The organism is Acinetobacter sp. 802_lipA (assembly GCF_058242885.1).
The window spans coordinates 807402-1730147 of the sequence record NZ_JBZAYP010000001.1; the positions used below are offsets into that span (position 1 = coordinate 807402).

At 41.8% G+C, this 922746-nt stretch carries 820 protein-coding genes, 21 tRNA genes, 6 rRNA genes, 1 other RNA gene, 61 pseudogenes and 1 riboswitch (2 of these 910 running past the window's edge); of the genes and pseudogenes, 370 read left to right on the forward strand and 539 right to left on the reverse strand.

Annotation, left to right across the window (positions count from 1 at the left end):
- Positions 1–827: the 3' portion of a WS/DGAT/MGAT family O-acyltransferase gene (locus AC4CU3_RS04020; protein WP_279044123.1), read on the forward strand. It extends 553 nt beyond the left edge of the window; 827 of the gene's 1380 nt are visible here — the last part of the coding sequence; its start codon lies off the left edge, out of view; its stop codon occupies positions 825–827.
- Positions 828–890: 63 nt separating this feature from the next.
- Here AC4CU3_RS04020 and AC4CU3_RS04025 read toward each other — a convergent pair whose 3' ends face one another.
- The 6 genes from AC4CU3_RS04025 to AC4CU3_RS04050 form a co-directional block, all read right to left on the reverse strand.
- Complete coding sequence (locus AC4CU3_RS04025) at positions 891–1064, reverse strand: PA1571 family protein (protein WP_171503345.1); 174 nt, start codon at positions 1062–1064, stop codon at positions 891–893.
- A 131-nt stretch (positions 1065–1195) separates the two neighbouring features.
- A complete protein-coding gene (gene rng, locus AC4CU3_RS04030; protein ID WP_004981336.1) occupies positions 1196–2650 on the reverse strand; it encodes a ribonuclease G in 1455 nt (484 codons plus the stop codon).
- 38 nt (positions 2651–2688) lie between these two features.
- Positions 2689–3255, reverse strand: coding sequence for a Maf family nucleotide pyrophosphatase (locus tag AC4CU3_RS04035; protein WP_279044120.1), 567 nt, complete (start codon positions 3253–3255; stop codon positions 2689–2691).
- Positions 3243–3734 carry a rod shape-determining protein MreD gene (gene mreD, locus AC4CU3_RS04040; RefSeq protein ID WP_058869091.1) on the reverse strand — a complete coding sequence of 164 codons (492 nt, stop codon included), beginning with the start codon at positions 3732–3734 and terminating at the stop codon, positions 3243–3245. Before mreD ends, AC4CU3_RS04035 begins: the two co-directional genes overlap by 13 nt.
- Complete coding sequence (mreC, locus tag AC4CU3_RS04045) at positions 3721–4578, reverse strand: rod shape-determining protein MreC (RefSeq protein WP_004694667.1); 858 nt, start codon at positions 4576–4578, stop codon at positions 3721–3723. Before mreC ends, mreD begins: the two co-directional genes overlap by 14 nt.
- A 15-nt stretch (positions 4579–4593) precedes the next feature.
- Positions 4594–5640, reverse strand: coding sequence for a rod shape-determining protein (locus AC4CU3_RS04050; protein ID WP_004694670.1), 1047 nt, complete (start codon positions 5638–5640; stop codon positions 4594–4596).
- Between the two features lie 133 nt (positions 5641–5773).
- On the opposite strand from AC4CU3_RS04050, the gene gatC reads away from it, so the two are divergent.
- The 3 genes from gatC to gatB are packed head-to-tail and all read left to right on the forward strand — an operon-like array spanning position 5774 to position 9173.
- A complete protein-coding gene (gatC, locus tag AC4CU3_RS04055) occupies positions 5774–6088 on the forward strand; it encodes an Asp-tRNA(Asn)/Glu-tRNA(Gln) amidotransferase subunit GatC (protein WP_004694671.1) in 315 nt (104 codons plus the stop codon).
- A gap of 53 nt (positions 6089–6141) precedes the next feature.
- Positions 6142–7698, forward strand: a complete 1557-nt coding sequence (gatA, locus tag AC4CU3_RS04060; RefSeq protein WP_279044119.1) for an Asp-tRNA(Asn)/Glu-tRNA(Gln) amidotransferase subunit GatA — start codon at positions 6142–6144, stop codon at positions 7696–7698.
- Complete coding sequence (gene gatB / locus AC4CU3_RS04065) at positions 7698–9173, forward strand: Asp-tRNA(Asn)/Glu-tRNA(Gln) amidotransferase subunit GatB (protein ID WP_279044118.1); 1476 nt, start codon at positions 7698–7700, stop codon at positions 9171–9173. The genes gatA and gatB overlap by 1 nt, the downstream gene beginning before the upstream one ends.
- 46 nt (positions 9174–9219) lie before the next feature.
- Here the strand turns inward: gatB and AC4CU3_RS04070 are convergent, their stop codons facing one another.
- A complete protein-coding gene (locus tag AC4CU3_RS04070; protein WP_159153172.1) occupies positions 9220–10191 on the reverse strand; it encodes a hypothetical protein in 972 nt (323 codons plus the stop codon).
- A 307-nt stretch (positions 10192–10498) separates the two neighbouring features.
- Between AC4CU3_RS04070 and AC4CU3_RS04075 the strand changes: the two are divergent.
- Both AC4CU3_RS04075 and AC4CU3_RS04080 read left to right on the forward strand, forming a co-directional pair.
- Positions 10499–10971: pseudogene (locus AC4CU3_RS04075) on the forward strand (hypothetical protein).
- A gap of 224 nt (positions 10972–11195) precedes the next feature.
- Positions 11196–11774: a DJ-1/PfpI family protein gene (locus AC4CU3_RS04080; RefSeq protein ID WP_279044117.1), complete on the forward strand. Its 579-nt coding sequence runs from the start codon at positions 11196–11198 to the stop codon at positions 11772–11774.
- A 160-nt stretch (positions 11775–11934) separates the two neighbouring features.
- Here AC4CU3_RS04080 and AC4CU3_RS04085 read toward each other — a convergent pair whose 3' ends face one another.
- The 5 genes from AC4CU3_RS04085 to sbmA form a co-directional block, all read right to left on the reverse strand.
- The gene (locus AC4CU3_RS04085; protein WP_005399999.1) at positions 11935–12453 is read right to left on the reverse strand and encodes a hypothetical protein; all 519 of its coding nucleotides are present in this window, start codon (positions 12451–12453) and stop codon (positions 11935–11937) included.
- 110 nt (positions 12454–12563) lie between these two features.
- Positions 12564–13244, reverse strand: coding sequence for a hypothetical protein (locus AC4CU3_RS04090; protein ID WP_227556989.1), 681 nt, complete (start codon positions 13242–13244; stop codon positions 12564–12566).
- Between the two features lie 42 nt (positions 13245–13286).
- A complete protein-coding gene (locus AC4CU3_RS04095; RefSeq protein WP_227556988.1) occupies positions 13287–13427 on the reverse strand; it encodes a hypothetical protein in 141 nt (46 codons plus the stop codon).
- Between the two features lie 59 nt (positions 13428–13486).
- Positions 13487–14539 (reverse strand): hypothetical protein, encoded by a 1053-nt coding sequence (locus AC4CU3_RS04100; RefSeq protein WP_279044115.1) that lies wholly within the window; start codon positions 14537–14539, stop codon positions 13487–13489.
- Positions 14540–14682: 143 nt separating this feature from the next.
- The gene (gene sbmA / locus AC4CU3_RS04105; protein ID WP_279044113.1) at positions 14683–15876 is read right to left on the reverse strand and encodes a peptide antibiotic transporter SbmA; all 1194 of its coding nucleotides are present in this window, start codon (positions 15874–15876) and stop codon (positions 14683–14685) included.
- Between the two features lie 449 nt (positions 15877–16325).
- Here sbmA and AC4CU3_RS04110 point away from each other — a divergent pair, with 449 nt between their 5' ends.
- Entirely contained in the window at positions 16326–16520 is a 195-nt protein-coding gene (locus AC4CU3_RS04110; RefSeq protein ID WP_004694700.1) for a hypothetical protein, read from the forward strand.
- 456 nt (positions 16521–16976) lie between these two features.
- Here the strand turns inward: AC4CU3_RS04110 and AC4CU3_RS04115 are convergent, their stop codons facing one another.
- Entirely contained in the window at positions 16977–17762 is a 786-nt protein-coding gene (locus AC4CU3_RS04115; protein WP_279044111.1) for a 3-hydroxybutyrate dehydrogenase, read from the reverse strand.
- A 37-nt stretch (positions 17763–17799) separates the two neighbouring features.
- Positions 17800–19224, reverse strand: a pseudogene (locus tag AC4CU3_RS04120) (GntP family permease).
- 575 nt (positions 19225–19799) lie between these two features.
- On the opposite strand from AC4CU3_RS04120, the gene AC4CU3_RS04125 reads away from it, so the two are divergent.
- The 4 genes from AC4CU3_RS04125 (at position 19800) to AC4CU3_RS04140 (ending at position 22914) form a co-directional block, all read left to right on the forward strand.
- The gene (locus tag AC4CU3_RS04125; protein ID WP_279044110.1) at positions 19800–20681 is read left to right on the forward strand and encodes a LysR family transcriptional regulator; all 882 of its coding nucleotides are present in this window, start codon (positions 19800–19802) and stop codon (positions 20679–20681) included.
- Positions 20682–20918: 237 nt separating this feature from the next.
- Positions 20919–21623, forward strand: coding sequence for a CoA transferase subunit A (locus AC4CU3_RS04130; RefSeq protein ID WP_279044109.1), 705 nt, complete (start codon positions 20919–20921; stop codon positions 21621–21623).
- A gap of 2 nt (positions 21624–21625) precedes the next feature.
- Positions 21626–22273, forward strand: a complete 648-nt coding sequence (locus AC4CU3_RS04135; protein ID WP_279044107.1) for a CoA transferase subunit B — start codon at positions 21626–21628, stop codon at positions 22271–22273.
- Between the two features lie 254 nt (positions 22274–22527).
- Positions 22528–22914 (forward strand): carboxymuconolactone decarboxylase family protein, encoded by a 387-nt coding sequence (locus AC4CU3_RS04140; protein ID WP_058869076.1) that lies wholly within the window; start codon positions 22528–22530, stop codon positions 22912–22914.
- 97 nt (positions 22915–23011) lie between these two features.
- Here AC4CU3_RS04140 and AC4CU3_RS04145 read toward each other — a convergent pair whose 3' ends face one another.
- Both AC4CU3_RS04145 and AC4CU3_RS04150 read right to left on the reverse strand, forming a co-directional pair.
- Positions 23012–25177, reverse strand: coding sequence for a TonB-dependent receptor (locus tag AC4CU3_RS04145; RefSeq protein WP_279044128.1), 2166 nt, complete (start codon positions 25175–25177; stop codon positions 23012–23014).
- Between the two features lie 94 nt (positions 25178–25271).
- Positions 25272–26492: pseudogene (locus AC4CU3_RS04150) on the reverse strand (outer membrane protein assembly factor BamB family protein); the annotation flags it as partial.
- 48 nt (positions 26493–26540) lie between these two features.
- Here AC4CU3_RS04150 and AC4CU3_RS04155 point away from each other — a divergent pair.
- The 5 genes and pseudogenes from AC4CU3_RS04155 to AC4CU3_RS04175 all read left to right on the forward strand — a co-directional run bounded on the left by AC4CU3_RS04155 (position 26541) and on the right by AC4CU3_RS04175 (position 31123).
- Positions 26541–27472: pseudogene (locus AC4CU3_RS04155) on the forward strand (IS5 family transposase).
- Positions 27473–27525: 53 nt separating this feature from the next.
- A pseudogene (locus AC4CU3_RS04160) lies at positions 27526–28503 on the forward strand (cytochrome ubiquinol oxidase subunit I); the annotation flags it as partial.
- Positions 28496–29500 (forward strand): cytochrome d ubiquinol oxidase subunit II, encoded by a 1005-nt coding sequence (gene cydB, locus AC4CU3_RS04165; RefSeq protein ID WP_279045301.1) that lies wholly within the window; start codon positions 28496–28498, stop codon positions 29498–29500. The pseudogene AC4CU3_RS04160 and the gene cydB, both read left to right, overlap by 8 nt.
- Positions 29501–29514: 14 nt before the next feature.
- Positions 29515–29637: a hypothetical protein gene (locus tag AC4CU3_RS04170; protein WP_004694789.1), complete on the forward strand. Its 123-nt coding sequence runs from the start codon at positions 29515–29517 to the stop codon at positions 29635–29637.
- 79 nt (positions 29638–29716) lie between these two features.
- Positions 29717–31123 carry an aminotransferase-like domain-containing protein gene (locus AC4CU3_RS04175; RefSeq protein ID WP_279045300.1) on the forward strand — a complete coding sequence of 469 codons (1407 nt, stop codon included), beginning with the start codon at positions 29717–29719 and terminating at the stop codon, positions 31121–31123.
- A 128-nt stretch (positions 31124–31251) separates the two neighbouring features.
- On the opposite strand, the gene AC4CU3_RS04180 is transcribed toward AC4CU3_RS04175, so the two are convergent.
- From AC4CU3_RS04180 to AC4CU3_RS04220, 9 genes and pseudogenes are all read right to left on the reverse strand, one after another.
- Entirely contained in the window at positions 31252–32178 is a 927-nt protein-coding gene (locus tag AC4CU3_RS04180; RefSeq protein ID WP_490737987.1) for an HPP family protein, read from the reverse strand.
- A gap of 18 nt (positions 32179–32196) precedes the next feature.
- Positions 32197–32906, reverse strand: a pseudogene (locus tag AC4CU3_RS04185) (LrgB family protein).
- 1 nt (position 32907) lies between these two features.
- On the reverse strand, positions 32908–33315 hold the full coding sequence (locus tag AC4CU3_RS04190; protein WP_005400044.1) for a CidA/LrgA family protein: 408 nt from the start codon (positions 33313–33315) through the stop codon (positions 32908–32910).
- Position 33316: 1 nt separating this feature from the next.
- Positions 33317–34969 (reverse strand): nitrite/sulfite reductase, encoded by a 1653-nt coding sequence (locus AC4CU3_RS04195; RefSeq protein WP_279045297.1) that lies wholly within the window; start codon positions 34967–34969, stop codon positions 33317–33319.
- A 69-nt stretch (positions 34970–35038) separates the two neighbouring features.
- Positions 35039–35860, reverse strand: a complete 822-nt coding sequence (locus tag AC4CU3_RS04200; protein WP_010326135.1) for a hypothetical protein — start codon at positions 35858–35860, stop codon at positions 35039–35041.
- 296 nt (positions 35861–36156) lie between these two features.
- Positions 36157–36618 carry an Lrp/AsnC family transcriptional regulator gene (locus AC4CU3_RS04205; protein ID WP_029574962.1) on the reverse strand — a complete coding sequence of 154 codons (462 nt, stop codon included), beginning with the start codon at positions 36616–36618 and terminating at the stop codon, positions 36157–36159.
- A gap of 87 nt (positions 36619–36705) precedes the next feature.
- A pseudogene (locus tag AC4CU3_RS04210) lies at positions 36706–37652 on the reverse strand (IS5 family transposase).
- 207 nt (positions 37653–37859) lie between these two features.
- On the reverse strand, positions 37860–38498 hold the full coding sequence (locus tag AC4CU3_RS04215; protein ID WP_279045386.1) for a glutathione S-transferase: 639 nt from the start codon (positions 38496–38498) through the stop codon (positions 37860–37862).
- A 16-nt stretch (positions 38499–38514) separates the two neighbouring features.
- Positions 38515–39534 (reverse strand): NADPH-dependent curcumin/dihydrocurcumin reductase, encoded by a 1020-nt coding sequence (locus AC4CU3_RS04220; RefSeq protein ID WP_279045384.1) that lies wholly within the window; start codon positions 39532–39534, stop codon positions 38515–38517.
- A gap of 144 nt (positions 39535–39678) precedes the next feature.
- On the opposite strand from AC4CU3_RS04220, the gene AC4CU3_RS04225 reads away from it, so the two are divergent.
- Entirely contained in the window at positions 39679–40287 is a 609-nt protein-coding gene (locus AC4CU3_RS04225) for a TetR/AcrR family transcriptional regulator (RefSeq protein ID WP_114837648.1), read from the forward strand.
- Positions 40288–40391: 104 nt separating this feature from the next.
- Positions 40392–40622, forward strand: coding sequence for a hypothetical protein (locus AC4CU3_RS04230; RefSeq protein WP_001087973.1), 231 nt, complete (start codon positions 40392–40394; stop codon positions 40620–40622).
- Between the two features lie 83 nt (positions 40623–40705).
- Here the strand turns inward: AC4CU3_RS04230 and AC4CU3_RS04235 are convergent, their stop codons facing one another.
- From AC4CU3_RS04235 to AC4CU3_RS04245, 3 genes are all read right to left on the reverse strand, one after another.
- Positions 40706–41833 carry an alkene reductase gene (locus AC4CU3_RS04235; protein ID WP_279045381.1) on the reverse strand — a complete coding sequence of 376 codons (1128 nt, stop codon included), beginning with the start codon at positions 41831–41833 and terminating at the stop codon, positions 40706–40708.
- Between the two features lie 203 nt (positions 41834–42036).
- Positions 42037–42714 (reverse strand): type 1 glutamine amidotransferase domain-containing protein, encoded by a 678-nt coding sequence (locus tag AC4CU3_RS04240; RefSeq protein ID WP_279045379.1) that lies wholly within the window; start codon positions 42712–42714, stop codon positions 42037–42039.
- Between the two features lie 75 nt (positions 42715–42789).
- Positions 42790–43947: an iron-containing alcohol dehydrogenase gene (locus AC4CU3_RS04245; RefSeq protein ID WP_279045378.1), complete on the reverse strand. Its 1158-nt coding sequence runs from the start codon at positions 43945–43947 to the stop codon at positions 42790–42792.
- 184 nt (positions 43948–44131) lie between these two features.
- On the opposite strand from AC4CU3_RS04245, the pseudogene AC4CU3_RS04250 reads away from it, so the two are divergent.
- Positions 44132–44460 (forward strand): annotated as a pseudogene (locus AC4CU3_RS04250) (IS3 family transposase); the annotation flags it as partial.
- 73 nt (positions 44461–44533) lie between these two features.
- Here the strand turns inward: AC4CU3_RS04250 and AC4CU3_RS04255 are convergent.
- Positions 44534–44848, reverse strand: coding sequence for a putative quinol monooxygenase (locus AC4CU3_RS04255; protein ID WP_201607873.1), 315 nt, complete (start codon positions 44846–44848; stop codon positions 44534–44536).
- A gap of 111 nt (positions 44849–44959) precedes the next feature.
- Here AC4CU3_RS04255 and AC4CU3_RS04260 point away from each other — a divergent pair, with 111 nt between their 5' ends.
- Entirely contained in the window at positions 44960–45661 is a 702-nt protein-coding gene (locus AC4CU3_RS04260) for an IS1 family transposase (protein ID WP_017725332.1), read from the forward strand.
- Positions 45662–45978: 317 nt separating this feature from the next.
- Here the strand turns inward: AC4CU3_RS04260 and fghA (AC4CU3_RS04265) are convergent, their stop codons facing one another.
- From fghA (AC4CU3_RS04265) to AC4CU3_RS04280, 4 genes and pseudogenes are all read right to left on the reverse strand, one after another.
- Positions 45979–46809, reverse strand: coding sequence for an S-formylglutathione hydrolase (gene fghA, locus AC4CU3_RS04265; protein WP_490737988.1), 831 nt, complete (start codon positions 46807–46809; stop codon positions 45979–45981).
- Between the two features lie 228 nt (positions 46810–47037).
- A complete protein-coding gene (locus AC4CU3_RS04270; protein ID WP_004897268.1) occupies positions 47038–48150 on the reverse strand; it encodes an S-(hydroxymethyl)glutathione dehydrogenase/class III alcohol dehydrogenase in 1113 nt (370 codons plus the stop codon).
- 21 nt (positions 48151–48171) lie between these two features.
- Complete coding sequence (locus AC4CU3_RS04275) at positions 48172–48447, reverse strand: metal/formaldehyde-sensitive transcriptional repressor (protein ID WP_001133625.1); 276 nt, start codon at positions 48445–48447, stop codon at positions 48172–48174.
- Positions 48448–48865: 418 nt separating this feature from the next.
- Positions 48866–49006, reverse strand: a pseudogene (locus AC4CU3_RS04280) (IS1 family transposase); the annotation flags it as partial.
- An 81-nt stretch (positions 49007–49087) separates the two neighbouring features.
- On the opposite strand from AC4CU3_RS04280, the gene AC4CU3_RS04285 reads away from it, so the two are divergent.
- The 3 genes from AC4CU3_RS04285 to AC4CU3_RS04295 all read left to right on the forward strand — a co-directional run bounded on the left by AC4CU3_RS04285 (position 49088) and on the right by AC4CU3_RS04295 (position 53156).
- Positions 49088–50899 (forward strand): monovalent cation:proton antiporter-2 (CPA2) family protein, encoded by a 1812-nt coding sequence (locus AC4CU3_RS04285; protein ID WP_234303966.1) that lies wholly within the window; start codon positions 49088–49090, stop codon positions 50897–50899.
- 255 nt (positions 50900–51154) lie between these two features.
- Positions 51155–52150 carry a zinc-dependent alcohol dehydrogenase family protein gene (locus AC4CU3_RS04290; RefSeq protein ID WP_279045389.1) on the forward strand — a complete coding sequence of 332 codons (996 nt, stop codon included), beginning with the start codon at positions 51155–51157 and terminating at the stop codon, positions 52148–52150.
- On the forward strand, positions 52140–53156 hold the full coding sequence (locus AC4CU3_RS04295; protein WP_151837056.1) for a zinc-dependent alcohol dehydrogenase family protein: 1017 nt from the start codon (positions 52140–52142) through the stop codon (positions 53154–53156). The genes AC4CU3_RS04290 and AC4CU3_RS04295 overlap by 11 nt, the downstream gene beginning before the upstream one ends.
- A 14-nt stretch (positions 53157–53170) precedes the next feature.
- Here AC4CU3_RS04295 and AC4CU3_RS04300 read toward each other — a convergent pair whose 3' ends face one another.
- Positions 53171–54070 carry a LysR family transcriptional regulator gene (locus tag AC4CU3_RS04300; protein WP_279045392.1) on the reverse strand — a complete coding sequence of 300 codons (900 nt, stop codon included), beginning with the start codon at positions 54068–54070 and terminating at the stop codon, positions 53171–53173.
- A gap of 135 nt (positions 54071–54205) precedes the next feature.
- On the opposite strand from AC4CU3_RS04300, the gene AC4CU3_RS04305 reads away from it, so the two are divergent.
- The 3 genes and pseudogenes from AC4CU3_RS04305 to AC4CU3_RS04315 all read left to right on the forward strand — a co-directional run bounded on the left by AC4CU3_RS04305 (position 54206) and on the right by AC4CU3_RS04315 (position 56323).
- Positions 54206–54946, forward strand: coding sequence for an SDR family oxidoreductase (locus AC4CU3_RS04305; RefSeq protein ID WP_004647740.1), 741 nt, complete (start codon positions 54206–54208; stop codon positions 54944–54946).
- Positions 54947–55018: 72 nt separating this feature from the next.
- A pseudogene (locus tag AC4CU3_RS04310) lies at positions 55019–56018 on the forward strand (zinc-binding alcohol dehydrogenase family protein).
- A 20-nt stretch (positions 56019–56038) separates the two neighbouring features.
- Positions 56039–56323 carry a putative quinol monooxygenase gene (locus AC4CU3_RS04315; protein ID WP_004647742.1) on the forward strand — a complete coding sequence of 95 codons (285 nt, stop codon included), beginning with the start codon at positions 56039–56041 and terminating at the stop codon, positions 56321–56323.
- 165 nt (positions 56324–56488) lie between these two features.
- Here the strand turns inward: AC4CU3_RS04315 and AC4CU3_RS04320 are convergent.
- The 8 genes and pseudogenes from AC4CU3_RS04320 to AC4CU3_RS04355 form a co-directional block, all read right to left on the reverse strand.
- A pseudogene (locus tag AC4CU3_RS04320) lies at positions 56489–57420 on the reverse strand (IS5 family transposase).
- A 175-nt stretch (positions 57421–57595) separates the two neighbouring features.
- Positions 57596–58030: a hypothetical protein gene (locus AC4CU3_RS04325; protein ID WP_279044652.1), complete on the reverse strand. Its 435-nt coding sequence runs from the start codon at positions 58028–58030 to the stop codon at positions 57596–57598.
- Between the two features lie 918 nt (positions 58031–58948).
- Positions 58949–60163, reverse strand: a complete 1215-nt coding sequence (locus AC4CU3_RS04330; protein ID WP_279044654.1) for a hypothetical protein — start codon at positions 60161–60163, stop codon at positions 58949–58951.
- A gap of 84 nt (positions 60164–60247) precedes the next feature.
- Positions 60248–60484 carry a hypothetical protein gene (locus AC4CU3_RS04335; RefSeq protein WP_279044657.1) on the reverse strand — a complete coding sequence of 79 codons (237 nt, stop codon included), beginning with the start codon at positions 60482–60484 and terminating at the stop codon, positions 60248–60250.
- An 11-nt stretch (positions 60485–60495) separates the two neighbouring features.
- A complete protein-coding gene (locus tag AC4CU3_RS04340) occupies positions 60496–60732 on the reverse strand; it encodes a transcriptional regulator (protein ID WP_279044660.1) in 237 nt (78 codons plus the stop codon).
- 72 nt (positions 60733–60804) lie between these two features.
- On the reverse strand, positions 60805–61545 hold the full coding sequence (locus AC4CU3_RS04345) for a hypothetical protein (RefSeq protein WP_279044663.1): 741 nt from the start codon (positions 61543–61545) through the stop codon (positions 60805–60807).
- The gene (locus tag AC4CU3_RS04350; protein WP_279044665.1) at positions 61538–62782 is read right to left on the reverse strand and encodes a tyrosine-type recombinase/integrase; all 1245 of its coding nucleotides are present in this window, start codon (positions 62780–62782) and stop codon (positions 61538–61540) included. The genes AC4CU3_RS04345 and AC4CU3_RS04350 overlap by 8 nt, the downstream gene beginning before the upstream one ends.
- A gap of 442 nt (positions 62783–63224) precedes the next feature.
- Positions 63225–64217: a Fic family protein gene (locus tag AC4CU3_RS04355; protein ID WP_129716578.1), complete on the reverse strand. Its 993-nt coding sequence runs from the start codon at positions 64215–64217 to the stop codon at positions 63225–63227.
- A 199-nt stretch (positions 64218–64416) separates the two neighbouring features.
- Between AC4CU3_RS04355 and AC4CU3_RS04360 the strand changes: the two genes are divergently transcribed.
- Both AC4CU3_RS04360 and AC4CU3_RS04365 read left to right on the forward strand, forming a co-directional pair.
- Positions 64417–65094, forward strand: a complete 678-nt coding sequence (locus tag AC4CU3_RS04360) for a cupin domain-containing protein (protein WP_279044669.1) — start codon at positions 64417–64419, stop codon at positions 65092–65094.
- 162 nt (positions 65095–65256) lie between these two features.
- Positions 65257–65991, forward strand: a complete 735-nt coding sequence (locus tag AC4CU3_RS04365; protein WP_279044671.1) for a Fic family protein — start codon at positions 65257–65259, stop codon at positions 65989–65991.
- Between the two features lie 77 nt (positions 65992–66068).
- On the opposite strand, the gene AC4CU3_RS04370 is transcribed toward AC4CU3_RS04365, so the two are convergent.
- The 9 genes from AC4CU3_RS04370 to madL form a co-directional block, all read right to left on the reverse strand.
- A complete protein-coding gene (locus tag AC4CU3_RS04370) occupies positions 66069–66986 on the reverse strand; it encodes an acyltransferase domain-containing protein (RefSeq protein WP_279044672.1) in 918 nt (305 codons plus the stop codon).
- On the reverse strand, positions 66964–67842 hold the full coding sequence (gene mdcB, locus AC4CU3_RS04375; protein WP_279044675.1) for a triphosphoribosyl-dephospho-CoA synthase MdcB: 879 nt from the start codon (positions 67840–67842) through the stop codon (positions 66964–66966). The genes AC4CU3_RS04370 and mdcB overlap by 23 nt, the downstream gene beginning before the upstream one ends.
- Positions 67820–68500, reverse strand: a complete 681-nt coding sequence (gene mdcG / locus AC4CU3_RS04380) for a malonate decarboxylase holo-[acyl-carrier-protein] synthase (RefSeq protein WP_279044678.1) — start codon at positions 68498–68500, stop codon at positions 67820–67822. The genes mdcB and mdcG overlap by 23 nt, the downstream gene beginning before the upstream one ends.
- Before the next feature lie 10 nt (positions 68501–68510).
- The gene (gene mdcE / locus AC4CU3_RS04385) at positions 68511–69227 is read right to left on the reverse strand and encodes a biotin-independent malonate decarboxylase subunit gamma (protein ID WP_234951290.1); all 717 of its coding nucleotides are present in this window, start codon (positions 69225–69227) and stop codon (positions 68511–68513) included.
- Positions 69228–69231: 4 nt separating this feature from the next.
- A complete protein-coding gene (locus AC4CU3_RS04390) occupies positions 69232–70119 on the reverse strand; it encodes a biotin-independent malonate decarboxylase subunit beta (protein ID WP_348924626.1) in 888 nt (295 codons plus the stop codon).
- Positions 70120–70122: 3 nt separating this feature from the next.
- Positions 70123–70431, reverse strand: coding sequence for a malonate decarboxylase acyl carrier protein (mdcC, locus tag AC4CU3_RS04395; protein ID WP_016166424.1), 309 nt, complete (start codon positions 70429–70431; stop codon positions 70123–70125).
- Between the two features lie 5 nt (positions 70432–70436).
- Complete coding sequence (gene mdcA / locus AC4CU3_RS04400) at positions 70437–72092, reverse strand: malonate decarboxylase subunit alpha (RefSeq protein ID WP_259234311.1); 1656 nt, start codon at positions 72090–72092, stop codon at positions 70437–70439.
- 21 nt (positions 72093–72113) lie between these two features.
- Complete coding sequence (gene madM, locus AC4CU3_RS04405) at positions 72114–72875, reverse strand: malonate transporter subunit MadM (protein WP_004981504.1); 762 nt, start codon at positions 72873–72875, stop codon at positions 72114–72116.
- Between the two features lie 63 nt (positions 72876–72938).
- Positions 72939–73340, reverse strand: coding sequence for a malonate transporter subunit MadL (gene madL, locus AC4CU3_RS04410; protein ID WP_104500039.1), 402 nt, complete (start codon positions 73338–73340; stop codon positions 72939–72941).
- 136 nt (positions 73341–73476) lie between these two features.
- Here madL and AC4CU3_RS04415 point away from each other — a divergent pair, with 136 nt between their 5' ends.
- The 4 genes from AC4CU3_RS04415 (at position 73477) to AC4CU3_RS04430 (ending at position 77638) form a co-directional block, all read left to right on the forward strand.
- The gene (locus AC4CU3_RS04415; RefSeq protein ID WP_279044693.1) at positions 73477–74145 is read left to right on the forward strand and encodes a GntR family transcriptional regulator; all 669 of its coding nucleotides are present in this window, start codon (positions 73477–73479) and stop codon (positions 74143–74145) included.
- Between the two features lie 197 nt (positions 74146–74342).
- Positions 74343–74513 carry a hypothetical protein gene (locus AC4CU3_RS04420; protein ID WP_279044696.1) on the forward strand — a complete coding sequence of 57 codons (171 nt, stop codon included), beginning with the start codon at positions 74343–74345 and terminating at the stop codon, positions 74511–74513.
- 191 nt (positions 74514–74704) lie between these two features.
- Positions 74705–74884 carry a hypothetical protein gene (locus AC4CU3_RS04425; protein WP_279044698.1) on the forward strand — a complete coding sequence of 60 codons (180 nt, stop codon included), beginning with the start codon at positions 74705–74707 and terminating at the stop codon, positions 74882–74884.
- A 201-nt stretch (positions 74885–75085) separates the two neighbouring features.
- Entirely contained in the window at positions 75086–77638 is a 2553-nt protein-coding gene (locus AC4CU3_RS04430; RefSeq protein ID WP_490737990.1) for an AAA family ATPase, read from the forward strand.
- 268 nt (positions 77639–77906) lie between these two features.
- Here the strand turns inward: AC4CU3_RS04430 and AC4CU3_RS04435 are convergent, their stop codons facing one another.
- Together AC4CU3_RS04435 and AC4CU3_RS04440 are read right to left on the reverse strand one after the other, a co-directional pair.
- The gene (locus tag AC4CU3_RS04435; protein WP_279044705.1) at positions 77907–78608 is read right to left on the reverse strand and encodes a hypothetical protein; all 702 of its coding nucleotides are present in this window, start codon (positions 78606–78608) and stop codon (positions 77907–77909) included.
- Positions 78609–78616: 8 nt separating this feature from the next.
- A complete protein-coding gene (locus tag AC4CU3_RS04440; RefSeq protein WP_279044707.1) occupies positions 78617–79984 on the reverse strand; it encodes a DUF4062 domain-containing protein in 1368 nt (455 codons plus the stop codon).
- Positions 79985–80115: 131 nt separating this feature from the next.
- Between AC4CU3_RS04440 and AC4CU3_RS04445 the strand changes: the two genes are divergently transcribed.
- Complete coding sequence (locus tag AC4CU3_RS04445; protein ID WP_007116247.1) at positions 80116–81144, forward strand: IS701 family transposase; 1029 nt, start codon at positions 80116–80118, stop codon at positions 81142–81144.
- Positions 81145–81229: 85 nt separating this feature from the next.
- On the opposite strand, the pseudogene AC4CU3_RS04450 reads toward AC4CU3_RS04445, so the two are convergent.
- The 6 genes and pseudogenes from AC4CU3_RS04450 to AC4CU3_RS04475 all read right to left on the reverse strand — a co-directional run.
- Positions 81230–81696: pseudogene (locus tag AC4CU3_RS04450) on the reverse strand (class I SAM-dependent methyltransferase); the annotation flags it as partial.
- A gap of 72 nt (positions 81697–81768) precedes the next feature.
- Positions 81769–81999: a helix-turn-helix transcriptional regulator gene (locus AC4CU3_RS04455; protein WP_005015568.1), complete on the reverse strand. Its 231-nt coding sequence runs from the start codon at positions 81997–81999 to the stop codon at positions 81769–81771.
- Positions 82000–82066: 67 nt separating this feature from the next.
- The gene (locus AC4CU3_RS04460; RefSeq protein WP_279044986.1) at positions 82067–82996 is read right to left on the reverse strand and encodes a recombination directionality factor; all 930 of its coding nucleotides are present in this window, start codon (positions 82994–82996) and stop codon (positions 82067–82069) included.
- Positions 82997–83115: 119 nt separating this feature from the next.
- Positions 83116–84159 carry a lambda-exonuclease family protein gene (locus tag AC4CU3_RS04465; protein WP_279044968.1) on the reverse strand — a complete coding sequence of 348 codons (1044 nt, stop codon included), beginning with the start codon at positions 84157–84159 and terminating at the stop codon, positions 83116–83118.
- Between the two features lie 149 nt (positions 84160–84308).
- The gene (locus AC4CU3_RS04470) at positions 84309–85355 is read right to left on the reverse strand and encodes a DUF932 domain-containing protein (protein WP_279044970.1); all 1047 of its coding nucleotides are present in this window, start codon (positions 85353–85355) and stop codon (positions 84309–84311) included.
- 63 nt (positions 85356–85418) lie between these two features.
- Positions 85419–85736, reverse strand: a complete 318-nt coding sequence (locus AC4CU3_RS04475; RefSeq protein ID WP_279044972.1) for a hypothetical protein — start codon at positions 85734–85736, stop codon at positions 85419–85421.
- A gap of 826 nt (positions 85737–86562) precedes the next feature.
- On the opposite strand from AC4CU3_RS04475, the gene AC4CU3_RS04480 reads away from it, so the two are divergent.
- From AC4CU3_RS04480 to AC4CU3_RS04495, 4 genes are all read left to right on the forward strand, one after another.
- Positions 86563–86838 (forward strand): hypothetical protein, encoded by a 276-nt coding sequence (locus tag AC4CU3_RS04480; RefSeq protein ID WP_279044974.1) that lies wholly within the window; start codon positions 86563–86565, stop codon positions 86836–86838.
- Between the two features lie 22 nt (positions 86839–86860).
- Complete coding sequence (locus tag AC4CU3_RS04485; protein WP_178905194.1) at positions 86861–87007, forward strand: hypothetical protein; 147 nt, start codon at positions 86861–86863, stop codon at positions 87005–87007.
- Positions 87008–87024: 17 nt separating this feature from the next.
- Positions 87025–87330 (forward strand): hypothetical protein, encoded by a 306-nt coding sequence (locus AC4CU3_RS04490; protein ID WP_279044975.1) that lies wholly within the window; start codon positions 87025–87027, stop codon positions 87328–87330.
- A 63-nt stretch (positions 87331–87393) separates the two neighbouring features.
- Positions 87394–87927, forward strand: coding sequence for a hypothetical protein (locus AC4CU3_RS04495; protein WP_279044976.1), 534 nt, complete (start codon positions 87394–87396; stop codon positions 87925–87927).
- 126 nt (positions 87928–88053) lie between these two features.
- Here AC4CU3_RS04495 and AC4CU3_RS04500 read toward each other — a convergent pair whose 3' ends face one another.
- The 5 genes from AC4CU3_RS04500 to AC4CU3_RS04520 form a co-directional block, all read right to left on the reverse strand.
- On the reverse strand, positions 88054–89316 hold the full coding sequence (locus AC4CU3_RS04500; protein ID WP_279044977.1) for a carbohydrate porin: 1263 nt from the start codon (positions 89314–89316) through the stop codon (positions 88054–88056).
- Between the two features lie 160 nt (positions 89317–89476).
- A complete protein-coding gene (locus tag AC4CU3_RS04505) occupies positions 89477–90481 on the reverse strand; it encodes a transketolase family protein (RefSeq protein WP_279044978.1) in 1005 nt (334 codons plus the stop codon).
- A gap of 13 nt (positions 90482–90494) precedes the next feature.
- The gene (locus AC4CU3_RS04510; protein WP_279044979.1) at positions 90495–91340 is read right to left on the reverse strand and encodes a transketolase; all 846 of its coding nucleotides are present in this window, start codon (positions 91338–91340) and stop codon (positions 90495–90497) included.
- Positions 91341–91355: 15 nt separating this feature from the next.
- On the reverse strand, positions 91356–92654 hold the full coding sequence (locus AC4CU3_RS04515; protein WP_215904343.1) for an MFS transporter: 1299 nt from the start codon (positions 92652–92654) through the stop codon (positions 91356–91358).
- Between the two features lie 83 nt (positions 92655–92737).
- On the reverse strand, positions 92738–93487 hold the full coding sequence (locus AC4CU3_RS04520; RefSeq protein WP_279044980.1) for an SDR family NAD(P)-dependent oxidoreductase: 750 nt from the start codon (positions 93485–93487) through the stop codon (positions 92738–92740).
- A 180-nt stretch (positions 93488–93667) separates the two neighbouring features.
- On the opposite strand from AC4CU3_RS04520, the gene AC4CU3_RS04525 reads away from it, so the two are divergent.
- Complete coding sequence (locus AC4CU3_RS04525; protein WP_279044990.1) at positions 93668–94549, forward strand: LysR substrate-binding domain-containing protein; 882 nt, start codon at positions 93668–93670, stop codon at positions 94547–94549.
- A gap of 35 nt (positions 94550–94584) precedes the next feature.
- Here AC4CU3_RS04525 and AC4CU3_RS04530 read toward each other — a convergent pair whose 3' ends face one another.
- From AC4CU3_RS04530 to eat, 10 genes and pseudogenes are all read right to left on the reverse strand, one after another.
- Positions 94585–95112, reverse strand: coding sequence for a hypothetical protein (locus AC4CU3_RS04530; RefSeq protein WP_490737994.1), 528 nt, complete (start codon positions 95110–95112; stop codon positions 94585–94587).
- Between the two features lie 91 nt (positions 95113–95203).
- Positions 95204–96294 (reverse strand): IS4-like element ISAba33 family transposase gene (locus AC4CU3_RS04535; RefSeq protein ID WP_155115347.1). Its coding sequence is split into 2 segments (ribosomal slippage): positions 95204–95754 and positions 95754–96294, totalling 1092 coding nucleotides; the frame shifts between segments, so codons are not numbered across the junction.
- A gap of 46 nt (positions 96295–96340) precedes the next feature.
- Entirely contained in the window at positions 96341–96640 is a 300-nt protein-coding gene (locus AC4CU3_RS04540; RefSeq protein WP_490737995.1) for a hypothetical protein, read from the reverse strand.
- A 70-nt stretch (positions 96641–96710) separates the two neighbouring features.
- On the reverse strand, positions 96711–97652 hold the full coding sequence (locus tag AC4CU3_RS04545; RefSeq protein ID WP_279044983.1) for a YagK/YfjJ domain-containing protein: 942 nt from the start codon (positions 97650–97652) through the stop codon (positions 96711–96713).
- Positions 97653–97901: 249 nt separating this feature from the next.
- Positions 97902–98312 carry a hypothetical protein gene (locus tag AC4CU3_RS04550; RefSeq protein WP_490737996.1) on the reverse strand — a complete coding sequence of 137 codons (411 nt, stop codon included), beginning with the start codon at positions 98310–98312 and terminating at the stop codon, positions 97902–97904.
- A 125-nt stretch (positions 98313–98437) separates the two neighbouring features.
- Positions 98438–99466, reverse strand: coding sequence for an IS701 family transposase (locus AC4CU3_RS04555; protein WP_007116247.1), 1029 nt, complete (start codon positions 99464–99466; stop codon positions 98438–98440).
- 39 nt (positions 99467–99505) lie between these two features.
- Positions 99506–101248, reverse strand: a complete 1743-nt coding sequence (locus tag AC4CU3_RS04560) for a hypothetical protein (protein WP_490737997.1) — start codon at positions 101246–101248, stop codon at positions 99506–99508.
- On the reverse strand, positions 101241–102266 hold the full coding sequence (locus tag AC4CU3_RS04565) for an IS30-like element ISAba125 family transposase (protein ID WP_490737998.1): 1026 nt from the start codon (positions 102264–102266) through the stop codon (positions 101241–101243). Before AC4CU3_RS04565 ends, AC4CU3_RS04560 begins: the two co-directional genes overlap by 8 nt.
- Positions 102267–103029: 763 nt before the next feature.
- Positions 103030–103878 (reverse strand): annotated as a pseudogene (locus tag AC4CU3_RS04570) (IS982 family transposase).
- 402 nt (positions 103879–104280) lie between these two features.
- On the reverse strand, positions 104281–105702 hold the full coding sequence (gene eat / locus AC4CU3_RS04575) for an ethanolamine permease (RefSeq protein WP_178927753.1): 1422 nt from the start codon (positions 105700–105702) through the stop codon (positions 104281–104283).
- 181 nt (positions 105703–105883) lie between these two features.
- Between eat and AC4CU3_RS04580 the strand changes: the two genes are divergently transcribed.
- A complete protein-coding gene (locus tag AC4CU3_RS04580; RefSeq protein ID WP_279042705.1) occupies positions 105884–106888 on the forward strand; it encodes a phosphotransferase in 1005 nt (334 codons plus the stop codon).
- Positions 106889–106985: 97 nt separating this feature from the next.
- Complete coding sequence (qhpR, locus tag AC4CU3_RS04585) at positions 106986–108020, forward strand: AraC-like transcriptional regulator QhpR (RefSeq protein WP_178927755.1); 1035 nt, start codon at positions 106986–106988, stop codon at positions 108018–108020.
- Positions 108021–108088: 68 nt separating this feature from the next.
- On the opposite strand, the gene AC4CU3_RS04590 is transcribed toward qhpR, so the two are convergent.
- The 14 genes from AC4CU3_RS04590 to AC4CU3_RS04655 all read right to left on the reverse strand — a co-directional run bounded on the left by AC4CU3_RS04590 (position 108089) and on the right by AC4CU3_RS04655 (position 119137).
- On the reverse strand, positions 108089–109432 hold the full coding sequence (locus AC4CU3_RS04590) for an aspartate aminotransferase family protein (RefSeq protein WP_279042708.1): 1344 nt from the start codon (positions 109430–109432) through the stop codon (positions 108089–108091).
- Between the two features lie 337 nt (positions 109433–109769).
- Positions 109770–110915, reverse strand: a complete 1146-nt coding sequence (locus AC4CU3_RS04595) for a phage integrase central domain-containing protein (protein ID WP_279042710.1) — start codon at positions 110913–110915, stop codon at positions 109770–109772.
- A 520-nt stretch (positions 110916–111435) separates the two neighbouring features.
- Positions 111436–112014, reverse strand: a complete 579-nt coding sequence (locus AC4CU3_RS04600) for a lysozyme (protein ID WP_490737999.1) — start codon at positions 112012–112014, stop codon at positions 111436–111438.
- 56 nt (positions 112015–112070) lie between these two features.
- Positions 112071–112457, reverse strand: coding sequence for a hypothetical protein (locus tag AC4CU3_RS04605; RefSeq protein ID WP_004980415.1), 387 nt, complete (start codon positions 112455–112457; stop codon positions 112071–112073).
- 177 nt (positions 112458–112634) lie between these two features.
- The gene (locus AC4CU3_RS04610) at positions 112635–113603 is read right to left on the reverse strand and encodes a hypothetical protein (RefSeq protein WP_490738000.1); all 969 of its coding nucleotides are present in this window, start codon (positions 113601–113603) and stop codon (positions 112635–112637) included.
- Between the two features lie 2 nt (positions 113604–113605).
- Positions 113606–114199, reverse strand: a complete 594-nt coding sequence (locus AC4CU3_RS04615) for a baseplate wedge 1 family protein (protein ID WP_490738001.1) — start codon at positions 114197–114199, stop codon at positions 113606–113608.
- On the reverse strand, positions 114192–115373 hold the full coding sequence (locus AC4CU3_RS04620) for a baseplate J/gp47 family protein (RefSeq protein WP_490738002.1): 1182 nt from the start codon (positions 115371–115373) through the stop codon (positions 114192–114194). Before AC4CU3_RS04620 ends, AC4CU3_RS04615 begins: the two co-directional genes overlap by 8 nt.
- A complete protein-coding gene (locus AC4CU3_RS04625) occupies positions 115370–115732 on the reverse strand; it encodes a contractile injection system sheath initiator (protein WP_279664603.1) in 363 nt (120 codons plus the stop codon). The genes AC4CU3_RS04620 and AC4CU3_RS04625 overlap by 4 nt, the downstream gene beginning before the upstream one ends.
- A gap of 41 nt (positions 115733–115773) precedes the next feature.
- Positions 115774–116484, reverse strand: coding sequence for a Gp138 family membrane-puncturing spike protein (locus AC4CU3_RS04630; protein WP_348958704.1), 711 nt, complete (start codon positions 116482–116484; stop codon positions 115774–115776).
- On the reverse strand, positions 116484–117449 hold the full coding sequence (locus AC4CU3_RS04635; RefSeq protein ID WP_490738003.1) for a baseplate hub protein: 966 nt from the start codon (positions 117447–117449) through the stop codon (positions 116484–116486). Before AC4CU3_RS04635 ends, AC4CU3_RS04630 begins: the two co-directional genes overlap by 1 nt.
- 1 nt (position 117450) lies before the next feature.
- Positions 117451–117744 carry a phage baseplate plug family protein gene (locus tag AC4CU3_RS04640; protein ID WP_348958701.1) on the reverse strand — a complete coding sequence of 98 codons (294 nt, stop codon included), beginning with the start codon at positions 117742–117744 and terminating at the stop codon, positions 117451–117453.
- A 1-nt stretch (position 117745) separates the two neighbouring features.
- Entirely contained in the window at positions 117746–118351 is a 606-nt protein-coding gene (locus AC4CU3_RS04645) for a phage baseplate protein (RefSeq protein ID WP_490738004.1), read from the reverse strand.
- Between the two features lie 62 nt (positions 118352–118413).
- Positions 118414–118692, reverse strand: a complete 279-nt coding sequence (locus tag AC4CU3_RS04650; protein ID WP_490738005.1) for a hypothetical protein — start codon at positions 118690–118692, stop codon at positions 118414–118416.
- 13 nt (positions 118693–118705) lie between these two features.
- Complete coding sequence (locus tag AC4CU3_RS04655; protein WP_317455358.1) at positions 118706–119137, reverse strand: hypothetical protein; 432 nt, start codon at positions 119135–119137, stop codon at positions 118706–118708.
- Between the two features lie 64 nt (positions 119138–119201).
- On the opposite strand from AC4CU3_RS04655, the gene AC4CU3_RS04660 reads away from it, so the two are divergent.
- On the forward strand, positions 119202–119549 hold the full coding sequence (locus AC4CU3_RS04660; protein WP_490738006.1) for a lysozyme inhibitor LprI family protein: 348 nt from the start codon (positions 119202–119204) through the stop codon (positions 119547–119549).
- Here AC4CU3_RS04660 and AC4CU3_RS04665 read toward each other — a convergent pair.
- The 31 genes from AC4CU3_RS04665 to AC4CU3_RS04815 all read right to left on the reverse strand — a co-directional run bounded on the left by AC4CU3_RS04665 (position 119546) and on the right by AC4CU3_RS04815 (position 141049).
- The gene (locus tag AC4CU3_RS04665) at positions 119546–121771 is read right to left on the reverse strand and encodes a phage tail tape measure protein (protein WP_490738008.1); all 2226 of its coding nucleotides are present in this window, start codon (positions 121769–121771) and stop codon (positions 119546–119548) included. The genes AC4CU3_RS04660 and AC4CU3_RS04665 overlap by 4 nt on opposite strands.
- 432 nt (positions 121772–122203) lie before the next feature.
- Positions 122204–122341 carry a DUF6889 family protein gene (locus tag AC4CU3_RS04670; RefSeq protein ID WP_410169562.1) on the reverse strand — a complete coding sequence of 46 codons (138 nt, stop codon included), beginning with the start codon at positions 122339–122341 and terminating at the stop codon, positions 122204–122206.
- Positions 122342–122397: 56 nt separating this feature from the next.
- Positions 122398–122859, reverse strand: a complete 462-nt coding sequence (locus AC4CU3_RS04675; RefSeq protein WP_490738458.1) for a phage tail assembly chaperone — start codon at positions 122857–122859, stop codon at positions 122398–122400.
- An 11-nt stretch (positions 122860–122870) separates the two neighbouring features.
- Entirely contained in the window at positions 122871–123314 is a 444-nt protein-coding gene (locus AC4CU3_RS04680; protein WP_131230253.1) for a phage structural protein, read from the reverse strand.
- Between the two features lie 9 nt (positions 123315–123323).
- On the reverse strand, positions 123324–124439 hold the full coding sequence (locus AC4CU3_RS04685) for a DUF3383 family protein (protein ID WP_490738010.1): 1116 nt from the start codon (positions 124437–124439) through the stop codon (positions 123324–123326).
- 8 nt (positions 124440–124447) lie between these two features.
- A complete protein-coding gene (locus AC4CU3_RS04690; RefSeq protein ID WP_178905267.1) occupies positions 124448–124987 on the reverse strand; it encodes a phage neck terminator protein in 540 nt (179 codons plus the stop codon).
- A 2-nt stretch (positions 124988–124989) separates the two neighbouring features.
- Entirely contained in the window at positions 124990–125358 is a 369-nt protein-coding gene (locus AC4CU3_RS04695) for a hypothetical protein (protein ID WP_178905265.1), read from the reverse strand.
- Positions 125345–125821 (reverse strand): hypothetical protein, encoded by a 477-nt coding sequence (locus AC4CU3_RS04700; protein ID WP_348958724.1) that lies wholly within the window; start codon positions 125819–125821, stop codon positions 125345–125347. The genes AC4CU3_RS04695 and AC4CU3_RS04700 overlap by 14 nt, the downstream gene beginning before the upstream one ends.
- A 23-nt stretch (positions 125822–125844) precedes the next feature.
- The gene (locus AC4CU3_RS04705) at positions 125845–126231 is read right to left on the reverse strand and encodes a DUF4054 domain-containing protein (RefSeq protein ID WP_178905263.1); all 387 of its coding nucleotides are present in this window, start codon (positions 126229–126231) and stop codon (positions 125845–125847) included.
- 2 nt (positions 126232–126233) lie between these two features.
- The gene (locus tag AC4CU3_RS04710) at positions 126234–126668 is read right to left on the reverse strand and encodes an STY1053 family phage-associated protein (protein ID WP_490738011.1); all 435 of its coding nucleotides are present in this window, start codon (positions 126666–126668) and stop codon (positions 126234–126236) included.
- 11 nt (positions 126669–126679) lie between these two features.
- Entirely contained in the window at positions 126680–127690 is a 1011-nt protein-coding gene (locus tag AC4CU3_RS04715; RefSeq protein ID WP_490738012.1) for a DUF2184 domain-containing protein, read from the reverse strand.
- Between the two features lie 63 nt (positions 127691–127753).
- Positions 127754–128230: a structural cement protein Gp24 gene (locus AC4CU3_RS04720; RefSeq protein WP_490738013.1), complete on the reverse strand. Its 477-nt coding sequence runs from the start codon at positions 128228–128230 to the stop codon at positions 127754–127756.
- A gap of 3 nt (positions 128231–128233) precedes the next feature.
- Positions 128234–129568: a DUF2213 domain-containing protein gene (locus tag AC4CU3_RS04725; RefSeq protein WP_490738014.1), complete on the reverse strand. Its 1335-nt coding sequence runs from the start codon at positions 129566–129568 to the stop codon at positions 128234–128236.
- Positions 129569–129612: 44 nt separating this feature from the next.
- Complete coding sequence (locus tag AC4CU3_RS04730) at positions 129613–130053, reverse strand: hypothetical protein (protein WP_490738015.1); 441 nt, start codon at positions 130051–130053, stop codon at positions 129613–129615.
- A 17-nt stretch (positions 130054–130070) separates the two neighbouring features.
- Positions 130071–131264 carry a formylglycine-generating enzyme family protein gene (locus AC4CU3_RS04735; protein WP_490738016.1) on the reverse strand — a complete coding sequence of 398 codons (1194 nt, stop codon included), beginning with the start codon at positions 131262–131264 and terminating at the stop codon, positions 130071–130073.
- A 10-nt stretch (positions 131265–131274) separates the two neighbouring features.
- The gene (locus AC4CU3_RS04740; protein ID WP_490738017.1) at positions 131275–131466 is read right to left on the reverse strand and encodes a hypothetical protein; all 192 of its coding nucleotides are present in this window, start codon (positions 131464–131466) and stop codon (positions 131275–131277) included.
- Between the two features lie 14 nt (positions 131467–131480).
- Positions 131481–131717 carry a hypothetical protein gene (locus AC4CU3_RS04745; RefSeq protein ID WP_178905251.1) on the reverse strand — a complete coding sequence of 79 codons (237 nt, stop codon included), beginning with the start codon at positions 131715–131717 and terminating at the stop codon, positions 131481–131483.
- Between the two features lie 35 nt (positions 131718–131752).
- Positions 131753–132439, reverse strand: coding sequence for a phage head morphogenesis protein (locus AC4CU3_RS04750; RefSeq protein WP_490738018.1), 687 nt, complete (start codon positions 132437–132439; stop codon positions 131753–131755).
- On the reverse strand, positions 132408–133811 hold the full coding sequence (locus tag AC4CU3_RS04755; protein ID WP_490738019.1) for a DUF1073 domain-containing protein: 1404 nt from the start codon (positions 133809–133811) through the stop codon (positions 132408–132410). The genes AC4CU3_RS04750 and AC4CU3_RS04755 overlap by 32 nt, the downstream gene beginning before the upstream one ends.
- Positions 133812–133820: 9 nt before the next feature.
- A complete protein-coding gene (locus AC4CU3_RS04760; protein ID WP_490738020.1) occupies positions 133821–135074 on the reverse strand; it encodes a PBSX family phage terminase large subunit in 1254 nt (417 codons plus the stop codon).
- Positions 135055–135504, reverse strand: coding sequence for a DUF2280 domain-containing protein (locus AC4CU3_RS04765; RefSeq protein ID WP_490738021.1), 450 nt, complete (start codon positions 135502–135504; stop codon positions 135055–135057). The genes AC4CU3_RS04760 and AC4CU3_RS04765 overlap by 20 nt, the downstream gene beginning before the upstream one ends.
- Before the next feature lie 59 nt (positions 135505–135563).
- Positions 135564–136205, reverse strand: coding sequence for a putative metallopeptidase (locus tag AC4CU3_RS04770; protein ID WP_490738022.1), 642 nt, complete (start codon positions 136203–136205; stop codon positions 135564–135566).
- Positions 136165–136641, reverse strand: a complete 477-nt coding sequence (locus AC4CU3_RS04775) for a hypothetical protein (RefSeq protein WP_490738023.1) — start codon at positions 136639–136641, stop codon at positions 136165–136167. The genes AC4CU3_RS04770 and AC4CU3_RS04775 overlap by 41 nt, the downstream gene beginning before the upstream one ends.
- A 265-nt stretch (positions 136642–136906) precedes the next feature.
- Positions 136907–137080, reverse strand: a complete 174-nt coding sequence (locus AC4CU3_RS04780; RefSeq protein ID WP_165382154.1) for a hypothetical protein — start codon at positions 137078–137080, stop codon at positions 136907–136909.
- Positions 137081–137218: 138 nt separating this feature from the next.
- Complete coding sequence (locus tag AC4CU3_RS04785; protein ID WP_195728816.1) at positions 137219–137668, reverse strand: hypothetical protein; 450 nt, start codon at positions 137666–137668, stop codon at positions 137219–137221.
- 322 nt (positions 137669–137990) lie between these two features.
- Positions 137991–138067 (reverse strand) — tRNA-Arg (locus tag AC4CU3_RS04790).
- 113 nt (positions 138068–138180) lie between these two features.
- Positions 138181–138669: a hypothetical protein gene (locus AC4CU3_RS04795; protein WP_004693748.1), complete on the reverse strand. Its 489-nt coding sequence runs from the start codon at positions 138667–138669 to the stop codon at positions 138181–138183.
- Positions 138666–139043, reverse strand: a complete 378-nt coding sequence (locus AC4CU3_RS04800) for a DUF559 domain-containing protein (RefSeq protein WP_490738459.1) — start codon at positions 139041–139043, stop codon at positions 138666–138668. Before AC4CU3_RS04800 ends, AC4CU3_RS04795 begins: the two co-directional genes overlap by 4 nt.
- Before the next feature lie 32 nt (positions 139044–139075).
- Positions 139076–139333, reverse strand: a complete 258-nt coding sequence (locus AC4CU3_RS04805; RefSeq protein ID WP_490738024.1) for a hypothetical protein — start codon at positions 139331–139333, stop codon at positions 139076–139078.
- The gene (locus tag AC4CU3_RS04810; RefSeq protein ID WP_490738025.1) at positions 139330–140079 is read right to left on the reverse strand and encodes a hypothetical protein; all 750 of its coding nucleotides are present in this window, start codon (positions 140077–140079) and stop codon (positions 139330–139332) included. The genes AC4CU3_RS04805 and AC4CU3_RS04810 overlap by 4 nt, the downstream gene beginning before the upstream one ends.
- Complete coding sequence (locus AC4CU3_RS04815) at positions 140072–141049, reverse strand: hypothetical protein (protein ID WP_490738026.1); 978 nt, start codon at positions 141047–141049, stop codon at positions 140072–140074. The genes AC4CU3_RS04810 and AC4CU3_RS04815 overlap by 8 nt, the downstream gene beginning before the upstream one ends.
- Before the next feature lie 82 nt (positions 141050–141131).
- Between AC4CU3_RS04815 and AC4CU3_RS04820 the strand changes: the two genes are divergently transcribed.
- Positions 141132–141350: a hypothetical protein gene (locus AC4CU3_RS04820; RefSeq protein ID WP_490738027.1), complete on the forward strand. Its 219-nt coding sequence runs from the start codon at positions 141132–141134 to the stop codon at positions 141348–141350.
- A gap of 5 nt (positions 141351–141355) precedes the next feature.
- Here the strand turns inward: AC4CU3_RS04820 and AC4CU3_RS04825 are convergent, their stop codons facing one another.
- The 5 genes from AC4CU3_RS04825 to AC4CU3_RS04845 are packed head-to-tail and all read right to left on the reverse strand — an operon-like array spanning position 141356 to position 143047.
- The gene (locus AC4CU3_RS04825; protein WP_490738028.1) at positions 141356–141715 is read right to left on the reverse strand and encodes a hypothetical protein; all 360 of its coding nucleotides are present in this window, start codon (positions 141713–141715) and stop codon (positions 141356–141358) included.
- Complete coding sequence (locus AC4CU3_RS04830; RefSeq protein WP_490738029.1) at positions 141712–142020, reverse strand: hypothetical protein; 309 nt, start codon at positions 142018–142020, stop codon at positions 141712–141714. The genes AC4CU3_RS04825 and AC4CU3_RS04830 overlap by 4 nt, the downstream gene beginning before the upstream one ends.
- Positions 142017–142466: a hypothetical protein gene (locus AC4CU3_RS04835; RefSeq protein WP_490738030.1), complete on the reverse strand. Its 450-nt coding sequence runs from the start codon at positions 142464–142466 to the stop codon at positions 142017–142019. The genes AC4CU3_RS04830 and AC4CU3_RS04835 overlap by 4 nt, the downstream gene beginning before the upstream one ends.
- 46 nt (positions 142467–142512) lie before the next feature.
- Entirely contained in the window at positions 142513–142788 is a 276-nt protein-coding gene (locus AC4CU3_RS04840) for a hypothetical protein (RefSeq protein WP_130234757.1), read from the reverse strand.
- Between the two features lie 10 nt (positions 142789–142798).
- Positions 142799–143047 carry a hypothetical protein gene (locus AC4CU3_RS04845; protein WP_131230210.1) on the reverse strand — a complete coding sequence of 83 codons (249 nt, stop codon included), beginning with the start codon at positions 143045–143047 and terminating at the stop codon, positions 142799–142801.
- Positions 143048–143163: 116 nt separating this feature from the next.
- Between AC4CU3_RS04845 and AC4CU3_RS04850 the strand changes: the two genes are divergently transcribed.
- From AC4CU3_RS04850 to AC4CU3_RS04865, 4 genes are all read left to right on the forward strand, one after another.
- The gene (locus tag AC4CU3_RS04850) at positions 143164–143874 is read left to right on the forward strand and encodes a LexA family protein (protein WP_131230208.1); all 711 of its coding nucleotides are present in this window, start codon (positions 143164–143166) and stop codon (positions 143872–143874) included.
- Positions 143875–143952: 78 nt separating this feature from the next.
- The gene (locus tag AC4CU3_RS04855; RefSeq protein WP_131230206.1) at positions 143953–144168 is read left to right on the forward strand and encodes a hypothetical protein; all 216 of its coding nucleotides are present in this window, start codon (positions 143953–143955) and stop codon (positions 144166–144168) included.
- A gap of 27 nt (positions 144169–144195) precedes the next feature.
- On the forward strand, positions 144196–144498 hold the full coding sequence (locus tag AC4CU3_RS04860; protein ID WP_131230204.1) for a hypothetical protein: 303 nt from the start codon (positions 144196–144198) through the stop codon (positions 144496–144498).
- A gap of 165 nt (positions 144499–144663) precedes the next feature.
- Positions 144664–144864: a hypothetical protein gene (locus AC4CU3_RS04865; protein ID WP_131230202.1), complete on the forward strand. Its 201-nt coding sequence runs from the start codon at positions 144664–144666 to the stop codon at positions 144862–144864.
- Here the strand turns inward: AC4CU3_RS04865 and AC4CU3_RS04870 are convergent.
- Entirely contained in the window at positions 144861–145100 is a 240-nt protein-coding gene (locus tag AC4CU3_RS04870; protein ID WP_131230200.1) for a hypothetical protein, read from the reverse strand. The two genes, AC4CU3_RS04865 and AC4CU3_RS04870, sit on opposite strands and share 4 nt — an antisense overlap.
- 166 nt (positions 145101–145266) lie before the next feature.
- Between AC4CU3_RS04870 and AC4CU3_RS04875 the strand changes: the two genes are divergently transcribed.
- The 12 genes from AC4CU3_RS04875 (at position 145267) to AC4CU3_RS04930 (ending at position 151171) form a co-directional block, all read left to right on the forward strand.
- Positions 145267–145725 (forward strand): hypothetical protein, encoded by a 459-nt coding sequence (locus tag AC4CU3_RS04875; protein WP_490738031.1) that lies wholly within the window; start codon positions 145267–145269, stop codon positions 145723–145725.
- Positions 145725–146144: a hypothetical protein gene (locus AC4CU3_RS04880; RefSeq protein ID WP_336149990.1), complete on the forward strand. Its 420-nt coding sequence runs from the start codon at positions 145725–145727 to the stop codon at positions 146142–146144. Before AC4CU3_RS04875 ends, AC4CU3_RS04880 begins: the two co-directional genes overlap by 1 nt.
- Positions 146135–146401: a putative quorum-sensing-regulated virulence factor gene (locus AC4CU3_RS04885; protein WP_336149989.1), complete on the forward strand. Its 267-nt coding sequence runs from the start codon at positions 146135–146137 to the stop codon at positions 146399–146401. The genes AC4CU3_RS04880 and AC4CU3_RS04885 overlap by 10 nt, the downstream gene beginning before the upstream one ends.
- Positions 146402–146413: 12 nt before the next feature.
- Positions 146414–147547, forward strand: a complete 1134-nt coding sequence (locus AC4CU3_RS04890) for an ATP-binding protein (protein ID WP_279661755.1) — start codon at positions 146414–146416, stop codon at positions 147545–147547.
- Positions 147548–147677: 130 nt separating this feature from the next.
- Complete coding sequence (locus tag AC4CU3_RS04895) at positions 147678–147917, forward strand: hypothetical protein (RefSeq protein WP_490738032.1); 240 nt, start codon at positions 147678–147680, stop codon at positions 147915–147917.
- A complete protein-coding gene (locus tag AC4CU3_RS04900; protein ID WP_490738033.1) occupies positions 147917–148339 on the forward strand; it encodes a hypothetical protein in 423 nt (140 codons plus the stop codon). The genes AC4CU3_RS04895 and AC4CU3_RS04900 overlap by 1 nt, the downstream gene beginning before the upstream one ends.
- A complete protein-coding gene (locus AC4CU3_RS04905; protein ID WP_125280168.1) occupies positions 148339–148683 on the forward strand; it encodes a hypothetical protein in 345 nt (114 codons plus the stop codon). The genes AC4CU3_RS04900 and AC4CU3_RS04905 overlap by 1 nt, the downstream gene beginning before the upstream one ends.
- Positions 148683–149123, forward strand: a complete 441-nt coding sequence (locus AC4CU3_RS04910; protein ID WP_490738034.1) for a DUF551 domain-containing protein — start codon at positions 148683–148685, stop codon at positions 149121–149123. Before AC4CU3_RS04905 ends, AC4CU3_RS04910 begins: the two co-directional genes overlap by 1 nt.
- A gap of 4 nt (positions 149124–149127) precedes the next feature.
- Positions 149128–149361 carry a hypothetical protein gene (locus AC4CU3_RS04915; protein ID WP_490738035.1) on the forward strand — a complete coding sequence of 78 codons (234 nt, stop codon included), beginning with the start codon at positions 149128–149130 and terminating at the stop codon, positions 149359–149361.
- Entirely contained in the window at positions 149342–149824 is a 483-nt protein-coding gene (locus tag AC4CU3_RS04920) for a class I SAM-dependent methyltransferase (RefSeq protein WP_490738036.1), read from the forward strand. The genes AC4CU3_RS04915 and AC4CU3_RS04920 overlap by 20 nt, the downstream gene beginning before the upstream one ends.
- Positions 149817–150176: an excisionase family protein gene (gene xisR / locus AC4CU3_RS04925; protein ID WP_490738037.1), complete on the forward strand. Its 360-nt coding sequence runs from the start codon at positions 149817–149819 to the stop codon at positions 150174–150176. Before AC4CU3_RS04920 ends, xisR begins: the two co-directional genes overlap by 8 nt.
- A gap of 80 nt (positions 150177–150256) precedes the next feature.
- Positions 150257–151171, forward strand: coding sequence for a tyrosine-type recombinase/integrase (locus AC4CU3_RS04930; protein ID WP_490738460.1), 915 nt, complete (start codon positions 150257–150259; stop codon positions 151169–151171).
- Between the two features lie 65 nt (positions 151172–151236).
- On the opposite strand, the gene ssrA is transcribed toward AC4CU3_RS04930, so the two are convergent.
- Positions 151237–151595, reverse strand: a transfer-messenger RNA (tmRNA) gene (gene ssrA, locus AC4CU3_RS04935).
- A gap of 130 nt (positions 151596–151725) precedes the next feature.
- Here ssrA and glpK point away from each other — a divergent pair.
- Positions 151726–153210, forward strand: a complete 1485-nt coding sequence (gene glpK, locus AC4CU3_RS04940) for a glycerol kinase GlpK (protein WP_078426398.1) — start codon at positions 151726–151728, stop codon at positions 153208–153210.
- A 95-nt stretch (positions 153211–153305) separates the two neighbouring features.
- On the opposite strand, the gene AC4CU3_RS04945 is transcribed toward glpK, so the two are convergent.
- The 3 genes from AC4CU3_RS04945 to AC4CU3_RS04955 all read right to left on the reverse strand — a co-directional run bounded on the left by AC4CU3_RS04945 (position 153306) and on the right by AC4CU3_RS04955 (position 156738).
- Positions 153306–154835, reverse strand: coding sequence for a DHA2 family efflux MFS transporter permease subunit (locus AC4CU3_RS04945; RefSeq protein WP_114837482.1), 1530 nt, complete (start codon positions 154833–154835; stop codon positions 153306–153308).
- A gap of 6 nt (positions 154836–154841) precedes the next feature.
- On the reverse strand, positions 154842–155993 hold the full coding sequence (locus AC4CU3_RS04950) for an HlyD family secretion protein (RefSeq protein WP_114837481.1): 1152 nt from the start codon (positions 155991–155993) through the stop codon (positions 154842–154844).
- Positions 155994–156240: 247 nt separating this feature from the next.
- Positions 156241–156738 carry a thioesterase family protein gene (locus AC4CU3_RS04955; protein ID WP_078426396.1) on the reverse strand — a complete coding sequence of 166 codons (498 nt, stop codon included), beginning with the start codon at positions 156736–156738 and terminating at the stop codon, positions 156241–156243.
- Positions 156739–156846: 108 nt separating this feature from the next.
- On the opposite strand from AC4CU3_RS04955, the gene hemB reads away from it, so the two are divergent.
- Complete coding sequence (gene hemB, locus AC4CU3_RS04960) at positions 156847–157860, forward strand: porphobilinogen synthase (RefSeq protein ID WP_279042801.1); 1014 nt, start codon at positions 156847–156849, stop codon at positions 157858–157860.
- A gap of 27 nt (positions 157861–157887) precedes the next feature.
- A complete protein-coding gene (gene thiO, locus AC4CU3_RS04965) occupies positions 157888–158997 on the forward strand; it encodes a glycine oxidase ThiO (protein ID WP_279042803.1) in 1110 nt (369 codons plus the stop codon).
- Between the two features lie 16 nt (positions 158998–159013).
- On the opposite strand, the gene AC4CU3_RS04970 is transcribed toward thiO, so the two are convergent.
- The 3 genes from AC4CU3_RS04970 to AC4CU3_RS04980 form a co-directional block, all read right to left on the reverse strand.
- Positions 159014–159925 carry a TIGR01777 family oxidoreductase gene (locus tag AC4CU3_RS04970; protein ID WP_279042804.1) on the reverse strand — a complete coding sequence of 304 codons (912 nt, stop codon included), beginning with the start codon at positions 159923–159925 and terminating at the stop codon, positions 159014–159016.
- 53 nt (positions 159926–159978) lie between these two features.
- Positions 159979–160431, reverse strand: coding sequence for an ABZJ_00895 family protein (locus tag AC4CU3_RS04975; RefSeq protein ID WP_125281229.1), 453 nt, complete (start codon positions 160429–160431; stop codon positions 159979–159981).
- 334 nt (positions 160432–160765) lie between these two features.
- Positions 160766–161743 carry a GGDEF domain-containing protein gene (locus tag AC4CU3_RS04980; protein WP_279042807.1) on the reverse strand — a complete coding sequence of 326 codons (978 nt, stop codon included), beginning with the start codon at positions 161741–161743 and terminating at the stop codon, positions 160766–160768.
- Between the two features lie 397 nt (positions 161744–162140).
- Here AC4CU3_RS04980 and AC4CU3_RS04985 point away from each other — a divergent pair, with 397 nt between their 5' ends.
- Together AC4CU3_RS04985 and AC4CU3_RS04990 are read left to right on the forward strand one after the other, a co-directional pair.
- Positions 162141–163394, forward strand: coding sequence for an exonuclease SbcCD subunit D (locus AC4CU3_RS04985; RefSeq protein ID WP_279042810.1), 1254 nt, complete (start codon positions 162141–162143; stop codon positions 163392–163394).
- Positions 163395–163403: 9 nt separating this feature from the next.
- On the forward strand, positions 163404–167000 hold the full coding sequence (locus AC4CU3_RS04990) for an AAA family ATPase (protein ID WP_279042812.1): 3597 nt from the start codon (positions 163404–163406) through the stop codon (positions 166998–167000).
- A gap of 115 nt (positions 167001–167115) precedes the next feature.
- Here AC4CU3_RS04990 and AC4CU3_RS04995 read toward each other — a convergent pair whose 3' ends face one another.
- Together AC4CU3_RS04995 and AC4CU3_RS05000 are read right to left on the reverse strand one after the other, a co-directional pair.
- A complete protein-coding gene (locus tag AC4CU3_RS04995) occupies positions 167116–167850 on the reverse strand; it encodes a hypothetical protein (RefSeq protein WP_279042814.1) in 735 nt (244 codons plus the stop codon).
- 190 nt (positions 167851–168040) lie between these two features.
- Complete coding sequence (locus AC4CU3_RS05000) at positions 168041–168730, reverse strand: YggS family pyridoxal phosphate-dependent enzyme (RefSeq protein WP_279042815.1); 690 nt, start codon at positions 168728–168730, stop codon at positions 168041–168043.
- A 122-nt stretch (positions 168731–168852) separates the two neighbouring features.
- Here AC4CU3_RS05000 and AC4CU3_RS05005 point away from each other — a divergent pair, with 122 nt between their 5' ends.
- Positions 168853–169890, forward strand: a complete 1038-nt coding sequence (locus AC4CU3_RS05005; protein WP_004694862.1) for a type IV pilus twitching motility protein PilT — start codon at positions 168853–168855, stop codon at positions 169888–169890.
- A 26-nt stretch (positions 169891–169916) separates the two neighbouring features.
- On the forward strand, positions 169917–171038 hold the full coding sequence (locus tag AC4CU3_RS05010; protein WP_279042817.1) for a PilT/PilU family type 4a pilus ATPase: 1122 nt from the start codon (positions 169917–169919) through the stop codon (positions 171036–171038).
- Between the two features lie 60 nt (positions 171039–171098).
- Here the strand turns inward: AC4CU3_RS05010 and fur are convergent, their stop codons facing one another.
- On the reverse strand, positions 171099–171536 hold the full coding sequence (gene fur / locus AC4CU3_RS05015) for a ferric iron uptake transcriptional regulator (protein ID WP_004694866.1): 438 nt from the start codon (positions 171534–171536) through the stop codon (positions 171099–171101).
- A 112-nt stretch (positions 171537–171648) separates the two neighbouring features.
- On the opposite strand from fur, the gene AC4CU3_RS05020 reads away from it, so the two are divergent.
- Entirely contained in the window at positions 171649–172047 is a 399-nt protein-coding gene (locus AC4CU3_RS05020; RefSeq protein ID WP_004694868.1) for an outer membrane protein assembly factor BamE, read from the forward strand.
- 46 nt (positions 172048–172093) lie between these two features.
- Here the strand turns inward: AC4CU3_RS05020 and AC4CU3_RS05025 are convergent, their stop codons facing one another.
- The 9 genes from AC4CU3_RS05025 to AC4CU3_RS05065 form a co-directional block, all read right to left on the reverse strand.
- A complete protein-coding gene (locus AC4CU3_RS05025) occupies positions 172094–172417 on the reverse strand; it encodes an RnfH family protein (protein ID WP_279042821.1) in 324 nt (107 codons plus the stop codon).
- Positions 172417–173499, reverse strand: a complete 1083-nt coding sequence (locus tag AC4CU3_RS05030; RefSeq protein WP_279042823.1) for a hypothetical protein — start codon at positions 173497–173499, stop codon at positions 172417–172419. Before AC4CU3_RS05030 ends, AC4CU3_RS05025 begins: the two co-directional genes overlap by 1 nt.
- Before the next feature lie 142 nt (positions 173500–173641).
- Complete coding sequence (locus tag AC4CU3_RS05035) at positions 173642–174097, reverse strand: bacteriohemerythrin (protein ID WP_005400160.1); 456 nt, start codon at positions 174095–174097, stop codon at positions 173642–173644.
- Positions 174098–174371: 274 nt separating this feature from the next.
- The gene (locus AC4CU3_RS05040; protein WP_005400161.1) at positions 174372–175220 is read right to left on the reverse strand and encodes a class II glutamine amidotransferase; all 849 of its coding nucleotides are present in this window, start codon (positions 175218–175220) and stop codon (positions 174372–174374) included.
- A gap of 168 nt (positions 175221–175388) precedes the next feature.
- Positions 175389–176291: an acetylglutamate kinase gene (argB, locus tag AC4CU3_RS05045; RefSeq protein ID WP_004984290.1), complete on the reverse strand. Its 903-nt coding sequence runs from the start codon at positions 176289–176291 to the stop codon at positions 175389–175391.
- A gap of 10 nt (positions 176292–176301) precedes the next feature.
- On the reverse strand, positions 176302–177729 hold the full coding sequence (locus tag AC4CU3_RS05050; protein WP_279042824.1) for a phosphomannomutase/phosphoglucomutase: 1428 nt from the start codon (positions 177727–177729) through the stop codon (positions 176302–176304).
- Positions 177730–177925: 196 nt separating this feature from the next.
- Positions 177926–178378, reverse strand: coding sequence for a dUTP diphosphatase (gene dut, locus AC4CU3_RS05055; protein ID WP_004694889.1), 453 nt, complete (start codon positions 178376–178378; stop codon positions 177926–177928).
- A 43-nt stretch (positions 178379–178421) separates the two neighbouring features.
- The gene (locus AC4CU3_RS05060; RefSeq protein ID WP_004694892.1) at positions 178422–180461 is read right to left on the reverse strand and encodes a UvrD-helicase domain-containing protein; all 2040 of its coding nucleotides are present in this window, start codon (positions 180459–180461) and stop codon (positions 178422–178424) included.
- A gap of 126 nt (positions 180462–180587) precedes the next feature.
- Positions 180588–181238, reverse strand: a complete 651-nt coding sequence (locus AC4CU3_RS05065) for a YiaD family glycine zipper/OmpA-like lipoprotein (protein WP_005400164.1) — start codon at positions 181236–181238, stop codon at positions 180588–180590.
- A gap of 257 nt (positions 181239–181495) precedes the next feature.
- Between AC4CU3_RS05065 and yihG the strand changes: the two genes are divergently transcribed.
- Positions 181496–182428: a 1-acylglycerol-3-phosphate O-acyltransferase, YihG family gene (gene yihG, locus AC4CU3_RS05070; protein WP_005400165.1), complete on the forward strand. Its 933-nt coding sequence runs from the start codon at positions 181496–181498 to the stop codon at positions 182426–182428.
- A 100-nt stretch (positions 182429–182528) separates the two neighbouring features.
- Here yihG and AC4CU3_RS05075 read toward each other — a convergent pair whose 3' ends face one another.
- Entirely contained in the window at positions 182529–183557 is a 1029-nt protein-coding gene (locus AC4CU3_RS05075) for an IS701-like element ISAba11 family transposase (RefSeq protein WP_081316813.1), read from the reverse strand.
- Positions 183558–183613: 56 nt separating this feature from the next.
- Here AC4CU3_RS05075 and AC4CU3_RS05080 point away from each other — a divergent pair.
- The 5 genes and pseudogenes from AC4CU3_RS05080 to AC4CU3_RS05100 form a co-directional block, all read left to right on the forward strand.
- Positions 183614–184594, forward strand: a pseudogene (locus AC4CU3_RS05080) (preprotein translocase subunit SecA); the annotation flags it as partial.
- Between the two features lie 123 nt (positions 184595–184717).
- Entirely contained in the window at positions 184718–185449 is a 732-nt protein-coding gene (gene minC, locus AC4CU3_RS05085) for a septum site-determining protein MinC (RefSeq protein ID WP_005400167.1), read from the forward strand.
- A gap of 69 nt (positions 185450–185518) precedes the next feature.
- Positions 185519–186331, forward strand: a complete 813-nt coding sequence (gene minD / locus AC4CU3_RS05090) for a septum site-determining protein MinD (protein WP_010326008.1) — start codon at positions 185519–185521, stop codon at positions 186329–186331.
- Positions 186332–186333: 2 nt separating this feature from the next.
- On the forward strand, positions 186334–186606 hold the full coding sequence (minE, locus tag AC4CU3_RS05095) for a cell division topological specificity factor MinE (protein WP_004694905.1): 273 nt from the start codon (positions 186334–186336) through the stop codon (positions 186604–186606).
- Between the two features lie 121 nt (positions 186607–186727).
- Positions 186728–187015: a PA4642 family protein gene (locus AC4CU3_RS05100; RefSeq protein WP_004694907.1), complete on the forward strand. Its 288-nt coding sequence runs from the start codon at positions 186728–186730 to the stop codon at positions 187013–187015.
- Positions 187016–187071: 56 nt separating this feature from the next.
- Here AC4CU3_RS05100 and AC4CU3_RS05105 read toward each other — a convergent pair whose 3' ends face one another.
- Positions 187072–187977, reverse strand: coding sequence for an AEC family transporter (locus tag AC4CU3_RS05105; protein WP_279042833.1), 906 nt, complete (start codon positions 187975–187977; stop codon positions 187072–187074).
- Between the two features lie 57 nt (positions 187978–188034).
- Positions 188035–191130 (reverse strand): DNA translocase FtsK, encoded by a 3096-nt coding sequence (locus tag AC4CU3_RS05110; RefSeq protein ID WP_279042835.1) that lies wholly within the window; start codon positions 191128–191130, stop codon positions 188035–188037.
- Between the two features lie 295 nt (positions 191131–191425).
- Here AC4CU3_RS05110 and trxB point away from each other — a divergent pair, with 295 nt between their 5' ends.
- The 3 genes from trxB (at position 191426) to AC4CU3_RS05125 (ending at position 194034) form a co-directional block, all read left to right on the forward strand.
- Entirely contained in the window at positions 191426–192379 is a 954-nt protein-coding gene (trxB, locus tag AC4CU3_RS05115; RefSeq protein WP_279042837.1) for a thioredoxin-disulfide reductase, read from the forward strand.
- A gap of 86 nt (positions 192380–192465) precedes the next feature.
- Entirely contained in the window at positions 192466–193197 is a 732-nt protein-coding gene (gene aat / locus AC4CU3_RS05120; protein ID WP_062034249.1) for a leucyl/phenylalanyl-tRNA--protein transferase, read from the forward strand.
- A gap of 21 nt (positions 193198–193218) precedes the next feature.
- On the forward strand, positions 193219–194034 hold the full coding sequence (locus AC4CU3_RS05125) for an arginyltransferase (RefSeq protein WP_004694916.1): 816 nt from the start codon (positions 193219–193221) through the stop codon (positions 194032–194034).
- Positions 194035–194063: 29 nt separating this feature from the next.
- Here the strand turns inward: AC4CU3_RS05125 and rimI are convergent, their stop codons facing one another.
- From rimI to AC4CU3_RS05160, 7 genes are all read right to left on the reverse strand, one after another.
- Positions 194064–194522: a ribosomal protein S18-alanine N-acetyltransferase gene (gene rimI / locus AC4CU3_RS05130; protein ID WP_279042840.1), complete on the reverse strand. Its 459-nt coding sequence runs from the start codon at positions 194520–194522 to the stop codon at positions 194064–194066.
- Positions 194523–194626: 104 nt separating this feature from the next.
- Positions 194627–195508, reverse strand: coding sequence for a metal-dependent hydrolase (locus AC4CU3_RS05135; protein ID WP_087014336.1), 882 nt, complete (start codon positions 195506–195508; stop codon positions 194627–194629).
- A 292-nt stretch (positions 195509–195800) separates the two neighbouring features.
- Entirely contained in the window at positions 195801–196991 is a 1191-nt protein-coding gene (gene tuf, locus AC4CU3_RS05140; RefSeq protein ID WP_004692776.1) for an elongation factor Tu, read from the reverse strand.
- 93 nt (positions 196992–197084) lie between these two features.
- Positions 197085–199220: an elongation factor G gene (gene fusA / locus AC4CU3_RS05145; protein ID WP_004694927.1), complete on the reverse strand. Its 2136-nt coding sequence runs from the start codon at positions 199218–199220 to the stop codon at positions 197085–197087.
- Positions 199221–199350: 130 nt separating this feature from the next.
- On the reverse strand, positions 199351–199821 hold the full coding sequence (gene rpsG, locus AC4CU3_RS05150) for a 30S ribosomal protein S7 (protein WP_004694929.1): 471 nt from the start codon (positions 199819–199821) through the stop codon (positions 199351–199353).
- Positions 199822–199998: 177 nt separating this feature from the next.
- Positions 199999–200373, reverse strand: a complete 375-nt coding sequence (rpsL, locus tag AC4CU3_RS05155) for a 30S ribosomal protein S12 (RefSeq protein ID WP_002050319.1) — start codon at positions 200371–200373, stop codon at positions 199999–200001.
- Positions 200374–200527: 154 nt separating this feature from the next.
- Positions 200528–201985 carry an EcsC family protein gene (locus AC4CU3_RS05160; RefSeq protein ID WP_279042845.1) on the reverse strand — a complete coding sequence of 486 codons (1458 nt, stop codon included), beginning with the start codon at positions 201983–201985 and terminating at the stop codon, positions 200528–200530.
- 278 nt (positions 201986–202263) lie between these two features.
- On the opposite strand from AC4CU3_RS05160, the gene AC4CU3_RS05165 reads away from it, so the two are divergent.
- On the forward strand, positions 202264–203493 hold the full coding sequence (locus AC4CU3_RS05165) for a beta-ketoacyl synthase N-terminal-like domain-containing protein (protein WP_004694933.1): 1230 nt from the start codon (positions 202264–202266) through the stop codon (positions 203491–203493).
- Positions 203494–203516: 23 nt separating this feature from the next.
- Positions 203517–203969 (forward strand): CopD family protein, encoded by a 453-nt coding sequence (locus AC4CU3_RS05170; RefSeq protein WP_005011820.1) that lies wholly within the window; start codon positions 203517–203519, stop codon positions 203967–203969.
- A gap of 81 nt (positions 203970–204050) precedes the next feature.
- Here the strand turns inward: AC4CU3_RS05170 and AC4CU3_RS05175 are convergent, their stop codons facing one another.
- From AC4CU3_RS05175 to AC4CU3_RS05195, 5 genes are all read right to left on the reverse strand, one after another.
- Entirely contained in the window at positions 204051–205157 is a 1107-nt protein-coding gene (locus tag AC4CU3_RS05175; RefSeq protein ID WP_279042848.1) for an acyltransferase family protein, read from the reverse strand.
- A gap of 183 nt (positions 205158–205340) precedes the next feature.
- A complete protein-coding gene (locus tag AC4CU3_RS05180) occupies positions 205341–206783 on the reverse strand; it encodes an amino acid permease (protein WP_176537218.1) in 1443 nt (480 codons plus the stop codon).
- 141 nt (positions 206784–206924) lie between these two features.
- Positions 206925–207284, reverse strand: a complete 360-nt coding sequence (locus AC4CU3_RS05185) for a RidA family protein (RefSeq protein ID WP_004694941.1) — start codon at positions 207282–207284, stop codon at positions 206925–206927.
- Positions 207285–207321: 37 nt separating this feature from the next.
- Entirely contained in the window at positions 207322–208419 is a 1098-nt protein-coding gene (alr, locus tag AC4CU3_RS05190; protein WP_201950171.1) for an alanine racemase, read from the reverse strand.
- A gap of 36 nt (positions 208420–208455) precedes the next feature.
- Positions 208456–209715, reverse strand: a complete 1260-nt coding sequence (locus AC4CU3_RS05195; RefSeq protein WP_218645688.1) for a D-amino acid dehydrogenase — start codon at positions 209713–209715, stop codon at positions 208456–208458.
- 137 nt (positions 209716–209852) lie between these two features.
- On the opposite strand from AC4CU3_RS05195, the gene AC4CU3_RS05200 reads away from it, so the two are divergent.
- Positions 209853–210317, forward strand: a complete 465-nt coding sequence (locus AC4CU3_RS05200; protein WP_004694947.1) for an Lrp/AsnC ligand binding domain-containing protein — start codon at positions 209853–209855, stop codon at positions 210315–210317.
- Between the two features lie 84 nt (positions 210318–210401).
- Positions 210402–211145 (forward strand): sporulation protein, encoded by a 744-nt coding sequence (locus AC4CU3_RS05205; protein WP_201950164.1) that lies wholly within the window; start codon positions 210402–210404, stop codon positions 211143–211145.
- Between the two features lie 97 nt (positions 211146–211242).
- Here the strand turns inward: AC4CU3_RS05205 and AC4CU3_RS05210 are convergent, their stop codons facing one another.
- Positions 211243–211887: an HAD-IA family hydrolase gene (locus tag AC4CU3_RS05210; protein ID WP_201950162.1), complete on the reverse strand. Its 645-nt coding sequence runs from the start codon at positions 211885–211887 to the stop codon at positions 211243–211245.
- A gap of 93 nt (positions 211888–211980) precedes the next feature.
- Here AC4CU3_RS05210 and AC4CU3_RS05215 point away from each other — a divergent pair, with 93 nt between their 5' ends.
- Positions 211981–212748, forward strand: a complete 768-nt coding sequence (locus AC4CU3_RS05215) for a hydroxymethylpyrimidine/phosphomethylpyrimidine kinase (protein WP_183174418.1) — start codon at positions 211981–211983, stop codon at positions 212746–212748.
- 30 nt (positions 212749–212778) lie between these two features.
- Here AC4CU3_RS05215 and AC4CU3_RS05220 read toward each other — a convergent pair whose 3' ends face one another.
- The 10 genes from AC4CU3_RS05220 to rpe form a co-directional block, all read right to left on the reverse strand.
- Positions 212779–213432, reverse strand: coding sequence for a nuclease-related domain-containing protein (locus tag AC4CU3_RS05220; protein ID WP_419381116.1), 654 nt, complete (start codon positions 213430–213432; stop codon positions 212779–212781).
- Between the two features lie 121 nt (positions 213433–213553).
- Entirely contained in the window at positions 213554–214039 is a 486-nt protein-coding gene (locus AC4CU3_RS05225; protein WP_279042859.1) for a methylated-DNA--[protein]-cysteine S-methyltransferase, read from the reverse strand.
- Positions 214040–214072: 33 nt separating this feature from the next.
- Complete coding sequence (sugE, locus tag AC4CU3_RS05230; protein ID WP_010325989.1) at positions 214073–214390, reverse strand: quaternary ammonium compound efflux SMR transporter SugE; 318 nt, start codon at positions 214388–214390, stop codon at positions 214073–214075.
- Between the two features lie 82 nt (positions 214391–214472).
- Positions 214473–214790: a quaternary ammonium compound efflux SMR transporter SugE gene (gene sugE, locus AC4CU3_RS05235; RefSeq protein ID WP_005400191.1), complete on the reverse strand. Its 318-nt coding sequence runs from the start codon at positions 214788–214790 to the stop codon at positions 214473–214475.
- A 233-nt stretch (positions 214791–215023) separates the two neighbouring features.
- Positions 215024–215950, reverse strand: a complete 927-nt coding sequence (locus tag AC4CU3_RS05240; RefSeq protein ID WP_201950151.1) for a copper resistance protein B — start codon at positions 215948–215950, stop codon at positions 215024–215026.
- Complete coding sequence (locus tag AC4CU3_RS05245) at positions 215937–216230, reverse strand: hypothetical protein (RefSeq protein ID WP_201950148.1); 294 nt, start codon at positions 216228–216230, stop codon at positions 215937–215939. Before AC4CU3_RS05245 ends, AC4CU3_RS05240 begins: the two co-directional genes overlap by 14 nt.
- Complete coding sequence (locus AC4CU3_RS05250; protein WP_279042864.1) at positions 216217–218001, reverse strand: copper resistance system multicopper oxidase; 1785 nt, start codon at positions 217999–218001, stop codon at positions 216217–216219. Before AC4CU3_RS05250 ends, AC4CU3_RS05245 begins: the two co-directional genes overlap by 14 nt.
- A 90-nt stretch (positions 218002–218091) precedes the next feature.
- Positions 218092–218343, reverse strand: coding sequence for a hypothetical protein (locus AC4CU3_RS05255; protein WP_279042866.1), 252 nt, complete (start codon positions 218341–218343; stop codon positions 218092–218094).
- Positions 218344–218565 (reverse strand): hypothetical protein, encoded by a 222-nt coding sequence (locus tag AC4CU3_RS05260; protein ID WP_279042868.1) that lies wholly within the window; start codon positions 218563–218565, stop codon positions 218344–218346.
- 431 nt (positions 218566–218996) lie between these two features.
- Positions 218997–219683: a ribulose-phosphate 3-epimerase gene (gene rpe, locus AC4CU3_RS05265; protein WP_201950130.1), complete on the reverse strand. Its 687-nt coding sequence runs from the start codon at positions 219681–219683 to the stop codon at positions 218997–218999.
- Positions 219684–219861: 178 nt separating this feature from the next.
- On the opposite strand from rpe, the gene AC4CU3_RS05270 reads away from it, so the two are divergent.
- A complete protein-coding gene (locus AC4CU3_RS05270) occupies positions 219862–220137 on the forward strand; it encodes a DUF2218 domain-containing protein (protein WP_004984216.1) in 276 nt (91 codons plus the stop codon).
- A 17-nt stretch (positions 220138–220154) separates the two neighbouring features.
- Here the strand turns inward: AC4CU3_RS05270 and AC4CU3_RS05275 are convergent, their stop codons facing one another.
- The 9 genes from AC4CU3_RS05275 to AC4CU3_RS05315 form a co-directional block, all read right to left on the reverse strand.
- A complete protein-coding gene (locus AC4CU3_RS05275; protein ID WP_201950127.1) occupies positions 220155–221210 on the reverse strand; it encodes a M48 family metallopeptidase in 1056 nt (351 codons plus the stop codon).
- Positions 221211–221220: 10 nt separating this feature from the next.
- Entirely contained in the window at positions 221221–222330 is a 1110-nt protein-coding gene (locus AC4CU3_RS05280; RefSeq protein ID WP_004694984.1) for a YjgN family protein, read from the reverse strand.
- Positions 222331–222456: 126 nt separating this feature from the next.
- Positions 222457–223293, reverse strand: coding sequence for an S-formylglutathione hydrolase (fghA, locus tag AC4CU3_RS05285; RefSeq protein WP_279042872.1), 837 nt, complete (start codon positions 223291–223293; stop codon positions 222457–222459).
- Positions 223294–223316: 23 nt separating this feature from the next.
- On the reverse strand, positions 223317–224693 hold the full coding sequence (locus tag AC4CU3_RS05290; RefSeq protein ID WP_201950125.1) for a C13 family peptidase: 1377 nt from the start codon (positions 224691–224693) through the stop codon (positions 223317–223319).
- A 123-nt stretch (positions 224694–224816) separates the two neighbouring features.
- On the reverse strand, positions 224817–225635 hold the full coding sequence (locus tag AC4CU3_RS05295) for a class I SAM-dependent methyltransferase (RefSeq protein WP_419381117.1): 819 nt from the start codon (positions 225633–225635) through the stop codon (positions 224817–224819).
- Positions 225629–226453: an undecaprenyl-diphosphate phosphatase gene (locus AC4CU3_RS05300; RefSeq protein WP_005400203.1), complete on the reverse strand. Its 825-nt coding sequence runs from the start codon at positions 226451–226453 to the stop codon at positions 225629–225631. Before AC4CU3_RS05300 ends, AC4CU3_RS05295 begins: the two co-directional genes overlap by 7 nt.
- 12 nt (positions 226454–226465) lie before the next feature.
- Positions 226466–227131: a tRNA (adenosine(37)-N6)-threonylcarbamoyltransferase complex dimerization subunit type 1 TsaB gene (gene tsaB / locus AC4CU3_RS05305; RefSeq protein ID WP_005400204.1), complete on the reverse strand. Its 666-nt coding sequence runs from the start codon at positions 227129–227131 to the stop codon at positions 226466–226468.
- 128 nt (positions 227132–227259) lie between these two features.
- Positions 227260–227790, reverse strand: coding sequence for a gamma carbonic anhydrase family protein (locus AC4CU3_RS05310; RefSeq protein ID WP_005400205.1), 531 nt, complete (start codon positions 227788–227790; stop codon positions 227260–227262).
- 23 nt (positions 227791–227813) lie between these two features.
- Positions 227814–228416, reverse strand: a complete 603-nt coding sequence (locus AC4CU3_RS05315) for an NUDIX hydrolase (RefSeq protein WP_005400206.1) — start codon at positions 228414–228416, stop codon at positions 227814–227816.
- Positions 228417–228539: 123 nt separating this feature from the next.
- On the opposite strand from AC4CU3_RS05315, the gene AC4CU3_RS05320 reads away from it, so the two are divergent.
- Positions 228540–229088 (forward strand): NUDIX hydrolase, encoded by a 549-nt coding sequence (locus tag AC4CU3_RS05320; protein WP_010325974.1) that lies wholly within the window; start codon positions 228540–228542, stop codon positions 229086–229088.
- A 60-nt stretch (positions 229089–229148) separates the two neighbouring features.
- Here the strand turns inward: AC4CU3_RS05320 and AC4CU3_RS05325 are convergent, their stop codons facing one another.
- The gene (locus AC4CU3_RS05325) at positions 229149–229532 is read right to left on the reverse strand and encodes a hypothetical protein (protein WP_279042882.1); all 384 of its coding nucleotides are present in this window, start codon (positions 229530–229532) and stop codon (positions 229149–229151) included.
- A gap of 297 nt (positions 229533–229829) precedes the next feature.
- Positions 229830–230531, reverse strand: a complete 702-nt coding sequence (locus AC4CU3_RS05330; RefSeq protein ID WP_004282344.1) for an IS1 family transposase — start codon at positions 230529–230531, stop codon at positions 229830–229832.
- 24 nt (positions 230532–230555) lie between these two features.
- Here AC4CU3_RS05330 and AC4CU3_RS05335 point away from each other — a divergent pair.
- Positions 230556–231682 (forward strand): IS3-like element ISAcsp5 family transposase gene (locus AC4CU3_RS05335; protein WP_490738461.1). Its coding sequence is split into 2 segments (ribosomal slippage): positions 230556–230814 and positions 230814–231682, totalling 1128 coding nucleotides; the frame shifts between segments, so codons are not numbered across the junction.
- Between the two features lie 246 nt (positions 231683–231928).
- Positions 231929–233278 carry an anthranilate synthase component I family protein gene (locus tag AC4CU3_RS05340; protein ID WP_005400209.1) on the forward strand — a complete coding sequence of 450 codons (1350 nt, stop codon included), beginning with the start codon at positions 231929–231931 and terminating at the stop codon, positions 233276–233278.
- A gap of 71 nt (positions 233279–233349) precedes the next feature.
- Here the strand turns inward: AC4CU3_RS05340 and hisC are convergent, their stop codons facing one another.
- Positions 233350–234441, reverse strand: coding sequence for a histidinol-phosphate transaminase (gene hisC / locus AC4CU3_RS05345; protein ID WP_005400210.1), 1092 nt, complete (start codon positions 234439–234441; stop codon positions 233350–233352).
- Positions 234442–234615: 174 nt separating this feature from the next.
- Positions 234616–235917, reverse strand: a complete 1302-nt coding sequence (gene hisD / locus AC4CU3_RS05350) for a histidinol dehydrogenase (RefSeq protein ID WP_171054223.1) — start codon at positions 235915–235917, stop codon at positions 234616–234618.
- Between the two features lie 175 nt (positions 235918–236092).
- Here hisD and AC4CU3_RS05355 point away from each other — a divergent pair, with 175 nt between their 5' ends.
- Positions 236093–236437 (forward strand): nuclear transport factor 2 family protein, encoded by a 345-nt coding sequence (locus AC4CU3_RS05355; protein WP_005400212.1) that lies wholly within the window; start codon positions 236093–236095, stop codon positions 236435–236437.
- Between the two features lie 74 nt (positions 236438–236511).
- Here AC4CU3_RS05355 and hisG read toward each other — a convergent pair whose 3' ends face one another.
- The 5 genes from hisG to AC4CU3_RS05380 form a co-directional block, all read right to left on the reverse strand.
- Complete coding sequence (hisG, locus tag AC4CU3_RS05360; protein WP_004984172.1) at positions 236512–237213, reverse strand: ATP phosphoribosyltransferase; 702 nt, start codon at positions 237211–237213, stop codon at positions 236512–236514.
- The gene (murA, locus tag AC4CU3_RS05365; protein ID WP_005400214.1) at positions 237210–238469 is read right to left on the reverse strand and encodes a UDP-N-acetylglucosamine 1-carboxyvinyltransferase; all 1260 of its coding nucleotides are present in this window, start codon (positions 238467–238469) and stop codon (positions 237210–237212) included. The genes hisG and murA overlap by 4 nt, the downstream gene beginning before the upstream one ends.
- 6 nt (positions 238470–238475) lie before the next feature.
- Entirely contained in the window at positions 238476–238727 is a 252-nt protein-coding gene (gene ibaG, locus AC4CU3_RS05370; RefSeq protein ID WP_004695019.1) for a BolA family iron metabolism protein IbaG, read from the reverse strand.
- Between the two features lie 136 nt (positions 238728–238863).
- Positions 238864–239196, reverse strand: a complete 333-nt coding sequence (hpf, locus tag AC4CU3_RS05375) for a ribosome hibernation-promoting factor, HPF/YfiA family (RefSeq protein ID WP_004695021.1) — start codon at positions 239194–239196, stop codon at positions 238864–238866.
- Between the two features lie 171 nt (positions 239197–239367).
- A complete protein-coding gene (locus AC4CU3_RS05380; protein WP_005400217.1) occupies positions 239368–240822 on the reverse strand; it encodes an RNA polymerase factor sigma-54 in 1455 nt (484 codons plus the stop codon).
- 326 nt (positions 240823–241148) lie between these two features.
- Between AC4CU3_RS05380 and AC4CU3_RS05385 the strand changes: the two genes are divergently transcribed.
- Positions 241149–241703: a protease gene (locus AC4CU3_RS05385; RefSeq protein WP_005400218.1), complete on the forward strand. Its 555-nt coding sequence runs from the start codon at positions 241149–241151 to the stop codon at positions 241701–241703.
- 59 nt (positions 241704–241762) lie between these two features.
- On the opposite strand, the gene AC4CU3_RS05390 is transcribed toward AC4CU3_RS05385, so the two are convergent.
- From AC4CU3_RS05390 to AC4CU3_RS05400, 3 genes and pseudogenes are all read right to left on the reverse strand, one after another.
- A complete protein-coding gene (locus AC4CU3_RS05390; RefSeq protein ID WP_005400219.1) occupies positions 241763–242074 on the reverse strand; it encodes an ankyrin repeat domain-containing protein in 312 nt (103 codons plus the stop codon).
- A gap of 6 nt (positions 242075–242080) precedes the next feature.
- Positions 242081–242401 carry a hypothetical protein gene (locus AC4CU3_RS05395; RefSeq protein WP_279045224.1) on the reverse strand — a complete coding sequence of 107 codons (321 nt, stop codon included), beginning with the start codon at positions 242399–242401 and terminating at the stop codon, positions 242081–242083.
- Positions 242402–243167: pseudogene (locus AC4CU3_RS05400) on the reverse strand (IS5-like element ISAba31 family transposase).
- 174 nt (positions 243168–243341) lie between these two features.
- Here AC4CU3_RS05400 and AC4CU3_RS05405 point away from each other — a divergent pair.
- From AC4CU3_RS05405 to AC4CU3_RS05415, 3 genes and pseudogenes are all read left to right on the forward strand, one after another.
- Positions 243342–243563 (forward strand): annotated as a pseudogene (locus AC4CU3_RS05405) (IS982 family transposase); the annotation flags it as partial.
- 56 nt (positions 243564–243619) lie between these two features.
- Positions 243620–244648, forward strand: a complete 1029-nt coding sequence (locus tag AC4CU3_RS05410) for an IS701-like element ISAba11 family transposase (RefSeq protein WP_490738041.1) — start codon at positions 243620–243622, stop codon at positions 244646–244648.
- A gap of 15 nt (positions 244649–244663) precedes the next feature.
- Positions 244664–245323 (forward strand): annotated as a pseudogene (locus AC4CU3_RS05415) (IS982 family transposase); the annotation flags it as partial.
- 240 nt (positions 245324–245563) lie between these two features.
- Here AC4CU3_RS05415 and AC4CU3_RS05420 read toward each other — a convergent pair.
- Positions 245564–246589 carry an IS30-like element ISAba125 family transposase gene (locus AC4CU3_RS05420; RefSeq protein ID WP_490737998.1) on the reverse strand — a complete coding sequence of 342 codons (1026 nt, stop codon included), beginning with the start codon at positions 246587–246589 and terminating at the stop codon, positions 245564–245566.
- Positions 246590–246698: 109 nt separating this feature from the next.
- Between AC4CU3_RS05420 and AC4CU3_RS05425 the strand changes: the two genes are divergently transcribed.
- Entirely contained in the window at positions 246699–247631 is a 933-nt protein-coding gene (locus tag AC4CU3_RS05425; protein ID WP_081405714.1) for an IS5 family transposase, read from the forward strand.
- 526 nt (positions 247632–248157) lie between these two features.
- Here AC4CU3_RS05425 and rrf (AC4CU3_RS05430) read toward each other — a convergent pair.
- The 5 genes from rrf (AC4CU3_RS05430) to AC4CU3_RS05450 all read right to left on the reverse strand — a co-directional run bounded on the left by rrf (AC4CU3_RS05430) (position 248158) and on the right by AC4CU3_RS05450 (position 253574).
- Positions 248158–248272 (reverse strand): 5S ribosomal RNA (gene rrf, locus AC4CU3_RS05430).
- Between the two features lie 170 nt (positions 248273–248442).
- Positions 248443–251336: ribosomal RNA gene (locus AC4CU3_RS05435) — 23S ribosomal RNA — on the reverse strand.
- 419 nt (positions 251337–251755) lie between these two features.
- Positions 251756–251831, reverse strand: a tRNA-Ala gene (locus AC4CU3_RS05440).
- A gap of 67 nt (positions 251832–251898) precedes the next feature.
- Positions 251899–251975, reverse strand: a tRNA-Ile gene (locus AC4CU3_RS05445).
- A gap of 61 nt (positions 251976–252036) precedes the next feature.
- A 16S ribosomal RNA gene (locus AC4CU3_RS05450) occupies positions 252037–253574 on the reverse strand.
- Together the 16S, 23S and 5S rRNA genes with 2 tRNA genes alongside form the textbook arrangement of a ribosomal RNA operon.
- A 549-nt stretch (positions 253575–254123) precedes the next feature.
- On the opposite strand from AC4CU3_RS05450, the gene AC4CU3_RS05455 reads away from it, so the two are divergent.
- From AC4CU3_RS05455 to AC4CU3_RS05485, 7 genes and pseudogenes are all read left to right on the forward strand, one after another.
- On the forward strand, positions 254124–255026 hold the full coding sequence (locus tag AC4CU3_RS05455; protein ID WP_005400727.1) for an MlaA family lipoprotein: 903 nt from the start codon (positions 254124–254126) through the stop codon (positions 255024–255026).
- Between the two features lie 98 nt (positions 255027–255124).
- A complete protein-coding gene (gene gigA / locus AC4CU3_RS05460) occupies positions 255125–256093 on the forward strand; it encodes an RsbU family protein phosphatase GigA (protein WP_005400728.1) in 969 nt (322 codons plus the stop codon).
- A gap of 112 nt (positions 256094–256205) precedes the next feature.
- The gene (gene gigB, locus AC4CU3_RS05465; RefSeq protein ID WP_005400729.1) at positions 256206–256727 is read left to right on the forward strand and encodes an anti-anti-sigma factor GigB; all 522 of its coding nucleotides are present in this window, start codon (positions 256206–256208) and stop codon (positions 256725–256727) included.
- 23 nt (positions 256728–256750) lie between these two features.
- Positions 256751–257575 carry a carbon-nitrogen hydrolase family protein gene (locus tag AC4CU3_RS05470; RefSeq protein WP_005400730.1) on the forward strand — a complete coding sequence of 275 codons (825 nt, stop codon included), beginning with the start codon at positions 256751–256753 and terminating at the stop codon, positions 257573–257575.
- Between the two features lie 343 nt (positions 257576–257918).
- Positions 257919–258152, forward strand: a pseudogene (locus AC4CU3_RS05475) (Ohr family peroxiredoxin); the annotation flags it as partial.
- Between the two features lie 84 nt (positions 258153–258236).
- On the forward strand, positions 258237–259112 hold the full coding sequence (locus AC4CU3_RS05480) for an IS982-like element ISAba825 family transposase (protein ID WP_000102417.1): 876 nt from the start codon (positions 258237–258239) through the stop codon (positions 259110–259112).
- 19 nt (positions 259113–259131) lie between these two features.
- Positions 259132–259326, forward strand: a pseudogene (locus tag AC4CU3_RS05485) (OsmC family protein); the annotation flags it as partial.
- Positions 259327–259369: 43 nt separating this feature from the next.
- On the opposite strand, the gene AC4CU3_RS05490 reads toward AC4CU3_RS05485, so the two are convergent.
- Entirely contained in the window at positions 259370–259948 is a 579-nt protein-coding gene (locus tag AC4CU3_RS05490; protein WP_005400732.1) for a hypothetical protein, read from the reverse strand.
- Positions 259949–260064: 116 nt separating this feature from the next.
- Positions 260065–261552 (reverse strand): type II secretion system ATPase GspE, encoded by a 1488-nt coding sequence (gene gspE / locus AC4CU3_RS05495; RefSeq protein ID WP_005400733.1) that lies wholly within the window; start codon positions 261550–261552, stop codon positions 260065–260067.
- Positions 261553–261666: 114 nt separating this feature from the next.
- Between gspE and AC4CU3_RS05500 the strand changes: the two genes are divergently transcribed.
- Both AC4CU3_RS05500 and AC4CU3_RS05505 read left to right on the forward strand, forming a co-directional pair.
- A complete protein-coding gene (locus AC4CU3_RS05500; RefSeq protein ID WP_078388703.1) occupies positions 261667–262479 on the forward strand; it encodes a DUF432 domain-containing protein in 813 nt (270 codons plus the stop codon).
- A 9-nt stretch (positions 262480–262488) separates the two neighbouring features.
- Positions 262489–263412, forward strand: coding sequence for a mechanosensitive ion channel family protein (locus tag AC4CU3_RS05505; protein ID WP_004692251.1), 924 nt, complete (start codon positions 262489–262491; stop codon positions 263410–263412).
- Positions 263413–263461: 49 nt separating this feature from the next.
- On the opposite strand, the gene AC4CU3_RS05510 is transcribed toward AC4CU3_RS05505, so the two are convergent.
- The gene (locus tag AC4CU3_RS05510; protein WP_279044209.1) at positions 263462–266158 is read right to left on the reverse strand and encodes a DUF2339 domain-containing protein; all 2697 of its coding nucleotides are present in this window, start codon (positions 266156–266158) and stop codon (positions 263462–263464) included.
- A gap of 162 nt (positions 266159–266320) precedes the next feature.
- Between AC4CU3_RS05510 and polA the strand changes: the two genes are divergently transcribed.
- Complete coding sequence (gene polA / locus AC4CU3_RS05515; RefSeq protein ID WP_279044207.1) at positions 266321–269086, forward strand: DNA polymerase I; 2766 nt, start codon at positions 266321–266323, stop codon at positions 269084–269086.
- 143 nt (positions 269087–269229) lie between these two features.
- On the opposite strand, the gene AC4CU3_RS05520 is transcribed toward polA, so the two are convergent.
- The 5 genes from AC4CU3_RS05520 to ppx are packed head-to-tail and all read right to left on the reverse strand — an operon-like array spanning position 269230 to position 274345.
- Positions 269230–269799, reverse strand: a complete 570-nt coding sequence (locus AC4CU3_RS05520; RefSeq protein WP_004979206.1) for a YggT family protein — start codon at positions 269797–269799, stop codon at positions 269230–269232.
- 25 nt (positions 269800–269824) lie between these two features.
- Complete coding sequence (proC, locus tag AC4CU3_RS05525) at positions 269825–270655, reverse strand: pyrroline-5-carboxylate reductase (RefSeq protein WP_078426677.1); 831 nt, start codon at positions 270653–270655, stop codon at positions 269825–269827.
- Between the two features lie 28 nt (positions 270656–270683).
- Positions 270684–272030, reverse strand: a complete 1347-nt coding sequence (gene tilS / locus AC4CU3_RS05530; protein WP_279044205.1) for a tRNA lysidine(34) synthetase TilS — start codon at positions 272028–272030, stop codon at positions 270684–270686.
- The gene (locus AC4CU3_RS05535; protein ID WP_078388708.1) at positions 271967–272791 is read right to left on the reverse strand and encodes an acetyl-CoA carboxylase carboxyltransferase subunit alpha; all 825 of its coding nucleotides are present in this window, start codon (positions 272789–272791) and stop codon (positions 271967–271969) included. The genes tilS and AC4CU3_RS05535 overlap by 64 nt, the downstream gene beginning before the upstream one ends.
- A gap of 30 nt (positions 272792–272821) precedes the next feature.
- Positions 272822–274345 carry an exopolyphosphatase gene (gene ppx, locus AC4CU3_RS05540; protein WP_201706083.1) on the reverse strand — a complete coding sequence of 508 codons (1524 nt, stop codon included), beginning with the start codon at positions 274343–274345 and terminating at the stop codon, positions 272822–272824.
- A gap of 263 nt (positions 274346–274608) precedes the next feature.
- Here ppx and trxA point away from each other — a divergent pair, with 263 nt between their 5' ends.
- The 3 genes from trxA (at position 274609) to AC4CU3_RS05555 (ending at position 277189) form a co-directional block, all read left to right on the forward strand.
- The gene (trxA, locus tag AC4CU3_RS05545; RefSeq protein ID WP_078388709.1) at positions 274609–274935 is read left to right on the forward strand and encodes a thioredoxin; all 327 of its coding nucleotides are present in this window, start codon (positions 274609–274611) and stop codon (positions 274933–274935) included.
- 331 nt (positions 274936–275266) lie between these two features.
- Entirely contained in the window at positions 275267–276535 is a 1269-nt protein-coding gene (gene rho, locus AC4CU3_RS05550) for a transcription termination factor Rho (protein WP_078388710.1), read from the forward strand.
- A 411-nt stretch (positions 276536–276946) separates the two neighbouring features.
- Positions 276947–277189 (forward strand): hypothetical protein, encoded by a 243-nt coding sequence (locus tag AC4CU3_RS05555; protein WP_004692268.1) that lies wholly within the window; start codon positions 276947–276949, stop codon positions 277187–277189.
- Between the two features lie 142 nt (positions 277190–277331).
- Here AC4CU3_RS05555 and AC4CU3_RS05560 read toward each other — a convergent pair whose 3' ends face one another.
- From AC4CU3_RS05560 to pheS, 3 genes are all read right to left on the reverse strand, one after another.
- On the reverse strand, positions 277332–277628 hold the full coding sequence (locus AC4CU3_RS05560; RefSeq protein ID WP_004649746.1) for an integration host factor subunit alpha: 297 nt from the start codon (positions 277626–277628) through the stop codon (positions 277332–277334).
- Positions 277625–280006 carry a phenylalanine--tRNA ligase subunit beta gene (gene pheT / locus AC4CU3_RS05565; protein ID WP_279044202.1) on the reverse strand — a complete coding sequence of 794 codons (2382 nt, stop codon included), beginning with the start codon at positions 280004–280006 and terminating at the stop codon, positions 277625–277627. Before pheT ends, AC4CU3_RS05560 begins: the two co-directional genes overlap by 4 nt.
- Before the next feature lie 132 nt (positions 280007–280138).
- A complete protein-coding gene (pheS, locus tag AC4CU3_RS05570) occupies positions 280139–281119 on the reverse strand; it encodes a phenylalanine--tRNA ligase subunit alpha (protein ID WP_004979194.1) in 981 nt (326 codons plus the stop codon).
- Between the two features lie 157 nt (positions 281120–281276).
- Between pheS and AC4CU3_RS05575 the strand changes: the two genes are divergently transcribed.
- Positions 281277–282293, forward strand: a complete 1017-nt coding sequence (locus tag AC4CU3_RS05575; protein ID WP_279044201.1) for a hypothetical protein — start codon at positions 281277–281279, stop codon at positions 282291–282293.
- Positions 282294–282354: 61 nt separating this feature from the next.
- Here AC4CU3_RS05575 and AC4CU3_RS05580 read toward each other — a convergent pair whose 3' ends face one another.
- Both AC4CU3_RS05580 and AC4CU3_RS05585 read right to left on the reverse strand, forming a co-directional pair.
- On the reverse strand, positions 282355–282567 hold the full coding sequence (locus AC4CU3_RS05580) for a KOW domain-containing RNA-binding protein (protein WP_004692273.1): 213 nt from the start codon (positions 282565–282567) through the stop codon (positions 282355–282357).
- A 129-nt stretch (positions 282568–282696) separates the two neighbouring features.
- Complete coding sequence (locus AC4CU3_RS05585) at positions 282697–283248, reverse strand: P-loop NTPase family protein (protein ID WP_035326386.1); 552 nt, start codon at positions 283246–283248, stop codon at positions 282697–282699.
- A gap of 192 nt (positions 283249–283440) precedes the next feature.
- On the opposite strand from AC4CU3_RS05585, the gene AC4CU3_RS05590 reads away from it, so the two are divergent.
- Positions 283441–284649 (forward strand): hypothetical protein, encoded by a 1209-nt coding sequence (locus AC4CU3_RS05590; RefSeq protein WP_279044200.1) that lies wholly within the window; start codon positions 283441–283443, stop codon positions 284647–284649.
- A gap of 29 nt (positions 284650–284678) precedes the next feature.
- Here the strand turns inward: AC4CU3_RS05590 and rplT are convergent, their stop codons facing one another.
- A complete protein-coding gene (gene rplT / locus AC4CU3_RS05595) occupies positions 284679–285038 on the reverse strand; it encodes a 50S ribosomal protein L20 (RefSeq protein WP_004692276.1) in 360 nt (119 codons plus the stop codon).
- 11 nt (positions 285039–285049) lie between these two features.
- Positions 285050–285244: a 50S ribosomal protein L35 gene (gene rpmI / locus AC4CU3_RS05600; protein ID WP_004278281.1), complete on the reverse strand. Its 195-nt coding sequence runs from the start codon at positions 285242–285244 to the stop codon at positions 285050–285052.
- A 221-nt stretch (positions 285245–285465) separates the two neighbouring features.
- On the opposite strand from rpmI, the gene AC4CU3_RS05605 reads away from it, so the two are divergent.
- Complete coding sequence (locus AC4CU3_RS05605; RefSeq protein ID WP_004979186.1) at positions 285466–286719, forward strand: MFS transporter; 1254 nt, start codon at positions 285466–285468, stop codon at positions 286717–286719.
- A 104-nt stretch (positions 286720–286823) separates the two neighbouring features.
- Positions 286824–287555, forward strand: coding sequence for an energy transducer TonB (locus AC4CU3_RS05610; RefSeq protein WP_004979184.1), 732 nt, complete (start codon positions 286824–286826; stop codon positions 287553–287555).
- Between the two features lie 112 nt (positions 287556–287667).
- Here AC4CU3_RS05610 and AC4CU3_RS05615 read toward each other — a convergent pair whose 3' ends face one another.
- From AC4CU3_RS05615 to AC4CU3_RS05625, 3 genes are all read right to left on the reverse strand, one after another.
- Positions 287668–288096, reverse strand: coding sequence for a YqaA family protein (locus AC4CU3_RS05615; RefSeq protein WP_004979182.1), 429 nt, complete (start codon positions 288094–288096; stop codon positions 287668–287670).
- A 1-nt stretch (position 288097) separates the two neighbouring features.
- Positions 288098–288391, reverse strand: coding sequence for a hypothetical protein (locus tag AC4CU3_RS05620; RefSeq protein WP_004979180.1), 294 nt, complete (start codon positions 288389–288391; stop codon positions 288098–288100).
- A 115-nt stretch (positions 288392–288506) separates the two neighbouring features.
- Positions 288507–289127, reverse strand: a complete 621-nt coding sequence (locus AC4CU3_RS05625; protein WP_004692287.1) for a glutathione S-transferase family protein — start codon at positions 289125–289127, stop codon at positions 288507–288509.
- 324 nt (positions 289128–289451) lie between these two features.
- Here AC4CU3_RS05625 and AC4CU3_RS05630 point away from each other — a divergent pair, with 324 nt between their 5' ends.
- Positions 289452–289904, forward strand: coding sequence for an Hsp20 family protein (locus AC4CU3_RS05630; RefSeq protein ID WP_004692288.1), 453 nt, complete (start codon positions 289452–289454; stop codon positions 289902–289904).
- 51 nt (positions 289905–289955) lie between these two features.
- On the opposite strand, the gene AC4CU3_RS05635 is transcribed toward AC4CU3_RS05630, so the two are convergent.
- The 3 genes from AC4CU3_RS05635 to thrS all read right to left on the reverse strand — a co-directional run bounded on the left by AC4CU3_RS05635 (position 289956) and on the right by thrS (position 293775).
- Positions 289956–291193, reverse strand: a protein-coding gene (locus AC4CU3_RS05635; RefSeq protein ID WP_490738044.1) for an IS3 family transposase whose coding sequence is annotated in 2 segments (ribosomal slippage) — positions 289956–290857 and positions 290857–291193 — 1239 coding nt in all. Because the reading frame shifts where the segments join, the coding sequence is not laid out codon by codon here.
- A 102-nt stretch (positions 291194–291295) separates the two neighbouring features.
- Complete coding sequence (infC, locus tag AC4CU3_RS05640; protein ID WP_078425166.1) at positions 291296–291847, reverse strand: translation initiation factor IF-3; 552 nt, start codon at positions 291845–291847, stop codon at positions 291296–291298.
- A gap of 5 nt (positions 291848–291852) precedes the next feature.
- A complete protein-coding gene (gene thrS, locus AC4CU3_RS05645) occupies positions 291853–293775 on the reverse strand; it encodes a threonine--tRNA ligase (RefSeq protein WP_279044038.1) in 1923 nt (640 codons plus the stop codon).
- 510 nt (positions 293776–294285) lie between these two features.
- Here thrS and AC4CU3_RS05650 point away from each other — a divergent pair.
- On the forward strand, positions 294286–295929 hold the full coding sequence (locus tag AC4CU3_RS05650) for an acyl-CoA synthetase (RefSeq protein WP_279044037.1): 1644 nt from the start codon (positions 294286–294288) through the stop codon (positions 295927–295929).
- 78 nt (positions 295930–296007) lie between these two features.
- On the opposite strand, the gene yjgA is transcribed toward AC4CU3_RS05650, so the two are convergent.
- The 9 genes from yjgA to mazG all read right to left on the reverse strand — a co-directional run bounded on the left by yjgA (position 296008) and on the right by mazG (position 302650).
- The gene (gene yjgA / locus AC4CU3_RS05655) at positions 296008–296541 is read right to left on the reverse strand and encodes a ribosome biogenesis factor YjgA (RefSeq protein ID WP_005400753.1); all 534 of its coding nucleotides are present in this window, start codon (positions 296539–296541) and stop codon (positions 296008–296010) included.
- Positions 296542–296543: 2 nt separating this feature from the next.
- Positions 296544–296813 carry an HPr family phosphocarrier protein gene (locus AC4CU3_RS05660; RefSeq protein ID WP_010325935.1) on the reverse strand — a complete coding sequence of 90 codons (270 nt, stop codon included), beginning with the start codon at positions 296811–296813 and terminating at the stop codon, positions 296544–296546.
- Positions 296810–297661: an RNase adapter RapZ gene (rapZ, locus tag AC4CU3_RS05665; protein WP_004692298.1), complete on the reverse strand. Its 852-nt coding sequence runs from the start codon at positions 297659–297661 to the stop codon at positions 296810–296812. The genes AC4CU3_RS05660 and rapZ overlap by 4 nt, the downstream gene beginning before the upstream one ends.
- 26 nt (positions 297662–297687) lie before the next feature.
- Positions 297688–298530, reverse strand: coding sequence for a pantoate--beta-alanine ligase (gene panC, locus AC4CU3_RS05670; protein WP_279044034.1), 843 nt, complete (start codon positions 298528–298530; stop codon positions 297688–297690).
- Positions 298531–298533: 3 nt separating this feature from the next.
- Complete coding sequence (panB, locus tag AC4CU3_RS05675) at positions 298534–299343, reverse strand: 3-methyl-2-oxobutanoate hydroxymethyltransferase (protein WP_004692301.1); 810 nt, start codon at positions 299341–299343, stop codon at positions 298534–298536.
- Between the two features lie 36 nt (positions 299344–299379).
- Positions 299380–299868, reverse strand: a complete 489-nt coding sequence (gene folK / locus AC4CU3_RS05680; protein ID WP_004692303.1) for a 2-amino-4-hydroxy-6-hydroxymethyldihydropteridine diphosphokinase — start codon at positions 299866–299868, stop codon at positions 299380–299382.
- Positions 299865–301334 carry a polynucleotide adenylyltransferase PcnB gene (gene pcnB, locus AC4CU3_RS05685; protein ID WP_279044033.1) on the reverse strand — a complete coding sequence of 490 codons (1470 nt, stop codon included), beginning with the start codon at positions 301332–301334 and terminating at the stop codon, positions 299865–299867. Before pcnB ends, folK begins: the two co-directional genes overlap by 4 nt.
- 137 nt (positions 301335–301471) lie before the next feature.
- Complete coding sequence (locus tag AC4CU3_RS05690; protein ID WP_078388726.1) at positions 301472–301870, reverse strand: ComEA family DNA-binding protein; 399 nt, start codon at positions 301868–301870, stop codon at positions 301472–301474.
- A gap of 18 nt (positions 301871–301888) precedes the next feature.
- Entirely contained in the window at positions 301889–302650 is a 762-nt protein-coding gene (gene mazG, locus AC4CU3_RS05695) for a nucleoside triphosphate pyrophosphohydrolase (protein WP_279044031.1), read from the reverse strand.
- Positions 302651–302768: 118 nt separating this feature from the next.
- Here mazG and AC4CU3_RS05700 point away from each other — a divergent pair, with 118 nt between their 5' ends.
- Positions 302769–303536, forward strand: coding sequence for an SDR family oxidoreductase (locus AC4CU3_RS05700; RefSeq protein ID WP_279044029.1), 768 nt, complete (start codon positions 302769–302771; stop codon positions 303534–303536).
- Between the two features lie 39 nt (positions 303537–303575).
- On the opposite strand, the gene AC4CU3_RS05705 is transcribed toward AC4CU3_RS05700, so the two are convergent.
- The 4 genes from AC4CU3_RS05705 to cysM are packed head-to-tail and all read right to left on the reverse strand — an operon-like array spanning position 303576 to position 309084.
- Positions 303576–305882 (reverse strand): RelA/SpoT family protein, encoded by a 2307-nt coding sequence (locus AC4CU3_RS05705; RefSeq protein WP_279044028.1) that lies wholly within the window; start codon positions 305880–305882, stop codon positions 303576–303578.
- Positions 305883–305915: 33 nt separating this feature from the next.
- The gene (rlmD, locus tag AC4CU3_RS05710) at positions 305916–307304 is read right to left on the reverse strand and encodes a 23S rRNA (uracil(1939)-C(5))-methyltransferase RlmD (RefSeq protein WP_279044027.1); all 1389 of its coding nucleotides are present in this window, start codon (positions 307302–307304) and stop codon (positions 305916–305918) included.
- Between the two features lie 6 nt (positions 307305–307310).
- Positions 307311–308132 carry a 3'-5' exonuclease gene (locus tag AC4CU3_RS05715; RefSeq protein ID WP_004692313.1) on the reverse strand — a complete coding sequence of 274 codons (822 nt, stop codon included), beginning with the start codon at positions 308130–308132 and terminating at the stop codon, positions 307311–307313.
- A gap of 22 nt (positions 308133–308154) precedes the next feature.
- Complete coding sequence (gene cysM / locus AC4CU3_RS05720) at positions 308155–309084, reverse strand: cysteine synthase CysM (protein WP_004692314.1); 930 nt, start codon at positions 309082–309084, stop codon at positions 308155–308157.
- Between the two features lie 153 nt (positions 309085–309237).
- On the opposite strand from cysM, the gene AC4CU3_RS05725 reads away from it, so the two are divergent.
- The 5 genes from AC4CU3_RS05725 to rsfS all read left to right on the forward strand — a co-directional run bounded on the left by AC4CU3_RS05725 (position 309238) and on the right by rsfS (position 315153).
- Positions 309238–312051: a GacS-like sensor histidine kinase gene (locus AC4CU3_RS05725; protein WP_490738045.1), complete on the forward strand. Its 2814-nt coding sequence runs from the start codon at positions 309238–309240 to the stop codon at positions 312049–312051.
- A 113-nt stretch (positions 312052–312164) separates the two neighbouring features.
- Positions 312165–312953, forward strand: a complete 789-nt coding sequence (locus AC4CU3_RS05730) for a crotonase/enoyl-CoA hydratase family protein (RefSeq protein ID WP_004692317.1) — start codon at positions 312165–312167, stop codon at positions 312951–312953.
- A 34-nt stretch (positions 312954–312987) separates the two neighbouring features.
- Complete coding sequence (locus AC4CU3_RS05735) at positions 312988–313863, forward strand: NAD(P)-dependent oxidoreductase (protein WP_278345127.1); 876 nt, start codon at positions 312988–312990, stop codon at positions 313861–313863.
- A gap of 15 nt (positions 313864–313878) precedes the next feature.
- Complete coding sequence (locus AC4CU3_RS05740; protein WP_279044024.1) at positions 313879–314673, forward strand: TIM barrel protein; 795 nt, start codon at positions 313879–313881, stop codon at positions 314671–314673.
- Positions 314674–314748: 75 nt separating this feature from the next.
- Positions 314749–315153, forward strand: a complete 405-nt coding sequence (gene rsfS / locus AC4CU3_RS05745) for a ribosome silencing factor (protein WP_004692321.1) — start codon at positions 314749–314751, stop codon at positions 315151–315153.
- 47 nt (positions 315154–315200) lie between these two features.
- Here the strand turns inward: rsfS and AC4CU3_RS05750 are convergent, their stop codons facing one another.
- From AC4CU3_RS05750 to AC4CU3_RS05775, 6 genes are all read right to left on the reverse strand, one after another.
- Positions 315201–315809: a hypothetical protein gene (locus AC4CU3_RS05750; RefSeq protein WP_279044023.1), complete on the reverse strand. Its 609-nt coding sequence runs from the start codon at positions 315807–315809 to the stop codon at positions 315201–315203.
- Positions 315810–315825: 16 nt separating this feature from the next.
- Complete coding sequence (locus tag AC4CU3_RS05755; RefSeq protein ID WP_228128225.1) at positions 315826–317124, reverse strand: ammonium transporter; 1299 nt, start codon at positions 317122–317124, stop codon at positions 315826–315828.
- A 224-nt stretch (positions 317125–317348) separates the two neighbouring features.
- Complete coding sequence (locus tag AC4CU3_RS05760) at positions 317349–318050, reverse strand: FG-GAP repeat protein (protein WP_005400770.1); 702 nt, start codon at positions 318048–318050, stop codon at positions 317349–317351.
- A gap of 97 nt (positions 318051–318147) precedes the next feature.
- Entirely contained in the window at positions 318148–319602 is a 1455-nt protein-coding gene (locus AC4CU3_RS05765; RefSeq protein WP_005400771.1) for an NAD(P)(+) transhydrogenase (Re/Si-specific) subunit beta, read from the reverse strand.
- 3 nt (positions 319603–319605) lie between these two features.
- A complete protein-coding gene (locus tag AC4CU3_RS05770; protein ID WP_004692331.1) occupies positions 319606–319929 on the reverse strand; it encodes a proton-translocating transhydrogenase family protein in 324 nt (107 codons plus the stop codon).
- 11 nt (positions 319930–319940) lie between these two features.
- Positions 319941–321068 (reverse strand): NAD(P) transhydrogenase subunit alpha, encoded by a 1128-nt coding sequence (locus tag AC4CU3_RS05775; protein WP_279044021.1) that lies wholly within the window; start codon positions 321066–321068, stop codon positions 319941–319943.
- Between the two features lie 1064 nt (positions 321069–322132).
- Here AC4CU3_RS05775 and AC4CU3_RS05780 point away from each other — a divergent pair.
- Positions 322133–323323: an MFS transporter gene (locus AC4CU3_RS05780; RefSeq protein WP_005400773.1), complete on the forward strand. Its 1191-nt coding sequence runs from the start codon at positions 322133–322135 to the stop codon at positions 323321–323323.
- Positions 323324–323384: 61 nt separating this feature from the next.
- Here AC4CU3_RS05780 and AC4CU3_RS05785 read toward each other — a convergent pair whose 3' ends face one another.
- The 10 genes and pseudogenes from AC4CU3_RS05785 to AC4CU3_RS05830 all read right to left on the reverse strand — a co-directional run.
- Positions 323385–324029 carry a HEPN domain-containing protein gene (locus AC4CU3_RS05785; protein WP_005400774.1) on the reverse strand — a complete coding sequence of 215 codons (645 nt, stop codon included), beginning with the start codon at positions 324027–324029 and terminating at the stop codon, positions 323385–323387.
- A gap of 693 nt (positions 324030–324722) precedes the next feature.
- Complete coding sequence (locus tag AC4CU3_RS05790) at positions 324723–326456, reverse strand: UvrD-helicase domain-containing protein (RefSeq protein WP_279044019.1); 1734 nt, start codon at positions 326454–326456, stop codon at positions 324723–324725.
- Positions 326453–328534, reverse strand: a complete 2082-nt coding sequence (locus tag AC4CU3_RS05795) for an ATP-dependent nuclease (protein WP_005400776.1) — start codon at positions 328532–328534, stop codon at positions 326453–326455. The genes AC4CU3_RS05790 and AC4CU3_RS05795 overlap by 4 nt, the downstream gene beginning before the upstream one ends.
- A 113-nt stretch (positions 328535–328647) precedes the next feature.
- Positions 328648–331752: a type I restriction endonuclease subunit R gene (locus AC4CU3_RS05800; protein WP_005400777.1), complete on the reverse strand. Its 3105-nt coding sequence runs from the start codon at positions 331750–331752 to the stop codon at positions 328648–328650.
- A 58-nt stretch (positions 331753–331810) separates the two neighbouring features.
- The gene (locus AC4CU3_RS05805) at positions 331811–332314 is read right to left on the reverse strand and encodes a hypothetical protein (RefSeq protein WP_005400778.1); all 504 of its coding nucleotides are present in this window, start codon (positions 332312–332314) and stop codon (positions 331811–331813) included.
- 6 nt (positions 332315–332320) lie between these two features.
- Complete coding sequence (locus AC4CU3_RS05810) at positions 332321–333337, reverse strand: AAA family ATPase (RefSeq protein ID WP_005400779.1); 1017 nt, start codon at positions 333335–333337, stop codon at positions 332321–332323.
- 17 nt (positions 333338–333354) lie between these two features.
- Complete coding sequence (locus tag AC4CU3_RS05815; protein WP_005400780.1) at positions 333355–334659, reverse strand: restriction endonuclease subunit S; 1305 nt, start codon at positions 334657–334659, stop codon at positions 333355–333357.
- Positions 334652–336058 carry an AlbA family DNA-binding domain-containing protein gene (locus tag AC4CU3_RS05820; RefSeq protein WP_005400781.1) on the reverse strand — a complete coding sequence of 469 codons (1407 nt, stop codon included), beginning with the start codon at positions 336056–336058 and terminating at the stop codon, positions 334652–334654. The genes AC4CU3_RS05815 and AC4CU3_RS05820 overlap by 8 nt, the downstream gene beginning before the upstream one ends.
- Positions 336048–337778, reverse strand: coding sequence for a class I SAM-dependent DNA methyltransferase (locus tag AC4CU3_RS05825; RefSeq protein WP_005400782.1), 1731 nt, complete (start codon positions 337776–337778; stop codon positions 336048–336050). Before AC4CU3_RS05825 ends, AC4CU3_RS05820 begins: the two co-directional genes overlap by 11 nt.
- 243 nt (positions 337779–338021) lie before the next feature.
- Positions 338022–338210, reverse strand: a pseudogene (locus AC4CU3_RS05830) (hypothetical protein); the annotation flags it as partial.
- 196 nt (positions 338211–338406) lie between these two features.
- On the opposite strand from AC4CU3_RS05830, the gene AC4CU3_RS05835 reads away from it, so the two are divergent.
- A complete protein-coding gene (locus tag AC4CU3_RS05835) occupies positions 338407–339186 on the forward strand; it encodes a TorF family putative porin (protein WP_005400784.1) in 780 nt (259 codons plus the stop codon).
- 45 nt (positions 339187–339231) lie between these two features.
- Here the strand turns inward: AC4CU3_RS05835 and AC4CU3_RS05840 are convergent, their stop codons facing one another.
- The 3 genes from AC4CU3_RS05840 to AC4CU3_RS05850 form a co-directional block, all read right to left on the reverse strand.
- Positions 339232–339447, reverse strand: coding sequence for a hypothetical protein (locus tag AC4CU3_RS05840; protein WP_004692350.1), 216 nt, complete (start codon positions 339445–339447; stop codon positions 339232–339234).
- 10 nt (positions 339448–339457) lie between these two features.
- Positions 339458–340873: a glutamine synthetase family protein gene (locus AC4CU3_RS05845; protein WP_279045430.1), complete on the reverse strand. Its 1416-nt coding sequence runs from the start codon at positions 340871–340873 to the stop codon at positions 339458–339460.
- Between the two features lie 269 nt (positions 340874–341142).
- Positions 341143–341844: an IS1 family transposase gene (locus AC4CU3_RS05850; protein ID WP_004693132.1), complete on the reverse strand. Its 702-nt coding sequence runs from the start codon at positions 341842–341844 to the stop codon at positions 341143–341145.
- Between the two features lie 156 nt (positions 341845–342000).
- On the opposite strand from AC4CU3_RS05850, the gene AC4CU3_RS05855 reads away from it, so the two are divergent.
- Positions 342001–342315, forward strand: a complete 315-nt coding sequence (locus AC4CU3_RS05855; RefSeq protein ID WP_026057330.1) for a transposase family protein — start codon at positions 342001–342003, stop codon at positions 342313–342315.
- Complete coding sequence (locus tag AC4CU3_RS05860) at positions 342263–342595, forward strand: transposase (RefSeq protein WP_004692353.1); 333 nt, start codon at positions 342263–342265, stop codon at positions 342593–342595. The genes AC4CU3_RS05855 and AC4CU3_RS05860 overlap by 53 nt, the downstream gene beginning before the upstream one ends.
- Positions 342596–342783: 188 nt before the next feature.
- Here AC4CU3_RS05860 and AC4CU3_RS05865 read toward each other — a convergent pair whose 3' ends face one another.
- From AC4CU3_RS05865 to kdpA, 5 genes are all read right to left on the reverse strand, one after another.
- On the reverse strand, positions 342784–343497 hold the full coding sequence (locus AC4CU3_RS05865) for a response regulator (RefSeq protein ID WP_004692355.1): 714 nt from the start codon (positions 343495–343497) through the stop codon (positions 342784–342786).
- A gap of 27 nt (positions 343498–343524) precedes the next feature.
- Positions 343525–346173, reverse strand: coding sequence for a sensor histidine kinase (locus AC4CU3_RS05870; RefSeq protein WP_005400786.1), 2649 nt, complete (start codon positions 346171–346173; stop codon positions 343525–343527).
- Between the two features lie 206 nt (positions 346174–346379).
- Complete coding sequence (gene kdpC / locus AC4CU3_RS05875; protein ID WP_004679624.1) at positions 346380–346982, reverse strand: potassium-transporting ATPase subunit KdpC; 603 nt, start codon at positions 346980–346982, stop codon at positions 346380–346382.
- 19 nt (positions 346983–347001) lie between these two features.
- Entirely contained in the window at positions 347002–349044 is a 2043-nt protein-coding gene (gene kdpB / locus AC4CU3_RS05880) for a potassium-transporting ATPase subunit KdpB (protein WP_004281624.1), read from the reverse strand.
- A gap of 11 nt (positions 349045–349055) precedes the next feature.
- A complete protein-coding gene (gene kdpA, locus AC4CU3_RS05885) occupies positions 349056–350780 on the reverse strand; it encodes a potassium-transporting ATPase subunit KdpA (protein ID WP_039890241.1) in 1725 nt (574 codons plus the stop codon).
- Positions 350781–351093: 313 nt separating this feature from the next.
- Here kdpA and AC4CU3_RS05890 point away from each other — a divergent pair.
- A pseudogene (locus tag AC4CU3_RS05890) lies at positions 351094–351489 on the forward strand (undecaprenyl-diphosphate phosphatase); the annotation flags it as partial.
- A gap of 153 nt (positions 351490–351642) precedes the next feature.
- Positions 351643–351915 (forward strand): pyocin activator PrtN family protein, encoded by a 273-nt coding sequence (locus AC4CU3_RS05895; RefSeq protein WP_004644614.1) that lies wholly within the window; start codon positions 351643–351645, stop codon positions 351913–351915.
- Here AC4CU3_RS05895 and AC4CU3_RS05900 read toward each other — a convergent pair.
- Positions 351899–353047: a site-specific integrase gene (locus AC4CU3_RS05900; protein WP_005400789.1), complete on the reverse strand. Its 1149-nt coding sequence runs from the start codon at positions 353045–353047 to the stop codon at positions 351899–351901. The two genes, AC4CU3_RS05895 and AC4CU3_RS05900, sit on opposite strands and share 17 nt — an antisense overlap.
- 133 nt (positions 353048–353180) lie before the next feature.
- On the opposite strand from AC4CU3_RS05900, the gene dusA reads away from it, so the two are divergent.
- The gene (dusA, locus tag AC4CU3_RS05905) at positions 353181–354203 is read left to right on the forward strand and encodes a tRNA dihydrouridine(20/20a) synthase DusA (RefSeq protein ID WP_490738047.1); all 1023 of its coding nucleotides are present in this window, start codon (positions 353181–353183) and stop codon (positions 354201–354203) included.
- A 118-nt stretch (positions 354204–354321) separates the two neighbouring features.
- On the opposite strand, the gene AC4CU3_RS05910 is transcribed toward dusA, so the two are convergent.
- The 10 genes and pseudogenes from AC4CU3_RS05910 to AC4CU3_RS05955 all read right to left on the reverse strand — a co-directional run bounded on the left by AC4CU3_RS05910 (position 354322) and on the right by AC4CU3_RS05955 (position 367314).
- A complete protein-coding gene (locus AC4CU3_RS05910; protein WP_279045000.1) occupies positions 354322–354771 on the reverse strand; it encodes a hypothetical protein in 450 nt (149 codons plus the stop codon).
- Between the two features lie 64 nt (positions 354772–354835).
- Positions 354836–355945 (reverse strand): DUF695 domain-containing protein, encoded by a 1110-nt coding sequence (locus tag AC4CU3_RS05915; protein ID WP_490738049.1) that lies wholly within the window; start codon positions 355943–355945, stop codon positions 354836–354838.
- Between the two features lie 99 nt (positions 355946–356044).
- Positions 356045–356812 carry a tRNA threonylcarbamoyladenosine dehydratase gene (locus AC4CU3_RS05920; protein WP_126038159.1) on the reverse strand — a complete coding sequence of 256 codons (768 nt, stop codon included), beginning with the start codon at positions 356810–356812 and terminating at the stop codon, positions 356045–356047.
- Positions 356813–356926: 114 nt separating this feature from the next.
- Positions 356927–359680, reverse strand: coding sequence for an aconitate hydratase AcnA (gene acnA / locus AC4CU3_RS05925; protein ID WP_005400794.1), 2754 nt, complete (start codon positions 359678–359680; stop codon positions 356927–356929).
- A gap of 127 nt (positions 359681–359807) precedes the next feature.
- Positions 359808–360623 carry a TatD family hydrolase gene (locus AC4CU3_RS05930; RefSeq protein ID WP_171054248.1) on the reverse strand — a complete coding sequence of 272 codons (816 nt, stop codon included), beginning with the start codon at positions 360621–360623 and terminating at the stop codon, positions 359808–359810.
- A 12-nt stretch (positions 360624–360635) separates the two neighbouring features.
- Positions 360636–361586, reverse strand: a complete 951-nt coding sequence (locus AC4CU3_RS05935; protein WP_005400796.1) for an RsiV family protein — start codon at positions 361584–361586, stop codon at positions 360636–360638.
- A 47-nt stretch (positions 361587–361633) separates the two neighbouring features.
- On the reverse strand, positions 361634–362452 hold the full coding sequence (locus AC4CU3_RS05940; RefSeq protein WP_005400797.1) for a hypothetical protein: 819 nt from the start codon (positions 362450–362452) through the stop codon (positions 361634–361636).
- 90 nt (positions 362453–362542) lie between these two features.
- Positions 362543–364132, reverse strand: coding sequence for a peptide chain release factor 3 (locus tag AC4CU3_RS05945; RefSeq protein WP_005400798.1), 1590 nt, complete (start codon positions 364130–364132; stop codon positions 362543–362545).
- Between the two features lie 382 nt (positions 364133–364514).
- Positions 364515–365020 (reverse strand): annotated as a pseudogene (locus AC4CU3_RS05950) (hypothetical protein).
- Positions 365021–365235: 215 nt separating this feature from the next.
- On the reverse strand, positions 365236–367314 hold the full coding sequence (locus AC4CU3_RS05955; RefSeq protein ID WP_005400800.1) for a bifunctional diguanylate cyclase/phosphodiesterase: 2079 nt from the start codon (positions 367312–367314) through the stop codon (positions 365236–365238).
- Positions 367315–367394: 80 nt separating this feature from the next.
- On the opposite strand from AC4CU3_RS05955, the gene AC4CU3_RS05960 reads away from it, so the two are divergent.
- Complete coding sequence (locus tag AC4CU3_RS05960) at positions 367395–368423, forward strand: IS701 family transposase (RefSeq protein ID WP_007116247.1); 1029 nt, start codon at positions 367395–367397, stop codon at positions 368421–368423.
- A gap of 260 nt (positions 368424–368683) precedes the next feature.
- On the opposite strand, the gene AC4CU3_RS05965 is transcribed toward AC4CU3_RS05960, so the two are convergent.
- The gene (locus AC4CU3_RS05965; protein WP_005400801.1) at positions 368684–370879 is read right to left on the reverse strand and encodes a carboxy terminal-processing peptidase; all 2196 of its coding nucleotides are present in this window, start codon (positions 370877–370879) and stop codon (positions 368684–368686) included.
- 241 nt (positions 370880–371120) lie between these two features.
- Between AC4CU3_RS05965 and nagZ the strand changes: the two genes are divergently transcribed.
- Both nagZ and AC4CU3_RS05975 read left to right on the forward strand, forming a co-directional pair.
- Positions 371121–372137, forward strand: a complete 1017-nt coding sequence (nagZ, locus tag AC4CU3_RS05970) for a beta-N-acetylhexosaminidase (protein ID WP_005400802.1) — start codon at positions 371121–371123, stop codon at positions 372135–372137.
- Between the two features lie 158 nt (positions 372138–372295).
- On the forward strand, positions 372296–373171 hold the full coding sequence (locus AC4CU3_RS05975; RefSeq protein WP_183173540.1) for a class I SAM-dependent methyltransferase: 876 nt from the start codon (positions 372296–372298) through the stop codon (positions 373169–373171).
- Between the two features lie 57 nt (positions 373172–373228).
- On the opposite strand, the gene AC4CU3_RS05980 is transcribed toward AC4CU3_RS05975, so the two are convergent.
- Positions 373229–374560 (reverse strand): alpha/beta fold hydrolase, encoded by a 1332-nt coding sequence (locus AC4CU3_RS05980; protein WP_176537142.1) that lies wholly within the window; start codon positions 374558–374560, stop codon positions 373229–373231.
- A gap of 306 nt (positions 374561–374866) precedes the next feature.
- Here AC4CU3_RS05980 and AC4CU3_RS05985 point away from each other — a divergent pair, with 306 nt between their 5' ends.
- The 11 genes and pseudogenes from AC4CU3_RS05985 to AC4CU3_RS06035 all read left to right on the forward strand — a co-directional run bounded on the left by AC4CU3_RS05985 (position 374867) and on the right by AC4CU3_RS06035 (position 386704).
- A complete protein-coding gene (locus tag AC4CU3_RS05985; protein ID WP_005400805.1) occupies positions 374867–376132 on the forward strand; it encodes a glutamate-5-semialdehyde dehydrogenase in 1266 nt (421 codons plus the stop codon).
- Positions 376133–376610: 478 nt separating this feature from the next.
- Positions 376611–377828 (forward strand): acetate/propionate family kinase, encoded by a 1218-nt coding sequence (locus AC4CU3_RS05990; RefSeq protein ID WP_005400806.1) that lies wholly within the window; start codon positions 376611–376613, stop codon positions 377826–377828.
- Between the two features lie 55 nt (positions 377829–377883).
- Complete coding sequence (gene pta, locus AC4CU3_RS05995; RefSeq protein WP_039890250.1) at positions 377884–380025, forward strand: phosphate acetyltransferase; 2142 nt, start codon at positions 377884–377886, stop codon at positions 380023–380025.
- Positions 380026–380228: 203 nt separating this feature from the next.
- A complete protein-coding gene (locus tag AC4CU3_RS06000; protein ID WP_005400808.1) occupies positions 380229–381239 on the forward strand; it encodes a PM1805 family lipoprotein in 1011 nt (336 codons plus the stop codon).
- A 175-nt stretch (positions 381240–381414) separates the two neighbouring features.
- A pseudogene (locus AC4CU3_RS06005) lies at positions 381415–381513 on the forward strand (NUDIX hydrolase); the annotation flags it as partial.
- Positions 381514–381598: 85 nt separating this feature from the next.
- Entirely contained in the window at positions 381599–381982 is a 384-nt protein-coding gene (gene tnpA, locus AC4CU3_RS06010) for an IS66-like element accessory protein TnpA (protein WP_004684363.1), read from the forward strand.
- Entirely contained in the window at positions 381979–382314 is a 336-nt protein-coding gene (tnpB, locus tag AC4CU3_RS06015) for an IS66 family insertion sequence element accessory protein TnpB (protein WP_058951667.1), read from the forward strand. Before tnpA (AC4CU3_RS06010) ends, tnpB (AC4CU3_RS06015) begins: the two co-directional genes overlap by 4 nt.
- A 74-nt stretch (positions 382315–382388) precedes the next feature.
- A pseudogene (gene tnpC / locus AC4CU3_RS06020) lies at positions 382389–383768 on the forward strand (IS66 family transposase); the annotation flags it as partial.
- 576 nt (positions 383769–384344) lie between these two features.
- The gene (ltrA, locus tag AC4CU3_RS06025; protein ID WP_005167203.1) at positions 384345–386006 is read left to right on the forward strand and encodes a group II intron reverse transcriptase/maturase; all 1662 of its coding nucleotides are present in this window, start codon (positions 384345–384347) and stop codon (positions 386004–386006) included.
- 104 nt (positions 386007–386110) lie between these two features.
- A pseudogene (locus AC4CU3_RS06030) lies at positions 386111–386338 on the forward strand (transposase domain-containing protein); the annotation flags it as partial.
- 31 nt (positions 386339–386369) lie between these two features.
- Positions 386370–386704 (forward strand): annotated as a pseudogene (locus AC4CU3_RS06035) (NUDIX domain-containing protein).
- 111 nt (positions 386705–386815) lie between these two features.
- On the opposite strand, the gene AC4CU3_RS06040 reads toward AC4CU3_RS06035, so the two are convergent.
- Positions 386816–387721, reverse strand: a complete 906-nt coding sequence (locus tag AC4CU3_RS06040) for a DMT family transporter (protein WP_279045575.1) — start codon at positions 387719–387721, stop codon at positions 386816–386818.
- Between the two features lie 179 nt (positions 387722–387900).
- Here AC4CU3_RS06040 and AC4CU3_RS06045 point away from each other — a divergent pair, with 179 nt between their 5' ends.
- The 3 genes from AC4CU3_RS06045 (at position 387901) to AC4CU3_RS06055 (ending at position 391594) form a co-directional block, all read left to right on the forward strand.
- The gene (locus AC4CU3_RS06045) at positions 387901–388761 is read left to right on the forward strand and encodes a helix-turn-helix transcriptional regulator (protein ID WP_279045576.1); all 861 of its coding nucleotides are present in this window, start codon (positions 387901–387903) and stop codon (positions 388759–388761) included.
- Between the two features lie 654 nt (positions 388762–389415).
- Positions 389416–390942 (forward strand): fumarate hydratase, encoded by a 1527-nt coding sequence (locus tag AC4CU3_RS06050; RefSeq protein ID WP_005400812.1) that lies wholly within the window; start codon positions 389416–389418, stop codon positions 390940–390942.
- Positions 390943–391045: 103 nt separating this feature from the next.
- Positions 391046–391594, forward strand: a complete 549-nt coding sequence (locus tag AC4CU3_RS06055) for a DUF2059 domain-containing protein (RefSeq protein ID WP_005400813.1) — start codon at positions 391046–391048, stop codon at positions 391592–391594.
- 5 nt (positions 391595–391599) lie between these two features.
- Here the strand turns inward: AC4CU3_RS06055 and AC4CU3_RS06060 are convergent.
- The 7 genes and pseudogenes from AC4CU3_RS06060 to tig all read right to left on the reverse strand — a co-directional run.
- A pseudogene (locus AC4CU3_RS06060) lies at positions 391600–391866 on the reverse strand (DUF2846 domain-containing protein); the annotation flags it as partial.
- 142 nt (positions 391867–392008) lie between these two features.
- Positions 392009–393163, reverse strand: a complete 1155-nt coding sequence (locus AC4CU3_RS06065; RefSeq protein ID WP_005402020.1) for an RNA-guided endonuclease InsQ/TnpB family protein — start codon at positions 393161–393163, stop codon at positions 392009–392011.
- The gene (locus AC4CU3_RS06070; protein ID WP_005402019.1) at positions 393160–393774 is read right to left on the reverse strand and encodes an IS607 family transposase; all 615 of its coding nucleotides are present in this window, start codon (positions 393772–393774) and stop codon (positions 393160–393162) included. Before AC4CU3_RS06070 ends, AC4CU3_RS06065 begins: the two co-directional genes overlap by 4 nt.
- A gap of 50 nt (positions 393775–393824) precedes the next feature.
- A pseudogene (locus AC4CU3_RS06075) lies at positions 393825–394274 on the reverse strand (DUF2846 domain-containing protein); the annotation flags it as partial.
- 158 nt (positions 394275–394432) lie between these two features.
- Positions 394433–395743, reverse strand: coding sequence for an ATP-dependent protease ATP-binding subunit ClpX (clpX, locus tag AC4CU3_RS06080; protein ID WP_010325894.1), 1311 nt, complete (start codon positions 395741–395743; stop codon positions 394433–394435).
- A gap of 28 nt (positions 395744–395771) precedes the next feature.
- Positions 395772–396377 carry an ATP-dependent Clp endopeptidase proteolytic subunit ClpP gene (gene clpP / locus AC4CU3_RS06085; RefSeq protein ID WP_005400817.1) on the reverse strand — a complete coding sequence of 202 codons (606 nt, stop codon included), beginning with the start codon at positions 396375–396377 and terminating at the stop codon, positions 395772–395774.
- Positions 396378–396570: 193 nt separating this feature from the next.
- Positions 396571–397902 carry a trigger factor gene (gene tig, locus AC4CU3_RS06090; RefSeq protein ID WP_005400818.1) on the reverse strand — a complete coding sequence of 444 codons (1332 nt, stop codon included), beginning with the start codon at positions 397900–397902 and terminating at the stop codon, positions 396571–396573.
- Between the two features lie 273 nt (positions 397903–398175).
- On the opposite strand from tig, the gene AC4CU3_RS06095 reads away from it, so the two are divergent.
- The 9 genes from AC4CU3_RS06095 to rdgB all read left to right on the forward strand — a co-directional run bounded on the left by AC4CU3_RS06095 (position 398176) and on the right by rdgB (position 410100).
- Positions 398176–400359 (forward strand): TonB-dependent receptor domain-containing protein, encoded by a 2184-nt coding sequence (locus tag AC4CU3_RS06095; RefSeq protein ID WP_279044499.1) that lies wholly within the window; start codon positions 398176–398178, stop codon positions 400357–400359.
- Positions 400360–400689: 330 nt separating this feature from the next.
- On the forward strand, positions 400690–402915 hold the full coding sequence (locus tag AC4CU3_RS06100; RefSeq protein ID WP_005400820.1) for a TonB-dependent receptor: 2226 nt from the start codon (positions 400690–400692) through the stop codon (positions 402913–402915).
- 118 nt (positions 402916–403033) lie between these two features.
- Positions 403034–403717: a Fe2+-dependent dioxygenase gene (locus AC4CU3_RS06105; protein WP_005400821.1), complete on the forward strand. Its 684-nt coding sequence runs from the start codon at positions 403034–403036 to the stop codon at positions 403715–403717.
- Between the two features lie 49 nt (positions 403718–403766).
- Positions 403767–404873: an alpha-hydroxy acid oxidase gene (locus tag AC4CU3_RS06110; RefSeq protein WP_039890252.1), complete on the forward strand. Its 1107-nt coding sequence runs from the start codon at positions 403767–403769 to the stop codon at positions 404871–404873.
- A 359-nt stretch (positions 404874–405232) separates the two neighbouring features.
- Positions 405233–406930, forward strand: coding sequence for a 2-isopropylmalate synthase (gene leuA / locus AC4CU3_RS06115; protein ID WP_005400823.1), 1698 nt, complete (start codon positions 405233–405235; stop codon positions 406928–406930).
- A 101-nt stretch (positions 406931–407031) separates the two neighbouring features.
- Positions 407032–408189 (forward strand): homoserine O-succinyltransferase MetX, encoded by a 1158-nt coding sequence (metX, locus tag AC4CU3_RS06120; protein ID WP_279044518.1) that lies wholly within the window; start codon positions 407032–407034, stop codon positions 408187–408189.
- On the forward strand, positions 408189–408782 hold the full coding sequence (metW, locus tag AC4CU3_RS06125) for a methionine biosynthesis protein MetW (protein WP_004692438.1): 594 nt from the start codon (positions 408189–408191) through the stop codon (positions 408780–408782). Before metX ends, metW begins: the two co-directional genes overlap by 1 nt.
- On the forward strand, positions 408779–409369 hold the full coding sequence (locus tag AC4CU3_RS06130) for a tetratricopeptide repeat protein (RefSeq protein ID WP_004692440.1): 591 nt from the start codon (positions 408779–408781) through the stop codon (positions 409367–409369). The genes metW and AC4CU3_RS06130 overlap by 4 nt, the downstream gene beginning before the upstream one ends.
- 104 nt (positions 409370–409473) lie before the next feature.
- On the forward strand, positions 409474–410100 hold the full coding sequence (gene rdgB, locus AC4CU3_RS06135; protein ID WP_004692441.1) for an RdgB/HAM1 family non-canonical purine NTP pyrophosphatase: 627 nt from the start codon (positions 409474–409476) through the stop codon (positions 410098–410100).
- A 121-nt stretch (positions 410101–410221) separates the two neighbouring features.
- Here rdgB and AC4CU3_RS06140 read toward each other — a convergent pair whose 3' ends face one another.
- Positions 410222–411106 (reverse strand): AEC family transporter, encoded by an 885-nt coding sequence (locus tag AC4CU3_RS06140; protein WP_004692443.1) that lies wholly within the window; start codon positions 411104–411106, stop codon positions 410222–410224.
- Positions 411107–411265: 159 nt separating this feature from the next.
- On the opposite strand from AC4CU3_RS06140, the gene tatA reads away from it, so the two are divergent.
- The 4 genes from tatA to AC4CU3_RS06160 all read left to right on the forward strand — a co-directional run bounded on the left by tatA (position 411266) and on the right by AC4CU3_RS06160 (position 414854).
- Positions 411266–411484: a Sec-independent protein translocase subunit TatA gene (gene tatA, locus AC4CU3_RS06145; RefSeq protein ID WP_004692445.1), complete on the forward strand. Its 219-nt coding sequence runs from the start codon at positions 411266–411268 to the stop codon at positions 411482–411484.
- 12 nt (positions 411485–411496) lie between these two features.
- On the forward strand, positions 411497–411919 hold the full coding sequence (gene tatB / locus AC4CU3_RS06150) for a Sec-independent protein translocase protein TatB (protein ID WP_004692447.1): 423 nt from the start codon (positions 411497–411499) through the stop codon (positions 411917–411919).
- Positions 411916–412692 carry a twin-arginine translocase subunit TatC gene (gene tatC / locus AC4CU3_RS06155; protein WP_004692449.1) on the forward strand — a complete coding sequence of 259 codons (777 nt, stop codon included), beginning with the start codon at positions 411916–411918 and terminating at the stop codon, positions 412690–412692. Before tatB ends, tatC begins: the two co-directional genes overlap by 4 nt.
- A gap of 185 nt (positions 412693–412877) precedes the next feature.
- Positions 412878–414854, forward strand: a complete 1977-nt coding sequence (locus AC4CU3_RS06160) for a PhoX family protein (protein ID WP_004692450.1) — start codon at positions 412878–412880, stop codon at positions 414852–414854.
- A 38-nt stretch (positions 414855–414892) separates the two neighbouring features.
- Here AC4CU3_RS06160 and AC4CU3_RS06165 read toward each other — a convergent pair whose 3' ends face one another.
- Entirely contained in the window at positions 414893–415675 is a 783-nt protein-coding gene (locus AC4CU3_RS06165) for an NRDE family protein (RefSeq protein WP_201953573.1), read from the reverse strand.
- 93 nt (positions 415676–415768) lie between these two features.
- On the opposite strand from AC4CU3_RS06165, the gene lgt reads away from it, so the two are divergent.
- The 3 genes from lgt to AC4CU3_RS06180 all read left to right on the forward strand — a co-directional run bounded on the left by lgt (position 415769) and on the right by AC4CU3_RS06180 (position 417437).
- Positions 415769–416581, forward strand: a complete 813-nt coding sequence (lgt, locus tag AC4CU3_RS06170) for a prolipoprotein diacylglyceryl transferase (protein ID WP_201953570.1) — start codon at positions 415769–415771, stop codon at positions 416579–416581.
- A 100-nt stretch (positions 416582–416681) separates the two neighbouring features.
- Positions 416682–417065: an AzlD domain-containing protein gene (locus tag AC4CU3_RS06175; RefSeq protein WP_125280825.1), complete on the forward strand. Its 384-nt coding sequence runs from the start codon at positions 416682–416684 to the stop codon at positions 417063–417065.
- 3 nt (positions 417066–417068) lie between these two features.
- On the forward strand, positions 417069–417437 hold the full coding sequence (locus AC4CU3_RS06180) for a hypothetical protein (RefSeq protein WP_201953567.1): 369 nt from the start codon (positions 417069–417071) through the stop codon (positions 417435–417437).
- Positions 417438–417476: 39 nt separating this feature from the next.
- Here the strand turns inward: AC4CU3_RS06180 and AC4CU3_RS06185 are convergent, their stop codons facing one another.
- On the reverse strand, positions 417477–417986 hold the full coding sequence (locus AC4CU3_RS06185) for a CHAP domain-containing protein (protein WP_087011366.1): 510 nt from the start codon (positions 417984–417986) through the stop codon (positions 417477–417479).
- Positions 417987–418513: 527 nt separating this feature from the next.
- Here AC4CU3_RS06185 and thyA point away from each other — a divergent pair.
- From thyA to msrA, 5 genes are all read left to right on the forward strand, one after another.
- Entirely contained in the window at positions 418514–419356 is an 843-nt protein-coding gene (thyA, locus tag AC4CU3_RS06190) for a thymidylate synthase (RefSeq protein ID WP_201953565.1), read from the forward strand.
- Positions 419357–419472: 116 nt separating this feature from the next.
- Positions 419473–419985, forward strand: a complete 513-nt coding sequence (locus tag AC4CU3_RS06195; protein WP_151835536.1) for a dihydrofolate reductase — start codon at positions 419473–419475, stop codon at positions 419983–419985.
- Between the two features lie 26 nt (positions 419986–420011).
- Positions 420012–421064 (forward strand): Lnb N-terminal periplasmic domain-containing protein, encoded by a 1053-nt coding sequence (locus tag AC4CU3_RS06200; RefSeq protein ID WP_201953561.1) that lies wholly within the window; start codon positions 420012–420014, stop codon positions 421062–421064.
- A 95-nt stretch (positions 421065–421159) separates the two neighbouring features.
- Positions 421160–421618, forward strand: a complete 459-nt coding sequence (locus AC4CU3_RS06205; RefSeq protein WP_201953557.1) for an META domain-containing protein — start codon at positions 421160–421162, stop codon at positions 421616–421618.
- Between the two features lie 114 nt (positions 421619–421732).
- A complete protein-coding gene (msrA, locus tag AC4CU3_RS06210) occupies positions 421733–422260 on the forward strand; it encodes a peptide-methionine (S)-S-oxide reductase MsrA (RefSeq protein WP_176537118.1) in 528 nt (175 codons plus the stop codon).
- A 56-nt stretch (positions 422261–422316) separates the two neighbouring features.
- Here the strand turns inward: msrA and AC4CU3_RS06215 are convergent, their stop codons facing one another.
- From AC4CU3_RS06215 to AC4CU3_RS06235, 5 genes are all read right to left on the reverse strand, one after another.
- Complete coding sequence (locus tag AC4CU3_RS06215; RefSeq protein WP_058868889.1) at positions 422317–422721, reverse strand: ExbD/TolR family protein; 405 nt, start codon at positions 422719–422721, stop codon at positions 422317–422319.
- Complete coding sequence (locus AC4CU3_RS06220) at positions 422721–423344, reverse strand: MotA/TolQ/ExbB proton channel family protein (protein ID WP_201953554.1); 624 nt, start codon at positions 423342–423344, stop codon at positions 422721–422723. Before AC4CU3_RS06220 ends, AC4CU3_RS06215 begins: the two co-directional genes overlap by 1 nt.
- A gap of 19 nt (positions 423345–423363) precedes the next feature.
- Positions 423364–424131, reverse strand: a complete 768-nt coding sequence (locus tag AC4CU3_RS06225; protein ID WP_004692476.1) for an energy transducer TonB — start codon at positions 424129–424131, stop codon at positions 423364–423366.
- Positions 424132–424347: 216 nt separating this feature from the next.
- Entirely contained in the window at positions 424348–425214 is an 867-nt protein-coding gene (purU, locus tag AC4CU3_RS06230; RefSeq protein ID WP_004692478.1) for a formyltetrahydrofolate deformylase, read from the reverse strand.
- A gap of 71 nt (positions 425215–425285) precedes the next feature.
- A complete protein-coding gene (locus AC4CU3_RS06235; protein ID WP_201953551.1) occupies positions 425286–425987 on the reverse strand; it encodes a TetR/AcrR family transcriptional regulator in 702 nt (233 codons plus the stop codon).
- Between the two features lie 116 nt (positions 425988–426103).
- Between AC4CU3_RS06235 and AC4CU3_RS06240 the strand changes: the two genes are divergently transcribed.
- From AC4CU3_RS06240 to AC4CU3_RS06255, 4 genes are all read left to right on the forward strand, one after another.
- Positions 426104–427552, forward strand: a complete 1449-nt coding sequence (locus AC4CU3_RS06240; protein ID WP_201953549.1) for a coniferyl aldehyde dehydrogenase — start codon at positions 426104–426106, stop codon at positions 427550–427552.
- 159 nt (positions 427553–427711) lie between these two features.
- Entirely contained in the window at positions 427712–427948 is a 237-nt protein-coding gene (rpmB, locus tag AC4CU3_RS06245; RefSeq protein WP_010325866.1) for a 50S ribosomal protein L28, read from the forward strand.
- Between the two features lie 12 nt (positions 427949–427960).
- Positions 427961–428116, forward strand: a complete 156-nt coding sequence (gene rpmG, locus AC4CU3_RS06250; protein WP_003654787.1) for a 50S ribosomal protein L33 — start codon at positions 427961–427963, stop codon at positions 428114–428116.
- A 144-nt stretch (positions 428117–428260) separates the two neighbouring features.
- Positions 428261–429976 carry a cation:proton antiporter gene (locus tag AC4CU3_RS06255; protein WP_201953546.1) on the forward strand — a complete coding sequence of 572 codons (1716 nt, stop codon included), beginning with the start codon at positions 428261–428263 and terminating at the stop codon, positions 429974–429976.
- Between the two features lie 60 nt (positions 429977–430036).
- On the opposite strand, the gene AC4CU3_RS06260 is transcribed toward AC4CU3_RS06255, so the two are convergent.
- The 6 genes and pseudogenes from AC4CU3_RS06260 to AC4CU3_RS06285 form a co-directional block, all read right to left on the reverse strand.
- Positions 430037–430315 (reverse strand): hypothetical protein, encoded by a 279-nt coding sequence (locus AC4CU3_RS06260; RefSeq protein WP_004692486.1) that lies wholly within the window; start codon positions 430313–430315, stop codon positions 430037–430039.
- 105 nt (positions 430316–430420) lie between these two features.
- Positions 430421–430924, reverse strand: coding sequence for a DUF6586 family protein (locus AC4CU3_RS06265; RefSeq protein WP_004978994.1), 504 nt, complete (start codon positions 430922–430924; stop codon positions 430421–430423).
- A 75-nt stretch (positions 430925–430999) separates the two neighbouring features.
- A pseudogene (locus AC4CU3_RS06270) lies at positions 431000–431363 on the reverse strand (ASCH domain-containing protein).
- A gap of 40 nt (positions 431364–431403) precedes the next feature.
- Positions 431404–431664: an RNA recognition motif domain-containing protein gene (locus tag AC4CU3_RS06275; protein WP_004692489.1), complete on the reverse strand. Its 261-nt coding sequence runs from the start codon at positions 431662–431664 to the stop codon at positions 431404–431406.
- Between the two features lie 98 nt (positions 431665–431762).
- A complete protein-coding gene (locus AC4CU3_RS06280) occupies positions 431763–433751 on the reverse strand; it encodes an ATP-dependent helicase (RefSeq protein ID WP_201953543.1) in 1989 nt (662 codons plus the stop codon).
- Positions 433752–433916: 165 nt separating this feature from the next.
- A complete protein-coding gene (locus AC4CU3_RS06285) occupies positions 433917–435062 on the reverse strand; it encodes a glycerate kinase (RefSeq protein WP_407079382.1) in 1146 nt (381 codons plus the stop codon).
- Positions 435063–435364: 302 nt separating this feature from the next.
- On the opposite strand from AC4CU3_RS06285, the gene AC4CU3_RS06290 reads away from it, so the two are divergent.
- Positions 435365–435814 carry a carboxymuconolactone decarboxylase family protein gene (locus AC4CU3_RS06290; RefSeq protein WP_201953540.1) on the forward strand — a complete coding sequence of 150 codons (450 nt, stop codon included), beginning with the start codon at positions 435365–435367 and terminating at the stop codon, positions 435812–435814.
- An 84-nt stretch (positions 435815–435898) separates the two neighbouring features.
- On the opposite strand, the gene AC4CU3_RS06295 is transcribed toward AC4CU3_RS06290, so the two are convergent.
- The 7 genes from AC4CU3_RS06295 to AC4CU3_RS06325 all read right to left on the reverse strand — a co-directional run bounded on the left by AC4CU3_RS06295 (position 435899) and on the right by AC4CU3_RS06325 (position 442550).
- Entirely contained in the window at positions 435899–436468 is a 570-nt protein-coding gene (locus tag AC4CU3_RS06295; RefSeq protein ID WP_004978978.1) for an HdeD family acid-resistance protein, read from the reverse strand.
- Positions 436469–436587: 119 nt separating this feature from the next.
- Positions 436588–437346, reverse strand: coding sequence for a hypothetical protein (locus AC4CU3_RS06300; RefSeq protein ID WP_279044529.1), 759 nt, complete (start codon positions 437344–437346; stop codon positions 436588–436590).
- Positions 437347–437393: 47 nt separating this feature from the next.
- Positions 437394–437840, reverse strand: coding sequence for an NUDIX hydrolase (locus tag AC4CU3_RS06305; protein ID WP_201953534.1), 447 nt, complete (start codon positions 437838–437840; stop codon positions 437394–437396).
- A gap of 96 nt (positions 437841–437936) precedes the next feature.
- On the reverse strand, positions 437937–440579 hold the full coding sequence (gene topA, locus AC4CU3_RS06310; RefSeq protein WP_184117767.1) for a type I DNA topoisomerase: 2643 nt from the start codon (positions 440577–440579) through the stop codon (positions 437937–437939).
- 36 nt (positions 440580–440615) lie between these two features.
- Positions 440616–441065, reverse strand: coding sequence for an ammonium transporter (locus AC4CU3_RS06315; protein WP_004692510.1), 450 nt, complete (start codon positions 441063–441065; stop codon positions 440616–440618).
- Between the two features lie 70 nt (positions 441066–441135).
- On the reverse strand, positions 441136–442125 hold the full coding sequence (locus tag AC4CU3_RS06320) for a hypothetical protein (protein ID WP_201953531.1): 990 nt from the start codon (positions 442123–442125) through the stop codon (positions 441136–441138).
- Between the two features lie 179 nt (positions 442126–442304).
- Positions 442305–442550, reverse strand: coding sequence for a SlyX family protein (locus AC4CU3_RS06325; protein ID WP_126038307.1), 246 nt, complete (start codon positions 442548–442550; stop codon positions 442305–442307).
- Between the two features lie 35 nt (positions 442551–442585).
- Here AC4CU3_RS06325 and AC4CU3_RS06330 point away from each other — a divergent pair, with 35 nt between their 5' ends.
- Positions 442586–444481, forward strand: a complete 1896-nt coding sequence (locus tag AC4CU3_RS06330; RefSeq protein WP_201953528.1) for an ATP-binding cassette domain-containing protein — start codon at positions 442586–442588, stop codon at positions 444479–444481.
- A 51-nt stretch (positions 444482–444532) separates the two neighbouring features.
- On the opposite strand, the gene AC4CU3_RS06335 is transcribed toward AC4CU3_RS06330, so the two are convergent.
- The gene (locus AC4CU3_RS06335; RefSeq protein ID WP_201953524.1) at positions 444533–444847 is read right to left on the reverse strand and encodes a hypothetical protein; all 315 of its coding nucleotides are present in this window, start codon (positions 444845–444847) and stop codon (positions 444533–444535) included.
- A gap of 252 nt (positions 444848–445099) precedes the next feature.
- On the opposite strand from AC4CU3_RS06335, the gene AC4CU3_RS06340 reads away from it, so the two are divergent.
- Entirely contained in the window at positions 445100–446038 is a 939-nt protein-coding gene (locus tag AC4CU3_RS06340; protein ID WP_201953521.1) for an LpxL/LpxP family acyltransferase, read from the forward strand.
- 290 nt (positions 446039–446328) lie between these two features.
- Here AC4CU3_RS06340 and AC4CU3_RS06345 read toward each other — a convergent pair whose 3' ends face one another.
- The gene (locus AC4CU3_RS06345; RefSeq protein ID WP_201953519.1) at positions 446329–447438 is read right to left on the reverse strand and encodes an endonuclease/exonuclease/phosphatase family protein; all 1110 of its coding nucleotides are present in this window, start codon (positions 447436–447438) and stop codon (positions 446329–446331) included.
- Between the two features lie 185 nt (positions 447439–447623).
- On the opposite strand from AC4CU3_RS06345, the gene asd reads away from it, so the two are divergent.
- The gene (gene asd / locus AC4CU3_RS06350; RefSeq protein ID WP_125274777.1) at positions 447624–448742 is read left to right on the forward strand and encodes an aspartate-semialdehyde dehydrogenase; all 1119 of its coding nucleotides are present in this window, start codon (positions 447624–447626) and stop codon (positions 448740–448742) included.
- Positions 448743–449002: 260 nt separating this feature from the next.
- Here the strand turns inward: asd and AC4CU3_RS06355 are convergent.
- The 7 genes and pseudogenes from AC4CU3_RS06355 to AC4CU3_RS06385 all read right to left on the reverse strand — a co-directional run.
- Positions 449003–449443, reverse strand: a pseudogene (locus AC4CU3_RS06355) (IS1 family transposase); the annotation flags it as partial.
- A gap of 22 nt (positions 449444–449465) precedes the next feature.
- Complete coding sequence (gene tnpC, locus AC4CU3_RS06360) at positions 449466–451070, reverse strand: IS66 family transposase (protein ID WP_201952670.1); 1605 nt, start codon at positions 451068–451070, stop codon at positions 449466–449468.
- Between the two features lie 74 nt (positions 451071–451144).
- Positions 451145–451480 (reverse strand): IS66 family insertion sequence element accessory protein TnpB, encoded by a 336-nt coding sequence (gene tnpB, locus AC4CU3_RS06365; RefSeq protein ID WP_043974827.1) that lies wholly within the window; start codon positions 451478–451480, stop codon positions 451145–451147.
- Positions 451477–451860: an IS66-like element accessory protein TnpA gene (tnpA, locus tag AC4CU3_RS06370; protein WP_004684363.1), complete on the reverse strand. Its 384-nt coding sequence runs from the start codon at positions 451858–451860 to the stop codon at positions 451477–451479. The genes tnpB (AC4CU3_RS06365) and tnpA (AC4CU3_RS06370) overlap by 4 nt, the downstream gene beginning before the upstream one ends.
- A gap of 82 nt (positions 451861–451942) precedes the next feature.
- Positions 451943–452098, reverse strand: coding sequence for a hypothetical protein (locus tag AC4CU3_RS06375; RefSeq protein ID WP_490738053.1), 156 nt, complete (start codon positions 452096–452098; stop codon positions 451943–451945).
- Positions 452085–452786, reverse strand: coding sequence for an IS1 family transposase (locus AC4CU3_RS06380; RefSeq protein ID WP_004693132.1), 702 nt, complete (start codon positions 452784–452786; stop codon positions 452085–452087). Before AC4CU3_RS06380 ends, AC4CU3_RS06375 begins: the two co-directional genes overlap by 14 nt.
- Before the next feature lie 60 nt (positions 452787–452846).
- Positions 452847–453020 (reverse strand): annotated as a pseudogene (locus AC4CU3_RS06385) (transposase-like zinc-binding domain-containing protein); the annotation flags it as partial.
- 59 nt (positions 453021–453079) lie between these two features.
- On the opposite strand from AC4CU3_RS06385, the pseudogene AC4CU3_RS06390 reads away from it, so the two are divergent.
- From AC4CU3_RS06390 to truA, 4 genes and pseudogenes are all read left to right on the forward strand, one after another.
- Positions 453080–454363 (forward strand): annotated as a pseudogene (locus tag AC4CU3_RS06390) (FimV/HubP-related protein); the annotation flags it as partial.
- A 65-nt stretch (positions 454364–454428) separates the two neighbouring features.
- The gene (locus AC4CU3_RS06395; protein WP_201953517.1) at positions 454429–455724 is read left to right on the forward strand and encodes a T4P machinery localization factor FimV; all 1296 of its coding nucleotides are present in this window, start codon (positions 454429–454431) and stop codon (positions 455722–455724) included.
- Positions 455725–455773: 49 nt separating this feature from the next.
- Complete coding sequence (locus AC4CU3_RS06400) at positions 455774–456742, forward strand: asparaginase (protein ID WP_279045464.1); 969 nt, start codon at positions 455774–455776, stop codon at positions 456740–456742.
- A 12-nt stretch (positions 456743–456754) separates the two neighbouring features.
- Complete coding sequence (gene truA, locus AC4CU3_RS06405; RefSeq protein WP_201953514.1) at positions 456755–457552, forward strand: tRNA pseudouridine(38-40) synthase TruA; 798 nt, start codon at positions 456755–456757, stop codon at positions 457550–457552.
- 55 nt (positions 457553–457607) lie between these two features.
- Here truA and AC4CU3_RS06410 read toward each other — a convergent pair whose 3' ends face one another.
- Complete coding sequence (locus AC4CU3_RS06410; RefSeq protein WP_005400861.1) at positions 457608–458615, reverse strand: AraC family transcriptional regulator; 1008 nt, start codon at positions 458613–458615, stop codon at positions 457608–457610.
- A 230-nt stretch (positions 458616–458845) separates the two neighbouring features.
- Between AC4CU3_RS06410 and infA the strand changes: the two genes are divergently transcribed.
- From infA to AC4CU3_RS06425, 3 genes and pseudogenes are all read left to right on the forward strand, one after another.
- Entirely contained in the window at positions 458846–459067 is a 222-nt protein-coding gene (gene infA, locus AC4CU3_RS06415) for a translation initiation factor IF-1 (RefSeq protein ID WP_004692529.1), read from the forward strand.
- Between the two features lie 185 nt (positions 459068–459252).
- Positions 459253–460211: pseudogene (locus AC4CU3_RS06420) on the forward strand (IS4-like element ISAba33 family transposase); the annotation flags it as partial.
- A gap of 60 nt (positions 460212–460271) precedes the next feature.
- Positions 460272–460973, forward strand: coding sequence for an IS1 family transposase (locus AC4CU3_RS06425; RefSeq protein ID WP_004693132.1), 702 nt, complete (start codon positions 460272–460274; stop codon positions 460971–460973).
- Here the strand turns inward: AC4CU3_RS06425 and AC4CU3_RS06430 are convergent.
- The 6 genes from AC4CU3_RS06430 to leuC all read right to left on the reverse strand — a co-directional run bounded on the left by AC4CU3_RS06430 (position 460938) and on the right by leuC (position 466962).
- Positions 460938–461942, reverse strand: coding sequence for an RNA-guided endonuclease InsQ/TnpB family protein (locus AC4CU3_RS06430; RefSeq protein ID WP_490738054.1), 1005 nt, complete (start codon positions 461940–461942; stop codon positions 460938–460940). The two genes, AC4CU3_RS06425 and AC4CU3_RS06430, sit on opposite strands and share 36 nt — an antisense overlap.
- Entirely contained in the window at positions 461939–462553 is a 615-nt protein-coding gene (locus tag AC4CU3_RS06435; protein WP_005402019.1) for an IS607 family transposase, read from the reverse strand. Before AC4CU3_RS06435 ends, AC4CU3_RS06430 begins: the two co-directional genes overlap by 4 nt.
- A 526-nt stretch (positions 462554–463079) precedes the next feature.
- Positions 463080–464159 (reverse strand): 3-isopropylmalate dehydrogenase, encoded by a 1080-nt coding sequence (gene leuB, locus AC4CU3_RS06440; RefSeq protein ID WP_201953510.1) that lies wholly within the window; start codon positions 464157–464159, stop codon positions 463080–463082.
- Positions 464160–464196: 37 nt separating this feature from the next.
- Positions 464197–464757, reverse strand: coding sequence for a hypothetical protein (locus AC4CU3_RS06445; protein ID WP_279045157.1), 561 nt, complete (start codon positions 464755–464757; stop codon positions 464197–464199).
- 99 nt (positions 464758–464856) lie between these two features.
- Entirely contained in the window at positions 464857–465507 is a 651-nt protein-coding gene (gene leuD / locus AC4CU3_RS06450) for a 3-isopropylmalate dehydratase small subunit (RefSeq protein ID WP_004692538.1), read from the reverse strand.
- 21 nt (positions 465508–465528) lie between these two features.
- Entirely contained in the window at positions 465529–466962 is a 1434-nt protein-coding gene (gene leuC, locus AC4CU3_RS06455; RefSeq protein WP_087011311.1) for a 3-isopropylmalate dehydratase large subunit, read from the reverse strand.
- 499 nt (positions 466963–467461) lie between these two features.
- Here leuC and AC4CU3_RS06460 point away from each other — a divergent pair, with 499 nt between their 5' ends.
- Positions 467462–467698: a DUF2061 domain-containing protein gene (locus tag AC4CU3_RS06460; RefSeq protein ID WP_004692541.1), complete on the forward strand. Its 237-nt coding sequence runs from the start codon at positions 467462–467464 to the stop codon at positions 467696–467698.
- Positions 467699–467858: 160 nt separating this feature from the next.
- A complete protein-coding gene (locus AC4CU3_RS06465) occupies positions 467859–468716 on the forward strand; it encodes a LysR family transcriptional regulator (protein WP_279045159.1) in 858 nt (285 codons plus the stop codon).
- 58 nt (positions 468717–468774) lie between these two features.
- Here AC4CU3_RS06465 and AC4CU3_RS06470 read toward each other — a convergent pair whose 3' ends face one another.
- From AC4CU3_RS06470 to AC4CU3_RS06480, 3 genes are all read right to left on the reverse strand, one after another.
- Positions 468775–469281, reverse strand: coding sequence for a DUF2628 domain-containing protein (locus AC4CU3_RS06470; protein ID WP_058868870.1), 507 nt, complete (start codon positions 469279–469281; stop codon positions 468775–468777).
- 70 nt (positions 469282–469351) lie between these two features.
- Positions 469352–469597: a DUF2789 family protein gene (locus AC4CU3_RS06475; protein ID WP_058868869.1), complete on the reverse strand. Its 246-nt coding sequence runs from the start codon at positions 469595–469597 to the stop codon at positions 469352–469354.
- Between the two features lie 179 nt (positions 469598–469776).
- Positions 469777–470427 (reverse strand): HAD family hydrolase, encoded by a 651-nt coding sequence (locus tag AC4CU3_RS06480; RefSeq protein ID WP_279045163.1) that lies wholly within the window; start codon positions 470425–470427, stop codon positions 469777–469779.
- A gap of 182 nt (positions 470428–470609) precedes the next feature.
- Between AC4CU3_RS06480 and AC4CU3_RS06485 the strand changes: the two genes are divergently transcribed.
- Together AC4CU3_RS06485 and ptsP (AC4CU3_RS06490) are read left to right on the forward strand one after the other, a co-directional pair.
- Entirely contained in the window at positions 470610–471092 is a 483-nt protein-coding gene (locus AC4CU3_RS06485; protein ID WP_004692547.1) for an RNA pyrophosphohydrolase, read from the forward strand.
- 81 nt (positions 471093–471173) lie between these two features.
- On the forward strand, positions 471174–473471 hold the full coding sequence (ptsP, locus tag AC4CU3_RS06490) for a phosphoenolpyruvate--protein phosphotransferase (protein ID WP_004978924.1): 2298 nt from the start codon (positions 471174–471176) through the stop codon (positions 473469–473471).
- Between the two features lie 6 nt (positions 473472–473477).
- Here ptsP (AC4CU3_RS06490) and AC4CU3_RS06495 read toward each other — a convergent pair whose 3' ends face one another.
- The 5 genes and pseudogenes from AC4CU3_RS06495 to AC4CU3_RS06515 form a co-directional block, all read right to left on the reverse strand.
- Positions 473478–473666, reverse strand: a complete 189-nt coding sequence (locus AC4CU3_RS06495) for a DUF7230 family protein (RefSeq protein WP_004649914.1) — start codon at positions 473664–473666, stop codon at positions 473478–473480.
- 188 nt (positions 473667–473854) lie between these two features.
- A pseudogene (locus tag AC4CU3_RS06500) lies at positions 473855–474376 on the reverse strand (LysE family translocator); the annotation flags it as partial.
- Positions 474377–474518: 142 nt separating this feature from the next.
- Positions 474519–475673, reverse strand: coding sequence for an RNA-guided endonuclease InsQ/TnpB family protein (locus AC4CU3_RS06505; RefSeq protein ID WP_005402020.1), 1155 nt, complete (start codon positions 475671–475673; stop codon positions 474519–474521).
- Entirely contained in the window at positions 475670–476284 is a 615-nt protein-coding gene (locus AC4CU3_RS06510; protein WP_005402019.1) for an IS607 family transposase, read from the reverse strand. The genes AC4CU3_RS06505 and AC4CU3_RS06510 overlap by 4 nt, the downstream gene beginning before the upstream one ends.
- A gap of 50 nt (positions 476285–476334) precedes the next feature.
- Positions 476335–476427 (reverse strand): annotated as a pseudogene (locus AC4CU3_RS06515) (LysE family translocator); the annotation flags it as partial.
- A gap of 150 nt (positions 476428–476577) precedes the next feature.
- Here AC4CU3_RS06515 and AC4CU3_RS06520 point away from each other — a divergent pair.
- Both AC4CU3_RS06520 and AC4CU3_RS06525 read left to right on the forward strand, forming a co-directional pair.
- Positions 476578–477030 (forward strand): Lrp/AsnC family transcriptional regulator, encoded by a 453-nt coding sequence (locus AC4CU3_RS06520; protein ID WP_004692552.1) that lies wholly within the window; start codon positions 476578–476580, stop codon positions 477028–477030.
- Positions 477031–477312: 282 nt separating this feature from the next.
- Positions 477313–478449: a DUF389 domain-containing protein gene (locus AC4CU3_RS06525; RefSeq protein WP_279045047.1), complete on the forward strand. Its 1137-nt coding sequence runs from the start codon at positions 477313–477315 to the stop codon at positions 478447–478449.
- A 6-nt stretch (positions 478450–478455) separates the two neighbouring features.
- Here the strand turns inward: AC4CU3_RS06525 and AC4CU3_RS06530 are convergent, their stop codons facing one another.
- On the reverse strand, positions 478456–480108 hold the full coding sequence (locus tag AC4CU3_RS06530; protein ID WP_279045046.1) for an acyl-CoA dehydrogenase family protein: 1653 nt from the start codon (positions 480106–480108) through the stop codon (positions 478456–478458).
- 78 nt (positions 480109–480186) lie between these two features.
- Between AC4CU3_RS06530 and AC4CU3_RS06535 the strand changes: the two genes are divergently transcribed.
- The 4 genes from AC4CU3_RS06535 (at position 480187) to AC4CU3_RS06550 (ending at position 482612) form a co-directional block, all read left to right on the forward strand.
- On the forward strand, positions 480187–480807 hold the full coding sequence (locus AC4CU3_RS06535) for a TetR/AcrR family transcriptional regulator (RefSeq protein WP_279045044.1): 621 nt from the start codon (positions 480187–480189) through the stop codon (positions 480805–480807).
- A gap of 194 nt (positions 480808–481001) precedes the next feature.
- Complete coding sequence (locus AC4CU3_RS06540; protein ID WP_279045043.1) at positions 481002–481526, forward strand: PAAR domain-containing protein; 525 nt, start codon at positions 481002–481004, stop codon at positions 481524–481526.
- A complete protein-coding gene (locus AC4CU3_RS06545; RefSeq protein ID WP_279045041.1) occupies positions 481516–482214 on the forward strand; it encodes a zinc protease in 699 nt (232 codons plus the stop codon). Before AC4CU3_RS06540 ends, AC4CU3_RS06545 begins: the two co-directional genes overlap by 11 nt.
- Positions 482211–482612 (forward strand): NF045616 family extracytoplasmic (lipo)protein, encoded by a 402-nt coding sequence (locus AC4CU3_RS06550; protein ID WP_326942888.1) that lies wholly within the window; start codon positions 482211–482213, stop codon positions 482610–482612. Before AC4CU3_RS06545 ends, AC4CU3_RS06550 begins: the two co-directional genes overlap by 4 nt.
- A gap of 128 nt (positions 482613–482740) precedes the next feature.
- Here the strand turns inward: AC4CU3_RS06550 and katG are convergent, their stop codons facing one another.
- The 3 genes from katG to AC4CU3_RS06565 form a co-directional block, all read right to left on the reverse strand.
- Positions 482741–484933 carry a catalase/peroxidase HPI gene (gene katG, locus AC4CU3_RS06555; RefSeq protein WP_490738055.1) on the reverse strand — a complete coding sequence of 731 codons (2193 nt, stop codon included), beginning with the start codon at positions 484931–484933 and terminating at the stop codon, positions 482741–482743.
- A gap of 433 nt (positions 484934–485366) precedes the next feature.
- On the reverse strand, positions 485367–486422 hold the full coding sequence (locus AC4CU3_RS06560) for an MBL fold metallo-hydrolase (protein ID WP_114837881.1): 1056 nt from the start codon (positions 486420–486422) through the stop codon (positions 485367–485369).
- Positions 486423–486492: 70 nt separating this feature from the next.
- On the reverse strand, positions 486493–487431 hold the full coding sequence (locus AC4CU3_RS06565; protein ID WP_126038371.1) for a cation diffusion facilitator family transporter: 939 nt from the start codon (positions 487429–487431) through the stop codon (positions 486493–486495).
- 318 nt (positions 487432–487749) lie between these two features.
- Between AC4CU3_RS06565 and hcaR the strand changes: the two genes are divergently transcribed.
- Both hcaR and AC4CU3_RS06575 read left to right on the forward strand, forming a co-directional pair.
- Complete coding sequence (hcaR, locus tag AC4CU3_RS06570) at positions 487750–488649, forward strand: DNA-binding transcriptional regulator HcaR (protein WP_490738057.1); 900 nt, start codon at positions 487750–487752, stop codon at positions 488647–488649.
- Between the two features lie 327 nt (positions 488650–488976).
- The gene (locus tag AC4CU3_RS06575; RefSeq protein WP_279045037.1) at positions 488977–489654 is read left to right on the forward strand and encodes a DUF1345 domain-containing protein; all 678 of its coding nucleotides are present in this window, start codon (positions 488977–488979) and stop codon (positions 489652–489654) included.
- A 9-nt stretch (positions 489655–489663) separates the two neighbouring features.
- Here AC4CU3_RS06575 and AC4CU3_RS06580 read toward each other — a convergent pair.
- From AC4CU3_RS06580 to AC4CU3_RS06595, 4 genes and pseudogenes are all read right to left on the reverse strand, one after another.
- Positions 489664–490137: pseudogene (locus AC4CU3_RS06580) on the reverse strand (IS630 family transposase); the annotation flags it as partial.
- Between the two features lie 17 nt (positions 490138–490154).
- Entirely contained in the window at positions 490155–490502 is a 348-nt protein-coding gene (locus AC4CU3_RS06585; RefSeq protein ID WP_490738058.1) for an IS630 transposase-related protein, read from the reverse strand.
- 299 nt (positions 490503–490801) lie between these two features.
- Entirely contained in the window at positions 490802–491470 is a 669-nt protein-coding gene (locus AC4CU3_RS06590; protein WP_148826811.1) for an HAD-IA family hydrolase, read from the reverse strand.
- A 195-nt stretch (positions 491471–491665) separates the two neighbouring features.
- The gene (locus AC4CU3_RS06595) at positions 491666–492604 is read right to left on the reverse strand and encodes an RluA family pseudouridine synthase (protein WP_126038381.1); all 939 of its coding nucleotides are present in this window, start codon (positions 492602–492604) and stop codon (positions 491666–491668) included.
- Positions 492605–493360: 756 nt separating this feature from the next.
- On the opposite strand from AC4CU3_RS06595, the gene AC4CU3_RS06600 reads away from it, so the two are divergent.
- The 5 genes from AC4CU3_RS06600 to AC4CU3_RS06620 all read left to right on the forward strand — a co-directional run bounded on the left by AC4CU3_RS06600 (position 493361) and on the right by AC4CU3_RS06620 (position 499335).
- A complete protein-coding gene (locus tag AC4CU3_RS06600) occupies positions 493361–496843 on the forward strand; it encodes an Rne/Rng family ribonuclease (RefSeq protein WP_279045333.1) in 3483 nt (1160 codons plus the stop codon).
- 170 nt (positions 496844–497013) lie between these two features.
- Positions 497014–498855 (forward strand): long-chain-acyl-CoA synthetase, encoded by a 1842-nt coding sequence (locus AC4CU3_RS06605; protein WP_279045331.1) that lies wholly within the window; start codon positions 497014–497016, stop codon positions 498853–498855.
- Positions 498856–498985: 130 nt separating this feature from the next.
- Positions 498986–499061, forward strand: a tRNA-Lys gene (locus AC4CU3_RS06610).
- A gap of 19 nt (positions 499062–499080) precedes the next feature.
- Positions 499081–499156 (forward strand) — tRNA-Lys (locus AC4CU3_RS06615).
- Positions 499157–499259: 103 nt separating this feature from the next.
- Positions 499260–499335: transfer RNA gene (locus tag AC4CU3_RS06620), tRNA-Lys, on the forward strand.
- Between the two features lie 143 nt (positions 499336–499478).
- On the opposite strand, the gene AC4CU3_RS06625 is transcribed toward AC4CU3_RS06620, so the two are convergent.
- Positions 499479–500123 carry a hypothetical protein gene (locus AC4CU3_RS06625; protein WP_279044910.1) on the reverse strand — a complete coding sequence of 215 codons (645 nt, stop codon included), beginning with the start codon at positions 500121–500123 and terminating at the stop codon, positions 499479–499481.
- A gap of 281 nt (positions 500124–500404) precedes the next feature.
- On the opposite strand from AC4CU3_RS06625, the gene AC4CU3_RS06630 reads away from it, so the two are divergent.
- Positions 500405–500680 carry a PspC domain-containing protein gene (locus AC4CU3_RS06630; RefSeq protein WP_004692583.1) on the forward strand — a complete coding sequence of 92 codons (276 nt, stop codon included), beginning with the start codon at positions 500405–500407 and terminating at the stop codon, positions 500678–500680.
- A gap of 96 nt (positions 500681–500776) precedes the next feature.
- Here the strand turns inward: AC4CU3_RS06630 and AC4CU3_RS06635 are convergent, their stop codons facing one another.
- Positions 500777–501874 (reverse strand): HPP family protein, encoded by a 1098-nt coding sequence (locus tag AC4CU3_RS06635; protein ID WP_279044908.1) that lies wholly within the window; start codon positions 501872–501874, stop codon positions 500777–500779.
- A 110-nt stretch (positions 501875–501984) separates the two neighbouring features.
- Entirely contained in the window at positions 501985–502398 is a 414-nt protein-coding gene (locus tag AC4CU3_RS06640) for a lysozyme inhibitor LprI family protein (protein WP_010325818.1), read from the reverse strand.
- Positions 502399–502658: 260 nt separating this feature from the next.
- Between AC4CU3_RS06640 and glyQ the strand changes: the two genes are divergently transcribed.
- The 7 genes from glyQ to AC4CU3_RS06675 all read left to right on the forward strand — a co-directional run bounded on the left by glyQ (position 502659) and on the right by AC4CU3_RS06675 (position 509256).
- Positions 502659–503648 (forward strand): glycine--tRNA ligase subunit alpha, encoded by a 990-nt coding sequence (gene glyQ, locus AC4CU3_RS06645; protein ID WP_279044906.1) that lies wholly within the window; start codon positions 502659–502661, stop codon positions 503646–503648.
- Positions 503648–505717 (forward strand): glycine--tRNA ligase subunit beta, encoded by a 2070-nt coding sequence (gene glyS / locus AC4CU3_RS06650; RefSeq protein WP_279044905.1) that lies wholly within the window; start codon positions 503648–503650, stop codon positions 505715–505717. The genes glyQ and glyS overlap by 1 nt, the downstream gene beginning before the upstream one ends.
- A gap of 67 nt (positions 505718–505784) precedes the next feature.
- Positions 505785–506786, forward strand: a complete 1002-nt coding sequence (locus tag AC4CU3_RS06655; RefSeq protein WP_279044903.1) for a DUF4062 domain-containing protein — start codon at positions 505785–505787, stop codon at positions 506784–506786.
- A 104-nt stretch (positions 506787–506890) separates the two neighbouring features.
- Positions 506891–507022 (forward strand): hypothetical protein, encoded by a 132-nt coding sequence (locus AC4CU3_RS06660; protein ID WP_279044902.1) that lies wholly within the window; start codon positions 506891–506893, stop codon positions 507020–507022.
- A 292-nt stretch (positions 507023–507314) separates the two neighbouring features.
- Positions 507315–507704 carry a hypothetical protein gene (locus AC4CU3_RS06665; protein WP_004978867.1) on the forward strand — a complete coding sequence of 130 codons (390 nt, stop codon included), beginning with the start codon at positions 507315–507317 and terminating at the stop codon, positions 507702–507704.
- Between the two features lie 300 nt (positions 507705–508004).
- A complete protein-coding gene (locus tag AC4CU3_RS06670; RefSeq protein ID WP_279044900.1) occupies positions 508005–508526 on the forward strand; it encodes a hypothetical protein in 522 nt (173 codons plus the stop codon).
- Positions 508527–508692: 166 nt separating this feature from the next.
- A complete protein-coding gene (locus AC4CU3_RS06675) occupies positions 508693–509256 on the forward strand; it encodes a hypothetical protein (RefSeq protein WP_236769180.1) in 564 nt (187 codons plus the stop codon).
- Positions 509257–509306: 50 nt separating this feature from the next.
- Here the strand turns inward: AC4CU3_RS06675 and AC4CU3_RS06680 are convergent, their stop codons facing one another.
- The 3 genes from AC4CU3_RS06680 to AC4CU3_RS06690 form a co-directional block, all read right to left on the reverse strand.
- Positions 509307–510263: a 2-hydroxyacid dehydrogenase gene (locus tag AC4CU3_RS06680; protein WP_279044898.1), complete on the reverse strand. Its 957-nt coding sequence runs from the start codon at positions 510261–510263 to the stop codon at positions 509307–509309.
- A 123-nt stretch (positions 510264–510386) separates the two neighbouring features.
- Positions 510387–510581 carry a hypothetical protein gene (locus AC4CU3_RS06685; protein ID WP_004692607.1) on the reverse strand — a complete coding sequence of 65 codons (195 nt, stop codon included), beginning with the start codon at positions 510579–510581 and terminating at the stop codon, positions 510387–510389.
- A 120-nt stretch (positions 510582–510701) separates the two neighbouring features.
- The gene (locus AC4CU3_RS06690) at positions 510702–511988 is read right to left on the reverse strand and encodes a hypothetical protein (protein ID WP_279044896.1); all 1287 of its coding nucleotides are present in this window, start codon (positions 511986–511988) and stop codon (positions 510702–510704) included.
- Between the two features lie 122 nt (positions 511989–512110).
- Here AC4CU3_RS06690 and AC4CU3_RS06695 point away from each other — a divergent pair, with 122 nt between their 5' ends.
- Both AC4CU3_RS06695 and AC4CU3_RS06700 read left to right on the forward strand, forming a co-directional pair.
- Complete coding sequence (locus AC4CU3_RS06695) at positions 512111–512890, forward strand: class I SAM-dependent methyltransferase (protein ID WP_114837452.1); 780 nt, start codon at positions 512111–512113, stop codon at positions 512888–512890.
- A 12-nt stretch (positions 512891–512902) separates the two neighbouring features.
- Entirely contained in the window at positions 512903–513463 is a 561-nt protein-coding gene (locus AC4CU3_RS06700; protein ID WP_114837451.1) for a hypothetical protein, read from the forward strand.
- Between the two features lie 58 nt (positions 513464–513521).
- Here the strand turns inward: AC4CU3_RS06700 and AC4CU3_RS06705 are convergent, their stop codons facing one another.
- From AC4CU3_RS06705 to AC4CU3_RS06715, 3 genes are read right to left on the reverse strand one after another with little or no spacing between them, the layout of a single operon-like run.
- Positions 513522–513932, reverse strand: a complete 411-nt coding sequence (locus tag AC4CU3_RS06705; RefSeq protein WP_078425270.1) for a GFA family protein — start codon at positions 513930–513932, stop codon at positions 513522–513524.
- A 58-nt stretch (positions 513933–513990) separates the two neighbouring features.
- On the reverse strand, positions 513991–515202 hold the full coding sequence (locus AC4CU3_RS06710) for a TIGR03862 family flavoprotein (RefSeq protein ID WP_114837450.1): 1212 nt from the start codon (positions 515200–515202) through the stop codon (positions 513991–513993).
- A gap of 3 nt (positions 515203–515205) precedes the next feature.
- Entirely contained in the window at positions 515206–515865 is a 660-nt protein-coding gene (locus tag AC4CU3_RS06715; RefSeq protein ID WP_171355083.1) for a class I SAM-dependent methyltransferase, read from the reverse strand.
- Between the two features lie 85 nt (positions 515866–515950).
- Between AC4CU3_RS06715 and AC4CU3_RS06720 the strand changes: the two genes are divergently transcribed.
- On the forward strand, positions 515951–516124 hold the full coding sequence (locus tag AC4CU3_RS06720; protein WP_004692619.1) for a DNA gyrase inhibitor YacG: 174 nt from the start codon (positions 515951–515953) through the stop codon (positions 516122–516124).
- Positions 516125–516522: 398 nt separating this feature from the next.
- Here the strand turns inward: AC4CU3_RS06720 and AC4CU3_RS06725 are convergent, their stop codons facing one another.
- The 6 genes from AC4CU3_RS06725 to AC4CU3_RS06750 form a co-directional block, all read right to left on the reverse strand.
- Entirely contained in the window at positions 516523–517167 is a 645-nt protein-coding gene (locus AC4CU3_RS06725; protein ID WP_114837447.1) for an MBL fold metallo-hydrolase, read from the reverse strand.
- Between the two features lie 12 nt (positions 517168–517179).
- Positions 517180–518202 carry a ferrochelatase gene (gene hemH / locus AC4CU3_RS06730; RefSeq protein ID WP_114837446.1) on the reverse strand — a complete coding sequence of 341 codons (1023 nt, stop codon included), beginning with the start codon at positions 518200–518202 and terminating at the stop codon, positions 517180–517182.
- A 69-nt stretch (positions 518203–518271) separates the two neighbouring features.
- Complete coding sequence (locus AC4CU3_RS06735) at positions 518272–519297, reverse strand: DUF4062 domain-containing protein (protein ID WP_490738059.1); 1026 nt, start codon at positions 519295–519297, stop codon at positions 518272–518274.
- A 117-nt stretch (positions 519298–519414) separates the two neighbouring features.
- On the reverse strand, positions 519415–520443 hold the full coding sequence (locus AC4CU3_RS06740) for an IS701 family transposase (protein ID WP_007116247.1): 1029 nt from the start codon (positions 520441–520443) through the stop codon (positions 519415–519417).
- 91 nt (positions 520444–520534) lie between these two features.
- Positions 520535–521404, reverse strand: coding sequence for a glutamate racemase (gene murI / locus AC4CU3_RS06745; protein ID WP_114837445.1), 870 nt, complete (start codon positions 521402–521404; stop codon positions 520535–520537).
- Between the two features lie 47 nt (positions 521405–521451).
- Complete coding sequence (locus AC4CU3_RS06750) at positions 521452–522063, reverse strand: DUF1285 domain-containing protein (RefSeq protein WP_114837444.1); 612 nt, start codon at positions 522061–522063, stop codon at positions 521452–521454.
- A gap of 191 nt (positions 522064–522254) precedes the next feature.
- Between AC4CU3_RS06750 and AC4CU3_RS06755 the strand changes: the two genes are divergently transcribed.
- Complete coding sequence (locus AC4CU3_RS06755) at positions 522255–523967, forward strand: electron transfer flavoprotein-ubiquinone oxidoreductase (RefSeq protein ID WP_004692627.1); 1713 nt, start codon at positions 522255–522257, stop codon at positions 523965–523967.
- Between the two features lie 152 nt (positions 523968–524119).
- Here AC4CU3_RS06755 and AC4CU3_RS06760 read toward each other — a convergent pair whose 3' ends face one another.
- On the reverse strand, positions 524120–524647 hold the full coding sequence (locus AC4CU3_RS06760) for a hypothetical protein (protein ID WP_005400910.1): 528 nt from the start codon (positions 524645–524647) through the stop codon (positions 524120–524122).
- A gap of 72 nt (positions 524648–524719) precedes the next feature.
- Positions 524720–524977, reverse strand: a complete 258-nt coding sequence (tusA, locus tag AC4CU3_RS06765) for a sulfurtransferase TusA (protein ID WP_004692640.1) — start codon at positions 524975–524977, stop codon at positions 524720–524722.
- A 213-nt stretch (positions 524978–525190) separates the two neighbouring features.
- On the opposite strand from tusA, the gene AC4CU3_RS06770 reads away from it, so the two are divergent.
- Both AC4CU3_RS06770 and lnt read left to right on the forward strand, forming a co-directional pair.
- Positions 525191–526030: a CorC family transporter gene (locus AC4CU3_RS06770; RefSeq protein ID WP_004978829.1), complete on the forward strand. Its 840-nt coding sequence runs from the start codon at positions 525191–525193 to the stop codon at positions 526028–526030.
- Positions 526027–527586 carry an apolipoprotein N-acyltransferase gene (lnt, locus tag AC4CU3_RS06775; RefSeq protein ID WP_114837443.1) on the forward strand — a complete coding sequence of 520 codons (1560 nt, stop codon included), beginning with the start codon at positions 526027–526029 and terminating at the stop codon, positions 527584–527586. Before AC4CU3_RS06770 ends, lnt begins: the two co-directional genes overlap by 4 nt.
- A 66-nt stretch (positions 527587–527652) precedes the next feature.
- On the opposite strand, the gene AC4CU3_RS06780 is transcribed toward lnt, so the two are convergent.
- The 4 genes from AC4CU3_RS06780 to gspF form a co-directional block, all read right to left on the reverse strand.
- Positions 527653–527991 carry a tRNA-binding protein gene (locus tag AC4CU3_RS06780; RefSeq protein ID WP_004978826.1) on the reverse strand — a complete coding sequence of 113 codons (339 nt, stop codon included), beginning with the start codon at positions 527989–527991 and terminating at the stop codon, positions 527653–527655.
- A 159-nt stretch (positions 527992–528150) separates the two neighbouring features.
- Positions 528151–528486 carry a hypothetical protein gene (locus AC4CU3_RS06785; protein ID WP_004978824.1) on the reverse strand — a complete coding sequence of 112 codons (336 nt, stop codon included), beginning with the start codon at positions 528484–528486 and terminating at the stop codon, positions 528151–528153.
- A 283-nt stretch (positions 528487–528769) separates the two neighbouring features.
- Complete coding sequence (gene gspG / locus AC4CU3_RS06790) at positions 528770–529207, reverse strand: type II secretion system major pseudopilin GspG (protein WP_010325797.1); 438 nt, start codon at positions 529205–529207, stop codon at positions 528770–528772.
- A 33-nt stretch (positions 529208–529240) separates the two neighbouring features.
- Positions 529241–530446, reverse strand: a complete 1206-nt coding sequence (gspF, locus tag AC4CU3_RS06795) for a type II secretion system inner membrane protein GspF (protein WP_058868820.1) — start codon at positions 530444–530446, stop codon at positions 529241–529243.
- A 152-nt stretch (positions 530447–530598) separates the two neighbouring features.
- Between gspF and AC4CU3_RS06800 the strand changes: the two genes are divergently transcribed.
- The 7 genes from AC4CU3_RS06800 to AC4CU3_RS06830 all read left to right on the forward strand — a co-directional run bounded on the left by AC4CU3_RS06800 (position 530599) and on the right by AC4CU3_RS06830 (position 538120).
- Positions 530599–532821, forward strand: coding sequence for a primosomal protein N' (locus tag AC4CU3_RS06800; RefSeq protein ID WP_114836931.1), 2223 nt, complete (start codon positions 530599–530601; stop codon positions 532819–532821).
- Between the two features lie 82 nt (positions 532822–532903).
- Entirely contained in the window at positions 532904–534745 is a 1842-nt protein-coding gene (locus AC4CU3_RS06805) for a monovalent cation:proton antiporter-2 (CPA2) family protein (RefSeq protein ID WP_078388552.1), read from the forward strand.
- A 50-nt stretch (positions 534746–534795) separates the two neighbouring features.
- The gene (gene hslO, locus AC4CU3_RS06810) at positions 534796–535671 is read left to right on the forward strand and encodes an Hsp33 family molecular chaperone HslO (protein ID WP_004978815.1); all 876 of its coding nucleotides are present in this window, start codon (positions 534796–534798) and stop codon (positions 535669–535671) included.
- Positions 535672–535870: 199 nt separating this feature from the next.
- Positions 535871–536323, forward strand: a complete 453-nt coding sequence (locus AC4CU3_RS06815) for a DUF2147 domain-containing protein (protein WP_419380880.1) — start codon at positions 535871–535873, stop codon at positions 536321–536323.
- A 143-nt stretch (positions 536324–536466) separates the two neighbouring features.
- A complete protein-coding gene (locus tag AC4CU3_RS06820) occupies positions 536467–537420 on the forward strand; it encodes a DnaJ C-terminal domain-containing protein (RefSeq protein WP_078388551.1) in 954 nt (317 codons plus the stop codon).
- A gap of 10 nt (positions 537421–537430) precedes the next feature.
- Positions 537431–537787, forward strand: a complete 357-nt coding sequence (locus AC4CU3_RS06825; RefSeq protein WP_279043864.1) for a chaperone modulator CbpM — start codon at positions 537431–537433, stop codon at positions 537785–537787.
- A gap of 72 nt (positions 537788–537859) precedes the next feature.
- Positions 537860–538120, forward strand: coding sequence for an HP1242/YdcH family protein (locus tag AC4CU3_RS06830; RefSeq protein ID WP_004692664.1), 261 nt, complete (start codon positions 537860–537862; stop codon positions 538118–538120).
- A 120-nt stretch (positions 538121–538240) separates the two neighbouring features.
- On the opposite strand, the gene AC4CU3_RS06835 is transcribed toward AC4CU3_RS06830, so the two are convergent.
- The 3 genes from AC4CU3_RS06835 to rpsO form a co-directional block, all read right to left on the reverse strand.
- Positions 538241–539476, reverse strand: a complete 1236-nt coding sequence (locus tag AC4CU3_RS06835) for a magnesium transporter CorA family protein (RefSeq protein WP_279043865.1) — start codon at positions 539474–539476, stop codon at positions 538241–538243.
- 142 nt (positions 539477–539618) lie between these two features.
- Positions 539619–541706, reverse strand: coding sequence for a polyribonucleotide nucleotidyltransferase (gene pnp, locus AC4CU3_RS06840; protein ID WP_171355061.1), 2088 nt, complete (start codon positions 541704–541706; stop codon positions 539619–539621).
- Between the two features lie 260 nt (positions 541707–541966).
- A complete protein-coding gene (rpsO, locus tag AC4CU3_RS06845) occupies positions 541967–542236 on the reverse strand; it encodes a 30S ribosomal protein S15 (RefSeq protein ID WP_004692669.1) in 270 nt (89 codons plus the stop codon).
- A 251-nt stretch (positions 542237–542487) separates the two neighbouring features.
- Between rpsO and AC4CU3_RS06850 the strand changes: the two genes are divergently transcribed.
- Positions 542488–543786 (forward strand): serine hydrolase domain-containing protein, encoded by a 1299-nt coding sequence (locus AC4CU3_RS06850; RefSeq protein WP_058868812.1) that lies wholly within the window; start codon positions 542488–542490, stop codon positions 543784–543786.
- Between the two features lie 674 nt (positions 543787–544460).
- Here AC4CU3_RS06850 and recD read toward each other — a convergent pair.
- From recD to AC4CU3_RS06865, 3 genes are all read right to left on the reverse strand, one after another.
- Complete coding sequence (gene recD, locus AC4CU3_RS06855) at positions 544461–546206, reverse strand: exodeoxyribonuclease V subunit alpha (protein ID WP_373863455.1); 1746 nt, start codon at positions 546204–546206, stop codon at positions 544461–544463.
- Positions 546207–546284: 78 nt separating this feature from the next.
- Positions 546285–550037: a UvrD-helicase domain-containing protein gene (locus tag AC4CU3_RS06860; RefSeq protein ID WP_201953387.1), complete on the reverse strand. Its 3753-nt coding sequence runs from the start codon at positions 550035–550037 to the stop codon at positions 546285–546287.
- Between the two features lie 3 nt (positions 550038–550040).
- Positions 550041–553721, reverse strand: coding sequence for an exodeoxyribonuclease V subunit gamma (locus AC4CU3_RS06865; protein WP_114836926.1), 3681 nt, complete (start codon positions 553719–553721; stop codon positions 550041–550043).
- A gap of 178 nt (positions 553722–553899) precedes the next feature.
- Between AC4CU3_RS06865 and AC4CU3_RS06870 the strand changes: the two genes are divergently transcribed.
- The gene (locus AC4CU3_RS06870; RefSeq protein WP_114836925.1) at positions 553900–554442 is read left to right on the forward strand and encodes a hypothetical protein; all 543 of its coding nucleotides are present in this window, start codon (positions 553900–553902) and stop codon (positions 554440–554442) included.
- Positions 554443–554497: 55 nt separating this feature from the next.
- Here AC4CU3_RS06870 and pap read toward each other — a convergent pair whose 3' ends face one another.
- On the reverse strand, positions 554498–555925 hold the full coding sequence (gene pap / locus AC4CU3_RS06875) for a polyphosphate:AMP phosphotransferase (RefSeq protein ID WP_114836924.1): 1428 nt from the start codon (positions 555923–555925) through the stop codon (positions 554498–554500).
- 195 nt (positions 555926–556120) lie between these two features.
- Here pap and AC4CU3_RS06880 point away from each other — a divergent pair, with 195 nt between their 5' ends.
- From AC4CU3_RS06880 to AC4CU3_RS06965, 18 genes are all read left to right on the forward strand, one after another.
- Positions 556121–556825: a DUF8198 family protein gene (locus tag AC4CU3_RS06880; protein ID WP_114836923.1), complete on the forward strand. Its 705-nt coding sequence runs from the start codon at positions 556121–556123 to the stop codon at positions 556823–556825.
- Positions 556826–556992: 167 nt separating this feature from the next.
- Positions 556993–557937 (forward strand): bifunctional demethylmenaquinone methyltransferase/2-methoxy-6-polyprenyl-1,4-benzoquinol methylase UbiE, encoded by a 945-nt coding sequence (gene ubiE, locus AC4CU3_RS06885; RefSeq protein WP_058868807.1) that lies wholly within the window; start codon positions 556993–556995, stop codon positions 557935–557937.
- Positions 557938–557960: 23 nt separating this feature from the next.
- Positions 557961–558632 (forward strand): ubiquinone biosynthesis accessory factor UbiJ, encoded by a 672-nt coding sequence (locus tag AC4CU3_RS06890; protein ID WP_005400926.1) that lies wholly within the window; start codon positions 557961–557963, stop codon positions 558630–558632.
- 12 nt (positions 558633–558644) lie between these two features.
- Positions 558645–560264, forward strand: coding sequence for an ABC1 kinase family protein (locus AC4CU3_RS06895; RefSeq protein ID WP_004692684.1), 1620 nt, complete (start codon positions 558645–558647; stop codon positions 560262–560264).
- 162 nt (positions 560265–560426) lie between these two features.
- A complete protein-coding gene (locus AC4CU3_RS06900) occupies positions 560427–561503 on the forward strand; it encodes a patatin-like phospholipase family protein (RefSeq protein ID WP_279043866.1) in 1077 nt (358 codons plus the stop codon).
- A gap of 71 nt (positions 561504–561574) precedes the next feature.
- On the forward strand, positions 561575–561751 hold the full coding sequence (locus AC4CU3_RS06905) for a hypothetical protein (RefSeq protein WP_171355060.1): 177 nt from the start codon (positions 561575–561577) through the stop codon (positions 561749–561751).
- Positions 561752–561763: 12 nt separating this feature from the next.
- Positions 561764–563050, forward strand: a complete 1287-nt coding sequence (locus AC4CU3_RS06910; protein WP_114836921.1) for an FAD-dependent oxidoreductase — start codon at positions 561764–561766, stop codon at positions 563048–563050.
- 189 nt (positions 563051–563239) lie between these two features.
- Positions 563240–564022, forward strand: a complete 783-nt coding sequence (hisIE, locus tag AC4CU3_RS06915; RefSeq protein WP_004978775.1) for a bifunctional phosphoribosyl-AMP cyclohydrolase/phosphoribosyl-ATP diphosphatase HisIE — start codon at positions 563240–563242, stop codon at positions 564020–564022.
- Positions 564023–564033: 11 nt separating this feature from the next.
- The gene (locus AC4CU3_RS06920; protein WP_078388536.1) at positions 564034–565536 is read left to right on the forward strand and encodes an AAA family ATPase; all 1503 of its coding nucleotides are present in this window, start codon (positions 564034–564036) and stop codon (positions 565534–565536) included.
- A gap of 38 nt (positions 565537–565574) precedes the next feature.
- Positions 565575–566939, forward strand: coding sequence for an ATP-binding protein (locus AC4CU3_RS06925; RefSeq protein ID WP_114836920.1), 1365 nt, complete (start codon positions 565575–565577; stop codon positions 566937–566939).
- A 361-nt stretch (positions 566940–567300) separates the two neighbouring features.
- Positions 567301–570141, forward strand: coding sequence for a monovalent cation/H+ antiporter subunit A (locus AC4CU3_RS06930; RefSeq protein WP_005400933.1), 2841 nt, complete (start codon positions 567301–567303; stop codon positions 570139–570141).
- 1 nt (position 570142) lies between these two features.
- Positions 570143–570508 carry a Na+/H+ antiporter subunit C gene (locus tag AC4CU3_RS06935; protein WP_004692695.1) on the forward strand — a complete coding sequence of 122 codons (366 nt, stop codon included), beginning with the start codon at positions 570143–570145 and terminating at the stop codon, positions 570506–570508.
- Positions 570508–572316: a monovalent cation/H+ antiporter subunit D gene (locus AC4CU3_RS06940; protein ID WP_114836918.1), complete on the forward strand. Its 1809-nt coding sequence runs from the start codon at positions 570508–570510 to the stop codon at positions 572314–572316. Before AC4CU3_RS06935 ends, AC4CU3_RS06940 begins: the two co-directional genes overlap by 1 nt.
- Before the next feature lie 2 nt (positions 572317–572318).
- The gene (locus AC4CU3_RS06945; RefSeq protein WP_004978767.1) at positions 572319–572840 is read left to right on the forward strand and encodes a Na+/H+ antiporter subunit E; all 522 of its coding nucleotides are present in this window, start codon (positions 572319–572321) and stop codon (positions 572838–572840) included.
- The gene (locus tag AC4CU3_RS06950) at positions 572837–573112 is read left to right on the forward strand and encodes a monovalent cation/H+ antiporter subunit F (RefSeq protein ID WP_004692700.1); all 276 of its coding nucleotides are present in this window, start codon (positions 572837–572839) and stop codon (positions 573110–573112) included. Before AC4CU3_RS06945 ends, AC4CU3_RS06950 begins: the two co-directional genes overlap by 4 nt.
- Before the next feature lie 11 nt (positions 573113–573123).
- Complete coding sequence (locus AC4CU3_RS06955; RefSeq protein WP_004692702.1) at positions 573124–573522, forward strand: Na+/H+ antiporter subunit G; 399 nt, start codon at positions 573124–573126, stop codon at positions 573520–573522.
- A 152-nt stretch (positions 573523–573674) separates the two neighbouring features.
- Positions 573675–573980, forward strand: coding sequence for an IS630 transposase-related protein (locus AC4CU3_RS06960; protein WP_000122230.1), 306 nt, complete (start codon positions 573675–573677; stop codon positions 573978–573980).
- Positions 573981–574027: 47 nt separating this feature from the next.
- Entirely contained in the window at positions 574028–574522 is a 495-nt protein-coding gene (locus tag AC4CU3_RS06965; protein ID WP_004781677.1) for an IS630 family transposase, read from the forward strand.
- A gap of 287 nt (positions 574523–574809) precedes the next feature.
- Here the strand turns inward: AC4CU3_RS06965 and AC4CU3_RS06970 are convergent, their stop codons facing one another.
- The 11 genes from AC4CU3_RS06970 to tpiA form a co-directional block, all read right to left on the reverse strand.
- Complete coding sequence (locus tag AC4CU3_RS06970; RefSeq protein ID WP_490738061.1) at positions 574810–575214, reverse strand: ribosome-binding factor A; 405 nt, start codon at positions 575212–575214, stop codon at positions 574810–574812.
- Positions 575214–577913, reverse strand: coding sequence for a translation initiation factor IF-2 (infB, locus tag AC4CU3_RS06975; RefSeq protein WP_114837884.1), 2700 nt, complete (start codon positions 577911–577913; stop codon positions 575214–575216). Before infB ends, AC4CU3_RS06970 begins: the two co-directional genes overlap by 1 nt.
- Before the next feature lie 9 nt (positions 577914–577922).
- Positions 577923–579407, reverse strand: coding sequence for a transcription termination factor NusA (gene nusA, locus AC4CU3_RS06980; protein WP_004692706.1), 1485 nt, complete (start codon positions 579405–579407; stop codon positions 577923–577925).
- 39 nt (positions 579408–579446) lie between these two features.
- Entirely contained in the window at positions 579447–579971 is a 525-nt protein-coding gene (rimP, locus tag AC4CU3_RS06985; protein WP_004692708.1) for a ribosome maturation factor RimP, read from the reverse strand.
- A gap of 228 nt (positions 579972–580199) precedes the next feature.
- Positions 580200–580276 (reverse strand) — tRNA-Met (locus AC4CU3_RS06990).
- An 89-nt stretch (positions 580277–580365) separates the two neighbouring features.
- Positions 580366–580442, reverse strand: a tRNA-Met gene (locus AC4CU3_RS06995).
- Between the two features lie 68 nt (positions 580443–580510).
- Positions 580511–580587: transfer RNA gene (locus tag AC4CU3_RS07000), tRNA-Met, on the reverse strand.
- A gap of 72 nt (positions 580588–580659) precedes the next feature.
- Positions 580660–580736, reverse strand: a tRNA-Met gene (locus tag AC4CU3_RS07005).
- 49 nt (positions 580737–580785) lie between these two features.
- A tRNA-Leu gene (locus AC4CU3_RS07010) sits at positions 580786–580870 on the reverse strand.
- A 53-nt stretch (positions 580871–580923) separates the two neighbouring features.
- Complete coding sequence (secG, locus tag AC4CU3_RS07015) at positions 580924–581253, reverse strand: preprotein translocase subunit SecG (protein WP_058868796.1); 330 nt, start codon at positions 581251–581253, stop codon at positions 580924–580926.
- Between the two features lie 13 nt (positions 581254–581266).
- Positions 581267–582058, reverse strand: a complete 792-nt coding sequence (tpiA, locus tag AC4CU3_RS07020; RefSeq protein ID WP_114837770.1) for a triose-phosphate isomerase — start codon at positions 582056–582058, stop codon at positions 581267–581269.
- A 279-nt stretch (positions 582059–582337) separates the two neighbouring features.
- On the opposite strand from tpiA, the gene pilB reads away from it, so the two are divergent.
- The 4 genes and pseudogenes from pilB to coaE all read left to right on the forward strand — a co-directional run bounded on the left by pilB (position 582338) and on the right by coaE (position 586794).
- The gene (gene pilB / locus AC4CU3_RS07025; protein ID WP_114837769.1) at positions 582338–584050 is read left to right on the forward strand and encodes a type IV-A pilus assembly ATPase PilB; all 1713 of its coding nucleotides are present in this window, start codon (positions 582338–582340) and stop codon (positions 584048–584050) included.
- A 30-nt stretch (positions 584051–584080) separates the two neighbouring features.
- Positions 584081–585326: pseudogene (locus AC4CU3_RS07030) on the forward strand (type II secretion system F family protein).
- Entirely contained in the window at positions 585326–586186 is an 861-nt protein-coding gene (locus AC4CU3_RS07035; RefSeq protein ID WP_201953379.1) for a prepilin peptidase, read from the forward strand. The pseudogene AC4CU3_RS07030 and the gene AC4CU3_RS07035 overlap by 1 nt, the downstream one beginning before the upstream one ends.
- An 8-nt stretch (positions 586187–586194) precedes the next feature.
- Entirely contained in the window at positions 586195–586794 is a 600-nt protein-coding gene (coaE, locus tag AC4CU3_RS07040; RefSeq protein WP_279045152.1) for a dephospho-CoA kinase, read from the forward strand.
- A gap of 13 nt (positions 586795–586807) precedes the next feature.
- On the opposite strand, the gene AC4CU3_RS07045 is transcribed toward coaE, so the two are convergent.
- The 3 genes from AC4CU3_RS07045 to ppnP all read right to left on the reverse strand — a co-directional run bounded on the left by AC4CU3_RS07045 (position 586808) and on the right by ppnP (position 588973).
- A complete protein-coding gene (locus AC4CU3_RS07045; RefSeq protein WP_171355094.1) occupies positions 586808–587725 on the reverse strand; it encodes a DMT family transporter in 918 nt (305 codons plus the stop codon).
- A gap of 32 nt (positions 587726–587757) precedes the next feature.
- Positions 587758–588507: a 23S rRNA (guanosine(2251)-2'-O)-methyltransferase RlmB gene (gene rlmB, locus AC4CU3_RS07050; protein WP_114837765.1), complete on the reverse strand. Its 750-nt coding sequence runs from the start codon at positions 588505–588507 to the stop codon at positions 587758–587760.
- A gap of 142 nt (positions 588508–588649) precedes the next feature.
- On the reverse strand, positions 588650–588973 hold the full coding sequence (ppnP, locus tag AC4CU3_RS07055; RefSeq protein WP_004692718.1) for a pyrimidine/purine nucleoside phosphorylase: 324 nt from the start codon (positions 588971–588973) through the stop codon (positions 588650–588652).
- 390 nt (positions 588974–589363) lie between these two features.
- On the opposite strand from ppnP, the gene recN reads away from it, so the two are divergent.
- The 3 genes from recN (at position 589364) to ruvX (ending at position 592128) form a co-directional block, all read left to right on the forward strand.
- A complete protein-coding gene (recN, locus tag AC4CU3_RS07060) occupies positions 589364–591025 on the forward strand; it encodes a DNA repair protein RecN (protein WP_005400944.1) in 1662 nt (553 codons plus the stop codon).
- A 112-nt stretch (positions 591026–591137) separates the two neighbouring features.
- Positions 591138–591692 carry a YqgE/AlgH family protein gene (locus AC4CU3_RS07065; protein WP_004692720.1) on the forward strand — a complete coding sequence of 185 codons (555 nt, stop codon included), beginning with the start codon at positions 591138–591140 and terminating at the stop codon, positions 591690–591692.
- Entirely contained in the window at positions 591685–592128 is a 444-nt protein-coding gene (gene ruvX, locus AC4CU3_RS07070; RefSeq protein WP_004978741.1) for a Holliday junction resolvase RuvX, read from the forward strand. Before AC4CU3_RS07065 ends, ruvX begins: the two co-directional genes overlap by 8 nt.
- Positions 592129–592238: 110 nt before the next feature.
- Here ruvX and AC4CU3_RS07075 read toward each other — a convergent pair.
- The 4 genes and pseudogenes from AC4CU3_RS07075 to AC4CU3_RS07090 all read right to left on the reverse strand — a co-directional run bounded on the left by AC4CU3_RS07075 (position 592239) and on the right by AC4CU3_RS07090 (position 596917).
- Positions 592239–593477, reverse strand: a pseudogene (locus AC4CU3_RS07075) (IS3 family transposase).
- A gap of 106 nt (positions 593478–593583) precedes the next feature.
- Complete coding sequence (locus tag AC4CU3_RS07080) at positions 593584–594591, reverse strand: HlyD family secretion protein (RefSeq protein ID WP_114837145.1); 1008 nt, start codon at positions 594589–594591, stop codon at positions 593584–593586.
- Positions 594592–594626: 35 nt separating this feature from the next.
- Positions 594627–594833 carry a DUF1656 domain-containing protein gene (locus AC4CU3_RS07085; protein ID WP_004692723.1) on the reverse strand — a complete coding sequence of 69 codons (207 nt, stop codon included), beginning with the start codon at positions 594831–594833 and terminating at the stop codon, positions 594627–594629.
- A 2-nt stretch (positions 594834–594835) separates the two neighbouring features.
- A complete protein-coding gene (locus tag AC4CU3_RS07090) occupies positions 594836–596917 on the reverse strand; it encodes an FUSC family protein (RefSeq protein WP_490738462.1) in 2082 nt (693 codons plus the stop codon).
- 448 nt (positions 596918–597365) lie between these two features.
- Here AC4CU3_RS07090 and AC4CU3_RS07095 point away from each other — a divergent pair, with 448 nt between their 5' ends.
- Positions 597366–598136, forward strand: a complete 771-nt coding sequence (locus AC4CU3_RS07095) for an IclR family transcriptional regulator (RefSeq protein ID WP_004692725.1) — start codon at positions 597366–597368, stop codon at positions 598134–598136.
- Positions 598137–598142: 6 nt separating this feature from the next.
- On the opposite strand, the gene AC4CU3_RS07100 is transcribed toward AC4CU3_RS07095, so the two are convergent.
- The gene (locus AC4CU3_RS07100) at positions 598143–598775 is read right to left on the reverse strand and encodes an alpha-ketoglutarate-dependent dioxygenase AlkB (protein WP_279044876.1); all 633 of its coding nucleotides are present in this window, start codon (positions 598773–598775) and stop codon (positions 598143–598145) included.
- A gap of 128 nt (positions 598776–598903) precedes the next feature.
- On the opposite strand from AC4CU3_RS07100, the gene AC4CU3_RS07105 reads away from it, so the two are divergent.
- Positions 598904–600706, forward strand: a complete 1803-nt coding sequence (locus AC4CU3_RS07105) for an ABC transporter ATP-binding protein (protein WP_279044877.1) — start codon at positions 598904–598906, stop codon at positions 600704–600706.
- Between the two features lie 53 nt (positions 600707–600759).
- Here AC4CU3_RS07105 and pgsA read toward each other — a convergent pair whose 3' ends face one another.
- The 6 genes from pgsA to lpxO all read right to left on the reverse strand — a co-directional run bounded on the left by pgsA (position 600760) and on the right by lpxO (position 606361).
- Positions 600760–601347, reverse strand: a complete 588-nt coding sequence (pgsA, locus tag AC4CU3_RS07110) for a CDP-diacylglycerol--glycerol-3-phosphate 3-phosphatidyltransferase (RefSeq protein ID WP_062035191.1) — start codon at positions 601345–601347, stop codon at positions 600760–600762.
- A 106-nt stretch (positions 601348–601453) separates the two neighbouring features.
- Positions 601454–602248 (reverse strand): thioesterase family protein, encoded by a 795-nt coding sequence (locus tag AC4CU3_RS07115; protein ID WP_279044878.1) that lies wholly within the window; start codon positions 602246–602248, stop codon positions 601454–601456.
- Between the two features lie 113 nt (positions 602249–602361).
- Entirely contained in the window at positions 602362–604161 is a 1800-nt protein-coding gene (uvrC, locus tag AC4CU3_RS07120) for an excinuclease ABC subunit UvrC (RefSeq protein WP_279044880.1), read from the reverse strand.
- Between the two features lie 160 nt (positions 604162–604321).
- A complete protein-coding gene (locus AC4CU3_RS07125) occupies positions 604322–604666 on the reverse strand; it encodes a DUF2185 domain-containing protein (protein WP_078390040.1) in 345 nt (114 codons plus the stop codon).
- A 155-nt stretch (positions 604667–604821) separates the two neighbouring features.
- Positions 604822–605229: a PH domain-containing protein gene (locus tag AC4CU3_RS07130; RefSeq protein WP_087011168.1), complete on the reverse strand. Its 408-nt coding sequence runs from the start codon at positions 605227–605229 to the stop codon at positions 604822–604824.
- A gap of 217 nt (positions 605230–605446) precedes the next feature.
- Complete coding sequence (gene lpxO / locus AC4CU3_RS07135) at positions 605447–606361, reverse strand: lipid A hydroxylase LpxO (protein WP_279044882.1); 915 nt, start codon at positions 606359–606361, stop codon at positions 605447–605449.
- Between the two features lie 479 nt (positions 606362–606840).
- Here lpxO and fadB point away from each other — a divergent pair, with 479 nt between their 5' ends.
- Entirely contained in the window at positions 606841–608994 is a 2154-nt protein-coding gene (fadB, locus tag AC4CU3_RS07140; RefSeq protein ID WP_004978714.1) for a fatty acid oxidation complex subunit alpha FadB, read from the forward strand.
- A gap of 12 nt (positions 608995–609006) precedes the next feature.
- A complete protein-coding gene (fadA, locus tag AC4CU3_RS07145; protein ID WP_005006929.1) occupies positions 609007–610179 on the forward strand; it encodes an acetyl-CoA C-acyltransferase FadA in 1173 nt (390 codons plus the stop codon).
- Positions 610180–610231: 52 nt separating this feature from the next.
- Here fadA and AC4CU3_RS07150 read toward each other — a convergent pair whose 3' ends face one another.
- The 3 genes from AC4CU3_RS07150 to tehB form a co-directional block, all read right to left on the reverse strand.
- On the reverse strand, positions 610232–612028 hold the full coding sequence (locus AC4CU3_RS07150) for an ATP-binding protein (RefSeq protein WP_287166782.1): 1797 nt from the start codon (positions 612026–612028) through the stop codon (positions 610232–610234).
- Positions 612025–613206, reverse strand: a complete 1182-nt coding sequence (locus AC4CU3_RS07155; protein ID WP_279044886.1) for a hypothetical protein — start codon at positions 613204–613206, stop codon at positions 612025–612027. Before AC4CU3_RS07155 ends, AC4CU3_RS07150 begins: the two co-directional genes overlap by 4 nt.
- Before the next feature lie 84 nt (positions 613207–613290).
- The gene (tehB, locus tag AC4CU3_RS07160; RefSeq protein ID WP_279044887.1) at positions 613291–614157 is read right to left on the reverse strand and encodes an SAM-dependent methyltransferase TehB; all 867 of its coding nucleotides are present in this window, start codon (positions 614155–614157) and stop codon (positions 613291–613293) included.
- Positions 614158–614450: 293 nt separating this feature from the next.
- On the opposite strand from tehB, the gene AC4CU3_RS07165 reads away from it, so the two are divergent.
- Both AC4CU3_RS07165 and AC4CU3_RS07170 read left to right on the forward strand, forming a co-directional pair.
- On the forward strand, positions 614451–615479 hold the full coding sequence (locus AC4CU3_RS07165) for an IS701-like element ISAba11 family transposase (protein ID WP_081316813.1): 1029 nt from the start codon (positions 614451–614453) through the stop codon (positions 615477–615479).
- A gap of 66 nt (positions 615480–615545) precedes the next feature.
- Positions 615546–616244 carry a YidX family protein gene (locus AC4CU3_RS07170; RefSeq protein WP_219190263.1) on the forward strand — a complete coding sequence of 233 codons (699 nt, stop codon included), beginning with the start codon at positions 615546–615548 and terminating at the stop codon, positions 616242–616244.
- Positions 616245–616301: 57 nt separating this feature from the next.
- On the opposite strand, the gene AC4CU3_RS07175 is transcribed toward AC4CU3_RS07170, so the two are convergent.
- From AC4CU3_RS07175 to AC4CU3_RS07185, 3 genes are all read right to left on the reverse strand, one after another.
- A complete protein-coding gene (locus AC4CU3_RS07175; protein ID WP_005400961.1) occupies positions 616302–616574 on the reverse strand; it encodes a hypothetical protein in 273 nt (90 codons plus the stop codon).
- A gap of 112 nt (positions 616575–616686) precedes the next feature.
- Complete coding sequence (locus AC4CU3_RS07180) at positions 616687–617436, reverse strand: hypothetical protein (protein WP_279045506.1); 750 nt, start codon at positions 617434–617436, stop codon at positions 616687–616689.
- Positions 617437–617583: 147 nt separating this feature from the next.
- Positions 617584–618099, reverse strand: a complete 516-nt coding sequence (locus AC4CU3_RS07185) for a hypothetical protein (RefSeq protein ID WP_279045508.1) — start codon at positions 618097–618099, stop codon at positions 617584–617586.
- 236 nt (positions 618100–618335) lie between these two features.
- Here AC4CU3_RS07185 and AC4CU3_RS07190 point away from each other — a divergent pair, with 236 nt between their 5' ends.
- A complete protein-coding gene (locus tag AC4CU3_RS07190; RefSeq protein WP_279045510.1) occupies positions 618336–619019 on the forward strand; it encodes a DsbA family oxidoreductase in 684 nt (227 codons plus the stop codon).
- Positions 619020–619123: 104 nt separating this feature from the next.
- Here the strand turns inward: AC4CU3_RS07190 and AC4CU3_RS07195 are convergent, their stop codons facing one another.
- Positions 619124–619324: a dodecin family protein gene (locus AC4CU3_RS07195; RefSeq protein WP_004978694.1), complete on the reverse strand. Its 201-nt coding sequence runs from the start codon at positions 619322–619324 to the stop codon at positions 619124–619126.
- Between the two features lie 459 nt (positions 619325–619783).
- Between AC4CU3_RS07195 and AC4CU3_RS07200 the strand changes: the two genes are divergently transcribed.
- The 4 genes from AC4CU3_RS07200 (at position 619784) to AC4CU3_RS07215 (ending at position 623922) form a co-directional block, all read left to right on the forward strand.
- The gene (locus tag AC4CU3_RS07200) at positions 619784–619945 is read left to right on the forward strand and encodes a hypothetical protein (RefSeq protein ID WP_004692748.1); all 162 of its coding nucleotides are present in this window, start codon (positions 619784–619786) and stop codon (positions 619943–619945) included.
- Between the two features lie 275 nt (positions 619946–620220).
- Entirely contained in the window at positions 620221–620400 is a 180-nt protein-coding gene (locus AC4CU3_RS07205) for a hypothetical protein (protein WP_017397192.1), read from the forward strand.
- Positions 620401–620410: 10 nt separating this feature from the next.
- On the forward strand, positions 620411–622693 hold the full coding sequence (locus AC4CU3_RS07210) for a hypothetical protein (protein WP_490738065.1): 2283 nt from the start codon (positions 620411–620413) through the stop codon (positions 622691–622693).
- A 77-nt stretch (positions 622694–622770) separates the two neighbouring features.
- Positions 622771–623922 carry a hypothetical protein gene (locus tag AC4CU3_RS07215; RefSeq protein WP_279045292.1) on the forward strand — a complete coding sequence of 384 codons (1152 nt, stop codon included), beginning with the start codon at positions 622771–622773 and terminating at the stop codon, positions 623920–623922.
- A gap of 180 nt (positions 623923–624102) precedes the next feature.
- Here AC4CU3_RS07215 and htpG read toward each other — a convergent pair whose 3' ends face one another.
- From htpG to AC4CU3_RS07240, 5 genes are all read right to left on the reverse strand, one after another.
- Positions 624103–626022: a molecular chaperone HtpG gene (gene htpG / locus AC4CU3_RS07220; protein WP_279045294.1), complete on the reverse strand. Its 1920-nt coding sequence runs from the start codon at positions 626020–626022 to the stop codon at positions 624103–624105.
- 99 nt (positions 626023–626121) lie between these two features.
- On the reverse strand, positions 626122–626466 hold the full coding sequence (locus AC4CU3_RS07225; RefSeq protein ID WP_279045295.1) for a lysozyme inhibitor LprI family protein: 345 nt from the start codon (positions 626464–626466) through the stop codon (positions 626122–626124).
- 160 nt (positions 626467–626626) lie between these two features.
- A complete protein-coding gene (locus AC4CU3_RS07230) occupies positions 626627–627229 on the reverse strand; it encodes an OmpW/AlkL family protein (RefSeq protein WP_201953338.1) in 603 nt (200 codons plus the stop codon).
- 315 nt (positions 627230–627544) lie between these two features.
- Positions 627545–628915, reverse strand: coding sequence for a Na+/H+ antiporter family protein (locus AC4CU3_RS07235; protein WP_004978663.1), 1371 nt, complete (start codon positions 628913–628915; stop codon positions 627545–627547).
- Positions 628916–629016: 101 nt separating this feature from the next.
- The gene (locus tag AC4CU3_RS07240) at positions 629017–629901 is read right to left on the reverse strand and encodes an alpha/beta fold hydrolase (protein ID WP_201953335.1); all 885 of its coding nucleotides are present in this window, start codon (positions 629899–629901) and stop codon (positions 629017–629019) included.
- 116 nt (positions 629902–630017) lie between these two features.
- Here AC4CU3_RS07240 and AC4CU3_RS07245 point away from each other — a divergent pair, with 116 nt between their 5' ends.
- Positions 630018–630503, forward strand: coding sequence for a DUF4442 domain-containing protein (locus AC4CU3_RS07245; protein ID WP_490738066.1), 486 nt, complete (start codon positions 630018–630020; stop codon positions 630501–630503).
- 32 nt (positions 630504–630535) lie between these two features.
- Here the strand turns inward: AC4CU3_RS07245 and AC4CU3_RS07250 are convergent, their stop codons facing one another.
- From AC4CU3_RS07250 to AC4CU3_RS07400, 31 genes are all read right to left on the reverse strand, one after another.
- Positions 630536–631840 carry an IS4 family transposase gene (locus AC4CU3_RS07250; protein WP_201952043.1) on the reverse strand — a complete coding sequence of 435 codons (1305 nt, stop codon included), beginning with the start codon at positions 631838–631840 and terminating at the stop codon, positions 630536–630538.
- 111 nt (positions 631841–631951) lie between these two features.
- On the reverse strand, positions 631952–632308 hold the full coding sequence (locus AC4CU3_RS07255; RefSeq protein ID WP_201953333.1) for a YMGG-like glycine zipper-containing protein: 357 nt from the start codon (positions 632306–632308) through the stop codon (positions 631952–631954).
- Between the two features lie 149 nt (positions 632309–632457).
- On the reverse strand, positions 632458–632997 hold the full coding sequence (locus AC4CU3_RS07260; RefSeq protein WP_279043139.1) for a hypothetical protein: 540 nt from the start codon (positions 632995–632997) through the stop codon (positions 632458–632460).
- Between the two features lie 168 nt (positions 632998–633165).
- Positions 633166–637365 (reverse strand): DNA-directed RNA polymerase subunit beta', encoded by a 4200-nt coding sequence (gene rpoC / locus AC4CU3_RS07265; protein WP_201702254.1) that lies wholly within the window; start codon positions 637363–637365, stop codon positions 633166–633168.
- Between the two features lie 158 nt (positions 637366–637523).
- Positions 637524–641612 (reverse strand): DNA-directed RNA polymerase subunit beta, encoded by a 4089-nt coding sequence (gene rpoB / locus AC4CU3_RS07270; RefSeq protein WP_010325733.1) that lies wholly within the window; start codon positions 641610–641612, stop codon positions 637524–637526.
- A 301-nt stretch (positions 641613–641913) separates the two neighbouring features.
- Positions 641914–642279 (reverse strand): 50S ribosomal protein L7/L12, encoded by a 366-nt coding sequence (gene rplL, locus AC4CU3_RS07275; RefSeq protein ID WP_004692767.1) that lies wholly within the window; start codon positions 642277–642279, stop codon positions 641914–641916.
- 48 nt (positions 642280–642327) lie between these two features.
- On the reverse strand, positions 642328–642834 hold the full coding sequence (gene rplJ, locus AC4CU3_RS07280; RefSeq protein ID WP_004692769.1) for a 50S ribosomal protein L10: 507 nt from the start codon (positions 642832–642834) through the stop codon (positions 642328–642330).
- 298 nt (positions 642835–643132) lie between these two features.
- Entirely contained in the window at positions 643133–643828 is a 696-nt protein-coding gene (gene rplA, locus AC4CU3_RS07285) for a 50S ribosomal protein L1 (protein ID WP_004692770.1), read from the reverse strand.
- Between the two features lie 3 nt (positions 643829–643831).
- Positions 643832–644260, reverse strand: coding sequence for a 50S ribosomal protein L11 (gene rplK / locus AC4CU3_RS07290; protein WP_004668262.1), 429 nt, complete (start codon positions 644258–644260; stop codon positions 643832–643834).
- A 118-nt stretch (positions 644261–644378) separates the two neighbouring features.
- Positions 644379–644912, reverse strand: a complete 534-nt coding sequence (gene nusG / locus AC4CU3_RS07295) for a transcription termination/antitermination protein NusG (protein ID WP_004692772.1) — start codon at positions 644910–644912, stop codon at positions 644379–644381.
- Positions 644913–644919: 7 nt separating this feature from the next.
- Entirely contained in the window at positions 644920–645360 is a 441-nt protein-coding gene (gene secE / locus AC4CU3_RS07300; RefSeq protein WP_201702251.1) for a preprotein translocase subunit SecE, read from the reverse strand.
- Between the two features lie 76 nt (positions 645361–645436).
- A tRNA-Trp gene (locus tag AC4CU3_RS07305) sits at positions 645437–645512 on the reverse strand.
- A gap of 48 nt (positions 645513–645560) precedes the next feature.
- Complete coding sequence (gene tuf, locus AC4CU3_RS07310) at positions 645561–646751, reverse strand: elongation factor Tu (protein WP_004692776.1); 1191 nt, start codon at positions 646749–646751, stop codon at positions 645561–645563.
- Positions 646752–646897: 146 nt separating this feature from the next.
- Positions 646898–646972, reverse strand: a tRNA-Thr gene (locus tag AC4CU3_RS07315).
- Between the two features lie 17 nt (positions 646973–646989).
- Positions 646990–647065, reverse strand: a tRNA-Gly gene (locus AC4CU3_RS07320).
- Positions 647066–647106: 41 nt separating this feature from the next.
- Positions 647107–647190 (reverse strand) — tRNA-Tyr (locus AC4CU3_RS07325).
- Between the two features lie 54 nt (positions 647191–647244).
- Positions 647245–647320: transfer RNA gene (locus AC4CU3_RS07330), tRNA-Thr, on the reverse strand.
- 98 nt (positions 647321–647418) lie between these two features.
- Complete coding sequence (gene trpE / locus AC4CU3_RS07335) at positions 647419–648912, reverse strand: anthranilate synthase component I (protein ID WP_201953330.1); 1494 nt, start codon at positions 648910–648912, stop codon at positions 647419–647421.
- A 112-nt stretch (positions 648913–649024) separates the two neighbouring features.
- Positions 649025–649693, reverse strand: a complete 669-nt coding sequence (locus AC4CU3_RS07340; RefSeq protein WP_201953327.1) for an HAD-IA family hydrolase — start codon at positions 649691–649693, stop codon at positions 649025–649027.
- 84 nt (positions 649694–649777) lie between these two features.
- Positions 649778–650521: an FHA domain-containing protein gene (locus AC4CU3_RS07345; RefSeq protein WP_201953324.1), complete on the reverse strand. Its 744-nt coding sequence runs from the start codon at positions 650519–650521 to the stop codon at positions 649778–649780.
- 87 nt (positions 650522–650608) lie between these two features.
- On the reverse strand, positions 650609–652969 hold the full coding sequence (gspD, locus tag AC4CU3_RS07350; protein ID WP_201953321.1) for a type II secretion system secretin GspD: 2361 nt from the start codon (positions 652967–652969) through the stop codon (positions 650609–650611).
- A 39-nt stretch (positions 652970–653008) separates the two neighbouring features.
- Positions 653009–653833, reverse strand: a complete 825-nt coding sequence (locus AC4CU3_RS07355) for a type II secretion system protein N (protein ID WP_201953318.1) — start codon at positions 653831–653833, stop codon at positions 653009–653011.
- Positions 653833–654543, reverse strand: coding sequence for a type II secretion system protein N (gene gspN, locus AC4CU3_RS07360; protein ID WP_125273450.1), 711 nt, complete (start codon positions 654541–654543; stop codon positions 653833–653835). The genes AC4CU3_RS07355 and gspN overlap by 1 nt, the downstream gene beginning before the upstream one ends.
- Before the next feature lie 196 nt (positions 654544–654739).
- Positions 654740–655063 (reverse strand): H-NS histone family protein, encoded by a 324-nt coding sequence (locus AC4CU3_RS07365; protein ID WP_004692786.1) that lies wholly within the window; start codon positions 655061–655063, stop codon positions 654740–654742.
- 151 nt (positions 655064–655214) lie between these two features.
- A complete protein-coding gene (locus AC4CU3_RS07370; protein ID WP_125273404.1) occupies positions 655215–655643 on the reverse strand; it encodes an acyl-CoA thioesterase in 429 nt (142 codons plus the stop codon).
- A 7-nt stretch (positions 655644–655650) separates the two neighbouring features.
- Complete coding sequence (locus AC4CU3_RS07375; protein WP_004978625.1) at positions 655651–656844, reverse strand: hypothetical protein; 1194 nt, start codon at positions 656842–656844, stop codon at positions 655651–655653.
- A 4-nt stretch (positions 656845–656848) separates the two neighbouring features.
- A complete protein-coding gene (locus AC4CU3_RS07380) occupies positions 656849–657691 on the reverse strand; it encodes a hypothetical protein (RefSeq protein ID WP_201953311.1) in 843 nt (280 codons plus the stop codon).
- The gene (locus tag AC4CU3_RS07385; RefSeq protein WP_201953308.1) at positions 657688–658467 is read right to left on the reverse strand and encodes a uroporphyrinogen-III synthase; all 780 of its coding nucleotides are present in this window, start codon (positions 658465–658467) and stop codon (positions 657688–657690) included. The genes AC4CU3_RS07380 and AC4CU3_RS07385 overlap by 4 nt, the downstream gene beginning before the upstream one ends.
- Before the next feature lie 12 nt (positions 658468–658479).
- Positions 658480–659400 (reverse strand): hydroxymethylbilane synthase, encoded by a 921-nt coding sequence (hemC, locus tag AC4CU3_RS07390; protein ID WP_201953304.1) that lies wholly within the window; start codon positions 659398–659400, stop codon positions 658480–658482.
- Positions 659401–659517: 117 nt separating this feature from the next.
- Positions 659518–660258, reverse strand: a complete 741-nt coding sequence (locus tag AC4CU3_RS07395; protein ID WP_004978616.1) for a LytR/AlgR family response regulator transcription factor — start codon at positions 660256–660258, stop codon at positions 659518–659520.
- Positions 660259–660309: 51 nt separating this feature from the next.
- Complete coding sequence (locus tag AC4CU3_RS07400) at positions 660310–661464, reverse strand: sensor histidine kinase (protein WP_279043153.1); 1155 nt, start codon at positions 661462–661464, stop codon at positions 660310–660312.
- Between AC4CU3_RS07400 and argH the strand changes: the two genes are divergently transcribed.
- Positions 661455–662888, forward strand: coding sequence for an argininosuccinate lyase (gene argH, locus AC4CU3_RS07405; protein WP_279043155.1), 1434 nt, complete (start codon positions 661455–661457; stop codon positions 662886–662888). The two genes, AC4CU3_RS07400 and argH, sit on opposite strands and share 10 nt — an antisense overlap.
- Before the next feature lie 12 nt (positions 662889–662900).
- Positions 662901–663173, forward strand: coding sequence for an oxidative damage protection protein (locus tag AC4CU3_RS07410; protein ID WP_004978611.1), 273 nt, complete (start codon positions 662901–662903; stop codon positions 663171–663173).
- A 402-nt stretch (positions 663174–663575) separates the two neighbouring features.
- Here the strand turns inward: AC4CU3_RS07410 and phoU are convergent, their stop codons facing one another.
- Complete coding sequence (phoU, locus tag AC4CU3_RS07415; protein ID WP_004692799.1) at positions 663576–664292, reverse strand: phosphate signaling complex protein PhoU; 717 nt, start codon at positions 664290–664292, stop codon at positions 663576–663578.
- 89 nt (positions 664293–664381) lie between these two features.
- The gene (abuO, locus tag AC4CU3_RS07420) at positions 664382–665710 is read right to left on the reverse strand and encodes a multidrug efflux outer membrane protein AbuO (protein WP_039890330.1); all 1329 of its coding nucleotides are present in this window, start codon (positions 665708–665710) and stop codon (positions 664382–664384) included.
- A 280-nt stretch (positions 665711–665990) separates the two neighbouring features.
- On the opposite strand from abuO, the gene AC4CU3_RS07425 reads away from it, so the two are divergent.
- The 6 genes from AC4CU3_RS07425 (at position 665991) to gluQRS (ending at position 672452) form a co-directional block, all read left to right on the forward strand.
- Entirely contained in the window at positions 665991–667043 is a 1053-nt protein-coding gene (locus AC4CU3_RS07425; RefSeq protein WP_005400992.1) for a hypothetical protein, read from the forward strand.
- Between the two features lie 68 nt (positions 667044–667111).
- Positions 667112–667239: riboswitch (TPP riboswitch) on the forward strand.
- Positions 667240–667383: 144 nt separating this feature from the next.
- A complete protein-coding gene (gene thiC, locus AC4CU3_RS07430) occupies positions 667384–669276 on the forward strand; it encodes a phosphomethylpyrimidine synthase ThiC (RefSeq protein ID WP_279043160.1) in 1893 nt (630 codons plus the stop codon).
- Positions 669277–669351: 75 nt separating this feature from the next.
- Positions 669352–669972, forward strand: a complete 621-nt coding sequence (locus AC4CU3_RS07435; RefSeq protein ID WP_279043162.1) for an NUDIX domain-containing protein — start codon at positions 669352–669354, stop codon at positions 669970–669972.
- 10 nt (positions 669973–669982) lie between these two features.
- Positions 669983–670780: a 3',5'-cyclic-AMP phosphodiesterase gene (gene cpdA / locus AC4CU3_RS07440; protein ID WP_279043164.1), complete on the forward strand. Its 798-nt coding sequence runs from the start codon at positions 669983–669985 to the stop codon at positions 670778–670780.
- A gap of 209 nt (positions 670781–670989) precedes the next feature.
- Complete coding sequence (dksA, locus tag AC4CU3_RS07445; RefSeq protein ID WP_004692816.1) at positions 670990–671517, forward strand: RNA polymerase-binding protein DksA; 528 nt, start codon at positions 670990–670992, stop codon at positions 671515–671517.
- A 2-nt stretch (positions 671518–671519) separates the two neighbouring features.
- Entirely contained in the window at positions 671520–672452 is a 933-nt protein-coding gene (gluQRS, locus tag AC4CU3_RS07450) for a tRNA glutamyl-Q(34) synthetase GluQRS (protein ID WP_279043167.1), read from the forward strand.
- Between the two features lie 218 nt (positions 672453–672670).
- Here gluQRS and ftsW read toward each other — a convergent pair whose 3' ends face one another.
- The 5 genes from ftsW to AC4CU3_RS07475 all read right to left on the reverse strand — a co-directional run bounded on the left by ftsW (position 672671) and on the right by AC4CU3_RS07475 (position 677788).
- Complete coding sequence (gene ftsW, locus AC4CU3_RS07455) at positions 672671–673867, reverse strand: putative lipid II flippase FtsW (protein WP_010325707.1); 1197 nt, start codon at positions 673865–673867, stop codon at positions 672671–672673.
- 19 nt (positions 673868–673886) lie between these two features.
- Entirely contained in the window at positions 673887–675233 is a 1347-nt protein-coding gene (murD, locus tag AC4CU3_RS07460) for a UDP-N-acetylmuramoyl-L-alanine--D-glutamate ligase (RefSeq protein ID WP_078390099.1), read from the reverse strand.
- Positions 675234–675392: 159 nt separating this feature from the next.
- A complete protein-coding gene (locus AC4CU3_RS07465; protein ID WP_078425933.1) occupies positions 675393–675644 on the reverse strand; it encodes a DUF6587 family protein in 252 nt (83 codons plus the stop codon).
- Positions 675645–675671: 27 nt separating this feature from the next.
- On the reverse strand, positions 675672–677531 hold the full coding sequence (feoB, locus tag AC4CU3_RS07470) for a ferrous iron transporter B (RefSeq protein ID WP_279043172.1): 1860 nt from the start codon (positions 677529–677531) through the stop codon (positions 675672–675674).
- Positions 677528–677788 carry a FeoA family protein gene (locus AC4CU3_RS07475; protein ID WP_010325703.1) on the reverse strand — a complete coding sequence of 87 codons (261 nt, stop codon included), beginning with the start codon at positions 677786–677788 and terminating at the stop codon, positions 677528–677530. Before AC4CU3_RS07475 ends, feoB begins: the two co-directional genes overlap by 4 nt.
- Positions 677789–677968: 180 nt before the next feature.
- Between AC4CU3_RS07475 and xerD the strand changes: the two genes are divergently transcribed.
- The 4 genes from xerD (at position 677969) to thrC (ending at position 682461) form a co-directional block, all read left to right on the forward strand.
- Positions 677969–678886: a site-specific tyrosine recombinase XerD gene (xerD, locus tag AC4CU3_RS07480; protein WP_279043174.1), complete on the forward strand. Its 918-nt coding sequence runs from the start codon at positions 677969–677971 to the stop codon at positions 678884–678886.
- A 126-nt stretch (positions 678887–679012) separates the two neighbouring features.
- Positions 679013–679822: a DsbC family protein gene (locus AC4CU3_RS07485; protein ID WP_004692830.1), complete on the forward strand. Its 810-nt coding sequence runs from the start codon at positions 679013–679015 to the stop codon at positions 679820–679822.
- 129 nt (positions 679823–679951) lie between these two features.
- Positions 679952–681256 carry a homoserine dehydrogenase gene (locus tag AC4CU3_RS07490; RefSeq protein ID WP_279043175.1) on the forward strand — a complete coding sequence of 435 codons (1305 nt, stop codon included), beginning with the start codon at positions 679952–679954 and terminating at the stop codon, positions 681254–681256.
- 65 nt (positions 681257–681321) lie between these two features.
- Positions 681322–682461, forward strand: a complete 1140-nt coding sequence (gene thrC / locus AC4CU3_RS07495; protein WP_004692833.1) for a threonine synthase — start codon at positions 681322–681324, stop codon at positions 682459–682461.
- Between the two features lie 87 nt (positions 682462–682548).
- On the opposite strand, the gene AC4CU3_RS07500 is transcribed toward thrC, so the two are convergent.
- Positions 682549–683604: a serine hydrolase family protein gene (locus AC4CU3_RS07500; protein ID WP_153041792.1), complete on the reverse strand. Its 1056-nt coding sequence runs from the start codon at positions 683602–683604 to the stop codon at positions 682549–682551.
- A gap of 215 nt (positions 683605–683819) precedes the next feature.
- On the opposite strand from AC4CU3_RS07500, the gene gacA reads away from it, so the two are divergent.
- From gacA to AC4CU3_RS07515, 3 genes and pseudogenes are all read left to right on the forward strand, one after another.
- Complete coding sequence (gacA, locus tag AC4CU3_RS07505; RefSeq protein ID WP_004692836.1) at positions 683820–684455, forward strand: response regulator transcription factor GacA; 636 nt, start codon at positions 683820–683822, stop codon at positions 684453–684455.
- A 21-nt stretch (positions 684456–684476) separates the two neighbouring features.
- Positions 684477–686045 (forward strand): ATP-binding protein, encoded by a 1569-nt coding sequence (locus AC4CU3_RS07510; protein ID WP_279043179.1) that lies wholly within the window; start codon positions 684477–684479, stop codon positions 686043–686045.
- 72 nt (positions 686046–686117) lie between these two features.
- Positions 686118–687472 (forward strand): annotated as a pseudogene (locus AC4CU3_RS07515) (sigma-54-dependent transcriptional regulator).
- Positions 687473–687476: 4 nt separating this feature from the next.
- Here AC4CU3_RS07515 and AC4CU3_RS07520 read toward each other — a convergent pair.
- The 4 genes from AC4CU3_RS07520 to lptF form a co-directional block, all read right to left on the reverse strand.
- A complete protein-coding gene (locus AC4CU3_RS07520) occupies positions 687477–688652 on the reverse strand; it encodes a S41 family peptidase (RefSeq protein WP_078389588.1) in 1176 nt (391 codons plus the stop codon).
- A gap of 18 nt (positions 688653–688670) precedes the next feature.
- Positions 688671–690218 carry a 2,3-bisphosphoglycerate-independent phosphoglycerate mutase gene (gpmI, locus tag AC4CU3_RS07525; RefSeq protein ID WP_279043183.1) on the reverse strand — a complete coding sequence of 516 codons (1548 nt, stop codon included), beginning with the start codon at positions 690216–690218 and terminating at the stop codon, positions 688671–688673.
- 123 nt (positions 690219–690341) lie between these two features.
- Positions 690342–691412 carry an LPS export ABC transporter permease LptG gene (gene lptG, locus AC4CU3_RS07530; RefSeq protein WP_279043185.1) on the reverse strand — a complete coding sequence of 357 codons (1071 nt, stop codon included), beginning with the start codon at positions 691410–691412 and terminating at the stop codon, positions 690342–690344.
- 2 nt (positions 691413–691414) lie between these two features.
- Positions 691415–692515 (reverse strand): LPS export ABC transporter permease LptF, encoded by a 1101-nt coding sequence (lptF, locus tag AC4CU3_RS07535; protein WP_004978580.1) that lies wholly within the window; start codon positions 692513–692515, stop codon positions 691415–691417.
- Between the two features lie 158 nt (positions 692516–692673).
- Between lptF and AC4CU3_RS07540 the strand changes: the two genes are divergently transcribed.
- The 3 genes from AC4CU3_RS07540 to blhA are packed head-to-tail and all read left to right on the forward strand — an operon-like array spanning position 692674 to position 695189.
- Positions 692674–694122, forward strand: coding sequence for a leucyl aminopeptidase (locus tag AC4CU3_RS07540; RefSeq protein ID WP_279043186.1), 1449 nt, complete (start codon positions 692674–692676; stop codon positions 694120–694122).
- Positions 694115–694522: a DNA polymerase III subunit chi gene (locus AC4CU3_RS07545; protein ID WP_078425943.1), complete on the forward strand. Its 408-nt coding sequence runs from the start codon at positions 694115–694117 to the stop codon at positions 694520–694522. Before AC4CU3_RS07540 ends, AC4CU3_RS07545 begins: the two co-directional genes overlap by 8 nt.
- Before the next feature lie 31 nt (positions 694523–694553).
- Positions 694554–695189, forward strand: coding sequence for a cell division protein BlhA (gene blhA, locus AC4CU3_RS07550; protein ID WP_004978568.1), 636 nt, complete (start codon positions 694554–694556; stop codon positions 695187–695189).
- 85 nt (positions 695190–695274) lie between these two features.
- On the opposite strand, the gene AC4CU3_RS07555 is transcribed toward blhA, so the two are convergent.
- The 7 genes from AC4CU3_RS07555 to glnK all read right to left on the reverse strand — a co-directional run bounded on the left by AC4CU3_RS07555 (position 695275) and on the right by glnK (position 701476).
- Positions 695275–695823 (reverse strand): VTT domain-containing protein, encoded by a 549-nt coding sequence (locus AC4CU3_RS07555; RefSeq protein ID WP_004692848.1) that lies wholly within the window; start codon positions 695821–695823, stop codon positions 695275–695277.
- Positions 695824–695968: 145 nt separating this feature from the next.
- Positions 695969–696628 (reverse strand): riboflavin synthase, encoded by a 660-nt coding sequence (locus tag AC4CU3_RS07560; protein ID WP_279043190.1) that lies wholly within the window; start codon positions 696626–696628, stop codon positions 695969–695971.
- Positions 696629–696651: 23 nt separating this feature from the next.
- Positions 696652–697950 (reverse strand): DNA adenine methylase, encoded by a 1299-nt coding sequence (locus tag AC4CU3_RS07565; protein ID WP_279043193.1) that lies wholly within the window; start codon positions 697948–697950, stop codon positions 696652–696654.
- The gene (gene ribD, locus AC4CU3_RS07570) at positions 697947–699050 is read right to left on the reverse strand and encodes a bifunctional diaminohydroxyphosphoribosylaminopyrimidine deaminase/5-amino-6-(5-phosphoribosylamino)uracil reductase RibD (RefSeq protein ID WP_279043195.1); all 1104 of its coding nucleotides are present in this window, start codon (positions 699048–699050) and stop codon (positions 697947–697949) included. The genes AC4CU3_RS07565 and ribD overlap by 4 nt, the downstream gene beginning before the upstream one ends.
- 14 nt (positions 699051–699064) lie before the next feature.
- Positions 699065–699523 (reverse strand): transcriptional regulator NrdR, encoded by a 459-nt coding sequence (nrdR, locus tag AC4CU3_RS07575; protein ID WP_004692852.1) that lies wholly within the window; start codon positions 699521–699523, stop codon positions 699065–699067.
- 151 nt (positions 699524–699674) lie between these two features.
- Complete coding sequence (locus tag AC4CU3_RS07580; RefSeq protein ID WP_010325684.1) at positions 699675–701078, reverse strand: ammonium transporter; 1404 nt, start codon at positions 701076–701078, stop codon at positions 699675–699677.
- Positions 701079–701137: 59 nt separating this feature from the next.
- The gene (glnK, locus tag AC4CU3_RS07585) at positions 701138–701476 is read right to left on the reverse strand and encodes a P-II family nitrogen regulator (RefSeq protein WP_004281042.1); all 339 of its coding nucleotides are present in this window, start codon (positions 701474–701476) and stop codon (positions 701138–701140) included.
- Between the two features lie 275 nt (positions 701477–701751).
- Between glnK and AC4CU3_RS07590 the strand changes: the two genes are divergently transcribed.
- Complete coding sequence (locus tag AC4CU3_RS07590; protein ID WP_004692854.1) at positions 701752–701979, forward strand: accessory factor UbiK family protein; 228 nt, start codon at positions 701752–701754, stop codon at positions 701977–701979.
- Positions 701980–702044: 65 nt separating this feature from the next.
- Positions 702045–702890: pseudogene (locus AC4CU3_RS07595) on the forward strand (YifB family Mg chelatase-like AAA ATPase); the annotation flags it as partial.
- A 100-nt stretch (positions 702891–702990) separates the two neighbouring features.
- Here AC4CU3_RS07595 and AC4CU3_RS07600 read toward each other — a convergent pair.
- On the reverse strand, positions 702991–703269 hold the full coding sequence (locus AC4CU3_RS07600; protein WP_000993734.1) for a hypothetical protein: 279 nt from the start codon (positions 703267–703269) through the stop codon (positions 702991–702993).
- Positions 703270–703410: 141 nt separating this feature from the next.
- On the opposite strand from AC4CU3_RS07600, the gene AC4CU3_RS07605 reads away from it, so the two are divergent.
- The 7 genes and pseudogenes from AC4CU3_RS07605 to cap4 (AC4CU3_RS07635) all read left to right on the forward strand — a co-directional run.
- Positions 703411–704115 carry a metallophosphoesterase gene (locus AC4CU3_RS07605; protein WP_001209420.1) on the forward strand — a complete coding sequence of 235 codons (705 nt, stop codon included), beginning with the start codon at positions 703411–703413 and terminating at the stop codon, positions 704113–704115.
- Positions 704116–704376: 261 nt separating this feature from the next.
- On the forward strand, positions 704377–705459 hold the full coding sequence (locus tag AC4CU3_RS07610; RefSeq protein WP_000148670.1) for a helix-turn-helix domain-containing protein: 1083 nt from the start codon (positions 704377–704379) through the stop codon (positions 705457–705459).
- A gap of 205 nt (positions 705460–705664) precedes the next feature.
- Entirely contained in the window at positions 705665–705844 is a 180-nt protein-coding gene (locus AC4CU3_RS07615; protein ID WP_001141890.1) for a hypothetical protein, read from the forward strand.
- Between the two features lie 114 nt (positions 705845–705958).
- Positions 705959–706972: an SMODS domain-containing nucleotidyltransferase gene (locus AC4CU3_RS07620; RefSeq protein WP_000211631.1), complete on the forward strand. Its 1014-nt coding sequence runs from the start codon at positions 705959–705961 to the stop codon at positions 706970–706972.
- Positions 706972–708684, forward strand: a complete 1713-nt coding sequence (locus AC4CU3_RS07625) for a ThiF family adenylyltransferase (protein ID WP_004756392.1) — start codon at positions 706972–706974, stop codon at positions 708682–708684. Before AC4CU3_RS07620 ends, AC4CU3_RS07625 begins: the two co-directional genes overlap by 1 nt.
- Before the next feature lie 5 nt (positions 708685–708689).
- The gene (locus tag AC4CU3_RS07630) at positions 708690–709151 is read left to right on the forward strand and encodes a Mov34/MPN/PAD-1 family protein (protein WP_004756394.1); all 462 of its coding nucleotides are present in this window, start codon (positions 708690–708692) and stop codon (positions 709149–709151) included.
- A gap of 2 nt (positions 709152–709153) precedes the next feature.
- Positions 709154–710302 (forward strand): annotated as a pseudogene (cap4, locus tag AC4CU3_RS07635) (CD-NTase-associated endodeoxyribonuclease Cap4); the annotation flags it as partial.
- A 72-nt stretch (positions 710303–710374) separates the two neighbouring features.
- On the opposite strand, the gene AC4CU3_RS07640 reads toward cap4 (AC4CU3_RS07635), so the two are convergent.
- A protein-coding gene (locus AC4CU3_RS07640) for an IS3-like element ISAcsp5 family transposase (RefSeq protein WP_100228722.1) occupies positions 710375–711504 on the reverse strand; the annotation gives its coding sequence in 2 pieces (ribosomal slippage) (positions 710375–711252 and positions 711252–711504; 1131 coding nt in all).
- A gap of 84 nt (positions 711505–711588) precedes the next feature.
- Here AC4CU3_RS07640 and cap4 (AC4CU3_RS07645) point away from each other — a divergent pair.
- The 5 genes and pseudogenes from cap4 (AC4CU3_RS07645) to AC4CU3_RS07665 form a co-directional block, all read left to right on the forward strand.
- Positions 711589–711840, forward strand: a pseudogene (gene cap4 / locus AC4CU3_RS07645) (CD-NTase-associated endodeoxyribonuclease Cap4); the annotation flags it as partial.
- Between the two features lie 44 nt (positions 711841–711884).
- Positions 711885–713780 carry a hypothetical protein gene (locus AC4CU3_RS07650; RefSeq protein ID WP_005249671.1) on the forward strand — a complete coding sequence of 632 codons (1896 nt, stop codon included), beginning with the start codon at positions 711885–711887 and terminating at the stop codon, positions 713778–713780.
- Positions 713781–713820: 40 nt separating this feature from the next.
- A protein-coding gene (locus tag AC4CU3_RS07655; RefSeq protein ID WP_111804964.1) for an IS3 family transposase occupies positions 713821–714896 on the forward strand; the annotation gives its coding sequence in 2 pieces (ribosomal slippage) (positions 713821–714073 and positions 714073–714896; 1077 coding nt in all).
- A 167-nt stretch (positions 714897–715063) separates the two neighbouring features.
- Positions 715064–715268 (forward strand): annotated as a pseudogene (locus AC4CU3_RS07660) (transposase domain-containing protein); the annotation flags it as partial.
- A 129-nt stretch (positions 715269–715397) separates the two neighbouring features.
- On the forward strand, positions 715398–716273 hold the full coding sequence (locus AC4CU3_RS07665; RefSeq protein WP_004756399.1) for a LysR family transcriptional regulator: 876 nt from the start codon (positions 715398–715400) through the stop codon (positions 716271–716273).
- Positions 716274–716321: 48 nt separating this feature from the next.
- Here the strand turns inward: AC4CU3_RS07665 and AC4CU3_RS07670 are convergent, their stop codons facing one another.
- Genes AC4CU3_RS07670 through AC4CU3_RS07710 form a run of 9 tightly spaced genes read right to left on the reverse strand, consistent with a single transcriptional unit; the run spans position 716322 to position 723047 of the window.
- Positions 716322–717383, reverse strand: a complete 1062-nt coding sequence (locus AC4CU3_RS07670) for an NAD(P)H-dependent flavin oxidoreductase (RefSeq protein ID WP_004756400.1) — start codon at positions 717381–717383, stop codon at positions 716322–716324.
- Positions 717384–717416: 33 nt separating this feature from the next.
- Positions 717417–718652, reverse strand: a complete 1236-nt coding sequence (locus AC4CU3_RS07675; protein WP_004756402.1) for an amino acid--tRNA ligase-related protein — start codon at positions 718650–718652, stop codon at positions 717417–717419.
- A gap of 18 nt (positions 718653–718670) precedes the next feature.
- Positions 718671–718910 carry a hypothetical protein gene (locus AC4CU3_RS07680; RefSeq protein ID WP_004756404.1) on the reverse strand — a complete coding sequence of 80 codons (240 nt, stop codon included), beginning with the start codon at positions 718908–718910 and terminating at the stop codon, positions 718671–718673.
- The gene (locus AC4CU3_RS07685) at positions 718907–719251 is read right to left on the reverse strand and encodes a DsrE family protein (RefSeq protein WP_004756406.1); all 345 of its coding nucleotides are present in this window, start codon (positions 719249–719251) and stop codon (positions 718907–718909) included. Before AC4CU3_RS07685 ends, AC4CU3_RS07680 begins: the two co-directional genes overlap by 4 nt.
- Positions 719248–719598 carry a DsrE family protein gene (locus tag AC4CU3_RS07690; protein ID WP_004756408.1) on the reverse strand — a complete coding sequence of 117 codons (351 nt, stop codon included), beginning with the start codon at positions 719596–719598 and terminating at the stop codon, positions 719248–719250. Before AC4CU3_RS07690 ends, AC4CU3_RS07685 begins: the two co-directional genes overlap by 4 nt.
- Positions 719595–720905, reverse strand: a complete 1311-nt coding sequence (locus tag AC4CU3_RS07695) for a hypothetical protein (protein ID WP_004756409.1) — start codon at positions 720903–720905, stop codon at positions 719595–719597. Before AC4CU3_RS07695 ends, AC4CU3_RS07690 begins: the two co-directional genes overlap by 4 nt.
- A complete protein-coding gene (locus AC4CU3_RS07700) occupies positions 720895–722421 on the reverse strand; it encodes an NAD(P)-binding domain-containing protein (protein ID WP_004756411.1) in 1527 nt (508 codons plus the stop codon). Before AC4CU3_RS07700 ends, AC4CU3_RS07695 begins: the two co-directional genes overlap by 11 nt.
- Positions 722422–722452: 31 nt before the next feature.
- Positions 722453–722683 carry a sulfurtransferase TusA family protein gene (locus tag AC4CU3_RS07705; RefSeq protein WP_004756412.1) on the reverse strand — a complete coding sequence of 77 codons (231 nt, stop codon included), beginning with the start codon at positions 722681–722683 and terminating at the stop codon, positions 722453–722455.
- Positions 722684–722723: 40 nt separating this feature from the next.
- Positions 722724–723047 (reverse strand): hypothetical protein, encoded by a 324-nt coding sequence (locus AC4CU3_RS07710; RefSeq protein ID WP_490738073.1) that lies wholly within the window; start codon positions 723045–723047, stop codon positions 722724–722726.
- A gap of 5 nt (positions 723048–723052) precedes the next feature.
- On the opposite strand from AC4CU3_RS07710, the gene AC4CU3_RS07715 reads away from it, so the two are divergent.
- Positions 723053–723982 (forward strand): IS5-like element ISAba10 family transposase, encoded by a 930-nt coding sequence (locus tag AC4CU3_RS07715; protein WP_005313773.1) that lies wholly within the window; start codon positions 723053–723055, stop codon positions 723980–723982.
- A 21-nt stretch (positions 723983–724003) separates the two neighbouring features.
- On the opposite strand, the gene AC4CU3_RS07720 is transcribed toward AC4CU3_RS07715, so the two are convergent.
- Entirely contained in the window at positions 724004–725245 is a 1242-nt protein-coding gene (locus AC4CU3_RS07720; RefSeq protein ID WP_490738074.1) for an aminotransferase class V-fold PLP-dependent enzyme, read from the reverse strand.
- 319 nt (positions 725246–725564) lie between these two features.
- On the opposite strand from AC4CU3_RS07720, the gene AC4CU3_RS07725 reads away from it, so the two are divergent.
- The 3 genes from AC4CU3_RS07725 (at position 725565) to AC4CU3_RS07735 (ending at position 728947) form a co-directional block, all read left to right on the forward strand.
- On the forward strand, positions 725565–726167 hold the full coding sequence (locus tag AC4CU3_RS07725; protein WP_004756424.1) for a glutathione S-transferase N-terminal domain-containing protein: 603 nt from the start codon (positions 725565–725567) through the stop codon (positions 726165–726167).
- Positions 726168–726298: 131 nt separating this feature from the next.
- Positions 726299–728188, forward strand: a complete 1890-nt coding sequence (locus AC4CU3_RS07730) for an FAD/NAD(P)-binding protein (RefSeq protein ID WP_490738075.1) — start codon at positions 726299–726301, stop codon at positions 728186–728188.
- A gap of 66 nt (positions 728189–728254) precedes the next feature.
- Positions 728255–728947, forward strand: a complete 693-nt coding sequence (locus AC4CU3_RS07735; RefSeq protein WP_004756429.1) for an SDR family oxidoreductase — start codon at positions 728255–728257, stop codon at positions 728945–728947.
- A 203-nt stretch (positions 728948–729150) separates the two neighbouring features.
- Here AC4CU3_RS07735 and AC4CU3_RS07740 read toward each other — a convergent pair whose 3' ends face one another.
- From AC4CU3_RS07740 to AC4CU3_RS07760, 5 genes are read right to left on the reverse strand one after another with little or no spacing between them, the layout of a single operon-like run.
- Entirely contained in the window at positions 729151–730581 is a 1431-nt protein-coding gene (locus AC4CU3_RS07740; protein WP_004756430.1) for a hypothetical protein, read from the reverse strand.
- A gap of 18 nt (positions 730582–730599) precedes the next feature.
- Positions 730600–731691 carry a TniQ family protein gene (locus tag AC4CU3_RS07745; protein WP_004756433.1) on the reverse strand — a complete coding sequence of 364 codons (1092 nt, stop codon included), beginning with the start codon at positions 731689–731691 and terminating at the stop codon, positions 730600–730602.
- A 19-nt stretch (positions 731692–731710) separates the two neighbouring features.
- The gene (locus AC4CU3_RS07750; protein ID WP_004756436.1) at positions 731711–732562 is read right to left on the reverse strand and encodes a TniB family NTP-binding protein; all 852 of its coding nucleotides are present in this window, start codon (positions 732560–732562) and stop codon (positions 731711–731713) included.
- A complete protein-coding gene (locus AC4CU3_RS07755) occupies positions 732559–734448 on the reverse strand; it encodes a TnsB C-terminal domain-containing protein (RefSeq protein WP_004756438.1) in 1890 nt (629 codons plus the stop codon). The genes AC4CU3_RS07750 and AC4CU3_RS07755 overlap by 4 nt, the downstream gene beginning before the upstream one ends.
- Complete coding sequence (locus AC4CU3_RS07760) at positions 734445–735140, reverse strand: heteromeric transposase endonuclease subunit TnsA (protein ID WP_004756440.1); 696 nt, start codon at positions 735138–735140, stop codon at positions 734445–734447. The genes AC4CU3_RS07755 and AC4CU3_RS07760 overlap by 4 nt, the downstream gene beginning before the upstream one ends.
- A 114-nt stretch (positions 735141–735254) precedes the next feature.
- Here AC4CU3_RS07760 and AC4CU3_RS07765 point away from each other — a divergent pair.
- Positions 735255–735905, forward strand: a pseudogene (locus AC4CU3_RS07765) (ATP-binding protein); the annotation flags it as partial.
- Between the two features lie 70 nt (positions 735906–735975).
- On the opposite strand, the gene AC4CU3_RS07770 reads toward AC4CU3_RS07765, so the two are convergent.
- The 4 genes from AC4CU3_RS07770 to AC4CU3_RS07785 form a co-directional block, all read right to left on the reverse strand.
- Entirely contained in the window at positions 735976–736746 is a 771-nt protein-coding gene (locus tag AC4CU3_RS07770) for a TorF family putative porin (protein WP_279045401.1), read from the reverse strand.
- A gap of 346 nt (positions 736747–737092) precedes the next feature.
- On the reverse strand, positions 737093–737431 hold the full coding sequence (locus tag AC4CU3_RS07775; RefSeq protein ID WP_490738077.1) for a hypothetical protein: 339 nt from the start codon (positions 737429–737431) through the stop codon (positions 737093–737095).
- A gap of 106 nt (positions 737432–737537) precedes the next feature.
- Positions 737538–738628, reverse strand: a protein-coding gene (locus tag AC4CU3_RS07780; protein WP_155115347.1) for an IS4-like element ISAba33 family transposase whose coding sequence is annotated in 2 segments (ribosomal slippage) — positions 737538–738088 and positions 738088–738628 — 1092 coding nt in all. Because the reading frame shifts where the segments join, the coding sequence is not laid out codon by codon here.
- 46 nt (positions 738629–738674) lie between these two features.
- Positions 738675–739052 carry a TorF family putative porin gene (locus AC4CU3_RS07785; protein WP_490738078.1) on the reverse strand — a complete coding sequence of 126 codons (378 nt, stop codon included), beginning with the start codon at positions 739050–739052 and terminating at the stop codon, positions 738675–738677.
- Between the two features lie 459 nt (positions 739053–739511).
- Here AC4CU3_RS07785 and AC4CU3_RS07790 point away from each other — a divergent pair, with 459 nt between their 5' ends.
- The gene (locus AC4CU3_RS07790) at positions 739512–740837 is read left to right on the forward strand and encodes an OprD family outer membrane porin (protein ID WP_279044827.1); all 1326 of its coding nucleotides are present in this window, start codon (positions 739512–739514) and stop codon (positions 740835–740837) included.
- Between the two features lie 104 nt (positions 740838–740941).
- Here AC4CU3_RS07790 and ppa read toward each other — a convergent pair whose 3' ends face one another.
- Positions 740942–741469 (reverse strand): inorganic diphosphatase, encoded by a 528-nt coding sequence (gene ppa / locus AC4CU3_RS07795; protein ID WP_279044824.1) that lies wholly within the window; start codon positions 741467–741469, stop codon positions 740942–740944.
- A gap of 117 nt (positions 741470–741586) precedes the next feature.
- Positions 741587–741991 (reverse strand): MAPEG family protein, encoded by a 405-nt coding sequence (locus AC4CU3_RS07800; RefSeq protein ID WP_279044821.1) that lies wholly within the window; start codon positions 741989–741991, stop codon positions 741587–741589.
- A 107-nt stretch (positions 741992–742098) separates the two neighbouring features.
- Here AC4CU3_RS07800 and AC4CU3_RS07805 point away from each other — a divergent pair, with 107 nt between their 5' ends.
- Positions 742099–742479 (forward strand): hypothetical protein, encoded by a 381-nt coding sequence (locus AC4CU3_RS07805; protein ID WP_279044819.1) that lies wholly within the window; start codon positions 742099–742101, stop codon positions 742477–742479.
- A 47-nt stretch (positions 742480–742526) separates the two neighbouring features.
- Here the strand turns inward: AC4CU3_RS07805 and AC4CU3_RS07810 are convergent, their stop codons facing one another.
- The 6 genes from AC4CU3_RS07810 to AC4CU3_RS07835 all read right to left on the reverse strand — a co-directional run bounded on the left by AC4CU3_RS07810 (position 742527) and on the right by AC4CU3_RS07835 (position 751354).
- Positions 742527–744206 (reverse strand): AMP-binding protein, encoded by a 1680-nt coding sequence (locus tag AC4CU3_RS07810; protein ID WP_004692881.1) that lies wholly within the window; start codon positions 744204–744206, stop codon positions 742527–742529.
- Between the two features lie 148 nt (positions 744207–744354).
- Positions 744355–746574 (reverse strand): DNA topoisomerase IV subunit A, encoded by a 2220-nt coding sequence (gene parC / locus AC4CU3_RS07815; RefSeq protein ID WP_279044816.1) that lies wholly within the window; start codon positions 746572–746574, stop codon positions 744355–744357.
- Positions 746575–747109: 535 nt separating this feature from the next.
- Positions 747110–748429, reverse strand: coding sequence for a niacin transporter NiaP (gene niaP / locus AC4CU3_RS07820; protein WP_078389578.1), 1320 nt, complete (start codon positions 748427–748429; stop codon positions 747110–747112).
- Between the two features lie 103 nt (positions 748430–748532).
- The gene (locus AC4CU3_RS07825) at positions 748533–749177 is read right to left on the reverse strand and encodes a trimeric intracellular cation channel family protein (protein ID WP_004692884.1); all 645 of its coding nucleotides are present in this window, start codon (positions 749175–749177) and stop codon (positions 748533–748535) included.
- Between the two features lie 59 nt (positions 749178–749236).
- A complete protein-coding gene (locus AC4CU3_RS07830; RefSeq protein WP_279044811.1) occupies positions 749237–749704 on the reverse strand; it encodes a YchJ family protein in 468 nt (155 codons plus the stop codon).
- Between the two features lie 69 nt (positions 749705–749773).
- Positions 749774–751354: a TerC family protein gene (locus AC4CU3_RS07835; RefSeq protein ID WP_004692886.1), complete on the reverse strand. Its 1581-nt coding sequence runs from the start codon at positions 751352–751354 to the stop codon at positions 749774–749776.
- Positions 751355–751688: 334 nt separating this feature from the next.
- On the opposite strand from AC4CU3_RS07835, the gene AC4CU3_RS07840 reads away from it, so the two are divergent.
- Positions 751689–752309: an LOG family protein gene (locus tag AC4CU3_RS07840; RefSeq protein WP_279044809.1), complete on the forward strand. Its 621-nt coding sequence runs from the start codon at positions 751689–751691 to the stop codon at positions 752307–752309.
- Between the two features lie 59 nt (positions 752310–752368).
- Here AC4CU3_RS07840 and AC4CU3_RS07845 read toward each other — a convergent pair whose 3' ends face one another.
- Together AC4CU3_RS07845 and AC4CU3_RS07850 are read right to left on the reverse strand one after the other, a co-directional pair.
- Positions 752369–753343, reverse strand: a complete 975-nt coding sequence (locus tag AC4CU3_RS07845) for a hypothetical protein (RefSeq protein ID WP_004978518.1) — start codon at positions 753341–753343, stop codon at positions 752369–752371.
- A 165-nt stretch (positions 753344–753508) separates the two neighbouring features.
- On the reverse strand, positions 753509–755416 hold the full coding sequence (locus AC4CU3_RS07850; RefSeq protein ID WP_279044806.1) for a choice-of-anchor I family protein: 1908 nt from the start codon (positions 755414–755416) through the stop codon (positions 753509–753511).
- Between the two features lie 160 nt (positions 755417–755576).
- Between AC4CU3_RS07850 and mdtD the strand changes: the two genes are divergently transcribed.
- The 4 genes from mdtD to AC4CU3_RS07870 all read left to right on the forward strand — a co-directional run bounded on the left by mdtD (position 755577) and on the right by AC4CU3_RS07870 (position 759935).
- Positions 755577–756971, forward strand: coding sequence for a multidrug transporter subunit MdtD (mdtD, locus tag AC4CU3_RS07855; protein ID WP_005401015.1), 1395 nt, complete (start codon positions 755577–755579; stop codon positions 756969–756971).
- Between the two features lie 98 nt (positions 756972–757069).
- Positions 757070–757855 carry a glycoside hydrolase family 25 protein gene (locus AC4CU3_RS07860; RefSeq protein WP_411692111.1) on the forward strand — a complete coding sequence of 262 codons (786 nt, stop codon included), beginning with the start codon at positions 757070–757072 and terminating at the stop codon, positions 757853–757855.
- Between the two features lie 135 nt (positions 757856–757990).
- Positions 757991–759052: a DNA polymerase IV gene (dinB, locus tag AC4CU3_RS07865; protein WP_005401017.1), complete on the forward strand. Its 1062-nt coding sequence runs from the start codon at positions 757991–757993 to the stop codon at positions 759050–759052.
- 526 nt (positions 759053–759578) lie between these two features.
- A complete protein-coding gene (locus AC4CU3_RS07870) occupies positions 759579–759935 on the forward strand; it encodes a RidA family protein (protein WP_005401018.1) in 357 nt (118 codons plus the stop codon).
- A gap of 63 nt (positions 759936–759998) precedes the next feature.
- Here the strand turns inward: AC4CU3_RS07870 and AC4CU3_RS07875 are convergent, their stop codons facing one another.
- Both AC4CU3_RS07875 and AC4CU3_RS07880 read right to left on the reverse strand, forming a co-directional pair.
- On the reverse strand, positions 759999–760541 hold the full coding sequence (locus tag AC4CU3_RS07875; protein WP_005401019.1) for a DUF2726 domain-containing protein: 543 nt from the start codon (positions 760539–760541) through the stop codon (positions 759999–760001).
- Between the two features lie 405 nt (positions 760542–760946).
- Positions 760947–763352 (reverse strand): YgiQ family radical SAM protein, encoded by a 2406-nt coding sequence (locus AC4CU3_RS07880; RefSeq protein ID WP_039890347.1) that lies wholly within the window; start codon positions 763350–763352, stop codon positions 760947–760949.
- Here AC4CU3_RS07880 and AC4CU3_RS07885 point away from each other — a divergent pair.
- Complete coding sequence (locus AC4CU3_RS07885) at positions 763351–763578, forward strand: hypothetical protein (protein ID WP_228128224.1); 228 nt, start codon at positions 763351–763353, stop codon at positions 763576–763578. The two genes, AC4CU3_RS07880 and AC4CU3_RS07885, sit on opposite strands and share 2 nt — an antisense overlap.
- Before the next feature lie 274 nt (positions 763579–763852).
- Here the strand turns inward: AC4CU3_RS07885 and AC4CU3_RS07890 are convergent, their stop codons facing one another.
- The 9 genes from AC4CU3_RS07890 to def all read right to left on the reverse strand — a co-directional run bounded on the left by AC4CU3_RS07890 (position 763853) and on the right by def (position 774719).
- A complete protein-coding gene (locus AC4CU3_RS07890) occupies positions 763853–765145 on the reverse strand; it encodes a M20/M25/M40 family metallo-hydrolase (protein ID WP_080543918.1) in 1293 nt (430 codons plus the stop codon).
- A 244-nt stretch (positions 765146–765389) separates the two neighbouring features.
- A 5S ribosomal RNA gene (gene rrf, locus AC4CU3_RS07895) occupies positions 765390–765504 on the reverse strand.
- A gap of 170 nt (positions 765505–765674) precedes the next feature.
- Positions 765675–768568, reverse strand: a 23S ribosomal RNA gene (locus AC4CU3_RS07900).
- A 420-nt stretch (positions 768569–768988) separates the two neighbouring features.
- Positions 768989–769064 (reverse strand) — tRNA-Ala (locus AC4CU3_RS07905).
- Positions 769065–769131: 67 nt separating this feature from the next.
- Positions 769132–769208, reverse strand: a tRNA-Ile gene (locus AC4CU3_RS07910).
- 61 nt (positions 769209–769269) lie between these two features.
- Positions 769270–770807: ribosomal RNA gene (locus AC4CU3_RS07915) — 16S ribosomal RNA — on the reverse strand.
- A 713-nt stretch (positions 770808–771520) separates the two neighbouring features.
- Complete coding sequence (locus AC4CU3_RS07920) at positions 771521–773587, reverse strand: TonB-dependent copper receptor (protein WP_148826924.1); 2067 nt, start codon at positions 773585–773587, stop codon at positions 771521–771523.
- A 70-nt stretch (positions 773588–773657) separates the two neighbouring features.
- Complete coding sequence (locus AC4CU3_RS07925) at positions 773658–774095, reverse strand: DUF2946 family protein (protein WP_078389804.1); 438 nt, start codon at positions 774093–774095, stop codon at positions 773658–773660.
- 90 nt (positions 774096–774185) lie between these two features.
- Complete coding sequence (def, locus tag AC4CU3_RS07930; RefSeq protein WP_004684452.1) at positions 774186–774719, reverse strand: peptide deformylase; 534 nt, start codon at positions 774717–774719, stop codon at positions 774186–774188.
- A 120-nt stretch (positions 774720–774839) separates the two neighbouring features.
- Here def and AC4CU3_RS07935 point away from each other — a divergent pair, with 120 nt between their 5' ends.
- The 3 genes from AC4CU3_RS07935 to tsaC are packed head-to-tail and all read left to right on the forward strand — an operon-like array spanning position 774840 to position 777765.
- Positions 774840–775994, forward strand: a complete 1155-nt coding sequence (locus AC4CU3_RS07935) for a LysM peptidoglycan-binding domain-containing protein (RefSeq protein WP_183175630.1) — start codon at positions 774840–774842, stop codon at positions 775992–775994.
- Positions 775995–776016: 22 nt separating this feature from the next.
- Positions 776017–777150, forward strand: a complete 1134-nt coding sequence (gene dprA, locus AC4CU3_RS07940; RefSeq protein ID WP_148826927.1) for a DNA-processing protein DprA — start codon at positions 776017–776019, stop codon at positions 777148–777150.
- 45 nt (positions 777151–777195) lie between these two features.
- On the forward strand, positions 777196–777765 hold the full coding sequence (gene tsaC / locus AC4CU3_RS07945) for an L-threonylcarbamoyladenylate synthase type 1 TsaC (protein WP_148826928.1): 570 nt from the start codon (positions 777196–777198) through the stop codon (positions 777763–777765).
- A 399-nt stretch (positions 777766–778164) separates the two neighbouring features.
- Here the strand turns inward: tsaC and AC4CU3_RS07950 are convergent, their stop codons facing one another.
- Positions 778165–779085, reverse strand: a complete 921-nt coding sequence (locus AC4CU3_RS07950) for a DMT family transporter (protein ID WP_087013942.1) — start codon at positions 779083–779085, stop codon at positions 778165–778167.
- 335 nt (positions 779086–779420) lie between these two features.
- Between AC4CU3_RS07950 and AC4CU3_RS07955 the strand changes: the two genes are divergently transcribed.
- The 6 genes from AC4CU3_RS07955 (at position 779421) to AC4CU3_RS07980 (ending at position 783493) form a co-directional block, all read left to right on the forward strand.
- The gene (locus AC4CU3_RS07955; protein ID WP_148826929.1) at positions 779421–779975 is read left to right on the forward strand and encodes a PM1805 family lipoprotein; all 555 of its coding nucleotides are present in this window, start codon (positions 779421–779423) and stop codon (positions 779973–779975) included.
- Between the two features lie 124 nt (positions 779976–780099).
- Positions 780100–780645: a glutathione peroxidase gene (locus AC4CU3_RS07960; protein WP_004984048.1), complete on the forward strand. Its 546-nt coding sequence runs from the start codon at positions 780100–780102 to the stop codon at positions 780643–780645.
- A gap of 199 nt (positions 780646–780844) precedes the next feature.
- Positions 780845–781219 (forward strand): RcnB family protein, encoded by a 375-nt coding sequence (locus AC4CU3_RS07965; RefSeq protein ID WP_058868684.1) that lies wholly within the window; start codon positions 780845–780847, stop codon positions 781217–781219.
- Positions 781220–781351: 132 nt separating this feature from the next.
- Entirely contained in the window at positions 781352–781942 is a 591-nt protein-coding gene (locus tag AC4CU3_RS07970) for a PM1805 family lipoprotein (RefSeq protein ID WP_148826930.1), read from the forward strand.
- 90 nt (positions 781943–782032) lie between these two features.
- Entirely contained in the window at positions 782033–782476 is a 444-nt protein-coding gene (locus AC4CU3_RS07975) for an AAA family ATPase (protein WP_148826931.1), read from the forward strand.
- 81 nt (positions 782477–782557) lie between these two features.
- Positions 782558–783493, forward strand: a complete 936-nt coding sequence (locus AC4CU3_RS07980) for a hypothetical protein (RefSeq protein ID WP_148826932.1) — start codon at positions 782558–782560, stop codon at positions 783491–783493.
- 31 nt (positions 783494–783524) lie between these two features.
- On the opposite strand, the gene AC4CU3_RS07985 is transcribed toward AC4CU3_RS07980, so the two are convergent.
- Complete coding sequence (locus AC4CU3_RS07985) at positions 783525–783845, reverse strand: hypothetical protein (RefSeq protein WP_148826933.1); 321 nt, start codon at positions 783843–783845, stop codon at positions 783525–783527.
- Between the two features lie 336 nt (positions 783846–784181).
- Between AC4CU3_RS07985 and tnpA (AC4CU3_RS07990) the strand changes: the two genes are divergently transcribed.
- The 8 genes and pseudogenes from tnpA (AC4CU3_RS07990) to AC4CU3_RS08025 all read left to right on the forward strand — a co-directional run.
- Complete coding sequence (gene tnpA, locus AC4CU3_RS07990; RefSeq protein WP_004684363.1) at positions 784182–784565, forward strand: IS66-like element accessory protein TnpA; 384 nt, start codon at positions 784182–784184, stop codon at positions 784563–784565.
- Entirely contained in the window at positions 784562–784897 is a 336-nt protein-coding gene (gene tnpB, locus AC4CU3_RS07995; protein WP_043974827.1) for an IS66 family insertion sequence element accessory protein TnpB, read from the forward strand. The genes tnpA (AC4CU3_RS07990) and tnpB (AC4CU3_RS07995) overlap by 4 nt, the downstream gene beginning before the upstream one ends.
- A 74-nt stretch (positions 784898–784971) precedes the next feature.
- Complete coding sequence (gene tnpC / locus AC4CU3_RS08000; protein WP_201952670.1) at positions 784972–786576, forward strand: IS66 family transposase; 1605 nt, start codon at positions 784972–784974, stop codon at positions 786574–786576.
- A gap of 128 nt (positions 786577–786704) precedes the next feature.
- Complete coding sequence (tnpA, locus tag AC4CU3_RS08005; protein WP_043974824.1) at positions 786705–787088, forward strand: IS66-like element accessory protein TnpA; 384 nt, start codon at positions 786705–786707, stop codon at positions 787086–787088.
- Complete coding sequence (tnpB, locus tag AC4CU3_RS08010) at positions 787085–787420, forward strand: IS66 family insertion sequence element accessory protein TnpB (RefSeq protein WP_004642106.1); 336 nt, start codon at positions 787085–787087, stop codon at positions 787418–787420. Before tnpA (AC4CU3_RS08005) ends, tnpB (AC4CU3_RS08010) begins: the two co-directional genes overlap by 4 nt.
- 74 nt (positions 787421–787494) lie before the next feature.
- A pseudogene (gene tnpC, locus AC4CU3_RS08015) lies at positions 787495–788853 on the forward strand (IS66 family transposase); the annotation flags it as partial.
- A gap of 576 nt (positions 788854–789429) precedes the next feature.
- Positions 789430–791091 carry a group II intron reverse transcriptase/maturase gene (gene ltrA / locus AC4CU3_RS08020; protein ID WP_005167203.1) on the forward strand — a complete coding sequence of 554 codons (1662 nt, stop codon included), beginning with the start codon at positions 789430–789432 and terminating at the stop codon, positions 791089–791091.
- A 104-nt stretch (positions 791092–791195) separates the two neighbouring features.
- Positions 791196–791423: pseudogene (locus AC4CU3_RS08025) on the forward strand (transposase domain-containing protein); the annotation flags it as partial.
- A gap of 142 nt (positions 791424–791565) precedes the next feature.
- Here the strand turns inward: AC4CU3_RS08025 and AC4CU3_RS08030 are convergent.
- From AC4CU3_RS08030 to AC4CU3_RS08075, 10 genes are all read right to left on the reverse strand, one after another.
- Positions 791566–791985 (reverse strand): F0F1 ATP synthase subunit epsilon, encoded by a 420-nt coding sequence (locus AC4CU3_RS08030; RefSeq protein ID WP_010325652.1) that lies wholly within the window; start codon positions 791983–791985, stop codon positions 791566–791568.
- Positions 791986–792011: 26 nt separating this feature from the next.
- Positions 792012–793406, reverse strand: a complete 1395-nt coding sequence (gene atpD, locus AC4CU3_RS08035) for a F0F1 ATP synthase subunit beta (protein ID WP_104221778.1) — start codon at positions 793404–793406, stop codon at positions 792012–792014.
- Positions 793407–793432: 26 nt separating this feature from the next.
- On the reverse strand, positions 793433–794302 hold the full coding sequence (gene atpG, locus AC4CU3_RS08040; RefSeq protein WP_004984038.1) for a F0F1 ATP synthase subunit gamma: 870 nt from the start codon (positions 794300–794302) through the stop codon (positions 793433–793435).
- Positions 794303–794390: 88 nt separating this feature from the next.
- Positions 794391–795935, reverse strand: a complete 1545-nt coding sequence (gene atpA, locus AC4CU3_RS08045; protein WP_004684423.1) for a F0F1 ATP synthase subunit alpha — start codon at positions 795933–795935, stop codon at positions 794391–794393.
- Positions 795936–795979: 44 nt separating this feature from the next.
- On the reverse strand, positions 795980–796516 hold the full coding sequence (locus tag AC4CU3_RS08050; RefSeq protein WP_004984037.1) for a F0F1 ATP synthase subunit delta: 537 nt from the start codon (positions 796514–796516) through the stop codon (positions 795980–795982).
- 12 nt (positions 796517–796528) lie between these two features.
- On the reverse strand, positions 796529–796999 hold the full coding sequence (locus AC4CU3_RS08055; protein ID WP_004684420.1) for a F0F1 ATP synthase subunit B: 471 nt from the start codon (positions 796997–796999) through the stop codon (positions 796529–796531).
- Positions 797000–797037: 38 nt separating this feature from the next.
- Positions 797038–797283, reverse strand: coding sequence for a F0F1 ATP synthase subunit C (gene atpE / locus AC4CU3_RS08060; RefSeq protein ID WP_000424060.1), 246 nt, complete (start codon positions 797281–797283; stop codon positions 797038–797040).
- A gap of 84 nt (positions 797284–797367) precedes the next feature.
- Complete coding sequence (gene atpB / locus AC4CU3_RS08065; RefSeq protein ID WP_004684418.1) at positions 797368–798243, reverse strand: F0F1 ATP synthase subunit A; 876 nt, start codon at positions 798241–798243, stop codon at positions 797368–797370.
- A 107-nt stretch (positions 798244–798350) separates the two neighbouring features.
- Complete coding sequence (locus tag AC4CU3_RS08070) at positions 798351–798749, reverse strand: ATP synthase subunit I (RefSeq protein WP_004684416.1); 399 nt, start codon at positions 798747–798749, stop codon at positions 798351–798353.
- Positions 798750–798920: 171 nt separating this feature from the next.
- A complete protein-coding gene (locus tag AC4CU3_RS08075; RefSeq protein WP_490738081.1) occupies positions 798921–799760 on the reverse strand; it encodes a metal ABC transporter solute-binding protein, Zn/Mn family in 840 nt (279 codons plus the stop codon).
- 141 nt (positions 799761–799901) lie between these two features.
- Here AC4CU3_RS08075 and AC4CU3_RS08080 point away from each other — a divergent pair, with 141 nt between their 5' ends.
- The 4 genes from AC4CU3_RS08080 to AC4CU3_RS08095 are packed head-to-tail and all read left to right on the forward strand — an operon-like array spanning position 799902 to position 802469.
- On the forward strand, positions 799902–800396 hold the full coding sequence (locus AC4CU3_RS08080) for a transcriptional repressor (RefSeq protein WP_058868677.1): 495 nt from the start codon (positions 799902–799904) through the stop codon (positions 800394–800396).
- Positions 800381–801163 (forward strand): zinc ABC transporter ATP-binding protein ZnuC, encoded by a 783-nt coding sequence (znuC, locus tag AC4CU3_RS08085; RefSeq protein ID WP_183175633.1) that lies wholly within the window; start codon positions 800381–800383, stop codon positions 801161–801163. Before AC4CU3_RS08080 ends, znuC begins: the two co-directional genes overlap by 16 nt.
- Before the next feature lie 3 nt (positions 801164–801166).
- Positions 801167–801967, forward strand: a complete 801-nt coding sequence (znuB, locus tag AC4CU3_RS08090; RefSeq protein WP_004984031.1) for a zinc ABC transporter permease subunit ZnuB — start codon at positions 801167–801169, stop codon at positions 801965–801967.
- Between the two features lie 4 nt (positions 801968–801971).
- Entirely contained in the window at positions 801972–802469 is a 498-nt protein-coding gene (locus AC4CU3_RS08095) for a 2-thiouracil desulfurase family protein (protein ID WP_058868675.1), read from the forward strand.
- Here the strand turns inward: AC4CU3_RS08095 and AC4CU3_RS08100 are convergent.
- Positions 802450–803070: a LysE family transporter gene (locus AC4CU3_RS08100; RefSeq protein WP_183175634.1), complete on the reverse strand. Its 621-nt coding sequence runs from the start codon at positions 803068–803070 to the stop codon at positions 802450–802452. The two genes, AC4CU3_RS08095 and AC4CU3_RS08100, sit on opposite strands and share 20 nt — an antisense overlap.
- Positions 803071–803231: 161 nt before the next feature.
- Between AC4CU3_RS08100 and AC4CU3_RS08105 the strand changes: the two genes are divergently transcribed.
- Positions 803232–804152: a Dyp-type peroxidase gene (locus tag AC4CU3_RS08105; RefSeq protein WP_058868673.1), complete on the forward strand. Its 921-nt coding sequence runs from the start codon at positions 803232–803234 to the stop codon at positions 804150–804152.
- Positions 804153–804197: 45 nt separating this feature from the next.
- On the opposite strand, the gene AC4CU3_RS08110 is transcribed toward AC4CU3_RS08105, so the two are convergent.
- Together AC4CU3_RS08110 and AC4CU3_RS08115 are read right to left on the reverse strand one after the other, a co-directional pair.
- On the reverse strand, positions 804198–804956 hold the full coding sequence (locus tag AC4CU3_RS08110) for a hypothetical protein (protein ID WP_062031737.1): 759 nt from the start codon (positions 804954–804956) through the stop codon (positions 804198–804200).
- A 4-nt stretch (positions 804957–804960) separates the two neighbouring features.
- Positions 804961–806448: pseudogene (locus AC4CU3_RS08115) on the reverse strand (peptidoglycan-binding protein); the annotation flags it as partial.
- A gap of 61 nt (positions 806449–806509) precedes the next feature.
- Between AC4CU3_RS08115 and AC4CU3_RS08120 the strand changes: the two are divergent.
- Entirely contained in the window at positions 806510–807535 is a 1026-nt protein-coding gene (locus AC4CU3_RS08120) for an IS30-like element ISAba125 family transposase (RefSeq protein ID WP_004994718.1), read from the forward strand.
- Here AC4CU3_RS08120 and AC4CU3_RS08125 read toward each other — a convergent pair.
- From AC4CU3_RS08125 to AC4CU3_RS08135, 3 genes are all read right to left on the reverse strand, one after another.
- Positions 807470–808237, reverse strand: coding sequence for a LysM peptidoglycan-binding domain-containing protein (locus AC4CU3_RS08125; protein WP_490738083.1), 768 nt, complete (start codon positions 808235–808237; stop codon positions 807470–807472). The genes AC4CU3_RS08120 and AC4CU3_RS08125 overlap by 66 nt on opposite strands.
- A 2-nt stretch (positions 808238–808239) precedes the next feature.
- Complete coding sequence (locus AC4CU3_RS08130) at positions 808240–811554, reverse strand: type VI secretion system Vgr family protein (RefSeq protein ID WP_234954977.1); 3315 nt, start codon at positions 811552–811554, stop codon at positions 808240–808242.
- 151 nt (positions 811555–811705) lie between these two features.
- A complete protein-coding gene (locus AC4CU3_RS08135; protein WP_087013913.1) occupies positions 811706–813406 on the reverse strand; it encodes an NAD-dependent malic enzyme in 1701 nt (566 codons plus the stop codon).
- A 250-nt stretch (positions 813407–813656) separates the two neighbouring features.
- Here AC4CU3_RS08135 and AC4CU3_RS08140 point away from each other — a divergent pair, with 250 nt between their 5' ends.
- Positions 813657–814256 (forward strand): YfjT/YkfB family phage-associated protein, encoded by a 600-nt coding sequence (locus AC4CU3_RS08140; protein WP_183175637.1) that lies wholly within the window; start codon positions 813657–813659, stop codon positions 814254–814256.
- 8 nt (positions 814257–814264) lie between these two features.
- On the opposite strand, the gene AC4CU3_RS08145 is transcribed toward AC4CU3_RS08140, so the two are convergent.
- Positions 814265–814549 (reverse strand): DUF2798 domain-containing protein, encoded by a 285-nt coding sequence (locus tag AC4CU3_RS08145; RefSeq protein WP_004684392.1) that lies wholly within the window; start codon positions 814547–814549, stop codon positions 814265–814267.
- Positions 814550–814726: 177 nt separating this feature from the next.
- On the opposite strand from AC4CU3_RS08145, the gene argS reads away from it, so the two are divergent.
- A complete protein-coding gene (gene argS, locus AC4CU3_RS08150; protein WP_183175638.1) occupies positions 814727–816532 on the forward strand; it encodes an arginine--tRNA ligase in 1806 nt (601 codons plus the stop codon).
- Between the two features lie 278 nt (positions 816533–816810).
- Entirely contained in the window at positions 816811–817413 is a 603-nt protein-coding gene (locus AC4CU3_RS08155; protein ID WP_004684390.1) for an SPOR domain-containing protein, read from the forward strand.
- 29 nt (positions 817414–817442) lie between these two features.
- On the opposite strand, the pseudogene AC4CU3_RS08160 reads toward AC4CU3_RS08155, so the two are convergent.
- The 8 genes and pseudogenes from AC4CU3_RS08160 to AC4CU3_RS08195 all read right to left on the reverse strand — a co-directional run bounded on the left by AC4CU3_RS08160 (position 817443) and on the right by AC4CU3_RS08195 (position 824335).
- A pseudogene (locus AC4CU3_RS08160) lies at positions 817443–818045 on the reverse strand (alpha/beta fold hydrolase).
- 14 nt (positions 818046–818059) lie between these two features.
- Positions 818060–818701 (reverse strand): glutathione S-transferase family protein, encoded by a 642-nt coding sequence (locus AC4CU3_RS08165; protein ID WP_490738084.1) that lies wholly within the window; start codon positions 818699–818701, stop codon positions 818060–818062.
- Positions 818702–818828: 127 nt separating this feature from the next.
- Positions 818829–819229, reverse strand: a pseudogene (locus AC4CU3_RS08170) (OsmC family protein).
- Positions 819230–819331: 102 nt separating this feature from the next.
- On the reverse strand, positions 819332–820279 hold the full coding sequence (locus AC4CU3_RS08175) for a pirin family protein (RefSeq protein ID WP_490738085.1): 948 nt from the start codon (positions 820277–820279) through the stop codon (positions 819332–819334).
- A 211-nt stretch (positions 820280–820490) separates the two neighbouring features.
- Positions 820491–821423: a restriction endonuclease gene (locus tag AC4CU3_RS08180; RefSeq protein ID WP_234954970.1), complete on the reverse strand. Its 933-nt coding sequence runs from the start codon at positions 821421–821423 to the stop codon at positions 820491–820493.
- 303 nt (positions 821424–821726) lie between these two features.
- Entirely contained in the window at positions 821727–823295 is a 1569-nt protein-coding gene (gene guaA, locus AC4CU3_RS08185) for a glutamine-hydrolyzing GMP synthase (RefSeq protein WP_062031711.1), read from the reverse strand.
- Positions 823296–823442: 147 nt separating this feature from the next.
- Positions 823443–823808: a NirD/YgiW/YdeI family stress tolerance protein gene (locus tag AC4CU3_RS08190; protein WP_490738087.1), complete on the reverse strand. Its 366-nt coding sequence runs from the start codon at positions 823806–823808 to the stop codon at positions 823443–823445.
- Between the two features lie 113 nt (positions 823809–823921).
- Positions 823922–824335: pseudogene (locus tag AC4CU3_RS08195) on the reverse strand (DoxX family protein).
- 194 nt (positions 824336–824529) lie between these two features.
- On the opposite strand from AC4CU3_RS08195, the gene AC4CU3_RS08200 reads away from it, so the two are divergent.
- Positions 824530–825174, forward strand: coding sequence for a DedA family protein (locus AC4CU3_RS08200; protein ID WP_004684377.1), 645 nt, complete (start codon positions 824530–824532; stop codon positions 825172–825174).
- Here the strand turns inward: AC4CU3_RS08200 and AC4CU3_RS08205 are convergent.
- The 5 genes from AC4CU3_RS08205 to AC4CU3_RS08225 all read right to left on the reverse strand — a co-directional run bounded on the left by AC4CU3_RS08205 (position 825171) and on the right by AC4CU3_RS08225 (position 828021).
- Positions 825171–825764: a LysE family translocator gene (locus AC4CU3_RS08205; RefSeq protein WP_490738089.1), complete on the reverse strand. Its 594-nt coding sequence runs from the start codon at positions 825762–825764 to the stop codon at positions 825171–825173. The two genes, AC4CU3_RS08200 and AC4CU3_RS08205, sit on opposite strands and share 4 nt — an antisense overlap.
- A 215-nt stretch (positions 825765–825979) precedes the next feature.
- Positions 825980–826369, reverse strand: coding sequence for a hypothetical protein (locus tag AC4CU3_RS08210; RefSeq protein WP_490738090.1), 390 nt, complete (start codon positions 826367–826369; stop codon positions 825980–825982).
- Positions 826366–827220 carry a ParA family protein gene (locus tag AC4CU3_RS08215; RefSeq protein WP_125280590.1) on the reverse strand — a complete coding sequence of 285 codons (855 nt, stop codon included), beginning with the start codon at positions 827218–827220 and terminating at the stop codon, positions 826366–826368. Before AC4CU3_RS08215 ends, AC4CU3_RS08210 begins: the two co-directional genes overlap by 4 nt.
- 85 nt (positions 827221–827305) lie before the next feature.
- Positions 827306–827698, reverse strand: coding sequence for a SirB2 family protein (locus AC4CU3_RS08220; RefSeq protein WP_183175643.1), 393 nt, complete (start codon positions 827696–827698; stop codon positions 827306–827308).
- Positions 827699–827712: 14 nt separating this feature from the next.
- Positions 827713–828021 carry a BolA family protein gene (locus AC4CU3_RS08225; protein ID WP_183175644.1) on the reverse strand — a complete coding sequence of 103 codons (309 nt, stop codon included), beginning with the start codon at positions 828019–828021 and terminating at the stop codon, positions 827713–827715.
- Between the two features lie 220 nt (positions 828022–828241).
- Here AC4CU3_RS08225 and AC4CU3_RS08230 point away from each other — a divergent pair.
- The 3 genes from AC4CU3_RS08230 to AC4CU3_RS08240 all read left to right on the forward strand — a co-directional run bounded on the left by AC4CU3_RS08230 (position 828242) and on the right by AC4CU3_RS08240 (position 828547).
- Positions 828242–828317: transfer RNA gene (locus AC4CU3_RS08230), tRNA-Gly, on the forward strand.
- A 41-nt stretch (positions 828318–828358) separates the two neighbouring features.
- Positions 828359–828434, forward strand: a tRNA-Gly gene (locus AC4CU3_RS08235).
- Between the two features lie 37 nt (positions 828435–828471).
- Positions 828472–828547: transfer RNA gene (locus tag AC4CU3_RS08240), tRNA-Gly, on the forward strand.
- Between the two features lie 391 nt (positions 828548–828938).
- Here the strand turns inward: AC4CU3_RS08240 and AC4CU3_RS08245 are convergent.
- Positions 828939–829145: a helix-turn-helix domain-containing protein gene (locus AC4CU3_RS08245; RefSeq protein ID WP_004280956.1), complete on the reverse strand. Its 207-nt coding sequence runs from the start codon at positions 829143–829145 to the stop codon at positions 828939–828941.
- Between the two features lie 110 nt (positions 829146–829255).
- Here AC4CU3_RS08245 and AC4CU3_RS08250 point away from each other — a divergent pair, with 110 nt between their 5' ends.
- From AC4CU3_RS08250 to AC4CU3_RS08290, 9 genes and pseudogenes are all read left to right on the forward strand, one after another.
- Complete coding sequence (locus AC4CU3_RS08250) at positions 829256–829471, forward strand: hypothetical protein (RefSeq protein ID WP_001054887.1); 216 nt, start codon at positions 829256–829258, stop codon at positions 829469–829471.
- Between the two features lie 13 nt (positions 829472–829484).
- Positions 829485–830669: a site-specific integrase gene (locus tag AC4CU3_RS08255; RefSeq protein WP_004883936.1), complete on the forward strand. Its 1185-nt coding sequence runs from the start codon at positions 829485–829487 to the stop codon at positions 830667–830669.
- Positions 830659–830907 carry a hypothetical protein gene (locus AC4CU3_RS08260; protein WP_001084944.1) on the forward strand — a complete coding sequence of 83 codons (249 nt, stop codon included), beginning with the start codon at positions 830659–830661 and terminating at the stop codon, positions 830905–830907. The genes AC4CU3_RS08255 and AC4CU3_RS08260 overlap by 11 nt, the downstream gene beginning before the upstream one ends.
- 68 nt (positions 830908–830975) lie before the next feature.
- Entirely contained in the window at positions 830976–831542 is a 567-nt protein-coding gene (locus tag AC4CU3_RS08265) for a DUF1376 domain-containing protein (protein ID WP_151763260.1), read from the forward strand.
- 10 nt (positions 831543–831552) lie between these two features.
- Positions 831553–832299 carry an ATP-binding protein gene (locus AC4CU3_RS08270; protein ID WP_002058176.1) on the forward strand — a complete coding sequence of 249 codons (747 nt, stop codon included), beginning with the start codon at positions 831553–831555 and terminating at the stop codon, positions 832297–832299.
- A 281-nt stretch (positions 832300–832580) separates the two neighbouring features.
- The gene (ssuD, locus tag AC4CU3_RS08275; protein WP_004883940.1) at positions 832581–833789 is read left to right on the forward strand and encodes an FMNH2-dependent alkanesulfonate monooxygenase; all 1209 of its coding nucleotides are present in this window, start codon (positions 832581–832583) and stop codon (positions 833787–833789) included.
- A 582-nt stretch (positions 833790–834371) separates the two neighbouring features.
- Positions 834372–834941, forward strand: a complete 570-nt coding sequence (locus tag AC4CU3_RS08280) for a hypothetical protein (RefSeq protein ID WP_004280952.1) — start codon at positions 834372–834374, stop codon at positions 834939–834941.
- Positions 834942–835155: 214 nt separating this feature from the next.
- Positions 835156–836745 (forward strand): Dyp-type peroxidase, encoded by a 1590-nt coding sequence (locus AC4CU3_RS08285; protein ID WP_044112365.1) that lies wholly within the window; start codon positions 835156–835158, stop codon positions 836743–836745.
- Between the two features lie 80 nt (positions 836746–836825).
- Positions 836826–837968 (forward strand): annotated as a pseudogene (locus AC4CU3_RS08290) (catalase family protein); the annotation flags it as partial.
- Between the two features lie 19 nt (positions 837969–837987).
- Here AC4CU3_RS08290 and AC4CU3_RS08295 read toward each other — a convergent pair.
- A protein-coding gene (locus AC4CU3_RS08295) for an IS4 family transposase (protein ID WP_490738091.1) occupies positions 837988–839078 on the reverse strand; the annotation gives its coding sequence in 2 pieces (ribosomal slippage) (positions 837988–838538 and positions 838538–839078; 1092 coding nt in all).
- 359 nt (positions 839079–839437) lie between these two features.
- Here AC4CU3_RS08295 and AC4CU3_RS08300 point away from each other — a divergent pair.
- The 6 genes and pseudogenes from AC4CU3_RS08300 to tnpC (AC4CU3_RS08325) all read left to right on the forward strand — a co-directional run.
- A pseudogene (locus AC4CU3_RS08300) lies at positions 839438–839668 on the forward strand (transposase domain-containing protein); the annotation flags it as partial.
- A gap of 58 nt (positions 839669–839726) precedes the next feature.
- Positions 839727–839813 (forward strand): annotated as a pseudogene (locus AC4CU3_RS08305) (hypothetical protein); the annotation flags it as partial.
- 31 nt (positions 839814–839844) lie between these two features.
- Positions 839845–839994, forward strand: a pseudogene (locus tag AC4CU3_RS08310) (transposase domain-containing protein); the annotation flags it as partial.
- Positions 839995–840039: 45 nt separating this feature from the next.
- A complete protein-coding gene (tnpA, locus tag AC4CU3_RS08315; RefSeq protein ID WP_004684363.1) occupies positions 840040–840423 on the forward strand; it encodes an IS66-like element accessory protein TnpA in 384 nt (127 codons plus the stop codon).
- The gene (tnpB, locus tag AC4CU3_RS08320; protein WP_043974827.1) at positions 840420–840755 is read left to right on the forward strand and encodes an IS66 family insertion sequence element accessory protein TnpB; all 336 of its coding nucleotides are present in this window, start codon (positions 840420–840422) and stop codon (positions 840753–840755) included. Before tnpA (AC4CU3_RS08315) ends, tnpB (AC4CU3_RS08320) begins: the two co-directional genes overlap by 4 nt.
- A gap of 74 nt (positions 840756–840829) precedes the next feature.
- Positions 840830–842434, forward strand: coding sequence for an IS66 family transposase (tnpC, locus tag AC4CU3_RS08325; protein ID WP_201952670.1), 1605 nt, complete (start codon positions 840830–840832; stop codon positions 842432–842434).
- A 287-nt stretch (positions 842435–842721) separates the two neighbouring features.
- On the opposite strand, the gene AC4CU3_RS08330 is transcribed toward tnpC (AC4CU3_RS08325), so the two are convergent.
- The 4 genes and pseudogenes from AC4CU3_RS08330 to AC4CU3_RS08345 all read right to left on the reverse strand — a co-directional run.
- Positions 842722–843912 (reverse strand): beta-barrel domain-containing protein, encoded by a 1191-nt coding sequence (locus AC4CU3_RS08330; protein ID WP_044112084.1) that lies wholly within the window; start codon positions 843910–843912, stop codon positions 842722–842724.
- Entirely contained in the window at positions 843912–846044 is a 2133-nt protein-coding gene (locus tag AC4CU3_RS08335) for a type I secretion system permease/ATPase (RefSeq protein ID WP_000106054.1), read from the reverse strand. The genes AC4CU3_RS08330 and AC4CU3_RS08335 overlap by 1 nt, the downstream gene beginning before the upstream one ends.
- On the reverse strand, positions 846041–847498 hold the full coding sequence (locus AC4CU3_RS08340) for a TolC family protein (protein WP_025469530.1): 1458 nt from the start codon (positions 847496–847498) through the stop codon (positions 846041–846043). Before AC4CU3_RS08340 ends, AC4CU3_RS08335 begins: the two co-directional genes overlap by 4 nt.
- 214 nt (positions 847499–847712) lie before the next feature.
- Positions 847713–865250, reverse strand: a pseudogene (locus AC4CU3_RS08345) (cadherin-like domain-containing protein); the annotation flags it as partial.
- Positions 865251–865329: 79 nt separating this feature from the next.
- On the opposite strand from AC4CU3_RS08345, the gene AC4CU3_RS08350 reads away from it, so the two are divergent.
- The 12 genes and pseudogenes from AC4CU3_RS08350 (at position 865330) to AC4CU3_RS08405 (ending at position 883217) form a co-directional block, all read left to right on the forward strand.
- A protein-coding gene (locus AC4CU3_RS08350) for an IS4 family transposase (protein ID WP_490738091.1) occupies positions 865330–866420 on the forward strand; the annotation gives its coding sequence in 2 pieces (ribosomal slippage) (positions 865330–865870 and positions 865870–866420; 1092 coding nt in all).
- An 18-nt stretch (positions 866421–866438) separates the two neighbouring features.
- A pseudogene (locus AC4CU3_RS08355) lies at positions 866439–866711 on the forward strand (transposase family protein); the annotation flags it as partial.
- Between the two features lie 121 nt (positions 866712–866832).
- A pseudogene (locus tag AC4CU3_RS08360) lies at positions 866833–867261 on the forward strand (P-loop NTPase fold protein); the annotation flags it as partial.
- A gap of 15 nt (positions 867262–867276) precedes the next feature.
- Positions 867277–867424, forward strand: a pseudogene (locus tag AC4CU3_RS08365) (IS3 family transposase); the annotation flags it as partial.
- An 83-nt stretch (positions 867425–867507) separates the two neighbouring features.
- Positions 867508–868371 carry an OmpA family protein gene (locus tag AC4CU3_RS08370; RefSeq protein ID WP_032041808.1) on the forward strand — a complete coding sequence of 288 codons (864 nt, stop codon included), beginning with the start codon at positions 867508–867510 and terminating at the stop codon, positions 868369–868371.
- Positions 868372–868413: 42 nt separating this feature from the next.
- Positions 868414–874797 (forward strand): cadherin-like domain-containing protein, encoded by a 6384-nt coding sequence (locus AC4CU3_RS08375; protein WP_490738092.1) that lies wholly within the window; start codon positions 868414–868416, stop codon positions 874795–874797.
- Between the two features lie 33 nt (positions 874798–874830).
- A protein-coding gene (locus AC4CU3_RS08380) for an IS4 family transposase (RefSeq protein ID WP_490738091.1) occupies positions 874831–875921 on the forward strand; the annotation gives its coding sequence in 2 pieces (ribosomal slippage) (positions 874831–875371 and positions 875371–875921; 1092 coding nt in all).
- A 19-nt stretch (positions 875922–875940) separates the two neighbouring features.
- Positions 875941–877821, forward strand: a pseudogene (locus AC4CU3_RS08385) (hypothetical protein); the annotation flags it as partial.
- A complete protein-coding gene (locus AC4CU3_RS08390) occupies positions 877805–881020 on the forward strand; it encodes a tyrosine-type recombinase/integrase (protein ID WP_044108666.1) in 3216 nt (1071 codons plus the stop codon). The pseudogene AC4CU3_RS08385 and the gene AC4CU3_RS08390, both read left to right, overlap by 17 nt.
- Positions 881021–881211: 191 nt before the next feature.
- A pseudogene (locus tag AC4CU3_RS08395) lies at positions 881212–881360 on the forward strand (IS3 family transposase); the annotation flags it as partial.
- A 253-nt stretch (positions 881361–881613) separates the two neighbouring features.
- On the forward strand, positions 881614–881931 hold the full coding sequence (locus tag AC4CU3_RS08400) for a helix-turn-helix domain-containing protein (RefSeq protein ID WP_004883943.1): 318 nt from the start codon (positions 881614–881616) through the stop codon (positions 881929–881931).
- A complete protein-coding gene (locus tag AC4CU3_RS08405; protein ID WP_004883944.1) occupies positions 881928–883217 on the forward strand; it encodes a type II toxin-antitoxin system HipA family toxin in 1290 nt (429 codons plus the stop codon). Before AC4CU3_RS08400 ends, AC4CU3_RS08405 begins: the two co-directional genes overlap by 4 nt.
- A gap of 18 nt (positions 883218–883235) precedes the next feature.
- Here AC4CU3_RS08405 and AC4CU3_RS08410 read toward each other — a convergent pair whose 3' ends face one another.
- Positions 883236–886583 carry a DEAD/DEAH box helicase gene (locus AC4CU3_RS08410; RefSeq protein ID WP_490738093.1) on the reverse strand — a complete coding sequence of 1116 codons (3348 nt, stop codon included), beginning with the start codon at positions 886581–886583 and terminating at the stop codon, positions 883236–883238.
- Positions 886584–886702: 119 nt separating this feature from the next.
- Positions 886703–886831, reverse strand: a complete 129-nt coding sequence (locus AC4CU3_RS08415; protein ID WP_264756144.1) for a hypothetical protein — start codon at positions 886829–886831, stop codon at positions 886703–886705.
- Between AC4CU3_RS08415 and AC4CU3_RS08420 the strand changes: the two are divergent.
- Positions 886831–887067, forward strand: a pseudogene (locus AC4CU3_RS08420) (hypothetical protein); the annotation flags it as partial. The gene AC4CU3_RS08415 and the pseudogene AC4CU3_RS08420 sit on opposite strands and share 1 nt — an antisense overlap.
- A 25-nt stretch (positions 887068–887092) precedes the next feature.
- On the opposite strand, the gene AC4CU3_RS08425 reads toward AC4CU3_RS08420, so the two are convergent.
- The 4 genes from AC4CU3_RS08425 to AC4CU3_RS08440 all read right to left on the reverse strand — a co-directional run bounded on the left by AC4CU3_RS08425 (position 887093) and on the right by AC4CU3_RS08440 (position 893741).
- Complete coding sequence (locus AC4CU3_RS08425) at positions 887093–888775, reverse strand: fructose-specific PTS transporter subunit EIIC (RefSeq protein WP_234954958.1); 1683 nt, start codon at positions 888773–888775, stop codon at positions 887093–887095.
- Positions 888776–888779: 4 nt separating this feature from the next.
- A complete protein-coding gene (pfkB, locus tag AC4CU3_RS08430) occupies positions 888780–889712 on the reverse strand; it encodes a 1-phosphofructokinase (RefSeq protein ID WP_148826985.1) in 933 nt (310 codons plus the stop codon).
- Between the two features lie 6 nt (positions 889713–889718).
- Positions 889719–892583, reverse strand: a complete 2865-nt coding sequence (gene ptsP / locus AC4CU3_RS08435) for a phosphoenolpyruvate--protein phosphotransferase (RefSeq protein WP_178895914.1) — start codon at positions 892581–892583, stop codon at positions 889719–889721.
- Positions 892584–892823: 240 nt separating this feature from the next.
- Positions 892824–893741 carry a LysR family transcriptional regulator gene (locus AC4CU3_RS08440; protein WP_058952405.1) on the reverse strand — a complete coding sequence of 306 codons (918 nt, stop codon included), beginning with the start codon at positions 893739–893741 and terminating at the stop codon, positions 892824–892826.
- 320 nt (positions 893742–894061) lie between these two features.
- Here AC4CU3_RS08440 and AC4CU3_RS08445 point away from each other — a divergent pair.
- Positions 894062–895152, forward strand: a protein-coding gene (locus AC4CU3_RS08445) for an IS4-like element ISAba33 family transposase (RefSeq protein WP_125625403.1) whose coding sequence is annotated in 2 segments (ribosomal slippage) — positions 894062–894602 and positions 894602–895152 — 1092 coding nt in all. Because the reading frame shifts where the segments join, the coding sequence is not laid out codon by codon here.
- Between the two features lie 478 nt (positions 895153–895630).
- Here AC4CU3_RS08445 and AC4CU3_RS08450 read toward each other — a convergent pair.
- Positions 895631–895753, reverse strand: coding sequence for a hypothetical protein (locus tag AC4CU3_RS08450; RefSeq protein ID WP_004684300.1), 123 nt, complete (start codon positions 895751–895753; stop codon positions 895631–895633).
- 376 nt (positions 895754–896129) lie between these two features.
- Between AC4CU3_RS08450 and AC4CU3_RS08455 the strand changes: the two genes are divergently transcribed.
- Entirely contained in the window at positions 896130–896795 is a 666-nt protein-coding gene (locus AC4CU3_RS08455) for an epoxyqueuosine reductase QueH (RefSeq protein WP_178895907.1), read from the forward strand.
- A 2-nt stretch (positions 896796–896797) separates the two neighbouring features.
- Here AC4CU3_RS08455 and AC4CU3_RS08460 read toward each other — a convergent pair whose 3' ends face one another.
- Positions 896798–898192 carry a methylenetetrahydrofolate reductase C-terminal domain-containing protein gene (locus tag AC4CU3_RS08460; RefSeq protein ID WP_178895913.1) on the reverse strand — a complete coding sequence of 465 codons (1395 nt, stop codon included), beginning with the start codon at positions 898190–898192 and terminating at the stop codon, positions 896798–896800.
- A 520-nt stretch (positions 898193–898712) separates the two neighbouring features.
- Between AC4CU3_RS08460 and ribBA the strand changes: the two genes are divergently transcribed.
- From ribBA to glmS, 7 genes are read left to right on the forward strand one after another with little or no spacing between them, the layout of a single operon-like run.
- Entirely contained in the window at positions 898713–899828 is a 1116-nt protein-coding gene (gene ribBA / locus AC4CU3_RS08465) for a bifunctional 3,4-dihydroxy-2-butanone-4-phosphate synthase/GTP cyclohydrolase II (protein ID WP_125274154.1), read from the forward strand.
- Positions 899829–899846: 18 nt separating this feature from the next.
- Positions 899847–900317, forward strand: coding sequence for a 6,7-dimethyl-8-ribityllumazine synthase (gene ribH / locus AC4CU3_RS08470; RefSeq protein WP_004684294.1), 471 nt, complete (start codon positions 899847–899849; stop codon positions 900315–900317).
- Between the two features lie 4 nt (positions 900318–900321).
- Positions 900322–900777 carry a transcription antitermination factor NusB gene (gene nusB, locus AC4CU3_RS08475; RefSeq protein WP_279693409.1) on the forward strand — a complete coding sequence of 152 codons (456 nt, stop codon included), beginning with the start codon at positions 900322–900324 and terminating at the stop codon, positions 900775–900777.
- A 12-nt stretch (positions 900778–900789) separates the two neighbouring features.
- Positions 900790–901707, forward strand: coding sequence for a thiamine-phosphate kinase (gene thiL, locus AC4CU3_RS08480; RefSeq protein WP_005401641.1), 918 nt, complete (start codon positions 900790–900792; stop codon positions 901705–901707).
- Positions 901685–902206, forward strand: coding sequence for a phosphatidylglycerophosphatase A family protein (locus tag AC4CU3_RS08485; RefSeq protein WP_224467812.1), 522 nt, complete (start codon positions 901685–901687; stop codon positions 902204–902206). The genes thiL and AC4CU3_RS08485 overlap by 23 nt, the downstream gene beginning before the upstream one ends.
- A 20-nt stretch (positions 902207–902226) precedes the next feature.
- Entirely contained in the window at positions 902227–903591 is a 1365-nt protein-coding gene (gene glmU, locus AC4CU3_RS08490) for a bifunctional UDP-N-acetylglucosamine diphosphorylase/glucosamine-1-phosphate N-acetyltransferase GlmU (protein ID WP_490738096.1), read from the forward strand.
- 12 nt (positions 903592–903603) lie between these two features.
- On the forward strand, positions 903604–905442 hold the full coding sequence (glmS, locus tag AC4CU3_RS08495) for a glutamine--fructose-6-phosphate transaminase (isomerizing) (protein ID WP_490738097.1): 1839 nt from the start codon (positions 903604–903606) through the stop codon (positions 905440–905442).
- Positions 905443–905667: 225 nt separating this feature from the next.
- On the opposite strand, the gene AC4CU3_RS08500 is transcribed toward glmS, so the two are convergent.
- From AC4CU3_RS08500 to AC4CU3_RS08510, 3 genes are all read right to left on the reverse strand, one after another.
- Positions 905668–906758 (reverse strand): IS4 family transposase gene (locus tag AC4CU3_RS08500; protein ID WP_490738091.1). Its coding sequence is split into 2 segments (ribosomal slippage): positions 905668–906218 and positions 906218–906758, totalling 1092 coding nucleotides; the frame shifts between segments, so codons are not numbered across the junction.
- Between the two features lie 478 nt (positions 906759–907236).
- Positions 907237–907725, reverse strand: coding sequence for a GNAT family N-acetyltransferase (locus AC4CU3_RS08505; protein ID WP_004684281.1), 489 nt, complete (start codon positions 907723–907725; stop codon positions 907237–907239).
- On the reverse strand, positions 907715–907981 hold the full coding sequence (locus AC4CU3_RS08510; RefSeq protein ID WP_017396924.1) for a type II toxin-antitoxin system TacA family antitoxin: 267 nt from the start codon (positions 907979–907981) through the stop codon (positions 907715–907717). The genes AC4CU3_RS08505 and AC4CU3_RS08510 overlap by 11 nt, the downstream gene beginning before the upstream one ends.
- Before the next feature lie 428 nt (positions 907982–908409).
- Here AC4CU3_RS08510 and AC4CU3_RS08515 point away from each other — a divergent pair, with 428 nt between their 5' ends.
- The 6 genes from AC4CU3_RS08515 (at position 908410) to AC4CU3_RS08540 (ending at position 917631) form a co-directional block, all read left to right on the forward strand.
- Positions 908410–909213, forward strand: coding sequence for a TnsA endonuclease C-terminal domain-containing protein (locus AC4CU3_RS08515; RefSeq protein ID WP_125274159.1), 804 nt, complete (start codon positions 908410–908412; stop codon positions 909211–909213).
- Positions 909200–911320, forward strand: a complete 2121-nt coding sequence (locus AC4CU3_RS08520; protein WP_490738098.1) for a TnsB C-terminal domain-containing protein — start codon at positions 909200–909202, stop codon at positions 911318–911320. Before AC4CU3_RS08515 ends, AC4CU3_RS08520 begins: the two co-directional genes overlap by 14 nt.
- Positions 911317–912999, forward strand: coding sequence for an AAA family ATPase (locus AC4CU3_RS08525; RefSeq protein ID WP_125274161.1), 1683 nt, complete (start codon positions 911317–911319; stop codon positions 912997–912999). The genes AC4CU3_RS08520 and AC4CU3_RS08525 overlap by 4 nt, the downstream gene beginning before the upstream one ends.
- 24 nt (positions 913000–913023) lie before the next feature.
- Entirely contained in the window at positions 913024–914574 is a 1551-nt protein-coding gene (locus AC4CU3_RS08530; protein ID WP_278344880.1) for a TnsD family Tn7-like transposition protein, read from the forward strand.
- On the forward strand, positions 914574–916172 hold the full coding sequence (locus tag AC4CU3_RS08535) for a Tn7-like element transposition protein TnsE (RefSeq protein WP_278344879.1): 1599 nt from the start codon (positions 914574–914576) through the stop codon (positions 916170–916172). The genes AC4CU3_RS08530 and AC4CU3_RS08535 overlap by 1 nt, the downstream gene beginning before the upstream one ends.
- 88 nt (positions 916173–916260) lie before the next feature.
- Positions 916261–917631, forward strand: a complete 1371-nt coding sequence (locus AC4CU3_RS08540) for a phosphohexomutase domain-containing protein (RefSeq protein WP_278344878.1) — start codon at positions 916261–916263, stop codon at positions 917629–917631.
- Between the two features lie 103 nt (positions 917632–917734).
- On the opposite strand, the gene AC4CU3_RS08545 is transcribed toward AC4CU3_RS08540, so the two are convergent.
- The 4 genes from AC4CU3_RS08545 to AC4CU3_RS08560 form a co-directional block, all read right to left on the reverse strand.
- Positions 917735–919198: a capsule assembly Wzi family protein gene (locus AC4CU3_RS08545; protein ID WP_279744336.1), complete on the reverse strand. Its 1464-nt coding sequence runs from the start codon at positions 919196–919198 to the stop codon at positions 917735–917737.
- 112 nt (positions 919199–919310) lie between these two features.
- Positions 919311–920333 carry a UDP-glucose 4-epimerase GalE gene (galE, locus tag AC4CU3_RS08550; RefSeq protein WP_174893575.1) on the reverse strand — a complete coding sequence of 341 codons (1023 nt, stop codon included), beginning with the start codon at positions 920331–920333 and terminating at the stop codon, positions 919311–919313.
- A 1-nt stretch (position 920334) separates the two neighbouring features.
- Positions 920335–921996 (reverse strand): glucose-6-phosphate isomerase, encoded by a 1662-nt coding sequence (pgi, locus tag AC4CU3_RS08555; RefSeq protein ID WP_168387052.1) that lies wholly within the window; start codon positions 921994–921996, stop codon positions 920335–920337.
- Positions 921996–922746, reverse strand: the 3' portion of a protein-coding gene (locus AC4CU3_RS08560) for a UDP binding domain-containing protein (protein ID WP_490738100.1). Its footprint extends 503 nt past the window's final position; 751 of the gene's 1254 nt are visible here — the last part of the coding sequence; its start codon lies off the right edge, out of view; the stop codon is at positions 921996–921998. Before AC4CU3_RS08560 ends, pgi begins: the two co-directional genes overlap by 1 nt.

Here is a 922746-nt window from a genome sequence, read left to right on the forward strand (position 1 = left end):
ATGGCGTAATGGGCCAGCTTGAGTCAACACCACGTGTCATGTATGAGTTGTCACAAACCGTCATGAAAGATATGGGACGTAATCCAGATTATGTTTCAAGCTTCCAAGCACCCAGCTCTATTCTTAACCAGCGGGTTAGCTCCTCCCGCCGTTTTGCAGCACAGTCTTTTGAGTTTGACCGTTTACGTCATATTTCTAAAAGTTTGGATGTCACGATTAATGACATCGTACTGGCGATTTGTTCAGGTGCCTTGCGTGAATATTTATTGTCCCAAGATGCACTTCCTAAAAAGCCTTTAATTGCCATGGTACCTGCCTCTGTTCGCGATGATGATTCGTCTATGTCGAATCGTATCACCATGATTTTGGCAAATTTAGGCACGCATAAAGAAGATCCACTAGAGCGCCTCGCAATTGTTCGTCGCAGTGTGCAAAATGCCAAAGAAAAGTTCAAACGCATGAACTCAAACCAAATTCTAAACTATAGTGCGTTTGTTTATAGTGCGGCAGGACTCAACATTGCCTCAGGCTTAATGCCTAAGCGCCAAGCGTTTAATCTGGTGATTTCAAATGTCCCTGGCCCACGTGAACCGTTGTATTGGAATGGGGCACGACTCGATGCACTATACCCTGCCTCCATCATTTTGGATGGTCAGGCACTCAACATCACCATGACCAGTTATTTAGATAAACTTGAAGTTGGTTTGACAGCTTGTCGAAATGCACTGCCGAAGATGCAGAATCTACTCACACACTTAGAGGAAGAGATTCAACGCTTTGAAGCGATTGTGGGGGTCGAAGGCCCAAAGTTGCAAGCGGTCAGTTGATGCCGCAAAACGAATCAGAAATACAAGAATAATTAATAAAACTAAGGGGCTTCGATAAGCCCCTTAGTTTTTAATGCTACGACATTGTTTTAATAATTGATGACACGCACTACGAATCATGGCAGTTGTAATTTGTACTTCTTTACCCTGATCATCCACAATATACGCATTATGCGTTACTTTCGTATCTAATAAATGTTTCAAACCAGGTTGAATAATTGCTTCTCTAACACCCATATCACACCTCATTTGCTAAACCTATTTGGGAGAATAAGCTTTGGCTATTTCCGTGTTTCTAGTATTAAAAATCTAAGATCGAAAGTAAAATTTCAGTTGTAACAACTATTTAACCATATATTGTTACAATTTCAGCTCAGAATGATATCGTATTGCTCTTGCGTATATAAATTTTCCACCTGAAATTTAATCACCCGACCAATGAAATGCTCTAAATCCGCGACTGCTGGCGCTTCTGCGGTTAACAAGCGGTCAATCACTGATGGATGCGCAACGACAGTAAAGCCAGTCTGAGATTGATACGCACGTGTATATCTCATGATTTCTCGAAAGATTTCGTAACATACAGACTCAGCTGTTTTCACATAACCCCGTCCCTGACAGGTCGGGCAAGATTCACATAATAAGTGCTCTAATGATTCACGCGTACGTTTACGTGTCATTTCGACTAAACCTAACTCAGAAACCTGTGTAATTTTGGTTTTTGCATGGTCTTGCTCAAGCATCCGTTCAAACTGAGTCATGACCTCAGTTCGATGCTCCTGCTCTTGCATGTCAATAAAGTCGATAATAATAATACCGCCTAAATTGCGTAGTCTCAGCTGACGTGCAATGACCTGTGTCGCTTCCATATTGGTTTTAAACACAGTGTCTTCTAAAGAGCGGCCACCCACATATGATCCTGTATTGACATCAATGGTGGTCATAGCTTCAGTCTGGTCAATCATCAAATAACCACCAGACTTCAACGCAACACGCGTCTGCAGTGCTCTTTGAATGTCTTCTTCGACATTATACAAGTCAAAAATTGGGCGCTCACCCGGATAGTGAATGAGACGTTCTTTGATATTCGGGACAAATTCTTCTACAAACTCTTGGAGCTTGCCATGTATTTCACGCGAGTCGACTGAAATTTTAGCGGTCTTTTCACTCGCAAGATCGCGAATAATGCGTTGGGGTAACGGCAGTTCTTCAAAAATTAACGATGGCACCGCAATACTGATTTGCTTGCGCTGAATAAATTCCCAAAGTTTTGCCAAATAAGCCATATCTTGTGCAATAGCAGCTTCCGCAATCCCATCAGCAGCTGTACGAACAATCACTGAACCCGGAAGTTTATGTTCCGCTTGAATACGCTCAATCATCGAACGTAAACGATCACGCTCAGCTTCAGACTCAATACGTTGAGACACACCCGTATGATTGCCATAAGGCATCATCACTAAATAGCGCGAAGGAATGGAAAGGTCGGTTGAAAGCCGAGCCCCTTTGGTTCCCAGCATATCTTTCATGACTTGAACGGTAAGAATTTGTCCCGGCTGTAAGAGCTCAAAAACATTGGGTGTGGGTTGATTACGTGACCAAACCATATCATTAATATGTAAAAAAGCAGTTCGTGACAGTCCAATATCGACAAAAGCAGCCTGCATTCCCGGAAGAACACGCACCACTTTACCTTTATAAATATTGCCCACTAAACCACGTTTCACCGTACGCTCAATAAATAATTCATTGACCGTGCCGTTTTCAATTAACGCGACGCGACATTCCATAGGCGTGACGTTAATTAATAACTCGTCAGACATAACAAACTCAAAACATTATAAAAAATCTTTTGAGACAGTTAATTTAGTGCCTTAACTGCCTGTAATAACTGTACCGTTTCATGCAACGGTAGCCCCACGACATTGCTATAGCTTCCCTCTATACGTGGAATATAACGTGCTGCAATGCCTTGTATGGCATAGGCTCCCGCCTTGCCAAGAGGTTCAGATGTAGCCCAATATGCTTCCATATCATTCAGGCTTAAATGCTGAAATTCGACTTCAGTACGAACTACTATACTTGAAATTTGCGTATTTGTACGGACACAAACTGCAGTATATACATCATGCTTACGCCCAGAAATTTTTTCCCACATTTCAAATGCATGCTGCTTAGATTCTGGTTTGCCTAATATCTCTTGATCGACCCCTAAACTAGTATCGGCAGCAATCACAATTGCATCAGGATATTGAAGCTGTACTGCCTCAGCTTTGGCACATGCCAGTCGCTCTACATAATCGGCTACCGACTCGCCTGCTTGTACAGATTCATCAATATCTGGACTATAGATATCAAAGACTAGACCGAGCTGTTCAAGCAGCTCGCGGCGACGGGGCGAACTGGACGCTAAAATTAAACGCGCCATTTCTTCAAGATGAAGTAGACAATGGGGAAAGTAAGCACACTACTCAACAGCGGTTGCCAATGACGTGCAAGGGAAAACTGTGCCCCAATCATAATTTGTGCGATCCAGGTAATAAACAAATGCGCGACCACAGCCAAGGTGGTGATGACCCAAATATTGGCAAAGGTCATAATCCGACGTTCACGCGTTAAAAAACGGGACACAAAAGTAATCAGAACAAAACTAAGCGCATTTAAACCCAAAGGTGCATCAAGTAGTAAATCGGTGAAAATCCCAACTGCAAAGGCAAACCAAATCCCGCTCCATGTCGGCTGGCACAGCACCCAAAACAGCATCACCATCATCATAAACAATGGACGCCAGCCAGAGAGCGCATAAGACAAAGGATAAACCATTAACACTGAAGCAATGATCACCGAAAAAATGATCGGAAATAACGGGTCACGCTGTTTGGCAGCACGAAGTTTAGCGATCGGCATGCGGTTGCTCCATCGCTAAAGAATCGGAAAATAACACAACGACATGATGCCCACCCGCTAACTGTGCAGCAGGAACAACATCAATTTGAGCAAACTCACCTGAATTATGACGACTGATTTTTGAAATGGTGCCCACCAGATAACCTGCTGGAAAATGCTCACCTAAACCAGAGCTATACACTTTTTCACCCACTTTGATTTCGGCACTGGTCGGCACGTATTCCATTTTCAAATGCCCCAAATCTCCAGTCCCTGAAACAATGGCACGCATTCCAGATCGCTCTAAGCGAACCGAAAGAGAATGTTCTTTATCTGAAAGCAACATGACGCGACTACTATGCGGATAGACATTAATAATCTGTCCCATAATACCTTTGTCATCGAGCACGGTTTGCCCGACTTTTAACTGACTGTTGGCACCACGGTTTACCACAATAATATGGCGCAATGGATCGGCATCTGTCCCAATGACTTCTGCAATTTCCATACGACCATCAATGATCAACGGGGTATCTAACAGACCGCGTAAACGCGTATTTTCCGCAGATAATTCAGATAATTTTTGTAAACGCACCTGCGCCTGCAATAACTCGGCTTGCATCGCGGTATTTTCACGGCGCAATTGAGCTTCAGACTTGGTTTGTTGATTCAGCCACTCTCGCGATAACACGGGATAACTTGCTACGGCATAAATTGGATTATAAGCGGCGTACAAGACATCTCTTGCAGGTTGAATCACATGTGGCATGCGCCAGTTAAAAAACAGCACGACCAAACATGTGATCACTGCAATGATAAATGAGCGAAAAGATGGCGGTTGTCTGGAAAACAGATTTGTTTGCACCCGCCGATTCCTTTATTAGCCTACAAATAACATGTCGTGATTTGGATTATCGAAGAATTCTAAAACTTTACCACCACCACGAGTGACGCACGTTAGAGGATCTTCTGCAACCACCACAGGTAAGCCTGTTTCTTGTGCAAGAAGTTTATCGAGGTTACGCAGTAATGCACCACCACCTGTCAACACTATACCGCGCTCAGCGATGTCTGAAGACAGCTCAGGAGGCGTTTGCTCAAGTGCAGATTTCACAGCTGAAACAATACTTTGTAATGGATCAGAAATCGCTTGCGTAATTTCGTCCGAAGTCACAGTGATCGCACGTGGCACACCTTCAGCAAGGTTACGGCCGCGAACTTCAATTTCAAGTGCTTTGGCATCGGCTTCTGGTAAAGCCATACCCACTTCTTTCTTGATAATTTCAGCGGTGGTTTCACCAATCACGCAACCATGTGCTTTACGTACGTAGTTAATAATTTGTTCATCAAATACATCACCACCAATACGTAGTGAGTCAGCATAGACACAACCTTGCAGTGAAATAATCGCAATTTCAGTTGTACCACCACCAACATCGACCACCATTGAACCGCATGCTTGTTCAACTGGCATACCCGCACCAATTGCAGCAGCCATTGGTTCTTCAATCAAACGAACATCACGCGCGCCTGCATTAAATACAGCTTCACGAATAGCACGACGTTCAACCAAAGTTGATTTGCAAGGCACACACACCACAACACGAGGTGCTGGTGGGAACAGACGTTTTTCATGTACTTTACCAATAAATTGGTTCAGCATGGTTTCGGTCACTTCAAAATCGGCAATCACACCATCCTTCATTGGACGAATGGCAGAGATATTTGCAGGTGTACGGCCCAGCATTTGCTTTGCATCAAGACCTACCGCGGCAACGATTTTTTGTGAACCACTGTGACGAATTGCCACAACTGTCGGTTCATTTAATATAATGCCTCGTCCTGGTGCATAAATAAGTGTATTTGCTGTACCTAAATCAATGGCTAGATCGGGCGAAAACAAGCCAATTAGTCTTTTTAGAATCACGGAGACGTTCTCGATTAAACTTTATGTGGACGCAAGGTGGCAACTTTAACTAAATGTGATGATTTGAACAAGTCAATCGCTTATTATAACGCACGATATTTTGAAATTTTTTAATACTGACTCAGGTGATGTTATGTCTACATCGGATGCACAGCATTCTGCAGATTTAAATGCACAAACAGTTTCAGCAATCGCCAATCTTGCTCGATTGTCGCTAGATGATACGCAATCTGCTGAATATGCTCAAAGTCTAAATAAAATTTTAGGCATGATGGAAACCTTAAAAGGCATCGACACCGATGGTGTTGAGCCGCTTAAAAGCCCATTTGATCACCCACAACCCTTACGTGAAGATGTGGTTTCAGAAACCAATCATCGTGATGAATATCAAGCCATTGCACCGCAAGTGCAAGACGGTTTGTACCTAGTTCCTCGCGTGATTGAATAATTTCTATTCAGTTAAACCATTATTTTGTAAAAATTAACGTAAAGACATTTCTCATGACAGATTTACATCGCTTATCGATTCGTGAACTCTCTGAGGGTTTAGCTGGGGCTAAATTTTCATCTCGCGAACTGACTGAACATTATTTAAAGCGCATTGCAAAACTGGATACACAAGTTAAATCTTATGTAACCGTGACTGCAGAACAAGCGCTTGCACAAGCCGATGCTGCCGATGCTGCAATTAAAGCAGGAACAGCAACCGCATTGACAGGTGTGCCGATTGCACACAAAGACATTTTCTGTACCCAAGGCATTAAAACCACTGCGGGCTCTAAAATGCTGGACAATTTTATCTCTCCTTACGACGCCACCGTTGTAGCGAAAGGTAAAGCTGCGGGCCTTGTCACTTTAGGTAAAGTGAACATGGATGAATTCGCAATGGGTTCGACCTCTGAAAACTCTTATGCCAAAATAACAGCAAACCCTTGGGCACTTGACCGTATTCCAGGTGGTTCTTCAGGTGGCTCTGCTGCTGCTGTGGCTGCCGACCTAGCTCCATTTGCAACAGGCACAGATACAGGCGGTTCAATCCGCCAACCTGCTGCACTCTGCGGTTTAACAGGGCTTAAACCAACTTACGGTCGTGTTTCTCGCTTTGGTATGATCGCTTATGCATCGTCTTTAGACCAAGGCGGTCCAATGGCTCGCTCGGCTGAAGACTGTGCGTACCTGATGAACGTGATGGCAGGTCATGATGCGAAAGACTCAACATCTGTCAACAAAGAAGTTGATGACTACGTAACGAACTTGAATGGCATGCCTGTAAAAGGTTTACGTATTGGTGTTCCAAAACAATACTTCTACGATCGTCCACTAGATGTTGATGTTCGTGATCGTATTTTCAGCGCATTAAGACAACTTGAGAGTATGGGAGCAGAATTAGTTGAGATCGACCTCAACATGACTGAAAGCTACGTGCCGACCTATTACTTGATTGCGCCTGCTGAAGCGTCATCAAACTTGTCTCGTTACGATGGCGTACGTTATGGCTACCGTGCTGAGAACCCAGTTGACCTGATGGACTTATACAAACGTTCACGTTCTGAAGGTTTTGGTGCAGAAGTGCAACGTCGTATCTTGATTGGTACATATGCGTTGTCTGCGGGTTACTACGATGCGTACTATGTGAAAGCACAAAAAGTACGTCGTTTAATCCAACAAGATTTCTTAAAAGCATTTGAAAATATTGATGTAATCGCGGCTCCAGTTACAACTTCAACAGCATATCGCTTAGGTGCAAAATTAGCACCTGAAATCACCTATGCTGAAGATATTTATACTATTGCAGTCAATTTAGCCGGATTACCTGCTATTGCCTTCCCATGTGGTTTTGCAACGCGTCAATCAGATTATTATCCTGACGAACCTCGTGATCCAAATGATTTAGGTCATGGAACATCTGGTTCTTGTGATCCTATCGACTTACCTGTGGGCTTACAGCTGATTGGTAACTATTGGTCAGAATCGCAACTGTTGTCTGTGGTACATCAGTACCAACAAGCGACGGATTGGCATACGAAACGTGCGGCAATTGCTGAGGAGAATGCATAATGGCTCAAGCTCAAAAGAAACCCAAGTCGTTATTAATTGATGGCTGGGAAGTCGTTATTGGGATTGAAATTCACACTCAGTTGGCGACCCAATCTAAAATCTTCTCAGGTTCTTCGACTGAATTTGGTCAAGACCCAAACACCCAAGCTAGCCTAGTTGACTTGGCAATGCCAGGTGTACTACCTGTATTGAACAAAGAAGTGGTCGATTTAGCCATTCGCTTTGGTTTGGGTATTGATGCTTACATCGACCAAGCGTCTGTGTTTGCACGTAAAAATTACTTCTACCCTGACTCTCCGAAAGGCTACCAAATTAGCCAGATGGATAACCCGATTGTGGGCTTGGGTCATATCGATATTCAACTTGAAGATGGTACGGTAAAGCGCATTGGCGTAACGCGTGCTCACCTTGAAGAAGATGCAGGTAAATCGATCCATGACCAGTTTGAAGGCATGTCAGGCATCGACTTAAACCGTGCAGGTACACCTTTACTTGAAATCGTGTCTGAACCCGATATGCGTTCGGTTGAAGAAGCGGTGGCTTATATCAAGTCGATTCACACTTTAGTGCGTTGGTTGGGTATTTCTGACGGTAACATGGCGGAAGGTTCATTCCGTGCCGACTGTAACGTGTCGTTGCGCCGTCCGGGTCAACCGTTCGGTACACGTTGCGAGTTGAAAAACCTCAACTCATTCCGTTTCATTGAACAAGCGATCAATGTTGAAATTGAACGCCAAATGGAAATTTTGGAATGGGATGGCACGATTGACCAAGAAACGCGTCTATTCGACCCTGTGAAGATGGAAACACGTTCGATGCGCTCGAAAGAAGAAGCGAACGACTATCGCTACTTCCCAGATCCTGACTTGTTGCCTGTGATTATTTCAGATGCGCAAATTGAAACTGCTCGTGCTGCATTACCTGAACTTCCTGCGGCGCGTCGTGAGCGTTTCGTAGCGGACTTTGGTGTCACTGAGTACGATGCGCATGTGTTGACGCTGACCCGCGAAATGTCAGACTTTTATGAAGTGGTTGTGGCTGCTGCTGGCGGCACTGCACAAGGTAAAGTGTCTGCAAACTGGGTGATGGGCGAATTCTCTGGTGCTTTAAACAAAGCAGGATTAGAGCTCGCAGACTCTCCTGTTTCGGCTGAAAAACTGGGCGGCATGGTTGCACGTATCGTGGATAACACCATTAGCGGCAAGATTGCGAAGCAAGTATTCGGCTTTATGTGGGATGAAGGCAAAACTGCGGACGAAATTATTGCGGAAAAAGGCTTGAAGCAGGAAACTGATACAGGTGCGATTGAAGCGATTATTAAAGACGTTCTTGCTGCCAATGAGAAGATGGTTGAAGAGTTTAAATCTGGTAAAGAGAAAGCTTTCAATGGTCTTGTTGGTCAAGTAATGAAAGCATCTAAGGGTAAAGCTAACCCTGCACAAGTAAATGAATTGATGAAGAAATTGATTGGTTAATACAATCTAATTTTAAAAGAAAACCCGCTCTAAAGCGGGTTTTCTTTTACCATGATGTAAATTGGGTAATATCGGCCATTCTTTGCAAGCTTACATTAGCCCCTAACTCGCCATCCCAAAACTGTTGACGTTGCGGATTTGTTTGACCATCACCATCCCACTCAACAATTTTTTTGGATTTACTATTTGCATGTACTTTTAAAAGTTGATTTAAATGCGTATCACACCCTGAATACCCAAATAAAATTATTTCATTTACTTCGCTTAAAGATAAAATTAAATAGTTCCAATAGGTTGATAGTACTTCTGAGGCTGTGATTACACTTGGCTTATGTGGAATATGTGTTAAAACAATATGCTTACTACCGAAAATATTCCCAACTGAAACTTGAGATGTCGATAATTTGTAAGTTAGTCCACCTATATCTTTAAATAATGGTGATCCATGTAAATGCATGTAATATCCAAAATTTCGACCATAAAGTCGAACTAGATTAGAGCTATCAAATCCACTACTTGTAAATCCATCAACTAATTGTCCTGAAAATCCACTACAGATACCTGCATTAATAAACTCTTCATAAAGTAGCTTGTCATAATTGAGTGTTGCAACATGTGACTTAGTACTACTAACAAAATTAATCAAAGCGGCTTTAAATACAGTAGGTAAAACATTAGTTGAATTAAATAAATGTGATGCAACGGTATGGATATATTCTTGTGTTGCATCCGTGAACTCTTGACCATAATCAGATAACCAATGTTCTCCATTAGCTGTATTAGGAAAATCATTAAGATAATCACAAGAAGTCGAAACCAAATACAACTTGTCTAATTCTTCTTCTGAGACTGGACACTGTCCTGAAGGAATACAATTTTGGATGAGATCACGATGTACTGTGTCATTCCATAATGCATCATTACTCCAAACGGTATTTAATGCATTTGTTAAAGAGTAATGATTTGCATCGACTGCCATCCCTAAGCCATTACCAAAAATTAAAAGTTTCCGCGCCATCACTTTTCCTATTAAAATTATTAATAAAACTTATCTTAAAAATAATTATTACAAATCAATAAATAATATTTAATTAAATATTTTATATACATCCACATATCTATTTTTCATATATATGGTTTCTAAACCATCTCTTTGTGAACGTTCGTTTTCCACCTTTAAAAATTAAACCTTTTATTTAATTAATAAGTACAGTCTCCTCTTTTTCAGGTGAACTCAAACCACCTATATAATTATCCAAAATCCACTACACTAAACACATTCTATTTTTAAAAATTAACCACTTTCAAAAAATCAAAGGACAAAAATGAAAACTGCCATCCTCACACTTTCTACCCTTGCTTTCCTTAACACCACCGCCTTTGCAGAAAGTAAACTCAATGTTCCACCCAAAGAAGCCAGCCAAATTTTTAAAGCAGCTGGCTTTTCAAAAACAAAACATGGCTGGGAAGGTAGCTGCGACACAGGTGAAATCACCACATACAAAGACCTCAATGGTGACGGCCTAAAAGACGCAGTCATTTCAGACTACGGCACCATGTGCTATGGCAACACAGGTGTCGGCTACCATATCGTTGCTCAGCAAAAAATGGAACATGGAAACTCATTTTTGAAAACATGGGCATCCCTACTTTTCTAAAAACCAAAGGAAAAGACGGCTGGCCAGATATTGAAAATGGCGGCCCTGGATTTTGTTTTGCTGTCTACCGCTGGAATGGTCAAAAATATGATGTCAACCGTTATGAATATAACGGCAAAGCCTGCACATTAGACTATTAACATGTCAGCGTAGTTAATTTCATATCAATGAATCTATAAACTGATTGATTTAACATACTTTTCTATACAGTTAAAACGCCTCAATTGATTGGGGCTTTTTTATAAAAAATAACGTCAGCTATACGACTAAAGAGCACTGAATGACTTAAAAATGACATCTGAACTGTGCTAATTTAGATCAAAATTAAACATAAATATGCACAAACAATAAAGAGGGTTTAAAAATGTCAAAACAAATTTTAATGCTCGTCGGTGACTATGCCGAGGACTATGAAACTATGGTGCCTTTTCAGTTCTTAACGGGTCTCGGTTATACCGTTCACGCAGTCTGTCCCGATAAAAATGAAGGTGAAAGCATCGCCACAGCCATTCATGACTTTGAAGGTGAGCAGACCTATAGTGAAAAACGCGGTCATAACTTTGCTATCAACTACAACTTTGAAGCGGTATACACTGCGGACTATGCCGGTTTAGTCATTCCCGGTGGACGTGCGCCCGAATATTTACGCATGAATGAACGTATTCTTGAGATTGTGCGTGAGTTTGATGCTGCGAAAAAGCCAATTGCAGCAGTTTGTCATGGTGCTCAAATTCTTGCAGCAGCCGATGTACTCAAAGGCCGTACTTGTTCCGCTTACCCTGCGTGCGCAGCCGAGGTGAAACTAGCAGGTGGGACTTATGCGGACATTGAAGTGACAGAAGCTGTAACCGATGGACACTTGATCACAGCGCCGGCTTGGCCTGCACACCCTGCTTGGATGGCACAGTTTATTCAAGCTTTAGGAGCGACTGTGACGATTTAATTGTGTTGTTCCTCAACTGAATTTTTTATGGCATGGTTTATCATCTTTTTAGATTCAAAAATAAAAAAGCTCCTGCGACTCAAGGAGCTTTTTTATAACATTAATGCTTTCGATTCAGTTTATAAATCGCTCTCACTATTCATAATTTTCAAAGACCGAACTATCTCGTCACACCCAACTTATTCCAAATTTCTGGGGTTAAAAAAGTCGTGACCAATTTATTTAAATCCACATAGCGCAAGACACCTTGCAACTGCCCTTTCACTTCAGGGTTCTTTAAAATTTCCTCACCCGTAATCTGTCCAAGTTCCTGAAAACTGTCTCCAACCGCTTGTAAGCCTTCAGCTTGAATCACTGCTTTGGTCTGTGCTGAACATTGCTCCACCAAAATGCGTTGTAAAACCTGTGCGAGGTTTTTATCTAGCTGTGTACGCTGTGCATCGGTGACATTGCTATACACTTTCAGATCTGGATGTGCAGCCAGTGCCGCAAACGTCCACTGCAACACAGTGGTTTTATCTGTTGCTGTCGTTGACTTCACCAAACAATTACTCAGTTGGTCGACTGTAGTACTGGCCGTTGCAACTTGGACTGAACCACACAATGCTGCGGCCAAAAAAGCATGACGAAAAAGAACAGAAGACCGACCTCGTAAAACGCTTAAAACAGGCTGTGACATAAACTCAACTCCAATCAACAATTGCATTCTTTGTATCACAAAGCCCGTCGATCAGCCTGTTATGGAACTGTAAAATTACCGTGTAGTTGGAGAAAATTAAATCGCTCAATTCAAGCGATTTCCCTATCCAACTCAGCAGTTTCAAATGCAGTGAGCTGTGGGTGTATAGTCGGGCATGCATTCCAAAACCAATAAAAATAACCTTTGGGATCAAGCAAAGTATGCATATGAATCGTAGATTGATCACTTTCGCCCTTCCAACACGCTAAAGCAGCATTACGGTTATTGTGTAAATCGATAAATTCAGGAGCAACTTGCTTCGGCATTTCAGGAATATAAAGTGCGTCACCATGTTCTACCCACAAGTCAGCCAAATAAATTTTTCGGTCTTTTGGAAAATATCGTCCTGCTGAGATCACCAACGGCAATTGATTTGGATCGGTCGAAGCAAAAACATGCGGAAAGTCGTGATGCTCTAAGTCTGTGACGACAAAAGGATATAATGTTTTCGCGGCTAGATTGATTTGAGTTGGGTCATAAGGGAAAAAATGACCCGCCAACATGCCATATTGATATTTAATTTGAGACAACTTTTTCTGCGTAGCCTGTACCTCTATCGCCTGTCTAGCTTTCAGCAAAGTCATACCAAATGCGGCAGCAGTTTCTGGCGTGGCTTTGAGTGGCATAAACTCAAAAGAGTTTCCCCCGAATGCTAACTGAGTCTGCTCTCCCCAATGGGCTTGGATCGTTGCTATTTCTTTGGGTACATCATAAACATGTCCCATACTCATACGGGCATTGGTCGATGATGCAGAAATAAGTTCAATAGCATCTTATAGATCAGCTAAATACTCAGGCGTTCCGTCATTTTTGTAAAAATAAGGCTGAGCTGAAATATCAACGTCTATTTCTTGCACGGTCTGATCCAGCAAAGGCGCAGTAAAATAGGTGGCTGGTGTTTGGACATTACTCATGATGTTCTTCCTTTGGTTGAGGTGCTCACATGAAGTTCGGTCGCAAACAGCCGAAAATCTTACTTCATTTGCTTGAGCATATTTTTAGCACCTGTGTGGTTATGGTTTTTGGCTAAGTTCTGCAAAACATATTTTGCTTGCCCTTTAGGGTTGGAAAAACGACTGCTATAACTTGGAATACCCGTTAAACAGCGTGCAACTAATATGCCCGATTCGGTATAGACATTTGAGGCATCCGACCCTGGCAAACGACCATAGTTATATGCGCGTTGTGCACTGTTACAAGCAGCGACTTGGTTGCGTCCACTGTTAATATCACGGCGTGCAGCCACATACAGTTTGGCCTGTTGCTGCTGTGGTGTTTCTACAGCTTTGACGACTTTAGGTGGTACTTCAACTTTGCTTTCTTTTTTAGGCTCAACTTCTTTTTTGCTTTCTTCCTCTTTCTTCACTTCTGCCTTGGTGGCAGGTGCCTTCGTCACCGTTTTTTTGCTTGGCGTAATAGGGGTCATACTTCGTGGTGCTGACTCAGTCAGTACTTTGCTTTGTAGATTCACCACACGAGTATCATTTGAGTTAGGCAGTTTGCGTTCAGACAATGCCTCAATACTCACCAGCCACTGTTCGCCATTATTGAGCTGGCAACGAAAAGTACCCGTGCCCTGTTTTAAACTGTTATAGGTACGAAGTAATTTTTTCGCCCACGGATCTTTCACTAAGCTGAAACTACTTTTTTGTGTCTGATTAAAGCGCCCACCATGTGCTTGGCAATACTGACTAAACATGCTGCGCGGATATAGCGCCTCGATATCTTTTTCATTTTTTACGCCTACCGTGTGATAGACGTATTCTTTGCTGTTTTTATCGGTATCATTAATTTTTCGTTCTACGATTAGTTCTTGTGGTGATGCAATATTTGTAAAAGGTGCTTGTGCTATATTTCCCAGACTGGTACAGCCCTGCAACACACTCCCCAAAACCCCAAATACACATAAAATTTTATAATTCACTACGACTTTACTCTTAAACACCCGCATAAAAACATTAGCGGAAAGCACATAAAATAACAAACTTAAACAACTGTTTTTATTATTTATTTTAGCTTGACGCACACATCATTCTGCTTTGTTTTATGATAACCTCAACAACATTTCATAAATTTAGTTTGAACCATACAACAAAAGTTACAGACAAAATGATGCTTGAGCACATAAAAAACCTGCCGTGAAAGGCAGGTGAGATACATCAAAAATATTTAGTCATCCAAAGTCGATTCAAAAGCTTTTAGACGCTTATAAATCGAGAGCAGTTCAATAATGGTTTTCCATGACAAAATTAGATATTGAAATGACTCTCGTACTTTATCAAACACATTACCAATTTGGTTGATTAAACCTAGAGTCATTTTCCCTGCTGCAATTGCGGGAAATAACACCACCAAACTGTATAAAATATCCAGTTGTCGATACCATGTCGCGACTAAGTTAAAATAAGCATAGTGAAAATAAAGTCTAAAATAATTCTTTCTTACTCTGCTAAACAGTTCGACCAATGTTGCAGGTTGGGCACGGTCTGCATGGTCTTCCCCATACACCAACTCTTTACGGTAAGCCGCTTCAACCTTCTGATTATTAAACTCTAAACCTGGTAGTTTACTTCCTACTACCATTAACAAGACCGTACCAAAAATAGCCCAAATAATAGAAGCCCAAACTAGGGAATGCTTTACTTCACCCACAATAGGCAATTCAGGAACATGCTTTGAAAGCTCAAATAGAATTGGTAAGAAAGCCACCAACACCATCACAGCCTTGATCAACTCAACGCCCAAATCTTCTAAAATAGTAGCAAAGCGCATAGTGTCTTCTTGCACACGTTGTGATGCCCCTTCTATATGACGTAATTTTTCCCAGTGTTGGGTGTAGTATTCATTCATCGCTGTACGCCACCGAAATACATAGTGGCTGGTGAAAAAGGCATTGATCACTGCAAAAGTGACCGCAACCATCGCAATATACAAGAAGGTTAAAGTACCCATATATAGGTCTTTAATGTTACCACCTTTACCAAGCATGCTTTGAATGAGATCCCAAAATGGTCCATACCATGCGTTGATGGCAACACTGACCTGTACACCAAACCAGATGTTAAACAGAATAAATGCGGAGCCCCAAATCGACCATCTTTGCCATTTATTGTCTGAAACAAAACGCCAAAATAAGGCAAAGAGTGTTGTCGCTATAAAAAACCAGAGATAGAACCACAAAAAAGCTGGAGACCAAAAACGGCTCACTCCTATAGGCAGTTCAGCCGTTGCATATCCTTGCGGCCAACCTATGGCGCTTCCCCATGTATTTCCCCCTGTGTACCACAGTACGACATTGATCACCGACCAAAGTAATACTGAAATGAAGAACCATCTAGGGTTTGGGAAAAATGACTTAAACATGAACGATATATATCCCTTTTATGTTTCAGGTATGCAATCCGTGCATACTAATCCTTATTTCTTAATTTAGTACAATCGCATTACAGCAAGTTTGTACACTTTACTTATCCTTATTGGGTTATACGTTATTTGATTTGTATGCCCCTTCACAAGAGCTCAGGACATTATTTTCCGACTTGATCAGTCACATCACAATCAAAATAAATTATTTCAATAACTTATGAAAATACGAACGGGCTTTACCCCAGATTTAAAATAATATTTTATTGCTTATAACTTTTGGGTTTCAAACTGAAAAATTGCTTAGGATTTAAAGCGAGTGCAATGATGGTATTTCTCTGACAACCATACGATTACTTGTTGATTTTATGTATAAAAGAATGAAGTTTGCACATTTTAAAATGACTTCATGCTACTATCTTTTCATTAAAAACTATTGGATCTATGACATGGAAACCCTAGTACTTGAACTGATCAAACCACTCACACTGACAAAAGAAGACTTTCCACCCATTAACTTTGAAGAAGGCACTGTGCTCAAAGTTCTCATGAAAACACCTACTGGTTACTTGGTAACGGCAGATTCTCGTTTTAATTTTACGGTGTCTTTTGATGATGAAAATCAAGTGTGGCAGAAGCTGTAATTTGCAATGCTCTTTAATAAAAGAATAATCCATTCAATAAGATAAAAATAAAAATCCATCTTTTTTTATTAATTTAAAACTGGTTATTTTTATTAAAATTTAGTTTTTTATACCCAATCAGCAAATGAATACCGTGCTGAGAGTTCTCTGTACCTATTGATTTTGTGATTTCTGGGGCTCATTTGTATCGTCGTTATGCATCCATTTTATCCTTAATCTCTTGATTTAATTGATCTACATTAAATCCTTCATCCTTGTTAAGTAAAACTTTGAACTATAAATCAGAAAAAGAGAAAGGATTTGAAAATCTTCAGTCTATAACTCTATATTTACCGAGTCATTCACCAAGCTCACCACTTATTTAAACCTAGGTCTTTCTGCAAAACTTCTCGCTATAAAAAAGCCTCAGATGCGAACATCCGAGGCTTTCAATTTTTAAACGGGTGCTGAGCTAAGTTATTGCGCGGTATAACCACCATCCATCACCACGGCTTGACCCGTTACACCACCCGCCTTATCACTGGCAAGAAAGATCGCATAATCCGCAATTTCTTCTACACTCAATAAGCGTTTTTGCGGCACCATCGCCAAAATCACATCTTCTAATGCACTTTGTTCACTGACATTTCGGGTTTTAGCCAAATCATGAATTTGACCACGTACCAACGGCGTGTCGACATAGCCCGGACACAGAGCATTCACCGTAATACCATCACGCGCGCACTCTAAAGCCGCCACTTTGGTCAAACCAATCACACCATGCTTAGCACTGTTGTAGCCGGCCTTGCCAGCAAATCCAATTAATCCGTTAATCGAAGCCATATTAATCACGCGACCAAACTGCTGCGCTTTCATGATTGGAAATGCGTACTTAATGCCAATGAACGACCCCACCAACATGACATTAATCAACTTTTGATAGACTGCTGTTGGGAAGTCTTCAATCACTGCAACATGCTGAAAACCCGCATTATTGATGAGGATGTCCAACCGACCATAGGTTTTTTGAGTCAGTTCAATCGCTGTTTTATATGCTTCTTCATCGGTCACATCACAAGGCGCAGACAATGCATCAAAGCCTTGCTTTTGAAGTGCCGCCACCGTTTCAGCACACTTCTGGACATTCATATCAGAAATGACAACTTTTGCACCTTCACTAGCAAATTTCTTTGCAATTTCGTGTCCAATACCACTCGCTGAACCGGTAATAAATGCAACTTTATCTTTTAACAGTTGACTCATGATGTACTCCGTTGTCTTCTTTTTTCATTCCAAAGTCTTAAACAATACCAAACCAAGTAAAGGCAGCAATAGCAACAAATACCGCGATGGTTTTAATAATCGTGATGGCAAAAATGTCTTTATACGATTGTTTATGGGTTAAACCTGTCACAGCAAGCAAGGTAATCACGGCACCATTATGCGGTAAGGTATCCATACCGCCAGATGCCATCGCAACAATACGGTGCATGACTTCAGGTGGAATTCCCATGGCTAGAATCGCAGCATTGTACTGATCCGCCATCGCACTTAAAGCGATACTCATCCCGCCAGAGGCTGAACCTGTCACACCCGCTAAAACTGTCGTAGTGACTGCACCATTGACCAACGGATTGGTAAAAGTATTACCCAATGCATGACTAATGATTGCAAAGCCCGGTAAGGCCGCAATGATCGCACCAAAACCATATTCAGATGCGGTATTCATCACGGCAAGTAAAGACCCGCCAATACTGGCATTGACGCCATCTTTGGAGCCCGTATAGACACGACGGAAGTCAAATGAAATTGCCGCGATAATGCCCACAATTAAGGCTAAACCCACGGCCCAAATGGCAGAGGTTTTGGCAACATCGACGGTGTAAGCTGCAAGTCCAATGGCATTAAAGTCGAAACCGTTTGGATACCATTCTTTAATCGCAGTGGATAAATACTTATTGGTCATAGCAACTAAAATAAGAGGTACAAAAGCCAACCATTGACGCGCGGTAGAACCATTTGATGTTATATCTAAGTTTTGTTTCAGTTGTTGTTGCTCGGCTTCTGTCAGCTCAATACCTGTGGCATAACCATCGCCATTTCGAGCGGCTACACGGCGACGCCATTCCAAATAGCTCAGACCCGTTGCTAGAACAAATACCGCACCAATCAAACCAAGAAAAGGCGCTGCATAAATGTCTGTACCAAAAAAGGTCGTCGGAATAACGTTTTGAATTTGCGGGGTTCCCGGCAATGCATCCATGGTAAACGTAAATGCACCAAGGGCAATGGTTCCCGGAATCAAACGCTTTGGAATGTTGGCTTGTCTAAAGAGTTGATTCGCAAATGGATAAACAGCAAAGACCACCACAAAGAGACTGACGCCGCTATAGGTTAAAATCGCCCCTAAAAGTACAACAGTTAGCATCGCATTTTTAGAGCCAATCAGGTTCACAATAGTTTTGGCAATAGATTCGGCAATCCCTGACATTTCAACCACTTTACCGAAGATGGCACCGAGTAAAAACACCAAGAAATAATCTTTAATAAACCCAACCATTTTGGACATAAATACGCCTGATTAAAAAGGCAAAACGTTAGCAGGGTTAATCAGTAAAACCGCCAACAGGGCACAAATCGGTGCCATAAGAATGACAGAAAAACCTCTGTAGGCTGTATACATCAGTAGCCCAAGAGACAATAAAATTACACCCAAATCCCACATATTTTTTACTCCATCCTTAAAGAAAATATGTCTTGATGTGCTGTGATATTAATGGCGAATGATGTCAAATCTAGTTGAATCACAGTGCAATCAGCCTGTGCGGAAAAACCAAATACGCATTCATAGACCGTCTATTTCCCTCATGACGAGATGTCTATTTGCACTCTGATCTATGTACTATATTTATCCATCAGAGCATTAATATTTCAGCTTATTGGGTCAGACTATAATGCATATAAACCCACACATTGTTTGAAAATAATCATTGAGTAAGAAGAAAAATTGATTAATATCCAAGCCCTAGCAAGACTGATAAAACTAATTGCATCAAGTTAAAGGTAAAATTTCACAATCGCACGAAATGACTATTTTTTATATTTTTCATTCAGTTAAAACATATTTTTACAGACTATCACGTTGTTCGATTTATACTGCTTTGACGACTTGATAAAAATGCACCCACTTCCATCACTTGATCTGTTTTGACCGTCTGTTGTATTTTTCATGTAAACCATTTGAGAACAACACGTTCATTTTCATTCAACATCGTGTTGCATCATTGCTCAGGGAAGCTCATGACACTCAAACAATTAAAAGCCTTTTTGGTCCTTGCACGTACGCTTAATTATGCCAATGCAGCCAATGAACTGTGTCTGAGCCAATCCGCTCTCAGCTTAAGCATTAAAACATTAGAAGAAGAACTCGGTGGAAAACTGTTTAAACGCAACACACGTCGGGTAGAAATCACCCTTGAAGGTCAGTCCCTCATTCCCTATGCCAAAAAGCTCTTGGCCAACTGGGAGGATATGGAAAAAGATGTAAAACAGCGCTTTAAACTCAACCGTGGTACTTTAAATATTGCCTCAATGCCCTTTGCCACTCATGCGGTACTCCCCGAAGTGATGCATGATTTTGCACAGCAGCACCCCAACATCAGTTTTTCAATCCATGACATCACCAATGAAAAAATCATTGAAAAAGTTCAAGAAGGCATCTTTGAGATTGGCATTTGTTTTGAACCTAAACCGAATGATCAACTGATTTTTCAGCCCTTATTCAATGAAGACTTTTTGGCTCTGCTGCCCAAACACCACGTCTTAGCCAAACAAAAAAGCGTGACATGGCTTGAACTCTGCTCTTATCCTTTTGTGACCTTACAAAACCCCTCGATTATTCGGCATGTGATTGAGGAACATTGTGCTGCGCTTCAAGTAGTTTTGGATCTAAAAGTCGAATGCCACCAGATCAGTTCGCTTTCACACTTTGTCGCCTACGGCATGGGCGTCAGTGCTATTCCACGACACTTCCAAAAATTCATCGACCTTGAAAAAAATGTGTTGGTTGAAATTGAGGACAATCAAGCGCAGCTCGCGGTGGGCATTATTTATAAAAAAGATTATGAACTGTCTAACATGTCGTCCCAATTTATTGAAACCACACTTTGGCATCATTTCTAAGCTAAGTTCTCCCTCCTTGACTAAGCGAAACTGAGGCTAAACCTTTATAGTTCAGAATAAGCCGTATGATTATTTGCATAGCTTTCGTACATGCTTTGACTCTTCTTTTATCTATTTTTCTTTGTAAATATTCTGCATTAATGAGTTTTTCTTATTATACGTTAGAAAGATTCAATTTCTAAAAAGTGCAGCGCAATGCTAAAAAAATAACAAGCAAGGAAGATCAGGAAATAAAAGATGAATAAAGTCTTCGCAAATGCAGCCGAAGCATTGGCTGATGTGGTTGCCAATAATCAAACGGTTGCCGTGGGTGGTTTTGGCCTCTGTGGTATTCCAGAAGCATTAATTGATGCCTTAAAAGATACAGGTGTCACAGGTTTAACCTGTATTTCGAATAATGCGGGTGTGGATGGCTTTGGTTTGGGTAAATTATTAGAAACCAAACAAATTAAAAAAATGATTGCCTCTTATGTCGGTGAAAATAAAGAGTTTGAGCGTCAGTATCTCAATGGTGAACTTGAAGTTGAGCTCACTCCACAAGGTACACTCGCGGAGAAACTACGTTCAGGAGGCGCAGGTATTCCTGCATTTTTCACCCAAACAGGTGTAGGCACCCTCATTGCCGAAGGTAAAGAAGTCCGCGACTTTGATGGTCGTCCGCATATTTTAGAAATGTCTCTCACTGCGGACGTTGCTTTAGTGAAAGCCTACAAAGCCGATAAAGCCGGTAACTTGGTATTCCGTAAAACAGCCCGTAACTTTAACCCTGACTGTGCCATGGCAGGCAAATTCACGATTGCCGAAGTTGAACAGGTGGTTGAAATTGGTGAAATCGATCCAGATGACATCCATTTACCAGGTATCTACATCAACCGTGTGGTACTGAACGCCACTCCCAAAAAGCAGATCGAACAACTGACCATTAAAGCAGAGGAAGCTTAATCATGGCTTGGACACGTAATGAAATGGCGCAGCGTGCTGCCCTTGAACTCGAAGATGGTTTTTATGTCAACTTAGGTATTGGCTTGCCGACTTTAGTGGCCAATTATCTGCCAGAAGGGATCAATGTTTGGTTACAGTCAGAAAATGGCTTGCTCGGTATTGATGAGTTTCCAACCCATGATGCAGTCGATGCAGACTTGATTAATGCAGGAAAACAAACCGTCACCGCACGTAAAGGTGCTGCATTTTTCTCAAGCTCAGAATCTTTTGCCATGATTCGGGGTGGTCATGTCAATATTGCTATTTTAGGCGCAATGGAAGTCTCTGAAACAGGCGACTTGGCAAACTGGATGATTCCGGGTAAAAAAGTCAAAGGCATGGGCGGTGCAATGGACTTGGTCTCTGGTGTACAAAAAGTTGTGGTTCTGATGGAACACTGCGCCAAAGATGGCACGCCAAAAATCGTGCCCCAATGTACCCTACCACTCACGGGTAAAGCTGTTGTCAGCCGTATCATTACTGACTTAGGCGTGATGGATATCACTGCTGAAGGTATAAAACTGGTTGAACTGGCACGCGATGTGAACCTAGAACAAATCCAAAAAATGACTGGATTAGAACTCATCATCAATGACTTTAAAGCCGCTTAGTACAAAACGACATCATTCAAAGCAGCTTCGGCTGCTTTCTTATTGGGCTCAATCAAAAAGATTTTCAGTTAGAAAGAGACTTCTTTATAGCCTTTGAATCAAGCATAAAAACCATCATCAGCTTGATTAAGAGTATCTTTATACTCCCGAATTTAGCGAATGATGACTCCCGCGCACATCTTTTCAACCCAAATACCTGATGAAAAACCAAACCGCTCGGCTACTATATTTGCACTCCACATTCAGAGGTTTCCATGTCACAACAAGATTATGAAAATGGTTTAAAAGTTCGCACAGAAGTCATGGGCGAATCTTTTGTTAAACGTGCTCAGGACAATACTGTACCTTTCACCCAACCTTTGCAGGACTGGATTAATGAACATGCTTGGGGCTCAACATGGCAACGTGAAGGTGTCTTACCACGTAAATATCGCTCGTTAATTACCATTGCATTTTTGACGGCACAAAAAAGTCCAACTGAGCTGAAAGGTCACGTTCGTGGTGCGTTGAATAACGGTGCAACGGTTGAAGAAATTCAAGAAGTCCTTTTACACAGTTTGCCTTATTGCGGCGCACCTGCGACTCAAGAGGCGTTCCGCGCTGCGCTGGAAGTGATTCAGGAATATCAAAGCCATTCATAAATAGATTATGCGCCATACAAAAGCGTTTTTTGCAGTCGCATGGCGCGATTCATCTGGTTTGGCTATGCAGCATTTTTCCCTAGCCAAACCATTTCCATTAAAAGGCTTTGGTTACACTCATGCCAACGCTAAAGTTTCGACCATCGGCAGGTTCAAAGAAGCGACTATTGCTGTCATTCACAATCACTGAGCCAACATAGTTACGGTCAAACAAGTTATCGACTCGGGCATAGCTGTTTACTTTCCAGTCACGGTTTACCCATAAGTAGCCGACATTTGCAGCTACAACGGTATAACTTGGCGCAGTATCCGAATTGATATCATCGACATAAATTTTATCCATATAGCGTGCTTCTAAGCCAGCTTGAAAGCCCTGTTCAGGTTGCCATGCAATACGGGTAAACACTTGGTTTTTGGCAATTCCGGGAATCTTATTTCCTTTATTAATGGCTTTCGCATAAGGTTTCGTTGAATCCTTTGGATTCGCTATTTCTGCTGTATAACTATCAAATTCAGCATCAATATAACTAAAGCTCGATTGTATGTTGAGTTCTTTCCAAATCGTTTGTTGCCATGAAAGCTCTAAACCTTGTCGTGTGGTTTGATCTGCATTACGAAAAGTCGCACGACCATCACGTGTTCCCGCTGTCACTATATCGTTTTCTGTATCTGTCTGGAAAACAGCTAAAGTGAAGAGCCCGAATGGATTCTGCGACTTTAGACCCAGCTCATAGTTATCACTACTTGCTGCTTTTAACGCAAAATTCATACCCGATTTCGAAGGATCAGTGTTATAAGCCATTTCGGTAAAGGTTGGCGTTTCAAAGCCTTTGCCATAACTGGCATAGGCATAAATTTCAGGTAAAATTTCCCAGCCTAAAGCTACAGAAGGCAATAATTTTTGATAATCCGTTGAACCACTGTCATCACCATTTTTATCAAGGATGTAATGATCATCTGACTCATAATGTACATTGCTATAGCGTAAGCCTGTATCAAGATGCCATGTGGGTAAGAATTGCCATGAGGCTTGTACATACGGATCTAAATTCCACAGGGTATTATTTTCATTTCGGCGTAAATCACCTTTCACGCCAAATGTACCCGCATGATTATAATTGTTATAACCTTTACGGTCCTCGACCATCCGGTCTAAAGCCAGTCCTGCAACCAAAGTTGTATTCGGCAAAAGTGCTTTTCCTGTCCAGCGAAAATCTGCGCCATAGTAATCTCGGTCAAAATCAATTACTCCACCTGCATGGCGAGGATTGAGTTGTGAAGAATTCGGTATACATTTGCCTGTATTTTCATTTATTGCACACTCAGGAATCGACTGATATTGTACGACTTGTCGGTTTCCCAAATAGAACATGCTATACAACTCTTGCTGGTCATTCAGCGGTTTAGTCCACGTCAGTCCTGTTTGGGTTTGTTCAATTTCTTTACGCACATTATAAGTATTGGTACGGTCATTCACTTGTTTCGGATTAGCTTTCCACTGCTCACGACTGAGACCTTGCGGGTCGTCAGCATCAATATCGACACGGTTCATCACCCAGTTGATTTTACTGCCATCGTCTAAGTTCCATGTTAGTTTGGCATTATTTAATACTTTTTGTGCAACACTATGGTCTCGAAAACCTTCGGTATCAAAATAAGAAGAACTAATCACATAAGCAGGTTGATTGGCCTGTTCGGAACCCCCTTGTAATTGGATATTGGCTTGTTGCTTATGATGGCTGCCTGCATTGAGTCCCACTTGAATTGAGTCTTTCCCTTGTCCTTCTTTGCTCTCAGCTAAAATGGTTCCACCTGATGAGTTACCATATAAAGATGAAAATGGCCCTGTCAGTACTTCGATGTGATCTAAACTATTGAGGTCAATATTGGAACTTTGCCCTTGACCATCAGGCATGGTCGCAGGAATACCATCGACATACATCCGAATGCCACGTACGCCGAAAGTTGAACGAGCGCCAAAGCCACGCATCGAAATCTGTAAGTCTTGCGCATAGTTTTCGCGGTTATTAATTTGTAAGCCTGCAACCCCTTGTAATACTTCGGATAGGTTCACATTGGCATTGTTTTGTACTGTAGCCGCTTGGACTTTTTGAATGGATGCAGAAGTCGATAACAACTCGCTATCGGTATGTACCGCTTGGACGGTGATGACAGGAAGTTGATATTCTGTCGCTTCTGCATAAGCATGCATAGATTGTAAAATAACCGCTGTCAATAAGGCTTGTTTAAAAGGCGCAGGCATCAAATAAGTTAATCGCACAATATTTCCTTGCTTGTTATTACCATAAAAATGGGAAGCCTATCATCTCGGCAGGCTTCCCATACAATAAAACGTTTTAATCGGCTAAGCTATACGCAACCACATAATCACCATGATCAGGCGACTGACGTGCCCCACCTGCGGAAATGACCACATATTGCTTGCCTGTTTTTGGAGAAATATAGCTCATTGGTGTACCTTGGCTACCTACGGGTAAACGCGCTTTCCATAACTCTTCACCATTAGATGAATTGAAGGCGCGCAAGTAGAAGTCTTGTGTTGCAGCAAAGAACACTAAACCACCTTGCGTCGCCATTGGACCACCAATAGTTGGCATACCAATCGGCGCTTTTAAGCCCATTTTGATGCCCATTGGACCAGTATCTTCAACCGTACCTAAAGGCACCTGCCAGGCCACTTGACGGGTTTTCATATCAATCGCCGTCATGGTTCCGAAAGGTGGTTTTTGGCATGGAATGCCCAATACCGACATAAAGCGGTTTTTATTCACTTTATACGGTGTACCTTTCATTGGCACTGCGCCCATACCAGTGTTGACCTTCTCTCCGCCACTGGCTTCAAGTTTTAAGTCTTCAGGCGTTTGTTTAATCAGCTGAATCCACAGACCTAGGCGCATGTCGTTGACAAACATATAACGATGCGTTGGGTCAAATGCAATACTGCCCCAGTTCATCCCACCCAGTGATCCCGGAAAAATTAAAAATATATCAGAACCCGGTGCTGTAAAGAGACCGTCATAACGCATAGACTTAAAGTTAATGCGACACATCAACTGGTCAAATGGCGTTGCGCCCCACATGTCCGATTCAGTCAAAGTTTGATTGCCAATCTGTGGCATTTCAACTGAACGTGGCTGAGTTGCACTGTATTGCTCATCAGGGATATCTGCAGCTTTTACAGGTTGCTCAACCACTTTGGTTAAAGGCTTGCCTGTCACACGGTCAAGTACAAAGAACTGACCAGACTTGGTGCCAATGACAACAGCAGCTTTGGTTTGCCCATTTTGCATTGGAAAGTCGACCAAGCTTGGCTGCATGGGTAAATCAAAGTCCCAAAGGTCATTGTGAACAGTTTGATAAACCCACTTTTCTTTACCTGTGGTTGCATCCAAAGCCAAAACAGAAGAATTGTACTTATGATCTACAGGTTGACGGTTTCCGCCCCAAACATCGACTGACGAACTTCCCATCGGTAAAAACACCGTGTTCATTTGCAGGTCGTAGGACATTGCAGCCCAAGAGTTTGCCGAGCTACGTTTATAGATTTCACCGGCTTTGTTGCACAAACCTATCTGTAAAGGGTTTTTCAGCGATATAATTTTCAAATGAAGAAGCCTACACACAAAATCTACCGCACAACCAATTGGCCCGCATATAACCGAGCACTCATGAGTCGCGGAAATATTGCCATTTGGTTTGATCCTGCTACGCAATGGTATGCGCCATCAAAAGGCAAACAAGGGCGAAATCAAACCTACTCCGACGCAGCCATCCAATGCTGCTTAATGATTAAATCCTTATTCCGTCTGTCTTTACGTATGGTCACTGGCTTTGTGCAAAGTCTGATTAAACTTTGCGGATTAAATTGGATAGCTCCAGATTACACCACGCTTTGTAGAAGACAAAAGCATATTGATATTGTAATCAGCTACCAAAAAGTAGCGATGGACTGCATCTACTCATGGACTCTACAGGCATGAAGTTTCTAGGTGAGGGCGAATGGAAACGCAAGAAACATGGACTTGAATATCGTCGCCAATAGCGTAAATTACATATTGGTATAGATGATAAAACCCTACAAATACGAGCAGTTTAGCTTACAACCAATAATGTCAGTGATTCACAGGTGCTTGGTGATTTACTTAATCAGATTCCACAAGATGAGCGGATTGACTCTGTTTATACCGATGGAGCTTATGACACCAAGCAATGCCGTCAGGTCATTGCAGATCGGCAAGGGCATGCGGTGATTCCACCTAGAAAAAATGCGAAACCATGGAAAGATACAAAGAGTAGCTCGCTAGAGCGAAATGAATTACTTCGAACAATTAAACGTTTAGGCAGGACACTATGGAAAAAATGGTCAGGCTATCATCGGCGAAGTTTGGTTGAAACTAAGATGCATTGCATCAAATTATTAGGAGATAAACTCAGTGCAAGGAGTTTTGATAGCCAAGTGAATGAGATCCATGCACGTGTAGCAGTCCTTAACAGATTTACGGAATTAGGTCGACCACTTACCCAAGTTACGCCTTAAATTTGGCTCAATTAGGGGCGCTTTGCATTTCAAATCTTTGTGCAACAAAGCCCATCGAAAATGGCATTATTGTCCCCACAGATTGGTGGGCAATTGTGTTTAACCCATCCTTCCCCTACCGATTTGCCCATATGGCAGCAGCGGCCTTCCTCGTCTCATCACTTTTGGTGGTTGGCACCGCCGCATGGCATTTACTGAAAGGTCGTCGTGATGAGTTGGTGAAAAAGTCTTTTTCTATGGGTTTATGGATGGTACTGGTCACGTCTTGCCTACAAGTTGTGATTGGGGACAACCACGGTTTAAATACCTTAAAACATCAACCTGCAAAATTGGCAGCCATTGAGGGTCATTGGGAAACCAATCGTGATCATGGCATGCCTTTATTACTGTTCGCTTTACCGAATATGGAAACAGAGTCGAATGATTTTGAGATTGGTATTCCCAATCTGGGCAGTTTGATTCTGACGCATTCCCTAGAGGGTCAGGTCACTGGTTTAAAAGACTTCGCAGCTGAAGACCGTCCGAATGCACTGATTGTGTTTTGGAGTTTCCGAGTCATGGTCGGCTTGGGCATGTTAATGGTTTTACTCTCATTAACAGCACTGTGGCTACGTAAAAAAGGCTCTCTATACGAAAGCAGTTGGTTTCATAAATTTGCCATCATTATGGGACCTACAGGTTATATCGCGCTCCTAGCAGGTTGGGTCACTACAGAAGTTGGCCGTCAGCCTTGGGTCGTGTATGGCGTCATTCGGACTAAAGACGGTTTATCGCATACAGTCACCGCAGATCAAGTCGGCTTGAGCCTGATTATTTTTGTTCTGGTCTATACCGTCGTCTTTGGCGCGGGAATTTACTACATGCTGCGCTTGATCAAATTAGGCCCTGCTTTTTCTACGCCTTTAGATGCCGTGCAAGATACTGGTCCGGGGCATTTTAAAACCCCTTTACGTCCACTCAGTGCTGTTGAAGAATCTATCGATACCACTGATCCTTCTGCTCAAAATAGTAAGGAGAAACCACATGATTGATCTCGCTTTGGTTTGGGTCGGTATCATCGGGCTCGGGGTACTCATCTATGTGGTTATGGATGGTTTCGACTTAGGCATTGGCATTCTGTTTCCCTTTATGAACGGAACGCAAGAACGTGATGTGATGATGAATACCGTCGCGCCCGTTTGGGACGGTAATGAAACATGGATGGTCCTGGGTGGTGCTGGCTTATTCGCTGCATTTCCTTTGGTCTATTCAACCGTTTTATCGGCACTGTATTTACCCATTATCTTTATGGTGGTTGCCTTGATTTTCCGCGGCGTAGCGTTCGAGTTTCGCTTCAAAGCCACGCGCACCAAATACCTCTGGGATCTCGCGTTTATCTGGGGCTCTATCTTATCGAGCTTTTTCCAAGGCGTGATTTTAGGGGCTTATATCCAAGGTATTCAGACCACCAATGGTATTTACAGCGGTGGTGGATGGGACTGGTTCACGCCATTTACATGTTTTACCGGTCTAGGTGTCGTGGTGATGTATGCCACTTTAGGCTGTGGCTGGCTCATTTGGAAAACCGAAAAAGAGATACAGCAACGGATGTTTCATCTCATGCCTCGGCTGATTATTGCTTTACTCATTATCTTCGGTGCCGTGAGTTTATATACGCCGCTGACCCATCCTGAAATTGCACAGCGTTGGTTCTCTCTACCGAATCTATACTATTTTAGCCCAGTGCCAATTTTAGTCTTACTGTTTGTTGGCTTGATTCTATCGGCGTGCAAAAAGCAGCATGAACTAAAACCGTTTATCTATACTTTGGCTTTAGTCTTTTTGGCTTTTACTGGCTTCGTCATCAGCTTATGGCCCAATATTATTCCGCCATCGGTCACTATTTGGCAGGCCGCTGCACCTGAGTCAAGTTTAAAGTTCACCTTGGTGGGGGCTTCAATTCTCATTCCGATCATCATTGCCTATACCTTCTTGTCCTATTGGGTGTTCCGTGACAAAGTACGTATAGGGGATCAGGGTTATCATTAATTGAGGAGATAGACATGAAAAAATTTGTTGATCGACTCAGCCCACGATTATGGTTTATTTTATTGTGGTGCTTTGGCTTTATTTCTCTCGCACTGATTGCGGGTTTCTTTAAGCTGTTGCTGAGTTTTGCTTACTAAAGCCAGCCAAGCATTTTTTATGAATTAGGCACGGGACTTTCAATACATGTCCTGTGCCTTTTAATTGCAGCGAACCCATATGTATAAATCAGAAAAACTTGCGCTCAGCCTGAAACATTTGATTGAAAGTGGTTTTTGGAAAGCCAACGATAAACTGCCTTCACTACGTCAACAAGCTGAAACATCGGGTTTTAGCCTGATGACGGTGATGAATGCCTATCAAGAACTCGAAGCGCAAGGGCTGATTTATTCACAAGAAAAACTCGGTTACTTTGTGACAGGCGATGGACGCTCAGACAGCAACTCCAATAGTGTCATCCTCAACGAAAAAATTGAAATCAACTCTAAAATTTTCAGATACTTAAAATCGATCCAATCTGAACAAATGGTTCCCTTTGGCATTGCCTTTCCCAACAGCCAACTGCTCTACTCTGCCAAGCTGATGCAAACGTTGGGACAACGTGCCAAACACCGTCTTAGTTATGAACAGATGCCAAGTTTACCTCCCGGAAACTTTGAGCTACGAAAACTGATTGCGCAGCGCTACTGTATGCAAGGGATTCCAACAGACCCGTCCGATATCGTAATTACCTCGGGCGGATTAGATGCTTTAAACCTCTCCTTACAAGCTATGACCCAACCGGGTGACTACATTTTACTTCAAAAAACAATATTTTATGGCGCATGGCAAGCGGCTGAACATTTGGGCCTGAAAGTCATTAGTATTCCTGAACATGAAGAACACGGTATTGACCTTGAAGCTTTTAAAGATGCAATTGAACGTTATCCAATTAAAGTCTGTCTGCTGATGCTCAACAGTCACAACCCAATTGGTTTTACGGTCAGTGACGACATCAAATACCAACTGGCAAAGCTACTGCACGAGCGCGATATTTATTTAATTGAAGACGATGTTTATGAAGAACTTTATTTTGATCATAAAAAACCGCTGTCGATGAAATACTTTGATCAGAAAAATTTGGTTTTACACTGCTCTTCTTTTTCAAAAACTTTAGGTGCGGGTTTTCGGATTGGTTGGGTCTATGCGGGTAAATTTTCGGAGCATATTCAGCATCTACAGCTGATGAGCACGCTTTCCGTCAACTCATTTATTCAAAATGCCTTGGTCGATTATTTATCGCATCGACACTATGAAAAGCACTTAAAAACTTTGCGTAACACCTTAAAACGTCTCAAAAATCAGTATTACACTTATTTATCTGAACATTTGTCTGAAGATTATCAAATTCATTATTATCCATCGGGCTATTTTTTATGGATTACCTTGCCTGAGCAGATCAATGGCAATTTAATTTATGAGCAGCTCTTAGAGAAAAATATCAGCATTGCGCCCGGCTCATTATTTTATCAAACGGATAATATTCCACATCATATTCGGATCAATTGTTCATTTGAAATCAATGAACGTATTCAAAATGCCTTAGATGCCTTGATCCAATGTATTTATCCAGAAGCATTTGAATAAAAGTTGAATGGTTTAAATCCAGACTGATTTAAACCATCTTTTTATTTGAAGAGACTCACTGCCCATACTGCAAATATCACCATCCCAGAGATAAAATGACATGATCAGATCATGTCATTTCTCTCAAGCTAGGTATAGGATTTCTCAGCACTCATATTCTGAAAATAGGTGCGATAGATATAGACACAGCCAAGTGAAAAGCCAGCCATCAGGCCGGATGCAACAGGTAAATGCATCACACTGTCTTGTGGAAAGACAAAAACCAAAAATGGAAAGGCATATACCGCAGGAATGCGCATATCAAAGAGCTTGAGCAAAAGAAACATCAAGGGCATATATATGAGGGTGAGCAAGATCCAATCTTGAATCCACAACTGCATAAGCACGGCCATTGAAATCGACAGTGTCAACGCAGCAATCTGCTTAAGGCACATTTTCAACGAATACATCATCATATTTAATGATTCGTACACCACCACTGTAATCGGTGGAATCAGCGCCATCGCTTCAACCTTGAAAATAGCGGCGAGTGCAAAACCGATTAAGGTAATACTGGCATATACACCTATTTTTCGTCGATCAAAATTGCCTTTCTTCTCCACGCCTTGGTTCAGTTTAAAGAGCACAACACTCAACATCAGGATAAAACTGGTGGTAAAAATCGAAATCAAAAACGATATTTCATAGGCTTGGGTCACAATCGGCAAGAAACCTGTGGCCAGTGCGGGCGGTAATATATAGTTAAACATCCGCATCACGAGCAACATAGCACAGAGAACCAAAACCAGTTTGAACAAATATGAAATCGGCATCAAATTAATACAGAACCCGATTACAGCGGTCAAACTGGGTAAAATAAAAATTTTATCTGGCTGATTCAGCCACTGTTTATCTCGATAGACCCATAGCCCAACGGCCATCGCCGCCATTTCAGGCAGAATAATTTCACGATCATTCAGTCCATAGGCAGCCGCCACCATGAGTACTATAAAGACAAAGGCCGCGAGATAGCTTTTGGGGCTTAAGATTGTCTTTGCATGTGACATAGGATTCATATTCGATTCCTTATTGATTTAAAACGATATAAAGCCAAGTAAATACTTCGTCACTGCAATCAGCGATGGCGCAAATAGCACCATAATGATTCCTGAAATAATCATCGAGAGACTGGCAATGACGCCTTCCAATTCATGCCGCTGTCTTGCCCGAGCTATGCCCATAGCATGTGCGGCATTACCTAGTGCTGCGCCCGAAGCAAGATGATTTTTATATTTCATCCAAAGCAAAAGGAGATCTCCCAACAACATACCGACCAAACCTGTAATCACAGTAAATAGCGGAATCAGGCTGATAGAGCCCCCACTTTTTCGGTAAGCACCAAAGCGAAAGGAATCGAAATGGAACGCGCCAACAGGCTATTTTTAACGATGTCATCAAAATCCAATAGGCTCGCCAAAAACCAACTGCTGAAAATACCCACCAACATGGCGAGGCTAGAACTGAAGAGCAACACTTTAAAATGTTGCTGAATCATGCGGCGATAACGAAAAACAGGAATAGCAAAAGCCACCGTGATTGGGCCGAGCATGGCCACCAAATATTGGGTATAAAAGTAATAGTCTTGGAACTGATGCTGTAAAAGAAAGATCAGTACGATGCTCACGCTAGGAACAACAATAATGGGGGATAAATAGATTTTTTGTGTTCGAACAAAAAGCTGCTTTGCCATGAAATAGCACAGCACGGTCCAAACCAAGTAAAAAATTCCCCAGAATTCAGTCATACTAATCTTCCAGTTTTGATTCTTGATTTAGCACTGGCTGCTTTAACAACAACCGCACGCTATATACAGAAACCATCATCACCAAAGCGGTGCTGATTAAAATCACCAGCAAAATTTTCCAACCACTGGCAATCAATAAATCCTGATATTGAATCACGCCAACCACTGGCGGAATGAAAAACAGCAGCAGTTCAGCCAGTAACAGATCGGCACCGCGTTCAACGTGGGCTAATTTCAACCATTTCATTTCAAGTAAAAACAACAGCAGAAAAAACCCAAGTACCCCTGATGCCACAGGCAAATTCAGCAACTTTTGTAAGACATCAGCACAGCTCCAAACGGCCAAAATAATGATGATTTGGTAGCTCGCAGTGTTTAACTTCTTCAGCCGAGTTCGGTCATGCAACATCTCAATTTATGTCCGCATAAGCCCGCTCTTTAAACGGCTGGATCGAGACACGTTTGTAGGTTTCTAAAAAAGATTCATGTGCTAAACGTAGATCCAGATAAGTATTTAAAATTTCTTCGAGCACATCGGGAATATCTTCTGCAGGAAATGATGGTCCTAAAATATCACCGATGGATGCATCATGATCTGAGTTACCGCCTAAACTAATTTGGTAATATTCAGCGCCTTTTTTATCGACACCTAGAATGCCAATATTGCCGACATGGTGGTGTCCACACGCATTCATACAGCCTGAAATGTTCAGATCGACCTTGCCTAAATGATATAAAGCATCCAAATCATCAAAACGGCGAGCAATCGCCTCATACACCGGAATAGATTTGGCATTTGCCAATGAACAAAAGTCACCTCCCGGACAGCAAATCATATCGGTCAGAAAGCCAATATGCGCACGGGCCAAATTGCCACGATCCAAGACTTGCCACAGTTCAAACAGATCCTTTTGGCGTACATCGGTTAAGGCAATATTTTGCTCATGCGTGGTTCGCAGCTCACCAAAGGTATATTGGTCAGCCAAATCTGCAATTAAACGCATTTCATCGGAAGTCATATCCCCCGGAGCCACACCCGCCCGTTTTAAGCTGATTGTGACTATGCGGTAGCCCGCGACTTTATGTGCATGGGTATTGATATTGAACCAGTGTTTAAACTTCGGATACTGTTGGAACAACGCCTCAAAATTTTCTGCATCTAAAGGTTCATAGGCAAACGGTCGAAATACTGCATCCATTTGCGCTAAAACACTAGGCTGAACTTTGAGCAGTGTTTGAGTATGTGCAAACTCAGCTTCAACTTTTTCCGCAAAGCCCGCTGGAGTGAGGGCTTTCACTAAAATTTTAATACGCGCTTTGTATTTATTATCACGGCGACCATGCAAGTTATATACGCGCATGATGGCATCTAAATAGGCAATTAAATCTTCACGGGCTAAAAATGGCTTAATGACATGTCCCGCTAAAGGGGTGCGTCCAAGACCGCCGCCGACTTTAATTTGATAGCCCAATTCTCCTGCTTCATTTTCTACCAAATAGACCCCAACATCATGAAAAGTCTTGGCAGCACGATCTTGTTCTGGGTGTGCACAAACCGCAATTTTAAATTTACGTGGAAGGAATGAAAACTCAGGATGGAAGGTACTCCACTGGCGAATCAGTTCACAGGTGGGACGCGGGTCTGTGAGCTCCTCTTCAACGACACCTGCATACTGGTCTGTCGTGGTGTTTCGAATACAGTTGCCACTGGTCTGAATAGAATGCATGTGTACCGTAGCGAGTTCCTGCAAAATATCAGGGACATCTTCTAGCTGCGGCCAATTCAATTGAATATTTTGACGTGTTGAAATATGCGCATAACCACGGTCATACTTCTGCGCAACCTCAGCCACCTTGCGCAATTGCTCAGAGTTCATTAAGCCATAAGGCACTGCCAAACGTAGCATGGGAGCATAGCGTTGAACATATAAACCATTTTGTAAGCGTAAGGGACGATATTCTTCTTCAGTCAGTTTTCCCTCTAAATAACGCTGGGTTTGGTCGCGAAACTGTGCGACACGTTCATTTAATAAATTTTGATCAAAGTCTGTATATAAAAACATGGGGATGACCTAGGTATATGCATCAATATGAAAGAAAAGCTGTTTTGAATAGCGCATCAAAAATGCAAATTAGGCGAAAAAAGTCGCCTGCTTTCGGGACACACCATGTTGTAAACAGGTCTGCATATACTCGGCATAGACCGATAACTTTTCATAAATATGCTCCGCATAGAACATATCTTCAACCAGCTGGATCGCTTGCTGCTGGTTATAACTGCCATAACTCAACAATAACTGCGCATTCAATGTGGCGAATTTTTCACATAAATCGATATATTGCTGATCTTTGTTTTTAAAGAACAATTTCCGCATATTCCATTCACTACTGTCGATGATGGCATCATGCGCATGGGTAGAAATATAGTTAATTTTGACTTTAAAAAACTGTTCCAGCTCTGCAAGTTTTTGTGTATTGAGCACTAATGATGTCACCAAAAAAATCTGAGAGACATCGGTTCGACATAGTGCTTTGATCAATGAAAAATAGAAAAAATCGACATCATTCAATACGCTATCACTCAAATCTAAATAAACATTGAGAGCCTCAAGCACATCATCTATTTTTAGGTTTTGTTTTTGCTCTGCTTGATAGTAACGATTGAGGATATTGAGTACGGTCGGCGTTGCGGGACTGCTATAAATCACAGGATGGTTTAAATTTGCCAAGATAAAAGGCGCAAATAAAAATGCGACCTCGGCATGTTCTGCTTGAATGGCAGATTGCACAATATACTGAACTTTAGCGCTTGAAAAATCACGTAAGACTTTAGCACGCAGCAAAGTTGCTTCTAAGTTTAAATACTGCTGCGCAAGTAGATGTTGCAGTTGATCTGAAAGACCCTGCCCCTCAACCAATTCAGAAATTGTATTCAGTTGCTGTGTTATAAACATTACGCCACCATCAAGATTGTGATCCCTTCTTGAGTCAAATTTTCAGCTATTTTGGTGTGAATGAGTAGCTACAGTAAGGCTTGAAAAAACTATAACAGCGTGCCTCCTTCTCAAGTTTTATAGGTGCAAAACCATCAAAATTAGAAAAATAAATTCGTTATATAAATAGGAGCCCAATTCCATCATGGCGTTATTTTGAGTGCCTAAAAATTCAGAAACGACTTTTCTCTTTTCCTATTTCAAGCAGCCCCTTTAGCCATTGAATATAAGGTGGAATATAGAAAAGAGAATAAAAGTTATGGCTGACAAGACACCTCTAAAGTTGTTTTGATACGCTCTAATACAACGGTAGTTTTAAACCATTGCACATTCACATTATGATGAAAAAGCTGATCACATAAGGCTTGAAATCGACTCATACTTGGCACCAAGAGTACCAACATAAAATCCGCCTCGCCTGTTACGTAATAGCACTGCTGTACTTCTGGAATTGAAAAACTTGCTTTCAACTCGTCAAGGTCAGTCACGTGGGTTTGATTGACGCGAACCTCGACAAAAATTGTAATCACTTGTCCCAATTTGTCGGGATCAAGCACCGCGGTATTGCCAATAATATAGCCACTGTCTCTTAATTTTTGGATGCGACGTTGTACCGAGGCAGTTGATAAATGCACTAAATCGGCCAACTCTCGGAGTGGCGTTAAGCAATCTTTTTGCAGATGCTCCAATAAAGCGAAATCAAATTTATCCAATTGCATGAGCAGCTTCCTGCGAGAAATTTTCTCATTCAAACGGCTTTGTTGCACAAACATTCAAAAGCTAAACTTCTTCCAAGTTATCTAAATTTAAGTGGCAACTTGGGTGTGAGGTCGACCTAAATCTGTAAATTTATTTAATACGGCCACACGTGCATGAATCTCATTGACTTGGCTTTGAAAGTTTCTCGCACGGAGTTTATCGCCTAATAATTTGATGCAATGCATCTTGGTTTCTATCAGACTTCTGCGATGATAGCCTGACCAATTTTTCCATATTGTTCTTCCTAAACGTTTAACTGTTCGAAGTAATTCATTTCGCTCTAGCGAGCTGGTCTTTGTATCTTTCCAAGGTTTCGCATTTTTTCTTGGCGGAATCACCGCATGTGCTTGTCGGTCTGCAATTACTTGACGGCATTGCTTGGTGTCATAAGCCCCATCAGTATAGACAGAGTCAATCTGCTCATCTTGTGGAATCTGATCGAGTAAATCACCAAGCACTTGTGAATCACTCACATTATTTGTAGTGAGTTGAATAGTGCGTATTTGAAGGGTTTCAGCATCTATACCAATATGAAGTTTACGCCATTGGCGACGATATTCAGGTTGGTGTTTCTTACGCTTCCATTCACCTTCGCCTAGAAACTTTAAGCCAGTAGAATCGACGATGAGCAATATATTGCGCAAGGCAGTCCATTGCAACTCTTCTCATAGTTAATTGCAATATCAATATGCTTTTGTCTTCTGCAGATGGTGGAATAGTCTGGTGCTGTCCAATCTAATCTACAAAGATGAATGAGACTTTGCACAAAGCCAGTGACCATGCGTAAAGAAAGACGAAATAAGGATTTGATCATTAAACAGCATTGGATGGCTGTATCTGAATAAGTTTGATTTCGACCATGTTTACCTTTGGGTTGAGCGTACCATTGCGTCTTGGGATCAAGCCAAATTGAGAGATTTCCTCGATTTATTAATGCACTGTTATAAGAAGACCAATTGGTTGTACGATAGATTTTAGGTGTGGGCTTATTCATTTGAGAATTATATTGTGGAATAAGCCTTTAGAGATAGGTTTGTGCAACAGAGCCCTTAAATAATGGTAATTCCTTATCTTTAAAATAGAGAACGCCCGATGAAATTCATTAGGCGTTTAATTTAAATAAGTGTCAGCTTATTTTATAACTAGATGTACTTGACAATCACGATTCTTTTTCTAAATTGCCTTTAAAAAATCAATCTTGCTATTTTTGTCCTTTCACACCATTTTGTTCAATTTGTACTGCGGCTTGCCAGCTAGGTAGTTGGCTTAAACCTGCTACATAACGTTGGATATGCGGATAATTTTCACCTTGTCCCATATGATAAACTAAAGCATGTAGTCCAAAGCCCATCATAAAGTCAGCACCGGTTAAACGGTCTGCCACTAGAAATTCTTTATCTTTTAAATATTCATTTAAATGGCCAAATACTTTATCGAACTCAACTTGAGTATAATTTTCTAGAAATACCAACTTCGTGCCCTGCTTGGTTTCTATCGTATTAAACGTTTTTAACAAAAATGGCAGCATGGCAGAGCTTTCTGAGAAATGAATCCACTGTAGATAATCGACATAAGTAGATTCATCCATATCTGGTGCTAAATGCGGCGCAAGTTTCTGAATTAATAACTCAACGATTGCGCCTGACTCTGCAATAACTTTGCCATCCCATTCCAATACTGGAGATTTCCCTAAAGGATGGATGGTTTTTAAAGATTCAGGGGCCAAATGCGTGCTTGAGTCACGATAATAGCGTTTCAGCTCATAGGGCTGCTTGATTTCTTCAAGTAACCACAAAATGCGAAAAGAACGTGATTGATCTAAATGATGTAGTTTAATCATGATAATTCCTATTTTTTTAAATTTTTACAACCACTTTGCCAAAGTTTTCGCCTTTCAACATACCATTGAAAGCATTGATCGTGTTATCTAAACCTTGCACCATATGCTCTTTATATTTGATTTTTCCGTCTTTCAACCATTCAGACATTTGCTGATAGAATTCCGGATACTGACTGCCATAATCATCAAAAATAATAAAGCCTTGCATGCGAATACGCTTTTTTAAAAGGGTGGAAATAAAGCCTGGTAAACGGTCTAGCCCTTGTGCTTGCTCGGTAGCGTTATACTGGGAAACCACACCACACACCGGTACACGTGCCGCAGAGTTAAGCAATGGCCATACCGCATCAAACACTTTACCCCCTACATTCTCATAATAAATATCAATACCGTTCGGAACTGCTTGTTGTAATTGTTCTGCAAAATTTTTATCATGATGATTGATACAAGCGTCGAAGCCGAGTTCTTCTACTGCATAACGACATTTTTCAGGCCCACCTGCGACGCCAACCACGCGACAACCTTTAAGTTTGCCAATCTGTCCAACCGTAGCACCAACAGGTCCCGTTGCAGCTGCAACGACTAAAGTTTCACCGGCTTTAGGCTGACCAATGTCCAACAACCCCATATAAGCAGTAAATCCTGGCATTCCCAAAATACCCAATGCCCAAGATGGATGTTCAGGTTGCATACCTAAGCTTTGACATGCAGTCCCATTAGAAATTGCGTAGCCCTGCCAGCCATTTCCTGAAAGAACCCACTCGCCTTCTTTGAATTTTGGGTTTTTAGAGGCCACTACTTGACTGACTGTTCCACCGACCATCACTTCGCCAATTTCAACCGGTGCTGCATATGAAGGAGCATCGCTCATGCGACCACGCATATAAGGATCGAGTGACAAGTAAATGGTTTTTAACAATATCTCGCCTTGTTTAAGTTCATTGAGCTCAACTTGCTCAATACGAAAATCGCTGTGTTTTGGCTCACCCACTGGCCGTTTAGCTAAAACGATGCGTTGATTAATAACTGTTCTCACACATATAACTCCATGTTTTATTTAAAAGTATTTCTCTTCACAATCAAAAATTATGATTAAAATTTCTTTACATCCATTGTAGATGAGTTATAATAAAAAACAATACGACTGGTCTATTTTTTTACAATAGAGTAAATAATTAATATGAAGCCTACTCCTATTAAAAAGTCTGAAGCGAAGCGCTTACACATTCTTAACACCAGTTCAGACCTGATTTTGCATAAAGGTTTTACCGGTGTAGGATTACAGGAAATTTTACAGAGCTGTGAGATCCCCAAAGGCTCGTTTTATCATTATTTCCAATCCAAGGAAGCTTTCGGATGTGAATTGGTACAGCATTATGTAGATAATTATCAAGTCCGTTTAAATGATGTATGGCGTAGCGATAAATCCCCTTATCAAAAGCTGATTGAGTATTTTAATTTATGGATAGAAGATCCTGAAACACAGTGTGGTTGGGCGGATAGCTGTTTAATTGTGAAACTTGCCGCAGAAGTTGCCGATCTATCTGAAGATATGCGCTCCATTATGTCCGCTGGCGTCGATGATGTAATCGAACGTATTGCTGGTTTAATTGATTTGGGTAAACAGGATCAGTCTATCCAAGCAGATACTGAGGCCTCGACGTTGGCACAAGTACTTTACCAAATGTGGTTAGGTGCAGCATTACTGAGTAAGTTGCAAAAAGATAAAACACCATTACATCAAGCTCTGAGAGCAACTAAATTTCTATTAAAAAGTGAAGATTCATAAAAATTAAATTAAATATCAATTACATAATTAATGATAGCAGCCCAATGATTACTTATTAATGTGTTGCTATTAGATCAATTTACAATCCATGAGTATAGCGCACAATGAATTCTCCTTCTAAAGCCCTCATGACTCGTATTTTAGTTGGTTATTTAGGCTTATATCCCACACTATTACTGGTTCTCACTTTATTAAAGCCAATTACACAGCATCAAAGTTTCCCGATGATGGTGTTGATTGAAGTCATAGTATTAGTGCCAGTAACGCAACTGATTTCTTTCCCACTGGCAGGTTGGCTCATTACACAGCTAAAAAATTTTAAGAATTTGTTTTAAGAAGAAATTGTGCTGGCAACAGCAATCCTAAGTCCTTATTTTGCCAACCACAAAGGTTGGCAAAATAACTCACTTAGTCGAGATTAATCTGCGTAAGCTGGATAATCAATATAGCCTTTTTCCGTCCCACCATACATAGTACTTGCATCTACTGCATTCAATGGCCAACCATTGGCGATGCGATCGGGTAAATCTGGATTCGCAATAAATGGGCGTCCAAATGCAATTAAATCGGCCAGCCCTGCCTCTAAAATTCGAGTCCCTCTTTCTGCCGTATATCGACCTGCATAAATAATCCGACCACTGAAAGTGTCTCTGACATCTTTACGAAAATCATGAGGAAGTTCTGGTGCATTATCCCAATCAGCTTCTGCAATCGATAAATAGGCAATCCCCACTTCTTCAAGTATCTTTATAGCCTCAATATAAGTCACATGTGGATCATCTTCAACTAACCCCATGTAAACACGATCTTCCTCTGTACTTTCAAATAGCGGGGCAAAACGCACTCCTAAACGATCTGCACCAACCACCTCAGCAACTGCCTCTACTACTTCACGTAAAAAACGCAAACGATTGTTTAGTGATCCACCATATTCATCTTCACGGTGGTTACTATGTGCAGAGATAAATTGATTTACCAAATAACCATTTGCACAATGAATTTCAACCCCATCAAAACCAGCAGCCAATGCATTACGCGCTGCTTGAGCATAGAGTTGCACTAATTCTTTAACTTCTGCATTGCTTAAAGCACGTGGCATTGAAGGATCAGCCAAGGCCCCTGCATTGGGCCCGGTTTCAATAAAGACTTTAACATTACTATCAGCCCTAATAGCCGAGGGCGCGACCGGTGATGCATGATCGGGTTGCAAAGATGTATGTGAAACACGCCCAACATGCCAAAGTTGTGCAAAAATAATGCCTTCTTTAGCATGCACTGCTTCCGTCACTTTACGCCATCCAGTAATCTGTTCAGGGCTGTAAATACCGGGAGTCCAAGCATAGCCTTGACCACGTGGCTCGATTTGCGTACCTTCGGTGACCATAAATCCTGCCCCGGTACGCTGTTGATAATAGGTTGCCATCAGTTCATTTGGAATATTCCCTGGCTGAGTACTGCGCGACCGCGTTAATGGTGGCAATACAATACGGTTTTGCAAAACATACGGGCCTAAGCTCAGGTTTTGAAAAAATTTGCTGGCTTTCATTTCATTGTATCCAAGTCATCATGACTAAATTGATCTAAATTAAAAAAATACCCTTCCTTCCTGTATATAGAAAAATAAAGGAAGTAAAGCTATTCACTCAGGCCCTTCACCATTAAATGAGGGTTATTTTGCTTATTGCGCCAGTTGCTCAGAGTCAGAAGTTTTATTCACTGCTAAGCACCACAACAGGCACTCGCTACTCTTTATTTCAACAATTGAAGTAATGCTGTAGCGGTTGCAGCAGAAGAGGCTGGATTTTGTCCAGTAACCAGCAAGCCATCTACTTGAACATATACTTGCCAATCATCCACTTTAGAATAATGACCACCGTTTTGTTTAAGCATGTCTTCGACTAAAAATGGTACAATTTCAGTCAAACCTACAGCGGCCTCCTCAGTATTGGTGAAACCAGTCACTAATTTACCGCTAACTAAAGGCGCTCCATTACTCGTTTTCACATGACGAAGAACACCCGGGGCATGACACACTGCTGCAACAGGTTTGCCAGACTGAATCGCCTGTTCAATCAGAGAAATTGAAATCGGATCTTCTGCTAAATCCCACAATGGGCCATGCCCGCCTGGATAAAACACTGCATCATAATCAGCTACAGAAATTTCGCTAAGTTTATGCGTCTGTGTTAATGCTTGCATTGCAGTTGGATCTGCTTCAAAACGATGAGTGGTTTCAGTTTGAGCATCGGCTAAATTACTTTTCGGATCTAGTGGTGGCTGCCCACCTTGAGGCGACGCCAGCGTAACTTCAGCACCAGAGTCAATAAAGGTGTAATAGGGTGCAGCAAGTTCTTCTAGCCAGAAACCTGTTTTCTTACCAGTATTGCCAAGTTGATTATGTGAGGTTAAAACGATTAAAATTTTCATGTTATTTCTCCGATAATTTTCATGATTGAGGAGCATTGTTACAGGGTCAGAGCATGCCAGATACGCGCATTTAGCTTAGATGCTCATCTCGAGAATTTGGCGACTGATCTCTAATGAAACAGTTTTATGTTCGCCTAGCTGTGTAAGATTGTGTGATTTAAGTTGCGTAATGATGATCTCAATATCTGTCTCCCCCAGTCCATAATCACTAAGACGAGTCGGCAATCCAAGTTGCTCAAAGAAGGCTCGAGTACGAGCAATAGCAGTATCAATACGTTGTTCTTCATCACCTTCGACAATCTGCCAGACTTGAGCTGCATACTGTAGTAATTTTTCTCGCTTCTCTTGACGACGCACTTGTAGATTGGCCGGCAACACAATGGCCAAGGTACGAGCATGATCAATACCATGTAAAGCCGTGAGCTCATGCCCAATTAAATGGGTTGACCAATCTTGTGGTACACCAGCTCCAATTAGCCCATTCAGTGCCATGCTAGCAGCCCACATCAAATTCGCACGCGTGTCATAATCTGCTGAATCGTCCAAGATTTTCGGTCCAATCTCAATCAGAGTTTGCAATAGACCTTCGGCAAAACGATCTTGTACTTGTGCATTGACAGGGTAAGTTAAGTACTGTTCCATGACATGAACAAATGCATCGACTACGCCATTTGCTAATTGGCGCGTCGGCAAGCTAAAAGTTTTATTCGGATCGAGTACGGAAAATTGCGGAAAAACATAGGGACTGCTAAATGACAATTTGGCTTGGGTCGATTTTCTGGTGACTACCCCACCGCTATTCATTTCTGAACCAGTTGCCGGAAGGGTGAGTACACTCGCAAAAGGCAAAGCTTGAGTAATTTTAGTACCATGGGTTTCTAAAATCTCCCATGTATCCCCTGTATAATTGACTGCTGCTGCAATAAATTTAGTACCGTCAATTACCGATCCACCACCGACAGCCATCAAGAAATCTATCTTTTGTTCTCGAATCAGCTCTACAGCTTTCATGAGGGTTTCATAACTCGGATTCGGCTCAATTCCGCCAAATTCATGAATTTCTCTTGCACCTAATGCTTCACGCACTTCAGCTAAAGTACCATTCTTACGTGCACTTTCACCACCAAACAACATTAATACTTTTGCTTCTGTAGGCACATAGTCATTGATTTTAACTATTGTATCGCCACCAAAAATAATGCGGGTCGGATTATAAAAGTTAAAATTCAGCATATTTTTATCCTAGGATGATCAGCTAATTGATTTGAAAAGCCACCGTTATTCATCAAATAAACTTAAAAAAAATTGGACAACACTGCGGCTTTTGACTACACCATGTGGTGACTATACATAAAAATAGACCAGTCGTCTATTTTTATAAAAATTATTTCAGCTTGGAGACTTGAGTGATGGTTAAACACATTCAGGCTTGTTCTATACCGCTTTTATTATTGATGTATTTTCACGAGCGATAGTTGGATGGAAGGTATCATCACGTATGACTACTGACATGGTCGTGAACGCATTGGCTAAAACAGTGAATGGCTCATACAAAATAGCAATGATTAAATATTTTAAAAGCAGATTGGCACGGTTTAGCAGATGTACAAATGCGACACTAAATTAGATAGATTGGTTCAACATAAAGCATGTACATAGGTGCATTCGTTTATTTACCCTGTTTTGATATTGACCCATGTAAATGATGAGATTAAGCCATTAAATAAAGTAGCCCAACTTGAATAAAAAGCCTCTGACAAACCTCACAGGGTTAAAGTGCTGCCTTTCATTCAAAATTTCAGGCAGCACCCTCATACATTTAAGCGTCAGTATGAGCTGGTAGTTTACTCGCCAAAACATCTACTTTTTCAATAGACGGTGGCTCTGAAAATAGCTCATCGGCCTGAGCCATCAAAGCAGCTGCAACCTTGCCAGATAAATGTGCTTGGCGACCCGCCTCATCAGGAAATGCATCGAAAATACCAAATGTTGTAGGTCCAAGACGTAGGCCAAACCACGCAACTGTCGCAGGTTCTTCCATTACAATTGGTAAACCGCCTTTAAGGAAAGCTTCCACTTCGTCTTCTTTACCCGGTTTAGCTTCAAGACGGACATATAAAGCTGTTTTAAGCATGACTAAAACTCCACAATTGATTAAAATTAAAACTCATACTGACATTGATAATTGGTGGTGTTTCAAAAAGTATGCTGAAAAAAACAATATGGCTTTTGATAAAATAGAGGTATGAAAATAACGCTACAAATCAAATGTCCTACCTGTCTAAGTAACAATATAAAGAGAAATGGCATCAAAGTAGATGGGAAACAAAACCATCAATGCAAAGATTGCAAACGTCAGTTTATTGGTGCTCATGCATTAAGCTATCAAGGGTGTAACTCAGGTATTACCGGCAAGATATTACATTTAATGATCAGAGGAAGCGGTGTAAGAGATATTGCTGAAGTCGAGCGTATCAGCATTGGCAAGGTATTACGAACCTTAAGTGAATCGATCTATCAGATTCAGCCTAAACAAAGCCACTACGAATGTCTTGAAGTCGATGAACTTTGGACTTTTGTAGGGAATAAGAAAAATAAACAATGGCTTATTTATGCCTACCATCGAGAATCTGGAGAAATTGTTGCTTATGTTTGGGGTAAGCGGGATTTAGCAACGGTTCAACGTCTTAAAGCTAGACTTAAAAAGCTTGGGGTTCAATATGCTCGAATTGCGAGTGATCATTGGGATAGTTTTATTGCAGCATTTCAATGTTGCAAGCAAGTGATCGGTAAGTTTTTTACCGTCGGTATTGAAGGTAACAATTGTAGAATTCGTCATCGAATCAGGCGTGGATTTAGGAGAAGTTGCAACTTTTCTAAAAAGCTCGAAAATCATTTTAAAGCCTTTGATTTGACTTTCTTTTACCTTAATAACGGATTTGTTTAACGCCAGCATACTTTTTGAAACACCACCTGATAATTTATGTATGTCAGAAAGTTTTGTTGTACAAAGGTTAAAAACAATTTTCCATAGCAGAGCCAAAATTTGGATGTTTATTTCGGCATAATGCTATGAATTTATTCAAGTTAAGATCATTAACATTTGAATCAAAAAATCAAGATATGAGATGATTAAATTCAATCTTAGTTATATAAGGATCAATTGATTCGTCCTTAGATTTATAAGCTGACCTCTTCATCTGGAAATTATATTGCTCAAGAAGCATTCAAGAACAATATTGTACATCCTCATATCTATGAAAGTTATTTAGCTAGGAATTTGCTGTGAAACTCTATATGTTTCTCTATAAAGCTCGCAATGAAGTAATAGCTATGGTCATACCCTTCTCTTAGGTTAAGTGTAAGAGGATATTCATGTTCCAAACAAATATTACTAAGAAGCTTAGGCCTTAACTGATCTTCAAGAAAATCATCAGCTGTTCCCTGATCGACTAAAATAGGTAAATGAACTTCAGCGTTTTTGATTAATTCAATCGCATCATAGCTTTTCCATAAAGTTTCGGTTTCACCTAAGTAGTGTGTAAAAGCCTTTTTCCCCCAAGGTACTTGGCTAGGTGCAACAATTGGTGCAAAAGCAGAAATACTTTTATACAGCTCAGGATTTTTTAACCCAATTACTAATGCACCATGACCACCCATGCTATGACCCATAATGCTTTGGACTTGATTGGTCGGAAAATTCAGGTCAATCAGATTTCTAAGCTCTTCCACAATATAATCATACATTTTGAAATGCTGTGACCAGGGTGCCTGTGTTGCATTCACATAGAATCCTGCGCCTTGGCCTAAATCATAATCTGCATGATCTGGTACATCCTCTCCACGTGGGCTGGTATCTGGTGCAACAATAATGACTTTATGTTCAGCCGCATACTTTTGTGCTCCGGCTTTAGTAATAAAGTTCTGTTCGTTGCAAGTCAGTCCTGATAACCAATATAAAACTGGCAACCGCTCATCTTTATCATGAGGTGGCAGATATATTGAGAATTTCATTGAACAGTTTAATGCTATTGACTGATGGCGATACACTTCTTGCGATCCACCAAAAGAAGCATGTTTCTCAATTATTTCCATAATCAATTACCTATGCTGAGCAAGACTTCATGAGAAATCGAGTAAACAAAGAGTCCGACATTCTCCACAGAGAATAGTGATAAAGATTTAAAATGTAGGCAGGTATGTTGAACCTATACACGATGCCTACACAGATAGATCAGTTTTACAGATAATGTGCCGTTTTAGAGGATTCCATGCATGTCATTCATGATGCACATGCATGGAAAACTATAAGGTCTGACAGAATTATTCGTAATGAATTACAGTACGAATTGACTTACCTTCATGCATTAGATCAAAGGCTTCATTGATCTGATCCAAGCCCATCGTATGTGTCACAAATGGTTCTAATTGAATTTTACCGTTCATGGCATCTTCAACCATTCCTGGAAGTTGCGTACGACCTTTTACGCCACCAAAGGCAGAACCTAGCCATTTACGACCAGTAACAAGCTGGAATGGACGGGTAGAGATTTCCTGACCTGCGCCAGCTACACCAATAATTACGGATTGTCCCCAGCCACGGTGTGCACTTTCAAGGGCTGCACGCATTACATTCACGTTACCAATACATTCAAATGAATGATCTACACCCCAGCCAGTCATTTCGACAATGACTTGCTGGATTGGTTTGTCGTAGTCTTTAGGGTTCAAGAAGTCCGTTGCACCAAACTCTTTTGCCAGCGCAAATTTATCTGGATTCATGTCAACTACAATAATACGCCCTGCTTTAGCTTGACGTGCGGCTTGTACGACTGCCAGACCAATACCACCTAAACCAAAGACCGCAACACTATCACCTTCTTGTACTTTAGCCGTGTTGTGTACTGCACCGATACCCGTTGTGACACCACAACCCAGTAAGCAGACATGTTCGTGATTGGCTTCAGGATTGATTTTAGCCAATGATACTTCTGCCACTACCGTATATTCACTGAACGTTGAGCAGCCCATATAGTGGTAAATCGGTTGACCATTGTAGGAAAAACGAGTTGTGCCATCTGGCATTACACCTCTACCTTGAGTTTCGCGAACGGAAATACACAAGTTCGATTTTCCAGATTTACAGAATACGCACTCGCCACATTCAGCAGTGTAAAGTGGAATAACATGATCACCTGGTTTGACGCTAGTCACGCCTTCACCAACCTCAACTACAACGCCAGCACCTTCATGCCCGAGAATAGCAGGAAAAACACCTTCAGGATCATCGCCAGATAAAGTAAATGCGTCTGTATGACACACACCAGTATGGGAGATCTTGATTAATACTTCACCTTTCTTCGGTGGCGCAACATCAACTTCAACAATTTGAAGAGGTTGACCAGGACCAAACGCAACAGCAGCACGTGACTTCATGGAATAATTCCTTATACAGATCTATTTTAAATATGATTTTAGAATCTTGGCGATTTCAGCCAATTCTTCTTTTCGTTGTTGTTCTGTGGTTTCACCTGATACTAAAGTGTCCTTTAAATGAACCTCCAGCATTTCATTCATTAAACCATTAATAGCACCACGCACAGAGCATATTTGTTGCAGAATTGCACCACATTCCACATTGTCTTCTAACGCTTTTTCAATCGCTTGCGTCTGACCTTTGATCCTTCTGACGCGTAGAAGAATCTTTTTTTTGTCTTCAACCTGATTAGGCATCAGACCTCCTTATTTGCTAGCTTTTATACTATAGTACCCCATAGTATAAAAAAAGCAATATTTTTTATAAACCTTAAAAATTTAGGTAGTGTTTCAAAAAGTATGCTGAGATTAAATGAAGTCACTATTGGCTCTGCAACTGGATGCCATAATTAACTTTCCGAATCTTTACAATAACTTATAAAATTAAACTTCTGACATACTCCCCCCCACTTTCGACTAACTCTTTACGAAACATGTTTCTCAGGGATTTTAAAAGCAAAACCTCACGGATTTAGGCATGCTTTCTGCTTCACAGAGCGACCTTTACTGCATCTTTCCTCCACAGACAAAGTGGTATGTCCTACCGCTAGAATATTGCGAGAAGCATTAATATCCGTATTCTTGCTAAAGCCACACTCAATACTGAACTAACACATCTAATCCGATGCCTTATTTTACAATTATTTCCCTCAATACCTATAGTGAAAAGCTTACCAATACTTTGCTGCCAGTCTTTAAATGCAGTGATAAAACTATCCCATTGATTACTTGAAATTCGGGTATAGTGAATACTTAAACAAAGGTGTTGCACTTGTGTTTTGAATCTACTTTTTATACTTGAAGTGTCAACAGACTCTATACAAAATCTGAGAAATATATGAGTGCAGAAGCCACATCTATCAGCCTTCTATCCCCTGTCATACTGCTCACAGCGGCAGTGATTTCAGTCCCCTTAATCAAGCGCCTAGGATTAAGCTCGGTATTGGGATATTTAATTGCAGGATTAATTATTGGTCCATTTGGACTAGCGTTTTTCTACGATTCTGCGTCTATTCTGCATATTGCTGAGCTTGGTATTGTGATGTATCTGTTTGTGATTGGACTAGAAATGCGTCCATCGTATTTATGGAGTTTAAGAAAAGAAATTTTTGGATTAGGCGCATTACAGATTAGTGCCGGTTCATTGGGGCTAACGGCTGTAGGCTTGGTCTATGGCTATTCTTGGCAAGTGAGTTTTGTGTGTGCTGCGGGCTTTGTACTCACCTCGACTGCAATTGTGATGCAACTTTTGGGAGATCGTGGAGACATTGCTCAACCACGAGGACAAAAAATTGTCTCGATCCTGCTTTTTGAAGACTTATTGATTGTACCTTTATTGGCAATTGTCGCTTTTATCGCACCGAATCATGTTGTTGAAAGTACTTCTACGCGTTTGCAGAGCATTGGGGTTGGTTTAATCTCAATTGCAGGTTTAATCGCTGCTGGCTATTGGTTGCTTAACCCTTTATTTCGCTTATTAGCCGCAGCCAAAGCCCGTGAAGTCATGACTGCAGCAGCACTCTTGGTGGTGCTCGGCGCAGCATTACTGATGCAAGTCAGTGGCTTATCAATGGCAATGGGGGCATTCCTTGCAGGGGTATTACTCTCCGAATCCACTTTTCGCCATCAGATTGAAGCGGATATTGAACCGTTTCGTGGCATATTGCTCGGGTTGTTTTTTCTGGGCGTAGGCATGTCATTAGACCTTAATGTCGTGAAAAATAACTGGGCGTTAATCTTAAGTGCTGTACTTCTGCTGATGTTTGTCAAAGCATCCATGATTTATCTGATTGCACGCCTGACCAAAAGTCCACACTCCGAAGCACTGGATCGTGCATTACTAATGGCTCAAGGGGGTGAGTTTGCTTTTGTACTCTTTACTGCCGCCATGAGTGCTCAAGTTATTAGTGCAGTTGAACGCTCAAACCTGACTGCGATTGTGGTCTTGTCGATGATTTTGACCCCCATCATAGGCATTCTGTTTAAACGTTTTACCCAAACTACAGAACAAACTTCTTTGGAAAATATCCGTATTGCCGAAGGACTTTCTGGAAAAGTCCTGATGATTGGTTTCGGTCGTTTTGGACAAGTCTCAAGTCAATTATTGCTTGCTCGAGGTATTGACGTGACTATCATTGATAATGATATCGACATGATTCAAAACGCTGAAAGATTTGGATTTAAAATTTATTATGGCGATGGTTCCCGTTTAGATATTTTACATGCCTCAGGAGCAGATACGGCTGAAGCAATTGTTGTTTGCGTAGACCACAAAGAAACGACGAATAAGATTGTAGAGTTGGTGCAACATGAATTTCCTATGGCCAAGTTACTGGTTCGCTCTTATGACCGTGAACATGCGCTGCATTTAGCAAAACAAAATGTGGATTACATGATACGCGAAACCTTCGAGTCGGCAATGCTATTTGGCGGTGCAATTTTAGAAGAACTGGGTGTTGACCAGGGTGATGTTGAAGAAATTAGCCAAGAAATCCGAGAACGAGACAAAGAACGTTTTGAAACTGAAATTGCAGCAGATGATGTCTATGCTGGTATCGGCTTGCAATATACAGGACCGCGTCCGACTGCACCTTTAATTACACCAAAGCACACAGGGCAAATTCTGAATGAAGATGGCACTCAACATTGACTACTCCACCGGCAATATTCTCCCCGATTAATGAAAGCTCGGTTAATAAATTTTAGGTGCAGGATTATTCATTTGAAAATTATATTGCGGAATAAGCCTTAGAAATAGTTTTGTGCAACAAAGCATATCTTTAGTGAGCGGATGATATCTATTATTCATTATTTAGGAATTATTAAATCCTATAAATATCATTTATTGGATTAATTTACTTTGGTACTGTGCATATCATCCCCCAGTTAAGAATAAGGAACAACTATGAATAAGATGATGAATGCTCTTATCCTAGAAAATTTTGGTGATCATGAATTTACACGTGTAGAACTCCCTATACCTCAACCAGAGGCTGGGCAAGTTCTAGTACGTATTCATGCTAGTGGTGTGAACCCTATTGATTATAAAATTCGTATTGGTGAAGCACCATATGCTATGCCAGAGCTTCCTGCCGTGTTGGGAACAGATATGGCTGGGGTTGTAACTGCTGTTGGTGAAGGTGTCACCGACTTCAACGTCGGGGATGAAGTTTACGGTCTGATTGGTGGCGTTCGTGGTCTTCAAGGATCTTTAGCAGAATATGTTGTCGTAGATGCTGATCTGATCGCATTAAAGCCACGGAATATCTCTATGCGCGAGGCAGCAGTACTACCATTGACGTTCCTCACCGCTTGGGAAGGTTTAGTGGATCATGCGAAGGTCCAACCAGGTCAAACTGTACTGGTTCAGGGTGGTGCTGGTGGCGTTGGTTATATGGTGGTTCAGCTTGCAAAAGCACTTGATGCAAATGTTTGGGCGACTGGTCGTACAGCTGATCAATCACTGATTTCAGAACTCGGTGCAACACCTCTCGATTACACAACAGCATCTTCCGATGACATTATTGCTGCAAGCCCTGAGGGTCAAGGTTTTAACATTGTTTACGACACTGTGGGTGGTCCAGTACTCGAAGCTTCACTTTCCATGACAACTCACTATGGCCACATTACCAGCTGTGCTGCATTTGGTAATCATAATTTAGCGAGTTCATCTCTACGGTGTGCCACAGTGTCTGGCGTATTCGTCCTAATGCCGATGTTAACAGGCAATCGCCGTGCTCATCATGGTGATATCCTTAAGATCGCTACTCGTCTCGTTGAGGAAGGTAAACTGCGTCCTATTGTTGATCCTCGTCATTTTACTCTAGACCAAGCGATTGAGGCTCATGATGCTGTTCAAGATCGCTCTGCCAATATTAAGGTCGTGATTGATGTCATTTAACGCACTTCAGGCCAAGACTTGGCGCTTCAATAGTATTGGAGATACAGATGTTCTGACATTAGAAACACTTCCTGTTGCTTTACCAGCAGCAGGAGAAGTTCTAATCCAGATGAAAACGATCGGACTCAACCGGGCTGATGTAATGTTTCGGCGTGGTACTTATATTCAAAAGGCAGTATTCCCTTCTCGTCTGGGATATGAGGGAGCAGGCATAGTTCTGGCAATAGGTGAAGGTGTAAGCCAATTTTCTCCAGGAGATGCAGTATCGATTCTTCCGACTGACAATCTAGCCAAATATGGGGCATATGCGGACAAACTTCTGATTCCAGAAACTTTTTTAGTTCACAAACCTGATAGTTTAAGCTGGGAAGAAGCTTCTTCAATCTGGATGCAGTATTTGACGGCTTGGGGTGGTGTAATCCATGCTGGTGGAGTTTCGAAAGGAAAAACGATCTTGATTACAGCAGCTTCAAGTAGTGTAGGACTAGCTGCGATACAGATAGCTGAAGCAGCGGGTGCTAAGGTCATTGCAAGTACACAGACGATAGAGAAAAAGCAACGTTTACTGGATCTCGGTGTTAAAAATGTTATAGCCAGTGAAGATGAACCAGATTTGTATGAGGCGCTTGTTTTACGTTTAGGTGGAGAACATCTTGATGTCGCCTTCGATGCTGTAGGAGGGCCACATATTGAACAGATTGCAAAAGCGATGTCTGTGGCAGGAACTATGGTTATGCATGGTGCACTTAGCCCTGAGATCACACCATTTCCCCTTAAAGTTGCATTACGCAAGAGCTTAACCATGCGAGGTTTTTTGTTCCTTGAGGTTCTGCATGACCCTGTTCTAAGGGAGCAAGCCAGACGATTTATTCTTAGCAGTATAGGTGCAGGATATCTTCGTCCAGTGATCGACCGTTGCTTTAACTTTGAGGACATGCATGACGCTCAGCGCTATCTTGAATCAAATCAGCAAATAGGAAAAATTGTAGTTACTCTAGATACATGATGGTCTTATCTGATTCAGGTTTCTATATAGCCCAGCACTTCCACTAAGTAATCAAACAATGCTCGGATTCGCAAAGGTGTCGGGCCCCGCTGTGGACGATATAAATACAGGCGCCAAACAGGAGAGGTTTCCTCATGAAGTATCTGAATGAGCTTACCACTCCTAAGCCACGGCAAAACTAGAAATCCAGGCATGTGTCCGAATCCAACTCCAGCGAGAATAGCTTGAAATTCAGCTTCTAGATCATCTGTAATAAAACGGGGCTTTGATGGCGTAAAGCTTCGACTTTCAGTGAATGTCCATGGCCAGTAACGCCCTGTTTTATGATCGACTAGTGCTGTTAGAGGGTATTTATCTAGGTCAATAATTTTTTTGGGCATTCCAACCTTATCAATTAACTCTGGCGTACCCACAGAATAAAAGTTCACTTTAGCCAATTCCCTTGCCACATATCGATTGTCCGGCAAAAATCCAAATCTGATCCCGATATCTATCCGCTCATCGATCACATCCGAGTGTGAATCTGTTAGCACACAATCCACGACAATATCTGGATAACGTGTTGCAAATTCTGCTAGTGCAGGTACTACCAATTTACGCCCTAACACAGACGACACAGTAAGACGGACAGTCCCACGCATTTCATCTCGTTTTTCCTTGGTGTCTTTTACAAGCAAAGCATCGATCGATCCCACCGCAAAACGTGCTTGCTTTGCCAAACGCTCACCATCAGCAGTAATTTTAATTTGTCGAGTACTCCTGTAGAACAGAATTTCTCCGCGCTGCTCTTCTAGCTCCTTTATTGCCCGTGTCACTACCTGCGGGGAAATACCGAGCTGAGTTGCTGCCTCTTTAAAATTTCGACACTCTGCTGCGACACAAAAGATACGTATCATTTCCAATTTGTTCTGCATGTCCAATCCTGTGTTATGGTAATTATTCCGTAAATAGGAATTCTGAAAGATAATATTATTCATTTATTATACCTAACAAGGCTGTAATACTTAATCCATCAAATATGATTGACAGATAGGTTGAAGGTTACTTGTATGAATAATATAGAAAATAAAGTTATTGTTATCACAGGTGCAAGTAGTGGTTTAGGTGAAGCTACTGCTCGCTTACTTGCTAAAAAAGGTGCAAAGGTTGTACTTGGTGCTAGACGTACTGAAAAATTAGAGGCTATTGTTCACGACATTCGTGCTGAAGGTGGTCAAGCTGAATTTATTGGTATGGATATAACCAAACCACATGAAGTACAAGCACTTATTGAAAAGGCATTAAGCGCATTTGGTCAAATCGATGTATTGGTAAACAATGCTGGATTAATGTCTATTGCACCATTAAGTGAGCTAAAAGTTGATGAATGGGATCGTATGATCGACATTAATATTAAAGGTGTTCTTTATGGTATAGCAGCTACCCTACCTGTTTTCCAAAAACAAAACTTTGGACACTTTATTAATCTCGCATCTGTTGCAGGGATAAAAGTATTTAGTCCAGGAGGTACTGTTTATAGCGGTACTAAGTTTGCTGTAAGAGCCATCTCTGAAGGACTTCGTCATGAAGTTGGGGGAACAATTAGAACGACTACTATTGAGCCTGGTGCAATTGAGTCAGAACTAAAATTTGGTTCTTCTCATAAAGAAAGTTCAGAGTTTGTTACTGATTTCTACAAACAAGCCATACCAGCTGACTCAGTCGCTCGAGCAATTGCTTATGCAATTGAACAGCCTGCGGATGTAGATATTAATGAAATTGTTTTGCGCCCAACGAGCCAAGAGTTTTAATTATTAAATAACATAAAATGGGAGCACTTCGCTCCCATTTTTACTATATTTTTTAAAGTTGAGGACAAATCTATGAAAGCCGTATCGTATGTTATAAATAACCATGATGATTTTAAAAATTCATTGGTAGATATTGAAAAAGCGAAGCCTACGCTTAAGGAGCGTGATGTACTGGTAAAAGTTCAGGCAATCTCTGTGAATCCAGTTGATACCAAAGTGAGAAAAAATTCGTCTGAAGCAAATAATCGTATTTTAGGTTGGGATGCCGTTGGGGAAATTATTGAAGTTGGCTCAAAAGTTACCTCGTTTAAAGTAGGAGATTCTGTTTGGTATGCTGGCGATTTAACCCGAGATGGTAGTAATGCTGAGTTTCAAGCAGTCGATGAACGAATTATCAGTCTTAAACCCATTACAGTATCTAATGCAGAAGCAGCAGCATTGCCATTAACTGCAATAACGGCATGGGAAATGCTGTTTGATCGGTTTCAAATTTCAGAAACAGAAGTTGGCAGTATTTTAATTATTGGTGGTGCAGGCGGTGTAGGATCAATTGCTATCCAACTCCTAAAAGCAAAAACAAATCTGACCGTTATAGCAACAGCTTCACGTGAAGAAACCAAATCTTGGGTGAAATCATTGGGTGCCGACCATGTCATTGATCATAGCAAAGATTTAAATGCACAAATCGAGACACTAGGTATTGAAAATACCAAAATACGTATTCTCTACCAATCATACAGAAACCTATATCAAGCAAATAGTTTCTCTGATTGCTCCACAAGGCAAGCTTGGATTGATCGATGATCCACAAACCTTTGATATTATGCCGTTTAAGACTAAATCTATTTCTATCCATTGGGAGTTGATGTTCACCCGTTCAATGTATGAAACCGATGATATTGAAAAGCAAGGTAATCTATTGCAACAGGTTGCCCAATTAGTTGACCAGCAAAAAATTAGAAGTACCCTCAACCAAAATCTAGGAAAAATTAACGCTGCAAACTTGGAGAAGGCGCATAAGTTGCTTGAATCAGGCAAATCAAAAGGCAAAATTGTACTAGAAAACTTCTAAAACAAATTAAAGGTGAAATAATGACTATTTCAGTAATTGCAAACTTTAAGGCAAAGTCAGATCAAAAAGAGACGTTAGAAGCGCTTTTAAAAAGTGTAATAGAGCCTACGCTTCAAGAAGAAGGATGCTTGAAATATGAGCTTTATATTAGTGAAAATGACTCGAGTAGATATTTCTTCTTAGAAGAATGGCGTAGCAGGGAGGATTTAGATATCCATATAGCCTCTGATTATATTCAAAGTTTATTTGGTAATATCCAATCGCTAATTGAATCAAGTGATATTGTAGAAATCAAAAAAATATAGCTGTATTCGGACATTATGATGAAGCATTCTTCAAATTAACATAGAGACTTAGAAAGCCAACATAAAAATAGGAGCTCTAAGCTCCTATTTTTTCTGGTTTTTTTCATTTTCAGGGCTTTGTTGCACAAAGATTTGAAATGCAAAGCACCCCTAATTGAGCCAAATTTAAGGCGTAACTTGGGTAAGTGGTCGACCTAATTCCGTAAATCTGTTAAGGACTGCTACACGTGCATGGATCTCATTCACTTGGCTATCAAAACTCCTTGCACTGAGTTTATCTCCTAATAATTTGATGCAATGCATCTTAGTTTCAACCAAACTTCGCCGATGATAGCCTGACCATTTTTTCCATAGTGTCCTGCCTAAACGTTTAATTGTTCGAAGTAATTCATTTCGCTCTAGCGAGCTACTCTTTGTATCTTTCCATGGTTTCGCATTTTTTCTAGGTGGAATCACCGCATGCCCTTGCCGATCTGCAATGACCTGACGGCATTGCTTGGTGTCATAAGCTCCATCGGTATAAACAGAGTCAATCCGCTCATCTTGTGGAATCTGATTAAGTAAATCACCAAGCACCTGTGAATCACTGACATTATTGGTTGTAAGCTAAACTGCTCGTATTTGTAGGGTTTTAGCATCTATACCAATATGTAGTTTACGCCATTGGCGACGATATTCAGGTCCATGTTTCTTTCGTTTCCATTCGCCCTCACCTAGAAACTTCATGCCTGTAGAGTCCATGAGTAGATGCAGTCCATCGCTACTTTTTGGTAGCTGATTACAATATCAATATGCTTTTGTCTTCTACAAAGCGTGGTGTAATCTGGAGCTATCCAATTTAATCCGCAAAGTTTAATCAGACTTTGCACAAAGCCAGTGACCATACGTAAAGACAGACGGAATAAGGATTTAATCATTAAGCAGCATTGGATGGCTGCGTCGGAGTAGGTTTGATTTCGCCCTTGTTTGCCTTTTGATGGCGCATACCATTGCGTAGCAGGATCAAACCAAATGGCAATATTTCCGCGACTCATGAGTGCTCGGTTATATGCGGGCCAATTGGTTGTGCGGTAGATTTTGTGTGTAGGCTTCTTCATTTGAAAATTATATCGCTGAAAAACCCTTTACAGATAGGTTTGTGCAACAAAGCCTTAGGGGTGGCGACAATTGAACTCAATAAATAAGGCATTGTTATTTACAAGTTTTGAAAAATTAAATTACTCAGTGATACACATAGTGATACAAGATACCCTTTATTGAGTTGCAAATGGGTCATTTTACCTCAGTCAGTTTTAGCGCCGAATTCAGCGACATTACAGACGAAATTCGAAATGTCCGCTGTTGGTTTGGTTCTAAATTGATTACTTCATCAACTTGAGCGTATGGGCAAAGTGATGATGCGGCTAAATCAACTTTCACATCGTACTCTTGAGGCTTTAAATAAACCGTTGCATGTTCACTGGGCTTCAAGGTAAATGCTTTTTTGCCATCCACATATACCCGATGATTACACGCTGCACCCCAAGCCCCGCCATCTCTAATGATTGTTAGGCTTGCGTTGCGTTCACTTGTCTTCACGCGGTTTTCTTCTTTTATATACATTCTATCGGGGCTTACTTCTTTAGCGTTACTTGAAGCCGTTGGGGTTGTTGCGCACCCGCTAAGCATTGCAATTGTAACGAAGCTGATAAGGGATAGTTTTTTCATGTTTTTAGTGCCTTTGTTTGTTGTTTTAAAAATAATGCCTTAAATATGACCGCATATATGCTCTATTTGATCATGGTTTGCTCTATATTGAGTTTAAATTTAAAAGAACAATAAACCCTACAGCTAACCACTAAAAAATCAAATACAGGGAAAATAGGGGCATAAAGGCTTGAGACAAGGATTGGCGAAAAATACTCCGCGCACGACACACGCTATACACAGCACAATGAGCTAATTCTCTAAGACTTCGCTCATTGTACTTTTTTATGATTGCGCCTTACTCACTGATGAGCAAATACTCACCGCTTACATTTTGTATGATCATTCCGTTTTCTATTTTTTAGAACGGCCATCGATGTTAAGTTTGTGAAAGTTTCTTGTGTTGCTGAGTCAGCAAGGTTTAGAAATTGTTCTTCCGTTAGGGTTTCTACTTTCATGATTTTTTCCTCGGTTTATTATGGGTGGTTATAAATTGTTCTAAACCGATGTTATTGGAAAAACCGAGATAAGCGGTAACTTAACATGATGATTTTTTAACCAATTTATTTATAATTTTGATTGTTTTTCTCGATAAAAATAAGGATAGATTTGAGTTAAATAAATTTCGCTATTTTTTTAATACTCCATTCCTTTTTATTGGTTCGTCAGTTCGCTTCGCGAACTTCCTCTCACTGTTAAATATTATTCCCGCTTGTTGGGTAAATTCTTGTTTAAATATTAAGTGGTGTATATGCCCTATAAGTTAATAGGCAGACAAACACCGCAAAATCACCTTGTAGACTTACTGCGGTGTGGGATTCAGACGTTCGAGCTTTAAAAAAAAGTGAGTAATTATTGCGAAAAATGCTCAATCTAAAAAGTGAGTAATTATTGCGAAGTCTGTCTACCATAAAATTGAGTTATTATGGCGAAGTTACTCTACTTGAAGTTGCGCTTTAAGTTACTCACACACTTACTCAGCAAGCTGTTTAACTCAGCATGTTTGATCAGTAATTCATCAAGGGTGCGTTTATGGCGGCTGTTACTGTAGTGTGCATCATTCCGCTTTCCAAACGTGCCCACGGACTCCATATAGAGCTTCTTGTCTTGCTCGGTTGCTTTGTTACTTTGCTTAGTGAACTTCAAATGATTAAAGGCACATTGAATTATCTCAGGCAAGTTGCCTAGGCCATTATCAACTCCAAGCTCCGACACAGCGCAATTGACCTCTGTTCTTACCCTATACTCACTCTTATTGAGGTTTAGACGGCGGTCTGTCGTCTTGTAATATGATCGATAATAGACGGGTGAGTCTTTAGGATTTACGCCGATACAATAACCATCTTCTAGTTTTTCTAAAAGGTGAATAGGGGATGTTGGGATCGTTTGGAATTCGCCTTGTTTTTTATATACGCACTGATTGGTCGAGTCTTTAACGTATGCCAATGATTTGTAGAGCGCCGTAAGCAAGCCTTTGCTTTTAGCGTTATAGAAGTCGAGTGAGGCTTCTATGCGGGCTACTTTAATGTCCGTTTGCTTTACGCCGTAATGCTCCAAGGGCTTGATAACTGCATTTAATCCTTTCTTGGACTTCACGTTATGCACTCGAATAGTAAATGTGTTTGACTGCTGCTCTAATCCATTGTGATCGGGTTCAACGTAGTAGCCGACGCCTGTCTTTTCGGTTAAGTGCTTTTTAATCTGTTGGTATGTGGTGGGTTTATTCGCCTCAAACTGCAAAACAATAAAATCGATTACAGGTTTAATTTCGATGCCCATTGCCTCAAAATCATAGCTGTGTATGTTGCTGTAAATTTCCGCTTCCCAGGCCTGGGCTAACTTTGCATTATCAGCATAACGCTGATGCATAACTTGTAATATTTGTTCTAGGTCTTCATTCGATACTGTGGGCGGTACGGTGATTACTTTGCTTTCATCTGCTGAAGATTCTAATAGTAATTGGTCAAGCTCGGCGTCTAGTCTTGCCGTTAACAACTCAGCGGCATTGCCACCAAGTGATAACACTTTGCTCGCCAATTCATCTCGACCACAATATAAGCTGTTTAGTTTGTTGAGGGTTTCAGCGTCGCTTTCATAATTAGAATTGACGTAAGTGAGTGAAGCCATATAATCAGCGGTGTAAATTGCGTTCATGTTAAGCTCGTCATAACGTAATGATTAACGCCGCTGTGATTCGTACCCGCAGCGGCGTTTGTTTTTAACTCGTGATTACGCCAATTATTTTGACGTATTCATCTGTTTAACCAACTCGATTTTAATTTCATCGTGTTTGAGTTCGTGTCCTGCTGCTGCATAAAAGTCAACCGCGTACTGACATGCTTTATTGATCCCCGCCTCTGTGTTAAGGGCAAAAACTCCGTCATTTTCCTCAATGATGTTTAGCACAATTTCGCTAATGTCTTCTTGGCTTAAAAGTTTAAGTGACTCAGCCGCTTGCTGTGTTAGATGTTCCATTTTTCTTCTCCCTATACAGCCAGACACATGGTTTGCTTATGCCACTGAACAAGCTCTGCATAATCAAAATATACATGCGCCTGTTTTGATGTGCCCATCTTGCAAAACTTCGGAAAGGAAGGGTCTTTTTGCATTAATTTATTTAAGCCGTCAACGCTCAAGCCAAGAGCCTTCGCAGCCTCTTTTTTGGGGATTCTGATCGGGGTAATATGGTGCATTTTGAAATATCCATGTTTATCTGTTTTCATGAATATTTATACAGGAGAATACTTACTGCCATAAAAGTGGCAGTAAGTACCAAATGTTGTTTTTTTAATCAATCATGATGTTTTTATTTTTGCTTTTGGGTTCGGATTCAAAATTGCTCTCATTCGCTCTTTTAACCTCTTTAAGCCGCTAGCTTCGATTTCCTGTTTATCTAATTGCCAATCTATGTAAGTTGACCTAGTTTTTCCACTTGGTAGTTCGCCTTTTTCAATAAGATACATTTTTTCCCACAACTCTATAGCAAGCCCTAATTCGGGTGCATAGAATTTATTTTCCTTATTTTGCGCCTGATGGAATGATGGAATTGACTTAATTTGATCTTCGTCAAAGAGAAAATCTCCCCTTGTAAATTTTTTACCTACTCCAAGTTCAGCAACTACCAAAGCTAACTCAATTGATTCGTGATCCTTTATTTCATGGAACTTTTTAACGACTGTGTGCGTATTTTCGTTAATTTTACTTTTAAGTAGCACATACTCGCCGACCTTACCGCACTTCATAACTAAAACAATCTCTATTGGTATGCTCTCGTCCACCAATGCGTTGCATAATTCACGAGTGTTAGTTGGCTCAATACCTACCTTGAGATAGCCCTTGTACTCAGTTTCTATCTTTCTGGCAAGATAATCGCCATCTACTTTGAACCCCTGTGCAAACACTTCGCAAATGTCATATTTTCCCCTAATATAAATGTCTAAATAACCATTAGAGACATAGTGCATTAAAGTGAACTCATTACACTTTTGCTTTGTTAGCTTTTGAAGTTCGGCAATTGCCTCTGCATAATTAATCATGAAAATTAGTCCCTGTCTTCTTGAATTGAATCACGCTGTCATCTGCTAGTTGCTCTAAATGATCTGCATACCACTGCATAATATTTTTACGGTCTGGCAAGTAATGAGCCTTGTTATACACCCCTGCTACACCGTCTTTAACATGGGCTAAAGCCGCCTCAATATGACGTTCATCAAAACCACGATTATTTAGCAATGTACTCGCAATATGTCTAAAGCCATGTGGTGTCTGCCTGCCTTGATAGCCCATGCGGCGCAAAGCCATAATGAATACCGTGTCTGATTTGGGCGCATGATTATTTGTTCTACTTGGAAATAAGTAATCAGACTGACCATTTAATAACTTTAAGCTACGAAGTAATTGCACCGCTTGAGTCGGTAATGGGACAATATGCTCGCGGCGTTTTTTCATACGGTCCGCGGGGATATTCCAAAGGCCCTGCTCTAAATCAAATTCATACCACTTCGCTTCTCTTAACTCACTAGGACGACAAAACAACATAGCTAAAAGCTGTAACCCTATTCGACTGTCTAAGGTCGGGTAGCCATTAATAGCCCGCAGTAAGGCAGGCAACTCCCTCTCACTTACATGAGCCATATTTTCTTTTTTGCCTTTCTCTAAAAACTTACCTATACCTTCAAGGGGGTTATAGTCTATCCGCCCAGTAACTTTTGCATAGTCGTAAATATCTCTACACATCGCGGCAATGCGGTTCACTTGCTCGTAAATTTTGAACTTTTGCTGTATTCCCTGTAAGTGATTCATCCATTCGATCGGTCTAATGGAGGCAAATAACTTCTTCCCGAATGTGGGAAAAATATGCTTCTCTAATGCCCCTTTGTTTCGAGTCATCGTATCCGCGACCCACTTATTGAGCTTAGTGTCTAACCACTCACGGGCCAAAGCTTCAAATGTCGCCGTGTTATCTTCAAGTTCTTTCGCTTTACGGTCTTGTTTTGTGATAATTGGATTTAAACCGTTGCCGATGTCATTTAGCAATTCCTGTGCTTTCTTACGTGCTAGCTTTCCCTTGATTGAGGGATATCCGCCAATACCTAACCATGACCATTTCCCATCTAGCTTTTTAAATCTCAATTGCCATGATTTAGTACCATTCGCTTTGACAAAGAAATAAAGCCCATTGCCATCAAGCTCGCGATAATCTTTATCTTCTGATTCTAGGTTTTCCAGAACGGTATCTGAAAGTGGTCTTTTTTTTATATCTGACCTTTTCATTCTTGTATCACTGTGGTTTCAATAATTATCGAATGATACAAGGTGTGATACACAGCAAGCAATACTATAGTTATTGATGATTCTTTATAAATACACATAAAAAAGCCCTGAATCCGTTAAGATTCAGGGCTTTCCAATTCATAAGTCGTTATTTAACGTCATGTGAATTTATAAAATTGGTGGAGGTGGCGTCAATCGAGCTCAAATCCTAACCCATTCATTCTAAATATATTTTATTGAATAAAAAAATTCATTGACCCAATTTTGACCCAGATTAGATTTAGTGCATTGAATCACTTTAAAATCTTGTTCAAATCCGAATTCAGGATTTGAAGTGACGTACGGCATTATAGCAGAAAATTACACCTAAAAATAAATGCAATGTTATAACATTACAATTAACTCATTATGATATTAATAATCACATCAAACTCAGTATAGTTCAATTTTTTAATTTGTACTTTTGCTTAGGACTCTTAGGCTTATCAGGAAGGGTACGTTCAATCACACCTGCTTCTAATGCTGGAGTTAAATAATTTTTTTGGAATGTGGCTCGATGGGACAAGTCCAATAGAGCCATAAGCTCAGTTAAGCTATATTCTTTCTGCTCCATATTCTGGATGAGACGTTTAACTTGATCGCTAACTTGTACGCTAGCTTGAGCGGTATCTTGATCGCTGGCATCAGAACTAAGTATTGCATCTAGAATCATCTGCAAAATAAACTCAATAAAAGGTGCAGAATCTGAACGATCTGTGCTCGCTTGCAATGCATCGTAATAAGCTTTTTGGTTTTGATAAATCAAGCTTTCTACAGGGATGTTGAGAAAAATAGGATTCCACTGGCTTAAGATTAAAGTTTGCCATAAACGCCCCATCCGCCCATTGCCATCAGCAAATGGATGTATAAACTCAAATTCATAATGAAATACTGAACTCTGAATTAATGGATGCTCATTACCTTCAGCCAACCACTGTAATAACTCTCTCATTAAACGCTGGACTTGATTTGCAGGCGGAGCCATATGCACGACTCGATCCCCTGACATCACACCAACACCGCCATGACGATACTGTCCAATTTCATCAATCAGTCCTGTCATCAATATTTGATGTGCTTTCAGCAAATGCGATTCTTGATCAGGATTCCAATCTTGAATTTCTTCATATGCCTTTAGGGCATTACGTACCTCTTGAACTTCTTTAGGTGGAGCGATAATGGTCTTGCCATTCAGAATCGCTGTGATTTGCTCTGTACTCAAGGTATTTCCTTCTATCGCTAAAGACCCTTGAATCGTTCGAATACGATTGGCTTTTCGCAATTTAAGGCTATCTTGGATTTGAGTTAATGCAGTCAAACGCCCTATTGATTCACTAATTTGTGCAATCAAGTGAATAATTTTAGAGGTGATCGTATAAGGCGGTTGATATTTCATGCCATTCCTCATTGATGTAAAAACAAAGCACAGTTGATTAAACTCTAAAATATTAATATTTCATAGCTTAGTGAGTAATATCTGCTATTAACATGCTTATCTTTTCTGAAACAGTGAGCTCACTAATCGCTATTTCTTTTAAAATAAACCTGTGCATTCTCGTTAAAATACGTAGGTTTCTTCATTACAGGACAACATTATGTTTATTTATGCCGACTTCTCACAACTCGTCATCATCAAGCCAGAGGATTACCATTGGGTAAAATCTCCAGGAGGTGAAGTCGATAGAATGATGCTTGATCGTATTGGCGATGAGAAAGCACGTGCAACTAGTCTTGTGAAATACGCACCAGAATCTGCCTTTCCTGAACATCAACATCCTTTGGGTGAAGAAGTCCTCATATTGTCAGGCATTTTTACCGAGAATGCTGAAGATGATTATCCGGCAGGCTGGTATTTACGTAACCCCCATCATTCAACTCATCGGGTTTCCAGTAAAGCAGGTTGTTTAATCTTTGTGAAACTGATGCAAATGACTGAACATGAGAGAGAACCCACCCGGATTAATACCAATGATCCAGCGAATTGGAAGCTTACCGAACATCGGATAATATGCCCATTATTTCAATCGAAACATGAGCAGACCTATTTAGAAAAGCTAAAACCTGATCAAATTTTCGTAGAGAAATCAGAACAAGGGATTGAATTGTTCATTATTAAAGGTCAATTATTTTGCGGCACTGAAATATATCCAGCAGGTTCGTGGGTCCGTCTTCCCCTCAATAGTGCTGCTAAATTTCAGGCAGGTCCATCAGGCGCAACGCTTTATGTCAAAACTGGTCATCTACAACATGCCATAGATGTGTGGGTGAAATGAACAATAATGTGTTTCCAAAATGAAGCTGTCTCGTGTCTAGAATACTTGGAGCAGTTCACTTACCACTTTTAAAACCCATACAAAATGTAATGATATATCACTACATTTCTGATCTTTCTTTTTTCATGTATGATCGACTAAGACAAATTCAGGGATAAGGTTATGTTTGAAACTATTGATGATTTAAAGAAAAAATTAGATCAACATCGCCCTCTCTCTCCGTCAATTGTCAAAAATTTACAAGAAGATCTTATTGTCCGCTGGACCTATCATTCCAATGCAATTGAAGGTAATACACTCACCCTGCTAGAAACAAAAGTAGTACTCGAAGGTATTACTGTTGGTGGAAAGGCATTAAGAGAACACTTCGAAGCGATCAATCATAGAAATGCGATTTACTATGTTGAAGATATTATTCGGAAAGAGGAGTCTTTTTCTGAATGGCAAATTCGTAATATCCATCAGCTTATCTTAAAGAATATTGATGATGATAATGCTGGACGTTATCGTCAGCAAAATGTCCTGATATCAGGTGCTACGTCTACCCCGCCTGATTACACGTTATTAAATGACAAGATGGCTCAATTCGTAGACTGGTATAATAGTGAAGCACATAAACTACATCCAATTGAACGTGCAGCCAAAGTACATGCTGATTTTGTTGGCATTCATCCATTCATTGATGGCAATGGGCGTACATCACGTCTATTGATGAATCTTGAATTATTAAAAGCTGGCTATCCGCCTTGTGTTATCACTGTTGAAAATCGCTTGGCTTACTATGAGGCTTTGGATCAGTGGATGGCATATGGGAAGACCGAAGCTTTTATTCAATTGGTTTCGGATGCAGTAATCGAAGGATTTAAACCCTATCAAGTAATTTTGAATTTAAATTAAGGATTTGGCCAAATAAATATTTCAAATATATTTGCAAGACAAAGACCTATCCATAATTAATCTTCACATTTTCTAAATTACATCCTAGACTGTTTGTCTAACCATGCCTGGAACCCAGACCAACTTTTAAAATCATCCACCGCACGTACAATACAATTTGGACTACGTTCCAAGAGCATTTTACTTAAGGCGCTGCCCGGCCCAATTTCTAAGACAACATCAGGCTGATTTTCTTGTATTGCACTTAAACAAGCATCCCAATCAATCGCATGATTCATTTGGTGAATCAATGCATTCACTGCATCTGTAGTCTTAAAAAACTTATGCCCACCTGAACCACTAATCATGGCCGTGCATAAACCAACAAAGTCTTGCTGCTGTAAAACCTGCTGATAGGGCTGAACCGCTGCATTCATACATACGGTATGCGATGCAATGGTGACATTCAAGCGTTTAACAAAACGTGTTCCTCGCAATTCAAGTTGCTGAGCCAGCTGCTGTAAATTTGCATTAGCCCCACCCACAACAAAACTACTATCACTCAGTTTGATGGAAAGTGCGGTTGCCGTTTCCGTCAACAACGGTTCAAGCGTATTGAGATTGATACCCTGAATAGCCATTAAGCCACTTGCGTGCTGAGTGGCTGAAGACATCAACGAGGCACGCTGCTGGGCTAAATGCAGGCCTTGCTCCAAACCAGTTTGTGTTGCACAAATGAGTGCACTTAACTCTCCGAGTGAATAACCTGAGAAGCTCATAAGGTCTTCAATCTCAGGTTTTAACTTTTGCCAACGACACCATTGCAAAGCAAAAATAAAAGGCTGCGCGAACTCATTCTGATACAGATCCGCTTCGGTTAAATCGGAACAAAATAGCTTCGGCAAATGCTGCTTTAAAATATCTGATACATGAAGCTCACCAGCCAGAGTCAGCAGCTCTTGCACATGCGCTAAGCTTTGGAGTCCTTGCCCACTAAATATGATTGCAAAATTCATGTTCCACCTTCAGCATGAATAAAGTCACCCCCAATAAATCGGCACTGCCTCCCGGACTTAAGCGATGCTGAACGAAATAATCTTCCACTTTAGCCACATCTTGCATCCAATTGTGTTGTAACACACCGCCACGAGCCAAAAACTGCTTGGCTAGATCCTGCACAATATATAAGGCAGATAAACCACCGCGCCAAACAATATTGGTATCTTGTACATAGGCCATCAAACTAAATAAAGTCTGAATTGCAGCCTGCTGTGCATTGGCCGTTTTGGTGTAAATGTCGATATACGTTGGCAAGGCAACATCCATCACCGTTTTAAAACCTGAAGCCACTTCTTCAATCGCCCCAGTGATGCCATATTGACTCCGCATACGTTGCCCATGACTGTTGGGATTTCGCTCTAAATGATGTAACAGCTCATCCTGCCAAGTGCTTTGAATTTTTTGACTGATTGAGCCTGCATTCAACGAACTATCAGTTGCTAGACATTGCCCGACTGCTGCACTGGCAAAACCCAAATTAAAAACTGCCCCTTTATGGGTATTAATCTGCTGAGTTGCAGCCATCATTTTTTGTTCAGCTAAAATGCCACATTGTCGAATCTCTTCAAAATCGGCATCGCGATACCCATTTAAACATTGCGCCTGAAAATAGCCCTGTAAAGCATCCACACTACATTTGAACAAGCTAAAGTCCATGTCACGATGACTGCCCTGCGAACTTGGACAAACCAAACCAGGCTTATGCTCTAAACTGGCTTCATCTAATAACGCCATACATGCCAAACGGTCTAATGTTTCAGCAGTAGCGATAATGCTTGGACATAAAACTTCATGTGGTTGTAGCATTTGCATATTCAAGCTTCCCTTCGAATAATTGTTCTAATCTCAGCATCTCGACACGCTGAATTCCTTTGACGATCACTTGCTGGTTCATTTCAGGAAAAACAGCAATTAATTCATTAAATGACACATGCCAGTCTGGATGTATTTGAATCTCGCCATCCAAGCGCATAGAACTCTGGGTTTGGACTTGTTGAATGAACTGTAAAATTTCTGGTACATCATGTTGATGCTGTGGATACAACAACAGATCTAAGTCTGAAGTCGGCCTGACATAAGCCTCCTGCGTAAGAGACTGATAGGCATAGGAACCATAAACATATACTTTGCAGCCCAATTGTTCTAAGTTATCTGCAAAATCACTCAGCACTTTAGCTTGTAAGATCTGCGAGTCAGTTTCTAACAAAGCCTGTAGAGAAAGCGGTCGAGTAATCTGCTTGATCTCGTGTTTCTCTACTAAGCACGCCACACGATATTTATAGCCCTCAACCAAGCAGTTGATCGCCAGCTTCACTTGTCCCACATCCATATCGTCCTGCCGACAAACGGTCATTGGAATATATTGGCTCAGCAGCTGATACACCTTGTGTTTCACTGTTTCTGGTAAAGAAACATCTAAAAAATGTAAGGTTGCTGAATCACGAAGATAAGCTAAGTCATGACGATCCATATCTGCTTCCTTAACTGTGGACAACTTTCTCAATAATAGTATTACACAGCACACGCCCTTGACGTTGCTGCCCCACCACACGGCGTTGATCTGTCCGATAAGCTTCAAGATGTTGTTGTTGATTTAACAGTGCTTGGCTGACCCAGTCTGTCTCCAAATCTGGCCAAATGGCATTGATTGCGCCCATTTTGTAAAAGTTTTCTGCCCCTGGGGCAAAGATGGCTGAGCTTTGCGACAACTCTTTTAACTTTTCGACTGGAATTTTAGTGACCCGTGCCATCGCGTTTAAGTCCATGACTTTCACTTGCGAATCACTGAGTGCATAAACTTCGTTTGCCATGAGTCCATAAGAGAGAAAGCCGCCACTAACCGCTTGACCGAAAATAATCGCAAGGTTGGCATGTCCACTACGGCGTAATAGATCTACACAAGACGCCAAATGCGCGAAGGTACGGTTTAAGCACAGTAACTCATCGGCACGGGAAAGATCTTGGCCTTGCGTATCCACAATAAAGACCACGGGAGTTTTATTGCCTTGTTGTACCAATTTCAAAATTTCTGAGGATAATTGAATGGCAATGTCTTGATTGATGGGTGCTGCATTAACTGTACCCAAAATCCGTACTGGACCTGCGTCTGTCTGCGCATTGCCCTTAATCACATAACCTTCGATCTGATAATCCAGTTGACGCGGAAACAACTGTTGTAAAAGTAATTCTGTATTCATGAGCTCATCCTTGCTTTAACAACACAACTTCATGGGCAGACAGCATCGGAATTTTTTCTGGCTGTAAAATTCCCATGTCATGCCAAATCTGTAAACCATCATTTTTACCAAACCAGCGTTGGTACTGCTGCTCAAGCTGTTGCTGCTGTTGCAATAATTGTTCTAAGTCTAAAGGAGCTGCCTTAGCATCTAGCTGCGTTAAAATCGCATCACGAATATCGGCAATATCATCCTCAACCAAAGCCTGTACATGATTGAGTAAATAACGATGTTTCCCGCCTGTGACACGCCAAACCAAAGCACGATCTTTCGAGTCAAACTCTTCGACGCCTTTCACTGTTTCAATCACTTCTGGCCCAGACAGTGCCAAACGCCCTTCTTCCGTCATGATGATGGCACTACTCAAACATGCGCTGATACCCATACCACCAAAGGCGCCACAGGTGCCGCCAATCACCGTAATAATCGGAATCCCCGCATTTCTTACCTGCAACATGGCGCGCATAATTTCGGAAATGGCGATGAGACCGGCATTGGCTTCATGCAGACGCACGCCGCCTGAGTCGACAAAAAACAGTACTGCTTGCGCTTGATCTTGAATGGCTTTATGTAAGAGACCGACAATTTTCGCCCCGTGGATTTCACCCACAGACCCGCCCATAAACTGACCTTCTTGCGCCATAATATGTACTGGTGTTCCGTTTACACGCGCTGTACCAATAATCACGCCATCATCAAAACTACCTGGAATATCCAAAGCAGACAGGTGCGGGCTAACCTCCACCTCCGTTGGCTTTAAGATTTCTTTAAAACTCTGAGCATCCACAACTGCTTGAATACGCGCACGTGCGGTTTTTTCATAAAAACTGTTTTTGAGCATCACTTGATCCATGTTCTATACTCCCTTAAACATAGATATTGCTTGGCTTAAGCGTAGATTCACCACCGCTGGGGTCGCGCCCATATCATTTAACTGAAATTTAAGCCCTGCTACTGCATGACGTTGTGCAAACTCATTCAGCACAGACTGCCAAACATGTTGAAAACCGACGGCTGATGTCGTGACTTCAATCTGACAAATATCCGCTTGATCATGCTGTGAAACCAGAACTTCTAAATTTCCAGAACCAACGACACCACAAATAACAGCCGCTTGTTCAGCGCTCAGCGGTGCTGATTGTAATTCAAATTTTAACTTTTCCATGTCGATCACCAATTTCTAAAGCGACTTGGGGGACTATATAAACCACCCGACCATTTAACTAAATCTTTCACCGATTTTGCCGCCAACAAATCACGACTGACCTGTGTTGGATCGATACCCAAATCTTCTGGACGTTGAATAATGCCTCGCTGGCGTAACTCTTCCACTTTGGCCTCATCACGCTGCATCCCCACTGGGGTATAACCAGCCACACCACGGATGGCTTGTTCTCGTTCTTCTGGAGTACGACATAACAGCAAGTTAGCAATACCTTCTTCCGTCACAATGTGTGTGACGTCTTCGCCATAAATCATGATGGGCGGGAGTTCACTCTCCATTTTGTCCTGCAACTGCCACGCATCTAACTCTTCAACAAAAACAGGATGCATATGTTCACGGTACGTTTCGACCAGTTGCACTACCAGTTTGCGACCTTTAATCAGTTTGCCATCGACTGCTTCACGACCTGCTTTGGTATAGGCATAACTGGCATGACGGCGTCCATGCGGATCAGAACCCATATTTGGTGCACCACCAAAACCAGAAATACGGTCTACAGTTGCCGTAGAACTGTTGCCTTGTAAATCAATCTGTAAAGTCGAACCAATGAACAGATCACAAGCGTATAAACCCGCAGTTTGACTAAAAGCACGATTGGAACGCATGCTACCGTCACTACCCGTAAAGAACACATCTGGACGTTCTTTAATATAATCTTCCATCCCCACTTCAGAACCAAAGCTATGGATCGATTCGACAAATCCACTTTCAATCGCTGGAATTAAAGTTGGGTGCGGATTCAAAGCCCAATTGGTACAAATCTGTCCCTTTAGTCCTAAGGATGCCCCATACGTAGGCAGTAACAATTCAATCGCCGCAGTATCAAAACCAATACCATGATTTAAACGTTGAATTTGGTAAGGCGCATAGATGCCTTTAATGACCATCATCGCCATTAAAATTTGCACTTCGGTAATTTGTGCAGGATCACGGGTAAACAACGGTTCTATATAGTTGTGCTTGGGACTTTCGATATAAAAATCGACCCAATCCGCGGGTACATCGACACGCGGTAACTTATCGACAATTTCATTGACCTGCACAATCACAATGCCGCTTTTAAATGCAGTGGCTTCAATAATCGCGGGCGTATCTTCGGTATTCGCACCTGTATAAAGGTTGCCCTCACGGTCAGCCGCATGTGCCGTAATCAGGCAGACATTTGGCGTCAAATCGATAAAGTAACGCCCATACAGCTCGAGGTAAGTATGGATCGAACCAATACTAATTTTTTGCTGCTGAACCAATTGTGCTAGACGTAAACTTTGTGGGCCTGCAAAGGAAAAATCGACCTTAGAAGCAATGCCTTTTTCAAAGACATCAATATGACTGGGTAAAGCCAATACCGACTGCACGATATGTAAGTCATGAACCACCTCTGGATTACACTGACTTAAACTCTTTGACAAAAAGTCGGCCTGCTTTTGGTTATTACCTTCTAAACAAACGCGATCACCACTGGAAATTACCGTTTCCAAAAGTTCAATCACCCGAGCATGCTCAACTTGTTTTGCAAAGCCTTTTTCTTTGGCTAGATTCAACTTTTCTTGTCTACGGGTGCGCTGCTTATCCCATAAGCGCGTCTTAACCATTTGGTTCATGGGGTCACCTTTATGCTGTGCTTAGCCGAAGATGGCATTAATTGTGAGAAAAAATACAGAGGGTCCAAGTAAGCAACCAAGACCTGTATAAAAGGTTGCGACCAATGCGCCATAGGGTACTAAACGCACATCAGTTCCTGCCAAACCTGCTGCTGTACCACTGGTCGTTCCCGCCATTCCACCAAAAACCATGGCAGAACGTGGACTTTTGAGATACATAAATTTTGCAAAGATTGGTGTACCCACCATAAAGAACACTGACTTAATTAAGCCAATTGCAATCGATAATGCAATCACTTCTGAGCTTGCACCAATGGCAGAACCCGTTACTGGTCCAACGATATAAGTCATCGCACCTGCGCCAATCGTGGTCATCGAAACGGGGTCTTTATAGCCCATCAACCACGCCACCATTGCACCAATCACAAACGGAATCACGCAGCCAAGTGCAAGTGCGATCAAACCCACCTTTCCTGCTTTTTTCACTTCTTTGACGTCAACTTCAAACGCTGTTGATGCAATGGCCAAGTCACGAATCATGGCGCCACCGAGTAAAGCAAAACCTGAAAAAATGGCGATATCTGAAATGCCCTTTTCACCTTGAGTATAAATCCCTGCAAAATATGCCAAGACTAGCCCCATAGTGATGGCGATGGCTGAGCTTTGTAACTTCCCTTTGGTGAGGTATTTCGACAAAAGATGCGACACATACATCATCAAACCAGTCACTGCGAGCGCCGCGACGAGGGCATTTTTGGTAAAAACCGTAATTATTTCTTCCATTGCGTTTCTTCCTTGTAACCGTATAACTGATTGTTATTTCGTGTTAAGACAACACCCTTGTCCTTAAGCGGTTTTTTCAGTCGGCTCTACAGCCCATTCGTAGCTTTCGTAGTCACCACTGGATTTATTCAACCAACGAATCACCAATACCGTACCGATAAGCGAGGCAACCGAAACAACAAGCCCCAACATCCCGCCCGACATAGCAGCAACTACGTTTTGGCCTGCCGACATGGCAACCACAATCGGGATATACATACCTGACCAGTACAACACACCAAATTGAGTCACTTGCGGTAAGTGCCCACGTTTCGCTAACAGTTCCTTCGATAGAATTAATAAAATCATGGCGATGGCCACACCACCTACATTGGCTTGCACACCAAGAGCAATCCCGAGGGCATTGCCTAGATAAACACCAAGTAAATGGCAGACTGCCAATATGGCTGTTCCGTAAATAATCATTGCTGAATCCTCCCTGGATCATGCAGCGCTTCTAATAATCTGACTTATAATTTGCTATAGTTATAGCTTATCTGTATCCAGCGTACAATGCTTTGTACTCAAATAAACATAAATTGTATACAATTTTTGGTGATGTATGACTTCAATTGCGGAACTTCCTCTTTCTATTCAAATTAGTAAAAAGTTAGAGGATGATATTATTTATGGCTTTTTTCTACCTGGGACTAAGCTAGATGAACAAGAGCTTTGCGAACGCTATGGTGCTTCACGCACCCCGATTCGTGAGGCATTAAAGCTATTGGCCGCTGAAGGTTTGGTTGAAATTCGCCCACGTCGTGGTGCAATTATTCCAGCCATTAATTCACTTACCCTTTGTGAAATGTTCGAGGTGATGGCTGAATTAGAAGCCATGTGTGGACGTTTAGCAGCACGGCGCATTCAACCTGAAGAAAAGCAAGAATTACAGCGCTTACATCAGTTATGTCAGGACTATTTAAATCAGAACGATTCAGAAAATTATTATGAGGCCAACCGTTTATTTCACTTTGCCATTTATCAAGCCAGTCATAATGCCTTTTTAATTGAACAAGCCTGTACTTTACACAAACGTTTGCACCCGTACCGTCGCCTACAACTCCGCGTTAACCATCGAATGAATCATTCATTTTCAGAACATAGCGCAATTTTAGAGGCCATTTTTGCAGGGGATGAACAAGAAGCTGAGGCTTTGCTGAAAGCGCATGTGGTGATTCAAGGTGAGAAATTTACGGACTTTATTTCAACCTTAGAACATTTAAAATTATAAATATCTATGGCGGCATCAGATTTGGATTTTCTAGTAATAATATTTATGCCGCCTCTCTTCTGAGATGGTGTCAGTTTAACTCGGAATAAATATCCATTAAAAACTTAGCATTAGCTTAAAATTCAATCTGGATTTATACCCAATTTTACCCTTCCTTTATAAACTTTTAATAACCAAGGCAATTCGCAAACAATACTATGGCCACAGGACGCAAGAAACGTCAATACTTAACTTTAGTCATGGCCGATGATCTAAAGAAGATCGACCTTCAGCATATCGACCAGACTAATGAATCAGATCTCAATCTACTTGTTCGGATCTCAAAGCAAAATGACGCTGAAATGGTGATTAAAAAGATCGTTTACTAATTTTTAAAGCTGGTACCGCAAAAACTGCTTCTGGTAAAGATTTACCATTAATCACCATTACCCGTAAAAATGGCGACCAATTCCGTTATTCAAAGCAAGACCGTGACTCAGACTATACGGGTGTATCTACAAGCTACCATGTCACTGGTAAAGCCAAACGTGAAAAGGTTATCACTGGTGAGAAAGGCAAGGTGAAACACTTAAAAGGGACATTTACCAACAAAGCCGAAGCTGAACGTGTGAGTGCTGCGAAGATGGCTGAGATTAAGCGCCAAATGGCGAAATTCAGCATCAATTTAGCGTATGGTGTACCACAAATCAGTACAGGGTCCCCCATTAAGCTTCAGGGCTTTAAAGCTGAGGTAGACTAGCTGAAGTGGATCGTTGAAAAAGCTACGCATAATTACTCTATAAGTGGTTTAGCTACACAGCTCGAATTTGGGACATCTTTAAAATAAGGTCTTTACTATATACACTTAACCTAGACTAAAGTTATGATGACATAAATTATTCATTGTTACTGATATATTATAAAAATCACTAATTCCGTATAATAAATTCAGGGGAAAATAATGCCTGTAGCATCTAAAATATGTGAGCTTGTAAATAATAAAAGTAAACCAAACTGGTGGCGATTCACCATAAATCGAGCCATTGAATGTGGTGAGTTATCATCTGTAGAACTTGAGGAAGCATATTTAATTGCTAAAATGGAATTTGGACTAGAAGAAAAGTGTGCAGACTACACTTCATTAATTAAGCCAGTAGAACTTACGGGTTATCATGAAGAAGTAGAAGAGACAAGATTAGTTTCTATTGGAAATACAACTAATATCTCAAATCTTGTATCACAAAAAAAAATTGAATTTTCAACTACTGGATTAACAGTTATTTATGGGCATAATGGGGCTGGAAAATCAAGTTATGCAAAAATACTTAAGAATGCATGTCTAACCAGAGGTGAGCCACCAGAACTAAGAAGTAATATCTTTCAAGAAAATGCTGGGATACCAACTGCTGAGTTTCATATAGAATCAAATGGTATTTCTGAAATAATAGAATGGAACAATAAGCTAGAACCACATCCTCGCCTAAAATCAATTAGAGTCTTTGATACAAGCTCATCAATTCACTATTTATCTAAGACTGGTCCCTTAGATTTCAAACCTACTGCTTTAAAATTATTGGATGAATTACTAAAAACAAGTGAATTCATAATGAATAAAGCAAAAACAGAAGAAACTTTTTATGCTGCGGCCACTGTTCTGCCAAAGATGAATTCAAATACAACACCTAGCAAATTAGTTATAAGCGCATCTTTAGATCCAAATCAAGTAGATCTGCTGTGTGCAACGCAGGAAGAGTTAAAAGAACTATCTGACCTACGGGTTGAAGTATTGGAATTAGAAAACAATACACCTGAAAAACTTCGAGAAAAATATAAAAATAGAAGATTAAGACTTGTCCCACTTCAAGTATTCCTGACATCACTTATAAATGAATTAGGATCTGAAAAATTTCAACAAATTAAAGAATTACATGAAAAAAAAGTTCAGACAAAAAATGCAGCAGACTTGTTAAGTAAATCAACTTTTTCTGAATTACCCATATCTGAAATCGGATCTGAAGAATGGATGACAATGTGGAAATCCGTTAAAAATTTTATAGAATGTTTAAATAACAATTTTCCACTTTTAGAAGGGGATCATTGTCCGACTTGCTTACAAGTAGTGGATCATGCAACAGCTGCAAGACTTTTAACATTTGATGAATATCTGCAGAATGAATTACAAAAAGAAGCTGCAATTGCATTAGATAATTGGAATGCTGTACTAAAAAAAATTAAGAAATTAAATTTCTCTAAAACTCCCTACGAGGCCATACTCAATGATATTAAAAGCAAAGATGAAGCGTTTAGTCTCCTTTTATATAATTTAATTGACCAATTAAATGAACGGGCAAAAAGTATATTAAAAGATATACCCTCCTTTGATTTTGATGATATAAATTTAGAATCATTAACAAGGCTTAATACTCACATTTTAAAATTAGAAGAGCTTGAAAAAACAGTATTAAATGATGATATTAAAATAAAATCCATTTTATTAAAAAAACAAAGAATCTTGGAAATTGAAGATAGAGAAAAAATAATATCGGTGAAGGATCAAATAAAAGAAGAGATAAAAAAAGCGATAAAAAATGAATTATTTAGTAAAATTAAACGATCAACTTCTACTACCCCTATTACTTTATTGAATAATGAAATAACTAGTTCTGGCTCTATTGGTAAATTACAAGAATTCTTTAACATTGAATTAAAAAAACTAGGTTTTAATCATTTCAACGTTAATACACTTACAAAAGGGACAAAAGGTAATCAAAAATTTAGTCTTGAAATCTCAGGAAAAAATGTGAATATTCTTGATATTGCCAGCGAGGGTGAACAGAAATGCATTTCTTTAGCAGGATTTTTTGCTGAATTAACTGCTGATAATCGAAATTCTGCGATTATTTTTGATGATCCAGTAAACTCTCTCGATCATATATGGAGGCTAAAATTCTCTAAAAGAATTGCAGAGGAGGCAAACAAGCGCCAGGTTATTGTTTTAACACATGATTTACCTTTTCTGAAAATGCTTCAAGAAGAGGCAACAAATATAAAAATCAAAGCTATTACTCGACATAATAAAATAACAGGAATACCACTTGATAGTCCGCCATGGGATGCTTTAAAAACTGTCGATAGAATTGGGCAACTTAAAGTAAAAGTAGTAGAGGCCAGAAAAGCAGCAAAAAACTCAATAGAAGAATATCAACATCATGCATGTATAATTTATGGAAAAAAGAGAGAAACATGGGAAAGACTTGTTGAAGAATGGTTAATTAAAAGTGTTGTTGAACGTTTTAGCCGTGAGATTAAAACTCAAAATACAAGATATCTAACAGATATCACGGAACAAGATGTCCAAAAAATTTATGCCGCTATGAGTAAGTGTAGTACCTATATGAATGGACATGATATGGCTGAAGCGATGTCTGGTGTTTTTCCAGATATTGATGAGTTAGAAAGTGATTTAATAGAACTGGAAGATTACTTCAAAGAGTTAAAGAAAAGAAGGAATTAAGCTCTTTTTTTATTATATTTATAAAATTAAAAAAGTCCTCTGATGTAAATTGAGGACTTTTCTTTTTTTATATCTAAAATAAAATGAAATATTATCTCAAATCATCTAAATTCCCACTAAAATTTAAAAAATCTTGATATAAAGCAACTACCCAGTCTAGGATCACTGCGACTTTATTTTTTATTTAGGAACAGGTCAGGCAGATTCAAAAAGCTATAAATAAGGAATAATAAAAAAGCCCTCTTAGGAGGGCTGACTTTAGTTCATTTTACTCATTAATTAATGTAATTATTCTCTTATTTTTAGACTCTTCCATCATTTTCTGCTTAGTAATTTCGAGATAAGGTGCATCGTCTTCATTTATTTTATTTAGAAAATTTTCTGCATCCTTAATATTTTCTGAATCTAACAACCCCATCAATGCTAATAAGAAACATCCAAAAAGATATGCACCACCAAAAAAATAAACAAACAAGGATACCTGCGTAGGTAACCAATTACTTAGAATACTTGCCAATAGAAAAGGCAATACTAACAGTAGTGCAAAAAAGAAATATTGAGCTCCAAAAATAATAACTTGTTTTTTGACAGAACGACCATCTTTTATTTTTAATGTAAAATTACTAGCACTTACATTTTGCTGGGGAGTATATTCTATAAATTTACGTCCAGATTTATATAGTCTAATAATTTGATCTAAATTAATTAACCGAGCCTCATGTAACTTTACTAGATAACAAATAAAATCATAGTCAACATAATCCAACCTAGCTAGTTCTTGTGCTGCCCTATCAAGAACTAATCTCCTAACTCCATCTTTCTCAAAAAAGTTTTCGAAAAATCTATTTGTCGAATCAAGTTTAGCCGTATAGTCTTTATGCGCCAAAGCTGTGATTTCTTGTCGTTTAAAAAATATACCAATAATTCCAACTAAGGCACCAAGCAGTCCAACGATATGAGTAATTTCCATTAGCCCCTCTAAGCAGTAACAACTACTGGTATTTCAAAAGAAATATGATCTGTATATTCCGCACACATAATATTTATTTTTATTACACCTTCATCAATAGCGTTAGGAACTAGATAATAATTATCAAATTTTATTTTTCTTGTATGTAAAAGTGAATTAGTTATAATGTAAATAGTATTTTTATCGGAGTAGCTATCACTTAAGCCCATATTTACTTTTGGCATTAAACTTCCGTAATCTATAGTCGCTAAGTTTTTTAACACTCCTGACATATATTCCTGCTGTCTTGCCTCGGGTGACTTAATATTTGGAATCAAACTTTTCTGTATGTTCTTTTGATACCATTTAATATCTTCATCAGATTTATCATCAATAATTGTAATAAAATTTGGAAATTCGATTTCTACACTAATCATGTTAGCCAAATTACTACCAATATTTTCAACAGCAATATTTAACTGACTTGATCTTACTTCTAACTGATGAAGTGCTCTTAAAGCGTGATTATGATTATTTATATCTACTTCTGAAATAGCATCAACTTCATCATTATATTCTTGAATATATTTTTTTATATCATGCATTCCCAAAATTGAATGAGTTGTCAATAAATCTCCTGCACGTCGCATTTCCATGCGAGTGGAAATTCTTTCAGGTTTTTCATAGTAGTCATCCTCCCTTAATTTGAACCAAAATAGCTCTATTTGATCAAACTCTTCTATTGAGGTATTCGCTATGTCATTAATGCTTACTTTAAGTAAAGGTTGTTTTACTTTAATCGACTCTTTAATACGTTCATTTTCTTCGCGGAGTTTTCTATTTTCCTCACTGAGCTTAGCTAGTTCTTCAGCAAGTTGACCTGAAATTTGGTTTCCTCTGATCCAACCGCCCCCCCTATGCTTTCTCATGTTTTTATAAAGTGAATTTGAAATCTTATGTTTTAAATCATCTACCGTATCCCAAAATTCGCACAAACGATCAGTCAGAACCTTTTCTCGAAAACGCTGTAGTTTATCAATATTTTCATTGTTAGCATCTCGTTCATGCGGGCGTGTAGGAACATTATCATTACGAACAAAACAAAGTATCTTTAACCCTTTACTGATAGCGTAATCGAACTCTTTTTCTGTAAAGCTAATCCCATCTTGTTTCGAGATCGAACCGTATCGATGACCCAATATTAAAATATAAAAATCACTTGAATCAATTAAATCTTTAATAATTGTCCATTGCTCATCATTATCAGCACCAAATAATTCCATACCTACTGGAAAGTTATAAGATTCTAAAACAGTATTGATTGCGGCACTTCGCGCTTCTATTAAATCTGTATATGTTGAACTAATAAATACTTGGTACTTCGTATCTTGACTCATTTTTTCTTTATAAAATAAACATTGAATTAATTAACATTTATAGCATCTCAACAAAGTTAGATAAATACATATGTATAGGACTTACGCATTGACGGATTCAAAAAAGTATTAAAATACTTTATAAAGTATCTGTGATCAGACGAATTAAACATGCTTCTACAGCAACTTGTACATTACCCATTTATATGGGCTTTCTCATGACAGAACCGAACTCTATTAGCTGCACACAACTTGCCGAGACTTATAACATCTCGCATGATAGTGTAAATCGCTTTCTAGAACGTGAAGACTACACACCTCACGACCTATATCAAGAAGCAATTCAACATATTGATAATAATAAACTTATAGTCAGTATTGATGATACTGTTTTAGATAAACCCTATAGTCAACATATGGACTTGGTTAGCTATTTTTGGTCAGGCAAACACCACCGATCCGTCAAGGGTATTAATCTCATTACCTTGTATGCGACAGATCAGAATGGTCAAAATATTCCAATTAATTTCCGAATTTATGACAAATCTGAAAGTAAAACCAAGAATGATTACTTTATGGATATGTTAAGTGAAGTACTCAGTTGGGGTGCAAAGATTCAATTTATTACAGGTGATAGTTGGTATTCATCGACTGGAAATCTAAAAACCATAAGAAAATATGGTATTCGATTTATGTTTGGTATCGACTGTAACCGTAAGGTTTCCCCAGAAAAAGGACAATGGTTTCAACTGCGTTTATTGCCAAATTTCCATCAGGGTCAAGTGGTCTGGCTCAAAGATTTTGGCTTTGTACAATTATTTAAGACTCAGTTAAAAGAACAGCAGAGGTTTTATATTGTGCATCAAGATGAAGATGATTTATTGTCCTTTGAGGGTTTTCATGAATTACATTCAAGTCATTGGAAAATAGAGCAATATCACCGGGTGATTAAACAGGTTTGTCATATTGAAAAGTTTCAAGTAAGACGATCTAAACTGATTTTGAATCATATTTTTTCAGCCTTGATGGCCTACGTCGAGATACAAAAGAACCAGTTTGAGCGGATCTTTGAAAATGTATATCGTTGGCAGAAGAAATTATTTAGACCAGTTATCAAAAACTTCATTGATGACTTTATTCTCGATAAAAATCATCTGCTACCACAGAGAATCTATAAATAATAGTGCGTAAGTCCTAATGTATTAGATAATTTCTTGCTTTTAAACTAAAACAGCACAGCATGGTTTTATGTTATGAATACAATTCCTGCCTAAATAGAACCTCCGCTTGAGCATCATTTAAATCAGTAAATTGACGACCGTTCTTTTCTCGATCACTGTCGCCATAGTTAAATGACATATAAAGCACACCATTTGGTTTCAAGGCAATTATCAACTTTCCTATGACTTCAGCTAAGCATTCACGCTCACAATGCAATAAAGAGGCACATGCCCAGACCCCATTATAAGCCTCATGCTCATCAGCTTTACTTGACCGTCTGTAAGCTGGATTGCTCTTTTTACAAGCTCTTCTGAGTAATCCATTGCATCAACTTCATAGCCTTTATTTTTAAAAGCCTGCGTATCTCGTCCCGAGCCACAACCAACGTCAAGAATCCGAGTACCTTCAGACAACTCAGCTAAGAAAGGCTGATATAAACTTTCCATATCAACTTCAAACGTTGAAGCTGTAAATTCTTCTGCATGCTTATTGTAGTAGTCTATTGTTTTAATTACGAATACTTAGGCTAAAAATCACAATTAGTCTACTAAAAAACAAAAAATAAGGGAGCAAAAACTCCCTTTCTATTCACGGCTCGCCAACTTATTTTCAATCCACTGATGAATTTCATAAGCAGACCAACCAATACGATTCTGTGTAATTTTTACTTTTTTGGGAAAAGTCGGATCATAGTAAGGTGAGTATTCATCCATCATTTCATAGATTGTTGATCTACCTACACCAACAAATTTAATAACTTCTTTAATACTAATCAGTTGATTCATTTGAAAAGTTTGTCCAACAAACGCATTCATGAAATTTACTCCAAATCAATAATGCGAGCGTTACTGCTCAAATAATCAGGAGGTCTGTAAAAATTAACTAATTCACCGCCCTCACACTCCCGTGCAACCCTTTCTGCATATCCTGTACAAATCCATCATCTTGATTGAGCTTAGATTTAGTCTTGGCTTTCGAATCAACAGGCTGTTGTTCTGCTTGAGAAGATTCTTCCGCGTAAAACTCCCCAACAATTTCCTCATCCTCCTCTGCATTCACCTCAAACTGTGCATTGCTAAAACCATAGCGAGCCATCTGATCTAAAGCCACTTGATTAAAACCACACAATTTACTTTTCTGGTCAATCTCCTTAGCGGTTTGAATCGCTTCTTGTAAATGAACACCCTCCCGTAAAGTTAAATCCACGTAATACACAGGCGTTCGATAGCTTTGCGTAGTGCTCTTGCCTCTTAGAGTGAGTTGTAAAGGTAAACATGACAGTAAGCCATTGGATGCTGCATGGTAATAACTCAGTCTTGCTGCCAAAGTCCGGATACTATTAAAGCCTGTGGTTCTAAAGATGAAAGTACCGAGTTCATCTGACTCATCCAAATTCACATACAAACGCCCATAAGGTTTACAGAGTCCACCTTGTGCTAATGGGCATAAATCTGGAGATGGGCAAGGATGATGTTCTACCCCTTGATTGGTCAGTCGCCGACAAGTTTCACCATTGCCTACACAAACAGGACGGCCTGTTTGACGGTCAAATAAGCTGTACTCTGCTCGAAGATTCAGTTCAGGATCATTGAAGATCATACGGACTGGGATACTTCGCAGTTTTTGATTGGGTGCTTTGGCTCGGAGTTGTTCATCTAAGGGATGTTTCACCCAGCCCTCTTTATTTTGGATTTGAGAGGTAATGGTAAATTGGTCATCCTTTTCAGGGATGCGTTTACCATTCTTTTCCACCATCTTGCCGATACTAATTCGCCCGAGTATTGGCGGTGTAATGGCTAAACCTTTGATCATGTTGATTTCCTCTTTTGAGTAAAATAAATTAGACATAAAAAAGCCCATGCTGTGGGCATGGGCTGATATGAGCTTGCTTGTTGGTATTTCACTTGATGCTTTTATGGATAAAAATGGACTTATGCACCATTGGCATAAATCTGAAAACGCCGTGTCCCTTGCTTGGCTTGTGGAAACTGATCGAGATACTCAGGGTGTGATTTAAGTAAAGCCTTGGTATCCAAAGTAATCGAGTCTTTAGATTTCTTCCACGTCACTGAACCTGTTTTAAAGGTGGCGCGTTCAGCCTCTTGCATCTTGGCCTGAAGCTGATGTTTAAGTAAGTCAAATTGCTCTTGGTGCTTTTCAACTTGGTTGCGTACTCGGATTAGTTGTTCAAACTGTTGATTGGCTTGCTCATCCTCAGATAAGTCTGTCGTTGAAAGCGGTACATGTTCTGGATAAAGCAGTTGTAAAGCTTTGGCTGCCGATTCGCTGGCATCGGCTTCAGGTGGGGTATCCTTTTCCACACATTCCCAGAAGTAACGCTCCGCATTGATGATGTGCTGAATCACGGATTCTGAACGTGTCACTTTAAAGATTCGGGTTTCATGTCCGCAGAGTAAGACACAAATATGCGCTGCTTGCTTGCCTGTCACCGCCAATTGATGTTGCACTTGGCAGAGCACGTATAAAGGCACACCGTCTCGCCATAGCTTGGCACCATACTCCCCTGCGGTTTTACACTCCAGTATTTGTACATCGGAATCTCCAACAACTGAGTAATCCAGATTAGCTAACATAAAATGTTTGTCTGGATCAGGGTGTTGTAATACGGCATTGACTCTACGCACTTTGTAGTTGGTATGCATGCTGTAGTATTCAGCAACTAAGGGTTCAAGTCGTTTGCCCCAGTACAAGGGTGCATGGCCTTCGCTTTGATCTTCGATGTTTTGTTGAATGCGTCCTGTTTTGATCATCCATAGTTCTAGCATCGACATATACGGATTGAGACCACAGGCTGCCGCACAGTCACTGCTGCCAATGCCCTTGCGTCTGACTTCCAGCCATTCGGCTTGCGTCATATTTTTAGTCTCTACGAAACGTTTTGCTGTAAACAGTTTTGGGCGATTGGAGTAGATACTCAGTGTTGCGTTGTTTGGTTGAATTACGGCTGAGTTCATAGTAATTTCCTGTCATTGTTGAATTTTGGGCATAAAAAAAGCCGTGTCCGAAGACACAGCTTTTGAATGAATGAGTTAAGTTATTTGTAAGGTTGAGCTTTTCAGTTAGGCGATGAGTCAGCTTAGGCTAATCAATAGATGCTTTGGAATTAAGCCAACATGCGTAAAGCTTGTTCCAGTCCACGTTGCTTGAGACCCGCTCCAGCACCAAACCATGCAGAATCCAGACGATGATCTTGACTCATAGCACGACGTTCGTGATCGGCAAATTCAGTAATTGAGCATAACAAGCCATAAGCGCTGTCTTTGGCTGAGCTGAGTTCTGCCCCACGACCCTGCCCGTTAAACATAGTCATGACTTTCGACATGGCACGGCCATTCGGTTCCATCTTGTTTTCAGCTTTGGTAGCTGAATTGGCTTGTGTGGCAACATTACGGTAGAACTGAATAATGCCTTCATCCTGTTCCATTGGGCTGAGACTGGTATTGTTAAACACGGCATCAAAATAAGCCGCTGCCTCAAACTGCGTCACTTTACGCTGACTGAGTTGTTTCATTTCATATATGTGCTCATCCCATGCACGGACTGAAATCCCCAATTGCTGTTTAATCTTCTCTGCATCGAACTTAGTGCTGTGCGGTACTTTGACTACACCTGCACTTGAGTTTTGTCCCTTTAAGGCAATGGCTAAGGTGTTATTACACACGACACGAATACTGGTGAATTGTGCTGTAGTGGCGAGTGTCCCGTCACAAGCTGTAGCCAAAAGAATGTAGCCATTACTGACATCCTTACCTTTTAAAGCTGAGCTTTGTCCTGTACGTGCCAATGCCCAGAACTTCTTACCACCTTTGAGTACACCCGCAGTTTCCAGTTCAAAGCCCGATTGCTCAGTGAGATCACGATAAAACTCTAAAATTTGTTTGGGTTGCACTTCCTGATAACGCTGACTGACCACAGACAGCGGTGCATGGGTATCAGAACGGTATAAAACGCGTTGTTCTTCATAAGGCATAATGATGCTTTGTCCTCGATCATTTTTAGCCATATAGCTGACATCTGAAGATTCAATGCGCCAGTCCATACCTGCTTGTTGTGCCCAGACTTCAATCGGTTGATTGTGAGTCAGTTGGTTGCCTAAGCCATGCCAAGGGGTTTCACCGACATAGGCCATTTGTTCAAGTTGATGTGCCATGATTTTAATTCCTATAAAAATTTGAATTGCTGTAAAAGGTCATTGGATAAATTCATTTAAAAATTAGTTACGGATGCTTGGACTAAAATCGCGGTCACAGTCATTGCAGTAATAATGTCGGCTATAAACAGGATGTGAGCTACTTTGGACTTCATCCTCGGTCATCAGCATCCAAATGCCACCGATCAGCACCCCGACTAGGGCGCCTGCAATCGGGGGAATGTTCAAGCTCTTAGAAACACTGATACCCAAGGTCGCTAATGCTATAGGTGACATCACATTGTTTTGCGCTGAAGGTGAATTGCTGTTGATGACGAAATGTTGTGGGGATTCCAACAGTACTGTGTCTCGGGACTGACAATAAGGACATGGCAAACTCATCTGAATAATTCCTGTAATAAAAATGAGTGAAATAAAAAAAGCCTGCTTTGGGGGAAAGCAGGCAAAACGTGAATCGGGTTATTGCATAGGGCTGTTTTGAAGGAGCCACATGCTTCTCATTTAGATGATATGTATCTGTATTTTTTTAGAATGTGATTTTAATCGACGCTTTTTAAATCAATTTTAATGACTTGATACAGGGATCAATTGACCTGATTTTTATCAGCGATTATGATGCAAGAGCTGGCCTACATTGCCAGTCGGTTTTGACAGACCGCAGATCCAGCACGGTATATGAAAGTAATTTTGTATGTCGTGGAACCCTCGTGTCCCCCTGTTGTTGCGGTAGGACGGGAGGGGGACGCCTTGTGCGTGCTGGTTCCTTGGATCCCAGTCTGTCAACCCCTTCTCGTTCTGCCACCATAATCAATTGACAGTGATTCGGTAGAACTTCTTATAATTCCAAGGAGTCATCAATCATGATTCAATTTACTGTGCTTTCTTCCCCTGCACTCGCTCCATTTATACCTATTTGCCGACTTCGGTATTGCATTCCGATTCCAACTTTATTGTCTTGCCCTGTGCACTGATTCATTTCACCGCACTGATCAACCACTGAGTTTTTTAATTCAGGGGCTGCTTTGTGCTGGAACAACATTATGAAATTGATCGTACAGCTCATTTTAATTGTCGTCGTGGTGGCGATGCTAGGCCCCTTTGTTTTTGTGCTTGGCGGACTATGGCTGCTGATTTATCTGGCAGGCTGGCATAAATAAACCCATTCGTATGACTTAAGAACAATAGATAACAATGACTTGGAACAGAAATGAAATATCAAACTTGGTTTGGGGTAATCACCATTGCCTTCAGTAGCACCCTGCTCACTGCCTGTGACAGCAAAGTCAAACGTGACTTTAAAGCAGGTTATCAGGCGGGTGGTTTAGACCGCTCTACCTGTGGCTGTATTTACGACAAAGTCGAAGCACATTACTCGCCTGAATTTATGGAAAAAATGGCGGATGTCACGGTTCGAGAAACAATGCACCCACCTGAAGATTTTAACGTGGTGATGGCAAATGCTGTTCAGCAATGTCAGTCATAAATTCAAGCATCTGGGGAACCACATGAAAAACTATTTAATTATCGGCTACGTGCTGATCGCACTGATTTGCTCAGTGTATTTCAAGAATTTCAGCAGTACCGCACATTACAGCTATGCCTACAATCTCGGTAAAGCCGTGGTTTGGCCTGTGACCATTTTTAAGAACTAAGCCAGAGGAATAACAAAATGAAAAAACTCATCTTGGCCTGTGGCCTTAGTCTGATCTGCACCTCGCTGTTTGCACAATCTAATTCAGCAACTGTGATTGTTAAAAATATCGAAGGCTTTAGTGAATCAGGCGACGCCTTTAGTTTTAAAACCACCACAGGCAAACGCTATCAAGTTTATAACGCAGGTGGTAGCAATCCGATTCAGGGTGAAGAGCTGGTTTCTAATTCCATCAAAACTAAGAAAGCCATTTGCCTACGTTTAGATGCAGATAAAACAGAACCGCGTTTGGTGCAATCAGTTCATAAAGGCAAATGCAAATAACCACACAGAACAAACAACGACTTTATTCATAGATGAAATAAGCAATTTTTTAGGAAGTCAGCCATGAAACTGATCCACCCGATTCTTTTATCCAGTGTATTAATACTGGGCTTAACCGCATGTAGCCCATCCAAAGAATCTCAAGCCGTAGTAGAACCCAAAGCAACAGCAGATCAAAATACGGTCTCTACCGCGAATAGCACTTCTGATCAGTCTGAGACGAGCAATCAATCCGAGGATGATTTTGTCGTTGATAAATCATTTTTAGAAAATGGCGCTGATGCTGAGCAAATGACAGAATTATCACAGGAACCGCCCTTACAGGAAGAGTTCGAAGTCCGTGTTCGCCGTGATGAATCACAATACTCCATGACAGGCTATGTGGATAAGCTCAATATCATGTCACTGAATAATGATCCCACCTCTCTGACCAACGTATCAATCAATCGTGGCAATTGTAGAACCAAAGGTTTTTATGATTATCAGAATATGCGCTATGGCTCAGTGGCCCAAGTCTATCTCGGTTGCGCTGCTGAAAATGTGCGTGAGGTGACCATCACCACCAACAGCGGATTGACCTATACCTATAATTTTTAGCTATTGATAACGAAGATTTTCCATTAATTAAGGGAATAAAAATATTCCCTTCTTTTAACCACAACAATATTATTTATTTTAATATCAATAATTTAAAACACAACCCAAATTTCAGTAGACATATTTTTAAAAAATAATTTTCGAGCTTAAGCCCAGCACTAAAGCATTATCAACATTATTCGTTGCTCCAGGATTGATTACATATTGAATATTAGGTCTAAGCATCAACCATTTCATTGGGAAATATGAATAGTTCAACTCAATGTTATATTCAGCCTCCTCGTTAATGACTTGGTGTATTTGACTGTAACGATCACTAACATCAACTCTATTCATAGCAAAACCAACAATATCATTAGGATGATGATTTAAAAGTCCAACATATTTCAAACCCATTTGTTGCATATTTTCAACTTTGTTAGTGGTTTGATCATGAAAGCTGAAGTTCATAAAGGCATACAATCCCTGATGAGTTGAGTCTTTTTGGGTTAATTGTTGTTCCGCAACTCCCCACATACCATATGTATGATCTTGCGGCTCTCCAGTAACAATATCCTTCTGATTTTTAACATCATGAGCTGTATTGTAAAATCCACCAAGACGATATATCCCTGGTAATTCATTTATTCCTTTTTTAGGCTGCCATACAAATTCAACCGGAATATTCACGCCATCTGCATCATTCGTACTAAAATTCCAACCTTCACTTTCTTCCAAGTTTTTTGGGTTATATTCGAATACACCAAATTGTATAAAGGCCTCAGGGTTAAAACTATATTTAGACATTAGAGCCCATTGGCTTACAGGTGCATTAATCCATTTACTGCCTTGCCATTTCCCCATTTGTGCACCGCAAAATGAATTATTTTGAAAGTCACAAGACATCACATTGAAATAGGTTCCCATGGCAAAACGCCCAACTCGAATTCTGGTAGCTGCGTTCCTAAAATTCTTCTCGATCGACAATTCTGCAAGCCTTGTACCCGAATTACCTCGACCATAGTTTGCCTGTACATTGGCCAATTGTGGTGCTTGCGGATCGGAAATCTGTTCTACTGATACACTCTGTCCTTGTCTTGCCATAATTAATGCTCGAACACTCACCCCGTCTACATTTAACAACTTTTCTAAATCTAAGATTGTACCCAGTGAAAACTGGCTAACATATGTTGGGTCTTGTCGTGGGGCATATCCACCATCTGCTAAATAAGCAATATCGAGATTGGAACTACCATCAAATTTGATTCCTTTATCTGCTAGAGCTGTTCGTTCACCACCCCAGTCCCCTGTTAAATTTGTCCGATTCACATCAAATAAGCTCTCAGCAAAACAAACTGTATTTGTTCCAATAAGTACACCAATAAGACATAAAAAATTACTTTTTTTCATTGCACAATCCCTGCAAATTTTGAATATAAGTTTCCCTAAACAGCTAATTGAATGAGCTATTTTGAATGATTAAATGGAGTAAAAGTGGTGTGATAAAATTGCAGCATGGCGGGACTCCTGTCACATACCATGCTCAATTCACTAACAGAATTGGATTCTCTTAGGTTAAATGATTTTTAATTTTCTCTTTAACGGCTTCTGTAGAAATACCATAACGATCATGTAGTGTTGGCAGTGCACCTGCATCTAAAAATGCATCGGGTAACCCAATCATGTCAAAACGTGGATGTTGCCCATTTCTTAATAACAAGGTTCCAACTGCTTCACCTAAGCCCCCAACCACAGAATGATTTTCAGCAGTAAGTACAGGTCGACCTCCTTTTGCAACTTCAGCTAAAATCGTTTCTTCATCAAGAGGCTTAATGGTTGGGACATGTAAAACTGAAACCTCAATTCCCTCTTTTTCAAGTTCTTCAGCGGCCTCAAGCGCACGCATGGTCAGTAATCCAGTAGAGATAATCAAGAGATCTTTACCTGGCTTAATGACTTGGGCCTTACCTAATTTAAATTGGTAGTTATATTTATCCAGTACCAATGGAACTTGACCACGCAACAAGCGCATATAAACAGGACCTTGATGAGCAGCAACCTGTGGAATAGCCTGTTCAATTTCCAATGCATCACATGGATCAATGATCATTAGGTTTGGCATTCCACGGAAAATGGCAATATCTTCTGTTGCTTGGTGACTTGGTCCATATCCTGTAGTTAAACCAGGAAGGGCTGCTACAATTTTCACATTTAGATTATCTTCGGCAATCGCCATACAGATAAAATCGTAAGCTCGGCGTGAAGCAAAGACAGCATAAGTCGTGGCAAAAGGAACGAAGCCTTCTCGAGCTAATCCAGCAGCAGCACTCATTAGGAGTTGTTCTGCCATTCCCATTTGAAAGAACTTATCTGGATTTTGATTCGCGAAAATATGTAGATCTGTATATTTGGATAGATCTGCTGATAATCCAACAATATCATCACGCTCTTTCGCTAGCGCATTTAAAGCATGCCCAAATGGTGCAGACTTGGTTGGTTGCCCTTCTGCAGCAATCGAAGCAATCATGGCAGACGTTTTTAATTTTTTCTTAGGAGAGTTCGCTAATTGGCTCATGGATCTAGACTCCTTATTTGCCGTAATGGGTTAATATGTTTAAAGCTTCATCCCATTCGCGTTCATCCACGCGAATAAAATGTGTTTTTTCACGGCTTTCTAAAAATGAAACACCTTTACCCATTTTGGTATCGCAAATAATGACTCTTGGGCATGTTCCTTCGTGGCATTTCGCTTGATCGAAAGCGTCAAGTAAAGCTTCCATATTGTTGCCATCTACGCGTTGGGTGTACCAACCAAAAGACTGCCAACGATCTACAATTGGTTCAAAAGCTAGAATTTCACTTGAATGCCCATCGGCTTGCTGATTATTCACATCAATAATTGCAATGAGATTATCTAACTTCCAATGTGAAGCCGACATGACTGCTTCCCATGTCGAGCCCTCATTGAGCTCACCATCTGATAGGAAGTTATAAACAAAAGACTCTGATTTCTTTTGCTTTAATCCGAGGCAAGCACCTACCGCAATGCCTAAACCGTGACCCAATGAACCACCAGTGATTTCCATACCAGGGGTATAAGTTGCCATGCCTGACATAGGTAAACGACTGTCATCAGAACCATACGTTTCTAGTTCTTCAATTGGAATAACTTTTGCTTCGATCAAAGCAGCATATAAAGCAATTGCATAATGACCTATTGAAAGATAAAAGCGATCTCTTCCTTCCCACTCAGGATTGTCAGGCTGATATTTCATTGCATGAAAATAAGAAACTGCAAGTAGATCAGCTGCACCTAAGGCCTGTCCAACATAACCTTGGCCCTGTACTTGTCCCATACGTAACGCATGTTGACGAATGTTATATGCACGTTGCTGGAGTTCAGCAATACGAGCTTCTTTATTAATATTTGACATGATTAGCTTCTCTTATTAACGATTAACCAGTTTTGCTGGAACGCGTAGTACTAGGCTTGCGCCAACAACTAAGACTGCTGTGATTAAGAACATACCTATGGCATTCGAACCTGTATTAGTGGTAATCCAGCCGATGAGAAACGGAGAACAAAATCCAGCGAGATTGGCAAAACTATTGATTCCAGCAATACCTGCGGCAGCTGAAACACCACCTAAAAAGTTGGTTGGCAACATCCAAAACAAAGAAGATGCGGTGAGTACACCTGATGCCGCAATACATAAACAAATCAGCGATAGGGTTAGATTCGAGGCAAACAATGTTGCGAAGGTCAGTGCAATTGCACCAGCACACATAGGAATAATTAAATGCCAGCGACGCTCTCTAAAGTGATCTCCGCTACGGCCTGCTAATAGCATTACAACTATGGCACACATATAAGGTAGGCTGGTCAACAAGCCAATATGCCAGTTGTCGCTAATGCCCGAGTTACGAATTAATGTCGGCAACCAGAAAGTAATTGCATATTGTCCCATTACGACACAAAAGTAGATTCCAGCAAGTAACCACAAGCGTTTATCACTAATGAAGTCTTTAATACTGCTATGCCCTTCTTTCTGCTGATTATCTTGTGCGATTTCTTGCTGAACTAAATTCTTTTCAGCACTTGTTAACCAATGTGCATCTTGAACAGAATCTTTTAGAACTGCGAGGACTAATAAACCAACAACCACAGTAGGTATAGCTTCAAGCACAAACATCCATTGCCAACCATGCCATCCTTGCACATTGTTCATTTGATCCATGATTAAGCCAGACAGAGGTCCACCAATCATTCCTGAAATTGGGATCGCAATAAACCACAGCACAGTCATACGGGCCCGACGATAAGATGGGAACCAATATGTAAGATAAAGTAATAAACCTGGCGCTAATCCAGCTTCAGCAACACCGAGTAAGAAGCGTAAGGTATAGAATTGCCACTCTGTTTCAACAAATGCAAAACAGCCTGACAAAATACCCCATGTAATCATGATTCGAGCAATCCAACGTCGAGCACCAACTTTGTGAAGCACAATATTGCTAGGTACTTCACATAAGAAATATCCTATAAAGAAAATACCTGCGCCGAGTCCATAAACAGCTTCACTGAACTGTAAATCACTCATCATTTGAAGTTTGGCAAAACCAACATTTACACGGTCTAGGTAAGCACAAAAATAACAAAGCATTAAAAATGGCATCAGCCGAAATGCAATTTTTCGATATGCAGATTTACGAATAGCATCTGTATCAGATGAAAATACGGTATCCATCATGCGAGTCCCTTTACATTTGGCCACAATATCCTCTCATGGCCATGTCTCTATTTTAAATTTTCTAATACTAATACTGAGTTTTAGTGAATCAGCATTCCGCCATTTACATCTAAAGTTACACCTGTTAAATAGTCTGATAGATCACTGGCTAAGAATAATGCTGCATTTGCAACATCTTGAGCTTTACCTAAGCGACCAAGTGGAATACCTGCAAGAATGTCATGACGACGATCATCCTGCATTAGACCACCAGTAATATCTGTTTGAATCAGACCTGGTGTAAGTGAATTCACACGAATATTATCTGCACCAAATTCACGTGCCATCGCTTTACCTAATCCTAAAACCCCAGCTTTGGCAGCGCTGTAGTGTGGACCACCAAAAATACCACCACCTCGTTGTGCCGAAACGGATGATAAGCACACAATACTTCCTCCACCATTTTCTTTCATTGAGGGAATTACAGCCTGAGACATAATGAGTGTTCCACGCAGACTGACATCCAAAATACGGTCATAATCATTACGCTTGATATCTAATGTTTTTACAGGTTGGGTAATTCCTGCGTTATTGACCAAAATATCAATTTTACCGTAGTGTTGAAGGGCTTGTTCCACAGCAGCGTGTGCTTGTTCTTCATTAGCAACATTTGCTGCTAGACCTAAATGACCTTCGCCCAATGCTTTAGCCGCATGCTGGCTTTGCGCAAGATCTAGATCAACAATAATGACTTTGGCGCCTTGCTGTGCAAAGATTTCTGCTGTTGCACGACCAATACCACGTTCAGATGCTGCACCTGTGATTAACGCTACTTTTCCTTGTAGTAACATGTCTATTCCTCTTTTCTTCAACATATTTATTCATCGTTAGATTCTCTTTTTTCACAGTGAGCAGCAATAAGGTTAAACTCAACTAGGCATGAATAATATTCATGCCTATGATATTTTTAGTTGATATTCGAAAGAAAAATGGAATTTTAAATGAACAATAGTGAAAAAAATTACAATCAAGTGCCTGCAATAAAAACCTTACAAGCGTTTGAACAAACTGCTCGGTTAGGAAATGTGGCAAAAGCGGCAGAGGTTTTGAGCCTCACACCATCTGCTGTCAGTCATCAAATAGCAAAACTAGAAGAAATGATTGGTCAAAGCTTATTTATAAGGGGCGCACGCGGAGTGACCTTAACACCTTCTGGTGAACGTTATTATCAAGATGTAACGACTATCTTGCATAATTTGATGTTAGCGACTGAACAAGCATCAGATAAAAGCCCAAAAGATAGTTTATATATCCATTCTTCACCTAGCTTTGGACTTCTGTGGTTATTGCCAAGATTGGAATCATTTAAAGAACAATATCCTCTCATTCAGGTGAATTTATCTTGCTCTTATGAAAACCTTCATTTCACACGAGATAAAATTGATATTGATATTCGTCATGGTATTCCGAATTGGACAGGCGTCGAAATTAGAACGGTTCGAAGTGAAAAATTAGAAGTTCTTGCCTCCCCCAAATTACTTGAGCGCAGTCCTGTTTCTAAGCCTAAAGATTTACTAAAAAAAGAATTAATTTTATCAAAGTCCACACTCGTGACATGGCCCCAATGGTTTGCACATCAAGGGTTAAGCATTCCTGAATTTCCTTATACTTTTAGTTTTGATCGCTCATATATGTCACTTGAAGCTGCAACTCATGGGCTTGGATTTGTCCTAGAAAGCAATTTACTTACCCAAAATTATCTAGATTCAGGAAAACTTGTGAAAGTCTTTGCTGATGACTTATCCGTACCCATCTCTGCACACCACTTAGTTTATCCACGTACCCATGAGAACATTCTCAAAGTGAACCACTTTTTAAACTGGATTGGTGACGAAATCATAAAAGATAAATAATGATCAAACAGTCGCTCAAAACAGAAAGCAACCATTTAAACCAGACTTAGAACTATCCGCTGACAATCAAAGGTTTTTCTACGATGCCTTGTCACTCTTAAGTAATGATTATTGGCATGGCTGTTTAAACGGTTTTTTACCGCTTGCAAAGCGCGTTGAATCTGCTTGTCATCCAAACAATTCACTGAGATACCTTTTAAATCATGCTCTTCGAATGAAACGGCACCATAACCATTGGTGACCTCCAACCATTGCTCACCGATTCTACGTGCATGATCCGTTAGAGTGACAGCTTGTGCTTGTCCAGCATAGATACAGAATAACTGAACATAGTAGCCCTGCTCTGGATCATGTTTAATCTGCCACAGCACCGAATGAATTGAACGAAACAGCTCAGTATCTCTGGATCGAATTAACTTTAGAAAAGCACTGAGGTAAAGATCAAGATCATATAAGCGAATCACTGATAGCGCTTCAGGTTGAACCCCTAAACAAATTGGAAAGATGGTTAATTGATCTTGTTGCTGTATACATTCTGATAAGAAGCGTTCAGCCTTTTTCACCTGTTTCTTATACTCGTTCTGATCGGATTGATAATCCGCTTCAATCAACCCAGCTTGATCTTGTACATATTTTCTCTGTACACGACAAATTTCATAGGACCCTTGTCCTATCAGGCTTTTTCTTTCTTAAAATTGCTAGCACTTTCTTAAATTCTTCTTTTTTTCCAAAACCAATCAAACGTAGAATAGCCATTTGAACATAGTCCAAACCGTAGCGAAATAAACTTACTGAAAGTCGTCCATGCTTCTTTATTTTTATCGCTTTTTTCCGATCATGTTGCCATTCACCTGTTAAATAGCACCAACAGAAACCCATAGCTAGCACTGCTATCAATTTCTTGACTCGTCTAGGGTCTGTTAAACGAGTATTTTCAAGATTGAATCCACGTCCTTTGAGACAACTAAATAACGTTTCGATTTCCCAGCGTAATGCATAATCACGAATAGCAGAAGCATTAAACATAGGAGAAACAACAAGTAAAAGTTCTCCATCTTCTAATCGTAGCGCACTAATATACAGTTTCACTCGACCAACCCAAATACGTCGTTTACGACATTCAGTTTGACCAACTTGAAGATGACGAAATAAATCACTAATTTTATGATTCTTGGCTAAGTGATTGGTCACAATAAAGTTTTTTTAACACGTATACAGAAGTTAATGTCATTTTCAATTAACCATGTAAACCATTTCTCACCGATAAATTCTCTGTCTGCAAACACATTCACAATACGATCTTTACCAAAAATGGAGATAAAGCGTTGAATCAAAGCAATACGCTCTTTTGTATCTGAATTTCCACGTTTATTGAGCAATGTCCAAACAATAGGTATCGCTATTCCACGATAGACGATGGCTAACATCAAGATATTGATATCTCGTTTTCCCCATTTCCAATTAGTTCTATCCAAAGTTAATTGGACTTTATCAAATGAAAATATATTGAAAATTAACTGAGAAATTTGACGATAATCGAAATACTGACCTGCAAAGAAGCGTTGTATACGTCGATAAAATGATTGTGGTAAGCACTTGATGGGTAAGGCTTTAGATGCAGAAGAAAGATTACATGTCTGTTTTACAATTAATGCAAGCATAATCAGTGTAAAACATTTTGCATGTGACTTGTTCCACTTTAGATATTTGTTTAAGATGAGATATAACTCATTGAAATGTGTCATCATATTCGTCTTCAGAAAACAAGTATTATGCCATTATTTCAATGAGTTATCTTTTTTTGTCGTGTACAAAGACATATTTTATAAAACCTTCCACCACATGATCAGGCAAGTCTTGAATAGAATCGTAGAACTTAAACGCATTGGCTTTAAAGATGATCTGCTCAAGATGCTTAAACACAATAATGGCAGCAATATAATTATTCCCATCTACAAAGAATCGTCTGGATTTCTTAATCAATGGAATGATCTGCTGTTTGAATTGCTCAACACTGATTTGATTGGTTAAGATTGCTTGAATAAAGATTTCAATTTCACAAAATGTTTGAGATTCATTGTAAGTCGTCATGATAAAACACATCCTAAGTTATTTATTTCATAGACTTAGGAGTGCCGTAACTTTTTAATGGTGATCTAATCTAGAATCCACATTGCTGCAAGGTTTGGGCTACACCTCTACGCCAATGCACTTCAAACTGGCCCGTACCAAAGCTGCGCATATACGGTATCTTTGCGCGTAAATGCTGTGCATACTTTTCAGGATTGACCAGATACATTCCTGTATTAAAAGCATTGCTTACTTCCAATTGAACATTACACTGGATATTTCCTACCCCTAATCGATTATTCCGCATAAACTTCTGCTTATGTTCAGTCGTATTACAATTAAAGTACCATCCCAGATTACCTGTAATACTTTGCCATAATTTCCCAACCTGATCAGCGAGATACCAGTCACTCAGACGTTTAGATGGATCATAAATTAGCAATAAATGGCAATGATAGCCTTTTTTTGCACCCTGCTCTAATGCCCATGCATAGCCCTGTAACCCCATGAAACATCCATCTTGATTAGCTATGCGATTTCTTAAAATATTCATATGCTGTTGAACATCTTGAATACCTATATAGACCTGTTGTTCTTCGAGATAACCCAAATCGACACGCACAAATAACAGCTCAGAATAGTGGGTAATGAGTTTAGTCAGATACTGATACAGTGAATTTCGATTCTGCTGTTCTTGCTGAATGAAACAATTCAACTCATTCCAATAATCATTTCGATATTGATAGAGTACACAGCATAGGGTTTGAACTTGCTGAGTATTAAAATTTAAGATGTATGATGCTGATTGACCATTTAGAAAATGATCAATCCAATACTTACACTGAATAAAATATTGAATGGATTCAGCGTAGTGAAGCTGTGCTGAATAGAAGTGTTGAAAGGCTTCATATAATGTACTGAGTGACTGTTTGAATTGTTGTTCACCCACCTGTTCGAAACAGACATCATAAACAAAATCTTCAATTGCAGTGCAAAGATTAGATTCATTCCAGATCACTGTAGTCAAATTCATGTCGTGATACTCATCATGTTAGGATTCATATCACAGCCATGTCTGTAATCTTTTAATTGTTTAACCATATATATGAGTAAAGAATCATTCAACAATTAAGCAAGATATTGATAAATATATAATTAATAATATATTTAATAACTTTAATAACCTACTAAGGCCAATCTACGGCTTAACAACAAATTGGTTAGACCGACTGAGCATAGAACACATGAATTAACCGAGCAAAGAGAAGCTAAAGTTAATTTTTTAATTATTCACTTTTATCATTTTAGCAGTTGAACCCTTTATTAATACCTTTCTGATCGGAGCTGCTGGTTTTGGTTGGAAAATCTCTTTATAACACAGGTATTTGACGATTGTATTTTTGAACAATCTCTGTTTCTTTTTATCATTAGCAGCAAACACAACGTATTTTGAACTAAATTCTGGTTGGGACAAAAATATTTCAATACATTCAGTTGGATTGATAATATCTAGCGGTTCTCGATTAATTTTAGCTTGTATATGATTGTTAAGAAATCTATCCCAATATTTTATTATGGATACTCCTACTTCATCGAGTTGCTCAAGCTTCGTTCGTGGAAAGAAAAATAAAACATCCGCTGATGTTTTACTTTCATAACCAACATTCCAACTTCCTAAATATCCTGTACTCATCGAAAGTGGTTTAGATCTTTTCGAAAACCGTATAAAGCTGGTAAAAAGCGTGGAAAACTCTTCCTGAGACAAGGCCCCCCAATTTCTTTCTACTCTAAATTGAATTCTATAGGACTTACGCACTATTATTTATAGATTCTCTGTGGTAGCAGATGATTTTTATCGAGAATAAAGTCATCAATGAAGTTTTTGATAACTGGTCTAAATAATTTCTTCTGCCAACGATATACATTTTCAAAGATCCGCTCAAACTGGTTCTTTTGTATCTCGACGTAGGCCATCAAGGCTGAAAAAATATGATTCAAAATCAGTTTAGATCGTCTTACTTGAAACTTTTCAATATGACAAACCTGTTTAATCACCCGGTGATATTGCTCTATTTTCCAATGACTTGAATGTAATTCATGAAAACCCTCAAAGGACAATAAATCATCTTCATCTTGATGCACAATATAAAACCTCTGCTGTTCTTTTAACTGAGTCTTAAATAATTGTACAAAGCCAAAATCTTTGAGCCAGACCACTTGACCCTGATGGAAATTTGGCAATAAACGCAGTTGAAACCATTGTCCTTTTTCTGGGGAAACCTTACGGTTACAGTCGATACCAAACATAAATCGAATACCATATTTTCTTATGGTTTTTAGATTTCCAGTCGATGAATACCAACTATCACCTGTAATAAATTGAATCTTTGCACCCCAACTGAGTACTTCACTTAACATATCCATAAAGTAATCATTCTTGGTTTTACTTTCAGATTTGTCATAAATTCGGAAATTAATTGGAATATTTTGACCATTCTGATCTGTCGCATACAAGGTAATGAGATTAATACCCTTGACGGATCGGTGGTGTTTGCCTGACCAAAAATAGCTAACCAAGTCCATATGTTGACTATAGGGTTTATCTAAAACAGTATCATCAATACTGACTATAAGTTTATTATTATCAATATGTTGAATTGCTTCTTGATATAGGTCGTGAGGTGTGTAGTCTTCACGTTCTAGAAAGCGATTTACACTATCATGCGAGATGTTATAAGTCTCGGCAAGTTGTGTGCAGCTAATAGAGTTCGGTTCTGTCATGAGAAAGCCCATATAAATGGGTAATGTACAAGTTGCTGTAGAAGCATGTTTAATTCGTCTGATCACAGATACTTTATAAAGTATTTTAATACTTTTTTGAATCCGTCAATGCGTAAGTCCTATTCTATATACTACTAAATCTTGGGTAAACATCTGATCTAGATAATCAATTGCTGTTGCATATCGTCTCGCACAAATTTTGTGTTGGATTATATTTGCCTCAGATTTATTGAAATTTTGAGAAACTTGATTGGTTCTGATCTTAAGACTTCCATACTGATAAGTCTGAAGTTGATACCTTTTTTTCAACCTTAAACTATTCACATTTAACTCATTGATTTTTTGAAAACCTAAATTAAATTTATCATCAACCACACACCTAGAAAAAAATACACTGAGCTGTACCGTAATACTTTTAAGAAGGAAGCTCGTCATTTCGTCAGATGAGTATTTTAATAATCTCTGAATTTTATCTTGCTCATCAAGTAGACTAAAATATTGTTGGCAAGCTCTAGTGATTGAATACGTTAGTTCATCGGTGGTTAGTGAGTTAAAATCAGTATAATGACGTGGAAAATCAAAAAGACCTCCGTTAGAAGCTAATAAGTTTTCAATAAAAATCTCTAGACGTACTCCAACGTCAGCTAAATCTGCAAATCTTGTATCTGACTTTGCGTATTCTTTATAAACAAGTTCGGTGACTGCTATTCGCTCAATTGCATTCCTATTGAGATTTTGGCACTGCCAGATTTTTTGAGGATTCTTACCTTCGATTAGATTTTGCCAAAATTTAATATGCTTACGATAAGCTTCCTGAGAATCAATAGACACAGACCGATCTTGCTTCAAAAAAACATTATTAATTGGCAAAAAATCATTCTGGCTATCTTTACACTCTAATTTTATAATTCTATCTATATAAGTGTAATAGCCCAAAACCCAATACTTAAAATTTTGAATACGTTCTTGCTGAAAGTATGAAATCTTTGAAAAATCTTGCTGAGTGACTTTCTTCAATTGCACTAACCAATCACTGATTTGTATACCTGATTCAAACTTATCTCGTATGATTTTTTCTTTCAACTTCTCTATTTTAGCTTTTGTATTGAGCTTTCCTTTCCCCTCAAAAAATAAGATACACTGCAAATTCAAACCAAACTGATGGTCGTTTTCATACTTAAAAAAGCCATGAATAAAGTCAGGAAAATCATTTAAATAATTGTGAATCTTACTAACATAACCCCAATTAATACGTCTAAAATTTTCGCAATTATCCTTATAATTATTCTTTAGATTAATATCTAGACATAAGATTTTTATGTCTAGATGATTTGTTATGATTGCATCAAACTCTGTACATAAATTACAGAACTCACTCCAGAATAACTTATCATCACTACTCCTATTCCAATCGATACTTCCTTTATTTCCCCTAATCCAATTAATTAACTCCACCATGTATCTAGCTGAAAAATTTTGACTAGGTGTCTTATCACAAAAATATGGTATTTCATTACTTTTTATTTGAGATAAAAATTCAAATAATCCGTAAGGAATAACATCCTGTCCAAATTTACAATCTATGTTTGGAATAAAATTAGATAACTTATTGAGCTTATTAAAATAATAACGAACATCTTCCCCAAAATCATCAATCCCATTTTTATAATTTATTTCGAATGCTTTCAATATTGAATTTTTATCACCTATTACATCATCAACAAATTTAGAGTAATACTCCAAGGCATCAACTGACTCTTTAAAAAAGGTCATTCTATCTCGTTCTTCTTGTGATAATTCTGCATATGAATGATAAGTTCTCAATCTAAGCAGGGCGAATTCAAACATGAGGTGCGACAGTTTCAAAAGCCTTATGATAATCAACAAGCTGAGCAAATTTCTCTAATGGTGTAAGCCAATCTAACGCTTTTCTAGGGCGAGTATTCAGTGACATGGCAACTTGATTTAAATAATGCTGATCTGCCTGGTTTAAATCAATCCCTTTAGGTAAATATTGCCTAATTAAACCATTCATATTTTCGCATGTGCCTTTCTGCCATGGCGAATGTGGGTCACAGAAATATACATCTATGCCTAAATCTTCTTCGAGGATTTTATGTTCTGACATCTCACGTCCACGGTCATAGGTCAATGTTTTACGCAGTTCTGCGGGTAAATATTTCAGAGCTTCAGTTAAAGCCTTGCGCACTGATTCTGCCTTTGCATCAGGTAATGTTGCCAAGATACAGAGCCGTGTATTTCGTTCAATAAGTGTTGCTATCGAACTTTTATTGTCTTTACCTTTAATTAAATCGGCTTCCCAATGACCCGGTATTTTTCTTTCTTGAACTTCGGTTGGGCGCTCATGAATAGTTTTAATATCCTGTAATATAGAATCTTTTTTAGGTTCACCGTTAGCTTTTCGCTTTTTATTTTCATGTCGCAGACAGGATAGTAAGTCTTTTTTCAGCTCACCCTTTGGTAATGCTCGTATCGTTGAATAAATCGTTGTATGGCTTACATTCATTGTTTGATCCAAATCAGGAAATGTCTTTAAACGCTTTGCTATTTGCTGAGGAGACCATAAACAACGGATCGCTTCAACAATAAATTTCCAGAGGATTGAATCGATTTTGAGTTTTATGTGACCACGTCTACGTCTAGCGAAGGTGTTATCAGAAGCATATTGAGCTTGATAAACGTCATTGATGCTATTTCTTTTAAGCTCACGATAGATCGTACTAGGATGTCTTTTAATGAGTTCAGCAAATTTTCTGGCTGAAAAGCCTTCTTTTCTTGACTCAAGCATTAATGCAGTACGATCTTCAAAGTTAAGATGATGGTATGACAATTTTATATACTCCATAAACTCTTTAAATTAATTAGGTGGTTTATGTCGCACTTCAAGTTTTACTCTGCCCAGCTTAAACAGATCTATTTTATTCATACACAGTACAAATCACACTAAAACCAACTTAAATAATTGAATATAACTAATTAAAAGTCAACAACAATAAGAAAAAAAACCTATTAATCACAACTTACAGTCCCAAAAAATACATTTTTAAATAATATTAATCACAATTGTGCAAGCTAATTTGATCTTATACATTCATGTTAAATGTACCAACACCTATACAAGTCAAACTGATGCAAAGATTTATTACCCCTCAATTAATCATAAGAATTTAATTCAAATTTCATGTATTAAATTGATTTTAAAAACTCCTAGGACTTTATTAACAGAAAATCTTGTTTACTATAAAATCCAATAATTACGCCCCATAGTATTGAACCCTAATCCCAATACTATGCATAAATATAAAAAGGACACATAAGTTTTTAACAAACAATTAGTTTAATATTTAACTGGATCAGAATTTAATATTATTCACCCCTTACCTCTTACACTACCACAGTGACAATTTAATTATATTTATATCTCAACAAGGTAACTATCATATATACAAAACATCTAGCTCTCTCATAAAAACTCCACACTAAATAAGAAAAACCAGGTATTTGAGCAATAATTAAAAAATTCTATTAAAACTTGAGGGTGAATATCTAAATCCCATACTTATTAAATTAATATTAAAGTCTATTTTTATAGATGACCTAAATCTTGTTTAAGCCAAGGGTTCCATAATCTGAATTTTTGGCTTATTTCGTTGGGTTAATTGATATGCACATAATGATGCGTAAATCCCACTTAGAAATCCATGAATACTACGTGCTTTACTCGTCACTAAATTGTATTGACCTTTCAATAAGCTGAATAACGTTTCTATTTTATTACGCTGTTTTAAGTGATATTCATCTGATGCACAGAGTTGAAAAAACTGCATAGTCTTTTGATGATAGGTAATCAAATCAATACCTTGAATTTTTAATCTGCTTTTTAATTCTTGGCTGATATAGCCACGATCCACATAAAGCCTTGCTTCTAAGCCTTCAACTAAATGCTCAACCATTTTTATGTCCGCCACATGTCCATTAGATAAAGCAGAACATACTATTTCCCCTAATTGATTCATCACGATATGTAATTTGCAGCAATAAAACCAGCCCATCGAACTTTTACCACGTGATGCAATTTTGGCTAATGATTTATGGCGTTGAATCCTTTGTTTTTTACAGACAGGTAAAGTGGTTGTATCAATCCATAAATATTTGCTGCGTTGGCCTTTCATTAAGGCGACATATAAAGCATGTAGTGCCAATTGATGCATATTGATGCATATTGATGAGGTGAATCATCCATTGGTAGCAGGGTAAATTTTTAAAAAGAATGCTTTGAAATTGTTGATATGAGAACACTTATACCAAATGGCACTAAAATTGATTTCTGAGAGACTTAATTTGGCTGGTCGAATTCTTATAGATTGACGACTTTGTTTGAGAAATTTCCAATAAGTTGCTTCAAATTTAAGAAAGAAATCATCGATTACACAGAATAATTCGGTACTATTGAACATCAGGACTAGAGCTTTAAGTTCGGTGTGGTAACTCAACTAATGGCTCTAGTTCCTTTATTTTTCAAGTCAATTTCTTATCCATGATTCGGGTTATAGATAACATGTCATAGTTTCAGCCTCTTAAGCAGAATTCCACTTGCTCACCATACTACTCCATGGTTTTTACACGCTCATCCCTGTACTGTGCACGGTTTAGGCTGAGCGAGTACATTAGTAAGCCTTAAAGGCTACAGTTCTTCAATCATCATGCTCGTCAACGATATACAATGCCGAAGATGATTATTTATACCTGACAGCTAATGTCGTTGAATCAATCCATAAATAATTTAATGAGCATTTAAGAATATCAAGCCCATTAAAAATGGGATTGATATTCTTAAAAATTAGGTAAATTTCACTCAACTATTCATCTCTGATTTCAATAGATGCAAACTCTTGTTCAGGCGTGCCTTCCACCAGATGATGTCTGCTATACAGCAGATAATACAGAATGAATAAACCATAAATTAGCGCTGCCAAACACCATACTTTTGGATTAACCATTAAACCAGCCACCACTGCAGCACAGGCCAAAACCAATGCAATACTTGAAGTGACGATGCCGCCGGGTGTTTTATATGGTCGTGCTAAATCTGGACGGGAAAAACGTAATTTAATATGCGACATCATCATCAACACATAAGAAATGGTGGCACCAAACACCGCAATCAAAATCAGCAAATCTCCTTCACCCGTTAATGACAATACAAAGCCAATTACCCCAGGAATCACAATCGCCCATTTCGGCGCATGTTTATTATTGGTGAGCGATAATATTTTCGGTAAATAACCCGCACGCGATAGGGCAAACACTTGACGCGAATAAGCATAAATAATCGAGAAGAAGCTTGCTACTAAACCTGCTAATCCCACAAAATTCACAAAACTGGCAATCCATGAATGCTGTCCATAGACTGCAATTAATGCATCAACCAATGGTGCTCCTGAGTTTTTCACTTGCTCTGCACCCATCGCACCAGCACTTAAAAACAAAATCAGCAGGGCAAATGCAGCCAGAATCAACATTGAACCAATTAAACCACGTGGTAAAGATTTGACTGGATCTTTGGCTTCTTCAGCAGCCAAAGGCACGCCCTCAACTGCAAGGAAAAACCAGATTGCAAACGGGACAGCAGCCCAAATGCCCATGTAACCGAGAGGCAAAAATGAACTCGCCCCCGCAGTATTTGGCATTACTGCAATATTAAATAAATTGGCAGCATTAAAGTGTGGAACCATTGCCACTATAAACACCAACAGCGCCACACAAGCAATTGCGGTAATGCCAAACATTATTTTCAGAGCCTCACCTGCACCTTTTAAATGAATTGCCATGAAAAACACATAGCAAAACAGATAAATCGGCCAGCCACCTATGCCAAATAAAGCTTCACAATAATTGCCAATAAAAACAGCAATTGCGGCAGGTGCGACTGCATATTCAATCAGAATTGCAGTCCCTGTAAGATAACCACCAAATTGCCCAAACGCCACTCTCGCAAAACTATAGCCCCCGCCTGCTGTTGGCAGCATGGTCGACATTTCTGACATCGACAAGCTCATGCATAGATACATAAATGCCACTACAATCGTAGCAACAAATAATCCGCCCCAACCACCTTGCGCAATACCAAAATTCCAACCTGCGAAGTCACCCGAAATCACATAAGACACCCCTAACCCCACCAACAGTAACCAACCGACGGCACCCTTTTTCAGTTGGCGTTGGGCAAAATATTCGGTGTTATCTGCGACACTCTCCGTCATTATCATTTCATTTTTCATGATGCTCGATCACCTTTTCACCAAATTCGACCACTTTAATATCGGTGAAATATCGGCTTTAAACTTGACAATAAATCATGAGCATAGTCGCTTGAAGTCAAGTTGCTCTTTTTTTTCTTTTATAAGATCAGCTCAAAGTCTGGGACTCCGCACCCAAGATCAGCATGAAAAGGAGTACAACATGAGCGTCCAACAAAATGAATATTTAAGCATTCAACAACTCTACGAATTGGCAAAAAAAGCCATGCAAACCTATCCAGCATGCTATCAAGGCGAGATCAAATTACTCTGCCAATCTGAAAATGCCACCTTTGTTGTGAAAACCGCTCAACAACAATATGCACTACGCATTCATCGTCCCAATTATCATTCCAAACAACAAATCGAAAGTGAACTAGCATGGTTAGATGCGTTAAATGCGCATGGCATCGCGGTGCCGATTGCCATTGCCGACTGTCATGGAGATAAAGTCCAAACTTTGGCACTCAGTCCAGATATTTCAAGGCATGCAGTGCTCTTTCATTGGGTGAAAGGTGTAATGCCTACAGCAGATAATGTCGATCCATGTGATTTTAAGCAGTTGGGTGAAATCACAGCACAACTGCACCTGCACAGTAAAACATGGGAGATGCCAGCCGACTTCCAACGTATTGTTTGGGATCATGAAAGTATGGTTTTTGCCGATGGACATTGGGGTGACTGGCGTCATGCCCCACAGTTAAAATCGGTAGATCATACCGTGATTGATGAGGCAATTTGCCGTGTTGCCACCGAGCTAAATCAATTTGGGAAGTCCAAAGATCACTATGGGCTGATCCATGCTGACCTCAGACTTACCAATCTGTTGTTGAATGAAAAAAAGGTGGGTGTGATTGATTTTGACGACTGCGGCATGGGCTGGTTTATGCATGACTTAGCTGCAGCAATTAGTTTTAATGAACACTATACTGCTGCACCCAAGTGGGTCGAACAATGGTTGAATGGTTATGAAAAAATTGGGCATGTGAGTGCAGAAGAGTATGCGTTGGTTCCCACCTTTATTATGCAACGTAGAATCCAATTGATGGCTTGGTTCGGTTCACATGCCTATACCGACATGGCCAAAAGTTTGGGAGCGCAATGGTCGGATGAAACTGTGCGACTTTGCAAAAAATATCTTAACAACCAAATTCCAGCAGGTATATAAAAAATACCTGTAGGCAGAACCAAACCGTAAAGCATTGAATGGCATAGCTCTTGCTTAATTTAGAACAATATCGGTTCTGTATTAAAAGAGGCTATGCATGATTCAATTTAATCCTCTCTCCATCAACGCTCAAGACATCAGCAACCAAGGCATTTTATCAGCTGCCGCGACAGGCCTAAGTGACTTTATTCTGCAGAAAGGTGCCGATGTCGATCGCATTTTTGGGATCAGTGGTATTAATCCTGAATTATTGCTCAGCCCCACCCTCAGTTTGCAACTCACCAATTATTGCGAAGTCTTGGAACAATCCGCAAAACTATCACATTGCGATAATTTCGGACTGCATTATGGACAGCAATTTCATCCCAAAGCTTTAGGACTGATTGGCTATATTGGTTTATGTTCAGCATCGCTGGAAGATGCATTAAAGAACATGACCTCACATTTTAATCTGCATCAAAAAGATACTTTATGCCGTATGGTTGAAGTCAATGATGCCTATCGTTTCGACTACCAAGTCCAGCATGGTGCAATTTTATCGCGACGACAAGATGCCGAACTCACAGTGGGCATGTTTATGAATGTAATTCGTGAAGTCTTGGGCACACACTATTCACCACGCGAAATTCATTTTGAACACCCACGTCCCGAGTTTTGGCAAGAACACAGTAAACTGTTTAATGCATCAGTGTTTTTTGATCAGCCATTCAATTCAATTTTGATTGCCAAATCAGACCTTAAAACCGCAATGCCACAGTCAGACCCGTTGCTGCTCACCATGATGCTCGACACTTTAAAAATTCTGAATACGCAATCGCAGTCACAAAGTTTAACCAATCAAGTCCGTGCACACATTCAGCAAGATTTGATTCATGGTGAACCCAACTTGGAAAAAGTTGCACTAGATTTACATATGAGTCCATGTACCTTATCACGGCGCTTAAAATCACACGACATCACCTTTACTCAACTAATTGATCAAGTTCGTTATGAACTGGCCAAACACTATATTCAACAGAAGAATTTACCGATTTCTGAAGTAGCATTTTTATTAGGCTATTCCGAAGTCAGTGCCTTTTCCCGTGCATTCAAGCGTTGGTTTGGCTGTACACCACGCCAATTACGACATTAAGTGGTAAGACATCAATAAAAAAGAAACCCCGCTCATTGAGCGGGGTTAAATATGTATGACATTTAAGTTTATTTTTGCAGTTTACTTAAGGCTTGATCCAACGCTCCAACCAACCAATCAATATCCTTTTCTTGGAACACCAATGGTGGACGTAACTTCAAGACATTGCCATATGGTCCCGCAACAGAGGTCAGCACACGATGCGTATTACGCAATTCTTCAATCAAATCCAGTGCCAGAGCTTTATCAGGCATTTTGGTGAAACGATCTTGTACCAATTCGAAACCAATAAATAAACCAGCACCACGCACATCACCAACACAGTCATACTTTTCCATCAGCTTACGCAATTCTGTCAAAAGTAGACCACCAAGGCGCTGACTATGGGCTTGTAACTCTTCTTCTTGAATAGTTTTCAGCACGGCCTGCGCCGCTGCCATTGCCACAGGATTCCCCCCAAAGGTATTGAAATAAGGGATTTTTTGACTAAAGGCAGACAACACATGATCTTTCGCGAGTAAACCTGATACTGGAATACCATTGCCCATAGGCTTGCCTGTGGTAATGATGTCGGGCACCACACCATGACGCCCAAAACCCCAAAAAGAATCGCCTGTACGAGCAAAACCAGGCTGTACTTCATCAGCAATGAAAATACCACCATTGGCATGCACTACATCCACTGCTTTTTTCAGAAAACCAATAGGATTTGGCATTACCCCATCTGATGAAAAAATGGAATCGGCTAAGAAGCCCGCAAACTTAATGCCATTGGCATTCATATCATCAATTTGTGCTTGAATTTGCGCGGCGAACCAGTCACCTAAATCTTCGCCCTCAAAACGATATTGATCAGGTGCTGACACCAAACGAGTTGTAGCAGCTAAGGTCTGTCCTTTACCAAGCGCAGGCGAACAGCCCGAAGTAAGATCACTAGTACCATGATAGGCTTCTTGAGACACAATAATGCCCGTACCACCACTGTATTCACGGGCAATACGAATAGCCAAATCATTCGCCTCAGAACCCGTACACATATACATGGCTTTGTTAATTTCAGTCGGTGTGGTCGCTAAAAGCTCGTCGGTATAATCTAAAATGCGCTCATGTAAATAACGAGTATGTGTATTTAACATCTGCATTTGTTCATTGACAGCATTGATGACCGCAGGATGACAATGCCCAATACTGGCAACATTGTTATAAGCATCCAAATATTGATTGCCTGCGGCATCCCAAAGATACTGCCCTTGACCTTTTACGAGATGCACAGGGTTTCGATAAAACAGGCGGTAAGATTCGCCTAAATTTTGACTACGTCGATCGGTCAGTTTTCGGGTTTCAGAATCTAGTGCACTCGCATGCTCGGCACGGAAGCTATTGGTATCCATAATGGTAGATCGTGTATTCATCTACTATTCCTCTCTCACAAACTGTTTTTTAGTGCATTTGAATGATTTTTATATTGCACAGTGCTCATTTTAAAGACTTGACTTTAGAGCGCGATATGTAATTTTTGAAGTCAAATCTTATAAGATAATTTCTTCACAATACGAACGATAGGATATCTATCTGAGCACTTTTACTATAAAAAGTGAATAAATAGCCTTTAAATGAATTCGCTAAAGAAGCCTGACAAAAAATAAAATTGAATTCCATCATCCCTAATAAATGATAAAACTACTGAAATTTATTTACAGGCTCTATATTAGTAATGTTCATTTATCAACATACAAACTGAACTTTGAGCTATTTAGCAATACTCATCCAATTTTTTACTTGCTCCCCGTACCATTCCATCAACCTTACCCGCTCATCCCAATATTGCGCACGGTTATAGGCTGAGCGGATTCTGTTCTGTGGCACGTGGGCAAGCTGGCGTTCAATGGCATCTGGGTTAAATAAATTGGACTCATTCACGACAGTACTAAATAATGATCTGAACCCATGTGTAGTCATTCGTCCTACATAACCTGAACGCTTAATCACAGCTAAGATCGATTCACTACGCATAGGCTCTTTATTATTTAAACGATGTGGAAATAGCAGTTCCTGATTATGAGAAAGTCTTAAAGCTTTCAGTTCCTCAATCATCATGTCCGTCAATGGCACACGATGTGGCAATCGGTTCTTCATGCGGTCTTCAGGAATATCCCACTTACGCCCTTCCAAATCAAATTCATCCCAATGTGCTTGTAGTAACTCACTGACTCGAACACCAGTCAGCATAATTAAAATGATGGCATGATGTGTCTGAGCATCACTTGGATAAGCTCTAACTTTTCTTAGAAATTCAGGCATATCTGAAGCAGGTAATGATGCTAAATTTTTCACACGCTTATTTTTTAGTGCATAGACCAAATCACCTGCAGGATTATCGTAGCGATAGCCGTGTGCAATAGCGTACTTCATGACCATGCCACAGCGAGATAAGGTACGTTTGGCTACTTCAAGTGAGCCTCTTGCCTCAATCTTTTTTATGATCTGTAAAATTTCAGGAGCTTGAATCTGATTAATACGCTTATTTTCTAATGAAAGATACAATTCATCTAGAGATGCTCTGACATTGCTAATGTGCTTCGGGGACCACGTTTCTTTCTGATTCTCAAACCAATCTTCAGCTACTTCTTTAAAGAAAGGCTTTATGTCCTCATGAAGTACTGATTTTGAATGTTTATACTTAAGTTCATAAGCCATTTCTCTAGCTTTTTTCAAACTAAGTTCTGGGTATGGTCCTAGTGACTCAGATTGACGCTGCCCATGAACAGTATAGCGGACATTCCAATACTTCTGACCTTTAGTCGTAATAATCAGCGATAAACCATGTGAATCTGATAGACGATATTGCTTGTCTTTCGGTTGAGCTTTTCTACATTCTGCATCTGTGAGTGACATATCTTTAACCAGAATTTGTTGTGTTAATTTCTGGGTAAATTTTGCCAATTTTTACCCACACAAAGCAAAAATAGGGTCAAATCGCTTAGGACAGTATCGGACAATACAGCCAATAAAAAAGCCCTTAAACATTGAGTTTAAAGGCTTTTTTATATTCCGATGGACTACTTCGGAAAGAATTTTGGTGGAGGTGGCGGGAGTTGAACCCGCAAACATCAAACACAATAAAACTCAATCAAACTCAGACCTTTTGAATACAAGGGTTTGCACTTTTAATTTCTAATAGAATATGACTGTTTTACACGTCAGTCTGTCAAAAAACCTGTCAAGACCTTATTCATTTCAACTAGGCATTCTGTAAATGGTTCAGATGTCTTTGTAAAAAAGTAGTCATTCAATAAATCAGTCTTACCTCATTTTCATTAATTCACACACTGCACACATACAGTGACATGCACCTTTGTCGAAATCGAATGTGCTGTGCAACCTGATAAAAGGATGCACAGCAATAATGCTTTGATCATGATAGAAACAAAGCCTTTTCTTTAGCACGTCGATTCACAAGCCCTTGCATACGTTTACCGCCCGCATTCACCCATACATCAAACTGATCTGCAGCACCACGAATATCATTGGCATTCAACTTTTTAACCAACGTCGATTTGCTAAATGCATTAGTCCCAATGTTGTAGGCAAGTGATACCAGTGCATCAAACTGATTTTGATTAAGTTGCACTGTGACTGCCTTATTTACAGTAGCTTCAAACTTCTTTAAATCATGTGCCATGTATGTCTTAGCTTGTGCTTCCGTGCAGGTATCACCTTTCATAACTTTAATGCCGTTCGGATAAACTGTGGTACCGAAACCAATCGTCCACACTCCCACTCCATCGTCATAGGCAGCAAGCCGCTTACCCTCAAAACCGCAGATGATATCCACACCAAAAAGACTGACCACCATCTGGTCGATTGCTAGGCCCAACATATCGGCCACTGTTGCAGCTGAGGCTTTTAGAATCACTTGATTAGCAGCATCAACTTGTTTTTGAGTAAGTGTCCCACCGCTGATCTTTCTCAAATAATCAAATATCTGTTTCATTTTACTTTCCTTCGAATATTAAAAAACCGCCCTAAGGCGGCATATCATTTGTTACGTTATTTCTTCAAATCTTCTCTGGCTTCTTTAAGCTCTTTAACCACTTCAATAATAGTTTTACCCTCCTGTTTATTGATGAAGTTAAAGGTCCATCGAACAACAGCCCAACCCGGTAAACCGCATACAAAGAAAAACCCACCTAAAGCAATCATTCCCCAAATGTCCGTTACCCACTCATGTAGCCCCCATTTCACGATAATGAATGCTCCACCAGTTAGACTTGATACAACTGTACAAATCAAACCCACTGCCCACTCTTGTGGCGAGCGTGGCAAACGCATCATGATGACAACCGTTGCAACAAGTGCTATCGCTAAAGTGACCATAATCGCTGCACCGTAGAACTTTAAAAATGCAGCAAAACCACTTGTGGACACTGGTTCCATTTATTTCCCCTAATTTTTGGCAATAAAAAACCCTGATCTAATTAAAGATCGGGGTTGTGTATGGTTATTAAGTTAATTCGCTAAATATTTACCCATAGCTTGCAAGGTATCTGGCTTATCTTGATCAGGCGCTTGCGATGCGAAAATAATATTCGGGTCAATGTAAGGTGTTGTCATTTATCTAAGCTCCTTCCAATTACTCAGTATAGCACCATGCATGGTATAGCTTGAACCACTGGGAATTACGGCAGTTGTTTGGACTGTTGCAGATTGGTTGGTTCTCAGGAGTTCAAGATCATCAATAATCAAAGCTAGGGCTGATCCAGAACTTCCAGATGCAAAGATTGAAATTTGAATTGGTCGACCAGTATTATTTGTGTATGTTGATCCTAATGATCTTGATACATTCTGCCATGTCTGACCAACTCCAAGCAGCGGCAATGAATTTATATCTAAATTATGCGTATGACTTGAAGCGCTAACAGTATTCCCTGTTGATGCTGTTATTGTGCTGGGCGTTCCAAGCGTCACTGTGCGGTTAGCATTTAACTCCCCCCCCCCAGACAAGCCGTTGCCTGCGACTACTGAACGACCGCAATTGGTTGCTGACGCAGCATTTTCATTCTTACCCAGTTTGTCATCCTGTAGTGCCTTGCCCTGTGCAGCAGTTAATGCTTGAGTTGTGCTTGTACTGGTTAGTGTGTCATTTAGTTGAACCAACCCCTTTGCACTGGTGGACGCGGACGGAATATCCTGTGTTGTGGCTGTCGTAATTAAGCCTTTCGCATTTACCGTAATCACAGGAATTTTTAAAGTTGTCCCGTAGGTTCCTGCTTCAGCTCCAGAATTCGCCAGCGTTAAAACGCACGATTCTCCTTTACTCCCATCAAAATTAAATGATCCGGTTGCAGCACCAGAAAAAGAAATCTGTCGTGATGTTTGTAACTTCTGAGCGGCAACTGCTGTTGCATCAGAGTCTAACTTTCCATCAATAATTTCATTAATCTTGGTAGTCAATGTGTTGAATAACCAGTTAAACCACTGACGTGCAGGCTTTTTGCTAACAGAAAATCCATCAGTTAAATTTAAATCATCGGTATTCTTTTGCCCATCTTTAGCAAATTCGGATAGCTTTTCAATAGCCATTTTTAATCCTCAATAATAAGTTCAACACCTGCAGGCAATGGGAAAAACATTTGCACCAATATTCTCTGCATCGTTGTAAATTGCGTAGCGAGGTTTTTAAAAGTCACCGTCATATCTTTGTTATCAAACACTTTGAAATGACTGTGGTTGAGCGCAAGTTCAAGAATTGCTTTGGTTTCATTGATATTTCCTGTGCTCTTATTTTTAAGAATCTTTGCTTTGATCAGTCTTCTTAAAAAATCACCTGTAGGGGTTAGACCTCCAGTCCCCGACTGTCCCGATTCTCGAAAATATCCACCGATACTCGGATCATCTGTTTCCCCAAATGTCATAGCGTTTTCTTGATCAATAAAGCCGAAATACTCAAGCTGAGCTGCACCAGGAATAATTAACGGAGTACCCGTCCAATGCGCTAATTGCTCCAAACAATTACCTGTTGCGGTTTCTAAATCATGGAGCTCGCTCATTTTAGAAAGCAAGTTTTGGCAACCGACAATAGGATCAACTGAAACCCTTATTGATTCTATGAACTTGCTTTTTTGTCGATGCTGACTGGTGACGAGGCCTAAATATTCACTGGTATTTTTACTATCCACTTGTCACCTCAATAGTAATTGTGGTCGCATCACAAAAGGCGACATTACCAAAAGGCAAAGTGTAATCACCCGCATGCTCAATTCCATTTGCAATGGTTTTGATACTTACAACCTCATAGGTTTGTGACTGCTCCGCGCCATATAAATTAGTCACTCCAGTAATTTTGTTCTGCGTGATTTTGTCGCCGATATTCAAGGCATTGGTGTACTCAGCGAGAAGATTCTTAATAATATCTCCTGTATCAGCACTATAATATTCCTTGGTTGTAATGGAAATTTTGAAGCTGATATTTGTCACATCTGCACGATAGATTGAAACGACATCAGGCTCGTTATAAACATTCAATACAGTCACATCGGTATTGCCATACCAATCACATCCCATGGATTTCTTAATATGCATCAGCTTAGCAATTTGGTGGGAATCACCTCCATGAACAACGACACACGCAGACTTTGCAGGAAGGTTATTTTCATCAGTGAGACTTGATTTGTTTTCAAAGGTCACACATCGAGTCACACCATTTAACGCAAGGATCGCCCCACGCAATCCCTCAAGCTGCGACATTGATGCATTAGCGGTTGATAATGACTGACGTTGTCTCAGCTTGGTATCAGACTCAGCATCCTGCCCGACACTCGATGAATTTGGATTGCTGACACCATGCCAACCGCGAGTTGGTTTACCAATCACTGAAACGGTGTTTGGCATAGCGATAACAGCACCCGCCTTTTCTGCGGTAGCCGTAACAACGATCGTACCTTCTGGTGGAATGGTAATAGATACAGGCAGAACCCAAATGTTGTTGCTGGTATCTGAAACATTGGCATTGGTAATACTTGTGCCAGCTACTCCAGTGATCACAACATCGACGGTTGAATACGTCGCAGGTGAAGGTTTAATGCCGTTTAAAGCGACATTACGCGATAATGCTTCCTTGGTTGCAGTCTTTGGCGACATGGTTGAATAAGCTTTAATGGCAGAAGAATTACAGTCAGCAATCGCCTTAGCAATAACACCAATCCACTGCCCATCCTGCGAATCATTTTCGAGGTAAATATCTTCACCGTAGATTTTTCGATTTTCAGATTTTAAATATTCAACAATTTCAAAATAGGTTGGAGCTACTGGTCCTGCATCAGTCATAACAACTGCAACCGACGAAATAGTCATGCTCTAAGCTCCTCTTCTAATAATTCTATGTTTCCATAAATAGTGTTCAGCACAATTGAAACGGTGAGCTTTCGTGTCTCTGGATCTAAGTCTCCTTCGAACTCTTCTATGCTCTGTACACCGGGCGTTTCTAGGACTCGTTGTCGCAATGTAAGCTCATATAAATTGCCTGACCGCTTCCCCAGAATTGACTGATTCCATCCCGTACCGTCTGACGTATCTGCAAACCATTCACCGACCCAAAGCTTCAGGCGAGTTAAAACAGCTTGTGCTACTGCCTCAGGCGAATTAATTAGAAAACTATTCACCCCGACCCCAAAGACGTAGTCGCCATTTTCATCAAGTTTTCTATAGCGCATAAAAAAAGCCGCCTCTCAGCGACCCCTCATTTAACGTTAATTTACTTTGGTCCATCAGAATCACCCCCTCCACGTTGAATCCCACCATGTTTATGAGTCTTAAATTCAATGCCCTCGACAGAAGCCCCACCTGTAAGTGTGGACTTGCCAGTTACATCTAAGGTGGTTTGCATACTGGCCGCGCCTGATACATCTAATGTTTTTTGCATTTCAACAGGATGATGAAAAACTGATTTAGTGCCAATAAAGTGAATTTCACCTGCAGGTGTAATCTGAATTTTGCAGGTGTTGGCATCGTTCCGAATTTCTAAATCTGTTGTAGAAATATCACTAATTTTTGTCGCCTGCGATTGCGGACGAAAAAATGCAAACCCATCTGACAGATCATGCTTTCGAGTATCAAAAGGGTTTTGAATACCACCTGATTGCCACCAAATATCGATATTTCGAGCTGCCAGTGAGACATAACACTCATCACCCTCCTTAATAGGGTGGGTAATGGTAAATCCTCCAGCACAAGGAAACATGACTGGTACATCCATAAGTAAAGGCATCAGCACCAATTCAATTGATCCATCTATTTTTTTTACTGGGATTTTAATTGCGGGTTGTACAACAACAGTCACGGCGTCAGGATTATAGCTATCAACAATGCATGGAAGTGACGTCCATAGATTGGCGAGCTCTCCCTGAATCGCATCTTTGATGATTTGAAGCATATCGGGTGAACGTTCACTTAATGAAATTGCCATTACCCTGCCACCCCCGTGATAGAAACACCAGACTTCGGAACTGTGCCCCCTACAGCGATACAAACTAAACTGTCATGCCAATCATTACCGCGATTATCGCCCGTTCTCTCAATTGAACAGATAATAAACACCCCGTCCGCTCCAGTTGCTAAGTTCGGGTTCTTGTAAGGTTGGTCGACCATTTGGCCACCGTAGTTAATATCATATGACTCAGTTTGCATATTGGTCATATCTACCTGAACTCGTCCGCCCCATTTAAGCTTGGGGTTGAGTAGACAAGTAATATTTAATCCCTCACTTGTTAATTGAGGCATTCCAATCACACCAGTTTGCGGGTTTAAAATCTGCACAGGTTCAATCGTATGTTTATCTATAATGCGCATGTGAATTTCATCGTCTGACAATGTATATGCCAGATCATTGTCCTTGCTAAATTGCTTCATGGTTGTGTCTAGAGAGCCAAATAGTACGCGTCCCCGAATCAGCTTTTGGTCAGACAATTGCGGCGACTCACCAAGCTGTAAACCTGCATCTTCATAACCTTTCAATAGGATGTTTTTAGTTTCTTCAACACTGGTACCTGCTGGCACACACTGATTAATAATGGCGTTATTCTTTGCAGCATCACCTGACTGAGCAAGGATGCAAAGCCATGTATCTGTTTGATTATCACGACCACGTCGATACTGAAAGACTTTACCTTTAAATATGATTTCTAAACCTGAATCTTCATAACCAGCCTCAAGAATAACCTGGCCTTCTATCTTCTGATCATCAATACCACACAGTAAATCCATCGTTTCCTTAGACATATTGTAGATATAAAGTTCAGCCGCCTTAGGTGCTTCAGTCGCGGGCTGGGAGATATGAAAATATATATGGAAGTCTGATAGATCTAATGCCTCAGGAGCATCTTTATTAATTTGGATTGTAAGCCGGCATAATCTTCCCCACTGTAGCGACATATCAATCTCTCCAAAATAATTGAATTTTCACACCTAGATCATTAAAGGATTGGCTTTCGTCAGCATTGCTATTCAGTACAAATAGGCCACCTTTGATTAAGTGCTGATGTTGGTCTAAAAGATTTACACCCTGAATCAATGGTATTGCTGCAAGTATCAATTGCCCCGAACTGTCTAAAATATCGAGGTACCATGCATCTAAACGATAAATAAGACGTAACTTATAAATGATCGAACCAAGGCGAACATTGAATTGCTGATTGGTATTGGTTAGTGGTATCTCATGTAAGGCCATATCAACCCCCAGATACTTTGCTTAAGATTGACTCATTCACTTCTTTTGTTTGAACTGTTCCACCATTTTGAACAGAGGCTGTCCCTGCAGGTGAAGCCTGATTCTCTACAAGTACCGTGGTCTCAGAAGTCATCACCCGGATTACTTTCTTAAAAGTAATATCAATCATGAGGACATGCTCCGTCGTCTTATCGGTGGTGCACGAGAGAGACTTAATAAGCATGTTTGTATAGAGGCGCTTGCCTGTTGAAACAATTAAGGGGAGTTTAGTTTTTTGAAGCAATTGTAATGACTCGTACACGGCGACAAGACTTGTTGCACCGCCAAGTGAGGTACTACCCACATATCCATTAAGTTTGCCAGCACTCTCAGACCAACCCACCTTCATCGTGAGCTCCGGTGTCTCCATGTAGGCATGATCAGAAATAGCTGCACCTGTTTCAGTTGGGTGTTCAGTAATTTTTAATTCATCTTTATGTTTTTCTTCAATCGTCACATCCGCAAAAAGCCCCATGATTGTTCGCCCCTTTCCTGCAAGCAGTAAGGACCCAACCGACTCAGTTAGCAATGAGGATGTGACGGTATTAATTAATGAGCCAATTGCCATGTTTACTTTTCCTTAGGTGTAAAAAAACCACCCGAAGGTGGCACTGAAAAATGATTTCTAACTTACTTTTTCCAAACCTTTCGAAACCATGAAAACATTTTTTTATCTGGGTCGTTTACAGTTACTCCTGACCATGTATCACCATTTTCATTAATTTCAACTACAACAAATCTTTCGTTAGGAACTATTTTCTTTACTTTATCTCTTATTAGCTGAGCAGTGAACTTTCCAGATGGATCTGTTAAAAACCAAGTATCTCCAACCCAATGCCACCAACCAAGGCCATTACTTTTGAAAAACTCCTTTAAAGCGTCATTATGTTTCTGAGTTAAATTCTGCAAACAAACTATATACCTACGCTTCATCATTAACATCCTCACTCGTATCTACTCTGGCTGTGAGTGCTTTAGTGTTTTGAGTGTTGATTGTTTTAAATTCACCATTTAGGCTATCTTCTGGCACATGTTTTTCGAGAGCAAGTTTTTCAATATTGAATTTCTCACTTCTAAGAATGTCAGTTTTATTTGTAAATAAACAAAAGAAAAAAGCAACCAAAATTGCGATAATCATTATAACGACTAAAATAAACAAGCCAATTAATATCAATTTATCAGCATTAAAAATACTAGCTAAAGTAGTTGCACACAGTAATGATCCTAATATCCAAGCTAAGATACTCAGAATAGATGACCTTGAACCAAAGGAATTGGCTTGTTGCAATATATGCTTGACGTAATCCATAAAGCTTTCATAAGCCTCATTATTTAATTTTAAATAAGTTTGCATATTACTAACCTCTTCTTTATAAATCTATAAATTATTGCTTTTTAAAAAATTCCAAGGTGTTGAGATGAGAAAACTATTACTTTTAGCAGTGGCTTCAACTTTCAGTGTTGGAGTTTGGGCTGATTGCTCAACCGCAAAGACCTCTCTCGAGAGTCAAAAATGTCTTAACAATGAGGTAAGATCACTGCGACTACAACTAGAAAAAGTGTATCAAAATGCACAAGAACAAACTCAAGCAAAATCTGAGCTAAAACAATCACAAGATCTTTGGGTAAGATATAAAGAAATGCAGTGCGGTGATTTTATTGTCGCTGACACTCAAGGGAGTCCCGCAACAGTTGAGTACGACTTAACTTGCCAATCGACTCTCTATAAACAACGAATTGCATTCCTTAAGAGTATATTTAACTAACCTGCCAGTGGGCTCATTGCATTCCTCGCCATAAACGCCAGCTGATTTTCTTGCTGGCGTTTTACTGCATTGGCCGATTCAATTGGCTCTCGCGCACCATTAATTGTCATATCAGTGGTAAAGCTTTGATGGATAGTTACATTTGAGGCTGTCATATTGGAGGAGTTACTCACTTGAGATTTATGCGGATTACTTTTGGGAATATCCGCATTTTGTGCAAATTTCGCCAAGTCATTAGGATTCTTGGCAGGTGATGGTGTCACTTGTTGATTTGCCTTACTGCTTGGTGTGGTGATGTAAAAAGCACCCGGCTTTTTCCAAGTGTCAGCTGATGGCGTCGCATGCACATGAATTGCATTTCCAGATCCATAGATTTGACCAGATGCCTTCGCTTGCTTTTCTACCTCTCGCACCCATTTTTTAGTCGCTGTGCTCGCTTCTCCTAAAAAATTTGGATTAGCGTAAGAAATGTTGCTACCAACACTTGAAGATTTACCATTTGCTCTTTCTTCAAGATATTTGCGAACAAACTGCTCCATCTTCTTAGATACACGTTTCATAGGAACTTTATCAACACTTCCGTATGCACCCTTTCGTGGGGCATTAATATCAGAAAATGCCCACCGCTGATTCACAACCTCCTTAATTGACCCACCAAATTTTCCAGAAGCTGTGCGGTTCAGAATTGTATCAATTACACCTGCTGCTTGATTTTCAAAGTTCTTACCTTTAAGAGAAGGAACTACTTCTGTTGAGGCTACTTTCATGATTCGCACAATATCAGCTTCCGAAAGTTCAAGTTTCTTCCCAGTTTTAGTTACCGTTCCCTTAACTGCATTTTGTACCGCTTTAGCTGTTCCAAGAGCAATATCTTTAGCAGTCACGGCGGATTTACCCTCATTAATCTCAACAGCTTTTTGAGCTTCCTTATTGCCTAAAAATGCAAGGGTTTTGGCTACACCTGATCCAACTGCATCTAGAGCCTTTCTTCCAGTTTCAGTCTTTGCAATTTTATCATTGAGAGCATCTGCACCTTTTTGGGCAATATTTTTTGCTTCATCTTTGGCGATATCGACAACTTCTTTAATGGCTTCCACTGGATCGGAAATAATCTTTTGAACAAAATTAACGACCTTATCCTTAACTTTTTCCAACATGGCTAAAAAATCTTTGATCTTCGCGATGATCTTATCAATACCGTTCGTCCACTTGGACCAGTCAATTAAAGACTTTCCACCTTCCTTCCATGTCTTGTAGTCGTCATATAGCAAATACAGAGCAGATGCTAAGGCAAGGATGATACCGATCGGCGATGCAAGGAAAGCAAGTCTGAACAACTTAAGCAGACCAATAAAGCCTTTCAACATTGGGATAAACTTAAAAATCATTCCAAATGTTTTAATAAAAGCACCAAGTACAAGGGCTGCCATACCAAAACGAAGAGCGATTCCTAAACCCTCTTTAATCTGCGGATTCAACTGACTGAATGCAGATACACCCGCCATAATTAAAGTGTTTAGTAACTTTAAAATGGGAATTAAAGCTTTACCCGCCTGCATCACAATGACCTGAAAACCTGTCTTAGTCATCATGGTTAGATCACGATACTCCGACATGAATTCGTTGCCTGATTTGGCAAGATCATCATTCATTCCGAGTTCTTTTTGTATCTTCTGGTATTTATCCATGTTAGATACAAACTTACCATCGCGCATGGCCAGTAAAGTATTTTGATCAATACCTAAAGAACTTGCATAGGCATTCGCTTGGTGAGCGGGCATTTTAGATAAAACACCACTTAGATCTTTCATCACCTCAACACGGTCGCGCATTGCGCCATTGGCATCTTTGGTTTGAACGCCAAGACTATTAATCTGACTTTCATAGCCTGGTGAATTACGCATTTTCTCAGCAAGCGACTCCAGAGAGCCGACAGCACCCTCAGCACTACCGCCAAGCTGAGCAATCGCATTGCCATATGCATTGATGTTGGTGACACTGGCACCAATACGCTGTGATGAGAAGTAAAGCTTATCTAGTTCACTTGCCGTCTGACGCACTGCTACGACGGCGCCAGTTGCTAAGGCTAGTAAAGCACCTTTTAATGCTGCTGCTTTAAGCTCCACACCGCCCATGGCATCTTGCATTTGCTTTAAGCCTGAATTGTCAGTCTTAAAACCTAATGCGACCATGAAGTCACGAATTACACCTGCTTGTGCCATGGGAATACCTTTATTTTATAACTTCAATTAGTTTTGCTACGGCAGTAATAATAGGAGCCGCCTGCCAGATTAATATGCCGAAGATAAAAACTAGACCGATCACATACGTCCAAGTTCTTAGAGTTTTACTTTCAGACAATTTATTCATCACTTTATCAACCTGTATATTTAGGTTAAAATTCATTTACGGTTTGCTTCCTTCTGGTCAAGGTTGTGAACACAAAAGACCTCGATGCTCGAACATCGGGGTTTTTGCTTTTCTGGGCTTATTGAAACGCATCCAATCCATTAAAATTATTGGAAATGTTTCCTAAAACTCCAGACATAAAAAAGCCGAGATTAATTCTCGGCTATTCGGTTCATTGATTTCATTATTCACTATTGCAGTAGTCTTTAATTCATTTGAAATTGTAAAAAGCACTTAATACAAGATCACACCCCTTTGCTTTCTCGCTCCCGCGCTTCTTCGATTAAGAACTCATTGTCTGCAACTACATCAAGAGCATCATTCATCAAAGCAATATCAGCTAGATCGAGAGTTCCATCGATTAGGGACTCGTATTTGCACATACCCTTAATGACTGGCCGTAAAAGCCAGTCTTCATGATTTGGCAAACACTTAAAATTTATTCGACCTTCTTCATGCTCGATGCCTTCATAAGAAGATCTTGAATAAAATTTCCCAAGTTCTTACGAATGACGGCAACAACCAATGGAAGAATCTGCATTATGTCTAAATCATCAAACATGATTGATTCACCACGGCACAGTACAGCACCATCACGAATAACCACAGATAAGCACTTATGGATCACAAGATTGGTATCGCCTTCAGACATCCCAGCAATGACATCCATAAGCGGTGACAATGCACTGGAAAGACCATCAAGCTCTTTTAGATCGATATTCTCCAACTCGACATCATCACCTGACTCCATAGACTCAATCACTTTGGAGAGTCCACCCTTTGCAACTTCGCTAATGATTGGAATTAGGCTTGGGATGATTGGAGCAATCTTTCGGGATACGTGAAGTTGATCGAGCGCATTTAAGCGCCCGATCGTGTAGTTTTTACCGCTAATTGTTATCTGCATTTCAATTACTCATATTTGCCAAGTTTCATATCAACTTTTATTGAGTCGAATACCCATTCCACGGTTGAGCCAACTTTTGCATTTGTATAATCAGGAACTTTTTTAAATGCACATTTAGACGCGGTGTGGTTATCACCAGAACCTGTATGGTTGAGTGTGATAGTGTTTTTGCCCCACTTCCGTGTTGATGATTTTTGAGCATTGTAGATATTCATCAACTTGGCATTGGTTGGTGAAGTCTTTAAAAAACGGATAGTGATGGTGCCAGAGTTATCCGCATGAAGGGAATGCATACCCTCACCATCTGCACCAATGGTCATGGTATTTTTATCACCAGCCATGGCAAAGGTAATGCCTTCCTCAGCAATTGCTGCGCCATAACCCAAATCAATTACCCCATCATCGCTTGTTAAAGAGCACTGGGTATCCATAAAAGAATAAGCTGTCATAAAAACTCCTTAGCGATTAACTGAAACGATCACATCTGCAAAGTGAGTGGCACCTGCAAGCTTTGTGGCGATCTGAAATACGGGCGCTTTACGTGCTTCCCGCTCTGATTGAGCTTGATCATCAAGACTATTGGCATAAACGTAGAATGCTTTTGGCAGATAATCACCCGTTTCTAGTGCGCCAAAGCTATCACCGTTCCATTGCCCTTCACCCAATAGCCCATTTGTCACGGCCTGTTCATATGCACGCTCGAGTACACCACATTGGCGATTTACACCTGCAGGTGTTTGGGGAATTTTAGTGTTTGATGTGTAGTACAAATTCCATAACGCTGTTTCCAGATGATTCTGAAGCCAGTCAAGGCCATGGACTTCATCAAAGAATGAGCCATCACACATCACCCCTTCCTGCAGAATGGATGTGCCATTGTTGTAGCTTGCAAAAACATTACAGTTCTTCGCCTTTAATGCATTGGCTTCACTGATTTTCAGGTCTTCAGCTGCAATGCCTGGCAGCTGCTTAAACTTCAGCGTGATTGTGGTATTGGTGCCCATAAAGTTGACACTAAATGCACGACCAAACACAGAAGCTGCTGCATAAGGATTATCAGAAGAGAAAATCGCAAAGGTGCGACGGTAGTTTTTATTCTTAAGCAAATATGCCGTATCTGTTGTGCTAACAGGGCTAAGGCTTTCTTCTTCCTGAGTCGTATAACCAAACATACGCACCGGGTCTGATGCTTCAATTAGGGCTGCTACAGCATCAACTTCTATATCAGTCAGGTCGGCTGCAATGGTTAGGCCGTACCACTTGAGAGATTGGAGGCATTCAGCAACCGCAGCCTGCACTGATTCCGACCCTGTCTTATCCCAATAACCGATATACAGTGTACGAGGCTTAGGTGACTGACCAAAGTATGCAAGCGCTGCTTTGTATTCTGGATCATCAACGCCGTAGTCTTCAGCTACTCCATCAATACCAGAGTATTCGCGCATGCGCTCGATCTTATCAATGACACCACTTGTAGTGCCAAGAATAAGTAATGAACCAAATGAACGTGGTCCCGCAGCCAATGCAGCAAGACTAATGCTGACATTGACGACACTAGAAACAGGTAATGTCATGATGACTCCTAGTTGCGTTTAAAATTAATTTTTTGAAAACTTTCAAAAGGTTTTGAGGCAAAGCTACGCTTGACCTGTCGATTGAATGTCGCGGTCATGTCATAGCGGTGCACGTATTGATTATTGAGAAAGTCAGGTGCCGTAAGAATTTCACCGCATCCTGTAAATTTGATTTTGTATGCCCGGATCTGGGCAATATTTTGTGGAATCCCTAAGCCATCTTTAAATAAATTGGCAAAGTGCTGCCCTTGTGGACCATAAAATGAGAGAAAAACTTCAATGCTTTCATGCCGGATACTGTCCATGTCATCTTCGTTTTGCTGGAAGTACGGACCATCATCACTACGGGTATGTTTCACCCCGAATGCACACCAGTTTTTATCAATGCCTGGTAATGGTGGTGGGTCATTCTGCCAACGCGGTCTAACCATGGCACCCGGTAATGATGTGACTCCAACAATCAAGCCTTGGAAAATATCCTCAAGTTCCTGGTCATTCTGGACAGCTCCACTCGACGGTATATAACCGTCTACTGTAGAGTCCGCCATATTTATCCTGATAGTTTCAATTCACAAATTGCCTTCACAAAGCCACGGCCATAATGTGTATTGTCTAAAACCTGAGACACAATATAACGACGACCTTTCCATGTAATTTCATCGGCTTGATGGTCTGCATCACCAGAAGACAATGCAAACCGGGTATGAATATTAATAGCACCCTTAATCAAGGTGCCATCAGTACGGCGATCCATCTTGTTGCCATCATTAGTCGTCACTACACCACTGAATGTATGAGTGGTTTCAGTCTTCTGACCTCGACCATTGTCTCCCATCACCACTTCAGTCCGGTGGCAAATAATCCCACGTGATGCCAGCTTCGGATCAAGGAGCACACGACTTACATCAAGAGTTGCCACTGTTGACCTCCTTGCCCTTATTCATAATCACGTAGGTGTGTGAATTACGGTATTGGCCTGTATCCACCAATGGCTTTTCAGACTTCCTGCCTCTGGCTTTTCTTGCCTTAAGCGTGGCTGGTTTCAGCGGCGCAAAGTCACCTGCATTAATCAGGTTCTTCACACTCATTGTTGCTTTCATGCCAGCCGTGTTTAAGAAGAAATACATGCGCTGTTTGTTACCATCCAACGCACTATTCACAGCCTTGGTAAGTTGCTGCCCGATAACATCTTGTACAGCTTCAATACCTGGCATCAAATGCGGACGCGGTTCAAGGTTCATTGCAGGTGAACCAGTTTCCAATAGATAACCAATTTGAGCATTGGTCATACCATCTTCATCAGTTCGGGCTTCCCCGTGTGGCACTCCCACAAGCACCTCAACCCTAGACAGTTCCGCAACGGCCTCAAGTATGCTCAGCATGCCTTCACCAGTTACTTTTACTGTCAAAGTTGAATCCCTCCTGCACCGACCATCCGGGCCATCTGCAAAAACTGAATGCCAAATGTGGTTTGATTCCAATGTCCAGCATCAGTCAATGAAACACTGGAAACATCGACCGAATAGGAAACGCCGTCGACTGACTTAGAGGTTTCATTACCAGTCACTTGACCAGCATCTCCACCAATCGCTACGGCGTCCATACTGCGCAAATACAACGTCAGGTAATGCGCTACGAAGAAAGCTAAGCCTTCATCCAGCAGATCATCCCAGCGTGATTCAGGCAGTAACTTTTTTCCCATATTTAAATAGAAGTTGAATTGCGCCGTCGGGTACAGATCAGTATCTGCAAACATTGGCATTGATTCACGAAAGGATGATTCATCTAGCATGATTACTTAGCCTTTTTGTCTTCAGCTTTTGGATCTGCATCTTTGCTGTTGTCAGCAGAGGAGGCATCAGCAATTTTCTGCTTTAGCTCAGCGATTTCTTTTGCATCAGCAATTTTCTGCTTTAGCTCAGCGATTTCTTTTGCATCAGCCTTAGCCTGCTTTTCCAGATCCGCGATTTTCTTGGTCGCTGCATCAGATTGCGTTTGAAGAGCATCAAATTCTTCTTTTAGCTTGTCATAAGCTTCCTGAAGCTCGTGATTTACCACTACGTCCTGGGTGATCTCTTGCGAGTGATGCTTCACAAACCAGTGCTCTGCCACCTCCTGATCTACTTCTTGTAGACCTTGAGGCAGGTTCAAATTGATTTGCTGGCCATCTTGGTCTTTACCCATATTCACTACCAATGGCTTCGATAGGAAAATTTTAACTTTACTCATTAAGCTTCTCCTTATAGGCCATCTGCATAGTAAGCAGTTTCTGGATATACCCATTCCACCGCACCGATACGACCGAAATAAGTCGTCAATTGACGCAAGTCACGATATTCCAACGGCGTACGTTGTAGCGGTACAAGAGGCATACGAACACGTGATTCAGCTTGTGTATAAGTCATCATGCGGTCTTTACCTGCAGCACCACGGCCAACACACCATTTAGAAGGCTGGATGTCTAGTGGCTTACCATTTACTGACATTGCCAGACAGTTGATCTTCAGGAATTCAAGGATCGAGATATTGCCTGCTTCTGACACAATGCGAGTGGTTAATAAACCAAACTGCTGAGGCGGCAATAACAACTTGTCAGGACATACAGCAAAGCCTGAAGCTACCCATGCATTATTAAGAATCAGGTTTACATCGCTCAGAATTTCCTGCGGTGTGGATGTTGCCCAAGTTTTGATCACGTTGGTTGCACCCACCTTGCTTGAGTTCAACAGGCCTTCTACACCGATCATGCCGTCACCGATATAGACTTGTTCATCTACATCCATCTGGTATTTCATTTGCAGACCTGCGAACTTCTGAGCATCGATCGGACGCCCTACCTGTTTCGCAGATTCCAGTTCAGGAATTGTGAACCCGACCTGCATTGCCCATAGAGTCAATGGCAATGCCGTCTTACCGATATCTAGAGCGATACCTTGGATAGCATCAGCATTCTTGCCTACCCACGATTTTCCATTTGGTGAAGCACCACCTGCAGCAGCAAAAGTAGAGTTGGTGAAAGATGATGTTTCATCAGCGATTGAAACGTCAGAGCGCAGGTCAATATCACGTGACCAGGTATAACTTGCTAATGGCTCGTTCAGTCGTGGATCTAAGCGTTCAAGCTCACCAACCAGGAAAGCACCCGTGCTATCAATTGTGCGCGCATCAAAGGTTTGGAAGTTGTCGCGAGTTTGGGCGCGAATCGCCGCCATGCCTGCTGTAACTGCACTACCGAGAAGTAATTTCTTCATGTTTATTTTCCCCAGGCATAAAAAAAGACGCCTATAGCGCCGTCCTTCATGCCTTTTAAATTTTTAGATGTTGTATGCGATTTCTACGTTGCCAGATGCATCGGCGTCATGCATGAAGCGTGCTTTCACAGCAATGGTATTTGCACCATCTGCTGCTGCTTCAATGCCGCCAATTGGCTTGCCAGTTGCAGTAGCACCAATGCGCACATAAACAGCACCACCTTTCTTCGCTGTACCAGCATTACATTTCACCGTCATGTAACCGCGCACCAGAACATCTGTAATACCTTTAGACGGTACTGCTTGCCCTAGATTATTCGTGGTGGAAGTTGTTGGATATGAGCGCACAATCAGACCATAAACCGTGTCAGCTGTGTCAGAAGAGCCTAGTGCAGCCAAGTTGCCTGTGGCATCCATTTTGGCAAATACACCAAAGGCAGCCACTGGCGTCGGCATATTGTGTGATTCGATAGTTGAGTGTGATTTACGAGACACATCACCCGGAATGCCAGAAGGCATACGATATGTATAAGCAGCCATGTTTTATTTTCCTTTGTTCCAAAAATCGCGGTTACGCTGATTGATCTGATCAATTGTTGGAGCTGCACAGCCAAAGTCACGTGTAGTGATACCTGAGCGTACGCCTTTCAAATTATTTTGCTGTTTAATTAACTCTGATGCCCCAATGAATGCTGCATCCAGTGTTTGAATTGGTAGAGTATCAATATTGGCATTTGCACCAATAAACGGCGCTACGGCTTTCTGGCCATCAGTGGTTTGCATTGCAGCTTTTAATGCCTGAAGTTTAGCAAGTACAACCGCTTTACCATTGTTCGCACTATCAATTGTCGGCGGCAGCTTGATTCCTGGTGACAGGATCTCAGCACGCACCATCACTTCTTTAAGTGAATCACCGGTATGGGTTACGCCTTCATTAGCTTTACCTGCAGGTTCTGCCTTTAAGATGTCATCCTTGGTTTTTTCAGGATCATCATCGGGATTGTCATTATCTTCAGTTGGTTTTTCAGGATCATCTGAATCTTTGGTTTTTTTCTTTTCCAAAGCACCAAGACGAGAGTCCATAGTTTTGAGCATTTTAAGGATCTGACGATTCACAGCAGCATCGGACGTTTTGCCATCCAGATCTTCATCATCATCTGAATCCTTGGTTTCAATTTCCAATTCTTCATCTTCAACTGCTTTAGCCAGTTTTTCGGCTTCTTCAGCATCCTTGGTTTTCACCAGGTTACGAATGCGATCAGCAAAACTAATCTTTTTCTTTTTTGTCTTATCAGACATAAAACTATCTCCTATCGAGCAGCGGGAACCGCAACGCCCTTTATCGACTAATGCAACGTGATTTCCAAAAATGTTGCGCTGTACCCCTTTGCCCGGGCTGATCTCAACATAATCAGCATCGTAGCCAAGAGAAATTTCTACTTTCTCACCCATCACCGCATCAATCGCATCTTGATCAGTGATTAATAAGTCAGCTATCAGAAAATCTGCTTCAGCACCTTCTCCACGTCGGACGCTGTGTGCAGTACCTACCGCCAATTCCTTCCAGTTGCTCGGGTTGACCCATTCTTCTGGATGGTCATTGGTGACTGCTTTACCTTCAAAGCTAGCCATGGTCTTTGGATCAAATAGGTCTTCTTCACCGCGCTGAATCAAAATTAGCCCAGTATTATCCGCTGTTACGGGCACTTCGCCGTCGCCATACATCAATGTGCCGATACGCGCCACAGGCACATCACGACATAGCAGGTAGCCTTCTGGTGTGGTTTCCCGTGTCCGTCCGATCTGACCCGTTGTGTAGATATTGGAGCGGTCTTTCGTAGCAGACGGCGCTGGCTTTTTCGGTTTCTTCTTAAACATAGTTCACCTAAATTCAGGCAATAAAAAACCACCTAAATGGTGGTTTATAATTTCGACGCCTGCTCCCAGAGCGTATCAATTTGAGCTTCAGACAACCCCATCATCGCTGACATTACGAAAAGACTGCTATTATTTCGCTCAAACACCGTAGCATCCTGCCATTCGATTTGAATAATTTGACGCTGCATATCATCTTCGATTTGATTAATAAGCGCTTCAATATCAGCAAGAGCAAAGCCATTCATGACAAGTGCTAATCGGAATTGACGGCGTGTTAGTGGTTTTAATGGCGGTTTTTCGTAGGTGACTGCCCACACGTAATCAGGGTTGAATTGTGATAGTGCATTAAGAATCTGCTGCTTATCAGTTAAGCTTTGCATCAACTCTTGAATACCCTCAAATTCAGGATCAATCGCAGCAACACCGTTTTCAATCTGTAGTGCATGAATCTCGACACCGTCTTTATTTGATACAAGTTTTAGCATTTTATTTTCCTTACAGATTACAGATTTACGAAAGCTGGACGCGCCCCGACAGTCGTACCCGTGCTCGAACGAGCGTTATTCAAGTACAAGGCGAACACGCCAGCACTGGCTGCGTAGAACCAACTGCCGCCACGGATGGGAAGGCGCTCATCAGTCATTGTTTTGGCGAAGTAATCACCGTTATATGAAGCGGTATTTTCAATGTGAGGATATAAGCACAATGCTTTCAGTCGAGCTAAAGCTGCCGCAGTCACAGGCTTGGTTGTTGATAAGTTGCGGATACCACCAAAATTAGACCCATTAATTGTGTAGTCTGCTGTGCCGCCATCAGCATACTTGATTGTGCCTGCCGTGGTTCCGCTGCCGTCCGGTGTGACCAGGTTGCCAGTTTCACCATTAATCGCTTTCCATTCAGCAGAAGTTGCACCAAGATCAATCGCTAGTTTTGACGCATTATTGTCTGCAATAACCTGGATTTCACCGTTAAAAATACGCATTCCAGAATTCCATTCCCATACATTACCGGATAAATCAGCAATGCCGTTTTCTTTACCGTTGTGTCGCCACTCAACTGGGCCAGACCCAGTTAATGTGCGTGCTGACCCAGATGTATCACCCGGATTTAAGCCGTCCGCCCTGCGACCGATCAGCAATGGATTTTCTGAGCTTCGGCCATAGTATGTATTACCCATTGGCTGTTTATTATCTTTGTAGCATTGCAAGACCACGGCGCTCCATTCAGCATTTGTGATCAAGTGATGACCATTGCCACACGCTCGTGCTGCTGTAAGAAAGTTTGTGTAGTTAGTGCTATGGCTTGGCTCTACATTCGGCAGACTGAGCAACTCACCATTAACAATTCTTCCCTGATACGTGCCGATAAAGATTTCAGGCTTTTCCACACCGTCTACAATAAATGCTGGGTGTGTACCACTTAATGAAGCATCAATCGTACTCATATTGTACTTTTGAATGATGTTCATGTAAGTGGGCTGGCCTTTAGCCGTGTATAAAACCGTCTGCAATCCACCGCTTGCTACCTCTACAGACTGACGCAATGAGTCTTTGATCAGGATTGTAAGATTGCCGCCTTCGATATTGTTGCCATTTGGGCCGCCGACGTAGTCGATAACCTTCGTTAGATTTTCTTTGAAGCCTGCTTCTGTAACATTACTGCCTACAAGCGCTCCAACCTCTGGTAGATTCGCCACAGCTTACTCCTTAAATTAATTGTTGCCACATTGGGGTGCTGCCTGCAGCGCTCCACATTGGGCTTGTGTCATCTTTATTCCACATCAACGGGGTTTTGTCTGGTCGACTGCTACCACCAATGACGGTTGCTTTGCGTGCTTCGAACACGTTCATCACAATTCCAACTTTTACACCAACCACTCTAGATATAGGGAGCGTCATTTCACCACCTTTCGTTAGTCAGAAGTTAAAACCACAACGGTCACAGGACTTAAATCACTAGCCCATGCCCACAGGGTTACCCCTTCAGGAAAGCTAACTTTATTATCAAGCAAATGAACATCCTTTGAAGGCATGCTGGTACCTTGGGCAAAGTAAAAGTCACGATTACCCATCCCTTGAGCCGCTCCACCTTTCGAGCCATCTGTAATTTTTTGTGGCGTGCCATTCAGCACAAATTTATTCATCGCCATGTTTATCTCACTAATTTCAGGTATTAAAAAACCACTCAATCGAGTGGTATTACAGGGTCTGGGTAGCAACGACAATTAGGCAAACATCCAGCATGTCCAGTCATCCTGTCTAATGTCGGCGGCTTATTCCAATACACAAACTTGCCATTCATTTCTTTATGACTTGGTCTGACATCAATATCACCAGATGTTCGCCAGGTATAACCTTCAGATCCAAGATTCTCAGCACGTGATTGAACAAATACCGATGCAGCCCGACTAATCTCTGTTCTTGCGATAGTATTGGCACGACTCATGGAAACTTGACCGCCTGCCATAATCAATCCTGCAAGCTCTTTCGACCGCCCACCTTCAATCAGCATTCTGGTCGATAGGTCATGCACACGTTGAGCTGCATCTAATGGCAGAGACTTAATCAATCTCACCTGGTCAGATAACAATTGCTGGTAAACGGCGCCAACATCACTATTCCTGATCTGCTCACGTACGCCGTAGGACAGGTCTTTAGCGTAGATCAGCCATGTCTTTTCATCACGCAAGGCGATGTCAGTTATGATCCGTCCAGCCGTGTTATTGGCCCAATGATGCAAAGTATCCGCGTACTGATTCAATGACGCTTGGATCAAAGGCCATGATCGAGGGTCATGAACATCAAACCCTTTCACGATCGTATCGATATAGCCTGAAATCTTACGCAGCTGACGGCTGTACTCGATCTCCATTCGCCGCATCCGTTTCGGATCGAAGTGATTCATCATCATTCTCACTGTCTGGTGGAGGTGGGTCATTATCAGCGTCTTCGATATCGTCATCCGTAATCGTTGAGAAGATACCAGTAGAGCTACTGGCCTGACGTAATTCCTTAAGTGCCGTATGACGACTAATCACACCTTGTTCTTCAGCCTTCAAAATGGCATTGGTTGTCTTCTCTGCCACATTTGATTTCTGCTCTTCACTCATCTGCCACAGGCTGGTGAAATCAAACTTAAATGAATCAGGTAAAGGTTTACCAAGTACCGACAGTGACATTATCTCCAAGAGCCTATGCAACGGCGTACGCAGACGGCGTTCTTGCTGCTGATTGATGTTGTCGTAGTAATTGGATAAGTCAGACTCACCAGTTGAATTTAAACCTGCCGGCGACTGTCCAAATAAACGCACCAATGGAATCTGAGTGGCACCAGAGATCTGCTGACCAAACTGAAGCAAAAGTGTATCAAGGCCAGAGAAGGTGTAAGAGTGTGTTGCAAAGTCATCTTCTGCATCCATCAAGGTCAAACCTTCATTGGACTGCCATTCCCGAATATGATTGATCTGTTTAACCAAGCCCTCAAAAGCACGCCCACCAGTGGCGATAATGTCGCGCAGGCCTTTCACTTTATATGTCCGCAAATGTGCTTTATAGACCAGCTGGCCCGCACCCATGGTGGCACTATCAAAAACAGTTAAACGATCCTCTAGACGCTCAATCACTGACTGCCCCCAAAGGTTTTCAGTCATCGCCTGCCAGTAAGGAAGGTTTACGCCATCGATACGGATGACGCGCGAGTAATGGATGCGCTGACCACACAGGCCGGCTGCATCCTGGAATACGTCATAGTATTTAGGCTTGCCATAGTCTGGGCCATATTCAGTGACTAGATCTTCAAGTGTAGGCTGAACCATCCAGCGGTCTAAAACCATCAAGCCTTTAAACTGGTCCTTACCAATAGTTTTAACATTCAACGGCGTTGAAACGTTTTGGCCATCAATCAGCATGACAGCGAGCGCACCACCGTAGAGACGCCCCCACTTAATGGTATCGCTGAGCTTGTCCCAGATCTGCAACGCATCTAAAGCATCATTAATTACTTCACCATGCTGCGGATCATCGAAGCCTTGTAAGGTTACTCCCTCTCGGGTCATATCCTCGGCGACTACATCAACCACTTGGCCAACAACCCAACTTGAACGGTACATTGCTTCAAGCTTTAGACGGTTACGACTAGTGAGGTTAAAGCCATAACTGGACTGATCGTTTTGGCTGCCAGCACCTAAGCCAACACGAGCCGCAAAGTTCTGAAAACTATCGGCTGTAAATTTAAATAATCCCATAATTTTCTCTTAAAGGCGCGACCAAACTCCAGTTCCACCGCGAGCCATAATGTAGCCATCTAATGAATATCTCAGTGCATCTATGCCGTGGTTCCACTTATCAACAATGATTGGTAGAACTTCATCAGTAAGCCTGTCTTTTTTGTAGGAGTAGCTTCTAAACTCTTCCAGGGTTTTCTTACACCGCGTATGAATCACAACAGTCTCAAAACCTTTAATATGTGCAATGCCATCTTCAACAGATCCAGGCCACTTTTCGGCAGCTTCAATATTGAAACCCTGACGCCGTAGATAGCTAATTGTTTCCGGTCGAGAGCAGTCACCTTTGATTGGCCAGTCCCTTGCACCTGGCACTGAATCATAGAACTGAGCCATTTCATCTAGATCAACACCGACACCAAATGCCTCATACTCAATGTAGAGTGTGTTCTCAAGAATGAATGATCTTATTAATGTGTTCGGATCGTTAGCAAAACCAAAGTCAGCACCAAAGAATAAGCGGTCTGCTGTTTTCCATAACTCATCATCAAAGGCTTCAACCTTGTATTTATTTCTAAAGATTTGTGCCTCTGAAAGCTCAAGATAATCACCTTCCCAGATCCAGCGATAAGTCGCATCATCCAGATTCTTTTGATCCTGACGGCGTTCAATCTCCAAGACTTCAGGGAACCATGGATTATCGCTGTAGTTCATCTCTACACCAACACCAATCAATTCACCTGTAAGATCATCAAAGATTTCTTCATGTCTAAAACGCTGACTGGTAGCGCTATCTCTACGCTCAGGGTTCCAAGTAATCCAAACTTCTGAACCATCCTCACGGACTGTAGGAAGCAATTTTCGCCATGCCATCTCACTGACTGTTTCAGCCTCATCCACCCAGCACAGCAAAATACGTGCTTTGGATTTGATACTGTCCAGATTATGTCTAAGACCAGCAAAACCATAACTCACACGGAGGTTCTTGGTGCGGATGAAATTTTCACCCATCTCATAATATTGATTTAAAAAAGGCACAGAGCGAATCGCCTGCTTGATTTCCTCCATTGAGGAATCTGAAAGTGAGTTCATGTACTCACGTGCACCAAGAATCAATCCACTGATCTTCGCTTCAGCATACATATAACCCTTGATCGCCGTCATTAACGCGAACGATCTCGTTTTAGCTGAACCACGACCACCCCATGATGATCTGTAACGAATATTAGGCGTACTGAATAATGGTATTAATTTTGGCGGTAATTCAATCTGTACCTTTGACATCAGGAGCCACCAATTCAATTGTTGTTGGCATATTTATCGACTTGCCATTCGTAGTGTGATCAACCTCTTGCTTATTGGTGTACTTGCCACCCATTTCTTCTGCAGCCTGCTTGAGAATTTTTAAAGCCATCACAGGGCTCTTGGCTTTATTGATTAGTCGCTGGTATGCCTCTAAGCGAACGGTTTGGTTAGCAATAGGAATGTTTTTAGGTTTGTCCAAGTACTCTTCTCGAGTTTCCTCAAATTCTTTTTTCAAGCTGGCACTTAGATCTTTTCCAGTCCGCTTAGTTGGGTCATATGCTTCACACTGCTGTCGAGTAACATCAATTCCAAATTCTTCTTTGACAAGAACTACTGTTTCTTGGGGGGTATTAAACTGCGCAAGTGAACGCACTATATACGTTTGCACCTCTTTTCTAAGTCTGGCCATAAATCTCAATCCGTCCAAGTACGTCCAAGAAGACGGTCAAAAAAATGAGCCTTTCAGCTCTAACCAATCACACAATTCCCACAACACGCAGATACATTAAAATCAGATACAAATGGCGCATTCTTTGTGATTTCGACTAATCGCTTAACACTATCGCTTGCACCCCAACGTTTGACCACGCCATAGAACTCTTCAACGTCATGGCCTGCCAAGTAATGCTTTGGTAAGCCAGTATTGTCGCTGTACATGATTTCATCATCTTGATCACGTTCTACGCCAATATGATAAAGCTCATGCTCGATCAAGGCACAGAAGTCATGATCTGAAGCTTGTTCACAGAATGATGCGTCTATAGTGATGAGATAAACAGGTACACAACCAAACCAGTCACGCATCTGCTGTTCTTGCCGGGCTTTCTTCCATCCACCTTGGTTGAACATCACTTTTTCACATTGCCCTAGTACCATGCGCTTTTTTGACTGGCATGCAGATGATGCCCAAGCAAAGGCTAAAAAGGTTTCATCATCGTGCAGTAGCTCTGAGATATGGTCATGATCTGGATTGTGGAGCTGACCACCAATGGTTAGATAGTTTTTAATCACCCATTCTTTTAATTCCACGGCGGGCGCAAGCAGAATGGCTTCCTGCTCTTCTGCTCGGTCAATGAGATCCGTCGGTGGGAATGGTCTGATCTGTTCCATTGAATATCTGTCTCTTTAAGTTTTTCAGCCATTGTGATGAGAAGTTAGATTCAATCTGAAGCGGCCCAAATTCATTAATCTTGTATCGATTAGCTGACTCAATGCGTACTACGGTATAACCCATCTCAGCAGCGTCATCGTATCGGTCTAGACTCCAAGCCTTATTCGCCAATTTCCCACCACGACCACCAGACCAAGGACCACCTGAAATCTCAACTAAGATTCGATGTTCAATTAAATGGAAATCAAAACGCCAATGCTTGGTTGATTTAAATTGGAACGTCTTCTCGTATTTGATGCCGAGCACACCTAAAGCATGTTCAAATTTTTCTTCTGCTTCTAAGTATTTTTCTTTTGCCTTTGGTAAAGGTTTAGAGCGTGGTTTGGTTTTAGGTGGGCGCTTTTTGGTTTTCCAGAAGTAGTCGTCTGCATTCATATATTGCGCCCATTAAAAAACCACCCGAAGGTGGTTTAGTTTAAAACAACATCGACATTTGCCCAAACTCATAAATAATTAATGTAAGGACTAAAGCCGAAACCGAGATTATAAGCACATCTTGTGAAGCCATACTTTTCTCCCTTTATTGTTCTTTTTTTATACTCTCACAATTAAAAAAATTATCAACACTAAAAGAATACATTTCTCACAATTTACAGTGATAGATATGTAAGAAATTATACAAGAGCCGTTTATTTGTTAATTATTCGTACAGGCTTGTTCTTAAATTCTTAACCCGCTGTTTCAACTTAATCATGATGCCATCTATCGCCAGCATCTCATCCCGAGTCAAACCCGAACGGCTTAGGTTTTGGTACTTAGACAGTTCAGCACTACAAAATTCTAAGTCTTTTTTCGCTTGTACTTTATCTGTCATAAGAACCCCAAATAAGAAAAGAAAAACCCCGCCAAGTTTGTTATCTCAGCGGGGTTTTATGTGCCGTAATACGTTCGGCTATTAAGTGACTTAAATCTATTAGCACAGGACCAAATTGTATATAAGCTGATACTGTTTTTAATATTGCTTGATGCCAAATAATTTTCGTTGTCTTTCTAAACTAACTATATTTACGTTAATACTGCCAAATACCTTATTAATTGCTTCGATTTGTGAGTTTAATTCCGATCCTGGTCCTGTCCATACTGCATTAGTTGAAGACGTTGAATATAAAAACTTTCCTGTCTCTTGAGCTAATTTAAGATCAAAGAGTCTAATATTTAGTGCTGTAGTTGCAATCCTACCATCATCATGAGTAAAAGTTGCACTAGCCACCTCAATACCAGCATTGAAGGTTTTTAAATAATTGCAGGTAAGTGCATACCCCCTAAAATCATACTTATTCTTATGAATCATATCATTTAGATCACCAGGCACATCATTTCTTGTTGCGATAAAGCATTCCGTTGCGTATGCAGATCCTAATGGATATAAACACAAGAGCGCTGCAATAAGTTGTGATTTCATAAATAAGACTCTTTGGCTTTTCATTCATTTAAGACACTTTAACAAATTATCGTATTTATCACGTGACATTAAATTACAAACCACCAAACCTGAATAGGAATGGTTATAGATGGACTATTTCAATTCTTTCATACAATCACGACACACTTTGATTTCTTCATCATCAATCGTGTAGTCGATCTCAGTCGCACCATGTAGGCCGAATAAACATAATAAGAATTGGAGCATTTGGATCTTCTTATGTGTGGAGTTCTATATGTGGAGCTAAATCCATTCCGATATTTGTAGTTTTAAAGGTATCGAATTCGAAAGGTTTAGAATCTGGCACGCCATGTAGGATTCGAACCCACAACCATTGGTATAGAAAACCCATGCTCTGTCCAGTTGAGCTAATGGCGCTTTATTTCAGACAATAAAAAAGCCCACCATTCGATGAGCTTTTTACGGTAATTAAGTGAATTTCCATATGTACGTCCACTATACCTGAAATATGCCATACCCCGTGCGCACACTCAAGCGGTTTTTTCAAAAGTTTCAAATACAAAATGCGGGTGTCTGCTTTTGATATAAGCAAGGCCGCATTTTAGATCTTGGCGAATTTGGTTCACAGATGTGTCATTACTCCCAGCAATATCGCGTAATGAATTACCTATCACGTAGTGAGACCAAATTGATGAGATCCACTCCTGAAGGATTACATCTTCTACAAGTTGAATATCAAGAAATAGTCTTTGAATTGCACGTGCTTCGTTGCAGTCTAATTGGCAGCATGTTCCTTTTCGGCGTACGCATAGACGATCTCTAAGAGTCTCGTCTGACATGTACATTGCAAGCAGCCGCTCACGTTGCTGCTGCGTTATTCTTTTTGTTGGCATGGTTTTAACAACCATTACCATTGTTTCATTGTCGCCATTTATCCAAGCTCCAAGCTGACGACACCATTCTTCAAAACTGTATTTCGACCAATCTGTCGCTTGCATAATCGTTACTGCTGCCGTCATCCCAAATCCCCTACCATCTTCTCTATTTGCTCAATCGCTTTGCCGCTTTTCACTTGCTCGGTGCTAAACCGTATTACCTGATAACCCATCATTGTTGCTTCGTTGTATTTCTCTAAGTCTCCTAAATACCCTTTACCCCTTGTATGCCTGCCATTACTCCAGATCCCACCTTCCACTTCGACCAATATCTTTTTGCCCTTCAAATGAAAATCAGCTCTCCATTTACGTGAGGGGTGAAACTTAAACTCCTGCTCAAACTCAATTCTTAGCACCTTGAGTTGTAGGCTTAGAGTTTGCTCACCCTCACTCTCTACCTTTTCACCTTTGGCCTTTGGGCGCTTAGATCCTCTTTTGGGTTTACTTGCACCGATCATTTTTTTGTATTCAGCAATGGAATAGCTGCTTGTCACCCCTCTACCTCAAATAACTGTTTAGCCTTTTCTGTAGCCTTAAGGCTCATAGGGCTCTTGCTGTTTGTTTCCAAATACCCTTCTGCTAAAAGCTGATTTACAAAAACATTGGCATTACGTGGTGATATTTCCATCCATTCGGTAACTTCTTTCAAACTGGTTCGTCCAGACTTCTGAATGATTTTCTTTAAAACCAGCACCATGCGTTCGCCTTGTTTCACGGCTTGTTTTGTACTGAATTTCTGCTGCTTCACACTTCACCCCCAACACGATTGAATCCATTGGCTTTCATTGCCTGATACTCATTTGGATTATCAAAAGGATCTGGCCACTCGTTTTGAACCCGCTTCGCAGCTTCACTCACCTCAAGCTTTTGAGGTTTCGGAATTTCACGATTACGGACATTCAGTTTTCGCTTTAGGTTCTCCAGCTGCTGGCATGCAATATCGTTGGTCACGGGTTTGTGGCTTGGATCATCACCAGTAAATCCACATTGAGCAATTGCTTCTAGTAATTCATCCGCCTCATTGCGCTCCTTAGCCTCACTTATGATTCGCTTGTAAACACTGCTATAAACTTTATAAAACGTATCTGTTGAACCTAAATATCCATAAGGCTTTACAACTTCATCAAATGCTTGTTTTGCAAATTTATTGATTTCATGAGATCGATTCTGTTTTTCGTAAGTCAAAGCCTGCAACCAAGCCTCATCATGGCTTTGGTATTCATACTTACCTAAACACCAATCTTTAAATTCGTTTACAGAAGGTGGCCAACCTGAGGTCTCAAGACGAATCAAACCCCGATTAAATTGTTCAAAAGTGATTCCTGAAAGCTTTTGGACAAACTTATCAATCACCTGACCCTTTTTTAAGCCTGACCATTGATCTGTAAAGCGTTTACCGTATGACAAAAGCATGTCTTCAACCAACTTACGCGCATCTTGCTCACTAAACTGTTGAACAGAATGATCTTGATTTTGTGTTAATTCATTACGCATATTTCACACCCTCAACTTCATGAACATCTCGAATTGATGGAGTGTCTTCACCACCAATTTCAGATAGCCACTCATTGACCTCACCCTGAGTTCTATTTCCTGCGCTTGATTGAGATTTTGGTTTTTGAGATGTTGATTGTGTTTCACGCTGACGTTTCGTAGCATCCTTGTTGTTTTGAATCCATGTGTACCACTTAACCAACCATAGACTTGGCGTGTTCTTGGATTCTTCACCCTTAGCTGAGAAGAAATCACCAAAGTTGGTAAACATGGAAATCAAATCTTGGATTTCTGCTTCACTGAATCTTTGTTTTCCAAGTTCAATAAAATCGTTTTGGAGTGGGTATTGATTTACGCATTCGAGAATTGAATATCGCTTATGGTCTTCAGATTTGTATTGTGAGAACTGAATTGCTGGTAATGGAAAATTTTCCTCACACGCGTTACTACTACAATTCTGTTCTTGTTCTTGTTCTTGTTCTTGTTCTTGTTCTTGGCTTCGGAGGGGGTCACAAGGGGCTTCGGAGGGGCTTGTATTACTCGTATTTACACCACGCTTGTTTGACATACAAAATGCATGAGAATATTTATCGTAAAATGCTGATAAAAAAGGATTATCAGGTAGTGAATCATAGTCCTTTTGAACACCCTTGCAGCGGTTATCTGCTGGCTTTAACTCTTCAGCCACTTGAAAGCGTGCCATTTCATACACCCAAACAACCTCTGAGTCTTGATCGTAAGCACAAAACCCTGCTTCACAGGCACTTTGTAGCCCCTTCAAAGCCCCTTCTAAGGTAAGTCCAGTTTCATGGGCAATGTACATAGTTGGCATGTAGTACAGACCCAACATATTGGCATGAGGGTTCGTAATTAAGTAAAGAGAAACCATTAATGCTTCAGGATTCTTTTTTAGCTGCTTTCCTGTTTTACCTACCCAAAAATGAGGTGAAACTTTTGCATAATCACGCATGAGAAATTACCTCCTTTAAAGGGGCTTGCAAGGGGCTACCAAGGTCTGTAAATTGATCAAAATCAACTAGGAAACCAATAAAATGACACTTCTTAAAAAACGTGAAGCATTGGATATTTTTATAAATGAAAACAACACCATTTCGATAATGCACCCAGATGTAGAAGATTTTGAGTCGGGCAAGAACAAGGACGTTATAATTACAATACTTCCAGAAGATATTGATCTTGTTGTATCTGAGCTTCTTAGAATCCAAAAGGAATACTATGAACAGGTTCAAGAAGAGCTTGAAAATGAATAATTGATTCATATTGATTCCCCACCCAATTTGACTAGGCCGCGCTTTTCCAACTGACGAATAATTCGAGGTTCGACAAATTGATTGTTGATCTTGTACCTGGTGCGTGACTTTTCTTTCACCTGGATAAGTTGGGTACCTTCTTGCATTTGGCGACGTATCGCTATGGCTTGCCCCCCCATTTGGGTTGTATGCTCAAGAATGAAATAAGCTTCCTGAGCCTCAATAGCTTGGTTCATGACTGATAAAGGCATTGCGGCAAGTTCTTTAGGTGTGTATATCTTTACTGGATCAAGCAAAGGGATCATCACCTCGATAGGTGCTGGAGCTTGAACATCTTTCTGCCCACGTTTAGCTGAATATCTCACTGAGCACCCCCTTTTTCGATATTTTTAATAAATCGCCCAAACATAAAAATCTGTCCTGCTCGATGCAGGCTTGAAATGATTTCACCTGCATACCAAGCTGAAACACGATGTTCATTCATCAGCATTTCCATAAACTCGTCACGGGTGACGGCAGCATTCTTTTCATCGCCTTTGACCTTGCGAAGATTTGCCCTACGGATCTCCAGCAATCCATCTAATGTGCGGAGTGCTGGCTCGTACCATGATTGAAGCTGCATCATCTGCTTATGCTCAGGCTTTTTTTGAATAACCTTGTTGGTAATCATGGAACCTCCGCTAAGGCTTGCTCAGCCTCTGTTAAACGGCGTTTAGCATTGAGCTCAGTGGTTGAGGCACTACGAACAAACCTTTTGTTTAGGGTTAAGATGCCGATACCGATATACACATCGACGTTGTTCTCATAAACCTCTGTGATTTCATAAATTCCATCAAAGTTGCCTAAAGCTTTATCAAGCACAACAGCATCCCCGATTAAAAAATCTATATTGTCTTCAATAACTTGTTGTGGTAAATTTGCGTCGTTCATGAAAGTGTACCCTCTGAATTGAATACTAAAGCCCGATCTCAACTCTCGGGCTTTTTTTTGCCTGTTTGCTGTGCTAGATTCAGATACATGTTCAATTCCACTAGAATGTTTTTGAACTAGAAAGTCTGAGAGTCGAGCCTCAGGCTTTTTTTTGATTAATACTTGTGTTAAATTTGAATTGTTCATTATTTCCACCTCTAGGGTAATGAATCGAAAAGCCTGATCCCCAAGATCAGGCTTTTTCTTTGTGTGAATTCCCGTGAATCCCTTCCGATCCCTCAAGAAAGCTGACTTCGGTTGACAAGTCCCTTACTAAGGCTGCTAATCCCAAGCGCTCAAAAGATTTTGCTTGTAAATTAAGAACATGCCACTCACCCACGATTTCTTTTTCAAGTAAGAAAGCGAGGTACTGAGCAAGGTCTTTACCCTTAATTTCAGCGAGAGTTTTAGCTCGCTCATGTATTTCAGGAGACAAACGGACATGCGTAGATTTCTTTTCAAGGCTCATAAATCCCCCTTTAGGCTGTTAATGCTTGGTTTCGCAAATAATCGAAGTCCGCTTCTGGGCATAGAGAGTCACATGGAACTTCGCCCTTGCTGGCCTTATCAATGCGGATAGCTAATGGCGCTCCGCACTTCTTATTTACGTAAATGATTTGCTGAAGGTTTCCGACAGTTGTCAGACACTCCTTTGCAAAATCCTTTCGCCCATCTACAGATAGACCAGATAGGTAGGTTTTGAGTTTTTCAACACTGGAGGAAGACATATAGGTCTCCTTAATAAATATATTTAGTAAATACTAATTTTTATTAACATGCATGTCAACAAATCTTTAGTGTTTACGAATTTACTTTTTACTAAAAACTATATGAAATATTAAACATGGATAAAATTGAACAAAGACGCAAAAACCTGCGCGCAGCTATTGATGCTGCTAATAAAGAGTTAGGCTTTAAATCAGACACATCTTTCTGTGAGCACTTTGATTTAAATGCCAGTCATATCTCTCAGCTTGTTAATGGTCATGGGAGCTTTGGTGAGCGCGCGGCCAGAAATCTTGAAAAGAAAGTAGGCTGGGTTGAGGGTTTGCTAGATGTGGCTTCTGATGATTTAAATGTGAATGCTGCTAAAAATAGTCAGTTTGAAAGCAATGTCTCCCCCGTTGATACTCCTTTACAGGCAATTCCTTTGCTTGATTACGTTCAAGCTGGACTCTTCCATGATGTTGGTTACGACGGTTTAAACCCATTGGGGACTAGCTGGACTACCTATAAGAGTCAGCGCCCTGAGTGTGTATTTTCTCTAAAGGTTGAAGGTACAAGCATGTCTCCTGAATTCCAACCAGGTGACGAGATTGTGGTAGATGGTTCACTTGAAGCGAAACCAGGCGCTCTTGTTATTGCTCAAGAGATAAAACACGGCGAAGCAAGAACAACGTTTAAGAAATATCGTGTTATTGGTATCAATGAGTTTGGTGTTGATGTTATTGAGCTTGTTCCATTAAATCCTGACTTTCCAACGCTTAACTCAAATCAGATAGATATCTCAATTATTGGTGTTGTTGTTGCTCACAATCGAAAATTTAAGTACTAGAGAATAAACCTAAGCACATCAAAGCTTGGGTTTTAAGCTATTTAAAGCACACAAATATAAGGAAACAAAATACCAAACATGCAAAGAATTGAAGTAAATTCGCGCAATATCAGCTACGTGCTTTATCAGCACTTTTTATTAACGGTAGTGCTTAGGACTGGTGAGAGATTTATTTATAGACTTCTTGAAGCTAGTACCTTTAACGATTTTATTGAAGCAATTGATAAAGATAAATTCTATAAAAGCCAAATTGATATGAATAAAAGATTTAAACGAATTCAACTTTTTGTGTAATAAAAGTCCTTAAAGAAGGAAAACAAAATGATCGCTACACTTAATAAATCTAAAACTGCGCTAACAATTAATCGTCAAGAATTCAAATTGGCATTAGAAAAAATTGGCGCAGGAATTGATAAACAAATAGCCTCGCTTAAAAAAGCTAAACAAAGCTATGACCCTGCGGAAATTGCACACGAGGTCATTGGTGAAGTGAATATCTTTGAAGCGATTATTGAAGGTTTTAACGAAGCTGAAGGCACTAATCTAAAACTAGCCGATATAACCAATCTTGATACAGCACAAGGTTGGATAGATGACTTCTTAGGAAAATATTCTGATAAATAAACCCTAAGCATGGCTTGAGGTTGATAAGGCGAATTTAAGATGAATAAATTTGACTATATAAAACTAGGGCTACTCTGTGCAGTCGTAACCCTTTGCTGGGTTTCAATGATTTTTTAAACTGCGAACCCGACGCAGCCCTTTAGAACAGATCGGGTGGAGATGTGAATGAGACAAGAAACAAAAGAGGCTTTGGCTATTGAGTTAACCAAAGCTGTGATTAATGAACGATCTAAGAATGAAAGTGCTTTTGATATCACTGATGCAGAATTATGGGTCCATGTATACTTGGAATCCTTGAAGCAAATCGAAAGGGGTTATGATGAGCAAACAAGTGATCCAGGTATATGGCAAAAATTAGTAGACTAGTCACTAATATTAGCTTTATATCCATGCTTTTTAAAAAACTTAGCCATGTGCTTCTCAAATTGAGGCACCTTGCTTTCACAAACATGTACTGTGATTTTTTTAACTTTTTTAATATTAATAAATTCATCTACAGCATTAATGTCAGCAATCCGCTGATTTATATCTTTGTTGCTAAAGTCACGATCATTTGGACTTAAAAGCTTCAATCTAGCTTCTTTTTTTGATTTATTACTCATAACAAACTCCAAACAACCCATCCCTGTGATGGGTTTTCTTTTGTCTATCTTACCATTCACTAAATATTTTACTAATTTTATTTAGCAAATCTATTGACTAATTATTTAGTAAATACTAAATTATCTCTCACAGACATTAAAAAAGCGCACCGACCTGAGAAATCTAATGCGCTTTTGCAAACTTGCGAGATCAATTATGAACAAAACCTTATCCCCTTTCAATACCATCAAGATATCTCTTGGTGTAGCTGCTGTAACAATAGGCATACTTAGCTGTGGGTTTAAGACCTCACCGCAGGCTGCTCAACCTGTAGTTGCCAACGTAGCCGCTTCTGAATATCAACTCCTTGCATTACGCATGACTGGTGATAACCACGGCGAAGCGATTATTCGTTTAGATGGTTTCCGCGTTACTGCACGTTTTGAAGTTGAGGCATTTGAAGACAGCTACGGCGTACCAGGTAGTGAATTCACCGCTGTAGACATAACCAGCCTTGATGAAGTGACCGTTTCAGATGCCTTAGGCAATCCATACAACGACTTCACAAACCACATCGATCATCAGAACTTCAATGCTCTTATTAAGGGTTATATCGAAAAACATCGTTTAGTGGAGGCAGGCTGATGACTAATTTTGACAAATTAATTTTCGCACCTCATTGGGTGAAAATCTGTAAAGAAACGATGGTCGACTTAACTGCTGAAAATGTTGTGGTAGTTGGTTTTGGGGAGAATTGCTTCTCCATCCTTGGCTTCCCTGAGTATGTTTTTGACGCAGCAGACCTTACCGCTTTAAAACATCGCCGCATCGCTAGCTACTACATGCCCTTGCATCAATTTGATGAATTGTATGAAGAGGTATTTGGGACAAGTTTTGTTGACGAGTGTGATGAGCTTGATCTGGGTAGCAGCCATGGATTCATTCGCAACGGAATAGGCTTAAGAAAAGAGTATTTCTTTGGAGGGAAGGTTAAAACATTTTTAATTCAAGATGAATTAGACCTAGTGGCCCTAAGTAAGCTGGAGAGTATCTTATGGCGCTAAATAATCAAACTCCCGAAGTAATTAACTTCGGTAAGCATAAAGGTACCGCTCTTATTGATTTAGACCAACCATACGTACGCTGGTTGCTTAAACAGGAAAGCCTTAATGGTGATTTACGCAAAAGCTTAGAGAGCCTGCCTTGGGTTAAAGATGCTCAGCGACGTAAAGAGTTAGCGATAGCACTGCAACGTACACACATTCCTCTCAGCGAACGCAGGGCTTTTAAGCGTCGTATGGGTTGGGTTGGTTCGAGATAAGGGGAAATACTCATGGCTATACCTATTATTCCAGCAGACCAAGCATTAAACGTTAGCGCGATTATTACTTACATCTATGCAGATCCGGGGCTTGGCAAAACGTCTCTAGGTTTTACCGCAGATAAAGCAATTTCGTTTGACTTTGACCGCGGTGCACACCGTACTGGTGAACTTCGTCGCGGAGCTGTTGTTCCAGTTCAGCAGTGGTCAGATATTGAAAACATTACTGAACAAGACTTAGCACCTTTCAATACGGTTGTTATTGATACCGTGGGTGCAATGCTTGAATCCATCAAGACACATTTGCTCAAAACAGCGAATAACCGTCAGCAAGATGGTGCACTCAAATTAAAAGCCCAAGGCTTAGCAAACATGAAGTTTAAGCAGTACATCAATACGCTTTTAAGCTTTGGTAAGGATGTCGTCTTTATTGCCCATGCCTCAGAAGACCAAAGCGGTGATCAGATCATCTACCGTCCTGAGCTTGGTGGTAAGAACCGAAATGAACTTTACCGTATTGCAGACATCATGGGTTATTTGACCACTGTTACTACTGGTGAAGGTAAAAATGCGAGAGTCATTAACTTCAAGCCATCCCCAACACACCATGCGAAAAATTCAGGTGCTTTAGGTGGTGAGACTGGTGAGGTTTGGGTACCTGATCTTAAGTTACACCCTACTTTTCTTGCAGACTTAATTGCAGATGCGAAGGCTCATATCAACACGCTTACCCCTGCTCAAATTGCATTAAATAAAGCACTTGAGGATTTGGATAACTGGAAACAAAGCTGCGAAGAAGCAGTTTATGCAAGCGACTTAAATCACCTGACCGAGACCCTAAAGCTAGACAAAGAACACACTTATTATCAAAACATGCGTCAAGCAATGCTTGCTCGAGCGAAAGTACTCGGCTGCACATTTGATATACCCCGCGATACATGGATAGAACCTCCTGAATTTAATGGGATATCAGAAGCTCAACGTGATGAGTTGCAAGACCTCCTTGCGCAAGCCGGCATTGATGTTATGACTTATTGTGAAGATCAAGGAATTGATAGCCTATTAGGCATTGAAGCCCAACATTTTGAGAATGTAAAAGCTCACATCATCAACACCACCCAAGGACAAGGGAGAGCCATTGCATGATCTACACCTATTCCTCTATCACCCGTGTGCTGTTAATTCAGCACAACGGGCGGATAAAAACTTACAGCGACATTAACCTATTTGGGATTGAGGACTGTATTCAAAACTTTGTTAATACGTGGGGGTATCGATGATTTTCAGAATTAAAAACAAGCACGCCCTTGCCTTCATGATTTGGCTTGAATTGCTGGGCTATGTAAAGAAGGTCCTAGCTGATGGTAGCTGCACGTTCTCAGGCAAAGGCACAAAGAAGTCGCTGAGCTATGTGTTTGTAAAGAATGACTTAACGGGTAATGCAGCGTGTCAGTCATTGTATGAAGAATTCGTAAATTACCAAGGTTCTAATTATGTCGAAATGAAGGTGTCGTGATGTTTGAAACAAAAATTAAGCCCGATTATTCGGAAGCGGTTGCTAAATTTGTTAAAAGCGGCGGCCAAATTAAACAAGCTGTCAATACAAACAAAGCTGAGTTTAATTACTGCAATGTAGACACAGCGGTTAAAAGTGCTGAGCGCCCGAACAGTCATCAAAATCATATCTTGCGTACGCGTGCTGAAAAGAGTGGCTTAAAAAGTTATAAGCCTGTTGCCCCATGTAAGTCGTGCGGCACCTCCGAACGATCTGTGAAATCAAATGCTTGTCTTGAGTGTGATAGACGTAGAGTTAGAGCCAAAAACGGCATTAGTACTAAAAATATTGAAGCTGTCGGACACTACTTGCTTGAAAAGGGTGAATCGGTGGAGTTCACCAGTAATGGTCAAAAATACGTTTTAAAAATTGAGGTGGCGTGATGGAAGATAACAAACTAGAGCCAGCTGAAATTGTGCGCAGTGAAATGGGAACTTGGACACATCCAGTTTATTCAAAATACATGAATGAGCATCTGGAAAACGAAGAATACGTAAGTCGTGAAGAGTGGGAAAAATTTAAAAGCCACTTTGGTGTAGACACTGTGATGTTCTGGATGGAGAGCCTTGTTAATTCTGATGATTGGGAAATCATGATGGATGATTGTGATATCACCAAGTGGGACCCGATTGCACCAAACGGCTTTTTCTTAATTGATATCAATTTTAGTGAAGATGATGCCTATGCCATTTTCGCTCGAAATAAACGTGAATGCGAGGTGGCGTGATGGAAATTCAAAAAGAAAATCATTTGCTTGAGCAATTTGAAAAGACAAAAACTTTTAAACGTTTTTTCTCAACCTTGTTGCGTTTCGATGAAGAACTAGATTGTTTTATTTCTACAGAAAAATGGCGCGATAAAGAGGCTGAACTACTAACTGCTGCGTGGTGGATGTTTGCTGAAGTAGCAAACCCTCAAGCAGCGCCTGAATGGATTTCAGTTAACGATAAAATGCCCGATGAAGGAGACGAAGTTTTCGTGCATCACTATGGGCACATTGTTCAAGCAACTAAAGATCAAAAGTATTCTGGCGGATTTAAGCAAAGAAATTGCTATGGCTGGGAGGCTGTTAGTTCTTATATATCTCATTGGATGCCGATGAGTGTAGTTCTACCTGAAAGCTACCACTTTTATTATGGAAAACCTGCAAAGCAAGCACAGGAGTAAAGTCATGAGTAAGTTAATTAAAAAAACCTCAGAAGTGGCTCTACATGAAATTCAAAACGCTGTTGCTGAATTAAGAAATTGCCATGAAGAAATCCGAAAAGGTCTTACAGCCCAAACCTATGTAGATATTGCCAATAAGAAGCTTTCAAATGCAATTAAGCACATGCTTGAAGCTGAAAGTTGGGTTGATGCAATTAAGGATTCTCAGGAGCAAAGTCATGAATATCCCAATCCTTGACCCCTGCTTCGGCTCTCGCATGATGCATTTTGATCGTACAAATCCAAATGTCGTATTCGGAGATATTCGTACTGAAAAGCACATTTTATGTGATGGTCGCTCTCTTGAGGTAACACCTGATATTGAAATGGACTTTCGAGCAATGCCATTCAAAGATGGTCAATTCAGTTTAGTTGTATTTGATCCACCGCATTTGATCAAAGCAGGAAATGAAAGCTGGCTAGCTTTGAAGTATGGAAAGCTGAAAGAAAACTGGCGGGAAGATATTCAAAAAGGATTTGAGGAATGTTTTCGCGTGTTGGCCGACGGCGGTGTGCTTATTTTCAAGTGGAATGAAACACAAATTAAAGTCAGTGAAATTTTAGCTTTGACTGATCAAAAGCCTGTGTTCGGACACATCAGTGGAAAGCGTGCAAATACTCACTGGATCACTTTCATGAAAATGGAGATGAGATATGAATGAGGAACTCTTAGAACTACTTTCGCGCTTCGGTCTAATCCCATTAGATTGGGTTAGTGCCAGCCAGTTTTCAGCACTTACAGGCATTAATGAAGAGAAACTGACCCACCGCCGTAAAAATTGGCAAGAAGATCTTGTTTGGACTAAACAAGATGGAAATATTTACTACTCAATTAAAGGTTTCAATGAATGGCTGACTCAAAAAGCACAAAGTCGATGCCAACAGGCGTGCGGATCAGAAACGGGGCGATCCAAATCTACTTCGAGAGAAGAAAGAAAGAGTACAACATCACGCTACCTCACCCCCCAAGTGCAGAAGGTATCTCGGCGGCCGCTAAAATTAGAGCTCAGTTAGTAACAAAGGCTGAATGGGGTATTTTAACTGACAGTGATATTGCCGAAGCAAGAGGCCAGCTCGTTGATGATGATGCAGTCATTGTCAACGGCGGTATTCTATTTCAAGAGGTCGCTCAGAAATATCTTAAATTCTGTGAAAGTAATACCGATACCAAAAAAGGTTATTTAAATATTTTGGAATTTCATTGGATGGGTTATTTCGCACTTATGCCAATCAACTCAATATCAATTGAGAACATTAAAGAGGCTATTATTGATCGTGATTTTAAAACAGCCAAAACTCTAAATAATTGCCTTATTCCTTTACGTGGGGTTTTCGATTGTGCAATAGAAAATAAATTTATTACAGAAAACCCGTTAGACAGCATAAGGAATAAAAAAGTACAAGTTGATATTCCAGATCCTTTTAGTAGACCAGAAATGGACGCAATACTTGAAAATCTTAAAACGACTTTAAAGGGAGATGAAATTTTATATTATTGGTACTACGAACTAGCTTTTTGGACTGGATGCCGCCCCTCTGAACTAATTGCATTAAAAGAGTCAGATTTTGATTTTTTTAGTGGAATGTTCAAAGTTAATAAAAGTCGGGTTCGCGGTGTTGAAAAAAACGTGACGAAAACTCACACGGCGCGTGAAGTTTGTTTGAATGCACGCTCTAAGAAAGCGGCACAAGAGTTAATCAAATATAAAAAGGATAGAAATATTCAGAGTAAATATTTGATGCTCTGCCCTGAAACTGGTGAACCTTTTTTTAATGAGAAACCACCACGCAATAGGTTGGTAGCGGCACTAAAATCATGCGGTATTCGTCACCGCCCTGCTTACAACGCTCGGCACACCTATGCAACAATGATGCTAATGGATGGATTAAACCCCGTTTTTGTATCCAACCAAATGGGCCATAGCTTACAGATGATGATGAAGCGCTATGCGAAGTGGATGCATGGGGATAAGAACAAAATAGAGATGGGAAAGCTCAAGACAGACTAAACCTGTCAAAAACCTGTCAAAAAAAACAAGCGCCTATTAAGGCGCTTGTTTTATTTGGGGAATTTTGGTGGAGGTGGCGGGAGTTGAACCCGCGTCCGCCAGCACTACGCTCGAGAATACTACATGCTTAGATATCGTCTATTGTTTTAACTCTTTGTGACCCGACGAACAGGGTACAAATCGCGATCCTCTTAATTTAGTACAAAACCCCGAGGCTTGGTTTTATACGGACTTGTGTGCGTGCGCTTCAGTCGGACTCTCTAACCACAAGTATTCGGAGAGGCGGACAAGCTGCCCTTAGGCAGCTAGAGCGTATGATTCGTCGTTTGCGACTAAAAAATGCAAATTTGATTTACGAGAGAAAATGCGCTCTCGACATGCATCTATGAGTTTCATCACCAGCGTCGAAGCCAGAAACACCCCCAAAGTAGCGGCAATCATAGCATAGTTGCTAGAAAATACGATCTATTTTCTAAACAAACACACATATTGATGCGCTTAATTACATAATTGCGCTAATATTTTGCTTTTCAAGTCCAACAATAAAATAATTTATGAGCTACTTACTTGCACTCGACCAAGGAACCACTTCGAGTCGTGCCATTATTTTCAATGAACAAGGTCAAGTTCAGGCAACGGCGCAACGCGAAACACGTATACATACCCCCCAATCAGGCTGGGTAGAACAAGATGCCCAAGAGATTTGGAGCTCACAAATTGCTGTTGTACAGCAGGCTCTGGCTTCTGCTCGTATTTTAGCCAAAGACATCAAAGCAATTGGTCTTACTAACCAAAGAGAAACGACTGTCGTATGGGATAAACGTACAGGACAGCCGCTTGCACCAGCCATTATCTGGCAAGACCGTCGCGCATTTGAATGGTGTAATCAGCTCCTACAGCAAAACTTAAAAGATAAGATTCAATCCAAAACTGGACTCCGAATTGACCCTTACTTTAGTGCAGGAAAACTGGTCTGGTTACTTGAGCATGTCAATGGTCTACGCAGATTGGCTGAACAGGGGCATGTGGCCTTTGGCACGATTGATAGTTGGCTGATTTGGAATCTTACCCAAGGTGCTCAACATGTCATCGAAGTCAGCAATGCTTCTCGCACCATGCTCATGAACTTAAGTACCCAGCAGTGGGATGAAGAGCTATTAGATTTATTTAATATTCCGTCTGCATTACTGCCGAAAATCATCAACTCAGATACCTACGTCGCAGATACCGCGGCAGGCTTGCTCGGTGCCAATATTCCGATCACAGGCATATTAGGCGACCAGCAGTCTGCACTATTTGGACAGTCCTGTTTTGACATTGGGACTGCAAAAAACACCTATGGCACAGGTTGTTTTATGCTGTTCAATACAGGCGAGACCGTTCAATACAGTAAAAACAAACTGCTTTCGACACTGGGTTGGAAAACGCAACATCAAACCACTTATGCCCTAGAAGGCAGTGTATTTATGGCAGGTGCGATTGTTCAGTGGTTACGGGATAATTTAGGCATTATTCAAAAAAGTAGCGATGTTGAAAAATTAGCTTGTACAGTTCAAGATACCGATGGCGTCATGCTGGTTCCGGCATTTACTGGACTCGGTGCACCACATTGGGACAGTGAAGCGCGTGCCCTCTTATGTGGAATGTCACGTGGAACCAACAAAGCCCATATTGCTCGTGCAGCCTTAGAATCCATTGCCTTTCAAGTCTCTGATGTACTGACCGCCATGCAAGCCGATATTCAGCAGCCGCTGAAAGAGCTCCGCGTCGATGGTGGCGCCAGTCAAAATGATATGCTGATGCAGTTTCAAGCCGATATTTTGAATGTGCCTGTACTACGCCCTAAGATGCAGGAGTCGACTGCATGGGGTGCGGCGGCCATGGCAGGCTTAAGGTGTGGCGTATTTTCAAGTTTGGATGAAATTGCACAGTCTTGGCAGCTTGAACGTGCTTTTGAACCCAAAATGAACACAGATCAACGTGAATTTCACTTACAACAATGGCAATCCGCTTTAAGACGCGCAAAGTCAGAACTTTGATTATTTAATTCTATTGTTTTGAAATATTCAAAACATCATAAAACTGCATAACATGCAGAATAAAAAACCGCTTCTAAAAGCGGTTTTTTATTACCCTAATGCGCATGTCCGCCACCGCCTGCCCCTATTTTAGGTTTAGGACAGAGCCAAATAATGGATGCTGCAAATAGAAACACCAAGGCCAAGATCAGGAAAATATAGTTTGCCGACAAGGTCAATGCTTCTTTATCCACTAAACTAGAAATATAGCCTAATGCACCTTCCGCGCTCATTCCCTGCTGCATCAACACCGACTGGGTTTGATCTGTATGCAAACTGCCGACCATTTCGCTACGTGCAACTTTGGTATGGTCGTCCCAAATAGTGACAGCAATAGAGGCGCCTATCGCCCCTGCCATAGTTCTTAAGAAGTTCATTAAACCTGCGGCAGATGCCATTTCATGCGGCAATACCGATGACAGCGCCATGTTTGATAATGGGATAAAGAAAAATGGCACAGCAAAGCCCTGCAAGATTTGCGGTAATGCCAATGCAAAAAAGTCTGCATCGGTAGTCCAGAACGAGCGCATCAAGGTTACCCCGCCCAAGATACTCAAGCCAAAACTGGCCAGGGCACGTTGGTCATATTTGGTTGCTAATTTCGCCACAATAGGTGACATAGCTAAACTACCAAAACCCATGGTTGCGGTTAAATAACCGGCCCAAGTTGCGGTATAGCCCAAATTGATCTGTAACCACTGCGGAATCAGTACAATACTGCCAAAAAATGCGCCAAAGCCAAAGGCCAGTGCCAAGACAGAAATCGTGAAGCTACGGTATCTAAAGATTTGAATATTCACCACTGGATGCCGTTCGGTCAGCTCCCAAATGGTAAAAATCACCAAGCCAATCACAGCCGTTAAAGCCAGTATCACGATCGCAGGGCTATTAAACCAGTCGCGTTCATGCCCCAGATCGAGCATGAGCTGTAATGCCCCAATCCATAAAATCAGGAGGATCAATCCACCGCGATCAATTTTGAGTTTGGCCGTTGCGGTTTCCGCAGGTTTAAGCAGACGCATCGCTGCAAAAGCACATGCGATCCCAACAGGAATATTAATAAAGAAAATCCAATGCCAAGACATGTTGTCACTGATGGTTCCGCCTAAAATTGGACCAAGAATCGGGCCAACCACTGTCGTCATTGCCCACATGCCCATCGCTTGGGATTGCTTTTCTGGAGGGAAAATCCGCATCAGTAACATCTGACTGAGCGGCATGATCGGGCCACCAAATAAACCTTGACCAATTCGGCAGAAAACCAACATTTCTAAACTTGTCGATAAACCACACAGTACCGAAAATATGGTGAAGCCAATCAGACTTAAGGTAAAAACCCTCACGCCACCAAAACGACCTGCGAGCCAGCCTGTTAAAGGGACACAAATCGCTTCAGCCACAGCATAAGAGGTAATCACCCATGTCCCTTGCGAACTCGATACTGCAAGGCTTCCCGTAATATGAGGCACAGAAACATTGGCAATGGTCATGTCCAGCACGACCATAAAGTTGGCCAAAGCAAGGACGAAAGCCGCCAGCATCAGGCGACCACCCTTTAAGTCACCATAGGGAACGTAGCTATTCATGCGCAACTACTTCGATTTCAAATCGATTTGAGCTTCCATCGACAAGCCAACACGTAAAGGATGTTCAGCCAACTCTTTCGGGTCAAGTTGAATACGTACAGGCAAACGCTGTACCACTTTAATCCAGTTACCGGTGGCATTTTGTGCAGGAATCAGCGCGAAGGCAGAACCTGTTCCACCGGAAAAGCCCAAGACCATGCCATGGAACTCAACTGAGTCGCCATAGAGGTCTGAGGTTAAAACGGCCTTTTGACCGGGGCGTACATTTTCAAGCTGGCTTTCTTTAAAGTTCGCGTCGACATATAACTGTGAAATTGGCACCACCACCATGAGCACCGAACCCGGTGCGACACGCTGTCCAACTTGAATTTTTCGGCTCGTCACCACCCCATCAAATGGTGCTTTAATTTCAGTACGCTCTAAATCAAGTAAAGCTTGTTTTAGTTTTGCTTGAGCAACCAAAACATCGGGGGTCGAATTTTCATTGCTGCCTTTAATTAAGGCTTCATTTGCAGCCAAATTGCTTTGTGCAGCTTTCTGACTGGATTTAGCCTGCGCCAAACCCGCTTGCGCCAAGTTATAGCCTGCTTGCGCATTATTTAAAGCAGCTTGTGCCGTGCTTAATTCTTCTTTAGAAATCGCGCCTGTCGCACTCAACTGCTGACGACGGTTCAAATCATCTTGCGCTTTATCCAACTCCGCTTTGGCTTTAGCCACTTGTGCTTCAGCACTATGAATGGCGTCATCACTTACAAAGACTTGCGAGTTTAGAGAGCTACTGTTGGCCGCACTTTGTTTATACTGGCGCTGCGCTTTAAGTAATTCGGCCTGAGCTTGGGCTACAGCAATTTCAGCATCACGATGATCGACCAAAACCAACACATCGCCTTGCTTTACAGTTTGCGTGTCACTGACCAACACTTTTTCAACTTGGCCTGTCACCATAGAGGTAATCGAGGCCGTTTCTGCGCCCACATAAGCATTATCAGTTGAAACCGAATGGTTAAAGAACAGTTTCCAAATCAAGAATAAAATGGCAGCAATGATCAGGATCATAGCCACGAAACCTAAGCTTTTCTTACGTTTGGCTTTCAGTGCTTGATCATTGATTTGATCGGCTGGATCAGTATCTGGCAGTGTATTTGAGGCATCTGTCATTGATTTTTCCTAAATCTAACAGACTTGGTCAGCCGGCATCATCCCTGCGAAAGGGACATCAGACAAGTATTGTCTGCATTGGTGTCGATGAGAAAGTCACAATAAAATTTGATGCATTCTAAGAGCAAATAATCACATTTTGAGAAAATAAATTGTAACTGCTCAGTCTATTTTAGTTTTTAGCATCCAACTTCCTATTAGATGCTATAAATTTCACTTGAATATTAAATACTTAATTAATTTAAAACTAATAAGCATAAGAAGCAATAGCTGTGGCAATCGATTTGCCTTCATCATTGACCATGGTCATGCGCATGGTACAGCCTTTACGCCCTAATCTTAGGGTTTCAGCACGGGCAATAAAGTACTTTCCCCGTCCCGGCGCGAGATAATCGACCCGCATATCCACTGTAGCTAAACGGGATACTTTTTTAATGGTGTCCGCAATCGTGTCAGGTTCCGCTTTTTTATACAGTTCCCCCATCGCTACAATGCCACCAATACTGTCCAAAACCGTTGCAGCCACGCCACCATGTAAAATTTGGAACGCAACATTGCCAATTAAGTAATCTTGCATATCGATATAGGCTTCAATTTGCCCGTCAACGACTCGCATAGTCATGGTGTTGTGCTTAAAAAATGGCGACGCATTAAAAGCCTTAACCAACTGCTCAAAAACCACATCAATATCCACTTTTGCTCCTAAGTGTATGCTGCCCGTCCAGCTTCTTTCACCACTACTCATAACACTCTGCTTCACTCTCAAAACAATAAAAACCCGTCAATATGTGCCCAAAGCCATAAGATAGGTCTACAATACTGACCTAGTTTAATACCGATTATCGAGATTTGTATGACCTATACGTTCAATCGTCCCGCCTTCCCCGCTACTCGCATGCGCCGTATTCGTAAAAATGAACATCTGCGCTCTATGGTTCGCGAGACCCATTTAACGACAGATCATCTTATCTATCCAGTATTTGTCCTACCGGGACAAAACCAAACGCAAGACATTCCCAGTATGCCGAAGGTACAGCGTCTATCTGCGGACTTACTCTTAAAAAAAGCAGAACGTTTACTTGAACTTGGCGTATCGAAACTGGCGCTATTTCCAGTTACTCCCCAAGAAGATAAAAGCTTAAGTGCCGAAGCAGCATGGCGTGAAGATGGTGTGGTTCAAAACACGCTACGTCTGCTGAAAAAAGAATTACCTGAAATGGTGCTGATTACCGATGGCGCACTTGACCCGTATACCACGCACGGTCAAGACGGCATCATTGATGACACGGGTTATGTACTCAATGACGAAACCGTTGAAGCACTGATCAAACAAGGGTTAAGCCACGCTGAAGCTGGAGCAGATGTCTTTGCACCAAGTGACATGATGGATGGTCGTATCGGGGCGATTCGTCAAGCCTTTGAAGCCAATGGTCATATCTACACCTCAATCATGGCCTATTCAGCAAAATACGCGTCGAGCTTCTATGGCCCTTTCCGTGATGCGGTCGGTTCATCCAGCAACCTTAAAGGTGGCAACAAATACAACTATCAAATGGATGTCGGCAACCGCGCAGAAGCATTACATGAAATTGCCCTTGATATTCAAGAAGGGGCTGACATGGTGATTGTGAAACCGGGTATGCCGTATTTGGACATTGTCCGTGAAGTCAAAGACAACTTCGGTGTGCCGACTTTCGTTTACCAAGTCAGTGGCGAATATGCCATGCTCGCAGCGGCCATCCAAAACGGCTGGTTATCGGACAACGTGATTATTGAATCACTGATGAGCTGCCGCCGCGCGGGTGCAGATGGTATCTGGACCTATTTTGCAGAAGAAGCTGCACTGAAACTAAAAGACATGAAATAACAGCACGTTTAAAAGGATTGAATTTCAATGCATATTGCCATCATTGGCGCAGGAATCAGTGGTTTACTGACAGCGCTTGAGCTGATTGAACACGGTTGTTCGGTTGATATTTTTGACCAACAGCAAGCGGGACAAGCGGCTTCATGGGCAGGTGGAGGGATTCTCTCCCCGATGTACCCATGGCGCTATCCACAAAGTGTCAATGACCTCGCCAAATATGGCAAAAGCATATATCAAGCATGGAATGAAAAAATTAGTCCGGTTTCGGGGATAGATTTTGAAATCCATGAAACAGGCATGCTGATTTTTGATGAAACTGATTTTGACATTGGCCTAAATTATAAAGACCAACATCAAGAACCGATGCAGCATTGTGAACTTTTGCAACGCGAACAACTGGAACAGGTCAATCCGCGCATTTCTTCACGCTTTCAACAAGCTATCCATTTTCCACAGTTAGCCAATGTCCGTAATCCTCGACTGCTCAAGTCGATTGTGGAATACCTCAAACGGCAGCCACAAGTCACCTTTCATGAGCAAGCGTGGGTACATACCTTTGACATGTTCAATCAGAAAGTTCAAGGGATAAAAACTGCCGATGGACAAAGCTACCATGCAGATCATGTAGTGATTGCAACAGGCGCATGGTCACAGCATTGGTCCGAACAACTCCAGTGCAGCATTCCAGTGAACCCCGTACAAGGGCAAATGTTACTGTTTAAAACCCCGGAAAACTGGCTACCAACCATGTGTATGAATCAAGTCATGTATCTGATTCCACGTTTAGACGGTCATATCGTTTGTGGTTCAAGCATGGCGGATGTCGGTTTTGACCAACGTCCTTCTCTACAGACCCAGCAAAATATTTATAAAGCCTGTTTGGACATGGTGCCTGAGCTGGCCGATTTTCCCATTGTGAAGCATTGGGCGGGTCTACGCCCAAGTTCGCCAACGGGCGTCCCTTATATCGGAGCATTTCCTGAAATAGCCAATCTCTGGGCAAACTTCGGTCACTATAGAAATGGTCTATGTATGGGGCCTGCATCTGCACGACTGCTACGAGAATTGATGTTAGACCAAAACTTAACGGTTGATGCGACTGCCTATACTCCAGAACGTTTAGCACATTTTGCGTGATGATGCTTCGCCACAATCAGGCTTTGGGCTGAATGAGATGAAGCAATGCTTCTTTTAAAGTGGGATATTTAAACTCAAACCCCTGCGCTTTCAATGCTTCGGGGCGAACAAATTGACCATTCAGCACCAGTTGAGACTGCTCGCCTAAAAGTAACTTCAGCACAAAAGCAGGTAAAGAAAGTACAGGTCTACGTTTCAGAATTTTCGCTGCGGTTTGTGCAAATGCTGACTGGATGACTTTTTCTGGACTGACGACATTAAAAACTTGCTCAGTCGTTTCATGCAACATTAAAAACTCAATCGCTCGCAGCACATCTTGAATATGCACCCAGACCACAGGTTGCCGCCCCGAACCAATACGTCCACATAAGTTCATTTTGATCGGAAACAACATTTGCGGCAAAATGCCAGCCCCACGTCCAAAGACCACACCTAAACGAATAATTTTGGTATTTTGCGATGTGTCTTGCCGTGCAGATTGTTCCCATTTTTGACACAACTCTGACATAAAAATAGACTGCGGCGCTGACTGCTCATTACAACACTCTGTCCATTGTTCAGTCGGATCGATACCATAATAGCCCACCGCTGAACCTGAAATAATACATTTCGGTTTAATCTTTCTTTTAGCGAGATATTGATAGAGCATCGTCGTCTTTTCAACGCGACTGGCGATCAGCTTTTGTTTGCGGGCATCTGTCCAACGCCCCTGAGCAATACTTTCCCCAGCCAAATTCACCACATAATCAATGCGATCATGCTTGAGTTCTTCTAAAGCTCGAATCCAAGTCAAATGTGGGTGAATTTTAGGCAAATTTTTCTGTCGACTTAAGCCGATCACTTCATAATCTTTTTCTAATAAATAATCGAGCAAGTTTGAACCAATAAAACCACTTGCTCCTGTAACCAATACACGTTCTTTTTGCATAGCGTGATCTCAAATGATGCTTTTGCTCAAACTATAGCATTTAGAGGAAAGCTTTACGATTGATCGATCATTTTTGCCGCCATACGCTCCGCTTGTTTACCATAGAACCAATAGGTCAGCACATACAGCGGAATCGCGATCAATAAAATCAGAATCACCACCATACTGATAAATTGCGGTTGTTGGACGTAGAGCATAAAGTTTTGCCAAACTTCAGCATCTCCCTGCGCAAAGATAAATAAACCTAACATGAGAAAGGCAAAGTTATAGCTCCAAAAAATCAGACTAAAACCTAAAGTGAATTTCTTCCGCTCTGCTTGGGTTGGCGCACGGCGCTGCTGCTTAATAAATTTAAGTAAAACCCAAATCATGGCCACCAAATAAGGTACAGCCGTTAATACTGCTCCCATCCCTGTCGGAAGTAGAGCAGCGAGTACACCACAGACACAACTAAAGACAAAACATATGAAAAAAAACCAGAGAAAATATCGTGTTAGCGAAATCATAGCGCTACTTTAAACCCAACCAAAAAATCATTATAAAAAAAATTCAGTTTTTTTTCATTTTCATGTCAACCAATCGAAGTTGATGTGCGTTAAATAGGATACAAGGTCGCAGCAACCGTCAACATTGTACCGGCATCCACAATACGTACGGTGACCTTTCCTAGAGCAATAAGATTGGCTCCAAATTTAAATGTTGTCAGCAGCCGACATTTAAGCGTGAAGCAGTTTTCTTTGACCGACGATTTCATCATCACTCGAATCGTCGGTCTTTATTTTTTTGAGGACTGATTTTTCAGTGCTCCCCCACCTCAATAGATGAAGAAGCCCTTAAAAGTTAATATGAGTTTAAGTGCTGGACGTCTTCTGCATCCTGAATGACATAACCATTACGTCCCCGCTCTTTGGCCAAATACAGATTCTGATCGACCTCTTTTAAAAAGGCCATTTTGTCATTTTTTTGCGTTGGGATAATGGTCTTCGCCCCTAAACTGACCGATAAACGCTGATCCAATGGTGATGTACTATGGCAAATATCAGCGGTACGGATACTCTGTAAAATACGCTCCACCACTTCAATTGCAGACGCTTGTGTTGTATCAGGCAATATCAAAATAAACTCTTCCCCGCCAAAACGTGCGACCAAATCACGTGGTCGTGAGACACTTTTTTTCAGTATTTGTGCAATTTGTTTCAGACAAGCATCACCGAGAAGATGACCATTATGATCATTGTATTGTTTAAAATAATCGATATCCAATAAGATGAGGGTCAAAGGTTGCTGTTCACGCTGGGCATTGAGCCACTCACGTTGGTAGCTATCTTCAAAGAAGCGACGGTTGGCAATCTCCGTCAGACCGTCTTGATACGAATATTCTTCCAGTTGTTTTTTCAGTATTTCTAACTCTTGTTCCTGTTTTTTACGCTCCGAAATATCGAACATAAATCCAACCAAACTATCGACTTCCCCATTGGGTTTGCGCACTACATGCACCACATCGCGAATCCAAATATATTCTCCATTTATGGTCAGTGCGCGATAATCCGCCTCATGATCAACCCCAGAAATCGACTGCGCCACACAAAAATCAACCACCCATGCACGATCTTTTTCATGCATTCGCATCGCCCAATCTTCGACTGTTCTCCACGAGTCTTGCTTCCAACCCAGCACTTTTTCAATTTGTGGGCCAATATAACTAAACTTTTTGGTACCCCAATCAATACTCCAAGGAATAGCAAGTGTTGATTCAATCAGCGTCTTATATACCAGATCATTGACAATACGGGGCGAACTGAAAATAGAATCAGACATAGTTATGTTCTCCTTATACCTTGTCCTATTCAAGGCATGACTTATTTTTTAGACATTCTGCATAAATCATTCTTATAAAGTCTCAAAATTGAATCCGTGATCGATGTTCACATTTCATTTATGACTTCGACACGATATACAATTTCACAGAATTACATAATACCCCATTAAAAGAACATTTTTTAATCATAATTTATCTATTTACTATAGTGTTAATCATATAAACCCATCACATTCTTTTTCACCTAATCGCTCAATAGTTTTTCTGTGCAATTCAACTTAAAAATAGGCACTCAACTATCAGGTCAAAGATTGTCGTCGTAGCGACAATTATCCATCGAATAATTTTGATTTATGTTAGCTTATAGCTCTATTGCGCTTTGAGCTTGGGGTATCTATGGCTGTTCGTTTTTTTCATACATCTGATTGGCATTTGGGACAGTTTTTTTATAACCATTCCCGTCAGTATGAACATGAACAGTTTTTAGCATGGTTACTGGAACAAATCAGTGCAAGACAGCCAAATGCGCTTTTGATTGCAGGAGACATTTTCGATGTCATCAACCCTGCATCGTCCGCACAAAAGCAACTCTATCAGTTCTTAGCAGATGCGCATGCACGTGCACCGCATATGCAAACCCTGATGATTGCAGGCAACCATGACTCAGGCTACCGCATTGAACAAGTTGAACCATTATTGGCCAAATACAATGCCAAAGCGGTGGGAGTGATTCATAAAAATAGTCAACAGCAGATCGATCTTGAGCACTTATTGGTGCCAATTTTAGATGAGCAACAAAATACTGTGGCATGGTGTCTGAGCCTGCCCTTTTTACGTCCTGCTGAAATTACAGGCTTTAATGAACACACCACCAATAGCCAAAACGCGATTGCCTATTTGCATCAACAATTGATCGCCGAGGCTAAAGCTCGAAAAACAACGGATCAAGCCCTGATTTTAATGTCTCATGCACATATGCAAGGCGGCGAAACCTCTGACTCTGAGCGTCCTATTGTGATTGGGAATGAAGAAGCACTCTCCACGACATTATTTGATGAAATCATTGACTATGTGGCACTCGGGCATTTGCATAAACCTCAAAAAGTCGGTGAAGAGCATATCCGCTATAGTGGCTCCCCGATTCCACTATCTTTTAGTGAAATTAACTATAAACATCAAATTGTTGAAGTGACACTTGATCCCACACAAAACGATTCATCCCGTTTTCAATTGAATGTTTTAGCAATACCACGAAGTATTCAACTGCATAAAATACGCGGTGAACTCAATGAAGTACTGGAAAAGCTGCAAGCACTGCCTCAAGGTGCCATCCCAGAGATTGATCAACGTGAATATGTCGATATTGAATACCATACTGCTGTTCCACCGCAGCCCAATTTAAGACAACAATTCGAAGAGGCATTACCCAAAGACCGTTATCGTTTAGTCCGTATTTCACGTCAATATTTAGCGACCGAGCAAGACCCCAATGCACCCGCTAAAGTAAGTTTAGAACCACCAACACCAGAAAAACTGTTTCAGCAAATTTGGGAAAAACAGGGTTATCACAATGATGCAGAAGTGTTGAACGACTTTATGAGCTTAATGCGTGAAGCAGAACAATTCCTTGCAGATGAACACGAGGCTTAAAGGTTTAGTATGAATATTTTATCGATTCGAATTAAGAACCTTGCTTCACTTTCTGGCGAACATTTGATTGATTTTGAAAGTGATCCCTTAGCCAGTGCAGGTCTGATTGCCATTGTAGGGAAAACAGGTGCAGGTAAATCCACCATTTTAGATGCCATGTGCTTGGCATTGTTTAACCGTATTCCACGGCTAAAAGACAGTGATGGCAAACTTCAAGATGTCGATGGCTCAGAGCTACTTACCAACTCCCCCTTGACCGTACTGCGTCGTGGCACTGCACATGGCTATGCCGAGCTATGCTTTATTGCACAAGACCAAAAGCGCTATATCGCGCGTTGGGAATTAAAACGTTCACGGGAAAAAGCAGACGGAAAACTGCAAAGTGTGCAGCGCTCTTTAAAATGTGTCACCGATGGTGTTGTGGTTGCGGATAAAGCCAAAGCCGTCGATGAAAATATTAAACGCATCACTCAACTCAGTTTTGAACAATTTACTCGTGCCGTTTTATTGGCTCAATCTGAGGTCACCGTTTTTTTAAAAGCACGGGACAATGAACGCGGCGAATTGTTGGAATATCTAACCAATTCCGCTATTTTTGGGAAAATTGGTCAACTGGCTTATGAAAAAACCAAATCCGTCGCCACGCAGCGCAAAGAACTGGAAAATGTACTGGGTCATATTGAACTGTTAACCGATGAACAAGTCACAGCGTTATCGACACAATTTCAGCAGTGCGATAGGGATTATAAACAGCTTGAAGCTCAAAAGTCGCAACTGGAAAAACAACAACAATGGTTTGAACGCAAATCCAAACTCGACAGTGAAATCATCAATAAACAACAACTATTCAATACGCAATGCAAGTTACAACAAGATTTAGCTCCTGAGCGCGAACACTTGGCTCGTTTGGAAATCTTTTCAGAAATTCGTGCTGTGGTCTTCCAGCAACAACAGTTACAGCAAACGGTGCAGCAACTGACGCCCCGTATTCAACAACAGCAACAACTGTTCAATCATTTACAGCTTAAATTTGAAAGTGAAAAAACCCAATTTACGCAAGCTGAAACGACAGTGAATGAACTACAACAGTTTGAAAGTACCCATCATGCTGCATTGAATGAGGTGCGTAAATGTATTCAAGAACGTGATTTTATTGGGGCTGAGTTTAAGAAAGTTCAGGAAAAATTGCAGGCTTTAGAGCAGTCTAAGCTCCCCCTAACCCTGCAACAACAAAAGCTTGAACAGCAGATTCAACATATTGATCGACAACAAACTGAGTGTAAGCAGCAACTGGAAAGCTCACAACAGTTTGTAAACTTAGACAAAGGTCTCAGCGCCCATACTCAACAGCTAGAACAGTTCATTCATCAATATCAAAAAATTGAACATCAACTCGGGCCTCGTGCTCAGGCAGAACATCGGCTAGCATCAGAAAAAGAACAATTGCAGCAGTCGATTCAACAGTTCGGGACGATCGAACAACTTGAAATCAAAGTTGTGCAAACACAGCAGCAACGTGAGTTGAAAATTAATAAGCTCAGTCAATTCGAGCTGATTCAGCAAAAAATTCAGCAGTTTTTTGACTTACAGGCTGAGTCTACAGAACAGCAAGTACAACTCGACAATGCCAAAACACAGCTTCAAGCCGTGCAACACAATAGCCAACAAGCAGAACATGCCTTTCAATCTGCCAAAAGTGAACGCATCCAACTGCAACAGGTTTTGCAACAACAACGACTTTTGCATGCTGAAAATATCGAAGATTTACGCTCGGCACTCCAAGACGGCGAACCCTGTTTAGTCTGTGGCAGTACCTCACATCCTTATAAAGGGGAAGATACTGCGCTCTCCAAGGCCCTCTTTGAGCTTCAACAACAGCAGGAACAACAGGCAACACTGAAAGAACAAAATTGCTTTGATGGCTGGCAACAAGCGCAGCAGCAGCTGACTAAACTGAATACTGAAATAGAACAACGCCAAACTTTAATTCAGCAACTTTCTGAAAAAATTAGTACTTTGCAACACGTGTTAATCGAGCACAGTCAAACGACAAATATGACGCTCGACTTCACCCTAACAGCATCAGAATTGAAGACTCAGTTCATGCAAATGGCTCAGCAATATCAGTTGGATTTGCAACAACTCAAACAACAGTCTGAGTTGTTGCAACACAATATTAAAATCCAGCAACAATGCATCCAAAACATTCAACAGATTGAATATTTATTACAAACAGCGAACGGTTTGCACAACCATGTTCAGCATATCGTGCAGTGCTTATCTGAGGCTGAGAAAACGACTTGGCAACAGCAGACCACCCAAACCGCTCAGCAAATCTTGATACGTCTAAATACCCGTTCACAACAACTGGAACAGTTGGAACAATGGCGTCAGCAATGCGAACAAACCACGCAACAGTTCAAGACCAATCAACTGAATATCGAAAATACCAGTAGACACATCACTGAAACCAACAAGCAGCTCAGTGAGATCAAACAAAGAGGACAGCAAAATACAGAAATAGCCAATCAATTAATCCAACAAATGACAGGCTTAACGGACATTAAAGCCAATGAGTGGCTCATCCAGCACGATCAATATCGTCAGCAGACGCAAAGCCATTATCAACAGCTGAAACAGCATTTTGATCAATTGCGCCATCAATTCGAACAAGAAAAAAATCAGCTAGAACAGCTCAAAGCCCAGTTACAGCAGAATCAGACCAGTGCCAGCCAAGTAGAAAATACCCTTCAACACTGGCTCAATGCGCATCCTGATTTCCATAAGCCTGATTTAGATGCGCTGGCTCAAATTAACTTGGCTCAGGAACAACACATCCGTCAGAAATTACAGCATGCAGAACGCCTAGTAAATGAAGCACATGCTGCATTGAAAACTATGCAAGAGCAGTTGAGTGAACATCTGGGCCATCAACCTGAGATTGACCCAGCACAGTTACAACAGCAAATGCAGGAGCATCAAGCGGCAATGCAAACACAACTTGAAATACGCGATCAGCTCAAACTCAAACTTGAGTTGCATCAGCAAAATATCGCGAAACAAAAGCAATTTTCAGATCAGATTCAAGCCATACAACAGGAAGAACACCGTTGGGGGAAAATTTCAGGTCTGATGGGAGATGCCACTGGCAAAAAATTCCGTGATTATGCGCAGCAATATAATCTCGATATTTTACTGGAGCATGCCAACCAACAGCTCAACCAACTCTCACAGCGTTATACCTTAAAGCGTTTAGAGCATTCGCTGAGTCTGGCTATTATTGATCATGATATGGATGGAGAGATCCGCTCCGTTGCATCACTTTCTGGGGGCGAGTCTTTCCTGACTGCCCTTGCCCTATCTCTTGCCATTGCCAATATGGCCTCAGGCTCAATGAAAATCGAATCTCTATTTATTGATGAAGGCTTTGGGACTTTGGATGCATCGTCCCTGCACATGGTCATGAATGCTCTCGATCAACTGCAAAATCAAGGACGTAAGGTGGTGCTGATTTCACACATCCAAGAAATGCATGAGCGTATTCCTGTGCAAATCCAAGTCAAAGCTTTGGGCGCAGGTGCCAGTACCATTGAGGTGGTGGGATAATTTCAGATTTTTGAAAGTCAAAGTTTGATTTGTTTTAAGACACCACCTCTCGGTTAGAAATAAAGGGAGCATCCTACTTGATGTAAATGCTCCCTGTGAGATCCAAACGAATGCTTTAATCCGCTGGGAATGCTTTTGGTGGAGGTGCATATTTAGATGCATCTGCGGCTTTGTCTGTAGTCGCCACAGACTGTAGCGGGTAGATCACGGTACCTATCACACCTGTATTTTGGATGGAACCATGATCTGAGTTTGCAGCATAGGCATCTTCAGGTCGACTAAAGGTAAAAGATGCCACCGCAGAGTCACTCTTACGGAAGCCTTCAATAATCAACTCCCCCTGTGGACGAAGCACATAACCTGAATTAGTACGTGATGCTGCACGTCCATCAATAACATCTAAACCATCCACACTGGCAACCACTTCAAACGTGCTATTGCTATGGTTCTGGTATTTGAGTTGATAACTTTGTCCATCTTTGCCAGATAAATAATACTGCTGACCATCTCGAAATAAAGGCAGTGGACGCTGAGCATCATCTACAATCGAAAAACTGATTTTTCCAGCGGCCAATGACAGACTGTTCACGGCTTTCCCCACGTATTTTTTGCTGGCATAGCGAACTTGTGATTCAGCAATTGGACTACTGGATAAACGTTTTAAATTGACTTCCATGACGTTTGAACTAATCTCATCGCCCCAATTGGTGCCTAATTTTTCACTTTTAGCGACCTGAGCATTCTGAACCGTAGATTCCGCACTCATCTCACTCATTTTAGTATTTGTACTGCTACAAGCTGCTACAAATAAGCTCAGAAGCAGGGAGATAAATAAATAGAGTTTTTTCATTTTGGCTTCATCCTAAATGCAATTTTTATCGTTGTCAGGCAATCATTTTTCATGGTCAATCAGTCCAATTTGTAGACGATTCAATCCATGAGTTTAAATTAAGCCTATTTTTTCAGCAGCCCATTAGTTTTATATAATTGTAAGTTAAGCGCTTCTCACAGCCTTTAAGCTCAAGAAGCCCTATTTAGACTTAATGCTGCGAATAATCTCTCGCTCCGAACAAGGCGGTTCCAACACGAACCATAGTCGACCCAGCTGCAATCGCATCGACCATATCGCCTGACATGCCCATGCTTAAGGTATCCCAGTCTTCAGGATGTACATGCAGCTCTTTCACTTGGTCAAATAACACTTTCGCGGCCTTAAAGGCTTGAGTATTGTTCGGTGCAGGAATCACCATCAAACCACGCAGCTTGATGTGAGGCAACTGACTGATACTTTTTACCAACTCAGCAACCTCATCAGGTTGGCAGCCATCTTTGCTGTCTTGAGCATCGATATTGACCTGTAGACAAAGATTTAATGGTGGTTGTGTTATCAGACGCTGCGCCGATAAACGCTCTGCAATAATTAAACGATCAACCCCATGCACCCATGCAAACTTTTCAGCCAAATGTTTGGTTTTATTGCGTTGTACATGCCCAATAAAATGCCATTCAATCTCTAAATCCTGTAGCGCCTCTATCTTCTGCAAAGCCTCTTGTAAGTAGTTCTCACCAAAGGCGCGTTGACCACAAGCATACATGTCTCGTAACACTTCACTCGGATGTGTTTTAGAAACCGCCAAAAGTTCTACAGACTCCACGTCACGCCCTGAAATTTCGCAGGCCTGTTGAATTTGGGATAACACGTGTTGACGTGAATTTTGCAAGATATTCATTGACAAGGGTCTCATTTCGGTCATCTTTTTTGCTTTGCCTTTCAACAAACTGTTGGTTAAGTTGATTGAAAGCCTTATTATTCTATCAAAATAATTAGCATTTAAATGAACTCGGGGAAATAATGGATATCACAGAATTACTAGCCTTTTCGGCTAAGAACGGGGCATCAGATTTACACTTATCTGCAGGTATGCCACCGATGATTCGTGTCGATGGTGAAGTTCGTCGTATCAATTTACCAGCTTTAGAACACAAAGAAGTGCATAAACTGGTCTATGACATCATGAATGACAAACAACGTCGTGATTTCGAAGAAAAATTAGAAACGGACTTTTCCTTTGAAGTGCCAAGCATTGCTCGCTTTCGTGTGAACGCATTCAACCAAAACCGTGGTGCAGGTGCAGTATTCCGTACCATTCCATCCAAAGTCCTGACCATGGAAGACTTAGGTTTAGGACAAACCTTTAAAGAGTTATGTGAATTGCCACGTGGTTTAGTTTTAGTGACGGGGCCTACTGGTTCTGGTAAATCTACCACCTTGGCGGCAATGATCGATTATATTAACGATAACCGCTATGACCATATCTTAACGGTTGAAGACCCAATCGAATTTGTACACCAGTCAAAAAAATGCTTGATCAACCAACGTGAAGTGCACCGTGATACACATGGTTTTAACGAAGCGCTGCGTTCTGCACTACGTGAAGACCCCGATATTATCCTCGTGGGTGAGATGCGTGACCTTGAAACCATTCGTTTGGCGCTCACTGCCGCTGAAACGGGTCACTTGGTCTTCGGTACACTACATACCACCTCTGCGGCAAAAACCATTGACCGTGTGATTGACGTATTCCCTGCTGAAGAAAAAGACATGGTTCGTGCCATGTTATCTGAATCGCTACAAGCCGTGATTTCTCAAACCTTACTCAAGAAAAATGGCGGTGGCCGTGTTGCCGCGCATGAAATCATGATTGGTATTCCTGCCATTCGTAACTTAATTCGTGAAAACAAAGTGGCACAGATGTATTCTGCTATTCAGACTGGTGCAAACTACGGTATGACCACACTGGATCAAAGTCTGAAAAACTTGGTCACCAAAGGGGTGATCAGTCCACAGACTGCGCGTACAGCTGCCAAGCAACCTGAAACCTTCTTATAAGAAAACAATGGATTTGGGGTATAGATATGGATTTTAACGACTTACTCAATTATATGATTCAACAAAAAGCGTCGGATTTATTTATCACCGCTGATGTTGAGCCCTCCATGAAAATTAATGGTCAAATTGTGCCTGTGGCTAAGGGTAAGCTGACGGGTGATGTCGCGGGGCAACTGCTCAACTCGATTATGAGTGACAAGCAGCGTAAAGAATTTGCAGACACACGTGAGTGCAACTTCGCGATTATGAATCGGGATAAAACTGCACGTTTTCGTGTCAGTGCCTTTCAACAGCGTGATATGCCAGGTATGGTTTTGCGTCGAATTGAGACGCAAATTCCAACCATGGATGAGTTAAAACTCCCGCCTGTACTCAAAGAGTTGGCCATGACCAAACGTGGCATCATCATCTTTGTGGGTGCAACAGGTACGGGTAAATCGACCTCTTTAGCTTCGATCATTGGTTACCGTAACCAAAACTCAAAAGGTCATATCATTATCATTGAAGACCCAATTGAATTTATTCATGAGCATGCAGGCTGTATCATTACCCAGCGTGAAGTGGGCATTGATACGGACTCTTTTGAAATCGCACTGAAAAACACCTTACGTCAGGCACCCGATGTAATTCTGATTGGTGAGATTCGTTCCCGTGAAACCATGGATTATGCGATTGCCTTTGCTGAAACAGGTCACTTGGTATTTGCAACGCTGCATGCCAACAATGCCAACCAAGCCATCGACCGTATTATTCACTTCTTTGAAGCAGACCGTCATAGCCAATTGTTTATGGACTTGTCTTTAAACCTTAAAGCGATGGTTGCACAGCAGTTGATTCCAACACCTGACGGTAATTCACGTCGCGCTGCGATTGAGATTTTGATTAACTCACCGTTAATTTCCGATTTGATCCGTAAAGGTGAAATCCACGAAATTAAAGACCTGATGAAACGTTCTCGTGAACTCGGTATGCAAACCTTTGACCAAGCCTTATTCGATTTGTACAAAGCCAAGCAGATTACCTATAAAGATGCGCTGAAACACGCCGACTCTCCAAACGACTTACGTTTACAAATCAAGTTGTCCGAAGAAGGCGGTGATCGTCTATTGCATGCCAGTGCAAACATCACGTTTGATGGACAAGCTTAAGTATTCCTTTAAACAATAAAAAAGGGCTTCTCATGAAGCCCTTTTTTTAGATCTAAGTGATTACTTTTTACGAAGTGCTTCTTGGCACTCTGCAGCATCACAGTAACCGTATAGGTTTAGGGAGTGACCTGTTAAAGTAAAGCCATGCTTTTCAGCAACTTCGTGCTGCTCATGCTCAATCACTTCGTTGCTAAACTCAACCACTTTGTTGCAGTTTTGACAAACGATATGATCATGATGATCGTCTTGCATGATTTCGAAAACAGAATGGTTATTTTCAAAGTGATGGCGCTGAATAATGCCCGCTGCTTCAAACTGCGTTAACACGCGGTAAACAGTTGCTAAACCGACATCTTCACCTTGTTCAAGTAAAGTCTTATAAATATCTTCCGCACTTAAATGGTGTTGCTTTGAATTTTCTAGTAGTTCTAATATTTTAATTCGTGGAAGTGTAACTTTAAGTCCAGCTTTGCGTAGATCTTGATTTGAAATTGGCATGTAAAAAGGTCTCTCAACAAATTTAAAGTTAGAATATGCAACAAAGTGTAGATGCAGTATGATCTATCCGTGGCTCAATTGCATCATAATTAATTTGGGATAGTGTAGCAAAATGCAAAAAATCATGTTGGCGTTATTCGTCACTTCACTGCTCGCAGGCTGTTCGACCTTGGGCGTTTATAAAGTTGATATTCCTCAAGGTACGCCATTAACTCAAGCACAAGCGTCAAAAATACAAGTTGGCATGAGCCATCAACAAGTTCGCTTTTTGCTTGGCAGCCCGACAGTTTCAGATCCAATGAATCCGCTACGTTGGGACTATATCTACAATTATACCCCAGGAACGTATGCTAAAAAAGCCAAGATTCCTGCTGCACAAGGTCAACATCTGAAAGTCTATTTCGACCCAAACGGTATTGTGCAAAAAATTGAAGGCTTAGAAACCATTCCTGCATCTCAGCCGGGCTTACCAGCATCGAAAGAAGCGATTCTAAACGCGCCCCCACTATAAAGCCTTATTCTAAAAAAGAAACCCCTCAACTGAGGGGTTTTTCATATCATTTCGATTGTTTTAAGCGATTGCCTTTTGCAAAGCGACCCACAGGATTATTTTGTGCACGTATCCTTCTAATATCTTTAGGATTAATGCTCAAAGGTCGGTAAATTTCAACACGATCCCCTGCCTGCAAAACCTGTTGAAGGTCTTTCAAGCGGACACCAAAGATGCCCAATTGCAAAGGTTCAGACAATTCAACCTGCGAGCCTATACCACTCAGTTGAATTGCATCCTGTGCCGTCATTCCCTCAGAAAACGGCACACTGATATGGAACTGCTGGTCTGCTGTTGCATAGGCAACCCAGACTTGTTGAAGCATGCGCATTAAATCAGTTTTCCAAGCACGGCTACAATTGCCAATACGATAGAAACAGGTAATACTACACGCACGGCGATGCGCCAAATATTATAAAAAGCTTCATTACTAAAGTTCATCGACTTACGTAAATGGCTAATTTTCATAATCCAACCAGCAAAAATGGCATAAATCAAACAAATTACTAAGCCCCACAGCATCAGTAAGATGTTAAAAATCGGGCCAGTGGCTGGAATCAACCACACCAACGTTGCAGCTAGCAATACGAGCCACTGAATCACAATATTTAACTGGCGCTGTGCCAACTGCTCACGTGCCATCTGTAACAATACGGCCGCTGCAGCAACCGCAGTCAAGGCAATTGCATATGCAGGCAATGCCGCTTGGACTGCAAAAAATGCAAAAGCAACCACCGCCAAAATTTGTGCAATCCAAATCGGTAAAACAGTCTTGCTTGCAGCATCTTGCTGCTGAACTTGTGCCAAACTGTTCTGCCAGTACAGGCCGAGTCCTAAACCACTTGCCACCAGAGCCAATACTGTTGCACTGCCCCATTCTGAAAATTCAACAGGCGTTACTTGCCACTCAGCGGTTCCTGTACCAGAGATGTTTGCAAGCACTAAGGAAATCAGCACACCGATCGCCGTTAACGCTAAGGTCAATAGACGTGGTGCAAAAGACAACGCAATGGCAACCACAGCCAAAGCAATAAAGATCACAGACGATGTCATATCGGCCAGTGCATATTGATTTAATAGTTGCGCAGCATTAGACAACATGCCACCCGCTAAAAAAGGAATAAAGACGACAGCAAGCCATCCCACAAGACGCCACGTCTGTGAAGCATCGGCATCACGCGTCAAACTCGACAAAGCATTCAATGCCGTGGTTTTTGAACGCTTGGCTAAGGCAATTTCTAAGTAACACACAGGTAAAGCCAAGATCACCATGGTCACTAACCAAAGTAACCAAAAGTCGAGCTGACGTTCAACCTGAATTCCCACCAAGGGTGCAAGTGTGGCAATGATAATAAATGATAAACAAAATGCCATCAGCGGCGATAACCATCGTGACAGAGCATTGTCTTGCATGATGCGTTCCTTCAATAAGTCTTGCGCTATTTTGCCTTGCTCTCTTATGAAAATCAAAAACAAAAAGCAAACCATCAAAACTGATGATTTGCTGCGCTAAATATAATTAAAATTTATTGTTTTTATCCCTCGTTTAGCTCACTTATGAAAAGAACCGAGCAAACCAGTTTTTCCCTTTTTTCTTTTCTTTTTCTTTGATAATGCCCATCATATTTTCTTTTACGGCACCAACATAATCTGCATCATCATGCTGGATATGGTTAATCAGCCATTTCGACAATACTTCATGCAGCTCAGCTTCGATTGAATGACCCAGCTCAAAACGGTCCCGATAAGATTCAATTTTTTTAATAAATAAATCATGTACACGTTTGTGGGGTACACGATATTTATAACCCGCCTCTTCTTGGAGAGACTCTTCAAAAGTGAAGTGAGACTGTGTGTAATCAATAATATTTTCTAAAATCTGTTTCACGCGTTCACGGTCAGTATTGACATCAATCGCATCAATTTCATTGATATAATCGAGAATACGACGGTGTTGATCGTCAATCACATCGATACCAGTATTATATTCTGGAACCCACTTCATTATCACTCCGACCACCCAATAAAAATTAATAGATTAATTACATGAATTAATCATATCGACTATAATTAAAAATAAAAGTGAATCAAATTGGTTGGTTTTATACTATTTTCACAAAATTAAACTTAAGTATTTATTTTAAATAGGTAAATAAATTTAAAACCGACCAAAAGAATCAGTTATTATTTAATCGATTTTATTATTTTATAAGTATGCATCAAAATAAAAGCATGTTTTATTTTATTATCAACATGCTTTTATATTCTAATCATTTTAAAATAAATTAATATTGATCTGCTTTAGTAACGCGTTTTAAAGACGGATCTTTGGCTTCTCGGACTAAACGTTCCACATGGGTCATTTGGTGACGGATCGCTTTGCCATATTGAAATAAAATCATTTCCCCTGGTGCAAAGGCTGTCCACGCTTCATTTTGAGTCAACGGTTCGGTAGTAATCACGGCCACGCGATCGTCTACAGTAGTGACTTGGCTAAAATCGACTTCAACATCAATATCGATCAGCTGCGCAGGTTTAAATGGGTACTCACGCACCAACCAATGCAGTTTGGTAATGGCATAACTAAACAGGGCCTGCCCATTTGATAAACAGAAATTGAACGTGCCATGCTCCGCAATCCGTGGAGAAATATCCGTTAATAAATCAAAAACTTGATCTAGACTTGGCTCGGTATAGCCAAATTTATTCACCAGTTGGTCCAGTAAATAGCAAAATGCACGTTCGCTGTCGGTATTACCCACTGGGGTAAAGCGTCCTGAAAGTACAGGATCAAAGTCATGCAAATCGCCATTATGGGCAAAAATCCACTGTCGTCCCCATAACTCACGGCTAAATGGGTGTGAGTTTTCTAAGTTAATTTTTCCCTGCGTCGCTTTGCGGATATGTGCAATCACATTGCGTGATTTGATTGGATAATTACGAATTAATTCAGCAATCGGCGATTCAACTGCAGATTGATTGTCAACGAATAAACGGCAGGCTTTATCCTCAAAAAAAGCAATCCCGAAACCGTCACAATGGTCTGAAGTAATCCCCGCGCGCTGTGAAAAGCCTCGAAATGAAAAGGTAATATCAGTCGGTGTTGCACAGTTCATTCCGAGCAGTTGGCACATAATCTTGATCTTATTTAAACATATTTATTTATGATGGTTTTATTGTGCATGAGTCCTGACTGGCTTGCAATTCACAATGCTTGATAACCCGACCACATTCACGCATAAAACCATTTTTATAAAACGTATAGGCCTAAAAAAAGCCTCCGAGGAGGCTTTTCAAAATATTTAGTGTTTATTACTGCGATTGGTAATTAGTGTACCGACACCATGATCGGTGAAAATCTCCAACAGCGTTGCATGTGGCACACGGCCATCCACAATATGTGCACTCACCACACCACCTTTCACCGCATCTAGAGCACAACCCACTTTCGGAATCATACCGCCGTAAATCACACCCGTTTCAATGAGACGGTCAACTTCTTGAGTGGTTAGACCAGTGAGCAGGTTTTTATTTTCATCTAAAACACCTGAAATATTGGTCAACAAAATCAGCTTTTCAGCACCTAAGGCTTCAGCCACTTTTCCAGCCACCAAATCCGCGTTGATGTTGTAGGTATTGCCCTCTTCATCCACACCTAAAGGTGCAATCACAGGAATAAAATCACCACTGGTAAACATTTCCAATACATCAGTTTTAACACTGGTCACTTCGCCCACTAGGCCTAGATCAATTTTTTGTACCGTGCCATCTTCCGCAGTTTTTTCCATCAGTAACTTTTGTGCACGCAGTAAATTACCATCTTTACCCGTTAAACCAATGGCACGACCACCATGTTGATTAATCAAGTTCACGATAGATTTATTCACACTACCGCCCAACACCATTTCAACCACTTCCATGGTCGCTGGATCGGTCACTCGCATGCCATCAATACGGTCAGACTCACGCCCCAACTGCTTTAAAAACGAGTCCACTTGTGGACCGCCACCATGCACCACGATTGGGTTTAAACCGACGGTTTTTAACAAAACGATGTCACGTGCAAACGAGCTCTCAAGCTCAGGATCGGTCATTGCATTGCCACCATATTTCACTACTAGCGTTTTTCCAGCAAAACGTTGAATGTACGGCAAAGCTTCAGTCAGGACTTGTGCTTTGTCGAGGCCAGTATGTTGATGTGGCATGTGCCTCTCCTTAATGGGCGTCTAATAGGTCTTGTGCAATCTGCGGATAATCTGCCGTCAGCATGTGCACAAAGTTATGGCGAATTTGATGGAGCCGCTGATCACTGTCCGCGTCGAAACGCACAGTAAAATACTCGCCCGTATTCGATGCTCGAATAATGCCAAATCCATCCTCAAAATCAAGTCTTACGCCATCAATTTTACTCATTTCCGCTTGAAAGTGCTGACTTTGTTTTTCCACATTCGCTAAAACCAGCGCGGGTGAAATCTGATGGGTGCTGATATAAATATCTTCTGTACTGGCACGCTCTGGGTAGTCTGCCAGTGCTTCCGACAAAGTGCATTGCTTCAAGCTTAAGTATTCCAACACACGTAGTGCGGCATATAAACCATCGTCATAACCAAAACCACGACCATCATTAAACACATAATGCCCTGCATATTCACCGCCAAAAACCGCATGTCCTTTAGATTGCGCCAAATATTTCCGCAAAAAAGAACTGCCTGTACGAATCATTTTTGGAATACCCTGATGGGCCAGTACTGTATTTCGAACCATGGTGGAACATTTCACATCAAAAACCACTTCATGTTCTGGATGATCGGCCAAACACATGTGCGCAAACAAGGACAATAAACGGTCTGCTGAAATGATTACGCCCATTTCATCAATCAATACAACACGATCACCATCACCATCAAAGGCAATACCGATATCAGCATGCTGCTGTTGCACGGCGTTTCGTAGCAGATATAGATGTTTGGCTTGAGAGGGATCGGGGGCATGTTCAGGAAATTCACCATTGGCCTCACAGCGTAAAGCATGTACCTCACAGCCGAGTTCCTTTAAGACCAAGACGGCGCAGCGTCCCGCCGAACCGTATAAACCATCCACCACAACTTTATAGGGTCGCGGTTGAGGCATGAGCTGTATATCATTGAGCAATGCCGCCTGATAAGCCAGACAATATTCAGGCACGATCTGATGTGGCAACGTTTGCCAGTTCATCTCTGCATGGCTGTCAAAATATTCATTTGCATCGCGTGCCACCTGCTGGATTGCCTCAGGTAAAGGAGGCTCACCCTGCATAATCCATTTGATCCCATTATCCGACTTCGGATTGTGGCTGGCTGTCACCATAATGCCGTTGCCATCAAACTGACGTGCCGTGTAATACAACACAGGACTAGCACAACATCCGATGATTTGCGCATCTAAGCCCTGTTTAAGACATTCTTTGTAAATAATTTCTGCAAAAGCAGGACTGCTTTGTCTAGCATCATAACCAATGGCTAAACGTGTCTGCCCAGTCTTTAAATATTGAGTTGCGAGCGCTTGTGCAATGGCACGAATCAGCTCAGCACTCATAACATCCAATTTGCCACGGATGTCATAGGCACGAAATATATGTGCAGGAAATTTTGGCTGAAAATCCATAGGTCTAACTTCTAATTTATTCAGATCAACAGCTCTTTCAGCTGTCCTTGTTGTTATGCTTAACGCTGGGTTTAATTTTACTAAGGATTCAAAAAAGAGTTGTAACTTTTTATGAACTAAAAATGATCATTCAGCATTAAAACAACAAAGCCTCTTTTATGGAGAGGCTTTGTTGTTTTACTTTATCACTGAGAGATTAGTTTTGACCAGTATGTCCGAAACCACCTGCACCACGTTCTGTTGCTTCAAATTCATTCACAATATCGAACTGGGCTTGAATCACAGGTACAAGTACATACTGTGCAAGACGTTCACCCGGTTCTAAACTGAAAGCTGTTTGGCTACGGTTCCAAACTGACACCATCAATTCACCTTGATAGTCCGAATCAATTAATCCCACCAAGTTACCTAAAACAATGCCGTGCTTATGACCTAGGCCTGAACGCGGTAAAATTAAACCTGCAAAGTGTGGATCTTCAATATAAATAGATAAACCCGTTTTGACCAAAACAGTTTGTCCCGGTTCAATGACGGTCGCAGCATCAACACATGCACGAAGGTCTAAGCCTGCTGAACCCGTTGTCGCATAGGTTGGCATTGGCCATTCATTGCCTAAACGTGAATCCAACACTTTAACCTGAACTTTCATTCTCTTTTTCCTAGTACAATAAATTTCTAAAACAAAAAAATATTTAGCGCTTAATCAACGCACGTAAATTGTCCAAATAGTGTTGCGCTTGTAATTTCGGATCGACATTGCCCGCCAGTTTCTTTTTACGCCCCAACCATTCCAACTCATCTTGCGGCAACTCATCCAAGAAGCGACTTGGTGTCATTTGCTTCATTTGACCGCCCGCCTTACGTTGTTCTGCAAGCGTGATGGTTAAACCCTGACGCGCACGGGTGATGCCCACGTACATCAGGCGACGCTCTTCCTCAACCGTATCTGCAGCAATCGAGTTTTTGTGCGGCAGTAACTCTTCCTCAAGACCAATCAGATAGACATATGGAAACTCTAGACCTTTAGATGCATGCAGCGTCAACAAGTTTACTTTGTCAGTGTCTTCTTCTTCTTGCTGCTGCTCTAACATATCTAGCAACACCATTTTACGAATTACACTTTCAATGTTTTTCTCATCAACATCTTCAGCACGGTTAATCAAACTTTGAATACTGCTATACAGCACTTCAATATTATCTAGCTTGGTTTTTTCTTGCGCAGGCGTCGCCGCAGACTCTTTGACATAGTCGATATAACCCGCTTCAACCATCATCTTGCGAATAATCGGTACAGGTTCATCATCCTCAAGCAACTCACGGGTAAAGGTGGTAATGAAGTCTGCAAACTCCGCCAACTGCGTGGTGGCTTTTTTAGGAATTACCATAGTGAGACGCTGATCACCCGCTGCTGAAAGCAAAGACAAATGATTTTCTTGTGCAAACAGCCCCAGCTTTTCTAAAGTCACAGGCCCAATAGCACGTTTAGGTGTATTGATGATCCGTAAAAATGCACTGTCATCTTCAGGGTTAATAATGACGCGCAAATAGCTCATCACATCTTTGATTTCAGCCCGTCCGAAGAACGACTGACCACCCGATAATTTATACGGAATCTGCATTTGACGCAGTTGTGTTTCCAGTGCACGTGCTTGGAAATTACCTCGATACAAAATGGCGTAATCTTTCCAATTTTTACCATTCATCAGTTTATGCGTAATTAAATCTTTCACTACGCGCTCTGACTCATCGTCATCATTGCGACACGTAATCACTCGAATTACTTCACCATGACCTTTATCTGACCACAGTTTTTTATCAAAAATATGCGGGTTGTTACCAATCACAGTATTGGCCGCTTTTAAAATACGACTGGTCGAACGATAGTTCTGTTCGAGCTTAATTACTTTTAAATTGTGAAAATCTTCATTGAGCAAAGCCATGTTTTCAGGCTTGGCACCACGCCATGCGTAGATCGATTGGTCATCATCCCCCACCGCAGTGAACTGTCCCATCACCCCAACCAGCAATTTCACTAAAATATACTGTGCGGTGTTGGTGTCTTGATACTCATCGACCAATAAATAGCGAATACGGTTTTGCCAGCGCTCACGTACTTCAGCATTTTCTTGTAAAAGACGCGTCGGCATCACAATCAGATCATCAAAATCGACCGCATTATAGGCACGTAAATTACGCTCATACAGTTGATACAAGTGCGCAAACTGAACATCTTCTGCGGTTTCACAGGTGGTGTGTGCTTGCTCAGGTGGAATCAGATCGTTTTTCCAATCTGAAATCATCTTCATGGCTTTGGCAATCAGTTCTTTACTTTCCGCACCCGATAAATTGTCACGGTGCATCAAGTCCATCAAAATACGCTTACAGTCGTCTGCATCTAAAATAGAAAAATTATTTTTTAATGGCGTGTGTTTCAGCTCTAAACGCAACATGTTTAGGCCAAAGGTGTGGAAGGTCGAGACTGAAAGCCCTTTTGCCTCTTCACGTGACAGCAGCTTGGTGACACGTTCTTTCATTTCACGTGCTGCTTTGTTGGTAAACGTCATCGCGGTAATACGATAAGCAGGAATGCCGCAGTGTTTCACCAAGTAGGCAATCTTACGGGTAATCACCGAAGTTTTACCTGAACCAGCCCCTGCAAGTACTAACAAGGGTCCTTGAGTGTATTTCATGGCTTCAAGTTGCTTGTCGTTTAATTGACTTGCCAGTGACATAGTCTTTCCTCTATTTCATTCCGAGCTCGATTATAGTCATCTCCGCTACAGATGCATAATGCAAATTCATATTTTAACAGTCATAAAAAAACCACCCGAAGGTGGTTTTTCAGTCTTCAATAAAAATTATTGAATTGCGTAGATGCTGATTTCTACACGACGGTTTTGCTCACGGCCTTCAGCAGTCGCGTTAGACGCGATTGGGTTTGCTGAACCTTGACCTTGTGCATTAATACGTGTTGTAGAAACACCTTGAGATGCCAAGTAGCTTGCTACAGATTGCGCACGCGCTTGAGACAGAGGAATGTTGATTGAATCATTACCTGTACTGTCTGTATAACCTGTTACAAGAATACCGCTCTTGTTATCTTCAGTTAAGGTTTGCGCAACTTTGTTTAAAGTTGAATAGAAGTTCGGCTTGATGTTTGATTTGTTGGTATCAAAAGTAATGTTGCCCGGCATGATTAAGCCTACAGAACCATCTGGATTACGGTTAACTTCTACACCAGTACCCGCCATTTGTTGACGAAGTTTCTTCTCTTTGTTGTCAAGGTAAACACCAGTTGCACCACCGACAACTGCGCCAATCGCTGCAGCACGGTTGTTTTGACGGCTAGTATTTGCGTTCCCTTTAGAAATACCATAACCCGCAGCAGCACCAATTAAGGTTCCTAAAGCAGCTTTATCGTATTCTACACCACCAATGTTATTACCAGTGCTTTGACAACCTGTAAGAACCATTGCCCCAACGACTGCGGAAATTGCTAGTGCACGCATCGCATGCCTCCTTCTTTGTGTGTTTTGTTTATAGAACGAATATTGTCGTAAAACGATGATCTAGACCATTGATTTTTTGTTAATAATAAAGCTTTTATTTACAATATGTAATAAAAAATTTCCTTTTCAAGGCTTTCTTCGTCACAATTTCTACACAGTTAATGTTTGGTGCTTTTCTATTTGATCATCCCGTACTATATTGACCTTTAGAAAATAGAACGAGTTGCGAAACGCATTATATTTTAGGGTTTATTTTTATGTCATCACCAAACCAAAAACAACCTTTATTAAAAAAAATCACACGTGGTTTAACTGTTGGTTCAGTCATTACAGGCAGTACTTTTTTTCATGGTCCGCCAGTGCTGGCACTCGGCCTGACCAAACTGTTTAAAAAATCAAAAAAAGTGGATGAGACCAATATTCAAATCACCAACAGCTGGTTGGCTGTGAACAATTATTTAATCGATCATGTCCTACCCAACACGAAATGGGACATTTCTGTCGATGATGATCTTGAGCTAAGTATGCAGGGTCGTTACCTGATGACTTGCAACCATCAAAGTTGGGTCGACACCACGGTTAACCAATATTTTGGTTTAACCCGTATGCCCCTCACCCGCTTTTTTACCAAGTGGGAACTTATTTTTATTCCATTTGTCGGCCAAGCTTTTAAAATTCTAGGCTTCCCGATGATGAAGAGGCATAGTAAAGAACAAATTGCAAAAAATCCTGCGTTGAAAACACGCGATATGGAAGAGGCACGCAAGTCTTGTGAACAACTGCTTAGCCAACCATTCACCCTGTTAAACTATTTGGAAGGCACGCGTTTTACTCCAGAAAAACATGCACAGCAGCAATCGCCTTATCAAAATTTACTTAAACCGAAAGCGGGTGGCTTAGCCTTGGCCTTAAGTATTTTAGGTAATAACATTGATGCCTTGGTAGATATGACCATTGTCTATCCCGACGGCGCACCTGGCTATAGCGAATTTTGGCTCGGAGAAGTCCCACGGATTGCGGTTAATTTGCGTAAGCTTGATATTCCTGCATGGGTACTCGCTGGAAACTATGAAGACGATGCAGACTTTCGTGAACAATTCCAACAGTGGGTCGATCAACTTTGGACTGAAAAAGACCAATTGATTGAAAAAATGAAAGCCAAATACTCAACGTCCAATTTAACCCAGTAAGGGTCTATGCATGATGCAGAATAACCAAGTCAAAAAGTCTAAATATCATCAGGTTGATCCACAAAGTTTGTATTTCAAACTGTTTAGGACTTACGCAGTATTATTTATAGATTCTCTGTGGTAGCAGATGATTTTTATCGAGAATAAAGTCATCAATGAAGTCTTTGATGATTGGTCTAAATAATTTCTTCTGCCAACGATATACATTTTCAAAGATCCGCTCAAACTGGTTCTTTTGTATCTCGACGTAGGCCATCAAGGCTGAAAAAATATGATTCAAAATCAGTTTAGATCGTCTTACTTGAAACTTTTCAATATGACAAACCTGTTTAATCACTCGGTGATATTGTTCTATTTTCCAATGACTTGAATGTAATTCATGAAAACCCTCAAAGGACAATAAATCATCTTCATCTTGATGCACAATATAAAACCTCTGCTGTTCTTTTAACTGAGTCTTAAATAATTGTACAAAGCCAAAATCTTTGAGCCAGACCACTTGACCCTGATGGAAATTCGGCAATAAACGCAGTTGAAACCATTGTCCTTTTTCTGGGGAAACCTTACGGTTACAGTCGATACCAAACATAAATCGAATACCATATTTTCTTATGGTTTTTAGATTTCCAGTCGATGAATACCAACTATCACCTGTAATAAATTGAATCTTTGCACCCCAACTGAGTACTTCACTTAACATATCCATAAAGTAATCATTCTTGGTTTTACTTTCAGATTTGTCATAAATTCGGAAATTAATTGGAATATTTTGACCATTTTGATCTGTCGCATACAAGGTAATGAGATTAATACCCTTGACGGATCGGTGGTGTTTGCCTGACCAAAAATAGCTAACTAAGTCCATATGCTGACTATACGGTTTATCTAAAACAGTATCATCAATACTGACTATAAGTTTATTATTATCAATATGTTGAATTGCTTCTTGATATAGGTCGTGAGGTGTGTAGTCTTCACGCTCTAGAAAGCGATTTACACTATCATGCGAGATATTATAAGTCTCGGCAAGTTGTGTGCAGCTAATAGAGTTCGGTTCTGTCATGAGAAAGCCCATATAAATGGGTAGAGTACAAGTTGCTGTAGAAGCATGTTTAATTCGTCTGATCACAGATACTTTATAAAGTATTTTAATACTTTTTTGAATCCGTCAATGCGTAAGTCCTACTGTTTTTGATCTATGACATTTTTATGGTGTTTCTCATCATTTTTAACTTGTTTTGTTTGTGTGCTAATTTTTTTATCATGAGCAATATCGGTGGATGGTTTTTCCATGCCATTCACCTAGAAAGTGTCTTAAGCTTCTATCGTGAGCATTTGCATCCGTGGGTCATCACCACAGAAGCTTGGTTTATTCTGTTCTTGATTACTGAATTATTGGTGCGTTGGGGCATTGCCATCGTGTATCGACACCATCGTCGCTGGTTTTTCTTTCCCTTCATTCATTGGTACGAAATTTTAGCCATTATTCCTCATTTACGTTTTTTAAGATTATTTCGTGCGGGGGTGATTGCTTTTCGCCTGCATGAGTTGGGCTATAACGTGATTCCTGAGTCGGTACAAGCCAAGGCCAAATTTTACTACCGCGTGGTGATGGAAGAGCTCTCTGACCGCGTCGTGATTACTGTATTGGATGGGGTGAAGCACGAATTAAATACCAGTTCGACCCATAAAAAAATTATCCATGACCTGGTCGATCATCATCGGACTTTATTTGCACAAGCATTGGCTGAAATTTTACAAGAATCTCTCGCCACTGAACTGAAACAACGTCAATATTTTATTGCTCAAAATGTCGGCCTGATTGTGAATCGTGCGATTGAAGATACCCCTGAACTCACCCAATTACTGCGTTTAATCCCAATTGTGGGTGGAAGAATTGAGCAACAAATTCAAAGTATCGGACAACGACTCGGTGAAAACATCACACAAGGTTTACTGGAACCAATGGTGGTGGGAAATCCTGCACAGCCCAATGCCACCTATCGCTTGATAGCTGAAAAAGTCAGTGATTTAAAAATCGATAATCAGTCTTTGGAACAGTTGGTTGAGTCTGTGGTCTATGAAAGTTTGGATGCCATTCGCAAGCAAGTTAAGGTGAAACAGTGGTTAGAAGAGCTTGAAAAAGATGATCAAGCCAAAGAATAAGCATTAAGGTAAAAATATTACAAACGCAGCTAGTGCAATCCTTCATTTTGTTCTAGGATTTGCTCTATTTACAACATCACTTCTTTAGTAAAAAATAAATCTGAGAAGTCTTAAGGAAAAATTATGGCTGATATCCGGATAACTGGCAGAATGGTCAATGCGATTCGCATTACCCTTGACACCAATGATCATGATGCAATCCGACAGCAATTAAGTAAAACATTACAAAATGCATCGACTGCTGGAGCATTAGTTGTTCTGGAAAGTAGCGTTGAGCAAGAGTTAATTTCCTTGATTCAATTATTACTGGATCTGGATGTACAGCCAATGGCAGTACAAGAAGGAATTTTGGCTGAACAAGCCCGTGCCATTCAGTTCCCTGTGATTCCCGCGCAAGGTCATGGTATTAGCTCGCAACTTCAAGAAGTCAAAGCAACCAAAGAGCAAGTGGTTGAAGCCCCTGCTCCTGCTGCGACAGCTTCTACCAATACGCCAGTTGCGGTAGCACCTGTTATTCGCCATGCGACTTCATACCATGACGAAATTTTACGTACGGGTCAGTGCTTGGTGCAAAATCAAGGCGATATCATTATTACCGCAGGGATTAACAGTGGCTCGGAAGTGATTGCTTCAGGAAATATACATATTTATGGTAGTGCTCGTGGTAGAGTCATTGCCGGCGCGGGCGGAAACAGCGCTGCACGCATCTTCTGTCATGCTTTAGAAGCCGAATTGGTTTCAATTGCAGGGACCTATTGTGTTGCAGATGATATTCCAGCGCAGCATTTAAAACGCCCAACACATATTTACTTAAATGATCAACAAGAGCTTGTATTTGAAGCGCTTGAATTTTAATGTATAAATAAACACCAAAAGCCCCAAATGATAAATAAGGGGATTTAAACCATAACAGGAGTGGATTCGGTGGCGAAAATTGTTGTCGTAACATCAGGCAAAGGTGGCGTAGGCAAAACTACGACAAGCGCATCTTTTGCAACAGGTTTAGCCCTACGTGGTCACAAAACTGTTGTGATCGATTTTGACGTAGGTTTACGTAACCTTGATTTGATCATGGGTTGTGAACGCCGCGTTGTGTATGATTTTGTCAATGTATTAAATAACGAAGCTCGATTACAACAAGCGCTTATCCGCGATAAAGATATCGAGAATTTATATATTTTACCTGCGTCGCAAACCCGTGATAAAGATGCCTTAACTGATGAAGGCGTAGCACGTGTCATGGATGAGTTGTCACAAGAGTTTGACTACATTATTTGTGACTCACCTGCAGGTATCGAACGCGGTGCAATTTTAGCAATGTACCATGCCGATGAAGCGATTATTGTGACCAACCCTGAAATTTCATCTGTACGTGACTCTGACCGTATTATTGGTATGCTCGACAGCAAAACCAAAAAAGTTGAAATGAATGAAGGTCGTATTCGTAAACACTTGTGTATCACACGCTTCAACCCTGAACGTGCGGATAAACAAGAAATGTTAACCATTGACGACATTTCTAAAGATATTTTACGTGTGCCAACTTTGGGAGTGATTCCTGAGTGTAAGAGTGTTTTACAAGCATCTAACGAAGGTAAACCAGTGATTCTCTTTACTGAAGAAGCAGCAGGCCAAGCCTATGATGACCTTGTGGCACGTTTCTTAGGTGAAGAACGTCCTTACCGTCATATTACGGTGAAGCCTAAAGGCTGGTTAGCACGACTATTTGGAGCGTAGACATGGCAGGATTTTGGAGTAAGCTTTTTAGTAATGATGAAAAACCGTCTAGTGCTCAAACCGCAAAAGATCGTTTGAAAGTCATCGTAGCGTCTGAAAGCGGTTTAGGTAAACGTCTTAGCCAAGACAAAATCGACCAAATGAAGAAAGAAATCATGCAAGTGGTGAATCGCTATGTTCGCGGTGTAGATGAACAGCACATTCAAATGGCTGTCCGTTCTGAAGCGAATATTGAAATGCTTGAAATGAATATCAATTTGCCTGAAGAACGTTAATCTGATTTTTGATTAGTCAAGTAAATTGAATCAAGGCAGAATATGCGCAGACACAAGAAAGTATTTTCTTTGTCTCCCATATTTTGCCTTTTTTAATGATTAAACCAGCAAGGAGATTGCTATGGCATTATCTCAGCCAGCAACGTTCAATGAAGAATGGTCAGATGAGCGTGTATTTGCCTACTTAACTCAGCTTCCTCCTGAAGGTGTGAATGGCGACTTTCATGTGTTGTACCATGCCTTTAAACACATGCGCCCAAGTGATTATGAGCGTCTGCTCACCCAATTTAAAACGGATGGTCGCGACATTAATGCCACCAATCCAGAAGGTCAACGTATCCATGACGTAATTGCCGCTTATCCACGTCAAGCAGCACCGTTTTTAGAAGTCTTGGCTAAATTTGCCTAACTCTTCAAAAACAGCAATTTTAAAATGCCAGCTCAGTACGGTAGAACTGGCATTTTTTATGTCTGTAAAAACCACATCCAAAGTGGAAAAGTCAAACCGAAACACAAAGTTTGCAAACTAATGATTGCCGCCATGAGTTGACTATCCCCTTGAAAATATTTGGTTAGGACATAGGCTGCTGAGGCTGTTGGGAGCGAGAAGAATACCACCACAATCATGGTTTCAAATGTTGCTAAACCAAATAAAAGACAGCCTACATAGGCTAAAATAGGCACGAAGATTAAACGCCCAAAGGTATTTAGAATTAGCGCTCGGCCAGCATATTTTAACGCATTAAACTGGAGTGCTGCGCCCACACACAAGAGCCCAAGCGGAAGGCTCATCCCTGCTACTAGCTTTAAAGATTGGCTCATGCTCTCGAGCAAATGCATACCTGAAAAATTAAAAATAATCCCGACCAGACAAGCCAGAATCAGCGGATTTTTCGCAACCGACCACGCAATATTTTTATAAGACAGTCCCTGCCCTTGAGAAAAACCAAGTACGGAAAGTACATTCACCAATGGAATAACAAAGGCAATAATCATGGCAAAGACTTGCATCCCTGCAGCGCCAAAAATCAAAGCCATACTGGTCAAACCAATATAAGTATTAAAGCGAATATGACTCTGTAAATAAACGCCAAATTGCGACACAGGCGTACCATACACCGCTTTTAATACCCATAGCACCACACTCATCAGCAAGGTCACAGTAAAGACCACAGCAAGGGCTGGCAGGACTTGCCCGACATTAAAATGAACGGTGGCTAGACTACTGAACAGCAAAACAGGAAACAAAATCCAATAATTCAGTCTTTCAGCACCATGCCAAAATTCTACCGTTAAAAAGCGATACCGCTTTAATACATACCCCATGGCAATGAGTACCACCAATGGAATTAATGCATCAATAATTTGCATGACTGGATGCCTAAACTGAATGATTAAGAAAAAGCCTGCAATCCGCAGGCTTTCTTTTTAAACTAAAATTTCTCGCTTACCGTTCGCACCTTGCGCACTCACGATCCCGTTTTCTTCCATTTGGTCGACAATCCGCGCGGCACGGTTATAGCCTAAACTAAACTTACGTTGTAGCGAGGACACCGAAACCTTGCGTGTTTCCAATACAAAGGATACGCACTGGTCATAAAGTGCATCACGGTTTGGATCGCCATCGCCATCTTCAAAGCCACGAGAGCTTGGCTCTTCATCAAATGGCGTTAAGATTTCATCGACATAATTTGGTGAGCCTCGTTCACGCCACGCATCGCAGATACGGTTCACTTCATCATCGGCAATAAAGGCACCATGTACACGTTCAGGTTCAATTTTACCCGGCCCTAAGAACAACATATCACCATGACCCAGTAAGTCTTCCGCCCCACCAGCATCCAAAATCGTGCGTGAGTCAATTTTTGAGTTCACGCGTAAAGCCACACGTGTTGGAATATTGGCTTTAATCAGACCAGTAATTACATCGACCGAAGGACGCTGCGTTGCAAGTAGCAAGTGAATGCCTGCGGCACGTGACTTTTGTGCCAAACGCGTAATCATTTCTTCAGCTTTCTTACCGACCTGCATAATCATATCGGCAAACTCATCCGCCACAATCACAATCGATGGTAATGGGGTCAAACGTGGTGCGCGCTCACCAGCAACCGAATCACTGGCTTTCCAAGTCGGATCAATCAGCTCTTCGCCATTGGCAATCGCTTCTTCCACTTTACGGTTATAGTCCGCAAGCTTACGAATTTTTAGGAAAGACATCAGCTTATAGCGACGTTCCATTTCATTCACACACCAGTTCAAAGCACTGACTGCATCTTTCATGTCCGTGACCACTGGGGTAAGCAAATGTGGAATATCGTTATAGTTAGCAAGTTCTAACTGTTTCGGGTCAATCAAAATTAAACGCAACTCATTCGGCGTATATTTCAACAACATCGACAAAATCATCGAGTTCACTGCCACCGATTTACCTGAACCTGTGGTGCCTGCAACCAGCATATGCGGCGCTTTACCTAAGTCAGCAATGACAGGATTACCTGAAATATCTTTGCCCATTGCCATCGAAAGAATGCTATTCGGATCAGTAAAAGCAGGAATGGTCAACAACTCGATTAAACGTACCATTTCACGTGTGCTATTCGGCACTTCAATCCCGATATACGGTTTACCCGGAATAACTTCAACCACACGTACAGATGCCATGGACATTGAACGTGCCAGATCTCGTGAGATATTGGTCACTTTAGAGGCTTTAACGCCTGGTGCTAAATCCAACTCAAAACGAGTCACTACAGGCCCTGGCTGCGCTTCGACCACTTTGGCTTTGACATTGAACTCTTGTAGTTTAATTTCAAGCAATTCAGATAAACGCGCCAACTGTTCAGCAGTGAAATTGACTTTTTTATTGAGGTCAACTTCATCCAGTAAATCCAGTCCTGGCAGCGGTGATAAATCACGACGATGCTCTGCTACTTGCATGGACAAAGACATTGGACGGCCTGATGCATCCGTCAATGGCGCATCAAAATCGAAGTCGTCTTCTTCTTGCGGTTTTCCAGCAGTGTCCTGCCATGCTTCAATAAACGCTTCTTTGGACAAAACTTCTTTGGCTACAGCCGCTGTAGTACTTGTGCTTACGGTATTATGATGCTGAATAGGTGCTTGTACAAAAGCAGATGACTGCGCATAACTACTGCTGGTGCGTACATCTGAAGCAGCAACTTTCTGCTCCGACCAATCCTCAGCAAGGAATTCGTCTAAATCATCCAACTCATCAAGCTGTGCTTTTGCAATTCCACTCGGCGCTGCTTGTAACGCAACGGGACTTGCCGCAGCACTTAAGGTTGCAACCTCAGCCACCGCAATTGGATCTTCAACCACATGTAAATGAGATACCAGTTCAGGCGTATTGAAGGGGCTGTGAACATCCGTTGCTGTTTTGCCATTGGGTACGGCAGCAAGCAGCTCGTCAAAGATTTCATCATCATCCCAATCGACATTTTTCTTCTGTGCAGGGGCATCGTCTTGGAAATAATGAGGATCAGCAATTGGGGTTGTATGATCTTGAACCCCTGCTTGAAAATGTTGTTCTGGGCTAAATGGGCGATCTTCTTCGGCAGCACGAAGTAAAGCATCAATATCATTTTTATGACGTTGATCTTCACCTGAGTTTAATGCACGCCACACTTCCCCTGTCGCTACCACGCGCTGACTGTCTTGTTCTAATTGGTGCGCTTTTTCTATAGTCCGCTCAAGCTCTACCTCATCATCCACATCCACCTGTTGTTCTTGAACACGTTGCTCTTTGGCCACCATGTCATTAAACAAATGCTCTGCTGAATAGTCGCGCTGAGGTGCTTTAACTGATGCCTCTTGCACGGCTACTGGCGCCTCGACCAATTCCGTTGCTTCAATACCCTTTTTCGGTGCCGTTGCAATCACTTCTTTTTTGACGCTTGGCGTCGTACGATCAAAGGCAGACTCGCTTTCAGGTACGTTGCGGTAAAATAAATCTTGTAAATATGCAGGAGTTGCTTTGAGGGTCGCGAAAGTACGGTTCCATTTGATACCGAAAGCCAAGGTCAATAAGACCACGGTAAACACGACCAAAAATAAGGTTGCACCGTAAATGGTTAAAATCTGCGACAAACTTTGTCCCAGTTCATAACCAATAATGCCGCCAGAGGCATTGTCTAAAGTGTCCGCTGGAACTTTCCAAAACAAGAACAGTAAGCTGGCGGTTGCAAGCAAAATAAAGAATTGTGCAGCATAACGAAATGGGCGGTTTAAAAAACTATGCGGCCACCAGACTTGAATGGCTTCAATGAACAAAAACACAGGAATAAGTAGACTTGCCCAGCCTAAAAAACCGAACAGTAAGTCAGCAATCCACGCCCCAGCAACGCCACTGGCATTCGAGACTTGCAAGGTATCACTTGATATATGCATCCAGCCCGGATCAAATGGGGTATAGGTCACGGTAGCAAGGAACAAATAAATGCCAAACGAGACTAAAAATAATGTCATTAATAAGCGCTGTGCATAAGCACCCGACACCTCAGTCATATACTGTCCTGTAACAAATTCTTCATTAATGTTTTTGTTCGAAACCTAAAGCAAAAGTTTCACAATAAACGTCATATTATGCACCTCTTCTTTATAAAAAGATGCACTATTCTTAAATGCTTTATGTATAGCGAGCAGATGATTTTTCCACTTTTTCCCGCTCTACACCGTATATTTCTTCTATATAGCTCAAATCGATTTGATTGATCAATAATATCGACATTGAACTCACACAACTGTTATAGAGTTTCACGTATAATTCCACAAATTTCTAAATAAAAAAAGGATTCTACGTATGAACGCTCGTCACTCACGTTTGATTATTCTCGGTTCAGGCCCTGCGGGTTACAGCGCTGCGGTATATGCCGCGCGTGCTAACTTAAAGCCGACATTGATTGCGGGTATCCAACTCGGTGGTCAGCTAACGACAACGACTGAAGTTGATAACTGGCCGGGTGACCCTGAAGGCTTAACAGGTCCTGCACTGATGGAACGTATGCAAGCGCATGCTGAACGCTTTGGTACTGAAATCATCTACGATCATATCAATGAAGTCGATCTTTCTGTACGTCCATTTGTACTCAAAGGTGACATGGATGAGTTCACTTGTGATGCACTGATTATTGCCACAGGTGCGACCGCTCAGTACTTAGGTCTTGAGTCTGAAGCTGCTTTTATGGGCCAAGGCGTGAGCGCATGTGCAACCTGTGATGGTTTCTTCTATAAAAACCAAAAAGTCATGGTTGTCGGTGGCGGTAATACTGCCGTTGAAGAAGCACTATATTTGTCTAACATTGCATCGCATGTGACTTTGGTTCACCGTCGTGACTCATTACGTTCTGAAAAAATTCTTCAAGATCATTTATTTGAGAAAGAAAAAGAAGGCAAAATCAGCATCATTTGGAATCACCAAGTGGATGAAGTTTTAGGTGACAACACGGGTGTAACCGCAGTTCGCTTAAAATCAACTCAAGACGAATCTACACAAGATATTGATGTCCAAGGTTTGTTTGTTGCAATTGGCCACAAACCAAACAGCGCAATGTTTGATGGTCAATTGAACTTACGTGATGGCTATATCCAAGTTCAAAGCGGTACATCTGGTAATGCCACAGCTGCTTCCGTCGCTGGTGTATTCGCAGCAGGCGACATTGCTGATAGCGTTTATCGTCAAGCGATCACTTCAGCGGGGTCTGGCTGTATGGCTGCGCTAGATGCGGAAAAGTATTTGGATGCTTTAGGCGAATAATCTAAGCCTTGAAAAAGATCGCCTTCCATAGGCGGTTTTTTTATGTATGATCTTAAAGTCATTTTTTATCATGTATACACATCACTATGCAGCAGTTACCGCCTTCTGAGTATATCTTTCCCGATCCGCTTGAAGTTGACCCCGAGGGTGAAGGCTTAATTTGTATCGGTGCAGACCTCTCCCCTTCTACCCTGTTTGAAGCCTATACCCATGGTTTATTTCCATGGTTCTCTACAGGTGAGCCCATTTGCTGGTGGTGCCCCGAGCCACGTTGCATCATCCGTCCGCAGGATTATCAGCCCAGTAAAACTCTCCTTCGGAGCATGAAAAAGCAAGATTATCGCATCACCATCAATCAAGCTTTTGAACGGGTGATCCGTGCCTGCTCACTACCACGCAGCTACGCTGATGACACGTGGATCAGTGAAGACATTATAGATGGCTACTGCGCAATGTTTGATGCAGGTTATGGCTATAGTGTTGAAGTATGGGATCAAACACGCTTGGTTGGTGGACTATATGGCATCAGCATTGGACACGGCTGTTTTGGGGAGTCCATGTTCAGTACCGAAACGGATGTCTCAAAAATGGCCTTTTATACGCTGATGTTGATTGGACGTGAAAATAAGCTGCCTTGGATCGACTGCCAATTGGTCAATGATCATCTGTTAAGCCTCGGTGCTTGTACACTTTCTCGGCAAACCTATTTAAAATCGTTACAAGATGTTGTAAATCAACCCGCTATCGATTGGAAAATGTATCAGGAGGGTGTATTTTCAAGTAAAACAATAGCGCAAAATGCGCGACTGACCGAATAAAGAATAATAGAGGGATTTATCATGAATTCGTATCACCCGAAGTCCCTACTGAATGATTTACAGTATTACATCACGCCACCGCATGACTGCAGCTATCTAGAAAAAAAGTCAGCCCGGATGGTATTTCTCGATCCAGCACATCGTATTGATGTCGTCACGCTGTCCGAACTTTCTCGGGTGGGTTTTCGCCGGAGTGGTGATTTTGTCTACCGCCCAGAGTGTCATCTGTGTCGACAGTGCTTGTCGAGCCGCGTACCTGTACGCGAATTTAAGATGAACAGCAGTCAAAAAAAAGCATGGAAACGCAATCAAGATCTGACTTTAAAAATTACCCGCACTGCGGATGCCACCAAAAAACATTATGACTTATATGAGCGTTATATCTTTAAACGCCATGCCGATGGAGACATGTTCCCACCTAGCCGCGATCAATTTGATAAATTCCTCGTGCATAGCTGTACCGAGAGCTTTTTCTTAGAGCTGTGGAAAGAAGACCAACTCATCTGTGTTTCGACCTGCGACCCTTTAGATGATGGCTTATCTGCGGTTTATACTTTTTTTGATCCCGATGAAAACAAACGCTCACTCGGCACTTTCGCCATTTTAAAACAAATCGAGCTAGCAAAAGCACGCGCTTTGCAGTTTGTGTATTTGGGCTATTGGGTACCACACTCAGAAAAAATGAACTACAAATCGCAGTATTTACCGCTAGAGTTACTGATTGATGGTCAGTGGCGCAGACTCAATCACAGCCTGAGCAGCGAGGAAGTGCAGCAACTGGGAAACTCCTTAATGACCACCCTACCTTCGGGGTGGAATAACGCCATTATTAAATAATGGCGTTATACAGAAGCTTAACTGTTCTCTCATTTAAACAACTCGGAAAAGTCATCACTACATGATTTCACCATAATAATGGCATGCTCACGACCACCATCTGGTTTAGGATAATAGTTTTTACGCAAATCAATTTGATGAAAACCGGACTTTTCATACAAGGCAATGGCCGCCTGATTGCTCTCACGGACTTCTAAGAACACTTGTATTGGGTTGTTTTTGAGTTGTGCCAGTGATGCATCTAATAGCTGGTAACCCAACCCTTTGCCTTGCTGGCTTGGATGAATGGCCATCAACAATAAATTGGCCTCATCAAGAACGGGTTGGAGGATACAAAAGCCTACGACCTGCCCTGCCTGTTCAATCACGGTACTGTGATAAGACTGCATGGACTCTTGGAACTGTTTTAGGCTCCAAGGATGGGTTTGAACTAAATTTTCAATCTGCGCAACTTGGCTTAAGTCCGCAGCTTGCATTAAACGAATCATCTTCGTTTATCTTTCTAAAATGTGGAGGTCACAGTATAAAAAATTTGTGCTAAAAACCGAACAAAAAAAAGAGTGATTTACATCGCTCAAAGAGCCAAAACTGCTTAAAAACCTAATTTTAGCTTCCACTTCTCAAGTAAAGCGTCGGTGTCGTGATGATTAGGATGAAAACCTGGTTTAAAGTACATGATCATTTCACGTGCCATCCCTGTAATAATTCCTTTCGATGGACTATATGCATAGGTATAAATATCTTTCAGCGCAGCCCTGTTCAATTGTTTATCTTGCTTTAATAACCGAAACACAAAATACGACTGCACGCAGAATAAAATGGCCATGGCTGCAACCAGTGATCCCGTTCGTAGTAGATAGGATTTGATTCCCTTTCCAAAAACTCCTTCAAATACATCATAAGCCACAGCTTTGTGCTCATTTTCTTCAATAGCATGCCATAACCACATGGTTTTCATGGTTTCATCGCTCATCAGCTCTTGAATGTGGTTATTGACCAACAACTGAGAGGCAATAGTTGCAGTAAAATGTTCCAGCGCGGTGGTTGCTGTTAAATCCACCATCTCTTGTGTAATACCCACAGGCTTGCCTAGAAAAGCAAACACTTTACGTGTGGTTTGAATTGCACGGTCGGTATAGCGGTCAAGTGTTGCAACATCGTGCCCATACTTTTGCGCAGACGCATTAAAACCTTCATGTTCTTGCGTATGCATCGCTTCTTGACCAATAAAGGCTGAAATTTCTTTTTGTAATTCGGCATTATCTTTGATTGAGGGATGCTGTCTAACGGCACGAACACTGTCGATAAAAAACATTTCACCTGCTGGAAAGAGTGCTGACAGTGCGGTCATAAAATGGGTCAGTCCAGCTGAACCATTCATCCAATATTCAGGTACGCTTTCAAACTCAAAGTTCATCCGACGTACAGGGAAACTCGCGCCCGCACGGTTTGTGATTTTTACCTTCGCATTCATATTTTTGCTCCTATGAATATCCTGAAGACATCCACTGCTTATAGTTGTTTTCGTCTTTTTATCTTACGTGATTAGGCTCCGCCCATAAGTGCAGTTAGGGTCAGCAAAATATCAGTTTAGGACAGTTTTCAGGGTGGATTGTTAGACAATTTAGTGTGCGTAAAGTTCTACGCTATTTTTAGGATGAACACTAAAGCATGCCGTATCTTGCCTAAAATAATCACTTTCGCAGTAAAAATGAATAAATAAAAAAAGCGCCCCGAAGGAGCGCTTTTTTTACACAATCAGATGATTATGCAGTTACTTTAGCAACTACACCAGCACCAACTGTACGGCCACCTTCACGGATCGCAAAACGTAGACCTGGGTCCATTGCGATTGGGTGGATTAATTCTACTGACATTTCTACGTTGTCACCAGGCATAACCATTTCAACGCCATCTTGTAATTTGATCGCGCCAGTTACGTCAGTTGTACGGAAGTAGAACTGTGGACGGTAACCGTTAAGGAATGGAGTGTGACGACCACCTTCTTCTTTAGAAAGCACGTATACTTCTGCATCGAATTTAGTGTGCGGCTTGATTGCACCTGGTTTAGCAAGTACTTGACCACGTTGTACGTCTTCACGCTTAGTACCACGTAGAAGAACACCACAGTTCTCGCCCGCACGACCTTCGTCAAGCAATTTACGGAACATTTCTACGCCAGTAACTGTAGTTACTTGAGTATCACGGATACCAACGATTTCAACTGATTCGCCTACTTTCACAATACCAGTTTCTACACGGCCAGTTACTACTGTACCACGACCAGAAATAGAGAATACGTCTTCGATTGGCATTAAGAATGCTTGGTCGATTGCACGTACTGGCTCTGGAATGTAAGTGTCAAGTGCGTCAACAAGCGCAACAACTGCTTCTTCGCCATACTGACCAGCGTCACCGTTAAGTGCAAGAAGAGCTGAACCACGGATAACTGGAGTGTCATCACCTGGGAAGTCATAAGTAGAAAGAAGTTCACGAACTTCCATTTCTACTAATTCAAGAAGTTCTTCATCATCAACAAGGTCACACTTGTTAAGGAATACAAGAATGTAAGGTACACCAACCTGACGAGAAAGAAGGATGTGTTCACGAGTCTGTGGCATTGGACCATCAGTCGCAGCACATACAAGGATCGCGCCGTCCATCTGAGCAGCACCAGTAATCATGTTTTTAACATAATCGGCGTGGCCCGGGCAGTCTACGTGTGCGTAGTGACGAGTTGGAGAATCGTATTCTACGTGTGAAGTATTAATTGTAATACCACGTGCTTTTTCTTCTGGTGCAGAGTCAATTGCAGCGTAGTCTTTCGCTTCGCCACCGAATTTCTTCGCACATACAGTTGCAATTGCAGCTGTTAAAGTTGTTTTACCATGGTCAACGTGACCGATTGTGCCCACGTTAACGTGTGGCTTATTACGTTCAAACTTAGCCTTAGCCATGAGATCTTCCTTTTTAAACTACTCATGCAGGATCACTGCATGAGCACTTGGTTTTTAACTATGAATTAGTTTGGGCTTATAGTAATCGAAAGATTACTCGTCGTCACCTTTTTTACCGCCAGACTGGAATTTAGAAATGATGCCTTCAGCCACGTTACGTGGAGTTTCAGCATATTTAGCAAATTCCATAGAGTATGTTGCACGGCCTTGAGACATAGAACGCATTTGAGTCGCGTAACCAAACATCTCTGCAAGTGGAACTTCAGCTTTAATTGCTTTAGTACCGCCAGGCAAGTCGTCCATACCTTGAACCATACCACGACGACGGTTTAAGTCACCCATGATATCGCCCATGTAGTCTTCTGGAGTTTCTACTTCAACTTTCATGATCGGTTCAAGCAAGATAGGATCTGCTTTCATGAAACCGTCACGGAATGCGTAAGAACCTGCCATTTTGAACGATAATTCGTCCGAATCGACATCGTGGTAAGAACCGTCAAACAATGTAGCTTTGATGCCAACAACTGGGTAACCAGCAAGGACACCATTCTTCATACGCTCTTGGATACCTTTATCCACAGCACCGAAGAATTCTTTAGGAACTACACCACCAACAACTTCTTCAACGAATTCGTAATCTTTTTCTGATTCAGGATCCATTGGCTCTAAACGTACGTATACGTGACCAAATTTACCTTTACCACCAGTTTGACGTACGAATTTACCTTCTTGTTCAACTGTTTTCTTGATCGTTTCACGGTAAGAAACCATTGGTTTACCAATGTTTGCTTCAACACCGAATTCACGCTTCATACGATCAACAATGATGTCAAGGTGAAGTTCACCCATACCAGCAATAATTGTTTGACCTGACTCTTCGTCAGTACGAACGCGGAATGATGGATCTTCCTTAGCCAAACGACCTAAAGCAATTGACATTTTTTCTTGGTCAGCTTTAGTTTTTGGTTCAACAGCCAATGCAATTACTGGCTCTGGGAATTCCATACGCTCAAGTGTGATGACATTTTTCTCATCACAAAGTGTATCACCCGTAGTTACGTCTTTAAGACCTACACACGCAGCGATATCACCCGCACGAATTTCTTCAACGTCTTGACGATCGTTCGCGTGCATTTGCACGATACGGCCGATACGTTCACGTTTAGATTTAACTGGGTTATAAACAGAATCACCTTGTTTAAGAACACCAGAGTAAACACGTACGAAAGTTAAGTTACCTACGAATTTGTCGTTCATGATTTTGAACGCAAGCGCAGAGAACGGAGCTTCGTCAGATGCTTCACGAATCGCTTTAGTTTCAGCCTTATCGTCAAGAACACCTTCAATCGCTTTAACTTCTGTAGGCGACGGTAAGAATTCAATTACTGCGTCCAACATACGTTGAACACCTTTGTTTTTGAACGCTGTACCACAAAGCATTGGTTGAATTTGACAAGCCAAAGTTTGAACACGTAGACCAGCAACGATATCTTCTTTAGATAGTTCGCCTTCTTCTAGGTATTTGTCCATTAGCTCTTCAGAAGCTTCAGCAGCAGCTTCAACCATGTTTACACGCCATTCTTCAGCAGTAGCTTGAAGTTCAGCCGGGATTTCACCGTATTCGAACTGCATACCTTGTGAAGCTTCATCCCAAATGATCGCTTTCATTTCGATCAAGTCGATTACGCCTTGGAAGTTTTCTTCAGCGCCAACAGGGATTACTACAGGTACAGGAGCTGCACCTAAACGTGTCTTCATTTGTTCAACAACACGGAAGAAGTTTGCACCTGTACGGTCCATCTTGTTCACGAATGCTAAACGAGGCACTTGGTATTTGTTCGCTTGACGCCATACAGTTTCAGACTGAGGTTGTACACCACCTACAGCACAGTAAACCATACACGCACCATCAAGAACACGCATAGAACGTTCAACTTCAATTGTGAAGTCAACGTGTCCCGGTGTATCAATTACGTTGATACGGTGTTCAGGGAACTGTTTAGACATACCTGACCAGAATGTAGTCGTAGCAGCAGAAGTAATGGTAATACCACGTTCTTGCTCTTGCTCCATCCAGTCCATTGTTGCTGCACCATCGTGTACTTCACCAATTTTGTGAGATACACCTGTGTAGAACAAAATACGTTCTGTAGTTGTGGTTTTACCCGCATCAATGTGCGCAGAAATACCAATGTTACGATAACGAGAAATTGGGGTTTGACGAGCCATGATTTCTTGCATTCCTAAATTTTGTTGTTTAAAACAGGCGCTTTAAGCTGACGAACAGCTTAAAGCGATTCGATGACAGTTTGGCGTAAGCCAAGCTGTCACCCTCCTGAATAGGGGCTGTTTTAGTCGCTTAGAAGCGGTAGTGAGAGAATGCTTTGTTGGCTTCAGCCATACGATGCACGTCATCACGTTTTTTAACCGCTGCGCCTTTACCTTCAGCTGCATCAAGCAACTCACCAGCAAGACGTAAAGCCATAGTTTTTTCAGAACGCTTAGCAGCAGCATCTACTAACCAACGCATAGCTAGAGCAGTACGACGGGATGGGCGTACTTCCATAGGTACTTGATAAGTAGCACCACCAACACGGCGTGCTTTTACTTCAACCATAGGACGAACTTTTTCAAGAGTAGTCTCGAAAAATTCAACTGGGTCTACTTTGTTTTTTTCTTGAACGCGGTCTAAAGCACCGTAAACGATACTTTCAGCAATAGATTTTTTACCATCTTGCATTACGTGGTTCATGAATTTAGCGATTGTTTGGCTGCTGAACTTAGGATCCGGAAGGATTTCACGAGCAGCAACTACGCGACGTCTTGGCATTTTAAACTACCTATATATATGACACTTCAGGTTAATCCAGCCGTAGCACAAAGTGTCATGTGCTTTCGCTGGCCTTACTACACGTCGCTTGAATTTCACAAAATTAATGCAGAAATCAGACAAGCGAGACGATAAAGGATTGCAGTTCTAGCGAACTAAGAGGTTAATCTCGAAAGATTATTTCTTAGGACGTTTAGTACCGTATTTAGAACGAGACTGGTTACGATCTTTCACACCAGCACAGTCTAAAGAACCACGAACGGTATGGTAACGTACACCTGGTAAGTCTTTAACACGACCACCACGGATAAGAACAACACTGTGCTCTTGTAGGTTGTGGCCTTCACCACCGATGTAGCTAGAAACTTCAAAGCCAGAAGTTAAACGCACACGGCAAACTTTACGCATTGCTGAGTTAGGTTTTTTAGGTGTAGTTGTGTAAACACGTGTACAAACACCACGACGTTGTGGACAAGCCTTCAACGCAGGAACTTTAGATTTTTCAACTAAAGTCGTACGACCCTTACGGATCAACTGATTTGTTGTTGCCATTTGGCAATTCTCCCGTTAATAAAAAACCCAAAAAAAGACGACTTTTTGAGGGCATGCAATTGTAAGCTAAGACGTAAAAATGGTCAACATTTCAAACTACATGTAATGTTGACCAAATCAGGGCTTTTACAAATTTCTATCTATTTTAAAGGGTTTATTTTTTACTTGGCGCATTTCGTCTTTTTGTAACCTTTTTTTCAGTCGGCTCTACAGCGGGTTTTGCTGTGACTTTTGAAGCCATATTGGGTTCATTTTCCGTAAAAGACTCATTATTGTTCTGTGTGGTCTCCTCAACCTCATCCACTGGATATAAATCTGCAAGATCCTCTTCCATTTGTAGGGCTGGTTGCTGCGGTGCAACAGCATCATGGGGTTCAATCATTTGATCTGCGAGTTGTTCCAGCCCTTGTTGAACACGTTCTTCGGTTGCGACAGGCTCTGTAACTTTGTCAGACTTTTTCTGGATTTTAACCTTGGTAATGCTTTGATGACCATTTAACTCCACTTCAGCCCCAAGTTTCAAATCTGAACCATCGGTCTCTGATGTACTGCGCTGTGACAATAGTCTTGGTGAGGCTTTCACCAAAAGCTCAAGTGAGCGTTCATATGCTGTTAAAGCACTAAGGCTGGTATCTTTTTGTTGGATGATATATTGACGGGCTTCTGAAAAAACCAGTTGTGCTTTTTGGTGTACATCATCAACAAGGCGCCAACTATAAGCTGCACTCACCCCTGCACTGGCAATTGGTGTGAGTTTTGCTAACTTATTCAGTAGCGATAGGTTAGCAATCGACTGCCCCCATTTCAGCTGACCATCGGCATTGGTCAACCATTTCTTTAAGGCTTCAATATCATTGCTTGAACCTAAAAGCTGTTGTAACTGAGAGACATCATGGGTTTGCAAGGTATTTGAAATGGCTTTTATCGCCATCAACAAAGTTTGTTTTTCCGCAATCAGCCCAAGATCAATCTGTTTAAAAATAAACTGGACGATGTCTTGATCGGACTCTTTAGTTAAGTCAAAACCATAAGAACGTCCCACTTGGTAGATCATACGTAACGACATCACCAAGGAAGCAGGGACATCTACGGTTGAGCCCACAAAGCCCGTTGCTCCAGTCAGTGCGCCTTGCAAGATAGCAATAATTTTATTTTGTTCGGACAATGCCTGACTAATCCGTTTTGAACGGTCGACATCTTGGGTCAGCATTTCTAAATCACGCACGCCTGCTTCATCTAAAACGGCATCGACCGAGCTCATACTTGAGCTAAATTGATTGAGCTGGCTAAAAAAATAATCTGCGGCTTTATCGGAAAGTTGTGGCGACACAAAATGTGCCACTCGATTTGCGTTGACATAATGACGTCCCAATAAATGACGCGATACTGTCGGCAGATGGTCTCTTAAGACTTGCTGCGGGTGTTCATAACGCTTATTTTTCGATTTTGTTTTTGTACTCGCACTATCACCAGTTGTAGTATTGGTCAGTGCTGAGGCCGTATCTGGGCTCACTTGGTTTAATATGTTTAAACCTGTATGACTGAGCTTTTTAGCCACTCCGAAGGCATTTGAAAAGAAACCACTGCGCTGTTTATTGTTTGAATCCGCCATTCCGTACCCCGTACTTTATAATCTTTCATTTCTAGCTAAATACTAGGTGTAGTACGCATTTATCTCAATAAGAATATGTGTCTTTTAGTAAAGTTGAAATGCCCTGCTCCTGATTTTAAGACAAGTCAAATTGGCATAGGATTTGCCATAAGAATTAAAAATTCTTTCTGCTATTATGATCTGCATTGAAAACATAAGAGTTGCAATTGGCTTAGAAATAAATTGTTGATTCATCTTTAAGCGCAACTCTGCAAAACCACCATATAAGGGATCTTTAAATGAAACGTGTAGTAATCACTGGCATGGGTATCAACTCATGTATCGGTAATACTTTGGAAGAAGTTACTCATGCATTACAAAACGGGATTTCTGGGACACGTTTTAACCCAACCTATGCTGAACTCAATTTTAAAAGCCATATCAGCGCTGCTGCTGAACAAGACTTTGATGGCATCGACCGTAAGCTAAAACGCTTTATGGGTGTTTGTGCCATGTATGCATACAATGCTGCGGTTGCTGCGGTTGAAAATGCAGGCTTAACAGCAGAGCAAATTGGTGGCAATCCACGCTATGGTATCGCGGGTGGTTCAGGTGGTGGTTCAACTGCATCTGTAGTTGAAATGAAAGAATTGTTAGACACCAAAGGCGCACGTAAAGTTGGTCCGTTCTTCGTACCTCGTAATATGTCGAACACAATTACGGCAAACGTTGGCGTTGCTTTTAAAATGCAAGGTGTTGCACACACCATTACCAGCGCATGCGCAACGTCTGCTGATGCAATTGGTTATGCTTATAACCTGATTCAATTGGGCAAGCAAGACCTCATGCTTGCAGGTGGCGGTGAAGAAGATCACTGGTCTCAAAGCTTGTTATTTGATGCGATGGGTGCACTGTGCTCAAAATACAATGACACACCAGAAACAGCGTCTCGTCCTTACTCTGCTGACCGTGACGGTTTCGTGATTGCTGGCGGTGGCGGTTTTGTAGTGCTTGAGTCTTTAGAACATGCGCAAGCACGTGGTGCCAACATTTTGGCTGAAGTTGTGGGCTATGCGGCAAACAGTGATGGTGCAGACATGGTTGCGCCATCGGGTGAAGGTGCGACACGTTGTGTACTGATGGCACTTGAAGAAGCAAAACAACACGGCGTAGACAAAATTGACTATGTGAATACGCATGGTACGTCGACGCCTGCCGGTGACATCACTGAATTAAAAGCAATGGAACGTGCATTTGGCGAAGGTCAAGTTCCTCCACTCAGCTCAACCAAGTCAATGACAGGTCATAGCTTAGGTGCAGCGGGCGTACAAGAAGCAATCTACTCTGTCCTAATGATGCAAAATGATTTTATTGCACCCAACATCAACGTGACTGAACTGGATGAAGGCGCAAAACCATTTGATATCGTGCTTGAAAAACGTGACGCAAAATTGAATACTGTGATGAGTAACAGTTTCGGTTTTGGCGGCGTAAATGCATGTCTCATTTTCAAAAAGTGGGAAGGCTAAGCCGCTCATTTTAGGGTGACTTGATGGATGCTCCTTCTGATGCTTTCTTGTGGGTAAAAGCATTACATATTATTGCCGTGGTGTGTTGGTTCGCTGCATTGTTCTACTTACCACGGCTCTATGTTTACCATGCCATGAGTGATGATGCCGTCAGTCATCAACGTTTTGAGGTCATGGAGCGTAAGTTGTACCGTGGTATTATGTGGCCGTCGATGATTGCAACACTGATCACGGCACATTTCTTGGTCGATTGGGGTGATGCAACGCGCCACTACCATGAAGCCCTTTGGTTCTACCTCAAAGTCGGTTTGGTTGGACTATTGGTGATTTATCACTTTGTTTGCGGTTATTACCGTAAGAAATTGATTGGTCATGCGCATTACAAGTCACACAAGTTCTGGCGCTTCTTTAATGAAATGCCGACCCTCATTTTATTTGCTGTGGTGATTTTAGTCGTGGTTAAACCGACATTTTAAAATCCCACACTTAAAAAGCCCCGATTGATTCGGGGCTTTTTAATGTCTGTACAAAATCAACAGCACAGTTCAAGATCAGTATTACGAGCGTATCCAAGATTGACGAATTTTTAAATTGAGCGGGGTTGAATAATATTTCTCAATCACCCAACTCAAAATAAACACTGCGATAAAATAAACAGGCAACAACATCAACTTTTCAGCCGCTAAAGTTTCTTTTGGGAAATACACCACTTTCATTAAGCCGAGAACAATCAAATGAAACAGATACATTTCATAGCTACGCTGTCCAATCCAGACCAAACTCCGTGCCGTGTATGAGATAGGTTTAACTTTCAGGTCTTGGGTAAAACACAATATGAGTAACGCTGTAAGTAAAGCAAATACGCTGATGCCCCAACTACTCACCTCTTTGATGGGTGCATAAAAATATAAAGCGGTCATTAGAAACGCTGTTACTGCAACAATCATTTTTTGATTGTAAATTACACCTTTAATATGTTGCGCATATATTGCGGTGAGGCAGCCAATGGCAATTCCATCGAAACTAGAAAAATAATGATACAGATAAGCGCCGCTTCCCTCGCCAAAATGGAGGGCACGAAAATACGGTGCATACGCAATGACAACGAGCAGAAAAATAATAAAGCCTTTGCCCCGACCCAGTGCTAAACACAGGACAGGAAACGCTAAATAGAAGACTTCTTCAACCGATAAAGACCACAATACGCCCAAAGCATAGTTCACCCAGCCGTATTCAATAATCAGTAGATTCATCCAGAAGCTCAAAGCTGAAAGGACGGTGACAGCATAGGACACTTCTACGCCATTGGGCGACTGATTGATAAAGGGTTGTAATCCTAAGCTTCCGAGCACACTGACCATCGTGACCAATAACACCAGACACGGCATGATTCGAGCAAGACGACGGATATAAAAATCTTTCAGCTTAATCTGCGCCAAAGATCCACTGCGCTGCAAGGTATGCTGAGTAATCAAAAAACCTGAAATGACAAAAAACATGGTCACACCATAGTTGCCATTTCTTGCAATCAAAGTACTTAAGCTCTCGCCCCCAATTGAGATGCCGAGAAAGGTATCGTGTAATTTATAAGGAATATTGAAATGGTGAATCAGCACCAACAGGATGGACACGCCACGCAGGATGTCTATTTTATAATTACGCATAAATCATTATTAAAATTTTAAAGTGCCTCATTAAAAGTGAAATCACCTGATTTAGACAGCTTTTATATATAAAATCATACAATTATCTAACACTGAATTAGAACCGATTAATTCAGCTCAAGCAAAAAGAAAGCCCTACTTATGCAGGGCTTTCTTTCAAACATCACGAGTACAGAATGAATTTTAGTTATCCAGTTGCTGCCCTAACAGACGTTTTTTCATACGAGGCTTGTACAGCAGTTGATACGTCACGGCTAGAACAATCACCCATAGTGGACTGATCATGAGTGCACGAAGAGTATCCGCCTCTAAACTCAAAATAATCAACGTAAAGAACAAGAAGATTAAGACCACATAAGACATCCAAACACCGCCCGGCATTTTAAAAGTCGATTTTGCATGTAGCTCAGGACGCAATTTACGGTAGCGGATATAGCACACCATAATAATGCTCCAGATACTGATGAACAGAATCACACACAATGAGCTGGCTAATGTAAAGGCTTCAACCGTGTTTGGTACAAAGTACTGCAGCGCAGCACCTGCCATGATAAAAGCACATGAGAAGAATAAGCCTTTTGCTGGCACCGCACGTTTTGACAGACGCGCTAGGCTCTGTGGTGCTTGCCCTTCTCTTGCCAAACCAAACAGCATACGTGATGTAGAGAACACACCACTATTCATTGAAGACATCACTGAAGACAGTACCACCAAGTTCATAATGATGGCTGAAGTTGGGATACCTGCATGTAAAAATAGTGAAACGAACGGGCTTTGATCCGCAGGAATTTGATTCCACGGCGTCACCGACATCACCACAAATAGCGACAAGACATAGAACAAAATGATACGGGTTGGAATCGCATTCACTGCTTTCGGTAAGTTCTTTTCAGGGTCTTTGGTTTCAGCAGCCATGGTTCCAATCAGCTCTACACCGACAAAGGCAAAGAGTGCAATTTGGAAGCCTGCTAAAAAGCCACTGCCACCTTGAGGGAACATCCCGCCATGCGACCAAACATGACTAAAGCTTGCAACTGAACCGCCCGGTGCTTGGAAATGGCTAAACACCATAAAGCCACCAATCACGATCAGCCCTAAAATGGCTAAAATTTTGATTAAAGCAAACCAAAATTCAATTTCACCAAAGAGTTTCACGGTCAGCAAATTTAACCCAAGGACAAACAGCACACAGCCGACACTGATTAAAGCCTGTCCCATAGGAGTAAAGGCCATGTCTGGTGGGAGCCAAAAGCCAAGATAGTTAATAATGGCTGCCAAGTCCGCAATACCGACCAAGACCCAACCGAGCCAATAGGACCAACCGATATAGTAACCCGCACCTGGCCCAATCAGATCATGAGCCATATCGATAAACGACTTATAGTGCAAATTTGACAATAAAATTTCGCCCAATGCACGCATCAGGAAGAAGAACATGGTCCCGATAATCATATAAATGATTAAGATAGAAGGACCAGCAAGAGAGATGGTTTTGCCCGAACCCATGAACAGGCCCGTACCAATCGCGCCACCAATGGCAATCAATTGCAGGTGGCGGTTGGATAATTTCCGTTGTAATTCATGCGATGATGCATTTGCACCGTCAGCTTGTGGGGTAGTCGTCATAATTTAACATCCTGTTAAAGTCCTTTTTTGCGTATAAACCATGTTCATACAGTGCTCGTTATCCTAACGGGCGGCATTTATACGCTCATCAGCACTTCGGTTGAAACCCAAGCGCTGATATACACGGGGAGAGTTTAAAAATTAGTTTTGTGCAGCCGTCACTGCAATTTCGATCAACCAGTTTGGATTAACCAAATCAGCCTGAATCGTGGCACGTGAAGGTGCTACACAACCATTCATCCAGTCAATCCAAATCGCATTGACTGTAGAAAAATCAGAGAGATTTTTGATGTAAAGCTGAGCAGATAACAAACGTGATTTATCTGTATTTGCCAAAGCTAAAAGCTCATCAATTGTTGCTAAAATTTCACGGGTCTGACCTGCGACATCATTGTCGGTATTTTTTGGCACTTGCCCTGACAAATACACCACTTGATTAAACACAGTGACTGCACTCATGACTTCGTTGGTGTTGAATTTTTGAATGTCTGAATGTGACATAGGTCTTTCCTTGTATGAAACTGTATAAAAATAAAATTTAATCTTGGATAAAATTGACACGTGCAGTGACAGCACACATCAGCTCATAGCCAATCGTGCCTGAACCTGCTGCGACTTCATCAATGCTGAGTACAGCACCCTGTTTCGATGTACCCCACAGCACCACTTCACTGCCGACTTGGGCATTTGGAAGGTGAGATAAATCGACCGCCAACATGTCCATGCTGACACGCCCGACCAAGCTGCTGCGTTGTCCATCAACTAAAATAGGCGTACCTGTTGCGGTAATCCGTTGATAACCATCGGCATAACCACAAGCCACAATACCCACACGCATGTCGCTTTCAGCAATGAACTTTGAGCCATAACCGACGCTATCGCCTGCTTTTAATTGCTGAATGGCAATCAACTCGCTGCGCAAACTCATGGCAGGTTGCAAGTCCCAGTCCTGAATCGAATGGCTTGGATAATCTGGAGAACTGCCATAGAGCATGATGCCGCTACGGATCACATCCGACTGCAACTGTTCATGGCGTAAGATGGCTGCACTGTTGCTAACAGAACGTGCACCCGGCAGATCATGGGTAATGGCATCAAATAACTGGCATTGATGCGCAATGCCTTCACGTCCGAAACGCTCACCATCGGCATCCGAAAAATGCATCATATGGGTCAAGCGTTGAACTTGAGGCAAACTGGAAAGCTGCTGCCACACTTGACGGTATTGTTCAGGACGGAAACCTAAACGATTCATGCCGCTGTTCATTTTTAAATAAACATCGAACTGCGCCTCTAAAGGAAAACGCGCTAACCATTCGAGTTGATATTCACTATGAATACTGAAACTTAGGCCCAGCTCATGGCAGTCAAATAGGTCTTGCTCTGAAAAAATACCTTCGAGTAACAGAACCGGACCTATCCAGCCTAAAGCGCGGATGCGTTTCGCCTCTGCCAAATCGAGCAGCGCAAAACCATCGGCAGATTTGAACGCTTGATAGACGCGTTCAATCCCATGACCATAGGCATTGGCTTTGACCACCGCATAGACTTGGCTATTCGGCATTTTCGTGCGAGCAACATTTAAATTATGCTGCAGTGATTGACTATGAATCACTGCAGTAATTGGACGTGGCATTTTCTTCTTCCTTGAATCAATATGACCTAAAACGAATTAGGCTGCTGAAGGATAACGTTGAATCGATAGGCCTTCAGTACTGATGTCTGGTTGATGGTTCATCACCAAGTCACTAATAAGCTTGCCTGAACCACATGCCATGGTCCAACCCAAGGTGCCATGTCCTGTATTCAAGAATAAGTTTTTAAAACGAGTCGCACCAATAATCGGCGTAGAGTCTGGTGTCATTGGACGTAAACCCGTCCAGAAACTTGCTTCAGCTAAATTTCCACCTGGGAATAAGTCTTGAGTCACCATTTCCAAGGTCGCACGGCGGTCTTGGTTTAAACCGTGGTTGAAACCACTCAGTTCAGCCATACCACCCACACGGATACGTTGGTCAAAACGCGTAATGGCAATTTTATAAGTTTCATCAAGAACCGTAGACTGCGGTGCAAATGCAGGATCTATAATTGGAATGGTCAATGAGTAGCCTTTGACAGGGTACACAGGCAAATTCAAATTCAATGGTTTTAAGAAATCACGTGAATAACTACCAAAAGCAAGCACATAACGGTCTGCTGTAAGCACTTGACCATCAACCACCACGCCTTTGATTTCATCCCCTTCAACCACTAATTTTTCAACATTTTGGTTAAATTTAAATTCTACGCCCATGTCTTTCGCAAGATTTGCCAAAGCATTGGTAAATAGGTAACAGTCACCTGTTTCATCATTCGGTAGATGTAAACCACCAACCAGTTTGTCTTTGGCATAGGCTAAAGCTGGCTCGACTTTGGCTAAGTCATCTTTTAATAATAATTCGTAGTCGACGCCACATTCTTTTAATACTTGGATGTCACGTTGTACTGCATCTAGTTGTGCTTCATTACGGAAAACCTGCAAAGTTCCTTTCGCGCGGTTTTCATAGTGAATGCCTGTTTCTTTACGCAGTTCACGTAAGCAGTCACGGCTGTATTCAGCAACACGCGTCATACGTTCTTTGTTAATAGCATAGCTTTGTGGATTGCAGTTTTTCAACATTTGCGCCATCCAGTTCAACTGCCACATGCTACCATCGATGTTAATCGCTAAAGGTGCATGGTGTTGGAACATCCACTTTACGGCTTTAAACGGAATACCGGGTGCAGCCCACGGTGTAGAATAACCTGGAGAGATTTGCCCTGCGTTACCAAAGCTAGTTTCTTCAGCAGGACCAGCTTGACGGTCTAAAACCGTAACGCTTGCGCCTTGTTGTGCAAGGTAATATGCACTTGCAACACCGATGACACCACTACCTAAGACAATTACACGCATGACTGATCCCTTACACACACTAGTTTATTTCACTAGTATATTTTTAGGTTAATAGTTTTTTTCACTGTTTTTAATATTATAATCTAGGTAAATCGCCATTTTTGTCGCGCTAAAATTCTAAACATAGGAAATTTATAATGCGTAAATTAGATCGGATTGATCAGCAGATTTTAGACATTTTACAGCGTGATGGACGAATTGCGATTAGTGAATTGGCCTCTCGCGTCAACCTCTCAACCACACCCTGTTCAGAACGTGTCAAACGCTTAGAGCGCGATGGTATTATCATGGGTTACTACGCACGCCTCAATCCACAACTGGTCGATCGAAACTTATTGGTATTTTTAGAAATTAAGCTATCGGCCAAGTCTGGCGATGTGTTTGATCAAGTGGCACGTGACTTGGTCGAAATCCCTGAAGTTTTAGAATGCCATCTGATTTCAGGTGAATTCGATTATTTGGTCAAAGCCCGTTTAAAAGAAATGAGTGCCTACCGACGCCTATTGGGTGATTTACTAAAAAAACTGCCCTCTTCAGCGTCATCGCACAGTTATATTGTGATGGAAGAAGTCAAAGAAAGTTTTTATTTGGATATTCGCTAACAGCTTATTAAAAATATGCATTTTAAAAATGCATTCACTTTAAATGTTTAAAATCTATCGATTCCCTATTGGAAGTTCTGCACCTTGTTTAACAAACTTATGTCTAGTCTTGGCTTACAAGGCATTCAAGTCGATACTCGTCTACACACCACCGCACCACAAGCGGGTCAAGCCATTCAAGGTGAGGTTATTTTTAAAGGTGCCGCGTCTAATAAAATTATCAACGGTATTTATTTAAAGCTCATGACCACAGCCGAGGTTGAATCGGATGATGCTGAGTACAATAGTGCGTTAAGTATTGCCGAATGGCACATTAGCGGGACTTTTGAGTTACAAGCCCATCAGTCACATGCATTTCCTTTTTCGATTCAACTGCCCTTTGAAACGCCAGTTACAGATGTGCCTTGCCGCATCAATAAAACCCGAGTGTGGTTACATACGCATTTAGATGTGGGCTGGGGACTCGATGCCACTGACAAAGACTATTTACAGATTTTTCCGACACCGGCTATGCAGGCGTTTATTCAAGCCATGCAGCAATGCGGTTTTCAGTTAATGACCGTCGATGTTGAAAAAGGTCAACTATGTGGCAACGGCTTCCACTCGAGCATTGGTTGTTATCAAGAACTTGAATTTAAACCTACGCAATTGTTCAACAGCATCAATGAAGTTGAAGTGTCCTTTGTGGCAGAGCAACATCAAACCCATGTACTTTTGGAAGTGGATCGTAAATTTCGTGGTGATAGCTTCAACAGCCTTAGCATTCCGCATCAACAGGCCAATCCTGCACTGTTAGCAAATGAAATTAGACGTATGTTAGGCATTTAATTTTTAATCCCTGCGCACGACTGTTTCAATATAGAAAAGTCGTGCGCAGTCGAAAAAGACGTTCTTTAAATCCTGTCCGAATTAAATCCTATCTGCGTTAAATCAAGTCCAAGACATCGGCAAAGGTTTTAATTCGTGCTTTAGGTGCGGCTTCCGTCAACTCTTGATCAGAACCATAACCGTATTCCACCGCAATGGTTTCAATGCCGTTACGACGTGCACCCAAAATGTCATGCTCACGATCACCAACCATCAGACACTCTTCCGCTTTTAACTGCTCTTTTTCTAAAATATAAGCAATCAACTCTCCCTTATTGGTGCGCTCACCGTTCAGTTCACTGCCATAGGGATGGATAAAGTATTGCAGTAAATTGAAATGCTCTAAGATTTGACGTGCATAAATTTCAGGTTTTGCTGTCGCCAAATACAAGTGATAGCCCTGCTCGGTCAGTTTTTTTAAGGTCGGTTCAACATCGGCAAATAAATGGTTTTCATATAAACCTTTCACCGCAAAGCGCTCACGATAGCCCAATAAAGCTTGCTCTGCCAAAACATCGTCCACTGCAACATTTAAGAGTTTTGCCAAAGACGCTTTTAGGGGTGGCCCAATAATCCAGTCAATGTTTAGATCTTCAGCAATGGGGTGTCCGACTTTGTTTAAGCCATAACGCGCACTTGTGGTAATGCCAACTTTCGGATCTGTTAATGTTCCATCTAAATCTAGCAAAATATGTTTAATCACAGCTGATCCTTCTTGGGCTTTAAATAAAATACTATCGAGAGTTCTGCCAAAGTTGCCTATACTATCGCAAATTTTCGCAACAAGGATATTTCTGTGCGCGCAACCGTACTGTGCTTTTCTGGTTTAGACCCTTCAGGTGGTGCTGGTTTACAGGCCGATATCGAAGCGATTGGTCAAAGTGGTGCGCATGCAGCCATTGCGTGTACAGCACTCACTGTTCAAAACTCGCAACAAGTGTTTGGCTTTGAAGCGACGTCAAAAGAATTGCTGTTAGCTCAGGCGAACGCTGTTGTCGGTGATTTACCGATTAAAGCCGTCAAATCTGGCATGTTAGGCACCACTGATAATATTGCAGCACTGGCTGAGTTTCTACGTGAACATCCTGAGTACAAATATGTACTCGACCCTGTTTTAGTGGCGAACAGTGGCGGTTCACTGGGTGATCAAGCAACCTTAGTCAAAGCTTTTGTTGAGCTGATCCCATTGGCGGACATTATTACCCCAAATACAGTTGAACTACGAGCGTTAACAGGTCTCGATGACTTAGCTACCGCAACGCAAAAACTATTTGAAATGGGTGCCAAAGCGGTACTGGTCAAAGGTGGTCATGAAGACACACCGGACTATATTCGTAATGCCCTGTTTGTGAATGGCGAGCTCATTTCTGAAACTCGCTGCCCGCGTTTAGCTGGTGAATATCACGGTTCAGGTTGTTCGCTGGCAAGTTTTATTGCGGGTCGTTTGGCGCAAGGTGACAGTGTTAAAGTCGCAGTACATCATGCCGAAACATGGCTCTTTGGTGTATTAAAACAGGCAGAAACACCTGTTGAAGGCGGTCAAAAAATTCCCAAGCGTTTTTAAGTAGAAAACCCTGCGTATGCAGGGTTTTGTTTAACGGTCTTGATGGCGTTGTTTTAAATGTGCGACATGCTCACGGTTGGTTTTCCATGACTTTTCTAACACTTCTTTTTCAATCCGAAGCTGAATCCGTTTCAGTTTCATCGCTGGAATCACTTCTGTGTTAAAGGTCTTAATATAATCGACCCATGTTTTACCTTTAAATACTGTACTGGGCATTGCAGTTTTAAACTCACATTCAGGCATAAACACCACAGCAGAATGGATATAATCTACATCAACAATATCTTGCAACACACTTTGCAGCACTTTGACGTGTTTATAATTTTGATGCAGCGGATTTTGAAATTTAAAGCTCTTTTTATAAATTTTCTGCGTCCACATCTTTTGACGCTCACCACCAAAAATCCAGCCCTTATAGTTTTTGGTTTCAATCACAAAAACACCAAAGGGGCTCAATACAATATGGTCAATTTGAGTCGTTCCGCCCTGCTCATCAGGCAAAGTCACATCGTTAATTAGAGTATAACGCTCATCCAAATACAATTTCACATGCGCTTGAACTGCGAACTCGCCAAACCTCCCTTTCAGATAGGGCTTAAACGCTTTTAAAAGGCCGATCCCGAACAAGATCAGTAGCATCCACCACAGCTCTGAAAACACATTCCCCACAATTTGACTCATCATATTATTCATCGTTATTTGAGTTAGAGACACGATTCTTCAAAAGAATACAGATTAAAAAACAAAGTACTTACTTTTAAATTATTAAACTAAAATACGAACGTAAAAACTCCGAAACACACGCTTAATTCGCAATTTTCTCAAGCGTCAATAAAATATCTTTATTGTCCAGACCGCCTGCAAAGCCGACCAATTTTCCATTCGCCCCCACAACCCGATGACACGGCGCAATGATTGAAATTGGATTTTTGCCATTAGCCGCACCCACTGCACGAACGGCTTTGACATTACCAATCTGTAGCGCAATATCTTTATAGCTTCGGGTTTCACCAAAAGGAATTTGCAATAAAGCCTGCCAAACTTGCTTCTGGAAATCTGTCCCCCAAAAATCCAAAGGCAAATCAAAACTTTGACGTTTTGTCGCAAAATATTCGCTCAACTGTTTCTCTGTTTCCAGCAAAATCGGATGCTGATTGTGTTCGACCAGTTCAGCTAAACGTACCCGTTTGGGATTTTCATTTTCCCACAATACGGCAACCAAGGCTTGATCATGTGCCACCAGTCTCAGTACCCCGACAGGAGATGGCATATATTTAAAAAATAAGCGCATGGTTCACCACAAAAATTGTCTATGTATGTAACATTATGACGATGAAAGTTTCATCAGTACAAGCCCAGAAATAATTAAAACCGCTGCGAGCATCCGCATGGCATTGGCAGGTTCACCTAAAATCAAGATACCCACCAAAAATGAACCAATCGCGCCAATCCCTGTCCAAACCGTATAGGCAGTGCCCAAAGGTAAGGTCTTCATGGCATAAGACAGCAACGCAAAACTGGCCACCATAAATACGAGGGTTAAAATACTCGGTGTCAGTTTAGTAAAACCATCCGATACTTTCATTGCATAGGCCCAAACCACTTCGAGCAAACCTGCAACAATTAAAATCACCCACGCCATACGCAAAACACCTTTTATTCCGAGCAGAAACAACAAAGCTTCAAACGAAGGATCGCTTGAAGCTCTACATATTTAAATGAATTTAGCTGGATGAGAGTTTCATCAAAATCAGGCCCGATACAATCAGCACCGCAGCAAACATCCGCATAGCAGTTGCTGGCTCACCTAAAATAAAAATCCCCACCAAGAAAGATCCAATCGCACCAATCCCAGTCCAAATGGTATACGCGGTTCCTAGCGGCAATGTTCGCATTGCATAGGCCAGTAAACCAAAACTTAAAATCATGAACACAATGGTAATGATGCTGGGTGTGAGTTTGCTAAACCCTTCGGACAGTTTCATTGAATATGCCCAAACGATTTCAAACAGACCCGCAAAGATAAGAAAAACCCAAGCCATGCTACTGACTCCTCTTCACTAGAGTCAGGCCGTCCTGACGAATTTTCTCAATATGAGGGAGGTCGTTCATCCTAAATATGCCTCAAATTATAGCAAAGAGCGCACCAAAATGAATTATTTTCATACTTAGAAATCATTAAAGCGCAAAAAAGAGTGATCCGAACCAGCAGATCACTCTTTCAGCACAACATTGGTGCAATCTCAAATATTTACTTTAAACCTAAACGTCCGACTTAAAACTTAAAGCGAATACCCATTCCATACTGCCAACCTTTCTCTTCGTCACTTTCAGCCTGCCAAGCCGTCGCTTCATTGCCTTTGCTATATTCATAGGCAATGTCCACATAAGGCATGACTTTTTTGCTGATCTCATAACGTGTCTCAAGACCAACGGCTGCACTACTGAGACCCGATTTTTTGGCATATTTAGAGTCATCACTGAAAATAATATTCATATCTAAATAAGGTTTAAAAATCAGCTTTTGGGTCAGTAACAAGTCCCGCTCGGTTTCTAAACTAAACGCAGCATAGTTGTCTGCACCAGCATATACGTAAGCATCAGTTTCAAAGAAATACGGCGCTAAACCATGTAAGCCAAGCACCCCATCCACTTTTTCTTCCGTATCCCATCCCTGCTGTTCATACTCTACTTTTTCAGCTCGGTATCGTGCACCTGCCTGTATATCCCAAAAGTCTGAAATCATACGGCTATACAGCACTTTGGCATCATATTCAGCCTTATGCGCTTCCTGCTTATCCGCATGTACCTTGATAAACAGCTTATTTTCATCTGTCCCGATACGGGTTTCAAACTCAGACTTTAAACCACCATCGCCATCTTCATTCAGCAACCACTTGTTATCGACGGTGGTGACCGCATAAATTTGCGCGCCGTGCTCTTTGCGGTGATCATGCGTATGTGCTGTTGAATCATGATTCATCTGCTGTACATGTTGTGCGCTAGTCTGTGGAACAGCTTGAGTTGGAGTGGTCATCGCCTGATGCTGTGCATGTTGTGACATCACGGACTCAGTTGTCATGGACATATTTGCATTTGCTTCAGCAGGCATATGATGCCCTTCATGCGCCATAGCCGCAGCACTCATCAACACGAAAGAACTGCTCACTATGCTTTTAGAAAAAAGATTAATGGTGTACATGATGATCTCCTTTCTGAGCCTTCGACTGTTTGCTTGGTTGAGTCTGAGCTTGCTTCTCCGATGAAGGCAGACCAACCGCATTTTTCTGTTTCAGCATCTGAGTATGCTCATCGGCACTATGCTGATGATGCTCATGTGCCATTTCTTTGGACTGATCTTGGCTTGTAGATTTGGCTTTTTGTTTTTCATGATGTGCATGAGATTCGGCAGCCATAGCAAACGAACTCAATAAGACACTAACAGCTAGGGCAAAACCTGAAAAAAGATTAGTGATGCGCATGTTCATCTCCTTTTGGTTCAGCTTGAGCTGCTGTTTTTTGCTCTTGAATTGGGGTGGTGGACACTTGACTATCACTCACATTGGCCACAATCAGTTTATTCATCATGCCTGAGCTCATGTGATACAGCAGATGACAGTGAATCGCCCATTCGCCTAACTCATCTGCGGTCAGTAAAGCAGTCACTGTTTTGCCCGGTGGTACAATCAAAGTGTGCTTATTCGGCATATCAACGGCGGCTTGTCCATTTTCCAGTTGCATAAACATACCGTGCAAATGCATCGGATGCGCCATCATGCTGTCATTGATAAATTTGATCCGAATACGCTCGCCATACTTCACTTTCAACGGTTCAGCGTCGCTAAATTTTTTCCCGTTGATGGTCCACAAATAGCGTTCCATAGTTCCACCCAAACGAATCACTAACTCGCTCGTCGCCTCACGGGTATCTTTTTGAGGCTCTAAGGATTTCAGATCGCTATATTGCAATGCCTTATCACCTTTAGGCGTAGAGGCATTCGCCCACCCATACACTGGTGTAACAGCTTCCTGTACCGAACTTGCTGTCGTATTCTGTTGCGCATGACCCATCTGTGTATGATCCATCTCAGATATGGTCTTATGATTCATCTTTGAATGATCCATACCAGCCATCGCTTCAGGGTTCATTTTGGAGTGATCCATTTCAGGCATTGTTTCATGGTTTATCTGTGAATGATCCATACCTGAATGTTCTGAGCCGTGCCCCATATCTTCCATGGTCAACAATGAGCGTGGACGTGGCGCAGGCATATGTATGCTCTGTGCCATTGGAGTCAACTCATTGTGTAAAGTTCCAATGGCGTAGCCTGAACGGTCAATCGACTCTGCTTCAATTTGATAATGCCCTGCTTTCGGTTCCACAATCACATCATAAGTTTCAGCAGTTCCAATCCGAAACTCATCCACAGGAACGGGTTTGACGGGTTGACCATCTGCACTGACCACGGTCATTTTTAAGTGAGGAATACGGATATCAAAAAATGACATGGCTGAAGCATTGATAAAACGCAACCGAACCTTCTCATTCGGCTTAAACATACCTGTCCAGTTCTGCTCAGGCGTTTTACCATTGATCAGGAAGGTATAACCCGTGACATCGGACAGATCCGTTTTTAGCATGCGCATTTGGTTCCAGATGGAACGGTCTTGCCACGCGGCTTTTAAGCCCTCGCGCTGTACTTGTTTCCACACATCAGCAACGGTTTCACGCTGATTTTGATAATATTCGGCAGAAATTTTCAGATTCTTCTGAATTTGTTCACTACTCTGCTCATGGAAGTCCGACAGCATCACCACATAGTCACGCTCAGTTTTTTCATGCTGAGCTAAAGGCTTTTTGTCTTTGGGATAAATGACCAATGCGCCATACAGCCCATCTTGCTCTTGTCCTTTCGAGTGTGCGTGATACCAATAGGTTCCACTTTGGCGCACTTTGAACTTATAGACAAATTCGCTCTTCGGCTGAATACCATTAAACCCGTTAAAACCTGGCACACCATCCATTAGCCCGGGCAAAAGCAAACCATGCCAGTGGATCGATGAATCCTGTTTTTTTAAGTTGTTTTTAACCCGAATGACCGCATCATCGCCCTCCTCAAATTCAAGCAGAGGTGCAGGAAACTGCCCATTAACGCTAATGCGTTTTAACGACTTTCCCGTTAAATTGACGGGACTTTCATCAATGACTAATTGGTATTCTTTGACTGCGCCAAAGCTCCAAGAAGATGACATCAGACACGCCCCAAGGATGAGGCTTTATTTAAATTGAATAGACATGACTAAATCCTAATAATTTTAAAAATAAAGTTTTAAAAATCAGGATTAGGCTTTAGGAGGACGTAGAATTTCTTGCCAATAGCCCACTAAATGTTGAGCTTGATAACGAAAATGGGGGGATGATTGTACTAAAGCGGCTTCAAGCTGAACCACTGCAAGCGGTTCAACGTCTAAAAGCGTCAGCGTCGTTTGGCAGTGATACTGTGCACACTCCTGACACTGAACTTGCTTATTTTGCAGCATATCCGAGGCATGACAATTGCTCTTCGCTGTTATGTCGGTCTGAGCCATATGCATTTAATGTCCAGAGACTGGACTCGATGATTTCGTTTGATGACAGTCGGGCATGCTTTGCATACCTGTTGCATGCGCAGAACTTTGCTCACTGGTTGCAGCCTGCATACTCAGCTGCATCATTTGATGCATCGGCGCTGCCGAAGCTTGGGCAATACCACTCCACCCCATTACCAAGGTAATGAGTAAGACAAACCAAGAATGTGTCTTGAGCAGTGAACGCACAATCAATCCTATTTAGTCAGTGAAGAATGATATTTCAACGCAACAAAACGTTCTGTGCATGTAAATGCCTAAGCTTTTGTTGCTGATCCCAATCTACAGGATAAGCAAAGAATAGTTTATACACAAGTTTATAAATTTAAATTCAATTACTGCGACGGTTTAGCCACTACGCACACTTAAACAATAAAGTTATTTTTTAAACAGTGCTATTTTTAAGTAAAGATGAATAAAGCATCAGTAAGAATCAGGCTTTCACACCATAAAAAAGGACTCAAATGAGTCCTTTTTATACATTTAACGTCTAAATACTAAACCATTGCTGTGTAAACGTTTGAATATTAATCAAGTTATCCATATCGTTATCAACATAGATATCCACCAGTTTATCCATAAAGTTATCCACAGAACGCATAGTATTTATACCTATGAGCTTAAACCTTTACCGCACCGACTTTTGCAAGCTCTGCACGCATATCATCAATCACAGCTTTATAATCTGGTTTTCCAAAAATAGCTGAACCAGCAACAAACATATCTGCACCCGCTTCTGCAATCTCGCGAATATTTGCAGGTGACACACCACCATCCACTTCTAAACGAATATCACGCCCTGAAGCATCAATAATTTTGCGTGCTTCACGTAGTTTGTCTAAAGTCATCGGAATAAACTTTTGACCGCCGAAACCAGGGTTCACACTCATCAACAAAATTTGATCGACTTTATCGAGCACATAATCTAAATAATATAACGGCGTTGCTGGGTTAAAGACCAAACCCGCTTTTGCACCGCCTGATTTAATCAACTGTAAAGAACGGTCAATATGGTCAGAGGCTTCTGGATGAAAGGTAATAATGTCCGCGCCTGCTTCTAAGAAGTCACCAATCATGCGATCGACAGGCTTGACCATCAAATGCACATCAATTGGGGCTTTGATGCCATAGTTCTTGAGAGCCTTACAAATACCCGCACCAAAAGTCAGATTTGGCACATAGTGGTTATCCATCACATCAAAGTGAACCACGTCTGCACCTGCTGCAAGTACATGTTCAACGTCTTCACCTAAACGAGCAAAGTCAGCAGAGAGAATAGATGGTGCAATTAAATAAGGCTTGGACATGCGTGTACCTGGCTTATACAAAAGGGAATGAACGCATTATAGCAAATTCAGCTTTTGAACTGGGACTTGTGAAAAAAGAAAGCGCTAAGCTTTCTAAATTTGCAACGTAGCGTTGCAACATTCAACTTTTCATTTGGCTTGAAACTGCTATGGTAAATGATCAATCGACGAGGTAAATATGAAAAGTACTGCGGATATTGTCACGACAGATGCGGCTCGAATTGCAAAACGACTGGTGAATCACTGGAAACATAAGTTTGAAATCGAACAAGAACCCAGTAGTTTTACCATTATCATGCCTGAAGCACGGGTACTGTTAAGCCCTCAAGCCGAACATTTACATGTCAGCATTGAGGCGAGTGAAGAAAAATTGAGTCACTTAGAACACGTGGTCTTAGACCACCTGATCCGTATGGGACAAACGCCACTCACAGCAACATGGACACAAGTTTAAGTCAACGGCTGAATGAATTAGTTTGATAACCGTTGCTGTTGGTTAAATTGGCGAATAGCTGCAATACGCTCTTGGGTCGCAGGGTGACTTTGGAAAAATGAACCAATGCCACCGTCCTCCTCTTCTTCGGACTTCCCTTGCGGCTGCTTTTCTTCCTCTTCGGCACGTGCATCATCTTCCATACGTGCTAAAAAGTTTGCCAAATGTAAGCTGGAGATATGGTTTTTATCCAGCACTTGCATGGCATACAAGTCCGCATCACTTTCAAAATTGCGTGAATAACTGGCACCAACCAAAGCCACGGGCAAAGTTGTAAATAAGGCCGAACTGTCCCCCGTCACCGCAATCAATAGCACACTAAAACCTAAACTGGATAAGGCTTGCTGTAAGCTATGTCGCTCGACCAAGTGCCCTTGCTCATGTGCTAAAACCCCAATAATTTCATGATCATCTTTAGCTAAATTAACCAGTTCATCGGTCAGAATAATGGTGTTGTTTGGCAGCGCTAAAGCATTCGTTCCAATTTGTCCACCTGCACGAAACAATACTTTGGCAGGTTGCCCATTGGCAACAAGGTCTTGATAGCTTTGCATGATTTGTTTTTGACGTGCAAGAGGGACAGTCGAAGGTCCCGTCAGCTTAAACACTTGTTCTTGCGCTTCATCGCCGAGTTTATAGATGGTATCGGCAGGTAGTTGCATCGCGACATAATGTGCTGCGCTTGGAATACCCCATCTTAAAATGGCAAAGATAAAAGCGGCAACAAACACCACACTAAATAAGATGAGACTTGGTGAGCGTTCTAATTTCCAAATCGAATGCTGTACATGCTTTTTGTTCAGCTCAAACCAGTCAGGCAATGCTTGTGGAAATTCAATCCGTGCATCATCTTTCAACTCAATCACAGGTTGAATCTGCCCCAATGCCCCAATCAACTGCATATCGGCATAGTAATAACGACGCTGCTGCTGGTTATAACAGATCAACACCGTTTCTCGGTCTATCGGTGCAATCGTGGCTGGATAAGGCTTAGAAATCTGCCCATCGTAAAAGGTGATGTTTTGTTCCTGCATTTAAGCCTCGTTACAGCGAAATATCGATGTCAAAAATATCACTCAGCTCTTCAGCAATAGCATTCGGGTCATCTTGAGCCAAATTGTACATACGATCTGGATCATTTTTTAGGGTTAAAGTTAATGACTCAATTTGATACTGATACAAACGCACCGCAGCCCATGCAGATAACAAACCGAGCGAGAGGATTTTTAAAATCCAGTTGGTCATCACGATCCATGCATAATGCATCTGACCGCAGTCCGTTTGGAAAGGACTACGCCCCAGCGTGGCTTTATTCCATGTGGTAATAAAAATACGCGCCATCATCAACGGCCAAATCATAAAAGCAGCAATCATATAAATCACCGCCACGATGATCCCAAACTGGGTTGGAGAACTGCTCCCAACTTGAAGAGTGAAGGCAACGAATAATCCTAAAACAAAGACAATTCCAATAAACAAAAACACAGGGACGTACATAGCACGCATATAGTCAGGCCAATCGGCATGTAACTCAAAACGTAATTGCCCGAGTTGTAAATTATCCAGCGTGTATTTTTTAAAATACCAAAACAGCACTGGGAAAAAGATCCCGAGGGTAAAGATGTAAATCAAAATGCCTTTCAGCGCCAAGATATAGGCTTCTTTGGTTGTGCCTGTAAAATAAAAGCGGCTATTGCCAAATTTACTGTTCCGCGCTCGGAAACGAATGGTTGAACGCACCAACCACGGAACCAATAAAAAGATGATGAGGAAACCAATTAAAGAAGCTTGCCAAGATACCTGAGCCAAAGCTGAAGCGCCAAAGTACACGCCCAAAGCAATAATTCGACCAATCAGGATACGTGTAGGTACACCCGTAAAATCAAACTTGCGGCGATAAAACACCGTGTTGCCATAAAAATAGCGTAAGCGTCTAACCTTCGCCCAAGGCGCATATAAACTGAAGGTAACAATGGTCAATAAGATATTCACAATCCAAATGCCAAAGTACTCACGGGCATTACCACGGAATTGGAAACGAAAGGTCTGTCCCAAATAGGCGTTTGGCTCATCCGTGGGAACGGCTGGTGGAGGTGGCCAGCTTGCTTCAAAAGAAGCCTCTACAGGTGGCAAAGATGCCTCTGAATTTTGCATGTATACCCTATCTATTATTTTACTGTTTTATTTTTCAAGAACAAAAAATCAATCACCCAACCATGTTAATGCCAGTGCTGGATGATTTCTAGTCAAAAATTAAGAATAAATACGACAAATCAAGATTTAAGCTTCGAGCTGTACGGCATGAAACTGCAGGTGATCATCAATAAAACTTTGAATAAAATAATAACCATGGTCATAGCCTGCATGTTCGCGAAGCGTCAGTGGCTGGCCCGCAGCCTGACAGGCTTGCTGAAATAATGCAGGACTGAGCTGGCTATAAAACTGATCACTCAAACCCTGATCAATTAAAATATCGGCAAAATGAGCTGTTTTTGTTTGGACCAAAGCGGTTGCATCATGTTTCAGCCACTCAGCTTGATCTGAACCTAAATAGTTTGAAAACGCTTTTTCGCCCCAAGGACATTGGCTGGGTGCGCAAATCGGAGCAAATGCAGACACCGACTTAAACTTCTCAGGATATTTCAAGGCCAAGGTTAAAGCGCCATGACCGCCCATGCTGTGCCCGAAAATACCAATACGCTCTGCTTGTACAGCAAATTGCTGAATCACTAAATCATACAACTCTTCAACAACATAGCTTTCCATCTGGAAATGCTCAGCCCACGGCGCTTGGGTGGCATTAATATAAAAACCTGCCCCTTGCCCAATATCCCAATGATCACCTTGCGCAACCTGTTCACCACGAGGAGAAGTATCAGGCGTTACCAAAATCAGACCTAGCTGTGCTGCTAAACGCTGCGCATGCGCTTTAATAGCAAAGGTTTCTTCGGTACAGGTTAAACCTGCCAAATAAAATAATGTTGGGCACGCTTGCCCTGCTAGCGCTTGAGCCGGCAAATAAATGCCGAACTTACTCTCGCCTTGAAGGCTGATGGAATTAAATCGGTAAATACGCTGTTCACCATCAAAACTACGGTTAGATTGTACTAATTCCATCAGGGTTCCTTTTTAGATCCAAATTAAGGGTTTGCAACAGCTTTAGGTGGAAACAAGCGCTGTTCAAGTTGAGGAAGCATCAGCTCCATATTTTTACCCATCGACCACTGTGGTTCAGACGGTTCAAAACCTTGTGCTGTTTCCCATTGGCTCACAGTCTTTTGTGCTTGGCTAAACGCCGTTTCTATACTGTTTTGTTCACGCATTGCTTGATCAAAAAACGCCCGACCAAAATAAGTATAATCTGCTTCATTGGTACAACCAAAAGACTGACGGTCTGCTGCCGAAGCGGTAATGATCAAAGTATTGTCATTTTGCAGTGCTGGTACAAAGCTTCCAGAGAAGCACGATGAAATAACAATCACACGCCAGCGAATACCCGATGCATCTAAGGTTTCGCGTAACCATTTCGGGTCGACCTGAGTTAAGTCTAAAGGTGCATTTTCCATTTCGAATTGGTTCGGTAAACCATGCGAAGTCATATATAAAAATAACACATCGCTTTCACGGTTCATCTGCTGTCCCATACGACGCAGCGCCATTTCAATACTGTGTTTAGAGGCAATCGGAATTTCTGTTCGTGTAGCAGGGTTATTCACCAACATCATCGAACGGCCCAACGTACCAAAACGCGTATCGAACTGTTCTTTTATTCGCTCGACTTCCGAACGGAATACATCTTGATAACTCGCTCCCGCCACCCCAAGGAAATACCAATGTGACTGGGCAAATTCGCCATATTGCACGGACTCTAGTGCTTTATTGAGTAAGCGACTTTGTGCATAGAAGGCATCTTCTGCAAAGGTTGGTGGCGTTTCTTCTACTTTCCAAATCGGCTGACTGGTCACTGACATTTGCCAAACCACAAGGGTAAACAGCGTGGCCAAGACAATCAGGGCACGCTCCCACCAAGGCCATTTCAGCTCACGCGAAAACACCCACACCACAGCCAAACTCTGCCAGACAAACAATACCATGAATACATTCGGCAGGTAGTCGTAGAAGAAATACGGCAGGACATCAACCATGCCTAAATATTGGATAAAACTTTGTAATAACGCGATATGCGTATCCAACACCAACCAGAGCAGTGCTGGTACCAACATCAAACGCGGATTATTCACCCGTTGAGACAGAAAAATCCCGACAATCAGGGCAATGAAAGGCCAAAGTGCGTAACTAACCAAACCTTGTGGGTTAAAGTCACCGATCTCTCCTGCGCTCAACCAGCTAAATAAAGTATTGGCTGAGCCACCTAAAATCCCCCAAAAAATGAGCTGCATAATCGAAGGATGGACAATTTGCAAAGAGCGTCGTGAACCTAGAAACAACCACATCCCCGCAGTTTGGTTGCTTTTAAAATCATGCCAAAAGTTGATGGAGGGTTTGAAGTCGATCATAAGATTCTAATTAAATTGTGACTTGCGTAGGGACACACTAAGTTTATGCTTGATCAGCATTTTATCAATGATGTTTTTAACTATATAACAAATCTTTGCATACTTTTGAAGCAGTCTTCCACTTCAGTCTAAGCGTTCATGCTGAAAATAGGCATCAAAACGGCATGCATCCCCCAGCCACTGATGAGTAGTTTCTTGATTTGCCAAAAATACGGCCAAGCGAGGACGTTTGACCACCACCCGTTTTGCCACTTTTTGCGCTAAGCCAAGCAGATTATCGCCCAAATCCATCTCACCATCTTCAGGCAATAACATATGTAAAAGTTGCATTTGCTTTTTCACTTGTGCCTGTTTTTTCACCGCTTGCTGATTTTGATCCCGTTGCGGAAACATCGGATCTAGATAAACCACATCGACCGTATTGCCCTGCTCTGCTTGTTGCTGCAGATACTGTGCGGAATCTGAAAAAACCAAGTGAATTCGAGTCACCACAGGGTTTAAAAATGCATCCTGCAAAGCCTGTTCCTTACTTGACTCTAACAAGGTGAATAAAATGGGATGGCGTTCTACCAAAGTGACATTGGCGCCCAAATATGCCATGAGCAGTGAATCATGCCCAAGCCCTGCCGTTGCATCAATGAGCTTAGGTTTTTCAGTCAAGTAGCAAGCACGAGCAATCATTTCAGACTTTAACGACGCACGCTTTAAACGTGGAACTTCAGCTTTCCAATCCGGCTGCATTTTCATGCCATTGGCACAAAGCCAAAGCCCATCGGCATCGGCACACAGACCCAGTTCAGGATGAAAACGGAAGAAACGTGCATTTAACTTTTCGGCGACTTCGATGCTGACCTCGACACCGCGAGAAAAAAGCACAGCAACATAGTGCTGTGCTTTTTCTAAATGCTCTTGTTCCACATATAAGCGCATTGGGCCTACCATAACTTCCAACCCGTAAAGGCAAACAGTAGAATCACTAAGCCTGAAGCGATGCGATACCATGCAAAAATCATGAAATCACGCTTCGCCACATAAGCGACTAAAGCACGAATCAACAGTAAAGCCGAGATAAAAGAAACAATAATGCCTGTTGCCAATACGATCCAATCTTGTTGTCCGTCAAACACATGTGCGCTTTGGTATAAATCTAAAAGACCCGCACCAATAATTACTGGAATACCCAAGAAGAATGAAAACTCAGTGGCTGCTTTGCGCGATACACCTAAAAACATCGCACCAATAATGGTTGCCCCTGAACGTGATGTCCCTGGAATTAAAGACAGTACTTGAATCAGACCAATCCAAATCGCATCTTTGATACTCAGGTCTTCAACTTCATGGACGCGCTCTTGTGGTGGATGCTTTTCAATCCAAATAATAATCAAGCCACCTACAATCAAACCAATGGCAATGGCAATATCATTAAATAAAAGCTCTTTCACCGTTTGACCAAATGTCAGACCAATCAGCACAATAGGAATCGACGCTAAAATTAGCCCAATCCCAAGACGCCGACCTTGGGGTTCACCACTAAAAATCCCCGTTGCTGCTCCCCACAAACGTGCCCAATATTCATAAATGACGGCTGCAATTGCCCCCATTTGAATGGCGATCACAAAGACATCACTTTTTTCTTTGGTCCAGAAATTCATGAGTTCTGAAGCTAAAATTAAATGTCCAGTACTCGAAATGGGTAAGAATTCAGTAATACCTTCAACAATACCCATAATTGCCGCTTTGAGCAGCAGTAAAAGATCCATAAAAAACCCTAATTATGCTTTGCCCTGTTCCGGGATTTTTTTCCAAGCGTTATCACGTAAATAGACTGGAAGTGCAAGTTCAGCACTCACCCAGTGTTGTTGCTGTGCATTCTTGCGCGCAATTGTGGCAATATCTTGCGCAGTTGCACTTAAATCTTTGTATTGTATTTGTGATGGATCAATTAAGGTTGCACCTGAACCAACTAAAGTAAACGGTGCACATTCAGTAGCTGCTGCATAGCTTAAAAGCTGTTCTTCATCGACGGCTTGCATGATGCCGTCCGTATCTAATTGAAAACTCGCAATATAGACTTCACTCATACGAGCATCTAAAACTGCGGTGACTGTGGTTAGACCATGCACGCGATATGCGGCTTGTGCGAGCGCTTGTAAGGTTGAGACAGGAACCACAGGCAAATCATGCGACCATGCCAAAGCTTGAGCCACGGCAGCATTAATACGAACGCCGCTAAAAGAACCAGGACCACGACTAAAAGCGATACAAGACAAATCTTCTGTCTTTATATCCAACTGTAAAAACCCTTGTTCAATCATTGGGAGAATCGTTTGCGTTTGTGCTTTTGCGCGCGTATCCAATTGGAAAAAAAGTTCTTTATTTTCATCTACAATAGAGACGGAACACTGCTCATTTGCAGATTCCAATGCCAGCACTTTCATGCACAACCTTAATGATTTAATCTATAAAAACGTGGCTATGATACTCCACTCAAAAGCACTAGGCGAGATGTTCTCAGAACAGAACTAAAAAAGCCTAGAGAAATCTAGGCTGAATGGGAAAAATAAGCTTATAACTGTGCCGGCTCTAAATCGATAAATTGTTTAAAGTGTTCTGCATAATGCAGTGCACTCATTTTCAAACGAGCCTCAGCCGTTTCATCCAAAGTTTTGACCACTTTACCCGGTGAGCCCATAACTAGAGAATTATCTGGAATGACTTTCCCTTCAGGAATCAGCGCATTCGCGCCAATAATACAATTTTTACCAATCACGGCATTGTTTAAAACTACGGCATTAATCCCAATCAGACTATTATCTCCCACAGTGCAACCATGCAACATGGCTTGATGCCCAATCGTGACATAATTGCCAATATTCATTTCAATCCCAGCATCTGTATGTAAAACCGCATTTTCCTGAATATTGGTAAAGTCACCTAAACGAATTTTGCAATTGTCTGCACGTACGACCACCCCAAACCAAATACTAACCTGTTGCCCCAATTCGACTTGACCGATCACTGTGGCATTTTCCGCAATCCAACCATTCCATGGTTGATGCATTGCTTGTGGGGAATGACCTTTAAATTTGTACAACATATTTTTTCCTTAAAATACTCAACTTACTTTGGGAACCGAAAAGTCGGTGAATTGACTAAAAATGGCCACTCTTTATGGTAGCCTAAACCATATTGAAATAATGCAACCAACATCCGTGCTGTCAGCCCCCAAACAATTTCATTTTCCACCCGCATACTGGGAAAATAGAGAGATTGATGGGCAAAACGAACTTCATAAGGCACCGCAGGTACTTCCATCAGCTGTTTAAGTGACGCAAAGAAAATACGATCAATTTCTGTCGGCTGGGCAACCAGTTCAACTTCAGGCGGAATCAGCCCGACCACAGGTTTGACCAGCATACCATTGCGGGCCTTTTGCATCGGCAAATCACCGAGCAGCTGTACATCAAAAGGATTCAATGCGGTTTCTTCATAGGCTTCACGTAAGGCAACCACAATATTACTGGTATCTTGCGGATCTCTTTTTCCGCCAGGAAAAGACACTTCACCAGCATGATTAGATAGGTAAACAGAGCGGCGGGTCAGTAAAACTTTGGGATTGTCTTCATTGGTGATCGCGATTAACACAGCTGCATCTGCCGATTTAATTTTGTTTGAAAACCGTAACTGTTGCTGCAGTATGCGTGTTAATGAATGTTCATCCATTGAACGTCGTCCCCATCATTCTTTTTTTCATCATAGCTGAATTTGATACTGAAAAAAGAGAAATGATGCCAAAATTTAATTTTTAAGTTATGCTGAGTCTGAACTTTATCATTGATGATGAATATGGACTTTTGCAGCAATTGCGGACAAAAAACAACAGAACAAATCCCTCTTGGCGACCATCAATTGCGTCGTGTTTGCACCTCTTGTAGTTCTATTCATTATGTGAACCCTAAAGTAATTTGTGGTGCACTCGCACTTTGGGAAAATAAAGTATTGTTATGCCGCCGTGCCATTGAACCACGTTATGGGCTATGGACCTTACCAGCAGGTTACATGGAGTTGTTTGAAACCATGGAACAAGGTGCTGCACGAGAAACCCGTGAAGAAGCTGAAGCGGAAGTTGAAATTGAACAGCTATATTGCATGTACAATATTCCGCGTATTGGTCAAATTTATGTGCTCTTTAAAGCGAACTTAGTAGATGGAAAATTCGGTGCTGGCGAAGAAAGCATTGAATGTCGTTTATTTGAAGAAGATGAAATTCCTTGGTCAGAACTGGCTTTCCCTAGTGTCGAACATACCTTACGTCACTATTTTGCCGACCGTAAAAGTAATCAATTTAATCTTCATCTCGAAACCCTAGGTACACGCTTAGACCATACAGGTTAATGTTGCCTAATATCAAAAAAAGCCCATCGATGATGGGCTTTTTTTGTGTTTACAACAATATTATTTTGCTAACACCTTATAGCATTCAGCAATTTCAATTGAAACCTCACCCTCACGGAAGTCCGCAGCCGCTCGATTGGCGATGCTATTTTTTTCATAATAGTTATTCAAATACGCTTTATAGATATTGCTCCACTTTACCCCTGCACCAGAAAAATCACTGAGGGAAATATAAGCACTTTCATTAACATTGGCAGACAATAAATTACCGAGATTAACGCGTGCCCCACCAATCACTGTAGAGGTCTGTTTTCCTTCACTATTCACATCACTCACAATATTGGTATTTGCACCAATAACTGCGCCATCAATTTTATCAAAGATAGGATTTGCCAAGAGGATACGGAAGGTTACAGCTTTATTTGAAGTATCTGTCGCACCCAATGTTCCAATTCGGTACTGTACTTGATTGTTATCTGTCGTTAAGGTTGCACCCGTTGTTAGTAGTGGTGTACACGCCGTCGTTTTATTACTAGCGGACTGTATATCAGTACGAATATCACCCGATTCATCAATTGCATGATGTGGGTATAGGATTTTAGACCACGCCTATAAGTGATAATCTACTCCCCAATAAGCATGGGAAATGCTTGTTTTTGGAGTCAACCATGACACGAAGAAAACGTCGTAATCATTCAGCAGAGTTTAAAGTTAGGTGGTGTTTTAAAAAGTATGCTGACATTAAATGAAGCCATTATTGATGTAAAAGAAGGTTAAGTCGAAGGCTTTAAAATGGTTTTCAAGCTTTTTGGAGAAATTGCAACTTCTTCTAAAACCACGCCTTATTCGATGCCTTATTTTGCAATTATTACCTTCAATTCCTACAGTAAAAAACTTACCAATACTTTGCTTGCAGTTTTTAAAAGCAGTGATGAAACTGTCCCAATGATCACTTGCAATTCGGGTGTAGTGAATACCTAATTGTTTAAGCTTTGTCTTCAACCTTTGGACTGTAGCTAAATCTCTCTTACCCCAAACATAAGCAACAATCTCACCTGTTTCTCGATGGTAGGCGTAAATAAGCCATTGTTTATTATTTTTATTTCCAACAAAAGTCCAGAATTCATCTACTTCGAGAGATTCATAATGACTTTGTTTAGGCTGAATTTGATAGGCCGATTCAGTTAAAGTCCGTAAGACTTTACCGATACTAATGCGCTCAACTTCAGCGATATCTCGTATACCGCTGCCTCTGACCATTAACTGTAATATTTTACGAGTAATGCCAGAATTACATCCTAGATAGCTCAGAGCATGGTCACCAATAAACTGACGTTTGCAGTCTTTGCATTGGTAGTTTTGTTTCCCATCTACTTTGATGCCATTTTTCTTTATACTGTCACTGAGGCAGGTTGGACATTTGATTTCTAGAGTTATTTGCATTTCTCTATTTTATCAAAATTCAACCTGCTTTTTTTTAGCATACTTTTTGATACACCACCTAAAGTTAAAGTTGCTCTCGCAGCAATTAAAGGCGACCACACACTCGCTGAACTTTCTACTCAATTCGACTTACATCAAAACCAAATCATCGATTGGAAAAATCAACTGCTTGAGCAATCAGTCAATATTTTTTCACGACCAACAGCACAACAAGAACCAGAGATTGACCTCAAAGCTCTACATGCCAAGATAGGACATCAGGCATTGCAAATTGATTTTTTAGAAGGTGCGCTCAGAAAAATAGGGCAGCTGAGCGGCAAAAAATGATCGATAAGACCCATCAACTTTCGGTACGACAACAATCGCAATTGATTCAAATCAATCGCAGTACGTTGTATTACAAGCCCAAAGAGATTTCATCAACTGATTTGAGTTTGATGCGTCTAATCGATGAAATTCATCTCGACTACCCATTTATGGGCAGTCGAATGATACGAGATATGCTACAGCGTCAAGGGCATCAAATAGGTCGGCGTAAAGTCCGACGTTTAATGCGCTTGATGGGAATACATGCTTTGTATCCAAAACCCAATACCAGTAAGCCTAATCTTGCACACCGTATTTTCCCATATCTGTTGAAAAACATGGTCATCGATCACTCTAATCAAGTCTGGTGTACAGATATCACGTACATTCCTATGGCTAAAGGCTTTGTCTATCTGTGTGCAATTATAGATTGGCATAGTCGTAAAGTACTGGCTCATCGAGTATCGATCAGTATGGAAACAGACTTTTGCATAGATGCGTTGCAAGAAGCAATTGTGAAATATGGTTGTCCAGAGGTGTTTAATACAGACCAAGGCAGTCAATTCACAAGCGAGGCATTTTTGAATGAGTTAAAATTGCGAAATATCCGTATCAGTATGGATGGGAAAGGACGATGGATGGATAATGTAATGATCGAGCGTTTATGGCGCAGCGTGAAGCATGAGGAAGTCTATTTGAAGGCTTACGATACGGTTAAACAAGCGAAACAATCAATTGCTGAATATTTGGATTTTTATAACACGATACGTCCTCATTCAAGTTTGAATAAGGCAACACCGGATGAATTTTATGATCAACATTTACTAAAAGTAATGGCAGCATAATTTAAATATTTAGAGCGGATTTATCACTTATAAAACTGAATTGAGTGGTCTAATTAACGGAACCACATTAGTATTAAGATCTATCCTTGAGTGACTTCATTGCCTGAACTAAGTTATATGCGAGTGATTTTTTGATCAACTGCTGTTGGTCGCAATCCATAGCTTACCGATAAACGGTATTTCCTCTATGCGTACACGTACAATGAGGTAAAATAGCCTGAATTTTTTAATCCTATTTGCGTTAGCATGACTCTAAGCCAATCATTTAAAAAGATAATTTGTGATTCAAGCCTCTCTGTATCTCATATACTACAGGCATTGAATGAGCTCACACAGTTAGTCTATTTACAAAATGTCGATGCACCTGTCATTGCTTTTTTACCCGAGCGTTATCAAGTTTTTCAAAAAAACCAGCACTTTTTCTTTCAACGCACTCAGGATTTTTGTTACATCCACGATGACAAAGAAATAGACATTTCCAGTAATATTCAGCCAAACTCAGAACAAAAAGAAGCATCTTTTAGTGGCGGACTCATTGGATTCGTCAGTTATGATTATGCCGCCCAGCAACACGTTCCTGTTCAAATTAAGCCACAGCCAAGCCTATTTTTAGGTTTATACAGCAGTTATCTACAATGGACTGATGCAGGCTGGCTATTTTGCAGTAGTGATTCACAAGCTGAACACATTTATCGCAAAATTGAATCGTATTTATTCCAGCCATCGGCCTTAAGCCATCCACTCCAACTCGCATCGATCTGCCAAGCACGCTGGACTAAAACCGAATACAAACAAGCCTTTCAGCAAGTACAGGAATACATCAAAGCTGGGGATTGCTATCAAATCAATCTGACACAAGAGTTCACAGCCAAGGCACATGGTCGACTCCTAAGTGCAGTCGAAGCATTTTGGCAATTGACCGATGCACCTTACTCGGGGTATCTCCGTATCGATGATTTTGAACTCTTAAGTTGTTCACCCGAGTTGTTTATTGATTTTCAAGCTCATCGAAAAATCATTACCAAGCCGATTAAAGGCACCATGCCGCGCTTTGCAGATCCAGTCTTAGATGAACAATCTAAACAACGCTTAATGGCTTCGGAAAAAGACCAAGCTGAAAATGTGATGATTGTCGATCTACTGCGTAATGACTTGAGCGTTTACGCAGAAACGGGCTCAGTCAAAACACCTAAACTGTTTAATATTGAAAGCTTTAAGCAAGTCCATCATATGGTCAGCGAAGTCGAAGCAACACTTAAAGCAGAAGTTCATCCCTTTCATGTGCTGCTCTCTGCTCTACCTGGCGGGTCTATTACAGGTGCACCTAAAATTCGAGCAATGCAGATTATTGAAGAACTCGAAGGTGCACCACGTGGAGCGTACTGTGGCTCAATGGGTTATTTTAATTTCGATGGTACTGGTTCTTGGAACATTCTGATTCGTTCCATTCAAAAATTCCAAGATGAGGTTTCACTTTGGGCTGGCGGTGGAATTACCATTGCATCAGAGTGTGAAGCTGAATACCAAGAGTGCTTTGACAAGGTCTCAGCACTGCTTAATTTACTCAATACTTTTGTGCAAACGGACGCTGAATAACCACCAAAATAAAAAAGTGAACCTTCACATCAGTGAAGGTTCACTTTTCAAAGATCACAACTGTTGAAAGTTTATTTTAAAATATCATTTTTCAATGTATCGACTAAGCGTTGATTTTGTTCATCAGTTCCAACCGTGATACGTAAAAACTGGTTAATACGCGGTTTATTGAAATAACGCACAATAATGCCTTGTTCACGTAATTCAGCCGCTAATTCACCTGCATCTTTGCTAGGGAATGATGCAAAGATAAAGTTGGCACTTGATGGCAAAACGTTAAAGCCCAGTGCGGTCAATTGTTCAACCAAATGTTCACGGCTTTGAATTACTTTTTGATTTTGTGCTTCGAAATAAGCTTGATCTTCAAATGAAGCGACCGCAGCAGCTATCGCAAAACGGTCCATTGGATAAGAGTTAAAACTATTCTTCACCGCTTCAAGTGCCGCAATCAAATGCGGTTGAGCAATCGCAAAACCAACACGTAAACCCGCCAGTGAGCGAGACTTAGACGTGGTTTGGCACACCACCAAGTTCTCATATTTTTCCACCAAACTGACTGCCGATTCAGCACCAAAGTCGACATAAGCTTCATCAATCACCACCACTGAATTTGGATTGGCCTGAAGCACTGCTTCTATTGCAGCTAAACCAATATCAATACTGGTTGGTGCATTTGGATTGGTGATAATAATGCCGCCATTGGCTTGTTTATAGTCATCCACCACAATTTCAAAGTCATCATTGAGTGGTAAAATTTTGGTTTTGACCCCAAAGAATTGGCTATAAACAGGATAGAAGCTATAGGTAATATCAGGGTAAAGTAAAGGCAGCTTTTGCACAAAAAAAGCTTTAAAAATATGCGCTAAGACCTCATCTGAACCATTGCCAACAAAGACATTTTCAACAGCAACATTTTGTTGTTTCGCAATCGCCTGCTTTAACGCAGAAGCATCTGGATCTGGATATAAACGCAGTACATCTGCTGAGTTTGCCAAGACTGCTTGAACAGCTTCCACCACTTTTGGTGAGGGTGGATATGGGTTTTCGTTGGTATTGAGCTTCAATAAATTTTGAATTTTCGGTTGTTCGCCTGGCACATACGGTTCTAATGCACGTACTTCAGGACTCCAAAAACGCATTTGTTCTGTAGTAATGTTAAACATTGTCTATCTCATTTATGCACTCAACTTACTTTTATATAAGCCCTCTCCTTCTAGGAGAGGGTTTGGGAGAGGTTTATGATGTCCCAAACTGAATTAAATATTTTCCCCTCTCCTAACCTCTCCCATAGGGAGAGGAACATTCATTACTGAACAAATGAGGGATCTAAATTTATATTATTGATAACGATAACGTGCCGAACGCGCATGCGCATCTAAGTTTTCTTGTTGCGCTAATATATCTGCGGTTTTCGCCAAAGTTTTCACACCTTGCTCAGAGCACATAATCAAACTTGAACGCTTTTGGAAATCGTATACACCCAGCGGCGAAGAAAAGCGTGCCGTACCCGAGGTAGGTAACACGTGGTTCGGGCCTGCACAATAATCACCAATCGCTTCAGGGGTATATCTCCCCATAAAAATCGCACCGGCATGGCGAATATGTTCAGCCATTTCCTGCGCTTCGTCTAGGCAAAGCTCTAAATGCTCAGGCGCCACTTGATTAATCAGCTCAACTGCTTCAGCGCGGTCTTTCACAAGCACTAATGCGCCACGATTGGCAATTGAAGTACGCGCAATCTCCGCTTTAGGTAACGCTTGCAAATGCGCTTCAATAGCCAGTTCTACTTCATTTAACAGCTGTTCATCCGATGTGATAAACACTGCTTGCGCCACAGTATCGTGTTCAGCTTGGGACAATAAATCCATTGCCAACCACTGTGCGTTATTCACGCCTTCAGCATAAACTAAAATTTCAGATGGCCCTGCAATCATGTCGATACCGACTTGTCCGAATACTGCACGTTTCGCAGCCGCGACAAAACGGTTGCCCGGCCCCGTAATCTTATCCACCGCTGGAATCGTTTCTGTACCATAGGCTAAAGCCGCAACCGCTTGTGCCCCACCAATGGTAAAGACACGGCTGACACCAGCCAAATAAGCGGATGCTAATACCAATGGATTCAACTCACCATTTGGTGCAGGCACCACCATAATAATTTCAGGCACACCCGCCACATGCGCAGGCACAGCATTCATCAGTACAGACGACGGATAAGATGCCAAACCACCCGGCACATAAATACCAACGCGATCTAAAGGCGTTACTTTTTGCCCAAGTGTGTTCCCCAAGGCATCCACATAGGTCCAGCCTTCTTGTTTTTGCGCTTGGTGAAACTCACGAATACGGTTTGCAGCGAGCTCTAACGCCTCGCGGACTTCGGTACTCAAACCATCAAAAGCGGTTTTTAATTGTTCTTGGGTCAGTTCTAAATCTGAGAATTGATGCGCGGGATGTCGATCGAACTGTTGAGTGAGTTTAAGAACATGAGCATTACCATGCTGACGAACATCAGCGATGATTTGATCTACGGTTTTTAAAAGTTCTGGGTCACTCACGGTTTCAAAAGCCAACAAATCAGCAAAGACTTGTTTAAAGTTCTGATCTTGAGTCGATAAACGTCGCATCAATTTATCCACAATGAAAATAAAGGGAAGCTTTAGTTTACCTTGTTTCCTGTATTTTGTGGGCAACAATCCTCCAGCTAAACACGGAGTGTAATGAAAAATTACTTTTAACTTCATCGGGAAATGAATGTGACTATGATTTTTAAACTAGAATTATTAAACATGACTAAAAAACAGGCAAAACGAGATGCCCCTCACGGACATAGCCACCTACTTTTCAACGGGGCAATTTAGCCGAATCCAACAGCATTTTTCACAAACCATTACATGGGAAATTGTAGGTGAACAACAGCTGTCAGGTTTTGATCAAGTGCTCAAGCATTGCCAGTCTATCGAACATTATTTTTCGACCGTCGCACATGAGTTCCATATTCAAGCAATTCATGAAACGGGTCATCATGTGATTGTTCAAGGTGAAGCGCAATTTCATGACACCCAGCAGACATCCCGAATTTCTGCTTGTGATGTCTATAATTTTAACAATTTGAATCAACTGGCCCAAATTCAATCCTATTGTATTTCAATCCAATAAAAATATTAAAAAATGAGCAGGTACAAAAAAACCGCCATCATCGATAGCGGTTTCTTTAAACAAAAAAGATCAACTTATTTGTTTTTTAACGCTTCACGTTCAGCGACTGCTGTTTCTAACTGTGCAAGAATTGGGTTTAACAATGCTTGCTTACGTTTGAAACTTGCCTTGTTCACGATCAGACGTGAAGACACTTTACAAATTTCTTCCAAAGGTTCTAAACCATTGGCACGTAAAGTATTCCCAGTATCGACCACGTCAACAATGTAATCGCCCAAACCCACCAACGGTGCAAGTTCCATTGAACCGTACAACTTAATTACATCGACTTGCTCACCTAAGCTTGCATAGTACTGACGGGTTAAGTTTACGTATTTAGTGGCAATTTTTAAACGCCCTTTGGGACGCTCCATGCCAACTTTGCCTGCAGTCATCAGTTTACATACTGCGATTTTTAGATCGAGTGGTTCATAAACGTTTTGTGCTCCATGTTCCATAAGCACGTCTTTGCCCGCAACACCAATATCAGCCGCACCATTTTCCACATAGGTGGGTACGTCAGAAGCACGTAAAATTAAAATACGGACTTGTTTATGGGTGGTTGGGAAAATTAACTTACGTGACTTATCAGGATCTTCCAGTAAGTTAATTCCAGCCGTTTCAAGTAAAGGCAGGGTTTCTTTTAAAATACGACCTTTACTCAATGCCAATGTTAAACCATGATCAAAATTGCCCATTACATCAAAATTTGGATCATCGTTTCTCATATCGCTCATGAACTTACTCGCTTAATTTGGGCGCCTATACCTTGTAATTTCGCTTCGACATCTTCATAACCGCGGTCAATATGATAGATACGATCAATCAGCGTCTCACCATCAGCAGCAAGTGCAGCTAACACTAGAGAGAAAGAAGCACGTAAATCTGTTGCCATCACAGGTGCTGCAGAAAGTTTCTCTACACCCGTCACGACAGCATCATTACCTTCGACCTGAATATTGGCACCCATACGTGACAATTCAGGTACATGCATAAAACGATTTTCAAAAATCGTTTCAGAAATGGTGGCAAAACCACGACCAATGGCATTGACCGCCATAATCTGTGCTTGCATATCAGTTGGGAAATCAGGATGTGGAAGCGTTTGGAAACTCACTGCTTTCGGGCGTTTACCCATCATATCCAGTTCAATCCAATCATCACCACGGGTCACTTCCGCGCCCATTTCTTCAAACTTTTCTAAGACCGATTCCATCAAAGTTGGATCAGTATGTGTGGTTTTTACACGACCACCAGTAATGGCCGCAGCAGCCAAATACGAACCTGTTTCAATACGGTCAGCAACCACAGCGTATTCACAGCCATGTAGTTTTTCAACACCTGTTACCACTAAGGTATCTGTGTCTAATCCTTCAATTTTTGCACCCATCGCGATCAACATTTTCGCAAGGTCCGTAATTTCAGGTTCACGTGCCGCATTACGAATCGTAGTCACGCCTTCGGCCAATGCCGCAGCCATTAAGATATTTTCGGTGCCACCCACGGTCACCATATCAAAAATAACTTCGCCACCTTTCAGACGGCCATCAACTTTAGCGTGTACATAACCCGCTTCAACTTCAATCTCTGCACCTAAAGCTTCTAAAGCTTTTAAATGTTGATCGACTGGGCGCGAGCCAATCGCACATCCACCCGGCAAAGATACTTTTGCACTACCATAGCGCGCCACCAATGGACCCAGCACTAAAATAGATGCACGCATGGTTTTCACCAGCTCATACGGTGCAAACTGATTATCTAGTGTTGAAGTATCCGCAGTAACCGTGTCGCCTTCGTAGGTCATGGTAATGCCTAGACCACCAATCAACTGCACCAAGGTATTTACATCTTTTAAATGCGGCACGTTGGTGAGCTTGGTTGGGGTTTCAGGCAAAATCATTGCTGCAAGCAACGGCAAGGCAGCATTTTTAGCACCCGAAATACGAACTTCGCCTTCGAGCTTAGTGCCACCTTGAATTAAAAATTTATCCATCTAATTTTAAGCTCCGAATAAGCTTGCTTTACGCCATTCTTCTTTAGTCATTGCACGAATAGTCACCGCATGCACTTCGCCACTTGCGATATAAGAATTTAATGGTGCATAAACAGCTTGCTGACGTGCAACAGGACGTTTGCCTTCGAATTGGTCGTCGACAATACGTAAGTCAAACTTTCCGCCTTGCCCACTAACTGCAACTTCAGCTTCAGGAAAAGCAGCTTTTAAAATTTCAGTGAGCTGTTCACTATTCATCACAAAGACCTCTTATAGGACCAACGGTGTAAAAACCTGCCATTTTACTATAAATCTGAAAAATAAATCATAAACCCGCACACTTTATATATAAAAAAAGAGGTTTTAAAAAACCTCTTTTTGCATAAAAATCAAACTAAATGGCGATCGGTTGGTAAACTTGCTGCATTTTACGGTGCTTATCGAGCTGTCTTTTTAGTTTTTCTGATAATTTTTTAATCGACGTATACATATCATCTGCTGAAGCCTGAGCAAAAAATTCAATGCCCGGCAAACGGATAATTGCTTCTGCAATATGATTGCTACTGCCTTTTTTAGTATGTTTATCGACCTGATGATCCTTGGTTAATTTCACCTGCATACTGTTCACCTGATCAATATGCTTGGTCATTTCTGCAAATTTGCAGCGAATGGTATCTTCAATAGCTGGGGTAATGCTCAAATGATGTCCACGAATTGTTATTTGCATATATCTATCCCTCACCTTCATTAGGATTAATGAGGAAAAGCTAAGACGATTTAATGACTGCAAAATAACCAGCGCGCATAGAAACATCAAATCATTTTCGCTATTCCTTAAAGAAAAAAGAGGTTCATTATGTTGTCATAATGAACCTCTAGAATAGTCAGATTTTAAATTTTAGATCAAGACTTTTCGTTCAGAAGATGACGGAATATGTAACGATTCACGATACTTTGCCACTGTCCGACGCGCTACATCAATTCCATCGTCCTTTAACAGATTGGCAATTGCGTTATCAGACAAAGGCTTACGTGCATTCTCTTCAGCAATCAATTTTTTAATCTTGGCGCGAATTGCAGTTGAAGATGCTTCACCGCCTGACGTAGTCCCCACATGGCTTGAAAAGAAATATTTCAACTCGAACAAGCCGCGTGGCGTCAGCATATATTTGTTGGTGGTCACCCGAGAAACGGTCGACTCATGCAATTCAACTTCTTCTGCAATATCCCGAAGTACCAAAGGCTTCATCCCTTCAGCACCAATTTCTAAAAATGCACGCTGATGTTCAATGATACACGTCGCCACTTTCAGTAAAGTTTTATGGCGTTCATCGACACTTTTAATAAAGTTCTTCGCATCCAACATTTGATTACGTAAGTACTGATTATCTTCACTTTGATCAGCACGCTTAATCATATTGGCATAAAACGAGTTCACACGAAGTTTTGGCATCACATCAGGATTTAAAGCCACTTGCCATTGTTCGTTTTTCTTCATTACTACGACATCAGGAATTTGATAATCTGAGTCTTTATCTTCAAACTCAAGCCCTGGATGCGCTTTTAGCGTTTTCAATAAATCAACCGCGCACTTGAGCTGCTCTTGATTTAAACCCGTTTGTTTAATCAGTTTCGCTAGTTCATTGCTGATCAATAGTTCATAGTTTTTCAGCAGATTCATAGCATCATTTCGACACGCGGTCTGCATCGGCAAGGCTTCCAACTGTACCATTAAGCACTCTGCAAGATTCCGCGCCCCAACGCCAAGTGGGTCTAAACGCTGAATATGCTTGAGCACCACAACCACTTCGTCATCTTCGACTTCGTCGTCATAGTCCATGCTTGTTAAAAGATGTTGAACTGAAGTCGTTATTTCTGAAATATCACTGTCTAAAAAACCTTTATCGTCCAAAGAGTCAATAATGCAATAAGCAATCAACATATCTACTTGCGAAAAATGCAACAGATTAATTTGCTCCAACATATGCTCTTTTAAGCCCAAATGACCTTGGCGATTATCTTCTCGTTCTTCAAATTCTGCTGCGCCCAAACTGGTCGGTTGATGCGTATAGACATCATCCCAGTCGGTATCGACTGGTAAATCATCGGGTAAATGGTCGGCGTTGAGTTCGTTGGTCAAATCTTTCTTATCCTGTTCTTGTTCTTGCACACTGGATAAGCTTTCGATAGATGACTGTTCTTCTACTTTTTCTAAGAGCGGGTTGCTGTCGAGTTGAATCTGAATTTCCTGTTCAAGTTCAAGGCTCGATAATTGAAGCAATCGAATAGCTTGTTGTAATTGGGGGGTTAGCGACAAAGAGTTCGAAACTTTCAATCCAACCGATAACTTCATAAAACCCTACTCGTCAATACAACTATTTTTAAAGCACGCTTTATAAGCAATTTTTGTGCCGTTTATTTTTTATAGCATAGAAAATTCAAAAAACCTACATTTTTTGAGCAGATTGTTTTTTCATTTCCTACATAGTTTTAGACTTTATGGATGTTCTTAGTGCATATCAATTATTGAAAAGGATCATTAATACCTTCACACAGACTAAAGTTACACGAAACACTACATCGGCTGCTTTCACTTACTTACAAGAGTCCGTTAAATCAAAACATCTGAATCATTCTGCTTTGTTAGGCTAAAGCATAGACATTTTTTAGGGGGTTTATATGACTCAAAAAGTATTGTTCATAACCTCAAATGTAGGCGTAGAACATGATGAGCTAATTCAGCCTCTCCATTTTCTACAGTCCAAAGGCATAGAATGCATTCATGCCGCGATTGAAGCTAGCGAAGTTCGAACTGTTAAAATGGACTCAGAATCGGCAGCAAGCTATCCTCCAGACGTCGATTTGGATCATGTTCATTATGACGACTACGACTTGCTGATTATCCCCGGCGGTACAGTTAATACTGATTTATTACGCCAACATCCCAAAGCGCTCGAAATTATCCAAAGTTTTAGCAACCAAGCCAAACCGATAGCTGTGATTTGTCATGCACCTTTAGTTTTGATTAAAGCTGAACAGATTAAAACTAAGCATCTGACTTCGCATAAGAATATAAGACTCGATCTGGAAAATGCAGGTGCTATGTGGGTCGATGAGGCCGTTCACACATGTTATGCAAGTGGCTGGACACTCATCAGTTCACGCAATCCAGAAGACCTTCCCGCTTTTAATAAAGCAATATTGAAAGAACTTGAATCCAATTCGTCCGTTTAAGACTCCATAAAACAAAAAGAGCCTGATATTGAGCAGGCTCTTTTATTCATTTTTAAAAGTTACAGACTTTTTAAATATTCAATAATTTCTACTTGTTCTGCCATTTCAGCCAGTTGAAGCGCTGTGTATTCACCTTTGTAGTCGACATTCGCACCTTTTTCAACCAGTAGTTTCACTACATCTAGATAGCCATTTTCAGTCGCCGCTTGAAGTGCGCTATAGCCTTCATCATCTGTCGAGTTCACATCTACACCATTGGCGAGACTTTTTTCTACTTCAGCGAGTTCACCTAAAGATGCCCAATACACCAGTTCAGGTAAATGCAGTTCATCATCGTTTTCAGGAATTGGGGAGAATGAGTTGAGTTTCATAATAAGTTACCTAATTAAATCGAATTTCAGACCAAAGTGTAATCCTGATAACTGTTCAGATAACTCTTTTAGAACTTCATGAATCTCACTTAACACTTCATTATCGCTTACGTATGATTCGATGATTTCATCGTTCCCATTATGAACAAGTAAGAAAATCTTAGATTTTGATTCACTTTTCAACTCTTTTGGAGTTTTTCCTTTAACAAGATTACATTTTTTAAAAGTAGATTTTTGATAATCTAAATTTTTATCCATACTAATAGGATATCTAAACATAGTTGAATTACTATCATATTCTTCTAGTTTATTAGGGTCTGTTGACATTTACTGTTCATAATTAACCCTATAAAGGTAGCCATAAAAATATACAGGCTAAAGCAACAGAACTTTGATAATTTCTTTTGAGCTTGTCATATCGAGTAGCTATTCCTCTAAATTGCTTTAATCTACAAAACATATTTTCAACTAAATGCCTGATTTTATATAAATACCAGTCCATATGGTCATTGTTCGATTGGCTATTTGTTTTCTTTGGTATATTCGCTTTAGTCCCTGTTTTCCTGATCTGTTCACGCAGTGGTTCTGAATCATAGCCTTTATCTGCACATACCACTTTTGTCTCTTTTAAATCTAATGTTGATATTAAATCAGGTGCAACTTTAACATCATGTGTGGTTCCATCGGTAATCATGAAATCAATAGGATTGCCATGTGCATCAACAATCAAATGTATTTTTGAGGAGTTTCCTCCTACACTTTTAGAAATAGATTGATTCGCTATGCCGGCAGAATGTTGATGAGCACGTACATGAGAGCCATCAATAAAAATCCACTCCATATCGGGGCATGAGGCTAGTAATTTGAATAATCTAAGTAACTTACCGCTGCTTGACCAACGATTAAAACGTTTGAAAATAGAGTTTGAATGACCAAAACAAGAAGGAATATCTCGCCACGGACAGCCTGTTCTAATTCTATAGAGAATAGCTTCAATAAAATTGCGTAAATTTGAGTTGTGGTGAATGGATAAATTACGCAGAATAACTTTCAACTTTTGCCAGTGTTGATCTGTCAGCATGGTACGAGGCATAGCGAATAGTAAAATTGGGTTTGGCGATTTGATTTTACTACTTCGCTATTTTTTAAGCTAAAAGTGTCAACACACCCTAATTAACCCGAATCGCGGATAAGAAATTGACTTGAAAAATAAAGGAACTAGAGCCATCAGTTGAGTTACCACACTAAACTTAAAGCTCTAGTCCTGATGTTCAATAGTACCGAATTATTCTGCGTAATCGATGATTTCTTTCTTAAATTTGAAGCAACTTATTGGAAATTTCTCAAACAATGTCGTCATTCTGTAAAAATTCGACCAGCCCAATTGAGTATCTCAGAAATCAATTTTATCGCCATTTGGTATAAGTGTTCTCATATCAACAATTTCAAAGCATTCTTTTCATGGTTGAAACAGGATAAAAATCATTTATAGGACTTACGCATTGACGGATTCAAAAAAGTATTAAAATACTTTATAAAGTATCTGTGATCAGACGAATTAAAAATGCTTCTACAGCAACTTGTACACTACCCATTTATATGGGCTTTCTCATGACAGAACCGAACTCTATTAGCTGCACACAACTTGCCGAGACTTATAACATCTCGCATGATAGTGTAAATCGCTTTCTAGAGCGTGAAGACTACACACCTCACGACCTATATCAAGAAGCAATTCAACATATTGATAATAATAAACTTATAGTCAGTATTGATGATACTGTTTTAGATAAACCGTATAGTCAGCATATGGACTTGGTTAGCTATTTTTGGTCAGGCAAACACCACCGATCCGTCAAGGGTATTAATCTCATTACCTTGTATGCGACAGATCAAAATGGTCAAAATATTCCAATTAATTTCCGAATTTATGACAAATCTGAAAGTAAAACCAAGAATGATTACTTTATGGATATGTTAAGTGAAGTACTCAGTTGGGGTGCAAAGATTCAATTTATTACAGGTGATAGTTGGTATTCATCGACTGGAAATCTAAAAACCATAAGAAAATATGGTATTCGATTTATGTTTGGTATCGACTGTAACCGTAAGGTTTCCCCAGAAAAAGGACAATGGTTTCAACTGCGTTTATTGCCAAATTTCCATCAGGGTCAAGTGGTCTGGCTCAAAGATTTTGGCTTTGTACAATTATTTAAGACTCAGTTAAAAGAACAGCAGAGGTTTTATATTGTGCATCAAGATGAAGATGATTTATTGTCCTTTGAGGGTTTTCATGAATTACATTCAAGTCATTGGAAAATAGAACAATATCACCGAGTGATTAAACAGGTTTGTCATATTGAAAAGTTTCAAGTAAGACGATCTAAACTGATTTTGAATCATATTTTTTCAGCCTTGATGGCCTACGTCGAGATACAAAAGAACCAGTTTGAGCGGATCTTTGAAAATGTATATCGTTGGCAGAAGAAATTATTTAGACCAATGATCAAAAACTTCATTGATGACTTTATTCTCGATAAAAATCATCTGCTACCACAGAGAATCTATAAATAATAGTGCGTAAGTCCTAATTTATTTAAAAATTTACCCTGCTACCAACGGATGATTCATCTCATCAATATGCATCAATTGGCACTACATGCTTTACATGCCGCCTTAATGAAAGGCCAACACAGCTAATATTTATGGATTGATTCAACTACTTTACCTGTCTGTAAAAATCAACGGATTCAACGCCATAAATCATTAGCCAAAATTGCATCACGTGGTAAAAGCTCGATGGGCTGGTTTTATGGCTGTAAATTACATATCGCGATGAATCAATTGGGGGAAATCACTTGTTCTGCTTTATCTAATGGACATGTGTCTGACATAAAAATGGTTTAGCATTTAGTTGATGTTGATGGTTTAGAAGCAAGGCTTTATGCGGATCGTGGCTATATCAGCCAAGAGTTAAAAAGCAGATTAAAAAGTCAAGGTATTGATTTGATTACCTATCATCGAAAGAATATGCAGTCTGTTCAACTCTGTACATCAGATGAATATCACTTAAAACAGCGCAATAAAATAGAAACGTTATTCAGCTTATTGAAAGGTCAATACAATTTAGTGACGAGTAAAGCACGGAGTATTCATGGATTTCTAAGTGGGATTTACGCATCGTTATGCGCATATCAATTAACCCAACGAAATAAGCCAAAAATTCAAATTATGGAATCATTAGCTTAAACAGGATTCGGGTTAATTAATATAGGTATTTCTTCAGGAATGTCAAACCATTTACATCCTGTTCTACTATATATAGAATCACGGTTATTTTCTAAAATAATTAAAAAATTTTCAAATAAAGTTCTAATTGAATGGACATTAAATATTTTTTCTCTTTACCATTTTCAACTAATTTTGGGAAATCATCATTTCCAGTTTTTGATTTTTTAAGACTGATCTCATATATGAAAGAGGGCGAATTCAAACATGAGGTGCGACAGTTTCAAAAGCCTTATGATAATCAACAAGCTGAGCAAATTTCTCTAATGGTGTAAGCCAATCTAACGCTTTTCTAGGGCGAGTATTCAGTGACATGGCAACTTGATTTAAATAATGCTGATCTGCCTGGTTTAAATCAATCCCTTTAGGTAAATATTGCCTAATTAAACCATTCATATTTTCGCATGTGCCTTTCTGCCATGGCGAATGTGGGTCACAGAAATATACATCTATGCCTAAATCTTCTTCGAGGATTTTATGTTCTGACATCTCACGTCCACGGTCATAGGTCAATGTTTTACGCAGTTCTGCGGGTAAATATTTCAGAGCTTCAGTTAAAGCCTTGCGCACTGATTCTGCCTTTGCATCAGGTAATGTTGCCAAGATACAGAGCCGTGTATTTCGTTCAATAAGTGTTGCTATCGAACTTTTATTGTCTTTACCTTTAATTAAATCGGCTTCCCAATGACCCGGTATTTTTCTTTCTTGAACTTCGGTTGGGCGCTCATGAATAGTTTTAATATCCTGTAATATAGAATCTTTTTTAGGTTCACCGTTAGCTTTTCGCTTTTTATTTTCATGTCGCAGACAGGATAGTAAGTCTTTTTTCAGCTCACCCTTTGGTAATGCTCGTATCGTTGAATAAATCGTTGTATGGCTTACATTCATTGTTTGATCCAAATCAGGAAATGTCTTTAAACGCTTTGCTATTTGCTGAGGAGACCATAAACAACGGATCGCTTCAACAATAAATTTCCAGAGGATTGAATCGATTTTGAGTTTTATGTGACCACGTCTACGTCTAGCGAAGGTGTTATCAGAAGCATATTGAGCTTGATAAACGTCATTGATGCTATTTCTTTTAAGCTCACGATAGATCGTACTAGGATGTCTTTTAATGAGTTCAGCAAATTTTCTGGCTGAAAAGCCTTCTTTTCTTGACTCAAGCATTAATGCAGTACGATCTTCAAAGTTAAGATGATGGTATGACAATTTTATATACTCCATAAACTCTTTAAATTAATTAGGTGGTTTATGTCGCACTTCAAGTTTTACTCTGCCGAGCTTTGTTGCACAAACCTATCTGTAAAGGGTTTTTCAGCGATATAATTTTCAAATGAAGAAGCCTACACACAAAATCTACCGCACAACCAATTGGCCCGCATATAACCGAGCACTCATGAGTCGCGGAAATATTGCCATTTGGTTTGATCCTGCTACGCAATGGTATGCGCCATCAAAAGGCAAACAAGGGCGAAATCAAACCTACTCCGACGCAGCCATCCAATGCTGCTTAATGATTAAATCCTTATTCCGTCTGTCTTTACGTATGGTCACTGGCTTTGTGCAAAGTCTGATTAAACTTTGCGGATTAAATTGGATAGCTCCAGATTACACCACGCTTTGTAGAAGACAAAAGCATATTGATATTGTAATCAGCTACCAAAAAAGTAGCGATGGGCTGCATCTACTCATGGACTCTACAGGCATGAAGTTTCTAGGTGAGGGCGAATGGAAACGCAAGAAACATGGACCTGAATATCGTCGCCAATGGCGTAAACTTCATATTGGTATAGATGCTAAAACCCTGCAAATACGAGCAGTTCAGCTTACAACCAATAATGTCAGTGATTCACAGGTGCTTGGTGATTTACTTAATCAGATTCCACAAGATGAGCGGATTGACTCTGTTTATACCGATGGAGCTTATGACACCAAGCAATGCCGTCAGGTCATTGCAGATCGGCAAGGGCATGCGGTGATTCCACCTAGAAAAAATGCGAAACCATGGAAAGATACAAAGAGTAGCTCGCTAGAGCGAAATGAATTACTTCGAACAATTAAACGTTTAGGCAGGACACTATGGAAAAAATGGTCAGGCTATCATCGGCGAAGTTTGGTTGAAACTAAGATGCATTGCATCAAATTATTAGGAGATAAACTCAGCGCAAGGAGTTTTGATAGCCAAGTGAATGAAATCCATGCACGTGTAGCAGTCCTTAACAGATTTACGGAATTAGGTCGACCACTTACCCAAGTTACGCCTTAAATTTAGCTCAATTAGGGGCGCTTTGCATTTCAAATCTTTGTGCAACAAAGCCCCTATGAGCTATTGTTGCATTGCACTTTAACTAGCGCCCTTCAGTTTTTATAATGTGCTAATCCAGCCCAAACAGAAGTCATTCACCAAAGTAATTTGGTGTTATATTCACACAATTTATAGTGATATAAAAATTCAACATTAGTCTAAATAAATGATTTAATTCGCATTAAAAATAAATAAAACCAACCATTAACACTTGTCTTTCTGATATGAAATAAAATAATAATTACCAATAAAGGCCTAATTTAAATTAGATAAAAATATAGTATTTAGTTGATAGTAAAAATTAACTGATAGTAAAAAAGAAAAATAAGTATAGAAAGGTTCATTTAAATAATAATTATGACTATTTAGGATGTTTTATTTAATTACGATAAATCTCAATTAGACGATTGATTCATTTATTATTTAATATTTTCCGCATAAAAAAATCCCCCTATCTCATTTGAGTTAGGGGGATTTAGAATTAATGAGCTGGCGATGACTTACTCTCACATGGATAACTCCACACTACCATCAGCGCTAAGAGGTTTCACTTCTGAGTTCGGGAAGGGATCAGGTGGTTCACTCTTGCTATTGTCGCCAGCACAACTGTTTATGACTATTCGTTGGGTCTTATTTACACATTGTGTACGCCTAACTTTCATCAAATGAGTTATTAACAGGTATATTTGAGTTGGATATTTTATCTAGCTTTATAACTAAATCAAGTTGTTTGCAGTGATTTGAACCACAACACCAACTGTTTGGGTGTTGTATAGTCAAGCCTCACGAGCAATTAGTATTGGTCAGCTTCACATATCACTATGCTTCCACATCCAACCTATCAACGTCGTAGTCTTCAACGGCTCTTTAGAGGACATAAAGTCCTAGGGAAATCTTATCTTGAGGTAGGCTTCCCGCTTAGATGCTTTCAGCGGTTATCCCTTCCGAACATAGCTACCCGGCGATGCGACTGGCGTCACAACCGGTACACCAGAGGTTCGTCCACTCTGGTCCTCTCGTACTAGGAGCAGATCCTCTCAAATTTCCAACGCCCACGGTAGATAGGGACCGAACTGTCTCACGACGTTCTAAACCCAGCTCGCGTACCTCTTTAAATGGCGAACAGCCATACCCTTGGGACCTGCTTCAGCCCCAGGATGAGATGAGCCGACATCGAGGTGCCAAACACCGCCGTCGATATGAACTCTTGGGCGGTATCAGCCTGTTATCCCCAGAGTACCTTTTATCCGTTGAGCGATGGCCCTTCCATACAGAACCACCGGATCACTAAGACCTACTTTCGTACCTGCTCGACTTGTGGGTCTCGCAGTTAAGCGCGCTTTTGCCTTTATACTCTACGCGTGATTTCCGACCACGCTGAGCGCACCTTCGTACTCCTCCGTTACTCTTTAGGAGGAGACCGCCCCAGTCAAACTACCCACCAGACATGGTCCTCGTCCCGGATAACGGGACAGAGTTAGAACCTCAATATTACCAGGGTGGTATTTCAAGATTGGCTCCACCGAAACTAGCGTCTCGGTTTCAAAGCCTCCCACCTATCCTACACAAGTAAGATCAAAGTTCAATGTCAAGCTGCAGTAAAGGTTCACGGGGTCTTTCCGTCTAGCCGCGGGTACACCGCATCTTCACGGCGAATTCGATTTCACTGAGTCTCTGCTGGAGACAGCGCCCCCATCATTATGCCATTCGTGCAGGTCGGAACTTACCCGACAAGGAATTTCGCTACCTTAGGACCGTTATAGTTACGGCCGCCGTTTACTGGGGCTTCGATCAAGAGCTTCGCTTACGCTAACCCCATCAATTAACCTTCCAGCACCGGGCAGGCATCACACCCTATACGTCCACTTTCGTGTTTGCAGAGTGCTATGTTTTTAATAAACAGTTGCAGGGGCCTGGTTTCTGTGGCTGCCAATAGCTCAAGGAGTAAATCCTATCACCGTCGGCAGCGTACCTTCTCCCGAAGTTACGGTACCATTTTGCCTAGTTCCTTCAGCAGAGTTCTCTCAAGCGCTTTGGTCTACTCGACCTGACCACCTGTGTCGGTTTCGGGTACGATTCCTATGTAACTGAAGCTTAGAGACTTTTCCTGGAAGCATGGTATCAGCCACTTCACTGTACAAGTACAGCTTGCTATCAGTTCTCAGCATACAGTACCCCGGATTTGCCTAAGATACATGCCTACAACCTTCCACCTGGACAACCAACGCCAGGCTGACTTAACCTTCTCCGTCCTCTCATCGCATTACATAGAAGTATTGGAATATTAACCAATTTCCCATCGACTACGCCTCTCGGCCTCGCCTTAGGGGTCGACTCACCCAGCCCCGATTAACGTTGGACTGGAACCCTTGGTCTTTCAGCGTGCGAGTTTTTCACTCGCATTGTCGTTACTCACGTCAGCATTCGCACTTCTGATACCTCCAGCATACTTCTCAATACACCTTCATCGGCTTACAGAACGCTCCCCTACCACTTGCAATAAATTGCAAATCCGCAGCTTCGGCATATAGTTTTAGCCCCGTTACATCTTCCGCGCAGGCCGACTCGACTAGTGAGCTATTACGCTTTCTTTAAAGGGTGGCTGCTTCTAAGCCAACCTCCTAGCTGTCTATGCCTTCCCACATCGTTTCCCACTTAACTATAATTTTGGGGCCTTAGCTGGCGGTCTGGATTGTTTTCCTCTTGACTACGGACGTTAGCACCCGCAGTCTGTCTCCCGGATAGTACTCATTGGTATTCGGAGTTTGCATCGGTTTGGTAAGTCGGGATGACCCCCTAGCCGAAACAGTGCTCTACCCCCAATGGTATTCGTCCGAGGCGCTACCTAAATAGCTTTCGGGGAGAACCAGCTATCACCGAGTTTGATTAGCCTTTCACCCCTATCCACAAGTCATCCCCTGGCTTTTCAACGACAGTGGGTTCGGTCCTCCAGTTAGTGTTACCCAACCTTCAACCTGCTCATGGATAGATCACCCGGTTTCGGGTCTACACCCAGCAACTAAACGCCCTATTAAGACTCGATTTCTCTACGGCTCCCCTATGCGGTTAACCTTGCTACTGAATGTAAGTCGCTGACCCATTATACAAAAGGTACGCAGTCACCGAACAAGTCGGCTCCCACTGCTTGTATGCATGCGGTTTCAGGATCTATTTCACTCCCCTCACAGGGGTTCTTTTCGCCTTTCCCTCACGGTACTGGTTCACTATCGGTCAGTCAGGAGTATTTAGCCTTGGAGGATGGTCCCCCCATATTCAGACAAGGTTTCACGTGCCCCGCCCTACTCGACATCATCATATCAGCCCTTTCGTGTACAGGACTATCACCCACTATGGTTGCACTTCCCAGAGCATTCCACTAAAACTGATATGACTTAATGGGCTTTTCCCCGTTCGCTCGCCGCTACTGAGGGAATCTCAATTGATTTCTTTTCCTAAGGGTACTGAGATGTTTCACTTCCCCTCGTTCGCCTCGTATGACTATGTATTCATCATACGATACCTGCCTTATGACAGGTGGGTTTCCCCATTCAGAAATCTCCGGATCACAGGATATTTGCCGCCTCCCCGGAGCTTATCGCAGGCTATTACGTCTTTCATCGCCTCTGACTGCCAAGGCATCCACCACATGCACTTAATTACTTGACTATACAACCCCAAACAGTCGTTAATCCCTACAAGTAGGATTAAGACAGTCTATGATGATTTCTCATCACTTCCTTACAGTTTGTTGCTCTGTGTACTTAAACACTGTACAGCTTCAATTCAATTCACATACCAAAACGCTTGATTCAGTTAATTTCGCTAGTAACTCATTTCTTCAACCTTCATCAATCAGTAATAAATCACTGTTAATGTCGATCTTAAAAACGAGTATGAACAAATTATTTCAACTCAAATATATTCTGTTAATGATTTTTCCAGCCTTCGTCAGGTCAGGAAACTGTGATAAATCACAGAAGTTAATAAGCTTCAACTTACTAAATTCTATAATCCAACCTATCTGCGCGAAGCATAGCTTCTTGCTTAAATTTCAAGGAAAAGCATGCTTTTCTTGTCTTGAAATTTGGTGGAGACTAGGAGAGTCGAACTCCTGACCTCCTGCGTGCAAAGCAGGCGCTCTACCAACTAAGCTAAGTCCCCAGCTTATCAATAAGTCAATGTTTCTGTTTTCTGTATTCAGCATTTAACAATGCTTGTTAGTCAGATTTGGTGGGTCTGACAAGACTTGAACTTGTGACCCCACGCTTATCAAGCGTGTGCTCTAACCAACTGAGCTACAGACCCTCAGATACATCGTCATGAAGAACAACTTGTTGTGGATTCTTACCAATCGTCAATCTTTCGTTAAGGAGGTGATCCAGCCGCAGGTTCCCCTACGGCTACCTTGTTACGACTTCACCCCAGTCATCGGCCACACCGTGGTAAGCGTCCTCCTTGCGGTTAGACTACCTACTTCTGGTGCAACAAATTCCCATGGTGTGACGGGCGGTGTGTACAAGGCCCGGGAACGTATTCACCGCGGCATTCTGATCCGCGATTACTAGCGATTCCGACTTCATGGAGTCGAGTTGCAGACTCCAATCCGGACTACGATCGGCTTTTTGAGATTAGCATCCTATCGCTAGGTAGCAACCCTTTGTACCGACCATTGTAGCACGTGTGTAGCCCTGGTCGTAAGGGCCATGATGACTTGACGTCGTCCCCGCCTTCCTCCAGTTTGTCACTGGCAGTATCCTTAAAGTTCCCGGCTTAACCCGCTGGCAAATAAGGAAAAGGGTTGCGCTCGTTGCGGGACTTAACCCAACATCTCACGACACGAGCTGACGACAGCCATGCAGCACCTGTATGTAAGTTCCCGAAGGCACCAATCCATCTCTGGAAAGTTCTTACTATGTCAAGACCAGGTAAGGTTCTTCGCGTTGCATCGAATTAAACCACATGCTCCACCGCTTGTGCGGGCCCCCGTCAATTCATTTGAGTTTTAGTCTTGCGACCGTACTCCCCAGGCGGTCTACTTATCGCGTTAGCTGCGCCACTAAAGCCTCAAAGGCCCCAACGGCTAGTAGACATCGTTTACGGCATGGACTACCAGGGTATCTAATCCTGTTTGCTCCCCATGCTTTCGTACCTCAGCGTCAGTATTAGGCCAGATGGCTGCCTTCGCCATCGGTATTCCTCCAGATCTCTACGCATTTCACCGCTACACCTGGAATTCTACCATCCTCTCCCATACTCTAGCTTCCCAGTATCGAATGCAATTCCTAAGTTAAGCTCAGGGATTTCACATCCGACTTAAAAAGCCGCCTACGCACGCTTTACGCCCAGTAAATCCGATTAACGCTCGCACCCTCTGTATTACCGCGGCTGCTGGCACAGAGTTAGCCGGTGCTTATTCTGCGAGTAACGTCCACTATCCTAGAGTATTAATCTAAGTAGCCTCCTCCTCGCTTAAAGTGCTTTACAACCAAAAGGCCTTCTTCACACACGCGGCATGGCTGGATCAGGCTTTCGCCCATTGTCCAATATTCCCCACTGCTGCCTCCCGTAGGAGTCTGGGCCGTGTCTCAGTCCCAGTGTGGCGGATCATCCTCTCAGACCCGCTACAGATCGTCGCCTTGGTAGGCCTTTACCCCACCAACTAGCTAATCTGACTTAGGCTCATCTATTAGCGCAAGGTCCGAAGATCCCCTGCTTTCCCCCGTAGGGCGTATGCGGTATTAGCATTCCTTTCGGAATGTTGTCCCCCACTAATAGGCAGATTCCTAAGCATTACTCACCCGTCCGCCGCTAGGAAATGTAGCAAGCTACATCTCCCCGCTCGACTTGCATGTGTTAAGCCTGCCGCCAGCGTTCAATCTGAGCCATGATCAAACTCTTCAGTTAAAAATCATTAGTAGCTTATGGCTACAAATCTTGGCTCATCAATTTTCTGACAAATATTTCTCAAATAAACTTCGAGTAATTTTTACCTTCAATCAATGAAATATTTTCGATCGATCAATCAGTAAAAATCCACACAAGTTGTTCTTCATAATCTCTTAATGATCTTCTTGCTGATTCGTCACCAGCAAGCTAGGTCGGCTATACTACTCTCTTTCAAGAGAAAGTCAACTGGTTTTGTTAATTATTTTTAAACCTATTCAAGACTTCCAGATTCTACCGCTTGGGCTAAATCCTTGTTTCTCAACAAGTTTTAATCAACATCACCGCCGATGGATGTGCATTCTACAGTATTTCCAAACCAACACAACCCCCTTTATTCAATTTTTTATAAAAAAACTTCCACTTGTTTATTTATTCAGCAAAATGGCGTTTTTTTACTAACATTTCTTAAAATTTGATTTAACAATGAGCAATAAAGAGCTGTTAAGATAGTTAAAACATTATTTTTTTAATTCACCTGCTGATTATAAAGTTCCGGAACTCTTTTATATGCAACACATTCGCCACTTATGTGCTGGTCTACTCTTTGTAGGCTTTACAACATTTGCATTTGCTGAAGATGTAGCGCCTGCGGCTGCCAGCGAAATAGATACCAGTGCTGATCCGCAAACAGCTCAATCTTCTTCGCTTAAAGAATTAAAGAATATTAAAGCAAAAGATTTAAAAGTAGATGCCAATGCAGCACAACCTGATAATGTAAAAGATCCACTTCAGCCTTTAAATAGACAAATTTTTGCCGTCAATGATGCTTTAGACCGTGCGATCGTTCGCCCAATTGCGGTGGAATATAAAGAAAAGATCCCGTCTCCGATTCGTGACTCTTATAGTGGCTTCCGTAAAAACCTCGGTGAACCTTGGAATGCGGTGAACCAACTTATACAAGGTCGTCCCGGCCGTGCCGCAAAAACTTTAGGTCGATTTACCATTAATACGGTAACTACTTTAGGTTTTGCAGATCCTGCTTCGCGCTTGGGTTTAGAAACTGAAGATGAAAACTTTGGTACGACTCTCGGCTATTGGGGTGTTCCATCTGGCCCATATCTCGTGCTTCCTATTTTTGGACCCAGTACTTTCCGTGATGGTTTTGGCTTAGTGGTCGATGGCTATGCACGCCCACAAAGATACATTCTAGAAGATGAAGAAGGCCTATATTGGGCTGAACAGACTCTACGTGGTATTGATGTGCGATCGCAACTGATTGATATTGAGGGTGCGATTCAAGGCGACAAATATTCCTCAATTCGTGATATTTATTTACAACGTAAAAACTTCATTATTGCTGAGAAAAAAGGCCAAGAAGCGGAAGGGATGTTTATTGATGATGTCGGTGATGATGATTCTTCTAGCTCTCCATCAACCAATGAATCGCATCAAATGTTAGATACGGAATAACAATGTATTGCAGCTAGAGTTGAATTTTTTTTCTCTAGCTGTAATTTGCTTGTTATAGTAAAGCAATAGCTTAATGCTAAGGATAAGCCATTTTTTTTATGTATTTCATTCAACCTTCTCGCCATATTCCATATTTAGAACAGGTGCTAGACACACTACCAAGTGTGCAAATGATTCGCATAGAAGACATTGATCTTTATGACCCGACTATTATTGCTATTGCCGATATCCAAGATTATTTAGATTATAAATGGACACTGCCTACCATTGTTCTTGCCTTTGAAAATGAAGGTAGTGCTTTAGCCCAAGCTTGGGAACTCGGTGCTTTAGCAGGTTGGATGTGGAATAAGCTGCCCAGTAACCCACAGCAATCCTTACTCAAAATTGATGCGCAATATAAGCGTAATCAAGACAGTCGCGATCTGCCTTCCGCAGCAGAGTTACAAAAGCGACTTTTACCAAACCCGATAGAACTCCAAAACTACACCGTCGAAACGTTTTTTCAGCCTTCTGCTTATTTGTCTGGGGACTGGTTTGATTATTGGAAAATTAGCGATAAAGAAGTGATGTTCTATTTGGCTGATGTATCTGGTCATGGGGTCACCAGTAGCTTATTAACCTCTTGGATGGCGGCTTTTCATGGTCGTGCCAAAACTCCGCGTGGGTTAATTAAGAAACTCAATGGCATGTTGGTTCAAGAGAATATTGAAAAGCACATCACCATGATTGCAGGGATTTTAAACCTCGAAACCCATCAACTTCGCTGGTCGAGTGCAGGACATTACCCCCCCGCAATTATCTTTGAGCCAAATCAAGCTCCTAAAATATTACATACCAGTAGTTTTCCTTTAGGCCTTACTGAAGAGCTGGAAGTTGAAGAGCATGAATGTGTACTCAACCGTCATGCCCGCTTCATTATTTGTTCAGATGGTGCACTCGAACCCTTCAATGGGGGACTGAATGATCAGTTCACACAATTGATGTATCATTTGCAAAATCAATCCTTTGAAGCACCAGAACATGTTGCAGACGATATTGCTATATTAAGTTTACGTCGAATGAATTAATCAAATTATCAATAACTTATTACAATATCCTATCTTCTAAGACTGTTAGATACTTGAGTAAGTATTTGCCCTATGGGATAATTTCCTATCCTTCTCTGCAAATGGCATTTATATGTCAACAGGTCATGTTGAATATGCAAGCTTGAATGGAACGCATATTTTTAAGCTTATTGGCGAAGTGCGTGCCCAATCTTGTATCAGTCTAGACAAACTTTTAAACCGTATTGAACAACAGTCAAATGTTGTTGGTGCAATCGTAGATTTAACCCAAACTACATTCATCGACAGCACTGTGTTAGGCATTTTGGCAAAGTTAGGCTTAAAGCTTAAACAGATCCATAATATCCAAGCTGTCATGTTGTCCACCAACTCTGATATCACTACCTTAGCCAACAGTATGGGGCTAGGGCAGGTTTTTGTGATTTTAAACTACTGTGGCGATCCAAATGTTTGTACCCTCGAACTGATGGAAGAGCACATTACACATCGTAATATGCTAAACACCGTACTAGATGCACATAAAACTTTGATGGAACTGAATCAAAATAATCAAAATATGTTTGAACCTTTGGTCAAACAGTTGCAAAAAGAACAAGACAACCTCGATCAAGTGTCACAGCAACAAAACGCATAACAACAAATTTTGTAGGCCCATTTATGACTTTACTTTCTGTTGTACAGATGAACTCTCAAAATGACATCCAAGCAAACTTCCTTGTCATTGAGTCTCTCATTCAACAAAGTAAAGCAAATGGTGCTGAACTTATTGTGTTCCCCGAAAACTTCGTTTGTTTTGCCGCAGGCAAACAACGTGAGATCGCAGCACAGTTTGAAGACATTCAAAAGCGTTTAGAAAATCTTGCTCATCAATATCAGATCTGGATCGTCGCGGGTACTCTCCCATGCCCGTTCCGTCCAGATGGTTCTGTTATTGAGGATGGTCGTGTTCGTACAGTCAGTCTTTGCATTAGCCCTGAACGTACTGAAGCACGTTATGACAAAATTCATTTGTTTGACGTACAAGTTGGCGATGCTGTGGGTGGCTACCAAGAATCGAAGTTTTTTGAACCTGGTACAGATGTCGTTGTGGCAAAAACGCCTTTTGGTAATATTGGCTTGATGGTTTGCTATGACTTACGCTTTCCTGAACTGGCTTTAACTTTACGCGCGCGTGGTGCAAATATTTTGACTGCTCCTGCTGCATTTACCTACACTACGGGGCAAATGCACTGGCAGTTATTATTACAAGCCCGTGCGATGGATAGCCAAAGCATCGTGTTAGGCGCAGCGCAACAAGGTTGGCATGGTGAAAAGAGACAAACTTGGGGACATGCAGCAGCAACCAATAGCCGTGGTCAAGTTTTGGATTTAATTCTTAACCCGGGTGCACAGTTGATTACTGTACCTTTTGACTTGGCAGAACAAGCTCAAATCCGTGAAAGCATGCCGTTAATGCAACACCGAAAATTAGTGCAATTTTAATCACGCTGCGATCGTTTAAGACAAGGTTATTCTTCGCACAAAAACTTCATATTGATTCACTACTGCTCTTTCATGGAGTAGCTCTAGCTCTCATAAAATACATGACTCTATTTATCTTTAAAATTAATAGTAGCTCGAATCACTCTCTGTTTTCATTCACATCGATAAGCCCCGATTGCGAATGTTAAAAAACAATAATAGGATTCTATACCATTGATTTTTAATTAACTAAACCCTCAATTTAAACGCAAGCATACTCTGTATAAATTTACAAAAACACTGCTTATTCTTTCTGCAATTTAGGACAGGATAAGAACTCAAATACAATATTCAGGGAATCACAATGTCTTTAGAAAAAGTAGTTTATACAGCACATGCTAAAGCGACAGGTGGCCGTGATGGTCGCGCAACCTCTTCTGATGGAATTTTAGATTTAAAACTCACTGTTCCTAAAGAAATGGGCGGCGCAGGTGGTGGAACGAACCCTGAACAGCTTTTTGCCGCAGGTTATTCTGCATGTTTTCTAGGTGCAATGAAGTTTGTTGCTAACCGTGACCAATTAAAAATTACACCGGATACGCCAATCTCAACTTTTTAAGTCATTGAAATAAAAAGGACATAACCTCATTTTAAATCCGTCTATGAAAATAAAATTACAGTTATGTCCACTGAAGAATTTATCATCATTGTCTATTTAATCATAGAGGAAATTTACCCAACTATAGTCTCTGAACCATTAAGAAAACGTGGTTTTCCACCTGCTTTAACCGATATTGAAATTATCACAATGCAAATTGTTGGTGAGTGTCTCAAAATGGATACGGATAAAAGCATATGGATGTTTTTTAAAAACAATTACTTAAGTTGGTTCCCTCATTTAGGTTCATATCCTAACTTTTGTAAGCATTGTGCAAACTTATGGCAAGTTCATCAAAAAATCACAGCCCAATTAACTGCACATTATGGTCAGGATCATATTCATTTTATTGATGGATTTCCTATACCTGTTTGTCGTTATAGTCGAGCAAAAAGACACAAGAATTTCAAAGAACATGCAGGTTTTAGTTATTGTGCTGCACAACAAGAGAAATACTATGGTTTTAAAGGGCATCTTGTAATTAATTTGGAGGGTATGATTACTGGCTATACTTTCGCTCCAGCAAATGTAGATGAGCGTGATGTTGCACCAGAAATCACAGAAAATATTCATGGGTTACTAGGTGCAGATAAAGGTTACTTAAGACCCAGCTTGAAAGAATACTATAAATTTCAGTATGTTGATCTACAAACTCCTTTAAGAAAGAATATGCCGGACTCTAGATCTCAAGAATCAATGAGGTTGCTTATGAGAGCACGAAGGAAAATTGAAACGGTCATTGGTCAATTAACTGATCGCTTTAATATTCAAAAAGTAAGGGCAAGAGATTTATGGCACTTATCGCATCGTTTTATCAGAAAGATTTTGTCACATACGGTCTGCGTCGTTATGAATAAAAAATGTGGTTATTCGCCGATTCAATTTGAAAAGCTTATTTAAAGTTGAGATTGGCGTACCGGATGTTTATATCGAAGGTGATGTAGGTATTGGCCCTATTCCAACAGGTTTTGGTATTCAAGTCACCTTGAACATTCATTTAGAAGGTTTAGAGCAAGCAGAAGCGCAAAAATTAGTGGATGCAGCACATATTGTTTGCCCTTATTCAAATGCAACGCGTGGCAATATTGATGTGACGTTGAATGTAATTGTTTAAGTCATCTCTTCTATCCTAAAGTCATAGCTTTGGGATAGAGATTTCATAACTTACAAGGATTTGGAAATATCTTTTTAAATTTCTTTTGATCATCGATTTCATCTGCCAGCAAAATCAAATTTCCTTTTTGATCAAAATAAGAAGTGCCTTGGAACACAGTGTATTGGGCAATATCAAAAATAGGGACATTTTGAAAAATAGGGTGCTGAGTACTGATCAAAGTATGTCTTTTTTTCGAATTTAATTGGCGAGCTGTGATTTTATTGTGTTTAGAATCAGTTTCAATTAAACAATTACTCTTCGTATCAATAGCGATAAATTCTTGAGTCGCATCATCTTCTTGTTTATTTCTCGATAGAAAACTATGAGCCTGACATGGGCTACCACATGACATTTGAACATGATAATAACTTTGATTTAAACGCTCAATGTTTGGTGATTTCATACCGCCATAAACTTTTTCCTTCTTGCCATTGGTATTTCTAATGACATCACATGACCACTCCATTTCATCATGGCATTTTTTATAAACATTAAAAGTTTTATCTTTTGCAAAACTGAGAGGAGTAAAAAATACCATACCACTCAACACACCAAACAAGGCTAAGGATTTATTCATCATTATAAAGTTCTTTATTTTCATTCTAAAAGTAAAACGGACGCTGCCATACAAACACATCAGGTAATTTCAGGATAATACAACTACACGCATAACCCGTATCTACTAGTCGATATTCATTACTCTGCCGCTTCATTGGTCACACGCAATACTTCTTCCAGTGTGGTTTTCCCTGCCAACACTTTACGTAAACCATCATCACGAATAGAGCCAGAGTTTTGTCGTGCATAACTTTCTAAGTCATATTCAGCGGCATTGCCATGAACTAAACGGCGCATCTGATCGTCCACAGCGACAATTTCATAAATCGCCGTCCGCCCCATAAAACCCGTATGTGAACAACGTTCACAGCCATTCGGTTGAGGTAACTGAAGTTCTGCTTTTGGATTCAAATGCTGAAACAGTTGTGTTTCAAAAGTATCGGCTTCATGCCATGTCACACAGTGACTACATAAGGTTCGCACTAAACGCTGTGCAATGACACCAATCAAAGAACTCGACAGCAAAAATGGCTCAATGCCCATATCTTTTAAGCGGGTCACCGCACCAATGGCCGTATTGGTATGCAGTGTAGATAAAACCAAATGCCCTGTGAGCGATGCTTGTACCGCAATTTCAGCCGTTTCCAAGTCACGGATTTCACCCACCATGACTACATCTGGGTCTTGACGCAGCATGGCTTTTAAGGCTCTCGCAAAAGTCATATCGACTTTGGTGTTGACTTGCGTCTGTCCAATCCCTTCCAATTGATATTCAATCGGGTCTTCTGCGGTCAAAATATTTTTCGAACCATCATTGAGGTCCGAAAGTGCCGCATAAAGCGTTGTAGTTTTACCCGAACCTGTCGGCCCTGTGACCAAAATAATCCCGTGTGGACGATGCACCAATTGAGTCAAGCGTTCATAGTCAGGTTTCAATAAGCCCAAATGAGTCATGTTCAAACGACCGGCTTGTTTATCTAATAAACGCATCACCACACGTTCGCCATGTGATGAGGGTAAAGTCGAAACACGCACATCGACTTCACGCCCAGCTAAACGCAGTGAAATACGCCCATCTTGCGGAATCCGTTTTTCCGCAATATCCAGTTTTGCCATGACTTTAATACGAGACACCAACAGCGGTGCTAGTTCACGGCGTGGTTGCACAATTTCACGTAATTGCCCATCGACACGTAAACGCACCGATAGTTTCTTTTCAAAGGCTTCAATATGAATATCAGATGCGCCAACACGAATGGCTTCAGACAATAACGCATTAATCAAACGAACAATTGGAGCATCATCTTCTTGATCCATCAGATCTTCAGCTTCAGGCACTTGGTCGGCTAAACTAAGTAAATCGGGATGATCTTCTAAACCTGCGGCCACTTGTTGTGATTCACCACTGTCCCCTGCATAGCTACTGCTTAAAAGCTGGTGAAATTCTTCATCACTACACAGTTGATGTTGTGCTGCCACACCTAAAAAACGACGTGCCTCTTGCAAAGCCAACAACGGCGTACTTTCACGGCGCACAATAAAGGCTTGATCGCCTTCGTAACGCAACAGCACGCCATGACGCTTCGCAAAACTATAGGGAATTTGTAATTGTTTAAGCACTTGCATCTTAAAATTATAATAATGATGAAAAATATTATTTTGAGTGTACTCTAAGCATATGACAGCGTGAAGTCTGTTTTTCACTGATTTGCAATATAAGGAAATGTGCTGTTGCCTAATATGAATGAACTGTTTGAATCGGATAGCCCCAATTTAAAATGGTGGGGGGAATACAACTTTGAGTTGAATCAAGCTCGTGCGTGGCAGTTCGGCTCATTACTTTTTCGCCTCACCCGCGGTCTACAAGAATGGCGTTTAGAGTTTCATCGTCCTCAAGTTCAATATGACTATGAGCAAAAATGGCATGCGATAGAGGACCCACATTTCGCCTTTCCACAACCCGTTGAAATTAAACGTTACATGTTTAAAAACACCCATCATACGATTCAGCTGATGCCACGTTTGGCCGATCGTTCAGTGGTGATTAAACCTGTCGATCCGATTTATATTCCAGCGGGTCAGCGCGGGACGCTGTATATCAGCACTCCATTATGGATTTCGGGTTTTATTCAAGGTCAGCGCGATCCCCTATTTGATATTCCTGTGATTTTACCCAAAGAAACTTGGTTTGGGCCAAACCACCGTACAGGTGAAATTGCCTACGCTACGGCTGTCGATGGTCGAACTGAATTGCATCAACTCAAACCACGTGCATTTCGTGCAGTGACGCCCATTGAGTTCCACAACACCAGCCATTTACAACTGCGTTTTGACCGCATGAACGTACCTGTTTCAGCCCTGCCTTTATTTTATAGTGAAAGTACGGATCGACTTTGGACATCGCAAATTAAAGTCTTACATGAAGGCGCCGATCGGCCACCGCGAATCCGTATCGAGAACCGTACGCCTCCGCATGCAGGCAAAGTGATTTATGTACATCCACCTCGCTCTTCGGCGAGCGCATTATTTAATATGTTTGATTCATTCTTCTAAGGGGGACAGATGCCAAACTCAAATATTCCCCAAGAAATTACCAGTAGCCTAAAAGGCATTTTTACCAACATCAATACAGAACGATTAACGGAAATCTTAATTGCCTTAGTGCTGTGTTTTGTTGGTTTTCTCTTGGCACGTCTGGTTTCAAATACCTTTATCCGAACCATTGGCACCAAGTTTAACGCCCACCAACGGCTGGTCTGGCGACGCGGTATTTTTTACTTTATTTTCCTAATTTTTGTGATGGCCAGCCTCAAAGAGGCTGGTTTTAAACTGAGTGTGTTTTTAGGCGCAGCAGGTATTTTGACGGTTGCTTTGGGTTTTGCCTCACAAACCTCTGCATCCAACTTAATCAGTGGATTGTTCCTAATTGGTGAAGGTTCTTTTGAAATTGGCGACACCATTTCAATCACCCTTATTCGTGGCAATACCATTGAAGGTGAAGTCATTTCAATTGACCTCCTCTCGGTTAAGCTACTCACTCAGGACAACATTTATGTACGACTGCCGAATGAACAACTGATTCGAGCGCCTGTTCACAACCTCTCTAAGTTTCCAATACGGCGTATTCCCATCACCCTAGCGATTAACTTTCATGAGAACATCATTAAAGTACGTGAAGTGCTGATTGATGTGGCTAATAAATATCCTTTGGTGCTTGCAGACCCTAAACCTGCCGTCACCGTCACCGCCTTTCGTGAGTCTTCGATTGAGTTACTGTTTGCCGTGTGGTGTCAGCAAGAACACTTTTTGCAAGTGCGTGATGAAATGCAGGAACGTATTCGTAATGGTTTCTTAGATAACCAAATCGAAATTCCTGTGCCGAAAATGGGTTTTGTCGATCATCCGCTTTCGCGTCCATTATCCAATGAAGAAATTGATCAATATGCCAATGCGCAAGCCTTGAAACGAGAACCGAATATCAAATAAATAGCCTCAGCTCCTTATGATCCCTGCAGACATAAGGAGCTGAATTTGTTTAATTGGTCTTTTCCTCAAGTTCAGGCATCGGTGCAATATACGCAATCACCAACATCACCAAACCTGCACCTAAAAATGAAATCACGCGGGTGAGTGTCCCAATGTGAGATAAGTCAAACAATACCAATTTCAGCGTCACCAGAACTAAAATACAGCCGCCAAAAATCCACAATGAACGCAGGTTGCGTTTGGTTGCCGTCAGCATGCAAATGAAAGCCAAACTAACCCAAAGCAAAGTAAAGCTGAGTTGCACCAAAGCATTTTCCCACATTTTCCAGTCATTATAGGGTGTTAGGAAATAGACATGCAGCGCACGTAGCACCACATAACTACTGAGCCAAAGTAGGCTCGACATCATCAAAATGGCACCCAGACTTTTCTCCAAGCCCTCTTTCATTTGCAAATTCAGCATCCAAATGAAACCAATCAGCATTGCAATACTAACCAAGTCAAATGGGTTGAAAATGGGTAGCCAGTACCCTGCAAAAGCTTGTTGGCTAAAGATCTGAGAACACACGATCCAAAACAACATGAGCACTAAGGTATTGCGTGCTTGCCAAAACTGTCTCCATCGCGTTTGAGTCGATTGTGTGTAGCACCATGCAGCAAAGGCCAGCGGCAAAATGACCATGCTTAAATACGGCATACTTGGAATGAGGGTTAAGCTGGTCAGCGCTAAACTCAGTAAAGCACCCAAACTCACCCACTCCTGCTCATCCTCTACGCCCTGTAACGGGCGGAGCCACAGCAACGTGAGTAATCCACTCGTTAAAGCAAACAATAGCCGGTCTAAACCAGTCGACCACATAATGATGCCATCATGGCTCAAGCCCACCAAGAAAATAAAGGCAACTGCATACAACGGAATCAGGCCAATCCATTTGGGTAATAGCCATGACCAACTGGCTTTACGGTAGAGCAACCATTCATTCAGCACTGTATATAAAAGTACGATGATCAGCAGCGCCATCGTCACCTGACTTTTACTGTGGATTTCATCCAAAAGTAAAATAAACAACATGCTGGTTGCTGAAAGCAGTTGTAAGCAAAAAAAGGCAATGGTGGCAAAAAACAACTGTTGTCTAAAGCGCTCTACACTGTTGGCAACGGCAACCACAGCAAAATAACTCAGACATAGCGCCCAATAGACTTCCGTTGGAAAACGATTGAGCTCCACCACATAGTACAGACTTGAGAGCCCAGCCACGGCCAATAAACCCATCGCCAAATAACGATTCAAGGCGGAATTTCGATATAAGGCATACATAAAGATCAGTGCACCCTCAACACTCCACCCCACCACACCCCATTGATCAGGCAGTAAAATAGGGGGAATCAGCGCCAAGAAGACCAAAGTCAAACTGAGATAACTTTGCGCAATCAGCTCAACGCTATGGGCTCTTTTTAGCAGCTGATAAAGCATGGCATAGAGCGCTGCAAAGCCGAGACTAAAGCCTGCCTGCCAAGTCGTTTCCTCAAAATACATCACATACAAAAAAGCAAAAGCAATAATGGGTGCAGCAAAAATCAAAGCCACATCCAAGATCGGTTTCAACTTAAACTGAGTTAAATCCTCGCGTGCCAACAGTTGGCTATAACGAAAACTCAACCAAATAAAGACCGCACTATGTGCCAAAACCAACACGGCCAGCATGTCTCGCTCAGACGCTTTACCCTGATAAAAGGCATAAGCTCCGCCTACGACCACCGTCATTAAAAAAGCAATTTGGTTAAGGACTTTCCACGGCCTGAACGTGCTTAAAACAGCAACCGCAATATTGATGACCAAATAGTAGGCCACCAGTTCTATCGCAGTGGCATTCCGTATAGGCAAAGTAAAAGGTGCCAAATAAGCAATGATCAGTGCCATCAACGCCAGCTCAATCGACTGCTGTTTTAAACTGAGCCAAAGTGTAAGCGCCATCACCACCACAAAGCACAGGCTTGCAATCACTAAACTTGCAATCACACCGTTGTAGTAAGCAAAAAATAAAGTCAAAAATAAACCTGACAGTCCAAGTGCTTCCAAAGCCAAAGCAAAACTACGGTTCTTTTGTAGGAGCGCATAACCAAAGACCACAACGCCCAGACTTACCGCAGCAACGAGACTCAGTTTAACAGCAAGACTCAACTGCCAATGTTCGGTGGCAAAGCGTAATAATAAAATAAGCCCAATCAGCAGTATCACAATCGCAACTTTTAAGACAGGATTGCCCTGCCAAAGCCAGCGTTTCACTTGCTCACTGAGACTTAAATCATCTGTGTTGTTTAGAGTAGTGGGTAAAGAGGGAGAATTTTCAGATTCTGTGAATCGGTCAGATATCACCTGATATGGCTGTGCTTGCACGGATAACAATAGATATTCTAGATGACGCAACCATCGAAAGAAAAAGAACAACCAGCCACTGATCCCCAATCCAATGAGTCCGCCCCATTGTCCCACCATACCGATCAAAATGACGAAAGCAGCAAGGTAAAGCGGCACTTTTGACGTTGGCTGAAAAGCAATGCCCCGTTGTTCCGCCAACCTCGCACTGGGGTTTTCAATGCTATCGACATAGTGCATAACACTCATGATCAAAGCAATTCCACACAATGCACTCAACAGCGGTACAGCCAGAAACCATGCTGCAATAGCAACAATCGTGAGCCCCATCAACCACATCATGCGAATTTCACGCTGTCCAGTTTGCATCCGTTCTCAATCTCTTTTTCTCATCTTCAAATAATACATCAGCTTGTAGTGCATCTTTAAGCGCATAACCGTAACCATCTATGCCAATCGGTACATCAATACACTTTGTTCTGCGTCAAAATCACGTACAATAAACGGGTTATTTGGATAAGGAATCTTGCAATGCCACCATTTGTCTTGGTCGATGGCTCATACTTTTTATTTCGTGCTTTTCATGCTTTGCCACCGCTCACCACGTCAACTGGCTTACATACCAATGCAATTCGTGGGGCAATTTCTGCCATCCAAAAACTGATGCGTCGTACCCAGCCAACACATATGGCAGTCATTTTTGATACGCCAGAACCAACTTTTCGTCATGTGCTATCGCCAATTTATAAAGGTGACCGCCCAAGTATGCCTGAGGAATTATCAGAACAAATTCCATACTTGCATGCCTTAATTCGTGCTTTGGGTATCCCCTTATACATGCTCCCAGGTGCAGAAGCAGATGACATCATCGGGACTTTAGCCAAACGTGCGGAAGCCGCGGGACAGCAAGTGCTGATTTCCACAGGCGATAAAGACATGGCACAGTTGGTGACCGATAAAGTCACCTTAGAAGACAGCTTTAAAGACAAGCCGATGGATGTGAATGGCGTGTTTGAAAAGTTTGGGGTGTGGCCAAACCAAATTATTGATTATCTGACCTTAATGGGCGATGCCTCTGACGGCATTATGGGCGTTCCGGGTGTCGGGGCTAAAACCGCAGCAAAACTGTTAACAGAATATGGCTCGATTGGTGGCATCTTAGAAAATGTCGATAAAATTAAAGGCAAAGTCGGTCAAAACATCAAAGAACATGCTGATGGCATTGCGCTTGATCATCAACTGGCAAGTATTGTCTGTGACTTAGAGACAGGACTGACCTTTGACGATCTTAAACTCCAAGATCCAAATACTGAAGCCTTACGTTCACTGTATACCGAACTGGAATTCCGCCAGCAGTTACAATCGCTCGATCATCCAAACAATCCCAATAGTGCAACCTACAAACAAGCGACGCAACACATTGCCAAATCAGCACAATCTGAAACCGTCATCAATACAGAAGATCAGGCCGTTCAAAGCAGCGTCGATGACCAACTGGGGCAAGCGAATTACCATACTGTGCTCAGTGCAGAACAGTGGACTCAATTATTCAAACGTTTAAGTACAGAAAAACGTTTTGCCTTTGATACCGAAACCACCAGTTTAGACTATCGCGTAGCACAAATTGTTGGTTTCTCGGTCGCGTTCGATGCGCAAGATGCGTATTACGTTCCACTTGCGCATGATTATGAAAATGCACCTGCGCAGCTAGATCGTGAACAGATCTTGGCGCAAATTAAACCTATTTTAGAAGATGAATCGGTTCAGAAAATCGGTCATCATTTGAAATATGATGCGCATGTCTTAGAAAATCATGGCATTGAACTAAAAGGCTGGTATTTCGATACCATGTTGGCATCTTATGTACTCAATGCTGTGGCGACTCGTCACGGGATGGACGACGTTTCGCGTCTCTACCTCAGCCACTTAACCACGACCTTTGAACAGGTGGCAGGTAAAGGCGCAAAACAAAAAACCTTTAACCAAATTGAGATCGAAACCGCCGCGCACTATGCAGCTGAAGATGCCCATGTGACCTATCGACTGTTTGAAGTGCTCGATGCCAAACTACAAAAGCATCCCGAACTGGTCAATATCTTGCACAATGTCGAAATGCCAGTTGCCCGTGTCCTGACCATCATGGAAGAAAATGGCATTGAATTGGATCTAGGCTTCCTTGACCAACTTGGTGTTGAGTTTGCCAATACCATGGCCAACCTTGAAAGCCAAATTACCGAACTGGCAGGACAAAGTTTCAATGTCAGCTCGCCGAAGCAAGTCGGTGAAATTCTGTTTGATAAACTCGGACTCAAGGGCGGCAAAAAAACCGCAACAGGTCAGTACAGTACCTCTGAAAGTGTTTTAGAAAAGATTGACCACCCAATTACCGAGCTAATTTTGGACTATCGCGGTTTATCCAAACTAAAAAGCACCTATACCGATGGCTTATTAAAACAAGCCAACAGTGATACCCATCGTGTGCATACCAGTTACCACCAAGCACTGACCGCAACTGGTCGTCTGTCTTCGACCGACCCCAACTTACAGAACATTCCTGTGCGTGAGGAAATTGGGCGTCAAATTCGTAAAGCCTTTATTACACCACAAGGTCGCGTATTATTGGCAGCCGATTATTCACAAATTGAACTGCGTTTAATGGCGCATTTCTCACAAGATGAAGCCTTGGTCGATGCCTTTAATCATGGACAAGATGTACACCGTCGTACAGCGGCTGAAGTCTTAGGTGTTGCACTTGAAGATGTCACGTCAGACCAACGTCGTCAGGCCAAAGCCGTCAACTTCGGTCTACTCTACGGCATGTCTGAGTTTGGCTTAACCCGTCAACTCGGTTTTAGCCGCGAAGAATCGCGTGGCTATATTGCGAAATACTTCCAACGTTATCCGGGCGTGCTCGACTATATGGAACGTACCCGTCAAATTGCACGTGAACAAGGTTTTGTCGAAACCATTTTAGGCCGTCGCTTGTATACGCCCGATATTATGGCAAGCAATAAAATAATCAAACAAGCGGCTGAACGTGCCGCAATTAATGCACCGCTGCAAGGTTCTGCTGCGGACATTATTAAAATGGCGATGATTGCAGTTGATCAAATGCTGCCTAAAAATCAAGCCAAAATGCTACTTCAAGTACACGATGAATTGGTTTTTGAAGTCGATGAAAGTATTGCGGATGAACTGGCTTCGAAACTAGCAGACGTCATGCAATCTGTTTTGCAAATTTCTGTGCCATTGTTGGTTGAAGTCGGCAAAGGTCGAAACTGGGATGAAGCCCACTAAAACATTTGCGCCTTTCTCCTCTTAGGAGGAAGGCTGGTATGAAGCTCATTTACCTCCTAGAAGAAATATCAACGTCTTCACCTAAAAATTTCAACCACAAAAAAAGGACTCGCAATCGAGTCCTTTTTTTATTCGCTACAATCTTATAAACCAGTGAGCAGAACAATCGCCACTTCATTCATAATCATTTCAGCAATATACAGCGCTAAGAACGCCACGATTGGAGAAAGATCTATCATGCCCATATTGGGCAACAAACGGCGAAACGGTGCCAATAATGGTTCAGCAAGCTCCTGAATTACTTCGATATAAGGCGAACGTGACTGCGTAAACATCACCACCCAACTTAATATAATTGTTGCAAAAATCAGGTAACGACAGAAACGAATCAAGTCCTGAATCATGGTCACAAAAGTTAAAATAACCAAATGCACAGGACTATTCGGCATCGCTCCAGAGAGATACATGACGCCAAAAATTTTCAGTAAGTACAATAAAACCAAAAGTACTAAAGCCGCTAAGTTAACACGGCCTTTCGCTACATTTGGAAAAATACGACCAAACATATCCACAATTTTTGTGGCTTTTACGGTCGACATCACCACTGGGTTATAAAAGTTAACCGCTGCCAACTGCATGAGAAAGCGGAAGAACACCAGTAAAATTGCAACGTTAATAATGATGCCAAAAATTAGCGCAGAGTTTGCACCCATACTTGAACTTTCCTAAATAAAACGATTATTTGCTACTTTCACTCAGCTCTTGAGCAAGTTCCTGACTTCGCTTTTGAGCAGCAGCCAATGCAGCTTGGATATTTTGTGAAATTTGTGCACGATCAAACACTTCAAGTGCCGCTTGGGTTGTACCATTCGGTGAAGTGACATTTTTACGCAATTCAGCTGGTGTATTTGAGCTCGTGATTGCCATTTGTGCCGCACCCAATGCAGTTTGCAACGTCAACGCCGTTGCTACTTTTTCATCTAGACCGAGGTTTTTACCTGCACGGATCATGCTTTCCATCATATAGAAAAAATACGCAGGACCTGAACCAGACACCGCAGTCACAGCATCAATTTGCGCTTCATCGCCTACCCATAAAGTCAAACCTGTCGCAGCAAGTACTTGGCTCGCCAAATCACGGTCTTCTTTATCTACAGCCTCAGTGGCATATAAACCATGCGCACCTGTTTGTACTAAAGCAGGCGTATTTGGCATCACACGAACAATACGATTAGTGCCAGCTAATGCAGCAATCGTTGCAATTTCAGCACCCGCAACAATCGAAATAATCAACTTACCGTCAAATAAACCGTTTAATGGTTTTAAAACATCGGCTAAAACTTGAGGTTTAACCGCTAAGACCACGACATCGGCTTCACGAATCGCAGATGCATTGTCCTCAGTCACCACCAAGTCTTTTTCAGCCAATAAATGACGAACTTGTTCAACAGGATCAGAAACCGTAATGCGAGTTGAAGGTAAACCACGTGAAATCAAGCCACCAATGAGGGCTTGAGCCATGTTACCACCGCCGATAAAACAAATATTACGATTCAACACTGCGCTCATGATTATTTCTCTATCCTGAATTTTTTAACTAAGCGATTAAATTTGGTTGCCATCCACCCGCTTCACAATAAGCCGACTCGACCAACCAAAATCCTTTAGGCGTAAAAACACCAAGCATAACATTATCTATGCTTAATATTTGTATTGTATGACGTTGCCACGGAAAAATTTGTGCGCTCTGAATGGCTTTTTTCAACGGCCAAGCCCCAACACGCCCATACAAATGCAATTTTTCCCCACCTAAGCGCGGTTTTATCTGTAAAGGCTGCTCCAATAGTGCAGAAGACAGTCCATATTTTTGTGTTTCAATCCGATATTGCCCTGAAGCCAATGCATAAGCTTGATCTAAACTAAAACGCTGCTCAATTGACTCAATAATCTGACATTCTTCCGCCAAATACTCTGCTTTACTGACACGAAAGAGTTGCTGTTGATAACGCACATAATAATATTGGTTCCAATGCAATGCGGCTTGGGCATCCACTTTGGATTCAATCACTTCATCAAACAAGCGTTGCACCATATCAAAAGCTGGACGATACAAATCCTCACCTTTCATCCAAGCGGACAGTAACTGTCGCTGTCTCGGTGCAGATAACTGACGAAATGGGGTTAAATTTAAAACCGCAGCATTCCCGCAACTGGCCCAATCTTGCGCCAACACATCGGCCAAAATCGTTTCGGCATCTTGCATCAAATAACTGGTGCGTGCCAAAGCTTGCTGCATTTTCGGAAAGCGTTGTTCTAAAATTGGCCACAATTCAGCTCGGCACCATGCCCGATCATAACTGGTATCAAAGTTGGTTTGGTCTTGAATATTTCTCAGCTGCATCTCAGCAGCCCACAGCTCAATTTGCTGTCTGGACAAAGCCAATAGAGGACGCCAAATTGTAAATTGTTCTCGTATATCGATGCTCTGCATGGCGGCAAGTCCATGAATTCCCGCACCAGAGAGTAAACGGAGTAAAACGGTTTCGGCTTGATCTTGTTGATGATGGGCGAGAACTAAAATTTCATTGGTAAGAAGATGCTTCTGAAAGGCCGCATAACGTGCACTACGCGCTTGGCTTTCTACATTGCCTAGATCAACATCCACCGCTTGAATCACACATGGGACATCCAAGACATAGCATTGTTCTTGAACAAAGCTACCCCACTGCGGGCTGACATCCTGCAATTGATGATCAATATAGATGGCGCGAATGCGCTTGGGAAATAAATGAGACATCAAATGTAGCAGCAGCATGGAATCCATGCCACCACTACATCCGATTAAAAAATGAGGCTGTTCAGGTGTATCCTGAAACTCAGTTAAGACACTAGCCCTAAATTGTCGCTGCCAAACTTCATTAAACGTTGGTAACGTGCTTCGCATCGTTCATTCGCATCCATTGGTTGCAACTCAGCCAATGCATCTTTTAAAACGGTTTTTAAAGCATGCATGACTTGTTCTGGGTTGAGATGAGCGCCCTCACCTTCATCGACCACATATTCAACAATACCAATTTTCTGTAGTTTTTCCGCAGTCAAGGCCAAAGCTTCGCTGGCTTGTTCTGCTTTTTCAGCTGTTTTCCATAAAATAGATGCACAGCCTTCAGGTGAAATGACTGAATAAATACTATGGGATAACATCACCACACGGTCAGCCACACCAATGCCCAGTGCGCCACCTGAACCGCCTTCACCGAGTACAGTTGCAATTACAGGCACTTTCAAGCTTGAAAGTTGTGCCAAAGAGGTTGCAATTGCTTCAGCCTGACCGCGTTCTTCTGCACCCACACCTGGATATGCACCCATGGTGTCAATAAAGGTAAAGACGGGTAGATTAAAACGTTCAGCCATATCGAGTAAACGTTGTGATTTACGGTAACCTTCTGGGTTACTCATACCAAAGTTATGTTGTAACTTTTCACGCGTACTGCGACCACGGTGTTGACCCACAATCATGACTGGCTGACCATCAAAGCGAGCTAATCCACCGATCATTGCACCATCATCACCAAATAAGCGATCACCATGCAAAGCATCAAATTCGGTAAAAATTTCACTCACATAATCTAAAAATTGCGGACGCTCAGGATGACGTGCAATTTGAACCGTCGTCCATGCTTTGGATTGCGCAGCTTTATTCTTCATAGCTCAACCATAAATCCCTAATTGACCAATTTATTCATCGACAAATTGTTCTGATTGGATATCCAGCTCAACATCCCAATGCTTAAATTGCGCTTGCTCATCATGCAAGTCTGCAACCAGCAAAGGCCATTGCGCGGCATTACCAGAAACACTCAGTTGCCATTGTTGCGCATTGCCTACTGTTAATTCAATGGCAGGAAGCATCTGATCGCTACGACTATGATTCAGTAAAACAGCGAGGCGAAGTAACAAACACAGATAGACTAATTTGTTGCCGCCAACCTTCATCACATCGACACGCGCGTCACTGCGCAGCTTACGACGGTGATGGGCCACCAAATGCGACAGATGGTTTTGATCAATTTGTGAGAAGCCCGCAATGTCAGAATGTTGCAATAAATATGCGCCATGACGATGGTAGCCCGCATGACTAATCGCTAAACCAATTTCGTGCAGATAAGCTGCACGACGCAGTAAATCACTGTCTTCTGTGGTTAATTTCAGTAAATCCGCCACACCATCAAACAAATGCTGAGCCATATTCACGACCCGTTCAGCTTGTTTTGGATCAGCGTTATAGCGTCCCATTAACGCTTGTACAGAACGATCTCGAATATCTTCATGTTGAAAACGTCCCAGCAAGTCGTACATCACCCCTTCACGCAGGGCACCATCTGAATACACCAGTTTATCCAGTTCAAGTACATCGAAAATGGCATAAAGTATAGCGATTCCGGCTGGCAAAACTGCTCGACGGTCTTCTTTTAGGCCATCAAATTCCATCTCAGCGACATGTTTATATTTGAGCAATTTTTCTTTGAGCTTATCTAAACCGTCACGGGTGAGTTCTTCTTTTTCATTACTCCAACCCATATTCACGGTAATTTGACGACACGCTTTAATGGTTCCACTCGAACCGACCACCGTATCCCAACCCGCTTCTTTATAGGTATTGGCAATACCAGACAGCTCCTTACGCGCTGCTACCACAGCTTTATCAAAACTTTTTTGGTTAATTTCACCGTCGACAAAGAAGGCTTTTGTAAATGCTACACAGCCCATTTGTAAAGATTCGGTATGAATGGGCTCAAATTCTTCACCAATAATCAGCTCTGTCGACCCCCCACCAATATCAATCACAAGACGGCGTCCACTGTTTACCATGGTATGAGATACACCTAAATAAATCAGACGAGCCTCTTCACGACCTGCAATAATTTCGATGTGCTTCGGCAAAATTTCTGCCGCTTTTTGAATAAATTCATGTCCATTTTTGGCTTGGCGTAGCGCATTGGTCGCCACAATTCTTAAACGATTCGGCTGAACCGAACCTAAACGTCCGACAAAGCGAGATAAACAGGCCAAACCACGCTGCTGTGCGGCTTCTGTTAAGTTTTTGTTTTCATCTAAACCCGCTGCTAACTGTACTTTTTCTGACATTGACGCAACTTTTTTCACTTCGCCATGGTCCACTCGTGCAATCGCTAAGTGGAAGCTGTTCGACCCCATATCGATGGCAGCAAGTAACTCTTCATCAATTAAAAAATCAGACATGATTTAATATAAACCTATACAGAATTGTGCTTAGATTAATTCACCTCCATGCAATTTAAAAGCCATTTATGGTCAGAAATTGACGAGCTTTTAAAATTTCAGCATATATGACAATTGTGTTACACGATCAGTAACATCGTGAGCATCAATTAGACAAACTCAAACTAAAGGTTGAAAATTTAGGAATCCATCTACTCAGTGATAGCAGGCTATGACATACTATTAGCCATAAAACTATCCAAAAATTGAAACTGGAGTTATCCATGTCTGGCAATATCGTAAATACAACTGATACAAACTTCGACGCTGATGTACTGCAATCAGACGTTCCTGTGCTCGTTGACTTCTGGGCAGGTTGGTGTGCACCGTGTAAAGCCATTGCACCTGTATTAGAAGTATTGGCGAACGAATACGAAGGTAAAGTGAAAATTGTTAAAGTTGACGTCACTGCTTGTGAAGCAACGGCTGTGAACTATAACATCCGTAACATTCCTGCATTACTGATGTTCAAAAATGGAGAAGTTGTCGCTCAACAAGTGGGCGCTGCACCAAAATCGAAACTAACGGCTTTCATTGAAGAAAACATTTAAGCATCTGTTTAGATCAAAAAATGAAATACGCTGTTTAAACAACAGCGTATTTTTTTCGGCTATAAATTGACAAGTCTAACTTTCTCTCTTATATTGCATGATCAAGAGATAAAGGATTATTCAATCCTGCCATTTTCTTAAAAGACACAACACATAAGATCGCCGCTCGGCAATACAAATTGTTTTGACACATTTTTCTTTAAACAATGAATCAGTCCTCTGAATTGTTATTGTGCAAATACAATTGCGTTACTTCATTGCATGTCTGCGGCTAAATGTTGCTTCCTTTTCATCCTGTATTTTAGAATTTTTGATTCTTATCTGACCTCCTATGAATTTAACCGAACTCAAGAAAAAACCGATTGGCGAACTCATCAAAATTGCCGAATTTATGGGCCTGGAAGGAATGGCCCGTAATCGTAAGCAAGACATTATTTTTGCCATCTTAAAGCGCCATGCGATGAATGGCGAAGAGATCTTTGGTGATGGCGTTTTGGAAATTCTGTCAGATGGCTTCGGCTTCTTACGCACTGCAGCGGGTTCTTACCTTGCAGGTCCAGACGACATTTATGTTAGTCCATCGCAAATTCGTCGTTTCAATCTACGGACTGGCGACACCATTACAGGAACCATTCGTCCACCGAAAGAAGGCGAACGTTATTTTGCACTGTTAAAAGTGAACCAAATTAACTACGACACTCCTGAAAACTCACGCAATAAAATCTTGTTTGAAAACCTAACACCACTTTTCCCAACCGAGCAATTGGTGATGGAACTTGGTAATGGGACGACAGAAGATTTAACCGCACGTGTGGTTGACTTGGTTGCACCTATCGGTAAAGGCCAACGTTCAATTATCGTAGCACCGCCAAAAGCGGGTAAAACCATGTTGTTACAAAATATCGCTCAGTCGATCGTGCGTAACAACCCTGAATGCTTCCTCATCGTTCTTCTGATTGATGAACGTCCTGAAGAAGTGACAGAAATGGAACGTACTGTTCGTGGTGAAGTTATTGCATCAACGTTTGATGAATCTCCAGCTCGTCACGTGCAAGTAGCTGAAATGGTAATTGAAAAAGCTAAGCGCTTGGTTGAACACAAGAAAGATGTTGTCATCCTTCTCGACTCAATTACCCGTTTAGCACGTGCTTACAACACCGTTGTTCCTTCATCTGGTAAGGTTTTAACTGGTGGTGTGGATGCACATGCGCTGGAACGCCCTAAGCGTTTCTTCGGTGCAGCACGTAATATTGAAGAAGGTGGCTCACTAACCATCATTTCTACAGCTCTGATTGAAACAGGCAGTAAAATGGATGAAGTGATCTACGAAGAGTTTAAGGGTACAGGTAACCAAGAAATTACACTGGATCGCCGTATTGCGGAAAAACGTGTCTTCCCTGCGATGAATATCAAAAAGTCGGGCACCCGTCGCGAAGAGCGCTTAATGTCTGAAGACAATCTACGTAAAGTTTGGATTTTACGTAAGTTACTTCATACCCAAGATGAACTTGCAGCAATGGAGTTCCTACTTGATCGCATGAAAGAAACTAAAACCAACGATGATTTCTTTGATCAAATGAAGCGTAAAGCGACCAGCTAATCCGACCTGCTTCACCTAAAAAGGCTGTCTTAACGACAGCCTTTTTATTTGGTTGACTTAGCTTACACAAAGCAACATTTCATCCGATTCTCTGTAAACTTATTTGCAAGTTTTTGATAAACAAAAATTTGAAATAAAAAATCTTCATCTTTTTAAATGTTTATTCAGTACTTCTCCAATACAAACCTCATCATTGATTGTTATTTTCTGTTAAAAAAGCCCTGTTTTTAGACCTTTTTTATCACTTTTTTCATCCCAGCTAGTAGCAATTCAAAATGCGCAGTGATAGCATATTTGCAGACCAGTTAGGCTGCTCCTGCATTGTTAGTCCCTAGCAAAATTAGGAACAATAAAAGCACACAACAGACTAACGTCGGTTTTTTTTAATCTCATATTTTAGAGAGTGATGCCATGTTATTCAAAAAAATTGCTATTGCTGCTGCAGTTGCTACTACTTTAGCTTTCGTTGGCTGTGCTAAGAAAGAAGAAGCTCCTGCTGCTGAAGCTGCATCTGAAGTTGCTGCTGCATCTGAAGCTGTTGAAGCTGCATCTGAAGTTGCTGTAGACGCTGCTGCTGCTGCTTCTGAAGCTACTGTTGCTGCATCTGAAGCTGTTGAAGCTGTTGAAGCTGCCGCTTCTGAAGCTGCTCACTAATCCTTTAGATTAGTCAGTAAAAAAGAGAGCCCTTGGCTCTCTTTTTTTACGCTCAAAATTTATCAAAAAACGACATTCCATTATCTGGCAAGAATTGAATCAGCCAAACAATCACCAAAAATTCTAAGCAAAAAAAAGCAGATCAATCGATCTGCTCATTTCCCACACGCTGGCGGAATTTCTGCCCTGCGCGGAAGGTTACTACACGGCGTGCAGAAATCGGAATTTCTTCACCCGTTTTCGGGTTACGACCTGGACGTTGACGTTTATCACGCAACTCGAAGTTACCGAAACCAGAAAGTTTAACTTGCTCACCAGAGATTAGCGCTTGGCTAATCTCGTCAAAGAACAACTCGACCATTTGCTTAGCTTCACGACGGTTTAAACTCGTGAGCTCACTTAGATGGTCAGCCATTTCCGCTTTTGTTAATGCTGTCATGAAGCCCTCAATGTCGCCTGATAAGTGTTTTCCAACACTTGTAAAATATGATCCATACCGGATTTAATTTCAGCATCTTCAAGCGTACGTGATGGGTGTTGCCAAAGAAGTGCAAATGCCAATGAGCGCTTACCGTCTTCAACACCTTGCCCAGTGTACACATCGAATAACCAAGTCGAGTCTAAAAGCTCACCACCTGTTTTTTCGATAAGTTGCTGAATTTCACTTACATTTATCTTATCACTAATTAAAAGCGCAATATCACGTCTAACCGACGGAAAACGTGATAATTCTGTAAAATTAGATACATAAGTTTGCAAAACAGCCGATTGATCAAGTTCAGCCACCCAAGTTGTGCTCAAATCCAATGCATCTTCTAAAGATGGATGTAATCGACCAAAGTAACCAATAGATTGACCATCGACTAAAACCTCAGCAGACTGTCCTGGATGCAACCAGCTACGCTCAGAACGAACATAGTCTACTTGCACACGACCTGCTGCCAATACTTCTTCAATTTCACCTTTGAAATCAAAGAAATCCATAGCTTGAGGTTTAGCATGCCAAGTTTCTGAAGTTTTTGCACCTGTTGCAATCACTGCAAGGGTAGGAATTTGTTTCAAATCATGAATAGATTCAGCGTCTTGATAGTCAAAGCGTAAGCCTAGTTCAAAGAAACGTACACGACTTTGTTGGCGGTTTACGTTGTATTGCACACAAGGAATCAAACTAGAGAGCAGTGTTGAACGCATCACCGCTAAATCGCTTGAAATTGGGTTAGCCAAAGCCAAAGGATTCACAGCCGCATTGAGTTGCTTCTCAAGCTTTAAGTCTGCAAAGCTAAAGCTAATCGCTTCTTGATAACCCAAAGTCACGAGGGTTTGACGAAGCTGAGCTATTTCAAATTGGTCTTGATATTGAGCCAATTTCGCTTCAATTTTTGGCAAACTGATTTGAATATTGTCATAACCATGAATACGCGCAACTTCTTCAATCAGGTCTTGGTAGATCGCCATATCATAACGGTGTGAAGGCGGCACTACAGACCACTGGCCTTCTGCTTTAACCGTCACAGCACAACCTAAACGGGTTAATGCATCCGCAATAAATGCAGCATCTACGCGATAACCCAACAGTTGATCGACTTGTGTTTGTTCTAGCTCAATCGCTTCGCGCCTAGGCAAAACTTCAGCTTGTTCAGCAACAGTAATCGGACCAAATTCACCACCCGCCAAATCAGCAATCAATTGTGATGCACGATGCATTGCCAGCATTGGTAGTTCAAAATCCACGCCACGCTCATAACGCTGTGATGCATCGGTATGTAAGCCAAAGCTACGGGCACGACCTGCAATTGCTAATGGGGCAAAGAATGCAGACTCTAAGAAAATGTCTTGGGTTTCATCGGTAACAGATGAAGACAAGCCACCCATGATGCCTGCAATCGCTAATGCTTTTTCATCATCCGCAATCACCATGACTTTTTCATTGAGCTCAACTTCTTGTTCATTCAGTAGAACCAATTTCTCCGCCGTATTCGCTTGACGAACTTGGACTGAACCTTGAATTTTTGCTGCATCAAAAGCATGGAGCGGTTGACCCAACTCCATCAGTACATAGTTGGTAATATCAACCAAAATACTATGCTGACGAATCCCTGAGCGAACCAAAGCACGTTCCATCCATTCTGGGGTTGCGGCTTTGGTATTCACGTTTTTAATCACACGACCCAAATAGCGCGGGCAGCCTTCAGTGCTCACCACCACTTTTTTCTCATCGGCAATGGTCGCAGCAACGGCATTAATTTCAGGTGTAGTCACAGTCAGTTGGTTAATTACCCCAATTTCACGGGCAATACCACGAATACTGAAACAGTCACCACGGTTTGGCGTGATGCTGATATCAATGACATGATCATCTAAATTTAAATATTCACGAATATCCACACCGACAGGTGCATCAACGGGCAGCTCTAAAAGGCCATCAATTTTGTCTTCTAGATCAATTTCAGATGCACCACACAACATCCCTTGTGATTCAATGCCACGAAGTTTGCCTTTCTTGATTTTGAAATCGCCTGGAAGCACAGCACCAATGGTTGCCACTGGGACTTTCATACCAACCCGTACGTTTGGTGCACCACAAACAATTTGTAAAGGTTCCCCTGAACCAATATTCACTGTGGTCACACGTAAACGGTCTGCATCAGGATGTTGCTCTACCGTCAACACTTCACCAACAACCACGCCAGTGAACGGTTTTGCCGCAGGCGATAAATCATCGACCTCTAAACCCAACATGGTCAGTTGATCAGATAAAGTATTGCTATCAACGGCTGGATTAACCCATGTACGCAACCAATTTTCGCTAATTTTCATTTTGTTAAAAACCTATAAATCTAAATTTTTGAATCCCCCTCTAACTCCCTCTTTTGGAAAAGAAGGAGAACCCCGAGTCATCACAAATAACTCCTCTCCTTCAAGGAGAGGCTGGGAGAGGTATAAATCTGTTTAAGCAAATTGGCGTAAGAAACGCACATCGTTTTGGTAGAACATACGTAAGTCATTGATGCCATAACGAAGCATCGCAAAACGTTCCACACCTAGACCGAAAGCAAAGCCTTTGTATTTTTCAGGATCAATCCCTGCTGCCTGCAAGACATTTGGATGTACCATGCCACAACCAAGCACTTCTAACCATTTACCACGCTCATCCATAATATCCACCTCAGCACTTGGCTCTGTGAATGGGAAATAAGATGGACGGAAACGCACTTTTAAGTCTTTTTCAAAGAATTCGTTTAATAGATTAACCAACAAACCTTTCAGTTCTGCAAAGCTGGTATTTTCAGCGACATACAGACCTTCAATTTGATGAAACATTGGCGAATGCGTTTGGTCAGAGTCACAGCGGTATACACGACCTGGACATACAATACGAATCGGGGGTTGCTGGGTTTCCATGGTACGAATCTGCACACCAGAAGTATGGGTACGTAACAAATGTGTCGCATCGAAATAGAATGTATCGTGCATTGCACGCGCAGGGTGATGCCCTGGAATATTTAAAGCTTCAAAATTGTGGTAGTCATCTTCAACTTCTGGCCCAGTTTCAATCACAAAGCCCGCTTTGGTAAAGAACTGACAAATACGCTCTTGTACTTGAGTAACGGGGTGAATACTACCAATCGTTTGACCACGACCCGGTAAAGTAATATCCACCGTTTCACTTGCAAGTTTTTGCGCCAACGCCGCTTGTTGTAATTGTGTTTGGCGTTCAGTTAAAGCACCGGTAATCGCTTCGCGGACTGCATGAATTTGCGCACCAAAATTTTTACGCTCTTCAGGGTCCATTTTACCTAAAGCTTTTGATTGCTCAGCGAGCTGGCTTTTCTTACCCGTAAACTGCACTCGTACTTGATCGAGTGTAGCAAGGTCCTCTGCTGCTGCAATCGCAGCAAGCGCTTCAGTGGTCAGGGCTTCCAGTGACATAGTAACTCTCAAAGCAACAATTTATAAAATTAATAAAACCCCATATTCTATCAGTTTTTAAGCACGTTGATGAAGCTCTACGATCAGGAAAATTTGTTTAGTACATGGTTTTATAATCAGGTTAAGATAGGGCCATCACAGAAGAGAACAACAAACGATGTCGCTTGATCCTATTTGGCAACAACAACTTACTTTAGTGACTTATGGCAATGAATATTTACGCCACAACCTAAGTTTCCAACGTTGGTTAGAACATGCCATTTTTGACCGACATTGCTTTCAGTTCCGTGACCTAAATAGCCAACATTTACTGGCTCAGCATTTTCAGGTATGGCTTGAAGCCTTAAAAAAACAAGGGGTCAAACAGCTCAGTCTGCATAGCTCAACATTGCTAGCAGATGAAAAGAACCCCAACTCAAATATTGAACTCCTCGCTACACCACATATTATTGTGAGCCATCAAGCACAGCAAAAAACTGCTTGGATTTTTGGTAAAGAACTGGCTGAGTGGTACAGCGCTGAACATGATTTTATAGTTCCAAAGGCACAACAAAGCTCAATCCGTAGCGAAAATTTATGGCGTTTTGAACTGAATCACAAACTCAGCAAACGCATTGAAGCGGATTTACAAACGCCGAAATGGGATGAAATCGAGAACTTTACCGAACAAGAACTATTTAGTGCGCCATTTGCACAAGATTTAGTAGAGCCAGAGACGGCAAACTTACCTTACTATGGGCAACAAGATGCCACAGATGCAGTCCACCGTCTCGCTCTTTTACCAACAGATTACGCTGCTGATTATGCACACCAAACGCTGTATCGTTTAGATACACTATCAGCATTGATCCAGACTAAGATTCAACATCCTTATAATGCAGAAGGCCAAGTACTCACGCCAGATGAGCAATTGAACTTACGTCATTTTGAGCAAAAGATTGATGATTTAAGTACCAAGTTTATCGTAAAAGTGGCCAATCACTATCAAACCGCGCAGCTCACACCCAAAGACACAACTACACCACTGGATGCACGTAATCATCCAACACCTAAATTAAGTGCGATAGAGAGCAGGCCTCATGAAATACACCATAAATCGGGGAAAACTGGGGTGTTTGCTTTAATCGTGATTACGATTTTGATCTGCCTAGTTGGCTATTATTTTGGCTTATAAGTTATTACCGAGATATCTAAGCGCTCCTCTCAATGAGCGCTTTTTTATGGATTCAATTTCTTTAGGCAGTAATTAGAAGATTGAAGGGCCGAATCTTGATTTGTACCTTATGCTGATTGGCATGTTGATTAATATAATGATTAACCGAAACAACCTCCCCCTCTAGCTCCGCATCAGGTCCATACATAATTTTGACTGACTCACCTTTTCTGGGAATCATTTGTAATTCCACCGTGATACTTCCCTGTCCCATTCCAGTAATTTCTGCAAGCATATCCCGCTCCTTTTCTTTTTAATCTTTTTATTTATTAGGCATCGACCACCTTTGAGATTAAAGCAGATTTATGTAACTAAAGCTTAGAGGTTCATCTTAATCGCTGAGTATGCACTGCTATTCTCTGATTTAAACGCTAAGCTTTTCAACAGCCAACTGATCTAAAAAATGACTCACCTGCTTCGGTGTCTTTAAATGAATCCACTGTATATGTTGATATTCAGGCATCTGCATCATTTTTAGGTATTTCTGTCGGTTTTTAGCATGTGTTTTAATCATCCACCAAATAATCGAGTCCCGACCAAACATCCGCAGCAAACTTTCCCGATTATTCGAGTTTTCCCATAAATCCTGTTGTGCCCATGCCCGCTGAACCGCACGCTTCACAGAACGGTAAAGGTTGACTGGAAAAGGTAAGTCCAACCAAATGACAGTATCAATTTCCGCCCATTTCACAGGAATGGCGCGGGTATAGTTACCATCGATCACATAGCCCTGTGTCGCCTTCTGTACTTCTGCCTCAATCTTGGCAAAGAACACCTCATCGGGACATTCTTGCCAGTCATCAAGCCAAAATAGATTATCCAACTCGATATAATGCAAATCTAACTTTTCGGCCAAAGCTCTGGAAAATGTAGATTTGCCTGTAGCAGAAGTTCCTACAACATTGATTCTTTTCATAACCATCTACCAAGACTCGAAAAGAGTTAAAAAAACTATATCTAGAAGTTTCAATACTTAAAACATTATTAGCAATAAAATTACAATTAAAGTAATAGCCTAAAAACGTAAACACCGATATTCTCTGCACCGACAAAACAATAATTTTTAGTATTTATTCAATTAGTAAAATATAGTTATCGGAATTAAAAAGTGTACCTAAATAGAGCTTATCGCCAAATTGCATTTGTGAGTTATGGAAATGAATATTTAAATGGTGCGGTTGATACAGAGATCCTAGATAGGCATCCATTATTATTCAACCATTTTCCAATATTACGTGATACTAAATACGGTACGCTTTTATGCGGTTCTGCTTCACATCTCTTAAGTAGGTTACAAGAATCCGGAGCCATAAAACTGAGTTTACATGTTGCTCAAGACTTGCATATGGAACTCAATGACTCTTCGATTTTTTATTTTTCAACCGATGAAGAAAGTTTCTGTATTGTTGTGCATTATCCTCATAATGAATATAAAGTTTTAATCCATAGCGATGAAACACCAACATGGCAAAGTTTTGATGAACATGGAAACAAAGATTTTTATAATTATTCCAATTATTACCAAAATGTAGAGGCATACACGTTACACCACCCATCCCCTCAAGCAATTTCTACTATAGAACAAGACTTAAAGCCAATCAATTGGGATACTTTTTTTAAAGACACAGAAGCACGTCTTTATTTTAATGATATGGCAAAACAATATGGCAGTTATCCAATTCCATTAGATATCAATAATTGCTATGTCGGCGATTTATTCAATGATTCTATAAAAGAGCAGTATCCGATATTTCCATTCACTATCCGAAAAAATTACGCTTCGAATTTGATAGAAAATACAGCTTTATTAGAACAGCAATATTCCGCTGCATCACATTCAAAAAATGAATATTCCGATTATATTCAAATGAATAATAACGAAAGGGATACTTTTTCAGCAGCCTATAATCAACTGACCCTACTCCGCCCACTAATCTTTAAACACTGTGCAAATCAATATCAGTTTTCAGACATTAAAAATTGTAATTACTTGTCCAATATTCCAGAAACAACAAAAAATTCTTCTTTTTCTATTGAAAAAAATACCGTTCAAATTCGGACATCTAACGATGTAGTAGAAAACACCGCACACCTAAAAGACATAGAACATCAAGTAGAAACAAAGTGCGTAGCTGTAAGCTCTTTTAATTTATTCAAAATCATGAAATTTTTATGGCACATCATTTGGTGTTACTGTGCATTGTGGACTTTGGCTTTCTATTCCGTATCATGGGGAAATACTTTTATACTAACGATTGCATTTTTATATGCACTTTATAAAAGCATCATTCATTCAAACAATAAAAAAGACCGCTAAAAAGCGGTCTTTCTTTAAGTCTTAAAGACTTATGCAGCTAATGCATCTTTAGCTTTAGAAGCTAAAGCAGCAAATGCAACTGCGTCATGCATAGCGATGTCAGCAAGTACGCGACGGTCGATAATCACTTGAGCTTTTTTCAAGCCAGCGATCATACGGCTGTACGATAAACCATTTAGACGAGCACCAGCATTAATACGCGCAATCCATAGAGCACGGAATTGACGTTTTTTCTGACGACGGTCACGGTAAGCGTATTGACCCGCTTTGATTACTGCTTGGAACGCTACGCGATATACGCGTGAACGAGCGCCGTAGTAACCTTTAGCACGAGCAAGAATTTTTTTATGACGGCGATGAGCCTGTACACCACGTTTTACACGAGCCATTTATAATCTCCTTAGATGTATGGGCACATACGACGAACTGAAGCAACGTCACTCACGTGAACCATTACACAGCCGCGTAATTGACGAATACGCTTAGCAGATTTTTTGGTCAAAATGTGGCGTTTGAACGCTTGTTTACGCTTGAAACCGTTAGCAGTAGCTTTAAAACGCTTAGCTGCACCACGGCGAGTTTTCATCTTAGGCATAACAACCTCTTTTGAACACCTGTTCGGAACGTTTGCACCATTGCAAAACGACCTGCAGGTAAGGGAGCGAATATTCTAATCGAACTTTGTCTAAAACAAAAGCAAATAATCAACAATAAAAGCAAGCTTAGTTTATTTCCCGATAAGCTTTAAGCGATGAATTTATAACCGTGGTTTAGTCCAAGTCGTATAATGCCTCATCCATTCCATACTGTACCCTTATGAACGCTACACAGGATGCTTTTGCCGCACTTCGATACCGAGACTTCTCTATTGTTACGCTCAATCAATTTTGTCTGACGCTTGCCATTTTAATTCAGGAAATTATTGTGGCGTATTCTTTGTATAAAATTACCAAAGATCCTCTCACTTTAGGCTTGATTGGTCTGGCAGAAGCAATCCCCTTTATTGCGCTCTCCTTATGGGGTGGTTATTTTGCAGATCGCTTTAATAAGCAAACCATCATGAAAATCTGCTTATTCTTTGCCATTCCTCTGCCCTTGATTTTATGGGGGTTATTTCATGCTTATACCTTAAAGCAAATTGAACTCTCCACCCTGTCATGGGGTGTCTATGCCGTGATCTTTGGCCTAGGAACAATTCGGGGGTTCTATAATCCATCTGCAACATCACTCAAACCCTTTTTAATTCCACGAGACATTTATGCCAATGGCGCCACATGGACCACCATTGGTTGGCAAAGCGGGGTGATTATTGGGCCGATGCTCGGTGGATTTATGCTGGCATTTTTAGGCCGTGAAACCAGTTTAATTAGTGTAGCGGTACTGCTCAGCCTATGCTTCTTACTCGTCAATCTTTTAAGCAAACGCACTTTTCCTAAAATTGAAACGAAACGTGTACTACAAAGTTTAGGTGTAGGTCTTCGCTTTATTGCTAAAACTAAAATCGTCCTCTGGGCCATCTCACTCGACTTAGTTTCAGTGCTGTTCGGCGGTGTGATCGCTTTACTCCCGATCTTTGCTGAAGATATTTTGAAAATTGGGCCTGAAGGATTGGGCTATTTACGGGCAGCACCATCGATTGGTGCACTCATCACCATGATTGCGCTGACGCGTTTTCCGCCCACCCGACATGCATGGCGCAATATGCTGCTTGCTGTTGCAGGTTTTGGCCTATTCACCTTATTGTTCGCTTACTCAAACTACCTCTGGTTGTCTTTGTTTGCTCTTGCTATGACGGGTGCATGTGACAGTATTTCAGTGGTAATTCGTCAGACCATTTTACAAATTTATCCTCCTGAGAATATGCGAGGCCGTGTTGCAGCGGTAAATGGCATGTTTGTGTCGAGTAGTAATGAACTGGGAGCATTTGAGTCAGGTCTTGCAGCAAAATATTTAGGCCCTGTGATTGCAACGGTTTTTGGCGGCAGCATGACGCTCTTGGTGGTCGCACTCAGTTGGGCTAAAACCAAAGACTTATTTGGTGTAGACATCACCCAAGCCGAGCAAAAATAGTTTTAATTTAACAATATAACTTGCGAGTCTTTCTAATTCAGGAAATACTCGCAACAATTATTTAAGTCATGCGCACTGGATGCGTTATAAAAGAAATCGATCATATGAAACCACTCTTCTTGCTCGCATTATCTACACTGCCCTTTCATCTCAGTCATGCAGCTCAGCCACCATTAGAACTCACCATTCAAAAAAGTTCAGCTCAATCGGCGCATTTGACCACGCGTATTCAATGGGTAGATTTTCCCAAACCCCAATATAAAAATAGTGATTTAAACCAACAAAACCGTGCAGCGATTATTCGTGTGTATGCAGATGAAACAGGTGATGTGACCAAAGCGACAGTCCAAGAAACCACTGGAATCAAAGCTTTAGATGAAAAGCTGGTAAATGCCGTGCTTCAAGCCAAAGTAAAACCGTTTATAGAAGACGACACCGCTTTAGCTGTCATTGGTTATCAAGTTTTTAATTTAAACTTAACTCCAGATGATGTCGAAGCATGTAACTATAGCTTTGACTCAAAGAACTGGCGTGCGCAACAACAGCAGCAAAAAGTGCCTTTTCAATATCAGGCTCAACCTACGCTTGCGCTAGATTCAACGCAGTTGAATGGTCATGACCGTCAAATTAAATTTAGCTTTAAAGCCGATAAACACGGCAACATCAAGAAGCCTAAAATTATCAAAGGTTCAGGTATTTACGCGCTTGATCAACAAGTTTTACAAGCCGTTGCAAATAGCAGAGTCAGTGTTAAACGCACAGCAAGCACACTGTGGATCTATAAGAAATCTAAATTTAAAGATGCGATTGAATTCGATCTGAATGCTTGTCGTTAAAAATTTAGCGTGACACGAGTTCTCACTCACTCGTGTCATCTCTCTATATAAACTTTAAACCCATTCAGCACATATAAGCATGTGGCCAGTCGCTCTCAGTACTTGAAAATAATTAGAACTGACTAAACATCCAATATACAAAAAGATAGCGTCCGATTTTCGCAATACTCACCATCACGACAAAACGAACAAAGTTTTCTTTGAGTAATCCTGCAATGAGGGTAATCGGATCACCAATAACGGGCACCCAACTGAGCAATAAAGACCAAAAACCATATTTTTGATAAATGCCCTGCGCCTGCAACATCTTTTGCTCTGAGACGGGAAACCATTTGTTATTTTTGTATTGCTCAACTTTCAAGCCGAGCCACCAATTCACACAGCTACCTAAAATATTGCCTAGGCTGGCAACAGCAACCAACAACCACACTGAATACTGCGTCTGAGCCAACAATCCCACCAAGACTGCTTCTGACTGTAAGGGTAGCAGTGTCGCCGCCCCAAAGGCAGAAAGGAAAAGTAGTCCTAAGGCCCACATCATTTTATGATTTTAAACCCAGCTTTTTCTTGGTTGAGCTATAAGCAAAACTTGACCAGATCAATGCCAGAATCAACAAAAACCAACGTGACCATGAATACTTATCAGCAATCGGTTCAATTGCAGCGCGGAGTACCACCTGATCTTTGGTATTCAGCAATTCAATGATTTTTTGAATGTGTACCGCTTCAGCTACAAATAGCACCAAACATCCTGCAATCCCCACAATAATACTGAGATAGATTTTAGGATTCGCTTCAATAATGCGGGTTAAATTGAGGAAAAACTCTTTTTTCATTACGCTGATGTCCAAACAACCTTTCAACAAAAAAGCCACCCATCGGTGGCTTTAAAGAATGGCTTATACCTTGAAGGCGCTAAGCTTAACACAGTTCAAGTCAGCGCTTCTGTAACTAATTCACTTGAAGCGCCAACGCACGCTGAACCGCGGGGCGCGCTTGAATACGCTCCATATAAGCCTTCACATTTGGATAGTCATTTATGTCAATTTGCTGCCACTCATAACGCAGAATCCATGGGAAAATTGCCATATCCGCTATCGAATACTCTCCAGCCACATAGTTTTGACCAAAAAGTTGCTTATCTAGTACACCATACAAGCGCTTGGTTTCATTGACATAGCGTTCAGTTGCATATGCAATACGTTCGGGAGCAAATTTACTAAAGTGATGGTTCTGTCCAAGCATTGGACCAAAACCACCCATTTGCCACATCAACCACTGCTCAACTTCAACACGAGACTGTTCATCGCTTGGATAAAACTGTCCTGTTTTACGCCCTAAATACTGCAAAATCGCTCCTGACTCAAACACAGAAATGGCTTCACCTTTAGGACCATCTTGATCCACAATCGCAGGGATTTTATTGTTGGGTGAAATGCGTAGAAAGTCGGGTTGAAACTGATCATTTTCTAAAATATTGATGGGAAAGACTTGATACTCCAAACCCATCTCTTCTAATGCGATGCTAATTTTATGTCCGTTGGGTGTTCCCCAATAGTACAAATCGATCATGTGGTTATCCTGTTACTTTTCTCGTTTTAGTTCATATTGTCGAGGTTTGATACTGTTTATAACATGATTCCAGCCTAGAAACATTAGGTTAAACTGAAATTGAAATCTTAAAATATGCATGACTAGCTTCATATAAATAGAATAATTATCAACCAAAGAGAATTTTTTAAAAAACCTTATTTTTTAATCTTGAAATTTTATAGAGCATCCAAATATTAAAAGTACAGCAAACATCCACACCAATTATTGCTGTGACAACCATGCTAATCGAGTCGCATAGGTTGCTTATTTATATCACTTTTCCTAATAGTGGAGGTTTTATCAATGAGTAATTTAAGCTTAATGCCATTATTCCGTCGTAGTATCGGTTTTGACCGTTTAAACGATTTGTTTGATCATGCAATGCTCAGTGAAGCACCACATTATCCTGCGTACAATATTGAAAAAGTCGGTGATGATCACTACCGCATTGTCGTAGCTGCGACTGGTTTTAACCAAGATGAGCTCGCGATCGATTTAGAGAATCAGGTACTTAATATTTCAGGTCAACATGCTGATCAGACCAAAGACAATCATGCTGAGTTCTTGCATAAAGGCATCACACAGCGCTCATTTAAATTATCTTTACGTTTAGATGAACACATTGAAGTACAAGAGGCCAATTATGAAAATGGTTTACTCACCATCCAGCTACGACGGATTGTTCCAGAAGAAAAAGCGCCATGCCGAATTCCAATCGGACAAAAGAAATTAACAACTGAAAACACTTCGGCATAGTCAATCTGTCTTGTCCTGAAATAGATTGACAGTATTCCACTTCAAACCGAGTTAAGCAATTAGCTCGGTTTTAGTTTGCTCATACATCTGATTCGGGGTGTTCATATTTAAACTTAAATGTGGTCTATAGTAATTATAAATCATGATAGATTCCGTAATTAAGTGATCTAACTCCTTCATGGTTTGACATCGTGTAGTTAAAAACTCCTGCTTTAATATTCCATTAATCCGCTCTGCTAATGCATTTTGATATGAGAAACACTGTTTCGCAAGGTATCCATCTGTCATGGAAGGACATATCCCATAATGGCGCAATGCCGATTGATATAGCTCAGAGCAATACTGAGAGCCTCTGTCTGAATGATGAATCATCCTAGTCGCTCGATCCGTCACATGCTGCATCGCCATATGTAGAGCCTGCATAACATTCTCCGCACGCATATCATTCGATAACTTATAACCTTTAATCTGACGGGTATAAGCATCTGTCACCAATGATAAATAATGTACGCCTTCAGCACTCTCAACATAAGTAATATCACTAACAAAGACTTCGTTGGCTTGCACTGCTGAATAATCCTTTAATAAATTTGGATGCTTCTTCATCCAATGCTTGCTATCCGTAGTTTTTGTATAGCGACGCTTGGGGCGAATCAATAAATTATGCTCTTTCAATATTTTAAATAACTGATCCCGTCCACACTTTAAACCACGCTGCAACAATTTGCCTTTAATAAGCCAATACAACTTACGTGTTCCGATACTTGGCATGAGACAACGATATTCCATAACCAACTCAAGTATTTGTTCAGTTACTTGTGCAGTCATTTGAGCACGTTTTTCTGCTTGATAATAAGCTTGTCGAGTGATTCCTAACCACTGACAATAACGTGAAACGCTTAGTCTTCTTTGGCTTTGCCAATCTTTGAAACGTGCTCGGTATACTTTTTTCCAAGATCAGCCCCACATTCTTTATCAATGTGATAAATCACATCCTGAATAAATTCAGTTTTAAGCTTTTCTGCGGCTAACTGCTTTTCTAATTGGCGGATTCGTTGTTGGGGTGTTAATTGGCGTTTAGAAGAAGGCGGCATATTCGAAGTCCAGTCCTGTTGTCCGTGCTTGCGTAACCATACCAGCACAGTTGATCTTCCTTGAATACCATATTTTGCCTGAGCTTGTTTATAAGTAATTTGCCCTTTTTCTACTTCATGTACAACCATCATTTTAAAGGCAAAGCTATAATCACCTTGTGTACGTTTAACTCTTTGTTCTCGTTCATGTTCCATAAAATAAGCCTCTTAAAGGTGTAAACTTATTTCAGGACGGGACAATCAACAAAATAAAAAAAGCACTGCATAGGCAGTGCTTTTTTTAAGATCAATGGATCATTACTTTTTCTTTTTAGGACCAAGCAACATACCCATTTGACGACCTTCCATTTTCGGTGCTTGTTCAACTACGCCCAAGTCAGCCACATCTGCTTCAACTTTTTGAAGTTGAGCCAAACCAAGCTGTTGGTGCGCCATTTCACGACCACGGAAACGAAGAGTAATTTTTACTTTGTTGCCTTCTTCAAGGAACTTAGTGATTGCACGTAGTTTTACGTTGTAATCACCAACATCAGTACCCGGGCGGAGTTTGATTTCTTTCACCTGTACTTGATGCTGTTTTTTCTTCGCTTCTTTCTGCTTTTGCTTTAGATCAAACAAATGCTTGTTGAAGTCCATGATTTTACAAACAGGCGGTTCAGCGTTTGCTACGATCTCAACAAGATCAAGCTCAACACTTTCAGCAGCGCGTAATGCTTCTGCCAAGCTAACAATACCTTTTTGCTCACCATTTTCGTCTACAAGACGGACTTCTTTCGCACGAATTTCATCATTCAAAGCAGGACGGTTTGATTTGTTACCGCCCTGTTGATTACGGTCAGGCTGTTTAATCGCTGTTACTCCACAATGTACCGGCCGCGTTCGGCAACGGCTGCTTTTACTAGGTCAACGAAAGCGTCGATTGACATAGTACCCAAATTTGTTCCTGAGCGGGTACGCACGTTCACTGTACCTTCCTCTACCTCACGGTCCCCAAGTACCAGTAAGTAAGGAATACGCTCTAATGTACGTTCACGAATCTTAAAGCCGATTTTCTCATTTCTCAAGTCTGAAATCACACGGAGACCGTTTTCTTTAAGTTTAGCGACGACTGACTCACATGCTTCCGCTTGTGAATCGGTAATGTTCATCACACATGCTTGGATTGGTGTTAACCAAGGTGGCATAAAGCCCGCATAGTGTTCGATTAGTATACCAATAAAACGTTCAAAACTGCCAAGAATTGCACGGTGCAACATAACAGGTTGATCACGATCATTGTCTTCAGTGACATATGACGCATCTAAACGTTCTGGCAAATTGAAGTCACATTGGATTGTACCACATTGCCATACACGGCCTAAGCAGTCTTTCAGTGAGAATTCAATTTTCGGACCATAGAATGCGCCTTCACCCGGTTGAAGTTCCCACTCCAAACCAGCAGCATCTAAAGCATCTGCTAAAGATTTTTCAGCCATATCCCAAAGTGCATCATCACCCACACGTTTCTCTGGACGTGTAGACAACTTCATTTGCACGTCTTCGAAACCGAAGTCTTTATACACATCTAAAGTCAGTTGAATGAAGTCAGCCACTTCTTGACCAATTTGCTCTTTGGTACAGAAAATGTGTGCATCATCTTGAGTAAAGCCACGAACACGCATAATGCCGTGCAATGAACCCGATGGTTCGTTACGGTGACATGAGCCAAACTCAGCCAAACGAATTGGCAAATCGCGGTATGATTTTAAACCTTGGTTGAACACTTGTACGTGACAAGGACAGTTCATCGGCTTAATTGCATAGTTACGGCTTTCTGAATGCGTCGTGAACATGCCATCTGCATAGTTTGCAGCATGGCCTGATTTTTCCCAAAGCGTGAAATCAACCACTTGTGGGGTACGAATTTCGAGGTAGCCATTGTCTTGTTGTACTTTGCGCATGTATTGTTCAAGTACTTGATAAATGGTCCAACCGTTTGGATGCCAGAACACCATACCTGGTGCTTCTTCTTGCATATGGAACAGGTCTAAAGCTTTACCAATTTTACGGTGGTCACGCTTTTCAGCTTCTTCAATACGTTTGATATACGCTGCAAGCTGTTTTTTGTCTGCCCACGCTGTACCATAAATACGTTGTAACTGTTCATTCTTCGCATCGCCACGCCAGTAAGCGCCTGACATTTTAGTCAACTTGAATGCTTTTAAAAATTTAGTATTTGGCACGTGTGGACCACGGCACATATCCAAATAATCTTGATGGTAGTACAAGCCCATTTCTGTTTCTTCAGGCATGTCTGCAATCAAGCGTAATTTATAATCTTCACCACGCGCTGTGAATTCTGCAATCACCTCATCACGTGGTGTCATTTTTTTGATGACATCATAGTCTTGATCGATGAGCTTTTTCATGCGCTCTTCAATGGCTACCATGTCTTCTGGCGTAAATGGCTTTGCGCTAAAAATATCGTAATAGAAGCCATCTTCAATGACAGGACCAATCACCATTTTCGCTTCAGGGAACAATTGCTTAACCGCATGTCCCACCAAGTGAGCGCAAGAGTGACGAATGATTTCGACACCTTCTTCGTCTTTAGGCGTAATAATTTGAAGGCTGGCATCCGTGGTAATCAAGTCAGATGCATCGACTAAACGACCATCGACTTTTCCTGCAACTGTATTTTTCGCAAGACCCGGACCGATGCTCAGTGCAACGTCCATCACAGATACAGCTTGATCAAATTGTTTTTGATCGCCATTTGGCAAAGTGATAATTGGCATAAAAAATCCTTAAGGAGTGATGCCCCGTACCATGGAGCATATCACCGCGAGATTATGATCGAGGTAAAACCTCAAAAGATAAAAACGGTGGATAAATAAAATCAGTCGAATTTTACACGTGTTATCCACAGGATTAAACCTTTTCCCCTATAAAATTCACGTTTCAGCGCATTTTGAATTTATTTGCCAATCCCACAGCCTCCCTAAAATGAGGGGGATTGATGTTCCGCAATCCTTATCGCTACATTTTATAATGACTCTATCGGTCACTTTTTATTGAACAATACAGCAACACAAGCATACACATTTTGCTTAAAAAGCAGGCTAAAATCTAATTAAAAGGGTTTATATCGCACAGAATCCATAGATTCAGTTTAGATAAACTAAACAAAAAAAATTCAATAAATTCATCTAAAAAGAGCAACTCGACTAAAGCATAAATGCAAGATGGCTGAAAAATGCATATCTTTTAATCAATGGAAAAATAATACTGAATTTGGAGTGATCAACATGGTGAGTGCTTATGATGAGTTACCAAGAACCCCCGCAAACTTTGTGGCTTTGTCACCGCTGCGTTATTTAGAACGAGCTGCCTATATTTATCCCCATCAAGATGCCATCATTCATGGGCACCGCCATATTTCATGGCGTGAAACTTACCTTCGCTGCTGCCAATTTGCCTCACAATTACAAAAACTGGGAATCACAAAAAACGATACTGTCTCTGTTTTGCTGCCCAATGTCCCTGCAATGATCGAAGCACATTTTGCAGTCCCAATGGCAGGTGCTGTCCTCAACACATTGAACACGCGCTTAGATGCCAAAACTATCGCATTTATGCTTGATCATGCAGAAACCAAAGTCTTATTGGTGGATCCAGAGTTTGCATCGGTTGCACAAGAAGCCTTGGCTTTGGTCGGACGCGATATTTTCGTGATTGATGTAGATGATGCTGAGTATGAAAACTGTTTTGCAGCTCCCATTGGTCAAATCGAGTATGAAGACTGGTTAACCGAAGGCGATGAAAACTTTGAGTGGCATTTACCTCAAGATGAATGGGATGCCATTAGCCTAAATTACACCTCGGGAACGACAGGTAACCCGAAAGGGGTGGTCTATCATCACCGTGGGGCTTATATCAATGCAGCCAGTAACATCATTGCTTGTGGCATGACACCTCGTGCAACCTACTTGTGGACCCTCCCCCTGTTTCACTGCAACGGTTGGTGCTTTGCATGGACCATGGCAGCCAATGGCGGCACCAACATCTGTTTACGTAAAATTGACCCTGAACTTATTTTTAAACTCATCGCTGAACACAAAGTCGATTATTTCTGCGGTGCGCCAATTGTGTTATCAATGCTGATCAATACCCCTGAAGAGCAACGGGTTCACTTTGAGCATCGCGTTGAAGTGATGGTGGCAGGTGCTGCACCGCCTGCTGCAATTATTGAGGGCATGCGTCATATTGGCATCAATGTCACCCATGTCTACGGTCTCACTGAAACCTATGGTCCTTCTGCGCTTTGTGCCTCTCAAGCAGGTTGGTCAGACTTATCGATTCAAGAACAAGCGCAGCTGCACTCACGCCAAGGTGTACCGTACCCACTGCAAGATGGTATGAAAGTCCTTGATCCAGATACCATGCAACCTGTACCGCATGATGGTCAAACCATGGGCGAAATTATGTTCCGTGGCAACATTGTGATGAAAGGCTACCTCAAAAACCCTGAGGCGACCGCAGAAGCGTTCGCTGGTGGTTGGTTTCATACAGGCGATCTTGCAGTCTGCCAACCCGATGGCTATGCCAAAATTACTGACCGCTCTAAAGATGTGATCATTTCTGGAGGCGAGAATATTTCATCACTAGAAGTTGAAGAAATTCTCTATCAACATCCTGCTATTTTAACGGCTGCGGTGGTCGCGAAGCCCGATCCTCGCTGGCAAGAAGTGCCCTGTGCATTTATTGAACTCAAAGCAGGTAAAGAAACCACGCCTGAGGAAATCATTGAATTCTGTAAGCAACATCTGGCACGTTTTAAAGTCCCGAAAGATGTAGTGATTACAGAAATTCCAAAAACGTCGACAGGCAAGTTACAGAAATTTGTCCTACGTGATTGGGCCAAAGAGCGTGCAACACGCGAGTTTAGCTAAACAATCAGCAGTCTACTCAAGCAAATATTCTCACATAAAAAAGCGATCTTGAAGGTCGCTTTTTTATGTCTAAATGGCTTAATTATCTGAAATTAAAGCCACTTGCTGAATGTAGTTAAACAACTTCAAACGCGAAGCTTTAAGTTGTTCTTCATCAGCCTGCTGTTTCATATCACGGTGAATACGCAATACATGCTGACGAATGGTATGACGTTCCGCGGCATTATAAGTTTTGGAAAACTCATTAATGACCACATCACCATCTTTGATCATACGATCAACCCAACGCTGCAATTGAGCAGTTTTTTTCGCACCTTGTTGCGGTGTCAAATAAGACAAAATCACCGTTTCATCTTCATTACGCAACAACTTACCAATGCGTAAAAATTGGCGACGACGAGCTTCATTTGATGTAATCAGTTTCACATCCAAAAGAGCTTCAATCAAACGCTCTTCAACAGGTAAGTTTTGAATTTGTTTAGTGTTCAACTCTGCAAGTTGAGAACCCAAAGATGCCATACGTTGTACGGCTTTTTTCTGTTCAGTTTTACTTGCACGTCCTTCTAAAGATTCAAAGTCTTCTTCAGTAAAACTATGCGGTCGACGTGCCACGATTAATCTGCCTCGTAAAATTTTGCTGCAAATAGTGCCTGAATCTCAGATAAAGCTTGTTCTTCATCTGCGCCTTCAAGCACCAAGCGTAAAGTGGTGCCCTTTCCTGCGCCTAGCATCAGGAGGGACATAATATTTTTGGCATCCACCAATTTGTCTCCTTTTCCAATTTGGATTGAAGAACGGAATTTGGTGGTCACTTCAATGAGCTTGCCAGATGCACGCGCATGTAACCCTAGTTTATTAATTACGTCAACAGTTGTGTCAATCATGCCCAGTGCTTCATTTCTCGATGGAGGACCTGAATAGACCATTTTGCCTCAAGGGCTTTTTTTAGTCTATCCACAATATATACAGAGCGATGCTGCCCACCCGTACAACCAATTGACACGGTCATATAGTGACGATGCCCTTCAGCAAAAGCTGGTAACCATTTATCTAAAAACTTATAAATATCTTGGAACATTTCGTGGGTTTGCTCACTTTGTTCCAAAAATTTTTGCACAGGGGCATCTAGTCCAGAATACTTCCGTAGTTCTAAATCCCAATGGGGATTGGGTAAATGTCGAACATCAAACACATAGTCAGCATCTAACGGAATACCATGTTTAAAGCCGAAAGACTGCAAAATCAAAATCAGGTTATCTGACTGCCCCAATTTTGACAGCAAGGTATGCTTTAAATCGTGCACACTTTTATCGGTGGTATCAATATGCACAGTTGAGCGCAAATTAATCGGCAATAAAAGGGTTTTTTCTTCTTGAATACACTGGTTCAAACTTTGAAAGCGTGTCGCCAACGGATGCGGACGACGTGAAGCACTAAAGCGCGCAATCAGTTCTTGGTCACGCGTGGTCAAATAAATAATATCGACCGTACCATGCCTTTGCAATTGTTCAAACACCAAGTCGAACTCTTGCAAATCTGCACGTGTACTGCGTACATCCACACCAAGCGCCAACTGCTCAAGGTTATTTTCCCGATCCAGTTTAGCCACAATCTCTGGGAGTAAGGCCAAAGGCAAATTATCAATACAGTAATAACCGAGGTCTTCCAACACTTGTAATGCAGAGGATTTACCCGAACCAGACTGTCCTGTAACAATTAAAATGCGCTTCATCTTAATCCTTTGAGAGGTGAGCTTGACTAAATAGATTTCACTTTTAAGTTATCAATTAAACGAGTTGCCCCGAGTTTTGCCGCAACAAAAAGCACCACATCTTGGTCAAACGCATCCATTTTTTGCAATGCAGGTGTGCGTGCTTCCACATAATCCACAACAAAACCAGCCTGTGTCAATGTCGCCTTTATATTTGCTAACACATCAGCTAAAGCGGTACCAGTTTGTAGCGACTGTTCTGCAGCTTTTAAACTTTGATAAATGGTCGGTGCCTTTTGACGGTTTTCTTCGCTTAAATAACCATTACGTGAACTTAAAGCCAAACCATCTTCTGCACGTGCAATTGCCACACCCATCACTTCAAGCGGCATATTCAAATCACGAACAAACTGACGAATCACAGCCAACTGTTGATAGTCTTTTTCACCAAAGAAAGCAAAATTAGGTTGCACAATATTGAACAGTTTCGTCACCACAACGGCGACACCATCAAAATGACCTGGGCGTTGTAGACCACACAAATCATTGGTTATATCTGAAACAGTAATATTGGTCAAACGTGGACTGTTGCCATACATTTGCTCAACCGATGGTGCAAACACGATGTCACAACCAACCTCGGCCAACAAGCGCTGATCTTGTTCCAAGGTGCGTGGGTAACTGTCAAAATCTTCATTGGGTCCAAATTGAATCGGATTCACAAAAATACTAACTACAACCACATCACAGAGTTTTTTCGCTTCGCGCACAAGGTTCAAATGCCCCTGATGCAAGTTGCCCATGGTCGGGACGAAACCAATACTTTTTCGAGCCGTTCGCGCAGGGTTCAATGATGCTGAGAGGCCTTGGATCGTGGTTTCAGTTTTCATGTTTTACAGCTCGACTTGGAATGTTTGTTCTTTTGCAGGGAATGAGCTATCAAGCACCGCTGCATGGTATGCCTTGAACGCATCCAAAATCGCCGTTTCCCCTGCTTGTTCTTTCATAAAGTTACGCACAAATTTTGCAACACGACCAAAAGTCAGTCCAAGCATGTCTTGTACCACCAAGACTTGACCATCGGTATCCACACCTGCGCCAATGCCAATGACAGGTACATGTGGGAACAACTCACTAATTTCTTTCCCGAGCTGCGCAGGCACACACTCTAATAACAGCACCGCAGCACCCGCATCAACCACCGCTTGGCAGTCCGCAATTAATTGGTCTGCCGCTTCACGTGTGCGTGCTTGTAATTTATAGCCACCAAACACATGTACAGACTGTGGGGTTAAACCTAAGTGTACACATACAGGAATACCATTGCGTGTCAAAACCTGAACCGTTTCAGCCAGCCACGCACCACCTTCAACTTTGACCATTTGTGCGCCCGCTTGCATCACCACTTTTGAGCTTTGCAAAGCATCATTTAAGGTGGCATAGCTCATAAACGGTAAATCGGTCATGATCAAGGCATGCTGGTTACCACGGCGTACAGCTGCGGTATGGTAAGCCATATCTTCAACCGTAACAGGCAAAGTGGAATCACGACCTTGAATCGCCATACCAAGTGAATCACCAATTAAAATGGTATCAATTTCAGCAAGTTCCATTGCCTTTGCCATACTTGCATCATAGCAAGTCAGGCAGGAAAATTTGCGACCTTCTGCTTTAAATTTTCTTAAGTCATTTAAACTAATCATCAAACTATTCCTTTCAACATCTTTAGCTCGGCTAAATTAAATCTCTGCCCAATTGCCTGCATCCAGCACGCTCAACGTGGGTTGTTGTACAACAGGCAACTGTTTCAACGCAATACCATCAATGTGTAAATTGGGGTCTAAATCCAGCAATGGAATCAACACAAAATCACGCTCCATCACACCGACATGTGGCACAGTTAAGCGTTCATGCTGAATTTTCTCTTCTGCATAGATCAGTAAATCTAAATCTAAAGTACGTTCACCCCAATGGCGTAAACGTACACGTCCCGACTCTTGTTCAAAACGTTGCAATTCATCCAGCAAGGCCAACGGCGCCAAGTTTGTGCTGAGTTGCACCACGGCATTTAAATAATTGGGTTGGTCTTGCGGCCCCATCGGTGGGCTTTGATACAGCTTGGAGATCTTCACATCGCCAAGACTAGCCAACTTGTGCACCGCTTCAGTCAAAATCACTTTAGAGTCGCCTAAGTTACTACCTAGACCAATGTACGTGACGATGCTCATTGTGTCGGCCCAAAAATCACGCTGCTTAAATCACGCTGAACACGTTTACGTTTTAAAATTGGGTGGTCTACACCAATCTCGGTTGAGCTGTGACCTGTTCCCTTACCAGTCGGGGTACGGGCTTCAGCGTGTTGCTTCGGTTTACGTGCACGGCGACTGCGTGATTCTTGCTCTTGCACCAAAGGCTCAATTTCATGACTTACCGTTTTGGCAATCGCCGCTTCTTCAGCACTTGCTTTACCACTGCGACGTGATTTTGCACGTTGGCGATTATATTGACTAATGGCACGTTCTTTTTCATCGGTGCTCATCAACTGATAGGCATCCCACCACTGTCCCATGCCGAGCGTACCCTCATCACCGGATTTTTCACGAAGCAACAAGAAGTCAAAGCCTGCACGGAAACGTGCATGGCTAGATAAGGCTTGAATTTGCTGTGCTTTCGGATTGAGTAAACGCGTTTGCATTTCCCACACTTCACGAATGAAGGTTTCGGCAAAGCGCGGAATAATAGTCCGCGTGGCTTGGCGTTTTAATACATCAAGTCCCGCTTGTGCACGAGCTTCAGCCGCAACCATACCTTTACTGCTATAAAACTCACAACGCTCTAAGAACGGCTGCCATAACAACACCGCATAGAAAAATGCAGGGTTGATGGTTTTGCCCACTTGAATGCGCTGATCGGTATTTTTAGCGGCACGTTCAATAAATGGGGTGATATTCGGTTGGATATCTGCAAATAACTGCTTCCAAATGCCGAAATCGATCAACATTGGCAACACACGATTTAAATGTCCCATCGTGAACAACTTCTGAGATTCATCATATAAACGGTGCGGCGAAACATCACGCAGTAACTGCGTCATTTCCAAGGTAAAAACGTCAAGAATTTGCTGATCAATTGAGAAACCTAATTTTGCAGCAAAACGTAAAGTCCGCAGCATTCGCACAGGATCTTCTTCAAAACGTGTTTGTGCATCGCCCAGTAGACGTAAGGTTTTATTTTTAATGTCATCCACAGCATGACAGAAATCTAAGACAACGCCCTTACGTGGCTGATAGTACATTGCATTAATTGAAAAATCACGGCGAGCAAAGTCTTGCTCTATCGTACCCCAATTGTTATCACGCAAAATCATGCCTTGCGCAGAGGTGACTTCTTTCTTCGGCGGTGCACGGAAAGTTGCCACTTCAACCAACTCACGACCTGAATAGACATGAGCCAGCTCAAAACGGCGCCCGATAATACGGCAACGTCGTCCGAAAACTTCTTTTACCTGTGACGGTGTTGCATTGGTCACTGCATCAAAATCTTTGGGATTTAGGCCAAGCATCATGTCGCGAACACCGCCACCGACGATATACGCTTCATAGCCTGCCTTAGTTAATGCATCGATCACATCTAAAATGTAAGAAGGTAATTGAGCGGTTGATAAACCACATTTTGACGCGCGCAAAGTTTGCAAAAGCCGCTGTCTCCTACGCCTAAACGTAAAATTCTAAGATGACGCTAATCATATATCTAACACAATCAAAGGGCAATTTGATTATCGAAAGCAAAGCAGGATTCTGATCAATTCACGAATAAATGACACCGCTTTTTTCACAAGCCCAAACGGGTTTTATTTTTTGCAAAAATTGCCGGTCCAATCCCGCGCACCTGTTGTAGCTCATCAATAGATTTAAATGCCCCTTGTTTCTGGCGATAGGCCACGATTGCCTGTGCCTTTTTTAGACCCACACCCTGAAGCTGCTGTAACTGATCGACACTGGCTTGATTTAAACTAATTTTATTTGCGCTCGACACAGGTTGGGCCTGAACAGGAGACACAGCACGTTTCACGCTCTTGGGGGCTTGAATACGATCATCCCACGCCTGCTGCTCTGCTTTCCAGTTCTGGTAGTTCTGATCAAAAGACTGTGCATAACTGGTCGGCACCCAAGCCAATAAACTCAGTAATAGCAACGCGATGATCAACAAACTTACTTTTATTTTTATCAAGTCAAGCCACCATTTTTATTATTTCAGTTGTAATTTGGCTTGCTCCCACAGTTGATCCATTTCTTCTAAAGACATCTGCTCAATCTTTTTTTGTTGTTGCAAAGCCTGATCTTCAATGAAAGCAAAACGAGTACGAAATTTATGAATCGTACTCAAAAGCGACATTTCGCTTGAGACGCCCAGTTTACGCCCAACATTGATCATTGAAAATAAACAATCGCCAAATTCACCTGCTATTTCATCGGAATTTTGCTGTTGAACCGCATGTTTCAATTCAGCTAATTCTTCTTCAAGCTTGGTATAAGCGCCTGCTACATCAGGAAAGTCAAAACCGATTTGTGCTGCATTTTTTTGAATCTGTTCCGCTTGTTGTAAGGCTGGACCATGTTTGATGCTGTCTAATCGTGACTGTACCTTACCTTGTTTTTCCTGCTGTTTAATTTGCTTCCAAAGCTCGCCCACATCTTCGGCAGACAAAGCTAAAAACTGCTGTGCTTGAAAGACATGGGGATGACGACGGATCAGTTTTTCTGTGATGGCATGAACCACATCTTGAAAATTAAAAGCCCCTTGCTCGGCATACATCTGTGACTGGAAAACCACCTGTAGCAGTAAATCACCCAACTCATCACGCACCTCATCAGCGTTACCTGAACGCACAGCAGCTTCAACTTCATAAGCCTCTTCAATAGCATAGCGGGTTAAGCTTTCTGGGGTTTGCTGTTGATCCCATGGACATTTTTCACGTAACTCACGCATCACGTTCAGCAATTGTTCCATGTTTATCTCTCTTCAAAAATCATATTGATAAAAATGACATTATGACGGCATTCATTTGTTATGCTCAATCCAATCACAACAATAACATCAAGAAAAAGAGCAACAAGGAGCAGTTTCAATGCGCAGTATTTTGATTAGCGGTGCAGCCCAAGGTATTGGTGCAGCGATCGCCCGCTTATTTTATGCACATCAGTACAAAGTGGGAATTTATGACATCAATAGCGCTCAAGCCCAACAGCTGGCAGCCAGCCTCGGCCCGAATGCCAAAGCAGGACAGCTCGATGTTTCCAACTATCAAGACTGGCAAACTGCTTTAGCCGAGTTTGTCACATGGGCAGGCGAGCTCAATATCTTGGTCAATAATGCAGGAATTCTATTCTCAGGGCCTTTTGAACACACAGAGATCAGCGCACATCACAAAACCATCTCGATCAATGTCAATGGTGTACTGAATGGCTGCCACGCTGCATTACCCTACCTCAAACAAGCGAATTTTGCTCGTATCATCAACCTTTCATCGGCTTCAGCCATCTATGGTCAAGCTGATTTGGTCTCGTACTCTGCCAGTAAGTTTGCGGTACGCGGCATCACCGAAGGCTTAGATACCGAATGGCAGAAATATGGCATTCGCGTGTTGGATGTGATGCCTCTATTTGTACAAACTGCCATGGTGCAAGATATGCAAGCGAAGAGTATTCAAAACATGGGGGTACACTTAACTGCAGAAGATGTAGCGCAACACGTTTTCCAACGTGCTGTTGCAAAAGATACGACACTCACTGCAACGCATCAAGCCGTGGGTGCCAGAGCCAAGCTTTTATTTCAACTGAGTAAAATCAGCCCCCAATTTCTCAATCGCCTGACCAACTTGTACCTTTCCAAATAAAAAGAGCCTGCAATTGCAGGCTCTTTCTTTTCAATTCGCTTAGTTACCTTGCACCAAACGACGCGCACTAATGATGCCTGGTTGTTGCTCCAATCGTGCCAACAGTTTTGATAGTTGCGATAAACCTTTCACTTCAATCAACAATTTCATATTGGCAATACCGTCTGCTTCAGAGATGGTATTAACCTGACGAATATTGATTTGATCGGAGAAAATCACTTGAGTCAAATCTTTGAGCAAACCACGGCGATCATAAGCTTCCACCACAATTTGCACACTCTGACCACGCGTTGGCTGCATTTCCCAGTCGGCTTCTACTGCACGTTCAGGTTCATTTTGAATCATGCGTAAGTAGTCAGGACACGCCACTTTATGGATGCTCACCCCACGGTTCAAGGTGATATAACCCGCAATTGACTCACCATGCACAGGCTGACAACACTGCGCCACATGCAGCTCAACGTTATCTAAACCATCAATCAGAATGCCATGCGCTGACAAGGTATGACTAGCACGTGGATTCAACGTCGGCTTCAGCACCAGTTCAGGTTCGTCCTGATCCAAATGCATATGGCGGTTCACCTGATTGATCAAGGCATGCAGACTAATGTCACCATTGACCAGTGCAATCAGAATATCTTCACCCGCTTTGACATTGAAATGATTGCAGTAATCATTCAAATCAATACTTTTTGGGTGAATTGCCAAACGTGAAAGTTCTTTGTTGAGCAGGTCACGGCCCACTTCCAAGTTTTTGCTGCGGTCTTGTTGTCTAAACCAATGACGCAGCTTGTCACGCGCACGTGCCGTCTTGATATAACCTAAAGAGTTCACCAACCAATCACGGTTTGGCTCACGGTCTTTCTTGGTTAAAATCTCAACTTGCTCACCCGTTTTTAAGGTATAAGTCAGCGGAACATAACGCTGATTCACCCGCGCGGCATAACACTTATTACCGACTTGAGTGTGCACATGATAAGCAAAGTCGAGTACGGTCGAACCACGTGGGAGCTCTTTAATATCTCCATCACGGCTAAATACATAAATCTTCTCAAAGTCTTCAAAATCTTGAATTTGCTCAAAATTTTCAGAGTCTTCATCAGACTTATGTACATTCGCATCATTGCGCTCTTGATAGTGTTCAAGTACTGCACGCAATGAATGTAAACGATGGTTAAAAGAGCGATCGGTATTCTTACCACCCTCTTTATAGTTAAAGTGCGAACACACCCCAAGTTCTGCTTCTTCATGCATGCTCTTGGTACGAATCTGAACTTCCAGTGACTTATTTTCCGCAATCACAGCCGTATGCAGTGAGCGGTAACCATTGGCTTTCGGATTGGTAATATAGTCATCAAACTGATGCGGAATATGCCGCCAAATTTGGTGCACGATCCCCAACGAGTGATAGCACTCAGGAACCGTTTTAACCAAGACCCGAACGGCACGAATGTCATAGAGCTGATCGAAGCTCAGGTTCTTACTTTTCATTTTTCGATAAATCGAATAAATGTGTTTTACCCTGCCGCTAATTTCAGCTTCAATGCCATGCTCATTCAAAGATGCACGCAATGTATCAATCACAAACTGAATATATTGCTCACGCTCCAGTCGCTTTTCATTCAGCAGCGTCGCAATTTCTTTATAGCGATCGGGTGCTAAATAGCGAAAGGCTAAATCTTCCAGTTCCCACTTTAACTGCGCAATCCCTAAACGGTGTGCCAGAGGTGAGTAAATGGTTAAGATTTCTCGTGCTACACGCTCTTGACGTTCTTTAGATGAAGTCGCCAATTCACGCAGTGCATAAGTTCGCTCAGCCAATTTGATCAGTACAACGCGCACGTCTTCCGTCACTGAAATCAACATTTTATAAATGCCGTTTAAGTGCTCGCGCTGATTGTTATTAAAGTGATCTTCGAGGTGTTTATTCTGCTCAATGAGGTCGGACAACTTACCCATAGCCAAAGTGCCTTTGACCAGTGCATGCACTTGTTCGCCAAAATGCTCTTGCACTTCCGCCAATGGAATCACGCCTTCGCGTACACCACGATAGAGCATCGCAGCAGCCAAGGTGTCTTCATCGACATGTAAATGGGCCAGAATATCCGCCATTTCAATACCGGTATAAAAGGTATTGGAACGATGATTAACCGTGGTTTCTAACTCTTTTTGTAAAGTCAAATTGGCAACTTCTTCGAGTTGCTCAAGCTTCGCATCATCTAATATGCTTCGAACACGATCTAACCATTCAGCCAAATCATGTTGAGCTTGTTCGGCATGCTCTACAGTCGCCTCCTGAGACAACTCATTAAGTCGCCCAGGTAGTTGCTCACGTACTGTGACCATACCCTTCTCCTACACTTTTACGCTTCATATTCTTTAATCGTTTATCTCATTATCTTTTTCAAACAATGCTATCGACTCAACGTGACCTGTGTGGGTAAACATGTCCATCACACCGGCTTTGACTAATCGATAACCCTGTTGTACCAACAGCCCCGCATCCCTTGCGAATGTCGCTGGATTACACGACACGTAAACGATTCTTTTTGCACCAAAGTTAGGCATATAATGCATTATTTCCTCTGCGCCTGCACGTGGAGGATCTATCAATAATGCATCAAATCCTTGATTTGCCCAAGAATGATGCGAGAAATCTTTTGTTAAATCTTGTGAAAAGAACTTCAACTGGCGAAGAGCATTACGTTCCGCATTTTCTGCACCACGTTGAACCATTTCTTCACTGCCTTCAACACCAACCACTTGTCCTGTTGCACCCACGCATCGAGCCAAAGGCAAAGAGAAATTTCCTAGACCACAGAACAAATCGAGAACACGTTCTCCTTGTTGTAAATCTAGCAAGTCACATGCCAATTTCACCATTTGCGGGTTAATGGTTGAGTTTACTTGAGTAAAGTCATGTGGGTTAAATCCAAATTCCACATCAAAATCATTTAAACGATAATGTAAACGCATCTCTGCATGTTCATCATCGACACGCTTTAAACTTTCTGGGCCCGCAGCTTGTAAATACAACTGCCACCCTTTGTCTAACGCAAATTGTTTTAATCGGTTGACATCCTCTGTGTTTAATTTTTCAGTATGTCGCACCGTGAGGGCGATGTCACAATCCCCCATAGCCAATTCTATATGACCAATGGCCGCTTTGGCTGTTAGACTTTGGAGTAACTGCTTCAAGCGTGTGATTGAACCAAACGCTTGATCTAACACCAAACAACGATCAATTGAAGTCAGTTTATTGGTTTGACGCTCTCGAAAACCGACCACCAACTTATCTTTATTGGGAATATAACGCACCCCAATGCGTGCTTTACGGCGGTAGTCTTCACGTAAAGAGCGCAAAGGCGGCAACCATTCTTCAGGTTGAATCCCCGCAAAATGCTGTAAATGCGATTGCAGTACATTTTGCTTTAAACGAATTTGTTCATCGGGGTGAATGTGTTGCATATTACAGCCACCACAGCTTTTAAAATGCGGACACTTCGGCTCAACCCGAAAAGCAGAGGCTTCACTAAGGAGTTGAACAGCGTCGGCTTCCTCTAAACGCTTTACCGCATGGGTAATCTGCGCTTTAACCATTTCACCCGGCAACGCATAGCTAATAAAGACTTTTTTACCCTGCTTGTCTGCAGGATGGTCTGGATGCGAACCATAGTGCGCTATGCCGCGTCCTTCATGCGAAAGTGACTCAACCTGAAAAATATAATTGGGCTGTTGAGTTGGACGAGGTTTGGCTCTATGTTTCATGTGTACCTAAAGATGGGAAGGGGAAAAATCAGCAGCGGTAAAGGCCGTCTGCTGTGAGGTCTCACGCCACACCGACAAAAAGTCTTGATGCTGCGGTTGAGCCTGTAAAAACTGGATGGTTTGATCGATAAAATGACGATGGTCTTGAGCTAACAATTGCCCTTTGAGCAAGAGCCAACGCAAATATACCAACCATGTATTTAGCACATCACCTTCACAATAACTGGTGAGTTTGAGCCATTCCTGCGCCCGAACATATTCAGGTACATGATACGCTCCATCACCTCGTTTACCGGGATACCCCAATAAATGGGCAACATCATCTAGCTTTTGGAAATGACGTCCATTAAACATTGCCATCACATCCATCAGGTCGATGTGACGCTGATGATAACGGTTCTGATAGTTATTATAGCGCTTTTGTGTGTCAATTTCGCCCTGATCGAACAAAGCAGGTGCAGTTAAACCATGATACATAGCACGAAGCATGATTACAGGTAAGTCAAACTGAGCACCATTCCAACTCACTAAAGTCGGTAAACGCTTATCAAATATAGATAAAAACTTACTGAGAATTTCTGCTTCCGAATATTGTTCACGGCTAAAAGAAAAGAGTTTCATCTGGCCTTGGTCATCCAGCCATAAGCCTGAAATACACACAATTTCATGCAAAGCCAAACGCTGAAAATCCATGCCTGACTCTTGGCGACGCAATTTGGTCAGTGCCGCCTCCAAATCAGCCTCAGGCAAATCTAAACCATATAAATGCGCCCCCGATCTCAAATCAGTCATGGTTTCAATATCAAAGGTGAGCACAGGTAGGCGCATAGCAGAACTCTCTTTTATTGTTTTATTCAGGATCGACCACAGAGAAAAGACCCGTCGATAAATAACGGTCACCACGGTCACAAATAATGCACGCAATGACGGCACCAGGGTTTTCTTCAGCAATTTTAATTGATGCCCACACCGCACCACCTGAAGAAGTTCCTGCGCTAATCCCTTCTTTTTGCGCCAATTTACGCATGGTTCTTTCTGCTTCAATTTGCGGAATATCAATAATCTGATCAATCCGACTGCGGTCAAAAATCGTTGGTAAATATTCTTCAGGCCAGCGGCGAATCCCTGCGATACTTGAACCATCCGATGGCTGTAAGCCAATAATTTGAATGTCGGGGTTCATCTCTTTGAGATATTTAGAGACCCCCATAATGGTACCTGTAGTGCCCATTGAACTTACAAAGTGAGTGATTTTGCCACCTGTTTGCTGCCAAAGTTCAGGCCCAGTCGTTAAATAATGTGCTTCAACATTATCAGGATTACCAAACTGGTTGAGTACATGCCCTTTGCCTTCTTCTTGCATTTGCAAAGCCAAATCACGTGCACCTTCCATGCCCTGTTCTTTGGTCACTTCAATCAGTTCCGCGCCATAAGCACGCATGGCATCTTTACGTTCTTGGCTCATGTTGTTGGGCATAATCAGTTTCATCTGATAGCCACGCATCGCAGCAACCATCGCCAGTGCAATGCCGGTATTTCCACTGGTCGCTTCAATCAAGGTATCGCCCGGCTGGATTTGCCCTCGCTTTTCCGCTTGCATAATCATATTATACGCGGGACGGTCTTTGACAGAACCTGCGGGGTTGTTGCCTTCTAACTTTGCCAATACTGTTGCTTGAGTGTGACTTGCCAGACGCTGTAAACGCACCAGTGGAGTTTTTCCAACATAGTGATCTAACAAAAATTCGTCTGCTTGAAAATCAGTGGATGTAGTACTCATTCTTTGCACCTTGATCGAGGTGCGCCTATTGTATGGAAAAATGCCAGTCCCTGCACCCATTTAGCGTGCTTTTTCGTGAAAGTGATTAAAGCACCATCGATTTTTTATAAAGCGTGCTACACTTCAAAGCATAGGGAATAAATCACTTGCACCATGTCAAATATCAATAAAAAGTTATTTAATCGTCTGCACTTAAACCATGCTTATGGACAGCTCATTGCACTTATTTTCGTGCCGATTATGGTCTTGGCTTGTGTAGGTGCATTACTGGTTATTACCGAAACTTCAAATGCCGCCAAAGCCCAACAGCGACAAATGGCGATAGCGATTTTAACGCGCTATCAGCTAGATGCGGAAGCGGCGATCAATTTGGTGAATGCCTCCCCTTGGCAGTATGAAAATGCACGTTATTTGATGCAAAAGATGTTAGATGAAAAACATCTGATTCGTGCCGCAATTATTGATGAAAAAGGCAATAACAAACTCAGCATTGGCTACCAAGACCAAGCGCCGTGGCCTGCGCTGAAAAAAAATACTGATTTTTTTGGCCCAATGAATTTTAAAGGTAATACAGTATATGGTTTGCCCATCAACCAATTTACAGGCACGCCTGCGCAGTTGGTGGTTGAGTTAGATAACCAGCCCTTACAAATTGCCCGTTATCGCGTGTTGATTGTGTTGATTGCGACAGGTCTGTTGACACTATTACTACTTTTACTCTGTTTAAATTTCTACTCGCGTCGCTGGATTGCGCCGATGTATGAAATTCGCATGCAGCTGCAACGTTTAAATGCCGACACCCTCGATCAACACATGCTGATTAACAGCACCGGTGAATTACGCTTACTACAGCGCGATATTGCCAATGTGGTGAAACGCCTGCATTTTAGTTTTTTAGAATTGAAAGAACACACTGAGCAAACGGAAGACGATTTACGTCGAACCCTTGACACTTTAGAAGTGCAAAACATTACCTATCGTCAAGCGCGTGACCAAGCCATTTCAGCAAGTCAGTCCAAGTCTGTATTCTTGGCCAATATCAGCCATGAACTGCGCACGCCACTGAACAGTATTGATGGTTTTATTCACCTGTTACTGCGTCAAGACAACCTCAACAATGATCAAAACCTGTATTTACAAACCATCCGAAAATCATCTGCACACTTACTGGCACTGATTAATGATGTTTTAGATTTTTCAAAAATTGATGCAGGTAAAATAGAACTCGATACTGCAACTTTTGATTTAGAAGAAGCAATTTTTGATGTTATGGATATGCTGTCTCCTCTTGCTGCACAAAAGCATATCGATATGGCCTTTTACTATGCCGACAATGTGCCAAAGCATGTGGTTGGAGATGCCCTACGCTTCAAACAAATTTTAACCAACCTGATTTCCAATGCCATTAAGTTTACTCCTGATGGTGAGATCATCGTCCGCGCAAGAATGGAACAAGATGATATTGGACAGTGCCTATTGCACTTTAGTGTACAAGACAGCGGTATCGGACTCAGTGGAACCGACCGTAAAAAACTGTTTGAGTCTTTCTCGCAAGGTGATGCTTCGGTCACGCGTCAATTTGGCGGCACAGGTCTAGGCTTAGCGATTTCCAAACAGCTGGTGCATTTGATGCAGGGGCAAATTGGATTTGAGGACAACCAAGAACGCGCGCCCACCGAAAAAGGTTCCACCTTCTGGTTTACCGCCATGTTTATGGTCAATGAAGAAGATGAGTACGTTGAACATCCTCAATTTAGCGACATGCAAGTGGTCTCGTATTTGGCGCATCCTGCAACGGCCAATATTCTGCGTCATTATCTTGAAGACTATGCTGTGGAACACATCGAATCGAGTTCAATTTTAGACTTGTTCAGCCACCTCAACAGACTGCCTCAAGATGTGGAAAATACATGGTTAATTGTTGATCACAGTGGTGATACCGAAGCCTTATTAAAAGAAATTCGTCAGCGTTATAGCGGTAACCTTGCGGTTTATGGTTACCAGATGTCACTCGATTTGACCACGCTGAATGAATATCGCGCACGACCATTATACCAACCGCTCAGTCGGAGTGCTTTGATTCAATTGCTCAGCAATCAACCGCTATTTGAAGAAGACGAAATGGAGTCCTTCAATGGTCAAGGCTTACATATTTTAGCGGTGGATGACCATCTCCCTAACCTGATTGTCCTTGAAGCACTACTAGGCGAATTGAATGTCACGACAACAAAAGCTTTAAGCGGCCAACAAGCCTTAGAGATTTTACAAGAGCGCGCTGAACACGACAGCAAAGCTTTTGATTTGGTATTTATGGATATTCAAATGCCTGTCATGTCGGGTGTCGATACCACACGTGCCATTCGTGCGCTGGAGTCAACCATTGAAAACCATAAGCGTTTGCCCATCATTGCCCTCACCGCACATGCATTGGCCGATGAAAAACAAAAACTACTGCAAGTCGGCATGGATGACTATGTCACCAAACCGATTCAAATTGATCAGATTATCCAAATCCTGACCCATTGGACCACTGATCGCTTCAATAAAGGCTCACCCGTTGAAAAAGCTATCGTGATTGAAGCACTCGATCCTAAGGTGCTCGACTGGCAGCAAAGCTTACAGTTAGCCGCCAATAAAGAAGATTTAGCGGTCGACTTATTGCGTATGTTAATGGACAGTTTTGATACTGAGTTGCATGAAATGAAGCAATTGATTGAAATGGAAGATTTCCCACAATTGGAGCATGTGCTACACCGCCTGTATGGTGCAACACGCTATGTCGGTGTACCCAACTTACAAGAAGCAACAGGGACATTTGAACAGTTTGTTTCAACCTTACGTAAAGAACGTCGTAAAGCCGATGAACAATTTGTTCAAGAAACCATAAAGCGTTTCAATGAACTCAAAGTTGTGATTGAACAAGTACAACATGCGGCACAGCAAATTTTAATCAAACATATCCCATAAAACATTCAAAAGAGCATGGCACGAAAGACAAATTGCGACGTGACTCTTGGTGTCATTTATCCGCACGAGAGCTATGCTATGCTCCATGCGAGCAAAAAATAAGAGTTCTCATCATGGCTTTACTTCGCATTGAAAACAAAAACGGCATTGCCACTGTTTCACTTAACCGCCCAGACAAACGCAATGCGATGAGTTTCGACCTGTTGCGCGAGTTGGTTAAAACTGCTGAAAAAATTAAAAAAGACCGCAGCATTCGTTGTGTCATCCTCACTGGTGAAGCGCAAGTCTTTAGTGCAGGCATTGATCTTGCCGATTTGAACAATCCGAAGAATCGCGCCTATGCCGCATGGGAGCTGATTAAACCGGGACAAAGTCTATTTCAAAAAGCTTTCCTAATTTGGCAAGAACTGCCTGTTCCTGTGATTGCCGCGATTGAAGGGTTTTGCTTTGGCGCGGGTATGCAACTGGCTTTAGCGGCAGACATTCGTGTCGCACACCCTGCAACCAAAATGTCGATTATGGAAAGCCGTTGGGGACTGGTTCCGGATATGGGACTGACGCGTTCTTTGAAAGGTCTAATCGGACTAGATCTTGCCAAAGAATTAACACTTACGGCACGTATTTTCGATGCAACTTATGCCAAAGAAATCGGCTTAGTCACACATCTTGATGAATCACCGCTTGCTAAAGCCCAAGCCATTGCAGAAGAAATGTTACAACGCTCACCAGATGCGCTCATGGCCTCAAAATATGTGCTGGATGCCATGCAGCATGAGCCTAAAAAATCCTTACGTTTGGAAAAAATTTGGCAGCTCAAATTACTGTTAGGTAAAAATAGCCAAATCGCACGTAAGAAAGATAAACAACCCGACGTGCAGTATCTACCACGCCAATATAAATAACAGTATTTAATCACTGACAATCAAAGAGGGTCCCATGAATTTCGATCGACACACTAAAATTGCATTTCTCGGCATGGGACTCATGGGAAGCCGTATGGCCACCCGCTTACTTCAAGCAGGTTTCGAAGTCGCTGTATGGAACCGTACCCGCAGTGCCTGCGATGCACTCATTGATTTGGGGGCGACAGACTTAGCACTACAGAATATTGCTGAATATCCTATAGTCCTAACATGTTTAGCCGACGACAAAGCTGCACTCAGCGTTTATGAACAAATCGAACCGTTTTTGACGGCGAAGCAAGTAATCATCGACTTTTCCAGTCTTTCGGTGGAGCAAACCCTGAGTCTTGCAGCACGTGCCGAACAAAAACAGGTGCAATGGATCGACTCACCTGTTTCAGGGGGGACTGTCGGTGCGGAACAAGGTACGCTGGTCATCTTTGCTGGTGGCGATGCACAGACGATTCAAGACTTGTCTTTGATTTATAATATCTTGTCGCAACGTGTCACCTGTATGGGCAACACAGGAACAGGACAAGCCACCAAAATTTGTAATCAACTGATTGTGGCAGCCAATAGCACGCTGATTGCAGAAGCGGTTGCTTTAGCATCCAAAGCTGGCGTGGACACTCGCTTACTCGCACCTGCGTTTGCAGGCGGTTTTGCCGATTCGAAACCCTTCCAAATTTTAAGTCCACGTATGGCGACTCATCTGTTTGAGCCCGTACAGTGGAAAGTTCAAACCCTGTCCAAAGACTTGAACAACGCCGTGCAGCTTGCTGCGCAGCACCAACTTGACATTCCTGTTGCAGCGCGAGCACTTCAGCAATTGCAAGTACACCAACAACAAGGCTATGCTGAAGCTGATCTTGCCTCAGTCATATTACAAGTAGAACAACAAGCCAAATAAAATCAGGAGAAAATCATGACCAAACTTGCTGTAAATTTATCCATGATTTTTACCGAAGTACCGTTGCTTGAGCGTTTTGCTTTAGCGCAAGCTGCTGGCTTTAAACACGTGGAAATCCAATTTCCCTACGAACTCAGCATTGAACAAATTCAAACTCAGCTTAGGCTTCATGACTTAAGTCTCTGCCTGATTAACGTTCCTGCGGGTGACTTAATGACTGGTGGCAATGGACTCGCAGGTGTCCCCGGCAAAGAGCTAGAGTTTCATCACGCTCTTCAGTTGGCAGTTCAATATGCCAGCGCACTCAAAGTGCCAAGTGTGAATATCCTTGCTGGTAAACAGCCCCTAGATGCCGACCTACTGCCCTGTTTAAATACCTTGTCAAAAAACCTGAAACTGGCCTGCCATATGTTCAGTGAACATGACATTCAACCTGTCTTTGAAATGATCAACGGCACGGATATGCCACGCTTCTTAGTACAAAATATTGCCCAAGCACAGGAAATGCTAGAAGCAGTACAACACCCTGCACTTAAAATGCAATACGACTGCTATCACATGGCCATGATGGGTGAGGATGTGTTGCAAGGGCTACAAGAAAATATTCAAGATATTGGTCACATCCAATTTGCAGACTGTCCGGGGCGGCATGAACCAGATACTGCACAAATTATGTATACAAATATTTTTGAATGGCTACAACACAGCAGTTATGACGGTTTTATTGCGGCTGAATATCGACCAAAAACTGTTTCAACTCAGTCCTTTGCATGGAAGGCAAAATACTTTGCTGCACATCCTCAAAGTTGAACCATTGCGGATTTGAAATTTTCGCCTAAAAACGCTATATTATAAGATGAGTTATTGTCCGGAAAAATTCCCTTTATGAATTTAGAACCATCGCCCAGCGCTTCTAATTCTCACGATTTCGCAATGAATACCCAAGCTGCCGACGTACAAGCTTGCTTAAAAGTTGTACATGAAGCCCTTGAAGATGTAAAAGCAAAAGATATTTTAGCGATTGATGTCAGCCTAATCAGCAACGTCGCTGATGCAATTGTGATTGCAAGCGGTACATCAACGCGTCACATCAAAGCACTTGCTGATAACGTTGCTGAAGAAGCACGTAAAGCAGGCTTCCGCCCTCTCGGTGTCGAAGGCGAACGTGATGCAGAATGGATCTTGATTGATCTTGGCTTTGTTGTTGTGCACGTGATGTTGCCAACAGCACGTCGTTTCTACGACTTAGAAAGCCTTTGGCGTGCAGCCCCAGAAGAAACTGTAGCCTAATATGAAAAAAGCGACCTGAAGGTCGCTTTTTTTATGTCTAATTTTCTTTAAATTAAGCGATGCATATCGACCATTGGGTAACGCTCTTTCACTTGGCGCTTCACATGGGCATAGAGTTGATCTGCTTTTGCTGGACCATAAAATTCACAATAATTTTCATAACATATTGTCAAGACCTGCGCATATTGAGTCATGGGCAAAGCTTCGAGTACTGCTCGATCATTCAAGGCCTGATACTTATCGACCACAATGGATAAAGCGTCTAGCTGCGTTTTCACCTCACGCTCAAACTCCTGCACATCAACGGCTTTGACTGCTTGACAGATATTTTGCATAAAAAACGTCAATGCATCGAGTAACACTGCTCCCCCTTGTTCACTTTTCGATGCTTTTGCAGATGGGTTCAACAACACTTGTTTTTCAACTTGGGCCATCTCTGCCAAGACATTTTTGAGCATGTCTTTTCGGAAGTAACGTAATTCCTCTGTGGTGCAAATTTCACTCAAAAAACGATTCAGGACAAAGGAGGGTTGATCACCATATTTCGCTTCCCAGTGATTCAATACTTGCTCTAAAAGTGTTCCTTGTAAGTACTGACTCAATCCACGTTCGATCGCTTGGCGTTTTTGTAAAATAGTTAATGTTTCGGTCGACATGAGCTATCCTCTTTCATTAATGACGTTTGGTCATATCATCAGTTTCAAACGTCACATCACGCTGAAACTCGGGATAAGACAGTTCTGCATGTTCGGTATAGTCCAAGCCACGTTGTTCATGTTGTTTACTCACCCGCAAACCACCAAGAACGAGGTCTAAGACTTTAAAGACGATCAACGCCACACCAAAACCCCACGCAAAGGCTGTCACAATCCCCAAGCCTTGTACCGCAATGATTCCCGCATTAAACATTTGGTTTTCAAAAAACAACCCCGCAGCCAATGTGCCCCACGCCCCACAAAAACCATGTACAGTCACCGCATCGACCACATCATCCAAGCGGAGTTTTTCCATCACCACAGGTAAAATACTGACCAACACACCTGCAACCGCACCACTAATGATGGCATACACTGGACTCATGGTTGCACAGCCCGCCGTAATTGCAACCAGTCCACCCAAGGAGGCATTAATGGTGCCGCGCACTAAAATCGCTTTACCACGTATTAGGGTATAAACCATATAGGCAACTGCCGAAGCACACGCCGCCAAATGCGTATTCAAGGCAATCCGCCCAATACCCACATCCGCCTTCACAGTAGAGGCCGCATTAAAACCAAACCATGCCAACCATAGAACAAAACCGCCTAGCGCCACCAACGGTAAATTATGCCCTGCCAAATAATGGACCTGTCCATTGCGCCCAAACCGCCCTAAACGGGGTCCCAGCACAATAATTCCAGCTAAGGCCACCCATCCACCAATCGAATGCACCACTGTTGAACCAGCAAAGTCAATGAAACCCATGGCTTTTAGCCAACCTTCGCCATCAAATAAGCTCCCCCAAGCCCATGCACCAAAAATCGGGTATATCAAACCACTGACCACTGCAGCACTCACAATATACGCCACAAAGTGAATCCGCTCAGCCATCGCCCCACTGGCAATCGTCGTGGCGGTGGCAGCAAACATCATTTGAAAGAACAAGAGGTTCCAGTGCCAGTCATCCATAGCATTGGGGGCAAAATGCGAGGTTCCTATCCAACCACTCGAATTGGCACCAAACATCAAACCAAAGCCAATCAACCAAAACACCAAGCCCCCTAAACACGCATCCATATAGTTTTTCATGAGTACATTAATGGTGTTTTTAGAGCGCACCGAACCACTTTCAATCAGGGCAAAACCTGCTTGCATGAAAAACACCAAAATGCCACCGAGCACCACCCAGACACTGTCAAGCGAGAGGCAAATCTCTTGAATATTTTGAGCCTGTGTTGGCAGGGGTTCTGCAGCAAAACTGGGTAAAGTAATACATCACACGAAGAAGAGTAAGTATTTTATTTTTTTCATGAATAATCCCCCAAAGATTATTCATCTCAATTGCAAAATCAATGCCAGTGTTTCAACACCTTATAGATATTTAAAAATGATCTATGTTCGCCAATATAAATGGAGCGATTTAAACAAGGTGAAAAAGCGATACACCATACAAGAGGTCAAAATGAATTTATAAGCTAATTGCTAAAACATGGCTTTTAGTTTTTATAGTATTCATCCACAGCATAATAGTGAACCCTCTCTACCCATCGACCACGATTCAGCGTTCGCTCCGTCACTTTAACCTTTCCCGCTTGAACTGTTGCATCTTCAATAAACTCTTTGACTAAACTCAAGCCGTGTTTAGGAATCACGATATATTCCGAACGAATATGATAACAACACCCACTTTTATTGAAGGTTAAGATTCTTTTCTGTTTTGGATCGACCTCAAACATGCCCAAATTTTCATGAGTTAAGGCCGATAACTCCTGACTCAGCACAAATTTATTTTTAGTCCGATGAAAGACATAAACATCGTAAGTTGGCCCGCCATAAGCACCATAGTTACCATTACGGATGGCGACATCCTCACTGCCGTCAAAATTAAAGTCGGCAAAAATCACGGCACTTTGCTCACCATAAAGCTGCACCACATTGACAGATGGTTTGTCAGTTTCGTCCAGATCCATCGTCAATTCAGCCGAGGAAATACGCTGAAAGCGCTGTACCGTCCCTTTTAGGTAAAGATCAATATTGGCTTGTCCATCGCAGCTCCTGTCCGTACAGCTCGTCGTTATTTTTACATCATAGCGTTTCGATGCATTTTTTATTTCGAAGACTTGAGCCTGAGTAGTTTGACTCAAAACGAACCCACTAAAGATCAGCAACACCTGAAACGAAATCTGATTTATGTTCATCTTGTTTTCTTATTGAAAAGATACACATCATCTTAGCAAAAGCTGCAAACATAAAAAAACCACCCGAAGGTGGTCTCTATACACTCTAGGAGGAGGATTAGTGTCCACCACCATTGATTGCTTTGGTCATATCTTCAACCACTTTCTTCGCATCACCAAAGATCATCATGGTTTTTTCGTTATAGAATAAATCGTTGTCTAGACCTGCATAACCTGTCGCCATAGAGCGTTTGATGACCATAATGGTACGTGCTTTATGTGCTTCAAGAATTGGCATGCCATAGATTGGAGATGTTGGGTCGTCTTTCGCCGCAGGGTTCACCACGTCGTTCGCACCAATCACAAGCACCACATCTGTTGCAGGGAAGTCTGAGTTAATCTCATCCATCTCTAAGATGTCTTCATAAGCCACGTCTGCTTCAGCCAAAAGTACGTTCATGTGACCCGGCATACGACCTGCAACTGGGTGAATGGCAAAGCGCACTTTTACACCTTGTTCTTTCAAGATTTCACACAGTTCTTTCACAGCATTTTGTGCACGACCTTGCGCCATACCATAACCTGGTACGATCACAACGCTGTCTGCATTTGACATCAAGAAGCCTGCGTCATCTGCTGAACCAGAACGATGGTTACGCTGTGCTTGTTTGCCTTTGTCCGCAGAAGCTACCGCTGTACCGCCCATTGCACCACCAAACAAAACGTTGATGATTGAACGGTTCATGGCTTTACACATGATGTAAGACAGAATCGCACCTGAAGAACCCACCAGTGAACCCGCAACGATTAACATATTGTTTTCAAGTGTGAAACCAATACCTGCTGCTGCCCAACCAGAGAAGGAGTTCAATAGCGATACCACCACTGGCATATCACCGCCGCCGACTGGTGCAATCCACACCCAACCAAATGCAAGTGCAAGTGCAGTCATAGCCCAGAATGCATTCATGTTGCCTGTTGTGAAGAAGTACACACCACATGCCAACATTGCAAGGAAAATCAGTGCTTGTACAGGTTTAACCCATGCACCAGAAATGGTTTTTGCCCATTTTTTCGCAGCCAACTTACCATAAGCAAATACAGACGCTGTAAAGGTAATCGCTCCGACGAAACAGCCCACGAACAATTCAAATAAATGAACCTTGCTCATGTGTGCATGTTGCACACCCGCAGCAGTTAATGCAGTTTCATTTTGTGCAAATAAAGCAGTCAGTTGGTTGTTATGTAGAATTGCAGCTATTGCAATTAATACCGCAGCCAAGCCCACCAATGAGTGCATTAAAGCAACAGTTTCAGGCATCTGCGTCATAGGTACAGTACGCGCACGGGCAATACCCACTATCGCACCCAGCACCATCGCACCGCCAATCATCCAAATCACAGGATGATCTGCCACAAAGAAGGTGGTCACTACAGCAATCGCCATTGCGATCATGCCGTAACGGTTACCTTGAATTGCCGTTTTCGGGCCAGACAAACCACGTAAAGTTAAGATAAAGAGGACAGCACCAATCAGGTAGAACCAATCCGCATAGTCTCGAATGAATTCCATATATTAGCCCTCTTTTTTCTTTTGCTTTGGCTTGAACATTTCAAGCATACGCGCTGTTACTGCGAAGCCACCGAAAATATTGATACTTGCTAAGAACACCGCAATTGCACCTAAGATGCTCACCACATTCACACTTTGGAATGCAACATTCGCATCAACACCGATTGCAGGAATCCCCACCGTTTGAATCATTGCACCGACCACGATGATCGATGACAACGCATTGGTTACTGCCATAAGCGGTGTATGTAGTGCAGGCGTAACGCCCCACACAACGTAGTAGCCTACAAAGATGGCAAGGACGAAAATTGTAATTGTTTCAACCATGATCTATCTCCTTAACCACGCTTCAGCAGTACTTGACCGCCATGAGTTACTAGAAGGGCTTTTTGAATTTCTTCTTCAGGATTGATAGCAAAATTTTTCTCTGCATCAAATAAAGTATCTAAAAAGTTCAAGACATTTCGTGCATACAAAGCAGAAGCTTCAGTTGAAACCGTAGACGGAATGTTTGGAATCCCTAGAATGGTCACACCGTTGTCAGTCACAACATTTTCACCATTCTTAGAACCTTCAACGTTACCGCCTGTTTCAACCGCCATATCAAGGATGATTGAACCTGGTTTCATTTTGGCAACCGTTTCCGCCTTAATCAGACGTGGCGCATTACGACCTGGTAAAAGTGCAGTGGCAATCACGATGTCAGCATTCGATACAGCTTTGTCCACAATAATGGCTTGATCGCGGATATAGTCTTCACCTGGCATCCAGCCATAACCATTTTTCGCAGCATCGGCTGCTTTTTGCTGCTCTTCTGCTGACATAGGTACGTCTAACCATTTGCCACCCAAAGATTCCACCTGATCTTTCGCCGTCGGACGTAAATCCGTTGCTTCAACCACAGCACCCAAACGTTTTGCTGTCGCAATCGCTTGTAGACCTGCAACACCAACCCCCATGATCACGACACGTGCAGGTTTTACAGTACCCGCAGCCGTCATCAACATTGGGAACATGCGCTGGTACTCTGCCGCAGCAAGAAGCACAGACTTGTAACCGGACAAGTTAGCTTGTGAAGATAATACGTCCATGTTCTGCGCACGAGATAAAGTTCGTGGCAGTAGCTCCAAAGCAAATGCAGACACGTGTTGTGATGCAAATTGATCAAGCTCCGTATTACGGTACGGGTCAAACATGGCAATAACCGATGTATTTGGCGCAAGCTTTTGAATTTCAGCACCCTGAGGGGCACGTACTTTCAAAATCATTTGGCTACCGGTATAGGCATCATCTGTCAGCGTAGCACCGACTTGCTCATAAGCACTGTCGATATAAGCAGCTTTCACACCTGCTCTACGTTCAATCACTACACTATGACCAGCACTGATCAACTTTTTTACCGTTTCTGGCGTTGCGGCTACACGATTTTCACCGACGACAGTTTCGGCTGGAATTCCGATCTGCATGAGCGTCCCTCAAGCTAGTTTTTCTTAAAGTAAACATCACCGATTAGGCAATATTTTCTCACAGGATGTTCTTATGAATTTTTGGATTCTAATGAAACTTTTTTAAAATACCACCCACTATTTATTTAATAAATACCCATATACTGAACTGGTGATTCATAAAAAATATTGGGTGATATCTCGTTTATTTACTTTGAATCCGCTTAAAAATTGATTTATTTCTATTCAAATTCTGAGCTACAGATCTTTTTACACTAAAATCTGCACTTTTTTTGCACAAAACCAAGTCCTTTAATTCCGCAGTATTGATCTTTTTGACCAATCCAAGAATATGAACCACCACGTTCACATTAACCCGAACCTGTCATTCATCGAGCTTTGCCATCTGCCGTCGCGCAAACTTTGCAGGCATTGACTTGAATGACAGTTTTGCCCCATTTGCAAAAGCTTAGAATTGGCCTGTTCCTATGTTTCATCGATCAAAAATGCCAATGCTCAAAATTTAGTCCAACTGAAACGTATATTTGAAGTGGATCATATAAAAATACGAGGAAGGATTAATCACGTTTAAATAGATCTAAAACGCGGAACGACCAACAAAAATGTTTTTTTCATATTTTATGGGATGATAATGGCGTGCATTGACGCACTAGCCTTAAGCAAAAATGCACCATAATTAAGCAAAAACACTTTAAATAGATGAATATTTCAACAATCAGCCCCAAATGCTTGGTATGCTTTATGAGTGAAAATGATCGAATGCAACAATTTCATACAAAATAGACGGGTGCGTTCAGAATTTTTTAAAGATTTTTATCATTTTTTGACAGGAAATTCGAAATATCATTATTTTTTGATTGTATTAGACGAAAATACTCTCCTGAGAACAGGTCATGCTATTTTCTATGTCTTCATCTTCGACTCATTTTTTATGCAGTCTTTTCTCGCCTGTTTTAGGCTTTTGACCCAGCTTCGTATACAATTTCTGAAACGATGCATCTATTTAGCTCAAACATGATGTAAACGTCTTTCTGAAAAAAATACTCCCTCATCAAAGGCTCATTATGAATACCTCTTTCGACATCAGTCGAGACAAATCTCTGCTCTGGCTGATGGCAATTGTCTGTGGCTTATGTGCAGGGGCAAACTATTATTGCCAGCCTTTGATTTCCTCTATTCAGCAAAGCTTTCAAGCGCCAGAAGAACAAGTGGCTTTGACCGTGACCTTTGCGCAAGTCTCCTATGCTTTGGGTTTACTGTTCATTGTGCCCTTAGGCGACATGCTGAACAAAGCCAAACTGATTCCATTCCTGATGTTTGGCGCATCTGCTGGACTGTTTATCTGTGCGACATCTACCAACTTATCGATGCTCTGGCTAGGCACCATTATTACAGGACTCTTTTCTGTCGCAGCACAAGTACTGATTCCTCTGGCCACGATGGCAGTCAAACCTGAAAAAACGGGAGAAGTGGTCGGTTTCCTCATGAGTGGCTTATTGGTCGGGATTTTACTGTCGACCAGTGTGGCTGGATTACTCTCAGACTTATGGCACTGGAAAATGATTTATGTGCTGAGTGGCATCGCCATGTTTGCTTTGGCCCTTCTGATGAAAGGAAAACTACCCCAACTACCAAAACTTAAAATCACCTATTTCGACATTTTTAAGTCCATGGGGAGTCTGCTGCAACAAGAGCCTCGTTTGGTGTTTCGCTCAATCACGGGTGGATTTGCTTTTGCTGCCATGAGTATGCTGTTTTCAACCATTGCCCTACTTTTAACCTCTGAGCCATTTCAACTTTCGGATGTTTTAGTCGGCGTGGTAACTTTGGTCGGCGTATTTGGCGCACTCTCCACTCAGTGGATTGGTAAATGGGCCGATCGCGGTTATACCCTGCTTTTGACTTGGGTCGGCTGCGGGACGTTAGCCCTCAGTTGGGTGTTCCTATATTTAGGCGGGAGCTCACTCATCAGCTACATCATCGGTTATGCACTGATTAACTTAGGGCTTGCAACTACACATAGTTGTAACCAAAACGTGATTTTCCGTTTACGCCCCGATGCGAAGTCTCGGGTGAACTCCATCTATATGACATTATATTTTATTGGTGGCGCGTGTGGCTCGGCACTGGGTGTCTATGCATGGCATCACGGCGGCTGGAGCAGTACATGTTTAGTCGGTATTACACTGGTGATGATGGCGGGTGTCTTTGCTCTGCTGGATACCCTGTATAACAAAAAACAGGGTATTGCTTAACCCTTAAAAAGACAGTTGACTGAGTCAATTGTCTTTTGGTTTGGGCACTTCTTTTTGAGCGCTAACTGACCTGAGCCACGGGGTAAAAAGGTTTACCCAAATCGAGACTATCGGCATTTTCCAAAGCAATGTACAAAAATGCGGGCAGTAAAGCCGATAAAATTTGACAGCCATCTTGTAGCTGCTTGCGGTTCAATGAACTCTTATAGGTTGAACCACCATGCATCAGTTGATTTCTCAAGGTATATAAACGATTAAACAGTACCAGTAAAATATCAACCGAATGTTTCTGTTGTAGCGCTTTCGCCACTTTTTTCTTTTCTTGTTCAAGCTGAGCCTTACAGATCTCTAAACCAATTTTCTTATTTTGATAGTCCCAATACCCTTGATAGGTGTATTGGTTGTCTAAGAGCATACGAATAGGCTGACTAAATTTGTCCCATAAAATGCTATAAATTCTATGATCGACATCATGCTGGCAAATTAAATGCAAGAACTGACGTAAACTCTGTTTGTCCTGACTTTGCCCCAAGTCTTGTGCATATATCGCATTGAAGGAAATCCAGAGGCTGATAAATTGTAAATCGGGATCATGATCGAGCAGTAATGCCTGCTTTAGCCAACTCAGCCCACGATGTATTCTCAGATTAAACTCATCACTCTGTTGTACTTTTTTAGTTTTAAAAATTTCTTCTAAAAGCAACATCGGCTTTTCCTATACTTTATTCTTCTATGTATTCAACATACTGAATGATTAAGCTAAATTCAATTTAATCCTGCTAGGACCATAGTGATTGATAAATCCCGCTAGTTCAGTGTGAATGTTCTATCGAAAAAAACATTCTGTTTTCTATATTTCAATGTATCTAATGAATATTGGCTGCTCCTCTTACCATTAATTATAAGTTCTAAGCTTGATAAAAGCAGATAATATCTCTCAATGAATGTATTCCATTTTTGTGATAGTATTGCGTGCTATCGGAAATACCTGAATAAAATGAAGCATCGAGTTTCATTTTTCGTCCACTCCCAAAGATCCTCCTATCGGTAATGAATGCATTTCAGCTCACTACATTGTGCTGTATCTTGCTCAATAAATGGATTGACGCTTTGGCTTTGCGACATCTGATTTTCATGTAATTTCCCACATATTTCTTTGCACCGCTTCCGCTCTAAGACATAGGTTGTTCACCATGTCTTTGCAGACAAAAGCTGATAAACACTGATCAAGAGCCTGATTTTTTAATGAATACTGACAAAACCATTGAAACCCCTCAATCTCCACGAATTAGTGTTGCGCCGATGATGGATTGGACACTTAAAATAAAATAACAAATTAATATCAACAACTTAAATTGTATAAAATAATTTATGGTGTAAATTTGGCGTAAATTCTATTTTATGTACCAAAACTTAACTCTTCAACATTCTCACTTCCAAAAAGATTACTCACTGTAAGAAGTGCAGTGTCTGACAATGACTGAGTTGCCAGCACAGCAAGTCTCGTCATTGGGCGAGATATAGATACATAGAAAAGATTCCGAGCACGATAGAAACCTTTCATATTTGTCTTAGTCAGCTTTTTAGTTTCAAGTAGCTCAAGAAGCTGAGGCCAATTATAATGATTCCACCCTCCACCTAAGATTACCAATACATTATCAAACTCAGCACCCTTAACACTATGCTGGGTTGCAAAAGGGGTTAACTTTTCAATAAATCTTGTAACCTCGATAACTTCTTTATACGGGATTTCTCTTAATTTTTTATAACGTTGTGGTCTTGAAGACATTTCAACTTCAGGTATGCCCATCAATGAAATAAGCTCTTCCTCTCTTCTAAGTATACGATCAGGCAGAGATGGACGTTTAGTAATCTTTAAATGGTCTATAACTTGACCAATAGTCCCTTCTATTCTCAACTTTAGCAATCGATCCATATCTCTACGCCACAACATTTTATCTTCATGTTTTGTAATAGCAGGTCTAGCACCCAATATCTTAAACATATCTCCGTAATGTGATGAACTATAAGCCATGCACATTGGCTCTATTACTTCAGCAAAGAACCTAATGACCGGATCTTCCTTTTTTGTAAACTGTTCTGTACGACCTCTAAATAATTCAACAATTTTCGGATAACCTTGTTCAACTGCCAAAACATTGTGACTAAGCATTAATACTTTTGTCTTTTTTAAGTCCCACCCCTCTACTCTTAACCTAGCCATCAACTCTTCACGACAACTACGTGCTATGTCAGAAGGTAAATCTTCCTTTGAATGTGCTGTATTCGTTCTAGGCCCATTATAACTGTTAGTATGGAAAAACCGAGCTTCACCTTTGGCTTCTGGTAAGCTAACAACTTGTGGAAGCTCTGGGCGTAAAGCGTTTAGAACATTTACTACAGCAGGAACTGATCGAAAATTTGAACCCTTTGCAATTTCTTCAATTGGGTATTCAGCTAATTCATACTCACTACTATAAATAGTCTGCCAATGATCTCCGAAAAGACCTATGATTGGTCCAGTCTTCGACTTTAAAAAATAATCAGTAATAGCATCCATAAATTGACGATGAGTATCTTGATATTCATCAATAAAAATTACTGGAAATTGCTGACTAAATAACATCCGAAACTTTTCCTTAGCCAAAAGCATTGCCATCAATTCAGGAATATCATCATGATTAAGTGTAATGCGCATCTCATCTACACTAAAGAATCCCAGATCATATTCTACTAACTGTGATCCAATCCCCCCACTTTGTTCAACTTTCTCTTTTTTATCCTTTAGTTCAATTACCAAATCACGTATTGCCTTCTGAAATTGACGAATGAATGCCCAACAGAAGCCATGAATTGTGTCAACAAGAATTGCCGGATGATCTTCAATTTCTTGAGCAATCTCATTGCGTGCAACTTCTGTATAAGTAATACAAGCAACTTTTCTGCCTGACTGTACTAACGTTGAACCACGTTCGTCGATTAGTCTCTTGAGTGCAGCTACCAAAGAATATGTCTTACCTGCTCCCGCACCTGCTTCAAGTCTAAAACTATAACCCGCATCTAGAGCCTGATTGATCTTTCTCTGAGCTTCTTGTGCAGCAACTAGTGCAGGATTTTCTTTAATCTGACTCATGCTGCTCCTCCTTTGTCTAATGGTTCTAAATTTTGTATAGGAACATCAGATTCAGAAAGCCAAATCAGGCCTTCTCGAATATATCGAGGTACAACCCATTCTTTTACACGAATTGCATATTCTAAAGCGAAATCCGCTTTAGTAAGTCCCTGCGCATATTCCCAAGCTTCTGTAGCAACATCGTCTTCACTTGGTAATGGAAATTGATTAAGGTTCGCTAAAATAAGAGCATCTTCATAGCTTCTTGCACAAATATTAGTTTTTGGATCTTCAGGGATTTGGTAGGCAATTCGACGAAAGTTAACCTGCTTTTCTATGGCATTTTTAGCAATTAAATCAGCTGGAGATATTTGCCAAATTACTTTTTCATCTAAATCTTTAGGACGAAACCAATCCTTGATAGCCGCATTAGAGGTTCTCTCACCTTGAGCTACTGGACATTTTTCCCATATTTTGGTTTTTACTTTCTTCTTATTTTCTTTTTCCACCATTTTAGTTGAGTCTAAATCGGTAATGACTAGAGTCTTAAGTTCAAGAAAGTCGAGGAGTGGATAAAAAACATGAGCATGAGCCCCTCCAGCTTCAATACAAGTTACATACTGGCTTGCTAATTTTTGATGTTCTGGTAAGGATATATCAACTAATTCTCTGAGGCGAGGCATTAATAACCGTTCAGTTGTCCCTTCAACCATAATCACTTTATCTGCAAAATAAAGATCACACTTAGTCAGAGTCATGTATTTATGCAAGAACTCTTTATCAGCAGAAGATATTGTTTGCATGCCCTTTTTAAAATCTTTAACTTTAGTATTTCTAATACTTTTCACTGAATCTTTCTGGTTATAGAAATATCTTACTGCATCAAAACATGCCGCATTAGCAACATGAGAAGAATGTGTAGTAATAATAAACTGAACATTCCAAACGTCTTCTGCTGGATAGGCACTCGAAAGCTTTTGAATAGCAGCATTTAATTGATTAATGAAAACTTCCTGCATCTGTGGATGCAAATGAGCTTCAGGTTCTTCAATGAATATCAAATGGGCTGAAGGGCGAGTAATTTGAGATCGGTAAATTTTGTGATAGCTTTCAAGTTGTAGCAGCATATAGATTAAATTTCGCGTACCAAGACCATTATATCCCTCAGGTAAATGCACACCATCTGTACCGCTATAAACAACTTTTGTATGCCCAGACAAAAGTGCCTCTACATTTAATGAAGTTTCAGGCCTTAATTCAGTATCATTAAGACTTGGAAAACCCATCACCCCCATAACAGGTAATAACTTTTTGAGCATTTTGTCAAAATCACTTTGAACATTAAGCTCAATATCTTCAACAGATTTCTTTAATTTCGCAGCTAACTCTTGATCAGATTCTGTAGCCGTTGGTGCAGCAGCTGTTTTAAACAATTCACTAAGTAATTTTCCGATAACATCAGCCTCACCAAGCTTTGTCTTATCAAGAGTTCTTTGTGCTTGAACAAAGTTACATTGTAATAATGCTGCGAATGCTGAAGTACCCTCGAAATTTCTCTTATTAGACTTATCCGTCGGATCTATCGCACTAACATGCACTTCGTAAATTTTTGATAAATTATTACGTAAACACTTAAAAAAATGTATTTGAGGTTCCATACCTACTGGTGGTTGAGGTAAATCAAACAACAAATGCATTTTTGCTAAGACAGGCCTATATTCAATACAAGCAATCGCTGTTGTAGAGTCCATATCTAAATCAATGATAAATGGTGAAAGAGGTCCTAAAGTCGGGGCATCACTATCGTATCGAAATGTCAAAGAAAGAGTGATTATAGGCAGTGTATTATATATCTGCTCTGGACTTGCCCCCTCTTCTTTCAATTTTCTTGCATTTAAAAACTTCTCACGAGACAAACTAGAAAAATCTTCCAACCTAAAACGGGCTCCTGACTCACCACAAAAACAATCAAATATGCTAGTAAAAGATGTTTTTCCGCTATTATTTCGCCCAACAATCACAGTTGAATTCTTTTCTAATACAATCTCAATATCTTCAAGAAGTCTATACCCCTCAACTCTAACTTTTTCGATACGCATTGTTCCCCCCAAAATACATTGGTTATTGTAACTTTATCTATTTTTTCAAAGGTTTCGCCCAAGAAGAGCATGTAAATTATTTTGTGTAAATTACGTTCTTTATAAATGATTTTTTAGCTAGTCGTCCAAGCATTCGACAACTGCTCAGCCTGCTTCATCACCAACTCAATCGCTTCAGCTGCTTTATCAGGTGGATACTTCCAACGCTGCAAAGTACGACGTACTAATATTTTCAGCTGAGCACGCACACTATCCCGAACCTGCCAATCGACAGTCGTTGATTTCCGTAGCTTCTCTGTAATCTCTCGTGCGATCTGTTTCAGCGTATCGTCTCCAAGCTCTCTGACCGCACTTTCATTATTCGCCAAGGCATCGTAGAAAGCGATTTCATCAGGATTCAAACCAAGTGCAGCTTCACGCTGCATTTCGGCCTGAAACTCTTTTGCCATTTGAATGAGTTCTTCAATGACCTGAGAGGTTTCAATAGCTCGGTTATTGTATTTCCTCAAGGTTTCCTGCAAACGATCAGAGAAGCGTTTTTCCTGCACGACATTGTTTCGTGTCTTTGCCTTAATGCCATCATTGAGTAACTTTTCCAACAGTTCAACTGCCAAGTTACGGTATGGCATCTGCCGTACATCTTCTAAGAACTCATCTGAAAGCAAGCCAATGTTTGGTTTATCTAAACCACACATTGCAAAAACATCTGTTACCCCATCTGCAATGACAGCATTATCCAGAATCTGTTTTAGTGTACTGTCCTTTTCCGCTTGCGACAGTTTACGATCTACAGAGGTATGCTTGCTAATGACCGCTTTAATGGCTGAGTAAAAGGCAATTTCTTTGTGCAGGTTCTTCGCTTCATCCAAGGTGCTGCATAAAGAGAAGGCTTTATTGATTGCCAGGACTAAATCAAGAAAACGCTTTTTACCATCCTTTAAGCTCAGCACATAGTTGGCTGCGGGGATAATCAGTCGGTGTGCCTGAGTTTCATAAGCACTTAAATCCATGCCAACCTGTTCATTGGTTTTGGCAAACATTCCCCGTATCGCATCCATCTTTTCAGCAAGAACCGCATAAGCTTCTTCTGCACGTAATGTTGGTTCCCCTTTACCTTTGGCATCGGTATAGGTTTTTAAGGCTTGCTTCAATTCATTAGCAATGCCGATATAGTCAACAACTAGTCCACCCTGCTTATCTTTAAAGACACGGTTCACACGTGCAATGGCCTGCATGAGGTTATGGCCTTTCATTGGCTTATCTATATACATGGTGTGCGTACACGGTGCATCAAAACCTGTAAGCCACATATCGCGTACAATCACCAGTTGTAAAGGATCGTTTACGTCCTTAAAGCGTTTCTCAAGGCGTTTTTTAGTTTGCTTATTGTAGATATGCGGCTGTAATAATGGTTTATCTGAAGCTGAACCCGTCATCACAATTTTGATTTTGCCTTTTTCAGGATCAGGGTCATGCCAATCTGGACGTAAGGCAATAATCTCATTGTAAAGGTGGACACAGATCTCACGGCTCATGGTCACAATCATGCCTTTACCCGCCGTGGCTTCTGTACGGGCTTCAAAGTGTGCGACTAAATCCGCAGCAATCTGTTTCAGCCGTGGTGTGGCACCCACCAGCTTTTCTAGTCGGCTCCACTCACTTTTAGTCTTTTCTCGGTTACCAACATCTTCTTCATCTTCTACAACCTCATCGACTTGATCAGATAGCTCTTCAATTTCAGTCTGATTGATGTCCAGCTTTGCCAAGCGTGATTCGTAGTAGATCGGGACGGTTGCCCCATCATCCACGGCATCCTGAATGTCATAGATGGAAACATAATCACCAAAGACAGCTCGGGTATCTTTATCCTCACTCGAAATAGGGGTTCCAGTAAAGCCAATAAAAGCAGCATTCTTTAAAGCATCACGCATGTGCTTGGCATAGCCGAACTTGTATGTGCCATCATTATTTAGTTTTGCTTTCAAACCATATTGGCTACGATGTGCTTCATCTGACATCACCACAATATTGTGGCGTCCATTCAGTAATGGATGCTCACTCTCACCTTCCAATAATGCAAACTTTTGTACCGTGGTAAAGATGATGCCACCTGACTCACGCTCAGCTAAAAGCTGTCTCAGCTCATCGCGGTTATTGGCTTGTACTGGCGTTTGTTTTAATAGTTCTTGAGCATTACTAAAAGTTTCAAAGAGCTGTCCATCCAAGTCATTACGGTCGGTTACGATCAACAAGGTCGGGTTGTGCATAGCAGGCTGTTGTAAGAGTTTCCCCGCATAGCAGCACATGGAAATACTTTTACCCGAACCTTGGGTATGCCAAACAACACCTGCTTTTTTGTCTCCGGTTGGATTGGCTGCTGTAATGGTAGCCTGTACGGCTTCGCGTACTGCATGGAACTGATGATAGCCTGCAATTTTCTTAATAGTCTTTTCGCTATCTGTTTCAAACAACACAAAAAATCGGATGTAATCCAGAAACAACTCTCGATCAAAGAAGCCTCGAATAACTGTCTCTAGTTCCCATTCTAAAGCAGGTTTATCATCTTCATTCTTAATGGTACGCCACGGTAAAAAGCGTTCCTGATTCGCCGTAAGTGAACCGACACGAGCCGTTACCCCATCACTCACCACCAAGGCTTCATTAAAGACAAACAGATCGGAGATTTCTTCTTTGTAAGTTTGCAGCTGGTTAAAGGCATCCCAGATATCTGCATTTTCATCGGTTGGGCTTTTTAGCTCCAACACGGCAAACGGAATACCATTGATAAAACAGATGATGTCAGGGCGTCGCGGCTGCTTCACACCTAGAATGGTAAATTGATTGACCGCAACAAAACGGTTTTGATGCACATGATTAAAGTCCACCAAGAAGGCATGGTCATGTACCCAATCATCCTGTTTCTTATAGGTGACAGATACACCTTCCAATAACATACGATGGAAGGCACGGTTATTGGTCACCAAGTCCAGACTTTCAGGTTGATTCAGCTTTTGCAGAACTTGCTCAAAACAACTTACAGGTAAATGCGGATTCAAGCGTTCAAAAGCGGCCAGAACATCAGCTTCCAGTAAAATCTGTTTATAGTCTTTGCGTAAAGGAGTGCTACTATCAGGTGCAATATCAATACCATGAACGACTTCCCAGCCATTTTCGGCGAACCAATCAAGGCAAAGGTTTTCGAGTTGTGTTTCGTTCATGATTAATATTACCTGGTATGTTGTCTTTAAGTTTTTCTGATAGATAAAGTTTAAGTTTCTAAAGCACCAGGCCTTCTTTACGTGCTTTTTCCTCGTTTATTACAAATATATTCATATCGTTAATATTCCATAATTTTTTTATTTTATGTAAACGCTGTCTAAATTTGTCAGTTATTTGGGGTAAATGTTGATTAGGTACTTTAGGTATAATTAGCCTTAATTGAATTGTAGCTTTTTGCCAATCAATAAGTTTATGATTAGATGGTAGCTCTTGCTCTACAATAGAGTTTTGTTTTAAACACCCCATCATTTGTAATGGTAGTGCATTTTCAAACTTCTCAAAAATTTCATTCCAATAATTCTCATAATCGGATGTATTCCTAGGATTTGGTATACTCGATTTAGCTTCAACCATAAACATCTTTTGATTTTTTAAATAAGTAAACTCAACCATTTTAAAACCATTACCTAGAGATTTATGGCCTTTGGAATGTTCTATTTTATAAAAATCATCACGTGGGAAAGAACCAAAGCTCACTCCTGACTCTTCAAAAAAAATCATATATAATCAAACCCCTTGAAATTCAGCTTCAAAAAGTCGAATTGACTCATTAATGATCTCATTATCAGGTAGACCATCATTAAGCAAACAGGTTTGTTGCCAACTTCCATTTTCTGTTGCCATAAAAGTTGGAATAGGCATTTGATACTGATGAGCAATTAATACCAATTTTTTGATAACGTAATAAGAGTGAGTAGCAAGAAAAAATTGAATACCAGCTTTAGCAAGAACACTAATTATATCTAACAGTTGCACAATTGCTGTCGGATGCAAAGCAGACTCAGGTTCATCAATAAATACAATGGAATCTTTATCAAGATAGCGATTACCTAAAAGAGTATCAAGAATTGCAACCTTTTTAACACCTTCAGCTGTAGCCATCATTGAGTACTTACTATTTCCTTTTTTATAAATCCAGCTTTGGCTTTTATTATCGAATTCAACCTTCCCTGAAAACATATTTTCTAACTGTTTTCGAGAGCTTACAAACGCATCTGAATTACGCCCCTTTTGCGTAGGAATTTTAAGAGCAGTAATTAGATCGACATAAGTTGCATCAAAGCCAAATAATTTATCGATTACTGCCGACTTATGAATAACATCAATCAGTGACAATACTTCTTTAGGAGGTAGGAAAATTGAATTAGATTCTCTTTTGGTCAGATTATTGTGAATAGTACTTACTTTAACAGTTGTATCTTTTCCAAAACTAAATCCAAGTGAGCTATTGTCATCCAAGCTAATTGATACTGAGAGCTTTTTGCCCTCACCTTTGGTAACTATGTCACCAATTTTATCTGTTTGAAATGTCCAATATAATTTATCACTCAAAACATCGGAAAACTCTTGATTATTTTTCCCTCTATTGGACTCCTCATGGCTACGTATCGCACTATATAAAGCTTTGAGCAGAAAAGTTTTCCCTGTGCTGTTTTTACCCAAAATTAAGTTAATTTGTCCCAAATTTTTACCATGAGAACTAATAATTGGCCCATAGTTCTCTAAATCAAAATCTTTAATCATTCTTCATCTCACATACACTATTTTCTATCTTCATCAGAAATTAAAGTAATCTCACCCGACAATAACTTTGGCAATAAAGCATCTCTAATATCAATTAATTTTAAAGATTCATCTGACTGCTGTGATAATACAAATGGTTTTATCTTTTCTGCAAAAATATTTTGAATTTTAATATCTGGTTGCAATAAATCTATAGTTTCCAAGTCTTTTCTTTTAATACTCGATTGAACAGTAATAACCAATCTAGCATCTACATCATTCCTAAATTTGGCGCTATTCATTTGATAATACATAAATAGTGGATTTACTTTATTCAACTTAAATCTTAATCCTAATATATTTTGTGCAATTGCTAGAGTTCTATTAGCAGGAACAATACAAAGGCGACCTATAGTGCCCACTGTTGACATTATCAAATCATTTTCCTGTAAATGTGCTCTAAACCAAGTATTAAAAGTTTCTAAGCTCACTTTTTTGTCAGTATTTAAATCAGGATTTAAAGAGAATTCTGGTAAATGTTTTACCTCCAATAAAGGAATCCCTTCCGACTGAATAGGAGGAGTCTTACCTCTATTATCAATATACTTTTCAACAATATTACTAAACCGCGTAACCTCCCACCCCTTCGGTACTTCCCCTAACTCACTTTCTACCAATTCATCAGGAAACAGTGCAGCAGTTGCTCGCAATTCCGCCAAATCATCTTCAGCCATTTGCTGAAGCTCAACTTCACTTTTACCGCTAATAACACACATCGCAGCAAACTCAGGATTGTTCCCTTCTTGTTTTGCTACAATTTTGGCACGGACAGGGTCAAAGTCGATAAACCAGCTTTTAAAGAGGGCTTGGGCAATCGATTCTAAGGTTTGGTTAATTTGATTGTTGAGGTGGATTTTGTCATCTAGATCACCAAGAGTTTTGGCTATTACTTTTTCATTTATATATCCTAAGTTTTTGACCAAAACACTTGATAAGTGATTGCGATTTAATGTTGGAACACCTGTTCCAACATTAAATCGATGAAAATCTATACTTTTCAGCAAATAATAGACATATCTGGCATCATGTCCTTTGAAGTCTTTAACCCACAAAGTCGTATTAAGAGGCCAAAATTTCTCTTTAATATATTGGCCTCCCCCTATACTGCCACTTCTACCAATTACAACCCCTGGTGCATCAACTTTATATTCATTATGAAATCCAGCTACTCCTGTAGATGCTACGACAGGTATATCTCCAGAAATCCTGTCACTCTGAGGCAAATCAAATCCTCTTTGTAAAAGTATAAATTCATTTAATGGCACATAATTTTTATTACTCACTACATTCCCCAAATTCTTTTTTAATCGCCCAATGCCCACGAGTTCCACCCATACGCTCAAGCCAGCCTGCATCTTTTAAATGATTCAGATGCTTTTTCACTGCTGACTCATTAATACCGAGCTGCTCCGCCATAGCACGATAGGAAACTTTCGGATTTTTTTGAATCAAAACTAAAATCTCTTTTTGACGATCTGTCAGCATTGTTTCTTGGATTGAGCCACCTATTGAGCCACCTATTGAGCCACCTAATTGCTCAATCGAAGGACGGTAAAACTCCCAATCGACAAAATCACCTTGTGCTTTCAGTTGAGGTTCGGGATTGCCTGCTTGCAAACAAAGATCTTTGATCCGGGCAATCCCACTGCCCCATTGCTCGATATAACCCAGCTCTTTAAACACACGGGCCAAGACACGGTTACGAATCTCTGAACGACCTTGCGCTAAATCCTCTTCAGTCAGACCATTGGGCAAACCACCCGGCGATACAATATTCAGGATGTCATCATAAATGCCAACCTTGATATCACGCCCTGCATTGCTATAGTCACGATGCAACACTGCATTCACCAAGGCTTCACGAATGGCAGGAATGGGGATTTCATAACTTTCTGTACGTTGTAACCCTAAAATTTCAGCACGTAGATGCAGATGATTCTTGATGAATTGCTCTGTTTGCTTCAACTGACTAAATAAGTCTCCACGGTATTCTTTTTTATCCAAAAACACCGTCATGGTCGTGCCTTTAAAGCGGCTACATTTAATCTCAACCTGCTCATAAAGCCCCAACAAAATGAGTAACCCATGACTTGGGTAATCCTGTCCATTCTGCTGAATGATCAATTTAAGATTACGCATTTTCTGCAAAGACAGTTCTTTGCCCAGCTCAGCAAAGGCTTGCTTTAAAGGCTGTAAATCGATGTCATCTAAACTGTATTGCGGATTCGGCTGCTCATCAAAAGTCTGGTTCAGACGTTGCAATTCAAGTTGCTGGATATACTCAGGCGATGCCACACGATTACTTGCACCTAAACGGATATAAGTCCCCTGTGCCTTGCCTTGTGGCTTGAGATAATAAGGCAACAATGAACCACGGCTGACTTCAATCACCAGCAACTCTATGCCTTGGATATTCTCGATATAGATATACGGCAGAATGTTGGGCATACAGAGTTCATTGATCATCGAAGTGATCTGATCTTGCAACTCAAAAATATCATCTTGAATACCTACGAGTTGGCGATCATCACTTACACCCACTACCAATTTACCACCACTGGTATTGGCAAAAGCAATCAGGGTCTTTGCCACCTGTTGCCCTTTCGGTAATTGCTCTTTAAATTCAAGGGCTTGACTTTCACCCTTCTGAATTTCCAGCAATAAAGGATGATCAGAACTCATAGCCCAAGCCCTTTAGATTCTTTTTAATCTCACTTTCCAAGACAGCACTTTCAGCAAATTGTTCTTTGAGCTGAGCAGTCAAACGCAGCATTTTCTCAGCGAATGGCTCGCCATCATCTTCCTGCTCGACTGCACCAACATAACGTCCCGGAGTCAGTACGTAATCGTGCTTCTGAATATCCTTTAACTCAGCAGAGAAGCAGAAACCTTTCTCATCTTGATACGCTTCGCCTTCAAAATTTTCGCCTTGTTGCCAAGCATGTAAAGCATTGGTGATTTTAGCAATATCTGCATCGGTAAAGTCACGCAGTACGCGATCTTTCATATAGCCCAAATTACGGGCATCGATGAACAGAGTCTTGCCTTCACGGTTGGCTTTCTTTTTATCTAAAGACAAGCCATTCTTTTTGTCCTTGGTTAGAAACCAGATACAGGCTGGAATTTGCGTGTTGGTAAACAGTTGTCCTGGTAATGCAACAATACATTCCACCAGATCGGCTTCAATCAGGTTCTTACGGATCTCACCTTCATTATTGGTATTTGAGCTCATCGAACCATTGGCAAGTAGCAATGCCATACTGCCTGTAGGTGACAAATGGTGCAGCATGTGCTGCATCCAAGCAAAGTTGGCATTACCTTGCGGTGGCGTGCCGTATTTCCAACGCACATCATTTTCTAAAGAAGCATGCCACCAATCCTTGATGTTAAAAGGTGGGTTAGCCATGACAAAATCGGCACGCAAGTCTGGATGCTGATCCTCTAAAAAGCTGTCTGCATTCTTTTTACCGAAATTAAAATCAATCCCGCGAATCGCCATGTTCATGGCTGCCAGTTTCCATGTGGTCGGGTTGCTCTCCTGACCATAGATAGAAATATGCTTTTTCTGTTCAGACGCTTTGTAACGCTTTTCCTGTGCATGTTGTTCAATGAACTTTTCACTAGATACAAAGAATCCGCCTGACCCCATTGCTGGGTCATATACGCGCCCTTTATAAGGCTGTAACATTTCAACAATTAAGGTAACAATACTTTTAGGTGTGTAATATTGCCCACCCTGCTTGCCTTCAGCTAAGGCAAATTGTCCTAAAAAGTATTCATAGACATGTCCAAGAATATCTTTACTGTGCAGATTTAGTTTTTCACCGTTGTATTCAGGCTGAGTGAAACTGGTATCAGAGAAGGTATTAATCAGATCTAGTAACTTATCATTATCTAATTGATACTGTCCGATGCGATTCAGAATACCTTTCAGTTTTGGATTGGCTTTTTCAATTTCATCAAAGGCATTATCAATCAACCAAGATACAGAGCGTAACTTCACGTCCTGTCCTTGTTCATCTTGCCAAATGATTGAGCCAATTGGTAAAGCTGCTGCATCACGGATATTTGACCAGCGGCCTGCTTTTGGCACCCAAAATACGTTTTTTTCTTGGTAGTAATCCAGTATTTCTAGTTCATCAGCAATAGACTGTTGGTATTCTTCTTCGCTGTCGTACTGATCACGCGGCATGTAATAGATGTTGTGATCGTCTTTTTGTGCAAACAATTCTTTGAGTTCAGATTGCCGTTCATCAAAAGCATCTGATACGTACTTTAAGAAAATCAGTCCTAAAACAATATGCTTGTAGTTAGCGGCATCCAGACTGCTGCGTAATTTATCGGCGGCTTTCCAAAGCTTGTCATCTAAGTCATTTAGAAACTTTTGTTCCAATGAATGCATTTTATTTCCTCAATCCAAGATCAACCGCTTTGGTTTTATACTTAATGTTAAACAATGTTGCTAAGTTAGCATATCAATGACCTATTAAAAGTCATGCACTTAACAAAAAAAATAGAGATTAATAAAGTCCTGTCATTTTAACGGGATAACTTTAGCTAAAATAGTCCTTTAACAACTGCTACGTCTTATAATGTCGTAAAAAAAAAGAGCAACCTAGAAAGTTGCTCTTTTCCAACCAATCGATTAATTGACGGGTCTGACTGATCGCTGCAACCCCTGCTGAATACCCTGCACAAACCCTTCAGGCGAAGCTTGTTGCTCCACCGTACGGTTTTGTTCTTGTTCAGGGTAGTATTCCTCCAGCACCTCTAACCCTTCCTCTATATCCGTTTCAAACCGTGCATTGGCAAAACCCTTCCTTGCGGTAAAGTCTAATGATTCTATGAATACACCTAACTTTTTCAACTAACTACAAATGTGTTGCACTTGGGATTTGAATCTGCGACTTTAAAAAATATTCATCTTAAATTTTATACTTATTTTACGCAAAATTTACGATAATTTTATTATATATCAATAAATTAAACCATAACATACATTACTTCAATGACTACTAATTTAAAGTGTTATGAAAAAATTATACCATCTACTTTTTAGCCTTATACCGCTCTATTCAAGTTATGCTTTTGCTACTGGAGATGAAAGCTCTCCCGCTTTAAGCTTTTCAGGTAATGTATCATTGGCCAGCGACTACCGCTGGCGCGGCCAAACGCAAACCCAGAATGATCCGGCCTTGCAGGGAAACTTTGTTTTAAGCCATGCTTCAGGATTTTATCTTGCTGCATTTGCATCGAATGTTGATTTTGATGACGAAGTAAATTTAGAACTGGATCCCCAGATCGGCTATACAGCGCCAATCGCGCTAGGTTCAATCCATCCTGCAGTTGATCTTGGCATGCTGCGCTACAATTACATCGGCAACAGCGATTTAAATTATAATGAATACTATTTCAAAATGATCTTTAATGCGTTGCTGCATCAGAACGATAGCTTTACACCAAGCATAAGCTATACCTATAACTATGGCGGCAAAGCTGCCAGTGACAGTATAGGTAAAGATATCTCAAATTGGTATTTTAATGTCTTATATGCTACACCGATTGCTCAAACTAATTTTGGCACAAATGTTAGCTTAGGTTATTCCAAAGCAAATCAGGACATTTATGGTTCTGAAGCAAAAGACCTTTTTTTTGATTGGAAAATTGGTGCAACTTACCGCTATAAGCCAATGGGAATAAATGCAGAATTAGCAGCGGTTGGTAGTAATTTAAAAACCAAAGACTTTACAAGTCAAAATAAAAAAGGGGTAAAAACTGAAGCAGTATTCACCCTGACTAAATCTTTTTAAAAGTTAAATGCCAATAGTATCAGCAATACTATTGGCATAATTATTTTACTTGAGTGATTTCAATATATGATCTATCTCACTTCGATTAAAACCTCTTTCTTTAAAAATAGTATGAATTATTTTTTTCATACTTTTTGACGCATACTGGTATTTCTTTACTAAAATGTCAGAATCAATTTCCTGTAAACTATACTTCAAATATAATTCTTCATTGAGCTTCTGATTTCTAGCATCATCTTCATTATTTATCGTGTTATACATTTTTAAGCAGTTAAATATCCCAATGTTGTTCGATCAAAGTAATTTGGCTGTACATATACTGATGCTCAGCACGTTTAACTGCACACCATAATTCCATAAATCTTTTGCCGAGATATTTTTGCAAAACAGTATTCCGGTGAAAAAATGTTAAAGCATCCAGCTGATTCGTACTTAAAAAGTGCGGCTGATGTTTATTTTTTATCTGAGTGGCTTGCTGTGGAATTTCCAGATTCTGTGTCAACCCATGCAGTGTGCCGATCAAAATCAGGGCTGCAGTTAAATAAGGATTGCAATCCGCACCTGCAACACGATATTCCAAGCGTTGATTTTCATTGTCCGAACGTGGTATGCGAATGGCCACATTGCGGTTATTCACGCCCCAATTAGCTTCTAAGGGCACATGGTTTCCAGCTTTAAACCGGCGGAATGAGTTTACATTCGGGGCAAGCACGGCCATGGACGGCGGCAGCAAGACTATCAGCCCGCTGATCGCCTTTAATAATTGCCGTGACGGTAAAGGATTCTGCTTCATGCTGAAAATATTCTGCTGGTCTTGATTTAACAAACTCATGTGAAAGTGCATGCCGCTGCCCGCTTTATTCAGATCAGGCTTAGCCAAAAAGCTTGCATGTAACCCATGTTCTACAGCGACTTGCTTAATGGTGCGCTTTAGCATCATGATCTGATCGCATAGCTTCAAAATATCACCGCTATGCTGAATATTAATTTCGTATTGTCCGGAAGATGATTCCGAGACTAAGCCTGTAATCTGAATCCCCTGCAAAAGGGCAATCCGTTCAATTTCATCCAGAACGTCTTGATACTTATCTTGCGCATTCACATCAAAACATTGATTTAAATAAATCTGATTGGAGCCAGATTTTTCATTGCTGTCAAATAAATAAAACTCCAATTCTGCGGCCATGCAAGGATAAAAGTTTTGATCATGCAGCGCTCTTAAACTTTTTTTTAAAATATTGCGCGGTTCAACTTCGCAATCTTGATGATTGTCATCTTTCATGGTTAGGAATAACTGTGCATTGGACTCTGGATTTAAAGCGCAGGGCTGCAGGCTTCCCAATATAGGTTTACATAAATAATCCGGCTCACCGATCGTTTTTCCTAAACCCGATTCTTCAATCACTTCTCCATCAAGACTCATGGCATAAATAGACATTGGGAAATAACAGCCTTGTGCAATATTTTTTAGACCGACAATATCTATGCGCTTGCCGCGGACATGACCATTCAGATCGTGCAGGCAAATCTCAACATGACGGGTATTGGGATAGCGCTGCAGATAGTTTTCGATTTCTTCTGAAAATAGAATATCTTCAATATCGCAGCATTGACGCGCAGATGGCATGGATTCAGGGACCGCTTCTTCGTCAGCTATATTATGTCTAGCCATGAGTAAATTACTCATTATTTTGTCCTGTTAAATATTAACAATGATCAAAATAAAACAAGTTCTACCGAATGTAACGTAAATAAACCGTAAAAAAGCACCCAACTAATATGATTATTTTTTAAACTATTAAAACCACGAAAAAGCTAATTTAAAATAAGTTAAAACATAAAAATAACAATAGATCTCTTTCATAAATCAAAAAACGATCTTCTTTTTGGTTAATATTTGCACTCCGGATTTCTTAGCATTCGTGCATAGGTGGTGTTTTAAAAAGTATGCTGACATTAAATGAAGCCATTATTGATGTAAAAGAAGGTTAAGTCGAAGGCTTTAAAATGGTTTTCAAGCTTTTTGGAGAAATTACAACTTCTTCTAAAACCACGCCTTATTCGATGCCTTATTTTGCAATTATTACCTTCAATTCCTACAGTAAAAAACTTACCAATACTTTGCTTGCAGTTTTTAAAAGCAGTGATGAAACTGTCCCAATGATCACTTGCAATTCGGGTGTAGTGAATACCTAATTGTTTAAGCTTTGTCTTCAACCTTTGGACTGTAGCTAAATCTCTCTTACCCCAAACATAAGCAACAATCTCACCTGTTTCTCGATGGTAAGCGTAAATAAGCCATTGTTTATTATTTTTATTTCCAACAAAAGTCCAGAATTCATCTACTTCGAGAGATTCATAATGACTTTGTTTAGGCTGAATTTGATAGGCCGATTCAGTTAAAGTCCGTAAGACTTTACCGATACTAATGCGCTCAACTTCAGCGATATCTCGTATACCGCTGCCTCTGACCATTAACTGTAATATTTTACGAGTAATGCCAGAATTACATCCTAGATAGCTCAGAGCATGGTCACCAATAAACTGACGTTTGCAGTCTTTGCATTGGTAGTTCTGTTTCCCATCTACTTTGATGCCATTTTTCTTTATATTGTCACTGAGGCAGGTTGGACATTTGATTTCTAGAGTTATTTGCATTTCTCTATTTTATCAAAATTCAACCTGCTTTTTTTTAGCATACTTTTTGATACACCACCCGTGCATAATCTGCGGATGAAATACATCGATTCAAACAAGCTTTCTGATCCTCAGTTCAAGCGATACACAGGCATCTCATGGTCAACTTTCTATTTGATGGTTGAGCAATTGCAGAAGCATGTCTCTGCCAAAGACAGACCGCCCAAGTTAAGCCTGGAGGATCAGGTTCTGCTCTGTCTGAGCTATTGGCGGGAATACCGAACCTTATTTCACGTTGCGACGAGTTACGGGGTTTCAGAGCCCACAGCCTCAAGAATTGTCCGTCATGTTGAAGACTGCCTGCTTCGGTCCAATCTGTTTAATTTACCCAAAGATTTACCCGAGGGCGAAGGCATCGACTGGAATGTTGTGATCGTGGATGCCACGGAAATTCCAATCCAAAGGCCTAAAAAAACAGAAGAAAAGCTATAGCGGCAAAAAAAAGACCCATACCTTTAAAGTACAAGCCATGATTCACTACAAAACTCAGCAAATTCTGAGTTTATGTGCCAGTCGCGGGGCAGTGCATGATTTCGAGTTGTTCAAACGCAATTTAAACCAGATTCCTTTTGGGGCTTTTATCCTGGCAGATAAAGGCTATCAGCGGATTTATGTGTTGTATCCGAATAGCCTGTTGCCATTAAAAGCCAAAAGACACTGTAAATTGGATCCTGAATTGAAAATCTATAATCAAGAAATCAATAAAAGATGAATCGGAATTGAGCATGTATTTGGCAACCTGAAAACCTTCAAAATCCTTGCTGAGCGTTATCGAAATAGATGTAAAAGGCTTAGTTTGAGATTCAATTTAATCGCTGGAATCTACAACTTGGAACTGAGCAAAAAATGATTTATGAAAGAGGTCTAATTACTCATGTAAAATAAATGGCATATTTAATATTAATAAATCTTCAAAAATCGCAAACCCACTCCCGGTTCAGTAATAATATATTTAGGCTGCACAGCATTATCATTTAACTTCACTCTTAATTTAGCCACCAGAATCCGTAAATAATGCGTATCTTCTTGGTGCGTTGGCCCCCACAGCTCTTTCAATATTTGCGGCTGAGTAATCAATTGGCCTTTATTTTTCGCCAATAAATTCAGCAGCTGATATTCTTTGCGTGTTAAGGAGAGCAATTGTTGATTTAAAAAAACCTGCCGTTTGGAAAAATCGATTTTTAATACGCCATCATCAAAAATTACAGTATCAACAGTACTATGCTGGTGCTGCCTAAGCAGTACACGAATGCGCGCCACCAGCTCCTGAACACTAAACGGCTTGGTGACATAATCATTTGCGCCAGCATCCAGAAGCTTCACTTTTTCTTCTTCATTTGCCCGCACAGACAGCACTATCACTGGAACGTGCGACCATGTGCGAAGCTCAGACAAAACCTCATAACCATCCAAATCTGGCAAACCCAAATCGAGGATCACTAAATCCGCGCCTTGCAAAGCTAGGAGTTCCAAACCCTTTTGGCCATTTTCAGCCAAAAGCGTTTTATAGCCTTGCGCTCTGAGTGCTATATCCAAGAATTTTCGAATCTGATTTTCATCATCAATAATCAAGACATTGGTCATGGAGCTGGCTGATTCATTCTGTTCTGGCATTTTCCCACCTAAAAGCTGCTAGATGCTTTAAGTAATTTGCTGAATAGGAAGCTGTATGCGGATACATGTTCCTTGATTGTTCTTGCCTGATGATGCCATGATTTTCCCCATATGCGCACCCACAATCGCTTTCACAATCGTCAAGCCCAAGCCTGTACCATATTGCCCGCGGTCGCCGCGCTGCATGGTATAAAACATGTCAAAAATGCGTTCCCGCTCACCTTCCGGGATACCCTGCCCCTTATCAGTTATGGCAATTTCGATCTCATTTTCATTCACCTGCTGCACCTCAATCATCACAGCTTTATTTTCTGGTGAAAATTTTGCGGCATTTTCCAGTACATTAAAAATGGCCTGTTCAATCAAGGCGGCATGTACAAATAAACTCAAAGATTCTTGAGGCGCATGCACTTCAACCAATGCATCTGGCATATAACGGTTTAAACGGCGCACTGCTGAACCGATCAGTTCATCAACTCCAATCCAGTCCCGCTTCAAGCTTAAGCCTTCATGGCCTAAACGGGTCATATCCAGTAGGTTTTGAATATAGCGGTCTAAACGCTCCCCCTCTAAATGAATCGCTTCCAGCAAGCTGTCCTGATCATTTTCATTCATGGAATGGCGGTAAGTGCTCAAAGTATCCGCTGCTCCAATCATCGACGCCAAAGGCGAGCGTAAATCGTGCGATACGGATGATAATAATGCCGAGCGCAATTTTTCCGTTTCAGAATTCACATTGGCTATTTCCAAAGCCTTGGTCAGCTGGGTGCGGAAAATCGCCTGCGCAAGATACTCTACCATGAGTTCAGCGAGCTGTTTTTGCTCCGTATTGATTACTGCTTGCACATCTTTAAGTTTCAACCCCACCACGCCTAAGCATTGCTTGGAAGCCAATAAGGGCAAAAACCACCACTCATTTTCCGTCAAGGTTTGGGTAAAGCGACCGGACGGTTGATGGTTTTTGAATGTCCAATCGGCTGAAATTTTTTCTTTATTACTCATGATAGTCGATGATGCTTGAGTTGCTGCAGTATCTGGGAAATACAGCCAGACATCTGCATTGAGATTTTTACTCAGGCTATGTTCAGCAATCTCCTTGATTTGTGCCAAATCTAATGCTGTGGACAGCTTCTGCCCTAAATCCTGCATAATGCTGTTATAACTGTTCGCCGTTTTGAGTGCAGTCACCTGCTCTTTCAAACGTGACGCTAATCGGCTCGAAATTAAAGCCGCGCCCAAAAATGCAATCACGGTGACAATCCCCTGATGTGCAGAAATCTGAAATGTAAATTGCGGGGAAATAAAGAAAAAATTATAAGCTAGAAAGAATAGGATGGCTGAAAAAGCTGCAGCCAGCATCCGTGTTTTTGATGCCACAAAAACCACAGCGGTGATAAAAATCACCGAAAGATCTTCAATCCCTAAATACTTTTCCCCTAAGCTTGCAATCACAATGCTGATGACCGTGGTGGCTAGTACGTACTGTATTTCTCTCAGCGACAAGAATGCCCTTTGAGTGAAAAAGGACAGATGCTTATTCTCTGCAATAATCGGCACTATACTGAGTTCAAAACTGGGCCGGTATTGCAGTAATTGATCAATCAAATTGAGCCTTAAATTCAGCGAAAACTTTTGCGGAGCCGCTTGCGCTAAAACTAAGGTTGAAATGCCGCGGTCCATCACATAATCAAATAAAGTTTTAGCATGTTGCTGGCCGTAAAGGACTTCTGTCATTCCGCCCATTTGACGCGTTAAGTTTAAAGCCCGTTCTATTTCACGGCTTTGCGAGTTTTCCTGTTTATTCATGATTTGCGTATCATGAGAAAAAGCAACAACCGTCCAGTTTGCCGCACGATGCTCGGCAATACGGCATCCAGTCCGAACTAAAGCTTCAGAATGCCCTTTGCCATCAATCATAATTAAGACATGATTTTTTAAGGGGATTTGAGCAAGCCCTTGAATGGCGAAATTTTCGCGTACATCATTATCAACATAATTGGCAACGGTTTGCATTGCCAGTTCACGCAGTGCCGTTAAGTTGGAGCTGTTGAAAAATCGCTGTAAGGCCTGTTCCGCCTGCTCAGGCACATAAACCTTCCCTTGGTTTAAGCGCTCCAACAGCTCATTCACAGGCAAATCAATTAAGCGGATATCTCTAATCCGTTCGAACACCCGGTCTGGCACGGTTTCAGTGACACGAATCCCAGTGATTTGATATACCACATCATTCAAACTTTCCAAATGCTGAATGTTCATGGTGGTAAAAACATCAATACCAGCATCTAATAATTCATTGATGTCTTGCCAGCGTTTTTCATGACGGCTGCCGGGCATATTAGTGTGGGCAAATTCATCCACCAAAACAATACTGGGCTTTTTATCCAAAACGGCATCTAGATTCATTTCCTCCAGATGCTGCCCTTGATATTCAATAGCCTTGCGCGGAATTATATCTAAACCAGAAATTAAATTTTCAGTTTCTCTACGGCCATGCGTTTCTACATAGCCAATGACGATATTAATACCCTGCAGCGCCAGTTCATGCGCACGAACCAGCATGGCAAAGGTCTTTCCCACGCCCGGAGCTGCGCCTAAAAAAATCGTCAGCCGCCCAGACTGATAACGCTGTGTATGTTGCAGCAAAACATCGGCTTTATTGGTTCGTTGATCAGTCATAGAAGTAATCTTTATTTATTGCTTTAAAAAGATGTTTTTAAATTCATTTAAATGCGTCTAAAGTCAGCTTGGCTATTGCTGGGCAATATGGATGCCACCGTTGGGCGGAGGTATAGAACATCCCCTCGCCCAACAATCGTATGTAACTCAATTCAAATTATTTAATAGCGTTCAATCACTATATTTTAATCTTCAAGCCATTCATATCACTTCCCGCCCCGATCCAAAGCCAAATTCAATTCAAGCACATTGATACGTGCCTGCCCTAAAATCCCAAAAATCGGCTGAACCGTATGCGACTGAATCAGTTTTTCGACATTCTGTTCAGGCATATGCCGTGCATGGGCAATCCGCTTCACTTGAATCATGGCTGATTGCACGCTAATTTCAGGGTCGATGCCACTGCCTGAAGCGGTGACCAGATCCGCAGGAATTTTAGATTTTTCAATCTGTTCCTTCGCTGCGATTCGATTCAGCCGTTCCTCTATGGCTTTCTGCAGTTCAGGATTGGTTCTCGCCATGTTGCTTCCGGCCATCGCCATAGGATCATAATTTGCGGCAGATGGACGCGGATGGAAATATTGAACTTGGGCAAAAGGCTGTGCCACTAAGCGTGAACCGATCACTTGATTATTTTCGACAATCAAGCTGCCGTTGGCTTGTTTTGGAAAGAGCATTTGTCCTAAGCTGGTTGCAGCAGCACTATATACAAAGCCGCATAAGCCTAGAGCAATGATGGTCATTCCAAACGAAGCGCGCAGTTTCTCACCCCATGATGAGTCTGCCAATTGATGATTTTGCATATTCACTTTGTCATCCTCAAAAAATTTATAGGGCCAAGATTGGACTGATCAGCAGATCAATCGCTTTAATGGCAATAAACGGTAGCAGCACCCCGCCCACACCATAAATCAGCATGTTGCGGCGCAATAATTGGGTAGATGTCGAAGGTTTGAATTTCACACCGCGCAGTGCAATTGGAATCAGCAGAGGAATAATGATCGCATTAAAGATCAGCGCAGACAGGATGGCACTTTCAGAACTGCCTAGTTGCATGACATTTAACACATGCATTTGCGGAATTGCCGCGACGAATAATGCCGGCAAAATTGCAAAATACTTTGATACATCATTCGCCAAGGAAAAGGTGGTTAATGCACCGCGAGTAATCAGCTGCTGTTTGCCTATTTCAACCACAGATAGCAATTTGGTTGGATCAGAATCTAAGTCCACCATATTGCCTGCTTCTTTGGCTGCTTGCGTTCCCGAGTTCATGGCTAAGCCAATATCTGCTTGGGCCAACGCCGGTGCATCATTAGTACCGTCACCGACCATCGCTACCAAATGTCCTTTGTTTTGCTCGGTTCGAATGCATGTGAGTTTATCTTCTGGTTTCGCTTCAGCGATATAATCATCCACACCAGCCTCTGCTGCGATGGCCGCTGCTGTGAGCGGATTATCTCCGGTCACCATCACAGTTTTAATGCCCATTTCACGTAAGCGCGCAAATTTTTCTTTAATGCCTTGCTTAATCACGTCTGATAGTTCAATGACACCCAACAAATTCTGGTCTTTAGCCACGACCAGCGGCGTTGCCCCTTTTGAAGCTATTTGTTCTACGCGCGCTTTCAGTTCGGCATGATTTTCAAGGTTTTGCGAAGCGAATTTAAGAATGGCATCCATAGCGCCTTTACGCACTTGATGACCATCCGCCAAGTTAAGGCCTGAAATGCGTGTGGACGCATTAAAAGCGATAAATTCAGCCTGTTCAGGCTCGGCCACTCTTTCACCTTGCTCTTTGGCCAAAGCAACCACCGATTTACCTTCTGGCGTTGGATCGGCCAAAGAAGTCAGTACCGCCGCTTGGCGAAGTTCAGACTCCGTCACTCCTGTTAAGGGATAAAAAGCAGTCGCCTGACGGTCACCGTAAGTAATAGTTCCGGTTTTATCGAGTAGTAAAACATCTATATCGCCTGCAACTTCAACCGCCTTGCCTGATTTGGCAATCACATTGGCTTTGAGCGCTCTGTTCATCCCTGCAATTCCAATAGCTGGCAATAAGCCGCCGATGGTGGTTGGAATCAAGCAGACCAATAGCGCCACCAATAAAATCGGGCTGATTTCAATATGCAGGAAATGTCCAATCAACGGCAGGCTGACCACGACGATGATAAAAGTCACAGTCATCACGGTCAGTAAAATACCTAAGGCAATTTCATTCGGTGTTTTTTGACGGTTTGAGCCTTCGACTAAAGCAATCATTCGGTCGAGAAAGCTATTTCCCGCCTCTGCGGTCACTTGCACGATGATCCGGTCGGTTAAGACTTTGGTTCCGCCAATCACCCCAGATTTATCTGTGCCCGCTTCACGGAGTACCGGCGCAGATTCACCTGTTACTGCAGCTTCATTGATCGTAGCAAAGCCCTGAATTATTTCACCATCTGCGGGAATCAATTCCCCTGCACGCACTTCAATCAAGTCATGCATGTTCAATTCAGCCGCTGAAATCTGCACCCCATCCATATCATCTTTAGAATGGATCCGGCGCGCCGTCAAATTCTGACGCGCTTGACGCAGGGATGACGCCTGTCCGCGGCCTTTGGCTTCAGCAACCGCTTCGGCATAATTGGCAAAGAGAACCGTCACAAATAAAATCAACGTCACCAATAAGCCAAAAACCAAACTAGATTGACCTAGAATTGTACTAACCAGTGTAATCAGCGTCCCAAGCCAAACGATGGCCATCACCGGATTTTTAATCACATGCTGCGGCAGCAGTTTAATAAAAGCATTTTTCCATGCTTCAGCTTGAAATAAGGTTGAAGCTATGGTGTTTTGCTGTGTTTGAACAGTGTGTTTTGAATGATTCATTGTACTCCCCCTTAACCTTGAACCAATAACAGATGATCAGCAATTGGCCCCAAGACCAGGGCTGGCATAAATTGCAATAAGGTCAACATCACCACAATGGCAATTAAAGTCAGTGCGAATGTTGGCGTTTCGACTTTTAAACTGCCGCTGCTTTCAGGTGCTTGGCGTTTAGCAGCTAAACGTGTAGCGATGATTAAAGGAATAATTAATGTCGGGAAACGGCCGAGCAATAAAGCAATACCGCATGTGACATTCCACCACACGGTATTGTCTGATAGCCCTTCAAAGCCTGAGCCATTGTTGGCAAATGCAGACACATATTCGTACAGCACTTGAGAAATGCCGTGGTATTGCGGATTACTGTTGCCCGTCAATTCAGGAAAAAATACAGTTATTGCGGTTAAACCAAGAATGACGATGGGTTGGATCAAAATCACAACAGCGAGCAGCTTGATTTCACCGGCTTCAATTTTGCGGCCAAACAATTCTGGGGTGCGGCCGGTCATTAAGCCTGCAATAAAGACTGCTAAAAACAGATAAATAATGAATTGCTGTAAACCACAGCCAATCCCGCCCCAAATGGCATTGATCAGCATATTGGACAATTGCACCATACCTGTGAGCGGTGCAGATGAATCATGCATCATATCCACTGAGCCGTTATTGACTTGGGTGGTGACCGCTGACCACAAAGCAGATGATGCCTCGCCAAAACGCACTTCTTTACCTTCCATGGCGGAAAGCAATGTCGAAGTCGATGAAAGGCTTTCTGACCAGATAGCGCTAGTCGCAGAAATGATCGACATCAGCAGCATTGAAGCAAAGACCAAGCCTGCGAATTTGGCGCGTTTGGTGAAAAAGCCCAGCATAAAAATCACCGAAACAGGGATCAGTAAAATCGCAAGCATTTCCAGAAAGTTTGACAATGGTGTCGGATTTTCCAAAGGTACACTGCTGTTCGGACCATACCAGCCACCACCATTACTGCCCAATTGCTTAATTGCTACCATGGGCGCAACAGGGCCTAAAGGTATTTTTTGCGTTGTTAATTCGCTGCTTTGGTCGATGACTTGAACTTCTGGGCCGCCTTGAAAAGTCGATGGTACGCCTTGGCTAGTGAGCAATAATGACCAAACCATGCATAAAGGAATCAGAAAGCGGAACGTCGGACGAATCACATCGGCCCAATAGTTGCCGACATTAATTTGTTGCACTTTATGCTTAAAGCTGGTCTGTTGATCGGTTTCAGAAAGTGCATTGGATTGTTTGTAGAACAGTGCTCGAACTGTAGCCACCACCATCGCCAGGCCCATCATCGGCGTGAAGATCTGCAAGCCGACAATGCCGACCATTTGCGATAAATAAGACAGTTGCGCCTGTCCTGAATAGTGCTGCTGGTTGGTATTGGTCAGAAACGAAATCATGGTATGCAGCGCCAAATCCCATGACATATTCGGTGCATGGTTTGGGTTCAACGGCAGGCTGGCTTGAACCATAAATAGAGTCCAAGTCACCAAACCGATCACTGCACAGCTCATGACAAAATTGAATGAATAGGTTTTGACATTCATCCCCCGTTTGGGATTGATTCCTAAAACCGCGTAAATGGGCTTTTCAATCCAATTGAATAGAGGATCAATTTTCATATCGCGGTTGTGCATAATTGCTGCGAGGTATTTACCCAAGGGATAAGCCAGAACAAAGACGATGGCTAAAAGCAAAGCAAACTCTAACATGGCATTTCACTCCTATGTTTCAGAGCTGAAATCTGCATGCAGATATTGAAATAACGTTTATTTTGATTATTTAGTACAACGCAATTTTTTTGATGCTGTACCTGCTGATGCGCGTGAATGACCGCACTCATGTTTTTCATCCTAAGCATTGGGATATTCCAAAATCCAGTATGAAAAATAAGACCGTAAAGTCTCTATTCATAACTTTGGATGCCGCGTAAAGAAAGCGTAAAAATTTAGCTCAATGCACTTATAAATGCAGAAAAATATCTTAAAAGTGATGGCTATTATTATTCTGTGACTCACTTTATTTATGGATATAATTTCAGTACTTAAAGCCTTATTTTTAGGTTTTATAGAAGGTTTAACGGAGTTTTTACCCATTTCCAGTACTGGTCATTTAATTTTATTTGGCCATTTAATTGATTTTCATTCAGGCTCAGGCTGTGTCTTTGAAGTTGTCATTCAACTGGGCACAATCTTAGCCGTTTGTTGGCTCTACCGTAAAAAAATTATTAATCTACTACATGGTTTTATATCAGGTGATTACCATGCGAGACGTTTTGCGATAAATGTCTTCATTTCATTTATTCCTGCAGTAGTGATCGGAGTTATAGCTGTTGATTTTATTAAACAAGTTTTATTCAGTCCTTCGGTTGTGGCATCTGCACTGATTATTGGTGCACTGTTAATTTTTGCTGTAGAAGCGGCTTTGTTGCATAAATATGTAAGCATCTGATTTAAATAAATTTAATTTTGGATCAAAAAATAATCAAAACTTTTAAAATCATATAGTTATGAAATCTTTGTGCAACAAAGCCCATTCAAATTAAAAAAGTTTTATGTATGGAATACCCACTTCATGAATTGCTTTCAAATTAATACTACCGAACTACTTTTTATAAAGTATCGTTCTATGACCGTTGAACTAATGACAGTAGTTTCTGACTATTATCCCCACCTCAGCAAAGCCGAAGCACTGAGAAAAGCGAATAATCAACAATTCCCTTTCTCAGTATTCAAAATAGATAAAAGTAAACGTGCTCCATTTTTGGTACACATTAAGGATCTTGCTGCTGTCTTGGATAAGCAATATTCAGAGGCATCCAAAGATTTTGCTACGTTTCATCGATGAGGCGTAGCACCTCCTCCAACTGTAATATATTTCTTCTCGCTTTCACTGATACATAACGCTGTAAACTCCCCCAAGAATCGTGCAAACTTACTTTCTGAATTTCAGGAATAGTAAAACTCTGTTCAGCTAATCGAGTACAGCCTTCATGTCTCAAGTCATGAAATCGTAAATCTTCAATCCCCAAAATTTTACAAGCTTCTCTAAACTCTTTACCCAAAATTTTGGGATTCAAAGGCAATAACAAATTTTCATTATGTCCAAGCTTTAGCATCCGTTCTCGAACTTCTGAATGTTTCAGTCTTTTGATCAGCTCCTTACAAGGATCAAGTACATCAAATGACTTATGATTACCTTTAGAACCATTAGGATTCTTTAAATCATGCACTTTCCACGTTGAATGATGTGGGTCATAATCTCGAAGATACAATCGTGTTAATTCAGCTTCACGTCTGCATGAGAAAATTGCAAACCACATAATCAAATGCATTGGGTATTTAGAGCCATAACGATTTAGCTTCCATCGTTCTGCAAAATACTTCGTCAATGCAATCAATTCATCTCTCGAAGGCAGTCGGTCTCTTTTTTGACTGGAGGATATTTGACGTGTTTTTCTTAACTGAGCAGTAGCCTTATCGAAGCTATTTAAATCAATATCCATTTCCCACATAACAGCAGCATGAGAAAGAACACCTCTGATATGTAAAAGCTCATGTTGCAGTGTACTAGTCGCAATAGGTTCAAGATCGAGGTACGGAATTCCACCCTTCCTTAAAGCCACATGCTCGGCTAAATGTACTGATTTTATTTTTGTGATAATATTGCGCGCAATTGGTAGCTTCTTAATTAAGAGCAGAGAATAGCGTTTCGTCCTTCCGTACTCGCTCCCGACTTCATCCAAATATTTATCTATGGCATCTGATAAGGTCAGATCAATCAACTTTTCTTTGCCAAGCAAAATATCAGGATTTTCTTGAATTTCGACTTCTCGTTTCTTAATCCAGTTTTCAGCTAATTTCTTTGAGTGAAATGTTTTACTTTCAGAAAAAGCAGGAAAGCCCTTTCGAGTGATTCGAATCGCAGCACGATAGTTAACTTTACCATCTGCACCTTTCCTTGCTGTAATTGAACCCATAATTTACACCAAAAGCTATTTTTTCTATTATGGTGTAAAATTTGGTGTAAATGCAAATGGATTCACCCACCTAAACACAGGTTCAAACAAATTCTCGCAGGTTGCAGAATATAGATTAAAGGTATGATTTTTAATGACTATTAACAAAAACATTGAAAACACTCAATCTCCGAGAATCAGCGTAGCACCGATGATGGATTGGACGACCAAAGATTATCGTTTCTTTGCCCGCTTATTTAACCCGAATGTCATCCTTTATACCGAAATGGTGACCACTGGCGCGATTCTGTTTGGCGGTGCAAATCGTCATCTCGACTATAACAATGAAGAACACCCGATTGTGCTACAACTCGGTGGCTCAAATCCTAAAGACTTAGCCACTTGTACCAAAATGGCACAAGACTGGGGTTATGATGAAGTCAATTTAAATGTCGGCTGTCCAAGCGACCGTGTACAAAATAATAAAATCGGGGCCTGTCTCATGGCAGAACCTGACCTTGTCGCTGAATGTATTGCTGAAATGCAAAATGCCGTGGAGATTCCAGTCACGGTAAAGCATCGTATCGGGATTGATGACATGCATTCTTATGAAGAAATGCTACATTTTGTCGATACAGTCACGAAAACGGGCTGCGATAATTTTATCGTACACGCACGTATTGCCTTGCTTCAGGGGCTTTCTCCGAAAGAAAACCGTGACATTCCCCCACTACGTTATGAAGATGTCTATCGTTTAAAGCAAGAACGTCCAAATCTATTGATTGAAATTAATGGCGGGATCAAAACCTTTGCTGAAACACAAGAACATCTTAAACATGTGGATGGTGTGATGATTGGTCGTGAGGCCTATCATAACCCTTACCTTTTGGCTGAGCTGGGTCAATTGTGGAATTTAGAGCTGCCTAATCGTTTTGATATTATCGAGCAAATGCTGCCTTATATTGCCAAGCGTATGGCTGAGGGTGCGCCATTGTCGATTATCACGCGCCATATTCTTGGGCTATTCCAAAACCTTCCGGGCGCTCGCAAGTGGCGTCAGGCTTTAAGTGGTGGTAATGCCAAGACTTTTGCCGATGTTGAAAATGCAATTCTTAACATTAAAGACGCGATGCAACGCACCGAAGATTATTTAAAAGAACACACTCTCGCCCAGTAATTTAGAACGTTGATCTAAAAGAAAAAAGCGAAGCATCTGCTTCGCTTTTTTATGTTTCATCGTTATAGCCGAGTGCGCGCTTTCGCTAAAGCACGCTTTTGTATATTGGTGACACATTTTATTTTTTCAGTTTTAAAATCATAATAGGAAATATATTTTCCTGAAAGATACTCACTAACAATTGGCTCTTTTCAAAATAAGCCGTGGTTATACAGTGGTGTAAATCAGGCGTGGCATTTACTTTGATCTGTTCAACAAATTGACTTTGCTGACGAATTTGATCCTGTAATTTTAAAATACGATTCATATTTTGAAATTCGATGGATTGCGCAATCTGTTGTATATTTTTTAAATGACAAGCCTTTGTGACATCATCATGATACTGATGAATTGACCAAACCAATAATGACTGTATATCACTCATCATTTCTTTGGCTTCATTGACCTGATTTAAAACATAAAAATGACGAACGGTTGAGTAAATAGCATATACAACACCACAACTCAAAATGATCCCTAAAGCCACTATTGTAACATCAAGTTTGGAATGCCCTGAAAGATGAGTCATGGAGCTGCTTTATCCCTTTATATTTTAAAAGTGCTTCAGGCGAACTCTTCTTTTATATAAGAGCTTAACCGGTAAATTTACTCAGAGCACGCCAGTATTTGTCTTTAAACAGACTGACCTCTATTTCAAAGTTGTCTTTATATTTTTCAATTACTTGATCAATGACTTTGGATGGCTTTCGAAACTCTTTACACGCAAAATATATGGTTCTTAAGTGATTACCCGTTTCACGACCAATATTTAAATAGCCATCTACATCCTTAAGCTCTTGTAATAATTCGTCTTCTATCAAATTCAGTAGCTCATAATCTGTAGATGCAGGCATGCCATTTGAATGCTGACCATCATAAGAGATTTCAATCAACATCATCCACGGATGTGAGGCTTTTTGATCCCATGTTAAAAGTGTACGATTTAAAGTCGCCAGCAACGGTAGACCTTCATTGGTTTCACCTTCCAAACTGACAAATTCATCAGCATCCGTATTTGAACGGGTAATTTTGTCTAATCTTGAAATTTCACTACTTTTTAAAATTAAAATGTTTTTGAGCAAGTGAATCGGTAGCAATTCGTTTTCGGCACCTTGCTTAGACTGCACAGAAACATTGTCTAATTTGGTGATCGCATCATACTCGCCCAAATAGTTATCGAGGAAAATATACACAGCCTGTAAAAACGCATCGTTTTCAGCTGCATTATATTCATCATGTACTACAACCAGATCTATCTCATCGGGATATTCCGCTTGCTGATTAAAATAAAAAGATAAAGTTTCCTGACTAAACTCATAGCCATGCATATTAATCCCGACTTGATGAATATCGCTTTCAGGTTTAAGTGCAGTGAACTTCCACCCTGCAATCTCTGGTGCAGCTGCAATCAGCTCTTCCACAAAAACAATATTTGGAATGATGCCATCAGGGGTAAGAATTAATTCAGCTGTTTGCGGGGTCAACATGCCCGTCAGAAAAAAGAGGCCGCTATGGACTTTTTCCAATTCAGGCGTCAGTCGATCAAAGAAATCTCGCTCGATTTCAGTTTTACTGCCTTGATTCACAATGTGGTGAAAATGCTGTTGATGCTGCTGAAACCATTGCCAAAATGCAGTATATGCATTTTCATTCGCAGGCATTTTTTGTTTTTGAGAACCCCATAATTTTTTTAAAAAGCTCATTTTTCTTTTCTCTTTTTTCTATTGGTTTCAATATTTTTTGTGGTCTATGGACTGTATCAATATATTGATGTATGCAGTCCAATTAAACCTAAAACAGTATTATTGTTTCGCTTTCATTCCATCTAATTTTTTCAGCACTTCCGCCACTGCCACCATCGCAAAGCTTGAAGTCACCACCACCGCAGAACCATAGCCACCACAGCGTAGGCCTGCACTTGGACACACATCTGCACTGGAAAATGGATTATCAATCGAATAGACACAGCTAATGCCGAACTTTTCTTTTGGTTTTTTACAAATCCCCATGCCACGCAACTGGGTTCGAAGCTTTGCCAACATTGGATCTTGTTCAGTTTTAGACAAATCAGCCACTCGGATTTTCAATGGATCGAGCTTACCCCCAGCTCCCCCTGAAACAATCAATGGAATTTTATTAAAACGACAGTGTAACATCAGTGCTAATTTAGCTTTGACGTCATCAATACAATCTAAAATTAAGTCTGGTCTATGCTCTAAAATTTCTTTGACGTTTTCTGGAGTCAAATAGTCATCGATCAAATTGATTTTGATCCGTGGATTGATGGATCGACAACGCTCGGCCATGACTTCAATTTTTTCATGGCCCAAGGTTGAGGTCATGGCTGGCAGTTGGCGGTTAATATTGGAAGCCGCAATCGAGTCCATATCAACCAGTGTTAATTCGCCAACGCCTGTACGCGCTAAAGCCTCGACTGCCCACGAACCTACACCACCAATTCCGATCACCATCACATGACTTTTTTCATAATATGAAAAGGCCTCGTCTCCATAAATTTTGGCTACACCAGCAAAACGGCGGTCATATTCATCATGTTGCAGATCAGTCATGCGTACATCTATATCGGTAAAATCGTGTTCATTTTACCTGAATACGACCTTGGATTGAATGTATCGCTACAAACAATAAAGCCCTGCTACTGACAGGGCTTTATTCCATTGAGATTAGGCTGCAATTAAATTACGCAGTACATAATGCAAAATGCCTCCAGCTTTAAAGTATTCCACCTCATTCAAGGTATCAATACGGCACAACACTGTAAATTGGTCTTGGCTGCCATCTTCTCGAAGTACCTGAATATCCAAAGTTTGATGAGGCTGGATATCATCCGATAATCCATGAATCGAAAGTACTTCACGACCTGTCAAATTTAAGGATTGGCGCGTTTGTCCATCGACAAATTGCAATGGCAATACTCCCATACCAACCAAATTCGAACGGTGAATTCGTTCAAAACTTTCGGCAATCACCGCTTTAACCCCCAATAAGTTCGTGCCTTTGGCAGCCCAGTCACGTGATGAGCCTGTGCCATACTCTTTCCCAGCAATAATGATTAACGGCGTATGTTGCTGCTGATAAAACATAGAGGCATCATAAATCGGCAAGGTTTCTCCTGTTGGAATATAGATCGTGTTTCCACCTTCTTCTCCACCGAGCATTTCATTTTTAATGCGGATATTGGCAAAAGTGCCTCGCATCATCACTTCATGGTTCCCACGTCGAGACCCGTAAGAGTTAAAGTCTTTGGGTTCAACCCCTTGCTGTTGCAAATAGCGTCCTGCGGGGCTGTCTTTCTTGATATTACCCGCTGGGGAAATATGATCGGTGGTGACCGAGTCTCCAAGCACAGCCAAAATACGTGCCTGTTCAATATTGGTAATCGGTTTCGGTGGCTTACCTATCTCTTCAAAAAATGGCGGGTGGCGAATATAGGTTGAATTCTCTTGCCAAGCATAGGTCTGACTTTGAGGAATCTGAATCTCCTGCCATGCTGCATCACCATCAAATACTGCGGCATATTCTTTATGGAACATCGCGGTATTTACGCTCTGTAGCGCATGATCAATTTCAGCCTGACTCGGCCAAATATCCTTCAAGTAGACTGCTTGCCCATCTTTGCCGAGGCCGATCGGTTGCGTGGTCAGGTCTGTACGGATATTGCCCGTCAAACCATAAGCCACCACCAAAGGTGGCGAAGCCAACCAGTTGGTTTTCACCAGAGGATGCACACGCCCTTCAAAGTTACGGTTGCCTGAAAGCACTGAAGCGACATTGAGATCATGGCACTGAATGGCTTCTTCAATCGGTTCAGGCAGTGGTCCAGAGTTGCCGATACACGTGGTACAGCCATAGCCAACCAAGTTATAACCCAACTCATCCAAATACGGTGTTAAACCTGCCGCAGCCAAATAGTCGGTCACTACTTTAGAACCAGGTGCAAGCGAACTTTTCACCCACGGTTTACGCTGTAGGCCTTTTTCAATGGCTTTTTTGGCAAGAAGTCCCGCGGCTAACATCACGCTGGGATTGGAAGTATTGGTGCATGAGGTAATGGCTGAAATGACCACATCACCATGGTTCAAGGGGTAGGATTTTCCATCAATGGTGCAAGATGGCTCCTCATGCGGTAGATTAGCTTTTTTAGCTTCAACAGCTGTGCCACCACCTTCATTTTCTAAACGCTCTTTCGCCTCTTTGGCGGGCTTTAGCGTTAGTTCCATCAAATCATGAAAAGTTTTAGGTACATCTGCTAGCAAGACACGATCTTGCGGACGTTTAGGGCCTGCCAAACTGGCCTGCACTGTGCTCATGTCCAAGCTCAACGTATCGGTAAAAACGGGTTCATCACCTGCATTTCGCCACAGGCCTTGCGCTTTACTATACGCTTCAACCAAATCAATCCGTTGTTGCTCACGACCTGTCAACGCTAGATAGTCCAAGGTCACGTCATCAATGGGGAAGAAACCACAGGTTGCACCATATTCAGGGGCCATATTGGCAATAGTGGCGCGGTCAGCCAAAGGCAAGTCGGCCAAACCATCGCCATAGAATTCAACAAATTTACCAACCACGCCTTTTTGGCGTAGCATTTGTGTGATGGTTAGAACCAAATCTGTTGCGGTAATGCCTTCATTGAGTTTTCCTGTGAGTTTGAAACCGATCACTTCAGGAATCAACATGGATACAGGCTGCCCGAGCATCGCCGCTTCAGCTTCGATCCCGCCAACACCCCAACCGAGCACGCCTAAGCCATTGATCATGGTGGTATGCGAATCTGTTCCCACCAAGGTATCAGGGAACGCAAAAGTTTGTCCCTCATCCTCCCCCAACCATACCGCTTGAGCCAGATACTCTAAATTGACTTGGTGGCAAATTCCTGTACCGGGCGGGACAACGCTAAAGTTATTAAAGGCCGATTGTCCCCAGCGTAGAAATTGATAGCGCTCACCATTGCGTTGCATTTCAATTTCGACATTTTCAGCAAAGGCATCTTTATCTGCAAAATGATCGACCATCACGGAATGATCAATCACCAAATCGACAGGGGATAAGGGATTTATCAAATTCGGATCGCCACCCGCTTGTGCCATTGCGGCACGCATGGCAGCCAAGTCAACCACGGCGGGAACCCCTGTGAAATCCTGCATCAACACACGTGCAGGCCGATATTGAATTTCTTGATCAGAGCTTCTAGTTTTTTGCCAATCGACTAGGGCTTGAATATGCTCTACTTTTACACTTTTTTGATCTTCAAAACGGAGTAAATTTTCGAGTAAGACCTTTAAAGACTTGGGTAAATGATCAATATTACCCAATGTTTGGGCGGCTTGAGGGAGGTTAAAAATTTGATAGGATTTTTCACCCACCGTGAGTGTTTGTAATGCATTGAAACTATTGATTTTGCTATATCTGGCCATTCGGTTGCCCTCCCAATATTGGCGAATGTATTTATTATGATGTTCTTTCTTTAATGTAAGCCTGTTTAGAAAAGAATGTGTTCCCTTTTGGTTATCTTATTTTTATCGAGATTATTGTCTTATTCTTCTAAAATTTTAAATGCAACGCAGCCAATGAGTTCTGCCAGAGTTGAGTTGCTAACGACCGCTCAGACTGATCCAGTGTCTGTGCGAGACTCTCCAAAACATAAGGTAAATTTACCGGTGTATTGCGGGTGGGATGCTCGGTCGATGTTTGACAACACAACGGTGTCATATCTGGACAGTCCGTTTCAATCACCAAATGTTCGCTACCAAGTGCTTGCACCACTTGATGCAATTTTTTGGCATTTGGATTGGTGATTTGTCCTGTTACCCCTATTTTAAAACCGAGTTTGACCAAGACCTTGGCTTCTTCCACCCCACCACTAAAGGCATGAGCGATACCACCAAATTTGAATTTTTGGGCTTTTAAAATAGCAATGCTTTCTGCATGTGCTTTGCGAATATGCAATAACACAGGTTTTTGATATTGCTGAGCAAGTTCCAGTTGTGCGGAAAAATAAGATTGCTGCTTGGCGAAAAGTGCAGGCTGTTTATGCTCTTTTAAAAAGGTGTCTAAACCAATTTCACCCACAGCTACGCAGTCCTGCTGCTGCAAAACCTGTTCTAAACGCTGTAAATGTTCAGTCTGATGCTGTTCGATATAAAACGGATGTAAACCTGGGGCAAGATAAGAGCATGGAACATTCTCCCAGCTTTTTAATTGCTGATGTGTCTGAATCAGCGCATCAAATCGTGATTCAAGAAAACCAATAAGGACCAGTGCCTCTACCCCAACACGTTTTGCTTGTTCGGCCAAATGTTGCCGATCAGTATCAAAATCGGCAACATCAAAGTGAGTATGGGTGTCGAACAGAGGCAAGCTCATGCTTGATTAACTCTTGGCTTCTGAAGCAGCCTGTGCGCTCTGTTTGGCTTTGGGTAAATACTCAGGCTTTAAAATTTTCTGGAGTTGATCATAACCAAGAGTTAAGCGTGGTAAACCCACCACATAAGGACCAATTTCATACTCGCCATATTGCAAAATTAGACCTTCAGTACCCAAGTAATAATTGTTACTCAAACTAAACTTCCACGCTTGCTCATATTCATCGACATTGGTCGCTAACTTAGAGTCGACGATCCAAGCACGAAAGGCTTCATGCGCTACTCTATTTAACGCCGCCTTCTGATTCGGCAACAATAGATCATCCAAACTCACCAGCTTTTGCTGCTTCAAGTCAAAATTATAATAATGCTGTGACGATGAACCATGTGCACCGCCTAAGTAGCTGCTGGTGTTCAATACCACCGTGGCCAAAGGATCTTTGGCATTTAGAATTTTCGGCTTAATCATCAAACTAATTTGATGGTTCGAACTTAAGGCTTTCAACTCTTGGTCTAAACCCAGAAAAGCAGCCAAATAAGGTTGAACTTGTTTCTCTAGTTTCAGTTTAGGGGTGATGACTTGGCCCACTACTGCAGGTTCAGAACTTGCCGCCACCGCACTTGATGCCGTGGTATCAGAACTGCTATGCATCGGCGAAATATCAATAATCTGCGAGAGATCTTTCACAATTTGTTGATCAATAAAATCATCAATAAATGCTTGATTACTTTGCAAACGATCAATGTTTAATTCAGGGCAAGCATTGCCATCACACTCAGGTAATTCGAATTGTAATTTTTCTGTGTCACCGACCAGCTTTAAGGCTGTTTCTGCCTCTGAAGCCGCTGTGGTTTGCGTTGCAGGAGTTTGAGGCTCTTTATCTTTTGGTTGGCAGGCTGTCAAACTGATGGCAGCTGCAAGTACGCTGATTGTCAATATTGTTTTGCTTTTTAACATAAATAACCTATTACCTTGTGAAGCCAGCTCTTGCTTTGGCCAATGCACTAAAACAACTGGGTATAGACATCGGCTTTTAATACCTGTTGAGTTTGTGCTTTCGTCAAATAAATATCAAGCTGAGTGCCATCTTTTACAATCTCATGAGTCCGATAGTGTAAACCAATGCCCTCTTGGTCAAAAAACCAATCTGCTTGCCCCCAGTACAACTTCGCTGGTGCAGATTTTCGCACTTCAGGTTCTTGTTTCTTCAACCAGTCTTGATACGCTTTTTGCACCAACACATTCATCGCCAGCTGCTGTTTCGGGTGAATTAAATCTAATAATGCCACCGCTTTTTGGTTTTTACGATCCGCAACAAAGAAATAATAACGTTCCTTAACATTTACATTCTCTTGATTGGTATCAACCCCAATTTGCATCAATACAAACTGATTGCGCTGATACGGTATACGCGTATACATCGCCAAGCTATAAGCCTTATTGCCCTTGAATTCAGCTTGCCATGTATCCGACTTTTTCACATAGGCATTAATGGCTTGCTGTAAGCTCATGTCTTGTTTTAAGCCAATCTGATCTTGAATCACTCGAGCCTGACTTTTGGCAATCCATTGGTTTAACCACGGATCTGCCGTTGTTAAGCTTTGCAGATCTAATTCAATACAATTCTTGGTTTCACAAAACGGTTGTGCAATATCAGCCGCTTGTTGCTGAATATTTAAATATGGTAACACTTCAGCCTGCTCTGTTTTAAATACCGAGCTTTTGGCATCTGCGTCTGTTTCAGATTGTTTAGAGGAGTCACATGCCGTCAATAAGACAGTCAAACTCACCAATATTGTATAAATAGCCTGTTTCTGCAACATGCGTCTTCCATGAAATTCATGATTAAAATAAAGTATCTTGCATAATAAAACAGCTTCACGAAGAAGCTGTTTTATTTTTTAACATCCCGATTAGTGTTCGCGGGTATTGCGGAACACGATGTCTGGATAGCGCTCTTGCATCAGTTGTAAGTTCACACGACTCGGTGCCAAGTAGGTCAAGTGACCACCACCATCTACCGATAATTGATCATGTGCTTTTTTCTTAAATTCATTGAATTTTTTGTCATCATCACATGACACCCAGCGCACAGTGTTAATGCTCACAGGCTCGTAGACGCAGTCGACTTTGTATTCTTCTTTCAAACGGTATGCCACCACTTCAAACTGAAGCACACCTACCGCACCGACAATCAAGTCATTGCTATTTTGCGGCATGAAGACCTGTGTTGCACCTTCTTCTGAAAGTTCTTTTAAGCCTTTTTGTAACTGCTTCGATTTCAATGGATCTTTCAAACGTACACGGCGGAACATTTCAGGGGCGAAGTGCGGGATACCCGTAAATTGTAGTTTTTCACCTGATGTAAAAGTATCGCCAATTTGAATCGTACCGTGGTTATGTAAACCAATAATGTCGCCCGGCCATGCCTCTTCTAGATGCTGACGATCACCGGCTAAGAAAGTCAAAGCATCACTAATGCGCACATCTTTATCTAGACGCACATGCTTCATTTTCAAACCTTTTTCATATTTTCCTGAACAAATACGCATAAAGGCAATACGGTCACGGTGTTTCGGGTCCATATTGGCTTGAATTTTAAAAACAAAGCCAGTAAAACCTTCTTCAGTCGCTTCAACCAAACGATTTTCTGTTGGGTGTGCTTTAGGTTCAGGTGCATAATTACTAAATGCATCTAACACATGGTCTACACCAAAGTTACCTAATGCTGTACCAAACAATACAGGCGTTTGACGACCCGCAAGGAACTCTGTGCGGTCTAAAGGCTCATTGGCCATTTGCACCAACTCTAGAGACTCTTCAAATGCCGCCCAAGCCAGCTCACCGACTTTTTCACGTAAGTCTGGATAGTCATAACCATCACGGACTTCGATTTCAGTAATGGTTGAACCAAAACCTGCTTTATACACATAAAACTTCTCTTCGATCAGGTTAAACACCCCAGCGAAGTCACGACCTGTACCAAGCGGCCAAGTGATCGGCACACATTTGATTTTGAGAACATTTTCAATTTCATCCAACAGCTCTAAAGGCTCACGGATTTCACGGTCCATTTTGTTCACAAATGAAATGATTGGTGTGTCACGCATACGACACACTTCCATCAGTTTCACGGTACGATCTTCAACACCTTTTGCACCATCAATTACCATCAAAGCTGAATCGACCGCCGTTAAGGTACGATACGTATCTTCAGAGAAATCTTCGTGTCCCGGCGTATCCAGCAGGTTGATCATCTTGTCTTTAAAGGGAAACTGCATGACAGAGGTGGTGATCGAAATACCACGTTCTTTTTCCATTTCCATCCAGTCTGAAGTCGCAGCACGGTCCGATTTACGGCTTTTCACCATACCAGCAATCTGAATGGCTTGTCCCCACAACAGCAATTTTTCTGTCATGGTGGTCTTACCAGCATCGGGGTGGGAAATAATAGCAAAAGTTCTACGAGCCGCTACTTCTCTAGCTAATTGATCTTTAAACATAAGGGAAATCTTCAATAGGTACACGGTTTTGTACACACTTATAAATGTGTATCCAACCCGTAAAGTGATAACTTAAAATTGGCGCAATTGTAGCAGATTTATGAATGAGATTTTATTGATAATTTTCCCTTAACCCACCAGCGCAGTACATCGCATTCGTCGTCAATTCGGATGCTTTCCCGCTCTGGTAGAGGATAAGAATAGAACGCTACAGCGCTATCAGCTACAACTTAGATGTACAGAAACATTGTTTGATCCGATCTGAACATACACTTAATCACGCTGCATCCAATGACAACTCGGAGTAAAACTTCCGTTGCCCCTCATACATCAAGCATTATTTTATCTTGTTTAAGCCTAATCTGAGGCCATTTTATAAACTTCATTCAAACTCTGGATATACGAAGCTATATTTCCCTGTTTTTATACGTTCTACTATAGCCAAAGGGGGCATAACCACACCTATTTCTGCTTTACGGTTTTCTCCCTCTAGGTTTCCAACATAAGTAAATTTATCATCATTAATGTGCCATACAAACCAATTGTGAGAAATTTTTATTGGTTCTTCCCCTACCATAACACCATAATCATCTGTGTCTCTGAATAATATTGTAGAAGTTCCACCCACATCAGATATGTTTCCAACTTTCTCCCAAAGATTCATTTTTATGCCAAATTTAGTGACGCAATGTGCATAAAAATCGACATCATCACTAACGATATCCAATAATGTAGGAGTTGCATGGATAGGGTATACTTTTTTAAATGCTCTGATCACATCACTATTTAATTGTGTTAAATCAAAAGCAATGAGCTGGAAATATTTTTTCACCTCATTATCCAACTTTACAGAAAAACATCACCAACCTTAGTAACGACTCTAACCATAATTATTTAATTCCAAATTGTTCCCAATGTTTTGAACTGAACAGCTTGGTATACGGACAACAGGACACTAAAACGAATAGATTCTAAAGAATGCATAAAAAGCCGATATCACTAGATAGAGGATTTTGCGAACACTGCTTATTTTTTATTAGACTCTCAACTGAATTACATCACCATAAAAGCGATCAGCCATCGGCACAAATTGTAGATATCGCTTAATTGAAATAAGTTGACGACGTATACTCAAACTCTTCTAAGCGCTTAACATCCATAGGCATACCCAACAAATAGCCTTGTAATTGCTGACAGCCTAAACGCGATAAAATTTCCATTTGCAAAGGACTTTCTACACCTTCTGCCGTCACGACTAAGCCTAAGCGAATCGCTAGATGAACAATACTTTCTAAGATCATTTCATCTTTTGAGCCAACAGTCAGCTCATGAATAAAACCGCGATCAATCTTCAACTCATCTACAGGTAGGTTTTTTAAATATAAAAAGCTAGAATGTCCTGTCCCAAAGTCATCAATCGCCAAACGAATCCCCATTTCACGTAAACGCTGTAAGGTACGAATGCTAGCTTCGATATGGTGCATGGCCGTACTTTCAGTGATTTCAATAATTAAATGATTTGGATTGACTTTGTATTTATCAAAAAGATGCTCAAGATTATTAAATAAATGCTTATGCTCAAACTGCACCGCCGATAAATTCACAGCAATTGGATACAGTTCAATTTTCTCTCGTTCCCAGATTTGCAGTTGTTTACATGCTTGCTCCAAAGCCCAATACCCCATTTGGATGATCAGTCCCGTTTTCTCCGCGCCTTTAATAAACATATTGGGGGTCAGCAAGCCTAAAGTCGGATGCTTCCAGCGAATCAACGCCTCGACTCCACAAATCCGTTGATCTTGGATGGTAAATTTAGGCTGGTAATACAAAACAAACTGTTGTTCTTCTACTGCTTTATATAAGTCATTGATCAGCTTAGTTTGGCTTTTCGCTTCTTGTTGGTCAAAGCTGTAGTTAAAAATAGAATAGGTATTTCGTCCCTGATATTTTGAGGTCAGCATCGCTGCATCGGCATTAATCAATAAATCTTGCAAATTACTACCATGTTCGGGATACATCGCAATACCAATACTCGCAGACACATTGATTTCTTTACCCGCAATCAAAAAGCTATCTTGAATCAACTCCAGCACGTGCTCCGCCATTTGGCACGCTTGCTCAGGAGTGGCCTGCTCCAGCACCATCAGAAACTCATCCCCACCAATTCTGAGAATTTTTTCATTTTTACTTAAGTGACGATGAATTCGTGTGGTCAGTTGAACCAATAATTGATCCCCAACATGATGCCCAAAGACATCATTTACGGCTTTAAAGCGGTCTAAATCGATATATAAAAAGGCAATGCTTTCATTGCGGAAGCGTTGATCTGTAAACAAAAAATGGGCGTATTCCGCCAAATACAATCGATTGGGCAGCTTGGTTAAATTGTCCTGTACAGCCTGATTTGCCAGCTCTTTATTGGCCAGAGAAAGTTGAATATTGCGCTCTTCTAAACGCTGCTCCAGCACCGCAACAACAAATGCTGCCACCAAAATCAAACAGGTAATAAAGATAACAACAAATAAAACGATGCTTTGACCTGCTTCAAGGGTCATGACCAGTTTGTCACTATTGGTTGGATAGAACGAGACTGCAAGCATACCAGTATAATGCATACTTACGATGGTCAAGGCCATCATCCCTGCAACATACCATTGGTACAACAGTTTTTTGCTGACCGCACTTTTATATTTAAAGATCAGCCAAAAGGTTAAACCCGAGCCACTGATGGCAAGTAAAATAGAGAAAACTGTCAGCAAGGGATCGTAAACACTCTGATAGCCCTCAATAATCAGACCCATCATGCCAGTATAATGCATGCCCGAAATACCAAGCCCCATCAATACCGACCCCAAAACCAATCTTAAAAAAGGTAAGGTCTGACGCGTGGTCAACCAAATTGAAAAAACAGATGCAATAAAAGCAATAAAAAAAGAAAGAATTGTCAGTGCAGGGTCAAAATAACTATGCGTCGGCAAATCACAAGCCAACATGCCCACAAAATGCATGGCCCAAATGGCACAGCCTAAGAAAAAACTACTGAGTAAAATGAGCGCTGTTTGAAATTTTTTACGCCAAGCACGAAATAATAAGCGTTCGGTCGACACTGCAAAAAAACACGCCAACAATGCCACAACAATTGAACCTAATACCAAACTAAAATCGTAATGCACATGCATCATATAAAATGTCCGTATTAATTTCTCTAGGACTTACGCATTGACGGATTCAAAAAAGTATTAAAATACTTTATAAAGTATCTGTGATCAGACGAATTAAACATGCTTCTACAGCAACTTGTACATTACCCATTTATATGGGCTTTCTCATGACAGAACCGAACTCTATTAGCTGCACACAACTTGCCGAGACTTATAACATCTCGCATGATAGTGTAAATCGCTTTCTAGAACGTGAAGACTACACACCTCACGACCTATATCAAGAAGCAATTCAACATATTGATAATAATAAACTTATAGTCAGTATTGATGATACTGTTTTAGATAAACCCTATAGTCAACATATGGACTTGGTTAGCTATTTTTGGTCAGGCAAACACCACCGATCCGTCAAGGGTATTAATCTCATTACCTTGTATGCGACAGATCAGAATGGTCAAAATATTCCAATTAATTTCCGAATTTATGACAAATCTGAAAGTAAAACCAAGAATGATTACTTTATGGATATGTTAAGTGAAGTACTCAGTTGGGGTGCAAAGATTCAATTTATTACAGGTGATAGTTGGTATTCATCGACTGGAAATCTAAAAACCATAAGAAAATATGGTATTCGATTTATGTTTGGTATCGACTGTAACCGTAAGGTTTCCCCAGAAAAAGGACAATGGTTTCAACTGCGTTTATTGCCAAATTTCCATCAGGGTCAAGTGGTCTGGCTCAAAGATTTTGGCTTTGTACAATTATTTAAGACTCAGTTAAAAGAACAGCAGAGGTTTTATATTGTGCATCAAGATGAAGATGATTTATTGTCCTTTGAGGGTTTTCATGAATTACATTCAAGTCATTGGAAAATAGAGCAATATCACCGGGTGATTAAACAGGTTTGTCATATTGAAAAGTTTCAAGTAAGACGATCTAAACTGATTTTGAATCATATTTTTTCAGCCTTGATGGCCTACGTCGAGATACAAAAGAACCAGTTTGAGCGGATCTTTGAAAATGTATATCGTTGGCAGAAGAAATTATTTAGACCAGTTATCAAAAACTTCATTGATGACTTTATTCTCGATAAAAATCATCTGCTACCACAGAGAATCTATAAATAATAGTGCGTAAGTCCTATTCTCTTTTTCTTCATTTATATCCTTTTTATCAAAGGCGAAAAGCATTACTACCCGATTAAGAATCTTATACAAACAGGTTCAGGTCAAGAAAAAATCACAGAGATATCATTAGAATTTATAGATTTATTTTACCTAGCAGATTGCTTTGGCAGCCTGCCAATCCCACATTTGTGTTTTGAATCACAATTTAAATAAAAAGCCAGTCGAAACTGGCTTTTTAATACATTGCGTCAGAGATTAAACTATTTTGCAGTGCCTTTTTGCAACTTGGCATAATCTAACAAGACATTTGCAGATTCAGTCACAAATGCTTCCTCTTCAGGCAATGCAGGACGTTGATTCGCTTTCATTTTAGCGCGTGCTTCAACCAAAGCTTCCATAGAAGCTTGATAGCTTTCCCAGTTTGCATAAGGCTTTTGTCCTGCAATCTGACGGCGCTTGTTTTCCGAGTCTAAAGTCTGTTTTTCCAGTGCCAACAATTCAGCTTTACGTTGATCAATATCTAAAACCACACGTTTTTGATCTTCGGTCTTTTTCGAGATGTCTTTACGCTGTTCAAGATAGTTAAACTGCGGGTCGACTTTAACGCGTGCTTGCGACAGCTCACCTAAACGTTTTACATACGGTGTGATACTGCCTTCACGTTTAAACGGCGCAGTTGGAATCGTATCCCATTCAAGCGCATTTTTCGCTTTACGCTCACCAAACTCTTCATTGTAAATATCTACCAGCTTCACGTCTGGAATCACGCCTTTGTTCTGCGTACTGCCACCCGTTACACGGTAAAACTTACGTTGCGTTAGTGTCGCTTGACCATGCGCCAAGTTGTCGAGCTGAACTTGTGCGGTTCCTTTACCTGTGGTGGTGCTACCAATCACAATGCCACGTTCATAGTCTTGAATCGCAGCAGAATAAATTTCGCTTGCAGATGCAGATGCTAAATTCACCATCACTGCCAATGGACCCGCATAGGTTTGCGCACCATTGTCATCGTCTTCGAAAACGCTCACATTGCCATTACCATCTCGAATTTGCACCACAGGACCTGACTTAATCACCTGTCCAAGCATGCGAGCCACTTCTTCAAGCGAACCCCCTGGGTTATTACGTAAGTCGATAATAATCCCTGAGACATTCTTGGCCGCTAAAGTTTTCAGCGCATTGTTGGTATCTTCAGATACAGAGCGATATTCTGTGCCCGCACGACGTGCACGATAGTTCAAATAGAAAGACGGAATTTCAATCAAACCAAAGGTGTATTGTTGTCCATCACGCGTTACATTCACGGTACGTGAACGTACCCCAGCATCTTCTTCTTGAATGACGTCACGGGTAATGGTCACATTACGTGCTTGGCTCATCGGCGCACCTGAACCGAGTAACCGTATGGTGACTTTGGTACCACGTTTACCACGGATTAAACCCACAATTTCATTGCTCGGCCAACCGATGACATCCACCATTTTTTCGCCATCTTGTGCCACACCAATGATGCGGTCACCCGACTTCACCTGTCCTGACTTGCTCGCTGGACCACCTTCCACAATGGTTTCGATTTTGGTGTAGTCTTCATTGCCCCGTTCAGGTCGAATCGACACCCCAATCCCTTCAAGCTGCAAAGTCGTCTGGCGGTTCAATTCCATTGCATCGACAGGTGGGAAATAGTTACTGTGCGGATCATAGGTAAGCGTCATCGCATTGAGTGTTTTGTCTAACACATCATCACTTTTCACCCGTGAAATACGTTCTAACTGGCGCATATAACGCTTGGTTAAGGTTTGTACTGGGGTTAAATCTTCCGAGCTAGTGAGATCTTGTCCATTGGCCAATTCTGGGTTGGCTTTAAGCGCTTTTTGCTTCGCCAACTCTTCTTCTTTGCTAATGGTCAAATTAATCAGCTGCGAAACCAACATTTTGTTCCAATGCTGACGCTGCGCCGCTTCATTGGCAAAATACGGTGCCTTTTCACGATCCGTTTCGATATAAACATTGGCTTGTTTTAAGTTCTGCGGCTTTTTCAGCTCATCCAGCATATAGGTATAAAACTGGGTCAAACGATCTCGATACTGTGCATGAATCGCATACGGTCCACTTAAGTCCCCTGCTTTTAAAGCCGCACCTAAGTTTGAGCCATATTTACGCTTATAACTCTCTACTTCAGAGGCAAGAAACAGCGAATGGTCTGGATCTAAACTGTCCAGATAGAAATCGAGAATACGCGCCGATGTTTTCGCATCTAAACGTTGATTGAGATAATGTTGACGGTCAACCAAGGTCGCCAGTTGACGAGACACCAAAGCCTGCTCCTGCGACGGAACAATAGCTTGTTTGGTTACAGCGGTAGTTTCAGTCGCTGCAATGGCTTCATTAATGGCATGAGTGAAAAAGAATCCACCCGTTGCAATTGCAACCGCACAAGCAATGGTTTGAAGTTTCATAAATAATTCTTAGTTCCTTGGTTTTTGACCAAAATTACAATGTCATTTTTCGACATGAATTGAGAATATTCAAAATCTTAAACAACTTAATCTGTTTATGTCGTGTAGTTTTATCATAATCTGTGCTGACAAAATGTAGCAAATCATTGCAAAATTCGGGTATTGTTTTCGACGACCTGTTTCGCTCTCATTTCAGAGCCAAAACAGTCACTGACCAAAAAATCAAATACGGACACCCAATATGATTGGCGCATTGATGCTCGACATCGCAGGCACAGAACTTACTCAAGAAGATATTGCACTATTACAAGCACCGCAAGTCGGTGGCATGATTTTATTTGGACGAAATATTGAATCTCCTGCACAAGTTCGCGCCCTCACCGACCATATGCGCCGAATTCGTCCTGATATTTTGATTGCTGTCGATCAAGAAGGCGGACGCGTTCAACGCTTAAAACAGGGCTTTAGCCTACTTCCAGCAATGGGTAAGTTTGGCGAGCTATTCTTAAGCGAACCTGAAAAAGCCTTAAGCTTGGCAGAACAATCTGGCTGGTTGATGGCAACAGAAGTTCTTGCCGTCGGTATCGACTTTAGCTTTGCCCCTGTACTCGACCTCAATGACATCAGTGATGTGATTGGTGACCGTGGCTTTGCCAAAAATATTCAAGACATCGTACCGCTGGCCAGTGCATTCCTAAAAGGGATGAAAGCCGCAGGCATGGCATCAACAGGCAAACATTTCCCCGGTCATGGTTCAGTCAAAGCAGACTCACATGTCGCAGCAGCCATCGACTCACGCACGTATGATGAAATTTATGCCAAAGATATGCAAACCTTTATCAAACTGATGCCGCAGTTAGACGCACTCATGCCTGCCCATGTAATTTATGACCAAGTCGATCCAAACCCAGCAGGTTTTTCGCCGTATTGGATTCAAACCGTGCTACGTCAGCAACTGGGCTTTGATGGTGTCTTATTCTCAGATGATTTAAGCATGCAGGCCGCATGTGTTGCAGGTGGTGCAGATTCCCGCATTCAAGCCGCACTCCATGCAGGCTGTGACATGGGACTGGTGTGTAATGACCGAGCATCCGCATGTGTAGCCTTGGAGGGAATCAACCAACTGGCGCTGCCAAACCAAGCTCGCTTAGAACGCATGCGTGGTCAGATTCCAAATATCAGCGTTCAATCGACACTGCATTTAGGTGAAGATTGGGCCAAAGTACGCGACCAAGTGGAACTGTTTAGATTAAGTTAAGCACTTCATCTTTGACCATTTCAACCGCGATATTTCGGACAAAGGGACATCACAAGATGTCCTTTTTTCATTATGATAAACTCAAAATAAATCAACAGGCTTGCTCTGCATTGCCCAAACAACAACGCTAAAACAACAAAATATCAGGTACGGATACCATGACAGATGCTTTATCGGCTCATCGCCACATCTCTTTTACTGCACACTATACAGGCTATATTTGGTATAGCATGGGCATCTCACATCCTGTATTTGCCACCCGCAAAGGGAAGTTACTGGCCAAACTGGTGCATCCACTCGAAAGCTGGGCTGAGAAATATGTCGGTGGCAGTATGCGCACGACCTTAAAACAGCGTCATCAAATGATTGATGATCACCTCAGCACACTAATCCAGCAGCATCCAAACTTACAAGTTTTAGAAATTGCCAGTGGCCTGTCCCCACGCGGCTGGAGCTTTCGCCAACAGTATCCTGAGATTGACTATCGTGAACTCGACTTACCAGACATGGCACAAATGAAAACTCAGGCCTTAAAACAGATCGATCAGACCAGTCCAACGGTTCTCTCCGCCGACTTATTTAGCGCAGATTTTGCCCGTGCCTTTGAGGTGTTTGACCCAAACCGCCCTTTGGTGGTGGTGAGTGAAGGTCTGATCAACTACTTTAGCAAAAACATGCTCGCTCAACTGTTACAAGGCATTGTCCAATACGGACAGCAGTTTGATCAGTTATATTATCTGACTGACCTCTACCCTGAACCTGTGAAAAATAAGCTGGCTAATTTTATCTGGAGCAGTAGCAAGCTTTTAAAATGGATGTCTCGTAGCGCCTTTGGCTTTCACTTTGTCAGTCCGCCTGAAGCGGCTCAGTTTTTCAAACAAGTAGGCTTCCACACTGTTACCGTTCACCAACCCACTTTAGCTTTCAATAGCACTCAGTCTGACACTTCAAACTTAGATCAGCAGGATCACTTAGGCGACTTGGTCTGGTTGATACATAGCCAATGGCAAAAGCCCAATCAACCCGAGCAATAAACTTAGTCCCCATAAAAAAACAGCGATGACACGCTGTTTTTTATTTTTGACTTTCACTTAACTCACGGCTTCGAGCAACGTCTGTTCTTGTTTCTGACGCCCCACAAAGCGAAGCAGTCGCTCCGCGAGTTCAAAACTGCCATGTTTAAATAAGGCACGAAGGTGCGGTCCATCTTCGGCAAAAATTAAACATTCAATCTGAAACTCGCCTTCGTCATCGCTCAAGTGCAAAGCTAAATCACGCGGATATTTAGCCGCCACAGCAGCCAAGTCTGACTCAAAACGTAAAAGCACCCCAAAGTAGTTCAAATCCATCACTTCTGTCGCAATCACCAAATCCGAATGGCGATAGCTTAAAAAGGTTTCAGGGTGTTGAATCTGAACCCGCTCTTCACCACGGCGCTCCATTTCCAACATTTGTGCTCGACTAAAGGGGATAATCCCGTCTAAGTGTTGAATGGACTCGTCCTTCAGAAACGTCGCAAACAAATGCATGGTTTCTTTACGGCGTTGTAGCTGTGGCACATGGTCTGCATTGGCAATTTGCGCATATTCCATGTCAGGACATTGCAATGCAAAATTGGCATTTTCATGTGGCAAAGTAAAACTGTCATATTGGCCACAGGCCACCAAGACTTTACACTGTGGAATCGGCACATCGGTGAGGCGAAGCAAACGATTGCAGTTGATTTCATAGCGCTCTTGTTCTGTTGCGGTAAACTCCGCCATCTGTCTGAAGAACAAACGCTTGGCTGTGGGTGACATTCTGGTTTTATCCATTTTGGCATGATTGACCAAATACAAAATCACTGCCTGACCAAACTCATCCATGCGTTGTTCACGCATTAAATGTAACGATTCCTCCAGCAACATCCGCCAGCTTTTACGGGTCTTTTGCATAACGCCCATTAAAATCATACGGTCAATCAGCTCTGGTCGTTGATCGGCCAGACAAGATGCCACCACTGAGCCCAGTGACATGCCCATCACTGAAACTTTGTCTAATCCTTCAATGTCGAACCAAACACCGAGCATTTTCGCGAGATCACCCAGTTCTAATGTTCCTGCAGACAAGCCCGTATCGATATTACGAATTTGTTGATTGGCACCCATTGAAGGCAGATCAATCAGGACAATCGGACCGGCATCGAGCAGTTGCTCAACACAGTATTTGTAGGAATTAAAGTTTTGAAACGCCCCACCAATAATCACGATAGGAGTGCGATGGAATGACTCTGGCCGAGCAATCGCCATGTATTCGACTTTCCAGCCCTCAATCCATGTGGTTCGTGCAGGTTCTTTAAAGCTGTTACGATGGTAAACATCAAAAAAACCTAAGCGTAAATTAGCGTCATACAGCTCGGCATCCCTTTGAATCATAGAATTCATGTTCCTTCCCTCTACTCTTGCCTATACTTTTTGTTTTGCAAGAAATGCACGATCACGCCTGTCAACGATAACAGGGTGTTCAGTGTTGTAATAATTATGCAAGGACTTCATGTCCTAAAATTCATTCTATACAGAGCACTGTTTTACACGCAACAGATTGTGTAACCGCTCATCATGTTTTAGATAAAAAACAATTTCAAAATATGTATAAGTCCGCCTATACGCTGGATTTTTCATGTAGAGACTATGCGGTCGAGTGTTAGGCTGTTACTATCTTCTGTGAAATTTCTAAGTGATCAAACCGCTATGCAAGAGTCGATTGAACAATATATGCAAACGGTAGGACAGCAAGCACGTCAAGCTTCTCGTATTTTGGCGCGTGCCTCTACCGAAACTAAAAACAATGCGTTGTCAGCTATTTATACTGCTTTAGTCAACAGTGAGCCCACTATTTTAGCGGCGAACCAAGCAGATATGAACAAAGCACACGGCAACAACTTAGACAGTGCTTTACTTGATCGCTTAGAACTGTCTCCCGCACGCTTTAAAGGCATGTTGCAAGGCTTAAAAGATGTGATTGGCCTCAAAGATCCTGTTGGTGAAATCACCGATATGGCCTATCGTCCGTCAGGAATCCAGCTCGGTAAGATGCGCGTTCCTTTAGGCGTAGTTGGCATGATTTATGAGTCTCGCCCAAATGTGACCTTAGAAGCCGCCTCTTTAGCACTGAAGTCTGGTAATGCCATTATTTTACGTGGTGGTTCTGAAGCGCTCGAATCCAATAAAGCCATTGCTGAAGCCATCCAACGCGGTTTAAAACTGGCGGGTTTACCTGAACATGCGGTTCAAGTCATTAACACCGCAGACCGCACAGCCGTGGGGCAACTGATTACACTCACTGAATTTGTCGATGTGATTGTTCCACGTGGAGGCAAAGGCCTGATTGAACGTATCAGCAATGAAGCCCGTGTCCCTGTGATTAAACACTTGGATGGGAACTGTCACGTTTATGTTGAAGCGCAAGCTGACCTACAAAAAGCCCTACCGATTGCGCTCAATGCAAAAACTCACCGTTACGGCGTATGTAATGCCATGGAAACTTTGCTGGTCGATGAAAAAGTCGCAGATGAGTTTTTACCGCGTGTCGCTGAGCTCTACACTGAAAAACAAGTGGAGTTGCGCGGCTGTGCTGAAACTCAGCGCATTTTAGGTGCGGCAGTCAAAACGGCGACCGAAGAAGACTGGTACACCGAATACCTCGGTCCAATTTTAGCGGTAAAAGTGGTATCTGGTATGGAAGAAGCGATTGAGCATATCAATAAATATGGCTCACACCATACCGATTCAATCATTACAGAAAACTACTCTCTAGCTCGTGAGTTCTTGGCCGCTGTGGATTCGAGTTCTGTCATGATCAATGCCTCGACCCGTTTTGCCGATGGCTTTGAATATGGCTTAGGTGCAGAAATTGGCATCTCAACTGATAAAATTCATGCCCGTGGCCCAGTCGGCTTAGAAGGCCTGACTTCACAAAAATGGATTGTGTTTGGTGATGGTCAAATTCGCCAATAACTCATCCGACACATTTTAAATATCTATGTTCAGCTCTTTCCAAAGGGCTGAACATTTTTTATATCTAAACATTCTCTGCCTCTGCGAATCCTTAAAATCTAGAGGAAATCATGCTTTTTTTGATGGTCACGTTGATTGTGCATGTGATTATGTCTGGATCTAAAACGACATATCAAAAATAAACAGGAAAGCCACAATATATTCAGCTCTTTTCAGCAGATAGCGTGTTATTTTTAAAGGGTTGAAGCTGATAAATAATTCAGCATCATTTCATGAATAAATGAAAATCATGAACCGATAAATTTTAATTATTATTCATGAGACGGTCGATAGTGCTTAAGTCTAATCACCTAAAGTCTATCTAGGACTAAAAATATACACATGATACAACATAAAAAATGATCAAGATTGCATAAGAACGTACTGCATGAAGATCAGTTCTAGGACGGATAATTCAATTAGAATCAGGTATTAAAACGTGTCTACATCAGTATTAGTAATTAACTGCGGATCTTCATCAATCAAATATGCGCTCGTTTCTGAACGTCGTGAAGATCGTATTTTCGGTTTAGCTGAGAACTTAGGTTCTGCTGACGCTCGTATCAAAGGTATTACAGCGGGTGGTCAACCCCTTGAATTGTCTATTCCACATGCCGATCATGAAAAAGCATTGGAAACCATCTTAGAACGCCTTTCACATTATAACCCTCAAGCCATTGGTCACCGCGTAGTACACGGCGGCACATTGACCAAAGCTGAGCTTTTAACAGAAGAAATTGTAGAACGCATTCGTGCAGCAACACCACTTGCACCATTACACAACCCTGCGCACTTGGTTGGGATTGACGCCACTATGCGTTTATTCCCAGAGCTACCACAAGTGGCGGTATTTGATACAGCATTCCACCAGACTATGCCTGCACATGCTTACCGCTATGCTGTGCCAAAGTTCTTATACACTGAACACAATGTCCGTCGCTATGGCTTCCATGGTACGAGCCATGCTTATGTGTCTGAACGCGGTTCAGAACTGGCAGGTAGCTTTAAACAAGGGGGCTGGTTAACTGCACACTTGGGCAATGGTAGCTCTACTTGTGCGATTTGGAATGGACAAAGTGTAGATACCTCAATGGGTTTAACTCCACTTGAAGGTGTCGTAATGGGCACACGCAGTGGTGATGTCGATCCAAGCTTACATAGTTTCCTTGCCAATAACCTAGGCTGGGACATTTATAAAATTGATAAAATGTTGAATAGCCAATCGGGCTTACTCGGCCTGTCTGATCTATCAAATGACATGCGTACTTTGATTGAAGCCTCTGAACAAGGCAATGAAGATGCGACTTTAGCTATTGAAGTGTTCTGCTACCGCCTCGCAAAATCATTGGCCGCACTGAGCTGTGGTCTACCACGTCTTGATGGCTTGTTCTTCACGGGTGGTATTGGTGAGAACTCGGCATATATTCGTGAAAAAACAGTCGCTTTCCTACCGCACTTTGGTTTTAACTTGAGTAAAGAAGCCAATGACAGTTTAAAACGTGGTACCGAAGGTCGTATTGATACAGGTACAGGCCCGCAAATTTGGGTTATACCGACCGATGAAGAAGGCCGTATTGCCAAAGAAACTGCATCCGTGGCCGATGAGGTGATTCAAACTGCTGCAAAAAAGTCTGAAGACAATGTAGCGATCGCTTAAGCGGTCGTTACATTCCCTCAAGTCTGTTTTAAATTATTGTATGACGAATAAATATATGAAAACGATTTTACTTGTGCCCACTGGGGAAGGCGTCGGCTTAACATCCGCTTGTCTGGGTTTGGTTTATGCGCTGGAATGCCAAGGTGTTAAGGCTGGATTTTTAAAACCTTTTTCTCAAGAACTGACTACAGGTGCAGACCGTACCACAGCGCTCTATCACCATGTTTCAAAAAACGAAACCGTTGAACCGATTAGTTATCACACCATTTTGCAACAACTCAGTGCAGGTGAAAATGATGAGTTGCTTGAAGATGCGGTTCGTTTGCACCGTGCTATTGCGCGTAAGCATGACCTGATTATTGTTGAAGGCTTAGTCCCGAATAGCCGAGATTCTTTTGCTTCTGAACTAAATGCACAACTTGCGCAAGCACTCGATGCCAAAGTCATTATTGTCAGTAATGCAGACATTAACAAGCCAAGCGCGACGGCTGAAAAAGTCGATAGTCAACTACGCTACTTTGGGGGTGCGAGTTCAGAGCGAACTGCGGGTGTGTTATTGATGCGCACCAAAGGCTTGCCCGATGACTCAGCACACATTCCAGTGACGTTTGACCCAAGTCTGCGTTTAATCAGCGATACCAATAAATTTATAATTGAGCTCCAAAAGACCCATCCAAAGCTCGGATCAGACAAACTCCCTGTAATAGGCTTGGTTCCGTTTAGCAACACGCTTAGCGTACCGCGTATGTCGGACTTGGCTTCACACATTCAAGCGGAATGGATCAATCAAGGCGACGCTAACCAACGTCGTGTGTTGCATAGCAGTTTGATTGCATCGAACATTGAGCACGAACTTCATAAGTTTGTCGCAGGCGAGCTGATCATTAGTGCATCAGATCGTATCGATGTGCTTTTGGCATCCAGCTTAGCCAGCAGTAACGGTATTCCACTGGCAGGTTTGGTCCTAACTGAACACCATACACCAAACGAGCAAGTGCTTGCGTTCTGCCAAACAGCGATTAAGCAAGGCTTACCAATTTTACATACAGCGCTCAGCACGTTCGACACGGCGCAGAGCTTAGCCAATCTCAGCAATGAAATTCCGGTCGATGATACGGAACGTGCTGAACAAGTCACTCGTTTTGTTTCGAGCCATATCAATGAAGAATGGTTAACGGCAATGTTGAATGGCTCGTACCAACCTCGTCTCTCGCCTTCGGCTTTCCGCCATGAGTTGGTCCAAAAATCGATTGCTGCGAAAAAGCGGATTGTTCTACCTGAAGGCGATGAGCCACGTACAGTTCAAGCAGCAGCTATTTGCCAATCTCGTGGCATTGCACACTGTATCTTATTGGCAAAACCTGAAGCTGTAGTAGAAGTGGCTAAAGCACGTGGTATTGAGCTTCCACATGATTTAGAAATTATCGATCCAGATTTGATTCGTGAAAACTATGTCGAAAAAATGGTGGAACTGCGTAAAGGTAAACTGAATGAGCTGCAAGCGCGTGAACAGCTGCAAGACACAGTCGTTCTGGGTACCATGATGTTGGCGCTCGATCAAGTCGACGGTTTGGTTTCAGGTGCAATACACACCACAGCCAATACTGTACGCCCAGCCTTCCAACTGATTAAAACAGCGCCTGAGTACTCACTGGTCTCTTCCGTGTTCTTTATGCTGTTACCCGATGAAGTCTATGTGTATGGCGACTGTGCGATTAACCCAGACCCAAATGCCGAAGAGCTCGCTGAAATTGCGATTCAATCGGCTGATTCAGCAAAGGCCTTCGGCTTAGACCCACGTATTGCAATGATTTCATACTCTACGGGTACCTCTGGTGCTGGAGCTGAAGTTGAAAAAGTCGCTGAGGCAACACGTATAGCGAAAGAACGCCGTCCTGATCTATTGATTGATGGCCCACTTCAGTACGATGCAGCATCGGTTGAAAGTGTCGGACGCTCGAAAGCACCTGATTCTAAAGTTGCAGGTCGTGCCAATGTGTTTATCTTCCCTGACTTAAACACAGGCAATACGACCTATAAAGCCGTGCAACGCTCTGCCAATGTCGTAAGCGTCGGCCCAATGTTGCAAGGTTTGAACAAACCTGTAAATGACTTGTCTCGTGGTGCTTTGGTGGATGACATCGTGTTTACGATTGCACTCACTGCAATTCAAGCAGAACAGCAAGCAACAGCTTAAAGTAACTTGATGTGATCCAAACCATCCAACTGAGCAGTTGGATGGTTTTTTATTTTATAGCGCTCAACAATATGACCAAAGCTTAACTTCTATATATTTACGAACATAGCCCAAACACAGATAAAACAGTAAGACTTTACTTTTCAGACACTTAAACAATATACTCAAGCGATATAATTAAATTCTAAATCATTGGTCTCATAATGAATAAAAAATTGCTTCCAATTCTAATAGTGACAACATTTTCACTGACAGCATGTAATGAATCTAAGCAGCACCAAACACCGTCAGACTCAACCACAGCATATAAAAACTTAAGTACAGCCAATCCAGCTGACATTAAAGCGGATCTTGATGCCCTAGATCAGATTTCGAATAAAAACTCTCAAGCCATTTTGAACGCACAAGATGCGCTTAAAGCGGCTCGTCAAAATAAAGAAGTCGATACCATCCCCGCCCTGCTAGAACAACTGAAAACCCATTCTCTTACGTTTAATACTGCACTAGATGCAACAAACTTCAAAAGCCAAGAAGGTGCTGCGTTACGTGAGAAATTTAAGCAAGTCCATTTACTTGGTGTGGAACTGGCACAAGAAAATACTAAAAGTCCACCACAGATGCAGCGTATAACAGCACTTGAAGCAGAAATCAGCGTCATACAACAAAGCTCTATCAGTGAAATGAGAGCCTTACAACACATGATTTACCCTCAACTGAATTCAGGGGCATTAAACAACACGCGACAACAGGTAAAATCAGACCCTGAGCTCAATGTTACGGCTCATACTCCACCCCATAGCACCTCACATCTGAGTCAAGATAATGCCGCAGACATCAAACATGACCTCATTGCACTTAGAGCCGTATCTCAAACCGCCAAACAAAAGGCGCAAGATTCTTTTACGGACATGCAGCATGCGATAGACAGCGGTAATAGGAATGCGCTTATGAAGGCTGTTAAACAAACCACTACGCGAATTCATGACCTGAATCAAAAATACGATACTGTGACACTCAAAAGCGCTGAAGCAACAGCAGCTCGTGAAAAGTTGAAAGAAGAAAATAATCTCCAAATCGAAATGGGTAATATCATCTTATCGGACTCACCAGATCGACAGAGGTTTGCTGAGTTGAGTAATAAACATGACAATTCTCAAAAAATGGTTGAGATTGAGATGGAAGCACTTCGGCTTAAAGCCAATACAGCGTCATGATGAGCTCATGCAGATTTGGTTCAAGCTATTGTCAGTAGAAAAACCCTGACAGCTATAGATACGACTATGTCCAGTATAGCCAATGATCACAGCGGTAACGCTGTATACATTTATTTCGCCGAAGTTCTATTCTTTTAAATTGCTATAATGACCGACCTAATTGATAAAATTGAAAATGACATTAATAGAAAAAGTAGTCCCTGTTATATTGCGGGATATCAATCAAAGAACAGAAATATTAGTTTTTAAACATCCTATTGCAGGCATTCAAATGTAAGCGTCCGCTGAACACACCTTATGAATTCGTCCTATAAGCCTTAATTTAGTCCTCACTTAAAAACAAGTGGGAACTTAAATTTATGACTACAAATAACCAGACATCCATCGCATCTCTTACGATAAAACGAAGAACATATAGTGCTGAATTTAAACAGCAGATCGTTCAGGCGTGTAAAGCATCGGAGGTTTCAATTGCTTCGGTCGCTTTGCAACATGGATTGAATACAAATCTTGTATCCAAATGGATTCGCTTAATTGATGCTAAGCCAGGGAATGATCGCTCACTACTACCGAATAAACCTGCATTTATTACCTTATCTTGCTCCGCACCATTAGATCCTATCCCTACTGGCATGTTAACGGTTCAAATTACTTTACCCCACTCAAAAGCAGAAATTGGCTTGAAATGGCAAGTATCAGAAATATCTGCTTTAGCAGAATTACTCAAGGCACTTACAACATGATCCGTATCGATGAAATCTGGTTGTCTACCCAGCCCATGGACATGCGTGCAGGTATGGATACGGCCATGGCTCAGGTGGTGAGAGCCTTTGGCTACATTAAACCGCATTGTGCTTACCTGTTCTGTAATAAACGTGGCCATCGCATGAAAGTGCTGGTACATGATGGACTGGGGATCTGGCTGTGTGCTCGGCGGTTGGAACAGGGCAAATTTCACTGGGCTAAAGTTCATCAGGGTGAAACCCTTGCACTCAGTCCAGAACAGTTACAGGCACTGATCCAGGGTTTGCCTTGGCAGCGCATTGGACGACAGCAAGTGGTCACAATGCTCTAAACTAGCTTGGTCCATTCTGCTATTCTCCAAACGTTCTATTTCATTCTTCTCATGACCTCAGGCATACTGCGGTCATGAATACACTGCCTGATTTAAGCCAACTGACCCATGAACAACTGCTGGAATTTACCCGGCAGTTGGCAATGCAGCATCAGTCTTTGGCACAATCAAATCAAGAATTAGAAAAATCAAACCAGCAATTGGATGCCAAAGTTCAACATCTTTCCATTCTCACGCAAAAATACGAGCATGAGCTCGCACTATTTAAACAGCACAAATTTGGCAGTAAAAACGAACATCTCACCGCAAAACAAATCCATCTGTGGGATGAAGCGGTCGAAGAAGATATTGCCGCTGTTGATCTGGAACTGGAACGGCTGAATGCAGATAAAACTGATGCAGCGACACACAAAGCCACAGTCAACAAACCTAAACGTCGACTGCTGCCCGATCATCTACACACCATCCGTATCGAGCATGAACCAACATCAACCCAATGTGCTTGTGGCTGCACCTTGCGTCGTATCGGCGAAGATATCAGTGAAAAACTACATTTCAGACCGGCACAGTTCTATAAGGAACAGCATGTGCGTGGCAAATGGGTCTGTGATCAGTGTGACACCCTGACTCAGCAAGCGATGCCCGCCTATGTGATTGATAAAGGCATTGCTTCACCTGAACTGCTCAGCCATGTGCTGGTATCGAAGTATGCCGATCATTTACCGCTGTACCGTCAACGTCTGATCTATCAGCGGGCGGGAATCGAGCTTTCTAGATCAACGTTATCTGACTGGATAGGTCGCTGCGGTGTGGAACTGGAACCTCTGGCCAATGCTTTAAAACAGGTGGTGCTGCAACAGCGGGTGATCCATGCCGATGAAACGCCGGTCACCATCATGCGGATGAGTGATGATGAGAAAAAACCGAAGAAAGGTTATGTCTGGGCCTATGCCACTACACAGTACAATCCAGTTCAAGCGGTGATCTATGACTTTCAGGATAGTCGTGCAGGCCAGCATGCTGAAGCGTTCCTGAAAGACTGGCAGGGCCATCTGGTCTGTGATGATTACAGTGGTTATAAAGCACGCTTTAAATCAGGCCAAGTCATTGAGGTGGGCTGCATGGCGCATGCTCGTCGTAAATTCCATGAACTGCATGTGACCAAGAAAAGTCAGGTCGCTGAACAGGCCTTAGTGCTGATTCAGAAACTGTATGCCATAGAAGCAGAACTCAGGAGAAAGACCGATGGTACAGCAGAACAGCGCCGCGAATACCGACAACAGCATAGTCAACCGGTGATGCAACAACTGTATGAATGGCTCAACCAGCATCAACTGACGGTGCCATCGAGTTCTCCAACCGCCAAGGCCATCAATTACACTCTGAAGCGTTGGCCAGCTTTAAGCCGCTATCTGGATGATGGCAATCTACCGATTTGCAATAATTGGGTGGAAGTGCGACACGAAGTCGCTTAATGAAGTTGTTCCCCCCTGCGGGAACCACCCGTGTCACCGGGTGAATCTAGAAGGCTGAATAAAGAGCGCCTTCGACAATGTAACGAGGCACCGCAAGGTGCGGGGTATCAATCGTGAGAGGCGTACCCTTCTGGCAGCCATAGCCGGACAAGGGCTAGATAATCGGTATGGTGAACACATGTGAATCTGCGTAACGATCGTTAAGTTGAACGAGCGGAAATGGCTGATACGCTCGAACCAAAACGGTAATGGAGGTGGGAATTGCGTCTTTCGACTACGCATTCGTGACCCATACGCCTCCCGGTCGATAGCAGGCACCTAAGCCGATGTACTTCAGTAAGCGGAACGTGGAAATCCCGTATTACTCCCATTGGGAAAGCAGTTTGCAAAAACTGCCCATGGTGATGCGGGCGAAGGAACGAGGAAAAAGCGAATGCCAGTCTGTAATGGGTTGGATAGAGGTTGAAACATTACCCCACGCGAAAGCGGGCTGACGTCCTTATGGTCTCTCATCACAAGAGAGTGTGTAGAACCCTTTTAATGGAGGGAGAGCAAATGAATGCAGCAGTATCAGCGTGTGCACCTTCCAGCACATCGTGGGACAGCATCGATTGGATTGCTGTACAGCGTCATGTCAGAGGGCTGCAAGCGCGTATTGTGAAGGCGGTACAAGACGGCAGGCATAACAAGGCGAAAGCTTTGCAATGGCTGCTGACTCACTCGTTTAGTGGCAAAGCATTGGCCGTCAAACGAGTGTCTGAAAACAAAGGCAAAAACACGGCTGGGGTCGACAAGGTGACTTGGAATACACCCAAGGCCAAGACCGGTGCGATGATGTCGTTGAAGAGGCGAGGTTACACGCCCCTTCCGCTTCGGAGAGTCCTTATTCCGAAGAAAAATGGCAAGATGAGACCTCTCGGGATACCCACGATGAAATGCCGGGCCATGCAGGCGCTCCATCTGCTGGCTTTGGAACCCATCGCGGAGACCATCGCTGATCGGAACTCTTATGGGTTCAGACCGCAACGCTCAACCGCGGATGCTGCAGCACAGTGCTTTGGTGTGCTGTCAAGAAAAGTAAGTGCGGAGTGGGTGCTAGAGGGTGACATTCAAGGCTGTTTCGACAATATCAGCCATGACTGGATGATCGCCAACCTCCCAATGGACAAGGTGATTCTACGGAAATGGCTCAAAGCCGGTTACGTCTACCAAAGCAAGCTGTTTCCCAGTCTTTCCGGAACACCGCAAGGAGGTATTATCTCCCCGGTGCTGGCCAACATGACCTTGGACGGACTGGAAACGATGCTGGCGAAGAGGTTCTCTAACGCCAAATGGACAGGCAAAAAGCTGCAACTGGTACGGTATGCGGATGATTTCATCATCACGGGGTATTCTAAAGAGTGGCTCGAAAATGAAGTTCGTCCTGCCGTGGTTGAATTTCTGGCGCAGCGCGGTCTCGTGCTCTCTCAGGAAAAGACCAAAATCACGCACATAGGGAACGGGTTCGATTTTCTTGGCTGGAACGTACGTAAGTACAACGGCAAGCTACTGATCAAGCCGTCAAAGGCAAACATCAGCGCTCATCTTGACAAGCTGCGAGCATTAATCAATGCAAACAAAGCGACACGACAGGCCACTTTGATCGGTTTGCTCAACCCGATTCTAAGGGGTTGGGCCAACTATCATAGTCATGTCGTTGCCAAGAAGGTTTTCAACCAGGTAGACAACGCAGTGTGGGAAATGCTCTGGCGATGGGCTGTACGTCGCCACCCTCGCAAGACACTCCGATGGGTCAAAGATCGGTATTTCAAAGTACAAGGAGCGCGTCGATGGGTGTTCTCATGTGATGAACAGTCCGCCGATGGTCGGAAGCGACAATACACATTAGTGTCTGCCTCGGACACGCCAATTGTGCGACATATCAAGATCAAGGCTGCTGCTAACCCTCATGACCCCGCATGGGATGAGTACTTCGAATCCCGATGGGGTAAAAGAATGCTGGTCTCCGCAAAGGGGCGAGCCAAGCTGTATCGGGTGTGGCTAAAACAAGGTGGTCGCTGCTGCGCCTGTCTTAAACCAGTCACCAAAGATACACCATGGCACAGCCGTCATATTGTGAAGCTAAGTCATGGTGGAACGGATGCAGTTGCTAATCTTGAGATTTACCATCTGTATTGTCCGAGGAGTGTTCAGTTTGCCAATGTCAACGATGTATAACCGGGTGCCGAATGGCGCCTTAGCAGAGGCTTGAGCCGTGTGCTGGGAAACTCGCATGCACGGTTCTTAGGGGGTTGGACGTAGGTAACTGCGTCTGACTACCCGACAACCAGGTGCGGCCTTGGGCGTTGGGACGTAAGAACTGGTTATTTGCAGGTTCGCTGCGTAGTGGTCAGCGAGCGGCAAACATCATGACTTTAATCCAGTCAGCAAAGCTGAATGGGCTGGATCCGTATGCCTATTTAAGTGATGTGCTGAAAAGATTGCCGACCCATAAAGTGACCCAAATAGAAGAATTGCTACCACACCGCTGGAAATCCAACTCAAATTAAAAAATAGACATGGGGTTCAGCGGACGCTTACATTCAAATCGTAAAAGGTACAGTTGAGACGAATGAAGAACTAGAAGAGGCAGCTTTACGAGAGCTTTATGAAGAATCGGGGATTTCGTCTGCACACATTCACTCATATTTGGGTTTACATCATCCATCTGAACAAGGTCTTAACTGGCATGTATTTATCTGCCATAGCACAGAAACTATAAAAGTGAATAGCCACCGATTTTGTAGACACTTTTATGCAATGATGATGGCGGGCTAGAGTTTAATTTCTTTTGGCACCCTCTGTTTGAGTCACCAAGCGCTGAATGGCATCCATTATTCCAAGAATTACTAGCGTTTATAAAATCAAAATATTGAGCCGTAGCTTAGGAGAAATTTTGATTCACTAGAGCTAACAGCGTATAGATTTAAAAGCCCAGATCTCGTGTCTGAGCTTTATAAACTGTAGTGTCTTTAGATCTTCATCACTCAGCTTCGCTTCAACATTTGACTCAGTCTAAACTTGGGCGGCTTGATAAAGAAAATTGCATTACCACATAAAATCAAAATCACCCCAATCACCGCATTCATATGCCATTGATACCCTTCCCAGATGGTCGAAATCACCAAAGCCACCAAAGGAAATAACAAAGTACTATAAGCTGCCTTACCTGCCCCAATCCTTCCGACCAAATAGAAGTAGGCGGTAAAGCCAATCACTGAACCAAAAATAGCCAAATACAATAAAGCACTCACTGCACTGAATTCCATAGCAGGGAAAAACTCGTCTTGTTTAAATCCAGCAATCAATGCCATCAAGATTGAACCATATAGCATGCCATAAGCATTGGTGGTAAAAATATCCAATCCGTTTTTCTGATGGCGCGCACTGATCATATTGCCCAGTGAAAAACCATAGGTTCCTAACACACAAAGACCAATCCCCATCAGCGTATGATTATTTAAGGCACTCCCCACCACATCATGCCAAAACAAGGCAATAATCCCCAATCCACCCAACAAAGCCGCAGGATAAAAACGGGTAGACACCTGTTGTCCAAAGAACAGTTTGGCGTTGAGGGTATTAAAAATGACTGCCATCGAAAAAATTACAGCCTCTAAACCACTGCTGATATATTGCACCGCATAATAGAAACAAACAAAGTTAAAACCAAAAATACAGCATGCTTGTAACATACAAAATAGATGATCTTTTACAGCCAGCTTTTGCAGTTTTCGGCACAAAACAATAAAAGCAAACAACACCAGAGCCGAAATAAAGAAGCGCCAAAACACGGCTACATTGGTCGATATCCCACTTTGTTGTTGCAAACTAATCGCAATCCACGTCGTTCCCCAGATTACAACCACCAAAGCATATAACAGCGCATTCATACTCTTTCAACCAAACTCAAACCACTCACGCTATTGTGCTTGGTTTAGGTTTCTCATTTCTTGCACCTTCTTGTGGTCACTATCATGAACTTGTGGTTTTTTACTGATTTTCTGATATAGATGACAAAATGAAATCAAAGTCCTACACTCATTCTTCCATTCGGCACTGCGTATAGATGATGAAATATCAGATTCTAGATCAATTACAACAACATAAAGCTCAACTCCTCGACTCGGTCGAGTTGGGTTCAGGCATGCAGCTGGCCATGTGGCAAAACAACCAAGACCGTGTCAGTGTTTGTAGTAACCACCATACACTCAGTATGTATATTCAAGGTGGATATCACAGTTATCAAAAGACAGCTCAAGGTTGGCATAATGGCGGTGGGCCAGATCATATGTGCTTGATGCCACAGAATTTTGAGTCAACATGGGATCTGCGCGACCCACTGACTTTTGTGCATCTGTACTATACTGAAGAACACTTACAACGCGTCGCTGAACAAGTGTGGGATCGTGAGCCGAGCCAAATTATTTTAAATCCGCAAAGTTTCGTAGCTGACCTACAGATTGCCATGATCTATCGACACTTTTTACTCAATGGGGCTTGGCAGAACAGGGAAAATCACTTGCAGATGAGTACTGCCACCACGCTTCTGCTCAACCATCTAATTAAAAATTATAGCCATACCGAATGGCAAGCCCCTGAAGTCAAAGGCGGGCTGTCCCCGTATACCCTGAAGCAGTTATTAGAATGGATTGATCAGCATATTCAGCAAAGCTTGACCCTGTCAGATTTAGCCGAGCAAACTCAGCTCAGTGAATACCATTTTGCCCATATGTTTAAGCAATCTATGCAAATGCCACCACACCAATATGTAATGCAACGTCGACTTGAACTGGCACATCAAGCTCTACAGCAAACGACTGCTAATATGACAGACATTTCGGAGCAGTATGGATTTAGCTCCAGCAGCCATTTTAGTCATCGCTTTAAAAAGCATTTTGGCTACACTCCATCCCAAATGCGGAAAAATTAGAACCCGTCGATAGGATAAAGCGAAGATTTGAAGATTTGAAGATTTGAAGATTTGAAGATTTGAAGATTTGAAGATTTGAAGATTTGAAGATTTGAAGATTTGAAGATTTGAAGATTTGAAGATTTGAAGATTTGAAGATTTGAAGATTTGAAGATTTGAAGATTTGAAGATTTGAAGATTTGAAGATTTGAAGATTTGAAGATTTGAAGAAAGCTTAAAACAAAAAAAGAAGATAAAGCTTAAGCCTGATCTTCTTTTTGACCGTACATCCAAGTCGCTGCGATATATACACAAAAGCCCGCAGCCATCACTAAACCTGTCAACATGCTCGATGTCCTATTGTTTGATGAATGCATTATGCGAAAGTTTTATGACAACTTTATGACAGTGTTGTCATATTTCAATATTATTATTTTTACATTATATTCAATACCTTAAGTAATAAATCATATTCATAATCCAAATTTAGACATGAAATATTTCATTAAATTTAGATATTTTTGTCATATTTACCACCGTTTATAACCTCATTTTCTCATCAATTTTGTTCAACTATTAAACTTTCGCCTAAAGGCTTCGCAAAACATCCACAACCTCGGCATTTTGTCTTATAATTTAGCCCGCTAGCTATCAGCCCGCTCAAGAGATATTTGTATGACCACTATTATCAAGCAAGATGATTTGATCACATCGGTCAAAGACGCGCTTCAGTTCATTTCTTATTATCACCCACAAGACTTCATCCAAGCGATGAGCCGTGCGTATGATCGTGAAGAGAACAAAGCTGCAAAGGATGCGATCGCACAAATCTTAATTAACTCGCGTATGTGCGCAGAGGGTCACCGCCCAATCTGTCAAGATACAGGTATCGTCAACGTATTCGTTGAAGTGGGCATGGATGTTAAATTTGATTTAACTATGAGCTTAGACGATGCAATCAACGAAGGCGTACGTCAAGGTTACCTAGAAAACTCAAACGTACTGCGTGCTTCTGTATTGGCTGACCCAGCATTTGGTCGTAAAAACACCAAAGACAACACCCCTGCTGTGATCTATCACAAACTTGTTCCAGGCAACAAAGTGGATATTACCGTTGCGGCAAAAGGTGGCGGTTCAGAAAACAAATCTAAACTGGCTATGTTAAACCCATCTGACTCAATCGTGGATTGGGTACTTAAAACTGTTCCAACTATGGGTGCTGGCTGGTGTCCACCAGGTATGTTGGGTATTGGTATTGGTGGTACTGCTGAAAAAGCCATGATGCTTGCGAAAGAATCGCTCATGGAAGAAATCAACATGGACGAATTACTTCGTCGTGGCCCTGAAAATAAAATCGAAGAACTTCGTATGGAAATCTTCGAAAAAGTAAACGCACTGGGTATTGGCGCGCAAGGCCTAGGTGGGTTAACCACAGTTCTAGATATTAAAATTAAAGATTACCCATGTCACGCTGCGGGCAAACCAGTGGGTATGATTCCAAACTGCGCAGCGACTCGTCACGCGCACTTCCAACTTGATGGTACAGGTGTTGCACACATTCAAGCACCTAAACTTGAAGACTATCCATCAGTCACTTGGGATTCATCAACCTCTAAGCGCGTTGACCTCGACACCATTACCCAAGAAGAAATGAACGCTTGGCAACCAGGCGACACCTTACTTCTGAATGGTACAATTTATACAGGTCGTGATGCTGCACACAAACGCATGGTCGACATGCTGAACAATGGTGAAGAGCTTCCTGTCGACTTAAAAGGTAAATTCATTTACTACGTTGGCCCTGTAGATCCAGTCGGTGATGAAGTGGTTGGTCCTGCTGGCCCAACAACAGCAACACGTATGGACAAATTCACACGTCAAGTGCTTGAAGCAACTGGTATGTTCGGCATGATCGGTAAAGCGGACCGTGGTCCTGCAGCGGTTGAAGCAATCAAAGACAATAAAGCGACTTACTTGATGGCAGTGGGCGGCGCAGCTTACCTTGTGTCTAAAGCAATTCGTGAAGCTGAAGTGGTTGCTTTTTCTGACTTAGGTATGGAAGCGATTTACAAATTTGTAGTGAAAGACATGCCTGTATCGGTAGCAGTTGATGTAAATGGCACATCTATTCACGCGACAGCACCAAAAATCTGGCAAGCGAAAATTGGTAAAATTCCAGTAGTCGATGCTGCAGCGGGCTAAAACTTAAGTTTTACTTTTTTGGATACCCTTAACATGCTAAGGTCATGTTAAGGGTATTTTTTTACCTACTTTTATAGACTTAATCAAAAAATATAGACCAACAATGAAAAAATTAAATCACATCCTTTGCGGTATTACCTTATGTGTCCTCAGCACAGCTTCTTTTGCCAAACCCGCGACCGAAGCATCGGTAGAGAAGGCGCTCAAACTGGGCGATATTAAAGGCACATTAGCACAGTCTCAGCAAGAAATGCGCCCCATTTATGACCAGCAAGCCGAAGAAATCATTAAGAATATTTTTAAAACATCTACACTCAATAATGAACAACAAAAAGCAGCCAAGCAAATCGCTGAAATCACGGCATCGTTTAGCAGTAAATTGATTTCTGATCCGAAATTTATGCAAATGCTTAAAAATGTATATATGCAGACCTTTACCGAAGAGGAAGTATTGGCCAACATTCAGTTTCTTGAAACACCTCTAGGCCAGTCTATCAATAAAAAAAGCAGCAAAATGATGAGTGAAATCATGCGCAATAGCATCGCCATGTCTGCTGAAATGATGCAAGATCCAGCTATTCAGCTGGAAATGAATCGTCAAATTGAAAAGACCCTGACACCATTATTTGAACAAGCCAAAAAAGCACAATAGCTCACTTACCAGGTTAAAGGATTCCACAGCTTAAAGGGTTTCATCAGCTGAACCTCTTCACTTGGATCATATTTTGCGGGTTTAAGTTTTTGCGCTTTCTTTCGTAGCTCACCCGTGTGTTGATCTTCCGCTACAAAGTTGTAGCTGTTCGACTTTAACTGGGTAAATGCAATCTCTTGAATCGCAATTTTTTCAGGGATAACCGCCAAAGGCCCCGAAACATCACGGCGTGTGGATAAGTTCTCTTCATCATACTTGATGAAATAAGACTGCCGTTATTTAAAACCTACTTAAACCTACTTACGTGGGTTTAATGTTTAATTCCTACTTCATCATCAAGAACCAATTGCTATTGCGCTTGGGATTACCTCAATTCCATAGGCTGTCACGGTGTAACTCACCGCCATTGGTGGCTTATGTAGCCACCAATTCTTTATCTGCATGTTTTAGAATATTGATGGCAGCATTAATATCCCTGTGATGCAGGGTGTTACATGAACATCGCCACTCACGCATTGCAAGTGTCAGGTTTTGGTTTAATTCACCACAATTCGAACACATCTTGCTGCTTGGAAAGAATCGTCCAACAGAAAGTATTGATTTGCCATGCTGTTTAGCCTTGTAAATCAACTGTCGCTTGAACTCATAAAAGCCCATATCCGATATGGCTCTTGAGAGCTTACGGTTTTGTACCATACCTTTCACATTTAAATCCTCAATCGCAATCAGATCGAATCGCTTAACTAAATCAGATGTGACTTGATGAAGATTGTTTTTTCTCAAGCATGATATTTTGTAGTGCAAACGAGAGAGCTTGGTTTTCGCTTTTTCTCTGTTTTGACTACCTTTCTTTTTACGGCTAAAAGACTTAGCAAGTCGTCTTAACTTGGCAAGCTGTTTCTTTAGTGGCGCACTTGATGGAACAACCTCGCCATTAGATAAAGTGGCAAGACTGGAAACACCTAAATCAATACCAACAGATAAACCTGTTTTGGGGTGAAGTTTCTCAGGCTGATTTAATTCAACAGCAATCGAAGCAAACCACTTACCACCCTGTTTAAATATTTTCGCTGATAATATTTTTCCTTGATAACGCAAATCCTCAGTCATTTTTACCCAACCCAAGTTTGGGATACTAATTTTTCTATCTTTAATGCTGAATTGGTCATTTGATAATGAGAAGCGATCATCTACGCCTTTTTTTCTAGGCTTTGGATATTTGGATTGACCATTAAAAAAACGATCAAATGAACTACCCAATTGCTTAATCGCAAGTTGTGGCGCACATTTGGTCACTTTAAGCATGAAAGGGTATTTCTCACGCTTGAACGAGTTTAAGTGCTTTCTTATTTTAGCTTCGGATGGTTTATTTAGAAGTTTTTTATCCACCTGAACGCCATAATAGTCACACTGATCTCTATATTCCTTATCTGCTTTATATTGACGTTGCCATTCTTTTAAAGCCCAATTATACGACAAACGAGCAACACCACTCGCTTGAGCGAAATGACTTGCTTGCTTATTATTTGGCAGTAATTGGATTACATGCCCTCGTATGAATCGGCTCATAGTGCGTCTTTGACTGCCTGTATTAACTTTTGGTTTTTCTTACTACGACTACCATATAATCTTGCCGAAAACACTGTAATGATTTCCAAAACATCTTGAGCAAGTTCTTCCTCAAAAGACAAATTTTCACCCTTATTAAGAATGACGATCTCCACGCTTTTAGCTTCACATAAGGCAAAAACCAACTCAGCACCAAACCGCAATAAGCGATCTTTATGCGTTAAAACCAAACGTCCGATTTCATCATTCATGATTGCTTCTAGCAGCTTATTTAAGCCTTTTTTTCTATAGTTCATACCCGAACCAAGATCGGAGATTAATTCAAACGTCCAACCTTGATTTGCACAGTACATTTCAAGAACTTGTTGCTGTCGAATTAAATCTTCTTTTTGGTCATGACTCGATACCCTTGCGTATGCAATGGTTTTCCTTTGAAGTTGACTATCGGGCTTGTGTATTTGCTCAGGCGTGATCTTACTCAGATCATATCGTCTATGATTTTTAGGGGTTCGATCTGCAACCAAAGTGCCTTCTTCATCCCAACGCCTTAATGTTTGAATGGAAACACCTAATGTTTTAGCTGCAACGCTAATGCTTACATATTTACTCATTTTGTATATAATAGTATAGAAATAAGTAGATTTCAATTAGCAGTTACAAACCCTGCTTCTACGGTAAAATCGATATACTTCGGCTTTTGAAAATGGTTAATACCCAAAGGACGACTACTCGATAAACGATAAGTCCCTGCGGGTAATTCGACCCAATAGTAATGATTGTTCAGCAGGCTTGGAATGCGCTCTTTATTGATAAATAAACTCGACGCCACAATTTCTTGTCGGTTCCACTTTGAATCTGGACGATACAGATAAACCATCGCCGCTTGTTCATGCTGGGGTTGGACACGCTGAAAACGCTGTCCTAATTTTTGGTTGACCCATCCACCTACGCTAAACACTCCAATGCGGTACTGCTCGACCATACCTGGATCGTGTTCAAAATCAACCTCATGGCTGAGCGTTGATGTTAATTCAGGTTGTTCAACTGTCGCTTTTCCATGACAACCCAATAAAATTAAACTGCTTAAAAGCGTAATCGTCATTGCACGCATGACTATTCCTCACGGCATATTTTTTATTTTGATACTGAATTTTTAGTTTTAATCTAGGCATCCCAGCCTATGATGCAGAGTAGCATTCCCTCTTTTTTTTGAATATAAAAAAACGTGTGAAAACACTCGATTTTCACACGTTTCAGATGAATAACAACTTAAGCGGACTTTGAATTAATCACTTTTAAATCAACTTTAGCTGCATCTTTCTGTTCGATTCTTGGTAAACGCTCTGGCTTAAATAATGGTGCAGCCGTACCGTTAATCACGTCTTCATTCACCACAACTGTGCCAACATCGGTACGACTTGGTAAATCATACATGGTTTCAAGCAGCGTATTTTCTAAAATAGAACGTAAGCCACGTGCACCCGTGTTACGATCCAAAGCTTTTTTCGCCACAGCGCGCAGTGCTGAGTCTTCAAAAACCAGATCAACGTTTTCCATATCAAACAAATGTTGATATTGACGAGTCAATGCATTCTTCGGCTCAGTCAGAATTTGCATCAAAGCTTCTTCATCTAACTCTTCCAAAGTCGCAATTACAGGCAAACGACCAATAAACTCTGGAATCAGACCAAATTTCACCAAATCGGTCGCTTCAACTTGACGGAACAAATCAGACAATTTCTTGCCTTCATCTTTCTTCTTCACTTCAGCCGTGAAGCCAATTCCACCTTTTTCTTGGCGCTGTTGTACGATTTTTTCAAGACCCGAGAATGCCCCACCACAGATGAACAAGATATTTGAGGTATCAATTTGAATAAATTCTTGCTGTGGATGCTTACGACCACCTTGAGGTGGAATAGAGGCAACCGTACCTTCGATCATTTTCAGTAACGCTTGTTGTACACCTTCACCCGACACATCACGCGTGATCGATGGGTTTTCAGACTTACGGGTAATCTTGTCGATTTCGTCGATATAGATAATACCTTTTTGCGCTTTTTCTACATCGTAGTCTGCTTTTTGTAGAAGCTTTTGTACAATGTTTTCAACATCTTCACCGACATAGCCTGCTTCGGTAAGTGTCGTTGCATCAGCCATAGCAAAAGGAACATCGAGAAGACGTGCCATGGTTTGCGCAAGCAAGGTTTTACCCGAACCTGTTGGTCCTACTAATAAGATATTACTTTTCGCAATTTCAACAGCATCGTCGTGTTTATGTCCACCATGTGTCGCTTTAAGGCGTTTATAGTGGTTGTAGACAGCAACTGACAAGGTTTTCTTTGCCACATCTTGACCAATGACATATTGATCTAGTGCCGCACGAATTTCGTGAGGTTTAGGCAAGGGTTTTGCAGCCCAGTCACCCGACTCAACTTGTTGACTGGTTTGCACCAAGTCTAAGCATACGTCCACACATTCATTACAGATGTACGCGTCCTCGCCTGCAATCAGTTTCCCAACTTCAGACTGCGTTTTACCGCAAAATGAACAATGCTTTTGTCCTTGAGGATGTTCGGACATATTCACTCCAATTCTAAACTTTTAAAACTTATGGACGTTTAGATAACACTTCGTCCACGAGACCATATTCTTTTGCAGCTTGCGCTGTCATAAAGTTATCACGGTCAGTATCACGTGCCACAGTTTCATAGTCTTGACCACTGTGCTCTGCCATTAAACGGTTTAAACGTTCTTTAATGAACAGAATTTCACGTGCATGAATTTCAATATCAGATGCCTGACCACGGAAACCGCCTAACGGTTGGTGGATCATGACACGTGCATTTTCAAGGCAATAACGTTTACCCTTCGCACCTGAATTCAACAAGAAAGCACCCATTGATGCTGCTTGCCCCATACAGTAAGTCACAACATCTGGTTTAATAAATTGCATGGTATCGTAAATCGCCATACCAGCAGTCACCGAACCACCTGGTGAGTTAATGTAAAGATGAATATCTTTATCTGGGTTTTCCGCTTCTAAAAACAACATTTGCGCGACAATCAAATTCGCCATGTTATCTTCAACTTCACCAGTCATAAAAATGACGCGTTCACGCAAAAGACGTGAATAAATGTCAAATGAACGTTCACCGCGAGATGACTGTTCTACAACCATTGGAACTAAGGCATTATCGATAGTTGGAATATACATACGTTTACTTATTCCTAAATTTTTTGTTACTCAACTCATAGTCACAATATGAGGGATAATTGCTGAAAATGCAAAATATTCTCAAGTAAATAACAGATATTTTTTGCATAAGCTTTATGAACGCAAGGCCTTTTAAAAAAACCAGATCATAATAAAAAAGGCGCTCAAAGCGCCTTTTTTACTTTAGCTAAACTTAGCCTTGTTGACGAGCTTGTTGCTCTTTCAATAAGTCTTCGTAGCTTACAACAGTATCTGTTACTTTAGCAGACGCTAAGATGTGATCAACCACTTGGTCTTCTAACACAACAGCTTCGATTTGCGAACGTTGTTGCTTGTCATTTTTGAAGTATTCGATCACTTCAGCTGGATCTTCATAAGAAGAAGCCATGTCTTCGATGTAAGCATCAACACGTGCTTGATCTACTTCAATTTTAGCATCAGCTAAAACTTTGCTTACCAATACGCCTAATTTTACAGATTTTTCAGCTTGTTCTTTGAACAACTCATCTGGAAGCATGCTTGAGTCAAATGCTTTCGCACCTTGAGCACCAAATTGCTGAGTGAACTGTTGGATCATTTGTTGACGTTGACGGTCAACTTCTTGAGCAACCATAGACGTAGGAAGTTCAACTTCGTTTGCAGCTACAAGTGCATCAAAAGCTGCACCTTTCACTTGATTACGCAAACCATTTTTCACTTCACGTTCCATGTTTTTACGAACGTCAGCTTTTAACTTCTCAATGCCTTCTTCTTCAGTTAGACCAAAGATTTTAAGGAATTCAGCATCAACTTCTGGAAGTTTTTGTTTTTCAACAAGCTTCACAGTAATTTTGAATTGAGCTGATTTACCAGCAAGGTTTTCAGCTTGGTAATCTTCAGGGAAAGTTACATCAATCACTTTCTCTTCGCCTTTCTTCATACCAACGATGCCGTCTTCGAAGCCAGGGATCATACGACCTGAACCTAAAACAAGTTTAAAGTCTTCTGCAGAACCGCCTTCAAACTTTTCACCGTCTACTGAACCTTCAAAGTCAAAAGTTACTTGCATGTCTTTTTTAGCCATGCCTTTCGTTTCAGCCCAAGAAGCACGTTGCTTCTGAAGGTTTTCGATCATTTGATCAACATCTTTGTCGTTTACTTCAGATGCTTTACGTTCAACTTCTAAACCATCAAATTTCACGTTAACTTCTGGATAAACTTCAACAGTCGCTTCGTATACAAGCGCGTCGTCTTTTAATTCAGATTTTTCAATGTTTGGCATGCCGACAGCATTGATTTTTTCTTGTTGGATCGCTTCAAATACTGTGTCACGAATAATGTCGCTTACGACTTCTTGGTAGATACCCGCGCCATATTCACGACGAACAACATTTACTGGCACTTTACCTGGACGGAAGCCGTTGATCTTCACAGTTTTAGCAGTGCGTTTTAAGCGAGCTTCGAACTGCTCGTTAACACGGCTCGTCGGTACAGATACATTTAAACGACGGGTAACACCCGAAACCGCTTCAGAAGTTACTTGCATGGCTTCCTCAATCTTTTGGTAAGAACAATTTTAAAAAGTGCCACATTATATGACAACATTGAACGATATACAAAACACCCGATTGAAACCACATATTTTTTTCTTCATTTATCGTTTTTTATTTTGAATATTTTTAAATCGCTACTGATTAAGCGCAAAGTATTATATTTTTTATGGCTTTTTGTTGAAAATGATAAATATTACCATTAATATTTGCGTCAACTTTGATCGTTTTTTTCAATTTTTTTCTCGTCCATCATTGGAACTCTAGTTATGAGTAAGTTTAATCTACACCCTCTTTCATTGGCATTGCTTGGGGCAATCACCACTCCTGTTTTCGCAGAAACAACAACTGAAGATTCATCGCCACATCAGCTTTCCACCATTGTGGTTTCAGCTGCGGGTTTTGAACAAGATATTAAAAAAGCACCTGCTACAATGACGGTCATTACAGCAGAAGATTTAAAAAATAAACGTATTAATTCGATTGCCGATGCCTTAAGCGATATAGAAGGCGTTGATATTAGTCCCACAGCAGGAAAAACAGGTGGTCTGAATATTCGTATTCGTGGAATGGATTCAGAATATACACTCGTTCTAATTGATGGTCGCCGTCAAAACAGCACTGGTGACATTACTCCAAATGGATTTGGCGAATCAAACAACAGTTTTATCCCTCCAATATCTGCGATTGAACGTATTGAAGTCATACGCGGCCCTGCATCAACATTATATGGCTCTGACGCCATCGGTGGTGTAGTCAATATTATTACTAAAAAAGTTTCAAATGAATGGACTGGAGCAGTCACTTTAGAAGGAACATTACTCCCTAATAGTTCTGATTTCGGGAATCAACGCTCTGTAGATGCATATGTTACTGGTCCACTTATTCCAAACCTCCTTGGTATTCAATTAAGGGGCCGCAAAGCTGAACGAGATCAATCAAACGTAATTCGTAGCGATGATGAAGGTACTGAAACAGAACTAACTCAGGGACAAAACCCAACCAAGTCAGACTTAGAAAATATTGGTGTTCGCTTAACTTTAACACCAACGGATCAACATGATATTTCTGCGGAATATGAGCAGACAGATCAATGGTATGACAACTCTAAAGGACAATTAGGCACTTTAGGTGCAAACGGCGGTTATGATAAGTCCCAAGAATATAATCGTGAAAAAATGATTCTTTCGCATACATGGCGCAGTAATATCGGCACTCTTGAGTCTAGTCTCGCAAATACTCAAACAGAAACGGTAGGTCGCTTAATTCCGGCTCGCGCGCAAAATATGTCTCAGGCAATAACACTACGTTTGCTTGAAAGCGAAGATACTATTTTCGATACCAAGTTTACGACTAATTATATTAATGGTCATAACATTACTTTAGGGGGGCAATGGTGGGATGCAAGCATTCGTGATGGACTTCGTGTTCAAAAAGAAGTTTCTTTTGAGCAATTAGGACTATTCGCTGAAGATACATGGTCACTTAATGATAGTTTGGCATTAACCTTGGGGTTACGTTATGACAATCATGATACTTTTGGAGATTTTTGGACGCCGCGTGCTTATTTAGTCTGGAATGCAAATGAAAACTGGACATTTAAAGGTGGCTACTCTGAAGGCTACAAAGCGCCTCGATTAGAACGCCTAACCACAGGTATTTATAATGTTAGTGGTCAAGGCCGCACACCTGTTTTCGGTAATCCTGATTTAAAACCTGAAACCAGTAAAAATTTAGAACTAGGTACGTATTTTACGAATAACTCTAATTTTGACTTTAATATCACAGGTTTTTTTAGTGAAATTGAAGACAAAATTATGACAGGTAATGCTGAGTTACGTTGTAATACTGATACGAATAAACAGCAATGTGAAGACTATATGCTTTCCGTTGGAACGCCTTGGACAATGGACTATAACCGAGGTGCTCCAGATACATGGAACGTTACGCGCCCAATCAATGCCGAAGAAGCTGAAGTTTATGGTATTGAAACTGGTCTAAATTGGGAGTTTGCAGAAAACTGGAAACTAGGCCTCAATTATACTTGGACCGAGACGGAAATTAAGGATAAACAACTTAATAACCCTGTTCTAAATGATACACCAAAGCATATGGCAAACGCCTCTTTGAAATGGCAAGCTGCCGATTTCGTCAATTTATGGGCACGTGGTGAATATCGTAGTGAACGTGCACGTTTTACGTCAAATTACGAGAATCTAACCGTAGCTAACCAAGCTGTTTATGATGCTTTAGGAGATTATAAGGCTTATACACTGTTCCATATTGGTTCAAACTTTATCGTTAATGATAACTGGGACGTTGGTGTGGCTTTATACAATGTCTTTGACAAAGACTTCAATGATTATGAAAAAATAGGGACAGGCGATTACAATCGTTATAGTAACACCCAAGAAGGACGACGCGTTCAGCTAAGTACCACCTTTAAGTTCTAATCTACATGCAAAACCCTGCTTCGGCAGGGTTTTCTTCGTACATAGCTAATATAGATCCAACATAATTTATACATATTCACTTGAGAAACACCTTCAAACTTAGCTTAAAAATAATGGATTCTAAATTCCAATAACATTATAAAAATATAATCTAATTTTCCAATTTAAATAAAAATCAAGAACTTATGTTAAATTCATTACATTATTACATTTATTTTTTCTACACAAATATATCTAAGCATCGACAATTCCAATGTAATAGTTATGCTACAAAAAATAAGAATCATTATTATTCGCATACTAATTTACAACGCTAGAACTAGATTCGTTATGGCCTTCATCAAAACACGTAAAAAGCTGGTTTCTTCAGCAATCGCTTCAACACTCTCTGTGGTTGCAGTCAATGCTGTTGCGCAAGATCAAATCGCGCAATTAGAAACAATTCACACGGAAGCGGCAGCAGAACAAAGTTTGAAAGTAGACAAATCTGCAAACAGCAAGTTCGTTGCTCCCCTACTCGACACACCAAAGTCAGTATCTGTTATTTCTAAACAGTTGATTGAAGACACTCAAGTTACAACTTTAAGCGATGCTTTACGCACAGTACCTGGGATCACACTTGGTGCAGGTGAAGGTGGTAACCCAAATGGTGACCGTCCATTTATCCGTGGTTATAACTCTGAAAGTTCAATGTACGTAGACGGCGTACGCAACTCATCTTCGCAAAACCGTGAAATGTTTGCAGTAGAGCAAGTTGAAGTAATCAAAGGTTCTGCTTCTTCTCTTGGTGGAGCTGGCTCTGTTGGTGGCAGTGTTAACATGATTTCTAAAGTTGCTAAAAAAGGCGATGCTTTAGAAGGTTCTGTTGCTGCAGGTACAGATAACTACCAACGTATTACTTTAGATGGCAATAAAGACTTTGGTAATGGTATTGCAGCTCGTGTTGCTGTAATGGGACACCAGAATGAAAAAGCTGGGCAACATGACGGTGCTGAATACAAACGTGCAGGTATTGCGCCAAGTATTACTTTTGGCCTAGACAGTGATACACGTGCAACATTAAGCTATTACTATTTAAAATCTGATGATACACCTGACTCAGGTGTGCCTTACAATTATGATGCTACAAAGAAAGCAACTGTAGGCAAACCTGTAGATGTAAAACAAGGCATATACTACGGCTTACATGATCGTGATTTCCAAAAACAAGAAAATCAAATTGGTACAATCAAATTAGAGCACGATATTAATGATAATTTAACCATCACGAATACTGCTGTTTATAACAAGTCGACAAATGATTACCTTTGGACTCAACCAGACGACTCTAAAGGTAATGTATTAAATGACAAAGTATGGCGCCGTATCAACTCACGTATTACAGATACCGACATCTTTACAGATCAACTTGCGTTAACTGGTAAGTTTAATACGGGTACAATTAAACATAAATTTAATGTGGGTGCAGAATATAGCGACCAAGAGTCTAACAAAGGTAGCTATACAACAACTTACCCAGGTTATGCTGGTACAACAACTGGTGGCTTCAATAGTGATTGTAAAATTAATGATGCATGGTGTACTTCTTTAACTAATCCTAATTCTAAAGAAGAATGGTTAGGTACAGCTGTAGCGAATCGTAATACGACAACTACCACGACTAAAGTTACTTCAGTTTATTTACTGGATAATATCGAGTTCAATCCACAATGGTTATTGGATTTAGGACTTCGTTGGGATAAGTTCGATACAGAACAAGTGACTAATGCTACAGGTGCTAAGCTTGAAAATAATAAAGACTTTTTCACCTATCAAGCTGGTTTAACCTTCAAGCCTGTTGAAAATGGTTCAATTTATGCAAGTTATGCAACCTCTGCAAACCCTGTAGGTGTCGATGGTGGTGATGGCTCAGAAGCAATTGGCCAAGCCTACATGGATTTAAAACCTGAAGAAGCACGTACTATTGAACTAGGTACGAAATGGGATCTTTTCAATGACCGCTTAAACCTTACTGCTGCTATTTTCCGTACCGAAAAACAAAATACACGTATCCAACTTGATGCTGGCACGTATACCAACGGTGGGGAAAGCAAGGTTGATGGTATTGAGCTTACCGCGACAGGTAAAATTACGGATAAATGGGATATTACTGCTGGATATTCTTACTTAGATACAGAAATGACCAATCCAGGTCCGTCATGTACACGTGCAGGCGTATGTACATATCCTAACCCAGCGAAGGGTAAACAATTACCAAATGTTCCAGAAAATAGTGCAACTCTCTGGACGACTTACAAAGTATTGCCAGAATTAACTTTAGGCGCTGGTGCAATTGCAATGGACAAAGTCTATGGTGATGCTGCAAATACTAAATTTGTTCCAGGTTATGTACGTTACGATGCAATGGCGCGTTATAACGTGAACAAAAATGTGGATCTACAGTTAAATGTCAACAACTTGGCTGATACACGTTATTTCACTAAAGCTTACGCATCTCACTATGCAACAGAAGCTGAAGGTCGTAGCGCAGTACTCTCTGTAAACTTTAAGTACTAAGTTCGATAGTTAATTCCATAACTTAGTTATGGAACAAAACAAAAATGGCCTCTCATTGAGGCTATTTTTATATATGCTTAAAGACTAAATAGATCTTTCATTTTCAGCAGGTCGTGTTGTGATCCATCATATTCCCAATGTATTAAGCAAAGAACAGGTACAATACTTTCGCCGTGAAATGGCAAAAGTCGAGTGGATTGATGGTAAAAAAACCACAGGATCACTCTCAAAAAATGTAAAACAAAATCAACAGCTCCCCGAAGATCACCCTCTCACACAACACTTAGGCAATATCATCTTAGAAGCACTTGGACAACATCCACTCTTTATGTCCGCTGCCCTACCTTTAGATATTTTGCCGCCTTATTTTAACCGCTATGAACAGGGCGAAACTTTTGGCTTCCATGTGGACAATGCCATTCGCTGGGTAGCTGGAAGCAAAGATCGGATTCGTACTGATGTATCCTGCACTGTTTTTCTAAGCGAACCTGACGAATATGAGGGTGGCGATTTGGTGGTAGAAGACACCTATGGTTATCATGAAGTAAAACTACCCGCGGGTGATATGATTTTATATCCATCTACTAGCGTGCATGAGGTAACACCAGTGACCTCAGGCTGCCGTGTCGCTTCGTTCTTTTGGGTTCAAAGTATGATTCGAGATGATGCTGACCGCCATATCTTATTTAATCTTGATCAAACTATTCAGAACCTACGTGTGCAACTCAGTGATCAACATCAAGAAGTGGTCAAGCTCACCAGTCTGTATCATAACCTGATGCGCAAATGGGCTGAACTGTAAAACAATAATCCCAGCCCAACGTCAACTACTGTAGCAACTGGACCGTTCCATGACATCAAAAACTGTTTTGCCACCACTCACCCAAATTCCTGCCTCATTGCAAACGATTGCAGACTATGAAATTGAGGTAGAAAAGCATCTACCCGAGATGGTCTGGCACTATTTGCAAGGTGGCGCTATGGATGAGATCAGTGTTCGGAATAACCTCGCTCAGTTTCAAAACTTGCACTTAATACCACGCATGTTAAGAGATCTCACTCAAGGCAATACGAGCTGTGAAATCTTAGGGCAAATCTTTCCACATCCTATTTTTGTGGCACCGATTGGTCATCAACAGCAGTTTCATTCTGAAGCAGAAGCAGCAACCGCACTGGCAGCTGAAGTACTCGGTAGCAATATGATTTTGAGTACTTTTACCAACACAGACATGCGAACATTCAAACCTGAAAATCCCTACAAATGGTTTCAACTGTACTGGCAAGGTGACCGCGATAAGTCTTTAGCTTTACTGAAGCTCGCTGAGGCACAACATTTCACCGCCATTGTAATCACTGTGGACTCTCCACATACAGGCATCCGTGACCGTGAACGTCGTGCTTTCTTTCACCTTCCTGAAAACATGCAGCATCCGCACACTCCTGCCCATATTCCACTGCCTGAACTGCAAGAAGGCGATCATCCCGTGTTTAATGGGCTAATGAAAATTGCTCCGACGTGGGACGACATCGCATGGATGGTTCAACAGACTGATTTACCCATCCTGTTAAAAGGCATCGTCAGCCCACTCGATGCCCAACTGGCCATTCAACATGGCATACAAGGCTTAATTGTGTCTAATCACGGCGGTCGAGTTTTAGATACCTGTATTCCTCCACTCAAAGCCTTGCAACTCATAAAAAAAGCCGTTCCGCATGACTTCCCTCTTTTATATGATGGGGGTGTGCGTCGCGGCTCAGATGTGTTTAAGGCCATTGCTTTAGGTGCTTCCGCGGTTTTAGTTGGAAGACCATGTATTTATGGTCTTGCCACTGCGGGTGCCTTAGGCGTTGCCCATGTGCTTAAAATCTTAAAAGAAGAATTTGAGATCACCATGGCGTTGATGGGCACTGCAACCCTTGCAGATATACAGCCCGATATGGTCATAGAGTTCTCATAACCTCTTCAAAAAAGCGAATGAAATGAATCAAATTCTTAAAATGAAGAAAAAGATCAAACACATCTCAAAAATACACGGAAATATTTCCCCTATATATCAAATTAAAGGGAAATATTTTTTCAGATACGACTAAAAGCCATAAAAAAAGAAAAATCTTTTCGACCGAACTGGATTAAACTCTTAAATATAACGTTACAAGGTTACTCACGGTAAATCTAAGTCGTATCAAATATTTACGTTTACAAACACCCTGAAGACTCCCTTGTAAATAGAGACCATAGACACAATCTATATTCAGTAGTAGGTTGCTTTTTATTACCCCCCTTAAATGCAACCCGTACTATGTAAGGAGTTACCTCATGATGTTGGCTGATCCAAGTAAAAAATATCGTCGCATGTATCAACGTGTTGACTTGCCAGACCGTCAATGGCCAAACAACGAAATTACAAAAGCGCCTATTTGGATGAGTACTGACCTGCGTGATGGTAACCAAGCGATTTTTGAACCGATGGACATGGAACAAAAATTTAAAATGTTCCAAATGTTGGTGAAAATTGGATTCAAGAATATTGAAATCGGTTTCCCTTCAGCCTCTCAAATTGACTTTGACTTTACCCGTAAATTAATCGAAGAAAATCACATTCCAGATGATGTGTATATCGAAGTTTTAGTTCAAGCACGTGATCATTTGATCCAACGTACCTTTGAGTCTTTAGCGGGTGCAAAACGTGCAATCGTGCATATTTATAACTCAAATGCACCAACTTTCCGCCAAAAAGTCTTAAATGTTGATGTTGCAGGTGCGAAGCAATTGGCGGTCAATGCAGCCAGCAAAGTCAAAGAATATGCAGCGCAATATCCTGAAACGGAATGGGTGTTCCAGTACAGCCCAGAGTGTTTCTCTGCAACTGAATTAGAAGTTGCAAAAGACGTGTGTGATGCAGTTACCGAAATTTGGGAAGCATCGCCAAGCAATAAAGTGATTTTAAACTTACCTGCTACGGTTGAAGTTTCAACACCGAATGTTTATGCAGACCAAGTTGAATGGATGCACCGCAACATTGCTCGTCGTGATGGCGTGATTATTTCTGTGCACTGTCACAACGACCGTGGCTGTGGGATTGCTGCATCAGAATTGGCGATTATGGCCGGTGCAGACCGTGTCGAAGGTTGTGTGTTTGGTAATGGCGAACGTACTGGTAACGTCGACGTCGCTGCAATTGCTTTGAATATGTACTCTCAAGGTGTTGCGCCAAACTTAGATTTTTCAAATATCAATGAAATCATTGCAACGGTAGAAGAATGTACAGGTTTGCCTGTTCACCCTCGTCACCCATATGTAGGTGACTTAGTCTTCACCGCATTCTCTGGTTCGCATCAAGATGCTATTAAAAAAGGGTTTGAGTTCCAAAAGAACGAAGAAATTTGGGATATGCCATACTTGCCAATCGACCCGAAAGACTTGGGCCGCGACTATGATGCTGTGATTCGCGTCAACTCACAGTCAGGTAAAGGCGGTATTGCTTACTTGTTAGAAGCAAATTACAACGTGGTATTGCCACGTCGTATCCAAATTGAATTCTCTCAAACCGTACAAAAACGTACCGATGAAGAAGGCACTGAAATTACCGCACAAGAAATTTGGAAATTGTTCAAAGAAACTTATGTGGACACCAAAGATACACATTACTCGACTAAAAACTACCGTTTGTATGACAACAACGGCAAACAAGTGGTTGAGCTTGAAGTTGAAGTGAATGGTGAAACGCAGCAATTACGTGGTGAAGGCAATGGTCCAATCTCTGCAATGTTGGATGCTTTACAGTTACCAATTGACGTCTTGAGCTACGAAGAGCGTGGTATTAGCTCTGGAGCAAATGCAAAAGCCTTGGCTTTGGTTGAGTTACAAGTCAAAGGCACTGGAAAATCAGCCTTCGGTGCGGGTATTCACGACAACATTGTGACCTCATCGATTGAAGCGATTATTGCGTGTACCAACCGCTTAATTGATCAAGGTGTGTTAAGCACAGATCAAGTGATTGCTGCTGCGGTATAAGTATTAGCAATAATAATTAGCACTAAAATGACTTTAGAAGGATACCCTCAAGTGGTATCCTTTTGTTTATTAACCCCAAAGATTTAAGGCGTATTATTCCTGTGTCTTTTCCTGCTGACTCCGTGGGTATCGTTACTCCACAAAAGTTTACTTTTGAAGGGCCCTTAGAGCTCGAATGCGGTCGTATTCTTCCTCGTTATGAATTGATGGTTGAAACCTATGGGGAACTCAATGCAGATAAATCCAATGCGATTTTAATTTGCCATGCACTATCAGGTCATCATCATGCTGCGGGTTACCATCATGCTGACGATAAAAAACCGGGTTGGTGGGATGCTTGTATTGGCCCAGGTAAAGCGATTGATACTTCAAAGTTTTTCGTGGTAGCACTGAACAATATTGGGGGCTGTAGCGGTTCAACAGGGCCAACTTCGCCAAACCCTGAAAATGATAACCGTCCTTATGGTCCTGACTTTCCTTTAGTCACCGTCCGTGACTGGGTTAAAACCCAAGCTATTTTATCCGATCATCTGGGTATTCAAGTCTGGAGTGCGGTGATTGGTGGTTCGCTGGGTGGTATGCAAGCCTTGCAATGGTCGGTTGATTATCCTGATCGTTTGCAAAAATGCGTGATTATTGCCAGTGCGCCGAAACTGTCTGCTCAGAATATTGCCTTTAACGAAGTCGCACGACAGTCAATTTTGTCTGATCCAGACTTCCATGATGGTCGCTATCTTGAAAATGATAGCTATCCAAAACGTGGCCTAATTTTGGCACGTATGGTCGGTCATATTACCTATCTATCTGAAGAAGCCATGAAACAAAAGTTTGGCCGCGACTTAAAGTCAGGCAAATTTATGTATGGTTTCGATGTCGAATTCCAAGTCGAAAGCTATTTGCGCTATCAAGGTGAGCAATTTAGCCGTAACTTTGACGCCAACACTTATCTGATTATGACCAAAGCTTTGGATTATTTTGATCCTTCGCGTGAGTATGAACAGTCTTTAGTTAAAGCCATGTCACAGACCAAATGTCAGTTCCTTGTGGTGTCCTTTACCACCGACTGGCGTTTTACCCCGCAACGTTCACAAGAAATTGTGGATGCGTTGATCACCAACCACAAACCAGTGAGCTATTTAGATATCGACGCTGAACAAGGCCATGACTCGTTCCTGTTCCCGATTCCTTTGTATGTAAAAGCATTACGTGCATTTTTGGGTGGTTCTGAACACCTTCAAGCAACCCAGGAGGCTGTGTAATGCGTATTGATCATCAACTGGCAGAAAAATGGATCAAACCTGATTCTAGCGTACTCGATTTAGGTTGTGGTGACGGTGAATTACTGGCTCATATGAGCAAAAAGCACAATATTCGCGCATATGGACTGGAAATTGATCAAGAAAAGATTGCAATTGCAGTCGGTCGCGGGTTAAATATTATCCAACAAGACTTAAACTTGGGTTTAAGCCGCTTTGCAGACCAGTCTTTTGACTATGTCGTTATGGCACAAGCCTTGCAAGCGGTAGATGCACCAGATGTTTTATTACGTGATATGGTGCGCGTAGGGAAACAGGCGATCATTACTTTTCCTAACTTTGCCCATTGGAAGACCCGTTCTTTCTTGGCACTGAAAGGAATGATGCCCGTTTCTGAAGTTTTGCCGTACATGTGGTATAACACACCCAATATCCACTTATGTACTTTCCGTGATTTTGAAGCACTTTGTGCGGAAAATAACATCAGAATTATTAATCGACTCGCTGTAAATGGGGATCAACAAGATAGTTTACTCAGTAAACGTCTCCCGAATTTGTTTGGTGAAGTCGCAATTTATCGAGTGAGCGCTCTATGAAAAAACTATTCTTAAGCACGACACTACTGGTTGGACTTTTGAGCATTCAAGCTCATGCAGATTATGTTTCCCCAACCACGTCTGTTGCGAGTCAAGCTGCACAGTATTCTGTTATGGATATCAATAGCTTAATTAAAGCGGCAAAAGCAGGTCAGCCTGCTGCGCAGTTCTATCTTGCAACCAAGTATCAACAAGGTAAAGATATCTCTGCAGATGAACGACAGGCCTTTGCTTGGTACAAAGCCGCTGCAGATCAAGGTCTTTCGGCTGCTCAGCTAAATGTTGGTCGTATGCTTGCAGATGGCCTAGGCACCAAAAAAGATGAATCTTTAGCACGTCAATACTTTGAAAAAGCAGCCAGCCGTGGTGATAACCGCGCAAGCTTTAACTTGGCGATGATGGAAGAGCAAAAGAAAAACTACATGGGTGCTTATCAATGGTATGAGCTTTCAACCCGTGATGGCATGCTCGACAATAAAGTGATTACGCTTTCTGAAGGCAAGAAAACAGCCTTAGCGGCAAACTTAACACAAGATCAAATTCGTCAAGCACGTGACCGTGCAGACAAGTGGATTCAAGCTCAATAAGCTTTTATTTCCATACTCAGCACCTTCGGGTGCTTTTTTATTGCCTATCCATGAGTCGGACTTGTTAAAATAACCGCATAATTTTTAAAGCACGGATCTTTCACATGGCATCAACTGATTGGTTATCTCAAGGTACCTTAGTCCTCGCAAGCAATAACAAAGGCAAAATTGCGGAATTTGAAAAATTATTTGCAGAGCTGAACTTACCTGTTGAAGTGATTGCTCAAGGTAAATTGAATATTGAAGATGCCATTGAAGATGGTTTGAGCTTTGTCGAAAATGCGATTATTAAAGCACGCCATGCTTCTAAAATTTCAGGAAAACCAGCCATTGCAGATGACTCTGGGATTTGTGTCCCAGTTTTAGATGGTGCTCCAGGGATTTACTCTGCGCGTTATGCAGGTGAACACGGCGATGATGCGGCCAATAACCAAAAGCTCTTAGCTGAACTCAAGCCACTGCGTAAAGACGCTCAAGCGATTGAAGGCATGTTTGTATGCGTTTTAGTGTTAGTGCAACATGCTGATGATCCTCTTCCACAAATTTTCCAAGGCATTTGGAAAGGTGAAGTACTGGAGGCTGCACGTGGTGAAAATGGTTTTGGTTATGACCCGCTGTTCTGGTTACCCGAGTTAGGGCTTTCAAGTGCAGAAATGAGCAAAGAAGAAAAAAATAAAATCAGCCATCGTGGTCAGGCTATGCAACTGTTTAAAGCCAGTTTAGAACAATAAAAACTAAGCTGTGTAATGTTGCCCCTTCTCCCCTTGGGGAGGAAGGTGGCGAAAAATTTTCTATATTCTCCTCTATCGCCCTTGCGCAGCAGTACTATGCATTTCTAGCTAAAGTGAGTGCTTAGATCACAGCAAATACATGCAGCAATAAACCATAAATACTCACCACGGCACAGCTGATGATCGTACCTGAAGCAATGTATTTTGCCGACGTGCCTGTACCCTGATAATGCGTTTCCAAAGCCACAATATTGGCTGCTGGCGGTAAACAGAACAATAAGAACATGACCCCAATATATTGTTCAATATTAGGAATAGCGAAGTAACGATAACTCAGCCCACACAGCACCACGCCGCATGCCAATTTTAATAAAGCTGTCTGACTACTTTGCCACAGGTCCGCTTTCTCAACTTTGGTGTGCCTCAACCACATACCCAATACACACATGCCAGAGAAGCTCATACAAAATTTGGCTGCACTATAAATCACATCAATCAGATCATGCTGTGACCAATGTTGCACGCCAACGAAACGAAAAATAAGGGCTAAAATCAAAGCAATCATGGGTGGAGCACAGAGCACTTTTTTAAAAATAAACGAAAAAGCTAACGGTGTTTGGCTCACAGCTGTCACTGCCCAGAGATTGCCAAAAATAGAGCCACCGATATATAAAGCCACCATTGCTGGACTAATTTCTGTGCTAAACAACGCAATTGCAAAAGGAAAGCCTAACCATGCCATATTGACATAACTAAAACACAGGGCGCTTAATTTATTCTTTGAAAAATATAGGAAAAAGTAAAATAAGAGCACTGCCACGACAAAACTGAATAACATCAGACTAAAGCTACCAGCCTGATAAAACACCATGTTGTAGACAATAACAATCGGAATAAAGCAACGTGCTAAAAGACTTGAAAAGCCTGTTTTCAACCGTGTTGCCAATGGGGTGGATGCAAGGAATAAACCACTAAGAAAGGCCAACAGAGGGAGCAGCAACGTCACTTCAATATCCTTGAAATTTCACCGAATCATCATAACACTGCTTTTTCTCAAAATCTGTGCGAAGCGATCGTTTTGTCTTGAAATTGAAACATCATCGTCACCGCAATGTCACACAAGCCTGTTGATATAGGGAAAACGAAAAATGATGAGGATCTACCCATGGCGGGACTATCAATTTGGCATGTACTAATTTTTGCAATTGTGGTTATTCTTCTTTTTGGTACAGCCAAACTTAAGAACTTAGGTAAAGATGTCGGTGGTGCGGTGAAAGACTTTAAAAAGTCGATCCGTGATGAGGAAGCTGAAGCAGCTCAACTCAATGAGCCACGAACGATTGATGCTCATGTCAAAAGCACCGAAAGTTCTATTAAAAGCTAAGCGAGCACTGCCATGCTAAATGTAGGTATGACGGAACTCTTATGCTTTGCTATCGTTGCATTATTAGTTCTAGGTCCTGAGAAACTACCTGAAGCAGCACGCTTTGCAGCCAAATGGTATGGCAAAGCCAAACGTTTTATGAATAACGTTCAAACTGAGGTAGATCGTGAGCTAAAGCTTTCTGAGTTTCGTCAGGAAATTCAAAAAGAAATTGAGCGTATGACCGAAATAGAACAACGCTTACAAAAACAACTCGATCATCTCAGTAAATCAGCTCCAACAACAAAGACTGAAAATACGGCTGCATATGAATATCAGTGGCTCACACCCTCTCCATTAACACCATTTTCAATCAACCATCTTAAACAACATGGTACACCTTTGTTTACTGCAGCAAATATACCTATTCAGCCCCAATTGAAGATAGCCGTATGAATCAAGTGTCAACAAGGCCAGACTCAAACACAGGCCAAGATGAAGAATTAGAACAAATGCCTGTCATGCAGCACTTAATTACACTGCGCAAGTATTTATTTAAAATCGTCGGCATTACCCTGTTGCTGTTCTTTTGTTTATTGCCTTTTCGAAATACGACTTATCAACTGTTATCTGAGCCACTACGCCAACAACTGCCAGTCAACTCAACCATGATTGCGACAGATGTCACAGCAACATTTATGGCACCGTTTAAATTAAATCTATTTGTTGCTCTAGTGTTAGCAATGCCAGTCATCATTTACTTAATATGGTCTTTTGTGCGACCTGCACTATATGAGAAAGAGCGCTTCTTGGCGGTTCCACTGCTTGTGGGTAGTATCGCACTGTTTTATATCGGGATCGCGTTTGCCTACTTCATTACGCTTCCAGCAATTTTACATTTTTTTATCAGTGTCTCGCCTGAAAGCGTCGCTCCAATGACGGATATCAATAGTTATCTCAGTTTTTGTTTGAAACTCTTTTTGGTTTTTGGACTCACTTTTGAAATCCCAATTATTACTTTAGTGCTAATTTTAATTGGTGTCGTTAGCACACAGAGTCTCGCTGAAAAGCGTCGTTTCATTGTCGTGGGATGCTTTTTCATTGCGATGTTTGTCACTCCACCTGATGCACTTTCGATGATTATGCTTGCGGTACCCATGTGGCTGTTATTTGAAATTGGTTTATTTTTCGGAAAATTATTAGAGAAAAGAAAAACAACAAGCCACTAAAACTTGAGAATTACAAACTTCCATCTTATTTCCTCCAACACTGTCTGGAGGATTTTTTATTTCATGTTGTATCTATTGCCCTATCAAATACTGTCTTCAAATTGACCCTAAACTGTAAATAAAACGTCACTTCTGCTTCATACAATCTAGCTCGACTTATTTACAATTATTGATATGGACTTACTATGACAGCCACAACAAATCAGCCAAGTCGTCGTGATCTTCTAAAATGGTTTGCGGGAATCCCTTTTTTACCGCTTGGGGCAATGACTACTGCAGCAGCATTGAGCGGTTGTAATGATAGTGACAATGACACAGCGGTAACACCACCTGTGACAAAACCTGCAAATCTAAAAGCTGCAACATTTACAGCGATGGCAGCGCCTATTGCAATTGCAGACCGTGCTAAAACATCAGTCAGTTCGAAACTCAAAATCGACTGGGATGACTCAACCAGTTCAGAGTATCAACTTGGCTATAAAAGCTTTTTTGAAACAGGCAATACTGTGCCTAAATGGGGCGGTGGTGAAATTATTGCTGGGGGATATTTTAACGCCAACGGCGACCCAATTATGGATACATCTGTTCCAGCGTCGCCACGCCAATTCTTTTCAGACTGCCCAGATGGCTCCTCGCTTATTCATTTAGACGGTGCTCAAGTCGAAGGTGTGAATAACCCAGTATTCCATGTGGTGCAATTTGAATATGCCTCACAAAACCTAGCAGGCGCGAGCGAGTATGGCAACTTACCCTCCCCAATTGCAATTTTGACATTAGACCAGAACCAAACAACAGGTCATTTAGAGCTTAAAAAATACTTTAATGTCGATACCTCTGCAGTTCATGGTTTATGGATTACTTGTGGTGCAAGCATGTCACCGTGGAACACACATTTATCTAGTGAAGAATATGAACCTGATGCATTTGAACAAGGCATTGGTGGACCAAGTCCAAAAGGAATCAGCAAAAACTTCTTTGGTGATGAGGCCGCAGCTAAACCATATAACTATGGTCATTTACCTGAAGTGATCGTAAATAAAGACGGCAGTGGTAGTATTGTTAAACACTTCTGTATGGGCCGTATTTCGCATGAACTGGTACATGTCATGCCCGATAACCGTACCGTAATTATGGGTGATGACTACACCAACGGTGGCTTCTTTATGTTCATTGCCGATGTCGCAAAAGATTTGTCAGCAGGTAAACTTTATGTCGCTAAATATGTATCTGAACTGACAGAGAGCAGTACAGGACAAATTAAATGGATTGAGCTAGGTCATGCAACTAGTCAAGAAATTGAAAAAATGGTTAATGTTGACAATATCCAACCTAGCGACATCATGGAAAGTTTAACAACTAATCCAAATGACGCATCATATACCAAAATTATTTTAGCCAAGAAGAAGCTTTGGGTAAAAGTAAAACCAGGTATGGAAAAAGCAGCAGCCTTCCTTGAAACCCACCGCTACGCAGCACTCAAAGGTGGCAGCATGGCCTTCACGAAGATGGAAGGGACCACCATCAACATTAAAGACAAAGTTGCGTATTCTGCTTTAGCAAATATTCAAAATTCAATGATCAAAGACAATGCAGCTTGGGTTGCCGCACACAATGTTTCATTCACGAAGAAAATCACTGCGGGTGGCGTACTGGCACATGATTTAACAGCAGGACAGAACACAACCGATGGGCAGCCTATCAACAGTGAATGGATTCCGTATCAATCGAAAATGCTATTGATGGGTGAGGACATCACAGTGGATAGCTTAGGTAACACAGCAAATCCAGATAAAATTGCAAGCCCTGACAATTTGAAGTTCTCTGAAACACTACGCACCTTATTCATTGGTGAAGACAGTGGTAACCATCCAAATAACTTCTTATGGGCTTATAACGTGGATACCAAAGCAGATCCTGTACGTTTACTCTCAACCCCTGCAGGAGCAGAATCGACTGGTTTACATGCAGTAGACTCAGTAAATGGTTGGACTTATATCATGAGTAACTTCCAACATGCGGGTGACATGAAGAGCTTATCTGAGGACTTAAAAGCAGCAACTTTAGCCAATTACAACAATGGCTATAGTGCAAGTGTCGGTTATTTAACAGCAGACTTGATGCCATCAGTAGAAAAGAAAAAGACTGAAACCAAAGCTTCTTAAGTCATTCCAAAAAAAATGCCGACTTATGTCGGCATTTTTTATGATTTAAAGAGTACAGCCTGTTCCGTGATTTTTCCTTTGAACTCACCCTGCTGCTGCTTTTCCAGCCAAGACCATTGTTCATGGGTCATGCGCAGGAAGTTAGAACAGCGTGTCCCATAAATAGGGCTTTGAATAAAAGTCGAAGACAATAACTCTTCCATATCCAGACTAATCCCAGTTTGTGGCAACAAGTCTGGAATAATCTTGCGCTCATCCTCCAAAATATCCCAAGCTGTCGCCTCTAACTCGCTTTGTAAGATGTGGGATTTTTGCAACATCGGTAAGAACTCTTGGGTAAAGCGCTTACGTAAATGTTTGGTTTTTTCCCAATGTTCCGTCATCAAACCATTCGACACCACATACACGCCTTTCGGAAGAACCTGTGGTGCTTCACCACGATTGCTCATATAGACCGCCTGATGCCGATCCCCCATAAAAAGATTAAAACCCGCATAGTCACATTGTTTTTTCTCTAAGTCTTGTGCAAAACGAATCGGGGTTTGTTCAGACTCTAAAAAGGATTGAATCAAATGTCCGCGAGACGTTGGATAGCTGGTTTGATCCTTCCCATCGCGAAAGTTGGTCAAAACAGCCCAACGTCCTGTTGGTGTTATCCCCATCCATGTGCCGCCAGACTGCAAATCTTGCCCTGCAATAATCGGGCTATTTTCCCATTGCTTTAAATGGCTCGAAGGACGCTGATAGAACTCATCTCGATTTGAAATCAAACACAATGGCATATCATCCAAGACCTGCCATGCTATTGCCACAATACACATAAACGATACTCATCATCTTTACACATTGAATGTACAACATTTTTCATCTCTTTCAGCTAAAATCTGTTCAAAACATAATGACTAGGAATATGCATGCTGACCTATCCAAATATTGACCCCGTCGCAATAGCACTTGGCCCTTTACAAGTCCATTGGTACGGACTGATGTATTTATTGGCCTTTTTGTTTGCTTGGGGACTAGCAAGCTACCGCGCGAAAGAACGAGGTTGGACACCGGACATGGTCTCCGATCTGATCTTTTATGGCGCTCTAGGTGTAGTTATTGGTGGTCGTGTCGGTTACGTCTTCTTTTATGGCTTTGAGCAATTCCTTGCAAACCCTATTTGGCTATTCCAAGTCTGGACAGGCGGCATGAGTTTCCATGGCGGCTTCTTGGGTGTAATGCTTGCCATGCTGTTCTGGTGTAAGAAATACAAAATGACTTGGTTCCAAACCCTCGACTTTATTGCGCCATGTGTCCCTACAGGGCTCATGTTTGGTCGTATTGGTAACTTTATTGGCGGAGAGCTTTATGGTCGCCCTGTTGCAGACCCAAACTTTGCACTGGGTATGATTTTCCCAACGGATCCGCTACAGCTAATTCGCCATCCTTCTCAGCTCTATCAGGCCTTTTTTGAAGGGTTATTGTTATTCATCGTACTGTGGTGGTTCAGTTCAAAGCCACGTCCTCGTATGGCGGTTTCAGCGTTATTCCTGATCGGTTATGGTATGGCCCGCTTCATCGTCGAGTTCTTCCGTGAACCTGACAACGGACAGCTGTTCATCGCATGGATGAGTAAAGGTCAATTCCTCAGTCTGCCAATGATTTTGGTCGGCGCGTGGATGATGTGGTATGCCTATCAAAAGAGAATCTATGATTGGGGCCCACAAAAGAATAATGGCTAATCCGATGAGCGGATAAAATATTGGGGGCATCATTGCCCCCTTTTTTAGGACCAAATTATGCTAAAGTGACATATGTTTGGTTTTTAAATACATCACTCCCATGCTCGAATTTTGGTTTAATCCCTCAATTTCTATTCTTAAAAAATTACTTATTTTTATCGCAATTGCTGTTGTAACAGGTGTGTTGTATTGGATGGAACCCCTGAGCCTCAATGCCATTTTAATGTTCTTGGGTACTGGGATTGTTTTTCTGATTTGTCGTTACTGCAAAATTCATTTTGCCGCCAAAAATCCTACAGGTTTTTTATATCGTCTACTGACTTGGATTCCAATTGCGCTACTTTTGGCACTGATTTTTATGAATATTAAAGATGGTGAGCTGCTGATTCCAGGTGCACAAGGGATTGGTTTTATGGCGCTGGGGATTTGCCTATTTTCCCCCCTATCTCTTTTGCATAGCAATACTCAGCCTGAGTCCAAATAAACCATGTTGAACTTTTGGTATTCTGAACGCTGTAGCCGTCAAATTAAACTCATCGTTTGTATTGCCACTTGCGTGATGATTTTTATGGCAGCACAAGTTCAACAGCTTGGCACAATCTTTATTGGTTTGAGTCTCGTGATTGGCATTGCAACGCATCTGCTACGTGGTGTGCAATTGAAGATTGGTCAGGACAATCCGTATCGTGAAGGCTTTTCGCGTTTGGTTATTTTTCTGCCCCTAATTGCCCTGATTTGTTTGCTAGGCTATCTACCCGCGCAAGATAAAATTCCGCTGGCGCTCCAGTGTATCGGCTTTAGTGGAATTGGTTTATTTTTAGTATCGATTCACGCACAGCGTGAAAAAAGAATTTAATCGGGATGCGGAGTTGCTCTACATCCCGTCAACATCTGCTTAATCCATTCGATAATAGCTGTAGTTCACATTTTGGTTACGGTAAACCGCATAACCACTTTGTTTAAAATCAGAAACCCAACCATTGCCTGAATAAGCGGCAATATGTCCATAACGGTTTTTTGCAGTACGGTCGATAATATAAATATCGCCTTTTTTAGGCTGATCAAAAGATAAGTTGATTTTACGATAACCAATGCTGGTTAAGGTCTTCCCCCAATCTGCCGCAGCCACAGGATGGCTCTTGAAGCGTGCACCCGCAGACTCTAAGCCAATGCGAATACTTTTAGCACATTTTTGGGTGCTGGTTTGACGGGTGATATTTCTTAAGAAACCTGTAAATTTTTCAAGATCCACACGCTGATGGTTGCTAATGGCCCTTTCTCGTGCCTGCTTCGAGCTTAAAATATCCGAAGCGGTGACATTTCGCTCTGACTGAGAACGTATTATGATATTGGTTTGCGCAGGCGCATAGACGTCATTCATATTTACGTTTTGATCATAAGGCATACTAAAACCAACTCTCCTCCCAATCATTAGGGGTGTGCAACTTTTCGAGTTCGAAATACTAACCGCTCAGCATCGAACTTTCATGTCGTAAATGTAATATTTTTTTTCAAAATGCAACACAACCTTTCTAAAGTTTTCTTTTCTCTGTACTTTTTGAAACTTAAATTAACTAAAAAAATTTACCCCTTACCCAAGTCCTTTTTCGGCTTAAGCTCAAATTTTTCACCATTGGCTAATGAAGTCCTTAGATATGGAATGGATTGCCCATCTAAACGGCTATCTATTTAGATTCGATACAACTCAATTATTGCAGTTTAAATCCTGCACAAAACCACTTTAACCTGGTTCTCTGTAATAGCTTTCACATAACTTTTATATGAGTAATCATCTTGCCTGACTTACTAATCTCGGGTGCGCAATAAGGCACAATTCAGTATAATCATCCGCAGATTTTATAATTTAGAGTGGAAAGAACAGGCACTTCTATTAAGAGGTCTGTTCCCCCAAAGTGTTTATTTGAGAGTTTTATGAAAACGTATTTAGACCTGCTACAACACATCCTCGATCACGGCGGTGATAAAGGCGACCGTACTGGTACAGGTACGCGCTCAGTATTTGGTCATCAAATGCGCTTTGATCTTTCTCAAGGCTTCCCTTTATTAACCACTAAAAAAGTGCACTTTCGTTCAATCGTGATTGAACTGTTGTGGTTCTTAAAAGGCGATACCAATGTGCAATATTTACAGGACAACAAAGTCAGTATTTGGGATGAATGGTCAACTGCAGAACAAACTGCGCGTTTTGGTCGCCCAGAAGGTGAACTGGGGCCGGTGTATGGCCATCAATGGCGTAATTTCGGTGCAACCAAAAAAGCCGACGGTTTCTATGAAAAAGATGGTTTTGACCAAATTGCATGGTTAGTCAATGAAATTAAAACCAATCCAAACTCACGCCGTCTGATTGTATCGGGTTGGAATCCACAAGAAGCTGGGCAAGTCGCCCTTCCTCCGTGCCACACTCTCTTCCAGTTCTTTGTTCATAACGGCAAACTGTCTTGTCAGCTCTATCAACGCAGTGCCGATGTTTTTCTAGGTGTGCCTTTTAATATTGCCAGTTATGCGCTACTCACTCATATGATCGCGCAAGTCTGCGGTTTAGGTGTGGGTGACTTTGTCTGGACGGGTGGCGATACGCATTTATATGCCAACCATTTTGAACAAGCGAAGCTTCAGTTAAGCCGTGAACCTTTAGGGCTGTGCCAACTGAAACTCAATCCTGCGGTTAATGATATTTTCGACTTTAAATTTGAAGATATCGAAATCGTGGGTTATGAATCACATCCTGGGATTAAAGCACCCGTTGCTGTTTAAAGCAGATAAAGCCGAATTCAATCTCGCCTTGAATCAGCGAGATTGAGGTTTACCCATAGATGTTCTTCCTCTCCTTGAGGAAGAATAAGAAATATGACCCAACATTTGAGCGCGTTATGGCCTTTCAAAACTTAGAAGTTGTACATGTAGTGGCAATGGATCAGCAACACTGTATTGGTAAAGGCAATGACCTACCTTGGCATATTTCAGCCGATCTAAAACACTTCAAAGCCATCACGCAAGGTGGTGTGGTCATTATGGGCCGTAAAACGCTGGAATCGATGGGCCGTACTTTACCCAAGCGTGTCAATTGGGTCATTACTCGCGACACTTCTTGGACTTTTGACGGTACAAAGGTGGCTTACAGCATCGAAGAAGCTTTAGCGCAAGCTGTTGCCGATGTTCAAGCTTCAGAAAAACCTGACAGTATTTTTATCATTGGTGGCGGTGAAATTTTTAAACAGACCATCGACATTGCGGACCGTTTAGAACTCACGCATGTTGAACTCGATGTGCAAGGTGATGCGCATTACCCTGCCATTCCAGCAGCATTCAAAAAAGTCGCGTCAGAACAACATATTGATGACAAAACTGGAATTGCTTTTGAGTTCGCAACCTATCAAAAATAAAGCATATTCTTTTTGCTAAAAGCACGATGCACAACATGATCAAAATAGAATTTTGGCGGACACTGGGCTTTGGATTACTCCACACCCTGTTTAGTATTTTTGTCTTGTTGAGTTCAATTTGGCTGTGTTTTGCATTGTGGATTCAAGAGCCTTTGGGCTGGTTGGTCAGCCGTCTTTTTATTGGAATCTGGATTGCTTTTGCGCTCAGCATTTTGGGCATCTATATCACCCAAAGCTTTTTTGGTCGTCGCCTCGATATCATCCTTTATCTCCTTGGCTTTTTACTGGCTTTGTCTTGGTATTTTAGTTTAGATGCTCGCCAAGACCGCGACTGGCAACCTGAAGTAGCAAAAATCTTGCATTATGAAAAACAAGGCGACCATGTCACCCTTCATAATGTCCGCAATTTCACATGGCACCCTGACGGCTCCTATACTGAACATTGGGATACCCGCTCTTTCAATCTGAATCAAATCACTGGGGTCAATATCATTACCTCATACTGGATGGGGCCGCAAATTGCACATACTTTGGTCAGTTTTGATTTTGCCAATACCGCACCGCTGACCTTTTCCATTGAAATTCGCAAAGAGAAAAATGAAGAATTTTCAGCGATTGGTGGTTTTTTTAGAAAATATGAGCTGAGTTTAGTGGCCTCAGATGAGCATGATATTGTGTATACCCGCAGCAATATTCGTCATGAACAAGTCTATTTCTTTCCTGTTCGCCTCGGACAGGCTGAAAGTAAAGCACTGTTTATAGAGTATTTACATAAGGCAGACGAGCTCGCCAAGCATCCTAAGTGGTATAACACCCTCACCAGTAATTGCACCACCTTGGTGTTTGATATGGTTCAAGCCGTTTCACATGACGCTTTACCAACCGACTATCGTATTTTAGCTTCAGGTTATTTGCCGAATTATTTGTATGATTTAGGCGCGATTAGCCCACAGTGGGATATGAAAACATGGTATCAAAAAGCCTATATCAACCCACGTGTAAGCAAAGAAACAGAGTTAACCAGTCGTGAGTATTCACAGCTCATTCGTCAGGGCCTACCCGTTGACCAAACTCGCTAAGGTCTACAACGAGAAGCTGCAAGTTAAAACTGGCAATCAGCGACAAAATTTGCTTTGATAGTTCAGACGATACATCACAATAAGAGTCTGATCCCATGTTAAAAAAACTGATTGCAAGCAGTCTTTTAGCGAGTAGCTTAATCATAACTGGCTGCCAAACGACACCACCTCCAGCGGATACCATTGAAATGGCCAACATTCAACAGCTCCAGCAGCGGACTTGGATTTTGACGCAAATGGGCAATACCGAAATTAAAACAGCACCCAATGAACGTAATATTCCAAGCCTTCAGTTTTCAGCCGATAACCGCATCAGTGGTGCAGATGGCTGTAACCGCATTATGGGCAGCTATACCGTCGGACGCGATACGCTCACCTTGAGCCAGCTCGCAACCACCCGAATGGCCTGTATCAATAACAGTGCTGTCCCGCAACAGTTCCAAGAAGCGCTGGCAAAAGTGACACATTACCAAGTGTTTGGTAAAACACTGAAACTACTCGATCGACATGGTAACTTGCTGCTACAGTTTGGCTCTGCCATTCAACCACGTTAAATTGTTTCTATAAAAAGCCTGTAATCACAGGCTTTTTTAATCTGTAACAGACAACATTGTACTGAACCAATCAGCCCTTATATAAACAGATATAAACACAATTAGGATTTTAAAATGCAACAAGCACTCTTTGGTGGTGGATGTTTTTGGTGTGTAGAAGCGGTTTATTTAGAGCTTCAGGGCATACATAAAGTGACCAGTGGTTATGCAGGAGGAGATACCGACAACCCAACATATGAAGATATTTGTCGTGGCGATACCAACCACGCCGAAGTTATTTTAATTGATTTTGATGAAACTCAAATCAGCTATGCTCAGCTGCTCGATGTGTTTTTTGCCACTCATGATCCTACGACACTCAACCGTCAAGGCAATGATGTCGGCACTCAGTATCGTTCAGTCATTTATTATTTTAATGATGCGCAGCGTGTTGATGCAGAGCAAGCAATTAACGACTTAAAGGCAGAAGGTCTCGATATTGTGACCGAACTCAGTCCTGTACCAACGTTCTATTCGGCCGAAGACTATCACCAGAACTTTTACGCTCGTAACCCTTCTCAAGGCTATTGCAACTTTGCCATTCCGCCAAAACTGATGAAGCTGCGCTCTAAGTTTCAGGCTTTATTGAAAGACAGCAAATAACTTAATAATTCACCATAAAAAAAGCGACTTCAAGAGTCGCTTTTTTTAACATCAACTTAGTTATCGCTTACGAAAGCAATATCCGCCAGTCCAGCTTCACTCGCACGAGACATCACTTGTGCGACCATATCGTAACGAGATTCTTTATCTGCACGAAGTTGAACCGTTGGCTTGGTTTCCAACTCACCCGCTTCATTAAAACGCGTTTGTAGTTCTTCTAAGCTAATCACTTGATTATCCCAAGCCACTTCGCCATTTGCATTAATGCTTACCGTAATGGCTTTAGGTGGAGGATCTACAATATCAGCCGTCGTTTTTGGTAAAGTTAATGGAATTGATGGGTTGGCAACGGTCGCTGTCACCAAGAAGATGATCATCAAAACCAGCATAATATCGATCAGCGGAATGAGATTCATCTCATTCATGCCAGCATCGTTATCGTCACCCAATTGAAAAGCCATTAAGCTTGACCTCCAACTAAACCTTGTTGAGTCGCTTTACTTTCTACTGCCGCAGGTGCTGAGTCTTGTTGCAACATGGTATCAATGAGCAAGCCGTGTGCTTGGTCTTGAAGCTCATGTGCCAAAGTACGGTTTACACGCGCACAGATGTTATACGCTAACACCGCAGGAATCGCGACAGCTAAACCTAAACCCGTCATGATCAGTGCTTCACCTACAGGAGTTGCAACTTGCGCTAAGCCTGCTTGACCACTTTTACCAACAGCAACAAGGGCATGGAAAATCCCCCATACTGTACCGAACAAACCCACGAACGGTGCAAGCGATGCAATCGTACCTAGAACTGAAATACCTTTCTCAGCATTCGCTTTTTCAGCAGAAATTTGACGAAGAAGGGCTTGTTCTGCAACGGCTTTACGTTGTTCAAAGTTCAATACAGCAAACTTTGATTTTAACTTAGCTAAAGCTTGTGAAAGTTGAGCATAAGCTTGTTGTTTCAATTGACGTGTACCCATGATACGTAAAACAAAGATGGTCCACGTTGCAATCGACATTGCCAACAAGATGAAATACAGTGTTTTACTGACTGCATCAGCATGTTGCCAATAAACTGAAAAGTTCATACTCGAACTCCTGATAAAGTTAGCGTTTTGTATTCAATTCTAAATCAAATGGTTGCTCAGCCCGAATTGGATAAGCCACACCATTTTCTTTATAAGGTTTAAATTTAGCGCCTTTGACAGCTCTTAAAATCTTTTCATCTAAAGCAGGTACACCACTTGAACGAGTAATACGGGCATTCACAATCGACCCTTTTTCATTCGCCTCAATCAGCACCACGACTCGACGGTTTTCACCTTGTAAATCTTGATTACTATAAACTGGTTTTGGAGAGCGGCTCCATTGCACACCTGAACCACCAATCGACACCGACTTCGGTGAAGTATCAGCTGGTGCAGCCTGAGTAACAGGTTTCGCTTGCTCTGGTTGCACGACAGGTTTTTCGACTTTTTTCTCTGTAATCGTCGTGGTGACTGTCGGTTTCACTGGGGTTTCGGTTGGTTTAACAACCGGTTTAACCACTTCTGCTTTTTTAACTTGTTGAACCTTTTCTACCTTTTTCGGTGGGGTTGGTTGTGGTTTTTCCACAATCTTCACTTCCTTCGGCTTAGTCGGTTCCTTTTTCGGTTCTTCCTTCGGCTTAGGCGGTAGCGGTTTTGGTGGTTCTTGAATTTTAACGAAGCGAACCTTCAATGGTTCTTTTTCAATCGGTTTGAGTTCAGGAGCTTTCATGTGGTTCACTGCCCACAATACGCCCATATGGCCCACGACAACCGCGATCAAAGCAGCAAGAACTTTCTTTTTCATCGGGTTGGGAGTCTGCATAGGAGAAATAACTGTTGAACTCATTAAAATCGGTGACCTAATTTAAGCGGAGTGGCCACTGGGTTGGTTTCCACTATAACGCTTATCGTTTAGTACAATAAAGTAGCGCAATGATAAATGAGAAGTGTTTTCATTTGCAACTATTAATTTGTCACTTTTTATGGTTTTTTCTAATCATACCCAAACAAAAAAAGGCATACTTAATGTATGCCTTTTTCAATCTTGCTTGCAACCCATTTTTTATTGGAAAACGACTGTTTTGTTACCATCAACAATAATACGGTCTTCTAAGTGCCACTTCACTGCACGTGCCAAGACATTACGTTCAACATCCTGACCCAATTCACGTAATTGATCAACCGTAAAGTCATGGTTCACACGCTCTACATCCTGCTCAATGATCGGACCTTGATCCAGATCCGCAGTGACATAGTGCGCGGTTGCGCCAATAAGTTTTACACCTTTTTCATGCGCTTGCTTATATGGGTTTGCGCCAACAAAAGCAGGTAGGAAGGAGTGGTGAATGTTGATCACTTTCATTTCCCACTTCTCGACAAATGCTTCATCTAGAATTTGCATATAACGCGCAAGTACCAATAAGTCATTGCCTTGCATTAATTCATCAATTTCAGCATAAGCTTCGCGTTTGTTGTCCTTCGTTACAGGGACAACTTCAAACGGAATGCCAAAGTTCTCAACCGCTTCGCGTAAAGTTTCATGGTTAGAAATCACTTTGGTGATTTCGCACGGCAAACCACCACGCGCATGACGCCATAACAGCTCAAGTAAGGCATGGTCTACTTTAGATACTAAAATCCCGACTTTTTTCACGTCGCTGACCAGCGCCAAACGCCATTGCATTTCATAACGCTCTGCTACATTTGCAGCAAAAGTTTGAGTGATGCTTTCTTTACGAGACTGTAAATTGTCTAGTTCAAACTCAACACGCATAAAGTAACGTCCGCCCTGAGCTTCAGTCGCGTATTGATCAAGCGCAGTAATATTCGCGCCTTGATGATACAAAAAGCTCGATACAGCTTGCACGATCCCTGGCTTATCTTCACAAGTAATCAGTAAACGTGCCGTGTTAGCAGTTGTCATATTCATGTCAGTTTAAATCAGTAAAATGAAAATCAAGCCAAGTATTCTAGCGCTTTTTACTCAGCTGTCAAAACACCTTATGGCTTATCATCCGATTTAAATGACGCCAAGCTCGAAAACAGTTCAGACGGCCCCATCGTATCCAACAAGCGCTCATACGTCTCACGACTTTCACCACGCAAATAGACCCCTTCTAAGAACACCATTTGACGGAGTGCCTGCCAGACCCACTTTTCTTCTAATGTATTGGAATCAGTGATATGACCCGACATATAAAGGAAGTTGGTCCAGTTGGTCAGTACAATCCATAAATTGATAATCAGGGCTTCAATTTCAGACGACGTCATTTGCATCAGACCTGCATCAACAAAGGCCTGATAGATCTTTTGCCCTTGCTGCATCACCTGCCCTGCAAAACGTGGATACATCTTGCGGAAGTCTTCATTGTTTTCAACCAAATGATAGACATCACGGTGTAAAAAGCGATAAGCCCACAACTGGCTGCTCAGCACCTGAAAATAACGAATTTTATCATTGGCATCTAACAGACGATCATCGGGCAAAGCCAGCATCTGTAGCGTTTCGCCTTGATACTGTTCCATGAGCTCTTTGATAATTTCACTTTTATTGCGAAAGTGATAATACAAATTGCCCGGACTCATATTCAATTCAGCGGCAATATGATTGGTCGTAACAGAACGTTCTCCACGCTCGTTAAAAAGCTGCAAACTGAGTTGCAAAATACGTTCTTTGGTTTTCAACGTTTTAGTTTGAGACATCCTAAAATAACCATTCATTCAGTGCATTAGAAGACTAACACATAAAGTAACTTGACTAATTAGAGCAATTACTCTAAAAATTAAACATAAATTGAAATTTGAAATGGTAGTGCGGCATGAACAGTCAAACAAAAACAACTTCATTGACACCACATTCTTATGATATTCAGCACCTACATGATGTGCTTGAACAGCAAAAGCACGCTTATTTACGTTATCCATTGCCAACCGCAAAAGAGCGTATTGACCGTTTGGCACGACTTAAGCGTATCTTAGTTAAGTATCAAGATCAATTTGCCGAGGCAATTAATCAAGACTACGGCAACCGTTCCACCAGTGAAACCAAAATTGGGGAATTGCTCACCTGCCTTGAACACATCAAATATTATAGCAAGCATTTAACCACGTGGATGAAACCCTCGAAACGTCACGTTTCAATCATTCACCAGCCAGCTAAAGCATGGGTGCAATATCAACCTTTAGGTGTGATCGGCATTATTACCCCATGGAACTATCCTTTATTACTCTCGATTGGCCCCTTAATTTGTGCTTTGGCAGCAGGCAACCATGCCATGATCAAAATTTCCAGTTCATCAGGCAACTTTGGTCGCATCCTTGAAAAAGCACTCTCTGAAGCCTTTCCTCAAGAATTAGTTTCCGTGACCAATGGCGGTGGCGCGATCTCAGATGCCTTTTGTCGTCTGGCTTTTGACAAGCTTATTTTCACAGGTTCAACCAATGTCGGTAAAACCGTCATGGCTGCTGCGGCAGAGAACCTCGTTCCATTGATCCTCGAACTTGGCGGAAAATCACCGGTATTAGTACATCCTTCTATTCATTTACGGGATGTTGCGCAGCGTATTGCTGCAGGAAAACTGTGGAATGCAGGTCAAACCTGTGTGGCACCTGACTATATGTTCTTACCTAAAGGTAAAACTACCGAGTTCATTGAGCACTTCCGCGAGTGTGTGGAAGAGATGTATCCTGACATTCTGCATAATCCAGACTACACTTCAATTATTAATGACCGCCAATACAACCGCTTGCAAAGTTATCTTGAAAATGCACGTGAGCATGGAGCACAGGTGGTTGAAATCAACCCAGCCCATGAAACCTTCTCCGATACACGTAAAGTGCCCCCTACACTGTTAACTGGCGTCACGCCTGACATGCGTATTATGCAAGACGAAATCTTTGGACCACTGCTGCCGATCATGGAATATGATCAAATAGACGATGTTATCGAGTTTATTAATAGCCGTCCGCGTCCACTTGCATTATACTACTTCGACTTTGATCAGGCGCGTGCAGATTATGTTGCACAGCGTACTCATTCAGGGCATTTCGGACAAAACACGGTTTTGACCCATGTCGCACAAGACGATTTACCATTTGGTGGCGTTGGTGCATCAGGTATGGGGAAATATCATGGTCCAGAAGGTTTCTTCAGTTTGTCGCATGAACGGTCAGTGATGTCGAATCCCAAGTTATATAGCTTGAAATTCATTCTCCCACCGTTTAACAAACCAATTCACAAGTTGATTTCAAAGACCCTTCTTCGCTAAATGATCAAGGCATGACCTATCGCACGGGTTCATGCCTAGTTTTAATGAAAATCGCTTGTCTTTTAAGCGCATTTTTGGTATAAAACGCCCCTTGAATGATTTCATCCGTTTACTTAATAACTAGCGCACAATCGGTGCTGTCTAGCAATGGAGTTCACCATGTCTAAGGTTTGCCAAGTTACCGGCAAGCGTCCAGTCGTTGGCAACAACGTCTCGCACGCCAATAACAAAACCAAACGCCGGTTCGAGCCGAACCTGCATCACCACCGTTTCTGGTTAGAAAGCGAAAAACGTTTCGTACGTCTTCGTCTAACTACAAAAGGTATGCGTATTATCGACAAATTGGGTATCGAGAAGGTTGTTACTGACCTACGTGCTCAAGGTCAAAAGATCTAAGGAGTCTGAACAATGCGTGATAAAATTCGCCTAGTTTCTACTGCTGGTACAGGTTATTTCTATACCACAACTAAGAACAAACGTACTATGCCGGAAAAAATGGAAATCAAAAAATTTGATCCAAAAATCCGTCAACACGTAATCTTCAAAGAAGCTAAAATTAAATAATTTTAGTTTTTTGGAAAAAACGACCTGGTTTAGGTCGTTTTTTTTTGCTTTTTTTTCGTTCGACTTGTTAAACTTTTAATCTCTTTTGGCACCTTTTGTGCTTTGCTTCTTTTTCACCCTTAACTTTTGCTTAAGGAGTTTTTAGTGCCTCATGACGTAGATCTCATTATATTACTTGCTGTCGGTTTTGGGCTTGCGCTCATTTTCGGCTATCTTGCCGTACGCTTACGCCTTCCCCCACTGATTGGTTATCTGATTGCGGGTATCATTATTAGTCCCAATACCCCTGGTATTGTCGCGGACATTCATCTGGCGAACCAATTGGCTGAACTTGGGGTCATGTTCCTCATGTTTGGTGTGGGCATGCATTTTTCCCTCAATGACTTATTACAAGTTCGACGCATCGCATTACCTGGTGCTATTTTACAGATTGCTGTCGCGACCCTGCTCGGAATAGGCGTCAGTATGATCTGGGGATGGAGTCTTGGCTCTGCCTTAGTCTTCGGCTTAAGCCTGTCTTGTGCCAGTACAGTGGTATTGCTCAAAGCACTGGGAGACCGTGGTCTACTCAATTCGGTCAACGGTAAAATTGCCGTAGGTTGGCTCTTGGTTGAAGATCTAGTCATGGTCTTGGTACTGGTACTCTTACCCGCTACAGCAGTGCTACTCGGTGGAGAAGCCCTTACAGGCAGTGCTGATGACAACATTTGGCTTACCTTAGGCATCACCTTACTTAAAGTGGTAGGTTTCATCGCTTTTATGCTAATCATCGGGAAACGTCTTGTTCCAATGATCATGCAATTTGTCGCTCGCCTTGGTTCGCGTGAACTGTTTACCTTAACCGTGGTGGCTGCTGCGGTCTCAATCGCCTTTGGCGCGTACAAAATTTTCGGTGTTTCCATGGCGTTGGGCGCTTTCTTTGCCGGGATGGTCGTGAAAGATTCTGACTTTAGCCACCGTGCCGAAGAAGAAACCCTTCCTCTACGTGAAATTTTTGCCATTTTGTTCTTTGTTGCAGTCGGCATGTTATTTGACCCGCGCATCTTAGTGGAACAACCGGTGCATGTGCTTGCAGTCGTTGCAATTATTATGGTCGGCAAAACCATTGCCGCTATGGCACTAGTACTCTTTTTCCGCTACCCCATCAATACTGCCCTCACCGTCGGTGCGTCACTGGCACAGATTGGTGAGTTTTCCTTCATCTTAGCGACACTCGGGGTTTCACTTAAACTCTTATCCTTAGAAGGGCAAAACCTAATTTTGGCAGGAGCACTCATCTCTATCACCTTAAATAGTTTTGTGTTCTCCGCAATTGAGCCTGTACAACGCTGGATTCGTGAGCGCTCGCATCTAGCACGCTTACTGGAGCGTAGTGGTGACCCACTGGCAATGCTGCCTGATGAAGTCTCACAAGACTACTTACGTGACCAAGTGGTAATTGTTGGACATGGTGAAGTAGGGCGTCGCATTACCAAACAATTGATGGCTGAAGACATTAAAGTAGTGATTGCGGAAGAAAACCGTGAAATTGTAGAAAACCTGCGTGAAAAAGGCATTGCAGCTGTTTCTGGGATGGCGACAGACCCTGGGGTACTGATTCAAGCCCATATTCAACATGCGCGCTTGCTGGTACTCTCTCCGATGGATATTTTAGATATTCATAAAATCGTGGATATTGCCAAAACCCTCAATCCTGAGATTCAGGTCTTGGTATGTGCGGAAAGTAAAGAAGAAGCTGAAGTGATTCGCCGCGATCAAATTGGTGAAGTTTATTTTGCAAAAGAGGAAATGGCGAAAAATATGAGCAATCATATTTTAAATCAAATTCAGATTGCTCATCATCAAGCACCCACCCACTAACCAACCAACCAACACTGGATACAAAAAACGCACTGTTCAGTGCGTTTTTTCTTATTCGGCTTAGCTGAAGAACTGTGGCTTTTCATCCACAACTTCCGCTTGCCACTCGCCCACTTGTTTTTCAAGTAAGCCGTATAAAGCCGCTTGCACCATCTGCTGCGCAACGACTGTTGTCTGGTCGCCTAATAATGCTTTGAGCTCTTCATTAAACTGGATCGTGACTAAAGGTGCACTCTCCGAACCTGCGTTACGTAGTGCGAGCTCACCACCTTCAAGTTGAACCAATTCTAAAATGGCTTCTTGATTTCCAAATAATTCTTTCAATTGTTCTATAGACATATTTCCTCCATGTTCAACATGGTGGCAAAGGCAGTTGCACTTTGCTTCGCTTAGACTTATTGATATAAGGACAAATTTTCAAACTTCAAGCGTTGGTCATCGCTTTTAGAATTCAACCATCTCATTCCGAAAGCCATCGATCAACGCCGTTAAGTCTCGATGCCACTCACGTAAAATTTTGGTATCGGGTAACCATGCCTGAGGGGTTTGAGTCACTTTAATGATCAGATTGGATGAAGTTTCTGACTCAGGTTCAGGTGTACTCGGCTCTGGCGCATACTGACACAAGCGATAAGCACGTTTTAACTCGGCAATGAAACCTTCTTTCGAGAGTTGTTGCATTACAGTCACTTCAGGCGAGACTTGGCCCTTAGCTGCCATATGCTCCTCTATGGACTTCAAGGTCGGGGTAAAGTCATTTAAGCGGTAGTAACGGACCAACTCTTGTAGAAACGCAAGCACCGCGCCATGCAAGTGAAACACAGCAGCCTCACGGTAAGCCTGAGCTTGTTGCACATGATCAATTTGTTCTGCTTGTTGACATGAAAGTCGAGCAAAGTAGAGTTTTTGGTTAGTGCGATCAGCATGGTAACGGGCAACACGAGTCATGAAGGGTGTTCCTAAGTTTTGGCGTTTATAACAATTCTAAGAGTAATCTTTCTATACAGCAGTGCATAATAAAAATTATGCATGATCTATTTCAATAAAATAAATCTTTCTTTTTGCTATGACAGGCATCGAAATATGCATGGGACGCACATTTGTGAGTACCCAAGCCCAATATTCCTTTTCCCAATATGATGCCATCGACGAATCAAGCTCATCTTCTCTCCATGAGTGAATCGACTCAACATCAACCACAGCAACAGCATACCCCCAACTCTTCATCGTCCTCGTGGGTTAAATAGTGCTTATTTTCCACAATAATCAAATCTTTAAGTGGCCATTGCTCTGGTCGCCAAGAACGGATCTCTAAGGTTTTATTTCCTTGAGAGATTTGTCGTCGCATCGGTGCAACAATCGATAAAGCTGGATAGATTTTTTTCACTTTATCCCATAAAAAAGGAGCATCGATTGCTCCTTTTTACTTATGCTTCTGGCTTCTCAGGTTTATCTTCCGCCTGTTTGACGCGAATACCAGTACCATGCAAACGTAGTGTATTAAGCCCTTTAATAGCTTTAATCGCTTCACGTGCGTGTGGCATTTCAACAAATGCAAAACCTTTCGATTTACCTGTTGCTGCATCAAGGATTAAATTACATGATGCAACTGTGCCATATTGCTTAAATAATTCAAGCAGTTCAGCTTCAGCCACTGTACGCTCTAAATTACGAACTAAAATTTTCATCTTACAACCTTCAAAAATAGGCAAAATCATCAAAAAGCAATCGCCTACGCTACTTTCTGAACATTGCACAACAAATACCACAATGTAATCTGTTTAGTTTAATCGAGATTAATCCCAAAATCTAAATTAATCGATTGGCGCTCAATTAAAGCACTCTTTACGGTTTGCTGACGAGGCTTATGATGGGTTTCCATGCTACACAAATTTCGGGTCAAATCATTTAAAAAGTAGCTTTCAACTTTACGCCCTTGCTCATCAATCACGTCTCGTGCCCACAGACTTAAATTTTGCTTGGTTAAAATCAGCTCATTCTGAGCACGGGTCAGCGCCACATATAAGACCCGACGCTCTTCTTCGACATCTTTAAAATCACCTTGGGCACGGGCATGTGGATATTGCCCTGGGGTGACATTGACCACATAACAGACCTTTTGCTCTGTACCTTTGGCCGAGTGAATGGTAATCAGGGTGACGACATCACTATCGGACTGGCGTTCAATTTCAGAAATCGACACAGGATCAAGCACATATTCCTCTAAGAACTCACTTAACTGGGCATGTTTAGAAGCCAATTGCTTCACCAGTTCAAAGTCCCCTTGGCGGCGATTCCAGTCTTTTTTATAATTTTCCGCCAATTGTGCTTCAATCGCCTGAATACCCAAACTGACGCAAGCCTGTACTTCCTGTTTCAGTACCGTCATTTGCTTCATGATCAACAAGGTTTCAGCTGGAATCCGCCCAAATTTCTCTAATTTACCAAAGATTAGATCAAACTCAGGCTCCAGTAAAAGTTGCTGAGCAAGACGGCTTGCACCGACATCTCCCACCCCATTCCACAAGGTAAGAAAACGCATCCATGCAATATCATCGAGAGGATTGGCAATCACGCGCAGCAAGCTCAGTAAATCTTTCACATGCGCGGTTTCAAGCAGTTTCATGCCCCCAATAAATCGATAGGGGACATTGGCTGCAATACATGCTGCCTCAATATGCCGTGCTGCAAAGCTGGAACGCACCAAGACCATATGATCCGACCAGCGCTGTCCCTGTAAGTAATGGCGCTCTTTAATGTCGATCGCGATCCATTTTGCTTCATCAAACTCATTTGGGAAAATGTGCATGCGAGGCTTCACGCCCTCCCCCCGATGAGCATCTAGGCGTTTGTTATATTGAATCTCAGATTGATCGAGCAGCCAATTGGAGAGGTCTAAAATTTCTTGGGTTGAACGATAGTTTTGCTCCAATTTAAACACCTGAGCATTCGGCACACGGTCTTTAAAATGGTGAATATTTTCAAAATCTGCCCCACGGAAACCATAAATTGACTGTGCATCATCGCCGACGCAGAACAGGCTCACTTTGTCTTTAAGGGGCTCAAGCAAGGCCCACTGCAAAGGGTTGGTGTCCTGCATTTCATCGACCAGCATGTGTTTGCAGAGCGATGCCACATAGTCGGCTAAACCATCTGACTGGTCGAGTGCTGAGGCCACGATCGCAAGAATATCGTCATAATCTAAAAAGCTACGCGCACGTTTTCGTGTCTCGTACTCTTTCATGATTTCCGCAATTTGATCTTTAAAAGCCAAATGCTCAGGATGCTGTTTTTCTAAGGCATCACTCAACTTTTGACGCGTATTTCGTGCAAAAGAATACAGATCACACAGTTCTTGCGGTTTAGGTAGCTGATTGGGATTTTTCTTGTCATCTTTCCCACGAATCAGGCGGAACATCATCAGTTGATCATCACGATCAATAATTGAAAACTGCTCTAAACCAAAGGCTTTCGGTACACGGCGCAGCAGATACATACAAAAAGTATGAAAAGTAGAAGCGCGTAGCCCTTTGGCTTGCTCACCTAAAGCCAGCTCCACTCGCGCCACAATCTCGCTGGCTGAACGACGGGTAAAGGTTAGAATTTGAATTTGGTTGGCAGGAATCCCTTGATCAATCAGGTATGCAGCACGTGCCACAATGGTTTTCGTCTTGCCACAGCCAGCCCCTGCGAGCACCAGACTGTGTTGCGACTCAGTCGTGGCAGCTTGTTTTTGTTGCGGGTTTAATTCATCAATTAGGCTGGCTAAACTCATAATCACTCATCAATTCGTGGATGCTGCTAGTCTAACAAATCTATGACGTCAATATGAGGCTCCAGCAATGATTATCCATTTCTGTCTGAAATACACCTTCAGATCTATGACCCAGACCTTATGCTCGAACCGCTTACTGCCTCAAAAATTTAAAATTAAGCTTACTCAGTATGCTTTATAAAGCAAAAGTCGAGTGATGTCCTCACAACTATTTTGCAAATGCTGTTCTGCATTTTTCAATGCTGTTGCTAAATCACAGTCAGGTTCATTGATCGAAACAATTTGACTAAACCCTTCATCAAATAATGCCTCAGCATCCTCTCCGACACGTCCAGCAAAGGCAATCACTGGTTTATTCAACTGCTTGGCTAACTGAGCCACCGCCCACGGCGTTTTGCCAAACTTGGTTTGGAAATCGATACTGCCTTCACCCGTGAAAACATAATCGGCTTGCTTTATTTTCTCCGCCAGTTGAGTTTGCTCAATCACCCACGTCGCGCCAGACTGAAGCATAGCGCCTGTAAAAGCCATTAGACCAAAACCTAGCCCACCTGCGGCGCCTGCCCCTGCAACATTACGTATCTGTAGATTAAGCTGTGTTTCCACCACATCGGCAAAATGACTCAAATTTCGATCCAACTTCTCAATCATCTCTGCGCTCGCCCCTTTTTGCGAGCCAAACACATGCGATGCACCCTGTGCTCCACACAGCGGATTAGTGACATCGGAGGCAATTAAAACTTGAATCTTTTGCAAGCGTGGGTCTAAAGCCTGCATATCAATCCGTTTAATATCTCGTAAATGACCACCACCAACGGGCACGTCCCGCCCTTGTGCATCTAAAAAGCGTACTCCAAGCGCCTGTGCCATACCACTACCTGCATCATTAGTGACACTGCCTCCAAGAGCCAAAATGATTTTGGACACGCCTAGATCCAATGCATGCCGAATCATTTGCCCCGTTCCCAAAGTTGTGGTCAGCAATGGATTTCGCTGTGCGGGCTCAAGCAGATGAATACCATTGGCTTTGGCCATTTCAATAACAGCCGTTTGCCCGCCATCAAATAAACCCCAATACGTTTTCACTCGTTGTGATGGCAAGGGCCCTGTCACCTCACATTCGACTTTTTGGCCAGCTAAAGATGTTAATAAAGCATCGACTGTGCCTTCGCCGCCATCGGCCATAGGCACATGTATACATACAGCATTAGGAATTATGTTTTGAATTCCACGCTGCATCGCCGCACAGGCCTGTTCTGCTGTCATACTTTCTTTGAATGAATCGGGCGCTAAAATAAAAGTTGTCATCATCCATAATTTTTTTAGAAAATTTAATTTATTAATAACACGATTTATAAATTTCCCGCCCGCATTTTTCTCTTTTCATTGTCCTTGGCACAGTTCGTTATCATTGAAGTTGAGTACATTTCGATAAAGTTAAAATAGCCTCAATGATTTTTTAATTTTAAACATAGAAGAGCTTTACTGTGCTGTCACCAAAACGACTACCATAGTTCATTTGGTTTTAATGCATAAATTAAACAAAGTGCGAATCAATTAGCCGATAAAATCATCATTAAACATTCAACGCTCTTTAAAAAAATAGGTGATGTATGGAACGAATTAACTTGGGAAAAGCCGTACCTGAACTCTATAAAACAGTATTAGAACTCGAAAACTTATCCATGCAAAAATCCCAACAAGCAGGTCTTGAGATTGGATTTTCACACTTGCTGAAACTGAGAGCCTCACAGATTAACCAATGTGCGTTCTGTGTACGTATGCATACACAAGATGCCATGAAAGCAGGTGAATCAATCGAACGGATTGCCCTCATCAGTGCATGGCAAGAAAGTGGATATTTTTCTGAAAAAGAACGCGCCGCACTGATTTTAATTGAAGAAATCACACTCATTGCTCAGCAGCATTTCCCCGATTCGGCGTATCAAGAAGCAGCAAGAATCTTATCCGATGCAGAAATTGCCGCTATTGAATGGATCGCGATTGTGATTAACACGTGGAATCGTATTGCGATTTCAAGTCAATATGCCGTCAATCCATAAGCCTGCCATTCAGCTTTACACATAATATAAAGCACACGAAAAAAGGGAGCCTGCATGAGGCTCCCTTTATTTTTTAATCATGCTTTATTCAGATTGGCTTGCTGGTGGAATCTGCTTAATGGCCGCCGCTAGAGTCAGATAATTAATCCCTTGGAATAAAATATCAAAAGCAAGGAATAAGCCCAGCACCCAAAATGGGGCATCTGGTGTAGTTAAAATCATAATGCCGGCCAGCAGGGTTAGAACACCAGAAAAAAGTGTCCAACCCCAACCTTGGAATGCTCGAAATAAGATTGCATTAAAGATACGAATGACCCCTGCAATAATCAAGAAAACCGCTAAAACACTGGTCAAGACAATGGCTGTTTTCACAGGTGTAGTAAATGCGTAATAGCCCGCAACCAAATACAACACACCAAACAAAGCCCATAGCCAGCGGAAGCCACCCTCAAAAATCTTAAAGGCTGCGATGAAGTGTAGAACACCACCTATCATCATTAACACGCCAAAGATAAACACTACGGATAAGGTGGCAAAAGGCAAAGCGGCCAAAAGAACGAAACCAAACAACACCAGTAAAATCCCTAAACCCAAATACCATTTACGATTTTCATGGAGTTGATGGCGAACTAAATCATTACCGACTGTTTTCATCTTCTTCTCAAGTTTGATTTTCTTTCACTTAGTTTTAACATGTTTTGCATCGAACTTGTAGGTTTGAGTTTATCCACACAATCAATCCATGCTGTGGATAAACTCAGCATTATCCACAGTTATTTTTTCCACCCAATTTCAATCGCAGTGATCTCATTCACCAATGTTTCATCAATCGATTCAGGCATTTTACTCTGTGTTTGTGAGGTTGGAATGTGCCCGGCCATTAATTCAGCTTTGGATTGAGGGAACAGCGGTTGTTGATTTGGATATGCATAGCCCGCAGGATACATCGGCTGTCCTGTGGCTAAGTCGTATTTATCACTGGCACCAAAGGCATGTAAAAGCTCATGTGCAAGAACGACTTTGTTTTGCTCGGTTTGCTTGTTAGATGCAAATAAATTCACCGAACCGATGCGACCTTTTTGCAAAGCTGTCGAGTGTTTCAGCTCTTTAGTCAGTGCTGAGTCATAATAGTTCAAATACAAAGTAACAGTTGGTGCACCATCTGAACCTTGATGGTTTTTCCATGCATAATAACGGAACTTTAAACTCCACAAGACCGTATCCAATAAACTTGCCTGTTCAGGTACTTTCGGCGGTAGCTGTTTGAGTTCGCGCCCAAGTTGGAAGTAAATCGCAATCGGTTGGCCGTGATATGTCGCCGACATCTGCTCTAAATAACCCTGTACCCCTTTTAAGTTTGCAGGCGTCAATTGCTGTATATATTGCTGAGTTGTACCTTGTCCATCAGCATTAACTGGATGGAGTAATACAATAATAGGCTTGCTCCAATCTTGGTTCTGATCCCGATAAGCGTTCAAAGCAACCACCAATAAAATCAGCAGCAAGATTAAAATACGAAGTTTTTTCCACATCTTTGATCCCCAATTTTTAATAATTTTTTATCACAATGATCAGCACATTACGTAATTTCTAAATGTATTATAGGTTGTTGTAATACAAAGTTTTCCCAAATAAAGTCGTATAATTTTCTTTGATTTGAAAATATAGCCAACGTTTTAGCTTCAGATAAGCTGCACCACCGATATTCAGTATGCTCATGATTCAATAGAACAGATTGGTTTTCAGCACAGAAGCCAACAAATGCGGGAATCATTTCAATCACATTCAAGCCTGGCTCATAAAACTGCTCGATGTAATCTGCGCTAAATAAACGTTGGGGCTGAATGGCGGTTTCTTCTTTGATTTCGCGAAGTATCGCTTGGCTGGCGGGCTCCTTTTCTTCAACCTTTCCTGCGACATGGCACCAATAATCACCTTTAACACGCTTCATCAATAACAGTTTAATTTCACTCTCAATTTTTGACAGTAAAACTGCGGATACAACAACAGAGCGAATAGGAATCATACATTAACCAGAATCTTTTTTTCTTTATAGCTGTGCATCATATAAAAAATGCCCACCAAAGTGAGCATTTCTTGATTATTTCTAAGCAATTAGAACTTAAGCTTCAACCCATTTTCCATCATTGAACACCAATGACCATTTGGTTTGCTTACCTTCAGGCGTTTCAGAACCAATATATTGCGCTTGATTCTTACGGCTAAATTTCACCAAAGTTGGATTCCCTTCAGGGTCAACATCAGGTGCTTGCAAAATAAACTGATACTTCGGATCAAGCTGATCGGCAACACTACGAAGTTCCGAAACTTTAGGTGCACGTGTTTCACGTACTTTCGGGAACTTACTTGCCGCCAAGAATAAACCTGCTGCCCCATCACGTAATACAAAAAAGTCATCATGCTTAGTTGAACGTAAATGTTCCATCTTAATCGGGTCTACACGCGGAGGTGCAGGCTGACCACTTTTTAAGACTTTACGTGTGTTATCACAGCTTGAGCAAGCAAAATAAGGTCCAAAACGACCCGTCTTCAGCTGCATTTCCCCATCACACTTATCACATGGAATGGTTGGACCATCATAACCTTTGATTTTGAACTCACCTTCTTCAAGTTCAAAACCAGCACAGTCTGGGTTATTACCACAGACATGTAGCTTACGACCACCATCGATCACATAACTGTCCATCGCAGTTTCACAGATTGGACAGCGTTTTTTCGACATCAAATCTGCCGTTTCTGCTGCGTCATCATCAGAAAGTGCGGCAAGTGATTCAACAGGCGTTAAGTTCAACGTGCCTTTACAACGCTCTTTCGGCGGTAAGTTATAGCCAGAACACCCTAAGAAGACACCTGTGGTTCCCGTACGAATCTGCATTGGGCGGTCACATTCTTTACAGTGAACTGCTTCCACCTCTACTGGTTGATTGCGGCGCATGCCGCCTTCACCTTGCGCATTGGTCAGGCGTTTTTTAAAGTCGCCATAGAAACTGTCAAGCAACTCTTTCCAATTGCGTTCACCATCGGCCACTTTATCGAGCTGACCTTCTAAGTCCGCGGTAAAGTCATAGTTCATGAGGTTATTGAAACTTTCATCTAAACGATCAGTAACAATTTCACCCATTTTTTCTGCATACAGACGGCGGTTCTCGAGTTTGACATAACCACGGTCTTGAATGGTCGAGATAATCGCCGCATAGGTCGATGGACGACCAATGCCCTTTTTCTCAAGCTCTTTCACCAATGACGCTTCAGTAAAACGTGCAGGTGGCTTGGTAAAGTGTTGCGATGGATCTAATTTTTCAAGCTTCAGAATTTCACCGACTTTCACCGCAGGCAATAACACATCATCGTCCGACTTGTTTTGACCACGTACTTTAGTGAAACCGTCAAAGACTAAGGTGCGACCTTTGGCTTTAAGCTCAACACCGTTGGCATCCACTAAAATAGTCGATGACAAGTATTCTGCTGGTGTCATTTGACACGCGACGAATTGACGCCAAATCAAATCATACAAACGTTGTGCATCACGTTCCACACCCACCAAGCTGTCGCCTTTTAACGCCACATTTGATGGACGAATCGCTTCGTGGGCTTCTTGTGCACCCGCTTTGTTACCATAGCGGTTCGGCTTAGCAGGCAAATATTTCGCACCAAACTCGGTCTCAATATGATGACGTACCATATTCACCGCATCGTCACTCAAAAAAGTCGAGTCGGTACGCATATAGGTAATAAAACCTGCTTCATACAAACGCTGCGCCAACATCATGGTTTTCTTCACAGAAAAACCCAGACGTGTACTGGCTGCTTGTTGTAAAGTCGAGGTGATATACGGCGCGCTCGGATTCACCTTGGTCGGTTTATCTTCACGTGCTGAAACTTTGTAATCTGCGTCTTTAATGAGCTTCAATAAAGCATCGGTATCGGCTTTATTGCGTAGCTTTAAGGCTTTACCTGCTTGTTTGACGGCTTCTAAACGAATCTCATCAGTTTGTGACTTAGTGTCTGCAAAAACTTGCCAGTATTCTTCGGGAATAAAGGCACGAATTTCACGCTCACGCTCAACCACCAGTTTAACTGCGACAGACTGAACACGGCCTGCCGATAAACCACGGGCAATTTTTTCCCAAAGTAATGGCGAAATCATAAAGCCGACAACACGGTCTAAAAAGCGGCGTGCTTGTTGCGCATTGACTTTATCGATATCAAGGCGTGCTGGATGCTTGAATGCATCTTGGATGGCATTTTTGGTAATTTCGTTGAACACCACACGTTGATAACGTGAGTCATCCCCACCAATCACTTCTTTTAAATGCCAAGCAATTGCCTCTCCTTCACGGTCCAAGTCCGTTGCGAGATAGACCTCGTCAACTTGCGAAGCAAGCTTTTTCAGTTCAGCAACCACATGCTCTTTGCCTGGAAGCACTTCATAATGTGCTTTCCAGTCATGCTCAGGATCAACCCCCATACGATTGACCAGTGCATTTTGTGCTTTTTCAGCTTTCTGAGCATCGGTCAGTTTGGTTCGTGTTGCTAGCTTCTTTTCTGCAGTCTTACTGGAACCACCTGTAGGTAAATCACGCACGTGACCCACAGACGACTTCACAATGTAATTCGAGCCTAAATATTTATTGATTGTTTTCGCTTTTGCAGGCGACTCCACAATCACTAAAGCACGCTTTTTCCCAGCCTCAGGAGAATCTGCTGTAGTACTTTTGGATGTGGACCGAGGAGCTTTCGCCATATTAACCGTTAATCCTGTTTCAATGGGTCTGTAAAATTAAAGTTCAGCCAAAGACTGTAAATATGCTTTCATGGCATCTAACTGGGTTGCTCTTAAGTCAGAATGCTCATCCCAATAGAGTCCCACGCAGTTTGCTTGCATATCAATAGCATAAATACCCTTTAATTCAATGGGTAAATGTTTAAACTTGTCATCACCTGTAATGAGCTCAAGCTGCTGATCAACAACGCGAGCGCGCATTAAAGGTAGGCGTGCTTCTGGAATCAGGACACTGTAGTACGCCACCATGCTGGCACGGTTTTCCGAAGCCATTGGTATTTTCGTCCAGTCAGGTGCTGCGACTAAACGCGGGTGTAAACCCATCTTGCGCGCTTTATCACGCATTTCACCTAAAGCTTTTTCTCTTGGACTTACACGAAGTCCAAAAATCGAGCCGAGGATGAATAAGATGATAAATCCGACAACCCAAATTCCAGTATTTTCCATAGCACAACCTTTTTATTCCTTTATTAGAGTTGCATAAGCACAATATAAAACGCAAGTTTGAACGATAAAATTAATTTAAGAACATTTCATGACTATATAGAACTTCGTGTCCATTCCAGTAAATATAGCCTTTATCGAGTAACTCTTTCAGTAACATACGCACATCTGACTTCGGAAACATTTGCTCAAGCAAATCACGTAGTGCATAGATATCTTTGGGTTTATTGGTTTTTAACTCGCGCAGTTTTCGTGCAACCTCAAGCTGTACAGGGTCAATCTGTGCAAAGTTTTTAAACAACTCTTGTTGCACGGACTGCGTATCTGCAGTTGGTTCAAGCTTATCCACGACACTGTCTTTTTGCAGTTGTTGTAGCGCTTGCTGCATGCTTTGCGGCTGTGAAATTGGGTCTTGTTCATCTAAATTCAGTGCCAACCACTGCTTCAACACTTTTTTACGAAAGCGAATTTGCTCATCATACCTTTTGATGATTTTGAGATTAATCAACATCCCCACTACCCGCTGCGTCTTTTCAGGTACGAGTTGCAAAATATTACTTATTGAATTTTTTAGACCGTCCAATGTGTTCGGCTTGCCTGACATTTTTCCCAAAGCATCACAATATTTTTTGACCATTTTTAAATAAGGCTGATTTTTGATGCTGTCTAAACTGGGAAGGTGACGTTGACTCGGTACAGCTTCAGACTGAATGAGGATCAAATTGCTCTGAATATCCGAAGATTGCATTAAGTCCAAAAGTATTTCTGCTGTATTGACCGCAGAGATAATTTCAACCTGCGTCTCTGGCTCAAGCAAAGCCATTAACTGCCCCACCACCACGGCATATTCGAACTCTTTTTGCTCGGCTTTGGGCGTGTCTAGAATCACCACTTGACCACTACTGATCCAAACAGCCAGTTCCGTCAAATCTTGCAATGCATACTCAAATTGACCTTGGCAATGAAACAAATACAAAGTCGGATAATGCTCCACAATCTCGCGCAACAATTTGGCAGTCGGAACATTATTTTCAAGGTCAAGAAGAACAACTTTTTGAGTCATAGGACAGTTTTTATGGGATGCACCAGAAAGCGGGTATTAGAGTAGGAACTGCATCAAAGGTCAAATGATTTCGTCAGTCAAATCGAGCTTTGAGTTGGGTAAAACAAAAAAAGAGACAAGGATCAGCAATATCTTCACCCCACATCACAGCATTTTTTAGCCCCAGACAGCAAATGCACTTAATAATGTGGTGGACGATCGGCCATCGGGTCAAATGTTGCAACTCCATCGGACAAATCTGAAGATTCAACACGTTGATACAAAATTTGCATTTGTTTTTTTAAATCAGCAATTTCCAGTCCTTGAATCACCAATTGTTCATTGAGTTGTTCAACTAAATCATCTAAAAATGCAATTCGGACTTGCAAATCTTCAATGGGTGCGGACAATGGCGCTTGATTATCAATATTTTGTTGTTTAGACACTTCAAGTCCTCATTTGAGATTTTTCAGGAAACATTATGGCCTATATTACTTTAAGGGATGTCCAACTTGCGTTTGGTGGACCTGCCTTGCTCGACGGCGCGAACTTTTCATTAGAGCGCGGTGAACGAGTGTGTTTAATTGGTCGTAATGGTGAAGGTAAGTCTACTTTACTTAAACTGATCGAGGGAAGCTTATTACCCGATTCTGGTGAAGTTTCTCTACAAAATGGCATTACCATTTCGATGTTGGCGCAAGACGTCCCAATGGACTCGGGCAAAGTGGCGGATATCGTGGCAGACGGCGCAGGTGAAGCCGCTGATGTGCTCAGAGCCTATCATGAAGCTAGTGATGCTTGTGTACTTGGAGACATGGAAGCGTGTGACCGCATGGGTAACTTGCAACACAAACTAGATCAGTTAGATGGCTGGGCTTTAGAAACCAAAGTCAATTCTATTTTAAGTAAAATGGGCCTAGACCCAGATGCCGATTTGGCCGATTTATCGGGTGGTCGTAAGCGCCGTGTGCTGCTTGCTCGTGCGCTCCTTACTCAACCCGATGTGCTATTACTGGACGAACCAACCAACCATTTGGACGTTGAAAGTATTGAATGGCTCGAGAAGTTTTTACTTGATCAAAATAATTTAACTTTACTGTTCATCTCGCATGACCGTTCATTTGTGGACAGCATTGCGACTCGAATTGTTGAACTCGACCGCGGCACTTTGCGCAGTTACGAGGGTAACTATTCACGCTACCTCGAACTAAAAGCAATGCAAATGGAAGCAGAAGAAAAGCAAAATGCTCTTTTTGATAAGCGCTTAGCTGAAGAAGAAGTATGGATTCGCCAAGGTATTAAAGCCCGTCGTACCCGTAACGAAGGTCGTGTTCGTGCCCTAAAAGAATTACGTGAACAATCTAAAGCACGCCGTTCACAACAAGGCAAGGTCAGCATGGCAACGCAAGATGCTAGTCGTTCAGGTAAAGTGGTCTTTGAAATTGAAAACTTAAGTGTTCGCTTTGGTCATGATGCACCTATCATCAAAGGCTTCTCCGCATTGGTGCTCCGCGGTGACCGTATTGGTCTTGTTGGTGACAACGGTGTCGGTAAAACCACCCTCATTAAAGCCATTTTAGGCGAACAAGAACATACGGGTACGGTAAAAACAGGTACGCAATTGGAAGTGGCTTACTTCGACCAATTACGTAATGCCCTCGACCTTGAAAAATCTGTCAAAGATAACGTGTCAGAAGGTTCTGACCATGTCGATGTGAATGGTAACCGTCGTCACATTTACAGCTATTTGCAAGATTTCTTGTTCTCACCAGAACGTGCGCGTACACCAGTCAAAGCTCTTTCAGGCGGTGAGCGTAACCGTATCCTTTTAGCCAAGTTACTACTTAAGCCATCTAACTTAATCGTGATGGACGAACCCACCAATGACTTGGATATGGTGACACTAGAGCTGCTAGAAGAAATGTTGTCCGACTACAAAGGCACCTTATTGCTTATTTCGCATGATCGTGCCTTTATGGATAACGTGGTAACCTCAACTTGGGTGTTCGATGGTAAAGGCAATATCGATGAATACATCGGTGGTTACCAAGATTACTTACAACAGCGACCAGACCAAACTGCGGTTGATCAAAAAAGTGCTGTGAAAAAAGCAGCGGCGAAAGCTGAAGCGAACGCAGCACCTGCTAAAAAAGTCAAACTCAGCTATAAAGATCAACGTGCGCTTGAACAACTGCCTTCCGAAATGGAAGCACTGGAAAAAGAGCAAGCGGAAATCAATGCCTCACTTGCAGATGGTTCACTATTTATTTCAGATGCAGACAAGGCTATGACATTGTCGAATCGTTTGACTGAAATTGATGAGCTATTGCTGGAAAAACTGGAACGTTGGGAAGAACTGGAAAATTTAACCAAATAATTTTCCGTAAGTTCCATAAAAAAACTCCGCACAATGCGGAGTTTTTTATATTTAACGCGGCGGGCGATGCCCACCACCGCCAGGATGTATGCCAGCACCTCCACCTGGATGTATCCCACCCCCGCCAGAATGAATTCCACCACCACCTGAATGACTACCTCCTGGATGGATATGATCAGGATGTTGCCCTCCTGGATGTCCACCGCCATGACCATTAGGTGGTGGACGATGGTTTTCTAGTGGAAAGGGTGCATACCCTGTCCAACCAAACCCATGATAATAATGATTATAATCATCATATGGACTATAGACACAGCCCGTTAAAGAAATGAATAGCACGCCGCAACTGATAATGTTTTTTAGCATTTTTACCCCCCTGTTCTTATCTTTCTTCTTAGTATTGAGAATTTCACCCAAATTAAAACAAAACAAATGTTGTGAGATATTTAGACCATGTTCTCCTCTGAGCATGAATACATCTTCTTCGCCCACCTCATAAAAACTATCACAACTTGATATGAGAAGGTCCTGTACAACAGGTTCATGGTGAAGATTGCATCTTCATTCTTGCTTCATGCTAAACTCGAAACATTCTTTTTTCAGCCTTTATCGCAATTTATGAGTTCGAAGCCAGACTATCAACCCGGTGAATTTCAGTGGTCTTTTCTGCATCCCAAATATTGGGGCGTTTGGATTGGTATCGTCTTTCTCATGATATTGGCGATTCTTCCATGGGCAATTCAACACCGACTGGCCACCCTCTTAGGCAATCTCGGTTTTAAATATCTGAAGTCGAGGCGTAAAACCACCGTTCGTAATCTGGAGGTGTGTTTCCCTGAATGGTCGGCCCAAGAAGTCCTTGAAAATGCCCGTTTAGTTTTTGTCGATCAAATGCTGGGCGTATTTGAAACGCTGAATGCGTGGTATAACCCAAAGTGGTTTACTGGCCGTGTTAGTATTGAAGGTTTAGAACATATTCAAAAAGCACAAGCAGAAGGTAAAGGCGCACTGCTTTTAGGAACCCACTCTACTTTGCTCGATGCGGGTGGTTATCTATGCGCGCAGTATTTTGAACCAGATGTGGTGTATCGCCCACAAAATAATCCACTGCTGGATATGCTCATCTACCGCTGCCGCGCCACCATTTATGCACATCAAATTGATCATGATGACATGCGTGGTTTGGTCCGCAACTTAAAAAATGGCCATGCCATTTGGTATAGTCCAGATCAAGACTTTGGTTTAAAACAAGGTGTTATGGCGCCATTTTTTGGCGTTCCCGCAGCGACAGTTACCGCACACCGTCGTTTATTGAAAATGACCAAAGCCGCAGCCATTCCTCTGTATTTTTATCGTGATGGGGATATTAAAAACCCACAATACAAAGTGTTGATTGAACCTGCGGTGGAAAACTTACCCAGTGAAGATGAAGTCGATGATGCGACACGCGTGAATCAAATTATTGAAAATCAACTCCGTATTGCTCCGACTCAATATATGTGGTTCCACCGTCGCTTTAAAACTCGCCCTGCAGGCTATGACAAGATTTATTCTTAACAAAAAAAGGGCTGCTTAAAAAGTTGAACCCGAGTTCTGCGTCCTGCAAAACTCGGGTACATGAGGTTGTGCTTTCAACGTTATTCTTGTTTTATTCGGTGGCATTCCATACCTACATCATATCCATGATGATTTCCATCAGCTTCAACTTCCATACTGGGATGATCCATTCCCGCTCCATCTGCTGATGAGACTAGAATACGGGGATACTAAATGACTAACCATTCGTCAGATTCCCAAATCCCTGTAAGCCATATCCTACACTGATGAAATCCGAGCACCCCGTATGTTTACTGGTAATCTTTGGCAATTTTATCTGTAACCTGCTTACCTTCTCGTTCCGCTTTCTCAATTCCATCTTCAATCGCCTCTTGCGCTTCTTGCTCATCGGCTTCGGTTTGTTCCAGCTCTTCTTGTGCCAGCTCAAACACCCGACCTGTTTGTAGCACCACATATACAGGAAAATGATCTGAACCAATATGTGCTAAACGCTGCATCTGTACTAAGGCAAAATCCGTACTGTGAAAAACATGATCCAGTGACCAGCGCAGCAAGGGGTAGTCGGCATGAAAAGTATTGACAAAATGTCGTCCGACGCGAGGATCTAGCAGCCCACTGATCCGTTGAAAAAGCCGTGTCGTACGCGACCATGCCACGTCATTCAAATCCCCCATCACAATGCAACTTTCATCCAAATCTTTAATCTGATCACCAACTATCAATAATTCAGCATCACGTAAAGTAGAGTCTTTGGCTTCGGTCGGACTTGGCGGTTTCGGGTGTAAGCAATACAGTTGCACTGGCTGTCCTGACCTTAAGATGACTGTGGCATGAATCGAAGGAATTTCATCGCTCAAAATAAACTTCACTTCAATATCTTTAAGCGCTAAACGACTATACAAGTGCATGCCGTACAGATTATCCAAAGGCACTGCAACCCGATAGGGATAGTCATCTTCCAGTACATTCAAGGCTTGTTGCCAATGTGCATCTGACTCTAAAGTCAAAATCAAATCCGGTTGATGCTGATGAATCTGCTGCAGCAATAAGTGATATTGAGTATTGGGCGTTAGTACATTCGACACAATTAAAGAAATCTGACGCTCTGACTGTAACTCTGTTTTGGTAACCGTTTTAACCTGTTTTTTCCACACAAAAGTATAAGGCAACACCATTTTGAGTTGGTACGCCACCGCCGCAATTAACCCAATCAAAATAGCTTCACGCACCCAATCCCAAGGCGCATCCCAAAGCAACATCAAGATAAATGCAATCAACCCCAACGCCAAAATCTGTAAGCGTGGAAAATCTGCACCTCGAAACCACCATTCATCTCGAGGAATCAGTGACCAGAAGCTTAACCAAATCACAACACATGCCAGCAACTCAACCCAGATCATAGATACCCACTCTTATATTCTTAATTTTTTGTAGATTCATAAATTAATATCAATTTTGCATGTAACATAAACAAGATATATTGCACAATATAATTGCTGTTTTCATTGTGTAGTGCTTGCAGTTAAGCGCTCTTTTGATACACTCGAATCCCCTTTTAATTTTTAACGCACCGAGGCAAAGTGACATGAAAGTAGGTCTGGTCGGTTGGCGCGGGATGGTTGGTTCCGTCCTTATGCAACGAATGGTTGAAGAGAATGATTTTGCTCATTTTGAGCCATTTTATTTCTCTACCAGTAATGCAGGCGGTGAAGCGCCTGCGTTTGGCGGTAAAACTGCCCCAGCACTTATGGATGCATCAGACATTAACAGTCTGAAGCAAATGGATGTCATTATTACCTGCCAAGGTGGCGACTATACCTCAGAAGTTTTCCCAAAGCTGAAAGCGGAAAACTGGGCAGGCTATTGGATTGATGCGGCATCTACACTTCGTATGGAAGATGAAGCCATTATCGTACTTGACCCTGTCAACATGAATGTCATTAAAGATGGTTTAGTGAACGGTACCAAAACATTCGTGGGCGGTAACTGTACAGTTTCACTGATGCTGATGGGCTTAGGTGGTTTATTCCAAAACAATTTAGTGGAATGGGCAACCTCGATGACTTATCAAGCAGCATCGGGTGCTGGTGCGCAAAATATGCGTGAACTGATCTCTGGTATGGGCTATTTGTACAACAACACCAAAGATTTGTTAGATGACCCACGCTCTCCAATTCTAGATATCGACTCTAAAATTGCGGAATTACAACGTGGCGAAGGTTTCCCTTCAGCAAACTTTGGCGTGCCATTAGCAGGCTCACTCATTCCTTATATCGACAAACAATTAGACAGCGGTCAGTCGAAAGAAGAATGGAAAGGTCAAGTTGAAACCAACAAGATCTTGGGCAACCAGCAAATCGTTCCGATTGACGGTCATTGTGTGCGTATTGGTGCGATGCGTTGTCACTCTCAAGCTTTAACTTTGAAGCTGAAGAAAGACGTGCCTCTCGATGAAATCGAAGATATGTTACGTAGCGCGAACCAATGGGCAAAAGTGGTTCCAAATACCCGTGAAGCGTCTATGACGGACTTAACACCTGTGGCTGTAACAGGCACATTAACAGTTCCTGTTGGTCGTCTACGCAAATTAAATATGGGCAAAGAGTACTTAGGTGCTTTCACTGTCGGTGATCAATTGCTTTGGGGTGCTGCGGAACCCTTACGTCGTATGCTCCGTATCCTGATTGACTACAAAAATACTTAAGTATTTACCCGCTAAAGTATTAAGCCGATCACACTTGATCGGCTTTTTTTTGTAACCTCAATGTTAACGTTTTACAAATAACACACAACTCGCTAATCTATAATTTTCGCTTTGCGATCTGTGACCGAGCTAAAGATTAAGATGACCGTAAATAACAAATTAAAGATAGCCATTTTAGCCATTATTGCTTCGCAAAATGTGAATGCGATCACTGTTGATCCTATTCAAATTCAGGTGGTGTTTTAAAAAGTATGCTGACATTAAATGAAGCCATTATTGATGTAAAAGAAGGTTAAGTCGAAGGCTTTAAAATGGTTTTCAAGCTTTTTGGAGAAATTGCAACTTCTTCTAAAACCACGCCTTATTCGATGCCTTATTTTGCAATTATTACCTTCAATTCCTACAGTAAAAAACTTACCAATACTTTGCTTGCAGTTTTTAAAAGCAGTGATGAAACTGTCCCAATGATCACTTGCAATTCGGGTGTAGTGAATACCTAATTGTTTAAGCTTTGTCTTCAACCTTTGGACTGTAGCTAAATCTCTCTTACCCCAAACATAAGCAACAATCTCACCTGTTTCTCGATGGTAGGCGTAAATAAGCCATTGTTTATTATTTTTATTTCCAACAAAAGTCCAGAATTCATCTACTTCGAGAGATTCATAATGACTTTGTTTAGGCTGAATTTGATAGTAAGCGTCCGCTGAACCCCATGCCTATTTTTTAATTTGAGTTGGATTTCCAGCGATGTGGTAGTAATTCTTCTATTTGGGTCGCTTTATGCGTCGGCAGCCTTTTCAGCACATCACTGAGATAGGCATACGGATCCAACCCATTCAGCTTTGCTGACTGGATTAAAGTCATGATATTTGCCGCTCGCTGTCCACTGCGCAGCGAACCTGCAAACAACCAGTTCTTACGGCCCAATGCCCAGGGACGCATTGAGTTCTCTGCCCAGTTATTGTCAATGGGTAGATTGCCATCATCCAGATAGCGGCTTAAGGCTGGCCAACGCTTCAGACTGTAATTGATGGCCTTGGCGGTGGGAGAACTCGATGGCACCGTCAGATAATGTTGGTTGAGCCATTCACACAGTTGTTGCATCACCGGTTGGCTGTGCTGTTGTCGGTATTCGCGGCGGTGTTCTGCTGTACCATCGGTCTTTTTCCTGAGTTCTGCTTCTATCGCATACAGTTTCTGAATCATCAGTAATGCCTGTTCAGCGATCTGACTTTTCCCGGTCACATGTAGCTCATGGAATTTACGACGTGCATGCGCCATGCAGCCCACCTCTATGACATCGCCTGATTTAAAGCGTGCTTTATAACCACTGTAATCATCACAGACCAGATGGCCCTGCCAGCCATTCAGGAACTCTTCTGCATGCTGACCTGAACGGCTATCCTGAAAGTCATAGATCACCGCTTGAACTGGATTGTACTGTGTAGTGGCATAGGCCCAGACATAACCTTTCTTCGGTTTTTTCTCATCATCACCCATCCGCATGATGGTGACCGGCGTTTCATCGGCATGGATCACCCGCTGTTGCAGCACCACCTGTTTTAAGGCATTGGCCAGAGGTTCCAGTTCCACACCGCAGCGACCTATCCAGTCAGATAACGTTGATCTAGAAAGCTCGATTCCCGCCCGCTGATAGATCAGACGTTGACGGTACAGCGGTAAATGATCGGCATACTTCGATACCAGCACATGGCTGAGCAGTTCAGGTGAAGCAATGCCTTTATCAATCACATAGGCAGGCATCGCTTGCTGAGTCAGGGTGTCACACTGATCACAGACCCATTTGCCACGCACATGCTGTTCCTTATAGAACTGTGCCGGTCTGAAATGTAGTTTTTCACTGATATCTTCGCCGATACGACGCAAGGTGCAGCCACAAGCACATTGGGTTGATGTTGGTTCATGCTCGATACGGATGGTGTGTAGATGATCGGGCAGCAGTCGACGTTTAGGTTTGTTGACTGTGGCTTTGTGTGTCGCTGCATCAGTTTTATCTGCATTCAGCCGTTCCAGTTCCAGATCAACAGCGGCAATATCTTCTTCGACCGCTTCATCCCACAGATGGATTTGTTTTGCGGTGAGATGTTCGTTTTTACTGCCAAATTTGTGCTGTTTAAATAGTGCGAGCTCATGCTCGTATTTTTGCGTGAGAATGGAAAGATGTTGAACTTTGGCATCCAATTGCTGGTTTGATTTTTCTAATTCTTGATTTGATTGTGCCAGAGACTGATGCTGCATCGCCAACTGCCGGGTAAATTCCAGCAGTTGTTCATGGGTCAGTTGGCTTAAATCAGGCAGCATTTTCATGACCGCAGTATGCCTGAGGTCATGACGCAGAGGAAATAGAACGTTTGGAGAATAGCAGAATGTAGCAGCCTAGTTTAGAGCATTGTTACCACTTGCTGTCGTCCAATGCGCTGCCAAGGCAAACCCTGAATTAGTGCCTGTAACTGTTCTGGACTGAGAGCTACGTTTTCACCCTGGTGAACTTTAGCCCAGTGGAATTTTCCCTGTTCCAACCGCCGGGCACACAGCCAGATGCCCAGTCCATCATGTACCAGCACTTTCATGCGATGGCCACGTTTATTACAGAACAGGTAAGCACAATGCGGTTTGATGTAGCCAAAGGCTCTCACCACCTGAGCCATGGCCGTATCCATACCTGCACGCATGTCCATGGGCTGAGTAGACAACCAGATTTCATCGATACGGATCATGTTGTAAGTGCCTTGAGTAATTCTGCTAAAGCAGATATTTCTGATACTTGCCATTTCAAGCCAATTTCTGCTTTTGAGTGGGGTAAAGTAATTTGAACCGTTAACATGCCAGTAGGGATAGGATCTAATGGTGCGGAGCAAGATAAGGTAATAAATGCAGGTTTATTCGGTAGTAGTGAGCGATCATTCCCTGGCTTAGCATCAATTAAGCGAATCCATTTGGATACAAGATTTGTATTCAATCCATGTTGCAAAGCGACCGAAGCAATTGAAACCTCCGATGCTTTACACGCCTGAACGATCTGCTGTTTAAATTCAGCACTATATGTTCTTCGTTTTATCGTAAGAGATGCGATGGATGTCTGGTTATTTGTAGTCATAAATTTAAGTTCCCACTTGTTTTTAAGTCAGGACTAAATTAAGGCTTATAGGACGAATTCATAAGGTGTGTTCAGCGGACGCTTACATTTGATAGGCCGATTCAGTTAAAGTCCGTAAGACTTTACCGATACTAATGCGCTCAACTTCAGCGATATCTCGTATACCGCTGCCTCTGACCATTAACTGTAATATTTTAGGTGGTGTTTTAAAAAGTATGCTGACATTAAATGAAGCCATTATTGATGTAAAAGAAGGTTAAGTCGAAGGCTTTAAAATGGTTTTCAAGCTTTTTGGAGAAATTACAACTTCTTCTAAAACCACGCCTTATTCGATGCCTTATTTTGCAATTATTACCTTCAATTCCTACAGTAAAAAACTTACCAATACTTTGCTTGCAGTTTTTAAAAGCAGTGATGAAACTGTCCCAATGATCACTTGCAATTCGGGTGTAGTGAATACCTAATTGTTTAAGCTTTGTCTTCAACCTTTGGACTGTAGCTAAATCTCTCTTACCCCAAACATAAGCAACAATCTCACCTGTTTCTCGATGGTAAGCGTAAATAAGCCATTGTTTATTATTTTTATTTCCAACAAAAGTCCAGAATTCATCTACTTCGAGAGATTCATAATGACTTTGTTTAGGCTGAATTTGATAGGCCGATTCAGTTAAAGTCCGTAAGACTTTACCGATACTAATGCGCTCAACTTCAGCGATATCTCGTATACCGCTGCCTCTGACCATTAACTGTAATATTTTACGAGTAATGCCAGAATTACATCCTAGATAGCTCAGAGCATGGTCACCAATAAACTGACGTTTGCAGTCTTTGCATTGGTAGTTCTGTTTCCCATCTACTTTGATGCCATTTTTCTTTATATTGTCACTGAGGCAGGTTGGACATTTGATTTCTAGAGTTATTTGCATTTCTCTATTTTATCAAAATTCAACCTGCTTTTTTTTAGCATACTTTTTGATACACCACCATATTTTACGAGTAATGCCAGAATTACATCCTAGATAGCTCAGAGCATGGTCACCAATAAACTGACGTTTGCAGTCTTTGCATTGGTAGTTTTGTTTCCCATCTACTTTGATGCCATTTTTCTTTATACTGTCACTGAGGCAGGTTGGACATTTGATTTCTAGAGTTATTTGCATTTCTCTATTTTATCAAAATTCAACCTGCTTTTTTTTAGCATACTTTTTGATACACCACCCAAATTCAATCTGCACCTGGGGAACTGTTGTATGCAGAATTGAACTTTCACGATGCCGATCCGAATGCTCCGATTCAAGCCAGTCTAGCTAGCGCAGAAGATTTAATGTCTCTTGGTGTCATGCATCAGCCGCCCAGTAATCTGAACTTTTTTACCCGTCGTACCAGCGCCAGTACAGGTGTAATTACGATTACTTCTTCACGCCCTTTAACTGAAGCGGAACTGAACATTGTCGTCAAAATCAAAGAAGGCAATGCGGCACGACTACAACATATTAAAACAGCCAATAAACGCTCGGCAGCACTTCAAGCCCGTACGAATAATAATGAAAAAGCCTTAAAACCGGTGGTGATTGTCAATGAAAAAGATATTGCGCTGAACTTACCTGTCAGCACACAATTCAATAGCTTAAAAACAACAGCTGCGCCGACGACAAATACGACGCCTCTCAAACTCAATAACCATACCCCACCAAGCATAAGTGCGACCGCTATTACAGCGCCAACGCAAGTTATTTCAGTAGCCTCTACACAAATTGCAGCAGCTGCTCAAACATCAGCTCCACGTGTTGAATCGATTACGCAAGCGAAAAAATCGGCAGATCCGTTAGTGCAAAAGTATGCCGATTCAGTTCAAAAATCAGATGCACCCATTTCAGCACAGGCTAACCCTCAAGCCACTCCATCGATAGCAAAAACAACACCTGCTGCCCCTGCAACTACTGCACGCCAAGCCCCACCTCAAAGTGCCCATGTTGTTCGGTCGAATGAATCTCTATGGGGCATTGCATCGCGTATTGCTGCAGAAGAAAACCGTCCTGTCGGTGAAGTCATGCAACAAATTAAAGCCAAGAACGAACATGCCTTTATTCAAGGCGACGTAAACCGCTTACGTCGTGGTGCCAACCTCAATTTAACAGGTCTACAAACGGCAAAATCAGAGCAAAAGGTCTCCGTTTCATCACTTCCAAAACAAAGCTCACAGCAATCTGGCAAGGCGAAATACCGCCTCAATCAAGCCGAGATGAGTTTGGTTGCAGAGAAAGAGCAAGATTCAAGCCACGGTTCTGCCAAGAAGTCGACAGAAAAGAATCAAACATCAAACGAGTTGTCATTAAAAGTTATGACATCCCGTGAAAAAACCGTTAAATTACAGAGAAACGTAACACAATTAGAAGTGGCACTTAATCAGAAAGATCAGAGAATTCAATTACTAAACGCTCGTCTTGCACAATTGCAACAACAATTGAAAGCACAACAAACTGAGAAAAAGCCAACACACTAAAGTGTTATTTTGATTATTTGATTTTGGATGAACTTGCACAAAGACAAGTTCAAAAGGGGTAAAACATGCTTATTTATGTGATTCCATTTATCTTACTATTGGTTGTTGCCATAGTCTTAAAAAAGCGTGAGGCGAGTAAAGAAGCAGAACCAAAAACTCAAAAAGCGGTTGCTGCAAAAAATAAAGCCAAAAAAACCAGTTCGTCTAAAAAATCCCCGCAACAAACTCAAGTCGTTGAAGATGTTGTTGCTAAAAAAGCCACGACACCACTCGCCACAGATCTACGTAATAAAATTGAAGGCCAAATTCGCGACCGCAATTTCTTCTCAGCTGAAGCACAAATCAACCAAGCCCTAAATAAAGACAATTCACAACACGAATTATATTTACTGCTGCTCGATATTCACTTGCTCCAAAAAGACGAGTTTGCCATCAGCCAATTGCTGAATCATTTACGTTCTTTAGAACTGGATGATATTTTGGCGCAAGCAGAAGCCAAAATATCGGATTACGATCAATTAAATCAAAACCCTAGCCATGACACACTTGAATCAAAGTCAATAGGAGTTGTTCCATCAACACCAAAACCTGTAGAAGCAACCAATACTGCTGACTTTGATGCCCTGATGTCATCAAATAATGCTGCGCCCGCTCCTGTGCAAGCTTCTGTTGTTGAACCAGTTCAAGACATTAAACCGCTTGATTTTGATACCTCAGCATTTACCACCACAACAACAGCTCAACCTGAACCGAGCATCGAAGTCCAAAGCTTAGAATTTGATATCTCAAGTTTAAATACACCAACAGCAGAACCCGCTAAACCTGCTGAAGAACGTAAACCACTCGATTTCGGTTCACTCTCTTTAGAAAGCACGCCGGCTCAACCAGCAGAAACTGCTGCAGCCGACATCCAACCTTTAGATTTTTCATTCAATCTCGACACAGCGCCAGAAGTAGAAACTTCACCGCTTGCTGCGGATGAGCGTCCTGAATTTACATTTGATTTTTCAAGCGAATCCACGGCTGAAGCGGCAAAAGACACCCCTGCTTTTTCTTTCGATACGGTTAGCTCAAGTGAAGCGATAGTAGAAGAAACTCCAGCAGTTGGTACGTCAAACCTCAGTTTTAGTCTAGAGTCTACTGCACCTGCCAATACGGTGGATCAAAGCGATCCTCTGGTACAGTCTTTCCCTCAACTGAGCGAAGTCAATGAAATACACTTAAACCTTGAATTGGCTGAGCAATACATTCAACTCGGTGCTTTCGAAGCTGCACGTGAAATTTTGGTTGAACAAGAACCAAACTACTCTATGGAACAACGTCAGCAAGTCGAACAGTTACTGAGTCGCATAGCATCCTAAGCCATTTCGTTTTAAACTAAAGCAGTCATCACCGACTGCTTTTTTTATAATGAAAAAAATTGCGCTTATCTATATGGGTGGAACCTTTGGCTGTATTGGCGAACCCTTACAACCAATGCCTGCCGAAGACTTTATTCCCAAGCTCACACATGTCTTGCCGATTCATCTCGACATTGAATGTTTTATTGCACCTGTCATTAAAGACAGTAGCGCCTGTACGGTTGCAGACTGGTTATTGCTGATTCAGCAGATTCAACAATTGCAACTGCAACAATTCCAGCATTTTGTCGTGATTCATGGCACAGATACCTTAAGCTATGCCAGTGCTGTCGCGGCACACTTTATTGCAGATTCCGCACGTGTGGTTTTCACAGGTAGCCAATATCCATTACTTAATGTACAAGGTACAGATACGCGTGAATTTAGCGATGCGATTAGTAATTTGAATTTTGCCTTAGATGCGGTGATGAAACATCCTGTCGGAGTGTATCTAGCTTTTCATCAACAGGTATTGCATGCGCAAACCGCGTTAAAACGACATACCACAGAACTGGATGCTTTTACAGGCGTCATGGCTGAACAGCCGATTCCACATAGCTTAAAAACACACATAGTACAAACAGGTGATGTAGAACAATCTCACCAATTCAATTGCCTCAATCTGATGATGCAACCTGTTGCCTTAGCTCAACAATTGCAGAATTTGAAAAACCTGCTTACAGCCCCACCACATTTCCTCATTTTGCAAGGTTTTGGAACGGGTAATTTAGCTGTGAATGCCGAGTTGATAGCACTTTTCGATGAATTTTACGCACAAGGCTGTGTTGCTATCTTAAGCACCCAAGTCCCTTTCGGCCGTACTGATCAGCGCTATGCAGTTGCCGCGTGGACAACTCAGGCCAAAATAATTGTCAGTGATTGCCTCGGGCATGCAGATCTGTATGCCAAAGCCCTTAAAATGTATTTACAATACCCCAGCGCTGAAGCACGCTTCAGCCATTGGCATGATTTGGGTTAATTTGAGGTACATATGCAACGTTTTGCGATCGGCATTGAGTTTTGTGGAACACACTATCGTGGTTGGCAAACCCAGCAAACAGGTGTGATCAGCGTACAAGAGACGATTGAAAAAGTACTCTCTAAAATTGCCAATGAACCGATTAGCTTACATGGTGCTGGTCGTACCGATGCTGGCGTCCATGCCACCAATATGGTGGCGCATTTTGATAGCTCGGCACTTCGTTCAGAGCGCGGTTGGTTAATGGGCAGCAACAGCCAACTGCCAAAAGATATCTCGATCCAGTGGATCAAAGCGATGGATCAAGACTTTCATGCACGCTTCAAAGCGCAGGCACGTCGTTATCGCTATGTGGTCTATAACCGCCCGCAACGCCCTGCTCTTATGTATAAACAAGTCACACATGCCTATTATGCATTAGATGTAGCGAAGATGATGCAAGCTGCTCAAAAGTTCGAAGGCACGCATAATTTTGAAAGCTTCCGTGCAGCCGCATGCCAATCCAATCAACCTGTGCGCCATGTCAGCCATTGTCGCTTAATTCAACATGGTCCATATTTGGTACTCGACATTCAGGCCGATGGCTTCTTACACCATATGGTCCGCAATATCATGGGCTGCTTACTGGAAATTGGTCAAGGTATGTATGAAGTCGAGCATATTGAGGCTATTTTCGCAGCAGAAGACCGCAAAGCCGCAGGCATTACAGCCCCTCCTGATGGGCTGTATTTCATTCATGCCGACTATCCAGCACAGTTTGAGCTACCTAAGCAACCGCTTGGGCCGCACTGGCTAAATATGCCTGAATAATTTATTTTTGAATCCTCCCCCGCCTGCTTTTTTAAAGGAGGTTAGGAGGGATTTCTTAACGCTGCTTACGCTTTCGATATTCCACTGGGGTTTCATTGGTCCAGCGTTTAAATGCACGATAGAAGGTACTTGGCTCAGAAAAGCCCGTCAAATACACGATACGCTCTACACTTTCAGCCGTATTGGCCAAAAGTTTTTTCGCCAAACGACAGCGATAATCAGACAAAATTTGCTGGAAGCTGGTATTCGCCTCACTAAGTTGTGTGCGTAACCGCCTTGGGGTAATACTGAGCTGTGAAGCCACTGTTTCAAGTGTGGTTTCACCACTTTCTAGGGTTGAACCTATCGCACGACGGACTTCACCCACCAAATCATAACGGGCTAATTCTTGAAGTTTTTCAATCGCTAACTGCTCATGCAGTTGCAATAATTCAGGTTCCGCTTGCCACAACGGATAAGCCAAAATACTTGGGTCAAAATATAAGCGGGTTTCTTTTTGCCCTAGACTAACCGGGCACTCATATACGCGGAAATACTCATCATCAAACGCGCCTTTACTGAAGTTAAAATCAATATAGATCGGTTCAAAGCGCCCTTCAGTAATAAATTTAAAGAACCGTAAAATACCTGACATCGCACATTCAGAAAAATGTCGATTGACCAAATTTTCAGCCCAAGGTTGTTCTCCATTGGTCAAATAACACCGGTCATCTTCAACCACCAACTTGGCATGAAAGGCATCACTGATCAATCGCTGATAAGCCAAAGCGCGCTTCAAGCCCTCACCAAAGTTTTCCGATGAAATAAACAAATGCTCAATTACTTGACCACGGTATAAAGGCAGATTTTCACCCAAATGTAGACCGATGTCTGGATCGCGACTCACCTCTTCTGCCGCCACCCAAAAAGCGTATTGTGCGCTCAAAGGCGTACGCTCATTGGTTTCCATCTGATTTAATGCAACACCCGCCTTTGTTAAAATCTCTTCTGTTGGCAACCCTGAACGACGAATCGCTTGGTAGCCTAATCGCAAGACAATCGATGCATCCGTTAGCTGACCCACGCTAGAACCTTCCTTGTATGTTCTTCATTTATACATAAAACATTAAAATTAGATTAACTGCGATTGACCGAACTGACAACAACTTATACAGTTTTTTTGTTGAAAATATTTATTCCTCTTGTTCGCTTATTTTACTGACAGATGATCAGGCAACCGCCCATTCCGCCTTGTTTTATGCAAAAAAATTGACTATAATTTGCGCCTTTCCAATTTATTCATTCAGGTAGGCTATGGCCAATAAAGAGGAACTCATCGAGTTCGAAGGCGTTGTCACCGAGACGCTTCCTAATACTATGTTTCGTGTACGTTTAGAAAACGGTCATGAAGTGATTGCTCACATCTCTGGTAAAATGCGTAAACACTATATTCGTATTTTGACTGGCGACAGTGTTAAAGTAGAAATGACACCTTATGATTTGTCTAAGGGTCGTATCACTTATCGTGCGCGCTAAGTTTTAGCGAAGCGAAAAAGCCACTTTTTAAGTGGCTTTTTTAATGTCTGCGCTCAGACTATACGTTATACATCGGCTATATTTAAACCAAAAATCAAACTATAATTAAATGAGCTTTGTACACGACAAAAAAAGATAACTCATTGAAATAATGGCATAATACTTGTTTTCTGACGACGAATATGATGACACATTTCAATGAGTTACATCTCATCTTAAACAAATATCTAAAGTGGAACAAGTCACATGCAAAATGTTTTACACTGATTATGCTTGCATTAATTGTAAAACAGACATGTAATCTTTCTTCTGCATCTAAAGCCTTACCCATCAAGTGCTTACCACAATCATTTTATCGACGTATACAACGCTTCTTTGCAGATCAGTATTTCGATTATCGTCAAATTTCTCAGTTAATTTTCAATATATTTTCATTCGATAAAGTCCAATTAACTTTGGATAGAACTAATTGGAAATGGGGAAAACGAGATATCAATATCTTGATGTTAGCCATCGTCTATCGTGGAATAGCCATACCTATTGTTTGGACATTGCTCAATAAACGTGGAAATTCAGATACAAAAGAGCGTATTGCTTTGATTCAACGCTTTATCTCTATTTTTGGTAAAGACCGTATTGTGAATGTGTTCGCAGACAGAGAATTTATCGGTGAGAAATGGTTTACATGGTTAATTGAAAATGACATTAACTTCTGTATACGTGTTAAAAAAACTTTATTGTGACCAATCACTTAGCCAAGAATCATAAAATTAGTGATTTATTTCGTCATCTTCAAGTTGGTCAAACTGAATGTCGTAAACGACGTATTTGGGTTGGTCGAGTGAAACTGTATATTAGTGCGCTACGATTAGAAGATGGAGAACTTTTACTTGTTGTTTCTCCTATGTTTAATGCTTCTGCTATTCGTGATTATGCATTACGCTGGGAAATCGAAACGTTATTTAGTTGTCTCAAAGGACGTGGATTCAATCTTGAAAATACTCGTTTAACAGACCCTAGACGAGTCAAGAAATTGATAGCAGTGCTAGCTATCGGTTTCTGTTGGTGCTATTTAACAGGTGAATGGCAACATGATCGAAAAAAAGCAATAAAAATAAAGAAGCATGGACGACTTTCAGTAAGTTGGTGGTGTATCAAAAAGTATGCTAAAAAAAAGCAGGTTGAATTTTGATAAAATAGAGAAATGCAAATAACTCTAGAAATCAAATGTCCAACCTGCCTCAGTGACAATATAAAGAAAAATGGCATCAAAGTAGATGGGAAACAGAACTACCAATGCAAAGACTGCAAACGTCAGTTTATTGGTGACCATGCTCTGAGCTATCTAGGATGTAATTCTGGCATTACTCGTAAAATATTACAGTTAATGGTCAGAGGCAGCGGTATACGAGATATCGCTGAAGTTGAGCGCATTAGTATCGGTAAAGTCTTACGGACTTTAACTGAATCGGCCTATCAAATTCAGCCTAAACAAAGTCATTATGAATCTCTCGAAGTAGATGAATTCTGGACTTTTGTTGGAAATAAAAATAATAAACAATGGCTTATTTACGCTTACCATCGAGAAACAGGTGAGATTGTTGCTTATGTTTGGGGTAAGAGAGATTTAGCTACAGTCCAAAGGTTGAAGACAAAGCTTAAACAATTAGGTATTCACTACACCCGAATTGCAAGTGATCATTGGGACAGTTTCATCACTGCTTTTAAAAACTGCAAGCAAAGTATTGGTAAGTTTTTTACTGTAGGAATTGAAGGTAATAATTGCAAAATAAGGCATCGAATAAGGCGTGGTTTTAGAAGAAGTTGTAATTTCTCCAAAAAGCTTGAAAACCATTTTAAAGCCTTCGACTTAACCTTCTTTTACATCAATAATGGCTTCATTTAATGTCAGCATACTTTTTAAAACACCACCCAACTGTCGCTTGAACTCATAAAAGCCCATATCCGATATGGCTCTTGAGAGCTTACGGTTTTGTACCATACCTTTCACATTTAAATCCTCAATCGCAATCAGATCGAATCGCTTAACTAAATCAGATGTGACTTGATGAAGATTGTTTTTTCTCAAGCATGATATTTTGTAGTGCAAACGAGAGAGCTTGGTTTTCGCTTTTTCTCTGTTTTGACTACCTTTCTTTTTACGGCTAAAAGACTTAGCAAGTCGTCTTAACTTGGCAAGCTGTTTCTTTAGTGGCGCACTTGATGGAACAACCTCGCCATTAGATAAAGTGGCAAGACTGGAAACACCTAAATCAATACCAACAGATAAACCTGTTTTGGGGTGAAGTTTCTCAGGCTGATTTAATTCAACAGCAATCGAAGCAAACCACTTACCACCCTGTTTAAATATTTTCGCTGATAATATTTTTCCTTGATAACGCAAATCCTCAGTCATTTTTACCCAACCCAAGTTTGGGATACTAATTTTTCTATCTTTAATGCTGAATTGGTCATTTGATAATGAGAAGCGATCATCTACGCCTTTTTTTCTAGGCTTTGGATATTTGGATTGACCATTAAAAAAACGATCAAATGAACTACCCAATTGCTTAATCGCAAGTTGTGGCGCACATTTGGTCACTTTAAGCATGAAAGGGTATTTCTCACGCTTGAACGAGTTTAAGTGCTTTCTTATTTTAGCTTCGGATGGTTTATTTAGAAGTTTTTTATCCACCTGAACGCCATAATAGTCACACTGATCTCTATATTCCTTATCTGCTTTATATTGACGTTGCCATTCTTTTAAAGCCCAATTATACGACAAACGAGCAACACCACTCGCTTGAGCGAAATGACTTGCTTGCTTATTATTTGGCAGTAATTGGATTACATGCCCTCGTATGAATCGGCTCATAGTGCGTCTTTGACTGCCTGTATTAACTTTTGGTTTTTCTTACTACGACTACCATATAATCTTGCCGAAAACACTGTAATGATTTCCAAAACATCTTGAGCAAGTTCTTCCTCAAAAGACAAATTTTCACCCTTATTAAGAATGACGATCTCCACGCTTTTAGCTTCACATAAGGCAAAAACCAACTCAGCACCAAACCGCAATAAGCGATCTTTATGCGTTAAAACCAAACGTCCGATTTCATCATTCATGATTGCTTCTAGCAGCTTATTTAAGCCTTTTTTTCTATAGTTCATACCCGAACCAAGATCGGAGATTAATTCAAACGTCCAACCTTGATTTGCACAGTACATTTCAAGAACTTGTTGCTGTCGAATTAAATCTTCTTTTTGGTCATGACTCGATACCCTTGCGTATGCAATGGTTTTCCTTTGAAGTTGACTATCGGGCTTGTGTATTTGCTCAGGCGTGATCTTACTCAGATCATATCGTCTATGATTTTTAGGGGTTCGATCTGCAACCAAAGTGCCTTCTTCATCCCAACGCCTTAATGTTTGAATGGAAACACCTAATGTTTTAGCTGCAACGCTAATGCTTACATATTTACTCATGTTGTATATAATAGTATAGAAATAAGTAGATTTCAATTAGCAGTTACAAACCCTTTATTGTCAGTTGTTTTAGTTCCATATGTTTCTTACTCCTTCAAGCTTGTAGCAGCTCTCCAGCACAACACCAGACCGTCGTTTCACCCGCTAAAATTGCGCTCCCCGACTATTTAGAACAATATATCGGCCAAGATGTATCGAGCATTCGGCGCGAACTCAACTTACGTCAGCTCGGTTATGAAACCTTAGGTGCGCCGATTCAAACACCAAACCAACTGAGTTATACCATTGTCAGACGGATTCAAATTCCAACTCCTATGCCCACTATGCGCAGTGACAGCAGTGTCGGTGCAATTCCTATTCCCACACATACACCATTTTATGATGTTCAGTTAGAGTGCCAAGTCCACTTTTTATTAAAAGATAATATTGCACAATCAATTCAATATCGAGGCAAAGCCTGCAAAGGTTATTAAATCTTGAGCATAAAAAAACGCAGCGGATGGCTGCGTTTTCAAATTGTTTTGGCTTACTTCAGTGCAGCCACAACCGCCTGCCCCATTTCCGCAGTACCCACTTTGCTCATGCCTTCAGACATGATATCAGCGGTACGCAAGCCTTGATCTAGGACACTGCCTACAGCATCTTCAATCGCTTGAGCAGCAGCTTCTTCACGGAAAGTATAACGCAACATCATAGCCACTGAAAGAATAGTGGCTAATGGATTGGCAATATTTTGTCCTGCGATATCGGGCGCCGAACCATGACATGGCTCATACATCCCTTTTGAATTTTCATCTAAGGATGCTGATGGCAACATCCCAATTGAACCTGTCAACATCGCGGCTTCATCAGACAAAATGTCACCAAATAAGTTACCTGTCACAATCACGTCAAACTGTTTAGGCGCGCGCACCAACTGCATTGCAGCATTATCAACATACATATGCGACAAGTTAATGTTTGGATAGTCAGCTTCTTTCATCGCCGTTACGGTTTGCTTCCAAAGCTCCGTCACTTCAAGTACGTTGGCTTTATCAACTGAACAGACTTTGCCGCCACGTAAACTGGCCATTTCAAAAGCCACTTTCGCAATACGCTTAATTTCAGACTCAGCATAAACGTCGGTGTTAAAACCTTGTTTTTCACCATTCTCAAGTTCACGAATCCCCCGTGGCTGACCGAAATAAATCCCGCCAGTTAATTCACGAACGATAAGAATATCAAGACCCGCTACAATTTCAGGCTTTAAGCTTGATGCATCTGCCAATTGCGGATACAAAATAGCTGGACGTAAGTTCGCGAATAAATTCAATTCACTACGAATTTTTAACAAACCACGCTCTGGACGGATCGAACGCTCAATGTTGTCCCACTTCGGACCACCTACCGCACCAAGTAAAATTGCATCTGCATTTTTAGCTTGTGCTGCGGTCACATCTGGATAAGGTGAACCGTGTGCATCTATGGCAGCCCCACCGAGTAGGCCCTGTTCCCACGTTAAACCTAAATTGAATTGATCATTGACTCGTGTAAGTACCTGTTCTGCGGCTTTTACAATTTCAGGACCAATGCCGTCACCAGCCAAAATCAAAATATGTTTAGACATGAAATATTCCATTGTTGGTGAGTTCTGACTCACACGATTAAAGTTTTTGTTCTACAAACTCGCCCAAGCCATTTAAGACATTGTAAGGTTTGCAAAAACGACGAATTGTTCTTTGGTTTTGTTTTAAATCGACACACAAAGGGTCAGGTGCAGACATATTCAATAAGCTTCCCTGATGTCGACTGCGTGCACGAAACATCCTAAAGGTGTAGCGTTCCGCAGGCTTAAAACGATGAATCACATGCAGCGTTTCAGCGCGATCGACCGAAACAGGATAGAAGCGAATCACCAGTTCATGTTGCCCCGCTGGCACTGACAGAAACAAGACATTCGCTTCATTCAAATCATCTCGTTTTAGACGCACGACCTTCTCTCGAATGGCCTCACGGCTGACGCGATGATTGTCTGCATTAACAATTTTGATCTGATTCCATCGTTCAAACTCGCAGTTCACTGTACCAGTACAATAAAGCTGCGCATTATTTTTACTCGCTGGGGTATCCTGAATCCGCTTAATGCTTGCCGTATTCATACTTTGGCAGGCAGTTAATGTTCCCACCAACGCCAGTAGAGCGATACGACTGTAACTCGTCACCATTGTTCAAGCCCAACCTTTACCAGTAGCAAAACGTTTAAAATTCTTTTGCTCGATATTAACAAGAGATGGACTCAAGCACTAGATGCATCGAATTTTCAATTAAGCATGAATTTCAGCAAACACCCACGGACGTGATGCTTTGGTCTTTTCTTCATAGGCTTTGATGTCATCTGCGACCTGTAAAGTTAAACCGATATCATCCAAACCATTTAACAAACAGTGCTTACGAAATGGATCCACTTCAAATGTGAAGGCTTCACCCGATGGTGTACGCACTTCTTGCGCGTCCAAATCAATCGTTAGCTGATAACCTTCTGTTGCTGCACATTCTTTGAAAAGTTGATCAACAATTTCTTCAGACAAAATCACAGGTAACATGCCATTTTTGAAACTATTATTGAAGAAAATGTCGGCATAGCTGGGCGCAATCACAGTACGGAAACCATATTCTTCCAATGCCCACGGCGCATGTTCGCGGCTTGAACCACAACCAAAGTTCGCACGAGAAATTAAGATGCTCGCACCTTGGTAACGTGGCTGATTCAATGCAAAATCAGGGTTTTTAGGACGTTTAGAATTGTCTTGCCCCAAAAAACCTTCATCTAAATAACGCAATTCATCAAATAAGTTTTCACCAAAACCCGTGCGCTTAATGGATTTCAAAAACTGTTTTGGAATGATCAAGTCTGTATCGACATTGGCACGGTCTAAAGGTGCAACGATACCTTGTTCAACGGTATATTTTTTCATGTCTATGCTCCCAAGCCCGAATTAAAATGAACGCACATCGACAAAGTGACCTGCAATCGCTGCTGCGGCTGCCATTGCTGGACTCACCAAATGCGTACGACCGCCATTGCCCTGACGACCTTCGAAGTTACGGTTAGAGGTCGATGCACAGTGCTCACCGGGTTGTAATTTGTCTGCATTCATGGCTAAACACATTGAACAACCTGGCTCACGCCATTCAAAGCCCGCTTCAATCAAAACTTTGTCTAAGCCTTCAGCTTCGGCTTGCGCTTTGACTAAACCAGACCCTGGAACCACCATGGCTTGTTTAATCGTACTTGCCACTTTTTTGCCTTTGGCAACTTCAGCCGCGGCACGAATATCTTCAATGCGAGAGTTGGTACATGAACCAATAAAAACACGGTCTAACTGAATATCTGCCAACGCCTGACCTGCGGTTAAACCCATGTAGTTATAAGCACGCGTCCAATCATTGCGTTGCACTTCATCTTTGGCTTGTTCTAAAGTTGGTACAGCTTGAGTCACTGGAATCACCATTTCAGGCGATGTACCCCAAGACACTTGTGGCTCAATCTCTTCACCTTGCAATACAACTACAGTGTCAAAATGCGCATCTGCATCCGAATGTAAGGTATTCCAATATGCAACAGCAGCATCCCACTGTGCGCCCTGTGGTGCATATGGACGGTCTTTGACATAAGCAATGGTTTTGTCATCGACAGCAACCATACCCACACGTGCGCCACCTTCAATCGCCATATTACATACCGTCATACGGCCTTCGATCGACATATCACGGAACACTTGACCACCAAACTCGATCGCGTGACCTGTACCACCCGCAGTACCAATTTTACCAATGATGGCTAAAACCACATCTTTCGGTGTTACGCCCTGACCCAATTGACCATCAACACGTACCAACATGTTTTTCATCTTCTTTTGAACCAAGCATTGGGTTGCCAATACATGCTCCACTTCAGATGTACCAATCCCGTGCGCCAAACAGCCAAATGCACCATGTGTTGCCGTATGTGAGTCTCCACAGACCACCGTCATACCTGGTAAAGTCAAACCTTGCTCAGGCCCGACTACATGTGCAATACCTTGACGGACATCATTAATGTCGAACTGCACCACATTAAAGGCTTTACAGTTGTCATCTAAAGTTTGAACTTGGATACGCGAAGTATCATCTTCAATACCTGCGATTCCCTCTGAGCGCTCTTTGGTCGATGTTGGAACGTTATGATCAGGGGTTGCCACATTCGCACTTAAACGCCATGGTTTACGGCCCGCCAGTTGTAGGCCTTCAAAGGCTTGCGGAGAAGTCACTTCATGTAATAAATGACGGTCGATATAGAGTAAAGCCGAGCCATCGTCGCGTTGTTTTACTAAGTGGTCATCCCACAATTTGTCATACAATGTTTTTGCTTGTTGGTTTTCGCCTGCCATGTCGATTGACTCCACTGGACTGGGTAATTCTTTCATTAAAATCGATTATAACGACGATTTCACATAAATCTAATTTATCATTTTTATTAATTTAAAAACTTTTTGGAATTATTTTAAATTCATACCACTTTGTTTCAATCCCTTTGATTACAAGCCCTCACCGTTGGTTTTAATTCAAGCCCTATACGCCTATTTCTCAACCTGTTGTAGGCCTCACAGTATATTTCCCTGCTCAGCCATGCAAGGCTTATCTCCCCTATTTAGACCAATACTTTTGAAGCTCACTTCGTTGATCTGAATAAAAAGAAAGCGACCTATGCATAGACTAAAGAGTGAAATCTACAGAAGCTTGTTTGCTCACGTCAAACATTCCAAACAATCGACTACGTCACCTTACATTCAAAAACCCAATCATGAGCAATCAAAATTTCATTTTGACTTTATTAATGATAATAATTACTATTTGCAAATGAAAGGCATTATTGAGAGGGTATTTATCATGGCGAACATTCAGAAATTTGTAGCGAACAATCAGCGCATATTCAAAAAAACCCTAAGCTATTACATCATGCACATTACCGTGGCCATGATTGTGGCTTACTTTGTCACAGGTAACTTATGGATGGCGGTCACACTCAGCTTATTAGAACCAACCGTGCAAGCCTTCGCATTCTTTTTCCATGAACGTATTTGGGAGAAAAAGAACCGTACTACCGAAGAAAATATTCCTGCTTAAGCCCTTATATCAAGCGCCCTCTCAACTCTCCAAAAGATCACATCAAGTGATCTTTTTTTATTTTATTCCAGATCCAATAAGCTCCCGTTCATTTTAAAGATCGCAATTCATATAAAATTATTTTATAATTTAATTATACTTTCATAACTAGATTATCCTTATGAATCTTGCAGCCTTCGAAGCTTTTGTAAAAGTCATGGAAACCGGCTCTATTTCTTTAGCCGCAGATCAGCTCTTCATTACGCAACCTGCTGTAACCAAACGTATTCATAGTTTAGAAGAATATTTTGGTGTGAAACTGTTTGAGTCTGCGGGTCGTGGTGTACAAGCCACGCATGCCGCACATTCACTGCTGCCTAAAGTTAAAAACTGGCTCAATGAACTGGGTGACATTCACCATACCTTGAGTCATGAACAAGGCATGGTCCAAGGCAAACTCAAAATTGGCACCAGTCACCATATTGGTTTACATCACTTGCCGAGCCATTTGCGTAGCTATGTGCAAAGCTTTCCAAATGTCACCTTAGATGTACACTTTGTCGACTCCGAGCAAGCGCATGAAAAAGTACTGGCTGGCGACTTAGAATTGGCTTTTTTGACGCTTCCCCCCAAACTCGATGAGCGTTTGCAGTACGTCACCATTTGGGAAGATCCTTTAGTTTTTGTAGCAGCGCCGTTTCATCCGCTAGTACAAATGCAAAACCTACAACTCGAAGACCTGATTCAATACCCAAGTTTATTGCCTGCATCACAAACCTATACCAGCCAAATCACCTTGGCAGAGTTTGAAAAACAAGGGCTGAAACCTAAAATCACCATGAGTAATAATCCACTCGAATCGATTCGTATGTTGGCATCGATTGGACTGGGTTGGTCAGTGCTTCCAAAAACGATGATTAACCAAGACCTACAGCAGTTGAATGTGAAGTTCGAAATGAACCGTCAACTCGGTATGGTTTGGCATCCGGGCAGAACCCAATCTCGTGCGGTGCAAGAGCTGATTGCAATGATGAATTAAGCTTTACAGGCATTAAAAAACCATCCACAAGGATGGTTTTTTATTTTGCTCGAGCGAATTAAGAAGCACTTATAGCCAATGCAACCAGCCCAAGCCAAATCACCAGCAAGATCGAACCTGCTACGATATTTGTACCCCCACGATTTTCTAATTCAGTATTGACGCTACCACTTCCCAACTGGCGAGTTTTGGCAATCTGTTGATCGACATGATGTCGATATAAGGTATTCCCAAACATTCCAAATGCTACGGCCAAGCCAATATTTGCACCAGAACTTTCAATCCCCAAAAGTATTTCAACAATCCCTATAGCCACAATCAAACCAATGGCCATAAAGCCATAACTGTACATTTTTCGATAAAATAACCAGACCACACCTAAGAAAAAGGCGGCAATATTAAAGCCTGCATATTGTTTCTTTGGCGTGATTTTTTCAAATTGAGCTTGATAGTAAGACGCATATTTCGCACCGACAAACAGGGCACGATCTTGTTCTAATTGATTAACTGAAGGGACGTGTTCTAAAGACGTAGAGTCAGGAAAAGCTGGATGATCGAAAGACATAAATTTCTACTTTTATCTTATTTTTATACAGAGAGGCAAAGCTTCGACGCTCAGCCTCTTTGAGTTCTACTTATTTTTGGATGAGTGAATCTTCATGCAGGGATTCATTCAGCTGATCTACAATAATGGCCCACTCACCGTCCGATTTAATTTTTTCTGCCAAAAACTGACGTTGCGCTTCAGTCCAATACTCTGCGTCAACAATCTTGGTTTGTGCATTGAGCTGATGCGTTACAATAAACAAGGCGATGGCCTCTTCACTCGCATCTAAACCGAGTTGCTCAAACAGGTGGGTCATTCTTGGTCGTACACTCATATTTTTTCTCCACGCTTATGTTCTAATTTTTGATAGTCAAAATAGCTTTAGCCAAGATTCAACATAGCATATTTGGCTAATTTTCCAAGATCAGCCCACCTATAGCCCCACTATTTTATCTCTTTCAAATAAAGAAGACTGCCCGAAAGCAGCCTTTTTAAACAACGAAAGACAGATACTTAAATCGACCAGTCTTGAATTTCCCATGCCTGCTCTTTAGCCAATGCTTCTAGGCGGTCATCTGGATTGACGGCAATGGCATGGTCTGCGTATTCCAGTAAAAAGCGATCATTGATGGAATCTGAATACGCCCAAGACTCGCTAACATCACGCCCTGCAAGCCATTGATCTAAACGCGTCAATTTGCCTTTTTGATAGCATGGTGTATTGATCACTTTGCCCGTATATTTACCCTCAACCACTTCAGCATTGGTCGCGATAATTTCACTAATCCCAAACTCACGGAAAATCGGTGCGGTAATAAAATCAGAGGTTGCGGTAATGCCAACCAAAACATGTCCAGCATCGCGGTGTTTTTCAATGGCCGCAAAACCTTCGGGACGCATTTGCGGGCGAATCACTTTGTGCATGAACAGTTCATGTAGTTCAGTAAGGTAGACATTGTCATGTTGGGTTAAAAATTCAAACACAAATTCATTATAGGCAATCGGGTCGAGCTGCCCTGCTTTGTAGTCTTCATAAAATTTATCGTTCATGGCGCGATGGCGAACTGGATCGACCAAGCCTTCATTCACTAAAAACTCTCCCCAAGAATGATCTGAATCGGTGTTTAACAAGGTGTGATCGAGATCAAATAGCGCCAATTTCATGAAAATACTCGTAAAAACTGAAATTTAAGAAAAAATTTGTAAATCTATCTCCGCTAGTCGATAGAAATTCGTTAAGATCATAGCAATTTTAACATTTTTAAACTTTGCTTTTTTCGAGTTGGATACAGAAATAAAAATCCCCGATCGCAAAGTCATAAATTACACAATATTTAGGTAGCCAAATGATCGATTCGGAAGGTTTCCGACCCAATGTCGGGATCATTTTGGCAAACGAGTTTGGACAAGTTTTATGGGCAAAACGCATTGGACACAATGCTTGGCAATTTCCACAAGGAGGTATCCAATATGGAGAAACCCCTGAACAGGCACTTTATCGTGAGCTGAGAGAAGAAGTTGGCTTACTGCCCGAACACGTCCAAATTGTAGCGCAAACTAAAGGTTGGCTGCGTTATCGTTTGCCGCACCGATACATTCGTACAGATTCCGATCCCGTATGTATTGGACAAAAACAAAAGTGGTTTTTACTCAAACTCACTGCTCCCGCTCAGAATATTCGTTTGAATTTGTCTGATCCGCCTGAGTTTGACCAATGGCAGTGGGTCAGTTATTGGTACCCGCTGGGGCAAGTTGTGAATTTTAAACGCGATGTATACCGCAAAGCGATGGTGGAGCTGTGCAATCAGCTCCCTCAAAAAAAGCCTTAAAAAATCTAGACGTCCTACAGATTTTTTAAGGATCTCTTGTTATAAATAAGTTGGACGCACATTATTTTTGGAGTAGACGCGATGTCGAATATGCAACTGGATACCCTTCGACGCATTGTACAAGAAATCAATGCGTCCACCAGTTTGCATGAATCACTCGACATTATGGTCAACCATGTGGCGGAAGCCATGCATGTTGATGTTTGCTCCATCTATTTACTCGACGAACGCAATCAACGTTATTTGTTGATGGCATCGAAAGGTTTGAACCCTGATTCGGTCGGCCATGTTTCACTGCATACCAGTGAAGGCTTGGTTGGTCTGGTGGGTCAGCGTGAAGAAATCGTTAACCTTGACAATGCACCGAAACATGAACGTTTTATGTACTTACCTGAAACAGGTGAGGAAATTTATAACTCGTTCCTCGGTGTACCCGTCATGTACCGCCGTAAAGTCATGGGCGTGCTCGTGGTGCAAAACAAAGAGTCGCAAGACTTTAGTGAAGCTGCGGAATCATTCCTCGTCACGCTCTGTGCTCAGCTTTCAGGGGTCATTGCGCATGCGCATGCGGTGGGCAATATCGATGTATTTCGTAAACCCAGCAATCTACCTGCCTACAAAACCTTCCAAGGTGTCCCAGGTTCAGGTGGAATTGCATTAGGGCGTGCCGTCATTCTCTATCCCCCTGCGGATTTGGCGGCTGTCCCTGACCGTGAAGCCGATGACATCAGTGAAGAATTAGAGCTGCTGGATCGTGCCCTCACCTCAGTGCGTGATGAAATCAAATCACTTGATGACAAAATGCAAGATGCCCTCATGGCGGAAGAGCGCGCCCTGTTTAGCGTGTTCTTACGCATGTTGGATGAAAATGCGCTGCCAGCGGAAATTAAAGAACAAATTCGTGATGGTAACTGGGCACAAGGTGCGGTGCGTATCGTCATCGATAATCACATCGATCTGTTTGAACAGATGGAAGATGACTATCTCCGTGAACGTGCCGCGGACTTAAAAGATCTCGGACGACGGATTTTGGCCTATTTGCAAGAAGCCGACTCCAGCCATCGTGAACTTACCGATGAAAGTATTCTGATTGGAGAAGAAATCTCAACCGCAGCCTTGGTTGAACTGCCAGTCGATAAAATTGCAGCCATCGTAACTACCGAAGGCGCCATGAACTCGCATATGGTGATTGTAGCGCGCGCACTCGGTATTCCAACCGTTGTTGGTGTCACTGAACTGCCAATTAATACCCTCGATGATGTGGAAATGATCGTCGATGCGCACCAAGGGCGTGTGTTCATTAATCCACCTCGCCGTTTACGTAGTCGCTATAAAGAAATTCAAAAAGAAGAAGAACTGATTGCCAAAGATTTAAAACAGTATGAAACTAAAGATGCCATCACCCCTGATGGTGTCGCAGTCAAACTGTTCGTCAATACTGGCTTGATGATTGATGTGGTCCGTGGTGTACAACGCGGTGCCAAAGGTGTTGGTCTATATCGCTCTGAAATTCCGTTCATGCTGCGTGATCGCTTCCCAGGTGAAGAAGAACAGCGTGCGATTTATCGTCAACAGTTGAGCCACTTTGCCAACAAACCTGTGGTGATGCGTACCCTCGATATCGGTGCAGATAAGGACTTGCCTTATTTTTCAATTGAGGAAGAAAACTCCGCATTGGGCTGGCGCGGCATTCGCTTTACGCTCGACCACCCTGAAATTTTTTCTTCACAAATTCGTGCCATGCTCAAAGCCAGTATTGGTCTTAATAACCTACACATTCTTCTGCCAATGGTGACCAGTGTCAGCGAAGTAGAAGAAGCCTTGTACTTACTGGAGCGTGACTGGGTCGCGGTGCAAGAAGAAGAACAGGTCAAAATCACCAAACCAAAAATCGGGATCATGGTCGAAGTACCAAGTGTCTTATTGCAGATTGAAGAATTTGCCGAGTTGGTTGACTTTTTCTCGGTGGGTTCAAACGACCTGACACAATACTTACTGGCCGTTGACCGTAATAATCCACGGGTTGCCAATGTCTATTCACATTTCCACCCTGCAGTTTTACGTGCACTCACCCGCTTAGTCAAAGAGTGTCATAAGTACAACAAACCAGTCAGTATTTGTGGGGAAATGGCGGGCGATCCTTTGTCTGCGATCTTACTGATGGCGATGGGCTTCAATACCCTATCAATGAGCTCAAGTAACATTCTGCGTGTACGCAAAGCCATTTGTCATGTCCCAATGCCAGATGCGGTCGAATTGTTAGAGCGTGCCTTGAAAATGAGTAATCCACTCATTGTGAAAAGTCAGATGGAATATTATTTTAAAACTCATGGTTTGGCCGACATGGTCAAGTCAGCAACACGTATTGTGACGGCTTAAAGGTCTTCACACCCAAAGAAGCGGCATTAAAAAAGGGAGATAATCATCTGAATATCTCCCTTTTTTGTGCTTGTCATAGCCTCGTTTTGCATTTTTCTTTCGGTCTACAAAGACTTGACTTTGGTTGACTTCATGCATGTGTTTAGCCACGAAGTTGTGAATCACAACTTTTGGCTCAGCTTTCTTCTTTGCCATTTTTTTCACCTTGTTGATGTGATCATCTCACTGATGATGCGCTAGAAATTTTACGCCTTTTTGAACGTATTACAAGCGATTTTGGCTGAACCTATATCACCAACTCATCCGCTATTTTCCAATTCAATTATAGGTTATGGCAATGCTTTATTTTGCACTGCCTTTGATCCATATACTTAAAATGTCGCTTAGCCATAAAGCTGCTCTAACAATAAAATCATCGCAATCAACATCATCAATGCCCCTGACACTCGACTGACCACCCTAGCAGCCTGTGGGCGTGTGCCCAAAACTTTCTGCGCACTAAATCCAACCAAGAAATAAACAGCCGCACAACTCATAAGGTGAATTCCCGCCAATAAAACAATTTGAGAGGTGGGCGACAAAGCCGCTTGCGGGTCGATAAAGGGCGGCAATAAAGCCAAAAATAACAGCAGGACTTTCGGGTTTAATCCACTCAAGTAAACGCCTCGAATGTACCATGACTTTGAAGATGCAATGGCAACCTGATCATTGCTAATACTCGCAGGACGCATCGATAAACTCAGCCCCATCCACAGCAAATAAACAGCCCCAACGCCCGTGAGTACTTGAAGCAATACGGGCTGACTGGTCACCAATGTGCCCACACCCGCTGCAACAATCAGTGCCGCCATCAAATGCCCTGTTAATAACCCGGTTACCGCAGGCAAGACTCTTTTGCCCTGTATCCGTTATTTAAAACCTACTTAAACCTACTTACGTGGGTTTAATGTTTAATTCCTACTTCATCATCAAGAACCAATTGCTATTGCGCTTGGGATTACCTCAATTCCATAGGCTGTCACGGTGTAACTCACCGCCATTGGTGGCTTATGTAGCCACCAATTCTTTATCTGCATGTTTTAGAATATTGATGGCAGCATTAATATCCCTGTGATGCAGGGTGTTACATGAACATCGCCACTCACGCATTGCAAGTGTCAGGTTTTGGTTTAATTCACCACAATTCGAACACATCTTGCTGCTTGGAAAGAATCGTCCAACAGAAAGTATTGATTTGCCATGCTGTTTAGCCTTGTAAATCAACTGTCGCTTGAACTCATAAAAGCCCATATCCGATATGGCTCTTGAGAGCTTACGGTTTTGTACCATACCTTTCACATTTAAATCCTCAATCGCAATCAGATCGAATCGCTTAACTAAATCAGATGTGACTTGATGAAGATTGTTTTTTCTCAAGCATGATATTTTGTAGTGCAAACGAGAGAGCTTGGTTTTCGCTTTTTCTCTGTTTTGACTACCTTTCTTTTTACGGCTAAAAGACTTAGCAAGTCGTCTTAACTTGGCAAGCTGTTTCTTTAGTGGCGCACTTGATGGAACAACCTCGCCATTAGATAAAGTGGCAAGACTGGAAACACCTAAATCAATACCAACAGATAAACCTGTTTTGGGGTGAAGTTTCTCAGGCTGATTTAATTCAACAGCAATCGAAGCAAACCACTTACCACCCTGTTTAAATATTTTCGCTGATAATATTTTTCCTTGATAACGCAAATCCTCAGTCATTTTTACCCAACCCAAGTTTGGGATACTAATTTTTCTATCTTTAATGCTGAATTGGTCATTTGATAATGAGAAGCGATCATCTACGCCTTTTTTTCTAGGCTTTGGATATTTGGATTGACCATTAAAAAAACGATCAAATGAACTACCCAATTGCTTAATCGCAAGTTGTGGCGCACATTTGGTCACTTTAAGCATGAAAGGGTATTTCTCACGCTTGAACGAGTTTAAGTGCTTTCTTATTTTAGCTTCGGATGGTTTATTTAGAAGTTTTTTATCCACCTGAACGCCATAATAGTCACACTGATCTCTATATTCCTTATCTGCTTTATATTGACGTTGCCATTCTTTTAAAGCCCAATTATACGACAAACGAGCAACACCACTCGCTTGAGCGAAATGACTTGCTTGCTTATTATTTGGCAGTAATTGGATTACATGCCCTCGTATGAATCGGCTCATAGTGCGTCTTTGACTGCCTGTATTAACTTTTGGTTTTTCTTACTACGACTACCATATAATCTTGCCGAAAACACTGTAATGATTTCCAAAACATCTTGAGCAAGTTCTTCCTCAAAAGACAAATTTTCACCCTTATTAAGAATGACGATCTCCACGCTTTTAGCTTCACATAAGGCAAAAACCAACTCAGCACCAAACCGCAATAAGCGATCTTTATGCGTTAAAACCAAACGTCCGATTTCATCATTCATGATTGCTTCTAGCAGCTTATTTAAGCCTTTTTTTCTATAGTTCATACCCGAACCAAGATCGGAGATTAATTCAAACGTCCAACCTTGATTTGCACAGTACATTTCAAGAACTTGTTGCTGTCGAATTAAATCTTCTTTTTGGTCATGACTCGATACCCTTGCGTATGCAATGGTTTTCCTTTGAAGTTGACTATCGGGCTTGTGTATTTGCTCAGGCGTGATCTTACTCAGATCATATCGTCTATGATTTTTAGGGGTTCGATCTGCAACCAAAGTGCCTTCTTCATCCCAACGCCTTAATGTTTGAATGGAAACACCTAATGTTTTAGCTGCAACGCTAATGCTTACATATTTACTCATGTTGTATATAATAGTATAGAAATAAGTAGATTTCAATTAACAGTTACAAACCCCGACGAAATAGCATAGGCCCAATCTATACCTGGTGTCATCACAAACAGGATCGAAACACCCCAAAATGCAATCATAATATTCAGTGACATCCCTTTCCTCTCTTATCCATCACCGTTTTGAGGTTTAATCCAATCAAAACATGATCTGTATCAAATAATTTTGAAAGGATATCCTTTAGGCTCTAAAATGTGCTTTCAAATATTTGTGCAATAACACCTAAAAAGGGGAGATTCTTCCACATGGATAAAATTGATAAGAAGATTCTTGCTGAACTACAAGCCGATGGTCGTTTATCTGTTACGGAGTTGGCGCATAAGGTAGGGCTTAGCCTCTCTCCCTGTCACCGTAGAGTCAAAGCCTTAGAAGATGCAGGTATTATCAAAGGCTATCGCGCACAGTTGGATATCTCCCAGCTTGGCTTGAATTTCTCCACCATTGTTTTTGTGACGCTCAAAAATGGCGATAAAGATTCGGTACAAAGTCTTGAAGACGCGATTCTTAAGGTTCCTCAAATTGTGAAAGCGCAGCGACTTTTTGGTGACCCCGACTATTTGCTGCATGTCGTGACCTATGACTTAGAAAGTTATCAAAAACTCTATGATGAGCACTTGTCAGCACTGCCAAATGTGCAACGTCTCATCTCTACCATGGTGATGAAAAATATTATTTCCAATCGTAGCGTCTTGTTCTAACAAGAATATGCTCTAGGGTCAGCTAAATACCTGTAATTGATCTGTCTTTTTCTGAATGGCCTCGCGATTTCAAGAAAATCTGTCCTGCTCGGTGCTAAAAAGTCCTTGTTAATGAATGATGTTCAACAAAATCGAGAAGCCTCGCTTCAATAAAAAGAAAGTGGCTAGAACATATTTTAAATTGAAGCGTGAATCATATTATTTCTCACCATTTTTTTGTTTGCTTCCCTTGATAAAAGCGCTAGATTAAATCTTAATCACAGACAAAATAAGAGCATCGCCATGCCACTCGGAAAAGACAAAGATGCAACCATTGTGGTCAAAGATACGCCAGACCAAGAAAAGTATGAGTTTCTAAAAGAAAAAATTCGTTATAAGCAGGCCTTGCGCGAAAACTCCAAAAAAATTGACCACCAAAAAGTCCGATTAAACATCCAAGCGGATGCACTGCCAAGCAAAACCTTTTTTATTATGAATGCCTTGGCTGCCGTTATTGCAGGCTATGGACTGCTGTCCAACTCTGCTGCGGTGGTGATTGGCGCGATGTTGGTTGCCATGATGCTGGGGCCGATTTCAGGCATTGCCTTGGCTTTAATTGATAACCGATGGCTGCTGTTTAAAACCGCGTTGTCGACCTTGTTACTTGGCGTTGCAATGATTTATAGCATTGGGATCATTTTAGGGCTGGTGAACTATGACCTACCTATGACCAATGAAATTTTATCGCGCACGCAGCCAACCATTTTGGATTTGATGATCGCTTTAGCAGGGGGGGCCGCAGGTGCTTTTGCCTCAGTATCCCCTCGCCTATCTGTGGCCGTGGTGGGTGTCGCCGTTGCGACGGCCTTAGTTCCGCCCTTGGTGGCCAGCGGGATTTTATTCGCGCATATGGAATGGAAAAACTCAGCCAATGCATTTTTACTGGCAGTGACCAACATATTCGCCATTCAGATTAGCTCATCTTTAGTCCTGTGGATTGCAGGCTTTAGACGGGGTTCCACCGAAGAAGTGCAGAGTAATGTCAAAGAGTTTCTCAAACGTAATGCTGTTAGCCTAATGTTCTTGGCATTTTTAGGGATTTATCTCTCCTTTAACTTTTATTCTATGCTCCATGCTCGCCTGTATGAGAGCGGCAATGAAAATATCATCAGTACGGCGTTAAATCACGATAATAATATTATTGATACCATCCAATACGATAAAAAAGAGGGTTTCACTTTAGTCCGTGTCTCTATCCGTGGAGATATTCCGCCTAGCCCAGCGCAAATTGCAGCACTCAATCAAAAGCTATTGCCAGACTTGAACGATAACCCAAGCATTGTTCAAGTCCGCTTTATTCCGATTGATATTATTCAGGCTGAAGACAGCCCCAACGTCAAACTCGAACAAGATGAAGCGCAAAAGCTTTCAGTACAATAACGAGCTTTAAGCTGCCAATGCTCTATGCAGTAGTCGTTCTACGTCGGGTTGTTTCATCTCAAGCATCCCGACAACCCGACCATGAAATGGACTATAACGGCTTTGAATAAAGCCATCCGCCACATAGTCTGGTGCATGCCGTTTCAGTAGGACTGCTTGTGCCAAAATCACCAAACGGCTGACCAAACTGCGGCCCATAAATTGTAGTTCATCAGATTTCTGCTGGAACAACTGAAATAGATTTTGCAGCTCTTGTTTCAACTGTTCATCTTGCATAGCCGTGGTGGCCAAATCTTGAAACAGGATTTCAATCGACTCTACATCACGGCTGATAGCACGCAGCACATCCAAACACATGACATTGCCTGAGCCTTCCCAAATGGTATTGACTGGGGCTTCTTTAAAAATACGTGCCATGATGCCGTTGTCGACATAGCCATTACCACCAAAGATTTCCATCATTTCCCCTGTCAGCTCAACCGCACGTTTACATATCCAGAACTTCGACGCTGGGGTCATAATACGTTTCCATGCTACGGACAGCGCATCCTCCGCTTCATAGCAATGTGCCAAATGAAAACTGAGTTGCATCGCCGCTTCTGTTTCTAAGGCTAAATCTGCCAATACGGCGCGCATCAGCGGTTGTTCAGCCAAATGCTTACCAAAGGCTTTGCGCTGACGGGTATAGGCAAGGCATTGCACTAAGGCTTGTCTAAGCATGGCAGTACTGCCCACCGAACAGGTCAAACGGGTATAGTTCGCCATTTCAATGATGGTGGGAATACCGCGTCCAGCTTCCCCAATCATGATGCCCCACGCCTCTTTAAATTCGACTTCCGAGCTGGAGTTACTACGATTGCCCACTTTGTCTTTCAACCGCTGGATATGGATCGGGTTCTTGGTTCCATTCTCCAACCAACGTGGTACAAAGAAACAGGCCAGACCATCCTGTTCCGTCTTTGCCACCACCAGATGCGCATCACACATAGGTGCAGAGAAAAACCATTTATGCCCTGTGAGTAAATAGGCTTGACCGCGTCCCGACTCTGCGATTGGTACAGCGATGGTTTCATTGGCACGGACATCTGAACCGCCTTGCTTTTCGGTCATGCCCATGCCCAGCCAAATCGATTTTTTCTGGCTGATCGGCACATCACGTTCATCGTATTCTGTAGAAAGCAATTTATCGCCGATTTTGGCCCACAGTTCAGGTTCGCGTTGAATCAGTGGAATACTGCCTAAGGTCATCGAATTTGGGCACAAGTTTCCGCACTCCACCTGCCCTGCCAAATAAAAACGTGCTGCCCACTCGACCCATTTTGAGGATGAATTGGGATGATTAAACGGATGTGCATGGGTATCGAACTGACGATTTAACCCCATCCATTTATGCCATGCAGGATGAAATTCGATAAAGTCTTTACGTCGTCCGCGTGCATCGAAGGCAAGTAAAATTGGTGTATGTCTATTGGCCAAATTGGCATAGCCATAATATTCCGCCGAACCTGCGATTTTCCCCAATTCTGTGAGTTTTGCCTGATCCTGACTGCCATAACGAGTCAGGATTTCTTGTAAAACGCTATCGGTTTCAAACAGGTTGTAATTTTCCAGTTCGTCAAACTGATTACTGATTTGATGGGTCATCCATGCCGTATTCATATCACTTTGCTCTTGTTATGCTGTGCTTTTCATTTCAGTATAGAGAAAAATTGAGTCTGCCATGTTCAGCTTTGTGCTATGAAGAATCCTGAGATCCAAGTCCGTCGTAGACCGCGCCAGTCGCGAGCCAAACTCACCCAAGAAGCTTTGCAAGAAAGTTTTGTTCGGCTTTTGCATGAGCGCCATGCACACGAAATTACCATTCGGGAAATTACCGATGTGGCGGGAGTCGGTTTAGGTACCTTTTATGAGTACTTTTCAAAGAAGGAAGATTTGATTGCATTGACCATTCATCAGCATGTAAAAAGTAATGCTGAAACCTTAAAAAGTTATGCACAAAGGCTGATCGAGTTATCCACAAAATTGAGTTTTGAGGACTATTTACAGCAGATTATTCACTTTCAGCTTGAGCAGATTCAGGCTCGACAGTTTCTCTGGGCGCAGACTTTTTTGCTGGAACGACAGATTTCAAACATTGAAAGTTACCGTAAAAGTTATGCCATGATGGTGCAGATGTGGCATAGCATCCTTGAGCCTTATGTTGGAGATGAAGTGCAACTCCAGCAAATGAGTTTAAATGTGCAGCGGGTATGTTATGGCTTTGTGTCGCAGACCTTGCTGGTTGAGCCTGAGTTTGCAGAATGGGTAATGTTGGAAGGAGATATTATTCAAAGTTTAGGAAAGCTTAATTTTGAATAAAAATAGGCGTTCTATTCATTTTCGCGCTTACATTTAAGTTTTAAATAATTGATATATATAACAATATTAAAATTAGGATCGTGTAAGCCCTATTATCTAAAATGGAATCAATATTTCAGGGTATTCCTTGGAATTTTGTATCGTTTAATTCTTATGGTTTAATAACAATATCGTTAAAAAATTATAAAAAATAAATGAAAGCATTAATCACTGTAGGTTGTAAAACAGATCATGGTGGAATCATTGTTTTAGGTGACTCATCTTTTTTAGCCGAAGGTAAGGCAGTACATCTTGATGGTATGACTCATTTTTGCCCTAAATGTAAGGTTCAATCACGTGCAATAGCATCTAATCAAGGTTTTATGGTCGTGGGTGGAAAAAGCATTGTTGCTGTTGGTGATACCTCTAGTTGTGGATCAAAATATTTAAAAATTTCTGATTTAGCTGTGATGAGTAGTGGGGCTAGTAGTCCAAAAATTGTATCTAATAATACTAATAGTTTTGTAGCTGAACCTAATTTTAAATACGGACAAAAATTTGTACTACAGGATGAGTTAACAGGAGAACCTTTAGCTAATGTATGTTATGAAATATACATGAATGGTGAAACTTTCCACGGTAAAACGGATAAAGAAGGGTTTACTCATTTTATTACTAGTGAAACAGAAGAAGAACTAGAAATAAGAATAATTTTAGAGGATCATGAACATGGCGAATAGAGTAACAGGCAGAGGAAATCCTAAAAATACTGTTTTAAAGAGTATAACTTCTAAATTACAAAAAATAGATGCAGAGATGAAAAATCAAGCTGCTACTATTATTAAAGTCGGAAGTAAAAGACTGTTAACTTCTGGTGAAATAGCTATGTCTCGCCTGATTTTTAAAGATGCAATTGATTACTCTAAGGTCTGGATACATTTAGGTGGCTTAATACATACAAAAACAGGTAATGCCATGACGCCTGCTGGGGAAATCTATTTACCGAAAGATGATTACTTAAAAACACCTGACTATAGCAAAGCTACAGGTGAAAACCGTCATTGGTTTATTCATGAAATGGTACATGTTTGGCAATATCAAATGGGGACATCAACTGGTTGGCTTGGGATAAAACAATTATGTAAAGGAGGATATACTTCGGAGGTCAATTCTGTTGACTCGGATAATGAGTTAGAAGCCTATGACACGGACTTAGGAGGTAGAGATTTAAATAAAAAATTTCAAGATTTTAACTTTGAACAACAAGGTAGAATTATTGAGTTTTGGTTTGATGCTTGTTATTTACAAAAAGTTAATCCCAAACGGGATCATCATCAAAAAAGTTTACAATTATTAGACTATGTTGAGAAAATATTAAGAGATTTTTTACTTAACCCCTCAAATAAAAATTTATTACCGAAATCGTGATTATGAAAAAAATAATATATAGTTTTGTAGCAATGGTGCTTATAGGTTGTAATCAGCAGAGTCGAGATCTTAATACAAAAATTATTAATGATAATTTATGTCTTTTCACGAATGAATCTAAAGATTATGGAAAAGATAATTTTCTAGTTCATTTTGCAAAAATTGACTTTTCTAAAGAATATAGAAGTGAATATGAAAAATCTTACTCAAAAACAGACTTACCTATTAGTGAAAAAAATTGTATAGCTATCCCATTAGATAAGTTAGAAAAAAATTTAGCTTATACAATTACTTTAAGCACTATTAATAAGTCATTTAACTCTCAAATTTGTATTTTAGAAAATAACAGCGGTATTAGTATTAAACAGGTAGAGGCTGGAAAAAGCACATGTGAATAACTCCTATCGCATTAATCCACTTTAAAATTAACATAATTCACGCCATACAAAAATAATACAAAATTTAATAATATCAATATATTGAAATAAAAAACCGTCCTTAAGGACGGTTTTTTATTTCAATTAAACTACTTCACGTCAAAACGGTCTGCATTCATTACTTTCATCCAAGCGGCAACAAAGTCTTTTACAAACTTCTCTTTGTTGTCATCTTGCGCATAAACTTCTGCATATGAACGTAAAATCGAGTTTGAACCAAAGACTAAGTCTGCACGTGTCGCCGTCCATTTGGTTGCCCCTGTCGCACGGTCCACGATTTCATAACGGTTTTTACCCACGGGTTTCCAGTTATATTTCATGTCGGTTAAGTTGACAAAGAAGTCATTGCTCAATACCCCTACGCGAGCCGTCAACACACCTTCTGGTGTACCTGCATAGTTTGTGCCGAGTACACGCATACCACCAACCAACACCGTCATTTCAGGTGCAGTCAAACCGAGTAATTGTGCACGATCTAACAACATTTCTTCAGGCTGTACGCTGTAATCTTCTTTGACCCAGTTACGGAAACCATCATGCTTAGGGAGTAAATCTTCAAAAGAATACACATCTGTTTGCTCTTGAGTCGCATCACCTCGGCCTGCAAGGAACGGAACTTTGATATTCACACCCGCAGCGTGTGCGGCTTTTTCAACCGCTGCCGTACCACCCAGTACAATCAAGTCTGCAATGCTGACTTTTTTCGCTAGACTTGCTTGAATTTCTTCAAGCTTCGCCAAAACTTTAGCTAAACGTTCAGGCTCATTGCCCACCCAGTCTTTTTGTGGCGCAAGACGGATACGCGCCCCATTGGCTCCACCACGGTAGTCTGAACCACGGAAAGTCCGCGCACTATCCCAAGCGGTATTAATCAATTCAACCGAAGTTAAACCACTATTCAGCAACTTCGCTTTTAACTCTTCAATTTCAGCTTCAGACAAAACATAATCGACCGACGGAATTGGGTCTTGCCAAATTAGATCGTCATTCGGTACATCTGCGCCTAGGTAGCGAGATTTTGGTCCCATGTCACGGTGAGTGAGCTTGTACCAAGCACGCGCAAACACTTCAGACAAGTAAGCTGGATCTGCATAAAAACGTTCTGAAATTTTGCGGTATTCAGGGTCCATTTTCAGCGCCATATCAGCATCGGTCATCATTGGGTTGCGGCGTACATTGGGGTTATGTGCATCAACAGGTTTATCTTCCTCTTTGATGTTAATCGGTTCCCATTGTTTCGCACCCGCAGGACTGGTGGTTTTTTCCCATTCATAAGTAAACAACAGATAGAAAAACTCGTTATCCCATTTGGTCGGGTGTGTGGTCCAAGCCCCTTCTAAACCACTGACCATGGTGTTCGCGCCATTGCCTGTACCTTCAGAGTTATGCCAACCGAGACCTTGGAACTCCACGTCTGCGCTTTCGACATCTGCCCCTAAGTTCTCTGCTTTACCATTCCCGTGCGCTTTACCTACAGTATGACCACCCGCAGTAAGTGCGACAGTTTCTTCATCATCCATTCCCATACGGTCAAAAGTGACACGCATGTCTTGTGCAGTACGGAGGGGATCTTGGACGCCATCAACCCCTTCTGGATTGACGTAGATTAAACCCATTTGTACCGCAGCTAATGGATTTTCAAGCGATTTACGGTCTTGGTCATTGGCATAGCGGTTTGCCGTTGGTGCCAGCCATTGACGCTCTTCACCCCAGTAAATGTCTTTTTCTGGTGCCCAAATATCTAGACGGCCACCACCAAAGCCAAAGGTTTTCAGGCCTGCTTCTTCATAAGCCACGGTTCCTGCAAGAATGATTAAATCGCCCCATGAAATTTTGTTGCCATATTTACGTTTGATTGGCCACAGCAGGCGACGGCCTTTATCGGTGTTGACGTTATCAGGCCAACTGTTGAGAGGGGCAAAGCGTTGGTTCCCTGTGTTGGCGCCGCCACGTCCATCTTGTTTACGGTAAGAACCCGCCAAGTGCCATGCGGTACGTACAAACATCCCAATGTAACTACCATAGTCAGATGGCCACCATTCTTGGCTGCTGTTGATGAGTTCACGGAGGTCTTGTTTCACCGCTTCTAAATCCAATGATTTGAAAGCGGCTGCATAGTCAAAATCAGGATCCATCGGGTTGGTTTTTTTATCGTGTTGCGACAGAATGTCGAGATTGAGCGCATTGGGCCACCAATCAGAATTATTGGTGCTGGCTAAACTCGTTTGTCCACCATCTTTCTGGTGAAATGGACAACCTGATGCTTGCATATTCTGTGTCATGTCGAGCTCCAAATTTGATCATCAAATTATGATTATCATGAACCGTTTAAAGTAATTATTACTGTTCTAACATAGCCCCTTTTGATGACAATCTAAAGCGAGTTTTACGAATAAAAACAATCGGATTCTTCTATGTAAATCTTTAAGAAAGAAAGAATTTTAATTTTTCAACAAGATAAGATCCGATGAAAAAACAGCAGAAAGAAAGGCTTTTTATGCGAGGTTGATGGGCATTTTCAATTGAGTTCATCGATTAAAACTGAGACGCCCCCATAAGTAATGAACGCGGCTCAAATTGAGTAAAATCAAACAACAAAAGAAGCGTACTTTCGGTTTTTAGATTTTATTTGAAAGATATTTTGTGATGTCGTTATGGTCTTGGTGATGACTGTTTTTGCCCCAGCCATCACATAATCTTTATATAAAGCATTCATTACACAGTTAAACGTCGACCTTCTCTTAAACAGACAAACGGATTCATCAGCTTTGAGCTATTTTTCATCGCCACTTTTAAGTCAATTTCGGGTTGTTCACGACTTTCATCGGTCAGCTGAAAGGTACGATAGTGAATGGCCATCGAGCATTTGGCATGCAGGTCTTTGTGTGCTTGAAAAGCATCTTGCGGATTCATATGCATATAGCGCATGAGCTCACGCGGTTCATACGCCCCGATAGGCAGTAACGCAATTCGCGGTGCGCCAAAACGCTGATGCAGCTCTTTAAAGTGCGGTGAATAACCCGTATCCCCCGCAAAATAAGCATAGTCAGCGCCACAGTGAACACTAAACCCGCCCCATAACGCACGATTTTGATCGCGCAGACCACGGCCAGAACCATGCTGTGCTGGGGTGTAGACCAGTTTTAAATCATGCAGACGCGCCGACTGCCACCAATCCATTTCCAGCACTTGTAAGTGCTTGGGTAAATACCATCTATTACCTAAGCCTGTATAAATGGGCATAGCGAAACGCTCATACAACCAATTCAGACTGGCAATATCCATATGGTCATAGTGGTTGTGGCTCAAGAGCACTGCATGGATGGTCGGTAAATCTTCCAAGGCAATGCCAGCAGGCATAACACGGCGAGGTCCCCGCCCTTGCTTCGGACTGACATGTTCCGCCCACACAGGATCGGTCAATAAGTTATAGGGTCCAATCTGCAGTAATACCGTGGCATGCCCCACAAACCACACCTGCCAATCCTTTAAATCGGCATGAGGCCGATCTTGCGGCAGGCTTTTTTTATCGGCATGAAAGTGCGCATACTCTTGCGCCAAATCTACATTCCATGTCGAAGATTTACGCTTAATCAACCATTTCAGCAAGTCGCCTCGGCTACGGCCCTCAGGTCGACGAACCGAATTGACAAAGCGAGTCCCGTTATAATGATCGGAGTGTAGAAACTGAAATTCGGGCTGTCGCCATGTATGGGACATGGTATTTTCAGTCGGAATTTGATAATGGAGTTCAGTTGATTTTGGCTTCATTTAACGTCGTTATCTTTATTGCAATACACCAGTAACAGGACCAGTTTTGAAAACTGACCTCTACCTTAACCTATTCCAAGCGTCCTTGCATTCGCTCTAACCACACTTTTTTTGATTGCGGCTTCACAAAGAGTGCCACAATTTCAGGATGTTTTTGTTTAATTTTTACTTCAATTCGATTAACACACGCTTCTATCTCATCGGTAGTGAGGTGATCTTCAAATTCTACACTCAATGAGGCCAAAACCTGTTTGGCGCCCATTTGCTCGGTCAGTAAGCCGTTGGCCGACAGTACGCCTTCATCGTCTTGGGCAATTTTTAAGATATTTTGCCGTACATGCAGGTCCGCGGTTTCACCGAGCAGTAAACCTTTGGTTTCCCGTGCCAAAAGAAAAGCAGACACCGCCAGAACCAGCCCAATCAGAATGGATGCCACCCCATCCAGTGCAGGCATATTTAAACGATGTGCCAAATAAATACCCAGAAAGGCAATCAACAGACCAATTAATGCAGCAGAGTCTTCAAATAGAACTGTAAACGTGGTGGGGTCTTTACTGCGACGAAAGGCCTCAAAATAACCTTGCTGACCTTTCGCCTTACGAAACACTTTCAGAGCAACACACCATGAAATACCTTCACTTACAAATGCAAAGCCAAGTACAACATAATTGATGGTCGGGTTTAAAATGGGTTCAGGATGCAAAATGTGCATGATCCCATTGTACATAGACACCAATGCCCCTAAGGCAAAGACCATAAGAGATACAATGAAGGCCCAAAAATATAGCTCTCTCCCGTAGCCAAAAGGATGATTAAAATTGGCGGGTTTATTCGACTTCTTCAGTCCATATAACAGTAAAATTTCGTTTAAGGTATCCACAACAGAGTGAATGGCTTCACTCAACATGGCAGAGCTGTTGGTCAAATAAGCCGCAATAAATTTTACCAGCGCAATGGCTAAATTCCCCAACAGCGCGGCATAGACCACCAGTTTATTTGAATCTGCCATATCGATTTTTAGCCCATATGTTCAATTAAATTATATTTATGTTTTTATCATATCCAATTTCAGCAAAACGCAATTGTATTTTTATGTAGTTCACCTCACCCGATTTTCAGGTGATTGGAATGAACTATTTTCAATATTTAATTAATACCTTTTAGCAATTATTAAACCTGTTATTTCATATACGAAAATCTCAAAAATCAACCCAAGATCATTTATTTTCTAAATAATTGAATCATCTTCACGGCATTGTTGTTTATCGATTATACTTTACTGCAGTCATGGTAAGACATTTTTTGGATTAGTCAGTGGGTTATTTATATGGAACTTAGACACCTTCGCTATTTCATTACTGTTGCTGAAGAACTGAACTTTAGTAAAGCAGCACTGAAACTTTATACCGCTCAACCCTCATTAAGTCAGCAAATCAAAGACCTTGAAGAAGATGTCGGCGTACAGTTACTGTATCGAACCAAGCGAAAAGTTGAACTCACGGAAGAAGGTGCTGTTTTCCTTGAACAAGCACGTCTCACCTTGGCTCAGGCAGACAAAGCGGTCGCTATGGCACGCCAAGTGTCACAGGCCAAACAGCAGATGCTCCGCATTGGTTTTGTCCCTGTTGCGGAAATGAAAATCTTTCCTTATGTGCTGCCCAATTTAAGAGTACAAAACCCAGAATTAAAAATTGAGTTGTTCAGTATGAACAATACTGAGCAACTGCGTTTGCTGAAAAAAGGTGAATTGGACATTAGCTTTACACGAAATAATGTCCATAGTGATGAAATTGAAAGCCAGTTTGTACTGCGTGAACCACTCATTTTCCTATTGCCGAAAGATCATCCTTTGGCCCAATACGAGCGAATTCCGGTTAAAGCATTAGATCGCATTGATTTTATTATTCCCGCAGCCGAGCAGTCACAGACTTTACACCAGACCATTTTGGAATTTGCCAAAGCCCACAATATTGAATTTAACATTGTGCAAAAAGCTGACAACATCCTATTCAATATCAACGCGATTGGCTTGGGGCTCGGCTGTACAATTTTACCCGGTTACATTGCGCCACTTAGCATGAACAACACGGTAATTCGTCCACTTGAGGTTGAGCTGCCGTATTTGGATCTGTATGTGAACTATCGTAAAAATAACAGCTCAATGGCAGTGACTAAATTTATAGAATTACTGACTCGGGTATTTTATTTGGATATTAACCGCGAATAAATCCGCAGTGAGTCCTGATTATTCATCTCATTCGGCGCGCCACTATTTTCTGAATAAAATAAATAGTTACGCGCCTTTCTCATAGAACTATACGCTGTAAGACAAGCATATTTTCACCATTTTGTTTTTCAGTGATGTCGATGACATCTCGCTTTTTCATTTTGTATTCTTTTTAAGCTAGGATAGGCTAATAAAAACTAACTTTTGTCAGGTTCCCTACAGCTGAAGTCCGAACACAGACTGATACTGAAGACGTAGGTACTGATACTTAAGTAGGCACTGCAATTTTAGCAGCACGAAAAAAATAAAACGAAGAAGGAGAAAATTATGCCGATGCCCACTTTGCAGCGTTTAAAAACAGCAATGAAATTTCGCCCCTTCTTTTTCATTAGTTTTTTGCTGACTGCTGTTTTTTATACGCTGCTGAATACATTTAGCGACTGGTCTTGGTCGACCAATCTATTGATCAGTTGGAATATTGCCGTTTCAAGTTATTTACTCAAAACCATGACCACCCTGTGGTCTGTTGACCATCGGCACATTCTGCAACATGCACAACAGCAAGATGCCAGTAAATGGATCATTCTACTGTTGGTCATCCTGACTTTGCTCATGTGCTTAATTGCGATTGTATTAGAATTGACTCATCTTCCGAATGACCCAACCATCAAATATGGGCACTTGGCGCTGTCCTTACTCACCATTATTAGCGCATGGTTCTTTATGCATACCGTATTTGCCATTCATTATGCGCATGATTATTATCTGGCTCTCGCAGACCAACAAGATGCAGGCTTAGACTTTCCCAAAACGGCTCAGCCAACCTATCCCGACTTTTTATATTTTAGTTATGTGATTGGTACTTCTGCGCAAACCGCGGATGTTTCCATTACCTCGCGTTCGATGCGTATTCTCAATATTCTGCATATTATTTTAGCTTATGGTTTTAACACCTCAATTCTCGCCATTAGTATCAATGTCGCAGCAGGTTTTATCACGCTATAGTCAAACCGCTTAATTACCCATACACTCGTTAAAGAAACGACTAAAAAGCTTATCTATTGAGTTAACCAACCATTTTTTCCTTTTTGCTTTCACCCATGCCCACATTTTTTCAATAGGATTAAGGTCAGGACTATAAGGTGGTAACCAAAGTATTTGATGCCCATGTTGGGTTAATAGATCTTGTATATCTGGTCGTTTATGGAAGGCTGCATTGTCCATGACAATTATACTATTCGAGGGTAATTCTGGTAATAAAAACTTATCTACCCAAAAATGAAATACATCCGAATTTACTTTGCTATCAAATAAGCCAACTGCAAATAACTTACCCTCATGGATTGCTCCTATTGCATTGGTTTGATTTTTTAATTGCCAATTATATGTTCCATAACAAGGAGTTCCCTGTTTTGAATAACCATGAGGTCTATGTTCATGAGATTTAAATCCACTTTCATCAAGATAGATAATCGGGTGTTGATACCTTAATCGGTTTAAATCTTTTAAATACTGTTCTCTGAGTTCTGTTTTTGCTTTCGGGTGCCGTAAGGTCTTTTTTTAACTGTGATATTTAGACGCTTGAGCGCATCTCCAATTGTAGAAGTGCTACAACCAAAACGAGCAGCGCGTTCATATTGATAATCATCAGGATATTGCTCAACATCTGCACGTAAGGCATCATCATCAACTTTAGATGGTTTTCTTGGTCGAGTTCTTTTTATTTCGATTCGCTTTTTCCATTCGACAATTGTATTTTTATTAATTTCGAAGTGCTGAGCAACCGCTCGGATAGATTGACCTTCTTCAAGCTTGGCTAATATTTTCTTTCTAAAATGTATTGGATAACTCATATCAGTATTGTATTGGTTTTTTGGCGTGTGGACTATATAAGTACCCTGTTTTTCATTTCTTTGTCATCCTCTCAAATGACAACCATCCAATATAAAGGCAATAATTAAAGCTCTTTAGGCGACAACATCACAAAAAAAGCCCCATCAAAGAGCTTTTTCAAATCACAAACCTAATAATGTAATGAACAGTTCATTCGCCTTAAAACATACTAAAGACAAAAACTTTAAAGATGATCGACCCAAAACTGGCAGGCTCACTCTGACCATCTTCCACAGGCTATATATTTAGACGACTCAAGTTAAATCACTTGTTTAAGGTCAACATATTGCAATAAATGCTGCTGCAAGCTCGGCACATCATCCGCGATGGCTAAAGGTTGATATTGTCTGAGCGTTTCAGGTGTGTGCACCCCATAGCTCACCCCGATTCTCGGCATGGCAATATTACGCGCCATTTCTAGGTCATAACTGGTATCACCGACCATAATCGCGCGTTCAGCAGACACACCCGTTTCAGCTAAAATTTCTTCCAACATCAAAGGATGCGGTTTAGATTTAGTCTCACTGGCAGCACGCGTTGTCACAAATAGTGCCTGGCTCTGCGTTTGTGCCAATACTCGATCTAAGCCTTTACGGCTTTTACCTGTCGCCACCGCCAACTGTAAACCCGCTTCACGTAAGCCATTCAACATATCAGCTACGCCGTCGAACCAGACATCGCCTTTCGAGTTCGCCACATAATGCTCGGCATAACATTGCAAAATCTCAGTATGTAGCTCAGGTACTTGAGGAAATAATCGCTGCGCGACTTCTGGCAAACCTAAACCAATAATACTTTTTGCTGCATCAGCAGTTAAAGGTTGTGCAAATTGCTGCGCGGCAAACAATAAACTCGCCACAATCTGCCCCACTGAATCAAATAATGTCCCATCCCAATCAAAGATTATCAGTTCTACAGGTTTGTTCATGCTGGGGTTCCAATATTTACTTTTATAAAGTCAATTTACACGATGCATTTGCTACACAATGGCGACAAGAAGAAGTCGCTGTTGAGCTGACTTACACTTCCCTTTAAAGCAGTGCTTAAAGCGCGTACAGGACATTCCATCAGCTCAACAAAAGTCATGGCTTTATCACTTCTCCCAAAATGAAAGGGAAAAGATTTAGTCCTTCTTCTGTGCTCTTAGCTGCGCCACAATACTCTGCATATCTTCAGGCAAAGGCGCTTCAATTGGCGCATAACCTGGGATGTCTAAACGCATTGCATGCAGACATAAACGACGCGGTTTCGGTCCTTTATATTCTGTTTCATGGCCATATTTATCATCACCGACCAGTGGATGACCAATGCTTAAACCATGCACACGAATTTGATGGGTACGACCTGAAAGTGGCGATGCATAAACTAAGGTTGCATGCATAAAACGTTCAGCCACATTCCACTGCGTTTTAGACTCTTTACCTTCACTTGACACACGCACACGACGTTCACCATTGGCCAGTTCATAACGGTGCAAAGGCGCATCAATTAACTGCTTGTCTAAACTCACCACACCTTTGACTACAGCAGCGTAAGTTTTCTTAATTTTGTGTTCACGCAACATGTCTTGTAAGCTTTTTAACACACTACGCTTTTTAGAAATCATCACCAAACCTGAGGTATCACGGTCAATACGATGAATCAGTTCTAAATATTTTTTACCTGTCGCGGCACGTAAGCCTTCAATCAGACCATAAGCCACACCACTGCCGCCATGCACGGCAATGCCAGATGGTTTATTGACAACCATCAATCCTTCATCTTCATACACCACACGGCTCAGTAAACTCTGTGCTACTTTGTCAGAAACAGGCGCCGCATTTTCATCTTTTTGTTCATAGCGAATTGGTGCCACACGAACTTGGTCACCAATAGACAACTTAGTTTCTGCTTTTATACGCTTTTTATTCACGCGAACCTGACCTTCACGAATCAGGCGATAAATACGACTTTTAGGCACACCTTTTAAACGGCTAAATAAAAAGTTATCAATCCGTTGCCCTGCTTGATGCTCGTCCACTTCAAACCACGTCACGTTTTGCCATTGTTGGGTAGAATTCATACAGTTACTGCGACCTAAAAAATACGGAATTTGAATAAAAAATGACCATTTAGGCTATGCTTTACACAAGAAAGACTAGCTTAGCCCATAGGCAGATGGTACAAGGTTTGATATAGTCAGCGCACGGATACCACCATAAGTGAGTCAAAAGCTTAATCATTTCAATTTTAAATTGAATAGTTAAGAAAATAACTCAACTCAGCTTGGAACGGTCCCAAAAGAATTATGCCGACGCCGAAGGCTTATTATATCGGCAAAACAGCAAACTGTTAGGTTTAATTGTGCATCTGCACATAAATCAGTTTGCCCAAAAAAATATGTGACCAACGAAGGTTGGTTTTTAAACGTAAACTGATATACATCAGATTAGTCGCTCCCTGATGTCGTATTCAGGCCACAGCGTTGATGCATATGGATCTGTTCAGTTGTAAAGGTACGATGATAATTCCGTATCAAGACACCCTATCCAAAAAGAAGGGTTGCTCTTCGAGCAAATGTGACAGTGAAAGTTACTTACATCCAATGCACCGCTTGTCCGCCAGTGAAACGCGCAGGAGACTTTAATCGTTTAAAGATTGAAGCCGTATTGCCATCATCAATATGTGAATCAAAACCGAAGCCGATCAAAAAGGCAGGTAATAAAACTCAGACCACAATTGGTTTATTTGAGATCTGAGTAAAATTGGTCCGTGATGTTTGATGTTCGCTACGTGTTTAGCGATAGTTTGCTGTGTATCACTATTAGGTGTTACACCCATGAAACGTATGTTGATTAATGCAACACATGCAGAAGAGATTCGCGTTGCACTTGTCACTGGGCAGCGTCTTTACGATTTTGACTTAGAGAATCGTACCCGTGAACAAAAAAAATCCAATATCTATAAAGGTCACGTGACTCGCGTTGAGCCTTCTTTAGAAGCCGTCTTTGTTGAATATGGTGCGGGACGTCAAGGCTTCTTGTCTATGCGTGAAATCGCAAATTCATATTATCAAGCAGACCCACGCCAAACTTCAAACATTCGCGAATTGATTACTGAAGGCACAGAGCTTTTGGTTCAAGTTGAAAAAGAAGAACGCGGTAACAAAGGCGCTGCCCTTTCTACCTTCATTTCTCTAGCTGGTCGCTATTTGGTACTTATGCCAAATAACCCGAAAGGTGGTGGTATTAGCCGTCAAATTTCAGGTTCAGTACGTGAAGAATTGAAAGAAATGTTGGCATCGTTAAATGTACCTCGTGGCATGAGCGTGATTGTGCGTACTGCGGGTATTGGCCGTTCTCAAGAAGAATTACAACTCGACCTACAGCACTTACTGGATCTTTGGGCGCAAATCCAAAATACAGCAAGTTCTGGTCCGTCACCAATGTTGGTTCACCAAGAAGCGGGTGTGGTGACGCGTGCAATTCGTGATTATCTACGTGATGATGTTGCTGAAATCTTAATTGATTCAGAGCAAGCCTATAACGAAGCCTATAACTTCGTAAAAGCAGTCATGCCTCGTCAAATCGACAAGCTAAAAACTTATACGCTAAATGAACCGTTATTTGCGCATTTTGGTATCGAAAGCCAAATTCAAACCGCTTATGAACGTGAAGTTAAACTTCCTTCAGGTGGTTCAATCGTTATTGACCAAACCGAAGCATTAGTGTCAATTGACATTAACTCTGCAAAATCAACCCGTGGTAGTGACGTTGAAGATACAGCGCTCAATACCAACCTTGAAGCAGCGGAAGAAATTGCACGTCAACTACGTTTACGTGACATTGGTGGTTTGGTTGTAATCGACTTTATCGACATGACCAAAGACCGTAACCAACGTATGGTGGAGGCGAAACTTCGCGAAGCAACACAAAGCGACCGTGCCCGTATCCAATTCGGTCAATTGTCTCGTTTTGGCTTGATGGAAATGAGCCGTCAACGTCTACGCCCTTCACTTGAAGAAGCAACAGGTTATGTCTGCCCGCGCTGTCATGGCACAGGTATGGTTCGTGACTTACGTTCATTATCGCTTTCAATCATGCGTAAAGTAGAAGAAATTGCGCTGCGTGAACGTCATGGTGAAGTTCAAGTACAGGTTCCTGTTGAAATTGCAGCATTCTTATTGAATGAAAAGCGTCACACGCTGGTTTACCTCGAACAAACCTCAGGTGTTCGTGTGACTGTGCTTCCGCACCCACACTTAGAAACCCCACATTACGAAATTTCGTATAACCCTGAAGGCTTTGCACCAACCAGCTATGAACGTACAGAAGCAACACGTTCAAGCGAAAAAGAGTTGGGTTACGAGTCATCAGAATGGCATTTAGATGGCGCAGATCATGTGCATCAACATGCCGCTCCTGCGCCTGCACAACAAGAAAAAGGCAACAAAAAACCTCGTAACAACGCGCCACAACAACAAGTCGCGCAACAAGCCCCTGCCCAAACGGCTCCTTCAAGCAGCCCATGTGCATGGCTAGAAAACTTGTTTGTACAAAAACAAGCTGTGACTGTCGATCAATCACGTTCTGCAAATAATGCTGCTGCTGCCATTGAGCAAATGGTGAATGGTGGTGCAGTGAGCCGTGGTCAGTTTGGTCAAGTTGGTACGCCTGCTGCGGCACCAGTTGCACCAAGCAATAATGTCTACATGAGCTCTGCACCTGTTCATGCAAAATCTGAACACCGTGAAGATAAGCATGTAGAGAAAGAAGAACGCGGCACACGCCACAACAAAAAGCGCCCTAATAAGCACAAAGAGTCACGTGAGCAAAATGCGCAACATGACAACCAAGTTCATGAAGAAATTGTGCAGGTCTCTCGTCAAGATCAACAGCGCCAAGATCGTTATGAACAACGTCCTGAACGCAATGAACCACAACGCCAAGACCGTCATGAACAACGTTCTGAGCGCGGTGAACACCAACGTCAAGACCGTCCAGAGCGCAGTGAACAGCAACGTCAGGAACCGCGTGACAACAAGCGTTCATCACGTCGCCAACACGGTGAGCAACAGCAAAACACTGATGTTCAAAACGAACAGCAAAATGCAATGCCACGTCGTGACCGCCGTAACCAACCTCGTCCAGAGCGCCCAAATCGCCATCGCGATCCAAGTGTACTGAATGAGCAAGCGACTGAAACAGCGCCAGCTGTGGTTCAAGAACCTCAAGTTAAAGTTGAGTTGATTGAAGCACCGCGTCAAGAAATGATCACAACAGCCCATGTGGTCAATGTCGATCAAGCGCAAAGTGAAATCGTGGCATTAACTCCGCCCGCACACACTGCAACCGAAACTAAGCCTCAACAAACTGCTGTTGCGAAAGCAGAAGTTGAAATAAATGCCGAGAAAGTGGTGCAGGAGAAAGCAACTGAAGTTGTAGCAGCACCTGCTGAACAACACACAGAGCAAAAACCACGTGAAAGCGTAAAACGTGCCAGCAATGACCCACGCCAACGCCGTCGCCAACAACGCGCTGCACACACACAGCAAACTGAAACACCTAAACTCACACCTTCACAGGTGCCAACTTTAGGTCAGTACACCATCAGCAGCTTGATTCGCCATGTCTATGGTGAAGACTGTTCAGTGCTGATTGAGCAGTTTGGTTTAATTCCAACCTTCAACCGTGCCCTTCAGAAATTTACTGAAGAGTATGCAGCAACGTTAAGCAAAACTGTGACAACGCCTGCTGTTGAAGCAGAGAAAAAACCGGTCACTCGTGATGTTGAAATCACAAAAGCGCAGCCTGAAGCAGAGCCAGTTCCAGTATTGGACCTGACACCGCCTGCACCTGTGTCTGAACAACGTGTTGCAAATGACCCGCGTGAGCGTCGTCGTTTAGCTAAACTGGCTGCTGAACAAGCCAAACAAGCGCGCGAAACAACACCTGTTGCTGAATCGTCAGCGCCTGAAACAGCGGTTGTTGCAGAAACGCCTGCTGCTGAAGCTGCGCCTGCTGTAACTCCAGAGGAAAACGAGCCTGCTCTTGTAACAGAAAGCGAAGCGCCTATTGCCGTTGAAAGCAGTGAAGTGAAAAGCATGGCTGATGTAGCTGCGGTTGAAGAAGTGGAAGTTGTTGTTGCTCCGGTTCAAGCCAAAGCGCCTAGAGCATCAAAGCAAGCTGAAAAAGTAGAAGCGACTGAAACTGTAACGGAAACAGCTGCGGACGAGTCAGATAAATCAGACTCGGACAAGCCAGTTCGCCCACGTCGTCCACGCGGTCGTCCACCGAAAAAAGCGAGCCCGACTGAATCGTAATTCGCCCTAGAGTTATAAATTTTAAAAACCTAGTCATGTCAGTGGCTAGGTTTTTTTGTTATTTTCGTCAGATTAGGTTGATTGCACTAGACCGAAACGATTAAAAGAACAAGTGTAGAAACTGAGCACTATTCAAACGCATTGGATTGCATAAAATAATTAGGATTCATATGAGCCAACACCCATCACATGACCTCATTGGTATTACTGACGTTGCAACAAAACTTCCTCAATTCATCAGTAAAGTTCCCAACTTACTCAGTGGATTAAAGCAAGCATATTTACGTACCCCAAACACCCCAGCAGGCCTCGGGATTGCTTTTGAAAAAGCAGTGAAGCGCAACCCTCACGGTATGGCCCTGCTTTTTGAAGATCAAAAATTTAGCTACCAAGCCCTCAACGAATGGGCAAACCAAATCGGGCATTATTTTTTATCCATCGGGGCAAAAAAGGGGGATGTCATCACAGTGATGATTGAAAACCGCCCTGAATTGGTTGCAACCGTGATTGCACTTGCCAAAATTGGCGTTACTGCGGCTTTAGTCAATACCTCTCAAATCGGTAAAGTGCTGGCGCATAGTATTAATCTGGTCAAACCCATCGCAGTCATCGTGGGTGAAGAATGTCGTGCCGCAGTTGATGAAATCCGTCATGATTTAAATCTCTCTGCGGATCGTTTCTATTGGTTTGCCGACCAAGAAACCCAAAAAGATGCAGGCCTTGCACCACAAGGTTTTAGTAATCTTGCTGAAAAAATTGATGCCTTTGCCAAGTTCAATACCCCAACCACACATAGTGTGCTGGGTAAAGATGGCTTGTTTTATATTTATACATCAGGCACAACCGGTCTACCTAAAGCCGTTATTTTCACGCATAGCCGCTGGACATTGGCTTATGGAACCTACGGGCACGTACTCAACCTCGGCAAAGACGATGTAATGTATGTCACCTTGCCGCTGTACCATGCAACAGGTATTGTGGTGTGTTGGTGTGGCGTGATTGCAGGTGCTGGCACCTTGGCTTTACGCCGTAAATACTCCACTTCTGCTTTTTGGAAAGATGTGCAAAAGTTCGATGCCTCTGCCATAGGCTATGTGGGTGAGTTATGTCGCTACCTCATGGATGCATCACCTTCAGATTTAGAAAAAGGCCACCGTGTCACCAAAATGATCGGCAATGGCATGCGTCCGAATATTTGGGACAAATTCAAACAGCGGTTTGGTATTGAAGAAATTTTAGAGCTTTATGCATCGAGCGAAGGCAATGTCGGCTTTAGCAATGTATTTAACTTTGACAACACTGTCGGTTTTTCACCCACGCCTTATGCCATTATCCAGTTTGATAAAGAAAAAAATGCGCCTGTTTATGATGCCAAAGGTGGCTGTATCAAGGTCAAAAAAGGCGAAGTTGGTTTATTGATTGGTAAAATTACCCGCCGCTCCCCTTTTGATGGCTATACCGACCCTAAAAAAAATAAATCAGTGATTCTTAAAGATGTCTTCAAGTCTGGAGATGCTTACTTCAACACAGGGGACTTAGTCCGCGACATTGGTTTCCGTCATGCCCAATTCGTCGACCGCTTAGGCGATACCTTCCGCTGGAAAGGCGAAAATGTGTCCACGACTGAAGTTGAAAATATGGTCAGTGAATATGACAAAATCACCGAAGCTGTAGTGTATGGTGTTGAAATTCCAAACACCAATGGTCGTGCGGGAATGGCTGCGATTATCCTGGCAGACGGCGCTGAACTGAATGAGCAGGATTTAGCCCAAATGCTCGTGAGCTTTAAAAAATGTCTGCCTGCCTATGCTGTACCCGTTTTCTTACGCGTACAAAAGCAAGTTGAAACTACAGGAACGTTTAAATACCAAAAGAACAAGCTCAAAGAACAAGCCTTTGACCCTAAAAAAACGGATGAACGCTTGCTGGTCCTGTTACCCAACAGCAGTGCCTATGCAGATTTAACGCAACAAGTCTTTGATAACATTCAAGCCTATCAATATCGTTTCTAAACTCAAATTGCTTGTTTTTTAGCTGCCTAATCGCAAATTTGATGTATTTATAATCAAACATCAACAAGTTTGCGATTTTTTACTTGCGCTCGATGCATATCTTGCTACAATACGCTCCATCAAATGATATGGGTCGTTAGCTCAGCTGGTAGAGCAGCGGACTTTTAATCCGTTGGTCCCGCGTTCGAATCGCGGACGACCCACCATTCCTTTGATACCCTTGATGGGTCGTTAGCTCAGCTGGTAGAGCAGCGGACTTTTAATCCGTTGGTCCCGCGTTCGAATCGCGGACGACCCACCATCTTTCTTGTAAAATCTAATTTTACAAACCTGCTCAGGTTCGAATGCTTTAAAAATTTCTTTTTTTAAACTTTCAGCGAATACTCTTTCGCACACCTTGCTCAGGGTCGTTAGCTCAGCTGGTAGAGCAGCGGACTTTTAATCCGTTGGTCCCGCGTTCGAATCGCGGACGACCCACCATTTATTTAAATCCTCTTTAATTGCATTGATGTGACATTTATTTAGCGACACGCTATTTAAGTCATAAAATTCGCACGCTGTTCATTTCTTCACTATTTTTATTCTTCAGTCTTATTCTGTTGCTTTGCCCAATTCCATTTTAACTATGAATTAAGCTCACGCTTTAATGTATACGCACGCTCTAATTTCGGAAAACCTCGTGCATACAATTTTTGGTTAGTGGCATCTAGATTATTACTTTTATCTAAATCCATTTGCAGCGTTTGCGAATCCACCACGCGATAATAAAAATTAATCCCCTCTTTACGATGCACGATCAGCTCTGTTCGCTCTTTATTCATGGTCCACGTATCACGGCGATAATTTAAGTTTGAAAAGCCAGGGCGTTGTTTTTCCGAAAAGACCTTACCTAAGCGTACAATGCTGCGATGCACCGTACCATCAGGTAAAAAATTGAGAATAAAATCAGCCTTCCCTGTTTCACAAGGGAAAAAATAACCATCACATTGAATTTGTGTGCGATAACGCCCAATAAACTGCTGTTCACTAATATCAAGCGTGCGAGGTGCATACTCCGAATCATCTTGCATGGTTGCCCGCCCTGCCACCTCAGTCAGCTTCTTCCCCGACTCAGCCGTAACAGCAGCATCCTCTACCGTGCTATTTTCATGTTGTTGTGACGCCTCCGACAGCCCACCATCACAGCCAGCTAACGATACACCAATTAGCGCCACCGCTCCTTGCAGTAATGCGCCAATCAAACCCTGATGCTTTCGTTTCAACTTCATTCCACACTCACTTTCTGCACGTGATTAATCTCCATAACCATCACGAATATTCCATCCTGACCCCTGGTGTTTTCTCGGATTCAAATGACTTGCTGACTTTAAGCAGCTGGCTCAACGCCAAATAGAGCACATTTTAGTCCTGATCAAAACCCCAGCTTTTATCTCTTTACATAACTTTACTTTTTAATTAGCTCCGTCACCTTTAAAAACGTAATTCCATCTCCATTTTTAAATTATGAGTGCATAAAGCCACTCAGATTTTAATTTTTAAGGAGACCTAGATGGCCAATGTTGGTTTATATCGCTCAAACCGCTCAAACATGATTGCTGGTGTGATGGGTGGTATTGCTGAACGTTTTGGTTGGAACGCAAATTTACTTCGTATTGTTTTCATCACCATTTCACTGTTAAGTGCAGCATTCCCTGGAATTTTGGTTTACCTGATTCTTTGGTTGGTGATGCCGAAACAAAAAGACCAAATCGAGCATTCTCCACAGGCTCGATCGGGTTATAGCAATACGATGCGTACCGTTAATCCAGATCATCGCAACCCATAAGCGCGCATCTTTCGTCTCAAAAAAGTTTCTTTTTATGCTACGACAACTTCCCCCAAAGTGTCGTAGCTTTTTTTTTACCTACGACACTCACATGACTTAGCGATGTTGCAACAGACGATACAACGCTGCAATCATATCAGCACGGCTAATGATGCCGACCAAAGCCTTGTTGTCAACCACAGGGATATAGTTAAAAGAACGTTCAACAAAGTACGGTATCAAATCTTGTAGTTCTTGATCCGGCTGTACCGTGACCACCTGACGTTTCATAATGTGCTTGACTTGATCTTGCCAAGAGGTACGCAAATCCGTTGCCTTTTGGAACCATTCCACCACTTCATATAAAGCTAAGGTGCCGCATACGTGTTCAGCTCGATTTAACACAGGTAAACTCATTAGATTGACCTGTTTAAATTTTTCAACAGCGACTTGAATGTCTTCATCTTCATATAAACAGAGGACATCTTTACTCATAATGTCCCGACAACGTAGGTCTATATGAAAGCGAGTATCGGCCTGCGCTTGGGCTTTTAAAATCAGTTTTTGTAAATCATATTCACTGATGTCGAGCAACTGTGTTTCTTGGGCTAAAACTTGATGAATATCTTCAGGTTGGATCGTGACCTTCTGGGTTGGGGTCGGGTCGGTGCTACGCGTATTGACTTGCGCCACGGTTGGGTATTGCTTCCCGAGTAAACGGTTGAACACAATCGCAATCACGAGAAGCAAGATCGAGTTGAGTAAAACAGGATAAAACACAAACTGATAACCTAACTCGTGTACCGTCTCGCCTCCCAACACCGCTGTAATCGCCACAGCACCACTCGGTGGATGCAAAGAGTCTGTCGTCATCATCAAAATAATCGACAAAGCCACAGCAACACTAAACGCTTCAGTTAAGTTGGAAATATAGAGTGCGCAGGTCACCCCAATGACGGCTGCAATCGTATTCCCAATCACAATATTCCATGGCTGAGCCAAAGGACTGGCTGGTACGGCAAAAAGCAACACCGAGGACGCACCCATCGGGGCGATATACCATGCATTGATCCCACCCAAAAGCCACCAACTTATGAGTGAAGACAGTGCTAATCCCAACAATGCACCTAAACCACAGAGCATTCTTTCCTTTAGCGGTAACACTTTAAAATTCGGTTTTAAGGTATTTAACCATTCAAGTTGCATATGAAACACAGCCACCCTTCTACTTTTTCGCACTTAACCGGTGCAAAATTATACGTGGTCTCACCAATAAGATGCATCTATTTTACATCTTATTTTTATGAGTAATTCTACTGAATTCTTTAGTGAACGTATTGCTGTAACTGTACAACCCGTTCAGCACACTGCTGCATAGGACAAAAAGCATACATAGGCGATCCAACATACTGGCCTGCATTATCACACTCTTGCTCAACATAGGCTTTCCACAAGCGTTGTGATTTCAAAATGGCTTGATAACGTTCAGGCTGCTGCCATTCGGCACTTTGCACCCGTATTTGATCGAGTAATGCCACAATTTGCTTTTCGTAGCCCTGTTTGGCTTGATCCGCACAAATTTGTACCACGCTATTGTTAATCCCTGCCAGTTGCTGCTCTTGAATGGTTTGCTCGACACATTGATTATAAACATCCAGCTCGGCCTCTTGCTGCTGTGCGTGAACCGCTCCACTGAACGTAGCCAGCAGAACAAGGATCTGATGATAAAATTTTGGCATGGGGGTGCTCTTGGTTTTATTGTGCAGAAATTTAATATAGCAAACTCGGGCAATTTGGCTCAAACCAGAGAAAAGACGGTCTATGTAATACACGCAGCTCAATCTTTTTCAACATACAAAAATCGTGCTATCTGACTTCTCTCACGCAACCACCACAGTTAAATTTTTAAATGAATGAATCCTGCTGAACCCTTTGCCACTCACTCGCAAAATCCTTATACTTAGAACCAATTTTTTCTTATATTTATAATGGATGCTGCATGAGTCGCGCCATATCGCATATTGATACATTCCAAGGCTTAATTCTTGCCTTACAAAACTACTGGGCTGAACAAGGTTGTGTCATTTTACAACCTTACGATATGGAAATGGGTGCAGGGACATTCCACACTGCAACATTCTTACGCGCACTTGGGCCTGAAACTTGGAACGCAGCATACGTTCAACCCTCACGTCGTCCTAAAGACGGTCGTTATGGTGAAAACCCAAACCGTTTGCAACACTATTACCAATTCCAAGTGGTACTAAAACCAAACCCAGATAATATCCAACAGCTTTACCTAGACTCGTTAAAAGCCATTGGTATTGATACCCTCACTCACGATATTCGTTTCGTAGAAGACAACTGGGAATCGCCAACACTCGGCGCTTGGGGCTTAGGTTGGGAAGTTTGGCTCAACGGTATGGAAGTGACTCAGTTTACTTACTTCCAACAAGTCGGTGGTGTTGAATGTTACCCAGTAACAGGTGAAATCACTTACGGTCTTGAACGTTTGGCAATGTACTTACAAGGTGTCGATTCTGTTTACGATCTTGTTTGGACCAAAGGTCAGTTTGGTACAGTGACTTATGGTGATGTATTCCATCAAAACGAAGTTGAGCAATCAACCTATAACTTTGAATACGCACCAGTCGACAAAATGTTTGAATTATTTGACTTCTATGAAGCCGAAGCATCTCGTTTAATGGAAGCAGAATTACCACTTCCTGCCTATGAACAAGTCATTAAAGCATCACACAGCTTTAACTTACTCGATGCACGTGGTGCGATTTCTGTAACCGAGCGTCAACGCTATATTTTACGTGTTCGTACTCTGGCACGTTCAATTGCACAAAGCTATGTGGCGGCTCGTGCCAAGCTTGGTTTCCCAATGGCAGAACCACATTTACGTGATGAAGTTTTAGCTCAATTGAAAGCTCAGGTTGAAGCAGAAGCGGCTCAAGCAGAAAAATCAGCGGAGAACAAATAATGTCTAAACATACAGTTTTATTTGAACTTGGCTGTGAAGAACTTCCACCAAAAAGCTTAAAAACTTTACGTGATGCATTGCAAGCTGAAACAGAAAAAGGCTTAAAAGATGCAGGTTTAGCTTTTGATTCTATCGAAGCCTATGCAGCGCCTCGTCGTTTGGCATTGAAAATTATCAATGTAGATGGTGCTCAAGCAGATACTCAAAAACGTTTTGACGGCCCTGCTGTACAAGCTGCTTATGATGCAGAAGGTAAGCCAACCAAAGCACTTGAAGGCTTTATGCGTGGTCAAGGCATTACTGCAGATCAAGTTTCAACGTTCCAAGCAGGTAAAGTTGAAAAAGTTTGTTATTTAAAAGATGTCAAAGGTCAAAGCCTTGATGTTTTACTGCCACAAATTTTACAAACCGCTTTAGATAACCTTCCAATTGCAAAACGCATGCGTTCTGCGGCAAGCCGTACTGAATTCGTTCGTCCTGTAAAATGGGTTGTATTGTTAAAAGACAATGATGTTGTTGATGCAACCATTCAGGATCATAAAGCAGGTAATGTGACTTATGGTCATCGTTTCCATGCACCTGAAGCGATTACTTTAGCCAATGCAGATGCATATTTAGATGCGCTTCGTGCTGCAAAAGTTGTAGCGAATTTTGAAGAACGCCAAGCAATCATTGACCAACAAGTGAAAGCTCTTGCTGATGAAGTCAATGCAATTGCGATCGTTCCTGCTGATTTACGTGATGAAGTGACTGCATTGGTTGAATGGCCTGTTGCGCTTCGTGCGAGCTTTGAAGAACGTTTCCTTGCTGTGCCTCAAGAAGCATTGATCACTACCATGCAAGACAACCAAAAGTATTTCTGTTTGGTAAATGCTGATAATAAACTTCAACCTTACTTCATTACTGTTTCAAATATTGAGTCTAAAGATCCAACTCAAATCATTGAAGGGAATGAGAAAGTTGTACGCCCTCGTTTGTCTGATGCTGAATTCTTCTTCTTACAAGATCAAAAGCAACCGCTTGCATCTCGTAAAGAAAAATTAGCCAATATGGTTTTCCAAGCACAGTTAGGTACGCTTTGGAATAAATCTGAACGTATTGCTAAATTGGCTGTGGCTTTATCTGCAATCACAGGTGCAAACCCTGCGGATGCAGAAAAAGCAGCTCTGCTTGCAAAATGTGATTTAACTTCTGAATTAGTTGGCGAATTCCCAGAACTTCAAGGGATTGCTGGTACTTACTATGCACGTATTGAAGGCGAAAACGATGAAGTTGCGGAAGCTTTAGGTGAACAATATTTACCTAAATTTGCAGGTGACGTTTTACCTCAAACTAAGACAGGTACTACGATTGCCCTTGCAGATCGTTTAGATACGTTGACTGGTATTTTCGGTATAGGTCAAGCGCCTACAGGTTCTAAAGACCCGTTTGCTTTACGTCGTTCTGCGATTGGTATTTTGCGTTTAGTGACTGAAAATAATCTTGATATTTCAATTGAAGAATTGATCAAGCTTGCTTTGGCTGCTTATGGCGATGTATTGAAAGACCACGACAAGACTTTGGCGGATGCTGTTGCATTCCTTGAAGGTCGTTACCGTGCGAAATATGAAGACCAAGGCGTTGCCGTTGATGTGATTCAAGCAGTTCAAGCACTTTCTCCAAAATCACCTCTTGATTTTGATAAGCGTGTAACTGCGGTGAATCATTTCCGTAGTTTACCTGAAGCTGCTGCTTTGGCTGCTGCGAATAAACGTGTTGCCAATATCTTGGCGAAAGAAGCTGCACCTACGGGTGAAATTGTTGAATCTAAATTGGTTGAAGATGCTGAAAAAGCACTTTATGCAGAGATTCAAAATGTTCTACCTGTGGTTCAACCACTTTTGGCTGCAAAAGACTATACCGCTGCGCTTTCTAAGTTAGCTGCACTTCGTGCACCAATTGATGCCTTCTTTGAAGGTGTGATGGTCATGGCGGATGATGTGGATTTGAAAGCTAACCGTTTGCGTTTACTGGCTCAGTTACGTGATTTGTTTACCAGTGTTGCGGATATTTCGGTGTTGCAGCATTAAGCTAATTATTTGAAATAAAATGAGAATCCTACTTAAATAAGCGGGGTTTTCTTTTTTGAGTAAAATAATGGCTAAACCACGTATTTTTGTTAGTTCAACATACTATGACTTAAAACATATCCGTGCTTCATTGAGCTTGTTTATTGATTCACTAGGTTATGAATCCATTTTATTCGAGAAAGGGCAAATTGCTTTTGTAAGCGATGATCCTTTGGATATTTCATGCTATAGAGAGACTGAATCAGCAGATATATTTGTTCTCATAATTGGTGGAAGATATGGTTCGGAAACAAGTGAAGTTCAAATAAAAGACAAAACTCAATATACAGATTATAATAGTATTACAAAAAAAGAATATGAAACTGCTAGTAACAATCATATACCTATATATATTTTAATTGAAAAGGGTGTATATGCAGAATATCAAACTTATAAACTAAATAAAGATAATGCTGATATTGAATACGCACATGTAGATAGTATTAATATTTTTAAACTGATTGATGATATTCATAGCAAACCTAGCAATAATCCTATATTTTCTTTCGAAAAATATAATGAAATTGAAGAATGGTTACGTGAGCAATGGGCTGGAATTTTTAAAGACTTTCTAGTACGCAGAGGTACTTCCAAAAAATTAGACTCTTTACAAAATCAAATAAAGAAACTTGAGACACTTAACTTTACCTTGAAAAACTACTTAGAAACGCTCCTAAAGGAAAGTGATCAAAATGAAAGAGATGCGGTAATTACTCAAGAGAATCAAAAAATTGATGAAATTATTAATCTAGAGAAACTCAAAGAAAATAAACTTTTTGAATATATCTTTAGAAACAAAGACCTTGATATTAATTCAATTGAAATCATTGATTTTATAGCTGTGCTTAATGAAAGTATAAGTTTAAGTGATTTTATTAAAAAATTAAAAAGCATTGAATCAATTGAATTACAAGAAGATAAGTACAAGCGTTTAACTTTTTTAAATAGGACCAATGCACCAAAATTACTAAATGATGTAAACAATTTAAGAAAAATTATCAACCTTCCTCCCTTTGAAACTCAAGAATAGTCTCAAATAAATATATTTACAGATAAACGGAAATTATTTTCCGTTTATAAATAAAATATTTCAAATAAATATTTATAGGCAAAACTATTGCTTCAAAAATCATCTTGGCTTCAGTATTAACAACTTTAGTCCTCACCACTTGCTCAACGACGCCGACCAATCCCAATGGACCTGTGGTTTTAGAACAGCATAAAAAATCTCTACTGAGCCAAACACAACTTGGCATTTCTGATTAAATGAAAAGACAACTGCCTTATTGAATTTACAAATAGCTTTGAAAGAGTTAAATAATTTGTATCTAGGTATATTGTGTTCATTCTTAGTCCATACAATTATGTAATTTTGATTAACTGTCCAATAATTACAATATCCTAAGGCACTTTCACAAAAATTAAAATTTCTGAAATTCTATATCTTGAACAATCTTTCTTAAATTGTATTAATTTACCCATACTTCGAGATGAATATTTGCAATAAGGCCCTAATTCCCTATACTCAACTTAACAACTCGCAACAAGAACGAACCTTATGAAATTAAAAACTGTACTTTTCGCTACTTTTGCTGCCCTTTCTATTACAGCATGTACATCTCAACCAACGATTCCACAGTTGACAGCGGGTGTATTACAAGAAGTCCAAGACATTGAAGTCTATCCGGACACAACCAATAACAAAGCAAAATTGACCAAATTTGAAGATAAATGTGTCATCGAATTTACCGGTAACCTCAAAGCAGGCAAAGTCGTAGAACAGTGGGCGTTCCGTGACTACACCCTCATCACAGGTGGCTCAGCAACCTTTGCACTCGATGGCACAAGCACAGCAACCAAATTTGAATTACACGATGCAGAAGTACAGAAAAACTTCCTCGCACTACGTAATCACTTTGCAAAAGAAGCCTTAGCGCAATGTAACTAAGCAAATCGTCATCACTGGTGCAACATCAGTGATGACTTCTCTCTCAAACACCTTCTGTTTCATATCTTTTATTTCAACACCAGTCTTCATACTTGTTACATTTAAAACAACGACCACGCATAAACTTACATAATTTTAATGAATTAACTGAACGACACAATTTTCAGCCCATTGTTCATGCGCTGTTGCCGCATTGTGCGACTTTCATATCAAATGCTATTTTTGAGCTAATTTCTGTCTATGATGACTGCTGTTCTGAACTCCTCATCGGGTTCTGTCATAAGAGGTAGAAAATCAAAGATGAAAGTTTTAACAAAGACACTCACCGCTTCGGCTTTAACCACTGCACTTTTAGCTTCCACTTCCCTATTTGCAAATACCGCAGCCAATACATCGGCCAATGTTCAAGTTCAAACCTCGCAGCCAAGTGTATTGCAAAACTTAAAACATGATGTCAAACATGCCGCGCATGCGACAGGTGAAACGGTTGAGCATGGTGTCGACAAAACCAAAGCATTCAGCAAAGAAAAATGGCAAGACACCAAAGAATTTTCAGCTGAAAAATCTGCTGTCGTAAAAGATAAGGCAGGTGAGGTAAAACACTCTGTTGAGCATAACACCAAAAAAAGTGGTCACTATATAGCGGATAAAGCGAAACAAGGCCAACAAGCGACCAAACAAAAATGGCAGGAAACTAAGCAGGCTGTCAGTGGTCAGCCCAAACGTGCAGACGTAAATGGGCAAGCCCAAGTGGAACTAGATACACCTGTTGCTAAAGCCAAAGTCGGTTCATCGACCGATGCTGCCGTTGGCGCGAAGTAGAAGTTAAACTCCTCCAGAGTTGAAAGAGTCCACATGCTGGGCTCTTTTTTAGCTATATACGTTTGCACACTACGCTTGTTTACAACCAAGCACATGAAATTCACACAAAGAGGCTTTATGCTAAAACGCTGATTTATGCACGATAGCCCAAGAGGTACACTGCTCTATGAACATGATGAAAACAACACTCTTCTGCGCTCTTTTAATGACAACAGCAGGTGTATGGGCACAAACAGAAACCACCACTCAGCAAACGCAAAAGCCAATTACGCCTTATGGTAAAAACCCCAACATCTTTCACGTTTGGGCTTATAAAACTCAAGAAGGTGTGATTAACACGGCGGAAAAAGTCGGGACTGCAACAGAAAAAGGCATCCAAAAAATTCGCCCTTCTGCACACCAAGCTTTGGACAGTGCAAAAACCATCACCAACAACACCGCAGAACAAGCCAAAGAAACAGGACAGCAAGTCACCCAAAATGTAAATAAAAAGCTGCATGAAACCAAGCAAGTGATAACTGGTCAAACGGATCAGCCTGCCCCCATTTACCAAGGTAGTTTAAGTCAACCGTCATCAGCACCCGTAGATGCTCCTGCGGTTCAAACACCGTCAGCCTCATCTGCACAGCCTGTCACCCCCCAAACAGTGAATGAACCCACGATTACCCAAGCACCATCTTCCTTTACACCAGCCCAAGCAGAAGAAGAAATTAAAGTGACTAAGCTTTAATATCAAAAAAGCCCATCATCTGACGGGCTTTTTCGTTGTCATTATTTGCTTTAATTCACCCGACGGATTGGCTGCCCAGCTTGAAAAGCTTGAGCATTTTCCACTAACTGCTGCACCATGCGTTGACGTGCTTCGACACTGCCCCACGCACTGTGTGGTGTAATGATTAAATTCGGCAGACGAACATCCAATAAAACATTACCCTCTTTAGGTGGTTCAACGGTCAATACATCAGTTGCTGCACCCGCAATTTCACCCTGTTTTAACGCGTCTGCCAAAGCTGCTTCATTGACAATTCTGCCACGTGCACAATTAATTAAAAAGGCCCTTTTTTTCATTTTTGCGAAAGCTTGAGCATCAATCAGGTCACGCGTGTCATCGGTTAATGGACAATGCAGACTGATAAAATCTGATTGCGCCAGCAAGTCATCAAAGCCCACTCGTGTTGAGTCAGCGTGTGGACGGTTTGGCAAATTGCCCACCAAAACTCGCATTCCAAATGCTTCAGCAAGTTTAGCCACCGCCTGCCCTAATTCTCCATAGCCTAAAATGCCCAATGTCTTGCCTGAAAGTTCAATAATTGGGTAGTCCAATAGACAAAACTGAGAAGCTTTATTCCATTCGCCCTGCTGCACCGCACGCTCGTATTGCAGGCAGGAGGTTGCAAGGTTAAGCATCAACATTAAAGTGTGCTGTGCCACCGCTGCCGTGCCATAACCCTGACAATTACACACCACAACACCTTGTGCTTTGGCTTGCTGCAAATCGATGTTATTGGTGCCAGTGGCAGAGATTAGAATCAACTTTAACTGAGAGCATTGTTTTAGGGTATCGGCATCCACCATTACTTTATTGCTAATAATCACATCTGCATCTTGCACACGCGCAACAATCGTCTCAGCATCGGTACTTGGGTAAAGGATCAGTTCATCAAAAACAGCATGCAGTGCATGAAAGTCCAAATCATTTTTATCTAAGGATGCATAATCTAAAAATACGGCTTTCATTGCTCACGTCCAGTTGTTCTGCATAATGATAGAGCGCTTATTTAAACTAACTCAGCTTCTTTTTTCAACGTAAACACTGTCTTCACCACTTAAAAATAGCCGCAACACACAGAAAAAAGCCCGCTATTTAACGGGCTTATTACGATGAATACGAATAGAAATACTGATCTGTTTAATCACATAAAACGTCAGGATCAGTAAGAGAATGAGACCACCACCGAATGTCAGATAGGCTGGGTCTAAACTTTGTGCCAGTACGCTTTGTGATGTTGAAATAAACAGTAATGTTATAAATACAGCCGACCAATGTCTTTGCATTGCTTCCACCCTATTTGATCTTTATCCGTATTGTTTTAAAGATAAACAATACTTTCATATTAAACCAAATAGGGCGCAAAACAAGTGCTTAGCTTTAGACCAAAGCCCTATATGAATAAATCACATCAACACATCTGACTCAGCATCGCTTGACACCAAAAACTGTGCTGTTTCTGGAATATCTTCGACCAAATCAAAGCCACCATATTCATCACAGCTAAAGTTAAACTGCTTATAACTAATCAAATAATAATCACTGTATTTTTTCATTAACAATGGATGCATTCCAGCGCCCAATTCGGCTTGTTCATGCACCAACTTCATGATCTGTCTGTCATTCATGACGATGGTATAGCGCATATCGTTATAGTAAATGTGTACTAGTCCATTACCCTTGGCAAAAATCGGCAGCAGAAACTTATGATTCAGCGCAATAGCATCTGGTGCATAGCTTTCAATCTTTTGACTGATCATATTGAACACTAAACCATGTCCAAAACTATCCATCAACTGACAGCTATTTTCTTGCGGCAAGTTGACCTGAATACCCAATTTCAGCAGATCGGTCTGGCTCACTTGTCGATTGCTGAGTAACTCGCGAATAATGCTTTGTTTTAGCTTGCTATCAAAAAATTGACCATCTAACTCAAGCTCATTATTTTTCAGAATTCGCCCCAAAGAAAAGCGATGACGTGGCAACAAGTTTTCGATCACTTTACGGTAGTAAAACTTGCTGTTCTTTTTCACTTCACGAATTTTTTTATAAAAATACGGCGCATCAAACTCATGACGTAAAAAATCGTGCAACAAATCTGAACTGGCTAAAACCGCAATCGCATCATGCCCTGTAAAAGGTAAGTTCAGGGTATTCAGATTCGGCACGACCAATTGTAATTTTTCATAATGCGCACGGTCTTCAGGGCAGTAAGGGTCATAAATAACAATGTATTCACACTCTGCCGAGACATCCTTCGCTTGAACCTGCATGTCATGGTTCAGCTCAGGCTGATAGAACATGTTATAGCGGTTATCCGTCACCTGTTCAGGGTCGATCGAATACTGCGGCACCAAGGCTACCACGCGCTTAAATCCAAGAAGTTTAGAGTATTTAATCGCTGCATAGCCGCCCATCGACCCTGCATAGGCAATGCGGGTTTGAAAGGGGGCAATCCAAGCGCGAATTGCCTCTAACATCGCCAACATCGAAGACTCTGGAAACCATGACTTCTGTTTCGGCATAATGCCAACCACATTGAAGCCAAACTTCGCCAGCGATTTTTCTGCATTGATCGACGTTCCCTTGGCACGGGTAATCAGATCACCAAAAGAGAAAATAAGTTCGTCCGATGAACCCTGTAAAAAAATGACACGAATCTGTTCATCTTCAAAAATAATTTGTTTCGCCATGTCCATGCTGAGAGATTTCATTCCTATAAAGTGAGGTCATGTTCGTTCCATACAGCATAAGCGATTTCATCGAACCAAATGTGTTATTTTATAGATGCAGAGCAGATAAAAAAGCGCAAAATATGACACAATTACTCCATCCTGCGGCACAACACGGGTTTAGTGCAGCTGCTGAACTTTATCAACAAGTGCGTCCAAGTTATCCACAAGAGATCCATGTCTGGCTCACCGAGCAACTGCATTTAAACGCAAATTCACGTGTGATTGATCTTGCCTCGGGTACAGGTAAGTTTCTGCCTTATCTGATTCCACATAGTGGACAGCTCACTGCCATCGAACCGGTGACCGAAATGTTAGCTCAGCTCAAACTGGCTTACCCACAGGTGGAAACATTACAAGCCTTTAGTGACCATATTCCCCTGCCTTCGCAAAGTATCGATGCAGTTTTATCTGCGCAGGCCTTCCACTGGTTTGCCAACATGGACAGTTTAAAGGAAATTCACCGTGTCCTAAAACCGCAAGGGCATTTGGGCTTGGTCTGGAACCAACGTGATACTCAAGTCGACTGGATCAATGCACTCGCAGAACGACTCGCGCCTTTAGAAGGAGATACCCCGCGTTATCATAGTGGGCTATGGAAAAAAGTCTTTGAACATCAAAACTTATTTCAGCTCAAAAGCCTGCATCAGTTTGCACAGCAGCAAACAGGTACAGTAGAACAAGTCGTCTCAAAACGTCTCCTTTCGACCAGCTTTATTGCCGCAATGCCACTCGAACAACAGCAGGATTTAAAACATCAGTTTGAACAAATTGTGCAGCAGTACACGGGCAAACAGCCACAAGACGAAATCAGTTTTCCTTACATCACCTATGCCTATCACTTTCAAAAAATAGCAGAATAATAGGACACCGATATGAACCCACATACTCTTTCATTAAAACAGGTTCTACTGCCGCTTCTTTTAGGTGGCAGCTTAATCCTCACAGGCTGTAACAAAGCCAATGAACGTGCTGAGCAAGACACCCTTTCAAGCGATGACAAAATTTTGCAAGAACTCAGCTCTGAACCGGTCAAAAGTTTTGCAAAAACAGCCAATGATCCACACGATATTGCGCTCTTGGCCGACTATGACCAGCGCTTTAGCAGCATGAGTGATGAAATGGAAGATGAGCTGATAAAAATGCGTGAGGCAGGCACGCTCACGGATGAATTTGCAAAAACACGTCAACAAGACAATATTCAGTCTGCACTGAATATGCTGAAAGAGCTGGATTTAAAAACAGAACAAGGGCGCTACATTCAAACTCTGATGTACCAATATTGGGATAACCAAGCCAAAATCATCCAAGATAAAACCGCAGCACCACATGATAACGTGAAAGGTCTCGGTGAGCTCATTCATGCCCAAGAGCAACTTGAACACTGGCAGTCGCAGTACCCAAAAGCTCAAGATACGATGTCGACAGGCTACTAACTCAATCTCGGACAAAGAAAAGGGATCCGATGATCCCTTTCACTTAGATCTATTCTAACTATGGGCGTTCAGCATATTGCGGTAATGCATCACAAATGTTGTCCCACTCGGCTTGAGATGCCACAAAAATATGCTGCGTCGGCTTTTGCTGTAACGGGGTATCTAAAGTGCCGATCCGCAAACGGTAAAACTCAGGTGTTTCAGCTTTAATACTGATCAAAGGTGAACCACAGTTGCCACAGAAACAACGCTCTGTGCCTGCACTCGATGCATATTTTTTTACAACGTCCTGACCAGAGGTCAGTTTAAAATCCGCCTTAGCAATCGGTGCATTGGTTGCATATGCCGTTCCATTGGCCTTGCGACATTTTTGACAATGGCATTGAATAATATCGCCAATCGGCCCATCAATTTGATAAGTCACTGCACCGCATAGGCAGCTGCCCACATACTGCTGAAGATCCGACATCATGATGCTCCTTGAATTTTTTATTCAAATTAGCACAGCTGATTTTCAGTTGCATCGCTTACGGCGAATTTTTTGCCACATTCAAATACTGCATAGCGCCCTCACCTGCGGCACGCCCTGTTGCAAAACATGCAGTGAGTAAGTAGCCCCCTGTGGGTGCATCCCAGTCCAACATTTCCCCACATAAAAAAACGGCGGGATTGGATTTTAATTGTAGCTGCGGGCTCAGGCCTTCACGGCGCACACCGCCAGCACAACTAATCGCTTCTTCAATCGGACGAAAACCAGTTAAAGGAATCTGTAATTGCTTCATCTGCTGCGCCAGTTGTTCAGGGTGATTCCAGTGTTCTTTTGCAACCAACTCTCGCACTAAACTTGCCTTAGCTGCATCTAAACCAGCTTTACGCCAAACATTACTTAAAGACTGTTTTTTTGTCGGTTTCAGACGTACAGCCAATTCTTGAACAGTGACATCCGGCAGCAAGTCGAGCTTCAAAATTAAAGACTGTTGTTGCTTTTGCTGCGCACGCAGCGCTCGACCTTGCTTATAGACCAAACCACTTTCTAATCCATAATGGGTGATGACGATATCGCCCATACTTTTTTCGGCATCGCCCACCCATGTCGAAATTCGTTTCAATGGCTGCCCAAAGACGGGTTGCATATAGGTAGACCATTCATGTTCTACTCCAGCATTGCTGGCTTGAAAAGGCTCAATTTCATCGGCCTCCAACCAGTTTTGCCAAGCGCCATCACTACCGAGCTGAGACCATGACACCGCTCCGCAAGCCAAGACGATCGCATCATAGCTCTGGCTATGCACTTGATCACTAACCAAAGACTTGATTTCAAGTGTATGTTCTTTGAGGCTGAGGCATTGATGACGATAGTAAAACTTGACGCCTGACTCAACCAAGCGTTTCAACCATGCACGTAATAAAGGCGCAGCTTTCATTTCAATCGGGAAAATACGCCCAGATGTTCCGATATAGGACTCAATGCCTAAACCTTTCATCCATGCTTGAATCCATGTGGCATCCCACTCACGAATCCAAGGTGCTAGCCATTCAGCTTGATCATAACGACCGATAAACTGCTCTACAGGTTCGGCATGAGAGATATTTAGTCCTGTTTTACCCGCCATCAGAAACTTACGTGCAGCAGATGGTTTTTGCTCAAACACATCGACCTGAACATCATATTGACTCAATACTTCTGCTGCCATCAAACCGGCTGGGCCCGCCCCAATAATTGCAATACGCTTTGGCATGATTTATTCAGCTTGATCCGAAGATTGCGACTGTGGGTTCTGACCTCGCAAGGCCTGAAACGCATCAAAACGCGTGCAATAACCTTCAGGTTTCGTGATGATCAACTGTTGGCAGAGCTCGCCTCGTTCTAAATATTTAATTTCAAAATGCGTGCGCGCTGAGCTATCAGCAATGCGCTCTTTCACAAATGGTAACTTCCACACCTCAATCAACTGTTGCTGTGCTTCTTCAATATATTCTGGAATATTGCTGGCTAAAGTAATTTTTCCGCCCACTTGTAAACGTGAAATCAGAAACTCAAAAAACGGCATATTCAACCAGCGCTGCGCAGGATTATGCGGTTCAGGGTTGGGATAAAGAATAAAAAACTGTTCAACCTGCTGCGGCTGCAAGGCATGTACCACCCACGGCAAGGCATCGGCATGTACCAGCTGTAAATTCTGCTGACCTTCTAAGCCATGTTGTTTCTGCATCGCCACAAACTTTTCACGGGTACGTTCAACCGCAATCAGCTTTTTCTCAGGATGATGGGCCGTAAACAATAAAGCATGTTTACCCTTGCCCGCCCCAATTTCCACACATAGTGGATCAGGACTGATCATTTGAAAATCACGAGGCGCATGCATACGCTGGGCTTGAAATTGACGAATCGGCATAATCAGATCAAACTAAGAAAAAACCGCATCAGTCTAACAACTGCCAACGTTTTTGCCTATTTCAATCCGAAAATTTTATCTGGAGTCGATCATGCCACACACTTTCCCTTGTCCCCGTTGTGGAGAAATGAGTCAATGGGAAGACAACGCCTTTCGTCCTTTTTGTTCTGAACGCTGCAAACTGATCGACTTAGGTGCATGGGCCAATGATGAATATCGCCTCCCAACGCAAGATGCACCGCAGGCAGAAAATTCAGAAGAATAATATGTTTAATTTCATGATATTTTTCATATTTTAAGCGAAATTGTTCATTATTTAATATCTTAATATTCGCTTAAAAGGATAATTCGTCGACTATACTCCCTCCAAAATTGGTACATGCTCACAGCATGATCAAGTCACAAAAATAACATCCTATAAGGGGGGATAAGATGAACATCCTGAGTAAGACTATTGTTTTAATTGGCGTTTTACTTGCGATCTGTCTATTCAGTTTTGGCATCTATATGCAAGATCTGTTAATCCTCTCAGTTGGACTATTAGTGGCCTTATTCTCCATCGTGTTTGCTCTAGAAACCCAACACATTTTGCATAATCCATTTCGCAAATAAAAAAGTCAGCAGCTGCTGACTTTTTTATTTTTCAATGAGACCACAAAGTGCTTAGCCTGCTTTTCCTGCCACAAAAGGGTTATGTTGTTTTTCAAAACCAATGGTACTGATTGGACCATGTCCTGAAATAAACTGCGTCTCATCGGGTAAACTAAAGCATTCACGCTGAATAGAGTCAATCAACTGCTGATGATTGCCGCGTGGAAAATCGGTACGACCAATGGAGCCTTTAAACAACACATCGCCGGTCCAAAGCAGACCATAGTTTTTGTTATAAAACATCACATGACCCGGAGTATGTCCAGGGGCAAAACGCACTTCAAACGCTTCATTGCCCAGTTTAAGGACTTCACCACCTTCAAGCCATGTCGTGACGTCCACCTTTTCAGGAACAGGAAAACCATAACGCTGCGAGACTTCTTGGATCATATCCAACCAAAAGGCATCTTCTTTATGCGGGCCAATCACAGGGACATCCCACAGTTTTTTTAATGCCCCGACTGCTCCAGCATGATCTAAATGCCCATGTGTCAACCACAGCGCTTTTACTGTCAAACCCAATACTTCAATTTCAGCTTTAAGTTTTTCAGGCTCTCCACCTGCATCAATTAAAATTGCTTCTTTACTGTCACTGTCCCAGACAATCGAACAGTTCTGCTGAAATGCCGTTACAGGCACAATTTTAACTTGCAACATAGCGTGTCAACCTCAATTCGTTTTGCTGGCTAATGTCTGTTTTAAGGCGTCAAGATTAGCCTGAACCAGCGTATTGAGCAATTGCAAATGATCTCCGCGACTATTCAAGGCTGGAATATATTGATACCGCTCTCCACCTTGAGACAAAAACAATTCAGCATTTTGAATCGCCAGTTCCTCTAAAGTTTCTAAGCAATCCGCTGAAAACGCCGGACTCATAATTTGCACCGATTTCACACCCTGCGCCGCCCATTCGGCCAGTAAGACATCGGTATACGGTTTCACCCACTCTTGTTTCCCAAAGCGGGATTGGAAACTGATCGCCCATTCGTCCTCCGCTAGGCCTAATTCGGCCGCCACCAACTGCCCAGTGATACGGCAGCGGTCGGCATAGGGATCGCCTTTATCGGCATAAGGTTGTGGAATACCATGGAAAGACATTAACAGCTTTTCAGTCACCCCATGTTCAGCACGGAAATCGCGCACACTTTGCGCCAAAGCCTGAATGTATAAAGGGTGCTGATAATAATCGCGAATAATGCTCAGCCCTGGCAAATTGCGCTGCTTTGGAATCCACTTCGCGAAAGCATCATATAAGGGCGCGCTGGATGTTGCCGAGTATTGCGGAAACAAAGGAAAAAGTACAATATGATCTTGCGGGTTTTGACTCAACTCAGCAAGCAAAGGCTGAATGCCGGGATTACCATAGGTCATCGCAGGAACAATATTCAGCTCAAACTCAGGATATTGCAAAATCAACTGCTGTTGTAACGCGGCCACTTGAGTCAGCAAAATTTCTCGCATTGGAGAATCGCTGCCCCACACCATCTCATAAGCATGGGCAACGCGTTTCGGGCGAAACGGCAAAATAAATAAACGGAGAATAATTTGCCAAAGCGGTTTGGGAATTTCAATCACCCGCTGGTCTGACAAAAACTGATCCAAAAAGCGACGCACTGCTGAAGCTGTCGGTGCATCAGGCGTTCCCAAATTTGCCAAAATAACAGTAACTTTTGCTTTTGTTGCAGTAGACATTCAACCCTCGTGGCTCGTTTTCGAATGTCTCTACTGTAACAGTTTTCAGTTCATTATCTAAATGGATAACTACGAAGATTGAAATTGAAAAGGCCGATCCTTTTCCAATAAATTACTCTCCAAAAGTTTCATCGCCTTCGGGGTCAACTGCCAGAGCATGCGCTGACGATCATCTCGACCCGACTGAACAATCCAATCATTTTGACGCATTTGCATTTTGATACTGTGCAAAGCACGAATATTAATTTGTGAGCGCGCAACAGCATGGGCACGAGGCATTTCTAAGCGTGCATCATTTAAACCAGTTTCGTTTAAATATTCATTAATGCGTTTGGAGAAATACTCTTCAGGAGTTGGGTGAATAAAGGTTGTCCCCAAAACCGAGAGTAATTGCGCCCAAGTCATCTGCTTTTGAATTTTCAGCTCTTTAAAATTGCCATCTTGATAGGCATGCATCCGATAATCAAAGGCAAAAAATTCATGCATAGCCACTTTGGGTAAAGACAAAAATGGATCGACTTCACGTTTACCCGCTTCAGTTTCCAATTGCACCAATTTGGCTTTGAGTTTATCAATTTCGTCATGCAACACTTGGGTGTTCTGCGGACGTACCCAACCCGATACAGGATAGCGCTCTAGCATTTGCGTCATATTCAAGCGAACGGCCATTTCCAAGTCACGCATGGTGCGATAAGTGAAAACCTGATCGACTTCGTTTTGGAGTAGTTTTCTAAACTCTTTGAATTTTTCACGCAGCTCAGCTTTGTCGTCATGTAAACATAACTCACGGGCATCAGGATCATCATGCATAAATACAATAATCGGCTTTTGTTTGGTGACCGCATAAATGTATTCAAGGTGCATATATCCCACCCCTGACACGGACTGTTCGCCATATTTGCTGCCCAGCAACAATATGACATAGTCACAGTCATCGATCTGACGACGTGCAAAAGCCGTTGAAAGTGGTGTCCGTTGTTCTAATCCCCAAAAAAAAAATCCCATGCCCACTAAAGTTTGGGCCAAAATGATCCGCTCTGGTTGCATCTCGCTTCCAGAAGTGGTTATAAACACTTGATAACGCTTATCGAGCATCGGTTATCCTCATTATTCTTCGCAGCATCCCATCCCCCAAATTCCATTAGATAGACACTGCGACTAACTCAAGCATATTAGGTTACAATTTTTGACTATATTAGGACTTACGCACTATTATTTATAGATTCTCTGTGGTAGCAGATGATTTTTATCGAGAATAAAGTCATCAATGAAGTTTTTGATAACTGGTCTAAATAATTTCTTCTGCCAACGATATACATTTTCAAAGATCCGCTCAAACTGGTTCTTTTGTATCTCGACGTAGGCCATCAAGGCTGAAAAAATATGATTCAAAATCAGTTTAGATCGTCTTACTTGAAACTTTTCAATATGACAAACCTGTTTAATCACCCGGTGATATTGCTCTATTTTCCAATGACTTGAATGTAATTCATGAAAACCCTCAAAGGACAATAAATCATCTTCATCTTGATGCACAATATAAAACCTCTGCTGTTCTTTTAACTGAGTCTTAAATAATTGTACAAAGCCAAAATCTTTGAGCCAGACCACTTGACCCTGATGGAAATTTGGCAATAAACGCAGTTGAAACCATTGTCCTTTTTCTGGGGAAACCTTACGGTTACAGTCGATACCAAACATAAATCGAATACCATATTTTCTTATGGTTTTTAGATTTCCAGTCGATGAATACCAACTATCACCTGTAATAAATTGAATCTTTGCACCCCAACTGAGTACTTCACTTAACATATCCATAAAGTAATCATTCTTGGTTTTACTTTCAGATTTGTCATAAATTCGGAAATTAATTGGAATATTTTGACCATTCTGATCTGTCGCATACAAGGTAATGAGATTAATACCCTTGACGGATCGGTGGTGTTTGCCTGACCAAAAATAGCTAACCAAGTCCATATGTTGACTATAGGGTTTATCTAAAACAGTATCATCAATACTGACTATAAGTTTATTATTATCAATATGTTGAATTGCTTCTTGATATAGGTCGTGAGGTGTGTAGTCTTCACGTTCTAGAAAGCGATTTACACTATCATGCGAGATGTTATAAGTCTCGGCAAGTTGTGTGCAGCTAATAGAGTTCGGTTCTGTCATGAGAAAGCCCATATAAATGGGTAATGTACAAGTTGCTGTAGAAGCATGTTTAATTCGTCTGATCACAGATACTTTATAAAGTATTTTAATACTTTTTTGAATCCGTCAATGCGTAAGTCCTATATATATCAAAATACTCGACTTATTTGTTTAAAAATTAATCAGATATGTTTGAAATAGTCCAATTTAGTTCTGGTTCAAGCAAAAGTTGTAAGATGGGTCTCAAACTTTCTGCATTATTCCCACTGACATAACATTCAATTCGAACATCACTATCATGATTTCGTTCAAATAATAACTCATTTTTGATTAAAATACGGGCTGTTTGTCGTGCAACTGCCAGTCCAGAGTCAATTAATGTCAGTTTCTGACCAAAAATAGATTGTATCGCTATTTTCAAAAAAGGGTAATGGGTACAGCCTAAAACTAAGTAATCTGCACCCTGATCGACAACGGGTTGTAAAATATCTTTTAAAATAGCTAAACATGCCGCACTCATCTGTGCGCCGCTTTCAACAAAAGGCACTAAATCTAAGCAGGTCACTGGAATCACCGTGACTCCCGAAGGTTGTGCAAACTTCTCAACCACATCTTTAATCAGCTGCCCGCGAAAGGTCGCAGGGGTCGCTAGAACGGCCACGGTTTTGGATTTGCTTTGCAATACCGCAGGTTTTAGGGCCGGAACCAGGCCGATAATCGGGAAGTTGTCGCCATAGTGCTCGCGTAAATAATCCAAACTAAAGGCTGAAGCGGTATTACACGCCACAACTGCAACCTTACAGCCTTTGCGGTAAAGCCACTCAATCGCTTGTGCAGTCAATTCTCGGATATTTTGATCATTGCGTGGCCCATAAGGCACATGTGCGGTATCGGCAAAATAAATAAATCGTTCATGCGGTAAATGCTTGGCAATTTCTTGAGCGATGGATAAGCCGCCTATCCCCGAATCAAATATCCCGATTGGCGCATTGGCTGTCGCTTTTGGCATAGGGTTGATCAGAGGAAATAAGGGCTGAATGGCACTCATGGGGACTCGTTGCAGTATAAAGTTAAAAGATCAATCAAGCTTAAACCTCAGGTGCCTAATTGCAATAGCAAATCACCACTTTGTAAGCACAGTTTGACCTGACCCGCCGCATCGTCGCTTAGCTCACCCATTTCCACCAAATGAAAAAAAGCAGCACGCTGAATCAGTGCATTGATGCCAAAACGAACATGCACATAAGGACGTAGCTCCCCTTGGAAGGCACGCATAAAAATGGGATGGTCTTCATCAACAATCACCACATCATGCGTGGTCGTGGTCAGTTGTAGGTAGATTTTTCCTGCAATTTCGACTTGCTCGACTTGATTGACAAATAAAGGTTCATCTTCAACCTCGATTTCAATCTGCTCGACAGGAGTTTTGAGATAAAACTTATCTTCTTCTTTCCAAAGTACCGTTGCAAACAGCTCAATCATGGCTTGGCGTTTGATCAATTGACCTTCGTGCCACCATTCTCCATTGGCTAAAACCTTCAAATCCATTGCGCCACAATGCTTTGGGTGCCATTGATCTAAAGGGGGGATTGACCTTTTGTGACCGGACTGTCCACCTTTTATGTATTGTGCAATACCGGTTAAGTTTTTATTATCAGCAATAGCTACTTTTTTCGTCGGATTTGCTGAGTTGTGCTGCTTATCCATAAAATTCATGCCTGTCTGACGGAAAAATAATATGATTCAGCCAATTGGCTAGAACTCGGTTTAAACCTATACTAGCTCACAATATAAAAGACACGATGATAAATTTTGTGTCTGGGAACTAAGAACACTCATGGCAGCACCGTTCTTTGAGTCAAAACGGTTGCCACCTTTAACCATATGAGGAGTCCTACATGGAACACATCGAACGTGAATCGATGGAGTTTGACGTAGTCATCGTTGGCGCAGGCCCTGCTGGCCTTTCTGCTGCGATTAAAATTCGTCAACTTGCAATTGAAAACAACCTTAATGATCTGTCCGTTTGTGTCGTAGAAAAAGGCTCTGAAGTTGGTGCGCATATCCTTTCAGGTGCTGTGCTCGAACCGCGTGCGATCAATGAGTTGTTCCCAAACTGGAAAGAAGAAGGCGCGCCTTTAAATGTGCCAGTAACTGAAGATAAAACGTATTTCCTAATGTCTGCTGAAAAGTCACAAGAAGCGCCGCATTGGATGGTTCCTAAAACCATGCATAATGATGGCAACTATGTGATTTCACTTGGTAACGTGGTGCGTTGGTTAGGTCAAAAAGCTGAAGAATTAGAAGTGTCTATTTTCCCAGGTTTTGCTGCATCTGAAATTCTTTATCATGCCGATGGTACCGTTAAAGGTATCCAAACCGGTGATATGGGGATTGGTAAAGATGGTGAACCAACACATAACTTTACACCAGGCTATGAACTACATGCCAAATATACGATTTTTGCGGAAGGCTGCCGTGGTCATTTAGGTAAACGCCTGATTGCCAAGTTCGATCTAGATAAAGATGCAGACCCGCAACACTATGGTATCGGCATCAAAGAACTATGGGAAATTGACCCTGCAAAACACAAGCCAGGTTTGGTGATGCACGGTGCAGGTTGGCCTCTAGCTGAAACAGGTTCTTCTGGTGGTTGGTGGTTATATCACGCTGAAAACAACCAAGTTACTTTGGGTATGATCGTGGATTTATCTTACGAAAACCCACACATGTATCCATTTGCAGAAATGCAACGCTGGAAAACACACCCACTGATTAAGCAGTATCTTGAAGGTGGTAAGCGTATTTCTTATGGCGCACGTGCTGTTGTCAAAGGTGGTTTCAACTCACTGCCGAAGTTTACCTTCCCAGGTGGCTCTTTAATTGGTGATGATGCAGGCTTCCTAAACTTCGCTAAAATTAAAGGCTCACATACGGCCATGAAATCTGGCATGTTGTGTGGCGAAGCGGTATTCGAAGCGATTCAAGCAGGCGTTGAAAAAGGTGGTGACCTTGCCATTGCACGTGTGCTTGAAGGTGAAGACTTCTTTGCAAAAGAGTTAACAGCTTACACAGACAAGTTCAACAACAGCTGGTTAAAAGAAGAGTTATATCGTTCTCGTAACTTTGGTCCAGCAATGCACAAATTTGGCACGTTCGGTGGTGGTGCATTTAACTTCATCGACCAAAATGTGTTTAAAGTCCCGTTTACACTGCATGACTTAGTGCCTGACTTCAGCACACTGAAAACTGTAGATGCAGCAACAGTGAAACCGAACTATCCAAAACCAGATGGTAAGTTGACCTTTGACCGTTTATCTTCAGTATTTGTATCGAATACGGTGCATGAAGAAAATCAGCCAGCACACTTGAAACTGACTGATGCGTCTATTCCTGTGAATGTAAACCTACCAAAATGGGACGAGCCAGCTCAGCGCTACTGCCCTGCGGGTGTTTATGAAATTATGGAAGAGAACGATGGTTCGAAGCGTTTCCAAATTAACGCAGCTAACTGTGTGCACTGTAAAACGTGTGATATTAAAGATCCATCTCAGAACATTACTTGGGTAACGCCTGAGGGTGGTGGTGGTCCGAATTACCCTAATATGTAATTCCTTGCGACACGGCAAAGCAGTTGCTTTGCTAACCGTGTCGCATAACCGAACATGTAATGTTAAAACGGGCTTGCGCTGAGGCGCATTTCCGAGTAAGTAATCGCTTTTAGATTAAAAAATCCCTTCAGCACTGAAGGGATTTTTTTTAATTAATAGGCATCTGACTTTTTGCTAAAAACCATCACTGTTGGCCCTATCGCGGTATGTCCAACCCCATGATCTTGATAAATTTCAATCCGATAATCGGCACACTGATAAACATATTTATTTTCAGCTTGTTTCCAACCGTTTTGCGCCACCCGAAAGCGTTTTAATACTCGACTTTTAAAAACATCTAAATCGGTTTCATACGTCGCAAGTGGCCCATCTAGAAAACTTAAACTGTATGAAATAATCATTTTAGAATGCGGATCGTAACGAATATGCTGAACCCAGCTCACACCAGCTTTTTTAATTTGGGTATCTACACCTTGTGCAAATTCAAACTGATAATTATCGCCCCCTAAAATAACCGTTTTTGCGGTGGGATGATGCTGTTGAAATTCACGAATATGCTGTCCAATTTTTAAACCTGCAACATTCATCGTACCTACAGGAACTTCACAAGATTTTGCCCAAGAAATTGAACAAAATAATGCAAAAATATGAGCCCATAAGAACACATTTATTCTTTTCATTCTGATTTCCTTGGATGAACTTGATTTCTTTTTCTTTACTCAAGTACATTTTAAAAGGCTAAGACAAATGTCCTAACCTTTTTTAACTAAATAATGAAATTCTTTATTGCCGTTTTCGTCTAAGCGCTCTTCTTGCAGCAAAAGTTCATGCCCAAGATGCATACAAAATTTCGGAATATCCCATGAAGTTGAATTGTCCGTTGCAAACACCTCCACTACATCTCCCGATTTAGACTTGCGAATGGCTTGATGCAACATCATCACAGGCTCTGGACAGCGTAAACCACGGGTGTTTAATTGGATGCTTGGGCTCACTTCCAAATCAGACATATTATAAACTCAAAAATTTAAAAACTTGCCAATTTTAACACAACTGCCCATTTCGCATATCTGTTTGCATAGTTTGATGGCTGATGAACCTCATGTATAAAAGTATTGATCTAATCATTCATGCAATCCTTGCTTAATTACAATAGACAACTGTGTTTTCTACGGTATGATAAAATTAAGTTTTTTAGATATTAAGAGTCTTTAGGAAAGATCATGCACGAGGAATCAGGCCCGTCGTGGGGAATGCGTGGCTTACGCAAATGGTTAGGTACCGCGCCAGAAACTCGCGATGAACTGTTAAAGTTAGTTCAAGATTCACGTCGTTTTTTAGAACCCGACACTGTTGCGATGTTAGAAGGCGTATTAGACCTTCCAGCAACCAAAGTCCGCGAGGTCATGACACCGCGTACATCGATGATCAGCCTACAAGAAGATGATGAGTTACTCGACATTTTGCATACCTTGGTTGAGTCGGCACATTCACGTTTCCCTGTCTTTTCATCCGATCAACCAGACAATGTCGTGGGCATTTTATTAGCCAAGGACTTATTGCCTTTTTTGACTGAACCAAACAATAAAGTGGATATACGTGCGCTGATGCGCCAACCTTTATATGTCCCTGAAAGCGCACGCTCAGACCAAGTACTTCGCATGTTGAAAAATACCCAAACGCACATTGCAGTGGTAATTGATGAATATGGCACGACCTCAGGTTTAGTGACGCTAGAAGATATTTTGGAAGAGATCGTCGGTGAAATTGAAGATGAACACGACAAGATCGATGAGGAAGCTGAATATATTATTCCCGACAATGACCCAACGACCGCAAATACGTGGCTGGTTCAAGCACTTACACCAATCGAACACTTTAACAATCTTTTAGATGCAGACTTTTCTGATGATGAGGTTGAAACTGTGGGCGGTTTATTGCTTCAAGAAATTGGTTTAGTGAGTGATTTACAAGGTCAGGTGATTGATCTTGAAAATTGGGAATTTACCATTGTAGAAGCAGATGCACGTTCTATTCATCTGATTCGAGCCGTTCGTAAATGAGAGCTTACTTTGACAAACTGTTAACCCCCAATCCACAACAAAAACAGTTACCTTTAATTTATCCGCTTTTAATTGCCTTATTTTCAGGGGCGGTCTTTAGTTTTGCACTCGCCCCTTATCATTATTGGTGGTTGGCAATCTTATCCCCTGCACTGCTCTATGCCACTTTACGCAGTCGCAGTGCAAAACAAGCCTTTGGTATTGGTTGGGCCTATGGTTTTGGCCTCTGGTTCGTGGGGGCTTTTTGGCTCTACACTTCCATCCATGTCTATGGCGATACCAATAGTGCCTTAAGTGTGGGCATGATCGGCATTATGGCCTTGGTCATGGGCTTATTCACGGCTGTCCAAAGCTTTATTTACCGCCGCTTTTTCCCTGAAACACCCCTAACCTTCGCCCCGCTTTGGGTGCTTTTTGAATGGGCGAAAACTTGGGTTTTCACAGGCTTCCCATGGCTGTTTGCAGGCTATGCCTTTACCGAACGCTTACTGGATGGGTATGCACCATTATTTGGTATCTTCGGGGTATCGTTTGTAGTCTTGGTGTTGGCCTGCGCACTGGTCGAAGTTTTAAACCGCCGCGTTTTTTGGGTCATCCCCTCTGTTTTATTGGTGCTTGGCGCATGGGGCGCATCAAAAATTGAATTCGTCTCCGCAAAAAATACGCCGCCATTATCGGTTTCTTTAATTCAGGGCAATATCCCACAAGACTTAAAATGGCTCACTGAGTATCAACTAAAAACACTTGGAATCTACGCTGATTTGACCAAAACAGAATGGGGACGAGACCTCATTGTTTGGCCTGAATCCTCTATTCCGATGTTCCAAAGTGATATCGAACCCTTTTTAGCTGCAATGACGGCACAAGCCAAGAAAACCAACACAGCGTGGGTCACCGGTATTCCATACTGGGATATTTCAGGCTCTGAAGCGGCAGGTCGACCACTGTACTACAACAGTATTATGGCCAATGGTGCTGAAGCCGAAGGAATCTATAAAAAGCAACGTTTAGTGCCTTTTGGTGAATATATTCCACTATCTGGTTTACTGAAATGGGTGTTGCCAGCCATGCAGAATGATCCGTCGATGAGTGGTTTTTCACGTGGCGAACAACAGCAACAACCGCTTTCTATTCATCAGCAGCATTTAGGCGCGGCCATTTGCTATGAAGTGGCTTATCCGAACTTGACGCGTCGTAATGCCAGCCAAAGTGATTTCTTGGTGACAGTTTCCAACGATGCATGGTTTACAGGAACCGCAGGCCCTTTACAGCATTTACAGATGGTTCAAATGCGTGCCAAAGAAAATGGACGCTGGTTTATCCGTGCCACTAATACAGGCGTGACGGCGTTTATTGACCATCAAGGGCATATCGTAAAACGTGCCCCACAAGATGTGGCAACCGTGCTTCGTGGCGAACTGCCTGCTATGCAAGGTCAAACGCTATATACCCGTTTAAGTGACTGGCCAATTTTAGGTTTTTCAGTCTTTTTACTGATCTTGGGCTGGATCTATCGTCCACGTAAAGTCGATGTATCGTTTAAGTCTCGTCGATAATTCCTATTGTTAAATCATACTTTTCCAAAGAAAAACCCAAGCTGAGCTTGGGTTTTTCTTTTTCATTTATAGTAGTTTGGTACCTACTGGAACATCTGTATCAGGCACACACAGCACCACACCTGCGTCTGAATCATGAAAGCCAGTCACTAAGCACTCAGACTGGATGGGACCAATTTGCTTGTTTGGAAAGTTAACCACTGCCACCACCAATTTACCTAACAACAGTTCAGGTTGATAACGCTCAGTAATCTGCGCACTCGATTTCTTAATGCCAATTTCATGACCAAAGTCGACATGTAAAATATAAGCAGGCTTACGTGCCTGCTCAAAAACTTCGGCCTGAATAATTCGCCCGACTCGGAGCTCGACTTTTAAAAAATCCGCCCAATCAATCTGTTCCATATTTCACTCTATATTTATATTTTCTACAGTATAGGGAGTGAACACTAGCATCATATACAACGAAACAGACAAGCGATCCTATCTTTCCGCCATTCTTCATGACGCAATAAAAAACCGAGCGTATGTGCTCGGTTTTTATCACAACTATAAATGTCAGTATTAAATTTGACTGACCAAATAGGACACCATACCGGCTAAAAAAAGCATCGGGGTATAACGGTAGAACATGACCACTTTTTGTTCTAATGCTGTAATCTGTACTTGATCGAGTGTGAGTACGGTTGCTTTTAACGCAGACCAAAAGCTCAAAACCGCCCATGTGCTGAACAGACTGATTGCAAAGAAACCCACCATGATTTGGCTGCTGCCTTCAGTCGACTGCCAGACACTTAAAACACCTTGAGCAACAGGAAGCATACTCAAAATCAAAAGAACAGATTTGAGCATCGACCAATGGAATTGGCTCATTTCATCCAACAAGGTTAATGCTTTCATTCTATTCTCCTCAGGCAAATCAGTTGCCATTGAGAACATTATGCAAGGATTTAAATAAATAAAAAGCCTATTTTTATCCATAATTTACATTATTTGTAATCAACAAATATGGGAATAATTCTTATTATAAATCTCAGCTGATGCTTATTATATTTAATAATTTAAAATCATAATCTTAGATATTAATTTTAAATTAAGATGTATTATCATTACAGTCCACATTGACATAACCTATGCACTGTAATGATATATTCAATTAAACCCAATATATAATAATTCTCAATTAAGGTTGATACTGAATATCAGCATCGGTTTCTTCACCACCTTGCTGTCCATCTGCGCCAAAAGAATATAAATCAAATGGTCGTCCATCGGTCCCAGGTGCAACATATTGAATGTCATTATCCCAACTGTCTTTCGGATATCCACCTTTCACATAACCGCCGGGCAACCAATTTTTTGCAGACTCAGGCTTATTCACCAAAGCGTCGAGTCCACCCTCTTGCATCGAAGGATATTTACCATTATCCAATTTATATTGATCCAATGCCGCAGCAACACCTTTAAGGGTAATGACAGTGGTATCCACTTTGGCTTTTTCACCGCGTCCCATCACATTGGGTACAATTAAGGCTGCCAATACACCTAAAATAACAATCACCACCATGACTTCAATTAAGGTAAAGCCTGAAGCTTGGCGTCTATAGATTTTTGATTGCATGTGAATTTTCTCTTCCATCTTATATTTTTAAAATTAAATCATGTTGTTCATATTGACGATCGGTAGCATCACGGCGATCACAATCACCAAGACAATGCTTGCCATCAGAACCAACATCAGTGGCTCCAGTAAAGCCAGCAAGGTCGATATGAGCGTTGTCACCTCTCGGTCTTGCATGGTCGATGCGCGCTCCAACATCCGATCCAATTCACCCGACGTTTCACCACTTTTAATCATTTGTACCATCATCGGTGGGAAATAACCACTGCGCTCCAGCTGGGTCGCAAGGTTTCCACCTTCAGTCACTTTTTCTGCGGCATGATTGACCGCATCGCGAATCACCCAGTTATTACTCACCGCCGCGCCAATTTTTAACGCATCCACCAAGGGCACACCTGACTGGGTCAAAATCGATAAGGTACTGGCAAAGCGTGCGGCATTTATACCACGTGAAAGTTTACCGAATAATGGCAGTTTGAGCGTTAAACGATCAAAGGCATAATGCCCTGCTGTGGTTCTTAAAAATCGCAGTAATAAGCCGATGCCTAGTACACTGCCCACCAATAAAAATGGCCATGCCACTCGAATAAAATCGCTGGCTTTCATCAAGGCAACGGTAATCCATGGCAAGGCATCTTTGCTTTGGTCAAAGGTTTTGACAATGTCAGGCACAACATAAGTCATGAGCCCCATCACGATGGCAAAAGACATCAGCATTAAAATAATCGGATAAATCATCGCGCCTTGGATTTTCTTTTGCATCGCAAAGCGATTTTCAGTGTAGTCTGCCAGCTGATCTAAAATTAAGTCTAAATGTCCTGAACGTTCGCCAGCGGCAATCGTGGCAATGTACAACTCTGGAAAGCGTCCAGATTGCTGTAAACCCTGTGCCAATGAATGACCTTCCAGTACTTTAGAACGCACTGACATCAATAGATTTTGTACATGTGTTTTTTCTGACTGCTTTCCAACCGCACGAATGGCTTCTTCCAACGGAATGGCCGCCGCCACAAGTACCGAAAGTTGACGTGTCAATAAGGCCAAATCATAGGCGGTAATTTGTTTTTGAAACCATGTTTTACTGCTGTGCTTATCTTTTTGTTCAACAGGATCAACCGAGACTGGGATCAGCGCTTTATCACGAAGTTGTTGCCGAATTTGACGTGCTGAATCACCTTCGAGCACGCCTTTTTGCTGCTTTCCTGCGGCATCGAGTGCGGTAAATTGATATGCTGGCATGTTTACGCTTTCTAATTGTCCATTTAGTCATTTGGCGCTGTTGCATGTCGGCACCAAAATCATTCATATTCTAAGTTATAAATTATGTCATCACTCTAACACAACTCATTCATCGCACAACGACAATTTCATCAGGACATTTTGAGCTTTTTATGCCAGAAACTACACTTTCCACAACACCAAGCTACCGTATTCGTGTGGCTGTTCCCGTTTATCTATATGACTGTTTTGACTATAGTTTAACGGCTGAACAATACCACCAAGCTGAAGTGGGTGCACGTGTGGCTGTCTCATTTGGTCGCCAAAATGTGGTCGGTGTCATTGTTGAGAAACTCACTGATGAGAAACCACTCGATTTAGGCTTTAAACTCAAAGCCATAACTGAGTTGCTCGATGACAGCGCTATTCTAGATGCTAAAGTTTTAAGTTTATTGACATGGTCAGCGCAATATTACCAATTTCCCATTGGGGAAGTGATGCATACTGCTTTACCCAGCTTTTTACGCCAAGGTAAACCCTATAATTTACTGGCGCGAATGTGGAAGCTGATTGATGATCATGCCGAAGACAAATTGAAGCGTTCTGAAAAACAACAAGATGCCTATAAAATTTTAAAGCTGCATCCCACAGGAACGTCTGAAAACATTCTAAATTTGGCTGGCATTGAAACTGCGACCTTAAAGGCCTTAGAAAAAAAGCAAATCACCCAGTGCATACTTGAAGCCCAAGACTTTAAACCACAAGCTATGACGCTGGCGCAAATGCCCCTCACCCCCAATGATGAACAAAAGCGTGCCATTCAAAACATTCTCAAAGCTCATCATAGCTACCACGCTTTCTTACTGGATGGTTTAACCGGTAGTGGGAAAACTGAAGTCTATTTGCAAGTCATGCAAGAGGTTTTAAAACAAGGCAAACAAGTCTTGGTATTAGTGCCTGAAATTGGTCTCACCCCACAAACAGTGAGCCGTTTTCAGTCACGTTTTCACTGTCATATTGCGCTACTACATTCAGGTTTAAATGATTCTAAGCGCCTTCAAGCCTGGCAAAGTGCGCAAACGGGCAAAGCCTCAATTGTGATTGGCACACGTTCTGCCATCTATACGCCCCTTCCGCATCTGGGTTTGATTGTCTTAGATGAAGAGCATGATCTATCTTTCAAGCAACAAGAGGGCTTCCGTTACCATGCTCGTGATGTGGCTTTATACCGTGCGCACTTAGAAAACTGTCCGATTATCCTCGGCTCTGCAACGCCAAGTATCGACAGTTATGCGTTGGTCGAACAAGGTAAAATGACCCGTTTGGAGTTGGACCAACGTGCAGGTGTGGCCGTGATGCCGAAAATGCATGTGATCGATCTAAAAGTGGCACAAAAACAAAATGGCATCAGCCAACAATTGATTCATGAAGTACAAAAGCGCTTAGACAAAAAAGAACAGGTGCTGATTTTTTTAAACCGTCGCGGCTATGCGCCTGTGTTGATTTGTGAAAGTTGTGGCTGGCAGGCCAAGTGCCCCCACTGCGATGCCAATTTTACCGTGCATCGACAGCCCTATCAGCATTTGCACTGTCACCACTGCGGCACCATCCACCGCATGCCTGAACACTGCCCACAATGTCAGCATAGCGAACTAAAACCAATTGGTTTAGGCACCGCAAAAGTTGAAGAAAACCTACAAGCACTGTTCCCCAACTTTGACGTAATTCGGGTGGATCGTGACTCGACCAGTCGGGTCGGCAGCTGGCAAAGAATCTATAACAAAATCCAAAAAAGTGAACCCATCATTTTGCTCGGCACCCAAATGCTGGCCAAAGGACATCACTTTCCTTATGTGACTTTGGTGGCGATTTTAGACATCGACTCGGGCTTACTCAGTGTTGACTTTCGCGCCACAGAACGTACCGCACAGCTCATCATCCAAGTCGCTGGACGTGCTGGGCGCGGTGAGAAAAAAGGCGAAGTCTATTTACAAACTCTACGTCCAGACCATCCTTTGCTGAATACCCTGCTGGAATCGGGCTATCGCAGCTTTGCCAAGCAAACGTTGAAAGAGCGTAAAGCTGCATGGATGCCACCTTATCGCTATGCGGCTTTATTGCGCTGTGAATCCAAAGACCAAGAACTGAACCAAAGCTTTTTACAAGAGCATGCACAAGTACTGCGCCAAGCCTCAGAAAACAGTATTGATATTTGGGGGCCCATTCCTGCGCCGATGGAACGTAAAGCAGGCCGCTATCAAGCGCATATGGTACTACTGTCCAAAGATCGAGCGCGGATGCATTTTTACATTCGTCAGTGGTGGCAAAATGTCTGGCACAACAAACCGCATGGTATGAAATTGAGCCTTGATATTGATCCACAAGAGTTAAGTTAAGACTTGACGTAAATAAGGCTTAGACCTGAGTCGCGTTCTCCCTTAAACTTCCAACATAAAGAAAAAAATTTAGGACAGGGCAATGTCTCTACTGCTTAAAATCACCCTCTTTTTGGCTGCGGCACTGATGATCGTTCCGTTGGCTAAACGGCTGGGGATTGCCACGGTACTCGGCTATTTATTTACAGGCATCTTACTCGGTCCCAGTGTATTCAATGTCGTCCATGACCCTGAAGACATCCATAAACTCGCTGAGTACGGCGTGATTTTCTTGATGTTCATTATTGGACTCGAACTTCGCCCACAACGTTTATGGGAAATGCGTAAATCCATTTTTGTGATGGGCAGTTTACAAGTAACACTCTGCGGCGTGCTACTGGCGTGCATCGTCTTTTTTGCCCTGCAACAACAGATTGCAGCCAGTGTCGTGATTGGTTTTGCCCTTGCCCTCTCCTCTACTGCGTTTGTGTTGCAGCTGCTCAGTGAAAAACAGCAGCTCAATACCACTTTTGGTCAGCAGTCCTTTTCCATTTTACTCTTTCAAGATATTGCCGCGATTCCGCTGATTGCAGTCATTCCACTCCTTGCAGGGACAAACTCAACCCATCATGGTGTGGCCTACTTTGCAGCGATTGTTGCTACCTTTACAGGCTTGTTTTTATTTAGCCGCTATCTCATGCGCCCTTTTTTCCGCTTTGTGGCCAAAAGTGGCGCACATGAACTGATTACCGCAGTCGGTTTGTTTATTGTCTTAGGCGTAGTCGCGCTGATGGATGTCTTAGGTATCAGTACCACCTTGGGCGCATTTTTAACTGGAGTGTTACTTGCTGACTCTGAATTCCGTCATGAACTGGAAGCCAGTATTGCACCATTTAAAGGTCTACTTCTCGGTCTATTTTTCATGACCGTCGGGATGAGCACGCAAGTTTCGCTGCTGTGGGAAAGCCCAAGTCTGATTGTTGGCGGTGCGTTATTGCTGATGTTGGTCAAACTGCTGGCCTTAACAGCCATCGCTCGCTACTTCGAGTTTTCATGGCGCAATAGTTTGATGCTGGCAACCTGTTTGGCACAAGGCGGTGAATTTGCTTTTGTGGTGCTCAATGTTGCCATGAGTGAACACGTGATTACGCAGGCCATTTTAGAGCCGATCAATTTGATCGTGACATTGTCGATGATTCTGACGCCTATTCTGTACTGGCTGATGAGTTCGTGGGTGGTGCCACTATTCGAAAAAGAAACCACACCCGTCTATGATGAGATTCCTGAACAGCATAACCCGATGATCATTGCTGGCTTTGGCCGTGTCGGACAAATTGTGGCGCGTTTGGTTCACTTACAACACCAAACCTTCACAGCGATTGACAGCAATATAGACAAGGTCGATTTCGTTCGCAACTATGGAGGCAAACTCTACTATGGTGATGCCACTCAACCCGATATCCTGCGTGCAGCCGGTATCGAACATGCCAAAGTGTTTGTGCTAGCCATCGATGATATTGAAGACTCCATGAATGTGGCACGCCATATTCGACTCAATTATCCAGATTTAAACTTGCTGGTCCGTGCCCGCGATCGACATCATGTGCATTTGTTGCGTGACTTGGGGGTAGAACATATTTGGCGTGAAACCTATTTATCATCTTTAGGGATGGCCTATTTTGCCCTACGTAATCTCGGAATTGCAGAACAAGATGCGTATAAGAGCATTGAGTTATTTCGCGATTATGATGAAAAACTGCTCGCACAGCAGCAGAGTATTTATAACGACGAACAGAAGGTCTATGAAACACATCGTAATGCTTTGGCCGAATTAGAACACTTATTTGAAAGTGATACGCAGCTCCGTCAAAGTCCTGTTGGCGTTGACCTACAACGCGAGTTACAACATGACCGAATAGATGTCACACGGGATGAAGTAAAATGACTTGTGTTTTACAATATCGTCACCATTAAGACAGGATATTGGAGAAATTTATGTCTGATTTGCGTCAACGCTTTTATATTGAAGATAGTCCTGTTCGTGGTGAAGTGGTTCATCTAGAAGAAACCCTACAAACCATCTTGGCGCAGCGTGATTATGCACCTGCAGTCCAAGTGCTGTTAGGTGAAATGCTTAGTGCCACGGCATTACTTGCCAGTACTTTAAAAATTAAAGGCCGTATTAGTTTACAAATTCAGGCTTCAGGTAGTTTCAAATGGGCCATGGCTGAATGTAATCACCTTGGTGAAGTACGTGCCTTGGCGGATTATGAAGCAGATCCTCGCTTTAATGCTGCCGACAGCAGCAGTACGGTATTGAGCACCCTCATTAGCCCTGTACTATTTATTAATATTGAGCCAGAATTTGGTGAGCGTTATCAAGGGATTGTGGCTTTAGACAAGCCAAATCTTGCGGGTTGTTTAATGCAGTACTATGACCTGTCTGCCCAAATTCCAACACGTATCGTTTTGGCCAGTTCAGCCCAGCGTGCTGGCGGTTTACTTATTCAGCTGTTACCACGTAACAGTGAAGAGGAACAAGAACGTGTTGATCAAGACTTATGGCCACGTCTGACCATGTTGACTGAAACGCTCAAAATCGAAGAGTTAACCGATTTAGAATCCAGTGAAATTCTTTACCGTTTATACAACGAAGAAGAAGTACGCTTACCTGAAGTTGAAGTACTGAAATTTGGCTGTACCTGTTCTAAAGAACGTTGTGCTCAAGCGCTTGAACAAATTGGCGCTGAAGCCGTTCGTGAAACGCTAGAACATCAAAACCCGATTACCATGGACTGCCAGTTCTGTAACACGCAATATAGCTTTAGTGCAGAAGAAGCCTTGGGTTTATTTGGTGAACACTTAAGCTAAGCGCGTCATGTGCAATAAAAAAAGAGCAACTAAATTGCTCTTTTTTTATGCCTTTGTTCTCATAAAAATAAGATAATTCAAATGATTCATCACTTTTATTCATAGATATTTCACTGGTCACACCGCTTAAATTTCGTTATAAATAAACCCATAATTTTTATATGTCTTTATTTTTCTCTTCCATTGGGGTTTTATCATCATGAAATTTTCTTGCAGTCTTTTCGTACTCAGCAGTTTATGTGCCTTCTCCAGTTTTGCAGCAACTGATCCTTTGGTCGGAAAATGGAAAACTATCGATGATAAAACAGGATACTCTCTCAGTGACGTCATGATTGAAAAAGACAAAAACAATAGCTATAAAGCAGTCATCGTAAGTACGCGTGAAATTCCAGGTGCGCTAAAAATAGAAAACTGTAGCAAGTGTGATGGGGTCAATAAAAATCAACCCATCGTCGGCATGACAACGCTCAGCCATTTGCAGTTAGACAATGCCAAAGATTCGACCTATAGCCATGAACAGTTCCTCGACCCTTTCACAGGGCTACGTTATGACGCATATGCACGACTCAGCAACAATGGTAAGCACTTACGAATTCGAGGAACGTCGACCGAAAATGGCGGTGGGCGCAACATCACATGGGTCAAATACTAAGTATCCCTCATCCATCAAAGCCCCTTTCATCGGGGCTTTTTTCTTGTCATGTTTTGAAACAATAAGGAACATATCTTTACTGTTGAAATCTGCTGAAAGGCTGAATAATGATTGAAACTTAATCAATTTATTTAATCTTATTTATGCCGAAGAACCATTATGAAATACTCGGTTTAACGCGAGATGCGACCGCCGAACAAATTAAAAAAGCCTATCGAAAATTGGCACGTAAGTATCATCCCGATGTCAGTAAGGAGCCTGATGCTGAAGCACGTATGCAAGAATTGAATGTCGCCTATGACACCTTAAGTGATGAAACGAAAAAAGCAGAATATGACTTTGAACTCGATCATCCGCAAGGCTCACAGCAATTCAACCCCAATGCAGGCTTTGGCGGTTTTGAAGATGCATTTCGGAATGCCCAAGGTGGGCAACAGGCACATGATTTTTCAGGATTTGAAGACTTATTTGGCCGTTTTGGTTCAGGTTTTGGAGGATCAAACTATCAATATCAACGCCAAAATAGCACACGCCATAAAGGCGAAGACCAACATGCGCGTTTAGAGGTCGATCTTGAGGTTGGATTCCACGGTACCACCCAAACTATTACCTTACAAATTCCTACTTTAAATGCCTATGGTGAAGCGGAAATTCAGCGCAAAACGCTGGAAGTTAAAATTCCCAAAGGCATGAAAGAAGGGCAACAAATTCGCTTAAGTGGTCAAGGACAGTCAGGTATTCAGGGTGGTGAAAATGGCGACCTGTATATCGAAATTTATTACAAAGATACGGAGACCACACGCGTTGAAGGAGTTGATGTCTATCACCAACTGAATATCAGTCCTTGGGAAGCCGCTTTGGGGCAAAGCATCACCGCCGCGCTCCCTAATGGTCGGACATTACAAATTCAAATTCCGAAAAATGCCAAAACGGGGCAGCAACTCCGTTTAAAAGATCAGGGGATTCCAGCCAAAAAGGCAGGACATTTATATTTAATTTTAAACATTGTTCAACCTCCTGCGCAGAGTGAGCAAGAACAGCAAGCCTACCAAGCCTTTGCTGAAGCCTTCCCTCACTTTAAGCCGCGTCAGTCTTAAGGAGAAAGTTATGACGACTATTCAATATCGTGAAATTATTTTAGACGGATGTCGACACGCTGAAATTGTTGATGAACAACATAGCTTTGATTTAAAGCATTTTGCTGAAGCCTGCGGACAAAGTCCTGAATGGGTTTTACAGCTGTTGGAATATGACATTCTGCCTAACCGACCCGATAACCGCATTCACCAATTTTTTGGTGATGATGTCTCACGTGCACGGCGAGCCTATCGCTTACAACGTGACTTTGATGCCAGCTTTACTGCAGTCGCAATGATGCTGGATTTGATTGAGGAAGTTCAAAAACTTCGTCGTGAAGTAAAACATTTACATTTCACTGACCCAGTTCAAACGACTCAACACTAGTTCTATAAAGAAAGATGGGCGCATGCCTTTCTTTCTTTTTTTATTTTTGAATAAGAGGATTAGACGGCAACCATGAAACTCAAAGTTTGTAATAAAAAGACTAAGCTCATGTTTCCTGAATACCGAGACATGATTCAACAGCTTAGAGAAGACAATCCGCATTTTTCTAAAATGTTTGACGACCATGAAGCTCTCGATCAGGAAATTTGTTTACTCGAACAAGACCCTGTCAGGATTCATCGTGGAGAGATTGAGCCCCTCAAACGCAAAAAGTTGTTCATTAAAGATCAGCTTTACCGGATTTTAAAAGGAGCCCAGTTAAAAACCTCTTAAATTAAATCTCCCTGCGACGCCCACATATCCGAATAATAAATTGAACAAGGATAGCGTCAGCATATAAAGAAATACCCTAAAACCCATTGGCTTTAATGGTCTATGCGGAAAATCACCGAATTATTTTAATTTGGTGATTTTCTCTAAATCTTTGATGGTGCCCTTCACGGTTTGCTTGATCGGCTCATAATCGATAAACCAAAACAAATTCATATGTTGATCCGCATGCTGCTGTGCCAACATATCAATGACACTTTTTTCGCCACGCCCGACCAAATGACGTCGATAAAAATAATACAGCAGAATCAATGTCGTTATTAACATGATACCTAACATGATCCAAAACCCTGTTGGAGACTTCAGTCCAGGAATAAACTCAAAGTTCATACCATACACCCCTGTCAACAAGGTTAGCGGCGCAAAAATCGCGGTAATAATGGCTAAAATCCGCATGTTTTCATTGGTTTGATTGGCAATGGCTGAAAAATGTAGATCGATAGCTGCTTGCACTGCATTTCTCAAGCGAATGGTATGCTTTTGAATACGTTCAATATGACTGGTTAAATCATCGACACGTACCAGCATGATGTCTTGTTTTTCACTACGTTTTTTCCCTTTCAAGTGCGAATAATTATCGACAATTTCATCGCGTAATTCCTGCAAAGTTTCGATTTGTTCTTCGCACAAATTTTCCACTTGTTGGAAAGCCATATTCTCTTGCAACAGTTGATGCCACTTGGTAAAGCGACGATGGCCTTGTAAAAGCTCTTGCTGCCAAAACTCCACTCGACGCGTCAGCGGAACACGTAAATCGAGATAACCATCCACCATGTTATTGAGCAGTCTCAAGGTCAAATCTAAAGGTGTTGCGGGTAGTTTTCGTGGCTTATTATGTTCTTCAATCGGACGGCTCAACACCGTTTCCATACGCTGAATATAGCTTTCAACTTCTTTATTGCCCTGCTCTCTAACCGTAATCAAAACTTGCGGCGTAAGCATAAAGCTAATCGGGGTCGTCGCCAGACCAAAGACCCGTTCATGTTTTTCAGTCGCTTGCGTATCAAGCTTGATTTGATCATCAGGTGTGATCAGCTTACGAAAGATCAGCAAGTCATAATCTTCCAAAGTGTCAAAGGCACAAGGGTGTTCTAAATTTAGAATGTCACGCAGATGATATTCATTCATCCACAGTCCCGTTGCCGCATAAATGTCCTGCTGCCAATGTTCTGCCCGATTGACCACATCGTCACGACTACACTCCACCCAAATAAACTCGGCTTCCTGCTCTGCAATCGGCTGTTTCTGCACATAAGTATGCTGTGCGGTGGGATGTTGATAGAAATAATAGCTTTGCATATCTCATTTATTATTGTCTGTCTTAGCCAGCATGATGCCATAAAAAAAGCCCTGAGCAAGCCAAAGTTTAAATTGGCCAAGCTCAAGGCTTTTCTAAGACAACTCAATTCACATGGCAAAAACCATGTGAATTGACAAGAGATTAAACTTGTTCGATATCTTTCATCGTCAATTTGATACGACCACGGTTGTCTACATCCGCAACTTGTACCTTAATTTCTTGACCTTCTTTCAACACATCTGCCACGTTTGCAATACGCTCGTTCGAGATTTGTGAAATGTGAAGTAAGCCATCAGTACCTGGAAGGATGTTTACAAACGCACCGAATTCAACGATACGAATGACTTTACCAACGTAAATTGTACCTGGTTCAATTTCAGCAGTCAGTGCTTGGATTTTTGCAACTGCAGCAGCAGCAGCAGCTTTGGTTTCACCAAATACGCGTACTGTACCGTTGTCTTCAATATCAATTGCAGCTTTGGTTTCTTCAGTAATGGCACGGATGGTCGCACCACCTTTACCAATCACGTCACGGATCTTGTCTGGGTTGATGTTGATCACTTGGAATGTCGGTGCATGCATTGAAATTTCAGGGCGAGCACGTGAAATCACTTGGTTCATTTCATTCAAGATATGCATACGGCCTGCATACGCTTGGTTCAATGCCGCTTCCATGATCTCTTCAGTGATACCTTCAATTTTGATATCCATTTGAAGCGCGGTAATACCGTTCGCAGAACCAGCTACTTTAAAGTCCATGTCACCTAAGTGATCTTCGTCACCTAAGATGTCAGAAAGAACTGCGAAACGCTCGCCTTCTTTCACTAGACCCATTGCGATACCTGCAACTGGCGCTTTCAATGGAACACCTGCATCCATAAGTGATAATGAAGCACCACATACAGAAGCCATTGAAGATGAACCGTTTGATTCAGTAATGTCCGATACGATACGAATCACGTACGGGAAGCGATCAGCCGCAGGAAGAACTGCTTGAACACCACGACGTGCCAAACGACCGTGACCAATTTCACGACGCTTAGGACCAGATTCACGACCTGTTTCACCGACAGAGTATGCAGGGAAGTTGTAGTGCAACATGAAGTTGTCAGTTTTAGTACCGGCTAGGGTATCAACCATCAACGCATCACGGGTATTACCTAAAGTGGTAGTTACCAATGCTTGAGTTTCACCACGTGTGAATAATGCAGAACCGTGTGCACGGCCTAATACGCCCACTTGAACATCAATGGCACGAACAGTTTTCGTGTCACGACCATCAATACGTGGTTTACCAGACAAGATGTTGTCACGTACCGTACGGTATTTCAAGTCTTCGAATAATTCGTCAACTTCAGCAGCAATACCAGTTTCATCTTCTTCAGGAACAAACTGAGCAACAGCTTCAGCATGAAGCGCATCTAATGCTGCATAACGGTCTTGCTTAACAGCAATTGTGTATGCTTCAGAGATTTTCGCTTCGAATGCTTCTTTCAATTTACCAAGAAGTTCTTCATTTTTAACTGGCGCAACCCAAGTAGATTTAACTGCGCCCGCAGCTGCAGCAAACTCTTTAATTGCTTGAATTGCGATTTGCATTTCGTCATGACCAAAAAGTACAGCGCCTAACATTTGGTCTTCAGAAAGTTCTTTCGCTTCAGATTCAACCATCAATACAGCAGCTTCAGTACCTGCAACCACAAGGTCAAGATCAGATTCTTTAAGCTGTTCTAAAGTTGGGTTAAGGATGTATTCACCGTTGATTAAACCAACACGTGCGCCTGCGATTGGGCCTGCAAATGGAACACCAGCAATAGACATCGCAGCTGAAGCACCCAACATTGCAGCGATATCGCCTTCCATGGTTTTGTCAGAAGAAATAACAGTCGCTGTTACTTGGATTTCGTTGTAGAAACCTTCTGGGAACAATGGGCGGATTGGACGATCAATAAGACGTGAAATTAAAGTTTCAGCTTCAGACTGACGACCTTCACGCTTACCGTAACCACCTGGGATACGACCTGCAGCATATTGTTTTTCTTGGTAGTTAACAGTCAACGGGAAGAAATCTTGGCCTGCTTTTGCTTTTGGTTGAGCAACGATTGCAACAAGAACCTGTACACCACCCATGGTGATCACAACAGTGTTTGCTTGACGAGCAACACGACCTGTTTCTAAAACAACCGTGTGTTGACCATATTGGAATTCTTTACGAATAATATTAAACATAGACATGTATTTTTCTTTCCTGATTTTTATTCTAGTGGAGACCCCTAAGGTTTGGCATTCACATCGCCATTTCAGGCAACTGTATAAATGACAAAGCTTAGAAGCCGACCTCACCAGAGACTAAAAATATGATTTTAAGACACAAAGAAGGAGCGAAACATTCGCCCCTTCCCCATTACCTCACAGAAGCAAGGTAGACTTTCTTTTTCAGTAATAAAGCATTCAAAATGCGATAGTCCGAAAATAAAAGTTTAATCGAATTAACGACGTAAACCTAAAGCAGCAATCAAGTCGCTGTAACGAGTAGCGTCTTTACCTTTAAGGTAATCAAGAAGCTTACGACGTTGGTTAACCATACGGATAAGACCGCGACGGCTATGGTGGTCGTGTTTGTGCTCTTTGAAGTGACCTTGTAAATCATTGATTTGAGCAGTTAAAAGAGCTACTTGAACTTCTGGTGAACCAGTGTCGTTTTCAGCGCGAGCAAATTTAGCAATGATCTCTGCGCGATCTGCGTTTGTTAAAGCCATTCGATTTCTCCGAGATGCTTATAAGTTACATTTGATACAAATCAACTTGATTCTTCAAAACCAAGTTGACTGCCGTGCATCACTACAGCAAGGCATTATTTTAAGGGATCTAGCGCTATATTGCAAAAATGTTTTATGTTCGCAGTCAATTCAGCAACTGACGGCTTTGCACAAATCATGCACAATCATGACAATTCTGATTTTCAACATCAGACTCAGACCCAATAAAAACGAAAAATAGAGAGAAATTTGTGAAAATTTTATCTGCCAATACCTGTTATGTCCCGCATGACCTCAACCACGTGATTCGTTCTAAAGATGAGGTCTCCGCTACCTTGGGTGGCATGAATGATGCACAAATTCAAAGCATTTGGGCCAGTGTAGAGTCTCTATATAAAACAGGAAACTACCCTTTCATCAGCCTCTGTTTACGTCGTCAGGGACAAATATTGTTAAATCGCAGCATTGGTTATGCGCAAGGCAACTCAGCCGATGGTTTAGCGGCAGATGCGAAAATTGGCACACCCGATACCCCTGTTTGCTTATTTTCCGCCTCTAAAATCGTTACAGCCATGCTGATTCATATGTTGGATGAACGCGGTGATCTGAATTTACTCGATCCGATTAGCCACTATATTCCCGAATATGGCGTAAACGGTAAACGTCGTGCCACCATTTTCCATTTGCTCGCTCATCGTGGTGGCATTCCTCGCATTGACAGTAAAGTCACACCTGAGCTGTTGTTTAATCAAGATCAAATTTTAGAACGTCTTTATGCTGCACAACCCGTTTCAGCCTCAGGCACACATCTGGCGTATCACGCCGTGACGTCAGGTTATATTTTAGGGGAAATTATCAAGCGGGTAACAGGTCAAACGGCCCGTGAATTTCTTGCCGAAAATATCGAAAAACCCATGGGCTTAGATTACTTTAACTATGGCCTAAAACCTGAGTATCGAGCGGATGTCGCTTTAAACTATGCCACAGGTCTACATCCACGTTTAGGCACAGACCATTATCTTAATCGGGTACTGGGCGGTGGTTTACAGTTGGCGGTCGATGTGACCAATGATGCGCGCTTTATGGACACGATTTGCCCAGCGGGCAACATTTATACCAGTGCCGAACAAGCTGGACGTTTCTTTGAAATGCTCTTGAGTGGTGGAGAATACCAAGGCAAACAAATCATGAGTGCCCAAACGGTATTTCGCTCGACATTGGCCACGTCAGGGGTCAGTTTAGATCGGACATTATTAGTCCCGATGCGTTATGCCTTAGGCCCAATGTTAGGGAGTAATCCTATTGGGTTATTTGGACCCATGACTGGGCAAGCCTTTGGACATCTAGGGTTTTCCAATATTCTCTGCTGGGCCGATCCAGAACGTGATATTAGTGTATCGCTATTAACCACAGGAAAATCTGTCGTCGGGACCCACTTACCGGCTTTAGCGAAAACGCTTTATCAAATCTCAAAACATTGTCCCAAAATCTTAAAGCACCAACGTCGCTCCTTATTTGCAACCGATCGAAGCGAAACAGATTTAGTCTGAGCATAAAAAAAAGCCCAAGTAAACTTGGGCTTTTTTGCGCTGTAGTGTTCTTTTATTTTTGTTCTTGTTGTTTTAGTTATCATTATAATAATGCGCTTTTCCGCGTCTTGTATTAAACATTCCATGTTTAATCATTTACATCCTTATGTGACAGATTTTGCCACATCACACAGAAGAAAAAAGTCGTATTTCACTCATCTTCATGTAAGCGATTGCTTACATAAACTCCTCATTTCCTCCATTATTTAGCCTAAACTTCTCTAAAAAATGCAATAATTAAAATTTAATTAATCAAAAACAATCACTTAAAACATAAGCCGTGCAATACTGAGACAGTATCTCTTCAATATTCAATCTATAACTGTATTTTATGCTTCGAGGAATGAATGGCTATTTTTTGTCACATTTTGCCAATTTATCAGATATAAAAAAGCCTTGTAGTCTCTCCCAAAACTACAAGGCTTAGCGGCTGTAAGTTTCCTCTTTCACCTACTTCACTGTAAGTTCGCTGTCTACTGACGTTATTATTATCTTTTTGCGATTATACTCAACATTCCGTGTTGAGCTCTTTATGTGAAGCCATCTTCTCAAAATCCTCAACAAAGCTCTATGCGCAAATCTCCTGAATCCCTGTAAGCCATTTCGTACAAAACCCCTATTTGTTTATTAAATCTTCACAATTGAATTTGTTGATTAATTTTTCTTGATAGACCACTTTCTCGGGTGGTTCGAGTCACCATAGCATGTACGAATGCATCAGCATCGACCAGTAAACTGACCACTTTTTTCGCCCGCGTAATTGCGGTATAAATCAACTCTTTACTGAGTAATTTTTCAGCCTGCCGATCTAATACCACCGCGGTATGGGTGAACTCAGAGCCTTGAGATTTGTGAATGGTCAGTGCAAAAGCCGTTTCAATATTTTTGGGTAATCGTGTCGCGGCTACCCATTTATCCAGACTGGGGAAATACACCTCAAACTGCAATTTACCTTGTTGTATACGATGTAAACACAGGCCAATATCGCCATTCGACAAACCCAACTGATAGTCGTTATAGGTCATCATCACTGGACGGCCCAAGTACCATTCGCCTTGTTTAATTTGTTTTGACTGTTCTAATAGGCGCTGCTCGATTTGCAGATTGAGCTGTTTTAAGCCGAAATGGCCGTGACGTATGGCGGCTAAAATACGGTAATCATCAAAATGTTGAATCACTTTGGGTACGAGAGACTCATTAGGATTTTGCTGATATTGCTTTAAGGCCTCGACATAGCCCTGAAAGCCAAGCATCAACAGATCATAATAATGTTGTAACTGCTCTGCAGATAAAGCCGGCTCAGGCAACAACTCAAGTTGTAGATAATCGACCTTGACCTGATCCAACTCAACCGCCTTCAACGTCGTGGCATTTACCACTTGCTGTTGAAAAGTATGCAATACGCTCTGTTTTTCGGCAGGATGCGTCGTTAAGTCAAAACACGGCTGCTGTTGAATAAATTGTGCCAACTTTCCAATCAATGCATCTGATTTGAAACGACGGCTATTGACCAAATTGACTCTATTTTCAGCCAAAGCTGGAACCTGTTGTAGATCGGCGAGTACAGAGCCGACATCGACCGAAGCCAACTGATCAGCATCTCCCAATAAAATCAAACGAGCTTGATTCGGCATGGCAGCAAAGAGCATCTGCGCCAAATTTAAATCCAGCATGGATGCTTCATCAACGACAATCACATCATAAGGTAAAGGTTGTCTGCTATGAAACCGCGGTTGCTGCGTATTCCCAAGACCCAAAAGTCGATGTAGCGTCACAGGGTTTAAGTTTTTCAAATCTAGGGTAATGAAGTCTTGTAACTTTTCATCTTGAAAAGAGTTCTGAAGGGCTTCTTTCATCCGCTGCGCCGCCTTACCTGTCGGTGCAGCCATCGCAATACGAATATCAGGCATACTTTGTTTGAGCACTGCAATAATACGCGCCAAGGTATAGGTTTTCCCTGTGCCTGGGCCACCTGTAATGATCGAGAGCGCCTGCTCAGCCACCATCGCCAAAGCCTGTTTTTGGTGTGGATCTTCTAGTAAATGAGCATAAGCTGAAATATCCACTTGCGTTAAATTTTGCAGTTTTAACCGTGCCACTTGCTGGGCCAAGGACTGCTCTAAAGCCCAATAACGATACAGATATAATTGCTGCTGATCGTAAACAAACGGCGCTTTTTGTTGCTGTGCCTGCTGTTCATCCATGACCAAATCATCTAAGACTGTGACAGCTTCAGCTGCAACCGAGATACAACTCTCACCGCGTAGCATAGCTTCAAGAACCTGTTGAATCATTTCACTTCGGGTTTCAGTAACCCCTGTTTTACTCAGCGGTGACTGCTGAATAAACTGACTCCAACGCGTTAACCATGTGTCTACCATGGCAGCCTGATCAATACTGGCTTTATGAACATTTTCCACACGGTTATCCTCAAAGTTATCCACAACTTAATTGTTTGTTTATGAGTGACTAATTTCACTTAATTCAGAAGTTTTTCCTACATGATTTTCAATAGAAGTATCCTCAGCAAAATGACCCAAGATGGCATCTAATCTTAAAATAAACTCTGGGCTAGCACGCCAACTTAAAACCCCTTGATCAGGCTGCCCATTCATCCCTCTCAAATAAAGATAACTCGCCTGTCCCAGATGTTTTTCAATGTCATAGTTCAGCAAATTCACTTTTAAATAGCGATGCAAAGCCACCAAATACAAACCCGCCTGCAACCAATAACTGGCATGTGACATATTCAATTGGATTGCGTCATGATTGTAGCTCTGCTGATCCGCCCCTAAGAAGTTACTTTTATAATCGGCGATGTGATAACGCTGACCATCAAAATAAACCAAGTCTATCGAACCTGTCAGATAACGAGCAGAATTGGCTTCATTTAAGTCGAGTAGATCAATGCCGTATTCTTGAAATAATGCCTGTATGCGTTTAATCGCGAGCACATGATCGGACAATGACAAATAAAAAGGAAACTCAGCCAAGTGTTCATCGGCTTTGAGTTGCTTCAACTGAAAACTGTCATGTAAAGGTGTTTCTAGCACATCTGCTAACCATTCTTGCATCCACAGCACCAATTGAGTTTCATCATCCTGCCCAAATTCGTGTTGATATTTGCCCAATAACTCTTGCCACAGTAAGGGGCTATCATTTTTAAAACGACGATGAATTTCCAGTCCCCAGTCACGTGAGTCCTGAAAGTCAATGTGCTCGAAAATTTCGTGCAGGAAGGTTCCCGCAGTCGTCCCCATTGGAAACTGCCGTTTAATCCACGCCAAAGGCTGACTCAGTTCCACATCCTCAAGTACAGGATGATTGATCTCGTCATCCGCACTGCCCACTTTCTCGCTCAAAACAGCTAAGGCATCCATTGCCTCTTTGCGACTCAAATGCTGTGTCAACGCACTAAAACTGGTTTTGGAACGTGGATAAAAACGCTGTTCAGGAAAGGCCAAGGCTTGCAGTTGAATGATCTCTTGCTGCTCGGCTGGCTGTAAACGAATCGGCTTTTCAGTCAGCAGCCCCTCATCACCACTGGCAGGATGTTCAAACAGATTACCGGCTTGGCCACGCCAAAATGCCAATGCCGTATTTGATTTATATTCCTGATCTTGCAGTAAGGCATACACGCGGTGGCTCGCACGGGTCAGTGCGACGTACCATAAGCGATGCTGTTCTGCTTCGGCTCGCTCATTGTGTTGATCAATCGCGGCTGGGTCTAACAGGTTGGCATCATTTACTGCCACGATGCGCTGTAACTCGCTCCGCCCTGTCGTCGGATTGATCTGTTCCAGAGTTGAAAAGTTTAAGGTTTTATTCATTTCCTTAAAGTCTTTGTCGGCACCCAGCAAGAACACAATTTTAAACTCTAGACCTTTGGACTGATGAATGGTCATCAGCTGTACGCCTGTGGCATTGGAAAGTTTGCGTTCCAGCTCCCACTCACGTTCCGCAGGCAAATGCAGCTGTTTGAGATACCAATGATACAATTTCTGCGCGCCTTGGAACTGCTCACTATGTTGGCTCAACAACTCAGTCAAATGCCGTAGATTGACCACAGTCCGTTCGTTGTCTCGGCTTTGGTAAGCCACCAAGTTTTTCCACACTTTAAAAAGGTTTAAAACGTATTGCCATGCACTTAAAAAGCCTTTATTGATCCACATGTCGCGGATGTCATCAAAATCCGCCATAAACTGGCTCAGACCGTTGGCTTGTTTTTCCAGTTCCAGTAACTGTTTTAAATCAATCGCCAACAGCCGACTCAAAAGTGCACGGCGAACTTTGGCCTCATCAAAAGGATGCATCATTGCGGTCAATAATGCACCGACATCTTTCGCAACCTGACTTTCAAACACACTGCGTTTAGATGGACGGTTGACCAAAATTCCCAAACGCTCTAGTTCAAACTGAACTTTGTCCAAGCCATCATGGTTTTTGGACAACACCGCGATATCATTCGCACCCATAAACTGTGGCGGATCATCTGCCACATACAGTTGCTGTTGAATGCCTTGGTTGATTAAATCACGGATTTTCCATGCCACTTGTTGAGCTTCATTTTTTTTGTCTTCAAGTAACAGCCAGCGCAGCGGTACATGGTTTTCACCTTGTGCATCGACCAAAGCGGGATGGGGACGAGTCCCTGCTTCTACAGGCTGGTAATAGACCTGCTCACCAAAGTCCTGTTGGCGTTGAAATAAAGCATCTACCACCTGTACCAGCTTTTGCACAGAACGATGATTATATTTCAAACTATACTGCCGACCTTGCTTTGCCAAAACATCTAAACGTGCCTTGTTATAGGTCAGCATGTCCCCCCCACGAAAGCCATAAATGGCTTGTTTCGGATCACCGACCATAATCATACAGCCTTGGTGATAACGCTGTACATCACGCCAAATTCGCGCCAGCATGTCATCTTGGTCTTGGTTGGTGTCTTGAAACTCATCCACTAAAATGAGTGGATAGCGTGCTTGTACAAACTGAGCAAAGCGCCTGCCCTGCTCGCCCTGTAAAGCTTCTGACAAGGTACGGATTTGCTGGGCAAAAGTCGTTTCACTCTTTTGCTGTAAGACTTGTGGTAAACGCTTTTTCACCTCGGAGCTTAAGTAATATTTTAAATACGCATCCAGCACGTCCAAATTGAGCTCTAACTCTGCCAACGCCTCTAAGAAACTGCGGACCTGTCGCCACACAGGATGCTGCTCAAACTGTTCTAGTACATCTACAGCACATTTGTTTAAGACTTTTTTCGTCGCGAGGTCGGTCAGATGTTTTAAGGTTTTTTCAAAATGTGGCGCGAATAAAGCATAAGCTCGTTGCTCTTTCAGGGCGGTCAAAAAAGCAGGTAAATCCTGACATAGAATACGCTGCATCAAAGCATCGGTACGCCACTTTTTCCCCAGCACTGCATGGTATTGCCCTTCGGGTGCATAATAGTCTTTCAAGCTTTCAATCTGCGCCACATCCAGCGCGGTAAATTGATCAATGGCCTGCTCAAATTGCGTCAAATCAAGCACAGGTTTTTCTACCTGTTGAAACTGTGCCGATGCAAAGTTCAGACTATTTTCAACAATTGGCACATAAGCCTGTTCGGTTTTTAATTTTTGTTTTAACAGTAAATAATTCACCACAGGCTGCGGCTGTGCCTGAATCCACTCACGTAACACATCATGAATGAGCTGCTGAGTATAACTCTGCGCATCATCGGTGATATCCGCACGCTCAATCTTGCCACTTTCAAAAGAAAACTCACGCAGTAACTTTTGACTAAAACTGTCCAGTGTGCCGACGAACAGCTCATCTAACTGATCAATCACCAACTTCAAACGCTCTTGGGCAAAACCGACCCGTTGTGCATAGTCTGTGAGCACCTTGGTAAAAAGCGGATCTTGTTCAGCGGCAATTTTGGCCTGTATCTCTCGCTCAGTCAGACTCTGACAACCTTCAAAATAACGTAAAGTTTCGATCAAACGAGCCCGAACGCGACTTTTCAGCTCCGCAGCGGCAGCACGGGTGAAGGTGGTTGCAATGACCTGATTCGGCAAATAGGCCCCAAGAAAAATACGCACCATCAAACTGGATAAAGTAAAAGTCTTGCCTGTGCCTGCTGAAGCTTCAATCCAATGCAAGCCCTGAAAGCTCATATCGGCAATGGGTTGATAAGACATGTTCGATGTAGAGGCCTGAGACTGCGCTGTCATGACTTAGTCCTCAAGGCTTTGCTGATGCAAAAAAATCGGATGATATAGTTCATAAGAAAACTGCTCACAGGCATGGGCAAGTAATGCCTTGGCATCCTGCTCTTGTAGAATAAACTGCCAGTCGCGGTGTGCTTTATTGGCTTCGTTTTCAGTCATTGAAAAACCACTAAAGCGACCATCTTCTTCCCACACTTTATAAATGGCGTCCATGTCCGCAATCACCATCTGTTCCTGATCATTCAGTTGCCATTCATGCGTTTTATCTTTTTCTGCAATTTTCAGTAACAAGGCCGCAGGTAAAACCAAAGGCTGAGTTTGTGCATACTCCCATGCTTTCAACCAAGGTTTGAGCCATTCACGCGCCTGATTTGAACTCACACCAGTACATAAAATGGTTCGGTCACTAAACACCACGATGCGTTGATATTGCTGTCCGCCCTCTCCCAAATTGACATAAGCCAACCACAGTAAATACTCTAACCAAACTTTGGCACGGCGCTTTGCTCTGGCACTGGATGCTTCTACACTGACCCATTTTTCAGCACTGTATTTGGCTAAAGTAACATTGATCTGTAAATGTTCATTCACCTTCCAGACTTGTTGGGTCGTGGCTGTAGCCTCGGGTGCATAGCGTTGTAAACGTGTCAGCAAGCGCTGCTGCTCAAGCACGCTCATTTGCCAGACCCCATCTTGGACTTTACCAATCGGCAGTTGATCCATCAAAAGATTGGCATCTGCCGCTGCCTCATGTTGTTGTAAAAAATGACGAATGGCATAACGTCCTAAACCATCGAGCAGTAACGGTTCTTGCGTTGCAGGAATCCCTTCTGGTTTTAAGTTTTCCACGCCTAAAGTCTTGAGATACAGCCTTGCAGGGAAAGTGATGTCCTGAATCCACTGCTGACTATCAAGAACTTGAATATCTTGCTCTAATTTTGGATAAGGCGTGTTAACCCAACTACTCCGTTGCCCCGATGCATACTGTAGTTGTTTCGCGACCTGAAACCATTGATCCTGAAAACGAATACTGTGCTCAGACTCAAAACCACGCGGATCAAAAGGCAATAAAGGATGGACATGATACAGCGATGCCAACTGTGCAGGGACAGTCACACCATGCTTATCAACCGTTGCATTGACACTCTTGCTTTGTATGTCAGGCTGCACAATAAAGGCCATATGCTGAATCAGTTCTTGCAATACCGTAGACGGATCACGGACTTCACCATCGTTGATATCAAAGCCATTATAAAATAACCATATGTTCTCTTGTGCCAACAACAAGGCATCTAGAAAAGCCCCTTGATCATCTTCCAAACGGGAACGATCCCCCAGTTGTGGCTTCAGCAAGTCCATCAGGTCAAAAGGCAAATGCGCACTGCGGTTGGGAAACTTGCCACTGTCCAAGCCCAACATCACGATCAACTTATACGGCACAGGTCGAATCTGGCCAATTTGACTAAACGTGATCTGCCCCGTGGGTTCTGCATAGTCCAGTTGCGCTTCTAAGGTCTTTTGGATTTCTTCTAATACATAAGGCAAAGGTAAACTTAAACTGCGCAGTGCATGATGGTCGTGTTCATCATAAAAACTCGCCAAGGTCAGCATACGTTCTTGTTTTTTGACCATCTTATACACTGCGGCCAAAGACTCGACACCCGCAGCTTCAAACTCGCGAATATCTTCCATCAAACGATTCAGCCAAGTTTCAGCAGTCGTCCGTTGTCCAGTTTCATGCGCGATCATCCACTCGGAACGATGTTTAAAATCTTGATAAATTTCAATCAAAACACCAATCAGCTCAAAATCACTCGACTGTACTTGGGCATAGCTCAAGGTCTCATGAAACAGCACATGCTCTGGGACAGCGGCGCCTAAAGCCAAACGATCTAAGGCAAACTTCAGACTATAACGATAATCTTCATCCCCTTCGGCCAGACTACGTTTTAAATGCTCGGCATCCAATCCACGTTTAAAGCCTGCGTTGATCAACAGCTCCGTCATTCGCTCGATCATATTCATGTCTAAGCCGTAACGTTGTTGCGTTGCATTTAAACTGAGCCAATCAGCAAAGTCCTCAATACTGAAACGCCCCCGCACCAAGACCATCCGTCCCAGCACAGCACGCCAGGCATTTAAGGCATCGAGTTGAGTCACGCCTGCCAGCTTAATCGGCAGATAAATACTATCTTTACTGAGTTGGTGACCCTTTTGCAAAGCTTCACGCTCATGCGGAGGAGGCGCAAAAACACTGCGAATAAAAGGTTCTAGCTCAGTCAAACTGGGCGTCAACACTAAAATATCGCTTGGACGTCGCGGTGCATCAGCCGTGCCCTGAGCCAACCAATGCGTCAGTTGATCTTTGAGGACTTCAAGCTGTCTAAGGCTGGAGTGACAGACATGAATCTGTATCGAATCATCTTGTTCAGCCAAGGCATACTGATGCTGCGTAGGTTCTACCAAATACAGGACATCAGACTGAATTTTACCAAGTAAAGTTTCTGGATATTCATCGACAAAGATATCGGCCCAGACGCCGTCTTCACCTGAAGAAAGGCTGGAAAGTAAAGAGAAATGGTCGCGCGCTTGTTTACCAAATCGGGTCAGTAAAGGATGGCGAGACTCTCGGGTTTCTGCATTAAAATTGAGGGTAAACTCATCAAAAAACTGCTGAATCTCGGCATCATTGGCATTTGGATTTTTTTCAATAAAACGCTGCTTCACCCGTGCGTCATAACGCGCTTTCCAATTGGGATCGACACTGTCCGCCCAATATTCTTGCGATGGGTTATAGTGAAAAATAAAGATCTCGAGGTATTGTCCCAATCGATGTAAAAACTCCAATTGCCTTGGCGGTAAATCTAAAACCGTAAATACCACCAACTGTGCAGGCAACTTTTTAAGTGCAGCGTCTCGGGTCTCTGCTTGATCGAGTAAGCCCCAAAATGCAGTATCAATACGCTGAATTTGTTCAAAGTCAGCATGGAACACCACTTGCCAGAGCCAACGTTGCCATGCTTCCAATTCATAAGCTTGATTGAGTTGAAAAGCACTGAGTTCTTGCTGAGTTTTAAAGAACATCTGCTCCAAATCGAGCGGCTGGTTTTTGCCCCACGCTTGTAACCAATTGGTCTGGCAACGGCAACTTTGCGGTGGGCAGCCTTTGGTGCAATGCCCACGATAATCCATATAAAAACTAAACAGCCGTGAAACCTGCTCCGCGACCCAATACAGCATGCTTTGCTTTTTGAGCTGTTTATCGATGCCTTGTTGCAAACGGTCAGCGCTGGCATAGATCCGCTGAATAATCGGATACAACGGATGAGCAACCTCTAAAGGATTCAGCTCGGCTTGTATAAATTCTTTTAAGGCTTGAAAGACACGCCATTTAATAATCAATCGCGGAATATTGGCTTTACGGACTTCATCTTTTTGGTCGACCAAAACCCACTGATAAGCCGACCATTGAAAACCACGAATACGATGATGAAACTGCGTGTTGGCACTGATGCCCTGCTGTTCTGCCAACTTTTGTGTTAGCCAAGCCTCAACCGCAGGTGAAGGTACAATAAAATGCTGTGCTTGCAGCACTTGAAAGGCATTTTTGGCCGGTTTAAAGACGGTTTTTTGCATGGCTTGCAACAGAACATCAATACGCTGACTTTGTATTACGTGTATCGCCATGTTTCCTCTCAAATAACCATCTTATGAAAAATCTACAAAAGTACACAGATTATTGACTATACTTCTGGTTCTGTCTATGTCACTTTGATGACATATTTCTATTTAAAATTTGCTTTAAAATACGTACTTTAAGCAAAACTAGAATCAATGTGAATCAGGATATTTTAGGATTTAGAAAATGAAATTAGAGCATATTCCAGAAAAAATTGATCCCTCTTTAAATTTAGAACAAATCCGTGAAGAGTGTTTGGATTTAGTCAAAAAGCGCGCCTATTTTTCCGCAGGTGCAGCGGTTATTCCAGTCCCTTTCCTTGATGTGGTGATTGATGTGGGCATATTGTCGCAGTTGATTCCCGAAATTAATGCCCGCTTTGGTTTAACCCCAGAGCAAGTCAGTGTCTACGACCCAGAAACCAAGCAAATACATTGGTCAGAACTGCGTAAACGTGGCGTGGAGTTCTCAGGATTGGTGGTGGCACGTACAGCCGTGAAGAAATCCCTCAATAACATGGCAGCCAAATACATCACCAAACAAGTCACCAAATTCATTCCTCTTGGTGGGCAGATGATTGCGGCTAGCTTGGGTTATGTCATGATGAAAAAAATTGCGGAAACTCATGTGGAAGAGTCGTATAAGCTCGCCAAAGGCATTCAACTAAAACAAGCCGCTGAACAAGGTGTTCCTGTTGCAGCGCCAGTGACCCAAATTCCCTTAAGTTAAAGAACTAAATCCGCCTCTATAAAAAACGGTCAAATGACCGTTTTTTTTAAGTTTCTTAATCTGTGTCGCGATCCGCTTTGAGCTGTTTTAAAATTGCCCTTAAGACTTCAATGCGGGCCTGTTGTTTATCATTGGTGGAAATAATATACCAAGGCGCATAACCTGTATCGGTATGTGCAAACATATCCGCGGCTGCCTTTAAATAGTCATCCCATTTGTCGCGATTTCGCCAATCTTCTTCGGTAATTTTAAAGCGTTTATGCGGGGTACTTTCGCGGGCTTTAAAACGCGCCGCTTGTTCATCTTTATCAATCGCCAGCCAAAACTTAATCAGTACGGTTTGACTGTTGCTGAGGTTTTTTTCAAAACGATTGATTTCCGCATAAGCGCGTTGCCACTCTACCTCGGTTGCGAAGCCTTCTACCCGCTCGACTAAAACGCGTCCATACCACGTCCGATCAAAAATAGTGATGTCATCCGACTGCAATTTGCTCCAAAAACGCCACAGATAAGGACGGCGTAACTCATACTTTTCAGGTGCGGCAATGGTATGAATTTCATATTCTCGTGGGTCGAGCTTTTTCACAATACGCTTAATCGCCCCCCCTTTACCCGCAGCATCCATACCTTCAAAAGCAATCACCACTTTACGGTCATCACAGCGCATGGCATCGGCCACTTGTTTGGTGAGTTTTTTCAATTCTGATTTATAGTTCGCATCCTCAGCTTGAGGGACTTCAAACTGAGTCAGAATATCTGGTATTGGTGCTTGCTGCCATTTTAGCGCGGCCTTTTTTTCATGCTCTGGACAGTGACGCAGCGATGTTAAAATTGCTTGTGCAAAATTGTGATTACGCAAATCCTCATCTTCACCATCAATGATTTGCCAGTCATCGGTGAAGCGCGTACGTAGCTTTTGTAAGGTGTCATATTGTTTTTTATTGCGCCAGTCTAGCCCATGCAACTTATGCCAATGCACTTCGCTCGGGTCCATATCGTCTAGACGCTTTTGCAAAGACTTCCACGACAAATCGAACCAAACTTTTAAAACATCTACGTTGTTATTTTTTAAGTCCTGCTCAAAAGCCCGCATATTGCTGACGTATTCATCAAACAAAGTGTCGTCTAAAGGTTTTGAAGCATGCATGGCCGTAGCCAACAAGTCCCCATACCAGTTACCAAACCACACCATAATTTGCCCTTCGGCAGGTACAAATCGAGTATAGGGCTGCCAAAAAGGCTGCTTCAGATTAAACAGATGCGGTGGATCGGCTTTGACATATAAAAAACGCGGATCGACCCATTCGCGCAGCTGTTTTACCGCTTCGCCTTTACCCGCAAGTTCAATTCCACTGACCAAAATCACCAAACTTTTTGCATTGCTCTGATCACGGGTATTCATCAACGCATATTGCGCTTCAATTAAGTCCAGTGAAAGCTGTTCTTCGTTCAGCACTGTACTGGCGATCGTTTCTGTATCCATTGCCCCTCCTTTTTTCTATTTAATCAGATCACTAGATCCTAAAAAATGATGGTCTAGATGATTTTCATATGTATCTTTTGACTACTTCTACATCAAACTGACCACAAATAAATAGTTTTTTTGTCACTTTGTCATAGCGAGTTCCGTCATCACGCACTAAGATTTAGCTATCTTTAAATAGAACTGAGACAGCAAATGTCCAAACTCGCCGCCCTCGATGAGCTTTTAGAACAGTATTACCAATTGCATTATCATCAAGATTCGGTGCTCTTCCAACGTTTACAAGATGTGCAAACTTGGCAAAAACAGCGAATGCAGCGTACCCACAACAAAACTTTCACAGAAAAGCAAAATCTGTTGATGGCCGAGTATTTTATCAACCGTTTATATGGTGGCCCAGATTTTGATGCTTTGGCGGGACAAATTGCGCGCTTGAGCAAATATGCGCACAAAGCAGAGAAATTAATTCCTGAAAATGCCATTAAAACCGGTACCTCTGGGGTTGAGTTGGCGATTTTGGCGGTGCGACTGGATGAACAAGTAGCAATGCAATTGCTGAAAGATCACCATCCCTATGAAGCCTTAACCGATGATTTGATGCGCCAAGCCTACTTAAAACTAGAACAAGGCGAAGAACGCTTGAAACAGCTATATTTACTCGATCAATTGGGTAAGAACCTCGATAAATACATGCGCTCTTTTATGGTCTATACCGCTTTTAAGATGTGTAAAGGGACGGCCAACAAATATAACTTCAATATCATGTATGATTTTATGCAAGATGGCTTTTTGGCCATGAAACCGCTAAAGTCGGCGGAGAAATTTGTGAAAGACTTTACTGCGGTGGAACGTCAAATTATTGATAAAGTACATTCGGGTCATCTATACCCATTTCAGTAAATTTCAGATTATTCCTTGATAAAAATAAGGCAGTGGCTGCATAGCTCTGCTGTTTTTCTGTATATTATTCAGCACAATTGCATGATGGTTACTGTACAACGTCCTAGAATCTGTCATCATGCATGCACTGCAACATTTACCCTATTGCTATGTTAGGAGTGACTCCCATGTCGAATGAAAATCAAACGCCTACCGCTACTCAAGAGTCGGCACAAAACACAGACAAAGTGAGTCCATTTTTAACTGAACCATTACCCCAAGGTACGGCGCAAGGTCAACAAAAATCATTACAACAACAGTTGACTGATACCCCAGTGACGGGTTCTGTACCTAAATACAATCTTCCTCGCGGTGCCAACACAGGTAACGTCGGCAGTACCACACACTTTGGTTACCAAACTGTCAGCAGTGAAGATAAAGCGCAAAAAGTGGCGGAAGTTTTCCACTCGGTTGCCAGCAAATACGACATTATGAATGACTTGATGTCTTTTGGTATTCACCGTCTATGGAAACGCTTTGCGATCAATATGTCAGGGGTACGTCGTGGTCAACGCGTATTAGATATTGCTGGCGGGACAGGCGACTTGGCTAAAGTGTTTAGCCGCGAAGTTGGCCCTACAGGTCATGTAGTACTTTCAGACATTAACGAATCCATGCTCAATGTTGGCCGTGACCGCCTGATTGATGCTGGATGTACCAATGTTGATTTCGTATTAGCCAATGCTGAAACCTTAGAGCCATTTGAAGATAACAGCTTTGACCTACTCACGATCTCATTTGGTCTACGTAATGTGACCGATAAAGATGCAGCACTTGCTGCGATGTACCGCGTGCTTAAGCCAGGTGGTCGCCTACTGGTATTAGAGTTCTCTAAACCTGTATTTGAACCGTTTTCAAAACTGTACGACCTATACTCGTTCACCGCACTGCCGATCATGGGTAAAATTATTGCCAATGACTCAGAAAGCTATAAATATTTAGCCGAGTCCATTCGTATGCACCCAGACCAACGCACGCTAAAAGGCATGATGGAAAATGCAGGCTTCCAAAACTGTGACTATCACAACCTGACAGGCGGTATCGTTGCTGTACACCGTGGTTTTAAACTTTAAAATTAAACGTTTAAGGGCAAATTATGTGGTCGATTCTGGCACTCGGTGCAGTTGAACGATTAATTCATCATGTGATTAATTTGGATGCGATCACTCGCATCCAGCTCAATGAACTACAAGGCAAGATGTTACGTGTGGTGATCGCATCCCCGCAACTGTCTGTAGATGTGTTCTTTGACCAAGCCAAAGTGCGCTTAGAACCTACCGTTACAGGGCATAGTGAAACAGCGTCCATTTTCGAACAACGCCCGTTTGACCAAGCTCAATCTCACACCCCAGCAACCGCAACTTTAACGGTGGCCAATGTGGTTGAGCTGCTCAAGCTATTACTGGCGGATGATATCGGCAATATCCCGCTCCAAGGTGATTATCACCTTCTACAGGATATTCAACGGATTATGCAACACGCTGAGCCTGACTTGGCTGCGTATTTAAGCCCATGGATTGGCCCAAGTTTGGCGCATGAATTGGCTAAAATTCAGCTGGCCCCAAAACACATCAAACAGGCCTTACAAAGTCATTTTTTCTTTGCTGAAGATGCCTTGAAAGAAGACAGTGGTCTATTTGCCCCACGTTGGCAAATGGATGATCTGCATCAAGACACCCGCATTTTTAATCAAAACTTAGATCGTGCCGAAGCCAAAATTCAACAGCTTCAAGCACAGATTGACACTCAAGACTCAACTCAAAACTAGGTATTTACATATATGATTCCGCACGTTTCACGTTTACTCGAACTTTGGCGCATTGCCGCGCACTATAGACTCGACACGTTGTTTCCTGCGGAAGAATTGCCTGAAAAAGCGCGCCATGCGCTGGGTGTAATTCGTATGCACCCTGCGGCATGGTCCAGTCGTGAACGAAAAAATCCACTGAAGCTCAAACAAGCTTTAGAGGAAATGGGACCACTGGCGATTAAAATGGGACAACTACTGTCTACTCGTCGTGACCTAATTCCACCTGAAGTGTTACAACAACTGGTTTTACTCCAAGACCGTGTCAAACCGTTTGGTTCTGATGTGGCGAAAATGCGCATTCAAGACTCACTGAAAGCCGATGTAAACACGCTGTTTGCTCGCTTCGACGAACAACCCTTGGCAGCAGCCTCGATTGCTCAAGTACATACGGCCGCTTTACATGATGGTCGCGAAGTGGTGGTGAAAGTCACCCGTCCCGCTATTCGTAGTCAAATTTTACAAGACTTTGAAATTTTAGAATGGCTAGGTGATTTTCTAGAAAAACGCCTAGAAGCCGCGCGTGCACTGCACTTATCTGAAATTATTCAGGACTATCGTCAGGTCATTTTAAATGAACTGGATTTGACATTAGAAGCCGACAATACCCGTCGTATGCGCCATTATTTTACAGGCTCAAGCATGATGTATGTGCCTGAAGTCTATATGGATAGCAAGGACGTGATGGTGGCCGAACGCATTACAGGCGTTCCCATTTCAGACATTGAAACCTTTGAAAAACTGGGGATGGATCGTAAAGATTTGGCGGAAAAAGGCTTAACCATTTTCTTTACCCAAGTCTTCCGTGACAACTTTTTCCATGCCGACATGCATCCGGGCAATGTCTTCGTTGAAACCCTAAACCCAAGCCAACCACGCTATATTGCGCTGGACTGTGCCATTATGGGTGAGTTATCGAAGCACGACCAAATGACCGTGGCACGTATGCTACTTGCGGTCATGAACAGCGACTTTATGCAACTGATTCAAATCGTGCATCAAGCTGGTTGGATTCCCCCGGGTACAGACCAAGATGCACTAGCACGTGAAATGCGTCGCACGGTCGGGCCAATGGTGTCCAAACCCATGCATGAATTGGACTTCGCGGGCATTTTGATTCAAGTGATGGATATTGCACGACGCTTCCATTTGGAAATTCCACCACAGCTGATGCTGCTGCTTAAAACCCTCGTGCATGTTGAGGGTTTAGGGACTGACCTTTACCCAGAGCTGGACATTTGGAGTTTGGCAAAGCCAATCCTGACCGATTGGATCAAAGCGCAAATGAATCCACAAAAGAACCTAAAAGAGCTGGGACAAAAAATTCCAGATTTACTTTTAGGGGCACAAGACTTCCCAACGCTGTTGGTCGATAGCTTAAATGGTCTCAAAAACCAATCAGCTTGGCATGCTAAACAGCTCAATGAACTGCAAAGTATGCGCCTACAAATGGAGCATCAGCAAAAACGCAGTTGGATTTTTGGTAGTCTCATGGCCATTTTGCTGTCGATTGCGATTATCTCGCCTTGGTTTATTTCAGTGATTTTAATTGTACTCACCAGCTTACTGGCGGTGTGGCGCGTGTTTAAATAGACACTTTCTGCTGTATTAAAAGCCTGAGTCTCTCAGGCTTTTTTATGTTTAGGTTTTATGTCGGAAGTGACTCCCAAGTCATTCTTGGATCACTTTTGCCAATGCGCTCATTCTCTCACCAGTTAAAATGACAATACATATTGTCTATTTTGAATGATCACGATGACTCAAATCCTGCATAAACACCCTCCAGCTTTAAGCATTCGTGCAGGTAAATTAGCACGTCAACTCATTCAAAGCGAAGGCTTACAAGCTGAGCAGGTCGATATTGTACCCGGTGCCGCAGGTGGGCCCAAAGGGATCGGGATTCAAGGTTTAGACCAAGCTATTTTTGGTGAATTCTTTGCTCGTGCGCCGCAAAGACGGACTTTGATTGGTTCGTCCATTGGCAGTTGGCGCTTTGCCAGCATCTTAACGCACGGTGCAAAAGCAGGTACCGAACGTTTAGGTGAACTCTATACCAATCTCTATTTTGACAAAAAAATGCAGCGTCAAGAAGTCAGTGATATTTGCCGTGGCATGCTGCTCGACTTGGTGCAAGGCAAAGAAGCGGAATTGGTCAATCATCCCGATTACCACCTCGCGGTACTGTCGATTAAGGCTCAACACATCTTCCAAAGTGACCAAGTTCTCCCGCTCTTGGCCTCTGTGGCAGGTATCATCGGCACAACCGCTGTTGCGCGAAAGCATAGTCGCCACTTTATGCAACGAGTGATTAGTCAGCCCAGCAATAGCAAACAATTTAAAGTAGAAGATGATTTCCTCACTCATTATCACAGTCTCACCGCTAGAAACGTTCTGCCTTGGCTGATTGCTTCAGCCTCTATTCCAGGCGTGATGGCCGCGATTCGCGATATTCCAGATGCACCACAAGGCAGTTATCGTGATGGTGGTCTGATTGATTATCACATCGATCTGCCTTTTGAGAGTCAAGGCATTGTGCTTTATCCGCACTTTACGGACAGCATTACGCCGGGGTGGTTTGATAAACTGTTTAAACGTCGCGCCAATCCTGAAAACCAAGCCCGTACGCTGCTCCTTTCTCCGTCCCAAGACTATTTACAGAGCTTACCTTTAGGACGCCTGCCCGATCGTAAAGATTTCACCCTCAAAGGGCTCGACCAAAAACAGCGCATTCAAATGTGGAACCAATGTATTTCTGAAAGTCAGCGCTTAGGTGATGAGTTCTTGGAAATGGTGGAAAAACAGCATTTTGCACAGGTCATACAAGATTTATAAACAAAATTTGCGCATGAATGTAATCTTGTTTAATCTGACCAAATAAAGAAAATCGAGATTACATTTTTTCTATGCTAACAATAATTTTAAGTGAACAAGAAAAATATGCTCAAATCATTGAATTAAAAAATGAATCATGGGAAAAAAGTATTATTGCAAGCTCGTTAGAGGATTCCATTCAAATCAACATCGACCAATTAAAAAAACCTGATGATATTCGTCATGCATTCATTTTAGACAATGGTTAAATCATTCGATCTATGATTTCTAATCACTCCCCCCACTTCGCCATCATCGGTGCAGGAACCGCAGGGTTAGCCACTGCGATTTTACTGGCTCGACAAAATATTCAAGTCAGTATTTTAGAGAAAGCCTCAGAACTTGAACCTGTCGGAGCAGGACTGTTACTACAGCCCTCTGGTTTAGCTGTTTTTGAGCATTTAGGCCTTTTAGATGAAGTTTTAAGACTGGGTGCAAAAGTCACTGGGCTCAAAGGTCAATTACCGAATGGAAATTTACTGGTCAATAGTCATTATCAACAAGCGCATCCTGATTTTTATGGTGTAGGGATTCATCGAGCAACGTTATGTCATGTTTTAGAAAATAAATGCCGTGAATATCCAGAACTCATTACGTGGTATATGAATACCGACATTCAGAAATTAGAAGAAACATCCTATCAAGTTCGGGTTTTGGGTAGTAAAGATAGTGAATCATTTGATCAAGCTTTTGATGCTGTGATCATTGCCAATGGCGCACGCAGCCTTTTAAGACCGAAAGAATGGGTAAAGGTTGATCAAGCTTATCCTTGGGGAGCCAAATGGACAATTGTTCCCGAATGTCTTGAATTAGATACAGAAATTTTACATCAGTTTCATGATCGCTCTAAAATCATGATGGGAATCTTACCGACAGGTACAGTGCCACATGAACCCAAGCAAAGACTGTCGAGTGTATTTTGGAGTCTTCCAAGCCATCAGCTAAATAACTTTCTACACAATTCACAAGCTTACTCAGACTGGTTAAACCAAGTGTCTAAGCGTTGGAAACCTGCTGCGGATTGGTTAGAACAAGTCATTGCCCGGCCTGAACAAAAATCACAATGGTTGACTGCAAATTATCGTGATGTGGTGCTGTCTAAGTTTGGTGAGGGTCGTATTGGTGTCATGGGTGATGCAGCACATGCGATGAGTCCACAACTGGGGCAAGGTGCAAATATGGCCCTTTTAGATGCATGGGCTTTGGGGCAAGCGGTTCAAAGTGCAAGAAAAAATGAAAACATTGATTATGTTCAACTCTGGCAAACGTATCATCAACACCGTCAAAGTTCGACGGCGTTCTATCAATTTTTAAGTCGTTTACTCACACCACTTTACCAATCTGACCTATGGTGGGCAGGTGGTTTACGTGATTTAAGCTTTGCTTGGATGTATCGAATCCCCTATTTCCGTAAAGAAATGGCGGTGACGATTTCAGGTTTAAAATTAGGCATGTTCAGTCAAATGAACTATCGGGATATTGCAAAACAAAACAATCATTCTGTGTAGAATGCGATGACAATCATCGTCATCCGCTTTGGATGGGTGACTGATGGTTGAATTTCTAAAATATATCAATTAAGCCGCTGTGAGATAACTGTAGAAAGTTTCTCCTCTATTCTGTTTAAATCACGTAGACTATAGCGCGCTACGTTAACATCGTAACACTCTCAATATTTATTCGCTTGGTGAAATCTTATGAACAATTTGCAATGGCTCGATGAAGTAAAATTTAACGAACAAGGTTTAGTCCCTGCCATTGCACAGCATCACCAAACGGGACGTGTCTTGATGGTTGCATGGATGAACCGTGAAGCTTTGGCTTTGACGGCTGAGAAAAACCAAGCCGTATATTTCTCTCGTTCACGCAACAAGTTATGGCACAAAGGCGAAGAATCTGGGCATTTTCAAACCGTACATGAAATTCGTCTCGACTGCGATGCCGATGTAATTGTGCTGCAAATTGAACAGCACGGCGGAATTGCCTGTCACACAGGGCGTGAATCATGCTTCTACCGTAAACTCACGCCAAATGGCTGGGAAATTGTGGATGCACAGCTCAAAGACCCGAACGCGATTTATGGCGAAAAATCGAAAAATCCACATACATTGGCAATGAATGCCTCAACGGCTCAGTCTGAGCAAGTTGAAGTTTTGTCCTACCTCGGTCAAATGATGGCTGAGCGTAAAGCAGCTGATCCTGACTCGTCTTATGTTGCAAAGCTGTACCACAAAGGTCTCAACAAAATTTTAGAAAAAGTCGGTGAAGAAGCGGTTGAAACCATTATCGCGGCTAAGGATTTTAAATCTGAAGCCAATGAAGACCATAAAAATGATTTGATCTATGAAGTGGCAGATCTTTGGTTCCATACGATTGTGGTTTTAGGCTATTTCGACTTAGACCCTCAAGTGGTTCTTAATGAATTGGCACGTCGTCAAGGGCTTTCTGGTTTGCTTGAAAAAGCCAACCGCAGCCACTAAGTTTATTGCCTGTGTCGAATATCATCAAACCGAGCGCGACTTATGAGCAAGCCATTGCCATTGATAACGCGCGTCTGGGCAAATCGTTTAAAGTGATTGCCTATGCAGGCACAGGTAAAACCACCACACTGCAAATGATTAGCGATGCCATGCCACAAAGACGTGGCATGTATTTAGCGTTCAACAAAGCCATTGCCAGCGAAGCGCAAACGAAATTTCATGGCAATGTCGACTGCCGAACCTTTCACTCGCTTGCTTTTCGCAGTGTTCCACGTGGAGTGACGGACAAACTTCGTCTGCCTCGTTTAAGTCCGAGTTTTATTGCCAAAGAATACCGCCTTGAACCCATCACCCTAAGACGGATGATGGGCGGACGTTATGAAAAATATGTGTTGATGCCATCACGCTTGGCCAGCCTTGTGGCCAATGCTGTGAGTCACTTCTGTTCAACCAGTTCTCAGTATCCTGCACCGCGACATTTGCAAGCACCGAGCTGGTTACATCCCGATGATATCGATTCACTACAAAAGCACCTCTACCCTGCCATTGAACGACGTTGGTTAGAGTCGATTGATCCCAACCATCAGGCTGGGATTGGTCACGATATTTATTTAAAACTGTGGGCGCTGTCTGAACCCAATATCCCAAGTGACTATGTGTTGTTTGATGAGGCACAAGATGCTGACCCACTGATGTTGGGCATCTTACTGAAACAGCGCAATACACAAGTGATCTATGTCGGAGATGCACACCAACAAATTTATGCATGGCGCGGTGCTGTCAATGCCATGCAACAACTGCCTTTGCCTGAGTCACGTCTCACCACCTCGTTCCGTTTTGGTGAAGAGATTGCATTGCATGCCAATGCTATTTTAGGCGCCTTGAATGAAACCGTGCCGCTCATGGGCAACCCTCTGCTCAACTCCAAAGTGGTCAACAAACCTCATACCAAAATGCGCGATGCGATTTTATGTCGCACCAATGCGCGCGCCATGGAATTGCTGCTCTCAGGACTGGTCCATGGTGACAAAGTCAGCCTGCAAGCCGACCATGTCAAACTGAACCGCTTTGTCGATGCCGCCGCGATGCTTAAACAAGGCAAACGCGTCACCGATGTGCCTGAACTGGCCTGGTTTAATTCTTGGCATGATGTACATGAATACTGCGAAACCAATGACGGCAGTGACATCAAGCCTTTAGTGAAATTGGTGGATGATCATGGCACCGATCCACTCAAAAAAGCCCTAGCGAAGATTACGCCGATTGAACAAGCGGATTATATTATTTCTACCGCACACAAAGCCAAAGGCTTAGAGTGGAATCGCGTTCACATCGAAGATGATTATCAGTTTAAGGTCAACGACAAAGACCATAAAATTAGTGATGAAGAGTTAAGACTGCTTTACGTGGCCTGTACACGTGCTAAAGTAAGTTTAAATATCCATCACATTTACGACCTGATGCAACAGCTGAAAAAACAAATGCCAAGCTCATTACGTAAAGTTGCTGGATAGTCGAATGTAAAAATAGTCACAACCGCTGCGGGTGTTCTATGAAAATTCAATCGATTCACCTGAAACACATCCTGCATTTTGCTGACCTTAAAGTCGATTTTTCTTATCACGATAAACCCGTCACTTTAATTTTAGGCGATCAAGCCTCAGGCAAGACCTCGATCTTACGTTTTAGCTATCAGGCTCTGACTTGGTTTGCAGCCCGTTATAAAGATTTACGCTCTGCAGGTGTGGTGATGTTAGATCACGACATTATGCTGAACCGCCTACAGTCCAAAATTGATATTCAAGTTGCTGTGCCCGCTGAGCTGTATGCTCTCAAACCTACGGCAGCCGATGCTGCGCCCGAACCCTATACATGGCAACTCTACAAAACCTTAAACCAACAAGGCATTGGCATCAGTCGAGTGGAAACATTGGAACTCGAACAACTGGTCAATCTATATCAGCAGGCAACGTTACAAGATCCGCTGCAAGGTTTGCCGTTGATTGCATATTATCCTGCGGAACGTTTTGTCAATGAGATGAATATTCTCAGCAAGAACAATCCCCTGATTTTCCAACATGCACATGCCTATGAAATTTCAGCTATTCCCTATACCACCTTTGCGCGCTTCTTTGAGTGGTTCCGTGAAATCAGCGATATTGAAAATGCGCAAACTGCACAGTTTTTACAAACGATATTGCATCAGCCCAAAAGCATGCCACCCGATATTCCCTTAAGCTATAAACTGGCTCAGGCTCAAGCACACATCCAGTCGCCCAGCCTACAAGCGCTTAAGCAAGCGTTAGCAACCGTTCTGCCCGAAATAGAAGATCTTTATTTGCAATATCATCCCAAGTTACAACTGATGGTGCGCTACCATGGCAACAGCATGCTCTATCAACAGCTTTCCAATAGTATTCGCAACTGGGTAGCGCTCGTTGGCGATATTGTACGACGTTTATGCCTACTCAACCCTGAAAGCCTGTTCCCGTGTTTAGAAGGTGACGGCGTGCTATTGATTGACGCGATTGATCATCAATTGGATCAAAATATGGCGCAAGTCATGTTAAAACGTTTAAATCAGGCTTTTCCTCGACTACAAATTATCGCCTCAGGCAACCGAAGTGAGTTGCTGGAACAAGCCAGTGAGTTTCAATGCCTCAAACTGGAAAATAAGCAATTAAGTCCGATCCAGCTCGAACCACTGCAACACCTGTTCGATGTGATTTACCAAAACCTTGCCAATCATGAAGCGACGAGTGGAAGCACCGAACCGATTGCGGCTGAACCCCAAGATTTAAGTGTGGCTGAATTATTCACACAGATTCAACAGCAACTCTCTCCCGAACAGCAACAGCATTTGATTACTTTACTCAGTGCTGAAGATGATGCTTCATCGGCAAATCCATTAACTTAGCCTGCTTCATAAGCATATCTATTTCAACCCTCAAAAACAGGCGACCAATGGTCGCTTTTTTACATTTCTTGCACTGAGAAAGTACCTGCCATCCACCAAGAAACAACCATCACGCGTATAATGTTTTGCGTCAGCGCAAAAAAGATTGATGTTGTTTTAGTCATGTTATATGATCGTTTTTACTTGCAAATTTCCAACTGAAATCGGATTTTGCTATAACGCTTCATGAGTTGCGCAACACAACTTCATTATTTTTAAATTTCACATTGGCTTTCAAGATTGAGACTCTTGGGCTGCTCTTTGCAGTCCTGTAATCCTTGAAAGATGAGATTCACCAATAGGTTTTGACCTATTCACGACAATGGAAACGAGTGTGCTACCGATTATTATATTGTTACCGTTAATACTTGGCACAACCCTTGTCTCATTACTGAAGCAGAGCTCACGCAGGCTAACCGCCTTCGCAGCTGTTGGGGTCAGTATGACAAGTTTAGGCTTATTACTGACCCAAGCACGAGAGGTGTTTAATGGCGCTGTCATTACGCAGTCGTGGTCATGGTTGCCGCAGCTTGGAATTGACTTCAGCTTCCGTCTAGACGCATTAGGCCTACTCTTTGCCTTACTCATTAGTGGCATCGGGACGCTCATTTATATTTATGCCTATTTTTATTTAGGCCCAAAAAATTCTCTCAATAAACTCTATCTACTGCTCATGTTGTTCATGGCAGCCATGCTCGGGATTTCTCTCTCCAATAATTTAATTTTACTCCTCGTTTTTTGGGAGTTGACCAGTATCTCATCTTTTCTGTTGGTCGGTTATTGGAGCAATTACGACGCGGCGCAACGTGGCTCACGAATGGCATTGACCATTACGGGTATGGGCGGATTAGCCATGCTAGGTGGTTTCATCTTGCTCGGCCAAATCACAGGTACCTACGAGATTGATCAAATCTTGACGATGACAGCACAAATTCAAAGTCATGCTTTATTTGTTCCTACGTTGCTGCTGATTTTACTCGGTGCTTTTACCAAAAGTGCGCAATTTCCATTCCATTTTTGGTTACCCAACGCGATGGCAGCTCCGACCCCCGTGTCTGCTTATTTGCACTCAGCAACCATGGTAAAAGCGGGCATTTTCTTGGTGGCACGACTGTTACCCATTTTTGCGGGTGCGGCACTGTTCCACAATTTGGTCACCTTTATTGGCCTATTTACCCTGTGTATGGCTGCGTTTTTTGCCATATTTAAAGAAGACCTGAAAGGTTTATTGGCCTATTCAACCATCAGTCATCTCGGCTTGATCATGTGTCTCTTGGGGATCGGATCACCATTGGCTGTGGCTGCGGCTATTTTCCATATTATTAACCATGCCACCTTTAAAGCAGCGCTGTTCATGATCGCAGGTATTATCGATCATGAGTCAGGCACACGTGATTTACGCAAGCTTAGTGGGTTATGGCAACTGTTACCTTATACGGCCACTTTGACGATGGTCACTGCTGCATCGATGGCTGGCGTGCCCTTGACCAACGGTTTCTTATCTAAAGAAATGTTCTTTACTGAACTGCTTAGCAATCTGTCTGGTCCTGTGCTCATCTGCTCCGCAATTGTCGCGACACTGGCGGGGATTTTTGCAGTCGCTTACTCTGTGCGTTTGGTACATGGGGTTTTCTTCGATGGCCCAGTGGGCAAGCAAGTTCCGAACAAAGATGCGCATGAGCCGCCGTTTGGCATGCGTGCACCGGCCACTTTACTGGCGATTTTGTGTATTTTAGTCGGCTTATTCCCTGCTCTCTTGGTTGAAAATATCGTCAACAGCACAGCACGCGCCAGCACCCAAGTGATGGACTTTGAAGGCGTACATCTTGCTCTATGGCATGGTTTTAACATGCCATTATTGATGAGCCTGATTGCATCGATTGGCGGTCTGATTTTCTATTTCAGTCTCGCGAAGGGTGGCAAAATTCGAGAAATTGATCTCGATCCATATCTAGGTCGTCTACAAGGTCGAGTTGCCTTTGACTTATTCCTTAAGTCACTCCTGCTCAACTCGCGCAAATTTAAACGATTGACTGAAAACGGTAAATTACAAAGCTATATTCTTTGGATTGTGATCTTCAGTATTGCCATAGTCTCACTTCCATTTTTAGGACAAGGGCTGACCACAGGTACCCGTGAACTCACCCATGCCCCTGCTTTAGCAGTCGTACTATGGCTACTGTTATTCTCTTCGTGCTGGATGATGCTATGGTTCCACCACGAACGGATTAAAGCGGTATTGATCAGTGGGGCGATTGGTTTAGTCGTAACTATGGTCTTTGTCTGCTTCTCTGCGCCTGATTTGGCTTTGACACAAATCACCGTAGATGTGGTCACCACCGTACTGTTATTGATGAGTTTATCGCTTTTACCACAACTCACTCCCTATGAGTCGAGTGTATCACGCCGTTGGCGAGATGCCCTGATTGCGATTGGCGGCGGGCTTGGCATTGCATGGATCACATGGCTTATCTTGACCCGTGATCACAACTCCATTTCATGGTTCTTCATGCAGCAGTCGATTCCATTAGGCGGTGGTACCAACGTGGTCAACGTGATTTTGGTCGATTTCCGTGGTTTCGATACTTTCGGTGAAATTACAGTCCTTGGCATTGCAGGCATTGGTGCACTGTGCCTAATGGATGGTATGCGTACCCACGGCACCACCATGACCAAAGGTCTTAGTTACCGTTTTAATCCATCGCCATTGATGCTTCGTATCACTGCGTCTTGGATTTTACCTATTGCCTTGGTAGTCAGTCTGTATATTTTCCTGCGTGGACACAATCTGCCTGGGGGCGGGTTTATCGCGGGTTTAATTACCGCTTTGGCCTTGATTATTCAGTACATGGCACTCGGTCAGGATCATGCAGAACAACTGCTCAAAGCCAAGTCTGGTCGTTTGTATGAAATCTGGATTGGAACAGGTCTGGTCATTGCAGGATTAACAGGCTTAGGTGCATGGTTCTGGGGACGTCCCTTCCTCACCAGTGCACACTTTTATGTGTCGCCACCGATCTTAGGAGAAATGCACCTAGCGACAGCTGCACTGTTCGATGTCGGGGTTTATATCACGGTTGTGGGTGCAACCATGCTACTTATTTCAGTACTCGGGGACTCGCGTCACTCTAGTATGTCTGGTCCAGTACCGAAGGGGGATTAATATGATTAGTTTAGAACTGTTACTTGCCTCCGCTATTGGTCTGTTGACTGCCACAGGCATCTATCTGATTTTGCGTGCCCGTACCTTCCCTGTGGTACTTGGCTTGGCCATGATTGGTTATGCCGTCAATTTATTTTTATTTGCCATGGGGCGACTTCAACTTAATGCACCCGCAGTACTCACGGAAGCCAGCAAAGCCACTGACCCTTTGCCACAAGCCTTGGTGTTAACCGCGATTGTGATTGGCTTTGCTACCACAGCGTTTATTGTACAATTGGCTTTACGCAGTCGTTATGAAACAGGAACCGACCACGTTGACTCTAAAGAAGAAATACCACAAATTGACCCACGTGAGGATGAGCCATAATGAATGACTTCATCCAATTTTGGACCGAACACACCCCAATTTTTAGTATTTTAATTCCTGCCATTACTGCCTTTATTTTGGTATTACTGGGCAATCCTGGATCAGGTTCTTTAGCACAAGACTGGCGACAACCGTGGCGTCGAGGCATCAGTTATACCTCTGGCCTTTTGGGCTTATTTACAGCGGTCAACTATCTAATCTTTGCCAGCTCTGGGCAAATCAGTGTTTATAACCTGAGTGAATGGGCTGCACCGTTTGGTATTGTTTTGGTCCTCGACCAACTGTCTGCCCTGATGCTGGTTTTAACCTACGGCTTAGCTGTTCCAGTGATGTGGTTTGCCAGCAAAGAATGGGATGAACGTGGCCGTTACTTCCATGCCATGTGCCATTTCCTACTGATGGGTTTAACCGGTGCCTTCCTGACAGGCGACTTATTTAACCTGTTCGTATTCTTTGAAATTTTGTTGATGGCTTCCTATGTCCTGTTACTGCACGGTCAAGGCAAAGCGCGTTTTCAACTCGGCATTCACTATGTCACCATTAACTTGTTGGCATCAGCCCTGTTTCTGATTGGTCTGGGCATGATTTACGGTAGCGTCGGCAGCCTCAATATGGCGGATGTTGCACGTCTGATGCCTCTATTGGAAGGCGATCAACATCGTATTGCTGTTGCTGGCGGGTTGTTGTTGTTTACAGTCTTTGGCATTAAAGCAGCCATGCTACCTGTCGGTTTTTGGCTACCGAAAACCTATGCGGTTGCAACCACTCCTGTAGCAGCCCTGTTCACCATCATGACCAAAGTCGGTATTTATGCCATTTTACGTGTTAATGGCACCGTATTTGACGATGCAATTAGCCGTGAAATCCTGCAATACATTTTATTGCCGATTGGTTTAATTACCTCAGTCTATGGTGTGATTGGCGCGATGGGTGCGGAACGCTTACGTCGTTTCATTGGCTTTATGATTTTGTCTTCTGTCGGCACGATTTTAATCGCCATTTCCCTGTTCAATACCTTGGCATGGGCAGCGGCACTGTATTATTTGGTGCACAGTACCATTATTGCGGCAGCTTTCTATATTTTAAGTGGTTGGATTACCTCTCAACGTGGTGAGTTTAAAGACCACTTTAAAATTGCACCGCAAATGAAACAGCATAAGGTGGTGGCGTTAACCTATTTCACCATTGCCTTGATGATGGCAGGTTTACCACCCTTTAGTGGCTTCTTAGGCAAAGTGTTTATTCTTCAAGCCACCGCACACTCACCGTATCAATTGCTGATTATTGTGACCGTTTTAGTGGTGAGTTTATTAAGTATTATTGCGTTTACACGTGTGGGTTTCGTGATTTTTTGGCGCGCAACTAAACCAGAAGACAACCCGGATGAAGCTGCTTATGCCGCGTACCAAGCTTTGCCTGAACAAGCACCGAAGCGCAATGACAAAACCATCTATCTCTTGTTGGTCGGTTTAATCGCTTATATGGTGTTTGCAGGTCCAATTCAAAAGTACACTTACCAAACGGCTGAGCAAATCCAAAATAATGTGCTCTATGAACAGACTTTACTCAAAACTGATGAGCATGGGCAAACCATTAGCGTACAACCTTTCGACAGTGAAAATTTACCTGAAACCAAATATGGTGGCGAACGGGTGGATCCAAATGCACATTTGATTCCATATTTAATTTCAGAAGAAACACTGGAAGGCGAACATATTTCCGAATACAAAAAACGCCAAATGCAACAGCAACAACAGGCTGAAGTGAATCCCGATGCTGAAAGCCTACAACCGATGGTGGAGCCTTAAACATGAAAAAAACGTCGTTTTTGGAGCGTTGGTTACCCCACCCTTTTGTCTCGGTGATTGTTGCGCTGAGCTGGGTGATGTTGGCACATAGTGTCGATGCAGCCAGCTTAGTGATGGCATTTTTACTGGCTATTTTTATTCCGCGTCTGATCAGACCATTCATTACTTACACTCCAAATATTGAATGGAAAGCGGCGCTGAAACTATTTTTTGTGGTGTTATACGACATTGTGGTGTCGAATATTCAAGTGGCTAAATTGGTCCTTGGTCCGATTGATCGTCTACAACCCAAGTGGTTTCGTGTTCCGTTGGAAACACAACATGAGGAAGTAAACACCTTACTGGCGATGATTATTACCACCACACCAGGCACTGTTTCAGCAGGCATCGATCAAGATCGCGGGGACATTTTAGTTCATGCCCTCAGCACCGATGATGAAAATGCCGAGATTGAAAATATTAAAGCGCGTTATGAAAAACCGTTGATGCAAATTTTTGGCGTCGAAGCAGGAGACAAAGCATGACTATTTTGCCTTATGCCCTCGGGATTTGTTTAATCGCCGTCACCATTTCAATGTTGCTGTGCTTAATTCGCTTAATCATCGGTCCATCGATTGTAGACCGACTCTTAGCACTCGATACACTCTTTTTAAATGCAATCTGCCTCATTATTATTTTAGGCATTTACTGGGCCAGCACTTCATTATTTGAAGGTGCTCTTTTGGTTGCGATGCTCGGCTTTGTCTCTACAGCCGCTTTAGCACGCTACTTCACCTCAGGTCATGTGATTGACTAGGAGCGAGATCGATGCAACTTACGATGGAAATTTTAGTCTCCATTTTTCTCATGATCGGCACTTTCTTCATGCTGGTCGGAGGGATTGGAATGGTGCGCCTGCCCGATTTATTCATGCGCCTGCACGCTCCAACCAAGTCAAGTACCTTAGGCTTAGGGAGCTTCTTGATCGCGGCAATGATCTATTCTGCATTCCAAGGACGCTTTGGTTTTGCTGAGCTGTTATTAACGCTGTTTGCCTTCTTAACTGCACCTGTATCGGCAAATTTAATGGCGCAAGCGGCTTTGCACTTACGCTTACGCTCACTAAGTGGTGACGTTCCAGAAGCACTCAATCGTCCACTGCCTTGGCAACGTACTCGTCGCAGAGCTTTTAGCAATAAGCATGAAGACACTGAACATCGTCTTTAAATGCTTGTGTCCTTAAAGATATAAAAATAAATACATTTCTAGCGCTTCAGCACTGACATGGTGGTGTTGCGCTAATCTGTATATTGTACTAATGATAAGGTTCAAACGTATTAGATATAGTCAAATCATTATAAAACCAATACAATGGTGCAATGAGTTATTCAGAACATTTTAGACGTAAAATTTTAGCTAAGCTTGAGGAAGGTTATTCTATTCGAGCGGTAGCTGCACAATTTGAAATTAATAAAAATACCATTGTTGAATGGAAGAAACGTATAGAGATTAAAAAAACTCGTGTACGTAAACCTTCTAAAATTAACGATGATGCTTTACGTGAAGATGTTGAAAAGTATCCTGATGCTTATCAATATGAACGTGCTGCACGTTTTAATTGTGGTGTTTCATCTATTGGTGCTGCATTAAAGCGCTTAAATATTACAGTTAAAAAAAGACGTTAAGCCATCCTAAAGCAGATACAAAGCTTAGGGATAAATTTATTCTGCAAGTGAATGAATTAGAAAAAAACCATCCGATTATTTATCTGGATGAAAGTGGTTTTAAGTCACATGATTACAGACCTCATGGCTACTCACGAAAAGGAGTACCCTGTTTAGGACAATATAATTGGCAATTAAAGAATCAGACCAATGCCATTGGAGCAATCCATGAGGGTAAGTTATTTTCAGTCGGTTTATTTGACTGCAAAATCAATTCAGATGTTTTTCATTTTTGGATTGAGCAATTCCTCATACCGGCATTACCAGAAAATAGTGTAGTGGTTATGGATAATGCAGCATTTCATAAAAGAGCAGATATTCAGGAGTTATTGGAACAACAAGGGCATAAAATTCTTTGGCTTCCTGCATACAGCCCTGATTTAAATCCTATAGAACACATGTGGGCATGGGTTAAACGTAAGCGTAAAGAATGGTTGATCGACTCAGTCGATGAGTTATTTCGAGTTTTTTTCGAATCTTGTATGAATAATAAAGTAGTTTGACTATAGTGTCACATCCATTACATTGACCAACATAGATGGACTGATCAATCTGCTTAATACTCAATCTACGCAAAAATTAAAATGATCAAAGTGTCCCACTATTAAATCATTGCCCATATCAATCCAGTCCACAGCAACTTGATGGTCAAAATAATCCCTAAAAGCTCAACCCTCTATTCCCTTATCATAATCCTGTGTAACACATTTCAAATCTTGATCTAGCTCCAGCCATTACTCCGCATAAAAAAAGCCACCCGAAGGTGGCTTTTTGATTCAGTTAGACTGAATTATTCATCATCTTTGTTTGCTTCGTCAGCGGGTAAATCCTTCACTGCTTCAGCAATCAGGCCAAACATATAGTTACCATATGCATTGGTTTTATCGTAATGGAAACGCAAACGCGGTGTAATACGTGTCTTAATACGACGGCCGAGTTCGTGACGCAAGAAACCAGATGCTTTGTTCATCACATCTAAAGTTTCTTTATTGGCTGCTTCACTTTGCTCATCGCCAAGCTCACGGCCCATCACAGTCACATATACTTCAGCATAACCTAAGTCTGGACTAACCTTCACCGCAGAGATGGTCACGAGACCACCTAAGCGTGGATCTTTCAACTCTTGGCGAATTAGTTCAGACAACTCACGTTGTACTGTATCCGCCATGCGCTTAAGACGTTGACTACCCGCCATTAAAGACTCCGTTTGATCAATTGAACATCATAGACTTCGATCTTGTCTTTTTCTTTGATGTCTTTATAACCTTTAACCGCAAGACCACATTCCATACCTGCGCGAACTTCTTCAACCACTTCTTTATAGCGACGAAGTGACTCAAGCTCACCTTGGAACACAACCACGTCATCACGAAGGACACGAATCGGTTTATTACGGTGTAACATACCCTCAAGTACCATACAGCCTGCTGCTGCACCAAACTTACTTGAGTGGAACACTTCACGTACTTCAGCCACACCCAGAATTGTTTCACGGTGTTCAGGCGCAAGCTTACCGCTCATCGCTGCTTTCACATCATCAATCAATTGATAGATGATTGAGTAGTAACGAATATCGATGCCGTCAGCATCCGCTTTTTGACGAGCTGCGTTATCCGCACGTACGTTAAAGCCAAGAAGTACCGCTTCAGAAGATTCAGCTAGTGTTACGTCAGATTCAGTGATCGCACCAACACCTGAGCCAATAACACGGACTTTAACTTCGTCTGTTGCAAGGTCAGCAAGAGCAACGTGTAATGCTTCCAATGTACCACGTACATCAGTTTTCAATACCACATTGACGATAGGCACATCTTTCTTGCCCATAGACGCCATGATATTTTCAAGACGCATTGCGCTTTGACGCTCAAGACGTTTTTGACGTTCACGATCCATACGCGCATCGGCAACTTCACGTGCTTTTTTCTCGTCATTCACAACCAGAACTTCATCACCCGCCATTGGCGCTTCAGGTAGACCTAAAATTTCAACTGGAATTGAAGGACCTGCAGATTGAATACGTTTACCGTTTTCATCTGTCATCGCACGTACGCGACCGTAAGATGCACCTGCAAGAACAAGGTCACCTACTTTCAATGTACCGTTTTGAACAAGGATAGACGTTACCGCACCACGGCTGTTGTCTACACGTGCTTCAATCACGACACCTTGAGCAGCACCTTCTTCAGATGCTTTCAACTCAAGTAATTCAGCTTGGATTGAAATAATATCTAGAAGTTCATCAATACCTTGACCTGTATGTGCTGAAACCATTGCAACAGGAACGTCACCGCCCCATTGTTCAGGAACGATTTCTTTCACGGTCAATTCATTCAATACGCGATCTGGATCAGCAGATTCTTTATCCATCTTGTTGATTGCAACAATAATTGGTGTACCTGCAGCACGTGCGTGATCAATCGCTTCAGCTGTTTGTGGCATTACACCATCATCCGCTGCAACAACCAATACCACGATGTCTGTCGATTTCGCACCACGTGAACGCATTGCAGTAAATGCTGCGTGTCCTGGGGTATCTAAGAATGTGATAATGCCTTTATCAGTCGTTACATGGTACGCACCGATGTGCTGAGTGATACCACCCGCTTCACCAGCTGCCACTTTTGAACGACGAATGCGGTCAAGTAACGATGTCTTACCATGGTCAACGTGACCCATAATGGTCACAACAGGAGGACGAGTCGTTTGAGCGCCACGTGCTTCTTCTGCTGCTTCAAGTAAGTTATCTTCAGCTTGCGTATCCGATACAAGAACTGGGTTATGGCCCATTTCCTCTACGATTAATGCTGCAATTTCTTGGTCAATCGCTTGGTTCTGAGTAACAAGCTCACCCATTTTCATAAGTGACTTAATTACTTCACGTACCTTAACTGCCATTTTCGCAGCCAAGTCAGCAACCACAATGGTTGAACCAATTTCAACATCATAAACTTGCTTTTTAACCGGTTTTTCAAAGCCATGCTTGTTTGCAGAGCTTGTTTTCAAACCACGTTTATGCGAGTTATCACGGAAAGATTGCTCTTCACCACGACGACCACCTTTCTTCGGTGCGCGTGTAGCTGGCGTATTGGTACCACGTTTGATTTCACGGTCTTCTTTCGCAAATGAGTCTTCATATGCTTGGCCAACTAGACCCGCAGCAAGTGGAGAATCATCCACTACACGAATGGTCGCAGTTGCATCTTCGTTTGAATACTTAGATGCCATTTGACGCATTTGTTCAAGTGTACGTTGCTGCGCTTCTTCAGCTGCCTTACGACGTGCTGCTTCTTCAGTCGCTTTTAATTGAGCGGCTTGAGCTTCACGTGCTTTTTTCTGTTCAGGTGTTTCAACAACTTTAACTTGTGCTTTAACCACAGGCTTATTGTTTGATTTACGCTTCACAACTACCGCAGCTTTTGCTACTTCTTGCTTCGTCGTTTCTTGCTTTGCAGCAGCACGCATCGCTTCAAAGTTTGCAGCCGCTTTATTTACTGCTGGAGTTTCAGCTTTAGGTTCAACCATAGCTTGAACGTTCGCACGAGCTTGTTGCTCCGCTTGCGCTTTTGCCAAAGCTTCCGCTTTAATTTGTTCTGGATCTGGCTTGGTAAATGTATGTTTCTTGCGAACTTCTACATTAATCGTTTTTGCCTTACCTGAGGTACTCGCTACTTTAGCGGTACTGGTCGTTTTACGTTTCAACGTGATTTTTCCTGCCTGACCATCGTCTTGACCATGAATTTTCTTCAAATGGTGCACGAGGGCATCTTGTTGTTCAGTAGAGATTATATCGTCCGATTTACGCTGTGGTAAACCAGCATCACGAACCTGCTCTAGGAGCTTCTCAACAGGGCGGTTCACACTGAGAGCTAACTCTTGTATCGTCTTATCCGTCATGTAGATCTCCTAGTTAAACCATGATTCGCGCGCTTTCATAATAAGTTGACCCGCTTTCTCTGTACCTAGACCTTCAATATCAGCAATATCGTCAGTCGCTTGGTCAGCCAAGTCATCAATTGTGATGACACCACGTGCTGCAAGTGCATAAGCAATCTCTTGCGTCATCCCTTCCATTGCAACGAGTTCCGCGCTTGGATCTTGGATGTTTTCTTGCTGCTGTAATGCATCAGCCAATGCAACTTCTTTGGCACGACTTTGAAGTAATTCAACAACTTCAGCATCTAGCTCGATTTCGTCAAATGTTTCAGCTGGAACATAAGCAATCTCTTCTAAAGAAGTAAAGCCCATTTCAACCAATGCCATTGCCAAATCTTCTTCAATATCTAGACGCGATACAAATAGGTCTAAGTATTGTTGTGCTTCATTTTGCTGACGAGCATGATACTCATCTTCAAGCATCATGTTGAGTTTGTAGCCTGTAAGTTCAGAGGCTAAACGTACGTTTTGACCTTGTGAACCAATCGCACGCGCTAATTGATCGCTAGTTGCGAAAATAATGTCCGCTGTACGTTCTTCTTCATCAATCACAATACCCGATACATCTGCTGGCTCTAAAGCACTTGCAATGTACTGTGCAGGATCATCAGACCATACAACAACATCAATACGCTCACCGTTCAATTCTTGCTGAACTGCTTGGATACGTGTACCACGCATACCAATGCATGCACCCACTGGATCAATACGATGATCATTGGTTTTCACAGCAATTTTAGCACGAACACCAGGTTGACGCGCTGCCGCTTTAATCTCAATGATTTCTTCAGAAATTTCAGGAATTTCTTTCTTCATCAAAGCGATGAGCATTTCAGGCTTGGCACGTGACAATTGTAGTTGAGCACCACGACCTTCACGATTCACATTGAACAAAATCGCATTTACACGTTGCTTCGGACGCAAAATTTCTTTTGCAATCATTTCTTCACGTGCAAGATACGCTTCAGCATTGTCACCTAAGTCAATGATAAATCCATCTTTGGTTTGCTTTTTCACTTCACCGTAGATCAACTCACCCACTTTAGACTCGTAGGCATCTGCAATCAGCGCACGTTCAGCTTCGCGAATCTTTTGAACAATGACTTGTTTTGCAATTTGCGCCGCAATACGACCGAAGTCAATTGAAGGCACTTCAAGCTCACGAATATCACCAATCGACCATTGTGCAGGATCAACATCTGAAATCGCATCTTGACATGCTGGCATCTCATGATCTTCATCCGCAACCACTTCCCATTGACGGAAAGTGCTGTATTCACCCGTTTTACGATCAATCTCTACACGAAGCTGAGCTTCTTCAGAGTTTGTTCCTTCGTAAAATTTCTTTTTAGTCGCAGCAACAAGCGCTTGTTCTAAGGCTTCGAAAATCGCTTCACGAGGTACACCTTTTTCATTACTAACCGTTTCAACTACGGTAAGAATTTCACGTGCCATAAGCCACCTATTCGTTCAGATTCTTATTTATTAAATGAATTAATCTTGATAGACCAAATTGGCTTTATCAATATTATTACTATCGATTTCAAGCACCTGTTGCTTTTCCACTTCGACTTGAATCATTTCAGCTTCAAGATCTACAGCAACCAATTTAGCTTGGAATTTACGACGGTTATCGACCGCACTGATCAAACGGAAAGCGATCTGTTGACCAATATATGCAGGTAATTGTTCAAGTTGGAAAAATGGACGATCCCAACCCGGAGATGACACTTCAAGTGCATATTCACCTGAAATTGGATCATGGACATCCATCATTGCGCCGACTTGCTGGGTCACGCGTACACAGTCTTGTACGCCGATGCCACGGCCCTGCTCTTCTTCACCATCTTCATTGATGATGGGTTCTGCATTTTCGTCGACAGCTTTGTCGATATAAATGCGCAATAAAGAACGTTTTCCTTGAGGAAGGAATTCAATCCCCCAAAGATCAACACCACAGGCTTGCACTGCAGGAGCAATTAAGTCTTGGAGTGCTTGAGTTTTATTTGATAGCTTCATTTACTCTCGTCATTTTTGTGCGATTCAATGGCCGAAACAGACCACTACAAGCCAATACAAACTATAGTAGTAGTGGAACATGACACTTTGACTTTCACCGTATCCGGCTCACATCGACACTACACGATAGCCAATAAAAAAGGGCGTAATCGCCCCAATTATTGCACAGAAAATTAATATCCACTGTGCAAAAAGGCCCACCTTGTTGTGAGCCTCTTTTTAGAAACTTGGTAGCGGGAGCTGGATTTGAACCAACGACCTTCGGGTTATGAGCCCGACGAGCTACCAGACTGCTCCATCCCGCATCAACGTGCAAAAATTATATACAAATATGAATTATTTTTCAATCTAAATACTTCGTACTTGCTCTGATTTAGTTGCACCTAAATCAAATTGGTAGCGGGAGCTGGATTTGAACCAACGACCTTCGGGTTATGAGCCCGACGAGCTACCAGACTGCTCCATCCCGCAACAAAACGCAAAAATTATTCAATTTAATCACTTAAACTGCTTATTTTAGTCTGCATCTAAAATAAGATTGGTAGCGGGAGCTGGATTTGAACCAACGACCTTCGGGTTATGAGCCCGACGAGCTACCAGACTGCTCCATCCCGCATCAAAACGCAAAATATTCTTAACTTAATCACTTAAGTTACTCACTTTAGTTTGCTTCTAAAATAAGATTGATTGGTAGCGGGAGCTGGATTTGAACCAACGACCTTCGGGTTATGAGCCCGACGAGCTACCAGACTGCTCCATCCCGCATCAACAGAATTTGCTGCATACACCAACTTAATCTTCTGGATTCATAAGTTGGTGCGGAAGGGGGGACTTGAACCCCCACGCCCGAAAGCACTACCACCTCAAGGTAGCGTGTCTACCAATTCCACCACCACCGCAGCTGTGACGCATTCTAGTAGCATCGTCACAAAAAAGAAAGGACTAATTCCAATTATTCGCTTGTTTTAGGTGCAGCTGGCGAAGTTTCAGTCGATTGTGCAGGTGCAGAACTTGTCGTTTGCACTGACTTTAAGCTATAGACATCTGTGGTTTGCTTTTTGGCAAACACAGCCAACGACAAACTGGTGATAAAAAACAAGGCCGTCAAAACCGCAGTCAATCGGGTCAAGAAATTACCTGAACCTGATGCACCAAATACAGTTGCAGCACCGCCACCACCAAACGAAGCACCAGCATCTGCACCTTTACCATGCTGGACCAAAATCAGCACGATCATCAACACAGCTAAGATAATATGTACTACCAGCACAAAAGTTTGCATGCTGAACTCCTAATTATTTTGTATTTGCAAATGCTTCGACAATTTTATAAAACGACGTTGCATTTAAAGATGCCCCACCGACGAGTGCACCATTGATATCTGGACAGGCCGCTAACTCTACTGCATTTTCAGCTTTTACACTACCGCCATATAAAATGGCCATGTTCGCGCCATGACTGGTAATTTGCGTGAGGCCTTCACGGATTTTAGCATGCATGGTTTGCGCGTCTTCTGGTGAAGCAGTTTTTCCTGTACCAATGGCCCAAATTGGCTCATAGGCAATCACAATATGAAGCCACTGCTCTGCCGTTACCACACTGGCTAAATCGCAAATTTGTTGTAAAACCACTACTTCTGCCTGACCAGACTCACGCTGCTCTAAACTTTCACCGACACAGTAAATGACTTTTAAACCCGCATTTAATGCATTTTGGGCTTTCGCATTTAAAATTGCTGCGCTTTCAGCAAAATATTCACGACGTTCTGAGTGACCAATCAAAACATATTCGATTTGACTATCTTTGAGCAGCTCTGCGCTCACCTCACCGGTATATGCACCCATGTTGCCAAAACGCGAAACATCTTGCGCTACAGTAAAAACTGAACGTACAGCATTCGCCAACTCAGCCTGCGTTAAAGTCAAAGCAAGCGTCACAGGCGCCAGCCCAATATTACATTTTTCTTCTGCTATTTCATTCTCTTGCAAGAGCTGTTTAAATTCTTGAAGCAATTGCTTGGCATCTGCCTGCATTGGGTTCATCTTCCAATTGCCGACAACCCATGGCTTAATCGTCGAACCCGACATACAGCACCCTATTCAAAACAGTTCATTAAAACGGCCTCATTCTACACGGTATTTATTTTTCATAGATAGTTTTCTTCTAGAATTTCTTCGGCAATCAAAATAATACGAATGAAAATAAAGACATCTTTTTGTAAAAAAACCGCCTGCTATCACGACCAGTTCATGCTTTTAAGCGATATTAAGGTAGTGACAACACTTTCAGATATGGTATTTTTGTGCAACAAAAGTATAATTTTACGATACCAATTATAAACAATTGAGAAGTTAAGGATCTGGGGAATGTCAGTATCAAATGGTTTGCCTAAGTTCACAGGCTTCATTCGACGCTTAGTCGAAGACGGACGCATGCCTGCTGAAAATATGCAGCAGGCAATGCTCTCTGCAAAAAAAGCTCAGCAAGACATCGTTCCTTATCTGATTGAAAATTATAAACTCTCCCCACAAATGATCGCTGAGACGATTTCTTTGGAGTTTGGAGAGCCTGTTTTTGACTTAAGTGTCTATGATTCGGTACAAATTCTACGAGATCTGGTCGAAGATAGACTTATCACCAAGCATCGTGTGTTGCCGATTTACCGTCGTGGCAATATCCTCTATATCGCCACCAGCAATCCAACCAACATGGATGCAATGGACGCGATTCGTTTCAATTCTAAAATGAACATTGAAGCGATTATTGTTGAATATCCTCAGCTTGAAAAACTAATCGAACAAAATTTCGCGCAAGCCGATAGCTTTGAATTTTCTGATGAAGATATTGATTTAGACTTAGAGCAAGACCATCAGAACTCCAATGACGAAGAAGATGACTCGCCTCAAGGGGATGAAGCACCGATCGTCAAATACATCAATAAATTACTGATTGATGCGATTCGTATGGGCGCATCAGACTTGCACTTTGAACCTTATGAAAAATCTTACCGTGTCCGTTATCGAGTAGATGGGGTTCTGCGTCATATTGCCAGTCCACCACTACAACTGGCGACTCGTCTTGCCTCACGTTTAAAAGTTATGTCACAAATGGACATCTCTGAAAAGCGCGTCCCGCAAGATGGCCGAATTAAATTAAAGCTGTCGAAAAGCAAAGCCATCGACTTCCGTGTCAACTCACTTCCAACCTTATTTGGCGAAAAGCTGGTTCTACGTATTCTCGATCCATCCAGTGCTATGCTGGGGATTGATGCTTTAGGTTATGAACCAGATCAAAAAGACCTATTTATGCAGGCTTTAGACAAACCGCAAGGCATGTTGTTAATTACTGGCCCGACAGGTTCAGGTAAAACGGTATCGCTGTATACAGGTTTGAATATTCTAAATAAAGAAGACACCAATATTTCAACTGCGGAAGACCCTGTTGAGATTAACTTAGAAGGCATTAATCAGGTCAATGTGAACAATAAAGTCGGCCTCACCTTCTCTGCTGCGCTGAAGTCCTTCTTACGTCAAGATCCTGATATTGTGATGGTTGGTGAGATTCGCGACCTTGAAACAGCTGAAATCGCAATTAAAGCTGCACAGACAGGTCACATGGTCATGTCGACACTCCACACCAATAGTGCACCTGAAACTCTGACACGCTTACGTAATATGGGGGTTCCATCTTTTAACATTGCGACATCGGTCAATTTGGTGATTGCACAGCGTTTGGCACGCCGCTTATGCAGCCAATGCAAAGCCGCTGTCGATATTCCTGAACAAAGTTTGCTCGAAATGGGCTTTACTTCCACAGATATCAAAGATCCAGATTTCAAAGTTTATCAACCGGTGGGGTGTGCTGAGTGCCGTGAAGGCTATAAAGGACGTGTTGGTATTTATGAAGTCATGAAAGTCACGCCAGAAATTTCAAAAATTATTATGGAAGATGGCAATGCCTTACAGATTGCGGAAGCATCTGCAAAATTAGGATTTAACAATTTACGTTGTTCAGGTTTACTCAAGGTTATGCAGGGGGTCACTTCCTTACAAGAAGTGAATCGTGTAACCAGCGAATAGTTGAAATATTGAAAGAATAAGGATAAATGCATGGCTGTCAAAAAAGCACAGATGATGCCAACCTTCAATTATGAAGGGATTGATCGTAAAGGGGCAAAAATTAAAGGGGAATTGCCTGCACGTAATCTCGCCCTCGCCAAAGTTACTTTGCGCAAACAAGGGATTACCATCAAGAGTATTCGAGAAAAGAAAAAGAATATTCTTGAAGGGATAATGAAGAAAAAAGTGACCACACTGGACATCACGATTTTCACTGGACATCACGATTTTCACTCGACAGCTCGCAACCATGATGAAAGCGGGCGTACCGCTGGTTCAAGGTTTTGAAATTGTGGCTGAAGGCCTAGAAAACCCATCTATGCGTGAAGTTGTCCTCGGCATTAAAGGTGAAGTTGAAGGCGGTAATACCTTTGCGGGAGCACTCAAAAAATATCCGCAATATTTCGACAACTTATTCTGTTCATTAGTTGAATCAGGCGAACAATCAGGTGCGCTTGAGACCATGCTGGACCGTGTAGCGGTCTATAAAGAAAAAAGTGAATTGTTAAAGCAAAAAATTAAAAAAGCCATGAAATACCCAGCAACCGTCGTTGTGGTTGCGGTGATCGTGACCATTATTTTGATGGTCAAAGTTGTCCCAGTGTTCCAAGATTTATTCAGCTCCTTTGGTGCAGACTTACCTGCATTCACCCAAATGGTGGTAAATATGTCTGAATGGATGCAGAAATACTGGTTCATTTTGATTATTGTCGTTGGTGTTGTGATTACAGCTTTACTCGAAACCAAAAAGCGTAGTAAAAAGTTTCGTGACATGTTGGATAAAGCTGCACTGAAAGCCCCGATTTTTGGTGATTTAGTCTATAAAGCAATTATCGCGCGCTATAGCCGCACCCTGTCTACCACCTTTGCTGCGGGTGTACCCTTAATTGATGCCCTCGAATCTACCGTGGGTGCAACCAATAACGTAGTCTATGAAGAAGCTGTGATGAAGATCCGTGAAGATGTCGCAACAGGGCAACAACTTCAATTCGCGATGCGTGCCACCAATAAATTCCCATCAATGGCAGTACAAATTGTAGCGATTGGTGAAGAATCTGGTGCGCTCGATGCCATGCTGGATAAAGTTGCCACTCACTATGAAAACGAAGTCGATAATGCGGTGGATGGCTTAACAGCAATGATGGAACCTCTGATCATGGCAGTCTTGGGTGTACTTGTGGGTGGCCTAGTAATTGCCATGTATCTACCAATCTTCCAAATGGGTTCTGTGGTTTAATGCAAGAAATAATTTCCTATCTGATCAATACTCCAATGGCGCTGTATTTTGCCGTTGGAGTTTTTAGTTTGTGCATTGGTAGTTTCCTGAATGTAGTGATCTATCGCACTCCAAAAATGATGGTACAAGAATGGCGCACCGACTGCCAACTTCTGCTTCATCCTGAACAGCCTATTATTGATGAAACGAAACTCTCGTTGAGCAAGCCTGCCTCGACCTGCCCCCAATGTAAAAGTGCCATACGCTGGTATCAAAATGTCCCTGTGATGAGTTGGTTACTGCTACGAGGAAAGTGTGGCACTTGCCATAACCCGATCAGTATTCGCTACCCTGCGATTGAACTCCTGACCTCCATTTGTGCATTGGTCGTGGTTGCAGTCTTTGGCCCAACAATCCAAATGTTGTTTGGTCTCGTACTCACTTACATTTTAATCGCCTTAACTTTTATTGATTTTGACACTCAACTTTTACCTGATCGCTATACCCTCACCCTTGCAGCTCTGGGTTTAGGGGTCAATAGTTATGCGATTTACACCACACCAACGATGGCTATTTGGGGTTACATCATTGGCTTTTTATGCTTATGGATTGTCTACTATCTGTTTAAGCTCATCACAGGTAAGGAAGGTATGGGTTATGGCGACTTTAAGTTACTTGCTGCTTTAGGCGCATGGATGGGCCCTTTGCTGCTGCCGCTGATTGTGCTACTTTCCTCTTTCGTAGGTGCCATTATCGGCATCATTCTGCTCAAAGTGCGCAAAGAAAATCAGCCTTTTGCTTTTGGTCCATATATTGCCATCGCAGGTTGGATTGCCTTTCTGTGGGGTGAGCAAATTATGAAAATATATTTAGGCAATTAAAATATAATATGTCATTTATTTTAGGTCTGACAGGCGGGATTGGCAGTGGAAAATCTGCCGCAAGCCACTGGTTTGAACAACAAGGCATACAAGTAGTCGATGCCGATGTCGTTGCTCGAGAAATTGTTGCTGTAGGTCAGCCTGCACTTCAGCAAATTCGAAGCAGCTTCGGCGAGTGGGCCTTACTGGACAATGGCGAACTGAATCGACGCGCTTTACGTGAACACATTTTTCAGGACCCGCCTGCCCGTAAGCAACTGGAAAAGATCACCCACCCTGCAATTCGTCAGTCCATCATGCAACAATTACAAGCCGCGACCAGTACATATGCGATTTTGGTTTCACCGCTACTTTTAGAAACCAATCAGCATGAGCTGACGCAACATACGCTTCTGATCGATGCTTCAATTGATATCCAGATTCTCCGCGCTTCACAGCGCGACCATCAAACCATTGAGCAAATTCAAACCATCATTAAAGCGCAAATGTCTCGTGAACAAAAACAAGCGTTGGCCGATGATATTGTGGTAAATGATGGACACTTGGAACACTTATACGCACAACTCAGACCTTTGCATTTAAAGTATTTGGCCCATTCAGAAGTCTAAAAAAAGCAGTCGATTATGACTGCTTTTTTTGTTGTGCGAGTTGGGCTTTCAAACTGTCCTGCCGTATCCAACGCCATGGCTGCAAGGCCCCGATTCCCATTCCTACAAGACCACATAAAATGGCAACACTCAAAGGTTCATTGAGCAAAGGAACCGCAATAATCGCAGCAATAAAAGGCGCCAACGTCACAATACTGCCTGTTTTAAATGCTCCCAAACGCTTAATGGCTTCCACATAAGTGAGGGTCGCCACGATGACCACAAACACGCCATGAAATATCACCTGAGCAATCAATTGCACAGGTTGCACATGCGCTAGGGTTTTGGGGAGGAATAAAACATAAATTGGCACAAAAATAATCGCAGCCCAAATCGCAACACCTGCCATGGAGTGCCACGCCGACAGTTTCCATTGTCTTAATAAAACGGTAAATGTTCCCCACAGCACAGCACTGAGGAAAAACAAGCCATCACCTAAACTAAAAGCAACACCTGTTTCTTGATACATCAACCCACTCATGGCCGCCAGTGCCAGCAACATAATACTGAGGCTGAGCCAAGTATGCCGATCAAATGGTTGTCGAAATAAAAGATAAGCTGCGACAGCCGTGCAAAGTGGAATACAACCATTAAGAAAAATCGCAGCATGTGCCGCAGGTACATAATGAAAGGCACTATAGACGGTGATGCAATAACACACCCCACCAATCATCGCCAAAATAAAAGGCTCTTTCTTCCACAAAAAGGCGGTATCTTTTTTATAGATCAAGATTGGCATTAAAATGCAAAACGCCAACAGAAAACGTAAGGCGGTAATATCCCACGCACCAATACCCCAATTGGCACTGAGCCGCGCCGTTAAGGTAAATCCCCCCCAAATACACATGGTGATGGCAATAAAGATATAGCCTTGTTTTTGAGGGGTCATCATTGGGCTTACATTGAATCAGGAATTAAAAAATCTTAGACATTACGTTGACGGCATGCTTCATACAAAGCCATACCCGTTGCTACACTGACATTCAAACTTTGTAGATTGCCCGCCATCGGAATATAAACTGTTTGATCGCATTGAGACTGGGTAATTGGACGCAGACCAGTATCTTCAGCACCCATCACCACACATACAGCCGTTCCAGTAAAATCGAACTGTTGTAGCGGCAAGGCTTTTTCATCCAACATGGTACCGACCACACGCACATTAAACTCATCTTTAATTTGCGCTAAAGTCCGAGCCAAATTGGTCACTTGGATAAATTTAACTTTTTCAGCACCACCTGCCGCAACTTTGCGCGCGGTCGGGGTCAAACTTGCAGAACGATCACGAGGCACAATTACAGCTTCGACACCCATTGCAGCCGCAGTACGGATACATGCGCCGAGGTTATGCGGATCGGTGACTTGATCTAAACCCAGCAATAAACAATTTGGCGATTGTTTCAGTAAGGCTTCTAAATCTTTTTCATTGAAAACTGGATTAGGACGGACCGCAGCCACAACCCCTTGGTGAAATGGCAAGCCCGCCATTTTTTCTAATCGATCACGACCGGTTTGTTGTATGCTAATACCAAACGGTTCAGCCAACTCAAGTACACGCTTTAAACGCTGGTCGTCGCGCCCTTTTAAGGTAAAAAGCGTCAGTACGCGCTCAGGTTCAAGTTCCAACAATGACTCCACCGAATGAACGCCATAGAAATATTCAGGTTTAGCCATGTAGGACCTCTAAAAAGATAAATGACCATCGACACGATGTGCCAAAATAAAAATCCTGTAAAGCTGACTTTACAGGATTGCTGTGCAACGGATAGTTTAACCGATTTCGCTTGAAATTACTTGGCGAGTATCAGTTGAAAGCTTAACCTTCTAGATGGCACACATAGTCCAACACTTCGTCAGTTTCAATTTTAAAACGACTATTGCCAGGCACATAAAAAGACTGACCTGCGCGGAACAATTCGCTCTCTTCGCTGTCAGCAATTTGTACACGACATTCGCCTGAAATAATTTCCATACGCTCTGCTACATGTGTTTCAAACGTCAAAGCTTGCTCTGTCGGAAGAATAACCCCTAACGTTTTTTTGGTGCCATCTTCAAATTGCACAGTATGACTGATGCATAAACCGCCAAAATAAACATTGGATTTTTTAATGACAGAGACATGGTCGAACTGAGTTGACATGCGTACACTCCAGATAATGCGCATTTATATTCGTATTGATTCGCTAGTTTAAAGGTGTGCGATTAACTAATCAATCGATGTTTTATTCCCCTCAATCAATATTTTGTTAAAGTCCGACCATCGTACAATTGCCTCAATTTCTAGCCTATTTTGGCGTGTTTTTTGCCCGTGCGTCGGTTCGCTGAGTCGTTCTCTTTCTATATACATCGCATACCCACATGTTTGTGCTGTGTTTGCTATAACAGTCGGATTTAAAAAATCTGCTAGGTCGACTTTCAGATTCACGCTAAAATAAGCCGAATTTGCACAAAACGAATAGCGTTGCCGTCTTGTCGGCTGAATAAAACTTCACTATCTTAAACTAAAACTTTTCGCAGCTCGGATGCGTTTATGCTGACACATTTAACTTTAATTAATTTTGCTTTAGCCGATCACTTAGCACTTGATATCGATCAAGGTTTTAATGTCCTGACTGGGGAAACAGGTGCAGGCAAATCATTATTGCTAGATGCTCTGTCCGCCTGTCTGGGAGAACGGACTGACACCAACTATGTCCGTTTCGGTTCAGACAAAGCCGATGTCACCGCTATTTTTAGTTATCAAGAACACAGTCCTGAAGCCGTATGGTTAAAGGCACATGAGTTAGATGATGAGTCAGGAGAAATTCATTTAAGACGGGTGATCTTTGCCACTGGCCGCAGTAAAGCATGGATTAATGGTCGTCCGAGCAGCTTAGCTGAATTGAAAGAAATCGGGCGTTTGCTGGTACAACTGTATAGCCAACACAGTCAACAACAGCTATTAGAACCACCTTATCCAAGACGCTGGTTAGACCTCTATCATAACTTCTACCCAGAAGCGCAAGCTGTGCGTGAAGCCTATAGCACATGGCAAAAAGACATTCGTCAGCACCAAGCCGCATTGGATGCTCAAGCCACGCGTAAACAACGTATGGATACTTTGAATTTACAATTAGAAGAACTCGAAGATGTGGTGCAAATCGACTATAAAGAGATTGAACAAGAGTTCGACCGCCTGTCTCATCATGAAAATATCATGCAGGACTGTAGTTATGCCGTGACGGCCTTAGATGATGCTGAACAAAATATTAATCAAGAAATTTCCAGTATTATTCGCCGCTTAGAGTCACATGCTGGACGCAGTGAACAGTTGGCCGAGATTCATACGTCTTTGCTGAATGCACAAAGTGAGCTTGACGATGCCACGGCCAATCTACGTCAGTTTATTGACCGTCAAAGTTATGACCCAGAACGCATGGAAGAGTTGAACACCCAGCTTGAGATGTTCCACCGTTTTGCCCGTAAGTACCGCACGCAGCCAGAACACTTAAAACAAGAGCATGAACAATGGCAATCTGAACTGGCACAGCTCCATTTATTAGAAGATCCAGAAACACTAGCTGAGCAAGTTGAAGTCTCGCATCAGGACCTGTTAAATAAAGCCCAGTACCTTGACCAAATTCGTCGCGATGCAGCCGCACCATTGGCAAAACATTTAACCGAACAGGTCAAACAATTGGCTCTGCCTGAAGCGCACTTTGAGTTTAAGTTTGAACCAATGGAGCAGGTTTCTAGTGAAGGCCTAAGTTTTATCCAATTACTGTTCACCGCCAACAAAGGCATCCCACCGCAACCATTAGCCAAAGTTGCCTCAGGGGGGGAGTTGTCACGTATCGCGTTGGTGATGCAAGTGATGAATGCTGAAAAAACTGAAGCTGAAGTTTTAGTTTTCGATGAAATTGACGTCGGTATTAGCGGTGGCACAGCCGAAATTGTCGGTCGTCTCTTGGCCGACTTGGGTTCGCATGTGCAAATTCTGTGTATTACCCACCAAGCTCAAGTTGCAGCACAGTCCGACCAGCACTTGTTGGTGAAAAAACGTCAGACCGACCCTGCCAGTAGCACCATTTTAAACTTAGAAGAAGATGAGCGTATCGATGAGCTCGCACGCATGACAGGCGGCGTTGAAATTAATGACACCACGCTACAACATGCCAAGCAGTTACGTCAGTTGAAGTTTCAATCTGCCTAATTTATGTAGACTGGATCACAAAAAAAGATTTGGAGAAAGTGCATTAGTCTAGTAACGTGGTAGATAACAACATTTGACTAGAAGCATTTTAATTTCAAGGAGAAGCCTTTAGGTGAGCAAACAATATCTGACGCATCGCTGTCTCATTGCCCCACCCGATATGGCAGATGAAGTCTTTGCCCATACCGTGATTTATTTGGCCCGACACGATGAGGAAGGTGCTCAAGGCATCATCATCAACCGCCCCTCAGGACTTTCAGTCAAAGAACTGCTCAATGATCTTGAAATTGAAGCCGATCACGTACGACCACATGATGTTCTCCAAGGTGGGCCTTTGCGTCCAGAAGCTGGCTTTGTCTTACATACGGGTCAGCCGACATGGCACTCTTCGATTGCTGTGGGCGAAAATATCTGTATCACCACGTCTAAAGATATTTTAGATGCGATTGCGCATAACGAAGGCGTGGGTCGCTATCAAATTGCTTTGGGCTATACCAGTTGGACCAAAAACCAATTGGAAGATGAGCTGTCTCGTGGTGATTGGCTAGTCTGCGATGCTGATATGGATTTGATTTTTAATATTCCTTATGACGACCGTTGGGACGCAGCCTATAAAAAGCTCGGGCTGGACCGAACCTGGTTGTCTTCTGAGATTGGACATGCCTGATTTAAACACACCTCAAATGATTATGGCATTTGATTTTGGTACACAAAAAATGGGCATGGCAGTCGGTCAAGCACTGATTGAAAGTGCAACACCTTTGGCTTTGTTTCCAATGAAAGATGGCATCCCCAATTGGGATGAACTGCATAAAATTATTAAACAATATCAACCCAATGTATTTTTAGTCGGTCTACCACTCAATATGGATGATAGCGAGTCAGAATTATCTGCTCGAGCACGTAAGTTCGCACGTCGTTTACGCCATCAAACCAATATTGAAACATGGATGGTGGATGAACGCTTAAGTACTCGTGCAGCCCGTGATGAGCTGAGCCATTACCATGCGCAAGGCCGAGGCAAAAAAGTTTCTGCTGATAGTCTTGCCGCAACATTATTTATTGAAAGTTGGTATCGCAATCCTGAAGGTCTAACACCTTAAGTAAGCCTTTCTTAAAACAGATGACATGGTTTTTATGACTGGAGTCGGATCTCAACACAGCAAATTGTCTTGTCCTGAAATAGATTGACACTATTCCACTTCAAACCGAGTTAAGCAATTAGCTCGGTTTTAGTTTGCTCATACATCTGATTCGGGGTGTTCATATTTAAACTTAAATGTGGTCTATAGTAATTATAAATCATGATAGATTCCGTAATTAAGTGATCTAACTCCTTCATGGTTTGACATCGTGTAGTTAAAAACTCCTGCTTTAATATTCCATTAATCCGCTCTGCTAATGCATTTTGATATGAGAAACACTGTTTCGCAAGGTATCCATCTGTCATGGAAGGACATATCCCATAATGGCGCAATGCCGATTGATATAGCTCAGAGCAATACTGAGAAGCCTCTGTCTGAATGATGAATCATCCTAGTCGCTCGATCCGTCACATGCTGCATCGCCATATGTAGAGCCTGCATAACATTCTCCGCACGCATATCATTCGATAACTTATAACCTTTAATCTGACGGGTATAAGCATCTGTCACCAATGATAAATAATGTACGCCTTCAGCACTCTCAACATAAGTAATATCACTAACAAAGACTTCGTTGGCTTGCACTGCTGAATAATCCTTTAATAAATTTGGATGCTTCTTCATCCAATGCTTGCTATCCGTAGTTTTTGTATAGCGACGCTTGGGGCGAATCAATAAATTATGCTCTTTCAATATTTTAAATAACTGATCCCGTCCACACTTTAAACCACGCTGCAACAATTTGCCTTTAATAAGCCAATACAACTTACGTGTTCCGATACTTGGCATGAGACAACGATATTCCATAACTAACTCAAGTATTTGTTCAGTTGCTTGTGCAGTCATTTGAGCACGTTTTTCTGCTTGATAATAAGCTTGTCGGGTGATTCCCAACCACTGACAATAACGTGAAACGCTTAGTCCTCTTTGGCTTTGCCAATCTTTGAAACATGCTCGGTATACTTTTTTCCAAGATCAGTCCCACATTCTTTATCAATGTGATAAATCACATCCTGAATAAATTCAGTTTTAAGCTTTTCTGCGGCTAACTGCTTTTCTAATTGGCGGATTCGTTGTTGGGGTGTTAATTGGCGTTTAGAAGAAGGCGGCATATTCGAAGTCCAGTCCTGTTGTCCGTGCTTGCGTAACCATACCAGCACAGTTGATCTTCCTTGAATACCATATTTTGCCTGAGCTTGTTTATAATTAATTTGCCCTTTTTCTACTTCATGTACAACCATCATTTTAAAGGCAAAGCTATAATCACCTTGTGTACGTTTAACTCTTTGTTCTCGTTCATGTTCCATAAAATAAGCCTCTTAAAGGTGTAAACTTATTTCAGGACGGGACATCCATTGATCTTAAAAAAGCACTGCCTATGCAGTGCTTTTTTTGAAATGAACAGAGCTCAATTTAGTGCTGTGACTCGGTAATATGTACTGTCACGGTTCGCCCCGCGACAAAGGCCAATTCATTTTTCGGAATATCATCCAGTGCAATTTTCACAGGAACGCGCTGCGCTAAACGTACCCAACTAAAGGTTGGATTTACATTGGCCAACAAACCTGTACTTGTAGTTCGTTCACGATCTTCAATGCCTGAAGCAATCCCCTGCACATGTCCTTTTAAGATGTTTGAGTCGCCCATCAACTGTACAGTCGCAGGTGCACCGAGATAAATTTTATTTAACTTAGTTTCTTCAAAATAACCGACCACATAAAGCTGCGAGCGATCTAATAATGCCGCTACCGCCTGCCCCACTTTGACATAATTCCCTGCTTTCATCTCAAAATTAGACAGTGTGCCATCGGCTGGTGCTAGGACTTCGGAACGGTTTAAGTTTAATTCAGCCAAATGTAGATTACTGGTGGCTACATCGATTAATGCCTGTTGCTGCGCAATATTGGCTTTGGCCTGCTGAATCGCCGCTTGCATTTGTTCATGTTCGGCATGTGATTGATCTCGTACGGCAAACATCTGATCTTGTTCTTGCTTTGATATAGCACCATCCATCAAATTGGCATAGCGTTCTGCATTTTTATCGGCCAAGTGACTATTGGCTTGTGATTTGGTCAAATTGGCTTTGCTTTGAAACAACTCCGCTTCGGCAGCAGCCAAACTGGCTTTGGCTTTAGCCAAGTCTGATTTGGCTTGTTCCACATCAAGCGCCTGACGCGCCACATCAATTTTAAACAGCACCTGCCCTTGTTTGACGCTTTGATTATCGTGCACTAAAACTTCAGTGACTAAGCCTGATACATCGGAAGACACTTGAATCACATCGCCACGAACCCGCCCATCACGTGTCCACGGTTCAGCATTATAATAATGCCAAAGATGCACGAGCACCGCGATCGCAATACCCGCAATCAGCACTAAAGTGATGGGACGGCTCAGTTTACGCCAATCAAAGGATGTCATTTCTTTTACCTCATTCATTTTAATCAGATATGCGCTTAGGCAAAGCTCACGATAAAACCCCAATGGACTACGCCAAGCACAGTAATGTAGAGGCATAAATAAAAAATACTGGGTAAAAAAATCCAGCCTTTGTCGACCCAAGGATCGGTCACCCGCATGAGTAACCGTAATACGATGTAGGCCAATACCGCCTGAATGACCAAAACTGGCACATACACACCATAGATATTAAGTTCACCCATCGTTATGCTCTCAGCAAACGGACTTGAGACATTTCATCCCATGTCGCATGACAGAGACTGCTTTGAATATTATTCAGTGAAACTTGCAAACGCCGAGCAATGCTTAGGTCTTGCAGGTGTATAAGCTCGGCCTGAATGATCTGAATTTTGTCCAAAATGTGTTGTCTGACCTGTAGGTCGCTATGGTCTAATTCTTTAGCGTGAAAATAAGCATCCATTTGGCTTTGTAGTTCTTGTAGATGCAGCGTGATAGAGGCCTGCATAGGCATTTTTTCAATCAGTTCTTGCACCCGAGTTAAATCAATCACCGCACTGGATTCAATCAGGGCCAAATTGATTTTTTGCTTCAAACGATCGGACTGTACCAATTTGGTATTCAGTATGCCTATCCGATCCAACATACTGCGCAAATGCACTCTAAATTCCACCCCATAAGGTAAATAAAGCGCTTGTCGTATCGCTTTATAATGTAAAGACAGGATTCGCTTGGCGGTAATGTCCGGCGACATCGCACGCACCAAGTGAATCACATAGACAGAAATGATGGGGCCAAGCACCGTCCCAATCGATACATCAAAAAACATCACTTGATCAAGGTGATAACGGTTTTGCAGATTTAAGCCCATGACCACACCCATTATCAAAGGTAGCGCCAAACCTGTGAGCGGCGGATGTAAAAACAGCATCAGACAGTACATACAAAAAGGGGCCAACACCACAGCCAACATCCAAAAAGCGCTGATGTGTGGGAAGATGCCATAAGCATAAATAAAGACAATAATCGCCGCATACAGACTGGCACGGATAAAGATTTTTAAGGCAGGAACGGGGTTGTCCATACTGGTCAGAATACAGGCACAAATAGCGGCCATCTCTGCCATCATAAAACCCGCTTTCCAACCACTGACAATCCAAAAGCCAGTCGCCACAAGCACCACAATAAAAGCTGAAATGCCGCCACGCACGGCTACGCCATGATCTCGATGTAAATTGGGATAGTTTGTACTAATCGGGGTCACGATTGCGGGTAAGCTGTCATCCCCCTGTTGGATACGCTGCCAAATCAACTTAATGGCACGTATATTTTGGGTGAAATGACGCACATCCATTTTTAAACTGGCCAACATGACTTGCTGCTGTGGCAAGGCACTGTCAAACACGGCTTGAAAACTCGACTCAAACTGCTCAGGTAGCTGGTTTAAGTCCTGCTCTAAAATGACCTGATCACTTTGTAAAAACTTTACAATCTGTGCATGCGCCTTTTCTAAAGCTGGACGGTAGCATGCGTCAATGTGATCTAACTGCTGAATTCGCTCGGCCATGGCCACCAAGTTCGTCACCAACATACTGAGTTGATGCAGCATTTCTTGGAGCGGTTTGGTCATGCCCTGCAAGGTCGATTTTTCATAGCTCAAGTGCACGGCCATCACATGAATATCGGCAATATCCCGCGTGATATGACTAAGTGTAGTGCTGTAATTAATGGCCTTAACATCATCTGTCAGAATCTGATCAAAAACCGCTCGGGTGTCTTGAAAAGTCTGTGAAACACGGGTTTTGACTACGGGACCAATATGCATGGGAAACAGTACCGCATTCACCACTGCACTACACAGTACTCCCACCGTGATTTCAATACAGCGACCAATCGCCATATCAAACATGGAAGTGGTTTCAATGTTATAGACAATGTTGTAGCAAATAATGACCGTGGTATAACCCGCCAACATAAAAATATAGCTACGCGGCGTCCGATCCAACAATGAAAAATAGAGACAAAACCCGACCCATGTGGCTAAAAATAATGTGAACAATTCAGGAGTGTTGATCAGGTTTGGCGTGGCTGCAATCGAAACGATTGCTCCCAACAACGTTCCCAACACCCGATAAAGACTTTTTGAGGAGGTCATACCCGCATATGGGTTTGCGATGACGAAGACCGTTCCAATCGCCCAAATGGGATAAGCCAAATCTAATGAAAATGCGACATAAAGTGAAAGCATGCCTGCCAAAAAGGTTTTCGTCGCAAAAACCCAGTCCAATTTATTTGGACGGAATGCGAGTAACTGTTTGGTGAGGAACATAAATTCATCTCTAAATGCGCTGAATGACAACATTTAAAAAACTCTTCAACACAGTATTGCTCAGACAAACAGCATCACTTCGTCCTCACCTCATGCGAAGACGGATGAAAAAATGATTCAAATAAATGAAGTCTTTTACAGACATGGTCAAAGACAGCGCCATGTTGAAAGGAAAGAAAATAGCTCAATAAATAACAAAAGCATTATTCATTAAAAGACATTTATAATGATAATTTTTCCAAAAATATGGATTTTTGTCAATTAAAATATCTTAATATGATAATTTACATATTTCTAAGATCATATTTCACCCTTTTTATTGCATTACAAATGCTGATAAAAGTCCACGAAAGCCATGCGCCCAGAACGAAAGCCATGTCGAGTCTAGGGTTTTTGTTATATAGTAACTGTCGCTCAAATGGCATTTATTTTGACTAAGTAGGTTCTTATGGCACTTTCAAGTTTCGGTAAAATTCTCACTGTCTTAGACCTCTTTTCTGTGTCACGCCCGATTATCAATGTCGATATCATCAGTGCCGAACTGGGGCTATCACAGCCCACCAGTTACCGTTATTTAAAGGAATTGGTATCCGCAGGACTTTTACAGCGCTTAAGTGGAACCAGTGGTGACTATACTTTAGGCTCTCAAATTGCTGTGTTGGACTATATCTCTCGAACCACAGACCCACTCTTACAAATCAGCATTCCTTTTATGCAAGACATCGTTGAGCGAACGGAGTTTTGCTGTATCCTCACCCAGCTCAACGCAGAGCACTGTATTGACCTATATGGTGAAGTCTTTAAAGACCTTGAGTTATTTTCTTATGGGCGTGGTTGCCCACGTCCTGTGTATTTGGGTTCATCGCCTAAAGTGGTGATTTCACAGCTCAGCAAAGCTAAAATTATTGAATATTATCAAAAATTTTCGGCTCAGCTGGCCGAGGTCAATTTTGCCGCGAGCCAAGATGAATTTTTACAGAAAATGAAAGCCATTAAGAAACAGGGCTATTATTTTTCCAACGGCGAGTTCGACCCCAACCTTGCCAGTCTGTCTGTACCAGTCAAATTTTCACCCAAAGATACACCGTTGGCACTGACCTTATTGGCTTCGAAAAACCGGTTTGAATTTGTGGATCTGAAAAAAATGGTCGAAATATTAAGACATAGCGCCTTACAAATCGAACAGAAATGCCATCTATTGCATAATATTGAGGCTTAACTCAACTTAGCTTTGAGGCGCTGGATAGAAGTAGCGAAAGGTTAAATTCAGACGCGGCTCAGTGATTTTGCTGGATTTCATCAAAGCATGTTTCCAGTAGCGCTGTGTCTGTCCACGCATCACGATCAATTGCCCGCTGTGCAACATCAGCTCGACTTTTTCCTGTTTAAACTTGTGCTTAAAGCAAAACTTACGAGTTGCGCCAAAACTGAGTGAGGCAATCACCACATTTTCTTGCTGCGGCGAACGTAGTGAAGGCTCATCATCACTATGCCAGCCCACGGCTTGGCTGCCATTTTCATATAAATTGGCTAGGCACGAGTTAAATGGATGTCCCACCAATTGCTCAATATGTTGTTTTAAACGAAACAAAGCGGGATGCCATAACAGTGCTTGCTTGGCACTGCCCGAATAGTGATATTGATAGTCGGCATCACCATACCACACCACTTTTCGTTCCGTGACATAACGTTTGCCATACAGTACGACTTCGTCAGGTTGCCATGCCAAATGTGCTAAAAAATAATCCAAATATTTCGCACTTTGTTCCGCAGTTAAAATCAAGCCCAAGTCCTGCACCTGCCCATCGAATGGCAGCAAGTTTTCTTGCGGTTCAGGACTAAACAGATCTAAGGTCATGACTTTTCCTCCTCTGCAAACAGTTTAACTGAATTTAGAACGACACAAATCAAAACAAAGTCACAGCTTGTCGCCTAGCCTCCTTATGCATACACTCATGTGAACTTTCACAATAAAAAGAAGCATGTATGAACCTTTGGCAGTTGTTTCAAAAGCTTCGCCCCTTTGTCCGTCCCTATCGGATATTGGTGATTGCGACCTTGATCCTGACGCTGATTGGCTCCTTCACCGCGCAGGTCAATGCTCTAACTTTGCAATACGCCGTCGACAGTATCAACCGTCTGGTCGAACAAGGCCAAGGACTGACCGAAGGCCTCCATATTTTGATCACCATTTCTATGATTTTACTCAGTAAAGAAATCATCAGTGCCTTGGTGCAGTTTGGTCAAAAGTTTTATGGGGAAAAGCTCCGCATTCTGGTATCGCAAGACTTGGCACAAAGTATTATCGAAAAATTCCTTAGCTACCGTTTGGCTTTTTTTAATGCCGATCAAAACCAAGCGGGTAAGCTACAAACGCGAATTGACCGTAGCATTGGTTCACTGACCCGTCTGGTACAAATCTTTTTTATCGATATTTTGCCACTTTTTAGCAGTGCCATTGTGGCACTGGGGCTGATGTACTATGCCAACTTCTACGTCGGTTTGGTGGCGACCAGTATTATCCCAATTTACTTTTGGCTGACCTTGCAACAAGCTAAGAAACTGGGCGGATGGCGGCGCAACCTGCGTGATGGCCGTGAAAAAAAGAGCCAAGGCATTCTCAGTATTATCCAGTCGATTAGCGTGATTAAGTCCTTTAACCGAGAGTCCATTGAATCGACTAAACAACTGAAATTGCAAAAAGCACTGACCGATAACCAGATGCAAACGCGTCAACTCAGCTTTTTATTTGATGGCTTAAAGACCTTTATTGAACAAATCGGGATTGTGCTGATCATCATCCTCACGGCGTACTTTGTACTCGATGGACAAATGAGCATTGGCATGATCATGTTTCATATTTTGCTGTTTAATAATGTCTCCGCACCCATTCGTTCATTGCACCGTATTTATGATGAAGTGAATGATGCGATGATTTACGCGGAAAGCTTTTTTAAGATTTTAGAAGCAGATGATGAAATCGAGCAAAGTGGTACGCTCAAACCCACAATTCAGGGAAAATTCAGCCTAAAGAGTGTCGATTTTTTCTATCCGAATGGTCACCATGCGCTTAAACAAGTCAACATGGAAATTCGACCCAACAAAATCACAGCGTTGGTGGGCTTATCTGGTGCAGGCAAATCCACTTTAATTAGCCTATTAGATAAATTTTATCAGCCTGATGCAGGAAAAATCGAACTCGATGGAATTGATTTACAAGACATCGACACCGCCTATTTACGCGATCACATTGGCCTCGTCTTACAAAAAAATCACATTTTCCAAGGCAGTATTTTAGACAATATTCGCTATGGAAAAATCAATGCCAGTGATGACGAAGTGTATGCTGCCGCAGCAAAAGCCTCTATTCATGAACAAATTTTGCAGCTACCCGCAGCTTACCAATCCGATGCACTGATGCTTTCAGGTGGGCAACAACAGCGCATTGCACTGGCACGTATGTTCCTCAAAAACCCACCGATTATTTTTCTCGATGAACCGACCGCCAGTCTCGATGCGATTGCTAGCGAGCAAATTAAACATAGCCTCGATGAGATTAAACAAGGGCGAACGGTGATTATTATTTCGCATAGTTTGTCACAAATTATCGATGCCGATTATACCTATGTCATGAAGGAAGGCTGTATTGCTGAACATGGAGAACATGAAGCGCTGTACCGTCAGGATGGGGTCTATAAGGAAATTTTCGATGCCATGGCCAAGAGCCTCAATATTGAAAAAATTGCCAAGACTTTTGAAGATGATACTGAGGAAGAAATGCATAGCTAATGAATCTCAGGTACAAAAAAAGCTCCCGCAGGAGCTTCTTAAAAATCTTACAATCAAGGCTGTTTTAAGTACGGCCAAGCCGCTTTGAGATAAATAAACATCGACCATAAAGTCAAAATTACTGCGGTATACAACAATGCATAAGCCAACATTTCAAGCGGCTGCCAATTCAGTAAGAACACGGTAATCGCAATCATTTGAAAAGCGGTTTTATATTTCCCGACCGTAGACACGGCTACATTAGTACGCGCACCTAATTCCGCCATCCATTCACGCAGTGCTGACACCGTAATTTCACGGGAAATAATCACAATCGCCGCAAATGCCATCGAAATTTCAGGTTTCCACTGTACCAACACGATCAGTGCGGCTGCCACCATCAATTTATCCGCAACAGGGTCTAAGAAACGCCCAAATGCAGAGGTCTGATTTAAACTCCGCGCCAAATAACCATCGAACCAATCTGTCACCGCTGCAACGACAAAAATAGACGTCAACAAAATATGACGAGACATACTTACCGCTTGTTCAGCGATACCCATTACAGGGGGCCAATAGGCCACCAACAAAAAGACCGGAATTAAGGCAATACGCGCCAAGGTCAAGATATTAGGAATATTCAGGATGCGACCTGTAGTCATAAACACCGCCCGTTGTTTCCCTCATGTACGATGAAAATGCACACTTTTTTGAGGTTTAATCCATCGTTAATAGCGCCCACTTTATACGAATTGACCTAAGGTGTCACTAGGCAAACACGGTAACTGTTTGACGCGAAATTGCAATTAAACGATTCTGATCATCCCACAAATAGGCGGCTTCGGTGGAATATCCATCCGCAGCATATTGCGTTTCAACGTGGTATTTCATCCAATCGTGTAACTGATTTTTCAGCGGATGCACATAGGTCAAATGCCATGTTAGCGAACTGGCAGGTGCCATACTTTTAAACATCGGTAGCACCCCTGGTGGCCAAATGTCCATCGACACCATGAGGTCGGCTACGGTCATGTCTCGATTTTCATGTAAGTCTGGATTAAAGCGATACCAGCCAGAAAAGTCAGGCTTTGGGCTGGCTGTACACGGATGCTGCCCTGTCACCCAAACCATATCCAGCTGCTTAAAACACTCAGGTGCAAGCGGGTGATGCGGCGCTGTTGTAAGACCATCAACCGATGGAAACGCGGGTGCTACAGGTTCTTGATGCACATGGATACTCGATTCACGCTGTGTCCCGAAGCTTGCCACCAAAATACTTTGAACTGCATCATCCTGCCATAAACGTACTTCCAAGGTCGTAACCGATTTGCCTTGACGGAGAATCTCGCTGGTTAAACGAACTTTGGCTTGTTGTACTGGGCCAACAAAAGTCACGCTACAACTGAGTAAATGCTTCGTGTCATCGGCAAGAGTCAACAATGCTTTTTGCATCATTAAACCTGCGACCAGTCCCCCATAAATCGTGCGTCCTTGTAACCAACCTGTAGGAATATCAATCGATTCTTGTTCTGCTATAGCTTGATAACTGTGTTGAAGTGACATGTGGCATCCTTGTTTTAAATTCCGTCCATATCTTTACAACACAATTCAACCAATGTGAATGATCAATGACCCATGCGTCAATGAGCACTTTTGCCATCGCAGTAGATGCGGTTCTATTCATGCAAAACTTTATAAATAGTACGGGCCATCACTTCGCCCAAACCGGGGACTCCGGTTAAGTCTTTCTCGGAGGCCTTTAACACACCTTGAATCCCGCCAAAGTGCGTCAACAAATCGCGGCGGCGTTTCGGACCCAAACCTGGAATCACTTCCAAAATCGATGAACCCCGTTTTTTATCACGTTTAGCTCGATGTTTAGTAATCGCAAAGCGATGTGCCTCATCACGTACCTGTTGAATCAAATGCAATGCTTTATGGTCTTCAGGCAACTGAATTTTTGTTCCATCGGTAAAGTGTAAGGTTTCAAGGCCCGGTTTACGCCCTTCACCTTTTGAAACCCCAACCATAAAGGCCTCTAAACCCAGCTCTTGCATGACTTCCATCGCCATATGCAACTGCCCTTTGCCACCATCAATCAGCAGTAAATCAGGCAGCATAGCTTTTTTATAACGACGAGTCAGCGCTTGGCGCATTGCGGCATAGTCATCACCAGCGGTAATGTCTTGAATTGAAAACTGACGATAATCGCGCTTACGAATGCCGCCACTGTCGAATACCACACACGAAGCCACGGTTTCTTCACCCATGGTATGTGAGATGTCAAAACATTCGATCCGATCAATCGGACGTCCCACCACTTGTTCAAGTTGATGGAAACGCTCATTCAGCTCAAAGTGATTGGCCAATTGCCCTTTGATCGAATGCTGTACATTCATCTGTGCCAGCTCTAACCATTCTGCACGTGTCTCACGCACGCTATGTTTAATCTGTACTTTCTTATCAAACTGTTGTTGTAACGCTTGTTCCAGTTCTTTTCGATCGGGCAATTCGACATTTACAATCAACTCACTGGGTACTTCATCCGCCACTTGGAAATAAAAGTTCGCTATGAAGTCGGCCAGCATTTGCCCCAAATCATCTCCGAGCATATCTGGGAAGTAGCTTTTACCTCCGAGCATTTTCCCGTTGCGCACATGCATGATCTGCACACAGGTCACTCCTGCCTGATAGGCAATCGCTAAAATATCGGCCTCACCTTTGAGCTTATAAATAGCTTGTTGAGACTGGACATCCCGCAGCAGCGCCATACGGTCACGGTAAAACACCGCTTTTTCAAATTCTAAGGCTTCGGCCGCTTGCTCCATTTTCGCAATCAGTTCTTGATTCAGCTCTTTGGTGTCCCCTTGTAAAAAACGAATCGAGTTATCGACATCATTTTTATACTCTTCAGGGCTAATGAGTCCCACACACGGTGCTGAACAACGTTTGATTTGATACTGCAAACAAGGACGCTTACGCTGTGAAAAATAGCTATTTTCACACTGACGAACATTAAACAGCTTTTGTAAAACCAACAAAGTATCCCGTGCATTATAAGCACTCGGATACGGTCCAAAAAACTTTCCGACTTGGTGTTTGCCTTTGCCCCGACCCGATGCAATCCGAGGATAAGGTTTGTCGGCAGAGACAAAGATATACACATAGGACTTATCGTCCCTGAGCATAATGTTATAGGGTGGACGGTGCAGCTTAATCAGGTTTTGTTCAAGCAGCAGTGCTTCAGTTTCGGAACGAACGACTAAGGTTTCGATGTCATAAATACGCGCCACCAAAGCTTGGGTCTTCGGGTGCTCAATAGTTTTGACAAAATAACTAGAAACACGATTTTTTAAATTTTTCGCTTTGCCCACATACAGCAGTTCACCATCTTTGCCGAGCATGCGATAAACGCCCGGCAGTGTGGTCATATTGGCTAAAATTTTTTCGATATGTTCTCGTGCGTTTTCGTTCACAGGGTTCCCTAATTTTCTCGGCTCGCCGTCAACTGTTCTGCGTAGGCTTAGCCTTTGATCTGTCTTTTAGATTGGGCAGATCTGACACATTTCAAGCTTATTGCTAGTGCGTTTCAAAACCAGTCCGCTGGTAAAAGACATTGATACTGAGATTGAAGGCTTACTCCAGATCCATTGCTTCAAAGTCGATCCGTTCAAACACACCTTGTTCATTGCGGGCAAAGTGACTTCCCGCAGGTGCATTTAAGTGAGCAATGATGTCCGCATCATAATTGGCAATCACATTGACCTCATAAAGGCCTAAATTTTCAGGGTCTTCAATATAGTCATCCCCTTCTTCACCCGATAAAAACACCCAACCACTTTCATCGCTAGATTGTGCTTCTTCACGGTACATATAAGCCACTTTTAGGCCTTGCACCGTAATCATATCTGATGCGATACAACTCCCCATATGCGGCACTAAAGTTTGAATTTGTGTCGGACTCAATTGATACGACTTCATAAGCATATCCTTCAACGGCAAGTAGACGTTTTGCATGTGGAGGTTTGTGGGATGAACAGAACTCAAGTTTATTTTACTTTAGTCCTCACGGCATATTTGAGCAAGGCTTTCACTCGCTTAGTCCCGTAAAGCATACAACTTGCCTAAGACTGTATTTATGACAATTTTAACGCAGCTTTAAACGCGACTTTGTCTTTCGGCGACACCAAAATGGTTTTGGTTTGGCCCTGTTTCAAGTATTCAATCTTTAGACGATCTAAGGACAAGGCTGGTGAACTGATGGAATTATCTGTTTCAGAAACCGACTGTATCGCGCTTAAGGGAATGACCCACTTAAAACAGAGACTGCGAATTGTCAGTTGCTCCTGATCGACCACATAGCGGGTACTCCACAGCGGCCACCACAGCAAAACAATAGTCAAAGCATAGACTACAACGAACAAGAGGTTTTGCATCAAAATGCCTTTGCCATAGGTGGTCAAAATCAATTGGGCCAACAGGCCTGACATGGCAATAATAAACCCCAAAAACCACCAGTCCATCTTCGAACGAAACTTTTGCACCTTGAAACCTCATGCTTTATCTAAGTTATAGGTTGCGATCTTAAAAATGACACAGATACGCGCTCATGTTGTTTTTAGTTTTAACTGGATAAAGCATAAAGCCATGCGTGGTTCGAATCCACTGTAAGCCTTGAAATAAATAGAAAAATCAAAAGGGCAGATAGGCTTCCCCTTTTCTGCCCAAATAAAAAACGCCCCTCAGGGCGTTTAATGTGCTTTAAAACACATAAGGTTGAACAAAGATCAAAAAGAAAATTCCGAGCATCAGGAACCACTTTAAGCAGTAGTACAGTTGACGGTTGGTTTTCTTCAAAGCTTTGGCTTTGATCCGCACTTGATAGACAGAACCAAAGACTTTATTCAGCCCACCCGTTTGATCCCCAGCTTCATTTGGAGAGCTGGCAGCGGTCATCACTTTTTTACCAAACCAGTGATTGAAACGTTCCATAAAGCGTGTCTTTAATGGACGCTCGACATCGGCAAAGAAAATAATGCGGTTTTGGTCGGTCTTATTTTCTGCATAGTGAATATAAGTTTCATCAAAGACCACACTTTCACCATCACGCCATGAATAGCGCTGACCATCCACATCAATAAAGCAGCGGTCATCATTCGGTGTGATCAGCCCCAAGTGATAACGCAATGAACCCGCATAAGGGTCACGGTGACGAACCAAACGGCTGTCTGGTGCCAGTTCGGTAAACATCGCGGCTTTAATGGTCGGCAAGGTTTTCAGCAAGGTTGTGGTTTTTGGACAAAGCTCAGCAGCTGACGGATGCGCAGAGTCATACCATTTCAGATAAAAGCGCTTCCAGCCTGTTTTGAAAAAGGAGTTAAACCCCAAGTCATCATAACTACTCGATGCTTTAATTCCGCCTTTTTCATATAAAGCTTTTGCTTCATCACGAATCATTTCCCAGTTTTCATCCAACACTTTTAAGTCTTGAAAATGCTGAGTGTCGATATACGGCTGATTCGGCACCTTTGAAAACATGTACATGAGGTAGTTAATCGGTGCAAGAATCGTTGAATGATCGAAAAATTGACGATAAAACGAGTGACGAACCTTCCCACGTTGCTGAATATAAAATGCAGAAAGAATAAAAATCGCCAGAATGATCCACTTAATCATATGAAAACCTGGAAACCAAAGAAAACGAAATAAAAGAAAAAGACCGGTATTCGGTCTAGACTGCAAATTGTAACATAGGCTGCAAAGTACGTCCTATTTCCAGCTTTTCATCACAAGTTTTCATTCTGTTTGGGTTTACCTGCAAGTGCAGCATTGACTAAATTGCCAAAATCGGCTCAAAGGTTGACTTGAAATATAAGGACGCTGTCTAATCATTTTTTAATCACTCATCCATAAAAAATCTTAAACGAAACAAAAACTTCACTCTATTTAGGCCGCATTATTCAAAAATACATCACGCAAGCACACGAAATAATTGAATAAAAATAGATGACCCTTGCGTCACGGCTTGATACAACTTGTTATGTTCTTTTTCGATATAGTTATCGTAAGATTGGCGGAGCATAGATGTACGTAGGAATGACGTACTCGCTTCACAACATCAACTTAGAAGTCCTCCAAAATAAAGGAGATCAGGCATGATCCACGCTGGCAATGCCATTACCGTCCAAATGCTTTCGGACGGAATTGCAGAATTCCGCTTTGACTTACAAGGTGAGTCGGTCAACAAATTTAACCGTGCAACGATTGAAGATTTCAAAGCTGCAATTGACGCTGTTAAAGCAAACGGTGACATCAAAGGCTTAATCGTTACTTCGGCTAAATCTACATTTATCGTTGGCGCAGATATTACTGAATTTGGTGCAAACTTCGCTCAAGGCGAACAAGCGATTGTGGATTGGGCATTGCCTGTTCACGACATCTTCAACGCATTTGAAGATTTAGAGATTCCTAAAGTTGCAGCGATCAATGGTATGGCATTGGGCGGCGGCTTTGAAATGTGTCTCGTGTGTGACTATCGTGTGATGTCAGAAGCGGCTCAAGTCGGCCTTCCTGAAATCAAACTGGGCATCTTCCCTGGTTTCGGTGGTACGGTTCGTTTAAGCCGTCTAATTGGTATCGACAATGCAGTTGAATGGATGGCAATGGCTAATCCTAAAAAACCAGCTGCTGCACTAAAAGACGGTGCGGTTGATGCGGTTGTTGCTGCGGACAAACTTCAAGACGCGGCAATTGACTTGGTGAAACAAGCCCTTGCTGGCCGTGTAGACTGGAAAGCAAAACGCCAAGAAAAACTTGACCCAGTTAAATTGAACCCAATCGAACAAATGATGGCGTTCAACTCGGCGAAAGGTGCAGTTCTTGCAAAAGCAAATCCTGCTCAATACCCTGCGCCTAAACTTCTTCTTGACTCATTACAAGCAGGTGCAAGCCTTCCACGTAATGAAGCACTTCAAGCTGAAGCGGCTGGTTTTGCAAAAGCAGCGATTACACCACAAGCAAATGCATTAATTGGTCTATTCATCAATGACCAAGTGGTGAAGAAAACTTCGAAGAAATATGAAAAAGGTGCGCACCCTGTAAACCAAGCGGCTGTATTAGGCGCGGGTATCATGGGTGGTGGTATTGCTTACCAAGCGGCAAGCAAAGGCACACCAATTATCATGAAAGACATTGGTAACCCGCAACTTGCTTTGGGTATGAAAGAAGCCAATGGCTTACTGACCAAACAAGTTGAACGTAAGAAGATGAAACCTGCTCAAATGGGTGAAACTCTTGCGCGCATCCGCCCAACTTTAAGCTATGACGAGTTTAAAGAAGTGGACATCGTGATTGAAGCGGTAACTGAAAATCCAAAAGTAAAAGGCATTGTACTTGCTGAAACTGAGAAGAATGTTCGTGACAACACGATCATTGCTTCAAATACTTCAACCATTTCAATCACACGTTTGGCTGAAAACCTACAACGTCCTGAAAACTTTGTCGGTATGCACTTCTTTAACCCAGTACACATGATGCCATTGGTAGAAGTGATCCGTGGTGAGAAGACTTCGGCTGAAGCGATTGCGACCACTGTGGTTCTTGCTCAGAAAATGGGTAAAACACCAATCGTTGTAAACGACTGCCCAGGTTTCCTTGTAAACCGCGTATTGTTCCCTTACTTTGGTGCGTTTGACCTTCTATTGAAAGACGGTGCTGACTTCCAACAAGTCGACAAAGTCATGGAAAAATTCGGCTGGCCTATGGGTCCTGCTTACCTAATCGACGTTGTTGGTATCGACACGGGCGTTCACGGTGCAGAAGTCATGGCTGAAGGTTTCCCTGACCGTATGAAGCCTGACTTCAAAGGTTCAATCGAAATCATGTACGAAAACAAACGTTTGGGTCAAAAGAACGACGTTGGTTTCTACAAATACGAACTTGACCGTAAAGGCAAAAAAGCCAAAGTGGTTGATCCAACTGCGTATGAGCTTGTTGCTACTGTGGCAACTGCGGAAAAACGCGAGTTTGATGCTCAAGAAATCATTGACCGTATGATGCTTGCTTTCTGTAACGAAACTGTTCGTTGCTTAGAAGACAACATCGTAGCGACTGCTTCTGAAGCAGACATGGCGATGATTATGGGTGTAGGTTTCCCTCCATTCCGTGGTGGTCCATGCCGTTACATCGACCAAACAGGTGTTGCTGAATACGTTGCACTTTGCGACAAATACGCACACTTAGGTAAGGCTTATGAAGCGCCACAAATGTTGCGTGACATGGCTGCTAACAACAAAAAATTCTACGGTTAAGGAGCAACGTGAATGGCTACTTTAAATCCACGTGACGTTGTCATCGTTGATGGCGTACGTTCAGCAATGGGTAAAACCAAAAACGGTATGTTCCGCAATGTACGTGCTGACAGCTTATCGGCTGAATTGGTTCGTGCTTTAGTTGCTCGTAACCAGTTTGACACCAATGAAGTTGAAGACCTGATCTGGGGCTGTGTAAACCAGACTCTAGAACAAGGGATGAACATTGGCCGTAACATTGGTTTATTGGCTGACCTTCCAAAAACTGTGGCAGGTCAAACAGTTAACCGTCTTTGTGGTTCATCTATGCAAGCGCTACACACCGCTGCTGCACAGATTGCGACTAACCAAGGTGATATCTTCATCATCGGTGGTGTAGAGCACATGGGTCACGTCGGCATGATGCACGGCATCGACCTGAACCCAGAAGCATCTAAACACTATGCAAAAGCGTCTAACATGATGGGCTTAACGGCTGAAATGTTAGGTCGTATGAACGGCATTACCCGTGAAGAACAAGATGCGTTCGGTGTGGAATCTCACCGCCGCGCTTGGGCTGCAACGCAAGAAGGTCGTTTCAAAAACGAAATCGTGGGTGTTGAAGGTCATGATGCCAATGGCTTCAAAATCCTTTGCGACATCGACGAAGTGATTCGTCCAGATGCAAACCTTGAAGCATTCAAAGGTTTACGTCCTGTATTTGACCCGAAAGGCGGTACAGTAACAGCTGCGACTTCTTCAGCTTTGTCTGATGGTGCATCTGCAATGTTGTTGATGTCTGCTGAACGTGCTCAAGCTTTAGGTCTTAAGCCACGTGCTGTGATTCGCTCTATGGCGGTTGCAGGCTGTGACGCTGCGATCATGGGTTATGGTCCTGTACCTGCAACTCAAAAAGCGCTTAAACGTGCTGGCTTAAGCATGGCGGATATCCAAACCATCGAGTTAAACGAAGCATTTGCTGCTCAAGGCTTATCAGTGATGAAGGGCTTAGGTGTTTATGAGAAGCAAGACATCATTAACTTAAATGGTGGCGCGATTGCACTGGGTCACCCATTGGGTTGTTCTGGTGCACGTATCACAACGACGTTGTTAAACGTGATGGAACAACAAGATACGCAAATTGGTCTTGCGACCATGTGTATTGGTCTAGGTCAAGGTATTGCAACCATTATCGAACGTGTTTAATTTTTAATTAAACACTAAGATAAAAAGAACCCCGCTTATTGCGGGGTTTTTTCTAGCTTTGTAATTTATTAATGATGGTTGAAAAATCAACATCTATCCAATCTTTATTCCATTCGTCATATACGTCCACAGTTCCTGATTGGGGAAATGGATTCGGCTCAGAGAATTGAACTAAGCTCGGTAAGATAACTGAATCACCTACTATAAATGCTTCTCCTTGACTCAAAATCGGCAACATATCTACCAACGTGTTTGCACTATCAGGTAGTAATGATTTGATATAATTTTGATCTTGGTAATTTGTTAAACGTAAAGCTATAAAATTGCTGCACTGTGAAAGTATGGTATCAGATACCTCGGAAGGTCTTTGGCTAACAACCATAAGACTTATTCCGTATTTTCTTCCTTCTTTAGCAATACGCTCAATAGCTTTACGAGATGCTCTGTAATCAATCTTTTCATCACGTGGCAAATAAATATGAGCTTCTTCGCATACTAAAAGTATTGGAATATCATTTTTAACGTTATGAGTATGTTTAATTTTCGAATAATGAAACGAAAAGTCAAACAGTAGACGAGATACCAAACTTACTACAATGCTGAGAACTTCAAATGGAATAGCTGATAGGTCTAGGATAGAAACGTTCGATCTATCTAAATAACCAATAAATTGTTTTAATATTTTTTCACAGTCATTTGTTTGTAATAAGTTACCTTGTTCATCCTTACTATCTAGTAAAAAATTTAACCTTTTATCAGATAGTTTAGTTTCCAATCTTGATACAAATCTAGTAAATTCACCTTTAAAGCCATCACTTGACGATACTTTTGAATCATTAAAATAGGCAACTTTAGTAGTACCTGATGAAGGGTAGAAGTCTAAATCTTCCCATAAATTTTCATCTATATTTTTTAGATCTTTACGATTTCTAATCGCTAGGAATGTACCACCATCACCCTCATAAGTTGTTAATTTATTTTTATTCCTTATGAAGGTAAGAACCTCAAATATTGAAAAATACAAAGGCGTATCATAGGTAATTTCTTGGAAAGTCGGATTATATTTTTTCTTATTTAAAATCACGGCATTTTTAAATTGTGAAACTTGATTGTGAGAATTAGCTTCATTACTTTCAATAAACAATGACTCAAGTTCTTCAGAATTCATCAACCAATAAGGCAAAAATATTTTATCTACAGTTAAAATGTTCAGATTGAATTGCTGCTCCTCTGCAAGTTTAAAAGCAGATGTATATTCAGCATGTAAATCTAGAATAATAATATGAGCGTTTTTTTTTGCATCAATATTTAAATTATGATTATTTTTAATTTGTACAACGCTTTGTAACAAACTTGCAACTGAACATGATTTACCAGAACCTGTTGAACCAACAATTGCGCTATGTTTAGAAAAAAAGTTGTTCCCATTAATTTTAAATTTTTGATTTTTATTACTTGATAAACTACCAATTTCAAAATTGTAATTTTTGTCATTTGAATAAATTAAGTCCCAATCATTATCATCTAACAAAAATGCTCTTTCAGTCGGGACAGGTAAAACTTTTCCACCTCTAATAAATTTATATTGATCTTCATCCTCATACTCAAGAAAACCTATTGGCATACAAGTAATACTGAATTTCCATAATTCGCCTTCTTCATTGTTAGTGATTGTCCCACCTATATTCTCAATACTACAAATTACAAAGTTATGATTACCATCTTCAATTTTTAATAAATTGCCTACTTGTAAACTATTTTTATTACTCTCAAATATAGTTAAATCATCTATATAGACTGTAATGTTATTAGGCGAACTAAAAAGAACTTGTCCTATTTCTACACTCATACTTCATTCCTAAAACTAAAAAGATATTCAATGTCTTTAAATTCACTAATTAATATTGTTTCGGAAGTAAAATTAATTTCAGAATCCACTAATCCGAAAACTTTACTCTGATGAAAAAAGTCTTTTCTAATTTCAAAACTTTCTTGCTTTATAGTTTGCGCTCTTATATGAAAGTCAGGAGTAATGGTGCTTCTAGATTTTTTTCGTATTAAACAGTCTTTATAAAACCTACCACTTCTCCATACTCCTCCAACCATTCCGTCATTCACCACTATATCTTGATCATCTAACAAGCGAACCAATTCATTAAATTTTTCTCGTTCAATATCAAATATAAAACTAGCAGGTCTATGGGTAGTTTTTTTTAAATATTTACCAACGTACGTATTTATAAATTTAGCAATTTCATTTGCTTCAACAGTATTAAAACCTTTAAAAATAAAGCACCTTGAAAGTGAGTTAGCGCTCATATCTGTTCTAAAATCATCTCTGAGCTTTTTTAATAAAGCATTTCTACTTTTAGTCATCAAAGTCCATTTATTGATAACTACTTTGGATTGTTTAATCAGAAAGTCAAAAATTTCTTGTTGTTTCACCTTTCTTGAGTCATGGTCTTTAATGCTTGATATTTTTTGAATTTTAGCAATTAAATTTGGATAAATTAATCCATCAGCATCATAGCCTTTAAATCTATCCAATCCTTCAATTCTGCTCTTAATCTCATCTTCTAAATCTTCTATCGAACGACCAAAACGTATCACTAAGTGATCTAAAAATTTGTCTTTATCCAAACCCTCTAGATTAAGTTCAGTTATTATTTTTTTCAGAGTTTGATCTTCTGTTTTTAAAATACTTCCAAGATCCTCAACAGAAAGTTTCAAATCCTTTTCTTCCTCACTCGGAACATATATAAATAGTACAAATGATATATCATCGTTTGGACGTTCTAAAAAGGTCTTGATCATTAATATTATTGGCTTATATATCAAACTCAAAGTGAATGACTTAGCTGATTCATGATATTTGCATTGAATAGCTCTAATTGAATTATTAGCATCATATACATCAACGTCTTCAACAATCCCCTCTACGTGAATCGTCCCTGTTGAAGAATCTAAAATTTCCAATATTGTTTTATTAAACTGATAAATAAATCCTTTAATAGTACTATCAGCCACCCTAGAGCTCGGCATTAAAACCCCCTAAAATTTATTCTAAATTAATAATTTATATACCATAAAAGATGAATCATTACACAAATCTTATTCTATTCTCTGTGCCAACAACGTCGCAAAATGCTGCTTAATCCGATTGCCCTGCTCATCGACCCGATGCAGCTCCCCTACATTTTCATTGTATTTCACAATATTCCAACCCTCATACAAAGCACTTAACTCTCCTGCTTTAAACGCAAATGGAAAGTCAGGCTGCGCAGGAATATCATCGGTATCCATCGCACAGACAATCAAATTCAACCCGTTCACTTTGGTAGCTTGCTGCATCTGTGCAATCAAAGGCTTCACCTTTGAGGCTTCTAAAAACATCATCACCACCGTACAACAAATAAAGTCGTATGTACCTGTAATGCTTGGGTCAGCATTTAAATCACGCTGTTGCACATGAATATTTTGAATGCCTTCGGCATCTATAATTTGCTGTAATTTTTGCAAACTTTGCGGATTCACATCCCAAGCATCCACCTCAAAACCCTGCTGGCTTAAGTACAGCGAATTTCGCCCTTGTCCACAGCCGACATCCAAAGCCCGACCACCGTGTAAATACGGCATAGCCGCCAAAATTTCTGAATGCGTGGGTGAAAGCTGATATTTCTTATTAAAATAATCCTGCGGAGTACAGTAAAACTGTAGTTGACACTCTATGTCGTCGCTGGTCGAAACAATCTTGTGCCATGCTTGAGGCTGAATAAACGGTGGCTGTTGCTCAGCTGTAAACAGATGTTCAGATTGCACTTGACCAGCTTCATCTAAAAAAGCAAAGCTCAGTTCTCCTTGATAAATCTGTAACTTCGCCCACGTACCCGCTTTGGTATTGTGTTTATTTTTAAACCCTTGCGGAATGGTTTGCGCAGTCCACACAGGCAGTTCTTTATAACAAATCAAGTCTTGCATCAGCCTAGTCCCCACCTTGTTATGACGTATTCGCCAGTCCATAATTTTTTATCAAGCGCCTGCATGATCATAGCCAGTTCCTACTCAAATGAACATTCATTCGTTATCTAGAAACAGCAGATGGATAAAAAATAAAATCTGTTGCCACGGCATTGAGCGACTCCTAGAACGTTCATGACTTTAAAATTTTGAGCTTTGGCGACTTTTTGAACATTTTAATGATAGGCTTAAAGACAATAGGACTTACGCATTGACGGATTCAAAAAAGTATTAAAATACTTTATAAAGTATCTGTGATCAGACGAATTAAACATGCTTCTACAGCAACTTGTACTCTACCCATTTATATGGGCTTTCTCATGACAGAACCGAACTCTATTAGCTGCACACAACTTGCCGAGACTTATAATATCTCGCATGATAGTGTAAATCGCTTTCTAGAGCGTGAAGACTACACACCTCACGACCTATATCAAGAAGCAATTCAACATATTGATAATAATAAACTTATAGTCAGTATTGATGATACTGTTTTAGATAAACCATATAGTCAACATATGGACTTAGTTAGCTATTTTTGGTCAGGCAAACACCACCGATCCGTCAAGGGTATTAATCTCATTACCTTGTATGCGACAGATCAAAATGGTCAAAATATTCCAATTAATTTCCGAATTTATGACAAATCTGAAAGTAAAACCAAGAATGATTACTTTATGGATATGTTAAGTGAAGTACTCAGTTGGGGTGCAAAGATTCAATTTATTACAGGTGATAGTTGGTATTCATCGACTGGAAATCTAAAAACCATAAGAAAATATGGTATTCGATTTATGTTTGGTATCGACTGTAACCGTAAGGTTTCCCCAGAAAAAGGACAATGGTTTCAACTGCGTTTATTGCCAAATTTCCATCAGGGTCAAGTGGTCTGGCTCAAAGATTTTGGCTTTGTACAATTATTTAAGACTCAGTTAAAAGAACAGCAGAGGTTTTATATTGTGCATCAAGATGAAGATGATTTATTGTCCTTTGAGGGTTTTCATGAATTACATTCAAGTCATTGGAAAATAGAACAATATCACCGAGTGATTAAACAGGTTTGTCATATTGAAAAGTTTCAAGTAAGACGATCTAAACTGATTTTGAATCATATTTTTTCAGCCTTGATGGCCTACGTCGAGATACAAAAGAACCAGTTTGAGCGGATCTTTGAAAATGTATATCGTTGGCAGAAGAAATTATTTAGACCAATCATCAAAGACTTCATTGATGACTTTATTCTCGATAAAAATCATCTGCTACCACAGAGAATCTATAAATGATAGTGCGTAAGTCCTAGACAATAAAAATTCAGCTTAACTATATTTCAAATGAGTCGGAGTCTATCGATGTTTGCATCACCTTTAAAAACCATCATTTGCTTAGGCGTCATGGGAACATTATTCACAGGCTGTGCCACCAAAACCCTGATGACCAAAGACAATAAAACCTATACCCGTACCAACAAAGTGACCTTAATCGAAGACCAAGTGGTGGCTTTTGGCAAACCTGCTCAGCCTCTGCCGAATTTACCTGCGCATAGTTTAGTGATTGCAGGGCAACAAAAAAGTTATGTCCTTACCCAAGGTGGGCCTCAATTTGTCAGTTTGATTGGGAAACTGGACCCGAAAAATATTCAAGTGACCCGAGAACTAAGTTTCTATTCAGAAAAGAATGATGGTCATTTTACAGGAACACTACCACTGTCTTATGTGAAGCTCAAAGAAGACATCAGCAAAAAAGATCTAGAATTTTTTATTGAAAATGGGGCAAAGGAATGTTCGAGTTCCAGTGATGAACGCATGTTTGCACAGCGTTTCTGTTTTGAGATCAAACTGGCAGGTGTGGTCTACCCTGCCGCGAACAATTTAGCGTCCTTAAAAGCCTTGAGTAAGCCTTATCAGGTGAGCATTTATACCCATCAAGAGGAAAGTTATAAATCGAAGTCAGGCATGAATCCTTTTGAAAAATTAGTGCTGCTACCTTTTGCCGTGGCAATTGATGTGGTCAGCCTGCCGTTCCAAGCTGCCGATAAAATCTTTGATTAATTCAATACAAGCACAGCGCCTAGAACGAATCGAGCGCTGTGCTGTTTTGTGAAGGATTTAAATTAAGAGTTCGCCCATCAACCAAGCCATATACTTTTCTTTATCCATAAAGTCAGGCGCGCTGCCCGTATCTAGACTGAAGTACTGTTGGTTAAACTGAATCACGATTTGTTCGGTGTGATGCCAGTCTTCGATCATTTTGAAATATTGGTTGAAGAAAAAACGATTCTTCCCCCAGTTGCTTAAGCGTTCTAATTTTGGATAGTTTTTATTTTCTACAAACTCACTATACACATGCTGAATATCATCAAAAACGTGTATGGTTCTCATGACTCACCTGCCTGCACTGAAAAGTCGTCATCGTTGTGATGCTTTAACTCTAGCAGCCAATTTTGAACAACAGATGACAGTCCGCTTACAAGACTGTCATCTTTGCACGGTGTTATAACTTCTGTTCCACCTCTTTTTGGGTCTGTTTTTCGACCTGCAGCATCTGGCTATTCAGTGCCAAAATCTCTTTATACAGCGCATTAAACTGCTGTAGTGGTGCATCCTCATAAAACATAAAGGTGTTATTTTTCTTTTCCCATTGGTTATTTTTCAGCACCAAGAAAATTTGATCCGCTTTGGCTAAATTCTGCTGTTCAAGACTAAATAGGCGGGTAGCTTCATGGCTTTTTTCACTGGCTTTCATGCTGTCGGTCAGTTGATGGCGGAACCGCGAAGATATTGCTAAATCTTTGGCCTGAGCAATGGCATCTTTTTGACGTTGTTCAACCTGCTGTGCATAGCTCTCAACAACGGCATGTACATCTTTCAGCATTTGCTCCGTTTCAGCATAATTGTTCTTTTTGTCTTTGTTTAATCGGTCAATATTTAGAAACTGATCCCAATTTAAGGCTTTTAAATCTCGCAGATATTGATTACGCGCTTCGGCATTTTGCAGCATATGACTGAGCACAAACTCCGCCATAATTTGATAGTCACCTGTCAGACGTGGGTCTTTTACATCGACTTGAATTGGTGTGGTCCAATCTTGAGCTTGTTTGTAAATTTGTTCGGTCTTTTCATACAGCACCGTTTCATAGCTTTGTAGCTGCTGCTGCTCTTTTTGTTGTTGAGAATACTGATAAAACATCCAACCAAAAACGGCACTGGTCGCAAGAACTAAAATCAACACGATACGTCGCATGTTCAGCTTCCTCTTCATTTCTTTTCATCATAGCAAATAAAGGCACATGATCAATATTTCAACATGTTATCGATCTTTGAGGATGCTAAGCCCGTACCTTCCCCAAGTGGATGAAGAATGTACTGGCGATAAACGAATTAGGAAGTATTACTTCGCTGGAGCTGTTCTCGGTTGCTGACTATTCTGTTGAATCCCTTGTATAAAATTCCGATCAATCTGCCCAATCGAAATTTGTTCACGGGCAATTTGTACATTGGTCGCATTACGGTCAATGCCAAACGGCTGCAACATGATATACAAGCCTTCAGTTGGATTAGACGACTGCAAACCAGCGGCAATGTTTAAGACATGTTCACGTAACAAAGGAGGCACAGAATTTAGATCTGCAGTGACCGCAGGTGGCAAAATATCGATGTTTTGAGTGATGGTCGGATCTACCACAAAAGACTGCGCATCATCCTGTAACTGTACGATACGGTGCTGCAAGGCTTTACGAATGTTTTCATCCTGTTGATAAGGAATCACGCCCGTTTCAGCACGTAGCTCTGATTCCGCCATGGTTTTAAAAGTCGGTAGACTCACGATCTCACCATTGGCTTGCAGCAAAGTCGGCATAAAAAGAAGAGCGTAACAAAAAACGGGAAGAGAATTTAAAAATTTCATAAAACAATCCCAAACGATAAGAGATATAAAAAGGCATGCTCAAACTGAGCGCCTTCACTCTATTGTATATTTTTCGATCTTTATGCTGCGTAGTTGTCAGATAAACGGTCAAACCCAGAGGGTTCAACTGATTGAATCCATAGCGAAACCGCTTTTTTTAATGGCCCTGCTTTAAATTTTATAACTCATCCCCATCATTTCCTTAGTTGCTCTTTTTACTATTTTTGAGAAATCGCATGCGTGTAGATATTTGGTCAGATGTTGTTTGTCCTTTTTGTTATATTGGCAAAAAACGTTTAGAAGCGGCGGCTGAACAAGCTGGTGTGGAATTGGAAGTGCACTGGCACAGTTTTGAACTGGATCCAGATGCACCAGTACGCCAAGAAATTTCGAACTCAGAACGTCTCGCACTAAAATATGGTCGCACAGTCGCTGAAGTGGAAGAGATGCAACGTAATATTGCCAAAATGGCTGCGGAAGAAGGCATTGAATTTAACTGGGAAAATGCCAACTCAGGCAACAGTTTCAATGCACACCGTATAATTCACCTTGCTCAAAGCCATGGTTTAGGCAATGAAGCTGAAGAAGCCTTTTTCTTTAGCTATATAACGCAAGGTTTACCGATTGGTGAACGTGAAACCATTGAAGATGTGGCCTCTCGTATTGGCTTAAACCCAGTTGAGGTAGATGATGTGCTGGATTCTGACGAATACGCAGATTTCGTGAAGTTTGACCAAGAAGTGGCGCGTGAACAACTGAAAGTAACGGGTGTACCTTTCTTTGTTTTCGATCAACGTGTGGCTTTAGCGGGTGCACAGCCGCGTGAAGTCTTTTTACAAGTCCTTGAAAAAGCACAAATGCCAGCAGAAGAAAATAATGCGGCACAGTGTTCCGATGAGTCTTGTGAAACACCCAAATAATCATAAGGATACTGGTTTCAGACCTTAACTGAGCCCTATCTATAGATGAGAAAATCCCCGACCTGCGGGGATTTTTTTATAGGTTAAAAAAAATGGATTTATGTTTAATCGACCAAGAAACTAATTTTAAGATTGACCCGATATTCTACAATTTGGTTGTCCTTAATCACCACTTTTTGTTCATTGATCCAAGCACCTTGAACATTCTTCACCGTCTCAGTGACTTTTGCGATCCCTGTCTGAATCGCATCTTCAAAACTTTTCGCACTGCTTGAATTGACTTCTACCACTTTTGCAATGGCCATCTGTTTGTCCTCAGCTATTGTTGTTTTTGCCTGTTCATCTTAGGTGAATTTTTAATCAAAAATAGATAACTTAAACATTCCACAGCAAAAACTTACACAGTATGCACAATCAAAAGACTTCAAAATGATGAATATTTAAACAATTAATCATGTAACTCCAAGTCCTTTTTCAGGTCTCATTTCAGACAAAAAAGTCCTACTTTCAAGCTTCATTTCAAACTTGAAAATCTAAATTTTCACTTTAAATTTAAACAGCTTAGCACTGGAGTAAAAACTCTATACCAAGCTAGAGCATTTATTCTAATTTATTGTTTTTTAACAATAAATGAACTCACCATTCATCTTTTAATGGCCTAAACCAGCGCTTAAATCGATCATTTTTTGATATTATTCATGCGAAATTTATCTTTTTAAAACTCCCAGTCCCCTTAGTGAGACCTCCTTTTTAGAGGAAATATCATGAACGCTGTTAAATATGCTTTGGCTGTCGCTGTAATGGCTCTTTCTGCAACTGTTTCTGCACAAGTTGTTTTTGTTCCAGATTTTCCTGTAAAAAAACCAGCAGACACTCAAACGGCAACGGCTGATGCTCCTGCAGCTGCACCACATCAAGAAGCGTAATTTGCGCTGACTTGGTCAAAAATAGGCAATGTTGATTGCCTATTTTTTTGCCCAAAATTGCAAAGAACTGACAAAAAATTTCAGCTATGAACCCTCTAGGGCAAAAATATTTAATTCAATCTGTGCTGAAATCGAAATTATCTACATTTTTCACTACCCTTTTCTCGTATCGAGAGCAGAATAATTTTTGCCTATTTATTCTTTTCTAATTATGATCAAACAAGAAGACCCAATTCCAAAACCAATAAATTAAATGCACTCAATAGCACATGCCTATGCAAAATTTACAAGCCCTTATCCAAGGTCGTATTACGCCCCAAGCCATTGACCTTGATCAATTGATTGCGTTTGCACAGCAGTATACGCAGCCGACTTCAGCCGAATATAAATTACTTGAACTGGCCATCAATATGGTTTTGGCAAGCTACTTGGAACAAGCACAAAAACAACTTTAGAGTTCAGCGCATGAAAGCAATCGAAAAAGCACTGCTGATCAAAGAACTGCATCAATTGATTGATGGTTTGGAACATCAACCTCTGTCTTTTTTTGAAATTGCGCGCTCGAAAAAACGCATCCGTGAAATTTTTGCACTCTGTGATGAACCCATTTTTCAAAAACAACTCGAAGCCTATAAGGCGCTGACTCAGCCTCAAACTGCGGCTGAACGCTGGATACAACAAAGCCCCTATCAGCATGCCTACATTGGACTATTTCATTATAAATCTGCTTTAAGCGATGCCTTAAAACAGCAGGCGGCTTTCGCATGGGGTGTTTTGTATAAATCAGGTTTAGGTTGGCAAATTGCTTTTCAAAGCACCCCACCTACACTGTATAGCAGCCCATGGCACATAAAGTTTGAACACGCTTACCAATGGTTTTTGATCCATGTGCAAAGCGTTCAACAGCCCGAGAACGTACCTTTTCTCACAACATCTGAAACATCCATAGAAGTTGCAGAAGTTGCAGAAGTTGCAGAAGTTGCAGAAGTTGCAGAAGTTGCAGAAGTTGCAGAAGTTGCAGAAGTTGCAGAAGTTGCAGAAGTTGCAGAAGTTGCAGAAGTTGCAGAAGTTGCAGAAGTTGCAGAAGTTGCAGAAGTTGCAGAAGTTGCAGAAGTTGCAGAAGTTGCAGAAGTTGCAGAAGTTGCAGAAGTTGCAGAAGTTGCAGAAGTTGCAGAAGTTGCAGAAGTTGCAGAAGTTGCAGAAGTTGCAGAAGTTGCAGAAGTTGCAGAAGTTGCAGAAGTTGCAGAAGTTGCAGAAGTTGCAGAAGTTGCAGAAGTTGCAGAAGTTGCAGAAGACCAGTTTATCGTCCCTATTACAACAACATTCGAGGAAAAAACTGACATAGGGCATGCACAGGACAATGTAGTTACCGATGCTTTTGTTTTCACGGGTATTGAGCTTTTAAGCATTGCTACAGATGATACATCGGCTGAACGAACCCAAGAGTCTGAGTCAGACTTCCTCGAAGTCAGCCAAGATTCTGGTCTGGTTTTATCTAAGGCTGAAGCAGCGCTTCATTTCAATACGGAAATACAACTTCCATTTGACTGTGCCCCAAATGCAACTCAAATTGAAGGAACTGAACTCCGGTCTTTTAAAGAAAACACTGTAGAAGATGTCGTCCCAATCAATGCTATTAAACTAAGTATCAAACAAGATAAGGAACCTGAAAATCAGCTCGATATCGTACAAACAGATTTAGAGCCTCAACCTGAAGTATTAGCAGAAAATCATTTGATTCTCAAAAATCAGCCTCTTTTAAGTGATGAGCTATCTCAGCCTCAGGAAGAACTTATCATTGAGACTGCTGCAGTCATTCGATTTGAACTCAAGCCAAGTACGTCTATTTCAACGCTTGCCATTCAGGACTTTATCCAAAGGCAGGCAATCTTAGCTGAACCACAAGATGTAGATATTTCATCTGAATCTCAACAGCAAGATCCACTTGAAAGCGAGGTGACAGCACCATGCCCTGTTTTGCAGGATAGCCATACAGAAAATTCAGAAGCATCAGCTACTGCTGCGCAACCCATACTGCCCACACAGATTCATTTGGGGCAATATCAAGCGAAATTGTGCACGCTGCATCAACCAAATTTAGATCCTAAGCTCTATGGCCTCGACATTTCAGGGCACACTGAGATCGGTCAAAATATCGATTTTCTGATCCACAGCGACCAACTCGATCACTGGTTGGACTATCCCATCTATTTGGCAGAACAGACCCAGCAGCACGGAGAGTTTATTAAGTATTTGGCTCTATTCGGTGCTGACAGTCCCACGGAAGCCATTCGCCTGAGCCAACAATTTGCCCAGAGTGGTCAGCATCAAGTCGCAGCCATCCGCGAAATTGTATGGGACCAGCTACAAAGTCATATGCATGATGCATTTTCGATTTTTCAGCTGTATACCCAACAGGCCAAACTGGTATGGCATATTGAAGACTATCATCCATTTATTCTGGCCGATCTACTCAATAGCCGTAAATTCATCCAGTTTGAAGAAAGCTCCGCGGACGCAAATACGCCCATTTTAGTGTTAAAAGAACGACAAAAAATTCGAGTAATTCATGGTCAGAAGCGGGTTGAACTCTCACGTACCGAGATCGCGTATCCGTGCTTGGTCTTAGACCGACAGCACGGCATCAGTTGGCAACTGATTCAAAATACGATTTCTACTTTGCCTGAACCTATCACTGTGTTTCAATTATTTGATTCTATTCAAAAACAACTTGGCAGCGAGTTGTAGAGTTTTGTATTTTCTACTTGTGTTCTTATGTGAAATTTACAACACTAAAACATCGAAGAACAATAAAGTACGAAAGCATGCTAAGAACTCAACATGTGGGATCCATCTCTTTATTTTTCTGCCTAAGTTTAGGTACATACGTCAACGTGGCTTGGGCGGAAAGCAATACCAACATCACACAACATTTTGTGCCACCTCACGACGTGGCTGAAATTGACAAAATCGCATCGCCCCCCAAAGGTAGTGGACTTTTATATCAAATTCCACAGTGGATTGACTCACTTCCAACCGTTCTACCTGAAGAATCGGACGAGCTGATTGTGCCCACGACTGATCTCACTGAAGAACGCACATGGGTCGACCGCCAGCAAAAAGAAGTTCGAAACTGGGCAGACCGAACAGCCGCCAAAATGGACAATTGGTTTGGTGAAACTGATCCTAAAAAACCGGCCACAGCCACCTTACGGGTCTTGGTCGATAACCGCTGGAATAAACATGATGAATACGATGTAAAACCACGTATTCGAGGTCGAGTCAAACTTCCAACTTTAGAACATAAACTCAGTGTGGTGTTTGGGGATGACTCATTAGATAACGAACTGCAAAACAATGTTGCAATTACCAATGAAAATCCACCCAGTGCGAATAACGATAAAACATTTGATCGCCGCCAAACCCGTGATGCCAATAGTTCAATAGCATTAAGATGGTCACAATTGTCAGATCGCCTACCTTTTGAAACTGATTTCGACTTGGGGGTCCGTTCAGGGGATGATATCTATGCGCGGATCGAGTTATCGAAAGAATGGAAACTCGACAATGATTTTCGTGCTTATGCTGAACAGATTTACCGTTATGGTATCGACAGTGAAAATTACTTACGTACCAACCTAGAGCTGACGCATGCACGACCCAATCAGCCATTTTTATCCAATCAGTTCAGTCTGACCTATGCAGACGATCAAGATGATGATCTGCTCTGGGATAACTATAGCTTTAGACAACACCAATTCTTTCATGGCAATCGTTTTAACTACGGCATTTACACTGGTGGTTTCTACAACAACGATGACCTGCGCTTGAACCGTTGGGGGCCTTTTGTCTCGTGGCGTCAACCCTTCTTACGCGAGTGGTTTTATATCCAAGGCGATTTAAATTATTTTAACGATCACCGTGAAGACCGCAGCCATTACGTCAGTGCCTTGGTCCGTTTTGAGGCTTTATTTTAATGATATGGTGAATCTTTAAGCTGAACTGTGGATAAGTTCTCACTTATCCACGGATATCCACATCAGCTTCTTTTCCGCCAATTAAATCGATGCGTTCAACAGATATTAAGGTGCTTGCCCCAATGGGTTGACATAAAAAAGCCTATCTTAACGATAGGCTTTCTTTAAACATATAATGGTTTATTGAAGCAATAAGCTGTTAATCCGTTTGATATATTCGGCAGGATCATCAGGTAAGCCGCCTTCAGCAATCAGCGCTTGGTCAAAAATTACATTGGCCAAGTCATCAAACTGTGCCGAATTTTCTAATTTTCTTACCAATGGATGCTCTGGGTTAATTTCCAAAATTGGCTTGCTTTCAGGTACGGCCTGACCCGCTTGTTGCAGCATACGAATCAGTTGTGGAGAAAGTTCTCCCTCACCTGTCACCAAGCATGCAGGTGAATCGACCAAACGTGTGGTCACACGTACTTCTTTGGTCTTGGCTTTCAATGAGTCAGACAGTTTTTCAACCACAGGTTTAAACTGCTCTGCGGCTGCTTCAAGTGCTTTCTTCTCTTCGGCATCTTGTAAATCACCTAAGTCGACTGCACCTTTGGCCACGTTTTGCATTGGTGTGCCATCAAACTCATGTACAAATTCCATTGCCCATTCATCGACACGGTCTGCCATGAGTAAGACTTCAATTCCTTTTTTCTTAAACAGCTCAAGTTGTGGCGAGTTCTTCGCAGCATTGAGACTGTCTGCAGTCACATAGTAAATCGCTTTTTGCCCCTCAGGCATACGCGCTTTATAGTCCTGCAAAGAAGTGCTCACCGCATCATTGTTTGAAGTTGAGAAGCGTAAAAGTTTTAAAATACGCTCACGGTTACCAAAGTCTTCACCTAAACCTTCTTTCAACACTGAACCAAATTCACGGTAGAAGGTTTTGAACTTCTCTTGATCTTTTTCATCTTCCGATTTGGCTAAAGCATCCAGCATCGTCAATACACGGCGTGCATTCCCTTCACGAATAGTTTTCACATCACGGCTTTCTTGTAACAACTCACGACTGACATTCAGTGGTAAATCAGCACTATCGACCACCCCTTGGACAAAGCGTAAATAGTTTGGAATCAAATTATCCGCGTCATCCATAATGTAGACACGTTTTACATAGAGCTTAATCCCCGCTTTGGCTTCACGGGTAAAGATATTCGCCGCAGCTTTGCTCGGTACATACAACAGCTGTGTATATTCGGTACTGCCTTCGACGCGGTTATGCGCCCATGCCAGTGGTGCTTCAAAGTCATGGCTGAGATTCTTATAAAACTCGACGTACTGCTCTTCAGTCACTTCATTTTTATTACGTGTCCACAGAGCGCTGGCTGAGTTGATCGCTTCCCATTCATCTATTTTTACATACTGACCCGGTTTTGGCTCTTCACCTTCGACCGCTTCTTCTTGCTGCCAAACCTCTTTTTGCATCTCAATCGGCAGGCTAATGTGATCTGAGTATTTATTGATAATTTGCTTCACTTTATGCGACTGTAAATAGTCCAACGCATCTTCACGCAAATGTAAAATAATATCGGTCCCGCGGCTGTCTTTGTGGATCTGCTCGACTTCGAACTCACCCGTGCCCGCACTGACCCAACGTACCGCCTGATCAGCATCCACACCTGCACGGCGTGATTCTACGGTAATTTTGTCAGCCACAATAAAGCCTGAGTAGAAACCGACACCAAACTGACCAATCAGTTGTGCATCTGATTTTTGGTTACCTGTAAGCTTAGACATAAAGTCCTTGGTTCCAGACTTAGCAATCGTACCTAAGTGGTCAATCGCTTCTTGTTCAGTTAAACCAATCCCATTATCTGAAATGGTCAGTGTTTGATTGGCTTCATCAAAGCTGACGCGCACATGTAGGTCTGGGTCATTTTCATAATATTCAGGATGATTAATGCCTTCAAAACGCAATTTATCGCAGGCATCGGACGCATTTGAGATCAATTCACGTAGGAAAATGTCAGGATTCGAATACAGTGAGTGCGTCACTAAATGTAATAGCTGAGCCACTTCAGCTTGGAAACTATGTTTATGTGCGTTTTGCTCGCTCATCAATCGCTCCTTAATGTATTAAGTCTTATAGAGAATGCTTAATGAATTGGAGTGAGCGATACGTTTTTCAATAGCAATCGCAAGTTTTTTTGCTTTTTTTTAAAATGGGCCCTGACGGTTAATACGATCTAAATGTAGTTCTAACTGCTGCTGGCGCATTTTATACACATCCATAAGGCAACTTTGTGAATCACCACAACGGTCACGGAGACTCAACCACTTCACTTGCTCATCCTGAATCATGCCACGTGTCCCCATCGGAACAAGACGTTTTAAAATGGTATAAGTGGTGGCCATTTTCACATCGGCGTCATTGATTTGGCGATACTCACAAATCGCATGTTCTGTCGTCGTTTTTGCTTTATCACAATTAAAACTTGCTGCTTGAGCATGCATGCTCCAAGCCAAACTACACACTAAACCAATCCCGAGCATAGCTTTCATTTTTATAACTCTCTTATTCTGTTTCTATCCATTCTATAGATGATTTTCTTTTAATACTGAATCATCGTGATTTATTTCAACGTTGACCACTATTTAACTTTAGTCTTTGCATAAAAAAACCCCATCATCGATGAGGTTCTTAAAAAGCTACTTTTGATTATTAAAATTTGTAGCTATAACCTAGGGTATAAATCACTGGATCGATATCTAATTTAAAGTTTTCAACCACAGTTTCAACTTTTGGGTTTAAGTCCGCATAACGAACATCGACAAACACACCCCAGTTTTTCGCATCAGCAGGTTGGTAATTAAAACCAAGTTGTGCAGCGTAGCCGTAGTCGTCTTTGACTTTAACTTTAGTTCCTGCAAGTACACCTGAAGTTTCTTCATCCCAAGCAATAAATGCTGTTGCACCGACACCAATATAAGGCGTGAAACCTGTTGAATTTTTAAAGTTATATTTTGCAGTCACTGTTGGCGGCAAATGCTTAAGTTTTACAGCATTGCTACCATTTACTGTCACGTCATGGCTAATTGGCGTCGCCAATAGCAGCTCTGCAGAAATATTGTCATTAAAGAAATATTCAACCGATGGCGTAAACGCGAGTTCGCTATCTGCTTCAACCGTTAATGTACCATTCGCAATTTTCGTGTCCTGCGTTGGCGCAATTGCAGATCCACCGACTTTGACTTGCCATTGACCTGCCATTGCAGCAGATGCAGAAAGACCCATTAATGTAATTAGAGCAATTTGCTTCAACATTTCAAACAACCTCTGTTTGTAAAATAATTAATATAAAAATCAACATTAACTCATCATAAACAAGAGTGTAATTAATATGCAATTATAATAATAATGTATTTTAAATGCTATTTTTAAGTGATTGTTTATAATTGATTTAAATATTAAATACACTGTTTTAGTTGGTTTTAAATTAATAACGAAAAATCAAAATAAATATATTTTAATTCCAACCTTTTTAATCCGAATTAACATTATAAACCCGATTATTTTAATCTGAATAAATAATAAAAAAGGCGATTTAAAATCGCCTTCTTATAATAATTGGAGGGTAAATTACAAAACCATGGCCGCAATCCAACCAAAAATCATGAGTGGAATATTAAAGTGAATAAAGGTCGGGATCACACTGTCTTTCATGTGATCATGCTGACCATCCATGTTCAAACCCGAAGTCGGTCCCAAAGTGGAGTCAGAAGCTGGAGAACCCGCATCACCAAGTGCCGCAGCCGTACCAATAATCGCAATGGTTGCCGCTGGACTGAAACCAAACTGGATACACAAAGGCACATAAATAATTGCTAAAATTGGAATGGTAGAGAACGAAGAACCGATTCCTAAAGTAATCAGTAAGCCAATCAATAGCATCCAAAATGCAGCGAGTCCTTGGCTAGAACCAATCCATTGCACTGATGCTTCTACCAATGCTGGCACTTGATTGGTCGCAGAAATAACAGATGCAAAACCTTGTGCTGCAATCATAATGAAACCAACTAATGCCATCATTCGCATACCGCTAATAATCACATCATCTGCTTCTTTCCATTTAAAAATGCCCGCACAGCTCAAAATCGCAACACCAACCAGACCAGCTAAAATCATGGAATCTGATGCAATTTGTACCCAAAGCGTAGCAACTACCGCAATGAGAGCCATAGATAACGTAAACTTTGAAATTTCAGGTTTAGACTTCTCACCCGTGATATCAAGTTCAGAAGAAATACTTTGCTGCACTGGTTCCACATGTACTTCTTCGTATACACGTTTCTTACGGTAACTAAAGAATACAGCAACCAATAAACCGACAAACATGCCAAAAACAGGAATGGCCATTGCTGAAGGGATATCGGCATAATTGATTTTAAAGCCGTAGGGTTGCCCGAAAGTATTAATGTTTTGACCTAAGATGTCATTCAGGAAAATCGCACCAAATCCAAATGGTACTAGCATATAAGTGGCAACCAAGCCAAAGGTTAGAACACAAGCAATTAGTCGACGATCTAACTGAAGATGGTTAAACACACTTAATAAAGGAGGAATCAGGACTGGAATAAACGCAATATGCACAGGAATGACGTTTTGTGAACAAATGGCTGCTAACGCGACGGTTATAAAAATCAGATATTTAACCCGATTTTGTGCCTTTTCATTGCTCGAACCTTTCAATGTTTTAATAAGCTTATAGGCCAACAAGTCAGGTAAACCTGAGCGTGCCAAAGCCAAAGCAAATGCACCTAAGACCCCGTAAGCCAACGCAATTTTTGCGCCGCCCCCAAGCCCATTGTTAAATGCTTCGAGGGTACCGTGTAGCCCTAAACCAGCCAATAAACCACCTGTGACAGCACCAATAATTAATGCAAATACTACAGGCACACGAGCTAATGAAAGTCCAAACATGACCCCAATAGCGGCAAGAATTGCGAACATAGTGAAAAGAGTGACTTGGAAGAAAGGCGCATTTTATCAGAAAATAACCAAAAAATTCTGCCCTTACAGGTCGCTAGCGCCTTTCTCTTTCACAGATCATTTCAGCTAGCTTCAACACAACGCCAGTTTTGAACAAACCTTTTGATTTCTTTAGCAATTACCTCTGGCTGGCTCAAGATTGCCCAATGGTTGGCATTCACATTCACCCGTTGAAAATCCTCGACCCACTTCGGCATTTCATCGATTAACGCTGGACTTACAAACTGATCTTGCTCCAACACAATCGCTTGTACGGGACAAATTGCAAAGCGTTCCCGAGGTTTCGTCAGACGTGGGATAAAGTTCGCGCGGTAGAGCGCAACCCCGTGCTTACCATCGGCAGCAATGTGATGATTCAGCGGTAAGTCTGAACGTCCTTCTAAACGCGATAAAACTTTGCCCCAATGCTCAGGACTAAAAAACTGCCATACGCTTGGTGCCAGAAAAGGCAACTGAAAGGCCGCAATGTACCAAGACTTCGTTAATTGCTTAAAAAATTGAGGCTTGTATTGTGTGAACTGTTCACGCATCCAAAATGCGGCATGGTCTAAGCATGGGCCTGAAATAGTGGTAAATGACAGCATACGCTCTCTAAATTTTGGCTCAGTCGCGGACTCCCATGACTGAATCGACCCCCAGTCATGCGCAACCAGATGAAAGCTACGCTGCGGAATCACACTATTCACCACACTTTCCAAATCTAGCGATAGCTGAGGCAAGGCATAGGCCCATGTAAGACGCGGCACACTCGACATCCCTGCACCGCGAACGTCATAGGTCACAATATAATAATCTTGCACCAGATGCCCAATCACAGGCTCCCAGACCTCTTGATTATCTGGATAGCCATGCACCAAGACCAGCACAGGATTGTTCGCATTGCCCCATGTTTTCACATAAAGTCTTTGCTGATCTGTAGTTTGTACCCAGTAACTTTGCTGCTCCATATTCAGCTCCTTATTGTTATTGACTGTTTTTTATACTTTACTGGCAAAACGATCAATGCCAATTGATTTGATCTTCTCTAGTATGGATAGAAGTTCATCAGATACCATTGACCGAAATGAGCATTTTAAAAAAACTTGTGACACAGCCAATTGTCGCGAAATACTTTCTCAATCATTTTGCTCCCTTTAAAGGTGCAGGGATTCAAATTGAAAAATTTGACCTTAAACACTACCACATTCGCGTCAAAATGCCCCTGACTCGACAAAACCGAAACATTGTCGGCGTACATTTTGGCGGGAGCTTATATGCAATGGTCGATCCTTTTTATATGACCCTGCTGATGCATCACTTAGGCAATAAGTATATTGTCTGGGACAAAGCAGTCTCTATCCAATTTCTCAGCCCAGGGCGCAGTACAGTCTATGCAGACTTTCATCTTGATGCCCAAGAAATCGCGACTGTGAAACAACTGGCCGACAACTATGCCCCCGTACATCGTATTTATACCTTAAATATTTACGATGAAGCTGGCATTCGAATTGCCGAAGTGGAAAAGACTTTATATATCCGTCGTAAAAAACCTAAACCAGCACAGCTATAAAAAAAGCACTTCCATGAAGTAATGCCAGTCAGTTAAGAAATTGACTGGCATTTTCTTGGATATTTTTGTGCTTTAATTTTCACTACTCGCGGACATTGCCTTTGCCTTTTTTCAGGTAATACAAATATTTTAGATTGTTCAAATAATTGCGCTAAATGTTTGGGTAGGTTTCCTGCTGATTCTAAAGGTGTGTGCCTTAAGATATTGATAATACTCATAGATGCAACATGGAAACTGATCCTTAAAGGACTCACCTTTGCATGTTCAGCGATAAACCTCATCTGTCTTCTTAAGATATTATATGCAATAAATACCCCCCACAATTCTTGATAGACCAAATCAGGTTGTTTGCTTCTTAAAATCCTTGCATCCTGTAAATCACTTTTAATTTCCCGATAACACATTTCTATTTCCCAACGCTGGATATAAAGCATTGCAAGGTCTTTGAATGGATAAACTTTAGAATCTGTTAATGATGTAATGTAACGTCTTATTTTTCCTGCATATTCAACTTCAATTAAACGTGCTTCCCAATAGTCACCCAATGACGGATTTATCTTTTTTGCTCTTGCTGAAACAGGCATTTTGATCTGAAAGTCATGGGCCGCATTATGATGAATCACTTCATAACGCAGGTTGTCCTTTGCTCGCATCAACCAATGACTCTCTTCTGCCTGAGATTGCCAGCTCACTAAAAAATCAGCAGAGAAGTAAGCACGATCAAATAGGGTAATACTGCGAACTGGTGCTTTTAATTGACTGGCTAAGGTTAATTCACCTTGATCCATACTGCCCATTTGGGCATCAATCATTTCATGGGTATTGGTATTCACCAGGCAAGTCGCTCTAACTTGTGGGTAAGGTGCAGCTGCTGTTTTGCCTTTGGATGAACCAAAGTGCTTAAAGTTTTCTTCTGTATGAGGCATAGACCAAACCACACCATCTACAGCACAAACGCATAGACCGTGAAAGTTGCTATATTGTTGTTGTGAGTCTTTAAACCATGCCTGACTTAATGTCGAAAATAAAGCACTCATGGGTTCTAAGCCTAAGCGTTGTCTTGCTTGTACGGATGCACTCGGTACACAGTATTCTGCCGTACCGAAAACAAGTTGCAATTGTTGAACCACATACCAAATCGGTTGATTTCGAAATAGAGCAAGTCCGATCACCAGCCAAACAACATGTTCAGCAGGCAGTTTTCTTTTTCGAATTGATGCTTTACCTGTTTGGTTTAAGCAATCTTCAATCCAGTTTAAATCAATCAATTCACTGAATTGTGAAAGTGAAGGTAGGGTTTGTTTTAATGTTAAATCTAAATTCTGAGATAAATTCATAAAAAAAGAGCGTATTTACATACGCTCTTTTTACAGTATTTTAACTTTTTTTGCTTAACTGACTGGCATTACTTCCATGAAGTGCTTTTTTTGAAATTTGAACTTAAAACATTATTTACGTTCTTCAATTGCAGCGCCTGCACCACCGCCGATGGCACCACCAATGGCTGCGCCGGTATTACCACCAAACACGCTTTTACCCACTGCTGAACCAATCGCACCGCCAACACCACTGTAGGTTGCACTACGGTTTGAGCCACCTTGAGTTTTACTGCCCACAGCTGCACCAGCACCGCCACCAATGGCTGCACCTACACCGCCACCGAGGCTATTCCCCGCAGCACCACCTACTGCACCGCCTAAAGCCGCTGTCCCAATACGTTGCTCAGAAGCGCTCATATTTTCACAACCTGCCAACAGCATCGTCGAAAGAGATGCCACTGCAATAATGCTCATATACTTTTTCATGAGATTTGTCCTTATTGGCTATTTCTTACAGCATAAAAGATCAGTATGAACTTAAAACTCGTAAAATGTTACGATTACAGCTGCTATTGCTGAAAATTTGTAAGCAAGAAGCCCTCCTTAGAGGGCTTTATACCGTATTCAACTCAAGCTTATTCAGGCTCTTTCACCACAACCACATCTTTGGTGGTGGTGCCATTTTCTTGGAGCACCGCACGCGTCACACTTTCTTTACTGTTTGGATCTTTCACTTGATCCAGTTTCAGCTCCTTACGTACAGGATGCTGCCCTTTCTTAAACTCAATCCCTTGTGCATCAACTTGCTTACCTTCTGCAAGGACAACACCACCTTGACTCAAGGTCGATTTCACTTCAACTTTGGATGTCGGAACAATCACGCTACCCTTTTGCACAATCGGTGCCGACATTTTTTTATCTGAAAATTGGCTGGCATTTTCCTCGAGAACCACTTCACGTGCCACAATATCTTTACCGCCATTTTTCACTTCAAAAATAGTCGCTTCGGTCGTCCGCACTGGGGCTTGACCCGCGACACTGCGAATAATCTGTGTTTTGACAATCGGTACAACAGCCTTATCCTCCACGGTGATGGTATTCGGCATCGGTGCTGCCATCGTTTGGCTCACAAATGCGAAGATGCTTAAGCCCAATAGTTTTGATGTCAATTTCATGTGGAACCACCTCTATTTTTTAATCGTTAATGAAGTAAGGAGATTTGTGTACTTATATTTTTAATATAGGAAAAATGTGAAATTTATAAAAGCTTAAATCCTCTTTTGTAACAAAAGGACAAAAAAAAGCCACTCGAAGGTGGCTTTTTCACGCGTTTAAAGGGCTAATTATAGACCGTTAAACTCATCGCTAAATGCTTGGCTTAATGCTTGATCCACATCAGAGAAGTCATTTACAAGCTCATGCTCTGCAGCTTCAGCTTCTTGACGACGACGCTCTAAGTGATACGCAAGACCAGTACCTGCAGGAATCAAACGACCTACAACTACGTTCTCTTTCAAGCCACGTAAATCATCTTCTTTACCTGTTACAGCCGCTTCAGTTAACACACGTGTAGTTTCCTGGAACGATGCAGCAGAGATGAACGAGTCAGTAGACAACGATGCTTTGGTAATACCCATCAATTGACGTTCAAACTTCGCAGGGAACTTGTTTTGCGCAAGAACAGCTTGGTTCTCTTGCATCACGCGGATGTAATCCACTTGCTCGCCTTTGATGAAGCTTGTATCACCGCCATCAGTGATATCAACTTTACGCAACATTTGACGTACGATCACTTCAATGTGCTTGTCGTTGATTTTTACACCTTGCAGACGGTATACGTCTTGAACTTCGTTCACGATGTAGTTGGTCAGCGCAACTTCGCCTTTCAAGCGTAGGATGTCATGTGGGTTTTGTGGACCATCAGAAACAGTCTCACCACGGTTCACATGTTCGCCTTCGAACACGTTCATGGTACGCCATTTTGGAATCAGTTCTTCGTAAATCTCAGAACCATCATCTGGAGTAATCACTAAACGGTTCTTACCTTTAGTCTCTTTACCAAAGCTTACAACACCTGAAATTTCAGCAAGAATCGCATGCTCTTTCGGTTTACGTGCTTCGAACAAGTCAGCTACACGCGGTAGACCACCGGTAATGTCACGCGTACGTGAAGTTTCTTGTGGTACACGACCAATAACGTCACCCACACCAATTGTTTCGCCATCACGGACAGAAAGAATCGTGTTTTGTGGTAGGAAGTAGAACTGCTCATCACCATCAGTCGTATCAAGAACAACCGCAGGACGTAAATCTTTACCAGACGCAGGACGTGCAGTCACAGGTAAGATTTCAATCGTCGTCATACCCGTTGCATCATCAGTTTTAGAGGTAACAGTTACGCCATCAGCGATTTGGCTGAAACGTACTTTACCTGCAACTTCTGTTACAAGTGGGTGTGTGTGCGGATCCCAAGTCGCCACAATACCGCCAGCTTCTACAGCTTCGCCATCTTTCAACAAGATAGACGCACCGTATGGCAGTTTATAACGCTCACGCTCACGACCTAAATCATCCGCAATACCGATTTCGCCTGAACGAGAAGTCGATACCAAGTGTCCTTTGGCATGTTGTACTGTTTTCACATTGTGGAAACGTACAGTACCTTTGTTACGTACTTGTACGCTGTTTGCAGCAGACGTTCGGCTTGCAGCACCACCTACGTGGAAGGTACGCATTGTTAACTGTGTACCCGGCTCACCAATCGATTGTGCAGCCATAACACCCACAGACTCACCAGGGTTCACCTGATGACCACGTGCAAGGTCACGACCATAACATTTCGCACATACGCCGAATGTAGATTCACACGCAACCACTGAACGTACTTTAACTTCATCGACACCTTGCTCTTCTAGGAAGTTTGCAAGTTTCTCATCAATCAAAGTGTTACGTGGCAGGATAATGTCATCAGAACCTGCTTTCTTCACATCTTCAGCAACAACACGGCCCAGTACTCGAGTACCTAAGTTCTCGATCACGTCACCGCCTTGAATGAACGGAGTCATTACAAGACCGCCCAAAGTACCACAGTCAGGCTCAGTAATAACCAAGTCTTGCGCTACGTCTACAAGACGACGTGTCAAGTAACCAGAGTTCGCTGTTTTCAGTGCTGTATCGGCCAAACCTTTACGTGCACCGTGTGTTGAAATGAAGTACTGAAGTACTGTCAAACCTTCACGGAAGTTGGCTTTAATCGGGGTTTCAATGATCGAACCATCTGGTTTCGCCATCAAACCACGCATACCCGCTAACTGACGAATCTGAGCTGCCGAACCACGGGCACCTGAGTCAGACATCATATAGATCGAGTTGAATGATTTTTGCTTCTCATCTTCACCCTGTTTGTTTTTAACAGTGGTAAAAGACAAGTTGTCCATCATCGCTTTCGCTACTTGGTCATTCGTACGTGCCCAAATATCGACAACTTTGTTATAACGTTCGCCAGCAGTTACGAAACCTTGTTCGAACTGTTGCTCAATTTCACGAACTTCAATTTCTGCTTTTTCAATAATTGAGTACTTCGCAGGTGGAATCACCATGTCTTCCATACCTACCGATACGCCTGAACGTGTCGCTTGACGGAAACCTAAGTACATCAATTGGTCCGCAAAGATCACGGTATCTTTAAGACCTAATTTACGGTAGCAAGAGTTAATCAATTTAGAGATGTTTTTCTTGGTCATCTCAACGTTGATTTGTTGGAAATCCATACCCTCTGGCACAACTTCCCAAAGTAAGCAGCGACCTGGTGTGGTATCCACAACAATAGTTTGCTGCTCACGGTTACCATTTTCATCAATCACAGTCTGGTGTACACGTGCTTTTACGCGAGCGTGTAAATTTACCTGACCTGTTGCAAGTGCACGGTTAACTTCGTGAGTATCTGCAAACACCATGCCTTCACCTTTGGCATTGATCGCATCACGAGTGATGTAATACAAGCCTAAGACAACGTCCTGAGACGGTACGATGATTGGCTCACCGTTCGCTGGAGACAAGATGTTGTTGGTCGACATCATTAACGCACGCGCTTCTAACTGCGCTTCAAGTGTTAATGGTACGTGTACCGCCATTTGGTCACCATCGAAGTCGGCGTTAAACGCAGCACAAACGAGTGGGTGAAGACGGATTGCTTTACCTTCAATCAGGATCGGTTCAAATGCTTGCAGACCCAAACGGTGAAGTGTAGGCGCACGGTTCAACATCACTGGGTGTTGACGAATCACGTGAGCAAGAACGTCCCAAACTTCTGGGGTTTCGCGCTCAACCATTTTCTTCGCAGCTTTAATGGTTGTTGCTTGGCCAGATGCTTGTAGTTTCGCGAAAATGAATGGCTTGAATAATTCAAGTGCCATTTTCTTCGGAAGACCACATTGGTGCAAACGTAAAGTAGGACCTACAGTAATTACCGAACGACCTGAATAGTCAACACGCTTACCAAGTAAGTTTTGACGGAAACGACCTTGTTTACCTTTGATCATGTCAGCCAAAGATTTAAGAGGACGCTTGTTCGAACCCGTGATTGCACGACCACGACGACCGTTGTCTAACAATGCATCTACAGACTCTTGTAACATACGTTTTTCATTACGTACGATAATGTCTGGCGCTGCAAGGTCAAGAAGACGCTTCAAACGGTTGTTACGGTTGATCACACGACGGTAAAGGTCGTTCAAATCAGAAGTCGCGAAACGACCACCTTCAAGTGGTACTAACGGACGAAGATCTGGTGGAAGTACTGGAAGTACATTCATCACCATCCATTCTGGCTTGTTGTTTGACTCTTTAAACGCTTCCATCAACTTCAAACGCTTAGACGCTTTTTTAAGCTTAGTCTCAGACGTTGTGTTTGGAATTTCTTCACGTAAACGTGAAATTTCGTTTTCAAGATCGATGTCTTTTAACAAGTCTTGAACAGCTTCTGCACCCATTTTCGCAGTGAATTCATCACCGTGTTCTTCTAAAGCGTTGAAGTATTCTTCATCGTTTAAAAGTTGGTATTTCTCAAATGGAGTCATACCTGGGTCAGTTACTACGTAAGATTCGAAATACAATACACGTTCGATATCACGTAAAGTCATGTCTAATAATAGACCGATACGGCTCGGAAGTGATTTTAAGAACCAAATATGTGCAACTGGAGAAGCCAGCTCGATGTGACCCATACGCTCACGACGAACTTTCGCAGTTGTTACTTCAACGCCACATTTTTCACAAATGACGCCTTTGTATTTCATACGCTTGTATTTACCACACAAGCATTCGTAATCTTTGACTGGGCCAAAAATTTTGGCACAGAATAAACCATCACGTTCTGGTTTGAACGTACGATAGTTAATGGTTTCAGGCTTTTTAACTTCACCATGAGACCATGACTTAATCATTTCTGGTGACGCAAGACCAATACGGATGCGATCAAACTCAACTGGAGCATGACCATCTGAATCCGTCTTTTTGCGCATGATATCGAGCAAGTCTTTCAATTTTTTTCTCCGTGTGTTGTGGAGACTTTCACTACACAACTGGGTCACAAATATTGTTTTTTACTGAAATTTGGGAATCTCGAAAAATCCCCCTAAATCCCCCTTTGTAAAGGGGGACTTTCTCCCCTCTTTCTCAAAGAGGGGTTGGGGGAGATTTCTTAGTCACCATTTTTCAGTTCAATGTTGATACCTAAAGAACGGATCTCTTTGGTCAATACGTTGAACGATTCAGGCATACCTGGGTCCATATAATGGTTACCATCTACAATGTTCTTATAGATACGGGTACGACCTTCAACGTCATCCGACTTAACAGTAAGCATTTCTTGAAGCGTGTAAGCTGCGCCATATGCTTCAAGCGCCCAGACCTCCATCTCACCGAAACGCTGACCACCGAATTGTGCTTTACCACCAAGCGGCTGTTGAGTTACTAATGAGTAAGAACCAGTAGAACGCGCGTGCATCTTGTCGTCTACCAAGTGGTTCAGTTTCAACATGTACATGTAACCTACAGTTACAGGACGGTCAAACTGTTCACCTGTACGACCATCATACAATACTGTTTGACCAGTACGTGAAATGTTCGCAAGCTCTAACAAGTCTTTAATTTGTGATTCTTCAGCACCATCGAATACTGGCGTTGCAAGTGGAACACCCGCACGTAAGTTACCCGAAAGCACCAAAATTTCATCATCAGTTAAGCTATCAAGATCTTCTTGCTCGCCACCAACTTTGTTATAAATCTTGTCTAAGAATCCACGAAGCTCAAGTACAGTACGTTGCGCTTTTAACATCTTGTCGATTTCTTCGCCAAGACCTTTCGCTGCCATACCTAAGTGAGTCTCTAGAATCTGACCCACGTTCATACGTGACGGTACACCCAGTGGGTTCAATACGATGTCGACTGGAACACCATTGGCATCGTGCGGCATGTCTTCAACAGGTAAGATGTTAGAAACAACACCCTTGTTACCGTGACGACCCGCCATCTTATCACCCGGTTGGATGCGACGTTTAACAGCCAAGTAAACCTTAACAACTTTCAATACACCTGTTGTTAATTCATCACCTGTAGAAAGTTTGCGTTTTTTCTCTGCAAATTTCTCATCAATTTCAAAGCTCTTCTCTTTCAAGAACACTTGAATTTGAGTTAAACGCTCTGCAATAGCTTCATCAGTCGGTTGGATTTCAAGTAAATCAACCAACTCTAAACCAGACAATACGTCTGCAGAAAGCTTATCGCCACGCTTGGTTGTACCACCACCGTTAGACTCTTGACCTGTCAACAAACGAACAATACGTTCACGTGCTGCTTCTTCGAAGATTTTGTATTCTTCTTTCAAGTCTTTACGGTATGAATCAAGCTGAGCTTTTTCAATTGCTTGAGCACGTTCGTCTTTTTCAAGACCATCACGTGTAAACACTTGAACGTCAATCACTGTACCTTTGGTACCTGATGGAACACGTAAAGATGAGTCTTTTACGTCAGCTGCTTTTTCACCGAAGATTGCACGAAGCAATTTTTCTTCTGGTGTTAACTGCGTTTCACCTTTAGGCGTTACTTTACCTACAAGGATATCGCCAGCAGTCACTTCAGCACCGATATATACGATACCTGATTCATCAAGCTTAGACAGTGCAGCTTCACCCACATTCGGGATATCCGCTGTGATCTCTTCAGCACCTAATTTCGTATCACGTGCAACACATGATAATTCTTGAATGTGAATCGAGGTTAAACGGTCTTCTTGAAGTACACGCTCTGAAAGTAAGATCGAGTCTTCATAGTTGTAACCATTCCACGTCATGAACGCAACGCGCATGTTTTGACCGAGCGCAAGCTCACCGCCATCTGTTGATGGACCGTCAGCCAATACATCGCCACGACCCACTTTATCACCAAGTTTCACAAGAACTTTTTGGTTAATACAAGTGTTTTGGTTCGAACGTGTATATTTGATCAGGTTATAGATATCTACACCTGCCTCGCCTGCAACCATTTCGTCTTCGTTGACACGAATCACGACACGTGAAGCATCGACAAACTCGATACGACCACCACGACCCGCAATCACACACACACCTGAGTCATGCGCTACATTTGCTTCCATGCCTGTACCTACAAGCGGTTTGTCAGCAATCAATGTAGGCACAGCTTGACGCTGCATGTTTGAACCCATCAATGCACGGTTGGCGTCATCGTGTTCAAGGAATGGAATCAGTGATGCCGCAACAGAAACAACCTGCTGTGCAGAAACGTCCATATGCGTCACTTTTTCAGGCGGCATACGTACGAAATCACCTTGGTGACGTACAGAAACAAATTCTTCTGTTAAGTTACCGTCTTTATCTACGCCAGAATCGGCCTGTGCAATCACAGTACCTACTTCTTCAATTGCAGATAAATACTCAACTTCATCCGTTACACGACCATCAACCACTTTACGGTATGGTGTTTCTAAGAAACCGAAATTGTTACATTTCGCATAAACAGAAAGCGAGTTGATCAAACCAATGTTTGGACCTTCCGGCGTTTCAATTGGACATACACGACCGTAGTGAGTTTGGTGTACGTCACGTACCTCAAAGCCTGCACGTTCACGTGTCAAACCACCAGGACCAAGCGCCGATACACGACGTTTGTGCGTAATCTCAGACAATGGGTTGTTTTGGTCCATGAACTGAGATAATTGGCTTGAACCAAAGAATTCTTTGATTGCAGCAGCCACTGGTTTCGCATTGATCAAATCTTGCGGAGACAAGTTATCTGTTTCAGCTTGGCTTAAACGTTCTTTAACAGCACGTTCTACACGAACTAGACCAACACGGAATTGGTTTTCAGTCATTTCGCCTACTGAACGTACGCGACGGTTACCCAAGTGGTCGATATCATCGACTTCACCTTTACCGTTACGGATTTCAACCAATGTTTTGAGTACATCAGTGATATCTTCGTTCGACAAAATACCTTCAACTTCACGAGACTTCTGATCCGTACCCACTTCGTAAGGACGACCCAAACGACGGTTGAACTTCATACGACCCACTGGAGAGAGGTCATAACGTTCTGAAGAGAAGAATAAGTTATTGAATAAGTTTTCAGCCGCTTCTTTCGTTGGTGGCTCGCCTGGACGCATTACTTTGTAGATTTCTACCAATGCTTCTTCACGACCTGTCGTGGTGTCGGCACGTAAAGTATCTGCAACGAATGAACCACGATCGATGTCATTGGTGAATAGAATGTTAAATTGTTTAACACCACCTTCAGCCAATTTCACCATCACTTCATGGCTTAACAAGGTATTAGCTGCAATCACATCACCATCTTTAAGTGGGATGTCTTCCGCAGTAATGCGCTCGTACAAGTACTCATCTGGCACAGAAAGCTTTTCTAGGCCAGCAGCTTCCATTTGACGCACATGACGCGCGTTGATACGCTTGCCTTGCTCAACAATGGTTTTGCCATCATTGTCTACGATGTCAAATTGTGCCATTTCGCCACGCAAGCGTTCTGGAACAAGGTCAATCTGGTAGCTACCCATGTCTAGGTATACAGGCACTTTTTCATAGAACAAGTCTAAGATTTGCGCATTGTTATAACCCAAAGCACGAAGAACCACAGTCGCGAGTAATTTACGACGACGGTCAATACGCACAAATACAAGGTCTTTTGCGTCAAATTCAAAGTCTAACCATGACCCACGGTAAGGAATAATACGTGCAGAATAAAGCACTTTACCACTAGAGTGGGTTTTGCCTTTATCGTGGTCAAAGAACACGCCTGGTGAACGGTGTAATTGAGATACGATTACACGCTCAGTACCATTAATAACGAATGTACCGTTATCGGTCATGAGTGGCATTTCACCCATGTACACTTCTTGCTCGCGCACGTCTTTAATTGATTTAGTTTCGCGATCTTTTAAGATCAAACGAATTTTTACGCGCATTGGTGCTGCATAAGTTGAGCCACGAAGAATACATTCGCGTACATCAAACTCAGGCTTACCAAGACTATACTCAACAAATTCTAAAGCAGCATTGCCAGAATAACTTTCTATAGGAAAAACTGAACGAAACGCGGCTTGCAGACCGATATCTTCGCGGTTTTTTGGTGATTTGCCATCTTGTAAAAATGTTCTGTACGAGTCGACTTGAATCGCGAGCAAGTACGGAGCATCCATAACACTAGGCAATTTACCAAAATTCTTACGGATCCGTTTCTTTTCGGTATATGAGTATGCCATCTGGAGTCCTCGGAAAGTAAACCGAGCCCGCCTGCAGAACGGGCTCAGAAGGAATTACGCAGGCCGATATGGCCACCACTTTTTACAAATGCTGCAATTTTCAGTGGTATTGAAACGCTTACCAATATTTTTCAAATTTAAAAATATTGGTAAGCGTTTGATTCTTTTCTTTATTTTAATTTGATGGGTTTTCCACCAAGCAAACAAAAATCGAGCCGATTATTGTAACGCAAAAAGGCTGATGACCCAAGAGCCATCAGCCAATTTTTGGGGTGAAATTAACATTCCCCCCCTGGTAGCATTACTTAATAGTAATAGTAGCACCAGTTTCTTCAAGTTTTTTCTTAAGTTCTTCAGCTTCTTCTTTAGAAACTGCTTCTTTAAGAACTGAAGGAGCGCCTTCAACCATGTCTTTAGCTTCTTTCAAGCCAAGACCAGTGATTTCACGAACTGCTTTAATCACAGCTACTTTGTTCGCGCCGAAAGAAGTCAACTCAACGTTGAATTCTGATTGTTCTTCAGCAGCAGCAGCAGCAGGACCTGCAGCTACAGCTACAGCAGCAGCAGATACGTTGAATTTTTCTTCGAAAGCAGAAATAAGTTCAACAAGTTCAAGAACAGTTTTTTCAGCAACTGCGTTTAAGATTTCTTCGTTTGTTAAAGCCATGAGAGTAACTCCAAATGGGTATTGAATGATGTGTGTTTAAGTTTGAGCTTATGCAGCTTCTGACTCGTTTTTCTCTTGAAGCGCTGTAAGTAAGCGACCCAATTTCGAAATAGGAGCTTGAAGAACGCTTGCAAGCATAGTAAGCGCTTTCTCTTGGTTTGGAAGATTCGCGATAACGCTAACTTCTTCGCCTTGATAAAGTTTGCCTTCAAATGCAGCAGCTTTAAGTTCAAATGCTTTGTTAGTTTTCGCAAATTCTTCGAATAAGCGTGCCGCAGCACCCATATCATCTGCAGAAGTTGAGAAAGCTAAAATTGTTGGGCCAACAAGGTTGTCGTTCAAGATATTGAATGGAGTATCTTGAAGAGCACGTTTAGCCAAAGTATTACGTACAACACGTGTAGCAACACCTAACTTACGAGCTTCAACACGAAGAGCAGTTAATTGCTCAACAGTTAAACCTTGGTAGTCAGCAACAACAGCAGCAAACGCAGTAGAAGCAACTTCAGTTACTTCAGCAACGATCTGTTTTTTGCCTTCGATAAGAAGAGCCATTGTAAAACCTCCTAACGGTGATTTATGTACTTACGCGAAGTACACTCCCAATTCGCAAGTTCATCACTGAACCTACACGCGGAGGATGAACAAATCACACCACCGCGTCTACTCAGGCTGGGAAATTAAGAAAGTAATCGAAATTACTCTCGCCTGAGGTCTTTGACGCTGATAAATCTACATTTACCAATTCAAAGTTTGCCTAAGTTTGCAATATACGACAGAGCGTTTCTTGCGTAAAAATCAAAGCAGCGCTTTGATTTTTACTCAGGGCTTTAAAATTCTGTCTAAGTAAAACTTAGTTAGAAACGTTGCTTACATCAACAACAAGACCAGGACCCATAGTTGAGCTCAAAGTGATCTTTTTGATGTATACACCTTTAGATGTCGCAGGCTTTAACTTTTTCAAGTCTGCAATCAAAGTTTCAACGTTTTGACGAACAGCTTCAGCAGAGAAATCTACTTGACCGATCGCAGCGTGGATAATACCCGCTTTGTCTACACGGTAACGTGCTTGACCAGCTTTTGCATTTTTAACTGCACCAGCTACGTCAGGAGTTACAGTACCCACTTTAGGGTTTGGCATTAAGCCACGTGGACCAAGAATCGTACCCAACTTACCCACAACGCGCATTGCATCAGGAGCAGCAATTACTACGTCAAAGTCAAGGTTACCCGCTTGAATGCTTTCAGCAAGGTCATCAAAACCAACGATGTCTGCGCCTTCAGCTTTAGCAGCTTCAGCAGCAGCGCCTTGAGCAAACACAGCTACACGTACAGTTTTACCAGTACCTGCAGGAAGTGTAGTCGCGCCACGAACAACTTGGTCAGATTTACGAGGGTCAACACCTAGGTTTACCGCAACATCCAAAGATTCTTTGAATTTCGCAGCAGGAAGACCAGCAAGAACAGCTACTGCTTCTTCTAAAGTGTAAACTTTGTTTGCTTCAATAGCAGCAGCAATGGCTTTTTGACGTTTAGTTAACTTTGCCATGTCTTATAGCTCCACTTCCAAGCCCATAGAACGTGCAGAACCAGCGATGGTACGAACACGTGCGTCTAAATCAGCACCAGTTAAATCTGGTTCTTTAGTAGTCGCGATTTCTTCCAATTGAGCACGAGTCAACTTACCAACTTTAGTTTTGTTAGGTACAGCAGAACCCTTTTGGATACCAGCAGCTTTCTTAAGAAGAATAGATGCAGGAGGAGTTTTCATGATGAATGTGAACGACTTGTCGTTGTACACAGTGATCACGACTGGAATTGGTAAACCAACTTCAAGTTTTTGTGTCGCAGCATTGAATTCTTTACAGAATGCCATGATGTTAACACCACGTTGACCCAATGCAGGACCAATCGGTGGAGATGGATTCGCTTTACCAGCTGGAACTTGCAGCTTGATATAGCCGTCAATCTTCTTAGCCATTTCAAATTACCTCTGGGTACAAACGCCGATGAAGGCTCCCCAATTTCTAAGTAACGATACCGTTACAACAACAATGCCTGACTTATAAATAAGCCAGGCGTTTTTCAACCACTTCGAATTAAACTGATTTTTCGACTTGGCGAAATTCCAGCTCAACCTGAGTTGGTCGATTGAATACATTAATGGTCAACGTTAAACGTGACTTTTCGTATAGAACTTCTTCCACCACACCTTTAAAGTCTGTGAATGGACCGTCAATTACGAGTAATTCTTCGCCTGGTTCAAACATCGTCTTCGGACGTGGTGCTTCACCAGTATTGCGTACACGAGCAAGAATCGCATCTGCTTCACGTTGGGTAATTGGCGCCGGTTTCTCAGCCGTACCACCAATAAAACCTAAAACTTTTGGACATTCTTTAACAATGTGCCAAGTTTCATCATTCATTTCCATTTCGACCAATACATAGCCTGGAAAGAACTTACGTTCAGATTTACGTTTCTTACCATCCTTCATTTCTACCACTTCTTCGGTAGGAACAAGGACTTCACCAAAGCTATCGGCTACAGCGCTACGCTGGATTCGATCATTAAGTGAACGCATCACTTGTTTTTCATAACCTGAATAGGCATGAATAATGTACCAACGTTTCATAGCTCTCTTACCCGATAATAAACTTCATTAACCAGCCCAAAATGTAGTCAAAACACCATAATAAAATGGATGCAACAACTACAACCGCAAGCACCTGCCAAGATGTGGTCATGGTCTCTTGCTTCGTTGGCCAAGTCACTCGACGCAGCTCAATTCGTGAGTCTTTCAACAAACGAGCAAAGCCTTTGCCTTGATGGGTGGCGTATAATAAACCGAATGCCACGATGATACAAGCCAAAATTACCCCAACGCGCACCCAGATATCGTTGGCTGGTGCCCAATACGCTGGTAGGTGTTGATTCACCATGGTCGCACCAATTAATAAAATCAATGCGATAATCCATAAGACGACGTCTAGGGGAGAACCAGATTTAACTACTTCAGCAGAATTATTTCTTTGAGGGATTGCCGCGTCGTTTTGTGCGTCGCGTAATTTTTCATTCGACATTTTTGTACTCGTCGTAGGTTTCGCGACTTATTATATGACCAGTTTTGCCGACATCAAGCGTCTTTTATAAAAAAGTTGGCAGGCCAGGAGGGACTCGAACCCCCAACATTCGGTTTTGGAGACCGACGCTCTACCAATTGAACTACTGACCTGCAAAACAAATTGGAGCCGAAACCCCAATTTGTAATTTTATTTTATAATTATGCAGTTACTTTAGCAACTACACCAGCACCAACTGTACGGCCACCTTCACGGATCGCAAAACGTAGACCTGGGTCCATTGCGATTGGGTGGATTAATTCTACTGACATTTCTACGTTGTCACCAGGCATAACCATTTCAACGCCATCTTGTAATTTGATCGCGCCAGTTACGTCAGTTGTACGGAAGTAGAACTGTGGACGGTAACCGTTAAGGAATGGAGTATGACGACCACCTTCTTCTTTAGAAAGTACGTATACTTCTGCATCGAATTTAGTGTGCGGCTTGATTGCACCTGGTTTAGCAAGTACTTGACCACGTTGTACGTCTTCACGCTTAGTACCACGTAGAAGAACACCACAGTTCTCGCCCGCACGGCCTTCGTCTAGAAGTTTACGGAACATTTCTACGCCAGTAACTGTAGTTACTTGAGTATCACGGATACCAACGATTTCAACTGATTCGCCTACTTTCACAATACCAGTTTCTACACGGCCAGTTACTACTGTACCACGACCAGAAATAGAGAATACGTCTTCGATTGGCATTAAGAATGCTTGGTCGATTGCACGTACTGGCTCTGGAATGTAAGTGTCAAGCGCGTCAACAAGCGCAACAACTGCTTCTTCGCCATACTGACCAGCGTCACCGTTAAGTGCAAGAAGAGCTGAACCACGGATAACTGGAGTGTCATCACCTGGGAAGTCATACGTAGAAAGAAGTTCACGAACTTCCATTTCTACTAATTCAAGAAGTTCTTCATCATCAACAAGGTCACACTTGTTAAGGAATACAAGAATGTAAGGTACACCAACCTGACGAGAAAGAAGGATGTGTTCACGAGTCTGTGGCATTGGACCATCAGTCGCAGCACATACAAGAATCGCGCCGTCCATCTGAGCAGCACCAGTAATCATGTTTTTAACATAATCGGCGTGGCCCGGGCAGTCTACGTGTGCGTAGTGACGAGTTGGAGAATCGTATTCTACGTGTGAAGTATTAATTGTAATACCACGTGCTTTTTCTTCTGGTGCAGAGTCAATTGCAGCGTAGTCTTTCGCTTCGCCACCGAATTTCTTCGCACATACAGTTGCAATTGCAGCTGTTAAAGTTGTTTTACCATGGTCAACGTGACCGATTGTGCCCACGTTAACGTGTGGCTTATTACGTTCAAACTTAGCCTTAGCCATGTTCATCTTCCTCGTTTACGTCGAACACAGGTATAAACAACTCAGTATCGACACATCGCCTAAAAAATCAAACACCAAATACTTGAAAAGCAGACTAATAAGCCTGCTTCTTTAAAAATTTGTAGAAATTCTACTAAACTGTAATCTGGAGCTCTTATCGAGATTTGAACTCGAGACCTCTCCCTTACCAAGGGAGTGCTCTACCACTGAGCTATAAGAGCAAATATAAAACTTCAAATGGAGCGGGAGACGAGGGTCGAACTCGCGACATGTAGCTTGGAAGGCTACCGCTCTACCAACTGAGCTACTCCCGCACGATGTTGGTACAAAGACCACTTTCTTGAAGTCTTAAAATTGGTGGTGAGGGAAGGATTCGAACCTTCGAAACTTTCGTAGCGGAGTTACAGTCCGCCCCCTTTGACCGCTCGGGAACCTCACCATTTTACACTTACTTCAGTGTCGCTCTTTACTTAACCTACTCAACTCTCTAAGATGGTGCCGGCACACGGATTCGAACTGTGGACCTACTGATTACAAGTCAGTTGCTCTACCAACTGAGCTATGCCGGCGTTTCTTAGTGTTTCGTACGTTTCGTATCGGAACGGTGTGCAGTTTAGCAAAACTCAAAATCCTTGCAAGTGTTTTTTTCAAAAAAAACGTCAAAAACTCACAAAATCAATCCGTTTGACGATAATTCAACCGCTTTGATCACTGCGCGAGCTTTTATTTGGGTTTCATTCCACTCAGATTCAGGATTTGAGTCATAAACAAGCCCCGCTCCTGCCTGAACATAGACCTTATTTTCACGAATCACACAGGTACGAATTGCAATCGACATGTCCATTTCACCATGCCAGCCTAAATAACCAACAGCACCGCCAAAAATTCCACGTTTTACGGGTTCTACTTGGTCAATAATTTCCATCGCACGAATTTTTGGTGCACCTGAAAGTGTGCCTGCGGGGAAAGTTGCTTTAAAAACATCCAAGGCATCCACATCATCACGAACTTCGCCTTGCACATTAGAAACAATATGCATGACATGCGAATAACGTTCGATCACCATTTGATCAGTCACTTGCACTTTGCCAATTTTCGAGACACGACCAACATCATTTCGACCCAAGTCAATCAGCATTAAATGTTCAGCAATCTCTTTTTCATCCGACAGCAAGTCTTGTTCTAACGCCAAATCTTCTTCTTTTGTTTTACCACGCGGTCGCGTACCTGCCAGCGGACGTACGGTTGCAATCCCATTTTCAAGGCGAGATAAAATTTCAGGGGAAGAACCGACAATATGAAAAGGCTGATTATTTTCCAAAGTTTGCCCCTGTACCAAGAACAAATAAGGCGATGGGTTCAAATGACGTAGCGCGCGATAGACTTGTAAAGGTTCACCATCAAAGTCAGAGACCATACGATGCCCTGGCACCACCTGCATCACATCGCCCGCACGAATATACTCTTTCACCGTTTCAATCGATTCTAAGAATTTTGCTTTGCCCGTGAGTGACTCAAAATGCGGTGCAGTATGCGGCGTGGCTTTTAGACTAATGGGCGTTGCGAGTAAATCTTCCAATGCATCCAGTTGCTGCTGGGCTTGGTTATACGCATCCGCATCGACCACATCGGCATGCACGATCAGGAATAGCGTATCTTTTAAGTTATCAAACACAATCACTGTTTTAGACAACATCATCCAAATATCAGGCAAACCCACTGGGTCTGCTTCTGGCGCGTTGTTTAAACGCGGTTCAATATAACGTACCGCATCATAACCAAAGTAGCCCACCAAGCCACCGGTAAAGCTTGGCAGAGCAGGTAAATCAGCTTGAGTAGGTACTTTATACTGCGACTGAAAATCTCGGATGAATTGGAACGGATCTGTACAGGGTTGCTTTTTTATAGTGCCATCGGCTTGTTGAATGGTCAGCTCACCCGCGTTGCATGAGAACACGGTAGATTCACCTAAACCAATAATAGAATAGCGTGCCCAGTTCTCCCCACCTTCCACAGATTCAAACAAATAGGCTTGCTTATGCTCTTTTAGGCGCGCAAAAACTGACAATGGTGTCTCAGTATCGGCTAAGCGCTGACGATAGACTGGAATCAGGTTATACCCTGCTGTTTTGAGTTGATCGAATTGAGTTTGCGTTGTCATGAGTGTTCTCTATTTTTTTCAATATGGCGTGATCAGTTTTTAAAATTAGTGGTTTGAGTTTCGCCATCGAAAAGCCATATGTTTACTCATGTTCATTCCTTCGTTTACAAAGTTACCCAATCAGTTCACACAGATTATCCACCACTTGCTGTGGCTGACAGTCTAAAATATTTTCACCATGATTATAGCCATAGCTGACCACAACACAATCAATACCCGCACGGCGTGCAGCCTCAACATCATTGGATGAGTCCCCAATCATTAAGACCTGATCTTTGCTTTGTGCATATTGCTCAACACAATGTAACAATTGACGCGGATGTGGCTTACGCTCTTCGAAACGATCGCCGCCGATGACATCAGCAAAATAATGGGTCATGCCTAACTGATCGACAATAGCACGCGCAGGCGCTTCAGGTTTATTGGTCACGCAAATCATGGTTTTCTTTTGTACCAAGCCCCATTCTAAAAACTCAAGAATGCCATCGAAAGGCTGAGTTTCCACACATGGGTCGGCATTATAAATTTTTAAAAACGTCTCCAACAATTGTTGTCGCTGGGCAGGATCAACTCTACCTGTTAAATGTTGCAAGGTACTTTGACAAAACAGCGCTGTTCCCTTCCCAACCCAGACCCGCACCTGCGCCTCAGTAACAGTAGGCAGCTGCAAAGCATTCAGGCTCATATTCATGGCACGATGCAAATCTGTTGCTGAATCCACCAAGGTTCCATCTAGATCGAAAAGTAAAACCTCTCGCTGTGCCAAATTTGCAATATTCATTCACCCTCACCCATTTTTATCGTGTACTGCCCAAAAAAATCAAGGCATGCTTGTGCATGCCTTGATTGTAGTGTGATCTGCGTTTTATTTGAACATCAGCCAAGCAATAATCGCTAAAATAATCAAGACAATAATCGAGATTAGCCCCAGCGAGGCATTTTTCTGAGTTTCTGCCTCTTGCTCAACCTGTACTTTTGGAGCCTCATTATTCTCAACCTGAGGCACGCTAGGCGCATTCAAATCCACCCCTGCTGGAATAGGAGCGGGTTTCGGAATACCGACATTTTGCGGCATCCCGTCACGCGTTAAACTCACATTACCATCGCGTTCTTTTAGCTCAGGCATACCCTGATCGCTCATATGCTGTGCCGCTGTTTTTGGCTGTTCTGGCTCAATAACAGGTGCATCAGCACCGACTTCCGCTTGGGCAGTTTCTGAAGTAGCTACCGCTTCTGATGGCTGGCTAATCGGCGCTTCAACCACAGCTGCACCTAAAGTTGCAACCTCTACCGATTCCACCACGTCTTCTAGCGCTTTAGCAGGCTCAAAGACCGAAAACTTTAAGCTTGCAAACTGAACGATATCGCCTTGCTTCAACAACGTTTCTGCCGCAATTTGCACATCATTCACATATGTGCCATTTGAAGAACCCAAGTCTTGTAGCCACAAAGCGTGTTCTTTCAGTAAAAAGGCCGCATGTTTACGCGAAATTTCAGATTGTTGTAATAAAATATCCGCTGCTTGATGACGACCGACCAACATATCACGATCAATGCTAATTTCTTGGCCCGTTAATTCGCCAGTAATTGCTTGTATTTTCCAAGTCATGACTTATCTCTCTATGTGCTGATTTATGATAACACAGAGAATATTCTTTACCATTTCACCTTCCCTTACAGATGAATGGCAGGACAGCTAGGCTGAACCTATCGAGACATTCTCAGTATATCGCTCAGGGATGGAATAGCTTGTCGATACCACCTGTGCCATGTGTGCCACACGAGCACCTTGAACATTTTCCATCATTAGGTTCAAGCCAATCTGAGGATGAACCGTCGGGTATAACTGCCGCAAGGTGGTATTTTTAGGAACACTCGCAATCGGCTGTTTACGAATCGCAGGTTCAATGGCCACAGGCGTTGTTTCAACCATCGGTTGCGTTGTGGTTGGACTGCTTGGCACTTGTTGATACGATTGTGGCAAGGCCGGTTTGGTTGATGTCACAGGCAAACGCTGTTGGAAAACATCATCGACATTTTCAGGCAACTTGGCAAAGCTACCATCTTTATCCATGGCTAACTGCAAACTATAAAGCTGACTGTAACGCTGCTGAGAAAGGCGACGCGCAGACTCCCCATCTCCCACAATCGTCGGATGAATGAAAACCAGCAAATTACGTTTCTGATCCGACTTACCATCTGAGCGGAACAAACGCCCTAACCCTGGTATTGCACCAAGACCTGGAATCGATTGGCGTGAATAAGATGTGTTATCTGAAATCAAGCCGCCTAAAACGATGGTATTGCCATGTTCAGCCAAGACTGAGGTTTTAATCGCACGCTTACTGGTAACCAAATCCTGCGCTTCACCTTTATTAGTTTTGACATCCGAGACTTCTTGTTCAATCTCTAAGCGGATGGTGCCACCTTCACCAATATGTGGCACCACCTTAAGCGTTACACCCACATCTTTACGTTCAATGGTGGTGTAGGGGTTAGCTGTACCTGAAGAGGTGGTAGAAACTGAGCCTGTTACAAAGGGCACATTTTCACCCACGACGATATAAGCCTCTTCATTGTCCATAGTGACAATCGATGGTGTAGACAGCAGATTCGACTTGGTATTACTTTTTAACGCTTGGATCATCGCGCCATATAACTGACGCGAGCCATCACTGCCTTCTTTATAATCCCCAAGGATTAACGAACCACCCGCGCCAATTGCACTTGCAGCCCCCGCACCGCCCCCCGTTAAATAGTTTGCAGCAATACTCTTGAGACTCGAACCAATATTGTCAAAATTGATAATCCCAACACCACTGCTTAAATCACCCATCGCCCATTGCACACCCAGCTGGTCAGCATCGTTTCCTTCCACCTCGAGAATAGTCGCCTCAATCAGGACTTGCTGACGACGCGTATCCAACTGCTGAATAGCCGACTCGATTTCACGCATCAACTGAGGGTCTGCTTTAACCACCAATGCATTTTGCGAACTATCGGCAATAATACTGACCCCATTACTGTTAAAGCTAGTGATGTTGTTCTGATTGCGATTGGACTGGCTGTTTAAGTTAATACTTGGCGTGGAAATCTGTGAAGATGAACCTTCACTCGAGCTATTATTTTGGTTATAGCTGGAATTACTATTGTTATTACTGTCGTTAGACTGACTAGAATTAACAGCCTGCCCTGAGACCAAACCTTGTAAAATTTCGGATAAGCTTTTAGCGCTGGCATATTTTAAGCGGAACACCTTCAAGCCGCCTAAACGCTCCGCAGCAGGCACATCCAGCATCTCGATCATTTGGCGAATACGTTTACGCGTCGCGGTATCCCCTTTTAGAATAATCCGATTGGTACGGTTATCTGCAATAATTCGTATTCTGGAGCCTTTTAAATCTTTGATCGAGCCCGTTCCGCTCATACTTTCTAGTAACCCAATCATTTCCTCAGCCTGACTCGACTGCAACGACACCGCTTCGATATCATTTTGTCCCGTCCCATCCAAGTTACGAATAATCGTCTCAAGCTGATAAATATTGCTGGCGCGATCTGACACAATCAGTGCATTGGTGCCATTCACTGCAGATAAATGCGCAAACTGCGGCATCAATGGACGCAGTGCAGGAATCAAGTCATTGGCATTGGTGTTTTCCAGCCAAATCACCCGCGTCACAACCTGATCGCCTGTGGCACGGTGACGAACATCATAGGGAATGCCTGAACTTTTAACATTACTGTCAGGCACAATTTTAATGGTCCGCCCAGAAGGAATCGCAACCACACCATTGACATTCAAGACCCCTAAGAACAAGTCGTAGACTTCTTGCTTATTCAACGCTTTGTTTGAAATCACCGTGACATTGCCGCGTACCCGTGGATCAACTGCAAAGTTTTTCCCAGTAATATCGGCAACTTCATTAATAAATGCAGTTAAGTCCGCATCGCGCAGATTAATTTTCCACGTTTGTGCATAGCTGGCTGTACTCACCATGGCAAGCAAAGGCGCTGCGATTGTCAGTGCCCAAGCAGGGCGGTGATTCAATAAAGCCATAAATCCAAGTCATTCCTAACTAATATTGGTGATGTTCGATCACTGAAAATTCTGTTGTACCGTAATGATACGATCACCACGTTTCACTTCTATTTTTACTTGTCCTTCACGGCGCGCACGTTCTAACAACTGCGCATCGTTTTGCCCCTGTCCGATCGTTTGACCATTTAAAGACATAATTTGATCCCCAGCCTGCAAGCCTAAACGGCTTCGCAGTGCAGCTGGTGTTTGCTCAGTGACTTGATAACCTTGCCCTGTGTTATTGGTATTTACACCCAAATCTTTTAAATATTGCTCACGATCTTGTTGTAAGTTCTGTACTGCTTGGCCTAATGCTTGCTGCTCTTGACTCACAGCAGGCGCTGCAACGGGTGCTGTTGCTGGGGGCACAATTTGCTGATCTAAATTATCAATCCCTTGAAAAAACAATTCTCGGGTTTGCCCACTGTTATTTTTGAGAATCGCGCGATCCCAATACACCTCTGACAAATAATAAGCGCTGCCTTCGATGTTTTCCCCCACCCGATAGCGCTCTGCTACATTATTTGCCTTAATCACAGCAGATGAGAACTGACTGGGTTGTCCAACCACCACCCCTTGTAGCTGTAAATTGAGCTGATCATCTGCAGGATTCTTACTTTGCTCTGCAAATAACGCAAAATTGGTAATATTCGGAACTTGTGGTTGCTGTGAACCCAATTCAACGCGTGGCATTTGCATGACTTGTGGTGGCGCTACCCAAAGCCAAAATAAGCCAGCCAACTTCCAGCATAGTGCCAAGATCAAAAGCATTAAGCACAGTGGCACTATACGTTCAAACTGTTTGAGATTCACTTCTGGTAATTTTTGCAGATCAAAACCCATTAAAAGCCCCCACTAAGTAAAGGCTGACGTGAACTCACCACATAACTATCTAGGCCTGCTTTACCTTGATATGACGGGACATTCAACATAAGACGCTGGGTTAATTGCACATCTAACATCAGACTTGGGTCGATGGTCAGGTTCATCAGTTTTTGTTGTCGTTGATCGCGTAAATCGACCATCAGCTTATTTTGCTCCTGCGACAAACGGCCCGCTAACGATGGAATCTGCATTTGTTGTGGGCGCTGCGCAAAGATATACATGAGTTCGCCGCCTGCCCATTGTATTCCCCCATCCACTTGATCAAATCCCTGCTCTTTTTTATAGTTAAAATCAATTTCTTTTAACTGAATCGCATTACTTGGCCATTGCCAATTGGCCAACGACTTTAACGTTTCAGGTGCAATTTGTCCGTTTAAATCACGTACCATTATTTTTTTCCCAAACCCATAGGCCAAAACGCCTTCAAGCTTGGTATTGGCACTATAAATTTCGAGATTGGCTCCTACACGAAGGAGCAGTAAATCTAAAGGTCGGGTGGTCCAAAGCACAGTTCCACGTAATTTTCCAGTTTGCCAATCGGCCTGTCCATGCCAAATATTACCGCTGACGTTATGTAAAACTTGGTTGTTTTTATAAAATTTTGCAATGAGCCATGCCGCAGGAATTTGCAGCAAAACAAAAATTAAAAAGGCAACGACTGCAAACATCCACCACGTGATGTATTTAGGTTTTGTGATTCTCCCACCACGAACTTTCAATTATTCTTCCTTGCTTCATTTCTTGTCTTTCTTTGATAGACATTATGCATAATTTTACAACAACACCAAACTTTAACTATAAAAAAACCAAGCAGATGATGCTTGGTTTTTTGAGCTTATGTCACATCTGTGACAAGGTGATGACTTAGATTAGAAAATCTTCAAGCTTCGCACCTTTTTCTAACTGAGCCACCAACCAACGTGGTTGCTTACCACGGCCAGTCCATGTCTCAGCAGCATTGCCTTTGTTACGGTAACGCGGTTCAACCGACTTACGTGTGCCTTTTTTACGCTTGGTCGCGCCAAACTCTAAAATTTGTTCAATGCTTAAGCCTACATTTTCCGCAATCGCGTTAATTTGAGTATAAGCATCTTCAATTGCTTGATCTTTTTTAGATGCAATTAAAGCTTCCGCTTCGATTTGTAGACGCTTTAACTCTTCTACGGATAAATTACTAATATCTGGCATTACATTAACTCCATTAACCAACATTTTATTTACTGAGTCTATTTAATAATATTTTGATTAGACCAAAGACTCAACTCATCCATGACTTAAACAACAATACTTAGACAATATTTATATAGTCTAACGACTTTTAAAATAAATAAAAAGAGATTTATATTTGGTGACCGACGGTTAACTCAAATTCTTTGAGTTTTTGACGCACCAGTTCAGGAATTAATGTTTTCTGCATATTGGTTTTATTAACACAAACAATGACCGCTTCTGCTTCCGCAACGAATGCTTGTTGCTGTTCACTCCATAATAAATAGTGCATACGAAATGCACTATTTCTGAGTTCTTCAATACGTGCACTAATTTTTAATTGGTCTGGATAAAATACTGGTTTTAAATATTTGCACTGATTTGATGCAACAACAGTCAGCACATCAGCAGATAAAATACCCGTATGTTCAATATAAGCCAAACGAGCACTTTCAACATAACGATAATACATGACATTATTAACATGACCAAAGGCATCCATATCTCCCCAAGCCACGTGTTGAGTATAAACCAATGGGTAATCTAAAACGCTCTGCATTATGCACCTATATTTTCATTTCTACAAAATTTGCATTATTTTCAAAAATTAAATTTAACTGTTTAATTAAATCTTCATCACCATTTAAAGTCGATTTGATTCTTAAATAGTTCATTAATACATTATCGGGATATAAACTTAATAACGCATCTGCCTGCTCTTGCATGCCTAAAGCAGTATAAATATGCCACTTGGCAAAACTCAAAACCGGCACACTCGTATACTTCGCTTCCCATGCTTCAATGTGTTGCTGCAAGTCCACATAATCGGGTTGCTGTTTCAAAAGTTGCTGCTGGAACCACAAATAAAATACTTCCGAATTAAACTGCTGATTGAGCAAATAAATCGACAAGTGTTCGTGCTGTTCACTCATGTCTGGCATACGTGCTAATAACTTAAGCCACAGCAGTTGAACATCATAACTGCGGCTGAAAATCTGATCAGACAAATCCAAATAACGTTGTTTTAAATCCTCTAAATTTTCATAATTGGCTTGATCAAATTTTATCAACAAACGCTTCAGCCATGCTTTTTTCACATCTTGATCTAAATGACCATATTGGGTTGAGCGTAAATACAGCCACGGAAACTGAATCGCAAAACGCCCCCATAGCTCTTTTAAACACGCTTCATAAGCGGTTTGCACATCTTTAAGCCAAGGTGAAAGTTCATGTTGATTGAGAAACTCTAGATGGGTTAAAGCCTGTTCTGCATCTTCTTGTGCTAAAAACAGTTCAATACGCTGCAGTTCAGCCAACTCAAAAGCCATGGCATTGCTTTGGCTCAAGGCGCTTAAGGCTTCAGGGAACTGCTCCTGCATCAAATATAAACGTGCATCGATTATACTTTTGAGCAAGCCCGACTGCGCGAAGGCATTTTGAATAAAGGCTTGTTGATCTCGACCTGCATCCAACAGCCAAATCACAGCCAGTTGTTCATAAGGATGCAAACTTTTAAAATCAAAAACAGTTTCCGCTTTGCGTTTTTCTCGACTGAGATACCGTTTTAGCCCCAACCAAACCAAATGCAAGCTAAAACTAAGCAGTGCTAGAGCAATAAATACGATCCAGAGATTGGTTTGTAACTGCCAGTCATGCCAAAACACGTAGACATAACCCGCACCATGCCCATAACTCAAGACACTCAACACAGCAATTGCAATTAAACTCACCAAACCATAAGCAATCAGTATTTGTTTCATTCCATTACCCCAACAACGCACGCGTACTTAAAATAGGCGTTGGGACAACCACCAATGTTTTCAGCTTATTCAGCTGTTTCAGCAGCTCTTTGGCTTTAGGGTCTGGAAGTTGCTGGATCAACAGCATTACTTCGGTTAAGTCTTTTTGGTATTCGGTATATTGCCCTGCAGCTAAGGCTTGGCGTGCCAACAATAAACGTAACTGGGCTTCTTTAAGCACGATTTGTCGTTGCATTAACGCTGTTGCAGGTGCTTGCGCAGGTTCGAGCCTCAACCATTGCTTCCAAAAGGATTCGGACGTATCGCGCGTGGTGTTTAACTGAGGTTGTTGTATTTCTCGACTTAAAGCCTGATCAATCTGTTGCAGCTGGCGGTTAATCAGCGCTTGCTGCTCATTGCGCTCAGCCACAAACTTCTGAATGGTTTGCATATCTCGCGCTATGACCTGATGCAAACTTTGCTTCAACGCCACAGCCAAGTTATATTTTTCCAGCTGCATATCTAAAAAAGCCAACTTATCGGTGGCCACCACATACTGCTGTTGCTTTAAGGCAAACTCAACCAAGTCCAACTGTTGCTTAATAAACAAAATTGGATCAATACCCTCAACCACCAATTCGGCAGGTTGGCTACTCGTCACATTCGCTGCTGTTGGGTTTTGTTTCAAAGTTTCTTTTTGACGCTGCATAGCCACGACTTGATCGTTCAAGTTGGCGCTGCGCTGTTCGATTTGGTGCATTTCATTGAGCAAAGTAGCTTGCTGTGTACTCAACCCCCACACGTCATAACTTAGCTTCGCAATCCACGCCAATGCAGCCATCAATACAATGATAAGAATCTTCTTCATGCGTTCCCTTGCTCACTTTGTAACAACTGTACAATCGTGGCTGTCTTTAAATCTTTCAGTACACTCATTTTAAACGGCACATGCATTTGCTGTTGATACTGCTTCAAGATCTGTGCCAAACGCTCACCCAACACCAAAAAGTGTCCTTGTTGCAGGAGCTGAATATTTGTGTCCAGCAGCGCTAACCAATTCAGCCAACTGGCCTCACTGCTGATCAGTGCGACGTAGTGATTATGTTCTGATAAACATTGAATTAATTCAGCCTGTTGCTGCATCGTTTCATTTGGACAGCGACGCTCATACAAAACAAAGTTCAGTATAAGACGTCCGTGTTGCATTAAGGTGTCCATCATAAACTGACGCCCACCTTCTCCTCGCCAAAATGCAATACTCGCATCACTGGCCAAGTTCTGCAAAACAGGCAGTTGTAACATCCCTTCAGAGGTTTCCACCTCAGGCACCACACTGTCCAAACCATATTCGCCCAAAGCCTGCGCTGTTTTTTGTCCGACTGCAATCCATTGAATATGCTGTAAATCGGACACCGTTAAACCGCTTTGCAGCAAATGTGCCATACCAAACTGCACGGCACTGGGGCTGACCACCACAATCACTTGGGTGTGCGCTAACTGCTGATACAAGCGTGCTAGGTCATGACTCCATGCTCTAGGCAACAACTCCAGTAACGGCAATGGATAGACCTCAACAGCCTGTTGCTCTAGTGCCATCGTGAGGCTTGCCGCGCGATCAACAGGGCGCGTATTAATAAACAGCATCGTTAAGAAATATTAGTGATAAAAGGCTTTGAGTAAATCACCTGCACCTTGAGCCAATAACTCTTGTGCAAGGACAACGCCCAAATGCTCGGCTTCAGCGGCATCACCCGCCACTTGTGCTTTGAGGAGCGTTTGCCCATCGACACTCCCCACACGCCCTTCAAGCTGAATACGGTTGTCTGCTAAAGTGGCATAGCCTGCAATAGGTACCTGGCATCCACCTTCAAGATAAGCATTGAAAGCACGTTCAGCGCGAACACAGGTATCGGTTTCTACATGTAATAAAGGATGAATCAAATCCAATACCGCTTGATCATTTGCACGGCACTCTAGCCCTAAAGCGCCCTGACCCACAGCAGGTAAACTCAACTCTGGGCGAATGGTATGACGGATACGTTCTGCCAACCCCAAGCGTTTTAATCCTGCACTGGCCAAAATAATGGCATCGTACTGACCTGCGTCTAATTTAGATAAACGCGTTCCCACATTCCCACGTAAATCAATAATCTCTAGGTCGGGTCGTTGTTTTAAAATTTGGCATTTACGGCGCAAACTCGAAGTACCGACCTTTGCTCCTTGTGGCAAGGCATCAAAACTAACATAACTATTCGACACAAAAGCATCTAAAGGATCTTCACGCTCACAAATGACGGCCAGCGACAAACCTTCAGGCAAAGCCATCGGAACATCTTTCATCGAATGCACCGCCAAATCAGCACGACCATCCAACAAAGCTGCTTCAAGCTCTTTGACAAATAAACCTTTGCCACCAATTTTTGCCAATGGCGTATCTAAAATTTTGTCCCCTTGGGTAACAAAAGTCACTAACTCTACTGTGAGCCCCGCATGCAGTGCTTCTAAACGAGCACGAATATGTTCAGCTTGCCAAAGAGCAAGCGGGCTTTGTCGAGTAGCGATCTTTAGGGTTTTCATAAATTTTAGTATGTGCCAATAAGAATGAAACTATCTTAAACTGAATTTACCCCATTGGAAATGTATTCAGCCCAAAGCGCCCCGCCTCAGCAGCAGCAGAGCCATTTAATTGGCGTGCTAAAGCTTATGTAAGCGCTCTCGCAAGCCCGGTAAATGCCGTCGACTCACTGCTAGGCGCTCATCTAATTCACGGCAACGCACTTGATACTGCCCAGAGTTGACCACTTCAAGCCCTTCTAAAAAGTGAACTGAAACCAAGGCATTACGGTGAATACGAATAAAGGCCTCCCCAAACTCATGCTCTAAGTCTTTTAAGGTTTCATCAATTAAGACACTGCCGTTTTTGTGGCGTACCGTGACATATTTTTGATCCGCCAAAAAATAATAAATATTTTCAATGGGCACCAATTCCACACCACGATAGGTTTTCGCTGCGATTTGATGTCGCTTTACGTTAAATTCGTCCATATTTTCTTTTTGTTTTATCTCGCTCATTTGAGCTTGGGTTAATTTAGTGAGGTGACCGAGCACCTGTTGCAATTCCTGTTGCATCACTGGTTTTAATAAATAACCTTCAGCATGTGACTTAAATGCATCGAGTGCATGTTCATCATAAGCTGTACAAAACACCAATGCAGGCATCGGTTCAAGTTGGCGCAAATAATGCGCACAGGTCAAACCATCCATTTCTGGCATTTGAATATCTAAAAGTACCACATCTGGTTCATATTGTTGAGTTAATTCAATTGCTTGTTGACCATGTGAGGCTGTTGCCACCACTTGATGTCCGAGCTGACTCACCAATCTAGACAAACGTTCGATTGCTAAAGGCTCATCATCACAAATTAGGATGTCCATTTATCTCCTCCCCAACAGTCACCTTGTTTATTTTTATAGGTTCACTGCGGCTTATTTATATTGATACTGCACAACAGTGGTATACATTCCCTCCCCTGCATAGGTTTGAAAGCTCACAGTTCGCCCAAAATATGCCTCTAGACGCTGCTTCACATTTTCAATGGCAATACCATGTCCTTGTCGTTTATGAATTGTTTCCTTTGTAAATGGGTTAGTTATGACGATATTAACTTGATTTTGCAATATTTCAATCAGTACACTTATCGTACTCTTAGTTAAAAATTTTTCAACACCATGAAAAATACTATTTTCAAGTAAAGGTTGTAAAGTTAAGAGTGGAATTTGTACCTGCTTACACAATTCGGCATGCTCGATTTTCCATTCAACCTGTAAACGATCCCCCAAACGAATTTGCTCAATCGCCAAATAACGCTGACACAACTCAATTTCATCACTGAGCTTGACCAGTTTTAACTCTTGGAAACTGGCTCTAAACAGACGCGATAGATTGAGCAACATCTGTTCGGCTTTATCTGGGTCAATCGCAATTAGGCAAATCACATTGTTTAAACTATTAAACAAAAAATGCGGGTGGATACGGGCTTGCATGGCTTGCACCCGTGCATTCAGCTCACTATTTTGCTGCCTAAACCACTGTTCTCTTAGGTACAAATAACGAAAACAAAAGCTGCCTAACAGCAAGCCATAGCCCAAATGCAAAGCAACATCATTCCATAAGATGGCTGAAGTCAAACCATTGAAACTAAAATTAGCTCCAAAGAAGATCAGTATATTAAGGCTGAGCGTGGTCACCAAAACAATGATCTGTAATAGAAAAAAGCCTGACAATAAAGTCATACCTAGACTTAAATTCTGCAATTTTTTTTGCCCATACTGCATCAGTGCGGTAAAAGACAGTAAAACCCAATTGATATACAGCATATAGCCCAGCACATGCTCAAACACCAAGTTTGTCCAAGACTGTGCTTCAGCCAATGCCAACAGCATGGCCAACAAATTTCCGCCGACAAATAATTCCAACAAATGCGGCCATTGCACGATTTTGCTAAATAAATAAGAGATATTTGGCTTAGCCCTACTGGAAGTTAAATTTTGCGCATCTTGAACTTCGGCAAGTTGTCTTGAATTTGTTATACTCATGCGAGTTCTACCGCTTTTTATCTTATTGAGCCGACATGACCACATCTTCTAATTCCTCAAATCCGTCACAAGCCCAAACTTCGGGTATGTGGGGCGGTCGTTTCTCTGAAGCTACTGATGCCTTTGTTGCTGAATTTACAGCATCTGTACAATTTGACCAACGCTTTTATAAACAAGATATTGCAGGTTCTAATGCTCACGCGACCATGCTTGCAAAAGTTGGCGTTCTGACAGAACAAGAACGTGATGACATCATCAATGGCTTAAACACCATTCAAGCTGAAATCGAAGCGGGTCAGTTCGAATGGCGTATTGACCTAGAAGATGTGCACATGAACATTGAGTCGCGTTTGACTCAACGGATTGGCATCACAGGTAAAAAGCTCCACACAGGTCGTAGCCGTAATGACCAAGTGGCAACCGACATTCGCCTCTATGTCCGCGATGAAATCGATGCCATTTTAGAATTACTGAAAAAATTACAAAAAGGTATTTTGAGTATTGCTGCTCAGAACACATATACCATTATGCCGGGCTTCACCCACTTACAAACGGCACAGCCTGTGACTTTTGGTCACCACCTGTTGGCATGGTTTGAAATGTTAGTGCGTGACTCTGAGCGCCTCATTGACTGTCGTAAACGTACTAACCGTATGCCTTTAGGTTCAGCAGCACTTGCAGGTACCACTTACCCAATCGACCGCGCATTTACAGCAGAGTTACTGGGTTTTGAAGCCGTTTCTGAAAACTCACTCGATGCAGTATCTGACCGCGACTTCGGTATTGAATTCAATGCTGCGGCGTCTCTGATCATGATGCACTTATCACGCATGTCAGAAGAACTGATTCTTTGGACGTCTGCACAGTTTAAGTTCGTAAACATTCCAGACCGTTTCTGTACTGGCTCTTCAATCATGCCACAAAAGAAAAATCCAGATGTTCCAGAGTTAGTGCGCGGTAAAACAGGCCGTGTCTATGGCGACCTGATGAGCTTGTTAACACTGATGAAAGGTCAACCATTGGCGTATAACAAGGACAACCAAGAAGACAAAGAACCGTTGTTTGATGCGATTGATACCGTGCGTGGCTCGCTCATGGCTTTTGCAGACATGATTCCTGCTTTGGTGCCAAACATTGAAATCATGCGTGAAGCAGCCCTGCGTGGTTTCTCAACCGCAACGGACTTGGCTGATTACCTTGTAAAAAATGGCGTAGCTTTCCGTGATGCACATGAAATTGTGGGTAAAGCCGTTGCTTTAGGTGTACAAGAATCAAAAGATCTTTCTGAATTAACTTTAGAACAACTTCAACAGTTCTCTGACTTAATTCAAGCGGATGTATTTGAAAAAGCACTAACCCTTGAAGCGTCAGTCAATGCACGTAACCACATTGGTGGAACTGCACCTGCGCAAGTAGAAGCTGCCATTGAACGTGCCCATGCGCGTTTAGAAAAACTTTATGCTCAATAAGGACATCTAGATATGACTCGACAAGTTTTTTGCCGTAAATATCAAACAGAAATGGAAGGTTTAGACTTTGCACCTTTCCCTGGCGCAAAAGGCCAAGAACTTTTTGAAAGTATCTCCAAGCAAGCTTGGGGAGAATGGTTAAAGCACCAAACCACTTTAATCAATGAAAAACGCTTAAATGTGTTTGAACCTGATGCGAAAAAGTTTCTTGAAGAACAACGTGAGAAGTTCTTTAACAATGATGAAAGCTTAGAAAAAGCAGAAGGCTTAAAGCCTGAGGCGTGATAAAGCGTTGCACATTTGAAAAGCCCCAACATCGGGGCTTTTCTTTTTATTCATACAATGTTCTATCTAAGCACAGGGATGACCAACCCCCAAATAGATGACATATTGATGACCCAATTACGCTATAAAGCCGTTATTTGTATCTAAATAATTAAGTGTAAACATAGCGCTACACAACCATTGCAAAACTCAACATTACACTACAAGAACCTACATGACGCAGAAAAACATCTTTCCTATAATGGCATTCAAGGATAGAGGGAAACCTCTTATCGATAACGATAAATATCCCCGATTTTAGTCTCAGATTTCCCCCAAAGTCTGAGATTTTTTTTATCTAAAAATTAAGCAACCATTAAAAAGCACAACCGAAGTTGTGCTTGAAAAATAAGATACGCTTTTTTATTTTTGGATATGTTTTTCAACTTCTTCAAAACTGGTATGACGCACATCCAAACCTTTCACCATGTAAATCACTTGCTCAGAAATGTTACGCGCATGATCGCCAATACGCTCTAATGAACGTAATACCCACATCACATTAATCACACGCGCAATATGACGCGGGTCTTCAATCATATAAGTCATCAAAGTACGCGTTGCAGATTGATATTCACGATCAATATCAGCATCGGCCATCATCACACGTAGCGCTTGTTCTGCATCTAAACGTGCAAAAGCGTCTAGGGCATCATGAATCATGACACGGACTTGGTTACCAATATGACGCGTTTCCATATAACCGCGCGGGGATTCGCCATCTTCACATAAGCTTTGCGCAATACGAGCAATTTTCGCCGCTTCATCACCAATACGCTCTAGGTCGGTATTGGCTTTCGACATCGCAATCACCATACGCAAATCAATCGCAGCAGGATGACGACGCGCCAAAATCAAGGTCAAGGCTTCATCAATTTCACGTTCGAGCTGATTCACCGCATTGTCTTTAAACTGAACATCGACCGCTAAGTTGGCATCGGTGTCGAGTAGTGCATGAATTGCATTCGCCACTTGTTGCTCTACCAAACCACCCATGGTCATAAATTTGGTGTTCACATCCTGCAAATCCTCATTGAACTGCGAAGAAATGTGATGGTTTAAAACAGGACTATTTGGCAAAGGACGTACTCCACAGCAACATCATGAGGGACTAAAGATTGAGCGATATTAAAGCATAGCAATTGTGAAGATTTGATGACAAGACCCTTTTATAAGCGTGCTTTGTCCACCAACCATGCATTCATTTCTTGAATATCTTGTTCAGTCAACTTACCCACAGATGCCTTTAAATGCAAGACATTGATCAGATAGTCATACTTAGCATTGACATAATCTTGCTTGGCCGAAAAGGCATTGCGCTGTGCCAGTAAAACATCGACCATGGTTTTTAAGCCTTCTTGATACTGCGCTTGTGAGGCACGAGAGACGAGGCTGGATGATTCCATAGCAGCTTTACGTGCTTGCAACTTGGCTTGGTCTGTTTCCACTTGCAAATAAGACTTTTTCACCTCGGTGTTGGCTTTACGGATGGCGGCATCCAATTCGGCTTCAGATTTTTTGACGTTAACAGCGGCTTTTTGAATCGACTTCTTGGTTCGCCCACCGGTATAAACATTCCAATTCATCTCAATACCAATCTGATCAAAGTTGCCTTTGGCCGACATAATATTCTCAGGAGTCTGCTCACTATAACCATAGCTTCCCACAGCTTCAATTTGCGGATACAACGCAGCTTGTTCAACCCGTTTTTGATCTTCAGCATAGCTCTGTTGTAAGCGTGCCTGCTGAATGCCTAGGTTCTGTGCGAGAGCTAAATTAGTCCATGCTGAAAGTTCTGCAGGATAAGGCTTTTGAAACTGAAAGTCTTCACGCAGCACTGCCAAGTTTTCTTGATAAGGCCCGATCATTTGCGCCAGTTGTTCCTGCGCCAAGACCAGTTGTACATGCGTCGCAATGCGGTTGGCCTGTGCGCTTTGGAATTGTGCATTGGCTTCACTCACATCACTTTTTGCCACCAAACCCTCTCTGAGTTTGGCATTCATCATATTCAGTTGCTCAAGTAGAGCCCGTTCTTCTTGTAAATTGGCTGCGGTTAAACTTTGTTGGCGCAGTACATTAAAATAGGCTTCCGTCACCGCTAAAATGTGTTGCTGTCGCTGTAGCTGTAAATTGACTTCACTTAAACTGAGGGAGGTCTTGACTTGTTTCAACCCTTCCCACGCATCCCAACGAAAAAGGGGTTGGCGCGCCGTAATCGCCACTTGTTTGGTGGTGGTCGTATCGGGCATGGAAAGAACCGAACTCACCTGCCCAATGGGTTGATTTTTTCGAGTCACATTCCCAGACAGACCAATGGTAGGTAGTAAATTGCCTTGTGCAATGCCTAAATTGAGTTGATCTGCTTCATATTGGAGTAAATTGGCTTGCCAGTTGGGATCATTGACTTTGGCGCGTTGTAAAGCGTCGACCAAATCCAAGGCATGACTCCACGGCGCGAAAAACAACACACAGCTGGCTAGGATACATTTAATCTTCATTGTTTTCAGTCAACCTTTCCGCCTCACTGGCCTCGTTCTGAGCAACGCTATACTAAAACGGGTTGTCATTTTTTTCGTATATTTTTTATTGCACTGGTTACAATAGCGCCCACTAATTTGTTCATTATGAAGTAAATATTAAACAGTGTCACAGCCCGTTCAACAAACTCATTCACAATACTACACATTAAAAATTCCATTCCCCCTATAAAATGAGCCATGGAGAAAAGGAGTTTCTCTACTGTGTTGTCGCTGAACTGAGTTTTTTGATCGAGTCGCTGTGAATCATTCTTCTTTATTTTCGCTTAAACCTTACGCACTGATTTTCATGTGTGTGCTGTTGGCTGCCTGTCAGAAACCTGAACCTGTTAGCTTTCAAGAGCCTGCGCAAATAGAAGCGTCTTCAACTCAAACCTTAGACTTAACCGACTTGTGCCAAAAAATTGACAAAAACATGTCAGAAATAGATGCGCAGCGTACGACTTTTGCTTTAGAGCAAATCAATCAAGATCTTAAGCTGTGTTTGCCTTTACTCGGCTTTCAACAACAAAAGCATTTATTGGGTTTATCCAATAAAATGTACCATGACTTCTTATCGGTCGAACGTACGCCGCAACAGCAGCGCGCTTTTGAAAGCTATGCTCTAGAAATGGCGCAACATCCGACCATTCAACAAAGTCTTTTTGAGCAACTGACCATTCGTGACCAATACCTTATCAAACACCAAGGGCAGTCTTATGTCGAGCTGTTTGATGCAGGCGAAGGACAAGTGCATTACCGCCGTAGCCCTGAATATTTAGCCAAAATTTTTGCGCCATATCTACCTGTCGCAGAGCAAGAGTTTATTGAACATCTGGCGACACAGAATCAATACCCAGCCGTGATTGGGAGTCAGGTCAAAATTGACGCCAAAGAAATTGCAGATCGTGCGCTGTATTGGGAAAGCTATTTACAGCAATATCCGAAAAGTAGCTACCACCAAGATGCACGTCATCTATTGAATCTATACTGCACCCTCTTGTTTATCGGACTGGATACTCAACGCGTTTACGACGGCTATACCGTGCAAAGCAACTATTTAGAAGAAATTGAGCGCCTTGCCGCATTAAAAAATTCAATGGTGACGGATCAAGCGCGCTTATTTTTAAAGTTTGTGGCACTCAGCCCTGAACAAAGAGCGGCTCAAATCATCTTGCCTGCATCCGCTCACGCGCAGCGCCTCGGTGCAGATCAACTCTTACAAAGACAATTGGCGCATTTTATTCAACTACGTATGGTCCAACCCGATCAAGGCAAAGACTGCTTAAGCGATGCCATTTGCTTAGAACGTTGAACAGATATCCTTTCACACTTTGAATAAAAAGGTCGCTGTTTTTAACAACAGTGCATGTTAAGATGATGCATCGCTTGACGGAGCGCGAGTAATTGCTCGCTGAGATCAGCTAAGACTTTTCAATAAAGTTTTGAAGCTGAGTACCGTTGAACCTGATCAGGTTAAGACCTGCGTAGGAATCAAGCCATCTAAAAACTGAACGCCTTTCATTGAACTGTTTCCAGTAGAAATACATCCGTTGCATTTGTACCCGCAAATCAACAACACACAGAAATAGCTTCAATTGCCATCGTTTTTGGTCGTGCTTGATTCGTTGATGTCATTCATAAGGATCATTGCAATGAACCATTTAACGAATCTTTCCGCTGAAATTTCAGCACAACATGAACAAGATGCCAAAGATCTGACCCGTATCTTGCCTGCCTCTAAAAAAGTCTATATCCAAGGTTCGCGCCCAGACATTCAAGTCCCCATGCGTGAGATTGAACTGACCGAAACTCCAACAGGCTTAGGCGGTGAGTACAATCCACCGGTGATGGTGTATGACACCTCGGGCGTGTATACCGACACCAATGTCAGTATTGATCTGAACAAAGGTCTACCGAATGTCCGTGAAAGCTGGATTGAAGAGCGCAACGATACTGAAATGCTAGATAGCCTCAGCTCAAGCTTTGGTCAAGAACGTTTACACGATATACGTACCGCTGATATTCGTTTTGCTCATATTCAAAAACCACGTCGTGCCAAAGCAGGCCACAATGTCACGCAGATGCATTATGCCAAACAAGGCATCATCACTCCTGAAATGGAATACATCGCTATTCGTGAAAATCAGCGTCAACGTGAAGGAGTCGATGCACGTCAGCACGCGGGGCAAAACTTTGGTGCGCATAACTTGATGGAAATCACGCCTGAATTTGTGCGCAAAGAAGTGGCTGAAGGGCGTGCGATTATTCCTGCCAATATTAACCACCCTGAAATTGAGCCAATGATCATTGGCCGAAACTTCTTGGTGAAAATCAATGCCAATATTGGTAACTCGGCTCTCGGCTCTTCAATCGATGAAGAAGTCGCAAAAATGACGTGGGCAACCCGTTGGGGTGCAGACACCATCATGGATCTATCCACAGGGAAGAACATCCATGAAACCCGTGAATGGATTATCCGTAACTCACCTGTTCCGATTGGTACTGTACCGATCTATCAAGCTTTAGAAAAAGTTGATGGGGTGGCGGAAGACCTGACATGGGAAATCTTCAAAGACACGCTGATTGAACAAGCGGAGCAAGGCGTAGATTATTTCACCATCCATGCAGGCGTCTTATTACGTTATGTTCCAATGACGGCGAATCGCCTCACTGGTATTGTGTCTCGTGGCGGTTCGATCATGGCACAGTGGTGTTTGGCCCATCATCAAGAAAACTTCCTCTATACGCATTTTGATGAAATCTGCGAAATCATGAAAGCCTATGATGTGTCATTCAGCCTCGGTGATGGTCTACGTCCGGGCTGTATTCAAGATGCCAATGATGAAGCACAGTTCTCTGAATTACGCACTTTAGGTGAGTTGACTCATCGTGCTTGGAAACATGATGTGCAAGTGATGATTGAAGGTCCGGGGCATGTGCCTATGCACATGATTAAAGAAAATATGGATCTACAACTTGAAGTCTGCCAAGAAGCACCCTTCTACACTTTAGGGCCATTAACCACCGATATTGCACCGGGTTATGACCATATTACTTCTGCGATTGGTGCAGCGATGATTGGTTGGTATGGAACTGCTATGCTCTGTTATGTCACCCCTAAAGAACACTTGGGCCTGCCGAACAAAAAAGACGTCAAAGATGGCATCATCACCTATAAAATTGCAGCACATGCGGCAGATTTGGCCAAAGGTCATCCGGGTGCGCAAGTTCGTGACAATGCCCTGTCTAAAGCACGTTTTGAATTCCGCTGGGAAGATCAGTTTAATCTCAGTCTTGACCCAGACACGGCGCGTAACATGCATGATGAAACCATGCCAAAGGAGGCGCACAAATCTGCGCACTTCTGTTCGATGTGCGGTCCTAAGTTTTGCTCGATGAAAATCACACAAAACGTGCGTGATTATGCACAAAATCAGCAAAATGCTACGCTGAATAAAATTCAGCAAGAAGAGGTTGAAAACGGTCTCGATAGCATGAAAAAACAATTCCATGCAACCGGACAAAACTTGTACCAAAAAGTGTAAGTTGATAAAAAACCTTTTGTAATCATGCGATTCTCAGTTAGGATGAAATGATAAATTTCATCCTGATTGCGCTTTATGAACATAATTAAGCAAGCTACATATCACAGTGAAGATGTCCAAATTGTAGACAGGGCCTTTGTTTTTCAGGGTTTTGTTCAAGTAGAAAAAGTAAATTTACGTCATCGCCTGTTTAATCAAACTGAGTACACCGCTGTGATTTCACGTGAGCTCATTCAGCGTCCTGAAGCTGCGGGTGTCTTGATTTATGATGATGCACAACAAAAATTTGCCTTGATTGAACAATTTCGTATTGGTGCTATGGATGATCAAGATTCAGCTTGGCAGCTGGAGATTATTGCGGGAGTACTCGATGGTGATGAATCACCTGAAAGCTGCATTCGCCGTGAAGCATTAGAAGAATCAGGCTGTCAGATTGAACACTTACGACATCTGTTTAGCTTTTATCCTTCAGCAGGTGCCTGTGCGGAACTGTTTCATCTGTATAGTGCTGCGGCCGATTTACCCGAACAAGGTGGTGTATTTGGTATGCCCGATGAAGGTGAAAATATTTTATTACACCTGATTGATTATGCGCAGATCGATACATTACTTTCCAATGGTCGGCTCAGAAATGCGCCTGTCATAATGGCCTTGCAATGGCTACAACAACAGATTAAAACGACAAGGAATGTCTAAGGGGTCAGGCATGACTTTAAATAATGAAAAAAATTGGACCATTATCCAAATTTCAGATACGCACTTGATGGATCAAGATCATCTGGAGTTTGTACGTATGAATCCAGAGCAAAGCTTTCATCATGTGATGCAACATATTGCTGAGCGTCACCCACAGCTGAATGCCATCGTCCATACAGGTGACTTGGCACAAGTACCTGTGCCTCGAACCTATCAACGCTATTTAGACTTTATGCAGAGTTTAAAGACGCCGTTTTATCAGGTTCCGGGCAATCATGACAATGCCGAGCACTTCCCTTTTCATCAGCAGCAAAACAAAGTTCATATGATTCACTTTGGCCCTTGGAGCGTAGTTTTACTCAATAGTGCTGTCAAAGGTAAAATCGATGGCTGGGTCGATGAAGCACAATTGAACCAACTGGAACAGATCCTACAAGAATTTGCCCAGCAACACATTGTGATTGCCTGTCATCATCATCCTTTTGAAATGCAGTCAAAATGGATTGATCAACATAAACTCAAGAACACCCAAGACCTCACTGCGGTTCTTGCCAAATACCACAATGTCAAAATTGTGCTGTCGGGACATGTCCATCAAGAATCATGGCGTGAGTGGCATGGTATTCAGTTTTACTCGACGCCGTCTACTAGTGTCCAATTTAAACCTTTAAGCGATCATTTCGCCTTAGATGAGCAAGCACCAGGTTATCGTATTTTACAATTAAACGCAGATGGCAGCCATGAAACCCACGTAGAACGTGTCTTACACGCACAGCAAAAAATAAATGTTGAAATTTCAGGTTATTAACTTTTCATTTTTATCGTTTTCAATTACCTTAGTTGCTCTTACGAAAAAGTGATCAATTTAATCCAAACATCAAAGACTATCAAAATACTTAAAAAGTCTATATGATGACGACCCCCGAGGGTGAATCTCCTCGAGGGTGGATAAAAACACTTGCATATCACCATATTTTTTGCGTATTAAAGATACGTATATGATGAGGATTGCCCTAAATGGCGAATGACAACCAAAATACTGTCTTAGACGAACAAACTGATGTTGTAGATGAAAAATCTACAAAACGTGTGCGCAAAACTAAGCCTAAAGCGACTGACGGTGGTTCTACTGCAAGCTTATTTGGTATTGAACCTTATCAGCCGAAAAAAAATGAAGAATACATGTCTGAAGGTCAGCTTGAGCACTTCCGCCAAATTTTGTTGGCATGGAAAGCAGAGTTGATGTCAGAAGTTGACCGTACACTCAACACCATGCAAGACGAAAACACCGCTTTGCCTGATGTGAATGACCGTGCGACACAAGAAGAAGAGTTTGCAATTGAACTACGTACACGTGACCGTGAACGTAAACTCATCCGCAAAATCGAGCAATCAATTGAAGCGATTAAAAACGATGACTATGGTTTCTGTGAAACCTGTGGTATCGAAATTGGTCTGCGCCGTTTAGAGGCTCGTCCAACTGCGACTTTATGTATTGACTGCAAAACACTGGCAGAAATCAAAGAGAAGCAAAATAACGGTTAACTGTGACTGTTGATAACTCTCCAGCCAAGCATCGCTTGGCTCTTGCGCAGCGGCGAAACGATGTTTCGCTGACTCGCTACTCAGGTCGGTTTGCGCCATCGCCAACCGGCCCTTTGCATTTTGGTTCACTCATCACAGCCGTTGCCAGTTATTGCGAAGCTAAAGCACATCAAGGCACATGGTTGGTTCGTATCGAAGATACCGATATCCCGCGTATTTACCCTGGCAGTGAAAGCCATATCTTGCGTTGTATCGAGGCTTTCGGCTTTCAGCCCGATGCGGAGATCATTTTCCAAAAAGATCGTCTCGACCTATATGAAGACGTGATTCAACAACTGCATCAACTCAAACTGGTCTATGCTTGTCAGTGCACCCGCAAAATGCTCGGTTCTAACCACATTTATGCAGGCACCTGCCGTGACCTTGCTCTGCCTTTTGAGCAACAAGCCATTCGCGTCAAAGTGGAAGATGTCGAGATTTGTTTTGATGATGCTCTGCAAGGCAGACACTGCTCACAACTGGCACATGAGCTCGGTGACTTTGTACTGAAACGCCGCGATGGCATTATCAACTATCAATTAGCGGTAGTGGTAGATGACTACCTACAAGGCATCACCCATGTGGTTCGTGGTGCAGATCTATTGGATAATACCGAGCGCCAAATTTATTTAGGTCAGCTCCTAGATTACCCGCGCCTGAGCTATATGCATCTGCCTTTAGCTATGAATGATCAAGGGCAAAAGTTGTCTAAACAAAACATGGCACAGGCGCTGGATCTTAACCAAGCATCTACACTACTCGCTCAAGCGATACGTGCTCTAAATCAGCCAACTGTTGAGCTAGACACCCCTGAACAAATGTTGCAACAAGCCATTGCACAATGGGATGTTTCGCTGATTCCATACCGTACTACCCTGCATGGTACCTATTTATAGCAAAACCATCGCGGCAGAAATTCAACGCGAGGTATAGCGCTCAACGTTTCAATTGAAGCAAATTCAAAAAATTTAGACCATTACAGTCACATTCATCATAAAAGAATGATAGATAGATGTGCTGATGAGAAACACAATTTAGAAAGGACTCAAACGCTATCCGCATAAAACGAAAAATGAGTTTCGTCTGCGGAAAGCGTGATGAAAGAAGAACCCGCTTAGAAGCTGGATTCTTCTTTGGTTGGATTAGCACTTTGTGTTGTTGCATCAATTTTCAAAATCAAACTGATCATCACTGCACACATAATCAGTGATGAACCTCCATAACTAATAAAAGGTAGCGTCAAACCTTTGGTTGGCAGCATCCCCATATTCATACCTGCGTTTACCAAAATTTGCAGTAAGAAAATAATCGATACCCCATAAGCCAAATAACCCGCACGCAAGTACTGATTTTTCAAGGCACGATGACCGACTTTGATACAGCACAGCAACATGGTAAAGGACAGAATTAAGACCGTAGTGATCCCGAAAAAGCCAAACTCTTCGCCTAAAATGGCCAACATGAAGTCGGTATGCGCTTCAGGCAAGTAGGCCATTTTCTGTACACTGTGGCCAAGTCCTACACCAAACCATTCACCACGCCCAAAGGCCATCAAGGCATTCGAAAGCTGGTAACCAGTACCTAGCGGATCTTCCCAAGGGTTTGAGAAAGACATTAGACGTTCAAAACGGTAAGGCTCAAATACAATCAGAAAGACAAAGGCCGCAAAAATTGCACCAAAAGCCATACCAAACTGAATCAACGGCGCGCCAGCAAGGAAGAAGATACCGAGCATCATCAAACTAATCACCACGGTTGCACCCAAGTCGGGCTCCGCAATAATCAAACCCACCGTCAAAAGCATAATGATGCCGAGACGGATCAAACCTTTGATGTTATTTCTTACTTCTTCGGCACGGCGTACCACATAGTCCGCTGTGAAAATCGCCATCATCACTTTGGCGACCTCAGAAGCCTGTAACGTAAAGCCCGCAACACGAATCCAGCGGGTTGAACCATTGACCTCCGTACCGACGACCAACACAGCGGCCAGCAGTAAAATGGTCAAAATCCACAACGGAAAGGTGTTATTGAACCAAACATTGAGCGGAACTCGGTATACCGCATAGGCCAAAACGCCAGCCACAGCAATTGAAATCCCGTGACGAAGGACATAGTGAAATGAATTCTCATGAAGGCGTTCAGCATAAGGCATCGACGCAGATGCAACCATGATCGACCCTAAACACAACAACGCAATGACGCAGAAGATCAACACATTACGTGGTGTCACTTCGCTGGGTACACGCGGCGCCCAACGGCTATAAAACTGGTTAATTTTATTGATCGTTGTCTGAGCAAACTCAGCCATCTCAATTTCCTTATTATTTTTAGTGGAGTTCTTGCACACAAGCGACAAACTGATGCCCGCGCTGTGGGTAACCACTGAACATATCAAAACTTGCACATGCAGGTGACAATAACACGACATCATGGGCTTGGGTATGGGCTTGGCAAAGTGCAACCGCCTGCTCTAAAGTCTTAGCATGCAGTAAGGTCGTTGTTCCTGCCACGGCTTTTTCAATCAACGCCGCATCTTCACCAATCAACACAGCCACCTTCACGTATTTGCTCAAAGCCTCACGTAAAGTGCTAAAGTCTTGCCCTTTGCCTTGACCACCTAAAATGATCGCGACTTTGCCGCCTTTGGCTTCAATCGCAGCACCTAGACCATCAATCGCAGCCAGTGTTGCGCCGACGTTGGTGCCCTTAGAGTCATTATAGTAACGAACACCCTCAACGTCTTTCACAAACTCACAGCGATGCTCTAAGCCTTTAAAGCTTTTCAGTGTTTCCAACATCGACTCAAGTGGAAGATTGATTGCCTCACCCAAAGCCAAGCAGGCCAATGCATTGACCACATTGTGTGTGCCTTGAATATACATCTCTGCACTGTTCAATAAACGTGTGCGGCCACGAGCCAACCAGATCGTACCGTCGTCATCTCTTAATACACCGTACTGATTCATATCAGGCGCATTTAAACCAAAGCTTTGCATTGGCGTAGCATCAGGGACCAAAGGACGAGTAAGTGAGTCATCACGGTTATGAACGACTTTTTTCACACCTTGGAAAATGCGATGCTTCGCGGTGTGATAGCCCATCATATCGCCATGACGGTCAAGATGGTCTTCACTCATATTCAGCACCACCGCAACTTCAGCTTGTAAATTTGAAGTGGTTTCTAACTGAAAGCTGGATAGTTCTAAAATGTATAAATCTGGCTCATCTTTGGTTAAATCCAACGCTGGGCGACCAAGGTTCCCGCCTACCGCGACTTTCACGCCTGCATGTTCAGCCATCAGACCAATCAAGGTTGTCACGGTACTTTTTGCATTCGACCCAGTAATGGCCATAATTGGCTTATCTGTTGCACGGCGTAGGATTTGAATTTCACTCACCACGGGAATGCCTTTGGCAATCGCAGCTTGAATTTCAGGTAATTTCGGATCGAGCCCAGGGCTAATAATGATTTCTTCAGCAGACAACAACAGTTCTGCGTCAAACTGACCAAAACTGGTTTGTACCTCTGCTGGAATTTGGTCATGACCGGGCGGGGTTGATCGAGAGTCCGTTACTGCAACGCGGTAGCCTTGGTTATGTAAAAAATTGACCGCTGCAACACCAGAAATGCCGAGCCCTGCAACGACCTTAAGTCCACCACGTTGTATTAACATTTTCGCCCCATGCTTGGTCTGAGATTTATCTGCGGAAATGTTAGCACTTTGCTGTTTTGAATGCTTTTTCTGTTTTGACTTTCCTGCACTTTTTTTGTGTCAGTGCGTAAAAAAGCCGCCCCTGTCGGACGGCTTTTTTATTTGTGAGCAAAAATCGTTTTATTTCCACTTCACCGCTTGGACTTCAGGCTTTTTCGCATTACTGTCTTCTGTTGCTGGACAAGCACAGTTTCCGCCACACCCGCCAGCCATTGACGGCTTTAACCACGTCGCTAAACGGGTCCAACCGCGAGCCTCACACAGCATGGACAAGGACATGAAAACTGAACCCGATGTCTTAGGAAATACTTTCTTAAATACCACCACTGCACTCCAGATCACTAGACCAGCAACAATTAGAATTTCAATCATCTCAATCTCCTCGCCTATTTACGCCGATTAGCCCAAATAGTGCGTTGCAATTTGATAGGTCAGGAATGACATTAAATAAGCCAAACCAAACAAGTAAATGGTCATAAAACTCACGGTTTTCCATGAACCTGTTTCACGTTTGACCGTCGCCAAAGTCGCCAAACAGTGCGGCGCATAAATAAACCACACCAATAAAGACAGACCAGTCGCCACCGACCAGCCGAGCTCACCGCCACTACTGATCAGTGAAGCCAAACCTTGTGACATGGCATCTTCATCAACAGCGGATAAGGCATATACCGTACCTAAAGCTGCCACCACGACTTCACGAGCAGCCATGGCTGGAATCAAGGCAATACAAATCTGCCAGTTGAAACCCAGCGGTGCAAAAATTGGTTGCAGTAAATGACCGAGCATACCGGCAAATGAATAATCAATTTCAGGTAAAGTCGCACCGTCTGGGGCTTGCGGGAAAGTACACAAGAACCACAACAAAATAGACAATGCGAAAATGATGCCGCCGACACGACGCAAGAAGATCTTGGCACGGTCAAGTAAACCAATCCAAATATTCTTTAAGTCAGGGAAACGATAGCTTGGCAACTCCATCATCAACATATGTTGTGACTTGTCTTTATGGAAGAATTTCAGAACGAAAGATACACACAGTGCGCTCACAATCCCAGCCATATATAAAGCAAACAACACCAAACCTTGCAGATTGAAGATCCCCCAAACAGTTTGTTCAGGAATAAAAGCAGCAATTAACAAGGCATATACAGGTAAACGTGCAGAACACGTCATTAACGGTGCCACAAAAATCGTAGTCAAACGGTCACGTGGATCACTAATAGTACGCGATGCCATGATGCCCGGAATTGCGCAGGCAAAGCTAGACAACAATGGAATAAAGGCACGCCCAGAAAGACCTGCTTTAAACATCAGCTTATCCAGCAAAAACGCGGCACGCGGTAAATAACCCGACTCTTCCAATACCAAGATAAAGAAGAACAAAATTAAAATCTGCGGTAAGAACACCACGACACCACCCGCACCCGCAATAATCCCGTCCACCACCAAACTGTTAAGTAAAGGGTGGCTAATGGATGCACCAATGGTTTCACCCAGCCAACCAAAGAAGGTTTCAATCCCATCCATAAACGGCGCTGCCCAAGCAAAAACGGCTTGGAAGACAATAAACATCATCACTGCAAGGCTAACTAAACCCAAAACTGGATGTAGGAAAATCTTATCTAGAAAATCAGTTCGCTTGTCTTCTTCATCGACGTACTGCACAGCGTCATGTAATAAATTTTCTACTTTCTCATGTGCAGTGTCGCCTTTTAAACCCGTCAGCTCGGTATAAGGCACGGCATATTTGCCCTGCTCTAAAGCGCTAAGCAGGCTTTCAATACCCGAGTTACGCACCGCAACGGTTTCAACGATCGGCACACCCAAGCGCTCAGAAAGCTTTTGGGTATTGATTTGCATGCCACGGCGACGTGCTTCATCCATCATGTTTAAAACGATTAACATTGGACGGCCCAATGCAATCAGTTCAATCACTAAACCAAGGTGAAGTTTGAGGTTGGTTGCATCAACCACACATAAGAAAGCATCTTGCTGACCTTCGTCTGCAATTTTTCCCATCACCACGTCACGGGTAATCATTTCATCAGGACTGGTGGCGTCTAAGCTATACGTCCCTGGCAAATCCAGAACGCGAACCGCTTGACCGGAAGGAAGAGTAAATTGACCAACTTTACGCTCAACCGTTACACCCGCATAGTTACCTACTTTTTGGCGTGTTCCAGTGAGATGGTTAAATAACGAAGTTTTACCGCAGTTTGGATTACCTACAAGGGCAACACGCAAGGCATCACTCATCTAGGTGCTCCTTCGACTTGAATTTCAATTTTTTCAGCTTCAACTTTTCTTAAGGCGAAACGTGTAAAACCCACTTGGATTAAAATTGGATCGCCACCAAAAACACCTTTGGTAATCACCTGTACTTTTGTACCTGCGACAAAGCCTAATGTTTCAAGACGACTAGCCACCAAATCAGTCTGAGCTTCGCCATCCAAAGTATGATTCACTTTGTTAATGATGGCAGTTTGTTTGACTTTTAAATCAGATAAACGCACCGCATCCAACCCTTTAATATTTTGAACAGTATACAAACAAATGAGAATAATTACCAAATCAGATTCGATAATGATTCGCATCTGTTATAACACATCGACAAGCGAGAATGATTACACTACATTGAATAAAACCCCTATTCCTTGTTTTTGTCTTTCCGTGATGATGTGCTTGAGAGCTTTATGTTAAATAAAAAACCGCGTGTGCCTGCGCCTGTTCAAATTCCAACTCAGCTCAGTTTTTTACACGGCTTTAAAGATTATCTCATTGCACAAACCGTCAGCCCACACACCCGAAATGCTTATCTCTCTGACTTATTGCAGTGCAGCGAGTGTAGTCGGGTGAGCATGCCTGAATGGTGCAGTGACGATGTCGCCGATGTTCTGCTGACCCTCACCAAGCAAGGCAAAAGCCCGCGCTCCATTGCGCGCTGTCTGTCTGCTCTGCGTTCTTTTTTTAAGTTTCTACGGGAACAAAAACTGCGTTCAGACAACCCTGTTGCGCTACATAAAACACCCAAAATTGGCCGCGCACTGCCTAAAGATTTGTCCGAGCAAGACGTAGATGCCTTAATCCAAGCTCCAGATATTGAAACCGCTCTCGGACTCCGTGATCGTGCCATGTTTGAAGTCTTATATGCCTGTGGATTGCGTGTATCTGAGCTACTGAACTTACGCCTAGACTTAATCAATTTAAAACAAGGCTATTTAAGAATTACAGGTAAGGGCAATAAAGAACGCTTGGTACCTTTGGGACAAATCGCAGTGGAATGGGTCGAAAAATACTTAATTGAATCCCGCCCGCAATTATATAAATCTGCAACCGACTATCTGTTTTTAACTCAACATGGCGGCATTATGAGTCGGCAAAACTTTTGGTACGCCATTAAACGCTATGCCTTACAAGCAGGAATTCAGGCTGAACTGTCTCCACACACCTTACGACACGCTTTTGCAACGCATTTACTCAATCACGGCGCCGACTTGCGTGTGGTACAAATGCTATTGGGACATAGTGATCTGTCCACGACACAAATTTATACCCATGTCGCGCAAGTGCGTATGCAACAACTGCATGCCAGCCATCACCCAAGGGCTTAAGGTCTTGATCATCCATAACTTAAGGCTGTTTTTAGCACGAAGACTACGAAGTATTACCGAGTCCTGTACTTTTTTTGCTATGCTTGGTGCTCTGTTTTTATAAAGTCAAAAGAAAAAGGGTTATCTATGTTATTTACCCGTAAACCATTGTTCATTGCCTGTGCCATTGCTTCAAGTGTTCTATTTACAGCATGTTCAAATAACACTGAAGAAAAAAAACAAGACTCTTTAACAGCAAGCGCACCAGCCACAGGTGAAGCGTCGACCTTGACGGAACGTAATGCAAAACAACGTTTAATTGATACCCTTCAAAAGCATTTCAAAACAGCCAATATCAATGCCAAAATCATCGATATCAAAACCACTGAAGTACCAAATTTATTTTGGGTCAATCTTGAAGGGATGAGCTCGGTTTATACCACGGCAGATGGTAAATATATTATCCAAGGTGATGTGATTCGCTTGGGCGATAAAACCCTCCACAACGTCAGCGACAATCTGCAAGCTGAAGCCAACAAAAAGCTTCTAGCAGGGCTCAAAACTGAAGACTTACTGGTTTATAAAGCCAAAGGCAAGACCAAGCATGTGGTTTATGTCTTTACCGATGCCAGCTGCCCTTACTGCCATAAACTGCACGAACACATCCCTGAAATCACAGCTCAAGGCATTGAAGTGCGTTACATTGCATGGCCGCGTGGCGAACAGTTCATGCCAGCCATGGAAAGTGTGTGGTGTAGTGCAGACCGTCAAGCTGCCTTTGATCAAGCAATTTCAGGTGCTCAACTTCCACCAGCGACCTGTAAAAATCCAGTGCGAGATCAATACCAGTTGGGTCTGAACATGGGCGTAAATGGGACACCTGCGATCTACAATGAAGATGGTGAATATCTCGGTGGCTATTTGGCCCCAAGTGAATTATTAAATCGCCTTAAATAACTAATTTTTATTTGTTATTTAACTAATATTTATAGTTGAACATAAAATGATTTCTTTCCTAGAGTCTCACAGTTTTTTTAGCTATGATCTAGGCTTGGTTCAATATATATAAGTAAATTGGAGTGTGACGTGAAACCAGTTCGTCTGGCAATCCTCGGTCTTGGTACTGTGGGTGGTGGTGCCCTTAAACTACTAAAAGAAAATGCTGCTGAGATTAAACGTCGCACCGGTCGTGAAATTCAAATTACCTATGTCGGCACACGCCGCCCTCGTCCAGACTTAGACTTAGGCGATGAGGTCAAGCAAAGTGCTGACCTACTCGACATTGTGCGTCAGCCTGATGTCGATGTTGTGGTTGAAGTCATGGGTGGTATCCATCCTGCCTACGAAATTATTAAAGAAGCCATTTTGCATGGCAAACAAGTGGTCACCGCGAACAAAGCTTTACTTGCAGAACATGGCAATGAGCTGTTCAAACTGGCGGATGACAATGCCGTGCAAATCGCCTATGAAGCTGCGGTTGCAGGGGGCATTCCCATCATTAAAGTGATGCGCGAAGGTCTAGCTGCAAACAAGATCAATTGGTTAGCAGGTATCATCAATGGTACAGGCAACTTTATCTTGACTGAAATGCGTGAAAAAGGTCGTGCCTTTGCAGACGTATTAAAAGAAGCGCAAGAGCTTGGCTATGCTGAAGCAGATCCAACTTTTGATGTCGAAGGCATTGATGCTGCGCATAAACTCACGATTTTAGCGTCGTGTGCTTTTGGTATTCCGCTACAGTTTGACAAAGTCTATACCGAAGGCATCAGTAAAATCACAGCGCAAGATGTGAAATATGCTGAGGAACTAGGTTTCCGTATCAAGCACTTGGGGATTGCTCGTCGCGCAGCGAATGGCATCGAACTTCGTGTTCACCCAACGTTGATCCCTGCCGAAGAACTGATTGCCAATGTCAACGGCGTTAAAAATGCCGTCTTGGTACAAGCACATGCTGTCGGCCCAACCTTGTACTATGGTGCAGGTGCAGGTGCAGGTCCAACCGCTTCTGCGGTCGTTGCAGATGTCATTGATATCGTCCGTGATATCTCTTATACCGAAGACGGTGCTGGAACGATTCCACAATTGGCCTTCGAAGCACTGACCAATGTGCCAATTTTAAGCCGTGAAGAAATGACCACAGGTTATTACATCCGGATTAATGCAGAAGATCAAACGGGCGTCTTGGCCGATGTAACCACGATTCTCAGTCGTGCGGGCATCAGTATCGATGCCATCATGCAACAACCACGCTTAAAAGACCTTATTCCAATCGTGATTTTGACTGATCCTGTCGTTGAATCAAAAATGGACGAGGCACTTGCTCAAATTCAAGCCTTACCCGTCATTCATGGCGAAATCGTGCGAATTCGTTTAGAATCGCTTGATAATTAATCGGGTTGAGGAAAAGAACGCTCTTCTCTTCCTCACCAAGCTCTACACACAATTGGAACATCATCATGTCGAATGCCAATCGTTATACTGGTTTAGTTGACCGTTATCGCGACCGTTTACCAGTGTCTGCAACTACTCGCGCTATTTCTTTAGGTGAAGGTAATACGCCACTGATTAAACTCGAGAACATTCCACGTTTAATTGGCAAAAATGTTGAAATTTATGTGAAGTACGAGGGCTTAAACCCGACTGGTTCATTTAAAGACCGTGGTATGACCATGGCAGTCACTAAAGCCGTTGAAGAGGGCTCAAAAGCAATTATCTGTGCCTCTACAGGTAATACCTCAGCTGCGGCTGCGGCTTATGCAGCGCGTGCAGGCATCAAAGCGTTTGTGTTAATCCCAGAAGGCAAAATTGCCATGGGTAAAATGGCGCAAGCAATGATGTATGGTGCCATCACCATGCAAATCCGCGGTAACTTCGATGACGGTATGCGTCTGGTCAAAGAAATTGCAGATAAAGCCCCTGTAACGATCGTAAACTCAATCAACCCGTACCGTTTGCAAGGCCAAAAAACCATTGCTTACGAAATCGTAGATGAGTTAGGCCGTGCACCAGATTACCACTGCCTACCCGTGGGTAACGCAGGGAACATTACTGCACACTGGATGGGTTATACCGAAGCCGTTGCCAACCAACCTGCAGATCAATTTGAGCAAGTGATTTACGATGCTGAAACAGATCAGTTCACGGGTCCAAAACCTGAAGGCTTACCAACTATGGTTGGTTACCAAGCAGCAGGTGCTGCGCCATTCTTACGTGGTGCACCCGTTGAGAACCCTGAAACAGTTGCAACGGCAATCCGTATTGGTAATCCACAAAGCTGGAACCATGCTAAAGCGGTGGTTCGTGACTCTCAAGGTTGGTTCGATGAACTGACTGATGCTGAAATCTTAGAAGCACAGCGTTTACTTTCAATGTATGAAGGTGTCTTTGTAGAACCTGCTTCTGCAGCGTCGATTGGCGGTGCAATCCGTGACATCAAAGCTGGAAAAATTGCGGAAGGTTCTGTGATTGTCTGTACCGTAACAGGTAATGGTCTAAAAGACCCAGATACTGCAATCAAACAATGTTCTGATGCGGTCATGCTGTCAATCGATGCAACTTTAGAACAAGTTCGCGATTCAATTCTTTCAAACATGTAATTGAGAGAAGACAAAAAAAAGCCCTGCATATGCAGGGCTTTTTTATGACTCAATTTTCGTTGTTGAGTGAACAAAAACAAAGTCGGGTTAAATACGTTTTGGTAATTGGCTTGCCCAGTTCATTAGGCGCGTTGCATCATTGGTACGTGCTGCAGATGAGTCCGCACCCAATAACACCACCACTGCTGGACGGTTATTTAAAGTGGTATGCATTACCACACAACGACCGGCTTCATTAATGAAACCTGTTTTTGAAATATTAATATTCCAACCACCATTACGAACCAAGGCATTGGTATTGTTTGATTTCAATACACGATAGCCCAAGTTAAAGTCATAGCTGGCTGTGGTTGAGAACTGACGAATCAGACCATACTGTGATGCGGCATTGACCAAAATACCCAAGTCACGTGCTGAAGCGACATTACCTGGATGTAGACCTGTCGACTCCATATAATGGGTTGAATTCATACCCAAAGATTTGGCTTTGGCATTCATCGCCGAAACAAAGGCTGAGCGACCACCCGGATACGTCCGTGCAAGCGCTGATGCTGCTGGGTTTTCTGACTTCATTAATGCAAATAACAATGCCTCTGCACGGTTCATACTGTCTCCTGCACGCAGGGACGAGCTTGAACTTTTACAACCCGAACACGAAAAGTCCGCTTGCTGTAAAGTAATGTTTTCAGACATATTTAAACGCGCATCTGAAATCACCACGGCCGTCATCAACTTAGTAATCGAAGCAATCGGCAGCGCGGTATTACTGTTTTTACTGTACAGCACTTCACCTGTATTGCCATCCATCACCAGTGCTGCACGAGCATTCACACTGGGTTGGTTGGAATATTTGGAGGTATCGAAAATTTGTACCGTTTTTGAGGTACTATTGTTCGTCACCACACCGTTAGAACTGCGAATACTGGTGGTGACTTTTGTTGAACCCTGAGGAGCGTACTCTTCAGGATCTTCCATGAGATCATCATTCAGAAGCTGTTCTGCATCTGCTGCAGACCAGCTCATGCTTGCTTGGCTAGGGCCCGAGCCCGGATTCATCACCAAGTCTGCAAAGCTATGGGTACTGACCGTCGTTGCAATCGACCATCCCAATAGATGCATTAAAAATTTATTTGATTTTTTCACTTTTCTTCACTCAACTTCATAACCCATCAGATACTTTTGCGTATTCACGCCAATATGCCTTACATTTGTACACAATGCGAACAGCATTGCCGTCGACAGCGTGCATATCTTTTCAAATAAGCCTAAGAATAGGATTGCTAATTTTGTCGTTTCATTGCAAGCTTATTTTGCTTTATGTAACAAAAAATATGGTTTTTATAGTGAGGAAGAGCTAGGTGATCACAGTTTTAGTGGTAGATGACCATGAGTTAGTACGTACAGGGATTTGTCGAATGCTCGAGGACCATGCCGATGTTCAAGTCATTGGCCAAGCTGAATCTGGTGAAGAAGCAATTAACCTCGTCCGTCAACATCACCCAAATGTGGTTCTGTTAGATGTCAACATGCCAGGTATTGGTGGAGTTGAAACCACACGCCGCTTACTGCAAACCGCACCCGAGACCAAAGTACTGGCAGTCAGTGGCCTAGCTGAAGAGCCTTATCCTTCCCTGTTACTCAAAGCTGGCGCCAAAGGCTACATTACCAAAGGTGCGCCCGTGACCGAAATGGTCCGTGCGATTAATAAAGTGATGCAAGGCGGTAAATATTTCAGCGCTGATATTGCTGAACAACTGGCCAGTTCTTATCTATCGGATACACAAACCTCACCTTTTGATGCTCTGTCTGAACGTGAAATGCAGGTGGCGATGATGGTCGTGAATTGCATCAGTGCACAAGAAATTTCTGACAAGCTTTTTGTCAGCGTAAAAACGGTCAATACCTACCGTTACCGAATTTTTGAAAAGCTCAATATCGACAGTGATGTGAAGCTGACTCACCTTGCTATTCGTTATGGCTTAATCAAACCCTGATGCAAGCTGACTAACACCCGCATGCTGCAATACTCTACCAATATTCAGTTAAATCAATACCGTTTAGGTGTTTGGTATGCGTCTTATCGACTGTTTATTTGCTGCTGTTTGTTGTTGGTTTATCTACTGACCTATGAGCAGTTGTTTTCAAATTATCAATATCCAATATTGTATCGTTCTGTCCTGATTGGCTTTATTTTTATCAGTGCCTTTCAGCTATTGAGCCTCAAGCATGTGCGCAAGCGCATACCACTTCAGCTCACCTTGTTGTTTATCATCGATGTCATTAGCCTCAGCTTACTCACTTTCGCCACCGACGGTCCGAACTTACAGTTAAGTTTATTGTTTGTGATCACGATCTTTGCCTCTTGTGTATTGGTCGATAAACAAAAAGCACTCATCATTACCTTGATTGCTGTGATTACACTGGTTTATCAACACTTTATTGGAACGCTATTTTCAATTAGTTCATTGAATACCATTGGCAACAGTGCCGTGCTCTCCTTTTTGTTCTTTGTGGTTTATGGGTCTGGACAAATTGCAGTACGACGTTTTCAAGTCCTTGAAAATTTAAACTTCTATCAGTCCCAAGAACTGGACCAACTGCAAAACATTAACCGTTATATTTTAGAGCAAACCGAGCTCGGCTATTTGGTGCTCGATGAAAACTGCCACATGGTGCTGAGTAATCCTGCCGCATGTGCATTATTGGGTATCTCCCCGATTTATGCTCACGATAAATATCCTTTGTACAAAGCACAGCCTGATTTATTTGAACTCCTCAAATTCGACCAACTGAAGAATGGAGAAAAATTCCAATTTACATCCCAGCTGAGTCGCTTTCAAATTCAGATCGAAATTCAAAAACTACAAGTACCGAATCAGACACTCACCTTATTCGTCCTGCAAGATGCACAAAAAATTAATCAACGTGTACAACAACTCAAACTGGCTGCACTGGGTCAACTTTCTGCCAGCATTGCACATGAAATCCGCAATCCACTGGCAGCCATCACGCAAGCCAATGAATTAATGCAACTTAACGACCCACAACAAGAACTGTTGCATAACATGATTGCCAAACAAGCCTCACGGATTGATAAAATTATTGGCGATACACTGAACATGGCACGCAGTAAAGAAACCTATCCGACCTTGATTGATGTCGCCTCTTTTTTAGAACGTTTTATCGTTGAAGATTTGCCCGATGTCAAAGATCAAATTGATTACCGCATTTCCGATCAAGCTCAGATTCAGTTTGATGAACAACAACTGAGGCAAGTGCTGATCAACCTGATTCGAAATGCCATTCGGCATAATGCAGCTGAAGCCGAGCACATTCACATTCGAGTCTATAGCTATAAAAACCTCGTCCACATTGATGTCTGCGATTTTGGTGAAGCGGTCGCCACTCAGGATCAAAGCACCCTGTTTCAACCGTTTTTTAGTACCTCAATCAATGGAACTGGGTTAGGATTATATTTATCCCATAGTTTCTGCGAAGCCAACCAAGCTAAGCTATACTATGTAGAACAAAAAATAGGGGCATGCTTTCGGATTGAATGCCCCCGTATAAACAATGACGTGTAATTTTTGGGGTTAAACGTGGAAAAAAAACCACTTGTTTTATTGGTGGATGACGAACAAGACTTATGTACACTGATGCAAATGTCTTTAAGTCGGATGGGGATTGATACACATATTGCCTATCGCTTACAAGAGGCGGTTCAAGCCCTGAAAACGCATCAATATGATGCCTGTCTAACCGATCTTAATTTACCCGATGGTAATGGTCTGAGCTTGGTCGATTTTATTGCTCAAAATTATCCTAATTTGCCTGTTGCAGTGCTGACTGCTTACGGCAATATGGATATTGCGATTGCAGCACTTAAAGCTGGTGCGTTTGATTTTGTCAGTAAACCAATCAACCAAAAACATTTAGAGCAACTTTTACAAAAAGCCTTTAATCAACCCATCAATCAGCTGCATATCCAAGAAGATACGCTTGAACATCGTCTGCTGATTGGTCAGTCCCTTCCTATTCAACAGCTACGCATAACCTTAAAGAAAATTGCACGCTCGCAAGCCCCTGTCTTTATTACGGGTGAATCAGGCACTGGCAAAGAAGTGGTGGCTAATCTGGTACATCGCCTGAGCAATCGCAATGAAGGGCCATTAACTGCGGTGCCATACCGACCGAACTGATGGAAAGTGAATTGTTTGGACACCGTAAAGGCAGCTTCACAGGGGCCACTCAAGACAAACAAGGGCTGATTCTCTCTGCACATGGCGGCAGTTTATTTTTAGATGAAATTGCCGAGTTACCGCTCACTATGCAGGTGAAACTGCTGCGCGCGGTACAAGAAAAACGCATTCGCCCAATTGGGAGTGACACGGAAATTGATGTCGATTTTCGTGTGATTAGTGCCAGCCATCAAGACCTAGAAGCACTGGTACAACAAGGCAAGTTCCGTCAGGATTTATACTTCCGCATCCATGTCATGGACATTGTACTGCCTGCTCTACGTGAGCGTGGCAATGACATTATTCTTTTGGCACAACATTTCATTCAGAAAATCTGCCAAGAATGGGACATCCCAGTCAAAGCATTGAGTGAACGTGCACGTGAATTTTTATTGGCCCAATATTATCCAGGCAATGTGCGTGAACTACGCAATATGATGGAACGTGCCATCACTTTAAGTGATGAAAGCAGTATCGACTTACCACACTTGCAAACAGCTCCACTGCGACCGATTGCTCAGACCAGCTATGCCAATGCCACGCAACAAGGTGCTGTTGGCAATGATCAGCTCAGTCATGTGCCTTCGCGTAAATTGCCCGAAGAGGGTCTAGAGCTGTATTTAGAAAAAATTGAAAAAGAAATTTTGATGAATGCGCTCAATCTCACCCATTGGAACCGAACACTGGCGGCTAAAAAGCTCGGCATGTCTTTCCGTTCTTTACGTTATCGCTTGAAAAAATTCGGGCTAGATGGCGAAGACGATTCCGTTTAAAGACTTAACGACGATTCATTAAAATCTCTGCCACATGTTCAACATAGCTTTCGTCTTTGAGTTCATGTGGCATCGGATACACTTGATTCGGTGCAATCCCCACCCCCTCAATCATTTGCCCACTTGGGGTGTAATAGTGTGACACGGTCATTTGTAAGGCTGCACCATTGGAAAGCGGAAACAGTTTTTGCACCACGCCTTTACCATAACTTTTTTCACCCATCACCCACGCCCGTCCATGCTCCTTCAACGCAGCGGTAAACACTTCCGCAGCCGATGCAGAGCGGTCATTAATCAAAATGCCCACTTTTAAATTTTGAAACTCGAGGCTAGGTAAGGCCTGAAACTGCTGATCCCCTTCGGAACGGCTTTGAGTTGAAACAATCACCCCTTGATTTAAGAATAAATCGGCAGATTCAACTGCGGCAGACAACAGCCCCCCGGGATTATTTCTGAGGTCTATCAAGACCGCTTTTAAACGCGAAGACTGATGCTCTTCAATCAGTTGCTGAATTTCATTGGCCGTATCCTGCTGGAATACCCGCACCTTGAGCACCAAAACTTGGTTATTCAACAGTTGCGCCTGAATATCGGTTTCAACCTTTTTGGTTCGGACTAAATTGATCGGGGTTGAGTTGGCTTTCAACTGCAAGCTGACGGTACTACCAATCGCCCCACTGAGTAATTCATTGACTTGAGCATGGTTGAGCTTGCGTAGCTCTTGATCATCCACTTTAAAAACGGAGATCCCATTTTTTAAGCCCAGTTTGCTGGAATCTGAGTCAGGTTTTAATCCACGAATCAGCCATTGTTGTAAGCGAGAATCAAACTCTAAGCTGAAGTCAACTGAAGCCAAATCCCCTTCGGTATATTGCACCAGTTGTTTATATTCTTGAGGAGATAAATAGCGAGAATAACGGTCTAAGCCACTGACTAAACCTTTAATGGCCTGTTGAAACAGTGCTTCATCACTACGTTCAGCCACATAATTGTCTTTGACTAAACCGTAGATTTGCACAAATTGTTGAATTGATTCAATTGGAACCTCAACATAACCTTGTTCCAGTTCATCATCAAAAGCGGGGGCTGCCGCAGTTTTTGCAACAGCCCCCATCGGGTGGATCAGACTCAGACCTAAAGCAATCACTACACCTATTGAAGTCCACGATGCTTTTGCCATTTACCCACCCAAATTGATTTATACGTCTAATGTAATTAAGTTACGACCTTGCATGTCTGCTGGAACAGGAAGATGCATCAAGCTTAACAAGGTTGGTGCGACATCGGCCAATACGCCCCCCTCAGCAATAGTAGCTTGAGTTGGGCCGACATAGATAAAAGGCACCAATTCTGTCGTATGCTGGGTATGCACCTGACCACTGTGATAATCCTGCATTTGTTCAACATTACCATGGTCAGCCGTAATTAACATATGGCCTTTTTGTGCCATCACCGCCTCATAGACACGGCCTAAGCATAAATCAACAGCTTCCACTGCTTTCACAGCTGCATTAAACACGCCCGTATGACCCACCATATCGCCATTGGCATAGTTCACCACCAATAGATCAAACTCACCAGAGTTAATCGCAGCCACCAATTCATCGGTTACTTCATAGGCGCTCATTTCTGGCTTGAGGTCATAAGTAGCCACATTCGGTGATGGAATCAAAATACGTTTTTCACCCGGATATTCATCTTCACGACCACCACTGAAGAAGAACGTCACATGCGCGTATTTCTCAGTTTCAGCAATACGTAATTGGGTTTTACCAAGGTCTGAAAGATATTCACCAATCGAGTTTTTTAATGCTTCAGGCATATACGCCACAGGTGCATCAATACTGGCTTGGTAGCGTGTCAACATCACAAACTTAGATAGGTTTGGTACAACTTTACGCTCAAAGCCTGCAAAATCTTTTTCAACAAACGCTTTGGTAATTTCACGCGCACGATCCGCACGGAAATTCATAAAGACGATGCTGTCACCATCTTGAACTTTCACGGCATCGCCAATGCGTGTTGCTTTGACAAACTCATCAGATTCGTCTGCGGCATAAGCCAATGCTAAACCTTCAACTGCTGTAGCTGCAGTACGTGTTGCTTCAGACTCTGTGAGTAAACGATAGGCTTGTTCCACACGGTCCCAACGGTTATCTCGATCCATCGCAAAATAACGACCAATCAGACTCACAATACGACCTTGATTTGGATATTGAGCAAACAATGCATCTAATTTTTCTAAAGAAGGCTGTGCACTGCGTGGTGGGGTATCGCGACCATCTAAGAAGGCATGAAGGTATACAGTTGCACCGCGTTTTAACGCAAGTTCAGCCATGGCAACAATATGATCTTCGTGTGAATGCACCCCACCTTCAGACAATAGCCCCATGATGTGCAACGCACCACCCGCGGCTTTGGCTTTTTCAACGGCATCAACCAAAACTTCATGTTTGAAAAAAGCACCCGTACGAATGTCTTTGGTGATTCGGGTAAAGTCTTGATAGAGCACACGACCTGCGCCCAAGTTCATATGGCCCACTTCAGAATTGCCCATTTGGCCATCTGGCAAGCCCACGTCTTCACCAGAACCTGAAATTAAGCTATGCGGATGCTTTGCTTCAATCGCTGTTAAATTCGGTCGATTCGCTGCTAAAAATGCATTGTCTTCGATCGCTTCACGGTGTCCCACACCATCCATAATGACCAGTACGTGAGGGATTTTGCCAGCAGTTGCATCCGCCATAATAAGCACTCTTTTTTTGTCTACAAATTCATCGCTCTATCTTACCGAATTTTCGGTCAAGACTCTATGCAGGCATGATGGTTTAACACCATCATCCGCATTGTTTTCTTCAATATCGTACAGTTATCGCGCACGTTGTAATAAATAACCACCTGCGAGAAACATCAGTAAAATCGGCACAAAAACAAACCATGCGGGTGAAGGCGAATAAACCAAACTTGCATAACCCAAGAAGTCTTGTAGGTAAAAGAAACCTAGGCCTGTAAACAGTGCAATCACCAAACGAAAGCCCATCGATTGTTGGCGCAGTGGGCCAAAAATAAAGGAACAAGCAATCAACACCAAAGCAATTAAGGCAAATGGAGACGCCACTTTTTGCCAAAAAGCCAACTGATAAGTTTTAGGCACTTGGCTGTATTCATGCATATAGCTCATGAAACTGACCAATTGACTCGGTGAAAGGTCTTCAGGGTCAATCGTCACCATGTGCACATATTTCGGCTGCAGTGCCAGTGCCAAAGGCATTTCAGCGGCCTTTTGTGCCGTAGCATTGCCTGTCGGCAGCAAATCAACTTGGGCAGTATTTTCTAAAATCCAACGACCATCTTGCACAAACTGACCTTGCTCAGCATTTAAAACGCCTTTCAAACGAGCATTATTGTCAAAGTCGACCACTTGCACATTTTTTAGCTGACCTTGAGAGTTGGCATAATCGACATAAATAAAACGCTGCCCTTCTCGTGTCCAGTAACCACGTACTTCACCAAGTTCAGCCGCAGTTCGATGGCTTTTCACACCTTTGGCTTGCTCATTGGTATATGGAATCACCCATTCACTTAAAGCGAATGACAGTACCACCAAAATTAAAGCCGAACGAATCACCCAGCCGACGATTCGCCAGAGACTCACCCCCACTGAGCGCATCACAATCAGTTCACTGTTTGAAGCCAAAGTGCCCAGTCCCAGTACCGAGCCAATTAACGCGGCAATCGGTAGAATCTCATAGAGATATTGCGGTGCTCCCCACAGTACATAACGTAAAGCATCCCAAGCACCATAACCTTCTTTAAGGGAGCCTAGCTCACCCAAATAGGTAAACAGAATTTGCAAGACCGATAAAATAGCGGTAGCACCCAGCATCGCCATCGCGGTGGTTTTGGTCACATGTTTTGCGACTATACGACGTGCGAACATGATTAAGACCCCGCTCGTTGTAATGTTTTCTTAATTTTCGGGGCCAGCTTTTGTTTACGCGAAAACAAAGCCGCTGCTATCGCATAGATCACCAAGATCATTGGATATGCCCAAATCCCCATTTCTTCTTTACTGACTCGGGTTTTAATGGCCATCAGCGCCACGATTAAACTGGCAAAAATAAGCAATGCAGGAAACAGCTTTAAGTAACGTCCTTGGCGTGGACTCACTTCAGATAAAGCCACAGCGAGAAGCAACGCCACTACAATGGCAAACGGTACAAAAATACGCCAGCCCAACTCACTCGCCACAACAGGATCATGACGATTATCCCAAAGTTTCATGGTGGACAATGCTTCAACATCGGCACTTTCAAACTTTGCTTCTTTATCATTTTCTAAGCGTAGGCGATAAGACTGGAACTCGGCTTGGCTATACCGTGGCTGTCCCGGATAGATTTCATAACGGCGACCTTGCACCAAATCCACCACATTGGCTGGATCATTTTCAATTTCAACCCGCGTGGCTTCTTTGGCCAAAATCATCACATCAGGCTTACCTTCTGCTTCAGCGCGTTGATAGAAGAAGATGTCTTTGAGGTTTTTACGGTCTTCGGATAAATCACCCGCATAAATGGTATAAGGACCCGATGAAATAAACTCTTTGGGTCGAACCAAATCAAAACCGGTACGCACCGCCTGACTGGTGGTGAGCTGCTCAAACTGACGAACACCCCACGGCGCCATCCAAAGCATCAGCACTGCCTGAACGGCAAGAAACACCACGGTCATAGGAATCAGCAGTCGCCCCAATTGGTTACGACTGACGCCACTGCCATTGAGTACCGCCATTTCATGATCGACATACAGACGACCAAAAACCAGCATCAGTCCAATAAAAAAGCCTAGAGGAAGAATCAGCGTTAAAAATTCAGGCAAACGATAGCCAATAATGCTAAATAAAATACCTGCATCTAAGCGACCCTGCGCGGCTACGCCAAAATACTTGATCAAACGACCGCCCATCATGATCAAGGTCAATAAGGCGATCACAACCAAGGATGTCGACACCACTTGTTTGACCAGATAACGCCGAATAATCAAATTAATTCTTCCAAAAATAGGTGAATAAAAACTAGCGCTAGTTTACCCGAATAGTGAAAATATAAAACCTGTACTCTTGTTGCACTTTGCAACTCTATTCATGTTAATGTTTCAGTGGTTTAATCATTTTCAAACTTTATAAGGCTTAAATAAAACTTATGAAACTCTCTATTAATACGTCATTCACAGAGAATACGTCTAGCCAATTTTTGTTGATATTAGTAGATTCTGAAAACACGCAACACCTTGCAAATGCTTATCAAATTAATGATTTAAACAACTTAATTGAAGCGACTCAGTTTAAAGCCGCATTCAATGAAACTTTGAGCCTCATTGGTCAAATTCCAGCAAGCCCCAATGCAGCCTTGGTCGGTGTCGGGAAAGCAACTGAATTACAAGCGGCAAAGCTGGTGAAAATTGCTCAAACCATTATCAAAGCTTCACAAAAAAAATTCAAACACATCAGTCTTGACCTTTCAGTCCTTCCAGCTGAACTCCATTATTTATTTGCCCTCAGTTTGACGCAAGCGGCATATGCTTTTGATGAATTCAAATCAAAAAAAGCAGACAACGTGCTTGAACAGATCAGCCTGATTGCTGCTGAGTCGCCGCTGAATGCTGCGCAACTGAAATTGATTGAAGCCGTGCAATCTGGTCAAAGCTTTGCTCGTGACTTAGGCAACCGTCCAGGCAATATCTGCTTCCCTGAATATTTGGCAGAGCAAGCCTTAGAACTGGCAGCCCAATATCCTGACCTACTCCGTGTTAATGTCCTTGATGAGCAGCAAATGGCTGATCTGGGCATGCATTCCTTCCTTGCGGTGAGCAAAGGTTCAGACCGCCCAGGCCGTATTATTACCCTTGAGTATCAAGCTGAACGTTCTGAAGCCCCAGTGGTCTTGGTCGGTAAAGGAATCACCTTTGATACAGGTGGTATTTCATTAAAACCGGGCGCTGGTATGGATGAAATGAAATATGACATGTGTGGTGCAGCATCAGTTCTAGGGACACTCCGTGCTCTATGTGAATCACGTTTAGCCATTCATGTCGTAGGTACCATTGCTGCAGCTGAAAATATGCCTTCAGGCAAAGCTACACGTCCGGGTGACATCGTGAGCACCATGAGCGGTCAAACCGTTGAAATTTTAAATACCGATGCAGAAGGTCGTTTGGTGCTGTGCGACACATTGACCTATGTGAAGCGCTTTAACCCTGAACTGGTCATTGATATTGCAACCTTAACGGGCGCCTGTGTCGTGGCACTCGGTTCAGTCTTAACGGGTATGTTTACCCCAGATGACAAACTGGCGGCCGAACTATCTGAAGCAGGTCAAAATAGCTTTGACCGCGTCTGGCGCATGCCTGTGATTGATGACTATCAAGAACAGTTAGACTCTCCATTTGCCGATATTGCCAACATTGGCGGGCCTAAAGCTGGTGCTGTAACTGCAGCGTGCTTCTTGCAACGTTTCACCCGTGATTACCGTTGGGCGCATTTGGACATCGCAGGTACAGCATGGAACTCGGGTGCCAATAAAGGAGCAACCGGTCGTCCAGTACCCTTATTGATGCAATTCTTAGCTCATCGTGCGCAGTCTAATGGCTAATATTAGCTTTTATCTGTTTGAACAAAGCCCTGAACGACAAGTCGAAAGTGCTTGTCGTTTATGTCGAAAAATCCTGCGTCAGCCAGAGCGAATCTGGCTGTATGCAAGCGACACTGAACTACAACAGCAATTGGATGAACGTTTGTGGAGTTTTGATGACACGAGCTTTATTCCGCATGGCATTGATCAAATCGATGCGCGCATTTGTATCTCAGCTCAACTGCCTGAGCAATCCGACTGGATTGTGTTCAATTTTAACGATCAAGCTCTTGAACAGTTCGAAAAATTTAGCCACATTATAGAAATTATTGAAAATAACGAATCGGCCAAACAACAAGGTCGTGAAAAATTTAAACAATATAGACGTCTCGGGGTTGAAGCTCGAACCTTCAAGCTTTAAATGATCCCCCGTCTAAATAAGGAGATGCGTAGTGGCATTGAATGTTGGTCCAGATTTTAAACAGCGCTGGTTAAATGTACCTGATGCTGTTCGTCAGGCCTTTATTGATGACCTGAGTCGCGTCTGCGATGTACTCAAACCTGAAACAGGTTTGCACAGTTGGATTGAACAAGACCAACGTGCTCAAGCTGTCTCGACCCAACGAATTGAACAAGCGTATGCCGATCTGAAAGCACAGCTGATTGAAGAAGCGCGAATTCGTAAACAACAAGCGTTGGAAAAATCTCTGGCAGACAAACGCGCAGCACAGGAAGCTTATGCGGAGAGCCTCAAAAAAGATGAAATCCGTCAGTTCAATGAGCAAACCCAAGCTTTAAATGTGATGCGTCAAAGTGTCGATCAGGAAATTTCGAGCTACACTGCACGCTATGAGAAAACGCCTGAACAAGCTCTGGACTATGCCAAAGGTAAATTTGGCATTGATGACTCACAAATTTTGTCGGAGTTAGAAAGTGTCCGTTTACGTTTAGAGCTTGAAGCGGAAACCTTAATTGAAGAGTCTGTAGCCAGCTATCGCAGTAAGCTACAAGCCGCGGCTCAAGAAGAAATTGACTATATTTTGAAAAATTCAGACTTTTCTGATGAAGTGGTATCCAACTCTGCCTAACAGGCCTTGGTTTCCACTCAGACTCACTGCGGTGAGTTTTTTTATGCACCCTTGTTTTGCTCGGCTGATGTAGTCTGTTTCGATCTCAAACCAACACATCAACCATAAATGATAAGGTATTGCCCACACCATAACCAATCGCCAACAAACTACCAATCCAAATCAGACCACCGGTCACGTTGTACCACATAAAAGTCGCCAAGCTCATATGCCCTGCGCCCGCAGCAAAAGGCGCGAAAGAACGCACAAAAGGAATAAAACGTGCCACTAAAATGGTTTTACCGCCATGCTTTAAGAAATATTGATTGGTCTTCATCATATATTCGGGTTTCAGCCAACGTGAATGCTGATGGGCAAATTTAAAGCCCAGCTTCTGACCGGTATAATAATTGACGATATAACCCAATACCGCAGCAATCATCATCAAAATACCCATGGTGTGGATATGGATTAAATCCGAGCTGGAACATAAGGCACCAATGGCAATCAGTAAACTGTCACCCGGCAAAAAGAACATAAAAACGAAGCCCGTTTCTGCAAAAATAATCAGAAAAAGAATCGCATAAATCCAAAGGCCGTATTCTGCAAGCAGTACGGGCAATAATTGTTCTAGATGGAGAAAAAAATCAATCATTGTCACCTATCCGTGCAATGAACTGCGTACTATCTTTCATCATACTCAATTGCTTACCTATTCATTTCAAAAGAAAAACTCCCTCATTTTGGGCAAATAGGGAGCTCATCTTTTGTCTATTCTTGCTGCAATCTAAACGATTTTTCTATTTCAAGAAACCATTTTGTGCCAAAAAGTCTAAACTAATTTTAGATTGTGGGGGAGTTTCCGCAGCTTTATCGCCCATCATCAAACGTTCAATGTAGCGTGCTAACACATCCACTTCAAGGTTCACTTGACTACCTGCTTTCCACGTTCCAATGTTGGTTCGTTCAGCCGTATGCGGAATTAAATTGAGGCTTAAAATACGACCACGCAAATGATTAATGGTTAAACTGATCCCATCGACCGTAATCGAGCCTTTTTCTGCCAAGTAACGTGCAATCTCAGCTGGCGCAGTCACTTCAAAATAAAGCGAGCGTGCATCTTCACGCACAACGGTGATTTCACCCACAGCATCGACATGACCTGACACAATGTGTCCACCAAAACGTGTGGTGGGCAACATCGCCTTTTCCACATTGACACGTTGTCCAATTTTCCAGTGGGCTAATGTGGTTCGGTTCAAACTTTCACGTGAGACATCGGCAGCATACCAGTGCTCCCCCCAGTCAATCACTGTGAGGCAAATGCCATTGGTGGCAATCGAGTCACCCAAATGTACATCTGACATATCAAGATCCGTACCAATGCGCAACCGCACATCGCCACCGACATTTTGTACGCTTTCAACTGTGCCTAGACTTTCAATGATCCCTGTAAACATTTCTGATTTCTACCTCTATATTTTTACCACAGCGCCAACTGTGTCGTGACCCCAGATGTATCGACCCCACCCAATTCGGCATAATGGTACAACTGCCCAAGCAACTGACGAATTGGCGGACCTGGCTTGGCATGGGTATCAGTGATCACAATAAACTCTAACACACGCGCACGCTCAGACTGACGCTGTTTACTCACGCGATAACGCGGTACATCCTGCGTTAATAAAGTCACGCGACCTCGCTCCAAATTGGCTTTGAGCAAGTCCCCTGCTTCAATATTACCATCGGTTGAATAACTGGTCAGAATGTAACGTGCATTGATGGTGGAAAGTAATTTTTCATATGCCTCTTTGGCATACTTTGACGAGTTATAAGGACTCGGACGCTCTTTGCGCCACGCACGGTCAATTCCGCTTTTAAACCCTTTGGTGTCTGGTGTCGGCAAATCTACCTGATCCCATAGCGTTAAAGCATTTAAGACATGATAATTACTGCTGTAAGCATGCTGGTTATAAGGTGGATCTAGATAAGCTACATCGACCTCAAAACTGCTCATTTGATTTGCCAAATGCTGCGCATCGACACACCACATTTCAGCCATCGGGTTCTTTTGCTTATTATCACCCACTTCACTAAAACGACTTGGAGTCAACCACAGCAAGGATTCAATCCGCTCTAGCGCTGTTTGGGTTTTACCGCCCCAACCGTGGTGGAAGCTTTTAAAGACGCCGGAAGTATTGCTGACAAAACTTGCAGAATACAGCAACGGTGCCAGTAAAGCAGACATCTCCACATCATCGATTGCCCCTTGTGCCTGCCATGTGGCAATTTGCTGACGAATCGCATCAATGCGCATGCCGTTGCGACGCTTAAAGAACAAACGATCTCGGCTTGGATCATAGATTTCATCATTTCGCGGGCACAGATTATGCGTTACCCAGCCCTTAACTTCAGGCAATCGGTTTAAATAATCAATGGCTTTTTGATAACCACCCAACTCTTTAAATGCAGGCGCTTCGGTACAAGCCAAAATGGCATGGTTCAGCGCATGGCTATACGGTTCCCAGTCGTTGGCAATCACGCGATAACCATTTTGACGCGCCAAACGCGAGACCACGCCCGAACCCGCAAAGAAGTCGGCAAAAATAGGCGCACGACCATCTGCACGGTTTAAAGTCCCTGTACTCTCAAGCGCCTCTAAAATCAGATGCAACAGACGGCGCTTATTCCCCAAATAAGGAACAAGTTGATGAAAGAGATATTCATCGGTGGTACGTGCCGCGTGACGACGTTTATGATAAACCGTAGACTCTGAACTCATAATGACTCTTGAGAAGGGATAAGCGTTAAGCGCACATCATCACCCAATTGTGTGACATCCATGAGCTTAAAGCGGAGTTGCTCTGCCATCTGAGAAAACTCAGCATTAAACATTGCACGTGCAGACTGACCCAATAAGGTCGGTGCTACATAACTAATCATTTCATCGACCAACTTTTCTTGTAAAAAAGCCGTCGATAACGTTGCACCTGCCTCAACCATGACATCGTAAATTTGATGCGATTGAACCAACTGCTTTAATAACTGATCTAAAGGCTGAACAGCAAACTGTAGCACGCCTAAATCAGCCAATGCTTGACGATAAGGCCCCATCACCATCACGGTGTCAGGCTGCTGTAAAATTTGAGCCGTCAGAGGCAATCGGCCTTGACGATCTAAAACCAGACGTTTTGGTTGTACAACCGTTGTCAGATCCGCAACACCCTGAAGCTGTCTGACATTGAGCTGAGGATCATCGGCCAGTATGGTTTCAATCCCCGTGATCACGACGCCAGAAATGGCACGAAAATGCTGAACATCTAAACGTGCGGCTGGGCCTGTAATCCATTTCGACTCACCCGAAGCCATCGCCGTTCGACCATCTAAACTAGAAGCAACTTTTAAACGCACATAAGGCATACCTGTAGCCATGGCTTTTAAAAAGCCCGCATTCAACTGATGCGCTTCGGCTTGGCAAATACCAAAATCGACCTCAATGCCTGCTTCTTTTAAAATTTGTACCCCTTTACCGGCCACCAAGGGGTTGGGATCTGGACAGGCAATCACAACACGCGCCACACCTGCCTCGACCAAACCTTTGGCACACGGCGGTGTACGCCCATAATGTGCACAAGGTTCTAAAGTGACATAAGCCGTTGCGCCTTGGGTCTGTTCGCCCGCTTCGCGCATCGCAAAAACTTCTGCATGTGGCTGACCCGCTTTAGGGTGATAACCTGTCCCCAGCAACAGCCCATCTTTGACAATGACACAGCCTACATTTGGATTTGGCTTGGTGCTGTATTGACCTTGCAGTGCTAAAGCAATCGCTTGTTTCATCCAAGCTTGGTCGGCGTGTAAAGCACTAGACTGTAATTCAGACATGGATGCCAACTCGCTTAATGTTCACGTTGTTGCATTTGTTCAATTTGGTGGCGAAAAGCATCGACATCTTGAAAGTCTTGATAGACCGATGCAAAACGTACATACGCAACATGATCCAACGAAAATAAAGATTGCATCACAATTTCACCAATGGTGCGTGATTTCACATCACGCTCACCTAAACGGCGGATTTGCAGCTGAATATCGCTCAAGACGGTTTCAATTTGCTCTTGCGTCACGGGACGTTTTTGTAAAGCATGCATCAACGAACGACGCAATTTCGCTTCATCAAAAGGTTCACTTTTTCCATCCGACTTGATCACACGAGGCATGACCACTTCATAACTTTCAAAGGTTGTGAATCGTTCACCACAACTAATACATTCACGACGACGACGAATTTGACAACCTTCAGCGGCCAAACGTGAGTCGATCACTTTACTGTCTTCGGCGTTGCAAAATGGACAATGCATAGTGGTTAAATTGAACAAATTTGAATGGTTTTAGAGTGTAGCAAAAATTCGGTGTTTTGTAGAGTTTTACGCTAGATATAGAAAAAAAACAGCCCTTTCGGGCTGTTTCACACAATATATTGATTATACTGTTTATTTATTATTCTATTGATTAGTCCACGCGTTCGCCATGTTGGCTCAAGTCTAGGCCCATACGTTCATCATCAGATTCAACGCGAATTCCAATCACCAGATCAATCACTTTTAAGATAATGAAGGTTAATACTGCTGAGTATGCAATCGTTGCCAACACCCCTTCAACTTGAACCCAAAGTTGATGCATCACATCACTTGGTGCTTTGTCGCCCATGATGAAATCGCTGGCAAAGAATGCCGTTAAGATTGCACCGACAATACCACCCACACCGTGTAAACCAAACGCATCTAAAGAGTCATCGGCTTTTAAAGCACGTTTCAAGGCACTGATACCCCAGAAGCACACCACACCACCGATTAAACCCATCGCCAGTGCACCGCCGACAGTCACAAACCCTGCTGCTGGTGTAATCACTACCAGACCAGCAACCGCGCCAGATGCAGCACCAAGTACTGAACCTTTACCACGTGCAACTTTTTCAGTAATTAACCAAGAGATTGCCGCTGCTGCTGCTGCTACTTGCGTCACAAGTAATGCATAACCTGCTGAGCCGTTTGCGCCCAATGCAGAACCACCATTGAAACCAAACCAACCGACCCACAGTAAGCTTGCACCCACAACGGTTAATGCCAAGTTGTGTGGAGCCATTGATTCACGGCCTAAGCCCATACGTTTGCCCAGCATGTATGCAGCAACCAAACCCGCCACACCTGAGTTGATGTGTACAACGGTACCGCCAGCAAAGTCGAGTGCGCCATCATTTGCTAACCAACCACCGCCCCATACCCAGTGAGTAATTGGTGCATAGACCACGACTACCCAAATCGAGATGAAAGCGATAAATGCGCCGAATTTCATCCGTTCTGCAATTGAACCACTAATAATGGCAACGGTAATGATGGCAAAGGTCATTTGGAAAATAACGAATAGAACTTCAGGAATCGTCCCTGTGAGTGCATCTGTGGTAATCCCAGTCAGCATGAACTTATCTAAGCCACCAATAAAGGCATTGCCCTCACCAAAGGCCAATGTATAACCAATGATGACCCATGCAATACTTACCACTGCTGCAGCAACAAAGCTATGTGCCATAGTGCTTAAGACGTTTTTCTTACGAACCATACCGCCGTAGAATAACGCTAAACCTGGAATGGTCATTAATAAAACCAGTGCTGTGGAGACTAAAATCCACGCCGTATCACCTGTATCTAATGTTGGTTCTTCTTCTGCAGGTGCGGGTGCTTCTACTGGAGCAGCAACGGCTTCAACTGCTTGTACCGCTGGAGCAGCCACATCCGTTGTTTCAACCACTGTGACTTGTTCTGATGGAGTTGGCGCTGTTGCTGCTTCTTCAGCCCAAGCAACAGAACCACCTAAAAGTGCGCCAGATAAGCTCAGCGCGAATAGCATCTTTTTCATTCGTATCCCCCAACCTAATTTGTGCGAGTTATGTGTTACTCAGCAAACTTCATGCCAAATTAAACGGCATCGGCACCTGTTTCACCTGTACGGATACGGATGACTTGCTCTAAATTTGTGACGAAAATTTTACCGTCGCCAATTTTTCCTGTACTAGCCACACGTGTGATTGACTCAATCACCGCGTCGACCATTTCATCACTGATCGCGATTTCGATTTTTACTTTTGGTAAGAAATCAACAACATATTCAGCGCCACGATAAAGTTCAGTATGACCTTTTTGACGACCAAAGCCTTTGACTTCAGTTACCGTGATCCCTTGAACACCAATTTCAGACAGTGCTTCACGCACATCATCCAATTTAAACGGTTTTACAATTGCAGTTACGAGCTTCATGTTTGTTTTCCTTCGGCTTATTTCACCAGTAAGGTTTTATGTTCAAATTTCATGCCAAAAATTCTTAGGTTGGGGGGAAAAGAAAGTCTGACATGAGTTTTCTTTATACCCTATTCTATACATTTAAATGCGTTTTGAGCTTCAAAATTCAGGTTTTTTAGTCGAAGATTTATGATTTTTTTACAATCGATGAAATCATATTTCATCTGAAAGGCTATAGAGTCAGAAGCAGCAATGGTACACTGCTGTCACTTCTCCAACTGTTGGATATAGAAATGATTGAAACTTTATTACAAGCCATACTGGAACAAGTCGAACAACCTAAACAAGACTTAGAACATAATTTACGCGCACTGCTGAATGAAGCAGTCACCAAGATGGATTTGGTTTCCAAAGATGAAATTGAACGTCAACGTACTGCACTGAATAATGCCAATTTGCGTTTAAATGACTTATTGAAACAAGTGGAAGCTTTAGAGTTACGCATTCAGAACAAAAAATGAGCACCTGTTTGGTGCAACAAAAGACGCATAACGAATTAAAATAATGCACTATAATGGAACAAAAGATGTCTTTTGCCAAAATTTACACTCGAGCTTTGCTCGGTTTACACGCACCTTCGGTTGAAGTTGAAGTTCATCTGAGCCAAGGACTACCCTCTTTAACTATTGTGGGGCTTCCTGAAGCAGCCGTTCGGGAAAGCAAAGATCGGGTGCGCTCCGCCATTATCAATAGTGGTTTTCAGTTTCCGACCAAACGCCTCACCATCAACCTTGCACCCGCAGACCTGCCCAAAGACAGCTCACGACTGGATTTGCCTATTGCACTGGGTATTTTAATTGCCTCTGGTCAGCTCCCTGAGCAAGGAACTGAAAATTTTGAATTTATAGGTGAGTTGGCACTTGATGGGCAACTGCGACCAATTTCAGGTACTTTAAGTATTGCGATTGCCTGCCAGCAAGCTGGGCATCAACTGATTTTACCTGAGGCCAATGCGCAAGAAGCCTCTCAACTGCCCAACTTTCAAGTGTTTGCAGCGCAACATTTAAAACAAGTCTGTGAGCATCTGTCGCAAAACCATCTCATCCAACAGTTTCAACCCACGGCGCTAAAAGCCTCACAGCACTACAAATTTGATTTGGCCGATGTTAAAGGTCAACTGCGTCCGAGACGTGCCTTAGAGATTGCGGCAGCAGGTGGTCATTCTTTGCTATTTAAAGGACCGCCAGGAACAGGGAAAACCCTATTGGCTTCACGTTTAGCCAGTATTCTCCCACCCTTGAACACGCAAGAGAATTTGGAAGTGGCGAGTATTTACTCGGTGGCCAATCATCAACATCCTTTTGGACAGCGGCCATTTCGTGCACCGCACCATACAGCTTCTGCGGTTGCCTTAGTCGGTGGCGGGTGTCATTTCCAAAGAACTATGCGACATTACAAACAACTATGCGACAAATAATCTGATAAGTAAGAAGAAAATAGATCCTAACTAAATAAGGTAGTTATAAATATTTTTAATGTTGCTTGAATTGACCATCCTGAATAAGATCATCTAATTCATCTTCAAAGTCCTCTAACTTATGTTTTAATGACTTTATTGAATGGATCAATCTTGTATTTTGTGGATGCCTTGGATTCTTTAATTTGTGATAAATTTCTAACAATTCAGATCGTTGAGAATTAAGTCTATCAATTTGAGCTTCAAGCGCCACTCTCGGTGTCCATTTAGCAAGGAGCTCTTGTTCATATTTATTTAATTCCTGATCTGACATCACTTCTAATTGTGCATTCATTTAGCTGTGTTCCATTACTTACATTCGTTTATTTTAGAATAAAACCCCACATAAAGATCAAATGTCCAATTAAAAGGAGAATCAATCTATTCAAACTCCCCCTGTTTGATGAAGACTTTGATATTAAACAATTGGATAATTATGAGAGAAGTAGATTTAGGTTCTAACTTAGTAGAGTTCTATACAAAACCTATTCGAGGTCGGCTTTTTGTAGTTGGTGACCTACATGGTTGCTATACATTACTTATGAATAAGTTAGAAGAACTAGAATTTAACTTTCAGCAGGATTTATTGGTCTCCGTTGGAGATTTGGTTGATCGCGGCCAAGAAAATCTTGAATGCCTAAGTCTTATTAATGAGCCCTGGTTTAAAGCAATCCGTGGCAATCATGAACAGATGTGTATTGAAGCAACTTTTGATAATGAAATGAAAGAAATGCATGCTTATCATGGTGGAGACTGGTTATATAAGCTACCTACTGTTCAACAACAAATTGTTGTTGAACAGTGTCTCAATTTACCGATCATTCTTGAAATTCATCATAATAATAAAGTTTATGGTTTTGTGCATGCAGATATACATATCAATGACTGGGATAATTTCAAACAAGAGGTTCTTAAAAATAACTACTTCATTGAAGGTGAACAATCTGCCATGCAAATTGCATTATGGCATAGAGGACGTGTCCGTTTTAGTACATACAATCCTATCTATAAGACTGTAACGGGAGTTGATGAAATTTATTTCGGCCATACTGTAGTCAAGGAACCTGTTAAGCATCAGAATTGTTTTTTTATCGATACTGGTGCTGTTTTTGGGGGACCTTTAACCATTCTTGAACTATAAGAGATCTATGTTAGGTTTCATATTTTAGTATCTTGACGTAAACATACTTCTTTCAGGAAATTTACATGTTAAAATGTAAAAACCAAAACACTATATATAGTATCCATAAAAACAAAAAACACTATATATGCATAAAAACAAGCTTAAACCCATTAAAACGAAACATTTTAGGAATAATTTGAAGAAAAATTTGCATACTCTTTTCTGTTCAGTTATTATTCGATTAACTTGATCTGTAAGTCAATCATCTTGGAGGTGAATATGACTCATTTCAATCCTGACATGCTTAGTATTGCACGAAACTTTCGTGGTCTTAGTCAAACTGAACTAATTGCTGAAATGGGACAGTCTATTACCCAGGCTTCATTATCTAAAATTGAAAGTGGGGACTTAAAACCCTCCGATGAAGTTATCCATAATCTATCCAATGCCCTACATTTCCCTATACGATTTTTCGAACATATTGAAAAGCTAAATGCACTGCCAATTAGTTTGCATGCATACAGAAAAAAAAGCTCTACCACAGCTAAAGCATTGAGCCGCATGAATGCTGAAATGATGTTAAAAATGGGCCATGTACAAACATTAGAATTATTCACAAATGTGCCAAAAAGAAAAAATTCCTTACCAACTTTTAAAATTGGCCTAGATATAAACACTCCTCAAGAAGCTGCTAAAAAACTTAGGTCATTGTGGGCATTAGGGAATGAACCTCTTGAAAACCTAACTGCCACTGTGGAAGATGCAGGGGTTTTAGTCTTTTTATGCGACTTTAAAGATAACAATGTTGATGGCGTATCCTTAAAAATGCATGGTGTGTCTCCATGTGTATTTCTAAATGCAAACCAGCCAAATGACAGAATACGCTTCACACTAGCACATGAACTTGGGCATTTGGTCCTCCATGAAGAGCCATCTGAGTTCATGGAAAAAGAAGCAAATGACTTTGCTGCCGAATTCTTAATGCCAGAAGAAAAAATTATTGATCAATTAGGTTCAACTAATTTAGCTCACTATCTAAGACTTAAAAAGGAATGGAAAACCTCAATGGCAGCCTTAATCTATAGGGCGTCAGAGTTAGGAACTATAACTTCAAGTCAAAGTGCCAATTTATGGCGGCAGATGGCTATGCGTGGTTATCGTAAAGTTGAACCAAATGAATTGGATCGAGAACCGACATATAGAGTAGCTTCAATGCTCTTTGACTACGCAATAGATGCAAAAAAAACATCAACATCTGTCATTAGTGAGTTATCTCAATTATTTGACTTATATGAAGATGACTTTAAAAAACTATATTATTTTGACCTAGATTCAATGGAGACTATTGAGATGGTTTCATAAATTAAAAAGCCGACTCTATTGGGTAGAGTCGGCTTGATAGATTTTCACACAGGAAAGGCATATGGCTCTAAGCCCTACGCATACCTCATGTTAGATCTGGCTGTCAGAACCCCATTCTAACATTTAGGCCCGTAAATCTCAAGATTTACCCGCTTATTTTGGTATGCGCCCTGAAAAACGAGCCGCCAAAATAGGAGGGCTAACAATGCCTACCGAAAATCAAGACTTCGTGTTTTGTAAATCTTATCGCCATAAATCTGGAAAAATTATTGTCCATCCAACTGGATATTTTAAATTTCCCAGAACTCGGCCATTGAAAGAAGAAAAGGATGCTATCCGTAATAAAAAATCGGATGATCCTGATAACTCAAACTCAATATCGTAAACAAGGTTAAATAACCTACTGCTATGCAACAAAGTTCACAGCAGTACGTTACTTAATTTTTCTGATCGCACTTAATTTTATGCCCCATTTTAGTACATGGGCTCAGAGAGAATTATGACAACTCAACAGCAGTTTCTTGACCTACTTTCCGATATTGAACCATCTACAACAACGGTTAATGATTGTTCAAGCGCACATAATACGCTTCGTGATGCTTTAAAAGTGCATAATGAATTCAGCAAAGTACATGTGCATACATTCTTATCAGGTTCTTATAAAAGAAATACGGCAGTACGTCCGACTACCATAGGCGGAATCACACAAAGGCCAGATGTAGATATTATTGCCCTTACAAATCACACAATTAATGATGATCCTCAAATTGTCCTTGATGCAGTACATACTGCATTAAAGGATATTGGATATACCGATCTTACCGTTAACCGTCGTTCAGTAAATGTTAAGTTGAAAAAAGTTGATATGGATGTTGTCCCTATCATTTCAGATGGATATGGCGGCTATCTGATTCCAGACATTCATCTTGAAGAATGGCTAGTTACCAACCCTCCAGCCCATACCGAGTGGACTGTTGAGGTGAATAAAAATGCAAATGGTCGATTTAAGCCTCTTGTGAAGCTATTTAAATGGTGGCGTCGTGAGAACTTGTCTGATTTAAAAAGACCAAAAGGATTCATTTTAGAATGCCTGGTTGCCAAGCATATGAATTACTACGAATCCAACTATGAAAAGTTGTTTGTTTATCTTTTAGAAACGATCAGGGATTCTTATGGGATTTATGCGTCACTAGGCATAATTCCACATTTAGAAGATCCTGGTGTTGCAGGCAATAATGTTTTTTCTGCGGTTACAGCAGATGAGTTCAAAACTTTTTATGAAAAGGTAGAAGAACAAGCTGTTATTGCACGAAACGCCTTAAATGAAACAGATGATGATAAAGCATTAGCCCTATGGCGGCAGGTTCTGGGTAATCGTTTTCCACGTTCGGCATCACACAAAAGTGCAAACTCTGCTGATATGGCCAGCTCTTTAATCCGTTCTGCTCTAGGTGCGGGATTAACCTTTCCATCAACCCCTGTTTATCCAAATAAACCAGGAGGCTTTGCGTAATGGAACTGCTAAAAACACCATTAGAACGCCTAGCTCAAGAACGGCAGTTATTGACTGATCTTGAGAAAGAGAAAAATAGTTTTAAGATTCAGGAGTGGAACTCAACAGACACAAATGAACTGCATTTGAACTTCTCTCTAAAGATAGGAACTATAGATTTTAATGGTGTTTTAGTATATCCAGAGCTTTTCCCAGAGCTACCAGCATATATACGCCCACAAAAATCTGGTGAAAGATGGAGTATCTTGCACCAGTATGGTGGTTCAGGAGTGCTGTGTCTAGAATATGGCCCAGATAATTGGAATACCAATATCAGTGGAGTGGATCTAGTTAGAAGTGCCCAGCTTCTTTTATTAACAGATGCAATGACTGTATTGGAGATGAATGTAGAACCTGTACCATCTAGGCATTCTGAAACAATAGGTCAAAAATTAAGAGGTGTTTCAGAAAGGTTCATTGAAACACCTATGTTACGTCACATACTCTTGGGTAGTGATTCTGAGAAAATGGACTTTAAGATTGCCATCTCAAGCTTTCGAGACAAAACCGTTATTGTTCCAACAAATATTCAGAACAAACCTCTACCTGACATCGTACCATCATTTTCTAATGAAAGATTTGAATTGTCTGGATGGGCGATACGAATTGATTCTGTTCCTCAATTAAAGGAATCCGTAAATGACCGAGTTTCATTAGAATCCTTTTTAGGCAATTTATGGCCTGCTCAAGAGGAATTCACAAATTCCATACAGCCTATATTGTTATATGACTTAAAGGGTAACTTGGAACTATTCTTGATTAATAATACAGCACCACTTTTCGTAAGTTATCCTGCTATTAATCTACATGATGATCAGAATCAAAGATTGCCAGCACAATTTAGCCATCTCAATAATACAAGGATAGCAATTGTAGGTCTTGGATCGTTAGGAAGTAAAATTGCAATTTCACTGGCACGGTCGGGCTGTAAAAACTTTCTACTTATTGATGATGATATTCTGGCCCCACACAATCTTGTCCGTAATGAACTCAGCTGGTTAGATGTTGGCTTTGCTAAAACCCATGCTGTTGAAAGAGCATTAAAACGAACAGTATTAGACATAGAAGTTGAAACGTATGAAATGCAAATTGGTGGACAGGAAAATCCTCATTTAAATTCCAATATCGCTAATGCCATTGCCACATGTAATCTGATTATTGATGCGACAGCAAGCTCACATACATTTCTAACCTTAGCTGCAATTGCTAAAAGAAAACATATACCAATGGTATGGGGTGAAATCTTTGGTGGCGGTGGTGGAGCAATGATGGCCCGTAGTCGCCCAACGTTAGATGCCTCACCTTTAGAGCTTCGCAATCATATTTATGGTGTCTTACAAACGTTGGAACCAATCCCAGAAGGCAAAGTTAATAATTACTGCTTTCAAACACAAAACCAAACATATATTGCATCAGATGCAGATGTAACGGCTCTTGCAGCGTCTATGACGCAGTTCACATTAGATACTTTATGTACAATTGATGAGCAATCCTCTTATCCATATTCAGCATATTTAATAGGGTTCCGTAAATATTGGATATTTCAATGTCCTTTTGATACTCATCCTATCGATTGTTCAGGTGCGTTAGTAACAGAATCTCCTACGGATAAACAGATATCTGAAAGTGAAAATGGCAATTCTATTGAAGAGCCTGAACCGATGAAAGGTTAATACTGATGCTGAAAATATCCATTCCTACTGATATACAAATTTTACTGATAAAAGCCCTGTTGAAGTCTGGAACCCACGAATGTGGCGGTGTTTTAATGGGTGAGCATATAGGTACAAACCATTTTAGAGTTAGCTCATTAACTGTTCAAAAGAGTGGAACGATAGCATCCTTTGTACGTGGAATTACGGATGCTATTAAAGCAATTCGCCTTTTTCATAAATCAACAAACAATAATTATCAAAAATTTAACTATTTAGGTGAATGGCATAGCCATCCTCTCTTTAGTGTACAACCCAGCAGTAAAGACCATCACACCATGAGGGAATTGGTGTCCGATCCAAAAGTTGGGGCAAATTTTGTAGTCTTACTGATTTTTCATTTAAAAAACAATCATCTTGAGGGCAGTGCTCACACCTACCTATCAGATGGTTCCTGTTACCGATCCACCCTAGATTTAGAGAGATAATAATGAGTGCGAGTCTGTTAGAAAAACAATCAACTGGTGGTGCGATTGCACGAGTAGGATTTGAATATCAGGATGCATTTGTATTAAGGAGCTTACCGCTATGGCTTTCACAAAGTGCATTTAGCCATATAGTGAGTGAAGCATTAAGTGATATAGAAGTTTGTTATTTTTCTTCGGAAAAGTCATTACATGTAATGTATGAAGCAAAAAATCACTCCTTAACGGCTACGGAATTTTGGGATGAAATAAGGCGTTTTAAAAGTCTTTTTGATACCCACCCAAAAAACTTTATTTGGTTTAATTTAGTATGCCCAAGTTATAACACCGCTATCTCACCATTAATTTCAAAAATAGACCGATTAAGAGGGGTTGGATCTTCTTATGATGACGACTCTTCAGTTTCAGTGAATGGGCGCTCGGAATACCTTGATTGGTGTGTTGGTAAAAAAATTGATTTCTCTTTAGCTGAATTTGCTCTTGATTATGTTGGTTTCATAACTTTTAATTCTGAGAATAGTGAGTCTATATTTCTAAGTGAAATTCAAGACACAATAAATATTGAACTGCTCAGGAGTCAGGTCAAACAACTAAAAGATCAGTTCAAAAATCTAATTTCTCGTTCATCTTTTGGTCCAATATATCGTAAAGACTTTGAAAGTTTTATTTGCCATGCTCTTGAAGAAGATATAAGTAGAAGTCAGTGGCTATCCGATCCTATAAAAATTAATCTTTCAGCATCATCCAGTCAGTATCAAGACTTAAACTTAGATATTAGTGATTTCAATGGTCCTGATCGTGCTCAAAAAAACTCCAGCGACTGGAACAACCTAATCAAAAAAGCAGTATCGATTGGGGATTTTATTCATAGCAGTGGTGACCGTAGAACCCTCCTTATAGATGGCAAACAAAGAATGTCCAACGCATGTATGCTTGGCTATGTTTTTAGTGCCACACGTAACTTCCTACTTGAAATAGAACATAATGGCCTCGCTTATCGCACTGATGACCATAAACAGAAAGAGGGACAATTTTTTAATAAAATCGACCCTGTTGAGCTACAGGGTGAAACTGAAGCCATAGTTACTATCGGATTTCCTACAACTATAGGTAAAGACATTGACTCTACAATGGATGAAGTAAAGAGCTTACCTAGTAATGTGGTTCCGTTAATTAGACCACTCAATTCAGTTTTATAAGTGATAAATCCGCTCTAAATATTTAAATTATGCTGCCATTACTTTTAGTAAATGTTGATCATAAAATTCATCCGGTGTTGCCTTATTCAAACTTGAATGAGGACGTATCGTGTTATAAAAATCCAAATATTCAGCAATTGATTGTTTCGCTTGTTTAACCGTATCGTAAGCCTTCAAATAGACTTCCTCATGCTTCAAGCTGCGCCATAACCGCTCAATCATCACATTATCCATCCATCGTCCTTTCCCATCCATACTGATACGGATATTTCGCAATTTTAACTCATTCAAAAATGCCTCGCTTGTGAATTGACTGCCTTGGTCTGTATTAAATACCTCTGGACAACCATATTTCACAATTGCTTCTTGCAACGCATCTATGCAAAAGTCTGTTTCCATACTGATCGATACTCGATGAGCCAGTACTTTACGACTATGCCAATCTATAATTGCACACAGATAGACAAAGCCTTTAGCCATAGGAATGTACGTGATATCTGTACACCAGACTTGATTAGAGTGATCGATGACCATGTTTTTCAACAGATATGGGAAAATACGGTGTGCAAGATTAGGCTTACTGGTATTGGGTTTTGGATACAAAGCATGTATTCCCATCAAGCGCATTAAACGTCGGACTTTACGCCGACCTATTTGATGCCCTTGACGCTGTAGCATATCTCGTATCATTCGACTGCCCATAAATGGGTAGTCGAGATGAATTTCATCGATTAGACGCATCAAACTCAAATCAGTTGATGAAATCTCTTTGGGCTTGTAATACAACGTACTGCGATTGATTTGAATCAATTGCGATTGTTGTCGTACCGAAAGTTGATGGGTCTTATCGATCATTTTTTGCCGCTCAGCTGCCCTATTTTTCTGAGCGCACCTTCTAAAAAATCAATTTGCAATGCCTGATGTCCTATCTTGGCATGTAAAGCTTTGAGGTCAATCTCAGGTTCTTGTTGTGCTGTTGGTCGTGAAAAAATATTGATTGATTGCTCAAGCAGTTGATTTTTCCAATCGATGATTTGGTTTTGATGTAAATCGAATTGAGTAGAAAGTTCAGCGAGTGTGTGGTCGCCTTTAATTGCTGCGAGAGCAACTTTAACTTTAAACTCTGCTGAATGATTACGACGTTTTCTTCGTGTCATGGTTGACTCCAAAAACAAGCATTTCCCATGCTTATTGGGGAGTAGATTATCACTTATAGACGTGGTCTAAAATCCTAGAACCACATCACTAGACTGAATTTAGAAAGCTCTTATGTGATTGATAATATGGAAACTCTAAATCTTGCTGTGAGAGAGGCAAAATCCGCTTTAGTTTCATTCAAATCTGAAAATAAGTTATCTAAATTACACCTCTTTATTAAAGCACCCTCAGTTTTTGCAATGGTCTTGGGACATCGCTTGAATGGTATTTGCGATATCCAGCTTTACGATTGGGTAGATGGGCAATATATCCCTACAGCCGAACTGAACTTATAAGAAGAATTGACTAGTCGATAATATTACCAATAGAGAGGTTGATCATGAACAATCATTCTAATGAAGAAAATACTGATAACTCTTTAGATAAAAAAAAATCACCCGCATTCAAAGTTCTTGAATCCAATGCTGAAAAGTTCTTAATGGTGTGGTGGTATGGGGCGTTAGCAAAAGCTGAACGTAGAAATACCCAACCTAAAGTTCATGTGGCTTTTAGGGAACTTCTGGAAGATTACACACCCACAGATAATTTTATTTTTATTGATGCCAATATAACAGATTTGGTGTCTTGGCCTATTGGCACAGTTTGGCATCATGAACGATTGGTTGATTATCTTCCCTTAGAAATACGGGAGTTTGATATTGACCATACGGATTTTAAACATACCTATGTTCAAACATATAAGCGAGACGAAAAGACTGGGGAAATAGATCATTTCCTCTCAAACATAAATGAATTTTATATTAAGCCAAGCAAACGTGAGAATTGTATTTCTTTCTCCTTAACGGATCAGGAATATAAGGAACTTCTCGTACCTTGTTTTGAGTTTCTGGTTAGAGGGTATGGTCTATCTACTGAACTTCCTAGAATTCTGACAACATACGATGAGGCCGAACGGCATGAACGGCTCTACACTCCTCATCCAGGAGAGGAAGGCACATGGACTGTTCTTATAGGTGATGGCCTTACATTAAATGACCATGTATTTATTGCCTATTATCAATACAGTGAATATACCCAAAATGCTGTAAGGATATTATTTAGCAGTATTGCAAAACATGATGATTTTGATAAAAAAAATCATATATACCCTAAAGTAATGCCATGGCACGAGGAAACGAGAAAGATTCGAGTTTCAGGTTTCAATATTTCTGGTACCAATGCTTTTTTAGGTCTAAGAATTCTTGGAATAGATTTACCAGATCAAACCCTCATCAGAAGTGTCACAAAGGAAGTTCACCAAGTTAAGAAACCTATAGACCACAACGCACCTAAGCCTCCTGAGCTACAACTAGGCTCTGGTCAGATTAATGTATCTGAAGATCAAGGAGGGCGCAGACCATTGTCACAAACGGTTATTTTAGATCATGAATTTGAATGGTTAGGTTCAGGACCCATCGCGAAAAAAAGTAAAACAAAACATGAAAGAACCATTACTCGGTCACAAAGGAAGAAAAATATAAAAGAAACCAATACAGTTGGTACAGGGGAACCTGATAGCTCCAAGGATGTTCTTAATGCCACAATTAATCCGACCACTAATAAAGATAATGCCACAGAATTTGAAGCTCCAGAACAAGGAAGAATTATGGACCTTTGGAATGCTTGCGTAAAAGCACGCTTGTTAAATCCCAGTATTGTCAATGCAGTACACTATTATACTTTTGAAGAAGACTTTAATTACAACGATAAACCCACTCTAATGGCCTTTTCCGTCAATTCAGAAACTTTAGAAAATGAAGATATTTCAGATGGAGAAAAGCAAGCTTATAAAAATTGGTGTTATGCAAATTCAAATAAAACAGCAACTCGCGGAGCATTAGTCATTCGACTATCTCTTAAAAATTGCCCTCCAGTTTATATTTTCGATATACAACCAGCGATTTATATTTCAAATGTAGAGGGAAAAAGCATCCACAAGGAACGTGGGCATTCTGGGCTAGTATTTAGGTCAAAGACCCTAGAACAATTTGAACAGTATATTTCTGATCTCATGAAGAGCTTACCTTTGTCAGAGGGCTCTTATTCGAAAACTCTTCAGGGCTCCAATCTTGTTACCCAATTATTTGTTTTTAGGCGCTCAAAATCTGCTGGCTTTTCAGATGGTGAATCAACTTTATTGAATGCTCTAAGAAAAATTGGAATTACCAATATTCAGTTAAAGGAAAAAACAGAAGAAAAGCCCACGGTAATCCCCCCGAAAAATAAAAGGATGTAAAAGTAGAATTTTCTCTTAAGATAGAAGCAGGAGATTCTGCATGAAAACATCTAAATTTACTGACAGTCAGATCATGTCTATTTTGAAACAGGCGGAGTCTGGCACGCCTGTTACCACTCTTTGTCGTGAACATGGCATGAGTAATGCGACTTTCTATAAATGGCGTGCTAAATATGGCGGTATGGATGCCTCATTAATTGCTCGGTTGAAAGAACTTGAAGCAGAAAATGCCAAGCTAAAAAAGATGTATGCTGAAGAGCGGCTCAAAGCCGAAATCATTCAGGAAGCCATGTCAAAAAAGTGGTAAAGCCATCTTGTCGTCGTCAGATGGCGCAACAAGCTGTTGTCGATCATGCCGTCAGCATTCGCTTGGCTTGCAAGGCATTTAGTATCAGTGAAACTTGCTACCGTTATCAGTCCAAATTGAACGATGACAATGTATTAATTGCAGAGCAGCTGATTGGACTCACTGAGGAAAATACGGATTGGGGTTTTGGTCTGTGTTTCTCTTATCTACGCCATGTTGAAAATTACGGTTGGAATCATAAGCGTGTTTACCGTATTTACTGTGAGCTGGCACTGAATCTACGTATTAAGCCAAGGAGAAGACTGAAACGGCATGTACCTGAACCACTTAAGGAACCGGTTCGAGCAAATCAGGTTTGGTCATTAGACTTTATGCATGATCAGCTGATCGATGGTCGCAAGTTTCGCCTATTGAATGTAATTGATGATTACCGTCGTGAAGGCTTAGCGATTGAAGCAGGTTTCTCATTACCTACAATCCGAGTGATTCGAACACTCAATCAGTTACTGGAATATCGAGAGAAACCATCAGTGATTCGATGCGACAATGGCCCAGAATTTATCAGTCATGAATTTATCAATTGGGCAAAACAACATGGTATACGGATCGAATATATTCAACCTGGCAAGCCACAACAAAATGCGTATATCGAGCGCTACAATCGTACAATGCGTTATAGTTGGGTGAGCAAGCACTTGTTCGATACATTGGAGCAAGTGCAAGATTATGCAACACAATGGTTGTGGCATTATAACCATGAGCGACCGCACAAAGCCAATGGAGGCAAACCACCTCTGATGGCTGCTTAACCTCTACTTTTAACTTCGGTTATTTATGGGAGGATTACCTTATCTATTGAGATTAATAACCTTTAATCTCTAAATTCTTTGGTAACTTAATAGCAGATTTATATCTTTCCATTGCAAGTAATCTTTTAGACATAGGTCACCTATAATGTAAAGATTTTTATTTTTCTTGGGCTTTAGGCAGAAAAAACTGGTTATTTGCAGGATCATTACTTAGAGGTCAACGGGCAGACGAACATCATGACTTTAATTCAGTCAGCCAAACTGAATGGTCTGGATCCGTATGCCTAGTTCAGTGATGTGTTAAAAAGACTACCAACACATAAAATGAAAGACATCGAAGAGCTACTACCACATATGTGGAAGCCTGTTTGAGTCAAGTGGGTTTAATCAAATGCTTACATTTATCGAATAAAAACTGAATCTCTCTAGATGATTAACATTATTTAGTTTATTATTCATTTATTCTGATTTATAAATAACAAATCAATTTTTGGAATAAATATGGATATCAAGGGGTTAAAGGTTTTTAATGCTGTTATTGAAACAGGAAGTTTTTCAGGGGCAGCTCAGAAACTTCATTGTGTTCAGCCCAATATTACTTCACATATCAATAAATTAGAAAGTCTATTAGGTGTAAGATTATTGGTTCGATCTCCTAAAGGTATTTGTCTAACCGCTGAAGGTGTTAAACTTAAAAAATATAGCGATCAGATCTTAGATCTTGTAGATGCAGCATCGGATGATCTTAGTTCTGACAATAATACATTACAGTCATGTCCACTTGATATCGGCATTCTACAAACTGTTAACCAACGTAATCTTATTGATTGTATCCAGCATCTAAACAATAAAACGAAACAACCATTATCAATAAAAACTATGTCTTTAAACCATTTAAAATCAGAATTGATCGCTGGAAATATTGATTGTGGATTAATTAATGAAGAATTAATTCATCCTTGTATCTATAATATTCCTTTATGGAAAGAAACGGCTGTACTTTGTTATAACAATAAATTATTTCCACCACTTACCCAATATTCTAAAGAAATTAATCTTATCGCTTATCCAAAGGGTTGCTATTACCGCCAAATTGGTGAGAAAATTTTATTAAATCAAAATATTAATTTCACAACAATTGATTTCGACAATATTGACAATATATATCAGGCAGTTCTCAATGGTTTAGGGTATGCAGTGTTACCCCATAGTTATATTGAGAGAATGAATAATGATCTTATTACTTTACAAGAGATCCATGATACTGATAGCTCAGTACAAATATGGTTCTCATGTCAAAATCGTTACTTATATAATTTTAAAGAGCTTTATTTACTTCATGACATTCTTATTCACAATGTTTCAGCTAGATGTTAGGTTAATAAGGAAGATCATGTTCTTCCTTATTATTAAAGAAATATAAAATTAAATAGATTTACTTTTGTACCATTCATCTACAAGTGTACTGACTAATTTTTGCATTGAGAGAGGACGTCCCATACCTACACCTTGCCCTGCCCAAAGCGACATAAATTCCGCATTATTTTGTTCTTTTGCCCATTTACGTATAGGCCCAGATAATGCATTCTGAATAGGATAAATTGGTACTGTCTCATTATTTGCCAACTCTCTCATAAATTGATTCTCAATCCCTCTAGCAAGTTTACCTGAGAATGTTTGAGTCAGTTTGGTATCATGACCAGATGAGCTTAGTAATTTATTACGATATGCTGGCGATAAATTAGCTTCATCACAAAATAAAAATGCTGTGCCTAACTGAACCATATCAGCACCAATAGATTGCAGTGCTGCTATAGTTTGTCCAGTCATAATCCCACCAGCAGCGATTAATGGTAATTTTACTTTAGCTTTTGTTTCTATAAGCAGAGGCAATAAAGCCATTCCTCTATCTTCGGATTTTAAAAACATACCTCGATGGCCGCCAGCTTCAACGCCTTGTAAACAAATTGCATCAGCTCCTATAGCCTCCCATGCTAGGGCTTCTTGTACAGTAGTTGCTGTGCCAATGACAAAACATCCTTGCTCATGCAAATTTGTAATTTGTTGTTTATTAAGAATACCAAATGTAAAGCTTGCGATCTCTGGCCGTAATTGCAAAAGGACATCAAACTGTTCACTAAATTTTGGAGCAAATTTAGTAGGTAGCTCTAATGGTGGTAAATTTAGAGAGGTATGTAATTTCTGTAACTTCTCGATATCCAACTTATCCCAATCATGTTTAGGATGATCATTGATGATGAATAAATTAATATTAAAAGGTTTATTCGTAAGCTGACGTATCTTTTCAACGGTAGATTTAATCGCAGAGGGTTCAAGCATCCCCGCACCTAATGATCCTAAAATCCCAATTTCACATGCTTGAGCAACCATTTCCGCAGTTGTTATTCCTGCCATGGGAGCCTGAATAATTGGATACTTAAATTGGAATCTCTCAGTAATCATTTTTGCATGTCCTGATAAAATCATTATCTAACTCCTATAACATTTAATTCTGATTACTTAGGGTTTTAATAAACCTTGAGGTATACGAGGGAATAAAGTTGCTTGGCGTATATCATTTACTCCCATAAAGGTTGCAACAAGCCTATCAAAACCAATTGAAAAACCTGAATGAGGTACACAACCGTGACGACGTATATCAACAAACCAAGCGAATTCATCCAAGTCATGGCCAAAATATTCTAGATTTGCTTTGAGTTCTTCATAGTCAGAAACTCGTGTACCACCACCAACTATCTCACCTTGTCCCATATGAGAAAAGAGATCATTCGATGGGCTTAAATCATAGTTATCTGTACTATGAGCGAACCAAAAGTTTTTTAGACTCATTGGAAAATCAGTTATAAAATATGGTACTTTTACATGTTTACCAATTGCATTGTTATGCTCTTCTGTATAATCATTTCCATAATCAAATAAGTATCCTAATTCGTTAAGTAAAGTTACAGACTCATCATACGTAATACGTGCAAATGGTTTCAGTAACTGATCCAAATGTTCTGTCCCTAACTGAGCTTTTGCATATAAATCGGTATGCTTTTTGAGTTTTTCTGCGATAAAGTGGATTAAGTCCTGTTCCATTTGCATAATTTCATCATTACTAGCCCATGCCAAATCTACTTGCAATTGCCAAATTTCAACCAGATGTATACCTGTTGCATCAGTTTCTCGTCGAAAAGAGGGATTTAATGCATAGACTCTTTCTACCCCACTAACTAGCGCATCAGCATACATCCATGGACTTTGGATAAGAGTCGCAACCTGTTTTCCGTAATAAGGAAACGTAAATACATCACCACTACAAACACAAGATGCATTTGTTAAAATTGGGGTTTGAACCAACATACAATTTTGATCATCCAAAAATTCAAAAGCATATTTTCTAACAAGATGGCGAAACTCTGCTGTAGCTCGAAAGAAATTATTACGTATGCCTAAGTGTCGATGTTCAAGGTCTTTGTAGTTATATTGATTAATATCGATAGGTAATGGCTCTGCTGTATGCAATACATTTAAAGTACATAAAGGATCTTTTTCTGAAATATCACCATTTAATTGTACTATTGATTGTAATGGCAAGTTTTCTAAAAAATGATCTTTATCATCTACACGCCAATTATGTATTTGGTTATTTTGTCGAATCGAGACATTAAAAATCCCTTTTTCCAATAATTGAATTTGTTCAATCCAACCTGCCGCGACCAATTGTTGTTGTGTATTTCTTAGATTTTGCATGTGATACTCCTGATACTATTAGATGGTTAAAATCACTTCATGTTTATTGAATAATTCAGTTAAAAAATCATTACTAATACATTCCGCATATGGAGATATATGCTTCAAAGGTTCTGTTGACCATATAAAATGTGGCTGGTTCGTGAAACTACGGCTAAATATGGATTCTGCAACCAATAAAACTACATCGTTCTTAATTCTAATTTCTTGATACTTTTCAATAGCATTTAAGCTTGTCAAAATAACTAAACGGCTCATAAGAAAAATGCCTTATCATATCGATTGATATATGCTGAAAATTGCTCATTCGTTAGAAATTGCACTGGAAATTTTGTTCCATATTCCTCAAGCCCCCTTTGATCCAAATCGGATTTTCGCACAACCAAAGGAACATCACTTTCTACTAAAAACTTGTATTGATTAGAAAAATTATAAAACGGACTACTATGATCATGATGTAGAAGATAGACAGCATCATGCCAAAATGCAAAACTCACATCGGTATCACTACTAATAGAAAGTGCCATTCGAGCAACTTGCATGTTTATATCAGACATAGCTGGACTTTGACTAAGAACAAATAAAGCGGATACATTCATTTGGAGTCTCCTCCAAAGAAGATGATGCGATCTGCCATATTGTATTGCTCTGCAAACGTCATCATATTTTCTATTTGGATTCCTTCCTGAACATTGCTCTCATCTAATCCAGAAAATTTAGCCATGTTGACGCAAGTAGATACTGTTGCACCTTGAGCAATTAGTTTTCTTAAGCGAATAATATGGTTCTTTATGCTTTGTGTCTGAATAGCATTGTAGATCCCATTACCAATTAAAAAGATGTTGACCTGAAGCCCTTTATCCAAAAAGACCTTAGCCATTTCTAATGCGGCTAATGTGCGACTTTCCCTAGGCCCACAAGCGAGTACAAAGAAAATATTTTTCAATACATGATCCTCATTTCAATTAAAACTACAAATAGTAAGGTTAAAAAACTACTACTGATAAAAAGGAACCTCAAATCTGGTTTGTACCAAGAGTTATCTCCAAGAGTTGCATTCACAGTTAAGTTGATGACTGAACTTGGGGAAATAATGAGTGATTGCACCCAATAACACAGCCAAAGGGTTATAATTATGGGAAGGCTGATTTCATTCGTTAACGGACTAATTAAAGGTGCAACGATACAGAAAGGAATGATGGGATGTAGCCCTATTCGACATACCAAGGGCATAACAATTAGTAATAAAATACAAATTAGAAAGCTAGTTAAATACACTGGTATTTGTGAAAAAATGCCTATTTGTATACCTTCAAAGATATCATAAAGACGTATTGCTAATATGCCACAGGCAATGAATAATATGAGTTCAGGTAGGAGCTTTGTCTGAGCTATATTGATTAATTGAAATAAATCTGAGTGGTTATTAATGATACTGCTAGAAAACCAAGTGATAAAACATGCGATAAATATTGATTGAGAATATGGTTTATGCAGAATAATACTCAATGTTAATAATGTACCGAGAAAAATAATAACAGGTAATAGACTCTTCCACCTATTTATGTTTGTGATTGAAATGTCAGGTGGAGTAATTTCTTTAATGATGTTTATATTATTACTGAACAAATGATTTGATCTATAAGCATTTAATCCAATTAGTGCAATCATAATAACGATGGCAAATAGACTTATAGACATTACACTGAACCAACTAATCGCTGGAAACATGCTTAATGTTAATAGTACAGGCGCAGAAGTAGGAGCTAAAAGGTTAGCTGTAGCAACTCCGCGAGCAACAATATTGGGTATTTCTCTATTGTTTGTCAGTTCTTTCTTACTTAAACCTGCCAACAAGATTGGTATAGTACCCATGTTAAATATAGGTGATATACCAACTGATACACCAAGTGTTATCCAAGGGCGACGATGTTGAGTCAGCCACTGTGAGAGTATCTGACTTATCGCACTATTAGCAATTGCACTTCTCAGGAGATTCAGTGATACCAACATAATTATGACATCTACATATGGCATGAGTTTATGCCATACCGTTGTCCAGTGATTAGGTAAAATGACTGCAAGTATTAATATGAATAGTGCTATCTTTCCACTACGCAGTTTTATCCATGACCAGTGTTGTGTAAATAGAATAGTTAATAATATAAAAACTGCTAGAAGAGCTTGCTCAGGAGCAAAAATTCGCAGCAATGCTAATAATAGCCATAATCCAGAACGTAAATTAATTATCATGTTTTAATCGCTGAGAGATACCATACATTAGTGCTTTACTAGTAAGTGCGGAACCTGCAATAAATTGGCACTTGGGACCTATTCTTTTCATAGCGGCATAGCCACCGAAGAACAGCCCAGGTACACTAGACATACAATTTTCATCTAGTAACGGAAAACCATCTGAACTCTTTATTTGATGTTGTAAATCACTTAAGGGCTTTATTTTATTGATCTCATATTTATAACCAGTGCCAAGAATTAAGTGGTCTACATACTCACATTGCCCACTACGTGCTTTAAGTTCTAATTTTCCATCGGATAAAACATTGGCTTGTATTAAATCGAATTTTGGAATTATTTTTAGCTTATCCCATTGATTAATCAACTTCATTTTTGGCTCAGTAGTTCCTTTTAATAAATAGGATAAGAACCGCTTTTGTATAAATGAAGGTAGACGATAAACAAAACTATCAGCATTCTTAGAACACCATTTGTAGAGATGATTTCCTGGTGAATGTAAATTACGAAAGATGAGATTGCTATCACGAATTAATAATTTTACTTGTGCCCCACTATCAATAGCTAGTATTGCATGTTCAGCAGCACTTTGACCTGCGCCTATTACTGCAATTTTATAATCTTTGGATAAGGTGTTCGGAATATTTGTATCACTTGAATGTGTGAAATTTTTACTAGGAATTTGACGTAAAATTTTTGGAATATTCTCCATTCCTTTAAGACCAGCACACCAAACCAAATTACGACATTTTACAGTTTGGTATTGATCCGCCATTCGTAGTTGTACATTGTAGCTATTGTCCTGATAGTCTACTTTTTCAGCAGTAAATGGTAATGGAGTTAGATTTTGTTTTGTGACGAAGTAATTGAAATACGCTAAAGCTAGAGGCATCGAAACAGGTTGATCAATTGGAACACCAATACACTGAGCAAAGCTTATAAAGTCCATGTCATTTATAGGTGTATTGATACCTGATGCAGCAGCAGGAGAGCGGAGATCATTTGGCAAAATATGATATAGCCAAAAGCTGAATGGTTCGCCAAGCCACAAGTAATTTAAACCAGCATGTTCAGCATGTGCTGCTAAAGAGGCTCCACTAGGCCCAGCACCAACAATAACCAAATCATATGAATTTTCTATTGGAAGCTTTTTCGTTTGTACTTCTAAAGAATCTAAGCCACGTTTAGAGCAGTTAAATGTCAATGATAAACTACCAAGAGTTCCCAATGCAATAATAGGAAAAAATTTACCAGATTCGGAGAGAACACGTTTATCGAGAGTTCTAAGTTTTTGGTCTCTGATATTAGATGGTATATGATTAATAATGCGTTGTTCGATATTTAATGCAGTTAGTGACTCAATGGTAAGTTCATCATAGCCTTCAATCAAAATAAGGCTATTTTTATCTACCCATTTACGATGATGATCAACAATAAGCCATCCTTCACCTTGATTAACACTCAATACTATAGCCAATTTATTTAATATAACTTTTTGTCTTTGCATGTCAGCCATTTTAGCTCTTTCCATTGGTTAAACTTTTGCTCTAAATTTTTATAACAATCAGAAATTCAGTATCATTTATTCTTTGATCAACACATCCATATTCATTTTTCTGACAAAATAAATAGATATCTTTGACAACGTCTAAATGATCAGTTATAACTTCTAGATTTTTCAGATCAGAATTATTTTTAAGCATCCTCTTAATCCTTAATATTGGAATAGGACATCTTAGCCCCTGCAGATTGATACGCCCTAAATCCATATTTTCCATAAAATCCTCATATCGTGATCAATTAAATAAAATATGATTATCAATATTCATTTATGACTAAATTTACAAACTCAACCTCGCCCTTATTTAATTTTTTTAAATGATCTCTGATATATTTTTCCATTACAATTTCAGGTTGTGATAATGGCAAAGGTAGTTCTTTTTCAGATATATGAATAAATCCACCAGTTGTATCTTCAATATATTGTTCTTTGTAATAATCAATATGAGATATGATTTCAATTAGTGCGGAAACAACACAATCTATATCTTCTACAGTGTTGTATAGTCCAAGACTAATGCGAACCATACCTTTATATCGATCAATGGCTTTGTTGCATAAATAAATTTCATCCCCATACATGTTAGATGAATACACAATCAAAAAGCCGATACAAAACAACGAACTGGTCTGAGTACAATCAGGCTTTACGTCAACGGGGTGCTTTCACCATTTGGTTTGATCCCCAAATGCAATGGTCTGCAACACCTACTGGAAAAAAAGGACGTCAACCTACCTACACTGATATAGCAATTCAATTTGCCCTCACGATACGAAACCTGTTCCAACTGGCTTTACGCCAAACACAAGGTTTCATTCAAAGCCTTTTTCAAATGGCTCACCTCGACTGGAATGTTCCAGACTTCTCAACATTGAGTCGGCGAGCAGATAAGCTCCAGCCACTTCTACATAAATCAGCAAAAAATCCACAGGAAGACTTGCATATTTTAGTTGATAGCACAGGGATCAAAGTTACAGGTGATGGGGAATGGGTGCGTAAAAAATATGGCGTAAACCAACATCGTCAATGGCTGAAATTACATCTCGCGACAGATGCAAACAGTGGAGAAATACAAGCGGTTGAAGTCACGACCTGCCAATATGGTGATGCTGAAATGCTCCAACCTCTTTTAGATCAAATTGATGAACCCATTGCATCTGTCACGGCTGATGGTGCTTATGACACAGTGAATTGTTATGATGCGATTTTGAAACGGCAAGCAAATGTAATTATCCCTCCTCGTTCCAATGCTGCTTTATGGGCAGAAAATGAAATTGGTAAAGCAAGGAATCATGCAGTACAAGGCTGTTGGGACAGGGGTCAAAAGCAGTGGAAACGAGATATTGGTTATCATCGACGATCCCGAATAGAGGCTAAAATGTTTGCCTTGAAACGACTTGGACAAGGTGTATCTAGTCGATGCTTTAATCGTCAGGTGGTTGATTTGCAAATAAGAGTCGATATTTTGAATAAATTTACTCAACTTGGTACAGCTAAAACGGTGGCTGTTGCATAAATATCTGAAGATTAGACAACTCTACCTTTCGTCTATTTGTGCAACAAAGCCTCGATCAATATAAGCATCAACTTGCTCTTCAGGTAAATCTATGTCATCAGCCATGCTCCAAAGTTCTTCTCGTATGAGTGAACGTACATATGGATGAGCACAAAAGCATTGATTCCTGACAGCAATACCAAAGTAATCATTGAGAATAATTGCTGTGAGTTTATGTGGTAATTTATTAATATTGAAAGAAATAACCCCAACACGATTATGAGGATCTAAATTGCCATATACTGTAATTTGAGGAATCTCGGCTAATTTATTTAACAAATATTGAGTAAGAGATTGTTCTTTTGCTTGAACATTATGCATCCCCACTCTTCGTAGGGTGTTAGCTGTAACACCAAGCATAATACTACCAACAATATTAGGTGTCCCAGCTAATTCTCGGTCAGGGTAAATATTTGAAATGGCATAATCACTTAATGAAACATCAGTAACCATTCCTCCCCCTAAATCGATAGGTTTGGATGAATCTAATAGAACTTTTTTAATGATTAAAACACCTGGTGAGGATGGCGCATACATTTTATGTCCAGCCAAAACCAACGCATCTGCCTTGCATATGGCTAAATCAATAGGCATATGCGGTCCCATTTGTGCTGCATCTATAATGATATAGCTATCATAGCTATGAGCTAATTTAGCTATTTTTTCAATTGGGTTAATGATACCTGTAACATTACTCACTCCAGTAACAGCTACATACGATACATCTTTTGTCTTTAATTCTTGTTCAAGTTTCTCAATATCGATTCCTCCAAGACCAGTTGGTGTATCAAGTAAAGATAAATGTGTTACCTCACTTCGTTGTCTATGTGGTAAATCATTAGAGTGATGTTCCATCAAAGAAACAAGCACACGAGGCTTTGGATTGATTTGTCGTAATATTTGAGATGCTCGATTAATTGCTGCTGTTGCGCCACTACCCAAAAATATACATGTATAAATCTCAGGATCTGCATTAACCAGTTTCAGAATTTCATTAGCAGACCACTCAAAAAGTTGAGTCGATATTTTTGCAGAGTTATGGCTATCACTATGAACATTTGCATAGTACTTTAGATAATCATTAATAAAATTTACGGAAGGTAGGAATGCCAAACTTGATGCTGTTGAATCCAAATAGCATTGTCGAATGTTCGTTCCCAATCTTGTTGGATATTTTGTTTCCAATCCTATAAAAAGGTTTCTAATTTGATCCAGATTTATCATAGATTTATTCACCACATAATATAAAATATTTTAGGCACAACAAAAGCAATTTAAATTACACATAATTACTGCAAAAAAAATCCAGCAAAAATTAGTGTGACAATTATTAACACCACTATTAAAAATATGGAAATAAATAAAAATTATAGACCTATAAAAATTACTTAATTGACAGGTCTTTATATGATCTTTAATTTTACTTCTGTTTTAATACATCAAACGATTTTCTTTGATATTTATTCAAACAAAATCAAATATACAAGCAAGCATAAATATTTATTTTATGTACTTTTAAACAAAAATTTAAATGGTAGTACCTATGAGGCTTATAATATCACCAACATCTCCATATTCCCGCAAGGCAAGAGTACTACTACGTGAAAAAGGTTTAGAAGCTATAGTTACAGAAGTAATAACAAATGTTTATGAGTCAAATCTGGTTACAAAATACAACCCTCTTGGGCGAGTTCCAGTTTTGAAAGATCAGTCACTTAATATTTATGACAGCATCATAATATGTCAATATTTAAATAATTATCAACCTGATATTAAAAAATCAATCTACTCATTATCTAATAGTACATGGGAAGATCAAATACGTGTAGCACTAGCAGATGGAATAATTGATAGTGCCTTACAATTAGTTATAGAAAGCAGACGACCTATTGAATATCAGTCTTCAATGATTATTGAACGTCATACTGCCCACATTCTTCGTGGGCTTCAGGCTTGTGAAGAACAAATCAGTGAATATAAAATCAAATTTGATATCCCAGAAATCGGTTTAGCATGTGCACTTTCCTATTTAAATTTCAGATTACCAAATATTAACTGGGGGAGTAAATATCACGAACTTTACGAATGGTTTGAAAAAGTTAAACAATATAAATCCATGAAAGAAACAGAGTTCACAATACTATAATTTTTTGTTTATAGGTTTATTAACCAAAGAAATGGAGGAAATTAATTTAAACTTACTAAAATATTTTATAGAACAATATTTTTAAGTATTTTTTGTGAATTAATCAACTCCATTTTATTCAAGGAACATATATGAACAAGGTGAGAATTGCTATTATTGGTATGGGGCCTAGAGGTCTTAGTATATTAGAACGGCTTAATGCAATATACAAAATTTCAGATCAGAATCTTAAGTTTGAGTTGCACTTAATAGATCCTCGTGTTTATGGGCAAGGTATTCATACTTCAGAGCAATCAGATCATCTTTTGGTAAATACCATAGCCTGCCAAATAACAATGTTTAGCGATGATTCGGTAACAGATGCTGGACCAATTATTCCAGGTTTATCTATTCTTGAATGGGCAAGGCAGCATGGATACCGAGAATTAAATAATAAATTTCTTTATTTAGGCAATCATATCTGTAATGAAATCAATGCTAATGCTTATTTACCACGTCGTATGTTAGGTGAATATTTATCTTGGGTTTATCGTGAACAAATCAATCAATTACATCCAAATATTAAAATAATTCGTCATCAACAACTTGCATACAATATTGATTCAATGGATGATGGCCAGCAGATTATCACATTGGCGAATGGGTATACTTTTCATGCTGATAAAGTATTTATTACAACAGGTCATGGAGAAAATACACCATCACCACAAGATTTGATGTACCTCAAATTTGTTCAGGAGGTTGCAAAAACCAACCACAAAGCTGATTTTATTAGAAATATTACAAATACTTATTCGTTACATCACATTAGTTCAGAAGCTGTCGTTGCAATTGAAGGTATAGGCCTCACAACATATGACCTAATTTCTCAACTAACCGAAGGTCGATCTGGAAAATTTATAAAAAATACAGATGGTACCTTGAAATATCTTCCCTCTGGTGAGGAACCACATATCCTAGTGTATTCTCGCTATGGCTTACCATATGCAAGTAGAGGAATAAATCAGAAAGGTGCACATGGACAATATCAAGCTCGTTTTTTTACAACCAATGCAATTGATAAATTACGTATAGCTAATCAACAAAATAGAGGCAATGGGCAACTTGATTTTGAGCAGGAATTGCTTCCAATTTTGTTGAAAGAAATGTGTTATGTATATCGATGTACTATAGATAAGAAATGGTACGATATAGAAGCTTATGTGCCTACATCTGATGACTTTACCAAGATTGAGCAAATTTTCTTTGGAAAATTACCAAGTTTGCAAAACTATGAAGCATTCAAGGAATACGCAATAAACTATCTGCAAACAGATATTGAAGATGCCTTAAAAGGGAACATTGATGGTGCTATTAAAGCAACAACAGATATTATTAGGGATATTCGGGATTGTTTACGTTATGCTGTTGATTATGCAGGATTAACACCAACATCACATAAAATATTTATTGAACAATATTGTCCTATTATGAATCGAATTGCTGTTGGACCTCCTGTTATACGTAGCCAACAACTATTAGCTTTACTAAATGCTGGAGTTATTGAATTTGCTTGTGGTCCAAAAGGGCGTGTTGAACTTAATTACCAGACAAGTCGCTTTAACATTATTAGTGAATTTTCTGATGGCTCATATACGAGTAGTGCTGACATTCTAATAAAAGCAAGAACAGATACTTTCTATCCAGCATTAGATAAATCTCCATTCATTGCGAACCTATTAAAGAATGGCACAATCCAACCTTTCTTTAATGGTGATTATCATCCAAGTGGTATAGCAAGAAGTCATCATCATCATCCTATCAATAAAAATGGTGATGAAGTGAAGGCACTTTGGGCCCTAGGAAATATAGTTGAAGGAGCAAACTTCTATACTTATGTCTTACCTCGCCCAGGCGTCAACTCACGTGCAATTAGAGATGCAGGTAAATGTGTCTTAGAACTCTTTGAACAATTAGAAACCCATGAAGTAGTTGCCGCCTCAAAAGTAAAGAACAGTCAAGAGCTAATCGAAACTCTCTAATACTAAGTAACCAGCTGAGTTAAAGAGAGATTTATATGTGTCTTCCATTAGATAAATAGGTAAATTATGAAACAAGTAGTTATTACTGGTGCAAGTCAAGGAATTGGTCAAGAAATTGCTAAACTATTTTTGAATCAAGGATATATCGTACATAATATTTCTCGTCATGCACCACAATATTCACATCCTAATTTACGCCATTGGCAAGCAGATATGCTTTATTATGATCAGCTTGAACAAGTAATTCATCAAATTGGTTCATTTGATGTTCTAATTAATAATGCAGGTTATATGAATACGCTTACGGCAAGCTCATATACATGGAATGAAATGCATAACATCATGAATGTGAATTTGATTCACACAATACAATTGAGCATTGATGTTGCAGAAAATATTTTTAAAATACAGCAATCAGGCCGTATTATAAGTATTGCCTCAATTGCAGGGCAAATTGGACACCCTGATATTTGGTATGGCATTTCAAAAGCAGGATTGATTAATGGGATGCGTAGTATGGCTCGAAGTCATGCTCAGCATAATATTCAAACTTTTAGTATTGCGCCAGGTCCCGTTGAAACAGAAATAATGAAAAAGATCCCATTTGAGAGACAAAAACGTTTAAAGGAAGCAACCTTAAATCACAAGTTTTGCCAAGTACAAGAGATTGCCAATACAGCTTTGTGGCTAGCTGATAAGGCACCAAATTGTTTAAGTGGTGAAGTATTTGATTTAAATAATGGAGTGAATTATCGTTAATTATACCAAGAAACTGCTATATTTATTGAACGTTAAGACAGTTAAATCAAGTACATATATCGTATTGGCATATATGTTCAGTATGATATGCTTGATCTATTTTCTATATTCAATCAAAATTATAAGTGAATATAAATAAAAAATATTTATTTTCAATAAAATCAACAATGTAGATGAATTCAATTTCTATTTAAGAAATTTTTTCATAGATTATTAAAATATAAGTTTGGATTTGGTATCCAATATTGCTGATCACCAAGCCTCACTTCAAAGCCATCATCCAGCACCCTAAAATTAATACTATCCATATGATTAAAAATAGATTTATCCAAATTATGGAAATACATCAATCCTAACTTTATCCACTCTAGTGCATTAAAATTTTCCTCTGGGACTTTCATAATGGCTAACAGTTGTTTTTCCAGTTTCTTCATATTACTTTTCTCTGTTATTTTTTCATCTAGTACCCATGACGTATCAAGGTTCGTATCATAATTCTTGTTTAAAAAATTAAGAAAACCAACAATAGCGGAAGCTTGTCCAGGGGACTTAAATAAGTAATATTTTACGTGCCACATTGTTGGTAAATCTAAGCGTGATTGACTTACCAACAGCATTAAAGCAGATGCTGGTTTCATGGCTAAACGGGCAGAACGTATACTTGTTTTCCCTAAATCCATTTTATTTATTAAAACCTGATAGTAGTTCTGAAGAATTTGGGCTGAAAGTGATGAATCTGGACATGAGTTTGCCAGTTTTCTCAGTTGGTCAAATTCAGAACAGTGACCTTTAGATTGTGTATCTATATGCAGATAATGCACTGCAACCAACCACCGGATGGGCAGCTCATATTTGCGTAAACCACTTGTCCTTAGTCGATGTAATAAAGGCGCATAATCTGGGATCTGATCTCTCCAAAGATTATTGGTCTTTTCAAAAAACTGAATATGTTTATGAATTAGCAATGCAGCCTTATGTGGTCCTACCTCATGATCAAGCCAATTCATATATTCTTCAAAGTAACCTTTAAGACTTGGATTCACTAATGTATTAACTAGTTCCTTAATCCTATTGCCCAATATTCTTCGCCATGAACATGATTCACAATATTTTCCACATCCAGCAGGAATTTGTTGCTGACAGGTTAAGCATTGAAGTGGTGGACAGCTTAAACATTTTTTACAAAGCATTTTGCCTGACACAGCATCCTGTTCAACCGACCTATATCTTCTACAACTTTGGCATGTCTGGTAATCACGGGTTGCACACTTTGGGCAAACTCTTAAATTATCCTCAAAACGGCTGATACGAGACAAACGTTGTGATGCCACGCCACATCGCTCACAAGCTTGAAACTCTCTAAAATAAACTGAACAGCTATTACAAACAGGTCCTTGTGCCGTTATTTTTCCTAATGGATATTCTATACGTTGACATAGAATACACGGGCGATTAGTTTCACATTTTTGGCAAACAGCCAATTGATCAGTTTTGTGCAATCTTGAGCTTTTACCACATGATGGGCAATCCCGTTTTTTAAAAACTCGTACATAGCATTTATGGCAATAGTTACGCTGTTTATAGCATCGGTGTATCTTTTCAACCGCATCACCACATTCATCACACTGAGGCATGGCGTTTCCCTCCGAGCGTTATCCTAATTTTCTTTTTAATCTCAAAAACTTTCGTATTACAGCTTCCTTACTTTTAGGTTTTAGGGTATCAACCAATGCTCTCTTTGGAGGGTAGTTCCGATAAACTGAGCCTAACTGTTCTTCAATAGGTCTTAATATGGCTGGCAACTGGTTTCTCTTATCCCAAAATGAAGATCTGTTCATATTTAAAGATTGTGCTGTTTCAATAAATTTTTCTAGGGGAATGATGAGTAATTGATAAATACAGGAAAATAGCCGCTCTCTCTCGATAACTGGAAGTTGACTAACAACCAATCCATTCGAGATAAACTCAGAATGGGGCATCTGAATTTTGAGCTGTTCAAGAAAAGCCCATCCTTTTCCATTTATTGAGCCAGCTAGAACTTTTCTAATAAATTGTAAAAATAACTTAATCACCGTTAACCAATCATTTAGTGAAATCAACTTGTCTTGATAGGTTGCATAGCCTTGTTCCAAGAATTGACCAAAGACTTTTTGGAATGCCAGGGCATGACAATTCATAAAGCATTCATTAACTTCCAATAGGTTTTTTTTACATATTGAACAGCAAGTCATAACCTGATCAGGGGCTTCAAGTCGTCTAGGTTGAATGGCATTATGACAATGCGGACATTGATCATATAAACGCTGATTATGTTTAATACAGCCTGTATGCCAGGCAAAGCGCCAGTGTAAACGGAAATAGGCAACACCATCCTCAGACAAACACTTAGGACAATATTGCCAGCCACCTCGATGCTTACGGTTTCTTGTACCTAATACCAGATACCATGAATCAAGGGTTCCATTATCCAAGTTATATTTAATTAAGAAATTGCGAAGCGTAGCAGAATCAAATTGGCTTTCATCAATTTTTGTTGTAGTGGCCAAGGTTCGTAAATGCTCTGAGCTTAAACCTCGATCTACATCTACTGACCAAATTCGCCATTTGGGCCAGAGTACCCCAGTTAGACTTAATGGGTCACAACCACTATCAAGTGCAGCACGTATCAACCATGAAGACAATGCCTCATCTTTCTGTAAAGTCGTGGGGATAAACCATGAATGGACTTCTGTTGTACCTATCATACCCAGCCCTCCACATAGCTTATTTCACACTTTCTAGTAAGCTACGGTCGATAAACTCCTGACCAGAAACAATAGCTTTCTTTGCAGCTTCCCGTAAAATCGTTCGCAGATTACCTAAATTTCCATCGGTAATATCATGTAGATATTTTACTGTTGCTGGCTCAGCTAGTTTTGAAGCCTGTTTGAGTGGAAGAACTTTTTCAAACTTATTTACCATGGCTTGAAAGTCCTTATCTAGTTTCCATAAGGGCAAATTAACCACACGAAAACGACTTACATGCTGTGGATCAGTACGCAGGACACTAATCGCTTCTTCTGTACCAAACCCGACAATGGGTATCTGTGTTTCATTACACAAATACTTAATTGCATTCATTACAGTTCTTTGCTTAATCGGGCTGCCACATAATAAAGAATTCATTTCGTCGATAATGAGGAGTTTTACCTCGTAAAGTTTAAGGCAATGGACCACTTGGTAACGTAGCTTCGCAACGGGGTCTCTTTCTCGAAAGGGAACCCAGAACTTATCAAGAATAGCCATATACAAAGCTTTTTCATCAGGTGAAACAGGTGCCTGCACAATAATTACAGGTTTTACTGCATTATTTTCTGCATTGATATGACCCTCCCCATACAGCTTAAAGAACTGATTAATAATTGAGGTCTTACCATTATTTGGCTTACTCAATACCAGTAAGTTGGGCATACGGCTCCGCTTCGGAAGTGTCAGGAATCCTTTCAATTGGTCTAGTAAGTCATTGGCTGCTGGATACCCAATCCATCGGTCCTCTTCCAGGAAGTAGAGCCTGTCCTCAATAGACTGTTCCACAATAGGGCGAAACTCTTGAAAAACATGTGAATAGTTACTCATGAAATATCCTCATCATTTTCCAGTTCATCGAGAGGCAATAAACCATATACGCTTTCAAGCTGTTGCTCCAAAATCGTACTCTCTTGTTGATGTTTTTTGCCCTGAATTGATGCAGGGTTAACACTCATTTGGTGTTGGGTACTGCGCTGACGTGATCTGCGAGCCCGTCGAGTTTTAGTGCTTGCTTCCTGAACACGTTCCCTAAGTTTAGCTAGAGCCTGTCCAAGTTCATGATCTTTTAGATATTCGCCAGTTTCCTTCTTTAGTTCCTGAATCTTTTTGTGTTCCCAAATACTAAATGGCGGAATACTTTGATCCGCTAAAGGTACCTTAAAATAATTTTTGATTTCGGGATCAAAGAACCATATCTCACTAATATTTCTTGGATCACGCCTAAAGATAAATTTACGTTTTTCCTTTTGATTATAGGGGTCTACAGCATTAATCCAACCTCTTAATACATCAGCATAATAAGCAAGGCCATCAATTGTTACACCTGTTGTTTGAATCGTCCTTTCAAAACTTGGTAGAAAATCAAGAAAGAAATTATGATCATTTGCAGGCAATCTGGCAGCTCCAGAACCTAACGTGTTTTTATCGCCAAAGATACCCAACTCAAAAGCATGTAGTGGAGAAGTACCTAAAGCAGAGTGTTTTCTTTTGTGGTAAACATTACAGATAAAATCAATTAGCCAGTCCTCAAATTCGGAAAATGTGAAAACTGCTTCCGTATCTGAGTTATAGCCTTTTCTTTCAAAAATATTTGAAAAAGTTGTTCCTGGAACTGCGTGAATATCCGTTGCAAATGTTCCCATCAAACGTTCAATGTGCCCACCAAAACGTGGTTTTTTAACTGGTCGGTATTCCAGACGAATATCATGTGCCATACAGGCATTTCTGAAAGTTTCTGAGTGAAACTCAGGTCCATTATCGACATGAATGGTGTTCATAATTCCCCAGACAGGCCATTCAGCTTGAATCTTGCGCGAAGCTAGCCATTTCTCTTTGGGCAGTACAGCTTGAGAAACGCTCATTGCAATCGACATAACAGAGGGAGCATCTAATGATAAGTAATATCCCACAACTACCCTTGTACGCACATCAATTGCCAATGTAAGAAAAGGTCGTCCTATAGGGCACCTGCTAAAATCATCAACCAGAATAAGATCAACGGGTGTATGGTCAATCTGTACAACGGCAAGTGGATAATCAGCATGAGGGAATTTCCCTGCGGCAGGTGTAAATTTGTTATCGGCCTTTTCCTTATACCCCCTCTTACGAAGAGAGTCTCTCTGGCTAATCGCTGCAATACGATTTCTTACTGTATTGGCATGAGGCACCTCTAGGATATGGTATTCATGACATAAGCGTTTCACTTCAAGTACAACTTTTTGAACACTTATTCTTTGATTAGTTAGGTATAAATCGTTGATGGCTTTTTCAATGATTGCTTCAGCATGTTTATTAATTATCTTCTTGCCTTGTGGCAATCCCTCTTTTCTAGGTCGCAATCCATCAATAGTTCCATATGCTTTATAAATTTTTAACCATCTATATATGGTGGCTGGATTTATATCATGTTCCTGAGCACGTAATTCTACTTCCTTACGACCACTCACACCTCCCTCAATGAAAGGACGGATGATGTTGAAACGCCTTTCAGCCTCAATCCAGTCTTTATCAGCGATGAGCTCTAGATCTTCATGTTGTTCCACAGCTATTGACGGCCTTAATTCACTGATAGCCGCAACATTTTTCCTACCTGTATTATTGTTTTCAACAAAAACTGATTTCAGGTCAATGACTTCAATAATCGTATGGGGAATCCCTTTTATCTGAACAGGCTCCCCAGCAGCTATTTTGATATTCACACGTCTATCATTCATGACAAACTCCCACTTACCCAAAGTTCAGTAGATGGCTGTAAAGGTGCATTTAAATCGCAAACCAGATAACCATGAGCAACTAAATACCAAATTTGACTAATTCCATTTGCTCTGTCCCATTTGCCAAGGAAATGTCTGGCTAATAGAGTCTCAAAAGTTACGGCTCCTCGATCTCTCACATAAGCCAATAGGTGCATTGAATCGGCAGGAGGAAATTCCATCTTTCGGTACTTTTGTAAAAACATGGCATTCGACCATAACTGATCCCGAATCCGACCCTCATGTGCAATATGAAATTTCCAACCCTCTTCTTTGCATACCCTCATGGCAGCACGATATCTAGCTTTCCATAAATGTAAATTAACTTGCAATTCATCTATAGGTTTTACTTCAACCAGTTTAGGTGCAATAAATGGAAGAAAATCATCATGCTTATAAGTTACGAGAAAGTCAGGGGTATAAACTCGTTTCTGTCCATTATCAAAATACTCAATGGTAAAGGGTTGAGACTCAACAGCAAGAACATTAGGGTCAACCTCTAATCGAATGAGAAAATCGCGTTCCAATGTTGATTCAAAGGCCACTGCGGAATCTTTTTTAAAAGGGTATAAACCAGATACACTAATGCGTGTATTACCAATTTTTCTTCGAGCTGGTACGATGTTAACGGTGTCGCATGATTGATTGTTCATTCTAGGTTCCGTTGCATAGTTCTTTATAAAATTTGTCGCATAGTTCTTTGTAAAATGGGGTCTAAGTCATTGAGCCTAAATCATATTGTCGCATAGTTCTTTGGAAATGACAGCGGGTCACAACCCAAACCCGGTGAAATTACTTTGGCACATAAAGGCGTGCTGTTTTTAGATGAACTACCAGAGTTTGACCGCAAGGTTTTAGAGGTTTTAAGACAGCCGATAGAAGCCAAAGAGATTGTGATTTCGCGTGCTTCACGGCAGATCACCTTTCCAGCCAATTTCCAACTGATTGCTGCAATGAATCCGTGTCCCTGTGGTTATGCTTTTAATCAAGATAGCCGTTGCCAGTGCTCAGCCGAGGCGATTAAACGCTACCAAAACCGCATTTCAGGGCCGTTACTGGATCGCATTGATTTACATATTGATGTACCACCCTTGCATGCTTCTGAATTGCAGGACACACAAGTCGTAGAAGACTCGGCAACTGTACGTGAGCGCGTGATTCAAGCTTATCAATGGCAAATGCAGCGCCAAGCTTGTCTCAATATGGCTTTATCACCCAAATAACTCGAACAATTCGCACCGCTAGATGGACAAGCGGCTTTAATCTTTGAAAAAGCACAACAGCGTTTAAATTTGTCTGCTCGGGGCTATCATCGGATTTTAAGGGTGGCCAGAACCATTGCAGATTTAGCTCAGTCAGAGCACATCCAAACAGGTCATTTGACCGAAGCTCTCTCCTACCGACAGCAAAACGCCTAAAATCGCTAAATTCCACATAGAAAAACCCCTCTAGTCCTAAGGGCTAGAGGGGTTTTGAAAATGCTAAAACTTAGAAAGTTTTAGTTAAAGTAAATACTGCACCTGTTTCTACACCACGTGCTGTCACATGATCCAGATTATCAGTATCAATATTGGTTCCTACTGCTGCCAATTCTGCTGTTGCACCAGGAATAGACTGGAATGCATAGGTCACACCTACTTTCCAATCGACATAATTGTCATCATCACCAAATGAATATTTATCTTCATCACTGACCACGGTATAACCCACATTCGCAACGCCACCAAAGCCCGTTGAACCAAATGGAATCGCATAACCAGCATTGATGTTCCAGCTGTCTGTATCTGCTGCAACATAGTCATTGGTATAGTTCACATTGGTCAGTAGGCTGTCCCCTTCAGTAAAGACACTCGCAAAGGTTAATTTGCCATAAAACTCTAACCAGTTCAGATCATCTGCACTTGGATAGTTGTAATACACCATACCCACATCAAGCACTGGCTTGCTGGCAAAGCTTTCTAATGTTGTTGCAAAACCAATCGATGGATCGAGCTCTAAGCTCGGTGAGCCTTCACCAAAATCAACATTTGAACCCCAAAGACCCAAATACAAGCCTGAGTCATGTGCCAAAGTAAAACCCGCTTGTACCGCTGGATCATTTTGGGTTTGAGTTAAACCACGGAAACGATAGTCAGTTGTTACAGCAGCACTTCCGCTAAAAGATAAACCAAACGGTAATGCTGGCTCGTCATCTGCGAAAGTGAATGTAGAAGCTGAAGCCACCACAGCTAAAGATAATGCTTTAAGTGCAAATTTCATTGTTTGATTCCCCCACATCGTATCCGACGTTTTTTGGTTATTTCGATAAACTCATGTAGGTAGTAGCAATAGCTATGCCACATTCAACTCAACATAAGACACACTCTTTACAAAATTATTATAAGTAATTGTTTTTGTTTAAATTATATAAAATATAAGAAATTGAGCTCACCCTCAGCTTGATCGTTAAACATCTTCGTAGTGAATTGAAGCCAAGCTCATCAACCAAACATAATTGTTTACAATATGCGCTATTTTGAGACTCATCTTTGGAACGTACGTTTTTAAGTGCATAAAAAAAGTGCATCCCCAACCGATCTGGATGCACTTTTCATATCTGCAACATTTAGAAGTTGTAAGTTAAACCCAGCACCAGATGGTCCTCTAAATCCTCGCCCATACGATTATGTACACCATAAATATAATCCGCAGACATTTCGATCCCTGTCTCTGCAAAGGGTCTACTCAAGCCTAAGCGAACTTCATTAACAGTAAAGTTCTTCTCTGTAGTGAGTATGGCATCATCATGCTGACGATAAATCGATGCACCAATCGAACTATTGAATTGAAAGTTTTGTGGAAGAGCATAGTGATGTGCAAGGCTTAAATAGGTATCGCCCGCATTGGCATAGCTCACATCGGCTAAAGCCACTGTGACGCCTACATCAAAGTCTTTATAGCTCAAACTATTTACAAATTCCGCTCCAGTCGTACTTCGGCGTTCTGTGCGATCTTCATTATAGACCGAGCCGCCATCATTATATAAATAAGTCCTCTGTACACGACAAATTTCATAGGACCCTTGTCCTATCAGGCTTTTTCTTTCTTAAAATTGCTAGCACTTTCTTAAATTCTTCTTTTTTTCCAAAACCAATCAAACGTAGAATAGCCATTTGAACATAGTCCAAACCGTAGCGAAATAAACTTACTGAAAGTCGTCCATGCTTCTTTATTTTTATCGCTTTTTTCCGATCATGTTGCCATTCACCTGTTAAATAGCACCAACAGAAACCCATAGCTAGCACTGCTATCAATTTCTTGACTCGTCTAGGGTCTGTTAAACGAGTATTTTCAAGATTGAATCCACGTCCTTTGAGACAACTAAATAACGTTTCGATTTCCCAGCGTAATGCATAATCACGAATAGCAGAAGCATTAAACATAGGAGAAACAACAAGTAAAAGTTCTCCATCTTCTAATCGTAGCGCACTAATATACAGTTTCACTCGACCAACCCAAATACGTCGTTTACGACATTCAGTTTGACCAACTTGAAGATGACGAAATAAATCACTAATTTTATGATTCTTGGCTAAGTGATTGGTCACAATAAAGTTTTTTTAACACGTATACAGAAGTTAATGTCATTTTCAATTAACCATGTAAACCATTTCTCACCGATAAATTCTCTGTCTGCAAACACATTCACAATACGATCTTTACCAAAAATGGAGATAAAGCGTTGAATCAAAGCAATACGCTCTTTTGTATCTGAATTTCCACGTTTATTGAGCAATGTCCAAACAATAGGTATCGCTATTCCACGATAGACGATGGCTAACATCAAGATATTGATATCTCGTTTTCCCCATTTCCAATTAGTTCTATCCAAAGTTAATTGGACTTTATCAAATGAAAATATATTGAAAATTAACTGAGAAATTTGACGATAATCGAAATACTGACCTGCAAAGAAGCGTTGTATACGTCGATAAAATGATTGTGGTAAGCACTTGATGGGTAAGGCTTTAGATGCAGAAGAAAGATTACATGTCTGTTTTACAATTAATGCAAGCATAATCAGTGTAAAACATTTTGCATGTGACTTGTTCCACTTTAGATATTTGTTTAAGATGAGATATAACTCATTGAAATGTGTCATCATATTCGTCTTCAGAAAACAAGTATTATGCCATTATTTCAATGAGTTATCTTTTTTTGTCGTGTACAAAGAAATAAGTCACAATATGTGAGCGATAGCTTAAATCTGGACTGAGTGTGCCTGCATAACCCATATAAAAGTCATGCTCAACACCGTGATCTTTGCTGACATCTGCTGCATCATAATTCAGTGTTGAAGCCCAATAACCAGCATATAGACCAGATGCATGTTCATATTCAAGCCCTGCTTGTAGGGTAGGCTGATCATTTTCAATACCCCCACGATAAATATACTGACTGAGCACAGCAAGGCTTCCACTAAGTCCGCCTTCTGAACTTTGTTGCTGGGGCTCACTTGCGTTGGCCGACATACTGCCAGTGAAAAAAATTAAAAATAGTGCAATTTTATGTGAATTCTTATGCATTTAAGCTCTCAAAATCTCTTTAGACATGAATCATTTACTGATTCTATACCCATAAATTTTAAAGCTATTTTTTAACAATAAGTCAATTTTACTTAGGCAACTGCTGTGTAATTCATCGTTCGCCAATCTGGGTATGGGTTCTCTTGAGCTGATTCCAAAAGATTAGAAATGACTGAACACTTTGATTAATAAGCTAAAATGACCTCACAGTCTATATATTATTTTCTGCAATACATAGCAAAAAACAGAATTAAGAGGAGAAAAATAATTCGATGTTTTATAAAGGTTTATTTTATCAAACCGAATATTTTAACCAAAATTATAATATTTCAAACATATCACTTACAAAAAAATGCATTACTTTAGTTGAATATGTTAAATAAAAATGAAAATTTTTCAGCGATTACTTATACAATTGCTGTTCTCTTTCCATCCAATTTGTATAAGGTTCGCTCCCCAATGCAAAACACAAAAAAATTAGCATTAGCAGTTTTAGTACAAACTGCACTTATATCAACAGCTTTTGCGAGTGAGCAAAGTGAATCTAAAGGTTTTGTTGAGGATGCAAATGGTTCAGTATTGTTCCGCACAGGCTTTTTAAATCGTGATAAAAAAGACGGTTTAACAAATGATACAAGCTCAACAGCGCAAACTGCCATTTTTGATCTTCAATCAGGCTTTACAAAGGGTGTTGTTGGCTTTGGTGTTGGCCTAGTAGGTGATGCATCTTTCAAGCTTGGTGCGAATAATAATACGGGTAATCAAATGATTCCTGTAGATGATCGTGGATTTGCTTATGATCATTGGGCTCGTGGTGGTGCCAATGTGAAAGCACGTATTTCCAACACAACCGTGACTTATGGTACACAGGTGTCAACACTTCCTGTCATGGCAAGTAATCAAGCCCGTTTAGTGCCTGAGTATTACACAGGTGTTTTCATTCAAAGTAATGAAATTCCAAATCTAAATGTGGTTGCAGGTAAATTCACAAAAAACCAAATGTCAAACCAAATTAGTACCGATAAAGATGTGACAGGTCAAGGGCTTGATCGTGCAGTAGTTTGGGGTGCTAAATATAAATTTAATGATCAACTCAATTCATCGTATTATGGCTTAGATGTTCAAGATAAGTTAGAACGTCATTATGCTAATGTAAACTTTACCCAAAGCTTAAAAGACAAGAGTACCTTAACACTTGATGCCATGGGTTATCATACAAAATGGGATAAAGATGCACTCACTGATTCACATACCACAGATGATCTAGCAAACCGTAAAAACTCGATTTGGGCTGTTTCAGTGGGCTATGACAAAGATGTACATAATGTCATGCTTTCTTATCAAGATAACACAGGTAATACTGGATATGACTATGGCTATAATGCTGATGGTTTACAAAGTATCTGTGTCCCTAATTCCTATTTAGGTGACTTTAATGGTAATGATGAAAAATCTGTCGGGCTACAATATAACTACAACTTTAAAAATCACGGTTTACCTGGTCTAAACTGGACAACTGCATTTGTTTATGGTTGGGATATTGATATCGCTAAAATAACAGATCGCTCAAAAATCATTGACCAAGCTGAAGAACATGAGCTCTTTAACCAAGTCAAATATACAGTTCAAACAGGTACATTGAAAGATGCAAGCCTACGTGTTCGCTATTCTTACTTACGTTCAAGTGATACCTATAATAATGTTTCTGGTCAATATGTCAGCAATGTCATTGGCTCAACCAATGAATGGCGTTTGTTCCTTGATATTCCTGTGAAACTGTTCTAATTCACAGCTTTATTTAAGTCATAAAAAACCTCCATTCAATTGAATGGAGGTTTTTTATCAGCTAGACTTTAAATCATAAAATCTAGCTGAATCTACTCAGAAAATTACTTCTTAGCAGCTTCGATTGCTTTTAATACTTCAGCCTTCGCAACGTCAGCACCTTCCCAACCACTGATTTTTACCCATTTACCAGGCTCTAAATCTTTATAGTGAGCAAAGAAGTGCTCAACTTGGCTAATCAATAAAGGCGGAAGATCTGTATATTCTTTCACATCTTTATACAATGGAGATAATTTTTCATGTGGCACAGCGATGAGTTTCGCATCGATACCACCGTCATCTTCCATGTTCAGTTTGCCCACTGGACGGCAACGAATCACAGAACCTGGTTCAACTGGATGCGGCGTTACAACAAGTACATCTAATGGGTCACCATCTTCAGACAAGGTGTTTGGTACATAACCATAGTTCGCTGGGTAGAACATTGCTGTACCCATGAAACGATCTACAAAAAGCGCATCCGAATCTTTATCAATTTCATATTTGATTGGTGCTGCATTTGCAGGAATTTCGATGATCACGTAGATATCGTTCGGTGCATCTTTACCCGCAGGGATATTGCTGTAGCTCATAACATCACTCTTTAACAAGTTAAATCTTTTAAAAACCGCATCGATTATAACGGTTTTTGAGAAAAAAATATTTCTGCGATTATACATCCACTGGGTGAAAATATGTATGTTTCGCACTTAGCCCATTGTCAGTCGAATGACCAACAATAATAAACAAATTGGGCAAAGCAGTGACAACAGCCAAACGATCGATCGAAGCGTCGACCAGTTAGCCAAATAACAAATGCCATACACCACACGAAAGACAAGATAGGCAATACCAAACGTCATAGTGACCACTTGCGGAATCACCATATATTCAGCCATTAAGATAGCTGCAATAAATAACGGTAAACTCTCAAAACTATTTTGCTGTGCCGCATTGGCACGTGCAGCCAGACCAGTCGTTTTGGTGAGAAATTCACGCGGATGTTGATTATCTTTGGCGCGAAATCCTGCTGTTTTTTTAGCAATGATTGTAAATACGTAAGGCAGTAAACAAGCAATTAAAATGAGATAAATAATCCCGCTAATGCTTTGCATTGGTTTTTTCTCATCAAGATCATTTCGACGGCTATCATAGCATGGCATTCCGAGGATAAATTTGGTTAAATTATAGTGTTTTTATAATTTCCCGATGAGACTCCAGCATGGCTAGCCCTGATCAAAAAGAAATGTTCGACGTGCTCGAAATTCAGCGTCAACATCAACGCCACGTGGATCGTGTTTTAAAGATTGTGCTTCCCGTTACTGCATTTTTATTGGCGGTCATTTGTGCCAATATGAATATTGGTTCGACTCTTGGCACACTGGTCATGCTGATCATTGCATTTTGGATGGTCGGGATTAAACGTCAAAACCTATGGACTTGGTTGCTTGCAGTAGCGGTCTATTGTCTGATCGATAATGTCCTGAGTTTTGGTAGTTTTGCTTTCCCAGCCTTTAGTCGTCAGTGCGGGACGATGCTGACCTTTGTTGGCATCTTGGGCATTGGCCGTCCCTATATCGACCGCTGGTTAATGAAAAATTAAATGCGAACATGAAAAAAAGCGCCTGACGGCGCTTTTTTTATTTGAACTTAAGCTGTTTTACGTAAATCTTTACGTAGGATTTTACCTACGTTTGATTTCGGTAACTCATCCAAGAATTCAACATAACGCGGACGTTTGTAACCCGTTAAGTTCTCTTTCGCGAATGCCAATACTTCTTCTGTGGTTAAAGATGGATCTTTCTTCACCACAAAGAGTTTTGGTACTTCACCTGATTTTTCATCAGGTACACCAATGGCAGCTACTTCCAATACTTTAGGATGCTTTGAAACCACTTCTTCAATTTCTGAAGGGTAAACGTTAAAGCCTGACACCAAAATCATGTCTTTCTTACGGTCTACAATTTTCACATAGCCGCGAGGGTCCATGACACCAATGTCACCTGTACGGAAGAAACCATCTTCCGTCATCACTTTAGCCGTTTCATCTGGACGGTTCCAATAGCCACGCATCACTTGGGGACCACGGATTGAAATCTCACCTTGTTCACCCAGTGCAACTTCCTTCCCATCATCATCCAAAATTGCAACTTCAGTCAATGGTAATGGGATACCAATCGTGCCGCTAAATTCTTCTGACGCTGGCGGATTTGCCGTTGCCACAGGTGAAGTTTCAGATAGGCCGTAACCTTCAATGATGTTGGTTCCAGTAATTCGCTTCCACGCTTCTGCTGTAGAAGGAAGCACCGCCATACCACCACCCATCGCCATTTTCAATTTGCTGTGGTCGAGTTGCTTAAACTCTTCATTGTTCACTAAAGCATTGAATAGTGTATTCACTGCTGGGAAGAATGACGGTTGGTATTTACGTAATTCTTTCATCACCGCAGGTAAATCACGCGGGTTTGGAATCAAAACGTTGGCTTGGCCTTTGTACATGCCGTACATCGCACAAACCATGAACGCAAAAATATGATATAGCGGTAAGGCACAGAAAATGCGGTCATCAGGTTGACCATCTTGTGCACCAAATTTACTTTGGAAAATACCGTCACACTGCAACATGTTCGCCACAAGGTTGCGATGCGTCAATTCTGCACCTTTAGATACCCCTGTAGTGCCGCCAGTATACTGAAGCACTGCTGTGTCACTTAATGTTAAGTTCGGGCGCTTATAGTTACTCGCACTAACTTTCGACATTGCCGCATTAAAGCGAATATGGCCAGGAATATTCCATGCTGGAATTTGCTTACGCACAGAACGTAATACAAAGTTCACCAGTGTGCCTTTTAATGCACCCAACATGTCACCTACAGAGGCAATCACAACATGTTTAACTGGCGTTTTACCATTAATCGCTTGATAAACAGAGGCAAAGTTTTCGATGATCACTAAAACTTCTGAACCCGAGTCATTTAACTGATGTTCAAGTTCACGCGCGGTATACAGTGGATTGACGTTAACCAGTACTAAACCTGCACGGAATACACCCAAAGCAACGATAGGATACTGAAGAACGTTCGGCATCATCACAGCGACACGTGAGCCTTTTGCTAGGCCCAGACTTTGTAAATATGTTGCAAATTTACGGCTTGCTTCCTCTAACTCACTAAAAGTGAGCACTTTATCCATAAAGATAAAAGCATCACGAGAGCCAAATTTTTGGAAATTTCGTTCAAAAACATCGACTAATGACGTGTTTTCTGGTGGTAATTCTACAGTCTCTGGAATCCCCGTTTTTTGGTATTCTGCGAACCAAATTTTTTCCATATCGCCCGATTCTCCTATCAGTAATCCTTAAATTTCAACTATTGTTCTCAATATTAAGCGCTCTTTATTTAACTTGTGTTGCTTAATACTGCATCCATTTCCCGCATACATATCATATATAACGTATTTTGATCAATGGATGCTAGTTTTATCTCTGAACTAACAGTTTATTTGCTTTTTGATAACCACGTGGTAATAACTGCCCTTTTGATGCTCTTTTGCCTATGTATTTTTGCAAGTCATCACCCTTCAATTTTAGTTGCTGCTGTCCTGCAACGACTTGCAGTATTTCATCTAGCGTTAATCTTGTCATGAATACAATTTGATCTTTCTCTTCAAGTTGTATCAATTTATTACCTTTACCTTTATTCAAAATAGGTAACTCTGACAACTCTAAAATCAACAAACGACCCGTTGAGGTCAATAATGCCAAATGGGTGGCCTGATCAACACTGGTTAACGGCATGACTGTGGCTTTTTCAGGTAAAGTTAAGAAGGCTTTCCCTGCTTTTGCATTGGTATCTAACTGTTTTGCCTGTGTTTTAAACCCATATCCTTTACTACTTAGCGCTATGACTTCGGCTTCATCATCAGCAATAAAGACTTGTTTAAAACCAATACCACTGGCTGGGGACAATTTTGAACTCAACGGTTCGCCCAGACCACGCGCGGACGGTAGGCTATTAATGGCTAGGGCATAACTACGTCCTGACTCATCCAGCACATACACGCGCTGATTAGATTTACCTTGCGCATGACTGAGGTATTGATCGCCTGCACGGAAGTTCAAGTTTTCAGCATCAACTTCATGACCTTTGGCTGAACGAATCCATCCTGCCTCAGACAACACCACAGTCACAGGATCAGCAGGCATGAAATCTTGCTCACTCATCGCCGTCGCTTCTGCACGATGCACGATTGGTGAACGACGGTCATCGCCATATTTTTTCGCATCATCTTTGAGTTCATTGATGATTAAAGTCTTTAAAGACTCAGGATTGGCCAACTGTTCACGAATCAGTGCAGCTTTGGCCTCTAACTCTTCTTGCTCACGGCGCATTTCCATTTCTTCAAGTCGGGCCAAATGACGCAACTTGAGTTCTAAAATGGCTTCGGCCTGAATGTCATCAATATTAAAACGTGACATCAACTCCGCTTTGGGCTGTTCTTCTTCACGAATAATACGAATCACTTCATCAATATTTAAATAGGCAATAATCAAACCGCCCAAAATATGTAAACGTTTTTCAATTTTATTCAGGTGATATTGCAGACGACGGGTAACAGTTTCCTTTCGAATTTCAATCCACTCCAGCAAAATACGACGAATCGATTTCACTTGTGGACGGCCATCCGCACCAATCATGTTCATATTGACCCGATAGCTCGACTCAAGATCGGTGGTGGCAAAAAGGTGACTCATCACCGCTTCAGCATCAATCCGATTTGAGCGCAGTACGATTACCAAACGGGTTGGGTTTTGATGATCTGATTCATCTCGAATATCACTGACCAAAGGCAGTTTTTTCGCCTGCATTTGATCTGCAATTTGTGAAATGACCTTCGAGCCTGACACTTGATAAGGCAAGTCCGTGATCACAATTTCATTTTTTTCGATGCGATACACCGAACGCATACGGTAACTGCCCCGACCTGTGCTTTGTATTTTTAACAGCTCTTCAGGTGGCGTAATAATTTCTGCTTTGGTCGGCAAATCGGGTGCAGGAATATATTCTGCAACTTTTTCATCGCTTAAATTTGGATTACGAATTAAGGCAATGGTGCCTTTCACGACTTCACGCAGGTTGTGTGGCGGAATGTCCGTAGCCATACCAACTGCAATGCCTGTGGTGCCATTTAACAATATATTCGGAATACGTGCAGGTAAAGTCACGGGCTCTTTCATCGAACCATCAAAGTTATCCTGCCAGTCACAAGTCCCCTGTCCCAGTTCAGACAAAAGCACTTCACTATACTGAGATAATTTGGCTTCGGTATAACGCATCGCAGCGAATGATTTCGGATCATCGGGAGAACCCCAGTTACCTTGACCTTCAATAAACGGATAACGATAACTAAAAGGCTGCGCCATCAGCACCATCGCTTCATAGCAGGCCGAATCACCATGCGGGTGATACTTACCGAGTACATCGCCAACGGTACGCGCAGATTTTTTGGGTTTACCGCTGTGTTTCAGCCCCAATTCACTCATGGCATACACAATACGGCGTTGTACAGGTTTTAAGCCATCGCTGATATGCGGTAAGGCACGATCCATGATCACGTACATGGCGTAATTGAGATATGCTTGTTCAGTAAATTCTGCTACGGAACGGTTTTCTGTCGCTTGATGCGCAAGGTTCGTCATAACAACCTGTCATCCTAATTAATCGTTTTTTGTTTAAGTTCTTATGCTATGTCGCAGGCTCTGCCTATACAAGTGAAAGCGTACACCACTACGACAAATTGCGTCTTTAGATGTTCCTAGTGTCGTAAAATTATCCATTTTTTTTAAAATGAGCAACTAATTATTTTGAAGTTCAGTTCCTGTGTTCATCTCTGCTCATCAATGAAAATGGTTAAGCAACTTCAGTCTTCTCAACTTGATCGATACGATCGACAAAAAGTTGGGGCATCCTCGCCCAAAATACGACACAACCAATTGGATAGATTGCATCAATCAAGTCGCAGCTATTTAAATAGCCTCATCATGCACGGGGCTAACTTTTATCAAAATGCAGCTTTGAGAAGCCACATTTCAGCCGAGCAGACTGAATTTTTTATTGCTGAGTTGGATCTAGTTCTCGGCTATTTTCAGATCGATCATCTAGATTTTATGTTGAAGTGTATTGAAGACTGAGAGTCTCAGCACATCTGACTCTCAATCTTCAGCGCGGACTAAATTACAGTCCAATTTCTTCCAATGTTTTGCCTTTGGTCTCTTCACCCAAAATCAAAATTACCGCTGCCACCGCAAGCAATACCGCGGTAAACATCATGAAAATCGCACTAAATCCATTGCTCTGTACCATCATATGCGTCACCACCATCGGTGCGACAATGCCGCCCATACGACCAATGGCCGATGCCCAGCCCGAACCAAAAGCCCGGATATTGGTTGGATATTGCTCTGGGGTATAGGTATACAACACGCCCCATGCACCGAGGTTAAAGAATGACATCAAACAACCCCAGAACATGATCATGCTCACAGTATCAGCTTGACCAAAGAAATACGCGGAAACTGCACACATGCCAATAAAACCAGCCAAGGTTGCTTTACGTCCCAGCTTTTCGACCAGCCATGCTGCGGCCACATAGCCTGGCAGCTGTGCCAAAATCATCACCAAGACATATTCAAAAGACTGAACAATGCTATACCCCTGCTTCACCAGCAAACTCGGTAACCATGTAAAAATGCCATAATACGAGTAGACAATACCAAACCAAATCAACCATAACATCAAGGTTCTACGCGCAAATGCCCCCGACCAGAGCTGGGTAAAAGACACGGTCTTTTTCTCTGCCACCGGTTTAACGATGATATGTTCAACGACTTCCACACCGCATTGACGTTCAATCTGCTGCACCAAAGCATGCGCTTCCACAATGCGACCACGGTTGATGAGATAAGGAATTGACTCAGGCACCTTGAACCAAATCACAATGGCGTACAGTGCAGGAATCCCACCGATTAAGAAAGCCATATGCCAGTCAAATTTTGGAATCACAAAATACGCCACCAATGCAGCGCAAAGCCAACCTAGACCCCAAAAACTTTCTAGCAGCACGATAAAACGCCCACGCACCTGCGCAGGAATGTATTCACTGACCAAGGTCACCGCTACTGGCAACTGTCCACCTAAGCCTAAACCCACAATAAAACGAAACGCCAACAACCACGTTAAGTTCGGGGCAAAAGCACAGGCCGCCGTCGCTAAACTGTAAATCACTAGGGTCGCGGCAAAAACTGTTTTACGTCCAATGCGGTCGGCCAAGCCCCCTGAACACACTGCACCAATCGCCATTCCAACAAAGCCAATGGAGACCACCCAACCTTTTTCGGTTGGGCTCATGTGCCAGTCTTCGGCCATTTTTGCCAAAATGAAAGAAATCAGCCCCGTATCCATGGCATCGAACATCCAGCCCAAGCCAATGACCCACAATAAGGTGTAGTGAAATTTACCGATCGGTAAGCGTTGTATGCGAGAAACTAAATCCATAGCTCGGCCTCTAAAGCGGGAAAAGATAGCGGGCTGCTTTCTCAACAGGCTTTATCATTATGTGCTTTTTTTATACAAATAAGGCAGTCAAATCACTGCTATTTTAGCTGGCATCTTTCGAGGAAGCAGATTGCTCATCATCGTCTTGATAAATGAATTTCGGCATTTCTAAGCCAAAGTAAATCGCGATTAGACGTAAGCTAAAACCAAAGATCAAAGTCGAAATCACGGTCAGCTCAAGTGATAAACCGAGCTGAATGCAGCCCCAATAGAAAATCACCGCGACAAAAGAAATACTGGCATACAGTTCACGGCGGAAGACCAAAGGGACGTCATTACACAAAATATCACGTAAGATACCGCCTGATACCCCTGTCAGAACTCCAGCAACCGCAGACACCACAAAACCATGTCCCATTTCTAAGGCAATTTGACAGCCAATGATGGTAAAACCGATCAGGCCAAGAGCATCGAGCACCAAGAAAATGTTGCGTAAATGGCGCATCCACTTAGCAATCAAAATCGTCATAAAAGCGGCAAAACAGGTCAGCATCAAATATTCAGGATGCTTGACCCAAGTCAGCGGATAATGTCCCAACAACACATCGCGGACAGAACCACCACCCAGTGCTGTGACACAGGCAATAATCACCACACCAAACCAATCCATACTACGCCGACCCGCCGACAGTGCACCTGTCATTGCCTCTGCTGTGATCGCTATAATATAAATAATAGTGAGTAACATCGCCTGGATTCCATATAGGCTAATTGATGCGCGCTATTCTAAGCCAAATTTGCTTAAAATTATAAAAATTGTGCACAACATTGTTTAAATTTTTTCCCTGAACCGCAGATGCACGCTTGTTTCATGGTGATATGCATTTCAGTGGTTGGATCTAAAAAATACCATGCCTCTGCATGTTTCACAAAATGTGAAATTTCATGATATATCTGTGGCGATGTACCATCATGATAATAGGCTTTGAACTCGACCATGGCATGGTTTTTATCGAGTTTTTCATTGGCCTGCACGACGTCTAACTTCAACCATTGATTGCTTCGACTCCACTCTGCAATTGCTGCAACATCTAGAGCCTGTTGCTGCCCCAACGCTGTGGTTTGTACAATGTAATCAATTTGTTGTTTAGCAAAAGCACTATAACGTGAGCGCATAAGTTGAGCCACGCTCTGCGCATGACTTTGTCCCAAGTGCAAAGGCTGACAGCACTGCTTATATTCACCCTGTCCACACGGACACTCAACATTACTCATGATTTTTCCATAAAAATAGCTCGACAGTGCGAGCTATTTTAACCTGTTCAAACCAGATTAAGGTTTGTTTTAAGATGATTCCTTGTGCAGATCTGACTTTGGAATCACATGCACTTTTTCAATTTTGTGCCCATCCATCGTCACCACTTCAAAAATACAGCCATCTGCTTCAAGGCTAGAGCCATTTTCGGGTAAACGACCTAAATGAAAGAGGATATAGCCTGACAAGGTTGAGTACTGATCAGACTCATCGACCAAATCACGATCCAACAATAACGACACATGGCGAATATCAGTGGAACCATCGAGCATCAAACTGCCATCTTCCAAACTTTCAGCCACATTGTCTTCAGCATCTTCATCGGGGAACTCCCCTGCAATCGCTTCCAATACGTCAATCGGCGTGGCAATCCCTTCAATCGAGCCATATTCATTCAAGACCAAAGCCATTTGTAACGGCGCTTGACGCAATTGTTCCATCACCATCAGGACTTGCGCATTTTCATGCACAATCACAGGTTCACGTAAATGTTTATCAAAATCGAGTACACCGGTTTCGATATATTCATTCAAAACTTTATGGGTCAGCACCACACCAGCGATGTTGTCTAACTCGCCCCGTGCCACGATTAAACGTGAATGCGTAATACTGAGTAGTTGTGATTTGATTGAAGCTTCTTCATCCTCTAAATCAATCCACTCCAACTCTGGACGTGGGGTCATCACGGACTTCACAGGACGCTCGGACAAACCCAGCACCCCTTGCACCAAGACACTATGATAGACCCCATTTTCAGGATCAAATACTTCATCCGCATAGGCGCGAGTTGCCAGTACATCTTCAGGCTCAGAGGCATGATCACTACTTTTACCGCCCAACATTCGCAGCACCGCAGATGCAGTTTTATAGCGAAGATCTGTGGTGGTGACCATTTTTTCTTGATTACGGCGCATGGTTTGGTTGATGAATTCAACAATCACCGAGAAACCAATCGCGGCATATAAGTAACCTTTTGGAATATGGAAACCAAAGCCTTCTACAATCAATGAGAAACCGATCATCATCAAGAAGCCGAGACACAAAATCACCACGGTTGGATGTTTGTTGACGAACTCCATCAAAGCCTTGGATGCCCACAGCATAATGCCCACGGCGATAACCACCGCAATCATCATCACAGACAGGTGTTTAACCATACCGACTGCGGTAATCACCGAGTCTAAGGAAAATACAGCATCCAACACCACAATCTGAACGATCACCATCCAAAACACAGCATTGGCTGGACTTTCTTCTTTTTGAACCACTTTGGCGTCAATACGCTCATGCAGTTCCATGGTGCCTTTAAACAGTAAAAACACCCCACCAAACAGAAGAATCAAATCCCGTCCTGAGAAAGGATGGTCGAAGATATGGAACAGCGGCTCGGTCAGTGTCACCACCCAAGCAATTGAGGCCAACAGCACCAAACGCATTAAGAGTGCAAGGATCAAACCAACAACACGGGCCGTATTGCGTTGTTCTGGTGGAAGTTTCTCCGCCAAAATCGCAATAAAAACCAAGTTATCAATCCCCAGCACGATTTCCAGCACCACTAAGGTGAGTAACCCCACCCACGCAGAAGGATCAGACATCCATTCAAATATCATGTGATCTGCTCCTGTCGAGGGGAAATATACGGTGCATAACGCAACTTAAGCGGATGAAAAGGAAGATTCAGCCCCAATGGCTGTAATTTTTTTCGGAAAACTGAAGATGTCTTGAGCGACAACTACCACTACCCATGTTCGTTCTTGTGTTGTAAAACAGGAAATAAGTATAGGCAAGATCTACATGAAATTCATCTTTTTTTCAAAAGCGCACTGTTTTAAAGTATTTAACAAATTATTACCCGATTGTTAGATTAAATACAGCTTGCCGTCACATTTCTTGCTTAAACTAAGAGAGAAAAAGTAGATAAAGCAAAAGGTAAAAACATACGCCATGAATAGTGAATTAAAAATATCCTCTCTCAACACTGAAGTAAATGTTCAAACCACTCAACCTCTGATCGCACTTTACTGCGGTTCTCGTTCAGGCAATAAACCGATTTATCAAGAAAAAGCGATTGCACTGGCACAAGGTTTAGCTAAACAGGGTTTTGGTCTGGTTTATGGGGGGGCCAGCATTGGCCTCATGGGACAAGTGGCCGATGCCATGATTAGCCACGGCGGTGAAGCAGTCGGCGTCATTCCAGAATTTATGCTGGATTATGAAATTGCGCATCACCAACTGACCGAATTACATGTTGTACAAACCATGCATGAGCGCAAAGCCTTAATGGCCGAACGTGCAAGCGCCTTTGTCGCACTACCCGGTGGTTTAGGCACTTTTGAAGAAATTTTAGAGGTGGCAACCTGGGGACAACTGAACCAACACCAAAAACCGATGATGATTTATAACGTCAATGGTTTCTATGACGCACTGATTGCCCAGTTGGATCATGCAGTAGAAGAAGGTTTTCTACCGCCACAGCACCGCGCAAAAGTAATTGTATGCAACCACGCTGAACAGATTTATTCAGCCATTGCCAACCTCGGCAGTCCAGCACACTTTGCCATTTAAACCCTGTTCTTAATGCCATAAAAAAGCGAGCCTAGTGCTCGCTTTTTTAACATGTGCGGTTATTGCCCATAATGGGTGACAAAATTATAGAACCACGGCAGTGTGGTCGCCAAAATCACGGACATGGCTAAGCCAAACATCAATTTCATCGCATCTTTACTGACGTTACGCGAAGTGCGGTGTTTGTTCACTTCATCAAAAATCATCGACATTGCAAACTCACGACCTGCAAGTAAACCTAAGAATACCCATGTGGTACTCATTGGAATATTGCTCCACTCTTTGAAGACCAACAAAATCAGGGCATACATAAAGTCAATAATAGTCGCTGCACGAATATCAGTAACACCTGTTTTGGTATCGACAATCTTCTGAATCGCACCACCACGTTGGTACAAAATCACCGCCAACAACACCACAAAGACCGTGATGGCAAACAGTAAAAATGAAAACGGCACTTGACGGGGTACATAGACGAAAATATTGGCCAAATCTTGAATCAGCCACTGACTCCACAGAAAAGCCGTAGAGACCCACTGTAGTCCGATCCAAATATGCGACGGTTCTTGATTACGGGTTTTCGCAAAATACTTTGCGACTTGGCGCATCACAAAACGATAGACAATAATCGCAACCACAAAGGCCACCGCATAGCCCATCATCGATTTCACCATCATCGAGCCTAAACTTGCAGGCGAGAAAATGGTTAAAACCAAGAAAGTGGTACTGACGGGAATTCCGTATTTGGTTAAAAATAACAGTAAAATCGGTGGCACAATATAGAGCCACGTGACCCCACCCTCAGGAAAAGGAATCGTTTCTAAACGGCCATATGATGCATCACCCACACCGGATGCATACCAACCATAAATCAACACCACCACCAAAATGCTGCTGATAAAGAGCCAAAGCACCCACCATGGACGATGTGCATTGGATGAAATAAACGTACCTAATGTCTGTGGCACATCATTTCCGACGATAGAATAAGCGGCTAAACAGAAGCCTATCACCATCAAAATTTCGATTGTCATAAAACCAACCTTTTGAATAATTTATTCCAAGACAATGCCCTTGGACGTTTGCCAAAGATTATGACGGTTTTATTTCATTTTCATGACATCCCTGTCATATATTTTTTGTAGCGCCATAAAAAAGAGCACCGTAGTGCTCTTTTTTCAAATTCAAAACTCAGTTTTTTAATTGAGTTTGACTTCATAAACCGCTGTACTACCACTGACTTCATTTCCGACCACCAATAGCGGGTGACCATTGGGTGAATTCTTCGCCGCGATGAAAATCAAACCTTCTGGGCCTAAGTCACCTTGCTTCGTGACTTCTGTTTCATTGGTATTGCGATGGTTCAGATACTGAACAAATTTAGCCTGATTCGGGTTGCTAATGTCATACACCATGATGCCACTGGCACGCTCAAGTCCAATAAAGGCAAAGGTCTTTGCACCAATTTTACCCAACGTCACGCCTTCAGGTTCAGGGCCTTTATTATCACTACGGTCATCAAATTTAAATGCTTCATGATTGCTATTAAATTGATGTGGAAACAACTCCGCAATTTTTCGCTCAAACTCACTCCCCGAGTCCCACACAATCTGCTTGGTTTCAGGGTCGACAATACTCACCGAACGGCCACCATAAGCATATAATTTGTCATAAGTCAGACGACCATTTTCATCTAGCTTCGGTAGACCTGTTAGTGGATCTTTTTGATAACCTTGCGTCCAACTAATGGTCAAACGTCCAATTTGTGAATCTTTAATTAAATTATCCGCGCAGACTTCTATTGCGTCAGCCGTTTGACAAGGTTTAAACACCTCGGGGTTTAATTTCGCCCCTTTTACGCCCGGTGCAAGCTGACGTAAATGCGCGGCATAATCGCCTTTGGCATCAAAACCTGCTTTTTTAAACAAATGTTTAATGCGTATCTCTTCTGCATAACCAGCATTTAAGTCCCCGCCTTCAAAGTATTTGGCTTCATCCCTTAGCCATTCACGGGCATCCCCTTCATTGGCTGTGACCAAATAGGTTTTACCGTTGGCTTGGTATGATGCAATGGCATCGGGCATATACATGCCATATAGCCCTGGCCAAGAACTAATATTAATCATGCCTGCATCTTTTGCACATTCTGTAATACTACGTCCCAAAGAGTCTTGACCAATAGCACAGTCACGGTCACTTCCATCCAAGGCATTTTCAGGCAAACTATGGTCCTTGTAGCCCATCGGGAAAAGGTCAACAAATTGATTTTTTGCTAGGTCTAAAACCCCAATGGCATTGTTTTCCTGCAAACTGACCCATGCTTTTTTACCATCAGTACTGACTGCGATGTACTCAGGCTCTAGGTCTTGTGCAACGGTAGTCGTTTGAATACCTGCGGTCGCTACATTTGGGTATTGACTGATGTCTGGGCCAAAAATACGAATGCCTGCATCTAATAAGTCTTGTTTACGGTCATTCCATGCGCGGAAGCCCGCAATGATTGCTGTTGGTTTTTGAATATCTGAAATATCAATAATGCTGACGGAACCTTCGGGATCGACTTGATACCCTTCATTCGGTTCCGCTTCATTCGCTACCAGTACTTTTCGACCATCAGGCGTGAAGGTCAACATATCTGGCAAAGCTCCCACGTTGACTTGGCTGATAAAGGAAAGATCCTGTGCTTTAAAAAAAGCCACAATACCGGTTTGGGTTTTATCCTCAGCCTGAACCGCAAGCGCCACAATGCCATTATGCACCGCGACACTATTCACCTCGGAATTGGCTAAATAAGTTTTGGCATCCAAAGATTGGATATATGTCGGTTGCGCTGGTTGGGAGAAATCTAAAACATCGACCATACCTTTTTGTGCATTCACCACGAACAGACGCTTACTCGCAGCATCATAGGCAGGGATTTCAGCTGCACTTTGTCCAAATATCCCCGATTCATAACTTGCAAGATGAACCAGTTCAATACTATTCGGCGTGGCTTCCTCTACCACAGGCGGTGATGTGATAGTTTGCGCATCATCACTGTCATTACACCCCGCTAAGCCCAACCCCATGCATGCTAAAAAGACAGCACTATATGTTTTATTCATCATGATCTAAATATCGGTTCAAATTTGACCAATGTATGATGCACGCGTTGCAAACACATGACGTAGAGATGTCAATTTAATGGCATGTGATGAATGTACATTCGCAACAACAGTCCAACTTAAATTAAGCTAAACTGTTTAAAAATTTCACTTTGTTGTATCTATGAACCAAACGCCGACCCATCAAGCACTCGCTCCTGAGTACCGTCTTTTGGTACTTCTGGTTTCGATTGGCTTTTTTATGCAAGGCTTAGATACCACCATTGTGAATACCGCTCTACCGGCTATGGCAGCCAGTCTGAATGAAGACCCGCTGCAAATGCATAGCGTGGTAGTGGCCTATGTGCTTGCCGTTGCTGCCTGTATTCCCTTGAGTGGCTGGCTCGCCGACCGTTTTGGAGTGCGCAATACCTATTTCAGTGCCATTATCATTTTTACCCTTGCCTCGCTGGGCTGTGGCTTTTCTGAAAGTTTAAATGAATTATTGTTCTATCGCGTGCTACAAGGCATCGGTGGTGCATTATTGCTCCCTGTTGGCCGTTTAGCCATGCTCAAGGTCATTCCGCGGACGCAGTTCTTATCGGCCATGAGTTTGATGAGTCTCGCGGGACTGATTGGCCCACTGATCGGTCCAACACTCGGGGGCTGGTTGGTCGAAGTCAGTACATGGCATTGGATTTTCCTGATTAACCTCCCCATGGGACTGTTAGGGGTTCTGATTAGCTTTAAAGCCATGCCGAATGTCACCGAGCAGAATGTGCAGCGTTTTGACTTTTGGGGTTTTATCCTGTTGGTGATCACCATGGCAGGACTATCTTTAGGGATTGAAAATTTTGCCAGTCCGCACCTGACTTTATGGTGGAGTATTGGGCTGATTGTACTGAGCTTGGCGACTGCGCTTTGGTATGCCTATCATGCACATACACATCAAAATGCGCTATTTCGCAGTAAACTGTTTCGTAACCGCATTTATGCCGTGGGTATTTTAGGTAACTTCTTTGCTCGCCTCGGTGGCAATGCCATGCCCTTTTTAATGCCACTCATGCTCCAAGTGGCTTTCGGCTTTGAACCTTTTGTGACGGGACTCTTGATGATTCCGACCGTGTTGGGTTCACTGGCCTCCAAACCCATCATTCGTCACTTGATTCAGCGCTTTGGTTATCGCCATGTGCTTTTGGTTAACACCTTATTGGTCGGTGTATGTATCGCCAGTTTTGCCCTCAATACCGCAGACACCCCAACCTGGCTGCGCGCGCTGCATTTCTTTGTTTTTGGTATGCTGAACTCACTGCAATTTGTATCTATGAATACCCTCACGCTGAAAGATCTGCCACAACAAGATGCCAGCAGTGGCAACAGTTTCTTGTCGATGATCATGATGGTGTCGATGAGTATTGGTGTGGCTCTGGCAGGTACTTTGGTTAATGTCTTTACGGCATATTGGGGCACAGATCACATCGTCATGGCATTCCATAACACCTTAATTGTTTTGGGCTGTATTAACCTAATTACCGCAGCCATTTTCTGGTACATCCCTAAAGATACCGTGGATGAATAACAGATACAAAGTACCGCTATTCACTGACCATAATCATCATGGTCAGTTCCGCAAATTCGAGCTATGATGATGAGCTAAAAACCAATACCTGCAAAAGCATGTCCGCAAGAAAAAAAGTTTCCACGCCGTCAAAAACCTCATATCCCTATTACATACTTGCCTGTGTAGTGATGCTATGTGTCGGACTGGGGATCACCTATTTTTTCTTACAGAACAATGTCGCATCTGCCCAAGAGTATCCAGTAAAAGGCTTTGATGTGTCTCATCATCAGGGCGACATCCAATGGCAATCTATTTCTCCCCAAGAGTTTAAATTCGTTTATTTAAAAGCCACTGAAGGGGGCGATTTCAAAGACCGTAAATTTCAGGACAATTGGCTCAAAGCCCGTGAACAAGGCTTTTTGGTCGGAGCCTATCATTTTTATCGTTTATGCCGTGATGGCCAGATTCAGGCCCAGAACTTTATCGAAACTGTACCGAAGAAAACCGATAGTTTGCCGCCTGTGATTGATTTGGAATATGACAGCACCTGTATCAACACCTACACCAGAGAACAGCTACTCAAAGAAATTCAGGTCATGCACGACCAACTGTATCAACACTATGGTTTGCAACCCATTTTTTATACTTCTAAAGCATTTTATAATATTGTTTTAGTCGATGAATTTAAACAAACTCCCCTTTGGATTCGTGAATATCAAGGCCAGCCTGAGCTCAAAGGCAATCCGAAATGGATCTTTTGGCAACACACCAGCCAAGGTCAAATTAAAGGCATACCAACCTTGGTGGATCTCAATGTATTTCAGGGTTCAGAACAAGATTGGATCAGCTTTTTAGAGCGCCAAGGACTTTATCAACTGCCACAAAACTTACCAATCAAGTAAGCAGTTCCAAGCTCATCATTGAAGTTCAAATACAAAAAACACCAAGTCAAACTCTGTCGCTTATGCCACATACAGGACTACGCAATCGATCTGAATAGTGCAATACTGGTTTAGGTTTCAATATTAAAATTCAGCATGCGAAAAATCATTCACATCGACATGGATGCCTTCTATGCCTCGGTGGAGTTACTTGATCGTCCCGACTTAAAGCATTTACCTGTGGTGATTTCTTCACACCACCCTCGTGCCGTCATTGCAGCTGCATCCTACCCTGCACGTCGCTACGGACTCCGCTCTGCCATGTCGATGACTCAAGCCAAAAAACGCTGCCCTCAAGTGGTGGTGATTGAACCTAATTTCTCTAAATATCGTGCGGTCTCAGCGCAAATTCATACAATTTTTCAGCGTTATACCACACTCATTGAACCGCTTTCCTTAGATGAAGCTTATTTAGATGTGACGGAAAATTTACAACAACTGGCCAGCGCCACAGAAGTTGCTGAACGCATCCGTGCTGATATTTTTCAGAGCACAGGACTGACCGCCTCTGCGGGTGTTGCACCGAATAAGTTTTTAGCCAAAGTTGCATCGGACTGGAATAAACCGAATGGTATCTGTGTAATTAAACCCTCACAAGTTCAGCAGTTTATTCAGCACTTGCCGCTTAAAAAAATCCCTGGAGTGGGTAAAGTCATGCAAGAAAAATTACATGCACTCAAACTTGAAACTTTAGGTGATTTACAGCATGTGGATGAAAATATCCTGATTCATCATTTTGGCAAGTATGGCAAACAGCTCTATCTCTATGCACAAGGGATTGATGAGCGTCCTGTACAAGCGGAACGAGAACGTCAGCAAATTTCAAAAGAAACCACTTTTGATGATGATTTAACTATTGAACAGTGTCTCCCATTTTGGCCCAAGTTGATTGCACAAGTCTGGCAAAGCTTAGAGAAAAAGCAACTGTATGCCCGCGGTGTCACTGTCAAATTGAAACTGAAAAGCTTTCAAACCCTACAGCACAGTAAAAGCTTCAAAACACCATTAAAGCATCAAACTGAACTGCAAATGACCTTAGATATCTTACTCAAAGAAATGCAAATCACACCGGATCAACAATTTCGTCTGATCGGTGTTGGGGTCTATGCACTTTCGACTCAAGAGCCTCCACCCCAGCTCTCTTTATGGTCGAACTGAATGCTCAATCAGTCACTTTTTAATCAAAAGAACAAAAATAATGCAATTTAGCATTCACAAACTGTTTTTTTAGAGTAATCTAATGACGCGCTGCATTTATCCATGTAACCGCTGAGATGCTAAAACTTACCTTTACTTTTAGCATACGTCCTGTGATTGGCGTGACGATCAAATCCGAAGATTACAGGACATCTCTGATATTTATATGGTATTCCCGCCTCTATATTACAGAGCAGTGCTCTAGCATCAGAATAATCCAATATTTTTAAATATACTGTTATAAAGCCCGCATAAGATTTACCTATTAATCGCGTTGCTTCATTTTCTGTAATTCCCACGTCAAGATATTGAACCCATCCTCTGTTCACATGTACTTACAGCAAGAGATAGAATCCTTCACGCTGTAAAATTCTGCACCTGATTGAAAGCCAACATCATAGCCATCTGTCATACATGAGTTTGTGGTAGGCTATTGAACTACTTTTTATGTTCTATTTTTATACTCATCACACAGGATGCATACATCATGACGGTTCAACGTTTGCATGTCTCAAATCGTTTTTCTGAAGTTGCGATTGCTGGCAACCTCGTTCATTTGGCAGGTCAACTGGCGTCTGACTTTGATCTCGATATTAAAGGTCAAACCCAACAAACATTCGACATGATTGACCAATTTTTAGCTGATGCAGGCACAGATAAAAGCCATATTTTATCTGTGACGATTTATTTAAAAGACATTGAAAAAGACTATGCCGCTTTCAACGAAGTTTGGGATGCTTGGGTTGCAGACATTGATGCCTTACCCCGTACCTGTGTTGAAGCTAAACTTTATGATCCACGAGTATTGGTAGAGTTAACCGTTGTTGCAGTGAAACCTACATAAAAAATACACGCATCATAAAAAGCATAAATCTTCATGTTTTTTATGATGAACGCTGAGATTCAGTTAGCCGATCAGACGTAATTTTCGAGTTTGTGCTGCATTATAGTAATCATATTTTTTGGTCGCATGCTTATCTTTAGTCAAACGCGATGAGGCATAGAGATCGCCATAAAAATCTTCACGTAACTGATGATAGTCAGGCACTTCTTCATAACGAATCACTTTATAGCCAGCCATATCGAGGATCGCATCCTGAAACTGTGCCTTTTGTGGACGTTTCAGTGAAAGCGGATCTTCTAAAGCAACCACTGCCAAAACTTGTTGTGCACTATCCACAATGACAAAATCAGCCACCAAATTGCGGTATTTATTTCGTGTACGCGAAAATTTTGTAGTGAGTAAGGCATCATAAGATACATGTGCCAGCACAGTATGATGCGGTAAAATTTCTTTCAAACGAGTATAAGTCAGTTGTTCATGCATACTAAAAATAGCACGTTGTCTTAATGCACTATCTTGCTGCTTGGTCTTAGGGATCAACGCTTTACTCGCTAAAATCATGACCAGTATCAACAACACGCTACCAATTACCATATAAGTTGTCATATTTGTATCCTTTTCATCTTTATTATAATTTTCGGTATCACACCGATTTTTATCCGATCAGTATAACCTATTTTATCCGATCAGTATAACCTACTGACCATTTACCCAAACCACGCAATAAAAAAACTAAAGCTAAAATCAAACAAACGCTGATAAAACTAAACAATTTTTTGCAATGTCATCCGTTGTAACACGTTTTGTTTTAATCCGAATGAAATTTTGGCTCTGTAGCCTATCTACACTGTAATAGAGTGATTCATTCACGTGCAATATGATTCTTCGGATTGACCCAATTTTCCCGACGGATGGCAAAAAAGCCAATCTCTAAGCTATTTTTCTAACGCAATAAAAAAGATTGATCCTAAAAAAGGATGCCGTAGCATCCTTTTTTATATTCAATTGCCATTAAGCACGTGACTTAGACTTCGGTTTTGACTTGGAATGTCCAAATGGCTTCTTGGCGTCACCTGTTTCGCGCGGTGGTAAACCTGTATGTTGCGTTAAAATCTGACCACGTTCAGGACGCTTCTTGGTATTTGATGGACGAGATTGATTTTTCGCTTGTTGGTTACGGCTATCACCATTACGTTTTTGCGAATCACCATCCACGGTTGAGTTTTTCTTACGAGCAGACTGATACTGACCTTCTGTCCCTTGCGGTTGATAGGTTGGAATCAAATGCTGTTTCGAGTTACCAATCAAGTCTTGGCGGCCCATCTCCTTTAAAGCTTCACGTAATAATGGCCAGTTGTTTGGATCATGATAACGCAAGAAGGCTTTATGCAGACGACGACGCTTCTCACCTTTCACAATATCAACATCTTCAGTATATCGCGCCACTTTAGCTAATGGGTTTTTACCCGTGTGATACATGGTGGTCGCGGTTGCCATTGGTGATGGATAGAAAGTCTGTACCTGATCGGCACGGAAACCATTTTTCTTCAACCAAATCGCCAAATTCATCATGTCATATTCGGTCGTACCCGGATGCGCTGCGATAAAGTACGGAATTAAATATTGCTCTTTACCTGCTTCCTTACTGAAACGATCAAACATTTGCTTGAAACGATCATAGGTTCCGATGCCCGGTTTCATCATCTTAGACAATGGACCTTTTTCGGTATGTTCAGGCGCAATTTTTAAATAACCACCGACATGATGCTGAACCAATTCTTTGACATATTCAGGGTTTAACACCGCTAAATCATAGCGTAAGCCTGAACCAATCAGGATCTTTTTGATGCCTTTGAGTTCACGTGCTTTACGATATAACTGTGTTAATGGTGCATGATCTGTATGTAAGTTTTGACAAACACCTGGATAAACACAGGATGGTTTACGACAGTTCTTTTCAATCTCAGGGTCTTTACAATGCAAACGGTACATATTTGCAGTTGGTCCACCCAAGTCAGAAATGATGCCGGTAAAACCCGGTGCAGTATCACGAATCTTTTCAACTTCACGTAAAATCGATTCTTCAGAACGGTTTTGAATGATACGACCTTCATGTTCCGTAATAGAACAGAACGTACAACCGCCAAAACAGCCACGCATGATATTTACAGAGAACTTGATCATATCAAATGCAGGAAAACGCGCCTCCCCATAGACAGGATGCGGTAGACGTGCATAAGGTAAATCAAATACATAGTCCATTTCTTCCGTCGTTAACGGAATCGGTGGAGCATTTAACCAGACATCACGCTCGCCATGCTTTTGTACCAATGCACGAGCATTTCCTGGATTGGTTTCAAGGTGCAAAATACGGTTGGCATGTGCATATAAAACGGGATCATCTGCCACTGCTTCAAATGCAGGCAAACGAATCACAGCCAGTTCACGCGGCGGTAATTTATGTTTAATTGCCTTTGAAGACGGCTGTAATTGCACAATTTGTGTATCAGGATCAAGTTGATCCCCTTCACGAACAATTTGATTCGTCACAATTTCTTTTTGGAAATTTTGGTATTGGGTTAAAGAATTACCCTTATCTTTTTCAATTTCACAGCCATCTAAATCTTCAGTCATTACATAAGGATTGATAATCGGATCAACACGGCCAATGGTATCCACATCATTCGATGCGATTTCCACAAACTTGGCTTTAGATGGACGGTTTAATTTATTCACGATAAATGCCGTGCCACGAACATCTGTAATTTCGTGAATCTTTTCGCCTTTGGCTAAGCGATGCATCACTTCAGTAATTGAACGCTCACCATTACCATACATCAAAAGATCGGCTTTTGAGTCCATCAACACTGAACGACGAACTTTGTCTGACCAATAGTCATAATGTGCAATACGACGTAAAGATGCTTCAATTCCACCTAACAATACAGGTACATCTGGAAATGCTTCGCGTACACGTTGGCAATATACGGTTGCTGCACGGTCTGGACGTTTATTGGGTAAATTATCTGGTGAATAGGCATCATCAGAACGAATTTTACGATCAGCCGTATAACGGTTGATCATCGAATCCATGTTCCCAGCAGTCACACCCCAAGCGATATTTGGCTTACCCAAAACGCGGAATGCTTCAACATTAGTCCAATCAGGTTGTGCAATAATCCCGACACGGAAACCTTGTGCTTCTAACGTACGGCCAATAATGCCCGAACAAAATGATGGATGGTCGATATACGCATCACCACAGACCAAAATAAAGTCACAACTATCCCAACCGAGTTGGTCCATTTCCTCGCGCGACATCGGCAAAAATGGCGCAGGTTCAAAACATGACGCCCAATATTTGTCGTAATCAAACAACGCTTTAGGCGCGGTCTGCATAGTATAAGCAGTAGACATGGCTAGCAATTCTCGGCTGGCAGATGAAAGATCTCAAATAAAGATCAAAGATGAAAGCCGATCATTTTACCATGAATTACATTCAGCTTGCTTGGTTAAAAAAGCATCATATACAGCATGTTATCATTTATTTTTTTATGCAAACGTAATTTCGAAGTTTTTATTTAAAAAGAAACAATTCGACAGTGAAGAGACAAAAGCTGACCCTTCATTCCTTAAAGAATAAAGACTAAGGTCCAATCACTTAGGACAGTAGAGACAATGCACCGAAACCCAACAGATTCAGGTGAATTAGGCAGCAAAGAATGAAAAATTAACATCAACTATAGCTATGCCGATCTCTCAGAACATCCCTCACTTGATATAGTTTTTATTTAAGAGCTCATCCATTTTCTTATAAGATTCTAATATTTAGATTAATGAAAGATGCTGCTAAAAATAAACACCATCTCTCATGATGTAAAAACTCAAATCAGTTGAGTTCTTTCATACCAACTTTATTATTTTTGAGCGGTCGATAAATCCATAATCAACTTTGTCGCTAAATATAAACGCGGCACAATACTTTCGACCAGAATATATTCAGCATTATTCGAATGTGCACCATCACCAGATAAGCCCATGCCTTCTAAAATCGCTGCTTTCGAATTTAAGCCAGCAAATGCGGCATCTGTACCACCACCTGTTGCTTCAGCTAAGACCTTCATTGGTAAGTTAAAATCATTTTTGTAAATAAGCTGTGCTTGTTCAGCCAATTTTTTTGCCTGTGGATTTGCCATTAAAGGTGGGCGACGCATTTCAAACTTTAACTTAACTTCACTATCAGCTAACTTTTTACGTTTAATCCTTTCCTGTAATACACGTTCCACTTGCTGAAAATCTTTAACTTGCAAAGCACGAACATCTGCTTGTGCAGTCGCAAGGTCTGGAATCACGTTACGCACTTTACCTGCACTCGCTACAGTCCAGTTTAATTTCAAGCCTGTTTTAGGATTCGATAAGTCTTGTAACTGTAAGATTTGATGTGATAATTCTGTCAGTGCATTTATGCCTGCTTCAGGCTTAACCCCTGCATGTGCAGATTTCCCGTGAACCTCTAAATATGCTGCACCAATCCCACTGGTGGCTAATCGTAAACTACCATCTTTACCACCACCTTCAAATGACAAAACTACATCTTGGTCTTGTGCAGTTTCAGTAATCAGTTTGCGTGAACCTGGCGAACTGATCTCCTCATCGGAGTTAAGTAAGACTGTAATCATGCCATAATCTTGATAATTCAACTTTTTCAAAAGATCAAGCGTATGAATAATCGCAGCAACCCCCTGTTTATCATCTAAAATTCCGAGACCAAAAACTTTATCCCCTTCCATTTTAAAAGGTTGGTCTTTCAACATCCCTGTTAAATACACCGTATCCATATGAGCAATTAGCATAATTTTACTGCTGCCTTTACCCTTTAAAACAGCTTTTACCATTGGACCAGTCTGTTGGGGTGTATCATCCATACGATATATATCTTTAGCTTCTACAATACTGACCTCAGCACCTGTCGTTTTTAATTGTTCGGCGACATATTTAGCGATCTTACTCACGCCGACAAGATCTTTACTCCCCGACTCAATATTGACTAAAGCCTCTAGAGTATTTAAATAATTCTTTTTTTCTGATTCAACCAGTTGTTTGACCTGATCATTAGACACAGCATGTACTTGCCCAAAAGCCAAACAGCTTAACAACGCACATGAGATTAAAGGAAGTTTTTTCAGTTGAAATTGAATTTTATTAGACATACTCATTATTCCATTTAAAGATATTGCTAACAAACTATGAAAATTTGATCGACTATCCAATATTTTTAAAAATCTAAAAATAAAAATGTTAGATAGATTAAATGTCATGATCGATAAATAAGTTAATCAGTATGTAGAAACCAATCCTAAATCTCAATTAGACGATTGATTCCTTTATTATTTAACCTTCCTTGCATAAAAAAATCCCCCTCAGCGATTAGCGGAGGGGGATTTAGAATTAATGAGCTGGCGATGACTTACTCTCACATGGATAACTCCACACTACCATCAGCGCTAAGAGGTTTCACTTCTGAGTTCGGGAAGGGATCAGGTGGTTCACTCTTGCTATTGTCGCCAGCACAACTGTTTATGACTATTCGTTGGGTCTTATTTACACATTGTGTATGCCTAACTTTCATCAAATGAGTTATTAACAGGTATATTTGAGTTGGATATTGTATCTAGCTTTATAACTAAATCAAGTTGTTTGCAGTGATTTGAACCACAACACCAACTGTTTGGGTGTTGTATAGTCAAGCCTCACGAGCAATTAGTATTGGTCAGCTTCACATATCACTATGCTTCCACATCCAACCTATCAACGTCGTAGTCTTCAACGGCTCTTTAGAGGACATAAAGTCCTAGGGAAATCTTATCTTGAGGTAGGCTTCCCGCTTAGATGCTTTCAGCGGTTATCCCTTCCGAACATAGCTACCCGGCGATGCGACTGGCGTCACAACCGGTACACCAGAGGTTCGTCCACTCTGGTCCTCTCGTACTAGGAGCAGATCCTCTCAAATTTCCAACGCCCACGGTAGATAGGGACCGAACTGTCTCACGACGTTCTAAACCCAGCTCGCGTACCTCTTTAAATGGCGAACAGCCATACCCTTGGGACCTGCTTCAGCCCCAGGATGAGATGAGCCGACATCGAGGTGCCAAACACCGCCGTCGATATGAACTCTTGGGCGGTATCAGCCTGTTATCCCCAGAGTACCTTTTATCCGTTGAGCGATGGCCCTTCCATACAGAACCACCGGATCACTAAGACCTACTTTCGTACCTGCTCGACTTGTGGGTCTCGCAGTTAAGCGCGCTTTTGCCTTTATACTCTACGCGTGATTTCCGACCACGCTGAGCGCACCTTCGTACTCCTCCGTTACTCTTTAGGAGGAGACCGCCCCAGTCAAACTACCCACCAGACATGGTCCTCGTCCCGGATAACGGGACAGAGTTAGAACCTCAATATTACCAGGGTGGTATTTCAAGATTGGCTCCACCGAAACTAGCGTCTCGGTTTCAAAGCCTCCCACCTATCCTACACAAGTAAGATCAAAGTTCAATGTCAAGCTGCAGTAAAGGTTCACGGGGTCTTTCCGTCTAGCCGCGGGTACACCGCATCTTCACGGCGAATTCGATTTCACTGAGTCTCTGCTGGAGACAGCGCCCCCATCATTATGCCATTCGTGCAGGTCGGAACTTACCCGACAAGGAATTTCGCTACCTTAGGACCGTTATAGTTACGGCCGCCGTTTACTGGGGCTTCGATCAAGAGCTTCGCTTACGCTAACCCCATCAATTAACCTTCCAGCACCGGGCAGGCATCACACCCTATACGTCCACTTTCGTGTTTGCAGAGTGCTATGTTTTTAATAAACAGTTGCAGGGGCCTGGTTTCTGTGGCTGCCAATAGCTCAAGGAGTAAATCCTATCACCGTCGGCAGCGTACCTTCTCCCGAAGTTACGGTACCATTTTGCCTAGTTCCTTCAGCAGAGTTCTCTCAAGCGCTTTGGTCTACTCGACCTGACCACCTGTGTCGGTTTCGGGTACGATTCCTATGTAACTGAAGCTTAGAGACTTTTCCTGGAAGCATGGTATCAGCCACTTCACTGTACAAGTACAGCTTGCTATCAGTTCTCAGCATACAGTACCCCGGATTTGCCTAAGATACATGCCTACAACCTTCCACCTGGACAACCAACGCCAGGCTGACTTAACCTTCTCCGTCCTCTCATCGCATTACATAGAAGTATTGGAATATTAACCAATTTCCCATCGACTACGCCTCTCGGCCTCGCCTTAGGGGTCGACTCACCCAGCCCCGATTAACGTTGGACTGGAACCCTTGGTCTTTCAGCGTGCGAGTTTTTCACTCGCATTGTCGTTACTCACGTCAGCATTCGCACTTCTGATACCTCCAGCATACTTCTCAATACACCTTCATCGGCTTACAGAACGCTCCCCTACCACTTGCAATAAATTGCAAATCCGCAGCTTCGGCATATAGTTTTAGCCCCGTTACATCTTCCGCGCAGGCCGACTCGACTAGTGAGCTATTACGCTTTCTTTAAAGGGTGGCTGCTTCTAAGCCAACCTCCTAGCTGTCTATGCCTTCCCACATCGTTTCCCACTTAACTATAATTTTGGGGCCTTAGCTGGCGGTCTGGATTGTTTTCCTCTTGACTACGGACGTTAGCACCCGCAGTCTGTCTCCCGGATAGTACTCATTGGTATTCGGAGTTTGCATCGGTTTGGTAAGTCGGGATGACCCCCTAGCCGAAACAGTGCTCTACCCCCAATGGTATTCGTCCGAGGCGCTACCTAAATAGCTTTCGGGGAGAACCAGCTATCACCGAGTTTGATTAGCCTTTCACCCCTATCCACAAGTCATCCCCTGGCTTTTCAACGACAGTGGGTTCGGTCCTCCAGTTAGTGTTACCCAACCTTCAACCTGCTCATGGATAGATCACCCGGTTTCGGGTCTACACCCAGCAACTAAACGCCCTATTAAGACTCGATTTCTCTACGGCTCCCCTATGCGGTTAACCTCGCTACTGAATGTAAGTCGCTGACCCATTATACAAAAGGTACGCAGTCACCGAACAAGTCGGCTCCCACTGCTTGTATGCATGCGGTTTCAGGATCTATTTCACTCCCCTCACAGGGGTTCTTTTCGCCTTTCCCTCACGGTACTGGTTCACTATCGGTCAGTCAGGAGTATTTAGCCTTGGAGGATGGTCCCCCCATATTCAGACAAGGTTTCACGTGCCCCGCCCTACTCGACATCATCATATAAGCCCTTTCGTGTACAGGACTATCACCCACTATGGTTGCACTTCCCAGAGCATTCCACTAAAACTTATATGACTTAATGGGCTTTTCCCCGTTCGCTCGCCGCTACTGAGGGAATCTCAATTGATTTCTTTTCCTAAGGGTACTGAGATGTTTCACTTCCCCTCGTTCGCCTCGTATGACTATGTATTCATCATACGATACCTGCCTTATGACAGGTGGGTTTCCCCATTCAGAAATCTCCGGATCACAGGATATTTGCCGCCTCCCCGGAGCTTATCGCAGGCTATTACGTCTTTCATCGCCTCTGACTGCCAAGGCATCCACCACATGCACTTAATTACTTGACTATACAACCCCAAACAGTCGTTAATCCCTACAAGTAGGATTAAGACAGTCTATGATGATTTCTCATCACTTCCTTACAGTTTGTTGCTCTGTGTACTTAAACACTGTACAGCTTCAATTCAATTCACATACCAAAACGCTTGATTCAGTTAATTTCGCTAGTAACTCATTTCATTCAACGTTAACAATTGCTTGTTAAGTTAACTAAAACGAGTATGAACAAATTATTTCAACTCAAATATATTCTGTTAATGATTTTTCCAGCCTTCGTCAGGTCAGGAAACTGTGATAAATCACAGAAGTTAATAAGCTTCAACTTACTAAATTCTATAATCCAACCTATCTGCGCGAAGCATAGCTTCTTGCTTAAATTTCAAGGAAAAGCCTTAAAGCAGTGCTTTAAGTTTTCTTGTCTTGAAATTTGGTGGAGACTAGGAGAGTCGAACTCCTGACCTCCTGCGTGCAAAGCAGGCGCTCTACCAACTAAGCTAAGTCCCCAGCTTATCAATAAGTCAATGTTTCTGTTTTCTGTATTCAGCATTTAACAATGCTTGTTAGTCAGATTTGGTGGGTCTGACAAGACTTGAACTTGTGACCCCACGCTTATCAAGCGTGTGCTCTAACCAACTGAGCTACAGACCCTCAGATACATCGTCATGAAGAACAACTTGTTGTGGATTCTTACCAATCGTCAATCTTTCGTTAAGGAGGTGATCCAGCCGCAGGTTCCCCTACGGCTACCTTGTTACGACTTCACCCCAGTCATCGGCCACACCGTGGTAAGCGTCCTCCTTGCGGTTAGACTACCTACTTCTGGTGCAACAAATTCCCATGGTGTGACGGGCGGTGTGTACAAGGCCCGGGAACGTATTCACCGCGGCATTCTGATCCGCGATTACTAGCGATTCCGACTTCATGGAGTCGAGTTGCAGACTCCAATCCGGACTACGATCGGCTTTTTGAGATTAGCATCCTATCGCTAGGTAGCAACCCTTTGTACCGACCATTGTAGCACGTGTGTAGCCCTGGTCGTAAGGGCCATGATGACTTGACGTCGTCCCCGCCTTCCTCCAGTTTGTCACTGGCAGTATCCTTAAAGTTCCCGGCTTAACCCGCTGGCAAATAAGGAAAAGGGTTGCGCTCGTTGCGGGACTTAACCCAACATCTCACGACACGAGCTGACGACAGCCATGCAGCACCTGTATGTAAGTTCCCGAAGGCACCAATCCATCTCTGGAAAGTTCTTACTATGTCAAGACCAGGTAAGGTTCTTCGCGTTGCATCGAATTAAACCACATGCTCCACCGCTTGTGCGGGCCCCCGTCAATTCATTTGAGTTTTAGTCTTGCGACCGTACTCCCCAGGCGGTCTACTTATCGCGTTAGCTGCGCCACTAAAGCCTCAAAGGCCCCAACGGCTAGTAGACATCGTTTACGGCATGGACTACCAGGGTATCTAATCCTGTTTGCTCCCCATGCTTTCGTACCTCAGCGTCAGTATTAGGCCAGATGGCTGCCTTCGCCATCGGTATTCCTCCAGATCTCTACGCATTTCACCGCTACACCTGGAATTCTACCATCCTCTCCCATACTCTAGCTTCCCAGTATCGAATGCAATTCCTAAGTTAAGCTCAGGGATTTCACATCCGACTTAAAAAGCCGCCTACGCACGCTTTACGCCCAGTAAATCCGATTAACGCTCGCACCCTCTGTATTACCGCGGCTGCTGGCACAGAGTTAGCCGGTGCTTATTCTGCGAGTAACGTCCACTATCCTAGAGTATTAATCTAAGTAGCCTCCTCCTCGCTTAAAGTGCTTTACAACCAAAAGGCCTTCTTCACACACGCGGCATGGCTGGATCAGGCTTTCGCCCATTGTCCAATATTCCCCACTGCTGCCTCCCGTAGGAGTCTGGGCCGTGTCTCAGTCCCAGTGTGGCGGATCATCCTCTCAGACCCGCTACAGATCGTCGCCTTGGTAGGCCTTTACCCCACCAACTAGCTAATCTGACTTAGGCTCATCTATTAGCGCAAGGTCCGAAGATCCCCTGCTTTCCCCCGTAGGGCGTATGCGGTATTAGCATTCCTTTCGGAATGTTGTCCCCCACTAATAGGCAGATTCCTAAGCATTACTCACCCGTCCGCCGCTAGGTCAGGTAGCAAGCTACCCTTCCCCGCTCGACTTGCATGTGTTAAGCCTGCCGCCAGCGTTCAATCTGAGCCATGATCAAACTCTTCAGTTAAAAATCATTAGTAGCTTATGGCTACAAATCTTGGCTCATCAATTTTCTGACAAATATTTCTCAAATAAACTTCGAGTAATTTTTACCATCAATCAATGAAATATTTTCGATCGATCAATCAGTAAAAATCCACACAAGTTGTTCTTCATAATCTCTTAATGATCTTCTTGCTGATTCGTCATCAGCAAGCTAGGTCGGCTATACTACTCTCTTTCAAGAAGAAGTCAACTAGTTTTGTTAATTATTTTCAAACTCATTCAAGACCTTCAGATTCTACCGCTTGGGCTAAATCCTTGTTTCTCAACAAGTTTTAATCAACATCACCGCCGATGGATGTGCATTCTACAGTATTTCTAATCCCTTGCAACACCTTTTCTCAATAAATATTTCTGCATGTTTATTTTTCAAACTCATAAAATTATAAGTTACTGTTATTTATGTAAAATGTTTTTTAATAATTTTATCTACTTCCTAGTTAGCGCCTTAAACCGCACCATCACATTCGCACAAATTAAACTTAATATATTGTTTTAATTCATTTAAATAAAAATATATCGAAATAATATTTAAATATTTTATTTAAATCGCTGTTTCTTTCTACTTTTTATGGTGAATATCCACTCACAATGCTGTTTTCTCAGTCAATTTCTATCTTAGAACCCAAAACAGCCATTCTATTTCTAGAATGGCTGCTTCCGATCTTCTCAATATATTTAGAACTTCATGCTGATTCGAGCCCAATAATTGCGACCTGTATTGTTAAATTGTTCAGTCCCCACTTGGCCATCAACGCCAACACCTAACTTATTCAAATGTTCTGTATAGGTTTTATCGAGGACATTGTCTATGCCTACAGCAAAATCAACATCATTCATTACCTTATACGTCGCATTTAATGCAAGTGTGCTAAAACCTTTGCTCTCACCAATGTCATAACCGACAATATTACCTTTATTTAGGTTAATACGATCTTGTTTAGCCACTGCACGCCACAATAGACCTAGAGAATATTTGTCTTGCACATATCTTAAATTGAAACGCCCTTCCAAGGGTGCAATTTGAGGCAATGGATCATTATTATCAGAGATCTCACCCCATGCATACATAGTACTGATATCTGCTTGAATCGCATCGGTAAATTGATAGCCAATTCCTGCTTCAGCACCTGCAATCACGGCATCCACATTCTTAGCACCCGCACTAAAAGAAGAACCATGACTATGCCCACCCATTCCAGTGGTTGGATGATTATGATAACTCAATAAAATGAAGTCATTCACCAAGCCTGCATAGGCAGAAACCCATGTATTCAATGCACCATGTTCTTGTTGATAACCCATATCTAATTGTAAGGTTTTTTCAGTATCCAGATCATTAAATGTCGGCTTAGACATCCCTGTGTTGCCATGTGCTGTGCTGAATAACTCCCAATAATCAGGAACACGTTCTACATAGCCTAAACCAATATAAGATTTGGCATTAAGCTCAGGATACTGATTTTCCAAACGAATAAATGCACTCGGTAGCGTTTCTTTACGTTCATCATTCAGTTTTAAGGCATCAATTTTAACTTGGTCAATTCGTGCGCCAGTAACCAATTTATAGGCATCGTTAAATTGGTAAGTAAGTTCGCCAAAAGCACCATAAGAATGAAACTTCATATTGGTGGCTAATGGCATATTCATCATCATAGATTTCATACTTCCAGCATGATGATTTTGCTGAGAATCAATTCCAGTGATCACACTTAATTTATCCCATTCACTGGTCATCGCTAAACGTGAATTCAACGTACGGCGTGTAACTTGCATTTCAGATGGATTCGATACCATCTGATGCGTTGTCATATCGTGAGTCATGGGTGGTGTGCGTAAGCTAAAATTATCCATCACATGATCGTTATAGCTATAGTTAATTTGCCCTTCGACCTTTTTAATCACATCGGTTAGATTTTTCTTTTCAAATCTTAAACCCAAACTTTCACGAGCAAACTGTGAACCATCCATGCTACGACCAGCATATTCGGCTTCACCATCTGCTTTTCCACCTGTAAGTTCAATCCAAGTGTCTTCATCGGGTGTCCAGCCTAGTGCTAAATCTGTATTCCAACGTTTCCAAGCAGATGGAACCGTATTGCCATCGCCATCTTCATAACTATTCGATTCAGAACGATTGGCATTTAGACGAATATATTTTTTATCGTCCCCTACCGCTGTTTCAATATTATGATCTAGACGACCAAACGAACCGATTAAAACACTGGCTTGCCCAAGATAGTTTTTATCATTGGATAATTGCGGCTTTTTCCGTTCGAAAATAACAGTTGCTGCCGAACCTGTATTTGCATATTGAACTGTTTGTGGGCCTTTCACTACAGAAATACGATCATAACTTTCAGGTTGAATATAAGACGTCGGTGCGTCCATACGTGCTGGACATGCGCCTAAGTTTTCAGTGCCATCAGATAAAATTTTAATCCGTGATCCGAACATGCCTCGGAAGGTTACATCTCCGTTGGTTCCACCGCTTTTAATTGAACTAAAACCCGGAATACTTTGTAAATAATCTGCGCCATCTGTTGCAGGAACAGGCTGAATCGGCTGCTTTGGATCGGCATAAAGAATTAAACCATTCGCGTCATGATCTAATTGTGCATTTACCACGATCGGCGCTAGACGTGTCGTAGAATGCTCCTGTTGAGCAGCAAAACTCACTGTAGAAAAACAAGCAAGGGAAATCGCAGCCGCAAGAGGCTGTAAAAAGAATGTAGGCTGAGCCATTTTTATTCTCACTGAATTTATAAATACAACTAGGCTAGAGTCCGTTAAGACCCGAAAAATATGTCTAGGTTTATACAAACAGTGGCGGTGCTCGCCCTTGAGGCAGTAAGAAGAGTTGTTGCAGTGCAAACCAAACATGCGCAAAGGCTTTTTGGAATGCAATTAAACGGACTTGAATACGGTCAAGTACCGCTTTTAACTCTAAATCAGGCGGCAACACGAGATTGCCATATACCGTACAGTATTGGCATTGATGACTTGCATCATGATGATTGTGTTCAGCAGGTTGTGAACTGAGTTCATGCTGAGCCTGCATTTCATGATGATGTGTGGAATGCTTTTCAGCATGAGAACTGAGATGTTCAACTGGTTTGAGTAAAAGCGCACGCGAAATAGTTTCACAGACCGGTGCAATTTGATATTGCGTCGGTAGTAAAGGCTGTAAAAAAACAGCAATCTGTAAAAACACGGCTACACAAGACAGTAGCAACGCAGCTCTAAAAAACAATCCATTCCATCCGAATTGAGAACGCGGCCAGTATAACAAAGCCCAATCGAAATTGGGCTCACTTTAAAGATGATTTTTAAGCAAAAAAACTTAACCGCGTTTCACAGCCACTTTGTCTTTTTGGCGCTGACGGGTCAATTTTTCCACTTTCTCACGTGCACGTTGACGCTTCAGTGGTGACAAATAGTCGACGAACAATTTGCCATTTAAGTGATCCATTTCATGTTGAATGCAAACAGCGAGAAGTTCGTCAGCTTCGATCTCAAATGCTTGACCTTCAAGGTTAATTGCTTCGATCTTTACGCGTGACGGGCGCTCAACTTTGTCGTATATTTGGGGAACTGATAGGCAGCCTTCTTCATAGGGCTGCGTTTCTTCAGTCAATGGGGTAACTTTGGGGTTAATGAATACCAAAGGTTGATCTTTATGTTCAGATAAGTCCATGACAATCAGCTGAATATGGCGATCAACTTGTGTCGCGGCAAGTCCAATGCCTGGCGCTTCATACATGGTTTCAAACATATCTGCAGCCAGCTGACGAATTTCATCAGTAACTTCTTCGACGGGTTCTGCAATGGTACGAAGACGGGGATCAGGAAAACTTAAAATAGGTAATAAGGCCATACTGCGTCCTCAATTATGCCATTGATCAAAAAACCAAATGAAGGGAATGCTTGATCAAAAAAATGTGTGTAATATCGTTATTATAACGCAACTACATACATAATTTTAGGAATTATGATAATGAAAAAGGTTTTTATGGGCATGCCATCTTTTAGTGCCTTGGGGTTTAAGCAACACATGTTAGCACTTGCGGTTTGCGTAAGTGTTGGCGCAGGCGTCATTTCAACAGCTCAAGCGGCGCCTACACGAAATTACAATCCACCTGCTTTAAAAGCCAATGCACCGAATGTTTATGTGGTGAAAAAAGGCGATACCCTGTGGGATATTTCTAAACGTTTCCTAAACAATCCTGTGCGTTGGCCTGAAATTTGGGCCAGCAATAGACACGTCAAAAATCCGCATTGGATTTTCCCAGGCGACCGTTTACTGATGTGTACTCATGAAGGCCGTCCAATTATTGGTAAAGATGAAGGTGATGGCTGTGAAGGGATTATTCGTCGTTATACAGGCGGCACTAAACTTCAACCTCAAGCACGCGTTGAGTCTTTAAACAATGCCATTCCTGTCATTCCACTGGAATACATTAAAAACTGGCTTGAACACAGCACTATTCTTTCAGAGGAATCTTTGGAAGGTACACCGTATATCGTTGGTGCTGCCGATCAGCGTGTGATTGCAGGTAAAGGTCAAACCGTTTATGCACGTGGCCAAGGCATTGAAGTCGGTCAACGCTACGCGATTTACCGTGAAGGCGAACCGTACATTGTGACGGATGCAGAGGGCAAAAAACAAAATCTAGGTCTAGAATTGACTCAGGTTGCTTCAGCCATTGCCATTCGTGGTGAAAATGACATGTCCACTTTAGAAATCACAGATTCGTATAATTCTGAAGTACGTCGTGGTTATCGCGTACTGCCTGAATACGACGCCATGCTTCCAACCTTGTTCTACCCAACACATGCACAAGATGTGACTGATGGTGGACAAGTGATTCGTGTTCAAGGTTCGATTGGTCTAGCTGCGAAGCATTCAGTTGTAACCATTGACCGTGGCACAGTGGATGGCGTTCAATCGGGTTATGTATTCTCGGTTAGTCAAAAGGGTCAAGAAATTCGTGATCCGAAAACCAATGAAAAACTGACCCTTCCAACGGAGCGTATCGGCAACATCATGGTCTTTAAAACCTTTGACCGTGTCAGCTATGCTTATGTGCTCGACAGCGAACTACCAATGAACTTGGGCGCGAAACTTTCTCCCTCTGTCGTGGATGAATAATCCGTTGCCTTAAGGTGTATATATGCTGAACTCTTTATCACATGAACAGATTGCAACAATCACCCTGTGGTATTTGGTTCAGCATTCTTTATCGAGCTTTCAAAAACTACAGCAGCATTTTGGCACAAGCACAAAAGCTGTTGCTGCCTCCAATCTTCAGATCTGGCCAAGTCTCGGCTTACACAAAAGCCATTTACAACGTGTCATAGAAATTCAAACACCTGCTGGCCAAATCAAATTACAAACTTTACTGCATGACATCCAAGCCAGCTGTGATTTTATTTTACTTGATACTGAAAGTCATTATCCCTCGCAACTGCTGCCCTATGCTGACCGGCCACCGATTTTATTTGGTCAGGGTAATCCACAAAGCCTATTACAACCTCAAGTTGCTATCGTCGGCAGTCGAAAACCCAGTCCACACGGCAAACAAGTGGCTTATGACTTTGCCTATTACCTCGCCGAAAAAGGCTTTTATATTTGCAGTGGTTTAGCTGAAGGCATTGATGCTGCGGCGCATCAGGGCGGCTTAAAATATCAACGTACCATTGCAGTGATGGGCACAGGCTTAAATCTCACTTACCCTTCCCAACATCAAGCCCTGCGTACGCAAATATTAGAAAATAATGGCTGTATTATTACTGAATTTTTACCACATACACCGCCTTTACAGCATAATTTTCCACGGCGGAACCGCATCGTCAGTGCATTGAGTTTAGGGGTTGTGGTTGCAGAAGCCGCACTCAAAAGTGGCTCTCTAGGAACCGCCCAAAGAGCTGCAGAACAAGGGAAAATCATTTTTGCGATTCCCGGTCATATTTACAGCGAACACCATCAAGGTTGTCATCAACTGATCCGAGAAGGGGCGATTTTGGTCGATCATCCTGAGCAAATCATTGAAGACTTGGCACTCCCCACTCAATGGCATAGCCAATCCCAGTCACAAGAAACCACCCCAAGTGCTAGTATTGAGATCCCATCTGATTTACTCGAACTTTATAATCAACTGGATTGGGTTGGACAAAATATGGATCAACTTAATTTCAAACTTAACATCGATATTGCCACACTCACTAGCCAGTTAATGGAACTGGAGATTTTAGGACTCGCACAACAACAGGCTGGCAATTATCTGCGTTGCCGTTCAAGCCAATAAGGTTCACAATAACCCTTTATGAATCAATAAAAGGTACAAATTGTAATGATTACCACCTCTGTGACTGAAGCGGCGCAATGTTTAAAACAAGGTCAAGTTTTAGCATATCCAACAGAAGCAGTATGGGGTTTAGGCTGTGATCCGTATAACGAACAGGCCTTTTTAGATATTTTACAGATCAAGCAACGCCCGATTGAAAAAGGGGTGATTTTACTGGCTGGGCAAATTGCTCAAGTTGAACCACTTTTAGAACATTTAGATCCCCACATCCGCCAGCAAGTGATCGAGAGTTGGAGTGATCGCAGTCCATCAGAACGCGCAACCACGTGGTTACTACCAGCGAATGAACACATTCCGACATGGATTAAAGGCAATCACCCTAAAGTTGCTGTACGGGTAACCACACATCCGATTTGTGTGGCGCTTTGCAATGCTTTTCAAGGCTTTATTGTCTCCACCAGTGCCAACCCCGCTGGATTATCACCTGCCCGTTCACTACAAGATGCCAACCACTACTTTGCCCAACAGGTCAATTATCTGAATGGTGACCTAGGCTTGAGCCAAGAACCGAGTCGCATACTCGATGCCGAAACTGGCGCAGTGATTCGTGCTTAAAAGCGTGCTCTTTCTCAGGATTTTTACTGAAAAATAGACAAAAAAAAGCTCAGCCATATAGGGATGGCTGAGCATAAAAAAGGATGTGTAATCACATCCAGAGGGTCTGAAAACTGATGAGCAAACACTTAATGCCCGTTTTGACATTGGCCTATGTTTGCAGTGCGCGTATTATGTAGCAAATTGCTTTTCTAAACAAATAGATTTTTTATATTAAAAACAGCGTTAAAACGCTGATTAATGAAGATAATTAAATTATAATTCAAATTATCTACCTATTTTTAATCAGCTTTTGCATACATTAAATACATTCACTATCTAAAATAGCATTAATAAATCAACTTATTAATGAATTATTCTATTAAAAAAATAATTTAAATGGTCGATTTTTAGCCAAAATCAATCCATCGAGTTTGCTAAAGGTGGCGTTTTTAATGCTGTTTTACGCTGTGCAAGTAAAATACCACAGATAATGACCACTCCACCGACCGTATGATAAACCGTCCACGCCTCTTTCAACCAGACATAGGCAATCACTGCGGTAAAGACTGGCATCAAGTTCATGAAAATACTGGTTCGATTCGGCCCTAAATGGGTAATGGCCAACATCCACAGTAAAGGGGCAACTAAGGAAGGGAAAATGCTGGCATACATAACACTAGCCGCATTTTGACTATTGATTGAATCGAGACCGAAATAGGCAATAAAAGGTAAATGGTAAAGCAGTGCAAAAAAGATCTGTACATAGAGGCTCAGCATCAAGGGAATTTGCAATTGCCACTTTTTCAAAAACACCCCATAAAAGGCATAGAAGAATACCGCAACCACCATCAGGACATCTCCCAAATGCCCACCCGATTGAACTAAGCCCGCAAGATTGCCCTGCCCAATGATATAAACCAAACCTGCAAAAGATAAAATACTCCCGATCATCGCAAAACGATTTGGAATATCTTTTAAGATCAGCAGTGAAACAAAAATGGTAAAGATCGGAATAAAGGCATTAATCAGTCCCATATTGGTCGCGGTCGTATAGTGCGCTGCGGTGTAGGCTAAGCCCTGATACAACACCAGACCAAATGCACTTAACACTGCCAACTGACCCAAATGCGCTCGAATTAATGCCCACTGCCGACATAAAGGTCGCACGACAAAAGGCGTTAAAAGAATGAAGGCAAAGAACCACCGATAAAAACTAATACTGACTGGCGAAATGAAATCAGCTACATAACGCGTAACGACAATATTGATCGACCAAATGAGTACGGCAATGATAGGGAGACTCAAAGCCCAATACATACGTTGTGGTGTGGTACTCATTCTTTTTCCCGTTTAGCTTTTGTTTGCAAAATTTAAATGAATGGTAAAACATTTTTATGATTTATTCGAATATCATTTGGGTATCACACATAATTGATACATTTATCTTAAAATATAAACTTCATAAAAAACATAATATTAATGCAATATAAAACTATACATTTCAATAAATTTCTGTATTTCAGCAGCTTCACTCTACAAAAACACCATAGAACAATGTCAACGATCTCTGCATCGTATTGATGCTGTTCTAGCGAACGTATTTTTTAATTGATTGGTCATTGCTCTTAAACTCTGGCCTACAAAAACATATTTCCCGATAGAAGGATGTCGTTATGAAAAAGTTACTTTTAACCACAGTTTGTATGGCCACACTTACTTTGGCTGCGTGCGAAAAAAAAGGAACTGAGCCAGCCGTCGAACAAACGACGTCTGCATCTGAAGCGACCTCAACCGAAGCAACCACTATCGTTGCTAATCATAGCAATAACAATATTGCCGATATTCAAGCCGATTTGTTAGCCGTACAAACGCTATCGAATGCCAAAGCTCAAGAAGCCGTTGCGTTTCAAAAAGAAGTGAGTGCAACCTTAGAGAAAAAGGATCCCGCTCAAATTAAAAGTATGGTTGAAAAAACAGAAACCTATGTGAAGCAATTTAATGATGAATTGGATGCCTTAACCTTAAAAAGTGCTGAAGTAGATGCTTTACGTGAAAAAATGCAGGACGCCAATGATCTGGGTGTCGAGCTCACCAAAGAAAGTACAAAAACAACGCCAGATAGCGCGAAAATCACCGAACTTCAAAACAAAGCCACTGAATTGCAGAAATCGATCATTGCTGACGTAACGGCTTTGGAAGCGAAAGTCAAAGCGGCTCCAGCGTCTTAATGACCTCCCTACCCTTTAAAGCAAGCCTTGGCTTGCTTTTTTTGTTGCGATCAATCCGCAAATGGGCGTGACTTTGTCGAACGCTTCCAACACAATAAAATGCACATCGTATAAGGACACGCAAATGAGCACTTCGATTTATAATATTCCAGTCAAATCCATTCAGGGCGAAGACATCAACTTAAACCAATACCAAGGTAAAGTTCTCTTGGTGGTGAATGTGGCATCTAAATGTGGCCTCACACCGCAGTACGAAGGTTTAGAAAAACTCTATCAAGACAAAAAATCACAGGGTTTAGAGATTCTAGGTTTTCCTGCCAACAATTTCTTGGCACAAGAACCGGGTTCAGACGCTGAAATTCAAGAATTCTGCTCTTTAAACTATCAAGTGGATTTCCCGCTTTTTTCAAAAATCTCGGTTGCTGGGGATGATAAGCATCCGTTATATGAAACGCTCACCCAAGCGGTGCCTGAACGCATTGGTGAAGGCCCTTGGTGGAAAGACTTGGTGGACTATGGTTTAACACCGAACGAACCACCTGAAGTGCTGTGGAACTTTGAGAAATTCTTAATCAATAAAAATGGCGAAGTGGTTGCGCGTTTTGCACCAGACATTACGGCCAATGATCCGCGTATTGTCGATGCTATCAATGCTGAATTGGCCAAATAAGCCGGAAGCTGTTTATAAGCAGTCGAATTTAACGCCTGCTTATATTTTATTTTTTTTAAATGAGTAATGACACACGAATCGGTTCGATCTTCATAATTTTTTCTTTATTTTTATAATTTTACAACACTTCATTCACGATCAATCAAACACTTCACTCTATGATACATCTATCCGCTCAAGACAACCCGAAGTGAAGCTCATGAATACCTTTATAAAAGCAGCAGTTTTATCTATCTCAACCGCATTGATTGCCCTGCCTGCACTAGCAGCACCACAAGAACAACATCAGCAACATCAAACCGCTCAGTCACATGGACAAGCGCAAAAGCATACTTCAAATGGCCATCAACAACCAACCCAAGCCACTGTCAAAAAAGCCAAGCGTCCATCTCAAGACTGGAAAGCAGGTCAAAAACTCCCAAGCGCTTACCATAGCAATGCCTATAAAGTAGATCACCAAAAATACAAAAAACTCAGTAAACCAGGTAAAAACCAACAGTGGATTAAAGTGAATGGCGACTATGTACTGACAGACATTCGCAATCATTCCATTATTAAAATCATTGCTGGCTAAACTGCTGTAAATGAAGAGTGCTCAGGCACTCTTTTTATTTTAAAAAGTTTTGTTATGACTTTGAAACCCAGCATTTTATCTACACATTTTGCCCTTATATTAAAAAACACATAGCCCAATATTGATTTGATGATGAAAAAGCTTTTACAAAACTTGGTTCTTCCTTTTGCACTGTTTAGTTCAGGCATCCTACTCATTGGCTGTGAGCAAGCAACAGAGCCGAATCAGCAAGACATCCAAACTGAGTCATCTGAGCAACACCAATCAGCGAATACACAAAGTCCTGAAAAAGCTGAACTGAAAAGTGGCAACATGCTCTATATCGTGCGTGATGTGGCAGATATGCAATTAAAAGCAGGTGAATACGTCACTCAGCTACAAGAAACCCAAAGTGACTTGCAGGCCGCAATTAAACAGCATGATCAACAACAGCTGCAACACGCCGCAACAGCTTTGCAGCAACAGCTCACAGGTTTCAATAATGCCTTGAATGGTCTGAATCTTAAAACCCAAGAAATCAATGATATACGTGAAAAATTACTGTCTGCCAACCAACAAGTTTTAGATTCACCTTTTTTAAATGGACAGGTGGATTTTAGCCAAGTCGACTTTAAAAAGATGCAACAGCAAATGGGCACGATCCAATCTGAAATGTTGAAACTGGCTTCAATGATGATTCCTCAGCAAGCTGAGAATGATAGTTCAAACACAAACCAATCTTAAAACATGTAAATATTGGTGCTTTCAGCAATAGAGTAGGAGAAAATGACTGCAACCATTTTCTCCTAATTTGATTGAGGCACGATTTCTCACATGCAGCTGATTATTTTTATGGGCATCCAAGCTTCGGGAAAATCGAGCTATTATCTGTTGAATTTGGCACATAGCCATTTGCGCATCAACCTCGATATGCTGAAAACACGGCATCGTGAAAAAATCATTTTTGAAGCAGGACTAGCCTCAAAAACCAAAATGGTGATTGATAATACCAACCCTACGCCAGCCGATCGTGCGCGTTATATTGCCAGTGCTCAGGCCGCAGGCTTTGAAATTGTTGGCTACCTCTTTGAGACTGAGCTTAAAAGTGCGCTGCAACGCAACCGCCTACGTGAAGGCAAAGCCCGCATTCCTGAAGTCGGAATCAGAGCCACCGCTCAAAAATTAGAACCTCCACACTATGCTGAAGGCTTTGATGCACTGTATAAAGTTCGTATTCTCGGGCAAGGTGAATTTTCAATTTCACCCATACAGATTTGAAGCTTTAATGAAAAAACATTAACTATTTCTCATTTTTAAGCTACCATGTACAAATAAGAAACACAGAAAAACATTTTTATAATGAAAAAAGTCATTCTTGTGATCGCCTGTTTAGCAATCATCGTCTTTGGCGGGATGCACTTTTTAATGCCTGAAAAAACCACGCCACACTTAACACAGTTTTTTTCTAAAGAGCATAAAGAAGTTCAACGTATTCAGGACTGGCTCAAATACAAACAACAGCAGCAGTTACTTTTGGTCGATGTTGTAAGCCCTGTCAGCCCCAAACAACAAGGCGCTTATGCTGAATACATCAAACAAAAAATTGAGCTCAACCAGCAAAATATTCAACGCCTTCAGCTTACTCGCTATCAAAGCAAAGCGTTTAAAGAGCTACAACAGCTTGAAATTCATGCGCTAGAGCAATGGAATACCTTATTTCAAACGCATATTGTAGATGCCTTCATTGAACAGCAACATTTCACTGAAATTCCAGCCGAAGAATACCAACAATTTGATGCTGAAGCGCGCTATGCCTTACAAAAGCAAGAAGTTTTGGTTCTCGAACACTTACAACAATTGCTGCAACACAACAGCCCATATCTGTCTGACATCGATCATAGCCTGCTCAGCGATTGGCTTTATTACCAACTGATGCAACATGAAATCCATCCGGTTATCTCTGAATGGTTAGAAGTCGAAACAGATATGCCTCGACGAAGCCGTCAAGATGCAATGCAAGACCTAAGGCTATATAAGCGGTTTAACCCAAATACTGATGAATATAAGTACATCATGTCACTCGAAACACAGCTCTGGCATGCCGAACACCCATCTTCAAATTTACTTACGCAACCATCCACTACCATGCCCAATTCGGATATCGAAATCGATCCAGAGATTGTGATTTCTGAAGATGAGCCTCAAATTGAACAAATCAAAAAGCTGATTGAGACGCAGCACGATACCGTTAGCCGCATGATGTTCAGCCAATTGCGTCAAAGCTTTTTGAAATAAATTTAAAACAATGCTTTGAGCTCACACCTCATCAAAACGAAGACTGTTCCTGAGTTTTGCTCTGCGCTAACCAATCTTTAAAAGCCTTTTGCATGGCGTGACGCTCATATGGCTTGGCTAAACGTGCTTCCATCATTGAGAAATCACCTTTGTAAGCTGCTTCAATCATGGCTTTGGTCAGCTCCTGAATACTCTCGCGACCTCGATGTTCATATTGTAATATTTCTTCTGAAGTCAGTACCAAGTCCCAACATGACACCACTGAACTCATATCGACTGCAATACTCAGATAATAATGCTCAAAATCTTGGTAAAGTTCCCAAAAGTGGGATTCATGCGCAATCAGGTTCATCTTCATCTACCCTCACAGAGAAGTGTTCAAAATATAACTTCTGTTGAATAAAAGATATGCAACTTTAGATAGTCGTGCCCCTGCTAAACGAAATATATCAAGCATAGGAGCGCTGGTTCAGCTGAGTTTCAAAAATTGAGTATTCAAAGTATTCTACAAGCTAGCGTACAGTTAAAAGACGAAGCACTATCATGCAAAACAAAGATTGCATGTATGCAGCAGACCAATCCAGTCCATTTGAACAATGACAGTAAGCGTCCGCTGAACACACCTTATGAATTCGTCCTATAAGCCTTAATTTAGTCCTGACTTAAAAACAAGTGGGAACTTAAATTTATGACTACAAATAACCAGACATCCATCGCATCTCTTACGATAAAACGAAGAACATATAGTGCTGAATTTAAACAGCAGATCGTTCAGGCGTGTAAAGCATCGGAGGTTTCAATTGCTTCGGTCGCTTTGCAACATGGATTGAATACAAATCTTGTATCCAAATGGATTCGCTTAATTGATGCTAAGCCAGGGAATGATCGCTCACTACTACCGAATAAACCTGCATTTATTACCTTATCTTGCTCCGCACCATTAGATCCTATCCCTACTGGCATGTTAACGGTTCAAATTACTTTACCCCACTCAAAAGCAGAAATTGGCTTGAAATGGCAAGTATCAGAAATATCTGCTTTAGCAGAATTACTCAAGGCACTTACAACATGATCCGTATCGATGAAATCTGGTTGTCTACTCAGCCCATGGACATGCGTGCAGGTATGGATACGGCCATGGCTCAGGTGGTGAGAGCCTTTGGCTACATCAAACCGCATTGTGCTTACCTGTTCTGTAATAAACGTGGCCATCGCATGAAAGTGCTGGTACATGATGGACTGGGCATCTGGCTGTGTGCCCGGCGGTTGGAACAGGGAAAATTCCACTGGGCTAAAGTTCACCAGGGTGAAAACGTAGCTCTCAGTCCAGAACAGTTACAGGCACTAATTCAGGGTTTGCCTTGGCAGCGCATTGGACGACAGCAAGTGGTAACAATGCTCTAAACTAGGCTGCTACATTCTGCTATTCTCCAAACGTTCTATTTCCTCTGCGTCATGACCTCAGGCATACTGCGGTCATGAAAATGCTGCCTGATTTAAGCCAACTGACCCATGAACAACTGCTGGAATTTACCCGGCAGTTGGCGATGCAGCATCAGTCTCTGGCACAATCAAATCAAGAATTAGAAAAATCAAACCAGCAATTGGATGCCAAAGTTCAACATCTTTCCATTCTCACGCAAAAATACGAGCATGAGCTCGCACTATTTAAACAGCACAAATTTGGCAGTAAAAACGAACATCTCACCGCAAAACAAATCCATCTGTGGGATGAAGCGGTCGAAGAAGATATTGCCGCTGTTGATCTGGAACTGGAACGGCTGAATGCAGATAAAACTGATGCAGCGACACACAAAGCCACAGTCAACAAACCTAAACGTCGACTGCTGCCCGATCATCTACACACCATCCGTATCGAGCATGAACCAACATCAACCCAATGTGCTTGTGGCTGCACCTTGCGTCGTATCGGCGAAGATATCAGTGAAAAACTACATTTCAGACCGGCACAGTTCTATAAGGAACAGCATGTGCGTGGCAAATGGGTCTGTGATCAGTGTGACACCCTGACTCAGCAAGCGATGCCTGCCTATGTGATTGATAAAGGCATTGCTTCACCTGAACTGCTCAGCCATGTGCTGGTATCGAAGTATGCCGATCATTTACCGCTGTACCGTCAACGTCTGATCTATCAGCGGGCGGGAATCGAGCTTTCTAGATCAACGTTATCTGACTGGATAGGTCGCTGCGGTGTGGAACTGGAACCTCTGGCCAATGCCTTAAAACAGGTGGTGCTGCAACAGCGGGTGATCCATGCCGATGAAACGCCGGTCACCATCATGCGGATGGGTGATGATGAGAAAAAACCGAAGAAAGGTTATGTCTGGGCCTATGCCACTACACAGTACAATCCAGTTCAAGCGGTGATCTATGACTTTCAGGATAGCCGTTCAGGTCAGCATGCAGAAGAGTTCCTGAATGGCTGGCAGGGCCATCTGGTCTGTGATGATTACAGTGGTTATAAAGCACGCTTTAAATCAGGCGATGTCATAGAGGTGGGCTGCATGGCGCATGCACGTCGTAAATTCCATGAGCTACATGTGACCGGGAAAAGTCAGATCGCTGAACAGGCATTACTGATGATTCAGAAACTGTATGCGATAGAAGCAGAACTCAGGAAAAAGACCGATGGTACAGCAGAACACCGCCGCGAATACCGACAACAGCACAGCCAACCGGTGATGCAACAACTGTGTGAATGGCTCAACCAACATTATCTGACGGTGCCATCGAGTTCTCCCACCGCCAAGGCCATCAATTACAGTCTGAAGCGTTGGCCAGCCTTAAGCCGCTATCTGGATGATGGCAATCTACCCATTGACAATAACTGGGCAGAGAACTCAATGCGTCCCTGGGCATTGGGCCGTAAGAACTGGTTGTTTGCAGGTTCGCTGCGCAGTGGACAGCGAGCGGCAAATATCATGACTTTAATCCAGTCAGCAAAGCTGAATGGGTTGGATCCGTATGCCTATCTCAGTGATGTGCTGAAAAGGCTGCCGACGCATAAAGCGACCCAAATAGAAGAATTACTACCACATCGCTGGAAATCCAACTCAAATTAAAAAATAGGCATGGGGTTCAGCGGACGCTTACCAATGACAACTGTAAGCGTCCGCTGAACACACCTTATGAATTCGTCCTATAAGCCTTAATTTAGTCCTCACTTAAAAACAAGTGGGAACTTAAATTTATGACTACAAATAACCAGACATCCATCGCATCTCTTACGATAAAACGAAGAACATATAGTGCTGAATTTAAACAGCAGATCGTTCAGGCGTGTAAAGCATCGGAGGTTTCAATTGCTTCGGTCGCTTTGCAACATGGATTGAATACAAATCTTGTATCCAAATGGATTCGCTTAATTGATGCTAAGCCAGGGAATGATCGCTCACTACTACCGAATAAACCTGCATTTATTGCCTTATCTTGCTCCGCACCATTAGATCCTATCCCTACTGGCATGTTAACGGTTCAAATTACTTTACCCCACTCAAAAGCAGAAATTGGCTTGAAATGGCAAGTATCAGAAATATCTGCTTTAGCAGAATTACTCAAGGCACTTACAACATGATCCGTATCGATGAAATCTGGTTGTCTACTCAGCCCATGGACATGCGTGCAGGTATGGATACGGCCATGGCTCAGGTGGTGAGAGCCTTTGGCTACATCAAACCGCATTGTGCTTACCTGTTCTGTAATAAACGTGGCCATCGCATGAAAGTGCTGGTACATGATGGACTGGGGATCTGGCTGTGTGCTCGGCGGTTGGAACAGGGAAAATTTCACTGGGCTAAAGTTCACCAGGGTGAAAGCGTAGCCCTCAGCCCAGAACAGTTACAGGCACTGATCCAGGGTTTGCCTTGGCAGCGCATTGGACGACAGCAAGTGGTCACAATGCTCTAAACTAGCTTGGTCCAAGTTGCTATTCTCCAAACGTTCTATTTCATTCTTCTCATGACCTCAGGCATACTGCGGTCATGAATACGCTGCCTGACTTAAGCCAACTGACCCATGAACAACTGCTGGAATTTACCAGACAGTTGGCGCTGCAGCATCAGTCTCTAGCACAATCAAACCAGCAATTAGATGCCAAAGTTCAGCATCTTTCCATTCTCAATCAAAAATACGAGCATGAACTGGCGCTGTTTAAAAAGCACAAATTCGGCAGTAAAAACGAACATCTCACTGCAAAACAAATCCACCTATGGGATGAAGCGGTTGAAGAAGATATTGCTGCTGTTGATCTGGAATTAGAACGATTAAATGCAGATAAAACCGATGCAGCGACACAGAAAGCCAAAACCAATAAACCTAAACGTCGACTGCTACCCGATCATCTACACACCATCCGTATTGAGCATGAACCTGCATCAACCCAATGCAGTTGTGGCTGCCAGTTACGTCGTATCGGCGAAGATATCAGTGAAAAACTGCATTTCAGACCGGCACAGTTCTATAAGGAACAGCATGTGCGTGGCAAATGGGTCTGTGATCAGTGTGACACCCTGACTCAGCAAGCGATGCCCGCCTATGTGATTGATAAAGGCATTGCCAGTCCTGAACTGCTTAGCCATGTGTTGGTCTCGAAATACGCAGATCATTTACCGCTGTACCGTCAACGTCTGATCTATCAGCGGGCGGGAATCGAGCTTTCTAGATCAACTTTATCTGACTGGATAGGTCGCTGCGGTGTAGAACTGGAACCTCTGGCCAATGCTTTAAAAGAGGTGGTGCTGCAACAGCGGGTGATCCATGCCGATGAAACGCCGGTCACCATCATGCGGATGAGTGATGATGAGAAAAAACCGAAGAAAGGTTATGTCTGGGCCTATGCAACAACCCAATATAATCCAATTCAAGCCGTGATTTATGACTTTCAGGATAGTCGTTCAGGCCAGCATGCTGAAGCGTTCCTGAAAGACTGGCAGGGCCATCTGGTCTGTGATGATTACAGTGGTTATAAAGCACGCTTTAAATCAGGCCAAGTCATTGAGGTGGGCTGCATGGCGCATGCTCGTCGTAAATTCCATGAACTGCATGTGACCAAGAAAAGTCAGGTCGCTGAACAGGCCTTAGTGCTGATTCAGAAACTGTATGCCATAGAAGCAGAACTCAGGAGAAAGACCGATGGTACAGCAGAACAGCGCCGCGAATACCGACAACAGCATAGTCAACCGGTGATGCAACAACTGTATGAATGGCTCAACCAGCATCAACTGACGGTGCCATCGAGTTCTCCAACCGCCAAGGCCATCAATTACACTCTGAAGCGTTGGCCAGCTTTAAGCCGCTATCTGGATGATGGCAATCTACCGATTTGCAATAATTGGGTGGAAGTGCGACACGAAGTCGCTTAATGAAGTTGTTCCCCCCTGCGGGAACCACCCGTGTCACCGGGTGAATCTAGAAGGCTGAATAAAGAGCGCCTTCGACAATGTAACGAGGCACCGCAAGGTGCGGGGTATCAATCGTGAGAGGCGTACCCTTCTGGCAGCCATAGCCGGACAAGGGCTAGATAATCGGTATGGTGAACACATGTGAATCTGCGTAACGATCGTTAAGTTGAACGAGCGGAAATGGCTGATACGCTCGAACCAAAACGGTAATGGAGGTGGGAATTGCGTCTTTCGACTACGCATTCGTGACCCATACGCCTCCCGGTCGATAGCAGGCACCTAAGCCGATGTACTTCAGTAAGCGGAACGTGGAAATCCCGTATTACTCCCATTGGGAAAGCAGTTTGCAAAAACTGCCCATGGTGATGCGGGCGAAGGAACGAGGAAAAAGCGAATGCCAGTCTGTAATGGGTTGGATAGAGGTTGAAACATTACCCCACGCGAAAGCGGGCTGACGTCCTTATGGTCTCTCATCACAAGAGAGTGTGTAGAACCCTTTTAATGGAGGGAGAGCAAATGAATGCAGCAGTATCAGCGTGTGCACCTTCCAGCACATCGTGGGACAGCATCGATTGGATTGCTGTACAGCGTCATGTCAGAGGGCTGCAAGCGCGTATTGTGAAGGCGGTACAAGACGGCAGGCATAACAAGGCGAAAGCTTTGCAATGGCTGCTGACTCACTCGTTTAGTGGCAAAGCATTGGCCGTCAAACGAGTGTCTGAAAACAAAGGCAAAAACACGGCTGGGGTCGACAAGGTGACTTGGAATACACCCAAGGCCAAGACCGGTGCGATGATGTCGTTGAAGAGGCGAGGTTACACGCCCCTTCCGCTTCGGAGAGTCCTTATTCCGAAGAAAAATGGCAAGATGAGACCTCTCGGGATACCCACGATGAAATGCCGGGCCATGCAGGCGCTCCATCTGCTGGCTTTGGAACCCATCGCGGAGACCATCGCTGATCGGAACTCTTATGGGTTCAGACCGCAACGCTCAACCGCGGATGCTGCAGCACAGTGCTTTGGTGTGCTGTCAAGAAAAGTAAGTGCGGAGTGGGTGCTAGAGGGTGACATTCAAGGCTGTTTCGACAATATCAGCCATGACTGGATGATCGCCAACCTCCCAATGGACAAGGTGATTCTACGGAAATGGCTCAAAGCCGGTTACGTCTACCAAAGCAAGCTGTTTCCCAGTCTTTCCGGAACACCGCAAGGAGGTATTATCTCCCCGGTGCTGGCCAACATGACCTTGGACGGACTGGAAACGATGCTGGCGAAGAGGTTCTCTAACGCCAAATGGACAGGCAAAAAGCTGCAACTGGTACGGTATGCGGATGATTTCATCATCACGGGGTATTCTAAAGAGTGGCTCGAAAATGAAGTTCGTCCTGCCGTGGTTGAATTTCTGGCGCAGCGCGGTCTCGTGCTCTCTCAGGAAAAGACCAAAATCACGCACATAGGGAACGGGTTCGATTTTCTTGGCTGGAACGTACGTAAGTACAACGGCAAGCTACTGATCAAGCCGTCAAAGGCAAACATCAGCGCTCATCTTGACAAGCTGCGAGCATTAATCAATGCAAACAAAGCGACACGACAGGCCACTTTGATCGGTTTGCTCAACCCGATTCTAAGGGGTTGGGCCAACTATCATAGTCATGTCGTTGCCAAGAAGGTTTTCAACCAGGTAGACAACGCAGTGTGGGAAATGCTCTGGCGATGGGCTGTACGTCGCCACCCTCGCAAGACACTCCGATGGGTCAAAGATCGGTATTTCAAAGTACAAGGAGCGCGTCGATGGGTGTTCTCATGTGATGAACAGTCCGCCGATGGTCGGAAGCGACAATACACATTAGTGTCTGCCTCGGACACGCCAATTGTGCGACATATCAAGATCAAGGCTGCTGCTAACCCTCATGACCCCGCATGGGATGAGTACTTCGAATCCCGATGGGGTAAAAGAATGCTGGTCTCCGCAAAGGGGCGAGCCAAGCTGTATCGGGTGTGGCTAAAACAAGGTGGTCGCTGCTGCGCCTGTCTTAAACCAGTCACCAAAGATACACCATGGCACAGCCGTCATATTGTGAAGCTAAGTCATGGTGGAACGGATGCAGTTGCTAATCTTGAGATTTACCATCTGTATTGTCCGAGGAGTGTTCAGTTTGCCAATGTCAACGATGTATAACCGGGTGCCGAATGGCGCCTTAGCAGAGGCTTGAGCCGTGTGCTGGGAAACTCGCATGCACGGTTCTTAGGGGGTTGGACGTAGGTAACTGCGTCTGACTACCCGACAACCAGGTGCGGCCTTGGGCGTTGGGACGTAAGAACTGGTTATTTGCAGGTTCGCTGCGTAGTGGTCAGCGAGCGGCAAACATCATGACTTTAATCCAGTCAGCAAAGCTGAATGGGCTGGATCCGTATGCCTATTTAAGTGATGTGCTGAAAAGATTGCCGACCCATAAAGTGACCCAAATAGAAGAATTGCTACCACACCGCTGGAAATCCAACTCAAATTAAAAAATAGACATGGGGTTCAGCGGACGCTTACTGACAACTAAGAAACCAACAAACTCATCATGAAATAAGCAATTGACGCCTTTTTATCAACAGACATAAAAAAAGCCACCTTTCGGTGGCTTTTTTAATCTCAAACCGTCTCTTATTGAGCGCGGTTTTTGATTTTGCGGATGGTTTCCAACTGAGCAGCAGTTTCTGCAAGAGCAGCCAAAGCAGCAGCCGAGTCCAAGTCGCTCTTTTGATTCGCAAGCAATTGTTCAGCGTGTTTACGCGCTTCAAGAATTGCTGCTTCATCTAAGTTTTCTGCACGGACTGCAGTATCTGCAAGAACCGTAACAACATGCGGTTGAACTTCTAAAACACCACCAGATACATAGATTAACTCTTCTGTACCGTTTTCAAGCAGAACACGGATTGTACCCGGCTTGAGTAAAGTTACTAGTGGCGTGTGACCAGGCATAATACCTAATTCACCACCAGCACCTTTAGCAATTAGCATCGTTACAGTGCCAGAGTACAAAGACTCTTGAACACTTACAACATCACACTGCATAGTCGACATGAGAATCTCCTAAATTAGGTAACTAATTAAAGTTTCTCAGCTTTAGCAATTACTTCGTCAATACCACCAACCATATAGAACGCTTGTTCTGGAATGTGGTCATATTCACCAGCTAAAAGACCTTTAAAGCCACGAATCGTTTCTTTAAGCGGTACAAGTTTACCAGGAGCACCAGTAAACACTTCAGCTACGTGGAACGGTTGAGAGAAGAAACGTTGGATTTTACGCGCACGGTAAACAGTCAACTTATCTTCTTCTGCAAGTTCGTCCATACCAAGAATCGCGATGATGTCTTTCAATTCTTTATAACGTTGAAGAACGTTTTGAACTGAACGAGCAATCTCGTAATGCTCAGTACCCACTACTAGTGGATCTAACTGACGTGAAGTTGAGTCAAGTGGATCGATCGCTGGGTAAATACCAGAAGATGCGATGTCACGGCTCAATACTACAGTTGCATCTAAGTGAGCAAATGTAGTTGCAGGCGATGGATCTGTTAAGTCATCGGCAGGTACATATACCGCTTGGATTGACGTAATCGAACCAGACTTAGTCGATGTAATACGTTCTTGAAGAACACCCATCTCTTCTGCAAGTGTCGGTTGGTAACCTACTGCAGATGGCATACGACCTAGAAGTGCTGATACTTCAGTACCTGCTAGTGTATAACGGTAGATGTTATCTACGAACAATAGTACGTCACGGCCTTTGCCGTTTTCGTCTTTCTCGTCACGGAAGTACTCAGCCATGGTCAAACCAGTCAACGCTACGCGTAAACGGTTACCCGGTGGCTCGTTCATCTGACCGTAGACCATTGCTACTTTGTCTAGAACGTTTGAGTCTTTCATCTCGTGATAGAAGTCGTTACCTTCACGAGTACGCTCACCAACACCAGCGAACACAGATAAACCTGAGTGCGCTTTCGCGATGTTGTTGATCAACTCCATCATGTTTACAGTTTTACCAACACCGGCACCACCGAACAGACCAACTTTACCACCTTTAGCAAACGGGCATAGTAAGTCGATAACTTTAATACCAGTTTCTAAAAGGTCAGTAGAAGCTGCTTGTTCAGCATAAGAAGGTGCTTGACGGTGAATCGGCAAACGCGCTTCAGTCGCAACTGGACCAGCTTCGTCGATTGGGCGACCAAGAACGTCCATGATACGACCCAAAGTCGCTGTACCCACTGGTACAGAGATTGGAGCGTTAGTATTCGTTACGTTCAAACCACGCTTAAGGCCTTCAGTAGAACCCATTGCAATAGTACGAACTACGCCATCACCAAGTTGTTGCTGAACTTCTAATGTAGTTTCAGTGCCATCAACGTGGAGAGCGTCATAGATCTTAGGAACGCTGTTACGTTCAAACTCGACGTCGATAACCGCGCCGATGATCTGAATGATACGACCGCTACTCATTGCTGTCTCCTCAATTCAAAATAATGTTAAACGGCAGCGGCACCACCAACGATCTCAGAAATTTCCTGAGTAATCGCGGCTTGACGCAGCTTGTTATAAATAAGTTGTAGGCTCTTGATCAAATCACCTGCGTTGTCCGTTGCAGCTTTCATTGCAACCATACGAGCTGACTGCTCACACGCGATGTTTTCGATCACGCCTTGATATACCACAGACTCGATATAACGAACCAATAAGCCATTTAAAAGCTCTTCAGCTTCAGGCTCATAGATATAATCCCAACCGTATTGACGGTTAAGGGTCTTGTTTTCTTCAGCAGTTGCTAAAGGAACAAGTTGTTCGATTTTTTGATTTTGAGTCATGGCATTGACAAAGCCGTTTGACACAAGATAAATACGATCTAACTCGCCTTTATCAAATGCGTCTAACATCACCTGTACAGAACCAGATAACTGTTCAAGGCTTGGTGTATCACCGACATTTGTCGTAGCACCCAGCACTTTACCGCCGTAGTTTTTAAAAAACGAAACCGCTTTTTGACCAATTAAAGCAAATTGAACTTCAATTGACTGCTCTTGTTGCTGTTGTACGTGTTTAACCACTTTTTTGAACAAGTTAATGTTCAAACCACCAGCAAGGCCACGATCTGAAGACACAATGATATAGCCAACGCGCTTAACCGGGCGTTCAACCATATAACGGTGTTTGTATTCAGGATTCGCTTGAACCAAGTGAGCAATTACACGGTGCATATTTTCGGCATACGGACGGCCTTGAGCCATGCGCTCTTGCGCACGACGCATCTTAGAAGCTGCTACCATCTGCATCGCGCGAGTAATTTTCTGCGTGCTTTTGATACTAGCTACTTTGGCGCGAATTTCTTTTAAATTTGCCATACGCTTAACCTAGTATTCGAAGGCCTTTTCGAGCCCTCGAAGGTTGATCCGTGAACCAAACCAAAACTAAATCCAACTGAAGTTGAAATTAGTAAGTTTGAGTCGCTTTAAAGCTTTCAATACCTGCTTTGATTGCAGCTTCGATGTCTTTGTTGTAATCACCAGTTTCATCGATGTTTTGCATTAACGCAGCATTTTCTGAACGGAAGTAAGAGATTAACGCAGCATCAAAGTCTACGATTTTCTTCACTTCAACGTCAGCCATATAGCCTTCGTTAGATGCATAAATTGAAACAGCTTGGTCAGCAATTGAATATGGAGCATATTGTTTTTGCTTCATTAATTCAGTTACACGTTGACCATGTTCAAGTTGCTTACGCGTTGCTTCATCAAGGTCAGAAGCAAACTGAGCAAACGCTGCCAATTCACGGTATTGCGCCAAAGCAGTACGGATACCACCAGACAATTTTTTGATGATCTTAGTCTGCGCTGAACCACCAACACGAGATACAGAGATACCCGCGTTCACAGCAGGACGAATACCTGCGTTGAATAATGATGTTTCAAGGAAGATCTGACCGTCAGTGATCGAAATTACGTTGGTTGGTACGAATGCAGATACGTCACCCGCTTGAGTTTCAATGATTGGCAATGCAGTTAATGAACCAGTTTGGCCTTTAACTTCACCATTCGTGAATTTCTCAACATAGTCAGCAGAAACGCGCGAAGCACGCTCAAGAAGACGAGAGTGAAGATAGAATACGTCACCTGGATACGCTTCACGACCTGGTGGACGACGTAATAACAATGAAATTTGACGGTAAGCAACAGCTTGCTTAGACAAATCATCATAAATGATTAGTGCGTCTTCACCGCGGTCACGGAAGTATTCGCCCATTGTACAGCCAGAGTATGGAGCCAAGTACAACATTGCTGCTGGATCGGCTGCAGCTGCTGCTACAACAGTGGTATACGCCATAGCGCCAGTTTCTTCTAGCTTGCGCACAACGTTAGCAATAGTCGATTGTTTTTGACCAATAGCTACGTATACACATTTAATGCCAGAGTTTTTCTGAGCGATGATCGCATCGATCGCCATCGCTGTTTTACCAGTTTGACGGTCACCAATGATCAACTCACGCTGACCACGGCCTACAGGGATCATTGTATCTACTGATTTATAACCAGTTTGTACAGGTTGATCCACTGATTGACGCCAAATTACGCCTGGTGCTACTTTTTCAACAGCATCAGTTAATTTTGCATCAATTGGGCCTTTACCATCAATTGGGTTACCCAAAGCATCTACTACACGGCCTAAAAGTTCTGGACCAACCGGAACTTCTAATACACGACCTGTGCAACGCGCTTTTTGACCTTCTTGAAGGCTTAAGTAGTTACCTAAAACAACGACGCCCACTGAATCCTGTTCTAGGTTCAGTGCCATACCGTATAAGCCGCCGTCGAATTCGATCATTTCACCGTACATTGCATCAGCAAGGCCGTGAATACGCACAATACCGTCGGAAACCATAACAATGGTCCCTTCGTTTTTAGCGGTCGCGCTGGTGTCCAGATCGCCGATACGCTGTTTAATGAGCGCACTGATCTCGGATGGATTCAGTTGTTGCATTGCGCTATACCTCAATCTTTTTAAAGTTCAGTCTTCATATGCAATTAAGCAAGAAGACGAGTCCGCATTTTTTCTAGCTTGTTAAGCGCAGAATCATCTATCACTTGGTCGCCTGCACGAATAACAACACCAGCAATAAGCTCTGGTTTAACTTCTACAGAAACATTTACCGCAGCTTCGAATTTTTTCTCTAAAGCATGTGCAAGTAATTGTTCTTGTACAGAAGTCAATGGGAATGCAGATTCAATCACTACATCCACAGTATTGTTATTCTGTGATTTGAGCTGCTCGTATTCAGCAGAAATTTCAGGAAGAAGCGCCAAACGGTTGTTTTCAGCAAGCAATGTCAAAAAGTTTGACACTGCTGCAGTTTGGTCTTCGCCTAATACTTTTGCAAAAAGACTTACCTGCTCAGCAGGAGTAAGCTCAGGGCGAGTTAAGAAAGCTGAAAATGCTTCGTCTTGCACCGCAGCACTGAGCAAGTTCAATGCAGATGACCAAGAGTCAGTTGCATTTTGCTCAGAAGCGTAAGCAAATGCTGCTTTAGCGTACGGGCGTGCCAACGTCAAGAGTTCAGCCATAATCCGCCTCTCTTAAAGTTTAGCAGCCAGCTGAGTCAGCATGGCATTGTGAGCTTCAGCATCAACTTTTTGGCTAAGAATTTTCTCAGCACCTGTTACTGCAAGATCAGCAACTTGTTGACGTAATTCTTCACGAGCAGAATTGATTTCTGTATCAACAGCTTCTTTTGCTTGTTGACGAATACGCTCACCTTCAGCTGACGCTTGAGTACGAGCTTCTTCTACCAATTGTGCACCGCGACGGTTCGCTTGTTCGATCAATTGAGCCGCTTGCGCTTTCGCTGCATCTAATTCAGCTTTCACTTGAGCTTGCGCATCCGCAAGATCAGCTTTTGCTTTTTCAGCAGCGTTTAAGCCATCAGCGATTTTACGCTGACGCTCACTAATCGCATTGATTAGTGGTGGCCATACAAATTTCATGCAGAATGCGACAAACATCGCAAATGCAATCGCTTGGCCAATCAATGTGAGGTTGATATTCATTGCTATTCCTCAATAGTTTAATTTAGGAATTAAGCTGATTAACCTACAAATGGATTAGCAAAGATGAAGAACAAGCCAATACCAACACCGATCATAGGCACAGCATCAAGAAGACCCGCGATTAAGAACATACGAGTTTGAAGTTGTGGAGCCAATTCTGGTTGACGTGCAACAGCTTCAAGGAAGCGACCGCCTAAAAGACCAAAACCAATCGCAGTACCTAAAGCACCAAAAGCGATCAAGATAGCAGATGCAATTGCAACTAGACCTAAAGTGAGTTCCATGATAATTCCTCAGAGGTTAGGTTTATACCAAATTAAATTAAAAAATTATGCGCCCAACCATCCAGTGATAGTTGGGCATTACCATTAATGCTTTTCGCTTGCCATGCTCAAGTATACGATAGTCAGCATCATAAAGATGAATGCTTGTAGCGTGATAACAAGAATGTGGAAGATCGCCCAAGGCACAGACAACGCCCATTGGATCCAGAACGGTAATAATGCGATAAGGATGAAGATTAACTCACCTGCATACATGTTACCGAAAAGTCGTAGAGCCAATGAAACTGGACGTGCAAGGAATGTTACTAATTCAAGAATTAAGTTCACTGGAATCAATAACGCTTTTGCAACTGGGTTACTTGGGTTAAATGGGTTAAGTGCTAATTCGCCAACGAAACCACCAATCCCCTTTTCGCGAATACTGTAGAACAAGATCAGTACAAATACAGATAAAGACATACCTAGGGTAATGTTTGGATCTGTAGAAGGTACAACCTTGAAGTAAACGTGATGAGGATCCATACCAAATACACTTGCACCAATCAGTTGAGCTGTATACGGAATAAAGTCAACTGGGATTAAGTCCATTGCGTTCATGAGGAAAATCCACACGAAAATGGTCAATGCAAGTGGCGCAATTAAGCGTGATTTGCCATGGAAAGTGTCGCGAACACTTGAGTCCACAAACTCAATGATCATTTCAATTGCAGACTGGAACTTGGTTGGAACACCAGAGTTTGCAGCTTTCGCTACGCACCAGAACAACAAACAGAAAATCACACCAAGAGTGATAGACCAACCCATTGAATCCAAGTGAATAGCAGTGAACCCCATCTGTTGAGCTTCTTCAGCAGTCTCAGCCAACTTCCATGAACCGTCTGGCATTTTGCCATACGTCATATTCGTCAAGTGATGCTTGATATACTCGGTCGAAGTAAGGGCATGTTCTTCAGCAGCCATAAATCACACCTGGTCAATGTCAAATACAAATAGAGAGAACGAACATCGCGTGCTGCTTGATATCTCGTTCATCTCCTAAAAAACTTTTCAATTTTTTGTAGTGCTTATTAAACTCGTTTTTGTTGACGCGACACCCAAAATGGAGCAACCCACGTCATGGTTTGAACGAGCATAAAACCACAAAACAACGCCACCGCTGACAACGGTTTGACATTGCTTAAAATTAAAATGAAACCAACAATCACAATTGCAAACTTACCCATCATGCCTTTATACATGTTCGCAAGAACTTGTTTAGAAGCGCGAGCTCCTGCTGCTCGAAACGACTGCCATGAAAAATAGCAAGTCGCAAGCCAACACACGAGCGCACCTAATGCTGCACTCAGGGCTGCAGTTGAGTCTTTTACGACCCAGCCGATCAAGGCTGAAACAGGAATCATACATGCTTGTAAGAGGACTAAAGCTTTCGCTAATCGTCGGTCAATCAAGCGACTAGTTCGGCTCATTATTTATTCACTCACAACAATCATGCTTGACAAGTTTAGCTGATGATTATTTTTAATCGCAGGCATTATAGAGTTACACCCCTGAACATGCAATCTTTTCCCGACCTAAGTCGAGTTTTTTTCTATGTTTAAATTGCTTTTAAACTAATCAATTATTGTTCAATTTTTGCGTTACTTTCGCGCATTTAGCACACATTTATGCACATGATCAGCCAATTGCTTCCATGCGCTGACAAAATCTCCTGCCCCAGTCATGCTTTCATCAACGGCTTGGAAAACCAATGGGTTCAACTTTTGATATTGTGCTTGACTGGCATGCACTTCAGCCAAAAGGCACATCTTTGAATAAGGGCGGCTGTCATTTAAGTATTTGATTTGCGCAACCGTAGGGGCAATATGTGGGTCATCTGTCAAGGCGCCTGCAAAGCGTAAGTTTAAAGGTCGCTCAATGTATTGATAGGCATCATGAAAAGACCAATACGGGCGAGCTTGGGTACTTTGACTATATATAGCTGAGGCTTGCAACATTTTCTGAGCAAAGATTTTGGCATTGTTCCAGTAGCGCTCCTTATACTCAGGCATCTGCTGTGAACGCAGGCCCGCAATAAAGAAACCAATGCGTACCGCATTGTTTGGGTCAAGCCAAACATGGGTATCGATGGTATTTTTTAAGGCATCACCACGAGTATTGCGCAGTGGTAAAACATTGATAATGCCTGAATCTAAAATAGAAACTGCTTTATCATTGGGGGTCAGGAGTTTATCCAGCGGTGCTTCATGTGCTCGTCCCAACCAAATAACCAAACCTGCATCCTGAATGATTTTACGATGCATTGGGGTCAAACTCACATCATGTCCAGATTGATCGGCCAACAATAAGGTTGGTTTTTCAATGCCTTTTGTCACTTCCTGTGCAATCAAGTAAATCGGCTGTGTAGAAACAACCAAGTCTTGCGTCCAAGCAACACTACTAAACAGCGCAAACGCAAAAAAAGCCAAGAAACGGGACATGGGGAGCAATCACTAGAAATACAATTAGTGTTATAATATAACAAATCGACAAAAATACCTATGCCTAATCGAAACTCTCTGCGCTTCATGTTAAGATTTAATGTCGTTTTTCTTTTATAAATTTTGCACTTGAGGTTTGTTATGAGCGCTTGTTCTCACGAACACCACCATGCTTTACATGATGTGCATGGTCATCACAACGTTGAGACGCGTTTGGCTGAAGCAGAAGTCTTGTGCGCAGCAACTGGTGCGCGCCTAACCCCCTTAAGAAAAGAAGTCTTGGCATTGATCCTGAATGCGACAGGCCCAATGGGTGCATATGACTTATTGGCTAAAATTAAAAGCAATGCCGACCGCCCTGCTGCCCCACCAACGGTGTACCGCACCTTAGACTTTTTATTAGAAAAGGGCCTCATTCACCGACTCACCTCGATTAATGCCTATATTCCGTGTTGCCATCCCCGTGAAGGCCATCAAGCAGCCTTTCTCATTTGTACTGATTGCAAATCAGTGACAGAGGCCTCTGCTCAAGGATTATTACAACAACTCGATGCACTTTCCGCAGCCGATGGTTTTACGGCACAACATAGCATTATTGAAATTTCAGGAATTTGTCAGCAGTGTCGCCACAAATAAACCTCGATCCTGTTCTGGTCGAACTCTCCCAAATTAGTGTTCGTATCGATGAACGCGACATTTTAAAGCATGTCGATTTTGTCTTACATGAACGGGAAATTGTGACCCTGATCGGCCCAAATGGTGCGGGAAAATCCACGCTCATTAAAGTGCTGTTGGGTATTGTGCACCCTAATGCTGGCGACATTAAAACAACAAAGCCACTCAAGTTTTCTTATGTACCACAAAAATTTAATCCCTCACATAGCCTACCGCTTAGGGTGAAAGACCTTTTGGCTTTGGAAAAATGCGATCCTGTAATCAAGCAAGAAATTATCCACGATACTGGGATCAGCAAACTTGAAAATTCTAAAGTACAGCAGCTTTCAGGTGGAGAGCGCCAGCGCGTTTTACTGGCACGTGCACTGTTACGTCAACCCGATATTTTGGTTCTCGACGAACCGATGCAGGGCTTAGACATTCAGTCTGAGGCTGAGCTGTACGACTATGTGCGCAGTTTACCCGCCAAATATGGTTGTGCTGTGCTCATGGTTTCACATGATTTACAGTGGGTCATGCAAGGAACTCATCGTGTGGTGTGTTTGAATAAACACATTTGTTGTAGTGGCCTGCCTGAAAGTGTGCAACAACACCCTGAGTATCAAGCCATTTTTGGTACTAACCGCGTGTTCTATCAACATCATCATGATCACTGCGCACATGGTGATAGTGCAACGCCTTGTCAGCATGACGCTCGCCCACACATTCACCCTGAACCGGAAGCTTAAGTCATGATGGAATGGTTACAACTGCTGTTGCCTGCATGGATTATGGGCACGCTTCTGGTCTTTTTAACTGCGCCACTAGGCTGTTTGATGCTATGGCGCCGCATGTCTTTCTTTGCCGACACCATGGCACATGGCACATTACTGGGTGTCGCGATTGCAGGAGCAATGGCGTTGCCCCTGTGGATGGGTGTGGCTTTTATTGCGGGCTTGTTGGTGGCGATCCTTTGGGTGTTGCATGATCCACGGTTACCGAATGACGCCTTACTCGCACTCTGTTCTGCGACCTTGCTCTGCTCGGGTCTGATGTTTATTCAACATATTCCAAGTTTAAGACCTGAGTTACTCAGCTATTTATTTGGTGATTTGCTCACGATCACATGGGCAGACCTGCCCGTTTTTGCCACTGTTATTGTTGTTGCGTTGGCAGTGCTTTATAAAAGTTGGCAAGCTCAAATTCAAATCGCAATCGATCCTGATATGGCCGTCAGTGAAGGCGTCAGTGCGAAATGGCAACGCTTGATTTTTATGTTGCTACTGGCTTTATTTACCATTTTAGCGCTTCGTGCAGTAGGTTCTTTACTGATGGGTGCCTTGCTTGTCATTCCAGCACTTACCGCTCGACTGCTTGCCCACTCTCCAAAACAAATGGTGATTTGGGCCTTTGTGATTGCGCAAATTGGGGTGACGGTGGGTTTATGGTCCAGTGCAGGGCTGAATACCTCTACAGGACTCAGCATTGTTTTAACCATGTCGATTTTGTTTGCGTTGATTTTTATCGCGCAGAAGTTCAAAAAACTGACATAAATAAATGAGCCATAAACGTTATTTTATCAGCGCATGTCTACTCGGACAAAAAGTCCGTTATGACGGCAAAGACTGCTTAGTCTCTCAGTTAGTTCAAGCTTTGCTCGATAAAGATTATGTCAGCTTATGTCCTGAAGTCAGTGCAGGACTTCCAACCCCGCGTCCCGCAGCAGAAATTCGCCACGGGTCAGGTGCTGATGTTTTATTAGGCCACGCACAGGTTTTTTCCTCAGATAGTCATCAGCTTAGCGATGTCTTTATTCAAGGTGCTTACAAAGCTTTAGCATTAGCGCGAGCCAATCATGTCACGCATGCCGTGCTCAAAGCCAATAGCCCATCCTGTGGCAGCGATGGTATTTATGATGGCTCATTTACTGGACAAAAAATTGCAGGGGAAGGAATCACTGCCGCCCTATTTCGTCAGCACGGTATACATGTGGTTACCGAACAACAATTTTTAGCAGAATTGACGCAGACTAAACTTACTGATGAACCAAACTAAGCAGTCCCGCCGCACAACTGAACAACACTGCGAAAGTACGATTGAGATATTTTTGCTGTCGCGGAGATTTTAAGAGTTTTAAAACTTTCGCTGCTAACCCCGTATATCCCGCCATCACAATCAAATCAATCGTGACCATCGTGACGGCCATCACCGCATATTGACTCCACTGTGGTTTAGACAAATCCAAAAATTGTGGTAAAACAGCCAATAAAAATACGATTGCTTTGGGATTGCTCATATTGATCAAAAAGCCATACATCACCAATTTAGAGCGCGATTTAGTCGGTTGTTCTTGTTGAATTTCAATCGATTGGATGGGTGCCATCCATTGTAAATAAGCCAAATACAATAAATAAGCCACACCAAACCACTTCACAGCCCAAAATGCCCAAGGCGTTGTGGCAAAGAGCACCCCTACCCCAGCCGCCACAATACCGATTTGTACCAACAAGGCGAGTTGTAAACCCAGCGCATTCCAATAACCATGCCGAAAACCATAGTTAAGGCCACTCGACATTGACGCAATGGCCCCTGCCCCTGGAGAAATACTAATGATCCAACATGCGAGTACAAAGCCAAGCCAAATTTGAAATGACATAGTGGTATTGAGAAAAAAATGACCTTTAGATTATATGATCTTTCATGCTTTTAGGGTTTATTATTCATCAATGAATTTATCACTTAAGGCTATGAAGCTGAAACTGCATAAGGCACAATAAGTACAGCCAATAGAAATAACAATTTTTTTAGGAGCCATGAATGACCGCCCAATCTGTAATTCTACCATTACCTTCAGATCATGCCCGTTTTATTGTTTTACGTTTAAAAGATTTAAGTATTGAAGAACTTAAAGAAAAATTAGAAGATTTATTTTCAACTCGTGATCGCCTTATTACCCAACATCCACATGCGCAGATTAAAACAGCTGTTGCTTTTGGCCCTGAACTTTGGGCACAACTTCATCCTACAGCGCCTGCAGGGTTTAAACAGCTAGAGCCCATTTATGGCTCTTTCAATATGCCTGTTTCACCTGCGGATGTTTTAATTCATATTGCGTCTCAGCGTACCGATATTTGTTTTGCCCTTAGCCAATCCTTCTTTGAAGGCATCCAAGAGAAAGTTGATGTTTTAGATGAACGAGTCTGTTTCCGCAATTTTGATGGTCGAGATTTGACTGGTTTTATTGATGGTACTGAAAACCCGCAGTTCCCCGATGATCGTGCTGCAACGACCTTATTAAGTGAAGATGCAGGAGTATTCGCCGATGGTTCTTTTATCTTTGCGCAGCGCTATTGCCATGATTTGGAAAAGTGGAAAAAATTAAAAGTTGATGCTCAAGAGCAAGTCTTTGGACGGACAAAACTTGAAAGTATTGAACTAGATGATGACGTTAAGCCTGAAAATTCTCACGTTGCACGTGTCGTGGTTGAAGATGATGAAGGCGAAGAAATGGAAATCCTACGTCACTCGCTTCCTTATGGCGATGGTAAAGGTGAGCAAGGTTTATTTTTTATTGCCTATACGAAAGATTTAAACATTATTGATGCGATGTTACTGCGTATGTTCGGCACCAGTGGTGATGGAATTCATGACCGTATGCTTCATTTTGTGACTCCTGTTGACGGTGCTTATTATTTTGCGCCGAGCGAAGAGTTGTTGGAAGCAGTGTTGGAAGGGTGAGTTTAAATTAGGAGTAACTATCATTTTTAGTTACTCCTAATTTAATCAATTAACAACAAACTCTCCATTATTATTCAGAGTAATTTTCAACAACTTCCCATTCTTTGTATAAAAGATTTCATAGTTTTCATTAATTGTTATATTGTTGGAAGCATCTATAGTAATTTTTTTAAATAGTCCCAATGCATTTACTGAGGTAAGATTAATTACAGCGCGACCAGAGTCAGAAGACGATGGAGATGCTATTAAGATCACACCATTTTTTGATTCAGGAAAGATAACTGAACTACCATAATTTTCATCAAGTTCGTTATAAACTTTCAATAAAGCAGAAACATCAATTAAATTTACTTTATCACAACCAGCCTTACTATTTTTCAAAATACAGTTGATGTGATCATCACTATTATAAGGTAATAAAGTTACAGAAAATCCATCATCATTTTTTTTATTAATTGCTTTTAAAACTCTACCATTATCTCTTCCAATTTCATTTAACCTGTTTATGTATTCCCCCCTATAACACTCTTCCTTTACCAATCCAACACCCTCCCCTAGAGTATAAGATTTTTTACTCTCACATCTATTCTCAATACCTTTTTTCCATAGGGTAAAATCTTTTCTTTCATTGTTTTTTAATTTCTTCAACTCTTTTTCAAGAAGAAAATTTTCTTTTCTAATACATTGAAATTTTTCCTCAACATTATTTGAATTGCAGCCATTTGTGCTAGTTTTTGCACATGCCACATTCAGAAAACCTAATCCTATAAAAAAAATTAAATAAAGAAAATTAAAATTAAACATGGTGTTAAATTCCTTTAAAATTATCTGGAAGTCTTAATTTAAATGGTTTTGGAATACTATCTTCTAATTCAGAAACTGTACCATGTGCATGAATTGCTTTTCCATGACCAAAAATTAGACCATCTCTAACAGCTTTATCATGAAAAACATTGACCCATGCTTTTCGATTATATTCATCAGAATAATATTTATTTGCATAATTCAAATGCCCCCCCACAATGGATGGGCGACCATTTGCTCTTTCAATCAAATAACTATTCACGAAATTTTTTATCCTTGAGCTAACAGCAGACATTGGCATATTTTGAACAGAACCATATGGCTCTAAACTTTTAGGTCCTGTTATTTTAGAGAACTGACGATGTGCATTGACAACATTTCTCACAGTACCTCCCCATACACCAGATTTCGTCCTATTTAATATAGTATCTACAACTCCAGCAGCTTGTTGTTTAAAATTATTTTCATTTTTAAATTTAATTACTTCAGTCTCCGTTACCTTCATAATATCAATAATATCTTGATTCGATAAAATCAACTCACTTTCTAAAATATTAGATTTAGGAGCTTCATTTTTAAAGATAATACCAGAACAACTGAGTAAAGATTGCTTATTTATTTCTTTTAGTAGAACAGAGAATAATTCTCCATTTAGATCTTTAACTGTTTTTTTAAAATAAATTTCATTTCTAGCAACCATTGAAAATTTTGTCACATCGTAATGTACCCATGTACTTGCTCCCGAAGAACCATCATTAAACTTTTCTGGCTCCATATAAATTTTATCATCTTGTCTTTGTTCTGAAGCATTCATCTTAGCTACTAATATTCTTTTACGTATTTTATTCATATCTTGAGGAGCTGTAGTTCTAACTCCATTTTTATTAAAATGTATATCTAAAGCTAGTCCCATATGGTTAACACTAGTTCTTTTCTTTTGTTTATTACTCTCGATACACCTATACCCGGACTCTATATATGCTACTTCGATATTTTCAGATTTAAAATCATTTTTTAGATAAAAACTTAATGCCTTCAACACCCATATTAAAGACCTATGTAAACCTGGATACTCATTTGCAGTATTTAATCCTGATTTCACCCCTCTAATATTATTACCATACCCTAAACACTCACCACACGGACAAGAAGCCTTCGCCATAAAACTTGCTATTGGATACTCATAGTAAAACTTATCCAAAGCGGATAAAACACTTCCACAAATTTTTCCAGTTTCAATCACCCCCATATAATCTCTCTGAAATTGCCTAATACAAGCAGCTGTTAAGTTAGTAAACTCATCTGTGGGTAATGCACCACCAGACCCAGCTAAACGAATATTAATTTCTCTAATTAATTCACTTTTACCTGATGAAATACATTGAGGATTGGTTTTACATAAATTTTCAGTATTCGTTTTGGGTGTTCCACTCTCTTGGCTACGGTCTTCAACTGTCGGGATTTTAGAGCCTAAATTGACAGTTTCATTGAGTATATTCGGCAGAGTAAAACTTGAAGTGCGACATAAACCACCTAATTAATTTAAAGGGTTTATGGAGTATATAAAATTGTCATACCATCATCTTAACTTTGAAGATCGTACTGCATTAATGCTTGAGTCAAGAAAAGAAGGCTTTTCAGCCAGAAAATTTGCTGAACTCATTAAAAGACATCCTAGTACGATCTATCGTGAGCTTAAAAGAAATAGCATCAATGACGTTTATCAAGCTCGATATGCTTCTGATAACACCTTCGCTAGACGTAGACGTGGTCACAGAAAACTCAAAATCGATTCAATCCTCTGGAAATTTATTGTTGAAGCGATCCGTTGTTTATGGTCTCCTCAGCAAATAGCAAAGCGTTTAAAGACATTTCCTGATTTGGATCAAACAATGAATGTAAGCCATACAACGATTTATTCAACGATACGAGCATTACCCAAGGGTGAGTTGAAAAAAGACTTATTATCCTGTCTGCGTCATGAAAATAAAAAGCGAAAAGCTAACGGTGAACCTAAAAAAGATTCTATATTACAGGATATTAAAACTATTCATGAGCGCCCAGCCGAAGTTCAAGAAAGAAAAATACCGGGTCATTGGGAAGCTGATTTAATTAAAGGTAAAGACAATAAAAGTTCGATAGCAACACTTATTGAACGAAATACACGGCTCTGTATCTTGGCAACATTACCTGATGCAAAGGCAGAATCAGTGCGCAAGGCTTTAACTGAAGCTCTGAAATATTTACCTGCAGAACTGCGTAAAACGTTGACCTATGACCGTGGACGCGAGATGTCAGAACATAAAATACTCGAAGAAGATTTAGGCATAGATGTATATTTCTGTGACCCACATTCACCCTGGCAAAAAGGCACATGCGAAAATATGAATGGTTTAATTAGGCAATATTTACCTAAAGGGATTGATTTAAATCAGGCAGATCAGCATTATTTAAATCAAGTTGCCATGTCACTGAATACTCGTCCTAGAAAGGCGTTAGATTGGCTTACACCATTAGAGAAATTTGCTCAGCTTGTTGATTATCATATGGCTTTTGAAACTGTCGCACCTCATGTTTGAATTCGCCTTCTTACCCTCTTCATAAAGCTCATTCACCTTATTTAAGATTTCATTACCTAAATTTCCTGAAAAAAGCCCATCACCTTGCTTTTTTTGCGGGCTCGCCTGAGAAGGCTTTTTTGCTTTTTGCCTCTGAGATATTTTTGATGTTGTACTAGGGGACGATTGATTTTTTGGTTGTGTGGCTGATTTTGCTTTTTGTTGATGCACATGATTTCCTGCAGCTGGAATATTTACTTCCAACTTAATCACTTGACCAATATAAATCTTATTTGGATCATCTATCTTATTTAGGCGTTCTAATGCACGAACTGTCGTATTATTTTTCTGAGCGATATCAAATAAAGTTTCTCCTTTTTTCACAACATGTGTTTTTCTTTTATATTCTCCATTACTTCCCTGATTAGTAAATGTCGTTAAGTTTAAAAGAACTTTAGGGCTCGTAATCTTTACAATCATCCTATCTCTCGACATAACAAAGCTTTGGACTTTTAGCATTAAACCATCAAACATACTTTTGACATGAACATCTAATGCTGTACCTTTATCTCGGCTAATTTCAACAATGCACCCTTTAGAATTTGTTGCACCAGCTGCAATAACCTGTCCAGTCCTTTGGTTCGTCACTTTATATTGAACTTTAGGAATTGGGCTTCCAAATAAATCTAAAATTTGTATAGTAACCAATGATTTTTTATTCATTTCTAATCCTTATTATTTTCATTATGATTTATTTCTAAATTCTCACCATTTACATTTTTATCAATACTAAAATCATCTTCATCAAAACTTTCGACTCGTAAACCCCATTCACCATCAGACCCAACAAGTACTTGGACTTTTGTTGGGTCTGATGTGTTAATTTTTCCTGTACGGCCATGTTCATCTATTACCCCTGCAATAAATGCATTTGTCTCAGGAATAAAAGCTTTGTAACTGAGCTGATTAAAATCACTTGCCCAAAATAAATTATAAATATCTAGCCGATTGCTAAAAGTAGAAGAGCAAGGTAATTCAGGAACCTCATAAGATACTTTTGCACCACCCACAAAACTATGCTGACCCGCCTTACTTTCAAACTTTCCACCTGTTGTCGTAAAAATCCCATCCCCATTAATTTTGAGCTGTGAACCACCAGCAGTCAGTACAATTTCTTTCGGACTGGTTATTTCTATTTTATCTTCTGTTGAAATTAGCTTAATCACCTTACGCGCAATCGCCTCTATCGCATCATCTTGTGCCTGTAATTCGACTTTTCCTTTTGCTGCAAATGCTTTTAGCCCTTTTTGTGCAGCAAATAAGCTCACTTTATCCTGCGCATGCGCAATAATATTCTTCTGGGCACTTAAGTTAATGGACCCCTGTGCGCTTTCAGCAATGTCTTGAGAAGCTTGTAAAACAATATCTTCAGGCGTCGTTAAAGCAATACCATTGGGGGAAGCCAGCAGCATTAAAGCCTGACGAAAGATCTTCGCTTGAGCTTGATTCTGAGTATCCTGCGTTTGCTCTGCCTCTTGAGCATATGTCTCCATAAAACCTTGCATGGAGCCCAATGCCTGCATGGGATTAACATCCAATTTGCTGCCTTTATTAAAGCTTCCGCAAGCACTGGTCAGGTCAAAGTCTCTCATATCAACATTCGCAATCACTTTACCAACATCTTTTAAAGCGCCGAGTGGATCCGCATTCAATTTGTCTTTCACGCCTTGCAACTGACTTTTTAAAGCATCTGTACCATGTTCTTCGAGGTTATCAATAAAGGCTTTTAAATTTTCTATTGAAGCCTCTGCATCCTGAAAATAATCTTTAAATTCATTGATCAAATTGTCTGTGTCTTGACCAAATTTTTGAATATCCTCAATAAAACCACCACACGTTTTTAATGCCGAAATCGGATCCTGACTGACTGCAGTTTTAAATAAACCAACAGTTGCTTGGAGGGCTTGATTGGCCCCTTTTAGCTCTACAGACTGAATCAATTTAGGCAGACGATTGATCACATTCAGTGCATCAGTCTGTTGTTTAACAGCCAAAGTACTCAGCATGTGCATACTGTCATGACCTTGCTGCAAGATGGACTGGGCTTCGGATGCAGCCAAATGATCTGCGACCGCTTGATCCTGTGCATAGGTACTAATCAAGAGGCCTTTGCCTGCACGCATGGCTCCCCATTGATCCGTTCTTAGCTCAAACCCCTCACCACGCCCATCACTGTTCTCAGTTTCTTTTGGATGACTGAGGTTACCGAGATTGAGCTGACTCGCTCCATGACTGCTGTGTAGCTGCACACTAATTTGCCCTGTCGTATCATCAAAACGCAGTTGGTTAAAGCCTTGCCCTGCAACCTCTTGTGAACGAATCCCGCTGAGTTTTTTCGTCGCAGGCAATGTCCCTTTCACATCAAACATGGTTTGGTGGCGCTCGGCCTCATGAATGCGTCCTACTACAAAGGGTCGATCGACATCCCCCTCAAAGAAGTCGATGACCACAATTTCTCCAACACGCGGATGAAAACGTGCGCCATACCCCTCACCCGCCCATGGGGTCAATACATCGACCCAAGCCGAGTCCGTGTCATTGTCATTTGCACCCGCGCCACCATCATGAGCATGGTCATCACTACGTGTAAACATGAAGCGAACTTTAATCCTTCCCCATGCATCCACATAAATTTCTTCCCCTTCAGGCCCGACGACTTTGGCGCGTAAAGGATGGGCTGCTGGACGGTGTATCCACGCTTGATATTCAGGAACAATTTTGACCTCACGGCGTACGACAAAGAGTTCATTGGCTTGTCGTTCCTCACTTAGACCTTGCCAGCGACTTTCTTTTAGTAATAAATTGATTTGCTGTAGCAACTCTTTGGGTAAATTATTTTGGTTATAAAAAACTTTGCCTAAAATGAGAAATTCACGCTCTGCGGACACATGTTGGTCTATTTCAGGATGATCCACCATTTCAAACCAATAGCCCACTTGCGCATCTCGAACGCTACTTTTTGCTGTGAAATATTTGGCCTGAAGCTCATGATATTGGTTCAGTTGTTGGTTGAGACGATCTAGTTGACTGCTATTAGCAGACGTGGCCTGATCCTCACCTTGTAGATCAGCCGTCCATGCTGGACTGACACACCAGACTTGTTCCAGACCCAAACTTTCATTGTCTTGTTGATCACTATGCTGATGTGCACTCAATACAGCCTGACTCTGATCTTGAGCTAAATGTTGCGCTTGCCAACGCTGCGTCTGTACCGTGGTGGATTGTAAGTGACGTTCAGCAATAAAACTGGTGATGCTATCAAAAGGCTCAGTGGCATGGCTGCGGTGGAAACGAATCTTTCGGCGGCCCAGTGCTGTAAAAGCTTGATTATCATCCATCAAACGAAGTTGCTGTGCCTGAATCAGTTCCGACGAACTGAGCACCGTCGGAGCTTGTTCATCGATCAACCAATTAATCCCTTCACTCCGCCATAGTCGAGTGAGAAACTCAGCGTCGGTTTCATTAGACTGCATGACAAAGGGTCGTACATCATAATCACGGCTCAAACCGTCTAAGTTCAGACTTAAGCTGGCTGCAAATAACGTACTGTGACTTTGCCATTCGCTAAACAGAGTTTCAGTGATTTCACGAACACTTTTACTCATAAACACGCGACTGTTTCTGCGCTTATGCCACAGTGCTGTTGCATCTTCAACGGTAAGTTTATAAACAGTTAGCGCACCATCACTTTGCCCCTGACTGGCACTGGTAATCACCCCCGTCAGACGAGAAAGCTGCCCCACATCCGTGACCTGATCAACCGCGACACGCCCACCAATAAACTGTTTTAAAGGCAGATAAGCATTGGTCGATAGACATAGAATTTCAGCTTTTAAGCCTTGATTGATTCTGTGCTCGCCCTCAATGCGCTGAATAAACACCTGTGTGTTCAAAGCCGAATTGGAAAAATGAATATGCAAAGCACGTTTTTGTGAGCCGAATCCAAAGGATTCCAGCATTTTATAAATAGAATTGAACATGATCATTGTTAAGTTATTGGTTTTTATACTTGTGCGCGGAGTGTACAAAATGTCTTTTTTTTAATCTAGTAAAATAATGTTAATGAAGACGCAGCTCTCAAAAAACAAAAAGGAGCATTACGCTCCTTTTTGTTCAATCTCATTTTCAGCTTTAGAAGGCAACACGTTTATAGTGACGATACTCTGGCTTCCAGAAGTTTTTCTCAATCGCGTGTTGCAATTGCTCATCACTAATAATCGGGGCTACACCTGCATCCATTGCTGCTTTGGCCACTTTAAAGGCTATCAGCTTAGAGACTTTCTGAATTTCATCAATCTCAGGCAATAAATCTGCTGTAGGGTTGGTCAACATCGGGGAACAATCTGCCAAAGCATTGCTCGATGCAATTAACATCGAATCGGTCACACGGGTTGCATTAGCGGCAATCACGCCTAACCCAATGCCCGGGAAGATATATGAGTTATTGCACTGCGAAATATTATAAATTTTGCCTTGATAATTGACAGGGGCAAAAGGACTGCCTGTCGCAATCAAAGCTTTGCCATCCGTCCAGTGAATAATATCTGCTGGCACGGCTTCAACACGCGACGTTGGATTAGACAGTGGCAGCACAATCGGACGATCACAGTTCGAAGCCAAAGTACGAATCACTTCTTCAGTGAATAAGCCCGGCTGACCCGATACGCCAATCAACACGGTAGGTTTGGCATTTTTCACGACATCGAGCAGTGAAATCACCTCTTCAGCATTGCCCCATTGCGCTATCACGTCTGGCTTTTGCGCCAATTTACGTTGGAAATCGAGTAGATTCGGCTGATTTTCAGTGATTAAACCAAAACGATCGACCATATACACGCGTGCACGCGCTTCGGCATCAGTTAAACCTTCAACTTTCATCTGCGCAACAATTTGCTCAGCAATCCCACAGCCTGCTGAACCCGCACCTAAGAAGGCAACGGTTTGATCTTTGAGCTGTTTACCTGCCGCACGTGATGCAGCAATCAAACTGCCCACAGAAACGGCTGCCGTACCTTGAATATCATCATTAAAACAACAGATTTCATCACGGTACTTATTCAATAACGGCATGGCATTATTTTGCGCGAAGTCTTCAAATTGAATCAACGCTTTCGGCCAACGACGCTTGATTGCAGCAATCACTTCATCGACAAAAGCATAGTACTCATCACCACTGATACGCGGTTGATTCCAGCCCATATAAATCGGGTCATTCAGTAACTGCTGATTATTGGTCCCAACATCGAGGGTAATCGGTAGAGTATAAGCTGGGCTAATACCACCACACGCGGTATACAGCGACAATTTTCCAATCGGAATACCCATCCCGCCAATGCCTTGGTCGCCCAAGCCTAAAATACGCTCGCCGTCGGTAATCACAATAACTTTGACATTTTTCTTGTTGATGTTATGCAAGATGTCATCAATATGCGCACGGTCTGGATAGGAAATAAATGTGCCACGATGGCGACGATAAATATCCGAGAAACGCTGACAGGCCTCACCCACCGTTGGCGTATAGATAATTGGCATCATCTCACTTAAATGGTTTTCAATGAGGTGATAGAACAAGGTTTCGTTGGTGTCTTGAATGTTACGCAAGTAAATGTGCTTATTGATCGCATCATTAAAAGCGCAGTACTGTTGATAAGAACGCTGACTCTGTTCTTCAATGCTTTCTTCAACATGTGGAATTAAACCATGCAAGTTGAAGCGAGTGCGCTCTTCTTCCGTAAACGCCGATCCTTTATTTAACAGCGGCAACTCAAGTAAGGTATTGCCCGCATAAGGGATGTATAAGGGTTGTTTTGTCTTTAAATATTCTGTCGTCATTACCTATCTCGTTATACATAGATTTAGATGAACCTATGGGGAGAATCTATGCATCTAATTCGGCTACTAGCTTAGCGTCATTTGCTCGTCTTTTGATATTTATAAGCGTGATGCAATTATCAAAGCGATTTAGTCTGAAAATAAAAATCAAGTTTGCGGCAATCTTTCAGCCAAATAGCGCATGGATAAAATTTGAACTTGAATAAAGCTCAAGCTAAGCTAGCGCTTTTATTTCTTCTTTATATTAAAAATGATCATCAAAAAATTGATGTTATTGAGCCTTACATGTCTTTACATCACACAAATGACAGCATGCCAATCTATTTCTACAACGCAAAAGACAGTGAATGATAAAATCACAGGACTATTTAGTCATAACGAAAAACTGCCTGAAATCGATCCCAAAGGCATTGTCGATATCAGTAAAGCCACCATCGAGCAATATGAACAACTCAGTGCAAATTTACCCTTGAACCAATGGGTCTATTTGGAAAATGAAAAACAAGGGATTTATCAGCTACAGAACAAATCAACTGAGGGCTTTGTGCTCTCACTACGTCTGAATTGTAAAATCAGCAGTCACCCCCCTACGTTTGAGCTTCAAGATACGCAAGGCAAACGTATCTTATACGGCTATGATAAAGAAGCAGGACAGATTCAGTTTTTACTCGACAACAAAAACTACGGCAATCCCTTTGATCCATTTCAACGCCAAACCCTAAGTCGTTTTCAACAACAGCTTGCCAGTGCCAAAGTGATTAAGCTTTTTCATGCCAGTAAACTGTATCGTTTTCAAAACCAAAATGCAGAACTCCTCAGCAAACCTGTCTCATGCCGTGAAAATAGCTAAAATGGGGCTTATTTGGGTGGATTCAAATGTGACATATCGACAAATACACCAGTCAAACGGCGCACAATCGGCAGTACAATGAGCACTACAGGATAAGCCACCACCCAAGACATCATCCATGCGGACAGCCAAACCTGTAGGAAATTGTCCACCCAACCCAAATTGCGCCAAAGATTGATCATCGAGATAATGCCACTCATAAAAAATGAGATAAAAAACGGCAAAATAAACATGGCATATTTTGCTGGTAACTTGGGAATATTGCCAATAATCATCGGCCGCTGTTCAGACACGTTTTATCCTTAAAAATATGCGTTTTAGTTTTCATCATACTGCGCTTTTCATGTTTATTGCAGCGCAATCGTTAGCAGTTTTCGAACATTTTTTATTCTATGAAAATGGATTCACCTAAAGACGTGGAAATTTGCTATATTTAGCGTTTTTCTGCGACATCAAATTTTCGACTGAATATGAACACGGCAATCCAAGCAGCTCTCGAGCACGCAGTACAAAACCTTCAAGCTGAAGGTATCCTTCCAGCAGACTGGAACAACAGCAGTACTTTGACGCGTACCAAAGACCGAAGCCACGGGGATTTCGCGTCCAATATCGCGATGATTGCCTCTAAAGCTGCGGGTATGAAGCCTCGTGATTTAGCCGAAAAAATTCTTGCTGCGCTGCCAGAAGTGGCGGACATCAGCAAAGCAGAAATCGCAGGCCCTGGCTTTATTAACTTCTTTTTAAATGCTGACCAACGTTTTGCTGTACTTGATCAAATTCAAGCGCAAGGCAAGCAATTTGGCCGCACTCAAGCCAATGCTGCGAAAAAAATACAAGTAGAATTCGTTTCTGCCAACCCAACGTCTAGCTTGCACGTTGGTCATGGTCGTGGCGCAGCCTATGGGATGACGGTTGCAACCTTGCTTGAAGCAACAGGTGCAACCGTAGACCGTGAATATTATGTGAATGATGCAGGCCGTCAAATGGACATCCTTGCAACATCTACCTATTTACGCTACCTCGAATTAACAGGCCAAGAACTGGTTTTCCCTAAAAATGCCTATCAAGGCGATTATGTTAAAGAAATCGCGCAAAGTATTATCGATGCTGATGGCGATGCTTACGTTCGCCCTGTAGCAGATGTGTATAAAGATGTTCCTGAAGATGTGCAATATGCAGAAGAACTCGATGCTGAAGGCAATAAAGTTGTCCTTTCAGGCGACAAAGAAAAGCACATTGATGGTTTGATTCATAATTCACAAAGCTTAATCGGTGAAGCTTACCGCGTATTCCACCAAGCAGCGCTTAACGCGATCTTAGATGACATCAAAGATGACTTGGGCGAGTTTGGCGTAACCTTTAACCAATGGTTCAGCGAAGCCTCATTGACAGACAAAATTGATGAAGCTTTAGTCACTTTAGAACAACGTGGTTTCTTATACGAAAAAGACGGCAACATTTGGTTCAAATCGACTGAATTTGGCGATGAAAAAGACCGTGTTGTGAAACGTCGTAATGGGCAAACCACTTACTTTGCTTCTGACATTGCTTATCATCTGAACAAATTACAACGTGGCTATACCGATATCATTGATATCTGGGGCTCAGACCACCATGGCTATATTTCACGGGTCAAAGCAGCCATTGATGCCTTGGGGTATGATTCGAAAAAACTGACTGTGCTTTTAGTTCAGTTCGTCAGCCTATGGCGTGGTGGTGAGATGGTACAAATGTCATCTCGTTCTGGTCAGTTCGTGACTTTACGCGACCTGCGTAAAGAAGTGGGCAATGATGCTGCGCGTTTCTACTACGTGATGCGTAAGTCTGAGCAACACATTGACTTTGACTTAGACCTTGCAGTTTCACAAAGCAAAGACAATGCGGTGTACTACATCCAATATGCGCATGCACGTGTCAATCGTATGGTCGATGTGAAAGCACCTGAAAAAGGCATTACTTTTGATCGTAGCAAAGCAGCTGATTACGATGCGACCTTATTAACTCTTGACGCTGAAACTGAAATTCTTGCCAAACTTGCGGCCTATCCTGAAATTGTGCTTCGTGCAGCAAATAGCTATGAACCACACCAAGTGGGTAACTATTTGAAAGAACTCGCGGCGTTATTTCATGGTTGGTATAACTTGGATAATACAAGAATTATCGACGAACAGAATATTGCCCTTTCGCAAGCCCGTTTATTACTTTCAATAAACGTACAACAAGTTTTGCGTAATGGTTTAGAGTTACTAGGTGTGTCTGCACCTGAGACGATGTAACCAGCAAAGCAAAGCTTCACACATGGCTGTAAGACCGAAAGCTATGCTTGAGGTACCGATGTAAAAAGCAACGCTTTGTACATCGTCGCAAGATGAAGGGCTTTGCCCGAAGTAGCCATATCAACCCCGATGTATTGTTCGCTTTGTGAAACTTGAATTTTGCAAAGCGATTCTTTATTTTACAATGACGCCTCTTTTAATTGCTTGAGGCCAAGTACTAAAATAAAGCAAAGAATGGGCCAGTCCCTCATATTGATTAGAAGAAAAGAGGTTTCCACGTGTTTGGAAAAACGCAGCGCGGTGTATCTGAAAGACCGAACAAACCCAAAAAGCCACTGATTCCAGCTTGGCTCGGTACACTTGTGGTCATTTTAATCGTGCTCTGTTTTGCTGTAGCACTGTTACTGTGGAAACCTTGGGCACCAGTGAAGCCGAAAGGGCAAATCACTTCGGAACATTATCAAGAAGAAACCAATAAAGACTACCGTTTCTATGACCTACTGCCACAGCAGCAAGTGACGCCGATTCCTGATCAAGCCATTCCTGAAACCAAAGACAATCCAAGCACTGTGGTGATTGTTGAAGCACCTGCTGCCGAAGAAAGCACCCCTGCTGAACCGGGTTTAACCGAAGCAGCACCGACACCGCAAGCGCCAAGTTTTATATTGCAAGTCCGCAGTTACCCTGACCCAGACAGTGCCGATGCACGTCGTGCAGAAATTATCTTAAATGGTCTCTCTGCCGATGTCGTCAAAACCGTTGAAGGTGGCCAAACATGGTATCGCGTGATTTCAGGGCCATATGACTCGCAAGAAGCCGCAGTGATTGCGCAACAAACCCTACAACATAGTGGCATTGACTCAATTGTGGTCAAACGCTAAAACAAAAAAGGATGCCTCGGCGTCCTTTTTTATACTCTGAGTTTGACGAGAAAATTTTGAATCAATTGCGCAACATGCTCCGCATGCACATAAGCCAAATCATGTTGTCCCTGTGACACGATGTGCAATTCTGCATGTGATATTTGACGGTGTAATGCCTGCCCCACCGCAACAGGACTAATCGGATCTGCATCGCCCCAAATCAACAAAACTGGACACTGGATACGCTCCAGACTGTCTGTCAAATCAGACTGATGCTGAACAAACTAATCAGGAACCGTAAAGCTCTGTTGATAATCCTCTCTCCAATCCGCCAGTTGAAAAGGACTTAAATCAATCCCGCCTGAGGTTGCCACGAGTACCAAAGCCTGCACCTGCTCAGGCTTTTGTAAGGCAGCTTGTACTGCAAAAATGCCGCCCATCGATTGTGCAACGACCACAGAAGGCTGTTGGATTTGATTCAATACATCGTCTTGTAAGCCCTCAAAACTCTGTATATCCACATCATCAGGATAGTCACCAAAGCTCGGATAAGCGACGACCATGGTTGAATAATCCTAAGGAAGACACTGTATGACAGGTTGCCAAAATGCCGTATTGCCCGATGCACCGGGTAAGAAAATCAAGTTCAAACCATCACCACCCATTAGAACCCACTGAGCTCTTTGGCTTTTTTAAATGCTGGGCGCTGCTGAATACGCTGTGCATAAGCCACCATTTGAGGGTTATGGGCTTTTACCCGCTCTTGCATCGCCACCACAGGAAAGCTCATTTGAATATCAGCAAAGGAAAAATCACCTGCAAAATAGTCATGTTGAGACAAATAATTTTCCAAATATGCACTGTGCTCTTTCAAGCGTGGATTAATAAAGCCACCTTTAACTCCATCACAAATTTTATTGGCAAGCGGTTTAATTAGAAAGGGAACATGCTTCGGGACATTATTCATCACCAAGGTCATGACCAAATATGGCATCAACGAGCCTTCGGCATAATGCATCCAGTAGTTGTATTGCATTAAGTCCTTTGGATTTTTCGGTTTAAACTTGTGTTCTGTATCGTAGGTGGCTTGCAAGTATTCTAAAATCACCGCAGATTCTGCTATGACCAAATCACCATCGGTCAAAACAGGGGCTTTGCCTAAGGGATGAATGTTTTTTAACTCAGGTGGTGCAGCATAGGTCGGTAGGCGTTTATAAACCTTCACCTCATACTCCAACCCTAACTCTTCCAAAGCCCATAAAATGCGTAAAGAGCGTGAATGTTCCAAATGGTGCAGGGTGATCATTGTTTTACCTTTTTTAATTGAAATCTAGCACTCACTTTACGCTAAAATTTGGATTTTGCACCTGTCGATACACATGAATATCCAGTCGCTCAAAATCCTTTACTGCCTATAAAAACCGTCAAGCGAGTTAAACAATTGAGGTTTCAATCTCGACGGAACGTAATAAAGTTTTAATGACTGGTGTTTTCTGACAGATGTCTAAGATTTTTTGGTGTGCTTCTTCTGTCAATGTTTGCTCAAACGACAAACGACGGCTGATCCATTCTCGGCCTTCTTTATTGGCATTAAAATCCGCTTCGACACTGAAAGAGCCCCTCACTCAATACCTTTGTGCTACGCATACATACGTAGGGTAATCATGGTGCAGGAAATCAAACCTGTACAAATAAAGTCATAACGTGCAGGGCGTTTGTCCTGACCGCCAAAAGACGCTGGTTTATCGGTAATGAATTGATGTCGCCCACTGCTTACTTCACCAGACCATGCTTCGACGCATGTTTTTACTTTCGCATTCGCAATGATTCCCATTTTTTTATTATCCTATTTTTCATTGATATTATTTTGAATAGGTTTCAAGTATTGAAACTATCCACCTATTCTGTTGTTGAACGACTTGTCGCAGTATTCCCTTTATTTTGAAGCGCGCATTTGGTCTGGAAATGCTGGAGCTTCTAAGCGCGGACCTTCATAGTCAGGAATCGAACCAAAACGTTCATCTTGTGCAATCCACTGATCACGTGCAATTTTCAATTCTTCTTGAGTACGACCAACAAAATTCCACCACAGTAGAATTGGACTTTCAAACGGCTCACCACCTAACAGTAACAAGCGACTACCAGCATGAATTTCAATTTCAATCGCGCTTACACCCTGCTCGAGCACCACCATATTATCTTCATTCAGTTCGTGCCCATTGACCGTAGCCGTTCCTTCTAAAGCCATAAAGCCATATTCAAAGTTTAGATTGAGTGTTAAACGGGTTTTGGTACTTTCTGCTGCACTTAAGTCCACCCCTAACAGCTCGGTATAGACACTCACAGGTGAAGTGGTATTTAAAAACTCTCCGACCAAAACGGTAAATTCCACCCCATCTTTTTCCACCACTGGCAGTTTTGGATAGTGATCGAAACGTGGTTCAACAGCAATTTCTGCATCGGGCAATGCAATCCACAATTGTGCTGCATGCATTTTGGTTTCTGTATCTGGTGCGACTTCCGTATGGGAAATCCCGTGTCCTGCGGTCATTAAATTGACCTGTTTTGGACGAATCAGCTGCTTGCTACCCAAACTATCGGTGTGCATCATGGTGCCTTCAATCATCCATGTAAAGGTTTGCAAACCGATATGTGGATGTGGGCCAACATCTAAACCATCCCCTTGTGGGAAGGTTACAGGGCCCGCGTGATCTAAGAAACACCATGCACCAATCATTCTTTTATGACGACTTGGCAGCGCGCGTTTGATGACCGTCCCTTGGCCTATTTCAGCACTTCTCAGTGGAAACTCTTGAATGAATTGATTTACGTATTTTTCACAGTCATCCGAATGTGAAAGTTCAGTATAATTATTATTCGTCATGTGCTTACTCATTACAGATCCATATGTCCTAGATCATAACAAGCAGATTCCCAACTGCACATCCCTAAAAATAGAATGCTGATTCTTAAACTTGGGACAATATCTTGTGTTTTCAAAACTTAACTATAAGGCAATGCATCGATGTAAAAATGTTGTTACATCTTTATAAGGTGTGTTTTAGAGGCGATGGAAAGCAATGACTTAGGAAAAATCAAAAGTTTTCTTCATCAAAACGATCTTGATCAATTTTATAGATATGAAAACTACGCTCCACTTGAACACCTAAACCAAATTCAATCATGAGAGCTGTTAATTTATTACCATCAATTAAAACAATGCCTGATTTTTTAGCCGACTCCATCGCCTCTTTACTAAAATTGGAAGTTGTAATAAAGACACCTTTCTTAGCTACTTGATCTGCCAGTGCGCCTTTAAATTGCTGTATCTCAGGCCGACCCACTGTATTTTCCCAGCGTTTAGCCTGAATATAAATTTTGTCTAAACCTAAACGGTCTTCACTAATAATTCCATCGATACCGCCATCACTAGTTTTGCCAATCGCTTGAGCGGCATCTTGATGCGATCCTCCATAACCCATAGCAACAAGTAAATCGACAACTAGTCTTTCAAAAAATGCGGGTGTTCTATCTTTGACCATTTGAAGTAAATCAGTTTTCAAATTAGAAATTAATAACTCCGTTGTACACTCTATCGTTTCTTCTGGTGTCTGCGTTTCTGCTAATACTTGTAACTTTTTTTCTTCATTGACAGTCGTATTTTCTTCACTGATATCATTCTTACGACCAAATTTAAACTCTCTAAAACTATCAAATTGAGATAAAAATTCATTAGTTATGGCATCTAGACCATTTAAATCAATTGTCTTCCCTAATTCACTAATCTCACAATATGCTCTCTGTGGCTGATTAATCAAACCCGCTTTTACTAAATATGTCTTTGACCAAGCAACCCGATCTTTAAAAATATTTTTGCCACTAGGTAAAGTCTGATTCAAAACTTCACTCGATAATTTTGAACGTTCAGCCAAAATATTTGCTGCATCTGATACTTTGATAGGTTTGTCCAATTCTGATAATAAAAGCATGAGAGGGAGTGCTAATTGATCATAAGTTGGTAAAGACATTTTCCACTCATATAAGATATTATTTTTACTCAGTATAAAATAAAAAGGACGCCTAAGCGTCCTTTCTAAAAATAATTTTCATCACTGCCTTAAGCATCTTGCACTTCGTTTTAAAGCTTCACTTTAAAACTCATTCATGACATAAAATCGGTAAAATGCGTTGCATTTTAAAACCCCGACTGCCGCGAGCATAGCTCTTGGCGTAATTTAGGCAAGATGCTTCGCTTCTTGAAAGCCTTTCTGCCGCAGGCGTAGCCTTTGGCGTAAAACTGGCATGAAGTGTTGCTTCATGAAAGCCCAGTTTTACTCCCATTCAATCGTTGCTGGTGGCTTAGACGACACGTCATAAACGACACGAGAAACATCTTTAATTTCGTTCATGATGCGTGTCGAAATTTTATCAACCAAATCATAAGGAAGATGTGCGAAACGCGCTGTCATAAAGTCAACCGTTTCAACAGCACGAAGTGCAATCACCCATGCATAACGACGACCATCACCGACGACACCAACAGATTTCACCGGTTGGAATACAGCAAATGCTTGCGCAGTTTTATCATACCAACCACTTGCACGAAGCTCTTGCATAAAGATATCATCTGCAAGACGTAAAATGTCTGCATATTCTTTCTTCACTTCACCCAAAATACGCACGCCCAAACCTGGACCTGGGAATGGATGACGATATAGCATTTCAAACGGTAAACCTAAAGTTGTACCTAAACGACGCACTTCATCTTTAAATAAATCACGGATTGGCTCAACCAATTCAAAAGCCAAGTCATCTGGTAAACCGCCCACATTATGGTGTGATTTAATCACATGCGCTTTACCATTTTTAGTTGCCGCAGATTCGATCACGTCTGGGTAAATCGTCCCTTGAGCAAGGAAGTTTACGCCATCAAGCTTACGCGCTTCTTCAGCAAAAACTTCGATGAACTCACGACCAATGATTTTACGTTTTTTCTCAGGATCAACTTCACCCGCAAGTGCAGTCAAGAAACGCTCTTCAGCATCGGCACGAATCACACGGATACCCATGTTTTTCGCAAACATGTCCATCACTTGCTCACCTTCGTTCAAACGAAGCAGACCATTGTCTACAAATACGCAAGTCAATTGATCACCAATCGCACGGTGTAAAAGCGCAGCAACAACCGAAGAATCCACACCACCCGACAGACCTAAAAGAACTTTTTGATCGCCAATTTGCTCACGTAATTGTTCAACGCGTAGGTCAATGATGTTTTCAGAGTTCCACAGGCTACGACAGCCACAAATGCTGTGTACAAAGTTCGATAATAACTCTGCACCTTTTGCAGTGTGCGTTACTTCTGGGTGGAACTGAATCCCGTAAAATCGACGCGTTTCATCCGAAACCATCGCCACTGGACAGCTTGGTGTGCTTGCAGTGATTTGGAAACCTTCAGGAATCGCTGTCACTTTGTCACCATGACTCATCCAGACTTTAAGTTGGTCTTTGGTGTCTTCAAGATCACCAATCAACTTGTCACGAACTTGGATGTTTACTTCGGCATAACCGAATTCATGTACAGTACCCGGCTCAACTTTACCGCCAAGCTGTGCAGACATGGTTTGTAAGCCATAGCAAATACCCAAAACTGGTACACCTAAGTTGAACACAACTTCTGGCGCACGAGGGCTGCCTTCTTCGTGTACGCTCTCAGGACCACCTGATAAGATGATACCGTTTGGATTAAATGCACGAATGTCTTCTTCAGACATGTCATAGGCATACATTTCAGAATATACACCAGCTTCACGTACGCGGCGTGCAATAAGCTGGCTATATTGAGAACCGAAATCCAAAATAAGGATACGATCTTCAGTAATTTGAGTATTGGTAGTCATGACAAACAACTATGAAAGGCAAACGAATATAAGCGCCGTATTCTAGCATTTTTCCGCGCATAACGCACATAATTCGGACAAGCTTTATACAACGCTTAAAACCCAATGGTTTTTATATCAAAAAGCACGCTTTCGCGTGCCTGATGTTTATTTCAAAACTTTTTCTATTTTAACGACTTCAATATCGGTCGGTTTATAACGATGTGTATCCACCTCACCCACAACCTGCACTTTATCGCCTGCTTTAATATTAGATGCTTTCCATAAATCGTCATCAATATCCAGCAAAATAACCCCTGTACCATCGCTGAACTCGTAGTGGTCTTCATTGAGATGTTTCAGCAGTGTGCCTTTTAAAGTGACCGCCGTTTCATCTTTGAGCTTTGCAATGGCTGACACAGAGACATGATTCTTTGCTGCTTCTTGTAAAATGATATGGTCATCTTTAGCCCATGCACTAGCGGCAAGACTTAGACTTGTAATACATAACCCTATTTTAAAAAGATTTTTCATTTTATTTTCCTCATGTTTTATTGATCTTGATCAAAACAAAAAATGAACGTCCACACCGTACTTTTTTGTAAATAAAAAAAAGCAGCATCGTGAATGCTGCTTTTCATTTTGAATTATTTTTCAATCAGATGATCTAGACTCATTTTTCCTGCACCATGTAGCATTAGAAAAAATAGACCACCTGCATGGCAAAATTTTTCATAAAATTAATGCTGGCTTGTGCGCCATCGTGAAAAATAAACGCCGTAATAACACTAAATAGGTCTAAGCCAAACGCAGCAAAGCGGGCTTGAAAACCAAATAACAGCGCTAAGCCACCACCAAACTCAACTAAAATGGTTAAAGGTAATAGCGCTCCAAGTCCTCATCGACTCCATATACCCTAAAGTTATGCTATAAGCTGAAATTTCTCCCTAGCCTGCAACAAGGAAAATATAAGCCATCAGTACACGGGGAATTAAAGCTAAAACTACATCTGTATTGGGTTGATTGACAATATTTTTGGCCACAACATTTCGATTAAATATTTTTACACCTTTAAATACGTTTTATTTGAAGTTGTAGCTATCTTAATGTTCTCTATTTTTAGAATAAATATCCATTTTCATCACACATCGTTTTAAGATAAGAACACTGATAACTAAATTTATTTACGTTTTAATACTGACTTCTGATAACGAGACTGCTAGGATTTCCGCACTCTTTTGCTTATTTGTGCCCCATGGAACTGATTGATTTTATATTACATGTCGATGACCATCTGCTTGAGTTTATCACCAACTATGGGGTTTGGATTTATGCAATTTTGTTTCTCATCATCTTTGTGGAAACAGGTTTGGTGGTCATGCCGTTTCTACCCGGCGACAGCTTATTGTTTGCCGCAGGTGCCTTAGCAGCATCAACGGGTGCAATGAACCCGTGGACTCTTGGTGTTTTACTTTTTATCGCAGCTGTACTGGGCGATACGCTGAATTATCACATTGGCCGTTATATTGGACCGCGCGTTTTTGAAATCGAATCCCGTTTCATCAATAAACAACACCTGATTAATACGCAAAAGTTCTTTGAAAAACATGGTGGTAAAACTATTATTTTTGCACGCTTTATCCCTTTTGCGCGAACCTTTGCACCTTTTGTAGCAGGTGCAGGAAAAATGGACTACAAATTTTTCCTGTCTTATAACCTGATTGGTGCATTCTGCTGGATTGGTTCATTTATTACTTTAGGCTATATTTTTGGTAATGTGCCTGTGGTCAAAGACAATTTCACGCATCTGATTTTCGGCATTATTATTATTAGTGTCTTGCCGGGGATTATTGGTTTTATTCGTGCCAAATTAAAGAAAAAATCAACCACTGAAGCTTAAGCAAAAAAGCGTAGAATCACGGGAAACATACACACCACCAACAACATGGCCGATCCTTTATATAATAGATCGGCTTTTATTTGTTTGGACTCACCCGATAAAATGGCACGGCCAAAAGACATCCAGAACAGTGCCGTTGGCAATAACACCAGACTAAACACCGCAAACACCAAAAAGAAATTGGTGGGATTATCCCAAGCTTCATAGGGAAAAATACCCGCAGCAAATAAGACCGCTTTCGGATTTTTCAAAGTAGAAAAAAACAATTGTTTAGGTCGAATCGAGGTAAAACGTTGATTATGTTTTTCTAAGTGCGAGCTTTTCCACAAATGAAAAGCCAACCAGAACACATAAACTGCACTGAGTACATGTAAAAGATCAATCAGATAAGGCCAAGTCGGGGTGCTGAGATGAATCAGGAGTGCCCATAAATTGATGGCATAGAAATACCCAAACAGTTCTGCGGGTACAAGTAAGCTGGTCTTCGCCAGACCTTGCTGATGTGCAGAGCTTGCAAGTAAAGCATTGGTTGGTCCCGGAATCATCAAGACAGCAATCATTGCCAATACAAACAGCCAACTCTCAATCATAGACATCCAACAACAGCATTAAAGATGCGCAATTTAGCCGAAAAAGAGCGGTTTCCTCAAGTCAAAGCGGAAAAAAACACAGAACCCATGAGGTAGAAAAGTGCAAAGAAAAACGATAGCCCTTTGTTTTATTGAAATTATTTTCGAAACATTTTGCTAAGATTTTAGTGACTGCTGAAAGGTTGAACCCTTCAGCAGGATGAATAAATGCGGCATTAATTCGCCTTATTTTGCACGTTAATCGCACAGCCTTTGAATTTTGCAGCCTGTACAATCGCTTCTTGCTGCCCCAAAAGTCGTGAAATTTCAGTTTTTTTGGTATTCGATGATTGTCCCATATTGACTGAAACACTTGGACCAAAGCCCCAACCGCCACCATGACTCCATCCACCACCCAGACCTAGACCCACGCCGACACCCGTACGTTTCGCAGTGGGTACACCTTCATCTAAATGTTGCTGAATCCGATTATATTCCGCTTGTAACTGTTGGCAGTTCAAAGCCTGATACTGTGTAGGAGAGACATAAGTCGGTTTAACTGTTGTGGCACAGGCGCTCAATAACAGCGTACTGCCCACTAAAAAAGCAATTGTGATCTTTTTCATGCTGAATCTCGCAGTTTATTATTCTCAATCTCATTGAACAATGATTGATAGGCCTGCGTCAATTTATGATCGTGTGCCAAATGAATCAAAGGTAAATTTTTGTGGTGCGATTCTTTCATCAGCACTGATGGGGGCAACATACTTTCTAGTACAGGAAGACCTTCATCCTTCAGCTGTTGCACCACTTCACGCGGAAGTTTGGCCTGCGCTTGGAACTGATTCACCACAATGCCTTCAATTTCTAAATGATCATTATGATCGTCTTGAGTTTCGAGCACATTTTCGATCAAAGTTTGCAATGCACGTTTAGAAAAGACATCACAATCAAACGGTATCAGGACTTTATTGGCTGCAATCAGTGCCGACAAAGTAAAAAAGTTAAAGGCTGGTGGTGTATCGATATAAACACGATCATATTTTCCAGCAAGCTGTTGTAACGCATCACGCAGTTTATAAATTTTATGTTTTGACTCTAAAGCATAAGCCAGTGCCCCGAGGCTAGGGCTGGCTGGAATCACATCCAAATTTTTAAAAGGGGATTGGTGTACATAACTTTCTAAACCTTTAGCTCGTCCTTTGAGAATTGAACCAATGGCACTGCCCAATAAACTTTTATTTTGAGTCGTTCCAAGCACTTCTTCAAAATAGTTTTCAATATTGGGTTCTAAAGCTGGTTTGTCTGCTGAATACGTTGCGTCATCGCCCAGCACATACTGACTCGAATTCGCTTGCGGATCGAGATCAATCAATAAGGTTCTTAGGCCTTGATGTGCACTAATTGCCGCCAAATTTACTGCAATACTGGACTTACCGACACCACCTTTTTGATTAAATACCACACGTGTATGCATGAAATCCCCTCCCTCTTGTTATTTTTCCGCTATAGATAGCAGTGTAGCGCAGAACAATCGCTGTGCCGATAATTATGTCTAACAATTAGCCAAAGTTTGGTTTAATCATGACTAAACCTAAAATGGATATCATCGCAACCACCGCTAAGAATAACCCCGCTCGGCGCTGTGTAAGTAAAATGCTGTCTTCTTTTTTATAAGCTTTCGACAAAGAGGATAACATCACTAAAAATAAAACCACTTTGGCATAAAACCATGTTTGCACATCAAAGTTTTTCATGACCAAAAGGGCAATGCCAGTCATTACAATCACCAGCATACTTAAGTGCTGAAGGGCTACAAAAGCTGTTCGACCTGCTGGATTGGGCTGATTGCCTTGGACGCCTTTAAATAGCGTCATGGCACGCGCCAAAATCACGACACATGCCAAGCTGACCGCACTCATATGCACGATCTTAATCAATAATTGTGTTTCCATGACTGAATCTCTGATTAGCTTTTCGGGGCATGTGCGCAATTTGGACTAGAAGTGTCTTGTCCTTGCCATTCTGTGGGTAAAAAGGCATGTATAGCCAAAGCATGAATTTTACCTGGACTGAGTAACTCTCCTGCTACCGCATAAATTTTTTGATGGCGTTGAACTAAACGCAATCCCTCAAAACTCTCACTCACCACGATCACTTTAAAATGTGACTCTTTCCCTGGGAAATAGCCGCCATGACCAGAAGATTCATTCACGACTTCTAAATGTGATGGGGAAAGCTGTTGTAAGCGTTCAATCAGTTGCTGCTCCAAGCTCATACCTGTCTCCAAAAATAATGATTCGTTCAGAGTATACCTGTTCCTTCAGGATGTTGAATGCGTAAAATCCTTTCAGTAGCATGAGGCACAACTTTTCACGAGCAAAATTTAAAAAAATCTCAAGACATCATCTAAAACTGGCTTTATTTTATGCAATTAAACTCAGCTTTTTCATAAAGCTATTGACCCTGAACTTGCTTGCTGTATCATACAGCGCTATGCGGGAATAGCTCAGTTGGTAGAGCACAACCTTGCCAAGGTTGGGGTCGCGAGTTCGAGTCTCGTTTCCCGCTCCAAATTTTTTTCAGTGTAAGTTTTAGCAAAAACTGCTCAATACGCGGGAATAGCTCAGTTGGTAGAGCACAACCTTGCCAAGGTTGGGGTCGCGAGTTCGAGTCTCGTTTCCCGCTCCATTTTTTAGTGTAAGTTTTTATAAAAACTGCTCAATACGCGGGAATAGCTCAGTTGGTAGAGCACAACCTTGCCAAGGTTGGGGTCGCGAGTTCGAGTCTCGTTTCCCGCTCCAAATTCAAAAAGCCCTGATCGAAAGATTGGGGCTTTTTCGTTGTTGATTTTAAATAACATTTTTTCTTTCAGTCTATAAAGCTATCAGCTTCAAAGTGAGTAAAAAGTTAAGTTAGATCAGTTAAGAGTGGGCTTACGTGACCAAAAGTGACCAAAACGTGCCCTATCAATGTCAACTATAGATCAACATGTTTAAGTTTTTGCATGAATTCTACTCAATATGAACTGAGTAATTTTTAAAAAAACCTGAAGCACTCCCTTATGGCTTTCATTAAAGCTTTTTAATCTCTTATAAAAAATGGTGACCAAATTTGGTCACCAAAAATACTTAATAAAAACAATATACTAACTAGAAAATTATTAAATTATATGACGCTTTTTATTAGCAATAATTATTCATCTGGCTTGAACTTTAATAAATCACCAACGTCTACATTTAACAATACGCACAATTTTTCTAATGTTTCAAAATCAATACGAGTTGATTGACCATTATAAAGCTTATGTAAAGTCGTCTTACTCATTCCGGTTGCCCGAGCTACATCTGCCACTTTCATTCTTCGTTCCGCCAAAAGAACAGGCAAGTTACAAACTATCATTAATTACCACCATTGTGTAATAAAGTACTTGCATGATGTATTAAACGCATTTATTATTGCATTATGATCTTAAATAACACCATTGTGATACTTTATAAAAGGATACAAACATGAATCTTACTTATATTACTACAAAAGAATTGGCAGAACGAATCCATTATAACGAACGTACCATTCGTAATCAGTTAAAGGATAGCGTTCTAATCGAAGGTATTCATTACATCCGCCCTTTTGGTGGACGCAAAATTTTATATGTATGGGAGCGTATTGAAGAAGATATGACTAAAACCACTTTAGGCTCGCTACACAGCCTACAACTTCAATAAGGAGGATATTATTATGGCTGCCATCCGTACTAGATACGGTAAGTTATGTGTCGATTTTCGATACTTAAACATCCGTTGTCGTGAAACAACAGCTCTTGAAGACAATGCTCCGAATCGCAAAAAGCTTGAAAAAGTGATTGAGCGAATGGAAGCGGAAATCTTATTGGGTATTTTTGACTATGCTAAGTACTTTCCAAAAAGTTCTCGTTTGAAAGAAATCAAAAATGCAGAAAACAGAGTAAATGAAATCAGCTCTAAAACACCTCTATTTTCAAAGTTCTGTGAAATCTGGTTCACTGATAAAGAAATAGAGTGGCGTACAAGTTATAAGGAGAAAATTCAAATTGTAATCAAAAAGTACTTGATCCCTTTTTTTGGCGCAATTCCTGTTATTAATATTAAAAAGTCAGACATTCTTGGATTCCGTTCATCCCTCGCCAAAGTGACTCACGGAAAAAACCAAGAATGCCTTTCACCATCAAGAATCAACCAGATTATGATAGTGCTTCGTATGATACTCGATAGTGCTGCCGAACGATATGAATTTGATAGCCCTTATAAAAATATCAAGAACTTAAAGCAAGGAAAGATTGAAGTAACACCTTTTTCATTAAAGGAAGTACACGCAATCCTTGCCACAGTTCGTGATGATTTTAAGCCTTATTATACTGTTCGATTTTTCACAGGTATGCGCACCAGTGAGATCGATGGCTTGCAATGGAAAAATGTGGACTTACAACGTCGGGAAATCCACATTCGTGAAGCATTGGTGAATGGGGAGCTTGGTGGAACCAAAACTTATGGTTCTGACCGCACGATCCAGATGAGTGATCGGGTTTATCAGGCCTTTCTGCAACAAAAAAGCTTAAATTCTGGAAAATCAGAATTTGTATTTTGTAATCGCGATGGTGGGCCGCTTGATTATCGCCTGGTCAATAAGCGTGTCTGGCATCCCCTGCTACGCTATTTAGGGCTAAAACCTCGTCGTGCTTATCAAACACGTCATACTGCAGCTACGCTCTGGCTGTCGGCAGGCGAGAACCCAGAATGGATTGCACGCCAGCTGGGACATTCAACGACTGAAATGCTATTCCGGGTCTATAGCCGTTACATCCCTAATGTTACGCGCCGCGATGGTAGTGCTTTTGAAGCCATGCTGGAGAGACTGAATACAGAGAAGCTTGTCCATGAACAGTAAAGCTTTTTTTGGCGGCGTAGTCGTTAGCCCAGAAGCAGATATGGTCGCTCGTGAATTAATCCATGAGCTACACATTCCCAAACTGCACAATCTGGCCTTTTTGCTGGAAATCAATAAATGCTTCGATGATCACCAAGCATTAAGACTCTGGCTACAGCGAATGCTGGATGAAGGGCAAGCTCATTACGATGACTTGGCTCAACAGGCCCGTTTCCGGTTAATGAGCCTAGCTCACTAATAAAACAATCATAAAAGGTCATCAAATCGATGACCTTAGCCCCTCTATACCTATAAAAAGGTGAACACATGCATAAAGATATTTCAATTTGGATGCCACTCTATATTGGCGACCTACAGGCAAAATTTGCACGAATGACGGCAGAACAAATTGGTGCGGCACTGCTGTTAATGATGGATTTCTGGAAAAATGGTGCCATTCCTCACGACCTAGCGACTGTTTGTAGCATCACGAAATTACCGCAGCACACCAAGGCTAAAACTTTGTTAAATACGCTGATGGCCCTAGAATTGTTTGAAGTCGAGTCTGAGCAGATTCATTCAAATTTCTTAAGCAGTTTAAAAAGCCAAGCATTGCAAAATCAGCAAATGAAATCTGATAAAGCTAAAAATGCAGCTCAAGTACGTTGGGGGAAATCCGCAAGTAATGCTCAAGCATCAGCCAAGCAACGAAAAGTAAATGCTCAAGCAGCTCCTGAGAAGAACCCGAGTATTACTCAAGTCATGCTTGAACCATGCCCTTCATCTTCATCTTCATCTTCATCTTCATCTTCATCTTCATCTTCATCTTCATCTTCATCTTCAAATTTTGAAGAAAAAAATGAGGATTTTTTAGAAAATTCCAAATGGATTTAGGAGAGTGATCATGAATACCATGCTTAAAACGCTCCAGTTTCGCACAGAAACAACGGAAACACTTTGCCCTACCCATCATATACCCCTGATGGAAATCGCTGGTCACAAGCTATGTAAATTGTGTGCCAAAGAAACCGTCCATCACTCACATGCAGCCTATGCAGATGAGTTGCAACAGCGATTGCTACAACAGAAAATCAAAAACTCAGGGCTCAATAAACGCTACCTGGATCGTGGCTTCAAGAATTATGTAGTTGCATGTCCTGCACAAGACAATGCCATCAAACTATGTCAGGCTTTTGCACAGCAGATTATTTCTGACCATTATCCAAACCTACTGCTCATTGGTACACCGGGTACAGGAAAGACTCATCTGAGTGCGTCAATCATTCGCAACATTCTGCATAACAGTACAAAATCTGCACGCTACTATACCAGCGCAGAAATTGCTCAAAAAATGATGGATACCTGGTCAGATGCTTCACGCTCTGAGAAAGAAGTCATCGACCATTTCTCCAGTTTTGATTTATTGGTGATTGATGAATATGGCCTGCATGACCGGCATGAAAAACGCCTGGAGATGGTGCATAAGGTCTTATATAGCCGTTATGACAACATGAAATCTACTCTGCTGATTTCCAACTTCACAGTCCAAAATATGCAGCGAGATTTAGGTGTCCGATTATGGTCACGATTACATGAAAACAATTTGATTGTAGTACCGTGTTATTGGGATGATAGACGCATCACCGGATAAAAGAAGTCTTTACTACCGCCAATTATCTTATTGATATAATTGGCATTTTTTATAATTAATTTCTAAAAATCTCAACTTTATTCTCTAAAATATAGACAGAAAAATTCTAGAAAAAGAGAGGAAATCCTATCATTTTATGTTGAAAATCATAAAGTTCATTAATGAATTACCGGTATCAAAATAATTACTACCGAATAGCGTACTTATTAATAGGACTTACGCAAAGACGACCGAAGGCGAGTTATCTTAATCAATTTTTGAGCTTACAAGCAGGGGTTACGATGAAAATTTTTTGGTTTATACCGACACATGGCGACAGTCGTTATTTAGGCACGAGTAAAGGGGCAAGAACCGTTGACCATACCTATATGAAGCAAATTGCAGTGGCAGCCGATAACCTTGGCTATGAGGGCGTGTTGATTCCGACAGGTCGCTCATGTGAAGACCCTTGGTTGGTCGCCGCTAGTCTCATTGATGCGACCACTCGCTTAAAGTTTTTGGTGGCATTACGCCCTGGGGTGACGACACCCGCGCTTGCTGCTCGCATGACAGGCACCTTTGATCGATTATCAAATGGTCGATTGCTGCTTAATCTGGTCACAGGCGGCGATGAACAAGAGCTTAAAGGCGATGGCATCTTTGAAGACCACGCGACGCGTTATCAGACAGCCAGTGAATACACCACGATTTGGCGAGAGATTTTGACTCGCTCGCACACAGGCGAATCCTTTACTTTTAACGGTGAACGCTTGCAAGTAGAAGATGCTAAATTGCTGTACCCCCCTCTACAACAGCCATATCCGCCCTTGTGGTTTGGCGGTTCATCTGAGGCGGCGCAAACACTGGCTGCCGAACAAGTTGACAGTTATTTGACGTGGGGTGAGCCGCCTGCCGCCGTCAAAGAGAAGATTGAGCAGCTTAAAACCAAAGCCGCTGCCAAAGGTCGTACATTAAGCTATGGTATTCGTCTGCACGTGATTGTGCGTGAAACCAATGAAGCCGCTTGGCAAGCCGCTGATGAATTATTGAGTCATGTGAATGACGACACCATTGCCGCTGCCCAAGCCAAATTTGCCCAAATGGACTCGGTGGGACAACAACGTATGGCAGCCTTGCATGGCGGTCGCCGTGATAACTTAGAAATTTCGCCCAACTTATGGGCAGGGATTGGACTGGTACGTGGTGGCGCAGGCACCGCACTGGTGGGCGACCCACAAACTGTTGCCGCGCGTATTCAAGAGTATGCCGATTTGGGCATTGATAACTTTATTTTTTCAGGCTATCCACACTTAGAAGAGGCGTATCGGTTTGCTGAATTGGTTTTCCCATTATTACCGAAAGACACCCAAAACACCTTGGTCAAGCCAAATTTGACAGGACCGTTTGGTGAGATTGTCGCTAATAACTATGCACCACCGCAACAAACCCGTGACACTGCAACCCCAAAAACACCTACCACTGCTGCACCTAAACACGCCATCGCCTCTTAAATTCATCTTAAAGACATATTAAAGGCGTCTTCAATGCTTGTGATAAAACGTGCTAATTAAAGCACGTTTTTCGCTTCGTCTATACCTATCATTAGACACCTATCATCCGACAGGGTGTGTGGAATCCACCCTAGCCATGATAAACATCTTTTAACTGATAAACCTTTTAACTGATAGACTTTGTTTTAAAAAGTGGTAGCCAGTTATACGGTGAGATTAGACCAGCAAGCTACTTTGCTAAAGTTAATCATCAAGGTGTCAATATCCCAACTTTTTTAGCAAATGCAACACAGGAAAAATGACTTCTCTATAGCTAGGTTATATTCGGGATGTGAATAACCTATTGATAGTAATGAATATTTTTTAAGCCAACACTGTTAGTTTTACGGTCTCTAGTATGTCATTTTTTAATCAATAGCTTAGTTGTGTAATTTTATGGGTGATAAAAGTTATTTTAACGCTTTTGCTTTTTGCGGCTTATATAATAAAAAAGATTTAAATTTTAAATCATAAAACAATGGGATAAATAAATTTAAATCATGCACTTCAATTAATGATCAACTAACTATAAGGGCAATAAATATGACAACTGAAAACAATGAAAAACTTTCTTTATTAGACGATGTGGCATTAAAAGCCCAAATGCTCATGGCAAATCTAAAAGAGGGCGCTAATGATGGCTATGACCATTCTGTCACCAGTGCCGGTGAAAAGGGCTTAAAATCAGGCAAAGTGTCTGAACTCACCGCCATCGCCCCCTTAACCAAAGATGGGGCAGCTCGTATCAAACGAATTTTAGAAATCACCAAAGGCAATCTTGCAGGGGCGACCAATGTAGGCACCTTGCATGATTTGCGGTTGGTGTTTTTAGACAATGACACCAAGCTACTGTTTTGTACCGCCTATGATGGCGATTGGGACGCCTACATCAATGACTTTGCTACCAAAATTCCAGAACTCATGGACTTGATTTTTGGCAATGTAGAGGGTTGGCCTGGGATTAAAAGCCCGACTGTCAAGCAATTTATCCTTGACCATCAGATTACCGCTACCGGTTGGTATGTGGGTGTACCGCATCTGACGGTTCGTGATATTGCGCGTAATGACAAAATCGTGCGTGGCATTAATAAAGCCATTGAACAAGCCCAATAAGCCTGCTTAGAACCTGTATTCACCCTATCACGTTTATCGTACTATTATAAGGGTACTATTCCAAGCGTACTCTGAATGGGCAAGCTTTAGGTTAAAATTTCGGTACAAAAGCCATTTGTTGCGTGATTTTTACCATAAGCGGTATTTTTTAGCGTGTTGCATTGTGAACAGGTTCTTAGCATCAAATTTTTAAAATTCCCTGCTAGGAACGACCATGAATAACGACAACCCAGCGAATGAAAGCCTACTTGGCAAATTAAAAACCCATCTACAAGATGGTATCGAGCATGGCATAGATGCCATTAAAGACAAATTTGAACACAGCGATATACCCGCTGAAAAAGTCAGTGTCAAAGAACGGGTACACGAAGCGAAACAAAAAATCGGCACGCAGCTGCACAGCGTCATGACACGGGCAACGAACGCTATCTATCCCAATATCGCCACGATGGAGCTTGAGGATATTCAAGCTATTATTTTGCATGACCGCCCTGCGCCTTACTACGGCACGCTTGTCGCGCTAAAAGTCAATGACAGCAACGCAGGTCGTGAATTATTAAAAGCGGTATTACCAAACGTCAAAGGCTCAAAAAATTTCCGAAAAGACATGGATGCCAATTTGACCATTGTGATGACGTATGAGGGGCTAAAAGCTTTAGGCTTACCGCAAAGCTCGCTTGATTCTTTCCCAGAAAATTTCAAAACAGGGATGGCAGGCCGCTCCGATATCTTGGGTGACAAAGGTGACAATGACCCGAGTAACTGGCTTGCGCCATTTGGTGATAAAGGCGATATTCATATTTGCGGCGCGGTGATTGCCAATAGCCAAGAAAAATGGCAAGCCAAACTTGCCGAACTTAAACAGGCGTTTGCCCCTTATCTAGATACCAGCCGTAACGCGATCGAAATCTTGGTGGAACATGATTTTGGCGTAGATGGTGACGTCAAAAACGTGTTTGGTTATCGCGATGGCATCAGTAACCCAGAAGTGGATGGCAGTGGTATCACCCTTGAAAATAACACCGAACGCCCGATTGCGGCAGGTGAATTTGTGTTAGGTTATAAAGGTGAGGCGGGCGTGGTACCCCCCATGCCACAGCCTGAAGTATTGGGAAAAAACGGCTCATTTATGGTACTGCGAAAATACCGCAGTAATGTGGCTGACTTTCACCGCTATTGCCTTGAACAAAGCGACAATGACCCAGCTAAAGCCGATAAATTGGGGGCAAAAATGTTTGGCCGCTGGCGTTCGGGTGCCCCCATCACCCTAAGCCCAGACCATGATGATGAAGCCCTCGGTAAAGACAATGTAGCAAACAATAAATTTGACTACACGGACGATCCCTATGGCAAAGGCTGCCCATTTGGTGCCCATGCTCGCCGTATGAACCCCCGTAATACCAAAGATTTTATTCTAAGCGATGTGCGTCTTCACCGTATCATCCGCCGTAGCGTTTCGTATGGCGATATCGTGCCGCCCAACGTGACCCAAGACGATGGTCAAGAGCGGGGTCTATTTTTTATCGGTATCAACGCGCATGCCATGGACACGCTTGAGTTTTTGCAAAGTCAATGGATTAATGACGGTAACTTTATGAACCTTGGGGAAGAGCGTGACCCAATGCTAGGCGTACACGCAGGTAGTGACGCTGATAGCGATGTGTTCACCGTACCCGATGAGCCAATTCGTAAGCGTCATACCAATATTTTGCAATTTAATACCCTACAAGGCGGTGAATATCTTTTTGTACCGAGCTTGTCGGCACTTAAATGGATTAGTGAGCTTAACGAAAATTCATATTAGTGTAAAACTAAATAAAAAAGGTTAGGCGTTTTAGTACACTTAACCTTATAAAATAATGAAAATAACAGAGGACAATCATCATGCTAAATAAATTATTCGGTGGTCGTTATGCCAAGTTTGACCCAGCCATCGACCAGCTTACGAGCGACGATGAAAAAGCCATCGACCAAATCACCGCAGATATTCGTGACTATATCGGCAAATCAGACACGGTTAGCAAAATCAATTATCACACCCGAGATGCCCATGCCAAAGGCTACTGTGCGTTAAAAGCCAACTTTGAGATTTTACCAAAACTGCCCAAAGAATATGCCCAAGGTATCTATGCCAAACCCGCTCGCCATGAAGCGGTGATTCGTTTTTCTAACGGTTCATCTCGTGTGGCTGCCGACAACAAGTTGGGACTTTCTCAAGGGTTGGCGATTAAAGTCTTTGGTGTCAAAGGCGACAAATTACTGCCAGATGAGCCAGATAGCCCAAACTTTGACTACAATCTGATTAATTTTCCTATTTTCTTTTGTAATACTATCCAAGACTATAGTTATATTTCACGGCTATTTTTACAATTAAATGATTATTTTGCCAAAGGCGCGAAAGGGCAAGCCAAATTTGCCTTTGACTGGATTACCCAATATGGCAAAAAACTGCCATCCAAAGAATCCCTCAAGACTTTTAGGGCTTTTAGTAAGTTTAAAACCATCAAACCGCAAAATACCTTGTTATACAGTTTTTACTCACAAGGGGCGGTGCGTCATGGCGACTATATGGCGAAAATCCGTGTCGCCCCGACCAAAGCGTCACAAGCCAAAATCAAACGCCGAGATCTCGATGTCAATGCCACCAGCGAGGCGATTCGTCCTCTGATTTTACAAGAAATCCGTCAGCACGATTATGAGTTTGATGTGCAAATCCAGCTGTGCCGTAACTTAAAAGACCAACCCATTAATGACTTGACCAAAGAATGGGATGAAAAAGACGCCCCGTTTGTGACAGTGGCAAAACTCACCATCCCTTGCCAAGATGTGCCGGATGACGGTAATTTTGACATTATGGAACACTTGTCATTTACCCCGTTTCGCTGTATTGAAGCCAACCGTCCGATTGGTAATTTGCAACATGCGCGACTGCGTGCCTATCAGACCGCCTCGACCACTCGCCATCGTTTAAATCATAAAAAACGTGCCGAGCCAATCAATCTAAAACAGGCATTTGATAAAGATTTTTCTCTGTACACGACAAATTTCACAGAACCCTTATCCTATCAGGATTCTGCCTTCTTAAAATTGCCAAAATTTCCTTAAACTCTTCTTTTTTCCCAAAACCAATTAAACGCTGAATCGCCATTTGAACATAGTCTAAACCATAGCGAAATAAACTCATTGAGAGTCGTCCATGCTTCTTTATTTTTATCGCTTTTTTTTGATCATGTTGCCATTCACCCGTTAAGTAACACCAACAGAAGCTTATAGCTAACACCGCAATCAATTTTTTCACTCGTCTAGCGTCTGTCAAGCGCGTATTTTCAAGATTGAATCCTCGTCCTTTGAGACAACTGAATAAGGTTTCAATTTCCCAGCGTAATGCATAATCCTGAATAGCATTGGCATTAAACTGAGGAGAAACGACGAGTAAAAGCTCTCCATTTTCTAACTGTAGTGCACTCATATATAGTTTCACCCGACCAACCAAAATCCGTCGTTTACGACATTCAATTTGACCAAGTTGAAGATGGCGAAATAAATCACTAATTTTATGATTCTTCCCTAAATGATTGGTGACAATGAAGTTTTTTTAACACGAATGCAGAAGTTGATGTCTTGTTCAATTAACCATGTAAACCACTGCTCACCGATAAACTCTCTGTCTGCGAACACATTCACAATACGGTCTTTACCAAAAATGGATATAAAGCGTTGAATCAAAGCAATCCGCTCTTTCGTATCTGAATTTCCACGTTTATTAAGCAATGTCCAAACGATAGGTATCGCTATTCCACGATAAACGATCGCAAGCATCAGGATATTAATATTTCGTTTTCCCCATTTCCAATTGGTTCTATCTAAAGTCAGTTGCACTTGGTCGAATGAAAACATATTGAAAATCAACCGAGAAATTTGACGATAATCAAAATACTGACCTGCAAAGAAGCGCTGCATACGTCGATAAAATGATTGTGGTAAGCACTTGATGGGCAAGGCTTTAGATGCAGAAGAAAGATTACATGTTTGCTTTAAAATAATCACAAGCATGATGAGCGCAAAGCACTTTAAATGTGACTTGTTCCATTTTAGAGATTTGTTTAAGATAAGATATAACTCATTGAGATGTGTCATAGTATTCGTCGTTAGAAAACAATTATTATGACATTATTTCAATGAGTTATCTATTTTTGTCGTGTACAGAGAAGATTTTTATAACCTTTAAATTTGGCAAAAAACCAGTAGCGGGGCGGTTATGGGGGCATTGTTTGGGGTAAAATTTCACCCATTGGGTAAAAAACTACATCGCCTTTAATCATTCAAAAACCGTTAGCCTGTGACTGGGCTAACGGTTTTTTACCTTTTTACGCCATTAAACTGGCTTTGTTGCACAAATATGTAAGCATCTGATTTAAATAAATTTAATTTTGGATCAAAAAATAATCAAAACTTTTAAAATCAAATAGTTATGAAATCTTTGTGCAACAAAGCCGATTGAAAATCAGATGCGTCCCTGGGCGTTGGGGCGCAAGAACTGGCTGTTTGCAGGTTCGCTGCGCAGTGGTCAGCGAGCGGCAAACATCATGACGTTAATCCAGTCAGCAAAGCTGAATGGCTTGGATCCGTATGCCTATTTAAGTGATGTGCTGAAAAGGCTGCCGACACACAAAGTGACCCAAATTGAAGAGTTACTGCCACACCGCTGGAAACCTAAATCGAATTAAAAAATAGGCATGGGGTTCAGCGGACGCTTACGTTCAGCGGACGCTTACTGCCTATTTAAGTGATGTGCTGAAAAGGCTGCCGACGCATAAAGCGACCCAAATTGAAGAGTTACTGCCACACCGCTGGAAACCTAAATCGAATTAAAAAATAGGCATGGGGTTCAGCGGACGCTTACGGTCAGCGAGCAGCCAATATCATGACATTAATCCAGTCAGCAAAGCTGAATGGCTTGGATCCGTATGCCTATTTAAGTGATGTGCTGAAAAGGCTACCGACGCATAAAGGTAAGCGTCCGCTGAACACACCTTATGAATTCGTCCTATAAGCCTTAATTTAGTCCTGACTTAAAAACAAGTGGGAACTTAAATTTATGACTACAAATAACCAGACATCCATCGCATCTCTTACGATAAAACGAAGAACATATAGTGCTGAATTTAAACAGCAGATCGTTCAGGCGTGTAAAGCATCGGAGGTTTCAATTGCTTCGGTCGCTTTGCAACATGGATTGAATACAAATCTTGTATCCAAATGGATTCGCTTAATTGATGCTAAGCCAGGGAATGATCGCTCACTACTACCGAATAAACCTGCATTTATTACCTTATCTTGCTCCGCACCATTAGATCCTATCCCTACTGGCATGTTAACGGTTCAAATTACTTTACCCCACTCAAAAGCAGAAATTGGCTTGAAATGGCAAGTATCAGAAATATCTGCTTTAGCAGAATTACTCAAGGCACTTACAACATGATCCGTATCGATGAAATCTGGTTGTCTACTCAGCCCATGGACATGCGTGCAGGTATGGATACGGCCATGGCTCAGGTGGTGAGAGCCTTTGGCTACATCAAACCGCATTGTGCTTACCTGTTCTGTAATAAACGTGGCCATCGCATGAAAGTGCTGGTACATGATGGACTGGGCATCTGGCTGTGTGCCCGGCGGTTGGAACAGGGAAAATTCCACTGGGCTAAAGTTCACCAGGGTGAAAACGTAGCTCTCAGTCCAGAACAGTTACAGGCACTAATTCAGGGTTTGCCTTGGCAGCGCATTGGACGACAGCAAGTGGTAACAATGCTCTAAACTAGGCTGCTACATTCTGCTATTCTCCAAACGTTCTATTTCCTCTGCGTCATGACCTCAGGCATACTGCGGTCATGAAAATGCTGCCTGATTTAAGCCAACTGACCCATGAACAACTGCTGGAATTTACCCGGCAGTTGGCGATGCAGCATCAGTCTCTGGCACAATCAAATCAAGAATTAGAAAAATCAAACCAGCAATTGGATGCCAAAGTTCAACATCTTTCCATTCTCACGCAAAAATACGAGCATGAGCTCGCACTATTTAAACAGCACAAATTTGGCAGTAAAAACGAACATCTCACCGCAAAACAAATCCATCTGTGGGATGAAGCGGTCGAAGAAGATATTGCCGCTGTTGATCTGGAACTGGAACGGCTGAATGCAGATAAAACTGATGCAGCGACACACAAAGCCACAGTCAACAAACCTAAACGTCGACTGCTGCCCGATCATCTACACACCATCCGTATCGAGCATGAACCAACATCAACCCAATGTGCTTGTGGCTGCACCTTGCGTCGTATCGGCGAAGATATCAGTGAAAAACTACATTTCAGACCGGCACAGTTCTATAAGGAACAGCATGTGCGTGGCAAATGGGTCTGTGATCAGTGTGACACCCTGACTCAGCAAGCGATGCCTGCCTATGTGATTGATAAAGGCATTGCTTCACCTGAACTGCTCAGCCATGTGCTGGTATCGAAGTATGCCGATCATTTACCGCTGTACCGTCAACGTCTGATCTATCAGCGGGCGGGAATCGAGCTTTCTAGATCAACGTTATCTGACTGGATAGGTCGCTGCGGTGTGGAACTGGAACCTCTGGCCAATGCCTTAAAACAGGTGGTGCTGCAACAGCGGGTGATCCATGCCGATGAAACGCCGGTCACCATCATGCGGATGGGTGATGATGAGAAAAAACCGAAGAAAGGTTATGTCTGGGCCTATGCCACTACACAGTACAATCCAGTTCAAGCGGTGATCTATGACTTTCAGGATAGCCGTTCAGGTCAGCATGCAGAAGAGTTCCTGAATGGCTGGCAGGGCCATCTGGTCTGTGATGATTACAGTGGTTATAAAGCACGCTTTAAATCAGGCGATGTCATAGAGGTGGGCTGCATGGCGCATGCACGTCGTAAATTCCATGAGCTACATGTGACCGGGAAAAGTCAGATCGCTGAACAGGCATTACTGATGATTCAGAAACTGTATGCGATAGAAGCAGAACTCAGGAAAAAGACCGATGGTACAGCAGAACACCGCCGCGAATACCGACAACAGCACAGCCAACCGGTGATGCAACAACTGTGTGAATGGCTCAACCAACATTATCTGACGGTGCCATCGAGTTCTCCCACCGCCAAGGCCATCAATTACAGTCTGAAGCGTTGGCCAGCCTTAAGCCGCTATCTGGATGATGGCAATCTACCCATTGACAATAACTGGGCAGAGAACTCAATGCGTCCCTGGGCATTGGGCCGTAAGAACTGGTTGTTTGCAGGTTCGCTGCGCAGTGGACAGCGAGCGGCAAATATCATGACTTTAATCCAGTCAGCAAAGCTGAATGGGTTGGATCCGTATGCCTATCTCAGTGATGTGCTGAAAAGGCTGCCGACGCATAAAGCGACCCAAATAGAAGAATTACTACCACATCGCTGGAAATCCAACTCAAATTAAAAAATAGGCATGGGGTTCAGCGGACGCTTACGCATAAAGCGACCCAAATAGAAGAATTACTGCCACATCGCTGGAAATCCAACTCAAATTAAAAAATGGGCATGGGGTTCAGCGGACGCTTACACTCAAACTTATCTGGTTTTAACTAAACTCATATTTTTGAGCTGTGCGACAGGTATTTTTTTATTGATTGGGTATTATCGGCTTGTGGTTCGTGCGCGGTAATGAGATATCTAAAATTAAAAAAAGGATTTTGTATCACTACAAAATCCATAAAATTTAAGACTTTATCTTTCTCTTAACGCTTCTCTGGCTTTATTGAATGGCTTAATCAAATAGTCCAGCACTGTTTTCTGTCCAGTGCGAATATCAACTGTCGCCACCATTCCAGGCGTAATCGCAAAAGTCTTACCCTGTTTATTTCGCAGCTTATCTGAATCAGTGCGAATATAAACCCGATAGTAAAATTGATCCTGTTTAACTTCATCTCGAATCGTATCAGGAGATATCACGGTCACTTTGCCATGTAATCCGCCATATATCGCATAATCGTACGCTGTAATTTTGACTAAAGCTTGTTGGTTTGGACGAATAAAGGCAATATCTCTTGGCGAAATTCTAGCTTCGATCAGAAGCTGTTCATCTAACGGCACAATCGTCATAATCTTGCCATTAGGAGGAATTACGCCACCTAAAGTCATTACATCGATTTCTTTTACCACACCGCGAACAGGCGCTCTAAAGACTGTACGATTTAATGTATCTGATTTTCCTTTCACAATCTGCCGTTGTGTTTCTACGTCGGTATTGGCTTTGGATAATTCTTCCCTTGCTTTTACATAATACTGACTACGTGTATCATTAATTTGCTTTTGTAAATCAGAAGCTTGACGTTTTAACCTTAAAACCTCTACCTCACTTGCAGCTCCTTTAGCAACTAACGGCTCAGTCATTCTTAGCTCTTGCTGTACCAATGTTAAAGAAGTCGTTAGATCTGATATTGACTCTTCTAAATTTTTCCGTCGTGTATTATACAACTGTGTTTCTTCACGAACCAATTGCGAATCTTTTTGAACTATCTCGGGAAATTGTAATGCAGTTCCATTTACTTCTGCCCGTAAACGTGCCGAAGTGGCCAATGAAGAAACGAGCAAAGACTGCGATTCACCTACATTAGATGCAAAGCGAGTCGGATCAAGTTGTGCCAATATGGTGCCTTTTTCTACAATATCACCTTCTTTAACATCGAGTTTGGTCAAAATACCACCCTCTAATGACTGAATAATTTGCTCTTTAGAAGATGGAATAACTTTACCCGTACCTGTAGAAACTTCTTCCAATTTAAATAAAGCAGCCCATATAAAGAACACCAAAAGTCCTAAGCCAATAATCCAGATGACCATACTCGATTTAGGTAAAGGTGGTTCATGAAATGAAGCTTTAGCAGGACGTTTTGTTTGTTGTGGTTGTTCATTCATTATTGTGCCCCACTGGATGGATGAGTTTGATTATTTGATTGACTCAAAATCTGATCGCGTGGACCATCCATCACAATTTTCCCCTCATTCATGACAATAATTCGATCAACTAATGCCAAAACAGCTCGCCGATGAGTTGCAACAATTAAAGTCCGATGCCCCATCCAATTCATTAGATGATCAATAAATTGTTTTTCTGCTACATCATCAATCGACGCTGTTGGCTCATCTAACAATACAATATTAGGTTGGCGAATAAGCAAGCGTGACAGCAACAAAGCCTGCCGTTGTCCACCAGAGAAACCTAAGCCACCCTCAAGTACAAGATGATCAAGACCTTCTTTTTTATCTTGTACAAATGACCAAGCTCCTGTCATTTTGAGCGCCTGAATCAAGTCATCATCTGAGGCTAAAGGTGCGCCTAAAGTTAGGTTTTCCCTGATTGTGCCATAAAACAAATGCGCACTCTGATTAAGTAACCCTGTATCACGACGAATATCAGCAGGATCAATCAGTGATAAATCAAGACCATCAAGATAAATATTACCTTGCTGCGGCATTTGCATGCCTGATAATAATTGCAATAATGTGGATTTCCCCGCGCCATTTCGGCCTAAAATTGCAATTTTCTCTCCCGCCCGAATTGCTAGTTGAGCAATCGCTAGATTGGGTTTTGCATCATCTTGATTATATTTAAATAAAGTGCCATTCAATTGATAATCACCCAACAATACTGAGCGATGGATCAAATGCGCCCGATCAGGTTGGTCAACTGGCTTTTTCATTAACTCATCAAGACTACTTTTTGCGACTTTGGCTTGCTGTAATCGTCCCAAAACACCCGTAATTTGTGCAATTGGTGCCAACATTCGTGAAGATAAAATTGAGCATGCAACCAATGCACCTGTGGTCATTTCTCCACTAATCACGGCAAAACAGCCAACAAGTACCACAAGAGCATAAGTCAGACCTTGGACTTTTTGCGTCCATGCAGTCATCACGCCCACTATTTTACGCTGCTTCATACTAATATCGGCAGACATTTCATTCATATGATTCCATTGATTCTGGAATCTGGATTCAGCGCGTAACAGCTTAATGTCCTCTATGCCTTGCACTGATTCCACCAATATTGCATTACGAATCGAAGACTCACGCATTCCCTCTCTGGCAAGTTTAGCCAGTGGTCTTTGTGCCAATATGGCTGGAATAATCATAAGCGGTACAACAAGTACCATGACCCAGAAAAGATTGCCGCCAATGATCCAGAATATAACCAAAAATAAAAAGAAAAATGGCAAGTCGGCAATGGCGCTAATCGTCGTTGAGGTGACTAGCTCCCGCACCCCTTCCAACTCCCGAATTTGGGAAATAAAAGTACCTGTTGATTTGGAACGCTCACTATTTTTAATTCTGAGCGTATGACCAAAAACCCGATCTGAAATACGCAAGTCTGCTCGTTTACCAATAATATCTGATAAATAGATACGCGCTACACGTAAAACAAATTCAAAAATTGCCGCAATCAATACACCACCTGCCAACACCCATAACGTAGGAATTGACTGAGAAGGCACGACTCGATCATAGACTTGCATTGAAAATATAATGGTTGCCAGTGCCAGAATATTTGCAATTAATGATGCAAACATAATATCGATATATCGTTTCCAGTCACGTAACACGATCGACCAGAACCAACTACTCTCATAAGGTTTGATATATTCATCAATACGCGCATCTGCAACTGATTTTTCAGGTCGCAGGATATAAACACTTTCAATTTCATGTTGAAGGTCAGAAGCAACAAAACTTTGCGCAAGCCCCTGATCACCACTCATCTGGATACTGACATTATGATCGACATCTGCCTGATCAACCACACCAACTTGACCATCCTTGAATACCACGATGACTGGTAAACGCCATGGATTAAGCATCTCTTTTGAAAATTTACTTTTACGTACACTTAAGCCAATCTGACGTGCAATCGTTTTCACGACCTCATCTGCTGCACTAGCCCCTGCCCAATCCATCTGCAAACGGATACGTTCTTCAGAGGTTTCGATACGATAATGTTTGGCAATCAATAAAATTGCCTGAAGATATGGCTGGTAATTCATCGTACTCATGGCTGAACCTCAACCCCCTGAATGGATAGACGATTAAGATGATAAACATCTCGTGATTGACCTGTAGTCGAGATAAGTTGGACTAGATTTGCATAAATATCATAACGATTATTTTCAATTTCCATATTTGCACTATGAATGGCTTGTTCAGCATTAAGTAAGTCCACTACTGTCCGCGTACCAAGCTTATATTGCTCCTGATATAATTCTTTTGTTCTGGTGGTGGTTGATTGTCTGGCAACCAAAACCTGCATCTGCCGTTGTTTATTTGTGACTTGTTCCTCAGTCATGCGAATCTGTTCCAGAATATCCATATAACTATTTTGTACTTTGGCTTTGGCAGCTTCTTCTGCATAACTTGCAGCGCGACTTTGCGCCCCCACTGATCCACCCTGAAAGAAGTTACTGCTTGCTTCAAATTTAATTGAACTATCAAATCCGTCATCCTTGTTATTGTTTGGATTGACACCATTCAGTGCCTGACTTAGCGTTCCAACTAAATTTAAAGTAGGGTAACGACTGAGATCTGTCTGAGTTTTCTGTGCTTTTGCGACATTTACTTCTGCTTGAGCAGACATAATCGTAGGAATCGTATTGATTTTAGGTGCTTCAAAAATCTTTGATTCAGTGACTACATTTTCAGGTATTTTCCAGTTGATCCGACTGATATCAAAGCCCAGTAAAGTCCGTAATTTTTGTTGATACAGTCTTAATTGTGTTTGTTGAGCAATTAAATTTGATTGGGAAGCTTCAAGATACGACTTCGCCTGCACGGGATCTGCCTGACTGCTAATGCCAGCATTTGCACGCAAATTGGCAATCTCAGCAATACGTGCAATCCCATCTACTTGCTGCTGTGCAATGCGACAGACTTCCTCATAGCGTTTTAGATTCACGATTGCACTTGCAACCTCAAGTGCAACCTCATCAATCTTGACCAGCACTTGCGCCTGCTGCAATGCTAATCTGGCTTTTTGAATATCCACACTGGATTTGACCTTACCAAAATCATAGACCATCTGTGTCGCATTAAGACTTAATAACTGCCGACCGCGTTCGCCAGAAGTCATATCTCCAGTCGAAATACCACCCGATAATTGAGGATAATATGCAGCTTTAGCCACATCAATATTGGCATTTTGAGAAGCAAGACTCGCAATATTTTGACTAATTTCAGGATGTCGCTGAACCGCAATTTTCACTGCCTCAGAAATATCAAGCGTTCTTGAAGTGGGGCTTACCAAGCTCAATCCCGCAGTATTGACCGTATTGGAATGTGTTGAACCGATAACAGGAAGTTCATCAAACTTTGAGGTATCGACATCAAAATTTGAGAGCTGTTTAAGATCTACTTTATTAAAATGATCATCCGATTTTGGGGTAAATACACCTTGTAAATTATCTTTTAACGAAGTTGCAATTTCCTGACCAGACGCTGCATAAAGTAAAGGCATATAAAGGCTAAGAAGTGAACATAAACTCGTCTTTATTAATACATCCCGTTTATTCATGATATTGTTTCACGACTATAATAATGATGAGGAAAATCAAAACTCAAGCATTGTACTGGAATTTTGTTTTGCCATTAAATGATTTAGCGAAATTATTCACATCTAGCATAAAAATTGCCCCACGGATGGGGCAACTTTTATTCATAAACACGATAAGTTAGCCAATCGTAATTTGATGATTATTTAACAGCTCTGCAAGCGTTACATTCGAAGTTTGATGTTCTAAGACCAAAAGATCCTGATAATTTGAACCATTTGCTTCACCATCACGATCTACTTTCACGGTTGCAGATTCAGTTGCTGCATCATAGTCAACCTTAATGAATTTTTCGACTTGTGAAAGATGAGATGATGTCAAATCACTATCACTAAGCAAATCATTAAAGAATTCTGATGAGAATTGAATCGTTTCGGCATTGCTATCTGTTGCGGTAGAACCAAAACCGAAATCTGTCCAATGATCAATACCATGCCCCGCTTTGGCATCACTCGCATCTAGCACATTATAAATCAATGTATCGTGACCCTGACCCGTCGTAATGGTATCGTTACCCGCTTTGGCCACAATCACATCATCCGAACTGGTTTCAGCTACGCTGAAGCTTCTCGCTGATAATGGATTTACTCCAGATTGGGTATGAACATTTTCACTCACCAGCAAAGTGACAGCCGTACCCGATACGGTACTGATGTATGTCACATAACCATTATTGGTTGCACTTTGTGTCCAGCCTAAACCAAGTTCAACAGTATCCTCAGCAGTACCATTGATCTTCAAGGTATGTGCCGCATCAGTCATGGTCAATACATGTGATGCTGTCAGGTTAGTGATATTATTTGCTCCATTTACAGACAAATCCAGCACTTCAACATTCTTCAGATTTGCTGCCAAAGTAGCACCTGATACAGTTTCACCAGAACGGAGCTGAATCGTATCTGTACCTGCTCCAGCATTAATACTACTTGCTGTATATAGCAAGGTATCATTACCTGTTGTAGCCTTTTGGGCCGTCATATTTACAGTAATGTTCGTAAAAACATGAGCAGATTCACTATTTCCAGCACCACTTTCAACTGTCCATGCTTCTACCCCGATTTGTGTACCTGCAGTCGCTGAATCCTGATCAGTTAAAGCTGCTTTCGCCTGTTTAAAGCCTAACTTATCTATATTGCTTTGGGTTAAACCTGTAATGGTATAAGTCGTACTTGATCCAGTTCCACTTACTGTAATTTGACTAGATGAAATCTGTACACCATCGATATAAAAAGAGGCATATTGACCCAGACCTGTGAGTTTAATGGTCATAGTTTCAGTACTGCTGTCATTTGCAACTTCTGAAACTTTTGGATCATGCATCGATGCATTCAGGGTAAGTGGAATAATCTCATTTTCTTTACCGAAAGTTTGAGTCGGTTTGATATCAACGCCATTGGCTAAGGCATTAACCACCAAATCTCCAATGTCTTTGGTTTCAGTTAAAGGAGATAAGCTACTTTCACCAGAAGTTACAACCAACTGTAAGTTTCCAACAGTACCACTCCAGTGTATCGGCGGTAATATCGCAACATAAGCTGGTAGTCCACCACTTTCTGAGAGTACCCAAGTGTTGGTTGTGCCATCACCACCTGCATTACTTGCAAGCGTTGCGGATGCCGCATCATTTCCGACATAAACCAAGAAGCCATTTGGAACATCAGATAGCAAAATTGCACCATAAGACTCTGAACCATCTGAATCGTTCAAACTCACGCTTAGTCCACCTGCACCAGTCAGCTCAATTGCATTGGCTTTAGTTGCCAGTTTTGACTCATTACCAATAAAGTTTTGTGAAACAACATTTACACCATTATTGATCAGTTGAACTTCCACAGAACCCTTGACACTGACTGCTTTAACATCTGCACCGTCTTCTTGTACTTTTGCATAAGCAGTAAATGATACATTACCTGGTACAGTTTTCTCACCATTTGGCATGGTATACGTTAAGCCTACTGTTCCGCCATTTTCATCAATGTCAATGACGTAGAACTCACCATCAGTTGTACCATCACCATCAATATCTACACTTTGTAAAACAAGTGGTGTTGTACTACCCGTGATGTATAGCTGACCACCTTCCATGGCATCGGTTGTATCAGCAGCATTGACTTGCACATACATTTTACCATCGACAACCTTACCAAAACTTCCATCGGCAGGGTCGAGTGTAATAGAACTTGTGATTGCTGTCGCACCTTCACCCACCATACTATCTCCAGACATGGTGAATATCGGATTATCCGTCACAGGAGCGATTGGAATCGTCATGTCTTGAATCGGAATCGTTGCCTCTTCGGTAGCGCCACCCAAGACCGAAGTCGTAAGTGTCGCAACGAAATGGAACTGTCCAGATTGACCATTATCATTCCAGTCTGCTGGTGGCGTGATCACAATACTGTCTAACAGATTTTGCAAAGCAGCTTCGGCTTCGGCATCAGTGGCATTCGGATCTACCGTAACACTTGCTGTCCATACTGGGGTATCAGGGTTACCATCATTATTTGTATCGATCATGGTTTGTACCATACCATTGACGATTGTACCTGCTGGTAAATCTTTCAAGGTGACAGTAAACAATTTGCTTGCCGAATTATCCTGAATGGTAATGGCTTGATCTACCACATCGCTTAATTTAAATGGTGTATCTTCCGTAGCAGATGCACCATTATATTGCCATTGGTCAATAAGCGGTGCTTTACTGCCTGGAGCCTCAGCAAAATCTGTATTTAGATACCATGTCACTGAATCAGATTTGATGTCTGTTATAGCAGTCAAATCAGACCCTAGATCTTGTGTCTGTACAGTTATCTTAATCGGATGGTCTGTTAAGCCATCCGCGTCGGAACCAATCTTGAAAGTGACTGGTACATCAATACCACCCTGTGCGTTGATTGAAGGTGCATTATTTGCCTGATAGACCAGTACCCATGTACCAGCACCTATCTGTTGAACATTTGCACCTTGTACAGTTACACCCTCTGGCACATTTTCGATCAAGATACGAACCACGTGTTCACTGCCATCATGGTCAATCGAAGCGACGTTCAGATTAACGGTCACAGTATCCGTTGCAGTCAATGTTGCGGTATCTGGATTAGCATCATCATTTGCATCTTGATCTGATGATGAAGTGGTATTGCTTATTCCAGAAATACCAGTAACAGATAACTCAACAGCATCGGTAACTGCACTCGCCGTTAATTTTAATTCTCCATCTTTAACCACCGTGTCCGCTGGTGCGGTTTGCACCGAACCATAATGATTATCGGTCACTTCATATTTGTAAGTGAAGAAGCCCTGATCACCATCAAGCTGATCACCACCTTTAGCTGCAAGGGTTTGACCTTGTTCAGCAGTCAGTTTATAGTAAGTCTTCCCATCAATCATTTCAGTTGGTAAGCCTGCATTACTTAAAAGAACAGCCGATGTGCCAGTACCCAGATATAAAGTATAGTTTGCTCCTGCCGCCTGATTCTGTGCAATCCAAACATGTCCCAAAGTTTCGTCATTGTCACCATTTACATGAACAATGCCAAAATTCAGGGTCGTAATTTCATCTTCAACCAGTGTCGCACTGGTCGTTGCTTCTGCTTCGGCAGAAGGTGTCACTGTGAAATTAACGTCAGTTAATACACCAGTTTTGGAATCACCATCATTTTCAGTAGAAACGCCTGCAACTTTGAAATTCACATTGCCACTGTAATTCTCTGGTACTGTGATAAATACATTATTTAAATCTGTTGGTTTAATCACCCAGACACGTTCTTCACCTGTGCCAGTGACCAAAACAGTGGCTGGTCCACCCAGATTGAAATCTTTGGCTAAGCCAGTGATACGAAGGGTAAAGCTTTCTGAGCCATCTGTATTATCAATCGATGAAACATTTTCAATCAAATTAGAGAGTGACACTTTATGCTGGGCAGTACCATCCAGATTAGCTTCAGTGGTTGTATAAGACTGTACACCAGGCTGATTACTGTCATAATCTTTTAAGGTAATTGTCGGTGTATCTGCTACACCATAAACTGTAACAGGTATAGAGAGCGGACTAGATGAAGCAGATGTGACGTTACCATCCGTCGCCGTCGCAGTAACACTTAAGGTAAAGTTTACATTGCTGTTAAAAGGTGGAGTAATCGTCAGTGGCGTAGATGTACTAAAGTTAGAGATCGTGACTGAACCGTTAGTAATCGTTTGTTCTACGCCGCCATAGATAATTTTTGCACCAGCAGGAATATCTGAAATGGCGATATTAAAGGTTTCTGATGGATCAGAACTTCTTGGCGTAATAGACAGTGGGATTGGCGTATCTTCCAAACCAATCGCACGACCATTTAATGACAAGGTATTAATACCATCAGCAACAGGTTCGATGATAATATTTTCTAACCAAGCTTCACCTGATACTGCTGTCGTTGGTGTACCCGTCCCTTCATTGTCATCATCATAGTCTACTGTATAAGCTTCAACTTTGATTTTAAAGGTACCCGATACATTTTCAGGAGCCAAGAACTGTAATGTTGACAATGCACTAACAGGTACATCAATTGGTGTGCCTGTATAAGTTGCAGTATAGTCAACACCAGAAACTGTCCATTTGAATTGTGATCCGATGACTGTCGCATAGCTATCCCCTGAAACTAACTCAGGAGTTAAATGTGCATAAGTCAGTTCATCTGCGTCCTGATTCGTCCAGCCATTGGCAAGGTTAAATCCACTCTCAGTACCCAGTGTATACCATGTGTCTTCTGCACCTGCTGTCGTGTAAGTGTGACCACCTGTCATGGTCAGGTCAGCTGTACCATCTTTATCAGAATCACCTGAACCAGGAAGATTACCCCCGATTTCAGCAACAGGATTTACAGTGACTTTTATTGGCAAAGTTTTAGTCTGGGTATCTGTATCCGAACCATTGGTATCAGTTGATGTTACACTTACTTGAATGGTTGCATCTTGACTACTGTGTGCTGGCGGCAAAATTGTGAAACCATCCAATATAGCTTCACGGTCTGCTTCAGTCACATTGCTGTTAAAAGTGATGGTATATGGAGAGCTGCTCGAACCATCTCCACTAATACTCCATTCTCCGTTATTGGTTGGAGCAGTCACGACCCAACTTGTCGGAATTTCAAATGCGACTTGTGTAATGACTTCTGTACCAGTAGTCGTATCCGTCACTCTTACATTTTGCAGGAAAGCAACTGCTGTGTCTTCATTGGTAGAAACATCACCTGCTGCGACATCACCTGCTACTGGCGTAACTTGTAGATTTAAATAAACACTGTCAGTACTTTTAGTTCCAGTAGTCGGCCCATTACCTACACCATCACTATCTTGGTCCTGCGCATGTAGCGTGATCTGGATATTGTTAATGTCACCACTAAAGTCTTTTGGTGGTGTCACTGTAATCGATGGTAAGCTTGGTGAAACGCCATTGTAATTATTTGGAATGTCTATTCGATAGCCATTCAACGATTCTGTTGCAGTAATGGTGTGAGGCTGTCCACTTACAGTTAAGGTTGCACCTTCTGGTAACCCCGTAATGGTCATCCAGCGTTGCTCACTACCATCGGTGTCGGCAATCGAATTACCATCGCCACCAGTCGCCAATGTCACTTGCAACAAATTAGTCAAATTAAGTGCAGTATCTTCCGCAATCTCTTTAATCACAGGTGTCGTACTGCTTGTATCAACAAAACTAGTGCCATCTGAAATTTTCAGATCGATACCGTCCGTAACCGCCCGAACATTGACCACGACTGTTGCAGTACTGGTTTCACCGTTAACACCAGAAACTTTAGCACCGTTATCGTCAACTTCATAACTGGTTACACTTACCGTTACGGTAAAATTGGCATGACTTTCCGCAGGTGGTAAAACCTTTAATGCTTCAAACTGAGCAGACGTCATCTCCAAAGCATTTGCTGGTCTGGTTTCATCAGTCGGATGATTAACATCGGTTAACCAAATGGAGATATTGCCGCCATTCGATGTGAATAATGTAGCATCAGTACCAGATAAGAGCGCTGCGCCAGCAGGAATACCGCTTAAAGTAATCACGCCTAGACGTTCTGGGCTATCACCCGTTGTTGTATTGATATTTTGATCAATAGCATCGATTACACGTGGTGCTTTCAGACCCAATATAACAGCCGTATCTTCATTCGTAGTCACATTTGCTAGTGTTACATTACCACCCACACCCGTTGTTCCGGCTAAATTTGGTGCATCTGCGACTGGATTTACATTTACAGTCACATTGGTTGTTGTGGTTTGCCCACTGTCATCAGTAACTAGTACTTTAAATGTATCGGGACTGGTCGAAGAGCTTCCATCATAGTTACTATAGTTATCGGCAGGTTTATAAGTAATTCGACCAGCCTCATCTACAGTCACAGTGCCATGTGCAACACTGAAACTTTTGCTTCCATTACCGTTATCTGTTCCAGCAATGGTATTACCATTCGCATCCTGAATGGTAATATTCTCAAGTCGTGAATCAGCTGAGGTGGTGAACGGACCATAACTATGATCCTCATCCATCGTGATCACAATCTCAGTTTTTGGTGCATCATCAATCACTTGAACAACGAAACTACCAGATGCCGTATCGCCATCACCATCTTTGGCAATAAAGTCAAAATTCAGATTCAATGGTGTAGTATGACTTGGATGGTTTAATGAACCCAATAGTTCAAAGGTATATTTGCCTGTAGTCGTATCCAAAGTGACTTTGAACACATCACTGCCGCCACGCTTGGCTGTCAGTACGTTACCTGCCTCATTAATACTAAAGCTTATACCGCTATTACCTGTACTATCTAGCACTGCCTTTAAAGCAGTTTGATTTGCAGCAAAGCTTAAACCGCCGCCATTACCTGACCCGTCCTGACCATAACTCACACTCAAATTGCCTTCTGCGGTGAGTAACGATGTGTTTGGTTCACTTCCTGTCGCTAGACCTTTTTCATCTACAGAAGTTACTGCTGGCGCAGAACCAATTGATGGCCCATCATCCTTAAAGATAAAACGATCACCTACCGCAACAGGATCACTGGTGACCGCATCACCATCACCATCTGTAGCAGTTGCAGTTAGGGTAATTAAACCTGCATTGCTGATAGAAAGACTTTCATCATAAGAAGAACCGCCCACGGGATGTTTAAGTGCTTTTGATTGAGTTAAGATAACAGCACCCGTGGTCGGAGCAATGGAGATACGAAATACCACATCGCCTGATTCACTACCCGCACGTCCTTCAATCTGATTACCTACTTTATACAGCAAGACATTTTGGCCACTGGTGGTATCTAATCCGCTATCCACACCTTTGGAACTAATGTTAAGTGTATAAATCAACGCATTACTTGTAGCTTGACCATCCGCACCATACACAGGGGTGAATACATCTTTGACAAAATTAGCATCTGTTGCAGAAACAGAACCTGAGCCAAAATTAGTTTCATCAACAGTTATACGACCAACTTTTGCATCGTTCTCACTGATTTTAGGTTTATCGTCAACAATGCTAATGGTTACGGTATTGGTGACCTTATTACCATATTGGTCTACAGCAGTGTAAGTGAAGCTATTGGTTTCATTGCCTGCTAAATCTTTGGTTGCTGAAGTTAAAGTAAAGCTATAAGTACCATCTGAATTGACGGTATACGTTCCATTTGCTGTAGTGCCTGTTTTTGCTTGTGCTGTCCAACCCGTCTGTAGATTCAAATCACCATTAATAATATTGCTAGAACTACTCGCATCTGTTCCCGCAGGCTGAGTACCATTGGCATCGATCCCATCCTCACGTACGCTACCCACTGTAGTTAATGGATTGGCTGTAACGTCCTGCACATTAATGGTAAGGGTAGATGTTTTTAAGTCACCATCAGCATCACACACTGTATAAGTAAATACATCCTGTGCATTGGCTGTTATTTTGTTTGGATCCGCTTGATAGCTATAACTACCATTGGCATTTAATGTAAGCGTACCATAATCACCTGTGATGCTTGTTCCTACTCCAGTACTCGAAGTTGTACCTGTATTGCCTTTAGCAACACCGACTACACCACCACCAATAGCCCAACCATCTGCACCTGACTGGTCGCTAGAAAGTACACCACTGGCTGCATCTTTGGTCAAAAGCGCGCCTTCTGTAACACTTCCTGTATCCGCTACGGTGATTGGTGCATCATCAACAATATTGATGACCAAATTCCCTGCTGTTGCACTATCTCCATCAGCATCCTTGATTTCAACAGCGAAAGTAGCTGTTGTATTATCGCCACTCGTTTTTGCAGGCAAGGTATAACTATAATAAATCGTACCCGTTCCAGTTGCTGCATTGTATTCATAACGCGCAGTTAGACCATCTGAAAAGGTCTGATTCGTGGTAGTTAAAGTATGTCCACCCAGCTTAATGGCATCACTGGCTGCCAGACCGTCTGGAGAGGTAAAGCTAATTGTGCCACTGGTGGTTTCTTTATTGGTTGAAGCTTCTGTACCACCATCATTTAAACCAGATTCATAGACTGTCGTTGTTGCACCACCAGCCGTTGGTATTGTACTGGTCGGGGTTGCATCAGCAATGTTGATTGTCAATTGTGCTGTTGATGTGTCGTTATCGCCATCCGTTAAAGTATAAGTAAATACGTCAATTACACCACCAGCTGAACCTGCATTACGTGCATAACTATAACTACCATCAGAATGGATCGTTAATGTGCCATATTTACCAACAACCGGATAGTTACCAACTGGATCAATCGTGACATATAACCCATTAGCAGTATCTGCTTTTACTGTAGTTACTCGTGCGCCATCTGCACCTTTCGTGTCAGTACTGACCACATTACCAGTAACTACTGCCAAACTACCTACAGGAATGCTATTGCTATCATTCACAGCAGTCGGAACATCATCAATCACTTGTACAACCAGACTACCTGTTGTGGTTACCCCTCCTGCATCTGTGACACTCAGTGGAATGCCACTCAGAAGTAAACCATCATTTCCAACAACGCTATGTGTCTGGGCGTTGTTCAAAGTATAGGTATAACTCAAACTACCTGAAGTTGGGATACCACCTACACTGCTATTTGCCGTAAAACCATTTAGAACGATGGTTCCACCAACGACGTTGATCGCTGCCGATGGGTTGCTGCTACTCAGTGATTGTAATTGTGAAAGGCTAAAGGTCTGTCCGCCTATGTTAATACTGCTTAAGCCATCTCCTGCATTGATCTGAATCGTTCCACTGGCAGATTCGCTCGCTGCACTTGCATTGCTACCTGTACTTAGACCACTTTCATACACTGTAATCTGACCACCAACACTGCTACCGTTCTGATCGTTCGGTGTAATGCTTGGTAGGCCATCGGTATGTCCGTTAATGGTGATGGTTAATGTCGTGGTACTCCAGTCCCCATCTGCATCTTTAATGGTGTAGCTAAATGTTTCTGTGAGCTTGCCTCCATCTTTTAATGCATTCACGGTTGCGTTATTTGGGTCAACGGTATAGCTGTAACTACCATCGCTATTGAGTATCAGTGTGCCGTAGTCACCTGCAAGTCCTGTTCCACCAACATTATCTGTTTGTTCTGTTGTTGAGCTTCCTTTGCTGACTCCTGTCACTTGTGTTGCATCTGCACCTAAACGGTCAGCAACATCTGCACTATTGCTACTACCACCTGTGATCACGTTTCCTTCAAGTGCTGTACCGTCTTCTGTCACTGTGCCTGTGTCAGCTTTCGCTTCTGGGGCAGTATCTGTAATGAGAATGACCAGATCAGTCGCTACTGAGCTTTCATCGGTATTGTCTGTCACTATAATTGGGAAACTATCACTTACGCTGCTATCACCACCGCTGTGGTTTTTGCTGGTGCCACTTTGTTGGTAGCTATAACTGACTTTGCCTGTTACTGGATCATAGTCGGTAAGGGTCAGTGTTCCTTGTGTACCTATGATTGTTTTTGGTGTGGTCGGGGATAGACCCAAGAGTTCGCTGGTCAGAATGGTCGTGACACCAATCGTGATAGATTTCAGTCCATCTGCTGCGTTGACGGTAAACTCGCCTTGTACTGGGGTCGTTGCATTTTCGGCAATGCTGTTCGCACCAAGCGCTGATCCATTATGATCAGTGATAACCACGTTAGGTGCGCCATCGGTATGTCCGTTAATGGTGATGGTAATGGTCGCTGTCGATTTATCTCCATCTCCATCGGTAATGGTGTAACTAAATACGTCTTGGAGGCTTTGGTTATCTTTAAGGGCATTTACATCCGTATTGTTATTATTTAATTGGTAGGTGTAACTACCGTCAGCACGGAGAATTAATGTTCCGTATTCTCCATTCACTGCTGTATTCAATGCGCCATTTGCTACGTGTTCACCTGACGCAACTGTTCCAGCCTGTACTCCACTGACGTTAGCTTTGTCTGCGCCTTGGGTATCAGCTGTATCTCCACTAGATACGCCTCCTGTCAGTACGTTGCCACTGACTGGATTAGGTACGCTGTCTTCTGTAATGCTATTCGTGTCAGGCTTCGCAACAGGTGCGTCATCTATAATCGTAATCGTTACGGTATTCGTTGTACTATTGCCCTGAGCATCCTTAGTTGTATAGCTAAACGTATCCTCAACATTATCGCCATTTGATGGTTTAGTCAGTGTGTATGTGTAATGACCATCTTCATCAATGCTGAACGTCCCATATTGAGTCGAACCATTAGTAACGGGTACTGCTTTGACCTCGGATGGTAGGTTCACTGTATCTGTTACGGTATGACCAGTACCCGCAGTTGAACCACCCGCAAGACCACTTTCATTGACAGTATTGCTAATTGGGGCTGGTGTTAGATTGACATTTGCCACATTAATCGTAAGCGTTGAGTGAGTTAAATCACCATCCGCATCACGTACCGTATAAGTAAATACATCCTGTGCATCAGCTGTTACTGCATCAGCGGTTGATACATAGGTATAACTGCCATCGGCATTTAAAGTGATATAGCCATATTGGCCATCTATCCTGCCTCCAACGCCACCAGCGCTGTTCGTTGCAGTATCACCCGATACCACACCAACCACTGCACCAGTATTCACCCAACCATCTGCGCCAGCAGTATCATTTGTTAATACACCGTCAGCAGCAAGTACGCTCAGCACACCACCTTCACTAAGGCTACCAGTATCTGCCACAGCAGTCGGAACATCATCAATCACTTGTACAACCAGACTACCTGTTGTGGTTACCCCTCCTGCATCTGTGACACTCAGTGGAATGCCACTCAGAAGTAAACCATCATTTCCAACAACGCTATGTGTCTGGGCGTTGTTCAAAGTATAGGTATAACTCAAACTACCTGAAGTTGGGATACCACCTACACTGCTATTTGCCGTAAAACCATTTAGAACGATGGTTCCACCAACGACGTTGATCGCTGCCGATGGGTTGCTGCTACTCAGTGATTGTAATTGTGAAAGGCTAAAGGTCTGTCCGCCTATGTTAATACTGCTTAAGCCATCTCCTGCATTGATCTGAATCGTTCCACTGGCAGATTCGCTCGCTGCACTTGCATTGCTACCTGTACTTAGACCACTTTCATACACTGTAATCTGACCACCAACACTGCTACCGTTCTGATCGTTCGGTGTAATGCTTGGTAGGCCATCGGTATGTCCGTTAATGGTGATGGTTAATGTCGTGGTACTCCAGTCCCCATCTGCATCTTTAATGGTGTAGCTAAATGTTTCTGTGAGCTTGCCTCCATCTTTTAATGCATTCACGGTTGCGTTATTTGGGTCAACGGTATAGCTGTAACTACCATCGCTATTGAGTATCAGTGTGCCGTAGTCACCTGCAAGTCCTGTTCCACCAACATTATCTGTTTGTTCTGTTGTTGAGCTTCCTTTGCTGACTCCTGTCACTTGTGTTGCATCTGCACCTAAACTGTCAGCAACATCTGTGCTGTTGCTACTGCCACCTGTGATCACGTTTCCTTCAAGTGCTGCACCGTCTTCTGTCACTGTGCCTGTGTCAGCTTTGGCTTCTGGGGCGGTATCTGTGATGAGAATGACCAGATTCGTCGCTGCTGAGCTTTCATCGGCATTGTCTGTCACTATAATTGGGAAACTATCACTTACGCTGCTATCACCACCGCTGTGGTTTTTGCTGGTGCCACTTTGTTGGTAGCTATAACTGACTTTGCCTGTTACTGGATCATAGTCGGTAAGGGTCAGTGTTCCTTGTGTACCTATGATTGTTTTTGGTGTGGTCGGGGATAGACCCAAGAGTTCGCTGGTCAGAATGGTCGTGACACCAATCGTGATAGATTTCAGTCCATCTGCTGCGTTGACGGTAAACTCGCCTTGTACTGGGGTCGTTGCATTTTCGGCAATGCTGTTCGCACCAAGCGCTGATCCATTATGATCAGTGATAACCACGTTAGGTGCGCCATCGGTATGTCCGTTAATGGTGATGGTAATGGTCGCTGTCGATTTATCTCCATCTCCATCGGTAATGGTGTAACTAAATACGTCTTGGAGGCTTTGGTTATCTTTAAGGGCATTTACATCCGTATTGTTATTATTTAATTGGTAGGTGTAACTACCGTCAGCACGGAGAATTAATGTTCCGTATTCTCCATTCACTGCTGTATTCAATGCGCCATTTGCTACGTGTTCACCTGACGCAACTGTTCCAGCCTGTACTCCACTGACGTTAGCTTTGTCTGCGCCTTGGGTATCAGCTGTATCTCCACTAGATACGCCTCCTGTCAGTACGTTGCCACTGACTGGATTAGGTACGCTGTCTTCTGTAATGCTATTCGTGTCAGGCTTCGCAACAGGTGCGTCATCTATAATCGTAATCGTTACGGTATTCGTTGTACTATTGCCCTGAGCATCCTTAGTTGTATAGCTAAACGTATCCTCAACATTATCGCCATTTGATGGTTTAGTCAGTGTGTATGTGTAATGACCATCTTCATCAATGCTGAACGTCCCATATTGAGTCGAACCATTAGTAACGGGTACTGCTTTGACCTCGGATGGTAGGTTCACTGTATCTGTTACGGTATGACCAGTACCCGCAGTTGAACCACCCGCAAGACCACTTTCATTGACAGTATTGCTAATTGGGGCTGGTGTTAGATTGACATTTGCCACATTAATCGTAAGCGTTGAATGAGTTAAATCACCATCCGCATCACGTACCGTATAAGTAAATACATCCTGTGCATCAGCTGTTACTGCATCAGCGGTTGATACATAGGTATAACTGCCATCGGCATTTAAAGTGATATAGCCATATTGGCCATCTATCCTGCCTCCAACGCCACCAGCGCTGTTCGTTGCAGTATCACCCGATACCACACCAACCACTGCACCAGTATTCACCCAACCATCTGCGCCAGCAGTATCATTTGTTAATACACCGTCAGCAGCAAGTACGCTCAGCACACCACCTTCACTAAGGCTACCAGTATCTGCCACAGCAGTCGGAACATCATCAATCACTTGTACAACCAGACTACCTGTTGTGGTTACCCCTCCTGCATCTGTGACACTCAGTGGAATGCCACTCAGAAGTAAACCATCATTTCCAACAACGCTATGTGTCTGGGCGTTGTTCAAAGTATAGGTATAACTCAAACTACCTGAAGTTGGGATACCACCTACACTGCTATTTGCCGTAAAACCATTTAGAACGATGGTTCCACCAACGACGTTGATCGCTGCCGATGGGTTGCTGCTACTCAGTGATTGTAATTGTGAAAGGCTAAAGGTCTGTCCGCCTATGTTAATACTGCTTAAGCCATCTCCTGCATTGATCTGAATCGTTCCACTGGCAGATTCGCTCGCTGCACTTGCATTGCTACCTGTACTTAGACCACTTTCATACACTGTAATCTGACCACCAACACTGCTACCGTTCTGATCGTTCGGTGTAATGCTTGGTAGGCCATCGGTATGTCCGTTAATGGTGATGGTAATGGTCGCTGTCGATTTATCTCCATCTCCATCGGTAATGGTGTAGCTAAATGTTTCTGTGAGCTTGCCTCCATCTTTTAATGCATTCACGGTTGCGTTATTTGGGTCAACGGTATAGCTGTAACTACCATCGCTATTGAGTATCAGTGTGCCGTAGTCACCTGCAAGTCCTGTTCCACCAACATTATCTGTTTGTTCTGTTGTTGAGCTTCCTTTGCTGACTCCTGTCACTTGTGTTGCATCTGCACCTAAACGGTCAGCAACATCTGCACTATTGCTACTACCACCTGTGATCACGTTTCCTTCAAGTGCTGTACCGTCTTCTGTCACTGTGCCTGTGTCAGCTTTCGCTTCTGGGGCAGTATCTGTAATGAGAATGACCAGATCAGTCGCTACTGAGCTTTCATCGGTATTGTCTGTCACTATAATTGGGAAACTATCACTTACGCTGCTATCACCACCGCTGTGGTTTTTGCTGGTGCCACTTTGTTGGTAGCTATAACTGACTTTGCCTGTTACTGGATCATAGTCGGTAAGGGTCAGTGTTCCTTGTGTACCTATGATTGTTTTTGGTGTGGTCGGGGATAGACCCAAGAGTTCGCTGGTCAGAATGGTCGTGACACCAATCGTGATAGATTTCAGTCCATCTGCTGCGTTGACGGTAAACTCGCCTTGTACTGGGGTCGTTGCATTTTCGGCAATGCTGTTCGCACCAAGCGCTGATCCATTATGATCAGTGATAACCACGTTAGGTGCGCCATCGGTATGTCCGTTAATGGTGATGGTAATGGTCGCTGTCGATTTATCTCCATCTCCATCGGTAATGGTGTAACTAAATACGTCTTGGAGGCTTTGGTTATCTTTAAGGGCATTTACATCCGTATTGTTATTATTTAATTGGTAGGTGTAACTACCGTCAGCACGGAGAATTAATGTTCCGTATTCTCCATTCACTGCTGTATTCAATGCGCCATTTGCTACGTGTTCACCTGACGCAACTGTTCCAGCCTGTACTCCACTGACGTTAGCTTTGTCTGCGCCTTGGGTATCAGCTGTATCTCCACTAGATACGCCTCCTGTCAGTACGTTGCCACTGACTGGATTAGGTACGCTGTCTTCTGTAATGCTATTCGTGTCAGGCTTCGCAACAGGTGCGTCATCTATAATCGTAATCGTTACGGTATTCGTTGTACTATTGCCCTGAGCATCCTTAGTTGTATAGCTAAACGTATCCTCAACATTATCGCCATTTGATGGTTTAGTCAGTGTGTATGTGTAATGACCATCTTCATCAATGCTGAACGTCCCATATTGAGTCGAACCATTAGTAACGGGTACTGCTTTGACCTCGGATGGTAGGTTCACTGTATCTGTTACGGTATGACCAGTACCCGCAGTTGAACCACCCGCAAGACCACTTTCATTGACAGTATTGCTAATTGGGGCTGGTGTTAGATTGACATTTGCCACATTAATCGTAAGCGTTGAGTGAGTTAAATCACCATCCGCATCACGTACCGTATAAGTAAATACATCCTGTGCATCAGCTGTTACTGCATCAGCGGTTGATACATAGGTATAACTGCCATCGGCATTTAAAGTGATATAGCCATATTGGCCATCTATCCTGCCTCCAACGCCACCAGCGCTGTTCGTTGCAGTATCACCCGATACCACACCAACCACTGCACCAGTATTCACCCAACCATCTGCGCCAGCAGTATCATTTGTTAATACACCGTCAGCAGCAAGTACGCTCAGCACACCACCTTCACTAAGGCTACCAGTATCTGCCACAGCAGTCGGAACATCATCAATCACTTGTACAACCAGACTACCTGTTGTGGTTACCCCTCCTGCATCTGTGACACTCAGTGGAATGCCACTCAGAAGTAAACCATCATTTCCAACAACGCTATGTGTCTGGGCGTTGTTCAAAGTATAGGTATAACTCAAACTACCTGAAGTTGGGATACCACCTACACTGCTATTTGCCGTAAAACCATTTAGAACGATGGTTCCACCAACGACGTTGATCGCTGCCGATGGGTTGCTGCTACTCAGTGATTGTAATTGTGAAAGGCTAAAGGTCTGTCCGCCTATGTTAATACTGCTTAAGCCATCTCCTGCATTGATCTGAATCGTTCCACTGGCAGATTCGCTCGCTGCACTTGCATTGCTACCTGTACTTAGACCACTTTCATACACTGTAATCTGACCACCAACACTGCTACCGTTCTGATCGTTCGGTGTAATGCTTGGTAGGCCATCGGTATGTCCGTTAATGGTGATGGTTAATGTCGTGGTACTCCAGTCCCCATCTGCATCTTTAATGGTGTAGCTAAATGTTTCTGTGAGCTTGCCTCCATCTTTTAATGCATTCACGGTTGCGTTATTTGGGTCAACGGTATAGCTGTAACTACCATCGCTATTGAGTATCAGTGTGCCGTAGTCACCTGCAAGTCCTGTTCCACCAACATTATCTGTTTGTTCTGTTGTTGAGCTTCCTTTGCTGACTCCTGTCACTTGTGTTGCATCTGCACCTAAACTGTCAGCAACATCTGTGCTGTTGCTACTGCCACCTGTGATCACGTTTCCTTCAAGTGCTGCACCGTCTTCTGTCACTGTGCCTGTGTCAGCTTTGGCTTCTGGGGCGGTATCTGTGATGAGAATGACCAGATTCGTCGCTGCTGAGCTTTCATCGGCATTGTCTGTCACTATAATTGGGAAACTATCACTTACGCTGCTATCACCACCGCTGTGGTTTTTGCTGGTGCCACTTTGTTGGTAGCTATAACTGACTTTGCCTGTTACTGGATCATAGTCGGTAAGGGTCAGTGTTCCTTGTGTACCTATGATTGTTTTTGGTGTGGTCGGGGATAGACCCAAGAGTTCGCTGGTCAGAATGGTCGTGACACCAATCGTGATAGATTTCAGTCCATCTGCTGCGTTGACGGTAAACTCGCCTTGTACTGGGGTCGTTGCATTTTCGGCAATGCTGTTCGCACCAAGCGCTGATCCATTATGATCAGTGATAACCACGTTAGGTGCGCCATCGGTATGTCCGTTAATGGTGATGGTAATGGTCGCTGTCGATTTATCTCCATCTCCATCGGTAATGGTGTAACTAAATACGTCTTGGAGGCTTTGGTTATCTTTAAGGGCATTTACATCCGTATTGTTATTATTTAATTGGTAGGTGTAACTACCGTCAGCACGGAGAATTAATGTTCCGTATTCTCCATTCACTGCTGTATTCAATGCGCCATTTGCTACGTGTTCACCTGACGCAACTGTTCCAGCCTGTACTCCACTGACGTTAGCTTTGTCTGCGCCTTGGGTATCAGCTGTATCTCCACTAGATACGCCTCCTGTCAGTACGTTGCCACTGACTGGATTAGGTACGCTGTCTTCTGTAATGCTATTCGTGTCAGGCTTCGCAACAGGTGCGTCATCTATAATCGTAATCGTTACGGTATTCGTTGTACTATTGCCCTGAGCATCCTTAGTTGTATAGCTAAACGTATCCTCAACATTATCGCCATTTGATGGTTTAGTCAGTGTGTATGTGTAATGACCATCTTCATCAATGCTGAACGTCCCATATTGAGTCGAACCATTAGTAACGGGTACTGCTTTGACCTCGGATGGTAGGTTCACTGTATCTGCTCTGTACACGACAAAAATAGATAACTCATTGAAATAATGTCATAATAATTGTTTTCTAACGACGAATACTATGACACATCTCAATGAGTTATATCTTATCTTAAACAAATCTCTAAAATGGAACAAGTCACATTTAAAGTGCTTTGCGCTCATCATGCTTGTGATTATTTTAAAGCAAACATGTAATCTTTCTTCTGCATCTAAAGCCTTGCCCATCAAGTGCTTACCACAATCATTTTATCGACGTATGCAGCGCTTCTTTGCAGGTCAGTATTTTGATTATCGTCAAATTTCTCGGTTGATTTTCAATATGTTTTCATTCGACCAAGTGCAACTGACTTTAGATAGAACCAATTGGAAATGGGGAAAACGAAATATTAATATCCTGATGCTTGCGATCGTTTATCGTGGAATAGCGATACCTATCGTTTGGACATTGCTTAATAAACGTGGAAATTCAGATACGAAAGAGCGGATTGCTTTGATTCAACGCTTTATATCCATTTTTGGTAAAGACCGTATTGTGAATGTGTTCGCAGACAGAGAGTTTATCGGTGAGCAGTGGTTTACATGGTTAATTGAACAAGACATCAACTTCTGCATTCGTGTTAAAAAAACTTCATTGTCACCAATCATTTAGGGAAGAATCATAAAATTAGTGATTTATTTCGCCATCTTCAACTTGGTCAAATTGAATGTCGTAAACGACGGATTTTGGTTGGTCGGGTGAAACTATATATGAGTGCACTACAGTTAGAAAATGGAGAGCTTTTACTCGTCGTTTCTCCTCAGTTTAATGCCAATGCTATTCAGGATTATGCATTACGCTGGGAAATTGAAACCTTATTCAGTTGTCTCAAAGGACGAGGATTCAATCTTGAAAATACGCGCTTGACAGACGCTAGACGAGTGAAAAAATTGATTGCGGTGTTAGCTATAAGCTTCTGTTGGTGTTACTTAACGGGTGAATGGCAACATGATCAAAAAAAAGCGATAAAAATAAAGAAGCATGGACGACTCTCAATGAGTTTATTTCGCTATGGTTTAGACTATGTTCAAATGGCGATTCAGCGTTTAATTGGTTTTGGGAAAAAAGAAGAGTTTAAGGAAATTTTGGCAATTTTAAGAAGGCAGAATCCTGATAGGATAAGGGTTCTGTGAAATTTGTCGTGTACAGAGAAATATGTTATGACCGATTTAGGGTACTACGGATTAGAGCAAGATGGCTTTAAATTATTGATGCCAATAAAGAAAAAGAAGAATTTACCCTTATTTGATGTTGAGAAAAAGTACAATAAAATGATTGGAAAAATACGAGTTGTGATCGAACATATTAATAGTCAATTGAAAACATTTAGAATATTAAGTGAACGCTATCGAAATAGACGGAAAAGATTCGGTTTACGCATTAACTTAATCGCTGCACTGGTAAATCGGATGAACTTGCAATAACGACTTTCGCAAGAGGTCTAATGGACAGATACCTTAGGTATGAGAAGTTTAGCTTGCGATCAAATCAGTGAAGTCAATTTAGATGAACTCTTAGCTAATATTTATTCTGGAAAAATTAAAAATGACTAAAGTAGAAAATTTGAATCATTACTACCAGGTCCATGTTAATCATCTTTTATCTACCCGATTAGATACGGATATATCAAAAGAGTTTTTTGATAAAGTTGTTTTTCATGGAACAGCTTATAATTCTTTACAGACTATTATAGATTCATTCGAAACTTCTGGTCAGTCAACCTTTACCTTGACAGGCAGTTATGGAACAGGGAAATCCACCTTAGCTGCTGTGTTAACAGGTTTGTTACATCAAAATGATGGCATACGGGGTGCAGCACGAAATCTTGTTAATGATAAAAAGCTACTTAAAAAATTTGATAAGTCTTTTAACTTTTCTCATGAAAAACCTTGGCTAATAATTAAAGCTGTAGGTGGTGTTACTTCACCCACTGAGTTGTTTTATAAATCTATTCTGAAAGCCTTGCAGGATGCAAAATTAATAGAACTTCTCAAAGCTTATAGCAGTGTCACAGATGCGAAAAAGCAATTAAGTGCATATTTTGAGTTTTATAATTTGAAACGACCTCAGTCTAGACAAAATGACACCAAATGAGTTTTACTATGATCAGCTACCCCAACAAAACAAGGTGGCTTAACTAGAGCGGAATATCACTTATAAATACGCTTTTAGTTGTTCAAACAAGTGGGACCACCTCTTTAAGTCTACCAAGGGTTGTTTATGTGGAAATTATCGCTTTTAACTACTGTAATTTCATTGGTGCTAGCCTCTTGTGCATCTGATCCTTACTCAAAGCCTTCTGCTTTACGGTTTCAAAATAATAAGCAAGGTTATAATCAGGAGATCAATGTCAACAGAGATGCTAAATTATGCGCAGGGGATACAAGAGATGAACAGAGTTGTCCAATTTATTTCTATATTGACAGTATTGAATCAGGTAAATTCTATATCAATAATACGGCAAAGTATTATTTAAAACCAGAGGTTTATAATTTCAAAGTTAAAAATTGTAGCGGCGAAAAAAATTGTCAGAGTTGCGATGTCGACTTGCGGCCAGATCAATTAAAAGATCGTAACTTTATTCTTTCTGTAGATGCTGCTGGTGTACCTTTTATTTCAAATAATGGTCATCCTTTGGCTTGTAGACAACAGCCAGCAGCTCAAAAGCCTGTCGTTGCTCCTGTTGAGCATACTGAAACAATTGATTTGGCAGCCGATACATTATTTAAATTTGATGGTTCATCTTTAAATGATTTATTGCCTAAAGGCCGTCAGGAAGTTCAGGACGTAGCATCAAAAATTTCAACAGGTTTTGTTTCTGTCAGTAAGATCATATTGGTCGGTCATACGGATCGTCTAGGAAGCGAAACTTATAACCAAAAACTTGGTCAGAATCGTGCTGAAACTGTACGTAGTCTGCTTGTTCAAAATGGCGTATCCGCAAATATTATCTCGGTGGCAAGTGCAGGGAAGAATCAACCAGTCACGGACGGCTGTCCTACGGTTAAATCTCGTGAAGCACTAAAAGCATGTTTACAGCCCGATCGTCGCGTGACGGTACAAATTACGGGCATTACCAAGTAATTCAGCATTTAAAAGTTTCAACGAATATAGGCCACACAGAACATGACAAATTTTATTGTAGTAGAAAAAGATTCTTTAAATAAAGTATCTATCAACACGCAACATATCACTTTAACAGAAGCATCAATTGTCCATACCAAAATGCATCGTAATGATGTAGCAGAGTTTTTACGTGATGGCAATAACCTGATTTTAAAGTTAAATAATGGTGAAACTGTCCTTATCGAAAACTTCTTTGTCGTATATGACAAAGTTGATTCTGATCTGGTTTTTGAAGAAGATGGTTGTATCTTATACTGGTTTGATGGTGTTTCTGGTTTTAAGGGAATACCTGGGCTTGAGGTCTTATTACCTGCTAGTGCGGCAGGTGGGTCTTTACTGCCATGGATTATTGGTGGTGGTGCTGTTATTGGTGGCATCATTGCAGCCGCAGGAAGTGGCGGTGGAGGGGATAAAAACGCATGGCCAATCGCCGTTAAGGATGAAATTACAGGTGTTGAAGATACCCCAGTTAATGGCAATGTTTTAACTAATGATCGTGATCCTGATGGAAACGCAATCACAGTTACTCAATTTGTTGTGGAGGGGAAAAGCTATAATGCAGGCCAAACCGTTACAATTGATAAAATTGGCGAGCTAACGCTCAATGCCGATGGAACTTATCACTTTGTCCCTGCGACTAACTGGAATGGCACCGTTCCAACAGTTACTTATACAATTAGTGATGGCCAGGGTGGAACCGCTTCAGCGGAATTGGTAATCACAATTACACCTGATGCAAATCCTTCGATTAGCATAAAAGATGAAAATGGCGGCAGTGAAAATCCGAACAATACTACTGATACATTAATTGAACAGGGGCATGTTACTGTATATGAACAGGGTTTAACTGATACATCGGGTTCAAATAAAGAAGCGGGTAGTATTACGATTGGGGCTGGTGATGGCGTAAAGTCTGTTACGGTTGGTGATACCAATATTTTGCTAACAGATCTGGAAAATGCCTCAACTACACCGATTATTATCAACACGCCTCATGGCAAGATCATCATTACTGACTATACGCCAAATGGTCAGGAATTTAATGGCGTATCTACGGGTGGCACCATTACTTATGAATATGAACTAGATCAACCTGTTACCAACGATGCATCACACACCGATAACTTTCTGGAAGAAGTCGGTATATCTGTGACAGATCAAAGTAATATTGTGAGCAGTGGCAGTCTAGTCATTAGCATTATTGATGATGCACCACTTGCCAAAAACGACATCGATAATGTGGCTGCTAATCAATTTACCCCTGAAACTGGAAATGTACTGACGGGTGTTGGTACGAGTAGTGGGGCTACAGGTGCAGACAAAATTAGTGCCGATGGAGTGAGCATCTCCACAGTGGTTAGTGATAATGTATCTGCTAACGTGGTAACAGATGATGGCACAACGCTGACGATCGAAGGGCAGTATGGTACTCTAATACTCAATAAGACCACAGGTGAATATAGTTACGAGCGTCATGAAGGTACGCCGGGCGGTGTAAATGAGGTATTTACTTATACATTGGTTGACGGTGATGGGGATAGCTCAACAGCTAGCTTGACATTAGTCATTGGCAATAGTGCGCCTCTTGTTACGCTTCCTTCGAGCGATGGAGAGAGTACCAAAGTCTATGAATCAGGTTTGAATAATGGTGGCTCTAAAGCATCTACTGATAAGGAAACAACAAGCGGTACAATTGCTTTTACCTCTCCAGATGGTTTGGCTTCTCAAGATGCAGTGAAGTTAGGTGGACATACCCTAACGACAGCAGATCAAACATTCTCGGATGGTTTAACTGCACGCTATGAATACAATTCGGCAACTGGTACAGGTACTATCCACTATAGCTACACACTTCCTGCGAATACGTCAGGTGATAATACCAATGCAACATTTGCAGTGGAAGTGACAGATATCGATGGCGATAAAACAGCTTCGGGTGATCTGGTTATTAATATTATAGATGACGCACCTGTTGCGACGCCTGACACGAATAGCATTACAGAAGACAGCGTACCTAATCCAGTCAGTGGCAACGTACTGACAGGAGACGTATCTAGTGGAGATACAGCTGATACCCAAGGCGCAGACAAAGCTAACGTCAGTGGAGTACAGGCTGGAACAGTTGCGTCAGGTGAACACGTAGCAAATGGCGCATTGAATACAGCAGTGAATGGAGAATACGGAACATTAATTCTCCGTGCTGACGGTAGTTACACCTACCAATTAAATAATAACAATACGGATGTAAATGCCCTTAAAGATAACCAAAGCCTCCAAGACGTATTTAGTTACACCATTACCGATGGAGATGGAGATAAATCGACAGCGACCATTACCATCACCATTAACGGACATACCGATGGCGCACCTAACGTGGTTATCACTGATCATAATGGATCAGCGCTTGGTGCGAACAGCATTGCCGAAAATGCAACGACCCCAGTACAAGGCGAGTTTACCGTCAACGCAGCAGATGGACTGAAATCTATCACGATTGGTGTCACGACCATTCTGACCAGCGAACTCTTGGGTCTATCCCCGACCACACCAAAAACAATCATAGGTACACAAGGAACACTGACCCTTACCGACTATGATCCAGTAACAGGCAAAGTCAGTTATAGCTACCAACAAAGTGGCACCAGCAAAAACCACAGCGGTGGTGATAGCAGCGTAAGTGATAGTTTCCCAATTATAGTGACAGACAATGCCGATGAAAGCTCAGTAGCGACTGATCTGGTCATTCTCATTACAGATACTGCCCCAGAAGCGAAAGCTGACACAGGCACAGTGACAGAAGACGGTACAGCACTTGAAGGAAACGTGATCACAGGTGGTAGTAGCAATAGTGCAGATGTTGCTGACCGTTTAGGTGCAGATGCAACACAAGTGACAGGAGTCAGCAAAGGAAGCTCAACAACAGAACAAACAGATAATGTTGGTGGAACAGGACTTGCAGGTGACTACGGCACACTGATACTCAATAGCGATGGTAGTTACAGCTATACCGTTGACCCAAATAACGCAACCGTGAATGCATTAAAAGATGGAGGCAAGCTCACAGAAACATTTAGCTACACCATTACCGATGGAGATGGAGATAAATCGACAGCGACCATTACCATCACCATTAACGGACATACCGATGGCCTACCAAGCATTACACCGAACGATCAGAACGGTAGCAGTGTTGGTGGTCAGATTACAGTGTATGAAAGTGGTCTAAGTACAGGTAGCAATGCAAGTGCAGCGAGCGAATCTGCCAGTGGAACGATTCAGATCAATGCAGGAGATGGCTTAAGCAGTATTAACATAGGCGGACAGACCTTTAGCCTTTCACAATTACAATCACTGAGTAGCAGCAACCCATCGGCAGCGATCAACGTCGTTGGTGGAACCATCGTTCTAAATGGTTTTACGGCAAATAGCAGTGTAGGTGGTATCCCAACTTCAGGTAGTTTGAGTTATACCTATACTTTGAACAACGCCCAGACACATAGCGTTGTTGGAAATGATGGTTTACTTCTGAGTGGCATTCCACTGAGTGTCACAGATGCAGGAGGGGTAACCACAACAGGTAGTCTGGTTGTACAAGTGATTGATGATGTTCCGACTGCTGTGGCAGATACTGGTAGCCTTAGTGAAGGTGGTGTGCTGAGCGTACTTGCTGCTGACGGTGTATTAACAAATGATACTGCTGGCGCAGATGGTTGGGTGAATACTGGTGCAGTGGTTGGTGTGGTATCGGGTGATACTGCAACGAACAGCGCTGGTGGCGTTGGAGGCAGGATAGATGGCCAATATGGCTATATCACTTTAAATGCCGATGGCAGTTATACCTATGTATCAACCGCTGATGCAGTAACAGCTGATGCACAGGATGTATTTACTTATACGGTACGTGATGCGGATGGTGATTTAACTCATTCAACGCTTACGATTAATGTGGCAAATGTCAATCTAACACCAGCCCCAATTAGCAATACTGTCAATGAAAGTGGTCTTGCGGGTGGTTCAACTGCGGGTACTGGTCATACCGTAACAGATACAGTGAACCTACCATCCGAGGTCAAAGCAGTACCCGTTACTAATGGTTCGACTCAATATGGGACGTTCAGCATTGATGAAGATGGTCATTACACATACACACTGACTAAACCATCAAATGGCGATAATGTTGAGGATACGTTTAGCTATACAACTAAGGATGCTCAGGGCAATAGTACAACGAATACCGTAACGATTACGATTATAGATGACGCACCTGTTGCGAAGCCTGACACGAATAGCATTACAGAAGACAGCGTACCTAATCCAGTCAGTGGCAACGTACTGACAGGAGGCGTATCTAGTGGAGATACAGCTGATACCCAAGGCGCAGACAAAGCTAACGTCAGTGGAGTACAGGCTGGAACAGTTGCGTCAGGTGAACACGTAGCAAATGGCGCATTGAATACAGCAGTGAATGGAGAATACGGAACATTAATTCTCCGTGCTGACGGTAGTTACACCTACCAATTAAATAATAACAATACGGATGTAAATGCCCTTAAAGATAACCAAAGCCTCCAAGACGTATTTAGTTACACCATTACCGATGGAGATGGAGATAAATCGACAGCGACCATTACCATCACCATTAACGGACATACCGATGGCGCACCTAACGTGGTTATCACTGATCATAATGGATCAGCGCTTGGTGCGAACAGCATTGCCGAAAATGCAACGACCCCAGTACAAGGCGAGTTTACCGTCAACGCAGCAGATGGACTGAAATCTATCACGATTGGTGTCACGACCATTCTGACCAGCGAACTCTTGGGTCTATCCCCGACCACACCAAAAACAATCATAGGTACACAAGGAACACTGACCCTTACCGACTATGATCCAGTAACAGGCAAAGTCAGTTATAGCTACCAACAAAGTGGCACCAGCAAAAACCACAGCGGTGGTGATAGCAGCGTAAGTGATAGTTTCCCAATTATAGTGACAGACAATGCCGATGAAAGCTCAGTAGCGACTGATCTGGTCATTCTCATTACAGATACTGCCCCAGAAGCGAAAGCTGACACAGGCACAGTGACAGAAGACGGTACAGCACTTGAAGGAAACGTGATCACAGGTGGTAGTAGCAATAGTGCAGATGTTGCTGACCGTTTAGGTGCAGATGCAACACAAGTGACAGGAGTCAGCAAAGGAAGCTCAACAACAGAACAAACAGATAATGTTGGTGGAACAGGACTTGCAGGTGACTACGGCACACTGATACTCAATAGCGATGGTAGTTACAGCTATACCGTTGACCCAAATAACGCAACCGTGAATGCATTAAAAGATGGAGGCAAGCTCACAGAAACATTTAGCTACACCATTACCGATGGAGATGGAGATAAATCGACAGCGACCATTACCATCACCATTAACGGACATACCGATGGCCTACCAAGCATTACACCGAACGATCAGAACGGTAGCAGTGTTGGTGGTCAGATTACAGTGTATGAAAGTGGTCTAAGTACAGGTAGCAATGCAAGTGCAGCGAGCGAATCTGCCAGTGGAACGATTCAGATCAATGCAGGAGATGGCTTAAGCAGTATTAACATAGGCGGACAGACCTTTAGCCTTTCACAATTACAATCACTGAGTAGCAGCAACCCATCGGCAGCGATCAACGTCGTTGGTGGAACCATCGTTCTAAATGGTTTTACGGCAAATAGCAGTGTAGGTGGTATCCCAACTTCAGGTAGTTTGAGTTATACCTATACTTTGAACAACGCCCAGACACATAGCGTTGTTGGAAATGATGGTTTACTTCTGAGTGGCATTCCACTGAGTGTCACAGATGCAGGAGGGGTAACCACAACAGGTAGTCTGGTTGTACAAGTGATTGATGATGTTCCGACTGCTGTGGCAGATACTGGTAGCCTTAGTGAAGGTGGTGTGCTGAGCGTACTTGCTGCTGACGGTGTATTAACAAATGATACTGCTGGCGCAGATGGTTGGGTGAATACTGGTGCAGTGGTTGGTGTGGTATCGGGTGATACTGCAACGAACAGCGCTGGTGGCGTTGGAGGCAGGATAGATGGCCAATATGGCTATATCACTTTAAATGCCGATGGCAGTTATACCTATGTATCAACCGCTGATGCAGTAACAGCTGATGCACAGGATGTATTTACTTATACGGTACGTGATGCGGATGGTGATTTAACTCATTCAACGCTTACGATTAATGTGGCAAATGTCAATCTAACACCAGCCCCAATTAGCAATACTGTCAATGAAAGTGGTCTTGCGGGTGGTTCAACTGCGGGTACTGGTCATACCGTAACAGATACAGCTCTGTACACGACAAAAATAGATAACTCATTGAAATAATGTCATAATAATTGTTTTCTAACGACGAATACTATGACACATCTCAATGAGTTATATCTTATCTTAAACAAATCTCTAAAATGGAACAAGTCACATTTAAAGTGCTTTGCGCTCATCATGCTTGTGATTATTTTAAAGCAAACATGTAATCTTTCTTCTGCATCTAAAGCCTTGCCCATCAAGTGCTTACCACAATCATTTTATCGACGTATGCAGCGCTTCTTTGCAGGTCAGTATTTTGATTATCGTCAAATTTCTCGGTTGATTTTCAATATGTTTTCATTCGACCAAGTGCAACTGACTTTAGATAGAACCAATTGGAAATGGGGAAAACGAAATATTAATATCCTGATGCTTGCGATCGTTTATCGTGGAATAGCGATACCTATCGTTTGGACATTGCTTAATAAACGTGGAAATTCAGATACGAAAGAGCGGATTGCTTTGATTCAACGCTTTATATCCATTTTTGGTAAAGACCGTATTGTGAATGTGTTCGCAGACAGAGAGTTTATCGGTGAGCAGTGGTTTACATGGTTAATTGAACAAGACATCAACTTCTGCATTCGTGTTAAAAAAACTTCATTGTCACCAATCATTTAGGGAAGAATCATAAAATTAGTGATTTATTTCGCCATCTTCAACTTGGTCAAATTGAATGTCGTAAACGACGGATTTTGGTTGGTCGGGTGAAACTATATATGAGTGCACTACAGTTAGAAAATGGAGAGCTTTTACTCGTCGTTTCTCCTCAGTTTAATGCCAATGCTATTCAGGATTATGCATTACGCTGGGAAATTGAAACCTTATTCAGTTGTCTCAAAGGACGAGGATTCAATCTTGAAAATACGCGCTTGACAGACGCTAGACGAGTGAAAAAATTGATTGCGGTGTTAGCTATAAGCTTCTGTTGGTGTTACTTAACGGGTGAATGGCAACATGATCAAAAAAAAGCGATAAAAATAAAGAAGCATGGACGACTCTCAATGAGTTTATTTCGCTATGGTTTAGACTATGTTCAAATGGCGATTCAGCGTTTAATTGGTTTTGGGAAAAAAGAAGAGTTTAAGGAAATTTTGGCAATTTTAAGAAGGCAGAATCCTGATAGGATAAGGGTTCTGTGAAATTTGTCGTGTACAGAGAAAACGCTTATTTCAACGCTTCCGTGTGGCCAATAGGGTTCTGAATCCCGATAAAGAATATCAAAATACACGCGAATACATGATCCTTTGGGAAAAGCATCTTAAAGATCCTACGCTTTCGTTAACTGAATTTGTTCAATATTTAAGTAATTTCAATACAGATCCATCCAATGATTTTGAAAAAAATCTACTGAATAATCTACGCATTACATTTACTTATATTTTAAACAATAAGGCCAAAATTGCCAAAGCGAGCATCGAGACTCAACTTCAACATGATTTTTTAGATGAAGATCAGCTGATTGTAGAAAGTTCAGAAATTAAAAAAGGTCAAAAGTCTAAAGCTCTTAATATAGAAGAACAATTAGATGACCAAGATACACGTCAAATACTTGTAGACCCAACCATCGTTACCCCCCTTGCTGCATATTCAGAATCCGGCCAAAGCTATGTGCTGCCTCTGGTTGCCAAACATATTCAACGGAAAGAACATTTGCTGCCATACAGCAGCCTCTTTCCTAATACCACAAGCATAAGTGCCCTAATTACTGAACTATATAAAAATTACATTGTTGAGGTTAAAGAAGACTCTAAAGACAAGGATAAAGAAATCAAAAAAAAGAAGGCATCCTTGATCCTGATGCTGTCATTTCTGACAGGAAATAAAATCCAGGAGTGGCTCCGTCTACAAAGTAAACGTGCTAAAAATTTAAATGCTCGCCAACAGATCAAGCAAAGCAATGGACAATATTATCTGAGAAGTAAATTTTCAATTTTTGAAAATAAGGATTTTGCTTATCCAGAGGGCTTGCTCAACCAAACAGTTCATCTGGACATCCCGATCCCGAATTCATTTATTGAATCTCTGCGAGACGGTGACCCCGTTAAGGAAGAGGACCTTCAGCAACATTTGAAACAGCTGAGAGCCAAATTTTATATTCCAAAATTATCACTAATAAGAATTGGCTCTCTTTTACATCAGACTATTTTGCAACGCACTGGAAATAAACAGCTTGCTGACCTTCTCACTGGTATTGATGCCAATAAGTCTTCTTCTACTTCTTATTGTCATCAAAATATCCTGACTTTACAGACTGAATATGTCTCAATTTTAAAAGAGCTGTGTGAGTCGTTATCCGATGAATACCAGAATATTGAATATGCTGCAGAAAAAAACTTTGGAAGCCGCAAAGCACCTACTTCAAATGTGATTCAAAATATCTTTGCCACTCTCAAATTCAGAATAATTTCACAAAAAGAAGACGACTGGATAGCAATTTTTAATCACTATAATCTGTGGATGTGGCATTTCTTGTTGCTCTTTACTGCTGCACGACCCGTCGCTGAATTTCCAGGTTTTTTAAAAAGCTTTAACCTGAAAAGAAAAATATGCATGGTTTCTGATAAGGAGGTGGGTGGGCGTCAAGGCTATGGACGTTTAATTCCACTAGGTCATTTTGTTGTACAAGAACTCCAGAAATTCATAGATTTTTTACATTATTTTAAAACTCAAATTGCTCCTAGTCAGCCAGAAATTCCACAACATATTCAACAAATTTTAGAGAGCAAGCTCCCACTATTGAATATCTTTCAGGATGGTCAATGGTACCCCTTAAGGCCTTCGATTATAAAAAAATCTAACCCTGAGTTAAGTTTGCTACATGAAAACTGGCACCGGCATACTGCCCGTGCGTTTCTCAGCCATAAAATTAGCGAAATTGAAATTTTAGCTTTATTCGGTCATGAACCGATGCAGCAAGAAGCTGCTCATCCTTATTCCAGCTTATCTATTTCACAATATTCAAGCATTGCCCATGTTCTTGAACAAATGAAAGATCATTTTCAAATTACCGGTATTGAACTCGATGTCCTCATCCAATAAACGAACTAAGCAAGCTCGACCACTATATGCAGAAAATCGTAGAAAACAAATTCGTCTTGAGAAAGAGAAATCTCCTCGATCGGATGTAGAAAAGGAATTAATTCAATATTTCCAAGAAATAGAACTAGAACAAAAAGAACATCTTGAATCCTTATATCCCGCAATTTATGAGTTTATTAAACGCAAAGCTCCAAGCTTGGCCTGGAAAAAATATGCACATGAGCTTTTTCGGTCATATATCAAGCAAATCAATTTAAATCGTCGTGAGACTTTGCCCCTACCGAATCTGACATTTGAGATGAAGCGTGATCAACCAGTTTTTACCATGGACTGGATCGAGAAGGGACAGCAGGTTGATGAAGTTCTTGATAAGCTTTGGGACTACTGGATTCTAGCAAAAGATAGCAAGACATTTTCTGATGATGAAATCATTGGAAATATTGTTATTTCTGCCATGCTTTATTCCGGCTTAAATCAAAAAGCGTCTTTAGAAGCTTTGCTTGAACACTTAAAAGATCCGGCAAAAATCAGAAAGATCGAAGATCTGAACATTATATTTTTAGAACCGCTCTCTCCCTCTTATGGAGATCTATTTATTGATGAAAAAACCATTCGTAAATCGCGTAATTTTATTCCTGATCAAATCACCCGCTTATGGTTAATTCATTTTAATAGCAGAAATATTCGTACAGTAAACCAGAATGTAGAAGATTATCTACAGCTTATTTTTAATAAGATTAAGTTACCATTTAATCTTAAAACTTATAAATTATTACGCGACTACGCCAACTTTAACTGGATGCAACTCCCGAAAGTTGACATTGATCCTGCTCTCTCACAATGTCTTATAGAAAATACTGCAACCTGTGGCTTATCAGAAATAGAATTTGAAAGATTTCTTCATCCAAAATTTAAATATCAGCAGGACACTCTTACTGATTCAGATGTAGAAAAATCACCATCTATTGTGGGTAAATCTTACTCCAATGATGACATTCAGCAAGCTTTGGATGATGTTATAAAGATTCACAAAGACCTTTTACAACTGATTCGTACATCACAAACTGATCAAGCCATTGATGTATTAATCATTAAATATTGTCTTGAAAATACTGATAAATTTAATGAGTACAGTAAACGTGTCGCCTTATGGCTCATCAGCCTTTATAAACCAGAATTAGAACAGATTCAGCAACTGGCTGAACGTTTTAATTTTTGCGTAAACCAATTTCAAAAAGCGTTTCAGCAGAATAGACCGTTAGCAGATAGTTCGATTTACACTTATTACTCCCGTATTGCTGAGCCCTGGCTCACCCATTCCTTACAATATCTAGATAGCGAAGATGATCTGAATACGAACCTAGCGAAGATCTACCAACAAATTATTACGAACACCCGTCTCGCAGATGAAGCAGGCCAACCTGAATTTAAAAAATCCAGAGGTCAAACCAGCAGGATGTTGAAGCGCTTCCATAGCTTTCAACGAACAGTTTTCGAAGCTGAATCTCTCGAATTAGAATCACTCACCATACAAAATAGGCCTAGAGCCCGTATTATTGGCCCTTTGACTTATCAAGCTTTCATGAACAAGTTAGATGTCTTATTTGCAGGTTCTGATAGTCAAGAAAATATGTATAAAACATTAAAAATCATCTATATCTTAGCTTACCGAACCGGTATGCGTATTAATGAAATTCTGGGCTTACGTGTGCGGGATATCGAGGGTTTGAGTCGTCTATCAGTATGGATTCAGCCCTACGGCTCAAAAAAGAAAGGAAACTTACATCAACTTAAAACAGATAGTGCTGAACGCAAAGTTCCTGTGTATTGCTTATTAAAAACCGATGAATATCAACTATTTCATAATCATGTAGTCGAGCAACGTTTACTCAATCAGCAAAACTTATACTTATTCCGTAATTGGAATGAAAATAGCAAGCTGAACAAACATACGGTGACAACACCTTTTAGAATGATTATGAACGAGCTTTTTAAAACTCATGATTATTCTTTTCACTCATTTCGACACACGGCTGCCAATCACTTATCCGTTCTGCTCAACTGCGATTACGCTCCCCTAGTCAAGAATCTGACGGATTATACTGAAGAACAATATCAGTCCATTCGGACAGAGTTACTCCGTCATACACATGGTCAAAATCATTGGTTTATGATTGCCCATTTACTGGGTCACATTGACCCTACAGAAACTTTTAAAAGTTATATTCATCTAAGCTACCTGATTGCTGGGCATAAAATACTGAAATATCACCCAGACATCGATACTCAACTGGCAAAAAAGATGATGGGCTACCTACCTTCTTTCAAATTTTTAAACACAGTAAAAGATTCTGCTCCATTCAATTTCGAAAAGCATGCTGGTCATTTAAGTCAGCAGTTACTCAACGATCAAACTGACTGGTTAAAAAGTAACGTAGAAGACATTCTAGATGAGGTTTCATTTAACTCAAAGCATCATGATTTTTTTAAATATTTCGCGGGAACAAAAGAATCCAAAGTTTCATTTGCATGGTTTTTTAAGTGCCTAAATTTACTGGAAATTCATCATGATCCAGATCGGGTATCACAAGAAATGAGTTTACCTGTCGAACTGGTTAACTACTGGTATGAAAATGCCAAACAACTGGGCCAACTCAAGTCTCAAAAAAACAACCCAAGGTTATTTGATCTCAACAACACAAATCATCTGGATAAACCTTTGAAACCCTCGATGATAGATACCGCTGAAGAGCGCAAAGCAAGGAACTATTTCTTTGAAAATATTCAAAATATCTTTGAAAAAAAGCCAGATCAAATAAAAGCGGTGCTTGAGACATTTTTAAGTCGTGTTACAGTTTCGCATACCGGCATTCATTATCGCTGGAATAAAATTGATCAATTGGAATCATTTTATTGCAAGGTAAAAGACCTGTTTCCCCATCAATTTTGGCATTTGCTTGGACAAGACTTGGTACAATTGCTAGATAAAAAGAAACAACCTTTATTACTGAAGCTGGCTAAATCGAGCACAACAGAGCATCCTACGACTCAAGAAGATTATGTTCGTCTCCAGCTTTACTCGACAAAAGATGCCAAAGCACTGGCCGCATTTAAATTTTGCTTACATCTAGCTTGTATTGGCAGACCTCGATCTCTTGAACTGCAAGTTGAAGGTCTAAAAATCACTACATGCGATTAAATAATTTAACCGTTGCTGCCTTATCTAAATGATGTGTGCTGAAAAAACAAGAGGTTTTAACTTGGTAAACTATACATACTCATCAGGAGTTTATCATGAGCAAGAAACACAAGACGTATACGGCAGAATGAATCGTACCGTGTTTGTCGGAGACCAACTTTCCCTGAGATAAGAAGCATCGCTTCGCAAGGAAACATCGAGCAAAACGAGGTCTACATGATTTTCATCATGCTGAGCGAATCAAACGAATTTGGAAAGAAAGTTCGGGGTGATATGGCGTTCGTAAGGTCTGGCAATAACTGCAACGAGAAGTTATGTTATTGCGCGCTGTACAAGTGCGCTAGGTTATGTGCCACCTTTTGTGTTTGAAAAAATGTTCGATGATAAGATTAACACGTTAGGTCAGGTGGCCTAACTTAAATAAAAAAGTCTCCGACAAACCCGGTACGGTTCAATGCAAAATCAACAACAATTTGAACACCCATTTCTCATACAAGTAGGGCTATTTTACAGATCGAAATGATAAATTCATAAATTGCTTTTCAAAAAAAAAGCAACTAATATGCTTCTTATACCACCAAAAAGCAATAAATATGTCTACACTAAATAAGTCTTTACTACAGCAAGTCAAAAAAAGACGAACCCTATTGGGTTTAAAGCAAGTTGATATGCAATCACGTACAGGCATTTCAAGACAGCAGTACCAAAAACTGGAAAGTCAAGGCAATCCTCGATTAGATACCTTAGAAATTATTGCGGCAGGACTAAATGCTCAACTGATGCTCATCCCAGATGATAAGGTTCATTTGATTAGACAATTATTGAATGATGAAATTAAAGTCACTATTGAAGATCAAGATGACTTAATGTCTAACCCATGGAAAGGTCTTCTCGGAGGAGAGGAACCATGAATACTGTTGCAGTCCTGAAATTAACATTACATCACGTTGTCGTTGGATACTTGGCAGGATTTCAGAGCGGAAAAAATATTCTGGTTTTCACAGATTCTTTTCACTTGGATCAGCAACGTCCGACCTTGAGCTTGCTTACTTCCCCTTTATATCCTCAAGCGGATAAGATTTTAGAAAAGACCTATGTTACACATCAGCGCTTACACCCCTTGCTATCAAATCTGCTACCAGAAGGTGCATTACGCGAACTCATAGCACAAAGCCTCAAAATACATATAGACAATGAATTTCAGTTATTGGCAGCTTTAGGTCATGACTTACCTGGGGCACTGATTGCAACCCCAGTAGATCCAGAAGAAATCCCAGATGGAATAAAATTTAAGCTTCAGATCTCGAATCCAGATCAGATATTAAAACAAGAGATTCGGACAAATAATAAGTTTTCCTTGGCTGGCGTCCAAATGAAGTTTTCCATGAAAGCCAAAGATGGGCGTTTTACATTAGCACAGGCAACGGAATCCAGCCTACTCGGTGATTGGATTGTCAAAACTCCTTCTACCAGACATGCTTTTGTTCCGCTGAATGAATACTCTATGATGATCCTTGCCAAAATGGTCGGAATAGATATCCCAGAGATTCGTTTGGTAGATATGGCACTCTTACAAGACCTTCCACCATTAAATCTACCCCAAGAGCAATATGCTTTTGCAATTAAGAGATTCGATAGGCAGAGTACTGCTAATACTACAGAGCTTATTCATATTGAAGATTTTGCTCAGATCTTTGGTTCATATCCACACCAGAAATACAGCACCACAAATTATGAGCAGATCGGTAAGATCATTTATCACTATTCAGATAACAAAATTATTGATATTCAGCAATTTGCCAGCCGTTTACTCGTCAATATTTTACTCGCCAATGGAGATGCGCACTTAAAAAACTGGAGTATGATTTATCATGATAAAAGTGCACCCAGATTATCTCCCGCATACGATATATTAATGACCAGTGTATATATTGAAAATGAGCGTCATTTCGCATTAAATCTTGCCAAAAATAAAGATTGGTATTTAGCTGAGATGAAACACTTTGAAGAATGGGCTGAAAAAGTCGGTGTTCCATGGCGTGTTATTGAAAAACAACTTCACGCGATCATGGACAAAGCACGGTCAGTATGGCCAGTGCTATTACTAGACTTACCTATGATTTCTGTTCATAAAGAAAAATTAAGAGAACATTGGAAAAAATTGCATCCAGACTTTCAGATACTTACAGATGATTAGAGGAAACCTGTAACCAAGCTAAAATTTCTCAAACAATTTCATCACATCATTTTCCGTCAGTTTCGCTTCTCCCTCATGATCTGTGCTTAGAATAGACTGTGCCAGTTCTGCTTTATTCTGCTGCAAGGCAATAATTTTTTCTTCTATGCTTTTATTGGTAATCAGCTTATACACAAATACCGGCTTGTCCTGTCCAATCCGCCATGCACGATCTGAAGCTTGATCTTCAGCAGCAGGGTTCCACCATGGATCATAGTGAATGACCGTATCTGCGGCAGTTAGATTCAGACCAACCCCTCCTGCTTTCAGACTGATTAAAAATACCGGCACTTGTCCAGACTGAAATGCTGTAATGACTTCATCTCGCTTTTTGGTCTTTCCAGTCAGCTTCACATAGCCAATTTTTGCGTGATAGAGCTGTTGTTCAATCAGTTCCAACATTGAGGTAAACTGAGAGAAAATAAGAATTTTTCGTCCCTCTTCCACCATTGGAACAACCATATCCATCAACTGTTCAAGTTTGGCAGAATACGCCTGCCCGGTTTTAACTGAATCCAGTTTCAGCAAGCTAGGATGACAACAGACCTGACGCAGCTTCAGCAAGGCATCTAAAATTTGGATTTGACTACGCTTAAAGCCTTTTTCTGCCACAATTTTCTGAATATTTGCCTGCATCGTGGCGCGAACAGCCTCGTATAGCTTGGATTGCTGCTCATTCATGTCAATATTGACTTCAATCGTGGTTTTTTCAGGCAATTCCTTGGCAACGTCAGTTTTCAAGCGACGTAAAATAAAGGGTTTAATGCGGTTTACCAACTTTTGCCTTAACTGCTGATCACCGCGTTTTTCAATAGGATAGCGGTACTTTTTATTAAAGATTTCTTGTGAATATAAAAATCCTGGCATTAGAAAATAAAATAGTGCCCACAGCTCACCCAAATGATTTTCCATAGGTGTACCAGTTAGACATAGACGATGTCGCGCTGTTAATTGCCGTACTACCTGTGCAGCTTTGGCACGCGGATTTTTAATATTCTGCGCTTCATCCAGAATGAGTTGATGATATTCATATTGCTTCAGTTGCTCTTCATCTCTCGCCAAGAGCGGGTAGGTGGTTAACACAATGTCATAGTGTGAAATCTGCTCAAAATACTGATGGCGGTCGGGCCCCTGTAGCAGCAATACCTTGAGCTCAGGGGTAAATTTCTCCGCTTCTTTGAACCAGTTATGCATCAGCGATGTGGGTGCAACAATTAAGGCGGGACTGTCCTGCAAATATCCAGCCTGCTTTTCCATGAGTAAGTGGGCTAAAGTTTGTGCTGTTTTACCCAAACCCATATCATCCGCCAGAATCCCGCCATGCTGGGTTTCCCTTAAAAACTGTAACCAGCCTAGGCCCTGCTGCTGGTATGGACGTAATTCCCCCTGAAAACCTTGTGGTGTCGGCAGTTGTTGCTGATAGCCTTGTTTGAATTTCTGCGCAAATTGCTGCAGGCGATTACTGACCTGCCACACCATCCCCAGATGATGTTGTAATTCTAATAGTTGACTCGCATCATAGCGATCTATGCTACGCTCTTCTTGCTGTAAAATGCTCTGCAGATGCAACAATACCGGCTTAATGTCCTTTGCGGATAAAGCCAAATCTGGTTGATCCGCTGCAGTTTTCACGGTGAAAATGTGACTGTCATTCAGATGACCAAAAATCCGTGGATCAAGTAAATCAGGCTGTTCTTTCACCAAAGCCACAAGTGCATCGAGTAAATCATAGCTATTGCCTGCACTGTCCTGAACGGTCGCCCCGATATTGAACCAGTCTTGTTGGCTTTCAGATTCAGTGATGGAAATATTTAAATTTTCAACATATTGCAGGTTAAAGGGGCTGTTTTCCAGATGCTCTATCTGCCAGCCCATCAACTCCATTTGATTGATGGGCATCAGCTGTTTGATCCAGTCTCCATAGAAAGCAAAAACCATAGAATCAAGACGTTGTTTATCCAGTTTTAATTGCTGGTCATAACTAAGATCTTTCACCCACTTCAGTGATTCGACCAATAGCTGTAAACGCTGGATTGACTGTTGTTCCTGAACTAAGTCCCGAAGCTGTCGCACCATTTTGCCATGCTGCTCACCAATAAAACTGTCGCCTGATGTACCTGCTTTTATTCTTCCGCCTGCATAGGAGAATTCAATTTCAGCACAAACAGACTCTTCCCATTTCCAATCAAATTTATCTAAAACACCGAAGCGTAAAATTGGCTGGGGACTACCCTCAAGGACATCAATATGCTGAATAGACTCGGGCTGAGGCAGATTTTTCACGTCTGAATATTGATGAGTCAGTTTCTCAAACTCTGGCAAGAGCATAGATGGAAGATCAGGCATCTGTAAAAAATGGTACAGAAGATTTGCCGTATATTCACCATATAACTGGCCCACCGTGTTCTGTTGAATATCCACATAACATGGTGGATGGCTCGCGAGAATCTGAATATGTGGATTTGATTTCAAATCGAGTCGAATATCACCATTGACCAATTCAATGTTTAAATGCTCTGTCTGTTTGTTTACACCTTGTTGCCAGATCAGTTCGATGTGATAGCCTTGTTCTGACCATTGAAGTGCAGTATGGCTCTTTTTTTGCCAGTACACATCGCCACTTTGAATAAAAGATTTGAAATGCTCCAATAAAATGCTTGAGATATCAAGATTGCTTTGATAAAAGCGTTCGTCACTGTTTATTTTGGCATAATAATAAATCTGGTTAAATAATTGTCGTTTTTGTTCAGGTAAAGTCAGATGCTTTCTGGTGATATTTTCATATTGGGTATAATAACTTTCCCCCGCAATTGAGCCGTTTTTATTGCGTCTGGCTTTCTGAACATCAACTGTCAATTTCTTTAAGCTGACAGACTGATCTAGCAGGTAAATTAAATAATTGTTTGTTTTGACAGATGGCTCTGGTTCAGTCTGTTGTAAATACCCTTTAAAATCATTCAACCAGCGCTGCGCCTGATCATCCCCCCGTTGGCGTTTTGCGATTCCCTGCGGGGATTGAGATTCAGCATAACGCTGTTGAAATTCCTGACGATATTCTTGAAAGAATAACCGCGCTAAAGCAGCAGCATGTTTACAGTTATATCCAACCGGACAAGTGCAGTCGTCATCGATTAAACGGTCTTTTTTAAGATTATAGGTAATGGCGGTATCGTAATAATCTGTCCCTTCAATTTGAGCATACATCGTGACATCTTCATTTTCCTCAAAGAACTCAATTGTTTCCCTATCAATGTGTTTAGCATAGCTCAGACTGCGCTGAAGAGTTGCAGTACTAAAGCGAGATAGAAAATTGATCAATGAGGACATAATTACCAGAAACCAAAAATGTTTATACAATTATAACGGACAAAGCTGTCATTTCAGAACAGTAGTGCTCGCCAACGTATCAAAAGGAAATAAATCCATGCTCAAAAACTTAATGTTTACTACAATGGATGGGGTGAATATTGGCTTTGGGGTACATTGGTCTCCTCAACCGCAATCACAGGTCGGCCATTAATCGCCTTTGAATACAGTGCAGAAGCGATCAGTAAAGGCTTAGAACTTTCCTGCACATCAAATGGATATCATGGGTGAGGCACTGAATATTCCTCGACAAGCTCTTGTGAAACTTGGTACTCAGGAAGCGGAACTTTGTGTCCAAGAAGTTGATGAAATTATTGGCTCGATTTGTAAGGTTGCAATCCGATTTAGCAATATCGCTCATGACCTATTACCTGGACAAATTCAAGCAGAGACTCTCCAACTGATCCAAAATAGGATTGAGCATAATATTTATTGCACTAAATAGCTTTCACAAAGCCTCTATAGAGGGCTTATTCTAACCGTTGTTTTATCACGGCATAAGCTACACCAGTCACCACACTTCCAATCGCAATCGCCAATAAATATTTTAATGGATAATTCATCGCATTCGGAATGATCAGTACCATTACACCGCCATGAGGAGTGACTAGTTCACATTTAAATAATGCAACCAAAGCCCCAGTTACAGCACCACCTGCGATCGCGCATGGAAGCACTCGAATCGGGTCTTTGGCAGCAAACGGAATAGCCCCTTCCGAAATGAAACATAGACCCAGAACTACAGCAGCCTTCCCCGCATCTTGCTCAGGTTTGGCAAATTTATGCTTTGCCAGAAAAGTTGCAATTGCCATACCCAACGGTGGTACCATACCCGCAGCCATGGTAATCGCCATCGGTCCGTATGTTTGTGACGTAAGTAAGCCCACCGTAAAGGCATAAGCCGCTTTATTTATTGGCCCCCCAACATCAATACACATCATACTTCCAAGGATAACCCCCATGATCATGGCATTGGTCGTCCCCATATTGGCAAGGAAGTGTGTGAGTAATTCAAACAATTGTGCAACAGGCTGTCCAACCACATAAATCATGATTAAACCAACAGCTAAACTGGCCAATAGTGGAATAATCAAAATTGGTTTTAATGCTTCTAGGCTACTTGGGAGTTTAAGCTGTTTCGATAAAAATAACGCAATATAACCTGCAATAAAACCTGCAACTAATCCACCGAGAAAGCCTGCCTCTAATTGTGTTGCAAGTAAACCGCCAATCAAACCTGGAGTTAAACCCGGACGATCCGCAATAGAATAAGCAATGTAACCTGCCAGCATAGGTACCATAAGAGTAAATGCTGCAGCACCTATTTGCTTTAAGGATGCGGCAAAGCTTCCTTCAACAGGATTGAGGCCAAACATAAACGAGATGGCAATGATCAAACCGCCCGCCACCACCATCGGCAGCATGAAAGACACGCCTGTTAAAAGGTGTTTATAAATTCCAGTTTTTTCTTTGTTTTCATTTTCAGTCTTAGTGGCTGTTTGCTTACCCGTTTCAAGCACTTTGGCTTCAGCAATTGCATTTGCAAAAGTCTTATCCGTTTGCTTAAGGGCAAATCCTGTACTACAGCGATATACACGTTTGCCTACAAAGCGATCTGTATTGACCTCAATATCCGTTGCTAAGATCACGACATCTGCTTTGGCAATACTTTCTACCGATAAAACATTTTTAGCCCCAACCGATCCTTGGGTTTCAACATCAATCTGATACCCGTGCTTTACTGCACCTTGTTGTAAGGCTTCGGCGGCCATAAACGTATGCGCAACACCAGTTGGACATGCTGTAATGGCGACAAACCGTGTAACCCCTTCATTGGCTGCAATAGTTTCATCTAAAGCATCTGAATGCTCAAGAACTTGTTGCAAAAGCATGATCGCATCGTGTTGTGCGTTATTCAAACCAATGACTTTCACAACCTTGTCACGCAGTTGATCAGCTTCTGCCGACTTCTGTCCTACAAAAACAACAGTATCAATAACATTTGATAAATCGAGATGCTCGACTGATGTCGCCACATGATTGGAAATACCAAGTGCTGTCGCTGCTTTGGACAGTTTTTTGGACAAAATCACTGCATTAATCGGCTGCTCGGGACTATGTGGCACAAATAAAATATGTTTTATCTCTTGCATCGTATTAACTCAATGATTGGACTGAGATTTGCGATTTCAAATCTTCAATAACAGCAAAGTCTGGAAGGGCAAACCCAATTTGGGTCACAGCATTGCTCGCAATTGCGGTTGCTGTTTTCAATGTTTCTTCTGGGGAAGTTGAACTCAACAAGCCATGAATCATACCTGCCAGCAAGGAATCTCCCGCACCCACCGTACTTTGGACGGTGACCTTCGGTGCAGTAGCATGTAGGGGGTGCGTGCGGTGAAGCCAGTTCACCCCGTTTTCACCCATCGAGACCACAATATGTTCGATCTGGCTATTTAAACTGGCAAAAAGATGCTGCTGTTCTGCAAACGTTTCTGCTGGCAAATGGTAAGTTTCCGTCAACTCATCTGTATTAGGCTTAATCAACCAAGGATGGGCAGCAATTGCTGCTTTCAACGCAACACCACTGGTATCTACTGCGACTTTTTTACCCGCAGACTGTAACCATAGAATCAGTGTCGAAAGCTCTTCTGCAGAAAACCCTTGTGGCAAACTGCCAGCAATCACAATCACATCAACCTCTAAAATCAGTTGAGATAAACGTTCATATAGTTGTTTTTTTGCTGAGCTATCTACAAAAAAGCCCTTGCCATTGATGTCAGTCATCTGACCAGAAGCTTCTGCAACTTTAATGTTTTGTCGTGTTTCACCTGCAACATAAATAAATTGGTTATCAAATTGCTCTTGCTGGATATGATGGTCAAAAATTTGACGGTTTTCTTGCCCCAAAAAGCCACTCACAATCAGTTCATGTCCCAAATCCTTAAGGACCTGTGCCACGTTTAAGCCTTTACCTGCTGCATGGCTTTGGGCCGTTAACTGACGATTGACCTCGCCAACTTTTAGTTGATCCAATTGCACGGTGAGGTCAATTGCAGGATTCAGAGTAATGCTTAATATCTTAGCCATTCGTAATTACTCCACCAATGCACGTACGGCAGACGCACTGTCACAACTTAAGGCTTGCTGTGCGACCTGTTGGCAATTTATATAGTTCAAACCACGAATTTGCGCCTTCACCAATGGAATACTGGTACTCGACATACTCAACTCATCCACGCCCAAGCCTATCAATACAGGCACAGCTTTTGGATCAGCAGCCAATTCACCACAAATGCCCACCCATTTACCATGCTGATGTGCTGCCCGAACAGTTTGATCAATCAATAGCAAAATACTCGGATGTAAGCCATCAGCTTCAGCAGACAACAGCGGATGACCACGGTCAATCGCCAGAGTATATTGAGTCAAGTCATTGGTTCCAATACTAAAAAAATCAACTTCTTGAGCAAGAATTGGAGCCAACAATGCTGCCGCAGGAACCTCAATCATAATACCGACTTGTAAGTTTTCACATGGATGCTGTATGCGAACCTCATCCAAAATTGCTTTTGCTGCTCGCCATTCTTCAACCCGCCCAATCATCGGAAACATAATTCTTAACGGGCGATTATCCGCTGCTTTAAGTAAAGCAACCAATTGCTGACGTAACAACTCTGGCTTACGTAAAGTCAGACGAATACCACGTAAGCCCAAGAATGGATTTTCTTCCTTTTCAATAGGCAAATACGGCAAAGGTTTGTCCCCGCCCACATCAAGTGTACGTACCACCAATGGACGACCCGCCAAAGCATCTAACACCACCCGATAATCGGCTTCCTGTGTAGCCTCATCAGGCGCACTGCTGTGTGACATAAAGACCAATTCTGTGCGTAGCAAACCAATTGCTTCTGCCCCATCGGCCACAGCCTGTATCGTAGTGCCCACTTTGCCAATATTGGCTGCGATTTCAACTTGATGTTGATCCAGTGTGATGGCGGGTTCTAAACAATGCTGTTCCGCTTGTTCTCGTAACTCGCGCTGGCGTTGGCGCTCTGCAATGGCATGATCAATCTGACTTTGCTCGGGTGAGACCACATACTCACCAGTATCCCCATTAATTAGAACTGTGGCATGGTTCTCAATATTTAAAACAGCTACACCCGCACCTACGACTGCTGGAATAGCCAGAGCACGTGCCACAATAGCACTATGGGCACTCGCTCCACCAACCGCGGTCAAAATGCCTGCAACACGATCTTTATTCAGACGCGCTACATCACTCGGGCCAACATCATGCATAATTAAGATATAAGGTTGCTCGGGTTCTGTGATATCGGCCACACCACACAAAGCAGCCAAAACACGCTCACCAATATCCCTTAAATCAGCCGCACGCTCTGCCAGTAAATGATCGCTAAGTGCAGCCTGTGCGGTAGCAGCCACTTCAATATGATCATGCCAAGCTGCAGCAGCAGACAACCCTTGTTTTAAACCGCGTTGTACACTTTGGAGGAGGTCTGGATCATCCAGCATTTCCAAATGTGCCATGAATATCTGCTTAATGGCAGTAGATTCAGTATGTGCAATGAATTGACGTAAGCTATTTTTCACCTGATGAAGCGTAATTTCAAGCTTTTCATTCTCAGCTTTAAAACTCTGTCCGCGACGTTCATAACTAAATTCACGTGGCTTCACCACATGTGCAGGACCAAAAGCAAGGCCAGTTGATGCCGCAATACCGCAGCTACCCGTATCGCCATGTGATTCAAAAGGCATTAATTCCAAAGTATTTACGACTGGGTCACTACTGCTATGCTGATGAGATGCAAGGTCAACAGCTTCAACCTCTTCTCCTAAGCCCTGCTGAACTGCATCAATAATTTGTTCTAAGCCTGCTACAGCATCGGTATCGGGTTGTGCAATAAAAGTCAGAGTTTGACCACGACGGCATCCCATGGCTAATAATTTGGTTAAACTTTTTGCCGAAACGTAAGCCCCCTCATCTACAGCAACGAGAATATCCCCTGCAAATTTCTTGGTCATATTGACCAAGTATGTCGCAGGACGCGCATGTAGACCATGAGCATTAGCTAAGACAATACGACGAGATGGCCAATCAGGAATCAGTTCAGCACCAATTAACTGCGCCAACTGGTGACTATCTTGCTCTTGGTTGAGGGTATGAACTTGTTCAGTATCAAACAAAATATCCATTAACCGTTGAAACCGTTGCATATCCAGTTGCTCATTACTGGCAATACACACCAAAGTCTTGAGCATTTCCTGCTGATGGCTTAAAACCTGTTCCGCTTTTACCAAACTTACAGCTGGGCTCAAAACATGCTGTTTAGAAGTGATCGACCAGACCCCCTCCCCTAAATGAATCATGCTGTTTAGATTTAAACCCGACAGAAAACCACACTCCACCATTTTTTGCTGTTTCAGCAACTGTGTTGAGTGCCAAATTAAATCTTCTACATCAAGTGCGGGAACTTGAGTGGCGATTAAATTTTCATGCAATGCCAAAGATGCAGGTTGGGCTTGTAATAATGCAATTATTTGCTCTGCGGATTGAGCCTGTTTCACTTGATCAGCGACATCATTAATTAAAGCCCGCGTCAAAATTTGTAAGACTTGCAAATGCTCATCTGATTTCGCAGCAATCACTACTGCTAAATAAATTTTATTTTCACCGTCCCAAACAACTCCTTCAGGAAAGTGCGCCAGACGAATACCAGTTTTTAAAATATATTGGCGAGACTGAGGCGTCCCATGCGGAATGGCAATTCCTTGCCCTAAATATGTTGCACTTTGTTGTTCGCGCCCGGTCAACCCATGAATATAATCAGGGGTAACCAATTGGTCTTCGACCAAGATATCGACTAGACATTGCAACGCTTGTGCCTTATCAGTGGCGTGTTGTTTCATTCGAACATGTTGTATATCTAGCGCGAGCATAAAACGTCCTTGCAAAGCAGCATAGTGAGAAGCCATGCCTTTTTTACTGAAAAAAAAATAAAAGTCGAATTCTACTCAGGATTTACCCGAAAATCTGTATATTTTAGTCAATCATTTAAATGATTGTTATCGTGAATAAAGGTTTAATATTTTATGAAGAAAAATTTTCATAAATTATAAATAGTTAAGAATAGTTAAAAAAAGAGAAGGAAATATGTTCCTCCTCTTTTTATTTTTCAACTAGATATAGTATTGCGCTCTTTTTTTGGCAAATTTATCGAGCTGCTTTAAAAAGCCTTCAAAATAGTCTTTTTCTTTTTCTTCAGTACGATATCCAGCGTAGAGAGTACGACGCAAACCTTCAGGTGCTACACAGTCCAAACGACGTGAAGTCACCCAGCCTTTTTGTTCATATTCATTCACTACCCAGTCTGGCAACGCACCAATACCACGACCACTGGCCACCAACTGGATCAACATTTGAGTCAGATCGGTGGTACGGATTTGTTTTGGCAGAATATTGGCTGGAATAAACAGACGCGACATAATATCCAAACGATGTTTATCAACTGGATAGGTAATAAGAGTCTCTTCGGCAAGCTCTTGTACAGTAATCTCTTTAGCGCGAACCAAAGGATGGGTATTGGATAAGACCAAACGTGACTCGTACTCAAAAATTGGGAAATATTCTACCCCTTTTAACGCAATCGGGTCGGCTGTAATCAATAAATCAAACTCACCCGTCTGCAATAACTCATGCGGGTTCGCCTCAAAGCCTGAAGCAAAGTCCAAATCAACATCAGGATATTGCTGACGATATTGATTTAACAACGGCATTAACCAATCAAAACAACTATGACACTCAGAAGAAAAGGTAATGCGTCCTGTTTGCCCATGTACGATACGGGTAATGTCGCTTTGTGCAATTTGTACCTGTGGTAACACCTCATCCGCTAGCTTTAATAGACGCTGTCCAACATTCGAAAAACTGACAGGACGACTGCGACGATTCACCACCTCCACGCCAAACCATTGATCAAGCTCACGCAACTGGTGCGATAGTGCTGAAGGGGTTAAACACAAATCCCCTGCGGCAGCAACCAATGAGCCATGCTCTCTTAAAGCGGTTAAGGTTTTTAAATGGCGGAGTTCTAACATCTGGCGCGGCCCAATTTTTTAATCTTGATGAATACGGTATAGCTTAACCTATAAAAGTGAGATTCACTTATTTTTTTTCACCTTAATATATTTTTAATTAGTTTATTTCATTTTAATATCTATGATCTGCAACAAAAACACTCGCCCCATTTACAGAGAATGAAAAAATTTAAGCATTCAAATTCACAATCTTCATGATCCGTACATGTGCGCCAATCGAGAAGTAAGGCTTTCTTTTATAACTGTGGACTTTGTACACGACAAAAAAAGATAACTCATTGAAATAATGGCATAATACTTGTTTTCTGACGACGAATATGATGACACATTTCAATGAGTTACATCTCATCTTAAACAAATATCTAAAGTGGAACAAGTCACATGCAAAATGTTTTACACTGATTATGCTTGCATTAATTGTAAAACAGACATGTAATCTTTCTTCTGCATCTAAAGCCTTACCCATCAAGTGCTTACCACAATCATTTTATCGACGTATACAACGCTTCTTTGCAGATCAGTATTTCGATTATCGTCAAATTTCTCAGTTAATTTTCAATATATTTTCATTCGATAAAGTCCAATTAACTTTGGATAGAACTAATTGGAAATGGGGAAAACGAGATATCAATATCTTGATGTTAGCCATCGTCTATCGTGGAATAGCCATACCTATTGTTTGGACATTGCTCAATAAACGTGGAAATTCAGATACAAAAGAGCGTATTGCTTTGATTCAACGCTTTATCTCTATTTTTGGTAAAGACCGTATTGTGAATGTGTTCGCAGACAGAGAATTTATCGGTGAGAAATGGTTTACATGGTTAATTGAAAATGACATTAACTTTTGTATACGTGTTAAAAAAACTTTATTGTGACCAATCACTTAGCCAAGAATCATAAAATTAGTGATTTATTTCGTCATCTTCAAGTTGGTCAAACTGAATGTCGTAAACGACGTATTTGGGTTGGTCGAGTGAAACTGTATATTAGTGCGCTACGATTAGAAGATGGAGAACTTTTACTTGTTGTTTCTCCTATGTTTAATGCTTCTGCTATTCGTGATTATGCATTACGCTGGGAAATCGAAACGTTATTTAGTTGTCTCAAAGGACGTGGATTCAATCTTGAAAATACTCGTTTAACAGACCCTAGACGAGTCAAGAAATTGATAGCAGTGCTAGCTATCGGTTTCTGTTGGTGCTATTTAACAGGTGAATGGCAACATGATCGGAAAAAAGCGATAAAAATAAAGAAGCATGGACGACTTTCAGTAAGTTTATTTCGCTACGGTTTGGACTATGTTCAAATGGCTATTCTACGTTTGATTGGTTTTGGAAAAAAAGAAGAATTTAAGAAAGTGCTAGCAATTTTAAGAAAGAAAAAGCCTGATAGGACAAGGGTCCTATGAAATTTGTCGTGTACAGAGAACTGTGGATGACTTTTAAGCCCATCTCTTAATCATGCCTAGGTTGAAGCGTGATTCCTTCAGTTTTTTGAGAGGTACAACGACCGAATCCAGCCCACCAACTGTCCTATTTAACTCGTGGCTATGCATCGAACTCTTGTGATATGTCTACTTTGATATAATGAAATCATGTGACAGCAAGCAGCATGCTCTTGTACCTGAGTTAAATTCAGCTCAAATATTGAGAACTGATGATTCTGATCTTCTATCCAAATTGAGCAGGCTAAAGCGCTGAAAAAGCATAAAGTACTGGCGAGTAAAACTTCGGATAGCCCTAGTCTTCAGGCTTTTTTATGTTCCACGTGAAGCATTATGTAAACATCGAATAAAAGTCGCTTGTCTCTCAAACTGATGAAATACAAAACAGAGCATACAAAAACAAAAAAGCTTCCGACTAGGAAGCTTTTTTTAGATCTTAGATTTAACCATCAATCGTGAGCTTTAAAATCTCAGCTTTGGTATAACCCCGTTCTTTTAAAAGATGTTGAATGGCTTTTTTCTCATCTTGATCTTCAAGGAATTTACAGCGTTGGATCAAACGCATATCGGTCTCATACTGAAAGTTATGACGACACTCCAATTCCTTATTGGAAGGCGTAGTAAAAAAATGAAGCACAGCTAGATACTCTCTTTCTTGCTGTTGAAGTGGCCCGCCTTCAACGAATACCTATCTAACACAACTGTTAAACACCCTTTGATTAAATGATGACGAATCTCGCTCCATTATGCAAGTTTGGGCCTCTCAAATGTTCTCTCTCTACTCATCTTCAGCGCTCAATACAGGTTTTTATCATCTGCCAAAGTCGATTTTAATCATGAAAATTCATCAGCTCATCCTGAGAATTCTTCATCCAATCGCCGTTGATCCGCTCGTTAGACGTTTTAAACTGTCTGGTTTAAATAGATAAAAACCATTCAATATGTCGAAGCTCGAACGTCAGAAACTTAGCCTCCCCACAGGTCATGACAAACTGCTCTTGCATTCCTGCTGCGCGCCTTGCTCAGGTGAAGTCATGGAAACCCTGATTGAATCGGGTATCGATTTTTCTATCTTTTTCTATAACCCCAACATTCATCCTGTAAAGGAATATCTGATTCGCAAAGAAGAAAATATTCGCTTTGCAGAAAAATATCACATTCCATTTATTGACTGTGATTACGACACAGACAACTGGTTTGCACGTGCTAAAGGTATGGAAAATGAGCCAGAGAAAGGCATTCGTTGCACCATGTGTTTTGATATGCGGTTTGAACGGACAGCGTTATATGCGGCAGAACATGGCTTTAGCCTGATCAGCAGCTCTCTCGGTATTTCCCGTTGGAAGAATATGCAGCAGATCAATGAGTGCGGGCACCGTTCTGCTTCACATTACGCAGGCATTCACTACTGGGACTATAACTGGCGCAAACATGGCGGTGCGGTACGCATGCTGGACATCAGCAAACGTGAAGAGTTTTATCAACAAGAGTACTGCGGCTGTGTGTATTCACTGAGGGATAGCAACCGCTGGCGCATGAGCCAAGGCCGTGAGCGCATCAAACTCGGAGAAAAGTTCTATTCAAATGCTATGGATCAGGACAGCTGATTTTAGTCTGCAGACTCCACATACCAATTTTTCCAAGAGCTGGTTCCACGTACCGCAATCGACACGGTCGGAATCAGCTTTTCTTTTAAAATCGCTGTTTGTCCAACCGCTTTGGCTAAGCGTGCTTTGACGGAATGAATGCATTCACGGTCACCAAATTCACAGCGGTCTAAGCTGGTTCCACCACAAGGCCCATTAGCCAAGCCTTTGGGGCAAGTTTCTGGGCAAATGTACAGGGTCTCGCCTAAACGGCATTGACCACAACTCTCACAGCCCACCACCGCATGCTTACTCAAATGTTCCGTTTTCAGTAATGCATTGTTGGCTTTCGTTCGATCCCAAACATTAAAATTAAAAATAAACCGCCCCACTCCTTTGGCCAGTTTAGATTCAAATAAAGCATCATGCATCAAATGCAGATGTTGGTACTTAATAATCTGACTCGATGTCGCAGGCCGTGAATAATAAGCCAGCTTCGGATGAAACTCTGTACCGGTTTGCACCTGCCAAAGCGTATTCCAAAGTCGTTCACACTCAGCAAAACTCAAGTGCCGATATTCTTCAATATAACGCTCCAGTAAGCTTTGTTCTTCAGGCTGATGGCAAGCCGATAAATGCACCCCCGCAAAACCCAAATGTCGACACATTAGAATCTGTAATGCGCAGCGCACATAAACGCCATCACTTAAACCCTGTTCTTTTTCCTGTTGCAACACCTGCAACATATGCGGGGTGATCACTATACCAGCCACTTTATGTTTCAGCATAAACTTGGCCCGTGCCAAGGTCAGTGGCATGACGCAAGCTAAAATTTTCTGAGCATACTGATACCGCGCCAAAAATGCATGCGCATCCTGTAAAGCAGCCATGTCATAGCCCAATTGGGTAATCACATAATCCGCCCCTGCTTTCATCTTTTTATGCAGTTTCAGATATTGCGCCTCTTTTTCCGCTTCCGCATATTTAAACGGATTAAACGCGACACCAATATGAAAACCGCCTTGGCGTTTGGCTTCCATGACAGCATTCACAGACTCCAAATAACGTGTTCGGGGTTCTAGGTCGTGGCTATAGCAGTGCTGTTTTAATTTATCACCCGTTAAGAGCAACAGGTTCTTTTGACCCTGTGTTTTTGCATCTTGCAAAAACTGCTCAAAGTCTTGTATATCCCGTGCCTTCCCAGAAAAGTGAATGACTTTTTCAATCTCTTGTGGATACTGTTTGGCGACTTGCAAAGGAGCTTCATCGTCATCTGCATGCACCCGATCGGCCAGCGTCATAGCCGCAGGAAAGCCTGAAAATTCAGTTTTGACAGACCACTGGGCTTGGTGTGCGCTTAAGTATTCAACCAATACGCAAAATTGTTGCCGTGCAAAATATTGAGCAAGTAAGGACATCACAGAAGAAATAATCCAGAGGATTAAAAAAAGAAGAATTATAGTACAAATCAAAAATAGATGACGAATCGTCTGATTATTCACTACGGCATATTTAATATTTTTTGACTCATCCTCCACCCGATGAGTGAACGCAAATATCCACCCCGGCCTGATTCATTAGTTGCAGTGCCCTGCTAAAACTGAACCTGATGGTCAAATTCAAAAAAGAAGGTACTCCAACGCTCAACTACACGCCGCCCCTAGCACAACATTTGTCTAGACCCCTTATTTACTACGTCGATTGCCTTATTTTCGATAAGATTGTTCTTTTTTATGCTTTTCAATCGCTTAAAGACTAAGCACATTTCAGCTTTTTAAAATAAAGGCATCTTTTCAAGCTGGGACTGACTGTGTATAACAATGGACGACTCAAGGAAATGATTCGTACATAGGCAAAAGCCTGAAAAAAGCTTAAACTATGTGCCAATGAAAACAAATGATATGTCGTCCATGGCGACAACGATGAAGGTGAAGGTTGATGCCGCTCAATACCGTTGAAGAGCTAGTTGCAGATATCCGTGCAGGTAAAATGGTCATCCTGATGGATGACGAAGATCGTGAGAATGAAGGTGATTTAGTTATCGCAGCGACCCATGTTCGCGCAGAAGACATCAACTTTATGATCACCCATGCCCGTGGTTTGGTGTGTTTAACGCTCAGCCGTGATCGCTGTAAACAATTGAATCTTCCATTGATGGTCGATGCCAATGGCGCACAACATGGCACCAACTTCACGCTCTCCATTGAAGCGGCAGAAGGGATTTCTACAGGGATTTCACCTGCAGAACGTGCGCATACCATTCAAACGGCAGTAGCGGCACATGCCAAACCATCAGATATCGTTCAACCAGGACATATTTTCCCATTGATGGCGCAGCCTGGTGGTGTTCTACACCGTGCAGGTCATACCGAAGCAGGTTGTGATTTATCTCGTCTAGCGGGTTTAGAGCCTGCATCAGTCATCTGTGAAATCATCAATGAAGATGGCACAATGGCGCGTCGTGCCGATCTTGAAATTTTTGCTGAAAAGCATGGTTTAAAAATTGGCACCATTGCGGATCTGATTCACTATCGTATGACCAATGAACAAACCGTTGAACGGATTGATCAGCAAAGCATTGATACCGAATATGGGACATTTGACTTATATCGTTACCGCGAATTAGGCAATCCAGATATTCACTTGGCTTTGGTGAAAGGCGAACCAAAAGAAGGTGTAACCACCGTTCGTGTCCATGGTTTCAACCCTGTTCGCGACCTGCTCAAGCTCAACAAAAAAGACGGTGAGCCAGCATGGAATCTCGACAAGGCCCTGCAAGAGATCGCAGGCAGCGATCGTGGTGTTTTAGTCTGGATTGGTCAGCGCCATTTACAAGACTTAGGCCCAGCCTTAGACAGCCTTACAGCACCAAAACCAACCAAATCCAATGCTGCTTTATCTCAGCAGTACCAAACCATTGGGGTGGGCGCACAAATTTTACGTGATTTAGGCGTAGAAAAGATGAAGCTTTTGAGCTCGCCTTTACGCTTTAATGCACTTTCTGGGTTTAATTTAGAAGTGGTGGAATATATCACCGCACATCAAACAACTTAAAAAATCATCGAGGTTGCTATGGCAATTCGCCGTATTGAAGGTATGTTACATCTCGCTAGCGAAGGCCGTTATGCGATTTTAGTGGGTCGTTTTAATAGTTTTGTTGTCGAACATCTATTAGAAGGTGCAATTGATACATTGAAACGTCATGGTGTATCAGAGGATAATATCACTGTTGTTCATGCACCAGGCGCGTGGGAACTTCCTGTCGTGGCTAAAAAATTAGTGGCGTCTGAACGCTTCGATGCCATCATTGCACTGGGTGCTGTGATTCGTGGTAGCACACCGCACTTCGACTTTGTTGCAGGTGAATGTGCCAAAGGTTTAGGCGTGGTTGGCCTAGAATCTGGTCTTCCAGTGATTAATGGTGTATTGACTACGGATAGTATTGAACAAGCGATTGAACGCTCGGGTACAAAAGCAGGTAATAAAGGCGGCGAAGCTGCTCTTACTGCAATTGAAATGGTTAACTTGTTAAAGGCTATTTAACGCTATGTCGCAAACATTGCAAGCAACTTATGCAGCAAAACGTAAAGCACGTCGCTTTGCTGTACAAGGAATTTACGAATGGCAAATGAGCCACAATCCAGTCCATGAGATTGAAGCACGTACGCGTGTGGAAAATGCCATGCACAAAGTGGATCTGAGCTATTATCATGAATTGTTAACCCTAGTGGTTGCCAATCATGAAGCATTGGATGCGCTCTTAATCCCTGTGCTTGATCGCGAAGTTTCTGCGCTTGATGGCGTTGAACTTGCGACCCTTCGTTTAGGCGCATATGAACTCAAGGAACACCTTGAAATTCCATATCGTGTGGTTTTAGACGAAGCGATCGAGCTTGCTAAACATTTTGGCGGTGCAGACAGCCATAAATACATCAATGGTGTATTAGATCGTTTAGCAACAACTTTACGTGCAGCAGAAAAGCAACAAGCGAACTCACAGTAGTAGATTTGTTGTATGGCTGAGTTTTCGATCATTGATACCTATTTTAATCGTAAGAGCCCTCATTCTGTCGATTTAGGCGTCGGTGACGACTCAGCCTTGCTCACCCCACCACCACAGCAACAATTGGTCATTTGTGCCGATACCTTGGTTGCTGGACGTCACTTTCCGCTTGATACCAGCCCCCATGCGATTGGCTGGAAATCTGTCGCAGTCAATTTATCTGATATCGCCGCAATGGGCGCGAAACCTCAGAGTATATTATTGGCCTTGAGCTTACCCCAAATTGATCATGACTGGCTCAAAGGCTTTAGTCAGGGTTTATATGATTGCTGTGATCAATTTGGTGTGAGTTTAATTGGTGGAGACACCACCCAAAGCCCACATCTCACTATTTCCGTGACTGCACTGGGCTGGGTCGATATCGGTCAAGCCGTCACTCGCTCTGCCGCTCAAGTGGGTGATTTGATTTGTGTCAGTGGTACGGTCGGCGATGCTGCTTTTGCCTTGCAACACTTGGGGCACCCTCTCCAGCAACGTTTAGACTACCCCACCCCACGCTGTGAACTGGGCCAAGTACTCAAAGGCTTGGCGCACAGTATGATTGATGTGTCGGATGGCTTAGCACAAGATCTCGGTCATATCTTAAAAGCATCCCATGTGGGCGCGACCCTACAACTTGATCAACTGCCAATCAACACCGCTCTACAAGATGTAACACGAGAACAACAATGGCAATATGCTTTGGCGGGTGGCGATGACTATGAGTTATGCTTTACAATAAGCCCGCAGAATTATGAAAAACTTTTGCAACAACAAAACCATAGCAGCATCAGTGTGATTGGAAAAATTGATGCCGAAAGTGGTCTGCGTTTTCAACAAAATGGCTTAGACCATTCCTTGCAATTTAATGGATATCAACACTTTGCATAAGCCCCCTATCCTCTTTCGTCAGATGTCTTGGTATGACCGTTTCATCGTATTTTGTGGTGTAGGGTTTGGCTCAGGGCTAGCACCCAAAGCACCAGGCACGTTTGGTTCTGCATTCGCACTGCTGTTCGTCCCGATTTGGCTTGCAATTGGCTTATCGAACACCATTATTGCCATCATCCTCATGTCTTTCATGGGTATTTATATCTGTGGGCATACTGCCAAAGTGATGGGCGTACATGATGATGGGCGTATTGTATGGGATGAGTTTGCTGGCCAGTCCATCACCTTTTTGCCTGTCCTGTATTTAGGGCAAATGAATTGGCTCTGGCTGCTGCTGGGTTTTATTTTATTTCGTATTTTTGATGTGTGGAAACCGTGGCCGATTCGTGTCATTGACCAAAAAGTCGAAGGTGGTTTTGGCATTATGCTCGACGACCTAATTGCAGGACTATGGGCTGCACTTTGTATTTGGCTTTATTTTTATTTCACTGTGGCTTAGGCCATTTTTAGGATTAGAACATGTCAACGACTGTTATTATTCTTGCTGCAGGTAAAGGAACACGTATGCGTTCGACGTTACCCAAAGTGCTACAACCACTTGCAGGGCGTCCTTTACTCGGTCATGTGATTGAAACAGCAAAAAAAATCCACGCTGAAAACATCATTACGATCTATGGTCACGGTGGCGATCGGGTTCAAACAGCTTTTGCAGATCCAGACATTAAATGGGTTGAACAAGCAGAACAACTCGGTACTGGGCATGCAGTACAAATGACCCTGCCCGTTTTACCTCATGATGGTATTTCCCTCATTCTCTCTGGTGATGTGCCTTGCATTACCCAGAATACGCTACAAAAATTACTCAATGCAACTGCCGAGACAGGCATTGGCCTAGTGACTTTAACTTTAGCCGATGCAACAGGTTATGGCCGTATTGTGCGTGAAAATGGTCAAATTCAAGCGATTGTTGAACATAAAGATGCAACAGAGCAACAGCGTCAAATCCAAGAAATTAATACAGGTATTTACTGTGTCAGTAATGCCAAATTGCACGAATGGTTACCTAAACTCAGCAATAACAATGCGCAAGGTGAATATTACCTGACTGATATTGTAGCAATGGCATTGGCTGATGGTTTGACCGTTGCTTCAGTTGAGCCCGAACAGGCATTCGAAGTTGAAGGGGTCAATGACCGTATTCAACTGGCAGCGTTAGAACGCCAATTCCAAGCGGATCTAGCCAACAAGCTCATGCAACAAGGTGTGCATTTAATTGATCCTAGTCGCTTTGATCTTCGTGGTAACTTAGTCGTTGGACAAGATGTACGTATTGATATCAATGTCATCATTGAAGGCGAATGTGAGTTCGGTGACCATGTAGAAATTGGTGCAGGTTGTATCATCAAAAATACCAAGATCGCAGCAGGTACAAAAGTTCAGCCGTATAGCATCTTTGATAATGCTATGGTCGGTGAAGATGCGCAGATTGGTCCTTTTGCTCGTTTACGCCCAGGTGCAAAACTGGCGGCTGAAGTGCATATTGGTAACTTCGTTGAAGTCAAAAACTCAACGGTCGGTGTCGGGTCTAAAGCCAACCACTTTACTTATTTGGGTGATGCTGAAGTGGGCAGTGGCTCTAACATTGGTGCAGGGACCATTACCTGTAACTATGATGGTGCAAACAAATTTAAAACCATCATTGGCGATCATGCCTTCATTGGTTCAAATAGTGCTTTGGTTGCTCCAGTCACCATTGGCAACGGCGCAACTGTCGGGGCTGGCTCAACCATCACCCGCGATGTCGAAGAAAATAGTTTAGCGGTAGAACGTTCTAAGCAGTTTACGAAAGAAAACTACCAACGTCCGCAAAAGATCAAGAAATAAGAGGAATTTGTTATGTGTGGTATCGTCGGTGGCGTTGCAGAACGTAATATTAGTAATATCCTCATCGAAGGTTTAAAACGTTTGGAGTATCGTGGCTACGACTCTGCTGGTTTAGCGCTGATCAACCAAGGTCATGTTCTACGTGAACGTCGCGTCGGCAAAGTAGCCAATCTGGGTGGGGCGGTTGAAGAATCACAGATTATCGGTTCATTAGGGATTGCACATACTCGCTGGGCAACCCATGGCAAACCAACTGAAAACAATGCACATCCGCATATTTCAGGCAACGTTGCTATCGTACATAATGGCATTATTGAAAACTATCAAGAACTTAAAGATGATCTTGAAGCACGGGGGTATGTATTTACCTCTCAGACCGATACCGAAGTGGTTGCCCACCTGATTCATGATGCATTGAAGTCAACGCCAAGTTTACTTGAAGCAGTCAAACAAGTTGTGCCACAGCTGAAAGGAGCTTATGCTCTCGGTATCGTACATACTGATTATCCAGATGAACTGATTACCGTGCGTGAAGGTTCACCTTTGGTCATTGGCGTGGGTATTGGTGAAAACTTTATCAGCTCAGACCAATTGGCGCTGCTTCCGATTACCAACCGATTTATTTATCTCGAAGAAGGTGATATTGCGCGTCTCACTCGTAATAGCATTGAAATCTTTGTTGATGGTCAATTGGTTCATCGCCCAGTAAAAGAGTTAGATGCGACCGTCAGCAATGCATCAAAAGGCGAATATAAACACTACATGCTCAAAGAAATTTATGAGCAACCTGAAGCGATTCAACAAACCATTTCACAAGCCTTAAATGGCAATGCCCTACGTGAAGATTTCCTTGCGAATGCTGTTGCAGATTTATCTCAAATTCAGCAAATCCAAATCATTGCCTGTGGTACCAGTTACCATGCGGGTATGATTGCAAAATATTGGTTTGAACAGCTCATTGATCTGCCTTGCCAAGTGGAAATCGCGAGTGAATTTCGCTATCGCACACCAGTGATTGTCAATAATACCCTATATGTCTGTATTTCTCAGTCCGGTGAAACAGCAGATACTTTAGCTGCCCTGCGCGATACTCAAAAGCGTGCTACAGCAAAAGGCTTAGACATCATTACGATGACCATTTGCAATGTCGCAACATCTTCCATGGTACGTGAAACCAACCATAGCTTATTAACTCTGGCAGGTCCTGAAATTGGTGTTGCATCCACCAAAGCATTTACCACGCAGCTTGCAGCGCTTATGTTATTGGTACTCAAAATAGGTACGATTAAAAATCGTATCTCTACACAACAGGTGGCTGAGATTACCGCTGGACTTTGGCACTTACCTAAAGTCATTTTAGATACTTTACGGAACGACGCTGAAATTCTCCGCCTCTCTGAACTATTTGTAGAGAAACAGCATTGCTTGTTCCTTGGTCGTGGGACTCACTTCCCTATTGCACTCGAAGGTGCATTGAAACTAAAAGAAATTTCTTATATTCATGCAGAAGGCTATGCAGCAGGCGAACTTAAACACGGTCCACTCGCTTTAGTTGATAATGAGATGCCAGTGGTCATTCTCGCACCGCAAGATGACATGCTCGATAAACTCAAATCAAACATGGAAGAAGTTCAGGCGCGTGGCGGCGAGCTGTTTGTATTTGCCGACGAGAACAGCGGAATTCAAGGCAAAGACCGCCAGCATGTCGTCAGCGTGCCAGCAGTTGATGCGGTTCTTGCACCGATTGTGTACAGCATTCCTGTGCAGCTGCTGTCATACCATGTAGCGGTGCTCCGCGGCACCGATGTTGATCAGCCGCGAAACCTGGCAAAATCTGTCACTGTTGAATAACTGAAAAGGCTGACTCTGTTCAGCTGTGTTCGTATAATTAAGTTTGTATCAAATAATTAAGTTTAGATTTAATTATTTAAGTTTGGATATTAATGAAGTAAACGAACGAAACCCTACCCTGTAGACCCAGTGATTCTTCACCAAGTCTACAGGGTTTTTAATATAAAAAAATTCAAATTAGAATCACACCAGAAATATAAAATTATTCTCTGTACACGACAAATTTCACAGAACCCTTATCCTATCAGGATTCTGCCTTCTTAAAATTGCCAAAATTTCCTTAAACTCTTCTTTTTTCCCAAAACCAATTAAACGCTGAATCGCCATTTGAACATAGTCTAAACCATAGCGAAATAAACTCATTGAGAGTCGTCCATGCTTCTTTATTTTTATCGCTTTTTTTTGATCATGTTGCCATTCACCCGTTAAGTAACACCAACAGAAGCTTATAGCTAACACCGCAATCAATTTTTTCACTCGTCTAGCGTCTGTCAAGCGCGTATTTTCAAGATTGAATCCTCGTCCTTTGAGACAACTGAATAAGGTTTCAATTTCCCAGCGTAATGCATAATCCTGAATAGCATTGGCATTAAACTGAGGAGAAACGACGAGTAAAAGCTCTCCATTTTCTAACTGTAGTGCACTCATATATAGTTTCACCCGACCAACCAAAATCCGTCGTTTACGACATTCAATTTGACCAAGTTGAAGATGGCGAAATAAATCACTAATTTTATGATTCTTCCCTAAATGATTGGTGACAATGAAGTTTTTTTAACACGAATGCAGAAGTTGATGTCTTGTTCAATTAACCATGTAAACCACTGCTCACCGATAAACTCTCTGTCTGCGAACACATTCACAATACGGTCTTTACCAAAAATGGATATAAAGCGTTGAATCAAAGCAATCCGCTCTTTCGTATCTGAATTTCCACGTTTATTAAGCAATGTCCAAACGATAGGTATCGCTATTCCACGATAAACGATCGCAAGCATCAGGATATTAATATTTCGTTTTCCCCATTTCCAATTGGTTCTATCTAAAGTCAGTTGCACTTGGTCGAATGAAAACATATTGAAAATCAACCGAGAAATTTGACGATAATCAAAATACTGACCTGCAAAGAAGCGCTGCATACGTCGATAAAATGATTGTGGTAAGCACTTGATGGGCAAGGCTTTAGATGCAGAAGAAAGATTACATGTTTGCTTTAAAATAATCACAAGCATGATGAGCGCAAAGCACTTTAAATGTGACTTGTTCCATTTTAGAGATTTGTTTAAGATAAGATATAACTCATTGAGATGTGTCATAGTATTCGTCGTTAGAAAACAATTATTATGACATTATTTCAATGAGTTATCTATTTTTGTCGTGTACAGAGAAAATTATTACTAATATATTCAACAATATAGATATATAAAAATCTCACCCTAGATTCAAAAAGCATCCCTTTTTGACCTCATCTTGAAAACATTTCATTTTTATTTAAAGTATGCTTCACCTTTCTGAGCAAGAATTCGTATTTTAAAGTGGAAGAACCCGATACTTAATACAAACTTAATTTCATCTAAAATTAAGGATACCAAATTCTAATACAAACTTAATTTTAAAATTGAAAAATAATGAATAATATATATCAACAACTTATGATCAAAAATAAAACAAACTTAATTAAATTACCATAATTAGACGCAGTATTTGGTCATAAAGCAAAATAAGGGATAAGGAACTATGTGCAAACTCTGAATAAGTCTATTAGCTATTCCTGTTACTAGCTAGCAGCCCACCTTATTTAAAATGAGGTATTTCATTCACTGGATATATTAATGTTAATGGATTTGATGTTAATGAGATAAAGCCAAACCGCTGATAAAACTTCATAGCTTTTTGATCCTTAGCATGTATTACAACAAAATTAACACCAATAATTTGAGCAACTTTTGAAACTTGTTTAAGAGCATGTGCTAAAAGTACTTTTCCAACTCCTTGCCCCTGTGCTGCTTGATCAACGGCAAAGCGACCCACAACCACACAAGGTAAGGGATAACGAGGTAATCGTTTAGTGAGAACAGCATCAACCCCATCAAATCCTATAGAGGTACTTGATAGACAATAAAACCCCCTCACCTGTGCATCATCATCAATAGCAACATAGGTTTTACTTGTTCCTGATTTCTGATGTTGGGATGCGTATTGTTTTATGAACTTATTTAAATCATCTTGCCCACAATTAAATGATTTTTTCTGATGATGGGCTTGTAAAACCTCAATTTTCATCCAATAAACTCATTAAATTTTTCATCTCATCATTTGCAGGGCGCGGATTTTCAAGCAAATTCATTAACATATCACGATCAGCATTATTTACTTTTAACTCGTGATTAGATTTAAGTAATTCTTTTGCTCGTTCAAATGAGGATTGGATCATAAAGGAACTCACACTAAGACCCAATAAATTCGCAGCTTGCTCAATTACAATCTTTGCATCTACGGTTGAACGAACATTGATTCGTTCTGTTGCTAAGTTAGCCATATTTTCCACCAATTTGTACATCATAATGATGTACAAATTATAGCAGATTAAGGTAGTACTTTAAGATCCAAATTTACATATTTTGTTCTAAAATATTTGGAATAGAAAATAAACATTTTACTATGAACCAGAATGAATGGTCGGGTTTGAGTCTGAATATGCAGTTGGTTTACATAAGAATATGCAACGATGTTTACTAAGATGTAATTTGAATACTTTTGCCTATCATTAACGTTTTTTAAACTCATTAATTGAGTATTAAAATACCATATTAATTATTAAGTTAATGAATTAAAAGAATAATTAAATAAAAATTATAAAATTTTGTTTGTATATAGATATATTTAAGTTTGTATGTTTTTGCTAAATACAAAATTACCCCCATTCAGATATGATTAATTATCCACCAAAATCCACAGGTCTTCTGTATGGCAAAAATTATAAAAAACTATGAAGAACTAGTAACAGAAGGGTATGGCCAGGGCCATGGACGCGATTATAAACCTTGTAAAACTGTTCAAAACTTCAGTTCAATTGGTCGCTCTCATAGAGTACAAGGTCGTGTGAGTCAACGTCTTCACCACTTGTTTTCTGATCTAGAGCTATCTACCTTTTTACTGCTTGATTGGAATCAGAACGTTACAGATATTCGCGAACATTATCCTTTGGATATCTATGATCTTAACTCCATCTGTTCTCGTTTCCGAATGAAAAAAGTATCGGTTGACTATATACCTTTTACCCTATCTTCAGATTTTTTAGTTGATTTTGGTAAGTTTTCTATAGCCCTTGACACTCTTTACAGCAAGGATCTGAATAAAGCTCATGTTATTGAGTCATTAGAAATTAAACGTCGTTACTGGGAAGAAGAGCACAATACGCCGTTCAAACTGATCACTGAAAAAGACATTCCTGCTACGGTACTAGAGAACATTAAATGGCTGTATGTAGAAAAAAATGACCTTGAAATAACAAATCACATGATTGATCAAGCAGTTTATTTTATGGAAGAAATTAGCCAGTACCCTCAAAGCTCATTAATCCAATTTTGTAAGCATTCTGACCAAACTCAAAAAATGGGTATCGGAGCGACGCTCGCATTGTTTAGAAAATTATTTGCACTGCGAATACTTCAATTTAATCTAGAAATTTCGTACTTGGAGCTTAAGCTTTCTGATATTCATGCAAGTAATTTGCTCCAGAATGAGAATACAGTTCATGCAACTAATTAATTCAGTTTACATCTTGAATGCAACACAATACCGAATACTCAAATTCTTACCGCAGTATACGGTATGGATTGCGATTGATAATAAAAATGCTTTTCCTGAACTCATTTTGTCTAAGGAACTTCAAACTCTCTCAGATGATCAAAGCCTGATACCAGCGCAAGATCCTTATGAATACTTAAAACGATTAAACTTGAGTGAAGATTCTATTCAACTCAAAAAAAGAGATGAAAACTTTTTAATTATTCAAGATTTAATTAATGATGAACAAGTTCTTATCAATACAAAAATCAGGACTGCAAAAATTAAAACTATACATCTAGAAAAAGAAGTATCAATTAATAAAATTCTACGACTCCTAAGACGCTACTGGCAGCGTGGTCAAACTATAAATGCTTTGGTACCGGACTATGAAAACTCAGGTGGAAAAGGTCAAAAAAGAGCTATAGGTGATAAAAAAATTGGCAGACCACGCATCTATGAATCGAATGGAGGTAAGAATGTCACTGAACAGGTTGAATTATATTTTAAGAAAGCCATCGAAGAGTATTTAGTTCCTGTCAAAAAACAATCCATTAACGAAACTTATCTTCGGTTTAAAAGTGTATTTTCTAAGCACTTTCATCAAGTGCAAACCTCAGATATTCCAACCTATGCTCAATTCTATTATTTTTATAATACGCGATATAGAAATAAGAACAATTCCAAGGAAATTCTGACGAATCAGAAAACCCTGAAAGATCACAAACCTCTAACTTCAACAGCAACCAAGCAAGCAAATGGCCCTGGCGCACGTTATGAGATAGATTCAACGGTTGCTGATATTTACCTTGTATCATCACGAGATCCATCACAGATTATTGGCAGACCTACCGTCTATCTTGCTATCGATGTATTTAGCCGGATGATTACTGGGCTTTATGTTGGTATGGAAAACAGCTCATTTAACACAGCCATACAATGCCTCAGCGTCGCAATCCAAGATAAAGTGACATTCTGTCAGAGTTACGGCTTACAAATACAACCAGAGGACTGGCCGATTTATGGTTTACCTAGTGCCATACTTGCAGACCGTGGTGAACTCATTGGCTATCAAATTGAACTTCTTGAAAAAAACTTTTCTGTTCGAATTGAAAATGCACCACCGTATCGAAGCGATGCTAAAGGTATTGTAGAGAGGGCTTTCGGAATTATTCAGTCACGTTTTAAATCCTACGATAATATTGGTGTTGTCTCTGGATTCAAGGAAAAAAAGAAAGGCGGACATGATTATCGGCTAGAAGCTTGTCTGACTTTAGAAGAGTTCAGAAAAATCATATTAAGCTGCGTCTTGTTACGCAATAATTTTGATATTTTGACGAAATATGATCGTAGTGCCGATATGCCGACTGACCTGCCTTCTATCCCCCTTAAGCTCTGGCAGTGGGGTCTACAGCACCGTACTGGGATGTTAAGACAAGTGGATAACAAATCACTATATGTTGGCTTGTTACCTAGGACCGACGCCTCCTTAAGTGACAAGGGACTTAAAGTCAAAGGCTTACTCTATCAATGTCTGGAAATGCATCAACAAGGCTGGTTTATTCGTAACACGACCAAATCCCGCCCGAAAAAGTTGCGGATTGGTTTTGACCCATACTCAGTAAATACCATTTATGTTTTCTTTGATGAAAATAAGTTGGAATACTGGGAAGCCCTCTTAAGTGATACCTCACGTCAATATCAGCATTTGACCTGGTGGGAAGCTGAACAAATTCAAAAAGCAATCAAAACTGTTGAAAAACAGCATTCACAACTAAAGTCTGTAGCCATCAGTGAATTACAGGATTTTACTGACAAAATCATCCACACAGCACAGAGCCGGCAGGCTCAAGCAGGAGTTCACCAACTTTCTAAAGCACAACGTACTCGGGATATTCGTCAGAACAAACAAGAAGCAATTCAGGTGGAACGTGAGGAACATCTCCAAAATAGGTCCGTCAATTCTATCCGGACTATCCATCCCAACCAAGACAACCCTCCAACACCCCCATCTCACAGCAGCAATCTGGATTTGACCAGTCAACCAGACTTAATGAGACAATTATTTGAAGAGGACGATGAAGAATGAATAATAATGAAGTCGCGGTCAACACATCGATAGAAGATATCTATGGGGATAATCCTCTCATTACTCAATTACCGCCTATCCTTGATACGAAGTCGGTAATTAAACACCTACGAGGGAAACTGAAATTTCTTCCAAAACAGCGCTTTTATGCGCAACAAGAAAGAATCCATTTAATCGCTCAATTACCTCATGATTTTTTCCAGCCATTGACTAAACATTTATCCCTTGAGCAAAAAATTTCTATTATGATTCGGCAAGGTTATGTGAGTAGAAACATCACTAATGGGGATAGAAATCGACATTTACACGCTGCTTTTCAGCAACTAGAACCATCAAATGAAAGCTCTTATCGCTACGCACCTCCAGAGTCGACTGCAACTAGCATGTCAATTATAGGATGTTCGGGAAGCGGTAAAACAACGACAATGAACAAAATTTTGCGTTATTACCCGCAAGTGATTGAACATAGAGAGCTGGGATTAAAACAAATTGTTTACCTTAAAATTGATTGTCCGCATGACAGCTCTTTAAAAAACTTATGCTCAAACTTTTTTAGAGCAGTAGATTTAGCATTAGGAGATACAAACTTCGAGCATCGTTTCACCAGAAGTCGCTTAAATGTGAATGCTATGCTGCAGCAGATGAAAATTATCGCAAATAATTATTCTATTGGACTTTTAATCATTGATGAAATCCAGCATTTGAATACAAAAAAATCTGGCGGGGCTGAAATCATTCTTAATTTCTTTGTTACCCTTGTGAATGTGGCATCCATTCCAATTGTGATGATTGGGACACCCAAAGCCAATGAAATTCTGCAAGAAGATTTAAGATCAGCTAGACGCAGTGCAGGATTAGGCTCTTTAATCTGGGAACCTATGCGCAATGAAGCACCCACTCCCGATCTTAGCACCCCTGATCAAATGATCATTTCTGAATGGTATGCTTTCACCAACACGCTGTGGCAATATCAATGGGTTCAACAACCAGCTGAACTGACCGATGAATTAAGAAACACTTGGTATTATTATACGCAGGGCATTCCAGATTTAGTGGTTAAACTGTTCTGCTTGATGCAGATTCATGCCATCACCATTGGTCTGGAAAAAATTACATCTGAACTTTTTAAAAAAGTCTACGAAGAACAATTACAGCCAGTCCACGATATTTTGGATGCACTCCGCTCAGGCAACCCCACACGTATTGCACGATATTCTGACTTAACGATCCCTCAAGTTCAAATTGAGGAATATGTTGAACAACAACGTTTCAAAGCTGCATTAAAAACGGAAATACAGCGTAAAGATCTAGGACCGCATTATTCTACCCTCATTGGTATGCTGACAGCCTTTGATTACCCGGCTGCTACAATAGAACAGTATGTTACTTCTACATTAAAACGATATCCAAACGAAAAATTAAAGACACTCTTCCAGCATATTCTGGATGTATTAGACAGCCCTGTAGCAGAAGATAAGTTTAAACAGCATCAAACCACGACTCTGGCAAGGAAGCCACGTACATCTCGTAAAGTCATGAAGCCGGAGGAATGGAAGAGCACTGAAGCCAATGACTTAAGAAATTTTTTCAGTCAAGCACAAGAAAAGGAAGTCGATGTTTATGAGCTATTAAAATCATCTCACTATTTGTTTGATCCCACCTCTCCTGTGTTGCATTAAACAAAAATAGAGAGTAAGTGTATTATGATTTCAAATTTTCCAATACCATATCCAGATGAGTTAATTTACAGTGTGATTGCACGTTATGCTATTCACAATGGAATTTTAAGTCCCAAATACCTTACTGAAGAATTATTCAATAATAGAAATTTGACGCCAACTTACGATTTACCGTCTTACATAGACAAATTGGCCAGTTATCTACCCGATTGCTATGATGCAATCCATTTAATCAACCAGCACACCTTATTACCAATTTATCAACCGTTTCAACCTGATACAGTGATGCGTTATGCTGTACATGTATTGCAGGGTGAACAGTATCAATCATTACATACCAAGTTGGGAAAAAATGCGTCGCGAATTAAATCTGTGAATTTTTTTCGGTTCTGTCCGCATTGTTGGCAAGAACAGATGGAACAATATGGTGAAGTGTATTGGAAACGTAGCTGGCAGATTACAGGATATGAATATTGTACAAAGCATGAATCTGCCCTTTTTGTCAGCGATGTTCCTTGCAATGGGCTAGACCGAAGATTTTATAATGCTCATTTAAATGTCCTTATTGACTCCTCACAACTTTTTATTAATTCACAAGACTTTAAGCGCCATCTAGAGTTAGCAAAAATAATCAAGGATCTACTTATTCAATCGAGCCATCTTGCAGTACAAGATGTATCGATTTTATCAAATGCCTACTTCAATCTATTGAAAGACAGAGACTTACTGTCAGGTCAAAAAAATATCAACTACGAAAAAATTCGTCACCTTGTGTTAGATTACTGGGGCGAAAGCTTTCTTCAATACTATCATTTAGATGATCTGCTTTCTGAGAACTGCTGGCTCAAAAATATGTGCAGGAAACATCGTAAAGCATTTTCTTATCTTGAGCATTGCATTGTATTAAAATCGCTGGTTCCAGAGCAAAAACCAATTGAAACATATAAGCAATATGTTAGCTTAGCATCAATAGAAAAAACAAACTTAGATCGGCAGCACGAAGCTCCCCCTGTATGTGTTAATAATAAAATAGATAGGATATTATCTGAAGATCAAAAACAATGGACAAAACTAATTCAGAAAAATTCTGTTAAGCAGGCACGTCAATGTGATCCTGCACTTTACGCTCGGTTATATCGTAATCATAAGAACTGGCTATTACTGACAAATAAATCTGCTGTGATATTACCTTCAGCCATTCCCAAGCCACGTGTAGATTGGAAAAAGCGAGATCAACAATTGATTAAACAACTCATCAAAATCCGGGATCAATTATTAGAAGATCTCGACTCTCCACAATGGACAAAAAAGTTTTTTATTAAGCAACTTGGCTCGGTAAGTATGATTGAAAAAAACTGGAGTTTTTTACCACTCACCACCGCCTTTCTAGAGCGTTACGCAGAGTCTGTAGATTGTTATCAAATACGCCGCCTTACACGAACATTTATTCGTCAACACACTGAAAGCCAGTTTTACCCATCGAGTGTATTTCTTCGACTATCAGGATTAAGCTCTGAACGCTTAACGCCAGAAGCTCGTAGATTTTTTAATAATATTGAGAGAGAAATAAAATAATGAGCGATTGCCCAATCGAAGAGTTACCGAAGAATTTGATTTATTATACTTCAACAGAAATTAGTCGCCGCGGCCAAACTCGGTTCGATATTAATACTCACTTTTTTAATCCGACTATTAAACGTTCTATTCAGCTTAAATTACCAATTGAGAGTATTATTCTTTATGACTATCTCACCCCAATTGTAGGTTCTGAGCTAAAGGAATTATTTTTCCATACACTTGAAAATGTTAATTTCACAGTATTCAGAACAATCACTCTATTGGGGGATGAGCATAAAAAAAGAGATCAAGGCCGGATCTGTTTTGAGTTTGATTACTACTCAAAAGTATTAAATAAAAATCTTATTATTCAAATACCGAAACTCATTCTTGCTCGGGATCTATTCTTTTCACATCCTTATCTTTTACGTGCAGCACTCTTTGCGGAAAACTATTCAACAGATATTCTAGTGGATACGAATGATGAAAAAGCTATTCATATTACTATTGCGCAAAACAAAAAAATTCTGAGAGCAGATATCTCTGATCCTCATTTTTTGAAAAAATTGGCCTTAATTCTTTTACAACCTGATTTAAATAAAGCCTTCCTTAGTATTTATCAAAAAACAATTATTGATCAAAACAATGCTAAAAATTTTAATTTCGATATGAATATTCCTGAGATTAAAAATATTGATCTAACAGTAGATGGAATTTATGATAAAGAAACTGGTATTTACAGAATTGAACGCATCACATCTTTCAAAAATTTGGAGACTGGAATTGATAGACCTGTACAATTTCATTTCACTACAAGAAAAATGATACAACAAATCAAAAATCCTCAAGTTCAACGTTCAAATAAACCAAAACTAACAAATTCCTCTAAAGAGAAATTGAATCAAAATGCTGATGCAGATATCGATCAGCGATTGATCAAGCTAAGAAACCTTCCTGCAGAAATTTATACAATAGAAGACTTAAAAATTTCTTTAGAAACGCCGCCTACTAAAACTACAGTACGGAATAAAATACTAAAGAAAATGGATGAAAATAAAAATCAAGATGAAGGATTTGCAGGAGGAGAAGGAGATATCGAGGGCACAATACCTGGATTTACACATGAATCAGACACTCAAATAGAGCGAATTACGCATGAAGACTTAATTAAAGTATTGAACCAAATTGAAGAAGTAGGATATGACATCAAAGAAATCTACAACTCTCCATTTAAAAAACATAACCCTTTTAGAGGGCATAATTTTTCTAATGGTAAGCAACTACGATACTTTTATGTCTATAAAATTATAAACAAACAAAATCATGAAAAATTTTATCTATGTGAAATTGATACCTCTGATGGCAAAAAGAACATCTCCACATTATTACTCCGATATGAAGAAAGAACACAATTATTAATTGAGACCGATTTGGAAAAATTAAACAATTCTATACTTTCTCAATCGCTCAGTTGGCCTAAAAAGTTTCTATCTGAGATAAGAGGTATTACTGCCTTTACTACGATTAATCATCCGTCTAAACAGAAACAACTAGACGATGAAAATTATTACGCTGACTGGGCTCAACGGATCATAGTAAAGGTACAGTTGATATAAAAGTTAAACTGTAACTTGGCATATAGGAACTACTTTCCTTCTATAATCATACCTTCCTTACTTTGCAGGAATTATTTCGAGAATTTAGATGACACAACTTACTTGTTTTAAAGCCTATGATATCCGCGGCAAACTCGGTACAGAACTCAATGAAGAGATTGCTTATAAAATCGGTCGTGCCTATGGGCAAATTTATCAACCAAAAAAAATTGTGGTGGGCTGCGATATCCGCCTCAGCAGTGAAGATTTAAAACAAGCCATCATCAAAGGCTTAAATGATGCTGGTGTTGATGTTTTAGATTTAGGCATGACGGGAACAGAAGAAGTCTATTTCGGCGCTTTTCATCTTGATGTACAAGGTGGTATCGAAATCACGGCAAGCCACAACCCGATGGACTATAACGGCATGAAATTGGTGCGTGAAAATGCACGTCCCATTGGAGCAGATTCAGGTTTAAAAGAAATTCGCTTATTGGCTGAATCAGGCAACTTTAATGAAGTTACAGCCAAAGGCAAAACTGAAAAATACCATATTCTGCCTGAATATATCGATCATTTAATGTCATATATTGATCCTGCCAAAATTCGCCCACTTAAATTGGTTATGAATGCGGGCAATGGCGCGGCTGGTCATGTGGTTGATGCCATTGAAGCAAAATTTAAACAGCTCAATATGCCTGTTGAATTTGTCAAAATTCACAATGATGCCGATGGTACTTTCCCTAATGGTATTCCCAACCCAATTTTAGTTGAAAATCGTGACAGCACTCAAAATGCAGTGCTTGAACATGCTGCGGATATGGGCATTGCTTGGGATGGTGACTTTGACCGCTGTTTCCTGTTTGATGAGAAAGGCCAATTTATTGAAGGCTATTATATTGTCGGTCTATTGGCACAAGCGTTCTTACTGAAACAATCTGGTGAGAAAATTGTGCATGATCCTCGCCTGGTTTGGAATACCTTTGATGTGATTGAACAATACCAAGGTGAAGCGATTCAGTCTAAATCAGGGCATTCATACATTAAAGAAAAAATGCGTGAGCACAATGCAGTGTATGGCGGTGAAATGTCAGCACATCATTACTTCCGTGATTTCTCTTATTGTGATAGCGGTATGATTCCTTGGTTATTGGCAATTTCTGTACTCTCAGAAACCCAGCAAACATTGTCTTCACTGGTTGAAGATATGATTGAAAAGTTCCCTTGTTCGGGTGAAATCAATTTTAAAGTTGCGGATACTCAAGCCACCATTCAAAAGATTTTTGATCACTTTGCCGATCAAAATCCTGCAATTGATGAAACGGATGGCATCAGCCTGAATTTTGGTGCATGGCGTCTAAATGTACGTGCTTCCAATACTGAACCTTTATTACGTCTCAACATTGAAAGCCGTAAAGACCAAAATCCACAACCAATACAAGACTATGTGGATGAATTAACGCAGTTGATTCAAGGTTAAATTGTTCTGGATGCTAATAAAAAACCATTCAACTTATCATATAGGTTGAATGGTTTTATTTTTAGCTGAATTCACGATGGGTTCTCTAAAAACGGACAGCTTATTAAAATAATGAGCGATCCAATGGAATTTCAATCCCTAAAGACACGCCACTATCTCCACCATACACGTCAGAGTCACTAACCCAACCACTTAATTTCAACGGCGTATTCGGACGAAGATAATGTGTCCACGTTAAATCCAGAGCTTTGATTTCATCTTTTTGTGGAAAAGCATGATTGATTTCAAGTCCTGACTGATTCACTTTTGCCAACAAGATGCGACCATTTAAACGATTCATTTTATCGAAACGAATATCCCCACCTAAACTATACATCTGACCATCACCGCCCATAGCGTGAGCTAAAGGGAATCCATGTTGGTAGTAACCATCTGTATAATTATGATGATTATATGAATAACCCCAAACATCACCATTGGTACGTGTATCTGTCCATTCAGTATAAAGCTGGAACGGCATATTCTTCACTTGTGAGGAATAATCGAGTCCTGCCAAATACATTTTCCGAGATGGCAGTAAACCTGATTCATCTTCACCGACAAACTGCCCATACAAACTCAATGGAACTTTAAACCATTGTTGTAGATTTAAACGCGCATCTAGGCCTGCAATTTGGTTTGAGGCATTCCCCTCTCCAGTACACCCACTATCATCACATTCGTTATCTTTACCAATAAAAGCATTCCAATAGGCTTTAAGGCTATCGGGTTGACCTTGACCATCTATTTGGAATGTACGTGATGCACCCAATTCAAGATAAGGTAAAGGTTGGGCTGTTAAACGCATTCCCAAGAGATTTGTATTTGGCACGGCCTCATAATCATCTAATCGGCCAGCAAAAACTTGATACTGCCAAGGGCCAATCCAAGACAGCCATTTCGTTTCAAATGCCTTTTGCTCAGCGCGTTGCATTGTAAAACCGTATACTGGACGACTTGCATCCCCTCGGATTAGACTACCATCATGCCCAGGTCCCCAATAGGTTGGAATTTGTCCTGCAATCAACCATTGATTCCACAACTTTCCAGCTAAATATGACCCTTCAACATTCACATCATGCCCATTATCAATAATAGGGTCTTTATCAGCATTAATACGCAGTCTTGCATCCCATTGCGCCCCACCAGCATTGAACTCAACAGCCGCTTGATATTGTGATTTTTGTTCATCTGCAAAATGTTGCGGTACATTTTGGGGATCAGATTCAGCATATAAACTGGCTTTGGCCGTTGTATTTTCCGCACTTAAAGCAGCTTGCACGGAATCCAAGACTTGCTGCTGAACTTGATTATCAATCTTTGCATTAGATAAAGCACGTTGTATTTCATCACCACTTAAAGGCCATGTAGACGTGCTAATTTGAATCACACCTTGTTGATTTAACCAATTTAAATCAGTTCGTAAGTCTTCATTATTTAAAACAATTCCTTGTGCAATTGCTGGCAAAGAAAGTGCAGATAAAACCGCAAGTGACAAAAATCTAATACTTTGATATCTCATAAATATTCTTCATCTAAGTTCATTTTTAAAAAACATCATAGCGATGTTTTTTAAAATAAGGGAATAAATACATGATTGTTTGCATAATCAATACATGACAGAGTTTTAAAATATTGTATCAGTCCTGCATAAAACCATTTGGATTTTGCTTTTGCCAGTTCCAACTATCAACCAGCATATCTTCTAACCCAAATTTTGGCTGCCAACCTAATTCAGCAACCGCCCGAGCATTATCAGCAAACGTTGTTGCAACATCCCCTGCCCGACGTGGCGCATACTCAAAAGGAATATGCACATTATTGACTCTCTCAAAGGTATCCTTGATTTGCTGTACAGAAATCCCATTGCCAGTGCCAATATTCCAAACACGACAACCTGTATCATTCAGCCTGTTCTGAATCGCCAACACATGCGCACAAGCCAAATCAACAACATGAATATAATCCCGCACCCCTGTACCATCTGGGGTATCGTAATCATGACCAAATATTGACAACTTCTCACGTCGCCCTACGGCAACCTGAGTCACAAATGGCATTAAATTATTTGGAATTCCATGTGGATCCTCTCCAATTTGGCCACTTTTATGGGCGCCAACAGGATTAAAATAACGCAGCAAGGCAATGGACCAAATAGCGTTTGACTCGGCAAGCTTTTGTAACATTTGCTCAACGATCAACTTGGTATAGCCATAATTATTGCTTGGCATTCCTGTTGGCATATCTTCACTTAACGGTGATATATTCTTTTCATCATAAACTGTTGCTGATGAACTAAAGACCAATTTAAACACTTTGGCACGAATCATCGCTTGAACAAGATTAATCGAACCTGCAACATTATGATCAAAGTAAGCATGTGGAATGACCTGACTTTCGCCAACTGCTTTTAAACCAGCAAAATGGATGACCGCATCAATCTGATGCTGTGCAAAGATCTGATCTAAGATCTGCGCATCGCGAATATCACCTTGGATAAAAGTTAAACTTTTATTTGCTAAAGCTTGAACTCTCGATAATGACACTTCAGAGCTGTTTGATAAATTATCCAATACAACAACTTCATGTTGAGCATTCAATAATTCCAAACAAGTATGTGAACCAATATAACCAGCCCCACCGGTGACTAATATTTTTGCCATTTTATTTTCCAAGTAAAATATCTAATAGACCACGGGTAGAGCTATCAAAATCAACATAATCTTTTTCTGTACCAGTCAAAATTGGAAGTACTTGATTCGCAATTTGTTTACCTTTTTCAACACCCCATTGGTCAAAAGCATTGATATTCCAAAGTACAGATTGCACAAATACTTTATGTTCATACAACGCAACCAACATACCTAAGGTATAAGGATTAAGCTCTTTGAGCAAAATGGTTGTACTAGGCTGATTACCTTCATATTTTTGATAATTCTCTAGACCCGCCACCTCTTCAGCATCAAGTGCCTGATTACCAAAGGCCAATAGTCGAGACTGAGCCAAACAATTTGATAACGCTAAATGGTGTTGATTAATCAATGCATTGGCATTTTTTACATAGGTAAATTGGTTAGCGGCATAACGATTCACTGGTGCAATAAACTCACAGCTTACTTTATGTGCACCTTGGTGTAACAACTGATAAAAAGCATGTTGTGCATTTGGACCCACTTCACCCCAAACAATAGGGCAAGTATCCAACTCAACTTTCTGACCATTACGCTGAATCGACTTCCCATTCGACTCCATCTCAAGCTGTTGTAGATATGCCGAAAAATACTTTAAACGACCATCATAAGGCAAAATAGCCTGAGTCTGAATTTCTAGGAAGTTATGATTCCATATTCCCAAAACAGCCATAAGAACAGGAATATTTTGGCGCAAAGGAGCATTTTGAAAATGCTCATCAATTGCATGAGCACCTGCAAGTAAACGTTTAAAGCCTTGTACACCAATATTTAATGCTATCGGCAACCCAATACATGACCATAAAGAGTAACGCCCACCAACCCAGTCCCAGAGCAAAAACTGATTTTGGTGTGCTATACCCCATTCTGTCATTTTTTCAGGCTTAGTCGATACCCCAATAAAATGATGCTGATCCACCGCTTCTGATTGGCCCAATTGCTTTTCAAGCCATTGGCGTGCAGTTTGCGCATTATAAAGTGTATCAATCGTTCCAAAAGACTTTGATGAAATAATAAATAATGTCGTTTCTGGGCGTAATTGATGCAGTAAATCTGAAAGTTGGCTACCATCCATGGTAGATACGAAATGCATTTTCAGTGGTTTGACTGTATTGACTTTAAAATCAGACAGAGCGTGACTCACCATTAATGGCCCTAGATCAGACCCACCCACACCAATATTGACCACATCTTGTATAACTTCACCCGTTGCACCACGGTACTGACCCGCATGAATTTTCTCAACCAATGCATACATTCGCTCTAATTGCTCATGTACTTTGCCTGCTAATTTAGGATGCTGCTCATCATGTTTCGGTAAACGAAGCGCCCAATGCATAGCTGCACGCTGTTCTGTATAGTTAATTTCTTCTTCTGAAAATAAACGTTTCGTCCATGTAGAGAGATCACGAACTTGTGCAAAGTCAATCAATGCGCTTATTACGGACTCATCAACACGATGCTTACTAAAATCAAAAGTGATTTCATCATATTGAACAGAAAAATGCTTAAATCTTTGGTCATCTTCGGCAAAAAAAGTATTTAAGTGCTTCTGGCCAATGGTTTTACTTAAGTGTTGTAAATGTTCAAGTGTTGTTGCTAGCATTTTTTTAGGAAAAATAGTTAAATTTATCATTATCTTCCTACTCCCATATATGCAAAACCCTGACTTTTAACATAATCAGGTTGATAAATATTACGTCCATCCAAAATCAAAGGATGGGCTAATTTAAGTTTTAATTGCGTATAATCAAGTGACCAATATTGCTTCCATGCAGTTAGAACACATAAACCATGTGCCTGATTCACCGCGTCATACTGATTTTCACATAAAATTAAATTATCACGTTCACCATAAATTGTGTATATTTCTTCTAAGGCTTGTGGATCATGCAAACGAACAGTCACACCTTGCGCCCACAGTGCAGCAAGCATCGGATGAATAGGTGAGAAACTGGTACTTGAGGTATGTTGCTTAAAAGCAGCCCCCCAAATCGCAATCGTTTTTCCAGCTAAATTTCCATGATAATAATTCCACAGCTTACGGAAAAGAAACTCCTTTTGCTGCTCATTAATATCCCAAACCTGTCCCAATAGCTGACTTTTTGTTCCAGTATTACTGATGGTATTTGATAGAGTCAAAATATCATGTGAAAAGTTTTCACCACCAAAACCTGCACCTGAATATAAATACGATTCACCTATCCGACTGTCTGCTGCCATTCCATCTCGAACATGGGCAATATCAATACCCAACTTTTCAGCAACATCTGCCAAATCATTCATATAACTGATACGAGTCGCCAACATGCCTGAAATACTGAGTTTGGTAAATTCAGCATCTAAAACAGGCATAAATAAATATTGTTGCTGGCGTGGAAATAAA

Bases quoted from the DNA above. Each gene is read 5' to 3' on its own strand.
- feoB (WP_279043172.1), bottom strand. From the start codon at position 677,531: ATGAGTGATGCCTTGCGTGTTGCCCTTGTAGGTAATCCAAACTGCGGT.
- AC4CU3_RS04795 (WP_004693748.1), bottom strand. From the start codon at position 138,669: ATGACGGCAGCAGTAACGATTATGCAAGCGACAGATTGGTCGAAATAC.
- AC4CU3_RS07225 (WP_279045295.1), bottom strand. From the start codon at position 626,466: ATGAAAGCTATGCTCGGGATTGGTTTAGTGTGTAGTTTGGCTTGGAGC.
- AC4CU3_RS08180 (WP_234954970.1), bottom strand. From the start codon at position 821,423: ATGTCTTTACCAACTTATGATCAATTAGCACTCCCTCTCATGCTTTTA.
- AC4CU3_RS04815 (WP_490738026.1), bottom strand. From the start codon at position 141,049: ATGCGTGATTATGCAAAAGTTTCACCTCATTTTTGGGTAGGTAAAACA.
- AC4CU3_RS04520 (WP_279044980.1), bottom strand. From the start codon at position 93,487: ATGTTACTACAAGGAAAAGTAGCGTTAATCACAGGTGCAGCATCTGAA.
- AC4CU3_RS05060 (WP_004694892.1), bottom strand. From the start codon at position 180,461: ATGTCACTGGCAAGTCAATTAAACGACAAGCAACTTGAAGCCATGAAA.
- AC4CU3_RS06815 (WP_419380880.1), top strand. From the start codon at position 535,871: ATGAAATTTTCTTGCAGTCTTTTCGTACTCAGCAGTTTATGTGCCTTC.
- AC4CU3_RS06905 (WP_171355060.1), top strand. From the start codon at position 561,575: ATGCTAACAATAATTTTAAGTGAACAAGAAAAATATGCTCAAATCATT.
- kdpA (WP_039890241.1), bottom strand. From the start codon at position 350,780: ATGTTAGAGTTTGCTTTGCTTTTAGCCATCGTCTTTGTTCTGGCTTAT.
- AC4CU3_RS06895 (WP_004692684.1), top strand. From the start codon at position 558,645: ATGATTCCGCACGTTTCACGTTTACTCGAACTTTGGCGCATTGCCGCG.
- tnpA (WP_004684363.1), bottom strand. From the start codon at position 451,860: ATGACTACAAATAACCAGACATCCATCGCATCTCTTACGATAAAACGA.
- folK (WP_004692303.1), bottom strand. From the start codon at position 299,868: ATGAGCATCGTCACGTACATTGGTCTAGGTAGTAACTTAGGCGACTCT.
- AC4CU3_RS06495 (WP_004649914.1), bottom strand. From the start codon at position 473,666: ATGGCAAAGAAGAAAGCTGAGCCAAAAGTTGTGATTCACAACTTCGTG.
- AC4CU3_RS06835 (WP_279043865.1), bottom strand. From the start codon at position 539,476: ATGCAAAGCTATTATTTCTATCAACATCCCACCGCACAGCATACTTAT.
- glmU (WP_490738096.1), top strand. From the start codon at position 902,227: ATGTCAACGACTGTTATTATTCTTGCTGCAGGTAAAGGAACACGTATG.
- AC4CU3_RS06275 (WP_004692489.1), bottom strand. From the start codon at position 431,664: ATGAAAATTTTAGTTCGTAATTTAGAGCGTACAGTGGCTGAAGCTGAA.
- AC4CU3_RS05480 (WP_000102417.1), top strand. From the start codon at position 258,237: ATGTCCACTGAAGAATTTATCATCATTGTCTATTTAATCATAGAGGAA.
- AC4CU3_RS06520 (WP_004692552.1), top strand. From the start codon at position 476,578: ATGGATAAAATTGATAAGAAGATTCTTGCTGAACTACAAGCCGATGGT.
- AC4CU3_RS04370 (WP_279044672.1), bottom strand. From the start codon at position 66,986: ATGAATTTTGCAATCATATTTAGTGGGCAAGGACTCCAAAGCTTAGCG.
- gspD (WP_201953321.1), bottom strand. From the start codon at position 652,969: ATGGCTTTATTGAATCACCGCCCTGCTTGGGCACTGACAATCGCAGCG.
- AC4CU3_RS05025 (WP_279042821.1), bottom strand. From the start codon at position 172,417: ATGCGCATGCTTCAACAAGTCTGGGTTGCCTATGCAACAGCAGACCAG.
- AC4CU3_RS04910 (WP_490738034.1), top strand. From the start codon at position 148,683: ATGGAAATTCAAAAAGAAAATCATTTGCTTGAGCAATTTGAAAAGACA.
- AC4CU3_RS08210 (WP_490738090.1), bottom strand. From the start codon at position 826,369: ATGAAAAAGATCACAATTGCTTTTTTAGTGGGCAGTACGCTGTTATTG.
- murA (WP_005400214.1), bottom strand. From the start codon at position 238,469: ATGGATAAATTTTTAATTCAAGGTGGCACTAAGCTCGAAGGCGAAGTT.
- AC4CU3_RS08200 (WP_004684377.1), top strand. From the start codon at position 824,530: ATGGAACTGATTGATTTTATATTACATGTCGATGACCATCTGCTTGAG.
- trxB (WP_279042837.1), top strand. From the start codon at position 191,426: ATGAACGCTCGTCACTCACGTTTGATTATTCTCGGTTCAGGCCCTGCG.
- msrA (WP_176537118.1), top strand. From the start codon at position 421,733: ATGCAACAAGCACTCTTTGGTGGTGGATGTTTTTGGTGTGTAGAAGCG.
- tnpC (WP_201952670.1), bottom strand. From the start codon at position 451,070: ATGAAAATGCTGCCTGATTTAAGCCAACTGACCCATGAACAACTGCTG.
- AC4CU3_RS04175 (WP_279045300.1), top strand. From the start codon at position 29,717: ATGTATAAATCAGAAAAACTTGCGCTCAGCCTGAAACATTTGATTGAA.
- ssuD (WP_004883940.1), top strand. From the start codon at position 832,581: ATGAAAATTTTTTGGTTTATACCGACACATGGCGACAGTCGTTATTTA.
- AC4CU3_RS07730 (WP_490738075.1), top strand. From the start codon at position 726,299: ATGAACAAGGTGAGAATTGCTATTATTGGTATGGGGCCTAGAGGTCTT.
- AC4CU3_RS06675 (WP_236769180.1), top strand. From the start codon at position 508,693: ATGAACATGATGAAAACAACACTCTTCTGCGCTCTTTTAATGACAACA.
- AC4CU3_RS08515 (WP_125274159.1), top strand. From the start codon at position 908,410: ATGGCAAAAATTATAAAAAACTATGAAGAACTAGTAACAGAAGGGTAT.
- AC4CU3_RS04545 (WP_279044983.1), bottom strand. From the start codon at position 97,652: ATGAATTTGACTACAGTGATCTGGAATGAATCTAATCTTTGCACTGCA.
- AC4CU3_RS07800 (WP_279044821.1), bottom strand. From the start codon at position 741,991: ATGCAAAGCATTAGCGGGATTATTTATCTCATTTTAATTGCTTGTTTA.
- AC4CU3_RS05715 (WP_004692313.1), bottom strand. From the start codon at position 308,132: ATGCGCCTACCTGTGCTCACCTTTGATATTGAAACCATGACTGATTTG.
- AC4CU3_RS08410 (WP_490738093.1), bottom strand. From the start codon at position 886,583: ATGTCCTCATTGATCAATTTTCTATCTCGCTTTAGTACTGCAACTCTT.
- AC4CU3_RS04835 (WP_490738030.1), bottom strand. From the start codon at position 142,466: ATGAACAATTCAAATTTAACACAAGTATTAATCAAAAAAAAGCCTGAG.
- AC4CU3_RS05280 (WP_004694984.1), bottom strand. From the start codon at position 222,330: ATGCAAAATTCAGAGGCATCTTTGCCACCTGTAGAGGCTTCTTTTGAA.
- AC4CU3_RS04025 (WP_171503345.1), bottom strand. From the start codon at position 1,064: ATGGGTGTTAGAGAAGCAATTATTCAACCTGGTTTGAAACATTTATTA.
- mdcB (WP_279044675.1), bottom strand. From the start codon at position 67,842: ATGCAAATGCTACAACCACATGAAGTTTTATGTCCAAGCATTATCGCT.
- rapZ (WP_004692298.1), bottom strand. From the start codon at position 297,661: ATGAAGCGCATTTTAATTGTTACAGGACAGTCTGGTTCGGGTAAATCC.
- AC4CU3_RS06480 (WP_279045163.1), bottom strand. From the start codon at position 470,427: ATGAAATTGGCGCTATTTGATCTCGATCACACCTTGTTAAACACCGAT.
- AC4CU3_RS06750 (WP_114837444.1), bottom strand. From the start codon at position 522,063: ATGGATAAGCAGCACAACTCAGCAAATCCGACGAAAAAAGTAGCTATT.
- AC4CU3_RS04760 (WP_490738020.1), bottom strand. From the start codon at position 135,074: ATGTCAAAGGTACAGATTGAATTACCGCCAAAATTAATACCATTATTC.
- madL (WP_104500039.1), bottom strand. From the start codon at position 73,340: ATGATTATTTACGGAACAGCCATATTGGCAGTCTGCCATTTACTTGGT.
- AC4CU3_RS07365 (WP_004692786.1), bottom strand. From the start codon at position 655,063: ATGCCAGATATTAGTAATTTATCCGTAGAAGAGTTAAAGCGTCTACAA.
- truA (WP_201953514.1), top strand. From the start codon at position 456,755: ATGCAACGTTTTGCGATCGGCATTGAGTTTTGTGGAACACACTATCGT.
- AC4CU3_RS05510 (WP_279044209.1), bottom strand. From the start codon at position 266,158: ATGCAAACTGGACAGCGTGAAATTCGCATGATGTGGTTGATGGGGCTC.
- AC4CU3_RS05490 (WP_005400732.1), bottom strand. From the start codon at position 259,948: ATGATGAATAAATCCTTAGCCTTGTTTGGTGTGTTGAGTGGTATGGTA.
- AC4CU3_RS05380 (WP_005400217.1), bottom strand. From the start codon at position 240,822: ATGAAGTTATCGGTTGGATTGAAAGTTTCGAACTCTTTGTCGCTAACC.
- murI (WP_114837445.1), bottom strand. From the start codon at position 521,404: ATGAGTGCCATTCAGCCCTTATTTCCTCTGATCAACCCTATGCCAAAA.
- AC4CU3_RS07935 (WP_183175630.1), top strand. From the start codon at position 774,840: ATGAAAAAGGTTTTTATGGGCATGCCATCTTTTAGTGCCTTGGGGTTT.
- rpoB (WP_010325733.1), bottom strand. From the start codon at position 641,612: ATGGCATACTCATATACCGAAAAGAAACGGATCCGTAAGAATTTTGGT.
- AC4CU3_RS06165 (WP_201953573.1), bottom strand. From the start codon at position 415,675: ATGTGTATTGTGGCAATAGCATGGCAGGTCTTGGATGATATGCCATTG.
- hisC (WP_005400210.1), bottom strand. From the start codon at position 234,441: ATGTTTAACATTACTACAGAACAAATGCGTTTTTGGAGTCCTGAAGTA.
- AC4CU3_RS05840 (WP_004692350.1), bottom strand. From the start codon at position 339,447: ATGTATAACACGATAAATAATGAAGATGATGCTAGAAATCAGAAGCTC.
- AC4CU3_RS08260 (WP_001084944.1), top strand. From the start codon at position 830,659: ATGAACAGTAAAGCTTTTTTTGGCGGCGTAGTCGTTAGCCCAGAAGCA.
- AC4CU3_RS06900 (WP_279043866.1), top strand. From the start codon at position 560,427: ATGACTCAAATCCTGCATAAACACCCTCCAGCTTTAAGCATTCGTGCA.
- AC4CU3_RS04305 (WP_004647740.1), top strand. From the start codon at position 54,206: ATGAATAATATAGAAAATAAAGTTATTGTTATCACAGGTGCAAGTAGT.
- AC4CU3_RS06560 (WP_114837881.1), bottom strand. From the start codon at position 486,422: ATGAAGCCAAAATCAACTGAACTCCATTATCAAATTCCGACTGAAAAT.
- metW (WP_004692438.1), top strand. From the start codon at position 408,189: ATGCGTATTGATCATCAACTGGCAGAAAAATGGATCAAACCTGATTCT.
- AC4CU3_RS07045 (WP_171355094.1), bottom strand. From the start codon at position 587,725: ATGATGACCCCTCAAAAACAAGGCTATATCTTTATTGCCATCACCATG.
- tig (WP_005400818.1), bottom strand. From the start codon at position 397,902: ATGCAAGTAACTTCTGAAGCGGTTTCGGGTGTTACCCGTCGTTTAAAT.
- AC4CU3_RS05575 (WP_279044201.1), top strand. From the start codon at position 281,277: ATGTCGCTTGATCCTATTTGGCAACAACAACTTACTTTAGTGACTTAT.
- AC4CU3_RS05610 (WP_004979184.1), top strand. From the start codon at position 286,824: ATGAAACCACTCTTCTTGCTCGCATTATCTACACTGCCCTTTCATCTC.
- AC4CU3_RS08440 (WP_058952405.1), bottom strand. From the start codon at position 893,741: ATGTTAGAACTCCGCCATTTAAAAACCTTAACCGCTTTAAGAGAGCAT.
- rng (WP_004981336.1), bottom strand. From the start codon at position 2,650: ATGTCTGACGAGTTATTAATTAACGTCACGCCTATGGAATGTCGCGTC.
- AC4CU3_RS06045 (WP_279045576.1), top strand. From the start codon at position 387,901: ATGAAATATCAGATTCTAGATCAATTACAACAACATAAAGCTCAACTC.
- AC4CU3_RS07580 (WP_010325684.1), bottom strand. From the start codon at position 701,078: ATGAAAAAGATGCTATTCGCGCTGAGCTTATCTGGCGCACTTTTAGGT.
- AC4CU3_RS04605 (WP_004980415.1), bottom strand. From the start codon at position 112,457: ATGGAACCAGTGTCCACAAGTGGTTTTGCTGCATTTTTAAAGTTCTAC.
- xisR (WP_490738037.1), top strand. From the start codon at position 149,817: ATGAATGAGGAACTCTTAGAACTACTTTCGCGCTTCGGTCTAATCCCA.
- AC4CU3_RS06955 (WP_004692702.1), top strand. From the start codon at position 573,124: ATGCAACTTACGATGGAAATTTTAGTCTCCATTTTTCTCATGATCGGC.
- AC4CU3_RS07885 (WP_228128224.1), top strand. From the start codon at position 763,351: ATGGCTAGCAATTCTCGGCTGGCAGATGAAAGATCTCAAATAAAGATC.
- AC4CU3_RS06195 (WP_151835536.1), top strand. From the start codon at position 419,473: ATGGCCTTTCAAAACTTAGAAGTTGTACATGTAGTGGCAATGGATCAG.
- AC4CU3_RS05785 (WP_005400774.1), bottom strand. From the start codon at position 324,029: ATGTTGCTTTTAGAAGAAATTTTTAAAACTAAAAAAGTACAACAGAGT.
- dut (WP_004694889.1), bottom strand. From the start codon at position 178,378: ATGAAAGTTCAGGTTAAAGTGTTGGATTCACGTTTAGGCAATGAATGG.
- AC4CU3_RS04635 (WP_490738003.1), bottom strand. From the start codon at position 117,449: ATGTCGCTACAGTGGGGAAGATTATGCCGGCTTACAATCCAAATTAAT.
- tnpB (WP_043974827.1), top strand. From the start codon at position 840,420: ATGATCCGTATCGATGAAATCTGGTTGTCTACTCAGCCCATGGACATG.
- AC4CU3_RS08050 (WP_004984037.1), bottom strand. From the start codon at position 796,516: ATGGCTGAACTCTTGACGTTGGCACGCCCGTACGCTAAAGCAGCATTT.
- AC4CU3_RS07790 (WP_279044827.1), top strand. From the start codon at position 739,512: ATGCAAAACACAAAAAAATTAGCATTAGCAGTTTTAGTACAAACTGCA.
- AC4CU3_RS08055 (WP_004684420.1), bottom strand. From the start codon at position 796,999: ATGAATATCAACCTCACATTGATTGGCCAAGCGATTGCATTTGCGATG.
- mdtD (WP_005401015.1), top strand. From the start codon at position 755,577: ATGAACCAAACGCCGACCCATCAAGCACTCGCTCCTGAGTACCGTCTT.
- lpxO (WP_279044882.1), bottom strand. From the start codon at position 606,361: ATGATTAAGTGGATCATTCTGGCGATTTTTATTCTTTCTGCATTTTAT.
- AC4CU3_RS07705 (WP_004756412.1), bottom strand. From the start codon at position 722,683: ATGGAAAATATGGATTTAGGGCGTATCAATCTGCAGGGGCTAAGATGT.
- AC4CU3_RS04620 (WP_490738002.1), bottom strand. From the start codon at position 115,373: ATGACTATTTCGTCGGTTGCAGTTGTTATGACTGATGCAGGACCAGTA.
- AC4CU3_RS06720 (WP_004692619.1), top strand. From the start codon at position 515,951: ATGCCACACACTTTCCCTTGTCCCCGTTGTGGAGAAATGAGTCAATGG.
- AC4CU3_RS05535 (WP_078388708.1), bottom strand. From the start codon at position 272,791: ATGAAGAATAAAGCTGCGCAATCCAAAGCATGGACGACGGTTCAAATT.
- trxA (WP_078388709.1), top strand. From the start codon at position 274,609: ATGTCTGGCAATATCGTAAATACAACTGATACAAACTTCGACGCTGAT.
- AC4CU3_RS04145 (WP_279044128.1), bottom strand. From the start codon at position 25,177: ATGCCTGCGCCTTTTAAACAAGCCTTATTGACAGCGGTTATTTTACAA.
- AC4CU3_RS04480 (WP_279044974.1), top strand. From the start codon at position 86,563: ATGAAATATCAAACTTGGTTTGGGGTAATCACCATTGCCTTCAGTAGC.
- AC4CU3_RS07950 (WP_087013942.1), bottom strand. From the start codon at position 779,085: ATGAGTACCACACCACAACGTATGTATTGGGCTTTGAGTCTCCCTATC.
- tnpA (WP_043974824.1), top strand. From the start codon at position 786,705: ATGACTACAAATAACCAGACATCCATCGCATCTCTTACGATAAAACGA.
- AC4CU3_RS05735 (WP_278345127.1), top strand. From the start codon at position 312,988: ATGAATTTCGATCGACACACTAAAATTGCATTTCTCGGCATGGGACTC.
- AC4CU3_RS04035 (WP_279044120.1), bottom strand. From the start codon at position 3,255: ATGGCGCGTTTAATTTTAGCGTCCAGTTCGCCCCGTCGCCGCGAGCTG.
- AC4CU3_RS04685 (WP_490738010.1), bottom strand. From the start codon at position 124,439: ATGACATTACCTGTTTCTAGTGTCGTCAATGTCAGCATTAGTCTTGCT.
- AC4CU3_RS06725 (WP_114837447.1), bottom strand. From the start codon at position 517,167: ATGTTGCAAGTTAAAATTGTGCCTGTAACGGCATTTCAGCAGAACTGT.
- hemH (WP_114837446.1), bottom strand. From the start codon at position 518,202: ATGTCTACTGCAACAAAAGCAAAAGTTACTGTTATTTTGGCAAATTTG.
- AC4CU3_RS08205 (WP_490738089.1), bottom strand. From the start codon at position 825,764: ATGATTGAGAGTTGGCTGTTTGTATTGGCAATGATTGCTGTCTTGATG.
- ptsP (WP_178895914.1), bottom strand. From the start codon at position 892,583: ATGCTCGCGCTAGATATACAACATGTTCGAATGAAACAACACGCCACT.
- secG (WP_058868796.1), bottom strand. From the start codon at position 581,253: ATGCAAACTTTTGTGCTGGTAGTACATATTATCTTAGCTGTGTTGATG.
- AC4CU3_RS08280 (WP_004280952.1), top strand. From the start codon at position 834,372: ATGACAACTGAAAACAATGAAAAACTTTCTTTATTAGACGATGTGGCA.
- AC4CU3_RS06525 (WP_279045047.1), top strand. From the start codon at position 477,313: ATGCCACTCGGAAAAGACAAAGATGCAACCATTGTGGTCAAAGATACG.
- AC4CU3_RS07435 (WP_279043162.1), top strand. From the start codon at position 669,352: ATGAACATAATTAAGCAAGCTACATATCACAGTGAAGATGTCCAAATT.
- AC4CU3_RS05165 (WP_004694933.1), top strand. From the start codon at position 202,264: ATGAAACGTGTAGTAATCACTGGCATGGGTATCAACTCATGTATCGGT.
- thiL (WP_005401641.1), top strand. From the start codon at position 900,790: ATGGCTGAGTTTTCGATCATTGATACCTATTTTAATCGTAAGAGCCCT.
- AC4CU3_RS06335 (WP_201953524.1), bottom strand. From the start codon at position 444,847: ATGCTAAAAAACATTATCAGTTGCGGCGTGCTATTCATTTCTTTAACG.
- AC4CU3_RS07680 (WP_004756404.1), bottom strand. From the start codon at position 718,910: ATGAGCCGTTTAGTTATTTTGACAAGCTTAAATGCTATTGAAAAGTAT.
- gatC (WP_004694671.1), top strand. From the start codon at position 5,774: ATGTCTACATCGGATGCACAGCATTCTGCAGATTTAAATGCACAAACA.
- AC4CU3_RS04820 (WP_490738027.1), top strand. From the start codon at position 141,132: ATGACACTTCTTAAAAAACGTGAAGCATTGGATATTTTTATAAATGAA.
- gspN (WP_125273450.1), bottom strand. From the start codon at position 654,543: ATGTTTGCAGTCGTTGCCTTTTTAATTTTTGTTTTGCTGCAAATTCCT.
- AC4CU3_RS07615 (WP_001141890.1), top strand. From the start codon at position 705,665: ATGCCTACCGAAAATCAAGACTTCGTGTTTTGTAAATCTTATCGCCAT.
- mdcG (WP_279044678.1), bottom strand. From the start codon at position 68,500: ATGGATCGTCATGACTTAGCTTATCTTCGTGATTCAGCAACCTTACAT.
- AC4CU3_RS07745 (WP_004756433.1), bottom strand. From the start codon at position 731,691: ATGATAGGTACAACAGAAGTCCATTCATGGTTTATCCCCACGACTTTA.
- AC4CU3_RS04870 (WP_131230200.1), bottom strand. From the start codon at position 145,100: ATGAGTAATAAATCAAAAAAAGAAGCTAGATTGAAGCTTTTAAGTCCA.
- AC4CU3_RS04855 (WP_131230206.1), top strand. From the start codon at position 143,953: ATGCAAAGAATTGAAGTAAATTCGCGCAATATCAGCTACGTGCTTTAT.
- AC4CU3_RS04690 (WP_178905267.1), bottom strand. From the start codon at position 124,987: ATGGCGGACTCTACAGTAGACGGTTATATACCGTCGAGTGGAGCTGTC.
- AC4CU3_RS04290 (WP_279045389.1), top strand. From the start codon at position 51,155: ATGAATAAGATGATGAATGCTCTTATCCTAGAAAATTTTGGTGATCAT.
- AC4CU3_RS07840 (WP_279044809.1), top strand. From the start codon at position 751,689: ATGAATAGTGAATTAAAAATATCCTCTCTCAACACTGAAGTAAATGTT.
- AC4CU3_RS04460 (WP_279044986.1), bottom strand. From the start codon at position 82,996: ATGATCAAAGGTTTAGCCATTACACCGCCAATACTCGGGCGAATTAGT.
- AC4CU3_RS06630 (WP_004692583.1), top strand. From the start codon at position 500,405: ATGGCCAATGTTGGTTTATATCGCTCAAACCGCTCAAACATGATTGCT.
- AC4CU3_RS07760 (WP_004756440.1), bottom strand. From the start codon at position 735,140: ATGAACAATCAATCATGCGACACCGTTAACATCGTACCAGCTCGAAGA.
- AC4CU3_RS04595 (WP_279042710.1), bottom strand. From the start codon at position 110,915: ATGTCACTCACAGATGCAGAATGTAGAAAAGCTCAACCGAAAGACAAG.
- AC4CU3_RS07215 (WP_279045292.1), top strand. From the start codon at position 622,771: ATGCTAAGAACTCAACATGTGGGATCCATCTCTTTATTTTTCTGCCTA.
- AC4CU3_RS07250 (WP_201952043.1), bottom strand. From the start codon at position 631,840: ATGAATTTATCTCAGAATTTAGATTTAACATTAAAACAAACCCTACCT.
- AC4CU3_RS05915 (WP_490738049.1), bottom strand. From the start codon at position 355,945: ATGAGCTTTTTAAAAAAATTATGGGGTTCTCAAAAACAAAAAATGCCT.
- AC4CU3_RS04130 (WP_279044109.1), top strand. From the start codon at position 20,919: ATGAATAAAGTCTTCGCAAATGCAGCCGAAGCATTGGCTGATGTGGTT.
- AC4CU3_RS08105 (WP_058868673.1), top strand. From the start codon at position 803,232: ATGACCGCCCAATCTGTAATTCTACCATTACCTTCAGATCATGCCCGT.
- AC4CU3_RS06625 (WP_279044910.1), bottom strand. From the start codon at position 500,123: ATGAAGTTGAAACGAAAGCATCAGGGTTTGATTGGCGCATTACTGCAA.
- AC4CU3_RS06670 (WP_279044900.1), top strand. From the start codon at position 508,005: ATGAAAGTTTTAACAAAGACACTCACCGCTTCGGCTTTAACCACTGCA.
- AC4CU3_RS04270 (WP_004897268.1), bottom strand. From the start codon at position 48,150: ATGAAGTCACGTGCTGCTGTTGCGTTTGGTCCTGGTCAACCTCTTCAA.
- AC4CU3_RS07195 (WP_004978694.1), bottom strand. From the start codon at position 619,324: ATGGCCATTGCAAAAGTGGTAGAAGTCAATTCAAGCAGTGCGAAAAGT.
- tusA (WP_004692640.1), bottom strand. From the start codon at position 524,977: ATGTCTGATTTGGAAGTGAGCCCAAGCATCCAATTAAACACCCGTGGT.
- clpP (WP_005400817.1), bottom strand. From the start codon at position 396,377: ATGTATATTCCAACTATCGATAATGCCTTAGTTCCAATGGTTGTAGAA.
- AC4CU3_RS04970 (WP_279042804.1), bottom strand. From the start codon at position 159,925: ATGCAAAAAGAACGTGTATTGGTTACAGGAGCAAGTGGTTTTATTGGT.
- AC4CU3_RS04205 (WP_029574962.1), bottom strand. From the start codon at position 36,618: ATGCAATTGGATAAATTTGATTTCGCTTTATTGGAGCATCTGCAAAAA.
- AC4CU3_RS08250 (WP_001054887.1), top strand. From the start codon at position 829,256: ATGAATCTTACTTATATTACTACAAAAGAATTGGCAGAACGAATCCAT.
- AC4CU3_RS05110 (WP_279042835.1), bottom strand. From the start codon at position 191,130: ATGACTGAGGTGTCGGGTGCTTATGCACAGCGCTTATTAATGACATTA.
- AC4CU3_RS08375 (WP_490738092.1), top strand. From the start codon at position 868,414: ATGACAAATTTTATTGTAGTAGAAAAAGATTCTTTAAATAAAGTATCT.
- AC4CU3_RS07970 (WP_148826930.1), top strand. From the start codon at position 781,352: ATGAAAAAGCTTTTACAAAACTTGGTTCTTCCTTTTGCACTGTTTAGT.
- AC4CU3_RS05240 (WP_201950151.1), bottom strand. From the start codon at position 215,950: ATGTACACCATTAATCTTTTTTCTAAAAGCATAGTGAGCAGTTCTTTC.
- AC4CU3_RS05065 (WP_005400164.1), bottom strand. From the start codon at position 181,238: ATGCGTGCACTAGCAATTTCCGCAGTCGTTGGGGCAATGGTTCTTACA.
- AC4CU3_RS05005 (WP_004694862.1), top strand. From the start codon at position 168,853: ATGGATATCACAGAATTACTAGCCTTTTCGGCTAAGAACGGGGCATCA.
- AC4CU3_RS07185 (WP_279045508.1), bottom strand. From the start codon at position 618,099: ATGAAATTTTTAAATTCTCTTCCCGTTTTTTGTTACGCTCTTCTTTTT.
- AC4CU3_RS07835 (WP_004692886.1), bottom strand. From the start codon at position 751,354: ATGATATTTGAATGGATGTCTGATCCTTCTGCGTGGGTGGGGTTACTC.
- AC4CU3_RS04580 (WP_279042705.1), top strand. From the start codon at position 105,884: ATGAGCGTCCAACAAAATGAATATTTAAGCATTCAACAACTCTACGAA.
- AC4CU3_RS05170 (WP_005011820.1), top strand. From the start codon at position 203,517: ATGGATGCTCCTTCTGATGCTTTCTTGTGGGTAAAAGCATTACATATT.
- AC4CU3_RS07485 (WP_004692830.1), top strand. From the start codon at position 679,013: ATGTTATTTACCCGTAAACCATTGTTCATTGCCTGTGCCATTGCTTCA.
- AC4CU3_RS04465 (WP_279044968.1), bottom strand. From the start codon at position 84,159: ATGAACTCAGCCGTAATTCAACCAAACAACGCAACACTGAGTATCTAC.
- AC4CU3_RS07750 (WP_004756436.1), bottom strand. From the start codon at position 732,562: ATGAGTAACTATTCACATGTTTTTCAAGAGTTTCGCCCTATTGTGGAA.
- AC4CU3_RS04975 (WP_125281229.1), bottom strand. From the start codon at position 160,431: ATGATTTCGCTAACACGATATTTTCTCTGGTTTTTTTTCATATGTTTT.
- AC4CU3_RS04470 (WP_279044970.1), bottom strand. From the start codon at position 85,355: ATGGCACATCAACTTGAACAAATGGCCTATGTCGGTGAAACCCCTTGG.
- niaP (WP_078389578.1), bottom strand. From the start codon at position 748,429: ATGGATTTAGTTTCTCGCATACAACGCTTACCGATCGGTAAATTTCAC.
- atpA (WP_004684423.1), bottom strand. From the start codon at position 795,935: ATGCAACAACTGAATCCATCCGAGATCAGTGCGCTCATTAAACAGCGT.
- AC4CU3_RS05800 (WP_005400777.1), bottom strand. From the start codon at position 331,752: ATGAACGAAACACAACTCGAAAACCTTTGCCTTGATTGGTTCGCCGAA.
- AC4CU3_RS06935 (WP_004692695.1), top strand. From the start codon at position 570,143: ATGATTAGTTTAGAACTGTTACTTGCCTCCGCTATTGGTCTGTTGACT.
- AC4CU3_RS06065 (WP_005402020.1), bottom strand. From the start codon at position 393,163: ATGAGCCGATTCATACGAGGGCATGTAATCCAATTACTGCCAAATAAT.
- AC4CU3_RS06315 (WP_004692510.1), bottom strand. From the start codon at position 441,065: ATGGAAAATACTGGAATTTGGGTTGTCGGATTTATCATCTTATTCATC.
- AC4CU3_RS07090 (WP_490738462.1), bottom strand. From the start codon at position 596,917: ATGTTCCTCACCAAACAGTTACTCGCATTCCGTCCAAATAAATTGGAC.
- fadB (WP_004978714.1), top strand. From the start codon at position 606,841: ATGATCCACGCTGGCAATGCCATTACCGTCCAAATGCTTTCGGACGGA.
- AC4CU3_RS05975 (WP_183173540.1), top strand. From the start codon at position 372,296: ATGACAGATGCTTTATCGGCTCATCGCCACATCTCTTTTACTGCACAC.
- AC4CU3_RS08390 (WP_044108666.1), top strand. From the start codon at position 877,805: ATGTCCTCATCCAATAAACGAACTAAGCAAGCTCGACCACTATATGCA.
- AC4CU3_RS06865 (WP_114836926.1), bottom strand. From the start codon at position 553,721: ATGGCGATACACGTAATACAAAGTCAGCGTATTGATGTTCTGTTGCAA.
- AC4CU3_RS06400 (WP_279045464.1), top strand. From the start codon at position 455,774: ATGAAAAAAATTGCGCTTATCTATATGGGTGGAACCTTTGGCTGTATT.
- AC4CU3_RS07410 (WP_004978611.1), top strand. From the start codon at position 662,901: ATGACTCGACAAGTTTTTTGCCGTAAATATCAAACAGAAATGGAAGGT.
- pnp (WP_171355061.1), bottom strand. From the start codon at position 541,706: ATGTTTAATATTATTCGTAAAGAATTCCAATATGGTCAACACACGGTT.
- AC4CU3_RS07605 (WP_001209420.1), top strand. From the start codon at position 703,411: ATGAGAGAAGTAGATTTAGGTTCTAACTTAGTAGAGTTCTATACAAAA.
- AC4CU3_RS04360 (WP_279044669.1), top strand. From the start codon at position 64,417: ATGTTTATTTATGCCGACTTCTCACAACTCGTCATCATCAAGCCAGAG.
- AC4CU3_RS04850 (WP_131230208.1), top strand. From the start codon at position 143,164: ATGGATAAAATTGAACAAAGACGCAAAAACCTGCGCGCAGCTATTGAT.
- fadA (WP_005006929.1), top strand. From the start codon at position 609,007: ATGGCTACTTTAAATCCACGTGACGTTGTCATCGTTGATGGCGTACGT.
- AC4CU3_RS06320 (WP_201953531.1), bottom strand. From the start codon at position 442,125: ATGACTCAAAAAGTTGTTCTTCTTGACCTTGAAAATAATGTTCCGACT.
- atpB (WP_004684418.1), bottom strand. From the start codon at position 798,243: ATGGCTGCTGAAGAACATGCCCTTACTTCGACCGAGTATATCAAGCAT.
- AC4CU3_RS08535 (WP_278344879.1), top strand. From the start codon at position 914,574: ATGAGCGATTGCCCAATCGAAGAGTTACCGAAGAATTTGATTTATTAT.
- AC4CU3_RS04890 (WP_279661755.1), top strand. From the start codon at position 146,414: ATGGCTATACCTATTATTCCAGCAGACCAAGCATTAAACGTTAGCGCG.
- AC4CU3_RS06605 (WP_279045331.1), top strand. From the start codon at position 497,014: ATGAGCCAACACCCATCACATGACCTCATTGGTATTACTGACGTTGCA.
- AC4CU3_RS04260 (WP_017725332.1), top strand. From the start codon at position 44,960: ATGAAAATAACGCTACAAATCAAATGTCCTACCTGTCTAAGTAACAAT.
- AC4CU3_RS08525 (WP_125274161.1), top strand. From the start codon at position 911,317: ATGAATAATAATGAAGTCGCGGTCAACACATCGATAGAAGATATCTAT.
- AC4CU3_RS06825 (WP_279043864.1), top strand. From the start codon at position 537,431: ATGACGACTATTCAATATCGTGAAATTATTTTAGACGGATGTCGACAC.
- asd (WP_125274777.1), top strand. From the start codon at position 447,624: ATGAAAGTAGGTCTGGTCGGTTGGCGCGGGATGGTTGGTTCCGTCCTT.
- AC4CU3_RS07830 (WP_279044811.1), bottom strand. From the start codon at position 749,704: ATGAGTAATGTTGAGTGTCCGTGTGGACAGGGTGAATATAAGCAGTGC.
- AC4CU3_RS06130 (WP_004692440.1), top strand. From the start codon at position 408,779: ATGAAAAAACTATTCTTAAGCACGACACTACTGGTTGGACTTTTGAGC.
- AC4CU3_RS07870 (WP_005401018.1), top strand. From the start codon at position 759,579: ATGACGGTTCAACGTTTGCATGTCTCAAATCGTTTTTCTGAAGTTGCG.
- AC4CU3_RS05660 (WP_010325935.1), bottom strand. From the start codon at position 296,813: ATGATTGACACAACTGTTGACGTAATTAATAAACTAGGGTTACATGCG.
- AC4CU3_RS05900 (WP_005400789.1), bottom strand. From the start codon at position 353,047: ATGGGTTCAATTACAGCAAGGAAAGGTGCAGATGGTAAAGTTAACTAT.
- gpmI (WP_279043183.1), bottom strand. From the start codon at position 690,218: ATGGCGGATGCAACTGCTGGCAAAATCCCTCACGTACTGGTCATTATG.
- AC4CU3_RS06805 (WP_078388552.1), top strand. From the start codon at position 532,904: ATGTCTCTACTGCTTAAAATCACCCTCTTTTTGGCTGCGGCACTGATG.
- AC4CU3_RS08255 (WP_004883936.1), top strand. From the start codon at position 829,485: ATGGCTGCCATCCGTACTAGATACGGTAAGTTATGTGTCGATTTTCGA.
- AC4CU3_RS05615 (WP_004979182.1), bottom strand. From the start codon at position 288,096: ATGATGTGGGCCTTAGGACTACTTTTCCTTTCTGCCTTTGGGGCGGCG.
- leuB (WP_201953510.1), bottom strand. From the start codon at position 464,159: ATGTCTAAACATATTTTGATTTTGGCTGGTGACGGCATTGGTCCTGAA.
- AC4CU3_RS06600 (WP_279045333.1), top strand. From the start codon at position 493,361: ATGAAACGTATGTTGATTAATGCAACACATGCAGAAGAGATTCGCGTT.
- tsaB (WP_005400204.1), bottom strand. From the start codon at position 227,131: ATGAAAGTGCTGGCATTGGAATCTGCAAATGAGCAGTGTTCCGTCTCT.
- AC4CU3_RS07375 (WP_004978625.1), bottom strand. From the start codon at position 656,844: ATGAAACAAATACTGATTGCTTATGGTTTGGTGAGTTTAATTGCAATT.
- AC4CU3_RS04230 (WP_001087973.1), top strand. From the start codon at position 40,392: ATGAATTCTCCTTCTAAAGCCCTCATGACTCGTATTTTAGTTGGTTAT.
- AC4CU3_RS04985 (WP_279042810.1), top strand. From the start codon at position 162,141: ATGGCTGTTCGTTTTTTTCATACATCTGATTGGCATTTGGGACAGTTT.
- ptsP (WP_004978924.1), top strand. From the start codon at position 471,174: ATGTCGAATATGCAACTGGATACCCTTCGACGCATTGTACAAGAAATC.
- ubiE (WP_058868807.1), top strand. From the start codon at position 556,993: ATGTCGAATGAAAATCAAACGCCTACCGCTACTCAAGAGTCGGCACAA.
- tnpB (WP_058951667.1), top strand. From the start codon at position 381,979: ATGATCCGTATCGATGAAATCTGGTTGTCTACCCAGCCCATGGACATG.
- AC4CU3_RS05705 (WP_279044028.1), bottom strand. From the start codon at position 305,882: ATGGTCACAGTACGTGAGCAACTACCTGGGCGACTTAATGAGTTGTCT.
- AC4CU3_RS05580 (WP_004692273.1), bottom strand. From the start codon at position 282,567: ATGCTTGCAGAAATTACTGGAATGGGACAGGGAAGTATCACGGTGGAA.
- AC4CU3_RS04495 (WP_279044976.1), top strand. From the start codon at position 87,394: ATGAAACTGATCCACCCGATTCTTTTATCCAGTGTATTAATACTGGGC.
- AC4CU3_RS05955 (WP_005400800.1), bottom strand. From the start codon at position 367,314: ATGATGCATGTGCATTACGATTTTAGTTTGGTATTAGGTTCAATTGTT.
- AC4CU3_RS04490 (WP_279044975.1), top strand. From the start codon at position 87,025: ATGAAAAAACTCATCTTGGCCTGTGGCCTTAGTCTGATCTGCACCTCG.
- AC4CU3_RS04955 (WP_078426396.1), bottom strand. From the start codon at position 156,738: ATGAGTAGTGGTGAAAGAAGCTGGACGGGCAGCATACACTTAGGAGCA.
- AC4CU3_RS04600 (WP_490737999.1), bottom strand. From the start codon at position 112,014: ATGAAACAGATATTTGATTATTTGAGAAAGATCAGCGGTGGGACACTT.
- AC4CU3_RS07205 (WP_017397192.1), top strand. From the start codon at position 620,221: ATGCAAAATTTACAAGCCCTTATCCAAGGTCGTATTACGCCCCAAGCC.
- nusB (WP_279693409.1), top strand. From the start codon at position 900,322: ATGTCGCAAACATTGCAAGCAACTTATGCAGCAAAACGTAAAGCACGT.
- ppa (WP_279044824.1), bottom strand. From the start codon at position 741,469: ATGAGCTACAGCAATATCCCTGCGGGTAAAGATGCACCGAACGATATC.
- AC4CU3_RS06200 (WP_201953561.1), top strand. From the start codon at position 420,012: ATGCACAACATGATCAAAATAGAATTTTGGCGGACACTGGGCTTTGGA.
- AC4CU3_RS04915 (WP_490738035.1), top strand. From the start codon at position 149,128: ATGAGTAAGTTAATTAAAAAAACCTCAGAAGTGGCTCTACATGAAATT.
- AC4CU3_RS04500 (WP_279044977.1), bottom strand. From the start codon at position 89,316: ATGAAAAAAAGTAATTTTTTATGTCTTATTGGTGTACTTATTGGAACA.
- AC4CU3_RS07190 (WP_279045510.1), top strand. From the start codon at position 618,336: ATGCGTGTAGATATTTGGTCAGATGTTGTTTGTCCTTTTTGTTATATT.
- fghA (WP_279042872.1), bottom strand. From the start codon at position 223,293: ATGGAATTAGTACAATCTAACCGTAGTTTTGATGGTGAACAGCGTATT.
- dksA (WP_004692816.1), top strand. From the start codon at position 670,990: ATGGCGAATGACAACCAAAATACTGTCTTAGACGAACAAACTGATGTT.
- AC4CU3_RS04980 (WP_279042807.1), bottom strand. From the start codon at position 161,743: ATGTCTGATTCTATTTTCAGTTCGCCCCGTATTGTCAATGATCTGGTA.
- AC4CU3_RS07845 (WP_004978518.1), bottom strand. From the start codon at position 753,343: ATGACAATCGAAATTTTGATGGTGATAGGCTTCTGTTTAGCCGCTTAT.
- AC4CU3_RS07695 (WP_004756409.1), bottom strand. From the start codon at position 720,905: ATGATAATTAATTTACGTTCTGGATTATGGCTATTATTAGCATTGCTG.
- gspF (WP_058868820.1), bottom strand. From the start codon at position 530,446: ATGCCAGCATATCAATTTACCGCACTCGATGCCGCAGGAAAGCAGCAA.
- AC4CU3_RS06225 (WP_004692476.1), bottom strand. From the start codon at position 424,131: ATGAGTTCAACAGTTATTTCTCCTATGCAGACTCCCAACCCGATGAAA.
- ibaG (WP_004695019.1), bottom strand. From the start codon at position 238,727: ATGAATAGTGAACAGCTCACTGAAATTTTAAAAGCTGCTTTTCCTGAA.
- cpdA (WP_279043164.1), top strand. From the start codon at position 669,983: ATGACTTTAAATAATGAAAAAAATTGGACCATTATCCAAATTTCAGAT.
- AC4CU3_RS05560 (WP_004649746.1), bottom strand. From the start codon at position 277,628: ATGACAGCATTAACAAAAGCGGAAATGGCTGACCATCTAAGTGAGCTC.
- AC4CU3_RS06925 (WP_114836920.1), top strand. From the start codon at position 565,575: ATGAAAATTCAATCGATTCACCTGAAACACATCCTGCATTTTGCTGAC.
- AC4CU3_RS06340 (WP_201953521.1), top strand. From the start codon at position 445,100: ATGAGTTCGAAGCCAGACTATCAACCCGGTGAATTTCAGTGGTCTTTT.
- rpmG (WP_003654787.1), top strand. From the start codon at position 427,961: ATGCGTGATAAAATTCGCCTAGTTTCTACTGCTGGTACAGGTTATTTC.
- AC4CU3_RS06475 (WP_058868869.1), bottom strand. From the start codon at position 469,597: ATGAGTGTACGACCAAGAATGACCCACCTGTTTGAGCAACTCGGTTTA.
- alr (WP_201950171.1), bottom strand. From the start codon at position 208,419: ATGCCACGTCCAATTACTGCAGTGATTCATAGTCAATCACTGCAGCAT.
- rpmI (WP_004278281.1), bottom strand. From the start codon at position 285,244: ATGCCTAAGATGAAAACTCGCCGTGGTGCAGCTAAGCGTTTTAAAGCT.
- AC4CU3_RS06800 (WP_114836931.1), top strand. From the start codon at position 530,599: ATGCCAGAAACTACACTTTCCACAACACCAAGCTACCGTATTCGTGTG.
- AC4CU3_RS04110 (WP_004694700.1), top strand. From the start codon at position 16,326: ATGGAAACCCTAGTACTTGAACTGATCAAACCACTCACACTGACAAAA.
- AC4CU3_RS07685 (WP_004756406.1), bottom strand. From the start codon at position 719,251: ATGAATGTATCCGCTTTATTTGTTCTTAGTCAAAGTCCAGCTATGTCT.
- AC4CU3_RS05455 (WP_005400727.1), top strand. From the start codon at position 254,124: ATGCAACACATTCGCCACTTATGTGCTGGTCTACTCTTTGTAGGCTTT.
- AC4CU3_RS08405 (WP_004883944.1), top strand. From the start codon at position 881,928: ATGAATACTGTTGCAGTCCTGAAATTAACATTACATCACGTTGTCGTT.
- AC4CU3_RS05225 (WP_279042859.1), bottom strand. From the start codon at position 214,039: ATGCGCTTATTTTTTAAATATATGCCATCTCCTGTCGGGGTACTGAGA.
- AC4CU3_RS06000 (WP_005400808.1), top strand. From the start codon at position 380,229: ATGAATAAAAAATTGCTTCCAATTCTAATAGTGACAACATTTTCACTG.
- topA (WP_184117767.1), bottom strand. From the start codon at position 440,579: ATGGCGAAAGCTCCTCGGTCCACATCCAAAAGTACTACAGCAGATTCT.
- AC4CU3_RS06330 (WP_201953528.1), top strand. From the start codon at position 442,586: ATGGCCTATATTACTTTAAGGGATGTCCAACTTGCGTTTGGTGGACCT.
- AC4CU3_RS08190 (WP_490738087.1), bottom strand. From the start codon at position 823,808: ATGAAAAATCTTTTTAAAATAGGGTTATGTATTACAAGTCTAAGTCTT.
- AC4CU3_RS05420 (WP_490737998.1), bottom strand. From the start codon at position 246,589: ATGGAGTATATAAAATTGTCATACCATCATCTTAACTTTGAAGATCGT.
- AC4CU3_RS04235 (WP_279045381.1), bottom strand. From the start codon at position 41,833: ATGAAAGCCAGCAAATTTTTTCAAAACCTGAGCTTAGGCCCGTATGTT.
- nrdR (WP_004692852.1), bottom strand. From the start codon at position 699,523: ATGCATTGTCCATTTTGCAACGCCGAAGACAGTAAAGTGATCGACTCA.
- AC4CU3_RS05195 (WP_218645688.1), bottom strand. From the start codon at position 209,715: ATGCGTGTAATTGTCTTAGGTAGTGGTGTCATCGGTGTTGCAAGTGCA.
- AC4CU3_RS07100 (WP_279044876.1), bottom strand. From the start codon at position 598,775: ATGACCTTAGATCTGTTTAGTCCTGAACCGCAAGAAAACTTGCTGCCA.
- AC4CU3_RS04070 (WP_159153172.1), bottom strand. From the start codon at position 10,191: ATGGCGCGGAAACTTTTAATTTTTGGTAATGGCTTAGGGATGGCAGTC.
- ribH (WP_004684294.1), top strand. From the start codon at position 899,847: ATGGCAATTCGCCGTATTGAAGGTATGTTACATCTCGCTAGCGAAGGC.
- AC4CU3_RS06545 (WP_279045041.1), top strand. From the start codon at position 481,516: ATGGCGAATAGAGTAACAGGCAGAGGAAATCCTAAAAATACTGTTTTA.
- AC4CU3_RS07630 (WP_004756394.1), top strand. From the start codon at position 708,690: ATGCTGAAAATATCCATTCCTACTGATATACAAATTTTACTGATAAAA.
- AC4CU3_RS08100 (WP_183175634.1), bottom strand. From the start codon at position 803,070: ATGTCATTTCAAATTTGGCTTGGCTTTGTACTCGCATGTTGGATCATT.
- AC4CU3_RS04920 (WP_490738036.1), top strand. From the start codon at position 149,342: ATGAATATCCCAATCCTTGACCCCTGCTTCGGCTCTCGCATGATGCAT.
- AC4CU3_RS07200 (WP_004692748.1), top strand. From the start codon at position 619,784: ATGAACGCTGTTAAATATGCTTTGGCTGTCGCTGTAATGGCTCTTTCT.
- AC4CU3_RS07975 (WP_148826931.1), top strand. From the start codon at position 782,033: ATGCAGCTGATTATTTTTATGGGCATCCAAGCTTCGGGAAAATCGAGC.
- purU (WP_004692478.1), bottom strand. From the start codon at position 425,214: ATGAATATGACAACTGCTAACACGGCACGTTTACTGATTACTTGTGAA.
- AC4CU3_RS06180 (WP_201953567.1), top strand. From the start codon at position 417,069: ATGTTGAACTTTTGGTATTCTGAACGCTGTAGCCGTCAAATTAAACTC.
- AC4CU3_RS04245 (WP_279045378.1), bottom strand. From the start codon at position 43,947: ATGCTGAATTTTAACTTTTATAATCCGACCCGCATTATTTTTGGTGGC.
- AC4CU3_RS06530 (WP_279045046.1), bottom strand. From the start codon at position 480,108: ATGAATACGGCATGGATGACCCATCAAATCAGTAATCAGTTTGACGAA.
- AC4CU3_RS06305 (WP_201953534.1), bottom strand. From the start codon at position 437,840: ATGATTCCTATTCGCTCTGTTGTTGTATCCGCAGTTTTACTGTCAAAA.
- AC4CU3_RS08520 (WP_490738098.1), top strand. From the start codon at position 909,200: ATGCAACTAATTAATTCAGTTTACATCTTGAATGCAACACAATACCGA.
- infB (WP_114837884.1), bottom strand. From the start codon at position 577,913: ATGACGGATAAGACGATACAAGAGTTAGCTCTCAGTGTGAACCGCCCT.
- AC4CU3_RS06930 (WP_005400933.1), top strand. From the start codon at position 567,301: ATGGAAACGAGTGTGCTACCGATTATTATATTGTTACCGTTAATACTT.
- AC4CU3_RS04125 (WP_279044110.1), top strand. From the start codon at position 19,800: ATGACACTCAAACAATTAAAAGCCTTTTTGGTCCTTGCACGTACGCTT.
- tatA (WP_004692445.1), top strand. From the start codon at position 411,266: ATGGCGGGACTATCAATTTGGCATGTACTAATTTTTGCAATTGTGGTT.
- AC4CU3_RS07625 (WP_004756392.1), top strand. From the start codon at position 706,972: ATGGAACTGCTAAAAACACCATTAGAACGCCTAGCTCAAGAACGGCAG.
- AC4CU3_RS04225 (WP_114837648.1), top strand. From the start codon at position 39,679: ATGAAGCCTACTCCTATTAAAAAGTCTGAAGCGAAGCGCTTACACATT.
- AC4CU3_RS06110 (WP_039890252.1), top strand. From the start codon at position 403,767: ATGACATCAAAAACTGTTTTGCCACCACTCACCCAAATTCCTGCCTCA.
- glnK (WP_004281042.1), bottom strand. From the start codon at position 701,476: ATGAAGCTCGTAACTGCAATTGTAAAACCGTTTAAATTGGATGATGTG.
- sbmA (WP_279044113.1), bottom strand. From the start codon at position 15,876: ATGTTTAAGTCATTTTTCCCAAACCCTAGATGGTTCTTCATTTCAGTA.
- sugE (WP_005400191.1), bottom strand. From the start codon at position 214,790: ATGGCTTGGGTTTTTCTTATCTTTGCGGGTCTGTTTGAAATCGTTTGG.
- rplT (WP_004692276.1), bottom strand. From the start codon at position 285,038: ATGGCTCGTGTAAAACGTGGTGTACAGGCTCATCGCCGTCATAAAAAA.
- tnpA (WP_004684363.1), top strand. From the start codon at position 784,182: ATGACTACAAATAACCAGACATCCATCGCATCTCTTACGATAAAACGA.
- AC4CU3_RS04435 (WP_279044705.1), bottom strand. From the start codon at position 78,608: ATGGAAATTACTCATATCGTTGGACTGCTTGGTGCCTTAGTTGGAATT.
- AC4CU3_RS05910 (WP_279045000.1), bottom strand. From the start codon at position 354,771: ATGACTCATCTTTCAGGGCATTCCAAACTTGATGTTACAATAGTGGCT.
- AC4CU3_RS06585 (WP_490738058.1), bottom strand. From the start codon at position 490,502: ATGAGTTATCCAATACATTTTAGAAAGAAAATATTAGCCAAGCTTGAA.
- mdcA (WP_259234311.1), bottom strand. From the start codon at position 72,092: ATGAACCAAATGGTTAAGACGCGCTTATGGGATAAGCAGCGCACCCGT.
- AC4CU3_RS04660 (WP_490738006.1), top strand. From the start codon at position 119,202: ATGAGAAAACTATTACTTTTAGCAGTGGCTTCAACTTTCAGTGTTGGA.
- AC4CU3_RS07150 (WP_287166782.1), bottom strand. From the start codon at position 612,028: ATGAGTGTAGAAATAGGACAAGTTCTTTTTAGTTCGCCTAATAACATT.
- AC4CU3_RS07610 (WP_000148670.1), top strand. From the start codon at position 704,377: ATGACTCATTTCAATCCTGACATGCTTAGTATTGCACGAAACTTTCGT.
- AC4CU3_RS05740 (WP_279044024.1), top strand. From the start codon at position 313,879: ATGACCAAACTTGCTGTAAATTTATCCATGATTTTTACCGAAGTACCG.
- AC4CU3_RS06735 (WP_490738059.1), bottom strand. From the start codon at position 519,297: ATGCTCGATAAGCGTTATCAAGTGTTTATAACCACTTCTGGAAGCGAG.
- AC4CU3_RS07520 (WP_078389588.1), bottom strand. From the start codon at position 688,652: ATGGCAAAAGCATCGTGGACTTCAATAGGTGTAGTGATTGCTTTAGGT.
- AC4CU3_RS06345 (WP_201953519.1), bottom strand. From the start codon at position 447,438: ATGATCTGGGTTGAGTTGCTGGCATGTGTTGTGATTTGGTTAAGCTTC.
- htpG (WP_279045294.1), bottom strand. From the start codon at position 626,022: ATGAGCGAGCAAAACGCACATAAACATAGTTTCCAAGCTGAAGTGGCT.
- AC4CU3_RS04190 (WP_005400044.1), bottom strand. From the start codon at position 33,315: ATGTTGCATGACCGAACTCGGCTGAAGAAGTTAAACACTGCGAGCTAC.
- AC4CU3_RS07715 (WP_005313773.1), top strand. From the start codon at position 723,053: ATGAATACACAATCAAAAAGCCGATACAAAACAACGAACTGGTCTGAG.
- AC4CU3_RS07920 (WP_148826924.1), bottom strand. From the start codon at position 773,587: ATGGCTCAGCCTACATTCTTTTTACAGCCTCTTGCGGCTGCGATTTCC.
- atpE (WP_000424060.1), bottom strand. From the start codon at position 797,283: ATGGAACTCACTTTAGGTCTAGTTGCAATTGCATCTGCTATCTTGATC.
- AC4CU3_RS04340 (WP_279044660.1), bottom strand. From the start codon at position 60,732: ATGAAAACAGATAAACATGGATATTTCAAAATGCACCATATTACCCCG.
- lnt (WP_114837443.1), top strand. From the start codon at position 526,027: ATGAGAGCTTACTTTGACAAACTGTTAACCCCCAATCCACAACAAAAA.
- AC4CU3_RS06040 (WP_279045575.1), bottom strand. From the start codon at position 387,721: ATGAATGCGCTGTTATATGCTTTGGTGGTTGTAATCTGGGGAACGACG.
- AC4CU3_RS04715 (WP_490738012.1), bottom strand. From the start codon at position 127,690: ATGAAGAAATTACTTCTCGGTAGTGCAGTTACAGCAGGCATGGCGGCG.
- AC4CU3_RS04285 (WP_234303966.1), top strand. From the start codon at position 49,088: ATGAGTGCAGAAGCCACATCTATCAGCCTTCTATCCCCTGTCATACTG.
- AC4CU3_RS07400 (WP_279043153.1), bottom strand. From the start codon at position 661,464: ATGTGGTCATGTCGGCTCAATAAGATAAAAAGCGGTAGAACTCGCATG.
- AC4CU3_RS06290 (WP_201953540.1), top strand. From the start codon at position 435,365: ATGGAACGAATTAACTTGGGAAAAGCCGTACCTGAACTCTATAAAACA.
- AC4CU3_RS04990 (WP_279042812.1), top strand. From the start codon at position 163,404: ATGAATATTTTATCGATTCGAATTAAGAACCTTGCTTCACTTTCTGGC.
- rimI (WP_279042840.1), bottom strand. From the start codon at position 194,522: ATGATTCGTTTAATGCAAGCTGCGGACTTAAGCCAAGTTGCGCAGATT.
- AC4CU3_RS06860 (WP_201953387.1), bottom strand. From the start codon at position 550,037: ATGACAGCGCAGTCTCAGGCCTCTACATCGAACATGTCTTATCAACCC.
- AC4CU3_RS05050 (WP_279042824.1), bottom strand. From the start codon at position 177,729: ATGGATTTTCAGCCAAAATTTCCTGCACATATATTTCGTGCCTATGAC.
- fur (WP_004694866.1), bottom strand. From the start codon at position 171,536: ATGCCAATTTCAAATCAAGATCTACGCAAAGCTGGACTTAAAGTTACA.
- AC4CU3_RS06655 (WP_279044903.1), top strand. From the start codon at position 505,785: ATGGCTAAACCACGTATTTTTGTTAGTTCAACATACTATGACTTAAAA.
- AC4CU3_RS04325 (WP_279044652.1), bottom strand. From the start codon at position 58,030: ATGAAAAAACTATCCCTTATCAGCTTCGTTACAATTGCAATGCTTAGC.
- AC4CU3_RS04640 (WP_348958701.1), bottom strand. From the start codon at position 117,744: ATGGCCTTACATGAGATACCACTAACCAATACCAATCAGCAATTCAAT.
- AC4CU3_RS04315 (WP_004647742.1), top strand. From the start codon at position 56,039: ATGACTATTTCAGTAATTGCAAACTTTAAGGCAAAGTCAGATCAAAAA.
- tnpC (WP_201952670.1), top strand. From the start codon at position 840,830: ATGAAAATGCTGCCTGATTTAAGCCAACTGACCCATGAACAACTGCTG.
- gspE (WP_005400733.1), bottom strand. From the start codon at position 261,552: ATGCAAGTGCTTAAACAATTACAAATTCCCTATAGTTTTGCGAAGCGT.
- rplK (WP_004668262.1), bottom strand. From the start codon at position 644,260: ATGGCTAAGAAGATTGACGGCTATATCAAGCTGCAAGTTCCAGCTGGT.
- AC4CU3_RS04295 (WP_151837056.1), top strand. From the start codon at position 52,140: ATGTCATTTAACGCACTTCAGGCCAAGACTTGGCGCTTCAATAGTATT.
- AC4CU3_RS04515 (WP_215904343.1), bottom strand. From the start codon at position 92,654: ATGGATACCGTATTTTCATCTGATACAGATGCTATTCGTAAATCTGCA.
- AC4CU3_RS07600 (WP_000993734.1), bottom strand. From the start codon at position 703,269: ATGAATGCACAATTAGAAGTGATGTCAGATCAGGAATTAAATAAATAT.
- AC4CU3_RS06395 (WP_201953517.1), top strand. From the start codon at position 454,429: ATGCTTATTTATGTGATTCCATTTATCTTACTATTGGTTGTTGCCATA.
- ruvX (WP_004978741.1), top strand. From the start codon at position 591,685: ATGCCTGATTTAAACACACCTCAAATGATTATGGCATTTGATTTTGGT.
- AC4CU3_RS04730 (WP_490738015.1), bottom strand. From the start codon at position 130,053: ATGCTAAAACTTGTATCAAATAAAGACGGTGTCGAGATTCATGCACTA.
- rplJ (WP_004692769.1), bottom strand. From the start codon at position 642,834: ATGGCTCTTCTTATCGAAGGCAAAAAACAGATCGTTGCTGAAGTAACT.
- AC4CU3_RS04720 (WP_490738013.1), bottom strand. From the start codon at position 128,230: ATGGCTGCTTATACATATCGTATGCCTTCTGGCATTCCGGGTGATGTG.
- AC4CU3_RS05725 (WP_490738045.1), top strand. From the start codon at position 309,238: ATGTCAAATATCAATAAAAAGTTATTTAATCGTCTGCACTTAAACCAT.
- AC4CU3_RS06695 (WP_114837452.1), top strand. From the start codon at position 512,111: ATGACACAATTACTCCATCCTGCGGCACAACACGGGTTTAGTGCAGCT.
- nusG (WP_004692772.1), bottom strand. From the start codon at position 644,912: ATGAAACGTTGGTACATTATTCATGCCTATTCAGGTTATGAAAAACAA.
- AC4CU3_RS04505 (WP_279044978.1), bottom strand. From the start codon at position 90,481: ATGAGCCAATTAGCGAACTCTCCTAAGAAAAAATTAAAAACGTCTGCC.
- tnpB (WP_043974827.1), top strand. From the start codon at position 784,562: ATGATCCGTATCGATGAAATCTGGTTGTCTACTCAGCCCATGGACATG.
- AC4CU3_RS05020 (WP_004694868.1), top strand. From the start codon at position 171,649: ATGCAAAAAATCATGTTGGCGTTATTCGTCACTTCACTGCTCGCAGGC.
- thrC (WP_004692833.1), top strand. From the start codon at position 681,322: ATGTCGAATGCCAATCGTTATACTGGTTTAGTTGACCGTTATCGCGAC.
- polA (WP_279044207.1), top strand. From the start codon at position 266,321: ATGCCACCATTTGTCTTGGTCGATGGCTCATACTTTTTATTTCGTGCT.
- AC4CU3_RS08460 (WP_178895913.1), bottom strand. From the start codon at position 898,192: ATGTCCTTACTTGCTCAATATTTTGCACGGCAACAATTTTGCGTATTG.
- mreD (WP_058869091.1), bottom strand. From the start codon at position 3,734: ATGCCGATCGCTAAACTTCGTGCTGCCAAACAGCGTGACCCGTTATTT.
- AC4CU3_RS06940 (WP_114836918.1), top strand. From the start codon at position 570,508: ATGAATGACTTCATCCAATTTTGGACCGAACACACCCCAATTTTTAGT.
- rplA (WP_004692770.1), bottom strand. From the start codon at position 643,828: ATGGCAAAGTTAACTAAACGTCAAAAAGCCATTGCTGCTGCTATTGAA.
- AC4CU3_RS07555 (WP_004692848.1), bottom strand. From the start codon at position 695,823: ATGATTGATTTTTTTCTCCATCTAGAACAATTATTGCCCGTACTGCTT.
- AC4CU3_RS08110 (WP_062031737.1), bottom strand. From the start codon at position 804,956: ATGTTTAATTTTAATTTTCTTTATTTAATTTTTTTTATAGGATTAGGT.
- AC4CU3_RS07590 (WP_004692854.1), top strand. From the start codon at position 701,752: ATGATTGAAACTTTATTACAAGCCATACTGGAACAAGTCGAACAACCT.
- leuD (WP_004692538.1), bottom strand. From the start codon at position 465,507: ATGAAAAAATATACCGTTGAACAAGGTATCGTTGCACCTTTAGACCGT.
- glmS (WP_490738097.1), top strand. From the start codon at position 903,604: ATGTGTGGTATCGTCGGTGGCGTTGCAGAACGTAATATTAGTAATATC.
- AC4CU3_RS08080 (WP_058868677.1), top strand. From the start codon at position 799,902: ATGAGCGCTTGTTCTCACGAACACCACCATGCTTTACATGATGTGCAT.
- coaE (WP_279045152.1), top strand. From the start codon at position 586,195: ATGTCATTTATTTTAGGTCTGACAGGCGGGATTGGCAGTGGAAAATCT.
- AC4CU3_RS07545 (WP_078425943.1), top strand. From the start codon at position 694,115: ATGGCTAATATTAGCTTTTATCTGTTTGAACAAAGCCCTGAACGACAA.
- AC4CU3_RS05185 (WP_004694941.1), bottom strand. From the start codon at position 207,284: ATGTCACATTCAGACATTCAAAAATTCAACACCAACGAAGTCATGAGT.
- AC4CU3_RS05300 (WP_005400203.1), bottom strand. From the start codon at position 226,453: ATGGATCTTTTACTGCTGCTCAAAGCGGCAATTATGGGTATTGTTGAA.
- rpsG (WP_004694929.1), bottom strand. From the start codon at position 199,821: ATGCCAAGACGTCGCGTAGTTGCTGCTCGTGAAATCCTTCCGGATCCT.
- AC4CU3_RS07960 (WP_004984048.1), top strand. From the start codon at position 780,100: ATGAGCACTTCGATTTATAATATTCCAGTCAAATCCATTCAGGGCGAA.
- hslO (WP_004978815.1), top strand. From the start codon at position 534,796: ATGTCTGATTTGCGTCAACGCTTTTATATTGAAGATAGTCCTGTTCGT.
- AC4CU3_RS05470 (WP_005400730.1), top strand. From the start codon at position 256,751: ATGACTTTACTTTCTGTTGTACAGATGAACTCTCAAAATGACATCCAA.
- AC4CU3_RS07125 (WP_078390040.1), bottom strand. From the start codon at position 604,666: ATGAAGTCGTATCAATTGAGTCCGACACAAATTCAAACTTTAGTGCCG.
- AC4CU3_RS04895 (WP_490738032.1), top strand. From the start codon at position 147,678: ATGATTTTCAGAATTAAAAACAAGCACGCCCTTGCCTTCATGATTTGG.
- AC4CU3_RS07380 (WP_201953311.1), bottom strand. From the start codon at position 657,691: ATGAAGAAGATTCTTATCATTGTATTGATGGCTGCATTGGCGTGGATT.
- AC4CU3_RS07675 (WP_004756402.1), bottom strand. From the start codon at position 718,652: ATGCAAAATCTAAGAAATACACAACAACAATTGGTCGCGGCAGGTTGG.
- AC4CU3_RS05770 (WP_004692331.1), bottom strand. From the start codon at position 319,929: ATGGTTGAAACAATTACAATTTTCGTCCTTGCCATCTTTGTAGGCTAC.
- lptG (WP_279043185.1), bottom strand. From the start codon at position 691,412: ATGTTCGCACGTCGTATAGTCGCAAAACATGTGACCAAAACCACCGCG.
- AC4CU3_RS05985 (WP_005400805.1), top strand. From the start codon at position 374,867: ATGCAAGAGTCGATTGAACAATATATGCAAACGGTAGGACAGCAAGCA.
- AC4CU3_RS05805 (WP_005400778.1), bottom strand. From the start codon at position 332,314: ATGATTTTTTTTGAAGAGTCAGGAGTGAGCTTTGGTTCTTTCCCACGT.
- AC4CU3_RS07395 (WP_004978616.1), bottom strand. From the start codon at position 660,258: ATGGACATCCTAATTTGTGATGATGAGCCTTTAGCAATCGAACGTTTG.
- AC4CU3_RS06505 (WP_005402020.1), bottom strand. From the start codon at position 475,673: ATGAGCCGATTCATACGAGGGCATGTAATCCAATTACTGCCAAATAAT.
- AC4CU3_RS05220 (WP_419381116.1), bottom strand. From the start codon at position 213,432: ATGATGAGTCAAATTGTGGGGAATGTGTTTTCAGAGCTGTGGTGGATG.
- AC4CU3_RS07670 (WP_004756400.1), bottom strand. From the start codon at position 717,383: ATGATTTTATCAGGACATGCAAAAATGATTACTGAGAGATTCCAATTT.
- AC4CU3_RS06235 (WP_201953551.1), bottom strand. From the start codon at position 425,987: ATGTCTCAAACTAAAACGTTGAAAACCAAAGAACGTATTTTGCAACTC.
- AC4CU3_RS05795 (WP_005400776.1), bottom strand. From the start codon at position 328,534: ATGCGTATCGAAAAAGTTAGAGTTGAGGGGTATAGACTTCTTGAAGAT.
- tnpB (WP_043974827.1), bottom strand. From the start codon at position 451,480: ATGATCCGTATCGATGAAATCTGGTTGTCTACTCAGCCCATGGACATG.
- AC4CU3_RS05700 (WP_279044029.1), top strand. From the start codon at position 302,769: ATGCGCAGTATTTTGATTAGCGGTGCAGCCCAAGGTATTGGTGCAGCG.
- AC4CU3_RS07650 (WP_005249671.1), top strand. From the start codon at position 711,885: ATGAACAATCATTCTAATGAAGAAAATACTGATAACTCTTTAGATAAA.
- AC4CU3_RS08370 (WP_032041808.1), top strand. From the start codon at position 867,508: ATGTGGAAATTATCGCTTTTAACTACTGTAATTTCATTGGTGCTAGCC.
- fghA (WP_490737988.1), bottom strand. From the start codon at position 46,809: ATGGAAATAATTGAGAAACATGCTTCTTTTGGTGGATCGCAAGAAGTG.
- AC4CU3_RS08140 (WP_183175637.1), top strand. From the start codon at position 813,657: ATGATCATCAAAAAATTGATGTTATTGAGCCTTACATGTCTTTACATC.
- clpX (WP_010325894.1), bottom strand. From the start codon at position 395,743: ATGTCCGAACATCCTCAAGGACAAAAGCATTGTTCATTTTGCGGTAAA.
- ribBA (WP_125274154.1), top strand. From the start codon at position 898,713: ATGCCGCTCAATACCGTTGAAGAGCTAGTTGCAGATATCCGTGCAGGT.
- AC4CU3_RS04740 (WP_490738017.1), bottom strand. From the start codon at position 131,466: ATGACGCTCCCTATATCTAGAGTGGTTGGTGTAAAAGTTGGAATTGTG.
- ribD (WP_279043195.1), bottom strand. From the start codon at position 699,050: ATGTCTGAATTACAGTCTAGTGCTTTACACGCCGACCAAGCTTGGATG.
- AC4CU3_RS06445 (WP_279045157.1), bottom strand. From the start codon at position 464,757: ATGGTGACGAGTTACAGTCGTATCGCTCTACTGGCGTTGGTGGGAACA.
- AC4CU3_RS06820 (WP_078388551.1), top strand. From the start codon at position 536,467: ATGCCGAAGAACCATTATGAAATACTCGGTTTAACGCGAGATGCGACC.
- AC4CU3_RS04865 (WP_131230202.1), top strand. From the start codon at position 144,664: ATGAGACAAGAAACAAAAGAGGCTTTGGCTATTGAGTTAACCAAAGCT.
- AC4CU3_RS05385 (WP_005400218.1), top strand. From the start codon at position 241,149: ATGACTCAAAAAGTATTGTTCATAACCTCAAATGTAGGCGTAGAACAT.
- AC4CU3_RS05245 (WP_201950148.1), bottom strand. From the start codon at position 216,230: ATGCGCATCACTAATCTTTTTTCAGGTTTTGCCCTAGCTGTTAGTGTC.
- AC4CU3_RS04840 (WP_130234757.1), bottom strand. From the start codon at position 142,788: ATGAGCCTTGAAAAGAAATCTACGCATGTCCGTTTGTCTCCTGAAATA.
- mdcC (WP_016166424.1), bottom strand. From the start codon at position 70,431: ATGGAAAAGTTAAAATTTGAATTACAATCAGCACCGCTGAGCGCTGAA.
- abuO (WP_039890330.1), bottom strand. From the start codon at position 665,710: ATGAAGATTAAATGTATCCTAGCCAGCTGTGTGTTGTTTTTCGCGCCG.
- pheT (WP_279044202.1), bottom strand. From the start codon at position 280,006: ATGAAAATTAGCGAAAATTGGTTGCGTACATGGGTTAATCCAGCCGTT.
- AC4CU3_RS05250 (WP_279042864.1), bottom strand. From the start codon at position 218,001: ATGTCATCTTCTTGGAGCTTTGGCGCAGTCAAAGAATACCAATTAGTC.
- AC4CU3_RS04085 (WP_005399999.1), bottom strand. From the start codon at position 12,453: ATGTCACAGCCTGTTTTAAGCGTTTTACGAGGTCGGTCTTCTGTTCTT.
- AC4CU3_RS06240 (WP_201953549.1), top strand. From the start codon at position 426,104: ATGAACAGTCAAACAAAAACAACTTCATTGACACCACATTCTTATGAT.
- AC4CU3_RS04355 (WP_129716578.1), bottom strand. From the start codon at position 64,217: ATGAAATATCAACCGCCTTATACGATCACCTCTAAAATTATTCACTTG.
- AC4CU3_RS05835 (WP_005400784.1), top strand. From the start codon at position 338,407: ATGAAAAAATTATACCATCTACTTTTTAGCCTTATACCGCTCTATTCA.
- AC4CU3_RS05810 (WP_005400779.1), bottom strand. From the start codon at position 333,337: ATGATTAAAGATTTTGATTTAGAGAACTATGGGCCAATTATTAGTTCT.
- tpiA (WP_114837770.1), bottom strand. From the start codon at position 582,058: ATGTCGGGTTCGACGATTAAGCCATGGGTTGTCGGCAATTGGAAGATG.
- AC4CU3_RS06595 (WP_126038381.1), bottom strand. From the start codon at position 492,604: ATGAATTCTACCCAACAATGGCAAAACGTGACGTGGTTTGAAGTGGAC.
- parC (WP_279044816.1), bottom strand. From the start codon at position 746,574: ATGACGAACCTTGCGCATCAAGCGACAGAAAACCGTTCCGTAGCAGAA.
- ltrA (WP_005167203.1), top strand. From the start codon at position 384,345: ATGAATGCAGCAGTATCAGCGTGTGCACCTTCCAGCACATCGTGGGAC.
- AC4CU3_RS07770 (WP_279045401.1), bottom strand. From the start codon at position 736,746: ATGAAATTTGCACTTAAAGCATTATCTTTAGCTGTGGTGGCTTCAGCT.
- pta (WP_039890250.1), top strand. From the start codon at position 377,884: ATGAAAACGATTTTACTTGTGCCCACTGGGGAAGGCGTCGGCTTAACA.
- AC4CU3_RS04540 (WP_490737995.1), bottom strand. From the start codon at position 96,640: ATGACGACTTACAATGAATCTCAAACATTTTGTGAAATTGAAATCTTT.
- AC4CU3_RS04830 (WP_490738029.1), bottom strand. From the start codon at position 142,020: ATGATTACCAACAAGGTTATTCAAAAAAAGCCTGAGCATAAGCAGATG.
- rpsO (WP_004692669.1), bottom strand. From the start codon at position 542,236: ATGGCTTTAACAAACGCAGATCGCGCAGAGATCATTGCTAAATTTGCT.
- tnpA (WP_004684363.1), top strand. From the start codon at position 840,040: ATGACTACAAATAACCAGACATCCATCGCATCTCTTACGATAAAACGA.
- mdcE (WP_234951290.1), bottom strand. From the start codon at position 69,227: ATGAATACAGAATTACTTTTACAACAGTTGTTTCCGCGTCAACTGGAT.
- AC4CU3_RS08485 (WP_224467812.1), top strand. From the start codon at position 901,685: ATGGATATCAACACTTTGCATAAGCCCCCTATCCTCTTTCGTCAGATG.
- AC4CU3_RS05825 (WP_005400782.1), bottom strand. From the start codon at position 337,778: ATGCATTCATTGGAACAAAAGTTTCTAAATGACTTAGATGACAAGCTT.
- murD (WP_078390099.1), bottom strand. From the start codon at position 675,233: ATGTTAATACAACGTGGTGGACTTAAGGTCGTTGCAGGGCTCGGCATT.
- AC4CU3_RS06970 (WP_490738061.1), bottom strand. From the start codon at position 575,214: ATGGCGGGTAGTCAACGTCTTAAGCGCATGGCGGATACAGTACAACGT.
- AC4CU3_RS04900 (WP_490738033.1), top strand. From the start codon at position 147,917: ATGTTTGAAACAAAAATTAAGCCCGATTATTCGGAAGCGGTTGCTAAA.
- AC4CU3_RS07880 (WP_039890347.1), bottom strand. From the start codon at position 763,352: ATGTCTACTGCTTATACTATGCAGACCGCGCCTAAAGCGTTGTTTGAT.
- thiO (WP_279042803.1), top strand. From the start codon at position 157,888: ATGCATATTGCCATCATTGGCGCAGGAATCAGTGGTTTACTGACAGCG.
- AC4CU3_RS08130 (WP_234954977.1), bottom strand. From the start codon at position 811,554: ATGTTCAATTCTATTTATAAAATGCTGGAATCCTTTGGATTCGGCTCA.
- hpf (WP_004695021.1), bottom strand. From the start codon at position 239,196: ATGCAAATAACAATTCGTGGACATCATTTGAGCATTACCCCAGCTATT.
- AC4CU3_RS07700 (WP_004756411.1), bottom strand. From the start codon at position 722,421: ATGGCTGACATGCAAAGACAAAAAGTTATATTAAATAAATTGGCTATA.
- galE (WP_174893575.1), bottom strand. From the start codon at position 920,333: ATGGCAAAAATATTAGTCACCGGTGGGGCTGGTTATATTGGTTCACAT.
- pgsA (WP_062035191.1), bottom strand. From the start codon at position 601,347: ATGACTACAGGTCGCATCCTGAATATTCCTAATATCTTGACCTTGGCG.
- AC4CU3_RS05500 (WP_078388703.1), top strand. From the start codon at position 261,667: ATGAATGAACTGTTTGAATCGGATAGCCCCAATTTAAAATGGTGGGGG.
- rlmB (WP_114837765.1), bottom strand. From the start codon at position 588,507: ATGGCTAAACCTGAATATTTCTATGGCGTTCATTCGGTGGAGTCATTG.
- AC4CU3_RS06465 (WP_279045159.1), top strand. From the start codon at position 467,859: ATGAATCTTGCAGCCTTCGAAGCTTTTGTAAAAGTCATGGAAACCGGC.
- AC4CU3_RS08455 (WP_178895907.1), top strand. From the start codon at position 896,130: ATGTCGAAGCTCGAACGTCAGAAACTTAGCCTCCCCACAGGTCATGAC.
- xerD (WP_279043174.1), top strand. From the start codon at position 677,969: ATGTTAAATAAAAAACCGCGTGTGCCTGCGCCTGTTCAAATTCCAACT.
- AC4CU3_RS07620 (WP_000211631.1), top strand. From the start codon at position 705,959: ATGACAACTCAACAGCAGTTTCTTGACCTACTTTCCGATATTGAACCA.
- AC4CU3_RS05980 (WP_176537142.1), bottom strand. From the start codon at position 374,560: ATGAATTCTATGATTCAAAGGGATGCCGAGCTGTATGACGCTAATTTA.
- AC4CU3_RS04655 (WP_317455358.1), bottom strand. From the start codon at position 119,137: ATGCAAACTTATTTAAAATTAAATAATGAGGCTTATGAAAGCTTTATG.
- AC4CU3_RS05895 (WP_004644614.1), top strand. From the start codon at position 351,643: ATGAATTGCTTTCAAATTAATACTACCGAACTACTTTTTATAAAGTAT.
- guaA (WP_062031711.1), bottom strand. From the start codon at position 823,295: ATGACTACCAATACTCAAATTACTGAAGATCGTATCCTTATTTTGGAT.
- dusA (WP_490738047.1), top strand. From the start codon at position 353,181: ATGACTATTAACAAAAACATTGAAAACACTCAATCTCCGAGAATCAGC.
- AC4CU3_RS05040 (WP_005400161.1), bottom strand. From the start codon at position 175,220: ATGTGCCAACTGCTCGGAATGAACTGTGCAACACCGACTGATATTACC.
- gigA (WP_005400728.1), top strand. From the start codon at position 255,125: ATGTATTTCATTCAACCTTCTCGCCATATTCCATATTTAGAACAGGTG.
- AC4CU3_RS05000 (WP_279042815.1), bottom strand. From the start codon at position 168,730: ATGAATATCTTGCAAAATTCACGTCAACACGTGTTATCCCAAATTCAA.
- tuf (WP_004692776.1), bottom strand. From the start codon at position 196,991: ATGGCTAAGGCTAAGTTTGAACGTAATAAGCCACACGTTAACGTGGGC.
- pap (WP_114836924.1), bottom strand. From the start codon at position 555,925: ATGGATACAGAAACGATCGCCAGTACAGTGCTGAACGAAGAACAGCTT.
- AC4CU3_RS05520 (WP_004979206.1), bottom strand. From the start codon at position 269,799: ATGGGTGCAAACTCTGCGCTAATTTTTGGCATCATTATTAACGTTGCA.
- AC4CU3_RS08225 (WP_183175644.1), bottom strand. From the start codon at position 828,021: ATGAGCTTGGAGCAGCAACTGATTGAACGCTTACAACAGCTTTCCCCA.
- tatC (WP_004692449.1), top strand. From the start codon at position 411,916: ATGAATCAAGTGTCAACAAGGCCAGACTCAAACACAGGCCAAGATGAA.
- AC4CU3_RS06285 (WP_407079382.1), bottom strand. From the start codon at position 435,062: ATGATGACAACTTTTATTTTAGCGCCCGATTCATTCAAAGAAAGTATG.
- fusA (WP_004694927.1), bottom strand. From the start codon at position 199,220: ATGGCTCGTCAAACCCCAATTTCTCGTTATCGTAACATTGGTATTTCT.
- AC4CU3_RS05105 (WP_279042833.1), bottom strand. From the start codon at position 187,977: ATGCAAATTATTGATGCATTAATTCCATTGGTGGTACTCATTGCCATG.
- AC4CU3_RS05100 (WP_004694907.1), top strand. From the start codon at position 186,728: ATGGCATTATCTCAGCCAGCAACGTTCAATGAAGAATGGTCAGATGAG.
- AC4CU3_RS08095 (WP_058868675.1), top strand. From the start codon at position 801,972: ATGAGCCATAAACGTTATTTTATCAGCGCATGTCTACTCGGACAAAAA.
- AC4CU3_RS05760 (WP_005400770.1), bottom strand. From the start codon at position 318,050: ATGAACATAAATCAGATTTCGTTTCAGGTGTTGCTGATCTTTAGTGGG.
- gatA (WP_279044119.1), top strand. From the start codon at position 6,142: ATGACAGATTTACATCGCTTATCGATTCGTGAACTCTCTGAGGGTTTA.
- AC4CU3_RS08285 (WP_044112365.1), top strand. From the start codon at position 835,156: ATGAATAACGACAACCCAGCGAATGAAAGCCTACTTGGCAAATTAAAA.
- AC4CU3_RS06710 (WP_114837450.1), bottom strand. From the start codon at position 515,202: ATGCCAAAGCGTATTGCAATTATTGGGGCGGGCCCAGCCGGTTTGATG.
- hemC (WP_201953304.1), bottom strand. From the start codon at position 659,400: ATGAAAACCCTAAAGATCGCTACTCGACAAAGCCCGCTTGCTCTTTGG.
- AC4CU3_RS05630 (WP_004692288.1), top strand. From the start codon at position 289,452: ATGAGTAATTTAAGCTTAATGCCATTATTCCGTCGTAGTATCGGTTTT.
- AC4CU3_RS08265 (WP_151763260.1), top strand. From the start codon at position 830,976: ATGCATAAAGATATTTCAATTTGGATGCCACTCTATATTGGCGACCTA.
- AC4CU3_RS06665 (WP_004978867.1), top strand. From the start codon at position 507,315: ATGAAATTAAAAACTGTACTTTTCGCTACTTTTGCTGCCCTTTCTATT.
- AC4CU3_RS04135 (WP_279044107.1), top strand. From the start codon at position 21,626: ATGGCTTGGACACGTAATGAAATGGCGCAGCGTGCTGCCCTTGAACTC.
- AC4CU3_RS04765 (WP_490738021.1), bottom strand. From the start codon at position 135,504: ATGGCCAGACTTAGAAAAGAGGTGCAAACGTATATAGTGCGTTCACTT.
- recD (WP_373863455.1), bottom strand. From the start codon at position 546,206: ATGGTAGACACATGGTTAACGCGTTGGAGTCAGTTTATTCAGCAGTCA.
- AC4CU3_RS08540 (WP_278344878.1), top strand. From the start codon at position 916,261: ATGACACAACTTACTTGTTTTAAAGCCTATGATATCCGCGGCAAACTC.
- AC4CU3_RS05425 (WP_081405714.1), top strand. From the start codon at position 246,699: ATGAAGAAGCCTACACACAAAATCTACCGCACAACCAATTGGCCCGCA.
- AC4CU3_RS08530 (WP_278344880.1), top strand. From the start codon at position 913,024: ATGATTTCAAATTTTCCAATACCATATCCAGATGAGTTAATTTACAGT.
- AC4CU3_RS07540 (WP_279043186.1), top strand. From the start codon at position 692,674: ATGAAACTCTCTATTAATACGTCATTCACAGAGAATACGTCTAGCCAA.
- AC4CU3_RS04255 (WP_201607873.1), bottom strand. From the start codon at position 44,848: ATGCTTAAAACAGCTTTATATGTCCGTCTTGAAGCTAAACCGGGTAAA.
- AC4CU3_RS06890 (WP_005400926.1), top strand. From the start codon at position 557,961: ATGTGGTCGATTCTGGCACTCGGTGCAGTTGAACGATTAATTCATCAT.
- dprA (WP_148826927.1), top strand. From the start codon at position 776,017: ATGCTGAACTCTTTATCACATGAACAGATTGCAACAATCACCCTGTGG.
- AC4CU3_RS05775 (WP_279044021.1), bottom strand. From the start codon at position 321,068: ATGCAGATCGGAATTCCAGCCGAAACTGTCGTCGGTGAAAATCGTGTA.
- AC4CU3_RS05820 (WP_005400781.1), bottom strand. From the start codon at position 336,058: ATGAGTTCTGATCATCCTTTATTGCTGGAAATTCAGAAGGGTGAAAGT.
- AC4CU3_RS04365 (WP_279044671.1), top strand. From the start codon at position 65,257: ATGTTTGAAACTATTGATGATTTAAAGAAAAAATTAGATCAACATCGC.
- AC4CU3_RS05780 (WP_005400773.1), top strand. From the start codon at position 322,133: ATGAATACCTCTTTCGACATCAGTCGAGACAAATCTCTGCTCTGGCTG.
- AC4CU3_RS07860 (WP_411692111.1), top strand. From the start codon at position 757,070: ATGTCCGCAAGAAAAAAAGTTTCCACGCCGTCAAAAACCTCATATCCC.
- tsaC (WP_148826928.1), top strand. From the start codon at position 777,196: ATGATTACCACCTCTGTGACTGAAGCGGCGCAATGTTTAAAACAAGGT.
- AC4CU3_RS07235 (WP_004978663.1), bottom strand. From the start codon at position 628,915: ATGTTCGCAATTCTTGCCGCTATTGGGGTCATGTTTGGACTTTCATTA.
- AC4CU3_RS06295 (WP_004978978.1), bottom strand. From the start codon at position 436,468: ATGAAAACAGTCGGTAATGATTTAGTTCGCCATCAACTCCATGAAAAT.
- AC4CU3_RS05555 (WP_004692268.1), top strand. From the start codon at position 276,947: ATGTTATTCAAAAAAATTGCTATTGCTGCTGCAGTTGCTACTACTTTA.
- AC4CU3_RS06375 (WP_490738053.1), bottom strand. From the start codon at position 452,098: ATGGCTTCATTTAATGTCAGCATACTTTTTAAAACACCACCTAAAATA.
- glpK (WP_078426398.1), top strand. From the start codon at position 151,726: ATGAGCTACTTACTTGCACTCGACCAAGGAACCACTTCGAGTCGTGCC.
- AC4CU3_RS05730 (WP_004692317.1), top strand. From the start codon at position 312,165: ATGGCTTTACTTCGCATTGAAAACAAAAACGGCATTGCCACTGTTTCA.
- AC4CU3_RS05860 (WP_004692353.1), top strand. From the start codon at position 342,263: ATGCCACGGAAATTCCAATCCAAAGGCCTAAAAAAACAGAAGAAAAGC.
- tilS (WP_279044205.1), bottom strand. From the start codon at position 272,030: ATGCGAAGCACGTTACCAACGTTTAATGAAGTTTGGCAGCGACAATTT.
- AC4CU3_RS07875 (WP_005401019.1), bottom strand. From the start codon at position 760,541: ATGACAACTTATATGGTAATTGGTAGCGTGTTGTTGATACTGGTCATG.
- AC4CU3_RS05255 (WP_279042866.1), bottom strand. From the start codon at position 218,343: ATGCATATGGCTCAGACCGACATAACAGCGAAGAGCAATTGTCATGCC.
- AC4CU3_RS06755 (WP_004692627.1), top strand. From the start codon at position 522,255: ATGGAACACATCGAACGTGAATCGATGGAGTTTGACGTAGTCATCGTT.
- AC4CU3_RS04485 (WP_178905194.1), top strand. From the start codon at position 86,861: ATGAAAAACTATTTAATTATCGGCTACGTGCTGATCGCACTGATTTGC.
- AC4CU3_RS07355 (WP_201953318.1), bottom strand. From the start codon at position 653,833: ATGGGTTTTGATCTGCAAAAATTACCAGAAGTGAATCTCAAACAGTTT.
- AC4CU3_RS06770 (WP_004978829.1), top strand. From the start codon at position 525,191: ATGCACGAGGAATCAGGCCCGTCGTGGGGAATGCGTGGCTTACGCAAA.
- AC4CU3_RS06425 (WP_004693132.1), top strand. From the start codon at position 460,272: ATGCAAATAACTCTAGAAATCAAATGTCCAACCTGCCTCAGTGACAAT.
- AC4CU3_RS07755 (WP_004756438.1), bottom strand. From the start codon at position 734,448: ATGAATGATAGACGTGTGAATATCAAAATAGCTGCTGGGGAGCCTGTT.
- AC4CU3_RS05180 (WP_176537218.1), bottom strand. From the start codon at position 206,783: ATGACGACTACCCCACAAGCTGACGGTGCAAATGCATCATCGCATGAA.
- AC4CU3_RS06220 (WP_201953554.1), bottom strand. From the start codon at position 423,344: ATGAACTTTTCAGTTTATTGGCAACATGCTGATGCAGTCAGTAAAACA.
- AC4CU3_RS05790 (WP_279044019.1), bottom strand. From the start codon at position 326,456: ATGAGTCAGATTAAAGAAAATCCTGCACTAGTTGCTGCACAAGAAGCT.
- AC4CU3_RS07370 (WP_125273404.1), bottom strand. From the start codon at position 655,643: ATGCAGAGCGTTTTAGATTACCCATTGGTTTATACTCAACACGTGGCT.
- AC4CU3_RS07175 (WP_005400961.1), bottom strand. From the start codon at position 616,574: ATGAGAACCATACACGTTTTTGATGATATTCAGCATGTGTATAGTGAG.
- AC4CU3_RS08125 (WP_490738083.1), bottom strand. From the start codon at position 808,237: ATGAATAAAAAATCATTGGTTACTATACAAATTTTAGATTTATTTGGA.
- AC4CU3_RS07255 (WP_201953333.1), bottom strand. From the start codon at position 632,308: ATGAAAAAGTATATGAGCATTATTGCAGTGGCATCTCTTTCGACGATG.
- AC4CU3_RS06215 (WP_058868889.1), bottom strand. From the start codon at position 422,721: ATGGCTTTTCAATTGGGTGACGATAACGATGCTGGCATGAATGAGATG.
- AC4CU3_RS08340 (WP_025469530.1), bottom strand. From the start codon at position 847,498: ATGCCTTTACTTTATGCAGCGTCTGGTCAGGAAATTGCAACTTCGTTA.
- AC4CU3_RS04430 (WP_490737990.1), top strand. From the start codon at position 75,086: ATGCCTGTAGCATCTAAAATATGTGAGCTTGTAAATAATAAAAGTAAA.
- AC4CU3_RS05620 (WP_004979180.1), bottom strand. From the start codon at position 288,391: ATGAAAAAAGAGTTTTTCCTCAATTTAACCCGCATTATTGAAGCGAAT.
- tehB (WP_279044887.1), bottom strand. From the start codon at position 614,157: ATGCAAGACTTGATTTGTTATAAAGAACTGCCTGTGTGGACTGCGCAA.
- AC4CU3_RS06830 (WP_004692664.1), top strand. From the start codon at position 537,860: ATGAAACTCAAAGTTTGTAATAAAAAGACTAAGCTCATGTTTCCTGAA.
- AC4CU3_RS08335 (WP_000106054.1), bottom strand. From the start codon at position 846,044: ATGAGTACGATGAATTACCAGCCATATCTTCAGGCAATTTTATTGATT.
- AC4CU3_RS04180 (WP_490737987.1), bottom strand. From the start codon at position 32,178: ATGAATCCTATGTCACATGCAAAGACAATCTTAAGCCCCAAAAGCTAT.
- AC4CU3_RS07085 (WP_004692723.1), bottom strand. From the start codon at position 594,833: ATGGGTGAACTTAATATCTATGGTGTGTATGTGCCAGTTTTGGTCATT.
- AC4CU3_RS07665 (WP_004756399.1), top strand. From the start codon at position 715,398: ATGGATATCAAGGGGTTAAAGGTTTTTAATGCTGTTATTGAAACAGGA.
- AC4CU3_RS06470 (WP_058868870.1), bottom strand. From the start codon at position 469,281: ATGTCTTTCGATCATCCAGCTTTTCCTGACTCTACGTCTTTAGAACAC.
- AC4CU3_RS04215 (WP_279045386.1), bottom strand. From the start codon at position 38,498: ATGATTAAACTACATCATTTAGATCAATCACGTTCTTTTCGCATTTTG.
- AC4CU3_RS07230 (WP_201953338.1), bottom strand. From the start codon at position 627,229: ATGTTGAAGCAAATTGCTCTAATTACATTAATGGGTCTTTCTGCATCT.
- AC4CU3_RS04995 (WP_279042814.1), bottom strand. From the start codon at position 167,850: ATGAAAAAACTCTATTTATTTATCTCCCTGCTTCTGAGCTTATTTGTA.
- AC4CU3_RS06265 (WP_004978994.1), bottom strand. From the start codon at position 430,924: ATGACTCGTGTTGCCCGTTACCATGCTGATCGCACTAACCAAAAACTC.
- AC4CU3_RS07850 (WP_279044806.1), bottom strand. From the start codon at position 755,416: ATGATGAATAAAACATATAGTGCTGTCTTTTTAGCATGCATGGGGTTG.
- AC4CU3_RS05275 (WP_201950127.1), bottom strand. From the start codon at position 221,210: ATGCAGGAACAAAACATCACCTTTTACGATGGGCAGATTTCTAAGCCT.
- rimP (WP_004692708.1), bottom strand. From the start codon at position 579,971: ATGAAGCTATCAAATAAAACTCAAGCACTCCAAGACTTAATTGCTCCT.
- AC4CU3_RS06880 (WP_114836923.1), top strand. From the start codon at position 556,121: ATGTCCAAACTCGCCGCCCTCGATGAGCTTTTAGAACAGTATTACCAA.
- hcaR (WP_490738057.1), top strand. From the start codon at position 487,750: ATGGAACTTAGACACCTTCGCTATTTCATTACTGTTGCTGAAGAACTG.
- secE (WP_201702251.1), bottom strand. From the start codon at position 645,360: ATGTCGAATGAAAAATTACGCGACGCACAAAACGACGCGGCAATCCCT.
- AC4CU3_RS05125 (WP_004694916.1), top strand. From the start codon at position 193,219: ATGAATTCGTATCACCCGAAGTCCCTACTGAATGATTTACAGTATTAC.
- AC4CU3_RS08330 (WP_044112084.1), bottom strand. From the start codon at position 843,912: ATGAATGAACAACCACAACAAACAAAACGTCCTGCTAAAGCTTCATTT.
- AC4CU3_RS04095 (WP_227556988.1), bottom strand. From the start codon at position 13,427: ATGAGTAATGTCCAAACACCAGCCACCTATTTTACTGCGCCTTTGCTG.
- minC (WP_005400167.1), top strand. From the start codon at position 184,718: ATGGCTGATATCCGGATAACTGGCAGAATGGTCAATGCGATTCGCATT.
- AC4CU3_RS04845 (WP_131230210.1), bottom strand. From the start codon at position 143,047: ATGTCTTCCTCCAGTGTTGAAAAACTCAAAACCTACCTATCTGGTCTA.
- AC4CU3_RS04510 (WP_279044979.1), bottom strand. From the start codon at position 91,340: ATGTCAAATATTAATAAAGAAGCTCGTATTGCTGAACTCCAGCAACGT.
- AC4CU3_RS06760 (WP_005400910.1), bottom strand. From the start codon at position 524,647: ATGAAAAGAATAAATGTGTTCTTATGGGCTCATATTTTTGCATTATTT.
- AC4CU3_RS05295 (WP_419381117.1), bottom strand. From the start codon at position 225,635: ATGGTAGGCCCAATGCGCTTATATGTGGAACAAGAGCATTTAGAAAAA.
- AC4CU3_RS08030 (WP_010325652.1), bottom strand. From the start codon at position 791,985: ATGTCGACTATGCAGTGTGATGTTGTAAGTGTTCAAGAGTCTTTGTAC.
- AC4CU3_RS06705 (WP_078425270.1), bottom strand. From the start codon at position 513,932: ATGTCGGATCTTCAGCAGTATGTGGGCAGCTGCCTATGCGGTGCAGTG.
- katG (WP_490738055.1), bottom strand. From the start codon at position 484,933: ATGACACAGAATATGCAAGCATCAGGTTGTCCATTTCACCAGAAAGAT.
- AC4CU3_RS06205 (WP_201953557.1), top strand. From the start codon at position 421,160: ATGTTAAAAAAACTGATTGCAAGCAGTCTTTTAGCGAGTAGCTTAATC.
- gatB (WP_279044118.1), top strand. From the start codon at position 7,698: ATGGCTCAAGCTCAAAAGAAACCCAAGTCGTTATTAATTGATGGCTGG.
- AC4CU3_RS07985 (WP_148826933.1), bottom strand. From the start codon at position 783,845: ATGAACCTGATTGCGCATGAATCCCACTTTTGGGAACTTTACCAAGAT.
- AC4CU3_RS07785 (WP_490738078.1), bottom strand. From the start codon at position 739,052: ATGCATAAGAATTCACATAAAATTGCACTATTTTTAATTTTTTTCACT.
- AC4CU3_RS05330 (WP_004282344.1), bottom strand. From the start codon at position 230,531: ATGCAAATAACTCTAGAAATCAAATGTCCAACCTGCCTCAGTGACAGT.
- AC4CU3_RS04300 (WP_279045392.1), bottom strand. From the start codon at position 54,070: ATGCAGAACAAATTGGAAATGATACGTATCTTTTGTGTCGCAGCAGAG.
- rplL (WP_004692767.1), bottom strand. From the start codon at position 642,279: ATGGCTTTAACAAACGAAGAAATCTTAAACGCAGTTGCTGAAAAAACT.
- AC4CU3_RS07890 (WP_080543918.1), bottom strand. From the start codon at position 765,145: ATGTCTAATAAAATTCAATTTCAACTGAAAAAACTTCCTTTAATCTCA.
- AC4CU3_RS07170 (WP_219190263.1), top strand. From the start codon at position 615,546: ATGTTTGCATCACCTTTAAAAACCATCATTTGCTTAGGCGTCATGGGA.
- tnpA (WP_004684363.1), top strand. From the start codon at position 381,599: ATGACTACAAATAACCAGACATCCATCGCATCTCTTACGATAAAACGA.
- AC4CU3_RS05175 (WP_279042848.1), bottom strand. From the start codon at position 205,157: ATGCGTAATTATAAAATAGACATCCTGCGTGGCGTGTCCATCCTGTTG.
- AC4CU3_RS07345 (WP_201953324.1), bottom strand. From the start codon at position 650,521: ATGACTTGGAAAATACAAGCAATTACTGGCGAATTAACGGGCCAAGAA.
- AC4CU3_RS05920 (WP_126038159.1), bottom strand. From the start codon at position 356,812: ATGACTGATCTGCAACATGATGAATATGACCGCCGTTTTGCTGGTGTA.
- AC4CU3_RS06435 (WP_005402019.1), bottom strand. From the start codon at position 462,553: ATGAGTAAATATGTAAGCATTAGCGTTGCAGCTAAAACATTAGGTGTT.
- AC4CU3_RS04195 (WP_279045297.1), bottom strand. From the start codon at position 34,969: ATGTTTTTATATACAGACTTTGATCAAAATTTATTAAATGAACGTGTC.
- AC4CU3_RS04475 (WP_279044972.1), bottom strand. From the start codon at position 85,736: ATGAGTTTGCCATGTCCTTATTGTCAGTCCCGAGACACAGTACTGTTG.
- rdgB (WP_004692441.1), top strand. From the start codon at position 409,474: ATGGCATCAACTGATTGGTTATCTCAAGGTACCTTAGTCCTCGCAAGC.
- mazG (WP_279044031.1), bottom strand. From the start codon at position 302,650: ATGGAACAATTGCTGAACGTGATGCGTGAGTTACGTGAAAAATGTCCA.
- rlmD (WP_279044027.1), bottom strand. From the start codon at position 307,304: ATGAAACATAGAGCCAAACCTCGTCCAACTCAACAGCCCAATTATATT.
- glyS (WP_279044905.1), top strand. From the start codon at position 503,648: ATGTCTAAACATACAGTTTTATTTGAACTTGGCTGTGAAGAACTTCCA.
- AC4CU3_RS06780 (WP_004978826.1), bottom strand. From the start codon at position 527,991: ATGGAACAGATTGATTGGGCGGATTTTTTAAAAGTCGAGCTCCGAGTC.
- rpsL (WP_002050319.1), bottom strand. From the start codon at position 200,373: ATGGCAACAACAAATCAGTTGATCCGTAAGGGTCGTACGACTTTAGTT.
- AC4CU3_RS04945 (WP_114837482.1), bottom strand. From the start codon at position 154,835: ATGAATAGCTACGTTCCCTATGGTGACTTAAAGGGTGGTCGCCTGATG.
- AC4CU3_RS06910 (WP_114836921.1), top strand. From the start codon at position 561,764: ATGATTTCTAATCACTCCCCCCACTTCGCCATCATCGGTGCAGGAACC.
- AC4CU3_RS04750 (WP_490738018.1), bottom strand. From the start codon at position 132,439: ATGGAGATCGAGTACAGCCGTCAGCTGCGTAAGATTTCAGGCTATATC.
- ftsW (WP_010325707.1), bottom strand. From the start codon at position 673,867: ATGGCTGAGTTTGCTCAGACAACGATCAATAAAATTAACCAGTTTTAT.
- AC4CU3_RS04755 (WP_490738019.1), bottom strand. From the start codon at position 133,811: ATGGGATTATTTAAATTTACAGCCGATAGTTTTCAGAACTTTGCGGCT.
- thrS (WP_279044038.1), bottom strand. From the start codon at position 293,775: ATGCCAATTATCACTTTGCCAAATGGCGATCAAAAACAATTTGATCAA.
- AC4CU3_RS06175 (WP_125280825.1), top strand. From the start codon at position 416,682: ATGCTCGAATTTTGGTTTAATCCCTCAATTTCTATTCTTAAAAAATTA.
- AC4CU3_RS04140 (WP_058869076.1), top strand. From the start codon at position 22,528: ATGTCACAACAAGATTATGAAAATGGTTTAAAAGTTCGCACAGAAGTC.
- AC4CU3_RS04875 (WP_490738031.1), top strand. From the start codon at position 145,267: ATGCGCTTTTGCAAACTTGCGAGATCAATTATGAACAAAACCTTATCC.
- AC4CU3_RS07245 (WP_490738066.1), top strand. From the start codon at position 630,018: ATGAGCATTTTAAAAAAACTTGTGACACAGCCAATTGTCGCGAAATAC.
- AC4CU3_RS06575 (WP_279045037.1), top strand. From the start codon at position 488,977: ATGCCGATGCCCACTTTGCAGCGTTTAAAAACAGCAATGAAATTTCGC.
- AC4CU3_RS05625 (WP_004692287.1), bottom strand. From the start codon at position 289,127: ATGATCGATTTGTACTATTGGGGAACACCCAACGGACATAAAATTAGC.
- znuB (WP_004984031.1), top strand. From the start codon at position 801,167: ATGATGGAATGGTTACAACTGCTGTTGCCTGCATGGATTATGGGCACG.
- AC4CU3_RS07105 (WP_279044877.1), top strand. From the start codon at position 598,904: ATGAACCTTTGGCAGTTGTTTCAAAAGCTTCGCCCCTTTGTCCGTCCC.
- panB (WP_004692301.1), bottom strand. From the start codon at position 299,343: ATGATTAGTTTAAATGACTTAAGAAAATTTAAAGCAGAAGGTCGCAAA.
- trpE (WP_201953330.1), bottom strand. From the start codon at position 648,912: ATGACAACGCAAACTCAATTCGATCAACTCAAAACAGCAGGGTATAAC.
- AC4CU3_RS05940 (WP_005400797.1), bottom strand. From the start codon at position 362,452: ATGTTGCAGAAACAGGCTATTTATACAATATTGGTGAGTTTGACTGTC.
- AC4CU3_RS08505 (WP_004684281.1), bottom strand. From the start codon at position 907,725: ATGAAAATTGAGGTTTTACAAGCCCATCATCAGAAAAAATCATTTAAT.
- atpG (WP_004984038.1), bottom strand. From the start codon at position 794,302: ATGGCAAATTTAAAAGAAATTCGCGCCAAAGTAGCTAGTATCAAAAGC.
- rho (WP_078388710.1), top strand. From the start codon at position 275,267: ATGAATTTAACCGAACTCAAGAAAAAACCGATTGGCGAACTCATCAAA.
- gspG (WP_010325797.1), bottom strand. From the start codon at position 529,207: ATGCAATCAAAAATCTATAGACGCCAAGCTTCAGGCTTTACCTTAATT.
- AC4CU3_RS06070 (WP_005402019.1), bottom strand. From the start codon at position 393,774: ATGAGTAAATATGTAAGCATTAGCGTTGCAGCTAAAACATTAGGTGTT.
- AC4CU3_RS07260 (WP_279043139.1), bottom strand. From the start codon at position 632,997: ATGAAATTGACATCAAAACTATTGGGCTTAAGCATCTTCGCATTTGTG.
- AC4CU3_RS07210 (WP_490738065.1), top strand. From the start codon at position 620,411: ATGAAAGCAATCGAAAAAGCACTGCTGATCAAAGAACTGCATCAATTG.
- AC4CU3_RS07510 (WP_279043179.1), top strand. From the start codon at position 684,477: ATGCTGCAATACTCTACCAATATTCAGTTAAATCAATACCGTTTAGGT.
- nusA (WP_004692706.1), bottom strand. From the start codon at position 579,407: ATGGCACGTGAAATTCTTACCGTAGTTGAAACGGTTAGTAATGAAAAA.
- AC4CU3_RS04420 (WP_279044696.1), top strand. From the start codon at position 74,343: ATGGCCACAGGACGCAAGAAACGTCAATACTTAACTTTAGTCATGGCC.
- AC4CU3_RS04590 (WP_279042708.1), bottom strand. From the start codon at position 109,432: ATGAATACACGATCTACCATTATGGATACCAATAGCTTCCGTGCCGAG.
- AC4CU3_RS05320 (WP_010325974.1), top strand. From the start codon at position 228,540: ATGGACTTTTGCAGCAATTGCGGACAAAAAACAACAGAACAAATCCCT.
- AC4CU3_RS07385 (WP_201953308.1), bottom strand. From the start codon at position 658,467: ATGCTGTTTATTAATACGCGCCCTGTTGATCGCGCGGCAAGCCTCACG.
- AC4CU3_RS04770 (WP_490738022.1), bottom strand. From the start codon at position 136,205: ATGGAACAGATCAGACCATTCCCACCGACGGATCTCATTGACCGAGCA.
- AC4CU3_RS04415 (WP_279044693.1), top strand. From the start codon at position 73,477: ATGACTTCAATTGCGGAACTTCCTCTTTCTATTCAAATTAGTAAAAAG.
- AC4CU3_RS04440 (WP_279044707.1), bottom strand. From the start codon at position 79,984: ATGAGTCAAGATACGAAGTACCAAGTATTTATTAGTTCAACATATACA.
- AC4CU3_RS04335 (WP_279044657.1), bottom strand. From the start codon at position 60,484: ATGGAACATCTAACACAGCAAGCGGCTGAGTCACTTAAACTTTTAAGC.
- AC4CU3_RS04785 (WP_195728816.1), bottom strand. From the start codon at position 137,668: ATGAAATCACAACTTATTGCAGCGCTCTTGTGTTTATATCCATTAGGA.
- AC4CU3_RS07035 (WP_201953379.1), top strand. From the start codon at position 585,326: ATGCAAGAAATAATTTCCTATCTGATCAATACTCCAATGGCGCTGTAT.
- kdpB (WP_004281624.1), bottom strand. From the start codon at position 349,044: ATGAATCATTCAAAACACACTGTTCAAACACAGCAAAACACCATAGCT.
- cydB (WP_279045301.1), top strand. From the start codon at position 28,496: ATGATTGATCTCGCTTTGGTTTGGGTCGGTATCATCGGGCTCGGGGTA.
- AC4CU3_RS04565 (WP_490737998.1), bottom strand. From the start codon at position 102,266: ATGGAGTATATAAAATTGTCATACCATCATCTTAACTTTGAAGATCGT.
- AC4CU3_RS08075 (WP_490738081.1), bottom strand. From the start codon at position 799,760: ATGTCCCGTTTCTTGGCTTTTTTTGCGTTTGCGCTGTTTAGTAGTGTT.
- AC4CU3_RS08270 (WP_002058176.1), top strand. From the start codon at position 831,553: ATGAATACCATGCTTAAAACGCTCCAGTTTCGCACAGAAACAACGGAA.
- sugE (WP_010325989.1), bottom strand. From the start codon at position 214,390: ATGGCGTGGGTGATTTTAATTGTTGCAGGTTTGCTCGAAGTGGTTTGG.
- AC4CU3_RS04810 (WP_490738025.1), bottom strand. From the start codon at position 140,079: ATGCGTAATGAATTAACACAAAATCAAGATCATTCTGTTCAACAGTTT.
- AC4CU3_RS06590 (WP_148826811.1), bottom strand. From the start codon at position 491,470: ATGAACAAACCTGTAGAACTGATAATCTTTGATTGGGATGGGACATTA.
- AC4CU3_RS06280 (WP_201953543.1), bottom strand. From the start codon at position 433,751: ATGAGTTTAGCCAGCCTAATTGATGAATTAAACCCGCAACAAAAACAA.
- AC4CU3_RS04670 (WP_410169562.1), bottom strand. From the start codon at position 122,341: ATGTGCAAATACGAGTCCCTAATCGATGGAACTCTCGATCTAGCTGAT.
- AC4CU3_RS05340 (WP_005400209.1), top strand. From the start codon at position 231,929: ATGACTCTAAGCCAATCATTTAAAAAGATAATTTGTGATTCAAGCCTC.
- AC4CU3_RS05965 (WP_005400801.1), bottom strand. From the start codon at position 370,879: ATGAAACTTCAAACCATTGCTTGTGCGGTTGCAATTGCAACGGGTGGA.
- AC4CU3_RS04800 (WP_490738459.1), bottom strand. From the start codon at position 139,043: ATGATCGGTGCAAGTAAACCCAAAAGAGGATCTAAGCGCCCAAAGGCC.
- AC4CU3_RS04710 (WP_490738011.1), bottom strand. From the start codon at position 126,668: ATGAGTAAAGTTAAAATTTTCCTATCGAAGCCATTGGTAGTGAATATG.
- AC4CU3_RS06685 (WP_004692607.1), bottom strand. From the start codon at position 510,581: ATGCAAAGACATTGGTCGGCTGTATTTATAACATTACTGTTTATTTCA.
- AC4CU3_RS05505 (WP_004692251.1), top strand. From the start codon at position 262,489: ATGCCAAACTCAAATATTCCCCAAGAAATTACCAGTAGCCTAAAAGGC.
- aat (WP_062034249.1), top strand. From the start codon at position 192,466: ATGCAGCAGTTACCGCCTTCTGAGTATATCTTTCCCGATCCGCTTGAA.
- AC4CU3_RS06680 (WP_279044898.1), bottom strand. From the start codon at position 510,263: ATGAAAGCCGTATTTTTAGATTATGCATCCTTAGATAAAAATGATTTG.
- AC4CU3_RS07965 (WP_058868684.1), top strand. From the start codon at position 780,845: ATGAATACCTTTATAAAAGCAGCAGTTTTATCTATCTCAACCGCATTG.
- infA (WP_004692529.1), top strand. From the start codon at position 458,846: ATGGCCAATAAAGAGGAACTCATCGAGTTCGAAGGCGTTGTCACCGAG.
- AC4CU3_RS04625 (WP_279664603.1), bottom strand. From the start codon at position 115,732: ATGCGCTATAGAAAACTTGATGAAAATGGCGACTACGTCTTTGGGGTC.
- AC4CU3_RS07080 (WP_114837145.1), bottom strand. From the start codon at position 594,591: ATGACATCCTTTGATTGGCGTAAACTGAGCCGTCCCATCACTTTAGTG.
- AC4CU3_RS05310 (WP_005400205.1), bottom strand. From the start codon at position 227,790: ATGTTGTACAAATTTAAAGGTCATTCCCCACAAGCAATGCATCAACCA.
- hemB (WP_279042801.1), top strand. From the start codon at position 156,847: ATGACCTATACGTTCAATCGTCCCGCCTTCCCCGCTACTCGCATGCGC.
- AC4CU3_RS06430 (WP_490738054.1), bottom strand. From the start codon at position 461,942: ATGAGCCGATTCATACGAGGGCATGTAATCCAATTACTGCCAAATAAT.
- AC4CU3_RS04725 (WP_490738014.1), bottom strand. From the start codon at position 129,568: ATGTTTAAGAAGAAACCGAAAAAGCCAGCGCCGTCTGCTACGAAAGAC.
- yihG (WP_005400165.1), top strand. From the start codon at position 181,496: ATGTCATCACCAAACCAAAAACAACCTTTATTAAAAAAAATCACACGT.
- AC4CU3_RS04705 (WP_178905263.1), bottom strand. From the start codon at position 126,231: ATGCTAGATGAATCATCCTTTCGTGAATCAATGCCAATGTTTGCAGAT.
- AC4CU3_RS07465 (WP_078425933.1), bottom strand. From the start codon at position 675,644: ATGATTGAAATTCTAATTGTTGCTGGTCTAGTGATCTGGAGTGCAGTG.
- pilB (WP_114837769.1), top strand. From the start codon at position 582,338: ATGTCAGTATCAAATGGTTTGCCTAAGTTCACAGGCTTCATTCGACGC.
- def (WP_004684452.1), bottom strand. From the start codon at position 774,719: ATGGCCTTATTACCTATTTTAAGTTTTCCTGATCCCCGTCTTCGTACC.
- AC4CU3_RS06050 (WP_005400812.1), top strand. From the start codon at position 389,416: ATGACCACTATTATCAAGCAAGATGATTTGATCACATCGGTCAAAGAC.
- AC4CU3_RS05850 (WP_004693132.1), bottom strand. From the start codon at position 341,844: ATGCAAATAACTCTAGAAATCAAATGTCCAACCTGCCTCAGTGACAAT.
- leuA (WP_005400823.1), top strand. From the start codon at position 405,233: ATGATGTTGGCTGATCCAAGTAAAAAATATCGTCGCATGTATCAACGT.
- AC4CU3_RS06095 (WP_279044499.1), top strand. From the start codon at position 398,176: ATGAGTAAGTTTAATCTACACCCTCTTTCATTGGCATTGCTTGGGGCA.
- AC4CU3_RS04880 (WP_336149990.1), top strand. From the start codon at position 145,725: ATGACTAATTTTGACAAATTAATTTTCGCACCTCATTGGGTGAAAATC.
- AC4CU3_RS07240 (WP_201953335.1), bottom strand. From the start codon at position 629,901: ATGGAGCAGCAAAGTTACTGGGTACAAACTACAGATCAGCAAAGACTT.
- AC4CU3_RS06950 (WP_004692700.1), top strand. From the start codon at position 572,837: ATGACTATTTTGCCTTATGCCCTCGGGATTTGTTTAATCGCCGTCACC.
- AC4CU3_RS04630 (WP_348958704.1), bottom strand. From the start codon at position 116,484: ATGGCAATTTCATTAAGTGAACGTTCACCCGATATGCTTCAAATCATC.
- AC4CU3_RS04275 (WP_001133625.1), bottom strand. From the start codon at position 48,447: ATGCCTAATCAGGTTGAAGACAAAAAAAAGATTCTTCTACGCGTCAGA.
- AC4CU3_RS06960 (WP_000122230.1), top strand. From the start codon at position 573,675: ATGAGTTATTCAGAACATTTTAGACGTAAAATTTTAGCTAAGCTTGAG.
- AC4CU3_RS05650 (WP_279044037.1), top strand. From the start codon at position 294,286: ATGGTGAGTGCTTATGATGAGTTACCAAGAACCCCCGCAAACTTTGTG.
- AC4CU3_RS04885 (WP_336149989.1), top strand. From the start codon at position 146,135: ATGGCGCTAAATAATCAAACTCCCGAAGTAATTAACTTCGGTAAGCAT.
- AC4CU3_RS04345 (WP_279044663.1), bottom strand. From the start codon at position 61,545: ATGATTAATTATGCAGAGGCAATTGCCGAACTTCAAAAGCTAACAAAG.
- AC4CU3_RS04350 (WP_279044665.1), bottom strand. From the start codon at position 62,782: ATGAAAAGGTCAGATATAAAAAAAAGACCACTTTCAGATACCGTTCTG.
- AC4CU3_RS04560 (WP_490737997.1), bottom strand. From the start codon at position 101,248: ATGTTTGAATTCGCCCTGCTTAGATTGAGAACTTATCATTCATATGCA.
- AC4CU3_RS08215 (WP_125280590.1), bottom strand. From the start codon at position 827,220: ATGCATACACGTGTGGTATTTAATCAAAAAGGTGGTGTCGGTAAGTCC.
- argH (WP_279043155.1), top strand. From the start codon at position 661,455: ATGACCACATCTTCTAATTCCTCAAATCCGTCACAAGCCCAAACTTCG.
- AC4CU3_RS04780 (WP_165382154.1), bottom strand. From the start codon at position 137,080: ATGACAGATAAAGTACAAGCGAAAAAAGACTTAGAATTTTGTAGTGCT.
- AC4CU3_RS07710 (WP_490738073.1), bottom strand. From the start codon at position 723,047: ATGTATGGGGATGAAATTTATTTATGCAACAAAGCCATTGATCGATAT.
- lgt (WP_201953570.1), top strand. From the start codon at position 415,769: ATGCTGACCTATCCAAATATTGACCCCGTCGCAATAGCACTTGGCCCT.
- AC4CU3_RS07560 (WP_279043190.1), bottom strand. From the start codon at position 696,628: ATGTTTACAGGGATCATTGAAAGTCTAGGCACAGTTGAAAGCGTACAA.
- AC4CU3_RS06185 (WP_087011366.1), bottom strand. From the start codon at position 417,986: ATGCCTTATGATCAAAACGTAAATATGAATGACGTCTATGCGCCTGCG.
- AC4CU3_RS06540 (WP_279045043.1), top strand. From the start codon at position 481,002: ATGAAAGCATTAATCACTGTAGGTTGTAAAACAGATCATGGTGGAATC.
- AC4CU3_RS04905 (WP_125280168.1), top strand. From the start codon at position 148,339: ATGGAAGATAACAAACTAGAGCCAGCTGAAATTGTGCGCAGTGAAATG.
- AC4CU3_RS08220 (WP_183175643.1), bottom strand. From the start codon at position 827,698: ATGGAAACACAATTATTGATTAAGATCGTGCATATGAGTGCGGTCAGC.
- AC4CU3_RS06690 (WP_279044896.1), bottom strand. From the start codon at position 511,988: ATGGCGAAACAAATTATTTTTGAAGATGAACAGATTCGTGTCATTTTT.
- AC4CU3_RS08165 (WP_490738084.1), bottom strand. From the start codon at position 818,701: ATGATCACCCTGCACCATTTGGAACATTCACGCTCTTTACGCATTTTA.
- AC4CU3_RS04550 (WP_490737996.1), bottom strand. From the start codon at position 98,312: ATGAGTACAGGATATTTAGGAAGTTGGAATGTTGGTTATGAAAGTAAA.
- tatB (WP_004692447.1), top strand. From the start codon at position 411,497: ATGCTAAATGTAGGTATGACGGAACTCTTATGCTTTGCTATCGTTGCA.
- AC4CU3_RS06160 (WP_004692450.1), top strand. From the start codon at position 412,878: ATGACAGCCACAACAAATCAGCCAAGTCGTCGTGATCTTCTAAAATGG.
- AC4CU3_RS05200 (WP_004694947.1), top strand. From the start codon at position 209,853: ATGCGTAAATTAGATCGGATTGATCAGCAGATTTTAGACATTTTACAG.
- AC4CU3_RS04115 (WP_279044111.1), bottom strand. From the start codon at position 17,762: ATGAGTCAACTGTTAAAAGATAAAGTTGCATTTATTACCGGTTCAGCG.
- rpe (WP_201950130.1), bottom strand. From the start codon at position 219,683: ATGTCCAAGCCTTATTTAATTGCACCATCTATTCTCTCTGCTGACTTT.
- AC4CU3_RS06870 (WP_114836925.1), top strand. From the start codon at position 553,900: ATGAAATTAGAGCATATTCCAGAAAAAATTGATCCCTCTTTAAATTTA.
- argS (WP_183175638.1), top strand. From the start codon at position 814,727: ATGAACACGGCAATCCAAGCAGCTCTCGAGCACGCAGTACAAAACCTT.
- tuf (WP_004692776.1), bottom strand. From the start codon at position 646,751: ATGGCTAAGGCTAAGTTTGAACGTAATAAGCCACACGTTAACGTGGGC.
- AC4CU3_RS05765 (WP_005400771.1), bottom strand. From the start codon at position 319,602: ATGGAATTCATTCGAGACTATGCGGATTGGTTCTACCTGATTGGTGCT.
- pheS (WP_004979194.1), bottom strand. From the start codon at position 281,119: ATGTCACTGGAAGCCCTGACCACTGAAGCGCTTGCTGCGATTGCAGCA.
- argB (WP_004984290.1), bottom strand. From the start codon at position 176,291: ATGCCACATCAACATACTGGCCTCGACAAAGCACAAGTCCTGACTGAA.
- qhpR (WP_178927755.1), top strand. From the start codon at position 106,986: ATGATTCAATTTAATCCTCTCTCCATCAACGCTCAAGACATCAGCAAC.
- AC4CU3_RS06460 (WP_004692541.1), top strand. From the start codon at position 467,462: ATGGCGAACATTCAGAAATTTGTAGCGAACAATCAGCGCATATTCAAA.
- AC4CU3_RS05585 (WP_035326386.1), bottom strand. From the start codon at position 283,248: ATGAAAAGAATCAATGTTGTAGGAACTTCTGCTACAGGCAAATCTACA.
- AC4CU3_RS04080 (WP_279044117.1), top strand. From the start codon at position 11,196: ATGTCAAAACAAATTTTAATGCTCGTCGGTGACTATGCCGAGGACTAT.
- dinB (WP_005401017.1), top strand. From the start codon at position 757,991: ATGCGAAAAATCATTCACATCGACATGGATGCCTTCTATGCCTCGGTG.
- ltrA (WP_005167203.1), top strand. From the start codon at position 789,430: ATGAATGCAGCAGTATCAGCGTGTGCACCTTCCAGCACATCGTGGGAC.
- AC4CU3_RS07565 (WP_279043193.1), bottom strand. From the start codon at position 697,950: ATGAGTTCAGAGTCTACGGTTTATCATAAACGTCGTCACGCGGCACGT.
- AC4CU3_RS06380 (WP_004693132.1), bottom strand. From the start codon at position 452,786: ATGCAAATAACTCTAGAAATCAAATGTCCAACCTGCCTCAGTGACAAT.
- AC4CU3_RS07725 (WP_004756424.1), top strand. From the start codon at position 725,565: ATGAGGCTTATAATATCACCAACATCTCCATATTCCCGCAAGGCAAGA.
- AC4CU3_RS04950 (WP_114837481.1), bottom strand. From the start codon at position 155,993: ATGACAGATGCCTCAAATACACTGCCAGATACTGATCCAGCCGATCAA.
- AC4CU3_RS08510 (WP_017396924.1), bottom strand. From the start codon at position 907,981: ATGGCTAACTTAGCAACAGAACGAATCAATGTTCGTTCAACCGTAGAT.
- AC4CU3_RS04860 (WP_131230204.1), top strand. From the start codon at position 144,196: ATGATCGCTACACTTAATAAATCTAAAACTGCGCTAACAATTAATCGT.
- AC4CU3_RS07805 (WP_279044819.1), top strand. From the start codon at position 742,099: ATGGCTAGCCCTGATCAAAAAGAAATGTTCGACGTGCTCGAAATTCAG.
- eat (WP_178927753.1), bottom strand. From the start codon at position 105,702: ATGAAAAATGAAATGATAATGACGGAGAGTGTCGCAGATAACACCGAA.
- AC4CU3_RS08070 (WP_004684416.1), bottom strand. From the start codon at position 798,749: ATGAGCCGAACTAGTCGCTTGATTGACCGACGATTAGCGAAAGCTTTA.
- proC (WP_078426677.1), bottom strand. From the start codon at position 270,655: ATGAGCGCAGTGTTGAATCGTAATATTTGTTTTATCGGCGGTGGTAAC.
- AC4CU3_RS06100 (WP_005400820.1), top strand. From the start codon at position 400,690: ATGGCCTTCATCAAAACACGTAAAAAGCTGGTTTCTTCAGCAATCGCT.
- AC4CU3_RS04455 (WP_005015568.1), bottom strand. From the start codon at position 81,999: ATGAATGCGTTTGTTGGACAAACTTTTCAAATGAATCAACTGATTAGT.
- AC4CU3_RS07340 (WP_201953327.1), bottom strand. From the start codon at position 649,693: ATGAATATTGCAAATTTGGCACAGCGAGAGGTTTTACTTTTCGATCTA.
- pgi (WP_168387052.1), bottom strand. From the start codon at position 921,996: ATGATAAATTTAACTATTTTTCCTAAAAAAATGCTAGCAACAACACTT.
- AC4CU3_RS04700 (WP_348958724.1), bottom strand. From the start codon at position 125,821: ATGCTGAGCATACTTGAGGCCGTTGCGGAACTGTCTAGGGTTGAGGTG.
- AC4CU3_RS05030 (WP_279042823.1), bottom strand. From the start codon at position 173,499: ATGCAAGACAATGCTCTGTCACGATGGTTATCGCCGCTGATGGCATTT.
- AC4CU3_RS08135 (WP_087013913.1), bottom strand. From the start codon at position 813,406: ATGACGACAGAATATTTAAAGACAAAACAACCCTTATACATCCCTTAT.
- AC4CU3_RS07825 (WP_004692884.1), bottom strand. From the start codon at position 749,177: ATGTTACTCACTATTATTTATATTATAGCGATCACAGCAGAGGCAATG.
- AC4CU3_RS08245 (WP_004280956.1), bottom strand. From the start codon at position 829,145: ATGATAGTTTGTAACTTGCCTGTTCTTTTGGCGGAACGAAGAATGAAA.
- acnA (WP_005400794.1), bottom strand. From the start codon at position 359,680: ATGGCCAGATATAGCAAAATCAATAGTTTCAATGCATTACAAACACTC.
- panC (WP_279044034.1), bottom strand. From the start codon at position 298,530: ATGAAAACTGAAACCACGATCCAAGGCCTCTCAGCATCATTGAACCCT.
- hisG (WP_004984172.1), bottom strand. From the start codon at position 237,213: ATGAGCGATATGAGAAACGATGATCCAAATTTTGATGTAATGGGCAAT.
- cysM (WP_004692314.1), bottom strand. From the start codon at position 309,084: ATGAGTACTACATCCACTGATTTTCAAGCAGACGAATTTTTGTTAGAT.
- AC4CU3_RS05935 (WP_005400796.1), bottom strand. From the start codon at position 361,586: ATGTTAAAAAGCAAAACAATATTGACAATCAGCGTACTTGCAGCTGCC.
- thyA (WP_201953565.1), top strand. From the start codon at position 418,514: ATGAAAACGTATTTAGACCTGCTACAACACATCCTCGATCACGGCGGT.
- AC4CU3_RS04665 (WP_490738008.1), bottom strand. From the start codon at position 121,771: ATGGCACAAGCAGGTGTAATTCGTGACTTCATGGTCGCATTAGGTTTT.
- AC4CU3_RS07740 (WP_004756430.1), bottom strand. From the start codon at position 730,581: ATGCCTCAGTGTGATGAATGTGGTGATGCGGTTGAAAAGATACACCGA.
- AC4CU3_RS07810 (WP_004692881.1), bottom strand. From the start codon at position 744,206: ATGGAAAAAATTTGGTTCGCAGAATACCAAAAAACGGGGATTCCAGAG.
- AC4CU3_RS05290 (WP_201950125.1), bottom strand. From the start codon at position 224,693: ATGATCGACTTCAAACCCTCCATCAACTTTTGGCATGATTTTAAAAGC.
- AC4CU3_RS06510 (WP_005402019.1), bottom strand. From the start codon at position 476,284: ATGAGTAAATATGTAAGCATTAGCGTTGCAGCTAAAACATTAGGTGTT.
- AC4CU3_RS05605 (WP_004979186.1), top strand. From the start codon at position 285,466: ATGAACGCTACACAGGATGCTTTTGCCGCACTTCGATACCGAGACTTC.
- AC4CU3_RS05355 (WP_005400212.1), top strand. From the start codon at position 236,093: ATGCCCCTCACGGACATAGCCACCTACTTTTCAACGGGGCAATTTAGC.
- pfkB (WP_148826985.1), bottom strand. From the start codon at position 889,712: ATGGCTAAGATATTAAGCATTACTCTGAATCCTGCAATTGACCTCACC.
- tnpB (WP_004642106.1), top strand. From the start codon at position 787,085: ATGATCCGTATCGATGAAATCTGGTTGTCTACTCAGCCCATGGACATG.
- atpD (WP_104221778.1), bottom strand. From the start codon at position 793,406: ATGAGTAGCGGTCGTATCATTCAGATCATCGGCGCGGTTATCGACGTC.
- AC4CU3_RS04330 (WP_279044654.1), bottom strand. From the start codon at position 60,163: ATGAACGCAATTTACACCGCTGATTATATGGCTTCACTCACTTACGTC.
- AC4CU3_RS08120 (WP_004994718.1), top strand. From the start codon at position 806,510: ATGGAGTATATAAAATTGTCATACCATCATCTTAACTTTGAAGATCGT.
- AC4CU3_RS08425 (WP_234954958.1), bottom strand. From the start codon at position 888,775: ATGCAAGAGATAAAACATATTTTATTTGTGCCACATAGTCCCGAGCAG.
- AC4CU3_RS06640 (WP_010325818.1), bottom strand. From the start codon at position 502,398: ATGCCAAAATTTTATCATCAGATCCTTGTTCTGCTGGCTACGTTCAGT.
- AC4CU3_RS05845 (WP_279045430.1), bottom strand. From the start codon at position 340,873: ATGAGTAATTTACTCATGGCTAGACATAATATAGCTGACGAAGAAGCG.
- AC4CU3_RS07735 (WP_004756429.1), top strand. From the start codon at position 728,255: ATGAAACAAGTAGTTATTACTGGTGCAAGTCAAGGAATTGGTCAAGAA.
- AC4CU3_RS07955 (WP_148826929.1), top strand. From the start codon at position 779,421: ATGAAAAAGTTACTTTTAACCACAGTTTGTATGGCCACACTTACTTTG.
- minE (WP_004694905.1), top strand. From the start codon at position 186,334: ATGGCAGGATTTTGGAGTAAGCTTTTTAGTAATGATGAAAAACCGTCT.
- ppx (WP_201706083.1), bottom strand. From the start codon at position 274,345: ATGTCTGATTTTTTAATTGATGAAGAGTTACTTGCTGCCATCGATATG.
- AC4CU3_RS05270 (WP_004984216.1), top strand. From the start codon at position 219,862: ATGAAAAGTACTGCGGATATTGTCACGACAGATGCGGCTCGAATTGCA.
- AC4CU3_RS05160 (WP_279042845.1), bottom strand. From the start codon at position 201,985: ATGGCGGATTCAAACAATAAACAGCGCAGTGGTTTCTTTTCAAATGCC.
- madM (WP_004981504.1), bottom strand. From the start codon at position 72,875: ATGGAAGAAATAATTACGGTTTTTACCAAAAATGCCCTCGTCGCGGCG.
- AC4CU3_RS06535 (WP_279045044.1), top strand. From the start codon at position 480,187: ATGAAGAATCCTGAGATCCAAGTCCGTCGTAGACCGCGCCAGTCGCGA.
- AC4CU3_RS05135 (WP_087014336.1), bottom strand. From the start codon at position 195,508: ATGAATGCGAAGGTAAAAATCACAAACCGTGCGGGCGCGAGTTTCCCT.
- AC4CU3_RS05870 (WP_005400786.1), bottom strand. From the start codon at position 346,173: ATGACTGATCAACGAACCAATAAAGCCGATGTTTTGCTGCAACATACA.
- AC4CU3_RS07095 (WP_004692725.1), top strand. From the start codon at position 597,366: ATGGCACTTTCAAGTTTCGGTAAAATTCTCACTGTCTTAGACCTCTTT.
- AC4CU3_RS05945 (WP_005400798.1), bottom strand. From the start codon at position 364,132: ATGTTTAAAGATCAATTAGCTAGAGAAGTAGCGGCTCGTAGAACTTTT.
- AC4CU3_RS08400 (WP_004883943.1), top strand. From the start codon at position 881,614: ATGTCTACACTAAATAAGTCTTTACTACAGCAAGTCAAAAAAAGACGA.
- AC4CU3_RS07115 (WP_279044878.1), bottom strand. From the start codon at position 602,248: ATGTCACTTCAACACAGTTATCAAGCTATAGCAGAACAAGAATCGATT.
- AC4CU3_RS05855 (WP_026057330.1), top strand. From the start codon at position 342,001: ATGGTTGAGCAATTGCAGAAGCATGTCTCTGCCAAAGACAGACCGCCC.
- AC4CU3_RS04610 (WP_490738000.1), bottom strand. From the start codon at position 113,603: ATGGCTATTGAAAAGCTATCCGAATTTGCTAAAGATGGGCAAAAGAAT.
- AC4CU3_RS05315 (WP_005400206.1), bottom strand. From the start codon at position 228,416: ATGGATGAACATTCATTAACACGCATACTGCAGCAACAGTTACGGTTT.
- AC4CU3_RS07980 (WP_148826932.1), top strand. From the start codon at position 782,558: ATGAAAAAAGTCATTCTTGTGATCGCCTGTTTAGCAATCATCGTCTTT.
- leuC (WP_087011311.1), bottom strand. From the start codon at position 466,962: ATGGCAGGCGAAAACCAACAAGCAAAAACATTGTATGACAAATTGTGG.
- AC4CU3_RS07180 (WP_279045506.1), bottom strand. From the start codon at position 617,436: ATGCGACGTATCGTGTTGATTTTAGTTCTTGCGACCAGTGCCGTTTTT.
- AC4CU3_RS05865 (WP_004692355.1), bottom strand. From the start codon at position 343,497: ATGCCAGAACAGAATGAATCAGCCAGCTCCATGACCAATGTCTTGATT.
- AC4CU3_RS06700 (WP_114837451.1), top strand. From the start codon at position 512,903: ATGAACCCACATACTCTTTCATTAAAACAGGTTCTACTGCCGCTTCTT.
- AC4CU3_RS05390 (WP_005400219.1), bottom strand. From the start codon at position 242,074: ATGAAACTCAACTCATTCTCCCCAATTCCTGAAAACGATGATGAACTG.
- AC4CU3_RS06485 (WP_004692547.1), top strand. From the start codon at position 470,610: ATGATCGATTCGGAAGGTTTCCGACCCAATGTCGGGATCATTTTGGCA.
- AC4CU3_RS05010 (WP_279042817.1), top strand. From the start codon at position 169,917: ATGGATTTTAACGACTTACTCAATTATATGATTCAACAAAAAGCGTCG.
- ppnP (WP_004692718.1), bottom strand. From the start codon at position 588,973: ATGTCAACTCAGTTCGACCATGTCTCTGTCATTAAAAAATCCAATGTT.
- AC4CU3_RS04240 (WP_279045379.1), bottom strand. From the start codon at position 42,714: ATGAAAATTTTAATCGTTTTAACCTCACATAATCAACTTGGCAATACT.
- AC4CU3_RS08450 (WP_004684300.1), bottom strand. From the start codon at position 895,753: ATGCGTTTGATCCAACGCTGTAAATTCCTTGAAGATCAAGATGAGAAA.
- AC4CU3_RS07720 (WP_490738074.1), bottom strand. From the start codon at position 725,245: ATGATAAATCTGGATCAAATTAGAAACCTTTTTATAGGATTGGAAACA.
- rpmB (WP_010325866.1), top strand. From the start codon at position 427,712: ATGTCTAAGGTTTGCCAAGTTACCGGCAAGCGTCCAGTCGTTGGCAAC.
- hisIE (WP_004978775.1), top strand. From the start codon at position 563,240: ATGAACAATTTGCAATGGCTCGATGAAGTAAAATTTAACGAACAAGGT.
- AC4CU3_RS05750 (WP_279044023.1), bottom strand. From the start codon at position 315,809: ATGTCGACCGAAACATTAACTATTTTACAAAAACGCCAAGCGATCGAA.
- glyQ (WP_279044906.1), top strand. From the start codon at position 502,659: ATGAGTCGCGCCATATCGCATATTGATACATTCCAAGGCTTAATTCTT.
- recN (WP_005400944.1), top strand. From the start codon at position 589,364: ATGCTGACACATTTAACTTTAATTAATTTTGCTTTAGCCGATCACTTA.
- tnpC (WP_201952670.1), top strand. From the start codon at position 784,972: ATGAAAATGCTGCCTGATTTAAGCCAACTGACCCATGAACAACTGCTG.
- AC4CU3_RS05395 (WP_279045224.1), bottom strand. From the start codon at position 242,401: ATGTCAACAGACCCTAATAAACTAGAAGAATATGATAGTAATTCAACT.
- AC4CU3_RS04090 (WP_227556989.1), bottom strand. From the start codon at position 13,244: ATGAGTATGGGACATGTTTATGATGTACCCAAAGAAATAGCAACGATC.
- AC4CU3_RS04390 (WP_348924626.1), bottom strand. From the start codon at position 70,119: ATGGATCAAGTGATGCTCAAAAACAGTTTTTATGAAAAAACCGCACGT.
- gigB (WP_005400729.1), top strand. From the start codon at position 256,206: ATGTCAACAGGTCATGTTGAATATGCAAGCTTGAATGGAACGCATATT.
- thiC (WP_279043160.1), top strand. From the start codon at position 667,384: ATGAACCATTTAACGAATCTTTCCGCTGAAATTTCAGCACAACATGAA.
- AC4CU3_RS06300 (WP_279044529.1), bottom strand. From the start codon at position 437,346: ATGTGGAAAAAACTTCGTATTTTAATCTTGCTGCTGATTTTATTGGTG.
- AC4CU3_RS06055 (WP_005400813.1), top strand. From the start codon at position 391,046: ATGAAAAAATTAAATCACATCCTTTGCGGTATTACCTTATGTGTCCTC.
- AC4CU3_RS04745 (WP_178905251.1), bottom strand. From the start codon at position 131,717: ATGGCGATGAATAAATTTGTGCTGAATGGCACGCCACAAAAAATTACA.
- nagZ (WP_005400802.1), top strand. From the start codon at position 371,121: ATGATTGGCGCATTGATGCTCGACATCGCAGGCACAGAACTTACTCAA.
- AC4CU3_RS04775 (WP_490738023.1), bottom strand. From the start codon at position 136,641: ATGAATGCAGACGACTACTTCTGGAAAACCAAAAAGCGCCCACCTAAA.
- AC4CU3_RS04645 (WP_490738004.1), bottom strand. From the start codon at position 118,351: ATGGCAATTGGCTCATTAATTAATACCGTCACATCCTCATTGCTAACT.
- AC4CU3_RS06945 (WP_004978767.1), top strand. From the start codon at position 572,319: ATGAAAAAAACGTCGTTTTTGGAGCGTTGGTTACCCCACCCTTTTGTC.
- AC4CU3_RS06785 (WP_004978824.1), bottom strand. From the start codon at position 528,486: ATGAAAGCATTAACCTTGTTGGATGAAATGAGCCAATTCCATTGGTCG.
- AC4CU3_RS04680 (WP_131230253.1), bottom strand. From the start codon at position 123,314: ATGACAGCTTATTCTTTTATGGATACCCAGTGCTCTTTAACAAGCGAT.
- AC4CU3_RS04170 (WP_004694789.1), top strand. From the start codon at position 29,515: ATGAAAAAATTTGTTGATCGACTCAGCCCACGATTATGGTTTATTTTA.
- rsfS (WP_004692321.1), top strand. From the start codon at position 314,749: ATGAATTTAGAACCATCGCCCAGCGCTTCTAATTCTCACGATTTCGCA.
- AC4CU3_RS06260 (WP_004692486.1), bottom strand. From the start codon at position 430,315: ATGTCTATAGAACAATTGAAAGAATTATTTGGAAATCAAGAAGCCATT.
- AC4CU3_RS08175 (WP_490738085.1), bottom strand. From the start codon at position 820,279: ATGACGAATAATAATTATACTGAACTTTCACATTCGGATGACTGTGAA.
- AC4CU3_RS04200 (WP_010326135.1), bottom strand. From the start codon at position 35,860: ATGTTTATAACACAGCAACTGAATACAATTTCTGAATTGGTTGAGGGG.
- AC4CU3_RS06565 (WP_126038371.1), bottom strand. From the start codon at position 487,431: ATGGCAGATTCAAATAAACTGGTGGTCTATGCCGCGCTGTTGGGGAAT.